Source organism: Pseudomonas sp. S1_E05 (assembly GCF_056337105.1).
Genome location: NZ_JBFRHM010000001.1, coordinates 4,220,344 through 5,136,424, shown reverse-complemented (window position 1 = coordinate 5,136,424; position 916,081 = coordinate 4,220,344). Strand labels below are relative to the sequence as shown.

The following is a 916,081-nucleotide window of genomic DNA, read 5'->3' as shown; positions in this document are numbered from 1 at the left end:
TGGGAGCGGGCTTGCCCGCGAATAGGCCCTCACAGGCACCAAACATGATCGTTCTGGCAGCGCACCAACCTTGATCCCTCCCCCTGGCAGGCCTACTCTAGCGCCACGCGACCGTTTCACCCTCCCCCCGCAACGCCGCTCCACCATCACTCCATCGCCAGGAGGTTCAGGCATGTTCGATTTCCACCCCCAGCTCAAGCAGCGCTTCGCTGCCTTGCGCACGGGCGCTGACTTCTTTTCATTGCGTTATGTACGCGAGTCCGGCCAGTACTTGTCGGTGCGCAAGAACGTCGCCGAACCGCCGAGCCTGCGGCGTGACGAAGGTGCGATGCTGACCGTGCGCGTGAACGGCGTCGAAGCCTACGCCGCCACCAACGACTTGTCGCAAACCGGCCTGCAGGCCGCACTGGAAAAAGCCGAACAGCAAGCGCGCCAGCTCAAGCCCCATGCCTTGCTCGACCTGCGCGAGCAGCGCGTGTCCAGTGACCGCGCCGATTACTTTTCGCCAAACCTCGACCAGCCCTTCCCTTCCTTGAGCGAATGCTACGAGTTGCTGAGCGCCGAATCCGCCGCAGTACCCAAGGACGAGCGACTGGTGAACTGGCAGGTGAGCATCGGCATCACCCACGTCGAGCAGATCTACTTGAGCAGCGCGGGCGCCGAACTGCGCCAGGCCCAACGTTTCGTCTACCCGGGCCTGGACGTCACCGCCTACGACGGCAATGACAGCCAGACCCGCAGCCTGGGGCGCGAGAACTTCGGTCAGCAGGGCGGCGCGGACGTGATCAACCGATGCGGCTTGATCGGTGCTGGCCCGAAAGTCGCCGACCAGGCGTTGCAATTGTTGTTGGCGCCAAACACTCCACAGGGCCCTCGGGACCTGTTGCTGATGCCCGATCAGATGATGCTGCAGATCCACGAGTCCATTGGCCACCCGCTCGAGCTGGACCGCATCCTCGGCGACGAGCGCAATTACGCCGGCACCAGCTTCGTCAAGGCGCAGGACTTCGGCCATCTGCAGTACGGCTCGAAGCTGCTCAACGTGACCTTCGACCCCGACATTCCCGAGCAATTGGCCAGCTACGGTCATGACGACGACGGCGTTGCTGCGACCAAGCAGTTTTTGATCAAGCAAGGATTGCTCCTGCGACCACTGGGCGGAGCGCTGTCGCAATTTCGCGCCGGCATGGACGGCGTCGCCAACAGCCGCGCATGCAGCTGGAACCGTCCGCCCATCGACCGCATGGCCAACCTCAACATCGAACCCGGCGATCAGCCGCTGGCGCAACTGATCGGCAACATCGAGCACGGCATCCTGATGTCCACCAATCGCTCGTGGTCAATTGACGATGCGCGCAACAAATTCCAGTTCGGCTGCGAGTGGGGTCAATTGATCGAGAATGGCGAACTCAAGGGTGTGGTGAAAAACCCGAATTACCGGGGCGTTTCCGCGCAGTTCTGGAAGAGCCTGAGCGCCGTCGGCGATGCAGACACCTTCCAGGTATTGGGCACCCCGAACTGCGGCAAGGGCGAGCCCAACCAGGTCATCCGCGTCGGCCACGCGTCGCCGGCCTGTGTGTTCAGCCATATTGATGTATTCGGGGGAGAAGCCTGATGCCGCTATCCAATCCAGCCAACAGTCAGGCCGAGTCGTTCAAGGCGCTGGTCAAAGGCCTGCGCGAAGCGATTCGCGAGCCTGAACAATTCACCCTCAGCTATGGTGCCGAATCGTCAGCCTTCGTGCGTTTCAACCATGGAAAAGTGCGCCAGGCCGGCCAGGTGCAACAGGCGAGCATCGGATTGAAGCTGATCAGCGAAGGCCGGCATGCCGACCTCGATATCACGCTGTCAGGTGAGGCGCAGGTGGATCAACAGCGCTTGGCCGAGGGCCTTCAACAACTGCGCGAGACCCTGCCGTTGCTACCGCAGGACCCTTATTTGCTGCTCAACCACAACAGCTGGCAAAGCAACAACGTGCAGGCGCATCCGCTACCGGACACCGAACACGTCGTTGGCCAGATGACCCGCGCCGCCGAAGGCCTGGACCTGGTGGGTTTCTATGCGGCAGGCCCGATCAGCCGGGGCTTCGCCAGTTCGGCGGGCGCGTTCGGCTGGCACCAGGCCAACAGCTTCAACTTCGACTTCAGCCTGTTCCATGAAAATGGCCAGGCAGTGAAAGCCAGCTATGCCGGGCACGAGTGGAGCGCTGACGGCTTCGCCCGACGTTTCTCCCAGGCGCGCCAGCAACTCGAACTGCTGGGTCGGCCCCTGCGCACCCTGGCACCCGGACAATACCGCGCCTACCTGGCGCCCGCCGCGCTGGAAGAAATCATGGGGCTGTTGAGCTGGGGTGGTTTCTCGGCGCAGTCGATCGCCAGCAAAAGCAGCCCGTTGCAGAAACTCTATGCCGGCGACCAGTCGTTCAGCCCGCTGGTGTCCATCGATGAGCAAGTCAGCGGTTCGTTGAGCCCGGCATTCTCTGGCGAAGGTTATCCGCGCAGCGATCTGAAACTGATCACCCAAGGTCGGGCCGACGCGCAACTGGTGAGTTCACGCAGCGCCGCCGAATACGGCCTGACAGCCAACGGTGCCAGCGGCTACGAAGCACCCAGTGCCTTGAACATGGCAGCCGGAACGCTGCCTGACGCAGACGTTCTCAAACAACTGGGCACGGGCCTGTACATCAGCAACCTGTGGTACCTCAACTATTCGGATCAACCGGGTGCCCGCATGACCGGCATGACCCGCTTTGCGACATTCTGGGTGGAGAATGGCAAGATCCAGGCGCCCGTGAGCACCATGCGTTTCGATGACAGCGCCTTCAGTTTGCTCGGTTCACAACTGGAAGCGCTGACCCAGGAGCGGGAACTACTGCTGTCAGCGAGCACCTATAGTCAGCGGGCAACGGATTCGGCGTTGTTGCCGGGGGCGTTGGTGAGCAAACTGACCTTGACCTTGTAAACACAGAAACTGTGGGAGCGGGCTTGCCCGCGATGAGGCCACCAACCTCAACACTGAAGTTGGCTGGTACACCGCCATCGCGGGCAAGCCCGCTCCCACAGGTTTCTGGTTACCCGACCATTCAAAAGAGGCCCCATGCCCAACCGCCCCGCTCTCGATGCTGTCACTGCCCGCTGGTTGCCGTGGGTGGTGGCGATTGCATTCTTCATGCAGTCCCTGGACGGGACCATTCTCAACACCGCCCTGCCGGCCATGGCCCGCGACCTGGCGGAAGACCCCTTGCGCATGCAGGGCGTGATCATCGCCTACATGCTCACGGTCGCCTTGCTGATCCCCGCTTCGGGCTGGATTGCCGACCGCTTTGGCACCAAGAAAATCTTCTTTGGCGCCATCCTGCTGTTCAGCATCGGCTCACTGCTCTGCGCCCTGTCGAGCAGTCTGAGCATGCTGATTGGCGCCCGGGTGATCCAGGGCCTGGGAGGCGCACTGATGCTGCCGGTTGGGCGGCTGGTGGTACTGCGCGCTTACCCGCGCTCGGAATTGGTGCGGATCATGGGCTTCATCACCATCCCGGGCCTGCTCGGTCCCTTGATCGGCCCGACCATGGGTGGCTGGATGGTCGAGTACTTGACCTGGCACTGGATCTTCCTCATCAACCTGCCGGTCGGCGCCATCGGCTGCTACGCCGTGTGGAAGTTCATCCCCGACCTGCGCGGCAGTGAACGTACCCGCTTCGACGGCCTCGGCTTTCTGCTGTTCGGTGCGGCGATGATTCTGATCACCATCGCCATGGAAGGTTTGGGCGAGCTGCACCTGCCGCACTTGCGAGTGATGTTGCTGCTGTTTGGCGGCATGGCGTGCCTGGCGGCTTACTGGCTGCGGGCCGGGCACATTGATAATCCTTTGTTCTCGCCGTCGCTGTTCAAGACCCGAACGTTCGCCGTCGGCATTCTCGGCAATCTGTTTGCCCGCCTGGGCAGCGGGGCCCTACCGTTCCTGGTGCCGTTGCTGCTGCAAGTGGCGCTCGGGTACTCGCCGTCCCAGGCCGGGATGAGCATGCTGCCGCTGGCTGCCGCAGCGATGGTCGCCAAGTCGATCGCACGGCCGATGATCGAGCGCCTGGGCTATCGCATCGTTCTGACCGGCAACACCCTGGCGCTGGGCCTGATGCTGGCGAGCATGGGCCTGGTCAGCGAGCAGACGCCCTACTGGCTGCTGCTGGGCATGCTTGCGGTGTTGGGGGCGATCAACTCGTTGCAGTTCACTGCAATGAACACCGTGACCCTGATCGACCTCGATGATGCCAGCGCCAGCAGCGGCAACAGCCTGCTGTCGGTGGTTGCGCAATTGTCCCTGAGCCTTGGCGTGGCCTGCGCGGGCGCATTGCTGGGCGGGTTTACCGCGCAAGTCGGCAATGACGGTGTGGACACGGTGCTGGGCGCCTTCCAACTGACATTCGTCACGGTTGGCATCATGGCAATGCTGGCGGCGACGATCTTTTCCCAGCTATCGCCCAACGACGGGCGCCGGGTGGTCAATCGCGAGCACGATATCGACCACTGAGCGAGCATGGCGGCCAAAGGCTATTCGTCCAGAATTTGCAGGTAGTGCGGGCGGGACTGGTACACTGCGCGACATTTTGTTTTGCAGGCCCGTCCCGTGACCACCATTGCCACCGAATTTAATACTCTGCCGCTGTCTGCCGCCATGCTGGCTAACCTCGAATCCCTCGGTTATGCCCAGATGACGCCGATCCAGGCGCAGAGCTTGCCGGTGATCCTCAAGGGGATGGACCTGATCGCCCAGGCCAAGACCGGCAGCGGCAAGACCGCTGCCTTCGGCATCGGCCTGCTCAACCCGATCAACCCACGCTACTTCGGTTGCCAGGCACTGATCCTGTGCCCGACCCGCGAGCTGGCCGACCAGGTCGCCAAGGAAATCCGTCGCCTGGCCCGCGCCGAAGACAACATCAAGGTCCTGACCCTGTGCGGCGGCGTGTCCCTGGGTCCGCAGATTGCCTCCCTGGAGCACGGCGCGCACATCATCGTGGGCACGCCGGGCCGCATCCAGCAGCACCTGCGCAAGGGTTCGCTGGTGCTGCATGGCCTGAACACGCTGATCCTCGACGAAGCCGATCGCATGCTCGACATGGGTTTCTACGACTCCATCGAAGAAATCATCATGCAAGCCCCGGAGCGTCGCCAGACCCTGTTGTTCTCCGCCACCTACCCGGTCGGCATCAAGCAACTGGCAGCGAAGTTCATGCGCAACCCGCAGCAGGTCAAGGCCGAGGCGTTCCATGACGACTCGCAGATCGAGCAGCGCTTCTACGAGATTTCTCCAGAAGAGCGCATGAGCGCGGTGACCAAGGTGCTTGGCCACTTCCGCCCGGCGTCCTGCGTAGCGTTCTGCTTCACCAAGCAGCAGGTACAGGAAACCGTCGACCACCTGACCGCCAAGGGCATCTCCGCGGTCGGCCTGCATGGCGACCTGGAACAACGTGACCGCGACCAGGTGCTGGCAATGTTCGCCAACCGAAGCACCTCGGTGCTGGTGGCCACTGACGTCGCTGCCCGCGGCCTGGACATCGATTCGTTGGACATGGTGATCAACGTCGAGCTGGCCCGCGATTCGGAAATCCACATCCACCGCGTGGGCCGTACCGGCCGTGCCGGTGAGAAGGGGCTGGCTATCAGTCTTGTGGCACCTGCCGAAGCACAGCGCGCGCAGGCCATCGAAGCGCTGCAGAAGTCGCCATTGACCTGGGACCAGGTGGACAACCTGACCGCCAAGGGCGGCGGCCCGTTGCTGCCGCAGATGAGCACCTTGTGCATCGCCGCCGGGCGCAAGGACAAGGTGCGTCCGGGCGACATCCTGGGTGCACTGACCGGTGACGCCGGCATTCCCGGCGCACAGGTCGGCAAAATCGCGATCTTCGATTTCCAGGCCTACGTCGCGGTGGAACGCGGCGTCGCCAAACAGGCCTTGCAGCGCCTGAATGACGGCAAGATCAAGGGCCGTTCGTTGCGGGTGCGGATCCTTTAAGACCTGACCGCATTCCCCTGTGGGAGTGGGCTTGCCCGCGATGACGGCCTGACAGACAACTACTTTGTTGGATGTGCCGACCTCATCGCGGGCAAGCCCGCTCCCACAGTTTGTTTTGTGTGTACGTGTTGTTTTGTGATGAATGAAGAGGACACCGTTTTGCGCTCTACCGAAGTCGTGATCATTGGCGCAGGCGCCGCAGGGTTGATGTGTGCACTGACCGCCGCCGGACGTGGGCGTCAGGTGCTGTTGCTCGACCATGCGAACAAGGCCGGCAAGAAAATCCTGATGTCGGGCGGTGGCCGCTGCAACTTCACCAACATGTACACCGAACCTGGCAATTTCCTCTCGCAGAACGCACATTTCTGCAAGTCCGCCCTGGCCCGCTATACCCAGTGGGACTTCATCGGGATGGTTGCCAAGCATGGCGTGCCCTACCACGAGAAAAAACTCGGGCAGTTGTTCTGCGATAACAAATCCAGCGACATCCTCGAAATGCTGCTCAGCGAGTGCGACCAGGCCGGCGTCAGCCTGCACCTGGATACTTCGATCCAGAGCATCGAAAAGCTGGAGCGCGGCTACCTGCTGGACACCACCCTCGGCCAGGTGACGTGCCAATCACTGGTGATCGCCACCGGCGGCCTGTCGATTCCGACCCTGGGCGCCACGGGTTTCGGTTATCAGGTGGCCAAACAATTCGGTCACGAATTGCTCCCCACCCGCGCCGGTCTGGTGCCGTTCACCATCACCGACCAGCTCAAGGCGTTGTGCAGCGAGCTGTCCGGGACCTCGGTGGATTGCCTGGTGAGCTGCAACGATCAGAGCTTTCGCGAAAACATACTGTTCACCCATCGCGGCCTCAGCGGTCCGGCGATTCTGCAGATTTCCTCGTTCTGGCAGCCAGGCGACACGGTTGAAATCAATCTGTTGCCTGACCACGACGTGCCGGGCTGGCTGCAACAACAGCAAGCCGAACGCCCGAACAGCGAGCTGAAGACCCTGCTCGGTGAGATTTTCACCAAGAAGATGGCCAATCTGCTGGCGGACAACTGGTTCGCATCCAAGCCGATGAAGCAGTACACCCACGCCGAAATGGCCGACATTGCGCAGAAACTGGCGAGCTGGAAAGTCGTGCCGGCGGGCACCGAAGGCTATCGCACGGCCGAGGTGACCCTGGGCGGCGTGAACACCAACGAGGTGTCGTCCAAGACCATGGAGTCGCTTAAAAGCCCAGGCCTGTATTTCATCGGCGAGGTCCTGGATGTCACCGGGCACCTGGGTGGCTTCAACTTCCAGTGGGCCTGGGCCTCGGGCTATGCGGCTGCGCAGTACGTCTGATTGAGCGCATCCCCCCTGTAGGAGCGAGCATGCTCGCGATGGAAAAAGAACACCGCTGGGCGTCAGACAGCCAGCGTTATCGTTGACGACCATCGCGACGGTTCGATGCCTCGACATGCTCGCTCCTACAGTGGGGGGGTGACGCGATGCAGGGATAAGGAACAGATTTTGCTGTCACATGTGATCGGCGCCATTGCGCCGACGTCATTAGTGGCTCAATTTAGCGGCATTGCCTCGGAAGGCCTTCGCACTTCATGTCATCGACCCCTCTTCGTCAGTCTCTGCGTCGTATCTGGGCGCTGGATAAATTCAGCTACAGCGTGCGGGTATTCATCGCCCTGACCGGCAGCATGGCGCTGTGCTGGTATCAGGATGAAATGGGCCTGCTGATTCCGTTGTTCCTCGGCATCATCGCCTGCGCCCTGGCCGAGACCGATGATAGCTGGCAAGGCCGCCTCAACTCGCTGGCGGTGACGCTGGTGTGTTTCACCATCGCCGCGCTGTCGGTCGAATTGCTGTTCCCCTACCCGATCATTTTTGTCGTTGCCCTGGCCCTCGCCGGTTTCGGCCTGACCATGCTGGGCGCGCTGGGCGAGCGTTACGGAGCGATCGCTTCCGGCACGTTGATTCTGTCGGTCTACACCATGATCGGCGTGGACCAGCGCGGTGGTGCGGTCACCGATTTCTGGCATGAACCGATGCTGCTGGTCGCGGGGGCGGCGTGGTATGGCCTGCTCTCGGTGTTGTGGCAGGCGCTGTTTTCCAACCAGCCCGTACAGCAAAGCCTGGCGCGTCTGTTCCGGGAGCTGGGCTTTTACCTCAAGCTCAAATCGTCGCTGCTCGAACCGGTCCGGGGGATGGACGTGGAAGCGCGCCGGCTGGAACTCGCCCAGCAAAATGGCCGGGTGGTCGCCGCGCTGAACGCCGCCAAGGAAATCATCCTGCACCGGGTCGGCAACGGCCGGCCAGGCTCGAAAGTCAGCCGTTACCTGAAACTCTATTTCCTCGCCCAGGACATTCACGAACGCGCCAGTTCCTCGCACTATCCGTATAACGCCCTGGCCGAAGCATTTTTCCACAGCGACGTGCTGTTCCGCTGCCAGCGCCTGCTGCGCCAGCAAGGCAAGGCCTGCCGCGCCTTGGCCGAGTCGATCCAGATGCGCCAGCCGTTCATCTACGACGCCAGTTTCGCCGAGGCCTTGGGCGACCTGCACGCTTCACTCGAACACCTGCGCATCCAGAGCAACCCGGCCTGGCGTGGATTGCTGCGATCCTTGCGCGCGCTGGCCGCCAACCTTGGCACCATGGATCGCCTGCTCAGCGACGCCAGCAACCCCGACGCCCTCGCCGACGCCAGCGACAGCAGCCTGCTCGACCGTTCGCCGCGTAACCTCAGGGACGTGTGGGTTCGCCTGCGCACGCAATTGACACCCACGTCGCTGCTGTTTCGCCACGCCCTGCGGTTGCCCCTGGCCTTGAGCATCGGCTACGGCATGGTGCACTTGATACACCCTTCCCAGGGTTACTGGATCATCCTCACCACCCTCTTCGTCTGCCAGCCGAACTACGGTGCCACGCGACGCAAGCTCGGGCAGCGGATCATCGGCACCGCCATCGGCCTGACCGTGGCCTGGGCGCTGTTCGACCTGTTCCCCAATCCGCTGGTGCAGTCGTGCATCGCCATCGTTGCCGGGGTGGTGTTCTTTATCAGCCGCACCACCCATTACACCCTCGCCACCGCCGCTATCACCCTGATGGTGCTGTTCTGCTTCAATCAGGTGGGCGACGGCTACGGACTTTTCCTGCCTCGCCTGTTCGATACCCTGCTGGGCAGCCTGATCGCCGGCCTCGCGGTGTTCCTGTTCCTGCCAGACTGGCAGGGCCGACGCCTGAACAAGGTGCTGGCCAACACGCTGACCTGCAACAGCATCTACCTGCGCCAGATCATGCAGCAATACGCCGCCGGCAAAAGCGATGACCTCGCCTATCGCCTGGCCCGACGCAACGCCCACAACGCCGATGCGGCGCTGTCGACGACGCTGGCCAACATGCTGATGGAGCCTGGGCATTTCCGTAAGGAGGCCGATATAGGATTCCGCTTTCTGGTGTTGTCGCACACCTTGCTCAGCTATCTCTCAGGGCTGGGCGCCCACCGGGAAACCCAATTGCCAGCGGAAGTGCGTGAGCACCTGATCGAAGGTGCAGGAGCGAAACTGGCGAGCAGCATCGATGAAATCGCACAAGGACTGACCAGCAAAATGCCCATCGCGATTCAGAGCGATGAAGAAGAAGCCATGGCCAACGAACTGGAACAGATGCCGGATGAAATCGACGAAGGCCAGCGGCTGGTACAAACCCAACTGGCGCTGATCTGCCGGCAACTGGGGCCGCTACGCACGTTGGCAGCACACCTGATCAAAGACACCAGCGAAACCCCATGACTTGAAGCTTGAAGCTCGAAACTTGAAACTTGAAACTTGAAACTTGAAACTTGAAACTTGAAGCTCGCAACTTGCAACTTGCAACTTGCAACTTGCAACTTGCAGCTTGCAGCTTGCAGCTAATGCCTACATCCCATGCTGCTTCAACAACCGCGCATAACTGCCATCAGCCTTCATCCCGGCAATTGCGCGATCGAACCCGGCAACAATCTGCTCATGCTGGGGGTTTTTCAGGCTGACCAGAATGTGCAGGCTGTTTTCGCTCAGGGGCTTGGGCAGGAATTCCACGGCGTTGCGCACCTTGGCTGATTCGCGAGCCAGGTAGTAACGCGCAACGTATTCGTCCTCCAGAGTCAGCTTGACCCGGTCGGCGGCGACCATGCGCACCGCCATGGCAAAGCTGTGCACAGGGACTTTTTGCAGCGACGGATCGTTCTCGAACGCCGGCGAATAGGCATAACCGCGCACCACGGCAATCGGGTACATGTGCAGTTGTTGAAGGTTATCGAATTCGATGGGGGCATCCTTGCGCTTCAGGAAGCGCACGCGATTGATCAGGTATTCGGCGGAGAACTGCCCCAGCTTGGTGCGTTCCTCGGCGTACCAGGCATTCACCAGCACGTCGTAGCGCCCCTCTCCAATCCCCATCAGCGCACGCGCCCAGGGCACCTGCTCAAACTCGCTGGCGAAGCCGGCGCGGGCCAGCGCGGTGGCGACTATATCGGTGGCCAGTCCGCCGTTGACCAGCGTAGCGTCGGTAAAGGGTGGCCAGGTGTCGGCGACCAGTCGCAGCTTCTCAGCGGCCGCGTTTTGGGTCAGCAACAACCAAGCCATCAAGGCCCACGCTCGATTCAATCGCGGCATGCTCGAAAATCCTTAGCGGGCAGGTTGCCCACGTGTTTTCAACCAAAACTCGACGGTCCCTTACCGGCACACCACGTACTAACCTTAGCTCATCGAAATCGCTGCACAGCTTCAATCCCAGATTACACAAAGAAGACAACTGCGCGCGAAATGAATGATGGCATTTTGGACTTTGTCACAGATTTCTCCGCCATACAGACATCCCTCTTCCAGACGCTTAGTATCGCAAGCACTGAGTGAAGGAAAACGCAAAGATGACAATCGATTGGGTCTGCAAACATCACAGCGATCTGGGCAAGGAGCAGCTGTACGCCATTTTGCAATTGCGCGCTGACGTGTTCGTGGTGGAACAGAAATGCCTGTATCAGGACATCGACGGCCAGGACCTGGAAGGGGACACCTTCCACCTGATGGCTTGGGACACAGATCGGCTGGCGGCCTACCTGCGCTTGCTCGACCCGCAACTACAGGGCGGCGATGTGGTCATCGGCCGGGTGATCACGGCGCCTGATTATCGCGGCCAGGGGCTGGGTCATGAGCTGATCGCCCAGGCCTTGAAACAGGCACAAAAGCACTGGTCGGATATGCCGATCTATCTGTCGGCCCAGGCGCATTTGCAGGGGTATTACGGGCGCTACGGGTTTGAGGTGGCGGGCGAGGAGTACCTGGAGGACGGGATTCCACACATAGGCATGCGGCGGTCCTGAGTAACATCTCGCGAGCAGGCTCGCTCCCACAAAGTACACGTCGCCCCTGTGGGAGCGGGCTTGCCCGCGATGGGGCCAGACCAGGCCCCACAACCATCACGGGTATTCCAACACCGCCTTGATCTGCCTCAGATTGCGCTCGATCCACCCCCGATCAATCGCCCCCCAATCGCGAATACGGTAGCGTCCGGCGTGGTTACGCGCGCCCTCTTCCTGCTCGAACTCGCACACAATGTCCAGGTCCGCCAACGCGGCGATGGTGTCCTGGGCCGTGCGCCGGGGCATGCCGGTCACGTCGGTCAGGGCCGGCACACTGCTGGCCAAACCGCTGTCGATCAGATACGCCACATACAGACGGCGATAGAAGCTGCTCTTGGTCTTGCTCACGTCCATCCCCACACCCCTTGGTTACTGCATTTCCCGCCACGTCAGGTACACCCGCAAGTCGAACTCGACCTGGTGGTACCCCGGCAACATGTGCTCGCACAACTTGTAGAACGCCTTGTTGTGATCCGACTCCTTGAAGTGCGCCAGCTCATGCACCACGATCATTTTGAGAAACTCGGCGGGCGCTTCCTTGAACAGTGAGGCGACGCGAATTTCCTTCTTGGCCTTGAGCTTGCCTCCCTGCACCCGGGAGATCGTGGTGTGCAGGCCCAACGCGCGGTGCGTCAGGTCCAGGCGATTGTCGAACAGCACCTTGTCGATGGCCGGGGCATTACGCAGGTGGGCCTGCTTCAGGTCCAGGGCATAGGTGTACAGCGCCTTGTCGCTCTGCACATCATGCTTTTGCGGGTAACGCCGGCTCAGGTAGTCGCCCAGGCGATCCTCCGTGATCAGCTGGCGCACCTGCTCCTGCAACGCAGCAGGATAGGCCTGTAGGTACTTCAAGGGAGTCATCGCAGCGCAGGGTATCAATTACGGACAGGCCGCCAGTGTAGCGAATTCAGTCCGTCAGCGCGCTCCAGTTAAAGGGTTGCGCAAAGCCTGCGGCGTCCTCGGCGACCATCGGATGTGCCACCAGGAAACCTTGCACGTACTCGCAGCCATTGGCGCGCAGCCACTCATACTGCTCGACGGTTTCCACGCCTTCGGCGATCACCAGAATCCCGTATTCCCTGCACAGGCCGATCACATTGTGTACCAGTGCCGCATCTCGAGGTGAGCCAGGCAAGCGGGCGATCACGTGGCGGTCGAGCTTGAGTGTGTCCAGTTCCAGATCGCGCAGATGCGACAGCGAGCAAGGCCCGGAACCGAAGTCATCCAAAGCCACGCGCACCCCCAGGTTTCGCAGCAACCGCAGCTGCTTGCGCGTTTCCTCCGGGTTTTGCATCAGCGCCTCTTCAGTGACCTCGACCTCCAGATGGCGCGCCTGCAAATCATGACGCTCCAACACCAGGCGCAGCTCGGTCACCAGATTCGGCATGCCGAACTGCGTGCTGCTCAAGCTGACCCCCAACACCAAATCCTCCCCGAACAGGGTTTCCCAGGCCTTACGTTGCCCGGCGCTACGCTCATAGATCCAGGTGCTCAGGCGGCTGATCAAACGTGCCTCCTCCAGCAAGGGCATGAACAGCCCCGGTGGTACGTCACCGACACTCGGGTGCTGCCAGCGCAGCAGCGCCTCGAAACCACGAATCCGTCCGCCAGCGATGGCCACCTGCGGCTGATACACCAGGTTGAAATCCCGGTTTTCGATGGCCGTGCGCACGCTTTCTTCGAGCATCAACCGTGAGCGCGCCCGGCCGTTCATGTCGTGGTCATAGAACCGATACTGTTGGCGACCTGCACGCTTGGCCTCGTACATGGCGATGTCGGCCGCTCGCAACAAACCATCGAGGTTGGACCCGCAGTCCGGGAACGTGGCGATGCCAATACTGGCGCCCAGTGCGATGTCCAGGCCGTCGATCTGCTGACAGACGGACACACGCTCGATGATTTTCTCGGCAATCTTTGCCGCTTGCTCGGGAAATTCCAGGTCCAGCAGCGCCGTGAATTCGTCACCGCCCATGCGCGCAAGAATGTCGACAGGCCGCAAGCAGGTCTTCAGTTGCTCGGAAACCCAGCGCAGCGCCCGGTCGCCGGCGTCATGACCGAGGCAATCGTTGACCCGCTTGAAGCCATCGAGATCCAGGTACAACAAAACCCACGCACGCTCGGAGCGCTCGCCGCGCACCAGCAGGTTTTCCACCGTCTGGTAGAAACCCCGGCGATTGAGCAGGCCAGTCAACGGGTCGGTGACGGCCTGGAATTCCAGTTGCTGGTGCAGATGGCGCACCACCGACATGTCCAGCACCGTTACCACCATCGCGCGCTGTTCGGCCGGTAGCGGCGCACAAGACAACGCCACGGGCACCTGTTGCCCAGCGGCGGTACGCAGAGAGGCATCATGCAGGCGGAAGGTTTCGCCACGCTTGTAACCGCAGAACAACTCGGAATCGGCCCAGACTGGAATGTGCGGTTTTTGCAGGTAATCAAGAAACTCCTTGCCTTGCAAATCCTGCTGCGTCGCATTGAGCAGCCGCGACATGGCCGGGTTGGCAAAGCGGATCATCCCATCCTCATCAACCACCACAATGCCCTCGGCCGCGTTGTCCAGCACCGATGCATTGAACGCCCGCGCCGCTTCCAGATCATGGCTCAGGCGTTGCAACGCCCGGCGATTGCGCTGGTGCTCCAGCAAGGCCTGCACCTTGGGTTTGAGTATCTGGGGGTCGAAGGGTTTGAACAGGTAATCCACCGCACCGCTGGCGTAGCCCTTGATCACCGCATCCTTGGATTGCTCGTTGGCAGTGAGGAAAATGATCGGCGTCAGACGGGTTCGCTGGCTGCCGCGCATCAGGCGGGCGACCTCGAAACCATCCATACCCGGCATCTGCACATCCAGCAGCACCAGGTCGATATCGTGTTCAAGTAACAGACTGAGGGCTTCAAAACCGGAGGCAGCCGTAATGACCTGCCAATCCTGACGCTGCAACAACGCACGCATACTGACCAGGTTTTCCGGGTAATCATCGACGATCAAAAGGGTTGAGCTGCCTTCAACTGGCGTAGTTTGCGCGCATTCCATGCTGCTTCTCTTGTAGGGACGTCAGGCCGGTTTCTCGTGAAAATCGGACAGTACAATGCGTTCACTCTAGACCGGGAACCGCGAAAGCAGAAGCTGTCAGTACGCCATCATTTACCCGCTGCATTCATTTACCGACTAACGGTAGCCTCTACAGCCCGCTAAATACGGGAAAGATGGCGTTTTAACAGGATTTTGACGCCATCCATTTGTCAGGCCAGCATTAACAAAAGAGTTCACTACTATTATAAAGGCCGCGCTCAAACGCCCGTGCTAGAGCTTCTGGCACGTGCGTACCGAAACCAGACACCGTGGAAGCTTCGCTATGATTGACCTTGCATCCTGGAATCTCAGTGTTCCTGTCGGCAGCCCGCCGTACACAGTTGAAACCCGAAAACTGGTGACAGGCTACAAGAATCAATACTTCCATTCCGACACGGGCACCCTCTTTTTCTGGTCGCCCGTCACGGGAACCCGGACGGAGAACGCCAAGTTCCCGCGCACCGAACTGCGCGAAACCTACAGCAACGGCACCCTGAAAAACTGGTACTACCCCGATGCCGACAACTCCCTGCGTGCCACGCTGGCGGTCAACCAGGTGCCCAGTTCGGGGAAGATCGTCATCGGCCAGATTCATGCTTATCAAAGCCAAAAACCCATGGTCAAAGTCGAGTACCAATACAAGGACGCCACCAAGGCCGGCAACATCGTCGCCAAGGTACGCATGCGCCCCGATGATAGTGAAGGCAGGGTGATCACCATCGCCACCGGGGTGAAACTGGATCAGGAGTTTTCCTACCTCATTCACCTGAGCCCCGGCGGCGCCCTCGGCATCAGCGCGGCGGGCTACCAGTGGGATACCAAAATCAGCGCGACCTGGCGGGTAAAACCGCTGTACTTCAAGGCAGGCGTCTATGTGCAGGACAACACCGGCTACACGAGCGAAGGTGGCAAGGTGACTTTCAGCAAGCTGGACATCGATCACGACAAGTAAATTTGAGGCATAAAAAACCCGCATTTCTGCGGGTTTTTCATGAGCAGTCGCTGAAGGCTTAGTTGACCTTGGCGTTCAACTCACCTTTCAGATAACGCTGGTACATCGCTTCCAGCGAGATCGGCTTGATCTTCGAGGCATTGCCGGCGGTGCCGAACGCTTCGTAACGTGCGATGCACACGTCGCGCATGGCGGTCACGGTCGCGCCGAAGAACTTACGCGGATCGAACTCGCTCGGGTTGGTGGCCATCAGGCGACGCATCGCACCGGTGGACGCCAGGCGCAGGTCGGTGTCGATGTTGACCTTGCGCACGCCGTACTTGATGCCTTCGACGATTTCTTCAACCGGCACGCCGTAGGTCTCCTTGATGTCGCCGCCGTACTGGTTGATGATCGCCAGCCACTCTTGCGGAACCGAAGACGAACCGTGCATCACCAGGTGAGTGTTCGGAATGCGCTTGTGGATTTCCTTGATGCGGTCGATCGCCAGCACGTCACCGGTAGGCGGCTTGGTGAACTTGTAGGCGCCGTGGCTGGTGCCGATGGCGATGGCCAGGGCATCGACCTGGGTGCGCTTGACGAAGTCGGCCGCTTCTTCCGGGTCGGTCAGCATCTGGCTGTGATCCAGAACACCTTCGGCACCGATGCCGTCTTCTTCACCGGCCATGCCGGTTTCCAGGGAACCCAGGCAACCCAGTTCGCCTTCTACCGAAACGCCGCAGGCATGGGCCATGGCAACGGTTTGCTGGGTAACACGTACGTTGTAGTCGTAATCGGTCGGGGTCTTGCCGTCTTCGCCCAGGGAACCGTCCATCATCACCGAGCTGAAGCCCAACTGAATGGAGCGCTGGCAGACGTCAGGGCTGGTGCCGTGGTCCTGGTGCATGCACACTGGGATGTGCGGGAATTCTTCGATTGCCGCCAGGATCAGGTGACGCAGAAACGGCGCACCGGCGTATTTGCGAGCACCGGCCGAAGCCTGGACGATCACCGGAGAGTCAGTCTTGTCAGCGGCTTCCATGATGGCGCGCATCTGCTCAAGGTTGTTGACGTTGAAGGCTGGAACGCCGTAGCCGAACTCGGCTGCGTGGTCCAGCATCTGGCGCATGCTGATAAGTGCCATTGTGTGTCTCTCTCCCGGTTTGGGTCGTTAATCGTGCCAGCCTGCCGGAGCGGCGGCGGCTATTCAAGTTTTTGCAGATCGGGGGTTGGCCGGTCTGGTGCAACGCAAATTCGTGAAACCCTGTAGGAGCGAGCATGCTCGCGATGGAAGACCTGTCACCGCGGGGTGTCAGGCAGCCAACGTTATCGTTGACGACCATCGCGAGCATGCTCGCTCCTACAGGTATGGCGCAGGGCCTTATTGCGCCTTGCAACCACGGCCGATCAAATCATTGGTGGCGACCCAGTAAACCAGGCCTTCCTCACCTTTCATGTGAAACGCCAGCATATCGTTGCTGTACAGCACACCCGAAGCACCCGGCTCTTCCTTAAGGCGATACACCTGATCGGCACCGCCGAGGCGCACATCGACGGCCTTGCGGCTGTCGTCAGTGAAACGCCAGAGCACCTGGGCCTGGCTGTCACAGGTCCAGGTGGTCCAGTTGCCCGCAGGTTCGGCGCTCTTGAACAGGTCAAAATTCGAGCAGCCCGCCAGCAGTGCCAGCGCCGTAATGGCGATAAAACCTTTCATCCGTGTTCCTCGACCAACGGCACACGCCGCCAGCCCCGAGTAAGGAGTCAGACCCGTCAAGGGCAACCACGTTCCTTGGCGGGGGTCTGAGTTTCGTATTTGTCCAGGCCATCAGGCCCGGAACGCTTGTTGAGCACCGGGTTGGTTTCCGCCTGCCAGTCAGCCTGGTAGCAGCCCTTGTCCACCGCTTGCGGTGCGGGTTCGGGCGCAGCCTTGGGGTTACTCCCGCACGCCGCCAGCGAACCTGCAACCATCAACAGCGCAAGCAACCTGACCATGTGAACACTCCCTTGCCTGGTCAACTCAATGACCTCAGGCCTTGGCACGGCTTTCCAGGACTTCGACCGCCGGCAGCACTTTGCCTTCGACGAACTCGAGGAACGCACCACCACCGGTGGAAATGTAGGAAATCTGCTGGGCAACGCCATACTTGTCGATGGCCGCCAGTGTGTCACCGCCACCCGCGATGGAGAATGCCGCGCTGTCCGCGATGGCCTGGGCCAGCACCTTGGTACCGTTGCCGAACTGGTCGAACTCGAACACGCCAACCGGACCGTTCCACAAAATGGTCCTGGACGATTTCAGCAGCTCAGCGAAATTTGCCGCCGTCTGCGGACCGATATCCAGGATCATGTCATCGGCCGCCACGTCGGCGATCAGCTTGACGGTGGCCGTAGCGCTTTCAGCGAATTCCTTGGCAACCACGACATCCACCGGCAACGGCACACTGACCTTGGCCGCGATGGCGCGGGCAGTGTCAAGCAGGTCCGGCTCGTACAGGGACTTGCCGACCGGGTGACCGGCAGCCGCCAGGAACGTGTTGGCGATGCCGCCACCGACGATCAACTGGTCGCAAATCTGGCTCAAGCTGTTGAGTACGTCGAGCTTGGTCGAGACCTTGGAGCCGGCAACGATCGCGGCCATTGGCTTGGCGGGAGCGCCCAGCGCCTTGCCCAGGGCATCCAGCTCAGCGGCCAGCAACGGACCTGCAGCGGCAACCTTGGCGAACTTGGCCACGCCGTGGGTCGAGCCCTCGGCACGGTGAGCGGTGCCGAACGCGTCCATCACAAAAACGTCGCACAGGGCAGCGTATTGCTGGGCAAGCTCGTCGGCGTTCTTTTTCTCGCCCTTGTTGAAGCGCACGTTTTCGAACAGCACGATGTCGCCGGCCTTGACGTCCACGCCGCCCAGGTAATCGGCCGCCAGCGGCACTTCACGACCCAGCGCGCGGCTCAGGTAGTCAGCGACAGGCTTGAGGCTGTTCTCGGCCGAGAACTCGCCTTCGGTCGGACGGCCAAGGTGCGAGCAGACCATCACCGCCGCGCCTTTTTCCAGGGCCAGCTTGATGGTCGGCAGCGAAGCCAGGATTCGCGCATCGCTGGTGACTACACCGTCCTTGACTGGGACGTTGAGGTCTTCGCGGATCAGTACGCGCTTACCTTGCAGATCGAGGTCGGTCATCTTCAACACGGTCATGGGTCGCATTTCCTACTGGTTTGCAGAGCAGTGTTTTGGAGCGCCGGCTGTCTGCAGATAATGCTCTGCAACATCCAGCATTCGGTTGGCAAAACCCCATTCGTTGTCGAACCAGGCCAGGATGTTCACCAGCCGTGGGCCGGAAACGCGGGTCTGACTGGCATCGACGATCGCCGAATGTGGGTCATGGTTAAAATCACAACTGGCGTGAGGCAACTCGGTGTAGGCCAGGAGGCCCTTGAGGGGGCCGCTGGTGGCGGCCTCGCGCAGTATCCGGTTGACCTCGTCGGCGTCGGTGTCGCTGACGGTCTGCATCGTGATATCCAGGCACGATACATTCACCGTCGGTACGCGTACGGCTTTGGCCTGGATTCGCCCGGCAAGTTCCGGCAGCAGACGCTCAATGCCTCGTGCCAGACCAGTGGACACCGGGATCACCGACTGGAACGCCGAACGGGTGCGACGCAGGTCTTCGTGGTGATAGGCGTCGATGACGGGTTGATCGTTCATCGCCGAGTGAATGGTGGTGATCGACACGTACTCCAGACCAATGGCCTGGTCCAGCAACCGCAACAGCGGCACGCCGCAATTGGTGGTGCAGGATGCGTTGGATACCAGCAGCTCTTGCCCGGTCAGGCAATCCTGGTTCACCCCATAGACGATGGTGGCGTCGACATCCGTCTCACTGGCCATCGGTTGGGAAAACAGCACACGAGGCGCGCCGGCGTCCAGGAAACGCTGGCCATCCTCGCGGGAGTTGTAAGCGCCGGAGCACTCCAGCACCAGATCGACGCCCAACGACGCCCAATCGATCCCTTCGGGGGTGGCACTGCGCAGGACCTTCACGCAGTCGCCATTGATATGCAGACAATCGCCATCGACCTTCACCTCGCCGGGAAAACGCCCGTGAGTGGAGTCGAAGCGTGTCAGGTATTCGATGCTGGCCATGTCGGCCAGATCGTTGATCGCGACAATCTCGAACCCAGCCTTCTCGCCTCGCTCGAACAACGCACGCAAGACGCAACGACCAATCCGGCCGTAGCCGTTGAGTGCAACTTTGTAGGGACGCGGTTGAGGCATGGGGTTCTCGATTACCGTGGTGAATCCGTCAGTATTGTGGTGCCTGACGGATCGCTATCGCGGGCAAGCCCGCTCCTACAGGGGATTAAACAGGACCTGTAGGAGCGGGCTTGCCCGCGACGGCGCCAGTTCAGGCACCACACTTTCTGGATCAGTCTTCCAGCAGCTCTTCAGCCTGACCCAGGATGTTGTCCAGGGTGAAACCGAACTCTTCGAACAACGCCGAAGCAGGAGCCGACTCGCCGTAGGTGGTCATGCCGATGACGCGACCTTCCAGGCCCACGTACTTGTACCAGAAGTCCGCGTGAGCAGCTTCGATGGCGATACGGGCACCCACCTGCAACGGCAGGACTGCTTGCTTGTAGCTGGCGTCCTGAGCATCGAACACGCTGGTGCAAGGCATGGAAACCACACGCACCTTGCGACCTTGCTCTGTCAGCTTGTCACAGGCCTGAACGGCCAGGCCGACTTCGGAACCGGTGGCGATCAGGATCAGCTCCGGCTCGCCGGCGCAGTCCTTGAGCACATAACCACCACGGGCGATATCGGCGATCTGGCCGGCATCACGGGGTTGGTGTTGCAGGTTCTGACGCGAGAAGATCAGCGCCGACGGGCCATCCTTGCGCTCCAGCGCAGACTTCCAGCTCACCGCCGATTCAACGGCGTCGGCTGGACGCCAGGTGTCCAGGTTAGGCGTGCTGCGCAGGCTGGTCAGTTGCTCGATCGGCTGGTGCGTCGGGCCGTCTTCGCCCAGGCCGATGGAGTCGTGGGTGTAGACGTGGATCACGCGTTGCTTCATCAGCGCCGACATGCGCACCGCGTTACGGGCGTATTCCATGAACATCAGGAAGGTCGCGCCGTAAGGCACCAGGCCACCGTGAAGGGCAACGCCGTTCATGATCGCGGTCATGCCGAACTCACGAACGCCGTAATACATGTAGTTGCCGCTCGCGTCTTCTGCGGTGACACCTTTGCAACCTTTCCACAGGGTCAGGTTGGAACCGGCCAGGTCGGCCGAGCCGCCCAGGAATTCAGGCAGCAGCGGGCCGAAGGCGTTCAGGGTGTTCTGGCTGGCCTTGCGGCTGGCGATGGTTTCGCCCTTGGCGGCCACTTCCGCGATGTAGGCATCGGCCTTGTCGCTGAAATCAGCCGGCAGCTCGCCGCTCAGGCGACGAATCAGCTCATTGGCTTCGGTCGGGAAAGCAGCGGAATAGGCAGCAAAACGCTGATCCCACTCGGCTTCGGCAGCGCGGCCGGCTTCCTTGGCGTCCCACTCGGCATAGATGTCGGCCGGGATTTCGAAAGGACCGTGATTCCACTTCAGCGCCGCACGGGTCAACGCGATTTCCGCGTCACCCAGCGGGGCGCCGTGGCAGTCTTCCTTGCCTTGCTTGTTCGGCGAACCGAAACCGATGGTGGTCTTGCAGCAGATCAGTGTTGGCTGCGCACTTTTACGCGCCGTCTCGATGGCAGTCTTGATCTCTTCAGGATCGTGACCGTCGACATTGCGGATCACCTGCCAGTTGTATGCTTCGAAACGCTTTGGCGTGTCGTCGGTGAACCAGCCTTCGACTTCGCCGTCGATGGAAATGCCGTTGTCATCATAGAAGGCAATCAGCTTGCCCAGGCCAAGAGTGCCGGCCAGCGAGCCAACTTCGTGGGAAATGCCTTCCATCATGCAGCCATCACCCAGGAACACGTAGGTATGGTGATCGACAATGTTATGGCCGGGACGGTTGAACTGCGCCGCCAGCACTTTTTCCGCCAGGGCAAAACCCACGGCGTTGGCCAGACCCTGACCCAGTGGACCGGTGGTGGTCTCGACGCCAGGGGTGTAGCCCAGCTCGGGGTGACCCGGGGTGCGGCTGTGCAATTGACGGAAGTTTTTCAGGTCTTCGATCGACAGGTCATAGCCAGTCAGGTGCAGCAGCGAGTAGATCAGCATCGAACCGTGACCGTTGGACAGCACGAAGCGGTCACGGTCGGCGAACGATGGATTGCTCGGGTTGTGCTTCAGGTAGTCACGCCACAGTATTTCGGCGATATCCGCCATACCCATCGGGGCACCGGGATGGCCGCTGTTGGCTTTTTGCACGGCATCCATGCTGAGGGCACGAATGGCGTTGGCACGCTCACGACGGCTGGGCATCGCTGATCTCCTAGGGTTTGAATAAAACGAAACGGAAAAAAGGCGAGCATTTTCCCTCACCGACCCGCTTGGGGCAATGACAGATAAGCATCCGGGCGTGTTTTTCCGCCGGATAAATTCTCATTCGCCTGGTGAAACCTTTCCGCTGACCATTTGTAGAGTGAGGGCCAGCCGGAGAAGTGCCATCTATCGAGCAATATCAAAACTTTTTGATATTGCTCTTGCGGCACTTACTTACCGTCACTAGACTGCTGGCCCTATGAACTTGCGCGTGCCTTCCATTCAACATGACGATTGCGACGAACTGGCCGCCCTGTGCAAGGCCGGCGGCGATCCGCTGCGTTTGAATGTACTGCGCGCGCTCGCCAACGATTCGTTTGGCGTACTGGAGTTGGCACAGATCTTCGGCATCGGCCAGTCGGGCATGAGCCATCACCTCAAGGTGTTGGCCCAGGCCGGTCTGGTGGCAACTCGCCGCGAGGGCAACGCGATCTTCTATCGCCGCGCCCTGCCGCATACCGAGCAATTGGGCGGCAAGCTGCACGCCGCGCTGCTCGACGAAGTGGATATCCTGACCCTGCCTGCCGACGTGCAGTCACGGATCGGTCAGGTCCATGGCCAGCGAGCAGCGGCCAGTCAGGATTTTTTCGCTCGGGTGGCGGAGAAGTTTCGCGCCCAGCAGGATTTGATTGCCGGCTTGCCACAGTACCGCGAAAGCGTTGTGGCCCTGCTCGACAAGCTGAGCTTCAACGAAGGCGCCACCGCCATCGAAGTCGGTCCCGGCGACGGCGCTTTCCTGCCGGAACTGGCGCGCCGCTTCAATCATGTGACGGCTTTGGACAACAGCCCGGCCATGCTCGAGCTGGCACGCCAGGTGTGTGAACGTGAAACGCTGGCTAACGTCAGCTTGCAACTGGCCGATGCACTGACAGGCGTCAGCCTGCAGGCCGATTGCGTGGTACTGAACATGGTGCTGCACCACTTTGCCGCACCGGCCGATGCGCTCAAGCACATGGCTGGCCTGCTGCAACCCGGTGGTAGCCTGCTCGTGACAGAGTTATGCAGCCACAATCAGAGTTGGGCCAGGGAGGCCTGCGGTGATCTTTGGTTGGGGTTTGAACAGGACGACTTGGCCCGTTGGGCCACCGCTGCGGGACTCGTTCCCGGGGAAAGCCTCTATGTAGGCTTACGTAATGGTTTCCAGATTCAGGTCCGCCATTTTCAGCGGCCAACTGGCGACACTCACCATCGGTAAATTCAGGAAAACATCGAGATGAGCGAATACTCCCTCTTCACCTCCGAGTCCGTGTCCGAAGGGCATCCGGATAAAATCGCCGACCAGATTTCCGATGCTGTGCTGGACGCCATCATTGCTGAAGACAAGTTCGCCCGCGTAGCGTGCGAGACGCTGGTAAAAACCGGCGTGGCGATCATCGCAGGCGAAGTCACCACCTCGGCCTGGGTCGACCTGGAACAGATCGTTCGCGATGTGATTTGCGATATCGGCTACACCAGCTCCGACGTCGGCTTCGACGGCGCCACTTGCGGCGTGATGAACATCATCGGCAAGCAGTCCCCAGACATCAACCAGGGTGTAGACCGCGCCAAGCCTGAAGATCAGGGCGCCGGCGACCAGGGTCTGATGTTCGGCTATGCCAGCAACGAAACCGACGTGCTGATGCCAGCACCGATCACCTTCTCGCACCAACTGGTGCAGCGTCAGGCCGAAGCCCGTAAATCCGGCCTGCTGCCTTGGCTGCGCCCGGACGCCAAGTCGCAAGTGACTTGCCGTTACGAAGGCGGCAAGGTTGTCGGTATCGACGCCGTGGTTCTGTCGACCCAGCACAACCCTGAAGTGTCGTACAAGGACCTGCGCGAAGGCGTGATGGAACTGATCGTCAAGCACGTGCTGCCTGCCGAACTGCTGACCAAGGACACCCAGTTCCACATCAACCCGACTGGCCAGTTCATCATCGGTGGCCCGGTGGGCGACTGCGGCCTGACCGGTCGCAAGATCATCGTCGACAGCTACGGCGGCATGGCCCGTCACGGCGGTGGCGCGTTCTCCGGCAAGGACCCATCGAAGGTTGACCGTTCGGCAGCCTACGCGGGTCGTTACGTGGCGAAAAACATCGTGGCGGCCGGCCTGGCCGAGCGTTGCGAGATCCAGGTTTCCTACGCGATCGGTGTGGCTCAGCCAACCTCGATCTCGCTGAACACCTTCGGCACCGGCAAAATCAGCGATGACAAAATCATCAAGCTGGTTCGTGAAGTGTTCGACCTGCGCCCTTACGCAATCACCACCATGCTCGACCTGCTGCACCCGATGTACCAGGACACCGCGGCATACGGCCACTTCGGCCGCACCCCGGCGACCAAGACCGTGGGCGAAGACACCTTCACCACCTTCACCTGGGAAAAAACCGACCGCGCCGACGACCTGCGTTCGGCTGCCGGCCTGTAAGACCTTCCCGGCGATACCAAAAGCCCCGCACGGTTCGCCGTGCGGGGCTTTTTCATTCCAAAACTGCAGGAGCGAGCAGTGCCGGCGAATGAAACACCAGGCAAAACACCCACCGTCCCCTGCCAAATTTCCTGACTAACCTTCAAGCATCCCCATCGAGCAAGGATGCTCAAGATGCTTCTACGACTGCTCTACGCCTTCATCCTGCCGCTGCTTTGCACAACGACCCACGCGACCGATTGCCCGGACTGGCCAATCGCTCGGGGCCTCAGCGAAATCACCGCCCTGCAAAAACAGATCGACACGTGGGACGCCAGCTACCACCGCGACGGTCATTCGATGGTGGCCGACGAACTCTACGATCAAGCCCGTTCGCGCCTGATCGAATGGCGTGAGTGTTTTGCCGCCGGCCCCGCGCCACCACCGTTACGCACCGCCGGCGGCAAGCTCGCCCACCCGATCGCCCATACCGGCCTGGAAAAACTCCACGATCCTCGAGAGGTCGAGGATTGGCTGCGCGACCGCAAGGACATCTGGATACAACCCAAGGTGGATGGAGTGGCCGTGACCCTGATCTACCGAAAAGGCGCACTGCATCAGGTGATCAGTCGTGGCGACGGCCAGAGCGGGCAGGACTGGACGCCTGCGGCACGAAAAATCCCCGCCATCCCCGGCCAACTGACACAGCCGCTGGACGTGCTGGTGCAAGGCGAGCTTTATTTACGCCTGACCAACCATGTACAAGCCAGTGCAGGCAGTCTCTTTGCCCGCAGTACCGTGGCGGGCCTGATGGCCCGCAAGACCCTCGCACCTGGACAGGCCGCCAATATCGGGCTTTTTGTCTGGGACTGGCCCAAAGGACCCGTCGACTTGCCCTCGCGCATCGACGCACTCGACCGACTGGGTTTCCCTGGCACGGCATCTTACAGCCAGCCCGTTCGGTCACTCGCCGACGCCGAGCACTGGCGCGATCACTGGTATCGCTCGCCTCTGCCCTTTGCCAGTGACGGTGTGGTTTTACGCCAGAGCCGACGCTCCTCGGCCGAGCGCTGGCAAGCGAAACCGCCTTACTGGTCCGTCGCGTGGAAGTACCCCTTCGCCCAGGCGCTGGCCAAAGTGCGGAAAGTCGAGTTCAAGATCGGCCGTACCGGGAAAATCACGCCGGTGCTGGTACTCAAACCGGTGATGCTCGATGACCGGCAGATCAAGCGGGTGAGCGTCAGTTCCCTGCGACGCTGGCAAGAACTGGATATCCGTCCCGGGGACCAGGTGTCCATCAGCCTGGCCGGGCTCACCATCCCAAGGCTGGACGGCGTGGTACTGCGTGCGGTCGAGCGCATGGCGTTGGACGTACCGCTGAGCGCCGATTTTCATCCGCTGAGTTGCTGGCAGCCGGCGCCAGGATGCGAGAGCCAGTTTCTCGCTCGACTGGCCTGGCTCAGTGGCAAGCAGGGACTGGACTTACCCCATGTCGGCCCTGGCACCTGGGAGAAACTTTTCGAAACGGGTCAACTCGACGGCCTGCTGGATTGGTTGACCCTCGACCCTCAGGAGCTTGCTACCATTGATGGCTTCGGCGAGCGCCAAACGGCTCGTCTTTTAAACAGCTTCAAGAGTGCCCGCCAGCGTCCTTTTTTGCGCTGGCTCAAAGCCCTGGGATTACCGCCGACCGGCCAGGCACGACTTGCTGACTCATGGCAGGCGTTGGCTCAACGAAACACCGCACAATGGCAGGCCGAGGCCGGTATAGGCCCGGGACGCGCGGCGCAGTTAAGCGCCTTTTTTCGCGACCCGCAGGTGCTGGCCTTGAGCGAGACATTACGCGCGGCAGGGATCGACGGTTTCCATTGACCGCGATAGCCCGCCCCACCGGGAACCCAAAGTTACCGGTGGGCTCAAAGGCCCATCGCCGCATCGACCGATTGCATATTGCACATGGAGCTTTCATGAAATTTCTTTCACCGCTCGCCTTGTTGACCCTTTGTGGCGTGATGGCGGCTCCACTGATGGCCGCCGAACAAGCACCGGACCTGACCGGTTGCGCCGCCAAGAAACAGAACATCGTCAACCAGCTCGAACTGGCGAAAAGCCAGGGCAATACCGATCAACAGGCGGGCCTCGAAAAAGCCCTGAGTGAAGTCACCACCCATTGCACCGATACCTCCCTGAAAAAAGAACGGGAGAACAAGGTGCTGGACGCACGGCACGAAGTCAGCAAGCGTCAGGCGGACCTCGAAAAAGCCATGAACAAGGGTGATCCCGAGAAGATCAACAAGCGCAAGGACAAGCTGGCAGAGTCCCGCAAGGAACTGCAGGACGCACTGGATGAACTGGACAAATGAAGATGGCGAGTGACGGCATTCGTCGCAGGCGTCACTCGCATCGCCCGTCAATGATCGCGGAATTCCTTATGGCACGCACTGCAGGCATCTTCGACTTTCTGCACCGCCGGGCCAAGATTACTGGCCTTGTAAGGCTGGACTTTACTGGCAATCACCAATTCACCGGTGGCCGCCTCAAGGGTGCGGGCCATTTCCTGGAAGCGTGCCTGCTTCTGCCAGACATCATCCTTGGCGCTGGTGTGATCTTCTTCACGCACCTGCGGGAAATGCTTCCACGGCTCGTGGGACAACGCATCGAGCTTCACGGCCCCTTCGGCGAATTTGTCACCATCGAACGCAATGCGCCCACGCAACATGCCGCCCAGGTCTTCACCGGTCTTGAGCATCTGTTTGAAGATCGCCTTACGCTGACCCAGCGGCGAATTCGGGTCGACGCCTCCGCACGCGGACAACGTCAGGCAGGCCAGCAATACAACGCAAATTTTTTTAAAAGTCATGGTGGCTTCAGGTCGCTGAAAACGGCGGCCAGTATCCTCGCGTCACCGTCAAACACCAATACCCCTATTAACAATAAGGGTTGCCTGAGCGTGCGAAGCGCCCGGGCAACTGCTTCAGGAATGATTTCATGAACAGCCGTTTCAAGGCATGGCGAGCCCACCTCGCGTGGACACTGCCGATGGTCGCCGTACTCGCGGGCTGCACCGGCGGGGATAACAAACAGCCGAAGACCCACGCCCTGGCCACATACGCCAGCGCCTCCTGGGAAGCCCTGCCCGTCGTCACCGATGACGATCTGATCGCGGGTTTCGGTTCATGGCGCAGCGCCTGCACCCGACTCAAGGCCGATGCGGTCTGGGGCTCGACCTGCGCCGCTGCCGCCAACGTGCCACAAACCGCCAACGATATTCGCGGCTTTCTCAAGCAACACCTCGACGTCTACGGCCTGCGCGCCGCCAATGACAATCCCAACGGCCTGATCACCGGCTACTACGAACCGGTCTACCCCGGCAGCCTGACCCAGACGGCGGTGGCGAACATCCCGGTGTACGGCGTGCCCGAGGACATGATCATCGTCGCGCTCGACAGCCTCTATCCGGAGCTCAAGGGCAAACGCCTGCGCGGCAGACTCGAAGGCCGCGTGCTCAAGCCATACGATGATGCGGCCACGATTGAAAGCAAAGGGGTCAAGGCGCCAGTGGTGGCGTGGCTGACCGACCCGATGAACCTGCAGTTCCTGCAAATCCAGGGTTCAGGCCGCGTCCAGCTTGACGACGGTCGCCAACTTCGAATTGCCTATGCCGATCAGAATGGCCATCCCTATCGACCGATTGGCCGCTGGCTGGTGGAACAGGGCGAACTGAAAAAAGAAGACGTGACCATGGGCGCGATCAGCGCCTGGGCCAAGGCCAATCCACAACGCATTCCCGAACTGCTCGGCAGCAACCCCAGCTACGTATTCTTCACTCGCAACCCGGACAGCAACGAGGGCCCTCGCGGCTCTCTGAACGTTCCGCTCACCGCAGGCTACAGCGCAGCCGTTGACCGCAAGGTGATTCCACTGGGTAGCCTGATGTGGTTATCCACCACCAAACCAGACGGCACCTCGCTGGTTCGTCCGGTGGCGGCACAGGACACCGGTGGTGCAATCACCGGCGAGGTCCGGGCAGACCTGTTCTGGGGCACCGGTGAGGCAGCCGGACAACTGGCGGGCGACATGAAACAACAAGGGCAGATCTGGATGCTTTGGCCCAAAGGCGCGGCATTGCCCCAAGTGCCGCAGGTGGCGGATGAGGTCAAGGCCAAGCCTTGAATCTTCGCGGGCTAGCCCCACACGGGTACTGGATCCACCGGCCCCGTGTGGGAGCGAGCCTGCTCGCGAGAGGTTGCGCGCAACAGCACAGATTCAGGCAGACACCACAAAGAAACTGACAACCAAACCCATACCCACAAACCAGACCAACGATCGCAGGATCGCCCAGTCCGCCAGGTAGCAAATGATGTAGAGCAAGCGACTGGTGATGAACAGAACCGACAAGACATTGAGCGTTACCAGTTCGGCGTTACCCACCAGGTGCGCAACGATCACAGCCGCCGCAAACGCCGGGGCGATCTCAAAACTGTTCAACTGCGCCGCATGCGCACGCCGGGCGAAACCCTCGAGCGATTCGAGAAAATCCCTGGGATCGTGATTGTCACTCAGCCGGTATCCCCCGCTGACCTTGGCCACCAGCGTGCACAGATACGGCAATAAAAAAGCAATCAAGACGCACCACAGCGCTACATTCATAAACGTCATCCCTTGTTGGCTTCCAGGTATGGAGGCAATAATTTGGCGGGTCAGAGTTTCATGACCATCATGCCGATCAACACCAGCCCACAGGCTAAGAGCCGCGGTCGACCGAAAGGTTCTTTCAGGTAGCGCATACCAAACAGCACCACCAGAATCACACTGATCTCGCGCAAGGCCGCAGCTTCGGCAATCGACCCCAACTGCATCGCCCACAGCACCAGAGCGTAGCTGAACAACACGCAAAACCCGACCGCCAGGCCCAATCGCCACTGTTCAAGCCAGAACAGCATGAAGGCCGGACGCTTGCGCACCAGTGCCAGTAATGGAAACGGCCAGGCGCTGAGCAGGTTGACCCAGACCAGGTAGTCCAGCGGGTGCGACCAGCGCCGCAAGGCCTGGCCATCGATAAAGGTGTAGCAGCCGATGCACAGGCCAATCAGCGCCACCACAGGCAACATCGACCATGGCAACCGCGCCCCGCCACCGCCCTGCCACAGCAGACAGAGCATGCCGAAGGGGATCAGCAGGATGCCGAAGATCTGCTGATGGGTCAGCACTTCCCCGGCGAAAATCAGCGTCAGTGCCAGCACCACCAAAGGCGACAGGCCGCGCATCAATGGATAGACCAGCCCCAGGTCGCCGACCCGATAGGCCTGGATGAGCAAATAGCGATAGAGCAATTCGAACGCCGCCGACGCCAGGATCCACGGCCAGATTTGCAGCGGCGGCAACGTCACGAAAGGCAGCATCAGCGCGACGAACAACAGCGCCACGCTGTCCATGCAGGCCACCACCAGCAACCGTTCAGCGCTGAACTTGATCAGCGTATTCCACGCCGCATGTAACAACGCCGCTACCAACACCAAAGCCGTTGCAAGCACGGCAGACTCCTTTTTGCTCGCCCCACCCCCTCCCTGCAGGAACAAGGAGACGGGAGAATTGATTCGCCATATTTCGGCAGCTGTTTATACTGCAAGCGACCACGCCGCACTCAGTTACGCACAGACCAATTCCAATAATTTCTGCCTCGGTCCGTTTTTCTCAAGATAACGGCCCCGGGCATGCGCTTGCCTGATCGTAGCGTCAAGATTATAGAAAAGAGACCTTGCGCATGCCCCTCGCCTTGCTTGCCCTCGCTGTCGCCGCGTTCGGCATCGGCACCACTGAGTTTGTCATCATGGGGCTGCTGCCCGATGTCGCCCGCGACCTCGCAGTCAGCATTCCCCACGCTGGACTGCTGATTACCGGCTACGCCCTGGGCGTGGTATTCGGTGCACCGATCCTCGCCGTCGGCACCGCCAACATGCCACGCAAGGCCACTTTGCTGGGTATGACACTGATGTTCATCCTCGGCAACATGCTCTGCGCACTGGCACCCAACTACGCCACACTGATGGCGGCTCGTGTGGTGACCGCGCTGTGCCATGGCGCATTTTTTGGCATTGGGTCGGTGGTAGCCGCCGGGCTGGTGGCACCGAACAAACGGGCCCAGGCCATCGCCATGATGTTCACCGGCCTGACCCTGGCCAACGTGCTCGGCGTGCCACTGGGCACCGCACTGGGACAATACGCCGGCTGGCGCTCGACGTTCTGGGCGGTGTCGGTGATCGGTGTGATTGCCGCCATTGCGCAATGGGCCTGGTTGCCGAAGCACATCACCATGGACAAGGCCAACCTGGCCAGCGAGTTCAAGGTGCTGGGCAAGGCCAACGTACTGCTCGCCCTGGGTATGAGCGTATTGGCCTCGACCAGCCTGTTCAGCGTGTTCACCTACATCGCGCCGATCCTGCAGGACATCACCGGCGTCAGCCCCCACGGGGTGACGATCATGTTGCTGTTGTTCGGCGTCGGCCTGACCGCCGGCAGCATGCTCGGTGGTCGCTTGGCCGACAGTCGCCTGTTGCCTTCGCTGGTGGGCATGGCCCTGGCGGTGGTATTGGTGCTGGCGGCTTTCACCCAGACCAGCCATTCGGTGATCCCGGCAGCGATCACCCTGGTGCTGTGGGGGATTTTTGCCTTCGCCCTGTGCCCGATCCTGCAACTGTTGATCATCGATCAGGCCCATGAGGCACCGAATCTCGGTTCAACCCTGAACCAGAGCGCCTTCAACCTCGGCAATGCGGCGGGCGCCTGGGTCGGAGGCCTGGTGGTTGCCAGCGGCGCCGACCTGGCTGACCTGCCCTGGACCGGCGCGCTGGTCAGCGGCCTCACGGTGCTGACTGCGTTGTATTTCATTTATCGACAACGTCGCACCGCAGCGGCGTTCGATGTCACCGGTTGAGCGAGCAAACCATCCGACAGCCAGTCAGAAACGCGCTGCTCAACTTCAAGGCAATCTGGACGCAAGCTGTATGACCTGTCCTCAGGCGTCTGCCTCTGCTTGCTAAACCACTGCTGAAAGGCCCAGGCCAGAGCCTTTCAGCACTTTTCCAGCGACGTCATGAACCGGCATGCGGGCATATGTAGCAACTCATTGCTCCATGCGCTCACCCCCTCTCAACTCGTCTAGAGTGCCGCCTCTACCAGCACACTCAACGGACGAGACACCATGCCCCGCCTCACCCTCTCCCCCGCCATTCCCCCAATTTCCTTGCCGCAAACACCGGTTCAGCGCTCATCGGCAGGCACCACGAACACTGACTGGAGTGACTTCATCAAGGGGGCGGCACACGTCGGTCAGGGCCGATCTGAAACCCTGGTGCACTCATTGACCGATCGCAACCTGTCGATTCGCCGTTTTGAAAACGGTGTGATCGAAATGGACCTCAAGCGTCCACCCATCGATCGCCTGGTGCTCAGCGGCGGCGGCGCCAAAGGCGTGGCATTCTCCGGAATGGTCAAGGCACTGGAGGAAAGCCAGACCATAGGCACCCTGCGCATCCTGTCGGGATCATCCGCCGGGGCAATTTCTGCGGCGTTTCTGGCCAGCGGCATGACTCACGCGGACTTCGACAAGATGTCGGACGAAACCAACCTCGTGTCACTGCTCGACAGTCAAAGCAAAGTACTGGGACCGATACAGCACGCCAGCTCTGCGGTTGGCCGAGGCATCGTGAAGATTCCAGGCAAGGTCGGCAGTATCGGGCGGCTGTTGTGCGACCTGATGCCCCGCCTGCAATCCAAGGCCTCGCCGCTGGAGGTTCTGATTCACGAAAAAATGGTCGAGTCGGTCCTGTCGCGTGCCAATCAGGCGCTCAACGACCGACAGCCACTTTCGCAGGCAAGTCGCACTTGCCTGGAGAACATGAAAACCAACGGCTACGTAACGTTTGGCGACCTGGCGACGCTGAGCAAGGACCTGCCCGAAATCAAGCAACTGCACATCACCGGGACCGCCATGTTCGACGGGCGTCCGCAAATGGTGGTATTCAACGCCAGCCTGACCCCAGACATGGACGTGGCTCGCGCAGCCCATATTTCAGGCTCGCTGCCGGTTGTCTTTGCCAAGCCCTCTGAGCAACAGTTGCCATTTCAGGTGGACGGAGAGCGCACATCGTTTCAGGACGGCGGCATCATGCTCAACACGCCGATCATGGACCTGTATGAACCACAATTCGCGATGAGTGCGATTCCCGAAAGTGAGCAGTTGATACTCAAGTTCCAGAGTGGGGGCGCCGGCAAGAAGAAAGATCGCGGCACACTGCTCTCGGCAGTCGCCGACAAATTTATCGGCGCGCCCTATTCAGCCCGGCACGCACACCAAACCGATGCCATCAAAGGGTTTGCCGGCAGTATCGTCAGCGTTCGACTGAAGACCGAACGGGGCAACTTCACGGGTACGTTGCAAGGCACCGTCAATTTCAACATGGCGACAGAGCTGAAAAATCATTTGCAGGAAGAACTGCACATCGATGTGCAACGGTACCTGGAGCGCCATGAGGACAGCGAAACCTACCGCTTCAGCTCCATAGGCGGAGCACTGCTGGCACTGGACGATTCGATGTTCGCAGCAGCCGCCGACGAACTGCTCGATGATCCGGAATCAGCGGCAGTCATCGAGTTCCGGCAGCATGCTCAACAGGCGCTGGAAAACTTGAAGCAAGCCCTGACCGATGCCACCGCCACAACGAAGGAGGGTTCCCTTGCACTCGACGCACCTACACGCGATGCCATGCACACACTGGATCAGCTCGGTGACGCCCCCGGGAAAATCGATTGGCTGGCCAGAAAGCTCAACCACGGCAATGATCCGGCGTATATGTTGCTGCTTCAAACCGTCAAACGCCTGGATGCCGGAGCAACCGGGCTGAAGTCGATGGTGTTGAGCGCGGCGATCAAGGAAATGGGCCTGCGCGATATCGTCACCAAAAGCGAGAACTTCATTCGCGAAGTGATCTACCCCTCGCTGTATCGACTCGACCAGCCGAATTCGAACGTCAAGCTCCTGAATGGGGCCATTGCCGATTTGCGTGAAGCCCAGGACAGCCATGGTTTTAATGCCGTGTTGCGCCGGATCGCCGATCAATATGTTTCGCGCACCTTCCCTTCCTCGTCGCTACCGTTCAACTCGACAACGGTCGATCAGGCTCGCGCGTGGCTGATTCCCGGGGTGTAACCGCCCCCCGAAAGCGTGTACCAACATCGACGCCTCGCTCCGGCTCATCACCGGTCGTCGTCCTCATCGACCGGAGCGCTCGCGACGCTCTGGTCTTTGGGCGTGCCGGACTCGCTGCGAATCTGCGCGTGACTGATCAACGCGAAGATGAAGCTGCCACCAATGATGTTCCCCGCCAGCGTGGGACCGGCGAACACCAGCCAGAAATCCTTCCAGGGCAGTTCTCCGGCAAACACCAGGTAAGAAACCTCCAGCGACCCGACCACGATGTGGGTGAAGTCGCCCAATGCCATGAAGTAAGTGATAAGCACGATGATCCAAACTTTCGCGCTTTCCATGGACGGGATCATCCAGACCATGGTTGCGATCATCCAGCCGGAAATGATGCCCTTGGAGAACATCTGGCTGGGATCGCCTTCCATGACCTTGCGCCCGATGTCGAGGAAGGCAATGTCGGTCTTGCTGTCAAAAATCGGCAATTCCAGCATCACATACGCCACCAGAAGGGTGCCGCATAGGTTACCTACCAACACCACCGACCACAGCCGCAGCAATCGGGCGAAGTTGCCAAGCGTGGGGTTGCTCATGATCGGCAGCACGGCAGTCAGGGTGTTTTCGGTGAACAGTTGCTGGCGGGCAAGGATCACCGCAAGAAATCCCGCGCAGTAACCGAAACTGGCGATCACCTTGAAGCCGTCGCCCTCCGGCAGACGTGAGTTCAGCAATCCCATGGCCATCAGCGACAGGCCCATGGTCAAGCCGGCGGCGAGAGCCGACCACCAGAGTGCAGCGATGCTGCGCTCCAGTTCCTGATCGCCTTGGGTGCGAATGATTTCATGCAGCACCGCTGCGCGCGGCGGCTGGTTTTTCTCGACCTCATGCTGTTCCTTGGGCGTGAGATCGGGGGTCGTGCCGTTTGTTGGCGTAGTCATGGCGCTAAACATCAGTGATGGATGATTTAGCTACGACCTTTTCCCCTGGCATTCCGTTCGGTGTGGGAGCGTCATTCGACGCTGGAGTCGTCCTTGAACTGATCCTTGACGTACTTGATCTCGGTCCGGCCATGGGGCGCGGGCAGGCCGTCTTCGCCGAGGTTGACGAAGACCATCTTCTCCACCGTCAGGATGCTTTTGCGGGTGATCTTGTTGCGCACTTCGCAGGTCAGGGTGATCGACGTGCGGCCGAATTCGGTGGCGGTGATGCCCAACTCGATGATGTCGCCCTGGCGTGAGGCGCTGACGAAGTTGATTTCGGAAATGTACTTGGTGACCACGCGCTGATTGCCCAGCTGGACGATCGCGTAGATCGCCGCTTCTTCATCGATCCAGCGCAACAGGCTGCCGCCGAACAGCGTGCCGTTGGGGTTGAGGTCTTCGGGTTTGACCCATTTGCGGGTGTGGAAATTCATGGAGGCTCCGGGCATGGGTTGTGTGGGCGATAGGGGTTTGGCCCCCAGCTTCAAGTTTTAAGCGGCAAGCTGCAAGCCACAAGTCAAAAGTCGATCCGCATTTACTTGCCGCTTGTAGCTTGTCGCTTGCCACCAGGCGGATAAAGAAAGCTATAATCACCGCCGATTTCAAAACGGCTCCTACCGTTTTCCCGCCACCTGTCCGAGGGGCGCTGCAGCAGGTTCGACCTGTCAGGCTCGGATGGGGCGTTGTCAGGCTTATGCCCGACGCCAAACGCACAACGGCGCCCATTCGCATACATTACGAATGGAGGCTCTCATGAGCGCTGTAATCACGCCCGCAGATTTTACCGACTACAAAGTCGCCGACATGTCCCTGGCCGCCTGGGGCCGCCGTGAAACCATCATCGCCGAGTCGGAAATGCCTGCCCTGATGGGTCTGCGCCGCAAGTACGCCGAAGAGCAACCGCTCAAAGGCGCTAAAATCCTCGGCTGCATCCACATGACCATTCAGACTGCCGTGCTGATCGAAACCCTGGTTGCCCTGGGTGCCGAAGTGCGCTGGTCGTCCTGCAACATTTTCTCGACCCAGGACCAGGCCGCTGCCTCCATCGCCGCAGCCGGCATCCCTGTTTTTGCCTGGAAAGGCGAAACCGAGCAAGAGTACGAGTGGTGCCTGGAGCAAACCATCCTCAAGGACGGCGCCCCTTGGGATGCCAACATGATCCTCGACGACGGCGGTGACCTGACCGAGCTGCTGCACAAAAAATACCCGCAGGTGCTGGATCGCGTTCACGGCGTGACCGAAGAAACCACCACCGGCGTACACCGTCTGCTGGACATGCTGGCCAAGGGCGAACTGAAGATCCCGGCCATCAACGTCAATGACTCGGTGACCAAGAGCAAGAACGACAACAAATACGGCTGCCGTCACAGCCTGAACGATGCCATCAAGCGCGGCACCGACCACCTGCTGTCCGGCAAGCAAGCGCTGGTTATCGGTTACGGTGACGTGGGCAAGGGCTCCGCTCAATCCCTGCGTCAGGAAGGCATGATCGTCAAGGTTTCCGAAGTTGACCCGATCTGCGCCATGCAAGCCTGCATGGACGGTTTTGAACTGGTCTCGCCTTTCATCGACGGTATCAACGATGGCACCGAAGCCAGCATCGACAAGGCCCTGCTGGGCAAGATCGACCTGATCGTGACCACCACCGGTAACGTCAATGTTTGCGACTCAAACATGCTCAAGGCCCTGAAGAAGCGCGCTGTTGTCTGCAACATCGGCCACTTCGACAACGAAATCGACACGGCTTTCATGCGCAAGAACTGGGCATGGGAAGAAGTGAAGCCACAGGTACACAAGATCCACCGTACCGGTGCTGGTGCATTCGACGCCCAGAACGACGACTACCTGATCCTGCTGGCCGAAGGCCGCCTGGTGAACCTGGGCAACGCCACCGGTCACCCAAGCCGCATCATGGACGGTTCGTTCGCCAACCAGGTACTGGCGCAGATTTTCCTGTTCGGTCAGAAGTACGCCGACCTGTCGCCAGCCCAGAAAGCCGAGCGCCTGACCGTTGAAGTACTGCCCAAGAAACTCGACGAAGAAGTGGCCCTGGAAATGGTCCGCGGTTTCGGCGGTGTCGTGACTCAACTGACCAAGACCCAGGCCGACTACATCGGCGTGGCCGTCGAAGGTCCGTTCAAGCCGCACGCGTACCGGTACTAAAAGCAGCTACGAGCTTTGAGCTTCAAGCGGCAAGCAAGGTCAAAAGCCGGCCTCGCTGCACGAAGTTCAGCGCTCTGCACCCATTTGCGAATACAGCCTCATGTTGCAAACCCCAGGCACGAGAGACGAGCGCACCTGCGCTTCCCTTACAGCTTGTGGCTTGCAGCTTGAAGCTGGAGGCCCCCTCCATGTCCCAAGACCGTCGCTACAGCTTCGAATTCTTCCCTACGAAGACCGACGCTGGGCATGAAAAGCTGATCGCCACTGCCCGTCAGTTGGCTACCTACAACCCCGATTTCTTCTCCTGCACCTATGGCGCTGGCGGCTCGACCCGTGATCGAACCCTCAACACCGTTTTGCAACTGGAAAGCGAAGTCAAAATCCCGGCCGCCCCGCACCTGTCGTGCGTCGGCGACAGCAAGGACGACCTGCGCGGCCTGCTGAACGAGTACAAGGCTGCCGGCATCAAGCGCATCGTCGCCCTGCGCGGTGACCTGCCGTCTGGCATGGGCATGACCAGCGGCGAGCTGCGTCACGCCAATGAGCTGGTTGAGTTCATCCGTGAAGAAACCGGCAATCATTTCCACATCGAAGTCGCCGCCTACCCGGAAATGCATCCGCAAGCGCGCAACTTCGAAGACGATCTCGCCAACTTCGTGCGCAAGGCCAAGGCCGGCGCCGACAGCGCGATCACCCAGTATTTCTTCAACGCCGACAGCTATTTCTATTTTGTCGACCGTTTGCAGGCGCTGGGCGTGGATATTCCAGTGGTACCGGGGATCATGCCGATCACCAACTACAGCAAGCTCGCGCGCTTCTCCGACGCCTGCGGTGCGGAAATCCCGCGCTGGATCCGCAAGCAGTTGGAAGCCTACGGCGATGACACCCAAAGCATTCAGCGCTTCGGCGAGCAAGTCGTCACCGAGATGTGCGAACGCCTGTTGCAGGGTGGCGCACCAGGGCTGCACTTCTATTCCATGAACCAGGCCGAACCTAGCCTGGCCATCTGGAATAACCTGAAGTTGCCGCGTTAAGCGACAAACCAGGCGTTGATCAAAAAATCGCCGTTTCTGACGGTTTCTGTGAGTGCCACACTCCCTAGCAGAGACTGCCGAAGACGGTGATTTTTTTGCTTTTCCCGCACATTTTTTGTGCAGCAATGCACGGAGCCAGAGCTTCTGGCGCGGGTTTCTGGCGATTTACGGTTTCTCGTCGTAATCTCAAGCCATGCCTTTGATCACCCAGCTTCTTTCCCTGCTCCTTTTCACTTGCCTGAGCTTTGCCGCCCGGGGCGAGAAATTGCGCATTGTCACTGAGCCCTGGGCACCTTACGTCTTTGAGGAAGATGGCAAAGCGCTGGGCCTGGATTACGAAACCACGGCCATTGTCTTCAAGCGATTGGGGATCGAAGTCGAGTGGCAATTCCTGCCGTGGAAGCGCTGCCTGTCCATGCTCGAAACCGGGCAGGCCGATGGCGCGCTGGATATTTTTCACAGCGAGGAGCGCGATGCCACCTTGCTCTACCCCAGCGAGCCGCTCTCGCAAGTCCAGTTCGTCATGTTCTACGCCAACGAGCGCCCTCACCCGTTTCGCACCCTGGAAGATCTCAAGGGCCTGACCATCGGCACCTCACCTGGCTACCTGTACAACCCGGAATTCCGGGAGTCGCTTCTGTTCATCCGAGAGCCGGCACCCACTCATGAGGCCAACTTCGGCAAGCTGCTGCGCGGGAGGATAGACCTGCTGATCACCGACCGCCGCGTGGGCCAGCATTTGCTCGACGAGTTGAACATCCGCGACAAGATCAGCGAAAACCCGACTGTGATCAGCCAGCAGAGCCAGTTCCTGGCGGTTCGGCGCAATGCCGGAATGGACCTGCTGGTCCAACGCTTTGGTGCCGAGCTCAAACGTTTCAAACGCGAGCCGGCCTACGCCGAGCTCAGTGCCCGTTACGGCGCAGCGCCCAAAGTCAGCGAGTCCACGGCTGTCCTGGATAAAACCGTTGAGCAGCAGGAAAGCAGCGCACAGTGATTGCTCTGTTATACTCCGGCGTTCCCGCCAGGCTCACGCCCGGACGCTCGAACCTGTTCAAGGCATCTCGACCCGCTACAGCGCAGCTTTTCAGCCCGCGCGAGTGCTCCAGATGTGCTTCCAGGGCTCAGCAGGACCGGACGGGATTGCGTTGCTCTTGAACGCCATTCGCGCCAGGCAAGACTCCCATTTGGGCCCAGCTCTAACTCACAACAGGATTACTCATGTCCTTTGCTTCCCTCGGTCTCTCCGAGGCTTTGGTCCGCGCTATCGAAGACGCGGGCTATACCGAGCCTACTCCGGTGCAACAGCGGGCCATTCCCGCCGTGTTGCAAGGTCGCGACCTGATGGTTGCGGCTCAGACAGGTACTGGTAAAACCGGCGGTTTCGCCCTTCCGATTCTGGAGCGGTTGTTCCCCAACGGTCACCCGGACAAATCCCAGCGTCACGGCCCACGCCAACCGCGTGTGCTGGTCCTGACCCCGACCCGCGAACTCGCCGCCCAGGTTCACGACAGCTTCAAGGTCTACGCCCGTGACCTGAAGTTCGTCAGCGCCTGCATCTTCGGCGGCGTCGGCATGAACCCACAGGTTCAGGCCATGGCTCGCGGTGTCGATGTCCTGGTAGCCTGTCCGGGCCGCCTGCTCGACCTCGCAGGTCAAGGCAGCGTCGATTTGTCCCACGTGGAAATCCTCGTGCTGGACGAAGCCGACCGCATGCTCGACATGGGCTTTGTTCATGACGTGAAGAAGGTCCTGGCCCGTCTGCCGGCCAAACGCCAGAACCTGCTGTTCTCGGCGACCTTCTCCAAGGACATCACCGACCTCGCCGGCAAGCTGCTTCACAATCCCGAACGCATCGAAGTGACGCCGCCGAACACCACGGTCGAGCGCATCGAGCAGCGCGTGTTCCGCCTGCCTGCCAACCACAAGCGCTCGTTGCTGGCTCACCTGATTACCGCAGGCGCCTGGGAACAGGTGCTGGTGTTCACCCGTACCAAGCACGGCGCCAACCGTCTGGCCGAGTACCTGGACAAGCACGGCCTGAGCGCTGTGGCAATCCACGGCAACAAGAGCCAGAACGCACGCACCAAGGCCCTGGCCGACTTCAAGGCCGGCAGCGTGCGCATCCTCGTCGCCACCGACATCGCCGCCCGTGGCCTGGACATCGACCAGTTGCCACACGTGGTCAACTTCGAGCTGCCTAACGTCGACGAAGATTACGTACACCGCATCGGCCGTACCGGTCGTGCCGGTCGCTCGGGCGAAGCGATCTCGCTGGTCGCTCCGGACGAAGAGAAGCTGCTCAAAAGCATCGAGCGCATGACCAAGCAGAAAATCGCCGATGGCGACTTGATGGGCTTCGATGCCAGCGCCGTGGAAGCCGAGAAGCCGGAAGTACGCGAACGTCCGGACGTGCGTAACCCGCGCAATGCCCGTGGCCCGCGTGGCGACGGTCCGAACGGCAGCGGCGGTGGCGGCGGTCGTAAAGACAAAGGCAAGGACAAGGGCGGTAAGGAAAAACCTGCCGCCAGCGGTCGTGGCGAGCGCCCGGCGCGTGAGCAGAAACCCCGCGAAGGCACAGCGCGCGAGCAGCAGCGCCCGGCGCCACGCGCGGCCGCTGATCGTGCCCCGGACGAGTTCCTCGATGACGACATCGATAACTTCGGTAACCGTGTCGACTACGTGCCCCAGGCCAAACCGGCCCAGGGTCGCGGTCGTCGCCCGGGTGCTCCGGCACAAGGCTCGGCTGGCGGTGCCGGCGCACCACGCAACGGTGCCAAGCCTCAAGGTCGTCAAGGCGGCCCACGTGGCGGCGATGCCAGCGGTTCCTCGACCGGCAAGCGCAGCGGCCCTCGCAATGGCGCACCACGTGACGGCCAGGCCCGTCGCGAAGAAGGTCGCAACCGTCGTCCGGCCCGTGACGATCAGCCGCGCTCGGAGCCGGCCGTGCAGAACACCCGCAGCCCGGCGCCAAAGATCATTCACAAGGAGTCCAAGGCTGATCGCTTCCCGACGCCTGAACAGCTTGATCAGTTGCCAGTATGCCCTCGCGGCGAAAAACCAGCGCTGCTGACCCGCAACCGCTGAGTTTTCATCGCAACAAAAAAATGCCCCGGCTCGCAAAAGCCGGGGCATTTTTTATGCTTCACCACAAACCCAAACAGGTGGGAGCACTGTGTGAGGGCGAAAATTACTTCGCTTTCACACCTTCAAACGATACGTACAACTCAACGGTATCGGACGCTGGGCCCAGGTCTTTCTGCTTGCCGAAGTCGGAACGCTTGATGGTGGTCGTGCCTTCGAAACCGGCACGGTAGCCGCCCCATGGATCCTTGCCTTCACCCAGGAAAGTGGCCTTGACCACGACTGGCTTGGTCACGCCCAGGATGGTCAGGTCGCCGGTCACGTCGGCAGTCTTCTCGCCGGTGGACTTGACGCTGGTGGAGACGAAGGTGGCCTTGGCGAACTTGCTGGCGTTCAGGAAGTCAGCGCTGGCGATGTGCTTGTCACGCTCGGCGTGGTTGGTGAACACGCTGGCGGTATTGACGTTGAACTCGATTTTGCTGGCTTCAGGCTTGGCAGCGTCGAAGCTGAACTTGCCGTCGATGTCCTTGAAAGTACCGGTGATGTAGCTGTAGCCCAGGTGGCTGATCTTGAAGTCAACGAAGGCGTGCTGGCCTTCCTTGTCAACAACGTAGTCAGCGGCCATTGCGTTGGCGGACAGTACGGCAGAACCGATTGCCAGAGCGGCCAGAGTCTTTTTCAACATGCTTTCTTTTCCTTTGAGTCGAGGTTGAACTTCAGGCTTTGCGACCGAGCATTCGCGTCAGGGTCGCATCACGATCGATAAAGTGGTGCTTCAATGCTGCCAACGCATGGAGACCGGAAAAAATTACCAGCGCCCAGGCCAGGTACAGATGAATCACCCCAGCGGTATCTGCCTGGTCCGGTAGTCCGGAGATCAATGCAGGCACTTCAAACAAGCCAAACACCGGGATACCGACACCGTCTGCGGTGGAAATCAGGTAACCGGCAATCATCACAGCGAACAGACCGAAATACAGAAACCCATGGCCGAACTTGGCGCCAATGCGGGTCATCCGGCTGTAGCTTTGCAGCGTCGGTGGCGGTGGACTGACAAAGCGCCACACCACCCGCAGCAGCATCACACCCAACAGCACCAGCCCAATGCTCTTGTGCAGGTCCGGCGCGTCTTTGCGCCAGGTGCTGTAGTAGTCCAGCCCCACCATCCACAGACCGAGTGCAAACAGCCCAAAGACCGCCAGCGCTACGCCCCAGTGCATGAAGATGCTGACCCAACCATAGCGTGAAGAAGAGTTACGTAGCTGCATTGCCCAAATCCTGTGAGAACTGCGAACCAAGACTATCGAGTTATCTATCGAATTAAAGCGGAAAATTTCGCTTTGAAATATCGAGAAATACGATCAAGAGTCTGAAATAGACGTGTTAAGGAAAGATTAAAGGCGAAAGTGTGACGGGGTGTTAGGGGGCAGGCTCAATATTTTGCTGCGCCTGTCAGGGCCTCATCGCGAGCAAGCCCGCTCCTACAGGGGTTCTCGCATCCGCACCGCCACCCTGTAGGAGCGAGCTTGCTCGCGATGGCTATCTCAGGAGCAATAAAAAAGCGCGACTCAAGAGCCGCGCTTTTTTGTTCAGCGCAAAGCCTTACTGCGCCTTGGCCTCAGTCGCCGCAGGCTTCTTGGCCGGCTCGGCTTTTTTGGCGGGCGCCTTGGCCGCAGGTTTTTTCGCTTCGGTCTTGGCCGCCGGTTTTTTCACCGGGGCTTTTGCCGGGGCTTTCTTGGCAGGCGTGGCTTTCACCGGTGCCGCAGGCTTGGCAGGCTCAACCGGAGCAGGCGCTGGAGTCGGCGCAGGTGCCGGGGCGGGTGCGACCGGTGCCGGAGCAGGCTCTGGCGCCTTGACCGGTTCCGGTTTTTTCTCGTCATCCGAGCCGCCGAACAGATTGCTGAAGAAATTGCCCTTCTTCGCCGCCACAGCGCCCGCTGCGGCAGCTGCGGCAGCTGCCGCTACAGGGGCCGCTTTCTGCGGTTCAAACGATTTGCCGGCCGCCAGGTCTTCAACCTGACTGGCGGCACGCTGGCCGGTACGCAAAGCGCCTTCCAGGGTACCGGGGTACAAGGCGTCAGTGTGCTCACCGGCGAACGCTACGCGCTGAATCGGACGCTCCCACAGGCGCCAGAACTTGCTGATCTGCCCCGGGCCGAACGCCAGGTAAGCGCCACCCATCGAAGGATCGACGCTGTAACGACGGATTTCATAACCCGTGAACGAACCCCGAGCCTGTGGATAAAACGCATGCAGACGGATCAGCACCTGGTCGGCCATCTGCTTGTCGCCGAATGCCTGCATCACCCGCGCATTATCACCGGACAGGTTGATCACCACATTGGCGCCACCCTTGAGGGCTGGCTCGACCCACAACATGCCAAGGCCGGTGTTGCTGTAGATCTCGCCGGACATGCGCGCCTTGCTCTCCCACACCGGCGTCTTGAACTTGAGCATGATCTGATCGCGCCAGCCGTAGTTGGTGCCCTTGATCGCGGCCACGTGCTGGGCGTCCAGCGCGGGGGTCATCTGGATCTTCGCCAGCGCACGCAACGGTACCGCCACGACGACGTAGTCCGCCTGATAACCGACGCTGCCGACCTTGACGGTCACGCTGTCCTTGTCCTGGGTAATGGCCGAGACCGGGGAATTGGTCTTGATGACTTTCAACTGCTTGACGAAGGCCTGGGCCAGCACCGGGCTGCCACCGACCAGACGCGAGGCGCGCAGGTCACGGTCAGAGACGCCTCGATAAACGCGGTTCTGCTGTGCGAAATACAGCAGCGACAGGCGCGACGGTTCGTCATATCGCGAACGAATCTGCTGGTTCACCAATTGACGCGCGGTGGCTGGCAGGTTCAGTCGATCCAGCCAGTTGGACACGTTGATCTGGTCCAGCGCATGCAGCGTGTTGTTGGCGGCCGGGTTGAGCGGGTCTTCGATGGAGCGCGCCAGGTCATCCAGGGTCTTCTCGTAGCGTTTGAGCGCTTCGGCGGTCGCCGGCTCCTTGGTGGCCAGGTCGGACGCGCTGTAATACACACCGTCGATCAAGTAACCCGGCGTGCGGACGAACTCGGGAGCTGGCGTGGTGCTCAGCTTGAAAGTCGAAACGTATTTGTTCAATACCGGCTGGGTCTTATCGTTGCCGATCCATTCGCTGGTGGCCATGCCGGAGCGACCGCCCATGCCTGGCTTGGCCTCCAGCAAGGTGACCTGCCAGCCCTTGGCCTGCAGTTCGTAGGCCGCCGTCAGGCCGGAAAGCCCGCCGCCAATCACGATTGCCGTTTTATCCTTGGCCAGCGCAGACACGCTGAACAGCCCCAACATCACTAGCGCACAGGCGCGCAGCCAACCAGCAGACATTCAGCGAACTCCGGAAATACACGTAGGAAAAGGCAGTTTTACGAGTCAGGCGACTCAGAGAGTCGCGAAGAATACGTCAGCCATCAGTAGGCCGCCAGCGACGTCTATCGCCCTCTACAAAGTAGCTCAATCGACACAATGGGTTGTTCCCGCGCGACGCATTGCATAGGCTTGCGCGATTGTACGTCCGCGCCTGCCACGGACCGCCTCGAGGAGACTGAACATGGGCCTGAACAATCAGTGGATGCAACGCGATCTTGCCGTGTTGTGGCACCCCTGTACCCAGATGAAAGACCACGAACAGCTGCCGCTGATCCCGATCAAGCGCGGCGAAGGCGTCTGGCTGGAGGACTTTGAAGGCAAACGCTACCTCGATGCCGTCAGCTCCTGGTGGGTCAATGTGTTCGGCCACGCCAACCCGCGCATCAATCAGCGCATCAAGGATCAGGTCGATCAACTGGAGCACGTCATCCTCGCCGGCTTCAGCCATCAGCCGGTGATCGAGCTGTCCGAGCGCCTGGTCAAGATGACGCCGGAGGGCCTGAATCGGGTGTTCTACGCCGATAACGGTTCGTCCTGCATCGAAGTGGCGCTGAAAATGAGCTTTCACTACTGGCTCAATCGCGGCCAGCCGAACAAGAAACGCTTCGTCACCCTGACCAACAGCTACCACGGCGAAACCATGGCGGCGATGTCGGTGGGCGACGTGCCGCTGTTCACTGAAACCTACAAAGCCCTGCTGATGGACACCCTCAAGGTGCCAAGCCCGGATTGCTACCTGCGTCCCGAGGGCATGAGCTGGGAAGAACACTCGCGCAACATGTTCGCCGCCATGGAGCAGACCCTGGCAGAGCACCACGCCAGCGTCGCAGCCGTGATTGTCGAGCCGTTGATCCAGGGTGCGGGCGGCATGCGCATGTATCACCCTGTGTACCTCAAGCTGCTGCGCGAAGCCTGTGACCGTTACGGTGTCCACCTGATCCATGACGAAATCGCCGTCGGCTTCGGCCGCACCGGCACGATGTTCGCCTGCGAGCAGGCCGGCATCCGCCCGGACTTCCTCTGCCTGTCCAAGGCCCTGACCGGCGGCTACCTGCCACTGGCGGCGTGCCTGACCACCGATGAAGTCTACAGCGCGTTCTACGACGATTACCCGACCCTGCGCGCCTTCCTCCACTCGCACAGTTACACCGGCAACCCGCTGGCCTGTGCGGCGGCATTGGCGACGCTGGATATCTTCGAGCAAGACAACGTCATCGAGAACAACAAGGCGCTGGCCGCGCGCATGGCGTCGTCCACCGCGCACCTGGCCGATCATGCCAACGTGTCCGAGATTCGCCAGACTGGCATGGTCCTGGCCATCGAGATGGTCAAGGACAAGGCGAGCCGCGAACCCTATCCGTGGCAGGAGCGCCGGGGCTTGAAGGTGTTCCAGCATGCTCTGGAGCGTGGCGCTTTGTTGCGGCCATTGGGCAGCGTGGTGTATTTCCTGCCGCCTTATGTGATTACCCCGGAGCAGATCGACTTCCTGGCTGAAGTGGCCAGCGAAGGGATCGACATCGCGACCCGCGACAGCGTCAGCGTGGCAGTGCCGAAAGATTTTCACCCGGGGTTCCGCGATCCGGGCTGACCGCACCACCGATCCACCTCTGATTCACACCTTTGCAGAGACAAGATATGAGACTGTCCCGCTTCTTTATCGACACCCCCATGAGCACCGGCGAGCACGAGTTGCCTGAAGCACAGGCTCACTACATCAGCCGTGTACTGCGCATGGCCGAGGGCGATGCGTTGCAGTTGTTCGATGGCTCGGGCCAGGAATTTCGCGCCACGCTGAGCGAAGTCGGCAAAAAACGCGTGGTCGTGCAGATCGATGAAGGCTTCGCCGGCCAGGTCGAATCGCCATTGCAGATCCATCTTGGCCAGGGTTTGTCCCGGGGTGAGCGGATGGACTGGGCGATTCAAAAAGCCACTGAACTGGGCGTGAACGAAATCACCCCGATCTTCAGCGAACGCTGCGAAGTGCGCCTCAAGGATGAGCGCGCCGACAAGCGCCTGCTGCATTGGCGGCAGGTGGCAATCAGCGCCTGCGAACAATGTGGCCGGTCACGGGTGCCAGTGATTCATCCGCCGGTGTTGCTGGCCGACTGGCTGAAGCAGACCGAGGCAGATTTGAAGCTGGTGCTGCATCCGGTGGCCGAGCCGTTGACCAGCCATACCAAACCGTCGAGCCTGGCATTTCTGATCGGGCCTGAGGGCGGGTTGTCGGATGCGGAGGTCGATCAGGCCAAGGGCGCTGGTTTTCATGCGGCGCGCCTGGGGCCGAGGGTGTTGCGCACTGAGACGGCGCCGGTGGTGGCTTTGTCGGTGGCCCAGCAGCTTTGGGGTGATTTCTAGGGCCCCATCGCGGGCAAGCCCGCACCTACAAAAACAACCCCCCTGTAGGAGCGGGCTTGCCCGCGATGGCCGCGCCGCGGTCTGCGGCGGTACCCAAAACTACTGCACCGGATCACTCACCGGCTTGGCAATGATCGCCTTCAGTTCACTGGTCATCGGAAACTCAAGGTTCAAACCCTTCGGCGGAATCGGCTGCTCGAACCAGCGCTGATAAATACCGTTGATCTCCCCCGAACTGTAGAGCTCGCCCAGCACACCGTTGACCAGCGCGAGGAACTGCGGATCGTCCTTGCGCACCATGCAGCTGTAGATCTCCCGCGATTGTTCCTGTCCGACCACCACCCACTTATGCGGGTCGTGGGCCTTGGCGCGTTCACCGTAGAGCAGCGCGTCGTCCATGTAGAACGCCGCAGCACGCCCCGATTGCAGCATCTGGAATGCTTCGCCGTGATCCTTGGCGCTGATGACGAACATGTCGATCTTGTGGTCGACGTTGTAGCTTTTCAGGAACCGCTCGTTGGTCGTGCCGGCGGTGGTCACCACGTTCTTGCCGCGCAGGTCGTCGAAGCCCTTGATGCCGCTGTCCCTGGCGGTCAGCAACTGCCCTTTGACGTAAATAAAGCCGTAGGAAAACGCCACTTGCTTCTGACGCTCGGCGGTGACGCCGGTGGAACCGCACTCCAGGTCAACGGTGCCGTTCTGCACCAGCGGGATGCGGGTCTGCGAAGTCACCAGGTTGTATTTTACTTTCAGATCCGGCAGCGCCAGCTGTTGCTGGATACGCTCGACGATCTTGTTCGCCAGGTCCACCGAGTAGCCCATGGGCTTGCCGGTGTGATCACCCACATACGAGAACGGCACCGACGCATCGCGATAGCCCAGGGTGATGCTTTGGCTGCTGGCGATCTTGCCCAGGGTGCCAGCCAAAGGCGCTTCGTTGGCCTGAACCTGGTTGGCGAGCAACAGCCCGAGGGTGCAGCCGAGCAACGTGATTTTTTGCATTGTTATTCTCCGTTGTGGGTGTGTTTTACGAGCGAGCGGCGATGACGGTTATTTCCACCAGTACCTGCGGCCGGGCCAGTTCGGCCTGCACGGTGGTGCGGGTGGGTGCCTGGCCCGGCGACAGCCAGTCTGACCACACCTCGTTCATCGCAGCAAAATCCTCGTCGATGTTTTTCAGGTAAATCGTCGCGCTGAGCAGATGATCCTTGTCACTGCCGGCTTCGGCCAGCAGCGCGTCAATTTTGGCCAGGACTTCGCGGGTCTGGCCGCCGGCATCCAGCGCCTCGCCCGGCACTTGGCCGGAGAGAAACACCAGGTCGCCGAAGGTCACGGCGCCGGACAGGCGCGGGTTGCTGTGCAGACGTTCGATGGTCATGAAGCAGTCCTCTTGTCAGATGGATATTTCAAGCCGCACGAGGCGTGAAACCGTGCAGGTCGATGGAGGGTTGGCGCTGGCCGATCAGCTCACTGAGCAAGCGCCCACTGCCACACGCCAGGGTGAAGCCCAGCGCGCCATGGCCAAGATTGAGCCAGAGGTTGCGATACGCCGTGGCGCCCAGCAACGGCACGCCACTGGGTGTGGCCGGGCGCATGCCAGCCCATTCCACGGCGCGGTCGTAGTCGCCGGCATCCGGGAAAGTGTCGCGGGACTGGCGCTTGATCAGTGCCAGGCGTTTGGGGTCTATGGACGGGTCGAAGCCGACGATGTCGACCATTGCCGCCACTCGCAATTGCGCGCCGATACGGGCGTAGACGATCTTGCGGTCATAGTCGGTGATGCTCACGTCCGGCGCCTGGTGGTTGGCGCCTATCGGTACGGTCAGGCTGTAGCCCTTGAGTGGGTACAGCGGGAATCGCAGGCCGGGCAGGTGCAGCAACGGGCTGCGGTGGCCCGCCGCGATCACCAGTTGATCCACCGGCAGCACCTGCTCACCCAACTCGATGGCGTTGACGCTCCCGTTGGCGTGGCGGATGCCGGTCACGGCCTGTCCCAATCGCCACTCGCAACGCCCGGAGGCGGTCAGCCGCTCGGCCAGCAACTGGCAAAACGCATGGCAATCGCCGACTTCTTCGTCCGGGGTGTAGATCGCCCCTACGAATGGGCCGTTCGCCAGCGCCGGTTCCAGCTGCGAGCACTCGCTGGCCGACAATACCTGCTGCTGTTGCGGATCGGCCAGGCCCTTGCGCGCGTGGTCGAAACTGCCCGAATTGCGGAACGTCACCAGTTTGCCGTTGCGCCGCCACTCGAAACCGGCCAGCCCGTCGTCCTCGCGCCAGTGCTTGAGGGTGCTTTGGCTCAACAGCGCCAGGCGCAACAGGTGCGCGGCGTTTTCCCGGTTGACCGAGCTGCGGCACGCCCCGAGGAACGAAGCCATCCAGCGCCACTGCGCCGCGTCGAACCGTGGGCGCAACTTCAGCGGGGAGTCACCGCGCAGCATCCATCCAATGGCCTGCAAAGGCACGCCAGCATCGGCCAGCGGCGCGACGTATCGGTACGAGAGCTGGCCGCCATTGGCGAAACTGGTCTGGCTGCCCAACGCATCCCGAGCCTCGACCACCGTCACGTCGTAGCCGTCGCGCACCAGCGCGTAGGCCGTTGCCAGGCCAATCACACCGCCGCCGATGATGCACACACGCTGAGCCATGTCTGTCCTTAAAACCGTTGTGAAGACCAGAGCGAGGTTAGAGCCAGGTGACAGACGATGAATAATGAATAAAGATGCCCATCCCATAAACAAAGGTTATGGACTCGCCATGCGCCTTCGTCACATCGAGATTTTCCAGGCCATCCGCCAGACCGGCTCGATCAGCGCCGCCGCACAATTGCTGCACGTCTCGCAACCGGCGGTGACCAAGGTCCTGCAACATGCCGAGCAGCAACTGGGCTTCCCGCTGTTCCTGCGGGTGCGCGGCAAGTTGCAGGTCACACCCGAGGCGCTGGAGCTGGAGCGCGAAGTCGACAAGGTCAGCGAAAGTCTGCAAGGCGTGCGGCGCCTGGCCCAGAGCCTGCGTCGCGAGCCCGGCCACAGCCTGCGGGTCGGCGCCACCCCGGCCCTGGCCCTTTCCTTGCTGCCGCCGGCCATCCACGAGTGGACCGGACGCTATCCGGACATCGCCTGCGAACTGTCCAGTGCCCATAGCCGGGAATTGGTGCAAAACCTGCTGATGCGCGAAGTGGATGTAGCGCTGACGTTGCAGCGCCCTGATCATCCGGGATTGAAGGCCGAAGCGCTGGCCAGCGGCGTTCTGGTCGCACTGGCGCCGAAAGGCCACTGGCCCGACGAAGAACTTGGCCAGCCGCTGCCGTTGATGGCGTTGGCGGGGGCACCGTTGATTGGCTTGTCCAGCGCCGACCCTTTGGCGGCGCGACTCGACAGTTACCTCGAAGCGGTCGAGCCACCACCTCGAGTGCGCGTCGCCGTGCAAACCTACTCATTGGCCCGGGCAATGGTGGAATCCGGTGCGGGGCTGGCGGTGATCGACCCGTTCACAGCCCTGGGTGCCTCTGCTCTCACGACAACCATCCGGCCGCTGGCCCCGCCGCTGCCCATCACCCTGTATGCCGTGACCCGCACGACGGAACCGTTGCCGCATACATTGAACGATTTGTTGCAGATCTTCGGTCGTCGAGCGCAGGAGCAGTTGGATCGGTTGGTTCCGGCACCGACTTGACAGCGCTCCCACAGATTTTGGGTTCACAACACATAGAACCAGATCGCCACGAAATGCAGCAAACTCCCGGCGATCACGAACAGATGCCAGATCCCGTGGGCATGCCGCATTCGATCACTGAGGGCAAAAAAGATAATGCCCACGGTGTACAGAACGCCTCCTGATGCCAGCCAGGCAAAGCCCGCCGTACCCAGGGCCGTGAGCAGCGGGTTGACCGCGATCAGCACAATCCAGCCCATCACCGCGTAGATCACGATCGACAGGATCCGCGCGTCCGAGCGTGGCTTGATTTCCTGCAGGATGCCTATCAGCGCCAGCCCCCAGACAATCCCAAACAGCGTCCACCCCCAAGCCCCCCGCAAGGTCACCAGACAGAACGGCGTGTAGCTGCCGGCAATCAGCAAATAGATCGAAAAGTGATCGACCTTCTGCATGATCGCTTTTTTGCGGCCGCGCACGCTGTGGTAAACGGTCGATGCGCTGTAGAGCGCAATCAGCGTGAACCCGTAAATCGCCACGCTGACGATCTTCCACGGACTGCCGTCCATCCCGGCAATCACCAGCAGCCATAAGGCGCCGACCGTCGCGGCCACCGCCCCAAGCAGATGCGTCCAGGCGTTAAATTTTTCCCCGTGGTACATGGGTGTCTCACCTCCAAAACCAAAAGCACTGCGCAAGGCTCAAGCCTTGAGCCTAAAAGCGCAATATTTCCAAACGACATCGACAGCAATAATTGGGCACAATCAGCGCACTACAAGAGAGTACGGCCCATGCTGATCGACGAAGAGTTGACCCTGAAAAAACTCGAGGTGTTCCTGGCCTTCATGCGCACCGGCAACCTGGCACGGGCCGCCGCCGAGTTGCAGACCAGCAACGTCAGCGTGCATCGCGCCATTCACTCCCTGGAAAACGCCCTGCGCTGCCCGTTGTTCAAGCATGAAGGCCGCAACCTGACGCCGCTGGAGAGCGCCTACGTGCTGGAAGAACGGGCGCAGAAGCTGATACAGGACGTCGTCGAAAGCGTGCGTCTGACCCGCGAGGCCGCCGGTTTCTCCGCCGAGCGTTTCAAACTGGGGTCGCTGTATTCGCTGACGGTAAAGACCGTGCCGCAATTGATCATGGGCCTGAAAATCCGCCGCAGCGAACTGAATATCGACCTGATCCTGGGCTCCAATTTCGACCTCTTATACAAGCTCAAGAACATGGAAGTCGATGCGATCCTGGTGTCGCTGGACGACAGCGTGAACGACCCGGATTGCGAGCACATTGCCCTGTTTTCCGATGATATCTACCTGGCAACGCCCGCCGATTCCAGGTTCGCCCAGCGCACCGAGGTCGACCTGGCCGAGGTGCGTGACGAAACCTTTATCACCCTGACCCAAGGCTTCGCCACGCACCAGGACGGCAATCGCGTGTTCAGCCAGGCCGGGTTCGAGCCGAAGGTGGCGATGCAGGTCAACGACATCTTCACCCTGCTGAGCATGGTCAGCTCGGGCGTGGGTTATGCCTTGCTGCCGGGGAGGATTGCGGCGGTGTACGAGAACCGGGTGAAGCTGATCCCGTTACAGGAAATGTACCGGTTGCAGCAGCACATTGGCGTGGTGTTTCTCAAGGCCAAGGAGCGCGATCCGAACTTGCTGGCGTTGCTGGCGGAATGTCGGATGTATGCCAATCGGCAAGGTTGAGACCGAGTCGCCTGCATCGCGGGCAAGCCCGCTCCTACACACAATGAGAACCTGTAGGAGCGGGCTTGCCCGCGATGGCGATCCAGGGTCCTAACCCACAATCCCCCGAACAATGAAGTACAACACCGAAGGCCCCATCAGGCAACCAAGCCCGGTGTGAAACGTCGCCGTCAGCGCGCCATAAGGCACCAGGCGTCGGTCGGTCGCCGCCAGCCCGGCGGTCACGCCGCTGACCGTCCCGGCCAGGCCGCCGAACACCATGGCCGAGCGCGGGTTATCAAGGCCCATCCAGCGCGCTGCCATCGGTGTGCCAACCATCACCAGGATCGCCTTGATCAATCCGGTCGCAATCGACAGCGCCATGACATCCGAGCTCGCACCAATGGCTGCGCCCGTCACCGGACCGACAATGTATGTCACCGCACCGGCGCCGATGGTGGTCATGCTCACCGCATCGCGGTAACCAAACGCCCAGGCCATGCAGGCGCCGACAATGAACGGCAGCACCGTGCCCAGCAGCAAGGCAATCACGCCAATCAGCCCGGCCTTTTTCGCTTCGGTCGCCTGCACCTCGAACGCCGTGGCGACGATGGCAAAGTCGCGCAGCATCGCGCCACCCATCAGGCCGATGCCGGAAAACAGCGTCAGGTCCGCGAGGCCTTTCTGCCCGCCGGTCATCGTGCCGCCGACCCAGGCCAGTACCAATCCGATGACGATGGCAATGGCCGAACCGTGAATACGTCCGAACGTCAGGCGCTTCGACAGGACGACCGACACCCACATGATCACGCCCACGAAGGCAAATGCCGTGATCAAACCATTGTGTTCCAGGCCTTTCTCGATGAGATCCCACATATCAGCGACCTCCTACCGGTGTGCCGACCGGAGAGACCTGCTCCGGTTCGTCGGGCAAGGGTTCACCCTTGTGGGTCCGGCTGATCAGGGCGATGGTGCAACCGCACAGCACCACTGAACCAATGGCCGCCAGCACCGCTACCGGGCCGCCGTGCAAGGCGGTCACCACGTTCTGTTGCGCTGCCATCGCGACAACCACGGGAATGTACATGGCACCCCAGAAGCCGACACCCATCTCGCATTCCTTGGTCATGCCTCCGCGCTTGTGCATCCATAACCGGGCGCAGATCAGCAGGATCATCGCGATGCCGACTCCACCCACGTTTGATTTCACACCCAGCAACACGCCAAGCATGTCGCCCATGATCACACCTGCCAGCGTACAGATCGCCAACAGCGCCACACCGTAAATAATCATTGTTGTTGTCCTCAAAGTGCATCGTCGAATGTTGTTTTTGTTGTTCGAAGGCCTGAGTCGGATGTCTAGTTCTGGCGGCTTCCTCCTCACGCATCAGCGCCTGCAAGGTATCGAGCCGTGCCCCGTCGAAGGCCATGACGGTGCCCTGCTCGAACACCCGGCGCGCCAGCCCGGTCAACACCGCACCGGGCGGCAGTTCGATCTGTAGTCGTACACCGCGCTCGTAGGCGCTTTGTACCGTACCGCGCCAATCCACCACACGGCACATGTTGAACGCCAGGTCGTCACGCAAGGCATCAGTGTTGACGACGGGCCTCGCGCGGCTTCCACTCAGGTAGCCCGAGGTCGGAATTTTCAATGGCACCCTGGCGAAGGCTTCGGCCAGGGCTTGCGCAGGTTCATCCAGCAATGGGTAGTGCGAAGGTACGCTGACTGCCAGGCGCTTGACCACGCAGGTGCAGGCACCCAGGCGTTCCTTGGCCAGCGCTGCCACGGCTCTCATGGCGGCGTCACTGCCGGCAATCACCATCTGGTTATCGGCGTTGATGTTGGCCAGGTAAACCGGTGAATCGGCGCTGTGAACCTGCGCCAGCAACACCTCCACCGTGGCCAGGTCGAGGCCGATGATCGCGGTCATGCCGTAGCCTTGCGGATAGGCCCGTTGCATCAGCTCACCGCGCAGGCTGACCAGGTGCAACGCATCGCTAAAATTCAAGGCGCCGGCCACCACCGCCGCCGGGTAAGCACCGATGGACAACCCGGCGACGTAGTCCGGCGCCATCGCCAACTGACGCGAAGCGGCCACCCCGGCGATCAACAGGCATAGCTGGACAGCCCGTGTTGATTTCAGCGCGTCGGCGGTGTCCAGTAACAAGACGTCTTCGCCCAATACGTCGTTTGCCTCGATGACCGTTTCCCTAGGCAAATGATGGAGCATGCCCGGCTGCTGCGCACCCTGGCCGGGGAACACCAGCAAGCTGCTCATGCGACGTGCTCCAGTGGCTGCCACGGATCAGCGACCAGGCAGGCTCCGCTGGCATTTTTCAGCAACACTCGGCGTTGCGAACCCGCCCATTCACGCAGGGCGACCGCACCGAAGGGGGTTTGCAGTTGCATATCGACCGGGCACATCGCCGAGTCCAGAATCTTCACCCAGGCTTGCGCCTGCCGACGATCCAGTGATTGCGGTGTGCGCATGATCAGGTCGAGATCGCTGCCCTCGTGCAAGGCCTGCACACCACAGGCCAACTCGAACCCGGCGCTACCGCTGACACCCCAGACCCAGCCGCAGTCATCGAGCAGCGGACGCAGGTGATCCAGAGCGCGCAAGGCCGGCAGATCACGGTCAACCGGGACCTGACACAGCGCCTCTGGCTTCACGCAGCGCTGGACCGCATCAACCGCCATGAACGTTGCGTACCGCTGTTCACGCAGACGACCGCGTACACCCACCGCAACCAGGCCCTGCCCACTCAGCGCGCGCCGCACCACCACCGGCTGACCGGCAGCGAGCGCGTCAAGCACCCAGTCCGGCGCGTTTGCGGGCAACCGCTCAGGAGGCATTCCCCAGAGCAGGTCGTGGGCCTCAAAGGTGTTCACCACTGCGCTCTCAGCAATTGGCGCACCTTGCTCGATGCCGCGCGATTGCTTGCACCCAAGCGACTGCTGAGGTCGCGGCCATTGGCGGCGACATCGCTGATCGCCTGAGCCAGGCACTCGGTCACCCGGGTCAGATCAGCGGCGCTCGGTTGCTCAATCTGTTCCACCGACAGGGTTTCCCACAGCAAGCCCAGGCCGGCATAGCTGTCGATGTCATAGGCCATCGGCGGTACGCTGGCGGCGAGCGCTTCGAGTTCTTCAACGCTGCGCAATGTCACCCGCGCTGCCGACGCCTTGCCCATGGCATGCACCATCACCCCCGGATCGCGCAGCGCGATCAGGCGATTGGCCTGGTAACCGTGGGCCAGAAACGCGCCGGACATGGCCTTGCCCACCAGCAGCCCGATTACCGCGTGGCCGGCTAATCGAGCACGGGCATAACTGTCCGCCGCACCGGCCAGGGCCTGGTGAATGCCGAGTGCTTCCTCGCGTCGGCCATAGGCCTGGCTGGGTACGTCGACGATGGCGACCAGGGCACGCTTGTGTGTTTTATCCGCATCGGCAGCAATGACGTCATCCACGGCCTTGGCCAGGCCCCAGCCTTCGAGCAGACCGACCTCGCCGCTGCGCGCCCGAACAAAACGGTTCTCCGGGTCCGCCACGACAGCGATGAACCGCACGGCTTGTTGGCCCAACACGCCATCGGCGGCTTTCAGCGACGCCGGCAAGCCATCGACCGCTTGCGCGCCGGCACTCAGGGCGTTGAACCAGTGCAGCCCTCTCAGGGAATACGAACTCATGAGCGTTCTCCTTGGTACAGCGCGCGAACCGTCGACGGCTCGATTTGCGGCTCGGCGTCCAGGCGGGCCAGCCGTTGCAGGAACAGTTCGGCCTGACGGCTGCGTTGTTGTTCAGGAAGTCCCTGTTGCAGCAGCTCACTGACTTGCTGCTGGATCTGTGCCACGTCGTCGGCGACAAAACGATCCACCAGTCCACTGGCAAACCGCTGCTCGCCGCCGGTGAGGCTCCAAATGAACGGACGGTCACGGGAGTCGTATTCCGCGAGCCCGGCTTCCTGCTCGATCACCTGCGGACCGTTGAGCCCCAGCCGCGCTTCCTGGGTCACCAGCAGATAGCTGCACAACCCGGCGGCAATCGACATGCCGCCAAAGCAGCCGACGCTACCGGCGACCACGCCAACCACCGGTTGGTACTGGCGCAGATCGACGATCGCTGCATGAATATCGGCAATCGCCGCCAGCCCGAGGTTGGCTTCCTGCAGGCGTACGCCGCCGGTTTCCAGCAGCAACACGGCGCGGGTCGGTAGGCCGTTGCGGTTGTCTTCGGCCGCCAGCTCCAGTGCGCCGGCAATCTTCGCCCCACCGACTTCACCGAGACTGCCGCCCTGGAACGCGCCCTCGATAGCCGCCAGCACCACCGGCAAGCCGCCGATGCTGCCCTTGGCAATCACCACGCCGTCATCGGCTTGTGGCACCACGCCCTGTCGCGACAGCCATGGCGACATGACGCGCTGGAACGGGTCGAGCAATTCGCGGAAGGTCCCGGCATCGAGCAAGGCTTTCGCCCGCTGCCGCGCACCCAATTCAACAAAACTGCGTTTTTGCAGGAGTGCGGCGTTATCAGTCATGGCCGATCTCCTCAAAGCCCTGCTCCAGCCGCAAGCGCACCACCCCCGGCGTGGCGCCGAAATCGTGGATGTCGATGCTCATGGCCGGTGGTGTCTGGCCGTCGAACATCCGGGCGAACAGATGCTGCCAGCGCTGCTCGCTGCCGTTGACCGACGTCTGCACGGTGATGCTCAGCTTGCCCGGTTGACCGGGTTCGATCAGCACTTCCAGGTCGCCCGAGCCGACACAGCCGACCAGGGTGCGTCCGCGTGGCGGTTGGCCGGCGGGAAATTCAAAGGATAAGGTTTCCATCAATACGCTCCCGGGTGAATGCCGTCAGTCGAACCGACGCGGTCGATGAGCAGGCAGGCCGCGAGCAGGTCCGCAGCACCGCCGGGCGAGGCATTCAAGGCGATCAGTTGTTCGTCCAGTTCATGTAATCGGCGGCGTCCGGCGAGGCTGGCGCTGCCGCCCGCCTCCAGCACCGCCTGGGCGCCCTGTTGCATGGTGTTCAGGCCCACTTCACCAGCCCGGTAAAGCACGCAGGTGTCGGCCAGCCCCGTCATGATCGCCAACAAGGCGTCGAGCCGAGCGTTCTGTTCGCCATGGCCGGCGGCGCGGCTGCGTTGCAGCTGCGGCAAGGCACGTTGCGTCACGGCGGGGAAAGCCAATTGGGCTTCTTCCCGGGCCCCGTGGGCACCGTAACGCTGGGCAACTTGCGCGCCGTGGCTGAAAGGGCGTGGCGCGTAGCGATCGTCGAGCAAGGCCAGGCGTGCGGCGCGCAACGTCAGTGAGCCGGCTGAACAGGCTTCAGGTTCCAGCGCTGCCGCCGTGACCAGCAAGCCCAAGGCCCAGATGGCGCCGCGATGGGTGTTCACCCCATCGGTGGTAGCGAGCATCGCTTGCTCGCCCTCCCGGCCAATCCGGCCGATGGCTTCGCGCAGCGGCAAACCCGTTTCGCCAAGCGCCAAGGCGGCTTCGGCCATCTCCTTGAACGTCGGCCACAGCGACAGCGCCGAAGCGTGCATGAGGCCCAGGTGCAAATCGGTGTGGGCGCCGTTGCCGCGACGGTCCACCAGCGCCGGTTTTGGCGACAGGTCGGCTTCGTCGATCAACGCGTCCACCGCCAGGTCCGCCAGCCGCTCGGCCAGGGACAGAGGTTTGGGTTGCAGATTGAAGGCGTGCATTTACCAGCTCCTGAATTTGGCGGGCGGGTTGTAGAGACCACCGGACCACTCGACCAGATCGGCCACGCTTTTTGCCGCCAGCAATTCGCGGGTGGCGTCAGTACGGCGAATGCCGAGGTCTTCGGGCAAGGCGATCAAGCCTTCACGGCGCATGCGTGCGGTGTCTTTCGGGTCGTGCCGCAAGCCGATGGTGGTCACCCCGGCGACGGCGGCGATCATGGCCTGACGCTCTTCAAGAGATCGTGCCTTGTACAGGTAGGCGATGCCTTCCTCGGTGAGCAGGTGGGTAACGTCGTCGCCGTAGATCATGATCGGTGCCAGCGGCATGCCGCTTTTCTTCGCCACTTCCACGGCATCAAGGGTTTCGACGAAGGTCGGTTTGCCACCCTCCTGGAAAGTCTCGACCATTTGCACCACGAGTTTTTTGCCGCGTTCGAGCATCGGCTGGTCGCTATCGCCATGACGCATGTCGAGCCAGGCCGACGTGCCGTGACGACGTCCGCGTGGGTCGTGGCCCATGTTCGGGGCGCCACCGAAACCGGCCAGGCGCCCCCGGGTCACAGTGGAGGAATGACCGTCGCCATCGACTTGCAGGGTGGCGCCGATGAACAAATCCACCGCGTATTGCCCGGCCAACTGGCTAAACATCCGGTTGGAACGCAGCGAGCCATCGCGCCCGGAGAAGAACACGTCGGGCCGTGCGGCGATGTACTGCTCCATGCCCAGTTCGGTGCCGAAGCAATGCACACTTTCGACCCAGCCACTTTCGATGGCAGGGATCAGGGTCGGGTGCGGGTTCAGCGTCCAGTTGCGGCAGATCTTGCCTTTCAGGCCCAAAGATTCGCCATAAGTAGGCAGGATCAATTCTATGGCGGCGGTGTTGAACCCGATGCCATGATTCAGCGACTGCACATTGTGTTTTTCGTAGATGCCACGGATCGCCATCATCGCCATCAACACGTGCACCGGCTTGATGTGCCGAGGGTCACGGGTGAACAACGGCTCGATGTAGAACGGCTTGTCTGCCACCACCACAAAATCGACCCAGGACGCCGGGATGTCGACCCGAGGCAGGTCGCTGACGTCGTCGACCAGTTGGTTGACCTGGACGATGACGATGCCATCGCTGAAGGCCGCCGGTTCGATCAGCGCCGGCGTGTCTTCGGTGCTGGGGCCGGTGTAGATGTTGCCGGCGCGGTCGGCCATGAAACCGGCCGAGAGCACAACGTTGGGAATCAGGTCGACCACCAGGCGGGCGTAGAGCTCGATGTAGGTGTGGATCGCGCCGACTTCCAACAGTCCGTCTTCCAGTAACTGGCTGATGCGCAGGCTCTGGGTGCCGGCGAAAGAAAAGTCGAGCTTGCGGGCGATGCCGCGTTCGAACAGGTCCAGGTGCTCGGCACGACCCACGCTGGGCATGATCATGTGAAGATCGTGAAGCTTGCCCGGATCGGCCTTGGCCAGGGAGCGCGAAAGAAAATCCGCCTGCTTTTGGTTGTTACCTTCCAGCACCACCCGGTCGCCCGGAAGAATCAGCGCCTCGAGCGCCGCGACGATGTTTTCGGTGGGCAGCACCACACCGTCAGCCAGTCCCTTGACCAACTCAAGACGCCGCTGCTTTTCACTGCGCCGCCGCGTCCATCGCGAGTCGGGGGATATTGTTGTTGTCATGACCACTCCACGGGTTCGCTGTCGTGGAGGTCACCTTAGGAGCGTTGGGTAGGGGGCATCAATCAAGCGCAGCGGCGGATCGTTACGGTCAGGGTAATGGTTGGCTGGGCTGACGCCATCGCGGGCAAGCCCGCTCCCACCGGTCTCGTGAACACCATAAACTTACTGTGGGGGCGAGCCTGCTCGCGATGGGTACTTCAAATGATCATGCATATCAGAGGCAAGTTAGCTGTGCCCGCACTTGCTTCGACAGCTGTTCGGCAATTTGCAGCAACTGCGCCAGTAACGGCTCGTCGTCATCCATGTACCCCTCATATTCCGCCAAATTGCGTCGTTCATGGCACAGTGCTAACAGCCGTACCTCGACCCTGTTCACATCGGCGGTATGCACCAGACACTGAAAAACCAGATAACGTTTATCGGACCGATATCCGCTCAGGCGCAATGCAGTCAATGCAATGGCATGAGCGGCGTTATAGGCCAGGTCGAAGCGACCGGCGAACGATAATGACGCCGTTTGTGCATCCTTGAGACGATCTGCTGCCGAGCGCATTAACCCTTCGCACTCCCTGCGATCTGGTGGTTCGGCTTTTAATCCACCACTACGTAACAGATTCTCCAGATTCTCGTTGCCGCCCATCCGTGGACTCCAACAGGCTCGCGCCCATCAAGTTGATTTTGTCCTGCTGCGCTACACGCACGACGAAGCTATTCTCGGCGGACAGTTTTGTCATCCAGTCGTCAGGGGTGTACAGCGTCGGGTTCAGGGGGCGGCCCAGCTGTTCTTCCAGAGGTAAAAGCCGCTCCATCACGTCACTGTAGTTCAGGCCCTGACCGATCAACATGAGATCAATGTCACTGGATGCGTTTGCCTCGTCCTTGGCAACGGACCCATAGATGAATGCCCAGATGAGCTGACTGGAGAACGGCTGCAGTGCATCACGAACAGGATCGGCAATGCCAAATGTCTTGCGGGTGATGCCCAGCAACTCGGCATAAATTGGACAGTCGGGATTGGCCTGATAGTGAATCTGATTACCCTGCCGGAACATGGTCAGCACACCCGCTCGCTGCAGTCTGTCCAGTTCTCGTACGAGGCTACCTTTTCCCATCTGTGCCCATCGAGCGATCTCATTGGTGTAGAAACTGCGCTCAGGTTTCCCGAATATCAGCCCCAGCACCTTTTGCTGGGTAGCCGTAAACAGAGCATTACTCAGGGAAAGCGTATTCACGGCAACCACCTATCGGTCCCAAAAAAGGAACGATAGGTCCCTTTTTGGGAATCTTCAAGACTCAGCCCAACCCCGCCGCCGCCAACATCTCTTCCACCCCCAACAAATCCGGCACCTTCGCCACCTGGTCAGCCACCTGCACCGCCGCTTTTTCCAACGGGCACAACGGCACATCGACATAGCTCAACTGGCTGTCGAGCTTGTAGGAGCGCGGGATGCCCTGGACCAGCATGGCGATGAATTTCAGTTCCGGGCGGCCGCCCAGGGCGTTGAGGACGACGATACGGGCGCGTTCGCCGATCACGATCTTGTTGCCACAGGCCGACTCGAAACTGATCAGCGGTATCTGCCGGTTACGCCAGGTGACACGACCCAGGTACCACGGTGGCGTGTCGAGATCGAACGCGCCGGCCTGGTAGTCGATCAACTCGGCGATCGCCACGTTCGGCAGGATCAGCGTGCGGTCGGCCAGGGGCAACAAAAGCCCGGTCAGGTTGCTGGTGCGGTGTTCAAGCATGGGTTTTGCTCCACAACGCGATGCTGTCGAGCAACACCGATTCCTGGTAGGGCTTGCCAAGGTAGTCGTTGACGCCAATCGCCATGGCGCGATCCCGGTGTTTCTGTCCGGTACGCGAAGTAATCATGATGATCGGCAGATGCCGCAACCGTTCGTCGGCGCGCACCTGGGTGGCGACTTCAAAACCGTCCATGCGCGGCATCTCGATATCCAGCAGCATCAGGTCGGGCATGTGATCTTCGAGCAACAGCATGGCATCGACACCGTCTTTGGCCGTCAGCACGCTCATGCCGTGTCGTTCGAGCAAGCGGCTGGTCACCTTGCGTACCGTGACCGAATCATCCACCACCAGCACCAGCAACGGCTTGTGCGCCTCGGCCTCGCTGACCTGTCCTGGCGCGCGTTGCGCCACCCGCGCCTGCATGGCGCGAATGGGGGCCAGCAGGTCGAGAATCAGCACCACCCGGCCGTCGCCAAGGATCGTCGCACCCGATAACCCCTGGACCGCCGCAAATTGGGGGCCAAGACTTTTCACCACGATTTCCCGGGTGCCGGCCATGGCGTCGACCTGCACGGCGACGTGACGTTCATTGCATTGCACCAGCAACACCGGCAACGGCTGGCTCTGGCCGAGCAGTTTCGGGCGAGAGCCGGTGTTCAGCAGTTCGCCCAGGTAGCACAACTCATAGCGCTGCCCGGCGTACTGGTAAGTCGGCGGATCGAGTCGGTAATGCTCTTCGAGCTCAACGGGCAGCACACGCACGATGCCGTCGATGGTGTTGAGCGGGATCGCATATTGATCCTCGCCACAGTGCACCATCAGCGCGCGGTTGACTGACACGGTGAACGGCAGGCGAATGCGAAAATGAACGCCCTGCCCCGGCACGGACTCGATGCTCATGTTGCCGCCCAGTTGCCGGACCTCTTCATGGACCACGTCCATGCCCACGCCACGCCCGGATATCTGGGTGATTTTCTCGGCAGTGGAAAACCCTGGCTGCAGGATGAATTGCAGCACGTCGCGATCGCTGAGGTCGCTGTCCGGGGACAGCAAGCCGCGCTTGATCGCCTTGCGCCGCACCGCGTCCAGCGGCACGCCGGCGCCGTCGTCGCGAATGTCGAAAATCATGTCGCCGCCTTCCCGGGACAGGTCAAGGGTAATCCGTCCCTGCGCCGGCTTGCCCGCTGCCACGCGCGCCTCGGCCGACTCAAGGCCATGATCGACGGCGTTGCGCAGCATGTGTTCCAGCGGCGCCGCCATGCGCTCCAGCATGTTGCGGTCCATCTCGCCCTCGGCATTGCCCACGACGAAGGCCACGTCCTTGCCCAACTCACTGGCGACCTGGCGGACGATGCGTTTCAGGCGTGGCAGCATGCGCTCGAAGGGCACCATGCGCGTGCGCATCAGGCCTTCCTGCAATTCGCTGTTGATGCGGCCCTGCTGTTGCAGCAGGTTCTGTGCATCCTGATTGCGCCGGTCGAGGGTTTCCTTGAGGTCGAGCAAATCCGAAGCGGACTCGAACAGCGCCCGCGACAGTTGCTGCAATTGCGAGTGACGATCCATTTCCAGGGGGTCGAATTCTTCGTAGCCCGAACGCTCGGCATCCACTTGCTGGCGGCTGAGAATCCGCCCCTGGGTTTCCGTGTCGAGCCGGCGCAGTTGATCGCGCATGCGCTCAATCGTGGTTTCCATCTCGTTGAGCGTCACGTGCGCATCATTGGCCTGCTGTTCGATGCGGCCATGGAAAATTGAGGTTTCCCCGGCGAGGTTGACCAGATCGTCGAGCAGTTCCGCCGAAACCTTGACCATGTCGGCGCCGGCATCGGCCGGTGGCACGGGCGTCTCGACCTTGGGAGCCACCGGTACAGTGGCCACCGCTTCCTGCGGATGACTGAAGTTGCGGATCGCATCGATCAACCGATCTGCCGGCGGCAGCGGTTGCCCGGCGCGGGTGGCGTCGAGCATTTGTGCCAACCGGTCATGGCTGCCCTGCAACAGGCCGAACAATGCGTCGGTGGGTTTCAACACGCCGGCCGACAAGCCTTCATAGAGGAATTCCAGCTCATGGGCCAGATCGCCGATGGGCGCGATTTCCACCATCCGCGCGCCACCCTTGAGCGTGTGCAGATCGCGCAGCAGGGTTTCCACTTCCTGGCGGTTCGAAGGTTCGGCCTGCCAGCGCACTAACGCTGCACCGGAATTCTCGATGATGTCGAAGCCTTCCTCGAGGAAGATTTCGAGCAATTCCGGATCATGTGCCGACGACTCCTCAACCCGTGTCGGCTCGGCGACTTCGGGCGCGCCGGCCTTGCCCTGGCGAAATTCGCGGATGGCTTCGATCAGCTCTGCCGGATCGCTCAACGGTTTTCGGGTCTGTAACTGCTCAAGCAGTTGCGCGAGCCGGTCATGGCTTTGTTGAAGCAGCAGCGCCAGTGCCTCGGCGTGGTTATAGCGACGATCTACCAGCCCTTCATAGAGGCTTTCCAATTCATGGGCGAGATCGCCAACCGGCTCGACCTCGGCCATCCGCGCACCGCCCTTGAGCGTGTGCAGATCGCGCTGCAATGAGAGCAGCGGTGCGGCGTTTTCCGGATCGTCCAGCCACCGCTGCAAGGCCTGGCCAGCGCTTTCAAGGATGTCCACCGCCTCTTCGAGAAAGATCGTGACGATCTCCTCGTCCACCCCGGCTGGCGGTTCGCTTTGCTCGAGTTGCGCCGTGGCATCACTCAACTCGCGGATGCTCAGACTTCGGCTGCCATCGCTGCGAATCAGGCCCATGGCGGAGGGGTCGAGGCCTTCGTCGAGCAATTCGCGCAAGGCCCGGATCCGTGCAGGCGCCGGGCTGACTTCCTGGCCAGCGGCCAGTTCGTCGAGCATGTTGATCAGCGCTTCATGGGCGCCTTGTGCCTCGTGGAAAAACCGTTCGCTGACGGCCAGACTGCTTTCTTCCACCGCGCCATACAGGTCGAGCAAGGCTTCGCAGAGTTCGTCCACCGGGTGCAGGTCGGCCAGGTGCGCACCTTCTCCAAGGGTGGTGAGTTCATCGAGCAACGCACTGAGTTCCTGGCGTTCGCCGGGATGCTGCTGCCAGCGCTGCAACAGGCTCTCGGCGTCCAGCAGGATATCCATGCCCTGGGCCAGAAAGTTGTTGATCAACTGCGGGTCGCGCCTGGTTCGCTGCGCCGCGCTAGGAGTGGTCAACGCGGTTTCCAGCCGCTCGGCCAATATTGCTCGGGCTCGCTGGACCAGTGAGGCGGCACCGGGAATCGGTGCCAGTGGATCGACCTTCAACTGCCGCAAGCCAACCCGGAACAGGCCCTCGGCCTCCAGCAGCAATTCGACCTCGTCCAGGTCCAGGGCGATCAGGTGCGCCTTGTACTCACGGGCCAACATGTCCAGTGGCACCGCCAGCTCGTAGATAGGCTGCACGCCAGCCATCGACGCGCTGCCCTTGAGCGTGTGCAACGCGCGTTGCAGCTCGTCACTGGCGGGCAACGGCACGTGCTCGGCGGCCTGGTCGAGGTAACGATCAAGGCTGGCCAGGTGGGTCTCGGCTTCCTTGCGGAAGATCTCCAGCAACAACGGGTCCAGCGCTGCAACGTCCTGAACGTCTTCATCGGCCTGCGGCTCGTCGCCTTTGGCGAGGGCGTGAGCGCGGGCGGCCAACTGGTCGACGTCGGCGCGCTGTCGCTGGGCATGAGCGGCGTACTCCTCGATCAGGCCCGGCAACAACTCCAACACATCCCCAAGCAGCTTTTGGACCTCCGGGCCGGGCTGAACGCTGTGCTCCAGCACACGGTTGAGCAGGTTTTCCACGGTCCAGGCCAGCTCTCCCAGCACCAGAGCGCGGACCATCCGTCCACTGCCCTTGAGGGTGTGAAAGGCCCTGCGCAATTCAACCAGGCTCGTGTCATCGGCAGGATCGGCCCGCCAACGCGGCAAATATTCACGCAGGATGTCGAGGACCTCGTCTGTTTCCTCAAGGAACACTTCACGCAATTCCTCGTCCACCGGCGCTTCGCCGGGGGGAGGTGGCAGGAGGCTGCCTGGGGAGCTGAGCGCTGGCGGGTTGACCGCCGTCGAAGGGCTGGTCAGTACATCGGCGAGGGTCTGGACGACGTCGGGATCGTCCAGCTCCTGCAAATCCTGCATGACCTGCGCTTCGCTGGGGCTCAGGACATCTTCGAGTACGGGCACATCGTTTTCGCGAGGGAAAAAGCCGAGCGACGCCAGGCTGGTTTCGGCGACGTCAAGCAACTGTTCGCTGGCCGCCTCGGGGTCGTCGCTCAGACGCTCCAGGTAATACTCGATGCTGGTGATGACGTCGGCCAGGCTGTCCAGTTCCTCCCAGTCAGGTTGCCCCGGCTCTACCAGCAAATGCTCGCGGATAAAGTGATTGGCGGTTTCGACCAGGCTCGCCGCCCTGCCCAGCGCGATCAAAGCCAGCGCGCCGCGCACCTGGGTGAGCAACGCAGGCAGCGGTTGCAGGGTCTGGCGATCCCAGTCTGCATCGATGTAGTCGACGATCATGTCCTTGGCCTGTTGCAGACAGATACGCGCTTCCTTGATCACGATCTGGTGGATCTGCGTCAGGTCGATAGTCGGCAGGGTGTCTTCCTGGCTTTGGGGCTCGACGGTGCCCACCATGCCCGCCAGGGTCGCCTCGACGTAGAGCAAGGCCCCGGCGACATCCATGAGAACCGCATCGTCGGGTTCGCGCTGGCCCTGGACCAGGCTCAGTACCATCGCCAGCTGATCGATAATGACCTTGCGTGGCTGGCCGAAACCGAGCACCGCCAGGGTGTCGGCGATCTGTCGTAACGGCGCGAGCAGGCTGTCGAGGTCAGCGGTGTGCTGGCGGTCGCTGCGCACGAACAGGTCGAGGCGTTCCTTGACCCGAACCAACTCTTCGCACAGCGCGGCCAGGACCGAACGCATCGCATCGCGGTCGGGACCGGCCAACCGCACGTGCTCTTCGTCGGCCATTGCGCTGCCTGGCAGCGCGTCGTCCAGTGCATAGCGATCTTTCATGGTCTGCATTTGCCCGGTAGGGTGTTCCGCCTTGGCGATGTAGAACAGCAGGCTCTTGAACAGCTCCTGCGGCGCCGGCTGGTTGATCGCGGACATGCCCTGTTCGAGCATGCGCTTGAGTTCCTTGTCGGCGTCCTTCAACAGGCTGCGCAAGGCCGGGCTGTTGGCAATCACACCGTCGCGCATGCCTTCGACCAGCGCTGACGCCACTTGCCACAACGGGCCAAGAGGCGCATCGCCGCACAGCCCTTCAAGACGGGAAAACACCTTGGCCAAGTAAGCCAGGTGCGTCTCGTCATCCTGTTCGCGCAGCAACCCGACCAGGGCCATTTGCATCATCTGACGCCATTTGCGCAACACATTCGGCAAGTCCGTCGGTTCCAGCAACGTCAGCGCCTCTTCATCGAGGGGCGGCAGGTCTTGCCATTGCGGAGCGAACAAGCTGGTTTCCGAAAGCAGGCTCTCGCCGCGCAGGCTGCGCAGATCGTTGATCAGTGGCAATACCGCCAACGGCAGGTCGCGACGGGCGCCCTGCACTCGGTCCAGGTAGACCGGTAATTGACCGAGGGCCTGCATCAGCAGATGGATCGCCTCGTCCCGATGGCTGACGCGTTTCTGCCGCACAGCGCTGGCCAACTGTTCCATTTCCTCGGCGAGCAGGGCCGCACCGTAGAACTCGACCATCTGCAGGCTGCCGTGAACCTGATGGATGCACGCCAGGCATTCATCCAGGGCGTGCGTCGCCTGTGGGTCATCGAGCAACGTTTCCATCGCCTGATGAGCCACTTTCAACGTTTCGGCAATCTCGCCCTTGACCCACTCGAGGGCCACATAGTCGTGCCGATCAGCCATAACGACTCCGATCACTGTCCATACAAGCGCGCGTCACACTTTATCCACAGTCTGCGCCTTGGCGGCCGGCAAGGTGAAACCCGACACCGAGCGGCGCAACTGGCTGGCCATTTTCGCCAGGTTGCCGATGCTGTCAGCCGTGGCGGTGGAACCGGACGAGGTCTGCGTAGTGATTTGCTGGATCACGTTCATCGTCAGGGAAATCTGGCCGGCCGACGAGGTCTGTTGCTGCGCGGCGTTGGAGATACTCTGGATCAGCGCCGCCAGGGTCTTGGAGACCCCTTCGATTTCTTCCAGTGCCACTCCGGCATCCTGCGCCAGGCGCGCGCCGCGTACCACCTCGGTGGTGGTCTGCTCCATGGAGATGACCGCTTCGTTGGTGTCGGTCTGGATCGCCCGCACCAGGGTTTCGATCTGCCGGGTCGCGGCGGATGAGCGCTCGGCCAGCCGCTGGACTTCATCGGCGACCACCGCAAAACCACGTCCGGCGTCGCCGGCCATCGACGCCTGGATAGCCGCGTTCAGGGCGAGGATGTTGGTCTGATCGGCAATGTCATCGATCAGGCTGACAATATCGCCGATTTCCTGTGACGACTCGCCCAGGCGCTTGATGCGCTTGGCGGTGTCCTGGATCTGCTCGCGAATGTTGTCCATGCCGTGGATGGTGTTGTGCACCACCTCGTTTCCCTTGTTGGCGATTTCCACCGAGCGCTCGGCCACCGCCGAGGATTCGGCAGCATTGGCCGACACCTGATCGATCGATTGCGCCATGTCGTTGATCGCGGTGGAGGCTTCGCTGATCTGCTGGGCCTGATGTTCCGAAGCCTGCGCCAGATGCATCGCGGTGGCCTGGGTTTCCTGCACCGCAGCCGCAACCTGGCCAGCGGTGAGGTTGATCGTGGCCACCAGATCGCGCAATTGGTCCACGGAATAGTTGATCGAGTCGGCGATGGTCCCGGTGAAGTCTTCGGTGACCGAGGCGGTCACGGTGAGGTCGCCGTCGGCCAGGTCTTCGATTTCGTCGAGCAGACGCATGATCGCGTTCTGGTTGCGTTCATTCTTCTCGGCGGTCTCGCGCAGCTGGCGATTGGTCTCACGCACCATCACCAGGCCGATGAGGATGATCGAGGCCAGGGCCAGCAAACCCAGCACGTAGCCGCCGATGGTGTCGGTGTCGCGCCCACCGGCCAGGTTCTCCAGGCGCACGGCCAATTGCGAGGCTTCGTCCAGCAGGGTTTGTGACAGGCTGAAAATATTGGTCGCCGACTCACGAACCTTGAACAGTTCCGGCGAGGTTTCGAGGATCTCATCCACCGACCCCGAGACGAACTCGAACAGCTCGGAAATCTCGAGCAACCGGGCGCGGGCATCGTGGTCCTCGACCTGGCTGATCTTCAGTGCCGGATTACCCTGCAACATGCCGGTGAGCACCTGGCCGAAACGGGTGGCATCGCGGCCAAACGCATCGGCAGCCTGTTGAGAATTCTCGTCGCCGGACAGCACGGTGTTCACCGCGCCGAGGATCCGCTCAGCCAGCAGCGACTGGCGCTGAGCCATCGCCACCTGTGCAGCCGGGGCGCCCCGCTGCAGGAGGATTTCGACAACCTTTTCGTACTCGATCTGCAACTGCGGAACGGTTTCGGCCAGGGTCGCGGCCACCTGATGCAGGGACAGCACGGTCTGTTCACTGGACAGGATCGCATCGGTGTTTTTCAGCAGGCGCTCCCAGTCCATCTGTACCGCGCGCATTTCCGGGCGCACGCTCGACGGCGCCGGCGGCAGGCCGGTGGCCGGGTCGCCTTTCTTCAGGTAGCCCCAGCGCTGGGCGAAATCGTTGCGCGCATCACTCAGCAATTTGAAGGCGGCCGCCTTGCCGGCGGCCGCCTCGGTCGCGTTCTTGGCGATGCGCTGGGACAGCACGCGCAGCTCGCCGGCGTGGCCGATGTACTGTTTGTCGTACGTGGCCTGCGTATTGAGGTAAGCGAAGTTGGCAAACAGCAGCATGATGAAGATGATCAGCGCGATGAACAGCACGATGATCTGCGATCGGCTGCGCGATCCTTCCGGCCTGCCTGGTTTTGCTTTTGTCATCGGTCCTCGCCCATTTGAACCTCGCCTTTTTGACCTAGCTCAAGACTCCGCTGTGGGAGCGGGCTTGCTCGCGAAAGCGGTGTGTCAGGCAACACAAGTTTCGACTGGCACACCGCTTTCGCGAGCAAGCCCGCTCCCACAATGGGTTCTCTGTTGCTGCAACTACACCGCTACATTCATGAAACTTGCAGACCGCGCCAGCGCAAACAGACTGAACACCCGCCAGTCATATTCACGCTTGAAATGCCCGCTGACGAACTCAGCCTTGGCGCCCTGTCGCTCCCCCACCGGCAGCGGCTCGAAACTGTCCTGCTCGAAGTGCTGCAAACCGCACACCTCATCGACCAACAACCCGGCAAATACGTCCGCATGCTCCACCACCAGCACCCGTCGCTGCTTGCGTACGGGTGAGAGTTCATGACCGAAGAATCCACACAGATCCATCATCGGCAGGAGGCGCCCACGCAGGTTGGCCACGCCCTTGACCCAGGGCTTGACCCCTGGCAGCGGGGTGAACCTTGGCTCGTGGAGTATTTCGCTGACTTCGCCCATCGGCGCGACGTACCAGTGCTCCCCCAAGCGAAAGCCGATGCCACTCCAGCCGTCCTGTCGAGTTGGTTGCGACGGCAGGTCCGCCGCCAGCAGGCGGCAGCGCTGGTCGATCTGCAACAACAGTTCGAAGGCGGTCAGCGACTCGGTCATGGCCGGACGATCAACCGGCCAGCACGTTGTTCAGCGTCTTGATCAGGGTGTCTTCATCGACCGGTTTGGTCAGGTAATCCCTGGCGCCCTGGCGCGTGCCCCAGACCTTGTCGGTTTCCTGGTCCTTGGTGGTGATGATGATCACCGGGATGTGCCCGGTTTCCGGGTCCTTGGTCAACTGGCGGGTTGCCTGGAAACCGTTCAGGCCAGGCATGACGATGTCCATCAGCACCGCGTCGGGCTTTTCCTGGCGGGCAAGCGCTACGCCGTCGGCGCCGTTCTCGGCTTTCAACACTTCGTGACCGTGTTTTTCCAGCATGCCGGTCAATTTGTACATTTCAGTCGGCGAATCATCGACGATCAGAATACGTGCCATGGTTTTCCCCATTTTTCTTGTCGACGCCGGGCCCGCTGGCCAAGCGTCACTGCATGTCCTGTTGCGGCAATACGGCGGCGAAGCCCGGAACATGGGCCTGGATCGCGCTCAGCAATTCGTCCTTGCTGAATGGCTTGGTCAAAAACTGATCAGAACCGACAATGCGCCCCTTGGCTTTGTCGAAAAGCCCGTCCTTGGAGGACAGCATGATCACAGGTGTGGACTTGAACGCGTGATTGTTCTTGATCAGGGCGCAGGTCTGATAGCCATCCAGACGCGGCATCATGATGTCCACAAAGATGATGCCTGGATGATTGTCGGCAATCTTGGCCAGGGCATCAAAACCGTCGATGGCCGTAATGACCTCACACCCCACGTTCTTGAGCAGCGTTTCGGCGGTGCGGCGAATCGTCTTCGAATCGTCGATCACCATGACCTTCAAGGCGCTGGAATGCTGATCCATAAATGCTCTACCGTCGCCTTTGCGAATCATTTTGTCCGTTTTCGGACCTTCGGTGGCTCGAAACCCTTGATAAGCAAGGGTCCGTACGACATGGCAGCCTTTTTAGCACAGTCTCCAAACGCAATCTATCGGCCAGCCTGCTCGATGGTTTTTCCTTGACCGGGGACACACTCGGCGCCAATCTGACGCCACTTTTTACGCCGATCTTCTGATCTTCTGTAGGAGCGAGCATGCTCGCGATGGTCGCCAACGATAACGCTGGCAGCCTGACACCCCGCGGTGTTTTCCAGTCCATCGCGAGCATGCTCGCTCCTACAGGTCATCAACAGCCCCCATTTTTTGAGGAATGACCCATGAGCGTTCGCGTCGGGATTGTCATGGACCCTATCGCCAGCATCTCCTATAAGAAGGATAGCTCGCTGGCCATGCTGTTGGCCGCGCAGAAACGCGGCTGGGAACTGTTCTATATGGAACAGCGCGACCTCTATCAGCTCGAGGGCCAGGCGCGGGCGCGCATGCGTCCACTGAAAGTGTTTGCCAACCCGGAAAAATGGTTCGAACTGGAGTCCGAGCAAGACGCCCTGCTCAGCGACCTCGACGTGATCCTGATGCGCAAGGATCCGCCGTTCGACATGGAATTCGTCTATTGCACCTACTTGCTGGAACAGGCCGAGAGCGCCGGCGTGCTGGTGGTCAACAAGCCGCAAAGCCTGCGTGACTGCAATGAAAAGCTGTTCGCCACGCTGTTCCCGCAGTGCACGCCGCCGACCGTGGTGAGCCGCCGCGCCGACGTATTGCGTGAATTCGCCGCCAAACATGGCGATGTGATTCTCAAGCCGCTGGACGGCATGGGTGGCACCTCGATCTTCCGTCACCGCGCAGGCGATCCGAACCTGTCGGTGATCCTGGAGACCCTGACCTCCCTGGGCAACCAGCAGATCATGGGCCAGGCGTACCTGCCGGCGATCAAGGACGGCGACAAACGCATCCTGATGATCGACGGCGAGCCTGTGGACTACTGCCTGGCGCGGATCCCGGCCGCTGGCGAAACCCGTGGGAACCTGGCGGCCGGTGGTCGTGGCGAAGCCCGTCCGCTCAGCGAGAAAGATCGCTGGATTGCCGCGCAAGTCGGCCCGACCCTGCGCGCCAAAGGTTTGCTGTTCGTGGGCCTGGACGTGATCGGCGAGCACCTGACCGAGATCAACGTCACCAGTCCGACCTGCATTCGTGAGATCGATAATGCCTTCGGCACCGACATCGGCGGCATGCTGATGGAGGCCATTGAGAAGAAGCTGCAAGCTGCAAGCTGCGAGCCGCAAGCGTAAAGAGCAGCGACAGCTTGTCGCTTGCACCTTGAAGCTTGCAGCTAAAAACCACCATTGCGTTATCATGCCCGCCCCATGAAAACGCTATGGTGGTTTTTTTTGCCATGACACTTCCGTCCGATCTCCCCGCTGAACTCGCCCATCGTGGCGTGCGCCCGGCCGATCGCCTCGGATTTACCCTGTTTCTGGCGGCGTTGATTCACCTGGCGTTGTTACTGGGCGTCGGCTTCACCATGGTCGAGCCCCAGCAGATCAGCAAGACCCTGGAAATCACCCTCGCCACCTTCAAGAGTGAAAAGAAGCCGCAAAAGGCCGATTTTCTCGCTCAGGAAAACCAGGAAGGCAGCGGCACCCTGGACAAAAAGGCGATCCCCAAGACCACCGAGGTCGCACCGTTCCAGGACAACAAGGTGCAGAAGGTCACCCCGCCGCCGGCAGCCAAGCCACAAGTCCAGGAAACTGCGCCCAAGGCCGCCGTCACCACCGTCGCGCCGAAGCCGAAAAAAGCAGCAGCCAAGACCGAAGAACCCAAACCCGTCACCAAGCCTGCAGTGGCCGCACCGACATTTGACAGTGAACAACTGTCCAGCGACATCGCCAGCCTGGAAGCGGAGCTGGCCCAGGAACAACAGCTCTACGCCAAGCGCCCGCGCATCCACCGCCTGAGCGCCGCCTCGACCATGCGCGACAAGGGCGCCTGGTACAAGGATGAATGGCGCAAGAAGGTCGAGCGTATCGGCAACCTCAATTATCCCGACGAAGCCCGGCGCAAACAGATCTACGGCAACCTGCGACTGATGGTCTCGATCAACCGCGACGGCTCGCTGTATGAAGTGCTGGTGCTCGAATCCTCCGGGCAACCGCTGCTGGACCAGGCCGCCCAGCGCATTGTCAGGCTGGCCGCACCGTTCGCACCGTTCACCGGCGACCTGTCGGACATCGACCGCCTGGAAATCATCCGCACCTGGAAATTCGCCCGTGGGGATCGCCTGTCCAGCAACTGATCGCTGCTCCCCTGCCTCCTACAGTTGAGGGTGAATTCGTTTTACGGTGCATCCCCAGCTTGTCAGTTCGCCCCCCGAACGCCACACTAGCGCTCATGAAAAATGTCAGCCCCAGCTACCTCAAGCATCACTTCCTGATCGCCATGCCACATATGGCCGACCCGAACTTTGCGCACACCTTGACCTATATCGTCGAGCACACGGCCAACGGTGCCATGGGGCTGGTGGTCAACCGCCCGCAAGAGCTGAACCTGGCCGACATTCTCGAACAACTTCGCCCAGACATCGAACCGCCGGCGCTGTGCCAGCATGTACCGATTTTCATCGGTGGCCCGGTGCAGACCGATCGCGGTTTTGTCCTGCACCCCTCGGGGCAGAAATACCAGGCGACCGTCGATCTGGAAGGCGAGCTCTCGCTGTCCACCTCCCAGGACGTGCTGTTTGCCATCGCTGACGGCGTCGGTCCCGCCAGGAGCCTGATCACCCTGGGCTACGCCGGCTGGGAAGCGGGGCAACTGGAATCGGAGCTTGCGCAAAACGCCTGGCTGACCTGCCCGTACGACGCAGACATCCTGTTCAACACCAGCAGCGAACTGCGCCTGGACGCCGCGGCCAAACATCTGGGCATCAACCTCAGCCTGCTCACCAGCCAGGCGGGGCACGCCTGATGGCTTTGCGCCTGATCCTGGGTTTCGACTACGGCACCAAACAGATCGGCGTGGCAGTCGGCCAGGTCGTGACCGGCCAAGCCCGCGAGCTGTGCACGTTGAAGGCACAAAATGGCATTCCCGACTGGAACCAGGTCGAAGCCCTCATCAAAGAGTGGAAGCCCGACGCCGTGGTGGTCGGCCTGCCGCTGAACATGGATGGCACGCCGAGCGACATGTGCGCCCGCGCAGAAAAATTCGCCCGGCGACTCAATGGCCGTTTCAACCTGCCCTTCTATACCCATGACGAACGCCTGACCACGTTCGAGGCCAAGGGCGAACGCCTGGCGCGTGGTGGGCAAAAAGGCAGTTACCGTGACAACCCCGTTGACGCCATTGCCGCCGCCCTGCTGTTGCAGGGTTGGCTCGACGAAAACGGCGAGCTGTTCGACACCTGATGCATTCAACCCGGAAGAGCCGCCTAGCGGCTCTTTTAGTGATAACCCGAACCCATCAAGCTTCAGCGGTCTCGGGCCCAAGAAGGAGCAACCATGAGCCTGCCAAATCCCGCCGAACTGATCAGCCAGATGGCGATCCGTCTCAAGGCACACCTGGAACACCGGGGCATCAGCGAACCGCGCTACATCGGTATCCGTACCGGCGGCGTGTGGGTGGCCCAGGCCCTGCTCAAAGAGCTGGGCAGTGAAGAACCGCTCGGCACGCTCGACGTTTCCTTCTACCGCGACGACTTCAGCCAGAACGGCCTGCACCCGCAAGTGCGTCCTTCGGCGCTGCCCTTCGAAATCGAAGGCCAGGACCTGGTGTTGGTCGACGATGTGCTGATGAGTGGCCGCACCATCCGCGCGGCGATGAACGAACTGTTCGACTACGGTCGCCCGGCCAGCGTGACACTGGTCTGCCTGCTGGACCTGGACGCTGGCGAGCTGCCTATCCGCCCGAACGTGCTCGGCGCCACCCTGACGCTTGCCGCCCATGAGAGGGTGAAACTGTCCGGGCCGGAACTTCAGCTCGAGCTGCAAGACCTCGCCCTTTAATCCGCCCTATTGAGAGTCCCCCTCGCGATGACGCCTCTAGACACCAAGCGCCCGCTGCAGCTCAATGATCAGGGCCAGCTGCGCCACTTCCTCTCGCTCGACGGCTTGCGCCGCGAGCTGCTGACGGAAATCCTCGACACTGCCGACTCGTTCCTCGAAGTCGGTGCCCGGGCGGTCAAGAAAGTCCCGCTGCTACGCGGCAAGACCGTGTGCAACGTGTTCTTCGAGAACTCCACCCGCACCCGCACCACCTTCGAACTGGCCGCCCAACGCCTCTCCGCCGACGTGATCACCCTGAACGTGTCCACTTCGTCGGCAAGCAAGGGCGAAACGCTGCTCGATACGCTGCGCAACCTTGAAGCCATGGCCGCCGACATGTTCGTCGTGCGCCACGGTGATTCCGGTGCCGCGCACTTCATCGCCGAGCATGTGTGCCCACAGGTGGCGATCATCAATGGCGGCGACGGCCGGCATGCGCACCCGACCCAGGGCATGCTCGACATGCTGACGATCCGCCGGCACAAGGGCAGTTTCGAAAACCTGTCGGTAGCCATCGTTGGCGACATCCTGCACTCGCGGGTGGCGCGCTCGAACATGCTGGCGCTCAAAACCCTCGGTTGCCCCGACATCCGCGTGATCGCACCGAAAACCCTGCTGCCGATCGGCATCGAACAGTACGGCGTGAAGGTCTATACCGACATGGCCGAAGGCCTCAAAGACGTCGATGTGGTCATCATGCTGCGCCTGCAACGCGAACGCATGGCCGGTGGCCTGCTGCCGAGCGAAGGCGAGTTCTACCGCCTGTTCGGCCTGACCACCGCACGCCTGGCCGGCGCCAAGCCGGACTGCATCGTGATGCATCCGGGCCCGATCAACCGCGGGGTGGAAATCGAGTCGGCGGTAGCCGATGGACCGCACTCGGTGATTCTCAACCAGGTGACCTACGGCATCGCCATTCGCATGGCAGTGCTGTCCATGGCCATGAGCGGGCAGACTGCGCAGCGCCAATTCGAACAGGAGAACGCCCAGTGAAGCTCAGCATTCTCGGCGCCCGCGTCATCGATCCAGCCAGCGGCCTGGATCAAGTTACCGATATCCATATCGAAGCCTGCAAGATCGTCGCCCTCGGCGCCGCACCCGCCGGTTTCGTGGCCGTCGAGTCCATCGATGCCAAGGGCCTGGTGGCCGCCCCTGGGCTGGTCGACCTGAACGTCGCCCTGCGTGAACCGGGCTACAGCCGCAAAGGCTCGATTGTCAGCGAAACGCGCGCAGCCGCTGCCGGCGGCGTGACCAGCCTGTGCTGCCCGCCGAAGACAAAACCGGTGCTGGACACCTCCGCCGTGGCCGAATTGATCCTCGACCGCGCCCGCGAGGCCGGCAACACCAAGGTCTTCCCGATTGGCGCCTTGAGCAAGGGCCTGGACGGCGAACAGCTCGCCGAGCTCGTGGCATTGCGCGATGCCGGTTGCGTGGCATTTGGCAACGGCCTGGAGAGTTTCCGCAATACCCGCACCCTGTGCCGGGCGCTGGAATACGCGGCGACTTTCGACCTGACCGTGATTTTCAACTCACAGGACCATGACCTGGCCGAAGGTGGTCTGGCCCATGAAGGTCCGACGGCCAGCTTCCTCGGCTTGCCGGGCATCCCGGAAACCGCCGAAACCGTCGCCCTGGCCCGCGACCTGCTGCTGGTCGAGCAAAGCGGCGTGCGCGCGCACTTCAGCCAACTGACCAGCGCCCGCGGTGTGGCCCTGATTGCCCAGGCCCAGGCCCGCGGCCTGCCGGTGACCGCCGATGTCGCCCTGTATCAGTTGATCCTGACCGACGAGGCTCTGATCGACTTCAGCAGCCTCTATCACGTCCAGCCGCCGCTGCGCACCCGCGCCGACCGCGACGGCCTGCGCGAGGCGGTGAAGTCGGGGGTGGTTTCGGCGATCTCCAGTCATCACCAACCCCACGAGCGCGACGCCAAACTCGCACCTTTCGGCGCGACCGAACCAGGCATCAGCAGCGTCGAACTGCTGCTGCCGCTGGCGATGACACTGGTGGACGATGGTCTGCTGGACCTGCCGACGCTGCTGGCGCGCCTGAGTGCCGGCCCTGCCGAAGCATTGCGCCTGCCGGCCGGCAAACTGACGGTGGGTGGCGCCGCCGACATCGTGCTATTCGACCCGACGGCTTCGACCGTGGCCGGTGAGCGCTGGTTGTCCAAGGGCGAGAACTGCCCGTTCATCGGACACAGCTTGCCGGGCGTGGTGCGTTACACCCTGGTGGATGGGCGGATCAGTCACCAAGCGTAATATACTGCATAGGGGGCACCAGATTGCCCCCTCATGCGGTAAACATCCACGAACATAACTCACTTCAAAGACACCAGGCACTTACCCTCCACCCGAATTGACGCGCGTTTAAATCAGATACGACACGCACATTCCTCGTCAGAAATTTCTGCCAAGCCTATAAGCTTTTATAAAGCTTTGCGTACGAAACATTCTGTAATCGCTCCTAGTTTGATACTCCCTTCCTCCTTATCCGATCCAACCTACAGAACTACAGGACTCTGTCAGCCTGTTTATCAATTAAAATTCAAAAAGCATGGAGAAACGTCAATGGAGGAAAATCGATGAACTGGACGTATCCATTAGTCACCTTCGCAACCGCTGCGGTCGCGATCGCCATGATAATAAAAAACCATGCAGACTCTACATATAACACTAGTCAAGACTCCGCCATCATTCCGATAGCCTCAGTATTTATTGTATTTTTCATACTCATCGGCACCCACTTCATCCAACGACTCTGTAATAAAAGCACTCTAACCTTGAAAACTGGAAAAACTTTTCAAATAGCCTTATTAACTTTCACCCCTGCAGCATCTTTCATCCTGACTGTTGTCAGCGCTATCTATTGGCTCACACCAAACCATATGGTCATTTCATTTTTTTACAGCTTGAATGCAATTTCTTTAATCGCCCACCAGATGGTTAATCTTAAAATCCGCCCACATTAATAACCCATATAATTTTGAAAGCGACATAGACATACCGGAAACATCGCCGAAACCCACAGTGCGTATCTTTTAAATCAGGAAATATACTGCCCCGCGAGCTGAACAATCTTTCACGCTTATCGGAATTAGCCTACAGAGATATTGGATCCGACAGTCAGTTACTCTTTTACTATCAATCAGGCCAAGAAACCCGATTGAGCTCTGCACCACAGGGCAAAGGAGTAACAATGAAATATGAGCTGACATTACCCCCAATCGACACCCGCGGTGAATTCGGTGGACTCACCCTGGATGAAAACTTCAAGTGGGAGAAACCCGCCACCGTGCAGTGGGATGATCCATCAACGGCCACGATCACCACTGACGGTTTCAGCTATTCGCTCCCGCTGGCCAAGGGTCCGGTCATTTCCTCCGGCGACATGGACAGGTTTCTGGTGTGGCTGGAAATGAAAAGCACCCTCGACGCTTTCAGTTATGAATTGAAACTGGCGAACAGGGCGATCAAGTACGGTGATGCCATCGGCGCCATACAGGAACTATGGGAAATCACGGAATGCGATGACTACCTGCTCAATAGTTGCCCGACCGTGACCCACGCCTATTTCAAACATAAGCTGGTCAACTTCAGCCTGGCCGATGCCTTCGCAGCGCAGAAATACATGAGCCCGGAGGAGGCCCTGGCGCAGGCTTCGGCAAGCGGTTACAGCACCCGCTACGAGAAAATCACCGGCGAACTCTCTGGGGGCACGTTCAGCCCGGTCAAGGCATTCGCTCATTACTTGTGGGGTAATGGCGAAAGCCTTAGCGTCAACATCAACAACATTGGCCTGAATCTCAAGGCTGTGGATATCCCGTCACTGACGGACGCCATCGCCAACAACGCTGAGGCTGGCAGCTACCGTTTTAGTGAACAAGCGTTCGTCTACGACACGTTCGACAGCAGTCGGGTAACCGGTACCTATCTGGGCAAAATCACCTTGAAAGCCGAAGGGAGTTTTATCCGTCATGCAGATGCCAGTTGGGAACTCACTGCGGTTGTGAGCGCCCTCCCGAAAAAATTCGATTCCATCGCCGGCAACAGGGCCCCTGTACTGGAGATCCTGACCACCGCTGGCAGAATGTTTGCCGGGCACACCTACGAAATTGAGATAACGGGTGAGCATCGCATCAGCCTGTACGGCGAGACCCCGGACTGACAACGTTGATCTGCCCCCCATCCGGCTGTTACAGGGTTTGGCGCCCTGTATCAGCAAGGGTTATTGGAAGGTGCCCCTATTCTGCGCATTGCGCACCGATACCTGATCATTCAGCGTCCAGAAGTCATACAGCACCCCCAGGAAGAACAATCCACCCGTTAGCAGATACAGCAAGCCGCTGATCCACTTCCCCTGGTACATCCGGTGCACGCCGAACACCCCGAGGAATGTCAGCAAAATCCACGCGACGTTGTATTCGATGGGCCCCGAGGTAAAACGCAGGTCCGCTTCACGATCCATGGCCGGGATCAGGAACACGTCGATCAGCCAGCCAATCCCAAGCAGTCCGAACGTGAAAAACCAGATCGTCCCGGTCACCGGCTTGCCGTAATAAAAGCGGTGCGCGCCGGTAAAACCGAAAATCCACAGCAGGTAGCCGACCACCTTGCTATGGGTGTCGTGATGCGAAACGGGCTGTTGATAGGTGTTCATGGATGACCTCAATTCACACGATAGATAAATATTCTTTAAATCTTTGTGACTTTTTTACGAGTCCCCGACGGATGGCAGGTGCAGACTTGGATGGCTTCAAACCCTTATTGCAGCGGACTTCTGTCGGACAATTGCGTCTTTTTGCCGCTCATTTGGTTCCCTTAGAACCTGGCGGAATCGACCAACGGCCTCGGGAAGCCAAAAAAAGCTGTTATAAAGTTTCGCGCTAATCCATACGAGCCTTGCCTAATGCGTCCATTTTTCAAGACATGGCTAACCATTTGCCTATTATTGCCACTGGCCGCCCACGCCACCAATCGTGAGCAACGTCTTCCGAACGTTAATGGTTACACCCCAAAATCCCATGCTTCTGCTCCCGCGAGCAAAAGCAAGAAATCGGTCAAAGCAGCTCCACAGCTCAGCAGCAAAAGCGGCCTGGTCCCACCGATGGGTACCAAGGAAAGCAGCAACGTGCTGAGCCGTGCCGTAAACGTCCTGGGTACGCCTTACCGTTGGGGCGGCAGCAGCCCAAGTAAAGGCTTCGATTGCAGCGGCCTGGTGAAATACGCATTCAACGATGCCACGTTCGACCTACCACGCACCTCGAACGCCATGGCCAGCGGTCATGGCGAGAAAGTCGATCGCAAGGACCTGAAACCGGGCGACCTGATTTTCTTCAACATCAAGAGCCGTCGAGTCAATCACGTTGCCATCTACCTGGGCAACGACCGCTTCATCCACGCACCGCGTCGTGGCAAGTCTGTGACCATCGATACGCTGAAGAAGCCGTATTGGGAGCAGCACTACGTTGTTGCCAAGCGGGTTCTGCCGAAAGAGAAGAGCGGCCTGCAGGTGGTTCAGAGGTGATTTGATGCATCGCCATCGCGAGCTGGCTCGCTCCCACAGAGGATTTGTGTCGATCACGATCCAGCGTGGGAGCGAGCCTGCTCGCGAGATGTACCTTGAAAGCCCCTCATTCCCTCAAAAATTATCCGGCGACCGCGCCTTCTCCCGCGCATGATCGCGAGTGATCAGGCCCTTGGTCACCAATTCCTTCAAGCACATATCCAGGGTCTGCATGCCCAGGCTCCCACCCGTCTGGATCGACGAATACATCTGCGCGACCTTGTCCTCGCGAATCAGATTACGGATCGCCGACGTGCCCAGCATGATTTCATGTGCCGCAATGCGCCCACCGCCGACTTTCTTGACCAGCGTTTGCGAGACGACCGCCAGCAGGGACTCTGACAGCATCGAGCGCACCATCGACTTCTCATCCCCCGGAAATACGTCCACCACCCGGTCAATGGTTTTTGCCGCCGACGTGGTGTGCAGGGTGCCGAACACCAGATGACCGGTTTCCGCCGCCGTCAGCGCCAGTCGAATGGTTTCCAGGTCACGCATCTCACCCACCAGGATCACGTCCGGGTCTTCCCGCAGCGCCGAGCGCAAGGCGGTGGCGAAACTGCGGGTATCACGGTGGACTTCGCGCTGATTGATCAGGCATTTGCGCGATTCGTGGACGAATTCGATCGGATCTTCGATGGTCAGGATGTGGTGATGTCGATTGTTGTTGAGATAATCGATCATCGCCGCCAAGGTCGTGGACTTGCCCGAACCGGTCGGCCCGGTCACCAGCACCAGGCCTCGGGGCGATTCGGTGATCCGGCGAAACACCTCGCCCATGCCCAGGTCGTCCATGCTCAGGACCTTTGACGGAATGGTTCGAAACACCGCCCCCGCCCCCCGGTTCTGATTGAATGCATTGACCCTGAAGCGCGCAACACCGGGCACGTCAAAGGAAAAGTCGGTTTCCAGGTGCTTCTCGAACTCCATGCGCTGGGTGTCATTCATGATGTCGTAGACCAGCGCCTGAACCTCCTTGTGATCCAGGGCCGGCAGGTTGATGCGCCGCACGTCGCCATCAACGCGAATCATCGGCGGCAGCCCGGCAGACAGGTGCAGGTCGGACGCGCCTTGTTTGGCGCTGAACGCCAGCAGCTCAGTGATATCCATAGCACTCCTCAATTCCAGTAGAATGCCGCCAACCTCAGACCGCTGGCGCCTCTTGAATGTCCACGATAGCAGACAACATTGCCCTGGTTAGTTCACGCATCCGGGCTGCCGCCCTCGCCGCCCACCGCGACGAGCACAGCGTGCAGCTGTTGGCAGTGAGCAAGACCAAGCCTGCATACGAGCTGCGTGAAGCGCACGCCGCAGGCCTGCGCGATTTTGGTGAGAACTACCTGCAGGAAGCCTTGAGCAAACAGCTCGAATTGGCCGACCTGCCCTTGATCTGGCACTTCATCGGCCCCATTCAGTCGAACAAGACTCGCGCTATTGCCGAACACTTCGCCTGGGTGCACTCCGTGGATCGTCTGAAAATTGCACAACGCCTGTCCGAGCAACGTCCGGCGGATCTGCCGCCCCTGAACATCTGTATCCAGGTCAATGTCAGCGGTGAAGCCAGCAAGTCCGGCTGCACCCCGGCCGACCTTCCCGCACTGGCCCAAGCCATCAGCGAACTGCCGCGCCTCAAGTTGCGCGGGTTGATGGCCATCCCCGAGCCGACGGAAGATCGCGCCGCCCAAGACGCCGCATTTGCTGCCGTGAAAAGCCTGCAAGACAGCCTTCAACTGCCACTCGACACCTTGTCCATGGGCATGAGCCATGACCTCGAGTCGGCCATCGCCCAAGGCGCCACCTGGGTCCGCATCGGTACGGCCCTGTTCGGCGCCCGCGACTATCCACACATGCAAGGCCAGCCCTGAACAATGGCTGACACCTCTTTTTATAAGGACCTGACATGAGCAAGACTCGCATTGCCTTCATCGGTGCCGGCAACATGGCGGCCAGCCTGATCGGCGGCCTGCGCGCCAAGGGTCTGGACGCCGCGCAGATCCGCGCCAGCGATCCAGGCGCTGAAACCCGCGCCAAAGTGAGCGCCGAACACGGCATTGAAACCTTCGCCGACAACGCAGAGGCCATTCAGGGCGCGGACGTGGTCGTGCTGGCCGTCAAGCCGCAAGCCATGAAAGCCGTGTGCGAAGCCCTTCGCCCAAGCCTTGCGCCGAACCAACTGGTGGTGTCCATCGCGGCCGGCATCACCTGCGCCAGCATGAACAATTGGCTGGGCGCACAGCCGATCGTGCGCTGCATGCCCAACACCCCGGCATTGTTGCGCCAGGGCGTGAGCGGCCTGTTCGCCACCCCCCAAGTCACCGGCGAGCAACGCCAGCAGGCGCAAGAGCTGCTGTCGGCCGTGGGCATCGCCCTGTGGCTGGATGAGGAGTTGCAACTCGACGCGGTCACCGCCGTTTCCGGCTCCGGTCCGGCGTATTTCTTCCTGCTGATCGAAGCAATGACCGCCGCCGGGGTGAAACTCGGCCTGCCTGCCGACATCGCCGCCCAACTGACCCTGCAAACCGCACTGGGTGCTGCGCACATGGCGGTGTCCAGTGATGTGGACGCTGCCGAATTGCGCCGCCGTGTAACATCGCCAGCCGGCACCACAGAAGCTGCAATCAAATCGTTCCAGGCGGGTGGCTTCGAAGCCCTGGTCGAAAAAGCATTGGGCGCAGCAAAGCACCGCTCGGCCGAGATGGCCGAACAACTGGGTCAATAAGGAGCCTGACATGATTGGATTGAACACCGCAGCGGTCTACGTGCTGCAAACCCTGGGCAGCCTGTACCTGCTGATCGTGCTGCTGCGTTTTGTGCTGCAACTGGTGCGCGCCAACTTCTACAACCCGCTGTGCCAGTTCGTCGTCAAGGCCACCCAGCCGCTGCTCAAACCACTGCGCCGGATCATTCCGAGCCTGTTTGGCCTGGACATGTCCTCGCTGGTGCTGGCGATCCTTGTGCAGATGGCACTGATGGCCCTGACCCTGCTGCTGACCTACGGCACCACCGGTAACCCGCTGCAATTGCTGATATGGTCGCTCATCGGCGTGACCGCGCTATTCCTGAAGATCTTCTTCTTTGCACTGATCATCAGCGTGATCCTGTCGTGGGTCGCCCCGGGTAGCCATAACCCTGGCGCCGAACTGGTCAACCAGATCTGCGAGCCGGCCCTGGCGCCATTTCGCCGCATCCTGCCAAGCATGGGCGGCCTGGACATCTCGCCGATCCTCGCCTTCATGGTGCTCAAGCTGATCGACATGCTGGTGATCAACAACCTGGCGGCCATGACCATGATGCCGGAGATTTTGCGTCTGTTGATCTGATGGATCGCTGATCGCCAGCAAGCTGGCTGCTACAGGGGAATGCATGCTTCCTGTAGGAGCCAGCTTGCTGGCGATGGGTGTATCAGACACCGCAGGCATTCAGGCATCCAGCGTTATCGTTGACGACCATCGCGACGGTTCGACGTTTCGACGTGCTCGCTCCTACAGGGGGCTACCCCTGGGTTTACCTTCGCTTGCCGCTAACCCCATCGGTCTTTAGACTTACGCCTCATTTAACCGAGAGCAGGGTCGATGCCAGCTGCCTTTCCCCCCGATTCTGTTGGTCTGGTGACGCCGCAAGTGGCGCACTTCAGCGAACCCCTGGCCCTGGCCTGTGGCCGTTCGCTGGCCGCCTATGACCTGATTTACGAGACCTACGGCACGCTGAACGCCACGGCGAGCAACGCCGTACTGATCTGTCACGCTCTGTCGGGCCATCATCACGCCGCCGGCTACCACAGCCCCGACGACCGCAAGCCTGGCTGGTGGGACAGTTGCATCGGCCCCGGCAAGCCAATCGACACTAACAAATTCTTCGTGGTCAGCCTGAACAACCTCGGCGGTTGCAACGGCTCCACGGGTCCGAGCAGCCTCAACCCGGAAACCGGCAAGCCATTCGGCGCCGACTTCCCGGTGCTGACCGTGGAAGACTGGGTGCACAGCCAGGCACGCCTGGCCGACTCGCTTGGCGTGGCGCAGTGGGCAGCCGTGATCGGCGGCAGCCTCGGCGGCATGCAGGCCTTGCAGTGGACCATCACCTACCCGGACCGCGTGCGACACTGCCTGGCCATCGCCTCGGCGCCCAAACTGTCGGCACAGAACATCGCGTTCAACGAAGTGGCACGTCAGGCGATCCTGACCGATCCCGAATTCCACGGCGGCTCGTTCCAGGAGGCCGGTGTGATCCCCAAGCGCGGCCTGATGCTGGCACGGATGGTCGGTCATATCACCTACCTGTCCGATGACTCCATGGGCGAAAAATTCGGCCGAGGCCTCAAGAGCGAAAAGCTCAACTACGACTTCCACAGCGTCGAGTTCCAGGTCGAAAGCTACTTGCGTTACCAGGGCGAGGAGTTCTCCGGACGTTTCGACGCCAACACTTACCTGTTGATGACCAAGGCGCTGGACTACTTCGACCCCGCCGCCAACTTCAACGATGACCTGGCGAAAACCTTCGCCAATGCCACCGCCAAATTCTGCGTGATGTCGTTCACCACCGACTGGCGCTTCTCCCCAGCCCGCTCGCGGGAACTGGTGGACGCGCTGATGGCGGCCAGGAAAGACGTCTGCTATCTCGAGATCGACGCTCCGCAAGGCCACGACGCCTTCCTGATTCCGATCCCGCGCTATTTACAGGCGTTCGGCAACTACATGAACCGTATTGCGTTGTGAGAAAGCCATGAGAGCTGATCTGGAAATCATCCAGGAATGGATCCCCGCCGGCAGCCGCGTGCTCGACCTGGGCTGCGGTGACGGCGAGCTGCTGACCTGGCTGCGCGACAACAAGCAAGTCACCGGCTACGGCCTGGAAAATGATCCGGACAACATCGCCGAGTGCGTGGCCAAGGGCATCAATGTCATTGAGCAGGACCTGGACAAGGGCCTGGGCAACTTCGCCAGTAACAGCTTCGACATCGTGGTCATGACCCAGGCGCTGCAGGCCGTGCACTACCCGGACAAGATCCTCGACGAAATGCTGAGGGTCGGTCGCCAGTGCATCATCACCTTCCCCAACTTCGGTCACTGGCGCTGCCGCTGGTACCTGGCGAGCAAGGGTCGGATGCCGGTCTCTGAATTCCTGCCGTACACCTGGTACAACACGCCAAACATCCACTTCTGCACCTTCGAAGACTTTGAGGCACTTTGCCGCGAACGTGAAGCGAAGGTCATTGATCGGCTTGCCGTGGATCAACAGCATCGCCATGGGTGGGCCAGTAAGCTATGGCCTAATCTATTAGGAGAAATCGGTATCTATCGTGTCAGCAGCCCAGGGCTTGCTGACCACAAGATCGCGGTCTGAACCGCGCCATTGCAAGGAGAATGGTCATGGGTCGTCTAGCGCTGTTTTTACTCACTGCCTGCCTGAGTGTCACGGCCATGGCCGCTGATGCGATCAAAAGCGATCGCCAGGAAACGTTCGGTGATGTGACGGTGCACTACAACACCTTCAATTCAACGTACCTGACGCCTGACATTGCCAAGTCGGCGGAGCTGATCCGCAGCAAGAACCAGGGCGTCATCAACGTTTCGGTGCTCAAGGACGGCAAGCCGCTGATGGCCAACGTCACCGGTACGGTCAAGGACTTGACCAGCCAGAGCGTGCCCCTGACCTTCAAGCAGATCACAGAGCAGGGCGCGATCTACTACATCGCACAGTATCCGGTGCCGCAGCAGGAAACCCGCACCTTCGAAATCAAGGTGCAGACCGGTGACAAGATCAACACCCTCAACTTCAACCAAGAGCTCTTCCCCGGCGAATGATCAATTTCACGCAACTCGTATTGGCCAGCCATAACGCCGGCAAACTCAAGGAACTGCAGGCCATGCTCGGTCAATCGGTGCAACTGCGCTCGATCGGCGAGTTCAGCAACATCGAGCCTGAAGAAACCGGCCTTTCGTTCGTCGAGAACGCCATTCTCAAGGCCCGCAATGCTGCGCGTATTTCCGGTTTGCCGGCGCTGGCAGACGATTCGGGGCTGGCGGTGGATTTCCTCGGCGGCGCGCCGGGCATTTACTCGGCCCGCTACGCCGATGGCAAGGGCGATGCGGCGAACAACGCCAAGCTGCTCGAAGCGCTCAAGGACGTGCCCGACGCCGAGCGCGGTGCGCAGTTCGTCTGCGTACTGGCGCTGGTGCGCCACGCCGATGATCCGCTGCCGATCCTCTGCGAAGGGCTGTGGCACGGCCGCATCCTGCACCAGGCCAGCGGCGAACACGGTTTTGGCTACGACCCGCTGTTCTGGGTGCCGGAGCGCGACTGCTCCAGTGCCGAGTTGAGCCCGGCCGACAAGAACCAGATCAGCCACCGCGCCCGTGCAATGGATCTGCTGCGCCAGCGTCTGGGCTTGAAATGACCCCTGAATCATCCGCGTTGCCGCTGATACACGGCGGCGGCGCAGCCTCTCTCCGGGCGCCCCTGCCGGTGCTGCCGCCGCTGGCGTTGTACATCCACATCCCGTGGTGCGTACGCAAATGCCCCTATTGCGACTTCAACTCCCACACCGCCAGCCCCGAGTTGCCGGAACAGGCGTATGTGGACGCATTGCTGGCCGATCTCGACCAGGACATGCATGCCGTGTACGGCCGTGAACTGAGCTCGATTTTCTTCGGTGGCGGCACGCCGAGCCTGTTCAGTGCCCAGGCGCTGGGTCGTCTGCTCAAAGGGGTCGAGCAGCGCATCCCCTTTGCCGCTGACATCGAAATCACCCTGGAAGCCAACCCAGGCACTTTTGAGCAGGACAAGTTCGTGGCTTACCGGGCACTGGGGATCAATCGCCTGTCGATCGGCATCCAGAGCTTCCAGCAGGAAAAGCTCAAGGCGCTGGGACGCATCCACAATGGCGACGAGGCCGTGCGTGCCGCCGGAATGGCCCGTCAGGCCGGGTTCGATAACTTCAACCTCGACCTGATGCACGGCCTGCCCGACCAATCCCTGGATGACGCCCTGGCCGACCTGCGCACCGCCATCGCCCTGAAGCCGACACATCTGTCCTGGTATCAGTTGACGCTGGAGCCCAACACAGTGTTCTGGAACCAGCCACCGACGCTGCCGGAAGACGACACCTTGTGGGATATTCAAGAGGCCGGGCAGGCGCTGCTGGCCGAGCATGGTTACGCGCAATACGAGGTTTCGGCCTACGCGCAGCCCGGCCGTGCGGCAAGGCATAACCTCAATTACTGGAGCTTTGGCGACTTCATCGGCATTGGCGCCGGTGCCCACGGCAAGCTCAGCCATCCGGACGGGCGCATCGTGCGCACCTGGAAAACGCGTCTGCCGAAGGATTACCTTAACCTGGCGAAAAACTTCAAGGCTGGCGAAAAGACGCTGACCGATGATGAAATGCCGTTCGAGTTCCTGATGAATGCCCTGCGGCTGACCGAGGGGGTCGAAGCGTGCCTTTACCCGGAGCGCACTGGTATGCCCCTGGACAGCCTGGCCGAAGCCCGCCGCGACGCCGAACAAAGCGGCCTGATGCAGGTCGAACCGTCACGTCTGGCGGCCACTGAACGCGGACAACTGTTTCTCAACGACTTGCTGCAGAATTTTCTGACCTAAGGAAACCGAATGGATCTGGTACTCGACCTGCTCGCCACCGTGTCTCGCTGGAGCCGCAGCAATCTCTCGGAAATCGCCTTGGCCCTGGTGGGCTGCCTGCTGGTGCTGTTCGGTGCGGATTTCAAAGGCTGGGTCGAGCAACGCCTGGGCAGCATCGCCGGCGCCTTGCGTGTCCCGCTGATGGCATTGCTGTGCATGATCGGCAGCGGCGCAGCACTGATCTACGCCACGCCATGGATCGTTCGCGGCCTGAGCCAGTTCAACAACTACAGCCTGGCGCCGGTGTTGTTGGTGGTGTTGGTGTTGATTGGCGTAGTGGCTGACCGCAAGTAATTTCTGCCCCAACCAGAAACAACTGTGGGAGCGGCGGTGCGACGATTCGACTTGCCCGCGATGAGGCCATAACATCCAACACCTTCGTTGACTGTTCGTACGCCATCGCGGGCAAGTCGAATCGTCGCACCGCCGCTCCCACAGTGTTATCGCGTGTGGCTTAAGACTGTTTTTCGAACTTCAAGTCCCAAACCCCATGCCCAAGCCGTTCGCCACGGCGTTCGAACTTGGTGATCGGGCGCTCTGCCGGGCGCGGCACGCACTTGCCATCTTCGGCCAGGTTGCGATAACCCGGTGCGACGTTCATCACTTCCAGCATGTACTCGGCATACGGCTCCCAGTCGGTGGCCATGTGCAGTACACCGCCAATCTTCAATTTGCTGCGCACGAGCTCAGCGAACGACGCCTGGACGATACGGCGCTTGTGGTGACGGCTCTTGTGCCACGGGTCCGGGAAAAACAGCATCAGGCGATCGAGGCTGTTGTCGGCCACGCAACGGTTGAGCACTTCGATTGCATCGCAATCGTAGACCCGCAGGTTGGTCAGGCCCTGGGTCAGCACGCCATTGAGCAACGCACCGACACCCGGACGGTGCACTTCCACACCAATGAAATCCTGTTCAGGCGCAGCGGCTGCCATTTCGAGCAGCGAGTGGCCCATGCCGAAACCGATTTCCAGCGAGCGCGGTGCCGAGCGACCGAAGACCTGGTCGTAGTCCACCGGCGAGTCGGCCAACGGCAGCACGAACAGCGGCGCGCCTTGCTCCAGGCCGCGTTGCTGGCCTTCGGTCATGCGCCCGGCGCGCATCACGAAGCTCTTGATGCGGCGGTGCTGGCGCTCGTCGCCTTCTTCCGTCTGGATTGGCGTTTCGTTTGATTCAGTCATCAATGGCTCTTACTTGATCAGACCATCCAGCGGCGAAGAAGCGCTGGCGTAGAGTTTTTTCGGCATGCGGCCCGCGAGATAGGCCAGGCGACCGGCAACAATGGCGTGCTTCATGGCTTCGGCCATCATGACCGGCTGTTGCGCGTTGGCAATGGCAGAGTTCATCAGCACGGCTTCGCAGCCCAGTTCCATGGCGATAGTGGCGTCGGAAGCGGTACCGACACCGGCGTCTACCAGCACCGGGATCTTGGCTTCTTCGAGGATGATCTGCAGGTTGTACGGGTTGCAGATCCCAAGGCCGGTGCCGATCAGCCCAGCCAGCGGCATGACGGCAATGCAGCCGATTTCGGCCAGTTGCCGTGCGATGATCGGGTCATCGCTGGTGTAGACCATCACGTCGAAGCCTTCCTTGACCAGCACTTCGGCGGCCTTGAGGGTTTCGATCACGTTGGGGAACAGGGTTTTCTGGTCAGCCAGCACTTCCAGCTTTACCAGGTTGTGGCCATCGAGCAGCTCACGGGCCAGTCGGCAGGTGCGCACAGCCTCAATGGCATCGTAGCAACCGGCGGTGTTCGGCAGGATGGTGTAGCGATCCGGCGGCAGGATATCCAGCAGGTTCGGTTCGCCCGGGTTCTGGCCGATGTTGGTCCTGCGCACGGCCACGGTGACGATCTCGGCACCCGAGGCCTCGATGGCCAGGCGGGTTTCTTCCATGTCACGGTATTTGCCGGTGCCGACCAGCAGACGCGACTGGTAAGTACGACCGGCCAGGACGAAAGGCTTGTCGGTGCGAACGATGCTCATGGGAAATCCTCTGTTGGGGTGAGGTTCTTGCACAATAATGCTATGGCCACCTGGGCCGGGCGACTAGCCGCCGCCGATGGCGTGCACCACTTCGACTGAATCACCGTCGTTGAGCGTGGTGTCCGCATGCTGGCTGCGCGGGACGATATCCAGATTGAGCTCGACCGCCACCCGACGTCCGGTCAGTTCCAGACGGGTCAGCAGGGCCGCAACGGTTTCACCGTCGGGCAGTTCAAGGGATTCGCCGTTCAACTGAATGCGCATGCCAAATGCCGCCATCATTTTTAGGGGCTGGCATTCTAGCCCGATCGTGACCTCAAGGTCAGCAATAAGCGTCAAGCGGTCAGCGGCAAACGCCAGGCGGCGAGGCCCAGGCACAGCCAGCCGATCAGGAAGGCCAGGCCGCCGAAGGGGGTGATGATGCCGAGTTTGCCGATGCCGATAGTGGTCAGCAGGTACAGACTGCCGGAAAACAGCAGGATGCCGACGGTGAACGAGATGCCCGCCCAGGCCACCAGCCGCCCCTGAATTTGCGTGGCTAGCAGTGCGACGCCGAACAGCGCCAGGGCATGCACCAGTTGATAGGTGACGCCGGTATGGAAGATCGCCAGATACTCGGGCGTCAGACGGCTTTTCAAGCCGTGGGCGGCGAACGCACCCAGGCCGACGCCGGTGAAACCGAAGAAAGCAGCCAGCATCAGAAAGCCACGCAGCATGAAGAACTCCAGTCAGACTCGATCAACAGGGTCTGTATAATGGCCCGCTCGACGGGTTCGGCCAAGCCATCTCTATGCTGCGGTTATTTTTACGACGATTCACGAAGGCGCTGCTCTGGTTCGCGGGTGGTAGCGTCGTGCTGGTCCTGATTTTTCGCGTGGTTCCACCACCGGGCACGGCCTTGATGGTGGAACGCAAGATCGAATCCTGGCTCGACGGCGAACCGATCGACCTGCAACGCACCTGGAAACCCTGGGACGAAATCTCCGACGACCTGAAAGTCGCAGTGATCGCTGGTGAAGATCAGAAATTCCCGGAGCACTGGGGATTCGACATCGGTGCGATCCGTGCCGCCCTGGCCCACAACGAGCTGGGCGGTTCGGTGCGCGGCGCCAGTACGCTGAGCCAGCAAGTGTCGAAGAACCTGTTCCTGTGGTCTGGCCGCAGCTGGCTGCGCAAGGGCCTGGAAGCCTGGTTCACCGGATTGATCGAATTGCTCTGGCCAAAGCAGCGGATTCTCGAGGTCTACCTCAACAGCGTGGAATGGGATGACGGCGTGTTTGGCGCCGAAGCGGCAGCCCGACATCACTTTGGCGTCAGCGCGAAGAACCTCAGTCGCCAGCAATCGAGCCTGCTGGCCGCCGTGCTGCCCAACCCACGCGTGTGGAGTGCAAGCCACCCAACCAACTACGTCGCCCGCCGTGCAGGCTGGATTCGTCAGCAGATGAGCCAGTTGGGGGGAGACAGCTATCTGGTGGGGCTCAATGATTCGCGTCGGGCACCCTGGTCCAAATAACGCCGTACCCCCCCCTTTAGGAGCGAGCTCGCTCCTAAAGGGGGGAAAAATGACACCTGAAACAAAAACGCCCCGATCAATGATCGGGGCGTTTTTTTATTGCCGGGGTGCAGGTTACGCAGCAATCGACAGTTTGAGCTTGTTCATCGCACTCTTTTCGAGCTGACGAATACGCTCGGCCGACACGTTGTACTTCTGCGCCAGATCGTGCAGCGTCGCTTTTTCTTCCGCCAGCCAGCGCTGGTAGAGAATGTCACGGCTACGGTCGTCCAGCACTTCCAGCGCTTCGTGCAGGTTGTGGTTGGAGTTGTCACTCCAATCAGCGTCTTCCAGTTGACGCGCCGGGTCGTACCGGTGGTCTTCCAGGTAGTTGGCCGGCGATTGGAAAGCACTGTCGTCGTCCGCCTCAGCGGCCGGGTCGAAGGCCATGTCCTGGCCGGTCAGGCGACTTTCCATCTCGCGCACTTCCCGCGGCTCTACGCCAAGGCTTTCCGCCACACGGTGGACTTCCTCGTTGTTCAGCCACGCCAGGCGTTTCTTCTGGCTGCGCAGGTTGAAGAACAGCTTGCGCTGGGCCTTGGTGGTCGCGACTTTCACGATGCGCCAGTTGCGCAGGATGAATTCGTGGATTTCCGCCTTGATCCAGTGCACGGCGAACGAAACCAGGCGCACACCCATTTCCGGGTTAAAGCGCTTCACGGCCTTCATCAGGCCGACGTTGCCTTCCTGAATCAGGTCTGCCTGAGCCAGGCCATAGCCGGAATAGCTGCGGGCGATATGTACGACAAAACGCAGGTGGGCGAGCACCATCTGCCGAGCCGCCCCCAGATCCTGCTCATAGTAGAGACTCTCGGCCAGTTCACGCTCCTGCTCTGGCGTCAGCAATGGGATGCTGTTGACAGTGTGCACATAGGCCTCCAGGTTCGCACCCGGGACCAGAGCATATGCAGGTTGCAAAGAATTGGTCATACGTCAAAACCTCCGACTTACAAACTCGTGCAGTTCAGCACTGCGAAAATTGACCGGAAACCGAAAGACAAGTTCCCAAAAACGCTGAAAGGTCAATACGAGCAAAATGATACTACTTAGGCGCAAGCTCCCTCAGGTGGCGTGCGACTGCAATCCATGCACCGATATACCCCAACAGCACCGCGCCAAGCAAGAGCGACAGACCGTCGGCAACCGGCACACCGGCCAGCGCAAAATCGCTGCCGTACAAACCCGCCAACCCGACCACCGCATCGTTCAGCCAGTCCAGGCCAAACGCCAATACGCCCCAGGAAAGTATCCCCGCACCGAAGCCATACAACGCGCCCATATAAAGAAAGGGCCTGCGCACATAACTGTCGGTGCCGCCGACGAGTTTAATCACTTCTATCTCGGTGCGGCGGTTTTCAATATGAAGACGAATGGTATTGCCTATCACCAAAAGTAATGCAGAAACCAGAAGCACGGTCAGACCGAAGACAAAACGGTCACCCAGCTTGAGGATCGCTGCCAGACGCTCGACCCAGACTAGATCAAGTTGCGCCTGTTGTACCTTGGGCAATTCGGAAAGTTGTTGTCGTAATGCTTCAAGCGCGGGCTTGTCCACCTCGTTCGGGGTCACCAGCACCACGCCGGGCAACGGGTTTTCCGGCAGCTCCTTCAAGGCATCGCCCAACCCGGACTGCTGCTGGAATTCTTCCAGTGCCTGATCGCGGCCAACGTACTCGGCATCAGCGACACCCGGCAGACGCTTGATCTGCTCGCGCAACGACTCGCCTTGTGCCGGACTGGCGTCGAGTTCCAGGTACAGGGAAATCTGCGCCGCACGCTGCCAGGAGCCGCCGAGACGCTCGACATTACTTAGCAAAAGTGACAGGCCCATGGGCAAGCTCAGGGCCACCGCCATCACCATGCAGGTGAAGAAACTGCCGATCGGCTGCTTGCCCAGACGGCGCAGGCTGTCCAGCAAGCTGGCGCGATGGCTTTCAATCCAGGCGGCGAACAGCGTGGCAAAATCCGGGCCGTCGTCATCGTCGCGTTTTTTCTTTTGCGGTTGCGGATCGGCGGCTTTTGGCGCCACGCGCTCGGAAACCTTGGGGCTACGTGTCGCGCTCATACGCCGGCCTCCCCGTCACCGATCAATCGACCGCGTTGCAGCGTCAACATGCGGTGGCGCATGCGGGCGATCAAAGCCAGGTCGTGGCTGGCGATCAGCACGCTGGTGCCCAGGCGATTGATGTCTTCGAACACACCCATGATTTCCGCCGCCAGACGCGGGTCGAGGTTACCGGTCGGTTCGTCCGCCAGCAGCAACGCCGGGCGGTGAACGATGGCGCGGGCAATGCCAACGCGTTGTTGCTGGCCGGTGGACAAGTCGCCGGGGTACAGATCGGCTTTATCCGACAGCGCCACGCGTTCCAGAGCCGAATCCACGCGCTTGGCGACTTCGACCTTGGAAAGCCCGAGAATCTGCAACGGCAGCGCAACGTTGTTGAACACGGTGCGATCGAACAACAGCTGGTGATTCTGGAACACCACACCAATCTGCCGACGCAAGAACGGAATCTGCGCGTTGCTAATGGTGCCGAGGTCCTGGCCCGCCAGCAGCAGCTTGCCACTGGTTGGGCGCTCCATTGCCAGCAGCAGGCGCAACAGCGTGCTTTTACCGGCGCCGGAATGGCCGGTCACAAACAGGAACTCGCCGCGACGGACCCGAAAGCTCAGTTCATGCAAGCCGACGTGACCGTTCGGGTAGCGCTTACCGACCTGTTCGAAACGAATCATGAACGCTCCCGCTCGGCAAACAGTGCCTGGACAAAGGGTTCTGCTTCAAAGGTGCGCAAGTCGTCGATGCCTTCACCGACGCCGATGTAGCGAATCGGCAAACCGAACTGCTTGGCCAGGGCGAAGATCACCCCGCCCTTGGCGGTGCCGTCCAGCTTGGTCAGCGCCAGGCCTGTCAGTTCGACGGTCTGATTGAATTGTTTCGCCTGGTTGATGGCGTTTTGGCCGGTCCCGGCGTCGAGCACCAGCAGCACTTCGTGCGGTGCGTCGGCATCAAGTTTGCCGATAACCCGACGAACCTTCTTCAGTTCTTCCATCAGGTTGTCTTTGGTGTGCAGGCGACCGGCGGTGTCGGCGATCAGCACATCGATGCCACGGGCCTTGGCGGCCTGGACGGCGTCAAAAATGACCGAAGCGGAGTCGGCCCCCGTATGCTGGGCGATTACCGGAATCTTGTTGCGCTCCCCCCAGACCTGCAACTGCTCGACGGCGGCGGCACGGAAGGTATCGCCGGCGGCGAGCATGACCTTCTTGCCTTCGAGCTGCAGTTTCTTCGCCAACTTGCCAATCGTGGTGGTCTTGCCAGCGCCGTTGACGCCCACCACCAAAATGACGAATGGCTTATTCTGCGAGGTGATCTTCAGTGGCTGCTCGACCGGCTTGAGCATGGCTGCCAGTTCGGCTTGCAGGGATTTGTAGAGTGCGTCGGCATCCGCCAGCTCCTTGCGCGCAACCTTTTGCGTCAGGTGCTGAATGATCACTGACGTGGCCTCGACGCCGACGTCGGCGGTCAGCAAGCGGGTCTCGATGTCGTCGAGCAACTCGTCATCGATGATCTTCTTGCCGAGAAACAGGCTGGCCATGCCTTCGCCGATGCTGGCGCTGGTCTTGGACAGGCCCTGCTTGAGGCGGGCGAAGAAGCCGGCCTTGATTTCTTCGCGCACAGGCTCAACGGCAGTCTCGACCGGCACCGCGGGCGCCGGCGTTGCAACATCAGGCGCGGGAACGGGCGCAGGTGCCACAGGTTCCGAAACAACAGGCGCCGCCGCGACCACCACGGGTGCCATTTCAATAGGCTCGGGTATGAACGGACTCGACGCCGGCGCCGGGATCGGCGGCGTCACGTGCGGCGCCAGGTCATCCTCGACCAGCGCGACCGGTTCTTCCGCCACGGGCAATGTCAGCCAAGGCTCATCGGCGGGCGTCAGCGGTTGTTCGGCAACGGTTTCAGGCTCGACGACCGGCTGCAGCACAGGTTCGGCATTCGCCAGCACGATCGGCGCAGGCTCTTGCGTGACCGGCTCAGGCGCTGGTTCAGGAAGTGGCTGTGACTGTTCGACGACGGTTTCCTGCGGCTTTTTGCGCAGCCATCCGAACAGGCTTTTCTTTTCACCAGCCGCGGCTGGGGCTTTCTTGTCGTCGTTGGAACCAAACATGGAGGACGGCTATCTCACGGTAGCGACGCGCCAAAGGGCGCCCCGGCAATTGAACATTCGATGCAGAACAGACTGCGATTGACCCAGCTTGTTCACGCGCAACATTTTGTCGAGGTGCAAAAAGCGCCTCAAACGTCGATTAATACGATGGACTGGAACGGCATCGTCGGCGAAAACGCAGAGTTTAGCTGACAAACTCACAGTTTCCGGCAAAAACCTAAACAACCTGCCGACCGATCAAAGGCCGGATAGGCGTGGCCGCCAGTAAAACGGATCAGTATCCTAGCACCCTCTCGCCCGCTGACGCTAAGAACAAGCGGGCAGCCCAACAGGTTTAAAAACGAATGAATGCTCTAGCCCGCCGCGCTGCAGGCCTGCTGCTCAGCACAGTTTGTCTGCCCTTTACAGCCCTTGCTGCCGACCCGCAACCGACCCATGAGTTCACCCTCGACAACGGCCTGAAAGTCGTCGTGCGCGAAGACCATCGCGCGCCGGTGGTGGTCTCGCAGGTCTGGTACAAAGTCGGTTCCAGCTACGAGACCCCGGGCCAGACCGGTTTGTCCCACGCTCTGGAACACATGATGTTCAAGGGCAGCGAGAAAGTCGGCCCGGGCGAGGCATCGCTGATCCTGCGCGATCTGGGTGCCGAAGAAAACGCCTTCACCAGCGACGACTTCACCGCCTATTACCAGGTCCTGGCCCGCGATCGCCTGGGCGTGGCCTTCGAACTGGAAGCCGACCGCATGGCGAGCCTGCGCTTGCCTGCCGACGAGTTCGCCCGCGAAATCGAAGTCATCAAGGAAGAGCGCCGTCTGCGCACCGATGACAAGCCGATGTCCAAGGCCTACGAGCGCTTCAAGGCCATGGCCTACCCGGCCACCGGTTACCACACGCCGACCATCGGCTGGATGGCTGACCTGGACCGCATGAAAGTGGAGGAACTGCGCCATTGGTATCAATCCTGGTACGTACCGAACAACGCCACGCTGGTCGTGGTCGGCGACGTCACCCCGGATGAAGTCAAAACCCTGGCCCAGCGTTACTTTGGCCCGATCGCCAGGCGTGACGTGCCACCCGCGAAAATCCCGCTGGAACTGGCCGAACCCGGCGAACGCCAGATCACCCTGCACGTACAGACGCAGTTGCCGAGCCTGATGCTGGGTTTCAACGTGCCGAGCATTGCCACCGCCGAAGACAAACGTTCGGTCAACGCCTTGCGACTGATCTCGGCCCTGCTGGACGGCGGCTACAGCGGACGCATCCCGACCCAACTGGAGCGCGGAGAAGAACTGGTGTCCGGCGGCTCGTCGAATTACGACGCCTACACCCGAGGCGACAGCCTGTTCACCCTGTCGGCAACGCCGAACACGCAGAAAAACAAAACCATCGCCCAGACCGACGCCGGTCTGTGGAAGCTGCTCGATCAGTTGAAAACCACCGCACCGTCCGCCGAAGAGCTTGAACGCGTGCGGGCGCAGGTCATCGCCGGCCTGGTCTACGAGCGCGACTCGATCACAAGCCAGGCCACGGCCATCGGCCAATTGGAAACCGTCGGCCTGTCGTGGAAATTGATGGACACCGAACTCGCCGACCTGGAAAGCGTTACCCCACAAGACATCCAGAACGCCGCCAAGCTGTATTTCACCCGCGAACGTCTCAGCGTCGCCCATGTCCTGCCTCTGGAGACGACTCATGAGTGAGCGTAAGAAATCACCCTTGTTGCTGGTTGCCTTGGTGGCCGTCGCGGCCATCGGCTGCGCAGCGTTTTACTTCACCCAAACCCGCGAGACTGTCGCCAGCGAGGCCCTCGACAACGCCAAGTCCAGCCAAAAGCTGCAGTCGCTAGCCGAACTCGACGGCAAGGCACCAAGCCGTCGCACCCTGAACGTGCAATCGTGGAACACCGCCGAAGGCACCAAGGTGCTGTTTGTCGAAGCCCGCGAACTGCCAATGTTCGACATGCGCCTGATCTTCGCCGCCGGCAGCAGCCAGGACGGCGACGCACCCGGCCTGGCGGTGCTGACCAACGCAATGCTCAACGAAGGCGTGGCGGGCAAGGATGTGAGCGCCATTGCCCAGGGCTTCGAAGGCCTGGGCGCAGACTTCAGCAACGGCGCGTTCAAAGACATGGCATTGGCTTCCCTGCGCAGCCTCAGCGCCCCGGACAAACGCGAACCGGCGCTGAAACTGTTCTGCGAAGTGGTCGGCCAGCCGACCTTCCCTGCCGATTCGTTCGCGCGCATCAAGAACCAGATGCTCGCCGGCTTTGAATATCAAAAGCAGAACCCCGGAAAACTGGCCAGCATCGAGTTGATGAAGCGACTGTACGGCGACCACCCTTACGCGCACAACAGCGATGGCACGGCGCAAACCGTGCCAGCCATTACCCTGGCGCAGTTGAAAGCGTTCCACCAAAAAGCCTACGCGGCCGGCAACGTGGTGATTGCGCTGGTGGGCGACCTGTCCCGTACCGAAGCCGAAGCCATCGCCGCCCAGGTATCCAGCTCGCTGCCAAAAGGTCCGGCGCTGGCGAAGTTGGCGGCCCCGGTCGAGCCCAAGGCCAGCAACGGCCACATCGAGTTTCCGTCCAAGCAAACCAACCTGATGCTCGCGCAGTTGGGCATCGACCGTGACGACCCGGATTACGCCGCCCTGTCCATGGGTAACCAGATCCTTGGCGGCGGTGGTTTCGGAACCCGACTGATGAGCGAAGTGCGCGAGAAGCGCGGCCTGACGTATGGCGTGTATTCGGGCTTCACCCCAATGCAGGCTCGCGGCCCGTTCATGATCAACCTGCAGACCCGCGCCGAGATGAGCGAAGGCACATTGAAGCTGGTGCAGGACGTGCTTGCCGACTACCTCAAGACCGGTCCGACCCAGAAGGAGCTCGACGACGCCAAGCGTGAACTGGCGGGCAGTTTCCCGCTGTCCACCGCCAGTAACGCCGATATTGTCGGCCAACTCGGCGCCATGGGCTTTTATAATCTGCCGCTCAGCTACCTGGAAGACTTCATGCAGCAGTCTCAGAGCCTGACGGTTGAGCAAGTCAAGACCGCACTGAACAAACACCTGAGCACGGATAAGATGGTCATCGTCACCGCTGGCCCGACCGTACCGCAAAAGCCGTTGCCGGCCCCTACTGACAAACCTGCCGAGCAACCGCTCGGGGTTCCGGAGCATTGATGGCTACCCGTCCCAAGAAACCTGCACAAAACGTGCACAACGGCGTGAATCAGTTGCGCATCATCGGCGGTGAATGGCGCAGCCGGAAGCTGAGCTTCCCCGATGCGCCGGGCCTGCGTCCCACTCCGGATCGGGTGCGTGAAACCCTGTTCAACTGGCTTGCGCCTTATGTGCCAGGTGCCAAGGTCCTTGACCCGTTCGCCGGCAGCGGCGCGCTGTTTCTCGAAGCCCTGTCCCGTGGCGCCGCCAGCGGGCAAGCGCTGGATGCCAGCCATGTCGCGGTGTCCAGCCTGAAAGAACACCTGGGTACGCTGCGCTGCACCAACGGCCAGGTTCAGACCGCTGATGCCTTGCGTTACCTGGAAACGCAGCCTGCAATGGCGTACGACCTGGTGTTCCTCGACCCGCCATTCAACCAGAACCTGTTGCCGGCCGTGTGCACCCTGCTGGAAGAGCGCCAATGGCTGGCGGCCGACGCCTGGATCTACACCGAAAGCGAAAGCGCACCCTCGACGCTGGGTTTGCCGGGCAACTGGCGCCTGCACCGAGAGCAAAAATCCGGGCGCGTATACTACTCGTTGTGGCAACGTATGGCAGAGACTGTCGGTTAGTCGACCGGCCTGAAAGGTGCGCGCAGGTTGCGCACCGCTGCATCGAGAACAATCGTGAACCCTGCGTCAGAACGTTTCGTCCCCGCCTTCGGCCTCGGCAATCCACACTTGCAGACCTTGTGGGGGCCGCTTTGGCGCAAAACCACCCACATTGAACGTGAACGCGAGCGCTTGTGGCTGGATGATGGCGACTTTCTCGACCTGGACTGGCACGGCCCTCATAACGCCGACACGCCACTGGTGCTGCTACTGCACGGACTGACGGGCTCCTCCCACTCGCCCTACGTGGCCGGCATGCAAAAGGCACTGGGTGACCAAGGCTGGGCCAGCGTTGCGCTGAACTGGCGGGGGTGCTCGGGCGAACCGAATTTGTTGCCGCGCAGTTACCATTCCGGCGCCAGCGAAGACCTGGCCGAAGCCATCCAGCACCTGCGGGCCAAGCGCCCACTGGCGCCTTTGTATGCTGTCGGTTATTCCCTGGGTGGCAATGTCCTGCTCAAACATCTCGGCGAGACCGGCAGCGACAGTGGCGTACTCGGCGCGGTGGCGGTGTCGGTGCCGTTCAGACTGGATCAGTGTGCCGACCGGATAGGCCAGGGGTTTTCCCGGGTCTATCAAGCGCACTTCTTGCGCGAGATGGTCGCCTACGTTAAAAACAAACAGCGGCAATTCCAGCATGACGGGCGCGAGGATGGCCTGGCGAAACTGGCGGCCCTGGGCTCACTCGAAAACATGCGCACCTTTTGGGATTTCGATGGCCGCATCACCGCGCCGTTGCACGGCTACACCGATGCCCAGGATTATTACCGTCGCGCCTCCAGTCGCTACTTCCTCGGCGAGATTCGCACGCCGACCCTGATCATCCAGGCCGCCGACGATCCGTTCGTCTTCCCCCACAGCCTGCCGCAGGCTGACGAACTGTCCGCCTGCACTCAATTCGAGCTGCAAGCCAAGGGCGGGCATGTCGGCTTCGTCGATGGCTCATTCCGCCAACCGGGTTATTACCTGGAGCGGCGTATCCCGCAGTGGCTGTCCGCTGTGGGCCCTGAGTAAGGCGATGGACAGCAGCGCAGAATCGATCCGCTTCTGGCAAACCGCGCCGCTGCCCGGGGTCGAGTTGCTGTCTGCGCGCTACATCGAGCATCGTTTCGCCCCGCATGTGCATGATGGATTCGTGATCGGCATGATCATGGCCGGCGCCCAGCGGTATCGATATCGCGGCGCCGAACACCTGGCCGGCAGTGGCACACTGGTCTTGATCAACCCGGATGAAGTCCACACCGGCCACAAGGGCACGGAAGACGGCTGGCTATACCGAGCGTTTTATCCCGACACCGGAAAAATTCTCTCGCTGTTGAGCGAGCTGGAGTTGCCGACTCACGCCTTGCCCGCGTTTGGCGCCACGCTGTATCGCGATCCGGATCTGGTCACAGGATTCTGCCAACTGCATCGCCTGCTGGAGAGCCCGACGACAGCCCTGCAACAGCAAACCGCATGGCGGGAACTGATGCTCTCGCTGCTGCAACGTCACGCCGCCGTGCCGGACGCTGGTAAACCCGGCAAGGAACACCGGGCCGTGACGCGGGCCAAGGAGCTGCTGCATGAGCGGTTGGCGGCGCCTCCGTCCTTGGAGGAGCTCGCGCAAGCGGTGAACCTGTCACCCTTCCACTTCGCCCGGGTGTTCCGCCACGCCACCGGCATCCCGCCGCACACCTGGCTGATGCAGCAGCGCATCGCCCGGGCGCGTATGTTGCAGGGCGGGTGCCTGCCGTTGGAAGTGGCCACGCAGCTGGGATTTGCCGACCAGAGCCATTTGAGCCGGCAGTTCAAGCAGGTTTATGGGGTGGGGCCTGGGGCGTACCGCAGGGCCCGGCAGTTGCCGGGATTCTGATCGCAAAGTTGACCACTGTAGGAGCGGGCTTGCCCGCGATTGCGGAGTGTCAAACAACCTATTGATTGACTGACACAACGCCATCGCGGGCAAGCCCGCTCCTACAGGGATCGGTGGCGGGCCTACTCGCCGGTCGCGATACCCCGCGCCGGATCATTGATCCACTCACTCCACGACCCGGCATACAGCGCACCCAATGGATATCCTGCCAGGCACAGGGCAAACAGGTTATGACACGCCGTCACGCCGGAGCCGCAATACGCCACCAGATCGGAAGGCGGGCGGTTGCCCAGTTTCGCCGCAAATCGCTGCTTGAGCTGATCGACCGGGAGGAAACGCCCGTCGCTGCCCAGGTTGTCGGTGAACGCCGCACATTGCGCGCCGGGAATGTGGCCGGCAATCGGGTCGATGGGTTCAACTTCACCCTTGAAGCGCGGCAAGGCGCGGGCATCGAGCAGAGTCATCTCAGGCTGCCCCAGGCGCTGCTGAAGCTGTTCGGCGTTGAGGAGCAGCGACTTGTCCGGCGTGCCGGCGAAGCTGCCGCGCTGGATATCCGGCGCGTCCAGGCTCAGTGGCAAGCCCGCCGCATGCCAGGCTTTGAGCCCGCCATCGAGAATGAACACGCCATCACGTTTGCCGAGCCAGACCAGCAACCACCAGGCCCGCGCCGCGAAAGCTCCCGGACCGTCGTCATAAAGCACCACTTCGCTGTCGGCATTGATGCCCCAGGCCTGTAGACGAGCGATCAACGCGTCAGGGTCCGGCAAGGGATGCCGGCCGGTCACGCCCTTGGTCACAGCCCCACTCAAGTCGCGCTCGAGGTCGGCAAAGCTCGCCCCGGCAATGTGCCCTTCGGCGTAGCTGCGCTGGCCGTAGTCCGGGTCTTCGAGGGCGAAACGACAGTCCAGGATCACCAGCCCCGGCTGCTCCTTCTTCAGGTCCAACGCTTGCGGGCTGATCAATTGCGCAATGGGCATAACGGGGCTCCAGTCAGGGTCGTTATCGAATCCTACCCCAGTTCCCTAACCCACTTCCTCCAGCGCCTGAGCGAGCGGTACATAAAACTCTTCAAACAGCGCATTGACCTCGGCCCGGGACTGATCCGTGACAAACCCCGCCTCCAGCACCAGCACCTGATAAACCCCGCGCTTGATGGCCTGCTCGCTCAAGTGATTGGAGTTTTCGCGCGTGGTGCACAGGAAACGTACCCATGAAGTGAGGATGATCCAGGCGTTGATGGTCAGGGATTCGATTTGCACCCGATCCATCTTCAGGATGCCAGCCTCCACGAAGCCTTTGTAGATCGCTGAACCCTGAATCACGCAGCGCTGGGAAAAGCGTCGGTAGCGCGCGGCCAACTCCGGATCGCTGTCGAGCAGGTGCTCAAGGTCACGATGCAAAAAGCGGTAGCGCCACATGGCCGCGAGCAATTCCTTGAGGTAGTAGCGCTTGTCCTCGACCGTGGCGGCGCGCCCCTGGGGCGGGCGTAGAAAACTGTCCACCAGGCTTTCGTACTCACTGAACAACACGGCAATGATCGCCTGCTTGTTGGGGAAGTGGTAGTACAGGTTGCCCGGGGAAATTTCCATATGGGCCGCAATGTGGTTGGTGCTGATGCTGCGCTCGCCCTGCTGGTTGAACAGCTCCAGGCTGTTCTGCACGATGCGCTCGCTGGTTTTTATTCGTGGGGCCATGACTTGAGCTTTAATCCAGAGTGCGTTGACGGGCATCTTACGACCTATCCGCGAGTGGATAAAACAGAGCCGTGTCGGGATGTGATTTGACTGAATAGAGTATAGACTCTAAAAATCTCCTCACCACACTAAAACAAGAGAGAACACCATGACGGCTGACATTGCCTACCTGCAAAACCTGCAGCAGCCTCTGGAAGAACTTCAAAACCTGTTCAACGCCCAGCGCGCTGCCTATGCGGCCAACCCGATGCCGCCCGCAGCGCAGCGCCAGCAATGGCTCAAAGCGCTGCGCGAACTGCTGAGCGCCGAGCGTCAAGCCCTGATCGAGGCGATCAGCCAGGACTTCAGCCACCGCAGCGCCGATGAGACCCTGCTCGCCGAACTGATGCCCAGCCTGCACGGCATTCACTACGCCAGCCGTCACCTCAACGGCTGGATGAAACCTTCGCGGCGCAAGGTCGGCGTGGCTTTCCAGCCTGCAGCGGCCAAGGTTGTTTACCAACCACTGGGCGTGGTCGGCGTGATTGTGCCGTGGAATTACCCGCTGTACCTGGCCATCGGACCTTTGGTCGGCGCACTGGCGGCGGGCAATCGCGTCATGCTCAAGCTTAGCGAGTCCACTCCCGCCACCGGCCTGCTGCTCAAGGAATTGCTGGGGCGGATCTTTCCCGAAGACCTGGTGGGCGTGGTGCTCGGTGAAGCCGATATTGGCGTGGCGTTCTCACGCCTGCGCTTCGACCACCTGCTGTTTACCGGCGCGACCAGCATCGGCAAGCATGTGATGCGCGCCGCCGCCGAGAACCTGACACCGGTCACCCTGGAGTTGGGCGGCAAGTCCCCCGCCATCGTTTCGCGAGACGTACCACTCAAAGACGCAGCCGAACGCATCGCCTTTGGCAAGACACTCAATGCCGGACAAACCTGTGTGGCCCCGGACTATGTGCTGGTGCCGGAAGACCGCGTTGGCGCCTTCGTCGAGGCCTATCGCCACGCCGTTCGCGGGTTTTATCCGACGCTGACGGACAACCCGGACTACACCGCCATTATCAACGACCGGCAACTGGCCCGGCTCAGCGGCTACATCGACGATGCCACCAGCAAAGGTGCGTTGCTGATTCCGATGTTCGATCAAGGGCAGGGTCGCCGCATGAATCACAGCCTGTTGCTCAACGTCAGCGACGACATGGTGGTGATGCAGGACGAGATCTTCGGCCCGTTGCTACCGATCGTCCCATACACCGATCTGGACGAAGCATTTGCCTACATCAACCAGCGGCCGCGCCCGCTGGCGCTGTACTACTTCGGCTACGACAAGCGCGAACAAAACCGCGTGCTGCATGAAACCCACTCCGGCGGCGTATGCCTGAACGACACGTTGCTGCACGTCGCCCAGGACGACATGCCATTCGGTGGCATCGGCGCCTCGGGCATGGGCCATTACCACGGCCACGAAGGCTTCCTGACGTTCAGCAAAGCCAAGGGCGTGCTGATCAAGCAGCGCTTCAATGCGGCGAAGCTGGTTTACCCGCCGTATGGCAAATCCATTCAGAAATTGATCCAGAAGCTGTTCATTCGCTAACGATCCGCTGCTCGGGTAATAACAACAATGAACCCAGGCCTGTCCGCAAACCCCGCGCTGTCACGGCGCGGACTGCTGCAATTGAGTCTCGGCGCGACGGCCTTCCTCGCCACAGCCGGGGTGGGCGCAAGCCTGAGTGGATGTTCGTCGGGTATCGCGGCCGACGGTTTTTCGGTGCTGCGCAGCGCCGACCTGCTGTTTTTGCGAGCGCTGGTGCCGGTGATGCTCGACGGCGCCGTGGTTGCCGAAAAAATGCCTAATGCCGTCGAAGGCACGCTCAAAACCCTGGATAACAGCCTCGATCACCTGTCGCCAGAAATGCTCAAGCTGACCCGGCAACTGTTCGATGTGCTGGCCATGGCGGTGACCCGCGGGCCATTGACCGGCATCTGGGGCAGTTGGGAAAACGCCAGCCGGGATGAGATGAGGCACTTCCTCGACCGCTGGGAACACAGCTCGCTGAGCCTGTTGCGCATGGGGCACAGCTCGTTGCAGCAGATGGTGCTGATGGCCTGGTATGGCCGGCGCGAATCCTGGGCGCATTGCGGGTATCCGGGGCCGCCGGTGGTCTGAAAGACCGAGTCGACCCCATCGCGGGCAAGCCCGCTCCCACAATGGCGCTGTGTTCACAAATCCTGTGGGAGCGGGCTTGCCCGCGATGAGGCCCTGATGAACACCACATCCCCTAACTATAAAAACAAGAGAACCCCCAAATGCCCGTACCCGACCCGTTCCGCGAAGGCATGGCCCGTGGCTGGAAAACTCGCAACGCCTCGCAACTCACCGAAGACCTGACGCTGGAAGCCGACGTGGCGATCATCGGCAGCGGCGCAGGAGGTGGCACCACGGCCGAGATTCTCAGCGCGGCCGGTTACAAGGTGTTGTTGATCGAAGAAGGCCCACTCAAGACCAGCAGCGACTTCAAACTGCTCGAAGATCAGGCCTACACCCAGCTCTATCAAGAAGGCATCGGCCGCATGAGCAAGGACGGCGCCATCACCATCCTGCAAGGCCGCGCCGTGGGTGGCTCCACCCTGATTAATTGGGCGTCGAGTTTCCGCACCCCGGACCCGACTCTCGAGCACTGGGCCCGCGAGCACAACGTCAAAGGCCACAGCCCGGTCGAGATGGCGCCGTGGTTCCAAGCCATGGAGCAACGCCTGGGCGTATCGCCGTGGCTGGTTCCGCCCAACGCCAACAACGACGTGATCCGCCAGGGTTGCGAGAGGCTCGGTTACGCTTGGCACGTCATCCCGCGCAACGTACGCGGCTGCTGGAACCTGGGTTATTGCGGCATGGGCTGCGCGGTCAACGCCAAGCAATCGATGCTGGTGACAACGATTCCGGCGACCCTGGAAAAAGGTGGCGAACTGCTCTATCTCGCTCGCGCCGAAAAACTGCAGATCAACGGCGAACAGGTCACGCGCCTGGAATGCGTGGCAATGGACGAGCGCTGTGTGGCCCCCACAGGCAAAATCATTACGGTCAGGGCACGGCATTACGTAATGGCGGGCGGCGGCATCAACAGCCCTGCGCTGTTGTTGCGATCGGGCGCGCCAGACCCACACAAACGCCTGGGCAAACGCACCTTTCTGCATCTGGTGAACATGTCCGCCGCGCTGTTTGATGAAGTGATCAACCCGTTTTACGGTGCCCCGCAGTCAATTTACTCCGACCATTTCCAGTGGCGGGACGGCACTGGCGGAAAAATGGGCTACAAACTCGAAGTACCGCCGTTGCACCCGGCGCTGGCAGCCACGCTGCTCGGTGGTTTTGGCCAGGACAATGCGCAACGCATGGCCCAGCTGCCCCACACGCACGCCATGCTGGCGCTGCTCAGGGACGGCTTTCATCCGGACAGCCCCGGCGGAAGTGTCGAATTGCGTGGCGACAACACGCCGGTGCTCGACTACCAGGTCTCGCCCTACGCCTGGGATGGCGTGCGTCGGGCCTTTCACAGCATGGCCGAGATCCAGTTCGCCGGCGGCGCCAAGGCCGTGATGCCGATGCATGCCGACGCTCGGTATGTGAAAACCCTCGCCGAAGCCCGCCACCTGATCGACAGCTTGAGCCTTGAGTTGTACCGCACTCGCCTGGGCAGCGCTCATGTGATGGGTGGTTGTGCCATGGGTGAAGAGCCAAAAAACGCCGTCACCGACAGCCTCGGCCGGCACCATCAGTTGCGCAACCTGTCGGTCCACGATGGTTCGCTGTTCCCCACCAGCATTGGCGCAAACCCGCAATTGTCGGTCTATGGACTGACCGCGCAACTGGCGACTTCCCTCGCCGAACGTTTAAAAACACCCTGAAAAGAGCGAATATTCCCATGGTCTATAGTGCTTTCTTACCGATCATGCGGCTTGGCCGACCGGGACGGCTGCGATACCATCCGACTCCCCAACGGACTCCCGCCAGGACGACGCGATGAACCGAGTGTTGTACCCAGGTACCTTCGACCCTATTACCAAGGGCCATGGCGATCTGGTCGAACGCGCCTCGCGCCTGTTCGATCATGTGATCATCGCCGTCGCCGCCAGCCCGAAGAAAAACCCGTTGTTTCCCCTGGAACAGCGTGTGGAGCTGGCCCGCGAGGTCACTAAACATCTGCCCAACGTTGAAGTCGTCGGGTTTTCGACGCTGCTGGCGCATTTCGCCAAGGAGAAGAACGCCAATGTGTTCCTCCGTGGCCTGCGAGCGGTGTCAGACTTTGAATACGAATTCCAACTGGCCAACATGAACCGTCAGCTGGCGCCGGATGTAGAGAGCCTGTTTCTCACCCCGTCCGAGCGTTATTCGTTCATTTCCTCGACCCTGGTCCGTGAAATTGCGGCCCTGGGCGGCGATATCACCAAGTTCGTCCACCCTGCCGTGGCGGATGCCCTGACCGAACGCTTCAAGAAGTAAGCCCGCACTTGCCGGAGTCAGGCTGGCTCCGGCAGCGCCAATGCGGCACAATTACGCCCATTGGTTTATAGCGCCGGGGTTGTCCGCCCCGGCTGGAGTTAGCATGTCCCTGATCATCACCGACGATTGCATCAACTGCGACGTCTGCGAACCCGAGTGCCCGAACGCCGCCATTTCACAAGGCGAAGAGATCTACGTGATCGACCCGAACCTGTGTACCCAGTGTGTCGGCCACTACGACGAACCCCAGTGCCAACAGGTGTGCCCGGTGGATTGCATTCCGCTGGACGAAGCACATCCGGAGACTGAAGAGCAGTTGATGGAGAAGTACCGCAAGATTACCGGGAAGGCTTAAGTACGCCATCGCGGGCAATCGAGCGTCGACCGGCTGCTCCTACAGGATCACCAATGCCCCCTGTAGGAGGATCCGGTCGACGCTCGATTGCTCGCGATAGGGCCATCAGCCCCACCAAAGATACTTGCGACTCACTCCCGCTGCTCAAACCCCTCCCCAATGCACCCCAGGCACCGCACGAACGCCGCCTTGCCTGGGTCGACCACCAGCGCCTGTCCCGCATCGCCGACGTTGCCGCCCAACGCAGTGAATGGCAACGACACCACGAACGCCCCCGCACCGATCACGGTAGCCGCAATCAGCAACGGCCGGGCAATCAGCAGGTCGCCAAGCATGGCGTACGCAGGGGGATTCTGGATGGTATAGCGCGGGTCGCCGCTGCCGGTGCTGGACGCCAACGCCGGAATACCGACGCTCAACATCACGACAACGGCAAGGGTTCGAAACAGGTTCATGGCACGGTCCTTCGACTTGGCAGTGAGAACACTGACTATAGACCGTAGGATTTATCAGCTCTGACAGCGCGGACAAAACACGCTGGCGCGCTGCCCGAGCTTGACGTCTCGCAGCTCTGTTCCACAGACCTTGCATGCCTCGCCACCACGGCCATAAACGAACAATTCCTGTTGGAAATACCCGGGCTGGCCATCGCCGCCAATGAAGTCGCGCAATGTGGTGCCGCCTCGTTCGATGGCCATGGCCAGGATACGTTTGATCTCGATGGCCAGCTTCAGGTAGCGCGCCCGGGAAATGCCCCCGGCCGCACGGCGCGGGTCGATACCGGCCGCAAACAACGCCTCGGTGGCGTAGATGTTGCCGACACCGACCACCACCGCGTTGTCCATGATGAACGGTTTGACAGCCATCGAGCGTCCACGGGACTGCTGGAACAGGCGCTCGCCGTCGAACAGATCGGTCAGCGGCTCCGGTCCCAGGCGAATCAGCAATTCGTGGTTGAGCGGATCGAGGCTCCAGAGCATCGCGCCAAAGCGGCGCGGGTCGGTGTAGCGCAGGGCCAGGCCTGACTCCAGCTCGATATCCACATGTTCATGTTTGGCGGCCGGCATGCCCACCTCCACCAGACGCAAGTTGCCCGACATGCCCAGGTGACTGATCAGCGTACCCACTTCGGCGTTGATCAACAGGTACTTGGCGCGCCGCTCGACCAGCACGATACGCTGGCCCGACAACCGTACATCGAGGTCTTCGGGGATGGGCCAGCGCAGGCGTCGGTCACGCACGATCACCCGGCTGACGCGTTGGCCTTCCAGGTGGGGCGCAATCCCGCGGCGAGTGGTTTCGACTTCCGGCAGTTCAGGCATGATGCTCTCGAATCAGGTGCGCTCGAATCACAAGCTCAAAGCACTCAATGGTGGGTGCCGAGATCGCGAATCGTTTGTTTGAGGGTTTCGAAGTCATAGTCCGAAAGCCCCACGTAATCGAGCACCAACGGCGCGATGCAGTTCCATTCATGGTCTTCGGCCTGGTTACCCAGCACCCGGTAGGACGCACAGATGTGCTCGGCCATCTTCAGGATCGCCAGCAGGTTTTTCAGCTGGCTGTTGCGCGCCGACTCGTCGCGAAAGATGGCCAGCGCATTGTGATGATTGGCGATGGCGGTGCTGACGTGCTCCGGCAGGCGCCAGGATTTCGCCGTGTAATAACCGACTACGGCATGGTTGGTATTGAATACCCGGTTCTCGGTATCCACCACCCGGCAATCAGCACTCGCGCTGGCGTAGGCGTCTTCCAGGACCGTCATGTAATTGGGGAAGCGCTGCAGCATCAGCGGTATGCCGCAGTCGTGAAACAGACCTAGCGCGTAGGCCTCATCACCCGCCTCGACGCCGATGCGCTTGGCCAGGGTCAGGCAAGTCATCGCCACATCCTGTGCGGTGTCCCAGAAACGGTTGAGGGTGACGATGGTGTCATCGTTCATTTCGCCCTTGATCGACTGCGCGTTGATCAGGTTGATGATCGAGCGGCTGCCCAGCAGATTCACCGCACGCTGGATCGAGGCGATCTTGTTGCTCAAGCCGTAATACGGCGAGTTGACTATTTTCAACAGGGAACCGGAGAGGCCCGGGTCCTGGGAAATCAGCTTGGCGATCACCTCGAGGTCCGGGTCGGGCATGTACTGCTCCATCTGCAGATCCACCATGATCTGCGGCTGGGCTGGCACGCTGATGCCTTGCAGGGACTGTTGGATCTGTTCGGAAGTCAGTTCTTGGGACATTAGTACACACTCTTGGAGAGACGCCGATTCTAGCTTCTAAATCCTGGATCCGACATATCAAATCTCAAGCCAACGGCTTCACCACATGTCCAGCGCCGAACCCGGCCGGGCCTCAACACGTTATACTCCCGCTCTTTTTCCGGAGCGACGACATGTCCCTGCCTAGCCTGCGCCTCAAAGCCAATGCCGACCGTCGCCTGCGAAACGGCCACCTGTGGGTCTACAGCAACGAAATCGATGTAGCCGCCACGCCGTTGCACGGCTTCAAGGCCGGTGACCAGGCGATTCTCGAAGCCGCCGGCGGCAAGCCGCTGGGCATCGTCGCCATGAGCCCGAACAACCTGATCTGCGCGCGCGTACTGTCCCGCGACATCAAGCTGCCGCTCGATAAATCGCTGCTGGTGCATCGCCTCAACGTGGCCCTGTCCTTGCGCGATCGCCTCTTCGACAAGCCGTTCTACCGCTTGGTCTACGGGGATTCCGACCTGCTGCCGGGCCTGGTGGTCGACCGTTTTGGCGACATCCTGGTGGTGCAGATCGCTTCGGCGACCATGGAAGCGCATAAAGATGACGTGATCGCCGCGCTCACCCAAGTGCTCAAGCCTAGTGGCATTCTGTTCAAGAATGACTCGGCAGCCCGCGACGCCGAAGGCCTGGAGCGTTACGTCGATACCGTGTTCGGCGTGGTGCCGGAGTGGGTCGCGCTGGAAGAGAACGGCGTGAAGTTCGAAGCGCCCGTGATCCAGGGTCAGAAAACCGGCTGGTTCTACGACCACCGCATGAACCGCGCACGCCTGGCGCCCTATGCCAAAGGCAAGCGCGTCCTGGACCTGTACAGCTACATCGGCGGCTGGGGCGTGCAAGCAGCGGCGTTCGGTGCCAGTGAAGTGTTTTGCGTCGACGCCTCCGCCTTCGCCCTCGATGGCGTCGAGCGCAACGCCGCGCTGAACGGCTTCGCTGACAAGATGACCTGCCTCGAAGGCGACGTCTTCGAAGCCCTCAAGGAACTCAAGGCCAGCGAAGAACGCTTCGACGTGATCGTCGCCGACCCACCGGCGTTCATCAAGCGCAAGAAAGACATGAAAAACGGCGAAGGCGCCTACCGTCGCCTGAACGAGCAAGCCATGCGCCTGCTGACCAAGGACGGCATCCTCGTCAGCGCCTCCTGCTCGATGCACCTGCCCGAAGACGACCTGCAAAACATCCTGCTCACCAGCGCCCGCCACCTGGACCGCAACATCCAGATGCTCGAACGCGGCGGCCAGGGCCCGGACCACCCGGTCCACCCGGCAATCGCCGAGACGCGCTACATCAAGAGCATTACTTGCCGGTTGCTGCCTAATAGCTGACACCCGCTAACCCCTGCCCCTGTAGGAGCGAGCATGCTCGCGATGGACGTCAACGATGACGCTGGCCACCTGACACCCCGCGGTGCCCGGTCCACCATCGCGAGCATGCTCGCTCCTACAGGGATGGCGGGGTTACACATCCTGATGTGCTTTTGTGCAATCGGTTCTGTTTGGGGCGGCTACCGTTTTCTCTTTCAATCATGGAAGAGGACAACGGAATGTCCAGTTCGCCACATGGGCAACGACTGCGTTATGGGCGGCATTCAGAACACGGCCGGATCTATCTGCTTACCGCTGTGACTCACGAACGAAGGCCATTCTTCGCGGATTGGCGTGTGGGTCGTCTGCTTGTGCGTGAGTTCAGAAGGGCTCAGGAAACCGGCAAAGCCACCTCCATCGCCTGGGTGGTGATGCCAGATCACTTTCATTGGCTGGTTGAGCTGCACAATGGGGATTTGCCGAAATTGGTCCAGGCCACCAAGGCCCGAAGCGCTCGGGCCATCAACCTCGATCGGGAAGGACCAACGCCCGTTTGGCAAAAAGGCTATTTTGACCGGGCCCTGCGCTGGGAGGAGGATCTGAAGGCTGCCGCTCGTTACGTGATCGCCAATCCATTACGTGCGGAGCTGGTCGATAAAATTGGCGACTACCCATTGTGGGATGCCATCTGGCTCTGATTTTAACTCTGTAGGAGCGAGCACGCTCGCGATGGTCTTCAACGATGACGCGGGGTGTCAGATGCCCAACGTTTTCGTTAACGTCCATCGCGACGGTTCGACGCCTCGACATGCTCGCTCCTACAGATACGAGGCACCTCCACACGTCTCGCCAACACGCCCACCCATTCCCTCCAGCCGCCAGCCGTGTAGAATCGCGAACATTCATCGCCATTCATCCCCCGGCGGGTTTATGAGCTCAAGCTGAAGCGCGCGGCGATCCCGCAAAGTTATCGGCAGCGTCCGGACACACGGCCATTTCCAGGTGTTCCAGGCGTCAACAGAGGCTCACTTCCCTTTTGATACCTGATTAGCCGCCCGGAGTGCTTCATGCCTGATTACCGCTCGAAAACATCCACCCATGGCCGCAACATGGCCGGCGCTCGTGCCTTGTGGCGCGCCACGGGGATGAAGGATGACGACTTCAAGAAGCCGATCATCGCCATTGCCAACTCGTTCACCCAGTTCGTACCGGGCCACGTCCACCTCAAGGACCTGGGCCAGCTGGTCGCCCGCGAGATCGAACGTGCCGGCGGTGTCGCCAAGGAATTCAACACCATCGCCGTGGATGATGGTATCGCCATGGGCCACGACGGCATGCTGTATTCGCTGCCGAGCCGCGAGATCATCGCCGACTCCGTGGAGTACATGGTCAACGCCCACTGCGCCGACGCCATCGTCTGCATCTCCAACTGCGACAAGATCACCCCCGGCATGCTGATGGCCGCCCTGCGCCTGAACATCCCGGTGATCTTCGTGTCCGGCGGCCCGATGGAAGCCGGCAAGACCAAACTGGCCAGCCATGGCCTGGACCTGGTCGACGCCATGGTCATCGCCGCCGACTCCAGCGCTTCTGACGAGAAGGTTGCCGAGTACGAGCGCAGCGCCTGCCCGACCTGCGGTTCGTGCTCCGGCATGTTCACCGCCAACTCGATGAACTGCCTGACCGAAGCCCTGGGCCTGGCCCTGCCGGGCAACGGTTCGACCCTGGCCACCCACAGCGACCGCGAGCAGCTGTTCCTGCAGGCAGGCCGCACCATCGTCGAGCTGTGCAAACGCTACTACGGCGAGAACGATGAGTCGGTGCTGCCGCGCAACATCGCCAACTTCAAGGCGTTCGAAAACGCCATGATGCTCGACATCGCCATGGGCGGTTCGACCAACACCATCCTGCACCTGCTGGCCGCGGCCCAGGAAGCCGAGATCGCCTTCGACCTGCGCGACATCGATCGCCTGTCGCGTGTGGTGCCGCAATTGTGCAAGGTCGCACCGAACATCCAGAAGTACCACATGGAAGACGTGCACCGTGCCGGCGGCATCTTCAGCATTCTGGGCTCCCTGGCCCGTGGCGGTCTGCTGCACACCGACCTGCCCACCGTGCACAGCCGCAGCATGGAAGAAGCCATCGCCAAGTGGGACATCACCCAGACCGATGACGAAGCTGTGCATCACTTCTTCAAGGCCGGCCCGGCAGGCATCCCGACACAGACCGCGTTCAGCCAGTCGACCCGTTGGGAAACCCTGGACGACGACCGTGAAAACGGCTGCATCCGCAGTTTCGAACACGCCTACTCGAAAGAAGGCGGCCTGGCCGTGCTCTACGGCAACATCGCCCTTGATGGCTGCGTGGTGAAAACCGCCGGTGTCGACGAATCGATCCACGTGTTCGAAGGCAACGCCAAGATCTTCGAAAGCCAGGACAGCGCCGTGCGCGGCATCCTCGCCGATGAAGTGAAGGAAGGCGACATCGTCATCATTCGCTACGAAGGTCCGAAAGGCGGCCCGGGCATGCAGGAAATGCTCTACCCGACCTCCTACCTGAAATCCAAGGGCCTGGGCAAAGCCTGCGCCCTGCTCACCGATGGCCGTTTCTCCGGCGGCACCTCGGGCCTGTCCATCGGTCACGCTTCGCCGGAAGCGGCTGCCGGCGGTGCGATTGGCCTGGTTCAGGACGGCGACAAGGTACTGATCGACATTCCAAACCGCTCGATCAACCTGTTGATCAGCGATGAAGAACTGGCCGCGCGCCGAGTCGAGCAGGACAAGAAAGGCTGGAAGCCAGTCGAAGTGCGTCCACGTAAAGTGACCACCGCGCTGAAGGCCTACGCCCTGTTGGCAACCAGCGCCGACAAGGGTGCTGTGCGTAACAAGGCGATGCTTGACGGGCTGTAGGCGCTGCGCAAGCTGCAAGCTGCAAGCTGCAAGCTGCAAGCTGCAAGCTGCAAGTTCGAGCTTGTAGCTTGTAGCTTGCAGCTTAAAACTTGCAACTGCTTCTCTTACTGAATCTCCTCAGGCTTGACGATCACCCAGTTCTTGTCCGCCGTCACCGGCAGTCCTTCCTTGGCCTGTGCCGCAGCGTGTTTGGCCATCATGCCGTTGAGCTGGGTCATGTATTTGTCCTTGCGGTTGATCCACAGGTGGATGCCGCCCTTGGCCACGTCGACATCGTGGAACAGCATGTAGCCATCGCTGGTTGGAGTGTCACCACCGACCAGAACCGGTTTTTTCCACTCGTCGATGTAGGTGAGGATCGCCGCGTGTTTACCGGCCATCCAGGTCGCCGGAGTCCAGAGGTACGGGGTCAGCTCCAGGCCGAGGTTGGCCTTTTCGTCATACTTGCCGGCGGTCACCTGTTTGCGCGCGGTGGTCAGCTCGCCGGTGTTGCGATCCTTGAGCAGCAGCGACACGCCGATCACGTTCTGTGGCTTGACGTTATAGCCGTACTTCGGATCGGAGGCGACCATGCGCACCAGCTCTTCGGAGGCGGCGGTCATCACATAGACCTCGATGCCGTTCTCCATCAGCTTGTTGTACAGCTCTTGCTGGCCGGTGAAGATTTTCGGCGGGTTGACGTCGAGTTTCTTGACCACGTCGCCTTCGTAATAAGTGGCCGGAACCGGTTTGCCGGACGCCATCAGCTCGTCGACATAGCCCTTGAGCTCCTGCAGCGTGAAGCCGGAAAACACTTGGGCGACCCAGGGGTAGCACACCATGTCGTCGAGTTCGCAGAGGCGATAGTAGTAGCTGAACAGGCTTTCCTTGTGGTCGGCCGTGTCCTTGAACGGGATCAGTTTCAGGGAGGGGTCGAGTTTTTCGCGGGTAATCAGGCCCTTGTTTTCCATGAAGGGCAGCAACGACTCTTCGAGGTCATACCGGTAGCTGGTGTTGTCCATGTCGAACACCGCGTAGTTACCCTTGTTGGCATTCGCCGCGATCATCGCGTCCAGTGCCTTGGCCTGATCGGCGGGCCAGTGTTTCAGATCCGTGGCGAGTGCCTGGCCGGCAAGGCCCAAACTCAGACTCAAGCCCAATGCGGCGAGAAATTTCGGTGCTAGCTTCATCGACATCGCTCCCTGTGTGGAAAACATCGACGCTAACAAATAAGTGTGACAGCCCTCGTCTGTCAGCGACCGTACGCGTCCCTTCCGCGTCAGCTGCATCACCGACAGCGACATCCGCTTATTCCAAAAACGACAGTGATCAGTCTTTTTCGGTATTAATTCATTGCAAATCAAGCTGTTAGGCTTTCCGGTTTGCGGCTGCCCGGAAGGCGGCTGGCACAAGTCACTTCGGAGTGCTTATGAATCTGCCGCTGATTCTCAATCTGTTGGTGTTCCTCGCCCTGCTCCTGGGCCTGGCGCAAACCCGTCACACGACATGGAGCCTGGCGAAAAAGGTCCTGCTCGCGCTGGCGCTCGGCGTGGCGTACGGCATCGCATTGCATACCGTTTATGGCGCCGGCAACCCGGTGCTGAAAGCCTCGATCGGTTGGTTCGACCTGGTGGGCAGCGGCTACGTGCAGTTGCTGCAAATGATCGTGATCCCGCTGGTGTTCGCTTCGATCCTCAGCGCGGTGGCCCGTCTGCACAACGCCTCGTCGCTGGGCAAGATCAGCTTCCTGACCATCGGCACCCTGCTGTTCACCACCGCCATCGCGGCGCTGATCGGCATCGGCCTGACCAACCTGTTCGGCCTCACCGCCGAAGGCCTGGTGGCCGGCACCCAGGAAATGGCTCGCCTGCAAACCATTCAAAACGACTACGCCGGCAAGGTCGCCGACCTGAATGTGCCGCAACTGCTGCTGTCGTTCATCCCGCAGAACCCGTTCGCAGACCTCGCTCGGGCCAAGCCGACGTCGATCATCAGCGTGGTGATCTTCGCCGCGTTCCTGGGTGTCGCCGCGCTGCAACTACTCAAGGATGACGCCGAAAAAGGTCAGAAAGTGATCAACGCCATCGACACCCTGCAAGCCTGGGTGATGCGCCTGGTGCGTCTGGTGATGAAGCTGACGCCTTACGGCGTGCTGGCGCTCATGACCAAAGTGGTGGCTGGCTCCAATCTGCAAGACATCATCAAGCTTGGCAGTTTTGTGGTGGTCTCCTACATCGGCCTGGGCCTGATGTTTGTGGTCCACGGCGTGCTGGTGTCAGCGGCGGGGATCAACCCGCTGCGTTTCTTCCGCAAGATCTGGCCGGTGCTGACGTTCGCGTTCACCAGCCGCTCCAGCGCGGCAACCATCCCGCTGAGCATCGAAGCGCAGACCAGCCGCCTGGGCATTCCGCAGTCGGTAGCCAGTTTCGCCGCCTCGTTCGGCGCGACCATCGGCCAGAACGGCTGTGCCGGCCTGTATCCGGCAATGCTTGCCGTCATGGTGGCGCCGACCGTGGGCATCAACCCGCTGGACCCATTGTGGATTGCCACGCTGGTGGCCATCGTCACCCTGAGTTCTGCCGGTGTGGCGGGCGTGGGTGGCGGCGCGACGTTCGCTGCATTGATCGTGTTGCCGGCGATGGGCTTGCCGGTGTCACTGGTAGCGCTGCTGATTTCAGTCGAGCCGCTGATCGATATGGGGCGTACGGCGCTGAACGTGAGTGGTTCGATCACGGCCGGTGCGATTACCAGCCAGATGATGCAGCAGACGGATAAGGCGCTGCTTGAGGCGGATGAACATTCGGCGTTGGCTCACGCCTGACACAAAAATCTTGCGAGCAGGCTCGCTCCCACAGGGTCCCGGTGGACTCATTGTGGGAGCGAGTTCTCAGGCCTTCTCCCAAACCTCGAAGTTGTAGGCCGGTTTGTCATCCACCGCCGGGTTTTCAACATTGGAAACCAGCTGCCACTCCTTCGCATCAAACTCCGGAAACCACGCATCCCCTTCCGGGCTCAGTGCCACTCGGGTCAGGTACAAACGATCCGCCTGAGCCAGGCCTTGCGCGTACAACTGCGCCCCGCCAATCAGCATCAGCTCATCGACGCCCTGCTCTTTCGCCCACGCTTCGGCGCGCACGACCGCGGCTTCCAGCGACGGGTAAACCTCGGCGCCTTCCAGCACCAGGCCCGCCTGGCGGCTGACCACGATGTTCAAGCGCCCCGGCAGCGGACGGCCGAGGGAATCCCAGGTCTTGCGGCCCATGATGATCGGCTTGCCCAGGGTGGTGGCCTTGAAATATTTGAAATCCCCCGGCAAGTGCCAGGGCATGCTGTTGTCGACGCCGATCACTCGGTTTTCACCGAGGGCTGCAATCAGGCTGAGGGGGAGTGATTTAGTCATGCCGGCGAGGATACCAGAGCCTCCCGTACCCCGATAAGCGCCACAGCGGTTATGCTCACAGCTCAATGGAGCGACGGGATGGCGCGTGACTGAACTGAACAACCTCTGGCTGACCGAAACCATCCGCCTGCGTGAAGAGCACGCCGGCCCCCTGGACGATGGGGAAGCCAACCGAGTCGCCCGCAGTGCCGGCGGCGACCTGCCGACGCGGATTGTCCGCCGCGCCCTGTGGCTGGCCGAGCGCGACGGTCTGGCGGATGCGCTGCGCCACTGGCTGCAAGGCGCGCGCCTGGCGGTGCTGGTACTTGCCGTACTCGCGGCGATCAGCGGCGCCGGACTGGCCTTTGCTGCGCTGGGCAACGGGCAAACACCGGTGAATGTGTTCTGGGCCCTGGGCAGCTTGCTGGGGCTCAACCTGATTCTGCTGCTGAGCTGGGCCCTGGGCCTGGTGTTCGCCGGCGAACACGGCGCCACGTTGGGGCGACTGTGGTTGTGGCTCAGCGAAAAACTCGCCCGCGACGCCAAGGCTGCGCAGCTGGCGCCCGCCCTGCTGTTGCTGCTGCAACGGCAGAAACTCAATCGCTGGGCGCTCGGTGTGCTGGTCAACGGTTTGTGGTGGCTGGCGATGCTCAGCGCCCTGGTCATTCTGCTGACGCTGATGGCGACCCGGCGCTACGGCTTCGTCTGGGAAACCACTCTGCTGGGCGCCGACACCTTCGTTGCCATGACCCAGGCGCTGGGCGCCCTGCCCGCGCTGATCGGCTTCAACGTGCCCACGGTGGAGATGATTCGCGCCAGTGGCGATGCCGCACTGAATATCGAAAGCGCCCGTCAGGCCTGGGCCACCTGGCTGGTGGGCGTGTTGGTGGTCTACGGCGTGCTGCCGCGCCTGCTGCTGGCACTGTTGTGCCTGTGGCGCTGGAAACGCGGGCGCGCCAGCCTGACGCTCGACCTGAACCTGCCGGGCTACGCGCAACTGCGCGAACGCCTCATGCCCACCAGCGAACGACTGGGCATCAACGACGCCGCCCCCGAGCAACTGCATCGCGTGGAGAGTACCGTCAGCGAACTGCAAAGCGATGGCGCACTGCTGGTCGCCATCGAGCTCGATGACCAGCGGCCCTGGCCGCCACTCCTGCCGAAAACCGTGAGTGACGCGGGCATCCTCGACAGTCGTGAATCGCGACACAAACTCCTGGAACAGCTCAGCCGCTTCCCGCCGGCGCGCCTGGCCATCGCCTGCGACCCGCGCCGCTCACCGGATCGCGGCAGCCTGGCGCTGATCGCCGAGCTGGCACGTAACGCCAGCGCCACGCGGGTCTGGTTGTTGCAAGCCCCGCCTGGTGAAGCACTGGATGCCGAGCGCCTGGGTGACTGGCATGTGGCACTGGCTCAGTTGGAGCTGCCGTACGCCGATTGTGCGCCGCTGAATTGGCTGGAGACTGGTCATGACTAACGCCTGGAAACCACCCTTGAAGCTTGCCGTGGTCGGCCACACCAATGTCGGTAAGACCTCGTTGCTGCGCACCCTCACCCGGGATGTCGGTTTTGGCGAAGTGTCCCATCGCCCCAGTACCACACGCCACGTGGAGGGCGCACGTCTGTCGGTGGACGGCGAGCCGTTGCTCGACCTGTTCGACACGCCCGGCCTGGAAGACGCCATCGCCCTGCTCGATTACCTCGAACGCCTGGAGCGACCGGGCGAACGCCTCGACGGCCCGGCACGCCTGGCGCGTTTTCTCGACGGCAGCGAAGCACGCCAGCGCTTTGAGCAGGAAGCCAAAGTGCTGCGCCAACTGCTCACTTGCGATGCCGGCCTTTATGTCATCGACGCCCGTGAACCGGTGTTGGCCAAATACCGCGACGAGCTGGAGGTGCTGGCCAGTTGCGGAAAACCGTTGCTGCCGGTGCTGAACTTCGTCAGTAGCGCCAACCACCGCGAACCGGATTGGCGCGAAGCGCTGGCGCGTCTGGGCCTGCATGCCCTGGTCCGGTTCGACAGCGTGGCACCGCCGGAAGATGGAGAACGGCGGCTTTATGAGAGTCTGGCGTTGCTGTTGGAAAACGCCCGTGAGCCACTGGAGCGCCTGATCGCCGATCAACAGGCCCAGCGTCTGGCTCGGCAGGAGAGTGCGGCGCGTTTGATCGCCGAATTGTTAATCGACTGCGCAGCCTGCCGACGCAGCGTGGCCAGCGATGCGCAGCAGGAACAGCAAGCGATCGGCGAACTGCGCAAGTCAGTGCGGCAACGGGAACAACGCTGCGTCGAAGCCCTTCTCCAGCTCTATGCGTTTCGTCCACAGGACGCTGCGGCCAGTGATCTGCCGCTGCTGGACGGTCGCTGGGGCGACGATCTGTTCAACCCCGAAACCCTCAAGCAACTCGGCGTGCGAGTCGGCGGTGGCATCGCCGCCGGCGCGGCGGCCGGGGCTGGCGTGGATCTGCTGGTGGGCGGCATTACCTTGGGCGCCGCCGCCCTGGCCGGCGCCATTGCCGGCGGAGCCCTGCAAACCGCGCGCAGTTATGGCAGCCGCTTGCTGGGCAAGATCAAGGGCCAACGTGAGCTGACTGTGGATGACAGTGTGCTGCGCCTGTTGGCCTTGCGCCAACGGCAGCTGCTGCAAGCGCTCAACGCCCGAGGGCATGCCGCGCTGGACAGCATTCAGGTGGCCACGCCGCAGGACAAGACCTGGCGCGAGGGCAAGTTGCCCGAGGCGCTGAACAAGGCGCGGGCACACCGGCAGTGGTCTTCCTTGAATCCGCAGGCGAGGTTGAGCCAGGCGGAGCGGCAGGAGGCGATTGAGGGGTTGGCTGGGCAGCTTTAGTTTTGCGGTGTGAGTGCCGGCCTCATCGCGAGCAAGCCCGCTCCCACACCCTGGACTGCACCCTAAAAGTTGGACACCAATCCTGATCTTTGGAGGTGTCCCCATGGGGAAGTTTTCGCTTCAGTTCAAATTAGAGGCCGTCGAGTCCTATATCAATGGCCATGATGGCTTGCGCAAGGTCGCTCACCGTTTCTCAATCGACTGCAGCCTGCTGCGGCGATGGGTCGCCACCTACCGGGCTCGGGGCCATGCAGGCTTTCAGTCCAATCGCCGTCATTACAGCGCCGAATTCAAGCGATCAGTCGTCCAATGCATGCGAAAGGAGCAACTTTCACTTAGAGAGGTCGCCGCCCGTTTTGGACTTGGCCAATCTTCGCAGGTGGGCATTTGGGAGCGTCAGTACTACAGTGGCAGTCTTCCTGCCCTGATTGCGCCCAAGAGAAAAAAGGCTGTCGCCATGCCCCCGAAAACGCCTGCCCCTGATCAATCCCAGTCCACGGACGACAATTCGAAAACTCGAGAGCAACTCCAAGCCGAACTCGAACACCTGCGCATGGAGAACGCCTACCTAAAAAAGCTCGAAGAGGTCAGGGAGGTTTCGAGCACGAGCCCTCAACGCGGGAAAAAACGCTCACCGTAATGGCCTTGAGGGCACGATTTCCTCTGGATAGCTTGCTCAAGCTGGCCAACCTGGCCCGCAGCACGTTCTATTACCAGGTCAGCGCTCTGCAGAAACCCGACAAACACGCATCGTTGATAGCGAGAATCCAAGGACTCTACGACGAACACGAAGGGCGGTTCGGCTATCGCCGCATCGCGATGGCGCTTCAAAAAAAAGAAGCAGTCAGCGAAAAACTGATTCAGCGCCTCATGGATCGCCTGGGTCTCAAGTCACTGGTACGCCCCAAAAAGTACCGTTCTTACAAAGGTCAGCGAGGGAAGATAGCGGAGAATTTGCTGGAGCGTAACTTCGTCGCGCAACGCCCAAACCAGAAGTGGGTAACTGATGTCACTGAATTCAAAGTTGACTCAAAAAAGCTCTACCTGTCGCCAGTAATGGATTTGTATAACGGTGAAATCATTGCCTACGAAACGTCCCTGCGCCCCTGTTTCGCGCTGGTGACAGGCATGCTGGATAAGGCTTTTGGGGGCTTAGGGGACTCAGCTCATCTGCTGCTTCACTCCGACCAGGGCTGGCAGTATCAACAACCTCGCTATCAGAACGCGCTGAAGAGTCGAGGCATAAAACAGAGCATGTCGCGCAAGGGTAACTGCCTCGACAATGCGGCGATGGAGAGCTTCTTCGGCACCCTTAAATCCGAGTTTTTTTACCTCAAGCATTTTGAAAGCTTGGAGGAGTTGAATTCGGGACTGGACGAGTACATCCGTTACTACAATCATGACCGGATTAAATCGAAGCTCGGAGGATTGAGCCCTGTGGAATACAGGACTCAGTCCGTGGGCATGTGGCAATAGACCGTCCAACATTTTGGGGTCAGTCCACCCCCCTGTAGGAGCGAGCTTGCTCGCGATGAAGGCGACTCGGTCTACGACCTGGCCAAAACCCTGGCCGCCATCCCCTTCAACACCCCTAGATCCATCACCGGCACCCATAGCTGCTTGGCCATCTCATCCCACTGACGCATGCGCAAACTCACCGCACAGAGCGGGTCCTGCTCGAAAGCGTCCGCTTCTTCAGCACTCATCACCCCACCCTGGTACTCCAGAGTTCGTCGGCTCGCTTCGCTCAGACGCTCGTAGTACCCAGGCTCTTTCAGTGTCAGATAACGCTTGGCCTGCACGTGGTACTCCACCAGCCGTGTCAGGCGCTCGCTGAAACCGGCACGCCGCAGATATTCAGCCCCCAGGCGTTCATGGCTGACGACGCCAAAACCGCCCATGTTTGGCGCACTCTCGGCGCAAATGTGGCCGATGTCATGAAAGAACGCCGCCAGCACCACTTCATCGTCGAAGCCTTCAGCGATGGCCAGTTCGGCGGCCTGGGACATGTGCTCGATCTGCGACACGGGCTCGCCGATGTAATCGTGGTCGCCGAAGCGCTCGTACAACCCGAACACCTCGGCGATAACTTGGGCTTGCCGGTCCATCAACACTCTCCCAACAAGGTTGCAACATTGCGTTCGGCCATCGCCGGCCCGACGCTCATGCCGACGCCGGTGTGCATCAGCGAAACGCTCAAACCCTCGGCCGGGCGCAAGAACGAGAACGGCCCCGGTCCGCGCGAACCGTAGACACCTTGCCAGCGCTCAACCACCTGCACCTTGCAGCGCAGCGTCTGCTCGGCCAATTCGATCATCCAGTCGTCCACCTGCTCGGCATTGAACGGCGAGGCGTCGCTGCCGTAGTGGTGGGAATCGCCGATGATCAGTTCGCCATAAGGTGTCGGGCTGATCAGCAAGTGAATGCCGTTTTCATGCAGATGCGGCTCGTCCCGCAGAATCTGCGCCTGTATCGCGCGAGCTTCTGGCAGATCGGCGAACGCACCGTAGTGCACGCAGCTCAAACCGGTGAGCACTGCGTGCTGCAGGTTGAGATTGGCCTGCGGGCAGGCGCGCAGCATTTGCAGGCGGCAGATCTGCGGCTCGAGTTGGGCGATCGGCTCGGCCAGCAGGGTCTGATAATCGTGACCGGAGCAGACGATGATCTGGCCCGCGCTAAAGCTGCCCGCGGTGCTGTGCAGGCGGCCCGGCTCGACATCGCGCACCAGGGTTGAGAAGTGAAATTCAACATTCAGTTCGCGACGCAGGTACTCGATCAACGCCGGCAGGGCTTCGCGCGAATACAGTTGCTGGTCATCCAGGCCGTGCAACGCGGCGCGATGATGGCTGAAATGCCCACCGTACAGATCGCGCAGGGCAGCGCCGCGCAGCAGCTCGACGCGGTAATCGTGTTCCAAGGCACGACCGGCGCAGAAGGCTTCAAGCAAGTGCTCTTCGGCTTCGGTGCGGGCGAACAGGTACGAGCCGTTGCGCTTGAGTTGCAGGCCGGCGAGCTGCGCCCACTGGCCCCAGATGTCGCGGCTGGCCTTGGCCAGTTCGAGCATCGTTCCCGGTGGCTGGCCCGTAACCAGCGCCTGGCCGAAGTTGCGCACCGAGGCGCCGAGCGGCGTGGCGCTGCGTTCGAAAACACGAACCTTGAGGCCACGCCGGGCGGCGGCGTAGGCGTGGGACAGGCCGAGGATGCCGGCGCCGACGATCAGCAGGTCGTTGTGGTGTGTCATTGGGTTTTTCTCTGAATTCAAGACCGCTATCGCTGGCAAGCCAGCTCCCACAGGGGGGCCAGTGAACACAAAATTTGTGAACACCACCGCCCCCTGTGGGAGCGGCGGTGCGACGACTCGACTTGCCCGCGATGAGGCCCTCTCAGCCGATGAAGATTTACTTGGCCGCCACTTTCTCGGACTTGCCGTCATAGCGCTTGCGCCACTCGGTCAGGATCTCGTCGCGGTTCTTCGAGGCCCAGGCAAAGTCGTTCTTGATCAGGCGCTGCTCGTAATCGGCCGGCAGTTCGGTTTGCGGCTTGGCGATGCCTGGCTGGGCGAGCACGGCGAAGTTCTCTTTATAGAGTTCCATCGCCTCAGGGCTGGCCGAGAAGTCTGCGAGCTTCTTCGCCGCCTCTTCATGTGGCGTGCCCTTGATCACCGCAGTCGCCTCGATCTCCCAGCCCAGGCCTTCCTTCGGCAGGATGATGTCCAGCGGCGCGCCCTGGCGCTTGAGTTGGACGGCCGGGTATTCAAAGGAAATGCCTATCGGGAATTCACCGGCCGCCGCCAGCTTGCACGGCTTGGAGCCGGAATGAACGTACTGGCCGATGTTCTGGTGCAGGTCGTCCATGTACTGCCAGCCCTGCTTCTCGCCGAAAGTCTGCAACCAGGCGCTGACGTCTAGGAAACCGGTGCCGGACGATGCCGGGTTCGGCATGACGATTTTGCCCTTGTACTCCGGCTTGGTCAGGTCTTGCCAGCTCACCGGTTTGGTCAGGCCCTGCTTCTCGGCTTCGACGGTGTTGAAGCAGATGGTCGCGGCCCAGACATCCATGCCGACCCAGGCCGGAGGGTTGGCGGCGTCGCGGTAGTTGCCGCCGATCTTGCCCAGATCCTTCGGCGCGTAGCTTTGCAGCATGCCCTGTTGGTCGAGGATCGCCAGGCTGGATGCGGCGAGGCCCCACACGGCATCCGCTTGCGGACGGGCTTTTTCGGCCAGCAGCTTGGCGGTGATGATGCCGGTGGAATCGCGTACCCACTTGATCTCCACGTCCGGGTTGGCCTTTTCGAAGGCTTGTTTGTAGGTCTTCAGTTGTTCGGCTTCGAGGGCGGTGTACACCGTCAACTCGGTGGTCGCAGCAAAGGCGTTCAGGCTGAAAGCGGTGAGGACAGCGGCGGCCAGGGCCATGGGCTTGAACATGATCTTTTCCTGTTTTTGAGTTGAGGACGGTTGGGGCGAGTCAATGACCGGGCGCGATCTGCCGCCAGGCCTGGGAGCGGCGCAGCAAGCCGCGCGAAGCACCGGCCAGCAGCAGCGACACGCTGGCCGAGGTGAACAGAATCAGGGTCGACATCGCCGCCGCGCCGCCGACGTTGCCGGCGTCATCCATGTTCAGCACTGCCACCCCCGCAAGGATGGTGTCGGGGCTGTAAAGGAAGATCGCCGCCGAAACGGTGGTCATGGCTGAGACGAACAGGTAGCGCACGATGTCCAGAATCGCCGGCAGACAGATCGGCACAGTGACCCGCAGGTAATGCCGGTACAGCGGCGCCTTGAGCGACAGCGCGGCGGCTTCGAACTCGGCGTCGAGCTGGCGTAGCGCGGTGGTCGCGGTCATTTGCGCGGTGGTCAAATAATGAGCAATGGTGCAGATCACCAGCAGGGCCATCGTTGCGTAGAGCACATGCAGCGGGTTGCCTGGTATGTTGAAAAAGAAAACATAACCCAGGCCCAGCACCAGCCCCGGCACCGCCATCGGCACGAAGCTGAGCAGGCGCAGGGCCAGGTTCAGGCCGCGTTGGCCTTTGGTTTTTTCCATCAGGTAAGCGCCAGTGAAGATCAGCACACTGCCGATCAATGCTGAATACAGGGCCATCTTCACGCTGTTGCCGTAGGCGAGCCAGCCTCCGCCCGCCGTGTCGTTGAACTGGTAATGGTTGAGCGACAGCGACAGGTTGTACGGCCAGAACTTCACCAGGGATGAGAACACCGCCATGCCGAACACCAGCAACAGCGCTGCGCAGATCAACACCACGATGGCCAGGTAACAACCATCCCGACCTTTCGAAGGCGCCGGTTTGAATACCTGCGCCCGACCGCTCATGGAATCGCCGTGACGGCGACGCAACCAGGCATCGACGCCAAAGCTGAACAGCGCCGGTAACAGCAGGACCATGCCGATCAACGCGCCCCGACCGAACTGCTGCTGCCCGACCACCGCCTTGTAGGCCTCCAGCGCCAGCACCTGATAGTCGCCACCGACCACCACGGGCACGCCGAAGTCGGTGATGGTCAGGGTGAACACCAGACAGAACGCGGCGAACACGGCCTGACGCGTGGCCGGCCAAGTGATGCTGCGAAACGCTTTGGCGGGGCTGGCGCCCATGCTCGAGGCGGCATCGAACAGACGCGCATCAGCCAGCGACAGCGCCGACAGCAAAATCATCAAGGCGTGTGGGAAGGTGTAGATGACCTCGCCCACCACGATGCCCCAGAAACCGTAGATGTTGTCCGAGAGCAAACCGCGCAGCATGCCCTGATTGCCGAACAGGTAGACCAGCGCGATACCCGGCAGCATCGAAGGCGCCATCAATGGCAGCAACGAGATGCCACGCCAAAGGCCTTTGCCGGGAATCATCGTGCGCTGCAGGGCGTAGGCAAAAAGATAGGCCAGCGGTACGACGATGGCCGCGACGCTGAGGGAGACCTTCAGGCTGTTGCCCAGCAGCCAGTGGAAATTGGCGCTGCCCAGCAACTCGCTGGCCGCCGCCAGGCCTCCGCCCTGCCCGGCCTGCGAGCTGAAACCGCGCCAGAAGATCGCCAGCAGCGGCATCAACACTGCCAGGGTCAGCAGCACCAGCAACAAGACCTTGCCACCGACGACAAACAGCCGGTCGCCGATCTCGGCACGGGAAGCTTGCCGAACCCGCTTGCGCGGCATCGGCAGCGCGACGTTGGCACTCATCAGGCAAACACCTGCAGACTGCGGGGTGGCAGCGCGACCATGATCTGCTGGGCACCCAGGCGCGGCATGGCTTCTGGTGCCAGTTCCGCCAGGAGCGCATGGCCGGGCAGTTGATCGAGCTCGAAGCTCATGCGGCATCGGTTGCCGAGAAAGGTGATCTCGCGAACCCGAGCGGGAAACAGGTTTTCTTCGTGCACCACCGGGTTGATGCTGATCGCTTCCGGACGGCAGAACAGTCGGCCGGAGGCGGTTTTCGCGCTGCCATCCTGCAAGCGCATGTTCAACCCGCCGACCCGGGCGTGGCTGTCGCTGCTGCGATGGAATGGCAGCCAATTGCCCTGGCCAACGAATTCCGCGACGAAGGGCGTGGCGGGGCGATCGTAGATTTCCTGGGGCGTGGCGTACTGCTCGACCTTGCCGTTGTTCATCACGGCGATGCGGTCGGCCATCAACATGGCCTCGTCCTGGTTGTGCGTGACCATCAGGGTGGTGATGCCGAGGCTGCGCTGCAATTGGCGCAGCTCGGTGCACAGGTGCTCACGAACCCGCGCATCGAGCGCCGACATCGGCTCATCCAGCAGCAACAATGAAGGTGACGGCGCCAGGGCGCGGGCCAGAGCCACCCGCTGCTGCTGGCCGCCAGACAACTGGCCGGGGTACTTTTTTTCACTGCCGATCAGGCCCACCAGCTCCAGCATCTGGCCGACACGCTGGCGCGTTTCCTCCCGGCTACTGCCGGCGAGCCCGTAGGCAATGTTCGCTTCCACGGTGAGATTGGGAAACAGCGCGTAGGACTGAAACAGAATGCCGTAGTCCCGGGCCTGGGGCGGCAGGTCCGAAACGTTGCGAGCACCGAGGAACAACTCACCGTCGTCCTGCTTCTCCAGACCGGCGATGCAGCGCAGCAAAGTGGTCTTGCCGCAACCCGACGGGCCCAGCAAACACACCAGCTCACCGGCTGCCACGTCCAGCGAGACGTTATCCAACGCGGTAAATGCGCCGAAGCGTTTCTGCACGCCCCGTACTTTCATCGGTGCGCCGGGAGTGGTCAGGGCAGTTGTGATCGAGTGGTTCATGGACAGGCCTCATCTGGCAGATGAGAACCATCCTAGAGTTGTAATGAGACCGTCATGTGGCAGTGAGGCAAAAACCGCTGATAGTGATATTCGCGGATTTGGGTTGACTGTTCTGGCCCCATCGCGGGCAAGCCCGCTCCCACAGGGGCCGTTCAAACACCACAAATCCAACGTGTGGGAGCGGGCTTACCCGCGATGGGGCCGGCACAGGCGCCGAAGATCTCAAACCGGCGCCATCTCCTGCGCCACCCCCAGAAAAGCCGCTGGCAACCGCGCGCCCTTGCGCTCCTTGAGGCAATACAGGTACTCGGGAATCTGCGGAGCATTTTCGAGCGTCAGCACCCGCAACTGCGGATCATGGGGCACTTCCTGGCGAGCAATGATGCTGATGCCGATATTGCGCAACACCGCCTCACGAATCGACTCGCGGCTGCCAATCTCCAGCAGCGGGCCGAAATCCACGCCGGCACCGGCCAGCAACTCTTCGGTCAGGCGACGGGTCGTCGAGCCCGCCTCGCGCATCAGCAACGTATGCCCGGCCAGCGCACTGAGCGGCACATGATCGTGCACCGCCAACGGGTGACTGCGATGCACCGCCAGCACCAGCGGATCGCTACCGAGCACCCGGCGAATCAGCCGCGCATCCTCGAGCAACTGGGAAGACGCGGCGACATCCACCCGGTACTCCTCAAGCGCTTCGAGCACCTGTTGGGAATTGCCGATTTCCACCGAGACCTCGACCTGGGGCAGGCGCTCGCGAAAGGTCTTCACCAGGTCGAGGATGTAATACGGCGCCGTCGCCGCAATGCGCAAGGTGCCCTGGACCTGGCCACTGTTGCGCAGGAAAAATTCGATGTCGGCTTCCTGCTGCAAAAGCACCTTGACCATCGGCAACAGCCGCGCGCCGTCATCGCTGACGCTGAGGCGGCGCCCGCCCCGGTAGAACAACTCCACCGAGTACTGGCTTTCCAGCTGACGAATCTGAGTCGTTACCGTGGGCTGGCTCAGCCCGAGTTTTTTCGCTGCCAGGGTGATGCTGCCCAGGCGGGCCACCATGTAAAACGCCTTCAGCTCGGCACTCAGCACAGCCGCCCCTCATCCATTACTTGCGCAACAGGCGCAAACCGTTGAACACCACCAGCAGGCTCACGCCCATGTCGGCGAACACCGCCATCCACATGGTGGCGAACCCGAAGAAGGTTACCGCAAGAAAGATCGCCTTGATCACCAGTGCAAGGGCAATGTTCTGTTTGAGGACGCTCGACGTGTTCCGCGAAAGACGGATGAACGCCGGGATCTTGCGTAAATCGTCGTCCATCAACGCGACATCGGCGGTTTCGATCGCGGTATCGGTGCCGGCGGCCGCCATCGCGAAACCGATCTGTGCACGCGCCAGCGCCGGGGCGTCGTTGATGCCGTCACCCACCATGCCGACCTGATGGCCCTTGGCGTACAGCGCCTCGATGGCTTGCAACTTGTCGGTCGGCAGCAGATCGCCCTTGGCCTCATCGATGCCCACCTGCGCGGCTATCGCCTGGGCAGTGTGGACGTTGTCGCCGGTCAGCATCAGGGTTTTGATGCCCAGCTCATGCAGTTGCTCGATCGCTTCGCGGCTCGAGTCCTTCACCGTATCGGCCACGGCAAACAGTGCCAGTGGGCCGGACGCGTCAAGCAACAGCACCACGGATTTGCCCTGTTTCTCCAGCGCGAACAGCTTTTCCTCCAGCGCGGGCGAGCACAGGTTCAACTCTTCCACGAGGCGATGGTTGCCCAAGTGGTAGACCTGACCATTGATTTCGCCGCGCACGCCACGCCCGGCCAGCGCTTCGAAGTTATCCACAACCTGGGGCGCCAGGCCTTTATCCACAGCCGCATTGGCGATCGCCAGCGATACCGGGTGGTCCGAGCGTCCGGCCAGCGCCGCCGCAATCGTCGGCGCCGAGGCTTCAGCCGTAGGGTCGAGTGCCAGGTAATCGGTCTGCACCGGTTTACCGTGGGTGAGGGTGCCGGTCTTGTCCAGCGCCAGGTAGTCGAGCTTGTGTCCGCCTTCCAGGTAGACGCCACCCTTGATGAGAATGCCTTTACGCGCCGCCGCCGCGAGGCCGCTGACGATGGTCACTGGCGTGGAAATCACCAGCGCACAAGGACAGGCAACCACCAGCAATACCAACGCCCGATAAATCCAGTCGAACCACGCCGCGCCCATGAACAGCGGCGGGATCACTGCCACAGCCAGCGCCAGGACAAACACCGCCGGGGTGTAGATCTTCGAGAACTGGTCGACGAAGCGCTGGGTGGGCGCGCGCGCGCCTTGTGCCTGCTCGACGGCGTGGATGATGCGCGCCAGGGTCGATTGGCTGGCCAAGGCGGTGACCGCATACTCCAGTGAACCGGCCTGATTGATGGTGCCGGCGAACACCTTGTCACCCACCGTCTTCTCCACCGGCAGGCTTTCGCCGGTGATCGGCGCCTGATCGATGGTCGAACTGCCGGACACCACCTCTCCGTCCAGGCCGATACGCTCGCCCGGCCGCACGCGCACCCGAGCGCCCAGTGCGAGGGTCTTGACGTCCTCCTCCAGCCAACTGCCGTCGGCCTGCAATACCGTCGCCCGGTCCGGAGCCATCTGCATCAAGCCGCTGATGGCATTGCGAGCCCGGTCCAGGGACCGGGCCTCGATCAACTCAGCGACGGTGAACAGGAACATCACCATGGCCGCTTCCGGCCATTGGCCGATCAGAATCGCGCCAGTCACCGCGATACTCATCAGCGCGTTGATGTTCAGGTTGAGGTTTTTCAGGGCGATCCAGCCCTTCTTGTAGGTGCCCAGGCCGCCACTGAAGATCGAGATCAGCGCAATGATCGCCACCACCCAATCCGGCGCCGCACTGGTGAAATGCACCACTTCGGCACCGAGCGCAGTCACGCCGGACAGTGCCAGCGGCCACCAGGGTTTTTTCTCAGCGCTTGGCGCCGGCGTTTCGACGCCCTGCTCCAACGGCTCGGCGTGCATGCCCAGGGACTTGATCGCCTCGACGATAGGCGCAGTGCCCGGCAGGTCGTGGGTCACGCCCAACACACGGTTGATCAGGTTGAAATCCAGTTGCTGCACGCCCGCCAGCTTGCCGAGTTTGTTTTGGATCAGCGTCTGCTCGGTCGGGCAGTCCATGGCCTCGATGCGAAAGCTGCTGAGCTTGGCGTTGGCACTGGGGGCTTCGGTCAGTTGCACTCGCGCCGGTGCTGCCGCCTTTGGCGAGCAGCAGGAGTCGCCAGGGCCACCATGGTTGTGTTTATGCACAGGCTGTAGCTTGTGACCGTGCCCATCGTCGTGGGTATGGGTGTGCCGGGAATCGCTCATTGTTCGCGTCCGTAAAAGTGCCTGTTGCCAAGTAAAGACCCTGTAGCCACTATAGGGTCAAGCACCTTTTTGGAGACACCGTCATGAAGATCGGCGAACTGGCAAAACTCACCGACTGCGCCGTGGAAACCATCCGCTACTACGAGCGCGAAAGCCTGCTGCCGGAGCCGGCCCGCAGCGACGGCAACTACCGCGTCTATACCCAGGCCCACGCCGAACGCCTGACCTTCATCCGCAACTGCCGCACCCTGGACATGACCCTTGAGGAAATCCGCGCCCTGCTGGCCTTTCGCGACAGCCCGCAGGATCAGTGTGAAAGCGTGAATGCGCTGGTGGACGAACACATTCATCACGTGAAGGCACGAATCGACGGCCTGCTGGCACTACAGGCACAACTCATCGACCTGCGCCGCCGTTGTGGCGAAGGGCCGGAGGTCGATCAATGCGGGATTTTGCAACGCCTGGAAGTCAGTGGCGGCGTGGTGGCGACGGAGGTGGAGCATTCACATGTAGGCCGTAGTCACGGCCATTGAGCTGAACACACCGTTACCCTGTACCTGTAGGAGCGAGCACGCTCGCGATGGTCGTCAACGATAACGCTGGCAGCCTGACACCCCACGGTGCCTGGTCCTCCATCGCGAGCATGCTCGCTCCTACAGGGGTTACGTCCGGTGTTACACCGCCATCGGCGCCGTCATCGGCGCGTGGTGCTGATAACCTTCGAGCGAGAAATCACTCGGCTCGACCTGTTCCAGCCACTCGGGCTGATAAACGCCCGTCTTGGCGAACTCCGGCACGCGGTCACTGATCACCAGTTTCGGCATCGGGAACGGCTCACGCTTGAGCTGTTCGTTGAGCATGTCCAGGTGGTTCTCATAGACGTGGGCGTCGCCGATGAAATACGTGAACCAGCGCGGCGTATAACCGGTGAGACGGCCGATCAGGCTCAGCAGCGCCGCCCCTTCGGTGAGGTTGAACGGCGTGCCCAGGCCCAGGTCGTTGGAACGAATGTAGAGCGTCAGGGAAATCTCCCTGGTCTCGACGTTCGGGTGGAACTGGTACAGCAGGTGGCACGGCGGCAGGGCCATTTCATCCAGTTGCGCGACGTTCCAGCCGTGGAACAGGATACGGCGGCTACCCGGGTCCTTGATGATGGTATCGACGCACTGGCGGACCTGATCAATGGCCTTGTACAGCACGACATAGGCCTGGCCGTCTTCTTCACCTTCGGCGATCTGGCGATAACCCTGGTTCAGCGTCTGCTCGATGGCGGCCGGGTTGTTCAAGGGGATCTGCTTGTACGCCGGCCATTTGCGCCATTGCACGCCGTAGATCTCGCCGAGGTCATCTTCACCTTGACGGAACGGGTTGGCCAGCCACTGGGCATTTTCGTTGGCGTTCTGGTCCCAGACCTTGCAACCCAGGTCGCGGAATTGCGCGGCGTTGTTCACGCCACGCAGGAAACCGCACATTTCGCCGATGGCGGATTTGAAAGCCATCTTGCGCGTGGTGATCGCCGGAAAACCTTCCTGCAGGTCATACCGCAGCATCGCGCCGGGGAAGCTGATGGTGTTCACGCCGGTGCGGTTGGCCTGCTTGGTGCCGTTCTTGATGACGTGGGCGACCAGTTCGAGATATTGCTTCATGAGTTACCTGTGTCCTTGAACCCGGGGCGCAAGCCCCGGGGTTCGAATTCAGGCGGCAGCCGCTGGCGGCGCCGGTGCGCGATTGTAGGCCAGCCAGATCAGGAAGAGGCCACCGACGATCATCGGCACACACAGCACCTGACCCATGGTCAGCCAGTTCCAGGCCAGATAGCCCAGTTGCGCATCCGGTACGCGGACGAATTCGACGATGAAACGGAAGATGCCATAGAACAGTGCGAACATCCCCGACACAGCCATGGTTGGCCGCGGTTTGCGCGAGAACAGCCACAGGATCAGGAACAGCGCGACGCCTTCCAGGGCGAATTGATAGAGCTGCGACGGATGACGCGGCAATTGAGCCGGATCGCTGAACGGCGGGAAGACCATGGCCCATGGCACGTCGGTCGCCTTGCCCCACAATTCAGCGTTGATGAAGTTACCGATACGCCCGGCACCCAGGCCGATCGGCACCATCGGCGCAACGAAGTCCATCAGTTGGAAGAACGACTTGTTGTTCTTCTTGCCGAACCACAACGCCGCCAGCATCACACCGATGAAACCACCGTGGAACGACATGCCGCCCTTCCACACCTCGAAGATCAGCATCGGGTTGGCCAGGTACGCGCTCAGGTCATAGAACAGCACGTAACCCAGTCGACCGCCGACAATGACGCCCATCGACATCCAGAACACCATGTCGGAAAGTTTTTCCTTGGTCCAGGTCGGGTCGAAGCGGTTGAGCCGGCGCGATGCCAGCAGCCACGCACCGCCGATGCCAATCAGGTACATCAACCCGTACCAGTGGATTTTCAGCGGACCGATGGCCAGGGCCACCGGGTCGATCTGCGGGTAAGGCAGCATTGCGACTCCTCATTAGCGTTAAAACTTTCAAAATTCCCGGCGGACGCTGTCATGCCAGGATTAAGCCAGGATTGTGCGGTGCGTCAGAGCAGGAAACTCAAACCGACGCAGAACAGCAAAGCGGCGAACAGCCTTTTTAGCAAGCGCGGCGACAGCTTGTGGGCCAACCTTGCACCCAATCGAGCAAAGATCATGCTGGTCAGGGCAATGCCCAGCAGCGCCGGCAGGTAAACAAAACCGAGACTATGGGCCGGCAACAACGGATCGTGCCACCCCAGAATCATGAAACTTAATGCACTTGCCAGAGCAATCGGCAAGCCGCAGGCAGATGAAGTGGCCACGGCCTGCTGCATCGGCACACTGCGCCAGGTCAGGAACGGTACGGTCAACGAACCACCGCCAATCCCGAATATCGCCGAGGCCCAGCCGATCACCGTACCGGCGAGGGTCAGACCGACTTTGCCGGGCACCGTTCGGCTGGCTTTGGGCTTGAAGTCCAACGCCAGTTGCATCGCGATCACCAGGGCGAACACGCCGATGATCTTTTGCAGGTTGGGACCGGAGATCGCCTCCGCAGTCAGCGCACCAAAACCGGCACCCAGCAGAATGCCAACGGTCATCCACGCAAAGATCGGCCAGCGCACGGCGCCCCGACGATGATGCTCGCGCACCGCGTTGACCGAGGTAAAAATGATCGTCGCCAGCGAGGTACCGACCGCCAGGTGCGTCAGGATGGAAGCATCGAAGCCCTGCAAGGTGAAACTGAACACCAGCACCGGCACGATGATGATCCCGCCACCCACGCCAAACAGACCGGCCAGCACACCTGCGCAGGCGCCAAGCGCCAGATAGAGCAGAAATTCCATGGGCGATCCCTGTACACCACTAAACCTGCGCGGCATGGTAACGGATGCATGGCACTCGGCTCCACTGTGCAAGCCGATGGAACGATGAGCGATGTCTGCGTAGAGTGGGCAAAAAACACACAAGGACCACCTTATGTGCCTGATTGTCTTTGCCTGGCGCCCGGGTCACGCCCAGCCGCTGATCGTTGCGGCCAACCGTGACGAATTCTACGCCCGGCCCAGCCTGCCGCTGGCGCAATGGGAAGAAAACCCACAGGTTTATGCCGGTCGCGATCTGGAGGCTGGCGGCACCTGGCTCGGTGTCGGCGCCAACAGACGTTTTGCAGCATTGACCAATATTCGTGACCCTCATCAACCTGCGGCACGCAAATCCCGTGGCGAGTTGGTGGCGCGCTTTCTCGCAGGCGATATGCCCATTGATGACTATCTGGACGACGTTGTCGGACGTTCGCTGGAATATGCCGGGTTCAACCTGCTGGTCGGCAATGCCAACGAACTGTGGCATTACCACGCCCGGGACGCTGAGGCGGTTTTATTGCCGCCGGGCGTCTACGGATTGTCCAATGCCGGGTTGGACACTCCTTGGCCCAAATTGCTCAAGGCGCGGGCGGGGCTGGAGACGTTGCTGGAAGATTCCCAACCCGAGAAGCTCCTGGCCTTGCTGAGCGACGCGCAGACTGCGCCGTTCGCCGAGTTGCCGGACACCGGGGTGGGGTTGGCGACGGAGTCGCTGCTGTCGAGTGTGTTCATTGCCAGCCAGAGCTATGGGACCCGGGCGAGTACGGCGTTGATCGTGCAGGCGGATGGGGCGCGGCATCTGGTTGAGCGCAGCTTTGGGCCGTATGGCGGGCATCTTGGGGAGGTTGAGGTCAGGATCTAGGCTTTGTGGTGTTTGGGCTGCCGCCTTCGCGGGCAAGCCCGCTCCCACAGGTTTTTTTGGTGTACACACAATTTGTGTTTCACACCGAACACTGTGGGAGCGGGCTTGCTCCGGGCGGCGTTCCGACGATGGGCGCACCGCCGACCTAGACCGCCTTCGCCGCCGCCGGATTGACCATCTTCGCCAATCCAAGGTTCTTCAGCGCCAGTTGCAACGAGCTGTGGATAACCTGCGGGTTGTCGATGGTCATCAGCTCTGCCAGCAGCTCCTTGGCCTTGTCCAGGTTGATCTGGCGCAGCATCCACTTCACCTTTGGCAGGTTGGTGGCGTTCATCGACAGGCTGTCAAAGCCCATCGCGGTCAACAGAACCGCTGCCGCCGGATCGCCGGCCATCTCGCCGCAAATACTCACCGGCTTGCCTTCGGCATGGGCATCGCGCACCACGGTTTGCAGGGCTTGCAAGACCGCCGGGTGCAGGTAGTCGTAGAGGTCGGCCACCCGCGGGTTGTTGCGGTCCACGGCGAGCAGGTACTGGGTCAGGTCGTTGGAGCCGACCGACAGGAAGTCCACCTGCCGCGCCAGCTCCCTGGTCTGATACACCGCTGCCGGAATCTCGATCATCACACCAATCGGCGGCATCGGCACATCGGTGCCTTCGTCGCGCACCTCGCCCCAGGCCCGGTGAATCAGGTGCAACGCTTCTTCGAGTTCGTGGATGCCCGAGATCATCGGCAGCAGGATGCGCAGGTTGTTCAGGCCTTCGCTGGCCTTGAGCATCGCCCGGGTCTGCACCAGGAAGATTTCCGGGTGGTCGAGGGTGACGCGGATGCCGCGCCAGCCCAGGAACGGGTTGTCTTCCTTGATCGGGAAGTACGACAGCGCCTTGTCGCCACCGATGTCCAGCGTACGCATGGTCACGGGTTGCGGGTGGAACGCGGCGAGCTGCTCGCGGTAGATTGCCAGTTGTTCCTTCTCGCTGGGGAAGCGCTGGTTGATCATGAACGGCACTTCGGTGCGGTACAGGCCCACTCCCTCGGCGCCACGCTTCTGCGCACGCGCCACGTCGGCCAGCAGGCCGGTGTTGACCCACAGCGGCATGCGGTGACCATCGACGGTCACACAAGGCAGGTCGCGCAGGGAATCAAGCCCCAGCGCCAGCTGTTTCTCTTCCTCCACCACTTCAGCGAACTGCTTGCGCAGTACATCGCTCGGGTTGGTAAAGACTTCACCGCGCACGCCATCGAGGATCATCTCGATGCCGTCGACCTTGGCATACGGCAAATCGACCAGGCCCATCACGGTCGGGATGCCCATGGCCCGGGCCAGGATCGCGACGTGAGAGTTGCCCGAACCGAGGACTGAGACCAGGCCAACCAGCGTGCCCTCCGGCACTTCCCCGAGCATGGCCGGGGTCAGTTCCTCGGCGACCAGAATGGTTTTTTCCGGATAGACCAGGTTCTGCTGACGCTCTTCCTGCAAATAGGCGAGCAGGCGGCGCCCCAGGTCCTTGACGTCCGAGGCCCGCTCACGCAGGTAGGCGTCGTCCATCAATTCGAAACGGTTGACGTGATCGGTAACCACCTGACGCAAAGCGCCCTGGGCCCACTGTCCGGTCTTTATTACGGTGGTGACTTCATTGCCCAGCGCCGCGTCGTCCAGCATCATCAGGTAGACGTCGAACAGGGCCCGCTCTTCGGGCCGCAACTGGGTGGCCAGCTTGGCGGACAACGCGCGCATGTCGGCGCGTACGCCCTCGATGGCGGTCTTGAACAGCTTGAGTTCCGCGTCGATGTCGACGATGGTTTTGTCTGGCACTACGTCAAGGTCGGCCGGTGGCAGCATGACCACCGCCGTACCGACCGCCGCGCCCGGTGAACCCGGCACACCGACGAACTTGGCTTCCTGAATGCCCTTGCCCTGACGGCCAAGGCCACGGATCGAGCCGGTGGCCTCGGCGTGGGCGATAACCCCGGCGAGCTGCGCGCTCATGGTCACCAGGAAGGCTTCTTCACCTTCATCGAACTGGCGACGTTCCTTTTGCTGGATGACCAGCACGCCGACGACGCGGCGGTGGTGAATGATCGGCGCCCCGAGGAATGAGGCGTAGCGCTCTTCACCGGTCTCGGCGAAGTAGCGGTAGCGCGGGTGATCCGCGGCGTTTTCGAGGTTCAGGGGTTCTTCACGCGTGCCGACCAGGCCGACCAGACCTTCGTTGGGTGCCATGCTGACCTTGCCGATCGAGCGCTTGTTCAAGCCCTCGGTCGCCATCAGCACAAAGCGGTTGGTCTCGGGATCAAGCAGGTAGACCGAGCAGACCTGGCTGCCCATGGCCTCTTTGACGCGCAACACAATAATCCCCAACGCCGCCTTGAGATCCTTGGCGGAGTTAACTTCCTGGACGATCTTGCGCAGCGTATTGAGCATGGCTCGGGGTCGAACTCCGTCGTCAGTCGCGCGCTAAAAGGCGCGGGGCAAGCTCTTTGAGAGCGCGTCGATACACCTCGCGCTTGAATGTCACCACCTGGCCCAACGGATACCAATAGCTGACCCAGCGCCAACCATCGAATTCCGGTTTACCGGTCAAATCCATCCGCACCCGCTGCTCGTTGGAGATCAGGCGCAGGAGAAACCATTTCTGTTTCTGGCCGATGCACAGCGGTTGGCTGTGGGTACGGACCAGGCGTTGCGGCAAACGATAGCGCAACCAGCCGCGGGTACAGGCAAGAATTTCAACGTCCTCGCGCTCCAGGCCCACTTCTTCGTTCAGCTCGCGGTACAAGGCGTCTTCCGGCGTCTCCTGAGGGTTGATTCCCCCTTGCGGAAACTGCCAGGCATCTTGATTGATACGGCGAGCCCATAGCACCTGTCCGGCATCATTCGTGAGAATGATCCCGACATTGGGGCGGAAACCATCGGGGTCGATCACGGCAACAACCTCGCAAACGCATGTCGCCGCATTGTTCCACAAAGGTCGTGAAGGCAGCAACGCGCCGACCGACCTTATGTGCACTCTGGTGAAAAGTCCGTATTCTGGGCGCCTTTCTACAGACTTTTCAGCGAGTAACCGCAATGCGCCTGGCTTTATTCGACTTGGACAACACCCTCCTGGGCGGCGACAGTGACCACGCCTGGGGCGATTACCTGTGTGAACGCGGCTTTCTCGACGCCGTGGCCTACAAGACCCGCAATGATGCGTTCTATCAGGATTATCTCGCCGGCCAGCTGGATAACGCCGCCTACCTGAATTTTTGCCTGGAAGTGCTCGGTCGCACCGAAATGGCCACGCTGGACGAATGGCACCTGGATTACATGCGCGACTGCATCGAGCCTATCGTGCTGCCCAAGGCCATGGCCCTTTTAGCCAAGCACCGTGAAGCGGGCGACAAGCTGGTGATCATCACCGCCACCAACCGTTTTGTCACCGGGCCGATTGCCGCACGACTGGGCGTCGAAACCCTGATCGCCACCGAGTGCGAAATGGTCGATGGCCGCTACACCGGGCGCAGCACCGACATCCCATGCTTTCGTGAAGGCAAAGTGACACGCCTGGCCCGCTGGCTGGAAGAAACCGGGCATTCGCTGGAAGACAGCTATTTCTATAGCGATTCGATGAATGACCTGCCGCTGCTGGAGCAGGTGACGAACCCGGTGGCAGTGGACCCGGACCCGAACTTGCGCGCCGAGGCCGAGAAACGAGGCTGGCCGGTCATCAGTCTGCGCGACTGATGACCGTCTTCTGTAGGAGCGAGCATGCTCGCGATGGTCGCCAACGATAAAGTTGGCAGCCTGACACCCCGCGGTGTCCGGTCCCCCATCGCGAGCAAGCTCGCTCCTACAGGGAAGGTGCACGCTTCAGACTGGTTTAGCCCCCATCAACCCCGCAATGGCGATAAAGCAGACAAAACTGAACAACGCCAGGGCGAAACTGAACCTGCCCACGCCACCCGGGGTCTTGCGCAGCTTGTTCAGGCGCACCAGCAACCAGAACCACGCCAGTGCCGCCACGGTGTAGAGCACGCTGGAGGCCAGAAGCCAGGTCTGGCCCAGTGGCCAGCCCACCCGGTGCACCATCGCCCACCCCGTGAAAGGCAAGCTCAACAGCGCCAGCCCCATCACCAGCCAGACAAACACCCGCGGCCGTTGCAACGTGCGGCTGGCCGCCGTGGTGTCCCCTTGGTGCCGCGTGCGCCAGACCCAAATCGCCAGGCCCAGCGCGCAGAGCAACAACAGCGCGGTGGCCACGACATGCGCCATCTTCAGGGCGGTTAATGTTTCCATGGTTCGATTTCCTTATGCCTTGCCCATCAGCGTAGCCGTTCAGCCAAGAAACAGCTGATAGGCCGGGTTGTCGCTCTCATCCCAGTACGGGTAGCCGATTTCCTCAAGCGCCGCCGGCACCAGATGACGCTCTTCGTGGGGCACTTGCAGGCCGGCGACCACACGGCCGTCCGCCGCGCCATGGTTTCGGTAATGGAACATCGAGATGTTCCAGCGCCCGCCAAGCTTGCTGAGGAAGTTGAACAACGCACCCGGTCGCTCGGGGAACTCAAAACGCAGCACCACTTCGTCCACAACCTGGGCCGCGCGACCACCGACCATGTGACGGATGTGCAGTTTGGCCAGTTCGTTGTCGGTCAGGTCCAGCACCGGGAACCCCTGTTCGGTCAAACTGGCGAGCAGCTTGCTGCGCGGATCGTTTTCCGGGTGCGTCTGTACGCCAACGAAAATGTGCGCTTCGCTGCCGGTGTTGTAGCGATAATTGAATTCGGTGATCTGGCGCTTGCCGATGGCTTCGCAGAATGCCTTGAAGCTGCCCGGTTTTTCCGGAATGGTTACGGCGATGATGGCTTCGCGGCCTTCACCCAGCTCGGCGCGCTCGGCGACGTGGCGAAGACGGTCGAAGTTGACGTTGGCGCCGGAATCGATGGCTACAAAAGTGTGCCCGGTGACACCGCGCTGCTCCACGTACTTCTTGATGCCGGCGACGCCCAGGGCGCCGGCAGGTTCGGTGATCGAGCGGGTATCGTCGTAGATATCCTTGATCGCCGCGCAAATTTCGTCGGTGCTGACGGTGATCACCTCATCGACGTAATCCTTGCAGATGTCGAAGGTGTGCTGGCCGATCTGGGCCACCGCCACGCCATCGGCAAAGATGCCCACGGCCGGCAGTACGACACGCTCACCCGCTGCCATGGCCGCTTGCAGACAGTTGGAGTCGTCGGGCTCGACGCCGATGATTTTGATCTCAGGACGAAGGTACTTGGCATACGCCGCAATGCCGGCGATCAGGCCACCACCGCCCACCGGCACGAAGATCGCATCCAGGCGACCCGGTTGCTGGCGCAAAATCTCCATCGCCACCGTGCCCTGCCCCGCGATGGTGTGAGGGTCATCGTAGGGGTGGATGTAGACGTAGCCTTTTTCATCGACCAGCTTCAGCGAGAAGGCCAGGGCTTCCGGGAACGAATCCCCGTGCAGCACCACTTTGCCGCCCCGCGAACGCACGCCCTCGACCTTGATTTCCGGAGTGGTCTTGGGCATGACGATGGTGGCTTTCACACCCAGTACTTTTGCCGCCAGGGCCAGGCCTTGTGCGTGGTTGCCCGCCGAAGCCGTCACCACGCCACGGGCGCGCTCTTCGTCGCTCAGTTGCGTGAGCTTGTTATAGGCCCCACGAATCTTGAACGAGAACACCGGCTGCAAGTCTTCACGCTTGAGCAAAATACTGTTGCCCAGCCGCTCGGAGAGCTGGCGGGCAGTCTGCAATGGGGTTTCTACGGCAACGTCATAAACGCGCGAGGTGAGGATCTTCTTGACGTACTGTTCGAGCATCGGAAAGCATCACTGGCGGGTTGGGCGGAACCGGGGAGTCTAACCCGCATTTCGGCCATGCGACCACACGAATGAAGAGGTTTTAGCCCATCATGGCGCTATAATGCCGGCCTTTCCGTCTACCCCTGCCCGCTTTCGGAGCCCGCATGACCCAGGATCAACTCAAACAGGCCGTGGCCCAGGCTGCCGTCGACTTCATCCTCCCGAAACTCGATGACAAGAGCGTCGTCGGGGTCGGCACCGGCTCCACCGCCAATTGCTTCATCGACGCCCTGGCCCAGCACAAGGGCGCCTTCGACGGCGCGGTCGCCAGCTCCGAAGCCACCGCTGCACGCCTCAAGGGCCACGGCATTCCAGTGTATGAACTGAATACCGTCAGCGACCTGGAGTTCTACGTCGACGGCGCCGACGAAAGCGACGAGCACCTGAACCTGATCAAGGGCGGCGGCGCGGCCCTGACGCGCGAGAAGATCGTCGCCGCCGTGGCCAAGACCTTCATCTGCATCGCCGACGCCAGCAAACTGGTGCCGGTGCTCGGCGAATTCCCGCTGCCGGTGGAAGTGATCCCGATGGCCCGCAGCCACGTGGCCCGTCAACTGGTCAAACTGGGCGGCGACCCGGTTTACCGTGAAGGCGTTGTGACCGACAACGGCAACATCATCCTCGACGTGTTCAACCTGCAGATCACCAATCCGGTGGAGCTGGAAGCGCAGATCAACGCGATTGTCGGCGTGGTCACCAACGGCTTGTTCGCGGCGCGACCGGCGGACCTGCTGTTGCTGGGCACGAGCGAAGGCGTGAAGACGCTGAAGGCGCAGTAACCTCCATCCCAATACCCTGTAGGAGCGAGCATGCTCGCGAAGAAATGCACAGGCAACGCTGGCAGCCTGACACCCCTCGGTGCCTGAGCCACCATCGCGAGCGTGCTCGCTCCTACAGGGGTTCTGTGTTCTTAGGGTTTTTTGAACACATAAAACAGGTTCGGCTCGCTCACCAGATACAGCGTACCGTCGTCATCCATGGCCATGCCTTCCGCTTGCGGCACCGTTTTCGTCAGTCCCTGGCGCCCCTTGCTCAGCGACATCGTGCTCAAAGGGCGACCGTCGACATCCAGTTCCAGAATCAGTCGCGACTCGTCGGACAGCGCTAGTAAATGGCCGCTGCGCTCGTCGTATTGCAGGCTGGAGAGGTCTCGAACGAACATTCCCGCATCCCGCTTGGGGTTGTTGACCACGTGGACGGCGTACGACTTTTCCGGGTTGTAATGAGGGAAACCCTGCACTTCGTAGATCAACATCGGGTCGCGCTCCTTGGCGACAAACAGACGCTTGCCGACCGAATCATAGGCCAGGCCTTCGAAACCCTTGTTACTGCTCATGTGCACGCCAAGCGTCATCTGTTCGGCGTCGGCAGCGTCGAGGAAGGTGGTGTCTTCGTCCAGATGAATCTTGATCAACCGCTGCTGGCGCTCGTCGGTAAGCACGTAGGTGTCGGCGCTGATGAACTCCACGGCTTCAGGATCACCGAAACCGATCAGCGCAATGCGCCGGATGATCTGGCCTTGCAGCGACAGTTCGATCAGCTCCGAGTTTTTGTTGGTGACGGTGAACAGGCTTTTGCGCACCGGATCGAAAGTCAGTGCCGACACATCGTCATCCAGGCCTTCGATGGTCCGGCCTTCGAGGGTGACAAGGTAGCGATCCAGCCCGATGGACTGCGCGCTTTCCGGCTGCCAAAGCGTGTACAGGTTGAACCAGGCGCGCTCGAACAGCCGCAGGTACTGGCCGATGGTGAGCAGGATGAGCAGCGCAATCGCCAGCAGGATCAGAATCAGGGGTTTGGGACGGGCAAATCGACGCATCGGGAAGGCTCGGATATCAGAACAGGTGGATGAAATACCACGGCAGTCTGAATTCAAGCTTAATGGCCATTAGCCCCAGCCTACAACTGAGCGTCGCGTTTCCTACAAAACGCGGATCAGTTCTGCTTCTCGAAACGATAGAACAAGTTGGGCTCGCTGACCATGTACAGCGTGCCTGCCTCGTCCATGGTCACGCCCTCGGCGCGCGGGATGGTCTTTTTCAGCCCGTTGAAACCGGCCAGCACGGTCATGAAACTCACTTGTTCGCCCTTCTCGTCGAGCTCCAGCAACAGATGAGAGTCAGCAGACAGCACCAGGGTATGCCGGGTTCGAGGATCAATGGCCAGGGCCGACAGGTTGCGGATGTCGAGTTCGTCACTGGCCAGCTTTTGTTTGTCGCCAGTCAGCGTCTGACCGTCGGCACTCTTCCAGGTAAACAGTGCTGCGGGACGTTCCTCACCCAGCAGCATCTGCTGGTTTTTTGCATCCCAGACGACCGCTTCGAAGGCTTTATTCTGGTCCGCAGAGGGGCCAAGGTCGTATTTTGCGAAGTTGGCCATGTTCAGCTCGCGGGTGTCGGCGTCCACCTTGACGATGACCAACAAATGCTGGCGTTCATCGACGATAGCCAACCGACCATTCCCCATGACCGTCACCCCTTCCGGATTGCTCCAGCCCACCAACGGCATCTTGCGCAACACCTCGCCCTGCAAGGTCAGCTCGACCAGGAACGGGTTCTTGCCCATGACCGCGAACAGGGTCTTGGTTTGCGGGTCGTAGGCAAGGTCCGATGCTTCGTCCTTTTCCATCCCCGGCAACGCCTTGGCATCGATCACCACCCGATAGTCCGGCAACCAGATGCTTTCCTGGCGCTCTGCCGTACTTTCAAAGCGCTCCATTACCCAGAGCAGACCACGGTCATCCCAATGCATCGCAAACGCCAGGCCGTACGCCGCGCCGGCAACCAACAAAAGCCAGGCATACCAGCGCATGAAGAAACGCGGGCGGCGGGCAGTCTTGAGCGAAGGCAGCGGTTGGGTGGCCATCGAGAGATGCGTTCCAGAAATTCAGGCTAGAGGTAATAGCACAGTTGGGCCCGGCTCAGACGCCGTTAATCCACGAATTATCCGGAGAGGATGTGAAAAAAATGGCAAATGGCGGGTTTGCCTTGTTATTCACCGCCCCTGTAGGAGCGAGCATGTCGAGGCGCTCGCTCCTACAGAAAGCAGATCAGCGTACGCTGCTGGTGAAGCGGCTGGCGCCTGGCAGTTCGAGGACGATTTCGTCACCCACATTCAGCGGGCCAACGCCCACTGGCGTGCCGGTGAGGATTACGTCGCCGGCTTGCAGCGAGAAGCAGGCCGCCATGTGCTGGATCATGGGCACGATCGGGTTGAGCATGACGCTGCTGTTGCCATCCTGACGCACTTCGCCGTTGATGGTCAGGCGGATGCCGATGTCGGTCAGGTCAGCGAACGTGCTGCCGACCACGAATGGAGCAATCACCGCAGCGCCGTCGAAGGACTTGGCGATTTCCCACGGCAACCCCTTGGATTTCAACTCCGCCTGCTTGTCGCGCAGGGTCAGGTCCAGGGCTGGCGCAAAACCGGAAATGGCGTCCAGCACTTCTTCGCGGCTAGGCTTGGTCGACAGCGGCTTGCCGATCAGCACGGCGATTTCCGCTTCGTAATGCACCGAGCCACGCTCGGTGGGAATGCTGAAACCACCTTCCAGTGGCACCACGCAACTGCCTGGCTTGATGAACAGCAGCGGCTCTGTAGGAACCGGGTTGTCCAGCTCCTTGGCGTGTTCGGCGTAGTTGCGCCCGATGCACACCACTTTTCCCAAAGGAAAGTGGATACGCGTACCGTCGACATACTGGTGCTGATAGCTCATTACCGACTCCTGGTTCATTGATTCAAACAGCGAATATCTTGCCCGGGTTCATGATGCCGTTCGGATCGAACACCGATTTGAGCGCCTTCATGTACTCGATCTCAACCGGTGAGCGGCTGTAGGTCAAGTAGTCGCGCTTGACCAGCCCCACGCCGTGCTCGGCGGAAATCGATCCGTTGTACTGCTCAACGGTTTCGAACACCCGCTTGTTGACCGTTGCGCACCGGGCGAAAAACTCGTCCTTGCCCAGGTCTTCCGGCTTGAGGATGTTCAGGTGCAGGTTGCCGTCACCGATGTGGCCGTACCAGACGACTTCAAAGTCCGGGTAGTCTTCAGCGACGATCTCATCAATTTCCTGCAGGAACGCAGTGACTTTGGACACTGTGACCGAAATATCGTTTTTGTAAGGCGTGCGGTGGGAGATCGTCTCGGAAATGTACTCGCGCAACTTCCACAGGTTCTGCAACTGGGTCTGGTTCTGACTCATCACGCCGTCCAGCACCCAGCCTTGCTCCACGCAGTGCTCAAAGATTTCCAGCGCCAGGTTGGCCACTTCCTCGGTGGTCGCCTCGAACTCCAGCAGCGCGTAGAACGGGCATTCGGTGTCGAACGGCGCCGGCACATCGCCACGCGCCATGACCTTGGCCAGGGCCTTGTCAGAGAAAAACTCGAAAGCAGTCAGGTCGAGCTTGCCGTGGAAGGCGTGCAACACCGGCATGATCGAGTCGAGATCGGCGGCGCCCAGCACCATGGCCGTGAGGTTTTTCGGTGCGCGGTCCAGGCGCATGGTCGCCTCGACCACAAACCCGAGGGTACCTTCTGCACCGATGAACAGCTGTCGCATGTCGTAGCCGGTGGCGTTCTTGATCAGGTCGTGGTTCAGCTCCAGCAGGTCGCCCTTGCCGGTCACCACTTTCATGCCCGCCACCCAGTTGCGGGTCATGCCATAGCGAATCACCTTGATTCCGCCGGCATTGGTGCCGATATTGCCGCCAATCTGACTGGAACCAGCGGAAGCGAAGTCCACCGGATAATACAGGCCCTTCTCTTCGGCGACATTTTGCAGATGCTCGGTCACCACCCCTGGTTGGCACACGGCGGTGCGGTCGGTCAGGTTCACGTCGAGTATCTGGTTCATGTAGTCGAAAGACACCACCACTTCGCCATTCGCCGCTACGGCAGCGGCGGACAAACCGGTGCGCCCGCCGGAGGGCACCAGCGCCACCTTATGCGCATTGGCCCAACGGACAATGGCCTGCACCTGCTCGATGGTCTTGGGAAAGACAATGGCCGTCGGGGCGGGCGCGAATTGCTTGGTCCAGTCCTTGCCATAGGTGTTCAGGGAATCGGCATCGGTCAGGACCTTGCCCGGCTCAACCAACGTCTTCAGTTCTTCAATCTGGGCAGGACTGGTCATCGACAGAACTCTCGAACAATTCATGGTCATCCTGAGAACGCTTCACGTCGCAGGAACGGGTGTTTAGCGGGGCTCGTATGCTAGCATAACGACCCCGCAGCATAGCGCCCAACGGCTAATCTGCGGAGACGGCTCTCCAGCCGTCCGGGTCAGCGTCTGTTGACCATTTCCTGCCATTTTTCTCCGGGATACAGGTTTACGCAGATGAGCAAGACTTCTCTCGATAAGAGCAAGATCAAGTTCCTTCTTCTCGAAGGCGTCCACCAATCGGCTGTCGACGTCCTCAAGTCGTCCGGCTACACCAGCATCGAGTACCTCACCGGTTCTCTGCCGGAAGCCCAACTGAAGGAAAAGATCGCCGATGCTCACTTCATCGGCATTCGCTCCCGCACCCAACTGACGGAAGAGGTCTTCGATCACGCGAAGAAGCTCGTCGCAGTCGGCTGTTTCTGCATCGGCACCAACCAGGTCGACCTGAACGCGGCCCGTGAGCGCGGCATTGCCGTGTTCAACGCACCGTACTCCAACACCCGCTCCGTCGCCGAGCTGGTACTGGCCGAAGCGATCCTGTTGCTGCGCGGCATCCCTGAGAAGAACGCCTCCTGCCACCGTGGCGGCTGGATCAAGAGCGCGGCCAATTCCTTCGAGATCCGTGGCAAGAAGCTGGGGATCGTTGGTTATGGCTCGATCGGTACGCAGCTGTCGGTCCTGGCCGAAGGCCTGGGCATGCAGGTGTACTTCTACGACACCGTGACCAAACTGCCTTTGGGTAATGCCACCCAGGTCGGCAACCTTCACGAACTGTTGGGCATGTCCGACATCGTCACCCTGCACGTACCGGAAACCGCTGCGACCCAGTGGATGATCGGCGAGAAGGAAATCCGTGCCATCAAGAAGGGCGGCATCCTGATCAACGCTGCTCGCGGCACCGTGGTCGAACTGGACCACCTGGCAGCGGCCATCAAGGACAAACACCTGATCGGCGCGGCCATCGACGTATTCCCGGTGGAGCCACGCTCCAACGACGAAGAGTTCGAAAGCCCGCTGCGCGGCCTGGACAACGTGATCCTGACCCCGCACATCGGCGGTTCCACCGCTGAAGCACAAGCCAACATCGGTCTGGAAGTGGCAGAAAAGCTGGTCAAGTACAGCGACAACGGTACCTCGGTATCGTCGGTGAACTTCCCGGAAGTGGCCCTGCCGGCTCACCCTGGCAAGCACCGCCTGCTGCACATCCACGAGAACATTCCGGGTGTGATGAGCGAGATCAACAAGGTGTTCGCCGAAAACGGCATCAACATCTCCGGTCAGTTCCTGCAGACCAACGAGAAAGTCGGCTACGTGGTCATCGACGTCGACGCCGAGTACTCGGACCTGGCGCAAGAGAAGCTGCAGCACATCAACGGCACCATTCGGTCCCGCGTGCTGTTCTGATCGCGATGCGAGCAACAAAAAAGGGAGCCTTCGGGCTCCCTTTTTCATGCCTGCGTCATTTGACGTTGACGGTGATCTTCGGCGAGACGATCGGTGGGTCGAACGGCATGTGACCGCTGTCTCCGAGCTCCAGTTGCAGCGTATGCTTGCCGGGCTCCAGCGTCACTTCAGCCTGGGTCTGCGCCTTGCCGAAATGCAGGTGGTTAGCATCGTTCGGGATCGGCTGGCCGGCAGCTGGCAGCTTGTCCACGTCGATCAGCAAGTGGTGGTGGCCGGTGTTCTTGGTCACATCACCGGCAGGCGCCAACGCGATGTTTTCGACCGCAAACTTGACGACGAAGGTCTTGGGAACCGTGGCGCCATCCGCAGGAGAGACGATGGACACTTCAGCACCCTTCGGCGCCGGCGTCGCCGCACTGGCCAGTACCGAAACACCCATCAACAGGCCAGCCAAAGCAGCACGTGACATAAAGGATTTCATTCTCTTCTCCAGTTTTTTCGTAAAATTCGCGTGGTCATGACAACTTCATGACCATTCGTTGTCGAAGGCACTCGACAACCATAGCAAAGCGAGCCTGAATCAAAGGGTCGCCATAAGAAATTCCAAGGAGTGACCATGCGCTTTCTGCCTGGCCTGATCTGCCTGCTACCCCTTCTGAGCCCTTTGGCCCATGCCGAACTGATCGACGACGTAAACGACCGTGGTGAATTGCGTATTGCTCTTGAGGCTAATACACCGCCCTTCAATTTCAAGAACGACGGCAACCTCTCGGGCTTTGAAGTCGAACTGGGCCAGTTGCTGGCCAACGAACTGGATGTACGGGCCGATTTTGTCGTCACCGATTCCAGCGATCTGTTGGCCGGCGTTGAAAGCGGCAAGTACGACATCGCGATCAACCACATAGCACTGACCCCGGAACTCAAGGATCGTTTCGACTTCAGCGAACCTTACGCTCGAGTGGATGGACAATTGCTTGCGCAAAAGGACGAGGAGCCGCGGTCGATACTGCTGGTGCAGTCGTTGGCGGAGGAGAAACCCAAGGCCGCTGCAGAGGTAAACCTGGCGATTCCATTCCAGAAGGGCAATCCGGCGTTCCATGTCAGCCTGGAAAACGCCCTGCAGCGGATCAAGGCCGATGGACGGCTGGAGGCGCTGGAGAAGAAGTGGCTGGCGGGGGATGGGGTCAAGCCCTGAGGCCTGGAGATCACACACCAACCGTGAGAGCGGGCTTGCTCGCGAAGGGGGGGTGTGGTGACCTTTAGTTAAGTGCAGCCAACGCCTGCGCCGCCTCAACCAATTCCAGCTCACTGAACACCCGCACCCCATGGCGCTTGAGCAACGCCGCCGTCACCCCCTCGCCGGTGACCTTCACCCGGTTGAACGTGCCGTCATAGGTCAGGCGGTTGCCGCAGGACGGACTGTTGGCCTTGAGCACGGCGATGCGGATGTCGTGGGCTTGCACCAAGGCCAGCGCCTGATGTGCCCCGGCCAGGAACTGCGCGCTGACGTCCTGGCCCTCGGTGGTGATGACCGATGCCTGCCCATCCAGCACTTGCGCCCCCTGCCCGCCCGGGATTTCCGCTGCTGCCCGTGGCGTCGGCAAGCCACCGGCCACTTCCGGGCACAGCGGCACGACACGGCCTTCATCGAGCCACTGCTGAAGCTGATCGAATGGCCCGCTGGCCCCGCCGTCGTAACGCACGCGGTGACCCAACAGGCAGCGGCTCACCAGAATCATGTGCATGATCAGAACGGCTCATTGCCACGGCGCCGGAACCAGCCGGTCAACGACAGGCGATCCCGGGTCGCGGGCAGCACTTCATGGGGCACCTCACCGGACAGGAACACTACCAGGCAGCCGCCGGTGGGCAGTACGTCGTATTCGCCACGGTCCTCGAGGTACATGCGCAATTGCCCGCCCTCGTTCGGCAGCCAGGCGTCATTGAGATACAGCACCGCCGACACCGCGCGCCGGTCATCGTCCCTGAAGCGATCAAGGTGCTTGAGGTAGAAAGCGCCGGGCGGGTACATCGCAAAATGGCACTCGAAATCTTCCAGGCCCAGGTACAGGCCGCGATTGATCGCTTCACGCAGGCTGTCCATGAGCGCCAGGTAGCGGTCGCACGCCTCGGCCTGTCCCGGTTCGATCCACTGGATCTGGTCGCCGCGAATCGCCTCGCGAATCTCCGAAGTGGGCCCGCGCCCGACGGCCGCAGGCGTCAGTTCACCCTCGACCGAACGTTTACGGCACTCAGCCGCCAGCGCTCGGGTCAGATCCAGAGGCAGGAAAATATTCTGCTGCGACCAGCCGTGTTCAGCCAGGTCGTCGACGATACGTAACAGCAGCGGGTGATCAGAGGATATTTGCATGGCGCGCATAGTATTCCTGTACCCGAAATTCCGACAGAGCCACAAGGCGGCTTGATACGAATTCTCGACAAGTCGGTATGCCGCACGGAGAATAGTCGGCTGCTGACAGGAGTCCCTATGCGTCGTTTGCTTTTCTCACTGCTGATGTTCTGCGCTTTGCCCGCCTGGGCAGACGGCCACGACCAGTTGTACAAAGTCGCCGGCTGGCCAGAACAACGCGCGCACTTCAACGATGCCCTGGCAGCCGCTCAGCAGCGTTACCAGAACAGCCTGCCGCCTGCAGTGTTTCAGGCCCTGGTGAATAACAGCAATCAACGTTTCGCAGCGCAAGCCGTCGACCAACGTGCCCAATCGCAACTGCGCAAGAATCTCGCCGATCCGAAACCGGCCCTGACCTTTTTCCAGTCGGCCCTGGGCAAGAAGATCGTTGCTGCCGAGTTGCTGGCCACCCGCCGTGATCAATTGGCGAAAAACGCCAAGGGCCTGCCAAAAATCCAAGCCAGCGACAGCCGCCTGTTGATTATCGGCCATCTGGCACAGGCCCTGCCCGCGCGCGAGGCCGGCGCGGAAGTGAGCCTGGCGATTGCTGGCGTCGCGGCCGATAGCCTTAGCGCGATGATCCCGGGCCTCTTGGGCGGGGGTCAGGCGCAAGGCCTGCTCAACGGTCAGCGCCAGCGATTGATGGACCAGATCGGCAGCGACCTGAACAACACGCTGTTGTATGTCTATCGCGACCTGTCGGATAACGAACTGGAAGAGTTCGCCACCTTCGCCGAGTCGGCTGAAGGCCAGGCTTACTACCAGGCGGCGCTGGCGGCGATTCGCGCGGGGTTGGCGGTGGGGCAGAGTTCTTCGAACCTCAGCCAGTGATCTTTGGCGCCAGTTAGATCGCTATCGCGGGCAAGCCCGCTCCCACAGGGTTTTTCAGTGAACACAGATATTGTGTACACCAAGAGCACCTGTGGGAGCGGGCTTGTCGAATCGTCGCACCGCCGCGATGGGGCCGGAACAATCGCTACACATTTCTGCCCTTCACCCGCCGACTCAAAAACCCGAAAAACTCCCTGCGCATCTCCAGCGACTCGTTCGCCAGATGGTGCCTTCCCTCAGGCAGCATCAACACCTGCGGCCGATTGAACTTGGCCTTCAACACGTCAAGGTTATGCGGCCAATCCACCGTCATGTCCTGCTGCCCCTGCACAATCAGCGGCTGCCGGGTGCTGGTCGGTGCCGCTTCGATCCGCTTGATCCAGCGTTTCAATGCGCCGACCCAGGCCGTCGGCAAACGGCGGGCCTGCAACGGGTCGGCTTGCAGGAACGTGAGGAACTGCGGGTCGTTGGAGTTTTCGCTGAAGCGTCGGGCGATCCCTTTCACGAAAGGCCTGAGCAGGTAATAACTGAATTTCGACCACGCCCATGAGCGCGGTCTCACCAGTGGCGCCAGCAGGATCACCTGGCCCTGGGCCGGGCTTGCGCTGCCGGCGTTGAGCACGTGATCGACCACAATGGCGCCGCCGGTGCTCTGCCCGCACAGGTGCCAGGGCTGCGGCAGATCCAGCGAGCAGGCCTCGGCGAACAAGCCTTGAAGGGTGTCCTGATACTCGGAAAAATCACCGATGCTCGCCCGCTCACCGCTGGACAGGCCGTGCCCTGGCAAATCGCAGGCGATCACTGCAAAACCCTGGTCCAGCGCCCAGGCGATGACATGCCGGTAGAGCCCGGTGTGATCATAAAACCCGTGGAACATGAACAACGTCGCCTTGGCCCCCTCCGGCCACCACACCTGGCTGACCAGCTCATAGCCGGCCACCTCGAAACGTCCAAGCCCCGTGCGCAACGGTCGCCCGGGATAGTCCAGGCCATAAAACCGCTGGTACGCCAATGCCTCTTCGGACAGCGGCTGCCACTCGGCCAAGGGCCGAAGGCTGGCGCGCAGATGATCAGGGTCGAAAGTGGCGGGCATGAGCGATTCCAAAACACGAAGCGGACTTTATAAGCCTGCGATATTCATCTGTCGCGACAAGCATGGCAAGCTGGGCGATCTCTGAGGAAACCCCGCCATGCGATCGTCCTTGCGCACCACTCTGCTTGCCAGCCTGCTCGCCCTTCTCTGTGCCGGTGTGCTGTGGGCGGCCTATGACTGGTTCCAGGGGCGCTATCTGCGTGCGTTCAGCTCCCACACGGCGCTGTTTTCAGGCGACCCGCTGCACCTGCCCGACAACCTGGCCGGCCCCGGCGCCATCCGCCTTGTGCACTTCTGGGACCCGGCCTGCCCGTGCAACGTCGGCAACCAGCAACACCTGAGCGAATTGATCGAGCATTACGAACCGCAAGGCGTCGAGTTCTACGCGGTACAAAAAGCCGGCAGCCATGGCCAGTTGCCCAGCAACCTGGGCGGCCTGAAATCCATCAGCGTCCTGCCAGGCTCAGAGCAGATCCCGGCCAGCCCCGCCGTGGCGATCTGGGATCGCAGCGGCAAGCTGGCGTATTTCGGCCCGTACAGCGAGGGCCTCACCTGCAATTCAAACAACAGCTTCATCGAGCCAATCCTGCAGGCGTTGAATGAAGGCCGCCCAGTGAGTGCCACGCACACACTGGCCGTGGGCTGTTACTGCCCATGGCCGGCCGATCAGGCGCAGTAAGCAAAACCAGGCGACAAGAATCCCTCCTACGGGTGATGGGCCGATTCAACGGGTCGTGTTAAACAGTGCAGCCAGGGAACTGCTGTCACTCATAACAAGAACAAGGAATCTGAATGAAACGTCTCCTGATTGCGCTCGTCGTGCTGATCGTTGTCCTCGCCGTGGGTGTCGGCGGCTACGTTTACAGCAAGCAACCGACGCGCCAGGGCATGGTTGAGCTGCAGCATCTGCAAGGCTCTGTCACCGTGCGTTACGACGAGCGCGGCATCCCGCACATTCGCGCCGACAACGAAACCGACCTGTACCGCGCGCTGGGTTACGTGCACGCCCAGGACCGGCTGTTCCAGATGGAAGTGCTGCGCCGCCTCGCCCGTGGCGAGCTGGCCGAAGTGCTGGGCCCCAAACTGCTCGACACCGACAAGCTGATGCGCAGCCTGCGCATCCGTGAAAGGGCCGAAACCTACCTGGCCAATCTCGATAAGCAATCGCCAGCCTTTCTCGCCATGCAAGCCTATCTGGACGGCATTAACCAGTACCAGGACAGCCATGCCAAGCCTGCGGAGTTCGACGCGCTGGGCATCGCCAAACGCCCTTTCACCGCCCAGGACACCATCAGCATCGCCGGTTACATGGCCTACAGCTTTGCCGCCGCGTTTCGTACCGAACCTTTGCTGACCTATGTCCGCGATCAACTGGGGGCTGATTATCTCAATGTGTTCGACCTCGACTGGCAGCCCAGTGGCGTGCTGGAGAAAAACACCGGCGCCGCCGTGCCGCCGCTTGCCGGTGGCGACTGGAAAGACCTCAACGCCCTCGCCCGCCTGAGCGAGCAAGCCCTGGCCGGTAACGGCTTGCCGCAATTCGAGGGGAGCAACGCCTGGGCGGTGGCCGGCAGTCGCACCAAAAGCGGCAAGCCACTACTGGCGGGTGACCCGCATATCCGTTTTTCCGCACCGTCCGTGTGGTATGAAGCCCATCTCACGGCTCCGGGGTTCGAGCTCTACGGTCACTACCAGGCCTTGATGCCGTTCGCTTCGCTGGGTATGAACCGCGACTTCGGCTGGAGCATCACCATGTTCCAGAATGACGACCTGGACCTGATTGCCGAGAAGGTCAATCCCGACAACCCCAATCAGGTCTGGTACCGCGGTCAGTGGGTGGATCTGGTCACCAGCGAGCAACAGATCGCGGTGAAGGGCCAGACGCCCGTCACGCTGGTACTGCGCCAGTCGCCCCACGGGCCGATCGTCAACGATGCACTGGGCAGCCACGCCGGCAAGACGCCAATCGCCATGTGGTGGGGCTTTCTTGAAACCCAGAACCCGATCCTCGAGGGTTTCTATCAGCTAAATCGCGCCGATACCCTGGTCAAGGCGCGCACGGCCGCAGCCAGGATCCATGCGCCGGGCCTGAACGTCGTCTGGGCCAATGCCAAGGGCGACATTGGCTGGTGGGCTGCGGCGCAATTGCCCAAGCGCCCGGCAGGGGTCAAGCCATGGTTCATTCTCGATGGCAGCAGTGCGCAAGCAGACAAGGAGGGTTTCTACCCGTTCACCGCCAACCCGCAGGAAGAAAACCCGGCACGGGGCTACATCGTCTCGGCCAACTACCAGCCGGTATCACCGACCGGCATGGAGATTCCCGGTTACTACAACCTCGCCGACCGCGGTCAGCAACTCAATCGGCAGCTCAGCGATAAAACCGTCAAATGGGACCTGGAGACCAGCCAGAAACTGCAACTGGGCACCACCACCGCCTATGGCCCCCGCCTGCTCGCCCCGCTGCTGCCGGTGCTGCGTGAAGTGGTCAGCGACCCGGCCGAGCTGAAGCTGGTGGAACAATTGGCACAATGGCAAGGCGACTACCCGCTGGACTCCACCAGCGCCACGTTGTTCAACCAGTTGCTGTTCAACCTGGCCGATGCGGCGATGCGTGATGAGCTGGGCAACGACTTCTTCGAAACGTTGCTCTCGACTCGCGTGATCGACGCCGCCCTGCCACGCCTGGCGGCGAATGCCGACTCGCCGTGGTGGGACAACCGCACGACGGCCGCCAGAGAAACCCGCGCCGACACGGTGAAGGTGGCGTGGCAAGCCAGCCTCGCTCACCTCAAGAGCGTGCTGGGTGCCGACTTCACCCAGTGGCAGTGGGGCAAGGCCCACACCCTGACTCACGGCCACCCGCTGGGACAGCAGAAGCCGCTGGACCGGATCTTCAACGTCGGCCCGTTCGCGGCGCCAGGCAGCCATGAAGTGCCGAATAACCTTTCGGCCAAAATCGGTCCGGCGCCCTGGCCCGTGACCTACGGGCCTTCGACCCGCCGCCTGATCGATTTCGCCGACCCCACCCACAGCCTGACCGTCAACCCGGTGGGCCAGAGTGGGGTGCCTTTCGATAGGCATTATGAGGACCAGGCGGAAGCGTATATCGAAGGGTTGTACTTCCAGGCGCATCTGAACGATGAAGAGGTGATGGCCAATACTCGGGGTACGTTGAAGCTGTTGCCGGCGCGGGTGGCCCCTTAGATTTTCATTGCCTGTACAGGCAATGAAAATCCAGGCTCAAACCGCCAGGCCAAAATTCAACCGAAACTGCTGCGGCGTCACCCCCAGCCGGCGGTTGAACACGTTGCGCATGTGCTGGGCATCACGAAAGCCGCACTCATAGGCCACGGTTTTCAACGGCGCCGCCGTACTCTCGAGCATCACCCGCGCCGCATCCACTCTTGCCCGCTCGACAAACTCCGCCGGGGTCACTTTCGCTTCCCTGGTAAACACCCGGGAGAAATTGCGCGCACTCATGTTGGCCGCGCTCGCCAGCTCGGCATTGGTCAGGTCGCCGGTCAGGTTGGCCAATACGTAGCGCTGAATCATCGCCACCGCAGACTCCGGCTCGGCATGGGGTGTGAGAAACGGGCTGAACTGCGACTGCCCGCCGGAGCGCTGGGTGAACACCACCAATCGTTTGGCCACACGCAAAGCAATTTCAGGCCCATGATCCCTGGCCAACAGATACAACGACAGGTCGATCCCGGCGGTAACACCGGCCGAGGTATAGAGCTCACCGTCCTGCACGTACAGGCGATCGGCGTCTACCCGCGCCTGGGGGCACAACGCGGCCAATGCCGCAGCATCTTCCCAGTGTGTGGTGACGGTGCGCCCTTGCAGCAAGCCGGCACGCGCCAGCATGAACGCACCGTTGCAGATCGAGCCAAACCGCTGCGCACGGGCGCAGGCTTCGCGCAGCCAGGCATCGAAGGCCTCGCCGAAATCCAGGCCCGGCAACTGTGGACCACCGGCCACCAGTAACAGGTCATAAGCCTGCACAGCCTCACTGAAGTGCCGATGGGCTTGCAACAACAAGCCGTTGGAGCACGACGTCACCCCACTCTCAACGCCGATCACGTCCAGCTGATAGTGATCCTGCGGCGCAAGGAACCGATTCGCCTCGGCAAACACGTCCATGGGCCCAGTGACATCCAGGGACTGCACGCCGGCGAATATCACGATGGCAACGGTTTTACTCATGATGGATTGCCCCCCATAGATGCCATCCCCCTCCCCCTGTAGGAGCGAGCATGCTCGCGATGGTCGTCAACGATTACTCTGGCAGCCTGACACTCCGCGGTGTCTTGTCTACCATCGCGAGCATGCTCGCTCCTACAGGGATGGATGAACAACATTCAATTGGCACGATTCGCAGGTTGATTGGCCAGGATCCTAGCCATGGCGCGATTGTCCGGTTGTGGGGCCGGGAACAGACTTGTTCCATCAGCGCCGCCCCGGCGCTCCCTGTGAGGACAACAGCATGAGCACAACCATCGCCGGCATCAAGATACCCGACAGCGCCCTGGCACGGGCCGCCACCGACTACATTCGCGACATCGAATCCGACCTGCTCTACCACCACTCGCGCCGGGTGTTTCTGTTCGGCGCATTGAGTGGTGAACGCAAAAAACTGGTTTATAACCCCGAGCTGTTGTACATCGGCGCGATGTTTCATGACCTGGGACTGATGGAGGGTTATCGCAGCGACAACGAGCGCTTTGAAGTCGATGGTGCCAACGCGGCGGCTGAGTTCCTCAAGCCTTACGGGCTGAGTGATGACGACATCGAGCAGGTGTGGCTGTCGATTGCGTTGCACACCACACCCGGTGTGCCGCAACACCTGCGCCCTACCGTGGCGCTGGTGACAGCGGGTGTCGAGATGGACGTGCTGGGCATGGACTACGCGGCGTTTTGCAGCGTGCAGCGCGAGGCGGTGGTGCATACGCATCCACGAGGTGAAGGATTCAAGGAATGCATCATCTGCGCCTTCGCCGACGGCCTGCGCCATCGCCCGCAAACCACCTTTGGCAATGTGAAGACCGATGTGCTGGTGGATCAGGAGCCGGGGTTCAAACCGATGAACTTCGTCGAGGTGATTCGCCGCTCGCCTTGGGTTTCCTGATCACCGAACCGGTCCTGCCGCTACAAAAACAACTGTAGGAGCGAGCTTGCTCGCGATGGAGTGTCAGTCGACATGGATGTCACTGACAGATCATCGCGAGCAGGCTCGCACAAGGGAAGGCCCCCGAAGGGATTCAAGCCGCTTCCGGCGCCTGCGCGCGGCGTACGTCCGGTTGCTTCCAGGAGTCGACAGCGCTCTCTTCGATCGCCAGCTGGATGGCACGCTTGCGCGCTTCTTCGGCACGGCGGCTGAAGAACCACACCAGGAAGGTCATCAGCGATACCGCCAACAGGATCAGGCTGGCCACGGCGTTGATCTCGGGCTTCACGCCCAGACGCACCGCCGAGAACACTTCCATCGGCAGGGTCGTGGAACCTGGGCCTGATACAAAGCTGGCCAGTACCAGGTCATCCAGCGACAGGGCGAACGACATCATGCCGCCGGCACCCAGCGATGGCGCGATCATCGGGATGGTGATCAGGAAGAACACCTTCCATGGCTTGGCACCGAGGTCCATGGCTGCTTCTTCGATGGACAGGTCCAGCTCGCGCAGACGCGCCGACACCACCACCGCCACATACGCCGCACAGAACGTGGTGTGGGCGATCCAGATGGTGACGATGCCGCGCTCCTGGGGCCAGCCGATCATCTGAGCCATGGCCACGAACAGCAGCAACAGCGACAGACCGGTGATCACTTCCGGCATCACCAGCGGCGCAGTGACCAGGCCACCGAACAGCGTGCGGCCTTTGAAACGCGTGATGCGGGTCAGGACGAACGCCGCCAGGGTGCCCAGTGCGACCGCCGCAACCGCGGTGTAGCAGGCGATCTCCAGCGAGCGCACCACTGAACCCATCAGTTGCGTGTTGTCCATCAGGCCGACGTACCACTTGATCGACCAACCACCCCAAACGGTCACCAGTTTGGAGGCGTTGAACGAGTAGATCACCAGGATCAGCATCGGCAGATAGATGAACACCAGACCCAGTACCAGCATCAGGCTGGAGAAACGGAAGCGCTTCATTCTTTACCCTCCATTTCCTTGGCCTGACTGCGGTTGAACAGGATGATCGGCACGATCAGGATCGCCAGCATCACCACCGCCAGGGCGGATGCCACCGGCCAGTCACGGTTGTTGAAGAACTCCTGCCACAGCACTTTACCGATCATCAGCGTTTCCGGTCCGCCCAGCAGCTCAGGAATCACGAACTCACCGACCACCGGGATGAACACCAGCATGCAACCGGCGATGATGCCGTTTTTGGACAGGGGGATGGTGATTTTCCAGAAGCTGTTGAAGGTACTCGAACCCAGGTCCGATGCAGCTTCCAGCAGGCTGTGATCGTGCTTAACCAGGTTGGCGTAGAGCGGCAGGATCATGAACGGCAGGTACGAATAAACAACGCCGATGTACACCGCCAGGTTGGTGTTGAGGATTTGCAGGGGTTCGTCGATAAAGCCCATGCTCATCAGGAAGCCGTTGAGCAGGCCGTTGTTGCTGAGGATGCCCATCCAGGCATAGACGCGGATCAGGATCGCGGTCCAGGTCGGCATCATGATCAGCAGCACCAGCACCGTCTGCAGCTCTTTACGGGCTGTGGCGATGGCGTACGCCATCGGGTAGCCAATCACCAGGCAGAGGATGGTGCTGATCAGCGCCATCTTCAACGACCCCAGGTACGCGGAGATATAGAGCTCGTCGCCGGCGAGCATGGCGTAGTTGCCGAGGTTGAGCAGCACTTGCAGCTTCTGCTCGGCGTAGGTGTAGATCTCGGTGTACGGCGGGATGGCGACATCGGCTTCAGCGAAACTGATCTTCAAGACGATGAAGAACGGCAACATGAAGAACAGAAACAGCCAGATGAAAGGCACCCCGATGACCAACTGGCGGCCACCGGGAATTATTCGATTGAGGCGGCGTTTGAATTTGCGCATGTTCATGAGCGCAATACCACGCCGCTGTCGTCTTCCCACCACACGTAGACCTGGTCACCCCAAGTCGGTCGTGCACCACGGCGTTCGGCGTTGGCGACGAAGGACTGGACAATCTTGCCGCTCGGCAATTCCACGTAGAACACCGAGTGTCCGCCCAGATAGGCGATGTCGTGCACCTTGCCGCTGGACCAGTTGTACTCGCAGGTCGGCATGGTCGGCGTGACCAGCAGTTTCTCCGGACGGATCGCGTAGGTCACCGATTTGTCCTGCACCGAGGTGCTGATGCCGTGGCCGACGTAGATCTGGCGGTCCAGGTCCTTGCAGGTGATGGTCGCGTGGCCTTCAGCGTCGTCGATCACTTCACCGTCGAAGATGTTGACGTTACCGATGAATTCGCAGACCAGGCGGCTGGTCGGGGTTTCATAGATGTCGATCGGGCTGCCGATCTGGGCGATCCAACCCAGATGCATGATCGCGATGCGCTCGGCCATGGTCATGGCCTCTTCCTGGTCGTGGGTCACCATGACGCAGGTCACGCCAACGCGCTCGATGATCTCCACCAACTCCAGTTGCATCTGCGAGCGCAGCTTCTTGTCCAGGGCCCCCATGGGCTCGTCGAGCAGCAACAACTTCGGGCGCTTGGCCAACGAACGCGCCAGGGCCACACGTTGACGCTGGCCACCGGACAACTGGTGCGGCTTGCGCTTGGCGTACTGGGTCATCTGCACCAGCTTGAGCATGTCCGCCACCCGGGCATCGACTTCCGCTGCAGGCAGTTTGTCCTGCTTGAGGCCGAAGGCGATGTTCTGCGCCACGGTCATGTGCGGGAACAGCGCGTAGGATTGGAACATCATGTTGATCGGCCGCTCGTAGGGCGGCATGTCTGTGATGTCCACACCATCGAGGAAGATTCGGCCCTCGGTCGGTCGTTCGAACCCCGCCAGCATGCGCAGCAGAGTGGATTTGCCCGATCCCGAACCGCCGAGCAGGGCGAAGATCTCGCCCTTCTTGATTTCCAGGGACACGTCGTCCACGGCAATCGTCTCGTCGAACTTCTTCGTGACCCGGTCGATTTTGACCAGCACCTGCTTGGGTGTCTGGTCGCCCTCGAGGGCTTTCTTATAGGCGCCGGAGGCAACAGCCATTTACGAAACTCCCAGAAAAAAAGAGTGCAGTTCGCTCAAGGTGAGCCAACCTGGATAGTTTGAGTCTTGAGCTCTACTTACCTGACTTGACCTTGGTCCAGCTACGGGTCATCAAACGTTGAATATTGGGTGGCAACTCAATCGACACATAGGTCTTGTCGAGTACTTCCTTGGGTGGATAAACCGATTCGTCGTTACGGATTTCCTGATCCATCAACTTGTCGGACGCCGGGTTGGGGTTGGCGTAACCGACATAGTCACTGACCTGCGCGATCACCTCAGGTTTCAGCAAATAGTTGATGAAGGCGTGGGCCTGCTTGACGTTGGCCGAGTCTTTTGGAATCGCCAGCATGTCGAACCACAGCGCGCCACCTTCCTTGGGAATCGAGTAGGCGATGTCCACACCCTTCTTCGCTTCGGCCGCGCGGTTCTTCGCCTGGAAGATGTCGCCGGAGAAACCGATGGCCACGCAGATATCGCCGTTGGCCAGGTCTGCGATGTATTTGGAGGAGTGGAAGTAAGTCACGTAAGGCCGCACCGCCAGCAACTTGGCTTCAGCCTTTTTGTAGTCTTCAGGGTTGGTGCTGTTGGCGTTCAGGCCCAGGTAGTTGAGGACCGTGGGCATCATTTCATCGGCGGAATCGAGGAAAGCCACACCACAGCTCTGCAGCTTCTTGATGTTTTCCGGCTCGAACACGGCTGCCCAGGAGTCGATCTTGTCGACACCCAACACCGCCTTGACCTTCTCGACGTTGTAACCGATGCCGTTGGTGCCCCACAGATAAGGCACGGCGTAGAGGTTGCCCGGGTCGTTCTGTTCCAGTCGCTTGAGCAGCACCGGGTCGAGATTGGAATAGTTGGACAATTGCGACTTGTCGAGCTTCTGGAAAGCGCCCGCCTTGATCTGCTTACCCAGGAAGTGGTTGGACGGCACGACCACGTCGTAGCCCGTACGCCCGGCCAGCAACTTGCCCTCCAGGGTTTCGTTGGAGTCGAACACGTCGTAGACCGGCTTGATCCCCGTCGCTTTCTGGAAGTCGGCCAGGGTGGTTTCCCCGATGTAATCCGACCAGTTATAAATATGCACGGTGCCCGCAGCCTGAGCACTGACAGCCATCGTCAGCCCGGTGCCGATCAGCAATGCATTGCGCAACAAAGAAAAAATAGGCAAGTGGAGGTCCTCTAAAATTAGTTGGGCCCAAGTTGCCCCGCGTTACATGACAGTCTTGGCTGCCCAGCAACAAAACCGGCGCGCAACTTACCCTCGAAAAACCGTTCCAGCAAACTTTATGAAAATCCCCTGTAGGAGCGAGCACGCTCGCGATGGTCGTCAACGATAACGCGGGATGCCTGACACCCCTTGGCGCTGCGACTTTCTTCGCGAGCATGCTCGCTCCTACAGTGGGTTACGGCCTACTTACCGGATTTGATCTTGGTCCAGCTGCGAGTCAGCAGACGCTGGGTCGCGGCCGGCAAGTCGGCAATCGCGTACAGTTTGGCCAACACGTCGGCTGGCGGGTAGACGCCTGGATCGCTGGTGATGTCTTTATCAACCAGCGCGGTCGCCGCCGCGTTACCGTTCGGGAAGCGTACGGCGTTGGTGATTTCAGCCATGACTTCCGGCTTCTGCAGGAAGGTCATGAACTTGTAGGCGCCTTCGACGTTTTCGGCATCTTTAGGGATGGCGACCATGTCGTAGAAACTGCCTGCACCTTCCTTGGGAATGTTGTAGCTGACTTTCACCTTGTCACCGGCTTCAGCCGCACGGGACTTCGCCTGGTAGATGTCACCCGAATAACCGATGGCTACGCAGATGTTGCCGTTGGCCAGGTCCGAAATGTACTTGGACGAGTGGAAGTAGGCGATCGAAGGACGCACTTTGAGGAACAGCGCTTCGGCTTCGGCCAGTTGCTTCTTGTCCTGGCTGTCGGTTGGATAGCCCAGGTAGTGCAGCGCCGCTGGAATCATCTCGGTCGGCGAATCGAGGAAACTGATGCCGCAGGATTTCAGCTTGGCAGCGTTCTCAGGCTTGAAGACCAGGTCCCAGGAGTTGGTCGGTGCATCGGCGCCCAGAGCGGCCTTGACCTTCTCGGCGTTGAAGCCGATACCGATCGAACCCCACATGTACGGGAAAGCGTGTTCGTTGCCCGGGTCGCTGACCGAGACCGCCTTGAGCAGGTCGGTGTTCAGGTTTTTCCAGTTAGGCAGCTTGGACTTGTCCAGCTTCTGGTAGACGCCGGCCTTGATCTGCTTGGCCAGGAAGTTGTTCGACGGTACGACGACGTCGTAGCCGGACTTGCCTGCCAGCAATTTGGCTTCCAGGGTTTCGTTGCTGTCGAAGACGTCGTAAACGACCTTGATGCCCGACTCGTCTTCAAATTTCTTGATGGTGTCCGGAGCGATGTAATCGGACCAGTTGTAGACGTGCAACACCTTGTCGTCCGCCTGCACCGCACCCGCCATAATGCCCATCAGGGACATGGCGAGGAGAGTCTTGCCAGCAAGCTTTTTTCCTAATGCCTTCATGCGTTAATGCTCCAAATTTTTCTTTTTTGAACCACTTTGTTCAGCGGCCGAACCCGGACAACTGGAACCGCGGCTAGTCTGGCAAGATCCGAGGCGGTCTTTCAAGGAAAGGCCGCCCTTTATGACACCCCGAGCGAAAGTTTCATGTCTTGCGCAGAGAGCCTAGCACTTAGCCCTGCAACGCACTCAGGGTCAGGTCCAGACACTTGCGTGCCTTCTCCACCAACTCATCGATTTCCGCCTTGCTGATCACCAGTGGTGGAGCAATGATCATGGTGTCGCCTACGGCGCGCATGATCAGGCCGTTGTCGAAGCAGAACTGGCGGCAGATCATGCCAACGCCCTTGCCTTCGTAGCGCTTGCGTGTGGCCTTGTCCTGCACCAGCTCGATGGCCCCCAGCAGACCGACACCACGCACTTCGCCCACCAACGGGTGATCGTTCAGTTCCCGCAGACGTTTCTGCAAATACGGTGCCGTTTCGGTGTGAACATGCTCGATAATTTTCTCTTCGCGCATGATGCGGATGTTTTCCAACGCCACCGCTGCCGCCACCGGGTGCCCGGAGTAGGTGAAGCCGTGGTTGAAATCGCCGCCTTCGTTGAGCACCGCCACGACCGAGTCGCGCACGATCAGGCCACCCATTGGGATGTAGCCGGAGGTCAGCCCCTTGGCGATGGTCATCATGTCGGGCTTGAGGCCGTAGAAATCGGTGCCGAACCACTCACCGGTACGGCCGAAGCCACAGATCACTTCGTCCGCCACGAACAGGATGTCGTACTTGGCGAGGATTTCCTTGATGCGCGGCCAGTAGGTTTCTGGCGGAATGATCACGCCACCGGCGCCCTGGATCGGCTCGGCGATGAAGGCACCGACGTTGTCCACGCCGACTTCCAGGATCTTCTCTTCCAACTGGTTGGCCGCCCACACACCAAACTCTTCAGGGGTCATGTCGCCGCCTTCGGCGAACCAGTACGGCTGCGCGATGTGGACGATACCCGGGATCGGCAGGTCGCCCTGTTCGTGCATGTAGGTCATGCCACCCAGGCTCGCGCCGGCCACGGTGGAACCGTGATAGCCGTTCTTGCGGCTGATGATGACTTTCTTGTTCGGCTGGCCCTTGATCGCCCAGTAGTGGCGGACCATGCGCAGCATGGTGTCGTTGCCTTCGGAGCCGGAACCGGTGAAGAACACGTGGTTCATGCCCTCGGGGGCGATATCGGCGATGGCCTTGGACAGCTCCAGTACCGGTGGGTGGGCGGTCTGGAAGAAGAGGTTGTAATACGGCAGTTCGCGCATTTGCTTGTTGGCCGCCTCGGCCAACTCATCACGACCGTAACCAATCGCTACACACCACAGGCCGGCCATGCCGTCGAGAATCTTGTTGCCTTCACTGTCCCACAGGTAGACACCCTTGGCGTTGGTGATGATCCGCGGCCCTTTTTCTTTCAGCTGCTTGAAGTCGCTGAACGGCGCCAGGTGGTGATCGTTGCTCAGGGTTTGCCATTCACGGGTTTGCGGGTTGTTGCTGGTCATACGAATCTCCTGAAGAATCCAGATGAAGGCGCTGTCCGACAACGACAGCGCCCGGCGTATCAGACGGCGAAGAGCAGGAATTCCCGCTCCCACGAACTGATCACGCGCTTGAAGTTTTCATGCTCGGCCCGCTTGACCGCGACGTAGCCAGTGATGAAATTTTTGCCCAGGTATTTCTCGATGGTCGCGCTGTTTTCCATGCGTTCCAGCGCGTCTTCGATGGTCAGTGGCAGGCGCAGGTTGCGGCGTTCATAGCCGCGCCCCACTACCGGCGCACTCGGGTTCATGCCTTCGACCATGCCGATGTAGCCACAGAGCAGGCTCGCGGCGATCGCCAGGTACGGGTTGGCGTCGGCACCCGGCAGACGGTTTTCCACCCGACGGTTTTGCGGTCCGGCATCCGGAACCCGCAGGCCCACGGTGCGGTTCTCTTCGCCCCACTCCACGTTCACCGGTGCCGAGGTATCCGGCAGGAAGCGGCGGAACGAGTTGACGTTCGGCGCGAACAGCGGCAGCAGCTCGGGAATCAGCTTCTGCAACCCACCGATGTGGTGCAGGAACAACTGGCTCATGGTCCCGTCTTCATTGGAGAAGATGTTCTTGCCGGTCTCCAGGTCGACGATGCTCTGGTGCAAGTGCATCGCGCTGCCCGGCTCACCGGTCATGGGCTTGGCCATGAAGGTAGCCGCCACGTCGTGCTTGAGCGCGGCTTCGCGCATCGTGCGCTTGAACACCAGGATCTGGTCGGCCAGTGACAGGGCATCGCCGTGACGGAAGTTGATTTCCATCTGCGCCGTGCCGTCCTCGTGGATCAATGTGTCGAGGTCCAGCTCCTGCAATTCGCACCAGTCGTAGACGTCTTCGAACAGCGGGTCGAACTCGTTCGCTGCTTCGATGGAGAACGACTGGCGACCGATTTCCGGGCGACCGGAGCGGCCGATTGGCGGCTGCAACGGGTAGTCCGGATCGTCGCTGCGCTTGGTCAGGTAAAACTCCATTTCCGGCGCCACGATCGGCTGCCAGCCCTTGTCGGCATAGAGTTTGAGGACTTTCTTGAGCACGTTGCGCGGCGACAGCTCGATCGGGTTGCCTTGCTTGTCGTAGGTGTCGTGGATCACCTGGGCGGTGGGCTCGATAGCCCAGGGCACCGGGTAGACCGCGTTCTGGTCGGGGCGGCAGATCATATCGATGTCGGCCGGGTCGAGCAGTTCGTAATAGATGTCGTCTTCGACATAGTCGCCGGTCACGGTCTGCAACAGCACGCTTTCGGGCAAGCGCATGCCTTTCTCGGCGATGAACTTGTTGGTCGGCGAAATCTTGCCCCGGGTGATCCCGGTCAAGTCGGAGATCATGCATTCGACTTCTGTGATCTTGTGGCTTTTCAGCCAATCGGTGAGCTGGTCGAGGTTGTTACTCATAAATGCCTCTAGGCTTTGAGTTTCCTGGCTATCGCAAGCCAGGCGATGTTGTGACGCATGGGTGTCGCGTTGAAATGTACGTCAGCGACAGGCTATCGTGTTTTCATGCAAGTGCACGGGGCGTGCCGGGCGTGCAGAATCACGAGCAGGAACTTGCCGCGTGATAGCCAGGCCGTCATTGTGAATCGGTTCTATATTGAAAGGAGTAACCGTAATGGGGGTGCTCCGGGGGCCGTCCAGAATATCGGACGCAAACACCGGCTTCATCTGGAACGCGCACAGGCCCGAAGCCAGCGGAGTCAAAGCGCCTGGATAAACATCGCGTCTAATGTGACAAGCATGCGGACCGTTGTGCATAGAGCACTTGGTGATGCCGATTGACGGCAGGCGAGACATGAAGCACCCCGGTATTATTGCTGTTATGGGTTTGATTCGAGCTTAGCCTTGTTCATTTTTTTACACAACACCCCCGTAAAAAATACAACACGGCCCGCTCAAGCCCGCAGTCGGCTAAGTGTCGGAAGGCATAAAAACGCCCCAAATAGCCACAAAAAAGCCCCGCGAGCGCTTTTTTAGGGCAAAAAAGGCCTTGCTTGACTTCGGCATGCCGTTCGGGTTGACTGGAATCTGAAGAGATCAATGATTGATATTTTTAACAACAAAGGTGTTGCATCATGTCGGTACCCCCGCGTGCCGTTCAGCTTAACGAAGCGAACGTGTTCCTTAAGGAACATCCTGAGGTTCTGTACGTTGACCTTCTGATTGCGGATATGAATGGTGTGGTGCGCGGCAAGCGCATCGAACGCACCAGTCTCCACAAGGTTTACGAGAAAGGCATCAACCTGCCGGCCTCACTATTTGCCCTGGATATCAACGGCTCGACGGTGGAAAGTACCGGTCTGGGCCTGGACATCGGTGATGCTGACCGAATCTGTTATCCAATCCCCGATACCCTGTGCAATGAACCCTGGCAAAAGCGCCCGACCGCGCAATTGCTGATGACCATGCACGAACTTGAAGGTGAACCTTTCTTCGCCGACCCGCGCGAAGTTTTGCGACAAGTTGTTACCAAGTTTGACGAGCTGGGCCTGACCATCTGCGCCGCCTTCGAACTGGAGTTCTACCTGATCGACCAGGAGAACGTGAACGGTCGCCCGCAACCTCCCCGCTCGCCGATCTCGGGCAAACGCCCGCACTCCACACAGGTCTACCTGATCGACGACCTCGACGAATACGTCGACTGCCTCCAGGACATCCTCGAAGGTGCGAAGGAACAAGGCATCCCGGCCGACGCCATCGTCAAGGAAAGTGCCCCGGCGCAATTCGAAGTGAACCTGCACCATGTGGCTGACCCGATCAAGGCCTGCGACTACGCGGTGCTCCTCAAGCGTCTGATCAAGAACATCGCCTACGACCATGAAATGGACACCACCTTCATGGCCAAGCCTTACCCGGGCCAGGCAGGTAACGGTTTGCACGTTCACATTTCGATTCTGGACCGAGACGGCAAAAACATTTTTGCCAGCGAGGATCCCGAGCAGAACGCCGCGCTGCGTCACGCGATCGGCGGTGTGCTCGAGACCCTGCCCGCGCAGATGGCTTTCCTCTGCCCGAACGTGAACTCGTACCGTCGTTTCGGCGCCCAATTCTATGTGCCGAACTCGCCATGCTGGGGTCTGGATAACCGTACCGTAGCGATCCGCGTACCTACGGGCTCTTCGGATGCTGTGCGCATCGAACACCGCGTCGCGGGCGCCGACGCCAACCCGTACCTGCTGATGGCCTCGGTTCTGGCGGGCGTGCACCACGGCTTGACCAACAAGATCGAGCCAAATGCCCCCGTCGAGGGCAACAGCTACGAGCAGAACGAGCAGAGCCTGCCGAACAACCTGCGTGATGCATTGCGTGAGCTGGACGACAGCGAAGTCATGGCCAAGTACATCGATCCGAAATACATCGATATCTTCGTGGCCTGCAAGGAAAGTGAGCTGGAGGAGTTCGAACACTCCATCTCCGACCTTGAGTACAACTGGTATCTGCATACCGTTTAAGCGGTTGCTGCAATGAAAGAACGCCGTTGGCTGAATCAGCCAACGGCGTTTTTTTATGGCCGCCTGCGGCGGATCGCGAGCAGGCTCGCGATGGCGCCCGGCAGACAACACAGAAGCCTGCTCGTACAATGCCCGCTGTCCCGCAGGAGAGCCCGATGACACGCGCAGCCACCCCCCGCAAACCCCGCGCAGCCAGCCAGGCGCGCATTGATTCGATTCTCGATGCCGCCCGCACGCTGCTGGCCACCGAGGGCGTGGCCAGCTTGTCGATCTACAGCGTTGCCGAGCGGGCCGAGATTCCACCCTCCTCGGTCTACCACTTCTTCGCCAGCGTGCCGGCCCTGCTCGAAGCGCTGACGGCCGACGTCCACGCCGCCTTCCGCGCCTGCCTGCAAGCCCCCATCGACCACGCGGCACTCAACGACTGGCGCGACCTGTCGCGGGTGGTGGAACAGCGGATGCTGGAGATCTACGACGCAGACGCCGCCGCCCGCCAGCTGATCCTCGCCCAGCACGGCTTGACCGAGGTCACCCAGGCCGACCGCCAGCACGACATCGAACTCGGCGACCTGATGCACAAGCTGTTCGACCGTCACTTCGAGTTGCCGAAGCTGCCGGGCGATGTCGATGTGTTCGCATTGGCCATGGAGCTGGGCGACCGCGTTTACGCCCGCTCAGTGCAGCAGCATGGGCAGATCACCGCGCGTATGGCGGAGGAAGGGATGCGGGTGTTCGATGCGTATCTGGGGCTTTATCTGCCGCCTTATCTGCCCAAGCGAGCTGCTTGGGGCTGAGGAATTTGTTGCCTGTGCGGGCCTCTTCGCGGGCAAGCCCGCTCCCACAGTAGACCGCGTAGATCCTGTGGGAGCGAGACCGGCTTGCCGGCGATGGGCGCACCGTCGAAACAATTGATGCAATCACAACTTCGCGATCGATACCTCGGTGGACTTCACGAACGCGATGACTTCGCTGCCCACCACCAGCTCCAACTCCTTCACCGAGCGGGTGGTGATCACAGAGGTCACGATGCCGGAAGCCGTCTGAACGTCGATTTCCGAGAGCACGTCGCCGAGAACGATTTCCTTGATGGTGCCTTTGAACTGGTTACGTACGTTGATGGCTTTGATAGTCATATTTATTTCTCCAGGAGTCGAAATGAGCTGCAAGTGCCAAGCTTCAAGCTGCAAGTAAAAGCAAAGTGCTCTTGCTTGCCGCTTGTGGCTGGAAGCTTGTAGCTGTCTTCATTGCGCCCAACGCAGTTGCGTAGGCAAGGGTGAAACGGGTTCCGGTTCCGGCGGTTCGCCGGGCAGTGACAGCACACGGTTGAGGACTTCGGTTTCCAGCGCCGCCAGCCGATGGGAGCCACGAACCCGAGGGCGCGGCAGTTCCACCTGCAGGTCAAGGCCGACTTCGCCTTCTTCGATCAGGATGACCCGATCGGCAATGGCCACCGCTTCGCTGACGTCATGGGTCACCAGCAACACGGTAAAGCCGTGCTGTTGCCAGAGCCGTTCGATCAGCTGCTGCATTTCAATTCGGGTCAGGGCATCCAGCGCGCCCAACGGCTCATCGAGCAGCAGCAGGCGCGGTTGGTGGATCAGCGCACGCGCCAGGGCCACCCGCTGCTTCTGGCCTCCGGACAGTGCCGCCGGCCATTCATTGGCACGATCGGCCAGGCCCACCGACTCCAGCGCTTGTAACGCCTGCGGCCGCCAATCGCCGCTGAGCCCGAGACCGACGTTATCGATGATCTTTTTCCATGGCAGCAGGCGCGCTTCCTGGAACATCAATCGCGTGTCTTCCCGCGCATCGCTCAGCGGCGCAGCACCGGCGAGCAATTGGCCGCCCGTGGGCTTGTCCAGACCGGCGAGCAAACGCAGCAAGGTACTTTTGCCGCAACCGCTACGCCCCACTACGGCAACGAACTGTCCGGCCGGAATGTGCAGGTCGATCTCGCGCAATACCTGCCGCGAGCCGAAGGTTTTTTGCAGTTTGCGCACCACCAGCGGAATCCCGCGCAGCAGGCGTGGAGGTTGTTGAGCCGTCATGCAGCACCTCCCTTGGCGACTTGATAGGCCGGATGCCAGCGCAGCCACACACGTTCAAGCCCACGGGCCGCGAGGTCGGCGAGTTTGCCGAGCACCGCGTACATCAGAATCGCCAGCACCACGACGTCGGTCTGCAGGAACTCCCGGGCATTCATCGCCAGGTAGCCGATGCCGGAGCTGGCCGAGATGGTTTCGGCAACGATCAGGGTCAACCACATGAAGCCCAGGGCAAAGCGCACACCGACCAGGATCGAAGGCAGCGCCCCCGGCAGGATCACCTGGCGAAACAGGCTGAAGCCGGACAGTCCGTAGCTGCGCGCCATTTCCACCAATGCCGGATCGACATTGCGGATACCGTGATAGGTGTTGAGGTAGATCGGGAACAGCGTGCCCAACGCCACCAGGAAAATCTTCGCCGACTCATCGATACCGAACCACAGGATGACCAAGGGAATCAGCGCCAGGTGCGGCACGTTGCGGATCATCTGCACCGAGCTGTCGAGCAGGCGCTCACCCCATTTCGACAGGCCTGTGATGAAGCCCAACGCCAGGCCGATACCGCCGCCGATAGAGAAGCCAAGGGCCGCGCGCCAGCCACTGATCGCCAGGTGCGTCCAGATTTCACCACTGCTCACCAAGCTCACACCGGCCTCGATCACCGCGATGGGCGCCGGCAGGATCCGCGTCGACAGCCAGCCCGCCGACACCGACAACTGCCACACCGCCACCAGCAAGACCGGCAACGCCCAGGGCGCCAGGTTGTGAATAATTTTCTTCATCGTCCGCCTCAGCTCGGCAGCGCAGCGCTGGGCAGATAACCGCAGTCAACGGCGCGAGCGCCAGCGGTGGTGCCAAGGTCATGGACGTTGCCGCGTGTTGCCAGGTACCAGAAAAAACTGAGGCTCATGGAGTGGTCTCCTTGGGGAATTCTAATTACTGCGCCTTGGCGACGGCGGCCGGTGGCGTCCAGATCACGTCCTTGATACTCAAGGGTTTGGGGATCAACTTGAGCTGGTAGAAGCTGTCGGCGATTTTCTGCTGGGCGGCGACCACTTCAGGGGTGAGGAACAGCGCACCGTAGCCCTGGCGCTTCACCGAAGTCAGGGTGATATCGGCGGGCAGGCCCAACAGTGGCGCAACCTGCTTGGTCACGTCCTCGGGATTGGCCTTGGACCATTCGCCCACGCCGCGCACTTCCTCCACGAGGGTCTTGATCACCTCAGGGTTTTTCTCGGCGTACGGTTTGGTGGCCAGGTAAAACTGGTGGTTGTCGACGATACCCTGGCCATCGCGCAGGGTGTGCGCTTGCAGTTGCTGTTCGGCCGCGGCCTGATACGGGTCCCAGATCACCCAGGCATCGACACTGCCACGCTCGAACGCGGCGCGGGCATTCTGCCGGCGGCAGGAACACGGTCTGGATATCGCTGTACTTGAGGCCGGCATCTTCCAGCGCGCGGACCAGAAGGTAGTGCACGTTGGAGCCTTTGTTGAGTGCGACTTTCTTGCCTTTGAGGTCCTTCACCGATTTGATCGTTGAGTCCTTGGGCACCAGGATCGCTTCGCTGTGGGGCGCCGGTGGCTCGTAGGCGACGTAGAGCAGATCGGCGCCGGCAGCCTGGGCAAACACGGGCGGCGTTTCGCCAGTGACGCCAAAGTCGATGGAGCCGACGTTCAGGCCCTCAAGCAGTTGCGGGCCGCCTGGAAACTCGGTCCATTGCACGTCCACGCCTTGAGCGGCAAGACGCTTTTCCAATGTGCCCTTGGCCTTGAGCAGCACCAGGGTGCCGTACTTCTGATAACCGATTCGAAGGGTCTCGGCCTGAGCTTGAGTAATGGCGCCGAAGGACACAGCCGCAACAAACAGAGCGACCAGACCACGACGCAAAATGACAGTGCGCATAGCGCTCTCCTTTTTGCAGTGAGGTTGTGGCTGCACCTGCTTGGCCGTTGACGGCTGAGTAAGGTGAGTACATCAAATTCAGGGTGTGGCTTAAATGCTCCAGCGAGCAGTCAGCAGACGATCACTCAACAGGCCCGGATCGAGCGGCTTGGGCCGTCTCGTCATAGCGCTTAAAAACAGTTCCAGCGACTCGTTCAATCGGTGTTCCAACTCAGGCGCCAGTTGCGCCGCGGCACTGCCTTCGCCATAGGCAATCTGGCTGTCGACAGCGAAAATCCCCTGGAGCAATTCATCGGCCTTCAATGCCGACAACACCGGTTTGAGGGCGTAATCCACCGCCAGCATGTGAGCGATGCTGCCGCCGGTGGCCATGGGCAACACCACCTTGTGCGCCAGTGCGCGCTCCGGCAGCAGGTCCAGCACGGTTTTCAACGCACCGGAGAACGATGCCTTGTACACCGGGGTGGCGATCAGCAGGCCTTCGGCGTTTTCGATCTGTTGCAACAGATCGATCACTTTCGGACTGTCGAACCGTGCATGCAGCAAGTCTTCGGCCGGGAAGTCCCGCACGCCGTAACTCACCACTTCCACACCCTGCTCTTGCAACCAGCGTTGGGAGCGCTCCAGCAACACCCCGGAACGAGAGCGTTGACTTGGGCTGCCACCGAGTGAGACGACCAGCATTCACATGATTCCTTGAACGGTGCAGGCGATTCGCAGTGTGCGATCTCGCTTCGATGGAGAGACCTTAACAGGTGATTCATATATCTATAAATCATATTTATTCATTTGGTTATTCCATAAGGCGATATACAAGAACATAAAAAAAGGCCGTCGAAACGGCCTGAAAATCCCCTGCGTTGTATTCAAGAACACACGACCCCTGTAGGAGCGAGCATGCTCGCGATGGTCGTTAACGATAACGCTGGCTGTCTGGAATCCCACGGCGCCTGACAGGCCATCGCGAGCATGCTCGCTCCTACAAGGACGGCGTGCGGCTCAGCGGTTCGGCTGCGGCGTGAGGCGCAGGTAGGGCTTCACGGCGCGATAACCTTTGGGGAAGCGCTGCTTGAGCTCTTCTTCATCCTTGAGCGATGGCACGATCACGACTTCGTCGCCGTCCTGCCAGTTGGCCGGGGTTGCCACCTTGTGATTATCGGTGAGTTGCAGCGAGTCGATCACTCGCAGGATTTCATTGAAGTTGCGACCCGTGCTCGCCGGGTAGGTGATGGTCAGCCGCACCTTCTTGTTCGGGTCGATCACGAACAGCGAACGCACGGTAGAGGGTATCGCTGGCGTTGGGGTGGATCAGGTCGTACAGGTCCGAGACCTTGCGGTCGGCGTCGGCCAGGATCGGGAAGTTGACGACGGTGTCCTGGGTTTCGTTGATATCACCGATCCACTTGTGGTGAGAGTCCACCGGGTCGACGGACAAGGCGATGGCCTTGACACCGCGCTTGGTGAACTCGTCCTTGAGCTTGGCGGTAAAGCCCAACTCAGTGGTGCACACCGGAGTGAAGTCCGCCGGATGGGAAAACAGCACGCCCCAACTGTCGCCCAGCCATTCATGGAAACGGATGGTTCCGGCACTGGAATCCTGCTCGAAATCGGGGGCGATGTCGCCGAGTCTGATGCTCATGGTGGGCTCCTGATGAGTGAGGTACAGAACTCAACTGTAGACCGTATTTGGGATCTAATAAAAAGAATAAATAAAGACATTATTAGATCATTAATGAATATTAAAGATCTGTTCACTGGACCTGCCCCGACATCACGACGACTATCGCGCTCGAGGTTCGAGAAGGCCTTGAGTTGCTGTAAGAGAGGGATTTCAGCGCGGGATTACGGGGGTGACTCCGCGCTGAAATGCAAAAGCCCCGCCCGGCGTGATGCCGGGCGGGGCTTTTTTTCAGCGGTTACGCGAGCGCTATTACAACAGCGGGATCGAGTAGCTGAGGATCAGGCGGTTTTCGTCCTGGTCGCGCTGGTTGGCGATGTCGGTGCGCCACGAGGCGTTTTTCCACATGAAGCCCAAGTTTTTCAGCGGGCCTTCAGGGATGACATACGCTACGGTCAAATCGCGTTCCCACTCGGAAGCGCCATTGGACGTCTGAACACGGCCAGCGTTGTAGGTATCAACGTTGTCGCCACGCAGGTAAACCATGCCAGCGGTCAGGCCAGGCACGCCAACCTTGGCGAAGTCATACGAGTAGCGTGCTTGCCAGGTGCGCTCGCCGGCACGGTTGAACTTCTGGATCTGCATGTCGGTGATGGTGTAGTTCGAAGAACCGTCACCCTGGTTCAGCCAAGGGAAGTCGCTGCTGCCGTTGCTGACCTGATAACCGCCGCCGAAGGTGTGGCCGGCAACGGAGTACAGGAACAGGCCGCTGTACAAGTTGTTGTCCACCTTACCTTTGCCGTTGGCCGCGTGGCTGTAGGCACCGGTGCTGAAGTACGCTGGGTCGTGACCGTTTGCGCCATCATCAGAGCTGTTGAAGTAGCGGAAGTCAGACTTCAGCACGCCTGGACCGATTGCCCAGTTGTGCACCAGACCCAGGAAGTGTTGCTTGTAGAAGTTTTCCAGATTGCCGTAGTAGTACTGGGCGGTCAGGTCCTTGGTGAGCTTGTAGTCACCACCGGCGTAGATGAACTTGTTGCTGTCACGGAAAGTCGTGCCACGGGTGTTGGCGCCCGAGATGCTCAGTTGTTCATTGTTGCTGGAGTTACGACCTTTGGCGTGTTCGATCTGGCCACCGACCAGAGTCAGGTCTTTGATGTCGCCGGAAGTGATCTGGCCACCCTGCCAGGTTTGTGGCAGCAGGCGACCGTCGTTGGTCACGATGACCGGGTTCTTCGGCTGCAGAGTACCCAGCTTCAGTTCGGTCTGGGAGATCTTGGCTTTGGCAGTCAGACCCAGGCTGGAGAAGTTATCAACTGCTTGGCCATTAGACTCGCTCGGGAACACGGTACCACCGTACGCGGCGCCAGGGCTGCCGTTAGCGGTAACGTTACCGTTGGTGCCACCGCCCGAATCCAGACGTACGCCCAGCAGGCCGATGGCGTCGATACCGAAGCCGACGGTGCCTTGGGTGTAACCGGAAGTGAAACGCAGATCGAAGCCTTGGCCCCATTCTTCGTTGCGGCTTGGTTCGGCAGTACCGTTACGGTTGTCGGTATTGATGTAGAAGTTACGCAGACCCAGAGTGGCCTTGCTGTCTTCGATGAAACCGGCGGCGCCTGCCTGCTGCGCCATAACCCCTACGGCCACGGCCAGGGCCAAGGTGGACTTGTTCATTGTTTCGCTCCTCTACGTTTCTAATTCTTGTGTTCCTGGTCCTGGGTCGTGTGCCCGGGATCCTAAGATGCGCGATTAGCGCCGGACCGTGACTTACAAGTCAATCGTAACCATGTGTGTCTACGACCAAGGTCTAATCGCCGTGATGTTTGTTCCTTTCAGGGTAATGATTTATTTATAAACCTAAAAAGAATTGTTTCATCAGTTTTCATGCCATTCAGGAATATGACTCTGTGCGCTTTGCCTGAACCGGACACAGCATATCGGCACCGGAGCTAATCTCTAAATAGTATTTATCTGTCTATTTTTAGATCGATTCGCTTTTGAACCACGCGGTTAACGTCAATTGGTATCAAAATAGCGACGCCTTCATGGCGAAGCGCGCATGATCCCTGCCAAATGTTACAGTTTGTGTATCGCTCGAAATAGATTTTCAATCCGAGCCAAACCCTTCTCCCGGTCGACTTTACGAGAGAAGCGTTGGCGAAAAATTGATCAGAGTCGCTTTTTTGCAGTTATCCCAAAGGAGTAGCTGGGAAGGTTCCCACCCGTGGCGTGGGAACCTGCCGATCAAAGCGCTTTTTCGAAGATCTTCGAGTTGCGCTGGTAGTTGTACAGCGACGCCCGCGCCGATGGCAGACGCTCGACGCTGCTGGGCGCAAAGCCACGTTCGCGAAACCAGTGTGCCGTGCGTGTGGTGAGGACGAACAGCGTTTTCAAGCCCTTTGCCCGGGCGCGGGTTTCGATGCGTTCGAGCAGTTCGTCGCCACGGCCACCGTGGCGGTACTCCGGGTTCACCGCCAGGCACGCCAGCTCCCCGGCATCGGAATCGGCAATCTGGTACAGCGCCGCACAAGCGATGATCATGCCTTCGCGCTCGACCACACTGAACTGCTCGATCTCGCGCTCCAGTACTTCGCGTGAGCGGCGTACCAGGATCCCCTGCTCTTCCAGCGGACTGATCAATTCCAACAAACCGCCGACGTCCTCGATCGCCGCCTCGCGCACGACTTCGAATTGCTCCTGCGCCACCAGCGTACCGCCACCGTCGCGGGTGAACAGCTCGGTCAACAGCGCGCCGTCTTCGGCGTAACTGACAATGTGGCTGCGGGCCACGCCGCCCCGGCAGGCTTCGGCCGCCGCATCCAGCAGCTCGGCCTGGTAGTTGCTGCCCAGGCGTTGCAAATGCGCCGGCACCTGCTGCGGACGCAGTTCGCGGACCAGGCGACCGTTCTCGTCAAGCAGGCCTTGTTCCTCGCCAAACAGCAGCAATTTGTCGGCGCCCAGGTCGATGGCCGCGCGCGTGGCGACGTCTTCGCAGGCGAGGTTGAAGGTTTCACCGGTGGGCGAATAACCCAGCGGCGACAGCAGCACGATGGAACGCTCGTCCAGCAGGCGATTGATGCCTTTGCGGTCGACCCGGCGCACTTCGCCGGTGTGGTGATAATCGACGCCTTCAAGGACGCCGATCGGCCGTGCCGTCACCAGGTTGCCGCTGGCCACGCGCAAGCGCGAACCCTGCATCGGCGACGATGCCATGTCCATCGACAGCCGTGCCTCGATGGCGATGCGCAGTTGGCCGACCGCATCCATCACACACTCAAGTGTCGCCGCATCCGTGATGCGCATGCCGTGGTGATAATGCGGAGTCAGGCCGCGTGCGGCCAGGCGCGCTTCGATCTGCGGACGGGAACCGTGAACCAGCACCAGACGCACGCCGAGGCTGTGCAGCAGCACCAGGTCGTGGACGATATTGCCGAAGTTGGGGTGTTCGACACCGTCGCCGGGCAGCATGACGACAAAGGTGCAGTCGCGGTGGGCATTGATATAAGGAGAAGCATGACGAAGCCAATTAACGTAGTCGGGCATGAACCTGGGGCCTGTAATAAAGAGCAGCCAAAAAAATGGGCGAAACACAAAACGCACAACGGGCTGATGGTTATCGTCGGAACAGGCTTGGCGACACGCGCGTTCTCCTCATGAATACGGGGTTTAACCTCATTAATTTAATTCGCCCCCCCTGTAGGAGCGAGCATGCTCGCGATGGAGGCTAACGATGACGCTGTCAGCCTGACACCCAGCGGTGCCTGACAGCCCATCGCGAGCTTGCTCGCTCCTACAGAGGTTGCGGTGTTCACCCGGCCGAAGCCGGCGTCAGGCAGTAATGCTCAATCAACTGACGTAATAGATGCACCGTAGGCTGCAAACGTGACATTTCGAGGTATTCCCCCGGCTGGTGCGCACAAGCGATATCGCCCGGGCCCAGTACCACGGTTTCACAGCCAAGACGCTGAAGATAAGGCGCTTCGGTGCCAAACGCTACCGCTTCGGCACTGTGACCGGTGAGCTTTTCGGCAATTCGCACCAGTTCGCCCTCTTCGGCCTGTTCAAACGAAGGCACTTCGGGGAACAGCGGCGCGTAATCGATCTTGACCTGATGCCGCTCGGCAACCGGCTTGAGTCGCTGCAAGATCTCGGCGCGCAGGGCTTTGGGGTCCATACCCGGAAGCGGTCGCAGGTCGAACTCAAGTGAACACTGGCCACAGATCCGATTGGGATTGTCGCCGCCATGAATGCAACCGAAATTCAGGGTCGGAGTCGGCACACCAAACTGCGGATTGCGAAACTCGCGCTGCCACAACAGGCGCAGCCCGCGCAGTTCGCCGATGGCATCGTGCATGGCTTCCAGGGCGCTGTGCCCCAGACGCGGGTCCGAGGAATGGCCGCTCTGCCCTAGGATATCGATGCGCTCCATCATGATGCCCTTGTGCATGCGGATCGGCTTGAGCCCGGTCGGCTCGCCAATAACCGCCGCACGTCCCAGCGGCCGCCCGGCTTCGGCCAAGGCACGCGCACCGGACATCGAGCTTTCTTCATCGCAGGTGGCCAGGATCAGCAACGGTTGCTTGAAAGGCTGATCGAGCAAGGGGATGACCGCTTCGATGATCAAGGCAAAAAAACCCTTCATGTCGCAGCTGCCCAGACCAATCCAGCGCCCGTCGACTTCTGTCAGTTTCAACGGATCGGTCTGCCATAACGCGCCGTCGAACGGCACCGTATCACTATGCCCGGCCAGCACCAGGCCGCCCGGGCCGGAGCCGAAACTGGCCAGCAGGTTGAACTTGCCTGGGCTGACCTGCTGGATATCGCAGGCAAAACCCAGGTCGCCGAGCCATGTCGCCAGCAGATCGATCACCGGGCGGTTGCTCTGATCGAGGCTCGCCTGGGTGCAACTGACCGATGGCGTGGCAATCAGCGCAGCGAACTGATCTTTCATGGATGGCAAAGGCATCGCTGACTCCAATTCGCGGATTGAGGTCCATCATAAAACCATCCGGCGACAGGAATAAACCGTCGGCCGGCGAAGCGGGGTCGAGTCCTGTACACTGCACGACCTTGGCAGCCACACATTCCCCCCGGCTGCGCTCCCGATCCTGGATTTTCCGGCCATGCAGAAAGAAACCGAAATCAAACTCCGCGTCAGCCGCGAAACCCTCGCTGCCCTGCGCGAGCACCCGCTGTTGAAAAAACGCAACAAAAATGGCTGGGAACGCCGCGAGCTGATGAACCAGTATCTCGACACACCAGAGCGCGACCTGGCCCACGCCAAGGTGGCCCTGCGCCTGCGTCGCGATGGTGACGAGATCATTCAGACTCTCAAGACACGCGGCCAGAGCATCGCCGGCTTGTCCGAGCGCAATGAATACAACTGGAACCTGCCCAAGGCCAAACTCGACGTCAAGAAACTCGACGGCGAATGCTGGCCAGAGCAACTGGCTGATCTGGACAAAAAAACCCTCAAGCCGATCTTCACCACCGATTTCGTGCGCGAACGTGCAGAAATTGCCTGGGGCCGTGGCAAGTCCAAAGTGGTCATCGAAGCCGCGCTGGACCTGGGTCACGTTGTGGTCGGCAAGCAGAAGGAAGAAATCTGCGAGCTGGAGCTTGAACTGCGTGAAGGCGAGCCAGCAGCCCTGCTGGAACTCGCCGTCGAACTGGCCGCCACCTTGCCGCTGATGCCTTGTGACATCAGCAAGGCCGAGCGCGGTTATCGCCTGTACGACGCCAACAGCTATTCGCTGAGCCTGCCGGCACCGCAACTGACCGCCGAAACGCCACTGGACGACGCCTTCGCCGCGCTGGCCTGGCACCTGCTCGGCAGCAGCCAGCGCCTGGCCGAACAGTATCGGTTCAATGGCCACTGGCGCCTGTTGCAGGACTGGGTCGACAACCTCGCCGAGATGCGTGCGCTGCTGAGCAGCCTGGGCCAGGCCGCACCGCGCCAGTCCACGCACGACCTGCGCGCGGCCCTGGATGCCTTGCTCGAAGACTGGCGCCCGCTGGTGCAAGTCGGCATCGAAGACGAAGACGTGCGCAAGGCCGCACCTGAGCAGTTCCTCGAAGAACTGGAAGACCCGCGCTGGGGTCAGTTCTCGCTGAACCTGTCGCGCTGGCTGCTGGCCCGCACCTGGACTGCGGACCGGAACGTGCGCGGCAACCGCCAGGGCGCGGCGCAACTGGCCAGCTGGCTGCCGCGCCTGTTGGCCGAAGAAGCCACTTCGTTGCAATTGCAGCGCTACCAGCAACAACCGGAAGACCTGGCCGAACAGCTGCCTCGCATCGAGCGCATCCAGGCCTGGCTGCATCATGCCCGCCACGTGCTGGACATCGCAGAAATGGATCGCCTGTACGGTGAACTCAAGCAGCTCGCTCAACTGGCGAGTGAGCCGACGATCACCGACGAACTGCTCGACGCGCGCAAGCAGCAGGCGATCGCGGTGTATCAGAACCGCGCCTGGCGAATCCTGCTGCGCGGCTGATCCGTCCCTGTAGGAGCGAGCATGCTCGCGATGGAAGATCAGGCACCTTGGGGTGTCAGGCAGACAGCGTCATCGTCAGCCTCCATCGCGAGCATGCTCGCTCCTACAGGGTAGCGGCGCGTTATCCCATCACCGGCAAGCTCGTCGTCGACTTGATCTCCGACAACGCCACAATCGAGTTCACCTCCTGGATCCCAGGCACAAGTGAAAGCTTCTCGAAGAAAAATCGCTCGTAGGCCTCGATGTCCGCGGCGACGATGCGCAGCATGAAATCCACCGAACCCATCAGCACATAACACTCCAGCACTTCGGGAAAACCGCGAATCGCCTCGGTGAATTCGGTGAAGTTCGAACGGCCGTGGGCGTTGAGTTTGATTTCCGCGAAGATCTGCGTGTTCAGCCCAATTTTCTTGCGGTCCAGCAAGGTCACCTGCCCGCGAATGATCCCCTCCTCCTTCATCCGCTGGATTCGCCGCCAGCACGGCGACTGCGACAGGCCCACCTGTTCGGCGATCTGTGCGCTGGAAAGGGAAGCGTCCTCTTGCAGCAACGCGAGAATCCTGCGGTCGTAGCCATCCAGTTCGCTTTGCATAAATAAACCCTAGATCGATACGTTGTTGAATAATCTAATTCGATAAGTCGCCTTTTGTACCCATCATAGATAAGAAATACCCGGCATCGAATGTAAAAATTTCTTCAGTGTTTTTGGAGAGCGATCATGCCACACCTCAAAGCCGTAACCTGCGCCCGCGCCGATAGCTGGAACGCCAGCAACACCCACTGCCGCGTGCGCTATCAATTGCTGGCAGAAGCCGAGCCAGACCTGCTGTGCCGGGTACTGAACCTGTTCGCCATGCAGTACCTGACCCCGCAACACGTCAACGTCCAGCGCATGGACGACCTGCTGTCGATCGACATCGTCATGGACGGATTGAGCTGGCACCGCGCCCAGGTGATTGGCGAAAAAATGCGCAACCTGATCAATGTCTGCTCGGTAGAACTGCACGCCGCTGATTCGGCGTGGCCTGAAGCCGTCGTGGCGACGGGCTGAAAAACTTCGATACGGGCTTCGTCGGGTAGTGGCCCAACGATCAGCGCGACGGCGACTATCCTTTGCGCACTGACGTCTTCGAGGAGCCCGCATGTCCGTTCAACTTGCCATTCAGGACCGCTGGCTGGATCTCAACGATTTGCTGCGCGAGCTGGTCGCCCAGGGATTCATCAGCCAGGACTCGGCCGAGCACGCGCTCAACGCACGCCGCCGTCAAGCCGCCAATGCCCAGATGCACCCGCTGGAATTCATCGCCAGCCAGCAACTGGACGATCTCAGCCGTGCGGGTAAACACCTTGATCTGGAAAGCCTGACCCTGTGGTTGTCGCAGCAGGCCGGCCAGCCGTACCTGCGCATCGATCCGCTGAAAATCAACGTTGCGGCCATTACGCCGTTGATGTCCTATGCCTTCGCCCAACGCCACAAGATCCTTGCGGTGGCGATTGATCGCGACTCGGTGACCGTGGCCAGCGCCCAACCTTATGTCAAAGGCTGGGAAGCCGACCTCACCCACGTGTTGAAGCTGCCAATCAAGCGGGTAGTGGCCAACCCGGTGGACATCCAGCGCTTCAGCGTGGAGTTTTTCCGCCTGGCCAAATCGGTCAGCGGCGCGACCCATGTCGATCAGCACGCCCAGGCCAGCAACCTGGGCAATTTCGAACAACTGCTCAACCTTGGCGCCAGCGACCAGGAGCCGGACGCCAACGATGCACACATCGTCAACATCGTTGACTGGCTGTTCCAGTACGCGTTCCAGCAACGCGCCAGCGATATTCACATCGAACCCCGACGCGAACAGGGCACGGTGCGTTTTCGCATCGATGGCGTGTTGCACAACGTCTATCAATTCCCGCCGCAGGTCACCATGGCAATCGTCAGCCGCCTCAAGAGCCTGGGGCGGATGAACGTCGCGGAAAAACGCAAACCCCAGGACGGCCGGGTGAAAACCAAGACCCCGGACGGCGGCGAGGTCGAGTTGCGGCTGTCGACACTGCCGACCGCGTTCGGCGAGAAGATGGTCATGCGGATCTTCGATCCGGAGGTGCTGCTCAAGGATTTCGATCAGTTGGGCTTTTCCGCCGACGACCTGCGCCGTTGGCAGGACATGACCCGGCAACCCAACGGCATCATCCTGGTCACCGGCCCTACGGGTTCAGGCAAGACCACTACGCTCTACACCACCCTGAAGAAGCTGGCGACCCCGGAGGTCAACCTTTGCACCATCGAAGACCCGATCGAAATGGTGGAGCCAGCGTTTAACCAGATGCAGGTGCAACACAACATCGACCTGACATTCGCCTCCGGGGTGCGTGCATTGATGCGGCAGGACCCGGACATCATCATGATCGGCGAGATCCGCGACCTGGAGACCGCAGAAATGGCGATCCAGGCGGCGCTCACCGGTCACCTGGTGCTCTCGACGCTGCACACCAACGATGCGCCCAGCGCCATCAGCCGCTTGCTGGAACTCGGGGTGCCACATTACCTGATCAAGGCCACGGTGCTCGGGGTCATGGCCCAGCGACTGGTGCGCACCCTGTGCCCGCATTGCAAGGCGCCGTTGACACTGGACGAAGACGACTGGCAGACCCTGACCAAACCCTGGCAGGCACCGCTGCCGGGCAACGCCCAGCGTGCCATCGGCTGCCTGGAGTGCCGCGATACGGGCTATCGCGGCCGCGCCGGGGTCTACGAGATCATGCAACTCACCGATGGCATCAAGGCACTGATCAATCCCGACACCGATCTGCTGTCCATACGACGCCAGGCATTCAAGGAAGGCATGCGCAGCTTGCGGTTGTCGGGCGCGCAAAAGGTTGCTGCGGGTCTGACGACCATTGAGGAAGTGTTGCGGGTAACACCGCAAAGCGAGCAGAAATAGATCTCTTATCGCCTGATTACGGGATAAAAACCGCCTGACGGTTCTTATCCCGTGGCGGCACCGTTACACTCCGGCCATCGCAACTTAAACAGGGAATCGTTATGCAGATCGGTAGCGTGCTTTTGCTTTTTGTCGGCCTCGTGGTCGCCATTCTGTTCATGGGCTTCAAGGTCGTGCCGCAGGGTTATCAATGGACGGTCGAACGTTTCGGCCGTTACACCAACACCCTCAAGCCTGGTCTGAACATCATCATTCCGGTCATGGACCGTATCGGTCGCAAGATCAACGTCATGGAGAGCGTGCTGGATATTCCACCGCAGGAAGTGATCACCGCCGACAACGCCACGGTGCAGATCGACGCCGTGTGCTTCTTCCAGGTAGTCAACACCGCCCAGGCGGCCTACGAGGTGAACAACCTCGAGCACGCCATCCGCAACCTGCTGCAAACCAACATTCGTACCGTGCTCGGCTCGATGGAACTGGATGCGATGCTCAGCCAGCGTGACGGCATCAACGAAAAATTGCTGCGCACCGTCGACGAAGCCACCGCACCGTGGGGCATCAAGATCACCCGGATCGAGATCAAGGACATCAGCCCGCCGGCGGACCTGATGGCAGCGATGTCGGGGCAGATGAAAGCCGAGCGGATCAAGCGTGCGCAAATCCTCGAAGCCGAGGGCCTGCGTGCCGCAGCGATCCTGACCGCCGAAGGCAAGAAACAGGCGCAGATCCTCGAGGCCGAAGGGGGTCGCCAGGCTGCGTTCCTCGAAGCCGAAGCGCGGGAACGCCAAGCCGAAGCGGAAGCCCAGGCGACCAAGGTGGTGTCCGAAGCCATCGCCGGCGGTAACGTGCAGGCCGTGAATTACTTCGTTGCACAGAAGTACATCGATGCGCTGGGCGGGCTCGCTTCGGCCAACAACAGCAAGGTCATCCTGATGCCACTGGAGGCCAGCTCGATGATTGGTGCGGTGGGCGGCATTGGCGAAATCGTCAAGGCCACCTTCGACAACAAGAAAGCCTGAGGCACGCCATGTGGGCATTCCTGCAAAATTTATCGTTCTGGGACTGGCTGGCGCTGGGCACCGTACTGCTGATTCTCGAGGTCTTCGGTGCGGGCGGGTATCTGTTGTGGATCGGCATGGCGGCGGCTGCCGTTGGCGTGTTGACGTTCGTACTGCCGCACCTGTCCTGGGAGCTGCAATTTCTGCTGTTCGGCCTGCTGTCGATCGCCACCGCCCTTTATTGGTGGCGACGCCAGCGCAGCGCGGTGCGCCAGAGTGACGAGCCGAACCTCAACCTGCGCGGACAGGAATTGATTGGCAAAACCTTCGTGGTGCATGAATCGATCATTGATGGGCGCGGCAAGATCAGGGTGGCCGACGGCGTATGGATGGCCCAGGGGCCTGACGCCGAAGCCGGCAGCCGCGTTCGGGTCGTTGCTCAGCAAGGCGTCGTCCTGCAGGTGGAAAAAGCCGACTGACCGTAATGGAACTCCACCGGGGCGTCCACGATCCAACAGCATGGATCTAACCCAGTGGAGTCACCCATCATGCGTTTCAAACTTGCTGTCGCTACCGTCGCCCTGTTGTCCCTGCCAGTCGGTTCGGCGATGGCCGACAGCTTTTGGCGTAACGTCATTTCGTCCGGCGCCACCACCGGCTCGACTTACCTGACGTTCAAGGATCACAAGCTGATCATTGCCGCGCAGGACGACGCCGGCAGTTTCGTCGCCAGCGAAGGCAGCATCCGCGGCCCGTACCTGGAAGCCGCCATGCAGAAAGTCCGTGCCGACAACCCAGGGTTACAGGCCACGGACATGGAACTGGCGAACGCGATCCTGGCGAAAAATGCCGTCGCGTCCGAGTAAGTTTCCCGCGAGACGAAAATGCCGCTCAAATTGAGCGGCATTTTTTTGCCTGCCTTTTCTTCTTCTCCCATCCCCTGTAGGAGCTGGCTTGCCAGCAATTGCGCAGAATCAGTCACCCTAGGTATCGACTGACCCGACCTCATCACTGGCAAGCCAGCTCCTACAGGGAGATGGGATCACCGGTAATCATCTACCGGCACACACGCACAGAACAGATTGCGGTCGCCGTAGACGTTGTCCACGCGATTCACCGCCGGCCAATACTTGTGGGCCTTGGTGTGGGCATCCGGCGTCACGGCCTGCTCGACACTGTAGGGGCGTTCCCATACCCCGGTGACATCGGCCAGGGTATGCGGCGCGCGTTTGAGCGGGTTGTCCTCGGCCGGCCAGTTGCCGTTCTGTACTTCGGTGATTTCTGCGCGAATACTCAGCATCGCCCCGATAAAACGGTCCAGTTCGGCTTTTGACTCACTCTCGGTCGGCTCGACCATCAAGGTGCCCGGAACCGGGAAGGACATGGTCGGGGCATGGAAGCCGTAATCCATCAGGCGTTTGGCCACGTCCTCCTCGCTGATGCCGGTCAACGCCTTGAGGGGCCGCAGGTCAAGAATGCATTCGTGGGCCACCCGTTCGTTGCGCCCGGTGTAGAGCACCGGGAATGCACCGGACAGGTGCCGCGCCAGATAATTCGCGGCAAGGATCGCCACCTCGCTGGCGTCCGCCACTTGCGGGCCCATCATGGCGATGTACATCCAGCTGATCGGCAGAATGCTCGCGCTGCCCCAGGGCGCCGCACTGACGGCGTCGTTCTGCGGCAAAGGGCCGTCAATGGCCACCACCGGGTGATTGGCCACGAACGGTGCCAGGTGCGCGCGCACACCAATCGGCCCCATGCCGGGCCCGCCACCCCCGTGAGGAATGCAAAAGGTCTTGTGCAGGTTCATGTGCGAAACATCGGCGCCGATGTCCGCGGGCCGCGCCAACCCGACCTGCGCGTTGAGGTTGGCGCCATCCATGTACACCTGGCCGCCATGCTGGTGAATCACTTCACAGATTTCGCGAATGCCTTCCTCGTAGACACCGTGGGTCGATGGATAGGTCGCCATCAGGCAGGCGAGTTTTTCGCCGGCCTCGGCCGCCTTGTCCTTCAGGTCCGGCAGGTCGACGTTACCCGCCTCGTCGCACTCGACGATCACCACGCGCATCCCGGCCATTTGCGCGGAGGCGGGGTTGGTGCCGTGGGCCGAGGATGGAATCAGGCAAATGTCTCGCGCGCCCTGGTGACGGCTCTCGTGGTATTTGCGAATTGCCAGCAAGCCGGCGTACTCACCCTGGGCGCCGGAGTTGGGTTGCATGCAGATCGCATCAAAACCGGTAATCGCGCAGAGCCAGCGCTCCAGCTCCTCGATCATCAACGTGTAGCCGAGCGCCTGTTCCCTGGGGACGAACGGATGCAGGTTGGCGAACTGTGGCCAGGTGATGGGGATCATCTCGCTGGTCGCATTGAGCTTCATGGTGCAGGAGCCCAACGGGATCATGGACTGATTGAGGGCCAGGTCCTTGTTCTCCAACTGTTTGAGGTAACGCAGCATCTCGGTTTCGCTGTGATGCGCGTTGAACACCGGGTGACGCAGGTACGGCGAGGCGCGCAGCAAACTATCCGGAATGCCCACCGGCAGTGCTTCAGCGTCCAGCGCTTGAACATCGAGCCCATGGTCGGCGCCGAGGAACACATCGAACAGCCTGGCTACCGTGCCTTCATCGCAGGCTTCGTCGAGGCTCAACCCCAGCTGCCCACGCCCAAGAATGCGCAGGTTGATTTGCGCGGCCTGGGCGCTTTCGATGATCGCGGTTTGCGTACCGCCCACCTCCAGCGTCAGCGTATCGAAAAAGTGCTGATTGAGGCGCTTGATGCCATTGCGCTCCAGGCCTGCGGCAAGAATGCAGGTGAGCCGGTGGACGCGCTGGGCGATGCGTTTAAGACCATGCGGGCCGTGATACACCGCATAAAAACTGGCGATGTTGGCCAGCAACACCTGGGCGGTGCAGATGTTCGAGTTGGCCTTCTCCCGCCGGATATGCTGCTCGCGGGTCTGCAATGCCATGCGCAATGCGGTGCCACCGCGGGCATCTTTAGAGACACCGATGATCCGGCCTGGAATCGCTCGCTTGTACTCGTCACGGCTGGCAAAAAAGGCCGCATGCGGGCCGCCGTAGCCCATGGGGACGCCAAAGCGCTGGGACGAACCGAACACCACGTCGGCGCCCAACTCACCCGGCGGCGTCAGCAACAGCAGGCTCAGCAGGTCGGTGGCGACGCAGGCCAGCGCTTGCTGGGCGTGCAGATGATCGATCAACGGTCGCAGATCGCGAATCTCGCCGTGGGTGTCGGGGTATTGCAGCAACGCACCGAATACCTGGTGCTGCTTCAGGTTTTCCACCGAGTCCACGATCAATTCCAAGCCAAAGCCTTCGGCACGGGTCCGTACCACGGAGATCGTCTGGGGGTGGCAGTCTTCATCAACGAAAAACAGATTGCTTCTGGACTTGGCAACGCGCTTGGCCAGGGCCATCGCCTCGGCTGCCGCCGTGGCCTCATCCAACAGGGAAGCATTGGCCAGCCCCAACCCGGTCAGGTCGATGATCATTTGCTGGAAATTGAGCAGCGCCTCGAGCCGGCCCTGGGCGATCTCGGGCTGATAAGGCGTGTAAGCGGTGTACCAACCGGGATTTTCCAATACATTGCGCAGGATGACCGCCGGGGTGATCGTGCCGTGATAGCCCATGCCGATCAGACTGGTCCATACCTGGTTCTGCTCGGCGTAACCGCGCAGCTTGGCTAATGCGGCTTCTTCGTCAAGGGCCGGCGGCAAGTCGAGCGCCCTGTTGAGGAGGATGCTCGGCGGCACAGTTTGTTGGATCAGCTCGACACGACTGCCCAGGCCAAGGCTGTCGAGCATCGCCTGCTGCTCGGCCGCGTCGGGGCCGAGGTGACGGCGCAGGAAAGCAATGGGATCGCGTAACTGGCTCAGGGACGGCAGCTGGGACATGACGGGCTCTCTCTTGACTGGCGCTCAGCGTCGATGCAACACGGTCAATCCAGCATAGCAGCCGATGTCGGAGGGCAACGATGACGCGGGGTTGCTGATGGCAATGAAAAAGCCCCGACAGGTCGGGGCTTTGGGATGAAGCGTCAGGCTTACTCGCCGATGGCGGCCTTATAGCCCGCTGCATCGAGCAGCTTGTCCAGATCGCCAGTGTTGCTTGGCTTGAGCTTGAAGATCCAGGCGCCGTACGGGTCGGAGTTGAGCAGTTCCGGGGCACCACCCAGTTCTTCGTTGATGGCGATCACTTCACCGGCAACCGGGGAGTAGATGTCCGAGGCAGCCTTGACCGACTCGACCACGCCTGATTGATCACCCGCAGCAAACACTTTACCCACTTCGGTCAGCTCGACGAACACCACATCGCCCAAGGCTTCCTGAGCGTGATCGCTGATGCCCACGGTGACGGTGCCATCGGCTTCCAGGCGGGCCCATTCGTGACTTTCGGCAAAACGCAGGTCGGCAGGGATATCGCTCATGTTCTATGTCCTCAAGGAAATTGTCAGCGGTCGTGCCCGCCGGAATAGGTTAGATCAAGGTTTTGCCATGGCGGACGAACGTCGGTTTGACCACCCGGACCGGGTACCATTTGCCACGGATTTCCACTTCCGCTCGATCGGCGGTGGCCATCGGTACGCGCGCCAGTGCGATCGACTTGCTAAGCGTAGGAGAGAAACTACCACTGGTGATCTCCCCTTCGCCAACATTGGCGATGCGAACCACCTGATGAGCGCGCAAAACGCCACGCTCCTCGAGCACCAACCCGACCAACTTATGCTGTACACCGGCCGCCTGTTCGGCTTCCAGGGCCGAGCGACCGATGAACTGGCGGCTGGTCGGTTCCCAGGCAATGCTCCAGGCCATGTTCGACGCCAGCGGCGAGACGTTCTGGTGGATGTCCTGGCCATAGAGGTTCATGCCGGCCTCCACCCGAAGGGTATCGCGCGCGCCCAGTCCAATTGGCGAGATGCCCGCTCCCACGAGGTCGTTGAAGAAGCCCGGGGCCTGATCGGCCGGCAGGATGATCTCCAGCCCATCTTCGCCGGTATAGCCGGTGCGTGCGATGAACCAGTCACCATCGGCCTGGCCTTCGAAGGGCTTGAGCAGTTGAATCAGGTGACTGCGGGACTGGGTGACCAGTTCGCTGATCTTGTGCCGGGCGTGAGGCCCCTGGATGGCCAGCATCGCCAGTTCCGGGCGCTCGTGCAGTTGCACGTCATAACCGTCGAGGTGGGCCTGCATCCACGCCAGGTCCTGATCACGGGTAGACGCGTTGACCACCAGCCGATAGCCGTCATCGAGGCGGTAGACGATCATGTCGTCGACGATGCCGCCGTGCTCGTTGAGCATGGTGCTGTACAAGGCGCGACCAGCGCTGTGCAGGCGTTCGACGTCGTTGGCCAGCAAATGCTGGAGCCAGGTCTTGGCCTGCGCGCCGCTGACATCGATCACGGTCATGTGGGAGACATCAAAAACCCCGCAATCGCGGCGCACCTGATGGTGTTCCTCGACTTGCGAGCCGTAATGCAAAGGCATGTCCCAACCGCCAAAATCGACCATCTTCGCGCCCAGCGCGAGGTGAAGGTCATACAGAGGCGTACGCTGTCCCATGGGTTTCTCCTTCCGGGCTTGGCGAGGGTACGGGCCGGCGCTGCACGGTATCAAGACCTTTGGATAAGGGCTTTGCGCCGCTTTCAGCAACCGGGTCTGTGAGACGGACCGCACCGAATGCCGCGCATTGTAGCCTCAAGGTGTAGGACTGGCACCTAGCTGTTTTGATGGGCCGAACGTCGGATCAATCCGATGACCGGCAACAGCCCGACCAAAACCAGCGTCAGCGCTGGCAGGGACGCTCTCGCCCATTCCCCTTCGCTGGTCATTTCAAAGATCCGCACCGCCAGCGTGTCCCAGCCAAACGGGCGCATCAGCAGGGTCGCGGGCATTTCCTTGAGCACATCGACAAACACCAGCAACGCCGCGCTCAAAGTGCCCGGCAGCAACAACGGCAGATACACTTTGAAAAACAGTCGCGGGCCGCTGACGCCGAGGCTACGGGCCGCTTCGGGCAAAGATGGCCGTATTCGCGCCAGACTGCTTTCCTAAGGGGCCGAATGCCACGGCGATGAAGCGCACCAGGTAAGCCAGCAACAGGGCGGCCAGACTGCCCAGCAGCAATGGCTTGCCTGCACCGCCCAGCCAACCCGAAACGGGAATCACCAGCTCGCGGTCCAGGTAACTGAACGCCAGCATGATCGACACCGCCAGCACTGAACCGGGCAACGCGTACCCCAGGTTGGCCAGGCTGATGCCTGAGCGGATTGCACGGGTTGGCGCCAGTCGACCGGCAAACGCCAGTATCAACGCGACACCGACAGTGATCAGCGCGGCCATTGCCCCAAGATACAGCGTGTGGACAATCAACCCGGTGTAGCGCTCGTCCAGATCGAAACGACCGCGCTGCCAGAACCACACCACCAGTTGCAGCATGGGAATGACGAAGGCGCAGGCGAATACCAGGCCGCACCAGCTCATCGCCGCCAGCGCCTTGAAACCTCGCAGGTGATACAACGCCTTGACCCGCGGTCGCTCGTTGCTCGCACGAATGGCCCCACGGGCACGCCGCTCACCGTAGAGCACCAGCATCACCACCAACAACAGCAGACTGGCCAGTTGCGCCGCCGAGGACAGGCTGAAAAATCCGTACCAGGTCTTGTAGATCGCAGTGGTGAACGTGTCGAAGTTGAACACCGACACCGCGCCGAAATCCGCCAGGGTTTCCATCAGCGCCAACGCGACTCCGGCGCCAATGGCCGGCCTGGCCATCGGGAGCGCGACACGCCAGAACGCCTGCCAGGGCGACTGGCCAAGCACCCGCGCGGCTTCCATCAGACCTTTGCCCTGCGCCAGGAACGCCGTGCGCGCCAGCAGGTAGACATACGGATAGAAAACCAGCACCAGCACAAGGACGACGCCGCCCGTGGAGCGCACGCGCGGCAGCCGCAACCCCGCGCCAAACCATTCGCGCATCAGTGTTTGCACCGGCCCGGCGAAATCCAGCAGGCCGACGAAAACGAAGGCCAGCACGTAGGCTGGAATCGCGAATGGCAGCATCAACGCCCAATCTAGCCATTTGCGGCCAGGGAATTCGCACAGGCTGGTGAGCCAGGCCAGGCTGACACCCAGCAGCGTCACGCCAATACCGACGCCCAGCACCAACGTCACCGTGTTGCCCAAGAGTCGCGGCATCTGGGTCTCCCAAAGGTGGGACCAGATCTGTTGATCGATGGTTTGCCAGGACAGCAGCAGAACGCTCAGGGGCAACAGGACCAGCGCAGCGATGGCGAAGACCAGGGGATACCAACGGCGTTGGGCGGGGTGGGCCAAGGAAAAAGCTCTCATTGAAAAATGAACGTGCCCACGACAGGCGTGGGCACGATCAGGGCGCGCAGTATAACGGTGGCGTCAGTTCCAGCCAGCCCGATCCATCATGCGGATGGCTTCAGCCTGGCGCTTGCCGGCGACTTCCACCGGCAGGGTGTCGGCGACGAACTTGCCCCACGCGGCCACTTCAGCGGACGGCTGCACGGCAGGGTTGGCCGGGAACTCCTGGTTCACGTCAGCAAAGATCTTTTGGGCTTCGGCGGTGGTCATCCACTCCACCAGTGCCTTCGCTGCCTCTGGATGCGGCGCGTGCTTGGTCAGGCCGATGCCCGACAGGTTGACGTGCACGCCGCGATCCGCCTGGTTTGGCCAGAACAGTTTCACTGGCAGATCAGGCTTCTGTTGGTGCAGACGGCCATAGTAGTAGGTGTTGACGATGCCGACATCGCACTGACCGGCGTTGATTGCTTCCAGCACCGCCACGTCGTCGGAGAACACGTCGGTGGAGAGGTTGTTGACCCAGCCCTTGAGGATCTTCTCGGTTTTCTCGGCACCGTGGGTTTCGATCATGGTCGCGGTCAGGGACTGGTTGTAGACCTTCTTGGCGGTACGCAGGCACAGGCGGCCTTCCCAGTTTTTGTCGGCCAGGGCTTCATAGGTGGTCAACTCGCCCGGTTTCACCCGCACGGTGGAGTAGGCGATTGTCCGGGCCCGCAGGCTCAGGCCGGTCCAGGCATGGCTGGAAGCGCGGTACTGCGGCGGGATGTTGGTGTCGATGGTTTTCGAGGTGAAAGGCTGCAGGATACCCATCTGCTCGGCCTGCCAGAGGTTGCCGGCATCGACGGTCAGCAGCAGGTCGGCGGTGGCATTTTCACCCTCGGCCTTGATGCGCTGCATCAACGGCGCTTCCTTGTCGGTGATGAATTTGACCGTCACCCCGGTTTTCGCGGTGTAGGCATCGAACACGGGCTTGATCAGCTCGTCGATACGTGAGGAGTAGACCACCACCTCGTCAGCAGCCTGGGCGGCGGTGCTGCCAATCAGGGTCAGGGCGAGTGCCGTCAATAGACGCTTCGATGCCAACATGGGAGCCAACTCTCGATCAGGAAAAGTGAGGCCAAATGATAAGGACTCACATTTACCATCTCAATCGAACAGTTGGCGGAGGCGTTACCAGATGTTGCACAGCCTGAAGTGTGTGGAGAATGTGCGACCTATCGCGGGCAAGCCCGCTCCCACAGGGGTATAGGTTCCACTGTAGGAGCGGGCTTGCCCGCGATAGGGCCGTCAGCCCCTGCAAAAATCTCAGGCCTTGGCCAACGCCGGCAAATCCCCGGTCAGTCCTAGCGCCTCGCGCACGAAGAGCGCCTTGGCCTCCGGCATCTGATCGACCATTTTCAGCCCGACATTACGCAGCCATCGCACCGGCAACGGATCGGCCTGGAATAAACGCTCGAAGCCCTCCATCGCCGCCATCAACGCCAGGTTGTGTGGCATGCGCCGACGTTCGAAGCGGCTCAACACTTTCACATCGGCCAGCCGCTCGCCACGCTCGGTCGCTTGCAGCAATACTTCGGCGAGTACCGCGGCATCAAGGAAGCCCAGGTTCACGCCCTGCCCGGCCAACGGGTGAATGGTGTGGGCCGCGTCGCCGATCAGCGCCAGGCCTTCAGCCACGTAGCGCTTGGCATGACGCTGACGCAGCGGCACACACAGGCGAGGATCGGCGCTGATGACCGAACCCAGGCGGCCTTCGAAGGCGCGCTCCAGTTCATGACAGAAGCTGTCGTCATCCAGTGCCATCAAGCGTTCGGCTTCGCCCGGCGTCGTCGACCAGACGATCGAGCACCAATCCTGCTGGCCATCGCGCTCCAGTGGCAGAAACGCCAATGGCCCGTTATCGGTAAAACGTTGCCAGGCCGTCATCTGGTGCGCATTGGAGCTGCGCACGCTGGTAACGATGGCGTGATGCAGATAATCCCACTCGCGTGTGGCCATGCCCGTCAGGCGCCGCACCGCCGAGTTGGCACCATCTGCGGCAATCACCAGCGGCGCGCGTAATTGGCGGCCGTCGGCCAGGGTCAGCAGCCAGTCATCGCCGGAGCGGCGCATCTGTTCCAGCCGCGCACCCGCCAACAGGCCCAGGTCGCTGTCGTGCAGGCAGTCGAGCAAGGCGTCCTGCACCACGCGATTCTCCACGATATGCCCCAACCCCTCGGCATGCACACTGGCGGCGCTGAAATGGATCTGCCCGGTGCCACTGCCATCCCACACATGCATGTCCGAATACGGGCTGCTGCGTCGTTTGGCGATGCCTTCCCAGGCGCCCAGCCGCTCGAGAATCCGCTGGCTGGCCGCCGACAGCGCGCTCACTCGCGGCTCGAATGGCGCCTGCGCGTCGAAGGGTTTGACCGTCATCGGGCTGCCGTCCAGCAGCAGGATGTTCAGCCCGCTGTCGCGTAACGCCAGCGCCAGGGCGCTGCCGACCATTCCGGCACCGACAATCAGCAGATCTGCGCGCATATCCATGCTTTAAGCCTGTCTCGTTTGCGGTTTGAGCCGCACGTAAAGGGTTTTGCGCACCCGCGCCACAAGGGTGCCGGCGCCGTCGTGAATATCGACCTGCAATTGCGGCAGGAATTTTTCGCCCGTCGCCGTGTGCCAGCGAATCTCGTCGAGCAGGGTCTCGTCGACCCTGAAACTGGCGAACACCGGGCCTTTACCCGGCGAGATGAAGTCGATGTCGGCCTCCTTGTCCCAGACAATGTAACGGCGGCCTAGATTTTCCATCAGCATCAGCATGTAGAACGGATCGACCATCGAATACAGGCTGCCGCCGAATTGCGTGCCGACGTAATTGCGGTTGTACCAGCCAAGCCCCATGGACACCTGGATGTCGCGGAAGTCGTCACTGATGTGCCGCACCCGAACCCCGGCGCCCAGGTACGGCGGATAAAACGTCATGGCCCAACGCAGCAATCGCGCCTTGCCGAACCTGTCGGTCAACGCCTTAAGCATCAGGCCGAGTACCCAGGCCCATGGCCTGACGGGCGAACCAGCGCTTGGCCGGCGGCAGCAGGTCGAGTCCGAGCAGTCCGATGTTGCGGCCCAGCGACACCAGCGGCAAGCTGCTGCCGAACAACCGCGTGACCTGATCGGAAAAACCCACCGTCAGGCTCTGGTCCAGGCGCTGACGTTCGCGGTAAGCCTGCAACGTCGCAAAGTCGCCCAGCGGTTTATCGCTGGCCAGCAACGTATCGGCCAACGCCTGGGCATCGCGCAGCGACAGGTTGAAACCCTGGCCGGCAATCGGGTGAAGACTGTGGGCGGCATTGCCCAGGACCACCAGATGGGGGCGCACCTGCTCCTCGGCTTCAACCAGGGTGAGCGGGTAGAGATGCCGCGCCCCCACCTGCTTCAAGGTGCCGAGGCGGTAGCCGAACACGTTCTGCAACTCGTGGAGAAAACTGCGCTCATCCAGCGCTGCCAGCCGTTGCGCGTCCATTCCCAATCGGGTCCAGACCAGCGCGCAGCGGTTGTCCGCCAGCGGCAGCAAAGCCATCGGGCCATCATCGGTGAAACGCTCGAAGGCCATTCCGTTGTGCGCTTCGCTCGGAGTGATGTTGGCGATCAGCGCGCTCTGGTTGTAAGGACGTTGGCGAACGCCAATCCCCAACTGCTCGCGCAGGCCGGAACGACCGCCATCGGCGAGTACCGCGAGGTCGCATTCCAGGGTGGTTTCATCGTTGAGGGTCAGGCGATAGCCGTCGGTCAGCGGCTCCAGGCGAGTCACTTCCGCCGGGCAGCGCCAGGTGACCACGTCCTTGTCCAGGCCTTGCCATAGGCATTGACCCAGCCAGGCATTTTCGACCACATACCCCAGCGCCGGTACACCCTCTTCCATCGCAGAGAGGCGCGCGGTGGAGAAGCGGCCACGGTCGGACACATGAATCTGCTTGATCGGCTCGGCGCGGCGGGAAATTTCCTGCCACAGGCCCAACCGTTGATAAATCTGCTTGGCTCCGTAAGACAGTGCCGAAGACCGCGCGTCGTAGCTCGGCTGGTAGCTGTCGCCCGGGGCAAATGGTTCGATCAGCACGATCTTCCAACCGCGGGCCTTGGCCCCGGCCTGCAACGCCAACGCCAGACTGGCGCCGACCAGACCGCCACCGATGATTGCCAGATTGACTCGACTCATGCCGCTTGTGTCCGTGCTTGGGCCATCAGCGCCTCGATTTCGGCGACCGTTTTCGGCACGCCATGGGTCAGGATTTCACAACCGGTCTTGGTCACCACCACGTCGTCCTCGATGCGCACGCCTATGCCGCGCCATTTCTTCGCCACGTTCGTGTTGTCCGGGGCAATGTAGATCCCCGGCTCCACGGTGAGCGCCATGCCGACCTCCAGCACGCGCCACTCGCCGCCGACCTTGTACTCGCCGACGTCATGGACATCCATGCCCAGCCAATGGCCGGCACGGTGCATGTAAAACGCCCGGTAGGCTTCGCTGGCGATCAATTCGTCAACGTCGCCCTGCAAGAGCCCGAGCTTCACCAGCCCGGCGGTTATCACCTGGACCGTCGCTTCGTGCGCCTGGTTCCAGTGTTTGTTCGGCGCGATCTCGGCGAAGGCGGCCTGTTGCGATGCCAGTACCAGCTCGTAGATGGCCTTCTGCTCGGCGGAAAACTTGCCGTTGACCGGCCAGGTTCGGGTGATGTCACTGGCGTAGCAATCGATTTCGCAACCGGCGTCGATCAGCACCAGGTCGCCATCCTTGAGCACGGCGTCATTCTGCTGGTAATGCAGGATGCAACTGTTGCGTCCGGATGCAACGATCGAACCGTACGCCGGCATCTTCGCTCCACCCTTGCGGAACTCGTAATCAAGCTCGGCTTCGAGACTGAACTCATGCAGCCCCGGCCGGCTGGCCTGCATCGCCCGGATATGCGCCTGGGCGGAAATCCGCGCAGCTTCGCGCATCACCTTCACTTCTGCCGCCGATTTATACAGGCGCATGTCGTGAAGCAGATGATCCAGCGCAACGAATTCGTTCGGCGGCTGCGCCCCCAGGTGCGCCTTGGAGCGGATCACATTGATCCAGTCCATCAGGTGCCGGTCGAACTCGGGGTTGCTGCCCATGGCTGAATACACCCGGTCGCGCCCTTCGATCAGGCCCGGCAGGATGTCGTCGATATCGGTAATGGGAAAGGCGTCGTCAGCGCCGAAGTCGCGGATCGCACCTTCCTGGCCGGCACGCAGGCCGTCCCAGAGCTCTCGCTCGGCGTTGCGCTCACGGCAGAACAACAGGTACTCGCCATGCTCGCGACCGGGCATCAGCACGATGACCGCCTGTGGTTCCCCAAAGCCGCTGAGGTACTGGAAATCGCTGTCCTGGCGGTAGACATGCTCGACGTCGCGGTTGCGGATGGCCACCGCGGCGGCGGGCAGTATGGCGATGCTGTTGGGTTCCATCTGCGCCATCAAGGCCTTGCGGCGACGGCTGTATTCCGATTTCGGGATATGAATCATGGGCAGATGGCTTTTCCTGGCTCGCGATTAATGCAACGACGGTTTGGCAGCAGCCGGGGTGTCCGACTTACGGGTTTCCGAGAACAGCAACAGCGGCGCGACGCGCAGGTATTCCATCACTTCCATGTAGTCGTTTTCGCCGTCGTCGGACTCTTCCAGCGCATCTTGCACCTGGGATACCGCGGACAGATCCTGCAACACTTCGGTGGCCTCGGTGCTCAGCATGCTACTGTCGCGGCAGTTGAGGCCGAAACCGCTGAGGAAGCCTTGGCACCATTGACCCAGTGCCGCAGCACGGTCAGCCAGCGGCGCATCATCGGTCGGCAGCAGCAGGACCACGGTCACGTCATCACCGGTGAGTTCGCCCTTGACCATTTCCTGAAGGCCTATCAAGGCGTTGCGAACGTTGTCCTGCGGCTCGCTCTCGAGCAACTCGGCGGCATCGATGAGCCAGCCTTCGGCATCAAAACCGGCACCGGCGCAACTGCGGCCCAGGAGCAGGCCATGCAGTTCGGCAGGCGAGACGGAGTGACCACTGGAGGACAGCAGGGTGGCGAAGGCTTGGTACGGGGAATTCTGAATAGGCATGGGCTGCTAGGCGCCAGACGGCGCAATGTCTAGAATGAAGGCCTTGTATCCTACATCGACTCCTCTGTAGGAGCGAGCTTGCTCGCGATGAACTCGAGATCGCTGCGGGGTGTCAGGGATCCAGCGGTATCGTTGACGACCATCGCGAGCAAGCTCGCTCCTACAGGGGCCGTCCCCCCATCAGACATTTTCAGTGGACACAATGGAAGACACCGACCTGCAAGCGCTGATGGCCAGACTCGAACTGCTGATTGATCGGGTCGAGCAACTTAAGAGTCAAAACGCACTCCTACTAGCTCAGGAAAAAACCTGGCGCGAGGAACGCGCTCACCTCATTGAAAAAAACGAAATCGCCCGGCGTAAGGTCGAATCGATGATTTCGCGCCTCAAGGCCCTGGAGCAAGACTCATGAGTTCAAGCAATAGCGTCACCGTGCAGATCCTCGACAAAGAGTATTCGATCATCTGCCCACAGGAAGAGCGCAGCAATCTGGTGAGTGCTGCCCGTTACCTGGATGGCAAGATGCGTGAAATCCGCAGCAGCGGCAAAGTCATTGGCGCTGACCGGATCGCCGTGATGGCCGCCCTGAACATCACCCACGAAATGCTGCACAAGACCGAACGAACAGACGTGCCGGTCAGCAGCGCAACCCGCGAGCAGGTTCGCGACCTGCTCGATCGCGTTGATCTGGTATTGGCCACCGATCCGGACGTCAGGGGCTGATTCGTCGGGCCGCTTGGGTTATACTCGCAACACTCCCTGGGGTGCTTGCCAGTTGACCACGTCCCTGAGCCGATTCGCACTACCCTGGAAGTTGCACGTTGGGCTGGTGTGCATGTCCGCTAGACGGAAAGCCTTAAAGCCTACTGCTTCTTCCACCTTGAACTTTCGGGTTCAAGGGCTAAGTCAGCAGCGGTTCATCCGGGGAGCCTGATTGCAGTCCGATGCCGGTTCAAACACCGGCATCGGCTTTTTTATGGGCGCTGCCCGCACTGCCGAAGCCTGAATCCATGACCGAACCTGCGCTGCTTCCCCGCCCGCAACTTCGACGCATGCTGCGCAAGGCGCGTCGCGCACTGACACCCAGCCAGCAGCGCCAGGCGGCTCGCGGGTTATACAAACAACTGGCACAACAGCCACTGTTTCGCCGCGCCAGGCACATCTCCCTTTATTTACCGACCGACGGTGAAATCGATCCGCGCGTGTTGCTGCGGGCCGCTCAACGTCGCGGCAAGGCGACGTATCTGCCCGTGCTCAGCGCATGGCCCCGAACCAAAATGGTCTTCCAGCGCATTCGCCCCGGCGAGAAGCTCAAGCCCAACCGTTTCCGCATCCTTGAGCCACGGGCAAATCTCGCTCGCCAGCGTAAGGTCTGGGCACTGGACCTGGTGTTGTTGCCGCTGGTGGGCTTTGACGATGTGGGCGGTCGCCTGGGCATGGGTGGTGGTTTCTACGACCGCAGCCTGGCGTATCTGTCGCGGCGCCAAAACTGGCGCAAGCCGACACTGCTGGGGCTGGCCCATGAATGCCAGAAGGTCGAGCGATTGGCGCAAGCGAGCTGGGATGTGCCGTTGCAGGGAACGGTCACGGACAAGGCCTGGTACTACGCAGGCTAGACGCCACTGGGATCAGCGGCGTCGAAAAAACAGGTCAGCGCTTGAAAGCTGTCGACTGTTGTTGCGCGATTTCAATCGGCGCGTCGGTCTTGCTGCTCCACAGACTTTGGGCATAGCCCGTGGTCACGACGCCAAGGCCAAACAAAATAACCAAAATCCATAGTAAATCCGGTTTGCGTTTCATCGACTGCCCCCCAAAGGCATATCAACACGATGACAGCAGCGGTTTCCGTTGTAGGTGTAGGCCGTGCAGCAGTGTCAAGCTAAGAAGGCCGGCATTTTGCGACAACGTGAACTGACACGCAAACGCTGGCGTCAACCGACCGTCGGTTTGTCATAAAATTGCCCGACAACTTGCCCACTCGACCCGCAAGGAGCAAAACCCATGGCCTACTGGCTGATGAAATCCGAGCCCGACGAACTGTCAATCAAGGGGCTTGAGCACCTTGGCAAAGCGCGCTGGGACGGTGTTCGCAACTATCAGGCGCGCAACTTCCTGCGGTCCATGGCGATTGGCGACGAGTTCTTCTTCTATCATTCCAGTTGCCCGGAACCCGGAATCGCCGGAATCGGTAAAATTGTCGAAGCGGCCTATCCCGACCCGACAGCCCTGAACCCCGAAAGTCCTTACCACGACCCGAAGGCCAGCGTAGAGAAAAACCCGTGGAGCGCCATTGACGTGGCGCATGTGCAGACGTTTTCCCGGGTGCTGAAGCTCGATTACCTCAAACAGCAGGCCGCGCTGGCAGAAATGCCCCTGGTGCAGAAAGGGTCACGGCTGTCGGTGATGCCGGTGACCGCCCAGCAGTGGGCCGCAGTCCTGGAGATGCGTTAACGGCAGGAGCAACGGTTCGACGCGCTCACCCTACAAGACAACGCAGTTGACTGGCATCAAAACGTCCACACGTTCGATCGACCAGACTAGGACTCAACAGCCGCAGGATGCCCACATGTCTACGCCCAGCCGTTCTTCGATTGTTTTCGCCAGCGCTTTAGGTGTTCTGCTGCTGGCAGCCGGTGGTTTCGGTTACTGGAAATCCATGCATGACCGTTTGCCCGATGGCCTGTATGTCGGCAATGGACGCCTGGAGGCTACCGAAGTGCAGATCGCCAGCAAAACGCCCGGACGACTGGCTGAGGTGCTGGTCGATGAAGGCGACAAGGTCAGCAAAGGGCAATTGCTCGCCCGCATGGATACCCGCACCCTCGAAGCCCAGCGTAACCAGGCTGAAGCTGAAGTATTGCGCGCCCGGGAAAACCTGGCGGCCGCGCAAGCCAATGTGCAATTGCGCCTGAGCGAGCAACTGCTGGCACAGCAGGAACTCAGTCGATCCCAGGCGCTGCTCAAGCATGGCTTTGTCAGCGCCCAGATCATCGATCAGCAACAGTCTCGAATTGGCACCGCCAACGCCGCTGTCACCGCCGCCCGCGCCCAGGTCTCAGCGGTGAGTGCGGCAATTGGCGCGGCCCAGGCGCAAGTCGCGCAGTTGACGAGCGAAATTGACGACAGCAGCTTGCGCGCGCCCATCGACGGCATCATCCAGTTGCGCATGGCCGAGCCCGGTGAAGTACTGGGTGCCGGGGGACGGGTGTTGCTGCTGATCGATCCAAGTGACCAATACATGAATCTTTACCTCCCCGCATCGGTGACCGGGCGCCTGGCGGTGGGTGATGAAGCACGGATCTTGCTCGATGCCCTGCCCGATCACCCGCTGCCGGCGAAAATCAGCTTCGTCGCCGCCAAGTCGCAATTCACGCCCAAGGAAGTCGAGACTCGCGACGAACGACAAAAACTGGTATTTCGTGTCAAATTGCGCCTGACCGACCCGAGCGCACCGCCCCAGGTCAAACCCGGCATGCCCGGCGCCGGGTACGTGCGCACTGCAAGCGTTGATTGGCCGGTCAATCTGCAATGAACGGCCTCGCGGTTCACGCGAACGCGGTCCACCATCGGTACGGCAAACAATCCGCACTGAGCGACATCGCATTCGAGCTGCCCGCTGGCACCCGCTGCGGGCTGATCGGCCCCGATGGGGCTGGCAAATCGAGCCTATTGGGGCTGATTGCCGGGGTGAAAAAGCTCCAGCAAGGCCAGTTACAGGTGCTGAACGGTCCGATCCAGGATCGTCGCCATCGCAACACCCTCTATGCGCGCATCGCTTTTATGCCTCAGGGCCTGGGCGGCAACCTTTATCCCGAGTTATCGATCCGCGAGAACATCCAGTTTTTCGCCACCCTGTTCGGCCTGTCGACAGCCGAATGCGACCAGCGCATGCACAACCTGCTGCTGGCCACCGACCTGCTTCGGTTCACCGACCGACCGGCCGGAAAACTGTCCGGTGGCATGAAGCAAAAGCTGGGGCTGTGTTGTGCATTGATCCATGAGCCGGATCTGCTGATCCTCGATGAGCCGACCACAGGTGTCGACCCGCTGTCGCGCCTGCATTTCTGGGAACTGGTGGATGACGTGCGACGCCAGCGCCCTCAATTGACGTTGCTGGTGGCGACCGCCTACATGGAGGAGGCCGAGCAGTTCGAGCACTGCCTGATGCTCGACAAAGGCAAGCTGATTGCTGCCGGCTTGAGCCGGGAACTGGCCGCGACCACCCCGAGCGGCAAACTCGATGAGGCCTTTACCCACTTCCAGGGTGACAGCCGTCACGACAATCAGCCGCTGGTGATCCCGCCCCTGAGCGGCAACGCCACCGACATCGCCATCGAGGCCCATGACCTGACGCTGCGCTTTGGCGACTTCACCGCCGTGAACAAGGTCAGCTTCGCCATTGGTCGTGGCGAAATTTTCGGCTTTCTTGGTTCCAACGGCTGCGGCAAGACCACCACCATGAAGGTCCTCACCGGCCTGATGCCCGCCTCGGAAGGCAGGGCCATGCTGCTGGGTAAGCCGGTGAACGCCAAGGACCTGGCCACGCGTAAGCGGGTCGGCTTCATGTCGCAGAACTTTTCGTTGTACGGCGAACTCAGCGTTCGACAGAACCTGGCATTGCACGCGCGGCTGTTCGACCTGCCAAAAGACCAGAGCTCACAACGCATCGACGAACTGATCCGACGCTTCAACCTGGACACCGTGGCCGACCAGCAGTCCGGCGCGCTACCCCTGGGCTTACGCCAGCGGTTATCTCTTGCCGTGGCAGTGCTTCATCGCCCGGAAGTGTTGATCCTCGACGAACCGACATCCGGTGTAGACCCCGCCGCCCGGAATGACTTTTGGCGATTGTTGATCGAACTGTCCCGTGAGCAGGGCGTAACCATTTTCCTCTCGACCCACTTCATGAACGAAGCGCAGCGTTGCGATCGCATTTCGTTGATGCACGCAGGCAAGGTATTGGCTTGCGACACACCTGCGGCATTGCAGCAGCAGTTCATGGGCGAAACCCTTGAAGCCGCGTTTGTGACCTGCCTGGAGCAAGCGCAAGGCAACCTCGACACACCGACGCCTGGCGAATCCTCGACGTCATCTGTCTTGCCCGCCATGCCAGCAAACGAGAGTCACTTCAGCCTCGGGCGTCTGATGGCGGTCGCCAGCCGGGAAGGCAAGGAACTGTTGCGTGACAAAGTACGCATGGCGTTTGCCCTGCTCGGCGCCATCTTCATGATGGTGATTTTCGGCTACGGCATCTCCCTGGACGTTGAAAAGCTGGCCTTCGCGGTCTACGACCAGGATCAGACGCCGCAAAGCCGGGCTTACCTGGAAGCTTATCGCGGCTCTCGTTATTTCGATGAGCAACCCCCTATCCGCAGCGCCAATGAGCTGCACCGCCGCCTTCAACGCTCGGAAATTAAACTGGCGCTGGAGATACCGGCAGGTTTTGGCAGGGACTTGTACGCGGGCCGTCAACCGGTCGTGGCGGCCTGGCTTGACGGGGGCATGCCGTTTCGCGCCGAGACCAGCCGCAATTACGTGGAGGCGGTGCATCAAGCCAACCTGGAGCAACTGGCCGAACAGAGCAGTCCTGCGCTGCGTCAACTCGCACCCGCCCGGCTGGAAACCCGCTTCCGTTACAACCAGGATGTGGTCAGCGTGAATGCCATAGGCCCCGGCGTCATGGCGTTGATCCTGGCATTTATCCCGGCAATGCTGACGGCGCTCGGCATTGTGCGCGAGAAAGAACTGGGCTCGATCACCAACTTCTATGCCACGCCCCTGACCCGCCTCGAATTCCTGCTGGGTAAACAGGCTCCCTACCTCATCATCAGCCTGGTCAACCTGGCGCTGCTGGTGGCCATGAATCGCTGGCTGTTCGGTGTACCGTTCAAGGGCAGCTTGCCGACCCTTGCCTTTGGCGGTCTGCTTTACGTGCTGGCGACGACCAGCATGGGCCTGTTGATCTCGGCATTCACCCGCACGCAGATCGCCGCCATCCTGGGCACCATGATCATCACCAGCCTGCCCACCATCCAGTTTTCCGGGCTGATTGTGCCACGCTCGTCCCTTGAGGGCGCGGCTTCGGTGATGGGTACGCTGTTCCCGGCCGGGCACTTCCTCGACATCGCTGTCGGCACATTCACCAAGGCCCTGGACCTGCGCCAGCTTTGGCCACAATGCCTGGCATTATTCGGGTTTTTCTTCGTGTTCACTGGGCTCAGCCTGGTGATGCTGAAAAAGCAGGAGGCCTGATGCACAAGCTCGCTCACATCCTGCGCCTGGGTTTCAAGGAACTCACCAGCCTGCGTCATGACAGCGTCCTGCTACTGTTCCTGTTCTACGCGTTCACCGTGGCGATCTACATGCCCGCGGCAGGCTCGGTGATCGGTGTGCACAACGCCAGCGTTGCCATGGTGGACGAAGACCACACCCCGTTGTCGCGGCAATTGGCACAAGCGCTTCGACCACCTGAATTTCAGCCGCCGGCGGCACTGCCCTATGGGCAACTGGACCAAATGATGGACGGCGGCCAGTACACGTTCGTCATCAATGTGCCTGCTAATTTTCAGGCCGACCTGCTCGCCGGTCGCCAGCCCGCCGTGCAAGTCAACGTCGATGCCACGGCAATGAGCCAGGCGTTCATGGGCGCCGGTTACATAGGGCGAATTTTCCAGCGGGAGTTGCTCGAATACGCCGGTCAGGGTAATGCAGCCAGCAAGGCCCCCGCACTGCTGACCACCCGTGCGCTCTTTAACACCAATCTGGAGGGTGGATGGTTCCTGGCAGTGATCCAGATCGTCAACAACATCACCATCCTCGCCATCGTCCTCACCGGCACCGCACTGCTGCGAGAGCGCGAGCACGGCACGCTCGACCATTTGCTGGTGCTGCCATTGACGGCCGTGGAAATCATGCTGGCGAAAATCTGGAGCAATATGCTGGTCGTGGTGCTGTGCACCTGGCTGTCGCTGGAAGTGATCGTAAAGGGCGCACTGGGCGTGCCACTGGCGGGCTCGCTGCCGCTGTTTTTGCTGGTGACAGCGTGCTACTTGTTCGCCAGCACCTCGCTGGGGATTTTCCTCGCCACCCTGGCACGCTCGACGCCGCAGTTCGGCTTGCTGGCAATCCCGGTCATCATCCCGATGTTACTGCTGTCCGGGGGTAGCACCCCGTTGGACAGCATGCCGCAGTGGCTGCAATGGGTGATGCAGGGCTCACCCTCGACCCACTTCGTCAGCCTGGGCGCCGCCATCCTGTTTCGCGACGCCAGCCTGAACGTAGTCTGGCCGGACCTGCTCGCGCTCACGACCATCGGAGTGCTGTTCTTCGCCATTGCGCTGATGCGCTTTCGCAAAAGCCTCGCGTCCTGAACCGAAGCCCTCAGCCGCAGGAGTAGCGGCTTACTGAATGATCAGGTTGTTGAACAACAGGTCCTCGACCACCGGCTTGCCGGTTTCGTCGTTCATGATCTGCTGGGTCAGCTTCAATGCTTCCTGACGCAGCTTTTCCTTGGCTTCAAGATTGTTCATGGTCTCGGTGGTCTGCTGCGCAAACAGCTGCACCAGCTGATTACGGATGAACGGCTCGTTGGCCTTGACCAGTTTGGTCGCTTCGTCACCCGTCACGCGCAACGCCACATCGGCCTTGTAGACCTTGAGCTTGGGCGTGCCATCCAGGCCATAGTTACCCACGAACGGCGGGCTCAAGGTGATGTAATTGACCTTCGGCGCCGCGCCTTCCTTGGCCTCTTCAGCCACGGCCGTCACAGGCAGGGACAGGGCCAGCAACAACATGATCCACGCTTTCACAATTCGCTCCTCAATCCGGTTTGCGGCCTAGCATAACGGCCCGCCGCGCAAGTACAAGCTTATGGCTGACTATCAGGGCCAGGCATGCTCGTTGACCCGTCGACACTCACACCTACACTTATCGGCCATCACAACAAAAGGAATAGCCCTGATGAAAGCCGTGCTGTGCAAAGCCTTCGGCCCTGCCGAATCGCTGGTGCTGGAAGACGTCGCCAGCCCTGTCGCCAAAAAGAACGAGATCCTGCTGGATGTACACGCCACCGCCGTCAATTTCCCGGACACGCTGATCATCGAGGGCAAGTACCAGTTCAAGCCGCCCTTCCCGTTTTCCCCCGGTGGTGAAGCCGCCGGCGTGGTCAGCGCGGTGGGCGAAAAGGTCAGCCACCTGAAAGTCGGCGACCGGGTCATGGCCCTCACAGGCTGGGGCAGTTTTGCCGAGCAGGTCGCGGTGCCCGGCTACAACGTGCTGCCCGTCCCGCCCGGCATGGACTTCAACACCGCTGCCGGCTTCAGCATGACCTACGGCACCTCGATGCACGCCCTCAAGCAACGGGCCAATCTGCAACCCGGTGAAACCCTGCTGGTACTCGGCGCTTCGGGCGGAGTGGGCCTTGCCGCCGTGGAAATCGGCAAAGCCATGGGCGCCCGTGTGATCGCCGCCGCCGGCAGCGCCGATAAACTGGCCATCGCCAAGGCAGCCGGCGCCGATGAGCTGATCAACTACAGCGAGGCCAGTCTCAAGGACGAAATCAAGCGCCTGACCGACGGGCAGGGCGCCGACGTGATCTACGACCCGGTTGGCGGCGACCTGTTCGACCAGGCCGTGCGCGCCATCGCCTGGAACGGCCGCCTGTTGGTAGTCGGCTTCGCCAGCGGGCGCATCCCCGAACTGCCGGTCAACCTCGCCCTGCTCAAGGGCGCAGCAGTGGTCGGCGTGTTCTGGGGCTCCTTCGCCCAACGCCAACCCCAGGACAACGCCGCCAACTTCCAGCAACTGTTCGGCTGGTACGCCGAAGGCAAGTTGAAACCGCTGGTGTCACAGGTCTACCCGCTGAGCAACGCGGCGCAAGCGATCAACGACCTTGGCCAGCGCAAGGCCGTCGGGAAAGTGGTGGTGCAGGTGCGTTGAGGTTCGGTTGAGGTAAAGAGACCAGGACAACCCGGGGTTGTCCTGGCCTCCAAGTTCGCGAAATTCCCCGCTGTTAAAGCAGTTCACGCACTTCTTTCGGGAAAAATCGCACGGCGCGGCTGGTTGGATGCGTATTGCACCGCCGAATGATGCTGGGCACTCCCCTGTTGAGTTTGGCGATCAACTCCAGGCGTTTATCTCTGGGCATCAGCCCGGACGCGATGGAATGAGCCAGGTAAATGCGCGCCCAAAAAAGAAGTTCATATCGACCCAGTCACTTTGCGCGTAGTTTTTTGCCTCACTACTGAGGTCGGAACAGAGCACTTTTTTCAATATTTCGTTCGCATCAAGCGGCACATCGCTGCTCAACCTGAAGAGCATTGGCGCAACGACATCGACACGCTCCGGACGCTCGTTGCTGATCTCCCAAGGCTTGAACTTCCATTGCCTGACCGCCGTTACGGAGGCCTCGACCAGCTCCGGGTGGGCACCTTCAGGCGCAGATACTTGGCTGACCGATCCATCGGCATGCACGATCATGCTGACCTTGACCTCCCCCTCGATGCCAGCCAGGTAAAGTGCCCTCGGGTACGTCGGCTTGGGATTATCCGCTGGTATCAAAAACACCTCCCCGGCAAGCACAACGCTGCACACACCCCACATAGCCGCCACCACAAACCACCGCATAACCACACTCCCTCGCGTCTCCACGCCAGATCTGGCGAGCACGAAAAGGTTAAGACGCGGTGAGTTTTTACATAACGTGACAGCTTCCTCTTCGATTGCAGGACGTTTCCCAAAGACCTGCCCTACGCCGGCCGCGAATGCGTCATCAATGATGGCGAAGTAAAAATTCCCACAGCGCCTCCCAGGTGCACCGAAGCGACATGTTCGTAAAGGAATGTGCGATGTCGAACATTTTCCGCTGTTTGGTCGTGCAAACAGGTGCTATTTTCGGTAATGAAACTGTAACATTCGCATCCGCAGTCAAAACAAAAAATCTGGAGCTTTGGAATGTTTGCTTTCTTTCGCCCTGCTTCGCATCAGGCTCCGTTGCCTGAAGAGAAAATAGACAGCACCTACCGACGCCTTCGCTGGCAGATCTTCGCCGGTATCTTCATCGGTTACGCGGGTTACTACCTGCTGCGCAAAAACTTCTCCCTGGCCATGCCCTATCTGATCGAAGAGGGTTACACCCGCGGTGAGCTGGGTGTGGCGTTGTCGGCGATCGCCATCGCCTATGGCTTGTCCAAGTTCCTGATGGGCATCGTCTCCGACCGCTCCAACCCGCGCTACTTCCTGCCATTCGGCCTGCTGGTTTCGGCTGCGGTGATGTTCATTTTCGGTTTCGCACACTGGGCCACGTCCAGCGTCACCATCATGTTCATCCTGCTGTTCATCAATGGTTGGGCCCAGGGCATGGGCTGGCCGCCGAGTGGCCGAACCATGGTTCACTGGTGGTCGCAAAAGGAGCGCGGTGGCGTGGTGTCGCTGTGGAACGTGGCGCATAACGTGGGCGGTGGCCTGATCGGCCCGCTGTTCCTGCTCGGCATGGGCTTGTTCAATGACTGGCACGCGGCGTTCTACGTGCCAGCGGCCGTGGCCCTGGCCGTGGCGGTGTTCGCCTTCGCCACCATGCGCGACACCCCGCAATCGGTTGGCCTGCCGCCGATCGAGAAGTATAAGAACGACTATCCGGAGGGCTACGACGCCAGCCACGAGAAAGAATTCAGCGCCAAGGAAATCTTCGTCAAGTACGTGCTGCGCAACAAGATGCTCTGGTACATCGCCTTGGCCAACGTCTTCGTCTACCTGCTGCGTTACGGTGTGCTGGACTGGGCACCGACCTACCTCAAGGAAGCGAAGGGCTTCACCGTGGACAAATCCTCGTGGGCGTATTTCTTCTACGAGTGGGCGGGTATTCCGGGCACGCTGTTGTGCGGCTGGATGTCCGACAAGATCTTCCGTGGCAACCGTGGCCTGACCGGCATGGTGTTCATGGCCCTGGTGACCGTGGCGACGCTGGTGTACTGGCTCAACCCAGCCGGCAACCCGACGGTAGACATGATCGCCCTGGTGTCGATTGGCTTCCTGATCTACGGCCCGGTGATGCTGATCGGCCTGCAGGCGCTGGAGCTGGCACCGAAGAAGGCGGCGGGTACGGCAGCAGGCTTTACCGGGCTGTTTGGTTATCTGGGCGGCTCAGTCGCGGCCAGTGCCGCCATGGGCTACACCGTGGACCACTTCGGTTGGGACGGCGGTTTTGTCCTGCTGATCGGCGCATGCCTGCTGGCCATGGCCTTCCTTGCACCGACCCTGTGGCACAAACAGGCTGCCAGTCAGACCCGCGAAGCCACCGCTTGATCCACTTTTGATTTGCAACGCTTGAGCCGCGCCTCCAGATTCCGGTCTGGCATGGCGTGGCTACGCAGGGCGCTGGCGGTCTGCTCGACATAATCGCGAGTTGTACCGTAGCGCCCGCAAGCGTTTTCGAACACATGGCTCAGTACATGATCCGGCAGGTTACCGGCATAGCTGGGCAAGTGCCGCTCCAGAACAAAACCCAACGCCTGAACCTGACTTCCGTCTTCGAGACGGCAGTTAAGCCAGTGTGGGCGATAGGAAGGAAATGGCATTTCACGCTGCCACAAGGCGTAGAGCGATGCTTCGAGCTGTTCTTCCGGCAGCCTGTAGGCAAAGCCGCTGCACGAACCACCGCGATCAAGCCCAAAGACCAGCCCCGGCACTTCAGGCGTGCCACGATGTTCGTGGGACCACAGGTACAAACCGCGATGGTAACCGTGCACTCGCCCACGAACCCGTTCAACCGCTGCGCATTCAGGACGCCAAATGAGCGAGCCATAGGCGAACAACCAGACCGGCCCGCCCTTGTGACGCGCCATGGTCGCCTGCATCGAGCTGAGCAATTGTTCGTGCGTATGCTGCGGCCCGAGGTCGAGCCGTGGAGGGTAAGGCAGATTCAGAAAAGCAGATTCGATAGCGCTCATGGCGAATAGCGTTCAGCTCCCCGCGGATAATGAATTACTAAATAGAACGCGCCGCTGTAACAATAAGGCACATAACTTTTAAGGCAATTTAAGTGCCATGGCATGGTTCTTAATTTGCTGTCTGGATATATATAACTTACAGCTATCTGCTAAATAGTATAAATATCGATCGGCTATATAGCGGGTTATATGCGCCTCCTGTAGGAGCGAGCTTGCTCGCGATGGAGGATCAGACACCCCGCGGTGCTCGGTCTACCATCGCGAGCAAGCTCGCTCCTACAGGTACGGGGGTCAGCCGCGTGGGGCGTACGCAAACACGTCCGCCCGCATCTGGTGGGCGTCCATCCCCGCCTCGACCAGTGCATCCAACGTGCCGTAGACCATGGCCGGCGAGCCACTGGCGTAGACGTGAAGGGCGTTCAGGTCGGGGAAGTCCTCGCACACCGCCTGATGCAGCATGCCGCAACGCCCCTGCCAGCCACATTGGTCGCTGACGACCTTGTGCAGGAACAGATTGGGCAATTTCTCCCACTCATCCCAGTGCTCGATTTCGTAGAATTCTTCGGGACGACGCACGCCCCAATACAGGTGCACCGGGTGCTTGAAACCCGTGGCCCGGCAGTGCTCGAGCAGGCTGTGAATCTGGCCCATGCCGGTCCCTGCGGCGATCAGCACCAGCGGGCCATCGGGCAATTCAGCCAGGTGCGTGTCGCCGAATGGCATTTCGATACGCGCCATCTTGTTGCGCTGAAGCTGTTCGATCAGGTCGCGTGCACTGCCTTCGCGCGCCAGCACATGAATTTGCAGGTCTCGCCCCGAATGGGGCGCCGAGGCCAGGGAGAAGGCGGACTTTTCGCCATCCTCTCGCTCGATCATCAGGTACTGCCCGGCGTGATAACGCGGCGGCTTGCCCGCCGGCGCTCGCATCGTCACGCGCCAGGTGTCGCCGCCGACGTTTTTGCACTCAGTGACCTGACACGACACGCTGCGCACCGGCAACTCTCCCAGCGCAAGCACGCCATCCCACAGCACGATGCAGTCTTCCAGCGGCTCTGCTATGCAAGTGTAGAACTCGCCATGGTCGCGCACTGCGCCGGCCTGTTCGACCCGTCCTTCCACCAGCAATGCGGCACACACGTGACAGTTGCCATTGCGGCAACTTTGCGGGCATTCATAGCCCAGACGGCGTGCGCCATCGAGAATCCGCTCGCCTGGCAGTATCTCAAGCACTGCTCCGGACGGCTGCAAGGTTACACGCATCAATCTATTCCTAACTGATTCCAGATGGCATCGATCCGTTGGGTCACGGCATCGTCCTTGACGATAACCCGGCCCCACTCGCGGGTGGTTTCCCCCGGCCACTTGTGCGTGGCGTCCAGGCCCATTTTCGAACCCAGGCCGGAGACCGGCGAGGCGAAGTCCAGGTAGTCGATCGGCGTGTTGTCGATCATCACCGTGTCGCGCTTGGGGTCCATGCGCGTGGTGATGGCCCAGATCACGTCGTTCCAGTCACGCGCATTGATATCGTCGTCGGTGACGATAACGAACTTGGTGTACATGAACTGTCGCAAAAACGACCAGACACCGAGCATTACCCGCTTGGCGTGGCCCGGGTAGGATTTCTTCATGGTCACGACGGCCATGCGGTACGAGCAGCCTTCGGGCGGCAGATAGAAGTCAGTGATCTCCGGAAACTGCTTTTGCAGGATCGGCACGAACACTTCGTTCAGTGCCACGCCAAGAATGGCGGGTTCATCCGGTGGACGGCCGGTGTAGGTGCTGTGGTAGATCGGCTTCACCCGGTGGGTGATGCGCTCGACGGTGAACACCGGAAAGCTGTCGACTTCGTTGTAATAGCCAGTGTGGTCGCCGTACGGGCCTTCGTCGGCCATTTCGCCCGGATGGATCACGCCCTCGAGGATGATCTCGGCGGTGGCCGGCACTTGCAGGTCATTGCCGCGGCATTTCACCAGCTCGGTGCGGTTGTCGCGCAGCAGCCCGGCGAAAGCGTATTCGGAGAGGCTGTCGGGCACAGGTGTGACGGCACCGAGGATGGTCGCCGGGTCAGCACCCAGTGCCACCGACACCGGGAACGGCTGGCCGGGGTGTTTCTCGCACCACTCGCGGTAATCCAGCGCACCGCCGCGATGGCTTAACCAGCGCATGATGACTTTATTGCGGCCGATCACTTGCTGGCGATAGATGCCGAGGTTCTGGCGATCCTTGTTCGGCCCCTTGGTGACGGTCAGGCCCCAGGTGATCAGAGGCGCAACATCGCCGGGCCAGCAGGTTTGCACCGGCAACATGGCGAGGTCGACGTCATCGCCTTCAATGACCACTTCCTGGCAGACCGCGTCCTTGACGACCTTGGGCGCCATGGAAATGATCTTGCGGAAGATCGGCAGCTTGGACCAGGCATCTTTGAGGCCTTTAGGCGGCTCGGGCTCTTTGAGGAACGCCAGCAGCTTGCCAATCTCGCGCAGCTCGCTGACCGACTCGGCGCCCATGCCCATGGCAACCCGCTCCGGGGTGCCAAACAGGTTGCCCAGCACCGGAATGTCGTAACCGGTGGGTTTTTCGAACAGCAACGCCGGGCCTTTGGCTCGCAACGTGCGGTCGCAGACTTCCGTCATCTCCAACACGGGAGAGATGGGAACCTGGATGCGTTTCAATTCTCCGCGCTGCTCGAGTTGCTGCACGAAATCCCGAAGATCCTTGAATTTCATTGAAGATGCCACCTCGAAAATAGGCGTACATCCTACCTGCTCTGACGACCGAACAGCAGCCTGTCAGCGCACTGTCGCCATCAATTGTGGGTGGTGCCCAGAAGAACCGGCGCAAAAAGCGGGCTCAAGCGCGCACTGCCAACGTCCGACAGGTGATCTTCGTCCCTGTACTGCGAGTGGCCATTGACTTCGATACTGCAGACCCCGTCGGCGCACATCATGGGCGTTGGGTCGATCACGTGCACGCCAGGATCGGCTGCACTCAGCGAATCGAACAGGCTGCCGAGAAAGTGCTGGCGCGCCAAGTGCTCTTCCAATGGACGCCCCAGCCCTTGGGTGGAGCGCCCAACCCGAGCAAGACTGGTCAGCCGGCTAACGGCCCCCTTGTGTTGCAAGGGCACTTCCTTGAACAACCAGACTTGCGCACCCGCCTCCCGGATCGCCGCCACCCGCGCTTTGATCGCCGCCGCCATGCGTGCCTCGGACTGGGCGGTATCATCATGCTCGTTGAGCAGGACCTTCTTGTCGCCGTCCTCGCGGCCGTAGACGTAAAGACTCCAGTTGGACGCGAGCACCACGTCCTTGATTCCCAGGCGACGCACCTGCTCCATGGTTTGCTCGTTAAAGTCCCTGCAACGCTGACGCGGATCATCGCTGAGAATCGGAGGACAGGCGCTCATGCTGTACAGCCACACCGGGCGCCCTTTCTGGTCAGCACCCGCCTTGATCGCAGGCAACAATGCCGCCGCGTGACTGTCGCCCCAAACCAACTGTGTCGCCGGCAGCTCCTGGTGTTCACCGAGCAAGCAGGCCTTGTCGAATTTTTTGTCTTTGGTCACCAGCATGCATTTCATCTGCCCGGCCCGCCACTCGCGCGCCTGGGCATACTCAAGTGCCTTGCCGGTAAGGCGCTGAGGGAAACCGTCCATCGAACGCACCACGGAGCCGGTCACCGCCAGCACGGCCATCGCCGTCAGGCCCGCCACGAGCACCGGCTTGCGTCCAGCCAGCAACTGCTTTTCACGAAACGGCAACTCCACGAAGCGCCAGCTCAACCAGGCCAGCGCCAATGCCAGCAACATCCAGCCGAGTGCTTCCCAAGGCTGAATACCGTCGACGGAAATGGCGTTGGCGTAGACATACACCGGCCAGTGCCACAAATACAGCGAGTAGGAAAGCAAACCGATCCAGACGAAAGCCCGAACACTCAACAGCCGTCCAACCCAGGTCGAACCTTGACCGCCCGACCAGATCAACGCTGTAGCCCCCAGCACCGGCAGCAGTGCCGCCCAACCTGGGAACACCGTTTCGCGGTCGAACGTGAACACTCCCACCAGGATTGCCGTCAACCCGGCGATGCCGACCGCCTGGTAGAGCCAGGGACGGACCGCATGCCTTCGAGCAGGCATGACGGCGAGCATCGCACCGCACAGCAACTCCCAGGCTCGGGTTGGCAACGAAAAGAAAGCGAAGTCGGGTTTGCGCTCAATGTAGGCGATGTTCAGCCCGAAGGAGATCAATAGCACCGCGAACAGCATCCAGCGCCAATGCCGGATATGGCGCATCAACAGCGCCATCAGCAGCGGGAAGAAGATGTAGTACTGTTCTTCAACGGCCAGCGACCAGGTGTGCAGCAACGGTTTCAGATCGGAAGCCGGCTGGAAGTAACCATCCTCGCGCATGAACAGGATGTTGGAAATGAACAGTGACTGGTAGCGCACCGTCCTGCCCAGCTCGGAAAAGTCCTTGGCCGTAAGCAGTAACCAGCCCAGGGCCAACGTGACGAGCATCACGACACTCAGGGCCGGGATGATGCGCCGTGCGCGCCGCGCCCAGAAGTCGACGAAGCTGAACCGCTGCGCGCCGATCTCGCGGAACAGGATGCTGGTGATCAGGAAGCCGGAAATGACAAAGAACACATCCACGCCGACGAAACCGCCACCGAATGTGCTGAAGCCGAAGTGAAAGAGTACAACCGGAATGACGGCCAGCGCCCTCAGACCGTCGATGTCACGGCGATTACCAAATGTGTGCATTAACGTCCCTTGCCCGATACAAACCCATCCGCAAGGGACACCGTGCGTCAGCGAAAGTTATCAAATCAGATACAAAAATAGCAGACGCGCAAAAAAAAGCGCCCCATGCGGGGCGCTCTTTGCTGAAGCCTGCTGCGTGTTACTTGCGTTTCATCGACAGGAAGAACTCGTCGTTGGTCTTGGTCGTTTTCAGCTTGTCGACCAGGAACTCGATCGCGGCGATCTCGTCCATCGGGTGCAGCAACTTGCGCAGGATCCACATGCGCTGCAGCTCGTCATCGGCGGTCAGCAACTCTTCGCGGCGGGTGCCGGAACGGTTGATGTTGATGGCCGGGAACACGCGTTTTTCAGCGATACGGCGGTCCAGTGGCAGCTCCATGTTGCCGGTGCCCTTGAACTCTTCGTAGATCACTTCGTCCATCTTCGAGCCGGTTTCAACCAGCGCGGTGGCGATGATGGTCAGCGAGCCGCCTTCTTCGATGTTCCGTGCCGCACCGAAGAAACGCTTCGGTTTCTCGAGGGCGTGGGCATCGACACCACCGGTGAGCACTTTGCCAGAGCTCGGGATCACGGTGTTGTAGGCACGAGCCAGACGGGTGATGGAGTCGAGCAGGATCACCACGTCCTTCTTGTGTTCGACCAGGCGCTTGGCCTTCTCGATCACCATCTCGGCAACCTGCACGTGGCGGGTTGGCGGCTCGTCGAACGTCGAGGCAACCACTTCGCCACGCACGGTGCGCTGCATTTCGGTCACTTCTTCCGGACGCTCGTCGATCAACAGCACGATCAGATGAACTTCAGGGTTGTTGCGTGCGATATTCGCGGCGATGTTCTGCAGCATGATCGTCTTGCCCGCTTTCGGCGGAGCAACGATCAGACCGCGCTGGCCTTTACCGATGGGTGCGCACAGGTCGATGACACGACCGGTGAGGTCTTCGGTGGAACCGTTACCGGCTTCCATCTTCATGCGCACGGTCGGGAACAGCGGGGTCAGGTTCTCGAAGAGAATCTTGTTTTTCGCGTTTTCCGGACGGTCGAAGTTGATGGTATCGACCTTGAGCAGCGCGAAATAGCGCTCGCCTTCCTTCGGAGGGCGGATCTTGCCAACGATGGTGTCACCGGTGCGCAAGTTGAAACGGCGGATCTGGCTTGGCGAGACGTAGATATCGTCCGGGCCGGCCAGGTAGGAAGCGTCTGCGGAGCGAAGGAAGCCGAAGCCGTCCTGGAGAATCTCCAGCACGCCATCACCGGAGATTTCCTCGCCGCTCTTCGCGTGCTTCTTGAGCAGGGAGAAAATCACGTCCTGCTTGCGCGAACGGGCCATATTTTCTATGCCCATCTGTTCGGCCAATTCGAGCAGTTCGGTAATCGGCTTTTGCTTGAGTTCAGTCAGATTCATATAGGAATGACGTAATCATTTATGGAGGGGGGAAATTAAGCTTTTGGCTTAATGAGGCCGCGCCGCGGAGAAGGCGACAGGATCGCGTACTTGTTCGAAAGGAGTGCGTCGGCGACGGCTAGCAGGGGGCAGTGGAGAAACCACTGCGGTGCCGAATGTACCACCTGAGTTTCAGAGCGTCTAGCCCTCTATAACGAAAAAGCCCCGCAATATGCGGGGCCATTTTTCGCGACTTTACGACGACACTCAGATGTTGGCGTCGAGGAAAGCAGCCAGTTGCGACTTCGACAGCGCACCGACCTTGGTCGCTTCAACGTTGCCGTTCTTGAACAGCATCAGGGTCGGGATACCACGCACGCCATGCTTGGCCGGGGTTTCCTGGTTTTCATCGATGTTCAATTTGGCAACGGTCAGCTTGCCTTTGTAAGTCTCGGCAATTTCGTCCAGAACGGGAGCGATCATTTTGCAAGGACCGCACCATTCAGCCCAGTAATCGACCAGTACAGCGCCTTCGGCCTTGAGTACGTCAGCTTCGAAGCTAGCGTCGCTAACGTGTTTGATCAGATCGCTGCTCATGGAATTCTCCAGGGTTGTAAGCAAAAAAACGTGGCCCATCATAGCCGCCCTTCCCTCGTTCAGGAAGCCGCAGATGATTGAGTCTCGCTATGGTGTTTCATGAGAGTGTGTATAGCTCAAGTCGCCTCCCTGTGGTCTTTTGGCCGATATTCGTGACCGCCCTCCCCGGATGAACGGTCGTTTCCGGACCTGGCCCCAAAGGCGCTCAGGATCCACGTCCGATGCGCCATGACGGTGCATATCGTCTACCGCTCAACGCATCAAACGCCCGGACCATCGGGTCTTCCGTCGTCCTCCCCACCTGGCATGACCCGTGCTCTGTTCAATCACAGAGATTCACCTGACTGGAGGACACGTCATGGCCAATCCGTCAGATTTCCTGTCCATGGCGGACAATACTCAACTGCTGCTTCGCGGGGCGCTGTTCACCCTGGAGCTGACCACCATTGGTGCGCTACTCGGGGTCGGCACCGGCGTGATCGGCGCCCTCATACGGGCGCGCAATATTCGCCCGCTAGCGGCGATGGTCGGTGTTTATGTCGAGCTGATCCGCAATACACCCTTTCTGATGCAGCTGTTGTGCATCTTTTATGGCCTGCCTGCCATCGGCGTATCGATCTCCCCATGGCAGGCCGCCGCACTGGCGATGGTGATCAACCTCGGGGCGCATTCCACGCACGTTATTGGTGACACCCTCCAGGTGATGCCTCGCTACGAGGCTTTGCGCCACGGCGGGTTGCGCCACGCCCTGAGCAACGCCTGGCCGGCCCTGACCCACCAGATTATCCTCGTCATGCTCAGTTCGTCGGTATGCTCCGTGATCGCCACTCAAGAGTTGAGCTTTGTCGCCAATGCCATTCAATCGCGCAATGTGCGAGCGTTCGAAACGTACGCCCTGACCGCGTTGATGTACCTGTGTATGGCATTGATGATCCGGCAGTTGCTGAGCTGGATCGCACAGCGGTTGTTCGCCGAAGAAGAAACGCTCCCCTACGGCAGCGAAACCATCGAGCCGCTGCACCGTCACGATTGACTGCGCAGGATCAAGGCTTTGAACACTGCGCGTTGGCGTTGGCGTTTGATCGTGGCACGATGTCGGGGTTATCGAACGAGACCCCCACACCATGCCGCAATCCCAAGCCAAGAACCTGTCCCTGATCGCCGCGATCGACCTGGGCTCCAACAGCTTCCACATGGTTGTGGCCAAGGCCCAGAACGGTGAAATCCGTATCCTCGAGCGCCTCGGGGAGAAGGTCCAACTGGCCGCCGGCATCGACGAAGAGCGACGCCTGAGCGAAGAATCCATACAGCGCGGGCTCGATTGCCTGAAGCGTTTCGCCCAACTGATCAACGGTATGCCCCTGGGCGCCGTAAGGATCGTCGGCACCAACGCCCTGCGCGAAGCGCGCAACCGCGCCGAGTTCATCCGCCGCGCCGAAGAAATCCTCGGTCACCCCGTCGAAGTCATCTCCGGTCGTGAAGAAGCGCGCCTGATCTACCTTGGCGTTTCCCATACCCTGGCCGATACCCCGGGCAAGCGCCTGGTGGCCGACATCGGGGGTGGCAGTACCGAATTCATCATTGGCCAGCGCTTCGAACCGCTGCTGCGTGAAAGCCTGCAGATGGGCTGCGTCAGCTTTACCCAGCGCTATTTCAAGGACGGCAAGGTCACTCCGGCCCGCTACGCCCAGGCCTACACGGCGGCGCGGTTGGAGATCATGAGCATCGAGCACGCCCTGCACCGCTTGACCTGGGATGAAGCCATCGGCTCCTCGGGCACCATCCGCGCCATTGGCCTGGCCTTGAAAGCTGGCGGTCACGGCACCGGCGAAGTCAACGCTGAGGGGCTGGCCTGGCTCAAGCGCAAGCTGTTCAAGTTGGGTGACGTCGAGAAGATCGACTTCGAAGGCATCAAGCCTGATCGCCGGGCCATTTTTCCGGCCGGCCTGGCCATCCTCGAAGCAATCTTCGATGCCCTCGAGTTGCAACGCATGGATCACTGTGAAGGCGCCCTGCGTGAAGGCGTGCTGTATGACCTGCTGGGCCGTCATCATCATGAAGACGTCCGTGAACGCACCCTCAGCTCGCTGATGGAACGCTACCACGTTGATCAGGAGCAGGCAGTGCGGGTTGAGCGCAAGGCGTTGCATGCCTTCGATCAGATCGCCAAGGACTGGGATCTGGAGGACGGCATCTGGCGCGAATTGCTCAGTTGGGCCGCCAAAGTGCATGAGGTGGGCCTGGACATCGCCCACTACCACTACCACAAGCATGGCGCCTACCTGATCGAACACTCGGACCTCGCCGGGTTCTCCCGCGAAGACCAGCAAATGCTCGCCCTGCTGGTGCGTGGCCACCGCCGCAACATTCCCAAGGACAAGTTCGCCGAATTCGGCGACGACGGCATCAAGCTGATTCGCCTTTGTGTGCTACTGCGCTTCGCGATCCTGTTCCACCACATCCGCGGTACGCAGCAGATGCCTCAGGTAGAGCTGAACGCCAACGGTGACAGCCTGGATGTGCAATTCCCGGATAAATGGCTGGAGGAAAACCAGTTGACCCAGGCCGACTTCGCGCTGGAGGCGGAATGGCTGACGCGGGTTAACGTCACGCTTAACGTGCGCTGATCCAAACATCTGCGAATGAGATCCCTGTGGGAGAGTTGGCGCAAACAAAAATGGCGATCCGCAGGGATCGCCATTTTTTATGCCGCAGTGAAGGTCAAGTCACCGTCAGGATCGGGCTGCCCAGCCGCTCGAGCAACGTGGCCTGCGCACTGCGCGGATTCTGGTTGCCGGTCGGCGTGTTGCGGATGTAGCGCCCGTCTGCTTGCAGGCTCCAACTGTGGGTGTTGTCGGTCAGGTACAACTCCAGCTCTTTCTTGACCCGCATGATCAGCTTCTTGCCTTCTACCGGGAAGCAGGTCTCGACACGCTTGTCGAGGTTGCGCTCCATCCAGTCGGCGCTGGACAGGAACATCTGCTCTTCACCGCCATTGAGGAAGTAGAAGACCCGGGTGTGCTCCAGGAAACGACCGATGATCGAGCGCACGTGGATGTTGTGCGATACACCGGCGATGCCTGGGCGCAGGCAGCACATGCCCCGCACCACCAGATCGATGCGCACACCGGACTGACTGGCCTTGTACAGCGCACGGATGATCTTTGGATCGGTCAGCGAGTTGAACTTGGCGATGATATGCGCCGGCTTGCCCTCGAGGGCGAACTGGGTTTCCCGGGCAATCATGTCGAGCATGCCCTTCTTGAGCGTGAACGGCGCGTGCAGCAGCTTCTTCATGCGCAGGGTCTTGCCCATGCCGATCAACTGGCTGAACAGTTTGCCGACGTCTTCACACAACGCGTCATCGGAGGTCAGCAGGCTGTAGTCGGTGTACAGGCGGGCGTTGCCGGCGTGGTAGTTACCTGTGCCCAAATGCGCGTAGCGCACGATCTCTCCGGCTTCGCGACGCAGGATCAGCATCATCTTGGCGTGGGTCTTGAAGCCAACCACGCCATAGATCACGACCGCACCCGCCGCTTGCAGGCGGCTGGCCAGTTGCAGGTTGGACTCTTCATCGAACCGCGCCCGCAGCTCGATCACTGCGGTGACTTCCTTGCCGTTACGCGCGGCGTCCACCAGCGCATCGACGATTTCCGAGTTGGCGCCGGAGCGGTACAGCGTCTGGCGCACCGCCAGCACATGGGGGTCTTTTGCGGCTTGGCGCAGCAGGTCGACCACGGGGGTAAACGACTCGAATGGGTGCAGCAGCAGGATGTCCTGCTTGCTGACCACGCTGAAGATGTTCTCGCTGTTCTGCAACAGTTTCGGGATCTGCGGCGTGAACGGCAGGTATTGCAGCTCGCGCTGGCTGTCCAGGCCGGTGATGCTGAACAGACGTGTCAGGTTCACCGGGCCGTTGACCTGGTACAGCTCGCTCTCGCTCAGGTTGAACTGCTTGAGCAAATAGTCGGACAGGTGTTTTGGGCAGGTATCGGCTACTTCCAGACGCACGGCATCGCCGTAGCGACGGGAGAACAACTCGCCACGCAGGGCCCGGGCCAGGTCTTCCACGTCTTCGGAGTCCAGCGCCAGGTCGGCGTTACGGGTCAGGCGGAACTGGTAGCAGCCCTTGACCTTCATGCCCTGGAACAGGTCATCGGCGTGCGCGTGGATCATCGACGACAGGAATACGTAGTTGTCGCCGGCACCGCCGACTTCTTCCGGCACCTTGATGATTCGCGGCAACAGGCGCGGCGCCGGGATGATCGCCAGGCCGGAATCGCGACCGAAGGCGTCGATCCCTTCCAGCTCGACGATGAAGTTCAGGCTCTTGTTCACCAGCAACGGGAACGGGTGCGTCGGGTCGAGACCGATCGGGGTGATGATCGGCGCGATCTCGTCGCGGAAGAAACGGCGGACCCAGGTTTTGATCTTGGTGGTCCAGTGACGACGACGGATGAAGCGGACCTGATGTTTTTCCAGCTCCGGCAACAGAATGTCGTTGAGGATCGCGTACTGGCGATCAACGTGACCGTGTACCAACTCGCTGATCCGGGCCAGCGCCTGATGCGGTTGCAGGCCATCGGCGCCGGCCTGTTCGCGGGCGAAGGTGATCTGCTTCTTGAGGCCCGCTACACGAATCTCGAAGAACTCGTCCAGGTTGCTGGAGAAAATCAGCAGGAACTTCAGCCGCTCCAGTAACGGATAGGACTCATCCAGCGCCTGCTCCAGCACGCGGATATTGAACTGCAGTTGCGAGAGTTCGCGGTGGATGTACAGACTGCTGTCATCCAGGCCGGGAACGGCAATCGCCGGCGCCGCAGGCTCGGGCGCCGCCGCAGGAGCAGGCTCCAGCTCCGGCGGGGTCTCGTCGAGTTTCTCCACCACGGGTAGAGCCTCGTTTACGGCAACTTCAGTGAGTCCTTCGGTATTCATGGAATGTTCCTGGGAGGGCTATGGTTGCTCTCGTAGCAATTGAGCGGCACGAACGGCAAAGTACGTCAGGATGCCATCAGCACCTGCACGTTTAAAAGCGGTCAGAGACTCAAGGATTACCCCTTCGCTCAACCAGCCATTCTGGATCGCCGCCATGTGCATGGCATATTCACCGCTGACCTGATAAACGAAGGTCGGCACTTTGAATTCTTCCTTGACCCGGTACAGGATGTCCAGGTACGGCATGCCTGGCTTGACCATGACCATGTCCGCACCTTCGGCCAGGTCCGCCGCCACTTCGTGCAGGGCTTCGTTGCCGTTGGCCGGGTCCATCTGATAGGAGGCCTTGTTGGCCTTGCCCAGGTTCAGCGCCGAACCCACCGCATCGCGGAACGGGCCGTAGTAGGCACTGGCGTACTTCGCCGAGTAGGCCATGATCCGTACATTGACGTGACCCGCCACTTCGAGGGCTTCGCGAATCGCCTGGATGCGCCCGTCCATCATGTCCGACGGTGCTACCACCTGTGCCCCGGCTTCGGCGTGGGACAAGGCCTGCTTGACCAGTGCGTCAACGGTGATGTCGTTCTGCACATAGCCTTCTTCGTCGAGGATGCCGTCCTGACCGTGGGTGGTGAACGGGTCCAGTGCCACGTCGGTGATCACGCCAAGTTCCGGGAACTGCGCTCGCAGGGCGCGGGTAGCGCGCTGGGCAATGCCTTCAGGGTTCCAGGCTTCGGCCGCGTCGAGGGACTTGAGTTCGGTCGGCGTGACCGGGAACAGTGCCACCGCAGGAATGCCAAGATCCACCCACTTGGCCGCTTCTTCGAGCAACAGGTCGATGGTCAGGCGTTCGACGCCCGGCATCGAGGCCACCGCTTCACGACGATTTTCGCCATCCAGCACAAACACCGGCAGGATCAGGTCATTGGTGGTCAGGACATTTTCACGGACCAGTCGACGCGAAAAGTCGTCACGACGGTTACGACGCAAACGGGTGGCTGGGAACAAGCGGTTGGCGGGGGTAAAGCTCACGGCAGACTCCTGAGCCCGCGCTGACGGGCGAGCGTGACAGTTATAAGCGGCCATTATGACCACCGTATGACAGTTATGTGCACCCCTGTGTCACGTAGTCGCATTCCATTGTCCTTGTAGGAATTGTTCACGTCGAGACACATTTGGACACTTTCATGAATGTGTCCGAAGGGGTAGGCTGCGCGTTCATTTCGCCAGCACCCAGACAATGCTCCAACAATTTCTGCATGACTTCGGCTACTTTGCCCTGTTTATCGGCACATTCTTCGAAGGCGAAACCATCCTGGTGCTCGCGGGCTTTCTCGCGTTCCGTGGATACATGGACATCAACCTGGTGGTGGTTGTGGCCTTCTGCGGCAGTTATGCCGGCGATCAGCTTTGGTATTTCATGGGTCGCAAGCACGGTCGCAAGCTGCTGGCGCGCAAGCCCCGCTGGCAGATGATGGGCGACCGGGCGCTGGAGCACATCCGCAAGCACCCGGACATCTGGGTGTTGAGCTTTCGTTTCGTCTACGGCTTGCGCACGGTCATGCCCGTGGCCATCGGCCTGTCCGGCTACCCGCCGGGCCGCTATCTGTTGCTGAACGGGATTGGCGCGGCGATCTGGGCAACGGCGTTGGCCGCAGCCGCCTACCACTTCGGCGCGGTGCTCGAAGGCATGCTGGGTAGCATCAAGAAATACGAATTGTGGGTGCTCGGCGCGCTGTTGGTGCTGGGCCTGGGCTTGTGGATGCGCCGACGCTTCAAGAATGCGCGCCTGGCCAAACAGGTCTACGCCGAAGAACAGGCCTTGAAAGCCGAGCAGGCCAAGGCCGAGGTCAAGACGCCAGGCGAATGAAGCGGTTTCTGCAGCAGTAGAGACCGATCACGCTGACCAGGCTGTAACTGAGCAGGCCGACCCAACCCAGCGCGCCCGCCGGCCACAGCCCCACCACCGGCGCCAGCCACATCAACGGCACGTTCGATGCCAGCCGCACCAGTTCCAGCTTCAACGCCCACGGGCGATTCTCCAGGGCCACGCCCAACGCGCACAACCCCAGCGCCACCGCTGCCCAGCCGAGCACCAATGCGGCGGTCGACAGCTGCGGCTCGAAATTCATCAGGTAACTGCCCAAGGCAATGTAGGCGCAGAACTGCAATAGGATGTAGACCTGCTGACGCCCATCCAGCGGCACCTCGAACTTGCGAAACTGGCTCAAGTCCGGCTTGTTCATCGGGTACTTCGCCGCCACGTCCGCCGGCCGCCATCCGGTGCGCATGAACCAGATGCGCAGCTTGTCCCACGTGTTTTGCGTCCGACGCGCATCCTCCCAGAGTTGCACGTAAAACTGCACATTCGCCCACAGCGGATTCCAGCTCGCAAGCGGCGTGGTCACGCCGAAAATCACCGGTTCGTTATCGTCTTCTTCCTGGAACGAGCCAAATAGCCGGTCCCAAATAATGAACACCCCGCCGTAGTTGCGATCCATGTAGAGAGCGTTCTGTGCATGGTGGGCCCGATGATTGGAAGGCGTGACGAAGAACCACTCGAACCAGCCGAGCTTGGGAATATGCCGCGTATGCACCCAGAACTGGTACAGCAGGTTCAGCGCCGCGACGCTGACGAACACCAGCAGCGGCACGCCCAGCACCGCCATGGGCAGATAGAAGATCCAGCTCAGCAAAAATCCGGTGCTGGTCTGGCGCAGCGCCGTGGAGAGGTTGTAGTCCTCGCTCTGGTGATGCACCGAGTGCGCTGCCCAGAGGATGTTGCGTTCATGACCACAGCGATGCAGCCAGTAGTAACAAAAATCGTAGAGCACGAAGGCAAACACCCAGACCCAGACGCTGTCTGCGGGCAGTTCGAACAAGCCCAGATGCTTGAGCGCGAACGCATAAGTCAAAAGCCCCACGCCCTTGGTCAGCAGGCCAGTGGTGGTGGACAGCACGCCGGTGCTGATGCTGTTGATCGCGTCCGCTACCCGGTAATTGCTGACGCCGCGCCAACGGTCGGCCAACAGTTCGAGGGCAATCAGCACGAAGAAGAACGGCACCGCATACAGAATGAAGTCCATGACGCGCCCTGATTGGAATTTTTAGGATAGATCCTAGGTGTAGCCGCGTATTAACCCTATGGCAACGAGTGACAAATTAGTGGACATTTAACGCCATGAATCAGGAGAAAAGCCCATGAGCAAAAAAGTTGCAGTGATCCTTTCCGGTTGTGGCGTGTACGACGGCGCCGAGATTCAAGAAAGCGTGATCACGTTGCTGCGCCTGGACCAGCGCGGTGCTCAAGTTCAGTGTTTCGCTCCCAACATCGCCCAATTGCACGTACTCAACCACCTGACGGGTGAAGAGATGCCCGAGTCGCGCAACGTACTGGTGGAATCGGCGCGGATTGCCCGGGGCAACGTCAAGGACCTGCGCGAAGCCGATGTAGAAGACTATGATGCGCTGATCGTGCCGGGCGGTTTTGGGGTGGCCAAGAACCTGTCTAACTTCGCCATCGAAGGCGCAGGGTGCACCGTTCAGCCCGAAGTCCTGGCCTTGGCCGAAGCCTTTGCCGAGGCGGGCAAGCCGGTGGGACTGATCTGCATCTCCCCGGCACTGGCGGCAAAAATCTATGGGCCAGGCGTCAACTGCACCATCGGCAACGACACCGAAACTGCAGCGACCATGAACAAAATGGGCGCGACGCATACCGACTGCGCGGTGACCGACATCATCGAAGACAAGGCGCGCAAACTGGTGACCACCCCGGCGTACATGCTGGCCCAGACCATCAGCGAGGCGGCATCGGGTATCAACAAGCTGGTTGACCGGGTGTTGGAGCTGACTCACGAGAATGATGTGTAATCCACCCTCACCACCGCTGAGCTGATCGTTCCCACGCGTGGGAACGATCAGGCTTTGCGGGCCAGCCGTGTGAGGATCCGGTCCAGCGCATTGGCGAACGCCTGCTTCTCGCGCTCGCCATAGGGCGCTGGCCCGCCGCCCACCTGTCCTTGCTCCCTCAGGTCGGTGAACAGGTTGCGCACCGCCAACCGGTCGCCCATGTTCTGCGCGTCGAACTCCTTGCCTCGTGGGTCCAGCGCCGACACGCCCTTCTTCACCAGCCGATCCGCCAAGGGCACATCACTGCAGATCACCAGTTCGCCGGGGACAGCGTGTTCCACCAGGTAATCGTCCGCCGCGTCCGGGCCACTCGGCACCACGATCAACTTGACCAGCGCCAATGCCGGCTTGGTCTGTGGCTGCCCTGCCACCATTACCACTTCCAACTGACGCTTGAGGGCGAACTTCACCACCAGATCCCGGGCCTGCCGTGGGCAGGCGTCGGCATCGATCCATACGCGCATTTCGTTTACCTCTTCGAAAAAATCGCGAGCATGCTCGCGATCATGAGCGCAGCGAATGCCGTTAAGACACCTGAACCCGCCGTTTCTCAACCAGCCAACTGCGCCCATACAGCAGAACAATCGCAATGATTGCCACCGCCTGAGCACTGAGCGAATAGGCATCGGCATGGATGCCCAACCAGTCGAATTCAAAGAACGGCACCGGTCGGGTGCCGAAGATCCCGGCCTCCTGCAACGCCTTGACGCCATGCCCGGCAAACACCACCGACAATGCGCACAACAGCGCAGCGTTGATGCTGAAGAACAACGCCAGAGGCAGGCGCGCCGAACCGCGCAGGATCACCCACGCCAGGCCCACCAGCAACACCAGCGCCGTTGCGCCACCGGCGAGCACCGCGTTGTGCCCGGCAGGCCCGGCCTGCAGCCACAGGGTCTCGTAGAACAGAATCACTTCGAACAGTTCGCGATACACGGAGAAGAACGCCAGTGTCGCAAAACCGAATCGTCCGCCGCCGCCCACCAGGCTGCTCTTGATGTAGTCCTGCCAGGCTGCCGCGTGGCGACGGTCGTGCATCCACACACCGAGCCAGAGCACCATGACTGCGGCAAACAACGCGGTGGCGCCTTCCAGCAGTTCACGTTGCGAGCCACTGACATCAATCACGTACGCCGCCAATGCCCAGGTCCCCAGACCCGCCAGCAATGCCAGGCCCCAACCCGCGTTGACGCTTCGTACCGCCGATTGCTGGCCGGTGTTGCGCAGGAACGCGAGGATCGCCGCCAGCACCAGGATCGCTTCAAGACCTTCACGCAGCAGAATCAACAAACCGGAGATGTAGCTCAGTGACCAGCTCAGGCCATCGCCACCGAGCAGGCCGGCGGATTCCTTCAACTTGGCCTTGGCGGCGTCCAGCCGTTGCTGAACCTCAGCCATCGGCAAACCGTCCTGCAACGACTGCCGGTACGCCATGAGGGATTTTTCGGTGTCCTTGCGCACGTTGGCGTCGACGTTATCCAGGGAGCTTTCGACCAGCTCGAAACCTTCCAGGTACGCGGCCACCGACAGGTCGTAGGCCTGATCGTGATCGCCGGTGCGATAGGCCGCGAGGCTCTTGTCGAGGGTAGTCGCGGTGTAGTCGAGCAGTTGCCCCGGCCCCCGCTTGACCTGCGACGGCTGTGCACGCTGGGTACGGAAGCTGGCCGCCGCTTGCGGCCCCTCGGCGGCCAGGACTTCAGCCGGGGTCTGACGAGCCAGTTCGGCGATGTCGTAGGTCTTTTCGCTGGCTGGCGCAGTCGGATCGGCACTGAAACCGGCGATGTAGGTCGCCAGATCCCAACGCTGACGGTCGTCCAGTTGATCAGCGAACGCTGGCATGTCGGTGCCTTCAACACCCATTCCCAAGGTGTTGTAGATCGCGTAGAGACTCAGGCGATCCAGTCGCTCGGCATCGCGCAGATTGGCCGGCGGTGGTGTCAGGCCAACACCCGCCGGACCATCGCCGGCTCCTGCATCACCGTGACAGACCGAACAATGCTGGGCATACAACGGTGCGCCTCGGGTCGGGTCCGGCGTAATGATCGGGGCCTGGCTGACCTCGTAGGCCACGGCCAGCTTCGCACCCAGCTGGCGCGACTGGCGGGCGACCTCCGCGCCGTCCTGACGGGCGGCAATCGCGCTCTGCAATGCGCTGACGTCCTGCTCAAGCCCGCCTTTCTCCGGCTTGTCCGGCATCGCCGCAACCAGGCCCTGCAACACCTTGGCAAATTCGAGTTGTTCGCGGTATTCGGATTCATTGATAACGTTGCCGGCCTCGACCGACTGCGGGTAATCGGCACCAATGTAGTCCAGCAGATGCAGCGCTTGCGGCGCGCCTTCCACAGTGTCGGCCAGCAGATTTGCACTGCACAAGGCAACCACGGGCAGCACCAGCCAAGCCAGGAAACGGGATGGGGCAATCATCAATGAATCTCAATTGGAAATACGAAGTAACACATTGTTCACGTCGAAAGACTTTCACTCAAGCTTTGTTATGAAACCGCCGGGTAGGGATTTCGACTTTCGTTTCGACGGATGATGGCACTTGTAAGAAAATAGAGATTAAAAAGCCACTAACAAGCCATCATCCCTGTTTATAATGCCGCGCCCAAAATTGTTGGACTGGGCATTCAAGCGCCTCGGATATCGGGGAATTGGCAGGACGCCAGTCTACGCCGATAGGTCTTAACAGCCAGACCGGCAAGCACGGCTGCCTAAATTCAGGGAAGATGTAACTATGGCCTCCCGCGCCTTGACCTTGATCGCGCTCAGCGCTGTCACCTTGCTTTCCGGCTGCTCGGTCTTTCGCAACTACGACTCCGAACTCGCACAAACCAACCAGCAACTGGCTTCCGGCAACGTCGATGCCGCACTGACCCTGCTGGAAAAGAACAACACCGGCGCAGACAAGGACCTGCTCTACTACTTCGAAAAAGGTGAGCTGCTGCGCGCCAAGGGCGACCTGTCCGGTAGCCAGAACGCCTGGGGCAGCGCCGACTCCGTGGTCGGCCAGTGGGAAGATATGGTCAAGCTCGACACAGGCAAGTACCTCGCCCAGTTCGGCAGTTTTCTGGTCAACGACAAGGTCCGCCGCTACGAAGGCTATGACTACGAAAAGGTCATGCTGACCACGCAAATGGCCCTGAACCTGCTGGCCGTCAACGACTTCGATGGCGCACGTACCGCGATCAAGCGAACCCACGAACGTGAAGCGGTCATCGCCGACCTGCGTGACAAGGAGTACCTCAAGAGCGAAGAGGAGGCCGAGAAGGAAGGCATCAAGACCGAATACAAGGACCTGCAGGGTTACCCGGTCGCCAGCCTCGATGCGCCGGAAGTGGTTGGCCTGAAAAACAGCTACCAGAGTGCGTTCAGCCACTACCTGGCCGGTTTCGTCTATGAAGCCCTGGGAGAAAAAGACCTGGCAGCGCCGGGTTATCGCAAGGCGGCCGAGCTGCACCCGAACACCCCACTGCTGGAACAGGCCCTCAAAGACCTCGACAAGAAAAGCGCCAAGGACGAAGACAGCGACATCCTGATCGTCGTGCAAAGCGGCCTGGCACCCGCCCGCGACTCGATTCGCGTGCCCCTGCCCCTGCCAATCAGCGGCAACGTGGTGATCACTCCGCTGTCGTTCCCGCTCATCAAGCCTGACACCTCCACCGCCCCGTTCACGCAAATCGGCGTCGACGGCAAACAATTGGACATGACCCTGCTCAACAGCACCACCGCCATGTCCCGCCGCGCGCTGCGTGACGACATGCCCGGCATCATCGTGCGCACGACCGTGCGCGCCGTGACCCGTGGCGTGGCGCAGAAGAAGATCAACGAAACCAACCCGCTCGCGGGCCTGGCGGTGGGCATCACTTCAGCCGTGCTCGAAGGTGCCGATACCCGTACGTGGCGCACCTTGCCGGACAACACCCAGGTCGTGCGCCTGCGCCTCAAGAAAGGCGAGCACCACGTCACGTTGCCCAGCGCCATCGGCGGTTCGGTGGTCAAGATCACCGTGGACCAGCGCTACCAAGTCATCAGCCTGCGAGCCGTTGGCAACCAGGTATTCGCCAGCGGCGTAGCCGCCCACGTCACCCCGAGTGCCAGCCCGACGGCCGTGGCCAGCCTCAAACAACCTTAAGAACGGAGTCTTTGCATGCGTTTGCAACTCATCGCTGTCGCCGCCCTGGCCTTGCTGGCCGGTTGCGCCACACCGCCACCACCGGAGCCTGGTAGCGCTGCCAGCAAGGTCGTGGCCATGGGCAAGCTGAAGAACATCGTGGTGGGCGCCATGCGCGTTGCCCGGGAAAACGGCTTCATGACGGTCAATGCCCAGCTGAGCAACACCAGCTACAACAACAAGACCTTCTACTACCGCTTTGCCTGGCTCGGCCCTGAAGGCTTCCCGATCGGCGAAGAAGAAACCTGGAAAAGCCAGCTGATGTACGGCGAGCAGACCAGCTTCATCCAGGCCATCGCGCCGACACCGAAAGCCGTGGATTTCCGACTGGAAATCAAAACGCCTTAACTCCTTATTCGTACAGTGACAGAGAGCATTCCCATGTTTGCACGCTTTTCCTTCATCGCCGTCATCGCCCTGCTCGCCAGCGGTTGCGCCAACACCTCGCCAACCCTGGGCAGCAAGAACATCAGCTACGGCGACACCAAGGCCGTGGAAACCGTGACCAACGAGTTCGGCTCCACCGACCTGCAGATGATCGCCGAATCCATGACCCGCTCCCTGGCCCAATCCGGGATTTTGCAGGGTCGCCCGGTGGTTCAGGTCTACGACGTGAAGAACAAGACCAGCGAGTACATCGATACCCGCGAAATCACCACCAGCATCAAGACCCAACTGATGAAGTCCGGTACCGCCCGCTTCGCCAGCGACAATACCCAGATGCAGAGCCAGGTCGACCAGTTGAAGCTGCAAAACCAGAGCGGTCTGTACAAGAAGAATACCGTCGCCAAGACCGGCAACATGATCGCTGCCAAATACCGTCTTGAAGGTTCGATCAGCTCGATCGTCAAGCGCAGCAGCGACTACAAGGACGTCTTCTACAAATTCAGCCTGCAATTGATCGACGTTGAAAGTGGCCTGGCTGAATGGATGGACGAAAAAGAGATCCGCAAAACCACGGAGCGTTAATCAATGCGCGCATGGATTGGCATGATGGCCCTGGCTTGCGCGTTCAGCGTGCAAGCGGCCCCGAAAGTCGCAGTGACGGACCTGGCTTACCAGGAGCGTGTGGAGCAATACATCCACATCGTTTCGGCCCAGAACAACTTCCAGGCCAACCGTTACAGCGCCAGTGGGGCCTCGAGTTATAACGAAATCGAGGCCACCAGCAGCTACATCGAACAGGGCGAGTTGCGTAAATTCACCGGCGACATCAAGGGCGAGATCCTGCGTTCCGGAATGTTCCAACTGGTGCAAGGCACGCCCTACACCGCCTCGTCCAAGGGCGATGTGTATGACGTGATCAAGCGGATCAAGGCCGGCAACTTCAAGGGCGCCGACTATGTCCTGTTTGGCACTGTGTCGGACATCGACTTCACCCGGGATGTCACCGAGCTTGCCAATACCGACAGCTACTCGGCAATCCTGGCGTTGACCCTGGTAGCTGATTTCAGCCTGATCAACACGCGCACCTTCGAAATCACCTCGGCCTTTACGGCGATGGGCGAAGGCCAGGACACCAAACTGGTGAACCATCGCGACGTGCGGGTCTCGCTGAACCGTCCACGGGTGGTGCGTGACGTGTCCAAGGCGCTGGGCGAAGACGTGGCCGCGCAGATGAGCGAACAACTCGGTGGTGGCGGTCATGTGCAACCGGGTAAACCCCAGTTGCGCAATAACCTGCCAGCCGATACAGCACCGACGATACTGCGCTAAATGTGCAAACGAAAAAGGCGACCCTGAGGTCGCCTTTTTTGTGCCCGGGCGGTTCACACCGCTGCTTTGCGTAGCGTCGCCATGAACGCAGCGGCGCCGATGAACAGGCCGGCGAAGGTGCGGTTCATGCGCTTTTGCTGCTTGGGCGTGCGCAACAGCCGCAGTACTTTTGACGCCAACCCGGTGTACCCCGCCATGACGACCAGGTCCACGCAGATCATGGTCACTCCGATGATCAGGTACTGAAGCAACAGCGGTGCGTGTGGGTCGATGAACTGCGGCAGTACCGCCAACATGAACACCAGGGCCTTGGGGTTGCTGATGTTCACCAGAAAGCCGCGAAACACCAGGGCCATCGGCTTGCCAATCTGGCGCACCGCAGCGTCATCACTCATGTCGCTGGGCAGCGCGCGCCATTGTTTGATCGCCAGGTAAACCAGATACGCCACACCGAACCATTTGATCGCGTAGAACGCCGTGGCCGATGCCGTCAAAATCGCGCCAACACCGGCGCCGACGATGGCGATCTGCACCGCAAGGCCCAGCTGCAGGCCCAGGGCGTTCCAGTAACCGCGCCAGAACCCGTATTGCAGACCGCTGGACATCGACGCAATGGCGCCAGCGCCGGGGGACAAGCTGATCACCCAGCAGGCGGCAAAAAACGCCAGCCATGTTTGTAGCTCCATCGCACACCTCGACTCAGACTCGTGACAGACGTCTAAGCTAATGCGGCTTTGGGCCCATGACTACCGATTTTTTGCAGAATGTGTCGCCTCCCCCCTGTAGGAGCGAGCATGCTCGCGATGGTCGCCAACGATGACGCTGGCGGCCTGACACCCAGCGGTGCCTGAGCCACCATCGCGAGTAAACTCGCGCCTACAGGTAGCAAATCAGGCAGTGGAAAGCCTATTTCTCAAACCCGGAAACAGGAAACACATCACTCCCGCGCCACCGCCGAACCGAACGCTGGAAGAACAGGCTATTGGGCACCTGCACCATGGCACTGCCCGTCCCCAACTCTTCAGCCTCGATCAACGTGGTGTACAGCAGGTTGATCGCCACGACCCGACCTTTGACGCCAGGCTTGTCGGTGGTGTCTACCAGTTCGACGATGTCACCGATGCGGAACGGCCCCACGGTGAAGATCAGGATCGCGCAGAGCAGGTTGGAGAGCACGCTCCACATGGCGAAAAACGCCACCGCCGCCACCGCGACAAACCCTGACAACGCGGTCCAGAGTACCGTGGCCGATACTCCCAGGCGCTCCAGCACGAAGATCAGCGCACTGCCCATGATCAGCCAGCGAAGACCACCGCGCAGCGGCATGAGCAGTTGTGGTGGAAGCGGATAACGCTCGCCCAGGCGAGTCAGGCATTTGGCGACGAAGCGCTGAGCGACGTAACCGGCCAACAGGATCAGCAGGATTTGCACGACCAACCAGATCGGCTCGATCCAGGTCGCCGGCAGTGGCAACTTGAACGCCTCCATCAGGACAGCGCCTCCAGCTCCGCCTGCATGCTTTCAAGCAGTTCCAGCGCTTGCATCCAGGCTTCTTCCAGCTCCGCTTCACGCACCTTCAGCTTGGCTTGATCCGCCAGCAGGTCACGCAGCTCGTTCTTGCGCGCCGGTTCGTAAATGTCACTGTCGCCAAGACTGGCATCGATCTTCGCCAGTTTCTCGTGGAGCTTGCCCAGCTCGGCTTCGAGCTTGTCAGCTTCGCGCTTGTGCGGGGCCAGTTGCTGACGCAATGCAGCAGCGGCCTGACGTTGGGCCTTCTTGTCAGTCTTGTCCGGGTTGGACGGTGTGTTGCTGACCGGCGCATTGCGTTGGCGGAAGTCGACCAGCCAGCGGGCGTAGTCTTCCAGGTCGCCGTCGAATTCCTCGACCTTGCCGTCCGCCACCAGATAGAAATTATCCGTGGTGCTCTTGAGCAGATGACGATCGTGGGAGACCACCAGTACCGCACCACTGAACTCCTGCAGGGCCATGGTCAGTGCCAGGCGCATCTCCAGGTCCAGGTGGTTGGTTGGTTCGTCGAGCAGCAACAGATTCGGCCGTTCCCAGGCGATCAACGCCAGGGCCAGGCGAGCCTTTTCACCGCCGGAGAAATTCAGCACCGGCTCGTCGATGCGCGCACCACGGAAATCGAAACCGCCGAGGAAGTCGCGCAGGGTCTGCTCGCGCTCGGTGGGTGCCAGACGCTGCAAGTGCAGCAATGGGCTGGCCTTGGAATCCAGGGAGTCGAGCTGATGCTGGGCGAAGTAGCCGACCACGGTGTTCTCGCCGCGGGTCAGTCGACCGGTCAACGGCGACAGCTCACCGGCAAGGTTTTTGATCAGGGTCGATTTACCGGCACCGTTGGGACCGAGCAAACCGATGCGCGCGCCGGGGGTCAGCTGCAGCTTGACCTTCTCCAGCACGGCTTTGTCGCCGTAGCCCAGACGGGCATCGGACAGGTCGATCAAGGGGCTGGAAATCTTCGTCGATTCACGGAACACGAAATCGAACGGCGAATCGACGTGGGCGGCGGACAACTCTTCCATCCGCTCCAGGGCCTTGATCCGGCTCTGCGCCTGGCGGGCCTTTGTGGCCTGGGCCTTGAACCGGGCGATATAGCTTTCCATGTGCGCACGCTGCGCCTGCTGCTTCTCGTAGGCTTGCTGCTGCTGAGCTAGGCGCTCGGCACGGGCACGCTCGAATGCGCTGTAGCCGCCGCGATAGAGGGTGATCTTGCGCTGGTCGACGTGAGCCACGTGGTCGACCACCGCGTCGAGAAAGTCCCGGTCGTGGGAAATCAGCAACAAGGTGCCGGGGTAGCTCTTGAGCCACTCTTCGAGCCAGATGATGGCGTCGAGATCCAGGTGGTTGGTCGGTTCGTCGAGCAACAACAGGTCCGAAGGGCACATCAGTGCTTGCGCCAGGTTCAGGCGCATCCGCCAGCCACCGGAGAAGTCGCCGACTTGACGGTCCATCTGCTCATTGGTGAACCCAAGCCCCGCCAACAACTTGCGGGCACGGGCATCGGCGGTATAGCCGTCGGCGCTGTCGAGTTCCGAGTGCAGGCGTGCCTGGGCGGCCCCATCGTGGGCCGCTTCGGCGGCCGCGAGGTCGCGTTGCACCTGGCGCAGGCGCAGATCGCCATCGAGCACGTAGTCGACCGCCAGGCGTTCGAGCGTGTCGACCTCCTGACGCATGTGGGCGATACGCCAGTCGGCCGGCAGGAAGCAGTCACCCGAGTCCGGATGCAGTTCGCCTCGAAGCAAGGCGAACAGGCTCGATTTGCCGGCGCCGTTGGCACCGATCAGGCCGGCTTTCTGGCCGGCGTGCAGGGTCAGCTCGGCGTCTTCTAGCAGACGTTGCGGGCCACGCTGTAAAGTCAGGTTCTGAAGTCGAATCATAATGGCGGCGGAGTCTACCAGCTTCGCTCGCAACTGGCGCGAGTAGCACTATGTCCTCTGACCTGTGGAGCTTTTCCCTTGGCACCTATGCCCGGCCCGGCGTAGAGACTGCATGCCTGACCTTGCAGTCGCACGGGGTCAATGTGTGCCTCCTGCTGTGCGGCTTGTGGCTGGGGCAACGTGGCGTCGCCTGTAGCGAACAACGACTGCAACAGCTTCGTGAGGTGGGCGAACCCTGGGATAGGGAGGTCGTCGAGCCGCTGCGCGCCTTGCGCACGCAATGGAAAGCCCTCGCCAGTGCAGACGCCGAGCTCAATGCGTTGCGCGAGCAGATCAAGGCGCTCGAGCTGGAAGCTGAACGGCAACTGTTGTTGCGACTGGAGCGATTGGCACAGGACTGGCCACAGGATCAGGCGACTGACGGGTCGGCCTGGCTTGCCGGTGTCGCGGCGAACGCCCAACACCTGGCCCACGACGCGCTGCATCAGCTACGCGTCGCGGCAACCGGCACTTAGGAAGCGCTGGTTGGGGTGGTGCTGGCGCTCGACGGGGCAACAGGTGTTGGCGTCGGGGTAGTGGTTGCGCTGGAAGCTACCGGTGCCGAGGCAACCGAAGCCGAAGGCGTCGTGGTTACTGGCTTGGCAGCAGGTGCCGGGGTCGGCTTGGCAGCGGCGGCCGGTTTTTTCACCGCAGGTTTTGCGGCTGGTTTGGCGGCAGCAGGCTTGGCGGCTGGTTTTGCAGCCGGTTTGGCAGCGGCTGGTTTCGCGGCTGGCTTGGCAGCCGGTTTGGCAGCGGCTGGTTTTGCTGCAGCGGCTGGCTTGGCAGCGGAGGCTGGTTTAGCGGTAGCTGGCTTGGCGGCGGTAGCCGGTTTAGCAGCAGCAGGCTTGGCAGCGGTAGCCGGTTTGGCAGCAGCAGGCTTGGCAGCGGTAGCCGGTTTAGCAGCAGCAGGCTTGGCAGCGGTAGCCGGTTTGGCAGCAGCAGGCTTGGCAGCGGCGGTGCGCGCAGCAGGTTTGGCGGCTGGCTTGGCAGCAGCGGTCTTCGCTACCGGTTTGGCAGCAGGTTTAGCGGCCGCTTTTACTGCTGGCTTGGCAGCGGGTTTAGCCGCGACAGGTTTGGCGGCAGCAGTTCTTGCGACTGGTTTTGCTGCTGGCTTGGCGGCCGGTTTGGCGGTGGCAGATTTAGCCACGGCAGGTTTGGCAGCAGCGGGTTTTGCAGCCGGTTTGGCGGCTGCGGTTTTGACAGCGGCTGTCTTGGCAGCAGGTTTGGCAGCAGCAGTTTTAGCCGCCGGTTTGGCCGCTGCTTTGGCTGCGCTGGCCGCTACGGTTTTTTTCGCCGCAGGCTTGGCGGCCGGCTTGGCCGGTGCTTTTACAGCTACAGGTTTTGCAGCGGCTTTCTTGGCGGGGGCAGCAGCAGGTTTGGCTGAGCGCAGCGACAACGCCTTGCTGACAGCCTCTTGTACGCGACCAATGCCCTGGGCCAGTTTCAGGCTTTCTTGAGCATCGCGCTTGAGTTGCAGAATGTAGCCGCGGGTATCCGACTGACGATCTTTCAAAGCGTCGAGCAAGTCCTCGAGTTCCTTGACCCCGTCCTTGGCTTTGGCTTGTGCCTTGGCTTTACCAGCCGCTGCAGCGTCCTGCAATTTAGTGCGGGATTTGTGCAGTTTTTCCTGCGCCTTGCCGCGCTGTTTTTCCAGTTTGGCGAGCAGTTTTTCCGCATCAGCCAAGGCTTCGGAACAAGCGGTTTCCAGATGCTCGAGCAGGCTGCCCGAGAGTTGTTGAAGTAAGTGCAACGGGGTATTTACGGACTTCTTGGTGGCCGACATGGTTTACCTCCTGGCTGACGTGGGTGCGGCTCATACTAGCCCTCTGCTGCTACCGCCGCTAGGGCATGTTGACAGTATCGAAAGCGTTGCGTTGCAACCGATCGAAAATCTTCTTCGCTTGAGTAAAACAAGTTCACTGTCGCGCGCACTCACACTGGCGTAATCTGCCGCATCTCAGGTCGGAGAGTGACGATGTCGCGCTACCTTTTTTTATCGCTGTGCGTGTTTTTTTCCGCGGCCCACGCCGCCGAAAAAACCAGTGAAACTCAAGCCCACGATCTCGCCTACAGCCTGGGCGCGAGCCTCGGTGAGCGGTTGCGCCTGGAGGCCCCCGAGCTGCAACTTCAGGCCTTGATCGAAGGCTTGCAGCAGGCCTATCAGGGCAAGCCCCTGGCGCTCAAGGACGACCAGATCGAACAGATCCTGACGGAGCACGAAGCGCAAATGGCGTTGCAGCAAAGCGCACCGCAGAGTGAAGCCGCCCTCGAAAAAGAAAAGAAATTTCTCGCCGCGGAAAAAGCCAAACCCGGTGTTCGTGAATTGGCCGACGGTGTCCTGCTCACGGAGCTGGTGCCAGGCGCCGGTGCGAAGGCAGGTCCGAACGGCAAGGTGCAGGTGTTGTATGTCGGCCGTCTTCCGGATGGCACCGTGTTCGATCAGAACAACCAGCCACAATGGTTCAGCCTCGACAGCGTGATCAGCGGTTGGCGTAGCGCCCTGCAAAAAATGCCGGTCGGTGCGAAGTGGCGGCTGGTGATTCCATCGGACCAGGCCTATGGGGCCGACGGCGCCGGCGACTTGATCGAGCCGTTCACACCACTGGTGTTCGAAGTCGAGTTACGCGGCGCCACCAGTTGAACGACAGAAATGAAAAACGGTGCGCAAGGCGCACCGTTTGTTTATATCGCAAGAGGGTTCAGGCCTGGACTGAATCTTCTTCCTTGTGAGCGGTGTGCAGGACTTCGATCAGGCAGTCTTCGAGCTCGAAGCGCTCGTGCAATAGACCGCCCAGTTCCTTGAACTTCTCTGCCACGCATTTACCTGCGTCACACAGATCGTTGAACCCGAGCAGTTTCTCGGTGATGACGTCGATGCGTGGGTAGATCGTCTCGGCCAGTTCGAGTCCACGGGTGTCGCCAAATGCCTTGGCTTCGCCCGTCAGTTGTTCATAGATCTCGAAGTGCCCGGCAGACACGTAATCGACCAGCACGCCGCAGAATTCCTGCAATGGTGTGCGGTTCTCCCCCAGAGCCTCTGGCTTGGCGCCGAGAGCATCATAGGCCCGAACCAGTTCGTGACGCTCCTGCAACCAGCGATCGATCAGCAGATGCACTCCACCCCAGCGTTCCTGAGCATTCTGACAACTTTCGAGCATGGTGATCTCTCTTCCCTTGTGGGTCATGCCACCCTTGGCCGTCTCGCTCTTGAAGGGCGGGATCGGTCAGGCAGCGCGCCATTCGAGCAACATGATTGCGATGACACGTGCGGGCCAGATTATGCCCGCACGCCAATGGCTTCAAGGTACGCAGGAGATAAAGTTCATACAAGTGTTTAATCGCCAGCCAGCACCGAGTGCGACGACTCGCCGCTGAGCGGTCGTTGGCAAGCAATGCGCAGCACGCGCAATAACTGGTAAACGGCCAGGGTGGACATGGCGACGAAGAACAGCAGGCTCCACTCAGGAACGCTCAAATCGAACAGCGTCCAGGAAATGTGCGAGCAATCCGCTGAACCGTTAAACATGAGCGGCATCACGTACATCCAGGGGGTGCTCGCCAGCAGATCCGTCAGGCTGGGAGAGCAGATCGCCAAAGCCTCTTGCGGGTCACCTTGCAACAACACCTGACGCCACGCCGTTGCCGTTCCCGCCAGGCTGCACAGCACGGCCAACAGCCAATAGACAAAAGAGCCCAATCGGCCCGGCCCATGCACCGACGCCAGTAGACAGCACCCTGTGAGCAGAGCCAGACACATCCGCTGCAACACACACATGGCGCAGGGCTGTAGGCCAACGACATATTCCAGGTAATAGGACACGCCCACGGCCAAGGCACCAGCGACGAAAACCATGAAAAACAAGGAGCGTGAGCAGGCCAGTGACATGGCGTTTCCGTACCAATAGAGACAAGTGGTTACGGTAGAGGAAAGCGTGGCAGCCTTTCAAGGCAGCGCAGCAGGGAGACTTCCTCCGCACCTGTAGGCATTTCCCGACAGAATCCAGAGGAAAGGATGTAGCGCTTCGTAGGATTCTTTCTCAGGCTGAAAAAGCCTGCCAAAAATGTACAGATTTGTCGGGTTTGGTTGGCATCATTCACACATTTAAAACCGCCGGCGCTATCGCCGACGATTTTAAATATTGAGCCATCAAGCGTGAGCGGAAACCGGCAGCGGTACCGCCAGCAAACGATCATCCAGAAGGCCAAGGCCTTCCTGGAACAGTTGATTGCTGCCCTCGGTGTCACCCAACTGTGCCAGCAACCGCGCCAGTTCCGCGCAGGCTTCCGGGTTGCGCTGCACGCGCAAACTGCTTTCCAGATAATCGCGCGCCTTGCCCCACAAGCTGTTTTGCAGGCACAAACGCCCCAAGGTCAACAACAGGCTCGGATCGGCGGGATGGTTTTTCAACCAGCCCTCGGCAGTCTGCAACTGGCGCGCCGGATCACTGCCGCGAACCAATCCGTAGAGGCGCGCCAGATGGCTGTCATAGCTGCGCTTGAGCGCCGTTCGCAGAACCTCCTCGGCTTCGACCTGAGCGCCCAGTTGCCGCAGCTGTTCGGCATACGCCACGATCAGTTGCGGTTCCTGGCGTTGCGCCGAGGTGAGTTGCTGCCAAGCGCGATTGAGGGACTGCAAGCCGACCGTGCCGTCCTCTCCACGCTGGGCGGCCAGGGAAAGGTTTTCCCCCCACGCCCGACGCTCCAGCTCAGCGAGCTCGGAGGCCGGCAACACCTTGTCCTTGCGAAGCTCCGGCAACAGGCGGATCACTTGCGACCATTCACCGCGCTGTTGATGCAAACGCTGCAATTGACGCAATACCTGAACGTTATGCGGGTGACGCTCATGCATCGCTTGCAGCGTTGCCAGGGCGCCTTCGGTGTCGCCGCGATCAGTCTGCAACTGAGCATGGTTCAAGGCGATGGCCAGTTCAGCCCGAGGCTGGCGCTCCAGTGCACGCTCCAGCAAGTTATCGCTTTGCTCGTAGAGACCTTGCTCGTTGGCCGCGCGTGCCGCGCCAAGGTAATAAAGCAACGGCTGGCGCTCGGCTTCGGCGGCGCGGTGCAAATGACGCTGCGCGCTGGCCCAGCGACCTTCGGCCAGGTCCAGTTGGCCATGCTCGATGGCAACCTGCACCCGGCGGCTGCGATTGCGCTGCGACCAGGGGTTGACCACACCGCCGGAGGTGAGCACCAATTCGACCAGGGTCTTGATCCCCCAGAACACCAGCCATAACACTGCGATCAGGGCCAGGGTCGCCCACAGGCTCGATTCGAAACGAAAGCTCTTGTAGGCGATCAGCACGTAGCCGGAATGCTCGGCGATCGCCAACCCCAGCGCAGCGGCTGCGGCGATCACCAGGAACACGATCACATAGAGGCGTTTCATGGCGTGGCCTCCTGCGCGGTGTTCGTGACCGGCTTGGCCAGGGGCTTGATCGAGTCTTCGGCGTTGACGTTGCGGCGTTCCAGGTAGGCTTGAACGGCGCTCAGGGTGCCGGTCAGGTCAGGGGTGGCCACCGTGACCGGCTCCTTGCTCAACTCGCTCACCTGCTCGAGCATCACTTTGCTCTGCGGATTATCCGGGTTGAAGTTGCCCTTGAGCACGTCTCGCGCCTCGGCCAGCGCCTGGGTATACACCGGCGCCTGACCGTTGAGCGCCGCCCATTGCGCCTGCTCCAGCGCCAGGCTCAAGGCCAGGCGCACCTGGCTCAGACTCTGGCCGGCCAACAACGGTCGGACATTCTTGTCGGCATTGAAATCGATGCGAATGTAACGGGAAATCTGATCCCACCATTGCGACCAGCGACTGGCGCCATCGCCATCGGCGGTCAGGCCCAGCAACGACTCACCCCGATCCTTGTACTCGGGCGCCAGCTCCGTGAGATTGATCACCTGGTCACGCAATGCACCCAGGCGCAGGAACAGGCCGGTACGATCAGGCTGTTCGGTACTGCGCAGGGCGACCAGGGTTTTCGCTACTTGTTCACGGGCGGCAAACGATCCCGGGTCGTTCTGTTCGCGAAGAATTTCGTCAGCGCCCTGCACCAGCGCCTGTGCGCTGCTGATGTCCTGCAACGCCGAAAGCCGCAAGCTGGCCAGGCGCAGCAAATGTTCGGCCTCGGCCAGGCGCCAGTCCTTGCGACTTGCACCCAGGACGGTTTCCAGACGTTGATTCAAACGCTGCTGATCGCCCTGCAACTGGACCACCAGACGACTGCGCGCATCCAGCTCTTCGGCGGCGGGCATTTGCTCGAGCCGTGCGCTGAGGCGCTGTTCGTTGAGCTTGAGGTTCTGCGCCTGATCGTTCAGCGCCTGCACCTGGCTCAACTGCTGTTGGGTACTGGCTTGCAGGTGACGGACCTGCCACACGCCCCAGCCGCCGACCGCCACACCCGCCGCGCCAAGCAGCAGCGCGACGATTGCCAGGCCATTGCCTCGACGCTGGGGTGCCGCCACAGGGGCGCTTTCAACCGGTGTTTCAACCGACGCATCGAGATCGTTCACTGGCCGGGAGTCTTCTTTAGGCAAGGCAGTTTCGTTCACGTATCCATCCTTTGCATTAGAGGACGGGTCCGGGGTGTTCCCGTAACGCCGCCAGCAAAGCCGCGGCACTGGCGCCGCGGCAATCCACAACTGTTTGGGCCCCGGCGGCACGTGCCAGCTGGGCAACCCTCGGGCTTGGTACAAACAATGGCAGCTGCGCTAATCGTGGCCAGGCAGCGCCGGCTAATTGGTACAGGAGCTCAAAACCCTGTCCACTGCTGACCACCAGCCCGTTCAAGCGTTCCGCGTTGATCCGCTCGGGCAAGGTTGACGGCGCATAGTGCGGCAGGCCACGACGGTACAGCTCCAGATAATCGACACTAGCACCAAGCTCGCGCATACGCTCGGCAAGCAGTTCGCGCCCGCCCTCCCCGCGCATGATCAGCACCCGCGAATCCGGCCGTGCAACAGCTTCGCGCAGCGCGGCCAGTTGCAGCAAGGCTTCGCTGTCATCACCCTCGGGGGGGAAACTGACATTCAAACCATGATGGTCGAGGATCTGCGCCGTTGCCGCGCCCACACTGAACCACTTCGAGCCTGCGGCTTGCTGCCCATATTGCTTGAGCAACTGCACCGCGATTCTGGCGGCAGGTTTACTGACCACGATGATCGCGCAGTAGCGCGCCAACGCCTCAATCACCTGGTGCATTGTGTCAGAAGCCGGAATCGGTTCGATCTCCAAAAGCGGCAGACTGCTGCTGAAAATCCCCGTTTTCGCCAGCTCCTGGCTCAGCGCTGCCGACTCATCCGCAGGACGTGTCAGCAGCAGGCGCCAGCCGTTCACTCGTGACCAGCCTCGCCATAGACCGCTTTGAGAATGTCATTGGCGCCCTGGCTCAGCAGGTCTTCGGCCACTTGGACACCCAGCGCCTGGGCATCGCCACGCGGCGCCCGGGCCTGGGCACTGAGCAACAGACCGCCGTTCGGATCGCCCACCAGGCCGCGCAACCAGACCTGCTCGCCTTCGAGCACGGCGTAGCACGCGATAGGCACCTGGCAGCCGCCATTCAGATGTTTATTCAGGGCTCGCTCGGCCGTCACGCGGGTGGCGGTGTCCTGGTGGTGCAACGGCGCAAGCAGGTCGTGGATTTCGCTGTCGGCGGTGCGACATTCAATACCTACAGCCCCCTGACCACCGGCCGGCAGGCTGTCATCGACGCTGATGGTCGAAGTGATGCGATCTTCGAAGCCCAGGCGGATCAGGCCGGCGGCGGCCAGGATGATGGCGTCGTACTCACCGGCATCCAGCTTGGCCAGGCGCGTGTTGACGTTGCCACGCAGGAAACGGATCTCCAGGTCAGGGCGGCGGGTCAGCAACTGGGCCTGACGACGCAGGCTGGAGGTGCCGACGATGCTGCCCTGAGGCAACGCGTCGAGGCTGGCGTAGGTGTTGGAGACGAACGCATCACGCGGGTCTTCACGCTCGCAGATGCAGAACAGGCCCAGGCCTTGGGGGAAATCCATCGGCACGTCTTTCATGGAGTGCACGGCGATATCGGCTTCGTTTTCCAGCAGCGCGGTTTCCAGCTCCTTGACGAACAGGCCCTTGCCGCCGATTTTCGATAATGGAGAGTCCAGCAGCTTGTCGCCGCGACTGACCATGGGGACCAGCGTCACGAGCAGACCCGGATGGGCCTTCTCCAGACACGCTTTGACGTATTCGGCCTGCCACAGGGCGAGGGCGCTTTTGCGGGTGGCGATGCGGATTTCGCGAGAGGACATGGATCAATCAATCCGTACTGGAAGAGATACGGCGGATAATAACAGCTCAGCCAAATCCACTTTGACTTGTATCAGGTAATACTCGGCCTCCCTGGCCCTGAATGCCCGGTACTCAATGGATAAATTCGCCTGCGCAGGGCGGATTACAGCTGTTGCATCATTTTGCGCACGCCGGCCACATGGCGGCGGCTGACGATCAGGGCATCGCCATTGAGGCCCTTGAGAAACAGTTGGAAATGCCCCAGCGGCGTACGCTGCAAGCGTTCGATGCGGTCGCGAGCGACGAGTGCGTTGCGGTGGATACGCACGAACCGGTCACCGAATTCATCCTCAAGCGCCTTGAGCGGCTCATCGAGCAGCACTTCACCGCTTTCATGGCGCAAGGTCACGTATTTATGGTCGGCAATGAAGTAAACCACCTGCCCCAGCGGGATCAGTTCAATACCCTTGCGGGTACGCGCGCTGATGTGGCTGCGCGGGCCGCTGCCGGACTCGGCGGCAGGACGGGTCAGGGCGGCGAGCTGGACACGATTTGGACGCTCGGCTTTTTTCAACGCATCATGCAATTGTTCTGTACGCACCGGTTTCACCAGATAGCCTACGGCGCTGGCCTGCAAGGCTTCCACGGCAAATTCATCGGACCCTGTGCAAAACACCACGGCTGGCGGGGTTTCGCGTTCGCACAATCGGGCAGCCACCTGCAGGCCATCGAGGCCCGGCATGCCGATATCAAGCAATACGATATCCGGCTTGTGGCTGTCGATCAGTGCCAACGCTTCTTCGCCATTCGTGGCGCTGGGCTCCAGGACACTGTATCCCTCGAGTTCGCCAACCATTCGGCTCAGGCGCTCGCGGGCAAGGGGGTCGTCGTCAACGATCAGGACATTCATATTGCGCTGGATTCCTGCGTGAGTCTCGCAAAAGGATAGCGTAGACAGGTGAAGTGACGTCCGTCACCGCGATCCACGCTAAGACTAGCGCGAGGGCCAAAAAGTGCCGCCGGGCGGACGGCTAAATTTTCATCTGCCGGGTAATTGGCGGCCCAGGCCCGCATTGGCGAGGCATCGCCACAGGGTTTGCTGATACGCAATATGAACACCCCCTCTTCTTATGTAGTCAGCAGGCGCACCCAGAAGTGCATTGTTCCTACTGTCCAACTGTAGACGGTTGCAGGCACGTTATTGCTCAATTGAAAAATATCGTTGCGCATTTCCTGTCGCGGGGAGTCGCCTGCGGCGCGACACGGCAAAAACCTGTCGACCAGCGTCAACGACAGGATTGGCAACCCTGTTATTATTCGCGACAGTTTTAACGCCATCTTTATTCCAGCCGATACGAGCGAATTCATGAGCACTGACAAGACCAATCAGTCCTGGGGCGGCCGCTTCAGTGAACCCGTCGACGCCTTCGTCGCCCGCTTCACCGCCTCCGTCACCTTCGACCAGCGCCTGTATCGCCACGACATCATGGGCTCGATCGCCCACGCCACCATGTTGGCCAAGGTCGGCGTGCTGACCGATGCCGAGCGCGACAGCATCATCGACGGCCTGAAAACCATTCAGAGCGAAATCGAGGCCGGCCAGTTCGACTGGCGCATCGACCTCGAAGACGTGCACATGAACATCGAGGCGCGCCTGACCGACCGCATCGGCGTCACGGGCAAAAAACTGCACACTGGCCGCAGCCGCAATGACCAGGTCGCCACCGACATCCGCCTGTGGCTGCGCGACGAAATCGACCTGATCCTGGGCGAGATCACGCGCCTGCAAAAAGGTTTGCTGGAGCAGGCCGAGCGCGAAGCCGACAGCATCATGCCAGGCTTCACCCACCTGCAAACCGCACAGCCGGTGACCTTCGGGCACCACATGCTGGCCTGGTTCGAAATGCTCAGCCGCGACTACGAGCGCCTGGTGGACTGCCGCAAGCGCGCCAACCGCATGCCCCTGGGCAGCGCCGCGCTGGCCGGCACCACCTACCCGATCGACCGCGAATACACCGCGCAGCTGCTGGGTTTCGAAGCCGTGGGCGGCAACTCGCTGGACAACGTGTCGGATCGTGACTTCGCCATCGAGTTCTGCTCGGCGGCAAGCATCGCGATGATGCACCTGTCGCGCTTCTCCGAAGAGCTGGTGCTGTGGACCAGCGCGCAATTCCAGTTCATCGACCTGCCGGACCGCTTCTGCACCGGCAGCTCGATCATGCCGCAAAAGAAAAACCCGGACGTGCCGGAGCTGGTACGCGGCAAGACCGGCCGCGTGTTTGGCGCACTGATGGGCCTGCTGACCCTGATGAAAGGCCAGCCGCTGGCCTACAACAAGGACAACCAGGAAGACAAGGAACCGCTATTCGACGCCGCCGACACCCTGCGCGATTCGCTCCGTGCCTTCGCCGACATGATTCCGGCGATCAAGCCCAAGCACGCCATCATGCGCGAAGCGGCCCTGCGCGGGTTCTCCACCGCCACCGACCTCGCCGACTACCTGGTGCGCCGTGGCCTGCCGTTCCGTGATTGCCACGAAATTGTCGGCCATGCCGTGAAGTACGGCGTAGACACCGGCAAGGATCTGGCAGAAATGAGCTTGGAAGAACTGCGCAAGTTCAGCGACCAGATTGATCAGGACGTTTTCGCCGTCCTGACCCTGGAAGGTTCGGTCAACGCCCGTAATCACATCGGCGGTACCGCGCCGGCGCAGGTGAAGGCTGCCGTGGTACGCGGCCAGGCGTTGCTCGCTGGCCGGTAAAAGCCCAAAAGCCAAAAGCATCGCGGGCACGCCTGCTCCCACAGGGATCTCATGAACACTGGGGATCAATTGTGGGAGCGGGCTTGCCCGCGATGACAGCCTCGAATTCGCTACAAATCTACTTCTTGCTCGCCACCATCGCCATGAACGCCGGCATAGCCGCCTCCCGATCCGCCGCCACCCGCTGAACATTCGGGTTCTGCTCCAGACGCTCAAGCAGCGCCTTGGCCGCTGGCAATTGCGCCAGCAGATCCATGTCGAACAGCTTTTTCGCCACCCCACAGGCCAGCGGCACGCTGTACAGGAAGTACAGATCCGCCACGCTCAAGCTCTCGCCCACAACATAGGGGCTGAATTTGCCATGACGTCCCAGTGAGGCGATCCCCAGCAGCAACTCGGCCTTGGCCTTTTCCTTGATCGCCTCCGGCAGACTCATGCCAAAGAATGCCTCGGCGTAACAGGCACGCGCGGGCAGTTCGATGTACAGCTCGATTTCCCTGGCCAGCGCCAGTACCTGGGCCCGCTCAAAAGGTTCGACAGGCAGCAATGGCTTGCCCTTTTGGGTTTGCTCGATGTATTCGAGGATGACCGACGTCTCGTTGATGAACCCCTGCTCCACACGCAACACCGGCACCTTGCCGCGTGGGCTGATGGCCAACGCTTCACGCTCCTGACCGCCATAGAATGGCACTTCCTTGAAAGGCAGGTCTTTTTCCAGCAGCGCCAGCTTCACCATGTTGTAGTAGTTACTGACGGAAAATCCATAAAGCTCGAGCATCACAAAGCCTCCAGGCCGTGCGGGGTGGGCAGTGCTTGTTTATAGAACGCTCGAGGCGTTCTCGCCAGCAGCATCACCGCACTGAATACAGGTAAACTGCCCGCCTGAACTTGAGGAGCCTGCCATGAGCGAGCCAACAGATATCGACACCGACGAAGAAGAATTCACCGAGAACACCCTGATCGAAGCGATCGAGAACCAGATCGAAAGCGACAACCCGCCCGCCGCCAAGGCCACCTTCAACAAATTGACCCTGGTGGGCTACGAGCGCGAAGAAATCCTCAACCTTATGGCCCACGTCCTGGCGGTAGAAATCGACGCGATCCTCGAAGAAGACCGCGCATTCAACACCCAATGGTACGAAGCTGCACTGCGCGCCTTGCCCGAATTGCCCCCGGAAAAACAGTGATTTCACAGTCCCTGTAGGAGCAGCCGGTCGACGCTCGATTGCTCGCGAGGCGGTAGGTCAGCCGACATCACCTCAAGCTGACACACCGCCTCGCGAGCAAGCTCGCTCCTACAGTGAGAAAGACATGGATTTGCACTGGACATGCCGCACAAGCAGGTTCACCTTAGGGACGCTGTCGTCCAATTCCTAGAAAGTCTGGAGTCCCTATGTCGCTTACGCCTGAATTGGTTGCCGAACTGGAAATCCTTGCCCTCTTCAACCTGGACAGTTCCCAGGAAGGTTTGAAAATTCATCAAACCGCTGCCCCAAAAGCTATCGCTGCCGCTCAACGCCTGTATGAGAAAGAACTGATCGACCAGCCCGACGGCGGTTACCTGACCAGTCTTGGCCGCGACGCCGCACAAAGCGTGCAAACGGTGCTGACTATTCTGAAAACGTCGGAAACGGCCTGATCACCAGCGTATAGCCCACGGAAAACCCATCCCCGGGATTTCCGCGGGCACACTCCATTGCTTGCCGCGCAACAGAAATCTGACGTCAAAAACAAAATCCACTTAAACGTCCCGCCGCTGGAAGGCTAAACTGCGCTTCATCCCGAGACATGATGTCCGAGTCCCTGCGAGCCGGTTTGAGCTGACATGACCCGCACCCATGAAATCCGCCCCGATCTGGACGAAGGCATCGACCGCAAGGTGCTCAGCCAGCTGCGTGCGCGCTTTTTAAAGCTAAATGAAGGTCGCATGGCCCGCGCCATGGAGGGTCTGTCCACCCGCCAGCAGAGCGTTCTGACCCTGTTGCCGCTGTTTTTCCACGTTAATCATCCCCTGCTGCCGGGTTACGTCTCGGGCAGTACCCCCGCCGGGCTGTCCAATTTTGAGCCCGATGCCGACGTGCTGGCCGAAGCCCAGCGCCTGACCCGCTCGTTTTCCTACAAGCCACGCCACGGCAGCAATCCACCCCGTCCGATCCATGGCCTGTTCCTGATGGGCAGTCTCGGCACCCTCGCCCAGGCCGATCAGAGCGACATGGACTTCTGGGTCTGCCACGCGCCAGACCTGACGGAGCAAGCGCTCGCCGAACTGCGCAAAAAGTGCCAGCTGCTGGAAATATGGGCCGCGAGCCAGGGCGCCGAGGCGCATTTCTTTTTGATCGAACCGGCCCGATTCGTGCTCGGCGAGCGCGATACGCAGTTGAGTTCGGAAGACTGCGGCACCACCCAGCACTATCTGCTGCTGGACGAGTTCTACCGCACCGCCATTTGGCTGGCCGGGCGTACACCCATCTGGTGGCTGGTACCGGTTTACGAAGAGGCCAGCTACGACCGCTATACCCATACGTTGCTATCCAAACGTTTTATCCGCGCCGACGAATCCCTTGATCTGGGGCATCTGGCCTACATCCCGCCGGGCGAATTCATCGGCGCCGGGCTCTGGCAGCTGTTCAAGGGCATCGAGTCGCCCTACAAGTCAGTGCTCAAACTGCTGCTGACCGAGGTCTACGCCAGCGAGCATCCGAGGGTTCAGTGCCTGAGCCTGCGTTACAAGCAGGCGGTGTTCGCCAATCGCCTGGATCTCGACGAGCTGGACCCCTACATGATGGTCTACCGGCGCATCGAGGAATACCTCATCGGCCGCGGCGAAACCGAGCGTCTCGAACTGGTTCGGCGAGCGCTGTACCTGAAGGTCAACCGTAAACTCACCGGCAGCAGCCGCAGCCAAAGCTGGCAGCGTTCGCTACTGGAACGCCTGGCCCACGAATGGCATTGGGATCATCGCCAACTCGTGCTGCTCGACAGCCGCAGCCAGTGGAAAGTCCGCCAGGTGAGCGCCGAACGCCGCGCGCTGGTTAACGAACTCAATTACAGCTATCGCTTCCTGACCGACTTTGCTCGCAGCGAACAAACCGTGAGCTTGATCAACAAGCGCGACCTCAACGTGCTGGGGCGACGTCTGTACGCGGCGTTCGAGCGGAAGGCGGACAAAGTCGAATTCATCAACCCAGGCATTGCTCCCGACCTGGCCGAAGACACCCTGACGCTGGTGCACTCGCCTAACAAGGCCGAATCGGTGCAAACCTACTGGGGCCTCTACAACGGCAGCCTGACCGCGCTCGAATGGGAGCATTTCGCGCCGATCAAACGCAGCCGTCATCTGCTTGAGTTATTGAGTTGGTGCCACCGCAACGGCGTGATCGACAGCAGCACGCGCCTGGCCCTGCATCCTGGCGAGAGCGACCTGAGTGAGTTCGAACTGTTCAACCTGCTCGGCAGCTTGCAGCAGAGCATCGCGCTGCCCTTGACCACGGTTGCCGAGGAACCGCTGCTGCGTGCCAGTGTGCCGAGCGAGGTGCTGATCCTGGTGAACGTCGGCGTTGACCCGCTCAAGCACCATCGCGACCTGAACATCCTGATGACCACGGAGCGCACTGACTCCCTGAGTTATGCCGGAGTCCGTGAGAACCTGGTGCTGACCCTGGATCAGGTCACGCTCAACAGTTGGAACGAAGTACTGGTCAGCCGATTTGACGGGGCTCACGCCTTGCTCGACTGCCTGCGGGACTACCTGAACAATCTGCCGGACGGCCCGCATCAGCCCAGATTACGCGTGCGATGCTTCTGTCATAACCGCGCGCAGTTCATCGCCCGCCGAGTCGAAGAGGTATTCGACACCGCGCAGACCCTGCTGCTGAGCAAACTCAATCATCGCTACCTGATTCAGGTGCAGCAGCATTATCACGTGCTGGAACTGTTGCCCGGCCAGGTCACTCACGTGGCCCATGCCACGCTGCCGGCGCTGTTCGACTACCTGGGTGAAGGACTCGCGAGCTACAGCCCGCTGCACCTGGACCCGATGGCCCTGGAAGATCACGACCTGGCACTGGTCCTGCCCATGGGCCAACCTGCGTGCATTCAGGTTTTTTTCCGCATTCAGGACAATCAGGCCGATTTGTACGTGCTGGATGAATTCAACGCCTTGTGGCAGCAGCGCCTGCCCTACCACGACGAACAAAGCCTGCTGGTGCCGCTGCAACGCTTCCTGCAATCGATCCAGTACCGTCGCGATACCTTGCTGCCAATGGATGCAGACCAGCCGGGCCTCGACATACTGTATTACCAACTGTTGCCTTCCGGCCCCGGACGCGCCCGGCGGGTCGAAGTACGACCAGCGCCGCAAACCCCGGCGGCCAAGCCGTTCTACGACGTGCAGGCCATTGTCGGCAAAGCCGCGCCCGGTGAGGTGCAGGTTACGTTGTACTGCAATCAGCGGGAGTTTTCGGAGCTGGAACATGGCGAACAGCTGTTCAGCGTAGTCGCGCGACAGATTGTCGAGCAGCGTCGCGAAACCGAGCGTTACCGCTGCTACATCACCGACCTGGACCTGTCGGGCCTGATCGGGGATGACCAGAGTTCAAGCAATTTGTATCTGCGCTACAAGGCCGACCTGGAGCGCGCCTTGAACGACGCACTTGAATTGCTTTGAAACATTATTCCGGGAAGGCGCCGCCATTGGCAGGCTGAAATTCGACTTCCAGCAGGGTCAGCTTCAGGGTTTTGCCACCCGGAGCCGGCCAATCGATGTGCTGCCCGACCTTCAGCCCAAGCAACGCGCTGCCCACGGGCGCCAGAATCGAAATCCGGCCTTCGTCGGCATTGGCATCCTTGGGGTAGACAAGGGTCAGGTGATAATCCTTGCCACTGCCTTCTTCACGGCAATGCACGCGGGAATTCATGGTCACGACATCGGCAGGCACTTCATCGTGGCCGACCAGGGTCTCGGCGCGATCCAGTTCGGTTTGCAACGCAATAACGCCCGGAAGGTTCTCGTCCAGGCTTTCGATCAGGCGCTCCAAACGTTGAACGTCCAGTCGGGTAAGGGTGATGGAAGGTGCGGTCATGATCAGGGCAGACTCCTTTCTTCTGCACGAAAAAAGCAAAACCCCGCCAGAAACAGGCGGGGTTTTCACAAGCCTCGATGAGTTGAGGCGTATCCGGACACTATCACAGCTCAAAAAATATACAAGCCAGGGGCGTTTGCCTCTGTAGGAGCGAGCATGCTCGCGATGGTCGTGAACGATAACGCTGGCATTCAGACATCCCGCGTCATCGTTGACCACCATCGCGAGCGTGCTCGCTCCTACAGAGGCGGGGTTTGCTTGCGCTGGTCAGCCTGCTCGCAAATGACCCGACGGCGGGCATCATCGGCCGAGCGCCATTCGCGAATGTCTTCGACATGGCGAAAACAGCCGAGGCAGACTTTGTGTTCGTCCAGCCGGCACACGCCACTGCACGGCGAAGGCACTGCGGGACTGACGTTGCTGTAGAGCGGCTTGGGCGGACGAACAGGTGCCGGCTGGGTCACGAACTCACAGACCTTCGAAGTCGAATTCGGCACCGGCTTGCTGCTGGACGATGCGTTCCAGCATCTCGCCCAACTGCTCTTCGCTCTTGTCGCACATCCAGCGCTCGCTTTCTTCGTCGTAGTCGAAGTGGAAACCACCCGACACAGCGGCCAGCCACAGCTGGCGCAGGGGTTCCTGGCGGCTGAAGATCAACTGGCTGCCGTTTTCGAACTTGACGGTCAGCACACCGGCCGAGCTCTCCAGGTCGATATCCATATCGCTGTCGTCAAAGATGTCTTCCAGGGTTTGCTGGGTGGCATCGACCAGATCGTGGAAACGCGCTTCGGACAAACTCATTACGGCAACCTCAAAAAGTATCTGATCAGACTCAAGCGCCGCAAGATACGACCGAGCCCCGCCGAATGCAAACCTGTGGCAATGGGTATAGACCAACCCCCGCCGGACGGGAGCCCCGCCGCATAGGCAATCTGCCGGGTGGCCGGTATACTCCGGCGCAATTAATGCATTTTCAAGGATTTCGCCATGAAGCGCCTGATCTCTTCCTTTGCTGCGCTCACCTCGATCGTCGCTTTTGCTTGCCTTGTGTCGGCCTGCGGTCAAAAAGGCCCGCTGTACCTGCCAGACGAGAACCAGGACCCTGCCGAACAGGCGCAGTCCTCGCAGAAGCAGCCATCCAAAGCACACAAGCACGACGTCTACCAATAAGGGAACGCCATGGACGCTTTTAACTACCGTGGCGGCGAGCTGTTCGCGGAAGGGGTTGCCCTGTCCGCCATCGCCGAACGCTTTGGCACGCCGACTTACGTCTACTCCCGCGCCCACATCGAGGCGCAATACCTGGCCTATGCCGATGCGCTGGAAGGCGTGCCGCACCTGGTCTGCTTCGCGGTCAAGGCTAACTCCAACCTGGGCGTGCTGAATGTCCTGGCCCGATTGGGTGCCGGTTTCGACATCGTTTCCCGTGGTGAGCTGGAACGGGTACTGGCCGCTGGTGGCAGCGCTGACAAGATCGTGTTCTCCGGCGTCGGCAAGACCCGTGACGACATGCGTCGCGCCCTGGAAGTAGGCGTTCATTGCTTTAACGTCGAATCCACCGATGAGTTGGAACGCCTGCAAGTGGTTGCCGCCGAGCTGGGCGTTCGCGCGCCAATTTCACTGCGCGTGAACCCGGACGTCGACGCCGGCACCCACCCGTACATTTCCACGGGTCTCAAGGAAAACAAGTTCGGCATCGCCATCGCCGACGCCGAAGACGTGTACGTCCGTGCCGCGCAGTTGCCCAACCTGGAAGTGGTCGGTGTCGACTGCCACATCGGTTCGCAACTGACCAGCCTGCCACCGTTCCTTGACGCCCTCGACCGCCTGCTGGGCCTGGTTGATCGCCTGAGCGACTGCGGCATCTACTTGCGCCACATCGACCTCGGTGGCGGCGTCGGCGTGCGGTATCGCGATGAAGAGCCGCCACAGGTGGCTGACTACATCAAGGCCGTGCGCGAACGCCTCGACGGTCGCGACCTGGCGCTGGTTTTCGAACCGGGCCGCTTTATCGTCGCCAACGCCGGCGTGCTGCTGACCCAGGTCGAATACCTCAAGCACACCGAGCACAAGGATTTCGCCATCGTCGATGCGGCCATGAACGACTTGATCCGTCCGGCGCTGTACCAGGCCTGGATGAACGTCACCGCTGTGCGCCCACGCGATACTTCGGCGCGCACCTACGACATCGTCGGGCCGATCTGCGAGACCGGCGACTTCCTGGCCAAGGAGCGTGAGCTGGCCCTGGAAGAAGGTGATCTGCTGGCCGTTCATTCGGCCGGTGCCTACGGGTTTGTCATGAGTTCCAACTACAACACGCGCGGCCGTACCGCCGAAGTGTTGGTGGACGGTGATCAGGCGTTCGAAGTGCGTCGCCGTGAAACGGTAGCCGAGTTGTTCGCTGGCGAAAGCCTGCTGCCGGAGTAAAACCATGCTGCTGCGTTTTACCAAGATGCACGGCCTGGGCAATGACTTCATGGTTCTCGACCTGGTCAGCCAGCACGCCCACATCCAGCCCAAACACGCCAAGCAATGGGGTGATCGGCACACCGGCATCGGTTTCGACCAGTTGCTGATCGTCGAAGCACCGAGCAATCCGGACGTGGACTTCCGTTATCGGATTTTCAACTCCGACGGCTCCGAGGTGGAACAGTGCGGCAACGGTGCGCGCTGTTTCGCCCGTTTTGTGCTCGACAAGCGCCTGACCGCCAAACGGCAGATTCGCGTCGAGACCAAAAGCGGCATCATCGAGCTGGATGTGCGCAACGACGGTCAGATCAGCGTCGACATGGGTGCGCCGCGCCTGGTGCCGGCTGATATCCCGTTTGTCGCCGACCACGAGGCATCCAGCTACTCGCTCGACGTCGACGGCCAGACAGTCGACCTTGCAGCCGTGTCGATGGGCAATCCCCACGCCGTGCTGCGAGTCACCGACATCAACGCTGCACCGGTGCATGAGCTGGGGCCGAAAATTGAACATCACCCGCGCTTCCCGGCGCGGGTCAATGTCGGTTTCCTCCAGGTCATCGACCGCAACCGCGCGCAACTGCGCGTCTGGGAACGCGGCGCTGGGGAAACCCAGGCCTGCGGCACCGGCGCTTGCGCGGCAGCGGTAGCCGCCATCAGTCAGGGGTGGATGGATTCGCCGCTATTGATCGACCTGCCCGGCGGGCGTCTGTCCATTGAATGGGCAGGCCCGGGCCAACCAGTCCTGATGACCGGCCCGGCAGTGCGAGTCTACGAAGGACAAGTGCGTCTTTGAGCGAGCTAAAACCATGACCGACAAGCCTCAGGTTCCCGCCCGTCAGCCCGACGAATCCCCCTCTGAAAGCCTTGAGGCGGCGGCGATTGCCGCGTACCTCGAGGCGCACCCGGACTTCTTCGTCGAGCACGAAGAACTGCTCGCGTCCCTGCGCATTCCGCATCGGCGTGGCGACACCATTTCGCTGGTCGAGCGGCAGATGACCATCCTGCGCGACCGCAATATCGAGCTGCGTCATCGTCTCTCGCACTTGATGGATGTGGCGCGGGACAACGACCGGCTGTTCGACAAGACCCGCCGCCTGATCCTCGCGCTGATGGATGCCGCCAGCCTGGAAGATGTGGTGATGTGTGTCGAGGACAGCCTGCGCCAGGACTTTCAGGTGCCGTTTGTAAGCCTCATCCTCTTGGGCGACAACCCCATGCCGGTTGGCCGCTGGGTCACCCACGCCGACGCACAGACAGCCATTGGCGGCCTGTTGACGGAGGACAAGAGCGTCAGCGGCACCCTGCGCGAGCATGAGCTGGACTTCCTGTTCGGTGAAGAGCAGCGCAAGCAGATCGGCTCCACCGCCGTTGTCGCCATCAGCCACCAGGGCATCCACGGAATCCTGGCCATCGCCAGCCGTGATCCGCAGCATTACAAAAGCTCGGTGGGCACCCTGTTCCTCAGTTACATCGCCGAAGTCATGGGCCGCGTGCTGCCACGGGTCAACAACCCCCTGCGCTCGGTACGCTGATCGTGGAACGACAACTGGACGCTTACTGCGAACACCTGCGCAGTGAGCGGCAGGTGTCGCCACACACCTTGTCGGCCTATCGTCGTGACCTCGACAAAGTGCTGGGTTGGTGCCTCAAGCAGAACATCGGCAGTTGGGCCACGCTGGACATCCAGCGCCTGCGCAGCCTGATCGCCCGCCTGCACGCCCAAGGCCAATCATCACGCAGCCTGGCGCGCCTGCTGTCGGCGGTACGCGGGCTTTACCACTACCTGAACCGCGAAGGTCTGTGCGATCACGACCCGGCCAATGGCCTGGCCCCGCCCAAGGGCGAGCGTCGGTTGCCCAAAACCCTGGACACCGACCGCGCGCTGCAATTGCTGGAAGGCGCAGTGGAGGATGATTTCCTCGCGCGCCGTGACCAGGCAATCCTGGAGCTGTTTTACTCCTCGGGTTTGCGCCTGTCGGAGCTGACCGGGCTCAACCTCGACCAACTGGACCTGGCGGACGGCATGGTCCAGGTGCTGGGCAAAGGCAGCAAGACTCGCCTGTTGCCCGTCGGCCAGAAGGCTCGCGAGGCGCTGGAATTGTGGCTACCCCTGCGTGCCATGGCCAATCCGGCGGACGATGCGGTGTTCATCAGCCAGCAAGGCCGTCGCCTGGGACCACGCGCGGTACAGGTACGCATCAAGGCAGCGGGCGAGCGCGAGCTTGGGCAAAACCTGCATCCGCACATGCTGCGCCACTCCTTCGCCAGTCACTTGCTGGAGTCCTCGCAAGACCTGCGCGCCGTGCAGGAACTGCTCGGCCACTCGGACATCAAGACCACCCAGATCTACACCCACCTGGACTTCCAGCACCTGGCGACGGTCTATGACAGTGCCCATCCAAGGGCCAAACGCATTAAGGGCGATGATTCATGACGATCCAGTTGATCACCTTCGACCTCGACGACACACTGTGGGACACCGCCCCGGTAATCGTCACTGCCGAAGCCGTGCTGCGCGAATGGCTGGCCGAACATGCGCCGGACCTGGGCGCGTTGCCGGTCGAGCATCTGTGGGAGATCCGCGAGCGCGTGCTGACCTCTGAGCCTGGACTCAAGCATCGCATCAGCGCGTTGCGTCGTCGCGTGCTGTTCCATGCCCTGCAAGAGGCCGGTTACGCACACGGCGAGGCATCGGACCTCGCCGATCAGAGCTTTGAAGTGTTCCTGCACGCGCGCCATCAGCTGGACATCTTCCCGGACGTGCAGCCGACCCTGGAGATCCTCGCCAATCACTACGCCCTGGGTGTGGTCACCAATGGCAACGCCGATGTGCGTCGGCTGGGACTGGCGGACTACTTCAAGTTCGCCCTGTGCGCCGAAGACATCGGCATCGCCAAGCCGGATGCGCGACTGTTTCATGAAGCCTTGCAGCGTGGTGGAGCCACCGCCGAAACGGCGGTGCACATCGGCGATCATCCTGGTGATGACATTGCCGGGGCGCAACAGGCCGGTTTGCGGGCCATCTGGTTCAACCCGGCGGGCAAGACCTGGGAAGCAGAGCACCTGCCGGATGCCGAGATTCGCAGCCTGACCGAGTTGCCGGCGCTGTTGGCGGGTTGGAACAGCACTTCAGCCTGACACTTATCCCACAGGTATCTCCTACACAATGAGTTTTCTGTTCGCCCATGAAAAAGCCCGCAGCGACGGCGGGCTTTTTCAGCAAGCAAGGGGAGCGGCTCAGATAGGCCGGCTGCCGTACTTGTTGTCAGGCTTCTTGGGCGGATCGGCGACCACATTGGCCTCCACTTCCTGCACCCTGCCACCCCTGGCAAGGAACTCTTCCATGGCCTTGGCCAAGGCATCGCGCTCCTTGTTCTTGGCTTCCACGCTCGGCAGTTCATCGACCGACACCGCAGCCTTGGCTTTGCCTTTGGCGGTCGGAGCCGGCACGTCACCGCCGTCGTCTTCAGCGACGTCTTCGGCCGCTGCTTCCAAACCTTCTTCGGTTTCGTCGTCGTCGCCTACTTCGAGGTCGTCGTTTTCCAGATCATCGTCGCTCATGTTCTACCTCATGACTTGCGAAAAGCAGGTTAGTTATAGTCCAGCTTAGCCGTCTGTCGATGGCTGCCAGAAAAATTCAGTAACCGCTGGTGACCAGCGGTTTATGCCCCTTCACCGTACAAGGTGGCGAGGACTTTACGAGCACCGCCATGATCACGGTGCTCGCCCAGATAAACGCCTTGCCATGTCCCCAGCGCCAACCGGCCTGCCGAAATCGGCAAACTGAGCTGACAGCCAAGTACGCTGGCCTTGAAGTGCGCCGGGAGGTCGTCCAGGCCTTCGTCGTTATGCTCATAGCCGTCTGTGCCTTGTGGGATCAGACGATTGAAAAATCGTTCGAAGTCGCGACGTACCGCCGGATCGGCGTTCTCGTTGATGGTCAACGACGCCGAGGTATGCTGCAGCCACAAGTGCAACAGACCGACCCGGCATGCCTTGAGTTCAGGCAGGCCAGCGAGTAACTCGTCCGTTACCAGATGAAAGCCCCGGGGCCTGGCCCGCAGGGTAATCAGAGTCTGTTGCCACATACAGTTCTCCGCACGTTCGGGGCGCATTCTAGCGCGCTCTGTGAAAAAACAAAGGCCCCAATATTCCTTCAATTACGTAAGTGATCGGCTTGCAAAAAACGCTTGGCGCAAACGCCATCAAACATGTACGAAAAAACCTTTCAGCTGCCCCCTTACTGACAAATACCGGGCAAAAAAATGCCCGGCAAGCCGGGCAGTTTTTTTGTGGCGCGCGTCTTACAGGTTGTAGCCGCGCTCGTTGTGAAGGGCCAGGTCGATGCCCACGGCCTCTTCTTCTTCGGTGACACGCAAGCCCATGACAGCGTCCAGCACCTTGAGGATGATGTAGGTGACGATCGCTGTGTAGATAACGGTGAAGCCCACGCCTTTGCACTGGATCCAGACTTGTGCGGCGATGTCGGTCACGGTGCCGAAGCCACCCAGGGACGGGGCTGCGAACACACCGGTCAGGATGGCGCCGAGGATACCGCCGATACCGTGCACGCCGAAGGCGTCCAGGGAGTCGTCATAACCGAGTTTGCGTTTCAGGGTGGTGGCGCAGAAGAAGCACACCACGCCAGCGGCCAGGCCGATCACCAGGGCGCCCATTGGGCCGACTGTGCCCGCCGCCGGGGTAATGGCGACCAGGCCGGCAACCACACCCGACGCGATACCCAGTGCACTTGGTTTACCGTGGGTAATCCACTCGGCAAACATCCAACCCAGTGCAGCAGCAGCGGTAGCGATCTGGGTAACCAGCATCGCCATGCCCGCAGTGCCGTTGGCAGCAGCGGCGGAACCGGCGTTGAAACCAAACCAGCCAACCCACAGCATCGCAGCGCCCGTCAGGGTGTAACCCAGGTTGTGCGGAGCCATCGGGGTGGTCGGGAAGCCTTTACGCTTGCCGAGCACGATGCACGCCACCAGACCTGCGATACCGGCGTTGATGTGCACCACGGTGCCGCCAGCGAAGTCGAGTACGCCCCAGTCCCACATCAGGCCGCCGTTGCCGGACCAGACCATGTGCGCAATCGGTGCATAGACCAGGGTGAACCAGATGCCCATGAACACCAGCATCGCGGAGAACTTCATGCGCTCGGCGAAGGCACCGACGATCAGCGCCGGGGTGATAATGGCGAAGGTCATCTGGAAGGTGATGAACACGGCTTCCGGGAACAGCGCCGCCGGGCCGGTCAGGCTGGCTGGCGTGACACCGGCGAGGAAAGCCTTGCCCATGCCGCCGAAGAAGGAGTTGAAGTTGACGACGCCCTGCTCCATGCCGGTGGTGTCGAACGCGATGCTGTAGCCATAAATGACCCACAGGATGCTGATCAGGCCGGTAATGGCAAAGCACTGCATCAATACGGAAAGAATGTTTTTCGACCGAACCATGCCGCCGTAGAACAGCGCGAGGCCGGGGATGGTCATGAACAGCACGAGGGCTGTGGAGGTCAGCATCCAGGCGGTGTCGCCGGAATTGAGGACAGGGGCTGCCACTTCGTCTGCCGCCATGGCCAGGCTTGGCATTACGATGGACAACAGGGCTCCTAGCCCTGCGAATTTACGCAGAGTCATATTGTTTTCTCCTGGGGCGTTGGGGTTTGGGGCGGCTTAGATTGCGTCGGTATCGGTTTCGCCGGTACGGATGCGAATCGCCTGTTCCAGATTCACCACGAAGATCTTGCCGTCACCGATCTTGCCGGTGTTGGCGGCCTTGGTTATCGCCTCGATAACCCGGTCGAGATCCTTGTCGTCAATGGCGACATCGATCTTCACCTTTGGCAGGAAATCGACCACGTACTCCGCGCCGCGATACAGCTCGGTGTGACCCTTCTGCCGACCGAAGCCTTTGACTTCAGTGACGGTAATGCCCTGCACGCCGATTTCGGACAACGACTCGCGCACGTCGTCCAACTTGAACGGCTTGATGATGGCAGTGACTAGCTTCATGAAAACTCTCTCCCGAATTGGTGGACTTGCCCCAGGAAAACAAACCCGTCTCAAGTCTAAGCGCAGTGCCTGGCTTTGTAACGCATCGTCGGCCTTTAACCTGCCCGCCCGACGCCAGCTAACCACTCCGCGCGAAACACTTCCCCCGTTCCGCTTGGCGCACTGCATTCGTCACAGCGACTGCATCAGTGCATGGGTTACTACCGACTAAGCAGAAAGCTTGCCATCTCGGCAAAAATCCCAAAATTCAATTGCTTGCCCCTGCCAGAGGGCGATTGCGCACAAATAGCCCGGCGCATACGCACAATAACGGTGCGACGCGGCCCGCCCGGATGCGCGAAAAACGTGCAGGTCCCGTGGTCTAAATGAGCGCAACGCACTGCGTGATACACTGCCGGCCTCGATTACAGGACATCCACCATGCTCGCGCCCAAAGACTTCCTCGACGCCCTGACCGGCACCGCCTCTCGTCTCTTCAGCGGTGACACCCCGCTGCCCAAAAGCGAAATCGAAAGTCAGTTCAAGATGTTGCTGCAAAGCGCCTTCAGCAAACTGGACCTGGTGAGCCGCGAAGAATTCGACAGCCAGATGGTCGTCCTCGCCCGCACCCGCGCGCGCCTGGAAAGCCTGGAAGCCAAAGTCGCGGAAATGGAAGCAAAGCTGAACCCGCCCACCGAATAACCTTCTGTAGGAGCGGGCTTGCCCGCGATGAAGGTCAAAACGACCTTCATCTCCTCTGTAGGACTTGCCGCAGTCACGCTCCTCGCCCGCAAAGATCCCGGCAACGTCCTACGCAAATCTTATCCCCCGTCTGATTGCCCCCACACACCCCGATTTATAAGCTCCCCCAATGCTGAATGTTTCAGCACCGGGTTTGGCGACCTGGAAGCTCAAGGCGTACGACGATCGTCCGAAGGCGGGTTTCTTCCCGAATGTTCGAATCATGGCGGTTGTGCGTGGGGGACCCTCGGGTCTGCCGGATTCCTTTTGCTCCGGTTCGCCAGCCTGCGTACAACTGCCACCCAATCAATGTTGTACTCTGCGCGAATGACGCTGCCTCACGCGCTCAGAAGACAAAAAAGCCCCACGTTTTCGCGTGAGGCTCATTCAAATCCGGGCAATGATCAGGCGCAGTAGGCTAACCGCGCAACCTGATCCCGAATCGCGGCACCCCGCTCGATTTCGGCTTTACGCAAATCGAAGGTCGATTGCAGGTTCAGCCAGAACTCGGGGGTCGTATCCAGACAGATCGAAAGCCTGATAGCCATGTCAGCACTGACGCCTCGGCGCTGGAGCACAATATCGTTCACCGTGGGTGTCGAAACGCCCAACGCCCTGGCCAGTGCTGCTGCCGTGAGGCTCAGAGGCTCCAGGTATTCCTCCTTGAGGATCTCACCAGGGTGAACCGGGCGCATACCATTCTTAGTCATGACTCACCTCAGTGATAATCGACGATTTCTACATGCTCTGGCCCGTTGGGACCCCAGACAAAGCAGATTCGCCATTGAGCATTGACGCGGATGCTGTGCTGACCCTTGCGACCTCCTTCCAATGCCTCCAGGCGATTCCCCGGCGGGGATCGAAGGTCCTTCAGCACAGCAGCAGCCTCAAGCATCGCCAGCTTTCGTTCCACGACACTCAAAATGGCAGGCCATGTCCGGGTCTTGCCATTGCGAAACAGGTACTCGGTCTCAGAACATCTAAAGCTAACGATCATAGTTTAAAGCTTAACGTTATGCATTAATCTCGAGTGTATTCTTCGTCTGCACTCGCGCAAGGGGGTCGCCGCGTCTTTCCGGTATTTTAAGAAAAGGACTACCCGGCACAATTGAAACGAGCCACATAGCAACTCGGATTCAAATCGTCGAACCGCAACATCCTGCGAACATTCGTCCTCACCGCCACCCTGGAAAACCCCCACCCCACGTCTACCCTTGAAAACAACCGCAGGAAGCGGCCCTTCGTTTAGCCCAAGGAACGACCATGTCTCTCTCCATCGTCCACAGCCGCGCCCAAATCGGCGTGGATGCGCCTGCCGTCACCGTCGAAGTTCACCTGGCCAACGGTTTGCCGTCGCTGACCATGGTCGGCCTGCCGGAAGCCGCGGTGAAAGAGAGCAAGGATCGGGTGCGCAGCGCGATCATCAATTCGGGGCTGCAGTTTCCGGCGCGGCGGATCACCTTGAATCTGGCGCCCGCAGATTTGCCCAAGGATGGCGGGCGCTTCGACCTGGCGATCGCCCTGGGGATTCTGTCGGCAAGTGTGCAGGTGCCCACTCTCACACTGGATGACGTGGAGTGCCTGGGTGAGCTGGCGTTGTCCGGTGAGGTGCGGCCGGTACGCGGGGTGTTGCCGGCGGCGCTGGCGGCGCGAAAAGCGGGCCGGATGCTGGTGGTGCCTCGGGCGAATGCCGAAGAGGCATGCCTGGCGTCGGGGTTGCAGGTCATTGCGGTGGATCATCTGCTGCAAGCGGTGGCGCATTTCAACGGGCATTCGCCGGTCGATCCCTATGTTTCGGACGGTTTGATTCACGCCGCCAAACCCTATCCCGACCTCAACGAAGTGCAGGGCCAGGTGGCGGCCAAGCGTGCGCTGCTGATCGCTGCCGCCGGGGCGCATAACCTGTTGTTCAGCGGGCCACCCGGCACCGGCAAGACCCTGCTGGCCAGCCGCCTGCCGGGGTTGCTCCCGCCGCTCGCCGAGCATGAAGCCCTGGAAGTGGCAGCCATTCAGTCGGTGGCCAGCGGCGCACCGCTGACCCATTGGCCGCAGCGTCCATTCCGTCAGCCACACCACTCGGCATCCGGGCCGGCGCTGGTTGGGGGCAGCTCAAAACCGCAGCCGGGGGAAATCACCCTCGCCCACCACGGCGTGTTGTTTCTCGATGAATTGCCGGAGTTCGATCGCAAGGTATTGGAGGTTTTACGCGAGCCATTGGAATCCGGGCACATCGTGATATCCCGGGCGCGGGAGCGGGTGCGCTTTCCGGCGCGTTTCCAGTTGGTGGCGGCGATGAACCCTTGCCCTTGTGGGTATCTGGGCGAACCAAGCGGCAAATGCAGTTGTACACCGGACATGGTGCAGCGCTATCGCAACAAGTTGTCGGGGCCGCTGCTGGATCGTATTGATCTGCACCTGACCGTCGCCCGCGAGGCGACCGCGTTGAGCCCTGCTGTAAGAGCGGGCGATGACAGCAGCAGAGCCTCTGCCCTGGTTGCGGAGGCGCGGGGGCGGCAACTGAAACGCCAGGGGTGTGCGAATGCCTTTCTTGATTTGCCGGGGCTGCGGCGGCATTGCGGGTTATCCACAGCCGACGAGCACTGGCTGGAAACGGCTTGCGAACGACTGACCCTGTCGCTGCGCTCAGCGCATCGGCTGCTCAAGGTGGCGCGCACATTGGCCGACCTTGAGCAGGTTGAGGAGATCACGCGGGAACATCTGGCCGAGGCGTTGCAGTATCGGCCGGCGACTCAATAGGGCTTGGGTTGAGTTGCCCCCAATTGCGAGCAGGCTCGCTCCCCCAGTAGATCTACATACTTCGGACCCTGTGGGAGCGGGCTTGCTCGCGATAGCTATTTCAGCCGTACCTCAACGAAACCGGTCAACCTCCGAGCGCAGATCCGCCGCCAGTTTCTCCAGCTCCTTCGCCGTGACAGCCAGGTTCGCCACCACTTCGCGTTGTTCGCTGTTGGCCAGCGCAATGCTTTGCAGGTTGCTGCTGAGCAACGTCGCTGTGCTGCTCTGTTCCTGGGTCGCGGTGGTAATTGCGGCGAACTGTTGCCCGGCCGAGCGGCTTTGCTCGTCAATCCGCGCCAGTGCCGAGGCGACGTTGGCGTTGCGTGAAAGACCTTCCTGCATCAGCACGTTGCCCTGCTCCATGGTGCTGATGGCGTTGCCCGTTTCCTGCTGGATGCTCTGGATCATGCCGGAAATCTCGTCGGTTGCCTGACGAGTGCGGGACGCCAGGTTGCGCACCTCATCCGCCACCACGGCAAAACCGCGTCCTTGCTCGCCGGCACGGGCTGCTTCGATGGCTGCGTTGAGCGCCAGAAGGTTGGTTTGCTCGGCAATGGAGGTAATGGTGCCGACGATGCCGCCGATTTCCTGCGAGCGCTGCCCCAAGGTATTGATCACCGACGCCGTGCTGTTCAACGCACCGGCAATCTGCTCCAGCGAAGAAGACGCTTCGTCCATGGACGTGCGACCGATCTGGGTTTGCTGGGCGTTCTCCTGGGCCAGTCGTTGGGTATTGCCCATGTTGTCGGCAATGTTCAGCGAGGTGGCACTGAACTCCTCTACGGCACCGGCCATGCTGGTGATCTCGCCCGACTGCTGCTCCATCCCTTCATAAGCACCGCCGGACAGGCCGGACAACGCCTGGGCACGGCTGTTGACCTCTTGCGAGGACTTGCGAATGTGGTCGACCATGGTCGACAGCGCCTGGCTCATCTGGTTGAACGCACGGGCCAGTTGACCTATTTCGTCATTGCTCGACACATTCAGACGCACGCTCAGGTCACCGGCACCCAGGGCTTCAGCCTGACGTACCAGATCGCCCAGTGGCGCAAGTTTGCTGCGCAGCAGCCAGACTGCCGAACCCACGGCAATCAGCATCGCCAGCAAACTACCAATAGCCAGCTGAATACCGACGCTCCAGGTCACCGCGCTGATTTCCTCCTGCGGCATGCTGGCGACAACCGACCATGGACCGTCCTCGAAAGGCACCGCGACGCTGTAGAAGTCTTCCGAAGTGTCACTCCAGAAACCGCCATCGCTTGGCGTCTTCGCCAGATTGACGATGGCCGGGGCGGCTTTGTCCAGGGCTTGCACGCCGGCAATCGGCACCAGCCAATTGTTTTTCTCGTCGAGAAGCGCCAGCGATCCGGTCTGGCCAATACGGAAGCGCTTGAGGTTGGCAAACTGGGCGTTCTGCGCGTCGGTGTAGTCAAAACCCACGTACAGCACGGCGATCACCTTCCCGGCGCTGTCGCGCACCGGCGTGTATTGCGACATGTAGTAACGCTCAAACAACAGGGAGCGGCCAACAAAGCTCTGCCCCGACATCAAGCGAGCGTAAGCCGGGTTGGCATGATCGAGGATGGTGCCGATGGCACGGGTACCGTCCTGCTTCGTGACGTTGGTGCTGACGCGAATGAAATCCTCACCGTTGCGCACGAAGACCGTGGCCACGCCGGCGGTCATCTGCTTGAACTCGTCCACTTCCTTGAAGTTGTTGTTGAGCACTTCGTTACCCAGGTGCAGGCCAGGCGTCTGAGTGCCTGCCACGTTGAACTGTTCATCCGGGTGGACGCTCAGGCCGCCCGCGAAGCGCTTCTCGAACAGACCCGCCAGGCGCTGGGTGCTTTCACGCAACGTGCTGTGGAAAGTAGTCAACTGATCGGCCAGCAAACGGGCTTCGCTGGCCAGGTGTTCCTCGCGTGTGGCGAGGTTGGCAGTGTCCAGCGAACGCAGGGCGAACAAGGTACTACCGGTGATAACGATTGCCAGGATCACAGCTAGCGCAAGGCCAAGCTGTGAGGCAATTCGAGCACGAGGTTGAGACATGACTGCTCCTGGCCGGGCGCCCTCCTCCTTGATTGGCTGCCCAGCAATTTTTCTAATAATGGGAATTGCGTGAAACCTGCACGAGGGTTCCACAATGATACTTTCGGCCTAAAAACCTAATACTTGAGTGGTTATCTCGGATACCGCGCAAGGCCGTGGTAGAGCAGGCTCTAACGATTCAGCGCAAGCGCTCTACGGCGGGCATTTTCATGGCTCGGACCTCGTTTTGCAGAAAATCGCCGAGCCTGCGCAAACGTTCACCTCCCGGCCGGGTTTTCGGCCAAACGAGGTAATAATTCTCACCACTGGCGACGGCAGTGGGCCACGGCAAACTCAGTCGCCCCTGCGCCACATCCTCAGCCACCATCAGCAGGTCGCCCATCGACACGCCGTAACCCCGGGCAGCGGCAATCATGCCCAGCTCCAGCGTATCGAATACCTGGCCGCCCTTGAGCGACACCTGATCGGACAGCCCCATACGGTCCAGCCAACTGCGCCAGTCACGCCGGTCCGGCGTCGGGTGCAGCAGTTCAGCCTGAGCCAGGCGCTCGACATCCCACGGCTGGTCGTTGAGAAGATTCGGCGCGCTCACGGGGATCAGTTCTTCGGCAAACAACAGCCTGGCTTCCCAATCGGGTGGAAATTGCCCGTTACCCAGTATCACCGCGCAGTCGAAGGGCTCATGGTTGAAGTCCACCGAATCGATGTCCATCCACGCGCTGGTCAGTTGCACCTCATTGCCCGGTTGCAGGTGGCGGAAGCGGCTGAGCCGCGCCAGCAACCAGCGCATGGTCAGGGTGGAAGGGGCTTTCATGCGCAGGATGTCATCTTCGGCCTGCAAGGTCTGACAGGCCCGCTCCAGCGCGGTAAAACCTTCGCGGATACCCGGCAGGATCAACCGCGCCGACTCGGTCAGTTGCAGGTGGCGACCGCTACGATGAAACAACCGGCAGGCAAAATGCTCTTCCAGAGTACGAATGTGTCGGCTGACCGCACTTTGCGTGATCGACAGTTCTTCAGCAGCGCGGGTAAACGAACTGTGACGCGCCGCCGCTTCGAATGCACGAAGGGCATACAACGGGGGAAGGCGACGAGACATGCGTAAAGCTCCTACAACGTAATCCCATAAACTTATCAGAAAGATCCCAAGATGAGTTTAAGTCATGCTACTCATCCTATTTATCCCTTTGTGCAAACCTCGCAAAGCGCCGAAAATCGACCCTTTCCTCTACTACCTGACTGTCGGGCGTGATAACAATGAAACATCCAGTGCGTTCAGAACTCTGGGCCATCCTGCGGCTGGCGGGGCCGTTGATTGCCTCGCAGCTGGCGCACATGCTGATGGTGCTCACCGACACCCTGATGATGGCGCGTATCAGTCCCGAGGCGTTGGCGGGTGGCGGACTCGGTGCGGCCACCTATTCATTTGTTTCGATTTTTTGCATCGGCGTGATTGCAGCGGTGGGCACACTGGTGTCGATCCGTCACGGCGCTGGCGATATCGTCGGCGCGGCGCGGCTGACCCAGGCCGGTTTGTGGCTGGCCTGGCTGATGGCGCTGGTGGCTGGGTTACTGCTATGGAACCTCAAACCCGTTCTGATCCTGTTCGGCCAGACCGAGACCAACGTGCAACTGGCCGGGCAGTTTCTGTTGATCCTGCCTTTCGCCCTGCCCGGCTACCTCAGCTTCATGGCCCTTCGCGGCTTCACCAGCGCCATTGGCCGCGCGACGCCGGTGATGGTCATCAGCCTTGCCGGCACCGTTGCCAACTTCGTGCTCAACTACGCGTTGATCACAGGAATGTTTGGTCTGCCGAAAATGGGCCTGGTGGGTATTGGCCTGGTCACGGCGATTGTTGCCAACCTGATGGCTTTGGCATTGGCGTGGCATATCCGGCGGCACCCCGCCTACGACGCCTATCCATTGCGCCAGGGACTGTCGCGACCCAACCGTCAGTACCTCAAAGAGATGTGGCGCCTGGGTCTGCCGATTGGCGGCACTTACGCGGTGGAGGTCGGGCTGTTTGCGTTCGCGGCGTTGTGCATGGGAACCATGGGCAGCACGCAACTGGCTGCGCACCAGATTGCGTTGCAGATCGTTTCGGTAGCATTCATGGTCCCGGCGGGTATGTCCTATGCCATCACCATGCGCATCGGCCAGCACTACGGGGCCGGGCAATTGCAGCATGCCCGGATGTCCGGACGGGTCGGCATCGCTTTCGGAGCGGTGGCAATGCTGTGCTTTGCCATGGTGTTCTGGCTGTTGCCCAACCCGTTGATCGGTCTGTTCCTGGACCACAACGACCCGGCCTTCCGCCCGGTCATCGAACTGGCCGTCAGTCTGCTGGCTGTGGCGGCCTGGTTCGAGCTGTTCGACGGCACGCAAACCATCGCGATGGGCTGCATTCGCGGGCTTAAAGACGCCAAAACCACCTTCCTGGTCGGGCTCGGTTGCTACTGGCTGATCGGCGCGCCTGCCGCGTGGTGGATGGCGTTCCATCTGAACTGGGGCCCGACGGGCGTCTGGTGGGGCTTGGCACTGGGCCTGGCCTGTGCGGCAGTGACGTTGACGCTGGCGTTCGAGTGGAAGATGGAGCGGATGATTCGACGGGAGTCGGCGTCCACAGACGGCTTTGCGAACGCTCAGACTGAGTGAGATCTACTGTTGGATAAATCCCCTGTGGGAGCGAGCAAGCCCGCTCCCACATTCGGTCAGTGTTTAACCCACAATCTCCAACGCTGGCTGCTGACTGCTGCCAAAGCTCAGATAATCCACCAACTCAGCCAACGGGAGCGGCTTGCTGATCAGATATCCCTGCACCTGATCGCAACCAAAGCCACGCAACAACTCCAGTTGCTCCGGCGTTTCCACCCCTTCGGCGACGACTTCCAGATTGAGGTTGTGCGCCAGGTTGATCATCGCGTGGACCAGCTTGCGGTTTTCCTCGCGCTCCTCCATGCCGCCGACAAAGCTCTTGTCGACCTTGAGCAGCGCAATTGGCAGGCTGTTGAGGTGCACGAAGGACGAGAATCCGGTCCCGAAATCGTCGAGCGAAAAACGCACGCCCAGGCGACCCAGGGCATCCATGGTCTGTTGAACAAGGTCGCTGCGACGCATGACCGCTGTTTCAGTCAACTCGAACTCCAGCCACTGCGCTTCGACGCCACGCTCGGCAATCAACCGGCTCAGGGTCGACAGCAACTGACTGTCCTGGAACTGTCGGAACGACAGGTTGATGGCCATGTGCAGGGCTGGCAAGCCACGCTCGCGCAGCACCTGCATGTCACGCAAGGCACGGGAAATCACCCAGTAACCCAGCGGCACGATCAAGCCGCTTTGCTCGGCCAGCGGCACGAACTCACTCGGTGGAAGCAAGCCGCGCTCGGCGTGACGCCAGCGCACGAGGGCTTCGAGGCCGACGATCTGGCCGTCCTCAAGGTTCATGCGTGGCTGGTAATGCAGCTCCAGCTCATCGCGACGCAAGGCCCGGCGCAGCTCGCTTTCAAGGTCGGCCATGCTGCGGGCATTGCGATTGATGCGTTCGTTGAAGATGTGAAAGGTGCAGCCCTGGGTGCTTTTGGCCTGCTGCATGGCGATGTGCGCGTGCCACATCAGCGGGTCCGCGCCGGCCTGGGCGCGGGCGTGGGCAATGCCCAGGCTGGAGCCGATCAACAGGCTTTCGCCGTCGACCCAGTAAGGTTCAGCCAAGGCTTCGGTGATGCGCTCGGCCATCCACTCGGCACGCTGGGGTGCACGGCGGGTGTCGATCAGCAAGGCGAACTCGTCACTGCCCAGGCGTGCCAGTTGATCGCCGGCTTCGAGCTGGCTTTTCAGGCGCGCGACCACTTGCAGGATCAGCCGGTCGCCGGCCTGATGACCCAGCGCGTCGTTGGCATGACGGAAGTTGTCGAGGTCGAGATGCCCCAAGGCCACGCCGCGGCCTTCGTTTTCCGCCAGTCGCGCGGCCAGCAGGGTCTGGAAGCCCTGGCGGTTGGCGATGCCGGTCAAAGGGTCCTGTTCGGCCAGGCGTTGCAGGGTGTTTTCCAGCAAGCCGCGCTCGCGCACATGCCGCAGGCAGCGGCGCAGCATGCCCGAGTCAAGATGGTCGCGCACCAACCAGTCGCTCACGCCATCGGGCGGCAGTTGCGGCTCCTGTTCGAGCAGCAACACCGTCGGCAAATTGCACCGCCCCGGCGCCGGTTGAAGGGCCGGGACCGTCAACAACACCGCACTGCGGTTGTCATCGAACAGCGTGCTGACCGATTCCCAGCTCGGAGCGCTGATGAGCACGGCCGAGCTCCCCATCGGAGCCAGGCACTCGCGCAACAACGCTGCCCACGCTGGCTCTTCGGCCAGTAGCAGCAAACGCAAGGGTTCGACAGGCGTAGACAAGCTTGCTCCCTAGACTCTGCAATGATGTAGGCGGCTGGCATTATGCCGTGCTGACAACCAATGACCAAACGACATCAGTTATCAAACGAGCGCCTTGTATCCGGAATTACGTACATTAGACGCAAATTCTTCGCGCATCCTGCGTGAAAGTATCAAAACCGGCAAATATGAATCGCGTGTTACGTCACAAGTCGGACAGAGCAGCACAATTCTGTGAGCCTGTTAAAATGCCGGCCCATTTTCTGACTGACCCCTGACAGACCTATGTCCCGACTCAATCCCCGGCAGCAAGAAGCCGTGAACTACGTCGGCGGCCCTCTTTTGGTGCTCGCCGGTGCAGGCTCCGGCAAGACCAGTGTAATCACGCGCAAGATCGCCCACCTGATCCAGAACTGCGGCATTCGCGCGCAGTACATCGTCGCCATGACGTTCACCAACAAGGCCGCGCGCGAGATGAAGGAGCGGGTCGGCACCCTGCTACGTGCGGGTGAGGGCCGGGGCCTGACGGTGTGCACGTTCCACAACCTGGGCCTGAACATCATTCGCAAGGAACACGTGCGACTGGGCTACAAGCCCGGGTTTTCGATCTTTGACGAGACTGACGTCAAGGCTCTGATGACCGACATCATGCAGAAGGAATACTCGGGCGACGACGGCGTGGACGAGATCAAGAATATGATCGGCGCCTGGAAAAACGACCTGATCCTGCCGGCCGTGGCCCTGGAAAACGCGCGCAACCCCAAGGAGCAGACCGCTGCGATCGTCTACACCCACTATCAACGCACGCTCAAGGCGTTCAACGCGGTGGACTTCGACGACCTGATCCTGCTGCCGGTGAAGCTGTTCGAAGAGCACGCCGACATTCTGGAAAAGTGGCAGAACAAGGTGCGCTACTTGCTGGTGGACGAATACCAGGACACTAACGCCAGCCAATACCTGCTGGTGAAAATGCTGATTGGCAAGCGCAACCAGTTCACCGTGGTAGGCGACGACGACCAGTCGATCTATGCCTGGCGCGGCGCACGCCCGGAAAACCTGATGTTGCTCAAGGAAGACTACCCGTCCTTGAAAGTGGTGATGCTGGAGCAGAACTACCGCTCCACCAGCCGCATTTTGCGCTGCGCCAACGTGCTGATTTCGAACAACCCGCACGAATTCGAAAAGCAGTTGTGGAGTGAGATGGGCCACGGCGACGAAATCCGCGTGATCCGGTGCCGCAACGAAGACGCCGAAGCCGAGCGCGTGGCCATGGAAATCCTCAGCCTGCACTTGCGCACCGACCGGCCATACAGCGATTTCGCCATTCTGTATCGCGGTAACTATCAGGCCAAGCTGATCGAGTTGAAGTTGCAACATCACCAGGTGCCCTACCGTCTCTCGGGTGGCAACAGCTTTTTCGGCCGTCAGGAAGTCAAAGATCTGATGGCCTATTTCCGCCTGATCGTGAACCCGGACGACGACAACGCCTTCCTGCGGGTCATCAACGTCCCGCGCCGGGAAATCGGTTCGACCACCCTGGAAAAACTCGGCAACTACGCCACCGAACGCAAGATTTCGATGTACGCCGCCACCGATGAAATCGGCCTGGGCGAGCATCTGGACAGCCGCTTCACTGATCGCCTGTCGCGCTTCAAGCGCTTCATGGACAAAGTCCGCGAGCAATGCGCGGGCGAAGACCCTATTTCTGCGCTGCGCAGCATGGTCATGGACATCGACTACGAGAACTGGCTGCGCACCAACAGTTCCAGTGACAAGGCGGCGGACTACCGGATGAGCAACGTCTGGTTTCTGATCGAGGCCTTGAAGAACACCCTGGAAAAAGACGAAGACGGCGAAATGACCGTCGAAGACGCCATCGGCAAGCTCGTCCTGCGTGACATGCTGGAACGCCAGCAGGAAGAGGAAGACGGCGCCGAAGGCGTGCAGATGATGACCTTGCATGCGTCCAAGGGCCTGGAATTCCCTTACGTGTTCATCATGGGCATGGAAGAGGAAATCCTCCCGCACCGCTCCAGCATCGAAGCCGACACCATCGAAGAAGAACGGCGCCTGGCTTACGTGGGGATTACCCGCGCTCGCCAGACACTGGCGTTCACCTTCGCCGCCAAGCGCAAGCAATACGGCGAGATCATCGATTGCGCACCGAGTCGCTTCCTCGATGAGCTGCCGCCGGACGACCTGGCTTGGGAAGGCAACGACGACACCCCGACCGAAGTCAAAGCCGTTCGGGGCAATTCCGCATTGGCAGATATACGCGCGATGTTAAAGCGCTAGAATTGACCATTTTCACTAGACCTTCGGCGCCAATGGCGTCAAATGAGGACAGCTTCATGGAAGCCCTGCACAAGAAAATCCGCGAAGAAGGCATCGTGCTTTCCGACCAGGTCCTGAAAGTCGATGCCTTTCTGAACCACCAGATCGACCCGGCCCTGATGAAGCTGATCGGTGACGAATTCGCCGCATTGTTCAAGGACTCGGGCATCACCAAAATCGTCACCATCGAAGCCTCGGGCATTGCCCCCGCGATCATGACCGGCCTGAACCTTGGCGTTCCGGTGATTTTTGCACGCAAGCACCAGTCCCTGACCCTGACTGAAAACCTGCTGTCGGCGACCGTGTACTCGTTCACCAAGCAGGTCGAGAGCACCGTGGCCATCTCCCCACGCCACCTGACCAGCAGCGACCGCGTGCTGATCATCGACGACTTCCTGGCCAACGGTAAGGCGTCCCAGGCGCTGATCTCGATCATCAAGCAGGCCGGCGCCACCGTGGCAGGCCTGGGGATCGTGATCGAGAAGTCGTTCCAGGGTGGCCGTGCCGAGCTGGATGCCCAGGGTTATCGCGTTGAGTCGCTGGCGCGGGTGAAGTCGCTGGCGGATGGGGTTGTGACCTTCATCGAGTGATGACGGAACCTGTGGGAGCGGGCTTGCTCGCTCCCACAGTTGTTTTGTATTGACCGTTACTGCGCGGTGGCCTTGAGGCCCGTGAGCAACAGCCGCTGAAACAGTTCCTCCTTCAACCCCTCCGGCTGCGTCAGCCCCATGCGCTCCAGATGCTCTGGAAAAGCCCCGGCCTCAGGTGCATCCAGCGCCGCCTTGCCCAACTCCAGAATTTCGGTGAGCTTGAACTTGCTCTTCAGCCAGTTCAGCGCCCGCAGCAGATCGCGCTCCTGCGCAGTGAAATCACAGCCCAGCGGATACTCCGGAAACAGCTGCGGATGCCGCGCAGCAATGGCCTGCAAGCGCTCGGGAGTGTTGTCGGCAAAGCGAGGATCGATGCGGAAAGACTTTGGCAACTTGCCGGCTTTCTGAGCCTGCTCGATAAGCCCGGGCTGGAAGCGGGAATCGCTGATGTTCAGCAAGGCCTCAATCACCGCTGAATCGGTCTGGCCGCGCAGATCGGCGATGCCGTACTCGGTGACCACGATGTCCCGCAAGTGCCTTGGGATGGTGCAATGCCCGTACTCCCAGACGATGTTGGAACTGACGTCACCGCCCGCCTCGCGCCAGCTGCGCAACAGCAGGATCGAGCGCGCGCCTTCCAATGCGTGGCCCTGGGCAACGAAGTTGTATTGCCCGCCCACGCCGCTGAGCACCCGACCGTCCTCGAGCTGATCGGCCACTCCGGCGCCGAGCAGGGTCATGGTGAATACCGTATTGATAAAGCGCGCATCGAGGCGCTGTAAACGCTTGAGTTCTTCCTGACCATAGAGCTCGTTGATGTAGCTGATGCGGGTCATGTTGAATTCGCGACGCTTGCTCTGGGGTAACTCACGCAAACGCTCGTAGAAACTGCGCGGGCCGAGGAAGAAACCGCCATGCACCGAGATCCCATCGGGTTGCGCCGCTTCATCGAGGGTGCCGGCATTCGCCCGGAGCTGGGTCGGCACATCAGGATAGACCTTGCGCCGCACGATACCGGCCTCGGCCAGCACCAGCAGGCCGTTGACGAACATTTCGCTGCAGCCGTAGAGGCCCTTGGCGAAGGGCTCGAGCCCGCCTTCTCGTTTGATCAACTGCGCCCACTGGCTGAGGTTCACATCGTCCAGTAACGCCTTGTAACCCTGGTTATCCGCCTGCCGCGCCAGCAATGCGGCCGTCAACGCGTCACCCATGGCGCCGATGCCTATCTGCAACGTCCCGCCGTCACGCACCAGCGTACTGGCGTGCAGGCCAATCAAATGATCCTGGAAACCCACCGGCATGTTGGGCGTAGAGAACAGTGTGGTGTTGTCCTTCTCGTCGATCAGCAGGTCAAATGCATCGATGCCGACTTCCGCGTCACCGGGCATGTAGGGCAAGTCGCCATGCACCTGGCCCACCAGCAGAACGGTCTCCCCGGACGCCCGGCGCTTGTCGATCATCGGCATCAGGTCGAGGGTGATGTCCGGGTTGCAGCTCAGGCTCAGGCGATCCGGGTGGTCAGCATCACTGGCGACCATTTGCGCCACCAGGTTCAAACCGGCGGCATTGATGTCCCGCGCGGCATGGCTGTAGTTGCTGCTGACGTAATCCTGCTGCGCAGTGACGCTGTGCAACAGGCTGCCAGGCTGCATGAAGAATTGCTGGATGTGGATGTTGGACGGCAAATCGTCCTTGCGCAGGCCCACCAGGAAATCCAGCTCCGGGTAGTCACCAAACACACGCTCGATAAAGGGCTCAAGAAAGCGCTTCTGCAACCCATCGCCCAACGCCGGCCGGCCCAGGCAAAGCGCGGTATAGATCGTCAGCCGCCGCTCGGGCAACTGCGCTATCCGCTGGTACAGCGCGTTGACGAATGGATTGGGCTTGCCCAGCCCCAGCGGCAGGCCCATGTGGATATGCGCCGGCAACCGGGCCAACACCTCATCAACCGCTTGCTCGATAGAACACAGCTGCACCATCTGATCCTCCCTTGGCATTTGGGTTGGACCGAGATTGACGGGTCTTTGCTGCATTGAACAGTGTTGAATGGGCAATCACATACCATGGACGACGCCGCCCCTGTGGGAGCGGGCCTGCCCGCGAACGCGGTGTGCCAGATATGTTGTTGCCGGATGTGCCGACGTCTTCGCGGGCAAGCCCGCTCCCACAGGAACATGCAGGCGGATGGTGAAATTTCGGGCCCAAAAAAGCCGCTCGAAAGCGGCTTTTTGTGCAAGAGACGGGCGTATTACAGGCCGGACATCTCTTTGATTGCGCCCTTGAGCTCATCGTCGGAGCAGTCGGCGCAGGTGCCTTTAGGCGGCATGGCGTTGATGCCAGTGATGGCCTTTGCCAGGATGCCGTCGAGGCCGCCCTGGTGGTCGGCGCGCTCTTTCCAGGCAGCCTTGTCGCCGATTTTCGGCGCGCCCAGCAGGCCGGTACCGTGGCAAGCGTTGCAGTGTTTGGCAATGACGTCTTTGGGTGCCTTGGCACCACCACCGCCAGTCGCCGCAGCGACTTCCATGCCCTTGCATTCCTGACCGGTCACGCAGACCTTGCCGACAGGCTCGATGCGTTTGGCGATTTCGTCGTTGGTCGCAGCTTGAGCGCTGGCAGCCCATAGGGCCAATACGGTTGCTGGTACAGCCAGCATTTTCATAATTAGGTTCACGCGTTCACCCTCATGGTGGCTAGTCACGCCTACGGCCACGGTTCGCAGGCGGGCGCAAGTATAACGGTTAGCCCGTCGCACTGAAACAACCCCAAAGTCGAAGGGGTCTTGTTGCACCACGGAAAAACCCTTCGGGTGCCGCTGCCATGCTGGCAGGACGCCTCTTCTGTTAGAAATTCGCCGGTGTAGCTGCGCTGATTAGTCGCGCCGGCGCGTCGAACGGATTGCGGAAACGATGCGGCTTGGTACTCTCAAAGTAGTAGCTATCGCCGGCCTCAAGCACAAAAGTTTCCAGCCCGACCACCAGCTCCAGCCGCCCTTCCACCAGAATTCCGGTTTCCTCGCCCTCATGGGTGAGCATTTCTTCGCCAGTATCAGCGCCCGGTGGGTACACCTCGGTAAGGAATGCGATGGCCCGGCTCGGATGAGCGCGGCCGACCAGTTTCATGGTCACGGCGCCATCGGAGATGTCGATCAGCTCGTTGGCTTTGTAGACGATCTGGGTCGGGACTTCCTGCAGGATCTCTTCGGAAAAGAACTCGACCATGGACATGGGTATCCCGCCCAGGACCTTGCGCAGCGAACTGATCGAGGGGCTCACGCTGTTTTTCTCGATCATCGAAATGGTGCTATTGGTGACGCCCGCGCGTTTGGCGAGTTCACGCTGCGAAAGGCCTTTGAGCTTACGGATGGATTGCAGTCGTTCACCGACGTCCAAGGCAGGAGCCTCCAGGAATCATGTTGTTGGAATATTGAGCGTCATCATGGCGACAGCGTTCAGTATTTACAACACTTGGGGGCCGATCCCGCCCTGGCGGATCGAGAGACGATGTTTCAATCCCCGGAATAGAGCACTGGCACCCGGCGCAGGTTGCAGAAGATCTGGTAGGGAATCGTCTCGGCCGCGGCAGCAACGTCGCTGGCCAGGATGTTCTTGCCCCACAACTCTACGGTCGATCCCAGGCCCGCCTGCGCAACATCGGTCAAGTCGATGCACAGCATGTCCATCGACACCCGGCCAATCAACCGGCTGCGCTGCCCCGCCACCAAAACCGGCGTGCCCGTTGGTGCCTGGCGCGGATAACCATCGGCGTAGCCCATGGCAACTACGCCAACGCGCATTGGCTTGTCGGTGATGAATCGGGCGCCGTAACCGATCGGCTCGCCGGCCGGCAGTTCACGCACGCAGATCACTTTCGATTCCAGGGTCATCACCGGCTGCAGGCGCGATGCCACGGCGTTGGACTCCTCGAACGGCGTGGTGCCGTAGAGCATGATCCCCGGACGGACCCAATCGCTGGGGATCTGCGGCCAACCGAGCACCGCCGGTGAGTTGCGCAGGCTGATTTCGGCTGACAAGCCCTGCCGCGCCGCTTCGAACACCGCCACTTGCTCAATGCTGGCCTGGCTGTGGAGTTCATCGGCGCGAGCGAAATGGCTCATCAATACGATCTTTGCCACCTTGCCGCTGGCCAGCAAACGCTGGTATCCGGCCTGATAGTCCCTGGGATGCAGGCCAACCCGGTGCATACCCGAATCGAGCTTGAGCCAGACAGTGATTGGCTTGCTCAGGGTAGCTTTTTCAATGGCTTCGAGCTGCCACAGCGAATGCACCACACACCAGAAATCGTGCTCGACGATCAACGGCAGTTCGTCGGCTTCGAAAAAACCTTCCAGCAACAACACCGGCGCCCGGATGCCCGCGGCTCGAAGCTCCAGCGCTTCTTCGATGCACGCCACGGCAAAACCGTCCGCTTCGGCTTCCAGCGCCTGGGCGCAGCGCACCGCACCATGGCCGTAGGCGTCGGCCTTGATCACCGCGAGCGCGCGGGCGCCAGTGGTTTCACGGGCAATGCGGTAGTTGTGACGCAGGGCTTGGAGGTCGATCAGGGCACGGGCTGGGCGCATGGCGGCAGGCTTCTGGGCGGTCGTGGAAATAAAAACCGGCGCTGGCTGATGGCGTTAGACCACCAACAGCACCGGGAGAGGGATCGTTGTATTGGCGCGAACGTTTACGGCAGCGCGGCGACCACCGACAGTTCCACCAGGATATGCGGCTCACACAGTTTCGCTTCAACGGTGGCACGGGCCGGGGCTACGCCTTTTGGCAGCCAGGTGTCCCACACCGAGTTCATGCCGGCGAAGTACGCGTCGATGTCCTTCAGGTAAATCGTTACCGACAGCAAACGGCTTTTGTCGGTCCCTGCCAGATCCAGCATGCGCTCGATGTTGGCCAGGGTCTCCCGGGTTTGCTGCTCAATCCCGGCGTTCATGTCGTCGCCTACTTGCCCCGCCAGGTAAACGGTGCCCCCATGGACAACGATCTGGCTCATGCGCTCATTGGTGAGCTGGCGCTGGATTGACATGCTTTGCGGTCTCCTGAATTTTGCTGCCATAACGGGAAATATCGAGGCCTTCGGCACTTATCTGCGGAGTTTTCTTCGCCATCAGATCGGCCAGCAAGCGACCGGAACCGCAAGCCATGGTCCAGCCAAGCGTACCGTGTCCGGTGTTCAGGAACAGGTTACCAAACGGGGTCGCACCCACGATTGGCGTGCCATCCGGCGTGGTCGGACGCAGGCCGGTCCAGAAACTGGCCTCGGCCAGATTGCCGCCCTGAGGATAAAGGTCGTTGACGATCATCTCCAGGGTTTCGCGTCGACGCGGGTTCAGCGACAGGTCAAAACCGGCGATTTCCGCCATGCCGCCCACGCGGATGCGGTTGTCGAAGCGGGTGATCGCGACCTTGTAGGTCTCGTCCAGGATGGTCGAAGTCGGGGCCATCGCCGGGTTGGTGATTGGCACGGTCAACGAGTAACCCTTGAGCGGGTACACCGGCGCGCGGATGCCCAATGGCTTGAGCAGTTGCGGCGAGTAGCTGCCGAGCGCCAACACGTAACGATCGGCAGTTTCCAGCTTGCCGTCGATCCAGACGCCGTTGATGCGATCACCGGCGTAATCGAGACGCTGGATGTCCTGGTCGAAACGGAATTCCACGCCGAGTTTCACGGCCATTTCGGCGAGGCGCGTGGTGAACATCTGGCAGTCGCCGGTCTGGTCGTTCGGCAGGCGCAAGGCACCGGCGAGGATATCCGTGACGTTGGCCAGGGCCGGTTCTACACGGGCAATGCCTTCACGGTCGAGCAATTCGAATGGCACACCCGACTCTTTCAAAACGGCGATGTCTTTTGCGGCGCCATCGAGTTGGGCCTGGGTACGGAACAGTTGGGTAGTCCCCAGGCTGCGGCCTTCGTAGGCAATACCGGTTTCCGCCCGCAATTCGTCCAGGCAGTCGCGGCTGTACTCGGACAGACGGACCATGCGCTCCTTGTTCACCGCATAACGGCTGGCGGTGCAGTTACGCAGCATCTGCGCCATCCACAGGTACTGGTCGATGTCGGCGGTAGCCTTGATGGCCAGCGGGGCGTGGCGCTGCAACAGCCACTTGATGGCCTTGAGCGGCACGCCTGGGGCGGCCCACGGTGAGGCATAACCCGGCGATACCTGGCCGGCGTTGGCAAAACTGGTCTCCATGGCGGCAGCCGGCTGACGATCCACCACCACCACTTCAAACCCGGCACGCGCCAGATAATAAGCACTGGTGGTACCGATGACGCCGCTACCCAAGACCATAACGCGCATGTTGTATCCCTCATCGCGGCACGCCGCTGACGTTTGTTGTTCAGACCGTAGATGTGGGCAGTGTAAAAAAGTTTAGCCAGTGCATTTCACTATATAAGCGCCTATATTTGGCGACAATTCTCGGCAAAAACGCTTTTCACGGAGGCGCATCCCCTATGCGTACCAACACACAGACAAAACGTGAGCTGGACAAGATCGACCGCAACATCCTGCGGATCCTGCAAGCGGACGGACGTATTTCCTTCACTGAGCTTGGGGAAAAGGTCGGGCTGTCCACCACGCCCTGTACCGAGCGGGTTCGGCGCCTGGAGCGCGAAGGAATCATCATGGGCTACAACGCCCGGCTCAACCCGCAGCACCTCAAGGGGAGTCTGCTGGTGTTCGTTGAGATCAGTCTCGACTACAAGTCTGGCGATACTTTCGAAGAATTCCGGCGCGCCGTGCTGAAACTACCTCACGTGCTGGAATGCCATCTGGTGTCAGGGGACTTCGACTACCTGGTGAAGGCGCGGATTTCCGAGATGGCCTCGTACCGCAAATTGCTGGGCGACATCCTGCTCAAGCTGCCGCATGTACGCGAGTCCAAGAGCTATATCGTGATGGAAGAGGTGAAGGAGAGCTTGAGCTTGCCGATTCCGGATTGAGTTTTTGCGAGGCCTGTCAGGACCTCATCGCGGCGGTTCGACGCCTCGACAAGCCCGCTCCCACAGGGTTTTGCTGTGAACACAGATCCTGTGACCGACGCAAAATACTGTGGGAGCGGACTTGCTCCGGGAGGCGTTCCGACGATGCAGGCGACTCGGTCCAAAGGCTAGACCAACACCTGCCGATTCCCCGCCATGTACTCGAACACCTGCTTCTCCACCCGAGGATGGATCAACTCCGCCGGCCGCCGCCCATTCGGGCATGGCAGCGTATTGGTCGTGCCGAACAACCGACAGATCAGCGGGCGCTCCTCATACACCGTGCAGCCATTTGGCCCCAGGTGCACACAGTTGAGCTCTTCCATGGCCGCGTCCTGCTCGGCGCGGGTCTTGCGCGGCAGGCGGGACATTTCTTCGGGCGAAGTCGTCACCGGTCCGCAACAGTCATGGCAGCCGGGTACGCACTCGAACGAGGGGATCTGCTGACGCAGCTCGCGGATTTTCTGACTGTTGCAACTCATCCAGGTCCAGACCCAAAAACGCTATAGAACCAGGATTTTGCCGCAAACACCCCTATCCCGTCTGCCTTGGCCGACCAATGTTGCCCGTATCGGAAGGCGCGGCTTATGCTCCGTCAAATTTATCAGGACCTGAATCAGGATGAAGCCCATGAACGCCGGCGCCCAGCACGCTGCCTCCTATTACGCCGCCAGCAGCGTGTATCAGCCCGACTATCCAGCGCTGACGGGTGAGGTGGTAGCGGATGTGTGCGTGGTCGGTGGTGGGTTTTCCGGGCTGAACACCGCGCTGGAACTGGCCGAGCGCGGCCTCGATGTGGTGCTGCTCGAGGCCCGCAAAGTGGGCTGGGGCGCCAGCGGGCGCAATGGCGGGCAATTGATCCGCGGCGTCGGCCATGGCCTCGATCAGTTCGCCAACGTGATCGGCTCGGAGGGCGTGCGTGAGATGAAACTCATGGGCCTGGAGGCAGTGGAAATCGTGAGGCAGCGCGTCGAGCGATTTCGGATCCCTTGCGACCTGACCTGGGGCTACTGCGACCTCGCCAACAAACCCCGCGACCTGGAAGGCTTTGCCGAAGACGCCGAAGAACTGCGCAGCCTGGGTTATCGCTATGAAACCCGACTGCTGCAAGCGAGTGAAATACACACGGTGGTGGGTTCAGATCGTTATGTTGGCGGCCTCATCGACATGGGGTCGGGGCATTTGCATCCGTTGAACCTGGCGCTGGGTGAAGCGGCCGTCGCACAGCAACTGGGGGTGAGGCTGTTCGAGCAGTCAGCCGTGACCGGCATCGATTACGGCCCCGAAGTCAAAGTGCGCACCGCCCAGGGCTCGGTACGCGCCAAAACCCTGGTGCTGGGGTGCAACGCCTACCTCAACCAGCTCAACCCTCAACTGAGCGGCAAAGTGCTGCCCGCCGGCAGTTACATCATCGCCACCGAACCCTTGAGCGAGGAGCAGGCTCACGCGCTGCTGCCGCAGAACATGGCAGTCTGTGACCAACGGGTGGCACTGGATTACTACCGGCTCTCGGCGGATCGGCGCTTGCTGTTCGGCGGCGCCTGCCATTACTCAGGGCGAGATCCGAAGGATATCGCGGCGTACATGCGGCCAAAGATGCTTGAGGTATTCCCGCAACTGGATGGGGTGAGGATCGACTTTCAGTGGGGCGGGATGATTGGCATTGGCGCCAATCGCCTGCCGCAGATCGGCCGGCTCAAGGATCAACCCAATGTCTATTACGCCCAGGCGTATTCCGGCCATGGGGTGAACGCCACACACCTGGCGGGCAAGTTGCTGGCCGAGGCCATCAGCGGCCACCACAGTGGAGGGTTCGATCTGTTTGCCAAGGTGCCCCACATGACCTTTCCGGGCGGCAAGCATTTGCGTTCGCCGTTGCTGGCGCTGGGGATGTTGTGGCATCGGCTAAAGGAGTTGGTCTGACAGATTTTTGGTGACTGTATCGGCCCCATCGCGGGCAAGCCCGCTCCCACAATGGTCCGGTGTATACAGATCCACTGTGGGAGCGGGCTTGCCCGCGATGGGGCCGATACAAACTACATCAAAATCAGATCCTCCAGAAAGGCTTCAACCCCTCCTCCACCGCCTGTTCCCGGGTCAAGCCAATGTCCTTGAGCTGCGCCGGCGTCAGGTCGAGCAGCGCCTTGCGCGTGTGCAGACGTTGCCGGAACAGGGCCCAGCGGCTGAGGCCAGACGCGGCGTTGCGCATGGGCGCCTCGCGCGCATCGTTTTTCTGCCCTGCCTCCAGTTCCTGACTGCGTAACGTCAGCCGCACATCGCTCAAGCCGTTCATGTTGATTGCTCCTGTTTACTTGGGTAGCCAGAGGTTTCATGATGCGTGGGTGAGCAAAAGCATTACAGATCCAATACACAGGTATTAATTCCATACAGACTTGCCGATTCCGCCACTGAATCAGCATTTTTGGCTCGATCTGTACTGGTCAGCCTAATCACCCATCTTGAGACTGCGCCATGACCCTTTACGTAAACCTCGCCGAGTTGCTCGGCACGCGTATCGAACAAGGCTTCTATCGCCCCGGTGACCGGCTGCCCTCGGTGCGGGCCTTGAGCGTGGAGCACGGGGTCAGCCTGAGCACGGTGCAACAGGCCTATCGGGTACTGGAAGACAGCGGGCTGGCGATGCCCAAACCCAAGTCAGGTTATTTCGTGCCGGTTGGCCGTGAGCTGCCGGAATTGCCGGCGATTGGCCGCCCGGCGCAACGCCCGGTGGACATTTCGCAGTGGGATCAAGTGCTGGAACTGATTCGCGCCGTACCGCGCAAGGACGTGGTGCAACTGGGTCGCGGCATGCCGGACATCACCACGCCCACCATGAAGCCGCTGCTGCGCAACCTCGCGCGCATCAGTCGCCGACAGGACATGCCGGGGCTGTATTACGACAACATCCACGGCTCCCTGGAGCTGCGCGAACAGATCGCCCGTTTGATGCTCGATTCAGGCTGCCAGTTGACCGCCAACGATCTGGTGGTCACCACCGGTTGCCACGAAGCGCTGTCCACCAGCATCCGCGCGATCTGCGAGCCGGGCGACATCGTTGCCGTCGACTCGCCGAGCTTTCATGGCGCCATGCAGACACTCAAGGGCTTGAACATGAAAGCCCTGGAAATCCCCACCGACCCACTCACCGGGATCAGCCTCGATGCCCTGGAACTGGCCCTGGAGCAATGGCCGATCAGGGCCATACAGTTGACCCCCAACTGCAATAACCCGCTGGGCTACATCATGCCGGAGTCGCGCAAACGTGCCCTGCTGACCCTGGCACAGCGCTTCGACGTGGCGATTATCGAAGATGATGTGTATGGCGAATTGGCTTACAACTACCCGCGACCGCGCACCATTAAATCCTTCGACGAAGATGGCCGCGTCCTACTTTGCAGTTCATTTTCCAAGACCCTGGCCCCCGGCCTGCGCATTGGCTGGGTTGCACCGGGCCGCTATCTTGAGCGGGTACTGCACATGAAGTACATCAGCACGGGTTCCACCGCGCCGCAACCGCAGATCGCCATTGCCGAATTTCTCAAGGCCGGTCACTTTGAACCGCATTTAAGGCGGATGCGCACGCAATACCAGCGCAATCGCGACATGATGATTGATTGGGTCAGCCGCTATTTCCCCGCCGGCACTCGGGCAAGCCGTCCCCAGGGCAGCTTCATGCTGTGGGTGGAGCTACCCGATGGCTTCGACACCTTGAAACTCAATCGCGCGCTGCACGACGAAGGCGTACAGATTGCCGTGGGCAGCATCTTTTCCGCCTCGGGCAAGTATCGCAATTGCCTGCGGATGAACTACGCTGCCAAGCCAACACCGCAGATCGAAGAAGCGGTGCGCAAGGTGGGCGCAGCAGCCATCAAACTGCTCGCGGAAAATGACAGCTTCACTGACTGACTTTTTCGCTTTAATCAGCGTCCATATGCCGACACCCGCCGCCATTCGGAAAGATCCTACGTGAGAGTCAGACAGCCCCTGCTTGGTCTTTTGCTGCTCGCTTCACTCTTGGGCGGCTGCGCCGGCCTGGATGTGCAACGTCACCCGAGTCAGGCGCTGCCGGCCAGTGATTCGGCGTTTGGCCGCTCGATCCAGGCCCAGGCCGAGCCCCATGAAGGCAAATCCGGCTTTCGCCTGCTGTCCAACAGCAGCGAGGCCTTCATGGCCCGGGCCGAGCTGATCCGCAACGCCCAAAGCAGCATCGATTTGCAGTACTACATCGTCCACGACGGCATCAGCACGCGCATGCTGGTGGAGGAACTGCTCAAGGCAGCCGACCGTGGCGTACGAGTCCGGATTCTGCTCGACGACACCACCAGCGATGGCCTGGACTGGATCATCGCCACGCTGGCCGCACACCCGCAGATCCAGATCCGTCTGTTCAATCCACTGCACCTGGGTCGTTCCACTGGTGTGACGCGGGCCATGGGTCGACTGTTCAACCTGTCGCTGCAACACCGGCGCATGCACAACAAGTTGTGGCTGGCCGACAACAGCGCGGCCATCGTCGGCGGGCGCAACCTGGGCGATGAATATTTCGATGCCGAACCCAATTTCAATTTCACCGACATCGACTTGTTGAGCGTCGGCCCGGTCGCCGAGCAGCTTGGCCACAGTTTCGACCAGTACTGGAACAGCGCGCTGAGCAAGCCGATCGACGAATTCCTGTCGAGCAAGCCTACGCAAAAGGACCTGCAAAACACCCGCACGCGCCTGGAAGAATCATTGGAGGAGACGCGCAAACAGAATCACGCGCTGTATCAACAACTGATGACTTACACCACACAGCCGCGCCTGGATATCTGGCGCCGAGAGCTGATCTGGGCCTGGAACCAGGCGTTGTGGGACGCGCCGAGCAAAGTCCTGGCAGACGGCGAGCCCGACCCGCTCCTGCTGCTGACCACGCAGTTGGCGCCTGAGCTCAACAGGGTCAGCAAAGAGCTGATCATGATCTCGGCCTACTTCGTCCCAGGACAGCCAGGGCTGGTTTACCTCACGGGCCGCGCAGACGCCGGCGTCTCGGTCAGCCTGTTGACCAATTCGCTGGAGGCTACCGACGTGCCGGCGGTGCATGGCGGTTATGCGCCCTACCGCCGGGCGCTGCTGGAACATGGGGTGAAATTGTACGAATTGCGTCGCCAGCCCGGCGAAGGCGGCGGCAGCGGGCCGCACATCTTCTACAGCAAGTCGTTTCGCGGTTCCGATTCCAGCCTGCACAGCAAGGCGATGATCTTCGACCAGCAGAAATCTTTCATCGGCTCATTCAATTTCGATCCGCGCTCCGTGCTGTGGAACACTGAGGTCGGCGTGCTGGTCGACAGCCCCGAGCTGGCGACCCATGTGCGTAAGGCAGCGCTGGAGGGTATGGCACCGCCGCTAAGCTATGAAGTGAAACTGGAAAATGACCGGATTGTCTGGGTCACCGAGGACGATGGCCAGATGCACACACTGACCCGTGAGCCCGGCAGCTACTGGCGCCGGTTCAATGCGTGGATCAGCAAGGCGGTAGGGTTGGAGAAGATGCTCTAACTCAAACTTTCCCTCCCCCTGTAGGAGCGAGCATGCTCGCTCCTACAGGAGACAGAAGGAAGCAGAAGGGACCAGGCCAGGCTCAGGCCGGTTCGGCCACCGTGCCAAACGCCCCCTGTCGGGTCAGCAGAATCACCAGGCCCAAGGCCCCTGCGGCCATGAACAACGGCAAGGCGTGCCCACTGATCCACTGACTGCCCGCACCAGCCACCAGCGGCCCCACCAGGCATCCCACGCCCCACAGCTGCGCAATGTGCGCATTGGCTCGCACCAGCGCATCGTCGCGATATCGCTCGCCGATCAGGATCAGCGACAACGTGAACAAGCCACCGGCACTGGCGCCGAACAGCACCCACAGCGGCCAGATCAACAACGTATTGAGCAGCAACGGGATGGCGAGGCTCGAAAGCAGCAGCACCACCGCGCAACCGCCAAACAGGGTGCGACGCGACAGACGATCCGCCAACGCACCGATCGGCAGTTGCAGCAAGGCATCTCCCAACACGACGGTGCTGACCATTGCCAGGGCGATGTCCGTGGTAAAGCCCTGTTGCAGGCAGTAGACCGGCAGCAAAGTCAGGATCATTGCTTCGAACGCGGCGAACAATGCCACGCCCCAGGCGATCGCCGGCAACCCCCGGCAAAACACCCACAAGTCGCCAAACGTCACGCTGCACGCTTCGCTGCTGGGCGCGCCGCTGCGACCCAGCAACAGGAACGGTGCGGCCGTGAGCAAGCCGACGCCAACCCAGAATCCGTAATCGTGCTCGGTGCCCAATACGCCCAGTAACACCGGGCCGGCCAACTGGCTCAACGCATAGCTGCTGCCATACAGCGCCACCAGCCGACCGCGCCATTGCTCGACGACCAACTGGTTGATCCAGCTCTCGCCAAGGATGAACACCAAGGTCAGGATGACGCCGATCATCAGGCGCAGCACCAGCCACACCGGGTAACTGGGCAACAGGGCCAACAGACCGATCGATACCGCCCCGGCCCACAGGCACAGGCGCATCAGATTGGCGGTGCCGAGGCGCGCCGCCAGGTGGCTGGAGATTTTCGCACCCAGCAACACGCCAATCGCCGGCATTGCCGCCATCACACCAATGGCAAACGAGCCGTAGCCCCAGCCTTCCAGGCGAAACGACACCAGCGGCATGCTCACACCCAGGGCCAGGCCAACGCTCAAGACAGCGGCCAACACGGCGAAATAAGTCGCCCAACGCATGTTCCACGCTCCTGTGGATAACTATTCTCTGCAGGCATCACAAAGCAAATGTGGGAGCGGGCTTGCTCGCGAATGCGGCGGGTCAGTCAACATCATTGCTGAATGACACACCGAATTCGCGAGCAAGCCCGCTCCCACAAGGGATCTGTGGAGTTCAGAGGCCCCCTGAGGGCCTCGTCACCGGCTTACAACTTGATCCAGGTCGCCTTCAGTTCGGTGTATTTGTCGAATGCGTGCAGCGACTTGTCGCGGCCGTTACCAGACTGCTTGAAGCCACCGAACGGGGCGGTCATGTCGCCACCATCGTATTGGTTCACCCACACGCTACCGGCACGTAAGGCCCGGGCAGTCAGGTGCGCCTTGGAGATGTCCTGGGTCCACACGGCAGCAGCCAGGCCATACGGCGTGTCGTTGGCAATCGCGATGGCTTCCTCGGCGGTATCGAAGGCGATGACCGACAGCACCGGGCCGAAAATTTCTTCCTGGGCGATTTTCATCGCATTACTCACGCCGTCGAAAATCGTCGGCTCAACGTAGGTGCCACCGGTTTCCTGCAGCGTACGCTTGCCGCCAGCGACCAATTTGGCGCCATCGCTGTGGCCAGACTCGATGTACGACAGCACGGTATTCATCTGCTGGGTATCGACCAGCGCGCCAACGTTGGTCGCCGGATCCAGCGGGTTGCCCGGCTTCCAGGTTTTCAACGCTTCGATCACCAGAGGCAGGAATTTATCCTTGATCGAACGCTCGACCAGCAGGCGCGATCCGGCGGTGCAGACTTCGCCCTGGTTGAAGGCGATAGCACCCGCGGCAGCCTCAGCGGCGGCTTGCAAGTCCGGGGCATCGGCGAACACGATGTTTGGGCTCTTGCCTCCGGCTTCGAGCCAGACACGCTTCATGTTCGACTCGCCGGAGTAGACCAGCAGTTGCTTGGCGATCTTGGTCGAACCGGTAAACACCAGGGTGTCGACGTCATTGTGCAGACCCAGGGCCTTGCCGACCGTATGACCGTAACCCGGCAGCACGTTCAGCACGCCTTTCGGAATGCCGGCTTCGACAGCCAGCGCCGCGATGCGGATGGCGGTCAGCGGTGATTTTTCCGACGGCTTGAGCACCACCGAGTTACCGGTGGACAGCGCCGGCCCCAGTTTCCAGCAAGCCATCATCAGCGGAAAGTTCCATGGCACGATGGCGCCAACCACGCCCACGGGCTCACGGGTGACCAGGCCCAATTGGTCGTGCGGGGTCGCGGCGACTTCGTCGTAGATCTTGTCGATGGCCTCCCCGCTCCAGCTCAGGGCCTGCGCCGCGCCGGGAACGTCGATGTACAGGGAGTCGCTGATCGGCTTGCCCATGTCCAGGGTTTCGAGCAAGGCCAGCTCTTCGGCGTGCTGCTTGAGCAGGCCGGCGAAGCGAATCATCGTGGCTTTACGCTTGGTCGGCGCCAGGCGCGACCAGACGCCGGAATTGAATGTGGCACGGGCATTTTCCACCGCACGCTGGGCATCGGCAGCGTCACAGCTGGCGATCTTACCCAGCAGACGGCCATCGACCGGGCTGATGCAGTCAAAAGTCTCGCCGGAGACAGCATCGGTGTATTCGCCATTGATGTACGCGCGGCCTTCGATTTTCAGATCGCGAGCACGTTGCTCCCAATCGGCACGAGTCAGGGTGGTCATTCGAGTGTCCTCCTCTTATTGAATACGAGCGCCGCGCGTTTTTCGCGGGCGTCCCCGGCAATCTGCCCGGCCAGCCTGTTAATCGGCGCAGAGCAACCGCCACCCTAAACCAGTGAGCGGGGTTGTTTCAATATATTTGACATAAGGTCGGCAAACGGCCTTGCGGTGTTCAATTTAATAAACATAGACTTTGGACATTCCAGCCACTCGCGCCGCAATCACGGGGGATTACAACAATGAGCATCCAGAACATCGTCGACTTCAGCCAGGCCACCACCGAGGCAGAACGCTACCGGCCAGACCCGGCGAAAATCCTCAAGGGCGATCCTGAACAGGTGGTGTTCAACCACTACAACAGCCCGTGCGGCCAGTTGAACGCCGGTGTCTGGGAAGGTGCGGTGGGCCAGTGGCACGTGAACTTCACCGAGCACGAGTATTGCGAAATCATCCAGGGCGTTTCGGTGCTGCGCGACAACGACGGCAACAGCAAGACCGTGCGCGCCGGAGATCGCTTCGTCATCCCGGCCGGGTTCCGGGGCACCTGGGAAGTGCTTGAGCCGTGCCGCAAGATTTATGTGGCGTTTGAGCAGAAGGCCTGAGGACAGGGCTGAACCGGATCTCTGTAATGACCAGAACAGACAATACAAATCCATCAGGCACAAAAAAGGCCCGTATCTCGCGATACGGGCCTTTTTCACAAGAGGGGAAAATCAATTACTTGATTTTGCCTTCTTTGTAGATCACGTGCTTGCGAACAACCGGATCAAATTTCTTGATCTCGATTTTGTCCGGAGTAGTGCGCTTGTTCTTGTCGGTAGTGTAGAAGTGACCAGTACCGGCGCTCGAAATCAAACGAATCAATTCACGCATGATTATCTCCCTTAGATCTTGCCAGCTTTGCGGATGTCGGCCAGAACGGCAGTGATGCCGCGCTTGTCGATGATACGCATGCCTTTGGCAGATACGCGCAGACGCACGAAACGTTTCTCTTCTTCAACCCAGAAGCGGTGATGCTGCAGGTTAGGCAGGAAACGACGACGGGTTTTGTTGTTTGCGTGGGAAATGTTATTCCCAGTCACCGGACCCTTACCGGTAACTTGACATACTCTAGACATGCCTCAGCCCTCTAAAACCACATGCCCAACCCGGCATGGGTTGGCCGCTTAATCTCTAGTCATTGTGGCGCCAGGCGCCGCGATTCTTTAGAGGTCTTACCGGCTACACCTACAGTGAAGGAACCGGGCCCCTAGAAAAGAGCGCTGCTTTATACCAGAAAGACTGGGGTGCAACAACATTCGGTGTGCGCTGAATCAACAAAAACCCCAATTTTCCGGCTTCAGGCGCCTTGAACAAAGGCTGCCGACGCTGGCGACCGCTCGTCGCAGAAAACCGCCTTACAGACGAGCCCGACGATTTTCCCGGTCGACGCCTGCAAAAACAAGGGCACCTCGTCCCCTAAAAATGAAAAAGGGGATAGTCATTTGCAAAGGAGCCCACTAGGGTAAGCCTTTTCCAGACTGCACTTGCAGATGGGCCTTCGATCTGTAAAGGAATCCGACCATGCGCCTTGCTGCCCTACCGCTGTTGCTTGCCCCGCTTCTGTTGAGCCCATTGGCCCAGGCCGCCGCCCTGAGCGTGTGCACCGAGGCCAGCCCTGAAGGGTTCGATGTGGTGCAATACAACTCGCTGACCACCACCAATGCCTCGGCCGACGTGCTGATGAACCGCCTGGTGGACTTCGACACTGCCAGCGGCAAAGTGGTCGCCGGGCTGGCCGAGAGCTGGGAAGTCACGCCCGACGGATTGACCTACGTGTTCAAGCTGCGCCCGCAGGTGAAGTTCCACCGCACCGAGTATTTCAGTCCGAACCGCGACCTCACGGCCGAAGACGTGAAGTTCAGCTTCGATCGCATGCTCGACCCGGCGAATCCCTGGCATAAAGTCGCCCAGAGCGGTTTCCCGCACGCGCAATCGATGCAACTGCCAACGCTGATCAAGAAAATCGACGCGCTGGACCCGCTGACCGTGCGCTTCACGCTGGATCACGCCGACTCGACTTTCCTCGCCACCCTGAGCATGGGTTTCGCCTCGATCTACTCGGCCGAGTACGCCGACAAACTGATGAAGGCTGGCACGCCCGAGAAACTCAACAGTCAGCCGATTGGCACCGGGCCGTTCGTGTTCACACGCTTCCAGAAAGACGCCTCGGTTCGTTACAAGGCCAACCCGGACTACTTTGGCGGCAAACCTTCAGTGGACCCCCTGATTTTCGCCATCACGCCGGACGCCAACGTCCGCTTGCAGAAACTGCGGCGTAACGAATGCCAGATCGCCCTGTCGCCTAAACCTCTGGACGTGCAAGCAGCGCTGAAAGAGCCGACCTTGAAAGTCGAAAAGACCGACGCCTTCATGACGGCGTTCGTCGGCATCAACAGCCAGCACCCGCCGCTGGACAAACCTGAGGTGCGGCAGGCGATCAACCTGGCGTTCGACAAGACCAGCTACCTCAAAGCCGTGTTCGAAGACACCGCCGAAGCGGCCAACGGTCCGTACCCGCCAAACACCTGGAGCTACGCGAAGAACCTGCCGGGTTACGCGCACGATGTCGAGAAAGCCAAGGCACTGATGGCCAAGGCCGGGCTCAAGGAAGGCTTCCAGACCACCATCTGGACGCGCCCGTCGGGCAGCTTGCTCAACCCCAACCCGAGCCTCGGCGCGCAGATGCTGCAATCGGACCTGGCGGAAATCGGCATCCAGGCCGAGATTCGGGTGATCGAATGGGGCGAACTGATCCGCCGGGCCAAGGCCGGCGAACACGACCTGCTTTTCATGGGCTGGGCGGGCGACAACGGCGACCCGGACAACTTCCTCACGCCGCAGTTTTCCTGCGCTGCGGTCAAGTCCGGCACCAACTTCGCCCGCTACTGCAACCAGGACCTGGACCGGCTGATCAGTGCCGGCAAGACCACGGGCGAACAAGGCGTACGAACCAAGTTGTATGAACAGGCACAAGCGCAGATCCAGCAACAGGCACTCTGGCTGCCACTGGCCCACCCGACGGCCTTCGCCCTGACACGCAAGGACGTCACCGGTTATACGGTGAGCCCGTTTGGGCGGCAGGATTATTCTAAAATCAGCTTCAAGCCATAAGCTTCGAGCTCCAAGTTAAAGCAGTCCTCGCACCGCTTTAGCTTGGAGCTTGAAGCTTGAAGCTTGAAGCTTGAAGCTGCTCCCCTACATCCACCCATACTCTGCCATCGACAACGGATCCCCATCGCCGATGATGAAGTGATCCAATACGCGCACGTCGATCAGGCTCAGCGCCTCTTGCAGGCGCCTGGTTAATTTTCGATCAGCTTCACTGGGGTCCGAATTGCCCGATGGGTGGTTGTGACACAGAATCAACGCCGCAGCGTTGTGGGCCAGGGCACGCTTGACCACCTGGCGCGGATAAACACTGGTGGTATCGATGGAGCCGCGAAACAGCGACTCGAACGCCAGCACTCGGTGCTTGGAATCAAGGAACAGGCAGCCGAAGACCTCATGGGGCTCATGGCGCAGCATCGACTTGAGGTACTCACGCACCACCACGGGATTCTCCAGTACGGAATCATGCCGAAGCCGCTCCGCCAGATGTCGCCGAGCCATCTCCAACACCGCCTGCAACTGCACGAACTTGGCCGGCCCGAGACCGAGCTGGCCGCTGAAGGTGCGCAAATCTGCCTCCATCAACCGGCGCAGACTGCCAAATTGGCTTAATAGATGGCGCGCCAGATCCACGGCGCTTTTACCGGACACCCCGGTACGGAGGAAGATCGCCAGCAGCTCGGCGTCCGAGAGACTCGTCGAGCCCTGCTCCAACAGTTTCTCCCGCGGCCGCTCCGCCGCCGGCCAATTGCGAATACTCATAACACCTCCCTGGTCTGTGGGCGCCGCTGCTCCATAGCGGTCGCTGTGATATCTTAGCCCATCTTTTTTGTGGGCGATTTCACTCCTGGGGAGGGGGTATCGCCACACAGTCATCAACGAAATGAAAGGCAGACCTATGCAGCGGCTGTATCGGAAACGCATCGTTCTGGGCGTCGGCGGCGGCATTGCAGCCTACAAGAGCGCCGACCTGGTTCGCCGCCTGATCGACCAGGGCGCCGAGGTGCGCGTGGTCATGACCCGTGGTGGCAGCGAGTTCATCACCCCACTGACCATGCAAGCGTTGTCCGGCCATCCGGTCCACCTGGACCTGCTGGACCCTGCGGCCGAAGCCGCCATGGGCCACATCGAGCTGGCCAAATGGGCCGACATGGTGCTGATCGCCCCGGCCACCGCCGACCTGATCGCCCGTCTGGCCCAAGGCATCGCCGATGACCTGTTGACCACGCTGGTGCTGGCCACCGATGCCGTGGTCGCCATTGCCCCGGCAATGAACCAGGCCATGTGGCGCGATCCGGCGACCCAGGCCAACCTGCAGGTCCTCGAAAGCCGCGACATCAAGGCCTTTGGTCCTGCCTCCGGGAGCCAGGCCTGCGGCGACGTCGGCCTGGGCCGCATGCTCGAAGCCGTCGATCTCGCCCAATGCGCCGCTGACTGCTTCAAACGCCAGGCGCTGACGGGCAAACACGTACTGATCACCGCTGGCCCGACCCAGGAAAACATTGACCCGGTGCGCTACATCACCAACCACAGCTCCGGGAAAATGGGCTTTGCCCTGGCCGAAGCCGCAGTGGAAGCCGGCGCCCGCGTCACCCTGATCACCGGCCCGGTGCATCTGCCGACCCCGGATCGCGTCACGCGAATCGACGTAGTCAGCGCCCGCGACATGCTGGCCGCCTGCGAAGCCGCGATCCCTTGCGACCTGTTCATCGCCTCGGCAGCAGTCGCGGATTACCGCCCGGAAGTGGTCGCCCCACAAAAACTCAAGAAAGACCCTACGAGCGGCGACGGCCTGTTGCTACAGATGGTGCGCAACCCGGACATCCTGGCCACCATTGCCACGCGCCCCGACCGTCCGTTCAGTGTCGGTTTCGCCGCCGAGACCGAACACCTGCTCGACTACGCTGCACGCAAGTTGAAAGACAAGAACCTCGATCTGATCGTCGCCAACGACGTCGCCAACCCGAGCATTGGCTTCAACAGTGAAGAAAACGCCTGCAGCGTGATCGACCGAGAGCTGCACGCCACGCTTTTCGCCCAGACCAGCAAGGGCAAAATCGCTCGCCAACTGATCACTTTTATCGCCGAACGTCTGAACCAGGTTTAATTCAATGCACGCTTTGCAAGCCAAAATCCTCGACCCACGCATCGGCAGCGAATTCCCGCTGCCCCAGTACGCCACGCCAGGCTCCGCCGGCCTCGACCTGCGCGCGATGCTGGACAAGGACACCATCATCCGGCCTGGTGAAACCCTGCTGATCCCGACCGGCCTGTCCGTCTACATCGGTGATCCGGGCCTGGCCGCGCTGATTCTGCCGCGCTCCGGCATGGGGCATAAGCACGGTATCGTGCTGGGTAACCTGGTCGGCCTGATCGACTCCGATTACCAGGGCCCACTGATGGTGTCGTGCTGGAACCGTGGCCAAAACGACTTCAACATCGTGGTTGGCGAGCGCCTGGCCCAGCTGGTGCTGGTTCCCGTCGTACAGGCCCACTTCGAAATGGTCGAAGAGTTCGTAGAAACCGAGCGTGGCACGGGTGGTTTCGGGCATTCCGGCCGCCATTGATCCAAGTTCAGGCTGGGCGCCCTGCCCGGCCTGATCCGTTTTCGGCATTTTCAGGATGAAAATTGCACCGAGGTGATCTGCAGGGTTTAGCGCTGAAATCAAGGCATTGGTGGCTCGGATGCGAGCCCGCTTGGGTGGCATGGCCTTTTCGCACCACGAACTCTCTGCGCAAAACGCCGTCATACCCTTCAGTTTGAGCCAGCCGGCGAGCTTTTTCCGCGCACAGGTCCAGTCATTTTCGAGATGGAGCATCCCTACAGATGAACACCCCAGCCACCGTCGTACCCAAGTTCCCAGACAGCATTTTCCGCGCCTATGACATTCGTGGCACCGTTCCGGAGTTCCTCAATGCCGAGACCGCCTACTGGCTGGGCCGCGCCATTGGCGCACAGAGCCTGGCCCAAGGTGAACCGAACGTTTGCGTAGGCCGTGATGGCCGCCTGTCGGGCCCGGAACTGGTGGCTCAACTGATCAAGGGCCTGGCCGAAGCGGGCTGCCACGTCAGCGACGTCGGCCTGGTGCCGACGCCTGCCCTGTACTTCGCCGCCAATGTACTGGCGGGCAAGTCCGGTGTGATGCTCACCGGCAGCCACAACCCGTCGAACTACAACGGCTTCAAGATCGTCATCGCCGGCGACACGCTCGCCAACGAGCAGATCCAGGCCCTGCATGACCGCCTCAAGACCAACAACTTGACCCGCGGCAACGGCAGCGTCACTCAAGTCGAAATTCTCGATCGCTACAACACGCAAATCGTCCAGGACATCAAACTGGCGCGCCGCCTGAAAGTCGTGGTCGATTGCGGTAACGGCGCCGCCGGCGTAATCGCCCCGCAACTGATCGAAGCACTCAACTGCGAAGTCATCCCGCTGTTCTGTGAAGTCGACGGCAACTTCCCCAATCACCATCCGGATCCGGGCAAACCCGAGAATCTCGAAGACCTGATCGCCAAGGTCAAGGAAACCAACGCCGACATCGGCCTGGCCTTCGACGGCGACGGCGATCGTGTCGGCGTGGTGACCAACACCGGCAGCATCGTCTACCCGGACCGCCTGCTGATGCTGTTCGCCCGCGACGTGGTGGCGCGCAACCCGGACGCGGAAATCATTTTCGACGTCAAATGCACCCGTCGACTGACGCCGCTGATCAAGGAATACGGTGGCCGGCCGCTAATGTGGAAGACCGGTCACTCGTTGATCAAAAAGAAAATGAAACAATCCGGCGCCCTGTTGGCCGGCGAAATGAGCGGGCACATCTTCTTCAAGGAGCGCTGGTTCGGTTTCGACGACGGCATTTACAGCGCCGCCCGGCTGCTGGAGATCCTGAGCAAGGAAAAATCCAACGCGGAGGAGCTGTTCGCGACCTTCCCGAACGATATTTCTACGCCGGAAATCAATATCCATGTGACCGAAGAGAGCAAATTCAGCATCATTGATGCATTGCACGACGCGCAGTGGGGCGAAGGCGCCGACCTGACCACCATTGACGGCGTGCGAGTCGACTATGCCAAAGGCTGGGGCCTGGTTCGCGCCTCCAACACCACACCGGTGCTGGTGCTGCGCTTCGAGGCCGATGACGAGGCAGAACTTTCGCGCATCCAGGACGTTTTCCGCGTCCAGTTGAAGCGTGTTGCACCTGATCTCCAACTACCGTTCTGATTCACCCGGAGCCCTGAATGACCCTCGAACGCGAAGCCGCTGCCAACACCGCCAAGGTCCTGTCCGAAGCGCTGCCTTACATCCGCCGCTATGTCGGCAAGACGCTGGTGATCAAGTACGGCGGCAACGCGATGGAAAGCGAGGAGCTGAAAACCGGCTTCGCCCGCGACATCGTGCTGATGAAGGCCGTGGGCATCAACCCGGTGGTGGTTCACGGCGGCGGCCCGCAAATCGGTGACCTGCTCAAGCGCCTGTCGATCGAAAGCCACTTTGTCGATGGCATGCGCGTCACCGACGCTGCCACCATGGACGTGGTGGAAATGGTCCTCGGCGGCCAGGTGAACAAGGACATCGTCAACCTGATCAACCGTCACGGCGGCAGCGCCATCGGCCTGACCGGTAAAGACGCCGAGCTGATTCGCGCGAAGAAGCTCACCGTGACCCGCCAAACCCCGGAGATGACCCAGCCGGAAATCATCGACATCGGCCATGTAGGCGAAGTGGTCGGCATCAACACCGACCTGCTGAACTTGCTGGTCAAGGGCGACTTCATTCCGGTAATCGCGCCGATCGGTGTGGGTGCCAACGGCGAGTCGTACAACATCAACGCGGACCTGGTGGCCGGTAAAGTTGCGGAGGCACTGAAAGCCGAAAAGCTGATGCTGCTGACCAACATCGCCGGCCTGATGGACAAGGAAGGCAAAGTACTGACCGGCCTGAGCACCCAGCAGGTCGACGCGCTGATCGCCGACGGCACCATCTACGGCGGCATGCTGCCCAAGATCCGTTGCGCGCTGGAAGCGGTCCAGGGCGGCGTAGGCAGCTCGCTGATCATCGACGGTCGCGTACCGAACGCGATCCTGCTGGAGATCTTCACCGATACCGGCGTGGGCACCCTGATCAGCAATCGCAAGCGTCCGTAAGGGCTGACAGATACAAAAAGACCCCACCCGGCCTGGCCGGGTGGGGTCTTTTTTTGCCTTCCATCTCACACATTACCTGTAGGAGCGAGCTTGCTCCGGGCGGCGTTCCGACGATTGCGGTGTGTCAGCCACTATTTAAGTACCTGACTCACCGCCATCGCGAGCAAGCTCGCTCCTACAGGGGATCGGGGATCAGACGCCAAACTGCGCGCGATACGCCTCGACGGCTGGCAGGTGCTGCTTGAGCTGCGGATCGTCCGCCAAAAATTCCAGCACCTGGTTCAGCGAAACGATGCTGATCACCGGGATGCCGAAGTCACGCTCGACTTCCTGAATGGCCGACAACTCACCGTTGCCGCGCTCCTGACGGTTCAGGGCAATCAGCACGCCCTTGGCCTTGGCGCCGTCCTGGGAGGCGATGATCTGCATCACTTCACGGATGGCGGTGCCGGCGGTGATCACGTCGTCGATGATCAGCACATCACCGGTCAACGGCGCGCCGACCAGGCTGCCGCCTTCACCGTGGGCCTTGGCTTCCTTGCGGTTGAAGCACCACGGCAGATCACGATCATGGTGTTCAGCCAGGGCCACTGCGGTAGCGGCTGCCAATGGAATGCCTTTGTACGCCGGGCCAAACAGAACGTCGAACGAAACACCGCTTTCCACGATGGCCGCTGCGTAGAAACGACCCAGTTGAGCCAGGGCGGAACCCGAGTTGAACAGGCCGGCATTGAAGAAATACGGACTGGTGCGCCCGGACTTCAGGGTGAACTCACCGAAGCGCAAAACGCCGCGATCGATGGCAAAACGAATGAAATCGCGCTGATACGCCTGCATGAAAAAAACCCCAAATACCACGGATTTAGCTAAATAGGTTGACGCCGTGTATCATACACGCACGCGATTTTTGGGGCCATTTATGCGGATCATCAGTGTGAACGTCAATGGTATTCAGGCTGCAGTCGAGCGAGGTTTGCTCAGTTGGCTGCAAGCACAGAATGCCGACGTCATCTGCCTGCAGGACACCCGCGCCTCCGCCTTTGAACTGGACGATCCAGCCTTCCAACTGGATGGCTACTTCCTTTATGCCTGCGAAGCTGAAGTTCCTGCCCAAGGTGGCGTGGCTTTGTATTCGCGGTTGCAACCGAAGGCAGTCATCAGCGGTCTCGGCTTCGAGACAGCCGACCGCTACGGGCGCTACCTGCAAGCCGATTTCGACAAGGTCAGCATCGCGACCTTGCTGCTTCCTTCGGGGCAGAACGGCGATGAAGACTTGAACCAGAAGTTCAAGCTAATGGACGACTTCGGCCGTTATCTGGATAAACAGCGGCGCAAACGTCGCGAGTACATATATTGTGGCTCGCTCTACGTGGCGCAACAGAAGCTGGATATCAAGAACTGGCGTGACAGCCAGCAATCTCCGGGCTTCCTGGCACCTGAACGTGCCTGGATGGACGAGATTGTCGGCAACATGGGCTATGTCGATGCCCTGCGTGAAGTCAGCCGTGAAGGCGACCAGTACAGCTGGTGGCCGGACAACGAACAGGCCGAGATGCTCAATCTCGGCTGGCGTTTCGATTACCAGATCCTGACGCCGGGCCTGCGCCGCTTCGTACGAAGCGCACGCTTGCCTCGTCAGCCACGGTTCTCGCAGCACGCGCCGCTGATCGTTGACTACGACTGGACGCTGACCATTTAAGCGTTTGCAGCACGCAAAAAAGCCGACATGACTGTCGGCTTTTTTGTGTGCACTTTTTGCCTTCCTGTAGGAGCGAGCATGCTCGCGATGGACGCCAGAACACCGCGGGGTGCCTGAATCCCCGCGTTATCGTTACAGACCATCGCGAGCATGCTCGCTCCTACAGATGATCAGGTGAATCAGCCGATCATTATTTGACCAAGCGCCAGGTAAACGGATACCGGTAAGGCAAGCCCTCATTGGCCTTCACCCCGGCGATGATCGTCAGCACCAGCGCACCAATGGCGATCAAGCCAAACAGGAAGAAGCCGATGATCACCACCATCAGCAGGAAGCAGATGGCGGACGCGATGGCGACGGTGATCTGGAAGTTCAGCGCTTCCTTGCCCTGCGCATCGACGAAAGGATCCATCTCGCGCTTCATCTGCCACAGGATCAATGGGCCAATCAGCGTGCCGAATGGAATCCAGATGCCCAGCAAGGCGGACAGGTGACAGAACATTGCCCACTGCCGGGCCTCTTTGCTGGGGGTCGGTAGCAGCTCTTGTTCGTCATTCATGATGTCCTCCTTGTCTGGAGCGGCTTGATCAGTCGGCCAGTGCGGCCTTTTGCAGTTCGAAAATCTCGGTCATGCCTTTTTTCGCCAGATCAAGCATCGCGTTCAGGTCTTCAGGCTGGAACGGCGCACCTTCAGCAGTGCCCTGAACTTCGATGAAACCGCCCGTGCTGGTCATCACCACGTTGAGGTCGGTCTCGGCGGCCGAATCTTCAAGATAGTCCAGGTCGAGTACGGCTTCACCCTGATACATGCCGACCGAAACGGCACCGATCATTTGCTTGAGCGGGTCGCCGCCTTTCAGGCCGCCGCGTTTCTTGATCACTTTCAGCGCATCGACCAGTGCAACCATGGCGCCGGTGATGGACGCGGTACGGGTGCCGCCATCGGCCTGGATCACATCGCAGTCGACGTACAGGGTGACATCGCCCAGCTTGGACATGTCCAGGGACGCGCGCAGCGAGCGGCCGATCAGACGCTGGATCTCGAGGGTACGTCCACCCTGCTTGCCGCGGCTGGCTTCACGCTGGTTACGCTCGCCGGTGGCGCGCGGCAGCATGCCGTATTCGGCGGTCAACCAGCCCTGGCCCTGGCCCTTGAGGAACCGTGGCACGCCGTTTTCGACGCTGACGGTGCAGATGACCTTGGTATCACCGAACTCGACCAGTACAGAACCCTCGGCGTGTTTGGTGTAGTTGCGGGTGATGCGGATCGAGCGGAGCTGATCGGCGGCGCGACCACTTGGACGTTTCATAGGGAATACCTGTACGGGGGACGGAAAACTGCGGGCATTATAGAGCCGTGCACCGAGCCTGGGCACTTCTAAAACACCCGCCCGACGATTGAAGGCCCGTGCTTGAGCCTGGAACAGCGCTTAACCGACGGCGTGCAGCCGTTTGTCGCGCCCTGCGTTTGGGCGCATTCGCCCCACTGCGCTACAATCCTGCGCCTTTGCTGCCTGTCGGCTTTAATTCACAGATATCGGATTGCGCGAAACCTCTGGTAACGCAAAGCCCAATTGCGAGGTACCCCCATGGTACACAGCATGACCGCCTTCGCCCGCGTCGAAAAAGCCGGCGCCCAAGGCACCCTGAGCTGGGAACTGCGCTCGGTCAACAGCCGCTACCTGGAACCGCACCTGCGCCTGCCCGAGACCTTCCGCGACCTCGAAGGCGCGGCCCGCGAAGCGTTGCGCCAGGCTATCTCGCGGGGCAAGCTCGAATGCACCCTGCGCTTTACCGAAGAAAACACCGGCAAGGCCCTGCAAGTGGATCGCGAGCGCGCCGCGCAACTGGTGGCGGCGGCCGAAACCATTGCCAGCCTGATCAAGAACCCGGCAGCCCTGAACCCCCTGGAAGTGCTGGCGTGGCCAGGCGTGCTGGTCGGCGATGCAACCGACCCGCAAGCACTGAACGCCGAGGCATTGGCGCTGTTCAATGAAGGCCTGAAGGAACTCAAGGCTGGTCGCGAGCGCGAAGGCGCGGAGCTGGCGCGGCTGATCAACGAACGCCTGAGCGCCATCGAACAAGACGTGGTGACCCTGCGCGAGCTGGTCCCGCAGATGCTCGCCACCCAGCGACAGAAAGTCCTCGACCGCTTTGCCGATATGAAAGCCGAGATGGACCCACAGCGCCTGGAACAGGAAATGGTCATGCTCGCTCAGAAGAGCGACGTCGCCGAAGAACTGGATCGCCTGAGCACCCACATCATCGAAGTTCGCCGGGTGCTCAAGTCCGGCGGCGCGGCCGGGCGACGCCTGGACTTCCTGATGCAGGAACTAAACCGCGAAGCCAACACATTGGGCTCCAAAGCCTTCGACCCGCGCAGCACCCAGGCGGCGGTCAACCTCAAGGTGTTGATCGAGCAGATGCGCGAACAAGTGCAGAATATTGAGTAAGGCAACCCCGACATGACCCACAGCACCGGCACCCTGTACATCATTTCCGCCCCTTCGGGCGCAGGCAAGAGCAGCCTGGTCAAGGCCCTGACCGACGCCGACCAGGAGATCCGCGTCTCGGTTTCGCACACCACCCGCGCCATGCGCCCCGGTGAAGTGAATGGCGTGAACTACCACTTCGTCGAGCGCAGCGACTTCGTGAAGATGATCGAGCACGGCGATTTCCTTGAGCGCGCCGAAGTGTTCGGCAATCTCTACGGCACTTCGCAAAGCCACCTGCAGCAGACCCTGGACGAAGGCCACGACCTGATCCTGGAAATCGACTGGCAGGGCGCGGAACAAGTGCGCAAGTTGATGCCCCAGGCCCGTTCGATCTTCATCCTGCCGCCGTCGTTGCAGGCCTTGCATCAGCGCCTGACCAATCGCGGCCAGGACAGCGACGAGATCATCGATGGCCGCATGCGCGAAGCCGTCAGCGAAATGAGTCATTACGTCGACTACGACTACCTGATCATCAACGATGATTTCGCCCACGCGCTGCGCGATTTGCAGGCGATTTTCCGCGCCAACCAGCTCAACCAGAAGCGCCAACAGCAGCGACACGGCAAACTTTTGGCCCAATTGCTCGACTAAAGACCTCTTCCCAAAACCGCTGCAAGCGCTTTACATTGGCACTTGCAGCGCGTCGAAGGGCCTGGTCAAAAAAACAGCGCTTCCCTAATCGCTGGTGATTTTTTAAACTGTTGAGTCCGCTCGCCCAACCGGGCAGCGCGCATCTTGCATTCGCTCCGAGGAATACCATGGCCCGCGTAACCGTTGAAGACTGCCTAGAACACGTGGATAACCGCTTTGAGCTGGTCATGCTCTCTACCAAGCGTGCCCGTCAACTGGCCACCGGCGGCAAAGAGCCGAAGGTAGCATGGGAAAACGACAAGCCTACCGTTGTCGCCCTGCGTGAAATCGCTGAAGGCCTGATCGACTACGCCGCTATCGCCGAAGCCGAAATCGTTGAAGATGAACCGCTTTTCGCTGCGTTCGAGGACGAGTCCAACGAGGTCGTCTAAGCCTATGCCTGGTCGACGTAGCACGGCGCGGGATCACAGCCTGTGGCAGGAGTCATCATGCCGAGCATAGACGCCCTCGCCGATCGCTTATCGACCTACCTCGGCACGGACCAGGTCAACCTGGTCCGCCGAGCGTACTTCTACGCCGAACAAGCCCACGACGGCCAACGCCGCCGCAGTGGCGAGGCGTACGTCACGCATCCTCTTGCCGTGGCCAATATTCTTGCCGACATGCACATGGACCATCAGAGCCTGATGGCTGCGATGCTGCATGACGTGATCGAAGACACCGGTATTGCCAAGGAAGCGCTGCAGGCGCAGTTCGGCGAAACCGTGGCCGAACTGGTCGACGGGGTCAGCAAACTGACCCAGATGAACTTCGAGACCAAGGCCGAAGCGCAAGCCGAAAACTTCCAGAAAATGGCCATGGCCATGGCCCGCGACATTCGCGTGATCCTGGTCAAGCTGGCCGACCGCCTGCACAACATGCGCACGCTGGAAGTGCTGTCCGGCGAAAAACGCCGGCGCATCGCCAAGGAGACCCTGGAAATCTATGCTCCCATCGCCAACCGGCTGGGGATGCACGCCATCCGCATAGAATTCGAAGACCTCGGTTTCAAGGCCATGCACCCGATGCGTTCCGCGCGGATCAACCAGGCGGTCAAACGCGCCCGGGGCAACCGCAAGGAAATCGTCAACAAGATCGAAGAATCCCTCAGCCACTGCCTGGCCATCGACGGCATCCAGGGCGAGGTCAGCGGTCGCCAGAAACACCTCTACGGCATCTACAAGAAAATGCGCGGCAAACGTCGGGCCTTCAACGAAATCATGGACGTCTACGCGTTCCGGATCATCGTCGACAAGGTCGATACCTGTTACCGCGTGCTGGGTGCTGTGCATAATTTGTACAAACCGTTGCCGGGTCGCTTCAAGGACTACATCGCCATCCCCAAGGCCAACGGCTACCAATCGCTGCACACCACGCTGTTCGGCATGCACGGTGTGCCGATCGAGATCCAGATCCGCACCCGCGAAATGGAAGAGATGGCCAACAACGGCATCGCTGCCCACTGGCTCTACAAGTCCAGCGGCGACGAACAGCCAAAAGGCACTCACGCCCGCGCCCGCCAGTGGGTCAAGGGTGTGCTGGAAATGCAGCAACGTGCCGGCAACTCGCTGGAATTCATCGAGAGCGTGAAGATCGACCTGTTTCCGGACGAGGTCTATGTGTTCACGCCCAAGGGCCGGATCATGGAGCTGCCCAAAGGCTCCACGGCGGTCGACTTCGCCTATGCGGTGCACACCGACGTGGGCAACAGTTGCATCGCCTGTCGGATCAATCGTCGCCTCGCACCGCTGTCCGAACCGCTGCAAAGCGGCTCCACGGTCGAGATCGTCAGTGCTCCGGGGGCCCGGCCAAATCCGGCCTGGCTCAACTTCGTGGTCACCGGCAAGGCGCGCACACACATCCGTCACGCCCTGAAACTGCAACGTCGCTCCGAATCCATTGCCCTCGGCGAACGCCTGCTGAACAAGGTTCTCAACGGTTTCGACAGCGCGCTGGACCAGATTTCGGCCGAGCGCATCAAGGCGATGCTCACCGAATATCGCCTGGAACTGATCGAAGACCTGCTCGAAGACATCGGCCTGGGCAATCGCATGGCCTACGTGGTGGCGCGCCGCCTGCTCGGCGAAGGCGAGCAATTGCCAAGCCCCGAAGGCCCGCTGGCGATTCGCGGCACCGAGGGCCTGGTGCTCAGCTACGCCAAGTGCTGTACGCCGATTCCGGGCGACCCGATTGTTGGACACCTGTCGGCGGGCAAAGGCATGGTCGTGCACCTGGACAACTGCCGCAACATCAGCGAAATCCGCCACAACCCGGAAAAATGCATCCAGCTCTCGTGGGCCAAGGATGTCACCGGCGAATTCAATGTCGAACTGCGCGTCGAGCTCGAACACCAGCGCGGCCTGATCGCACTGCTGGCCAGCAGCGTCAACGCGGCCGACGGCAACATCGAAAAAATCAGCATGGACGAACGTGATGGTCGCATCAGCGTGGTCCAACTGGTGGTCAGCGTGCACGACCGCGTGCACCTGGCTCGCGTGATCAAGAAACTGCGTGCGTTGACCGGTGTGATCCGCATCACCCGGATGCGTGCCTGACCCACTTATTACAAGGAGTCATTCATGACCAAGACCGTAATCACCAGCGACAAGGCCCCGGCCGCCATCGGTACTTACTCCCAGGCAATCAAGGCGGGCAACACCGTCTACATGTCGGGCCAGATTCCACTGGACCCAAAAACCATGGAACTGGTCGAAGGCTTCGAAGCCCAGACCGTCCAGGTGTTCGAAAACCTGAAGGCCGTGGCTGAAGCGGCTGGCGGTTCGTTCAAGGACATCGTCAAGCTGAACATCTTCCTCACTGACCTGAGCAACTTCGCCAAGGTCAACGAGATCATGGGCAAGTACTTCGACCAGCCTTACCCCGCCCGCGCCGCCATCGGCGTAGCCGCCCTGCCGAAGGGTTCGCAGGTTGAAATGGATGCCATCCTGGTCATCGAGTAATGCCTGTGGCGCAGCCTTCGCGGGCTGCGCCGCTACCCTCCGTATCAAAGCGTTTTGAAAGGATTCCACCATGCGCAAAGCGCTAGCCCTCCCGCTGCTCGCCCTGATTCTGGGCGGTTGTGCCAGCAACCCTGCCGACCGTGACATCAGCGGCACCTGGATCAACCAGGTGGCGATCGATGCGGCCGCCAAAGGCGTTCCCCTGAGAGAAGCACTCCAGGCCAATGGTCCGAACCTAGAGTGGGACGTCAACACGAAGGCCGGTCAGGCACGTTACACCAACGGTTTTGAGAACGTCGACGGCACGCTGTCGGTCGAAGAGTCCGGCGCCTGGAAGGTCGACTTTTATGGCAGCTCCGGCAGTCAATTGAAACGCGACGGCAAGCAATTAAGCCAGGCAGGTTTCGATAACGAGCCAGCCCAAGTCTTCGATCGCGCGGTGATCACAGTACCCGAGGGCGCCCCGATGGGCGCAAGCTTCGAACGCGCGCTGTACTCCGCCTACATGGGCGGCGACTGGAAGATCGTCAGCGGCCCAGGCGAAGGCAACTCCGTCCAATTCCTGGCTGACGGCCAGGTGACTGGCCTGCCGAGCACCGATCGCTATGCGTTGTGCCTGGCTGGCGACTGCGCGTCGATGAGCGGCGGCAACGACAACATGTGGCTGCAACTGAACGGCCAGGGCAACACCTGGATCTTCAACCGCAACGGCAAGGAACTGGAGATCTTCCAGGCGGTGAACACCGCCCAGGCGGACGAAATGCCGCAGTTCATGCCAGGGAACCGCAAGTGGCTGCTGGAAAAGCAGTAAGCGGAATTTGAAGCAACTCAACCCTGTGGGAGCGGGCTTGCTCCCACATTTGGTCTGCGGTGCTTCTAGCGACTCAGCACTGCCCTTCCAGAATCGCCGCATACCCCTCGCGGAAACTCGGGTACTTCGGCGTCCAGCCCAAGGCCTTCGCCCGCGCATTGCTGCAACGCTTGCTGCCGGTGCGACGCACGCTGGCATCGTCGGCCCACTCGGTGACGCCCAGATACTCGCGCAGCCAGCCGACGACGTCCGCCAGGGGTGCAGGTGCGTCGTCCACGCCGATGTAGACGTCATCCAGCGCCACGCCGCGGTGATCCGCTTCCAGCAGAAAGGCAATCAATCCGGCCGCGTCATCCACGTGAATCCGATTGCCGTACAACGGCGGCTCAGTCACCACGCGATAACCGCGACGCACCTGGGTCAGCAACCATTCGCGGCCCGGGCCATAGATGCCGGTCAGGCGCACGATACTGGCCGGGAATCCGCTGGACAGGGCCACTTGCTCGGCTTCGAGCATGACCTGCCCGGAATAACCGGTCGCCACCGCAGGCGACGTTTCGTCGACCCATTCGCCATTCTGCTGCCCGAACACGCTGCTGCTGGAAACGAACACCAGGCGCTTGGGCGCCTGCCCGTAGTCGTTCAACCACTCCAGCACATGCTGCAAACCCTGAATGTAGGCGGCGCGATAGCCCGCTTCGTCGTGATCGGTGGCGGCCGCGCAGTACACCAGGTAATCGACGGCGCCGATTGGCCAGGTTGCCGGGCATTCCTTGTTGAACAGGTCGCCGGCGACGCCAATCACACCTTCCGGCAGCCGTGCGACGTTACGCCGCAAGCCGTGGACTTCCCAGCCAAACTTCAGTAACCGGGAAGCCAGACGACTGCCGACATCACCGCAACCGGCAATCAATACAGAGGGCGCGGACATTAAAAAACTCCTATTTCAAAGGCACAGACTATCGCCGGCAATGGACGAGCGGCTAGCGCTGAAGGAAAAAAAGATACTCTATTACTTTTGTTAACAAGAATTACTTGCAATAATGCCCACCACTTTTGTTCTCGGCCTTCGAGGCCTGGAAGAACATTTACCGTCTTTTTCCCTTAGGTCCGGCCAGCATGACACGCAATCAATTCTTCGCCTCGCCAACCAAACGACCTCGCGCCTGGAGCGCAGTGGCCGCCCTGTTGCTAAGCCTGATGCTGGCGCCTGTCGCCGCATTCGCTGACGCCCAGGCACCTGCCTCCCCAGCCGCCTCCGCGGCACCGGCGCCAGCCGATCACGCTGCGCAACATGGCACCGATCAAGCGGCACCAGCGGCCACCGATCCAGCCGTCGCCGCAGACGCTCCCACCGAAGACCTGCCCGAAGTCCTCGAAGCCGACAACACCTTGGGCATGGCCCATGACCTGTCGCCGTGGGGCATGTACCAGAACGCTGACATCATCGTGAAAATCGTGATGATCGGCCTGGCTATTGCCTCGATCATCACCTGGACCATCTGGATCGCCAAGGGCTTCGAGCTGTTGGGCGCCAAACGCCGTCTGCGCGCTGAAATCGTCCAGCTGAAAAAGGCGACCACCCTTAAAGATGCCAGCGCCACCGCGACCAAGCCGGGGACCCTCGCCAATCTGCTGGTGCACGATGCGTTGGAAGAAATGCACCTGTCGACCAACACCCGTGAAAAAGAAGGCATCAAGGAACGTGTTGCCTTCCGACTGGAACGTCTGGTTGCAGCCGCTGGCCGCAACATGAGCAGCGGTACAGGCGTGCTCGCCACCATCGGTTCGACCGCGCCGTTTGTCGGCCTGTTCGGTACCGTGTGGGGCATCATGAACAGCTTCATCGGCATCGCCAAAACCCAGACCACCAACCTGGCCGTGGTAGCTCCCGGTATCGCCGAGGCGTTGCTGGCCACCGCACTGGGTCTGGTTGCCGCGATCCCTGCCGTTGTGATCTACAACGTCTTCGCCCGCTCCATCGCCGGTTACAAGGCGCAAGTGTCCGACGCATCGGCAGAAGTCCTGTTGCTGGTCAGCCGCGACCTCGACCACCAGCCTGAGCGCAGCTCGCAACCGCACATGGTGAAAGTGGGGTAATCGGCCATGGGCCTGCATTTGAAAGAAGGCGCAGACGACGATCTGGCCGAGAACCACGAAATCAACGTCACCCCGTTCATCGACGTGATGCTGGTGCTGTTGATCATCTTTATGGTGGCCGCTCCGTTGGCCACCGTGGACATCAAGGTTGACCTGCCGGCCTCGACCGCCAAACCGGCGCCGCGGCCAGAGAAACCGGTGTTCCTCAGCGTCAAGGCTGACCAACGCCTGTTCCTGGGCGAAGACGAAGTGAAACCCGAAACACTGGGTGCCACACTCGACGCCAGGACACACGGCAAGAAAGACACGACGATCTTCTTCCAGGCCGATAAGGGCGTGGATTACGGTGACCTCATGAGCGTGATGGACAACCTGCGCTCGGCCGGTTACCTGAAGGTCGGACTGGTCGGTCTCGAGACGGCAGTGAAAAAATGATCACGACGCGCCAAAAGCTGACGCGTTACAGCGGTAGCCTGGCGGTGGTGCTCGGTGTCCATGCGCTGGCCATTGCGCTCGCGCTGAACTGGACCACGCGCCCACCTATCGAGCTGCCGCCGCAGGCGATGATGGTCGAGTTGGCGCCGGTTCCGGCCCCGCCACCACCGGCACCGCCAAAGGTGATAACGCCACCACAACCACCGGCACCGGTGGAAGAGCTGCCGATTCCGAAGCTGGCTGAAGCGCCGAAGGCCGAGATTGCCGTGCCAAAACCGGCCAAGCCAAAGCCCAAGCCACAGCCGCCCAAGCCCGTTGAGAAAAAGCCGGAACCGCCGAAGGAAAAACCTTCGGAGGAAAAACCGGCCGACACGCAACCGACTCAGGCACCGACGGAGAAATCCGCGCAACCGGCACCCGGCCCTTCCCCTGCCCAGATGGCAGCCAAGGCAAGCTGGCAGGGCACCCTGCTCGCTCACCTGGCCAAGTACAAAAAGTACCCGGCCAGTGCTCAGGCACGGGGCAAGGAAGGCCTGAACCGCCTGCGTTTTGTGGTGGATGCCGAAGGCAACGTGTTGTCGTTCGAGCTGGTGGGCCGCTCCGGCAACGCCGATCTGGACCGGGCTACCCTGGAAATGATCCGCCGCGCACAACCGCTGCCCAAGCCTCCGGCCGGCATGCTGACCAACGGCTCGATTGAAATCGTTGCACCGTTTGTTTACTCGCTGGAACGCCGGCGCTAAACACGCAGCTGTAGTGTAGGAGCGAGCTTGCTCGCGATGGTCTTCAACGCTGACGCTGGGTCCCTGACACCCCGCAGCGTTCTCAAGTCCATCGCGAGCAGGCTCGCTCCTACAGGGTTGGGTTCGACGGAACACGCCAAAGGCACCGCAAACACGCATTACAAGGTGTCACTCGACACCCGCACTCTGATAACGTGCGTCTATCGATTGCAGTCGGTATGCTTGGCTCGCAACTTCATGGACGCTCGCTATGACTCTCACAGAATTACGCTACATCGTTACCCTCGCCCAAGAGCAGCACTTCGGCCATGCGGCCGAGCGTTGCCACGTCAGCCAACCGACCCTGTCGGTGGGCGTGAAGAAGCTTGAAGACGAACTCGGTGTGCTGATTTTCGAGCGCAGCAAGAGCGCCGTGCGCCTGACGCCCGTTGGCGAAGGCATCGTGGCCCAGGCGCAGAAAGTCCTGGAGCAGGCACAAGGCATCCGCGAACTGGCCCAGGCCGGCAAGAACCAGCTGACCGCCCCGCTGAAAGTCGGCGCGATCTACACCGTCGGCCCGTACCTGTTCCCCCACCTGATTCCACAACTGCACCGGGTTGCCCCGCAGATGCCGTTGTACATCGAAGAGAACTTCACCCACGTGTTGCGCGACAAACTGCGCAATGGCGAACTCGACGCGATCATCATCGCCCTGCCGTTCGCCGAAGCCGACGTGCTGACCCTGCAACTCTACGATGAGCCGTTCTATGTCCTGATGCCGGCCCAGCACCCGTGGACGCAGAAAGAAACCATCGACGCCGGCCTGCTCAACGACAAGAGCCTGCTGTTGCTTGGCGAAGGCCATTGCTTCCGCGACCAGGTGCTCGAAGCCTGCCCGACCCTGACCAAGGGCGGTGACGGCGCCAAGCACACCACGGTGGAATCCAGCTCGCTGGAAACCATCCGCCACATGGTCGCCTCGGGGCTGGGCATCTCGGTCCTGCCGTTGTCGGCCGTGGACAGCCACCATTACGCCCCTGGGGTGATCGAAGTGCGCCCGCTGACGCCACCTGTTCCTTTCCGCACCGTGGCCATCGCCTGGCGCGCCAGCTTCCCACGGCCCAAAGCGATTGAAATCCTCGCTGACTCCATTCGCCTGTGCTCGGTGGCCAAGCCATCAGCGCCGGTGGTTGCAGCTTAAGTCGCACGCATGACTGAGTTGTCGCAGGTATCGGTGACGGCACTCAAGGGTGTTGGCGAGGCCATGGCCGAGAAACTGGCCAAGGTCGGCCTGGAGAATCTACAGGACGTGCTGTTTCACCTGCCGCTGCGTTATCAGGACCGCACGCGCGTGGTCCCGATTGGCCACTTGCGACCCGGGCAGGACGCCGTGGTCGAAGGCACCGTCAGCGGTGCCGACGTGGTCATGGGGCGTCGTCGCAGCCTGGTGGTGCGCATGCAAGACGGCACCGGCGGGCTCAGCCTGCGCTTCTACCATTTCAGCAACGCGCAAAAAGAAAGCCTCAAGCGTGGCACGCGGATTCGCTGCTACGGCGAAGTGCGGCCCGGCGCGTCGGGGCTGGAAATCTACCACCCGGAATACCGCGCCATCACCGGTGACGAACCCCCGCCCGTGGATGAAACCCTGACGCCGGTCTATCCGTTGACCGAAGGCCTCACGCAACAGCGCCTGCGCCAGTTGTGCATGCAAACGCTGACGATGCTTGGCCCGACCAGCCTGCCCGACTGGCTGCCGACCGAACTCGCCCGGGACTACCAACTGGCGCCGCTGGCGGATGCAATCCGCTACCTGCACAACCCGCCCGCCGATGCCGATGTGGATGAACTCGCCCTGGGACATCACTGGGCGCAGCACCGTCTGGCCTTTGAAGAACTGTTGACTCACCAGTTGTCCCAGCAGCGATTGCGCGAAAGCATGCGCTCGCTGCGTGCGCCAGCGATGCCCAAAGCCACCCGGTTACCGGTGAAGTACCTGGCCAACCTCGGCTTCAGCCCAACCGGCGCGCAACAGCGGGTGGGCAACGAGATCGCCTACGACCTCAGCCAGCATGAACCGATGCTGCGCCTGATCCAGGGTGACGTGGGCGCCGGCAAAACCGTGGTGGCGGCCCTCGCCGCACTGCAGGCGCTGGAGGCCGGTTATCAGGTCGCACTGATGGCGCCCACCGAGATCCTTGCCGAACAGCATTTCATCACGTTCAAACGCTGGCTCGAACCCCTGGGCATTGAAGTGGCGTGGCTGGCTGGCAAGCTCAAGGGCAAGAACCGAACCGCCGCGCTGGAACAGATTGCCAGCGGCGCACCGATGGTGGTCGGCACCCATGCGCTGTTCCAGGATGAAGTCCAGTTCAAGAACCTGGCGCTGGTCATCATCGACGAGCAACACCGCTTCGGCGTGCAGCAACGCCTGGCGCTGCGCCAGAAAGGCGTGGGCGGCCGCATGTGCCCACACCAATTGATCATGACCGCCACACCGATCCCGCGCACGCTGGCCATGAGCGCCTACGCCGACCTCGACACCTCGATCCTCGACGAACTGCCGCCCGGCCGGACTCCGGTGAACACCGTACTGGTCACCGACACACGCCGCGTCGAAGTCATCGAACGGGTGCGCAGCGCCTGCGCTGAGGGGCGGCAAGCGTACTGGGTGTGCACGCTGATCGAAGAGTCCGAAGAGCTGACCTGCCAGGCCGCTGAAACCACTTTTGAGGACCTCACCGCCGCGCTGGGCGAGCTGAAAGTCGGGTTGATCCACGGCCGCATGAAGCCGGTTGAAAAGGCTGCGGTCATGGCCGAGTTCAAGGCCGGTCACCTGCAACTGCTGGTGGCCACCACCGTGATCGAAGTGGGTGTGGACGTGCCGAACGCGAGCCTGATGATCATTGAAAACCCCGAACGCCTGGGCCTGGCGCAACTGCACCAGCTGCGCGGTCGCGTGGGTCGCGGCAGCGCCGCCAGCCATTGCGTGCTGCTCTACCATCCGCCGCTGTCGCAGATCGGTCGGCAGCGCCTGGGTATCATGCGTGAAACCAATGACGGGTTTGTCATCGCCGAAAAGGACCTCGAACTGCGTGGTCCCGGCGAAATGCTCGGCACGCGGCAGACCGGTCTGCTTCAATTCAAGGTCGCGGACCTGATGCGTGATGCCGACTTGCTGCCGGCGGTGCGCGATGCCGCGCAAGCCCTGCTGGAACGCTGGCCCAACCACGTCAGCCCGCTGCTCGACCGCTGGTTGCGCCACGGGCAGCAATACGGCCAAGTGTGAGCACCGTCGCAGTTTGTGGACGATGCTTTTAACCAAGCTGGTTATACTCCTGCCACTGTTTGAATACGGATACACACCATGACTGAAGCTGCCCTCGTCCCAGAAACCCCGCACGCTCCGTCTGTGATTCGGCTGCTGCTCAACAAATTGGGCATCGCGTACGAAGAAGTTCTCGACCATCACGGCTTGAACGCCTCGCGCAAAGTGCAGGCCGTGCTGCTCGACGACGCGGTGGGCGCTCTCATGGTGCTGTTCCCACAGAGCCAACTGCTCGACCTCAATCGCCTCGCCGAACTGACCGGCCGCCGCCTCACCGCCGTGTCCACCGAACGCCTGGAAAAAATGCTCGGCAAGCACAGCCTGAGCTTGTTGCCCGGCCTGCCGGCGCTGACCAGCTCGCCGTGCCTGTACGAAGAAAGCCTGCTGCGTGAACCCAAGTTGCTGATCAACTCGGGCGAGCCCGGCCTGCTGCTGGAAATCACCAGCGAAGCGTTCAAGTCGATGCTCACCAAGGCCAGCGCCGCCAACTTCGGTGAAAACGTCAGCAGCATCCGCCCCAACCTTGACCGCCCCGACGACGATCGGGAGGAAATCACCCAGGCCGTTCAGGCGTTCACGGCGCGACGCATCCAGCAACGGCTGGAAGCGACCATTGAAATTCCGCCGCTGGCCGAGACGGCGCAAAAGATCATCAAGCTACGCGTTGACCCCAACGCCACCATCGACGACATCACCGGCGTGGTGGAAACCGACCCGGCCCTGGCCGCGCAAGTGGTGAGCTGGGCCGCGTCGCCGTACTACGCTTCGCCGGGCAAGATTCGTTCAGTGGAAGATGCGATCGTGCGGGTGCTGGGTTTCGACCTGGTGATCAACCTCGCGCTGGGCCTGGCCCTGGGCAAAACCCTGAGCCTGCCCAAGGACCATCCGCAACACACCACGCCGTACTGGCAGCAGTCGATCTACACCGCCGCCGTCATCGAAGGCCTGACCCGCGCCATGCCGCGCGCCCAGCGCCCGGAATCCGGCCTGACCTACCTCGCCGGCCTGCTGCACAACTTTGGCTACCTGCTGCTGGCCCACGTGTTCCCGCCGCACTTCTCGCTGATCTGCCGCCACCTGGAGGTCAACCCGCACCTGTGCCACAGCTACATCGAGCAACACCTGCTGGGCATCAGCCGCGAACAGATCGGCGGCTGGCTGATGCGCTACTGGGACATGCCCGACGAACTCTCCACCGCCCTGCGCTTCCAGCACGACCCCCACTACGACGGCGCCTACGCCGAGTACCCGAACCTGGTTTGCCTGTCGGTGCGCCTGCTGCGCGCCCGCGGCATCGGCTCCGGCCCGGACGAAGACATCCCCGACGCCCTGCTGGAACGCGTCGGCCTGACCCGCGACAAAGCCAACGACGTGGTCAGCAAGGTGCTTGAAGCCGAAGTGCTGCTGCGCGAACTGGCTTCGCAGTTCTCACAGGCCTGAAACCACTCCGCAGCAAGCTCGCTCCTACAGTTGACCTCATTCTCCCTGTGGGAGCGGGCTTGAACTGGCCTAATGATTTTGGACACTTCAATCGGGCGCTATGATAGCGCCCAAATCTGAGGTGTTTGGATATGCGTAAATCCTATTCGAGTGAGTTCAAGCTCAAGGCTGCCAGCATGGTGTTGGATGAAGGTCAGCCGGTTACCGAAGTCTGTGCCAGCCTGGATATCGGCCCCACAGCCCTGCGCCGTTGGGTTGATCAAGTGCAAAAAGAGCGCTTGGGCTCGACTCCGGTGGGGGCCAAGGCGATTACCGCTGATCAACGAGAAATCCAGAGACTCAAAGCTCTACTCAGAGAGAAAGACCTGGATATCGAAATCCTAAAAAAGGCCAGTGCTCTCCTGCTTTTGGACGCCAAAGATCATTCACACTGATCGATGAGCTGGACGAGCAGTACGGCGTTAAAAAAGTGTTGCCGGGCGTTTGGGGTCAACCGCAGTAGCTTTTACGCCTGGCGCAAGCGCCAAGGCAGAGCAAATCCTGAACGGGACAAGCTCAAAGCCGCGCTGGTCAGGCACCACAAGGCGTCCAGAGAGTCGGCCGGCGCACGTACTTTGTCCAAGGAGCTACAAGCCAAAGGGCATCGTATCGGGCGTTATATGGCTCGCAGTTTGATGCGCGAAGCTGGCATCGCTAGTCGTCAGCGCCGGCGCCATAAGTACAAGTCGCCGGGTGTGGAGGCCTTGGTGGCGCCGCACGTGCTCAAGCGAAAATTTGATGTGACGGCGGTTAATCAGGTGTGGTGTGGCGACGTGACATACATCAAGGTCGGCAAGCGGTGGATGTACTTCGCCGCCGTTTTGGATCTGTACGCTCGCAGGATCGTAGGGTGGTCGTTCTCGATGATTTCTGATGCCAACCTGACCTGCGAAGCGCTACGCATGGCGGTTGAGCTGCGCGGCCATCCCCAGGATGTGTTGTTTCATTCTGATCAAGGTTGCCAGTACACCAGCCATAAATTCCGAAATGCGCTTGTGAAACATCGGTTTAGGCAAAGTATGAGCCGTAAAGGCGAGTGCTGGGACAATGCCCCGATGGAGCGTTTCTTTGGTAGTTTGAAGTCCGAGTGGGTGCCTGAAACGGGCTACAAACTGGAGCATGAGGCCCGGGCAGATGTGCAGCGCTATGTCTCGCGCTACAACATCAGTAGGCCTCACAGCTATAACGACTACAGGTCGCCGGTCGTGAAGGAAAGGTTGGCGGCGTGAACCGTAATCAGTGTCCAAGATTACTTGACCAGTTCAGCTTGCCCGCGATGGTCGTCAACGATGACGAGGGCCGTCTGGCACCCAGCGGTGTCTGGGCCACCATCGCGAGCAAGCTCGCTCCTACAGTTGATCCCTTGAAATGCTCACCCCGACCTCAAACCTTGGGCACCGCCTTGGCTTTTCTCGGCTTCAAATACTTGGTCAACCCCTGGAACCAGATCACCAGCGCCGGGTTGCCCTTGATCTGGATCGACTTGTCCTGAATCCCCGTCATGAACGCCAGTTGCTTGTTCTTGGCTTGCATCGTGTCGAATCCATAAGCGGCGTCCTTGAACGCAATGGCAAACGCAGGCTCGGGGTAGACGCCCGAATGGCTGGTGATGCGCTGATCCTTGACGCGGAAATGCCGCGAGACCTTGCCGTCCAACGTCTGTAGTTGAAACACCAAGTCCTTGTCACCCAACTGCTGCTGAAACGCAGGATTGGTCCTACTGGCCTTGCCCATCAGCAAACCCAGCATCCACAAAAGAAAACGAAATTTCATGCACACGGCCTCAGAGGGGAAATGAACGGCTGGCGCAGTTTAGCGATTTGGTGAAATAACACCACTATCTGAATACGTTAGAAGACGATGGCTGTGTTTTTGGCGCCAATGACTGCCAAGTCACCTACTAAACATCTTTGTTTAAGCGCTACCAAGATTTAGTCTTCAGACGCTCGACGCTCGGTGATTTTTCCTTCAATACGTGGCGCCCTGCGTGAACTAGGCAGGCTGAACATCCCCCTATAGCCTGTTCTCGTCGCCGCAAAAAACGGTGACACGGACGTGCAAGTCCGTCCCCAGGAGCACATTTGTTTATGGCTATTCGGCGAGCGTTTTCCTATGCTCGCGAATCGTTATGGCGGCTGTGCGTCGGAGACCCTCGGGTCTGCCGATTCCTGGATCGGTCTTGCACACCAGCGCACAGCTGCCACCTCTTTCGAAGCGCAAGCGAAACGGTGTCAGTCCCTTCATTCCAGGAGCTACACCATGATCAAACCCACTCCAAACCCACCAGACGACCTCACAACTTCCCCGTACGAATCACCCGGTTCGAAGAAGCTTCACGACGCCGTTCAGCGCGCCCTTGATCATCACTTTCCCCCCTGCGAACCAGAGTCGCCAAACGACAAGGAATCGCTGTTCAGCGTGAGCCCCGGCGTCCACACCGAAACCCTGCTCGCCAATGCTTCCGAGGACTTGCTCGCCATTAGCGCAATCGCCGTGGACCTCGCCGATACCGTGGACGGTTCGCGCCGTTCCGTAGCCTTGGCAATCAGCCGGATCGCAGACGGCGTTCACTTGTTGGTGGAGCGTGCATTGGATCATTTGGATGACCCCGACATGGCGGCCATTGTCGCAAAGCAAGAAAGGAGAGCGGCTGACGTTTAGGTGAGCGCCACAAAAAATGGGCACTCAACCCTCGGTTGGCGTGCCCATTTTTTATCCCACTGACCCGTCAGGCGGGTAGTCGGTACGTGTTACGGATTGACGCTGTCTTTCAGCGATTTGCCTGGCTTGAACGCGACAGTATTGCTGGCCTTGATTTTGACGGGCTCACCGGTTTGCGGGTTTTTGCCGGTGCGGGCGCCGCGGTGGCGTTGCAGGAAGGTCCCGAAGCCGACCAGCGTTACGCTGTCCTTGCGGTGCAGGGCGCCGGTGATTTCTTCGAGAACGGCGTTAAGAACGCGGCTGGCCTGTTCTTTAGTGAGATCTGCTTTCTCCGCGATGGCTGCGGCGAGTTCTGGTTTACGCATAAGTGAAGCCCCTTTGACGGTTTTTTGTTGTTATGTCCGTGCTGCTCTCGTTGGAACAGCGCCCAAAGCGCCGCAGGTGCTCTACTCTGCGGCAGACCGGAGTGAGAATGGCACGCGCCGAGTGGCGGCGCCAGCCTGCGCACGACGTTTGTAACAACAAAAGAGGGGTTATTGCGACAGAACGCCCGCCATTTACGCCAGCAATGGTGGAAGTTCTTTGTTCAGCGCCAGTTTGTCCATCACCGCCGCACCGGTCAGGGCGTAACCCAGCAGCTTGCCACCTGCGTCGCGGCACAGCACCTTGATGTCAGCGCCCTGCCCTTCGACCGTCCAAACACCTTCCGTCCCCCGTGGCGGCGGGGACACCACCAACGGGCAGACCGGCGTTTTGACGGTGATCGGCATCGCGCCGTAGCTCACGGCCGTGGGATTGCCGGCCAGGGTTTGGGCCAGCGCTCTCGCACAGCTCATGAGGGGCATGACGTACAGCAGATTCAGCCCGTCGACCTCGGCGCAGTCGCCCAGGGCGTAGATGTTGGCGTGGGAAGTCTTGAGGTGGCGGTCGACGACCACGCCGCGATTGACCTGCACGCCGGCAGCCGCCGCCAGATCAATGCGCGGACGCAGGCCGATGGCCGAGACCACCACGTCGCAGGCAATCACCTGACCGTCCGACAGGTGCGCTTCAAGGCCATCCGCCACGCGCTGCAAGCGGTTCAGCACCGGCCCCAGGTGGAAGCGCGCGCCGAGGCTTTCCAGCCCGGCCTGCACTGCCGCAGCGGCCGCTGGGTGCAGCAGCATCGGCATGACTTGCTCGCACGGTGCCACCAGTTGCACCTCGAAACCGCCGAGGATCAGGTCGTTGGCGAATTCACAGCCAATCAGGCCCACGCCCAGCATCAACACCCGGCGCTTGCCGGCGGCGAAAGCGCGAAAGCGTGCGTAATCTTCCAGGTCGTTGATCGGGAACACCGCGTCGCCGGCATCGCCTTCGATGGGCACACGCACGGTCTCGGCACCCCACGCCAGGATCAGGTCGCGGTAGATGACCGCCTCTTCACCGATCCACAGGCGCTTGTGGCCAGGGTCGATGCCGCTGATGCGGGTGTGGGTGCGTATTTCGGCCTTCAACTGTTCGGCCATGGCGCCGGGTTCGGCCATGCTCAGGCCGTCGGCGTCCTTGTTCTTGCCAAAACCGGTGGACAGCATCGGCTTGGAGTAAGAGCGCCCGTCATCGGCCGTGATCAGCAGCAGCGGGGTTTCGCCATCGAGTTTGCGAAACTCGCGGGCCAGGTTGTAGCCCGCCAGGCCAGTGCCTACGATTACGACCGGTGCGCTCATGCCTTACTCCTTGATAGTCTCAGTTGATTTCGATCATTTCGAAATCCATCTTGCCCACGCCACAATCCGGGCACAGCCAGTCTTCCGGTACGTCTTGCCACAGGGTACCCGGCGCAATGCCGTCATCCGGCCAACCGTCGGCTTCGTTGTAGATCAGGCCACAGACCACACATTGCCACTTTTTCATTGCGCTACTTCCTCAGGTTCAGGCTCATTGCCGGCGCGGACGGTCGATGGTTACAGCGTTGCCGTCCGGCTCAGGGCGTTTTTGTACTGGGGGTGCCCGGCAGATGCAAGCCTGTTCGATGCACCGGCCCGCCTCATCACTCAATATGATGGGCTGACATGGTAAGCTCGCCGCCTCATTTGCTGCCAATAACGACTCACTGTGCCGCACTCTACTTCCCTCCGCACGGCCCCGCTCTGGCTCGCTCGCAGCCAGCTCGCTCCTCTCCCCGACGCCGCGACCCTGGACTGGCTCTTCGACGAAGGTTCGCTGACCCGTCGGCTGACGCGCCTGTCGAACGACGGTTTCAGCGTGACGCCGTTGTTCGAAGGCTGGCAGACGCTGCGCGCCGATGAGTGCGCGGCGCTGGACCTGGCCGAAGGCAGCGACGGCTGGGTGCGCGAGGTGTACCTGCGCGGTCACGGTCAAGCCTGGGTGTTCGCTCGCAGTGTGGCGGCGCGCAGCGCGCTGCAGGGCGACGGGCTGCATATGGATGAGTTGGGCAGCCGTTCGCTGGGCGAGTTGCTGTTTTCCGACAAGGCGTTTACCCGGCGCGCCATCGAGGTTTGCCATTATCCTCAGCAATGGCTGCCACCTGAGTCCAGCGCGCCTGAATTGTGGGGCCGGCGCTCGCGTTTCGACCGTGGCGCCTTGAGCGTGCTGGTGGCCGAAATTTTCCTGCCGACCTTGTGGCTCGCCACCCGCGCCCACCCGGAGAACTGCTGATGTACCAGAGCCTGCTCAAGTCCCTGAATCGTTTGAACCCCCGGGCCTGGGATTTCATTCAGCTGACGCGCATGGACAAGCCCATCGGCATTTACCTGCTGCTGTGGCCAACGCTGTGGGCGCTGTGGATTGCTGGCAAGGGCAGCCCGTCGCTGGCCAACATCGTGATTTTCGTGCTCGGTGTGGTGCTGACCCGCGCTGGCGGTTGCGTGATCAACGACTGGGCGGATCGCAAGGTCGACGGCCATGTGAAGCGCACCGAGCAACGGCCACTGGTCAGCGGCAAGATCAGCTCGCGCGAAGCCCTGGTGTTCTTTGCGCTGTTGATGGGCGTGAGTTTCCTGCTGGTGTTGTGCACCAACGCGACCACGGTGTGGTTATCGTTCGGCGGCCTGGCGCTGGCGTTCAGTTACCCGTTCATGAAGCGCTACACCTATTACCCGCAAGTGGTGCTGGGCGCGGCGTTTTCCTGGGGCATGCCGATGGCGTTCACCGCCGAGACCGGTGAACTACCGGCAGCGGCGTGGTTGCTGTGGATTGCCAACCTGCTGTGGACGGTGGGCTACGACACCTATTACGCCATGACCGACCGCGATGACGATTTGAAGATCGGGGTCAAATCCACGGCGATTCTGTTTGGCGAGGCGGACCGGGTGATCATCGTGAGCCTGCAAGCGTTGGCGTTGGGTTGCCTGTTGCTGGCGGGGTCGAAATTTGAGCTGGGTGTGTGGTTCCACCTGGGGTTGCTGGTGGCGGCGGGCTGTTTTGCCTGGGAGTTCTGGTACACCCGTGGCAAGGACCGGATGCGTTGCTTCAAGGCGTTCTTGCACAACCACTGGGCGGGGCTGGCGATTTTTGTCGGGATCGTGCTGGATTACGCGTTGCGTTGAGGGCCCCTGTAGGAGCGAGCTTGCTCGCGATGGTCGAAAGGACGCCGCGGGGTGTCAGGTTTCCAGCGTAATCGTTGGCGACCATCGCGAGCAAGCTCGCTCCTACAGGTACAGGGGATTGCTTATTTGTGCTCGTGCAGCACGTGCCACACGTCTTTCATGCCGTCACCTTTCATTTCGCCCGGTTTTTCATCCTTGACGAAGGTGTACAACGGTTTGCCGTCGTAGGCGTACTGCATCATGCCGTCATCGCGCTTTATGACCGACCATTTACCTTCAGCCTTGGCTCCCGCCGGCGCCATCATCGGTGGCCAGTTCTTGGCGCAATCGGCGTTGCACATCGACTTGCCGCCGGCGTCCTTGTCGAACGTGTAAAGCGTCATCCCTTTGTGATCGACCATCATCCCGTCCTTCATCATCGCAGGCTCGGCCGCGAAGGCCATAGCGGGCACGCAAAGGGCGGCTGCCAGCATCAGGGCTTTAAGGGATTGCGAGTAGTGAGTCATGGAAACCTTCTCTTGTGGTTGTCAGGATTCGGACTTAGAGAATAGTTCAGGATCGCTCCAATCGCCGGCCAGCTAAAATGTTGTCACACGACTGCAATAATTCCGTTATCTAATGCGGCGCAAGACAGTTAAATGACAAGAGGATTAATGGCATGGTTGGCAGGAGCATTCTGATCGTCGACGACGAAGCGCCCATCCGCGAGATGATCGCCGTTGCGCTGGAAATGGCCGGCTATGACTGCCTCGAGGCCGAGAACTCGCAGCAGGCGCACGCGGTCATCGTCGACCGCAAGCCGGACCTTATCCTGCTCGACTGGATGCTGCCCGGCACGTCCGGCATCGAGTTGGCCCGCCGCCTCAAGCGTGATGAACTGACCGGGGACATCCCGATCATCATGCTCACTGCCAAGGGCGAAGAGGACAACAAGATCCAGGGCCTGGAAGTCGGCGCCGACGATTACATCACCAAACCCTTCTCCCCCCGCGAGCTGGTGGCCCGCCTCAAGGCCGTGCTGCGCCGTGCCGGACCGACCGATGGCGAGGCCCCCATCGAAGTGGGCGGCCTGCTGCTGGACCCGATCAGCCACCGCGTAACCATCGACGGCAAACCGGCCGAGATGGGCCCGACGGAATACCGCTTGCTGCAATTTTTCATGACCCACCAGGAACGCGCCTACACCCGTGGCCAGTTGCTGGATCAGGTCTGGGGCGGCAATGTCTACGTCGAGGAGCGCACCGTCGACGTGCATATTCGTCGGCTGCGCAAAGCCCTCGGCGATGCCTACGAAAATCTGGTACAAACCGTGCGCGGCACAGGTTATCGGTTCTCGACCAAAGCCTGATCCGGACCGCCCGACAAGCTGACAAGGACGCGCGTTAACGTGAACCAAAACTGGCATGGCATCCTCATTCGCCACATGCTGCTACTGGTCACCGCCTGCCTGGTGATTGGCTTGATTACCGGCTATTACGGCTGGAGCCTTGCCGCAGGCCTGGGCCTTTACCTGGCCTGGACCCTCAAGCAATTGCTGCGTCTGCACGAGTGGCTGCGCTTGCACAAACCCGATGAAGCACCGCCCGATGGCTACGGCCTGTGGGGTGAGGTGTTCGACAGTATTTATCACCTGCAACGGCGCGACCAACGGGTACGCGGACGCCTGCAAGCGGTGATCGATCGTGTCCAGGAGTCCACCGCCGCGCTCAAGGACGCGGTGATCATGCTCGACACCGACGGCAACCTGGAATGGTGGAACCGCGCCGCCGAAACCCTGCTGGGCCTCAAGACGCCGCAGGACAGCGGACAGCCAGTGACCAATCTGGTGCGTCATCCGCGTTTCAAGGAATATTTCGAGCAGGACAACTACGCCGAACCGCTGGAAATCCCTTCACCGACCAACGACCGCGTTCGTATTCAGCTTTACATCACCCGCTACGGCAATAACGAACACCTGATGCTGGTGCGCGACGTGACGCGCATCCATCAGCTGGAGCAGATGCGCAAGGACTTCATCGCCAACGTCTCCCACGAACTGCGCACACCATTGACGGTGATCTGCGGCTACCTGGAAACGCTGCTCGACAACGTCGAGGAAGTGAACCCGCGCTGGAGCCGCGCCCTGCAGCAAATGCAGCAGCAAGGTGGGCGCATGCAGACGCTGCTCAACGATTTGTTGTTGTTGGCCAAGCTGGAAGCCACCGATTACCCGTCCGACAACCACCCGGTGGCCATCGACGGCTTGCTGCAATCGATCAAGAGCGATGCGCAGCAATTGTCCGGGCAGAAGAACCAGCGCATTACCCTGGAAGTGGACCCGACGATCCATCTCAAGGGCAGCGAAGCCGAACTGCGCAGCGCATTTTCCAACCTGGTATTCAACGCAGTGAAATACACCCCGGCCGAAGGCAACATCCGCATTCGCTGGTGGGGCGATGAGCAAGGGGCACACTTGAGCGTGCAGGACTCGGGCATCGGCATCGACAGCAAGCACCTGCCGCGCCTGACCGAACGCTTCTATCGGGTGGATTCCAGCCGCAACTCCAACACCGGTGGCACCGGGCTCGGGCTGGCCATCGTCAAGCATGTGCTGCTGCGCCATCGCGCGCGCATGGAAATCAGCAGCGTGCCGGGCCACGGCAGTACGTTTACCTGCCATTTCGCTCCGGCCCAGGTCAGCCAAACACGGGCAATCAGCACCGCCGACTGATACCGGCCAGCACGCGCCACTAGGCAATCGTCCGGTCAGCCGCTACATTGGCTGACTTGTGCCTGCCTTTCAGGCGCTGCATTTTTCCCCTTTTCGAATACACGGAAACCGCAAAACTCCATCATGGACCCTTCCCCTGGCTTGACCCTCGCGACACTTTTCGCCGATTTCGGCATGATTCTTTTTGCTCTGATCCTGGTCCTGCTCAACGGTTTTTTCGTTGCTGCGGAATTTGCCATGGTCAAGCTGCGCTCGACCCGAGTCGAGGCCATCGCCGATAAAAACGGCTGGCGCGGGCACATCCTGCGTACCGTTCACAGTCAGCTCGATGCCTACCTGTCGGCGTGCCAGTTGGGTATCACCCTCGCCTCCCTGGGCCTGGGCTGGGTCGGTGAACCGGCCTTCGCGCACATCCTCGAACCGTTGCTGGAAACCGTTGGTGTGCAGTCGCCCGAAGTGATCAAGGGCGTGTCGTTCTTCGCCGCGTTCTTCGTGATTTCGTACCTGCACATCGTGGTGGGCGAGCTGGCGCCAAAATCCTGGGCCATCCGCAAACCCGAACTGCTGTCGCTGTGGACCGCCGTGCCGCTGTACCTGTTCTACTGGCTGATGTACCCGGCGATCTACCTGCTCAACGCCAGCGCCAACACCATTCTGCGTATCGCTGGCCAAGGTGAGCCCGGCCCGCATCACGAACACCATTACAGCCGGGAAGAACTCAAGCTGATCCTGCACTCCAGCCGTGGTCAGGACCCCAGCGACCAGGGCATGCGCGTGCTGGCCTCGGCCGTGGAAATGGGCGAGCTGGAAGTGGTCGACTGGGCCAACTCCCGTGAAGACCTGGTGACGCTTGAGTTCAACGCGCCGCTCAAGGAAATCCTGGCGATGTTCCGTCGACACAAGTTCAGCCGCTACCCGGTGTACGACAGCGAGCGTCAGGAGTTCGTCGGCCTGCTGCACATCAAGGACCTGCTGCTGGAACTGGCAGCCCTGGATCACATTCCCGAGTCGTTCAACCTGGCTGAGCTGACCCGCCCGCTGGAGCGCGTGTCGCGGCACATGCCGCTGTCGCAACTGCTGGAGCAGTTCCGCAAGGGCGGTTCACACTTTGCCCTGGTCGAGGAGGCCGACGGCAACGTCATCGGTTACCTGACCATGGAAGACGTGCTGGAAGTGCTGGTGGGCGATATCCAGGACGAACACCGCAAGGCGGAACGCGGCATCCTGGCCTACCAGCCGGGCAAGCTGTTGGTGCGCGGTGACACGCCGCTGTTCAAGGTCGAGCGCCTGCTGGGCATCGATCTGGACCACGTCGAGGCCGAAACCCTGGCCGGGTTGGTCTACGAATCGCTCAAGCGGGTGCCGGAAGAGGAAGAAGTGCTGGAAGTAGAAGGCCTGCGGATCATCATCAAGAAGATGAAGGGGCCGAAGATCATTTTGGCCAAGGTGTTGATGATTGATTGAGGGCGCCTGGGTTTAAGACCGAGGCGCGGCCATCGCGGGCAAGCCCGCTCCTACAGGATGAGGCCGAACCAGCCAACCCCCTACTGTTTGCCCAACGCAAAGTTGGGCAACACCCCCATCGGCTGCTTGAACTGGTACGGAATCGAGACCAGGCCCAACCCGGTATTGCGCTGCACCACAAAATGCAGGTGTGGCCCACTGCTGTTGCCGGTGTTGCCCGACAGCGCCAACGCAGTGCCCACTGACACCCGCTGCCCTTCGCGAACGATCACCGAGCCTTGCTTGAGGTGCAGGTACACGCCCATCGTCCCGTCATCGTGCAGCACCCGCACAAAATTACCGGCGGGGTCGTTGCCGCGCCCGGTCTGCGCATTCTCGGTTTTCACCACCACCCCGCCACGCGCCGCAATGATCGGAGTGCCTTCGGGCATGGCGATGTCCATGGCGTATCGGTTCTTGGGGCCGAAGTGGCTGTACTGGCCATTATTGCCCTGGCTCAGCCGAAACGGACCACCCCGCCAGGGATACGGGTATTGATAGGCCATGGCAGCCCCTGAGGGGTCGCCCAGGGAATATTCGAACTTGGGGACGTAGGCCAGCGGCTTCTGGGCATCCATCGCCGTGAGCAGCGCCAGGCGAATGCTGCTGCGCGCAGGCATGACCCGGCGAATCGGCCGGCTCGGTGCACCATTGACGTTCTGCAGCCCGGCAAAGCTCAACTCGATCTCGACCGGCGCGTACAAGTCATTGCGCACATAGACGCTGTCTGCGCCCTTCTTCTTGGTGATGATCAGGTACACCTGCCGCTCGAGGTGCTCGACCATGCGATCGCGGAAGGTGAACACCTGCGCACCTTTGGACGGGCGGTCGCTGTAAGACACCACGCCATTGGCGTCGGTGGACTTGTAGATCGTCATGGCCGACGCCTGGGCGCCGGCCAACAACAGACCGCAGAAAAACATCGAGCGCATGAACATGGGCAGGATTCTGTCGAGTGATACCTGGGAGTGAGCCTAGCAGCTGCAATGGACCCGGGTAGTCGGCAGAGGTTTCAAAGCGGTGTCGCCTTCATCGCGGGCAAGCCCGCTCCCACAGGGGAACGCATTCCACTGCAGGAGCGAGCTTGCTCGCGATGAGGCCAGCTCAGGCGACGCGGCTATCAGGCACCCGGCACAAAATGCTTCTGCGCCGTACCCCGAGCAATCAGGCGCGACAGGTAGTCGAGCTTTTGCGCGTCCTTGTCGACAAAGCGGAAGGTCAGTTGCAGCCATTCGCTGTCGGGTTTCTGTTCATGGGCGACGATGGCGTGCAGGTAGCCGTTCAAGCGCGCTGTTTCCGCGCTTTCGCCCTGTTCCAGGTCGAGCACGGCGCTGTCGAGTACTTGTGGCAGGGCATCGACGCGCTTGACCACCAACAGCGCTTCCTTGAGGCTCAAGGCCTTGATCACACAGGGCTGCACGCCGTTGGGCAGGCGCAATTGGCCCTGGCCACGGCCACCGGTGGCAGCGGAGGCCGCTGGCGCTGGCGCTTTCACCGGCGGGCTGTTGAGCAGACCACGGGACGGCGCAGCGGCGGGTGCCGGGGCGGCAGCCGGCGTCGATGCAACGGCGGCAACGGCCGGTTTGCCGCCCGTCAGCGCGCTCAGGGAATCGTTGCCGAAGGCCGAATTCATCTTGGTCGGTGCACTGTTCATCAAGGTATCGAGTTTGCCGACCTTGTTCAGCGCCTGCTTGACCTTGGTCAGCAGTTGTTCGTTGGTGAAGGGTTTGCTGACGTAACCGGAAACACCGGCCTGGATGGCCTGGACGACGTTTTCCTTGTCGCCACGGCTGGTCACCATCACGAAGGGCATGGTCTTGAGGTTGTCCTGTTCACGACACCAGGTCAGCAGCTCCAGGCCAGACATTTCCGGCATTTCCCAGTCGCACAGGACCAGGTCGAACGCTTCGCGCGCCAGGATGGCCTGGGCCTTTTTACCGTTAATGGCGTCTTCGATGCGAATGCCCGGGAAGTAATTACGCAGGCACTTCTTCACCAGGTCACGAATGAACGACGCATCGTCCACGACCAATACACTGACCTTACTCATCCATCACCCCTTTAAAAAATCCTGGCAAGCATACCGCTTTACTGATGGCACTTCGCCATAAACCTCAGTCACGCCGGGACTTTTCGTTCGCGGGTGCTGCTGTGCAATTCTGGCCCGTAAACAAAAACGCCCGGCCAAAAGACCGGGCGCTTTACTAGGGCAATCTTATTTATCGTCAGCTTCGCCCGGAACATTAGCGGTTTCACCACTTGTGCCTTCAACTTCTTCCTTCATGCGCTTGAGGCCCATGTGGCGCACGTCGGTGCCGCGCACCAGGTAAATCACCAATTCGGAGATGTTGCGCGCGTGGTCGCCGATGCGCTCCAGCGAACGCAGCACCCAGATGATGCTCAACACCCGCGAGATAGAGCGTGGGTCTTCCATCATGTAGGTGGCCAGTTCACGCAACGCCGTCTTGTACTCGCGGTCGATGATCTTGTCGTACTGCGCCACCGACAACGCCAGGTCCGCGTCGAACCGGGCGAAAGCGTCCAGCGCGTCACGCACCATGTTACGCACCTGGTCGCCAATGTGGCGCACTTCGACGTAACCACGCGGCGCTTCGCCTTCCTCGCACAACTGGATGGCGCGGCGGGCGATCTTGGTCGACTCGTCGCCGATACGCTCTAGATCAATCACCGACTTGGAAATGCTGATGATCAACCGCAGGTCGGACGCCGCCGGCTGACGACGGGCCAGAATGCGCAGGCATTCTTCGTCGATGTTGCGCTCCATCTGGTTGATCTGTTCATCGATCTCGCGCACTTGCTGGGCCAGGCCGGAGTCCGCCTCGATCAATGCAGTGACCGCGTCGTTGACCTGCTTTTCCACCAGCCCGCCCATGGCCAGGAGGTGGCTGCGCACTTCCTCGAGCTCGGCGTTGAATTGCGCGGAAATGTGATGGGTAAGGCCTTCCTTCGAAATCATGGGTTTGCTCCGCAAAAGCTGTAAGCCGCAAGCTACGAGCTGCAAGCTGTTTAATGTCGTACCCGAACTGCTCTTACTTGCCGCTTGAAGCTTGCGGCTTGTAACTGCCTCAACTAGCCATATCGACCGGTAATGTAGTCTTCGGTCTGCTTCTTCGCCGGATTGGTGAACAGGGTATCGGTGTCGCCGAATTCCACCAGTTTGCCCATGTACATGAACGCCGTGTAGTCGGAGACCCGGGCGGCCTGTTGCATGTTATGGGTGACGATGACGATGGTGAACTTCGATTTCAGCTCATAAATCAGCTCTTCGACCTTGAGCGTGGAAATCGGGTCGAGTGCCGAGCACGGTTCGTCCAGCAGCAGCACTTCGGGCTCCACGGCGATGGTGCGGGCAATCACCAGACGCTGTTGCTGGCCACCGGACAGGCCCAGTGCCGAATCGTGCAGGCGGTCTTTGACCTCGTCCCACAACGCCGCGCCTTTCAGTGCCCACTCGACGGCTTCGTCGAGCACGCGTTTTTTGTTGATGCCCTGGATGCGCAGGCCGTACACCACGTTTTCGTAGATCGTTTTCGGAAACGGGTTGGGCTTCTGGAACACCATGCCCACGCGGCGACGCAGCTCGGCCACGTCTTCGCCCTTGCGGTAGATGTTGTTGCCGTAGAGGTTGATTTCACCTTCCACGCGGCAGCCGTCGACCAGGTCGTTCATGCGGTTGAAGGTGCGCAGCAGCGTGGACTTGCCGCAGCCGGACGGGCCGATGAAGGCGGTCACGCGCTGTTTCGGGATGTTCATGCTGACGTCGAACAGCGCTTGTTTATCGCCGTAGAACAGGCTCAGGCCTGGCACTTCGATGGCCACGGTTTCCTGCGCCAGGTTCAGGCTTTGCTTGTCGCGACCCAGGGCGGACATGTTGATGCCGTGGGAATGGGTTTCGTGCTGCATGATCTCACTCCGTTCGTAGCTGCAAGCTTCTAGCTGCAAGCTGCAAGTTTGAGCAAAAGCGGCTTGTAGCTTGCCGCTTGTGGCTAATGGCTTTAGCTATCCAACGCTTTGTATTTTTCGCGCAGGTGGTTACGGATCCACACCGCCGACAGGTTCAACGTCGCGATCACCAGCACCAGCAACAGCGCCGTGGCGTAGACCAGCGGCCGCGCCGCTTCGACGTTCGGGCTCTGGAAGCCGACGTCATAAATATGGAAGCCCAGGTGCATGATTTTCTGGTCCAGGTGCAGGTACGGGTAGTTACCGTCCAGCGGCAGCGACGGCGCCAGTTTCACCACGCCCACCAGCATCAGCGGTGCCACTTCGCCAGCGGCGCGAGCGACAGCGAGGATCATGCCGGTCATCATTGCCGGGCTGGCCATGGGCAGTACGATCTTCCACAGGGTTTCCGCCTTGGTTGCGCCGAGGGCCAGCGAGCCTTCGCGCACCGTACGCGGAATCCGTGCCAGCCCTTCTTCGGTGGCCACGATCACCACCGGCACCGCCAGCAGCGCCAGGGTCAGGGACGCCCAGAGCAGGCCTGGCGTACCGAACGTCGGTGCCGGCAGCGCTTCGGGGAAGAACAGGCGGTCGACCGAGCCGCCCAGCACATAGACGAAGAAGCCGAGGCCGAACACGCCGTAGACAATCGCCGGGACGCCCGCCAGGTTGTTCACCGCAATGCGGATCACCCGGGTCAGTGCGTTCTGCTTGGCGTATTCACGCAGGTACACCGCCGCCAGTACGCCGAACGGGGTCACGATCATCGCCATGATCAGGGTCATCATTACGGTACCGAAGATCGCCGGGAAGATCCCGCCTTCGGTATTGGCCTCACGCGGGTCGTCGCTGAGGAATTCCCAGACCTTGCTGAAGTAGAAACCGATTTTGGTGAAGGTGCCCATGGCGTTCGGCTGGTAGGCGTGAACCACTTTGCCCAGGCCGATTTCGACTTCCTTGCCGTTGGCATCGCGGGCCGTCAACGCATCGCGGTTGAACTGGGTATGCAGGTCAGTCAGACGCGCTTCGATTTCCTGGTAACGGGCATTGAGTTCGGCGCGCTCGGATTCCATGTCCGCTTGCGCAGCCGGGCTGAGTTTGCCTTCCAGTTCCAGTTTGCGGCCATGCAGACGGATGCGTTCAAGACCTGAGTTGATGGCGCCAATGTCAGTCTTCTCAATGGTCTTGAGCTGGCCCGCAAGCTTGTTCACCCGGTCGATCCGCGCTTGCAGTTCAGGCCACGCCGCTTCGCCTTCCTCGACGACTTTGCCATCTTGCTTGACGTTGACCAGATAGCCGTAGAAGTTGCCCCACTCGCGACGCTCAATGGCCATCAGCTCCACGGGCGTCGTTTGGTTGGTCAGCCACTCACCGACGACCCATGTGAAGTCGTTGCCGTTCAGGTCACGGTTGCCGACCTTGATCAGCTCACGGGTCATGAATTCCGGGCCTTGGTCCGGCACCGGCAGGCCGGCACTTTTCAGGCGTGCGCGGGGCACTTCTTCTTTCTGTACCACTTCGCCGATGACCAGGTGATTACCCTGCCCCGGTACGTCGTAGCTGGCGTGAATCAAGTCCGCCGGCCAGAAGTGACCCAGGCCGCGCACGGCAATCACCGCCAGCAGGCCGATGGTCATGATGACTGCGATGGACACCGCGCCACCACTGATCCAGACACCCGGGGCGCCGCTCTTGAACCATCCTTTCAGGGAGTTCTGTTTCACAGACTTCTACCTTTCTTAAAGCGACGAGTATTTCTTGCGCAGACGCTGACGAATCAGTTCCGCGAGGGTGTTCATGACGAAGGTGAACAACAGCAGCACCAGCGCCGAGAGGAAGAGCACGCGGTAGTGGCTGCCGCCGACTTCCGACTCGGGCATTTCCACCGCGACGTTGGCGGCCAGGGTGCGCAGGCCTTCGAACAGGTTCATCTCCATGACCGGGGTATTACCGGTGGCCATCAGCACGATCATGGTTTCACCCACCGCACGCCCCATACCGATCATCAGCGCCGAGAAAATACCCGGACTGGCGGTGAGGATCACTACGCGGGTCATGGTTTGCCACGGTGTGGCACCCAGGGCCAGGGAACCCAGGGTCAGGCCACGGGGCACGCTGAACACGGCGTCTTCGGCGATGGAGTAGATGTTGGGGATCACCGCAAAACCCATGGCCAAACCGACGACCAGGGCGTTGCGTTGGTCGTAGGTGATGCCCAGGTCGTGGGAAATCCACATGCGCATGTCACCGCCGAAAAACCAGTTTTCCATGAACGGGCTCATGTACAGCGAGAGCCAGCCCACGAACAGGATTACCGGAATCAGCAGTGCACTTTCCCAGCCGTCCGGCACTTTCAGACGGATCGATTCAGGCAGACGACTGAACACGAAGCCTGTGACCAGGATGCCAATCGGCAGCAGCATCAACAGGCTGAAGATGCCCGGCAGATGACCTTCCACATACGGCGCCAGGAACAGCCCGGCGAAGAATCCGAGGATCACCGTCGGCATCGCTTCCATCAGCTCGATCACCGGCTTGACCTTGCGGCGCATGCCGGGCGCCATGAAGTACGCGGTGTAGATCGCTGCGGCAACGGCCAGCGGTGCGGCCAGCAGCATGGCGTAGAACGCCGCTTTGAGGGTACCGAAGGTCAGCGGTGACAGGCTCAGCTTGGGCTCGAAGTCGGTGTTGGCGGCGGTCGATTGCCAGACGTACTTAGGTTCGTCGTAGTTTTCGTACCAGACCTTGCTCCACAGCGCGCTCCAGGAAACCTCGGGATGCGGGTTGTCGAGCAGCAGCGGCTTGATCTGGCCGCCCGCTTCAACGATCACGCGGTTGGCCCGTGGCGACAGGCCGAACAGGCCCTGGCCGTCCACCACCTGATCGACCAGCAAGGTGCGGTGCGCAGTACTGTGGAAAACACCCAACTGGCCAGCGGCGTCCAGGGCGATGAAACCTTTGCGACGTTCTTCAGCGGTGATTTCCACGATCGGCGTACTGCCCATCTGGAAGGTGCGAATTTGCTTCAAGCGTTGTTCGCCATCCGGATCGCGAGCCATGAACCACTGCGCCAGACCGCCCTTGGAGTCGCCGATGATCAGCGAGATGCCACCCACCAGTTGGGTGGCAGCGGTGACTTGTGCCTCGCCGTCCTCCAACAGTTTGTAGCGTCCGTTGAGGCTTTTGTCGCGCAGGCTGAACACGTCGGCCTGGGCACGACCATTGATCACGTACAGCCACTGCTGACGCGGGTCGACGAAGATATTCTTCACCGGCTCGGTCATCTGCGGCAGCTCGATACGATTCTGCTCGTTGGTGACTTCGCCGGTCATCATGTTCTCTTCGCTGGTCAGCGACAGGACATTGAGTTGCGAACCGGTGGACCCCACCAGCACCAGCGTTGAGTCAGTGGCGTTGAGGCTGACATGCTCCAGCGCACCGCCCGCTTCGTTCAGTGCAACGGGTGCTTCACCGTACGGGTACTCGATCGCCGGGGTAATGGTTTTCTTGCCGTCCGGGTAGCTGACCTTATAAGTGTGGCGAAACACCAGCGCCTGGCCATTGGACAGGCCCACGGCCACCAGCGGATGACCTGGCTGATCTTCGCCGATGGAGGTGACGCTGGCGCCAGCCGGGACCGGCAGGTCGATGCGCTTGAGCTCGGCGCTGCTGTCGATGTCGAAAAACAGCGCCTGGCCCTTGTCGGAAACGCGCATGGCCACCTGGTTCTGTTCTTCCAGGGAAATCATCAGCGGCTTGCCGGCGTCCTGCATCCAGGCCGGGGTAATGGCATCCTTGGCCGTCAAGCTGGCCCCCTGGAACAGAGGCGCGACGACGTAGGCAAGAAAGAAGAAGATCAGGGTGATCGCGCCCAGCACGGCCAAGCCGCCAACGAGTACATACCAGCGGGTCAGGCGATCCTTGAGCGCGCGAATGCGGCGCTTTCGTTGCAACTCAGGCGTATTGAAATCAATTCGCTTGGGGGGATTTGTAGTCATGTTGGAATTGGCCAGATCATTCATTCGCACACCCTAGCGATCCTGTATGACAGAAAGATGACAGCATGGTGACGCAACAAATCCGCCGCAGGCAGTGACCCGCAGAGGATTGGGAATTTGAAATGAATGGGGGCGGTTTTGGCCGCCCCCATCTTGAGCCTTCGGGGTTCACCCTACGCTCAGTTTGTTACTTCTTTGCGACAGTGCCGCCTTCTTGCAGACCCAGGTCAGCCAGTGCTTTGGCAGCAACCTTGGCTGGCAGTGGGATGTAGCCGTCTTTAACAACCACTTCCTGACCCTGTTTGGACAGAACCAGCTTCACGAACTCGGCTTCCAGCGGGGCCAGAGGCTTGTTCGGGGCCTTGTTGACGTAAACGTAGAGGAAACGCGACAGCGGGTATTTGCCGTTCAGGGCGTTTTCTTCGGTGTCTTCGATGAACTCGGTGCCGCCTTTCTTGGCCAGGGCAACGGTTTTCACGCTGGCGGTCTTGTAGCCGATCCCCGAATAACCGATGCCGTTCAGCGAGGAGCTGATCGACTGCACGACCGAAGCCGAACCAGGTTGTTCGTTGACGTTAGCCTTGTAGTCGCCTTTGCACAGGGCTTCTTCCTTGAAGTAGCCGTAGGTGCCGGATACCGAGTTACGACCGAACAGTTGCACCGGCTTGTTGGCCAGGTCGCCAGTCACGCCCAGGTCGCCCCAGGTTTTCACATCGGCTTTGGCGCCGCACAGGCGGGTGGACGAGAAGATCGCGTCAACCTGTTCCATGGTCAGGTGCTGAATCGGATTGTCCTTGTGTACGAATACAGCCAGGGCGTCGACGGCAACCGGGATGGCGGTAGGCTTGTAGCCGTACTTCTGCTCGAAGGCTGCCAGTTCGGTGTCCTTCATCTTGCGGCTCATAGGGCCCAGGTTGGAGGTCCCTTCAGTCAGCGCAGGCGGCGCGGTGGCGGAGCCAGCAGCCTGAATCTGGATGTTGACGTTCGGGTATTCCTTTTTGTAGTTCTCGGCCCACAGGGTCATGAGGTTGGCCAGGGTATCGGAGCCGACGCTGGACAGGTTGCCCGACACACCGGTGGTCTTGGTGTAGCTCGGGATAGCAGGGTCAACAGCGGCAACTGCGTTGGCAGTCGCAACGCCAGCAGCGACAAAAGTCATTGCCGCCATCAAACGCTTCAGTTTCATGCCTTACTCCTAGCAGATAGGTGTTTTAAGTCGGGGCCAAGTATCAGCAGGCCATGTGAACACTCTATGGCTGAAATATGACAATTGGATGAAAGGCCATCATTGACCAGGGAATCGTATCAAGCCTTGCCACCAAGGTTGACAAAACATATGAAAAATATAATTTGTCAACCAAGAGAGGATCACATGATCAATGACCGAATTCGTCGCGCCCGCCTTCTGCGGGGTATGTCACTGGAGGCCTTGGCCCTCCAACTGGGCGACATCACCAAGCAGGCGTTGAGTAAATATGAAAAAGGGCTGAGCACCCCCGATTCGACTCGCCTGTTGAAAATGGCAAAGGTTCTGCAGGTCAACCCTGAGTACTTTTTCCGTGCGGAGGCCGTTCCTCTTGCGCCACTGGAGTTTCGCAAGCTGGCGAAAATGCCCAAATATCGCCAGGTTCAAGTCGAAGAGCAGATCAGGGAACACCTGGAACGGTACATCGCTCTGGAAGACTGCTTCGACCCGGCAGACATTCGAACTCCAGAAACCCCATCGCAAATGTTCCCGGTTTCATCTCTCGACGAAGCTGAGCACGCCGCCGAATTGCTCCGCAATTACTGGGGGATAGGCAGCGACCCTATTTCCAACCTGACCGAACAGTTGGAGGAGCACAGTATCAAGGTCGCGATGCTGACGGGGCCGGAGGATTTCGATGGGGCATGTGCCGCTACCGGCGACGGCCAACACGTATTGATCGCGCTGAATGCTGAGCGTCCAGGTGAACGCATACGCTTTACTGCCGCGCATGAACTCGGTCACTGGGTGATGCAATTATCTGACGACATGCCGGAGCGAGAAAAAGAGAACTGCTGCCATCGGTTCGCCGGAGCCTTGCTCTATCCCGCTAAAGGAGTCACTGGTGACTTCGGCACTCACCCTCGCTCTCGCGTACATCCTCGTGAGCTGTTGATCGCCAAACGCCAATATGGAATTTCCATGCGGGCAGCCCTGCGTCGCCTGAAAGACCTGAACCTTCTCAGCGACAGTGGGTACAAATCCCTCACCATCCAATTCGGTGCAAATGGATGGCGCAAGGCTGAACCTGAACCATTGCCCTGCAAACCACCACAACGGTTTGAATCGTTGGTGTTCTGGGGACTTGCGGAAGGGCTGATTACCAAGTCTCGCGCAGCCGAATTTCTACGCAAACCAGTGAGTGCCCTTGACCCCAATTTCCTGGGCTCACTGGAGAGTGCATGAGCCTGATCTACATCAGCGATACCAATATCTGGATTGATTTCAGGAATGCGGGATTGTTGGATCAAATGTTCAGCCTGCCATTCACTCTTTGCTGTACAGACTTCGTACTGCAGGAACTCGACGACTTTTCCACTGAGGAATTGGTCGATCGCGGACTGTTGGTGGAGTCTTTCGACGGGGCTGGCGTCTTGAGGTTGTTTGATCTAAAGATTGAGCACAACAACAGCTCATTGGCCGACGTCTCCTGCTACCTGCTCGCAAAGCAAACAGGTCGACCACTGTTGACCGGTGACGGAAAACTCCGGCGTCAGGCTCAGCGCGACGGGTTGAAAGTGCATGGCGCTCTTTGGTTGCTGGACTTGATGATTGAGCATCAGGCCATAAGCCCAACAGAGGCCGCCGACGCGCTCATCGATATGCTTGAGCGCGGGGCACGTTTGCCTTCTGGCGAATGCGATACAAGGCTTTCACATTGGCGAAAGCCTTGAAGTGGCTGCTGTTATCGCCCCTTCTTCCAGAGATAAACCCCCAACACAATCCCCATCCCGCACAGCACAGCCACGTAGTACGCCGGCCCCATGGCGCTTTCCTTGAGCAGCAGGCTAACGACCATCGGAGTCAGGCCGCCGAATATGGCGTAGGCGACGTTGTAGGAAAAAGACAGGCCGCTGAAACGCACTACCGGCGGAAACGCCTTGACCATCACGTACGGCACCGCACCGATGGTCCCGACCAGCAGGCCGGTCAGGGCGTACAACGGAAACAGCCAGTCCGGATGCTCGGCCAGGCTGTGATAGAAGGTCCACGAACTGGCCAGCAAGGCAGTGCAGCCGAACACGAATACACGGCCGGCGCCAAAACGGTCAGCCAGCGCACCGGAAATGATGCAGCCGAAGCTCAGCATCACGATGGCCACGCTATTGGACTGCAGGGCCGTGGTCGGTGAGAAGTGGTAGACGGTCTGCAGCACGGTCGGCGTCATCAGGATCAGCACCACGATGCCTGCCGACAGCAGCCAGGTCAGCAACATGGAAATGACAATCGCCCCACGATGGTCACGCAGCACCGCGCGCAGCGGCACTTCCTCGGCCAGGGCCTTGCGCTGTTGCAGCTCGGCGAACACCGGGGTCTCGTGCAGCCAGCGGCGCAGATACACCGAGAAGAGGCCAAACACACCGCCGAGCAGGAACGGGATCCGCCAGGCGTAATCGGACACTTCCACCGGGGTGTAGAGGCTGTTGATCGCGGTGGCGACCAGCGAGCCCAGCAGAATGCCCGCGGTCAGGCCGCTCGTCAGCGTACCGCAGGCATAACCGATATGCCGCTGCGGCACGTGTTCGGAAACGAAGACCCAGGCGCCCGGCACTTCACCCCCAATCGCCGCGCCCTGGATCACTCGCATCAACAGCAGCAGGATCGGCGCCCACAGGCCGATTTGTGCGTAAGTCGGCAGCAGGCCCATGATCAGGGTCGGCACCGCCATCATGAAAATACTCAGGGTGAACATCTTCTTGCGCCCCAGCAGGTCGCCGAAGTGCGCCATCACGATGCCGCCCAACGGCCGGGCCAGGTAACCCGCCGCGAAAATGCCGAAGGTCTGCATCAGCCGCAGCCACTCAGGCATGTCGGCCGGGAAGAACAGCTTGCCCACGACGGTTGCAAAGAAAACGAAAATGATGAAGTCGTAGAACTCCAGCGCGCCCCCCAGGGCAGACAGCGACAGCGTCTTGTAATCATTACGGGTCAACGGTCGTGCGGGTTGGGTCGGCTGCGCGATGCTCGAAGGCGCTGTGGTCATGGCAAGGCTTCTCTTTATAGGCGGTTCTGCCACCCCGACAACGCTGGCCAGGGCTTGGGCAGGTCCGGCACGATAGCAAATTGTTCGAAAAAGCACATAGAGGCGCGTGTTTGACGGTCAAAATGAGAACCGGACGGTCGTCTCGGAGTCTATCGACCGATATACTCGGGGTCTTGCAACGGTTTTGAAGGGTTGCTGTGCGAAAACGCCTGTCGGGATTCAGGCGGTTTCGCAGAGTTTCCCTTTAGGCGCCTTACGAAAAACGTGACGAACAGGGTATGTTCGGGGCTGAATCGTTTTTCTTTAGACGGCTATTCACCTTGCAACACTTATGAAGAGTCACGGGTCAGAGGCACCCCCGGCATGATAGAGCTCGAACAAGAAGATCCGATCCCCCAGGGCGACCTGGCCTTGCAAATCACCGCGCTCCCACGTGAAACCAACGGTTTCGGCGATATTTTCGGCGGCTGGCTGGTCGCGCAGATGGACCTGGCCGGCACCGCTATGGCCAGCAAGGTTGCCGGCGGTCGAGTAGCCACCGTTGCGATCGATCGCATGGCGTTCCTGGTACCCGTCGCCGTGGGCGCGCAGTTGTCGTTTTATACCCAGGCGCTGGAAATTGGCCGCAGCTCCATCCAGATGATGGTCGAGGTCTGGAGCGACGACCCGCTGTCCAGCGAGTGGCGTAAAGTGACGGAAGCGGTGTTCGTGTTCGTTGCCATCGACGGCAGTGGCCGCACCCGTTCGGTTCCGCCACGGGCGCGTTAAACGCAGCCACTGTTTTGCGGTCCATTGCAGTCCTGTTCCCGATAGAGAGTGGTTCCATGAACACGCCCAACGTTGAAGCCGTGAAGCTCAATGAACTGAACTGCTGGCGTATTCGTCACGGTCAGGCCGAATTGCTGGTGGCCCAGCAAGGCGCGCACATCCTCAGTTATCAGTTGGCCGGCCAGCCGCCGCTGATCTGGCTGAACGATGAAGCGGTGTTCAAGACCGGCACCAACATCCGTGCTGGCGTGCCGGTGTGCTGGCCGTGGTTCGGTAATTTGGCGCGCAACCCGCAGAGCGTCCAGGCCATGCGCACCAGCAGCGAGCCGGCCACTGCCCACGGTTTTGTGCGGGCAACGGATTGGGAGCTGGCGGGTATCGAGACCGAAGGCGAAAGTCTGAAGGTGGAATTCGTCCTGCCCTACCCCGAAGGTGGCTTCGCCGAGTGGCCCCATCAGGTGGGCCTGACGCTGAGCATACGCCTGGACGAGCAACTGCACATCAGCCTGACCAGCCACAACCAGGGGACCGACACGGTGACCCTCAGCCAGGCGCTGCACACTTATTTCGCGGTCAGCGATGTGCGCAACGTGCACGTCGAAGGGCTTGATGGCTTGAGCTACATCGAAACGCTGGAAGACTGGAAAACCAAACCCCAGACCGGCGACCTGCATTTTGCCGGCGAGACCGACCGGATCTATCTCGATACCCCGCCGAAGCTGAGCATTGTCGACCCCACCTGGGAGCGGCGCATCGAGCTGACCAGCAGCGGGTCGCGCTCAGCGGTGATCTGGAACCCATGGGTCGCTCGCGCCGCGGCATTCAGCGACATGGCTGACGATGGCTGGCAGCGCATGCTGTGCATCGAGACGGCGAACGTGATGGATGACGTGGTGACGCTCAAGCCGGGGGCCATGCATACGCTGGGTGTGAGTATCGGTAGCAAGCCCCTCTGACACCGCATCGCGAGCAGGCTCGCTCCCACAATGATTTGAAGTGAGTCCTGCTGTCGCGCTTACAAATCCGACTCTTTCACCACCCGCACCTTCGCCGCATCCAGTGCGTAGGCCGCGTCGGCCAGGTCATTGTTGACCTTCTCGATCTTCAAGGTCCCCGTCACCCATAACGGGGTGTAGATGTCGTTAAGCTTCAAGCCCTGTGGATAACGCACCAGCACCAACTGGTTGGGCGGCGGTGGCGGCACGTGAATGCAGGCGCCCGGATACGGCACAAGGAAGAACAGTGTACTGCGGCCCTTGGCATCGGACTCCAGCGGCACCGGGTAACCGCCGATGCGAATGTGCTTGTCGTTCATCGACGGCACCGTCTTGGTCGAGTACATCACCGCCGCCAACCCCTTGGCCTGTTTCATGCCACCTTTCTGGTCAAAGGTGCCATTGGCTTCGGGGGAGTTGTGATCGATTTCGGGCATGGCCTCGAGGGCTTTCTGGTCGGACTTGGGCATCAGATCCAGCCAGTCGGTTTCCGGCAGTTCGCCGGCGTGGGCAAAGCCCGAGCCCAGTAAAACAAGAGTCAACAAAAGACGGCGCATGAAGGTGCTCGGCAAGGGGGACGATACGACGCCGAGCATTCTAGCCCTCTCCGCGCATTTGTCAGAGAGGGCTTTGTCGCTTGAATCAGTTCTTTTTGATCAGACCGTAGATCACCAGTAAAACGATGGCGCCAATCAGCGCGCCAATGAAACCGGCACCTTGGCCTGCCTGGTAGATGCCCAGGGCCTGGCCGCCGTAGGTGGCTGCCAACGAACCGCCAATACCGAGCAGGATGGTCATGATCCAGCCCATGCTGTCATCGCCCGGTTTCAGGAACCGGGCCAGCAGGCCGACGATCAAGCCGATAAAGATGGTTCCGATAATTCCCATGGCACTTCCCTCTGGTTTGGTAGATAGAAGCCTAGTCAGACTTTGGCATCCTGCCATGAGAGAACGGCGGGCCCGCAATGGTTCCGCCGTTGCCACGTGAAACTGGATTTACTCGGCGATCAGCGCTTCAACCTTGAGGATCTGCGCGGCCAGCGTCTCGCGATCGGCACACCGCAGGTTGGCGTGGCCGACTTTGCGCCCGGCCTTGAAGGCCTTGCCGTAGTGATGCAGATGGCAATCGGCGATGGCCAGGACCTTGTCCGCCTCAGGTACTTTGCCGATGAAATTGAGCATTGCGCTCTCGCCCACCTTGGCCGTCGAACCCAACGGCAGGCCGGCGACGGCCCGCAGATGGTTTTCGAACTGGCTGCATTGCGCGCCTTCGGTGGTCCAGTGCCCGGAATTGTGTACACGCGGCGCGATTTCGTTGGCTTTCAAGCCGCCGTCGACTTCAAAGAATTCGAAGGCCATTACGCCGACGTAATCCAGTTGCTTGAGCACGCGGCTGGAATAATCTTCTGCCAGGGCCTGCAACGGGTGATCGGTGCTGGCGACCGACAGCTTGAGGATGCCGCTGTCGTGAGTGTTGTGCACCAGTGGGTAGAACCTGGTCTCACCATCGCGAGCCCGCACGGCAATCAGCGACACTTCGCCGGTGAACGGCACGAAGCCTTCCAGCAGGCAGGCGACGCTGCCCAGTTCAGCAAAGGTACCGACCACGTCTTCAGGTGTGCGCAAGACTTTCTGACCCTTGCCGTCGTAACCCAGGGTGCGCGTTTTGAGCACGGCCGGTAGGCCGATGGTCGCCACGGCGGCGTCCAGGTCGGCTTGCGACTGGATGTCGGCGAACGCCGGGGTGGGGATCCCCAGGTCCTTGAACATGCTCTTCTCGAACCAGCGATCACGAGCAATGCGCAAGGCTTCGGCGCTCGGATAGACCGGGACGAATTGCGAGAGGAACGCCACGGTTTCAGCCGGTACGCTCTCGAATTCGAACGTCACCAGATCGACTTCATCGGCGAGCTGGCGCAGGTGGTCCTGATCGCCGTAATCGGCCCGCAGGTGTTCACCCAACGCGGCTGCACAAGCATCCGGCGCGGGGTCCAGGAAAGCGAAGTTCATGCCCAGCGGAGTGCCCGCCAGCGCCAACATGCGACCCAACTGGCCGCCACCGATTACACCGATCTTCATCGTCAACAACCTCAGGCGATACGTGGGTCTGGATTTTCCAGCACGCTGTCTGTCTGTTCGGCACGGAAGGTTTTCAAAACCTTGTGGAACTGCGGGTGCTTGGCGCCCAGGATACTTGCCGACAGCAGCGCGGCGTTGATCGCACCTGCCTTGCCGATGGCCAGGGTCGCCACTGGGATGCCCGCCGGCATTTGTACGATGGACAGCAGCGAGTCGACGCCCGAGAGCATGGCGGACTGCACCGGCACACCCAGCACCGGCAGGTGAGTCTTGGCCGCACACATGCCTGGCAGGTGCGCTGCGCCACCGGCACCGGCGATGATCACCTCGATGCCACGCGCCTCAGCCTCTTCGGCGTACTGGAACAGCAGGTCCGGGGTGCGGTGAGCAGAAACCACTTTCACCTCGTAGGGAATGCCGAGCTTTTCCAGCATATCGGCGGTGTGGCTAAGGGTGGACCAATCGGACTTGGAGCCCATGATCACGCCAACCAATGCACTCATCGTCGTGCCTCTTCTCTCTGGGCGCCCGCAGGCGCGTCAAAAACAACAAGCCACGCAAAATGCGTGGCTTGAATTGTACGAAAAATAGCCGAACGAGCCGGCCAAAGGCCGCGCAGTATACCGCAATACCGAAGATAAACAGCCCCTGTTTCGACCATCTGTCATCTGCCATGAAAGGGCCGATTATTGACTCGAAAGTCAGCGACCTGACTCTCAAGAAACACACAAGCGCTCGCTGATCAACTTCTGAAAAGTATCAACTAAGCAAAATGATGCGTGCCAGATCGGCAATAGTGAGAAATATACAACTTCTCGCTATATGCTTGCGTGAAGTTTAACTTAACCACCACAACAACAACCCCCCTCAACAACTGAACTAGACATAAATAAAAACATGACTAACAAAAACCCTATCGATATATTCGTCGTCATCCATGAGGATATAAACCCATCGACAAAACAACAGATGGCAGCGAGTTACTTTAGCCATCTACAGAAAGAGCTAGAAAGTTTCACCGATCGGAAGGTCAACATTTTCTATGGCACAGGCTCTCCCCACAACAAGTTTGACTACAAGGGAAGCAATGAAACGGAAATATTGCAACGCTGGGAAAAACTGGGTCTCCAGTGGCTGGAGTTTCGCAGCAAAGAAGGCTTCATAATCACTCAAACAAGCCTGGTGCTATTGTTCACCGCACACCCTATCAATGAAAACGTCTCAGGCGCCGCTTTGGTGGATTTGCGCAAAAATGGCGGTCGGTTTGCGATTGCATCGGCTGGCAGCAATTTGTATCCCGCTCATGAGATAGGTCATTTACTGGGCGCAAAACATGATGACTATGAAGTCAACTATGATGGCTGGTGGTGTGAAACTTACATGACTCCAAACCCCCATCTCTTACGGAGCAATTGTTACAAATACAGCCCGGCTAATCGAAACACCATTAAACACTACCTGGCGTCCATGGATTAAGGATTAAGCGGCAATATCCGCGTAACCTGATGCTGAACCTGAAGCACGACTAACTGGGGGTCGCCGCCCCTTCAAGTTTGCGCCACAACAAGCGCACATTGGCCTTGCGCACCAACGCGCAGCGGTACAGACGAATCTCCAGGGGCACATGCCATTGCGGGCCGCCGCAGATCACCAGTTCGCCGCGTGCCAATTCCGCTCGCACACTCAACTGCGGCACCCAGGCGATGCCCAGGCCTTCGAGCGCCATGCTTTTGAGGCTGTCGGCCATGGCAGTTTCGTAGACGGTCGTGAACCGCAAGGCGCGCTGGCGCAACAGCAGGTTCACCGAGCGCCCGAGAAACGCACCGGCGCTATAAGCCAGCAGCGGCACGCTGCCCTCGCCTTCCAGGTCGAACAGTGGCTTGCCGTCTGCATCCGCCGCGCAAACCGGCAGCATCTCGGTCTGGCCCAAGTGCAGCGAAGGGAAGATTTCCGGGTCCATTTGCATCGCCGCATCCGGGTCATAGAACGCCAGCATCAGGTCGCAACCCCCTTCTCGCAACGCATGCACCGCGTCGCCGACGTTGGTGGCGACCAGTCGCGTCGCGATGTTCAGACCTTCGTTACGCAGTTGCGCGATCCAGCGCGGGAAGAATCCCAGCGCCAGCGAGTGTGCGGCGGCGACTTGCATCACTTCGCCCTGCCCGCCTTCAAGGTGATGTAGATGGCGCAGCACTTCGCCGAGTTGCTCGACCACCGTTCGCGCAGTCACCAGAAACAATTGACCCGCCGCCGTCAGCTCGATGGGGGTGCGCGAACGGTTGACCAGTTGCAACCCCAGCGCCGCCTCAAGGCTGCGAATACGCCGGCTGAACGCCGGTTGCGTCACGAAGCGGCGCTCAGCCGCCTGGGAGAAGCTACGGGTAGCGGCCAGGGCACTGAAGTCTTCCAGCCATTTACTTTCCAGGTTCATTACGTCCTCCCGGACACGCACCAAATTGGGTCGCACGCTCGCCGCAAACACGGCGTCACACCAGCATTATGCCGAATATGCATAGGCCAGTGTTTAACAGCATTGGCCCTAAATTATCCACAAGCCTAGCATTTGCAGTGTTCCGGCACAGACCGGGTCCATATCGAGATGATTTCCGTCATGTCCTCCGCTGCATCATTCCGCACAGAAAAAGACCTGCTTGGCGTACTCGAAGTACCGGCTCAAGCGTATTACGGCATCCAGACCCTGCGAGCGGTGAATAACTTCCGTCTCTCCGGCGTTCCGATTTCGCATTACCCCAAGCTGGTGGTCGGCCTGGCCATGGTCAAGCAGGCTGCTGCTGACGCCAACCGCGAGCTGGGTCACCTGAGCGAAGCCAAGCACGCCGCCATCAGCGAAGCTTGTGCACGATTGATCCGCGGCGATTTCCACGAAGAGTTCGTGGTGGACATGATTCAAGGCGGCGCTGGCACTTCGACCAACATGAATGCCAACGAAGTCATCGCCAACATCGCGCTGGAGGCCATGGGTCACCAGAAAGGCGAATACCAATACCTGCACCCCAACAATGACGTGAACATGGCGCAGTCGACCAACGACGCCTACCCGACCGCGATCCGCCTGGGTCTGCTGCTGGGTCACGACACCCTGTTGGCCAGCCTCGACAGCCTGATCCAGTCGTTCGCCGCCAAGGGTCAAGAGTTCAGCCACGTCCTGAAGATGGGCCGTACCCAACTGCAAGACGCCGTGCCGATGACCCTCGGCCAGGAATTCCGTGCCTTCGCCACCACCCTGAGTGAAGACCTGGCACGCCTGAAGACGCTGGCGCCAGAACTGCTGACCGAAGTGAACCTGGGCGGCACCGCCATCGGCACCGGCATCAATGCCGACCCGCGTTACCAGGCCCTGGCCGTTCAGCGCCTGGCCACCATCAGCGGTCACCCGCTGGTACCGGCAGCCGACCTGATCGAAGCCACCTCTGACATGGGCGCCTTCGTGCTGTTCTCCGGCATGCTCAAGCGCACCGCAGTCAAGCTGTCGAAGATCTGCAACGACCTGCGCCTGCTCTCCAGCGGCCCGCGCACCGGCATCAACGAGATCAACCTGCCAGCGCGTCAACCTGGCAGCTCGATCATGCCCGGCAAGGTCAACCCGGTGATTCCGGAAGCCGTGAACCAGGTGGCCTTCCAGGTCATCGGTAACGACCTGGCCCTGACCATGGCAGCCGAAGGTGGTCAACTGCAACTGAACGTGATGGAGCCGCTGATCGCCTTCAAGATCCTCGACTCGATCCGCCTGCTGCAACGCGCCATGGACATGCTGCGCGAGCACTGCATCACCGGCATCACCGCCAACGAAGCGCGTTGCCGCGAGCTGGTCGAACACTCGATCGGCCTGGTCACCGCACTGAACCCGTACATCGGCTACGAAAACGCCACGCGCATCGCTCGCATCGCACTTGAAAGCGGCCGCGGCGTGTTGGAACTGGTGCGCGAGGAAGGCTTGCTCGACGACGCCATGCTCGACGACATCCTGCGTCCGGAAAACATGATTGCTCCGCGTCTGGTGCCTTTGAAGGCATGAGCCGACGCGTACTTGTAGCACCGCTCACCAGGTTGAGGGACTAGACACCTCTCACCTTTTGAGGGCCTGGAGGTCGCTCTCCAGGCCCTTTTTTTATCCGCTGCAAATGCACCACCAGTGGGAGCGGGCTCGCTCGCGAAGGCGGTGTGTCAGTGACACATGTATGAGCTGACACACCGCTTTCGCGAGCAAGCCCGCTCCCACCCAAAGCAAAACCGTGCAGACGGACACAACTGCGACCGGTATAGTGCCGCCCCTCTTCGCGGGGGCGGTCGTCGGTAGCGAGATCACAACCCAAGCGATACCCCTTACTTACAACAAACCCGCGAATTGGAACCGGAACGAAACCTTCGCACCACCAGCTCTGCCGCAAAAAAGCCGGTGTAACACGATGTTTCCACCCGACCAGCATTTGCTCACATAAAAACAGCGAGGAATAATCCATGCTCGAAGTCATCAACGACTTCCTCTCAGGGAAAGTACTGATCGTGCTCATTGTCGGGCTCGGTAGCTACTTCACGATCCGCTCGCGTTTCGTTCAACTGCGTCATTTCTTCCACATGTTCGCGGTGTTCCGCGACAGCCTCAAAAGCAGCGCTGGCCAGCTCAGCTCGTTCCAGGCCCTGATGCTCAGCCTCGCCGGCCGAGTGGGTGCGGGCAACATTGCCGGCGTTGGCATTGCCGTGACCCTGGGTGGCCCGGGTGCCGTGTTCTGGATGTGGGTGACCGCTCTGGTCGGCATGTCCAGCAGCTTCTTCGAATGCTCCCTCGGCCAGCTGTACAAACGCTGCGACTCCGAAGGCCAGTTCCGTGGCGGTCCGTCCTACTACATTGAGCACGGCCTGAAAAAGCGCTGGCTGGGCGCGATCATGGCGTTCCTGTTGCTGGTGACCTTCGGGTTTGCCTTCAACGGCCTGCAATCCCACGCCGTGACCCACTCGCTGAACAATGCGTTCGGTTTCGACACCACCTGGACCGGCCTGGCGCTGGCGGTGTTGCTGGGCCTGGTGTTCATCGGCGGGATCAAGCGTATCGCCAAAGTCGCTGACCTGCTGGTGCCGGTGAAAACCCTGGTGTACATCGGCGTGACCATCTACGTGATCGTGTTGCAATTCGACCACGTGCCGGCCATGCTGATGACCATCGTCAAGAGCGCATTCGGTCTGGACCAGGCCTTCGGCGGCCTGGTCGGCAGTGCGATCGTCATGGGCGTGAAGCGCGGCGTGTTCGCCAACGAAGCCGGCCTTGGCAGTGCGCCAAACGTGGCGGCCGTGGCCTCGGTTGAGCATCCGGTGGCACAAGGCGTGGTACAGGCGTTCAGCGTGTTCCTCGACACCTTCGTGATCTGCACCTGCACCGCGTTGCTGATCCTGCTCTCGGGCTTTTACACCCCGGGCTTCGAAGGCGACGGCATTGCCCTGACCCAGAACTCGCTGGCGGCTGTCGTCGGCGATTGGGGTCGGATGTTCATCTCGGTGGCACTGGCGCTGTTCGTGTTCACGTCGATTCTCTACAACTACTACCTGGGCGAGAACAATCTGCGCTTCTTGATTGGTGAAAACCGCAAGGCGTTGATCGGATACCGCGTCATGGTGTTGGCCCTGATCTTCTGGGGCGCCATCGAAAACCTCGGCACGGTGTTCGCATTCGCCGACATCACCATGACGCTGTTGGCGTTCGTGAACCTGATCGCGCTGTTCCTGCTGTTCAAGGTCGGCATGCGCATCCTGCGTGACTACGACGACCAGCGTGCAGCCGGGATCAAGACGCCGGTGTTCGATTCGAGCAAGTTCCCGGACCTGGACCTGGATCTGAACGCCTGGCCAGCCAACCCGCCAGCGGCCGGCAAGGCCGAAGCCGAGGCGCAAGGCGTACCCGCAGCGCAACGCTGATCGGTTAAAGTTCGAAACACCTGTAGGAGCGAGCTTGCTCGCTCCTACAAAGGACGTCATTGTTCTCGGAGCCGCTTCATGAATTCCTCGACCTACCCCGCCGCTCAGCACGTCATGGTGCTTTACACGGGTGGCACCATCGGCATGCAGGCCAGCGCCAACGGCCTGGCCCCGGCATCCGGTTTCGAAGCGCGGATGCGCGAGTATCTGCACAGCCAGCCTGAGCGGGTCGTACCGCAGTGGCGCTTTCGCGAGATGTCTCCGCTGATCGACAGCGCCAACATGTCCCCGACGTACTGGCAGCAACTGCGTGAGGCGGTGGTCGACGCAGTGGACGTGCAAGGTTGTGACAGCGTGCTGATCCTGCACGGCACCGACACCCTGGCCTACAGCGCGGCAGCCATGAGTTTTCAACTGCTGGGCATCAAGGCTCGCGTGTGCTTTACCGGTTCGATGCTGCCTGCCGGCGTGACCGACAGCGATGCCTGGGAAAACCTTGGCGGCGCGCTGGTTGCCCTAGGTCAAGGACTGGCGCCGGGCGTGCACCTGTACTTCCACGGCGAACTGCTGGACCCGACCCGATGCGCCAAGGTGCGCAGTTTTGGCCGGCATCCGTTCAAACGCCTGGACCGTCAGGGTGGCGGTGTGAAAGCCTCGACGCTGCCGGTCGCGCTGAATTACAACCAACCCAAACAACTGGCGAACGTTGCGGTGTTGCCGCTGTTTCCGGGCATTGGCGCCGAGCAACTGGACGGCGTGCTGCAAAGCGGCATCCAGGGCCTGGTGCTGGAGTGCTACGGCAGCGGCACGGGCCCCAGCGACAACCCGCAGTTTCTCGCCGCGCTGTCGCGGGCGCGCGACAACGATGTGGTCGTCGTTGCCGTAACGCAGTGCCATGAAGGGGGTGTGGAGCTGGATGTGTACGAAGCCGGCAGCCGCTTGCGCGGTGTGGGTGTGTTGTCGGGTGGTGGCATGACCCGCGAAGCGGCGTTCGGCAAGTTGCATGGTTTGCTGGGGACCGGGCTCGATGTGGCCGAAGTACGTCGGCTCATGGAACTCGACCTGTGCGGCGAGCTGAGCTGAGCTCCACCCCTTTGTAGGAGCGAGCATGCTCGCGATGGACGTTAACGATGACGCGGGATATCAGATATCCCGCGGTGCCCTTGCGTCCATCGCGAGCGTGCTCGCTCCTACAGGGGACCGCGTACGGCATATTCCTTGCTGTAATCCAGCCACACCCCAGGCTGGAAGCTCCCATGCTCCACTCCCACCTCACCACGCTCAACGCTGTTTCCCTGGTGCTCAACGCCTTCAAGGCCGACGGTTTGTCCAGCGAGGCGCTGTTGGCCGGCAGTGGTATCAGCACCGCAGACCTGAGTCGGGCGGACACGCGCATCACCACCAACCAGGAAATGCAGGTGTGTGCCAACGCGGTGGCGCTCAAACGCGACATCGGCCTGGAGCTGGGTCGGCGCATGCATGTTTCGTCCTACGGCATGCTCGGCTATGCGCTCCTCACCAGTGCCACCTTCGGTGACGCTTTACGTCTGGCGATGCGTTATCCGGCGCTGTTGGGAACACTTTTTGAACTGGGCCTGGAAGAAGATGGCGAACGCATCTGGTTCGTCGCCGGCGATTACCGCGAAAGCCCGGCCATGGCAGTGTTCAACGCGGAGTTTTGCATGGTGTCGTTGAAAGTCATCTGCGACGACCTGCTTGGGCATTCGCTGCCGCTGCTGGCGGCACGCTTCGAACACCCTGGGCCCGACTATCGGGCAACCTATGCCGAACACTTCGATTGCCCACTGAGTTTCGACGCCCCGAACAACGCTTTCGCCTTTGATAAGCGCTGGCTCGATCAACCCTTGCCGTTGGCCGATGTCATCACCCACCAGGCCATGGCCGAACGCTGCCGCAAACAGAACACCGAATTCACCGGGCGCCAGGCCTGGCTGGGGCGAATTCGCCAACTGCTCAGCGCTCAACTCAATGCGGCACCGGGCCTGGACGGTCTGGCCGGGCAGATGAAATGCTCCACGCGAACCCTGCGCAGGCATCTCAAGGACATGGGCTGCAGTTATCAGGAGTTGCTCGACGAGCTGCGTTTCGAACAGGCCAAGCAGATGCTGTGCGAGGACCAGATGCCGATCTACCGGATTGCCGAGGCGCTGGGTTTCAGCGAGACGGCGAGTTTTCGGCATGCGTTCGTGCGCTGGAGCGGTGTAGCACCGAGTCAGTTCAGACCCTGAATACTCACTGCCGCGCCAATAAGGGGCGAATTCCGGTCATAGGTTTTGGCCATATCAATCCCCTTTTGGCCTTTCCTGCCGTTCTCCAAAATCGCGGGTGCCGCAAGACTGTGAGCAACCGAATCAGCTTGCGGAGAACAACAAATGCTGACGATCTACTCCGATGATCACCACCTGCACCACGGCCGTTGCGAATTGATCGACGGGCAACTCAAGCCCTGTTTCGAAATGCCTTCGCGCGCCGACCATGTCCTGCAACGGGTGAACAACCAGAATTTGGGGCCGGTCGAAGCGCCCAAGGATTTCGGCCTCGACCCGATCGCCCGCGTCCACACTCGCGACTACCTCGACTTCTTCAAGGGTGCCTGGGCACGCTGGACCGAATTCAATACCGACGGCGACTTGCTGCCCTACACCTGGCCAGCGCGCACCCTGCGCGCGATCAAGCCGAAAAGCCTGCACGGCGAACTCGGGTATTACAGCTTCGACGGTGGCGCCCCGATCACCGCCGGGACTTGGCAAGCGGCCTATAGCGCCGCGCAAGTGGCATTGACCGCCCAGGCGGAGATCCAGCGCGGCGCCCGCAGCGCCTTCGCCCTGTGCCGCCCGCCGGGACATCACGCCGCCAGCGATGTCATGGGTGGCTATTGCTACCTCAACAACGCTGCCATTGCCGCCCAGGCCTTCCTCGATCAGGGCCACAAGAAAGTCGCGATCCTCGACGTCGACTATCACCACGGCAATGGCACCCAGTCGATTTTCTACGAGCGCAGTGACGTCCTGTTCACCTCGATCCACGGCCACCCGGAAGCCGAGTTTCCGTTTTTCCTTGGTTTTGACGATGAGTTGGGCGAAGGCGCGGGCGAAGGTTTCAACTTCAACTACCCACTGCCCGCCGGCAGCGGTTGGGACACCTGGAGCGCTGCGCTGGAACAGGCCTGCAAAGAGATCGAAAACTACGGCGCCGACATCATCGTCGTTTCACTGGGCGTCGATACGTTCAAGGACGATCCGATCTCGCAATTCAAGCTCGACAGCCCGGATTACCTGGCGATGGGCAAGCGAATCGCCGGTCTCGGCAAGCCCACGCTGTTCGTGATGGAAGGCGGTTATGCGGTCGAGGAAATCGGCATCAACGCCGTGAACGTACTCGAAGGTTTTGAAAGTTTCTAATCAGTCACCCGCCCCAAAGACCCGCACACTGCGGGTCTTTTTTTGCCCACGATATTTATCTACCGCCAGCCGGCGGCGTCCGCCCGATAACGTCTTCGACCCCAAAGCTGTGTCATCTGCAGCGGTCATCAGGAGACAACCATGTCCGAAACCACCTTCCAGAAAGAACTGGATTTACTGACCGAACTGATCACGGGACCCTTGATCACTGAAGTCGCCGCCAATGTGCTGCGGCCAGCGCTTGCCGCGTTGTACCCGCACTTGGAAATCAATCCGGCGCTCGCCACGGTCGTGAGTCCGACCTGGGTGATCACCACCGGACACGTGATCCCCGGAAAAAACACCTACGAATCCCTGACCAATGTGCTGATACGCCTGGGGTACACGCGGGGGTACGTGAATTACATCGACGGCGAACACTTTCTGACACTGCATCCGGGTGTCGAACCGATGGTTCAACTGGCCGTGAAGATCGATGCCATCGGCGGCCTGCTCAATTCGCTCGCACCGCTGTTGTTCAATGCATTTCAGCAACAACAGCTCGATTACTGGAACACGCTGATCCGCCCCTCAACGCCGCGATGGCATCAACTCTCGCTGTCGCTGCAAGGCATCTGGAACCGCGACCCGACCCTGGATTGGAACGAAGACGAAAAAGCCATGGCGCGTGCGGTGTTCAGCCAGCCGGATCGGGCAATACGACGGATGACCGACAAGTACCTGACCAAGGCGTGCCTGATCGACATTGACGTGGTGGCAGAACCAGGCACAACGGATAAGCACTCGTGGATTCTCGATGCGGCCGTTCTCGTTGGCACACTCGGCGGGCGGACGTACGTGATCACGCACTCGATCATCGAGGGATTCAAACGTTACGACTCTTTGGACGCATTGGGTAAAAGGCTGCCCACCCAGCAGAACATCCAGTGGCGACTGTATGAGCCCGACGGCCATTTTTTCATCATCAGGCCTGCGCACTCATTGCCCTGGAAGTCGACGCCATTGGCGACCTTAACCGCCCTGACAAGTCCTCGCCTGTGAACCCGTCATCGCCCTCGAATCCTCATCCCAGGAATTTCACGAGCGGCGACCAACCACCGTCCTCCTACTTCAGCAAAGTCGAAGCCTTGACGCCCAACTGGCTGAAACGTGCTTCACCGGCAGACCTCACCCGCTACAGCCGGCACTTGATGGACATTGCCAACTTGCGAGAAAAGGATGCGGGCAAGACCTTTCTTGACGACATTCCGGCATTGCGCGAATTCACCCTGCAACGGCTGCGCGAGCGGATCATCAAGGATCACCCCGATGCCTCGACGCTCAAGCTTGAGGACGTCGAATTCAGTATCACCAGCGTGGTGGTGATCGGGACCTTTGTCGTACCGACGAAGACCCAGACCCTGCGGCTCTCGCTGGTGGACCTGGCACTGCAAAATCTGGTCGGCCTACCGCTGGGGAACAAGGCTGTGCAGTACAAAAACCGCAACCCGACGCCAGGCTGGATGACCGCCGAGTATCTGGAGCAACTGGTCACTCAGGTGGACATTGGCCAGACCTATCCCGCCCTGATCAAGCGCAAGCTGCTCACCGACACGCAGGACACATCACGCAGGCAAGGCTTGTACAGTCGGCACCTGCGCATCCAGCTGCCGCTGCAAGCGCTGCAACGCAAGATCCGCGGCGAGGAAGGTCTCGACGAGCGCGGTTATCAATACCTGCTGGCGGTCATGCAGGAGGACCCCGCTCTGCGCTATGTCGACGGGCTGGAAATCATCATTCGGCCGTTGGCGTTCGTCACTGGCGACGATGCCGAGAGCTCGGCGGATACGGTCGCGAACATGTTTGTCATCGGGCCACGCTTGGCGACCAAGGGTCCGTGCCTGCTCTACCGACCGCTGCTTGAGCATCCGCTGTTGCAATATCCAGGCGAGGCGAACCTGCTGTATGCGATCAGACACAGCACAATACTGCGGCAATCCATCCTGGCCTGGCTGCCGGACGGCGTGCGTTTCAACTACTCGCAATACGTCTTTCCCGGCGAGCTGCCGGCGGTCTGGACCATTGGCCAATTGCTGGTGGAGCCCAACTCGTTACTCGGCAAGATGGCCAATGTGAGGTTCAGCACCACGGCAGTGGAGGGTGAACCGGTCGCCGCGTTATTCAAAGCCAACGCCGACGCGATCGTCACACTGGCGGATCGCCAATCGGTGTCCAACGCCGAGGCCCGCTGGACCACACTCAAGCACGGTGCGTGGATGATGTTCAGCATGGCGCTGCCGTTCCTCGGTCGCACAGTGAGTACGGCGGCGTGGATCTGGCAAATCATGGACGACTTGCAACAAGCCAACGACGCCTGGACGAACGACGACCACGAGGGGAGCTGGTCGGCCATGACGGATTTGCTACTGACCCTCGGCATGGTGCTCGCCCATCAGGCCGCCGCCCGGCAGAGATCCTCTGCAAAAGTGCTGGAGAAAACCATCGTGGAGCGTCCCGCCTCGCCCGCATTGCCTGCACCCAAGGCGAGCGTGATTCGCCTGCCGGATTGGCAAGCCAGCCTACCCCCCGCCGCCCACGAATCCTCGTTGCACGCGCTCGGCGCGCTGACCTCCAAGGGCCTGGGTGAAGTCCTCGATGGCCTGAGCATTGCCGAACCAGCCGACCTCAAGCCACCGGCGCTCGACCCCGGTGCCTACCAGTATCTGAGGGGGCTCAACCATCAGTGGTACGCCAAAGTCGGTCAGCGTTGGTTCGAAGTCGCGCTCAACGACAACGAAGACGTGCAGATCATCGACTCGCGCAAGACACCGGCGGCCAAAGGTCCGTTATTGATTCATTCAGCCAAGGGGGAGTGGTTTGTCGACATGCGTCTTCGGTTGCGTGGCGGTGGTCGTCGCCAGATGCTCATGCGCCAGAACGAGCAGCGCAAGACAGACTTGAGGCAGAAACTGGAAGCGTTCGACATTCGAAAACGTGAGCTGGAAGTGCAACTGCAAAAAGCTGAAAAAGCCTTCTCCAAATCCAGTCGCCAGGCGCTGGGCGAAACGCTGGATGCGCAGGTGGTGGAGTACGGCGCCTACATCCAACAGGTCAAGGACTTCAACGCACTTGAGCCACTGCAGAACTACCGACCGGTGCTGGTCAGTTGTCTGGATCAGCAATTATCGCTGACGCAAAAATGGTTCGCCCTGCAACACAACAGCTTCAGGGAAGCCATGCGCCAGTCCCTTGCACTGCTCGACCACGAAACATTCGAAAGCGATCGGACGCCTCGCCAGATCCATCAACTCACCAGTGACATGACGCAGGGCTTTATCGACAGAATCGAGTTCGCCCAGGCCCGAATTGATGAAATGACTCGACTGGGCAAGGACGCCAGCGAAATCGCCCGTGATTACTCAATGCACATGCCAGGGTTCAAAATGCAGGATCTGAAAATGTTCCAGATCAGCATTGCTCAAGAGCTGTGCCTCAACGATGCCGCACCGGGTGACTCGGCGTCGGCGCGACAAGCCATGGAGAGAGTTGTCGAAGACGTCTGCCTGACAATCCAGTCGTCCCTGGACCTCACCGCTGAAGGCGAGACTCTGCCATTGCTGGAGCGAATCGACGGTTTCAATGACCTGGTGGAGCAATTTTCCAACCTCGATCAGCGCATTGCCGATCTGGGACCCGAGTTTCCCGATGAACTCCTGGACGCTCCCCTTGACCTCATGCGCGAACGGGTCAAGGCCTTCAACGAACCCACCACGCAGCAATTGGCCCACCTGCTGATTGAACGCAGGCTACTCGAACCGACACCTGGACCGTCCCGGCCCGCACCACCGCATAGCCGCATCATCAAGACGCGCTTCAAGGGTACGGTGGTCGGCACCCCACGCCAGCGAGTGGCGGGCGAGGAAGCTGATCTGTTTGACGTGAAATCACCCCTGACCGGCCAGGTGATCGCGACCTTTCACGAGAAAACCCCGGGCAACTGGCTTGAGCATGTGCCTGCGCAAACGCCGTCGACGGCACGCCCCAACCTCGACCCCAGTATTCAGAAGGGTCAGATGCTGTTCGACCAGATGGCGTCCTTCAGCCGTCGAACCGAATCGCACGCCAACCAGGCAGGGCGCATTCCGGTGGAAATCGAGGACATGTTCAGTCAACAGGCCCGCCGAATGACAGAAGCGGCCGACGCCATCGAAAACGCCCTGACCGACCTGAACGCCACGGACGGCGGCCAGGTGTCAGCCGTCAACCTGGTCAAGCAGCTCAATGACGGCGCCGCCAGCCTGTACGAAAAGGGGCGTCAGTGCCGAATCAATATGATCAAAAAACAACCACCCACCGCCGCCCGGGTTCAATGGCTGCAGGATCAGGGCCTGGTGGACATTGTTCGGATTCCTGGGCGAACCCGGCTAAAGGGGCAACGAAAGGATTTTCTCGAGGAGTACGAAATCCGCGAGCGCGTAGCAGGCGACAGCAAGGGGGTGCTCTGGTATGCGCACTTTCATTACCCCAAGCCAGACACGCCGATTGATGGCTACACAGCAGCCCATCTGAAAACCGTTTCTCAACGCAAATTGGGCAGTGGGTTCGAAATGAAAACCGCACCGTCCAACAACGAACTGATCGAAATCTATCGCAGCGAAATCAGTCCGCAATTGGCCAAGGCGCTGTTCCTGCCCTCAAAAAACTGACCCATCCCCTGTAGCAGCGAGCATGCTCGCTCCTGCAGGGTTGGGAATGGGGTCAGCGCCAGGCTTTTTTCAACCGCGTCAGCGCCGCCCGGATATCCGCCTCCGGCACCGCTGCAAAGCCAAGCACCAGCCCGGCACGCAGGTCCAGCGGCGTTTGTGAGTCGGGCAGCCAGTAGCTGCTCAGCGGGTTGATCTCGACATCGACACGTGCGGCCTTCTCGACCAGTTCCTGCTCTCGGGCCTTTGAGTCCACTGCCACCGTCAAGTGAAGCCCGGCCGCTACACTCGGCAGCTGGCCGACACCTGAAATGCCCTGGGGCCAATCCGCCATGAGTGTGTTGCGCCGGCTCAAGGCTGCGCGGCGCATCCGGCGGATGTGGCGCTGAAAGTGCCCGGCCGCCATGAATTCAGCCATGACCGCCTGGGTGCTCACTTCGGAGTGCCGGACATCCACCGCACGCCGCCGCGAAAACGCGTCCACCAGCCCCGAAGGTAAAACCAGGTAGCCCAGGCGCAAGGCCGGAAAGGCGACTTTGCCGAAGGTGCCGACATACAGCACCCGCCCCTGCCGATCGAGGGCGGCCAGCGGCGCCAATGGCGCGCCGGTGTAACGGTACTCGCCGTCGTAGTCGTCTTCGACGATCCAACCCTGATTCCGCTCGGCCCAGGCCAGCAATTCAAGACGCCGTGCCAGGCTCATGACGACACCGCTCGGGTACTGGTGCGAAGGGGTGACATACGCCAGCCGGCAATTGCTGTAGGTCGCCAACTCATTGCAGTCGATACCCTCGCTGTCCACCGCCACACCTTGCAGGCGCGCTCCGGCCACGGCGAAGGCATGACCCGCTGCGCGATACCCCGGATTTTCGATAGCCACCCCATCGCCCGACTCCACCAGCAGCTGTGCACAAAGGCTAATCCCTTGCTGCGCCCCACTGGTGATCACAATTTGCTCAGCCGTGCACTGCATACCTCGGGAACTGCGCAGGTACGCGGCAATGAGCCCTCGCAAGCGCTCATCACCTGCCGGGTCGCCATAACACAACTGGTGCAAATCCGGTTTGCGCCAGAAAGCCGCGTTCAGCTTGGCCCACACCTCGAAAGGGAACAGATCGAATGCCGGAACACCCACCCGAAATGCTCGGGGAGGACCGCTCGGCGGCAAGGCCAAATGGTTATTTTCGACCCTCTCCATCGCGCCACTGTGGATAACTTTACTGGATGGAACCACAGGTAAATCCAGCAAATTTGTGGATAACCCTGTGGGTAAGCCTGTTGAAAAGCCTGTGGATACTTTTGTGGATAGTTTTTTTGTCTGCGGCAGTTGAGCCACGTACGTGCCGTCGCCCACTCGCCCTTCAATGAAGCCCTCGGCGTAGAGCTGATCGTAGGCCCTGACCACGCTGTTGCGCGAAATCGCCAACGCGCCAGCCAGATCCCGACTGGCTGGCAACCGGGTGCCGCTGACCAATCGCCCGTCGAGCACCCGTGCGCGCAACGCTTGATAGAGCTGACGACTCAGCCCCTGGCGTCGATCGAGTTCTATGCCCGCCGGGTTGAATGAAAGCGAAAGCGGCACGTCCGTCATGGTAATGGACCTATTAAATGGGTCTTAAATGGCTCTTACAACAGACCAATAGCCTGCCTAGGATGCAAGCAATCGCCAAGGAAAATATCCATGTACACGCCACGTAGTTTTGCCATCGACGATTTGCAGCAGATACAGCAGCAAATGCGGGATACCCGCTTGGCCGTGCTCGTGACCCACGGTGCGCAGGGCTTGCAGGCCAGTCACTTGCCACTGTTGCTGCGTCCGGACGAGGGCGCCAACGGCACTCTCTACGGTCACTTTGCCCGCGCCAATCCACAGTGGAAGGACCTGCAGGACGGCGCCGAGGCGCTGGTGATCTTCGCTGGTCCCGACGCCTACGTGAGCCCCGGGTTCTATCCGAGCAAGGCCGAACACGGAAAGGCTGTACCGACCTGGAACTACATCGCGGTGCACGCCTATGGCACTGCCGACGTATTCACCGACACCGGACGCCTGCATGACCTGGTCAGTGCATTGACCGATCGCCACGAAACCGGCCGCCCACAGCCGTGGAAGGTCACCGATGCCCCCGCCGACTACATCGACGGCATGCTCAAGGCCATCGTCGGTTTTGCCTTGCCGATCCAACGCCTGGAGGGCAAACGCAAGCTCGGCCAGAACCGCAGCAGCGCAGACATTGCCGGCGTGCGCGAAGGGCTTGCCGCCAGCCCGGATGCCCAGGACCGCGCCCTCGCCCACTTGATGACATAAGGAACACCCATGAGCCAGATAGAAATCCGTCAGGTCAGCGCTGACGATCACGCCGCGTGGCTGCCGTTGTGGCAGGCCTACCTGCGCTTTTACAAAACCGAGTTACCGGAGGCGGTCAGCCAGAGCACCTGGCAGCGCATCCTCGACCCGAGCGAACCGACCCACGCCGCGCTGGCCTGGGCGGATGGCAAAGCGGTGGGCATGGTGCATTTCATCTACCATCGCTCCAACTGGGCCATCGAAAACTCCTGCTATCTGCAAGACTTGCTGGTGGTGCCTGAAACCCGTGGCACCGGTGTCGGCCGCCAGTTGATCGAATTCGTCTATGCCACGGCCAAGGCCGATGGTTGCAGCAAAGTCCACTGGCTGACCCACGAAACCAATGCCACCGCGATCCAGCTCTACGAGCGTATCGCCGAACGCCCGGGTTTCATCCAGTTTCGCAAAGCCATTTAAGGTTCAAGGAGAACACGATGTCGACTTCACTCGCCGATTGGAAAGGCGCCCCGGCCCCCACCGTGCAAACCCTCGAAGGGCGCTTCATTCGCCTGGAAAGACTCGACCCGGCGCGACACGGCGACGAGCTGTTCAACGCTTTGCAAGGTCCCGGCGCCGACCCGAAACTGTGGGACTACCTGCCTTACGGCCCGTTCCCGGAGCGCAGCGTCTTCAATGACTGGCTGAACAACCACGCCGCCAGCAGCGACCCGTATTTCTTCAGCGTGGTCGACCGCGCCAGCGGTGAAGTGCAAGGCATCCTCAGCCTGATGTCGATCGTACCGTCCCAGGGCCGTATCGAAATTGGACACGTGACCTTCGGCGCGCCGATGCAGCGCTCGCCGAAAAGCACCGAAGCAGTTTACCTGTTGGCCAAGCAATCATTCGCCTTGGGCTACCGTCGCCTGGAGTGGAAATGCAACAACGGCAATGCCCGCTCCAAATACGCGGCAGAACGCCTGGGCTTCAGTTTTGAAGGCGTGTTCCGCCAGCACATGGTAGTCAAGGGACAGAACCGCGATACAGCGTGGTACTCGATCATCGACTCGGAGTGGCCGGCAGTCGCAGCGGGTTTCGAGCGCTGGTTGAGTGATGAGAATCAGTTGGGGGCCGGGCAAGTGAAGACGTTGGCGGAGTGCCGGGGATAAGTCACCGACATCTGCACAGAGGCCTCCGAGCCCAAGTATGCGAAGGCGCTCTCGGTTCAATCCCTGCGGATGCGCACCACCCCCATCTTCATGCCAAAGGGACGGAACACGGCATTCAGCGATTTGAGTGTCTGGTTCCCTTCCCCATGCTCAATGTGTACCAGTGTGCGCACCGATATCCTGCACATTTTCGCGAACTGAACCTGGTGCATGCCTGTGACCTCGACCCGCAATCGCCGGACGGCTTCGCCGATTTCAAGCGTGCCCTGATTCAACGCTTCCTGAATGCTGTCCAAGAGCACTGCACGTTCAGCGACGGTCATGCTCATTTCAGATGCCACTCTTTCAAACGTTGCTCCAGGTTTTTCAGGGCTACACACGCAACATAATGCATATGCATTGACGTAACAGTCGTAATAAACGCAATAAAATGCAGATTTTCAACACTTTTACCCCGCAAATCTGCAAAACAATGCACACACACCTCAGTCGAAGAATCCTCTGTAGGCTTAAACCAGCAATGAGTACAGCGTCTACAGTGCGCATGTGGATCGGGACACGTTGATGGTCGATGCCGGCCTGGACCTGAACCTCTCGGCACACAATACGCTGGGCGTGGGTTTGAACGGAGAAAGGGGCAGCGACAGTCGCGGCCATGGCCTGATGGGGCCGTGGCGCATAAGCTTTTGAGCGGCGACGAAATTCGGGCAAAAAAAAGGGGAGCACCCGCTCCCCCGAGGATTAAAACGTTGTGACCGAGGCTGTTAGATCAGCCTTCGATCTCGATCAGGATTTCGCCCGGGTTTACCCGGTCGCCCTTGGCCACGTGAATGGCGGTGACCTTGCCTGCAATGGCTGCCTGGACTTCGGTTTCCATTTTCATGGCTTCGGTGATCAGTACGGCCTGGCCAGCCTTGACGGTGTCGCCTTCCTTGACCAGTACGTCGACGATGTTGCCTGGCATGGTGGTGCTGACATGGCCCGGTGCAGTCGCTTGCTTGCGCTTGCTGCTGCCACCGCCGACGAATTCGTTCAGCGGCTCGAACACCACTTCCTCCGGCATGCCGTCGATGGACAGATAGAAGTGACGCTTGCCTTCGGCCTTCACGCCGACACCGGTGATGTCGACACGGTAGGTTTCGCCGTGGACGTCGATGACGAACTCGGTCGGTACGCCTTCACCACCGGCGGAAGCGACCTTGCCGGCTTCCGGAATCGGCAACAGCACTTCCGGAGTCAGGGTGCCGGCAGCGCGTTCCTCGAGGAACTTGCGGCCAATGTCCGGGAACATGGCGAAGGTCAGCACGTCTTCTTCGGACTTGGCCAACGCACCGATCTCTTCACGCAGCTTGGCCATTTCCGGCTTGAGCAGGTCGGCTGGACGCACGTCGATGACGTCTTCGCTGCCAATGGCCTGGCGACGCAGTTGCTCGTTCACGGTGCCCGGTGCCTTGCCGTAGCCACCTTGCAGGTACAGCTTCACTTCGTTGGTGATGGTCTTGTAGCGCTCGCCGGCCAGCACGTTGAAGAACGCCTGGGTACCCACGATCTGCGAAGTCGGAGTCACCAGCGGCGGGAAGCCGAGGTCTTCGCGCACCCGCGGGATTTCTGCCAACACTTCGCCCATCCGGTTCAGGGCGCCCTGTTCCTTGAGCTGGTTGGCCAGGTTGGAAATCATCCCGCCTGGAACCTGGTTGACCTGCACGCGGGTATCGACTGCGGTGAATTCACTTTCGAACTGGTGGTACTTCTTGCGCACGGCGTAGAAGTACAAACCAATCTCTTGCAGCAGTTCCAGGTTCAAGCCGGTGTCGAACTCGCTGCCCTTGAGGGCAGCGACCATCGACTCGGTGCCCGGGTGGCTGGTACCCCAGGCGAAGCTGGAGATGGCGGTGTCAATGTGGTCGGCACCGTTTTCGATTGCCTTGAGCTGGCACATCGCGGCGAGGCCGGCGGTGTCGTGGGAGTGGATGAACACCGGCAACGACTGCTCGGCCTTCAATGCCTTGACCAGTTCGCCCGTGGCGTACGGGGTCAGCAGGCCGGCCATGTCCTTGATCGCCACCGAGTCGCAACCCATGGCTTCCATTTGTTTGGCTTGTGCCACGAACGCCTCGATGGTGTGCACTGGGCTCGTGGTGTAGGCGATGGTGCCCTGGGCATGTTTGCCGGAGGCTTTCACGGCTTCGATGGCCACGCGCAGGTTACGCACATCGTTCATGGCATCGAAGATGCGGAACACATCGATGCCGTTGACCGCGGCCTTGGCGACGAAGGCCTTGACCACGTCATCGCTGTAGTGGCGGTAGCCCAGCAGGTTCTGGCCGCGCAGCAGCATTTGCAGGCGGGTGTTGGGCAGCGCGGCGCGCAGTTGGCGCAGGCGCTCCCACGGATCTTCCTTGAGGAAGCGTACGCAGGCGTCAAACGTGGCGCCGCCCCAGCACTCCAGCGACCAGTAGCCGACTTTGTCGAGCTTGTCGCAGATCGGCAGCATGTCTTCGGTGCGCATGCGGGTCGCGAGCAGCGATTGGTGGGCGTCGCGCAGGATGGTGTCAGTAACGAAGATCTTCTTAGTCATTGGTATCTCCTCATAGCGGCAAGCTTCGAGCTACAAGCGTCAAGCAAAAGCAGATCGGCTTTTACTTGCAGCTTGCAGCTCGGCGCTTACAGCTGTTTCATTCATAGGCCTGCGTGGGCGGCGATGGCGGCGGCGATGGCCAGGGCCAACTCTTCGGGTTTGCGCTTGATCGAGTAGTTGGTCAGTTCAGGGTGGCTTTCAACGAAGCTGGTGTTGAACTGGCCGCTACGAAATTCCGGGTTGCGCAGGATTTCCTGGTAGTACGCGGCGGTGGTCTTGACCCCTTGCAGACGCATGTCGTCGAGGGCGCGCAAGCCACGGTCCATCGCTTCTTCCCAAGTCAGCGCCCACACCACCAGTTTCAGGCACATGGAGTCGTAGAATGGCGGAATGGTGTAGCCGGTGTAGATCGCCGTGTCGGTGCGCACGCCGGGACCGCCGGGCGCGTAGTAACGGGTGATCTTGCCGAAGCTGGGCAGGAAGTTGTTTTTCGGGTCTTCGGCATTGATCCGGAACTGCAGCGCGAAGCCACGGTGCTGGATGTCTTCCTGTTTTACCGAGAGCGGCAAGCCGGAAGCGATTCGGATCTGCTCACGGACGATGTCGATGCCCGTGATTTCTTCGGTGATGGTGTGTTCCACCTGCACCCGGGTGTTCATCTCCATGAAGTACACCTCGCCCTCGGCGAGCAGGAACTCCACGGTGCCGGCATTCTCGTAGCCCACGGCCTTGGCGGCGCGCACCGACAGGTCACCAATGTAGGCGCGCTGTTCGGGGGTCAGTTGCGGGCTCGGGGCGATCTCGATGAGCTTCTGGTTGCGGCGCTGGATCGAACAGTCACGCTCGAACAGATGCACCACATTGCCAAAGCTGTCGCCGAGGATCTGCGCTTCGATGTGCTTGGGGTTTACGATGCATTTTTCCAGGAACACTTCCGCCGAACCGAACGCCTTGGTGGCCTCGGAAATCACTCGAGGGAAAGCCTGTTCAAGTTCCTCGCGGCTGTTGCAGCGACGGATACCACGGCCGCCACCACCGGAGGTCGCCTTGAGCATCACCGGATAACCGATGCGGTCGCCTTCGGTGAGGGCTTCTTCGATGCCGGATACGTTGCCTTCGGTGCCCGGAGTCACCGGTACGCCGGCCTTGATCATGCTGCGACGAGCTTCGGTCTTGTCACCCATGCGGCGGATGACTTCAGCCGAGGGGCCGATGAATTTGATGCCGCGTTCGGCGCAAATCTCTGCCAGCTCGGCGTTTTCCGACAGGAAACCATAGCCGGGATGCAAGGCATCGCAGCCAGTTTCCACCGCCAGGTTCACCAGCTTGCGCGGGTTCAGGTACCCGGCCAGTGGCTCGGCGCCAATGCTGTGAGCCTCGTCTGCACGCTTCACGTGCAGCGCATGGCGGTCGGCATCAGAGAAAATCGCCACCGAGCGGATGCCCATCTCGGCGCAGGCTCGCACGATGCGGACGGCAATCTCACCACGGTTGGCGATCAGGATCTTTGTTATCACTTGGAGTTTCCCTTGAGCCGCTGGTACCCACGACCTGCTAGACCAGGTCGACGCGTGACCAAATGTTTCAATTTAGTCGCAGCCCCACACTAGCCCGCACAAGGGATTAACAAAAATGATTAATTATTGGGTCATGCATAAGTAAAGACTTATAGTTGAACCATCAGCCTGCGGCAGGAGTGATCGGATAATGCGTAAGTCATTGATGCGTATGACATTGCGTCAATTGCAGATTTTCAACGAGGTCTGCGACCTGCGCTCATACAGCCGCGCCGCCGACGAAATGTCACTCACTCAACCCGCCGTGAGCCTGCAGATTCGTCAGCTCGAAGAGCTGATTGGCCAGCCTCTGTTCGATTACGTCGGCAAAAAGCTCTACATGACCGAAGCCGCTGAAGCGCTTCAGCGAGCCAGTCGGGACATCTTCGGTCGCCTGGAAAATCTCGACATGCAGCTGTCGGACATGCAGGGTTCGTTGCAGGGCCAACTGAAACTGGCCATCGAATCCAGCGCGAAATATTTCGTGCCGCACTTGTTTGCCGCGTTCAAGCGCCAGCATCCGGAGGTCAACCTGCAACTGACGGTGGTCAACCGTGGGCAGGTGATCCGCCGCCTCTCGGACAACCGTGATGACTTGGTGATCATGTCCATGGTTCCGCAGGACATGGGGCTGGAATTCCTGCCTTTCCTCAACAATCCGATCGTCGCGGTGGCACCGCCCGATCATCCGCTGTGTCACATGGGCCCGCTGCGCTTGCAGGATCTGGAACCCTATACCCTGCTGCTGCGCGAGCCCGGCTCCGGTACGCGCATGGCCTGCGAGGAGTATTTCAAGGAGAAGCGCGTGCACTTCAACCAGACTCAGGAGGTCTCGTCGGCCGAAGCTCAAAGGGAATGCGTGTTGGCGGGTCTGGGCGTCGCGCTGATGACGCGCCACGCCCTGAACCTGGAATTGGCGACCGGTGGTTTGATTGAGTTACCGGTCGAGGAGCTGCCGCTGTTTCGCAGTTGGTGCCTGGTCCAGGCCAAGGCCAAGCGGCTGTCGCCGGTGGCCCACGCATTCCTTGCGTTCATCCGCAGCGAACGGGTGCAGATCAGCGCCCTGGTTGAGCGTTTCGACGGGAAGTTGCGGGAGTTGCCTGCCAGTAGTTGAGTTCCAGCTCTGGAAAATCACCGATCTCGGCCATTAACTGGCGGCGCTCGCAGCGATCTTCGATGGCGCGGCGAAACTCCATGCGGCGCTGGTCTTCCTGTTGACGACGGGTTCTGACAGCGCTGTTGCGTTCTTCGTAGGGCTGGGCCATTTCGAGTCTCCCAAGGCGAGTACGGGAGTTACAGGATGGGCGCGGGGGATGACCGTTTGGCGGCGGGGGCGTGACAGACTCGTGAAAGTTGTCGATCTGGAGGGAATTATCGCGAGCAGGCTCGCTCCCACAATGGAGCGGTGTTCACAAAACCGTTGTAGGAGCGAGCTTGCTCGCGATCAGGGTCGGCACGACCCTGCGACGACGCCAGTCATCAATCATCCAGCGCTTTCACCGCCTTTGGCGACAAGCGCAAGCTGCGCAGACTGCGCTTGACGCTCTTGAGGTGGTTGACCAGGCTCGGCCCGCGCGCCATGGCCACGCCCATCGCCAGCACGTCGATCACCACCAGGTGAGCGATGCGCGAAGTCAGCGGCGTATAAATTTCGGTGTCTTCGTGCACGTCGATGGCCAGATTGACCGTCGACAACTCGGCAAGCGGCGTCTGGCTCGGGCACAGGGTAATCAACGAGGCGCCGCTTTCGCGCACCAGGTTGGCCGTAATCAGCAAGTCCTTGGAGCGCCCCGACTGGGAAATGCAGATCGCCACGTCGCTTGGCTTGAGCGTCACCGCCGACATCGCCTGCATGTGCGGGTCGGAATACGCCGCCGCCGTCAGCAGCAGGCGAAAGAACTTGTGCTGCGCATCCGCCGCCACCGCGCCGGATGCACCGAAGCCATAAAATTCGACACGCTGCGCCTGGGACATGAGCGACACGGCCCGTTGCAACTCCACCGGATCGAGCTTCTCGCGAACCTCCATCAGGGTGTGCAGCGTGGTATCGAAAATCTTCAGGCTGTAGTCGGCGACGGAGTCATCTTCATGGATGGCGAACTGGCCAAAACTCGCCCCCGCCGCCAGGCTCTGCGCCAGCTTGAGTTTCAGATCCTGAAACCCGGAGCAACCGATGGCACGACAGAAGCGCACGATGGTCGGCTCGCTGATACCCACGCTGTGGGCCAGATCGGCCATGGAACTGTGCATCACCGCCGCAGGGTCAAGCAGCACGTGGTCGGCGACCTTGAGCTCCGACTTGCGTAACAGGTGACGTGACTGGGCAATGTGTTGCAGCAGATTCAAGGGCCTGGACTCTTTGTTATGGGCAGGTGCCGGAGATGTAGCACGCTTGTAGTTATACTACATGAATCGGCTTTTTGCCTGCTCAAATGAGTAACTGAATGGCTGGAGGCCGCTTTGTTTTGGCAAGGAATGCGAGATGTAGCGCTAGTGGCAGGATTATCCGCGTTGAGCCCGTAGCAGCGACGCCAGCCCATCCGCTTCAATCGGCCGACTGATCAGGTAACCCTGCACCTCATCGCAGCGCTCACCTTGCAGAAACTCCAACTGCTCCTGCTTCTCGACCCCCTCGGCCACCACCTTCAACGACAACCCATGCGCCATCGCAATAATCGCTCGGGTAATCGCCGCGTCCACCGTGCCCTCCCCCAGGCCGCGAATGAACGATTGATCGATCTTCACGTAGTCCACCGGAATCCGCTTGAGGTAACTCAGGGACGAGTAGCCGGTGCCGAAGTCGTCGATCGCCAGCTTCACGCCCAGGTCCCGCAGTTGCTGGAAGGTCGCGATGATGTGTTCGACGCTGTCCAGCAAGTGGCTTTCGGTCAGTTCCAGTTCCAGGTAGTGCGGCGCCAGGCCAGTTTCTTCCAGCACCTGACGCACCAGGCTTACCAGTTTGCCCTGGCGCAGTTGATGCACCGACAGGTTCACCGACACCCGGATAGGCTCCAGGCCCTGGCGCTGCCACTCGCAGGCCTGCCAGCACGCCTGTCGTAACACAAACTCACCGATCGGGCCGATCAACCCGGTTTCCTCGGCCAGGCCGATGAAGTCTCCCGGCGGGACGTTGCCTAATAGAGGGTGATCCCAACGCACCAGCGCCTCGGCAGCATTCAGCCGGCCGGTGGCGAGGCACAGTTTGGGTTGATAGAAGACGTTCAGCTGCTTTTCTTCAATGGCTTTGCGCAGCCGGTTTTCCAGTTGCAGGCGCTCAAGGGTGCTGGCTTGAAGGCTGTCGGTGTAGAACTGGAAATTGTTGCCGCCCAGGTGCTTGGCGTGTTGCATGGCCATGTTCGACTGGCTCACCAGGGCGGAGATTTCCCGCGCATTGTCCGGCAGCATGCTGATGCCCATGGAGGCGCTGACCACCAGTTCATGCCCGTCGACCGTCACCGGCACGCGCAGCTTGGTCGACAGTCGCGTCGCCACCCGCGCCAGGCTCGAGAGTGTGCCGTAGGCGTCGAACAGCACGGCGAATTCATCGCCGGACAGCCGTGCGATGGTGTCCGCCTCCGGCAGCGCGTTGACCAGACGCCGGGACATTTTCTGCAACAGCTGGTCGGCGATTTCATGGCCCAGACTGTCGTTGAGCAATTTGAAGCGGTCGAGGTTAATGTGCAGCAACGCCAGGCTACGACCGCCCTGGCGAACGCGCTGATGGGCCTCTCTCAGGCGTTCGTGGAACAGCGAGCGGTTGGCCAGGCCAGTCAGTTCGTCGTAGTGAGTCAAATAGCGCATGCGCTCTTCAGATTCACGTCGCGCTGAGAGATCGGCGAAGAAGCCCACGATATGGCTGATATTTCCTCGGTTATCGCGCACAACGTTCAATTGCAGCCACTGCGGATACAGCTCGCCATTCTTGCGCGTTTCCACCAGCTCGCCTTGCCAACTGCCATGCTGCTCCAGTGCCTGATGGATCGCCCCGTAGTGCCGGCGGGCATCGCGACTGCATGGCAGCTCGACAACGTTGCACCCGATCATGTCTTCCAGGTCATAACCGCTTAAACGGCTGAACGCCTGGTTGACCGCAATGAGGGCGTAGTTCGGGTCGAAAATCATGATGCCTTCACTGGCCGCCTCGAACACCGTCGCCGCCAGTTGCTGCTGCGCCTCGAGGTTTTTACTGGCAGTGATGTCGCGGCGGGTGCCGACCATGCGGATCACCCGGCCATTTTCGGTACGCTCGACCGCGCGCCCCCGGTCCTCGATCCAGACCCAATGACCCGCCCCATGGCGCACCCGGTACTCAATCTGATAATCCTCGCTGCGGCCCTTCAAGTGCTCGACCAGTGCCCGCTTGAGTCCTGGCACGTCCTCCGGGTGCAAACGCGGCGTGAGATGACCAAGCATCGCCGTAATGAACTCCGGATCGAGGCCAAACAGCTCCTGCAGATGCGTGTGGTGAACCTCGTCGGTCTGCAGATTCCAGTCCCACAACCCCAATTCGCTGGCTTTCAACGCCAGCGCCAGCCGTGCCTCACTTTTTCCCAGAGCATGGTTGGCGGCGTCCAGCTCGAGGCCGCGCTCGTCGACGCGGGTTTGCAGCCCGGTCTGGATTTCACGTAACTCATCTTCAGCACGGCGACGCTGCTCGATTTCCCTGGCCAATTCCTGGTTCAGTTGATCGCTTTGGTTTTGCGCGGCCTGCAAGTGTTCAATCAGCGCCTGGTTCTGGAAACGACGCAGCAAGCCGCCATCGATCAACCGGTTGACCTGCCAGGCCACGACACTCAATGCGCCCAGCAGGATCAGTCCGAACCAGCCCCAACCCTGCCCTTGTGAGTCACCGCCCCAGAAAAGGTAAGCGATGGCAGGCAAGAGGCATGGCAAGGTGAACGAAAGGAACGCAGGAAGGCTGACTGCGTAGGCCACACTGGCCGAAAGCGCCGCCGCGCCGATGAGGCCAAACACCCAGGCCTGCTGGATGAAATCGTCGGCGGGGACCAGGGCGATGCCGGCGCCGGCCAGCGTCAGCCCGGTCATGGCCGAGCCCAGCAGGAACATGCGACGCCAGACGGGATGAGCCTGGCGGTGAGGTATCGCCGAATCGAAGGCCGCCACCTGGATGACGCGCAACGCCACCAGCGAGAGCAACCACACCAGCCAGACGGTGACCACGAAATAGCGCTGTGGACTCCACAGCAGGCCTGCACAGACCAGTCCATTGATCAGCATGAACAGTGTCGGCAACAGCGAGCCTTGATAAAGCAGGCGCGTACGCTCGACCGCCATTTCCATGGCGTACTGTTTGCGAATAACCCGGGGCTCCACAACAGGGCCCGACAGGTCGGAGCTGAGGGTCATAGACAATATTCTTGTTCTTATAAGGATGAGCTGAGTCCGAACGTGGACGGAGCATACACAAGCCAATGACCTTACCAAACTGCTGCAGATCATAAATTCGACAAAAGTACTTGGCCCTCCGGCCCCCCGCAAACCCTGCGAGCGAGGCCCGTCAGCACCTGCAGCGGATGACCGACCGGTCGTCCCGGCCGCATCTTTCATCGGCTAAAGCAAAGCGGGGTTTGCCCGGTGTGGCGCGGCCCCCTAGAATGCCCCGATGCGCGATGATCTCTCCCTTTTGCTGAACTCCCTCAACGATGCCCAACGTCAGGCCGTAGCGGCCCCCGTGGGTCGTCAGTTGGTCCTGGCCGGTGCTGGCTCCGGTAAAACCCGAGTGCTGGTGCACCGTATCGCCTGGTTGATCCAGGTCGAAAACGCCTCGCCCCACTCAATCCTGTCGGTGACTTTCACCAACAAGGCCGCTGCCGAGATGCGCCATCGCATCGAGCAACTGATGGGCATCAACCCGGCCGGCATGTGGGTTGGCACCTTCCACGGCCTGGCGCACCGACTGCTGCGGGCGCACTGGCAGGAAGCCGGCCTGAGCCAGACCTTTCAGATTCTCGACAGCGACGACCAGCAGCGACTGGTCAAGCGCGTGATCCGCGACCTGGGCCTGGACGAGCAGCGCTGGCCGGCCCGTCAGGCCCAGTGGTTCATCAACGGGCAGAAAGACGAAGGCCTGCGTCCGCAACACATTCAAGCCAGTGGCGACCTGTTCCTGGCGACCATGCGCAGCATTTATGAAGCCTATGAGGCCGCGTGCCTGCGCGCCGGTGTCATCGACTTCTCCGAACTGCTGCTGCGCGCACTGGACCTGTGGCGCGATCATCCAGGCCTGCTGGCGCATTACCAGAAACGCTTCCGTCACATCCTTGTGGACGAGTTCCAGGACACCAACGCCGTCCAGTACGCCTGGCTGCGGCTGCTGGCCAAGGGCGGCGACAGCCTGATGGTGGTCGGCGACGACGATCAGTCGATCTATGGCTGGCGTGGCGCAAAAATCGAGAACATCTATCAGTACTCCGATGATTTTCCGGATGCCGAGATCATCCGCCTGGAGCAGAACTACCGCTCCACCGCCGGCATTCTGAAAGCTGCCAATGCCCTGATCGCCAACAACACCGGGCGCATGGGCAAGGAGCTATGGACGGACGGCGGCGATGGCGAAGCGATCAACCTGTACGCCGCGTTCAACGAACACGACGAAGCACGCTATGTGGTGGAAACCATTGAAAGCGCGCTGAAAACCGGCCTGGCCCGCAGCGATATCGCGATTTTGTACCGCTCCAACGCCCAATCGCGCGTTTTGGAAGAAGCCCTGCTACGCGAGCGCATTCCGTATCGAATTTATGGCGGCCAGCGCTTCTTCGAGCGGGCGGAAATCAAGAATGCCATGGCTTACCTGCGCTTGCTGGAAGGCCGTGGCAACGATGCGGCGCTGGAACGGGTAATCAATGTTCCGACCCGTGGCATCGGCGAAAAAACCGTTGAAGCGATTCGCGAACATGCGCGCCACAGCGACGTATCGATGTGGGAAGCCATGCGCCAGTTGATCGCCAACAAAGGCGTGACTGGCCGTGCAGCCGGCGCACTGGGCGCGTTCATGGAGTTGATCGAGAACCTCGCCGCCAAGTGCATCGAGATGCCGCTGCACCTGATGACCCAAACCGTCATCGAGCAGTCCGGGCTGATCGCCTACCACGAGGCGGAAAAAGGCGAGAAAGGCCAGGCCCGGGTCGAAAACCTTGAGGAACTGGTCAGCGCCGCGCGCAACTTCGAAAACACCGAAGAGGACGAAGACCTGACGCCATTGGCGGCGTTCCTCGGCCACGCATCGCTGGAGGCCGGCGATACCCAGGCGGACGAGCACGAAGACAGCATTCAGTTGATGACCTTGCACAGCGCCAAGGGCCTGGAGTTTCCCTACGTGTTCCTGGTGGGCATGGAAGAAGGCCTGTTCCCGCACAAGATGAGCCTGGAAGAACCCGGCCGTCTCGAGGAGGAACGGCGTCTGGCATATGTGGGCATTACCCGCGCCATGCAGAATCTGGTCATGACCTACGCGGAAACCCGACGGCTGTACGGGAGTGAGACCTACAACAAGGTTTCGCGATTCGTACGTGAGGTGCCTAAAGGTCTGGTTCAGGAAGTACGGCTGTCCAATAGCGTGAGCCGGCCGTTCGGTGGCGGTCAGCAACAAAGTACATCCAGCCTGTTCAGCGGTAGCGAGATCCCGCAAACCGGTTTCACCCTTGGCCAGGCCGTACGCCACTCGGTGTTTGGCGAAGGCGTGATCCTCAACTTCGAGGGCGCGGGAGCCCAGGCGCGGGTACAGGTGAACTTCAGCGAAGGCAGCAAGTGGCTGATGCTGGGGTATGCGAAGCTGGAAGCGATCTAGGGCTTTCTGTAGGAGCGAGCTTGCTCGCGATAGCGGTGTATCAGCCACATCAGTATTGACTGACCCACCGCCATCGCGAGCAAGCTCGCTCCTACAGGGACTGTCACCACAAGGAGCAACCATGGGCTCGGGTTTCTTTTCTTCCTGGACGTTCTGGGCGCTGTTGTCCGCTGCTTTCGCGGCGTTGACCGCCATTTTCGCGAAAATCGGCGTGGAAAACGTCAACTCGGACTTCGCCACGCTGCTGCGCACCGTGGTGGTCCTGGTCAGCCTGGCCTTGATTTTGTACGCCACGGGCCAATATCAATCCCTGGGATCAATCTCGCCAAAGAGTTACCTGTTCCTGCTGCTGTCGGGTCTTGCGACCGGAGCATCGTGGATTTGCTACTTCCGTGCGCTGAAAGTCGGCCCAGCGTCGTTGGTGGCACCCGTGGACAAGCTCAGCGTGGTGTTGGTAGCCGTGCTTGGCGTCTTGCTGCTGGGCGAGAAACTCGACCTGCGCCAATGGGGTGGAATCGGTCTGATCACTGCGGGTGTGGTGATGCTGGCGTTACGACGCTGAGACACCTTCCTACAGAACTTTTCCACCAATCCTACTGACCAAAATGAACAAGCCTGATTGCGCTGACTGAAGCTGAACCCGACCTGTCAGGCAAAAGCCCGAAACAATCTGTCGCTAGCCAGTCACCCTTCACCTGTGCAACATGGCGACGCGTGCCATCCACAAATGGGAATTCCCTTTATGAAACGTTTTCTTAGCATCGCCATGGCGTTGTGCATCGGCCTGACGATGAGCCTCGACGCCAACGCCAAGCGCTTTGGTGGCGGCAAGAGCTCCGGCGCCGCGCCGACTCACCAGACCAGCCAAATGGCCCCTTCTTCTGCTGCAGGCGGCGCTGCTGCCACTGCGGGCGCGGCCGGTGCCGCTGGCGCTGCCGCCAAAGCCGGCGGTGCCTCTCGCTGGCTCGGCCCCCTGGCCGGCATCGCCGCCGGTGGCCTGCTGGCCTCCATGTTCATGGGCGGCGGCTTCCAGGGCATGCAGATCTTCGACATCCTGATCATGGCAGTCATTGCCTTCCTGGTCTTCCGCTTCATCGCCGCTCGCCGCCGCAAGCAACAGGAGCACCTCGCTCCAGCCGGCGCTCCAATGCAGCGTGAAGTGTTCGAGCAAAAGCCATCCATGGGCTCGATCTTCGGTGGTTCCGCGGCTCCGGCTGCCGCCCGTCCGGTGATCAATGCCCCGGCCTGGTTCAATGAGCACAACTTCATTGAAGCCGCACGCAGTCACTTCCAGTCCCTGCAGCAACATTGGGACGCCAACGAAATGGACAAGATTGCCGAGTTCGTGACCCCGCAACTGCTTGAGTTCCTCAAGCGCGAGCGTGCCGATCTGGGCGACGGTTTCCAGTCGACCTACATTGACAACCTCAACGTGCAACTCGATGGCGTCGATGATCGTGCCGACAAGACCATCGCCACCCTGACCTTCAGCGGCGTGTCGAAGACCTCTCGCTTCGACCAGGGCGAAGTCTTCAGCGAAAGCTGGAACATGGAACGTGCTCAGGGTGAGAACCAGCCTTGGCTGGTGGCCGGTATCCGCCAGAACGGCTGATCTGCCCTGCGTTCGATGTGACTCAACGCTGTCTAATGAAAAACCCGGCCTCGGCCGGGTTTTTCTATTTCGCGGTTGCATCCATAGCAAGCTACTGTATAAACCGCCCCATACAAACCGCGCCACACAAGCTAGAGGATCCCGGACGTGGAAGAAATCATCGAACAACTGCGTGAAGCCAACGAACCGGTTCCGGTGCCCCTGGAGTTACCCGACGAGGACCTGTTGGTCGAAATCGAAGAACAGCTGTTCATCGACATTCCCTTTGTCTTCCGGGAGTTTTTGCTGACCGTCAGCGACGTGGTCTATGGCAGCCTGGAGCCGGTGACCGTCACCGACCCGCAATCCCACACCTACCTGCCCGATGTGGCTGCCAACGCCTGGGACGCTGGCGTCGATCGCAGCATGATCCCGATCTGCCAGGACGGTGACGATTATTATCTGGTCGAAGAAGACGGCACCGTGGTGCTGTGGCAAGCCGAAGAAGAGCTGATTGCCGAAGAAACCTGGGAGTCGGTGTGGCACTGGGCACGGGACGTCTGGCTGGAAAGCTGAGACGCCCGCACCCCGTATGCTCAATGCCCGGCTGAATCCTTGTGGTTATCCAGAGTGTCGAGCAAGGCCACCTGCATCCGCGTGTGCACGCGGATGAACCAGCGCCAGAGCAACGCCGCCACGCCGGCCGCAACCACGGCGACCAGCACCAGCAGTTTGTTGGTGGGCAGGATACTGGCCGACAAGGCCGACAACAGCAGGAATATCACCAGCAGCGAGAGGATCGGGATCACTTCGGAGATTACCCGACGCACTCGCTGCGTGTGGCGGCCTGCCATCTCCGGCTTCACCCCCATCTCCGCGAGCAGCATCGACAGTGCCTTTAGCTTGCGATAGGCGGCGATCAGGAACGGCAGCGACAATAGCAACGCGCCTCCCCAGATCAATGCTTTCTGCCAACTTGGATCGCTGATCCAGTCTTGCAGATAGGTGGAGATGCGTGCGGCGAAGTACGCACCCGTGAAGAAGATCGCAATCACCAGTGCCAGGTTGACCCCTACCTGCAACAGAATCCGCCGGATCATCGAGGCCAGCAGCGCGCCCTCGCCCTGGGGCTGGATGTTGCGCAGCCATTCGCCATACATCCCCAACACTCGACTCATGCGTTGCGGCATCACTGCCGCCAGCTTGATCGACAGTGGATCGGCCGCGCGTATCAGGTAAGGCGTGAGCAGCGTGGTGATCACCGACACCGCGACCGCCACCGGGTAAAGGAAGTTGCTGGTGACCTGCAGGGTCATGCCCAGCGCCGCGATGATGAAGGAAAACTCGCCAATCTGCGAAAGCCCCATCCCCACGCGCAGTGAGGTTCGTCCGTCATTGCCGGCAATAAAGGAACCCAGCCCGCAGGAAAGCATTTTGCCAAGCACCACAGCGACGGTGATGACTGCAATCGGCCACGCGTATTGCAACAGAATCATCGGATCGAGCATCAAGCCGATCGCCACGAAGAAGATTGCGCTGAACAGGTCGCGAACCGGTTCGACCAGGCGCTCGATCTTCAGCAGTTGCCGCGATTCAGCCATGATCGCGCCAATCAGGAACGCCCCCAAAACCATGCTGTACTCAAGCTTCACGACCAGCAGGCAGAAGCCGAAACACAGGCCGAGCACGGTAATCAGCAGCATCTCGTTGCTTTCGAACCTGGCTACATAGGCCAGCAGTCGCGGCACCAACAGAATGCCGATCACGAGGGCGACAATCATGAACAGCGACAGCTTGCCGACGGTGGAAAACACCTCACCGGAACTGACCGTGCCGCTGACGGCGATGCTCGACAACAGGGCGATAATGCCGATGCCGAGAATGTCCTCCACGATCAGCACGCCAAAGATCAACTGCGCAAAGCGCTCGTTTTTCATCTTCAGGTCGTTAAGCGCCTTGACGATGATAGTGGTCGAGGAAATCGCCAGGATCGCACCGAGGAACAGCGAGTCCATGGTGTTCCATTCGAACCAGCTACCGATTTCGTAGCCGATCCAGATCATCAGCACAATTTCCAGGAACGCCGCGATAAAGGCCGTGGCGCCTACCTTGAACAGCTTGCGCAGGCTGAATTCCAGGCCCAGGCAGAACATCAGGAAAATGACCCCGAGTTCGGCGAGCGTCTTGATGGTTTCTTCGTCGTGGATCAAACCGAACGGTGGCGTATGCGGGCCGATGATGAAGCCGGCGACAATGTAGCCCAGCACGACCGGCTGTTTGAGACGATGAAACAATACGGTCACCACACCCGCGACCAACATGATCACTGCCAGATCCTGGATAAAGCTGATGGCATGCATGGTGTGAGGCTCCTTGGTGACGTTGCTCAATTAACAGACGCGCGAAAGGTCTGACCGAGCAGGAAAAAATCCGCATTTTGCGTAGGAATCGCCCTTGGACCGGGCTTTTGCAGGGTAACACCGCGACTTCCGGCAAAAAGGCGGTGCAATATATGGAAACAGATAGATTTGGCGTGACGGCGATCACCCGCCCGGCGTCCCGATAACTGTGGTTTGAAAAACCGCTCAGGCACCCGTAGAGGTGCACCCTTCCGAAACCAGCCTTGACCCGTGAGAACGCTATGGAACCCGGAAACGCCCAGTTGTCGATGACGGTACTGATGACCCCTGACATGGCCAACTTCTCTGGCAATGTTCACGGTGGCACCTTGCTCAAGTACCTCGATGAAGTGGCCTATGCCTGTGCCAGCCGCTATGCCGGCCGTTACGTGGTGACGCTGTCAGTGGATCAGGTGATTTTCCGCGAGCCGGTGCACGTCGGCGAACTGGTGACGTTCCTGGCCTCGGTTAACTACACCGGCAACACGTCGATGGAAGTGGGCATCAAGGTGGTGACCGAGAACATTCGCGAGCGCTCGGTGCGCCACACCAACAGTTGCTTCTTCACCATGGTGGCGGTGGACGACAACCGCAAACCGGCGCCTGTGCCACCGCTGCAACCAAAAGACAGCGAAGAAAAGCGCCGCTTCATCCAGGCCCAGCAGCGGCGGCAGATTCGCCAGGAGCTCGAGAAGCGTTATCAGGAAATCAAGGGTGATGCCTGAGGGTTGTAGGTTGAGCTTTAGATAGCTATCGCGGGCAAGCCCGCTCCCACAGGGTTTAGTGAACACCACAAATTCTGTAGGAGCGGGCTTGCCCGCGATGGGGTCCCCCCAACTCAGAGGCTGATTGCCGTAGCCTCGAACCGCACCCGCGGATGCGCAATACGATCCTGGGCGCGTACCAGCTCCAACTCATAGCTGGCGCACGCCTGGGTCTCCAGCAACACCTCATGCACCGCCGAAGCCGCGAACTCGAACGCTGCCACCAGGCTGTCACCCAACAACACTCGCGCCAGAAACAGCCCGGAGGTCAGGTCGCCGACGCCCACCGGCTGACGCGGGAACGCCAGCAGCGGACGGCGCAAATGCCAGCTCGCGTCCGCCGTCACCAATAACATTTCGAACACGTCCGCCGGTTTGCCGGGGTATGCCAAGTGCTTGACCAGCACGGCCCTCGGGCCTCGCGCCAGCAACGCACGCGCCATCGCCAGGCAATCGAACAGCGACTGTGGCTTGCGGCCGGAGAAGCTGTCCAGCTCCAGTTGGTTCGGACACATGAAGTCCGCCATGGCAGCCGCCTCTTCCAGCAGGAAGTCGCTGACTTCGGCCGGCACGCTGCAGCCCTTCTCCGGATGGCCCATCACCGGGTCGCACAAGTACAGCGCCTTGGGGTTCATCGCCTTGATCTGCTCGACACCCTTGAGGATCGCCCGCCCTTGCGCCGCACTGCCCAGATAGCCGGACAATACCGCGTCGCAATTGCCCAACTCGCCAATGGCTGCAATGCCTTGCACCAAGTCGGGGATCTGCTGCGGTGCCAACACTTCACCGGCCCATTGGCCATATTGGGTGTGGTTGGAGAACTGTACGGTGTTAAGCGGCCAGACATTCACCCCGACCCGCTGCATCGGGAAAACCGCGGCACTGTTGCCTGCGTGGCCAAATACCACGTGGGACTGAATGGCGAGCAGATGGGGCGTACGTTTCATGCCGAGAGTTCCGTCAAACGATTGAAATTCGAGCCGCGCAGTATGCGACTAAACGCAGCCTGTACGACAGGCCGGCGACGCAGTTAAGCTGACATCAATTTGTTGGAGCACCCGTTGATGCTGACCCTTGGAAATATATTCGTGCTGATGCTGCTCGCTACCGCAGGCGCGTGGCTGTGGCACAACCATGGCTTGCGCGAGCGCGCGCTGGAGCGGGTCAAGCAGCATTGCACCAAGCTCGGGATCGAGTTGTTGGACGGCAACGTCGCGCTGAAGAAGATCGCGTTCATCAAGGATGCCAACAGTAAGCGGCGTCTGGCACGTGTGTATAACTTCGAGTTCACGGTGACCGGCGAAACACGCCACAACGGCACCATCACTCAGTTCGGCCCCCACAGTGCCCAAATCGAGCTGGCACCCTATCCAATGCCGTTCGACGACACCCCGCCGGTGGCCGACGTGGTCAAGCCCCGTGCTGAAGTGATTGAGCTTAGTCAGTGGCGGCAAGAACACACGAAATGGCGTCCTTAATCGGAGCGACAGGCACCCAGTGCCCTCTGCAATGAATCCACCGGCTGCGGCTCACTGAAGATAAGCTCCAGGCGCGAATCCTGGCGCCATTCGCTGGGCTGCCATTTCAGAGGTGCGTTATCCAGCGCATTGGCCGAAACCCACCCCCCAGAGCTGTGGATAACCAGCTTGGCCCGCCGCCAGGCAAGGCTTGCAAGCCAACCGTCGATGCGCGCCGAATCAAACGTCTGACTCGGGTGCCAGCGCCAACCGATACTCCAAACATCGCCCTGCTGTTGGTGCAGGCAGATGGGTCGCGCCGGATCGGTCCAGACCGCCGGCATTTGCCCCAGTCCCTTGGGCGCGACGAAGTTATCCACACCCGCCACCGCCGCAGCATCCAGTCCGGGCAATTCACTCAACGGCAACGCTCCCTGCTGGGTCCAGTACAAACGCCGATTCGCAAGCTGGGAAATGATTCGCTGCCGCTCATCGTCATCGAGAAGCTCGGACTTGTTCAGCAGCAACAACCCGGCATGGTTCAACGCCTCCTGCTGCGCCCCCGGCAACGGTTTACCCGCTGCAAGCGCCTGGGCATCCAGTACCAGCACGCTGGGCTGAACAGCCAGCACACCGCGCCATGGCGCCTCACCCAACTGCATGAGCAACTGCACGGGATGACCGAGCCCGGAAGGTTCGATAAACAGCCGGTCCGGCCGCGCCTTGCGCAACAATCGCCCGAGCCCGACCTGGAACGGCGCACCGTTGACGCAACACAAACAGCCTCCGGCCACCTCACCCAGTGCGATACCATCGGCGTCACGGGTCAGCAGCGCGGCATCGATGCCGATCTGCCCGAACTCGTTGATCAGCACCGCCCAGCGCTCGTTTTCCGGGCGCTGCGTCAGCAGGTGCCTGATCAGGCTGGTCTTGCCGGCGCCCAATGGGCCGGCGATCACGTGCGTAGGAATGTTCTGCAACATGGTCGAGGATGTCTGAGGAGGTCGAGGATGCGGTTGATTGGCTGGACGTTGCTGCTCACGTTCGTTTCTGGCGAGGCGCTGGCCCAGGCCTGTGTGGTCCATAGCACGGCTGAGCGACTCGACGTGAAAGTCTGCCAGGAGAACCGCAACATCCCGGAAAAACTATTCGCCGACGGGTTCTGTCAACCGAACCTGGCCGGGCAGAAGGTCGAGGTGCAATACGTTGACCACTGCCCCAGCGGCGCATTTGGCGTGTGCAGCAATGCGCAAGTCGCCAATATGCCTTACCGGCAGGATATTCACTATTACGGCGTGGCCAAAGACGCGGCGTATCTGAAGCCGTATTGCGAGGGCCAGAGCCAGGGAAACTGGCTCAAGCCTTGAACATCACGCCGCCACTTCTTCATACCAGGGGCCGAACGGGTCCGGTAGCAACTGCCAGCGTTCGCTCCCAAGGGCCATTTCCTCATCGGTCAGCAGGCAATCGTCCAGCTGGGCCGTGAGTTGTGCAAAGTCGATGTTCTGGCCGATGAACACCAGCTCCTGTCGGCAGTCGCCCACGGCAGCAGTCCAGTTGGCCATGATCGCAGCGGTGCTCTCCTCGTCCTGTGGCCATTGGTCCTTCGGCACTGAACGCCACCAGCGCCCGGCATAACCGTAGCGCATCAAACCGCCGGCCTGGGACCAACTGCCGGCATCCATGGGCTTGCTGGCCAGCCAGAAGAAGCCTTTGGAGCGCAGTAGCTTGCCGTTGGTCCATTCGCCGTCGATGAAGCTGAAGAAGCGCTCGGGATGGAACGGCCTGCGGGCCCGGTAAGCCGTGGAAGCGATGCCGTACTCCTCGGTCTCCGGTACATGTTCGCCGCGCATCTCTCGCAACCAGCCTGGGGCCTGTGCGGCTTTTTCGAAGTCGAAACGACCGGTATTGAGGATCTTCACCAAAGGGATTTCGCCCATGACCATCGGCAGGATCTCGGCATGCGGGTTCAATCTTTCGAGGATCGCCATCAGTTCCTGCCGCTCGCCGCTGCCGATCAGGTCGATCTTGCTGATCAGGATCACATCGGCGAATTCGACCTGCTCGATCAGCAACTCGGTGATCAGCCGCTCATCTTCCTCGCCCAGGGTTTGGCCACGGGACGCGAGGCTTTCGGCAGCCTGGTAATCGAGCAGGAAGTTGACGCCGTCGACCACGGTCACCAGCGTGTCGAGCCGTGCGATATCGGACAGGCTGCGCCCTTCTTCGTCGCGGAAGGTGAAGGTTTCCGCTACCGGCAGTGGCTCGGCGATACCGGTGGATTCGATCAGCAGGTAATCGAAGCGACCGTCCCGGGCGAGTTGGCTGACCTCTTCGAGCAAATCTTCGCGCAGGGTGCAGCAGATGCATCCGTTGCTCATTTCCACCAGTTTTTCTTCGGCGCGGTTCAGGGTGACATCACGCTGGACTTCGCTGCCGTCGATGTTGATTTCACTCATGTCATTGACGATCACCGCCACCCGCAGGTCTTCGCGGTTACGCAGGACGTAGTTGAGCAGCGTGCTTTTACCGGCGCCGAGAAAGCCCGACAGGACGGTGACAGGGAGACGATTGGGCATCAGGGAATCCTCACAGGAATGCCCGGTCGCAATGTCGGGCTTATTTTTAAGTTACAGTATAACAATGCAATCTATCCACCCCCTCTTGTCGCCACGGGGAAAAGGCACAATGCTCCAGGCGGTCCTAACGGTGAGAAATCCCATGCGTAATGCCCTGAAAATCACGCTGACGTGTATTTCGCTGCTGGCTGCAGTGAATGCAGGGGCGAAAGTGCCGAACCTTGCCCACTGCACTCGAAGCGCAAATCTGCTGGCCTGTGTGGATGCAGATGGCAACGCCTACAGCGTCAATACCGTCGGCAGCACAATCTATTTGCGCGGCTTCGAACGTGAGGGGAATCGCTATTGGGCGCAGACCAACAGCCGCTACGGGCAACTGACCTTCTTCACCGGCATCGCCTCCGATGGCGAAGCCTGGGTCGGCTACAACCGTCGAGTGGGCTGGACCACCCTCAACCGTTTTTCCAGCTCCGGCGGCAGCAGCGGCAAATTCACCTGCAGCCGAATCACCGGTTGTTAGGTTTGGACTTTCCTGCGCCTGCTCAACAGGTTCTTGAGGCACGTGATCGAAAGGGCACATAAAAAGAAATAGCTGAACTTCATGTAATAACATAACATCGTCTCTCGACTACCACGATGGATCTGACGATGAACGCGTTGACCCTGCCGGATATCGCCGCGCAGCCCTCACGCCAAAACCTACCCCTTGAATGGGTGGGCATGTGCGGCATTGCGCTACCAATCCTTCTCGACGGCCAACGCCTCAGTGCGAAAATCGACGCGGGTGTCAGTCTCGACGATGGCGAGGCACGCGGCATTCACATGTCACGGCTCTACCTCGCGCTGGAGTTTCTGGAGCGCGAGAATCTGACAGCGCAATCTATTCGACGCGTTCTGCAACAATTCCTCGACTCCCATGAAGGACTTTCGGACAGTGCCTTCCTGAAGATTGAGGCTGATTTACTGCTAAAGAGATCGGCGCTCATCAGCGCGCTGTCTGGTTGGAAGTCATACCCCGTGAGCGTTGAAGCACGCCTGAAAAACGAGATGTTCCACGTGGAACTCAAAATCAATGTGCCTTATTCCTCAACGTGCCCTTGCTCAGCAGCGCTGGCCCGTCAGCTGATCCAACAACAATTCGTCGATGATTTCGCAACACGGCCTTTGCAGCATGCAGACATTTTGGCGTGGTTAGGTTCAACCAAAGGAATCGTCGCGACGCCTCACAGCCAACGCAGCCATGCGCAATTGAGCCTGCTCCTGGATGAGGTCGTGGACGAACTGCCACTGATTTCGCTGATCAATGACGCCGAAGCAGCCCTCGGCACCGCTTTGCAAACCGCCGTCAAACGCGCCGATGAGCAAGCCTTCGCCTTGGCCAACGGGCAGAACCTGATGTTTTGCGAGGACGCCGCACGAAGCCTGAATTTGGCCCTTAAGCGCTCTCCAGGTATCAAAGCGTTGCGGATTCGCGTGGTGCATGCGGAAAGTCTCCATGCCCATGACGCCGTCGCCGAAAGCCGATGGAATTGGGAAGCAGCATGATTCGCCGCGACGCGTTACGCTGGGACGCACCCAGGCCGGTGCCTTCTGGCCTACCATGGGTACAGAACGTCTTCCCCCGCTTTGCTGAAATGAGCGGCACACCATTGCTCTCGATCACGACGGTCGTGACCAAGACCGGTCACAGTGTCGGCACGACGCGGGTGCTTGGAAAAATCACCTGGCGCGACAAATGTCTTAATGACAACGACCAGGTTTTACCTCTAGGGTTTACGCGCTAGCACTCACGAGCATCGACATGATCCACATCACGCTGAGCGATGGTTCATTGCTTGAATACGACCAGCCGTTGTCGGTGTATGAGCTTGCGGCCAGCATCAATGCCGGCTTGGCCAAGGCGGCAGTCGCGGGTCGCGTCAACGGGGTGCTGGTGGATTGTGAGTTCCTGCTCACATCCGATTCACGGGTCAGCATCATCACGCCTCGAGAGCCTGATGGCCTGGAAATACTGCGGCGATCCTGCGCGCTGATGCTCGCCATCGCCGTGAAACAGATTTACCCCAAGGTGCATTTGCACGTCGGATCGGCGCTCGGAGATGGCTTTTACCATGAGTTTGAATTTGAACGTCCTTTGAACCTGGTCGATTTGGCGGGTATCGAAGCGCGCATGAAAATCCTGGCGGCCACCAATCACTCGATTCGCCGTCGCCCCCCGCCATCGCCATCGCCATCGCCAACGGAGGATGAACTGACGCCCTACCTGTTCGGTGACTTCGAATGCCATTCGAAGGGCCCGCATGTCCCTGCGACAAGGGTCTTGCAAGCCTTTGCTCTGGATCACATCAGCGCCACGACCCCACAGCGTATTTACGGCAGTTGCTGGTCTTCTCAGGAAGAACTCGAAAACTGGCGGGCACCGCCACACGTGATGATTGTCAGCATCGACGATCGCCAGGCTGATTACGCTCAGTCGGTGACCGAAGCCTTGCGCCGGAGTGGCGTGCGAGCGCGCGCGGACTTGCGTAATGAAAAGGTACACCACAAGATTCGAGAGCACAGCCAACAAGTGCCATACCTGGTGGTGATCGGGGAAAGAGAAAAAGAAGGTGGGTTTGTCAGTTTGCGCAGCCAGACCGGGGAAGACTTCGGCACGATGGCGATTGATGCGGTGTGTGCGTGGTTGCGCGCAGTCGACCCTGCCCTGGTTTGAAAGTCGGGTCCCGAGCAGCCTCGCCCACAATGAAATGCCTTTTTTAACTGCGGGAATGAGGCTGCTCGCGATGGGGTTTAGGCTCGGGGCTTCACCGTCCCGCAATCCTGCCCCAACCATACCGCACGCGTATCCAGGCTACCCTTCTGCTGGATGCCGGTAGCGTTGAATGTGCCATTAACCTTGGTGGTGAATTCCCGATCGCTCAAGAACGTCGCCACTCCAGCGCCCTGGGCTTTCGGGCAGCTGAAACGGAATTTCCACTGGTTGCCGTTGCGCTCGGTGATTTCTTGCCGGCAGCCCGACTGAGGGTCCGTCAGGGGAATGTTGTCGTTTTTCACTTGCTCGGGTGTCAGGCAGGCACGAATGCCTTTACCGCCCATGGTAATGCCTTGCTTTTCAAGCTGCGCCCGTTGCTGCGGCGTCATCTGGCTCTGAATTTGCCCGAGCAGCAATTGCAGATCCGGCAGATTCTGGTCATCCACTTTCATGTTGCTGGACGTCAACTCCCACAAGCCCGGCTGCAACATCTGCGCCTGAGCGACTACGGGAAGCGCCACACCAAAAGCCACGGCCAAACCCAGCAGACGAACGTTCATCGAGTAACTCCTGATCAGTAGTGGCCGTTAGACGCCGGCCACAGGCTTCGGTTCATGGGCGAATTAATTAGCGACATTCTGCACGGAACATGGTCTGTTAAGCATTGAATCTTCAGGAGCTAGGCTGTCCCATGGACTATTTCGGACCGCATGTATTCGGTTATCTGATCGCGCTGTTGCATTCCCTGGGGCTCATCGCCGCCTTGCATGCCGTATTGACCGTCCGGACCGCCCAAGGCTCGATCGCCTGGGCGTTGTCGTTGTTGTTCATGCCATACCTTACGTTGATTCCCTACCTGGTCTTTGGCCGCAGCACCTTCGATGGTTACATCAAGGCACGCAGACAGGCCAACGAAGAAATGCGCAAGGCGATCTCCGAATTGAACTGGCGGCCCTGGGTAGAAGAAGCACTGGCAGCCAGAGCCTCCAACGCCTACGCCTCATTGCGAGCAATGCCCAAGCTGGGACGCATGCCCTGCCTGGCCAACAACGAAGTGCAACTGTTGATCAACGGCACAGCTTCTTTCGAAGCGATATTCGAGGCGATCAGCCAGGCCAGAGAAGCAGTGTTGATCCAGTTTTTTATCATCCATGACGATCGCCTCGGGCAACGCCTGCAGTCGTTGCTGCTAAAGAAAGCTGCCGAGGGCGTGGCGGTCTATCTGCTCTATGACCGCATTGGCAGTCACTCCCTGCCCCATAGTTACGTCCAGCCCCTGCGCGATGCCGGTGTAGAGGTCAAAGCGTTTGCGACACGCAGCGGCTGGCTCAATCGCTTCCAGGTCAACTTCCGTAACCATCGCAAGGTCGTGGTGGTCGACGGTGTGCTCGGTTTCGTTGGCGGGCACAACGTCGGCGACGAATACATGGGTGAGAAACCACCCCTGGCTCCATGGCGCGATACCCATGTCAAGGTGCGCGGGCCCGTGGTGGCCTGCATGCAGGAGTCCTTCGCCGAAGACTGGTTCTGGGCCGCGCGCTCATTGCCGCCGTTGATACTGCCAGAGGTGTATCCGGAGGACGGAGTGCTCTGCCAATTACTCGCCACGGGGCCGGCCGATCCCTACGAAACCTGTTCGCTGTTCTTTGTCGAAGCCATCCACGCCGCAAAGGAACGCGTGTGGATCACCAGCCCCTATTTCATTCCCGACGAAGCCGTGTTCGCGGCTTTGCGCCTCGCCGTGTTGCGCGGTGTCGATGTGCGAATCCTGCTGCCGTCACGGCCCGACCACCGAATCGTCTACGCCGCCTCGAGCCTCTATGCCTTCGAAGCCGTCCGCGCGGGGGTGCGGGTATTCCGTTATGAGCCGGGCTTTCTGCATCAGAAGGTCGTGTTGATCGACAACGAAATCAGCGCCATCGGCAGTGCCAATATGGACAATCGATCATTCCGGTTGAATTTCGAAGTGATGCTGCTGACGGTCGACAGTACTTTCGCCAACGAGGTACAACAGATGCTCAACGATGACTTCGCCCAGGCCCACGAAGTGGCCAAGGAAGAAAGCCGGGAGACCCACCGCCTCCAACAGGTCGGCATGCGGATCGCCCGGCTTATTTCACCGATACTTTAAGGCGTGTAGATGTCGTCACGGGTCCAAGGCAGTTCATGGCTGCCATCGCCATGAGCCTTCACGGCGAGAATCTGATGCAGGTTGATCCAGCCCCTGGCAAAGGCGTAAGCGCATCCCGCCAGATACAGCCGCCAGATGCGCAGCGCCTGTTCGGGCACCATCTTGCCGGCTGTTTCCAGATTGTCTTCCAATCGCTCGCTCCAATGATCAAGCGTGCGCGCGTAATGCAGACGCAGACTTTCGACATCGACGATCTCTAGACCCGCCTCGCTGATCTCGGCAGAAATCATCGACAGGTGCGGCAGCTCGCCATTGGGAAAGACGTACTTCTCGATGAACTCACCAGCCCCGCGTCCTACTGGGCGACCATCTGTGTGTTTGGCGGTGATGCCGTGGTTCATCACAAGACCGCCCTCCTTCACGGCGCCAAACAAGGTCTTGCAGTACTCGGCCAAGTTTGCGTGGCCGACGTGTTCGAACATGCCAACGCTGACCACTTTGTCGAAACGACCGTCTTGAGGCAGGTCGCGATAGTCCAGCAACTGCAGCTCGACCTGATCATCCAGACCTTCGGCGGTGACCCGTTGCTGGGCCAGCACCAGTTGCTCCTTGCTGAGAGTGATGCCGAAGACCTTCGCGCCAAATTCTCGCGCCGCATAACGCGCCAATCCACCCCAACCGCACCCGACGTCCAGCAGATAGTCCCCCGGTTGCAGGCGAAGCTTGCGACACAAGTGGCGGAACTTGGCTTGCTGGGCCTGCTCCAGGGTTTCGCTTCCGGTTTCAAAATAAGCACAGGAGTACGCCATGTCACTGTCGAGCCAGAGCTGATAGAACTCATTGGAGAGGTCGTAGTGATAGGAAATTGCCTTGGCATCGGCTTCCTTGTCGTGGGCTGTGCGCACGGGATTACTATCGTCATCCTCGCCCAACAACGCCTGACTCAAGTCGTCGCAGACGCGGATCACGTCGCTCATGGAGCCTTCAAGCTCGAGCTTGCCTTCCACGAATGCCGCGCCGAGAGCATCCAGGCTGGGGTGGACAAACTGGCTGACCATTTGCGGATCCTTGACCACAATCGTGACACTGGGCGTCGGCCCCAAGTTGAACTCGTGGCCGTCCCAGAGCCTCAGGCGTAACGGTAGCTGCAGATTCTGTAAGGCCGGTGGAAGTTGCGCGAGCATGGAATATCCCCCTGGTTCAGACGTCTGAAGTGAGGTTAGACCATCCCTGAAAAATAGCAGGCTATCGATTAGATAGCCCTTTTCTATGGCCGTTAGCGCTTCAGCCCGATGTCTTCGAAGAAAACGTGAGTTCTCTTTTCAGAGGACTACAAATACTTCGCGCAGTTCGGAAATATCAATCGTCCTCACGTTTCATCCTTCAGCTTGAGCAACGGTTCTCTGAACCGCAGCAGGCGCCCGGCGTTGCCCAGTACCAGCAAAGTGCTCAGGTTATGCAGCAGCGCAGCGATCATTGCGCCTGCCGCGCCCAGCCAGCCGAACGCCGCGAACGCGACAATCGCCAGCGTCCAGCCCAGACCGATGATCACATTGACCTGAAGCGTGTTCCGGCACTGGCGACTCAGACGTACACAGGTGCCGAGGCGTCGCAAATCACTTCCGATCAGCACGATGTCCGCCGACGCCAAGGCGATGTCCGCCCCGCCCGGCCCCATGGCGACCCCGACTACACCGGCCTTGAGGGCCAACGAATCGTTGATGCCATCTCCAACCACCATCGGTCGAAAACCGCTGTCGATTTCCTTGAGCACCCAATTGAGTTTGTCTTCGGGTAACGCCTGTGCATGGACGTCGTGCAATCCGACGTCTCGGGCCAGGGTCTGCGCCACACTGTGGCGATCTCCGGTGAGCAACAACTGACGGCCCAACCCAAGCTCACGCAATTCACCCAAGGCAAACCTTGCCTCGGGTTTGAGGCTATCGGACAACAACAGCCACGCGAGAAACTCCCCAGCCAGGGCGAGCCCGGCAATCGGCCCATCGTGTTCGGGCACGGCTCTTGTCGCAATGCCCAACTGGGTGAACAACTCGGGCCGACCCAGTGCGGCTTCGCCGTGCTCGGTCATTGCCACAACACCCAGGCCCTGACGCTCGTGAATGTCCGAAAGCAACAGGCACTGTTCCTGGCTGACCAAGCCAGTGAGCGCACGGCTGACCGGGTGGCTGCTGGCGGAACCGAGGCTGGCCGCGAGCCTGAGCACCTGGCTGTGATCCTCCAGCGGGCTGTCGATTGATTGCAGGCGCAGCGTGCCAAAGGTCAGTGTCCCGGTCTTGTCGACCACCAGCGACGTGAGGTCGGCCAGCTCTTCGAGAAAAGCCGAGCTGCGAATGAGGATCCCGTGACGCGCCGCCACCGCGACGCCGGCAATGGCCGTAGCCGGGGCTGACAACACCAGCGCACACGGGCATGCCGCCACCAACACCGCGAGCATCGCCTGGGCATCGTTTGTGACGAACCAGGTCACGGCTGCCAGCAGCAACACCAGCACCATGTAGCTGCCCGCGTAGCGTTCAAGCAGCCGGGTGATCGGCGGCTTGGAGCGCTCGGCACTCTGCATCAGCGCGATGACCTTGCCCAGGGTCGACTCGCTGCCCGTGCGCGTCACTTCAATGCGCAGCAGACCATCGAGGTTAATCGTCCCACCAAACACCGACGAGCCGACACCCGCCTCCACTGGCACCGACTCACCGGTGATCGATGCCGTATCGAGGCTGGCCTGTCCGGATAGCACTCGGCCATCGGCGGGCACTCGATCACCTGCACGAACTTCCACCCAATCCCCGGCCTTGAGCGTGCCGTTGTCCACCTCCAGGATCGAGCCATCAGTCTGCACTTTGCGCGCCTGGCTACGGGTGAGTTTGCCCAAGGCATGGATGGCTTCCTGCGACCCGATCACGCTGCGTTCTTCCAGGACGTGGCCGAAGATCATGATGATGGGCAACAACGCCGCAGTCAGGAGGTCACCGGTTGCCCAAGCGCCGAGCATGGCCAAGGCGATCAACTGATCGGTGATGCCATGCAGACTTGGGTAGCGCAGGCTGTACCATGCCGAACGCATCACGGGCACGGCCACAAGAATCGAAGCGACGCCCAGCAGCAATTGACTGACGCCGATCTGCTGCGGCGAGGCCCAGCGCCAGATCAACCCGAGCGTCAGCAACCCCAGGGCGAGCATGGCGAGCGTGAGTTGGCGGGCGGCGCTGCGTTGCTCGGCTGAAGACAGCAGGATGGGTGCGGCGGTGGTAGAAGCAGTCATTTTGCAGCTCCCTGAAGGATCAGGCGGGAATCGTCCCTCGGATCGACCGTGGTTACTGAACCGGCCTGACCGAGGATTTTCGGCATTCGTTCCCGGTAAATACGCAGCAACATCTGTGGGTCTGTGCCTTGCTGCTGCGCCTTGGCCAGGCCCAGCACCATGGCCGTGTCGGCGGACGCTTTGGCCCGCCGCTCACTCGCCTGGGCATGGGCGACCTGCAAGGTGCGGTCGGCTTGTTCGTTGGCAGTTTGGTTAAGTTTCTCCGCTTCGGTGCGTGCGTTGGCGACCGCCTTATCGGCCTGCTGGCTGGCAGTCAGGACGGCATTGAACGCATTAACCGCCGGGTCCGGCAGGCTCGATTGCACATCGACGCGCGAGATCTCGATGCCCAGGCCCTGCCCTGTCGCGGCCAGTTCCAGCAAGCGTTGATTGATACCTTTCACCAAATCGCCGCGCAGACGCTCACGACGTTCAGCGGCCTGACTGTCGGCACCGATAAGCTCAGGCCTCGCCACCAGGATGGTGTCCAAGTCCCGAGCGGCACTCAGGGCGACCGCGCTGCGGGTCACCAGTCGATCCAGCGCCGGCAGTACATGCTCACCTTGACGCACGAAGTCGAAAGGGTCGGTGACCTTGTAAAACACTCGCACATCCAGCTGCACGACGCCGGCGTCACCGGTGAGTAAATAACCTGACCCAGCTAACGCATCACTGATCGGCGAGGCAAAGGTCGCGGACCGGTCAGCCTGTAATGCAGCGTCGCTGCGCAACAGGTTGGTGACCCGTCGCTCAATTACTCGATCCGCCGCCGGCAGCAGAATCACTTGCTCGAAAGGTCGAGGCCACGCAAGCAACAATCCAGCATTCTGAGTGCGATCCAGAGCACCGAAGTGCAGCACCACCGCACGATCCTGCGGATCGATTTGCCGCACATTCGAAAATGCCCACACCAAGGCCGCCAGCACTGTTACCCCATACAACGCAATAAACGCCAAGCGCCCGGCCTGAATCCAAGGGCTGCTCAACGCATGTGTTCCACGTGGAACCCTACTCATGGCTGAAACCCGGACTTATTATCGAACGTCGTTGGGCCATCCACCAGCACCCGGAATGGCGCAGCATCGGTGCGCAACACCAGCTTGGTTTCCGGGCCAACGATAGTGCCCAAGGTGTCGAGTGATCGCAGCAAGTTGTACAACTGCGGAGAGTCGGCGTAAGCGCGCCCGTAAATCTGCGCAGCTTCGATACGCGACTGCGCCTCGATTTCGGCAGCTTTCACAGTGGCATCTGCCTGGACGATCCGCGCATCCCGTTCGGCAGTGGAGCGGATTTGCGCGGCCTCGCGCCTGCCGATGGCCGTGCGCTCGGTGGCGATTGTTTCACGCTCGGCGCGCATGCGATCGACCGTGGCGGCCAGTGTCACCGAAGGGAGGGTTAACCGCTCGATGCCTACTTGCAGCACGCGCACCCCATAAGTGGCCAATAGTTGCTGATCGATTTGCTGGCGCAGTTGCGCTTCAAAATCAGCGATGTGCACCTGACTGGCATCAGTGTTCACGAGGTTGGCCAGATCGAAACTGCTTGCGGTGGTTTCCAGCGCGGAACCGACAAAGGTGCGAATCTGGCGCGCCGCTTCGTCTGGCTGGTTTTGCACCGCGCGCATGAAGCGCTGCACATTGTCCGGATCCCCTTGAACCTGCCACGCCACGTAAGCCTGAACAATAATGCGCAGGCCATCGCGGGTGCCCACGTCCTGCAAGCCGCTGGAGGTTGTGCGCAAACGCAGATCGACGGGGATCGCGGCCTCGAACGGTGCCGGCCAACGCCAGCTCAGGCCGGGGGCCAACAGCACCCGGGACGGATTGCCAAAGCGGGTGATCACCGTGGCCTCGCCGGCACGGACCTGCACCAGGCTCGCCGCTGCGATGGCAAAGGCCACCAGCAGCACCGCCCAGCTCATGCGTCGCCAGGGAAAGGGGCCGGCCTCTTGAGAGTCGCCATGATGATGGTGGTGCCCGTGGTGGTGCCCGCCATGGCCGTGATCATGATCGTGAGTGTGTGACTGGCTCAATGGGCAGCTCCTGGTTGAGCGGTTTTACGCGAGGGGGTGGGATCGCCTGGCGAGGTGAACGTGCGTAGGTCGATGGTCGGCGCGTTGCCGCTGCCGCCCAGGCGATGGTCGATGACCAGAAGCTTGGCGCCGGCCAGGGCTCGGGAAAGCTGACTCAGATATTGCTCTTGCACGAATGCTTGGCCAGCGCTGGCATAGGCTTTTTGCTCGGCGGAGAACTTGAGGTTCGTCGCCTGCGCCGCTGCGTAGGTTTCCCGTGCGCTCGCGCTCGCCTGGTCGTAGGCGACGCTGGCCTGCAACTGCGCTTGGTTGGTCGTTTCGGCCGCGGCACCACGCTCGCGTGATATCAATGCCTGAGCGGCGATCTGCGCTGCCTGCACACCGTGATAGGCATTGGCCGCGCCCGCCGGTGGGTGAATGGCCTCCACCACCGTGGCGAGAATTTCCACGCCGCTGTCGAGCGATGTCAGGTCGGCTTGCACGGCGCGGCCAATGTCTTCAGCGAGCCCTACCCTGTCCTCTCCCAGCAACCCGTCGAGCGTGCGCGAGGAAAAATCGTGAACCAGGATCCGACTCGCAGTGCTGCGGATGAGTGTCGGCACATCGGCGCTGTTGTACGTCGCGGCCAATGCTGCTTGATCGGTCAAACCGACGCGGTAGACGAACCGCACATCCATGTTAACGATCTGAAAGCTCTGTTTGTCTGCACGACTGCTGGCGATGACTTGGGATTTGTCATTGGCGTGGCTGGCATCCCACAAGCGATTGGCCACGTCCGGTGCCGGGCCTTCCGCCGGCTGCACAGCAACAGGCGTCGCCACTTCTCCGACATTTGCGGCCAACTCATGAACCACGCCATTCTCGACACTCAGCACGCGGCCAAACGGCCAGGGCAGACCGGCATGCAGCCCCGGGCCGAACACCGCCACCGGCTTGCCGAAACGTTCGTAGATGCCCCGCTCCTGCAAGGCGATTTCATGAACACCGGTGAGCGCCCACCCGACCACGACTACCACTGCCAACACCGGTATCAAGGCGCGGCGCATGTAACTGAACGCCCAAATTTGCCGCAGGTCGATGCCGAAGCGGTTGTGCAATTCGTGCTGCAACGCCAGCAAGGGTTGTGGCGGCCAGCGCAGCAGATCAGCAACGAAGCTTCTGGCCAGCAGCGGCGGCTCCAGCTGTTCGGGGCGCGGGGTGAACAAGGACAGCAAGGCGCGCAGTAGCAGTTCGGCGGCGACCAGCCCCGGCAGCAGGCCGATCAACACCGCCAGCCGTGCTGGCCACACCGCTTCGCTGCTGGCGAACAACAGGCACAACGCGCTCAGCACCAGGCTGACGATGGCCACGCGCGCCAATTGAGCCAATGCACCGGCCTCAGGCCACAGGGCAACCGATTGCTGGGCCAATTGACGCTCCAGCACCAGCAAGCCGAACGCCAGCAACAGCGACGCCGCTGCGCCGACATTCGCTGAAAAACCCAACGCCGCAGCGGGCAGGGACAGGTTCCAGACCTGGTCGATACCCAGCAGTGCCAACAAGGCCCAGCCAGCGAGCCACAACGTCGGCGTGCCAATGTTGCTCAATAGTTGTTTGCTGCGTTGGCTGATGCGCTCCAGCAGTCGTTCATACCAACCCACTGCGGGCTCAACGACCTCGGCGGCCGCCACGGTCTCCGAAGGGTTCATCGCCCTGGCGCGCCACTTCGCCACCGACCCCGCCGATTGCATGCCCGCCATCACCACCAGCAAGCTGGCGCACTGATTGACCAGCAGCGCCGGCCATAGCGACTGCGGCGCAAACAGCGCGACGAAAAAAGCCAGCACCAACCCCACACCAGCGAGCGCGCCAAGGCCGATCACCCACCAGCTTAGACGCCGACTCTGGAAGGCCGCTTGCTGGAAGCGTGGCAACCCGGCGATCGCGGCGCCGTCACTCTCAAGATCGACTTGCATAACACCCCGGCATCTTTGCCCGAATCACATTTCGTTACGATATAACGAATGGCGTGAATATTTCGTATGGAACCTACTATCTAAAAGCGCGGAAGCTGTCGCGTTGCTGAAGCCTTGACCGAATGCCTTCGAAGCGCACATATTACGGTCATAATTTTTCTCCAGTTTACGTTGAGCAATTCCTTAACTCATCCAGGAGTACAGCCATGAGCAACTATGACGTCGTGATTCTGGGCGGCGGCCCCGGTGGTTATAACGCAGCGATCCGCGCCGGCCAGTTGGGCCTCAAGGCCGCCTGCGTCGAAGGGCGCGCCACCCTCGGCGGCACCTGCCTGAACGTCGGTTGCATGCCCTCCAAGGCACTGCTGCACGCGTCCGAGCTGTACGAGGCGGCCATGGGTGCGGAATTTGCCCAGTTGGGCATCGAGGTCAAACCCACGCTCAACCTTGCGCAAATGATGAAACAGAAGGATGAAAGCGTTACAGGCCTGACCAAGGGCATCGAGTTTCTCTTCCGTAAAAACAAGGTCGACTGGATCAAAGGCTGGGGCCATATCGACGGCCCGGGCAATGTCACGGTAACGGACAGCGCCGGCCGCAAAACCGAGTTGAGCGCCAAGGACATTATTATCGCCACCGGTTCCGAACCCACTCCCCTGCCCGGGGTCGACATCGACAATCAACGCATCCTCGATTCCACCGGCGCGCTGTCACTCGCCGAGGTACCCCGGCACCTGGTGGTGATCGGTGCCGGGGTCATCGGTCTTGAGCTGGGTTCGGTGTGGCGGCGCCTGGGCGCCAAAGTCACCGTCGTCGAGTATCTCGACCGGATCTGCCCCGGTGCGGACGCAGAAGCAGGCAAGGCTTTGCAACGCTCGTTGAGCAAACAAGGCATCAGCTTCAAGTTGGGTTCAAAAGTCACTCGTGCCACGTCTTCGGCAGACGGCGTCCAGCTCAGCATCGAGCCAGCCGCCGGCGGCGAGGCCGAGGCACTGGAAGCCGACTACGTGCTGGTCGCCATCGGACGCAGGCCTTATACCCAAGGTCTGGGTCTGGAGAACGTTGGCCTCGCCACGGACAAACGCGGCATGCTCGCCAACAAGGGCCATCGCACCGAAGCCCCTGGCGTGTGGGTCATTGGCGACGTGACGTCCGGGCCGATGCTTGCGCACAAGGCTGAAGATGAAGCCATGGCCTGCGTCGAACAGATCGTCGGCAAAGCTGGCGAAGTCAATTACGACCTGATCCCCAATGTCATCTACACCCGCCCGGAGCTGGCCAGCGTCGGCAAGACCGAGGAGCAACTGAAGGCGGAAGGTCGTGCCTACAAGGTTGGAAAATTCCCGTTCACCGCCAACAGCCGGGCGAAAATCAACCACGAGACCGAGGGCTTCGCCAAAGTGCTCGCCGATGAGCGTACAGATGAAGTGCTGGGGGTGCATCTGGTCGGTCCAAGCGTCAGCGAGATGATTGGCGAATACTGCGTGGCGATGGAGTTCAGCGCCTCAGCCGAAGACATTGCACTGACCTGTCATCCACACCCGACCCGCTCCGAGGCGCTGCGTCAGGCGGCGATGGATGTGGAGGGGATGGCAACGCAGATGTAGGGCTTGGAATTGAGTTACCCCCATCGCGGGCAAGCCCGCTCCTACGGGACTTGTGTACACCCGGGCTTGCCCGCGACGGGGTGCAACTTGGTTCAAAGCGGCAAATGTTCCAAAGGTAAAGCCCCGGGGCTTTCACCGTATGAATGGCAAAATTACTGCGGATGTCGCTCACGCCTGGCAATTTCAGCAAGCGCCCGGTGAGAAACCGGTCGTAGGCGCGCAGGTCCGGCACCACTACTTGCAGCAGGAAATCCGATTCTCCCGAGACCAGAAAGGCCGAAATCACCTCCGGCAATGCCGTCACCGCCGAGCGGAAGGCCTCGGCTTGCTCATCGTTATGGCGCTCGACCTTAACCCCGACAAACACTGTCAACCCCAGACCGATCTCGTCACGATCGAGATTGGCCTGATAGCCGCGAATCACTCCGGCCTCTTCGAGCATCCGCACCCGCCGAAGACAAGGCGATGCCGAAAGGCCAATCTCGTCAGCCAATTGCACGTTACTCAAGCGACCGTCCCGTTGCAGAGCCGCCAGAATTTTTCGGTCGTAGGCATCCAGTTTCATTATTGATAGATCTTGATGGTCAAACGAATATGTGTAGCAGATTATGCCAATCCATGACGCTGTAGAAGCAAACTACGCAAGCACCTGCCCCGCCCTTCAGCTCTAGACTGGCTTCAACAAATCGAACGCATTGGGGTGCAACATGGCGGGACTATGGCTTTTTTTCATGGCGTTGGCGGTCGTCTACCTGTTGCCGGGGCCTGACATGATCCTGCTGTTGCAGACGGGCGCACGTCAGGGCAAAGGCTTGGCACTGGCCACCGCAGTGGGATTGGCGATCGCTCGAGGCTGTCACGTGGCCTTGGCAGCGCTGGGTCTGGCGGCGTTGTTCAAGGCAGCGCCCTGGACCTTCGATGCAGTGCGCCTGGCCGGGGCAGCGTACTTGCTGTGGATTGGCATCCAATGCCTGCGCTCCACGATGCTGCCCGACTTGAGCGGCAATCGTACAGGCCACGCAAAACCCCACTGGCGCCAGGCGATTCAACGTGGATTGCTGACCAACCTGCTCAACCCCAAGGCCTTGCTGTTTTGCTCGGTGCTATTGCCCCAGTTCATCGACCCGCGCGCGGGATCGGTGCTGACGCAGTTTGCGACATTGGGTGTTGTGCTCGTCAGCGTGGGGCTGCTCTTCGACAGCGCCTACGCCTTGGCTGGCGCGGCACTGGGTCGTTGGCTGCAACGCAGTCCTTCGGCCCAGCGCCTCCAGCAATGGTTGTTTGGCAGTCTGCTGATTGGCTTCGCAGTGCGCCTGACTTTCGTTCAGCAGGTCTGACTACTGACGAGCCCTGCGCTTGCGACGATTGATCAACACCAGTGCAACCGCTGTAAACGCCACGACCCCCGCTGCCTCCAACCACTTTTTATAAGGCCGCAGGGTCGCCCGCAACGGGCTCAACGCCTGAGTAACGTAACGCTTGTCGGCGTCCTGGAAGTTTGGATAAGGGCAGCGTTCACCGAAGAAGACTGCCCAATCCACATAGGGACCTTCCTTGACGTAACGCTGATAGAACGCCGTTTTCTCTGCCTGGCCAGGATTCCAGCCCGTCGCCGCACACAGCACCGCCGCGAAGGCCTGGCTGGTATGGGGTAAATGATCGGCAGCCTGGCTGGCCAAGGCGTTGGCGACATAACGGTAGTGATAACGCTGATCAGGTTGCGCCGTGCTGACCTGCTGACGTTTGACCTCTTCTTCCGCCACCAGCGGGCCGACCTTGAGCTCGGTGCTTTCCAGACTGTAGTTGCCGCCGAAAGTGGCGTAATCCGGTGACATCTCGTAACCGAGTAACTCCATGCCGTCGAATCGGGCCAGCGTCGCGGCATTGAAGTAAGCGAAGGCACGCTTGCTTGGCCACCATTTCGATTCAGCGTCCTGGCGCAATTGCCCATACCACCTGGCTTTTTTCTGGAGCGTATCGCTGTCGAAATACATCACCGCTTCGTCGTAACGCTCCTCACGCAGCAAGCGGCGCCCGAGCAGATTGCGCAACTTCGCAGCCACCGATAACGGCACGTAGTTATCGCGATCCTCCTGGGTCAGCGCGGGGGGCGCAGGTACCTGTGCATCGACGTACTGCTTGAGCTCATCGACGGTCAACACGCGCTCGGCTACGGTCGCGGCGTCGAACCAGTAAATGTCCTTGCTGCGATAAAGCTGATCGAACGCCTGCAGGTAATCACCACGTTGCAACGCCAGGATCGCGCTCTCACCTTCGACCCGACACTTGGGCTGCAACGTTTCGAAGGCCCAGTCCGGAGTACGCCGCTCGCCCCAGGACTCGTTTTGCGGAAATGCCTGGGCCGCTTTGGCATAGGCTGCGGCGGCAGCGACCTTGTCACCGTCGCGCATCGCCAGCTTGGCGCGCAACCACCAAGCCAAACCACCGTCGCCGGCGTGCTCGAGGAAGGTCCTGGCGCTGGCGTAGTCGCCCTGTTGATAATTCATTGCTGCCAGCCGATCAGCGTTCTCCAGGCTGCCGCGCGTGCTGGCCTGGAGTAATTTGATCATTTTTTGCTCAGCAGGTGGTTGATCACCAAATGACCAGTTCAATCGGCTGATCAAGGAAGCCGTGATCAGTTGCTGCACCGGTTTGCCTTCAAGCAACGCGTTGAGCTGTGCCTCGGGCATCGCCACCAGATCAGCCACCAGCAACTTCAGCGAGGTGTACCCGACCCCGGAACCGTGACGATTTTGTGCGGCGTAGAGTTCGATGGCACTGTTCCAGTCGCCGGCCGTGCGCGCTACGCGAGCTTCTTCGCCAAGGCTGGCAACCCCCAGTTCCAACGGGTCACTGAACCCGTCGATACTCAGTTGCCGAGCCTGCTCGAAGGCCTGACGTGCCTGCGCCAGCAGGTCAGCGGCTGCGTCAGCGTCGGCACTCATGGCGAACAGTGCCCGGCCCAGCGAATAAGCGGCCCAGGTGCTGCGCAATCCGCGTTGATCGGCGGGCAACGCCAACACGTTGCGGAAGTAATCGACGGCCAATCCATGATCGCCCGTGTTGAACGCCACGGCGCCTGCCGTATAGAGCACCAGTTCCCTTGGCAGGCTCGCCCCTTGGGTTTCAACCTGACGGGCATCGGTCAAACCGCGCAGGCGTTTAACCAGTTCCTGCTGTTGCGCCGTTAAACCGTCCTGTTCGGCGTATTCACGCTGCTCGCTGTATTCGGCCGGGTCGCCGCTGTGCAGGGTATCGTTGACCACTTTCAGGCCCGCAATCGCCTGGCCCAGGCGGCTGACCTCGAAACGGAAATTACCTTCGGGCAACTCCGCCAGCGACTGGCCACGGTTGTCGAGCAAGCGCATGGGGAAGTCCGGCCCGCAGGCCAACGCCGACCCCAGTGGCAAACTCAGGCTCAGGCAGAGCACATGACGGGGCCAGTTACGGGTGAACATTCGAACCTCCTTGATCAATATGGGTGCAGCGCGCCCAACCGATTGCACGCTGCCCGCCGGCTGGCAATCGTCCGTCGCGCAGGCGGGTGAAGGTAAGCACATCCGGGGTTTGTTGCAACGCGTAACCGGCCAGGGCGTCGGCAGCCTCACAACCCTGCACCGCCAGAGTCAGCCGCTCGGGCCAGGCGCTGTCGAGGTTGCCTTCGTTGCTGACACTGACGTCATAAAGGCCATCCTGGTTCGCGAGTTTCAACATCACGCGGCTGTCGAGGGGATCGCCACGCGCTACAGCGCCCAGCGTGGCGAGGCTCCACGCTCGGCGGTCGCTGGCCAATGGCAGGCGGAACCAGATCAAGCCCGCCAGATGGGCCGGCGGGTCGTTGCGAAGCTTCAGGGCAAGCGTGCGCAGTTGTTGAGGATCGGCGAGCAATTCACGACGCTCGCCGCTGCTTTCGACCGGTACTTCGCTTTCCACCACGGGCGCACTGCTCACACCGGGCAACAGCGCCACACCGTAAGCCGGCAATGCCAGGTAAAAATCCCGCGGGGTGATGCGACTCCAGGCTTTGGCCCACTTTTTGCGCCTGGCCCGGGTCGAACAGGCCCCGGCGTGGATCGCTCACCGCGTGCACCTGCAACACGCTGCTATCGACTGTGGATAACAAGGCCGGCAGTTCAGGACTGTCGAGCCACGCGGGCAAGGCAGTGATGCTCAACTTCAGAGAAATGGGCAGGGACGCGCGCAGGTCGGTGAGAAACTTGCGATACGCCGCAAGCCGGGCAATCCCGGCGTCGTGATCGATCTCCACTCCGGCGAGCACCAGGCCCTGGCCTTGCCAATCGCTGAGCATCTGCTGAATCCGTGCAGTGATTTCTTTCTGATCCAGCGACGCAAGCTGGTCATCCAGACGAACCACCGCAATCAACGGTCGGCCATCTCGCTTGAGCAGCGCCGCATCAATGCGCGCCCGACTCCATCCGGCACGGGGAAAAGCCTGCAAGGCGAGAATCCTGAGCGTCGAGAAGTCCGCGCGGCTGTCATCGAGCGCAGCTTCGTGGGACGGCGTCCATTGCCGCTGCCAGACATAAACTTGCTGATCGAGCGGCGCACTGTCCTGCCGCTCGCAACCATTGAGCAGCACCAGCGCTGTCAGCAGGACCGTCAGTCGAGCAATGAAAAACATGAAACATCCTTTGGAACGGCTCAAGCCAGCGTCCAACAGATGCTACAGGGCAAACACCAAAGGCCGCGAGCCCCTGTTCGAAGCTCGCAGCCTTTCCAACCTTGCCGCTATCAGGCGGTTTTTTGCAAACCTGCGACGGTGCGCGGCATGCCGACAAAACCCGGCAAGGCCTCAACCCGCGCCAGCCAGGCACGCACGTTGGCATAGTCATCAAGCGAGACATTGCCTTCCGGTGCATGGGCGATATAGCTGTAGGCGGCAACGTCGGCGATGGTTGGCTCGTCAACCACCAGATAAGCCGATTGCTCCAGCGCCTCGTCGATCAGCTTGAGCCAGACGTGGGCAAAGGCGATGGTTTCTTCGGCGTTATAAGGAGCACCAAATACGGTGATCAAGCGTGCCCGACCCGGGCCAAAAGCAATCGGCCCAGCCGCCACGGATAACCAACGCTGCACCTTCGCCGCGCCGACCGGATCGGTGGGCAGCCAGCGGCCATTACCGTATTTTTGCGCCAGATAAACCAGGATTGCGTTGGAATCGGCGAGCACCACGCCCTCGTCATCAATGGCAGGTACTTGTCCGAACGGGTTAACCGCCAGGAAGTCCGGCTGCTTGTGGGCACCCTTGGCCAGGTCGACAAAGATCAGCTCGGTCGGCAACTGCAACAGGGACAACATCAGTTCCACGCGATGGGCATGGCCGGAACGAGGGAAGTTGTAGAGTTTGATCGCTTGCATGGTCGACTCCGCTATCGAGTGGCGCCGTTCAGGAGTGATCAGCACCGATGGACGCTATCTTCCACCCCCAGCCAAAACAACAGAATAACCAGCAAACGCAATCAATTATTTCATCCGTCGCAATAAACCCTCAGCGTTTCAACGCCGGGTGTTCGCGCAACGTTTTAACGGTGAAGTCCACAAAGCTGCGGATCCGCGCTGGTGCATTACGTCCGCCCTGATACACGACATGGATCGGCAAGGGCGGCAGTTCGAACTCGGCGAGAACAATCTCAAGCTCTCCCGAGGCAACCTGGTTGGCTATCTGGTACGACAATACGCGGGTGAAGCCCAAACCAAGGCTGGCGGCGCGAATGGCGGCCTGATTCGAGGTCACGACCAAGCGAGGCTCAGTCCGGACGCTGAGCGATTCCCCAGCCTCATGAAATGGCCAGCTCCGCTGCTGGCCGATGGAGGATGTGCCAATCACCGGCGCACGCATCAGGTCCTGGGGATGTTGAGGTCGGCCGTTGGCCTGTAAAAATGACGGCGACGCGCAAACAACGCGACGCACTTCACCCACACGGATCGCGTGCTGGTTGCTGTCGGGCAACTCACCGATACGCACGGCCACGTCCACGCCCTCCTCAACCATGCTCACGACACGATCGACGATCAGACCATTGATGATCACCTCGGGAAACTGGGCCAGATAAGCCACCATCACCGGGGTGACGAACAGCTCGCCAAACAGCACTGGAGCGGTGATCGTCAGTTGCCCACGGGGTTCTGCGTGGCTGCCCGCCGCCGAATCCTCAGCTTCCTGCACCTCGGCGAGGATTCGCCGGCAATCGTCGAGATACCGCTGGCCGGCTTCGCTCAGATGTACGCTGCGGGTCGTGCGCGTCAACAGCGAGGTACCGATGCGTTTTTCCAGCGCGGCCACCGCGCGAGTCACGCTGGCTGCCGACATCCCAAGGCGACGCGCCGCCGCCGAGAACCCCTGTTCTTGGGCGACCACCGAAAAGACCTGCATTTCCTGAAATCGGTCCACTGGGTATTCCTTGATCAATAAAACGACGGTGGCGCGTGGCACCAGATGGAAAACAGACCCTAAGCGATTATTTCTTCCGGCGTCGAGCTTGCGCGGTAGGGGAATCAGTTGCAGGCCATGGTCTGTTACTTGCGCATCTGAATGCTGGAGCCGGAAAAAACAAACCCCCGCGATTGCGGGGGTCTGCGTCGGACCTGTGGATAACTTATTCCACCGTCACCGACTTCGCCAAATTGCGCGGCTGATCGACGTCAGTGCCCTTGAGCACGGCGACGTAGTACGACAGCAACTGCAACGGGATGGTGTAGAGGATCGGCGAGAGGATGTCGTGGATGTGCGGCATGTGCACAACATGGGTGCCTTCGCCGTTGGTCATGCCGGCCTTCTCGTCGGCGAACACGATCAACTGGCCGCCACGGGCACGGACTTCCTGCAGATTGGACTTCAGCTTCTCCAGCAGCTCGTTGTTCGGCGCAACGGTGACCACCGGCATGTCGTTATCCACAAGCGCCAGCGGGCCGTGCTTCAGTTCGCCGGCCGGGTAGGCTTCAGCGTGGATGTAGGAGATTTCCTTGAGCTTGAGCGCCCCTTCCATGGCCACTGGGAACTGCGCGCCGCGGCCCAGGAACAATGTGTGGTTCTTCTCGGCGAACAGTTCGGCGATTTTCTCGACGGTGCTGTCCATGGCCAGTGCTTCGCCCAGACGGGTTGGCAGACGACGCAGCTCTTCGACCAGGGTGGCTTCAACGCCCTGTGCCAACGTACCGCGCACCTGGCCCAGGGACAGGGTCAGCAGCAGCAAGCCAACCAATTGGGTGGTGAATGCCTTAGTCGAGGCGACGCCGATTTCACGACCGGCCTGGGTCAGCAGGGTCAGGTCGGATTCACGCACCAGCGAGCTGATGCCGACGTTGCAGATGGCCAGGCTGGCGAGGAAGCCCAATTCCTTGGCGTTGCGTAGCGCGGCCAGGGTGTCGGCGGTTTCGCCGGACTGGGAGATGGTCACGAAAAGCGTATCGGGTTGCACCACCACCTTGCGGTAGCGGAATTCGCTGGCCACTTCGACCTGGCACGGAATACCGGCCAGTTCTTCCAACCAGTAACGGGCAACCATGCCGGCATGGTAGCTGGTGCCGCAAGCGACGATCTGTACGTTGCGCACTTTGGCGAACAGCTCGGCGGCCTGTGGACCGAACGCCTGGACGAGCACACCAGTCGGGCTGAGTCGGCCTTCGAGGGTGCGCTGCACAACGGCCGGTTGCTCGTGAATTTCCTTGAGCATGAAGTGGCGGAATTCACCCTTGTCCGCCGCTTCGGCACCGTCGCGGTACTGCACGGTTTCGCGCTCGACGGCTTGGCCGTTGATGTCCCAGATCTGCACGCTGTCGCGGCGGATTTCGGCGATATCGCCCTCTTCCAGGTACATGAAACGGTCGGTGACCTGACGCAGGGCTAACTGGTCGGAGGCGAGGAAATTCTCGCCCAGGCCCAGACCGATCACCAATGGGCTGCCACTGCGGGCGGCAACCAGTCGATCCGGTTGCGCAGCGCTGATGACGGACAGGCCATAGGCACCGTGCAGTTCTTTGACGGTGGCCTTCAGCGCCACAGTGAGGTCGCCCAGATCCTTGAGTTTGTGGTTGAGCAGGTGGGCGATGACCTCGGTGTCAGTGTCCGAAGTGAAGACGTAGCCCAGGGCCTTGAGTTGTTCACGCAGGGCTTCATGGTTCTCGATGATGCCGTTGTGCACCACTGCCAGATCGCCGGAGAAATGCGGGTGAGCGTTACGTTCGCACGGCGCGCCGTGGGTCGCCCAGCGGGTGTGGGCAATACCGAGACGGCCGATCAGCGGCTCGGCGTCCAGCGCTGCCTCCAGCTCGCTGACCTTGCCCGGACGACGCATGCGCTCGAGCTTGCCGTCGTTGGTCAGCACCGCTACACCGGCGCTGTCATAGCCACGGTATTCAAGGCGTTTGAGGCCTTCGAGCAGGATGGCTGTGATATTACGTTCTGCGACTGCGCCGACAATTCCACACATGCTATTTCTCCTGACTGACAGCCGCGCAAATCAAATTGATGCCGCGGGCCTGAATCTGATCGCGTGCTTCATTTGGAAGGCGATCATCGGTAATTAGGGTATGGACACTGCTCCAGGGCAGTTCCAGGTTGGGGATCTTGCGCCCGATCTTGTCGGCCTCGACCATCACGATCACTTCGCGAGCGACCTCTGCCATGACACGGCTAAGTCCCAGCAATTCATTGAACGTGGTAGTGCCACGGACCAGATCGATGCCGTCGGCACCGATGAACAACTGGTCGAAATCGTAGGAGCGTAGTACCTGCTCGGCAACCTGCCCCTGGAACGATTCGGAATGTGGGTCCCAGGTGCCACCGGTCATCAACAGCACCGGCTCATGTTCGAGTTCACTCAGGGCGTTGGCGACGTGCAGGGAATTGGTCATCACAACCAGGCCGGGTTGCTGGCCGAGTTCGGGAATCATCGCAGCCGTGGTGCTGCCGCTGTCGATGATGATCCTCGCGTGTTCGCGGATCCGCGTGACCGCCGCGCGGGCAATAGCCTGTTTATAAGCGGAGACAGATTGGCTGATATCGGCCACCAGCTCTTGAGGCATGGTGATCGCCCCACCGTAACGGCGTAGCAGCAGACCATTGCTTTCGAGTGCAGCGAGATCCTTACGGATCGTAACTTCCGAGGTTTCGAAACGTTTTGCCAACTCGTCCACGCTGACTTCACCCTGCTCATTGAGCAAAGCAAGAATGTTATGGCGGCGCTGAGGCGTGTTGCGTTTCGACATGACTAGGTAAGTTTCGATTCGAAAGATAACGGAAGCAATCAAAACCTATTGGCGAAACTTCGTCAAGCGGGGACGATAAAAAAGGTCTGTGGATAAAAGAAGAAATCTGTAGGAGCGAGCTTGCTCGCGATAGCGGTGTGTCAGTCACATTGATATCAACTGTTACACCGCAATCGCGAGCAAGCTCGCTCCTACAGATCACATTTGCCCTGAATTGTGGATAACTCAGCCTTTCTTGACCTTCTCCGGCCGCTTCCAGCCGTCGATGTTCTTCTGACGAGCACGACCGACCGCCAACTGGGCTTTATCCACATTCTGAGTGATGGTCGAGCCCGCCGCAGTGGTCGCACCACTGGAGATATCCACAGGCGCCACCAGCGAGTTGTTGGAGCCGATGAACACGTCCTCGCCCAGCACGGTTTTCCACTTGTTCACGCCGTCATAGTTGCAGGTGATGGTGCCCGCGCCGATGTTGGTGCGCGCACCGATCTCGGCGTCACCGAGGTAAGACAGGTGACCGGCTTTTGCGCCTTCGCCCAGATGGGCATTCTTCAGCTCGACAAAGTTACCCACATGGGCGCGAGCCTCCAGAACGGAGCCTGGACGCAGGCGGGCGAATGGCCCGGCATCGCTGCCTTCGCCGAGCACCGCTCCTTCGATGTGGCTGTTGGCCTTGATTACCACGCCCTTGCGCAGGGTGCTGTCCTTGATCACGCAATTGGGCCCGATGACCACGTCGTCTTCGATGACCACCTTGCCTTCGAGGATGACGTTGATGTCGATCAGCACATCGCGCCCGACGGTGACCTCACCGCGCACATCGAAACGAGCCGGATCACGCAGCGTCACGCCCTGCGCCATCAGACGGCGACCGGCACGCAGCTGGTAATGGCGCTCCAGTTCGGAAAGCTGCTTGCGATCGTTGGCGCCCTGCACTTCCATGGCGTCGTGCGGTTGTTCGGTGGCGACCACCAGGCCATCGTTGACGGCCATGGCAATCACGTCGGTCAGGTAGTACTCGCCCTGGGCGTTGTTATTGGAGAGTCGGCTCATCCAGCCGCTCATCTGCGCGAACGGCAGCGCGAGAATGCCGGTGTTGCCTTCGGTGATCGCCCGCTGCGCTTCGTTGGCATCTTTTTGCTCAACGATGGCGGTAACCTTGCCGTCGGCATCACGCACGATACGGCCGTAACCGGTCGGGTCGTCGAGTTCGACAGTCAGCAGACCCAACTGCTGTGGAGCGACTTGCTTGAGCAGGCGCTGCAGGGTATCCACTTCGATCAACGGCACATCGCCGTAGAGAATCAGTACGGTGTCGGACTCGATGTACGGCACGGCTTGAGCAACCGCGTGACCGGTACCCAGTTGTTTGTCCTGCAGTACGAAATTCAGGTCATCCGCCGCCAGACGCTCACGCACGGCATCCGCACCGTGGCCAATGACCACGTGAATGCGCTGTGGATCAAGTTGCCTTGCGCTGTGGATAACATGGCCAAGCATCGAATTGCCGGCAATCGGGTGCAGGACCTTGGGCAGCGCCGAGCGCATGCGAGTGCCCTGGCCAGCGGCGAGGATTACGATTTCAAGTGACATGACTGGCTACCAATCCTGGGTGGTCAGCGGCTGCGACCAAGTGATGAACATCGGAAAAGAAAAAAGGGTAGCCGAGGCTACCCTTTTTAATCAATCGCGCAACAAGAAGACCTGTTAGTGGCCGAACTTCTTGCGGATCTGCTGGACGGTGCGCAGCTGAGCTGCAGCCTCGGCCAGACGTGCGGAAGCAGAACCGTAATCGAATTCCGCGCCCCGCTCATGCAGGGCTTTCTCGGCAGCCTTGACGGCTTCCTGAGCGGAGGCTTCGTCCAGGTCGGCAGCACGTTGCACGGTGTCGGCAAGAACCTTGACCATGTTCGGCTGAACCTCGAGGAAACCACCGGAGATGTAATACACCTCCTCTTCCCCGCCCTGCTTGACCAGTCGGATCGGACCTGGCTTCAGATTAGTGATCAGCGGCGCGTGCCCCAGGGCGATACCAAGATCACCCAGTGCACCGTGCGCAATCACCATCTCGACCAGACCGGAAAAGATTTCTCCTTCCGCGCTGACGATATCGCAATGGACTGTCATAGCCATCTGATTGCCTCAACCTAAATTAGCGCCCGTTGCCGGGCGCCGGGATTACAGTTTCTTGGCTTTCTCGATCGCTTCTTCGATGCCGCCAACCATGTAGAACGCTTGTTCTGGCAGGTGGTCGTAGTCACCGTTGAGGATGCCTTTGAAGCCAGCAATGGTGTCTTTCAGGGAAACGTATTTACCCGAGGCACCGGTGAAGACTTCAGCCACGAAGAACGGCTGCGACAAGAAACGCTGGATCTTACGAGCACGGTTTACCAACTGCTTGTCGGCTTCCGACAGCTCGTCCATACCCAGGATCGCAATGATGTCCTTCAGTTCCTTGTAACGCTGCAGCACGTACTGAACACCACGAGCAGTTTCGTAGTGGTCGTTGCCGATCACGTTCGGGTCCAGTTGACGCGAAGTCGAGTCCAGTGGATCTACCGCTGGGTAGATACCCAGGGAAGCGATGTCACGGGACAGTACGACGGTGGCGTCCAAGTGGGCGAAGGTGGTCGCTGGCGACGGGTCAGTCAAGTCGTCCGCTGGTACGTATACGGCCTGGATCGAAGTAATCGAACCTTGCTTGGTCGAAGTGATGCGCTCTTGCAGCACGCCCATCTCTTCAGCCAGGGTCGGCTGGTAACCTACTGCCGAAGGCATACGGCCCAGCAGTGCGGATACTTCAGTACCGGCCAGGGTGTAACGGTAGATGTTGTCGACGAACAGCAGAACGTCGTTACCTTCGTCACGGAACTTCTCGGCCATGGTCAGGCCGGTCAGTGCTACGCGCAGACGGTTTCCCGGCGGCTCGTTCATTTGACCGTAGACCAGTGCCACTTTGTCCAGAACGTTGGAATCCTTCATCTCGTGGTAGAAGTCGTTACCCTCACGAGTACGCTCCCCCACACCGGCGAACACAGAATAACCGCTGTGCTCGATGGCGATGTTACGGATCAGTTCCATCATGTTTACGGTTTTGCCTACACCGGCACCACCGAACAGACCAACCTTACCACCCTTGGCGAACGGGCAAACCAGGTCGATAACCTTGATACCGGTTTCCAGCAGGTCGTTGCCGCCTGCCTGCTCTGCGAACGACGGCGCAGCGCGGTGGATACCCCAACGCTCTTCGGTGTCGATCGGGCCAGCTTCGTCGATCGGGTTGCCCAGTACGTCCATGATCCGGCCCAGGGTCGCTTTACCGACCGGTACGGAGATGGCTGCGCCAGTGTTGTTGACGTCCAGACCGCGCTTCAAGCCTTCGGTGGAGCCCATCGCAATGGTACGAACCACGCCGTCGCCCAGCTGCTGCTGAACTTCCAGAGTGGTTTCGGCGCCTTGAACTTTCAAGGCGTCGTAGATGCTCGGTACGCTGTCGCGTGGGAATTCCACGTCGATAACGGCGCCGATGATTTGAACGATACGTCCGCTACTCATAGCTGGATCCTCTGAATATTTGAACCGTTAAACCGCGGCAGCGCCGCCGACGATTTCCGAGATCTCTTGGGTGATCGCAGCCTGACGCGCCTTGTTGTAGACCAGCTGCAATTCGCTGATCAAATCACCGGCGTTGTCGGTAGCGTTCTTCATCGCGATCATCCGCGCAGCTTGTTCAGCCGCGTTGTTCTCGACCACCGCCTGGTAGACCTGCGACTCCACGTAGCGGACCATCAAGCCGTCAAGCAGCTCTTTGGCGTCCGGTTCGTACAGATAATCCCAGTGGTGCTTGAGTTCCTGATCCGGGGTTGCCACCAGTGGAATCAATTGCTCCACGGTAGGCGTTTGCGTCATGGTGTTGACGAACTTGTTGGACACCACGGACAGGCGATCGATACGGCCATCCAGATAAGCATCCAGCATCACCTTGACGCTGCCGATCAGGTCATTGATCGACGGCTCTTCACCCAGGTGGCTGATAGCTGCAACGACGTTACCGCCGAAGTTGCGGAAGAAAGCCGCACCCTTGCTACCAACGACACACAGGTCGATCTCGACGCCGTTTTCGCGGTTTACCGCCATGTCCTTGACCAGAGCCTTGAACAGGTTGGTGTTCAAGCCACCACACAGACCACGGTCACTGCTCACCACGACATAACCGGCGCGCTTTACTTCGCGGTCGATCATGAACGGGTGGCGATATTCCGGGTTGGCGTTGGCCAAATGACCAATAACCTGGCGGATACGCTCCGCATAAGGACGGCTAGCAGCCATGCGCATTTGTGCCTTGCGCATTTTGCTGACCGCCACTTTTTCCATGGCGCTGGTAATTTTTTGCGTGCTTTTGATGCTCGCAATCTTACTGCGAATCTCTTTTGCGCCTGCCATGTAACACCTATCAGGTTAGCAAGCGGGAGCCTTGCGGCTCCCGCTGCGGCTTACCAGGTTTGGGTGGCCTTGAACTTCTCGATACCGGCTTTGAGGCCAGCGTCGATTTCGTCATTGAAGTCACCTTTCACGTTGATCTTCGCCATCAAATCGGCGTGATCGCGGTTGAAGAAAGCGATCAGCGCTTGTTCAAAGCTGCCGACCTTGGTGATTTCGACGTCAGTCAGGTACCCGCGCTCAGCGGCATACAGCGACAGCGACATGTCGGCGATCGACATTGGCGCGTATTGCTTCTGCTTCATCAGCTCGGTAACGCGCTGACCATGCTCAAGTTGCTTACGGGTCGCTTCGTCCAGGTCAGAAGCGAACTGGGCGAATGCCGCCAGTTCACGGTACTGAGCCAGAGCGGTACGGATACCACCGGACAGCTTCTTGATGATCTTGGTCTGAGCGGCACCACCCACACGGGATACCGAAACACCGGCGTTCACTGCAGGGCGGATGCCCGAGTTGAACATGGCCGATTCCAGGAAGATCTGACCGTCGGTGATGGAAATCACGTTGGTCGGAACGAACGCGGAAACGTCGCCAGCCTGGGTTTCGATGATCGGCAGTGCGGTCAGGGAACCGGTTTTGCCGGTCACTGCGCCATTGGTGAACTTCTCAACGTACTCTTCCGAAACGCGGGATGCGCGCTCCAGCAGACGGGAGTGGAGATAGAACACGTCGCCTGGGTAAGCTTCACGGCCTGGTGGACGGCGCAGCAGCAGGGAAATCTGGCGGTAAGCCACTGCTTGCTTGGACAGATCGTCATAAACGATCAGCGCGTCTTCACCGCGGTCGCGGAAGTATTCGCCCATGGTGCAACCGGCGTACGGAGCCAGGAATTGCAGCGCAGGAGATTCCGAAGCACTGGCAGCCACGATGATCGTGTTGGCCAGGGCGCCGTTTTCTTCCAGCTTGCGAACAACGTTGGCGATGGTCGATTGCTTCTGACCGATCGCGACGTAGACGCAGAAAATGCCGCTGTCTTTCTGGTTGATGATCGCGTCGATCGCCAGAGCGGTTTTACCGATCTGACGGTCACCGATGATCAGCTCACGCTGGCCACGGCCGACAGGGATCATGGCATCGACAGCCTTGTAGCCAGTCTGTACAGGCTGGTCTACCGATTTACGCCAGATCACGCCTGGAGCAACTTTCTCGACCGCGTCGGTCTCGGTGTTGTTCAGCGGACCTTTGCCGTCAACTGGGTTACCCAGTGCGTCGACTACGCGACCCAGCAGTTCCTTACCCACCGGAACTTGCAGGATGCGGCCAGTGCACTTGGCGCTCATGCCTTCGGCAAGAGACTGGTAAGCACCCAAAACAACGGCGCCTACGGAGTCTTGCTCCAGGTTGAGGGCCATACCGTAGACGCCGCCCGGAAACTCGATCATCTCGCCGTACATGACGTCGGCCAGACCGTGAATCCGCACGATGCCGTCAGATACGCTGACGACAGTGCCTTCGTTACGGGCTTGGGAGGTCACATCGAGCTTGTCGATGCGGCCCTTGATAATTTCACTTATTTCGGAAGGATTGAGTTGCTGCATTGCTCTGCTGCCCCTTCAAACTCAAGATTTCAATGCTTCGGCAAGTTTCGCGATTTTGCCGCGAATCGAGCCATCGATAACCAGGTCGCCGGCGCGGATGACAACACCCCCAATAAGGGAGCTGTCTTCCTCGACTTGCAGGCGCACTTCCCGGTTGAGTCGTGCACTGAGAACCTTGGCGAGTTTGTCTTGCTGTTCTTGGTTCAATGCAAAAGCACTGGTCACTTCAACGTCTACCGACTTCTCTTGTTCGGCCTTGTACAGGTCAAACAGAGCGGCGATCTCCGGCAACAGCGGGAGACGGTCGTTTTCGGCAACGACGTGAATGAAATTCTGTGCCTTGACATCAAACTTGTCGCCACACACGTCAATAAACGTGGCGGCCTTTTCTGCGCTCGTCAGTCGCGGGGCCTTGAGCACGCGCAGCATGGTGTCGTCTTGCGACACCGCTGCTGCCAGGCCGAGCATGGCTGACCAATTGGCCAGTTGCTGGTGGGCCTGAGCGTGCTCGAAGGCCGCCTTAGCGTAAGGTCGGGCCAACGTGGTCAGTTCTGCCATGATCGCCCTCGCTTAGATTTCAGCAGCCAGTTGGTTAACCAGCTCTGCGTGCGCGTTTTGATCGATTGTGGCACCCAGAATCTTCGCAGCACCACCAACGGCCAGGCTACCCACTTGGGCACGCAGCGCGTCTTTGACACTGTTCAGTTCCTGTTCGATCTCGGCCTGAGCCTGAGCCTTCACACGGTCAGCTTCGACGCGAGCCTGTTCACGGGCTTCGTCGACAATCTGGGTACCGCGTTTCTTGGCTTGCTCGATGATTTCAGCTGCCTGAGCTTTCGCTTCGCGCAGTTGCTGACCCGCTTTCTCTTGGGCCAACTCCAGGTCGCGAGCTGCTCGGCTGGCAGCGTCCAGACCATCAGCGATCTTCTTTTGACGTTCGTGCAGAGCCGCGATGACCGGAGGCCATACGAACTTCATGCAGAACAGTACAAAAATCAGGAACGCAACGGACTGGCCAATCAGGGTCGCATTAATGTTCACGCCAACACCTCGCAGTTACGTTGTCCATCTCACCAAATTACCCGGAAGATCCGAGTAATTAGCCAGCGATCTGACCAACGAACGGGTTCGCAAAGGTGAAGAACAGAGCGATACCAACACCGATCATGGTTACGGCGTCGAGCAGACCGGCAACGATGAACATTTTAACTTGCAGCATTGGAACCATTTCTGGTTGACGCGCAGCGCCTTCCAGGAATTTGCCGCCCAGCAGGCCGAAACCAATTGCGGTACCCAGTGCGCCCAGGCCGATCAACAGTGCAACAGCGATAGCGGTTAGACCAACTACAGTTTCCATCTTTCCTCCCGACTTTTACGTCGTATGGTTTAGGTTTTTTTAATTTAAAGCGGTAAAACAAATCGTTTCAGTGGCCCGGTAAGGACCCCCTCCCGTTTGACCGGGAGGGACATCAGACTAGTCGAAACTGGCCTTAATGGTTTTCTTCGTGCGCCATCGACAGGTAGACGATGGTCAGCATCATGAAGATGAACGCCTGCAGGGTGATGATCAGGATGTGGAACACCGCCCACGCCCACTGCAGGACAACGCCCAGGCCACTGAGCCAGAGCAGGCCGCTGCCGAACATCACAGCGATCAGAATGAACACCAGCTCGCCGGCATACATGTTGCCGAACAGACGCAGGGCCAGAGAGATCGGCTTGGCAATCAGAGTCACGAATTCCAGCAGGAAGTTCACCGGGATCAACAGCGCCTGAACGAGAATGTTCTTGCTGCCGAACGGGTGCAGGGTCAGTTCGCCGATGAAGCCGCCGATGCCCTTGACCTTGATGCTGTAGAAAATGATCAGTGCGAAAACCGAGAACGCCATGCCCAGGGTCGCGTTCGGGTCGGTGGTCGACACGGCACGGAATGGGATGTGTGCATCACCGGAGATCAGGATGGCCAACTGAGGAATCCAGTCGACCGGTACCAGGTCGACGGCGTTCATCAGGAACACCCAGACGAAGATGGTCAGTGCCAGCGGTGCAATCACCGGGCTACGGCCATGGAAGCTGTCTTTCACGCTGCCATCGACGAATTCGACCAATACTTCAACGAAGTTCTGTAGAGCACCAGGTTGACCGGAAGTCGCTTTCTTCGCCGCCATGCGGAAAAGGAGAACGAAGATCAGACCCAAAGCGACCGACCAGCCGAGTGTATCGACGTGGAAAGCCCAGAAGCCCATTTCCTTGGCTTCTGCTGCGGTGTGAGCAAAGCCCCAGCCGCCGGTAGGATGCTGACCGAAAGTCAGGTTCTGCAAGTGGTGCTGGATATAGCCCGAAGCGGTTGTTTCTGCCATGGTTGCCTCAAACGCCCTAAGGTCTCGAAAGTCTTGTTCTCATCAGCAGGGGAGCGAACCAGCTGACCGACTGGGTCAGCACGAAGGCACCGAATACTGCAATCGGCGCCAATGGCTTCACACCTGCAAACACCAGTGCAAACAGCACTGCCGTCAAAATCAGTTTGCCTGCCTCGCCGGCATAAAAAGACCGGACGATGGACTGGGCTGCTCGGGCACCGGAAAACCGAAATGCCTTGTGAGCGAAATACACATTGGGCAGCAAGGCTATCAGGCCTCCGCAAAGTCCCGAATATCCGGCAACGACTCCGCGCCATTGCCAAAGCGCCAGAGCAGCGATCAGCAGGACGACAAACTGAGCCATCAACACCGGAAAAACTGCCAGTCGATGGAACGGCAAGCGGTTTGGCGTGCGGCTTTCCATCACTATTGCTCTCCAATGGTCGGCTGCCAGAAATCAATAACTTGGCATAATTTGTGCCGACAAAATGCGCGCAGAGTATAGGGGCGGTTCAGCCCCTATTCAACTATCAGGTAGTGATTTCCGACTGCGCGCTACATGAGGAAATGTTTCAGCGAATGTGTGCGAGCACACCCTGAAGTTCATCGAGGGAGTTGTACCCGATCACCAGCTGTCCCTTTCCCTTTTTACCGTGGCGAATCTGCACCGCAGAGCCTAGGCGCTCGGCCAGGCGCTGCTCGAGTCGGGCAATATCGGGATCCTGTTTTGCAGGTTCCGCAGGCTCCTGTTTGCCGTTGAGCCACTGGCGTACCAGTGCCTCAGTCTGGCGCACGGTCAGCCCTCGTGCGACAACATGTCGCGCCCCTTCAACCTGTTGATTTTCCGGCAATCCCAGCAAAGCACGCGCATGACCCATTTCCAGGTCGCCGTGTGACAGCATGGTTTTGATGACTTCCGGCAACGCGATCAAGCGTAGCAGATTCGCAACGGTGACCCGGGACTTGCCCACGGCTTCGGCAACCTGCTGCTGAGTCAGCTGGAATTCCTGCTGCAAACGCTGCAGGGCAACTGCTTCCTCGATCGGATTGAGGTCTTCGCGCTGGATGTTCTCGATCAGCGCCATGGCGATCGCGGTTTCATCCGGCACATCGCGCACCATGGCCGGGATGGTTTCCTGACCCGCCTGCTGGCTTGCGCGCCAGCGGCGTTCGCCGGCGATGATCTCGAAGCGTCCGCTGCCGATAGGACGCACCACGATCGGCTGCATCACACCCTGGCTCTTGATCGACTGTGCCAGTTCTTCCAGCGCTTGCGGGTCCATGTCCCGGCGCGGCTGGTATTTGCCACGCTGGATCAGGTCCAGGGGCAGATGTTGCAATTCACGCGCATCGGCCTGTACCGCTTGTTCTTCCAGCGAACTGACAGTCGGACCGCTGAGCAGTGCATCCAGTCCTCGTCCGAGACCTCGTTTCTTGACGGCCATGGGGATTCCTTAAATTGCCTGGGCAGCGGCGGTGCGTGGATTTTTGCGTTGACGGCGAACCATCTCGCCCGCCAGCGCCAGGTAGGCAATCGCGCCACGTGATGTCTTGTCGTACGCCAGCGCAGGCATGCCGTAACTGGGCGCCTCGGCCAGACGGATGTTGCGCGGGATGACCGTGTCGTACAGCTGCTCGCCGAAGTGCTCCTTGAGCTGAGCGGAAACATCGTTCATCAGGCTCAGTCGCGGGTCATACATCGTACGCAGCAAGCCTTCGACCTTCAGGTCAGGGTTAAGCAGTTCGGCGATGCGCTTGATGTTATCCACAAGGTCGCTCAAGCCTTCCAGCGCGAAATACTCGCACTGCATGGGGATAATCACCCCGTCAGCGGCAACCAGTGCATTCAACGTCAGCATCGACAGCGACGGCGGGCAGTCGATGAGAATGTAGTCGTAGTTATCACGAATGGGCGCCAGCGCGCTTCGCAGGCGACTTTCCTTCATCTGCATTTCCAGCAGAACCACTTCAGCGGCAGTCAGGTCGCGGTTGGCCGGCAGGAGCTGATAACCACCATGCTCGGAGAAGTGGATGGCCTGCGCCAGATCGCATTCACCGATCAGCAGGTCATAGACCGAGTTTTCCAGGCCGTGTTTATCCACACCGCTACCCATGGTGGCGTTGCCCTGTGGATCGAGATCGATCAACAGCACCCTGCGCTTGGTAGCGACCAGGGAAGCTGCGAGGTTGATGCAGGTGGTGGTTTTACCCACACCACCTTTCTGGTTCGCAATCGCGAATACCTTAGCCATTCTTGCTTGTGTTCCCAATCATGCCGTGCGGCGCAGTATCAGCAGATGGCGTTGGCCTTGGCAACCGGGTACGGCCAGGGCGTGTTCGCTATCGAGGTGGAAGTCTGCCGGCAATGCTACCAGCTCATCAGCAGGATGAACGCCCTTCATTGCCAGCCAGCGTGTGTCGGCATCGCCCAGGTGTCGGGTCCAGTCGGTGAAGTTTTCCATGCTGCTGAATGCCCGGGAAATAATCCCGTTGAATGGCTGGGCAGGCTCGAAAGCTTCGACGCGGCTGTGGATAACTTGCAGGTTGTCGAGCTTGAGCTCGAGTTTGACCTGCGTGAGGAAGCGGGTTTTCTTGCCGTTGCTGTCCAGACAAGTGACTTGCGCCTGCGGAAACAGGATGGCCAACGGTATACCCGGCATGCCGCCGCCACTGCCCACGTCGAGCCAGCGCCCGTTTTCGATGAATGACATCACGCTCAAGCTATCGAGCAGATGACGCGACACCATCTCGTCCGGATCGCGTACCGCAGTCAGGTTGTAGGCCTTGTTCCATTTGATCAACAGGGCCAGATAGCCCAGCAGCTGCGCGTGCTGGGTTTCTGTCAAGGCAACACCGAGCTGGCGAGCGCCTGTGGATAACTCTTCGGCGTTTTTCGAGGTGACCAACGAACTCAAGCGCTTTGCTCCAACTGACGGCCAGCGCCGCGTTTTTTCAAATGAATCATCAACAGCGAAATCGCAGCCGGGGTAACGCCGGGGATACGTGATGCCTGGCCGAGCGTTTCAGGGCGGGTAGCGCCCAACTTGCTCTGGATTTCCTTGGACAGCCCGGAAATGCTCGTGTAATCGATATCCACAGGCAGTTTCGTGTCTTCACTGGCGCGCAAACGGGCAATTTCATCCTGTTGACGGTCAATGTAACCGGCGTACTTGGTCTTGATTTCGACCTGTTCGGCAACCTGTGGATCTTCTGCGCCCCCGCCGGTCACTGCGACCAGCCCAGCGTAGTCGATTTCCGGACGACTCAAGAGGTTGAGCAGGTTGTATTCGTGGGTCAGCGGGGTGCCGAACTTTTCGGCAATCGCATCGCCTTGTTCAGTGTTTGGCCGGACCCAGGTGCTTTTCAGACGCTGCTCTTCTCGCTCGATGCCTTCACGTTTTTCGCAGAAAGCCGTCCAGCGGGCGTCATCGATCAGACCCAGTTCACGACCTTTTTCAGTCAGGCGCAGGTCCGCGTTGTCTTCCCGCAGGATGAGGCGGTATTCGGCGCGGGAAGTGAACATGCGGTACGGCTCTTGGGTGCCGAGGGTAATCAGGTCGTCAACAAGTACGCCGATGTAGGCTTCATCGCGGCGAGGGCACCAGGCTTCTTTGCCCTGTGCGCGCAGCGCAGCGTTGGTTCCGGCCAGCAGCCCCTGGGCGCCGGCTTCTTCGTAACCAGTGGTGCCGTTGATCTGCCCGGCAAAGAACAGGCCGCCGATGACTTTGGTTTCGAGGCTGTATTTCAAATCCCGTGGATCGAAGTAGTCGTATTCAATCGCATAGCCCGGACGCACGATGTGCGCGTTTTCCATGCCGCGGATCGACTGGACAATCTGCAATTGCACGTCGAATGGCAGCGATGTGGATATCCCGTTCGGGTACAGCTCATTGGTGGTCAAGCCTTCCGGCTCGATGAAGACCTGATGGCTTTCCTTGTCGGCAAATCGATGGATCTTGTCTTCAATCGACGGGCAATAACGCGGGCCAATCCCTTCGATCACCCCGGAATACATCGGCGAGCGATCAAGGTTGGCCGCGATGATTTCGTGAGTCCGGGCATTGGTGTGGGTAATCCAGCAACTGATCTGCTGTGGATGCAGTTCCTTGGAACCCATGAACGACATGACCGGAATCGGCGTGTCGCCAGCCTGCTCGGTCATGACCGAGAAATCCACAGACCGCGCGTCAATGCGCGGGGGCGTACCGGTTTTGAGGCGACCAACTCGCAGGGGCAGTTCGCGTAAGCGGTGTGCCAGGGCAATCGACGGCGGATCGCCGGCGCGGCCGCCGGAAAAATTCTGCATCCCGATGTGGATAAGTCCGCCCAGAAAGGTGCCAGTGGTCAACACCACCGAGTCCGCGAGGAAACGCAGGCCCATTTGGGTCACGACACCGCGCACCTGATCCTGTTCCACGATCAGATCGTCGGCAGCCTGTTGAAATATCCACAGGTTGGGCTGGTTTTCCAGGATCTCGCGAATGGCCGCCTTGTAGAGAACGCGATCGGCTTGGGCGCGGGTTCGCACGCACTGCAGGACCTTTGCGGCTGTTCAATACACGGAACTGGATACCGCCTTTGTCGGTAGCCAGAGCCATCGCGCCGCCGAGGGCATCGATTTCCTTGACCAGATGGCTTTTGCCAATCCCTCCGATGGCGGGGTTGCAGCTCATGGCACCGAGGGTTTCCACGTTATGCGTCAGCAACAGGGTTTTCACACCCATGCGTGCTGAGGCCAGTGCTGCCTCGGTACCGGCATGACCGCCGCCGATGACGATCACTTCAAAACGGGAAGGGAAATCCACCACGCACCTCGTGCCTGCTTAAGTAGGTAATTCAGGAAAATTGGGACAGGTTTCTGAACCTGGTCGACAAGTATAGGGACTTCGCCTTCTCTAAAGAACCCTTTGCACAAAATTTAACCAGCTGTGGAGAAGTCGGAGTTATAGAAATTAAAAAGAGAGAAATTTATTAAATCTTTGTTTTTATGTTTATTCTTAGTGACCATCAAATCTGTGGATAGATTTATGCAGGCCTTATATAACATGGTGTACAGAGATTTATAACCCTGTGTCCATGTGCGAAGGAGGGCCTTGGGTAACCGGTTTAAGCCTGTGGATTAAAGTGGTGTTTATCCACAGAGGGGTTTATGTTCAGCTTTCGAGGCCTGTTATCAACCGCCCTCAGGCGCGGTTATTCACAGGGCTTAATCCACAGAAATCGCTCAGAGGTGGCCACATTCAGATGGCAGTCATGCCCTCACTGCCAAAGGCACGTGTACTTCTGGGGATCGAGGAGCACGAGGTTGATGCAGGGTATTGTGAGGACGTGTAACAAAAGCTAATAATAGCTATTATCATTAAGCCACCCTCCTCTTGCCTTTATGCCCATGCCACCCCACACCGCAGCAATCGAGCGCATCTATGTGCAGCACCATTCGTGGCTGTATGGATGGTTGAAGGGGAAACTGCATGACGCCTGCGATGCAGCCGACGTGGCGCACGATACGTTCGTGCGCCTACTTGGCTCACGAGACGCCAGCCAGATTCTTGAGCCCAGGGATTACCTGGCAACCGTGGCACGCGGGCTGGTGATTGACCGCTATCGCCGGCGCGCAATCGAGGTGGCTTATCTGCAAACCCTGGCAGAACGACCGGAAGCGACAGCCATCAGCGAGGAAGACAAGGCGCTGATTATTGAAACCCTGGTCGCTGTGGATAAAGCCCTCGCTAACCTGGGGGCCCGGGCACAGCGAATCTTCATGCTGTCGCAGATCGAGGGGCTGACTTATCAACAGATCGCCAATCAGCTGAAGGTGTCCCTGACCACCGTGAAAAAACACATGGTCCGCGCACTGACCGAATGCTCGATGATCATGGCGGCACGCTGATGATCCCCGACCGCAAAGTCTTCGAAGCTGCCGCCACCTGGTACGTGCAATTTCAATCCGAACCGCCCACGGCGGCCCAGCGTCAGGCATGGCAACACTGGGTCGACAGCAGCCCGGCGCATCTGGCTGCCTGGAACCACATGGAACAGGTTCAACGTCATCTCGGCAGCCTGCCCCGGGACCTGTCCCGGCGGGCATTGTCCTCGACGCAACAACGTCGCCAGGTGCTCAAACTGCTGTTGATCCTCGCCGGCACCGGTTACCTGGGCTGGAACGTCCAGCAACACACCCCTGTGGGCAACATCTGGGCGGACTACCGGACCAAGGTCGGACAGCGGCGCAAGATCGAGCTGGCCGACGGCAGTCAGATTCACCTCAATACCGGCACCGCCATTGATGTGCTGTTCGACGGAGAGCAGCGCCTGATCCGTTTGCGCGAAGGGGAAATCCTGGTCCGCACCGGCAAGCAGGGCGACCAGCGACCGTTTTTTGTCGACACCCGCGAAGGTCGTATCAGGGCCCTGGGCACCCGTTTTTCAGTGCGCCAGTTATCCGGCTCCTCGCGGATCGGGGTGCTTGAAGACCGGGTCAGCATCCAGCCATACGACCAGCCCAAGCATTCCCAAGTGTTGGTGGCCGGTGAAGGTGTGGACTTCGACAGCCATCGCATCGGTGCGATTCATCTCTATCGCTCCACCGATGCCGCCTGGATCAACGGTCAATTGATCGTCCTCGATGCACCGCTGGGGGATGTGATCGCAGAACTGGGTCGTTACCGCTCAGGGGTCTTGCACTGCGATGAGCGTGCGGCACGCCTGCGGGTCTCCGGGACATTCCGCCTGGACTCGACCGAAGCGGTGCTGGCCAACCTGAAAGCATCATTACCGGTCAGCGTCAGTTATTTCACGCGGTACTGGGTATCGATCAAGCAGGTCGGTTAAGCGGTTTGCGCTATGCACGAAAATTTGTTCACTACAGGGTTATCTTTTTTTCCCTGTAACGGCCCTACAGGTAATCGCGGTTCAACGCGGCATTTGCCACCTTCAGGGCTTTGACTACCCATGCGACTTCCTCACTTGCGTAAGCGTTTCACTCCCCATTGCATTGCCTACAGTTTGCTGATGAGCAGCGCCGCCACGAGCGCGCTGTTCGTCCCCCCTATCATGGCCGCCGATGCCACCCAGCGTTACGCCATCGGGGCTGGCCCGCTGGATAAAGCCCTGAGCGAGTTCGCTTCCGTGGCCAACTTGATTCTCTCGTTTTCCCCACAGCAGACTGCCAACTTGCGTACGCAGGGCCTGTCCGGCAGTTATCCGGTGGAACAGGGCTTCTCCGTTCTTTTGCAAGGTTCCGGATTGCAGGCCGTGCCCCAGGCGCCGGGCAGCTACATCCTGCAAACGGTCCCCGACAGCGGTCCCTTGGTACTCGGCACCACCAACATCAATGGCCAGCAGCCGAACGAGATGAACCTCGATTACGCCGCAGACACAGGGTACAAGGCCAACAACAGTCGGGTGGGAAGCAAAACAAGCACGCCGCTATCGCAAACCCCGCGCTCGATCTCGGTCGTCACCGCCCAGCGCATGAAAGATCAAAAGTCCCAGACCCTGACCGAGGTCCTGGGTTACGTGCCCGGTATTTTCGCGCCGCCGTTCGCGGCCGGTGACAGCCTGGCTGGGGATCTGTTCTTCATTCGGGGTTTCAACGCTACAGACTACGGCTACGGCCTGCTGCGCGATGGCCTGCGCGTGCAAGGCAACCGTTATGACACCACCACCGAACCCTATGGCCTTGAACGCGTCGAGGTCTTCCGCGGCCCTTCGTCATTGCTTTATGGCGAAAACGCGCCGGGCGGCCTGGTCAACCTGGTGAGCAAGCGCCCGACTTCCGCTCCGCAAGGTGAAGTGCAACTCGGTTACGGTTCCAACAACCGGCGGCAATTGGGCATCGATGTTTCCGGTCCACTGGCCGAAAACGACAATGTGCTGGGCCGGTTGGTGATGCTTGGACGCGATTCGGATACCCAGACCAAGCACGTGCCGGACGACCGGATCTACATCGCACCATCCCTGACCCTGAATTTCGATGACTACAACACGCTGACACTGCTGGCCAATTACCAGAAGGATCACACCAACATGGAGCTGGGCCTGCCCGCTGCCGGTACTCTGTTGAAGAACCCCAACGGCAAACTGGACAAGGACACGATGCTGGGGGATCCGGACTGGAACACCTTCGAAAGGGAAACCTGGAGCGTCGGCTACGAGTTCAGCCATAGCTTTAACGATGACTGGCAGTTCCGGCAGAACTCGCGCTACATGCAATCGCGCATCAACCGTCATGAAACCTGGCCGGGCAACCTGAACAACGCCGGGTTTGGCACGCGCGTGAACATGACCGCCTACGATCGCTTCAACAAGTCGATGGTTTACTCGCTGGATAACCAGCTCGAAGGCAAGTTCCAGGTGGGTGGCCTGGAAAACACCGTGCTGTTTGGCGGCAGCTTTGACCGCACCTCGTTCAACCAGGACTGGAATGCAGGGCTGGTCGGCCCGATCGATGTCTACAACCCGGTTTACCTGCGTGATCCGACAACACCAATTGCCGTGCAGAACACTTTGCTTGAACAGCAGATGAAAGGTGTTTATGCACAGATCCAGAGCAAATATGACCACTGGCTGTTCTTGCTGGGCGGTCGGCAGGACTGGGTCGACAGTGATTTCCGTGACAAGGTCGCCCGCGGCGCAAACATCAGCTCTGTGGATAAGAAGTTCACCTACCAGGGCGGCGTGATGTACCAGTTCGACAATGGCCTTACGCCCTACGTCAGTTATTCCACAGCCTTTGTCCCGGTACAGCAGATTTCCAACTCCGGCCAGCCACTGGACCCGATCACCAGCAGCCAGTATGAAGTCGGTCTCAAATACGAGCCGGCGGGTTGGGATACAGCGTTCACCGCTTCGGTGTACGACCTGCGCAAGAAGGATGACACCTATCTGGACGCCACCACCTCGACCTATCGCCAGGTGGGCGAAAGTCGGTCCAAGGGCGTGGAGCTGGAACTCAACAGCAACCTGACCCCTAATCTGAACGTCACGGCCGCCTACACGTACACAGATGCACGGATTACCAAAGATGCCGCTGCCTCGTTGGTCGAAGGTCACCAAATGACGGGCGTGCCGCGCAATCAAGCCTCGGCCTGGGCGAAATACCGTTTCCTGGAGGGTGGCCTGAAAGGGTTCTACGTTGGGGGCGGCGTACGCTACTTTGACAGCGCGTTCGCCTACACGGCACCGACCTTGTATGGAAAGCTCGATGCCGGCGACGTTACCCTGGTGGACGCGGCGGTCGGTTATCAGATCGACAGCCACTGGAGCGTCGACCTGAACGCGAAAAACCTGTTCGACAAGGAATACGTATCAGGCTGTAACGATGCCGGCCGCTGCTACTGGGGTGAGGATCGCACCTTGCTGGGTACGGTGTCCTATAACTGGTAACGTTGAAGGGCTGTGGATAAGTTTTCCACAGCGCTCCACAGTTATTTCCCTATGCAGAAACTCGAAAAAATCCTGCCCAACAAATCATCGGAGCTGAATGCGCCGGTGATTTCGCCCAATGATTGCTGAGCCTGGCGTAAATCCTCGGCCAGCAACTCCCTGCTCCCGCCAAGGTCAGTTGTGAACGCCCGTGTTCCAGGGAGTCGCTGGCATGGCGCAGAGCCTCGAGGTGCCGCCGACGAGCGCTGAAGCTGCTTTCGGATGTCTGTTCATAACCCATGCAGGCCTTCAGGTGGTCGCGTAACAATTCCAGTCCCGATCCCGCCGATTTGGCACTGAGGCTGATGGTGACATGGCCATCATCGCTGACATCCAGGGCGATCGCCTCACCCGTCAGGTCGGCCTTGTTACGGATCAGCGTGACTTTTGAAGGATCAGGCCGGGTTTCGAGGAATTCCGGCCACAGGGCAAAAGGATCGAGCGCTTCGGGGGCGGTGGCATCAACGACTAACAGCACGCGGTCGGCTTCGCCGATAGCCTTGAGCGCCCGCTCGACGCCGATCTTTTCCACATGATCATCGGTGTCACGCAGACCGGCGGTATCCACGACGTGCAGAGGCATGCCATCGATGTGGATATGTTCACGCAAAACATCACGCGTTGTACCGGCAATCTCGGTGACAATCGCTGCTTCGCGGCCAGCCAGGGCATTGAGCAGGCTTGATTTGCCAGCGTTTGGCCGACCGGCGATCACTACGGTCATGCCGTCGCGCAGCAAGGCGCCCTGCCCGGCCTCACGCATCACTGTGGATAACTCTTCACGAACCTTGTCGAGCATGCTCAGCACGTGGCCATCGGCGAGAAAGTCGATTTCCTCCTCCGGAAAGTCGATCGCTGCCTCGACATAGATGCGCAGCCCGATCAGTTGCTCAGTCAAGTTATGCACACGCGCGGAGAAAGCGCCCTGCAACGAACGCAATGCATTGCGCGCTGCCTGTGCAGAACTGGCTTCGATCAAGTCAGCGATGGCTTCGGCCTGTGCCAGGTCGAGCTTGTCATTGAGGAAGGCGCGTTCGCTGAATTCACCCGGCCGCGCCAGACGGCAACCCAGTTCCAGGCAACGCTGCAACAGCATATCCAGGACGATCGGCCCACCGTGCCCTTGCAACTCCAGCACGTCTTCGCCGGTGAACGAGTTCGGCCCGGGGAAATACAGCGCGATGCCCTGATCCAGAACCTCGTCGTCTGCACCGAGGAACGGTCCGTAGTGAGCGAAGCGGGCTTTGAGTTCGCGGCCGCTGAAAGCCTTGGCTGCAACACTGGCCAACGGCCCGGAAATACGCACGATGCCGACACCGCCACGACCTTGAGCCGTAGCGACGGCAGCGATGGTTTCACGGGGAGCGCTCATAAACCGGTATCCAGAGACAAAAGTGACAGATAGCAAAACGCCCCACTAGGGGGCGTCTTGAGTGGTTATCCACAGTGTAAATCAGGCAGCCGCTTTGGTAGCCGCTTCGATTTTACGTGTGATGTACCACTGTTGGGCGATCGACAGGCAGTTGTTCACTACCCAGTACAGCACCAGACCGGCCGGGAACCACAGGAAGAAGAAGGTGAAGATGATTGGCATCATTTTCATCACCTTGGCCTGCATCGGATCCGGAGGTGTCGGGTTCAACTGCTGCTGGATGAACATGGTTGCACCCATGATGATCGGCAGAATGAAGAACGGATCCTTGATCGACAGGTCAGTAATCCACAGCATGAACGGCGCCTGGCGCATTTCCACGCTTTCCAGCAGAACCCAGTACAGGGAGAGGAAAACCGGCATCTGCACGAGGATTGGCAAGCAACCACCCAGCGGATTGATTTTCTCCTTCTTGTACAGCTCCATCATGGCTTGCGACATTTTCTGCCGGTCGTCGCCATGTTGCTCTTTCAGCGCAGCCAGTTTTGGTGCGACTGCACGCATGCGGGCCATGGATTTGTAGCTGGCAGCCGACAGCGGGAAGAAGATCCCTTTGATCAGCATGGTCAGGAAGATGATCGACCAGCCCCAGTTACCCACAATCGCGTGGATGTGTTGCAGCAACCAGAAGATCGGCTGGGCGATGAACCACAGAATGCCGTAGTCGACGGTCAGTTCCAGGCCTGGGGACAACTCTTTCAGCACCGCCTGGCTTTTCGGGCCGGCGTACAGAATGGCGCTGGTTTCAGCCTTGGCACCCGGAGCAACGGTCAGCGAAGGACCGGTGTAGCCGATGATGTAGTTGCCTTTGCTGTCTTTACGGGTCTGGACGACGTTGTTTTCGCCCTTCGCCGGAATCCAGGCAGTCACGAAGTAGTGTTGCAACCAGGCAACCCAACCACCGTTGACGGTTTCTTTGAGCTGAGCCTTGTCCATGTCCTTCATCGACACTTTCTTGTACGGCTCGGAACTTGTCCACAGGGCGGCGCCCAGGTAAGTCGCGGTGCCGGTGGCAGTGCTGGAAGAAGGATCGGAGCTGGCATCACGCTTGAGTTGCGCGAACATCGCACCCGACCAAGGTTGGGCGCTTTCGTTATCGATCAGGTAGCTGACGGTTACGTCATACAGGCCACGTTTCAGCGTGAAACGCTTGATGTAGTTGACGCCGTCTTTGCTGAACTTCAGGTCCACGACCAATTGGTCCTGACCATCTGCCAGCTGATAAACCTTCTTCTCCGAGGAGTACACCGGACGACCAGCAGGATTTGCATCCGGACCGTTGGCACCGATCAGGCCGCTTTGAGCCAGATAAGTACGCTCGTTGCCGTTATCGAACAACTGGAACGGGATGTCCGGATGGTCCTGGCGACGCGGATACAGTGGCAGCGTCAACTGGGCAACATCGCCACCCTGTGGGTCGATTGCCAGGTTGAGCACATCCGTTTTGATCTGGATGAGATCCTTGCTGACAGCCACTGGCGTTTCAGCAGGAGCACTGGTCTCGTTTGCGGCGCGGGGGATGTCGTCACTGACGGAAGCATTATTGCCAGTTGGCGTATCCGGTAGACCCGGTGTGGTCGTACTGGCTGCAACATTCTGAGTCGGCAGGGCAGCCTGGCCATAGTCCTGGTTCCATTTGAGAACCAAAACGTAGGACACGATTGCCAGGGCGACGATCAGGATCGTGCGTTTGATATCCATGATTACTCGGCCATCGAAGAAGAACGGGAGGTAGGGATAGGTGGAACCGGGTCATAACCACCGGGATTCCACGGATGACAGCGACCTAAACGACGAAAGGTCAGCCAGCCACCGCGTAGAAGGCCATGATTTTCGATGGCTTCCAACGCGTAGCAGGAACAACTGGGGTAGAAACGACAGTGGCTGGCCATCATTGGACTGATGGCATAGCGATAAAACTGGATCGGAACGAGCGCCAGTTTACGCATCTGGACTGTCTACCCCTACAGTTTCGGTTTTGACTGCTGGTACTGGCTTGCTGCGCGCCAGACGCTTCCAGAGTTTGCCGAAATGCTGAATCAATTCGGGGTTTTCTACGTCGCCCAAACCTTTGCGCGCGACGATAACGATGTCCCAACCGACCAGGGAATCCTGATTCAGGCGGAACGACTCGCGCATTAGACGTTTGAGGCGATTGCGCTCAACGGAGAGCTTTACGCTCTTTTTCCCGATAACCAGCCCGAGACGGGGGTGATCAAGATCGTTGTTGCGCGCAAGGAGCAGGAGATTTTTCCCCGGAACCTTGCCGGTAGGGGAGTCAAAGACTGCCTTGAAATGCCGGGGTGTAAGCAGACGCTTTTCCCGACTGAAGTCCTGACTCACCTGCAGTGCCGGATTATCAAACTGCCAGACGCGCACGACCTTTGGCGCGACGACGCGACAGGACGGCACGACCGTTCTTGGTAGCCATGCGGGCACGGAAACCGTGGGTGCGAGCGCGTTTGATAGTGCTTGGTTGGAAAGTACGTTTCATGTCGTGTTACCTGGTTCGTCCACAACGGGCCGGAATGGCCCCCGTTTTAAGAGACCGGGGATTCTAGAGAAAGCAAGTCCTCAGGTCAATTTCCAACCAGCGTTTCCTCATAAATAGATGCGTCAGCCTCTGGATCCTGTTCAACCTTGATCAAACATAAAAATAAAGAAGGAAAGTATTTAAAGCTTTTCTGTAAAGCTTATAGAAGCTAAGGCGCCAATCATCTGTGGATAACTGCCTTTGGAGCTTCTATTACGTGATGTACAGAGAATGACAACTACAGTGGGAAACCGTGTTCAGCCTGTGTTGCAGGGGCGGATAAGCTGTGTGCGAAAGACAGTGTTATCCACAGGCGGGTTATCCACTGACTTATCCGTCGAGTTGTGCAACGATCTCAAGGGCGGTTATCCACAGAGCTTATTCACTGACCACTGGTCGCCTTTTTTGCTCATAAAGCGTTGATTCTTCTTGGTCAGTGCACAACCTTCGTGTGGATAAGTCGGCGTCTGGTCGTTACAATGGCCGCTTGTTTTTGCCTCACCGGCTTTCTACTTAGGGGATATCCGTGTCAGTGGAACTTTGGCAGCAGTGCGTGGAGCTTCTGCGCGATGAGCTGCCTGCCCAACAATTCAACACTTGGATCCGTCCACTACAGGTCGAAGCCGAAGGCGACGAGTTGCGTGTCTATGCACCCAACCGTTTTGTCCTCGACTGGGTCAATGAAAAGTATCTGGGTCGCGTCCTTGAGCTGCTCGATGAGCATGGCAATGGGATGGCGCCGGCGCTTTCCTTATTAATAGGCAGCAAACGCAGCTCGGCACCGCGTGCCGCGCCGAATGCGCCGCTGGCTGCTGCTGCTTCACAGGCACAGGCGGCTCAGCCACAGGTCAGTGCGCCAGCCTCGGCCCCGGCAGCCGCTTTGAGGGCGGCTGCCAAAAATGTCGCGCATGTCGACGAAGAGCCTTCCCGCGACAGTTTCGACCCGATGGCAGGGGCCAGCTCGCAACAGGCGCCGGTGCGTTCCGAACAGCGCACCGTCCAGGTCGAGGGTGCGCTCAAGCACACCAGTTACCTGAACCGCACGTTCACCTTTGAAAATTTCGTTGAGGGTAAGTCCAACCAACTGGCCCGGGCTGCGGCCTGGCAGGTGGCGGATAACCCCAAGCACGGTTACAACCCGCTCTTCCTTTATGGTGGCGTAGGTTTGGGTAAAACCCACTTGATGCATGCTGTGGGTAACCACCTGTTAAAGAAAAACCCGAATGCCAAGGTCGTCTACCTGCATTCGGAGCGATTCGTGGCCGACATGGTCAAGGCTCTGCAACTGAACGCCATCAACGAGTTCAAGCGTTTTTACCGTTCGGTGGATGCACTGCTCATCGATGACATTCAATTCTTTGCGCGCAAGGAACGCTCCCAGGAAGAATTTTTCCATACCTTCAACGCTCTGCTCGAAGGTGGCCAGCAGGTCATTCTCACCAGTGACCGCTACCCGAAAGAAATCGAAGGGCTTGAAGAGCGTCTAAAATCGCGCTTTGGCTGGGGTTTGACGGTCGCCGTCGAGCCGCCGGAACTTGAAACCCGGGTTGCGATCCTGATGAAGAAGGCCGACCAGGCCAAAGTCGATCTGCCTCACGACGCCGCGTTCTTCATCGCCCAGCGCATTCGCTCCAACGTCCGTGAGCTCGAGGGCGCGCTCAAGCGTGTCATCGCTCACTCGCACTTCATGGGCCGCGACATCACCATCGAGCTGATCCGCGAATCCCTGAAAGACCTGTTGGCGCTGCAAGACAAATTGGTCTCTGTGGATAACATTCAGCGTACGGTCGCCGAGTACTACAAGATCAAGATTTCCGACTTGCTGTCCAAACGCCGTTCGCGTTCGGTGGCACGTCCGCGACAGGTTGCCATGGCGTTGTCCAAGGAGTTGACTAACCACAGCCTGCCGGAAATCGGCGATGTGTTTGGTGGCCGTGACCACACCACGGTTTTGCACGCCTGCCGCAAGATCAACGAGCTTAAGGAATCCGACGCGGACATCCGCGAGGACTACAAGAACCTGCTGCGTACATTGACCACTTGATGAATTCCAGCGCAGCTAATTAAGGCAAGGGACTAGACCATGCATTTCACCATTCAACGCGAAGCCCTGTTGAAACCCCTGCAACTGGTCGCAGGCGTCGTCGAGCGCCGCCAGACCTTGCCGGTGCTCTCTAACGTGCTGCTGGTTGTCGAAGGCCAGCAGCTCTCGCTGACCGGTACTGACCTGGAAGTCGAGCTGGTCGGTCGTGTCGAGCTCGAAGAGCCGGCCGACCCGGGTTCCATCACGGTCCCTGCGCGCAAGCTGATGGACATCTGCAAGAGTTTGCCGAACGATGCCCTGATCGACATCAAGGTCGATGAGCAGAAGCTCGTGGTCAAGGCTGGCCGTAGTCGTTTTACGCTGTCGACGCTCCCGGCCAACGACTTCCCGACGGTGGAAGAAGGCCCAGGCTCACTGACCTGCAGCCTGGAGCAAAGCAAGCTGCGTCGCCTGATCGAACGCACCAGCTTCGCCATGGCCCAGCAGGACGTGCGTTACTACCTTAATGGCATGCTGCTGGAGGTCTCCGCGGGGATCATCCGCGCAGTGGCCACCGACGGTCACCGTCTGGCCATGTGCTCGATGCAGGCCGACATCGGTCAGCCGGATCGCCATCAGGTCATCGTACCGCGCAAAGGCATCCTCGAACTCGCTCGTCTGCTGACCGAGCCTGAAGGCAACGTCAGTATCGTCCTGGGTCAACACCACATCCGCGCTACCACCGGTGAGTTCACCTTCACCTCGAAACTGGTGGATGGCAAGTTCCCTGATTACGAGCGCGTCCTGCCTAAGGGCGGCGACAAACTGGTGCTGGGTGATCGCCAATCGCTGCGTGAGGCCTTCAGCCGTACCGCGATTCTGTCCAACGAGAAGTACCGTGGCATTCGCCTGCAGCTGGCCAGCGGTCAGTTGAAAATCCAGGCCAACAACCCGGAACAGGAAGAGGCAGAAGAGGAAGTCGGCGTTGAGTACAACGGCGGTAACCTGGAGATTGGTTTCAACGTGAGCTACCTGCTCGACGTGCTGGGCGTAATGACTACCGAACAGGTTCGCCTGATCCTGTCCGACTCCAACAGCAGTGCGCTGGTGCAAGAGTCCGACAACGATGATTCGGCCTACGTCGTCATGCCGATGCGCCTGTAATCAGCACAACGAGATGTCCTTAAGTCGCGTCTCGGTCACCGCGGTGCGCAATTTGCACCCGGTGACCTTCTCCCCCTCCCCCGAATCAACATTCTTTACGGCGCTAACGGCAGCGGTAAAACCAGTGTTCTGGAAGCCATTCACCTGCTGGGGCTCGCCCGTTCGTTTCGCAGTACCCGTTTGTTGCCCGTCATTCAATATGAACAGTTGGCGTGCACCGTGTTTGGCCAAGTCGAATTGGCTGAAGGCGGACAGAGTGCTCTTGGCATATCCCGGGACCGACAGGGCGAGTTCCAGATTCGCATTGACGGCCAAAACGCCCGTAGCGCTGCGCAGCTAGCTGAGATCCTGCCTTTACAGCTGATCAACCCTGACAGCTTTCGCCTGCTGGAGGGGGCACCGAAGATTCGCCGCCAGTTTCTCGATTGGGGTGTGTTCCACGTGGAACCGCGATTCATGTCGACCTGGCAGCGCTTGCAGAAGGCTCTGCGCCAGAGAAACTCTTGGCTGCGGCATGGTACACTTGACGCCGTTTCGCAGGCGGTTTGGGACAGGGAACTGTGCCAGGCCAGCGCTGAAATTGATGAATACCGCCGCGCCTATATCAAAGCCTTGAAACCAGTCTTTGAACAGACCTTGAGCGAGCTGGTTGAGCTTGAGGGTTTGACGCTCAGCTATTACCGAGGCTGGGACAAAGACCGCGAACTGAGTGCAGTGCTTGCCGGATCCCTGCAACGGGATCAGCAAATGGGTCATACCCAGGCCGGTCCGCAGCGAGCAGATTTGCGCCTTAGATTGGGGGCAAACAATGCTGCGGATATTTTGTCCCGCGGTCAGCAGAAGCTGGTGGTCTGTGCATTGCGAATTGCCCAAGGGCATTTGGTGAGTCAGGCTCGGCGTGGTCAGTGTATTTATCTGGTGGATGACTTGCCGTCCGAATTGGACGAGCAGCACCGTCGCGCGCTTTGCCGCTTGTTGGAAGACTTACGCTGCCAGGTGTTCATAACCTGTGTAGATCATGAATTATTGAGGGAAGGCTGGCAGACGGAAACGCCAGTCGCTCTGTTCCACGTGGAACAGGGCCGTATCACCCAGACCCACGACCATCGGGAGTGAAGGCATTGAGCGAAGAAAATACGTACGACTCATCGAGCATTAAGGTGCTGAAAGGCCTGGATGCCGTGCGCAAACGTCCCGGTATGTACATTGGTGATACTGACGATGGCAGCGGTCTGCACCACATGGTGTTCGAGGTGGTGGACAACTCGATCGACGAAGCTTTGGCCGGTCACTGCGACGACATCAGCATCATCATCCACCCGGATGAATCCATCACCGTTCGTGACAACGGTCGAGGCATTCCGGTAGATGTGCACAAAGAAGAAGGCGTCTCGGCAGCCGAGGTCATCATGACCGTACTGCACGCCGGCGGTAAGTTCGACGATAACTCCTACAAGGTATCCGGCGGTTTGCACGGCGTGGGTGTGTCGGTAGTGAACGCCCTCTCCGAAGAACTGGTACTGACCGTTCGTCGCAGTGGCAAGATCTGGGAACAGACCTACGTGCACGGCGTGCCGCAGGCGCCCATGGCCATCGTTGGCGACAGCGACACCACCGGCACCCAGATCCACTTCAAGGCTTCCAGCGAAACCTTCAAGAACATTCACTTCAGCTGGGACATCCTGGCCAAGCGTATCCGTGAACTGTCCTTCCTCAACTCCGGTGTCGGCATCGTCCTCAAGGATGAGCGCAGCGGCAAAGAGGAGCTGTTCAAGTACGAAGGTGGCTTGCGTGCGTTCGTTGAATACCTGAACACCAACAAGACGGCGGTCAACCAGGTGTTCCACTTCAACATCCAGCGTGAAGACGGCATCGGCGTGGAAATCGCCCTGCAGTGGAACGACAGCTTCAACGAGAACCTGTTGTGCTTCACCAACAACATTCCGCAACGTGACGGCGGTACTCACTTGGTGGGTTTCCGTTCCGCACTGACGCGTAACCTGAACACCTACATCGAGCAGGAAGGCCTGGCCAAGAAGCACAAGGTCGCCACCACGGGTGATGACGCTCGGGAAGGCCTGACGGCGATTATCTCGGTGAAGGTGCCGGATCCGAAGTTCAGCTCCCAAACCAAGGACAAGCTGGTGTCTTCCGAAGTGAAGACCGCTGTCGAACAGGAAATGGGTAAGTACTTCTCCGACTTCCTGTTGGAAAACCCGAACGAAGCCAAACTGGTCGTCGGCAAGATGATCGACGCGGCGCGTGCCCGTGAAGCGGCGCGCAAGGCTCGCGAGATGACTCGCCGTAAAGGCGCGTTGGACATTGCTGGCCTGCCGGGCAAACTGGCTGACTGTCAGGAAAAAGACCCTGCCCTCTCCGAACTGTACCTCGTGGAAGGTGACTCTGCTGGCGGTTCCGCGAAGCAGGGTCGTAACCGCCGGACGCAGGCGATCCTTCCACTGAAGGGCAAGATCCTCAACGTCGAGAAAGCACGTTTCGACAAGATGATCTCTTCTCAGGAAGTGGGCACCTTGATCACCGCGCTGGGCTGCGGCATCGGCCGCGAAGAGTACAACATCGACAAGCTGCGTTATCACAACATCATCATCATGACCGATGCTGACGTCGACGGTTCGCACATCCGTACCCTGCTGCTGACCTTCTTCTTCCGTCAGTTGCCAGAGCTGATCGAGCGTGGCTACATCTACATCGCCCAGCCGCCGCTTTACAAGGTCAAGAAAGGCAAGCAAGAGCAATACATCAAAGACGACGACGCCATGGAAGAGTACATGACGCAGTCGGCCCTGGAAGATGCGAGCCTGCACCTCAACGAAGACGCTCCAGGCATCTCCGGTGAAGCGCTGGAACGTCTGGTGAATGACTTCCGCATGGTGATGAAGACCCTCAAGCGTCTGTCGCGCCTGTACCCGCAGGAGCTGACCGAGCACTTCATCTACCTGCCGGCCGTGAGCCTGGAAAAACTCGGCGATCACGCCGCCATGCAGGAATGGCTGACCCAGTACGAAACCCGCCTGCGCACTGTCGAGAAGTCTGGCCTGGTCTACAAAGCCAGCCTGCGTGAAGATCGTGAGCGTGGCGTGTGGCTGCCGGAAGTCGAGCTGACCTCCCACGGCTTGTCGAGCTACGTCACCTTCAACCGCGACTTCTTTGGCAGCAACGACTACAAAACTGTCGTTTCGCTGGGAGCACAGTTGAGCACTCTGTTGGATGAGGGCGCATACATCCAACGCGGCGAGCGTAAGAAAGCCGTCACCGAGTTCAAGGAAGCATTGGAGTGGCTGATGGCCGAAAGCACCAAGCGCCACACTATCCAGCGATACAAAGGTCTGGGCGAAATGAACCCGGATCAGCTGTGGGAAACCACCATGGACCCAAGCGTTCGCCGGATGCTGAAAGTGACCATCGAAGACGCCATTGGCGCTGACCAGATCTTCAACACCCTGATGGGTGATGCGGTCGAACCTCGCCGTGACTTCATCGAAAGCAACGCCTTGGCGGTATCCAACCTGGACTTCTGATCCAGCGGATTCGCCAAACTAAAAAACCAGCGCATTGCGCTGGTTTTTTTTGGTTTTTTTCCTGGATCGAAACGCGATCTCCGCTGAAAAAAACGTGGTGTTGTGTTGGATATTAATGTTATATGTATAACATAAATGCAGTTAATGACACCGCAATAACAATTTTTCAAACGGTGGTGCTGAGATGTCGACCGAAAAGAACAGCTTCCTTCAGTTGCTTGAGCAAGAGTTCTCGAATCTGACGCCTACGGGCAAACGCATCGCCAGCTACCTGTTGGGCAATCCGGACCAGCTCCCTTTCGAGTCAGCCGACAGCATCGCGCAGCAGGCTTCCACCACCGGCATTTCCGTGGGTCGTTTCTTTCGTTCACTGGGTTACCAGAATATTGATGAGGTCAAACAGAGCCTGCGCGGCGATGCGCCAGCCTCCTGGTTGATTACCGACCGCATCGGCGCCTTCCGCACTGAAAGCGAGCGCGAAGATGCACTCGACCGTTCCCTGAGTCGCGAGATCGAAGCCATCCGCCACGTCTACGCGCTGGCGCGCACGGGGGTGTTTGCCGACATCGTGCAGCGCATCCATGAAGCTGACGCGGTGTTCATCCTGGGCATCCAGTCGACCCGCGGGATTCTGACCGCATTTCACAGTCACCTGGAGTACATCCGGCCGAAGGTTTACTACGTCGATGGTCTGTCGGGCATCTACGCCGAGACCCTCAATTCTGGCTTTGAAAACCCCTACGCGATCATTTCGGATTTCCGTGCCTACTCAAGCGTGACTCGCACGTTCTGCGACGCGGCAATCGATAACAACCTGCCCATGGCACTGATCACCGACCTGCAATGCCCCTGGGCCCGTGACTATCAGTTGGACCTGTTGCAGCTTAAAACCGATGTCGGGCAGTTCTGGGACTCCCCTGCTCCGCTGGCCAGTCTGTTGAACCTGATGGTGTCGGCCGTTGCGGAAAAATACGGCGACCGCCTGGATGAGCGCCTGACAAAAAATCGCCAATTGCAAAAAGCCTTTGGTCAGTTCGAAGGTTAGATCCATCCCAACCCCAATGGAGTTTTTGCGTGAACAGCAGCCCCCTTGTAGAGATTGATCCCGAGCGTTATCAGGTACAAATCGACCTGATCTACGCCAGCGCCGACAATCTGGCTGGAAAGGTGATCTACCCCAGCGCCCGTTGCCTGCTGCATCGCCAGGCGGCCGACTGCCTGGCCAAGGCCAGTGAGCTGGCGCGGCTGGCGGGCTACACGCTGCGTATCTACGACGCCTACCGTCCGCCCTTCGCCCAATTTCTGCTGTGGGAAGCATTGCCGGACGGTAATTACGTGCGCGATCCACATTTGGGTTCTCACCATAGCCGTGGCGTAGCCGTGGACCTGACGCTGATTGATAGCGATGGGCAGCCGCTGGACATGGGCACCGGCTTCGATGTCATGGAAGAGAAGTCCCACCCGTTCTACCCCGACCTGCCCGTCCAGGTGCAGCGCAATCGTCTGCTCCTGCTGGGGATCATGCTGGCATCCGGATTTCGTGCGATTGACACCGAGTGGTGGCATTACGAACTCCCGGATGCCGACAACTACCCGCTGCTGGAAGACAACCAGACCTCTTTTTCAAGCAACGCAATCACCTGAAAAACGAAACCGCAGAGTTTCGCCAGCACTACCAAAACAACAAATGAGCTTTACCCGCTTCACCTGCAACTGCCCGGTTATAGCTTTTATAAAAAACCTGACGTACTTCCATACATCGAATGATCAAGGAAACCGGCATGACCCCAATGAACACCGTGAGCAGCAAAACCTTCCCACGCAGCAAATTGCTGCTTGGCCTCTTATGCAGCGCGTTGAGCCTGGGCGCTTGGCAGGCCGCCACTGCGGCGACAGCCCCAGACACCCTGGTGATCGGCAAGCCCGCCGACCCACAGACGCTGGACCCTGCGGTCACCTTCGACAACAACGACTGGACCATCACTTACCCGTCCTACCAGCGACTGGTGACCTACAAGACCGATGGAGACAAGAGCAGCACCGAAGTGACCGGCGATCTGGCAGAAAGCTGGACCGTGTCGCCAGACAACCTGGTTTGGGAGTTCAAGATCAAGCCTGGCAACAAGTTCGATGACGGCACGGCCGTGGATGCCAATGCCGTGAAGTTTTCCTTTGATCGTCTGATGACCCTCAAGCAGGGGCCGTCCGGTGCATTCCCGGAGGACATGGTGGTGGCGGTGATCGACCCGCAAACCATCCGATTTACCCTGAAAACGCCATTCGCCCCGTTCCTGTTCACCCTGGCTCACAACGGCGCCTCGATCGTGAACCCGCTGGTAGCCGACAAGGGCGCCGAAGCCAATGCGTGGCTGTCCAGCCATACCGCAGGTTCCGGCCCGTTCCGTCTGAGCAGTTGGCAAAAGGGCCAGTCCGTGACGCTGGAGCCGAACCCGCACTATGCCGGCGCCAAGCCTGCGTTCAAGACGGTGATCCTCAAGACCATCGCCGAGCCGTCAGTGCGCCGCCTGCAACTGGAACGCGGTGACCTGGACATCATTGAAGACATGCCCGAGGACCAACTGGGCGCGCTCGCCACCAAGCCGGGTGTGGCTGTGCGCGAATATCCGTCGCTGCGCGTGACCTACCTGTACTTGAACAACAAGAAGGGTCCGCTGGTCGACGTCAACGCTCGCCGGGCCATCACCGAAGCGGTGGATTACAACGGTATCGTCAAAGGCATTCTCAAGGACAAGGCCAAGCTGCTGAACGGGCCGATCCCGGATGGCATGTGGGCCTACGACAGTTCGCTGCCTGTCATGAAGCAGGATATGGCGGCCGCCAAGAACAGCCTGGCCAAGGCGCCGCAGAAGATTACCACGCTGAACTATATGTACTCCGACAAGGACGCCAACTGGGAACCGATCGGCCTGACCTTGCAGGCGGCACTCGCACCGCTGGGCATCAACCTCAAGCTGGAAAAGACCGCCAACGCTACCCTGCGTGAACGTGTTGGCCAGGGCGATTACGACATTGCCGCCGGTAGCTGGAGCCCGGATTTCGCTGACCCCTACATGTTCATGAACTTCTGGTTCGACTCCAAGATGCAGGGTTTGCAAGGTAACCGTTCGTTCTACAGCAACCCGGAAGTCGACAAGCTGATCCGTGAAGCGGCCGCTGTCAGCGACACGGCCAAGCGAGTCGAGCTGTATCAGACCGCGCAAAAGAAAGTGCTCGACGACAGTGTCTATGTGTACCTCTATCAGAAGAGCTACACCCTGCCGATGCGTGATTCAGTCAAGGGCTACGTGTTCAACCCCATGCTCGAACAAGTGTTCAACCTGGGCAGCATGAGCAAGTAACCCTGCTCCATCGCGCCAGCCAAAAGGGCTGGCGCGGCTTCTGATTTCATTGCTCGTGTGACTGAGGTGCCAGATGGCCTTCCTGACGTTGTTGCGCAAGCGCCTGTTCGGCCTGATTTTGGTCGTGTTCGGTGTTTCGCTGATTACCTTCTCGATTTCCCACTTGATTCCGGGCGACCCGGCTCGCCTGATCGCCGGCGACCGCGCCAGCGACGCCCTGGTGGCCGGCATTCGTCATCAATTGGGATTGGATCTGCCGCTGTATCAACAATACGGCCGCTACCTGATGGACCTTCTGCACGGTGATCTGGGGACATCGATCCGTACCAACCGTCCCGTGCTGGACGACCTTCAGGCCTTTTTCCCGGCAACGCTGGAATTGGCGCTGGTGGCACTCGCACTGGCGATTCTGGTCGGGGTGCCACTGGGCGTGTTATCCGCGGTTTACCACAACCGGCTGATCGACCAGATCGCGCGGACCCTGGCGGTCACGGGTATTTCCACGCCGGCCTTCTGGCTCGGCCTGGGTGCCATCGTCCTTTTCTACGGCCATCTGGGCTGGCTGCCAGGTGGCGGCCGGTTGTCCGAAGGGGTTATGCCTCCGGCGACCATCACTGGTTTTTACCTGATTGACTCGCTGTTAGCCGCAGATATCGGGCTGTTTCTCGATGCCGCCGAGCACCTGATTCTTCCTGCCGCGACCTTGGGTTTCGTGACCCTGGGCGTGGTTGCCCGGCAGATCCGCTCTGCCATGCTCGATCAACTGGGTGAAGATTACATCCGCACCGCTCGCGCTTATGGTCTGTCCCGCTGGACTGTGATTTTGCGTCACGCGCTGCCCAATGCCCTCATCCCTTCGGTGACGGTCCTCGGGCTGACCCTCGGTGACCTGCTATACGGTGCGGTGCTTACCGAAACCGTGTTTGCCTGGCCCGGCATGGGGGCATATGTGGTCAAGTCGATCCAGTCACTGGATTTCCCGGCAGTAATGGGCTTCGCCATTCTGGTGTCGTTCATCTATGTCCTGTTGAACATGGCCATCGACCTTTTGTATCGCGTCATCGACCCACGCATCGGCGAGGTGAATTGAAATGTCCGTAAATCTGACGGCAGCGCCCCGTGCGCGCTGGGCGGAAAAACTCGCCTACCTGGGCTACCAGATCCGCCGCAGCCCGCTGACCATGGCGGGGCTGTTCATCACCACGATCGTATTGTTGTGCATGATTTTCGCGCCATGGCTGGCCAGTCATGACCCGAACACCTTGAACCTCGGCGAACGCCTGGCGCCGCCATCTGCCGAGCACTGGTTCGGCACCGACGAAGTGGGCCGCGACCTGTTCAGCCGGGTGCTGTTCGGCAGCCAACAGTCGGTGGGGGTTGGCCTGTTCGTGGCTTTTGCCTCCTGCTTCATTGGCGGGTTGCTCGGCTGTTTTTCCGGGGTGATCGGCGGGCGTTTTGACGCGCTCGTCATGCGTCTGATGGACATCATGCTCTCGGTGCCATCCCTGGTGCTGATCATGGCATTGGCCGCCGCGCTGGGGGCGAGTCTGTTCAACGCCATGCTGGCGATTACCCTGGTACGGATCCCGTCCTACGTACGCCTGGCCCGTGGTCAAGCCCTGAGCATTCGGCAGATGGGTTACGTCAAGGCCGCCCACACCTTTGGCGCCGGGCGCTGGCATGTCGTGCATTGGCACGTGGCGCGCAACGCGATGCCGCCGTTGCTGGTGCAACTCAGCCTGGACATCGGCAGCGCGATCCTCATGGCGTCTGCCCTGGGTTTCATCGGTCTTGGCGCGCAGCAACCTACCGCCGAGTGGGGCGCAATGGTCGCCACGGGGCGTAACTACATCCTGGATAACTGGTGGTACTCGACGTTCCCAGGCCTGGCGATCCTGATCACCGCCACCGGCTTCAACCTGCTGGGCGATGGCGTTCGCGATCTGCTCGACCCACGGCAACAGGGGAAATGACGATGAACACTTCAAGCCCTGTGCTGGCCATCGATAACTTGAGCCTGGAATTCCCGGCTTACAAAAACAATGTGAAGGCGCTTAATGGCGTGAGTTTGCACGTCAATCCCGGCGAAATTGTCGGTGTGGTGGGTGAGTCCGGTTCGGGCAAGTCGGTCACGGCGATGCTCAGCATGCGTCTTCTCCCCGAGCGCAGCTATCGCATTACCGCAGGCAGCCTCAACATGCTGGGCCGCGACATGCTGGCGACACCTGAAAAGGAACTGCTGAAGATTCGCGGACGTGATGCGGCGATGATCTTTCAGGAGCCAATGACCGCCCTGAACCCGACCCGGCGCATCGGTCGTCAGATGCTCGATGTGATCATGCATCACCAACAAATCAGCGCGGCCCAGGCCCGGCTCAAGGCGATTGCCCTGTTGCGCGACATGCACATCGCCAGCCCAGAGCATGTACTGGAAAGTTACCCTTTCGAATTATCCGGCGGCATGCGCCAACGGGTGATGATCGCGCTGGCGTTCTCCTGTGAACCGCAACTGTTGATCGCCGACGAGCCGACCACCGCCCTGGATGTGACGGTGCAACGCCAGGTGTTATTGCTGCTGCGAGAAAAGGCCCGGCAACGGGGCACCGCGATTCTGCTGATCACCCACGACATGGCGCTGGTGTCCCAGTTCTGTGACCGGGTGTACGTGATGTACACCGGCGCAGTGGTCGAGGAAGGGCGCACGGTCGATGTCATGCACTCGCCCCAACATCCCTATACCCGCGGGCTGCTCAGTGGCCTTCCGGAAATGGTCGAGCCCGGCCAGCCATTGCTGACCATCCCCGGGCAAGTGCCCAACCTGGCGTCGCTAACTGAGGGCTGCACGTTTCAGGAGCGTTGCGCCTACGCCATGTCCACGTGTGCCAAACGCCCGCCCTTGATTGCCATCAACGAGGACCGCAAGAGCGCTTGCTGGTTGCCCGTCCAGGAGCTTTCATCATGAACAGTGCCGTTCAAGAGGGTGCAACCCAAATGGTCCCTTCGATCCTTGAGCTCAATGATGTACGCGTGCGGTTCCCGGTCAGCAACGATTGGCTGGGTCGGCCGCGCGGTTATGCCCATGCCCTCAATGGCATTGACCTTCAGGTTCGCGCGGGCGAAACCCTGGGCATCGTCGGTGAGTCGGGCTGCGGCAAGAGCACGCTGGCACAGCTTTTAATGGGCTTGATACCGCCCAGCAGTGGCGATCTGAACTGGGCAGGCCATGGCGCAAGTGAAAGCAGCAACGTGCAGATTGTGTTCCAGGACCCGCAGTCTTCACTGGACCCGCGCCTGCCGATCTGGCGAATCATCACCGAACCCTTATATGCCCGGGGGAAGGTCAATCAGGCTCACATGCGCGAAGTCGCTGCCAGGGTCGCAGCCCAGGTTGGCATCAGGCCGGAATACCTGGACCGCTTCCCCCACCAGTTTTCCGGTGGTCAGCGTCAGAGGATCGCCATTGCTCGTGCCCTGTCCTCCGATCCGGACATCATCGTCCTCGACGAGCCGACCTCGGCGCTGGACATCTCGGTTCAGGCGCAGATCCTCAACCTGCTCGCAGAGCTTCAACGCGCGCGCAACCTGACCTATATCCTCATTTCTCACAACGTGTCCGTGGTTCGTCATATGGCAGATCGAGTGGCGGTGATGTACCTGGGGCAAATCGTCGAACTGGGCAACGCCGCTCAGGTACTCGATCAGCCACGCCACCCCTACACCCGCCTGTTGCTCGACGCCGTGCCGCGACTGGGGGTTGCCATGCATGGGGAGCAGGTTGCGGCGCCGACCGAGCTGCCAGGCAACCGTCAGCTGCCGACGGGCTGCTTCTTTCGTGAACGTTGCAGCCTGAGCACTGCGGGTTGTGAGAAACCCCAGGTGTTGCGGGGTAGCGAGCAGCAGCGGGCGCGGTGTCATTTACAGAGCTGACTCCACCCATAAAAATATGGATTTCTACGCACAAAAAAACCGGCTCCATGAGCCGGTTTTTTATACCCCAAGAAACCTATGCACATTTTTCCAAGTTTTATGAGCTTAAGAAATATGCATATAAATCAATTAATTAGGTCGTTATATCGTCAAGCGCCAGCAAAACGGCGCACAGGTTATCCACAGATTTCACGCCGGCAGTTGATTGCCTTCCTGCGGGGCATGCGCCGTAGGCGGAAGCGAGCCCATTTCCCTCTGCATCTGTTCGTTCCAGGCCTGCACCCGGTCGTTGAGGTCGGCAATGGCGCGAGGCCCGCTGCCTTCGGCGTACATTGGCTCGCCGATGATCACGGTGATCACGCCCTGCTTCTTCGCCCAACCGGTTTTTGGCCAGAACTTGCCTGCGTTGTGTGCAATTGGCAGCACGGGGAGCGATGCATTGACAGCCAGTGCCGTGCCGCCACGGGAGAACTTGCCGATGCTGCCGTAGGGAACCCGGGTGCCCTCGGGGAATATCAACACCCAGACACCATCCTTCAACAGTTCGTCGCCCTTCTTCGCCACGTGCTTGAGTGCTGCCTTGGGGTTGTCGCGATCGATGGCGATCGGTCGCAGCATGGCCATGGCCCAACCGAAGAACGGCACATACAGCAGGGAGCGCTTGAGCACCTGGCTCAACGGCTCGAAATAGGCCGAGAGGAAGAACGTTTCCCAGGTGCTCTGGTGGTTCGATTGGATCACGCAGGGTTGGTCGGGCACGTTCTCGGCGCCTTTCACTTCATAGCTGATACCCAGGAACACCTTGCTCAGCCACAGGGCGCATCGGCACCAGTAGACGTTGATGAAACGATAGCGCGCCTTGAATGGCAAAAACGGCGCGATAAAAAAGCTCAGGCTGCACCAGAGCAAGGAGCTGGTGCCCAGCAGCAGGTAAAAGAGGAAAGTTCTGATGGCCTGCAGTATCGACATGGTGACGTTTACCGTGCGGGCTTTGCCCGTCTATATAAAGCGCACTCCCGAACAATCCCTGGTCAGGAATTCGAAAGCGCTCTAATTGTGGATAAGTTCTGCGGCAATCGCCGCAAGATCGTCAAAAATCAGGGTGCCCACTGGCAGGGTCTTGCCTAGCGTTTTTTCGCCTTTCCCGGTCTTCACCAGAACAGGTTGAGAATCGACGGCTTTGGCAGCTTCCAGGTCACCGAGACTGTCGCCGACGAACCAGAGATTCGTCAGCGGCACGTCGTAATGTGTGGCGATGGTTTTCAACATCCCCGGTTTCGGCTTGCGGCAATCGCAGCCTTCGTCCGGCCCATGTGGGCAATAGACAATCAGCCCGACTTCACCGCCCTGCTCCGCCACCAGCGTGCGCAAGCGCTCGTGCATGGCATCCAGGGTGGCGAGATCGTAATAGCCGCGAGCGATGCCCGACTGGTTGGTAGCAACCGCTACCGTCCAGCCGGCCTTGCTCAACTGCGCGATGGCTTCGATCGAACCGGGGAGTGGTATCCACTCCGCCACCGATTTGATGTAAGCGTCGGAGTCGTAGTTGATCACCCCGTCCCGATCGAGAATCAGCAGTTTCAAACAGGCTTACCCCAGCAACGAAATGTCGGCAACGCCGAGGAACAGCCCACGCAGGCGAGACAGCAACGCATAGCGGTTGGCGCGCACATTGGCGTCATCGGCGTTGACCATCACGGCTTCGAAGAACGCATCCACCGGTTCGCGCAACGCCGCGAGGCGTGCCAACGATTCGCTGTACTGACGGGCCGCCGCCATTGGCTGCACAGCCTGGTCAGCTTGCTGGATCGCCGAGTACAGGGAGAACTCGTTGGCGTTGTCGAAATACTTGGCCTCAACCACAGTCGGCACGGAGCCTTCCACTTTGCTCAGCAGGTTCGACACACGCTTGTTCACGGCTGCCAACGCTGCCGCTTCCGGCAATTTGCGGAAGGCCTGTACTGCTTGCACACGCTGGTCGAAGTCAAGGGCCGAGCCCGGCTTCAGGGCGCGAACCGACAGGTAGGTGGCCACGTCGACGCCTTCGTCTTCGTAACGTGCACGCAGACGGTCGAAGATGAACTCCAGCACCGCCTCGTTCAGGCCGGCCGCCTTGACCTTGGCACCGAACGCATTCACGGCGAACGCCACGGCGTCGTTCAGGTCCAGGTCCAGTTGTTTTTCGATCAGGATGCGCAACACGCCCAGTGCGGCACGGCGCAGTGCGTACGGGTCCTTGCTGCCGGTTGGCAACATGCCAATGCCGAAGATACCCACCAGGGTGTCCAATTTGTCGGCGATGGCCACGGCCGCACCGGTCAAGGTGCTCGGTAGCTCCGCGCCGGCACCGCGCGGCATGTACTGCTCATTCAGTGCCAGGGCGACCTCTTGCGGCTCGCCATCGTTGACGGCGTAGTAGTAGCCGGCAACACCCTGCATTTCGGGGAACTCACCGACCATTTCGGTCGCCAGGTCGCACTTGGACAACAGGCCTGCACGCGCAGCCCAGGAGGCGTTGCCACCAATGCGCGCGGCAATGTAGGCGGCGAGTTTGGAAACGCGCTCGGCCTTGTCGTAAACGCTCCCGAGTTTCTCCTGGAACACCACGTTCTGCAGGCGCTGGTTGAAAACCTCGAGTTTTTGCTTCTTGTCCTGCTTGAAGAAGAACTCGGCGTCGGTCAGGCGTGGGCGGACCACTTTCTCGTTACCGGCAATGATCTGCTGCGGGTCCTTGCTTTCGATGTTGGCCACGGTGATGAAACGCGGCAGCAACTTACCGTCGGCATCCAGCAGGCAGAAGTACTTCTGGTTGTCCTGCATGGTGGTGATGAGGGCTTCCTGCGGCACGTCGAGGAAACGTTCCTCGAACGAGCACACCAGCGGCACTGGCCACTCGACCAATGCGGTCACTTCGTCGAGCAGCGCCGGGGGCACGATCGCGGTGCCTTCCTGGCGAGTCGCCAGCTCTTCGGTGCGCTTGCTGATGATCTCGCGACGCTCGTTGGCATCGGCCAGCACGTAGGCGGCGCGCAGGTCGGCCAGGTAGCTGGACGGCGAACTGATGCGCACGCTTTGCGGGTGATGGAAGCGGTGACCACGGGATTCGCGACCGGCCTTCTGGGCGAGGATGGTGCAGTCGATGACCTGGTCACCCAGCAACATCACCAGCCATTGGGTTGGGCGAACGAATTCTTCCTTGCGGGCGCCCCAGCGCATGCGCTTCGGGATCGGCAGGTCGTTCAGCGAGTCTTCGACGATGGTCGGCAGCAGGCTGGCGGTCGGCTTGCCGGCGATGCTCTGGCTGTAGCGCAGTTTCGGACCGCTCTGGTCGATTTCGCTCAGCTCGACGCCGCACTTCTTGGCAAAGCCGAGGGCGGCCTGGGTCGGGTTGCCCTCGGCATCGAACGCCGCCTGGCGTGGCGGACCGTCGAGGTTGATGCTGCGATCGGGCTGCTGCGTGGCCAGCGAGGTGATCAGCACCGCCAGGCGACGCGGCGCCGCATAGACGGTTTTGGTCTCATAGTTCAGGCCGGCGGCTTGCAGGCCCTTGTCGATTCCGGCCAGGAATGCATCGGCCAGGGTATTAAGGGCTTTGGGTGGCAGTTCTTCGGTGCCCAGTTCTACCAGGAAATCTTGAGCACTCATTGTGCAGCCTCCAGCTTGGCCAGTACTTCGTCACGCAGGTCCGGGGTCGCCATCGGGAAGCCCAGCTTGGCGCGGGCCAGCAGGTAGGCTTGTGCAACGGAACGCGCCAGGGTGCGTACACGCAGGATGTATTGCTGACGCGCGGTCACCGAGATTGCACGGCGCGCATCCAGCAGGTTGAAGGTATGGGAAGCCTTCAGCACCATTTCGTAGCTCGGCAACGGCAGCGGCACTTCGAGTTCGATCAGGCGCTTGGCTTCGCTTTCATAGAAGTCGAACAGTTCGAACAGTTTGTCGACGTTGGCGTGTTCGAAGTTGTAGGTCGACTGTTCCACTTCGTTCTGATGGAACACATCGCCGTAGGTCACCTTGCCGAACGGACCGTCAGCCCAGACCAGGTCGTAGACCGAGTCCACGCCTTGCAGGTACATGGCCAGGCGCTCAAGGCCATAGGTGATTTCGCCGGTCACTGGGTAGCACTCGATGCCGCCCGCTTGCTGGAAGTAAGTGAACTGCGTCACTTCCATGCCGTTGAGCCAGACTTCCCAGCCCAGGCCCCAGGCACCGAGGGTCGGCGATTCCCAGTTGTCTTCGACGAAGCGGATGTCGTGGACCAACGGGTCCAGGCCGACGTGCTTGAGCGAGCCCAGGTACAGTTCCTGGAAGTTGTCCGGATTGGGCTTCAGGACCACTTGGAACTGATAGTAGTGCTGCAGGCGGTTCGGGTTTTCGCCGTAGCGGCCGTCAGTCGGGCGACGACTGGGCTGCACATAAGCGGCGTTCCAGGTTTCGGGGCCGATGGCACGCAGAAACGTGGCGGTGTGGAAAGTCCCGGCGCCTACTTCCATATCGTAGGGCTGAAGTACCACGCAACCTTGCTCGGCCCAGTATTGCTGGAGGGCGAGGATCAAGTCTTGGAAGGTACGCACGGCTGGCGTAGGCTGGCTCACGAAATTCACCTGTTTCTTGGGCTGCGATTTAAAGAGCGGGAGTATACCCGATTCATGGCTGCGCACGCCCCCTGGAGCCTTATGCCACGCTGCTTTTGGTGTACCGAAGATCCGCTGTACATGGCTTATCACGATCAGGAGTGGGGCACGCCGTTACGGGACGCGCAGGGTTTGTTCGAGTTGCTTTTGCTCGAAGGGTTCCAGGCTGGCCTGTCCTGGATCACCGTGTTGCGCAAACGCGAGCATTACCGACAGGTGCTGTTCGGCTTCGATGTGCAGCGCGTGGCGCAGATGAGCGACGCCGAAATCGAGCAATTGATGCTCGACCCCGGAATCATCCGTAATCGCCTGAAGCTAAACGCCGCCCGGCGCAACGCCCAAGCCTGGCTGGCGCTGGAAGACCCGGTGGGGTTTCTCTGGTCCTTCGTCGACAACGTGCCCAAAATCAATCATTTCAAGGATCGCAGCGAAGTACCGGCGATCACACCCGAGGCTCAAGCGATGAGCAAAGGCCTGAAGAAAGCCGGCTTCACCTTCGTCGGCCCGACCATCTGTTATGCCTTGATGCAGGCCTCGGGAATGGTCATGGACCACACTCGCGATTGCGATCGCTACGCGAGTGTGGTCAACGGCGGTTAGAATGACCGCCTCGCGCACAGCACAAGATCAGGAGTGACCTGTGGATAAGTTTAAAGGCGCCTTGCTGGTAGGCGCTCTGCGGCTGTTTGCCCTGCTTCCGTGGCGGGCCGTACAGGCCGTGGGCTCAGCCATTGGCTGGGTGATGTGGAAAACCCCGAACCGTTCCCGCGACGTGGTGCGGATCAACCTGGCCAAGTGCTTCCCCGAAATGGACCCCGCCGAGCGCGAGCGTCTGGTCGGCCAGAGCCTGAAGGACATCGGCAAGTCCCTGACCGAAAGCGCCTGTGCGTGGATTTGGCCGGCACAGCGTTCCATCGACCTGGTGCGCGAAGTCGAAGGGCTCGACGTTTTGAAAGACGCCCTCGCTTCCGGCAAGGGTGTTGTGGGTATCACCAGCCACCTGGGTAACTGGGAAGTGCTGAACCACTTCTATTGCAGCCAGTGCAAGCCGATCATTTTCTATCGGCCGCCCAAGTTGAAGGCGGTGGATGAATTGCTGCAGAAACAGCGGGTGCAGTTGGGCAACAAGGTCGCCGCCTCCACCAAGGAAGGGATCCTCAGTGTCATCAAGGAAGTGCGCAAAGGTGGTGCAGTAGGCATTCCCGCCGACCCGGAACCGGCCGAATCCGCCGGGATCTTCGTGCCGTTCTTCGCGACCCAGGCACTGACCAGCAAGTTTGTCCCGAACATGCTGGCCGGCGGCAAGGCGGTCGGTGTGTTCCTGCATGCGCTGCGCCTGCCGGACGGTTCGGGCTACAAGGTGATTCTGGAAGCTGCGCCGGAGGCCATGTACAGCACCGATACCGAAACTTCCTGCGCAGCCATGAGCCAGGTGGTCGAACGCTACGTGCGGGCGTATCCAAGCCAGTACATGTGGAGCATGAAGCGTTTCAAGAAGCGTCCGCCTGGAGAGGCGCGCTGGTATTGAACCTATTGGCATGATCTGTGGATAAATCCGCGAAGGGATTTATCCACAGCTGTTGAGGAAAGGGCGCAATAGATGTCCGAACACAAGTCGTTTCGCATCAAGATCAGTCATGAGAGCTTCGGCGAATGCCTTGGCCAGACCCGCAACCTTTCCACCACGGGGGTGTACGTCAAGCATCCGGCCTTGGCCGCTTTGTCCAAGGGGGCAGTGGTTTACGGGCAGGTACAGGATTTACCCACAGGCGCCCCGAGGGTCAAGATGGAAGTGGTGCAAGTGGACGCCGAGGGTATTGGCCTGCGTTACCTCTGATCAGCGCGCCTGACGTTCCAGCTTTTTCAGGAACACGGTCATTTCCTTTTCTGCCTGCTTGTCGCCATGGGTGCGGGCGGCCTCCAGACCTTGTTCCCAGGCCTGACGCGCGCCGGCAAAGTCCTCTTGCCCCAGACGGGCCTTGCCCAACAGCTTCCACGCCGCCGAGTACTTGGGGTCCAGCTCCACGCAGCGCGCGAAGTGCTCGACTGCCTTCGCGTTTTCCCCGAGATCCAGATAACCCTTGCCCAGGCCGAAGCGCAGCAGGGCGTTATCCACACCCTTGGCGAGCATTTTTTCCAGTGATACGATCATGTTGAGTTTCCTTATAACCTGTAGGAGCGAGCATGCTCGCGATGGTCTTCAACGATGACGCTGGTTGTCTGATACCCAGTGGCGCTCCTGACTCCATCGCGAGCATGCTCGCTCCTACAGGGAGGCCAGTGTTGTCCTTCCAAACCTTGGGATCAGAAGAAGCTCAACCCCACATGGAACAGCTTCTCCACATCGCGGATGTGCTTTTTATCCACAAGGAAGAGGATCACATGGTCCCCGGCGGCGATCACGGTATCGTCGTGGGCAATGATCACTTCTTCATCACGAATGATCGCGCCAATCGTCGTGCCCGGTGGCAGGCCAATGTTCTCGATGGCCTTGCCAATCACCTTGCTCGACTTGGAATCGCCATGGGCAATCGCCTCGATCGCCTCCGCCGCACCACGACGCAATGAGTGCACGCTGACGATATCGCCGCGCCGCACGTGGGCGAGCAAGGTGCCGATGGTCGCCAATTGAGGGCTGATGGCGATGTCGATGTCGCCACCCTGAATCAGGTCGACGTAGGCCGGGTTATTGATGATGGTCATCACCTTCTTGGCGCCCAGCCGCTTGGCCAACAGCGAGGACATGATGTTGGCTTCGTCGTCGTTGGTCAGGGCGAGGAACAGGTCGGCGTCGGCGATGTTCTCTTCCAGCAGCAAATCGCGGTCCGACGCACTGCCCTGCAACACCACGGTGCTGTCGAGGGTGTCGGAGAGATGGCGGCAGCGGCCTGGGCTCATCTCGATGATCTTCACCTGATAGCGGCTCTCGATGGCTTCGGCCAAGCGTTCGCCAATCTGTCCGCCACCGGCGATGACGATGCGTTTGTAGCTCTCGTCGAGACGACGCATTTCGCTCATGACCGCGCGAATATTGCCCTTGGCGGCGATGAAAAAGACCTCGTCATCGGCTTCGATCACCGTGTCGCCCTGCGGCAGAATCGGTCGGTCGCGACGGAAAATGGCGGCGACGCGGGTTTCGACGTTCGGCATGTGTTCGCGCAACTGGCGCAGTTGCTGGCCCACCAGCGGTCCACCGTAGTACGCCTTCACCGCGACCAGCTGCGCCTTGCCTTCCGCGAAGTCGATCACCTGCAATGCGCCCGGATACTGGATCAGGCGCTTGATGTAGTTGGTGACGACCTGTTCCGGGCTGATCAGCACGTCCACCGGAATGGCTTCGTTATCGAACAGTTCGGGGCGCGTCAGGTAGGACGCTTCGCGCACACGGGCGATTTTGGTCGGGGTGTGGAACAGGGTGTGGGCGACCTGGCAGGCGACCATGTTGGTCTCGTCACTGTTGGTGACCGCCACCAACATGTCGGCGTCGTCCGCACCGGCCTGGCGCAGGACCGTCGGCAGTGAGCCGCGGCCCTGGATGGTGCGGATGTCCAGTCGGTCGCCGAGGTCGCGCAGGCGCTCGCCGTCGGTGTCGACCACGGTGATGTCGTTGGCTTCACTGGCCAGGTGTTCTGCCAGCGAACCGCCCACCTGCCCTGCGCCGAGGATGATGATTTTCATCCAGTCACTCCCTTAAACCGGTTAACCGCGCGCGGCGGCGATCTTGATCAGCTTGGCGTAGTAGAACCCGTCGTGACCCCCTTCCTGGGCCAGCAACTGGCGACCATGAGGCTGCTTCAGGCCGGCTGCCGTAGCAAGGTCCAGCTCGCGGGCGCCCGTCGTGCGGGCGAGGAAGGCTTCGATCACTTCGGTGTTCTCGGTCGGCAGCGTGGAGCAGGTCGCGTACAGCAGGATGCCGCCGACTTCGAGTGTCTTCCACATGGCGTCGAGCAATTCGCCTTGAAGCTGTGCCAGGGCAATGATGTCCTCCGGCTGGCGGGTCAGCTTGATGTCCGGGTGCCGCCGGATCACGCCAGTCGCCGAGCAGGGAGCGTCGAGGAGGATGCGCTGGAAGGGTTTGCCATCCCACCAAGTGGCGGTGTCGCGGCCATCGGCGGCGATCAGTTCGGCATTCAGACGCAGGCGTTCGAGGTTTTCCCGCACCCTCACCAAACGCTTGGCTTCAAGGTCCACCGCAACCACACCGGCCAGTGCCGGTTCGGCTTCGAGGATGTGGCAGGTCTTGCCCCCCGGGGCGCAGCAGGCATCGAGCACCCGCTGTCCGGGGGCGAGGTCGAGCAGGTCGGCGGCCAGTTGCGCCGCTTCGTCCTGCACGCTGATCCAGCCTTCGGCGAAACCCGGCAGGCTGCGCACATCGGTGGCCGCTTCGAGAATGATGCCGTCGCGGCTGTAGACGCAGGCTGCGGCGGCGATGCTGGCGTCGGCGAGCAAGCCCAGGTAGGCATCACGGCTGTGATGGCGGCGGTTGACCCGCAGGATCATCGGCGGGTGCGCATTGTTCGCCGCGCAAATGGCTTCCCACTGCTCTGGCCAGAACGCTTTCAGGGACTTTTGCAGCCAGCGCGGGTGGGCGGTGCGCACCACCGGGTCGTGTTCCAGCTCGGCCAGTAACGCTTCGCTTTCACGCTGGGCGCGGCGCAATACCGCGTTGAGCAGCGCCTTGGCCCAGGGTTTTTTCAGTTTGTCGGCACAACCGACGGTTTCGCCGATGGCCGCGTGGGCTGGGACGCGGCTGTAGATCAGTTGGTAGAGACCGACCAGCAGCAACGCCTCGACATCGGCATCGGCAGCCTTGAACGGTTTCTGCAACAACTTGGCTGCCAGCGCCGAGAGGCGCGGCTGCCAGCGGGCGGTTCCGAACGCCAGGTCCTGGGTAAAACCGCGGTCACGGTCCTCGACCTTGTCCAGTTGCGTGGGCAGCGAACTGTTGAGCGAGGCTTTCCCGCTCAGGACGGCAGCCAGAGCCTTGGCGGCAGCCAGACGGGGATTCATTGAGCCTCCGCCGTTTGGCCGAGCACGGTGCCGATGGCAAATTTCTCACGTCGGCTGTTGAAGAGGTCGCTGAAATTCAGCGCCTTGCCGCCGGGTAATTGCAGACGTGTCAGACACAGCGCCTGCTCACCGCAAGCGACGATCAGACCATCCTTGCTGGCGCCGAGGATTTCTCCTGGCGCGCCTTTGCCTTGCGCGAGGCTGGCAGCCAACACCTTCAATGCTTCGCCGTTCAGCGTACTGTGGGTGATCGGCCATGGGTTGAAGGCGCGAACCAGACGTTCCAGCTCAACCGCCGGGCGGTTCCAATCGATGCGTGCTTCGTCCTTGTTCAATTTGTGCGCGTAGGTGGCGAGGTTGTCATCCTGCACTTCACCTTCCAGCGTTCCCGCCGCAAGACCGGCGATGGCCTGGATGACTGCCGCGGGGCCGATTTGCGCCAGGCGGTCGTGGAGGGTGCCGCCGGTGTCGTCGTCGCTGATTGGCGTAGTGACCTTGAGCAGCATCGGCCCGGTGTCGAGGCCCAGCTCCATGCGCATCACGGTCACGCCGCTCTCGCTGTCGCCGGCTTCGACGGCCCGCTGGATAGGCGCAGCCCCACGCCAGCGTGGCAGCAACGAGGCATGGCTGTTGATGCAACCCAGGCGCGGGATATCCAGCACCGCTTGCGGCAGGATCAGGCCGTAGGCCACCACCACCAGCAAGTCCGGCTTGAGCGCCGCCAGTTCGGCCTGCGCCGCTTCATTGCGCAAGGTGGGTGGTTGCAGCACCGGGATGTCGTGTTCCTGAGCCAACTGCTTGACCGGACTGGGCATCAGCTTTTGCCCGCGACCCGCCGGGCGGTCCGGCTGGGTGTAGACGGCGACGATCTCGTAAGGGCTGTCGAGCAGCGCCTTGAGATGTTCGGCGGCGAATTCCGGGGTGCCGGCAAAGACGATGCGCAGTGGCTCAGTCATGGGGAACTCTCATTAAAGCAATTGCAAAGAAAAGGCTTGCCGCAGCAAGCCTTTGAAGGGAGGGCATCAAGCGTTCTGGCGATGGATCTTTTCCAGTTTCTTCTTGATCCGGTCGCGTTTGAGGCTGGACAGGTAGTCGACGAACAATTTGCCATTGAGGTGGTCGCATTCATGCTGGATGCACACGGCGAGCAGACCTTCGGCGATCAGTTCGTAAGGTTGGCCGTCGCGGTCCAGGGCCTTGATCTTGACCTTTTGCGGGCGATCGACGTTTTCGTAGAAGCCCGGCACCGAGAGGCAGCCTTCCTGATATTGCTCCATCTCCTCGGTCAGCGGTTCGAACTCGGGGTTGATGAACACCCGTGGTTCGCTGCGGTCTTCGGAGAGGTCCATGACGACGATACGTTTGTGCACGTTGACCTGGGTCGCGGCAAGGCCGATGCCTGGCGCTTCATACATTGTTTCAAACATGTCGTCGACCAACTGACGCACTTCGTCGTCCACTACGGCCACTGGTTTGGCAATAGTGCGCAGGCGCGAGTCGGGGAATTCGAGGATGTCTAAAATGGCCATAAGATCAACTGATGCACGTGTGAGGTAAAGTCGGGTCGATGGCCTGGCGGGTCTGAAGATGCCGGCTACCGTTGTAAAACGTAGCTCCTTTTTCTCAATTGAGCAGGGAGCGGGCCACGAAGGCTCTGGCGTTTCACGCGAACGCACATGATAAAGGGATTCACCGCATGAGGAAATCACTACTCGCCCTGCTGCTCCTGGCTTCGGCCGGTTTTGCGCACGGGCAAGTGCAGCTCAGGGAAGGTTTTCCACAGCAATACACCGTCGTAGCAGGAGACACACTCTGGGACATCGCCGGCAAATTCCTGCGCGAGCCCTGGAAATGGCCTGAGCTCTGGCAGGTCAATCCGCAGATCCAGAATCCCAACCTGATCTACCCAGGCGACTTGCTATCGCTGGTCTACGTCGATGGCCAGCCGCGCCTGACCCTCAATCGTGGCGCATCCCGGGGCACCATCAAGCTGTCGCCACGGGTGCGCAGTTCACCGGTGGCCGACGCGATCCCGAGCATCCCGCTACAAGCGATCAACAGTTTCCTGCTGAGCAATCGCATCGTCGACAAGGCCGAGGATTTCGACAAGGCGCCCTACATCGTCGCCGGTGATGCCGAAAGGGTGCTCAGTGGCACCGGTGACCGCATCTTCGCCCGTGGCCACTTCGATCAGCAGCACCCGGTCTATGGCATTTTCCGCCAGGGCAAGGTCTATACCGACCCCGAGAGCAAGGAGTTTCTGGGGATCAACGCCGACGACATTGGCGGCGGTGAGGTGGTCGCCACTGAAGGTGATGTCGCCACCCTCGCCCTGCAACGCACAACCCAGGAAGTGCGTCTTGGCGATCGGCTGTTCAGTAGCGAAGAACGGTCGATCAACTCGACGTTCATGCCCAGTGCGCCAGCCAGTGAGATCAATGGCCTGATCATCGATGTGCCGCGCGGAGTCACGCAGATTGGCGCGCTGGACGTAGTGACGCTGAACAAGGGGCAACGTGACGGCCTGGCCGAAGGCAATGTACTGGTGGTGATGAAAACAGGTGAAACCGTGCGCGATCGGATCACCGGCCAGCCGTTGAAGATTCCCGATGAGCGTGCCGGTTTGCTGATGGTATTCCGCACCTACGACAAGCTCAGTTATGGCCTGGTGCTCAACGCTTCGCGGTCCCTGGCGGTGATGGACAAGGTGCGTAATCCTTAGCCTGCTTCACAACTTACCAACAGAGTTATCCACAGCTTGTTCCTGCTGGAAAGGAACTCATAAACGATCAAGGATGATCCATGACCGTGTCTGCCATAACACCGGTTTCCCCTGCGGAACTGGAAGCTCGACTACGTCTGCATCGTTTGCCGGCGCTCGGCCCGGTGCGATTCAAAAAACTGCTTGAAGCCTTCGGCTCTGCTTCCAAAGCCATCGGTGCACCGGCCAGCGCCTGGCGTTCGCTGGGCCTGCCGATGGCCTGTGCCGAGGCGCGGCGCAGCACTGAGGTGCGCGATGGTGCCAGCCATGCATTGGCCTGGCTAGAGCGTTCGGGCCAGCATTTGTTGATGTGGGACCAGCCCGACTATCCGGCGCTGCTGGCAGAAATCAGCGCTGCACCGCCGCTGCTGTTTGTTGCTGGCAACCCGGGCATTCTGGAAAAGCCGCAGTTGGCGATGGTCGGTAGCCGTCGCGCTTCGCGACCAGGCATGGACACTGCGGCGGCGTTTTCCAGAAGCCTGGCCGGGGCAGGTTTTGTCATCACCAGTGGCTTGGCGCTGGGCATCGATGCCGCCGCGCATCAAGCTGCGCTGAATGTCGGCGGGCAAACGGTCGGCGTCCTCGGGACCGGCATCGAAAATTTTTATCCACAGCGCAACCGCAGGCTGGCTGACGACATGATCGCGTCGGGCAGCGCGGTGGTTTCCGAGTTCCCGTTGGATGCCGGCCCCACCGCGAGCAACTTTCCGAGGCGCAACCGCATCATCAGCGGGCTGTCACTCGGCGTGCTGGTGGTGGAGGCCAGCGTGGCCAGCGGTTCGTTGATCACGGCGAGGTTGGCAGCGGAGCAGGGTCGGGAGGTGTATGCGATTCCGGGATCGATTCATCATCCCGGTGCCAGAGGTTGTCATCAGTTGATCCGCGACGGTGCGACGCTGGTAGAGACCATCGAACATATCCTCGAGGCCCTGCGCGGCTGGCAGCAGTTACCCTTATCCACAGAGACGCCGACGACAAATCACCCGCTGCTGGCCCTTTTGCATGCGGCGCCTCACACCAGCGAAGCGCTGGCTGAAAGCAGCGGTTGGGCATTGCCCAAAGTGCTGGCGGCGTTGACCGAACTGGAAATGGATGGCCGTGCGAGCTGCGAAAGCGGGCGGTGGTTTGCACGGGTGAGCTAGGTTTTACAAGGAAGATCGGTAAACTGCGCAGAGCCTAATTCCGGAGAGTTTTTCATGGTCAACAGTTGGCGTGTGCAACAAGCCGCGCAAGCCGTTCGCGCAGGAGCGGTGATTGCCTATCCAACCGAGGCGGTCTGGGGTCTGGGTTGCGACCCGTGGGACGAAGAGGCGGTGGAGCGTCTGCTGCTGATCAAGGGGCGCGCAGTCGACAAGGGGCTGATCCTGGTGGCCGACAACATTCGGCAGTTCGATTTTCTCTTCGAAGATTTCCCCGAGCTGTGGATGGACCGCATGGCCAGCACCTGGCCGGGGCCGAACACTTGGCTGGTGCCCCATCAGAACCTGTTACCCGAGTGGATCACCGGGGTGCACGACACGGTGGCGCTGCGAGTCAGCGATCACCCGCTGGTGAGAGACTTGTGTGCGCTGGTCGGACCGCTGGTGTCGACATCGGCCAACCCCCAAGGAAAACCTGCGGCGCGTACGCGGTTGCGGGTGGAGCAGTATTTCCGTGGGGAGGTTGATTTCGTGTTGGGCGGCAACCTGGGCGGGCGCAAGAACCCGAGCCTGATTCGTGATCTGGCGACGGGGAATGTGATTCGTCCGGCTTGAGACCGTGGTGCCTTCATCGCGAGCAAGCCCGTTCCTACGGGTTTGTGAACGGCGTAGCCCCCTGTAGAAGCGAGCTTGCTTGCGATGGGGACCTCAAGGCAACAGGATGGTCGAACCGGTCGTACGCCGCGCCGACAACTCGGTCTGCGCCTTCGCCGCTTCAGCCAGCGGATAGCGCTGGCTGATATCGACCTTCAGCTTGCCGCTGATGATCATCTCGAACACTTCATCTGCCATGCGCTGCAGGTTTTCGGCGTTGTTGGCGTAGGTCGCCAGGGTTGGCCGGGTGACGTACAGCGAGCCTTTCGCCGAAAGAATGCCCAGGTTCACCCCATCCACGGCACCGGAAGCATTGCCGAAACTCACCACCAGGCCGCGAGGTGCGGTGCTGTCCAGCGAGGTCAGCCAAGTGTCCTTGCCGACGCCGTCGTACACCACCGGCACCTTCTTGCCGTCAGTCAACTCCAGCACCCGTTGTGCGACGTTTTCCACGCTGTAATCGATGGTCGCCCATGCACCGTTGGCTTTCGCCAGCGCGGCTTTTTCCGGCGAACTGACCGTGCCGATCAGCTTCACGCCGAGAGCCTTGGCCCATTGGCAGGCCAGGGAACCGACACCGCCGGCCGCCGCGTGGAACAGGATGGTTTCGCCACCCTTGAGCTCATAGGTCTGGCGCAACAGGTATTGCACCGTCAGGCCCTTGAGCATGACGCCGGCGGCCTGTTCGAAGCTGATTGCATCCGGCAGATGAACCAGATTGGCTTCCGGCAGTACGTGCACGTCGCTGTAGGCACCCAGTGGGCCACTGCCGTAGGCCACGCGGTCACCGACCTTGAAGCGAGTCACCGCGCTGCCTACGGCCTCGACCACGCCCGCGCCTTCGGAGCCCACGCCAGACGGCAAGGACGGCGGCGCGTAAAGGCCGCTGCGGTAGTAGGTATCGATGAAATTCAGGCCGATGGCCTTGTTCGTCACGCGCACTTGCTGCGGGCCGGGCTCGGCCGGTTGGTAATCCACATACTCAAGTACTTCGGGCCCGCCATGGGTGCGGAACTGGACACGCTTTGCCATCAGAACTCTCCTTGGGTCTTGGTACCAGGGCTGTAACGCCAAGCCCTCTATCGGACTCCTAAGCTTGATCTTCGTCAACAGCGACGCGGGCGCCTGCGATGTTATGCTACGCGCCCATTTGCGCCGGACCCCGCTCCGCTGGGGCGCCGCGTAGTTTTGCCCTGATCCAAGGTGATGACATGACGACCCGCACCGAGGCCGTAAAAGCCTATCTGCTCGACCTGCAAGACCGCATTTGTGCTGCCCTGGAAGCCGAAGACGGCGCCACGCAGTTCGTCGAAGACGCCTGGACCCGTGCGGCAGGCGGCGGCGGTCGCACCCGGGTGATCGAGAATGGCGCGGTCATCGAAAAGGGCGGCGTGAACTTTTCCCACGTTTTTGGCAGCGGTCTCCCACCGTCCGCCAGCGCCCATCGGCCGGAATTGGCCGGGCGTGGCTTCGAAGCCCTGGGCGTGTCGCTGGTGATTCACCCGCACAACCCGCAGGTGCCAACTTCCCACGCCAACGTGCGTTTTTTCATCGCGGAAAAAGAAGGTGAAGAACCGGTCTGGTGGTTTGGCGGCGGCTTTGACCTCACCCCCTACTACGGCAATGTCGAAGACTGTGTGCATTGGCACCGTGTTGCCGAGCAGGCCTGCGCGCCGTTCGGTCCAGACGTCTACTCACGCTACAAGGCCTGGTGCGACAGCTATTTCCATATCAAGCATCGCCACGAGCCACGCGGTATTGGCGGCCTGTTTTTCGATGACTTGAACGAGTGGGACTTCGACACCTGCTTCGCCTTCATCCGTGCCATCGGTGATGCCTACATCGACGCCTACCTGCCAATCGTGCAGCGCCGCAAGAACGATACGTTCACCGCCCAACAGCGCGAGTTCCAGGAATTTCGTCGCGGCCGTTACGTCGAGTTCAACCTGGTGTATGACCGAGGCACGCTGTTCGGCCTGCAGTCGGGTGGGCGCACCGAGTCGATCCTGATGTCGCTGCCACCCCAGGTTCGCTGGGGCTATGACTGGAAAGCCGAGCCGGGCACCGAAGAAGCCCGTCTGACCGAGTATTTCCTGCAAGATCGCGATTGGTTGGCCGAGGCCTGAACGAGGAAACCTGATGGACCGTTACGTCGTATTCGGCAACCCGATTGGCCACAGCAAGTCGCCGATGATTCACCGGTTGTTTGCCGAGCAGACCGCTCAGCAACTGGATTACAGCACTTCACTGGCGCCGCTCGAGGATTTTTCGGTCTTCGCCCGGGGATTTTTCCTCGAAGGGCGCGGGGCGAATGTGACGGTGCCGTTCAAGGAAGAAGCGTTTCGCCTGGCAGACAGCCTGACGGCGCGTGCCCAACGGGCTGGCGCGGTGAACACCCTGAGCAAACTCGCCGACGGCACCCTGCTGGGCGACAACACCGATGGTGCCGGACTGGTGCGGGACCTGACGGTCAATGCCGGGTTCAGCCTCAAGGGCAAACGCATCCTGCTGCTCGGCGCCGGTGGTGCGGTGCGTGGAGCGCTGGAACCACTTTTGGCCGAGCAGCCGGCTTCGGTGATCATCGCCAACCGCACGGTGGAAAAGGCCGAGCTGCTGGCCGAGCTGTTTGCGGACCTGGGGCCGGTGTCGGCCAGTGGTTTCGATTGGCTGCACGAGTCGGTGGACCTGATCATCAACGCGACGTCGGCGAGCCTGTCCGGTGATGTCCCGCCGATTGCCGGCAGCCTGGTCGAGCCCGGCAAGACCGTCTGCTACGACATGATGTACGGCAAGGAACCGACTGCGTTCTGCCGCTGGGCAACGCAGCAGGGCGCAGCGGTGTCGATGGATGGCCTGGGCATGCTCGCGGAGCAGGCGGCGGAAGCCTTCTTCCTGTGGCGTGGCGTGCGCCCGGACACGGCGCCGGTGCTGGCGGAGTTGCGTCGGCAGTTGGCTGCATAAACCGGACGCTCCTACAGGGTGGTGTTTCAATCCTCGAACCGTATCGGGCACTTCTGCGCCCCCTCAAGCTTCCTCAGCTCCTCCACCACCGGCGGCCGAGCCCCACGCAGCGTCAGGCTGCGATCCTGACGCAACAGCCGTCGTGCCTCCTGATGCAGCATTTCCACCCCTGAATAGTCGATGAAGTTGATCTGCTGCGCTTCGATCACCACGCGCGCGGCGTTCATCCGTTGCAGGCGCACTTGCAGGTAATGGCTGGCGCCGAAGAAGATCGAGCCGCCGACCCGCAGAATGTCCTCGTCGCCGTCACGCCAGTGCTGGACCCGTGGTTGCGAGGTGCGTTTAAGGTAGAAGAACAGCGACGCGAGCACGCCGGCGTAGATCGCGGTTTGCAATTGCAGCAGCAGCGTGGCGACGCAGGTCAGTGCCATCACCGCGAATTCCGCGCGGCTGACCCGCAGCAAGGCACGGATGCCGCGATGGTCCACCAGCCCCCAAGCGATCAACAGAATGCTGCCTGCCATGGCCGGGATCGGAATGTGCGCAATCAGGTTGGCGCCGAAGATGGCAAACAGCGCCACCCAGACGGCGGAAAAAATCCCTGCCAGCGGTGAGCAGGCGCCGGCTTCGAAGCTCAACCCAGAGCGTGTGAAGGAGCCGGCCGACAGGGACCCGGAAAAAAACGCCCCGACAATGTTCGACAAGCCCTGTGCACGTACCTCCTGGTTCGCATCGAGCAATTGCTGTGAACGCGCCGACAGGGAGCGGGCAATCGACAGGCTGGTGACCAGCCCGAGCATTCCCACTGCGACGGCGCTGGGCAACAGTCGAAGGACCACATCCAGGTCCAGCGGCAACGGGCTGAACGGCGGCAACCGGCCGACAAAGGTACTGACCAGGCCGACATGGCCGAACATCGAGGGCCACCACCACACCACCAGCCCGCTCAGTACCAACGTGATTAACAAGGTTGGCCAGCGCGGCAACAGCATTTTCAGGATCACGCCCACCACCACGGTCGATACGCCGAGCACCAGTGAGGGGCGATCAACTTCGCCCAAGTGGTGAAACAGTGTCATGAAACTGTCCAGCGCCGTCGCCTGGTTGGGTACATCCAGCCCTAGCAGGTTGGGCATCTGGCCAATGGCGATGACCACCGCTGCGCCCAGGGTGAACCCCAGCACCACCGAGTGTGAAACGAAATTGACCAAAGCGCCGAACCGCAGCAGCCCCAACAACCACTGGAAAACCCCGGCCAGGAACGTCAGCAGCAGGATCAGCGTGATGTAGTCCTTGGAAGCCGGCACCGCCAGCGGACTGACACTGGCATACAACACAATCGAAATGGCCGCCGTAGGGCCGCAGATCAGATGCCAGGATGAACCCCACAGACAGGCGATCAGCACCGGGATGATGGCGGCGTACAGGCCGTACTCCGGTGGGAGGCCCGCGATCAGGGCGTAGGCAATGGACTGCGGTAACGCAAGAATGGCGCCGCTCAAGCCAACGATCAGGTCACGCCCGACGCTGGCGCGGGTTTGCCGGGGCAACCAACTGAGGAAGGGAAAGAGCGAATGGCGGCTTGGAAGGGCCATGGGTCCTCTCGGTCAGGGTTTTGCGAAAGAGTAACAGCAGATGACATTGTGGGAGCGGCGGTGCGCAGCTCCCACAGGGGGAGAACGTTAAAGCTTGGCCTTGACCACCGGCAACGCCTCCTTGCCATCCAGGGTCTTCACGCCGTCCAGCCACTTGTCCAGCACAGCCGGGTTGGCCTTGATCCACGCCTTGGCCGCATCGGCGTTGCTCAGCTTCTTGTTCACCACCTCAGCCATGATGCTGTTTTCCATGTCCTGGGTGAAACTCAGGTTGGTCAGCAACTTGCCAACATTCGGGCAGGCCTGGGCATAGCCCTTGCGCGTCAGGGTGTGCACGGTGCCGGTGTCACCGAAGTACTTCTCGCCACCCTTGAGGTAATGCATTTTCAACTGCACGTTCATCGGGTGAGGCGTCCAGCCGAGGAAGGTCACGAATTTCTGCTTCTTCACGGCCCGCGACACTTCAGCCAGCATGGCCTGTTCGCTGGATTCCACGAGCTTCCACTGCCCCATGTCAAAGTCGTTTTTCTTGATCATGTCCTGCAGCGAAATGTTGGCCGGCGCGCCGGAGCCGATGCCATAGATTTTCTTGTCGAACTTGTCGGCGTATTTGTTCAGGTCGGCAAAGTTATGCACACCCGCGTCCCAGACATAGTCCGGCACGGCGAGGGTGAATTCGGTGCCGTCGAGGTTTTTCGCCAGTTGCGTCACGTCACCGGTAGCCACGAATTTGTCGTAGAAACCTTGTTGCGCTGGCATCCAGTTACCCAGGAACACGTCGACCTGGCCGTCCTTCAAACCCCCGAAGGTGATGGGCACCGCGAGGGTGTCGACCTTGGCCTTGTAGCCCATGCCGTCCAGCAGAAACCCGGTGATGGCGTTGGTCGCGGCAATGTCACTCCAGCCGGGATCGGCCATCTTCACCGTCTCGCAGCTCTTGTCGTCGGCAAATGCCGAGGCACTGCCCAGAGCCAACAGACCGATTGTCAGTGCTGTGGATAACTTTTGCATGGACTTCCCCTTAACATTATTGGTTTTGGCAGGGTTGTGGATAACGTGCTTTGCGCTCCAGGTCGTCGAGGTCGATGTGGTTGCGCATGTACTGCTGACTGGCGTCCACCAGTGGCTGGTGATCCCAGCTCTTCAGCTTGCCGATGGTCAGCGCATCGGCAACGAAACGCCGACGACGTTGACTGGCGAGCACCTGCTGGTGAATCGCCGGGATATCCCATTTGGCCCGTGCTTCGGCGAGAAATTCATCGAACAGCCCACGATGTTGCGCAGACTGGCTGAGTTCTTCCTGCTCGCAGGGGTCATTGTTTATGTCGAAGAGCAGGCAAGGGTCTTGCTCGCTGTAGATGAATTTGTAGGCGCCGCGGCGAATCATCATCAACGGGCTGGTGGTGCCTTCGGCCATGTACTCACCAAACACTTCGTCATGACCGCCCTGCCCTTGCAGGTGCGGCACCAGGGAGCGACCATCCAGTGGCAACCCCGGCTCCAGTGAGCCGCCAGCCAGTTCGACGAAGGTGGGCAACAGGTCGGCGGTCGACACGGCGGCGCTGACCCGTCCTGCACCGAACTGCCCGGGCGCGGTGATCAACATCGGTACGCGGGCTGACATTTCGAACCAGTGCATTTTGTACCAGAGCCCGCGTTCGCCGAGCATGTCGCCATGGTCGCCGGAAAAGACGATGATGGTGTCGTCGATCAACCCGGTTTCTTCGAGCGTTTGCAGGAGTTTGCCGACGTTGCTGTCGATATAGCTGCACGCACCGAAGTAGGCGCGTCGCGCGTCGCGGATCTTATCCACAGGCAACGGCTTGTCCCATAAGTCGTAAACCTTGAGCAAACGTTGGGAGTGAGGGTCGAGCTCGCTCTGCGCCGGCGTTTCCGGCAACGGGATCTCACTGTCTTCGTACAGATTCCAGAACGCCTTGGGAATCGTGTACGGGTCGTGCGGGTGAGTCATCGACACGGTCAGGCAAAACGGCTGGTCGCCCTCTTCGCGCACGTGATCGAACAGATACTGCTGGGCCTTGAATACCACCTCTTCATCGAAATCCAGCTGGTTGGTACGCACGCACGGCCCGGCTTGCAGCACCGAAGACATGTTGTGATACCAGGTGGGACGCACATCCGGCTCGTCCCAGTTTACCGCCCAGCCGTAGTCGGCTGGGTAGATGTCGCTGGTCAGGCGTTCTTCATAGCCGTGCAGTTGGTCCGGACCGCAAAAGTGCATCTTGCCCGACAGCGCCGTCCGGTAGCCCAGGCGACGCAGATAGTGGGCGTACGTCGGCACGTCGGCGGGGAAATCGGCAGCGTTGTCATAGGCGCCGATCTTGCTCGGCAACTGACCGCTGACCAGGGTAAAACGCGACGGCGCGCACAGGGGGCTATTGCAGTAGGCGGCATCGAACACCACGCCTTGGGCGGCGAGGCGGCTGAGATTCGGGAGTTTGATAGGCGAAGGGCCGTAGAACGGCAACATTGGCGCGGCCATTTGATCGGCCATGATGAAAAGAATGTTCTTGCGCTTCATGTGATCGCGGCATTCCATAGTGAATATTTATGCGAAAGTGCTGCAATCGAGGATGGATTCCATGCTCTTTGTGGTAAAGCCCATGCAAGACAATGACTAGGATAAGCACAGCTTATGTATGACGCCTTGGGTGATTTGTCCCTGGATCTGCTTCGGGCTTTCGAGGCGGCTGCGCGCCAACGCAGTTTCACCGCTGCGGCTGTGGAGCTGGGCACGACGCAGCCGGCGATCAGTCAGCAGATCAAGCGTCTGGAAGATCAACTCGCCACGCGTTTGTTCGACCGCATTTATCGCGGCATAGAAATGACCGAGGCTGGGGCGATCCTATTTGAGCAAGTTCAGCTCGGTTTGCTGAATATCGATGCAGGATTGAGCGCAATCAGCACTCAGAATCAACACGAAGTGTTACAGGTTGCCACCGATTTCGCCTTCGCCGCCTATTGGTTGATGCCGCGTCTGCACCGTTTCCATGCGGCCAACCCGCAGGTGGATGTCAGCCTGGTCACCAGCGAGCGGAGCCTCAACATGCTGCGCACGGATATCGATGTGGCCGTGTTGTTCGGTGATGGCCGATTCAAGCAGGGCGAAAGTCATTGGCTGTTCAGTGAAGAGGTCTTTCCGGTATGCAGCCCACTGCTGGTGGCGGACCGACCCCTGCCCTTGCCCGCTCAAGCGTTGCTGGAGTTACCTCTGTTGCATTTACGCGGCGAGAACAGCAGCAAATGGTTCGATTGGAGTGGCGTGTTTCGTGGACTCGGCCTTAGCTCGGCGCCTGCGCCTGGCCAGTTGCGCTTTGACAATTACACGCTGCTGATCCAGGCCGCGATTGGTGGCCAGGGTGTGGCAATCGGTTGGCGGCACCTTGTGGATAACTTGCTGGAGCAGGGGTTGTTGTGTCGTCCGATTGCCGACACGGTCATTTCCCGTCAGGGTTACTACGTGGTGCTGCCGCCCCGCAAACGACGCGGGGCGCTGATCCAGCAGTTCGTCGACTGGTTGATGGCCGAACAGGCCAGCAGCGCGCAATCGCTCAGCGGCCTGACATTGCCGTCTATTGCGGTGTAGTACCCACGAAGCTGATGTGCTCACCCACGTGCAGGTTCAAGTGCATTTCATCGGCGATACCTGTCGCGACGCGACTGAGACGTTCGAGCGGTTCGGCCAAGCCGGGTTCCAGACTGCTGCTGACCTGGCTGAAATGCTCGATGGTCAGCCCCGCCACGCCTCGCGGTGCGTCGATCAGCGTCCAGTGCAGCGAGCTGCTTTGCAGGGCCTCGCGGATTTCTTCTGCGGCGTGGCGCTGCAGTTGGTCCTCAATCTCCGGGTCATCCAGCAGTTCGAAATCACCCACCAGAAACAATCGCGAAATGCCCGCCGCCTGCAGGCCATCGACTAATGCATCAACCGCCAGCACTTGCTCCACAGGCCCCGGCACAATGCTTCTTTCCACGTGCTCGCTGTTGAATGGCAGCCCTGGTGCATCCAGCAGGCAGATCACTGCCGAGCAGCCCGCCACGCTCTGCTTGACCCGCTCGGCATCGAACAGGTCACCGGTCTTGGTGCGCAAACCGGGGCGCGGGGCCAAGGCCGTCAGTTCATCGAGTATCGCGATGACTTCATGCTGACGGCGCAGCATTTCAGCCATCAGCGCACTGCCCAGGCTACTCATGGCACCATACAGCACCACTTTGATGACTGGGGTTTCTGCATTTTTCATGGCTGATCTCCACACTTTCATACGTATATGGCGTGTGACCTGCGGTAATCGGTGAGGGTTCGAATGGGTTTGGAGGGATTGCCATGCAGCAGATCAAGGGCTATCACGCCCATGTGTATTTCGACGTGAACAGCATCGATCAAGCGCGGGGGTTCTGGATGGGCGCGATCCGGCCATTGGACCTGTCTATTTTTTGATCACAGGGTTTCTTCGGCTTCACCCGGCAGGTGTTCGTCCAGGTGCAACCACGGCAGGCGGCTGTCGGTCCAGATGTGGCGCTCGGCCGGCGCCTGGTCCGGGTGATCGAGGGTGGCGATGGTCAGGTCGATGCTTTCCGGGCTCAGCCGGGTCACCAAGGCGAGCTGCGCCCCACATTTCGGACAGAAGTAGCGTACGCAACTGGCTGAAGAGTCGTACTGCGCCGGCGTGCCTGCAAGCCATTCGAAGGCTGCGGCCGGCACGGTGATCCAGGTGGTGACGATGCCGCCGCTGACCCGTCGGCAAATCGAGCAGTGGCAATGGGCGATGTCACGCAGCGGTCCGCTGAACTGGTAGCGCAGCTGGCCGCAGTGGCAGCCGCCGGCGTGGGTGTCGGTCATGTCTGTTGCTCCTGCGGTGTCTTTGATTATGCCTTCGCGAGCAAGCCCGCTCCCACAGGGTCCGCGCCGTCCTGTAGGAGCGAGCTTGCTCGCGATGGCTTCACCTCGGTATCACGCCCCGACGACCGGTCACGCATCCGGTCACCACTTTCACAGGCGAAAGCTGGCTGAAAGCTTCCCCGATTAGGATCGCCCCACTACCGGCAACAGACCGGTCGGCCAATGCCAGCGTTTACCGCTCGCACAGCCCATTAAACAACAACAATGGTGACCCTGATGTCCTTTACTACCCGCCGCTTCGCCATCACTCCGCCCGTACGCCTCGCGCTTCCCGTTCTGCGCTGACCCCTCCGGTTCGCCCAATCCCTAGCCGCGCTACGCCTGGAGTATTCCCATGCTGACTTTCCTTGGCTTCGCCATGGTCATCACGTTCATGTTCCTGATCATGACCAAGCGCCTGTCTGCGCTGATCGCCCTGATCATCATCCCGATCCTCTTCGCCCTGTTCGGTGGTTTCGCCCCGAAAATCGGCCCGATGATGCTCGAAGGCATCACCAAGCTTGCGCCAACTGGCGTGATGCTGATGTTCGCCATTCTGTACTTCGCCCTGATGATCGACTCCGGCCTATTCGACCCGGCCGTGCGCAAGATCCTCAAGATGGTCAAGGGCGATCCCCTGAAAGTTTCGGTCGGCACCGCCGTTCTGGCGCTCGTTGTCTCCCTCGACGGTGACGGCGCGACCACTTACATGATCTGCGTGGCCGCGATGCTGCCGCTGTACAGCCGTATTGGCATGAGCCCGCGCATCATGGCCGGTCTGATCATCCTCGCCGGTGGCGTGATGAACATGACCCCATGGGGTGGTCCGACCGCCCGTGCCGCCAGTGCGCTGCATGTCGACCCGTCGGCGATCTTTGTCCCGATGATCCCGGCGATGGCCGCTGGTGTGGTGGCGATCCTGGCCATCGCTTACTTCTACGGCAAGCGTGAGCGTGCGCGCCTGGGTGAGCTGCACCTGGTGGGTGATGAAATCGACCACAGCGAAATCAGCGTTTCGCAGTTCCCGGATGCCCGTCGTCCGAAGCTGATCTGGTTCAACGGCGCATTGACCCTGGCGCTGATGTGCACCCTGATCGCCGGTCTGTTGCCGCTGCCAGTGCTGTTCATGGTGGCGTTCAGTATTGCGATGATCGTCAACTACCCTTGCCTGCAACAGCAGAAGGATCGCGTCGCAGCGCATGCTGGTAGTGTGCTGGCGGTAGTCGGCCTGATCTTCGCGGCGGGCATTTTCACCGGTATCCTCACCGGCACCGGCATGGTCGACGCGATGTCCAAGAGCTTGCTCGCGGTTATCCCGGATTTCCTTGGGCCGTACCTGGCCGTGATCACCGCGCTGGTGAGCATGCCGTTCACGTTCTTCATGTCGAACGACGCGTTTTATTACGGCGTGCTGCCCGTGCTGGCCGAAGCCGCCAGCCATTACGGTATAACCGCAGTGGAAATGGCACGTGCCTCGATCGTCGGTCAGCCCGTCCACTTGCTGAGCCCGCTGGTACCATCCACCTATCTGTTGGTGGCGCTGGCCGGTATCGACTTCGGTGACCACCAACGCTTTACCCTGAAATGGGCAGTGCTGGTGTGCATGTGCATACTGGTTGCTGCATTGCTGATGGGGATTTTTCCGCTGTTCAGCACTCTATAAGCCCAAGACTCACCATAAAGAGTCCAGGCTTCGTTGATTGAAGCCCGGACTTTTTTGGTTTAACACTCGCTCAAAGGAATACACATGGAATGGCTGACCAACCCTGAGATCTGGGTTGCCTTCTTTACCCTGACTGCCCTGGAAATCGTCCTGGGTATCGATAACATCATCATGATTTCGATCCTGGTCAGCCGCATGCCCAAGCACATGCAGGCGCGTACCCGTATCTTCGGCCTGGCGCTGGCCATGGTCACGCGCATCCTGTTGCTGCTGTCCATCACCTGGGTCATGCGCCTCACGGCCGATCTGTTCGAAGTGTTCGGCCAGGGCATTTCCGGGCGAGACCTGATTCTGTTCTTCGGTGGCCTGTTCCTGTTGTGGAAAAGCTCGCAAGAGATGTACCACGCACTGGAAGGCGAAGACGAAACCAACGACGAGCCAAGCGGCAAGGGCGGCAATTTCCTCTACACCATCATCCAGATCGCGATCATCGACATCGTGTTCTCGCTGGACTCGGTCATCACCGCCGTCGGCATGGTTTCCCATGTGCCGGTCATGGTCGCGGCGATCATCGTGGCCGTCCTGGTGATGATGTTGGCCGCCGGCACCATCAGCGATTTCATCGACAAGCACCCGTCGCTGAAAATGCTGGCGCTGTCGTTCCTGCTGGTGGTGGGTACCGTGCTGATTGCCGAAGCCTTCGACGTTCACGTGCCTAAAGGTTACGTCTACTTCGCGATGGGCTTCTCGCTCGCGGTAGAGGCCATCAACATCAAGATGCGCACCGCCATCGCCAGGAAGAAAAAGCAGCAGGACCCGGTGAAACTGCGCAAGGACATTCCGGGACAGTAACCCGAAACGCCGGACTTCTGTAGGAGCGAGCATGCTCGCGATGGACTCGAAAACGCCACGGGGTGCCAGGTACCCAGCGTTATCATTGACGACCATCGCGAGCATGCTCGCTCCTACAGGGGTAATGCGCTTCACATGACGGTTTTGTTTCAAACCTTTCTTTGGCTGTGCGATGCTGGCGCGCAGACCGTTAGCCAACTACAGCTTAAGTACAAGACGTAGAAATTCGCGCGGTACCGTCAACTTGCTCCATTGGGGCGCTATCACCACAGGGGGCCTGTATGCTCACCCTGCTCAATCTGCTTTCCGCCGTGGCCCTGCTGATTTGGGGCACGCACATCGTCCGAACCGGCATCCTGCGGGTCTACGGTTCCAATCTTCGCCATGTAATCGGCCAGAACATGTCCAGGCGTTGGCTGGCATTTCTGTCGGGCATTGCCGTCACGGCCATGGTCCAGAGCAGCAACGCCACGGCGATGCTCGTGACGTCCTTCGTCGGCCAGGGATTGATGGCGCTGACCCCTGCCCTGGTGACCATGCTAGGGGCCGATGTCGGTACGGCGCTGATGGCGCGGGTGTTGACCTTCGACCTGTCCTGGCTGTCGCCGCTGCTGATCTTTCTGGGGGTCATTTTCTTCCTGTCGCGCAAGCAGACCCGTCTCGGCCAGATGGGCCGCGTGGCCATCGGCCTGGGGCTGATCATCCTGGCGCTGCAACTGATCGTCGAAGCAGCCGACCCGATTACCCACGCCAAAGGCGTCAAGGTGATTTTCGCTTCGCTGACCGGCGACATCCTGCTCGATGCCCTGATGGGGGCGCTGTTCGCCATGATTTCCTACTCCAGCCTGGCAGCGGTGTTGCTGACCGCGACCCTGGCCGGTGCCAAAGTGATCAGCCTGCCGGTAGCCTTGGGCCTGGTCATTGGCGCCAACATCGGCAGCGGTGTCCTGGCCTTCCTCAGCACCAGCATGCAAAACGCCGCCGGGCGTCAGGTGGCCCTGGGCAGCCTGTTGTACAAATTGATCGGGCTGCTGCTGATCATCCCGGTGCTCGATCCGTTGGTGCACTGGATCGACAGCCTGGATTTCAGCCCGCAGGAAATGGTTATCGGCTTTCACCTGCTCTATAACTCCGCGCGCTGCCTGATTTTGCTGCCCACCGTCGGGCCGATGGCCAGGTTCTGTGCCTGGGTGCTGCCGGAGCAACCCCAAGCCAACGGCATGGCCAAACCCCGGCACCTCGATCCGACGGCGCTGGTCACGCCCAGTCTGGCGCTGGCTAATGCGTCTCGGGAAACCCTGCGCATGGGCGATCTGATCGACCACATGCTTGAGGCCATGCTGGATGTGCTGCAGGGCAAGCAAACCGCCGTCACCCAGGAAATACGCCGTCTGACCGATGATGTCGAAGCGCTGTACAGCGCGATCAAACTCTATCTGGCGCAGATGCCCCGCGAAGACCTCAGTGACCAGGACAGCCGCCGCTGGGCGGAAATCATCGAGCTGGCGATCAACCTCAAGCTGGCCAGCGACCTGATCGAGCGCATGCTGCGCAAAGTCCAGCAACAGAAAACCTCACAGCGCCGCTCGTTTTCGGAGGTTGGCCTGGAAGAGTTGGCGGGGCTGCAAAGCCAGTTGATCTCGACATTGCGCCTGGGCCTGTCGGTGTTTCTCAGTGCCGACAAGGAAAGCGCCCGTCAGCTGCTGCGCGAGAAACGTCGCTTCCGCGCACAGGAACGCCGCCTGGCCCACGCCCATGTCAGCCGCTTGCAACGTAAAATTGTGCAAAGTCTGGAGACCAGTTCGCTGCACCTGGAGCTGATCGCCGATATGAAGCGTCTGAGCTCTCTGTTCTGCAGCAGTGCCTATGTGGTGCTGGAAAACGCCGACACCGGGGCACTGATGGTCGACGATTTGGCTGACATCACACATTCGCCTTGAACGTCTGGCACAGTGATCAGTCAGTAACTTGGGTTCAGCCTTAAGGCCAATCGCGGGCAAGCCCGCTCCCACAGGGTGTTGTGAGCACCACAGAACTCATGTGGGAGCGGGCTTGCCCGCGATGAGGCCCTGACTGACGAAACGGATCCCTGACTGACTGCCCGGAAGCTTCTTATGCGTTGCCTGTTGTTCGCCTGCCTGCTGCTGTGCTCCCTCCCTTCGTTCGCCCTGGATCGCTTCCAGGTTGAGGGCTATACGCTGCGCAACGGCCTGCAACTGCTGCTCAAACCGGGCAGCGAGCGCGGGCATGTGGCGATTCGGCTGGTGGTAGGTGTCGGCATCGATGATTTCAGCTGCGCCGACAAAGAGCTGCCGCACCTGCTCGAACACTTGCTGTTCAGCGGTATCGACGCCACCGGTGAAGGTGGCCTGGAAGAGCGCATGCAGGCACTCGGTGGTGAGTGGAACGCCTTCACCAGCAACGCCGACACCACATTCGTCATCGAAGCCCCGGCGAAGAACCAGCGCAAGGTGCTCGACCTGCTCCTGGCGTTGCTCACGCAGACCCGCATCGATGACCACGCGATCAACGCCGCCAAGCAGGTGGTCGAGCGAGAGGACGGCGGTCACTACACCCATCTGCAACGCTGGCTGGATCGTCAGGACCTCGGTCATACCGCGAGCAATCAACTGGCGGTGGAACTGGGCCTCAGATGCCAGGAGCGGCCCGAAGTCGATCACCTGACCCGCGAACAACTGGAGTCGGTGCGCAAGGCCTGGTACGCGCCGAACAACATGACTCTGATCGTCGTCGGCGACCTTGAGCGTCTGCTGCCGGCTTATCTGGAGCGGGCCTGGGGTGCGCTCAAGGCGGTAGACCCGAGCGAGCATCCGCCCTTGCCGGTGATCCTGGCCAGCGCCGCCCATGAGCGTACCTTGAGCCGCGGCCTCGTGGGCGACACGGCCAAACTGCACTGGCTAGTGCCGGAACCGGTGCTGGACGATGTCAATGACGCCACCTTCGACTTGCTCAAGGACTACCTGGACTGGGCGCTGTATCGCCAGTTGCGCCTGGCGCACAGCCTGTCCTACGGTCCCTCGGCCGAGCGCGAGGTATTTGGCGGGGTGGGCTTCATGAGCCTCAATGCCGATCTTGAGCGAGGCGATGTATCAAAGGCTGCGCGGGCGCTGGACGAATTGAAGGCCGGCCTGCTCAAGAACGGCCTCGACGCCGACACCTTCAATCGCCTCAAGCAGGCCGCCATGGCCCGCCAGGCCTGGGCCGTGCAAGGCAACAGCGCATTGGCGGATTACTACTGGAGTGCGCTGGGCGATTACGAGGACGGTCGATTCTCTGACCCGGCCCGGGAGTTGCGCAGCGTGACCCTGGCGCAAGCGAACAAGGCCATGCGTGAATTGCTGATCCAGCCGGGTTACCTGCGGGTGGAGAAGCCGCTGCTGGGTGATGATCAGTTGATCGTGGCGATCGCCGCCGTCCTGGGTCTTCTCGTATTGGTGCTGCTGGGTTGGTGCTGGCGCGCGCGGAAAACGGTGCAGGATCGGCTCGCCACAACGACCCGCGGGCGGTAACCTGTCGAGGATTTTTCCCACGACTACTGCGAATCGCCGAATGCCGACCCTGACCTTGTACGTACAGCGCCTTCTCGAATTGATGAAGCGCTACCCAGGCGTCATTGCGCTCGGCGGTTTCATCTCCGGGGTCGCCAGTTTCATGCTGGTGGACCGCCAACAGGGCCTGGCGACCTGGATCACCGTGATCATGGTCCTCAGCTGGGTCTGGCTGATGCTGGAAAACAGCCTGACGCAGCTATTTACACGCATCTTCAAGCGAGAAATCCCACAACCTTTGCTGCGTTACGCGACGCAGATGATCCACCAGGAAAGCCTGTTCTTCGTCCTGCCCTTCTTTTTCATCACCACCACCTGGAATAGCGGCCAATTGTTTTTCACCGGGCTGTTGGGCATTGCCGCGCTGATTTCCATTATCGACCCGCTCTACTACAAATGGCTGGCCCCGCGGCGCTGGGCGTTCCTGGCGCTGCACACGCTGACGCTGTTCGCCGCGCTGCTGACCGCCCTGCCCGTCATCCTGCACCTGACCACCTCCCAGAGCTTCAAGCTGGCGCTGGGCACGGCGGTGGTCCTGTCGTTCCCGAGCCTGGCGTCGATCTTCCCGATCCGTACCGTGCGCAATGCCGTGGCGATCCTGTGCATCACCGTCGGCATTGGCGCTGTGGGCTGGGTCCTGCGGTCGTGGGTGCCGCCGGCCACGCTGTGGATGACCGACGTCGCGATCAGCACGCAGATGCAGGACCGCACGCCGGGCGACAGCCTCCATGAAGTGAGCGCCGAGCAGATTCGTGGCGGCGGGCTCTATGCCTACACGGCGATCAACGCGCCACGTGGTCTGGATGAGCGGATTTATCACGTCTGGCAGTTCAATGGAAAAGAGGTCGACCGCATTGCTCTGGACATCCATGGTGGTCGCAAGGAAGGCTACCGCGCCTGGACCCATAAACAGAATTTCCCCGGCAACCCGGCGGGTGACTGGCAGGTTCGCGTGTTGACCGAGGACGGTCAGTTGATCGGTGTGTTGCGATTCAAGATCACAGACAGCACACCGACCAAAGAAAAGTAACGGGGTTCGTGCTATTACGTAGCTCTGCGTAATAGCCGAACAAGCACGGAGCTTATGACCAGCAGCACAACGCCCGGCAGTGCCCTGATGGACACATCACTCTCCCCCGCGCAATTGCGGGTCGTGGGTGACTGGACGCTCGCCCACTACGCCGCCCTCAAGGATCTGTGCGAAAAGCTGCGCGGCCAATACGACAACAACACCCACATCGACCTCAACGGCCTCGGCGCGCTCGACACCGCAGGTGCATCGCTGCTGGCGGAGTTGCTGGGCTCGGAACGTCTTGGACGATCCGCCGAACACCCTGATTGCACCTTGCCCACTGCGGATCGGGCGTTGTTGCAGACGGTGTATCGCTCGATGACCGATTTCTGCGTACCGATCAAGGAGCCGGAGATCAGCGTCGGCATCCAATTGTTGACGCGCATCGGCCGTGCGGTGGATGCCGTCTGGCAGGACACCCTGCAACTGCTGGGTTTCGTCGGGCTGATCCTGGAAACCCTCGCCCGCGGATTGTTTCGCCCCTGGCGTTGGCGGATCACGCCGATGGTTGCGCACATCGAGCAGACCGGCCTCGACGCCGCGCCCATCGTCGCCCTGCTCACGTTCCTGGTGGGCGCCGTGGTGGCGTTCCTCGGGGCGACGGTACTGGCCAACTTCGGCGCGACGGTGTTTACGGTCGACCTGGTGGCCTTTTCCTTCCTGCGCGAGTTTGCCGTACTGCTGACAGCGATCCTGATGGCCGGCCGCACGGCCAGCTCGTTCACCGCGCAGATTGGCTCGATGAAGGCCAACGAAGAAATCGACGCCATTCGCACCATCGGCCTCGACCCCATGGAGCTGCTGGTGGTGCCACGGGTGCTGGCATTATTGGTGTCGCTGCCGATGCTGACGTTCCTGGCGATGATCTCCGGAATCGTCGGCGGCGGTGTGGTCTGTGCCCTGTCGCTGGATATTTCCCCGGCGATGTTCCTGTCCTTGCTGCATTCGGACATCGGCGTTCAGCATTTTCTGGTGGGGATCGTCAAAGCGCCGATCTTCGCGTTTCTCATTGCCGCGATTGGCTGCCTGGAAGGTTTCAAGGTCAGCGGCAGTGCCGAATCGGTCGGCGCCCATACGACATCGAGCGTTGTGCAGTCGATCTTCGTGGTGATCGTGCTTGATGCCGTGGCCGCCCTGTTTTTCATGGAGATGGGATGGTGAGTCGTCCACTGCGTGCGCCCTCCGAGGCGGTGATCGAGGTACGTGGCCTGTGCAATCGCTTTGGCAGCCAAAGCGTGCACGAAAACCTCGACCTGGATTTGAACAAGGGCGAAATCCTTGCCGTGGTCGGCGGATCCGGCAGCGGCAAGTCGGTGCTGCTGCGCAGCATTGTCGGCTTGCGCCAGCCCAGCGAAGGCATGGTGAAGGTGTTCGGCAAGAACCTGCCGACCCTGTCTGAACATGAGCGCTCGCTGGTCGAGCGGCGGTTTGGCGTCTTGTTCCAGAAAGGCGCCCTGTTTTCTTCGCTGACGGTGACCGAAAACGTCGCCCTGCCCCTGATCGAACACGCAGGTCTGAGCCGTGAGGATGCCGAGCACCTGGCAGCAGTGAAACTGGCGCTGGCCGGCCTGCCGCTTTCCGCCGCCGACAAATACCCTGCCTCGCTGTCCGGCGGGATGATCAAGCGCGCTGCGCTGGCCCGGGCGTTGGCGCTGGACCCGGACATCCTCTTTCTCGACGAACCAACCGCCGGCCTTGACCCGATTGGGGCGGCCGCCTTTGACCAGTTGATCCTGACATTGCGCGATGCGCTGGGCTTCAGTGTGTTCCTGATCACTCACGACCTCGATACCCTTTACACCATCACTGACCGCGTAGCCGTGCTGGCGCAGAAAAAAGTGCTGGTGGCAGGCCCCATCGATGTCGTCGCCGAAACCGATGATGCGTGGATTCACGAATATTTCCACGGCCCTCGCGGCCGCGCGGCGTTGACCGCCGCCCAACAGTTGAAAGAGGTCTGACATGGAAACCCGAGCCCATCATGTATTGATCGGCCTGTTCACGGTGATCGTCGTCGCAGGCGCCCTGCTCTTCGGCTTGTGGTTGGCCAAGTCCAGCGTCGACACCGAGTTCAAGGACTATGAAGTGGTCTTCAACGAGGCCGTCAGCGGCTTGTCCAAAGGCAGTTCGGTGCAGTACAGCGGGATCAAGGTCGGCGACGTGGTGACCTTGCGTCTGGACCCGAACGACCCGCGCCGGGTGCTGGCGCGCATTCGCCTGGGCGGTGACACGCCAATCAAGGAAGACACCCAGGCCAAACTGGCACTGACCGGGGTGACCGGAACGTCCATCATCCAGCTCAGTGGCGGTACCCCGCAGAGCCCGGCCCTCAAGGGCAAGGACGGTGAGTTGCCGACCATCGTCGCCTCGCCCTCGCCCATCGCGCGCCTGCTCAATGACAGCAACGACCTGATGTCCGGCGTGAACATGCTGATGCACAACGCCAACCTCCTGTTCTCCAGCGAAAACGTCGAACGCATCGGCAAGACCCTGGAACACCTGGAACAAACCACCGGCACCATCGCCGAACAACGTGGCGATATCCGCCTGGCGATGCAGCAATTGGCGTCGGTCGGCAAGCAGGCCAGTGGCATGCTGGAGCAGACGTCGACCCTGATGCGCAACGCCAATGGCTTGCTCAATGATCAGGGCAAGCAGGCGTTCGGCAGCGCGGAGCAAGCCATGAAGTCGCTGGAACAGAGCAGCGCCACCCTCAATAAGCTGCTCAGCAGCAACCAGGATTCGCTCAACAACGGTATGCAGGGACTCAATGGCCTGGCACCGGCGGTGCGAGAACTGCGTGAGACGCTGACGTCGTTGCGGGCCATTTCACAGCGCCTGGAAGCCAATCCCAGCGGCTACCTGCTGGGCACTGACAAGAACAAGGAATTCACGCCATGAAGCTGTGTCACATTGCTCTCCTTGGCGCCTTCGCGGTGACCAGCGCCTGCTCGATCCTGCCCAAGGCCGAGCCCTCCGATGTGTATCGTTTGCCTTCGTCCCAGAGTGGCGCAGCCAGCAGCCATGGCACCGCGCAAAGCTGGTCGCTGCGCCTGGTCAAGCCGCAGGCCAGCGAGGCGTTGAACAGTCGCAACATCGCGGTGATCCCCCAAGGGGATCTGATCAGCAGCTACAAGGCTTCACGTTGGAGCGACCCTGCGCCGGAACTGCTGCGCAATCGTCTGCTCGATGGCTTCCAGCATGATGGCCGGGTGTCGTTGTTGAGCACCGACGACAGCAATTTCCAGGCAGACCTGGAACTGGGCGGAACCCTCCAGGCCTTCCAGACCGAGTACCAGGGCAAGGCCGTCAGCGTCGTGGTGCGCCTGGATGCCTTACTGGTGCGTGGTTTTGACCAGCGCATCCTCGCCAGCCGCCGCTTCGAAGTGCGTCAGCCGCTGGGCGACGTCGCCGTCCCATCGGCGGTGAGCGGGTTTGGTCGGGCCAGTGATCAACTGACGGCGCAGGTGGTCAACTGGGCGGTGGAACAAGGCCAGAAGGTGGCGCCAGCGCGCCCGTGAGGCCAATGATCCCCCTGTAGGAGCGAGCTTGCTCGCGATGCGGTGTGCCATGGAACATCTAGGGTGGCTGATACTCCGCGATCGCGAGCAAGCTCGCTCCTACAAGGGAATTTGGGTTAACCGAAGAACCAATAACAAACCCCAATTGCCCCCAGCACCCCAGCCAACTCCGCCAGCAACGCACAGCCCACCGCATGCCGGGCGCGCTGGATGCCCACCGCGCCGAAGTACACTGCCAGCACATAGAAGGTCGTCTCGGTGCTGCCCTGAATCGTCGCCGCCACCAGCGCCGGGAAACTGTCCACGCCGGAGGTTTTCATGGTTTCGATGAGCATTGCCCGGGCAGCGCTGCCGGAAAACGGCTTGACCATCGCCGTCGGGAGCGCATCGACGAAGCGGGTGTCCCAGCCGGCCCATTCCACCAGGTGACGAATGCCATCGAGGCCGAAATCCAGCGCCCCGGAAGCACGCAGCACCCCAATCGCACAAAGCATCGCCACCAGATACGGCAGCAGGTTCTTCGCCACATCGAAGCCTTCTTTCGCTCCTTCGACAAAGGCCTCGTAGACCTTCACCTTGCGCAGCGCGCCGATGATCAAAAACAGCATGATCAGGCCGAACAGCGTGAGGTTGCCCAGGATCGATGACAGGCCGGCCAATGCAGTGGCCGACATCGTGGCCAACAGCGCCATGAAGCCGCCAAGCAAGAGAACGCCGGGAATCAGGTAGGCCAGCACCACCGGGTCCCAGACCCGCAGGCGCTGCATGAACGCGACGGCGAGGAAACCCACGATGGTGGAGCAACTGGTGGCCAGCAGGATGGGCAGGAACACCAGCGTCGGGTCAGGCGCGCCTTGCTGGGCGCGGTACATGAAGATCGTCACCGGCAGCAGGGTCAGCGAGGAGGCGTTGAGCACCAGGAACAGGATCTGCGCGTTGCTGGCAATGGTGTCGCTGGGGTTGAGTTCCTGCAATGCCTTCATGGCCTTGAGGCCGATGGGGGTGGCGGCATTGTCCAGGCCCAGGCCATTGGCGGCGAAGTTCAGGGTGATCAGGCCGATGGCGGGGTGGCCGGGCGGCACTTCGGGCATCAGGCGCAGGAACAGGGGCCCCAGCGCCTTTGCCAGCCATTCGACGATCCCGGCTTTCTCGGCGATCCGCAGGAAGCCCAGCCAGAGGGTGAGGGTGCCGAACAACAGCACCATGACTTCGACCGACAACTTGGCCATGGCGAAAATACTCTCCACCATCGCCGCAAAGATTCCGGCGTTGCCGCCGATCAGCCACTGCGCCAGCGCCGACACGGCGGCCACGATGAAGAAGCCAAGCCACAGGCCATTTAGCATCAGTCAAATCCCCCAAAAGATGCGCGAATGATAGCGGGGCGGCCAGAAACGACAAACCCCGGATTGTTCCGGGGTTTGTTTGGGTGCTGGGAGTTAACCCTGTGGGAGCGGGCTTGCCCGCGATGGCTTTATGTCAGCCAACAAATAGGTTGAAGCTGCCGACCTCATCGCGGGCGAGCCCGCTCCCACAGGTAAGACTTAACTGTGAGATGACTCAGCGACCGGCATTTTTTCCTTGCTGCGCCAGTGCGGCAGGGAGTTCCAGTAGCGCTGGCCCTTGGCATCGTCGTACATGCCTTCCCAGCGTGAGATGACCAGTACAGCCAGTGCATTGCCGATCACGTTCAGGGCGGTCCGCGCCATGTCCATGATGCGGTCGACACCGGCGATGAACGCCAGGCCTTCCAGTGGGATACCGACGCTGCCCAAGGTGGCCAGCAGCACGACGAAGGATACGCCTGGAACGCCGGCGATGCCTTTGGAAGTAACCATGAGGGTCAGCACCAGCAGCAGTTGCTGGCTGATCGACAAGTCGATGCCGTAGAGCTGGGCAATGAAAATCGCCGCGATGCTCTGGTACAGGGTCGAACCGTCGAGGTTGAACGAGTAGCCGGTCGGCACCACGAAGCTGCAGATGGCTTTCGGCGCACCGTAGGCTTCCATTTTCTCGATGACACGCGGCAGCACGGTTTCCGAAGATGCGGTGGAGTAGGCCAGGACCAGCTCATCCTTGAAGATGCGCATCAGCTTGATCACCGAGAAGCCGAACAGGCGAGCGATCAGGCCCAGTACCACGAAGGCGAAGAAGGCGATGGCGACGTAAACCAGTATCACCAGTTTCGCCAGCGGCAGCAGCGAAGCGAAGCCAAAATTGGCGACAGTTACCGCGATCAGGGCGAAAACGCCGATCGGGGCGTAGTTCATGATCATGTGAGTGACCTTGAACATGCTTTCCGATACGCCCTGGAACATCGTGACCAGCGGATCGCGCAGTTCCGGCTTGAGGCTCGACAGACCGAGACCGAACAGTACCGAGAAGAAGATGATTGGCAGCATTTCGCCGCGGGCCATGGCCGCGAAGATGTTGGACGGGATCAGGTTGAGGATTGTCTCGATGAACGCATGTTCATGCTGAACTTCGGCGGCGGTCGCCTGATACTTGGAAATATCCACCGTACCCAGCGTACTCATATCGATGCCGGCGCCCGGATGGAATACGTTGGCGAGCAGCAGACCGACCACGATGGCGATGGTGGTAACAATCTCGAAATAGATGATGGTCTTGAGGCCGATGCTGCCGAGTTTCTTCGCATCGCCCACGCCGGCGATACCGACGACCAGCGAGGAAATGACGATCGGGATCACGATCATCTTGATCAAACGGATAAAGATATCGCCCGCCGGTTGCAGGACGTTGCTGATCCACCAGGCCTTCTCCGCACTGAAGTGGTTGAGCAGCGCACCGATTGCAATCCCCAACACCAGACCGATGAGGATCTGCCAGGCGAGGCTGAGCTTTGCCTTCTTCATATCTTTACCCTTACTTCAGTTTGACTCGGACTGGATGCGCAAACTGGACCGCTCATGGCGAAAAAGTCGTGTGCATCCGCCCCCGTATAAGGTGCCCGGAGCGTTTTTATGGCTCTCTGGCAGCTGAAAAAAGGCGCAACTATTCCGATGCGGGGAACCGGCGTCTAATGCCGTAAACGACTACCCTATGCCGAATCGGCATGAGGTTTATGAGTCAAAAGCGACGTCGCAAATGGTTCGAATGTGACATTTCGGCGCTTCAAGTGCCGTGAACCGGTCATCTCCGAGGTGAATGATTGATTTACGGTCAGTTATCCAAGCGGTGGTTTTCAGAAAAATCCGACACTGCCTCGCGACAAAACGCCGCAAAATAGATCGAGTTTTTCTCGATGTACGGTCATGAAAATATCAACGCCTGGAAATCACGAGGGGTGGAAGCGGGGAAGGGCGATACCGAATGGATCGTCCATAAATATCTAAGCGTTGAGCAAGCTCTCCGCAAGTCCGTCGAACCAATATTGGACGGCGAACTTGCGTCGCAGCTTTTACCTGACCCGGCCCTTGCGCAGGCACTCCATGTACCCGTAGGTCACTCCGCCCCTGTAACAGGCAGAACGTCCCGACCCCTTGGTCATGCGCCTACCTTCCTCGGGCGGCGCATCAGAGAGAAGCAATGTTGCTTCTTTCATGTGACAGATTCAGTACCAGTTTGGATCTTTCTTTAGCTGTTCCATCAACATCGTCTGCATGCCCTGGTCGGGTTTGCCGAGGAAGCGATAGTCGGCATGCCGCGTTGGCGACTTGTCGGTCGGCAAGCCTGCCGGCACCTGCACCAACATCGCATACGCGTCCTTCCTGTCGAGGCTGACGGCAACGATCAGTCTGTTATTGCGGCAGGTGTCCGGAGTTTCGCAAAGCGGGCCCACCAGATAATCGTCGCCATCTACCTGTACGGCATTCATTTGCTCAGCATTACCCGAGAGATTCATCACCCATTCCGGCAGGCGTTCTTCCTTCTTTACCACACCTTGCCAGGTGTCCCGGAACTGCGGGTCGCTGCTTAGCAGTTCGTTGACCCGCGTCTGGCCATCATTGGCCGCCATCGCTATGGCACTGCCGCCCAGAAGCAGGGCGGCTGCCAGCGTCTTGAATGGAACGTTCATCCTCAGCCCCGACCACGACGGCCAAAGAAGAACGAAGCAATGAACATCACCAGGAACACGACAAAGAGGATCTTGGCGATACCCGTGGCGGTGCCCGCGATACCACCGAAGCCCAGTACGGCGGCGATGATGGCAATGATCAGGAAAGTGATTGCCCAGCTCAACATGGTGATTCTCCTTACTTCTATTTAGAGGTCTTGCTCATGCCCGACGCGCTGCCCGCGTCAAGTTCGTATCTTCAAAATACCCAGCGCTCCTGGCGTGGCATCTCATCCAGGGGCTGAGCCTGGTCGACGTCCATCATGCGCAATGGCTGGTTTTCGGCGGCCGAACTGCGTGCGGCGCTGAAGTGAGTTTGAGTGGGATACTGAAACGATACCCGCGGCGCTTCCGGCTGCTGGCTCAGCTCCCAACGCAGCAGCTGTTGACCGCCAATCAGGGTGATCAACAGTGCCAGGACCGCGAACAGACCCTGCTGGATATGCAGTGGCGAGATACGCATTTGGGCGGCACGTTGGCGATTCATCCTGAAATTCCTCCCACACTGTGGTGTTTTGGTTGAGCGAGTGTTTTCGCTCGGGCTGAAAACACTATTGCAGTGTGCGTGCCAGCTTTTTCATCACAAAAAATCTAATAAAAACAATGATTTAGGAAACACAAAAAATCAATGTCGGACGCATCCTGCACGATGCCCTATTGGTTGTCGTGCGAAATGCACGATAAATTCGTGGGAGCTTTCAGAATTTTTTGAATTGCGTGAGACGCGCTGGTGTCTGATGGGGAGCAGCTTCAGCCTCGAATGGCAGAACCGATAAAAAAAGTGATATCAGGTGATTAAAAATAGGGTGAGTAGATTTCTCCCCCGACGTAGCCGGAATCGACCAGAATCAACCATGCAACTTGCCCGATTTTTCCGGGACTAACAAAGATCATTCATTTAGGAGCGTAGGAAAAATGGAATCTGCCACCGAGCATCAGGGCCGCATTCTGCTGGTGGATGACGAATCCGCCATCCTGCGAACGTTCCGGTATTGCCTCGAAGACGAAGGCTATAGTGTCGCCACGGCCAACAGCGCGGCACAGGCCGATGTGCTGTTGCAACGTCAGGTGTTCGACCTGTGTTTCCTTGATTTGCGCCTCGGTGAAGACAACGGTCTCGACGTGCTGGCGCAAATGCGTATCCAGGCGCCATGGATGCGTGTGGTGATCGTCACCGCACACTCGGCCGTGGACACCGCCGTGGATGCAATCCAGGCAGGCGCAGCCGATTATCTGGTTAAACCCTGCAGCCCTGATCAACTGCGCCTGGCGACCGCCAAACAACTGGAAGTGCGACAACTGTCGGCGCGCCTGGAGGCATTGGAAGGGGAGATCCGCAAACCCAAGGACGGCCTGGACTCTCATAGCCCGGCCATGAAGGTGGTCCTCGAAACGGCCCGCCAGGTAGCGACCACTGACGCCAACATCCTGATTCTTGGCGAGTCCGGCACCGGTAAGGGCGAACTGTCCCAGGCCATTCACGGCTGGAGTAAACGCGCGAAGAAATCTTGCGTCACCATCAACTGCCCATCGCTGACCGCCGAATTGATGGAAAGTGAGCTCTTCGGTCACAGCCGGGGCGCTTTTACCGGCGCCAGCGAAAGCACCCTCGGACGCGTCAATCAGGCGGATGGCGGGACGCTGTTTCTCGACGAAATCGGCGATTTTCCCTTGACGTTGCAACCCAAGTTGTTGCGTTTCATCCAGGACAAGGAATATGAGCGTGTCGGTGATCCGGTCACGCGTCGTGCTGATGTGCGCATTCTTGCCGCCACCAACCTCAACCTCGAGGACATGGTGCGCGAGGGGCGTTTCCGTGAAGACTTGCTGTATCGCCTGAACGTCATCACCCTGCATTTGCCACCGCTGCGTGAGCGCCGTGAAGACATCCTCAACCTGGCTGATCGCTTCCTGGCGCGCTTCGTCAAGGAGTACGCGCGACCGGCACGTGGTTTTAGCGAAGAAGCCCGTGAGGCTTTGTTGAGCTACCGATGGCCGGGGAACATCCGCGAACTGCGTAACGTCGTGGAACGCGCCAGCATCATCTGTCCGCAGGAACGTGTCGAGCTCAGCCATCTGGGCATGGCCGAGACACCGGCCAACAACGCGCCGCGCATTGGCGCGGCATTAAGCCTGGACGAACTGGAGAAAGCCCACATCGGCGCCGTGTTGGCCACCGCTGGCACCCTCGATCAGGCCGCCAAGACGCTGGGCATCGACGCGTCGACGCTGTATCGCAAACGCAAGCAATACAACCTGTGAGTTGCGCGTGATGAAACTGGCGATGAAGTTGCGTACTCGGCTTTTCCTGAGTATCTCCGCACTGATCACCGTCGCGTTGCTGGGGCTGTTGCTCGGGCTGGTCAGCGTGATGCAGATGGCGGGAACCCAGGAAGTATTGGTACGCAACAGCTTCGTCACCCTGGACCTTGGGCTGAAGCTGCGCCAGACCCTGGGCGACCAGTTGATTCTAATGCTGGGCAACAAGCCCGAGTCGCCGGAGTTCCAAGCGTCAAAACAGCACTATTTCGAATTGCTGGAGCAAGGCATCGCACATGATCTGGGCGAAGATCGGCGTTACGGATTCGCTCAAGCCAAGGCTGACTATCTGGATTTCCTTCAGGCTTTGGATCAGTCGAGCGATCCATCCCACATATTGAGTGGCAACGAAGAGCTGACCAGAAAATTCAATGTGGTGCGCAACGGGCTGATTACCGAGCACAAGAATGCGTTGGACGATATCAGCGACATGCAGCGCCAGGGGCGGGACCGGGCGCTACTGATTGCGGGGTTGTTGGGGTTGGTTGGCCTGGCGGTGCTGATCATCGGTTTCGTCACCGCACAGGCGATTGCCCGACGTTTCGGTGCACCCATCGAAGCGTTGGCCAAAGCTGCCGACAATATCGGCCAAGGCAACTTCGAGGTGACGCTGCCGGTGTCCTCTGCGGCAGAAATCAATCAACTGACCAAGCGTTTCGGCCTCATGGCTGAGGCGTTGCGTGAGCATCAGGCGACCAATGTCGACGAATTGCTCGCCGGTCAACAGCGCTTGCAGGGTGTGCTCGACAGCATCGATGATGGGCTGCTGATGATTGACCGCGAGGGTCGTCTGGAACACCTCAATCCGGTGGCGCAACGCCAGTTGGGCTGGGACACCGATTTCCTCGGGAAAGGACTGGGCTCGGCACTCGACAGGCCCGAACTGGATCAGCAACTGCGAATGGTGCTGCGCGGCGGCACGCTGGAGCGGGTGCCCGAAGACTTGAGTGTCGAGGTCGATGGCGAGTCGCGGTTGCTGACCTACAGTCTGACGCCGGTCAGTCATACCCAGGGCCATATCCTGGGTGCGGTGATGGTGCTGCATGATGTCACCGAGCAGCGCGCCTTCGAGCGAGTGCGCAGCGAGTTTGTCCTGCGCGCATCCCATGAGCTGCGCACACCGGTAACCGGAATGCACATGGCTTTCGGTCTGTTCCGCGAGCGTGCCCATTTCCCCGAGGACTCCCGTGAAGCGGATCTCCTGGACACCGTTAACGAAGAAATGCAGCGCTTGATGCAACTGATCAATGACTTGTTGAATTTCTCCCGCTATCAGAACGGATTGCAGAAACTCACACTGGCGCCCTGTTCCATCGAAGACTTGCTTGAGCAGGCCCGTTTGCGATTCGCCGAGGCAGCGCAGGCGAAGGGCATCGACTTGTTGGTGGAAGTCCAGGAGCCATTGCCGAGGTTGCAAGCCGATCAGCCACAGTTGGACCGGGTGCTGGATAACCTGATCGACAACGCATTGCGTCACACCGGCACGGGTGGCCAGATCCGCTTGCAGGGCCGACGTCATGGCGAGCGAGTGATTATCAGCGTCGAGGATAATGGTGAAGGCATTGCCTATGGCCAGCAGGGCCGGATCTTCGAACCCTTCGTGCAGGTTGGACGCAAGAAAGGTGGCGCTGGGCTGGGCTTGGCGCTATGCAAGGAAATCGTGCAGTTGCACGGCGGGCGGATGGGCGTTTATTCGCGGCCGGGGCAGGGCACGCAGTTCTATATGGCGCTGGCGGTCTGATTGGTGTCAGGCCTCGTCATCCAGGCGTCGTGCGGCGATACGCCGGCCACGGGTAATCAGCTCGATGAACTGCACGGCGCTCAATGCATGGGCGAACAGCCAGCCCTGGCCGAACTTCACCCCTTCACTGCTCAGGAACGCTGCCTGGGCTTCATGCTCGATACCTTCGGCAATCACCTTGAGTTGCAGCGCCTGGGCCATATGAATGATGTGTGGCGCAACGCCACTGCTGGCTGCGTCATGCCCCAGCGCATCAATAAACGCCTTGTCGATTTTCAGGCAATCCACCGGCAGGGTTTGCAGGTAGGCGAGGCTGCAATAGCCGGTGCCAAAGTCATCGATCAACACCTGGTGCCCGACATCACGCAGAGCCTGGAGGTTTTCCCGGGCCACCTCGACATCGATCAGCCCACGCTCGGTGACTTCAAAAGCAATCTGTCGGGCTGCCACGCGGTGCAGGGTCAACAGGCGCGCCATCACCTGGCCGATTCGCGGCACCATCACGTCGCAGGCTGCCAGATTGACCGAGATATAGAGCTGCGGATTGGCACGCAGTAAATGCCCCAACTGCTCCAGCAGGCGTTGCAGGACGAAATCGGTCATCTGGCGGATCTGCCCGGTGTTCTCCGCCATGGGAATGAACAGGTCGGGGCTGGTCAGGGTGCCGTCGGGTCGACGCCAGCGCAGCAGGGCTTCAGCTCCGACGCAATGGCGGTTGTCGAGGTTGAAGATTGGCTGATACAACACCTGCAGCTCCCCGCGTCGTATCGCGCCCGCCAGCTCCGCGTCCAGCGACTGGCGCTGGCGCACCAGCAGGAACACCATGAAGCCCACCAATAGTCCTGCTATCAGGCTGGCCGGGCCCAACCACCACCATGCGGTAGGCACATGCCTGCCGGTGCGCGGCGAGATCAGCACCCATTGGTACTCGGGATTGTCGGTGGGCATGCGATAGATCAAGCGAGTCTGGGTCACTTGCAGGGCGTCGCGTTTGTCCGCTGGCCAGGCTTCGTCGGGGGGCCAGGCCTGCGCCGTACCCAGCACCGGGATGGCTCGTTTGCCGTGGTCGAGCACGACCAGAAGACTGCTGCCCGGCGACAGGTCGACCATATCGGTCAAATGCCCGCGAGAGGTCGCGACGCGAAAGTTGCCACGTCCCAGCATTAGCGCGGCGCGGTTTTCGTCGGGCTCGGTGGAGGTGTTCAGCCAATAGCTGTAGCCCGGATCCTTGATGTCCGGGGGCCGTATCATCGACAGGCCTTCCTGGCGGGGACGGTTGGAGCAGATCCGCGAACCGTCCATGAATGCGGCTTCGTACACGAAGCGATAATTGAACGTGACCTGTTGCAGCGTGGCGACCATTTCGTCGTTGCAGGTGCGCAATGGCTGGGCTTCCAGATCATCGAGACTTTCGCGCAATTGTCCGAACAGTTGCTCGAGACGCGCCAGGAAACGCTCACCTTGCGCATTCATCTCAAGGCTTTCGTTCTGCTGGATCTGGTTCAAGGCCACGAACATGCTGCCGGCCAGTAGCATTACAGTGCTCAGCACAGCAGCCAGTATCGCCAGAAACCAGGGGCGATAAAACCAGCTACGGAGTGTCTCTCGAGCAGCAGTCATATTGGATATCCGAAGGATTACCAATGAGTTATAGCTGCTGATTTGGAAAGCGCGCTGACCGTCGGGCGGGCGTCATTATTTTGTCTGATTCAACACCAACAGAAGTGCGGCAGTTTGCGCGTCGGGCAGGCCGTCGAAGCGCGAAGGACGGAAATGCATCTGGAACGCCGCGAGCACATGACGCGTCGCGACGTCCAGCTCACCGGTTTGCGGCGTGGCATATCCAAGTCGGGCCAACTGCCCCTGGAACCAGCTGATGCTCGGCAACTGGGTGTCGAATTGCGCCTGTTGCCGGGCCACTGCCTGTTCGTTCGGCCAGATACCAAGGCCTTCATCCGCCAGGCGTTTCCAGGGGAACAGCGGCCCAGGGTCGAGTTTGCGCAGTGGGGCGATATCACTGTGGCCGATGATGCTGCGAGGGTTGATAGCGTAACGTTTGCTTATGTCCTTTAGCAGGGCGATCAGCGACTGGATCTGTGCTTCGCTGTAGGGATACCAGAGGCGCTTGCCGTCCGCCGTTTCCTTGAAGCCGGGATTGACGATCTCGATGCCGATGGAGCTGGAGTTCAGCCAGGTTCGGCCTTGCCATTCGCTCTCACCGGCATGCCAGGCTCGAAGGCTTTCATCCATCAATTTGTAGATGGTGGCGTCTTTATCGTCGCCGATCAGGTAATGGCTGCTGACTTCGCCGTGGGTCAGCAGTTGCAACGAGCGTTGCAGGGACGCGGAAGTGTAATGCACCACTACAAACTGGATGCGGCTGTCGTGATTGGCCGAAGGATGGCTGGTGTCGTACCGGGGCCCGCTGGCACAACCGGCCAACAGGATCAGCGAAAGGATGAGGGCAAGATATTTCATGGCAGAAGACAGCACGCGAAGGACAGTAATGCAACAGTGTAACGTACTGCCTCGCGCCGTGACGGCTGACCGGGCCCATTTCAACAAAATGGGACAAATTGCCCGTCAGCCGAGTTCGATCCGGTTGCGGCCGGCGTGCTTGGCCCGGTAGAGCGCCTGGTCGGCCCGCTTGAGCACCAGATCGCTGTGTTCGCCGGGCCTGAAGGCGGTCACTCCCATCGAAACGGTAATGGTCACTGGCTCTCCCTTGAAGTGAAACGGGCAGGCTTCGATTGCCGCACGCAATTTCTCCAGCAGTTTTGCTCCCACGGCGGGAACGGTGCCAGGCATCAGCAGGACGAACTCTTCACCGCCGAACCGGGCGATGAAGTCGGTGCCGCGCAGGCGTTTACGCAACACGCTGGCGATGATTTTCAGCACCTTGTCCCCAGCCAGGTGGCCATAGTTGTCGTTGATGCGTTTGAAATGATCGAGGTCGAGCATGGCCAGCAACAGGGTATTGCCATGTTGCTGCCATTGGCCGATCTCGTAATCCAGTCGTTCGCTCCATGCCGCGCGGTTGGGCAGGGTGGTCAGCGGGTCGATCAAGGCCTTCTGGCGCTGTTCTTCCAAGTGCTCGCGGTAGCCCAGCGCTTCCTGCTCCATATGCGCCACGCGTTCGGCCAGACCTTTAAGGCGGGCCGCGACCTCCTGCTCGCGCTCGTCGCGCTGCTTCTGGTGCTGATCCATGGTTCCAAGCAGACCTTCCAGGTGGTTCTCCAGCACGAGCTTGAGATCGTCGAGGTCGGCTGCCTCCTGCACGCTGCTCTGCAAGCCGTCGACTTGTTCGCGGATCTGCGTGTCCATCTCGCGCGCCGCCGATAGGTTGTCGGCGTGGCCATCGCTGGCCGCTTGCAGGTTGCTCTGGAAAGACTCCAGGCGCTCATTGAGCTGTTGCAAATAGACTTCGAACTCATGCTGGCCGCTGTCGTTGATGGCCAGCATCAAGGTCGCCAGATCGTCGAGAATCGGCAGCAATTCGTACCAATTCAAGCCATTTTGCAGCCGGTCACGCATGGCTTCGGCTTGTGGGCGATGGCGCTCGGGCAACGACAAGTCGTCCAGCAGGCCCAGCAGGGTGTCTTCGATATGCTTGGCCACAGAACTGTAGGACGGCTCCGGCGAATCCGGCAGCGCGTAGAGAATGTCTTGCTCGGGTTGCTCCGGATCGATGGCGGCCAATGCCTGGGCCATGACCGGGGGCAGGGGCAGGCGGTCGAGGAAGACCTCCGGCGTCAGTTCGTCCGGATTGCCTTGCGGCGGTGCCGAAGCGACCGGCGTGGCGTCCGGCGGCTCATGTTGTTCGGCCTGCGGCGGCTCGGGCGTTTGTGCCTGCGGTGCGGGTAGAACTTCAAGAATGGGGGGAACAAACGCCACGACTTGCGCCGGTGGTGGTGCGGAGGGGGCCGCTTCGGTTGCCTGCGCCTCGTCCTCGACAGCTTGTTCGATTGACGGCGTTACGGGTGGCGCCTGGACCACTTGGGGCGCTTCGACCTCCACCTTTGACGGTGTGGGGGGCGCTGCGGCAACTTCTTGTTGAGCTTCTACGTCAGCCGGTTGCGCTGGCGACTGCACTGATGTCTCGAGCGCCACTGCCTGCTGCGGTGCTTCTTCGTTTTCACGCTGGCCAAACAAGCGCTGCAGCAAACCTGGCCGGCCAGGTTCCGCTGGGTGCTCCAGTTGACTCAGGGCCTTGCCTTGCAGCCCGCTCAGTTCGCTGAGCAGTAGCGGCATTTCACGAGCCTGGCCGACACGAGCGTCCAGTTGTTTGGCGAAGTTCTTCAGGGGGCGGCTGACTTCGCGCGGCAATGGCAAAGTTTGCAACTGAGTGACCAGTGCAGTCAGCGCGGCGCTGGTCTGGTTGACCCGGGTTTCGCGGCGTTGCTCGGAGTCAAGCACGGCTTTTTCCAAGCGAGGCAACAACGCCGCCAGGCCCGCATCCATTTCATCGGTGCGGATGACGTCGCGCATCTCCTTCATGCACTGGTCGACGGCGCGGTCAGTGCCTTCCGCCGCCAGGGTGCTGCGTACCAGCCCGCGCCGCAGCAGGTCGAGCCGGGCGTCCCAGCGACGCTCGAGCTTTTCCTGTTGTTCGACGCTCTTGAGGTATTTTTCTTTCCAGCGCTGTGTTTCGTCGCTCATTCAACGGTTCCGCGAAGGGCAGGACTCAACGCGGGCAATGCATCGGCCGTGAGCGAACCTGGCAGACGAATCTCTACCGCGACCGGCAGGTGATCAGAAATGGGTTGAGCCAGCACTTCGACTTTTTCGAGCGTCAGGGTCGGGCTCAGCAGAATATGGTCCAGGCAGCGCTGAGGGCGCCAGCTGGGAAACGTCGCTTCCACTTGCGGAGCCAGCAGGCCAAGGTCGCGCAACGGGGAGTTTTGGAGCAAGTCGCTGGCGTGGGTGTTCATGTCCCCCATCAGCACCTGATGCTTGTAGTCGCCGATCAACTCGCGAATGTACGCCAGTTGCAGGCTGCGGGTGCGGGCCCCGAGTGCAAGGTGCATCATCACCACCACCATGGCTTCGGGACCTTCGCCGAACCGCACCAGGATCGCACCGCGCCCCTTGGGGCCCGGCAACGGGTGATCTTCGATGGCCCACGGGCGCAGGCGACTCAGCACGCCGTTGCTGTGCTGTCCCAGGCGCCCGAGGTTGCGATTGAGTTGTTGATACCAGTAGGGAAAGGCGCCCAGTTGGGCCAGGTGTTCCACCTGATTGATGTAGCCGGACCTGAGGCTGCCGCCGTCCGCTTCCTGCAGGGCGACAAGATCGAAGTCGCCCAGCAAATTGCCGATTTTCTGCAGGTTATCGGCCCGCCCGGGGTGGGGCAGTACGTGCTGCCAGCCACGGGTCAGGTAGTGCCGATACCGCTCGGTACTGATGCCGACCTGGATATTGAAGCTGAGCAAACGCAGACGGCTGTCCGTGGGCAGACCCGTCGATTCCAGGTGATGATCGTTGACCCGCGGATCATGCAGGCCAACGACACGTTCAGTTCCCCAGCGGCGCATGGCGGTCGCAGCGCTTAGTTGGCCGCAGCCTTGTGGGTCGCTCGCTCTTTGTCGACCAGTTGGTCGGCGAGTTTCAAGGCCTCTTCCGCGCCACCGGCAGAGCCGATGTCAAAGCGGTACTTGCCGTTGACGACCATGGTTGGAACGCCGGTGATCTGATACTTCTTGGCCAGTTCACGGGCCTGGACGATCTTGCCCTTGATGGCGAAGGAGTCGAAGGTCGCCAGGAACTTGTCCTTGTCTACGCCCTGGGTGGCAAGGAAGTCAGCCATTTCGTTCTTGTCAACGAGCTTCTTGTGTTCCTTCTGAATGGCATTGAAGACGGCGGCGTGAACCGAGTGCTCGACGCCCATGGCTTCCAGGGTCAGGAACATCTGGCCGTGGGCATCCCACGGGCCGCCGAACATGGCAGGGATGCGTACGAAGTTGACGTCCGAAGGCAGCTTCTCGACCCAAGGGTTGATCACGGGTTCAAAGGCGTAGCAATGCGGGCAGCCGTACCAGAACAGCTCCACCACTTCGATTTTGCCAGGCACTGCGACCGGGACCGGATTGGCCAATTCAACATACGAGTCGGGGTGTGTTTCGGCGGCTTGGGCAGTCACGCCGAACAGGCTGGCAGCGACGAATGCGGCGCTGATGATCAGATTACGCATGCTTTACTCCTGGAGAATTTGAGTCGCCTCGCGCGACCTGTTATCAGACGGGTCTGTGCGGGCTCGAGTTCTGTAGTGTAACGGCAGCGGCCACAAAAAAGGGCGGCCGGAGCCACCCTTTTTATACTTGTTGCGACAGATTAATGGAGCGTTAACGTAGCGGCAGATGTAAGCCCGCACGCCGCCCGATTAGCCGCGCTTAGTGCAGGCCCTGAATGTAGCTGGACACTGCGGCAATGTCTTCGTCGCTCATGCGCTTGGCGATGCTCTGCATTGGCTTGGCGTCGCCGTCGTTGGTACGGCCGCCTTCTTCCTTGCGGAAATCGGTCAGTTGTTTGCCAACGTATTGAGCGTGTTGGCCACCCAGGTGCGGGAAGCCGGCGGCCGCGTTGCCTGCGCCATTCGGAGAGTGGCAGCCGGTGCAGGCTGGCAGGCCCTTGGCCAGGTCGCCACCACGGAACAGTGCTTCACCACGAGCCACGAGTTTAGGATCGGCGGCGCCAACGCTGCCTTTCTGGCTGGCGAAGTAGGCGGAGATATCAGCCAGGTCCTGATCGCTCAGGTTGGTCAGCAGGCCAGTCATTTCCAGTACCGTGCGCTTGCCGGACTTGATGTCGTGCAGCTGCTTGTTCAGATAACGTTCGCCCTGACCTGCCAGTTTCGGAAAGTTAGGCGCCATGCTGTTGCCATCCGGGCCATGACAGGCGCCACAGACTGCGGCTTTCGCCTGGCCAGCTGTTGCGTCACCTGCAGCATGGGCTACGCCGGAGATCCCCACGGTCAACAGCAGACTCACGATCAATTTGTTCATCAGCTAATCCAACTACGGCTAAGGGTTAAAGAGTTATGGACCGGGATCACTCGCTCATCCACTGGATGATGGTTCGGTAATCCTCGGCACTGCAGTCCATGCACAAACCACGCGGCGGCATCGCCTTGAAACCCTGGGTCACGTGTTGCACCAGCGTCTCCATACCTTTCGCCAACCTCGGCGTCCAAGCTTCCTGATCGCCCTTTCGGGGCGCCATGGGGAGTTGGCCGGAATGACAGGCACCACAAACACGGTTGTACACAGCTTCCGGATCCTGTGTAGCCTGAGCGCTGTAAAGCGGTATCAGGACTCCGGCAGCCAGCAGCCATTTCGTCATAAAACGACCTTTTCAGGGTTGAGAGCGTTCTGCGTTCTAATGCGCAATCAAGGTCATTCGCTCTCGTGAACTTCATCCTACGCTGGGACAAAGCGCACACAAAATCTGCGGCATTATATACTGGCGCTACTGAAACGGAAACGACACCGCTTGCCGCGTCCATTCCCGGCGCCGCCCACATCGGAAATCCCATGCAACTCAAGAACCCCATCCTCGGCCTGTGCCAACAGTCCACCTTCATGCTCAGCGCTGCCAAAGTCGATCAATGCCCCGATGACGAAGGCTTTGAAGTCGCCTTTGCAGGGCGCTCGAACGCTGGTAAATCCAGCGCATTGAACACCCTGACCCATGCCAGCCTGGCGCGAACCTCGAAGACCCCGGGGCGCACGCAACTGCTTAATTTCTTCAAGCTAGACGATGATCGCCGTCTGGTCGACCTGCCGGGCTACGGTTACGCGAAAGTACCTATCCCGTTGAAGCAACACTGGCAGCGACACCTGGAAGCCTATCTGGGCGGGCGCGAGAGTTTGAAAGGCCTGATCCTGATGATGGACATCCGTCATCCAATGACCGACTTCGACCTGCTGATGCTCGATTGGGCCGTAGCGAGCGGCATGCCGATGCACATCCTGCTGACCAAGGCGGACAAGCTCACCTACGGTGCGGCGAAAAATACGCTGCTCAAGGTTCAGTCCGAGATCCGCAAAGGCTGGGGCAGCACGATCACCATCCAGCTGTTCTCGGCGCCCAAGCGCATGGGGCTGGAAGAGGCCTACACTGTATTGGCGGGTTGGATGGAATTGGCTGACAAGGGCGCGGAGCCTGCCGCGGAGTAAATCGCAGGCAAAAAAAACCCCGGACTTCAATGGGGAGGGGGAAGTTCCGGGGTTCAAGTTCCGGACCGCTAGGGCGGGGTCCGAATATCTGCCAACACTTAACACAACATAGGAGCAATGAACGGCTTCACCAGCCATTCAGTTACTCTGAGTCGCAGTTCACGTATTTAGTTCCGAACGCTCAAAAACCATTTGAAATAAGCCGCTTCGTTTTCTGAAATAAGCGCTCTTTGAGCCGGCCGCGACACTATGCCGCGGCCGTTCCTGGCAAAAAATACCGGTCAGTGGGCCTCGTCCCAGTTATTCCCCACCCCGACCTCCACCAGAAGCGGTACATCCAGCTTCGCGGCTTCGCTCATGTGCTGGCGAATGTCGTCACGAACCTGATCGACCAGGTCCTCGCGCACCTCCAGCACCAATTCATCGTGCACCTGCAGGATGACTTTGGCATCCAGGCCCGAGGTCATCAGCCAGTTATCTACAGCCACCATGGCTTTCTTGATGATGTCCGCAGCGGTGCCTTGCATCGGCGCGTTGATCGCCGTGCGTTCAGCGCCCTTGCGCAGGGCCGGGTTCTTGGCGTTGATTTCCGGCAGGTACAGGCGCCGGCCAAAGATGGTTTCGACGAAACCCTGTTCTGCGGCCTGGGCGCGGGTGCGCTCCATGTATTCGAGCACGCCTGGGTAACGGGTGAAATAACGGTCGATGTACGCCTGGGACTGTTTGCGGTCCACGCCGATCTGCTTGGCCAGGCCAAAAGCGCTCATGCCGTAGATCAAGCCGAAGTTGATCGCCTTGGCACTGCGCCGCTGATCGGTGGTGACGTTTTCCAGCTCGACGCCGAACACCTCGGCGGCGGTGGCCTTGTGCACGTCCAGGTCATTGCGGAAGGCGTGCAGCAGACCTTCGTCCTTGGCCAGGTGCGCCATGATCCGCAATTCGATCTGCGAGTAGTCCGCCGCCAGCAGCTTGTAGCCTTTGGGTGCAACGAACGCTTGGCGAATCCGACGGCCCTCAGCTGTGCGGATTGGAATGTTCTGCAGGTTCGGGTCGCTGGAGGACAAGCGACCGGTTGCTGCGACCGCCTGATGATAAGAGGTGTGGATCCGCCCGGTGCGCGGGTTGATCTGCTCGGGCAGGCGATCGGTATAAGTGCTTTTCAGTTTGCTCATCGAGCGGTACTGCATCAGCACCTTGGGCAGCGGGTAGTCCTGTTCGGCCAGCTCTGCCAGCACCGCTTCGGCCGTTGATGCCTGGCCCTTGGCGGTTTTGCTGAGGATCGGCATGCCGAGTTTTTCGTACAGGATGACGCCCAATTGTTTTGGAGAGCCGAGGTTGAATTCCTCACCAGCAATGGCGAATGCCTCACGCTCCAGTGCGACCATTTTGTCGCCCAGCTCGACGCTCTGGATGCCCAGCAGGTTGGCATCGACGAGCGCACCCTGACGCTCGATTCGGGCCAGGACGGGCACCAGCGGCATTTCGATTTCGTTCAATACCTTGCTCAGGCTTGGAATTGCGTTGAGCTTTTCCTGCAAGGTCTGATGCAGGCGCAACGTTACGTCGGCGTCTTCGGCGGCATAAGGCCCGGCCAGTTCCAGGGCAATCTGGTCAAATGTCAGCTGTTTGGCACCCTTGCCGGCGATGTCCTGGAAACCAATAGTGGTGTGGTTCAGATACTTCAGCGCCAGGCTGTCCATGTCGTGGCGAGTCGCGGTGGAATCCAGCACGTAGGATTCGAGCATGGTATCGAAGGCGATGCCTTGCACGTTGATGCCGCAGCTCTGGTCGCCACCGATGGCGCAGTTGGCCAGGATGTTCATGTCGTACTTGGCGTGCTGGCCGACCTTGAGTTTGTTCGGGTCTTCCAGGATCGGCTTGAGTGCACGCAGCACGGTGTCGCGATCCAGTTGGTCGGGCACGCCCATGTAGGAGTGGGTCAACGGGATGTAGGCCGCTTCATCAGCCTGGACCGCGAACGACAAGCCGACCAGTTGTGCTTGCTGCGCATCCAGACCGGTGGTTTCGGTGTCGAAGGCAAACAGGCTGGCGTCGTTGAGCTTCTTCAGCCATAGGTCAAAATCGGCCTGGGTGAGGATCGTGGTGTATTTGCGCTCAGTCTCGCCAGCGGCGTCTTCGACCACAGGCGCGGTCACTTCCTGGCCGGAACGCTTGGCATCGCGCTGATTCTCATCAAACCAGCTCTTGAATTCCAGCAGGGTGTAGAGCTCGGCGAGGGCATCGTGATCCGGCCGGCCCATCTGCAAATCGTCGAGACCGATGTCCAGCGGGACGTCGATCTTGATTGTCGCGAGCGCATAGGAGAGGAAAGCCATCTCCTTGTGCTCTTCGAGCTTGGCCGGGAGGGTTTTCGCACCACGGATCGGCAGGGTTGGGACGATGTCGAGCTTCGCATACAGCTCGGTCAGGCCACCATTCACGCCTACCAGCAAGCCAGAAGCCGTCTTGGGACCAATGCCCGGAACGCCTGGGATGTTGTCGGAAGAGTCGCCCATCAGCGCCAGGTAATCGATGATCTGCTCGGGAGCGACGCCGAATTTCTCCTTCACGCCTTCTACATCCAGCGCGCTACCGGTCATGGTGTTGACCAAGGTAATGTGGCCATCAACCAGCTGCGCCATGTCCTTGTCGCCGGTGGAGATGACCACCGGGCGGTCGGCTGCTGCACTGCTGCGGGCCAGTGTGCCGATTACATCGTCGGCCTCCACGCCATCGACGCACAGCAGTGGAAAACCCAAGGCCTTGACGCTGTCGTGCAGCGGCTGGATCTGTACGCGCATGTCGTCTGGCATGCTCGGGCGGTTGGCCTTGTATTCGGCGTACATTTCGTCGCGAAAGGTCCCACCTTTGGCGTCGAATACTACGGCAAACGGGCTGTCCGGGTACTGCTTGCGCAGACTCTTGAGCATGTTCAGCACGCCTTTGACCGCTCCGGTCGGCATGCCTTTGGAGGTGGTCAGTGGCGGCAGGGCATGGAAGGCCCGGTACAAGTATGAAGAACCGTCCACCAGGACGAGGGGGGCTTGGCTCATGAGCAGGATCAACCTTTTCGGCGGGTCCGGCGCTAGAATAGCGGGACCGTTGACGACAAAGGGACAAGGTTATCATGCGTACACTAAATCGCCTGTTGCTGGCTGGCTTGTTTGCAATTACACCTTTGGCCGTGATGGCCGCAGATGATGCGCCATCGCCTGAACCGGATGTCACCATCCGAACCGAAGGCGACAATACGATCAAGGAATTCCGCCAGAATGGTTTTCTGTACGCCATCCAGGTCACGCCGAAGGGCGGAAAACCCTATTTTCTGGTGCGCGCCGATGGATCGGACGGTAACTTCATCCGCTCGGATCAGCCCGATATGCTGATTCCGTCGTGGAAGATTTTCGAATGGAAATAGTTTCCTGGAAGTAGATTCTTAATTTCACTTGGCGCCGGCCCCTGGCGGCGCCCGTACTGGCAGTTAAAACATGTCTGTGTTCACCCCGCTGGCTCGGCCCGAGCTGGAAACCTTTCTCGCCCCTTACGGGCTCGGCCGCCTGCTTGATTTCCAGGGAATCGCCGCTGGCAGCGAAAACACCAATTTCTTTATCAGCCTGGAAAAGGGCGAGTTCGTCCTGACCCTGGTCGAGCGCGGCCCAGTGCAGGAAATGCCGTTCTTCATCGAGTTGCTGGATGTCCTGCACGAGGCCGACCTGCCGGTGCCATACGCCTTGCGCACGACCGACGGCGTTGCCCTGCGCGAGCTGGCCGGAAAGCCTGCGCTGCTGCAACCGCGCCTGGCGGGCAAGCACATCAAGCAAGCCAATGCCCAGCATTGTGCCCAGGTCGGTGAGTTGCTCGCCCATCTGCACCTGGCAACCCAGGCCAAGATGATCAAGCGCAAGACCGATCGCGGTCTGGACTGGATGCTGGAAGAGGGCCACCAACTGCTCTCGCACCTCAATGCCGAGCAAAGCGACCTGCTGCAGCGGGCGCTGGACGAGATCACACTTCAAAAAGAGAAAATTCTGGCGCTGCCACGGGCGAATATCCACGCCGACCTGTTCCGCGACAACGCGATGTTCGAAGGCACGCACCTGACCGGGTTGATCGACTTCTACAACGCCTGCTCCGGGCCGATGCTCTACGACGTGGCGATCGCGTTGAACGACTGGTGTTCGGACGATAACGGCTTACTGGACGGCCCGCGAGCGCGGGCATTGCTTGGCGCCTACGCGGCGCTGCGGCCATTCACCGCTGCCGAGGCCGAGCTGTGGCCGACCCTGTTGCGAGTGGCGTGCGTGCGGTTCTGGCTGTCCCGGTTGATCGCCGCGGAATCGTTCGCCGGCCAGGACGTGTTGATTCACGACCCGATGGAGTTTCAGCTGCGCCTGGCGCAGCGGCAGAAGGTCAGTACGCCTTTGCCTTTTGCCCTCTAAAAATATCGCGAGCAGGCTCGCTCCCATTCACCTGTAGGAGCGGGCTTGCCCGCGATAGGGGTCACCTCAATCCTGATCACAGCGACTCCAGGCACCCCGCCAAGTCATTGCCCAGTTTCTCAAGTATCTGCTCATACCCTTGGGCAGTCGCCGGCGTGTACCCCCCCAACGCATCCAGCTCCGCCAGTTTCACCGGCAGGCCCGCGACCAGGGTCTCGGCCAGGCGTGGGCGCAGTGGTGGTTCGCTGAACACGCAGGTCTTGCCCACTTCCTGCAAGCGAGTGCGCATCGCCGCGACGTGCTGAGCGCCTGGCTGCACCTCGGCGGCGACGCTGAACACGCCAGTGTGCTTGAGGCCGTAGGCGTCTTCGAAATAGTCGAATGCCTCATGAAAAACGAAATACGGTTTGCCGGCGATACCCGCCAGGCGCGCTTTCAGGCGCAGATCCAGGGCATCCAGGCGTTCCTCGAACCCCTTGAGATTGCTTTGATAGCGAGGGGCGTTGGCCGGATCGGCTGCGGCCAGGTCCGCTGCCATTTTGGCGGCAATCACTCGGGCATTCGCTGGCGATAGCCACAGATGCGCATCCAGGCTGCCAGGGCGGTGATCGTGATCATGATCGTCCGCCTCCTCGGCGTGAGACTGGCTGTCCTCGGCAAAGTGGCGCAGCTTCAAACCGGGCAGGTCCTGTATGGCGATGCTCGGCAGCGTACGACCTTTCATCACACGAGGCAGGAAACCTTCCATATCCGGTCCAATCCAGTAAACCAGATCTACCGATTGCACCTTCCGTACGTCGGATGGGCGCAGTGCGTAATTATGCGGGGAGGCCCCGGGTGGCAGCAGCACTTCGGGAATTGCCACGCCGTCCTGCACCGCAGCGGCTATCAGCTGCAGAGGCTTGATGCTGGTAAGTACCTTGACTTCGGCCTGGGCTGCACCGATGAACAGAAAACTTGCGACGAAAGCGACAAAGATGGAAAAAAGTCGGGACACGATGACCACTCAAGGAGGTAAGAACGGGTAACATAATAACGTCTCTAACAAAACTCGTCGCCGCTCATGCCTATTACACCGATTGCCAGCCGTCCCCACGACCACTCCCATTGCGTTCACAGCGCCCTGTCTGAGGCCGATGCCCTGTGCGCGCGCCAAGGTCTGCGCCTGACCGCACTGCGCCGGCGGGTGCTGGAGCTGGTGTGGCAAAGTCACAAGCCGCTGGGCGCCTACGACATTCTGGCGGTGCTCAGCGAACAGGACGGCCGTCGGGCGGCGCCGCCTACGGTTTACCGCGCGCTGGATTTCCTGCTGGAAAACGGGCTGGTGCACCGCATCGCCTCGCTCAATGCCTTTGTTGGCTGTAATCACCCGGAGCATGCGCATCAGGGGCAATTCCTGATCTGCCGCGAATGCCATGCCGCCATCGAACTTGAACAGAAATCCATCAGCGACGCGATTGTCGGCAGCGCCAGGGATGTAGGGTTCGTGGTCGAAGGCCAGACCGTTGAAGTGGTCGGCCTGTGCTCGGGCTGCCAGGGGGCTTGATGAGCAATGCGTTGATCCGCCTCGAGCAGGTTGCCGTCACCTTTGCCGGGCAAATCGTGCTGGATAATATCGAGCTGAGCGTCGAGCCGGGGCAGATTGTCACCCTGATCGGGCCTAACGGCGCCGGCAAGACCACCCTGGTGCGGGCGGTGCTCGGTCTGTTGAAACCGGACAGCGGCAGCGTCTGGCGCAAACCGAAGCTGCGGGTGGGTTATATGCCGCAAAAGCTGCATGTCGATCCGACGTTGCCGCTGTCGGTGCTGCGATTCCTGCGCCTGGTGCCGGGAGTGGACCGCGCTCGCGCGTTGGCGGCGCTCAAGGAGGTCGGCGCCGAACACGTCATCGACAGCCCGGTGCAAAGCGTCTCTGGGGGCGAAATGCAGCGCGTGTTGCTGGCCCGGGCGCTGTTGCGCGAACCCGAGTTGCTGGTGCTCGACGAGCCGGTGCAAGGCGTCGATGTAGCGGGGCAGGCGGAGTTGTACAGCCTGATTACCCGTCTGCGCGATCGTCACGGTTGCGGTGTGCTGATGGTGTCCCACGATCTGCATCTGGTCATGAGCACCACCGACCAGGTGGTGTGCCTCAATCGCCATGTCTGCTGCTCTGGCCATCCTGAGCACGTCAGCGGTGACCCCGCGTTCGTCGAGTTGTTTGGCAAGAACGCCGCGAGCCTGGCGATTTATCACCACCACCACGATCACGCCCACGACCTGCATGGCTCGGTGGTCAAACCCCACGTTCACGGAGATCACTGCAAGCATGGCTGATTTTCTGCTCTATGCCCTGCTCGCAGGTTTGGCCCTGGCGCTGGTGGCGGGGCCTCTGGGATCGTTCGTCGTGTGGCGGCGCATGGCTTATTTTGGCGACACCTTGTCCCACGCGGCATTGCTCGGCGTGGCATTGGGCTTTTTGCTGGATGTCAGCCCGACGGTCGCGGTCACTGTCGGCTGCCTGCTGTTAGCGGTGTTACTGGTAACGTTGCAACAGCGCCAGCCACTGGCTTCTGACACGCTGTTGGGAATTCTCGCACCGAGCACACTCTCTCTCGGTTTGGTCGTACTAAGCTTCATGCACGAAGTGCGGATCGACCTGATGGCTTATCTGTTCGGCGATCTTCTGGCGATCAGTCCCACCGATCTGGCCTGGATTCTTGGCGGCAGCGCGGCGGTGCTGGTGTTGCTGGTGACGATGTGGCGGCCATTGTTGGCGATCACGGTGCACGAAGAACTGGCGCGAGTGGAAGGATTGCCGGTGCCGGCGCTGCGCATGACCCTGATGCTGCTGATCGCCGTGGTGATCGCAGTGGCGATGAAAATCGTCGGTGTGTTGCTGATTACGTCATTGCTGATCATCCCCGCAGCTGCGGCACAACGTCACGCCCGCTCGCCCGAGCAGATGGCGTTGGGCGCAAGCCTGCTGGGCATGCTCGCGGTGTGTGGCGGGTTGGCGTTGTCCTGGTTCAAGGACACCCCGGCGGGCCCTTCCATCGTGGTGACGGCCGCCGCCCTGTTTCTGCTGAGTTTTGTCCTGCCCCGTCGAGGGGTGTAGACTTGCTCATTTTTTGCGCAAATAGAGAGTCGCAGGAATGAAGCCGTTCGCCTCCCGTTATCTGCTCCTTGTCGCGTTTTCGCTGCTACTGGGCGCATGCCAAAGCACCCCGCCGGCGGCCACCCAGGCCATTGATGCGCGGGCTACGGCCATCGCACAGCTTGAGCAAAGCCTTGCCAGCAGCGAACTAGCGACCGCCGAAGGCCAACTGGCGGCCTTGCAGGCCGAGACGCCCAATGATCAATCCCTGGAACAGTACCAGCGGCAGTTGGCTGAAGCCTACCTGCGTCGCAGTCAGATCGTGCTGCAAAAAGGTGACGTGAACGCCGCCGCTACGGCACTCAGCCGGGCTCGGGCGCTGATGCCCAAGGCGCCAGCGCTGACCGGTGGGGTCAACAATGCCATCGTCAATGCGCGCAAGGCTGAGTTGGATAAAGCAGAAGCGGCGCTCAGGGCTGCTGAAGCCAAGCCCGCCGCCAAGGTGATCGATCCAACGGCAGAGAGCACGACCGTGGCGCTGAACCTCAGCGATATGGGCAAGCTTCGTCGCCAACTGGACGCGATCGCCGCTGATGTGGTGAATTATGACTGCGATGTGAGCATTCAGGCGCCCCGCACCGATGACTACCCGTGGCTGGCCACCTTGCTGACCAAGCGGGTGAAGAAGCTTGACGCGGATTTTGACCTGAACCTGCAAAAGCAAATTTTACGCAGCGTACCGGCGCAGGTGGTCCTGAGTCCGCGTAAACCCTGACAGCATCGCGAGCAAGCTCGCTCCTACAGGGTTTGTGATCAACCTGTAGGAGCGGGCTCGCCCGCGATCGCATCAGCCCGGTTGATACAAATCCTAAGCCGGAACCCCCTTGGCCTTCGGCTCCCGCTCCCAGACCCGGTGCTGCCCAATCGCCGCAATGAACGCTTTGGCCAGCGTGGCATCCGTCCCTACGATCAACCCAACATCCGCCTCCAGCTTCAACACATCCAGCAACTGCTTCGCCTCGCCGTGCAGGGCAATCGCTTTCAAGTGTTTGTAAGCCTCAAGTACGTAATGCAATGCCACCCCATCCCCACTCAACGCCTTGATCGATGCCGCGCCTCCAGGCACAAAGACGGCGTCGAAGGCAATGGACGGCATCCCTTCCATGGAAGCATCCACCGGCAACGTTGTGCCATCGGCGGCCTTCACGGGAGCGGAGGTCGGCCCAAGCAGTTTGGCGTGTGCACCTTCGGCTTTCAGTGCTGCCTTCATCGCATCGATTGCAGCCCCATCTACACCATTGGCCGCCAGGATCGCGACTTTGCGGCTTTTGATATTCTCGGGCAGCAAATTCGCCTGGCTGAGTGCTGGCGAGCGCTCCAGGGATGATTTCGGCACGTCGACGGTCCCGGCGGTGGGCGCTGGTAAACCGAGGTTCTGCGCAACCCGTTTAGCCAGTTCCAGGTCGATGTTGGCCAGAATCTCATTAACCTCCCGAGCCCGGATGAACTCACGCTCCACTTTGCCCAGCTCGAAGCTGCTACGCGGCAATGATGTGTTCTTGCTCGTGCTTGCTCATGCTGTGGAAGAACAGGCGCGCCTGGGAGAAGTGGTCGCCAAACGACTCGCTGCGTTGACGGATCTTGTTGGCATCGATGCGCTCCGGATAGGACTCGAATCCACCGTCCTGTGCGGCTGGAGGCGTTTCTTTTGGCCAGCCGCCATCAATGGAGTTCGGTTCGTATGCCGCACGTCCCTTGTCTATGGTGCTGCGGTGCTGGGCATCGCGCTGGCCGTTATGGACGGGCGCTACCGGGCGGTTGATCGGGATCTCGTGAAAGTTCGGCCCGCCGAGGCGGCTGATCTGCGTGTCGGTGTAGGAAAACAACCGGCCTTGCAGCAGGGGGTCGTTGGAAAAGTCGATGCCCGGAACGATATGCCCTGGGCAGAACGCCACCTGCTCGACTTCAGCGAAAAAATTGTCCGGGTTACGGTTGAGCACCATCTTGCCCAACGGTGTGATCGGGACCACTTCCTCGGGAATGATCTTGGTCGGGTCGAGAATGTCGAACTCGAAAGCGTGTTCGTTTTCTTCTTCGACCACTTGGACACCCAATTCCCACTCGGGATAGTCGCCCATCTCGATGGCTTCCCAAAGATCGCGACGATGGTAGTCAGTGTCCTTGCCGGCGAGCTTCTGCGCCTCATCCCACACCAGCGAACAGGTGCCAGCCGTTGGACGCCAGTGGAACTTGACGAAACGTGACTTGCCCTCGGCGTTGATCAGGCGAAAGGTGTGTACACCGAAGCCCTGCATGCTGCGCAGGCTTTTGGGAATGGCCCGGTCGGACATGGCCCAGATCACCATGTGGGCCGACTCGGGCACCAGCGAAACGAAATCCCAGAAAGTGTCGTGTGCTGAGCCGCCAGTCGGTATCTCGTTGTGGGGTTCGGGTTTTACCGCGTGCACGAAGTCGGGAAACTTGATCGCATCCTGAATGAAAAACACCGGCATGTTGTTGCCCACCAGGTCGAAGTTGCCCTCGTCGGTGAAGAACTTTACGGCGAAACCGCGCACGTCGCGCACGGTGTCGCCCGACCCGCGAGGACCTTGTACCGTGGAAAAACGCACGAATACCGGAGTTTTTTTGCCCGGGTCCTGCAGAAATCCGGCTTTGGTCAGCGCCGCATGGTTTTCGTAGGTCTGGAAGTAGCCGTGGGCGCCGGTGCCTCGGGCATGGACGATACGCTCCGGGATGCGTTCATGGTCAAAGTGCGTGATTTTCTCACGCATGATGAAGTCTTCCAGCAATGACGGTCCGCGAGCGCCTGCCTTCAAGGTGTTTTGGTTGTCCGAGATCTTCACGCCCTGGTTGGTTCGCAGCGCCTGATCGGTGGCATCGCTGCGGAAGGTTTCCAGGCTGTCGAGCTTGGCATTGGTATTACTGCGGTCCGGGGTGTCGGTCCCGGCCATCGCGCTATTCGGGGCGGCAGGCTTCTTGGTACTCATCAGTCGAAACTCCTCGTCGAACGTGGAAATATCCCTTCCAGGCACGGCACCTGGTGGTTGTCGAGTTGCTTTAAACAGTGACTGATGAAGGTTTGAGGCGTTCCTTTTATATGACTCTCGGTGGTGTTATTGCCAAATCAAAGGTTGCATGCGCAATAAATGCTAATAACCTCTATACGGACAGGCTAAAATGCGCGCCCGGCTAACCGCTGACCCTATTCCAACGCGCCCCACAAGGTTCGCTACGTGATCGAGTTTCAAAACGTCCATAAAACCTACCGCGTCGCCGGTAAGGATATCCCCGCCCTGCACCCGACCAATCTGACGATTGAGAACGGTCAGGTATTCGGCTTGATCGGTCATTCCGGAGCGGGAAAAAGTACCCTGCTGCGTCTGATCAATCGCCTGGAGAATTCCTCTGGCGGCAAGATCATCGTCGACGGCGAAGAAATCACCGCGCTTGATGCCAATGGCTTGCGCCGTTTCCGCCAGCAGGTCGGCATGATTTTCCAGCACTTCAACCTGCTGGCCTCCAAGACTGTTGCCGATAACGTCGCGCTGCCGCTGACCCTGGCCGGTGAGCTGTCGCGTGGCGAGATCGACCAGCGTGTCGCCGAGCTACTGGCGCGGGTGGGGTTGTCCGACCATGCTAAAAAGTACCCGGCGCAGTTGTCCGGTGGCCAGAAGCAGCGCGTTGGCATCGCGCGCGCCTTGGCGACCAAACCGAAAATCCTCCTGTGCGATGAAGCCACCAGCGCCCTGGACCCGCAGACCACGGCCTCGGTCCTGCAGTTGCTGGCCGAAATCAACCGTGAGCTGAAACTGACCATCGTGTTGATCACCCACGAGATGGATGTGATCCGTCGCGTTTGCGATCAGGTGGGGGTAATGGATGACGGCGTCATCGTCGAACAGGGTTCGGTGGCAGACGTGTTCCTGCACCCCAAGCACCCGACCACCCGGCGCTTCGTGCAGGAAGACGAGCAGGTCGACGAAGGCGAGCAGCGCGACGACTTCGCCCATGTGCCGGGCCGTATCGTGCGTCTGACCTTCCAGGGCGAAGCAACCTACGCGCCATTGCTGGGCACCGTCGCTCGCGAAACTGGCGTGGACTACAGCATCCTGGCCGGTCGTATCGACCGCATCAAGGACATTCCCTACGGGCAACTCACCCTGGCCGTCACCGGCGGCGACATGGAGGCGGCGTTTGCCCGCTTCACCGCGGCTGACGTTCACATGGAGGTGCTGCGCTAATGGAAGCCCTGACAAATTTCTTCGCCAATATCGACTGGTTCGAAATCTGGCTGGCCACCGGCGACACCCTGCTGATGCTCGGCGGTTCGCTGCTGTTTACCGTGTTGCTGGGGTTGCCGTTGGGCGTTCTGCTGTTCCTGTGCAGCCCGCGCCAGTTGCTCGAGGCCAAAGGCGTTTACGCGATGTTGTCGCTGGTGGTGAACATCCTGCGTTCGTTGCCCTTCATCATCCTGTTGATCGTGATGATTCCGTTCACGGTGTTGATCACCGGCACGTCGCTGGGTGTCGCCGGTGCTATTCCGCCACTGGTGGTGGGCGCCACGCCGTTCTTCGCGCGTTTGGTAGAAACCGCCCTGCGTGAAGTGGATCGCGGCATCATCGAGGCAACCCAGTCCATGGGCGCGACGACACGCCAGATCATCACCAATGCCCTGCTGCCCGAAGCTCGACCTGGCATCTTCGCGGCAATTACGGTGACAGCGATTACACTGGTTTCCTACACCGCGATGGCGGGTGTGGTGGGCGCTGGCGGCCTTGGCGACCTGGCGATCCGTTTCGGTTACCAGCGCTTCCAGACCGACGTGATGGTGGTCACCGTGGTGTTGCTGTTGGTTCTGGTTCAAGTGTTGCAAACGGTTGGCGATAAGTTGGTTGTGCATTTTTCCCGCAAGTAAGCGGGTCTCAAGGAGTTAGCTGAATGAAAAATCTACTCGTCGCGTTCGCTGCCGTTGCAGCCTTTTCCGCTCACGCGGACACCCTGACGGTGGCGGCCACTCCGGTTCCGCACGCGGAAATCCTCGAGTTCGTGAAGCCAGCCCTGGCCAAGGAAGGCGTGGACCTGAAGGTCAAGGTCTTCACCGATTACATCCAGCCGAACGTGCAGGTCGCGGAGAAGCGCCTGGACGCCAACTTCTTCCAACACCAGCCGTACCTCGATGAGTTCAACAAGGCCAAGGGCACTCACCTGGTGTCCGTGGCGGGCGTGCACCTGGAGCCGTTGGGCGCGTACTCCAGCAAATACAAAAAACTCGATGAGCTGCCAAGCACCGCCACCGTGGTCATTCCCAACGACGCCACCAACGGTGGCCGCGCATTGCTGCTGCTGGCCAAGGCAGGCGTGATCACCTTGAAGGACTCGAACAACATCCTGTCGACCGTCAAGGACATCACTGCCAACCCGAAGAACCTCAAGTTCCGTGAGCTGGAAGCCGCGACGATCCCACGCGTGTTGACCCAAGTTGACCTGGCGCTGATCAACACCAACTACGCGCTGGAAGCCAAACTCGACCCATCCAAGGATGCGCTGTTCATCGAAGGCAGCGACTCGCCGTACGTGAATATCCTGGTCGCCCGCCCGGACGACAAGGACAGCGAAGACATGAAGAAGCTGGTCGCCGCGCTGCACAGCCCGGAAGTGAAAGCCTTCATTCTCGAGAAGTACAAGGGCGCCGTGGTGCCTGCGTTCTGATTCGCGAGTCATGACAAAAAAGGGGCGCATTGAATGCGCCCCTTTTTTGTGCCTGCAATTTCGCCCCCTGTAGGAGCGAGCATGCTCGCGATGGAGGACCAGACAACGCGGGGCGTCAGGCCGTCAGCGTTATCGTTGAAGCCCATCGCGAGCAAGTTCGCTCCTACAGGTAGAGATGTTGACTATTTACGTTGAAGCATCACCGGCAACTGCGCCACCAGCTTCTGGTTGTTCAACGGTGCGCGGATGAAGCCGCGTTGCTTGCCGTCCGGGCCGATCACCGCGAGGTTGCCGCTGTGGTCCACGGTGTAGTTGGGCTTGCTGGTGTCGGCCGGGATGAACGGGATGCTCACGGCATTGGCCAGCTTCTGGATGTCGTCCACCGAGGCGGGCGTCAGGCCCTGGAATTGCGGGTCGAAGTAGCCCAGGTACTGCTTGAGCTGCTTGGGCGTGTCGCGGTTCGGGTCGACGCTCACCAGGATAATCTGCAGGTTATTCACGGCCTCTGGGGGCAGCTCGCTCTTGATCTGACGCAGTTGGGCGAGAGTGGTTGGGCAGATGTCCGGGCAGAAGGTGTAGCCCAGAAACAGCAGTGACCACTTGCCTTGCAGTTGATTGACCGCGACCGGTTTACCGTCCTGGTCTGTCATTGTCACGTCCGGCAGCGTGCGGCTTTGGGGCAACAGGATGATCCCGGCGTCGATCAACGCGGTGGGGTCACCCTGGCCTTTGCCGGACAGCACTTTGTTGATGGTCAGTCCCAGGACCAGCGCGATCAGGGCGACAAGGATAAAGACGGTTTTCTGAGTTCGAGTCATAGGTTCAACAATAGGTAGTGGTCTACGAGCAGCGCGATAAACAGCAGGAATAAGTAGTAGATAGAATACTTGAACGTGTTGATCGCCGCGTGTGGTCGAGTGCCACGGTACAACACCACGGCCCATTGCAGGAACCTCGCGCCCAGGCCCAGCGCGCAAATCAGGTACAGCGTGCCGCTCATGTGGATCACATAGGGCAACAGGCTGACGGCCAGCAGCGCGAAGGTGTAGAGAAGGATGTGGACCTTGGTGTAGTGCTCGCCGTGGGTGACCGGCAGCATCGGGATGTCGGCCTTGGCGTATTCCTCCTTGCGGTGAATGGCCAGGGCCCAGAAGTGCGGCGGGGTCCAGGCGAAGATGATCAGCACCAGCAACAAGGGTTCAGCGCTGACGTGACCGGTGGCAGCGGTCCACCCCAGCAGCGGTGGGGCGGCACCTGCCAGGCCACCGATGACGATGTTCTGCGGCGTCGCGCGTTTGAGGAAACCGGTGTAGACCACGGCGTACCCCAGCAAGGACGCAAGGGTCAGCCAAGCGGTCAGCGGGTTGGTGAAGGCCAGCAGCAGCGCCTGGCCCAGCAAAGCCAGAATCAGGGCGAAGGTCAGCGCCGCCGTGGGGGAGACGCGGCCTTCGGCCAATGGTCGCTTGTGGGTGCGGGCCATTACCGCATCTATCCGCCGATCCACCACGTGGTTGACCGCCGCCGCCCCGCCGGCACACAAGGCGATGCCTAGGTTGCCAAATACCAGCACGGTCCATGGCACCCCGGCACGGGTCGCGAGAAACATGCCGACCAGCGAGGTGATAAGCATCAGCACCACCACCTTGGGCTTGGTCAGTTCCAGATAGTCACGCCAGATCGCCTGGCCGTGACGCGCGCTGGTCAGAGTCGCCATGGCATCTCTCCTTTTATTGTGATGGGCCTGGCCGAGGGCTTGCGGGGGCTGAACCGCCAACGTCCCAGGGAGGGTTGCCGGACGCGAACCAGGCTGGTTCGTGCGTGGTAATTAACCAGCACCAGAGTCAACAGCAACGCGGCACCTCCGGCGTTATGGGCGACGGCCACCGGCAGCGGCAGGTGAAATAGCACGTTGCTGATGCCGAGGGTGATTTGCGTGGCGAGCGCGATCAGGACCAGACCGGCCAGGCGCGTCATGCCGACGACTTTCAACTGCCACGCCAGCCCCAGCAGCACCAGCGTGACCAACAATGCACCGATTCGGTGAGTCAGGTGAATGGCGGTACGGGCGTCGCTGTCCAGTTGCCCGCCAAGATAATTCGGGCCGATGTGCTGGGTCAGGTGAAAGCCGTTGGCGAAGTCCGCAGGTGGCAACCATTGCCCGTGGCAGGTCGGGAAATCGATACAGGCCACGGCGGCGTAGTTGGAGCTGACCCAGCCACCCAGGGCAATTTGCAGGATCACCAGCAGCAACCCGGCGGTCGCCCAATATTGCAGACGCCGGGGCACCGTTAATGCCGGCAGCACGCCGGACAATCGCAGGGTCAGCAGGAACAGCAGGCTCAATGTCGCGAAACCGCCGAGCAAGTGCCCGGTGACCACTTGCGGCCACAACTTGAGCGTCACCGTCCACATGCCGAACGCGGCCTGCGCAAGCACCACGGCCAACAGAAACAACGGCAGCTTCACCGGCTGCCCCGGATGACGCCGATGTACCCAGGCTCGACCGGCCAGCACCGAAATCAACAGCCCCAATGTGCCAGCGAAATAGCGGTGGACCATTTCATTCCAGCCCTTGTGGGCTTCGACAGGTGAGTCAGGAAAATGCAGCTCCGCATGGGCCAGTTGGGCTTCGCTTTTGGGCACGCTGATAAAGCCATAGCAGCCAGGCCAGTCCGGGCAGCCGAGGCCGGCGTGGGTCAGGCGGGTGTAGGCGCCGAGCAGCACCACGATCAACGCCAGCAGGGTGGCAAACAGCGCGAGGCGAAATCCAGGTTTGGCCATGACGATGCCCTTATCCGATGTTCGACAGTTTCAGCAGATGCCGCAGGTCATTGAGCAGGTCCTTGCCCTTCACCGTCGGGTCGTAGCGCAGCACCAGGTTGCCATGCGGGTCGATGATCCACAGCTGGGGCATGGTCTGCTCGTGGGTGGATTTGCTGAATGTGGTCAGGTCCATGGGGTAGCGTTGAAGTTGCGGGTATTCGCGGGTCAGCTTGGCGTCGTAATCGCTGTTCAACGGTTGCGCAACCGCCAGTGCGTGGCTGGCACGCGAGGCATCGCGGCCAAGGCCGATCTGGATCTGCCGCGCCAGATACACCAGTTGCTGGCAATCCACGGAGCAATCCTTGGGCGCCGTTACCAGCAACTGCCAACGCTCGTCCTGCACCTGCACCCCAAGGTCGGCGCGTGTCTGGCCGTTTCCGATCAATTCGCCGTGATAGCTGCGGCCCTCGGGCACCCAGAACTGTAATTTGTACATGCCGGTGGCGAGGATCATCGGACCGATCACCCCCAACAGGATCAGCAACAACTGCAAGCGACCCTTGCGCCGGTTAACCGGTCTTTTTGCCTCAGACATGCTGGGTGGATTCATGGCCGCTCCCATGGTGTTTCTCCTTTGCGTTGTGCCAGCCGAGGTAAATGAACAGGCCGAGCAGGGCGATCGCCATGGCAAACCACTGCACGGCGTAGGCGATATGTTTTTCCGGGCCAAGAGCGACCACCGGCCAATCGACCCGGTAGGCCGCTGGGCCGCCTTCTTCGCGTAGTTCGTAGGCAAAGCCTTCACGATCCAGGGCAGTCCAGAGTTTGGCGGGATCGACAACGGTTACCAGCTCTGGCCAGGTGGTGCTGGTCGGATCGGCGTGTAACTGAAACGTCGCGCCGGGCGGAACATAGACCCAGGCATCAAGCGTCAGCGACTGGGTCGGCGTGGTGAATTGCGGCGGCGTGCGCCGGTCCGGCCAGGGTAACCAGCCACGATTGACCAGCAGCCACAATCCGGTGGCCTGGTCCCGGAACGGTTGCAGCAATTCCACGCCAACCTTGCCATCGCGTTGGCGGTTATCCAGCAGCAGGCTATGGGCGGCATCGAATTGGCCTTGCAGGCGCACGCGACGAAAGGCCGGGTCTTGCGTATGTTGCAGCTCAGTGCTGGCCATGGGCTGCGCGGCACGACGCTCGGCATAGGTGCTCAGCAGCGCGGTTTTTTCCGCGCCACGGCCCAATTGCCAGAAGCCGAGCGACACCAGTAGCGGCAGCAGCAATGCAACCACCAGTGTCGGTACGACGCCTGGCCGGAAGCGCTTCATGGCGTCGCCAGAAAGTAGCTGGTCACGAAAGCTATACTCAAATGCATCGCCTTCCCCGGAGTTTCCCCATGCTCAAGGCAGCTATCGTCCTGATGCTGATTGCCACGGTTGTCAGCCTGTTCAGCGGCCTGTTTTTTCTGGTCAAGGACGACAGCAGCTCAAACCGCCTCGTCATTGCCTTGAGTGTTCGTGTGGCCCTGGCCGCCATCACCGTCGGCTTGATCGCCTGGGGCTTTTTCAGCGGCCAGTTGGTGTCCCACGTTTCGTGGTAGTTACGATCTGCAAGCTGCAAGCGCTTCAACCTTGAGGCTTGCAGCTCGAAGCTTGCAGCTGCTGTCAGAGCACATAAACGAAAACGAACAGACCGATCCACACCACGTCCACAAAGTGCCAATACCAGCTCGCCGCCTCGAAGCCGAACTGATGTTCGTTATCGAAGTGCCCGCGCAGGATGCGCATCAGCATCACGAACAGGATGATGGTGCCAATGGTCACGTGGGCGCCGTGGAAACCGGTGAGCATGAAAAAGGTCGCGCCGTAGATGCCCGAACCCAGGGTCAGGCCCAGCTCGTTGTAAGCGTGCATGTATTCTTCAGCCTGGAAACCGAGGAACGCGCAGCCCAGTAGCACGGTGATCGCCAGCCAAAGTTTCAGCGCGCCGCGATGGCCCTTTTTCAAGGCATGGTGGGCGATGGTCACGGTGACGCTGGAGCTGACCAGAAGCACGGTATTGAGCAGCGGCAGGCCCCAGGGGCTGATGACTTCCTTGGGCGGTGGAAAAAGTTTGGAGTCCGGGTTGTTCAGCAGTGGCCAGGTGAACTCGAAGCCTGGCCACAGCATATGGGCGAGGCCTTTGGTGCCTTCGCCGCCCAGGGCTGGGCCAGACACGTGGCGCACGTAGAAAAGCGCGCCAAAGAAGGCGATGAAGAACATGACCTCGGAGAATATGAACCAACTCATGCCCCAGCGAAACGAACGGTCCATCTGCGCGCTGTACAAGCCCGCGCGACCTTCCTTGATCACCGCTCCGAACCAGCCGAACAACATGTAGGCCAGCAGCAGGCCGCCGACGAAAAAGATCAGCGGACCGTGGGATTCCGGACGCGCAGCCTTCAGGTCGTTGAACCAGGTCGCCAGGCCGAACACGGTGACGAACATGCCCACCGTGGCAATGATCGGCCATTTGCTCTGGGCCGGTACGTAATAGTGCTCATGAGTTGCCATTTATTGTTCTCCTTATCGGGCACGCTCAACCGCCAGTATTTACGGCAACCGGTGGATGTCGGGCGGTGATATCGAACAGCGTGTAGGACAGCGTCAGGTGCTTCACATCCTTGGGCATGTCACGGTCAACGATGAAACGTACCGGCATCTCGATCCGTTGACCGGGCTGCAGCACTTGCTGGGTAAAGCAGAAACATTCGGTCTTGTGGAAATACGCTGCCGCCGCGCTGGGCGCAATGCTCGGCACGGCCTGGGCGCTCATCGGGCGGTCGGTCGGGTTGTGCGCGATGAAGATCATTTCGTTCACCGCGCCCGGGTTGGTCGTCAACTCATCCTGTTTGGGGTAGAAATCCCAGGACATGTCGGCGGAATTGGTCGACAGGAACTGCACGCGCACCTGCCGCGAGGCGTCGACTATCTGCTCACCCTCGTACTGCCCCGCAGTTTTGCCGTTGATGCCGAACACTTTGCACATCACGTCGTAGATCGGCACCAGGGCAAACCCGAAGACGAACATCGCCACCACCACCAACAACAGGCGGGTGACCAGTTTTTTCATCGAAATCGAGTCAGCCATGGTCAGAAATCCCTGTAGGAGCGGGCTTGCCCGCGATGGCGGCGTATCTGGCACACCGCGTCAGCTTCATCGCAGGCAAGCCAGCTCCCACAGAGGTTAGTGTCAGGCAGTCAATGTTCATTTCACTTCCGGCGGCGTGGTGAAGGTGTGATACGGCGCCGGTGACGGAATGTTCCACTCCAGCCCCTCGGCGCCATCCCACGGTTTGGCCGGTGCTGGCGGGCCGCCGCGAATGGTCTTGATCACGATGAAGAGGAAGAACAGTTGTGTGGTGCCGAACATGAACGCGCCGATCGACGACACCATGTTGAAGTCGGCGAACTGCAGGTTGTAGTCCGGAATCCGTCGCGGCATGCCGGCGAGCCCGACGAAGTGCATCGGGAAGAACGCCATGTTCATGCCGATGAACGATAGCCAGAAATGCAGCTTGCCGAGGGTTTCGTCGTACATGTGGCCGGTCCACTTCGGCATCCAGTAATAGGCGGAGGCGAAGATCCCGAAGATCGCACCCGGCACCAGCACATAGTGGAAGTGCGCAACCACGAAGTAGGTGTCCTGGTACTGGAAGTCCGCCGGTGCGATGGCCAGCATCAACCCGGAGAAGCCTCCGATGGAGAACAGGATCACGAACGCCACCGCGAACAGCATCGGCGTCTCGAACGTTAGCGAGCCTTGCCACATGGTGCTGGCCCAGTTGAACACCTTCACCCCGGTCGGCACTGCAATCAGCAGCGTGGCGTACATGAAGAACAATTCGCCCACCAACGGGATGCCGACCACGAACATGTGGTGCGCCCAAACGATGAAGGACAGGAAGGCGATGCTCGCCGTTGCGTAGACCATCGAGGTGTAGCCAAACAGCGGTTTGCGCGAGAAGGTCGGGATGATCGAGCTGACGGCGCCGAACGCCGGCAGGATCATGATGTACACCTCGGGGTGACCGAAGAACCAGAACACATGCTGGAACAACACCGGGTCACCGCCACCGGCGGCACTGAAGAAGCTGGTGCCGAAGTGGATGTCCATCAGCATCATGGTCACGCACCCGGCCAGCACCGGCATCACGGCGATCAGCAGGAACGCGGTGATCAGCCAGGTCCAGACGAACAGCGGCATTTTCATCAGCGTCATGCCGGGGGCGCGCAGGTTGAGGATGGTGGCGATCACGTTGATCGCGCCCATGATCGAACTGATCCCCATCAAGTGGATGGCGAAGATGAAGAAGGTCACGCTTTGCGGCGCATAGGTCGTCGACAGCGGAGCGTAGAACGTCCAGCCAAAGTTCGGTCCGCCGCCAGGCATGAACAATGTCGACACCAGCAGCAGGAACGCCGCAGGCAACAGCCAGAAGCTGAAGTTGTTCATCCGTGGCAGGGCCATGTCCGGAGCGCCGATCATCAGCGGCACCATCCAGTTGGCGAGGCCGACGAAGGCCGGCATCACCGCACCGAAGACCATCACCAGGCCGTGCATGGTCGTCATCTGGTTGAAGAACTCCGGCTGGACGATTTGTAACCCTGGCTGGAACAGCTCGGCGCGAATCACCATCGCGAACGAGCCGCCCAGCAGGAACATGGAAAACGCGAACCACAGGTACAAGGTGCCAATGTCTTTGTGGTTGGTGGTCAGAACCCAGCGCATCAGGCCTTTGGCGGGGCCGTGGGCGTGGTCGGCATGACCATGGTCATCGATGACGGCGCTCATGGTTTGGCTCCTGCAAACAGTTGGGCTGGGCAGGTCGGGGCGCGTTGCCCCGACCGGTTGCTTACATGCGCAATGGACCGTGTCATTTGCTTTCCGCCTGTTTCAGCTCCAGCACTTCTTTAGGAGTGACCATGTCGCCCTTGTTGTTACCCCAGGCGTTACGTTCATAGGTCACGACCGCCGCGATATCGACTTCCGAGAGCTGCTTGCCAAACGCCGCCATCGCGGTGCCAGGCTTGCCGTGGTAGACGATGCTCAGGTGGGCGTCTTTCGGTCCGGTGGCGATTTTCGACCCCTTGAGTGGCGGGAACATCGGCGGCAGGCCCTGGCCCTCGGCCTGGTGACAGGCCACGCAAGTGGTGTGATAGACCTTGTCACCACGCTCCTTGAGCTCTTCGAGGGTCCATTCCTTGGAGGTTAGCTCTTTGAGTTGCGCCGCCTCTGCCTTGCGCTCGCCCAGCCATTTCTCGTAATCGGCCTTTTCCTTGACCTCCACCACGATTGGCATGAAACCGTGGTCCTTGCCGCACAGCTCGGCGCACTGCCCGCGATAGATGCCGGGCTTATCGATGCGGGTCCAGGCCTCGTTGACGAAACCGGGAATGGCATCGCGCTTGACCGCGAATGCCGGCACCCACCACGAATGGATGACGTCGGCAGAGGTCACCAGGAAGCGCACCTTGGCACCGATCGGCAGCACCAGCGGCTTGTCGACCTCCAGCAGGTAGTGTTCGCCCTTGGCTTCCTTGTTGTGGATCTGGTCGGCGGGCGTGGCCAGATTGCTGAAGAACTCGACATCCTGGCCCAGGTATTTGTAGTGCCACTTCCACTGATAGCCGGTGACCTGGATATCGATATCCGGCTCACTGGCGTCGTACATCTTGATCAGGGTGGCCGTCGCGGGGATCGCCATCGCCACCAGGATCAGGAACGGCACGATGGTCCAGAGAATTTCGACGGTGGTGCTTTCATGAAATTTTGCGGCCACCTGCCCGGTCGAGCGGCGGTGGAGGATCATCGACCAGAACATGGCGCCGAAGACGATGATGCCGATCACTACACAGATCCAGAAAATGGTCATGTGCAGGTCAAACACAGCGTGACTGATTTCAGTCGCTCCAGGCGCCATATTCACAGTCCATGCGGCGTGTGCCGGACTGAAAATCGACCACAACAGGAGGCCCATCCAGACTTGTGGATGTCGCATCATTGCGGGTTCCCCTTATCGTTCTTGTTATCCCGCCGGCTTTCACCTGCGGCAAGGGAGCGGCTGCATCAGACTACGAACTTGAATCGCCGGGCCTTGCTGCGTGGGCAGTCGGGCGTCATCAGCTAACTCCATTCAAACCCGAGTATAGACAGCGAGTGGGACCTCGCAATGTCAGGGCGTAAATCATCTGAAACAGCTGGGACTTGCGTTGAAGGTCCCGAATGGAGAAGGATGCAGACGAGTGGTGGCAAATGGTTATAACTTTGCTGTCTCAACGATGAAACAATTATGACAAATGCGTCTTAAGCGTTTCGGTCACCCAGCTAAGTTATGTCTTCCCTATTTCATTGCCTTCGTTTCCTGGAGTATTCATGAACACCGCCGCATTGCGCGAGCAGATCCAAAAAGCCCAACAACACGAAGCCGATACCGGTCTGCTGATGCGTCAGCTGGAAAGCAAACTGCCTCAACTGCATCCTTCGATCCAATTGCCGGAAGCGGATGCCCACGGCGTGCTGACGCGTTTTGTCGCTGCCTACATCGATGAAGTGCCGGATCTGTTGGATGCAGCCAATGAAGTCGCCAGGGAAGCCGGTATCGAGTCACAGATCAAACCGGTACTGAAAATTGCCGAGCAGTACTTCCTCCAACCTCCCAATATCATGGCGGGGCATGTCGGGCTGGACAGTCTGCTGGATGAAGCCTATCTGGCGCATCGGTTCGTCGAAGAGGTCAACGACCTGTACATCAAGCATTTTGGCCAGCCATTGATCCCCTTGGACATGACGGTTGCCAATCTCATTGCCCACCAATTGATCGGTGAGGCCTTTGCCAACCAGTTGGACGAAGTGGTGCACCACGCGGTCGTGAGCATGCTCGACGACGAGAGCTTCGCGCTGGAGTCGGTAGAGGTCTACCGGGAAAAACTCAGCAGCCCGGACACCGGCGCTGCCTGGAAGCGCTGGCCGTGCATGTCGCGCCGACTGGGTGTGGGGCTTGAGTTGGAGGCGTGAGCCTTTACCCTAACCCCTGTAGGAGCGAGCATGCTCGCTCCTACAGGTTATTTATACGGCCGAACCTATTCCGGTATTCGTCCGCACACGCCCTTCCAGCCTGCGCTTCAACCCCCGCGACTCAATCACCAACTTCGAACCCTTGGCCGCATTGGCCCGTCCCCATTCTTCCAGCAGTTCCAGGCACGAGTGATCGATGTAGCTCAGGTTGTTGAGCGGAACATGCACTCTCGAGCCATCGGGGATGGTCCCTAGCACCTGCGTGAGGGCCGGTACCTTGAGAAAGGTCGCGGCGCCGACCAGGCGCAATTCCATCTCTCCATCCCTGGGCAGGTCGATCAGGCTAATCTTCAACCGCGAAGCCTTCAGCGCCAGCTTCACCAGGGTCAGGCCAAAACCGATCAGCACGCCGGTCAACAAATCAGTAAAGATGATCGCCAAGGCAGTGGCCGCGTAAGTGAACATCGGCATCCGGCCATAGCGTCCCAAACCCTTGAAGACCTTCAAGTCCACCAACTTGAAGCCAGTGTAGACCAGCACACCTGCCAGGCTCGCCACCGGAATGCTCTGCAGCACGCTGGACAACAGCAACACGAACGCGAGCAACCAAAGGCCATGGAAGATCGTTGAAAAACGGGTTGAGGCGCCTGCCTGGACGTTGGCCGAACTGCGCACGATTACACCCGTCATCGGTAATGCGCCCAACAGGCCGCAGAGCATATTGCCGACGCCCTGGGCACTGAGTTCGCGGTCGAAGTCCGAGCGCTGGCCGCTGTGCATGCGGTCCACCGCCGCGGCGGACAGCAGGGTCTCGGCGCTGGCGATGAACGCGACGGCAAGGGCTGCGATCAGCAGCGTCGGGTCCGCAAGGTTGAGCAAGTCCGCCGGTTTCAGCCAGTCGATGGCCTCTGCCAGATTGGCTGGGACCTCCACCCGTTTGACCTGCAACGCCAGCAGCAGGCTGGCGCCCGTGGCCAAGCCGACGCCGAGCAAGGCGCCGGGAATGAACCGCAGGGAATGCGGACGGAATTTTTCCCACAACCACATCACGGCAATGGTCGAAAGACCCAGCAATCCCGCTTGCCAGCCAACCGACGGCAACGCTTGAATCAGCGCTGCTGGAAAAGCTGCCAGGTTATCCAGCCCAGAGGCTTTGGGCGCTGCGTCGAGCATCACGTGCACCTGTGACAACACGATCAGCACGCCAATCCCGGCGAGCATGCCGTACACCACCGCTGGGGCCGTGACTCGAAACCAGCACCCCAGCTTCAGTCGGCCGGCCACCAGTTGCAGCAAACCGGCCAGCAACAGAATGGGTCCGAGCATGGCGATGCCATGCTGGCGCACCAACTCAAACACCAGCACGGCCAAACCTGCGGCCGGCCCACTGACTTGCAACGGCGAGCCTGCGAGCCAGCCCACGACCAGTCCGCCGATGATGCCAGTGATAAGGCCTTTGGCCGGCGGTAATCCCGAGGCGATGGCGATGCCCATGCACAAGGGCAGGGCGACCAGAAACACAACCACCGAAGCCAATAGCTCCCGTGGCAGAACAGCTTTGAGTTGCGCTGCACGCATAGTGATTCTCCCGAAGTTTTCTTCAGGCATGGCGAGGCCGGACCGCTGAAACAGCGGCCGGCATCAAACCACACAGATTTTTAGGAGGATTTAGAAGCGCGCTTTGGGCGTCGCCACCGGAATCGGTCGGCTGCCGTCGAGCGGCAGGAAGTCGCCCTGGTCCGCATCGTAGGCTTTGATCTTGCTGGTTTCGATGTCGTAGACCCAGCCATGAATGAACAGCTGACCGTTCGCCATGCGCGAGGCTACCGAGGGGTGGGTACGCAAGTGCTGCAGTTGGGCGATGACGTTTTCCTCGGTGAGGACATGCATCGTCTCGTTTTCATCGGCGCAGTTACAGTTGTCGTGCACCATGGTTTTCGCCACTTCGGCATGTTGCAGCCAGGCTTTTACCGTGGGCATCTTTTCCAGGCTGGCGGGGTTTAGTACTGCACGCATGGCGCCGCAATCGGAGTGGCCGCAGATGATGATGTGCTGCACACCCAGCGCCAATACCGCGTATTCGATGGCGGTGGAAACGCCGCCATTCATCTGGCCGTAAGGCGGGACGACGTTACCGACGTTGCGGGTGACGAACAGATCGCCCGGCGAACTGTGGGTGATCAGTTCGGGCACGATGCGCGAGTCGGCGCAGGTAATGAACATCGCCCGGGGTTTTTGCGCCGTGGCGAGTTTCTTGAACAGTTCTTCCTGCTGCGGAAAAACCTCGTGATGAAAATGCAAAAAACCGTCAACGATGTGTTGCAGCGCTGCATCGGCGCTTTCTGCCTCGGGTGAGGCCGAAACCGACGCAGCCAACGGCTGTTTATCCTTGTCACTCATGAAGTCTTCCTCATTGGCGGAGTCAGGGGAATTTTCCCGTTTTGTCCGGCGTGAAGCCAGTGGCTGTTTAAAAAACGTCCAGGTGAGAGATCTCGACCCGTCAGTCACTCGATGAACAAGGTAGTCGTTGAAACTTAACTCAAACTGAATCAAAGGCTCTGGGACGTGTGTTCCAGATCATGTCAAGCGTGACCGGACTGAATCTTTCATACATTCCCACTCATGAACCATAGGCCTATTGTCCTTAAATCAGCGACATCTGGCGACCCGGCGGACAAAAGGCATCGCAGTCCAGATTGAAACCATCACGATGGTTGAGCCCCAGGCGTTTGATCGTCTTGGCAAAACGTTGCGCCAGCAGGTCGGCAAACGGGCCCTCCCCCCGCATCCGACTGCCAAATCGACTGTCGTAGAGCTCTCCGCCCCGGCTCTGGCGGATTAGACTCAACACATGGGCAGCCCGCTGGGGGTAATGGGCCGCCAGCCACTCCTCGAACAATGGCGCCACTTCCAGAGGCAGGCGCAACATCATGTACGCCGCACTTTGCGCTCCCGCCGCGTCTGCCTCGGTCAGCAGGTTTTCAAGCTCGCTGTCGTTGATCATCGGAATCATCGGCGAGCACAGTACGCCCACTGGAATCCCGGCCTCGCGCATCACGCGAATAGCCCGAAGGCGGGCCTTGGGAGCGGCGGCACGGGGTTCGAGGATGCGTTTGAGCTCATCGTCCAGGGTCGTGAGGCTGATCATCACCGCCACCAATCGCTGCTCGGCGAGTTCAGCCAACAAATCGAGGTCGCGCAGGATCAACGAGCCCTTGGTGATGATGGTCACCGGGTGCCTGTACCGCAGCAGTACCTCCAGGGTTTTGCGGGTGATCTTGTGCTCGCGTTCGATCGGCTGATAAGGATCGGTGTTGGAGCCCAGGTTAATCGGAGCGCACTGGTAGCCGCGCTTGCTCAACTGTTCTTCGAGCACCTCGGCCGCGTTGGTCTTGGCAATCAACCGGGTTTCGAAATCCAGCCCGGGCGACATATCCCAATAGGCATGACTGGGCCGCGCATAGCAGTAAATGCATCCGTGCTCGCAGCCACGGTAGGGATTGATGGAGCGGTCGAAGGGCAGGTCAGGCGAGTTGTTACGGGTGATGATGGTTTTCGCTTTCTCGATTTGCACCTCGGTGCCCTGAGTGACCGGTGCTTCTTGAAACCAGCCGTCGTCGTGCGTCACCGAGCGGTTCGGGGCGAATCGGTTGTGCGGGTTGGTGGCGGTGCCGCGACCGCGGGGTGGTAAAGGCGTGTTCATCGGGCAGCACTCAAAAACTGTATGCATATACAGTATAGAAGGTCGTGCAAATCGGCCAGTGCCGTTTGGCACTTCACATTGCCGATGTGTGTTGTCCTCTTGGTTATAGAGAGATCGTTGCAACTCTGGGAAACATAAAGCGAATAGCTCGAAAGTTACCTTGATAAGTAATATCCAACTCGCACGAGGTGTCGTGTATTCACTTATTAAATGGAACTTAAAGTATGTCGTTTTTTAATCAACGCGGTATCTTTTTACAACTATTGGCCCCCAGTGCGACCAATCCTCGGGAAGCACAAGTCTCTATGCAACTTGCTCGCAAGGAGTCGATTTGGAATCCAGAAATAGAGCAGGTGAAGGAGACCCTTGAGGATAACGTCTACGTGACGGCGGTCTCCGACGACGGCGGCCGCTCCTTCGATATCAAGAATTTGAAGAGCGATATCGACGGTGACGGCGATATCGATAATGACGACAGGGAAAAATTGTTGGCCCTGGCCGCTGCTTATTCGGCAATCGTCAACCCTTGATAGTTTTATCGAACGAGCCTGCATGAAATTCATGTAGGCTCGTTTTTGAAGTAAGCACGCCAACGTTTTGCTGTTCACAATCTTTTGACAGGACGCTCACGGTCCTTTGACCGTTTACGGCTCAACATCGGCGCCATCATCCTTTCATGGTCGTCAAGTATGTCTTCACGTTCAATTTGCGCGATGTGCCTGTCGCTGGTTGCCTTGTTCAACCTGACGTTCGCGGTCGCTGACGACTCGGTCGTGTCCCACCCCTCGGATTGGGCCCAACCGGTCGAGGCCCGGTACAACCTTTTCCAGATGTCCCCGACTCTTTATCGCAGCGCGCTACCCGACAGTACTGCGGTGCCGCTATTGGAAAAGCTCGGCATTGCGACTGTGATCAACTTCCTGCCGGAGTCCGATTCCAGTTGGCTGGCCAAGCCCGGTATCGAACGTGTTCAGTTGCCTTATCGTACCAATCATGTGGACGATGCCGATGTCATCAAGGCTCTGCGCACGATCCAGACGGCCGAAGCCAAAGGGCCAGTGCTGATGCACTGCAAACATGGTTCCGATCGCACTGGCCTGATGGCCGCCATGTATCGGGTGGTCGTGCAAGGTTGGAGCAAGGAAGATGCCCTGAGCGAAATGACCGAGGGCGGCTTTGGTGACAACAAGCACTTCAAGGACAGTATCCGTTACATGATGCAGGCCGACGTGGAAAAACTGCGCACGGCGCTGGCCAACGGGGATTGCAGCACCAGTCCGTTTGCCGCGTGCTCCATGAAAAACTGGTTCAAGTCAGCCCACGTCGAATGAGTGGCGCCCGCCACCGCAATGCGCGGTGGCGGCGATGCCGGGCATCAGTGCTGCTCGTCAGGCTTTTTCTTCAGTTTCGGGTTCGGGAAAAACTGCACCGCCTGAACCTTGGCGTCTGGCACCTTCAGCGCTGAAACGTTGACCCGCGTCCCTAACTCCTTCGGCACCGACAGCCCTTGTTCATTTAGGGTATCGGTATAACCGCAGGCCACACACTCGCGATGCGGGACGCTGTCCTCGCTCCACATCATGAGCTTATCCGGCTCGCTGCACGCCGGGCAGACCGCCCCGGCGATGAAGCGTTTTTTTGTCTTCACAGGCACCTCACTCATGCTGCTGCTTCCTCACTGAGGCCGCTGTGGCGCAACAGTGCGTCAATCGAAGGGGCGCGGCCACGGAAGTCGACGAACAGCACCATCGGCTCCTGGGAACCACCGCGTGCCAGGATCGCCTCACGGAACGCGCGACCGGTTTCGGCGTTGAGTACGCCGTCTTCTTCAAATTTGGAGAAGGCGTCGGCTGACAGCACCTCAGCCCATTTGTAGCTGTAGTAGCCGGCTGCGTAACCGCCGGCGAAAATGTGCGCGAAGCTGTTGGGGAAGCGGTTGTACGCGGGTGGGCGCATGACCGACACCTCGTCTCGCACGCCTTCGAGCACCTGCAATACACCGCGGCCATCGCCGTGGGTCGCGTGCAGTTCGAAGTCGAACAACGAGAATTCCAGCTGGCGCACCATCATCAGACCGGATTGGAAATTCTTCGCGGCGAGCATCTTGCCCAGCAGGTCTTGCGGCAGGGGCTCGCCGGTTTCGAAGTGACCGGAAATCAGCGCCAGGCCTTCCGGCTCCCAGCACCAGTTTTCCATGAACTGACTCGGCAGTTCGACCGCATCCCACGCCACGCCATTGATGCCGGACACACCCGCGTGTTCTACGCGGGTCAGCAGGTGGTGGAGGCCGTGACCGAACTCGTGGAACAGGGTGGTGACTTCATCATGGGTCAATAGCGCTGGCTTGCCGCTGTCGGCCGGGGTGAAGTTGCACACCAGGTTGGCTACCGGGCTTTGCAGTGCACCCCCTGCCGTGCGGCGACGGTCGCGGGCGCCGTCCATCCAGGCACCCCCACGCTTGTTGGCGCGCGCATAGAGATCAAAGAAGAAGCGACCGACATGCTGGCCGTTTTCCTTGATTTCAAACAGGCGCACATCCGGGTGCCAGGTGTCGAATCCTTTTTGCTCCGTGATCTCGATGCCGTACAGGCGCTGGACGATGGCAAACAGGCCGCTCAGCACTTTGTCGATCGGGAAGTAGGCGCGCAGAGCTTCCTGGGCCACGCTGTAGCGCTGTTCGCGCAGTTTTTCACCGTAGAATCCACTGTCCCAGCTTTGCAGGTCCGGGCAACCCTGCTCGGCGGCGTAGGCCTTGAGCTGTTGCAGGTCCTGTACGGCAAAGGGTTTGCTGCGCTTGGCCAGGTCGCGCAGGAAACTCAGCACGTGATCGCTGGACTCGGCCATTTTGGTGGCCAGGCTCAACTCGGAGAAGCTGGCGAACCCGAGCAGTTTGGCCAGCTCCTGCCGCAGATCGAGGATCTCTTCCATGACAGGGCCGTTGTCGTTCTGGCCGGCATTCGGGCCTTGGTCCGACGCGCGGGTGCAGTACGCCGCGTAGACTTCTTCACGCAGGGCACGGTCTTGGGCGTACGTCATCACGGCGTAGTAGCTGGGGAATTCCAGGGTGATCAGGAAACCTTCCAGTCCTTTAGCCTGGGCGGCTGCGGCCATCTGTGCCTTGGCCGAATCGGTCAGGCCCGCGAGGGCGGCTTCGTCGATCACGTGTTTGGTCCAGGCTTGCGTGGCGTCGAGCAACTGGTTGGAGAAGCGGCTGCCCAGTTCCGAGAGCTTGCTCTGCACTTCGGCATAACGTTTCTGCTCGGCTTCCGGCAGGTCGATACCCGACAGGCGGAAGTCACGCAGGGAATGTTCCAGGATAGTTTTTTGCGCCACGTCGAAACCGGCGGCTTCGGGACTGTTGGCCAGGGCCTGGAAGGCTTCGAACAATTCGCGGTTCTGGCCCAGCTCAGTGGAGTAGGCACTCAGGGCCGGCAGGCACGATTCATACGCTTCACGCAGTTCGGCGCTGTTACACACGGCATTGAGGTGGCTGACCGGGCTCCACGCTGCGCCCAGGCGATCGTTGAGTTCATCCATCGCCAGTACCAGGCCGGCCCAGGTCGGTTGTTTGCCCTGGGTCTTGAGGATCTCGATAATAGCGGCGCGGTTGTCAGCCAGGATCTGTTCAATGGCCGGTTGCACGTGTTCGGCACGGATCGCGGAAAACGGCGGCAGGTCGTAGGACTGCAAAAGAGGGTTGTTCACGCTCACGGTTGACACCTTGGCTGGAAGAAACATGCAGCCATCTTAATTACAATCGACGCTCACCGCAGCTATCAGCGACAGAGAGAAACACTATCGTGAACCTTCGCAAGTACCAGAACCACACGCCGTTGCTCGGCAAGGGCGCTTTTGTCGACCGTTCAGCGGTGGTGATCGGCGACGTCGAAATCGGCGATGACAGCTCGGTTTGGCCGCTCACGGTGATTCGTGGCGACATGCACCGCATCCGCATCGGTGCGCGCACCAGCGTGCAGGACGGCTGTGTGCTGCACATCACCCACGCAGGGCCTTTCAACCCGGAGGGTTTCCCGTGCCTGATCGGCGATGACGTGACCATCGCCCACAAGGTCATGCTGCATGGCTGCACCGTCGGCAGTCGCGTGTTGATCGGCATGGGCAGTATTGTCATGGACGGTGCGGTGGTCGCCGATGATGTGATCATCGGCGCCGGCAGCCTGGTGCCGCCGGGCAAGCGCCTGGAAAGTGGTTTCCTCTATGTTGGCAGCCCGGTGAAGCAGGTACGGCCGTTGACGGACAGGGAGCGGGCCTTTTTCACCTACAGCGCGGCGAACTACGTGAAACTCAAGGACCTGCATCTGGCCGAAGGCTACGACCAGGCCTGACCCCCGAAGCTCCAATTCAGGATTCGAAATGCATTACCAAACCGTTTTGTTCGACCTCGATGGCACCCTGACCGATCCGCGTGAGGGGATCACCCGGTCGATCCAGTTCGCCTTGGGCAAACTGGGGATCGACGAGCCCGACCTGAGCAAGCTCGAGCACTTCATCGGTCCGCCTTTGTTGCAGGCGTTCATGCAGTTCTATGACTTCGACGAAGCCAAGGCCTGGGAGGCGGTGAATTTTTATCGCGAGCGTTTCAAGGTTACCGGACTTTACGAGAATCGCGTCTTCGAGGGCGTCACACCGTTGCTGGAAACCCTGAGCGGGCAAGGGCGGCAGTTGTACATCGCCACGTCCAAGCCGTGGATCTTTGCTCGGGAAATTGCCCGTCATTTCGATTTTGCCCGGCACTTCAAGGTGATCTACGGCAGCGAACTGGACGGCACCCGCACCAATAAAGTCGAGCTCATCGCCCACCTGATGGCGGAAGAAGACCTGGACCCGGCCAATACCCTGATGATTGGCGACCGCAAGCACGACCTGATGGGTGCGCATAGCAACGGCCTGGATGCGGCAGCGGTGGGGTATGGGTTTGGCAGTCGCGAAGAGCTGAGCGCCGAGGCGCCGGCTTATCATTTCCAAACGCTGGTCGAGATGCACCAGGCGTTTTTGCGGCGTTAGCAAGAAAGCTATCGCGGGCAAGCCCGCTCCCACAATGTATTTTGTAAACAATGCAAATCCCTGTGGGAGCGCGCTTGCCCGGGATAGGGCCCTACAAGCCGCCAGATTTGTCTGCCTCCGCCAAAGCCCTCAATGCCGCCTTCCGCTCCTCGATCGGCAACACCGCCAACTTCTCCACCGCGGCATAGAAAGCCACCCAATTGCCATTTTGTTGCCTGAACAACTCCGCAAACGCCGGCACCCACTGGTCATACAAACCAAACGGCAATAAACGTGCGTTGTTCATCGGCGCGTTTATCCACGCGTCATAACGTTTATCCCCGGCCCACTGACTATCCCGCAACGTACGGTACTCGCTGCGCAGCCGTTCGAATTCCGCGGCCTTGCGCTTGCGCATCTCCCCGGCGGCCAACGGCTGCGCGTACAACCGTTCAAGCCTTGAGCGCGTCTGCAGGACCAGTTCGATGAATTGATCCCGTTGCTGCCCCTGATGCCCCTTGTCCGGCGGCAAACCGCGATAGGCGCGCCACTGCCGCGTGCCTTGCTGTTCCACAAATGTGGCGAAGGACTCGTTGAACTCCGTGTCGTCCTTCACATAAACACGCTGGTGCGCCAGCTCATGGAAGATCAGCGTCGCCAGCCGCTCGTCACCCCAACCCGTCATCGAGCTGACGATCGGATCGTTGAACCAACCGAGCGTCGAATAAGCCTCGACGCCGCCGATCGACACGTCCATACCTTGCTCTCGCAGCAAAGCCGCCTGGCCTCGGGCCGCACTCTGGGTGTAGTAACCGCGGTAGGCGACGCAGCCGGCGATGGGGAAACAATGGTTTTGCGGCGACAGAGAAAACTCCGCCGTGGCGAACACGTTCCAGACGACGAACGGTCGACCAATATCGGCGTACAGGCGGTAGCTCTGGTTATCCGGCAGATGCAGTTGCTGGCTGGCGAATGTTCGTGCCCTCTGCGACTCGGCCAGTCGCGCGCGCAAAATCGGGTCGCGGGACGGGTCGGCAATGACCTGCGAAACCGGCTCCCGGGCGCGCAGCAATTGCAGCTGACCATTGGCCAGTTGGCCGTAGTAACTGACGCTGGTGCAGCCATTGATTAATAAAAGCAGCGTACCTGGAAACAAAACGCGCAAAACGCGATCAAGTAACCCAAGGCTTGGAAGCGGCCTGATCAAAATAAAATCATCCCTGGAAAGTCTGCCCGCAAGACTATCCCGCCTGACTGGAGCTCCGCTATGCGCAAGATGATGCTGACGGGAAGCCTGTTGATGCTGACAGGTTGTGCAGGTTTCGGTTTACCCCACCATGACCCCTCGCAAGCGTGGATCGATCTTGATTCGCCACAGCAAGACACCGCGCTCCAGGCGCTGGAGGTCGATGCCAAGGCTTCCACGGACAAACGCTATTTCGAGGTTCAGCCTGGCAGCCATGAGCTGACGGTGCGTTATCAGTTTGCGGTGGAGCCGAGCAACATTGGGCCGGGCGCCGAAACACTTTGGCGCGATTGCCAGATGAACGTGAAATTCAACGGCTTCAATGCCGGTGAGAAATATCAGCTGCAAGCCGGCAATATCGGCTTCCGGCCGTGGGCCAAACTCTATGATCAACAGCGAAACGTGATTGGCCAGGGCACACCGGCAGGCTGCCAGCGGACCTGATCGGCGCTATGCTGAATGTCTAATCCTCGGGACATTCATCATGCGCAGGTTGTTGCTATTGCTCGTGGCTGGCGCCATCGCTGGCTGCCAGAGCCCTTTACCGGCGGTCAATCCACAGATGGCCTGGGTGGATTTTGCGACGCCCACTCCCGGTGGCAAGCTGATGATGGCTGAACGCCTGGATCACCAGCGCTTGCGCGACGGGCGTTTTTTCCAGGTCACCCCCGGCAGCCATGAACTGCGTGTGCGCTTCGATTTTGAGGTCTTTGGCGGTGGTGGCAGCCTGATGACCGGCCCCGTGGAGCGGTTGTGCTACCTGACCATCCGCTACGACCATTTCGAAGCGGGCCAACGCTACGTGTTGGAAGGCCGCTCCCTGGCGTTCACGCCCAGCGCCCGGCTGTACAACGCCAAGCGTGAGATCGTGGCCGAAGACCGGGAAGTCAACTGCATCATCTAAGTGAATCAGCGGTCGTTCTTCTGGTAGATGATGGCTTTGGTGCCGTTATCGCAAGTGCCGACGACCATGGCGACGTCATGCTTTTCGGCTTCTTCCTTCGACACGATTTCCAGCGTGTAGGAGGGCACGGCATTCGCCTGGATTTTCACCTCGATTTCGTTCTTCAATTCTTCGCAGTCCTTGGGCGCGGCCAATGCCGAAGTTGCCAGCGCAGTGCAAATAACCGCCAGGGCAAAACGTTTCATCGATGAAGCTCCTTTAAGGCAGCACGCAGAGGTTTGCGTTTTCGTTGCTGTCATTTATTCGACCACAAACGCGCCGTTCGGGTTTTGTTTCTGCGTAAAAAAATCGCAGCCGGGGCAGGCTGCGATTCGTCTGTCGCGGCGAGGTGAAATCAGCTGACCAGTGTGGCCTCCAGCGTGATCTTTGCATTCAGCACTTTGGACACTGGGCAACCTTCCTTGGCTTTATTGCTTAGCTCTTCGAATTGCGCCTGGGTGGCACCGGGGATTTTGGCTTTCATGATCAACTTCACGGCGGTGATCGCAAAGCCACCCTCCACCTGGTCAAGCACCACTTCGGCGTTGGTGTCGATGCTGTCGGCCTTGAGGCCGGCGTCGCCGAGAATCATTGAAAAAGCCATGGAGAAGCAGCCTGCGTGGGCCGCGCCAATCAGTTCTTCCGGGTTAGTGCCCTTGCCGCCCTCAAAACGCGCCTTGAAGCCGTATGGCGCTTCTCTCAAAACGCCGGTTTCCGTGGAAATGGAGCCGATGCCGGTTTTCAGATCACCTTCCCAATGCGCCGATGCCTTCTTGGTAATAGCCATGTCTGCCTCCTCAGAATCCGGCGCGAAGTGCCGCGCCTTGGTGGTTTTACTTGCCAAGGTTCTGAGGATAGACGGTGATGCAAAGTTCACCCTATCTGTTAAATCCGACTAAATTCGTAGGAAATTTCCACGCGCCTCTTGAAACTCGGGTATATGCCCTCATTGCATGAAGCACGCTATGCATTCGGCAGGTTTTCGTTCGTCATAAAAAACCTGCGCCAATTGGAGAAGCAGGATTATGAAACGACTGTCCGATATCAAGTTTTCGACCCTGGATCTGGTGCCTGTGCGCGAGAACGGCAGCGCGGCTCAATCGCTGCGCAATTCCCTGGACTTGGCGCAGCATGTCGAGAAATTTGGCTACACCCGGTTCTGGGTCGCCGAACACCACAACATGGACGGGATCGCCAGTTCAGCGACCTCGGTGTTGCTCGGTTACCTGGCCGGTGGTACTTCAACGATTCGGGTGGGCTCGGGTGGGGTGATGTTACCCAACCATGCGCCGCTGGTGATTGCGGAGCAGTTCGGCACCCTCGAAAGCCTGTATCCAGGTCGCATTGACCTGGGCCTGGGCCGTGCCCCCGGTTCCGATCAGATGACCGCCCGCGCTCTGCGCCGTGAACGTTCCGGCAGCGCTGACGATTTTCCGGAAGATGTCGCAGAACTGATGCGCTACCTCGGTCCGCGTACACCGGATCAACGTGTCATCGCGATGCCGGGCACCGGCACTCAGGTGCCGATCTGGTTGTTGGGTTCCAGCTTGTTCAGCGCCCAGTTGGCGGGGGAGCGCGGTTTGCCCTATGCATTTGCTTCCCATTTTGCTCCGCGCTTCATGCACGAAGCGATTCGTGTCTACCGCAATCACTTCAAACCATCAGCCGTCCTGGAAAAGCCCTACGTGATGTTGGGTGTTCCGTTGGTGGCGGCTGACACCGATGAACAAGCCGATTACCTGGCGACCTCTGTCTACCAGCGTATTCTCGCGTTGATGCGTGGGCAGAGTCTGGTGCAGCGCCCACCGGTGAAAACCATGGACGGCTTGTGGTTGCCCCATGAGAAAGAAGCGGTCGGTGATTTCCTTGGTCTGGCAATGGTCGGCAGCCCGCAGAAGATTCGCGCCAAACTGGAGGTGCTGGTTGAGCAAACCCAGGCCGATGAGTTGATCTTCACTTGTGACCTGTATGAGCACGCCGACCGCGTGCATTCCTATGAGCTGCTGGCGCAGTTGATGAAGGGCTAAGCCACTCCTACAGGGGTAAGCAGAAAAAAACCGACGCCAATGGCGTCGGTTTTTTTGAGCGCACTCAACCGCGCTTGTAGACAATTTCCTTGGTGCCTTTTTCACAGGTGCCGACCACTTTTCCGTCAGCCGCAGTGCCTTTATCGACAATCTCCAGCGAATAGTTCGACGCACCCTTGGCGTCGATCTTGGCCGCAATTTCGGCCTTCAACTCTTCGCATGGTTTGCCATCAGCCAGCGCTGTACCTGCGAGACTCAACAATCCTACCGCCAACATAAACTTCTTCATCGGTCGCACTCCCTGGTCGGATCAAAGGGAGCATCCAGCCATGTGCCGGATGCACACATATAGCGCTTTGCCATTCCCTATGGCACTCGGCCAGCGCGCAAGTTCAGAAGACTCGCTCAAACTCAGCTGCTGGCAATCTTGAATCCTACTTTGAGTGTCACCTGGAAGTGAGCGGCCTTGCCGTCCCGGATGTGCCCGCGAGTTTCGGTCACTTCAAACCATTCCAGATGCTTGATGCTCTTGTTGGCTTCGGCCAGCGCGTTGTTGATGGCGTCTTCGATGCTGCTGGTAGATGAGCCGACAAGCTCGATTTTCTTGTAGGTGTGATGGTCAGTCATGGGCGTTCTCCTTGGGTGTGAATACAGCCTAGCAGTGATTTTCGTATTACTTCTGGCGGCCAATCCCACGCAGAAGTTCAGATTTACTGCACTTTCTCGAACCCCTGAAGTCCCAATCAACACACGCCACTCATCACCAACGCAGGAGAGCCACCATGGCCAACACCTCTTTACGTAAAGCCTCATTGCAAAGCATGGAAGCCGAGATCGAGAGTCTGCTGAAGTCTTTGGAAAGTCTGAAGGATGACGCCTCGGACGAGTCGCGTAAAACGCTCAAGGCGCTGAAAACCAATGCCGAGAGCGCGCTGAAACATTCGCGTCACCTGCTCAGCGATGCGTATGAGGAAGTCAAAGTCAAAACCCGCGAAACCGGGATCGCCACCCGAGACTATGCACAGGAACACCCTTGGACGACTGCCGGTGTGGCGGTGGGCGCCTTGGGTCTGTTGGCCGCTTATTTGCTGTGCAAACGCGACTGATCTGTCTGGCGCAGCTCGGCTTTCAGCCACTGCGCCAATTGCCGGGCGCGCCCGTCAGCGGCGCGCTTGGGTAGCCACAACGCCAGTTGCGCCGGGGTTTCACTGAAACCCCATGGCGCAATGAGGCGACCGGCCCTCAAGTCCTCGGCCACCAAAGGTTGCGGGGCAATCGCCACGCCCAGCCCGGCTACGGCGGCCTCCAGCAAATAATACAAATGCTCGAAACCCTGCCCGTACTTCAACGCTTTAGCGTCGAGGCCATTTTGCTGTGCCCAGCTTGGCCAGGCTTGCGGTCGTGAGGTGGTGTGCAGCAAAGGTTCGTTCAACAAGGCACTGGCCGGCGCAGTTTCGAGGCGTTGGTAGCCAGTGAAGCGAGGGCTCATCACCGGACCGATGCGTTCGCTGATCAGCTCATGGACCTGCATGTCCGCGGGCCATGGCGGTTCGGCAAACAGCAGCAAGGCATCCAGTCCGGGGCGGCGGGGGTCGAGGTCGCCTTCACCGGCTGAAAGATGCAGGCGCAGATCCGGGAGATCGGCATTCAACCGGCCCAGGCGCGGAATGAACCAGCGCGCCAGCAGGCTCCCCGAGCACCCGAGCACGAAGGGGGCGTCGGCGGTGCTCTGGGTCAGATCGGCGCAGACGGTGCGCAAACGTTCGAAGGCTTCGCCACTGGCATCGCGCAGCCGCACGCCGGCATCTGTGAGTTTAAGGCCGCGACCATCCTTGACGAACAGGCTCACGCCCAAGTGTTCTTCCAGGACTTTCAATTGCCGGCTCACCGCGCCGTGGGTCACGTGCAACTGCTCGGCAGCCTGACTGACACTGTTCAAGCGGGCAGTGGCTTCGAAGGCGCGCAGGGCGTTGAGCGGGGGAAGGTCGTGGCTCATGAGATCTGTGAGTTTTCCTGACAGGTTGCGGCGATCTTATCGGTTTTCAGGCCGGGGCGTCAGGGGTAGAGTTAAGCCCACTTGCTGTTCACCAGCCTCCCACGCATTCAAACGGAGCGACCCATGACCCAGACTAATCTGCGCAACGGCCCCGACACCAACGGCCTGTTTGGCACGTTCGGTGGCCGCTACGTTGCCGAAACCCTGATGCCGTTGATCCTCGACCTGGCCCGTGAATACGAAGCAGCCAAGGAAGATCCGGCGTTCAAGGAAGAACTCGCCTACTTCCAGCGTGACTACGTCGGTCGTCCAAGTCCGCTGTATTTCGCAGAGCGCCTGACCGAGGCCTGTGGCGGCGCGAAGATTTACCTTAAGCGCGAAGAGCTGAATCACACCGGCGCGCACAAGATCAACAACTGCATCGGCCAGATCCTGCTGGCACGTCGCATGGGCAAAAAACGCATCATCGCCGAGACCGGCGCCGGCATGCACGGCGTGGCAACCGCCACCGTGGCCGCACGGTTCGGTCTGGAGTGCGTGATCTACATGGGCACCACCGACATTGAACGCCAGCAGGCCAACGTGTTCCGTATGAAGCTGCTGGGCGCCACGGTGATTCCGGTAGTGGCCGGCACCGGCACCTTGAAGGATGCAATGAACGAAGCCCTGCGTGACTGGGTGACCAACGTCGACAGCACCTTCTACCTGATCGGCACAGTCGCGGGCCCGCATCCTTATCCGGCGATGGTTCGCGACTTCCAGGCGGTCATCGGCAAGGAAACCCGCGACCAATTGCAAGCCCAGGAAGGTCGACTGCCTGACAGTCTGGTGGCTTGCATCGGGGGTGGCTCCAACGCCATGGGCCTGTTCCATCCATTCCTCGATGACACGGGTGTCCAGATCATCGGTGTTGAAGCGGCCGGCTACGGTATTGAAACCGGCAAGCACGCGGCCAGCCTCAATGGCGGTGTTCCGGGTGTGTTGCACGGCAACCGCACCTTCCTGCTACAGGACGACGACGGCCAGATCATCGATGCCCACTCGATTTCCGCCGGCCTCGATTATCCGGGTATCGGTCCGGAACACGCCTGGTTGCATGACATCGGTCGTGTCCAGTACACCTCGGTGACTGACGACGAAGCCCTCGATGCTTTCCACAAATGCTGCCGCCTGGAAGGGATTATTCCAGCACTGGAAAGTGCCCATGCCCTGGCTGAAGTGTTCAAACGCGCGCCCACCCTGCCCAAGGACCACTTGATGGTGGTGAACCTGTCCGGTCGTGGCGACAAAGACATGCAGACCGTGATGCACCACATGGAAAACTCTCAAGCCAAGCAGGAGAAACACTGATGAGCCGCCTGCAAACGCGTTTTGCCGAACTCAAGCAACAGAATCGTGCCGCGCTGGTGACTTTCGTCACCGCTGGCGACCCGAGCTATGACACCTCCCTGGCGATCCTCAAGGGTTTGCCTGCCGCCGGCGCGGATGTGATCGAGCTGGGCATGCCGTTCACCGATCCAATGGCCGACGGTCCGGCGATCCAATTGGCGAATATCCGCGCCCTGGGTGCCAAGCAGAACCTCAAGAAAACCTTGCAGATGGTTCGCGAGTTCCGCCAGGACAACAGCGAAACGCCGCTGGTGCTGATGGGCTATTTCAACCCGATTCACATGTACGGCGTGCCGCGTTTCATTGCCGATGCCAAGGAGGCGGGTGTCGATGGCCTGATCGTGGTCGACATGCCGCCCGAGCACAATGGCGAGCTGTGCGATCCGGCCCAGGCGGCCGGCATCGATTTCATCCGCCTTACCACGCCAACAACGGATGATGCGCGCCTGCCCACCGTGTTGAACGGCAGCTCCGGCTTCGTCTACTACGTATCGGTTGCCGGTGTGACCGGTGCGGGCGCGGCCACACTGGAACACGTTGAGGAGGCCGTAGCACGCCTGCGTCGCCACACCGATTTGCCGATCAGCATCGGTTTCGGCATCCGGACGCCGGAGCAGGCGGCGTCCATCGCGCGTCTGGCTGATGGCGTGGTCGTGGGGTCGGCACTGATCGATCACATCGCCAACGCATCGACGCCCGATCAAGCAGTCGATGGCGTATTGAGCCTGTGCGCGGCGTTGGCCGATGGCGTGCGAAAGGCCCGCATCGATTAAGGCGAGCTACAGTATTTCGTGACACCGGCTCATCGAGGGTCCCAGAACACTGTTCTGGGACCCTTTTTTCATGGCAGTTCCAATCCACCGGCCGCTTTGTGCAACTTGCGCAAATGTTCGCCCACCTGTTTCAGGTTGGCTTCGTTGGCGGCCATCTCGGCGGCACGGCTCGGATCCAGGAGGGCCCGAACTTCTTTGTCGAGATCACCGGTCAGCAGTTGAAGCTGTTTCTGGCGCAGGCTGCTTTCCGATTCCAGGCGCTGCCATTCGTTGGGTTGCGGCAAGCCATAACCGCCGGCGGCCAGCAATTCAGCCGGACGACTGAGGAAGCCGCTGTTGGCGAGGATCTCCTGCAAGGTCGCGTTGGCCTTTTCCATGCCGCCGTTCTTCAGCTCCCGGGCACCGAGGTAGCGTTGCTTCACTTCGTCCTGGGCCAGTACCAACTGCTGGCGGAATGCGGCCTGTTCCAGCAGCAGCAACGCCGCGCTGGTGCGCAAGTCAGCCTGCTCGATCCATGGGCGACGCTCTTCAGCCTTCAGGGACAGCCAGTCCTCAACCTTTTCCTGCTTGATCGGCAGGTGTTTTTTCAGCACGTCGAACATGGCTTGATAGCGATCGCGGAACGAGTCGAAGCGATAGCCCAGGCGCAACGCTTCGCGGGGATCGTCCAGCACGCTGGTGTCTGCCAGCCCTCGGCCCTTGAGCACTTCGAGCAAGCCGTTGGGCATGATGTTGTCGAGTCCGACCAGTTTGGCGTTATTGCTGCCACTGCGCAGCAGTTTCAAGCCTTCCACCGCGCAGTTGTTGGACAGGAAGAAGTAATTGCCGTCGTAGCTCCAGTGCATTTCAGCGGCGTGTTCCACCACGCCCTCGATCTCGTCGCGGGACAGGTTCAGTGGCACCGAGGCGAGGCTGCGCAGTTCGGTTTTGGTGTATTCGTCGATCACCTGGGCCAGGGGCAGGACGAACAGGCGCGACGGATACTTGCCGACCAGCCCGTCCCAGCTCGAGAGTTGCACGTCGCCGACAAAGGCGCGGTAAGACAATACCAGGTGCTGATCCAGATCGAGCCGGCAATCCGGGCCACGGGGGCGCCCCGGTGCACAAATCACCAGGCGCAGCATGCTGTGCCCCCACCGGCTGACCCAGTTCTGGTTGGCCTCGGCCAGCAGATAGTCAACGGCGTACACCCGCTCGGGGTCGACCTGCCCCAGAGGCTGCTTGGCAAAGTCGTTGCCGGCATTGAGGAACGCGAAGGAGCGACTGCAGGTGTCCTTGGCGGCGGGTGCCCAGCCGAAGTGGTCCTTGTAATAGCGATAGAGCGAAGGGCGGCGACAGGCGTAGCTCGGATCGAGCAGGAAATACTCCATGTTGACCGCGACGAATTCCTTGGGGCTGCTCGTTTCGTAGATGTCCGGACTGCGGGCGACCTGGCGGTTGTGTTGTTCACGCTCGCCGCGACGGCCGACGTATTGCGGCCACCCCGCGAGGTCGAGCAGGCGCGGGTCGTCGCTGAGGGTAAAGCGTCGGGCGGATTGGCCCCGGCATTCATCGGGGATGCCGATCAGCCCGGCGCTGTTGCTGCGTCGGGTGCAGCGCTGGATCAGCGTACGCTCCGTGGCCGGCCATAGACGCGAGCGATCATAAATGTGGGTGAGTTCGTGCAGCACCGTCGCCAGCATCTCGCGGCGCACCGTGCCGTGGGGACGATAGGTTTTTTTGCTGGCTGCGCTGCCGTCGGTGAGACTGGCGAGCAGATTGCGATTGAGATCGAGCTCGGACACCAGCGACGCCTGGCCGTAGGCATTGCTTGGCATATCGTCGGTCCAGCCGACGTCGATGCGCCGGTCAAGTTGCTCGATGAAACGCGGCGGTAACGCCTGCATCGCTTCATCCAGCAGTGCCTGGCTGGCCTGTTGTTGAGCAGGGCTCAGGCCATCGGTCTTGAGCCGCAGTTGAAGGTCGGCATGGGCCGTATTGCTCAGCAACAATACGGCCCCGGCCAGTAGCCAGGCATTCAATCGCCTCACAATGCGAGGATGGCTTCGGCGAGTGCGTGATCGCTGGCGTCCCGGGCTTCAGGCACACGGGCGCGCAATACATTGATGGCGGCTTCCAGGTTCGCGCCGCGAATGTCACCGTCGGTGGCGACGAAACTCGCTGCATCGTCATGGGCTTCGCGAACGATTTTCGAGTCACGTATGGACGTGGTCGTGTCGGAGGTGAAGTCCAGGGAGCGCCGGGTGGCGTTGAGGAGCATGTTACTGGTGCCAACCAGGGTGTGCGCCTGGGTGACGTCGGCCAGCAACAACAGGCCGAGGGTGGCAATAATCAGCGGGCTACGCATGGAACGACTCCGGAGGAACAAGATTAACTATTGGACGAGAATCGCCTGCGCCAGTTCAAGGTCGCTTGCATGAAGTTTCGGCTGGGTCCGATGCAGATAATTCAGGGCGGACTCCAGTTGTGCTCCGCGCAATTGGCCGTCACTGGCAATGAATGACGCAGCGTCATCCCGGGCGGCCAGCAGCTTACGATCGAAAGGCGCGGAGGTCACCATACTTGTGGCGTAGCCCGAGGCGACGACACCTTGGGTGGTCAGGTCAAAGGCCTGAGCCGAGCCTGCCCAACAGGCGAAAAGAAACGGTGTGATCAGTAGGTGTTTAGGAAAGATCATGGGACTCGACTGTCGAAAGTGAGTCCCAAGGCTAGCGTAACGCCCGGTCTAGAGCCAGTGCTGAGGTGTGGGGACACCGCATCAGTGTCCCGGAGCGGGTGACGCTCAGATCGTCAGGATGGCTTGGGCCAGCTGTGCATCTGTCGCGTCCAGGCCTGGTGCCTGATGGCGGATGTGGTCCAGTGCGCTTTCCAGCTTCACGCCACGGATGGCGCCTTCGCTGGCGACAAAGCTGGCGGCGTCGTCACGTGCGGCGCGCACGATCTTGTCATCGCGGAACGACGAGGTGACGTCCGAAGTGGCATCGGACGTAGCCTTGAGCGCGCCGACGACAGCATCGGTGGTCACAATGAAGCTGGTGGCATGGGCATTGGCAGCCATGGCAAGCAGGGCGGCAGCACTAAGCAGGCGTAGACGGGGCATGGGGATGACTCCTTTGATTGAGCGGATGGAGAGGTGGCGCAGTATCTGGTGAGTCAGACGCCTGTCACACACTCATCGCCACGTTCTGGCTTGATATTAGGCCTGCCTGCGTCGATTCGCACAGCCCTTGTGTTAAACGCCATCATGGATTGCCAGTGCCGCACGTCAATACGAGTGAAGGCGATGGCCGTTGTCAGACGCGGCAAGCTGCAATTGTACTGGTTCAGTAGATGATCTTAACAAACTGTACCTGTTTCGTGCGTATCCGCTATTTTGGGTTTTCACAGCACCCGAAACGACAAAACCCGTCGTGGTTTCCCACGACGGGTTTTGCTTGTTCAATTCGGGGGCTGGCGGGTGACCCTTGGGTCAGAGCCAGCGACGCTAAATTAGCGCCAGAACGGCTTGGCCAGTTCTTCGTAGCGTTGTGCTTCGCTAATCCCGGCATCGGCCAGCAGACGCGAATCCAAACGAGCCAGTTGATGGCGGCTGGCGATACGACGCTGCCACAACATCAGGTTGGCGATAACACGAAGAGGCAGGGAAGCCTGGGTCTTTGCAGCAGTATCTTCGAAGAACAGCTCGGAACTGAGTGTACGTTCCATGATTGACATCCTTCCGCTTGTGGCGGGATTAGGTAGTGGTTTAACTGATGCCAATGATCCTCTTGTTTGGCCAGTCTCTCTAGATACAGTTCACCTGTAATGTGAGAGACCAGTTAACTGTTTAAAGGTGGTGTACTGGTCCAATTTGAGGCAACTGTACCTGTCTGCACTTATTTAGTGCGTTTTTGCGCTTTTAGGCAAGCATGGTAGGAAAATAGGGTAGGAAATCGCCGGTACAGTAGTACAGTTTTAAGCAGATTGGTGCCGTGCAATAGACAGCTGACGAAACTGTGTTTGCGTCAGCTGCTATCTGTACACGTTACTGGGCGAGCATCTTCCCGGTTTCTTCCAGGTTGATGTGCCAGCTCAGGGCATCGCGCAGGATGTGCGGGGTGTGGCCCCCGAGTGCGCAAGCCGCGGTGAAGTAGTCGTTCAAGGCGGGGCGGTAGTCCGGGTGCACGCAATTATCAATGATCACCCGCGCCCGCTCCCGCGGCGCCAGGCCACGCAAGTCAGCCAGGCCGATTTCGGTGACGAGGATGTCGACATCGTGTTCTGTATGGTCGACGTGGCTGACCATCGGCACCACGCTGGAAATGGCGCCGCCCTTGGCAATCGATTTGGTCACGAAGATCGCGAGGTGAGCGTTACGGGCGAAGTCACCTGAACCGCCAATGCCGTTCATCATCCGCGTACCACACACGTGGGTGGAGTTGACGTTGCCGTAAATATCGAACTCCAGCGCCGTGTTGATGCCGATGATGCCGAGACGGCGCACCACTTCCGGGTGGTTGGAGATTTCCTGCGGGCGCAGGACCAGTTTGTCCTTGTAACGCTCGAGGTTACCGAACACGTCACTGTTGCGACGGCTGGACAAGGTGATCGAGCTGCCCGAGGCAAAACTCAGCTTCCCGGCGTCGATTAGGTCGAAGGTCGAGTCCTGCAGTACTTCGGAGTACATGGTCAGGTCTTCGAACGGCGAGTCGATCAGGCCGCACATCACCGCGTTGGCAATGTTACCAATGCCGGCCTGCAACGGGCCGAGCTTGTTGCTCATGCGGCCGGCCGCCACTTCCTGTTTGAGGAAGCCGATCAGGTGGTCGGCAATGGATTGAGTGTCGGCGTCGGGGGGCGTTACGGTCGAAGGCGAATCCGCCTGGTCGGTGATGACGATGGCGACGATTTTTTCCGGCGGGATTGGAATGGCGGTGCTGCCAATGCGATCGTCGACCTTGGTCAGCGGAATCGGCGTGCGCGTCGGGCGGTAGGTCGGGATGTAGATATCGTGCAAACCTTCCAGATTCGGGTTGTGCGCGAGGTTGATCTCGACGATCACCTGTTTGGCGAAAATCGCGAAGCTAGCCGAGTTACCCACGGAGGTGGTCGGCACGATGTGGCCTTGCTCGGTAATCGCTACGGCCTCAATCACGGCGATATCTGGCAGTTTGAGCTGCTGGTTGCGCAGTTGCTCGACGGTTTCCGACAGGTGCTGGTCGATGAACATGACTTGACCAGCGTTGATTGCCTTGCGCAGTGTGCTGTCGACTTGAAACGGCATGCGTCGCGAAAGGACGCCGGCTTCGGTGAGCTGCTTGTCGAGGTCGTTGCCCAAGCTCGCGCCGGTCATCAGCGTGATCTTGAGGGGTGAGACTTTGGCGCGCTCGGCCAATGCATGGGGCACGGCCTTGGCTTCGCCGGCTCGAGTGAAGCCACTCATGCCGACGGTCATGCCGTCCTCAATCAGAGCAGCAGCGTTTTCTGCGCTCATTACCTTTTCCAACAACGAAGGCAAGCGAATACGTTCACGGTACATGGATTGTTATCTCGGGCAACGAAAGCAAGGTGTGCAGTCTAGTGATTTGGAAAAAAATCCTCGCGCGACCATGGTCGAATGCAGACGTGCGATTTAGAGCCTTTGGTCGGTTTTTGACGGCTAATAAAAAACCCCAGCCTACTAAAGGCTGAGGTTTTTGGTATTGCGCTGGAACAAGTTTTAGTCCACGGCTTTGACCATGTCCTCGATGACTTTCTTGGCGTCGCCAAACACCATCATGGTCTTGTCGAGGTAGAACAGTTCGTTGTCCAGGCCGGCGTAACCGCTGGCCATCGAACGCTTGTTGACGATGACGGTCTTGGCCTTGAACGCTTCGAGGATCGGCATGCCGGCAATCGGCGATTTTGGATCGTTCTTGGCCGCCGGGTTGACCACGTCGTTGGCCCCCAGCACCAGCACCACGTCGGCCTGACCGAACTCGGAGTTGATGTCTTCCATCTCGAACACCTGGTCGTAAGGCACTTCAGCCTCAGCCAGCAGCACGTTCATGTGGCCGGGCATCCGACCGGCGACCGGGTGGATCGCGTACTTCACGGTCACGCCGTGGTGGGTCAGCTTCTCGGTCAGTTCCTTCAATGCGTGCTGGGCACGTGCTACCGCCAGGCCGTAGCCAGGGACGATGATGACGGTGTCGGCGTTGGTCAGCAGGAAGGTTGCATCGTCTGCCGAGCCAGATTTCACCGGCCGTTCTTCCTTGGCGCCGGCAGGACCTGCGTCGGCGGTATTGCCGAAACCACCCAGCAACACATTGAAGAAGGAGCGGTTCATTGCCTTACACATGATGTACGAAAGAATCGCACCGCTGGAGCCTACCAGCGAGCCGGCGATGATCAGCATCGAGTTGTTCAGCGAGAAACCGATCCCCGCCGCTGCCCAGCCCGAGTAGCTGTTGAGCATCGACACCACCACTGGCATGTCGGCGCCGCCAATCGGGATGATGATCAACACGCCCATCACGAAGGCCAGGACAAGCATCAGGGCGAAGGCACCGAGGTTGCCAGTCAACATGAAGGTGATGCCCAGGGCCAGCGTTGCAAGACCCAGCAGCAGGTTCAGCTTGTGCTGGCCGCCGAACTGTACCGGTGCGCCCTGAAACAGGCGGAACTTGTACTTGCCCGACAACTTGCCGAAGGCGATCACGGAGCCCGAGAAGGTGATTGCACCGATCGCCGCGCCCAGGAACAGCTCCAGACGGTTACCGGCCGGAATCGAGTCGCCCAGTTGCTTGACGATGCCCAGCGATTGCGGCTCGACGACGGCGGCAATGGCGATGAACACCGCTGCCAGGCCAATCATGCTGTGCATGAACGCCACCAGCTCCGGCATCTTGGTCATTTCAACGCGCTTGGCCATGATCGAGCCGGCAGTGCCGCCGATCAGCAGGCCGACGATGACGTAGCCGATGCCGGCCGTAGCCAGCTCTGCGCCCAGCTTGTAGATGAGGCCGACCGTGGTCAGGATGGCCAGCGCCATGCCGAGCATGCCGAACAGGTTGCCGCGCCGCGACGTGGTCGGATGCGACAGGCCTTTGAGGGCCTGGATGAAGCAGATCGACGCGATCAAGTAGAGCGTCGTTACGAGGTTCATGCTCATTACTTCGGCGCCTCTTCTTTCGGGGCTTTCGGGGCTTTTTCTTGAACATCTCAAGCATTCTGCGGGTGACCAGAAAGCCACCAAACACGTTCACTGCTGCCAGGGCCACCGCCAGGGTGCCCATGGTCTTGCCCAATGGCGTAACGGTCAGTGCTGCGGCGAGCATGGCGCCGACGATCACAATCGCCGAGATTGCGTTGGTGACAGCCATCAGCGGCGTGTGCAGCGCAGGCGTAACGTTCCAGACCACGTGATAACCGACATAAATCGCCAGCACGAAGATGATCAGGTTGTAGATACCGGGGGAGATAAGCTCTTCCATCGTCTGAATCCCTGCTTAGGCGTTTTTGCGGATGACTTGGCCGTCGCGGCACATCAGGCACGCGGCGACGATGTCGTCTTCGAGGTTGATCTCGAACTGGCCTTCCTTGGTGAAGACCAGCTTGAGGAAGTCCAGCAGGTTGCGGGCATACAGGGCCGAAGCGTCTGCCGCGACTTCACCGGCGAGGTTGGTCGGACCGCAAATGGTCACGCCATGCGCCACTACGACCTGGTCGGCCACGGTCAGCGGACAGTTACCACCCTGGGCGGCCGCGAGGTCGATGACGACCGACCCCGGTTTCATCTGCGCCACGGTGTCCGCGCTGAGCAGCGTCGGCGCCTTACGGCCCGGGATCAACGCGGTGGTAATGACAATGTCGGCCTGCTTGGCGCGCTCGTGCACGGCTTGGGCCTGGCGCTGCATCCAGCTCGCCGGCATCGGGCGTGCGTAACCACCGACACCCACGGCGCACTCACGCTCTTCATCGGTTTCGTAAGGCACGTCGACGAACTTGGCGCCGAGGGATTCGATCTGTTCCTTGACCGCCGGGCGTACGTCGGATGCTTCGATCACCGCACCCAGGCGTTTCGCCGTCGCGATGGCCTGCAGGCCTGCCACGCCGGCGCCGAGAATCAGCACACGCGCCGCTTTCACGGTACCCGCGGCTGTCATCAGCATTGGCATGAAGCGTGGGTAATAGTGAGCCGCCAGCAATACAGCTTTATAGCCGGCAATGTTGGCTTGGGAGGACAGCACATCCAGGCTCTGGGCGCGGGAGGTGCGCGGAGCGGCTTCGAGTGCGAAGGCGGTAATGCCGCACCCAGCCAGTTTGGCGATGGTTTCATTGCTGAACGGGTTGAGCATGCCCACCACGACTGAGCCGCTCTTGATAAGGGCGAGTTCGCTATCGCTGGGGGCGACGACCTTGAGAATCAGCTCGGCACCGAAAGCATCGTTGGCATCGCCGATGGTTGCGCCTGCGGCTTCATAAGCACTGTCGACAACGCTGGCGTTCACGCCGGCGCCGCTTTGAACCGTGACCTTGTGGCCCTGGCTGATCAGCTTCTTGATGGTTTCCGGGGTTGCAGCAACCCGTGTTTCACCCGTCTGGGTTTCGAGAGGAACACCAATGTGCACGTCAAATCTCCTGCGTGATCTTATTGAGTAAACCCAGGCACTTCGGATGGTGCGGCTGGGGCGGCCGATCAGCACGATCCCGCCAAATCAGGACGGGGCGCGGCATTTTGCAGGCGAACTATGTGCCCTTCAAGGGATTATGACGCGTGACGGAAAATTAACTACAAGTCACCCTGTGACCGAATGTCGCAACACGCCGGCTCTATCCCTTACAGGCCATGCCTTTTAAGGATTCTGGCCATAATGAGAAATTTACTCATTGGCTAGGTGAATGAGCCGACATTGACTGGTGATAGAGGCTCAAGGCCACGTTTTATGGCGCTTGTGGGACGTTTGTACTGATTGCGATACAGTCTGCGCATATGCGACAAATACTTATATCTGTAGGGCTTTTAGATTTCTGACTACGAAGTCAATTGCGTGTGAGGCCCTTTATCCTTCTAGGTTGTAGCTTTGTGCCTGGTGTACCAGCCAGTCGCGAAATGCCCTCAATGACGCAGATTCGACTTTTCGATCAGGAATCATCAAGTAATACGCCTTGATGCTGGGCAGCGACTGTCCATTGGCAATCACCAACCGTTTCTCCGCCAGCTCGCGCTGAATCAGGAACGGCGGGATCAAGGCTATTCCCATGTCATGCATGGCGGCCTGGGCCAGCATGGAGAATAGCTCGTAGCGTGGCCCTGTCATGTCGCGCGGGACATTGACGTTCTGCGAGTTGAACCATTGGCGCCAGGCGTATGGTCGAGTGGTCTGTTGCAGCAGGGGCAGCTCGGCTATTTCAGCGACAGTCAGGCCAGCTCTGTTTCCCAGCAGGCGGGGGCTGCAGACCGGCATCGGGTTTTCACCCATCAGTCTGTGGGATTCGGTACCCGACCAGTCGGCATCGCCAAAGTAGATCGCTGCATCGAACTCGGTGTCGGCAAACAGGAACGGGCGGGTGCGGTTAGTGAGATTGACCGTTACCTCCGGATGCTTTTGCTGGAAGTCCTTGAGCCTTGGCAGCAACCATTGGGTGCCGAAGGTTGGCACGACGGCCAGCTCAATCACATTGGTGCCTTGCTGCCCCATCACGGACAAAGTGTCGCGCTCGACGGCATCCAATTGGGTTGCGACCCTGCGGCTGTAGGAAAGACCGGCCTCCGTCAGTTTGACTCCGCGCCGGGAGCGTCGGAACAGTTCCACGCCAAGGAAGTCTTCCAGACTGGCGACCTGTCGGCAAATTGCTCCCTGAGTGAGTGAAAGCTCCTGTGCCGCTTTGGTAAAGCTCTCATGGCGTGCCGCTGCTTCGAAGCTTATCAGCGCTGCGGTGCTGGGGATTTTTCTGCGCATGTACGTCTATCTCACTAATACGTCTCATAAAGGCGGTTATACGATATTTCGGAGTGAGAAATTAGCACAACAGTATGCAAAATCCTCGTTTGCGAACGGGCTGAACCGCGCCTAGGATCAGTCCACGTTATTTGACCTGATTCGAGAGGACACACTCATGGGCAGTAAAGTCAGCTTCAACTGGATCGATCCGCTGCTGCTGGATCAACAGCTCACTGAAGAAGAGCGCATGATTCGCGACACCGCTGAGCAGTTCGCGCAGCAGAAGCTCGCGCCGCGTGTTCTCGAGGCTTTCCGTCATGAGAAGACTGACCCGGCGATTTTTCTCGAGATGGGCGAGGTGGGTCTCCTGGGAGCAACCATCCCCGAGCAGTACGGCGGCAGTGGCCTGAACTATGTCAGCTACGGACTGATTGCCCGTGAAGTCGAACGCGTTGATTCGGGTTACCGCTCGATGATGAGTGTGCAGTCGTCGCTGGTAATGGTGCCGATCAATGAGTTTGGCACTGAAGCGCAAAAGCAGAAGTACCTGCCGAAACTGGCGTCGGGTGAATGGATCGGTTGCTTTGGTCTTACCGAGCCCAACTACGGTTCCGACCCGGGTGCGATGATTACCCGTGCACGCAAAGTGGACGGCGGCTACAGCCTGACCGGCAGCAAGATGTGGATCACCAACAGCCCGATCGCCGATGTGTTTGTGGTCTGGGCCAAGGACGATGCAGGTGATATCCGTGGTTTTGTCCTGGAAAAGGGCTGGAAAGGCCTGAGTGCTCCGGCAATTCACGGCAAGGTTGGCCTGCGCGCGTCCATCACCGGCGAGATCGTCATGGACAACGTATTCGTCCCTGAAGAGAACATCTTCCCTGACGTCCGCGGCTTGAAGGGGCCTTTTACCTGCCTCAACTCCGCACGCTACGGTATTTCCTGGGGCGCACTGGGGGCTGCCGAGTTCTGCTGGCACACCGCTCGCCAATACACATTGGACCGTCAGCAGTTCGGTCGCCCATTGGCCGCTACTCAGCTGATTCAGAAGAAGCTGGCTGACATGCAGACCGAAATCACCATGGCGCTGCAGGGTTGCCTGCGTTTGGGGCGTATGAAGGATGAAGGTACGGCCGCGGTCGAAATCACTTCGATGATGAAGCGCAACTCCTGCGGCAAGTCCCTGGACATCGCCCGGATGGCGCGTGACATGCTGGGTGGCAACGGTATCTCGGATGAGTTCGGCGTGGCCCGTCACCTGGTGAACCTGGAGGTGGTGAACACTTATGAAGGTACGCATGACGTCCACGCGCTGATCCTCGGTCGTGCGCAAACCGGCCTTCAAGCGTTCTATTAATAGGAGAAGGCCATGGGCGCGCTTTCGCATCTGCGGGTACTGGATTTATCGCGAGTGCTGGCCGGGCCTTGGTCTGGTCAGATATTGGCGGACCTTGGCGCCGAGGTGATCAAGGTCGAGCGCCCTGGCAGTGGTGACGATACGCGTGCCTGGGGGCCCCCTTTCCTCAAGGATGCCTACGGCGAGAACACCAGCGAGGCGGCCTATTACCTGTCGGCCAATCGCAACAAGCAGTCGGTGACCATCGACTTCACCCGTCCTGAAGGGCAGAAGCTGGTGCGCGAGCTGGCGGCCAAGTCGGACATTTTGATTGAGAATTTCAAGGTCGGTGGTTTGGCGGCTTATGGGCTCGATTATGAAGCGCTCAAGGGGCTCAATCCGAACCTGATCTATTGCTCGATCACCGGGTTTGGTCAGACGGGTCCTTACGCAAAGCGCGCCGGTTATGACTTCATGATCCAGGGGCTGGGCGGTTTGATGAGCCTGACGGGGCTGCCCGAGGGGGCGGACGGGGCTGGGCCCGTGAAGGTGGGCGTGGCGCTCACCGACATCCTGACGGGACTCTATTCGAGCGTCGCGATTCTGGCCGCCCTTGCGCATCGCGATCAGGGGGGCGGCGGCCAGCATATCGACATGGCATTGCTGGATGTTCAGGTGGCGTGCCTGGCCAACCAGGCAATGAACTATCTGGCGACAGGTAACGCGCCCAAGCGCTTGGGGAATGCGCATCCAAACATCGTGCCTTATCAGGATTTTCCTACGGCGGATGGTGATTTCATCCTGACGGTGGGTAACGATGGGCAGTTCCGCAAATTTGCTGAGGTCGCCGGTCAGCCGCAATGGGCGGATGACTCGCGTTTTGCCAGCAACAAGCAACGGGTGGCCAATCGGGCGGTGCTGATTCCGTTGATTCGCCAGGCTACGGTCTTCAAAACCACCGCTGAATGGGTGGCACAGTTGGAGCAGGCGGGTGTGCCTTGTGGTCCGATCAATGATCTGGCTCAGGTGTTTGCCGACCCCCAGGTGAAGTCGCGTGGGTTGGCGATCGAGCTGCCTCATGCGTTGGCTGGGAAAGTGCCACAGGTGGCGAGCCCGATCCGCTTGTCCGAGACCCCGGTGGAGTATCGTCGTGCGCCTCCGCTGCTGGGGGAGCACACCCTTGAAGTGCTGCAGCGAGTGTTGGGATTGGACGCTGATGCGGTCGCGTCCTTTAAGGAGGCCGGGGTGCTTTGAGTTGTTCTTCTATATAGAGGAACAGGTGGTTTTCCGGCTTTGTGCAAGTTATTGATAGAAATGTAAAAAAAGGTGTTGACGGCAGATTTCAGAAGTCTATAATTCGCCCCGCTTCCGGCGCAGTCGAAACGGAAAACTCCTTGGTAAACAACGAGTTACGCGGTTTTCGGCAGTGTTCAGCTTCAGATCATCGAAGCCTGGAAGGAGTCGGTCAGGCAGGGAGTTGTCGCTTGATAGGCGGTTCGATCTTCTCGGTCGAAAGCGGTGAAAAAGAGGTGTTGACAGCAGCGTGTAACGCTGTAGAATTCGCCTCCCGCTGACGAGAGATCGGAAGCGCAAGTGGTTGAAGTTGCAGAGGAAACTTTGAAAACTTCTTAAGATAACCGCTTGACAGATACACCAGGCGCTGTAAAATGCGCGCCTCGGTTGAGACGAAAGCTCTTAACCAACCGCTCTTTAACAACTGAATCAAGCAATTCGTGTGGGTGCTTGTGGAGTCAGACTGCTAGTCAACAGATTATCAGCATCACAAGTTACTCCGCGAGAAATCAAAGATGTAACCAACGATTGCTGAGCCAAGTTTAGGGTTTTCTCAAAACCCAAAGATGTTTGAACTGAAGAGTTTGATCATGGCTCAGATTGAACGCTGGCGGCAGGCCTAACACATGCAAGTCGAGCGGTAGAGAGAAGCTTGCTTCTCTTGAGAGCGGCGGACGGGTGAGTAATGCCTAGGAATCTGCCTGGTAGTGGGGGATAACGTCCGGAAACGGACGCTAATACCGCATACGTCCTACGGGAGAAAGCAGGGGACCTTCGGGCCTTGCGCTATCAGATGAGCCTAGGTCGGATTAGCTAGTTGGTGAGGTAATGGCTCACCAAGGCGACGATCCGTAACTGGTCTGAGAGGATGATCAGTCACACTGGAACTGAGACACGGTCCAGACTCCTACGGGAGGCAGCAGTGGGGAATATTGGACAATGGGCGAAAGCCTGATCCAGCCATGCCGCGTGTGTGAAGAAGGTCTTCGGATTGTAAAGCACTTTAAGTTGGGAGGAAGGGTTGTAGATTAATACTCTGCAATTTTGACGTTACCGACAGAATAAGCACCGGCTAACTCTGTGCCAGCAGCCGCGGTAATACAGAGGGTGCAAGCGTTAATCGGAATTACTGGGCGTAAAGCGCGCGTAGGTGGTTTGTTAAGTTGGATGTGAAAGCCCCGGGCTCAACCTGGGAACTGCATTCAAAACTGACAAGCTAGAGTATGGTAGAGGGTGGTGGAATTTCCTGTGTAGCGGTGAAATGCGTAGATATAGGAAGGAACACCAGTGGCGAAGGCGACCACCTGGACTGATACTGACACTGAGGTGCGAAAGCGTGGGGAGCAAACAGGATTAGATACCCTGGTAGTCCACGCCGTAAACGATGTCAACTAGCCGTTGGGGACCTTGAGTCTTTAGTGGCGCAGCTAACGCATTAAGTTGACCGCCTGGGGAGTACGGCCGCAAGGTTAAAACTCAAATGAATTGACGGGGGCCCGCACAAGCGGTGGAGCATGTGGTTTAATTCGAAGCAACGCGAAGAACCTTACCAGGCCTTGACATCCAATGAACTTTCCAGAGATGGATTGGTGCCTTCGGGAGCATTGAGACAGGTGCTGCATGGCTGTCGTCAGCTCGTGTCGTGAGATGTTGGGTTAAGTCCCGTAACGAGCGCAACCCTTGTCCTTAGTTACCAGCACGTTATGGTGGGCACTCTAAGGAGACTGCCGGTGACAAACCGGAGGAAGGTGGGGATGACGTCAAGTCATCATGGCCCTTACGGCCTGGGCTACACACGTGCTACAATGGTCGGTACAGAGGGTTGCCAAGCCGCGAGGTGGAGCTAATCCCACAAAACCGATCGTAGTCCGGATCGCAGTCTGCAACTCGACTGCGTGAAGTCGGAATCGCTAGTAATCGCGAATCAGAATGTCGCGGTGAATACGTTCCCGGGCCTTGTACACACCGCCCGTCACACCATGGGAGTGGGTTGCACCAGAAGTAGCTAGTCTAACCTTCGGGAGGACGGTTACCACGGTGTGATTCATGACTGGGGTGAAGTCGTAACAAGGTAGCCGTAGGGGAACCTGCGGCTGGATCACCTCCTTAATCGACGACTCAGCTGCTCCATGAGCTCCCACACGAATTGCTTGATTCATTGAAGAAGACGATTAGAAGCAGCTCCAAGCTTAAAGCTGCAAGCTTCAAGTTTGATTGCGCTAAGCATCAAAATTGGGTCTGTAGCTCAGTTGGTTAGAGCGCACCCCTGATAAGGGTGAGGTCGGCAGTTCGAATCTGCCCAGACCCACCAATTTTGTTATGGGGCCATAGCTCAGCTGGGAGAGCGCCTGCCTTGCACGCAGGAGGTCAGCGGTTCGATCCCGCTTGGCTCCACCATTAACTGCTTCTACTTGTTAGAGTTTAGAAATGAATATTCCGTTGTGAATATTGATTTCTAGTCTTTGATTAGATCGTTCTTTAAAAATTTGGGTATGTGATAGAAAGATAGACTGAACGTTACTTTCACTGGTAACGGATCAGGCTAAGGTAAAATTTGTGAGTGACTCTTAAGAGTTTTGCGAATTTTCGGCGAATGTCGTCTTCACAGTATAACCAGATTGCTTGGGGTTATATGGTCAAGTGAAGAAGCGCATACGGTGGATGCCTTGGCAGTCAGAGGCGATGAAAGACGTGGTAGCCTGCGAAAAGCTTCGGGGAGTCGGCAAACAGACTTTGATCCGGAGATGTCTGAATGGGGGAACCCAGCCATCATAAGATGGTTATCTTAAGCTGAATACATAGGCTTAAGAGGCGAACCAGGGGAACTGAAACATCTAAGTACCCTGAGGAAAAGAAATCAACCGAGATTCCCTTAGTAGTGGCGAGCGAACGGGGACTAGCCCTTAAGTGGCTTTGAGATTAGCGGAACGCTCTGGAAAGTGCGGCCATAGTGGGTGATAGCCCTGTACGCGAAAGTCTCTTAGTCATGAAATCGAGTAGGACGGAGCACGAGAAACTTTGTCTGAATATGGGGGGACCATCCTCCAAGGCTAAATACTACTGACTGACCGATAGTGAACTAGTACCGTGAGGGAAAGGCGAAAAGAACCCCGGAGAGGGGAGTGAAATAGATCCTGAAACCGTATGCGTACAAGCAGTGGGAGCAGACTTTGTTCTGTGACTGCGTACCTTTTGTATAATGGGTCAGCGACTTATATTCAGTGGCGAGCTTAACCGAATAGGGGAGGCGTAGCGAAAGCGAGTCTTAATAGGGCGTTTAGTCGCTGGGTATAGACCCGAAACCGGGCGATCTATCCATGGGCAGGTTGAAGGTTAGGTAACACTGACTGGAGGACCGAACCGACTACCGTTGAAAAGTTAGCGGATGACCTGTGGATCGGAGTGAAAGGCTAATCAAGCTCGGAGATAGCTGGTTCTCCTCGAAAGCTATTTAGGTAGCGCCTCATGTATCACTGTAGGGGGTAGAGCACTGTTTCGGCTAGGGGGTCATCCCGACTTACCAAACCGATGCAAACTCCGAATACCTACAAGTGCCGAGCATGGGAGACACACGGCGGGTGCTAACGTCCGTCGTGAAAAGGGAAACAACCCAGACCGTCAGCTAAGGTCCCAAAGTTATGGTTAAGTGGGAAACGATGTGGGAAGGCTTAGACAGCTAGGAGGTTGGCTTAGAAGCAGCCACCCTTTAAAGAAAGCGTAATAGCTCACTAGTCGAGTCGGCCTGCGCGGAAGATGTAACGGGGCTCAAACCATACACCGAAGCTACGGGTATCATCTTCGGATGATGCGGTAGAGGAGCGTTCTGTAAGCCTGTGAAGGTGAGTTGAGAAGCTTGCTGGAGGTATCAGAAGTGCGAATGCTGACATGAGTAACGACAATGGGTGTGAAAAACACCCACGCCGAAAGACCAAGGTTTCCTGCGCAACGTTAATCGACGCAGGGTTAGTCGGTCCCTAAGGCGAGGCTGAAAAGCGTAGTCGATGGAAAACAGGTTAATATTCCTGTACTTCTGGTTATTGCGATGGAGGGACGGAGAAGGCTAGGCCAGCTTGGCGTTGGTTGTCCAAGTTTAAGGTGGTAGGCTGGAATCTTAGGTAAATCCGGGATTCTAAGGCCGAGAGCTGATGACGAGTGTTCTTTTAGAACACGAAGTGGTTGATGCCATGCTTCCAAGAAAAGCTTCTAAGCTTCAGGTAACCAGGAACCGTACCCCAAACCGACACAGGTGGTTGGGTAGAGAATACCAAGGCGCTTGAGAGAACTCGGGTGAAGGAACTAGGCAAAATGGCACCGTAACTTCGGGAGAAGGTGCGCCGGTGAGGGTGAAGGACTTGCTCCGTAAGCCCATGCCGGTCGAAGATACCAGGCCGCTGCGACTGTTTATTAAAAACACAGCACTCTGCAAACACGAAAGTGGACGTATAGGGTGTGACGCCTGCCCGGTGCCGGAAGGTTAATTGATGGGGTTAGCTAACGCGAAGCTCTTGATCGAAGCCCCGGTAAACGGCGGCCGTAACTATAACGGTCCTAAGGTAGCGAAATTCCTTGTCGGGTAAGTTCCGACCTGCACGAATGGCGTAACGATGGCGGCGCTGTCTCCACCCGAGACTCAGTGAAATTGAAATCGCTGTGAAGATGCAGTGTATCCGCGGCTAGACGGAAAGACCCCGTGAACCTTTACTATAGCTTTGCACTGGACTTTGAATTTGCTTGTGTAGGATAGGTGGGAGGCTTTGAAGCGTGGACGCCAGTTCGCGTGGAGCCATCCTTGAAATACCACCCTGGCAACTTTGAGGTTCTAACTCAGGTCCGTTATCCGGATCGAGGACAGTGTATGGTGGGTAGTTTGACTGGGGCGGTCTCCTCCTAAAGAGTAACGGAGGAGTACGAAGGTGCGCTCAGACCGGTCGGAAATCGGTCGTAGAGTATAAAGGCAAAAGCGCGCTTGACTGCGAGACAGACACGTCGAGCAGGTACGAAAGTAGGTCTTAGTGATCCGGTGGTTCTGTATGGAAGGGCCATCGCTCAACGGATAAAAGGTACTCCGGGGATAACAGGCTGATACCGCCCAAGAGTTCATATCGACGGCGGTGTTTGGCACCTCGATGTCGGCTCATCACATCCTGGGGCTGAAGCCGGTCCCAAGGGTATGGCTGTTCGCCATTTAAAGTGGTACGCGAGCTGGGTTTAGAACGTCGTGAGACAGTTCGGTCCCTATCTGCCGTGGACGTTTGAGATTTGAGAGGGGCTGCTCCTAGTACGAGAGGACCGGAGTGGACGAACCTCTGGTGTTCCGGTTGTCACGCCAGTGGCATTGCCGGGTAGCTATGTTCGGGAAAGATAACCGCTGAAAGCATCTAAGCGGGAAACTTGCCTCAAGATGAGATCTCACTGGAACCTTGAGTTCCCTGAAGGGCCGTCGAAGACTACGACGTTGATAGGTTGGGTGTGTAAGCGCTGTGAGGCGTTGAGCTAACCAATACTAATTGCCCGTGAGGCTTGACCATATAACACCCAAGCAATTTGAGTCGAAAGGCCAGATTGCGGTGTTGTGAAGACGAAACGAACCGAAAGTTTGCGACTCACAAAGCACCGAAAGTCATCACATACCCGATTCGCTGGAATGTCGAAAGACACGTCAGCTCAAGAATTTCTTGACGACCATAGAGCATTGGAACCACCTGATCCCATCCCGAACTCAGTAGTGAAACGATGCATCGCCGATGGTAGTGTGGGGTTTCCCCATGTGAGAGTAGGTCATCGTCAAGATTAAATTCCGAAACCCCAATTGCGAAAGCAGTTGGGGTTTTGTTTTAGTAGAAGTCACCCATTTTACTGGCACGCTACATTCGTAACGGACCGGTCACAGAATTTCTTGACGACCATAGAGCATTGGAACCACCTGATCCCATCCCGAACTCAGTAGTGAAACGATGCATCGCCGATGGTAGTGTGGGGTTTCCCCATGTGAGAGTAGGTCATCGTCAAGATTAAATTCCCAAACCCCTGTTTGCTAACGCAAACAGGGGTTTTGTTTTTTCGGGGTCTGTAAACAGCGAAGGAAGCAGTAGTGCTGAAGCAGTGCCCTACACGAACCGCTTCAACACATTGCCCATCGCGTCATCGGCAAATCCCTGCACGAAATCCTTGAACCCAGGTAAAGCCTCCGCACCACCTTGTGCAGGCTCGGCCATGATGGTCCACGTGGCTCGGCACTGGTTTTCATCGAGCATCTCAACTGCCATTGCAGCCCATAACTTGCCCACGCCCAGCGTGTTGTAGATCGTGGTCCAGGTCATGTACCGCTCCTGGTCATTGCGCGAGTTGAGTTGTTCGACCACCAGGTTGCCATCCTTGAAGAACTTCTTGCGCAGGGAAGAGACACCTTCTCCGGTCATTTCGATGTGGGACAGCGCCGGGATGAATCGGTCGAAGCCGGCAAAGTCGCCGACCAGCGCCCAGACAGATTCGGCCTGCGCCGGGACGTCCACAGACGACACAACGTGGCAGCCTTGAGGGTTTTGGATCAGGGTATCGGGTTGCAGGGTTTTCATGGTTTCGCTCCGTTTGGATGAATCAGATGAAATTGATTTCCTTGAGGTAGTCACAGCCTCGACGCAGCAGCGCCGGAGACTTTTCCGGGTAGTGAGTGCCCATCAGCCGTACGCCGTTCTGAGCGTTGTCATGGCTGATCATGGAGATGTCGCCAATGTCTTCTTCGAAGCCGTTGAGGTAGAAACCCAAGACGCCAAACAACGCGTTGTCGCTGTCGACCCGACCCAACTGCTGCTGCCAGTCGGGGATGCTGACCATGGAGAACTTCTGGCCGGCTTCACGAAAGGACGCGACGTAATCGTCCCAGCTCAGCGGTTCCGGGTTATGGAGGTTGAATACGGCTTTGTCCGCGCAATAGCGGGTGGCATGGAAGGCAATGAACCCGGCGAGAAAATCCACGGGCATCAGGTCGAAGTTCAGCGCTAGGTCCGGCACCTTGCCGAGCTGTATCGAGCCCTTGAGCATCAACATCAAACGATTCTTATGCGGTTGGCATACACCGGTGAGGCTGTTGAAGCTGATGTTGCCGGGCCGATACACATTCACCTGGACCCCACGCTCCCGCGCGCGCTCAAGAATGCGCTCGCCGACCCATTTCGACAGGTTGTAACCGTTCTTGATGTAGATCGGCGGCGTGCGCGCGGCAGGCAGTTCCAACACCCGGCCATCGTCAGTCATGGTGCTGGACGCCGAAAGGGTCGAGACAAAATTGAAGATCTTTTTACTGCGGCCCTCGCACAAGCGCAGACACTCGAAGATCGGTTCGACGTTGTCCCGCGCCAGAGAGCTGTAATCCAGTACGTGATTGACGTTGGCGGCGTTGTGGACCAGCACGCCGAACTCGCGGTCCAGGCGCTCGTAATCCTGCGGTGTCAGCCCCAGCGAGGGCTGCGTGATGTCTGCGGGGTACACCCGTACTCGGCTCACGTCCAGATGCGTCAGACGGTTTTCCCGCAACGACTGAATGAAGCGCTCCTGGGCAGATTGACCGTTGCCCTCGCGCACCAGACAAGCCACCTCGATGACGCCACAGGCCAGCAATGCCTCGACGATGTGCGCGCCTACAAAACTGTTGGCACCCGTTACGATCACCTTGCGCACATCGCCCATGCGGCTGGCAGGTAGGGGCTGAACTTGAAGTGGGCGAAAGGCATCGTCAAGCGCCTGTTCGCTCAGCACCTCTTCCGTGCCGGCACCGCGGACCAATGTCGCCAGTTTTGCGATAGTCGGCAGCTCGATGAACCGGTTGATCGAAATACTGCGTCCGAACGTCTCCCGCAGTCGCAGGAGCATGCGCGACAGCAGGATCGAGTGCCCCCCCAGATTGAAAAAGCTTTCATCGGTGCCGATGTCGCTGGCAGGCAACTGCAGCAACTCGGCCCAGATATCGAGCAGCACCGCTTCATCCGAGTTGGCCGGCAACCGCCGTGAGATGTTATCGCTCAGGCTGACAGGCACTTGCAGAAGTGCCTTGCGATCCACCTTTCCATTGCTCGCAAACGGCATGCTGGGCAATTCGGTCCAGGCACAAGGTTGCATGTAATCCGGCAATAACTGGCAAGCGTGGGCCATCAATGCTGTGCGGGCGATTCCGGGTAGCGTCTCCCGAGGTTGCGCGAGGAACGCGAGAATGCGCCGCTGGCTGTCGATCACCACTGCAACTTGGCGATACAGCTGACTGTCGCGCAGACAGCGTTCGATTTCTTCCGGTTCGACCCGAAAGCCGCGGATCTTCACCTGGTTGTCCAGGCGCCCGCACAGCTCGATGCCGGCTTCGGTCCACTTCGCCATGTCGCCCGTGCGGTAGGCGCGCAGGGTCTGCCCGTCTGGCAGGTTGAGGTTCAAATATCGTTCGGCGGTCTGCTTTGGATTGTTGAGGTAGCCGAGGCAAACGCCGGGTCCGACGATGTACAGTTCGCCAACGGTGTGTTCGGCCACCGGTTGCAAATCTTCATCGAGAATCAGTACCTGGCTGTTGGCGATCGGCGCGCCAAGGGTGCGATTGCTGTCGCCGCTGCGTAATTGCCGTGCGGTGATCAAGACCGTCGCTTCAGTCGGGCCATAGAGGTTATAGAGGCTGCCCTGACGCGTGAGCTGTTCGATGACACAGGGTTCGCACACGTCGCCCCCGGTCATCACGTGTTCGAGGCCCAAAAGTTGCTCCAGTGGCAGAATGCTCAGCAGCGCCGGAGGCAAAAAGGCATGGCTCAGTCGCTCGCGACGGATCAGCTCCACCAGTTGCAAAGGGTCGCGGCGTTGGTCATCCCCGGGGACTACCAGTCGGGCACCTTGCAGCAGGGTCGGGAAAATATCGATCAGCGAGGAGTCGAACCCCAACGATGAGAATTGCAGCACATGACAGTCTTCGGTCAGGTGCACATAGTCGGCGTACCACGCCGTGAAGTGCGCCAGGTTAGCCTGGCTGAGCGATACACCCTTGGGGTGACCGGTAGTGCCCGAAGTGTAGAGCGCCATGCAGGGTGCTTCGAGCGAGGGACGCCTGCCCATCAGCGGCTGATGGAGGACCACGTCGTCGAAGTCGATCGCACAGATGTCCATACTGGACATCTCATCGGCGAGTGGGTGATTGCCGTCATGCAACAGCAACACAGCACCGGCGTTTTCCAGGATGTATTGCTGACGTTGCAGCGGATGGCTCGGCTCCAACGGCAGATACACCGCACCGCTGCCCAGGATCGCCAGAATGCCCGCATACAGCGCGCTGCATTTCGGCAGGCAGATACCGACGACCCATGGCCCCTCATGCGCTGCGAGCAACGGCTCCAATTTCTGAGCGATGGCCCGGCTGTAAGCATGCAACTGACCATAAGTGAGCGTGGCGCCGGCGATGCACAGCGCCGGCCGGTGGGCTGACTCGATAAAACGCTGCTCCAGGCGTTCGATCATTGGGACTTGGGCGAGTTGCTGCAACCGCTTATCCGCAGTGGCATTGAGCCGATGGACGAAGGCGAGGCGCTCAAGAAACAGCAGGCCTTCCACTTGCTTGAACGGCGAGAGAGGAGCGGGTTCGGCATTGAGAAAAGAGTCCGCGTCTCGTGAGAAACGGCTGACCAACACTGCGACGTGTTCGACGATATTTGCCATGGCTCGCAGACGTAGCGCCTGGCCGTTGCCAGAAGGCTCTTCGGCTAACGGCATTCGTGTGAGCAGCGTCGACCCCAGCGTGCACAGCAGGTCCAGCGGTGGCAGCCCTGATGCACCCGCAGCGCCGACCCCCAGGCTCAGTGTCAACCGCAGTGCATCCACGGGGTGCGTGAATGTCAGGCTGGCATCATCGATGACCAGATCGACCGAGACCGGTGTTGGCTGATTCAGATCTTCAAGATGCGTCAGTGAATGGCCGTGTTGTTCAAGCTCCAGCGTCAGCTCGGTCAAGGCCGGACTGCGGCCAACAAGCAAAATATCGAGACGTCTCATGATGTGCTCCTCGTTAAGCCAGGTATTCGCTCAAGGCGGTCTGAACGCACGGTGAGTCGAGCAGCGAACTGCTTTGGAAAAACCGCACGATGTTGGCGACCAGCGGGTGATGGCGGTTGACCGGGTAGGCCAGTCCGCCGACTTCACTCTGGAGGGCATGGCGTGTGGCATCGCTGATCTGCAAGGCATCGATCAGGCGCAAGTCGAAGGATTTCTGGATGTCGTTGGTCAGGTAATGGCTGATGAACACCGGCAGGATTCGCGCGATGCATTGGCGGTCAGCTTCACTCGCCGTGTGCCAGTAGATACGCACCAATTGTGCCCAGAAGCCGGAATGGCGACCCTCGTCCAGCAAGTGATCGGCCATCAGTCCCTTGATCGACTGCTTGACGCTGTCGTCCCTGGCGAATGCCGCGACATCGCCGGTGACGGTGTTCTCGGCTATGGCCACACAGATCAACTCCACGGCTGCGCGCAGAGGCTCGGGTGCCAGTGCGATCGCTGCTGGAATCGCCCGGCTCAGCTCGATTTCATCCGGCAACTCGATGGGAGCGATTCCCGTGAGTGCAATGGTCTGCTGCATGAAGTCCATCGCCACCAATGCGTGATAATCCTCATCAATCACCACGCTCATGGCGTCGTAACGACAGGCAAACGGGAAGGGCACGGAGAAGCGATTCTTGGCGATGCTGCGTGCGGTTTTATCGACGATCTCGGTTTCGAAAATCACCACATCGTTGATGAACTTATAGAGCGTCTGTACGAGTGCGAAATCCCGTTGTTCCGGGCATTCGCTCCCGAAGGTCTCGCTCAGCACCAGCGGCTGGCGGCTGAGCGGGTAGATCAGCCTGTCGTCGTTCTCCAGCATGCGGCGCGGGCGGGTGCGAATGGTCGCGCGGCTTTCCCAGGTGTCGGCAAAGGATTGGTAGTCGGCGGCGTTCATGCGTTCACCTGCGCCAGGGGTTCGTTCATGCTTTGGCGCAGCCCGTCCCATAACGCTATGCGGCTTTCCACGGCGGCCAGGCCGCTGGCATACACGTCTTCTTCGCGTTGTGGGTCGCCATCGACCAGCCGAGCCAACAATTGTTGCGCAGCGGGGCCGTGATCTTCGGAATCGACATCGATATGCCGTTGCAGGTAGTAACGGAAGGTCGGCGCCTGATCCATGCCGATGTCCCAATCATCGAGAATGCGCTGGAACATCTGCGGGATCACGCTTTCGCGTCCATGCAGAAAAGCGGCCGCCACGCTGTGGGCGGGCGCGTGCAGGGCAGTGTGCAAGGTTTGGCGCACGAACTGCGCGACAGCCGGGTCGACCTCTACGCTGCGCAACGCCACGTCATAACTCACGCCTTGCCGTTGCAGCGCCACGAAACGTTCTACGGTAAAAGTGCTGGCACCGACTTCGCGCATGGCATCGAGGTACAACTCGAAATGGCTGCAGTGGCCCTGGATGGGACGATCGTCGGATTCTTCACCAAGCACGATTTCATTGATCAATCGCGCGGCACGGGGATCCGATGGCGGCAGCCATGGCAACTGGACGCACGTCAGTTCCTGTTGCATGCGTTTGGTCAGCGACATGAAATCCCAGACTGCAAACACATGGGATTCCATGAAACGTTGAAGTACCGAAAGGGAATGTATTTCAGAAAATATGGGGTGCGAACTTAATTCTGCCTTTTTCTGATCAAGACGATCTTTAGTCGATTTCATGACGAGCCTATAGGTCGATAATTTGAAAGAGGTGTGCTGGGGTTACAATTTAAATGAAGTTTCCTTTTGGCGAGCGAGTGCTGCTGGCGTTGAGCGGTCAGTGATGTACACGACACGGTGTTAGCGCCTTCGAGCCATGATTCAGGGTGGCGCATAAAAAATTAATACACGAACAAAGTGTTGGGCAAGTTATTTTTATACTATTTTAAAGTTCAACTTTTTAATGCGCGACAGGCCCCAATAAAACTTTTTTATCAGGTTTTATTGGGGCGAAGTTGCTCCTTCCGACTTATATAAGTAGAAATGGAAATAAAGAGTGAATGCCTCACTCGAGCAACTTTCTAAGAGGGATCATTAGTGTGATTTGAGGAGTGGAAGATGGCCGAATGCCAATCCTTCCTTTTCCCGTGGCAAGACTCCTTCCGTAGGTTCTTGATGGGGTGGCGGCGCCGATCACACAGCGCTTCGCCGATTTGTTATTGGTTGGCAATCCAAGAGTGAGCGTAAATCAAGGCAGCCGCTATCACCGGCGTGTCCTGTCGTCAGAGAAGGGATGGAACCCGCGGGAGGAAGGGGCGTACGCGCTCGCGGCAGACACCTCGAGCAGGAACGCCTGCTCGATCAGGGCTGACACAACGCTTCGTATCTAGGCTTTTCTGTTTTTGGCTTCGGGGCTTTCGAGGTAACGGGTGATGGCCTCTACGCCTCGATTGAGGTGGTTTTCCAGCAACTGCACGGTGTGCTCGATGTTGCGCGCTTGTGCCGATTGCAGCAACGCGCGGTGATCATCCTGGGACAGCTTGCCCAGGCCCATGGCTTCCAGGTTGAAGCGCAGGAAACGTTCTTCTTCGTTCAGACCCTCTTCGATCAGCTTCAACAAACGCTGGTTAGGGGCCCGGCTATAGAGTGCCATGTGAAACAAGCGGTTGAGCCGGCCGATTTCGGCGTAGTCGTGCTCGGTTTCCAGCTCGTCGATACAGCGGGCCGCCAGTTCGAGATCCTCGGGTGTGAGCAACGGGATTGAAAGCCGCAGCGCCTCACACTCCAGCAGTATGCGCAGCGCATAGGTTTCGGCGGCATCACCCTGGACCAGGGGCGCCACGACCGCGCCTTTATGGGCGATGACATTGAGCAACGCCTGGGCTTCGAGCTGGCGCAGTGCTTCGCGCACGGGCATGCGGCTGACCCCGAACAGGTCGGCCAGATCCTGCTGACGAAGAGCGGCGCCGCACGGGATTCGACCGTCGAGAATGGCGGCGCGCAAGGTTTGCTCAATGACGGAACGGGCCTCGTGGGCGGGAATCGGGCCGTTGACCTTGATACTGCCCAAAGGGTTCGGTTTTTGTGTCACTACAACGCACCCTGAATGCTGAAAAATTGGATCCAAATTGACACTAGTGACTGCCTCAAAGGTTGTCAAACCCGCTATTCAAACATCTTGTACACGCAAGCTTAGCGCGGCTGCGCGATCTCACCGTGCCATTGCTGCTGTAAACGGCTAACCTTCACCACCAACCGACTCCACCTGCCTACATGGATGCCTCGCATTGGCGGTACGTTTCGCGATCCCTCGGACTGTGCGCTGGCTATGCGGCGCGTTGTTGCTGGCCGGCATCTTGCCGTTTGGCCTGCATGCCGATTGGGATTTTTCCCTGATCAGCCGTCGGGCGCAGGCATTGTACGGACCTTTGGGCGAAGGTCAGCAACGAATCGATGCCTGGCAGAATCTGCTGGCTACGCAAAAGCAGGTCAGCGAGCTGGAGAAGCTCAAGGTGGTCAACCAGTTCTTCAATCGGCAAATGCGCTATCAGGAAGACATCGACCTCTGGCACACGGTCGATTACTGGGAGACGCCGATCGAAGCTTTGTGGAAGGGCGCCGGAGATTGCGAAGACTATGCGATCGCCAAATATTTCAGTCTGCGCCATCTCGGCGTTCCCAGCGACAAACTGCGCATCACTTACGTCAAGGCGCTGAGCTTGAATCGCGCGCACATGGTGCTGACGTACTACGCCAGCCCCGATGCGGTGCCACTGGTGCTCGACAGCCTGATCGACGCGATCAAACCCGCCAGCCAACGAACCGACCTGCTGCCTGTCTACGCTTTTAATGCCGAGGGCGTGTGGCTGCCGGGTGCCAAGGGCAATAAACGAGTCAGCGATACCAAACGCCTGTCCCGCTGGCAGGACGTTCTGAAAAAAATGCAGGCCGAAGGATTTCCGGTCGAGTCGACTAACTAGGAGCACGCTCTCAGATGTCTTTGTTCAAACAGCTGTTGATCGCAATCTGTCTGTTCCTCGTGGTCGCCTTCACCGGCAGCTTCATGGTCAGCCTTGAAAGCTCGCGTACCCAGTACGTCAACCAGCTGCGCTCACATGCGCAGGACGCCGCGACAGCGCTGGCGCTGTCGTTGACGCCGAACATCGATGACCCGGCGATGGTCGAGCTGCTGGTCAGTTCGATTTTCGACAGCGGGTATTACGCCAGCATCCGCGTGGTTGATCTGTCGAACGACAAGACGCTGGTCGAACGCAACGGCATTCCTTCGGTGAACAACGTGCCGGACTGGTTCGTCAAGCTGATCGGCCTGGAACCGGCCGGTGGGGATGCGATTGTCAGTCGTGGCTGGGAGCAGGCGGCGCGGGTCGAGGTGGTCAGCCACCCTATGTTCGCTATCGCCAAGTTGTGGCAGAGCGCGCTCGGCAGCCTCGGCTGGCTGCTGCTCTGCGGCGCGGTCAGTGCGGCACTGGGTGCGTTGCTGCTGCGCCGGCAATTGAAGCCGCTGGACTACATGGTTCAGCAATCCCATGCCATCGCCCGCCGGGAATTCCTCAGCCTGCCCGATCTGCCGCGCACCCCGGAATTGCGTCGGGTGGTCCAGGCCATGAACCAGATGGTCGAAAAGCTCAAGGCGTTGTTTCAGGAGCAGGCCGAACGCAGTGAAAAACTGCGCGACGAGTCTTATCAGGATTCGTTGACCGGGTTGGCAAACCGACGCTATTTCGAGATGCAGCTGAATGCAGCGGTGAGCAATCCCGAATCGGCCAGTTCGGGTTACCTGATGCTTTTACGGGTCAAGGATCTTGCCGGGTTGAATCAGCGCCTCGGGGGCCAGCATACCGATGAGCTGCTCAAGGCGGTCGGCCTGCAGCTATCCCGTGAGTGTGCCAGGTATCCCGAAACGTTGAACCTGGTGACGCGGGTTCGCGGTGGCGAATTTGCCGTGCTGGCGCCGGGGCTGATGCATGCCGAAGCGCTGCAACTGGCGCAACACCTGGACCTGGCCCTGACCAGCTTGCATGCGACGGGCGCCACCGATGTGGCAGCGGTGGCCTACATTGGCTTGGCGCCGTTCAAATTTGGCGATGCACCTCAGGCGGTGCTCGGCCGTGCCGACCAGGCCCTGGCCCAGGCAGAAGGCCAGGGTGATTCGAGATGGGTGTGCCTGGATCACAGCGCACCTTCTACCCTCGCCGACGATCATCACAGCTGGCACCGTTTGCTCGATCAGGCGCTGAACCAGCGTCGGTTCGAGTTGTATTTCCAACCCGTGGTGGCCAGCCAGGACACGACGTTGGTGCTGCATTACAAAGTGCTGTCGCGGCTGATCGACGATCAGGGCGAGGCGATTCCCGCTGGTCGGTTCTTGCCGTGGCTCGAGCGTTTCGGCTGGGCCGCGCGGCTGGATCGCCTGATGTTGGAACAGGTGCTTGAGCACATGCCAGGCCATCAGGCGTCACTGGCGCTGAACCTGTCGTCGGCGACGCTGACCCATCCGCAGGCGCTGGGGAAAGTCTTCGACATCCTGCGCGCCCATTCCAACCTCGGCCCAAGGCTGATCCTGGAAATCGGCGAAGAACAATTGCCAGAACAGGCCAAGCTGGAAGACCTGATGCGACGCCTGCGCGAGATTGGTTTCTCACTGGGCCTGCAACACTTCGGCGGGCGCTTCAGCATGATCGGCAACCTGGCCCGCCTGGGGCTGGCGTATCTGAAAATCGATGGCGTGTACATCCGCGCCATCGATCACGAGAGTGACAAGCGCTTGTTTATCGAGGCGATCCAGCGCGCGGCACACAGCATCGACCTGCCGTTGATTGCCGAGCGGGTTGAGACCGAAGGGGAGCTGGCGGTGATTCGCGAGATGGATATTTTTGGTGTGCAGGGGCAGTTGGTTGGGGAGCCAAAGCCCTGGGAGTGATTCCGCAAAGGCTTTGCCCTCCTCAAGGACAAAAATCCGAAGCTAGATCAGCCCCAGATCATCCTCATCCACAAGATGAGCCAAACCGCCCAGCGCTTCCCGCGCCTGGTAGCGATCTGACAGCTTGGTTTGCGCGGCGGCTGGAAGGTCGGTGACGCGGATGACGCCCTTCTCGATCAGCACCTGGATCAGGTCGTCGATGACCCGGATCATGTCCAGGTCGCTCTGTTTCAATTGCTTGAGCTGTTTGATCTGCTGCGATTGTTTCTGGCTGTTGGCCATCAACTTGCTGGCAAACCATTCCTGCAGGTCGGGGTGATCGGCCGGCAGGGTTTCGGTGGATTCGGCGTACGCTTGGGCTTCGACGCGCATCAATTGGCCGGCTGTGTCGCGTTGCACGTAGAACATTGAGCATCCCTCACACGTTGAGCAGCGTCATCCTGTCAGCAGCATAGGCGAAATAAGCCATATGGTTATTCGCTAACGGTATTTAAATTAAGCTTCTTATATCTATAAAGTCATCCCCCTGCGTACCTGCCGACCAATCGGCGCGCCGCACGACACGAACCAACACGGGACCTCCGTGAGTTTCTGATCGACGTGCGCGCCTTTGAGCGTGCCGTGCGTGGGAGTAATTTTATGTCCGCCGTTTGCGAAACACGCAATATCGCACCGCAAGCCTTCGAGATCCGCCCGTTCAACGGCGTCGTGGGTGCCGAAATTGTCGGCCTCGACCTGTCCCTCCCGGTCAACGACCAGGACTTTGCTCGCATCCATCGCGCACACCTGGAACATCATGTCGTGGTCTTCCGCGACCAGCGCATTACCCCAGAACAACAGATCGCCTTCAGCCGCCGTTTCGGCGTGTTGCAGATCCACGTACTCAAACAATTCCTGCTGACCGGGCACCCGGAAATCCTCATCGTTTCCAACATCATCGAAAACGGCCAGTCCATCGGCCTGGGTGACGCCGGCAAATTCTGGCACTCGGATCTTTCCTACAAGGAACTGCCCAGCCTGGGTTCGATGCTGCATGCTCAGGAGTTGCCCTCCGAAGGCGGCGACACCCTGTTCGCCGACATGCATAAAGCCTGGGACAACCTGCCCGACGCGTTGCGCAAGGCCGTCGAAGGACGCTCGGCGGCGCATTCCTACACGGCACGCTACAGCGAGACCAAGTTCGAGGGCAATTGGCGCCCGACCCTGACGCCGGAGCAACTGGCCCAGGTCGCCGAAGTCGTTCATCCGATCGTGCGTACGCACCCGGAAAACGGGCGTAAGGCGTTGTTCGTCAGCGAGGGTTTCACCACCCGTATCGTCGGTTTGCCTGAGGACGAGAGCAAGCACCTGCTTGAGGAGCTTTATGCCCACAGCGTGTTACCGCACAACATCTACCGCCACCAATGGCAGCCCCACGACCTGGTGTTCTGGGACAACCGCTCATTGATCCATCTCGCCACAGGTTGCCCAAGCCATCTGCGCCGCAAGCTGTATCGCACCACCATCCAGGGCACCAAGCCGTTTTAAGGGAGCTGATTGACATGAACGCCCCATTGCCAGGCCACACGGTCAGCAACCCGAACGCCACAGCCCAGGCGCTGTTGTCGGTCGATAACGTCAGCCTCGAGTACCGCACGCCCCAACGGGTGGTTCGAGCGACCCATCAAGTCAGTTTCGAGATCGATCCGGCGGACCGTTTTGTCCTGCTGGGGCCATCCGGATGCGGTAAATCGACCTTGCTCAAGGCTGCAGCCGGATTCATCCAGCCGGTCGAGGGTGAAATCCGTCTGCAAGGCCAGCGCGTCGATGCGCCGGGGCCGGACCGGATCGTCGTATTTCAGGAATTCGATCAGCTGCCGCCCTGGAAAACCGTCAAACAGAACGTGATGTTCCCGTTGCTGGCGTCAAAAACCCTCAAGCGCAAGGAAGCCGAAGCCCGAGCGCTGCATTATCTGGAGAAGGTCGGGTTGGCGGCATTCGCCGATGCCTATCCGCACACCCTCTCGGGCGGCATGAAAGCGCGCGTGGCCATTGCCCGGGCCTTGGCCATGCAGCCAAAAATCCTGCTGATGGACGAACCCTTCGCCGCGCTCGATGCGCTGACTCGGCGCAAGATGCAGGAAGAGTTGCTGCTGCTCTGGGAAGAGGTGCGGTTCACGTTGCTGTTCGTCACGCACTCCATCGAAGAAGCGTTGGTGGTGGGCAATCGCATCCTGTTGCTGTCACCGCATCCGGGGCGCGTGCGGGCGGAAGTCCACAGCCATCAATACGATCTGCACAGCCTGGGTGGCGCGGGGTTTCAGGAATCGGCGCGGCGCATTCATCGGCTGTTGTTCGATGAAGGCCCGTCAGAGCAAACCGAACGCGAACTGGATTTCACCGATATCCGCATCGCTTATTGAGCCAGTTGAGAGGAGGGCCCGATGAGCCATTTATCATCCCCGCGTGAAGAATTCGAAAATGTTCTGCCGCCACTTGCCAACGTGCCGCTGGAGCGTGAGCTGCCGCTGGGCCAGCGCCTGTGGCAACAGGGCTGGATTCGCAAAGGCCTGATCCTGATTCTGTTGGCGGTGCTGTGGGAAGCCATCGCCCGTTACCAGAACAACGACCTGCTGCTGCCCAGCTTCGTGCAGACCGCCCAGGCGCTGTATGGCGGGCTGGCCAGTGGCGAATTGCTCGGTAAGGTGTGGATTTCCCTGGTGGTGTTGGTCAAGGGCTACCTGATCGGCATCGTTCTGGCGTTTGCCCTGACCACCCTGGCGGTGTCGACCCAGTTGGGCCGTGACCTGCTGAGCACGCTGACCTCGATGTTCAACCCGTTGCCGGCCATTGCCTTGTTGCCGCTGGCGCTGTTGTGGTTCGGGCTGGGTCAGAACAGCTTGATATTCGTGCTGGTGCATTCGGTGTTGTGGGCTCTGGCGTTGAACACCTACGCCGGCTTCCTCGGTGTTTCGGAAACCCTGCGCATGGCGGGCCGCAACTATGGCCTCAAGGGCATGCGTTTTGTGTTGTTCATTCTGATCCCGGCCGCGCTGCCATCGATCCTCGCCGGGTTGAAAATCGGTTGGGCGTTCGCCTGGCGCACCTTGATTGCGGCGGAACTGGTGTTTGGCGCCACCAGTGGCAAAGGTGGACTGGGCTGGTACATCTTCCAGAATCGCAATGAGTTATACACCGACAAGGTGTTCGCCGGGTTGGCGGTGGTGATCCTGATTGGGTTGCTGGTTGAAAATCTGGTGTTCGATTCGCTGGAGCGGGTGACGGTGAAGCGGTGGGGGATGCAGCGGTAGGTGTTGCCTGCTCGCGATGGGCCGGTGCAATCACCACCCGTTTTGCTAGCATTGCGCTCAAATCAATCCCCATTGCCAATGAGTGCTCAGCATGCAACTCCCGGACATCAACCTTTTGGTCGCCCTCGACGCCCTGCTCGACGAGGGTAGCGTGGTGGGCGCGGCGCGGCGGATGAACCTCAGCCCGGCCGCCATGAGTCGCACGTTGACGCGCATTCGCGAGGCGATTGGCGATCCGATTCTGGTGCGCGCCGGTCGTGGCCTGGTGCCGACACCCAAGGCGCTGGAGTTGCGTGAACAGGTGCGCGATGTGGTGGAGCAGGCGGCCAGGCTGTTTCACTCGGCGCGAGTGGTGGACCTGGGCAGCTTGCGCCGGCGCTTCAGCATCCGTGCGAACGACTTTTTTGTCGGGGTTTACGGCGGCAAGCTGTCCGACACCCTTGAGCGTCAGGCGCCGCATTGCGAGCTGCGTTTCGTCCCGGAAGGTGACGGGGATGATGAGGCGTTACGCGAAGGGCGTATCGACCTGAACGTCAGCAACAACCGTCCGCTGATGCCGGAAGTGAAGGTGCAAAATCTGTTTTCCACACAGTTTGTCGGCCTGGTGCGCGAGGATCACCCGCTGCTGGACGAGGAGATCACGCCCGAGCGTTTTGCCACCTTTTCCCACATCAGCGTGTCCCGGCGCGGCATCGCTCGCGGACCCATCGATACGGCGTTGAATGCCCTTGGCCTGGATCGCCGGGTCGCGGTGATCGCCCCGAGTTTCCATGCGGCGATGTTCGCATTGCCCGATTCCGACCTCATTCTGCCAGTGCCCCGCGAAACGTTGCTGAGCGTGCGCCGTCTGGGCTTGAAATTGCGTTCGTTCACCCTCCCGGTCCCGCTGCCAACCCTCATGCTGACGCAAGCCTGGCACCCGCGATTCGACAATGACCCGGCACACCGCTGGCTACGCGAAACGGTAAAAGCCTGCTGCGAGGAAACGTGGTTGGCCGCCCAAGGTTGATGACTGCAATGGTCGTTAACACCTATGGATGGTGTTGCGTCTGACACTGAGGTGTCAGGCTGTGCGCCTCGGAGTGCGACACAACATCGTTGTGTCTGGTGCACTTATACATTGCCGATAAGTCAGTTTTCGTCAGTGGTTGGCGTCCGTAGACTGCCAACCTATTCATTTTGGAGTCTTGAACCGATGACCTCCCTGACGGCCTCGGCGCCGTTGGCCGCGCCCGCACAATTGGGCCTGCGGACCATTATTGGCCTGGTGGGCGTGTTGCTTGCCGTGCTGGTGTCGGGCCTCAACGAGATGGTCACCAAGGTCGCCCTCGCCGACATTCGCGGGGCCCTGGCCATCGGCTACGACGAAGGCACCTGGCTGGTCGCCAGTTACACCGCTACCTCGGTGGCCGCAATGGCCTTCGCGCCGTGGTGTGCCGTAACGTTCTCGCTGCGACGCTTCACCCTCTGCGCCATCGGCCTTTTCACCTTGCTGGGCGTGCTGTCGCCGTTTGCCCCGAATTACGAAAGCCTGCTGCTGATGCGCACCTTGCAAGGCCTGGCGGGCGGTGCATTGCCGCCCATGCTGATGACGGTGGCCCTGCGTTTTCTGCCGGCCAACGTAAAGCTATATGGCCTGGCCGGTTATGCATTGACCGCCACGTTCGGCCCTGGACTGGGCACGCCGTTGGCGGGTTTGTGGACCGAGCATGTCGGATGGCAATGGACGTTCTGGCAAATCATCGCACCGTGCCTCATTGCCATGGCGGCGGTGGCCTATGGCATCCCCCAGGACCCGGTGCGTCTGGAGCGTTTCAAGCAATTTAACTGGCGCGGCGTGGTACTGGGTTTTCCAGCGATCTGCATGTTGGTCATCGGCATTTTGCAGGGCAATCGGCTGGACTGGTTCGAGTCGAGCCTGATCTGCGGCTTGCTGGGCGGCGGGCTGGTTTTGCTGGTGCTTTTCCTTATCAACGAATGGTCACAACCGATTCCGTTCTTCAATCTGCAGATGCTGGGCATCCGCAACCTCTCGTTCGCCTTGCTGACGCTGGCCGGCGTATTGGTGATCCTGCAGGCGGTGATCATCCTGCCTTCCAGTTACCTGGCGCAGGTTCAAGGATATCGCCCCGTGCAGACGGCACCGATCATGTTGCTGGCGGCCTTGCCGCAGTTGATCGCACTGCCGTTGGTAGCGGCACTGTGCAACCTCCGTTGGGTGGATTGCCGCTGGGTGTTGGGGGCCGGCCTGAGCATGCTGGCGCTGTCCTGCATCGGCGGCTCGCAACTGACGTCGGTGTGGATTCGCGACGACTTCTACGCGCTGCAACTGCTGCAGATTTTCGGCCAGCCGATGGCGGTGCTGCCGTTGTTGATGCTCTCCACCGGCAGCATCACGCCAATGCAGGGGCCGTTCGCCTCTTCGTGGTTCAACACCGTAAAAGGCCTGGCAGCGGTGATCGCCACAGGCGTGATCGAGACGCTGACCACTTCGCGGCTGCACTTTCATTCGACCATGTTGGTGGACCGCCTCGGTCATTCGCCGATGGTCGATGGCGATAGCGCGGGCTTGGCCCATCGGCTGCACGAGCAAGCCGTGGTGCTGACCGCTTCGGACCTTTATCTGTGCATGACCGGTATCGCCGGCGTGCTGATGCTGTTGATTTTCTGGCTGCCGACCCGGATTTTTCCGCCGCGCGCGCCGACGTGAATGCTCCACTGGAACTGAAGGTTTTTATGATGACTCAATCAAAGAAAAAAGTGGCTGTAGCCATCGCCGCCGTGGTGGCGGTGGGCGTGCTGGTCTATGTCCTGGCGCCGGGACTGTTCGGCAAACGCACCCAACAGAACACCAATGATGCCTTTGTTTCCGCTGACTTCACCCTGGTGGTGCCGCGTGTCGCCGGGTTCATCAAAGAGGTGTACGTGGAGGACAACCAGCAGGTCAAGGCCGGGCAATTGTTGGCGTTGATCGATGATCGGGACCTGCGCGCCGCCGCCCAGGCGGCCGACGCCGAAACACTGGTCGCGCGGGCGCAACTGCAAAACGCGAGGGCGACGCTGGAGCGCCAGGTGTCGGTGATTGCCCAGGCGCAAGCTTCGGTCGTGTCGGCCAAGGCGGAACTGGCTTTTGCCGAACATGAATTGAAACGCTACAACCACCTGGCCGGCGTTGGCGCGGGCACGGTGCAGAATGCCCAGCAAGCCAGCTCGCGGATCGAACAGGCCACGGCCAGGCTGGCGAATGCCACGGCGGTGCTGGCAGCCGAACGTAAACAAGTCGAGATCCTTACGGCGCAGCGTGATGCGGCCGACGGGGGCTTGAAACGCGCACAGGCGGCGCTGGAAATCGCCAGCTTCGAGCTGTCCTACACTCGCATCGTCGCCCCGCAGGACGGCATGGTCGGCGAGCGCGCAGTGCGCGTTGGTGCGTATGTCACGCCCGGGAGCAAGTTGCTCGCGGTAGTGCCGCTGACCCAGGCCTATGTGGTCGCCAACTTTCAGGAAACCCAACTGACCGACGTGCAACCAGGGCAGGACGTGCAGGTGCGCGTCGACAGCCTGGGCGGTGCAGCGCTGTCCGGTCGCGTCGAGAGCATCGCACCGGCCACCGGGGTGACCTTTGCCTCGATCAAACCGGACAACGCCACCGGGAACTTCACCAAGGTGGTGCAGCGCATTCCAGTGAAAATCGTGCTGGAGCCGGGGCAGCCGTTGGCCGATCGGTTGCGGGTGGGGATGTCGGTGGAGGCGATTATTGATACCTCTGGAGGCGGCAAGCGTGAGGTTGTGCAGCGATGAAGATTATTGCTGGCCGCTCTGGCTTCATCGCGGGCAAGCCCGCTCCCACACGAGCACCGCTGTACCTGTTGGAGCAGGCTTGTCCAATCGTCGCACCGTCGCGATGGCGCCATCAGCCCCCGCTCATCGTCGGCGCCTTGCTGGCCATCAGCTTGTCAGCCTGTACCCTTGGGCCTGACTTTCGCAAACCCGAATCCCAGCCCATCAGCCAATGGTCAAAACCTGAGCAGCCGGCCCCCAGCCAAGCCGTTGCCGAGACCATGAACGAGCGCTGGTGGGAGGTGTTCCAGGACGCCAAACTGTCGGCCCTGACCCAGCGTGCACTCAACCGCAACCTGGACCTCAAGCTTGCCAGCAGCCGCTTGCAGCAGAGCCGTGCCGTGCGCCAGGTGATCACCGCCGACCGTTACCCGAACACGGCGGCCACGGCCAGCTACGGACGCAAGCGCAACAGCAGCGAAGGCTTGAGCGACCCATCGGGGCACCAGGGGAAATCGGCTTTCAACTTGTGGGACGCGGGCTTTTCCGCCTCCTGGGAGCTGGATTTCTGGGGTCGGGTGCGCCGTGAAACCGAAGCGGTGGATGCGACCCTCGAAGTCGCCGAAAACGACCAGCGCGGTGTACTGTTGTCGGTGCAAGCCGAAACCGCTCAGGATTACATTCAACTGCGCGGCGTGCAAAACACCCGGGCGGTCACCGAGCAGAACCTGGAGGTCGCGAGGCACAGCCTGAAGCTGTCGCGGCTGCGTTTGGCTGACGGTGTGGCCACGGACCTGGACGTTGCAGAGGCTGCCGCGCAGGTGGCTGCCATCGAATCGCGCCTGCCGGCATTGGAGCAACGCCAGTCGCAATTGATCAACGCGCTGAGCTTGTTGATGGGCGAACCGCCGCAAGCGCTGCAAGCCGAATTGTCCGCTGACGGCCCCGTTCCACAGACCCCCCGCCAGGTAGCGATCGGCCTGCCCTCGCAATTGGCCGAGCGCCGGCCGGACATTCGCCAGGCCGAAGCGCGCCTGCATGCCGCCACAGCGAACATTGGCGTGGCCAAGGGTGACTTCTATCCGCGCATTACGTTGTCCGGCAACTTCGGTTCCCAGGCAATGCAATTGAGCGATTTTGGCTCCTGGAGCTCGCGCTCGTTCGGCATCGGCCCGCAGATTAGCCTCCCGCTGTTTGACGGTGGTCGCCTTCGCGGCGTGCTGGAACTGCGTGAAGCCCAACAACAGGAGGCCGCGATTGCCTATCAGCAAACCGTACTGCGCGCCTGGCATGAAATCGACGATCAACTGACGGCCTACAACGCCACTCAACTGCGCCGCGACAGCCTCGCCGAAGCGGTGCGGCAGAACCAGATCGCCCTGAGCACTGCCAAGCAGCAGTACGTGGAAGGCGTGGTGGATTTCGTCAACGTCCTCACCGTGCAAGCCGAGTTGCTGGCGACGCAGCAGCAATGGGTCGAGAGTTCGACCGGCGTGTCGCTGGCGATGGTCGGGTTGTACAAGGCGTTGGGTGGCGGGTGGGAGTCCGTGTATCCATTGGCGGCGCAACGCTAATCGTTTTGCCAAGTGGCTGCGTTAAGTGTAATGATAATTGCTATCAATCACGCGCATAGAACCACACCATGGACGCAGTCACTGGCGGCAACGATTCTCTTCATCGTCTTTACCGCGAGAACCATGGCTGGCTGCAAGGCTGGTTGCGCAAACGCCTGGGCGACCGGGAGCACGCGGCGGACGTGGCGCAGGATACCTTCCTGCGCCTGCTGGTGTCGGGTCGCATGCCCGGCCCGCAGGAAAGCCGCAGTTACCTGACGCAAATTGCCCGCAATCTAGTGATCGATCAGTGGCGCCGCCTGCGGATCGAGCGCGCCTATCTGGAAAGCATCGCGCATCTGCCGGAGCCGGAATCGCCTTCGCTGGAAACCCGAGCCCTGATCCTTGAAACCCTGATGCAGATCGACGCGATGCTCGATCGCATGCCGGATAACGTGCGCCAGGCTTTCCTGCTCTCGCAATTCGAAGGGATGAGCTACGCGCAAATCGGCGAGCGGCTCGGGGTCACGGTCAGTTCGGTGCAGAAGTACATGACCCGGGCGATTCTCGCCTGTTATCAGTTGGTCTACGAATCATGAGTCGCGCCCACGACGCGCCCATTGATCCGGTCATTGTCGAGCAGGCGAGTGAATGGCTCATGCTGCATTGGGGCGATGATCTGAATGCCGAGAAGCGCCAGGCCTTCGTGCTGTGGCAACAGGCTCATCCAGAGCACCAGCGTGCCTGGCAGCGCTTGCAGCAACTCCAACAAACCTTCGGCTCGGTGCCGGCGCAATGTGCACGGGCTGTCTTGCGCGACAGCCCTGATCCGCAGCGCCGCGCTGCGCTGAAGATGCTCGGTGTGCTGCTGGTCGCGGGTGGGAGCGGATACCTGCTGCAAAATCAGGTGGCCTGGCGCGCTACCTTCGCCGAGCACCGCACCGCCACAGGCGAGATTCGCCACATGACCCTGGGCGATGGCACCCGGCTGGACCTCAACAGCGACAGTGCAGTTGATCTGCGTTTTACCGCGCAGGAGCGTCGGATCAAATTGATCAAGGGCGAAGTGCTGCTCACCAGTGGACACGACCCGATCCGGCCGCTGATCGTGGAAACCGCCGGCGGCGATGTCCAGGCGTTGGGCACGCGGTTTTCCGTACGTGAAATGGATGACGGCGCGCTCGTTGAACTGTACGAAGGACAGTTGCGCATCAGCCCCAGACGAGGCACGCCAGTGCTCATGGATGCCGGCCATAGGCTGTGGTTCAACGCTGGCGGAACCGGTTCGATGCATCCGGCAAGCGTCACTGCCAGCAGTTGGAGCCAGGGCCGCCTGGTGGCCGAACGGCAGCCGCTCGGGCTGTTCCTGGCGGAGCTGGCGCGTTATCGGCCGGGTTGGATTCGCTGCGATGAGTCGGTCTCGCCGTTGCTGCTGACCGGCGTATTTCCACTCGATAACACCGACGCGGTCCTCGCCGCGCTCGAACGTACCTTGCCGGTGCAAGTGCGGTCCGTGACCCGTTACTGGGTGACGGTGAAACGCCGCACCTGAAGTCGCAAAAAAATTCTCACAAGCGCTTGTCGGTTTTCTTGCCCCGTTCGGGATACCTCTTGAAAGCAAATCAAGAAGCATTCTCATACGGAGTTCCAGAATGCCAACACAGAAGACTTTTGCGCTTGATGGCGTCTTGCGCCGCAGTGTATTCGCTACCTTGCTGGCCACCACGCCACTGGTGCCAAACCTGGCCTGGGCCGAAGACGCCGCCGTCAGTCAGGCACGCCAGTACACCATTGCCGCCGGCAACCTCGATCAGGTTCTGAATCGTTTTGCCAGTGAGGCGGGCATTCTGCTGTCGGTGGATGCGCAGCTCACCGAGGGCAAGCGCAGTGCCGGTCTTCAGGGGCGTTTCGATGTGAGCCAGGGCCTTGAACGGTTGCTGGCGGGCAGTGGCTTGCAGGCCGTTTTTGCCCAGGGTGGCTGGTCCTTGCAGCCGATCTCGCAAGATGGCCCTCTGCAGTTGGGTGCTACCCGTGTCAGCGCGCCCGAGGCGCGGGAAAATGCCTGGGGCCCGGTCGCGGGCATCGTCGCCAAGCGTAGCGCCACCGGCACCAAGACCGATGCCGCGCTGGTGGAAATTCCGCAAACGATCAATGTCGTCACCGCCGCCGAAATCAGCTCACGCAACGCGCAAAGCGTGACCGAAGCCCTGCGCTACACGCCGGGGATTACCGGCGGTGGCTTCTCCGACCGGGTGAAGATTTTCGATGAGCCAACCTCGCGCGGCTTCTCGCCGACGCCGCTGTACCTCGATGGCCTGCACCTGCCGTATGGCGGTGGCAGTACCGGTGGTGCATTGCAGATCGAGCCCTACTCGCTGGAACGCATTGAAGTGCTCAAAGGCCCGGCGTCAGTGTTGTACGGACAGAATCAGCCGGGCGGCATCGTCAATCTGGTCAGCAAGCGCCCGACCGCAGAGGCGCTGCACCAGATCAAGTTCGAAGCTGGCAGTTACGATCACAAGAGCGCCGCCATCGACCTCGGTGGGCCGCTGGACGACGAAGGCAAGTATCTTTATCGCCTGACGGCCCTGGCCAATGACAGCCAGGATGAAATCGATTACGTCAAAGACAAGCGTCAGTTCATCGCCCCGAGCTTCACCTGGCGCCCCACTGACGACACCAGCCTGACCCTGTTCGCCCAGTACCAGAAAGACGAAGGTGTTCCCGAGGCGCAGGGGCTTCCGGCCGTGGGTACGTTGTTCGATAACCCCAATGGCAAGATCGACCGTGACCTGTTCCTCGGCGAGCCTGGCGTCAATGACTATCACCGCGAGCAGTACGCCTTCGGCTACGAGTTTTCCCATCGCCTGAACGACGTCTGGACCCTCAAGCAAAACGCACGATATGCGCGGGTCAACGACCACTACACAGCGCCCCTGCATGGTTACCGCTTCGTCGCCAACCCGATCACAGGGCAGAACGATCAGCGCTACCAGACCCGTTACGGCGTGAACTGGCAACAGGACAACAAGGTATTCGGTGTGGATAACATCGCTCAGGCCGAGTTCGACACTGGGCCTCTCAGCCATACGGCAATCGTCGGTGTCGACTACTACCACTTCAACTCGAAGTTCGACGGTCTTTATGACTACAACCCGCCGATCATTGACCTGTTCACGCCGGTCTATGGTCAGTCGCTGAATTTCAGCAACAACAATCGCTGGGACAACACCATCACCCAGACCGGTTTGTACGCGCAGGACCAAATCAAACTCGACCAGTGGGTCTTCGTACTCGGTGGTCGCTACGATTGGGCCGAAACCGATAACAAACAGCCGCTGACAGGTGTGCACAGCAACAACAAGGACGAGAAGTTCACCGGGCGTGGTGGCATCGTCTACCTGTTCGATAACGGCATTGCACCTTTTGTCAGCTATTCGGAGTCGTTCCTGCCAATGACGGGCACCGACGTACGGGGCAGCGCCTTCGACCCGTCCACTGGCAAGCAGTACGAGGCGGGTGTGAAGTACCAGCCGCCGGGCCAGAACAGCTTTGTGCAGATATCCGCCTACGAGTTGGAACAGGAAAACATCCTGACCACGGACCTCGCCAATCCCGGCTTCAGTGGCCAGACCGGCGCCATTCGCTCCAAGGGGATCGAGTTCGAAGCCAAGGCCGAGGTCACCGAATCCCTGAGTGTGATCGCCTCGGCATCGCGTAACGATATCAAGTACACCAAGGACAACGACGGTCGAGAGGGTCGCCACCCGGCGAGCAGTCCGCCGCTGACGGCGGCAATGTGGATCAACTACACGGTGCTGGGCGACACACCGTTGGCCGGAGTCGGCGCCGGGGTCGGCGCGCGGTATGCCCGCAGCAACTATGGCGATGATTACGAGGGCTCCTTTCAGATTCCTTCCTACACCGTGTACGACGCGAGCCTGACGTACGACTTGGGCATGTCTGCCTTTCGTCTCAAGGGGGTGAAACTGGCGTTAAACGTGAAAAACCTTACGGACAAGGAATACGTCGCCAGTTGCAGAAGTGAGTGGGATTGCTACTACGGAGAGGGTCGGACGGTGGTGTCGAGCGTGTCTTACGATTGGTAACCCGGGCTGTGCTAGCCGGCATCCAGGCGCGATGCCGGCATCCGGCCTAGACTTTTGGGTCATGAGCGAAGTGGTCGTCGCCGCACACACCGCTATCGCGAGCATGCTCGCGATTGATCGCAAAGCGGTCGCTCAACTTTTCCCCAGGAGCCCACTATGCAATCCCCAACCCACAGCCTGCCCTCGCTCTTCAAGCAATTGGGCCTGCCCAATGATCCGGTCAGCATTGACCAATTCATCACGTCCCATTCCCCGCTCAAACCCGACCTGCACCTGGCCGACGCTTTTTTCTGGAGCCAGAGCCAGGCGGCGTTTCTGCGCGATGAAATACTGGATGACGCCGATTGGGCGGAGGTTGTGGACCAGTTGAACGTGCTGCTGAGGAAGGGGCGGGTACAGGGTTGCTGATCGGATAATTGTTTCAAAACTTGACCGGATTTCCCGGTGGATGTCATATTGATAGTTAGCAAACTAACAGTGTGTCCTTTATCCCGTGCCCAAAAACCTCGACGCTCTCCAGATGAACATCAGCAGTGCCATGGTGGTGGCCGCCCGGCATTGGCGGAAAATCTGCCAGACCACACTGGTCAACTACGGCATCTCCGAAGCCTGCGCCGTCCCTTTGTTGATGATCGGGCGATTGGGCGAGGGCGTGCGTCAGGTGACGGTGGCACAGGCTGCCGGGATGGAGAGCCCGTCGTTGGTGCGCCTGCTCGATCAGTTGTGTCACGCCAACTATGTGCGGCGCACCGCCGATGCCCAGGACCGTCGCGCCAAATGCCTGAGCCTAACGGACACCGGCCGCGAGCTGGTGCAGGCGGTGGAGGTCGAGCTGGTACGCTTGCGTCACGAAACGCTCGCCGGTATTCCCACCAGTGATTTGGAAGCCGCATTGCGAGTATTAAAAGCCTTTGAGGCGGCCAATGCCCCAGCCGTGGTGACACCTTGAGCGGATTTTTCGCCGGCGTTCCCCCGGCCCGCGACTGGTTTTACGGCGTGCGAACCTTCGCGGCCTCGATGATCGCGTTGTACATCGCCCTGCTCATGCAAATGCCGCGTCCGTACTGGGCGATGGCCACCGTCTACATCGTCTCCAGCCCCTTCGTCGGCCCGACCAGTTCCAAGGCGCTGTACCGCGCGATCGGGACATTCATGGGCGCGGCAGCAGCGGTGCTGTTCGTGCCGATGTTCGTGCAAAGTCCCTATGTGCTGGTACTCGTCATTGCCCTGTGGACCGGGATCCTGCTGTTCCTGTCCATGCACCTGCGCACGGCCAATAACTATGCGCTGATGCTGGCCGGCTACACACTGCCGCTGATTGCGCTGCCGGTCGTGGATAACCCGCTTTCCGTATGGGACGTGGCAGAGGCACGCACGGAAGAAATTTTTCTCGGCATCGCTGTTGCGGCGGTCGTCGGCGCGATGTTCTGGCCACGCAGGCTGGCGCCAGTGTTCAGCGACTCGGTGAGCAAATGGTTTGCCGATGCCTCGACGTACAGCCTGCGCTTCCTCAGTCGTAACGTGCAGCCCGAAGAAATCAGCGCGTTGCGCTCATCAATGGTCGCCACATTCAACACCCTGGAATTGATGATCGGCCAGTTGCCCCACGAAGGTGCCCGCCCTCAGACCGTGCGCAATACCAAGGAGCTGCGCGGGCGAATGATCCACCTGCTGCCGCTGATCGACGACCTGGATGACGCGCTTTACGCCCTTGAGCGGCGCACGCCAGAGCTGGTAGACCGGTTCGCGCCGTTGCTCGCCGCCACCCGGCAATGGCTCGAGTACAAGGACGCGGACATCGGGCGCTGGCAAGCATTGAAGGATCAACTCGAAGCGCTGCAACCGTCTGCCCGGGCGCTGGATGATCGCAAGCAACTGCTGTTTTCCAACGCCCTGTATCGACTCGGCGAGTGGATCGATCTGTGGCAGGACTGTCGCAGCCTGCAATACGCCATCCAGTGCGAAAGCCAGGACAGCTGGCATGCGGTCTATCGGCATTGGCGACTGGGGCGGTTGTCGCCGTTCCTGGACCGTGGGCTGATGCTGTATTCGGCGGCGTCCACGGTCACCGCGATCATCGTCGCCTCGGTGCTGTGGATTCTGCTCGGCTGGACCGACGGTGGCGCTGCAGTGATTCTCGCAGCGGTGGCGTGCAGTTTCTTCGCGTCGATGGATGACCCGGCTCCGCAGATCTACCGGTTCTTTTTCTGGACCGCGATGTCAGTGGTATTCGCCAGCCTTTACCTGTTCCTGGTACTGCCCAACCTGCACGATTTCCCGATGCTGGTACTGGCGTTTGCGGTGCCGTTCATTTGCATCGGCACGCTGACGGTCAAGCCGCAGTTCTACCTGGGCATGCTGCTGACGCTGGTCAACACCTCGTCCTTCATCAGTATCCAGGGCGCCTACGACGCGGACTTCCTCAGCTTCGTCAACTCCAACCTGGCAGGTCCCGTGGGTTTGCTCTTCGCCTTTGTCTGGACGTTGATCGCCCGGCCCTTTGGTGCGGAGCTGGCGGCCAAGCGCCTGACCCGTTTCAGCTGGCGCGACATCGTCAGCCTGACCAAGCCGGCGACCCTGGCCGAACACCGGCAGTTGGGGGTGCAGGTGCTTGATCGGATGATGCAGCACTTGCCGCGCCTGGCCATCACCGGCCAGGACACCGGCATCGCGCTGCGCGAAGTGCGTGTTGCGTTGAACCTGCTCGACCTGCTGGCCTACACCCCGCGCGTGCTGGGTGTTCCACAGGTGCTGCTGCATCAAGTGGTGAACGAGGTCGGCGAGTATTTCAAGGCTTGCCTCAAGGCCGATGAGCGCCTGCCTGCCCCGAGCGCGTTGTTGATGTTGATGGACCGTACGCGCCGCGCCCTCGATCGCGAATGTGATGACGGTGCGCGCCTGCACCTGCTGCACGCCCTGAGTGGCCTGCGCCTGGCCTTGCTGCCCGGCGTCGAATTTGTCGGCAGCGCAGAACCCGAAGAACCGCTTCCCCATGGCATCGATGGAGCGCCTTTATGATCGGTGATCTGGATATCAGTGGGGTGTTCCTGCCCACGCTGCTGGTGCTGATGGGCATTACCTACCTGATTTACCTGCTGGTGCACGGCCTGCTGACGCGCCTGCATTTTTACCGCCTGGTCTGGCACCGGGCATTGTTCAACGTGGCTCTGTACGCCTTGCTGCTGGGCGCTGTGGATTCACTCAGCCGATACCTGATGACATGAAAAAACCTTTTTTGACCCTCGGCCGTGTGGTCCTGACGCTGTTGATCGTGAGCTTCGCGGTCGTCGTGGTCTGGCGCATGGTCATGTATTACATGTTCGCCCCCTGGACCCGTGACGGGCACATCCGTGCCGACATCGTGCAGATCGCGCCGGATGTGTCCGGGCTGATCCAGCAAGTGGAAGTGCACGACAACCAACCGGTCCAGCGTGGCCAGGTGCTGTTCAGCATCGACCAGGACCGCTTCAAGCTGGCTTTGCGCCAGGCTAAGGCCTCGGTCGCCGATCGCCAGGAAACCCTGGCCCAGGCACAGCGCGAAGCCAAGCGGAACAAGGGGCTTGGCAACCTTGTACCGGGCGAGCAACTGGAAGAAAGCCAGTCGCGGGTGGCCCGTGCCGAAGTGGCGTTGATGGAAGCGCAGGTGGCGGTGGACAGCGCCCAGCTCAACCTCGACCGCTCGACCATTCGCAGCCCGGTGGACGGCTACGTCAACGACCGGGCCCCGCGTCCCCAGGAGTTTGTGACCGCCGGGCGTCCGGTGTTGTCGGTGGTGGACAGCAATTCATTCCACATCGACGGGTATTTTGAAGAAACCAAACTGGACGGCATTCACGTTGGCCAGAGCGTCGACATCCGTGTAATCGGCGACAACGCTCGCCTGCGTGGCCATGTTCAGAGCATTGTCGCCGGCATCGAAGACCGTGACCGCACCAGCGGCAGCAACCTGCTGCCCAACGTCAACCCGGCATTCAGCTGGGTGCGCCTGGCGCAACGGATTCCGGTGCGGATCGCCTTCGACGATGTGCCACCGGACTTCCGCATGATTGCCGGGCGCACTGCCACCGTGTCGATCATTGACGACAAGGAGTCGGCAAAATGAGCAAGGCCTCGTGTTTGGCGATCGCCGGATTAGGCTTGCTGTTGTCGGCGTGTCAGACGGTTGGGCCGGATTATCACGTACCGCCGGAGGCGGCCGTCCAGCGTGCAGATTTGCAGGGTGAACTGGCGGTCAATGGTAAACCGGTTGTCTCAGCCCCGGTGCCGGCCGATTGGTGGCGCTTGTATCAGGATCCGCGACTCAATCAATTGGTCCAGCAGGCGCTGGCGTCCAACACTGATTTACGTGTGGCCGCTGCGAGCCTGCTGCGGGCACGCGCCCAAGTCGATCAGGCCGAGGCCGCCGGTGGCTGGAGCGGTGGTATCAAAATGGGTGCCCAGCGCTTGCAGGAATCGGGCGAAGCGTTCCTGTTGCCGGAAAAAGTGCCGGTGGCCAACATCGGTGATATCGGCATCAGCGCCTCCTATCAGTTCGACCTGTTTGGCACGCTCAAGCGCGGCATCGAAGCCGCCAAGGCCAATGCCGATGCAACCCAGGCGGCCGCCGATACCGCACGCATCACCCTGGTGGCCGATGTGGTGCGGGCCTACACCCAGGTGTGTGCGGCCAACGAGGAACATGAGATTGCCCAGCATTCCCTTGATCTGCAGTCGCAAAGCACCACGTTGATCCAGCGGCTGCGCGATGCCGGTCGGGGTGACGAAACCCAGGTCACCCGTTCGCAAACCCAATTCAAATCCCTGCGCGCCGAGATGCCGCGCTACGAGGCGGCGCGCCAGGCAGGGCTGTACCGTCTCTCGATGTTGCTGGCCACGCCGGTCGATCAGTTGCCGGCCGGCACCGCGACGTGTGCAGAGCTGCCGAAGATCGCCCAGTTGATACCGGTGGGCGATGGCGCTTCGCTGCTCAAGCGTCGTCCCGATATTCGCCAGGCTGAACGCCGATTGGCCGCCGCGACTGCCGGGATCGGTGTGGCCACCGGCGAGCTGTACCCGGACATCCGTATCGGCGCGACGATCGGCACTGTCGGTCTTCTGGAAAACCTCGGTGAGCCTTCCGCCAATCGTTGGGGATTCGGACCTTCGCTGACCTGGAACGTGCCGACCAACGGCGCCAGGGCGCGTATCCGTGAAGCCGAAGCCGTGACCCAGGCGACCCTGGCCCACTTCGATGGGGTGGTGCTCAATGCCATCCGTGAAACCCAGACCAGCCTGGCGCAGTACTCGGCATTGTTACAGCGCCGCGAGGCCCTGGCGGATGCCGAGCAATCGGCGAAGCTGGCCGCCGACCAGACGCACCGCTTCTTCCAGGCGGGCCGCGAATCGTTTCTCGCCGACCTGCAGGCGACCCGCACCTACACCGATGTCACCGCGCAACTGGCCGCCGCCAATACCCAGGTCGCGCTGAGCCAGATCGATTTGTTCCTGGCGCTGGGTGGTGGCTGGGAAAGCGGACGAACGCAAGGTTCGAACGCCAGCAAACCCTGAGGCCGTTGCTATGCTTTGACTTGATGAGGTCGCGCGACGAACTCATCAATCAAGGCTAGCGTTGGTCATGGGGACTCTAATAATGAAAAACCCTTATGCTCCCGGCTTTTGGTGCGCCATTGCGGCATTGGTCTTGCTGTCGGCCACCTATTTCTACGGCGTCATGCTGGCGCATCAGCTCGATCAGGCGATGGTGTTTCTCGACAGCGCAGCCGCGCTGATCGCGGTGATGGCCATCGTGGTCGTGGCCTGGGCTTCGCTTCAGGGCCAGCGCATCAAAAAAAGACAACTCGAGCAAGGCAAGACACTGGTGCTGATCTGGGACACCAAAGTTGCGTTGCGCCGGGTAGAAACCGTATTCGATCGCTATTTCTGGGGCAGCTACTGGCAACCGGGGCGCACGTTCCAGGAAGTCATGGGCGAGCTGACCGGCACGCCGCTGGAAAAAAGCCTCGAAACCCTGAAAAAGCAGTGCCAGGCGCTCGACAAGCAGATAGCCGAGGAGGGCTGGCATTGGCTGAACAATGCCCGTGAGCTCTCGGATGTCGCTTCGGCCATGGCTCGCGAACGTTATCAACTGGACTTCTGTGACCCGCGCGCGGATGTGACGGGTGGGGCGGTGATCAATCGCGACTTTGAAGTGCTGGTGTACACGTGGACGGCGCGGCTCAAGAGCTTTGATCATCAGCTTGATGAGATGGAAGTGCAGTATTCCTGAGTGCTGTGGTGCCTGAGCGGGCCTCATCGCGGGCAAGCCCGCTCCCACAGGGATCGTGTGAACACCACCTTCCACTGTGGGAGCGGGCTTGCCCGCGAAAGCGATATTGGTATCACCGCAAATTCCAGGCGATAGCCAAGCCGAAATGACATTCTTTCACCTTTAATCATTGGGCCACCCCCCGCGCCTGATGCTAACCTGCATGCCACTTTCGTCGGAGTCGAGCCATTAACCCGCCAAGGGTTCAGGGAAGACGACCACACCTCAAACAACGGACATTGACTGGGTCATTCATGAATAAATCAGCAGGCGTACTTCTTGGAATTGTTGTAGCGATTGGCGTCATCAGTGCCGGCGGTGCCTGGTACACCGGCACCCGAATCGAAGGGGTGTTGAACAGCTCGATCGCCGACGCCAACAAGGAGCTGCAAGCCGCGCTGGTCGGCACCAAGGGCACCGCTTCGCTTGAACTGGTGTCGCTGGAACGCCACCTGTTCAGCAGCACCGCGCACTACCGCCTCAAGGGTGAGGGGGACGCGTTCGGCGAAACCCCGGTCGAATTGCTCTTCGTGGACAACATTGAACACGGCCCACTGCCATTCTCGCGACTGGTGTCGCTCAAATGGCTGCCCGTCATGGCCACCAGTCACTACGCACTGGAAAAGACCCCCGTCACCGAGAAGTGGTTCGCCGCCGCCAAGGACAAGTCGCCGCTCACCGGCGTGGTCAACATTGGCTACGACAATTCCACCAACGGCAATTTTGAATTGCTGCCGTTGGACGTGGCGCTGGACGACAAGTCCCACCTGAAATTCTCCGGCCTGAACCTCGAAGTCTCGGCCAGCGCCCAGGCGCAGAAAGTCAAAGCCAACGGTTACATGGACAACTTCACGTTGACCACCGTCGACGAGAGCCAATCGCCTGTCAAAGTCGAGTTGAAAGGTCTGACCCTGGCCAGCAACCTGATCAAGAGCACTTATGGCTACTACACCGGTGAGAACACGGTCGAGCTGACGGACAGCAAAACCACATTCGGTCCACAGCAATTGGTCTTGGGCCTCAACAAATTTGAAATGAAAAGCCTCACCGAAGAGTCGGGCACCAATGCTTCCGGGCGCGCTGACTACAAGATCGGCGAAGTGTCGCTTAACGATAAAAAAGTGGGCTCCGCGCAGTTGGCCATGAGCCTGAAGAACCTCGACATTCCAGCGACGATGTCGTTGATGCAGGTATATCAGACCAAACTGCAACCCTATGAAGAGGCCGCCGCCAAGGCGGCTGCTGCCGGTGAACCGGCCCCCGAGCTGGTGCTCACCCCGGCTGAAGAGACTCAGGTCAAAGCCGATCTGGAAAAACTGTTGGCTGCCGGCCCTCAAGTGGCGCTGGAGAAACTTGCCTTCACCACCGCCAACGGCGAAAGCCACGCCAATCTGGTGTTGGACCTGACCAAGCCGAAATCCATGGACCTGCCGCCTGACCAGTTGATCAAGCAAGTGGTTGCCCTGCTGGACGTCAACATCCAGGTGTCCAAGCCGATGCTGGTTGATGTGTTAAGCGTCCAGGGGCAGCTCGATGGCCAGACCGACGCCAAGACCATTGTCGATCAGGCCAAGGCCACCGCTGATATGTTTGGCGCCATGGCCGTCGGTACACAGTTCGCGACGGTGGACGGCACAAACGTCATCAGCAAATTGCACTACGCCAACAATGAAGTGGAGTTCAATGGCCAGAAGATGACTGTCGAACAGTTTATCGGCTTCGTGATGAGCAAACTCGGCGGCGTCGAAGTCGCCGAGTAATCCCTAGATGTCGCGGATCAGCCGCCACGCTTCGTCAATCGGCAGCGGCTGTTTCATCCGTTCGGCGAGCATCGCCATTGCCCGCTCTTCATCGCAGGCGATGGCGGCCGTCACCACCCCGTTCTTGCCGAACAGGCCAATGAACGGTGGGTGATAAGGGTCGCCCTTGAACTCGACCTCGTCCCAGTCCTGGGCATGACCGAGATAGTCGTAGTTCTTGCCAAAGTGCCAGGTCCAGAAGTACGGCACATCCAGATAGTGCTCATCGCCACCCAACATGTTGGCCGCCGCAATCCGTGCGTGTTGTTGCGCCAGGCGCCAGTGTTCGATCCTTTGTGGCTGGCCGTTGAACGGGAAGCTCGCAATATCGCCTACCGCCCACAGTCCTTCACTGACACGCATGCCGCCGTCGACTTGCAGTGACAGGTCTTTTTCCATGGGCAACCCGGCAAACGGGTCGGTGGCTGGGCTGATGCCGATACCCACCAGCACCAGATCCGCCGGCAGGCGCTGGCCGTCCTTGAGCTTCACCGCCTCGACCTTGTTGTTGCCCACAATCTCCGAGGCTTCGCTGCCGGTATGGAACACCACGCCGTGGGCCACGTGGCGAGCCAGAATCGCCTTGCCGACGGTGTCACCGAACTGCTTGGCAAAGGGCACGGCGTGACGGGCCAGCACCGTGACATCCAGGCCGTGTTCGCGCAGGGCGGCGGCGGACTCCATGGCAATGAAACTGTCGCCGATGACCACCGCCCGCTGACCGGGTTGCGCGGCGTTCAGAATGGCTTGTGCCTGGTCCTTGGCGCGCAGCAGGAAGACCTGCGGCAGGTCCGCACCCGGCAGCTCGAGCGGTTTGGGGGCCCCACCCGTGGCGAGCAACGCGGCGTGGTAGTTCACGGTCTGGCCGTTGGTCAGGCGTACGCTTCGGCTTTTGGCATCCAGGCTTGCCACTTCGGCTAGCAGGCGCTCGATGCGTTGCTCGCGATAAAAGTCATCGTCTCGCAACGCCGGGATTTCATCCGGTGGCATTTCACCGGCGATGACAAATTTGCTCAGCACCGTGCGGTCATAACCGGCATCGGCTTCGCGGTCGATTAGCAACACGCGGCCGCCAAAACCTTTTCCCTTAGTGCGGCTGCCGCTGCCGTGCCTGCGGCCCCCGCACCGATAATCACAAAGGTGCGATCATCATCGGCTGGCGGGGTGTGGGAATCGGGCAGCGGTTGCTCATCCACCCAGATTTCATCGCCACGGGTTTCCAAGGGATAGCGCCTGAGGCTGTCCAGTGACGGCGGCTCGCACAGGGCGCCATCGTCGATCCGATAAGCCGCTTTATGCCAAGGACAAATCAGCCGCCCATTGCACAGCGCACCCTCGGCCAGCGGCGCGCCGGCATGGGGGCATTCGCCTTGATAAGCGCGCAGTTGATCACCTGCGCGCAACAACACGATTTTGCGCTCGCCAACACGCACTTCCAGGCCTCGGTTTTCGGGGATATCGGCTAAACGGGCAACGCGGTGCAGTGCCATGATCGCTCTCCAGGAAGGCGTTTCACTTAAGAGTTTGGCCAATATTGCGAGGTTCAGCCAAATCCCGCTGCCACGGCACGAACGGTCCGCTATAGTTTGCACGCCGACCACGGCCCCACCCGCACAAGGTGCTCCGGAATGACTCGATTGACCTCTCTGAACCCTTGGCTGGCGGCCATTGCCGTCGCCCTTTGCGTGCAGATTCCCGCACAGGCCCAGGAACGCTTCACCGTCAGCATGCCTGGCGTGTCGGACAACCGTCTTTTCACGTCGGTGGCGGCCAGCGACGCCAGCGGCTGCGGCGGCAAGAACCAGTCGCCGGCGCTGAGTTGGAACGCCGGCCCTTCAGGTACCCAGAGCTACGCCATCGTGATGCACGATCCGGACGGCCAGAAAGGCCTGGGTGTCGATCACTGGATTCACTACGGCATCAAGGCCGGCACCCGACAGATCCCGTTCGGCGCTGGTACCAAGACGTCCTTTGAAGGCGCGGCGGGCACCAACAGCAAAGGCACCACCGGTTACATCGGGCCATGCCCGCCGGTGGGCGACAGCTCCCATCACTACATCATCCAGCTCTACGCCTTGGACCTCGCCCCGGACGCCTTGCCGGCGGGCCTCACCCGTGCGCAACTGATGGAAAAAATCAAAGGCCATGTGCTCAAGAACAGCAGCGTGGTGCGGCGTTATCACCGCTGAAGATTTTTCTGCGGGTTTAAGCCACTATCTATTTCAGTCGCCGATGCGTTGGAGGATGCCGTGGCCAAGAAAATCGATCGCATCGCCCAAATGCTCAACTGCCCGGAAAAGGGCGAAGAACTGCGGCGAGCGATTACCGAGAGTCGTAAGGAGTTTCTTCTGGCCAAGCAGGCTGAAGAGCCGGAGGAGGAAGACAACCTCGATGAGGACGACTTCGACGATGATTACGACGAGTTCGATTGGACCACCCCGTAGGAGCGAGCACGCTCGCGATGGGGGCCAACGATAACGTGGGAAATCTGCAGGCCCGCGGTGTCTGGCCCGCCATCGCGAGCATGCTCGCTCCTACAGAAAATCAATGCCGGCCCAGTGTTTGGTCGGCTGTTTAACAGGCCTCTGTTTTACTTCCTGCAAGCTACAAATTCTTGCGCCGTTGCCTACCGCCACGCCAGAATCCGCCGGCTTGTGCGCTTTGGGACCGCTCGGTAATTTGATTCCTGTCACTGATTGTCAGTGATCGGGTTTAGTCGCCCGCTGGTAATTGAAGCTGCATGAGCATCCGTCAGACAGGTCTCAGTCACCTGCTTTTGATGGTGGTTGTGCGCAGGGCACCTTCGGGTGCGCCGGCTTCTTCAATTCCCCGGTCCGACTAACCTGCGTACAGCCGCCACCCCTCGTTTAGTCGCGCAAGGGTGAGGGCATCACAAGGAATTGAAGATCATGTCGAAAGCCATTCCCGACCCACCGAAAACCGAACCAGAGCAACCCGCACGCGAAGGCTCGCTCTTTACCGTCAATCCCCACATCCACACCGAAGCCCTGCTCTCCAACGCCTCCGAAGACCTGCTGGCGATCAGTGCCTTGGCCGCTGACCTCGCCGACGAAATCAACGGCTCCCGCCGCTCCATCGCCCTGGCGATCAACCGCATGGCCAATGGCGTCCACCTGCTGGTGGAACGAGCGCTGGATCATCTGGACGACCCGGAAATGGCTGCCATCTTCGCCAAACAACAAAACCGTTCCCTCGACGCTTCAACATAGCCCGTGCACACAACCTGTAGGGAGGCTGCCGAACTTCGTGAAGCTATCGCTGCCAGCTGTCGGCGGATATCGATCATCTGTTGCTGCGTCAGGTGGCGGGTCACCTGGACAGCCAGCGTGTGGTACTGGCCCCGGGCAGCGCGGCGCTTTGAGGCGCGCATCGTCCATGACGAAGCCTTTTTGCAGGTAGTCGCCCAGCGTTCGGGTGGCCCATTGGCGAAATTGCGAGCCGCGGGTTGAGCGAACGCGGTAGCCCCTTCTTCCGTCGGCCGCTGCGACGGCCACGTTATCGCACGTTGATCGGCATATTGAACGCATTGCCGAAAGGGCGGAACAAGGAAGGTGTTTCAGCTATCGACAGCGGCGCAATTGCGCCCACAAAAAAGCCCCAGACCCTACGGCCTGAGGCTTTCTCGTTTTCAAATATGGTGCACCAGGCGGGATTCGAACCCACGACCCCTGCCTTCGGAGGGCAGTACTCTATCCAGCTGAGCTACTGGTGCAATGCGGGCGCATGATACTCATATGCTTGGCGGGCGTCCATGCTGCTGAATCGACAGCGCTTTTTCAAAGCGTAACCCACGTTTGCTACGCTGATCTGAAAAATGGGGTTAAGGCGGCGTTTTCGTTCTTTTTTTCGAACAGGCTATTGTCCTTTACCCCCTTTGATCCTAGGATTCGTTTGAGATTTCAAACGCTCTTGTCTGGGTGCTGAACCGCACGAATCCATTGCGTGCGCTATTTATGTGCTTCAGCCCGGTGAATGATTTCCCTGACGGCAGCCTTCAAGGCGCCTTTGTACAATCATAATCCGCTCCGCGCGTGCGCGGTGCTGTTCAAGGAAAGCCGACATGCAGCTTAAAGACACCCAGTTGTTCCGCCAGCAAGCCTTCATTGATGGCGCTTGGGTCGATGCGGACAATGGTCAGACGATCAAGGTCAACAACCCGGCAACGGGTGAAATCCTGGGCACCGTGCCGAAGATGGGCGCTGCCGAAACCCGCCGCGCCATCGAAGCGGCCGACAAGGCGCTGCCGGCCTGGCGTGCACTGACCGCCAAGGACCGCGCCAACAAGCTGCGTCGCTGGTTCGAGTTGATCATCGAGAACCAGGACGACCTGGCGCGCCTCATGACCCTCGAGCAAGGCAAGCCATTGGCCGAAGCCAAGGGCGAAATCGTTTATGCCGCTTCCTTCATCGAGTGGTTCGCCGAAGAGTCCAAGCGCATCTACGGTGACGTGATCCCGGGCCACCAGCCAGACAAGCGCCTGATCGTGATCAAGCAGCCAATCGGCGTGACCGCCGCGATTACCCCGTGGAACTTCCCGGCCGCCATGATCACCCGTAAAGCCGGCCCGGCCCTGGCCGCCGGTTGCACCATGGTGCTCAAGCCTGCTTCGCAAACCCCGTTCTCGGCTTTCGCCCTGGCCGAACTGGCCCAGCGTGCCGGTATTCCGGCCGGCGTGTTCAGTGTGGTGACCGGCAGCGCCGGCGACATCGGCAGCGAGCTGACCGGTAACCCGATCGTGCGCAAATTGTCCTTCACCGGTTCGACCGAAATCGGTCGTCAACTGATGTCCGAATGCGCCAAGGACATCAAGAAAGTGTCCCTGGAACTGGGCGGCAACGCGCCGTTCATCGTGTTCGACGACGCGGACCTGGATAAGGCCGTCGAAGGCGCGATCATTTCCAAGTACCGCAACAATGGCCAGACCTGCGTCTGCGCCAACCGGCTGTACATTCAGGATTCGGTCTATGATGCGTTCGCCGAGAAGCTGAAAGCGGCTGTGGCCAAGCTGAAGATCGGCAACGGTCTGGAAGAAGGCACCACCACTGGTCCGCTGATCGACGAAAAAGCCGTGGCCAAGGTTCAGGAGCACATCGCTGACGCGGTTTCCAAAGGCGCCACCGTGCTGTCCGGCGGCAAGTCCATCGAAGGCAACTTCTTCGAGCCGACCATCCTGACCAACGTGCCGAAGAACGCGGCCGTGGCCAAGGAAGAAACCTTCGGTCCATTGGCACCGCTGTTCCGCTTCAAAGATGAAGCCGAAGTGATTGCGATGTCCAACGACACTGAATTCGGTCTGGCTTCTTACTTCTATGCCCGTGATCTGGGTCGTGTGTTCCGTGTCGCCGAAGCCCTGGAATACGGCATGGTGGGCGTCAACACCGGCCTGATCTCCAACGAAGTTGCGCCTTTCGGCGGCATCAAGGCCTCGGGCCTGGGCCGTGAAGGCTCCAAGTACGGCATCGAAGATTACCTGGAAATCAAATACCTCTGCCTGGGCATCTAAGGCGTCCCGGCAAGGCATTGCTTCAAGCGCAAAGGGCACGAGAGCGCTGTCCTTTGCGCCGCTTCAAATGGCAAATTTCTTTGCGGCCGGGAACGCCGTGGCAGTCGATCATCGCATGCTGCCGCCGTTGACTCCCCGCCGCTTCATCCTTGAACCACGCCGCCCGATGAGCGGTGAATGAGGACTGTAATGAGCAAGACTAACGCTGATTTGATGGCCCGCCGTGTCGCCGCTGTACCTCGCGGTGTTGGCCAGATTCACCCGATCTTCGCCGAGTCCGCGAAGAACGCCACCGTGACGGACGTTGAAGGTCGCGAGTTCATCGACTTCGCCGGCGGCATTGCCGTGCTGAACACTGGCCACGTGCACCCGAAAATCATTGCCGCTGTGACCGAGCAGTTGAACAAGCTGACCCACACCTGCTTCCAGGTACTGGCCTATGAGCCATACGTGGAACTGTGCGAAAAAATCAACGCCAAGGTGCCGGGTGATTTCGCCAAGAAAACCCTGCTGGTCACCACCGGTTCCGAAGCGGTCGAGAACGCCGTGAAAATCGCCCGTGCCGCGACTGGCCGTGCCGGCGTGATCGCGTTCACTGGCGCTTACCACGGTCGCACCATGATGACCCTGGGCCTGACCGGTAAAGTCGTACCTTACTCGGCTGGCATGGGCCTGATGCCAGGTGGCATCTTCCGCGCGCTGTACCCGAACGAGCTGCACGGTGTGAGCATCGACGACTCGATCGCCAGCATCGAACGCATCTTCAAGAACGACGCAGAGCCAAAAGACATCGCCGCGATCATCATCGAGCCTGTTCAGGGTGAAGGTGGTTTCTACGTAGCACCCAAAGAATTCATGAAGCGCCTGCGTGCCCTGTGCGACCAGCACGGCATCCTGCTGATCGCTGACGAAGTGCAAACCGGCGCTGGTCGTACCGGCACCTTCTTCGCCATGGAGCAGATGGGCGTTGCCGCCGACCTGACCACCTTCGCCAAGTCCATCGCGGGCGGCTTCCCGCTGGCCGGTGTGTGCGGCAAGGCCGACTACATGGACGCCATCGCTCCAGGCGGCCTGGGCGGCACCTACGCCGGTAGCCCGATCGCTTGCGCTGCGGCGCTGGCCGTAATGGAAGTGTTTGAAGAAGAGCACCTGCTGGACCGCTGCAAGGCCGTCGGCGAGCGTCTGGTGACTGGCCTCAAGGCTATCCAGGCCAAGTACCCGGTGATCGGCGAAGTGCGTGCCCTGGGCGCGATGATCGCCGTCGAGCTGTTCGAAAACGGCGACAGCCACAAGCCAAACGCCGCCGCTGTAGCCTCGGTCGTGGCCAAGGCGCGCGACAAGGGCCTGATCCTGCTGTCCTGCGGCACCTATGGCAACGTTCTGCGCGTACTGGTGCCGCTGACTTCGCCGGATGAGCAACTGGACAAAGGCCTGGCAATCATCGAAGAGTGCTTCTCGGAGCTGTGATGACAGCCTCGATGATTGTGTGACCTGATCGACAAAAAACCCGCTCCGGCGGGTTTTTTGTTGCCTGCGAAACACCCTGGCCTGTTTCGAATCGCGCACATTGTCTAAGGTGCATGTATTGAGAGGGAGCTTTGTGCATGACTGCTGTTGATTTGCCTGCCGTACCCCGAGTGCTGATTGCTGAGGCGGACCCCTGGTCGCGCGATCTGCTCAAGGAAGTCCTGCTGAAAGTGCGTTGCGATGCGCGCCTGGACCTGTGTGCCGATGGCAAGGACGCGCTGACGCGTCTGGCAGAAAACGCTTACGACCTGGTCATCGCCGACTGGGAGTTGCCGGGCGTGGATGGCCTCAACGTCCTGCGTGGCATTCGTCAGCGCAAACGTCAGCCACCGCTGCCATTCATCCTGATGAGCAGCCGCAGCGACAGCGCCAGCGTGCGCGAGGCATTGCCCCTGGCGCCCACCGCCTACCTGACCAAGCCGTTGAACATGGACAGCCTGACCCGGCGCCTGCAGGGTTTGCTGCTTGACGCCGGTGAAGAAGTGTTCTGTGAGATTCCGGCGCTGGCGCCAGGCATGACACTGTCGGTGTTTCTCGAGCGTCGCCGCGACCTGACCGAGGGCGCGCCGCTAATGACCGATGTGCAATTGGCGGTCAAACGCAGCCTCAACCCCAATGGCCTGGACCTCACGCGACTGGAAGATGAAGTACGTAACGATCCACAAATTACTGCGGTGCTGATCGCCGCTGCCAACAGTGCGGCCCAGCATCATGGTGCGGGCGTGCAAACCCTGTCCCAGGCGCTGCAACGCCTGGGCACCGGTCAGAGCATGAACCTGATTCTCGGTCTGGCGTTGAAGCGCAGCGCGCAGCTCAGTGATCCTCTTCTTGCCGATTACGCCGAGCGTTTTTGGGACCTCTCGCTGCACACCGCCGAATACGCCCGCACGCTGGCGCGCTTGCTGGATCTGGATCAGGAGCGCTGTTACTGCGCGGGCATGTTGCATCGCTTGGGCGACCTGGCGTTGCTGCGCTGCTTGCAGGAGTGGCGGCAGGCCGGCGGTGAGCTGGATGAATGGGAAGAAGTCGGCGAGGCGCTGGCCGAATTTGGCGCGGCCTACGGTTCGGCGCTGCGCACCCGCTGGCGGCTGCCCCTGGAGCTGCGTGAGCTGATTGCGGCGGTGTATCAGCTCGGTGGCGGGGTTTATTCCCGCGAGGCGCTGGTGATGAACATGGCGGCGCAGTTGGCGCGGCTGAACGAGCATGAGGGGCTGGAAGAACTGGCCAAAAGCCGGACGGCGCGGTTGCTCAAGATCGGTTTGCCGGAACTGGTGCGGATGCGCAAGAAATAAGACTGCCGCTCCCACAGTTGTTATGTGTACAGGCCATCACCCCGAAATAATCCGGTTCTTGCCCTGACGTTTGGCTTCGTACATCGCCGCGTCTGCCCGGGCAAACAGGCTTTCGATGCTTGCATCCTCGGCCTTCAGGTTGGTCAGGCCCTGGCTGACGGTGATACCGAACGTCCTCTGCTCATGGTTGAAACTCAACCGCTGAATCTCCCGTTGCAAACGTTCGGCCACTTGCAGGGCCATGTCGGGGGCACACCCTGGGAACACCGCCGCAAACTCCTCGCCACCAATGCGCCCGAACACATCGCCCCGTCGCAAGGCGCCGCGCCCGGTCTCGGCGATCTGCTGCAACACCTTGTCGCCCTCGGGATGGCCGTAGGTGTCGTTGATCTGCTTGAAGTCATCGATGTCCAGCAACAGGAACGCCAGGGGGCCGCCTTGCTGGCGAGCCAGCTCGAATTCGCGGTGGGCACAGTCGAAGAAGTGCCGACGGTTACTGCTCTGGGTCAGCACATCGGTGGTCGCGAGGCGATGCAGCTCGCTTTCCATGTTTTTCTTGTCGGTGATGTCTTCGGCAAAGCCGACAATGATTACCGGCTGGCCCGGCTCCACCCGGCGTTTGAGGAAGCACTTGTCACTCAGCCAGCGCACCTGGCCATCGGCGGCGATGATGCGGTACTCACGGTCTTCGACCGCGCCCTTGACCAGTACTTCGGCGAGGCTGCGCTCGGCGTATTCCAGATCGTCCGGGTAAATGCTGTCGCGCCACTGGTTGTAGTCGCTCAGTAGCAGACCCGCGGAACGACCAAATATCCGTTCATAGGCAGGGCTGACATAAAGCACCTGGCGAGTTTCCCAGTTGAACGCCCACAGCACGGCGTTGACGCTGACCAGCAGAGCGCTGAACAACTGTTCGCGTTCACTCAGGCGGGCGACCTCTCCCTGGGCATGCATCAAGGCCATCAGGGTTTGCGCGGCCTCGGGCCACGGGGGGACGGATGAGTCTTGCAGGTTCTTGTTGAGCATCGACACAAATCTCAAAGGGCGTGCTGCGTATTCGACAGCGGCGACAGCCAGGCCCGCCGTAGTGGCGAAGTGTTTTTGAGATATGAGATTTGGAGCGAAGTTCCGAAGGGTGCGCCCCTGAACAGGGCGCACCGATCAACGGTGTCAGGCGACAGTGGCGGGGCGTAGGGAGTAAGTCTTCAACTGGTCGGCGAAATCGCGCAGCGACTGAATCCCGCTGGCTTCGGCTTCGTGGACCCAGTCCTTGATCGCCGCCAGCATGTCGTGACCATTTGCACTGGTCTTGACCCAGATCTGCTGCAAGGCCAGTCGTTTCTCGTAAATTACCTTCAGCGCCTGACTGTGCTCGAGCATGGTCTGGATGCGAACGTGGTGTTTGTCATCGAGCAGGCTGGTCTCGCGCGAGAGCAGGCGCTTGGCCCGGTGGAACTGGTGACGGACCGAGTGATCGACCTTTTCCAGCTCCTGTTTGACCAGCGGCGCGATGACCAATTTGCGGTACTGGGCCATGATCTGGAAGCGGTTGTTAAGGATGGCGATGGCGGTGTCCATGTCCAGGATGCCCTTGCCTTCGACCCTATGGGCGATTGGCGCCACCCGTTGCACCTTGGCCAGGCGCAAGAAGCTGAAGACCTGGATCCAGGCCCAACCCAGGTCGAATTCCCACTTTTTCACCGACAGTTTGGCCGAGTTAGGGTAGGTGTGATGATTGTTATGCAGTTCTTCGCCGCCAATCAGGATGCCCCACGGCACCAGGTTGGTCGCGGCATCGCGGCATTCGAAGTTGCGGTAACCCACGGCATGCCCAAGGCCGTTGACCACGCCGGCCGCCCAGATCGGGATCCACATCATCTGGATGGCCCAGATGGTGATGCCGATGGTGCCGAACAGCAGCAGGTCGATGACCGCCATGATCATCACGCCCAGCTTGGGGTAGCGGCTGTAAAGGTTGCGCTCGATCCAGTCCTCGGGGCAGTTCTTGCCGTAGATGCGCAGGGTTTCGGGATTTTCGGCCTCGGCGCGGTACAGCTCGGCGCCTTTGCGCAGCACCGTGGACAAACCTTTGATGACCGGGCTGTGCGGATCATCGACCGTTTCGCACTTGGCGTGATGCTTGCGGTGAATGGCGGTCCACTCGCGGGTGTTCTGGGCCGTGGTCAGCCACAGCCAGAAGCGGAAGAAATGTTTCAGGCCGGCATTGAGCTCAAGGGAGCGATGGGCTGAATAACGATGCAGATAGACCGTGACGCCGATGATCGTGACGTGGGTCATCAGCAGGGTGACTGCCACCAGAGACCAGGGCGACAAGCCGAGAAAACCTTGGTACCACATAGACAATTGGGCCCTCGAATAAAGAAAAAACAGCCGTTGCATTATCACTGAGCACACAGATAAAACCAGTCGCTCTTTCAGATAAGAGTCTCTGGATGTTACTTAACTTATAATTCGAAACCTTTTTCAGGGACAGGGACAGCACGAAATGTCTGCCACCTATCGCGTCGCATTGCGTGCGGCACTGTTCTACCTGCTGCTGTCAGTCGTATGGCTGCAGGTGAGTGGTTATTTATTGAACAGTTTCTTCGATGGCTCCGACGAGCAGATGCGCTGGCAACTGATCAACGGCTATTTCTGGGTCCTGTTCAGCGCCGGGCTGATCTTCGTTGCCCGTACACGATTGCTGCGATGCCTGGGCTTCGGCGCCACATTGCGCGAACATCATGAGGATCGCGAGCGTCTGCGTCAGGCTGCGGCCGTGTTCGATTGCACCCGTGAGGGCGTGCTGGTCACCAACGGCGAGGGGGTGATCGTCCATGTAAACCGCGCTTTCATGCAAATCACCGGTTATCAGCAAGAAGAAGTCCTGGGTCAGGAGCCCAGGATGTTCAAGTCCGGCCACCATCCGGCATCGTTCTACCAGACCATGTTCAACACGCTGCAGCGCGGCGGCGAATGGAGCGGTGAAATCTGGAACCGTCGTAAAAGTGGTGAAATTTACCCGCAATGGCAGACGATCCGCCTGATTCGCGATGATCACGGCGAGCCCAGTCACTACGTCGCGGTATTTTCCGACATCAGCAAGATCAAGGACTCGGAGCACGAGCTCAAGTACCTCGCGCACCACGACCCGCTGACCGACCTGCCCAATCGGCTGCTGTTCACCGACCGCGCCCAGCAGGCCCTGGCGTCGGCACAGATCAACAAGCGCGGCTGTGCGCTGCTGCTGATCGATCTGGATCACTTCAAAATGATCAACGACAGCCTGGGCCACACCGTCGGCGACAAACTGCTCAAGGCGGTGGCCAAACGCCTGAAAGCGATGTTCGGCCCGGGCATTACCCTGGCCCGGCTCGGCGGTGACGAGTTCGCGGTGCTGGCGGAGAACTGCCCGCAACTGGTGCAGGCGGCGGCGCTGGCCCAACGAATCCTTGATGGTCTGCGCGAGCAGTTCCCGATCGATGACCACCAGTTGTTCATCAACGCGAGTATTGGCATCAGCCTGTTTCCTGGCGATGCCCTGAGCGCCGAACAGCTGTTGCGCAATGCTGACTCGGCCTTGTTCAAGACCAAAAGCGCGGGGCGCGATGGCTACGCGCTGTACACCGAAGAACTGACCGCCCATGCACAGCAGCGGGTCGAAACCACGTTTGAGCTGCGCCGGGCGTTGGAGCAGCAGGAACTGCGCGTGCACTATCAGCCTGTGCATGACCTCAAGTCCGGCCGCCTGGTGGGCGTCGAGGCGCTGGTACGTTGGGAGCATCCGCAAAGGGGACTGGTATCGCCCGCCGAGTTCATTCCAATTGCCGAACGTACCGGCCTGATTGCCGAGATAGACGCCTGGGTCATGCGTCAGGCCTGCCAGCAGATGTGCCAGTGGCAACAGGCGGGCGTCGTGTTGTCGTTTGTCGCGGTGAATGTTTCATCACGCCTGTTCGCCCGTCACGAGTTGTATCAGCAAGTGGCGCAGGCCCTGCACGACACCGGGCTGGATCCGGCGTACCTGGAACTGGAAGTCACCGAAAGCGCAGTCATGGACGACCCGGAAGTGGCACTGGAGCAGATGTACCGCCTGCGCGAGCTGGGTGTGCGGTTGGCCATCGATGATTTCGGCACGGGTTATTCATCGTTGCTGCGCCTCAAGCGCTTGCCGGTGCAGAAGCTCAAGATCGACCAGGGTTTTGTCGCTGGCTTGCCTTGGGACGAAGACGATGGCGCCATCGTGCGGGTGATCATCGCCTTGGCACAAAGCATGGGCATGCAAGTGCATGCCGAAGGCATCGAACAGGTCGAGCAGGCCGCGTTCATCCTCGAGCAGGGCGGCGATCTCGGCCAGGGCTACTGGTTCGGCCGCCCCATGCCGGCCGAACAACTCGACTGGACCCGAGCCCCGTTAATCCCCATCGTCACCTCCTGACAGCTTGCAGCTTGTAGCTTGAAGCTGCTTTTTAGTTCTATAAACATTCTTAAATAGTCTTTTTAAGAATATCTGCATCTCTCTACTATTGGTCTCACGCCGTAAGCAGTCCCGAAAGCTGCCAGGCAACCTCTCAGTCGAAGGAGCAGCACCATGAGCGCATCCCTGCGTAGCGTTGACGGTCAAGACGAAGCCACCATTTTGCGTGAGATCCAGAGCGCCCTGCGCGACCTGCGTTTCGGCGCCGTGGAAATCACGGTGCACAACGCCCAGGTGGTGCAGATCGAGCGCAAGGAAAAATTCCGCTTGCAGAACCCGAGCAACAAGCCGAGCTGAACCGCCGGCAAGCCGCTTCCCGCCCCCTATAAAAAAAGCCAACACACTTAGAATTCCAGGAGCTTTCACCATGTCGTCGATTCGTCATTTCGCTTTGGCCGCCCTGGCCAGTGCCCTTTTCGCGGGTTCCGCGGTTGCCAAGGACTATGAGCTGCTCAACGTGTCGTACGATCCGACCCGTGAGCTGTATCAGGACTACAACGCCGAATTCGTCAATTTCTGGAAGAAAAGCAATCCAGGCGACAACGTGAAAATCCAGCAGTCCCATGGCGGTTCGGGCAAGCAGGGCCGCGCCGTCATCGACGGGCTGCGCGCCGACGTGGTGACCCTGGCCCTGGCCGGCGACATCGACGAAATCGCTAAACTGGGCAAGACCCTGCCGGCTGATTGGCAGAAACGCCTGCCGGACGCGAGTACGCCTTACACGTCGACCATCGTGTTCCTGGTGCGCAAGGGCAACCCAAAAGGCATCAAGGACTGGGGCGATCTGGTCAAGAATGACGTGTCGGTCATTACGCCCAACCCGAAAACCTCCGGCGGCGCACGCTGGAACTTCCTGGCGGCCTGGGCCTATGGCCTCAAAGCCAACGGCGGTGACGAGGCCAAGGCCAAGCAATATGTAGAGACCTTGTTCAAGCACGTGCCTGTGCTGGACACGGGCGCTCGTGGTTCGACCATCACCTTCGTCAACAATGGTCAGGGCGACGTACTGCTCGCCTGGGAAAACGAAGCTTTCCTGGCCCTGAAAGAAGATGGCGGCGCCGATAAGTTCGAGATCGTCGTGCCTTCGCTGTCGATCCTTGCCGAGCCGCCCGTTGCAGTGGTCGATAAAAACGCCGAGAAGAAGGGCAACGAGCAAATCGCCGAAGCCTACCTCAAACACCTGTACAGCCCGGCCGGCCAGGAAATCGCCGCGAAGAACTTCTACCGTCCACGGGACAAGGACGTGGCCGCCAAGTACACCCAACAGTTCCCGAAACTGGAACTGGTGACCATCGACAAGGACTTTGGCGGCTGGAAAACCGCACAGCCGAAGTTCTTCAATGACGGTGGCGTGTTCGACCAGATCTATCAGGCGCAGTAATCTACCCAATACGAGCCTGGATGCTCAGGCATACAAACCTGTAGGAGCGAGCTTGCTCGCGATAGCGGAGTGTCAGTCAACGTATGTATCAACTGACCCACCGCCATCGCGAGCAAGCTCGCTCCTCCAGGATTGCGTTTATTGACCAAGGACTTTTATGTCGCGTCGTATCTCCCCCGTCATACCCGGCTTCGGGCTGACGCTGGGCTACACCTTGGTGTACCTCAGTCTGATTGTGCTTATTCCGCTGGCAGCGATGTTTGTCCATGCGGCCCAACTCACCTGGGATCAGTTCTGGGCCATTGTCTCGGCGCCCCGCGTGCTGGCCGCATTGAAGCTGAGCTTTGGCACCGCGCTGTACGCTGCAATCATCAACGGCATCATTGGTACGTTGCTGGCCTGGGTGCTGGTGCGCTATACCTTCCCGGGTCGCAAGATCATCGATGCGATGATCGACCTGCCGTTCGCCCTGCCCACCGCCGTGGCGGGTATCGCGTTGACCGCGTTGTACGCGCCGGCAGGCCTGGTCGGGCAATTCGCTACTGACCTGGGTTTCAAAATCGCTTATTCCCCTCTCGGCATCACCCTGGCACTGACCTTTGTCACGCTGCCGTTCGTGGTCCGCACCGTGCAGCCGGTGTTGGCTGATATTCCTCGTGAGGTTGAGGAGGCGGCCGCTTGCCTGGGTGCAAAACCGCTTCAGGTGTTCCGTCATATCCTTGTGCCCGCGCTGCTGCCCGCTTGGCTGACCGGTTTCGCCCTGGCCTTCGCTCGTGGGGTCGGCGAGTACGGCTCGGTGATTTTCATCGCCGGCAACATGCCAATGAAAACCGAGATCCTGCCGCTGCTGATCATGGTCAAGCTCGACCAGTACGATTACACCGGCGCGACGGCCATTGGCGTGCTGATGCTGGTGGTTTCCTTCGTCCTGTTGCTGCTGATCAACCTGCTGCAACGCCGCATCGAAACCCCATAAGGAGGCGCGAACCATGTCCCAATCGTCTATTGCGGCCGCCTCTTCGGCCAATGCTGCCCGCCGTGGCAGTGCCACTTCCCGACGCGTCCTGATCGGCCTCGGCTGGTTGGTGTTTGCGCTGTTCCTGTTGTTGCCTCTGTTGATCGTTGTGTCTCAGGGCCTGAAGAATGGCCTGGGGTCTTTTTTTACCGCGATCCTTGAACCGGACGCCCTGTCGGCGCTGAAACTCACGGTGATCGCCGTATTGATTTCGGTGCCGCTGAACCTGGTGTTCGGCGTCAGCGCCGCGTGGTGCGTGAGCAAGTACTCGTTCCGTGGCAAGAGCATTCTGGTGACGTTGATCGACCTGCCATTCTCGGTGTCGCCGGTCATCGCGGGTCTGGTGTATGTGTTGATGTTCGGTGCTCAGGGCCTGTTCGGGCCGTGGCTGCAGGATCACGACATCCAGATCGTCTTCGCCTTGCCGGGCATCGTGCTGGCGACGATTTTCGTCACCGTGCCGTTCGTGGCGCGCGAGCTGATCCCGTTGATGCAGGAACAAGGCACTCAGGAAGAGGAAGCCGCACGCCTGCTGGGCGCCAATGGCTGGCAGATGTTCTGGCACGTCACCGTTCCCAACATCAAATGGGGACTGATCTACGGCGTGGTGCTGTGTACCGCCCGTGCGATGGGTGAGTTCGGGGCGGTGTCGGTGGTTTCCGGGCACATTCGCGGGGTGACCAACACCTTGCCGCTGCACGTCGAGATCCTCTACAACGAATACAACCACGTGGCTGCGTTCGCGGTTGCGAGCCTGTTGCTGATCATGGCGCTCTTCATTTTGCTGCTCAAGCAGTGGAGCGAAAACCGTATTAACCGCCTGCGCGCCAGCGCCGCGGAGGAATAATTCATGTCGATCGAAGTGCGTAACGTCAGCAAGAATTTCAACGCGTTCAAGGCCCTGGACCACATCAGCCTGGATATTCAGAGCGGCGAACTCGTGGCGCTGCTGGGCCCGTCGGGTTGCGGCAAGACCACGCTGCTACGGATCATCGCCGGCCTGGAAACGCCGGATCAGGGCAACATCGTGTTCCATGGCGAGGACGTTTCCGGCCACGACGTGCGTGATCGCAACGTCGGCTTCGTGTTCCAGCACTACGCCCTGTTCCGCCACATGACGGTGTTCGACAACGTCGCGTTCGGCCTGCGCATGAAACCGAAAAACCAGCGTCCGAGCGAAAGCCAGATTGCCACCAAGGTTCACGAGCTGTTGAACATGGTGCAACTGGACTGGCTGTCGGATCGCTACCCGGAGCAACTGTCGGGGGGACAACGCCAGCGTATCGCCCTGGCTCGTGCCCTGGCGGTGGAGCCCAAGGTGCTGCTGCTGGACGAACCGTTCGGCGCCCTCGATGCCAAGGTTCGCAAGGAGCTACGGCGCTGGCTGGCGCGGTTGCACGAAGACATCAACCTGACGTCGGTATTCGTAACCCATGACCAGGAAGAAGCGATGGAAGTCGCCGACCGTATCGTGGTGATGAACAAGGGCGTGATCGAGCAGATCGGCTCACCGGGTGATGTCTACGAAAACCCGGCCAGTGATTTCGTCTACCACTTCCTCGGCGACTCGAACCGCCTGCACTTGGGCGAGGACAACCATGTGCTGTTCCGTCCGCACGAAGTGTCGCTGTCACGGCATGAACTGGATGATCACCACGCCGCCGAAGTGCGCGATATTCGTCCGCTGGGCGCGACGACCCGAGTGACGTTGAAGGTTGAAGGGCAGAGCGATCTGATCGAGGCCGAAGTGGTAAAGGACCACGACAGCCTGATTGGCTTGGCGAAGGGGGAGACACTGTTCTTCAAACCGAAGGTCTGGCAGAAAGTCGCCAATCTCTAAAAGCGAAAAGCATCGCGGGCAAGCCCGCTCCTACAGTGGGCCGGTGTGAACACAAAATCTGTGATCAACCGGTAACCCTGTGGGAGCGGGCTTGCCCGCGATAGCGATCTAAGCCGCTGCGCGATTCGGATTGACTCGCACCCCACCCACCCGCGCCTCGATCTGCTCTTTGAGGCCGTGCCGCATCCCCAGCAGGAACGCCAGTTCCACCACCACGAACAACGGCCCGACGATCAATCCGGTCAGGTCATCGACAAACGCCGGTTTGCGCCCTTCGTAATAGTGGCCGATAAACTGGATGGCCCAGCCCACCACGAACAGCCCGAGGCCGCTGGCCAGCCAGACCAGGGTGCTTTGCTGCGCCACGGCGTGGCCCGCCCAAACGGCCAGCCCCATCAAGGCGCTCATCAGGACGCCCAGGCGCAGTTCCAGGCGCAGGTAGAACCAGGCCGATGCCAGGGCCACCAGCACCGCCGGGGAAAGCCAGCCACCGGCCCATTGCGGACGGGCCAGCAACACGGCCACCGCCACGACAATCAGGGGAATGCCAACAAAGTGGCTGGCGATATTGCGCGGGTCACGGTGATAGGCGGCGTATTGGCTGAGTTGATCAACGAGGGTTTTTTTCATTGTTATTCCTCCTGTAGGGTGATCGATCATGCCCCAGGTTTCGGCGTTCGCTCTGTCAGCCAGGCGACAATCTCCAGGAGTTTCGATGGACACGCAGGTTTGGCGCTCGCGCCTGATGACGGGCCAGTGGTTCAGCCATCTTCCTTCGCCCTTACAGAATAGTCTGCTGTCGACCGCCAGGGTGCGACGCCTGGCGGCCGGACAGCGTCTGTTCAAACGCGGTGATCCACCCTGCGGGTTGTACGCGGTGCTGGACGGCGCGATACGCATCGGCACGGTGAGTGAACAGGGCAAGGAAGCGTTGCTGAGCCTGGTGGAACCGCCGCACTGGTTCGGTGAAATCTGCCTGTTCGACGGCCAACCGCGCACCCACGATGCGTTTGCCATGGGAGAATGCGCGCTGCTGCACATTCCGCAGTTGGCGCTGCTGGCCTTGCTCGACGAGCAGCCTGCCTACTGGCGACAACTGGCTCTGCTGATGAGCCAGAAACTGCGGCTGACCTTCATCAACCTCGAGCAGCTAAGCCTGATGCCGGCCCCGGCCCGTCTGGCTCATCGCCTGTTGCTGATCGCCGAGGGCTATGGCGAACTCGACCCACCACGGCGAGTCCTGCACCTGCCACAGGAGCAATTGGCGTCGATGCTGTCGCTGTCACGCCAAACGACCAATCAAATTCTCAAGGACTTGCAGGGGCAAGGGATTCTGAATTTGAAGTATGGCGAGATTGTGATTCTGGATGTGGAGCGGTTGCGGGTGTTGGCGTCGATTTGAAAGCCGCTCCCACAGGGGCAGAGCTACAACCTCACCGCAACCCATCCCGAAACTGCCCCGGTGTCATCCCGGTCCAGCGCTTGAACGCACGACTGAAACTGCTGGTGTCGGCAAACCCCAGCAGGTAGCTGATCTCATTCAACGAACATTGCGGGTCTCGCAGGTGCAGCAGGGCGAGGTTCTCGCGGCTTTCGTTGAGCAGTGTGTCGAATCGGCAACCTTCGTCCGCCAAGTGCCGTTGCAGGCTGCGCAGGCTCAGGTGCAGGGCTTGGGCGATGTGCTCTGCGCTGGGTTCACCCTCGGGCAGTTGCTCTTCGATGGCGTCGCGCACCTTGCGCTCCCAGGTCAGCGGTTTGAGCTGCGCCAGGGTGCGCTTGAGCACAGCTTCATTGTGCTCGGCCAGTTCCGGGTTGGCATCGTCCAGGTGGCTGTCGAAATCCGCCAGGGAAAACTCCAGCCGGTCCTCGGCAGCCGAAAAATGGACCGGGGCGCGAAACACCTTGTGCCATTGATGCGGGTCTGCCGGTTCGGGGCGGCGCAGGTACACCGCCAGTGGCGCGTAATCCCGACCGAGACGGTTGCGACAAGTGCGCACGTAGATTGCCATGAAGGCGTCGATGGCTTCGAAGGCCGGCGATGGATTGCCGGGCGGGATGTGCAAGCGAAAGTGATAGCGGTCTTCGGCACGGCTCAATTCAAGCACCAGGGCATCGCTGACCACCGGGTGATAGCGCACGAAGCGCTCGAACACCTCGCGCAAGCTGCCGCTCGCCACCAAGGCATAACCGAGGGCATGGAATGTGGTCGGGCTGACGAATCGAGACACGCGCAACCCAATCGCCGGGTCGCCGCTGGCCTGCACGGCGATTTCCCACAAGCGTGTGGTGCCGGACAACGGGTAACGTGCGTTCGGGTCGTCCATCCATTGCGGGTCGAGCCCCGCCTGCCTGCACAGGTCGGTGCTGTCCAGGCCCAGCGCATCGAGTTGCTTGCGCAGGGCACGGGTCCAGCTGGCGAGGGTGGTCGGTTCACTCATGCTGATTGGCGCTTCCGGTCAACAGGTTGGCGTCTACGGCTACCACGTGTCGAGACTTCACAGGGCAGGATGCGAACATCAATAACCAGAGGATGGAAGCATGGAAGGTACTTCTGCAAGTCCCCAGCGACACAATGCAGCCCAGCGTTCGGCGCACATTCGCGAAGTGGTGTTGGCCAAGGGGGTCGAGCTGCGCAGGCGTTTTCCGATTCTCAACCATCAGGATGCCTTGGGCGCGGCCATCCTGGCCTTCGCGCTGGCGGGGATGATCGGCTCGGCAGCGCTCTATCTCGGTGGCTACATGGCAGGGTGGGTGTGCCTGCTGCTCAACGCATTCTTCGCTTCGCTGACCCATGAACTGGAACACGACCTGATCCATAGCATGTACTTTCGCAAGCAGCGCGTGCCGCACAACCTGATGATGGGCCTGGTGTGGCTGGCGCGGCCAAGCACGATCAACCCGTGGATTCGCCGGCAGTTGCATCTCAACCACCACAAGCTTTCCGGCACCGAAGCCGACATGGAAGAGCGGGCGATCACCAATGGCGAACCCTGGGGCATCGCCCGGTTGCTGATGGTCGGCGACAACATGATGTCGGCCTTTATCCGCCTGCTGCGGGCCGGGACCTGGGCGCACAGATTCAGCATCTTCAAGCGCGTGCTCAAGGTCTACGCGCCGCTGGCGTTGCTGCATTGGGGAGCGTGGTACGTGTTCCTGGGCTTCCATGCCGCCAATGGCGTCGCCGCCGTGTTGGGCACGAGTGTCGAGTGGTCGGCGACCACGCTGGCGGTGATGCAGGTGATCGACATCGCGGTGGTGGTGATCATCGGGCCGAACGTATTGCGCACTTTTTGCCTGCATTTCATCAGTTCGAACATGCACTACTTCGGCGATGTGGAACCGGGCAACGTGATTCAACAGACCCAAGTGCTCAACCCCTGGTGGCTGTGGCCGATGCAGGCGTTCTGCTTCAACTTCGGCAGCAGCCACGGCATTCACCATTTTGTGGTGAAGGAGCCGTTCTACATCCGCCAGATGACCGTGCCGGTGGCGCACAAGGTCATGCGTGAGATGGGCGTTCGGTTCAATGATTACGGCACTTTTGCGCGGGCCAACCGCTTTGCACGCAAGGAGGACACGGCGATGGAGGAGGTGCGCACGGCCCAGGCCTGATCAATGACCCCGGAAACTCAACGAAGCACTCGTCATCAATCTGACCCAAACGGGCGTTAGGTTTGGACGTTATCGGATGGTTCAGGGCGATATGCGTAATTGGCCTAAGCAGGTAATTAAATATTCCTTTATCGGATATCCGTTTCAGCCAATCATCACCTCATCAGATTTGAGTTTTCCGGGGCCGTCTCCTTGGCAGGGTGCGGTCCCTTTTTTATTCCTTGGATAACCCCCGCAAACCCTACCCCTGTAGGAGCGAGCTTGCTCGCGATGGCGCTGGGTCAGCTAGCATCATCGAGGATTGATACACCGCTATCGCGAGCAAGCTCGCTCCTACAGGGGGTTTCTTATATTCGATAGGTCTTAATAAATAGCTTCTTATTCCTTAACGAATATAACTCTCCTCCCTATACTCGGTCAGCAACAGACACGCAGCAGGAGAGTTCCCCATGCGCAACGAATCCATCCGTTACCTGATTGTGCCGGGCTGGCAAGGATCGCCAGAAGATCATTGGCAGTCCCATTGGCAAAACAGCTTGCCGAACAGCGCGCGGGTGGAACAGGCCGACTGGCTGACGCCGCGTCGTGAAGACTGGGTGGCGGCGCTCGCCGAGGCGATTGCTGCCGACAGTACGCCGGTGATCCTGATCGCCCATAGCCTGGGGTGCATCACGGTCGCGCATTGGGCGGCCACTGCGCCGCTGAATTTCTTGCGTCAGGTACGCGGGGCCTTGCTGGTTGCACCGGCCGATGTCGAGCGTCCAGCGTGTGCGCCAGCGCTGCGCAACTTTGCGCCGATTCCGACCGATCTCTTGCCGTTCCCCAGCCAGGTCGTCAGCTCCGACAACGACAGCGCCGTCAGTGCGCCGCGGGCCTTGGAGCTGGCGCGCAACTGGGGTGCCGAGGCGGGAATCCTCTCAGGTGCCGGGCACATCAACGTGAAGTCCGGTCATCAGCGTTGGGAGCAGGGGTTTGCCTATCTGTACCGCCTGCAGAACCGCATGGAACATCACGCGCTGCGTCGCGCTTGAGCCCTTTATATTTTTAAAACGCCCCCCCGTCTCCCGGCGGTTTGGGGCGGGAGTCTGCCATGAGTCTTGAAATCTTCGGCCAGCCGCTGCTGACCTTCCCCGACGCCGAAAAAAGCCCCCTGAGCATCCGCGCCAAGGCGCTGGTGTTCGTCGATCCGCGCTCACGCCAGCTACGCGAAGAACTGGAGCAACTGGCACCGCGCGAGGTCTCGGTACTGATCCGTGGCGAAACCGGTAGCGGCAAGGAATTGCTAGCCCGGCATATCCATCGTGCCAGCGATCGTGGCGGGTTGTTCGTGTCGGTCAATTGCGGAGCGATCAGCCCGACCTACGCGGATGCCGAATTGTTCGGTTATGCGGCGGGCAGTCATAACGGCTCGGCGAGCAGTCGTGCCGGGTGGTTCGGGTCGGCCAATGGCGGCACGCTTTACCTGGACGAGATCGGCGACTTGCCGCTGCCGATTCAGATCAAGCTGCTCGCGGCGCTGGAAAACCACGAAGTCACCCGCGTCGGCGCCACCCACCCCAGCCCGGTGGACGTGCGCCTGGTGGCGGCGACCAGCATCGATCTGGCTCAGGCAGTGGCGGCCGGAAAATTCCACGAGCGGCTTTACCACTACCTCAGCGAAGGCCAGCTCGAATTGCCGGCGTTGCGTGAGCGGGTTGGCGACATCCTGTCGCTGTCCGAGTACTTCCTGGGCATCTACAGCCAGCGTCTGGACCTGCCCGTGCCGCTGATCAGCGAGGCCGCGCAGCGGGTCCTGGAGCGCCACAACTGGCCCGGCAATACTCGCGAGTTGGAGAACGTGATCCACTTTGCGCTGTTGGTCAGTAGCGGCGACGAAATCCTCCCGGAGCATCTGAATCTGCCCACGACGTCGCCGTCTGTGCCCGTTATCCAGAACTTGATCACCCAAGTCCTGAAAATGGGAGACGCCTGCGATCGTGAGGCGTTAATTCAATACCTTCGTAGTTTGAATATTTAACGCGCCGATCGTTCGTCATCTATTCCATTGTTGTGTTTGGAAAATGTTGTAATGCGGGCGTAACAATTTTTCCTGCGTGATCTGTGGTGGCCCTGTCGTATTCTTTTTCCTTGTGGATATTTGATATCCAAGACGACTAAATTGTTTAAGGAAAAAGATTGTAATGGACTTCATTAATAATGACGCGGCGACCATTCCGGATATTGACGACGTTCGAAGTTCCGGTCATGCCCTGGAGTCATATGCACTTGCCGATGCGGGGATGGCACCGAACTGGATAGAGCTAAAACACTTTGGCGTATTTTCCGCCTGGGGAGGGAACCGTCTCTACGCCAATGGCCGTCAGCAATTGAAACTTATCGTTGTCGTACAGGCTGTCGGTTCAGATTACAAAGTCGTCAAGCTTTCCCGGGAGGAGGTTGAGAGCATCCACTTAGTGGATGCTTACACGAACACGGCACTGCCGATCGATACCATCCACGATGGTGAGCGCGCTTCCTGGAAATGCTCGCTGGCGCGCAATGAAAGATTCCAACCCTTTCCTTACTCTGGCGATCTGCAGGGCCCCGATACGCGTGGTAAGGACACGGTGCTGAAGGAGTTCTTTGTCAGCAGCAACAGTTTGGAGCCTATCAAGCTGGTGGCCGCCATTACGCGTTCGGATGGCAAAGTGTTTTATTCGCAAGACACTGCAGAATACGGCCATATCAGTCTTAATACGGTTCCACCTGCAACTTATCGCAAAGAACAATACAGATTGAGTCGTTCATCGGTTTACCTGCCAGCGACGCAGAATGTCGCCAAAGTAGACCGTTATGTACTGGACCTGATACTCGAGCAACGTCATTTGAAGTTTGTCGAGTGCAACATGCCCTTCAAATTGCAAGCCCGCAGCAACCATCATGACTACCTTGGGTATTATGTTGTTCCCTATTTCAATGGCGGCAAGGCCGACAGCGATCTTTGGGCCACCTGGGAAACTGCAGATCACGTTGCGGCGAGTGATGACGAGTCTGGGAGAATGGTTTTCCTGTTGCACTTTGCAAAAAAAGGCGGACGCGGTCAGATTCGGTCCGATTCATTTCAGGCCAAGGCTTATCTTCGGGATATGTTCGGCAATCAGCATGTACTCAACATCACGTTGAATATGGCCGATCCGTCGATCATCGAGATCAATTAATCACCCATCAAAAGGACAGGATGATGAGTTCAGCAGGGCAGCAATTAGAATCGAGTGCTTTCAATTTCTCTGAATATATCCAGTCCGGTGTCGATGTACGCACCGGGTCTTACAGTACCCGTCTGAAACTGGCGGGCTGGACCGCGAATGAGGGTAATGGCCCGCACCTCCCCTTGCAGGTGTCGTTCGACAGTTTCCGTGCGACGGACCTGGGGTGGGGGCGCGGCTGGTCGCTGAGCCTGAGCTCCTTTGATCAGAAGACCCATCGGCTCACCCTGGCCAGTGGCGTTTCCTATCGCCTTTTCATCGAGAACGGCCAGGTGATCGTCAAGGACAAGAAGCTGGAAAATACCCGGGTCACCCTTGATGGCGACAAGCTGGTGGTCAGCCATCTGGACGGGACCATCGAGGTGCTCTCGCGCCCGGACGACACCTATGACGAGTGGCTACCCGAGCATGTCTACTCCAATGAAGGTCGCTCGATCAGCCTCGGCTACGGGCTGGTACGGGGGCGCCGGCTGTTGAAAGAGATTCGTGATCAGCAGCACCGCGCGGTGCTGCTCGATTATGAAAGCGAAGATCAATCAGCCAGCATCATCCTTTGGCCGGACATTGCGCAAAGACGCCTCGGTTTCAGTTTCCGGGTGCGCGATGGATGGCTCCGGCAGATAGACCTGGATGACGGCTCCGACACGGAGATGAGCTGGTCGTTCGACTACCAATTGCTCAACGGCCTACTGGTCATGACCGATGTCAGATCCCCCGGCGGGAGCTTCGAAAGGATCGAATACGAGCCGCAGGGTCATCGCTTGCCCTTGGACGCGCCGGTCAAATCGATCCCGGCCGTCAGGCGCCGAGTGCTGGCTCCAGGCGCGGGGCGTCCACCCATCACCCACGCCTACGAGTACTCGGCCGCCAACTTCCTGGGCTTTCAGTCCGGCCTGCGCTGGACGCAAGACGGCGATGTTCTGGCGAGTCACGGCGGACCCTACACCTACACCTGTACCGAGCGACTGATGAACACGCAGGGAAGTGAAGGGGTCGAGGAAAGCCGTACGCAAAGAACCTACAACCGCTTTCACCTGATGATCGAGGAAAAGCACATCGCAGGCCGGAAAGCACAGCAAACGAACGTGACTTATCACGACGTCGATGGCCTGGCTTTCGCTGATCAGCCGGCGAATTTCCAGATGCAAAAAACCTCGGCCGTCACGTACTCCGACTCCGCGGCCAACACCCCACCCAGAACCGAAACCACCCACACGAGCTACGACGTATTCGGCAATCTGCTGGTCAAGATCAACCCCAGCGGTGCGCGTGAGGATTACCTTTATTATCCGGCCGAGGGCGCCCAGGGCTGCCCCGCCAACGCGCTGGGATTCATCTCGGCGCTCAAGGAACGCGCGGTAACGCCATCGCCGGACTTTGCCCCGGCGCAGACCGTTCGCGTGCGTTTTACCTACATTGATCTACCGTCTTTGCGCAGGGGTGGCCATCGCTTCCTCCTGCCTCAAAGCGAAAAGCTGTTCGAAGGTGATCAGACCCAGGCGCGTCTGGACACGCGTTTCGAATATCACGATGACACGGGCCATGAATTTTTCGCACGCGTCAAACAGCGCTCGCTGGTCGGACAGTCCGAGGCTCGTGCGCTGGAGTCGGCGTATTCAATCGAAGGGGACTACGTAAAGACCCTCGAAACGTTGGTGGTGTCAGGCAGCCGTCACGTGCGTGAAGTCTGGCACGACCGGCTCACCGGGCTCGAATGCAGGGCTCGGGATGCAGGCGGGAATGAACTCATCCGGCAATACGACCGCATAAGCCGTGTGATTCGGCAGACGGTGGCCTCCAATCAATCTTCGCAAGGTTCGCGGACCACGGCTTACCACGCGGATGGCGAACAGGGCCTGCGCATCGATGTCACCAGCGTCAGGGGCGTATCGAGCAAAACCTGGGTGGATGGGTTGGGGCGCACCCTCAAGGTCGAGCTTCAGGATGTCGACGTCCCAAGCCAGCCGATGCGCCGGGTCCATGAGGCCGAATACGATCATGCAGGCCGGCTGACAAGCGAAGTCAGTTACGATTGGTCGGGTGAACAGTCGACTCCTTCAGCCACTAGCTATCACTACGATGGATGGGGGCGTGTCTGCAAAACCGTAGCGCCCGAGGGGGTCATTACCCACGATGTGTTCGACCCGGTGTCGATGACGCGTACTCGCTGGATCGATGGCGCCGGCAAGACCCGCACGACCATGAACGTGTTCGGCAAGCCTGATCGGGAGGAGCGTCTTCAGACCCAGGGATCCGACGAGGTCAGCCGCGTAGTCGCAACCTTTTCCTACGACGGTTTGGGACGATGCGTGCGGCAAACCAACGAAGCAGGGGCCGAGACGCGATTCAGGTATGACGTGTTCGGTCGCGTGATCGAAACGGTGCTGGCCGATGGCACCTCGATCAAAAAGAAATACAGCCCCTTGAGTACTGGCGAGCATCCGATCGAGATCAAGGCCAACGACTATCTGCTGGGCACGCGCACGTATGACGGTCTGTTTCGTGTCACCCAGGAAACCGTCGGCGGCAGAAGCCAAACCAAGCGCTACGAAGGGGGATATTTGCAAGCCTGTGAACAGGTGACGGCAGCCGGCGACCGTTTCACCTTTACCCTCGATCCCCTGCTCAATGGAGCCGTCACCGCGCGCGAAGGTGCGCATGCGCAGTCTGCGAGGTTCCGCTTTGATCCCTTGACCGCGCAGATCGTCGAAGCCACCAGTCCGGTCATTCAGCGACGGGTTGAATACGCGCCTTCCGGTCAGATGAAATCCGAAACCTGGCGTTCAAGCGACAGCCGTTTCAGCAACGTCACCGACCGTTCGTTGAAGGGCCTGCCGACCCGATTTACGGATGTCAACAATGTGACCACGACTTACACCTATGATGCCGCAGCGCGACCTGTGCTCATTCAGCAGGGCTCGGTAGTGGCGAAGTACACCTATGACCCGCAAGGGCAGGTTCTGACACTGGCGCTCGAGGATACCGCTTCGCAACGCTCCGTGAAGACGACGCTGACCCACGACCCGTTTGGGCGCGAGATCAGGCGTATCTCTGAGTTCGGGTCCGGCGCCCGGCTGGAAATCCTCCAGACGTTTGGTGCCGACGATAAGCTGCAACAGCGCTCGCTGACCTGTGGTGCAGCCACTCGCAGCGAAACCTTCGCCTACGACCTGCGCGGACGATTGAGGCGTTATGACTGCCAAGGTACGAATGCCCCGACCGACGCCTGGGGCAAGCGCATCGTGTTTCAAGTCTTCACCTATGACTACCTGGATAACCTGTCGACGGTGCAGACCGGTTTTGAAGGGGGGAAAACCTGTGCACGTTTTCCTACGATCGCCCTGACAAAACCCAGATGAGCGCGTTGACCCACAGCCATCCGGACTATCAACCTCGGAACGTGACATTTGAATACGACACCAATGGCAATTTGCTCAATGATGATCAAGGACGCACATTTAAATATGACGCCTTGAGTCGGCTCGAGTATGTGATGGGCCTCGGCGACGGCTCGCACTATCAGTTCGATGCCGAAGATCAGTTACATGCGGTGGCCTCCGACGCTGGCTCGTTGCTCAGGTTCTTCTACAACGAGCGGGCATTGTGCAGCGAAGTCGAGGGCGGGCAGCGGCGCAGTCTGCTGGAAAATGGCGGGATGGTATTGGCCGAGCGACAAGGTGACGAGGTCGTCTTGTTCATGACGGACGGGCAGGGCACATCACTCGGGCGCGTGGGATCTGCGGACGAGCCCTTTTTGTCCCACACCCCCTTCGGTGATCGTCCTGCCTCGAGCGGGCTGGGCAGTCTGCCAGGATTCCAGGGTGAGCGGCTGGACCCATCCACCGGCTGTTATCTGCTCGGAAGGGGCTACCGGCCCTACAACCCGCGCCTGATGCGATTTTGCAGCCCTGACAGCTGGAGTCCCTTCGAGGGCGGCGGCATCAATGCTTATGCCTATTGCCTGGGCGACCCTGTCAATCTCAAGGATCCGACCGGGCATATCTCGGCGTGGGGATGGGTGAAAATCGGTGTCACGGCGGCGCTGACGGTAGCCTCGGTTGCATTGACGATCGTCACCCTGGGCGGCGCGGCGCCGCTGGTGCCGATTTCCGCGAGCTCCTTTGCGTGGCTGGCGATCGAAGCGGTCAGCGGCGCGATTTCGATTTCCTCCAGCATTGTCGACGAGTTGGCACCGGACACCCTCGGCGCCGAGATTCTCACCTACTCCTCGTTGGCGTTTGGGTTGTTTGCCTTGAACGCCTCCGTGGTTGCAAAGTTTAGCAACAAGGGCATTGGCTATGCGGTGAAGAAAAGCGTCGAGTCCCTGGAAAGCGTGGCGATGGCGCAACGCGGCGCTGCACGGGTCGCGGTGGGCCGACGGCAGTATGGCGCGCTTTCCAGGGCCAACGCGGCGCTGAGAAACACGACGAAACTGCAGCGTCGCCTCGATCACCTGCTGACGGCTAAACCCATCACCAGCGCGGTGAGCGTCATTTCAAAGAGCGCGTTCGTCGTTGCCTATTCTGAGAAATACGCCGCCAAAGCCGACCAGTTTCTTGAGGACAATATCCCCTCGCTGTCGCAAGAGTTCAGCCTTCAGGATCTTCGGCAAGATGTCATTGACGGCCTCGAAGGTTTCGCCCAGGAGATTGGCGATCGTATTTCCAGTCTGCGCGCAGAGTAAGCGCTCACAAATTTGCACGTGAGCAAAATGGAATATAAGAGTGAATAAAAGTTATTGTTCGGGAATATAAAATCCCGGTATTGTCCGCTCCACGCCAGCGATAGCACATCACTGGCACACGTACTAAAGCCGTCGTCGATGACGACCGTGATTTTCGATAAGGACACTGCATGAAAAAGGTTCTGTTGTTCACCGCATTGGCGGCTGCCCTGACCACGGGCCTGGCCCAGGCTGGCGAGAAACTGGTGGTGGCGGCCACCCCGATCCCGCACGCCGAGATTCTCGAGTTGATCAAGCCAACCCTCGCCAAAGAAGGCGTGGACCTGGAAATCAAAGTGTTCACCGACTACGTTCAGCCCAACGTACAGGTTGATCAGAAGCGCCTGGACGCCAACTACTTCCAGACTCTGCCATACCTCAAGAGCTTCAACGAAGGTAAAGGCACACACCTGGAAACCGTGATCGGCGTTCACGTTGAACCGTTCGGTGGTTACTCGAAGAAAGTCAAAACCCTGGCTGAACTCAAAGACGGCGCGACCATTGCGATCCCGAATGAAGGCAGCAACAGCGGCCGTGCCCTGATCCTGCTGCAGAAGGCTGGCCTGATCGAGTTGAAAGACCCGAAAAACGCCCTGGCCACTCCGAAAGACATCGCCAAGAACCCGCACAACTTCAAGTTCAAGGAACTGGAATCGGCCATGCTGCCACGTGTTCTGGACCAGGTTGACCTGGACATGATCAACACCAACTACGCACTGGAAGCTGGTTTGAACCCGGCAAAAGACGCGCTGGTGATCGAGGGTGCCGATTCGCCTTACGTGAACTTCCTGGTGGCCCGTCCGGACAACAAGGACAGCGTCGCCATCCAGAAACTGGCCAAGGCATTGACCAGCCCGGAAGTGAAAGCGTTCATCGAGAAGAAGTACAGCGGCGCAGTACTGCCGGCGTTCTGATTCAACGCAACATCGAACCCCTTCAGGGTTTAAAACGCCGACGGCTTGCACAGCGTCGGCGTGCTCGTTCCCGCCTCAGGCCACCCCGGCCTTCAATGCCCTGCGCAACGCCACCAGCAGTTTCAGAATGTCCTGCGGGTCCAGGCGTTTCGGTGTTCTTACGTCAGCCATATTGTTCTTCCTTGTGATGTGAGGCCAGGGGCTGGCCAACGCTGTGCGTCCTTGGAGGGCCGAAGTGAACAATCCCTCCCGCAGCGCTTGGAAAAGTAGTCGTGATCCGGCATTCCAGCAAATTCGCAGGATAGGTTTTTGCGTGATATCGATATGCTTTAACGGTATTTAAAAATAAGTTCTTATATCTATAAAGTCGGTGCTTGCCGGGCAGTCATCCACTGCCCATGGACTGCACCACCGTCGCTTACCGAGCGGCGTCCAGGATGTTTCATGAACTTCGATTACGCCTTCATCCTCAGCACCCTGCCGGCGTTTCTCACCGCCGTGGGCGTGACCTTGCAGGTCGGCTTTATCGCCATCGGCACATCGTTGCTGGTGGCCGTGCTCAACGCAACGATCCTGGTGTTCCGCACGCCTTACCTGCGGCGCCTGGTGGGGATATACGTGGAGCTGGCGCGCAACACACCTTTGTTGATCCAGCTTTTTTTCGTGTACTTCGCGCTGCCGGCGATGGGAATCAAGGTCTCTGGTTTTACCGCCGCGATCATCACCATGACATTCCTGGGCGGTGCCTACCTCACCGAAGTGCTGCGTGCCGGGGTGGAAGCGGTGCCAGCGGCGCAATTGGAATCCGGACGTTCGATTGGGTTGTCCCACGGCCAGTTGCTGCGCTACGTGATCCTGCCGCAAGCCGGCATCCTCAGCCTGCCATCGTTGTTCGCCAATTTCATTTTCCTGCTCAAGGAAACCACCGTGGTCTCGGCGGTGGCGGTGCCGGAGATTCTCTACACCACCAAAAGCTACATCGCGCTCTACTACAAAACCTACGAAATGCTCGCCGTGCTGACGCTGATTTGCGTGCTGTTGTTTTTGCCGCTGTCGCTGTTGCTCAGCCGTCTCGAAAGGAGGCTCCAGCATGGCCAGTTCGGGTCTTGAGTTGTTGTGGGTATCGTTGCCGCAACTGGGCAAGGGCGCTGCGCAAACCCTGTCGATCTCCTTCCTGAGCATTGCAATCAGCACCGTGGGCGGCATTTTCTACGGTGTCCTGCGCACGCTCAACTCGAGATGGCTGAATGTAATTTTGCGGGTGTACCTGGAGCTGTTCCGAGCGATTCCGGTGCTGGTCTGGTTGTACCTGCTGTTCTTTGGCCTGCCGATTTTCTTCGGCCTGAGCATTGCGAGTTTTTGGTGTGCGGTGCTGGTCCTGTCGTTGTGGGGCGCCAGCGAGGTCGGCGAGGTGGTGCGCGGTGCTTTGCAGTCGTTGCCGCGCGGGCAGCGTGAAGCGGGGTTGTCGATCGGCCTGGATGGCGCGCAGCTCTACGGCTACGTGTTGTTGCCCCAGGCGCTGAAACGCATGACGCCGCCGACCATCAACGTCTATACGCGGATCATCAAGACCAGTTCGCTGGCGGTATTGATCGGTGTGGTGGACGTGATCAAGGTCGGCCAGCAGATCATCGAGCGCACCTACGAATCGGTGCTGATCTACGGCGCGCTGTTCCTGTTTTTCTTTTTCATCTGCTACCCGCTGTCAGCCGCCTCGCGTGTGCTGGAGCGACGCTGGACGCAAGCATGAGCGCACTGATCGAGTTCAAAGGCTTCAACAAGTTTTTCGGCGAGCAACAGGTGCTCGATGGCATCGATCTGCAGGTCAAACCTGGCGAAGTGATCGTCATACTCGGCCCCAGCGGTTGCGGCAAAAGCACGTTGTTGCGTTGCCTCAACGGCCTGGAGACCGCCCACGGCGGCAGCCTCACGTTTGCCGGTCGCGAGCTGCTGGCCCCACGCACCGATTGGCGCCAAGTGCGGCAGCAGATCGGCATGGTGTTCCAGAGTTATCACCTGTTCCCGCACATGAGCGTACTCGACAACCTTCTGCTCGGTCCGGTCAAGGTGCAAAAACGCGAGCGCCGTGAGGCGCGGTCTCAAGCCGAGGCCTTGTTGGCCCGCGTCGGTTTGCTGGACAAGCGCGACGTCTTTCCCCGTCAGCTCTCCGGCGGCCAGCAGCAACGAATTGCCATTGTCCGCTCGCTGTGCATGAACCCCAAGGTCATGTTGTTCGATGAAGTCACCGCCGCGCTCGACCCGGAAATGGTCAAGGAAGTGCTGGAAGTCATCCAGGGCCTGGCCCGAGAAGGTATGACGCTGCTGATCGTCACCCACGAAATGGCCTTCGCCCGCGCCGTGGCCGACCGAATCGTGTTCATGGATGCCGGGCGAGTCCTTGAACAGAACCCCCCGAGATTTTCTTTACGAACCCGCAAACCGCACGAGCGCAGCAGTTCCTGGAGAAGTTCTCCTACGTCGCCGCCCTACCGAAAACGACTCAAACAAAGGAACTGCCATGAAAACTGCCAAGTCTTCACTGTTGTTACTCCCGCTGCTCGGCCTTGCGTTGTTGGCCGGCTGCAACAAGACCGAAGAACCCGCCAAGCCGAAAGTGGCCAGCGAAAGCGCCGCACCGGCCGGTTACCTGAACAAGATCAAGGCGCGGGACAAGCTGATCGTCGGCGTCTTCACTGACAAGCCGCCGTTTGGATTCGTCAACGAGTCGGGGCGTTATGTGGGTTTCGATACCGACATTGGCCGCCAATTCGCCAAGGATTTGCTGGGCGATGAAAACAAGGTCGAGTTCGTTGCGGTCGAGCCGGCTAGCCGCATTCCATTCCTGCAGAGTGACAAGGTCGATTTGATCCTGGCCAACATGACCGTGACCCCGGAGCGCAAGGAAGCGGTGGACTTCACCAACCCGAACCTGAAAGTCGCGGTCCAGGCGCTGGTGCCACAAGCCAGCGAAGTGAAAACCCTGGATGACTTGGCGAGCCGCACCACCATCGTCACCACCGGCACCACAGCGGACATCTGGCTGACCAAGAACCACCCGGACTGGAAACTGCTCAAGTTCGAGAAAAATTCCGAGTCCCTCCAAGCCTTGGCCAATGGTCGTGGAGACGCCTATGCCCAGGACAATCTGGTGCTGTTCAGTTGGGCCAAGCAGAACCCGGGCTACCGCGTGCTGCCGCAGACCCTGGGCGCCGAAGCGCCAATCGCCCCGGCGGTGAAGAAGGGCAACATAGAACTGCGCGACTGGGTCAACGCCGAATTGGCCAAGCTGGGTGAAGAGAAGTACCTGCTCAAGCTCTACGACCAGTACGTGCGCAAGGAGCTGAGCGATGACACCAAGCCTGAGAGCGTGATTGTCGAAGGCGGCAAGTGGCAGGGGTGATCAGTTTTCATTGATCGCCCCCGTCCCCTGTAGGAGCGAGCATGCTCGCGATGGAGGCACAGACACCGCGGGATATCAGGCAACCCGCGTTATCGTTGACGTCCATCGCGAGCAAGCTCGCTCCTACAGGGGAACGGCAGCGCAATATGTTTAACCAGCCAGGCACCTTTTGAACCCTGTTCTAAGCTCAGAGTCGTAACGCCATTGGCACGTTTGTCCAAGGCAAAAGGAGTCTGCATGGCTGGTCCGGGTTGGAAGTGTGTGGCGGGGCTTGGCCTGCTGGTCCTGTTGAGCGCCTGCGGTGAAAAACCCCAGGTCGAGAAGGACCGCCCGCGGGTATTCGTACAAGTGGTCAAACCGGCCGAATACGCCGCGACTGTGACCCTCACCGGTGATGTGCAGGCACGGGTCCAGACTGACCTGTCGTTCCGGGTCGGCGGCAAGATCATCCAGCGCTCGGTGGATGTCGGTGACCGGATTTCGGCCAAGCAGGTGCTGGCCAGACTCGACCCGAAAGACCTCCAGAACAACGTCGATTCCGCCCAGGCCCAGGTGGTCGCCGAACAGGCGCGGGTGACCCAGTCCGCCGCCGCCTTCGTTCGTCAACAAAAATTGCTGCCCAAGGGCTATACCAGCCAGAGCGAGTATGACTCGGCGCAGGCCGCGTTGCGCAGCAGCCAAAGTGCGCTGAGCGCCGCCCAGGCGCAACTGGCCAATGCCCGTGACCAACTCAGTTACACAGCGCTGATTGCTGATGCGCCGGGGATCATCACTGCGCGCCAGGCCGAGGTCGGCCAGGTGGTGCAGGCAACGGTGCCGATTTTCAGCCTGGCGCGTGATGGTGGCCGCGATGCCGTGTTCAATATCTACGAATCGCTGCTGGCGCAAGAGCCGGACGACAAAACCATCGTGGTCAGCCTGCTCGACAACCCGGCGATCAAGACCACCGGCACGGTGCGTGAAATCACCCCCGCGGTCTCTGCGCAGACCGGGACGGTCCAGGTCAAGGTTACCCTCGACAGTCTGCCGGATGGCATGCAGCTCGGCTCGGTGGTCAGTGCGACCGCCAGGATTCCTGGCAAGTCCTCGGTCGAGCTGCCGTGGTCGGCACTCACCAAGAATCTCAGCGAGCCGGCCGTGTGGCGAGTGGACGAGCAGGGCGCTGCGCAATTGCAAACAGTCACCGTCGGTCGTTACCTGACGGGCAAAGTCATCATCAGTGACGGCCTCAAAGAAGGCGAAAAGGTCATCATCGCTGGCGGCCAACTGTTGCACCCGGGCGTCAAGGTCGAGATCGCCGAGAACACCTACAAGGACCTGGCCGAAGGAGCCCAGCCATGACGCGGATGTTACTGGTTGCCGTTGCGCTGATGCTGGCAGCCTGCTCGGACAAGGAGCCGCCGCCCGAGCCGGTACGCCCGGTGTTGTCGGTTGAGGTGCAGGCCCTGGACGAGCAAACCCTCGGGCGCTTTGCGGGCAACATCCAGGCCCGCTTCGAGACCAATGTCGGCTTTCGTATAGCTGGGCGCATTGCCAGTCGCAACGTCGACGTCGGCACGGAAGTGGAGAAGGGCACCTTGCTCGCCACGCTCGATCCCTCCGATCAGCAAAACCAGTTGCGCGCCGCGCAGGGTGATCTGGCGCAGGTCCAGGCGCAATTGATCAACGCCCAGGCCGATGCTCGACGCCAGCAGGAGTTGTTCGATCGCGGCGTTGGTGCCCAGGCCCAGCTGGACGAGGCGCAAACCAATCTTAAGACCACCCAGGCCGCTCATGACCAGGCGAAGTCAGCGGTCGATCAGGCCAAGGATGCGCTGGGTTATGTCGAACTGCGCACCGATCACAAGGCGGTCGTCACCGCGTGGAATGCCGAAGCCGGGCAAGTGGTGACAGCCGGCCAGCAAGTGGTGACCCTGGCGCAACCGGACATCAAGGAGGCGGTGATCGACCTGCCGGATACGCTGGTCGAGCAGTTGCCGGCTGATGTGGTGTTCAAGGTGGCAGTAGAGCTCGACCCGAGTATCAGCACCACCGCCACTGTGCGTGAAATCGAACCCCAGGCCGAGAGCGCCACCCGTACCCGTCGCGCACGCCTCACCCTCGCTGAGACACCGCCCGCTTTTCGCCTGGGCACCGCCATCAGCGTCACCCTCAGCTCGGCGATCGCGCCGCGCATTGAGCTGCCCCTGACGGCCTTGCAGGAAGTCGACGGCAAAACCCGGATCTGGGTCATCGATCAGCAGAACGCGACGGTTTCGCCTCGTGATGTGAACGTGGTCAGTCGTACCGATTCAACGATGGTCCTTGCCAGCGGTGTGAAGTCCGGCGATCGGGTGGTGAGTGCCGGTGTGAACAGCCTGAAGCCTGGGCAAAAAGTGAAACTCGATGAGGACAGCCCACGATGAAAGGGAGTTTCAACTTATCCGAATGGGCGCTCAAACATCAGTCGTTCATCTGGTACCTGATGCTGGTTGCGCTGCTCATGGGGGTGTTCTCCTACATGAACCTGGGGCGCGAAGAAGACCCTTCTTTCACCATCAAGACTATGGTCATCCAGAGCCGCTGGCCGGGGGCGACGCAGGAAGAAACCCTCAAGCAGGTCACTGACCGCATCGAGAAAAAACTCGAGGAACTGGACTCCCTCGACTATGTGAAAAGCTACACCCGACCCGGTGAGTCGACAGTGTTCGTGTTCCTGCGTGACACCACCAGCGCCAAGGACATCCCGGAAATCTGGTACCAGGTGCGCAAGAAGATCAACGACATCCGTGGCCAGTTCCCCCAGGGCTTGCAAGGTCCTGCATTCAACGACGAGTTCGGTGATGTATTCGGTTCGGTGTATGCCTTTACCGCCGACGGTCTGTCCCTGCGCCAACTACGAGATTACGTCGAGCAGGTACGTGCCGAGATCCGTGACGTGCCGGGGTTGGGCAAGATCGAGATGATCGGTGAGCAGGATGAGGTGCTGTACCTCAACTTCTCCACGCGCAAACTGGCGGCGCTGGGCATTGATGAGCGGCAGGTGGTGTCCAGCCTGCAATCGCAAAACGCCGTGACCCCGGCAGGGGTGATCGAAGCCGGGCCGGAGCGGATCTCGGTGCGCACCACCGGGCAGTTCGCCTCGGAAAAAGACCTGGCCAACGTCAACCTGCGGCTCAATGATCGCTTCTATCGCCTGGCGGACATTGCCGACATCAGCCGTGGTTACGTTGACCCGGCGAACCCGGAGTTTCGCTACGACGGTCATCAGGCCATCGGCCTGGCCATCGCCATGAAGAAGGGCGGCAACATCCAGGAATTCGGCAAGGCGCTGCACCAGCGCATGACCGAGCTGACCGCCGACCTGCCGGTGGGCGTCGGCGTGCACAACGTCTCCGACCAGGCGGCGGTGGTGGAGAAGGCGGTCGGCGGTTTCACCAGCGCGTTGTTCGAAGCGGTGGTGATCGTGATGCTGGTCAGCTTCGTCAGCCTCGGCGTGCGCGCCGGCCTGGTGGTGGCTTGCTCGATTCCGCTGGTGCTGGCCATGGTCTTTGTGTTCATGGAATACAGCGGCATCACCATGCAGCGGATTTCCCTCGGCGCGTTGATCATCGCCCTGGGCCTTCTGGTGGACGACGCGATGATCACGGTGGAGATGATGGTCACGCGCCTGGAGATGGGTGAGACCAAGGAGCAGGCCGCCACGTTCGCCTACACCTCTACAGCTTTCCCGATGCTCACCGGTACGCTGGTGACGGTCGCCGGTTTTGTGCCCATCGGGCTCAACGCCAGTTCGGCGGGCGAGTACACCTTCACGCTGTTCGCGGTCATCGCTGTGGCGATGCTGGTGTCGTGGATCGTTGCCGTATTGTTCGCGCCGGTGATCGGCGTGCACATCCTCAGCGCCAAGGTCAAACCGCACAATGCCGAGCCCGGCCGCGTGGGTCGGGCTTTCAATTACGGCATGCTCTGGTCGATGCGCAATCGCTGGTGGGCGATCGGGATCACCCTCGCCCTGTTCCTGGCATCGGTCTATTGCATGAAGTTCGTGCAGAACCAGTTTTTCCCGTCCTCGGACCGCCCGGAAATTCTTGTCGACCTGAACCTGCCACAAAACGCTTCGATTGCCGAAACCCGCAAGGCGGTGGACAAACTCGAGGCGACGTTCAAGGACGACCCGGACATCGAGCGCTGGAGCACCTACATCGGCGAAGGGGCGATTCGTTTCTACCTGCCGCTGGACCAGCAATTGCAAAACCCGTATTACGCGCAACTGGTCATCGTCAGCAAGGGCCTGGAATCGCGTGAGGCCCTGAGCCAGCGTTTGCGTGAGCGCTTGCGCAAGGATTTTGTGGGTATCGGCAGTTATGTCCAGGCTTTGGAAATGGGCCCGCCGGTCGGTCGGCCGATTCAATACCGGGTCAGTGGCAAGGACATCGACCAGGTGCGCAAACACGCCATCGCCCTGGCCACGGAGTTGGACAAAAACTCCCACATCGGCGAGATCATTTATGACTGGAACGAGCCGGGCAAAGTCCTGCGCATCGACATCGCCCAGGACAAGGTGCGGCAGTTGGGGTTGTCCTCGGAGCAGGTGGCCAACCTGATGAACAGCATTGTCGCCGGGGCGCAGGTGACGCAGGTCGATGACGACATCTACCTGATCAATGTCGTGGGCCGTGCGGTTGACGAAGAGCGTGGCACACCGGAGACCTTGCAGAACCTGCAGATCGTCACGCCCAGCGGCACTTCGATTCCGTTGCTGGCCTTTGCCACCCTGCGCTATGAACTGGAGCAGCCGCTGGTCTGGCGACGCGACCGCAAGCCGACGATCACCATCAAGGCGGCGGTGCGCGACGAGATTCAACCGACCGATCTGGTGACACAACTGAAACCGACCATCGACCAGTTCGCAGCATCGCTGCCGGTGGGATACAAGGTCGCCACCGGCGGTACGGTGGAGGAGAGCGCCAAGGCCCAGGGCCCGATTGCCAAGGTCGTGCCGCTGATGCTGTTCCTGATGGCCACATTCCTGATGATCCAGTTGCACAGCGGACAGAAAGTGTTCCTGGTCGCCAGCGTCGCGCCGCTCGGGCTGATTGGCGTGGTGCTGGCGCTCATTCCCACTGGCACGCCGATGGGCTTCGTGGCGATTCTCGGGATCCTGGCGCTGATCGGCATCATCATCCGCAACTCGGTGATTCTGGTGACGCAGATCGATGCCTACGAAAAGGCTGGCTCCACGCCCTGGGATGCGGTGGTGCAAGCCACGGAGCACCGGCGCCGACCGATCTTGTTGACGGCGGCAGCGGCGAGTTTGGGGATGATCCCGATTGCCCGGGAAGTGTTCTGGGGCCCGATGGCTTACGCGATGATTGGCGGGATCATCATTGCGACGTTGCTGACACTACTGTTTTTGCCAGCGCTTTATGTGGCTTGGTACAAAATTCGAGAGCCAAAGTAGAGAAGCAGAGCGCTTCGCGCTCTATCGCGAGCAAGCCCGCTCCCACAGTGGACCGAGTTGTTCAGTAGAACTCGCTCTCCTGTGGGAGCGGGCTTGCTCGCGAAGGCGTCAGTTCTCAGACTGCAGAATCAAAGCCCTACACCTTGCGCCAGACACTCGCCAACCAAGGCTGCTGCTCGCGCGGCAACCCCGTTGGCCGGTAGTAATGCTCCAACTCCACAAACCCCGCCTCGGTGAGCAACCCCTGCCACGCCGCCAGATCGTGATAGGCCCCATACCGCGAGCCGTTCCAGCCTTCCTGATTCTCGCCACGCGGATTGGAGCTGAACAACACTCCGCCCGGCTTCAAGGTGCCGTGCAATTGCTTCAAAACGCGAGGCAACTCCTGACGGGGAATGTGAAACAGCACCGCATTGGCAAAAATCCCGTCGAAGCGTTCGGCTGGCAGGTCGAGCTTGAGGAAGTCCTGCTGCCACACCTCGCAACCACTGTCCTCGCGCGCCATCTGCGCAAACTTGTCCGAACCATCCAGGCCTACGGCCCGGTGCCCCAAGCGAGTGAAGGCTTGCAGGTCCCGCCCCGGGCCGCAGCCAAAATCCAGAATGTCGAACGGCGCCGCGCCCTGGACATGGCGCAACAGTGCGTCGATGTTCTGGCTCACATCATGATCGCGTGTCCCCTCACGAAAGCCTTCGGCCACTGAGTTGTAATGACCTAGCGTGGTGGCGGTGATTTGTTCGAGGTCGGTAGGAGACTGTTTCATGATCGGCTGCGTTGGCAATGTAGGTCTGACCAATATACGCGGTATCACATCCCCCTGTAGGAGCGAGCTTGCTCGCGATGGTCGTCAACGATATCGCGGGATGCCTGACACTCCGAGGTGTCCGGGAGTCCATCGCGAGCAAGCTCGCTCCTACAGGTTCACTCACCGTTTGTTCAACCCCCGTGCCAACCGATCCCCACCCAACTGAATCACCGCCACCAACGCCACCAGCAACACGATCACCGTCAGCATGATCTGGCTATCAAAGCGCTGATACCCATACCGATACGCAATGTCCCCCAACCCTCCGGCCCCGATTGCTCCGGCCATGGCCGAGGAGTTGATCATGGTCACCAGGGTGATGGTGAAGCCGCCGACGATGCCGGGGAGCGCTTCGGGCAGGAGCACATGCCAGACGATGTGCCAGCGACGGCAGCCCATGGCCTGTGCCGCTTCGATCAAACCGTGATCGACTTCGCGCAGGCTGACTTCGGCGATCCGCGCGAAGAACGGCGTAGCAGCGATGGTCAGCGGCACCACGGCGGCCCACACGCCGTAGGTGGTGCCGACGATCAGGCGGGTGAACGGAATCAGCGCGACCATCAGGATCAGGAACGGAATGGAGCGGAACAGATTCACGAATGCGCCCAGTGCACGGTTCAACGCTGGGGCCTGGTAGATGCCTCCCTGGCCGCTGGTGACCAGGATTACCGCCAAGGGAATACCCGCCAGCAGCGCGATCAATGAGGACACACCGACCATCAGGAAGGTGTCGATGAAACCTTGTAGCAAGCGATCAAACCACATAGCCCAGCACCTCGACCTGTTGTGCCCAGTTTTGCGCACGCTGGCGCAACGATTCCGCCCCGAGCGTTGACCCAGACACCGCCAGCACCAATTGCCCCAGTGCATGCCCTTGAATGTGTTCGACACCGCCCTGGAGCAAGCGCACCCGTCCGCCGAGGGCGGCGAACAGGGTGGCGAGGTCCGGTTCATCGGTGGCGCTACCCGTGAGCTGCAGACGCAGGACCACCGCAGCTTCAGAAGAGGGCGGTTGCACGTGCAGGCGGCTTTGCAACTCGGCCGGCAAGCCATGCTGCAACGGGGCGAGCAAGGTCTTGCTGACCTCGTGCTGCGGGTTGCCGAAGACTTCCCACACAGGCCCTTGCTCGACAATGCGGCCGTGCTCCAGCACCACAACGCGGTCGCAGATGTCGCGGATCACGGCCATCTCATGGGTGATCAGCACAATGGTCAGGCCCAGGCGCCGGTTGATCTCGCGCAACAGGCCGAGGATCGACTGCGTGGTCTCCGGGTCCAGTGCCGAAGTGGCTTCATCGCACAGCAGAATATCGGGGTCGTGCACCAGGGCGCGGGCGATGCCGACGCGCTGTTTCTGTCCGCCGGAGAGCTGCGCCGGGTAAGCCTTGTGCTTGGCTTGCAGGCCCACCAGCTCCAGCAATTCACGGACTTTCTGCTCGCGCTTTTCTTTCGGCACGCCGGCGACCTTCAACGGCAGCTCGACGTTCTGCCACACGGTCTTGGCTGACATCAGGTTGAAGTGCTGGAAAATCATGCCGATGCGTCGGCGCAGCGTCACAAGGCGGTCTTCATCGAACTCGCCGATGTCGACCTGATCGATCAGGACGCGGCCGCTGCTCGGTTGTTCCAGTCGATTGATGGTTCGGATCAGCGATGATTTGCCGGCGCCGCTGCGGCCGATGATGCCGAACACTTCACCACGCTGAATCGCCAGGTCGATGCCGTGCAACGCGGCCACTGGACCTTGCTGGCCGTTGTAGGTCTTGCCCAGGCCGATGAAGCGTACGTGCGCGTGATTGAGCTGCGGATGCAGGACTGTCTGTTCAACTTTATGGGGCGCTGGAGTTTCCAGTCGCAGTGGCGTCGCGGCACTCATTCTCAGCTTTCCCAACCGGCTTGATAGAGTTTGCCGTGAGCCTTGTCCAGCGCGGCGCGAACGGCAGGCGAGTGTTGGTAGATGTCGACGAACTTGATCAGCCGAGGATCGGTTTTGCTCTTCGGCTGAATGACGAACTGAATCACGTATTCCTTGTGGTCCAGGCCGTCGAACAGCAGTGCGGAACCGGCATCGAACGTCTTCGCCAGGCGGATGTAGGCCGGGTAACCCTGCACCAGGTCGGCGTCGTCGTAGGCGCGCACCAGTTGCACGGCTTCGACCTGCAGGATCTTGATCTTCTTCGGGTTGGCGATGATGTCTTCTTCGGTGGCCTTGTAGCCCACACCTGGCTTGAGTGTGATCAGCCCCGCCTTGGCCAGCAGTTGCAAGCCGCGACCGCTGTTGATGGGGTCGTTGGCGATGGCCACGCTGGCGCCTTCTGGCAGTTCGTCGAAGCTTTTGTATTTCTTCGAGTAGAGGCCGACGTTGTTGATGATCCCTGGCGCGAACGGCACCAGGTCGAAACCGGCAGCGGCCTTGGCGTTTTCCAGGAACGGGATGTGCTGGAAGTAGTTCACGTCGATGTCACCGGCCGCGAGGCTGACGTTGGGGGCGATCCAGTCAGTGAACTCCACCAGTTCGACTTTCAGGCCTTGTTTGCTGGCTTCATCGACGGCGGCCTCCAGCGGAATGGCGAAGGCGGCGGTGGTACCGATTTTCAACGGCGCGTCAGCGGCGAAGGTGATGGAGCTGAAAAGGCCGAGGGCCAGGGCCAGTGCTTTGACTGGGTGGGAGAGGGTGTGTTTGGTCATGGTGGTTTTCCAGTCAGTATTTGAAATGTGTGCTGTTTGGTCTGGCCTCATCGCGGGCACGGCCGCTCCTTGTAGGAGCGGGCTTGCCCGCGATGCTTTTAACGCCGGTAAGCCGACCCGGTATGTTGCCCAGGCAAATGATCCCCTTCGCGAAACAGCTTCTGCCGCAAGCTGCCCTGGTCATACGCGGTCTTGTACGACCCGCGCCGCTGCAGCTCGGGGATCACCAGATCAATGAAATCGACATAACTTTCCGGCGTGACAATGCGCGTCAGGTTGAACCCGTCCAGGCCGGTTTCGGCGATCCACGATTCCAGCTCATCGGCCACTTGCTCGGGCGAGCCGACCACGGTGATGTAACGACCGCCGAGGGCGTGTTGTTCAAGCAGTTTGCGGCGGGTCCAGTCGTTGTTTTTCAGGTGCTGGGTGGCCGACTGGATCGCGTTGCTCTTCACGTACTGGATCGGCTCGTCGATGGCGTACTCGGAAAAATCGATCCCGGTGGACGCCGAGAAATGCGCCACGCCGGCCTCGGCACTGGCGTAGCTCAGGTACTCGGCATGCTTGGCCCAGGCCTGTTCCTGGGTGGCCCCGACAATCACGTTCAGGCCCATGAACACTTTGATGTCTTGCGGGTTACGTCCGGCCTCGACAGCGCTGGCGCGTACCTTGTCCACTTGGACACGGGTCGATGGTTTGTCCCGACCGCTGATGAATACGCACTCGGCATGCTGGCCGGCGAAGCGCAGCCCACGGTCCGAACTGCCAGCCTGGAACAGTACCGGGGTGCGCTGCGGCGAAGGTTCGCAGAGGTGATAACCCTCGACCTGATAGAACTCGCCCCTGTGCTCGACCTTGTGTACTTTTTCCGGTTGCGCGTAGATGCGCTGGCTCGGGTCGTTGAGCACTGCGTCGTTTTCCCAGCTGCCTTCCCACAGCTTGTAGAGCACCTGCAAGTATTCGTCGGCCTGGTCGTAACGCCGGTCATGTTCCACCTGCTCCTCAATCCCATGGCCTTGGCCGCGCTGTCCAGGTAGCCGGTGACAATGTTCCAGCCCACCCGGCCGCTGCTCAGGTGATCGAGCGTCGACATGCGTCGGGCGAACAGGTACGGCGGCTCGTAGGTCAGGTTGGCGGTCAGCCCGAACCCGAGGTTGTTCGTCACGGCCGCCATGGCCGATACCAGCAGTAGCGGGTCGTTGACCGGCAACTGGATCGACTCCTTGAGAGGCACGTCTACCGAGTGCTGGTAGACGTCATACACGCCGACGATGTCGGCGATGAACAGCCCGTCGAACAGGCCACGCTCCAGCAATTGCGCCAGCTCGGTCCAGTAGTCGAGGGTCTTGTACTGGGTAGAGGTATCCCGTGGGTGCGTCCACAAACCATGGTTGATGTGCCCGATGCAGTTCATGTTGAACGCGTTGAGCAGGATCTTCTTTTTCGCCCCGGCCATCAGATCGTCCCCCGCAGTGGAGGATTCTCGTCGTTGAGGTAGTAGTTGCCCACGGCGTGATACTTCCAGCGCACCGGGTCGTGCAGCGTGTGGACCCGCGCGTTGCGCCAGTGGCGATCGTAACCGTGTTCGATCAGGGTGGCCTGGCTGCCGGCGAGTTCGAACAGCGTGCTACCAGCCGCGAGGGAGATTTCGGTACTGATGGCGCGGGCTTCGGCGACCGCAATCGATGCCGCCGCGACCGTATCGGCGCGGGTGTCGGCCTGCGCCTTGTCGAGGAATTCGCCTGCGCGCTCCAACAAGGCCTCGGCGGCATGCAAACGAACGCTCAGGTGGCCGAAGCTCTTGAGGGTCAGCGGGTCTTCGCTGGCTTTTTCATGGGTGGCGTCGATCCACGGGCGCGTCTTTGTCCGCACGAAATGCAGCGCGTCTTCAAAGGCTGCGCGAGCGATGCCGGTGTCGATGGCGGCGTGAAGAATTTGCGCCAGGGGGCCGACCGTGGTCGGGGTCTCGAACGCGCTTTGAAAAGGGATCACATCCTCGGTCGCAACAAATACGTCTTCGAACACCACTGAACCGCTGCCAGTGGTGCGTTGGCCGAATCCGCTCCAGTCGTCGATCACCGTTAGACCTTTGCTGTCATGGGGTACGAACGCAAGTTGCTGTACGCCGTTTTCGTCCACCACCGAAGTCGGGATGCGCTGCGCGTAGAGGGCGCCGGTGGCGTAGAACTTGCGCCCGTTGATGCGGTAGCCATCACCGTCGCGGCTCAAGCGCGTGGTGCGGTCGTGGGCGGTTTTGGTGCCAAGCTCGGCCAGCGCATTTCCGAAGCGTTGACCGGCGAGTACTTCGGCATAAAGACGCTTTTTCTGCTCGACGCTGCCGGTTACGCGCAGCACTTCGAGGGCGTAAAAATGGTTTTGCGGGATCTGTCCCAGGGAACCATCGGCCTGGGCGATCAGGGCGATCACCTTGGCCAGTGTGACATTGGAAACACCGGCGCCGCCGTATTCCCTGGGCACGCTGATGCCCCACAGGCCAGAGCGGGAAAATACTTCCAGCTCCGGGTGCGGCAGACGGCGCTCGCGATCACGCAGTGCGCTGTCGCGTTTGAAATCTTCGGCCAGGTCAGTGGCGACGATCAGGGCTTGCTCATCGCTGGTGATGACCGCGACGGGACGAGAAAGAGGCATGTGTTTTCTCCAGGTGTCTGGTCGTTAAATCCAGGAATGACGAGCCGGCAATGTGCCGTTCAGTCGGTAGGCGCCGACGGCGTGGTATTTCCAGCGCACGGGGTCATGCAGGGTGTGCACCCGGGCGTTTCGCCAGTGGCGGTCGAGGTTGAACTCGGCCAGGGTGGCGCGGCTGCCGGCCAGCTCGAACAGTTTCTCGCTGGCCTGCAGCGAGATCTCGGTGGTCAGTACCTTGGCCTCTGCCACGGCAATTGAGGCGCGTGCGGCAGACTCGGCAGTGAGCGGCGCGGCATGCACCTGATCCAGTACTTGAGCGGCCTTGCGCAGCAGCGCCTCGGCGGCGTGCAGTTCGATCTTCAGTTTGCCGATGTCGGCGATCACATACAGGTCATCGCTGGCGCGTTCGACCTTGGCATCGATCCAGGGACGGGCGCGGGTTTTCACGAATTCGATGGCATCGTCGATGGCGCCACGGGCGATGCCTGCGTCGATGGCCGCTTGAATCAACTGCGACACCGCACCCTGGGTGTTGGGTTTTTCGTTGATCTTCCAGTTGTCTACCACCAGCTCGGCGTCGACCCGCACGTTATTGAGCAGGATGGTGCCGCTGGCGGTCGTCCGCTGACCGAACCCGGACCAATCGTCGACGATACGCAGGCCTGGTGTGCCGCGACGAACGAAGGCCAGCACCTGCTTGCCCTCATCGTTCAGTGCCTTGACGGCGACCCAGTGCGCGAACAGGGCGCCGGTGGAGTAGAACTTCTGCCCGTTGATGACATATCCGTCGCCATCAGCGGTGATCCGCGCCTTGAGTTCCAGAGTGTGTTTGGTCCCGCGTTCAGGTCCTGCGTTACCGATGCGCCAGCCCTCGAGTACGCTTTTGAACAGCTGCTTTTTCTGCGCTTCGGTGGCGCTGCCGAGTACCAGATTGAGAATGCCGAACTGGTTCTGCGGGATCTGGCCCAACGCCGGATCGGCAGCGGAAATGATCGCGAACACCTCAGCCAGGGTGACGAAAGAAACCTGCGGCCCCCCGTATTCGCGCGGTATGCCAATGCTGCCCAGGCCGCTGCGGGTGAACTGTTCAATTTCTGACCAGGGCAACTTGCGCTGACGATCGCGTCTGGCCGCCTGCAAGCGGGCGACCTGGGCCAACTCGTGGGCTGCCTCGATGGCTTGGGCGTCGTTGCGCAGGACTTGGGCGGGTAACAACAACGGGGCGATGTCCACATCGCTCTGGACGATTGCGTCTGCAAGACTGGACATCAGTGCCGCTCCTTGGCTGCATGCAATGCCCTGGCGATCTGCACTGGGGTGATTGTGTTCCGGACCATACCTACCTCACATCTCATGAACCGCCGCGGGGGCGGCGAAGTAAAAACAAGAAGGTCCGGTGGTCCGGTTCATATACCCTAAATGCGTATAAAAATTTAATAAACTAGATTTTTGGAATATGGATAGAAGTGTGTCTCTACCCACTGTGTGCCCGGCAACACTTGCTGTTGCAGCAACAGTGAAAAGGCGCACTTCGTTCAGTAACAAGGTGCGAGGTTCAGGATGTTTCCTTCGTCCGGACCATCAGGCACGGGTTGCTGCAGCCGATTTTCAAGGTGCGTGCCGGCGCCCAGCGCGAGTTGTTACCGACCCGGTCAAGGATGCAATAGGTCACTTCGAGTCGCAGATCTTCGCCGGCTTCAAGAATGATCGACGGCGGTACCCAGACATGAATCGGCTGGCCGACTTCGCTGGCCTTGAGCCGTGGCAGGTCCATGCGCGCGTCACCCCAGCGCAGGGTGATTGCGTCATCGACGGCCATGTTCAGGTACGGCTCGATGGTCAGGGGAACGCCGCGCTTGATCTGGTTCGGGTTAACCCCCTGGCGCCGGATAGTTTCCGGGATGCTCACGGGTGCCAGGCTCTGGTTTTCGTCACCACACAAGGGGCATGGTCGGCCACCCGGGCAGTCGAGCTTTACCTGGATGCGCGTCATGGCGGACAGCGCAGGCCCCTGACCTACCTGCATGAGGCGGTAATGAATACGTGAGGAGCCATTGGCAACAAAGCTTTCGGGCACTCGAAGGTTCACTGCTTTGCCGACGTCCTGGCGGGTCAGCACCTTGGAGGCCACGTAGCAGTCGTCCCAGAACAATTCGATCAGATCCCCCTCGTCCATGCCGGGGTAGGGCGCCACTTCGATCAACAGGTGAGACGCCGACGTCATGTTGATGCCGCTTTTGTGGGATTGCGCCACCCTCGGTGGCGCGAGTTCGGATTTGTTCGTGGGGTTTTTCATTGGGTTCTCCTTGAGGCGAAGCAGCGAAGTCCGTTTCTGAAATAACTGAATGAACGAGTAACAAACGACTCATTACTTTGCATGACAATAAAAAGTATTTGGCTTGACCGGGCGCTAGATAAAAGTGCGCAGGAATAAGTGTCAATAGAGTGAGGGGATGAAGTATCGCATCGGTAGTTATTCAGAAAGCTCCTACGCGTGCGGGTTAATAGGCAGCGCCGCATTGGCGAAGATGGCCACAGAATCCGCCGCTTTTCGCAGCTTTTTACTTCAGTCCTTTACGAAGGCTGGTTTGAATGTCAGTGAATGGTAGGCGACAGGAATTTGTAGCAGGACATAAATATGTACCGCACCAGAAATCGGCGGAGGGCAGAAATTATGAGGGTGCTTACGCAGGGTGTAATGGTCGATTTAACAACTTCCATCCATGGAAGTTTATATGTGCGTGCTGGGTTTAGTTGTGGGTGTTGTTCAGGAATTTGCTAAGAAACTGTTGGGTCCGTACTTCTTTTGGATTGGCAAACAGCGCCTTGGCTTCGCCTTGTTCAACGATCACGCCCTTGTCAAAAAACACCACGCGATTGGCTACGTCACGGGCAAAAGCCATTTCGTGGGTGACGATCACCATGGTGCGTTTTTCTTCGGCCAGGCTGCGAATGGTCGACAACACTTCACCCACCAGTTCCGGGTCGAGCGCCGAAGTCGGCTCGTCGAACAGGATCACTTCCGGCTCCATCGCCAGCGCGCGGGCGATGGCCACGCGTTGTTGCTGACCACCGGAGAGGCGTCGCGGGTAAGCGTCTTCCTTGCCCGCCAGCCCGACCCGGGCCAACAACTTCTTGCCCAGGGCAATGGCTTCGGCAGGCGGCGTCTTCTTCACCACGATCGGTCCTTCGACGACGTTTTCCAGGGCCGTGCGATGGGGGAACAGGTTGAAGTTCTGGAACACGAAGCCAACATGCTGGCGCAAGCGTCGCACCAGGCTCTGCTGCTGGTTCAACGGGCGGTTGCCATCGATCTCGATGTCACCGACCTTGATCCGGCCGCTGCTGGGTTCTTCAAGAAAGTTCAGGCAACGCAGGAACGTGGTTTTGCCCGAGCCGCTCGGCCCGATGATCGCCACGACCTCGCCTTCCTTCACCTCGAGATCGATGCCGTTGAGCACAACGTGACCCTTGAACTGCTTTGTCAGTTTTTCCACGACAATCATGGGGTCAGGACTCCTGGTCGTGCCGATTGACCCGCGCTTCCAACTGGTTCTGCAGGTGCGAAAGCACCGTCGCCAGAACCCAGTAGATCAGCGCGGCGGCCAGATACATGGTGAAAATCTCGAAAGTTCGGGCGGTGATCAACTGCGCCTGGCGGAACAGTTCCGGCACCTGGATGGTGGCGGCCAGTGCCGTGTCCTTGACCAGCGAGATAAAACTGTTGCCCAGCGGCGGCAGGGCCGTGCGCATGGCCTGCGGCAGGATGGCCCGGCGCAGGGTCTGCGCGCGGGTCATGCCGATGCTGGCGGCGGCTTCCCACTGGCCGCGCTCGATGGAGCTGATGGCGGCACGCAGGATTTCGCAGGCATAGGCCGCCATGTTCAGCGAGAAGCCGATCAGGGCAGCCGGCAGCGGATCAAGTTCGACACCCAATTGCGGCAAGCCGTAATAGATCACGAACAGCTGCACCAGCAACGGCGTGCCGCGAAAGAACGACACGTAGATGCGGGCAATCCAGCTCACCAGTTTGAAGCGCGACAGACGCATCAAGGCCAGGCCGAAGCCCATCAGCAGCCCGAAGAACATGCCGCCCAGGCTGAGGATCACTGTGTAGTACGCGCCCTTGAGCAGAAAGGGCGCGGAATCCAGTGCGAGTTGGAAAGCTTCTTCCATTATTTAGTGACGTCAGCGTTGAAGTATTTCTCGGAGAGTTTGGCCAGGGTGCCGTCGGCACGCAGTTTGTCGATGGCCTTGTTCACAGCGGCCAGCAGCTCTGGTTCACCTTTGCGCAGGGCGATACCGGCCTCCTGACGGGAGAACGCTTCACCGGCGGCGGTGGTGTCCTTGGCTTTCTTGGCGTATTCCAGCGCGGCCAGACGGTCGATCAGGATGGCGTCGATGCGGCCAACACGCAGGTCCTGGAACTTGGTCGGGTCGTCTTCATAGGTGCGCACGTCTGCGCCAGGCACATTGGCTTTGACCCACTGTTCGTAGTTGGTGCCCAGGCCCACGCCGACTTTCTTGCCGGACAGGTCTTGTGCAGTCTTGATGGTGTCCTTGTTCTTGGTCAGAACCAGTGCCTGAATACCGGAAACGGTGTACGGCTCGGAGAAGTCATACTTCTTCTTGCGCTCTTCGGAGATGGTCACCTGGTTGATCACTGCGTCCAGGCGCTTGGATTCCAGGGCTGCGAGGATGCCGTCCCATTTGGTCGGTTGCAGTTTGACCTTCACGCCCAGCTCTTTGGCCAGAGCTTCGGAGAACTCCACTTCGAACCCGGCCAGTTTGCCGTCGGCGTCGACGAAACTGAACGGTGGGTAGGTGCCTTCCAGACCGACGTTGATCACGCCCGCGTCCTTGATTTTTTGCAGCTGCTCACCGGCAACCGCTTGCCCCAGCAGACCGGCGCTCAGCGCCAGGCCCAGCGAACCAACCAGCAGATTTCGACGTAGTGCGGAAAAATTCATGACAAGCCCCTGTGTTTTCTTATGAAGACGCTTCGAGTGTTGGCGTAATCGGGATTTGAACGACTGCAATATCCTGCCTTAAAGCAGCTTATGCGTCTCTCGGCAATTTGCCTGCTGTATGACTATATGATGGCTTTTTTAGATTGGAAAATAATGAATGTTATTTTTAATATTCCATTCAGGAATAAATGCTATTCCTGTAGGAGCGAGCATGCTCGCGATGGTCGCCAACGATGACGCGGGCTGTCTGAACGCCCGCGGTGTCTGGACCTCCATCGCGAGCATGCTCGCTCCTACAGGTTCCGCGTGATCGTGGCGGGCGATCCGCCGTTACAGAAAATCCTTATAGGCAAACAACGCTGGTGCGCCACCGGTGTGCAGGAAAATGATAGGCCCCTCGTCGAAACGCTGGCGACCAATGCCGTCGAGCAACCCGGCCATGGCCTTGCCGGTGTAGACCGGGTCCAGCAGCAGGCCTTCCTGGCTCGCCAGCAGCTTCACCGCCGCCAGGGTTCCGGCATTGGGTTCGCCGTAGCGCGGCGCGAAATATTCGTCCCACAACTGGACTTTGAAAGCGGCGGGTACGTTCACTTCCAGCAGCGCTGCGGTGCGCTCTGCCAGGCCCTGGACCTTGGGTCGTTGGTCCTCGTCGCTACGCGACACTGTCACGCCAATTACCGGCAGATCCGGCAGGGCTTCGCTCAACGCCAATGCCAGGCCGCTGTGGGTACCGGCGCTGCCCGAGGCCAACACCACCGCGGCGAAATCCAGACCGGTGTCCTTGATCTGCTCGGCCAGCTCCAGGCCAGCTCGAACGTAACCCAGGGCTCCCAAGGCATTGGAACCTCCAATGGGCACCAGATAAGGTTTTTTGCCAGTGGTGCGCAAGCGCACCGCCAGTGCCTGGAGTTGCTCATCGGCGTTGTCGAGATTCTCGACCAGCTCTACCTTCGCATCGAACAGATCCAGCAGCAGCCGATTGCCATTGCCGACGAAGTTGGCATCGTCAGAACCCAGGGGGTTTTCCAACAGCGCGACGCAGCCCAGTCCGAGCCGGGCGGCAAGGGCGGCGGTCTGGCGCACGTGGTTGGATTGCAGCGCGCCGGCGGTGATCAGCGTGTCCGCACCCTGCGCCAGGGCATCGGCCCCCAGGTATTCGAGTTTGCGCAGTTTGTTGCCACCCATCGCCAGCGGCGTCAAATCGTCGCGTTTGACATAAATGTCGCGCCCCAGCCAGGTCGAAAGGCGCCCGAGTTTTTCCAGAGGGGTCGGGTGGCTGAGCAAGTCGAGGCGGTCGAAACGAGCGAGCTGTTGTTTGATCATGGGTCCGTACTGGGGATGGGCAAGTCAGGACTATAAGCACGGCTATAGAAGGGGGCAACCGCCAATCGTTTATAGCCAAAAGTGCTTAGTACAGCACAATCGGTTCTTAATTCGGCCTCCAACGCTTGCCGTAAAGTAATCGCCGTCAGCGCGGTCAGACAGTCCGGCCGCCCGTGTGGAGTTTTTACCGTGAGTGAGCGTTCCAGCCATTGGCAATTGCAAACCATCGTCAGCCAACTGCGTAGCGCGCGCGATCAGTGGCGTACGCAAAACGGCCGAGCCAGTGGCGAGCAGGGCGGCCGAGAACTGCCGTCGCGTGCGGCCATGGCAGACATTCTGGAAGCGTTGTGTGGCGCGTTGTTTCCCATGCGCCTGGGGCCGGTGGACTTGCGCGAAGAAAGCGAAGACTTCTACGTCGGTCACACCCTCGACGTTGCGTTGAATGCGCTGCTCGGCCAGGCACGCCTCGAACTGCGTTACGTCGCTCGTCACAACGCCGAGGCCGATACCGAGGTCGAGGCGAAAACCATCGCCATCATTCAAGAGTTCGCCTTGGCCCTGCCGGGCTTGCGCAGCCTTCTGGATACCGACGTGCTGGCGGCCTATCACGGCGATCCGGCGGCGCGCAGCGTCGATGAAGTGTTGCTGTGCTATCCGGGCATCCTGGCGGTGATTCACCATCGCCTGGCCCACCATCTCTACCGGGCCGGGCTGCCCTTGCTGGCGCGGATCAGTTCGGAAATCGCCCACTCGGCGACGGGCATCGACATTCACCCCGGCGCGCAGATCGGCCGCAGTTTCTTCATCGACCATGGGACCGGCGTGGTGATTGGCGAGACGGCAATCATCGGCGAGCGCGTGCGCATTTATCAGGCCGTGACCCTGGGGGCCAAGCGTTTCCCGGCGGATGAAGACGGCCAGTTGCAGAAGGGTCATCCACGGCACCCGATCGTCGAAGATGATGTGGTGATCTATGCCGGCGCGACCATCCTCGGGCGGATCACCATCGGCAAAGGCTCGACCATCGGCGGTAACGTTTGGCTGACCCGCAGCGTGCCGGCGGGGTCGAACCTCACGCAGGCCAATCTGCAGCATGATGACGGGACGCAGAAGTAGGGTGTTGCTCTGGCCATTGAACGCTGTAGGAGCGGGCTTGCCCGCGAAAGCGGTGGGTCGGTCAATGGATAAAGGACACTGACACGCAGCCATCGCGGGCAAGCCCGCTCCCACAATATTGAGAGTGAAGTGCTACACAAACACGACCGCCCAGCCTTGCGATTAGTCCTTAGCAGCCTATCCATGTTTAAATTGAACGATCATTCAAGTTAAACCGGTGGTTCGCCGCCCGCTCACAACAGGAGGCCTGCCTTTGCTGAGTCCGAATTTCACAGCCACGTTTTACTGCTTGGAGGTGCACCGTTAATGAGTGCATCGTCCCTTCCCGCCACCGAACAGGTGCGCATGAACCCGCCGGTTTTTTACTTCGCGGCGACCTTCATCCTGCTGTTCGGTGTCGTTGTCATCTGTATGCCGGAACAGGCCGGTGCCTGGCTTCTTGAGGCGCAAAACTGGGCCGCCAATACGGTCGGCTGGTACTACTTGCTGGCGATGACGCTGTATCTGGTCTTCGTGGTGGTCACCGCCTTGTCCGGCTACGGCAAGATCAAGCTCGGTGCCGACCACGACGAGCCCGAATTCAGTTACCTGTCCTGGGCCGGCATGCTGTTCGCCGCCGGCATCAGCATCACGCTGTTCTTCTTTTGCGTATCCGAGCCGCTGACCCACCTGGCGCAACCGCCGCAAGGGGAGGCCGGGACGGCGGACGCGGCGCGCCAGGCGATGCAGATTCTTTTTCTGCACTGGGGCCTGCATGGCTGGGGCGTGTTTGCCTTCGTCGGCATGGCGCTGGCCTACTTCGCCTACCGTCACAACCTGCCGCTGGCCCTGCGCTCGGCGCTGTATCCGCTGATTGGCAAACGCATCAACGGTCCGATCGGTTACGCGGTGGACGGCTTTGGCATCATCGCCACGGTATTTGGTCTCGGCGCCGATATGGGTTTTGGCGTGTTGCACCTCAACTCGGGTCTGGACTACCTGTTCGGCATCGCTCACACCCAATGGGTACAGGTGGGGCTGATTACCCTGATGATGGGCGCGGCGATCATCGTTGCCGTCTCGGGAGTCGACAAAGGCGTGCGGGTGATGTCCGACATCAACATGCTGCTGGCCTGCGCGTTGCTGCTGTTCGTGTTGTTTGCCGGACCCACGCAACATCTGCTCAATACCCTGGTGCAGAATATCGGCGACTACCTCGGTGCGCTGCCGATGAAAAGTTTCGATCTCTATGCCTACGACAAACCCAGCGACTGGCTCGGCGGCTGGACAGTGTTCTACTGGGCCTGGTGGATTGCCTGGTCGCCATTCGTGGGGCTGTTCATTGCGCGGATCTCCCGTGGCCGGACCATTCGCGAATTCGTCTTCGGCGTGTTGTTGATTCCACTGGGGTTCACCCTGGCGTGGATGTCGATCTTCGGCAATAGCGCCATCGACCAAGTGCTCAATCATGGCATGTCAGCGCTGGGCCTGTCGGCCGTCGAGAACCCGTCGATGACCTTGTACCTGCTGCTGGAAACCTACCCGTGGAGCAAAACCGTGATCGCGGTGACGGTTTTCATCAGCTTCGTGTTCTTCGTCACTTCGGCCGACTCCGGCACCGTGGTGTTGTCGACGTTGTCTGCCAAGGGCGGGAACCCGGACGAAGACGGGCCGAAATGGCTGCGGGTGTTTTGGGGCGCGATGACCGCGCTGGTGACCAGCGCGCTGTTGTTCTCCGGCAGCATCGATGCGTTGAAGTCGGCGGTGGTGCTGACCTCGTTACCGTTTTCGATGATCCTGCTGATGATGATGTGGGGGCTGCACAAGGCGTTCTTCCTGGAATCGCAGAAGCAGATCGCACAGTTGCATTCGCTGGCGCCAGTGTCCGGGGCGCGACGGGGCGGCTGGCGTCAACGCTTGAGCCAGGCGGTGCATTTCCCGTCGCGCGATGAGGTTTACCGCTTCATGGAAAGCACGGTGCGGCCGGCCATCGAAGAGGTGACGGCGGTGTTCGTTGAGAAGGGGTTGAACGTGGTCACCGTACCGGACCCTGCCCATGACAGCGTCAGCCTGGAAATCGGTCACGGCGATCAGCATCCGTTCATCTATCAGGTGCAGATGCGTGGCTACTTCACGCCGTCGTTCGCACGGGGTGGCATGGGCTCCAAGCAGCTCAACAACCGGCGTTACTACCGCGCCGAGGTGCATCTGAGTGAAGGCAGCCAGGACTACGACCTGGTGGGCTACACCAAGGAGCAGGTGATCAACGACATCCTCGATCAGTACGAGCGGCACATGCAGTTTTTGCACCTGGTACGTTGATCAGGTTTGCTCGGTTAAGGCCATGAACAACACCAGCGCAGCCACCGGCACGCCGAACACGATGCTGCCCACCACCATCTCGGTGGTCACTGGCTGGCCCGCCGTGACCACCCCTATGGCGCCGTTGATCATTGTCAGGGCCAGCCACAGGACGATGAAGCTGTAGGTCAGCGTCTGGCGACCGAAGCCGATCTTCTCGCCGATGAACAGCATCAGCGCCAAGAGGATCAGGCCGAAGGTGATGATGATGGTGGTGTGCATGGGCTGCCTGTTGGATGGGGGGCCTTCATCGCGGTTGTGGATTGAGCATAGTCACACCAGCCCCCCATTGGCGCGCAAAATCTGTCCGTTGACCCAAGCCGAATCCGGCCCGACCAGAAACGACACCACCCGCGCGATATCCTCCGGCTGACCCAGCCGTTCCAGCGGCGCCATCTTCGCGAAATTCTGGATCTGCTCCTCACTCTTGCCGTGCAAGAACAGGTCGGTCGCCACGGGGCCAGGCGCAACCGCGTTCACCGTGATCTGACGACCGCGCATTTCCTTGGCGAACACCTGGGTCAGGGATTCCACCGCCGCCTTGCTGGCGATGTACACCGCGTAACCTGGCAGGTTCATGCCGACGGTACTGCTGGAGAAATTGACGATGCGCCCGCCGTCATTCATCCGCGTGGCCGCTTCACGCAGAGTATTGAAAGTGCCACGCGCGTGAATGTTGAAGGTTTGCTCAAATAACTCGTCGCTGTGCTGTGCCAGCGGCATGACCTTGAGAGTGCCGGCGTTGTTGATCAGCACATCGACCTTGCCCAGTTGTGTTTCGGTTTCCTCGAACATCCGCCGCACGTCATCGGCGTTGGCTACGTCAGCCCTGATCGCTATGGCTCGATGACCCGCCTGGCGCAATTCCACCACCAGTTTCGAAGCTTCAGTGGCGCTGCTGGCGTAGTTGATCGCCACGGCGAAACCTTCGCTGGCCAGTTGTTTGGCAATCACTGCGCCGATACCGCGGGAGGCGCCGGTGACAATGGCAACTTTCGATTGTTGAGCAGTCATGGTGCGGGTTCCTGTCGATGAAGAGTGAAGCCAATCTCACATGTTTACTCAACCTGATAAATGCACGAGAGTTGCCTTGACTGTTCAATAATCGCCAACAATCAGCGCTCAGGAGTTCGAGGTGGATCAAGTCAAGGCAATGAAGGTCTTTGTGCGGATCTACGAGCGCAGCAGCTTCACCCTGGCGGCCCAGGACCTGAACCTGCCGCGCGCCACGCTGACCCACACCCTGAATCAGTTCGAAGCCTGGCTCGGCACGCGTTTACTTGAGCGCAGTACGCGTAAGGTCCGTCCCACGCTGGATGGTGAAGCGTATTACCAGCGTTGCGTGCAGTTGCTGGCGGAGCTGGAAGATGCCGAACTGGCGTTTCGCGGCGTGGCGCCCAAAGGGCTGCTACGGGTGGATTTGCATGGCACCCTGGCCAGGAGCTTCGTCATTCCAGCGCTGCCGCAATTCATGGCGCGTTATCCCGAGATCGAGTTGTCGATCAGCGAGGCCGACCGTCTGGTGGACCTGATCAGTGAAGGCGTCGATTGCGTGCTGCGCGCCGGCACGCTGACCGACTCCACCCTGATCGGCAAACGCGTGGCCAATCTGCGCCAGATCACCTGCGCCAGCCCGTCCTACCTGCGCAAATACGGCGAACCGAAAAACCTCGACGACCTCAGGCACCATCGTGCGGTGAACTACGTCTCGCGCAGCAACGCCAAGCTGTTTCCATTCGAATTCCTGGTTGATGGCCAACTGCACGAAGTGCCAATCCCAAGCGCGATTTCGGTGTTCGGCGCCGAAATATACGCCGCCTCGGCCATCGCCGGCCTGGGCCTGATCCAGTGCCCGCAATACCGCATGCACACCCAGATCGCCCAGGGTCTGATCCAGGAAGTCCTGCCCGACACCCCGCCACCACCGATGCCAGTGTCGGTGCTGTACCCGCACAACCGCCACATGTCGCCCCGTGTGCGGGTGTTTGTGGACTGGTTGGGGGAGGTGTTTGCGGGGGCGCGGTAGCCATTGGTCTGGATGCAAGGTCGTTCCTGAGCTGACGGGCTAGTATTTTTCAAAGTGTGTATGGTGTGTATATTTGTTCAGCCTGTTCGCCTAGATTGCTCGAAGATTGCTGTCGAATAAGGCGAAGGAAATGCGGAGTCGGGAAATGATCAGGATGATCGAGGACGATGGTTGGTATCTGGTTGCCGTCAGAGGCAGCCATCATCAGTACAAACATCTCTGCAAGGCAGGGAGGGTGACGATCAAGCACCCTGATTCCGATCTTCCAAAAGGAACGATCAACAGCATATTGAAACAGGCGGGTCTGAAATGATGCCCGTGATCGAATTTGAAGGTCCCGATGGGGACACTTCTCAGGAAGGATTCATCGACATGAAATTTCCAGTCGTTCTGCATAAGGATGCCGATTCGGAATACGGAGTGATCGTCCCGGATGTGCCGGGTTGTTTCTCCGCGGGCAGCACAGTGGCGCAGGCCCTTGATAGCGTGCATGAGGCTTTGTCCCTGCATTACGAAGGGCTGGTGGCCGATGGTGACCCCTTGCCGCAAGTGCAGGAAATCGATGTGCACATCGCCAACCCCGATTACGCCGGAGGCGTTTGGGCGGTGGTGGAGTTCGATATCACGCCTTATTTCGGCAAGGCGGTGCGCTTCAATGCAACGCTGCCAGAGCAACTGCTTGAGCGAATCGACCAGACGGTAAGGCGCGACCAGCGTTACCGCTCAAGATCAGGTTTTCTGGCGGCAGCAGCGCTGCGTGAGCTGTCGACGTAGGAATCTGGCGAACGTTTTGTGAAACGTTTCAGCTAATAATCGAGTCAGAGGGTTTTTGGCGTTTGTCTGGGCGTATGCTGGGCGACTTGCGAAGCAGTCGATACCAACTTCAAGACAAACAAGAGAGGACTCGATGACTTACACCGCAGCCGAAAACCGCTATGAATCCATCCCTTATCGCCGCGTCGGTCGCAGCGGTCTGGTGTTGCCGGCCCTGTCCCTGGGCCTGTGGCACAATTTCGGCGACAGCACACCGATCGACACCCAGCGTGCCTTACTGCGTATGGCGTTCGACCTGGGCATCAACCACTTCGACCTGGCCAACAACTACGGCCCGCCGTATGGCAGTGCCGAGATCAATTTCGGGCGTTTGTTGCGTGAAGACTTCAAGCCCTACCGCGACGAGTTGATCATCTCCAGCAAGGCCGGTTGGGACATGTGGCCGGGCCCATACGGGCAGGGCGGCGGGTCGCGCAAATACGTGCTGGCCAGCCTCGACCAGAGCCTGCAACGGCTGGGCCTGGACTATGTCGACATTTTCTACTCGCATCGTTTCGACCCGGACACGCCGCTGGAGGAAACGGCCAGCGCATTGGCCACGGCGGTGCAGCAGGGCAAGGCGTTGTACATCGGCATCTCGTCTTACTCCGGGGTGAAAACCCGCGAGATGGCCGCGTTGTTGAAAGAGTGGAAAGTGCCGCTGTTGATTCACCACCCGGCGTATAACCTGCTCAATCGTTGGGTGGAAAAGGACCTGCTGGACGTCACCGATGAACTCGGCGCCGGTGTGATTGCTTTCACCCCGCTTGCCCAGGGGCTGCTGACGGACAAGTACCTCAACGGCGTGCCGGCCGATGCCCGTGTCAATCGTCCGGGAGGTGGTTCGTTACAGGCCTCGCACTTGTCCGAAGCCAACATCGCTCACGTGCGGGCGTTAAACGAGATCGCCCGGCGTCGTGGGCAAAGCCTGGCGCAACTGGCCTTGGCCTGGACCCTGCGCGATCCGCGGGTGACCTCGGCGCTGATCGGGGCGAGCCGGCCAGAGCAGATCGTCGAGAACGTGGGGGCGCTGAAGAGTTTGAGCTTCAGTGCCGAGGAACTGGCAGAGATTGACCGTTTTGCCCAGGAAGGCGGGATCAATCTTTGGGAGAAGCCTTCGATGGCGCAGTGAGTGTTTGGCGCTGGATTCTCTGGCGCCTTTTCCTGACTCATCGCGAGCAGGCTCGCTCCCACAGGACGAGCGCGGTCTACTGTAGGAGCGGGCTTGCCCGCGATGGGGCAGGGTCAGGCACTAAAGAAATCAGCTATTCAGCGAAAAAACGGCACATCCCCCAACACCGTCGCCCGCTGCATCACCCGCCGCGCCGGGCGGTAATCGTCCACCGCGTAATGCTGGGTCACTCGGTTGTCCCAGAACGCGACATCGTCCTGCTGCCAGCGCCAGCGAATGGTGAATTCCGGACGGGTGGCGTGGGCGAACAGGAATCTTAAAATCGTCTCGCTCTCGGTGTCCGACAGTTCGTTGATGCACGAGGTGAAGCCTTCGCTGACAAACAGCGAACGACGCCCGCTCACCGGATGGGTGCGAATGACCGGGTGCGACAGCGGCGGGTTCTTGCGCCGGGTTTCTTCCCATTGCGCCAGTGCCTCGGGAGTATTGCCGTAGCGCTCCAGCGGAAACGAGCGGGTGAAATCGTGAGTGGCGGTCAGCCCTTCGAGCAGACTTTTCATCGGCGCCGACAGCGCTTCATAGGCGGCAATGCCACTGGCCCACAACGTGTCGCCGCCATACTCCGGGAGCAGTTTTGCGCTCAACACCGCCCCCATCGCAGGCGTCGCAAGGAACGTGACGTCGGTGTGCCAGATGGCGTTGTCGCGGACGTCGGTGACGGCGGTGTCGAGGATCAGTACCTCGGGTTGTTCCGGCACGTTCGGGTAGATCGGGTGAATGTGCAGGTCGCCAAAGTTGGCGGCAAAACGTGCCTGCTGTTGCGGGGTGATTGGCTGGTTGCGGAAGAACAGGACCTGGTGTTCGAGCAGTGCTTGTTCGACGGCATTGCGCTGTTCCACGGATAACGGCTGGCTGATGTCGATGCCGCTGATTTGTGCGCCAAGGGCGGAGCTCAAGGGGGTGATGTTCAGGCTGCTCATGGTAGTTCTCGTCGAATTCGGGGTGTGCCACTTTTCTGTAGGAGCGAGCTTGCTCGCGATGGCGGTGAATCAGGCACAGTTGTGCGGCTGACACTCCGCTATCGCGAGCAAGCTCGCTCCAACATGGGGAGTTCGTTGTTCAGTGTTCAATGCGCCTGGCCATGCCATGGCACCAACTTGCGTTGCAGTGCACGCAGGCCCATTTCGAGGGCGAAGGCGATCAGCGCGATCACCAGAATTCCCAGCACCACCACATCGGTGACCAGGAACTGCGCAGCCGACTGCACCATGAAGCCCAGGCCGCTGGTAGCGGCGATCAGTTCGGCGGCGACCAGCGTCGACCAGCCGACGCCCAGGCCGATGCGCACGCCGGTCAGGATGTCTGGCAGGGCGCTCGGCAAAATCACATGCCGAATCAGTTGCACGCGGGTTGCGCCCAGGGACTGCGCGGCGCGCAATTTCGCCGGGTCGACGGTGCGCACGCCGGTGGCGGTGGCGATGGCAATCGGCGCGAAAATCGCGAGGTAGATCAGCAGGACTTTCGACAGCTCGCCGATGCCGCACCAGATCACAATCAGCGGCAAATAGGCCAGCGGCGGAATCGGGCGATAGAACTCGATCAAAGGGTCGAGGATGCCGCGTGCAATGCGATTGGCCCCAATCGCGATACCGACGGGCACGGCGGTCAACACCGCGAAGCCCAGGCCCAGGCCAATCCGACCGAGGCTCGCGCCCAAGTGTTGCCACAACGTGGAATCCATGTAGCCGGAGGTTGCCAATAGCCAGCCTTTTTGCAAAACGGCGGCCGGTGGCGGCAGGAACAAAGGTTCGATCAGCCCCGTAGCAGTGACAGCCCACCACAGGACAAGCAATGCAATCAGGGTCAGGACACTGATCCAGCGTGTGCTCAGACTGCGCCGAAGTGCAATGACGGTTGCGTCGGGTTTGACCGCGCTGGCTGGAATCTCATAGCTGCTCATGCGCGCTCCTGCAGCAAAACCGCGCTGCGTTGCGAGAACACTTTGCCCAGAACGTGCTCGCGGGTTTCGATGAAGCGTGGGTCGGACTTGATCGAGCGCGCCGACTCACCGGCTGCGTAGCGCAGGCCGAAGTCCAGGTGCAGGCGCTCGACGATTTGCCCGGGGTTGGGCGCCAACAGAATCAGGTCCGTGGCAAGGAACACCGCTTCTTCGATGTCATGGGTAATCAGGAACACCGGTTTGGCGGCGCGTTGCCACACCTGCAACAGCAGCTCCTGCATTTGTTCGCGGGTGAAGGCATCAAGGGCGCCGAAGGGTTCATCCATCAGCAAGACACGTGGGTCTGCGGCCAGGGCGCGCGCCAGGCCGACGCGCTGCTTCTGTCCGCCGGAAAGCTGCCAGATGCGCCGGTGTTCGAAACCGGACAGGTCAACCAGCGTCAGCATTTCCCGGGCGCGCGCTTCGCGTTGCTCCCGGGGTACGCCGGCCAGTTCCAGGCCGAAACCGACATTGGTCAGCACGTCCTGCCACGGCAGCAAGGCATCGTCCTGAAACACCACACCTCGCTCGGCGCTCGGGCCTTTGACCGGCACACCATCGAGGGTGATGCGCCCGGCGCTGGGCTCGACGAACCCGGCAATCAGGTTCAACAGCGAAGTCTTGCCACTGCCGGACGGCCCGAGGGCCACCAGCAACTGCCGGGGCCCCAGGCTCAGGGAAATATCCGCCAGCACCGGCTCCGGGCTGCCGGGGTACTGTGCGCTGATGCGCTCCAGTTGTAGCAAGGCCATCGCGATGTACTCCCGATCAGTTGGTGATGAACTTGGCGCTGACGAAGGGCGCGTAGTCCGGCAGCACGGCCTCGACCTTGCCTTGCTCCTTGAGGAACACAGCGGTGTCGGTGATGGCTTTGGTGGTCGGTGCGCCCAGGCTGCTCACCTGATCAGCCGCCAGCGGGTAGACGTTGCCTTGCAGCAGCAGAGGGATGTCGCTGGCCTTGGCGCCGGACAGCTTCACCAGCTTGTCGACGTTGCTCTGGTTGGCGAGCCAGGCTTGCGGGTCCTTGCGGTATTCGGCGTAGGCGTCCAGGGTGACTTTGGCGAACGCGGTGACAATCTCCGGGTGCTTCTCGGCGAAGTCCTTGCGCACGATCCAGGCGTCGAAGGTCGGTGCGCCGAACTTGGCCAACTCACCCGAGGTGATCAGCACCTTGCCGTTTTCCTTGGCTACGCCGAGCGCCGGGTCCCAAACATAGGTGGCGTCGATGTCACCGCGTTTCCAGGCGGCGACGATGGCTGGCGGCGCAAGGTTGAGCACGGTGACTTTCGACGGGTCGATGTTCCAGTGCTTCAAAGCGGCCAGCAGGCTGTAGTGTCCAGTGGATACGAATGGCACGGCGATTTTCTTGCCGACCAGATCCTGAGGCGTCTTGATCCCGGAACCGTCACGCGCGACCAGGGCTTCGGCGGCGCCGATCTGGGTGGCGATGAGGAAGGTTTGCACCGGGACCTTGCGGGTGATGGCGGCGGTCAGGGGGCTGGAGCCGAGGTAGCCGATCTGCACGTCACCCGAGGCAATGGCGGCGATGATGTCGGCACCGTTATCGAATTTTCGCCAGTTGATGTCGGCTTTGGTGGCCTTTTCGTAAGCACCATCGGCCTGAGCGACTTTGGCCGGGTCGACGGTGGTCTGGTAGGCGACGGTGAGGTCGGCCGCCTGAGCAAACAAGCTCGCAGCGGCCAGCGAGGCGGCCGCCAGGAGGCGAAGGGGGAAGTGCAGTTTCATGGGAAAGCTCCTTGTCAGGCGACCGAGGATCGGCGTGAGAAGGAGACTAAATGATCTAAGAATTCTAAAATAAATAACTTTTTAGAATTAGCTTAGCGTTGGTGGATTTTAGGCGTGGCTGCGCGGCGTTGCCATCGCGAGCAAGCTGCTCCTACAGAAAATCTGTGGACGCCACAAATCCCCTGTAGGAGCGACGGTGCGACGATTCGACGTGCTCGCGATGAGGTCCGCAGGACCTCTCGGGATCTAATTGCTGATCGCCAGAATGCTCGCCTGGTACGCCCCGACGAACACATCGAAATCGCCGACTTCGTGCTGTTCCAGCTCCACCTGCTCGGCCAGCGACGCCCGCGCGCGTTCTTCGAATGCTGTCTGGTCTTCGAGGCTCAGCGGCTCGCTGCGGAAATACTCAGCGTGAGCCTGGCTCTGGCGCAGGGAGAACTGGGCGAAACTCTCCTTGTGCTCTGCCATGGCGGCCAACACCTGGGCCGAAGGGGTCAAGGACGAATCCTTGACCTTGGCCAGTTGCGCATCCAGCGCCTTGCTGTGGGCGTCGCCGCCGTGGCTCTGATCCAGCAATGCCGCCAGTGGCGCAATCTTCTCCAGCAACTCACCCGCCCATTCCTTGAGCGCGACCGGTTGACCGTCACGCTGCAGTTGCAGGCCTGGGCGGCGACCTTCCTTGACCACGCTGAGGAAGTTCGACGTCGCATTGCCGCACGAATAGTTGGTCAGCAGTGGGCTGTCATTGAGCGCGCAGTACAGCAGGAACGCGTCAATGAAGCGTGATTCGGTGAGGTCGATACCCATCGGCAGGAACGGGTTGATGTCCAGGCAACGCACTTCGACGTACTGGATGCCACGGGCCATCAGCGCCTGGATCGGCCGCTCGCCGGTGTAGGTCACGCGTTTCGGGCGGATGTTGGAGTAGTACTCGTTTTCGATCTGCAAGATGTTGGTGTTGAGTTGAACCCACTCACCGTCCTGATGAGTTCCGATCTCTACATACGGCGCATACGGCGTGGCTACTGCCTGGCGCAGGCTGTCGGTGTAGCTCGCCAGATCGTTGTAGCACGGCGTCAGGCCGGCCTGGGCGTTGCTCTGGTAACCCAGGTCACTCATGCGCAGGCTGGTGGCATACGGCAGGTAGAGCGTGTCCGGGTCCAGTTGTTCCAACTGGTGCGAACGACCGCGCAGAAAACCGGCATCGAGCGCTGGCGAAGCACCGAACAGGTACATCAGCAGCCAACTGTAGCGACGAAAGTTGCGGATGAGGGCGATGTAAGCCGACGACTGATAGTCGCGATCGGTGCCGACAAAACCTTCGGTTTCCTTGAGCAGCGGCCAGAGCTTTTCCGGCAGGGAAAAGTTGTAGTGAATCCCGGCGATGCACTGCATGGTCTTGCCGTACCGCAGGGCCAAGCCCTTACGGTAGACATATTTGAGCTGGCCGATGTTGGAGGTGCCGTAATAGGCGATCGGGATATCTTCCTCGGCCGGCAGCGGGCACGGCATCGACGGACTCCACAGGTACTCGTTGCCGAGCTTGCTGTAGGCAAAACGATGAATCTTGTCCAGGCTCGCCAGGGTGTCCGCCGGGTCGGGCAGGGCCGGAGTAATGAACTCCAGCAGCGACTCGGAGTAGTCGGTGGTGATCTGTTCGTTGGTCAGCGCGGAACCCAATTCTTCGGGGTGCGGCGTTTGCGCCAAGCGTCCTTCGCTGGTCACGCGCAGGCATTCACGTTCGATGCCGTGAAGGCACTGTTCGAGCAGAGAGAGGTTAGCGCGCTCGCCAAGCAGGGCCAGGCGGCGGTTGAGAAGTTCGCTCAAGTTGGATTCCTTCACGCGTCAGTCGCCCCAATATGGGGGTGGGCAGGACGGTCTACAAGGGTGAAGTTAAAACTGGCGTTTTCGCCTGGTTTTTGTCGCTGTTTGATCAAAATCTGCGCATCCTCTCTACTGTAGGAGCGAGCATGCTCGCGATGGAGGTCAACGATAACGTTGGCTGCCTGACACCCAGCGGTGTCCGGCCTACCATCGCGAGCATGCTCGCTCCTACAAATATGGGGAAAGGCGTTACAGCGAAATTAACTCAAATTGATGGCGACTAGCTACAGCACAGCGAACGTGCCTTGTGCTTTTGCGACCAGTTTGTCGCCCTGCATCACCTCGGCCTCGACCACCAACGTGCGGCGGCCCGGGTGAATCACCCGCGCCGTGCACATCACTTCACCGTCGCTAACCGCGCGAATGTAGTTGATCTTGCATTCGATGGTGGCGCTCTGCTGGTCAAAACCGTGGGTACTGGAGCACGCCAACCCCATGGCAATGTCCACCAGACTGAACAACGCCCCGCCATGCAGCTTGCCGCCGCGATTACGCAGCGGCGGCTCAAGTGCCAGGGCGACTTGCGCTACCCCGGCTTCCAGGCTGTGCAAACGACAGCCCAGCAACTTGAAAAACGCGCTTTCGGTCAGCCCGGCCGGGATGTCCATCAACGCTTTTTCAACTGCTTGGCGTTGGCGAACAACGAAGCCATGGCGTTGTTGGCCGGGGCCGCCGCCGTGGTTTCCTTGCGCGGTGCGTTGTTCGACGACTGACGCGGCGCCGAACCCGGACGCGAGCCACGGGCACCGTCGACTTTTTCGCCAGGTGTGTCGCCCATGCGCATCGACAGGCCTACGCGTTTGCGCGGGATGTCGACTTCCATGACCTTCACTTTCACCACATCGCCGGCTTTCACCGCCTCGCGCGGATCCTTGATGAACTTCTCCGAAAGTGCAGAGATGTGTACCAAACCGTCCTGATGCACACCGATGTCGACGAATGCGCCGAAGGCGGTCACGTTGGTGACTACGCCTTCGAGAATCATTCCAGGCTGCAGGTCCTTGAGGTCTTCGACGCCTTCCTGAAACTCCGCAGTCTTGAACTCCGGACGTGGGTCGCGGCCTGGCTTCTCCAATTCTTGCAGGATGTCGGTGACCGTCGGCAGACCGAAGGTTTCATCGGTGTACTTCTTCGGGTCGAGGCGCTTGAGGAAACCGGCGTCACCGATCAGGGAGCGGATATCGCGGTCGGTTTCAGCCGCTATGCGTTGTACCAGTGGATAGGCTTCCGGGTGAACCGCCGACGAATCCAGCGGATTATCGCCGTTCATCACGCGCAGGAAACCGGCTGCCTGTTCGAAGGTTTTCTCGCCCAGGCGAGCGACTTTCTTCAGCGCTGCACGGGTTTTGAACGCGCCGTGCTCGTCTCGGTGGCTGACGATGTTCTGCGCCAACGTCGCGTTGAGCCCGGAGATGCGTGCCAGCAATGCGACGGAAGCGGTGTTTACGTCCACACCCACGGCGTTTACGCAGTCTTCGACCACGGCGTCCAGGCCGCGCGCCAGTTTCAGCTGCGATACGTCGTGCTGGTACTGGCCGACACCGATGGATTTCGGATCGATTTTCACCAACTCCGCCAGTGGGTCCTGCAAACGACGTGCAATCGACACCGCGCCACGGATCGACACGTCGAGGTCCGGGAATTCCTTGGCCGCCAGTTCCGATGCCGAGTACACGGATGCGCCGGCCTCGGAAACCATGACCTTGGTCATTTTCATGGCTGGGTATTTTTTGATCAGCTCGATCGCCAGCTTGTCGGTCTCACGGCTGGCGGTGCCGTTGCCGATGGCGATCAGGTCCACCGAATGCTTGGCGCACAGGGCAGCCAGGATTGCGATGGTTTGGTCCCACTTGTTGTGCGGCACGTGCGGGTAGACGGTCGCGTGATCCAGCAGCTTGCCGGTGGCATCGACCACGGCAACCTTGCAGCCGGTGCGCAGGCCCGGGTCCAGGCCCAGGGTCGCGCGTGGGCCGGCCGGGGCCGACAGCAGCAAGTCGTGCAGGTTGTGGGCGAACACGTTGATCGCTTCGGTTTCCGCGCCGTCACGCAGCTCGCCGAGCAGGTCGGTTTCCAGATGGGTGTAGAGCTTGACCTTCCAGGTCCAGCGCACCACTTCGCCCAGCCATTTGTCGGCCGCACGGTTCTGGTTCTGGATGCCGACGTGCTGGCCGATCATGCCTTCGCACGGGTGCATCGTGCCTGGCAATTCATCACCCACTTTCAGCGCGGAGCTGAGGATGCCTTCGTTGCGGCCACGGAAAATCGCCAGGGCGCGGTGCGACGGCATGCTCTTGAGCGGTTCGTCGTGTTCGAAGTAGTCGCGGAACTTGGCGCCTTCCTCTTCCTTGCCGGCAATCACGCGGGCACTGAGGATGGCTTCCTGCTTCAGGTAGTTGCGCAGCTTGTCGAGCAGGCCGGCGTCTTCGGCGAAGCGCTCCATGAGGATGTACTTGGCACCTTCGAGGGCGGCCTTCACATCGGCCACGCCTTTTTCAGCGTCGATGAAGCGGGCGGCTTCGGTGTCCGGGGTCAAGGTCGGGTCGTTGAAGAGGCTGTCCGCCAGCTCGCCGAGGCCAGCTTCCAGGGCGATTTGGCCCTTGGTGCGGCGCTTCTGCTTGTACGGCAGATACAAGTCTTCGAGACGGGTCTTGGTGTCGGCGAGCTTGATGTCGCGCTCCAGTTGCGGGGTCAGTTTGCCCTGTTCCTGGATGCTGGCGAGGATGCTGATACGCCGTTCGTCGAGTTCTCGCAGGTAACGCAGGCGCTCTTCCAGGTGACGCAGCTGGGTGTCATCGAGACTGCCGGTCACTTCTTTCCGGTAACGGGCGATGAAGGGAACGGTTGAACCTTCATCGAGTAGCGCGACGGCCGCTTCGACCTGTTGTGGGCGTACGCCGAGTTCCTCGGCGATGCGGCTGTTGATGCTGTCCATAAAACCACCTGACAAATTGTGAAAGCAGGCTCGCTGGCACGTAAACAGGGCTCGGCGAGTCTGGTTGAGCGGCCTGGCGAGCACCGCTGCCTGGATCAACAGGCATCCCGTTGACCCGTGAAATCGAACAATTACTGCGGCGGCCAGAAAGATAAACGAGAGCCGCGGCAACAGGAATCAGGCATTGCCTGACACAAATGGCCGCGCATTATAACCAGCGTTCTGTCATTCGGGTGCATCACGGGGTGTAGGCACAATGCCCGTATTTCTGGCGGTGAAGGAAAAATCTGCTAACAATGCACACGGTGCGTATAACGGCAGCTACGCCATAATGCGCGCCGAGATCAAAGGAGCATCCAATGAGCAGCACTGCAAACATTGCTGAAGGCGAAAAAATTCTAATCGTTGACGACGACCCGGGGCTCAGCAGCCTGCTGGAGCGTTTTTTCGTCAGCAAGGGCTACCGCGCACGCGCTGTCCCGAACACCGAACAAATGGACCGCCTGCTGGCGCGTGAAGTGTTCAACCTGGTTGTCCTCGACCTGATGCTGCCCGGTGAAGACGGTCTGACCGCCTGCCGCCGTCTGCGCAGCGCGAACAATCAGATTCCAATCATCATGCTCACCGCCAAGGGCGACGAGCTGAGCCGTATCAAGGGCCTGGAATTGGGCGCCGACGATTACCTGGCCAAGCCGTTCAACCCGGACGAGCTGATGGCCCGGGTCAAGGCGGTTCTGCGTCGGCAGTCGGCCCCTGTGCCAGGCGCGCCCGGCAGCGAAGAGGAAAGTGTGACCTTCGGTGACTATGAATTGTCCCTGGCCACCCGTGAACTCAAGCGCGGTGCGGAAGTGCATATGCTGACTACCGGCGAGTTCGCGGTACTCAAGGCATTGGTGATGAACGCGCGTCAGCCACTGACCCGTGACAAGCTGATGAACCTGGCCCGTGGCCGTGAGTGGGATGCGCTGGAGCGCTCCATCGACGTGCAGATCTCTCGTCTGCGTCGGATGATCGAACCTGATCCATCCAAGCCGCGTTATATCCAGACCGTCTGGGGTGTTGGCTACGTGTTCGTTCCGGATGGCGCCGCCACCAAGTGATTGGCGATTTGTAGGAGCGGGTCATGCGGATGCAGTTGTCCGCAGACTCGCAATCCGCAATGTGCGAGCATCGCTCGCTCCTGCAAGTGTGTAGCGGTTATCCATGAAAACCCCCGTGTGGTTCCCCCAGAGTTTCTTCTCCCGCACCCTGTGGCTGGTGCTGATCGTCGTCCTGTTCTCCAAAGCATTGACCCTGGTTTATCTGCTGATGAACGAAGACGTGCTGGTGGACCGCCAATACAGCCACGGCGTTGCCCTGACGCTGCGTGCCTATTGGGCTGCCGATGAAAACAACCGTGACAAGATCGCCGAGGCCGCGACCCTGATCCGCGTGGTCGGTGCCGGTGTGCCGGAAGGCGAGCAGCACTGGCCTTACAGCGAGATCTATCAGCGCCAGATGCAGGCGGAACTGGGCGCCGACACCGAGGTACGATTGCGCATGCACTCGCCGCCAGCGTTGTGGGTTCGGGCCCCGAGCCTGGGCGATGGTTGGTTGAAAGTGCCGCTATACCCGCATCCGCTGCGCGGCCAAAAAATCTGGAACGTGCTCGGTTGGTTCCTCGCCATCGGTTTGCTGTCCACTGCGTCGGCGTGGATCTTCGTCAGTCAGCTCAACCAACCGCTCAAGCGTCTGGTATACGCCGCCCGGCAACTTGGCCAGGGCCGCAGTGTGCGCCTGCCGATCAGCGATACGCCCAGCGAGATGACCGAGGTGTATCGCGCCTTCAACCAGATGGCCGAAGACGTCGAACAGGCTGGCCGCGAACGTGAGCTGATGCTGGCGGGGGTCTCCCACGATTTACGCACACCGCTGACCCGGTTGCGCCTGTCGCTGGAGTTGATGGGTGACCGCACCGACTTGACGGACGACATGGTCCGCGACATCGAGGACATGGACGCGATTCTCGATCAGTTCCTGGCGTTTATCCGCGACGGCCGCGACGAGTCGGTGGAAGAGGTCGACTTGACCGACCTGGTGCGTGAAGTCGCCGCGCCGTACAACCAGAACGAAGAGAAAGTCAGGCTTCGTCTGGAGCCGATACAGCCATTTCCATTGCGCCGGGTGTCGATGAAGCGCCTGCTCAACAACCTGATCGGCAATGCCCTGCATCACGCGGGCAATGGCGTGGAAGTGGCGGCGCATGTGTCCGGCGATGTGAATGCACCATACGTGGTACTGAGCGTGATGGACCGTGGCGCCGGGATCGACCCGGCGGAGCTGGAAGCGATCTTCAATCCGTTTACACGGGGTGATCGTGCCCGGGGTGGCAAGGGCACCGGCTTGGGCCTGGCAATCGTCAAACGCATCGCTTCGATGCATGGCGGCAACGTCGAGCTGCGCAACCGCGCCGGCGGCGGGCTGGAAGCGCGGGTGCGGTTGCCGTTGGGGTTGATGTTGCCCAGGGATGCGGTATAGGAGCAGCTTCGAGCTGCAAGCTACAAGCGGCAAGAAAAAGCCGAGCATCTCGCCGCTTCATCTTGCAGCTCGAAGCTGCTCCTCAACCCTTTCCTTTGGTCCGTGTCATGTTCGGCCCACCATTCTTCTCCAAATGCTCGATGATGATGCCCGCCACATTCTTCCCGGTGGTGGTCTCGATCCCTTCGAGGCCCGGCGACGAGTTCACCTCCATCACCAACGGGCCGTGATTGGAACGAAGGATATCCACCCCCGCCACCGTCAGCCCCATCACCTTGGCGGCGCGCAACGCGGTCATGCGTTCTTCCGGCGTGATCTTGATCAGGCTGGCGCTGCCACCGCGGTGCAGGTTGGAGCGGAATTCCCCTGGCTTGGCCTGGCGCTTCATGGCGGCGATCACCTTGTCGCCGACCACGAAGCAACGGATGTCCGCGCCGCCGGCCTCCTTGATGTACTCCTGAACCATGATGTTCTGCTTGAGGCCCATGAACGCCTCGATCACCGACTCCGCCGCCGTCGCGGTTTCACACAGCACGACACCGATGCCCTGGGTGCCTTCCAGCACTTTGATCACCAGCGGCGCGCCGTTGACCATGTCGATCAGGTCGGGAATGTCATCCGGGGAGTGGGCAAATCCTGTCACCGGCAAGCCGATGCCCCGGCGTGACAACAACTGCAACGAACGCAGCTTGTCCCGGGAGCGGGCGATGGCGACGGATTCGTTGAGGGGGAACACTCCCATCATTTCGAACTGACGCAACACGGCGCAGCCGTAAAACGTCACCGACGCGCCGATCCGCGGGATCACTGCGTCGAAACCTTCCAGCGGCTTGCCGCGGTAGTGGATCTGCGGCTTGTGGCTGGCGATGTTCATATAGGCGCGCAGGGTGTCGATCACCACCATTTCATGTCCACGTTCAGTACCGGCTTCGACCAGACGACGAGTGGAATACAGACGCGGGTTCCGCGACAGCACAGCGATCTTCATGCAACACCTGTGGAGGAGGTAGATACCGGGAACACCGGCTTGTCTTGTACATATTTGACGCCCGGGCTGACTACCAACTGGCCGTCGATCAGGGCTTTGGAGCCAAGCAGCAGGCGATAACGCATGGATTTGCGGCAGGCGAGAGTGAACTCCACCCGCCATACCCGATCACCGAGGGCCAGGGTGGTGCTGACCACGTAACGCTTTTGCGCATGGCCGTTGGAGCTTTTGATGGTTTTCATCGTCACCAGGGGCGCCTCGCAACGCCTGTGACGCAATTGCACCACCGTGCCAAGGTGTGCGGTGAAACGCACCCAGCTTTCGCCATCGCGCTCGAACGGCTCGATATCGGTGGCATGCAGGCTCGAGGTGCTGGCGCCAGTGTCGATTTTGGCGCGCAGGCCCGCCACTCCCAGATCCGGGAGCGCCACCCACTCGCGCAGACCGACAACGGTCAAATGGTCAAATGTCTTCAATAGGGAAAAACCGACGGTTAACGCTTCCAGGCGTCAGGCGATACCTGAGCCATCGCTTTGAATGCGGGCCTGGCGAACCAGTAGCCCTGCATCAGATAAATTCCACAATCCGCCAGGAAGTCGCGCTCCCCAGCGCTTTCGATGCCTTCGGCAACGACTGTAACGTCCAACTCCGCACAGATTGTGACAATCCCCCGAACGATCACCTGTCGAACGCGATCGCGGTCCACATCGCGGATCAAGGCCATGTCGAGCTTGATCAGGTCCGGCTGGAAGTCAGCCAACAAGTTGAGCCCGGAATGACCCGCGCCGAAATCGTCGATGGCAGTCTTGAAGCCGAATTCGCGGTATTCACGCAGAATATTAGTCAAATGGCGATAGTTATCTACGTGCTCGTTTTCCAGGGTTTCGAAAATCAGCCGATCAAGCGGAAAATTGTGTTTTCTCGCCGCTTCCAGGGTGCTGCGAATGCACAGTTCAGGACGGTACACGGCATTTGGCATGAAGTTGATCGACAAGTGTGTCTGCATGTTGATACCGGCCGCACCTTCGATGGCGCGCGTCCGGCAGAGCTGATCGAAGCGGTAGCGATTGGCGTCTGTGACCTGTTCGAGTACGGTCAGCGCACCTTCTCCGGCAACGCCGCGCACCAGGGCTTCATGGGCAAAGATCGACTGATCCCTGAGGTCGACGATCGGTTGGTAGGCAAAGGCGAAGTCGAAATCCAGGGGCTCGCTTTGCTGGCAGCCCCGGCAACCGCCCTGTGGCGATGTCAATGAAGATGGAAATTGGGTCACTCGATCACTCCATGCCGTGGTCCGGCTTAGTCGACAGTCTATCTGGAGAGCCGAGTTCTTGCGCCCGACAGAAACGGTAGTACAGTTCTGACTATTGGCGGAGAGAGGAATTCAAGTGGCACAAAAAAGCGAAGAGGACGACAAGGTTCGTCTCGATAAATGGTTGTGGGCGGCGCGTTTCTATAAAACTCGTGCACTGGCCAAGGCCGCGATCGAAAGCGGCAAGGTGCATTGGCGAGGCGAGCGCTGCAAGCCGGGCAAGGAGCCGCGGGTGGGTGATGAGTTCGAAATTCGTACCGGTTTCGATGAACGCACGGTTGTGGTTCAGGCGCTGTCGATCGTGCGCCGTGGTGCGCCCGAAGCGCAGGCGCTGTACGCCGAAACCGAGGCGAGTATCGCCAAGCGCGAAGCCGCCGCGGCGATGCGCAAGGCAGGAGCGCTGGGTGTCAGTACCGATGGCAAGCCGAGCAAGAAGCAGCGGCGCGATTTGTTCAAGTTTCGCGGGAGTAGCAACGAAGAGTAGGCCTGTTGTTCTGTGGTGTTCGGGCCGCCGCTTTCGCGAGCAAGCCCGCTCCCACAAGAGCGAGGCACGCTTGTATGTGGGAGCGAGCTTGCTCGCGATCGAGTGCGCAGCACTCGCTCAAATCAACCGCTACGCACCACACTCATGCGCGACACCAGCGGCAGCTTCTCCAACAGCCCAAACAGCGGCGCGGTCACCTTCAGCAAAAACGTCGATACGTGATAGGCAAACGGGGTGTAATACCCCCAGCCCAACGCCCACACTGCCATCAACACGCCACCGATGTAATCGTCCTGGCCCCAATGCGCACCGGCTACCAGCCGCGGCATCATGAACAGCACCGCAAGGGCCCAGATCACCACGGTCTGCCAGGCCGTGCGGCTGAAAACGGTCATGAACAGTGCCCAGATCAGCAGCACCGAAGCGTGATCGCCCGGGAAGCTCTGGGTCGAGCGGTCCTTCAACTCCCAGCGGGCTTCAAGCCCCGGGAAGTAGTTGCTCATGCGGACGGCGCTGTCGATCATCATCGACGGGCTGCTGTGCTGCCAGCCCATGTAGCCGGTCAGCTTGGAGAACAGCATGCGGATGAACAACAGCAACAGCAGAATGCCGAAGAAACCGAAAAACGCCTGACGCACGTCGCCCGTCTTGAACACCCAATCGCCCTTGATCAGCAAGGTCAACAGAATCACCCCGACCACAGCGTCGAAAGGTCGCAGACTTGCAATTGCCCAAACGTGGAGCCATATCGGGTTAGTGGCCAGTGGAGAATTGAGCAGGTGATACAGCCACTCGTCGAAAAGCACACACAACATCTGGCCCGTAGGCCATAACCAGAAGGCCAGCAGTGCCACTGGCACGAGATTGCAGAGCGCCAACCGGCGCAAGTTCCACCTTGCTTGGAACAAACCCGGATTGTTCATAAAATGCCTCCCTTGGCGAAACACCGCGCACCGACAGGGTGCTACGGGGGGCGCAATCTTCATGCTTTGTCATCATTTTGTCATTACTTTAGATACCCAGACCTATGACCGATTTACCGGATACCGATTACACCCAACGCTTCATCTTCGATGACAGCGACACCCGTGGCGAACTGGTTTCGTTGGAGCTCAGCTACGCCGAAGTCCTCGCCAAGCACGCCTATCCGGAACCGGTCGCGCAACTGCTCGGTGAGTTGATGGCCGCGGCGTCGTTGCTGGTCGGTGCCATGAAGTTCGATGGCTTGTTGATTCTCCAGGCCCGCTCGGAAGGCCCGATTCCCCTGCTGATGATCGAATGCTCCAGCGAACGGGAAATCCGTGGTCTGGCCCGTTACGAGGCGGACCGGATCGCCCCGGACGCGACCCTGGCCGACTTGATGCCCGACGGCGTACTGGCGCTGACTATCGACCCTCGCCAGGGCCAGCGCTATCAGGGCATTGTCGACCTGGATGGCAAAACCTTGTCCGAGTGCTTCACCAACTACTTCGTCATGTCGCAACAGGTCGGTACGCGTTTCTGGCTTTACGCCGATGGCCGTCGCGCCCGTGGCCTGCTGCTGCAGCAATTGCCCGCCGACCGCCTGAAAGACGAAGAAGACCGCGCGGCCAGTTGGCAGCACCTCACGGCCTTGGCCACTACCCTGACCGCCGATGAACTACTGAGCCTGGACAACGAAACCGTCCTCCACCGGTTGTATCACGAAGAACAGGTTCGCCTGTTCGATGCGCAGCGTTTGCGCTTCCGTTGCAGCTGCTCGCGCGAACGTTCTGCCAATGCGCTGGTCAGTTTGGGTCTTGAAGATGCGCAGGATCTGGTCGTCGAACACGGTGGCAACATCGAGGTCGATTGCCAATTCTGCAACCAGCGTTACCTGTTCGATGCCGCCGACGTTGCTCAATTATTCGTCGGCGCGGGTGTTGAGACGCCGTCAGATACCCGTCACTAAAACGGTTCAGCGCAGGTAAATTCACTGGTTTGTGCCGGAATAACGCCGTTACGACGGGAGGGCCCTACTTTTTTTGGGCGTTTCTGGCATAATCCGGCCCACTTTTTTCGCGGTAGTAGTGCACGACTTTCTACTACAACACGTTTGGAGCACTCGGCCACTGGCCGACGGGGAACCTCATGACGCAAGCCAATAACGCCGTGTACACCGATCTGAGTGTCGATGAACTCGTTAAAGAAGCCCTGAACCGCGGTGAAGGCGAGCTTGCCGACACAGGCGCGCTGGTGGTTCGTACCGGTCACCGTACCGGCCGTTCGCCAGTTGATCGTTTCATTGTTGAAGAGCCGTCCACTCAGGACGCTATCGCCTGGGGCCCGATCAACCGCAAGTTCCCCGCCGACAAGTTCGATGCCCTGTGGGCTCGCGTCGAGGCGTTCAACAATGCGCAAGAGCACTTCGTTTCCCACGTTCATGTAGGCGCGGCGGCCGACCACTACCTGCCCGTGAAGATGACTACCCAGACTGCCTGGCAGAACCTGTTCGGTCGTTGCCTGTTCATCAACCCCGAGCAGTTCAACCCGGCGGGTCGTGATGAGTGGCAAATCCTCAACGTGGCCAACTTCGAGTGCGTGCCTGAGCGTGATGGCACCAACTCCGATGGTTGCGTGATCCTCAATTTCGCCCAGAAGAAAGTGCTGATTGCTGGCATGCGTTACGCCGGTGAAATGAAAAAAGCCATGTTCTCCGTGCAGAACTTCCTGCTGCCCGCTGCCGACGTGCTGCCTATGCACTGCGCGGCCAACATCGGCGAAGAGGGCGACGTGACCCTGTTCTTCGGTCTGTCCGGCACCGGCAAGACCACCCTCTCGGCCGATGAAAGCCGTTACCTGATCGGTGACGACGAACACGGTTGGGGTGAAGGCGTTGTCTTCAACATGGAAGGCGGCTGCTACGCCAAGTGCATCGACCTGTCCGAGAAGAACGAGCCCGTCATCTGGAAAGCCATCAAGCATGGCGCGGTACTGGAAAACGTCGTGATCGACGATGCCAAGCACGCCGACTACGCCGATGTCAGCCTGACCCAGAACAGCCGCGCGGCTTACCCGCTGGAGCACGTTGCCAAGCGTTCCGAAGCGAACCTGGGCGGCGAGCCGAACGCAGTGATCTTCCTGACCTGCGACCTGACTGGCGTGCTGCCTCCGGTATCCATCCTGAACAACGAGCAGGCGGCCTACCACTTCCTTTCCGGTTATACCGCGCTGGTCGGTTCGACCGAAATGGGTTCGGGCGGCGGCATCAAGTCGACCTTCTCCACCTGCTTCGGCGCACCGTTCTTCCCGCGTCCGGCTGGTGAATACGCTGAGCTGCTGATCAAGCGCATCAACGGTTTCGGCTCCAAGGTCTACCTGGTCAACACCGGCTGGACTGGTGGTGGCTACGGCGTCGGCAAACGCTTCAACATTCCGACCACTCGCGGCGTGATCGCAGCGATCCAGAGCGGCGCGTTGATCGGTGCCGAGACCGAGCACCTGGACACCATCAACCTCGACGTGCCAAAAGCCGTACCGGGTGTTGAGACTAACTTGCTGAACCCGCGTAACACTTGGGCCGACAAGGCTGCCTACGACGAAGCCGCCAAGGCATTGGCCGGCCTGTTCATCGAGAACTTCAAGAAGTTCGACGTGAGCGACGCCATCAAGGCTGCAGGTCCGAAGTTGTAAGATCGACATGCTGCACTGAAAAGCCGCCCTCAGGGGCGGCTTTTTTGTGCGCGATCCCTCCTGAAGGCCTGTGGCTCAAGTCTTCAGGTGCAAAACGAACGCCCCGATCAACACCAGCACCACACCCAACACCTGGACTTTGCCCAGTCGCTCCTTGAAGAAGACATACCCCAGAATCGCCGCGATGCCTCCGGACAGTGTACTGATCACGGTCACCACCGAAACCGAGCCTGCCACCGTACCCCAGGCGAACGACGAGAACCCACCCAGGTTCATCAGGCTGGCGCCGGTCAGGGTCAGGCAGTTTCTCAGGGCTGGAATTTTCAGCCCGTCTTTTAGCCTCAGCACGATAACCACCAGCACGATCAAGCCGATCAGGTACGCCAGCCACAGCATCATCACCGGCCCCAAAGCCGGGAGCACGAAATGGCCCTGCAGCCAGAAACTGGTGCCGTAAAAAAACGCCGCCAATAGCGCATAAGCAATCGAGCGGCTGGCCTGGGTGCTGTGCGGGATCTTCGAGTCGTCATGGATGCTCGACAGCACCACCCCGGTCACGCAGAGGGCAATGCACAGCAGTTGCAACAAGCTGATCTGTTCGCCGCCGGCCCAGGACAACAATGTGGTCACCACACCATAAGACGTCACCAGTGGCGCAACAATGGACGCCTTGCCCAGGGCGAACGCTTTGGACAAGGCCAGCGCCCCGGACACCGTCAGCACAGCGGCGACCACGCCGAACAGCCAGACCTCCACGGATGCTGACATCGACTTGAGAATGAGCATGGGACATGCAATCAGCAGCACGCTCATGATGCTGAAGCCCAATGCCTGGCCAAAAAACACCGCACGCTTGACCCCCACCGCACGGGCATTCATACCCACCAGAAAATCCGTACCGCCCCAGAGCACGGCGGCCAACAACCCCATCAGTACGTCCAAACCAAGTCCTTATCGTTGTGCGTCGGCGCGTTGCAAGCCTTCAAGCGCTTCGGTGTCCCAGCGTTGGGCCTTGATCGCCCGATAGAGCATGTCGAGGGCGACTTTACGCTACAGACATCATTTCCGTGCGTTTAACTGCTGGCGGGCGACATCCAGCAGCTCACTCCCATCCTGGGTCAACAGGTACAACGCGCTGACAATGTTAGGTATGTCACTGGCGTCAGCCTGTTTGAAACATAGGCAATACAGGGTTTCGAGCAGGTCGCTGGCGGCGCGGATACGTTGGCGGGCGGCATCGAGAATTTCGTGGGGGTCGGCATCGCTATCGATGACCAGCACCGGAGTGTCGCTGTAGCTGGATTTGAGGGGGCGATAGCGGGGAGTGCGTGCATCAGGCATGTTCATCGAAGCATTCCTTTGGAGAGTCTGGCAGTCTCGCCGGTGGGCCGATTCACTGTCGGCCGCAGGAAAACTATGAAGCGCCAGGCACCCAGCAGCAAGACGGTCGCAATCGACAGCGCTCGTAGGGGGTTTTACTGGTTTTTACGGAATGGCCCTACATAGGCTGATGGTTTTCCACAGTTAAACCCCTATAGGTGAAATCTCCCTCGGGTTTGTCAGGCGGATAGCCGAAAACCCCTGTATGGTGCGCGCCAAATGATGTGGGACATTTCGCTAATGTCCGCTCGCACTTAAAGGGAATCAAGGATGAAGTGGCTAAGAATGGCCTCGGTTTTGTTGTTGTGGGCAGGTGTTTGGCGTGGGGCGGGTGGGGCTGATTCGGCGACCTCGATGGTGCTCGCGAACATGGAGCGTGCGTCGTGGCCGGACGCGCTCGCCACTCAGGCACAAAGGGACACCGCAACCCGAGCCGAGGTGCTGGTGTTCGGCAAGGCACTGATGGCCAGTGAGGCACTGGACGAACAAGGATTGAAGCAGCGTCTGGGTGTCCAGACGCTGAGGCTCAAGTCCGTGCGGCAGGTGCGCGACGGGCTGTGGGACCGGTTACTGACGACCTACCGCCACGCCAGCCAGAACTGTGACGGCGAATCGTTTTGTCCACGTGCGCGAAGCATCGCGGATTTGCGTCAGTTGGCAGCTGCGTTCACCGGCAACATCAGCCAGGCCCACTCTGCCTGGGCGAGCAAGAGTCAGGCGCTCCACGAACAGTCGCTGAATGAGCAATTGCGGGTGGCGGTGTTAGTGCCCTAGCGCTCCTGCCACCCGTCTTTCGCCTTTCAATTGACCACGGGTTGCGGATCCTGGCGCGAGGCCGCCTCAAGATCCATCAACCCACGACCGTAGGCCTCGCTGTTGGCGTAGATGCCCGTTCGATTTGCCGTGGCCAGCAGACGTTCGCGTACCTGCTGCGCGGTCATTTGCGGATAGCGGCTGTGCAAGGCTGCCAGCGCGCCGCTGACCATCGCGGTCGCCGGTGAGGTGCCGGCGGTGCGTACGTATTTGCCATCTTTGCTGGTGGTCAACAGCCCCTGTTCACCCGCATCTCCCCCGGGAACCGCGATGCACCAGGCCGCTGCCACGCCGCAATAGTTGGATTTCGCGCTGATGGCCGTGCCGTCGGCTTTCAGCGCGACGACCGCGATCCAGCCTTTCTCCAGCTCGGGAAGCGCGAGCGGCAAGCCAGGTTCGGCCAATGGTTCTCGCTTGAGCTCGTTACCGGTCGGGAACACGAACACCGCGCCATCCTCGACCATGTCCCTGGCGACCTTCAATGACTCTGGCATGACCTGGTTGTAGCGCGCTTCATTGATCTCTGTCGCCGGTATGGCATTGGCCCACGAGTTGTTGATGATGAACGCGCCATGATTGAATCCGTATCGCCAGGATTTGGCGATCTCGCTGTCGAAGAAAAACGGCTCGTTGTTGTCGCCGAAGCGATAAGGGATCAGTTGGGCATTGAAGGCCACGCCATGCATGCCCTGGTCATCCTTGTTGGCGGCGAGAATACCGGCCATCTGGGTGCCGTGACCGACCCGGTCGGTGGTGCCAGGGCGGTCCTCGACGAAGTCATGACCGGGGTTGGCGACTCGGCCCTCGAATTCCGTCAACGTCTGGTTCAGGCCCGAGTCGACCAGCGCGACGATCTTGCCCTGCCCGGTCCCCCCTCGCGCATACAGGCTTGAAGCCTTGACCACCGCCAGGCCTTGCTGGCCCCTGTATTCGATGGTTTCGAAAGGGGTCGTATCGAGGGATGGCTTTGCGGGGTTTGTCAGGCACCCGCTCAATAAAAGAGGCAGTGCAAGTGCAGGGATGAATGGCAACAAGGGGTGGCGAGGCATGATCGTTCCTTCAAGAAGTATCCGCAGACATCAGGTTGTTCACGGCGCGGTGCGCGCTGAGTTTTTTGGAAGCTGAACCTTAACGGCGGAAGGGGTAGGCACGTCATGGAGGCCAAGTGCCCCGTGTGTTTCAACCTGTGGCCGAGGCGTGGTCTGGCGGACGCGGTATCATCCCGTATCGTTTTCAACCCTGACCTTTGCTCGACCCCGGCTAGGCTTTGGGCATCGCAGCGGTCAAAGGAGTGGCAGCTCATGCGCAACACCCTGGAACAGGTTTTCGGTTATCCACAGTTTCGGCCTGGCCAGGAGGCAGCGGTGAGCGCGGTGCTCGCCGGGCGCTCGGCAGCAGCGATTTTTCCCACCGGTTCAGGCAAGTCACTGTGTTACCAACTGCCGGCCGTGTTGCTGCCGCATCTCACGTTGGTCGTCTCGCCACTGTTGGCGTTGATGCAGGACCAGTTGGCGTTTCTGCAGCGTCACGGCATCGCGGCCGGCAGCATCGATTCCGCCCAGAGCCGCGAGGATGCGAGTTCAGTGATGGCCCGCGCCAAATCCGGCGAATTGAAGATCCTGATGATTTCCGTGGAGCGGCTGAAGAACGAGCGCTTCCGGCATTTTCTGCAACAGGTGCCGCTCTCGCTACTGGTGGTGGACGAGGCTCACTGTATCTCGGAGTGGGGCCACAACTTCCGCCCCGATTACCTCAAGCTTCCCGACTATCAACGTCAGTTCAAGATCCCTCAAGTGCTGCTGCTCACTGCCACCGCAACGCCCAAGGTCATTGCGGACATGCAGGCCAGGTTCGCCATTGCCCCCGCAGACGTGGTGACCACCGGTTTCTACCGCCCCAACCTCAATCTGCTGGTGGAGCCGGTACGCGGTCAGGACAAGCGCCGACGCCTGGTCGAGTGGATGCAACCACGCACCGGTCAGCCGAGCATTGTCTACGTCACCCAGCAGAAAACCGCCGAGCAGGTTGCAGAGCACCTGGAGCGCAACGGCATTCAAGCCCAGGCGTATCACGCCGGCTTGCCGCACGAACAGCGCGAAGCGATTCAAAAGCGCTTCATGGCTGGGCAATCCAATTGCATCGTCGCAACCATTGCCTTTGGCATGGGTATCGATAAGAGCGATATCCGCAACGTCGTGCATTTCGATCTGCCGAAGTCCATCGAAAACTACAGCCAGGAAATCGGCCGTGCAGGGCGCGACGGGCTGCCGTCGGACTGCCTCGTCCTGGCTAATCGTGACAGCCTCAATGTGCTGGAAAACTTCGTCTACGGCGATACGCCGGAACTGAGCGGCATTCGTTGCGTGCTGGACGAATTGCAGGCCGCCGCGCCTTCAGGGCAGTGGGAGTTTCTGCTGGGTCCACTGGCCGACCAGAGCAACATTCGACAGTTGCCGCTCAAAACCCTGCTGGTGCAGTTGGAGTTGCGTGGAATCATCGCACCGCGTTATGCCTATTACGCTGAGTACCGTTTCAAGTATTTGCTTGAGCCGCAAGATCTGCTGGCCCGTTTCGAGGGTGAGCGCAGGGACTTCGTGGCGGCGATCATCCAGACCTCACCCCGCGCTCGAACCTGGGCCACAGTGAATTTTGACGCACTCTACGAGCAGTTTTCCGCCGAGCGCGGTCGGGTGGTCAAGGCGCTGGATTACTTCCAGGAGAAGGGATGGGTCGAGCTTGAAAGCAAGCAGATGACGGAGGTCTACAGCCTGTTGCAAACCGACTTCGACAGTCAGGCCCTGAGTGCTGAGCTGCACGCCGGGTTCACTCGGCACGAGCGCACCGAAATCTCACGCATCCACGCCATGCTGGCGTTATTCGCCACTGATCGCTGCCTGGGTTATCGCCTGGCCGAGTACTTTGGCGATGAAAACGCACCGCGGCGATGTGGACATTGTTCAGTGTGTCATGGGCAAGTGGCGCGATTGCCGGAGCCTGCGGAGCTACCCGCGCTTGTGGAAAAGAGTTTCGAGGCGTTGTGTGGTGATTTCATCCGCAGGCACCAGCAGCATTCGGGTGGCGTACCTTCTGCCGAACGAATGACGCGGTTCTTGTGCGGGATCAGCGTGCCACTGTTCACCAAACTCAAGGCGCGGTCGATTGTGGGGTTCGCGGCACTGGAGGCGTATCCCTATGGCGAAGTGCGGGAGTGGGTTGAGGGGCATCCATTCGCTGAATACCTGACATCACACGCATAAATCCCGCAAACGTTTAAGGTGGTGCCTGTTACGCCGTCCTGTCTTCACACGAGAGAACAACAAAAAATGAGCCAGACGCCATACAACATTCAGCGCGCCGCCGTCATCGGTGCAGGCACCATGGGCCGTGGCATTGTCATGTGCCTGATCAACGCCGGGGTACCGGTGCAGTGGGTTGATAACAACCCGCAGATGCTCGAGCAGGCACTGGCCGCCGTGGCTGATACCTTGGCGCACAACGTTCGGCAGGGCCGGATCGACCAGGTCGAAGCGGATGCGCGTATTGCCCGTATCGAGACGGCGGTCGATTACATCGCGATTCGCAACGTCGACCTGGTGATCGAAGCGGTTTACGAAAACCTTGAACTCAAACAAAAAATCTTCCGTGAGCTCGATGGCCTGCTCAAGCCCGAAGCCATCCTGGCGAGCAATACCTCGGCGTTGGACATCGATGCGATTGCCGCCGCTACACGCCGCCCGCAACAGGTGTTGGGCCTGCATTTCTTCAGCCCGGCACACATCATGAAACTGCTGGAAATCGTACGCGGCGCCCAAACCGCGCCAGCAGTGCTGGAAGCCGCGCTGGCGCTGGGCAAGCGCATGGGCAAGGTCAGTGTGGTGGCGGGTAACTGCGATGGGTTCATTGGCAACCGCATGCTCAATACCTACGTGCTGGAGACCCGCAAGATGTTGCTCGAGGGCGCTTTACCCTACCAGGTCGACGCCGCATTGCAGGGCTTCGGATTCGCCATGGGGCCGTTTCGCATGTTCGATGTGGTCGGTATCGATTTGCAATGGCGCGCGCGGGAATTGGCGGGTGTCGGACAGGATGCGCCGCAGGTGCAGGTGGATAACCGCCTGTGTGAAATGGGACGTTTTGGCCAGAAAAGCGGCAATGGCTACTACCACTACGAAGCGGGCAGTCGTCAGGCCGAGCACGATGTTGTGGTGGATGCGCTGGTGCTGGAAGTCAGCGAAAGCCTGGGCTATCAACGGCGTGAGATTGCGCCTGAGGAGATTCTCGAGCGTTGCCTGCTGGCGCTGGTGAACGAAGGGGCAAAGATCCTCCAGGAAGGCGTCGCGGCGTCTGCCCATGACATCGACCTGGTGTATCTCAATGGCTACGGCTTCCCGGCGGACAAGGGTGGGCCGATGGCCTGGGCAGATCGGCAGGGCCTGGCGGACATCCATGCGCGCCTGCTGGCGTTGGAAACCCGGCAGGGCGATCACTGGCAGCCTGCGCGATTGATTGGTGAATTGGCGGCGCAGGGCAAGGGGTTTGCTGAGCAATGATTGGCATGGCGCCTGTGAGGGCGCTATCGCGGGCAAGCCCGCTCCCACAGGAGGGTGTAGCGCATCCATTGGGGGAGGGCTTGCTCCGGGCTGCGTTCCGACGATGAACGATAACGCCTATTTCGTCTTAGACTAGCGAACTCACTCAGGAACCCACATTGATGCCGCTACGCACTGAATACCCCCACCTCCAACCCATCACCACCCGTTGGCACGACAACGATGCCTACGGTCACGTCAACAACGTGACTTACTACAGCTTTTTCGACACTGCGGTGAACACCTACCTGATCGAAGTCGGTGGCCTGGACATTCACGACGGTGAAGTCGTCGGTTTCGTGGTAAGTTCGGCCTGCGATTACTTTGCTTCCATCGCGTTCCCCGACCGGATAGAGATCGGTCTGCGCGTGGCCAAGCTGGGCAACAGTTCGGTGCAATACGAGCTGGCGGTGTTCAAGGCGGGGGAAGACGAAGCCTGCGCGGCCGGGCGCTTCGTGCATGTATTTGTGGATCGGGCGTCGAATCAGCCCGTGGCCATTCCTGCCGGGTTGCGCGGGGCCCTCGAGCGCTTGGTCGTTTAAACCGGGCAAAAAAAATCGCAGCCCTGAGGCTGCGATTTTTGACCTGAAACACAACCGGTCTCAATCACGGTGACGGTAGTACTTCTTGTGCTTGCGATGGCCATAGTGGTGCCCGCGATCATGGTGGCCGTCACGGTAGTAGCGACCACCACGACGATCGTCATCGTCGTCATCGCTTTTGTTGCCCATATAGTTACCCAACGCGCCACCGGCGCCACCGCCTGCGGCAGAGCCGATCAGGCTGCCGGTGCTGCCACCCAGGCTGCGACCGACCACGTTACCGCCTGCCGCGCCCAGCGCACCGCCAATGGCTGCTTCGCCACGGCTGCGTTTGTCTGCGCCGACGGCGCTACCACCCGCGCCACCCAGGGCCGCGCCGATGGTTGAACCTGTGTTGCCGCCTAACGATTGACCGACGACCGAGCCTAGAACCCCGCCCAATGCGCCGCCCACACCTGCTTCGGTGGTGCCACCGGCAGAGGCGATGCCACTAACCAGGCCAAGGGACAACAAGAGAATCGAGGAGAACTTCATGGAGGAACCTCAAGGGGATGACGACGCGATCCTGACGCTGTGTCTGGGGTGTGACAATCGAAATCCGACGAGTAACACGACTTCAGCACATTTCTATAAGTTACTGTTTTCTATGCGGAACTTAATGCTTTTTCGTCGGTCTTTAGCTACTTCGGAAGGGCCGTTTTTGTGAGAAAACGGCCTTTTTTGTGGGCGTTTGGAAAGTGATCGTTCAGGGATTGATGTTGTTCATTCTGACGCCATCGCGGGCAAGCCCGCTCCTACAGCGATGGGGCCAGTACAGCCGCTACATCAAGCCGACCTGGCCATGATCAACCCATTATCACTCGCCGCTTCCAGGCGAATCGCCACGAACTTCGACGTCGGCGTATGGCTGCCATCGCCAATGCTTTCCAGTGGCACCAGGGGGTTCACTTCCGGATAGTACGCGGCCGCTTGCCCTGCGGGGATGTCGAACGCCAGCAAGGTAAACCCTTTGACCCGACGTTCGCGGCCATCATCCCAGAGCGAGACGATGTCGGCTTTCTGTCCAGGTTTGAAGCCCAGTCGAATGATGTCTGCCTCGTTGACGAACAGCACATCACGCTGACCTTTTACCCCGCGATAACGGTCGTTGAGACCGTAGATCGTAGTGTTGTACTGATCGTGGGAGCGCATCGATTGCATGATCAGGTCTGGCATCACACCCGTAGCGCGGGTGCGTTCGTGTACCAGATCCTGTGGCAGCACATTGGCGCGGAAGTTGGCCCGACCCGAGGCGGTGGCCCACTTGCGCGCACCGGCTGTGTTGCCCAGATAGAAACCGCCCTTGTTCTTGATCTTCTCGTTGAAGCCCTTGAAGTTCGGGAGAATATCCGCGATCAGGTCGCGAATACGGCTGTAGTCGGCCACCAGCCAGTTCCAGTCCACCGGGTGGTTGCCCAGGGTAGCGGCGGCGATACCGGCCAGGATTGCCGGTTCCGAGCGCATCTGGTTCGACAGCGGCTGCAACTGGCCGTTGGAAGCGTGCACCATGCTGAAGGAGTCTTCCACGGTGACCGCTTGTGGGCCTTCGGACTGGATATCGATGTCGGTGCGACCCAGGCACGGCAGGATCAGCGCGTCTTTGCCGTGAGCCAAATGGCTGCGATTGAGCTTGGTGCTGATCTGCACGGTCAGGTCGCAATTGCTCAGGGCCTTGAACGTGCGGGGGCTGTCCGGGGTGGCCTGGGCGAAGTTACCCCCCAGACCGATGAAGACCTTGGCCCGGCCTTCAGCCATGGCATGAATCGCCTCGACCACGTTGTGGCCGTTTTCGCGCGGGACCTTGAACTGGAAGCGACGTTCCAGGGCATCAAGGAACGCCACCGGAGGTCGCTCGTTGATGCCCATCGTGCGGTCACCCTGCACGTTGCTGTGGCCACGCACCGGGCACAGGCCGGCGCCCGGCCTGCCGATGTTGCCGCGCAACAGCATCAGGTTGGCGATTTCCTGGATGGTGGCCACCGAGTGACGATGCTGCGTGATGCCCATGGCCCAGCACATGATGACGTTCTTGCCCTTGGCGTACATGCGCGCCGCTTGTTCGATCTCGACCAAGGTCAGGCCGGACTGCTCGACAATCTGGTCCCACGAGGTGTCATCGATGACTGCCAGGTAATCCAGCACGTTGACGCTGTGCTCGTTGAGAAAGTCGTGATCGAACACGGCCGGTGCGCCAGCCTTCTGCGCATCGCGTTCCCATTGAAGGAGGAACTTGGCCATGCCGCGCATCAACGCCATGTCGCCGCCCAGTGCTGGACGGAAGTAGGCGGTGTTGGTCGGCTTGTCACCGTTGGTGAGCATTTCGATCGGCTTTTGCGGGTTCTGGAAGCGTTCCAGGCCGCGCTCCTTCAGTGGATTGACGCACACCACCTGGGCGCCGCGTTTCACCGCTTCACGCAGTGGTTCAAGCATCCGCGGGTGGTTGGTGCCGGGGTTCTGGCCCCAGACGAAAATGGCGTCGGCGTGCTCGAAGTCATCATAGGTCACGGTGCCTTTGCCGACGCCGACGCTCTGTGACAGCGCGACACCGCTGGCTTCGTGGCACATGTTCGAGCAGTCGGGGAAGTTGTTGGTGCCATAAGCTCGGACGAACAACTGGTAGAGGAACGCCGCTTCGTTGCTGGCCCGGCCTGAGGTGTAAAACTCGGCCTGATCGGGGCTGGACAGGCCGCGCAGGTGCTTGGCGATCAGCGCGAAGGCATCGTCCCAGCTGATCGGCTGATAGCGGTCGGTTTCGGCGTTGTAGCTCATGGGCTCGGTGATTCGCCCCTGGTACTCAAGCCAGTAGTCACTTTGCTCCAACAGAGCTGTAACGCTGTGTTTGGCGAAGAACTTACTGTCCACGCGTCGCTTGGTTGCTTCCCAGTTCACCGCCTTGGCGCCGTTCTCGCAGAACATCACCATGCCGCCTTCCAACGAATCGCCCCAGGCGCAACCCGGGCAGTCGAAACCGCCGTTCTTGTTGGTCTTGAGCATCATGCGCAGGTTCTTCAGCGCGTTGTCGCTGGTCAGCCAGGCCTGGGTCACGCTGATCAGCGCGCCCCAGCCACCGGCCGGGCCTTTGTAGGGTTTGTAGCGAGGGACGGGGGTCTGATCGGCTTGACGGTGTTGACTCACGCTTGGCTCTCCAACGCCGGGCTGTAGACCCGTGGGGCGTTCTTCTGTGGCAAATGGATAAGATTGAGGTTATGGCGACGGGCCCATTGCACGGCCAGGCCCGTGGGCGATGACAGGCTGACCAGGGTCTGAATGCCTGCGCGCAAAACTTTCTGGATCAATTCGAGGCTGCAACGACTGGTGACAATGGCCACGCCGCCTGCCGTTGGGATTTTCTGGCGGATCAGTCCGCCAATCAGCTTGTCGAGGGCGTTGTGCCGGCCGATGTCCTCACGTCCCAGGCGCAATTCGCCGGTGGCGTCCATGAACACGGCTGCATGCACCGCGCCGCTGTACTGGCCCAAGGGCTGAAAGGCACCGATGCGCTGGCGCAGGCCCTCGAGCCATTCGACCGGGGGCAACGGCGCGCCCGGCATGACCTTGAGGTCGGGCAGCGCCTGCTCTACTGCTTCCACGCCACACAACCCGCAACCGCTGGTGCCGGCCAGTTGTCGACGCTGTTGCTTGAGGTTCCAGAAGGCGCGGTTGGCGATGGTCACTTGCGCATACTGCGCCGACCCCGAGCCACTGAGTTGCAGGTCGTAGATGTCCGAGGGGTCTTCGATGATGCCGCTGCCAATGCTGAAGCCCACGATGAAATCTTCAAGATCGGTCGGGGTTACCAGCATGACCGCCTGATTGATGCCGTTGTAGGCGATCGACAGCGCGACTTCTTCCGCCAATGCAGTACTGGCGTTTTCAGTGTATTGAAGGTCGCTGTAGGTGTACGTCTGGCTGGCGGCGGGCGCGGGCGTTTCGAGGGCTGGCGCCGCGCAGGTTGGGCGCTTGGCGTTCATGGGGCATCACCAACGGTTTGGTCAGTGTTAAGCCTAAGCGCGACAATGTGTCGCGTCTAATTGCTATTACTGATCTGCCGATAGATGACATCGATCAAGAGTCGGTCGGTGATTTCTGATACAGCGCGAAACAGGCTTCCGCCAGCGCCGAGCGCGGTGCGCTGCGGCGCATGATCAGCCCCAGCCGGCTGAGGGTTTGCGCGTTTTCAATCGGCTGCAGGCGCAAGTGGTCGGTCAGGTTTTCCAGGCCGCCTTCCAGCGGCATCACCGCGCAGCACAAGCCACCGTGAACAGCCTGCAGCAACTGATGCACCGCATCGGTCTGCAACAGCGGCTGGGGGCTGAGGCCGCGACTGTGGAAGTTGTGATCGATGGACTGGCGAAAATGCATGCCGCTGGTGAGCATGCCCAGCGGCAGTTCGATCAGCGACTCCCAGCTTAGCGGCGCTTCGCCGAAGCTGAAGAAGCGTTGATCGTAGAGCAGCCCCATCCGGGTTTCGCTGAAGGCCAGTGAATCGAAACGCTCGGCGTCCAGGCGCTCCAGATAGGACACGCCGAGGTCCAGGCGATTGTTCGCCAGTTGTTCGAGGATCTGCTCGGAACTCAATGACGACAGTTCGAAGCGCAGGTTCGGGTGCTGGGTGTGCAGGCGTTGCATCAGCGGCAGCGGATCGAAACTCGACAACGGCACCACGCCGAGGCGCAACGTACCCACCAGGTTGCCACGACAGGCTGCGGCCTCGGCTTGCAAGCCATCGCACGCCGCCAGTACGGTGCGCGCCCAGGCCAGCACCCGTTCGCCCGGCGCGGTGAATCCTTCAAAGCGCTGACCACGCTTGACCAGCGGCAGATCCAGCTCTTCCTCAAGGCTGCGCAGGCGCATGGACAGGGTCGGCTGGGTGATGTGGCAACGCGCGGCGGCCTGGCCGAAGTGCCGGGTTTCGTCGAGGGCGATGAGGAATTTCAGCTGCTTGATGTCCATCTTCGTTCCAGGGCGCGGGTAGACCCGGATTCTAGCGCCTGGGGACAAGTGGCGTCATTGGTCGGTTTGGATCCTTCTTTGGCAAAGCTGGACTAGGCTTTTACGTCTGGACACATACATTCCAAGGAGAGCACACAATGAGTCTGTTCAGTTTTCTGAAAGAAGCCGGTGATAAAATCCTTGAAGCGCTGACACCGGACAAGGCCGAAGCCAACAGTGAGGCACTGACCAAACATGTGAGGGATGCACTGACGGGGATCGACACGTCGAAAATTCAGGTGAAGGTCGAAGGCGAGAAGGTCATCGCCACGGGCGAGGCGAGCAGTCAGGAAGAGAAGGAAAAAATTCTCCTGGCGCTGGGCAACGTGGCAGGTATCAGTGGTGTTGAAGACCAGATCACGGTAACCGGGCCGGTCGTCGTTGCCTCGAAGTTCGTGGTGGTACAGAGGGGCGATACCCTGAGCGCTATTTCGTTGCGGGTGTATGGCGATGCCAACAAGTATCAGAAGATTTTCGAGGCCAACAAGCCGATGCTCAAGGATGTGAACAAGATTTATCCGGGGCAGTCGTTGCGGATTCCTGATTAGTCCCTAAGATCGCCATCGCGGGCAAGCCCGCTCCTACAGGGGCACCGCCGTACCTGTAGGAGCGGGCTTGCCCGCGATGGGTTCACCTCGGTCTCAAAGCCCGGCAATCAACTCCCGATAATCCCCCACCGCCGCAAACTCGGCCGTGTCCTTGGGGCCCTTGCGGCTGTCCGGCTCCCGTACCGCGAGCAGATGCGCCACCCCATAATCCCGGGCGCTGCGCAGGATCGGCAAGGTGTCGTCGATAAACAGGCTGCGCGCAGGGTCGAACCCGATGTCGGCCTGCAAGGCATCCCAGAACTGCCGGTTTTCCTTGGGGAAACCATAGTCGTGGGAGCTGATCAGGCGTTCGAAGTACGGTGCCAGTTCCACTCTTTCCAGCTTCAATGACAGCGAGTCGCGGTGCGCATTGGTGATCAACACCACACGCTTGCCGGCGTGCTTGACGGCGGCCAGGAATGTGTCAGCGTCCTGGCGCAGGGCGATCAGGTGTGCGGTTTCCAGTTTCAGTTCGCGCACCGGCAATTTCAGCTCGGCGCTCCAGAAGTCCAGGCAATACCACTGCAACTGCCCGGCATTGCGCTCGAACAGCGGTTGTAACTCCATTTCGGCCATGGCCCGACTCACGCCGTGCAAGTCGGCGTAACGCTGGGGCAGGTGTTCGAGCCAGAAGTGGTTGTCGAAGTGCAGGTCCAACAGCGTGCCGTCCATGTCCAGCAGAACGGTGTCGATGTCGCGCCACGGCAGCAGTGACATAAAAAACTTCTCCAACGGTAAAAAAGATATCCGGGATCAACAATCAGGATAGGCCGGGTATAGTAACCCGTTCACGCCAAGGAGCTTTTCATGCGCCAGAAACCCACTGTCCTCGCCCGCGAGATTGTCGCCACCAGCCGCCTGTTCTGCGTTGAAGAGCTCAAGCTGCGCTTTTCCAATGGTGCGGAGCGTACTTATGAGCGGTTGGTGGGCAAGGGCGCTGGATATGGGGCAGTGATGATCGTGGCGATGCTCGATGCAGAGCACGCCGTGCTGGTCGAAGAGTATTGCGGTGGTACCGATGCGTACGAGCTGTCGTTGCCCAAGGGTTTGATCGAGCCGGGCGAAGACGTGTTGGCGGCGGCGGAGCGCGAGCTCAAGGAAGAGGCTGGCTATGGCGCGCGTCAATTGGTGCACCTGACCGAGTTATCGCTGTCCCCCGGTTACATGAGTCAGAAGATCCAGGTGGTGTTGGCCACGGATCTGTATGAAGAACGGCTGGAAGGTGACGAGCCTGAGCCGATGGGGGTGGAGACGATCAATCTTCGCGAGCTGTCTGCGCTGGCGCAGAACCCGAAATTCACCGAGGGTCGCGCCCTGGCGGCGTTGTACCTGGCCCGTGACCTGCTGACTCAGCGCGGAGTGTTCCTGCCATGACGTTCCCGCATCCATTGATGGCACCCGTGGTGGAACTCGCGTTGCAGGCCGGAGAGTCGATCCTGCCGTTTTGGCGCACCGGTACGGCGGTGACCGCCAAAGCCGATGATTCACCGGTCACGGCGGCCGACCTCGCCGCCCATCACCTGATCCTGGCCGGGCTGACGGCGCTCGACCCGAGCATCCCGGTGCTTTCCGAAGAGGACGCCAACATCTCCCAAAGCGTGCGCGCCGGCTGGCAGCGCTGGTGGTTGGTCGATCCATTGGATGGCACCAAGGAATTCATTGCCGGCAGCGAAGAGTTCACCGTCAACATCGCCTTGATCGAGCAGGGCCGGGTGGTGTTTGGGGTGGTGTCGATGCCGACCAATGGACGCTTTTATGCCGGCGGTGCGGGGCTCGGGGCCTGGCGCGGCGATCGAGGTGCCGAGCCGCGAACGATTCAGGTCCGTAATGCGCCGGCCCCCGGGCAGCCATTCACCGTGGTCGCCAGCCGTCGGCACTCGAGCCCGGAGCAGGAACGGTTGCTGGCGGGATTGAGCGCCAGCCTGGGTGATCTCGAATTGGCCAGCATTGGCAGCTCGTTGAAATTCTGCCTGCTGGCCGAAGGCGCGGCGGATTGTTACCCGCGCCTGGCGCCGACGTCCCAGTGGGATACGGCGGCAGCCCAGGGTGTTCTCGAAGGTGCCGGTGGTGAAGTGCTGGATTTGAATGGCGCGACCTTCAGCTATCCGGCGCGTGAGTCACTGCTCAATGAATTCTTCCTGGCGCTGCCGGCGCAGGCGGCCTGGCGTGAAACGTTGCTGGCGCTGGCGCGTAGCTAAGGCCCTGTAGGAGCGAGCTTGCTCGCGATGGCGGACTGTCAGCCGACACATGTGCAAGCTGACACACCGCCATCGCGAGCAAGCTCGCTCCTACAGGTGATGAATCACGATCAGCGGTGTAGGACGTACTGCCCGCTGAACGTCACGGCATCGTCATCGCTGTTCACGTTGACGACCCGCGAATGCAACGTCAGCCGCGCCCGTCCATAACGCTGGTACATCGCCAGGAATTTCTTCCACACCGCCGCACTCGGCGCCTGGCAGATTGCCGTGGCGTCACCGGTTACCGGCAGCGGATAGTTGATCTGTCCTTCGTGGATCACGATGTGCCCGTCTTCGATTCCTTCTTCGCGCAAGCGCAAATGCAGCCAGCCCCAACCGGCCAGTACCGCACCGCAATACAGGCTGCCGCCGAACATCGTGCTCTTGTGATTGACGTTGGCCTCCAGCGGCAAGTGCAGGCGCAGTTGCTGGTCGTGCCAGTCAAGCACCTTGATGCCCATGGCTTGCGTCAGGGGAATGTCGTGATGCAGGACCGATTCCAGGTCGTGACTGTCGCGGTTCATGCGGGGCCTCTTGTTGGGCGTGAGCGGTTCAATCGTGTTCGTCGGTGGAATGTTGCGGGCTACTGTCGGCGAAGTTCAGACCGTGTTTGCGCAGTTTGTCGTGCAGGGTCTTGCGCGGAATGCCCAGGGCTTCCGCCAGGCTGCGTACCGAGCTGTGGGAACGGGCCAGTTCGGCGGCAATCAATGATTTCTCGAAGTTCTCCACCTGCTCGCTCAGGCCGCCACTGACCATCTCTACAGGGGTGCCAGGCGCACCATCTGCCGGTTGGTTATCCAGCGCCAATTCCAGGCCCAGGGCAAAACGCTCGGCGGCGTTCTGCAGTTCCCGCACGTTGCCAGGCCACGTGTGGCGCAGCAACAGCGCCCGTTGCCCCGGTTGCAATTCATGGGGCGGCAAGCCATGGCGGGCGCTGGCTTCGTCGGCGAAGTGCTGGAACAGTACGAGTGCATCTTCACCGCGCTCGCGCAGCGGCGGGATTCGCAGCGGCGCGACGTTGAGGCGGTAGTACAAGTCGGCCCGGAAGCGGCCCTGATCGGCGGACTGGCGCAAGTCTTCCTTGGTCGCGGCGATGATGCGGATGTCCAACGGGATCAACTGATTGCCACCGAGGCGCTCCACCACTCGCTCTTGCAGCAAACGCAGCAGTTTCACCTGTACGTCCAGGCTCATGCTTTCGATTTCATCGAGGAACAACGTCCCGCCGTTGGCGAATTCGAACTTGCCGATGCGGCGTTTCTGCGCGCCGGTGAAAGCACCTGGTTCGTGACCGAACAGCTCGCTTTCCACCACAGACTCCGCCAGGGCACCGGCATTGATCGCCACGAACGGACCGTTACGCCGGCCCGATAGATCGTGCAGCGCCCGGGCCACGACTTCTTTGCCGGCACCGGTTTCGCCGAGGATCAGTACGTCGGCCTTGGTCGCCGCCAGTGCGCCGATTTGTTCACGCAAGCGCAGCATGGACGCCGATTGCCCGACCAGACGGGCACTGAGCTCATGACGATCACTCAGGGCCAGGCGCAGGCTGCGGTTGTCCAGCACCAGGCGGCGCAAGGCCAGTGCGCGGCGCACGCTGTCGAGCAAGGCGTCGCTGGCAAAGGGTTTTTCCAGAAAATCGTAGGCTCCGGCTCGCATCGCTTGCACCGCCAGCGGTACGTCGCCGTGGCCGGTAATCAACAGCACTGGCAACTCCGGGTCGAGTGCATGCAGTTCACTGAGTAACTCCAGGCCGTCCATGCCCGGCATGCGGATGTCGCTGACCACCACTCCCGGCCAGTCGCGCTCCAGTTGTCCGGCCAGGCCCTTGGCTTCGCCCAGCGACAGGATTTTCAGGCCGGCCAGGTCCAGGGTCTGGCTCAGGGCCTGGCGCAGATGCGGATCATCGTCGATCAACACGACCTGCAGTTGGTTGTCGATGGTCATGCACTTCGGTCCTCGGACGGTTGCAGGCTCACGCCCGGTGCGCCTGCGCGCAGTTTCAGGGTAATCAGTGCGCCGCCTTCCTTGTGGTTGGAGAACAACAGTTCCCCACCGAAGGCGAGCATCAGCGTTTCACAGATCGCCAGCCCCAGGCCCAACCCTTGCGTACGCGTCTTGGTGGTGTAGAAGGGCTCGCTGGCGCGGCCCAGGGCCTCCATGCAGAAACCCGGACCGTTGTCGCGAATGGTCAGGGTGACGCCCTCCGCCGTGGATTGGGCACTCAGCCAGAGTTTACGCGGCGGCCCCTTTTCCGTCAGCGCGTCGAGGGCGTTGGCCAGCAGGTTACCGAGCACCTGACGCAAACGGGTTTCCCCGGCCTCGACCCAGAGGGTGGCTGCCGGCAGGTCACGAATCAGCTCGACCTCCATGCTGCGTCGGCGCTTGGCCAGCAGCGCCAGCGCATCATCCAGCGCCGGTTGCAACGCCACGCTTTCCGGCGCGTGACGGTCACGGCGGGCAAAGGCGCGCAAATGGGCGATGATCGAAGCCATGCGCTCGGTCAGTTCGCTGATCAGCTTCAGATTGCCACGCGCATCCTCGGTACGCTGATGATCGAGTAGCACCTCGGCATTTTCCGCGTAGCTGCGAATGGCCGCCAACGGTTGATTGAGCTCGTGGCTGATGCTCGCCGACATGGTGCCCAGTGCCGACAGCTTACCCGCCTGGACCAGGTCATCCTGGGCGCGCACCAGCTCCTGTTGCGCCTGCTCGCGCTCCAGCACTTCCTGTTTCAGGCGGCGGTTGAGGCCTTCGAGGTCGCTGGTGCGCTCGGCGACACGGCCTTCCAGTTCGCGCCGGGCCTTGGCCTCGAACGCGATCCGGTCCAGATAATGCCGGCGGCGTTGCATCATCAGTCCCAGCAGCAGCATCAACACCAGTAACGTGGCGCCGCCGATGGCGACCACCGTGCGTACCGGGCGATCGATCAGCGTGCGAGGTGCAAGGATACTGACGCTCCAGCCGGTTTCATCAATTTGCTGGGTCTGGGTCAACCAGGCCTCTGGGCTTAGACTCAACGGCTTGGGTTCGCGGGTCGGGTAGGGTTGAATCGCAGTGATTGCAGCACGCTCGGCATCAGTCAATGGCCGGGTCGCGCGAAAGCGCCACTCCGAACGCGAGGTCAGGATGACCACGCCGTTATGGTCGGTTACCAGCAGTTGCTCGGGCGTTTTGCCCCATAGGCTTTCCGTGTGGTCCAGGTCGACCTTGGTCACCAGCACGCCAATGACTTTTTCACCATCACGTACGGCGGCGGCGAAGAAGTACCCGCGCTTGGCGGACGTGGTACCCAAGCCGAAAAATCGCCCCAGACGCCCGGCCATGGCCTCGCTGAAATACGGTCGGAACGCGAAATTTCGCCCGACAAAACTGTCATGTTTGTCCCAGTTGGACGCGGCGATCGTATTACCCTGGGTGTCCATCAGGTACATGACTTCGGCACCGGTCTGCAGGGCGATGTTTTTCAACAGCCGGTTGGCATTGCCTTGAACGACACCGTCATTCGGTGCCATCAGGTCCGCGCGAAGGGCGGGCAGGTCACCGAGGATCTGCGGCAGCACTTCATAACGGTGCAGGGTGCCCAACAGGTTGGCGACGTACAGGTCGAGGGTCTGGCGGTTCTGCCCGGCCAATTCGCTGCGGTAGTAGCGCTCGGCCAGATGTTCCAGCGGCCACAGCAAGGGCGCCAGGCACAGCGCAAGCAGGGCCAGGCTACGCCAGCGGGGTCTGCGGGGAACGGTGGGAGTCATGAGCATCAAGCGCCTGTGGGTACAGGCGCATTATGCCTAGGCTTGTGCGGCAAGACACTCGCGCAGCGCGGTTTGCCAGTCGGGTTGGCTGACGCCCCACTCGCGTTGCAGGCGCTGGCCGTCCAGGCGCGAGTTCAGCGGTCGGGTGGCCGGGGTCGGATAGTCGCTGGACGGAATCGGCAGCAGGTTGGCGCAGGCCTTGCCCTGCGCGCGCAAAGCGTCGCCAATGGCCTGGGCAAAACCGAACCAGGACGTTTCGCCCTGCGCGGTCAGGTGATAGGTGCCCCAGGCGCCGGATTGTCCCGCCTGCCAGCGTTCGATCAGGGCGCGGGTGCTTTGGGCGATGGTGCCGGCCCAGGTCGGCGCGCCGATCTGATCGGCGACCACGCGCAGCTCCGGTTTTTCCTGTAGCAGGCGCTGCATGGTCAGCAGGAAGTTACGGCCATGGTTGGAGTACACCCAACTGGTGCGCAAGATCAGGTGCTGGCCTTGCACCGCCGTGATGGCCTGTTCGCCAGCCAGTTTACTTTGGCCATAGACGCCCAGCGGGTTCGGCGCGTCGTCTTCGTTGTAAGGCGTGCTTTTGGTGCCGTCGAACACGTAATCGGTGGAGTAGTGAATCAGTGCAATGCCCAGCTGCGCCGCTTCTTCGGCCAGAATGCCGGGTGCCGTCGCGTTGATGGCGAACGCTACCTGCGACTCGTTTTCAGCTTGATCGACCGCAGTGTAAGCCGCGGCGTTGATGATCAGGTCGGGACGAACCCGGCGTACCTGCTGACGCAATTGCTGTGGATCGGTTAGATCGAACTCGGCGCGCCCCGGTACTACCAATTCGCCAAGTGTCTTCAAGTGATGTTGCAGCTCGGTTGAAACCTGTCCATGTTGACCGCTGATAAGAATTCTCATGGAAACAGGTCGACCTCCTGCAAGGTTTTGCCGAGCTGGTCTTTGGCTGACAATTGCGGCGCTTCGGTCAACTGCCAATCGATGGCGAGTGTCGGGTCGTCCCAGCGGATGCAACGCTCGGCCGACGGGTTGTAATAGTCCGTGGTTTTGTAAAGGAACTCGGCGACATCACTCAGCACCACGAACCCATGGGCAAAACCTTCCGGTACCCACAGCTGGCGGGCGTTTTGCGCAGATAGACGCACCGCCTCCCACCTGCCGAAGTTCGGTGAGCTGCGACGTACGTCCACCGCGACGTCGAGCACTTCACCGACCGTTACCCGAACCAGCTTGCCCTGGGTGTTTTCCAGTTGGTAGTGCAGGCCACGCAGCACGCCTTTGAGCGACCGTGAATGGTTGTCCTGAACGAACTGGCGCTTGAGCCCGGTCGCTTCCTCGAATGCCTTGGCGTTGAAACTCTCGTAAAAAAAACCGCGCTCATCACCGAAAACCTTAGGCTCCATGATCAACACGCCGGGCAGGGCGGTTTCAATCACATTCATTTGCTCGCCTCTGCCAGTTTGAAGAGGTACTGACCGTATCCGGTCTTGCCGAAATAGCTGGCGCGCGCCAGCAGGCAATCGCGGCTGATCCAGCCATTTTCGTAGGCGATTTCTTCAAGACAGGCGACTTTCAGCCCTTGACGGTGCTCGATGGTCTGCACGTATTGCGAGGCATCGAGCAGGCTGTCATGGGTGCCCGTATCCAGCCAGGCGAAGCCGCGGCCGAAGCGCTCGACCTGCAGGTCGCCGCGTTGCAAGTACGCATTGTTGACGTCGGTGATTTCCAGTTCACCACGAGGAGAGGGCTTCACGGCCTTGGCGATCTCGATCACATCGTTGTCGTAGAAATAGAGGCCGGTCACCGCATAGCTGGACTTCGGCGCCTTGGGTTTTTCCTCGATCGAGAGAGCACGACCCTCGTCGTCGAAATCGATCACACCGAAACGCTCGGGATCCTTGACCCAATAGCCGAAGACTGTGGCACCGGACTCACGCTTCACGGCTTGTTTCAATTGGTCGCCGAAGTGCTGGCCATGGAAAATGTTATCGCCGAGGATCAGGCACACCGGATCGTCGCCAATGAACTCTTCACCGATCAGGAAGGCTTGGGCCAGGCCATCCGGCGAGGGCTGCTCGGCGTAGCTGAAATGCACGCCGAACTGGCTGCCGTCACCCAGCAGGTTGCGGTATTGCGGCAGATCCTGGGGGGTGGAAATCAGCAGTATTTCCTTGATGCCGGCCAGCATCAGCACCGAGATCGGGTAGTAGATCATCGGCTTGTCGTAGATCGGCAGCAGTTGTTTTGACACGCCCAGCGTGATCGGGTGCAAACGCGTGCCCGAACCACCGGCCAACACAATTCCCTTCATCATGCGATCAACTCCTTGGTATTGATGGCGCCCAGTCGTTCGCCCTGGTAGCTGCCGTCCTGAACGCGGCGGCACCACTCGAGGTTTTCCAGGTACCACTGGACGGTTTTGCGCAGGCCGGTCTCGAACGTTTCTTCGGGCACCCAGCCGAGTTCGCGTTCAATCTTGCCGGCATCGATGGCGTAGCGCACGTCATGGCCAGGGCGATCCTGGACGAACGTGATCAGATCGGCGAAGTTCGCCACGCCTTCGGGTTTATGGGGCGCCAGCTCCTCAAGCAAGGCACAGATGCCGCGCACCACGTCTATGTTCTTCTGCTCGTTGTGGCCGCCGATGTTGTAGGTCTCGCCGACCATGCCTTCGGTTACCACCTTGAACAGGGCTCGGGCGTGGTCTTCGACAAACAGCCAGTCGCGAATCTGCAGGCCGTTGCCATAGACAGGCAGTGGCTTGCCCGCCAGGGCGTTGAGAATCACCAGCGGGATCAGCTTTTCGGGGAAGTGGAACGGCCCGTAGTTGTTCGAGCAGTTGGTCAGCAAAACCGGCAGGCCATAGGTGCGCTGCCAGGCGCGGACCAGATGGTCGGACGCTGCCTTGCTGGCGGAATACGGCGAGCTGGGTGCGTAAGGCGTGGTTTCGGTGAACAGGTCATCGACGCCGTGCAGGTCTCCGTACACTTCATCGGTGGAAATATGGTGGAAGCGGAAGGCGCTTTTTTCAGGCTCGGCCAGGGCGTTCCAGTAAGCGCGAGTGGCCTCCAGCAGGCTATAGGTGCCGACGATGTTGGTCTGGATGAAATCCGACGGACCGTCGATGGAGCGGTCGACGTGGGATTCGGCCGCCAGGTGCATGATCGCATGCGGCTGGAAGCGTGCCAGCACCGCGCTCACGGTCGGCTGATCGCAGATGTCGGCCTGGACGAATTCGTAGCGGGTGTCGGTGGCAATGCTGGTGAGCGATTCCAGGTTGCCGGCGTAAGTCAATTTGTCGAGATTGAGCACTTCGTGCTCGGTGTTACGAATGAGGTGTCGAACCAGGGCAGAGCCAATGAAACCGGCACCGCCGGTGATGAGAATACGCATGTAGGCCAGCCTTTATCTGTAAGAGCGTTGAAGCACATGAGCATAGCTTGTCGGCAGCAGGCCAGAGGTGCAATAGCGTTGTGAAAGCTATTTGAGTTTTGGTCCTGCTATGGGGGTTGATTATCGGCCGGCGCAGTGGCGATATAAGCGCCTAATAACATTTCAGGGGTCGTTCCATGCCGCTCGCCACGTTGATTCATCGCGCCAGTTTGCCCAGCCCGCAGGTGTCTGCGGCGCAAGCGCTAGAGCTGCTCGAGGGGCATTACGGGCTGAGCGGTCGCTTGCAGTCTCTTGGCAGCCAGCAGGACCTTAACTTTCGCGTCGACAGCGCCGAAGGGCGTTTTGTCCTGAAAATTTGCCGGGGCGACTATTCGTCGCTTGAACTGCAAGCCCAGCACGCCGGGCTCAAGCATCTGGCTGAGCACTCACAGCTGCAGGTGCCGCGGGTGATGGCGTCGCGGACCGGCGCCGATCTGCTCTCGCTTGAGATCGCAGGGCAAGCGGTGCATGTGCGTTTGCTCGAGTACATCGAGGGGCAGCCGCTCACGGCGCTGGACCATTTGCCGAAGTCAGTGGTGGCCGGCTTCGGTCGGCTCTGCGGTGAAATGGATCTGGCACTGGCCAATTTCAGTCATGCCGGCCTGGAGCGCACCCTGCAATGGGACGCCCGCCACGCCAATGCGTTGATCGCGCACTTGCTGCCGGTGATCAAGGACGATGGGCAACGCGCCTTGATCGCGCAAGCTGCCGGGCAGGCAGATCAGGCCTTGCGGCCACTGGTCGACGAGTTGCCGGTACAGGCCATCCACATGGACATCACCGATGACAATGTGGTCTGGCAGCGTGATGCGCAACGCCAGTGGCAATTGCAGGGCGTGATCGACTTCGGCGACCTGATCCGCACCTGGCGCATCACCGACTTGTCGGTAACCTGCGCGGCGCTGCTGCACCACGCCAATGGCGACCCTTTCTACATCCTGCCGGCGATCCAGGCCTATCACGCGGTCAATCCGCTGCAACAGGAAGAATTGCTGGCCCTGTGGCCGTTAATCGTTGCGCGGTCTGCCGTGCTGGTGCTCAGCGGTGAACAGCAGGTCAGTATTGATCCCGGCAATCAATACAGTCGTGACAACCTGACCCACGAATGGGAAATTTTCCGTGTCGCCACCTCGCTGCCCATGGCGTTGATGGAAGCCGCCATCCTCACGTCCGTGGGGCTGCGCCTGCCGGAGATCGGCAGCGAAAATTTTGCGCCGTTGCTGCCCAGCCTGGTCGGGCGTGAATTTGCCTTGATCGACCTGGGTGTCCTGAGCCCGCATTTCGAGGCCGGCAATTGGGAGCAGGACGGTATCGATCAGCGCCTGCTGGACGAAGCGGCCGCCGCTCACGGTCTGGCGGCCAGCCACTACGGGCAGTATCGGTTGTCCCGCACGCGACCGGACAGCGCCAACGAGCCGGATACTTACCCGTTGCATGTCGAGTTGCGTGTGCCCCACGGCACCGCCGTTGAATCGCCTTTTGCCGGGATGGTTCACCAACCAGCGTCCGGTGTGCTGCAGCTCGATGGTCCTCAACTGAGCGTGCGCCTGTGGGGCGTGACACCGTCGCTCCACAGTGGAGCGGCGCTGGTCAAAGGCCAGGTATTGGGCACCGTCAGCGGGCCATTGCGGGTGCAGTTGTGCCGAGGTACTTCACTCGATGCGCCGTTGTTTTGTACGCCGACCCGAGCGCCAGCCTGGCAGGCGTTGTGCCCATCTCCGGCCGCGCTGTTGGGACTGGCCTGCGATGCCCCGGCAGAACTCGATGCGCAAACCCTGCTGGCGCGCCGCGATGCCAGCTTCGCTCGCACGCAAAAGCACTATTATGTCGATCCGCCACGCATCGAGCGCGGTTGGCGCAATCACCTCATCGACATGCAGGGCCGCTCTTACCTCGACATGCTCAACAACGTTGCGGTGCTCGGTCATGGCCATCCACGCATGGCCGCGGTGGCGGCCCGCCAGTGGTCGCTGCTCAACACCAACTCGCGTTTCAACTATGCGGCGGTGGCGGAGTTTTCCGAACGTCTGTTGAAGCTGTCGCCGGACTCCATGGACCGGGTGTTCCTGGTCAACAGCGGCAGTGAGGCCAATGACCTGGCAATCCGTCTGGCGTGGGCCTACAGCGGGGGGCGCGACATCATCAGCGTGCTCGAGGCCTACCACGGCTGGACGGTGGGCGCGGATGCGGTCTCGACCTCGATCGCCGACAACCCCAAGGCCCTGAGCAGCCGTCCCGACTGGGTGCATCCGGTGCCAGCGCCGAACACCTATCGCGGTGAATTCCGCGGCCCCGACAGCGCCCCCGATTATGTGCGCAGCGTCGAACACAACCTGGCGAAAATCGCCGCGCAAGGCCGCCCTCTGGCCGGTTTCATTTGCGAACCGGTGTATGGCAATGCCGGCGGCATTTCGCTGCCGAAGGATTACCTCAAACAAGTCTACAGCCTGGTCCGCGCCCAGGGCGGTGTGTGCATCGCCGATGAAGTGCAGGTCGGTTACGGGCGCATGGGCCATTTCTTCTGGGGCTTTGAAGAACAGGGCGTGGTGCCGGACATCATCACCATGGCCAAGGGCATGGGCAACGGTCAGCCGCTGGGTGCGGTGATCACCCGCCGGGAAATCGCCGAAGCGCTGGAGGCCGAGGGCTACTTCTTCTCGTCGGCTGGCGGCAGTCCGGTGAGCTGCCAAGTCGGTATGGCCGTGCTGGATGTCATGGAAGAAGAAAGGCTCTGGGAAAACGCGCAGGTTGTCGGTGGCTACTTCAAGGAGCGACTTGAAGCACTGATCGATATCCATCCGTTGGTGGGCGCGGTGCATGGTTCCGGTTTTTACCTGGGCGTGGAGTTGATCCGCAACCGCGAGACCCTGGAGCCGGCCACCGAAGAAACCACGGCGTTGTGCGACCGCCTGCGCGAACTGGGAATCTTCATGCAGCCGACCGGGGATTACCTGAACGTGCTCAAGATCAAGCCACCGATGGTGACTTCGCGTCGGAGTGTGGATTTCTTCGTGGACATGCTTTCGAAGGTATTAGGGGAGGGGCTGTAACCAATTTTTCTGGATTCGCACAGACCCTGTGGGAGCGGGCAAGCCCGCTCCTACAGGGGATGTGATTATTCAGATATTTATCGGTTTTATATCGGGTTGTTTTCGGTGTGACGTTGAATTCCGCTTCTAATGCCGATATTTATCGGCTATAAAGTCGCACATACCGAGGCGTGGATGAACCATGCCCAATCGTCGCGCACTTGCCCGGAGATGATCCATGAGCCGTATCGTTACCGTCGCCGCCACCCAGATGGCCTGTTCCTGGGATTTGGAAGCCAACCTGGAAACCGCCGAAAGACTGGTGCGCGAGGCTGCGGCCAAGGGCGCGCAGATCATCCTGATCCAGGAACTGTTCGAGGCACCGTACTTCTGCCAGAAGCCCAACCCGGATTACCTGCAACTGGCCACGACCGTTGAAGACAACGTCGCCATCAAGCATTTCCAGAAGGTCGCCAAAGAGCTGCAAGTGGTGCTGCCGATCAGTTTTTATGAGCTGGCGGGCCGCGCGCGTTTCAACAGCATCGCGATCATCGACGCCGACGGCACTAACCTCGGGATTTATCGGAAAAGCCATATCCCGGACGGCCCTGGCTATCACGAGAAGTACTACTTCAACCCGGGCGATACCGGTTTCAAGGTGTGGAACACCCGTTACGCGAAAATCGGCGTGGGCATCTGCTGGGACCAGTGGTTCCCGGAATGCGCGCGCAGCATGGCGTTGCAGGGCGCGGAGATTCTGTTCTACCCGACGGCCATCGGCAGTGAGCCGCACGACAAGACCATTTCGTCCCGTGATCATTGGCAGCGCGTACAACAGGGCCATGCCGGCGCCAACCTGATACCGCTGATCGCCAGCAACCGCATCGGCAACGAAGAACAGGACGGTTACGACATTACCTTCTACGGTTCGTCGTTCATCGCCAACCAGTTCGGTGAGAAAGTCCAGGAACTCGACACAACCGAGGAAGGCGTGCTGGTCCACCGTTTCGACCTCGATGAGCTCGAGCACATCCGCAGCGCCTGGGGTTCCTTCCGCGACCGCCGTCCGAACCTGTATGGTGCTATCAAAACCCTCGACGGTTCTCTGGAGTCCTGATCGTCATGACCACACTAAACAGCACCCCCCGCGCCGACGGTTTCTACATGCCGGCCGAATGGGCCCCACAAACCCAGACCTGGATGATCTGGCCCGAGCGTCCGGACAACTGGCGCCTGGGTGGCAAGCCGGCGCAAGCCGCTCACGTCGCGGTGGCCAAGGCCATTGCCCGGTTCGAACCGGTGACCGTCGCCGTATCCGCCGGCCAGTACGAAAATGCCCGTGCGCGCCTGGACCTGCCGAATATTCGCGTCGTGGAAATGTCCAGCGACGATGCCTGGGTGCGCGACACCGGTCCGACGTTCGTCATCAACAACAGTGGCGAAGTTCGTGGCGTGAACTGGGACTTCAATGCCTGGGGTGGTTTTGACGGTGGCCTGTATTCGCCGTGGAACCGCGACTCGCAGGTCGGCGGCAAGATCCTCGAAATCGAGCGCAGCCCGCGTTACCGCACCGAAGGCTTCGTGCTGGAGGGGGGCTCGATTCACGTAGACGGCGAGGGCACCCTGATCACGACTGAAGAATGCCTGCTCAACCGCAATCGCAACCCTCACCTGGGCCGTGAAGAGATCGAAGCGGTGCTCAGCGCGCAACTGTCCGTGGACAAAATCATCTGGCTGCCGGACGGTTTGTTCAACGACGAAACCGACGGCCATGTGGATAACTTTTGTTGCTATGTGCGTCCGGGCGAAGTCTTGCTGGCCTGGACCGACGACCCGCAGGATCCGAACTACCCTCGCTGCCAGGCCGCGATGAAAGTGCTGCAAGGCAGCACCGACGCACAGGGGCGCCCGTTTACGGTGCACAAGATGCCGATTCCGGGGCCGCTGTACGCCACCGAAGAGGAATGTGCCGGTGTCGATCCGGTGGACGGCACTCAGGAACGCAATCCGTCGGTTCGCCTGGCCGGTTCCTACGTGAATTTCCTGATCGTCAACGGCGGCATCATCGCGCCGAGCTTCGATGACCCGCTGGATGGCCCGGCCAAGGAGATTCTGCAAAGCCTGTTCCCGCAGCACGAAGTGGTCATGGTCCCGGGTCGTGAACTGTTACTGGGGGGCGGAAATATCCATTGCCTTACTCAACAACAACCCGCGCCGCACAAAGAGTGAGTGCAGGCGTAACAGCCTGAGATCCTTACAAAATCGGTCGGATAAAGGTTTATCCCTGACCTTCGGCCAGAAGCCCGCAGCCCGCAAGGACTGCGGGCTTTTTTGTATCCGTCTGCTGACCGTCGCGACACTTTGGCACAGCTCTTGTATCTGTCATGAAGTGAAACGGGGAGGGGGAGAGCTTCGATGTTCTGTCATAAACCTTGGATAAGTTAGCCGCTCACGAACCGGGAGAGAGCGCGGACATGAACGCTGAAGTGAACTTGATGAGCAAGCGGGCACCGCATCCCCTGGCAGTAAACAGCGAATCGCTCCAGGTCCTGGCGCACTGGTTGAAGTCCAATGGAACGCGTCAGATCAGGGAACCTGATCCGCGCCGGACAATGATCGAGCGTTACCCTGCTGGTTTGTTCAGCGAGGCGGAACTGGATGCGTTGTGGGATGTGATAGAAGGATAAGAAGAATAAACAACGGATTGATCAAGACGCTGCCAGGATGGTGGCGTTTTTTATGTCTGAGCCTGTGAGCCCTTCATTTCAACGGCGCTTATAGCTTTTGCGCCTATCTTCAGACGATTCATGAAATTGACACAGACTTCCGGGCCCGACTAGGATGCCCTCCAACGCCTGTGGCCAACCGCCATGACTCAAAATAATAAAAAGGCCCGCCGCGATGTTTCGTGGGCGGGCCTTTTTGTTTCGAGGTGAAAAAAGAGTGCATCAGCGCCGTTTCAGCCGTTCGACACAGCGCGTATCCACCCGTAAACAGGAAAAAAACAAAATGTTAAATAAGCGAATCAGTCTGATCGCTCTGGGGATGTTGAGCGCTACTTCGGCTATGGCCAACGACCAAGCCGAGTCCAAGGGTTTTGTTGAAGACAGCAGCCTTAAAGTGCTGCTGCGCAATGCCTACATCAATCGTGACTACAAAGATGGTCGCCCGGATAAAGCCGAGTGGGGTCAAGGTGCAATCGGTACATTCTCCTCCGGTTTCACCCAAGGCACCGTAGGTGTGGGTGTGGACGCGTTCGGTTTGTACGCGCTGCGTCTGGATGGCGGCAAGGGCCGCACTGGCGCACAAGGCATCGACTTCTTCAAGAAGGGCGACAGCGGCAACGCGGCTGATGACCTGTCCAAGGGCGGCGCCGCGGTCAAGTTCCGTCTTTCCAGCACCGTGTTGACCTACGGCGACCAAATGCCGGCACTGCCCGTGTTGAGCTACGACAACGTGCGTCTGCTGCCAGAAAGCTACACCGGTACTTTGATCACCTCGAAAGAGATCAAGGGCCTGGAGCTGAACGCCGGTCGCTTCACTGCTGAATCGCGCAAAAGTGCCGAAGGTCGCGACAGCGGTGGCCTGAAGTCGATCAACGTATTGGGCGGTAGCTACCAGTTCACCGAACAGTTCAAGGCTGCGCTGTATGCGTCCGACGTTGAAGACGTGCTGAAGAAGCAATACGTCAACGCCAACTACGTGTTCCCGATCGACAAGGATCAGTCCCTGACCCTGGACTTCAACGGCTACCGGACCAAGCTGGACAATTCCTACGTCCGCGAAAACGGCGTAACCGGCGACGACAACAAAATCTGGAGCCTGGCGGCTACCTTCGCTACCGGCCCGCACTCGTTCACCATCGCGCACCAGCGCAGCACCGGTGACAGCAACCTGGGCTACGCCTACGGCGGCTACCAGAAGGATCAAGGTCGTGTGGGCGATGGCGGCAACACCATCTACCTGGCTAACTCCTACTGGTCCGACTTCAACGCCGAAGACGAACGCAGCTGGCAACTGGGCTACGGCCTGGACTTCAGTGCATTCGGCATTCCCGGCCTGAGCTACAACGTGGCCTACGTACGCGGTGACAACATCACCACGTCCACCAGCGAAGGCGGCACCGAGCGCGAGATCTTCAACCAGTTCAAGTACGTCGTACAAAGCGGCCCGGCCAAAGACCTGAGCGTGAAACTGCGTAGCTCGGTTCTGCGTGTGTCGCAGAAATCCAGCGAATACAACGTCAGCGGTAACGAACTGCGTGTGTTCGTGGACTACCCGATCAACATCTTCTGATGATTGCTCGGTGATAGAAGAAAGCCCCGACTGGTTCGGGGCTTTTTTCGTCTCGGGAGGGGCACATTTCGCGAAAAAATTGGTTGAGCACCCTACTTACCGAGTCTGCCACAGCACCTGTGGGAGCGGGCTTGCCCGCGATGGAGGTCAACGGTGACGCGGGTGGTCTGAATGCCTGCGTTGTATGGACGTTTTTTCGCGAGCAGGCCCGCGCCCACAGAGATATCCGCGCTTTAGTCGCTTCGGTTATGCATCGGCGCCTCCAGCACCTTCACCACATCATCAATGATCGCCTTACTCATATCCTGCAAAAAATGCGACGCCCAGGCATGGCGGTCGCTGTCGCGCACCATGGCGGCATCGGCTGCGAGCAGCTTGGAAATGTGCAGCAAATCCGAGGCGTGGGAGAGCGCGCTGATGATGGGAACATCCCGACAGACGCGGAACAGCGGTTCGTTGTTGTGGTAGCAGAAGGGGGTGTAACCGATGGTTTTCAGATCGCTGGGGCAGGTCATTGGGCACCTCCGGTTTTTGAGCCGAGGGTGATAGCGACCGCTACAGTCGAGGTACAAATTTTGGACGGAGTGATAGTGGGCATGCGAAAACTCCTGAATCAAAGTTTGAGCTGCCTATTCGTTATCAGGCGAATGGGTGGCAGCTATGCGCAGGCTGATAAACCGGAGATACAGGAATCCGGCAGACCCGAAGGTCTCCCACGCACAGCCGCCATAACACGGAAATGCTGGCACTAAAAAGCGCCGACAATCGTGATTGGAGGCGCTTGTGCGCCCGTATCTTACTCGGGTTATCAGACCCGGTCGCTGATTTGGCAGCGACGGTTTGAAAGTATCGGGAGATGGAGCGATGCACAATCGTGGCAAATGGTGTTTAAAGTAAAAATACATTACACCAAGTAACTAATGATGTTCCCGCCCCCACCTTTATCCCCATCCCCCACACGCCTACATTTAGCTCCAACACCTACCCATCATCCCGATGAGCAGGTCACTGGAGATCTTCCTCATGCCATTTGTAAGCGTACGCATTACCCGCGACGGCGTTACCTCTGAGCAGAAAGCTCAGGTGATCGCCGAAATCACAGAGACGTTGCAACGCGTGCTCAAGAAGGACCCGCACCTGACCCACATCGTGATCGAAGAAGTCGACACCGATAACTGGGGCTACGCCGGGATTACCACCACTGAGTATCGAAAACAGCTGGCGGAAGAGGGGGGCAAGTCGTGACGGCGCAGGTTTCCATCGACTTCATCTCCGACGTGGTGTGCCCATGGTGCGCATTGGGCGCGACGGCACTGGAGCAAGCGATTGCCAATGTGGCCGGTGAGATTTCGGTTGAGCTGACCTACAAGCCATTCGAGCTGAACCCGAACATGCCCGCCGAAGGCGAAAAAGCCGTCGAGCACTTGATGCGTAAATACGGACGCACCGCGCAAGACGTGGCAGCTGGCAAGGCCATGCAGATCGCTCGCGGTGAAGCCCTCGGCTTCAAGTTCGATCTGGAGAAACGCAGCCATTTCTACAACACCTTCGATGCCCATCGTTTGTTGTTCTGGGCATTGCAGGAGGGGCGGCAGGTGGCACTGAAGAAGATTCTTCTGCGCGCCTACTTCACCGACGGCCAGAACCCGAGTGACCGCCAGACCCTGGTTAGCCTGGCTGCCGAAGCCGGTCTGGATGCAGCCGCGGCGCAAGAAGTGTTGGCCAGCGGGGCGTATGCCCAGGAAGTGCGTGAACTGGAAGGGTTTTACCAGCAGCGCGGCATCAACTCGGTCCCGGCCATGGTCCTCAACGGTCGTCACCTGGTGTCGGGTTCGCAATCGGTCGAGTACTACGAACAGATGTTGAGACAAATGGCCGAGGCCCCCGCCGAAGCCTGATTACTTTCTAAATCATTTATTTGCAGAGGTTCATCATGAGCAATTCGAAAAAAGTCATCGTTATCACTGGCGCCTCCCAAGGTCTGGGCGCAGGCATGGTCAAGGCATTCCGTGACCTGGACTACAAAGTCGTCGCCACCTCGCGTTCGATCAAACCGTCCACCGACCCGGACATCCTCACCGTGGCCGGCGACATCGGTAACCCGGAAGTCGCGCAAAAAGTCATCCGCGAAGCCATCGAACGTTTCGGTCGCGTCGACACCCTGATCAACAACGCCGGCATCTTCGTCGCCAAACCGTTCACCCAGTACACCGCCGAAGACTACGCCAACGTGCTGTCGGTAAACCTGAACGGCTTCTTCTACATCACTCAACTCGCCATCGCCGAAATGGAAAAACACGGCAGCGGCCACGTGGTGAACATCACCACCAGCCTGGTCGACCACGCCATCGACGGCGTGCCATCGGTGTTGGCTTCGCTGACCAAAGGCGGCCTGAACGCCGCGACCAAATCCCTGGCGATCGAATACGCCAAGCGCGGCATCCGGGTAAACGCGGTCAGCCCAGGCATCATCAAGACGCCGATGCACGGCGAAGAAACCCACGCGGCACTGGGCGCCCTGCATCCGGTTGGGCACATGGGCGAAATCAGCGACATTGCGCAGGCGGTGGTGTACCTGGACTCGGCCAACTTCGTGACGGGTGAAATCCTGCACGTGGATGGTGGGCAGAGCGCCGGGCACTGATTGTTCCACGCCTGGAAATGACAAAGCCCTCGTAGTGATACGGGGGCTTTGTTCGGGCTGTATTTAAGCCATATCTGGTTTCACAAGCGCTCCAGCAACCAGAGGCTTCTCGCGACGACCTGTTTATTCAAGCGAGCGCCAGCCGGTGTAAGATGCCCGATAAATGCTCATCATCGAGGCTGTCATGACCGGGATTTCCCTGAATCTGCCGGAAGACCTTTCGAACTCTCTCGCGGATCTGGCCAAGACGAATGGCCAAACCGTGAGCGACCTCGCGGTGGATGTTCTTCGCGATTACATCGAGCATGAGAGAACGCTGGCTGCGCAAATTGAGTTGGCGGTGGAAGAAGCCGACCAAGGTCAATTCGCCTCAGACGATCAGGTTGCAGCGATGCGGGCCCGGCGCTGGAGTAGGCATGCGGGTTGAGTGGCTTGAAAGAGCGCTCAAAAACCTGGAAGACGAAGCAAATTAAATTTCGCTCGAAAATCCCGAGGCTGCAGACGCTTTCTCGGATGCAATTTTCGCGAGTGTAGACACGCTTGCAAGATTCCCGCCCTAGGCCGCGATGGTCGCGTCAAGCACACGCGAGAGTGGGTAGTGCCCAATTGGTCTTATCTTATCCCCTATCGTGTCCGCGGTGATCGCCTTCAAATCCTTGGTGTGTTTCATACGCAGCGTCCTCGCACCAAGTGGTAGGTAAGTAGGCACTTTTTGCGTGGGCGAGGCGCTTCAAGATTAGCCTGCTGGAGCTGGCTAATCATGATCATTTTCGCGGGTCTAAAACTTTACTCGTCTGATTCACTGATTGGTGTGAACTGAGCCAGGAAAGCCTTTGATCGCGGGCAATTCGCGGGTAAAAACTGCCAGCAAGATCGATATACCTGAATACTGGTGACCTGTTTGGGGGCAGGCCGGGAGAAAATGACCATGAGCGCGGGGCATCAAAGCATGCTGCCCATGAAATTATCCCGTTTTATTCATCAGCCATAATTATTGTCAGCTCATAATTCAGCATAAAATTGGGACGTGATTCTTTGTGACGCGAGTGATGAATTCGAGATGTTGTCAAGGGGGTGACAGGCTTTTCGAAATAGGGAAAGGAAGGAGAGAACGAGGTGTAAAAAACACCCGGTTTCAGAAACAACAAAGCCCTCGTATTTCTACGAGGGCTTCGTTTTGTATGGTGCGGCACCAGGAGTCGAAAAATCGGACTTTTTTAATTCAATACAATGAGATAACAGCTATGGTTAATCTGCTATACCCCTAAAGCTACCCTAAGATTTTGCAGTTTTTTCGCTAGGGATTATTCCCATAGCAGGTGCAACGATGTGGTTAATAAATTTCAGAGTCTGCTTTTAGACTTTTGGCCTGCTGAGAGCCATCTTTAAAATCAGGCCGAAGTCGTAAATTTCTTTGATTTAGGCTGCTAAAGCTGCATTTGAGTTATACAAAATTCTCTAAAAATTCCGCGAGAGCATCTCCTTGGGAGTCTACCTGAGAGGAAAGCATGTTAATTCCCCATTGGTTAAGAATGGCTTCTTGGACGGGGTTTGGTCTAGGTGAAAATATGTATGACCGAGGCTGTGCCTCACTATTGCAGTTGGCCTTCCAGATTTTGGATAACTTGTAGAATAGGAACCTTAAATTTATATCGGCAAGTCGGTAACCAATGAATAGTACTGATTTGCCAAGCACGTCCGATCGCAATTTAATATCTAGAGGTGTTTCGAATTCTAATCTTTCAAAATAACTAGTTTCATCAAGTACTATCGAGGTGTCATCATCGAAGTCTCCGTGAAACTTAATTATTTGAGTGCTTCCAGGTCTTATTTTAGTTACGTCAGATACTGATGCTATTTTGGTGTATGGCTTTTGGAAGTGATCGAATGTGTTTTCGAGCCATCGATCATAGTTTGTAGTATAAATTATTGGAAAGTTGGCTTTTGCAATCAGTTCATGAATTTTCGACGATTCGATATTGATAGTCGGAGCATGCCAGCTTCGGTCCATCCAGCTTCGGAGGGGACCGATACTACCTTTTTTGATCCTATAATATTCGGCAAGGGCGTAATGATCGCCAAATGTCTTATAAATCTCAGGGTCATACCCTAGTTCTTGAGCGATTTTGTCGATCAGTTCGCCCCAAGATGGAAGCCCCAGATTGGTGGATACTCCAGCACCAACGAAAAGTATAACGTTGCCTTGCTTAAAAGATGATAGTAACTGTTCCATCAAGTATTTCCATCTTTAAGAAACTGTTTAAATTTATCGAATGCAATACGCCTCATCGATATGTCATTTTTTCTATCCCCCATTTCCGCGAAAGTTTCAGTAAAGCCTTCTGGAATAAAAACACAATCCCACTGAAAGTCTCTGTTTCCTCGGGGTTCAGCAGATATGGTGCCTTTTATTGCACCTTCAAAAAGATGGATTTTCATAGAGTCGCAATATCCAATTATCGTTTTTGCGACCAAGTTAGTATTTTCCCCGGATCCAAACAGGGTCGAAAATTTGTCAGCTTGAAGCTTGTCCCAAAAAATCTGTGTTAATCCACCTGGGAAGCCATTGAGGCTGTCAATATAGAGACCAGTATGCTCGACGAAAACAGGACGTCCTATTATATTGAAAGCCTTCAGTAATTTATCTCTGACCAAACTATCAACATTCTCAGTTTGGATTTCATCAATTGAGTATCGGGCAGCAACGACCTCTACTCCAGTATCCTGAAGTATTTGTTGGACTTCTTGGACTTTGAAGTTGTTTTTTGAAACAAATCTAATTTTCATTTTGATCTTCCATGAAGCTATATTTTCTTTGTAAGGTCAGCATGTTCTCGAGGATGGCACTATTTTCTGTTTCTTTATAGAACTCATTATAGTCATCGCTAATGCTCGCACCGTGAATTGCCGGATTGTCCGAGCAAATAACGAATGGTACACCGAATTTTATGAACTCGCATACAGGGTGGGACTCGCTTGATTTTACAGCACCTGTTAGGCGGTTGCTAATAGGGCATACCTCTACACATATATCGCGCTTGTGCATCAATTCCATGATTTTAGTTGATTTGAATGCGGCTGTACCGTGTCCAATCCTGTCAGCATCAAACTCGGTGATAGCTTCTATAATATTTTGGGGGTTGCCTGTTTCCCCTGCGTGTATAGTGACTTTTAATCCTAAATCAGATTTTGCTTTCCGATATAACTGAGGGAGCTCTGTTGGAGATACGGTATCTTCGTTGCCAGCTAAATCTAGTCCTACTATTATTCCGGGCTTACCAATAGATGCATAAGCGGCTAAGAGGGTACGTAGATGTTCCGCAGCGTAATCCCCGCGTGAAACCGTTAATATCAGCCCGCCCCTAATACCGTATTTTAATGAGGCGCTGTAAATCTCTTCGGTCAACCACAAGAGCGCCTCGGGTACTGTGACGTTATTAAGGAGTGCAAGATAAATTACGCTACTCCGTAACTCGACAAACTTTACATTCTGAGCTGCTAGGTTTTCGAATGCACTAAAAACCATTAAATTGAGAGCTGTGCGACCTTGAGGAATAAGCCTTAAAACTTGCCAAGGCTTTAGATATGTCTGAAGGTCAGGGGAAGGTGTAAACCTGGTGAGGTCTCTTTCTAAATTAAAATTATCAGGAATTTCTGCTCCCTGCTGCTGGAGTAAATCAATAACTAGGCGAGTACTGACGAGGCCATTTAAGTGTACGTGTAGCTCACCCTTTTCCATGCTTTTAAAATCGTGTTCCATCAGAGAGGTCTTCATCAATAAAAAGTTGATCTAGAGGCTAAATTGCGCTGGTAATATGAAGGGTGCGAAATAGGCAGTAAAGATCTCTAGGCTTATAATTGGTAACAAGGCTTTAGACGCAGTTACAAGCTGAAAATCCTTGGGTGACGATTTTATTAGATCCGGACTCATCGAGTCCGGACGTACTGCTGGGGGGCATCCCATACCCCCTTTTGATATATTGGTCCAGAAGCTAATTATCTTGGAAATTACTTCAAGAGCTCAATTCGCTTTCTTCTAAACTTGAACCAATAACGGATAGCTCAAAGTTGTTAACTTCGGCCATCACATAGGCCAGATGGTGGCTAGTGTCATTGGTAATCCATTGTGGGTGACCCCCCATACACTCTTTCTTGCTGCATTCTAAAATACGGTTATCACCCCAGCTAAAGGTTTCCCCCATATAGTATCTAGACTCAACAACAGTTTTGGCGAGCCCCCACATTTGTTGACCTTTTCCAGGAAGCTTCATGGAGTGACCGCGAACTATGAAAAAGTGCTTATCGATCGTATATCTGATTTTTCCATTAGCGTGAGGGTTTCGAATGCCTTCGTTACTCGACGGACCTCGTACACCATAGTCACTATAGATGATCCGCAATTTCGGATTGCTTTGACGGATCGCTTGCCATACCAACATTTCTTTGCGTGGAATGATATCTGATGTATCGGGTTTCTTTACAGCTAGATCAATTGATTTAGGCAGTGAGCATCCTGATACAGCAATGTAGCTGAATGCGTATTTTTCAAGGATAGAAAGAATTGAATCTACCTTATCCAGCATGTCTACAACGGACCAACCGGTCACGTCGCCAAAATCAATTAGGCAAGAGCAGTTGCTTGGTTCAAGTGACAAACCGTCTAAGATAGACTCAATGTTCTCTTCGAAAAACTCTGGCTCTTCGGTGTCCTCTAAGGCTTGAAGATCAAGGCGTATACAGGATTGATGTAAAAGTTCTGGATCTAAGTTTTGTAGTGCCAATCGATAAGCTTGGTTTTCCCAGCGGTCATATCCGATTATTGGACGGATATTAACTCCGAGCGCAGTGAGTCTGCCATAAATATATTGGACGATATGCTCTCCAGACTCTACAGTCGCGTCTGGTTGCCAATGGAAGGCATCGACCATCGATGTTCTGCCTTTCCATACAGCGGCAATCCTATCAGTCACTTCGTTTAGGTACGCTGTGGTCAGATGAGCGCATCCTTCAAAACGCTTTGCTTCAGTAATGTTCTTGCCGATACGTGGGATTTCAAACAAAGGGCAAGTTCGGTCGGCAGTTATCTTGCTCATTTGAGCAACTGCTTTGAATTCGCTATCCATTGCTTTGAGAACAGGTATGTATCGAGGGGTCATTTGAAAACCTCGTAATCAGCTGTGGATAAAAACAACGATTTTACTTGGTGCTGCCCTGTCAAATCTGGAAAGCTACTATAATTTCCAGATTCTTTCCTCAATCTACCGGCAATTATAGCTGGATGGATTCTAAGCTCTCTTGCTAATGCCTCTATGTTTTCTCTATTTGGGGAGATAAAGGCATCACTTCTTCTCCAGATTCCTCTAGGAATAAATGCCTCTCGCGCCAATCGATTGGCTTCCGCCTCACGCCGATCCTCCGACTCTGTATTAAGATCGTCTAAAAAGGCATCTTCATTCCCTACATGCTTCCAAATATGGGCGACCTCATGAAGCAGCGTGAACCAGAAGTTGTCTAGCCTATCGTATCTCAGTGTTAACGCGACAATTGGAGTGCCATCATTATCTTTCAGAGCTGCACCGTCCAATTGAGTGCCTTTAAGGTGAGGCTCAATTACTACTGCTATTCCTTGCCTTTCCAAATACTCTACAGCAAGTAGCGGGCCGCGTTCCGACCAGCTAAGTTGTGCGAGCTCTCTTAAAAAATTGCTGGAAATATTTTCACTGTTGAACGGGCCAAGTTTTGGTTTTCTTATACGTGCGGATTGTATTACTCTAGCTAGCCAAGCATAAAGGGAGTATTGGGTTGTTGGAGATTTTGCTTCTCCCGAAAGCGTTCTTCGAAATGCTGCGGCTCCGAACTGTAATCCTGCGTCTGAGATGAAATGTTTAACAATATCTTCAACCGAAGTTTTTGCTTGAAATGAAAAGTTTTGCAGCCATCCCCTACGTGTCATTTCTTTAATTGGAAATTTCGACCAATCTATATCTTGTTTTGTTTGCTCGTTATCAGGGCTTGATAAACCTATAAGAGTTTCTGCAGATATGCCCAGTCCAAGTGATAACGCTCGAATCATTTGAACGGTTAAAGGTCTTTTTCTATTTAAAACTTCTGAAACCCGACTGCTGGTACCGAAGTAGGGAACGAGGTCTGCCTGCTTCAATCCCTTTTCTTGCATGCGAAAGAGAATTGCATCAATTGGATCTGGCGGCTCAACTGGGTACTTACTATTTTCGTAGGCTTCAAGTAGGACAGTGAGTACTTCAAGTCTGTCACTATCAGTAGTGTAAAGGGATGGATTTTTGGCCATCAGTACCTGAACTTCTTCAAGGTATGCTCGGTACTGTTCGTCTGTCCGGATAACCTTAGTGTCCATGGGTGTCTTCGCTAACTTTTAGATCTGTAATAAGGGCTACACCCTGCGGGAAGACGATTAACAGTTGTATCGTTAAGCCGCCATTACATACAGGGAATAAAAACGTACCATTGCCAGTGTTTTTGGCATTTGGGAATTGGCTGCTCACTTCAGTGGGATGCTTCCAGTGAGCGCTCATGACCTCAGACGCCCAGGTTCGCACCCACTTCTCAATTTCGCTGCCGATGCCTTTCAAGCTGGCTAGCTTTTCACGTCCGATGAGTCGCATATTTTTTCTTCCCGATTTGGGAGGATAATGCTCGGATTAGATAAGGCTGTCAATATCCCAATTTGGGAAAACTATCTATGCGTAAGCGTCAGTGCTTTTCCCACGAAGGCTTTCGCGTGATGGTTGGCTCTCTTGGGGTGGGGCGGAAATCCACAAGGTCGTTTCTCCTTGTTTTGACTGACTATCATTCCCACAAGCTATGGGTCTAGAGCAGACAATTTGATGGTACGTAACGTCCAGGTCTTTCCGGCCCTTTTGCAAACCAAATGCGCGGTAACCAGATAGTAGGCCCGTGTGTAGGGGGAGTGCTGGGCTAGATGAATGTCGAAAAACCAGACGAGATGCTTTCGTTGCCAGGTCCAAGGATTGTCTCGTTGCCAGCGATCAGAGATCGCCGCTTGAATGATCTTTGCCTGGCGTATATGACGCTCGCGTGTGGCATGCGATCCGGTCAGGACGGCAGCCAGGAAAAGCTCGATGTCGAATGGCTTACTCACGTCCTACCGCCGATATAAGCTGACACAATGTCGACCCTGCCGTGGCCCAGTTCATAGCTGATTTTGGTTCTGGTTTCCTGATCGAGACGCGGGTCGAGCTGGTAGCATCTGCCTCCGTTGATCGGCGCTTGATGGTGGGAGAGCTGCTCATAGCGTTCGCACGCATAGGCCGCCCGCAATTCGTGAAACCCTTTAAGGTTGTGCGTATGGAGGATGTCCCGGGCAGGCCGAACGACGCACTGCCTGAAGTCGCGAAAGCTTTCGTGCGGAGCTAACAGGTTGCGGCTACCGTCGGGCGAGACTTGTTCGGCAAACCTCAGCGCGTCACGAATATGATCATCTACCGTAATCCATCGATGTGCCGACGCACCCGAGCGCCCACCTTTGGTGCCATCCTGGATGTTGATCCTGCCGAATTGGTTTGCCTCACGTTTTAGGCGTACAAGGTCGGCCAAGATAGCCTCTCGCAAGCGCATTCCGGTGGCTCTTGCCAACTGTGTAATAGCGGCGGCACGGGGATGCTGTTCGCGAAGCGCGTCGATAATGCGTATCACCTGTTCACGATCCTGACCTTGCGGTATCGCTGAGCGGACCGTGGTGCGCTGCATTCCCAGCTCTTTGCTCGGACTCGGTACTTTTACATACTGATCACCGCGAAGCGCGGCCATGGTCCGATTCACACTAGACAGTCGGTTTTGTGCAGTGGCGATGGCCAGCTCGCCTTGTTCAACTTGATTTCGGAGGTGCCCGGCGTAGTCCTGCAAGGTCTGCCGATCAATTTGCCGCGCATCGTTGAACCCCGGTCCATCTTTTGATCGACACCATCGTACAAATGCTTGCCACCGATCACTGTGTGCTTTGACGGTCCCGTAATGCCCGTCGCCAAACAGATCTCGTAGCGCTTGCGGCCCGGCATAGCTCAGTTGCCGACCATAGCCAAAATTGCGCCCGTCACGTTTACCTACCAGTGCCATGATCGAACTCCTCTCGAAGCCAAAACTTTTAAAACCTTCCCCACGTCATCCCGCCAAGGATGTTGAGTGTTATCAGGGATCAAGGCCCCTGCGACCTGTGAGGTTTGTCCACTAACGCGGGACTGACGGCTCTTTACGACCGGGAGCTTGGGCATCTCATGATCTGGCCTCCTGAACACCTCCGAAGAGGTGGGCGGGTGGAGGCTGCACTGGCTTACGAGACCAGCGCCGCGAGATCCTGAGTCGGGTGAAGGCAGTGATGCGATGACCGGGGCATGCCTGACTGTCAGTCAGGTGCAGTCCATTCCGTCGGCTGCGGCACCATCATCTGCATCGCTGTTGCTAGTGACTTCGGTGTTTGTCACGCCGATTGTCACGAGGGGGAATGCCGCAAAGCCCTGTACGAGTTGGGCTGCAGCAGTGGTAGGAGCGCCCGTCTCTTTCCGGAAGAAAGAGACGGGCGCAGGTTGGCGCAAGGAAATGGCCAAGCGGATAGGTTGCTGCAGGGCAGCTATGAAAGGGAATGAGTTGCCGCAGTGGGCACACTGATAAAAGTAGGCATCCATCACATCGCTGTGACCGTGCGAGCCGCCGGACGCTAATCGCACTTTGGGAGAACCACCACGGTGTGGCGTAGCCTTAAAGGTTCTGGCTACCTGGGTTGCTGTCAACGACAGCGCTTTGCCAGATCTTTTCTACGCCTGTGGATAATTCGGGTCAAGACTCGAATTTTCGGGAGTTCTGCGGCTGTGGATGAAATTATCCACCGGTGGAAATCAGTGGTTTTCCACAGACAGTTGCGCGGGCTTTAGATTTTTTAAGTGAGGTCCATCCAAGCAGGGCGGCTTTGCAGCCCTGCTTGGATGGACCCGCGTGAACAAGCGGATCACTCAAATATGAAGACCGAGTGCTTACTCAGTTGCGCCACGTTTTGCTTTTAAGCGAGTGACGTTCGCTCCGGTCTGGTTCGCGAATTCGTGTGGAGTGACATGCTCCTGCCGGTTGGCCTCCAGGTACCGGCTCCACCAGTTCATGATCAGCCTGCGCTCCTCGATGAACTCGGCCTTGTGGATGTAAGCGGCGCGGACGTTGTTGCGCTCCTTGTGGCTCATTTGCCTTTCAATGGCGGTCTCGGACCACAGCCCTGACTCGATCAGTGCGCTGCAGGCCATCGAACGAAACCCATGTCCGCAGATATCGGTTTTGGTGTCGTATCCCATCGTCCGAAGCGCGTTGTTCACGGTATTTTCGGACATGGGCTTCCAGGGTTTGGCATCCCCTGCGAAGACCAATGCGAATTTGCCTGTGAGTGCATGGATTTTTTCGAGTAGCGCCACTGCTTGCGGCGATAAGGGTACTAAATGGATATCCCCTGCCATCTTCGTACCCCTTGTGGAAAAGGGTACTCCCTCCAGCGCGGGTCGAGTGTCCGGTATCTCCCAGGTGCCGCGCTTGAGGTCGAACTCGCTCCAGCGGGCGAAACGCAGCTCGCTGGATCGTACAAACACATGCAGCGACAGCATCACCGTCAGACGGGTAAGTGCCCGGCCTTTATAGGTGTCGATCCGCTCCTGCAGTTCCGGCAGTCGCGATAAGGGTAGAGCGGGGCGATGTACCACCCGCGGGGCTTTGATCAAGCCTTCGAGGTCGTAGGCAGGGTTTGCGGTTATAAGTCGGAGGCGTTTTGCCTCGCGCATGATGCTCTGCAGGTAGTTTTGTACCCTTAAAGCAACGTCTATCGTTCCGCGCTTCTTGATTGCTTCCAGGGGCTGCATGAGGTCATGGGTGTCGAGGTCGACAATGGCGCGGGCGCCGATCAGCGGGAACACGTGGGTTTTGAGGCGGCTCATCACAGTCTTGGAGTGGCCTGGTGCCCACTTGGCCGACATTTCCGTATGCCAGTCGAGCGCAACGCTTTCAAAGGTTCTGCCTTTGATTACGGCTTCCGCCTTGGCTTGGTGCTTGGTCTCTATGGGATCAATGCCGTCCGCCAGCATTCGCTTGATTTCCAAGCGCTTGCGGCGTGCATCGGCGAGGCCAATGACGGGGTAGTTGCCGAACGAGGTCAGTCCTTCGCGTCCGTCAGGTTTGACGTAACGGAGCCGCCAGCCTTTGCGGCCATTGGGTTGGACTAGGAGGTAGAGGCCATCGCCGTCGAAAAGCTTGTAGGCGTGGTCTGTAGGTTTTGCCAAGCGGCAAGCTGCGTCGGAGAGCGGAGCTGTGGTGCGCGACATAAGGGTACTCCCTTTTATCGAAGTGACCTGTATCCCAAACTCTACCCTTAAAACGGTTGGAATCCACCAGTTTCTGACGGAAACCGATGGAACGCTAAAACGAAAAAACCCGCCAGAAGGCGGGTTTTTCGGGGGTTCCAGAGATTTTGAAAGCTTTCTATGGAACCTTGTATGGTGCCGGCACCAGGAGTCGAACCCGGGACCTACTGATTACAAGTCAGTTGCTCTACCAACTGAGCTATACCGGCGTGTTAGGGCGACGATTATAGCGATTGGGCGGCTTCTGTAAACCCCTGAATTCAGACTATTTTTACGTGGGTGTCGGGCCGGCCTCGCGGATGCTTGCGCGGGGCCGGCCGGGGGGTGGATTACACGCCGTTTTTGACCGCGTTGATCAAGTCCTGGCTCAGTACCTGGGCGGGGGCAACTTGCACGCTTTGCGTGTAGAACGGCGGCAGGTTCTGGGCCAGTGTCGATAACGTTTGTGCCGTGGTGTTGCCGGGTAGCAGCACGTATTGCAGGTTCGACGGATAGCTCTGGGGCACCGGGCCTTCCATGGTGGATCCGTAGGCGCCGAAGGTCATGACGGCTTGCGGGGTTGTCGGGTCGGGGGCGTAGAGGAAAACAAAGGTGCCGTACTTGGGATGGGTTAGGTATTCGCCTGCTTCAGCGCGCACAGCCGGGTCGGGGTCGTTCATCAGGGTCCAGCGCATGACTGCGTAGTTGCGGGTGGTTTCCATGAAGGCTGTGCGAATCGGCGACTGGTACTCCGCTCCGCCCTGGCACACCAGAAGGTTGCCGAATGGATCAATCAATGCCACCGAGTTGAATACCTTGCTCTGTTGCGCGGTTTTCAGCAGTGGCGGGGCGAGTTCGGCGCCGGGATCGCGGGGGTTGGCCGATTGAACGGTCAGCGCGAACGGGCTGAGGGCCGTGAGTGCCTGGCGGACTTTGCTATTGGCGGGCAAGGTGGCGGGGTTTTTCAGCTGATCGGGTGGCAGGCCGCTGTTGTTGCTGGCGTCGCGCACGGTGTTGACGCTTGCAGAGAAGATGGAGCTGCAGAGGAAGTACGCCGCCGAATCGATGCTCTGGCCACCGAACACCGGGCTGGTCGAACCCTGATACGCCCGGCTGACCGGCGCTGCAATGGCGTAGTAGGCCCAAGTGCTCTGCGCTTGCTGGCGGATTTTCGGGGCAAGCGTCGGAAAGTTGAACTGGCTGTTGTAGTTGATGCCGGCGTAGTCATCGATCGCACTGACGGCGACGTTGAATCCTGCTGTCAGCAGTGAACCGGCGCACATGGCGCAGGGGTCCAGCGTGGTGACGATGGTTAACTGATTGGGCGGTGGCAGGCTCAGCCGCGCCGCATTCTGGTAATACCAGTCCACCAGCTGCCGCTCGCCGTGGGCGGTGGGGTCGTGGGGCAGGAAGAAAGTCGTGGTGTTACCGGGAAACGGCATCAGCACGTTGTTGTGCATCACGGCGATCAGTTCGCCCGTGGCGTTGTTGATGATGGCGCCGCCCACGGCGAAGGTCTGTTGCAACGCGGCGTAGATGGCTTGGTTGGCGACGGTGTCGACGGCTTCCTGCGCACTGTTCAATGTGCTCATTTTTTCTCGCTCCTTGCTGTCCTTGAGCGTCAGTGAGTTCTGACGTTTGGCAACAATAGTCGAGGATTTCCAGGCGGTTTATGTTCTTTTGGCTTAATGCTTATGCACAACGGAATGTCTATTGCACTTGACGCCACGCGAAAATGTGGATCTGTTCTCATTTGACCGCAAATAACTGTTTTTGCGGTTTTTTCTACCCATGTACGAAAATTGAACAGATGGGTTTCAGCAGTGAAACAGGCGAATAGATTGGATCCATGATTTTTAGTCAACAGAGTTATCCACAGGCTGCGTAGGATTAATCGCGTTCGGCGAGCAGCAAGAAATTACGTGGCGTGAGCGGCGTTTCGCAGAAGGTTCCGAGGCGAACGGTGTAACCCTGCTGTCTGAGGAAAAGTGCTCGATCCAGCACCAGCCAAAGCTCCAGTGGGCGTCGGAAAAGTCCGCGCACGAGCTCCACGTTGCGCACTTCAGCCAATCGCCGCCAGCCAGCGGCTTCAACGGCCGGCCAATCCTGGGTTCCGATTGTGGATAACTCCTTGAGTGCGGCCAGATGATGGCAGTATTCGGGGAAGGGTTTATCCAGCCAGGCACTGGGCAGCGACGGTGTGGGCAAGTATTCATCCACCCCGCGCAGTTGCCGCTGCAGCAGGTCGAATGCCAGGCGGCGGGCCATGGAGGTGTCGCGCTGACGGCGGACGCGGGCGCCGGCGGTGACGGTTTCACTCATCGGCAGTGAGAGATCGTCGAGATTGAGCTGTAGCTCGGAGTGAGCCGCCACCGAGGACATCGCCTGATAGTGCGTCAGACGGATTCGGTTATAGCAGCACGGCGCGACGGCCAACTGTTTGCAGCCTGCGGCGCTGGCGAGCTGGAGCAGTCGCACGTGCAAATCGCCACAAGCGTGCAGCGCCACTGGCGTATGGCCTGCGCTCAATAACGAGGCTGCCTCGGGTGCGAGCACGTTTTGCTCGACATGCCGTGCAATCAAATGATGACGCTGGCTGAGGGCCTGACCACTGACCAACAGGGCCGGATCATATTCAACGCACGTGAGCGCCTGACCGGTCTGCAGCAACCGTCGCCCCAGGTGGCCCTTGCCGGAGCACCAATCCAGCCAATGTGTTGCAGGCCTGGTGAACGACAACCGACTGGCGAACGCCTCGATTTGCTGCCATTTGCGCCCCGGAACATCGACATTCAATCGATGCACGGCCGCTTCGAGGGCCTGCCCTGGCAATTGCCCCACTGCGCTGAGTTCAATGGACCGCGCCGCCAGCGAAGCAAACGGCTCAGGTGCTTGTTCCAGAAACGCGGGTTGGTTATGCGCGCTTTCCGCCGCTTCCAATGACCTGGCACGCAGCCATGCGGCCATCGCGGGGTAGGACGCTTCCCAAGGAAGTTGCAGATGAGTGAACGGCCTGGGTTTCCACAGCGCCTGATGCTCGAGCAGAAAAGCATCCAGCGCCATGAATCGGGCGAGCAGGGCCTCGCCCGTCAGTACATCGCCATCAACGACCCTGGCAGGCATCGACGCGCAACCAGCGCTCCAGCTGCTTGAAGCCGTGCACCAGGACAAAGGTCATCAACAGGTAGAACATGCCGGCGGCAAAGAAGATCTCCACCGGCAAGTAGGTCCTGGCAATGATGGTGCGCGCCATGCCGGTCAGTTCCAGCAACGTCACGGTGCTGGCCAGGGCACTGGCCTTGAGCATCAGGATCACTTCGTTGCTGTAGGCCGGCAAGCCGATACGCGCTGCGCGAGGCAGGATGATGTAGAACAACGCCTTGCTGCGGGACATGCCCAGCGCGCGTGCCGCTTCGATCTCGCCCGGTGGAATGGCCTGGATTGCACCGCGCAGGATTTCTGCAATGTAGGCGGCGGTGTGCAACGTCATGGTTGCCGTGGCACACCAGAATGGATCGCGCAGGTAGGGCCACAACGAACTGTTACGTACGGCGTCGAACTGCGCCAGGCCGTAGTAGACCAGGAACAGTTGAACCAGCAGCGGCGTACCACGGAAAAAGAAGATGTAGCCGTAGGGAAAAGCCCGCACCCACCACAGGCGCGACGAGCGTGCGATGCCCAGCGGGATGGCCAGCAGCAGGCCGGCGATGACCGCGATGGCCACCAGTTCCAGGGTCAGTGTCGCGCCCTGAGCCAGTCTCGGCAGCCACTTGATGATGACTTCCCAGTTCATTGGGTGCTCCTCGCGAAGCCGCGAGCGGCGCGTTTTTCCATGAAGTGCATGCCGGCCATGGCAAGTACGGTGAGACCCAGGTACATGAACGCGGCCACCATGTAGAAGGTGAATGGCTGCTTGGACACGGTCACGCCGATCTGCGCGTGGCGCATGATTTCTTCCAGGCCGATGACCGACACCAATGCGGTGTCCTTCATCAGGATCATGAACAGGTTGCCCAGCCCGGGCAGGGCGATGCGCCACATCTGCGGCATGATCAACTTGGTGAAGATTCGCCACTTCGACAGGCCCAGGGCCACGCCGGCCTCACGATGACCTTTGGGGATGGCGAGAATTGCGCCGCGAAACACTTCAGTGGCATAGGCACCGAAGCACAGCCCCAGCGCAATCACGCCGGCAGCGAAGGCATTGAGTTCAAGGTCGGGATTGCCGAAGAACTCACCCAGGGCACGCATCAGGTTGACTGTGCCGAAGTAGATCAGCAGCACCCAGAGCAATTCCGGGATGCCGCGAACCAATGTCGAATAAGTGCCGCCAAGCCATTGCAGGGGCTTGTACGGGGAAGTCTTGGCCAGGGCGCCGAGCAAACCCAGCACCAGCCCCAGGCATAGGGCCGAGAGTGCCAGTTTTACCGTCATCAGCGCGCCAGCGGCAAGCGCCGGGCCGAATCCGTAGAGGTCGATAATCATGTATTTCTTTTCAAATCGCGGCAGGCAAGGCCGGGGACCGGCGCCGCTTCAAGCGACGCCGCTCCGGCAGGTCAGTATCAGTAGATGCTGAACGGGAAGTACTTGTCGTTGATTTTCTTGTAGGTGCCATCAGCGACGATTTCTTTCAGCGCAGCGTTCAGCTTCTCGCGCAGCGGGTCGCCTTTACGCACGGCGATACCGATCTTGTCGCTTTCTTCCACCGGGTCGCCCTTGAATTCGTAGGACTTGCCGGCGTCGCTTTTCAGCCACTCGTAGTTGACGTACTTGTCGGCGAGGATGCCGTCCAGGCGGCCGGAGGTCAGGTCGAGGTAGGCGTTTTCCTGGGTGTCGTAGAGCTTCAGTTCAACGCCAGGCATGTGGTCTTCCATCCAGGTGCCGGCGAGGGTCGCACGTTGTGCGCCGATCACTTTGCCTTTCAGGGAAGCTTCATCGATCTTGAAGTCGACGTCTTTCTTGGCAATGAACTGCAGTTTGTTCGAGTAGTACGGGTCGGTGAAGTCCACCGCTTGCTTGCGCTCGTCGGTGATCGACATCGAGGAAATCAGGAAGTCGAACTTCTTGGCGTTCAGGGCCGGGATGATGCCGTCCCAGTCGGAGGTGACCACGGTGCAGTCGACTTTCATCTTGGCGCACAGGGCGTCGCCGATTTCCTTGTCGAAGCCGACGACGTTGCCGCTGGCATCCTTGTTGTTGAACGGCGGGTAGGCCGCTTCGATGCCCATCTTCAAGGTTTCGGCCATGGCGCCGGCGCTGAACGCCAGGGTGACGGCGGCGGCCAGGAAGACCTTTTTATAGTTCTGCATGTGGGTAGCTCCGTTAGCGGTTGCTGGACATGAATTGTTTGCAGCGCGCCGAAAGCGGGTTTTCGAACACCTGCTGTGGCGATCCTTGCTCTTCTACCAGGCCCTGGTGGAGGAACACCACTTCGCTGGACACCTGACGAGCAAAGCTCATTTCGTGGGTGACCAGCAACATGGTGCGGCCTTCTTCGGCCAGTGCGCGGATGACATTAAGTACTTCCTGGACCATTTCCGGGTCAAGGGCGGAGGTGGGCTCGTCGAACAGGATCACCTTGGGTTGCATCGCCAGCGTGCGGGCGATGGCGGCGCGTTGTTGCTGGCCACCTGAAAGTTGCGCCGGGTAGGCGTGGCGCTTGTCGGCGATGCCGACCTTGGCCAGCAGGGCTTCGGCGACCTCGATGGCCTCGGCCTTGCTTTGGCCGAGCACACGGCGCGGTGCTTCGATGATGTTGTCGAGCACGCTCATGTGCGGCCACAGATTAAAGTTTTGAAACACAAAACCAATCTCGCTGCGCAGGCGATTGATCTGTTTATTGTCGGCGGCGTGCAACTCGCCGTTTTTGGCGGCTTTGAGCTTGAGCTCCTCACCGGCGACCAGAATCTGCCCCTGATGCGGGTTTTCCAGCAGGTTGATGCAGCGCAGGAAGGTGGACTTGCCGGAGCCGGAGGAGCCCAGGATCGAGATCACATCGCCGTCACGGGCGGTCAGCGATATGCCTTTGAGCACCTCAAGCTGTCCGTAGCGTTTGTGCAAGTCGCGGATTTCAAGCGCGGGCGTGGCCTCAGCCATGTGCGTTCCTCATAGTGTGATGCGCTCCTGCTGTTGGCGGGCCTTCCTGACGAGGCGGCCAACCTAGCATAGCGTCTGAATGCCAGCCAACAGCGCTGCGGGCCCTAAACGCGCGGTGTGCGACAGGTTGTCGCATCGGCGCAGCAGACTGTCGCCCTGCTATCAACCGAACAGCCGTTTGAACCCTTCTCGCCCATGAAAAGCGCGACGGCATTCGCAAAAGGGGCGCGATGTTGCCAGCTTTGTCGGGGTGTTGGAAGCGCTAACGGGCCAAACGTTAGCGTTGCGCACTTTAATTGTGCGTCTGGCGATTTTTTAGTGTGTTTCTGGTGCGCTGATTCGTTACGAAAGTGAGTCGCAGGGTAACGTTCTGGCAAATTGCCATTAATCTCAATGGGTTGCGATGACTGTCCGGTCGCGCTACAGGCCCCGAAGTTGAAGACTTTGAAACATTTTGGCGCAATATTTGCGTGCAGAATCCGGAACGCCCTGTTGGTTTCTTTTTACGAGAAGGAATGCCAGACCGGGCAGAAGCACATCGCTTTCCTTTACAAAGGTAGTTTCAATGAGCAGTACCCCAAGCTCCAATGGCCTCGAACAGGGGCTCAAACCGCGTCATGTGACCATGCTGTCGATCGCCGGGGTTATCGGTGCCGGCCTGTTCGTCGGCTCCGGCCACGCCATTGCCGCCGCCGGCCCTGCCGTACTCCTGGCTTATGCCGCCGCCGGTATGCTGGTTGTTCTGGTCATGCGTATGCTCGGTGAAATGGCGGTCGCCTCGCCGGACACGGGCTCCTTCTCGACTTACGCTGATCGCGCGATCGGTCATTGGGCCGGATTCACCATCGGCTGGCTCTACTGGTGGTTCTGGGTGCTGGTCATCCCGCTGGAGGCCAACGCCGCCGCGACCATCCTGCACGCGTGGTTCCCGGGTGTGGACATCTGGGCCTTCGCCCTGGTCATCACCATGTTGCTGACCGTCACCAACCTGTTCAGCGTGAAGAACTACGGTGAGTTCGAATTCTGGTTCGCCCTGCTTAAAGTGGTAGCGATCATCGGTTTCATCATCCTCGGTTTGGCGGCGATCTTCGGTTTCCTGCCGGGCAGCCAGGTCAGCGGTGTGTCGCACCTGTTCGATACCCAGGGTTTCCTGCCTAACGGCATGGGCGCGGTGCTGGGTGCGATCCTGACCACCATGTTCTCCTTCATGGGCACCGAGATCGTGACCATTGCGGCCGCGGAATCGAAGAACCCTGGCAAGCAGATCTCCAAGGCCACCAACTCGGTGATCTGGCGGATCGGTTTGTTCTACCTTGTGTCGATCTTCATCGTCGTGGCCCTGGTGCCATGGAACGACCCGGTCCTGGCCAGCGTTGGTTCCTATCAGACCGTGCTTGAGCGCATGGGCATCCCGAACGCCAAGATGATCGTCGACATCGTCGTATTGGTCGCTGTGACCAGTTGCCTGAACTCGGCGCTGTACACCTCGTCGCGCATGTTGTTCTCCCTGGGCAAGCGCGGTGACGCGCCGGCCGTCGCCACTCGCACCAACAAGAGCGGCACGCCTTACTGGGCGGTGATGTTGTCCACTGGCGCGGCCTTCCTGGCCACGTTCGCCAACTACGTGGCCCCGGCCGCCGTGTTCGAATTCCTGTTGGCCAGCTCCGGCGCCATTGCACTGCTGGTGTACCTGGTAATCGCGATTTCGCAACTGCGCATGCGCAAGCAGCGTGTGGCGCGTGGCGAGAAAATCGTCTTCAGCATGTGGCTGTTCCCAGGCCTGACCTACGCGGTAATCGTTTTCATCGTCGCGGCCCTGACCATCATGGGCTTCCAGGACGCCCACCGCGTGGAAATTCTCGCGACCGGCCTGCTCAGCGTACTGGTGGTGGCAACCGGCTTGCTGGTGGCGCGCCGTCGTCGCAGTGAGCGTTTGAGTGCTGCTGTGGCGCGCTGAGGCCCTGGCCTGAGCTGTTGAAACGGAAAAAGGCCGCCTGTCAGTGATGACAAGGCGGCCTTTTTGTTTGCGGCGATAATTTTGATTTAGTGGTCGGTGACCCAGTCTTCAATGCGCAACCCGGACACTCGCTCAAACTCTCTCAAGTTGTTTGTCACGACGATGAGGCCGCGAGAGCGTGCGTGGCCCGCGATCATTGAATCGTAGGGGCCGATGGGTGTTCCATTTTTGGCCAGCTCCGATTGAATCATTCCGGTGTGTGCCGCAGCCTCATTGTCGAAAGACAAAACGTCAAGGCGTGCTGAAAACCCCTCCACAATGGCCAGGTTTTTTTCTGGTGCTGCGGATTTTTCCGCACCGTAGATTAACTCCATCAGGGTTACGGTACTGATGCAGAGCTGCCCTTGATGTCGGTTAAACGCGTCACGTACTGCCTGTGGTTTATTCTTGATGGTAAAGATGCAGATGTTGGTATCCAGCATGTACTTGAGCATCAGAACGCCTCACGCTTCTGCTCTGCCGGTTGCTCTCGTTCGATCATGAAGTCTGGACTGACATTGTCACCGTCGAACCAGCTGTCCCACGTTTCGTCTGCGGGGGTGATGATGCGCGCGCGTCCTACGGCAACCACGTTGACACGTTTCACATCGCTGGGCATTGCAACAGCCTTGGGAAGGCGAACGGCTTGGCTTCGGTTGCTCATGAATAGAGTGGTTTGTTCCATGGGGCCTCCTGTGCTTTTCGCGACGCTATGTGTCGAAAGGATAGCGGCTTGGCTGGATATGTCAATGGGATATACGTTGTCCGTCGACGAAGTGTGGTACTCCATAGAGGAAACAAAAAGGCCGCCTGTCAGCGATGACAGGCGGCCTTTTTTGTTTGGAGCGCGCCGCTTACTCGGCTTTATCTTCCGATGCTTCCAGCGACTGGCGATAGGCATCCAGCGCTTCGCCAAAATCGCTGATGAACTGCGGCTCGCTCAAGGCAGCCTGGGCGGCTTCGCGGTCCATGCCATCGGCCCACATGTGGTAGTCGATCAGCATGTCGGCGGCCAGGTGGGTGGCGGCCATGGCTTCGTTTTCGGCGTTTTCCAGATCCAGCAGTTCCGGGTGATCGTTGATGATCCCGGAAAGGTCGTTCAGCAGAACCGAGAGCATTTCGCTGCGGTCGATGGCTTGCGCATCGCGCATCTTGCTGAACATCGCCAAGGTGTATTCCGGGATCGGTTCGGCCAGGTGACCAAGTTCATCGTCCAGGGCGGCAGGTTTACGGCCGACCATGCGGATTTGCTTGGCTTTGGCTTTGGCGCGCTTGGCGCGTTTCTGTTGCTTGTTCGGGGAGGCCATGGGAGCTCAGTTCGATTTCTGTTGGGTTTGCGCGGCGATCGCGTCGGACGCGGCCACGTAGTCAGCCTGGAACGCCGGGGATTCGATCCACGCCAGGGCGCCAGCTTCGTCGGTTTCAGTGGACCACTGGCGGTACTCGATCAGCGCCGCGAGGATGAAGTCCATCGCGCCTTCTTCGCCTTCCTGCTCGTACACCAGTGCCAGCAACGGATCTTCGAGGAACGCGCCGCACATGGCCTGCTGACTGATTTTCTCGGCGTCGATCATTTTCTTGAACAGTTCGGTGAGATCCACCGATTCAAAATCGATGCGGTCGTCGTTCGGGTCCAGCTCTACCGGCGCGGCAGCCCGCTGGGTGCGGTTCTGCTTGGCCTTGGTTTTGGCGCGGGAGGCGCGTTTTTGCTGCTTGTTGGCGGAAGCCATGGTGTTGATCCGTATGCGTTATGAGGACTGTCTGCGCGGCACCAGCCGCCCGGGAGTGTCGGGTGCCAGTTCGCCGCTTCGCAGCCAGGACAATGCGATGGGCCATAGTGTGGCTTGGTATGCGCTGCGAAAAAAGGCGAAATGTCCGACTTGTTGCTCGGCGATGTCTTCTGGAGCGATGCGCAAATGGGTATTGGTACCGCCCGTGAAATAGCCGAGCAGGCGTTCGATGGCCGGGATTGTACCGTAGGGATCGTCTGTAACGCTGATTGCCAGGGTTTTCGCGGCCATTGTCGCGAAGGGCAGGGCACCGAGTCGGTCGATGAGCGCGCGACCGCTTGGGCGCGTTTCATAGCGGCGGGTGGGCGTACTCCAGTCACGGACGACCCCAGCCGGGGTGTCTTCGAGCCAGCCAAGACGTTTACCGGGGAAAAAACCGCAGAACATTGTGATCAGCGGCATCATCACATGCCATTTACCGAACATCCGCCAGCGATGAGCCGGCGCATAGTCGCGCCAGTAAGCGAATTGCGCGCCGACGGTCACCAGGCGCCGGATGACATGCCCGGACGCCCCCAGGCCCGCCGCACAGCCGCCGAAGCTGTGGCCGACAACGTCAATGGGCTGGCCGGGGAATTCGCGCTGGGCGCGCTGGAGCATCGCCTCGAAATCCAGCGCACCCCAGTCGGACCATGACGCCTTCAAGCCTTTCAGCGACTCGGGCCGCGATTCGCCGATGCCGCGGTAGTCGTAGGTGATGACATCGAAGCCATTGGCAAACAGGTAATCGGCGAAGCGCGAATAGTGCCGGCAGCGCACCGAGGTGGCGGCGTTGATGATCACCACCGGGCGTATCGCGTCGGGACTTGCGTGTCGCCAGGTAAAGCCGCCGAGGATGAAGCCGTCTGCGGCGGGTTCCTTGAACGGAGCGGGGGAGGCGCAGGTTGGCAGCGGCGAGGCAATTTGCGTGGGCGCCAGTGAAATGTCCTGCGAGTTCATCAGATGCAGACCTCTACGGGGAGTTGCCAACGATAGCCCTGGAGCGGTGGTTGAACAATCCATCCGGTTTCGCAGGATCGCTGCGACAGGTTCAACCTGTAGTCCAATTCGCAGTGACCCCAAGTACTAATCAATCTAAAACTTGGGCGCGCCGCAGCCAATCCAAAGAAGGTAACGGTTGGGCTCCATGGAGCCCGGGATTCGTCCCATGAAACGTTCCCTTGCAGTCATTCTTCCCCTCGCTGCCGTTGGCCTGATGATGTTCTCGGTTGCGCTAGACGCCGCGAGCTCTGAGCCTTTCGACAATGCCGGTGTGCAGATCCAGCGGCAGGAGCAAAACGGAGTGGCTTATCTGTCCGGCGGTATCGGCGAGGACGAGGCGAAGGCCATCCAGCACGCGACGGGCTATAACCTGCACATGACCTTTTCCATCGGGCCTGAGGGCAAGTATGTGCCTGACGTCGATGTGGTGGTGCAGAAGGCACAAGGGCCGACAGTGTTGACGCTGAGCCAGGCCGGCCCCTTGGTCTATGTGCAATTGCCACCCGGCAAATACATGGTGGTTGCAACCCGTGGGGGGGAGGCACGGCACAGCGCGGCGGAAGTCACCAACGGCGTGGCACGCAATCTTGTTTTTCACTGGAGTGGTGACGAGTGAAGCAAGTGCTATAGCGAAAGTCAGGGCGCGCCCACCACCTGCATTAATGCGACGCGCAATGGATTGGTTTCCACGCTCAGGAGCTTGATGGCCAAGGCGCAACACACCACGATCAACATGGGCTTGATCAATTTCGGGCCCACCCGTACAGCGGCGCGGGCACCCAATTGTGCACCTACGCAGGCGGCTGCAGCCATCGCGATTGCTATCGGCCAGACGATCACGCCTTTGGTGATGAATACCGCCAGTGATCCTAGGTTGCAGGAGGCGTTGGCGAGTTTGGTAAAGCTCATGGCTCGCATCATTCCCAATCCACAAAGCAATACAAAACCGACGATGAAGAACGAGCCTACGCCGGGGCCGAATATGCCGTCATAGAATCCCAGGATGGGTGCCACCGTGAACGAAAACAGCAGAACGCCGATTCTTTTGCGCCGATCTTCGTTGGCCAGCTTCGGAGTGAGTGCGAAATAAACGGCGACTAGGATCAGCATGATCGGTACGGTGATCTCCAGGTATCGTTTATCCACTGAGCTGACGAGCAATGCGCCACTGGCCCCGCCGATAAATCCGCAGAGAATCAGAAAGCGACCATTGCGCCATTCGATCATCCCCTTGCGGGCAAAGGCGGCCGTTGCCGATAGCGTCGCCGAAGCGGCCTGAAATTTATTCGTCGCGATTGCGCTGATGGGATCAACGCCGGCCAGAAACAAGGCAGGTAGAGTGATCAACCCTCCACCTCCCGCAATTGCATCAAAAAATCCGGCGCAGAATGCGACGAGCGCCAACAGGCCAATTACATCCCAAGACATTCCATTTCCTCTTTCGCAGCACTTGATCGCATGATTGGTTTGTTCACACCCTGCGGACTCAACCTTGCAGCAGCAATTGGTCTTCTGAAATAACGATCGGGGATGAGAACTTGGAAAGCCCGAAAATTCGAACTAGAACCCGACTATTGTTTTTGATCACATCGCGGCAGTGCAGGGCGCGAGTGTTGTTGATGATCATGGCTGACTCCTGGTTGAGCATGTATTCGGTCGGAGCCGCCTCGGTATGCGGGCCAAGGGCCAGACCGGAATGGGAGCTGATTTCTTTGTGATCTGGCTCGTCGGGGATTCTGGTCAGCCCGCCGCCCTTGAAGTTAGCGACCAACCGAATCATCTTCCCTTCGTTATCCATGTCATAGGCGAAGGCTTTATGGTCGACCAACTCGAGCAGAATCTGATTCCTGGCTGCCAGCCATAGAACGTCGTGTCGGTTCTCCAGCGATCTCAGGTTCGGTAGTTCGTGGGGAGGAGGGGAATCAGTGATCGTTCGCAGTCCCTCAAAGACCAACACGCAAACATGGCCTTCGGAATAGGCTCGCAGCAGTTCGCTTTGTTGCTTCGAGCACGAGAGCTTTAAGGCAGTGGCTGCCAGAGCGGCTTTGGACCTCGCTCCCGACGTCTGTGGCCCCCCGATGCCGGCGAGCTCCTCGGCAAAATGGTGAATCAGCGTTGACTGCCGAGCATCAAAACGCAAAGTCCAGATGTCTGGCTGCGTTGAAGACTCAGTGGTTTTTGCGCCAGCTATCATCGCGTCGGTCATTGTCTACGTCCCAGTAGTGCAATCTGCTCCAGGTGATACGGCAGATCCTTGCTGATTCTGCTCAAGCCGAGAACGAGCGTATGTCGTCCATTTCCGTGAATGCACACGGAGCGCTCCGAAAGTCGCGAGAGATTGTTGGGAGGGGAAACCCCGAAGGCAACGAATAGCCCGGCAAAGCGTCTTCTGGTTTAGGGGGGAGCGTGATAGACGCTGCGTCAAAGGCTGTGCAGGAGGCTGGAGCGGTGACTTATCAAATCCCAGGCATAAAAAAACCCTGAATCTTGCAATTCAGGGTTTTCGGTATTTGGTGCCCAGAGACGGAATCGAACCGCCGACACGGGGATTTTCAATCCCCTGCTCTACCGACTGAGCTATCTGGGCAACGGGGCGCATTAAACGGGTTTTTCAGGGGGTCGTCAAGCAAGTTTTCAAAAAAATTTAATTATTACCGTCGCTTACGTTCCGACCCCGATGCAATGGGGTTATTCAGCTGGCGGCACGTAGCCTTCGGCCTTGGCGTAATCTTCGCCCGAGAAGTACTTGTCCATTTCGCCCTGCAGGTATTTGCGATCCTCGGCGTTCATCATGTTCAGGCGCTTTTCGTTGATCAGCAGGGTCTGGTGTTTCTGCCAGTCGGCCCAGGCCTTGGCCGAGACGTGGTCGAAAATATCCTGGCCCTTGGCGCCCGGGAATGGAGCGCGCTCCAGGGCGGGCAATTCTTCTTTGTACTTGCGGCACATGATGGTGCGGGTCATGAGGACTCTCCTGCGTTCAATACGGCGGCCGCGCGTTCGAGCAAGGTTTTGACCGGGGCGGCAAGGCCCAGGCGCGGCGGGGTGGCGAGGTTATACCAGAGCCAGTCGGCCTCGGCCACGTGATGGCCGGCTTCCTGGACCTGGACCAGCCAGGGTTCGATGGACAACTGAAAGTGGCTGAAGGTGTGCACCAGGCTGGGCAGCGCCTGTTGCGCACCCAGTTCCAGCGAATGCTGCGAAGCCAGGTGCGGCAGGTCGTCGAGGTCATCGAGTTCCGGCAGGCTCCAGAGCCCGCCCCACAAGCCCGTGGAAGGGCGACGATAAAGCAGGATCGCGCCTTCTTCGTTGGCGAGCATCGGCATCAACGTGCGCTTCTGTGGCACGGCTTTGCGCGGCTTGGGGATGGGGTAACGGGTTTCGAGGCCGAGCATATGCGCTTCGCAGCCCTTTTCCAGCGGGCACAGCAGGCAGCTGGGCTTGCTGCGGGTGCAGAGCGCGGCGCCCAGGTCCATCATCGCCTGGGTATAGGCATTGACCCGATCCTGCGGCGTGAAGCGCTCGGCGGCGGCCCACAGTTGTTTCGCGACCTTCGGCTCGCCAGGGTAGCCTTCCTGGGCGGTAAAGCGCGCCAGCACTCGCTTGACGTTTCCGTCGAGGATCGGCGCACGCAGTCCCATGCTGATGCTGGCAATGGCGCCGGCGGTCGACAGGCCAATCCCCGGCAGCTCGACCAGTTTTTCCACATCACGCGGAAATTCGCCGCCGTACTCGGTAACGACGATCTTCGCGGTCTTCTGCAAGTTGCGCGCGCGGGTGTAGTAACCCAGGCCGGTCCACAGGTGCAGCACTTCGTCTTCCGGCGCGGCGGCCAGGGCTTCGACGGTCGGCAAGGACGCCATGAACCGGTCGAAGTAATTCAGTACCGTGCTGACCTGGGTTTGCTGCAGCATGATTTCCGAGACCCACACCCGATACGGTGTGATGCCCTGTTGCCAGGGCAGGTCATGGCGACCGTGGCGGTCGAACCAGTCCAGCACCGCCGTTGAAAACTGCTCGGCTCTCATCGCTTGAACAGCCCCTTCAGTGCGTTTTTCAGTTCAGGACTGACTTTGTCGCCAAGTTTCTCGTCGATTTTTTCGCTGATCTTGTCGCCAGCCAGTTTGCTCGCAACCTGTCCCATGCGTTCGTTATCAAGACGGCAGGCCTTGGCCCCCAGCTCCAGCGGGCCACGGCAACGCAGCGGCCACTCGATGCCGACAAACTTGTCGCCGACCTGGCAGGCGGGATCCGGCATGGCACTGGTGTCGCCCTCGACGATGATGCCGACCCGGTAATCCATGCCCAGGACGCGCAGGTCAATGTCACCGTCGCCGTTAACCGTCATGCCCGGGATGCGCACCTTCAGGTCCGGGTTGCTGGCCACGCCATTACGGAAGGTCAGGTTGCCCTTGAGTTCCTGGAAGGGGGTGTCCTTGCCGCGTGGTTCGCCGCTGAGGGACTTGCGGTTGAGGGTGGCGATGCCTTTGCACAGTTGCTGCTCCAGGTTGGCATTGAGCAGCACACCGTTGTTGATGACGAAACTGGCGTTGCCGTTGAGGGTGTCGATCAGGGCTTTCTGGCTGTTACCGGTGCCGGTCACATTGCTGTTGAGCGTGACCAGGCCCTTGACTGGCGGGTTCTTGTCCTGGCTTTCGAGGATTTTTTCCGCTGGTACTTTGCTGATGTTGGTCTGCAGGTTCAGGGTCGGCACGTCAGGGCGCACATCGAGGATGCCCTTGGCCTCAAAGTTGCCGTCGTACAGGTCACCGCGCAGGTTTTGCAGGGTCAAAAGTCCTTCTTTGCCATTGGCCTTGAGCACGGCGTTCTGGATTGGCAGCTTTTCCAGGGTGAGTTGGCCAAACGTCAGGTCGGCGTCAACGTCGAGTTTGCGCAGGCGCTCAACCGGTAGCAGTCGATCCGTGCTCCAGGCTTGCTTGGTGGGTTTGTCCGGCAGCGGTGTGCTGCCGCTGCCGGCGAGGGCATCGGCTTCGGTGCTGGCCACTTCTGCCTGGCGCACTTGCTTGGCGCTGTTGGCTTCGGCGGATTTTGGCGGCAGATAGCGGTCGACGTTGAACGTGTCGGCCTTGAGCACTGCGCGCAGCGATTGCTTGGCGAAATCCTCGACGGCAATGCGCCCGCTGAAGGTGCTGTCGTCGATTTTCAGGTTGATGTTGTCCAGCGACAGGCTGGTCGGCGTGGCGGCGACTCGGCTTACCAGTTCGACTTTGCTCAGGCTGCCCTCGGCCATGGCCGGCAGTTGCTGGCCAATGCTGTCGACGAACTTCGCCAGGTCCAGTTGCGCAATCGAAATGCCGCCATTGATTTGCGGGGTCTTGTCGAGGTCATTGACCTTCAGCTCCCCCAGGGCGCGCAGCTGATTGGCGGAAATCTTGATGCCTGTCCATTCGGCGACGTTCGCTGCTTTATCCAGCAGCAATTGCCCTTGGGCGGCGAAGGTCACGGTCTTGCCCTGTAGCGGGTCGCCAGCGACTTCGCCGGACAGCTTCATGTCTTCGAATTTGTAGCGTTGCAGCGCGCGTTCAAAGCGCAGCTCGCCATTGAGTTCTGTGCGCACCCGCAGAACGGGTTGATTGCTGCCGAGGAAGGCGGTGAGCTTGACCGGAATATTGGTGGAGTCGTGAACGGGGCCGGTGCTCAGCTGGATGCTTTCGGCGCTGAACTGCTTGCCGGTCTGTTCGTCGCTGTATTCGACGCGGGCGTTGTTGACGGTCAGGCTGTCGATGTCCAGGCGAATCGGCTGCGCCGGTTTTTCCGCTTGGGCCGTGGTCGGTTGCGCGGGTGGAGTTTCGCCCGCAGGTGCGGCAGGCGTGGTCGTACTGGCGATTGCCGGTACCTTGCCGATGTCTTCCCAGTTGCCGTGGCCGTCCTTGTCGCGGTTCAGGCGCAGGTTCAGGCCTTCGACCCGCACGTCACTCATCTGCACTTCACGACGCAGCAACGGCAAGACGCGCACCGACAGGCCGAGCATCTGCAGGTCGGCGAAAGGCTCGGTGGGTTTGGCCAGGGTTGCGACGCTGGCATCGTGCAATTCCAGGCCAAGCCAAGGGAACAGACTCCAGCCAATGTCGCCATTGAGCGTCAGCTCGATGTGGGCCTTGTTGCGGGCAATCTGGCGAATTTCGTCTTTATAGTCGTTGGGATCGAAGAGGTGGGTCAGGGCAAAGCCCAGCGCCACAATGATCAGCAACAGCCCGAGAAGTACCAGACCCAGGATTTTGCCGAACGCTTTCATGGGCGAGTCCTTGTTTTAGTCGAATTCGAATTTAGCCGGGGAGTATAGCGCTCCAAAGTGGACGACCGGTCATCGATCAATCCGGCGACACATCCAGCGGCACTTTCAGTTTGGCAGCCAGCGCCTGGGCTTCAAGGTGCCCGGCGGGTGCCAGCAGGCGTAATGCCGCACCCGATTGCGACGCCATTTTCTGCGCTTCGTTCACCAGTCGTTCGGCCACTCCGCGGCGGCGGGTCACTTTTCGCACGCAAAGTTGTGAGAGCTTCCAGACCTCCCCATGTCTCTGCAGGCGTGCCGCGCCCAACAGTCTGTCGTTGAAACGACCGCCGATCAGCGAGCCGTCCTTGAGGCAGCTTTCGATGAGTTGCACATCATCGGCAAACGGGGCGAACAGCCACTCTGGCGCGTCGCGATAGATCTTCTGCAGATCCTGCTGATCCTGGGCGGTGGCCTGTTTCAGCGACTCGATGATGATCGGCATGACGGTTCCTTGAGAGGTACGAAAACAGATGACTTTGCAAAAGTGATATCAGATTGCTTTTTCTGTCACGCGCAAATGTTACCCTCTGCGGGTTCGTCCGTCCTTCTGCGACCCCATGTCGCACCAAAATGGAGCTTCACCCCGCAAAATAACAGTCATGCGTGCGCATAAAGGCTGGGGGTGAGGAGTGGCTGGCGAACCATTCTAATAATTGGGGGATACCTAATGAGCACTAGCACCACGGCGGACGGCTATAGCGCCGACAAGCCCTCGTTCCTGTCCAAGGAACGCATTATCGCCAAGCCCGGTTTCAACCGTTGGCTGGTACCACCGGCCGCTCTGGCCATCCACCTTTGCATCGGCATGGCCTATGGTTTCTCGGTGTTTTGGCTGCCGCTGTCCAAAGCACTGGGCGTCACCAAGGCTGTAGCCTGCGAACCTGACATGAGCTTCATCGCGCAGGTTTTCTCTTCGCAATGCGACTGGCCGATCTCGATGCTCGGCTGGATCTACACCCTGTTCTTCATCTTCCTGGGCTGCTCTGCAGCGATCTGGGGTGGCTGGCTGGAGCACGCCGGTCCACGCAAGGCGGGCGTTGTTTCCGCACTGTGCTGGTGCGGCGGCCTGCTGATTTCGGCGCTGGGCGTATACACGCACCAGATCTGGCTGATGTGGATCGGTTCCGGGGTCATTGGTGGTATCGGTCTGGGCCTGGGCTACATCTCGCCGGTGTCGACCCTGATCAAGTGGTTCCCGGACAAACGAGGCATGGCGACCGGTATGGCCATCATGGGCTTCGGTGGTGGTGCGATGGTCGGTGCGCCACTGGCTGCCGCCCTGATGGGCCACTTCGCTTCGCCAACCAGCGTGGGCGTGTGGCAGAGCTTTTTGGTGATGGCTGCGATCTACTTCGTGTTCATGATCGGTGGCGCGCTGTCCTATCGTGTTCCGCCAACCGGCTGGAAGCCTGAGGGCTGGACCGCGCCGGCAAAAAAGCCTCGAACGCGATGATCACCCATCGTCACGTGCACGTGAATGTGGCGTGGAAAACCCCGCAATTCCGTCTGGTCTGGCTGGTGCTGTGCCTGAACGTTTCGGCGGGTATCGGCATCCTGGGCATGGCGTCGCCACTGTTGCAGGAAGTGTTCGGCGGCAAGCTGCTAGGCAATGACCTGCCGTTCGGCCAGCTGGACGCGGGTCAACTGGCCTCGATCGCGGCCATCGCTGCCGGTTTCACGGGTCTGCTGAGCCTGTTCAACATCGGCGGCCGGTTCTTCTGGGCATCGTTCTCGGACTACCTGGGTCGCAAAAACACCTACTTCGTGTTCTTCGCATTGGGTTTTGCCCTGTACGCGCTGATTCCGAACCTGGGTCACCTGGGCAACGTCGCGCTGTTCGTGGCGGCGTTCTGCATCATCCTGTCGATGTACGGCGGTGGTTTCGCTACCGTTCCAGCCTATCTGGCGGACCTGTTCGGTACGCAAATGGTTGGCGCAATCCATGGTCGACTGCTGACTGCCTGGGCGGCGGCGGGCGTACTGGGTCCGGTGCTGGTGAACTACCTGCGTGAGTATCAGTTGAGCATCGGCGTTGAACGCGCCGCCGCCTATGACATCACCTTGTACATCCTCGCCGGCCTGCTGGTGCTGGGCTTCATCTGCAACATGCTGGTGCGTCCGGTGGCCGACAAGTACTTCATGACCGACGCTGAACTGGCGGCCGAACAGGCGCTGGGGCACGACAAGGGTGCTGACGCCAGCACCGTGCTGGAGTGGAAAGCAGCGCCTGGCACCAAGCCGTTGGCGATCGCTGCCTGGCTGGTGGTGGGCATTCCGTTGGCATGGGGCATCTGGGTGACGCTGCAGAAAACGGCGGTGCTGTTCCACTAAGCGATTTGGCCCGGGCCTTATGGGGTTCGGGCCAGTCCTGTGAACCAAAACCTGTAGGAGCGGGCTTGCCCGCGATAGCGGTCTGACAGTCAAAGAAGAGTTGACTGAAACACCGCTATCGCGGGCAAGCCCGCTCCTACAGTGGTTTTCACATCCCCGGTTCGCAGCTTGTACGCACATGTACATCCCCGACCGACGGGATTTCTATCCGTCAGCGATATCACCTCCCGTGTATCTGTTTGCCGCCCGCGCGCCTATAATGGTGCCTTTTTCGCCCAATGATTTTGCGGAGCTGGTGATGGCCGAACGTAAGGCGTCTGTCGAGCGCGACACTCTGGAAACCCAGATCAAAGCCTCGATCAACCTGGATGGCACCGGTAAGGCCCGGTTTGACATCGGTGTTCCTTTTCTTGAGCACATGCTCGACCAGATCGCTCGTCACGGGCTGATCGACCTGGATATCGTCAGCAAGGGCGACCTGCATATCGACGACCACCACACCGTGGAAGACGTCGGTATCACCCTGGGTCAGGCGTTCACACAGGCTATCGGTGACAAGAAAGGCATTCGTCGCTACGGCCACGCCTACGTGCCGCTCGATGAAGCGCTGTCGCGCGTGGTCATCGACTTCTCTGGCCGTCCGGGCCTGCAGATGCATGTTCCGTATACCCGTGCCACCGTCGGCGGTTTCGACGTTGACCTGTTCCAGGAATTCTTCCAGGGCTTCGTCAACCACGCCAACGTCACGCTGCACATCGACAACCTGCGTGGCCACAACACCCACCACCAGATCGAAACCGTGTTCAAGGCCTTCGGCCGCGCCCTGCGCATGGCCGTCGAGCTCGATGACCGCATGGCCGGTCAGATGCCATCGACCAAGGGCGTCCTGTAATGCAGACGGTTGCGGTAATCGATTACGGCATGGGTAACCTGCACTCGGTGGCCAAGGCCCTCGAGCACGTGGGTGCCGGCAAGGTGCTGATCACCAGCGATGCCAACGTCATTCGCGAAGCCGACCGGGTAGTGTTCCCAGGTGTTGGCGCCATTCGCGATTGCATGGCGGAGATTCGTCGCCTGGGCTTCGATACGCTGGTGCGTGAAGTCAGCCAGGACCGCCCGTTCCTCGGTATCTGCGTGGGCATGCAAGCCTTGCTCGACAGCAGCGAAGAAAACGGCGGCGTCGACTGCATCGGTCTGTTTCCCGGTGAAGTGAAGTTCTTCGGCAAGGACCTGCACGAAGACGGCGAACACCTCAAAGTGCCACACATGGGCTGGAACCAGGTCAAGCAGGCGGTCAATCACCCGCTGTGGCATGACATTCCAGACATGGCGCGGTTCTACTTCGTGCACAGCTATTACATCGCCGCCGCCAACGCGCGTCAGGTGGTGGGCAGCGGTCACTACGGTGTCGATTTCGCCGCCGCGCTGGCCGATGGCTCGCGTTTCGCGGTGCAGTTCCATCCCGAGAAAAGCCATACCCATGGCCTGCAATTGCTGCAGAACTTCGCGGCGTGGGACGGGCGCTGGTAAATGGCCGTCAAGAAGAAGCCGCCGATCCTGACCCTCACGCCCGAACAGGAGCGTGAGGCCAATCAAAAGATCCAGCGCTTCATGGAGGATCGCTTCGAACTGGACCTGGGTTCGTTCGAAGCGGCCGAAATCCTTGAGCTGTTTACCCGTGAAATTGCTCCGCATTATTACAACAGGGCGATTTTCGATGTGCAGGCGCACCTCAAGGAGAGGTTCGAAAGCATCGAAAGCGACTTGTGGGCGCTTGAAAAGAATTAGCAGCTGCAAGCCGCAAGCTTCAAGCTGCAAGAACTTGTGTGCCGCTCGCTTGCAGCTTATGGCTTGCAGCTAGCAGCTCTTTTGACGAAGGAAAAAGCATGCTCATTATTCCCGCTATCGATCTTAAAGACGGTGCCTGTGTTCGTCTGCGCCAGGGCCGCATGGAAGATTCCACGGTGTTCTCCGATGACCCGGTGAGCATGGCTGCCAAGTGGGTGGAGGGCGGTTGCCGCCGTCTGCATCTGGTCGACCTGAACGGCGCCTTCGAAGGTCAGCCGGTCAACGGTGAGGTGGTCACGGCCATCGCCAAGCGCTACCCGAATCTGCCGATCCAGATTGGTGGGGGCATCCGTTCCCTGGAAACCATCGAGCACTACGTCAAGGCAGGCGTGAGCTACGTGATCATCGGCACCAAGGCCGTGAAAGACCCGGCCTTCGTTACCGAAGCCTGCCGTGCGTTCCCGGGCAAGGTGATCGTCGGCCTCGACGCCAAGGACGGTTTCGTCGCCACCGACGGCTGGGCTGAAATCAGCACCGTTCAGGTGATCGACCTGGCCAAGCAGTTCGAAGCCGATGGCGTGTCCGCCATTGTTTACACCGACATTGCCAAAGACGGCATGATGCAGGGCTGCAACGTACCGTTCACCGCCGCGCTGGCCGCTGCCACGAAGATCCCGGTGATTGCGTCCGGTGGCATCCACAACCTGGGTGACATCAAGTCGCTGCTCGACGCCCGCGCACCCGGCATCATCGGCGCGATTACAGGCCGCGCGATTTACGAGGGCACTCTGGATGTCGCTGAGGCTCAAGCGTTCTGTGATGGCTACGCGGCCAGCTCCAAGCTGTAAGCTCCAAGCTGCAAGTTGGAAGCGCGACGCGATCCGCTTCTACTTGCAGCTTGTAGCTTGAAGCTTGCAACTCTTAATCGGAGATTAAGCCTATGGCTTTAGCCAAGCGCATCATCCCCTGCCTGGACGTAGACAACGGCCGGGTCGTCAAAGGTGTGAAGTTCGAGAACATCCGCGACGCCGGCGACCCGGTGGAAATCGCCCGTCGTTATGACGAGCAGGGTGCCGACGAGATTACCTTTCTCGACATCACTGCCAGCGTCGATGGCCGGGACACCACGCTGCACACTGTCGAGCGCATGGCCAGCCAGGTGTTCATCCCGCTGACCGTCGGCGGTGGTGTGCGCACCGTGCAGGACATCCGTAATTTGCTCAATGCGGGCGCGGACAAGGTCTCGATCAACACCGCCGCAGTATTCAACCCGGAGTTCGTCGGCGAAGCGGCGCAGCATTTTGGTTCGCAGTGCATCGTCGTGGCCATCGACGCAAAAAAGGTATCCGGGCCAGGCGAAACGCCGCGCTGGGAGATCTTCACCCACGGCGGCCGCAAGCCGACCGGTCTCGACGCCGTCGAATGGGCGAAAAAGATGGAAGGCCTGGGAGCCGGTGAAATCCTCCTGACCAGCATGGACCAGGACGGCATGAAAAACGGTTTCGACTTGGGCGTAACCCGTGCGATCAGCGATGCGCTGGGTATTCCGGTGATCGCTTCCGGTGGCGTCGGCAACCTGCAACACCTGGCCGACGGTATTCTCGAAGGCCATGCCAGTGCGGTATTGGCGGCCAGCATTTTCCACTTCGGTGAATACACCGTGCAGGAAGCCAAGGCCTATATGGCCCATCGCGGTATCGTCATGCGCTGACTGCCAAAGCCTCGGAACACGATGTTCCGAGGCTTTGCTGTGCAATGAGATCAAAAGGCCAGTAGACAGCGCCACACGCTCAGGGCACTCTTGGGTACGCCATGGATTTCGGTAGCCTGACATGATCAAACGCCTGCTTCTTGCTCTCGCCAGCGTTTCCCTCCTGTTCGTCAATGGAGCTCACTCGGCAGCGAATCCCGATGCCGATCTGGTGTTGCTCACGGAAAACTTCCCGCCCTACAACATGGCCAAAAACGGCAAGAACTTTGCCCAGGACGAGAACATCAACGGCATCGCCGTCGACATCGTTCGCGAGATCTTCAAGCGAGCCGAAATTTCCTACAGTCTGACGCTGCGATTCCCTTGGGAGCGCATCTACAAGCTTGCCCTCGAGAAGCCGGGTTATGGCGTGTTCGTGATGGCGCGGCTGCCCGACCGCGAGAAGCTGTTCAAGTGGGTCGGCCCGATTGGTCCGGACGACTGGATCATGCTGGCCAAGGCAGACAGCAAGATCACCCTGGAAACCCTGGACGATGCGCGCAAGTACAAGATCGGTGCGTACAAAGGTGATGCGATCGCCGAGACCCTGGCCAAGCAGGGACTGAAACCGATTGTCGTACTGCGCGATCAGGACAACGCGAAAAAACTCACCAGCGGCCAGATCGATCTGTGGGCGACCGGTGACCCGGCGGGGCGCTACCTGGCGCGCCAGGACGGCGTGACGGGGCTCAAGACGATATTGCGCTTCAACAGTGCCGAGTTGTACCTGGCGCTTAACAAGGACGTGCCGGACGAAACCGTCGCCAAGCTACAGGCTGCGCTGGATCAGTTGCGCAAGGATGGCGGCGTCGACGAGATCATGGCGCGGTATCTCTGATTAACTCTGTTCCCTGTGGGAGCGGCGGAGCGACGACTCGACTTGCCCGCTCCCACCTGAAAACAGTATCAAGTAGTCAGCGATAAACCCCATCCTTCCCATGCCCCGCCATCGCCTTGTTGCTGCGCACGCTGATCATCAACTTGATGTCGATCCAGTCAATGCCCTGCGCCTTGAGCTTGGGCAGCTCACGCTCCAGCACCGCCAGCGTCTGTGGGTAAGGGTGGCCGATCATCACCGCCGAACCCTGCTTGTGCGCCAGGCTTATCGCAGTCTGTAGCTGGGTGAAAATCGCCGCCTCGGTGCGTTCATCGTCCAGGAACACATCCCGTGAAACGCTCGCCAGGCCAATCTTCTGCGCCTGGGCCGCCGCCACCGTTTGAGCACTGGTACGGCTGTCGACGAAGAACTTGTGCCGTTGCTGCAAATCCGCCATCAACCAGGCCATGGCCGCAGGTTGTGCAGTCATGCGGCTGCCCATGTGGTTATTGATGCCTGCGGTATAGGGCACCCTCTTGAACGCCGCGTTCAGGCGTTTTTCCAGTTCTTCGATAGGTAACTCGGGATGCCACGCGAACGGGCCGGTAGCTGGGTCCATGGGCATGTGCAGGATGACGGTTTTGCCGGCGCGATGGGCTTCGCGGGCGAATTCGGTGGCATGGGGCGTGTCGGGCATGATCGCCGCCGTCACTGGGCCGGGCAGGGCCAGCACACGGCGATCCCGGGGCAGGCTCTGCCCCAGGTCATCGATGATCAGGCTCAGGTAGGCCTTTTGCGGGGTTGAGGTGGCGGGCGTTGCATGGGCAACACCCGCCAGGCAGGTCAACAGGCCGAGGAGCAACTGCAGGCGCATCTCAGCGGCCGGAAGTGATGCTCAGACCTTTGAGCAGGCTCAAGGCCTGTGCCAGCTGGTAATCATCATCCTGCGGCATGGCCTTGGCTTTGCTGTTCGAACCACTTGGCTTGTCCGCGCCGCCGTTGCCATTGCCCAGGTGACCTTGCAGGTCGGCTTCCTTGAAGTACTCGCTGTCCTGCTCGCTGGTGATCTTGGCCTTGCGCACTTCGATGTCCGGCACGATGCCCTGGGCCTGGATCGAGCGACCATTTGGCGTGTAGTACAGTGCCGTGGTGATCTTCAAGGCGCGGTCGTTGTTGAGTGGCAACACGGTTTGAACCGAGCCCTTGCCGAAGCTGTTGGTGCCCATGACCACCGCGCGTTTCTGGTCCTGCAGGGCGCCGGCGACGATTTCCGACGCCGAGGCGCTGCCGCCGTTGATCAGTACCACCATCGGCACTGCTTCGCTTTCGTCCTTGCCGGTGGCGGAGAAGCGCAGTTCGGAGTTGGCGATACGGCCCTTGGTGTAGACGATCAGGCCCTTGGTGATGAAGTGGTCGACGACTTCCACCGCCGCCTGCAGCACGCCGCCCGGGTTGTTGCGCAGGTCCAGGATGATGCCATTGAGCTTCTTGCCGTTGTCCTTGCGCAGCTTGGCCAGGGCCTTGGAGACTTCCTCGCCGGTCTTGACCTGGAACTGGGTGATGCGGATGTAGCCGTAGCCGGACTCCAGCAACTGCGCCTTCACGCTTTTCACCTGGATAATGGCGCGGGTCAGGGTCACGTCGAACGGGGTGCCGCCATCGCGGACCAGGGTCAGGGTGATCTTCTGGCCGATCTTGCCGCGCATCTTGTCCACGGCTTCGGTCATGCTCTGGCCGCGAGTAGGCTGGCCGTTGATCTTGACGATGAAGTCGCCAGCCTGGATGCCCGCTTTCGAGGCCGGGGTGTCATCGATCGGCGAGACCACCTTGATAAAGCCGTCTTCGGCGCCGACTTCGATGCCCAGGCCTCCGAATTCGCCGCTGGTGCTTTCCTGCAATTCAGCGAAGTCTTCCGGGCCCAGGTAGGCGGAGTGTGGGTCGAGATTGCTGAGCATGCCCTTGATGGCGTTTTCCAGCAGTGTCTTGTCGTCCACCGGTTCGACATAGGCCGCCTTGATCCGGTCCATGACCTCGGCAAAGGTGCGCAACTCATCCAGCGGCAATGGCGCTTTGGTGGTTGCAGCAGTGCCTGCAGGCGCGACCGCCGCAGCCGGTTGAGCAGCGAACGCCAGGGGCGCGCCGATCACCAGGGCGATCGTCAGGGCCAGCGAGGTAAGGCGAGACAAATGCAGCATGTCGAACAAACTCCTGAATTAGGCGGCACGCTTATCCTTGCGTGCGGCACCATTGGGCCGGATCACTGGGGTGACCCTGCTGACGAATTGCGAAATACAGCGCTGGTGTGTCCTGCCCGCCACTGTTGCCGACAGTGGAGATGGACTCACCGGCTTTTACCACGTCACCCGCAGACTTGAGCAGCGTCTGGTTGTGACCGTAAAGACTCAAAAAACCATTGCCATGATCCAGGATCACCAGCAGGCCGGCGCCGCGCAACCAGTCGGCGAACACCACCCGCCCGCCGTGTACGGCGTGCACCTGGCTGCCGGCGGAGGCGCTGATCATCACACCATCCCACTTGGTGCGCGAGTCGTCGCCACGGGTTTCACCAAAACGTGCCAGCAATCGACCATCAACTGGCCATGGAAGTTTGCCGCGAGTTGACGCAAAGGGGCCGCCGAAGGTTTCACCTGAACTGGAAACCAGCGCGCCGGGTGTCGATTTGGTTGTTTTCCGTGGGGCGTCGCTGGCATCTGCGTCAGCCTGAGCCTCACGTAAACGCTTTTTTTCGGCTTCCTGCTGGGCGATCAGCGCTTTTTGTCGCGCTTCTTCTGCCTCACGAGCCTGGCGAGCCAGGGTTTCCTCGATGGTTTTAAGGACTTTAGACAGGTCTGCCTGATCCTGCTCGCGGGCGGCGAGTTTCTGGTCTCGCGCCTTTACATCGTCGTTGAGCTTGGCCAGGACTTGCTGGCGCTCCTTGCGGACTTTCTCGAGTTCATCGCGCTGGGTGTCGAGGCTGCTCTTCTGCACCAGCAATTGCGCCTGTTGCAGGCCGATGTCTTTTTCGACATTGGCCAGTTGGCGCAGGGTTTCGTTGAAGTTCTTCAACTGCTCCAGGCGGGCCTGGCTCAGGTAATCGTAATAGGTGAGGGTGCGGGCGAATTTTTCCGGATTTTGCTGGTTGAGCAGCAGTTTCAGGTACTCCTGACGGCCATTCTGGTAGGCCGCGCGGGCCTGGATGGCGATCAGTCGTTGCTGTTCAGTGCGCGCGCTCTGGAGTTTTTTCTCCGCATCGAGTCGTTGCAACTCGGTTTCGCTTTTTTTCAGCTCTTTCTGCAAGGTTTCGACCTGCTTCTCGAGCTTGCCCATCTCGGTTTCGGTGCCCTTGAGGTCCTTCTGGACGCCGGACTTTTCTTCCTGCAGCTTGCCCAGCAGTTTTTTCAGCTCGGCAATGTCCTGACGCGTGGCGTCCAACTGTTGTTGGGTTTGCGCGCGCTCGTCGGCGAAAGCCGGTTGGAGCAGGCAAGTCAGAGCAAGGGCTATCAGGACGCGAAGCATAGAGACAGGCGGCACCAGGGTTAGGGACGGCCTAGTATGCCCGCCATACGCTGCAAAAAAAACGCCCAAATGGGGCTGTGTGATAACTGGCCCGAAAAACCCTGTAAACAATTGTGGGAGCGAGCCTGCTCGCGATGACTTCTGCACATTCAACATTGAAGTTGACTGTCAGATAGCTATCGCGAGCAGGCTCGCTCACAGGCTTATTTCCCCAGAACAATCAGAGGATCAGACGAGGATCGAAGTCCCGGTCATTTCCGCCGGTTTTTCCAGGCCCAGCAGTTTGAGCATGGTGGGCGCCACGTCCGCCAGCACGCCACCTTCGCGGACCTTGAGGTCACGCTTGCCGACATAGATGAACGGCACCGGCTCGGTGGTGTGGGCGGTGTGGGCCTGACCAGTGGATTCGTCGGCCATTTGCTCGACGTTACCGTGGTCGGCAGTGATCAACGCTTCGCCGCCGACTTTCTCCAGGGCATCGACGATGCGACCGACGCATTGATCCAGGCACTCGACGGCTTTGACGGCCGCTTCGAACACGCCGCTGTGGCCGACCATGTCACCGTTGGCGTAGTTGACCACGATCACGTCATAACGCTGGTTTTCAATGGCGTCGACGATGCGGTCGGTGACTTCCGGTGCGCTCATTTCAGGCTGCAGGTCGTAGGTGGCGACTTTTGGCGACGGGATCAGGATGCGTTCCTCACCCGGGAACGGTTCTTCGCGCCCGCCGGAGAAGAAGAAGGTGACGTGCGCATACTTCTCGGTTTCGGCAATGCGCAGCTGGGTCTTGCCATTTTTTGCCAGGTAGTCGCCCAGCACGTTATCCAGACTGCCGGCGGCGAAGGCCGATGGCGCGGGAATGCTGGCGGCGTATTGGGTCAGCATGACGAAACCGGCCAGTTTCGGCTGGCGGCTGCGCTCGAATTCCTTGAAATCGTCCTCGACGAACACGCGGGTCAGTTCACGGGCACGGTCGGCGCGGAAGTTCATGAACACCACGGCGTCGCCGTCTTCGACCTTCACCGGTTCTCCGATGGAGGTGGCTTTGACGAATTCGTCGCTCTCGCCTCGTTCGTAGGCCGCCTTCAGGCCGTCCTGGGCGGTGGCAGCGTGGTATTCGCCTTTACCGTCGACAATCAGGTTGTAGGCCTGGGCCACGCGATCCCAACGGTTGTCACGGTCCATGGCGAAGTAACGACCGATGATGCTGGCGATGCGGCCCTTGCCGAGGGCCTGGAACGTCGCGTCGAGCAGTTCGATGGACGACTCGGCGCTTTTAGGCGGAGTGTCGCGACCATCGAGGAAGGCGTGCAGATAGATTTTCTCGGCGCCACGCTTGAACGCCAGTTCGGCCATGGCCACCAGGTGATCCTGATGGCTGTGCACACCGCCGTCGGACAGCAGGCCCATGAAGTGCACAGCCTTGCCGGCAGCTACGGCCTTGTCCACGGCGGCGCAGATGGTCGGGTTCTCGAAGAACTCGCCGTCGCGGATCGATTTGGTCACGCGAGTGAAGTCCTGGTACACCACGCGGCCAGCGCCGAGGTTCATGTGGCCGACTTCGGAGTTGCCCATCTGGCCGTCCGGCAGGCCGACATCCATGCCGCTGCCCGAGATCAGGCCGTTCGGTACCGTGGCCCACAGGCGGTCCAGTACAGGTTTCTTCGCCGCCAACACGGCGTTGGACTCTGGGCTGTCGCTGTGACCGAAGCCGTCGAGAATGATCAGGACCAAAGGTTTAGGCGTGGTAGTCATGGATTCGACTCGTGGCTGAATAAAAGAGGGCGATGCAAAGGAGTCGCAGTTTAAATCGAAGTTCCGGCCGCGTCACCGCCGGACGGGGTTTGGCCCACCATAGTGGCTGTGTATACTGGCCGACATTTTAACGCCCTGGAACCTCCTTCGATGGTTGCTCACCTGATTGAATTTGCCACTAACCACTTCCTGCTCGTCGGTCTTTTCGTCATCCTGCTGGCAGCGCTGATCGCTTATCAGATGCAAGGCGGCGGCCGCAGCCTGAGCACCGCTGAATTGACCGGCCTGGTCAACAAGGACGCCGGCGTCGTCATCGACATCCGTGCCGCCAAGGACTACGCCGCCGGTCACATCGTTGGCGCGCTGAACATTCCCCACGACAAGCTGACCGCACGCATTGGCGAACTGGAAAAGCACAAGGCCAAGACCATCATCCTGGTCGACGCCATGGGCCAGACCGCAGGCACCCATGCCCGCGAGTTGATGAAGTCCGGTTTCACCGCCGCCAAGCTGTCCGGCGGCATCTCCAGCTGGAAAGGCGACAACCTGCCGCTGGTGAAGTGACATGAGCAACGTCGTCGTCTACTCCAGCGATTACTGCCCTTACTGCTCGCGAGCCAAGTACCTGCTCGAGAATAAAGGCGTGGCCTTCGAAGAGATCAAGGTCGATGGCAAGCCACAGGTGCGCGCCGCCATGGCCCAGAAGGCCGGACGTACTTCCGTGCCGCAAATCTGGATAGGCGAGCGACACGTGGGTGGCTGCGATGATTTGTTTGCTCTTGAGCGCGCCGGCAAGCTCGACGCGCTGCTCAAGGCCTGAGTGTTTCCCCTACTAGACCCCGAGATCAGAAAGGATCTGAGATGACTGACCAACAGAACACTGCAGCTGCCGAAGACGATAGCGCACCGCAATTCTCCCTGCAGCGCATCTACGTACGCGACTTGTCCTTCGAAGCCCCGAAAAGCCCGGCGATCTTCCGCCAGCAATGGGAGCCGAGCGTCGGTCTGGATCTGAACACCCGTCAAAAGGCACTGGAAGCCGACTTCCACGAAGTCGTGCTGACCCTGTCCGTGACCGTGAAAAACGGTGACGAAGTGGCGTTCATCGCTGAAGTACAACAGGCCGGGATCTTCCTGATCAAGAACCTGGACGACGCTTCGATGAGCCACACCCTGGGCGCGTTCTGCCCGAACATCCTGTTCCCGTACGCGCGCGAAACCCTGGACAGCCTGGTGACCCGCGGTTCGTTCCCGGCGCTGATGCTGGCCCCGGTGAACTTCGACGCGCTGTATGCCCAGGAACTGCAACGCATGCAGGCGGCTGGCGAGACTCCGACCGTTCAGTAAGCGGCGCTGCTAAAAATCGCGGGCAAGCCCGCTCCCACAGGGATTTTTGGTGTTCACTCAATTTGTGACTCACTTTGTCCACTGTGGGAGCGGGCTTGCCCGCGATTGTTTCTATCAGGCAAGAGTGATTCTGGGCTTACTTGAAGTTGTTCTGCCGCCAGGCTTCATAAACCGCTACGGCCACCGTGTTCGACAGGTTCAGGCTACGGCAGCCCTCGCGCATCGGCAGGCGCAGGCGTTGTTCGCCCGGCAGGGCGTCGAGCACCTCAGCTGGCAAGCCACGGCTCTCCGGACCGAACAGGAATGCGTCGCCCGCAGCGAAGCTGGCGTCGTGAAACGGTCGCGAACCCTTGGTGGTGAAGGCGAACAAGCGCGGATGCCCCAGGCTTTCCAGGCAACTGGCCAGGTCAGCATGGCGTTGCAGAGTGGCATACTCGTGGTAGTCGAGACCGGCCCTGCGCAGGCGCTTATCATCCATCTCGAAGCCCAGCGGTTCGATCAAATGCAGGTGGCAGCCACTGTTGGCGCACAGCCTGATAACGTTGCCGGTATTCGGCGGAATTTCTGGTTGGAAAAGGATGACGTGAAACATGCACGGCTCCGCAAATAAAGATGACGGGCATTCTACGCCGCAAGCAGACCAGCGTTCGAAACTATTCCCGCGGGTGATGGGCTCGCTGGCGATTTTCGGGTTGATGGTGGGCTTGATGATCGGTCGCCTGACCACGCCCGAACCCAGCGAACTGCAAACGGTCGAGCTGACGAGCGACGGGCTGGTGGTGTGGTTCAACAACGAGCCCAAGACCCATGGCGAGTTCGTGGACGGCAGCCTGGCGTTGTTGTTCGATGCGCAGGGGCGGACGCAAAAAGGCCAGCTCAAGCTCAATGAAAAGAGTGTGAACTGGCGACTGATGTTGAGTAAGGAAGGCTTGTTGCTATCGGTGGTGGCGGCCCGACCGTTACAGGGCGAATGGTCCGGTAGCGAGGTCGATGACCGCTGGCGAGTGGAGATCCATCTCCGTGAGCAATAAAAGAGGGAATCCCCGGCCTGCCTGTACCAAGGTCCCCAAAACGGCAGGGCTCGCGCTTTGCATCGTGAGCCCGGTGTAAAGAAGGAACCCCTGACCTGCCTGTATCAAGGGCCCCAAAAGGGTTGGGCTCGTCGCGATGGCGGTGTGAGCCCGATGTAAAGAGGGGAATCCCCGGCCTGCCTGTACCAAGGTCCCCGAAACCGGGTAGTGAATCTAATCACTGAATGGACTATTGCAGGGGACGTGCCAGTTTTTAACGGGCTGAAATACAAAGTCTGTCTGAAGCGCTGAAAGCCCCGTAATTCGGGGCTTTCACGTTTTTGTGCGGTGGGAATTTCTTTGTTTGATCGCGGGCTTTGCTTCAGGGAGGCATGCTCGATTGCAGGTCAGGATGCTTTGCGGTGGTGCATGCGGCCCCCAAAAGCATCGCGGGCAAGCCCGCTCCTACAGGGCTAGCGGTGAACCTGTAGGAGCGGGCTTGCCCGCGATTGGATCTAATTGACAATAAAGAGCTTGGGGCTATTTAGCCCTCATCCCCCTCATCATCATCCCCACCATCGACCTTCATCCCCAACTCCTTGATCTTGCGCGTCAGGGTGTTGCGTCCCCAGCCCAGCAACACCGCCGCATCACGACGACGCCCAGCGGTGTGCTTGAGTGCGGTCTCGATCATGATTCGCTCGAAGGCCGGTACGGCGCTGTCGAGCAGGCTCGATTGACCGCGAGCCAGGGCCTGATCGGCCCACTGGCGCAGCGCCTGCTCCCAATTGGTCACTGGCGCTGAATCCTGCGGCAAGCTCAACAGTTCTGGCGGCAGGTCGCTGATGTGTACCTCGCGACCGGAAGCCATGACCGTGATCCAGCGGCAGGTGTTCTCCAGTTGACGAACGTTGCCGCCCCACGGCAGGTTTTTAAGGTATTCCTCGGTTTCGCTTTTCAGCAGCTTCGGCTCGACGGCCAGCTCCTGTGCGGCGCGGCTGAGGAAATGCTTGGCGAGGGTTGGAATGTCTTCGCGACGGTCCGACAGCCGTGGGATATGGATGCGGATGACGTTGAGACGGTGGAACAAGTCTTCGCGGAATTTCCCGGCGTGTACCAGGGTCTCCAGATTCTGGTGGGTGGCGGCAATGATGCGCACATCCACTTTCACCGGCACATGACCACCGACGCGGTAGAACTCGCCGTCCGCCAGTACCCGCAGCAAACGGGTCTGGGTGTCGGCTGGCATGTCACCGATTTCGTCGAGGAACAGCGTGCCGCCGTCAGCTTGTTCAAAGCGACCGCGACGCAGGTTGGCCGCGCCGGTGAACGCGCCCTTTTCATGGCCGAACAGCTCGGACTCCATCAAGTCCTTCGGGATGGCGGCCATGTTCAACGCGATGAACGGGGATGCCGCGCGCGGGCTGTGTCGGTGCAGGGCGTGGGCCACCAGCTCTTTACCGGTACCGGATTCGCCATTGATCAGCACCGTGATGTTGGAGTGGCTCAAGCGCCCGATGGCGCGAAACACTTCCTGCATGGCCGGCGCTTCACCGATGATTTCCGGGGTGCGGGTCAGGGTTGGAACCACTTCCAGGCCTTGCTGCTCTTGGGCGTGTTGGTTCGCGCGCTTGACCAACGACACGGCTTCGTCGACGTCGAACGGCTTGGGCAGGTACTCGAAGGCGCCGCCCTGATAGGAAGCGACAGCGCTGTCCAGGTCGGAGTGCGCGGTCATGATGATCACCGGCAGCCGCGGGTGTTGTTCGCGAATTCGCGCCAACAGGTCCAGGCCACTGGCGCCGGGCATGCGGATGTCGGAAATGATCACGTCCGGCTGCTGGCGCGCCAGGCGGCTCATTACGCCATCGGCGCTGTCGAAGCTTTGCGTGTTCATGCCTTCCTGTTGCAGGGCTTTTTCCAGGACCCAGCGGATAGAACGGTCGTCATCGACGATCCACACGGTTTCACTACGGCTCATGTCGATGTGGCTCCTTGTTCCAGTGGCAGAAAGATCGAGAACGTGGTGTGGCCTGGATGGCTGTCACATTCGATCAGTCCCTGGTGCTGGCTGATGATGTTCTGGGTAATGGCCAGGCCGAGTCCGGTACCGTCCGGACGACCGCTGACCATGGGAAAGAAAATGGTTTCCTGGAGTTCCGCAGGAATGCCCGGTCCGTTGTCGGTGATCTCGATCTTGGTCACCAGGCGATGGCGCACATGGCCAATGGTGAACTGGCGCATGGCGCGAGTGCGCAGGGTAATGCGGCCCAGGCGCAGCTCGTTCTGGCCGCTGATGGCCTGCATGGCATTGCGCACGATGTTCAATACGGCCTGGATCATCTGTTCGCGGTCGATCAAGACGTCCGGAATACTTGGATCGTAGTCGCGCACCAGCGTGATGCAGCCTTGGCTTTCTGCCTCGACCAGTTGGCTGACGCGCTCCAGCACTTCGTGAATGTTGCACATGGCCAGCGACGGCAGCTTGTTGGAACCGAGCATGCGGTCGACCAGGTTGCGCAGGCGGTCGGCTTCTTCAATGATGACGTTGGTGTAGTCGCGCAGGCTTTCTTCCGGGAGCTCCCGGGCCAGCAGTTGCGCGGCGCCACGAATACCGCCCAGGGGATTCTTGATTTCATGGGCAAGGCCGCGCACCAGCATCTTGCTGGTTTCCTGCTTGGACAGTTGCGCTTCTTCCTTGGTGATCCGCAACAAGCGGTCGCGGGGATGAACTTCCAGCAGCAACAGGGTGGCGCCGTTGGCCAGGATGGGCGTCACCGCGTAGTCGACGGTCAGGGTCTGGCCAGTGAGGGCGGTGAGCATCGCTTCGCGCTTGGTAAACGGGTGGGCTTGTTCGACTGCCTGGCGCAGGGAGTTCAGCGCTTCGGCGGATTCGGTGAACAGTTCGCTGATGAACTGTCCATGGCTCCGCTGGCCGCTGATCGCCAGCAGCATCTCCGCCGCAGGGTTCATGTACTCGAGGCGTAATTGGTCGTCGAGCAGAATGGTTGCCGTGGTCAAGTTGTCGAGTAGCAATCGATGCAGTGCGTCGCTAATGGTCATCAGGACCTCTTTTGGAGCAGGGCGCGCGCGTGAATAAGCGCTGATTACCGAGAAAATGCAAAAACCAAACCAAGGCTCCGAAAAGAAGCGTTAAAGGCCTGAAACGTGCGTTTGACGCTCAATGTTGTGGCGTTATGCCAGCTTTAGCGGGTATTTTCGAACCAAAATGGGCTGACATCCGGGCACCGTGCATGCATTTGCACCATTGTAGTGCGCGAACCTGAACGGCGTCAGAAGAAGCGAAGGAAGGGATTTTTTTCCTGTTCCGGTTTGTCCTTCAGGGGGCATTCCGGTCGCTGGCCGTAGTCGGTGAGCGTGCAGGGCTGGACTTTGCGTTTCTGCGCAAGGGAGATGCGCTGCATGTGAAAGGGTTGATTGGGGGTTCGCTCCACCGTGCGACCCTGCGCATCGAGGATCTCGATGGACAGTTGATGGCTGCCGCGGTCGATGTTGTTCAGGGCGAACACCGGACTTTGGCCGGGTTCGGCGGTGGGTTGTCCATCGAGGAACAAGCGGTAGCGGTGACCCGGTTGCAGGCCGGGTTCATGGGTGATGCTGACGATCAGCTCACCGGTACTGCTGCGAATCGTGGCATCGGGCTCCGGCACCAGTACCCTTAGCATGTCATAGCGCAATGGTGGCTTTGCGGCGGCTTTTGCACTGGGCTTCACCGGCGCCGCGCCGGTCGGATTGGCGGACATGCGGTTGCTCGTTGCCAGAGGCACACGCTTGGCGTTTCCAGCACCGGGTTGATCGGTGAAGACTCGATTGCCCTGGGCATCGATGTAAGTGAACACCTCGGCTGATGCCGGCAGCGCGATCAAGCAGGCTATCAGTAGCCACGCATTCACGACGTGTGCACCCGCTGCAGGGTGAAGGTCACGCTGGGGCTCTGCTGGATGACTTTCTCGCCGTCGATCACCTGAACGGCCAGGCTGTGGGTGCCGCGATCGATGTTGACCAGTTGCAGGATCGGCACGTTACTCGGTTGGCCATAGGGCTGATCGTCCAGCAACAGCCTGAATAAGTGTGCGCCTTGCAGCTTGGGCTTGATCAGCACATTGACGGTGAAGGTGCCATTGTTGGCGCGCAGGGCTTCGGTGGTCGGCAGATGGGTCAGCTCCAGCACCTCGTACGTACTGAGCGGTCGTTCGCTGCTCGACGCCTCGGCTGATGGCGCGACTGGCGCCTGGCGCTCGACGCGATTGAGGGGCGGCAGTTCGACCGGCTGTACCTTCACGCCATCGGGCGGTTGATTGCTGTAGGCGGTGTTGCCGGCAGCATCGGTGTACTTGTAGATCTGCGCTGCGGCGGGCAGGGCGATCAACAGCAGGATGCAAAAGAAACCACGACCCATGAGCTCGACCAGAAATGAAAGCATTGGGTTGCAGCATAGGTCAGGGTGGGTGGTTATCTCAAACCGTTAACACTGTGAAGTGATTTCCCGAATCACACGCAGATAAAAACTGTGGGAGCGGGCTTGCCCGCGATGGCGTCGGAAAATCCAGCGTCTTCTGTGTCAGGCAGGTCGCAATCGCGGGCAAGCCCGCTCCCACAGGGTTCTCCATGTGCCATTGAATAGCGGGCAAAAAAAAGGCCTCCCGAAGGAGGCCTCTCTTTTTTCGTCACGCCGCTTGCGCAGGCGCTACCGGATCAGCAGCTGTAGTACAGCTCGTATTCCAGTGGGTGTACGAAGGTGCGAACCTTGATTTCTTCTTCGCTTTTCAGGGCGATGTAGGCGTCGATGAAGTCGTCGGAGAACACGCCGCCTTTGGTCAGGAACGCGCGACCTTTATCCAGCTCTTCAAGGGCTTCTTTCAGGCTGCCGCAAACTTGTGGGATCTCTTTGGCCTCTTCAGGCGGCAGGTCGTACAGGTTTTTGTCAGCTGCGTCGCCAGGGTGGATCTTGTTCTGGATGCCGTCCAGGCCAGCCATCAGCAGTGCAGCGAACGCCAGGTACGGGTTGGCTGCCGGATCCGGGAAGCGTGCTTCGATACGGCGGGCTTTCGGGCTCGACACGTAAGGAATACGGATCGAAGCGGAACGGTTGCGAGCCGAGTAGGCCAGCATGACCGGAGCTTCGAAACCTGGAACCAGACGCTTGTAGGAGTTGGTAGCCGGGTTGGTGAAGCCGTTCAGGGCCTTACCGTGCTTGATGATACCGCCGATGAAGTACAGGGCGGTGTCGGACAGACCGGCATAACCTTCACCTGCGAAGGTGTTCTTGCCTTCTTTCCAGATGGACATGTGTACGTGCATGCCCGAACCGTTGTCGCCGTACAGAGGCTTCGGCATGAAGGTGGCGGTGCGACCGTAAGCGTCGGCAACGTTGTGCACGACATACTTCAGGGTCTGGGTTTCGTCGGCTTTCTTCACCAGGGTGTTGAACTTGACGCCGATTTCGTTCTGGCCGGCAGTCGCCACTTCGTGGTGGTGAACTTCGACGGTCAGGCCCATTTCTTCCAGCGCGTTGCACATGGAAGTACGGATTTCGTGGTCGTGGTCGAACGGTGGAACCGGGAAGTAGCCGCCTTTGATGCCAGGACGGTGACCCTTGTTGCCGCCTTCGATGTCCTGGTCGGACATCCACGAACCTTGCTCGGAGTAGATCTTGAACATCGAGCCGGAGATGTCGGACTTGAACTTCACCTGGTCGAAGATGAAGAACTCTGGCTCCGGACCTGCGAACGCGGTGTCACCGATACCGGTAGACTTCAGGTACTCTTCGGCGCGCTTGGCGATCGCACGTGGGTCGCGGTCGTAGCCTTGCATGCTCGAAGGTTCGATGATGTCGCAGACCAGGATCAGGGTCGGCTCTTCGGTGAACGGGTCCAGGACGGCGGTTTCATCATCCGGCATCAGGATCATGTCGGAAGCTTCGATGCCTTTCCAGCCGGAGATGGAGGAGCCGTCGAACATCTTGCCGACTTCGAAGAAGTCTTCATCCAGCGCATCGCGTGCTGGCATGGTCACGTGGTGCTGGGTGCCTTTGGTGTCCGTGAAGCGCAGATCAATCCACTTGACGTCATGATCTTTAATGAGTTGAACCGACTTCGACATACTGTCCTCCGGGGTGGCTTAGGGCGGGTAGTGGATGCCCATAATGTTTGTGATGCCGGCGCGAATACTCTGCCAAGGCAACCTGCCTCACAAGGGAGCAAATTGCATGCCAGTGCCCCAGCATGGGTTTTTTGCCCCAAATTCACGCTTATAAAGGCTTCAAGCCGCCAAGCCGGGAAAATATCGCCCTACAATGTGGCGCTTTCAATCGAAAACGACCTGTTTTGGTGCGCGCAAAACCTTCTGCACATTAACTGGTTAAACCTTGAGCAATTTCCGCTATAATCCGCGCCCCCCTTTTTCGGCTGGCCCTGCGCGCGCTGTTTTCATGAAACTAATCGTAAAAGTCTTTCCCGAGATCACCATCAAGAGCCGACCTGTCCGGACGCGTTTCATCCGTCAGTTGGCCAAAAACATCCGTGCCGTGCTCCGTGACCTGGACCCGGCTGTGGTGGTGAACGGCGTGTGGGACAACCTCGAGCTGGACACCCGCGTAGAAGACCCAAAGGCCCTGAAAGAGATGGGCGAGCGCCTGAGCTGCATGCCGGGCATCGCGCACTTCCTGCAGATTGACGAATATCCACTGGGCGATTTCGACGACATCGTCGAAAAGTGCAAGCAGCACTACGGTGATGCACTGGCCGGGAAAATCTTCTCGGTGCGCTGCAAGCGCGCCGGCAAGCACCCGTTCAGCTCGATCGATATCGAAAAATATGTCGGCAGCCAGTTGCGCCGTCAGTGCGGTGCCGCCGGCATCGACCTGAAAAAGCCGGAAATCGAAGTCCGTATCGAAGTTCGCGACCAACGGTTGTTTGTCATCCACAGCCAGCACACTGGCATCGGTGGTTATCCGCTGGGTGCGCTGGAGCAGACGTTGGTGCTGATGTCCGGCGGTTTCGACTCCACGGTTGCGGCCTACCAGATCATGCGTCGTGGGCTGATGGCCCACTTCTGCTTCTTTAACCTGGGCGGTCGTGCCCACGAATTGGGCGTCATGGAAGTCGCGCATTTCATCTGGAAGAAGTACGGCAGCTCGCAACGCGTGTTATTTGTCAGTGTGCCGTTCGAGGAAGTGTTGGGCGAAATTCTCGGCAAAGTCGATAACAGTCATATGGGCGTAGTATTGAAGCGTATGATGTTGCGCGCTTCCTCGCAGATTGCTGATCGACTGCATATCGACGCCCTGGTCACCGGCGAGGCGATCTCCCAGGTGTCGAGCCAGACGTTGCCGAACCTGTCCGTGATCGACTGTGTCACCGAAAAGCTGGTGCTGCGCCCGCTGATCGCCAGCCACAAGCAGGACATCATCGATACCGCCAACGAAATCGGCACCGCTGATTTCGCCAAGCACATGCCGGAGTACTGCGGGGTCATTTCGGTCAATCCGAAGACGGCTGCCAAGCGCCACCGCGTAGAGCACGAAGAGAAAGAGTTCGACATGGCCGTGCTTGAGCGCGCCCTTGAGAACGCCAAGCTGGTCCCGATCGATCGTGTGATCGATGAACTGGGCCAGGACGTACAAATTGAAGAAGTCAGCGACGCGCTGGCCGGTCAGATCGTGATCGACATCCGCCATCCGGATGCCGCCGAGGATGACCCGCTGCAACTGGCTGGCATCGAGGTACAAACGATGCCGTTTTATGCTCTGAACGCTCGTTTCAAGGAACTGGACCCTACTCGCCAGTACCTGTTGTATTGCGACAAAGGCGTGATGAGTCGCCTGCATGCCCACCATTTGCTCAGTGAGGGGCATGCCAATGTGCGCGTTTATCGACCGAGCTAAGTGCCCGGGGCTGTTTGCCTGTGGCTTGCGTCACCGGCCCCCCGACGCCACCGTAAAGCTGTAAAGGCTTTCACGGACGCTACTGTTAATCGCTGCCAAGACTTGTCAGCACACCGAATCCTCTGATCGAGATACACAAGTGATCGAAAATCTACGCAACATCGCCATCATTGCCCACGTTGACCATGGTAAAACCACCCTGGTAGACAAACTCCTGCGTCAATCCGGCACCCTGGAGCGCAACGAGCTCAACGACGAGCGCGTGATGGACTCCAACGACCAGGAAAAAGAGCGCGGTATTACCATTCTGGCGAAAAACACCGCCATCAACTGGAACGGCTACCACATCAACATCGTGGACACCCCGGGCCACGCCGACTTCGGCGGCGAAGTAGAGCGCGTAATGTCGATGGTCGACTCCGTTCTGCTGCTGGTTGACGCTCAAGACGGCCCTATGCCGCAAACCCGTTTCGTCACCAAGAAAGCGTTCGAAGCTGGCCTCAAGCCAATCGTCGTGATCAACAAGGTTGACCGTCCGGGCGCGCGTCCTGACTGGGTTCTGGACCAGATCTTCGACCTGTTCGACAACCTGGGTGCTACCGACGAACAACTGGACTTCCAGGTTGTTTACGCCTCGGCCCTGAACGGCATCGCCGGTCTGGATCACACCGCCATGGCCGAAGACATGACCCCGCTGTACCAAGCGGTCGTCGACCACGTTCCTGCGCCGAAAGTTGACCGTGACGGTCCTTTCCAGATGCAAATCTCGGCACTGGACTACAACAGCTTCCTGGGTGTTATCGGTGTTGGCCGTATCGCTCGTGGTCGCGTCAAGCCGAACACTCCGGTTGTCGCTATCGACGCCGACGGCAAGCGCCGCAACGGTCGTATCCTGAAGCTGATGGGTCACCACGGTCTGCACCGCATCGACGTTGAAGAAGCTGCGGCCGGCGACATCGTCTGCATCAGCGGTTTCGACGAGCTGTTCATCTCCGACACCCTGTGCCACCCGGACACCGTCGAGGCGATGAAGCCTCTGACCGTCGACGAGCCAACCGTTTCCATGACCTTCCAGGTAAACGACTCGCCTTTCTGCGGTAAAGAAGGCAAGTTCGTGACCTCCCGTAACATCAAGGATCGTCTGGACAAAGAGCTGCTGTACAACGTTGCACTGCGCGTTGAAGAAGGCGACTCGGCTGACAAGTTCAAGGTTTCCGGCCGTGGTGAGCTGCACCTCTCGGTACTGATCGAAACCATGCGTCGCGAAGGCTTCGAACTGGCCCTGGGCCGTCCGGAAGTGATCATTCGTGAAGTTGACGGCGTCAAGCAGGAACCGTTCGAAAACGTCACCATCGACATCCCTGAAGAATCCCAGGGCAAGGTGATGGAAGAGATGGGTCTGCGTAAAGGCGACCTGAGCAACATGGTGCCGGATGGCAAAGGCCGTGTGCGTCTGGAATACAACATCCCTGCTCGTGGTCTGATCGGTTTCCGTAACCAGTTCCTGACCCTGACCAACGGTGCTGGCATCCTGACCTCGATCTTCGATCGTTACGCTCCAGTGAAGTCCGGCCACATGTCCGGTCGTCAGAACGGCGTACTGGTTTCGGTTGAAACCGGCAAGGCACTGACCTACTCCCTGGAAACCCTGCAGGCTCGTGGCAAGCTGTTCGTAGAACACGGCCAGGAGATCTACAACGGTCAAATCGTTGGTCAGAACAGCCGTGACAACGACCTGGGCGTCAACCCTACCAAGGGCAAGAAGCTCGACAACATGCGTGCTTCGGGTAAAGACGAAACCATCGCTCTGGTACCACCTGTTCGCTTCACCCTGGAACAGGCTCTGGAATACATCCAGGAAGACGAGCTGTGTGAAGTCACTCCTAAGTCCATCCGTCTTCGCAAGAAGATCCTGGACGAAAGCGAGCGTACCCGCGCTGCCAAGAAAGCCAAGGCTAACTAAGCCCGGCTGAATAAAAACGCCCCCGGTCGAAAGGCCGGGGGCGTTTTTGTTTGTCTGGGGTTTGTATTGTCTGTGCCGGCCCATCGCGAGCGGGCTCGCACACCTCTCAGCGGTGTACACAAAACCTGTGGGAGCGGGCTTGCTCGCGATGGGTTGGGGCAGACGCCGCAAAAAGTCAGCAGTCAGGCATCAAACCACCGAAACGCCAAATAGGCCTCTGCTATCTGGCGCAACAAAACCTTGTCCGCCTTGGTGGCAATCCCATCGCCATCCACATCGCCATTGGTAAAGGAGTCCAGCTCGCCGTCATTGTCTTCGTCGTACGCCGCAGCAGGCCGGATGCGAATGGCAGTGTCGGGCGTACCGTCGTCTTCGCTGAATTGAAGCCTGACAACATCGGGAGAGCCGTCCTGGTGGTCAGTGGCAGCGATCTTCAGATACCGCTCCCAGTTGTCACCCTCGTTGAACCAGTTGAGCCTCAGGAAGACCTCGGCAAACCGAGTCAGCAGCAATTGATCCTGAAAATCCTGCTTGCCGTCGCCGTCGATGTCACCGGCGAAGCCGAACTCGATCAGGCCGTCGGCGGACATGTCCAGAGCGAAGGCTTCGTGAACCTGATTGGCCGGGCCGTTGTGAAAGTGCAGGAGCACGGCATCAGCCTTGCCATTGCCGCTACGATCCTGGGCGGTTGCCTTTAAATAACGCATGAGCATCTTCTCAAGAGAAATGATGCTCCACACTAATGATTGCGCGGGGGTTTGTTCTGTCGGGCGGGAGTTTGCGGCGTATAGGAAATGGCGACGCGGACCCATGGCCAAGTTACCCTGGCCATGTCGGAGCAATCGGCAGATCAGAACCGCTCGATGCTGCGCGAACCCCGCTCACGCTCCACTTCCTTGGGCTTGTACGCGCAATACCCCGGCCGCGGGCCGATTTTGGGGTGGTTGCGGCAGGTGTCCGGGCGCTTGTCATAAATGGTGCACAGGCGGCTCTTACGATCCAGGTAGTAGCAATCGTTGTTGCTCATGCGTTGCAGCGTGAAGATGCCCGATTTCTGATTGAAGCGCTCCACCAGCCCTTCCTTTTGCAGGCGCTTGGCGATGTTCTTCGGTGGGTCGCCCAACTCGAATTCGTCGACGATGCCAATGCGGATCAGGTCCTTGATCTTGACCTCCACCGGTAAAGTGCAGCAGCTGGACATGCACGAGCCGCACATCGGGGCGGTGTACTTGGCCCAGGTATCGAGGCGATCGATCTCGGCGGCGGCGATCAGGTTGGGCTTCATCATCGGTTGTTACCAGGCATGTGCATCAGGGCGCGCGATCATACCGGGACTGGTGGATTTTTGAACAACCTTTCGCCAGATTTTTCTGTGCTGCCCCATCAACGGTGTTATCCGGCACGGCCCCTGCATTCATTCAGGTACATGACAAAGTAATGCCGAGCTATCTCACGCTTCCTGGAAAAAACTGCCGAACCAGAGCCTCTGCCGTCTGTCAGACCGTCTAGGCTCAACAATTCCCGCTCGCTCGAGGTCCTATCGATGACTCAAGAACCACTTGTTCGCGAAGCAGAGGTGGCCGCATTTCGCGACGCCGTCTTGACCAAGCTCACTTATGCGGTGGGCAAAGACCCGGATCACGCCTTCGACCACGACTGGTTCGAAGCCATTGCGCTGGCGGCGCGCGATCACATGGTCGAGCACTGGATGGACCACACCCGGCAGATCTACCGCAAAGGTCAGAAGCGGGTTTACTACCTCTCCCTGGAATTTCTCATCGGCCGGCTGCTCTACGACAGCCTGAGCAATCTCGGCCTGCTGGATGTCGCCCGCGAGGCCCTGACCGAACTGGGTGTCGACCTGGAGCGTATCCGCCTGCTGGAGCCCGACGCCGCATTGGGCAACGGCGGCCTTGGTCGCCTGGCGGCGTGCTTCATGGAAAGCATGTCGAGCCTGGGCATTGCCGGCCACGGCTACGGCATTCGTTACGAGCACGGTTTGTTCCGCCAGGCGATCGTCGATGGCTGGCAGCAGGAGCAGACCGAGCACTGGCTGGATTTCGGCAACCCCTGGGAGTTCGAGCGTCCAGAGGTGGTGTACCCGATTGGTTTCGGCGGCAGCGTCGAAACCGTCACTGATGAAACAGGCAAGTCCAAGCAAGTCTGGTCGCCGGGCGAGACTGTGCGCGCCATTGCCTACGACACCCCGGTGGTCGGCTGGCGTGGGGCGAGCGTTAACACCCTGCGCTTGTGGCGGGCCCGGGCCGTCGAAGACCTGCATCTGGAGCGCTTCAATGCTGGCGACCATCTGGGTGCGGTCGCTGAAGTAGCGCGTGCGGAAAGCATTTCCCGTGTGCTCTACCCGGCGGACAGCACTGAAGCTGGCCAGGAGCTGCGCCTGCGCCAGGAGTATTTCTTCGTTGCCGCTTCCCTGCAGGATCTGCTGCGGCGTCATCGCAACATGCACACCTCGGTGCTGACCCTGGGCGATCATGCGTCGATCCAGCTCAACGACACGCACCCCTCGATTGCCGTGGCCGAGCTGATGCGTCAGTTGGTGGATGTCTATGATGTCGCCTGGGATGCTGCATGGCAGGTGACCGTCGACACGCTTTCCTACACCAACCACACACTTCTTCCGGAAGCACTGGAAACCTGGCCGGTCGGCCTGATGGAGCGCATGCTGCCACGGCACATGCAGATCATTTACCTGATCAACGCCCAGCACATCGACTCGCTGCGTGCCAAGGGCATCCATGATTTCGACGTGTTGCGCGCGGTGTCGCTGATCGAGGAAGACAACGGTCGGCGCGTTCGCATGGGCAACCTTGCGTTTCTCGGCTCCCACAGCGTCAACGGGGTGTCCGGTCTGCACACGCAGTTGATGCGCAAAACCGTGTTTTCCGAGCTGCATAAACTCTATCCGACGCGGATCAACAACAAGACCAACGGCATCACCTTCCGCCGCTGGCTCTATCAGGCCAACTCGGAACTGACGTCGATGCTGGTCGATGCGCTTGGCGCGGACCTGCTCGATCACCCGGAAGAACGCTTGCAGGACCTGGAGCCGTTCGCCGAGAAGTCGGCATTTCGCAAGGCTTTCGCCGAACAGCGCCTGCACAGCAAAAAAGCCCTGGCGTACCTTATTCACGAGCGGTTAGGGGTAGCAATCAATCCGGCGGCGATGTTCGACGTGCAGGTCAAACGCATTCACGAATACAAACGTCAGTTGCTCAATCTGTTGCACACCGTCGCGCTGTATCAGGCCATTCGCGCCGAGCCGGAAGTCGACTGGGTGCCCCGAGTGAAGATCTTTGCTGGCAAGGCAGCGGCCAGTTATCACCAGGCCAAACTGATTATCAAACTGACCAACGACATCGCCCGGGTGGTCAACAACGACCCAACCGTGCGCGGCTTGCTCAAGGTGGTATTCCTGCCCAACTACAACGTCAGCCTGGCAGAAAGCATCATTCCGGCGGCGGATTTGTCGGAGCAGATTTCCACCGCCGGTTTCGAAGCGTCCGGGACCAGCAACATGAAATTTGGCCTCAACGGCGCGCTGACCATCGGCACGCTGGACGGTGCCAACGTGGAGATGTGCGAGCGCATCGGTGCCGAGCATATGTTCATCTTCGGCCTCAGCGCGCAGCAAGTGGAGGCGCGCAAGCAGAATCACGAGTTCAACGCCACGCCGGATATTGCCGCGTCCCATCGCTTGGGTGATGTGCTGCAAGCGATTCGCGGCGGTGTGTTCTCGCCGGATGATCCGTCGCGTTATACCGGGTTGATTGATTCGTTGATTGAGCATGACCGCTTCCTGGTCTGCGCGGACTTCGATGCCTACTGGGATGCGCAAATGCGTGTTGAAGCCCATTGGCATGACACCAATGCCTGGTGGCGTTCGGCAGTGTTGAACACCGCGCGGATGGGCTGGTTCTCTTCCGATCGGACCATTCGCGAGTACGCCACGGACATTTGGAAAGCCCTGGAGTAACTTTGAGCAATAATTGCGAGGCAGGCCCGGTGGTCAACGGGCCTGATCGATATACTAGGCAGCGGTTAAACCGGGCGGCAGGCTAGACTCTGGCCAATGCCACTTCGCCCGGATTCGCCCCACATCGGGGCTGCTTAGGGATATCGACCATGCAATGGATGTTCATGTTGATTGGGCTTGTGCTGGGCTGGATGCTCGACGAGTCGTTCAGTGACGCGCTATTGGGCGCGCTGTTCGGGTTGGGAATTGGCCAGGCCATTCGTATCGCCCGTCTGGGCTCGCAAGCCGCTGAACAGCGCGTGCTGTTGGAGCAGGCGCAGGCAGCGTTGAATGCGGTTCAACAACGTCTGGCGGTGCTGGAAACCACGGGTGTCGAAGTGCCGCAGCCAGCGGTTGATCAACCCTTGGCCAGGGAGTCGAATTTTTCCCTTGAGCTCTCGCTTGAAGAAGCATCCGTCGCGACACCTGAATTGGTGTGGGAGCTTCCGCCTGAGCCTGAGCCTGAGCCCCTATCACAACCTCGTCAGCCACTGTCCGACGATGCCTGGACAGCCGAGCCACCCGTGCGCGAGCCTGTCGCTGACCGTGGTCCGAACGTCATCGAGCGTGCCCTTGCCGGTGCGCGTAATTGGTTGCTGGGCGGTAATACAGTGCTGCGCGTTGGCGTGGTTCTGTTGTTTTTCGGCCTGGCGTTTCTGTTGCGTTACGCCACTGAAGGCATGGTGGTGCCGCTTGAGCTGCGTTACGCCGGGGTAGCGGCCGCCGCATTGGCCTTGCTCGGGCTGGGTTGGTGGCTGCGCCAACGCAATCGCAACTATGCGTTGATGCTGCAAGGCACCGGGATTGGCGTGTTGTACCTGACGGTGTTTGCCGCGATGCGCCTGCACCCGTTGCTGGACCCCACCGCAGCGCTCGGCCTGCTGGTGGCGGTGACGGTGTTCTCGGCTATTTTGGCCATCACCCAGGATTCCCTGGCGCTGGCCTGCGCCGCTGCACTGGGCGGTTTCGCCGCGCCGATCCTCACGTCCACCGGCGCTGGCAGCCATGTCGCGCTGTTCAGTTATTTCGCCCTGCTCAACGCCGGCATCCTTGGCATTGCCTGGTTCAAGGCGTGGCGCCCCCTCAACGTGATCGGCTTTGTCGGCACCTTTGGCATCGGCTTCACCTGGGGCCTGCGGTCCTATACACCGGAACTGTTGTGGAGCACCGAACCGTTCCTGATCCTGTTTTTCCTCATGTACCTGGCCATCGGCCTGTTGTTCGCGCGGCGCAAGTTACGGGAAATGGGCGACGCACCGGAAGACGATAACCGCGAGGCGCTGCTGCATTGGTCGGCGCGCAGAGGCGACTATGTCGACGGCACGCTGCTGTTTGGTCCACCGCTGGTGGGCTTCGGCTTACAGTTCGCATTGGTGCAGCATCTGCCTTTCGCCGCCGCATTCAGCGCTTTGGCGCTCGGCGTTGTGTACATGGCGTTGACGCGGGCGTTGTTCAGCGGGCGCACGATGCTGTTGGGGGAAACCTGCCTCGCGCTGGGCGTGATTTTCACCAGCCTGGCGATTCCGCTGGGGCTCGATGCGCGCTGGACGACCGCCGCCTGGGCCGTTGAAGGTGCGGGTATCTTCTGGCTCGGCCTGCGGCAGAAACGGTCATTGGCCCGCGCCTTCGCGTTGCTGCTGCAAGTGGGCCCGGCGCTGGCGTTCGTCGGCGAACTACGGGCCGGCGACTTCAGCCTGGTTTCAGGTGCACCGCTGGGCGCGTTGCTGCTCGGCGTGGCCTTGTTGTTCAGCTTCTACCAGTTGCGCAAGGCCCCGCCAGATGTTGCCTCGTCCTGGGAGCGTCGGGCACTGCCGGTGTTGGCATGTCTGGGGCTGGCCTTTCTCTATCTGCTGGCGCCTTTGTTCTTTCTCGTATACGGCACCGCGATCGCCTGGGCGCTGGCCGGTACGGCGACGATATTTATGGGGCTGCATCTGCAATCTCGCACCTTCGCGCTCAGCGGGTTTGCCGTGCAGTTGCTGGGTGGTGGGTTGTTCCTGGTGGCTGGCTCGGACTTTCTCGCATCGCTGTCCAGCGAAGGCGTGCGGCCGTTGACGCATTACCGATTCTGGACGCCTTTGGTGTTGGGTCTGGCAGGTTTACTCGGGGCCTGGCGCTTGCAGCAAGACCGTCCGGTTGCGCTCTTGAACCAGCGTCTGTCCGATGGGCTGCTGGTCTGGGGCGCGACTTGGTGGGCGCTGGCATGGGGCAGCGAAGTACTCCGGTTCGCCTCATTCGAGGCCCAAACCGTCTTGTTGCTGACGGTGGCGGCGTTGAGCGCAGCCCTGTGGACGGTGTTGGCGGTGCGCCTGAAATGGCCGGCGCTGGGTTTGCTCTGCACGGCGCTGATACCGACGGCAGGATGGGTGTTGCTCGCCGCGTGGCACTCGCGTTATCACCCGGCAGCCAACTTCGGCTGGCTGGCCTGGGCGGCGGTGTTCGTCGTGCACTTGATCTCGTTGCGCCGATTGGCGCCGATGCTCTCGGTGCGGGTCTTGAGCGTTGCCCACGTGCTCGGTTGCTGGTTGTTGATCGGCGTGCTGGCGCTGGAATTGCGTTTCGGTCTGTTGCTGCTTTCCGAGCAGTACAACGCCTGGCGCTGGCTGGGTTGGGCGATTCTGCCGAGCCTGTACCTGGTGTTGATGGCCAGTCCCCGCAACTGGCCTTGGCCGGTGGCTGCATATCCGCGTGAGTACAGGCTTTATGCGGCGGCGCCGCTGGCATTGCTGATGCTCGGTTGGTTCTGGCTGGCGAACTGCTTCAGCAGCGGCGCTGCCGATCCGTTGCCCTACGTGCCGTTGCTCAATCCTCTGGAGTTGGGTCTGCTGTTTTCGTTGTTCGGCATTTATGTGTGGGCCCGCAGTGCGGCGACGCAATGTGCTCTGAACAAGGACGTTATTGATCGCGCCACGCAACTGACCGTTGGCATCTTGCTGTTCGCGTTTTTCACCGCACTGGTGAACCGCACCGCGCACCATTGGGGTGGCGTCCCGTTCGAGCTGGATTCGCTGCTTGCGTCGATGCAGGTACAGGCTGGCCTGTCGATCATCTGGACCCTGATGGCCCTGAGCCTGATGATCGGCGGCCACCTGCGCCGACGTCGCGAGGTCTGGTTGATTGGTGCGGCGTTGATCGGCGTGGTGGTCGCGAAACTTTTCTTTGTCGAATTGAGCAACCGTGGCGGGCTTGCCCGGATCGTCTCGTTCATCGGCGTCGGTGTATTGCTGTTGGTCGTGGGCTATTTCGCCCCGTTGCCGCCCAAACGTGCCGAGGCTGCGCCGGACCCTGAAAAACCTGCCCCGCAAACCGAAGGAGTGTCGTCTTGAGTCAGAAGTTGAACCGGGTCTGGTCAGGCGCTTTTGCCATGGGGCTCGCTTTTTCGGTCAACGCGCTGGAACAGCCGTCGGACTTTGCCACGCAGTTACCCTTGACGCTGAGCGGCGAGGGCCCGTGGTATCGCCTCGAATTGCCTCTGGCCGTGCAACTGAGCGCGCGGCAGACCGACCTGAGCGACGTGCGGGTGTTCAACGCGAACGGCGAGCCACAGGCCTATGCGCTGGCGCGGGAAAACGCCCAGGCAGGGGAAACCCGTCTCTTGACCGACGTGAAGTGGTTTCCGTTGTACAACGATGCGGACGACAACGAGCGCGCGCCGAGTGTGCGGGTGCAATCGAATGCCAATGGCGCGTTGGTCGAGGTGCAGCCATCGAGTCAGTTGGAAGCCGGTGAAGAAGTGCTGCGCGGCTGGCTGCTCGATGCCAGTGCGATCAAGGCGCCGTTGCAGCAGTTGATCCTTGACTGGACCAGCGAGCGCGACGGTTTCCAGCGTTTCAGCATTGAAGCCAGCGACGACCTGCAGCATTGGCAGTCCTGGGGTGAGGGGCAGGTGGCGCGGCTGACGTTTGCTGACGAGCGGGTCGAGCAGCATGAAGTGGGTTTGCCGGGTCAATCGGCGCGTTACCTGCGCCTGTTGTGGAGCACGCCGAGTTCGGCACCCACGCTGACCTCGGCGCAATTGCAAAGCGCAACCTCGCGCAGCCTGTCGTTGCCGTTGATGTGGTCGCAGTCCTTGGCGGGCACCCGCGAGAAGGCCGGCGAATACACTTGGCAATTGCCGGTGGGCGTGAATGTCGAACGCTTGCAGGTCGAGCTGGACCAGCCGAACAGCTTGGCGCCGGCGACCCTGGCCGGACGGCTGGACAGTCGGCGGCCATGGCAGCCGCTTGGCGGTGGCTTGCTCTATCGCCTGACGCAGAACGGCCAGGAGGTGGTGCAGAACGAATTGCAGTTGCCGGGGCGAACCGTACAGCAGTTGAAATTGACGGTGGACGAGCGGGGCGGTGGCCTCGGTGAACAGGCGCCGAACGTGAAATTTGCCGTACGCGCCACGCAACTGGTGTTCCTCGCCCGTGGTGCCGGGCCTTATACCCTGGCGGTGGGTCACGCGACGGCGAAGACGGCGAACCTGCCGTTGACCACGCTGATTCCCGATTACAGTGCGGCGAAGTGGGCAGCGCTGGGGCGGGCGACGGTGGATGCCGAGGTGGTGAGCACACCCGCCTCAACGGCTGTGGGCGCGGCGACCTCGGACACCGATTGGAAGAAATTCGGTTTGTGGGCGGTGTTGCTGCTCAGCGTGTTGTTCCTCGGGGCGATGGCGTTCAGTTTGTTGCGCAAGCCTCCGGCCAGTTCTTAAAGTCGGTGCTGCGCACCGATCGCGGGCAAGCCCGCTCCTACAGCGATGAGGGCATATCGGCCAGTGAAAATGCCGGATTCGAACTACGCTAAACCCCGCGCATGAACTCTATTGGGCGTATCACGTCTGATAGGAGGAAATGCGCCTCGACTCGCGCTAAACTGCGCGGGTTTTTAGCCCCCCCATTCTCCGGAGCCGTCCATGTCCCGCGTTACCCTGAGTCGCTATTTGATTGAGCAGACCCGCAGCAACAACACTCCTGCCGATCTGCGCTTCCTGATCGAAGTGGTGGCGCGTGCCTGCAAGGAGATCAGCCACGCCGTGTCCAAAGGCGCCCTGGGTGGTGTTCTAGGTAGCATGGGCACTGAAAACGTCCAAGGCGAAGTGCAGAAAAAACTCGATGTGATCTCCAACGAGATCCTGCTCGAAGCCAACGAATGGGGCGGTCACCTGGCCGGCATGGCGTCCGAAGAAATGGACAATGCCTACCAGATCCCTGGCAAATACCCGAAAGGCGCCTACCTGCTGGTGTTCGACCCGCTGGACGGTTCGTCGAACATCGACATCAACGCTCCGGTCGGCACCATCTTCTCGGTTTTGCGTTGCCCGAGCGAATACCTGAGCCAAAACGAAGCCTTGAATGAAAAGGCCTTCTTGCAGCCAGGCACCCAGCAGGTCGCTGCCGGCTACGCAATCTATGGTCCGCAGACCATGCTGGTGCTGACCCTGGGCGATGGCGTGAAGGGCTTCACCCTGGACCGTGAAATGGGCAGCTTCGTCCTGACCCACGAAAACATCACCATTCCTGAGTCCACCCAGGAATTTGCCATCAACATGTCCAACCAGCGTCACTGGGAAGCCCCCGTGCAACGCTACGTCGACGAGTTGCTGGCGGGCGAAGAAGGTCCTTTGAAGAAAAACTACAACATGCGCTGGGTGGCCGCGATGGTGGCGGACGTGCACCGCATCCTGACCCGTGGTGGCCTGTTCATGTACCCACGTGACAGCCGTGAGCCATCCAAACCCGGCAAACTGCGCCTGATGTACGAAGCCAACCCGATGTCTTTCCTGGTCGAGCAGGCCGGTGGTGCATCCACCAACGGCCACCAGCGCATCCTCGACATCCAGCCGGAAGGCCTGCACCAGCGTTGCGCGGTGTTCCTGGGCTCGAAAGAAGAAGTGGCCCGCGCCACGGCCTACCACAAGGAATAACCCATGACCGCGCCCTGGCAGCCCTTGCTCGAATGGTGGTTCGGGACATCCGAATCAGCAAAGGAAGTGGCGGCGCAGAAGGGCGGGTTGTGGTTCGGCAAGCGCGACAGCCAGGACCTCGAGGCGCGTGAGCGTTTCGGGGAACGGGTGGAGCAGGCACTGGCCGGCGGATTGACTGAATGGGCGCAACGCCCTGAAGGTTGGCTGGCCCTGGTGCTGTTGCTCGATCAATTGCCGCGCATGCTGTTTCGCGAGACCCCCAAAGCCTTTTCCGGTGACAGCAGAGCCCAGGCTCTGGTGGCGCAAGGTATCGCTGCGGATTTAGACCGGCAATTGCTGCCGATCCAGCGGGTGTTCATCTACCTGGTATTGGAACACTGCGAACACCTGGCGGTGCAGAACGAGTGCATTTCGCGTTACATCGACCTGATGGAGCAACAGCCGGAAAGTGATCGAGCGTTGTTTGCCGACTACCTGGGCTATGCCGAGAAGCATCAGAAGGTGATCGCGCAGTTTGGGCGGTTTCCTCATCGCAATGAGGTGCTGGGACGCGAATCTACGGCTGAGGAGTTGCTGTTTTTAAATAAGCCAGGTTCGCGCTTTTAAGGTTCTTCAGCTTCACGCATTCCCTTGAACAAGCCGTTTCAGCAACAATGCAAGCAGGCTTTTTCGGGTATCGACAATGATGTGAACGAAGACTGTCTGTCCGCGAACCTCATAAATCACTCGATTCATTCCAACAAGAATTTGTCGGTACTGACTGAGATTGAGCTTGTCGATTTCTTCGGGGGTCGACCCTGCATAGGGTTGTTCTCCCAGGTTGCGAATAGCGGTCTTCAGGTTGGCAAAAGTGTTCTGCCAAGTCTGATTCGAGAACTGTCGGGTGAGGTAGGTACGAAGCTCTTTGAGGTCTGTTTCGGCTGACTGAAGAATGACGACCTTTAAACTCATTGATTGTCAGCCCTGTCGAGGTCAGTGAAGACATCCTCGGCATCACGGAAGTTGCCTTGCTCTATCTCCCGATTACCCATCGCCAGGAGTTTGAGCAGTGCCATCGTTTCTTCTTGCTCCTCAAAGCTTTTTACATCCATGACCACCAGTTTCGCTTCACCGTTTTGGGTGATTACCATAGGCTCGCGGCTCTCCGTGATTGTTTTGACTATCTCGGCAGCATGGCTTTTAAGGTAGCTGATCGGCTTGATTTGGGATGAGAGTTTCATGAAATGAAGTGCTCGGAGGAATAGATAGGACTGAGTTTAGTCCTAATTCAGTCCTGCGTCAGGCTGAGCTGATCAATGAGCGTCTGAATTACTTGATGTCGCCGATAGCGCAATCGCGAGCAAGTCATATTGTCTCACCGCCACTCCCACAGGGATCACATCGAACCTGTGGGAGCCTGCTCGCGATTGCGTCGGTGGTCGCGCCCTAGATCCGGAAGCTACCCACCAGATGCTTCAACCGCGCCGCCTGCTGCTCGAGGTCGGAGCACGCACGCAGTGTCGCCTGCAGGTTCTCGACACCTTCCTGGTTCAGCGTGTTGATCTCGTTGATGTCGACGTTGATCGACTCCACAACGGCGGTCTGTTCTTCGGTCGCGGTGGCGACTGACTGGTTCATTCCATCGATTTCACCGATGCGCTGGGTCACGCTGCCCAGGCGCTCGCCGGCCTGGTTGGCAATGCCGACGCTGCTCTCGCTCTGACGCTGGCTGTCGGTCATCGTGCTGACCGCTTCGCGGGCGCCGATTTGCAGTTCTTCGATCATCTTCTGCACTTGCTGCGCCGAATCCTGAGTGCGGTGCGCCAGGTTGCGCACTTCGTCGGCGACCACGGCAAAGCCACGACCCGCTTCACCGGCACGGGCGGCTTCGATGGCCGCGTTCAGCGCCAGCAGGTTGGTCTGCTGGGAGATGCTGGTGATCACTTCCAGAATCTGTCCGATGTTCACGGTGTTGCTGTTGAGCGTCTCGATGTTGCCGCAGGAATCACTGATCTTCGCCGACAGCTGATGCATGGCGCTGATGGTTTTTTCCACGGTTTGCTGGCCGTCTTCTGCCAGCGCGCGGGCATCGCTGGAGTGCTGCGAGGCGAGGGCGGCGTTTTGGGCGATTTCCTGTGCGGCAGCGCCGAGCTGGTTGATCGCCGCCGCGACGCTGTTGGTGCGCGAGGCCTGCTGGTCGGAGTTGAACATCGACGAGTTGGAGGCCGCCACGACCCGCAACGCCACTTCGTTGACCTGGCCGGTGGCCGATGACACTTCGCGGATCGAGGTGTGGATGCGCTCGACGAAGCGGTTGAACGACAACCCCAGCGCGCCGAACTCGTCATGGCCGTGAATGGTCAGGCGTTTGGTCAGGTCGCCTTCGCCTTCGGCGATGTCATGCATGGCGCGGCCCATGGTCAGCAGCGGTTGCATCAGAAAGCTGATCAGTATGCCCAGCAAGGTGATGATGATCACCACGGCGATCACCATGGCGATGAACGCCGAGGTGCGGAACTCGCTGAGCATTGCGAACGCTGTGTCCTGGTCGAGTACCAAGGCTACGTACCAGTCAGCCGAGGGTACGCCGTTGACGTGGGTGAAGGAGATGAACTGGCGCTTGCCGTCGATCTCGACTTCTTTCATGCCTGGGCTGACCTTTGGCGTGTCGTTGGGATAGGCCTCGGCCAGGCTCTTGAGCACCAGCTTGCTGTCCGGGTGAATGAGAATCTTGCCGTCGGCGCCGACGATGAACGCGTGGCCATGGCCGCCGAAGTTCAGCGAGTTGATGATCGCGCTGACGCTGGACAGGTCGATGTCGGCGCCAGCGACGCCGATCATCTGGCCTTGGCGCTGCACCGGAGTGGCGACGGTAATCACAAGCTTGCCGGAGGAAGCGGCAATGTAGGGTTCGGTCACGATGGTCTGTTGTGCGGTGTTGGCCGCCTTGTACCAACCACGGGCGCGGGGGTCGTAATCTGCCGCACGGTTACCCGCCGGGACCGAGAACATCACGCCATCGGTGCCGCCGAAGTAACTGAGTTGAAAGTTGCCAGTGTAGGCGGGCAGGTCGATCACGCGCTTCAGGCTGCTCAATGCGCTGCCGTCGGCGGAAACCTGCTGCGACATCGATTGCAGCAACTGGATGCGGCTTTCCAGCCAGGTCTGGATGTTACTGGTGGTCAGGCTGCCGAGTTCCTGCATCGATGTTTCAGTGCTGCTGCGCAGGGTCTGGCGCTGTCGGTAGTCGTTGAACAGGATGAAACAGGCAAATGCGACGGCCACCACGAGGGCAGCAGCCAACAGAATTTTGTGGCTGAACTTGATGTTTCTGGTCATTAAATGAACTACCGCAGAAGGGCTGGTCAACGAGGGCGCCAATGTGCCACAAAATGGTGCGTGGCGTTGGTCATTATGTCGACTCAAAGGCGCCAAAGATTAGGCGCATTTGGCCAAAGCCGACGAAATGCACAACGGCGCCGCAAAGTGGCTGATTTTTCGGATAAAGGCAGACGAGCGGCCCGATAAATAGACGGGGGATGAGGGAACCAGATAACGATTTTCACTTCTAAGCTTCTGCTTGGCAATCTGCCATTCCCCTACGCTCCAGGAGTTTCACCATGTCGTTGCGCTCCGTCGCCCTGCTTTCGTTCTGCGTGTTGTTGGTCGCGTGCGGCAAGGTCAATCAGGAAAACTACTCCAAATTGTCGACAGGCATGCCCAAGGCTGAGGTAGAAACCTTGCTGGGCAAGCCTACCGACTGTTCAGGCGCATTTGGTCTGTCCAGTTGCACCTGGGGCGACAAGAACAGCTTTATCAGCGTGCAGTACGCCGGTGACAAAGTGATGATGTTTTCCGGCCAAGGCCTGAAGTAATCCGGGGCGCTGTGCCCGCGGGAGAAAAACAATGAAGCAGTTTTTGATCCTCCTTTTTGCCAGCCTGGTATTGGCTGGCTGCGCGACCTCTGGTGAAGATCCGCTGGCGCCGAAAACCGTCAATAGCGTCAATCTGAAGAAGTACCAGGGGACCTGGTACGAGTTGGCGCGTCTGCCGATGTACTTCCAGCGCAACTGCGCACAATCGGAAGCGCATTACACCCTCAAGCCCGACGGCAATATCCTGGTGCTCAATCGTTGCCTGACCGCAGACTGGCAATGGGAAGAAGCCAAGGGTACGGCTTATCCACAGGTGCCCGGCAAGACCGACAAGCTGTGGGTCGAGTTCGATAACTGGTTTTCTCGGCTGATCCCGGGTGTGGCGAAGGGCGAATATTGGGTGTTGTTCGTCAGCGATGACTACAAGACGGCCATCGTCGGCGATCCGAACCGGCGTTACCTGTGGTTGCTGTCGCGGACCCCGACGGTCAATGGGGTGGTCCGTGAGGAATTGCTCAGCAAGGCACGCCAACAGGGTTACGACACTACGCGGCTGATCTGGCGGGCAACGGATACGCAGATGGCGAAGACGTCGAACTAACTGTAATTGCCCTGTAGGAGCGAGCATGATCGCTCCTACAGGCGTAGTTTTTTTGTCAGCCGAGTAGTTCACGCAAAACTTGGGCAAACGCCCGACTACTTTCCTCTTCCCCCGCATGCCGCCCATCGCGCACGACCCACTGGCCATTGACCAGCACATCGCGTACCTGTCGGTCGCTGCCGGCGAATAGCCAGCGATTGAGAATCCCGTCGCCGCTTGCTGTCGCCAGGTACGGATCGTTGCCGTCCAGCACCAGCCAATCCGCGCGTTTACCGACTTCCAAGGCGCCAATCGGTTGCCCCAACGCCTGGGCGCCGCCTTCCAACGCCGCGTCGTAGAGCGTGCGACCGACCATTGGCTGATCCGCGCCATACAAGCGGTTACGCCGCTGATCGCGCAGGCGTTGGCCGTATTCCAGCCAGCGGAGTTCTTCCACCACGCTCAACGATACGTGGCTGTCGGAACCAATGCCCATGCGCCCGCCTTGAGCGAGGAAATCCACCGCAGGGAAAATCCCGTCTCCGAGGTTGGCTTCGGTGGTCAGGCACAGGCCGGCGATGGCGCGACTGCGGGCCATCAACGAGACCTCTTCCGGGTTGGCGTGGGTGGCGTGAACCAGGCACCAGCGCTGATCGACCTCGACGTTCTCATACAGCCATTGCAGGGGGCGACGGCCGCTCCAGTTCAGGCAGTCATCGACTTCCTTCTGCTGCTCGGCGATGTGAATGTGCACCGGGCATCGCTGGTCGCTGGCGGCCAGCACTTCGCTGATTTGCTGTGGGGTCACGGCGCGCAGCGAGTGGAAGCACAGGCCCACCGACTGGGCCTTCTGCTGGGCCAGAAGAGGTTGCAGGCGCGATTGCAGGTTCAGGTAGTTTTCGGTGCTGTTGATAAATCGTCGTTGGCCATCGTTGGGCGCCTGGCCACCGAAACCTGAATGGCTGTAGAGCACCGGCAGCAGGGTCAGACCGATGCCCGCGGCGCTGGCGGCCTGGCTGATGCGCAGCGCCAGTTCGGCCGGGTCCGCATAGGGATGGCCATCGATGTCATGGTGCACGTAATGAAATTCGGCGACCGAGGTGTAGCCGGCCTTTAGCATTTCGATGTACAGCTGACGGGCAATCACGCCAAGTTGTTCGGGGCTGATTTTTCCGACGAGGCGATACATCAGGTCGCGCCAGGTCCAGAAGCTGTCATTCGGATTACCCGCCACTTCCGCCAGCCCGGCCATCGCCCGCTGAAAGGCGTGGGAATGCAGGTTGGGCATGCCCGGTAACAGCGGGCCGCTCAGCCTTTCGGCGCCATCTGCATTGGAATCGGCCTGGATTTGGGTCAGCACGCCGTCGGCGCTGACCTCAAGACGTACATTGTTGGCCCATCCACTAGGCAGCAGCGCGCGTTCGGCAAAGAAGGCGGACATGGTTCATCACCCCATCGTGTGTTATTTGTATATACATATACAGACGTTTGCCTGCCCGGTAAACTCCGGCAAGCTAGCAACCTATATCAAATGAACAGGGATCAACCGTGCCGACTCCGCCTCCAGTCTCTCCGTTGGCCGCGAACATGGGCGACAGTCCGGCGCCTTTGTACGCTCGCGTTAAACAGATGATTACCCAGCAAATCGACAGCGGTGCCTGGCCGCCTCACTATCGCGTTCCGTCGGAAAGTGAGCTGGTCAGCCAACTTGGCTTCAGCCGCATGACCATCAACCGGGCATTGCGCGAGATGACCGCCGACGGCCTGCTGGTGCGCATGCAAGGCGTCGGCACGTTCGTCGCCGAACCGAAAAGCCAGTCCGCCTTGTTTGAAGTGCACAACATCGCTGACGAAATCGCCTCCCGTGGCCATCGCCACACTTGCACGGTCATCACCCTGGAAGAAGAGGCGGCCGGGTCCGAGCGCGCCGTGGCCCTGGATATGCGCGAGGGACAAAAGGTCTTTCATTCGCTGATCGTGCATTTCGAAAATGATATTCCGGTACAAATCGAAGACCGTTTCGTCAACGCGCTGGTGGCCCCGGAATACCTCAAGCAGGATTTCACCTTGCAAACGCCTTACGCCTACCTCAGCCAGGTTGCGCCGCTGACCGAAGGCGAGCACGTGGTCGAAGCGATCCTGGCCGAGGCATCGGAGTGCAAGTTGTTGCAGATCGAAAAGGGCGAGCCGTGCCTGTTGATTCGTCGTCGCACCTGGTCCGGTCGTCAGCCCGTGACCGCTGCGCGTTTGATCCACCCCGGTTCCCGTCATCGTCTCGAAGGTCGGTTTCACAAATGAATCAGCTCAAGGTTCTACGCGCCACGGATTACCCGCGCATGCCGTGGAAAAACGGCGGTGGCAGCACTGAAGAAATTACCCGCGACGCCGGCACTGGGCTGGATGGTTTCGGCTGGCGCCTGTCCATAGCCGACATTAGCGAGTCGGGTGGGTTCTCCATGTTTGCCGGTTACGAGCGAATCATCACCGTGTTGCAGGGCGACGGTATGGTCTTGTCGGTGGATGGCCAGGACACACGGTCACTGTTACCGATCGATCCGTTCGCCTTCAGTGGTGAGAGCCATGTTTCCTGCACCTTGCTGGGTGGAGCGATCCGCGATTTCAACCTGATCTATGCACCAAAGCGTTACCGTGCGCGGTTGCAGTGGCTGGACGGGGAGCAGCGGTTTTTCAGCGAAGCCGGCACCGTGCTGGTGTTCAGTGTCAGCGAAGCGCTCGAGGTGAAGGTCGGTAACACGGTTTCGCAACTGGCGCGACATGATTGCCTGCAACTGGACGGTAACAGCGATTTGCTGGAAATCTCGAGCCAGGGTGCCTGCTGCGTTATCGAACTGACCGCACGCTAAAACCACATCCCCCCTGTAGGAGCGAGCATGCTCGCGATGGAGTCGCAGGCACCGCGGGGTCTCAGGTAGCCAGCGTCATCGTTGACGACCATCGCGAGCATGCTCGCTCCTACAGTGAAGCAAGACCGTTTCCTGTTGCGCACCACTTTGTTACCGAACGCCCCATCACAGCGCAAAACCCCGCTCCCGTAACAAACCCCACCTCCTGCAAAAATTCCCCCGGAAAATTTCATCTACGCCAGACCCCTTGATCCAGGCGCTCTCCAGCTGTTTCCGAATTTTTCTCGAATGCCCATTCAACAAGTTGGCCGCTTGATTGCATATGCTTGTATGTACAAGTAAAGACGTATGCGTATGAGTCCAATGAGACTCCTCGCAACGTCCACCTGATTCGCCTGTGGCGCAACGATGCGCACAGGCTGGCTTACCCACTGCCAGGGTTGGTTTGGATTGATCGCTGAGGAGTCTTTTTCGTGACTGACAACAAAACTACCACCGCCTCTTCTACTAAGCGCCGTGACGTTGAAATCCGTGCCCCGCGCGGCAACAAGCTGACCGCCAAGAGCTGGCTGACCGAAGCGCCGCTGCGCATGCTGATGAACAACCTCGACCCGCAAGTGGCCGAGAACCCTAAAGAATTGGTGGTGTACGGTGGTATTGGCCGGGCAGCACGTAACTGGGAATGCTACGACAAGATCGTCGAGAGCCTGACCAACCTGAATGACGACGAGACCCTGCTGGTGCAATCCGGCAAGCCGGTCGGCGTGTTCAAGACCCACAGCAACGCCCCGCGCGTATTGATCGCCAACTCCAACCTGGTGCCCCACTGGGCGACTTGGGAGCACTTCAACGAACTCGACGCCAAAGGCCTGGCCATGTACGGCCAGATGACCGCCGGGAGCTGGATCTACATTGGCAGCCAGGGCATCGTTCAGGGCACCTACGAAACCTTCGTCGAAGCCGGTCGCCAGCACTACAACGACGACCTGACCGGCAAGTGGGTCCTGACCGCTGGCCTGGGCGGCATGGGCGGCGCCCAGCCGCTGGCCGCAACCTTGGCCGGTGCCTGCTCGCTGAACATCGAATGCCAGCAGATCAGCATCGATTTCCGCCTGAAAACCCGCTACGTCGACGAGCAAGCCAAAGACCTCGACGACGCCCTGGCGCGCATTGCCAAGTACACCGCCGAAGGCAAGGCGATCTCTATCGCCCTGTGCGGGAACGCCGCTGAAATCCTTCCGGAGCTGGTACGTCGGGGCGTGCGTCCTGACATGGTCACCGACCAGACCAGCGCCCACGACCCGCTCAACGGCTACCTGCCGGCCGGCTGGACCTGGGACGAATACCGCGCTCGCGCCAAGACCGAGCCAGCTGCCGTGGTCAAGGCCGCCAAGCAATCGATGGCCGTACACGTCAAGGCGATGCTGGACTTCCAGAAAATGGGCGTACCGACTTTCGACTACGGCAACAACATCCGTCAGATGGCCCAGGAAGAAGGCGTGGAAAACGCTTTCGACTTCCCAGGTTTCGTCCCTGCTTACATCCGTCCGCTGTTCTGCCGCGGTATCGGTCCGTTCCGTTGGGCTGCTCTGTCGGGCGACCCACAGGACATCTACAAAACCGACGCCAAGGTCAAGGAACTGATCCCGGACGACGCCCACCTGCACAACTGGCTGGACATGGCGCGTGAGCGCATCAGCTTCCAGGGTCTGCCGGCGCGTATCTGCTGGGTTGGCCTGGGCCTGCGCGCCAAGCTCGGCCTGGCATTCAACGAAATGGTACGCAGCGGCGAGCTGTCGGCGCCTATCGTCATCGGTCGTGACCATCTGGACTCCGGTTCGGTGGCGAGCCCGAACCGCGAAACCGAGTCGATGCAGGACGGTTCCGATGCCGTGTCCGACTGGCCACTGCTCAACGCCCTGCTCAACACCGCGAGCGGCGCGACCTGGGTTTCCCTGCACCACGGCGGCGGCGTCGGCATGGGCTTCTCCCAGCACTCGGGCATGGTGATTGTCTGCGACGGGACTGACGAAGCGGCCGAGCGTATCGCTCGCGTCCTGCACAACGACCCAGCGACCGGCGTCATGCGTCATGCCGATGCCGGTTACCAGATCGCCATCGACTGCGCCAAGGAACAAGGGCTGAACCTGCCGATGATTACCGGCAAGTAAACGCAACACCGCTTCCCTGTAGGAGCGAGCTTGCTCGCGTTAGCGTCGGCACATCCAGCATGAATGTGACTGATCTACCGTCATCGCGAGCAAGCTCGCTCCTACAGGGGGGCGAAAGCCAACTCCCATAACAATCCACAGAGGTTGAATCATGGCTGTCAAAGACGCACGTGCAGGCAACAAACCGTTGATCGAGAAACGCTCGATTGACTACATCCCGGAAGCGGAAAGACACGGTCGTCTCTTCAGCCAGTTCACCTTGTGGATGGGGGCCAATCTGCAGATCACCGCGATTGTCACCGGGGCCCTGGCCGTGGTGCTGGGCGGTGATGTGTTCTGGTCGTTGATCGGCTTGTTTATCGGTCAGTTGCTCGGCGGCGGGGTGATGGCGTTGCACGCGGCTCAAGGGCCCAAGTTGGGCTTGCCGCAGATGATCTCCAGCCGGGTGCAGTTCGGTGTTTATGGCGCGGCTATCCCGATTGTCCTGGTTTGCCTGATGTACCTGGGCTTCACCGCGACGGGCACAGTGCTGTCCGGCCAGGCGCTGGGTCAGTTGTTCGGGGTCAGCGACACCCTTGGTATTCTCATCTTCGCCAGTGTCATCGTGCTGGTGACGGTGCTTGGCTATCGGGTGATCCATTTTATTGGCCGTGTCGCCAGCATCATTGGCGTGATTGCCTTTGTTTACCTGTTCAGCCGCCTGATGACCCAGACGGATGTGGGCGCGCTGTTGCAGATTCGCCATTTCAGCTGGAGCAGTTTCCTGCTGGCGGTGTCGCTCGCGGCCTCCTGGCAGATCGCCTTTGGTCCCTATGTGGCTGACTACTCGCGATACCTGCCGAGCAATACGTCTTCGGTGAAAACCTTCTTCGCTGCCGGCGCAGGTTCGGTGATCGGCGCACAAGTGGCGATGATTCTCGGTGTGTTTGCCGCCGCCTCCGCCAATGGCCAATACGCCGGGCATGAAGTGGCCTACATCGTGGGTTTCGCCGGCAGTGGTGCGACCGCTGCGCTGCTGTACTTCAGCATTGCGTTCGGCAAGGTCACCATTTCCACGCTTAACTCGTACGGCAGCTTCATGTGCATTGCGACCATCATCAGCGGCTTCCGCGGCCGCCTGGAAGTGACCCGCTTGCAGCGTTTGGTTTTTGTCCTGGTAATTGTCGGTGCGGCAACCCTGATCGCATTGCTCGGTCAGCACTCGTTCCTGGGGGCGTTCAAGTCCTTCATCCTGTTCCTGCTGGCGTTCTTCACGCCATGGAGCGCAATCAACCTGGTGGACTACTACTGCATCACCCGCGAGCGCTATGACGTACCGGCGCTGGCTGATCCCAATGGTCGTTACGGCCGCTGGAACATGCTGGGCATCAGCATCTACGTGTTCGGCGTACTGGTGCAGTTACCGTTCATCTCCACCAAGTTCTACACCGGTCCGCTGGTAGCGGCGCTGGGTGACGTGGATATTTCCTGGATTATCGGCCTGGTGCTGCCTGCTGCGCTTTACTACGTATGCGCAAAAAAATGGCACGGATCGGTACCTGACCAGCTGATTCTGCCGGTCGAGCAGGACAGCGTCGAACAACCAAAAACAAGTGGGAATGGTCGCGCTGCGGCGCAGGCCTGATTGGACGTGGACAGGGCTGGATGCCTCTTGACTGCCGTAAGCCAATTCATGATTAGGAGCGTCACAACAATGAAATCGAACAAGACCCTGCTGACCACATTGCTTTCCATGGGCCTGTTGGCCAGTGCAGGCGCCACCCAGGCAGCCGGTTGGTGCGAGTCAGGCAAGCCTGTGAAATTCGCAGGACTGAACTGGGAAAGCGGCATGCTGCTGACCGACGTCCTGCAAGTGGTGCTGGAAAAAGGCTACGGCTGCAAGACTGACAGCCTGCCGGGCAACTCCATCACCATGGAAAACGCTCTGAGCAGCAACGACATCCAAGTGTTTGCCGAAGAATGGGTCGGTCGCAGCGAGGTCTGGAACAAGGCCGAAAAGGCCGGCAAGGTGGTGGGTGTCGGCGGCCCGATCCTGGGAGCGGTCGAGGGTTGGTACGTGCCTCGCTATGTGATCGAAGGTGATGCCAAACGCAAACTGGAACCCAAGGCACCAGACCTGAAAAACATCGCTGACCTGTCCAAGTACTCGGCTGTGTTCAAAGATGCCGAAGAGCCGACCAAGGGGCGTTTTTACAACTGTCCGGCCGGTTGGACCTGCGAGCTGGACAACAGCGAAATGCTGAAAAGCTACGGCCTGGAAAGCACCTACACCAACTTCCGCCCTGGCACCGGCCCGGCGCTGGATGCAGCCGTACTGTCGAGCTACAAGCGTGGCGAGCCGATCCTGTTCTACTACTGGTCGCCGACTCCGCTCATGGGCCAGGTCGACGTAGTCAAACTCGAAGAGAAACCAGGCGTAGACAAGACCGTGACCATCAAGGTCGGCCTATCCAAGACCTTCCACGACGAGGCGCCGGAGCTGGTGGCCGTGCTGGAAAAGGTCAACCTGCCGATCGACCTGCTGAACCAGAACCTGGGCCGCATGGCGAAGGAACGTATCGAGTCGCCAAAACTGGCGAAAATCTTCCTCAAGGAACATCCTGAAGTCTGGCATCAGTGGGTCAGCGAAGACGCTGCCAAGAAAATCGACGCGGCTTTGTAGGTCGAGCTTCTCCGGCTGCTGGCAACGGCAGCCGGACGCTTGATCGCAACCCCTTGATTGAGAGTCTCTTATGTTTCCCGAAAGCTTTACCTTTTCCATCGCCGACTGGGTCAACGGTTGGGTCGATTCGCTGGTCACCAACTATGGCGACGTGTTCCGGCACATCTCCGACACGCTGTTGTGGGCCATCGTCAATCTTGAAGGGCTGCTGCGTGCGGCGCCCTGGTGGCTGATGTTGGCCATCGTCGCGGGTGTGGCCTGGCATGCGACCCGTAAAGTGGTGACCACTGCGGTCATCGTCGGCCTGTTGTTCCTGGTGGGCGCGGTCGGGCTCTGGGACAAGCTGATGCAAACCCTGGCGCTGATGCTGGTGGCGACGATCATTTCGGTGCTGATCGGCGTGCCCCTGGGGATTCTATCGGCGCGCAGCAATCGCCTGCGTTCAGTGCTGATGCCGCTGCTGGACATCATGCAGACCATGCCAAGCTTCGTGTACCTGATCCCGGTATTGATGCTGTTCGGCCTGGGCAAGGTGCCGGCGATTTTCGCCACGGTGATCTATGCCGCTCCACCGTTGATCCGACTGACTGATCTGGGTATCCGCCAGGTCGACGGAGAAGTGATGGAGGCGATCAACGCCTTCGGTGCCAACCGCTGGCAACAACTGTTCGGCGTGCAACTGCCGCTGGCCCTGCCGAGCATCATGGCCGGGATCAACCAGACGACCATGATGGCGCTGTCGATGGTCGTGATCGCCTCGATGATCGGTGCACGTGGTTTGGGTGAAGACGTGCTGGTGGGCATCCAGACCCTCAACGTCGGCCGTGGCCTGGAAGCGGGTCTGGCGATCGTGATTCTGGCCGTGGTGATCGACCGCATTACGCAGGCGTATGGTCGTGCGCGGCATGAGGTGAGCAAATGAACAATGCAAGCGTAAGCAAGATCGAAGTCAAAAACGTCTTCAAGATTTTCGGCAACCGCGCCAAGGACGCGCTGGGCCTTATCGGCCAAGGCAAGACCAAGGACCAGGTGCTAGCCGAAACCGGTTGTGTGGTCGGCGTGAATGACCTGTCGCTGAGCATCGGCAGCGGCGAGATCTTCGTGATCATGGGCCTGTCGGGTTCCGGAAAGTCGACACTCGTGCGCCATTTCAATCGTCTGATCGACCCTACCAGTGGCGCGATTCTGGTGGATGGCGAAGACATCCTGCAGTACGACATGGAAGCCCTGCGCGAATTTCGCCGGCGCAAGATCAGCATGGTGTTCCAGAGCTTCGGCCTGCTGCCGCACAAGACCGTGATGGAGAACGTCGCCTACGGCCTGAAAGTGCGTGGCGAGAGCAAGCAGATGTGCTCGGAGCGTGCGCTGCACTGGATCAACACCGTGGGCCTCAAAGGCTACGAAAACAAATTTCCGCACCAGCTCTCTGGCGGCATGCGTCAACGTGTTGGCCTGGCCCGTGCCCTGGCGGCCGACACTGACATCATCCTGATGGACGAAGCCTTCAGCGCCCTCGACCCACTGATCCGCGCCGAGATGCAGGACCAATTGCTGGAGCTGCAAAAGACCCTGCACAAGACCATCGTTTTCATCACTCACGACCTTGATGAGGCTGTGCGCATCGGCAACCGCATCGCGATCCTCAAGGACGGACGCCTGATCCAGGTCGGTACGCCGCGCGAGATTCTGCATTCGCCAGCGGATGAGTATGTCGACCGGTTCGTGCAGCGGCGGGCGGCGGTGGTTTGAGAAACTTGCGGTGCTTGTGCCGGCCCTATCGCGGGCAAGCCCGCTCCCACAGGGGTTGTGTGAACACCGATAAACCTGTGGGAGCGGGCTTGCCCGCGATGAGGCCGGTAAAGCTGCATCAATATTGGCTAGAGGTAAAAGATGTCCCAGGCTGAAAAAATCGTAATCGCCGATGCCCCGTTGCGTTGGCAGGATGTGGTCGCGGTCGCCCGCCACGGCGCGCAGCTTGAGCTGTCACCGCAGGCCTGGGCACGCATCGAAAACGCCCAGGCTATCGTCCAGCGCATCGTCGCCAGCGGCGAGCGTGCCTATGGCGTCAACACCGGCCTGGGCGCGTTGTGCAACGTGTCGCTTGAAGACGAGCAACTCAGCCAGTTGTCGCGCAACACCTTGCTCAGTCACGCCTGTGGCGTCGGTGCGCCGCTGGCCGACGAGCAGACCCGCGCGATCCTGTGCGCCGCCATCCGCAATTACAGCCAGGGCAAGTCCGGCATCCATCGCCGCGTGGTCGAGGCTCTGCTGGCGTTGCTCAATCGCGGCATCACTCCACAAGTGCCGTCCCAAGGCTCGGTGGGTTACCTGACCCACATGGCGCACATTGGCATCGCGTTGCTGGGCGTTGGCAATGTCAGCTACCGGGGGCGAGTCGTCTCTGCACAGCAGGCGCTGGCCGAAGAGGGCTTGCAGCCGGTGCAACTGGGCGCCAAGGATGGATTGTGCCTGGTCAACGGCACGCCGTGCATGACCGGTCTCAGTTGCCTGGCGCTTGCCGATGCCACGCGTTTGTTGCAATGGGCCGATGTCATCAGCGCCATGAGCTTTGAAGCCCAGCGCGGACAGATCGCTGCGTTCGATGCCGAGATCATCGCGCTCAAGCCACATCCAGGCATGCAACAGGTCGGCACGAACCTGCGCGGGCTGCTCGAAGGCAGTGAAGTGATCGCGTCGAGCAAAGGCATCCGCACCCAGGATGCGTTGAGCATTCGCTCCATCCCTCAGGTTCACGGCGCTGCCCGGGATCAACTGGCCCACGCCGTTGCCCAGATCGAAACCGAACTCAACGGCTGCACCGACAACCCTTTGCTGCTGGGGACGCCGGATAATTTCCGCATCATGTCCCAGGCCAATCCGCACGGTCAGTCAGTGGCCATGGCCGCGGATTTGCTGGCCATCGCCCTGGCAGAAATCGGCTCCATCGCCGAGCGTCGACTCGACCGCCTGATCAACCCGCACGTCAGCGGACTGCCAGCGTTCCTGGTGGCGAATCCGGGGGTGAACTCCGGGATGATGATCGTGCAATACGTCGCCGCATCCCTGTGTGCAGAAAACCGTCAACTGGCGCAACCGGCGGTACTCGACAACTACGTCACCTCGGGCCTGCAGGAAGATCACCTGAGCATGGGCACCAACGCTGCGCTGAAGCTGCATCGGACGCTGGAAAACTGCACGCAGATTCTTGCCATCGAGTACCTGCTGGCGGCCCAGGCCTTCGAGTTCCTCAAAGAACAACGCTTCGGCGCTGGCACCGACGCTGCCTGGCATCTGCTGCGTGAACGGGTCCCAGCCTATGACCAGGATCGCTGGCTGGCGCCAGATATCGCGGCGGCAGCCGAGGTACTGAAAGACCCGGCATTGCTGCGCAACACGTTACCGAATTTGCACTGATTTCCCGACACCAGCGTGCCAAGGCGCGGCTCCCCAAAAGGCGAGACGCGACGGACAACGGACATCTCCGGAGCGTCTGGTGAGTTAATAAAAAACTCTCAAAAGGAGCATGAAATGACTGCGCTCAACCTGATTCCCGGCCAACTGAGCCTGGCCCAACTGCGTGATGTCTATCAACAACCGGTCCAACTGACCCTCGACAGCAGTGCCTCGGCCCAGATCGAAGCCAGCGTTGCCTGCGTGGAACAGATCCTCGCCGAGAACCGTACCGCCTACGGCATCAATACCGGTTTCGGCCTGCTGGCTTCGACTCGCATCGCGAGCGAAGACCTGGAAAACCTACAACGCTCGCTGGTGTTGTCCCACGCAGCCGGCGTCGGCGAGCCCATCAGCGACGCGCTGGTGCGTCTGATCATGGTGTTGAAGGTCAATAGCCTGAGCCGTGGTTTCTCCGGGATTCGCCGTGTGGTCATCGACGCGCTCATCGCCCTGGTCAACGCCGAAGTCTACCCGCACATTCCGTTGAAGGGCTCGGTAGGGGCTTCCGGCGACCTGGCACCCTTGGCGCACATGTCGCTGGTGCTGTTGGGCGAAGGCAAGGCGCGCTACAAGGGCGAATGGATGGAAGCCACCGAGGCGCTGAAAATCGCTGGCCTGACCCCGCTGACCCTGGCAGCGAAAGAAGGCCTGGCTTTGCTCAACGGTACGCAGGTTTCCACCGCGTTTGCCCTGCGCGGCTTGTTCGAAGGTGAAGACCTGTTCGCCGGCGCCTTGTCCCTGGGCGCGCTGACCGTTGAAGCGGTACTGGGTTCGCGCTCGCCATTCGACGCACGCATCCACGCCGCCCGTGGCCAGAAAGGCCAGATCGACGCCGCTGCCGCCTACCGCGATTTACTGGGCGATCGCAGCGAAGTCTCCGATTCCCACGAGAACTGCGAGAAGGTGCAAGACCCGTATTCCCTGCGCTGCCAGCCACAGGTCATGGGCGCCTGCCTGACTCAGTTCCGTCAGGCCGCCGAAGTGCTGGCCGTCGAAGCCAACGCAGTCTCCGATAACCCGTTGGTGTTTGCCGCTGAAGGCGACGTCATTTCCGGTGGTAACTTCCACGCCGAACCCGTCGCCATGGCTGCCGACAACATGGCCCTGGCCATCGCTGAAATCGGTTCGCTGAGTGAGCGCCGTATCTCGCTGATGATGGACAAGCACATGTCTCAACTGCCGCCGTTCCTGGTGGCCAATGGCGGCGTGAACTCCGGCTTCATGATCGCCCAGGTGACGGCGGCCGCGCTGGCCAGTGAAAACAAGGCACTGTCCCATCCGCATTCAGTGGACAGCCTGCCGACCTCGGCCAACCAGGAAGATCACGTGTCCATGGCCCCAGCGGCAGGCAAGCGTTTGTGGGAAATGGCTGAAAACACCCGTGGCATTCTCGCTGTTGAATGGCTGGCGGCGGCTCAGGGCCTGGACCTGCGCAACGGTCTGAAGACTTCCCCGAAACTGGAGAAAGCCCGCGCCATCCTGCGCAACGAAGTGCCGTTCTACGAGAAGGACCGCTTCTTCGCGCCGGACATCAATGCAGCGACCGAACTGCTGGCTTCGCGGTGCCTGACCGAGCTGGCGCCGGGCAAGTTGTTGCCGAGCCTCTGAGGGCCCCATCGCGGGCAAGCCCGCTCCTACAAGGCATAGCGCAACACCTGTAGGAGCTGGCTTGCCAGCGATTCGATTTTGAATACTCTGGAGATTAGAGATGAAAACGCTCTGGCAACACTGCCACGTCGCAACCATGGCGCAGGGCGTCTACTCGATCATCGAGGACGCGGCCATCGTGACGTCCGGTGCGCTTATTGAGTGGATCGGCCCACGCGCCGAACTGCCGTCCGGCGAGTACCCGGCGGTCAACGATTTGAACGGGGCCTGGGTTACTCCGGGCCTGATCGACTGCCACACCCACACGGTGTTCGGCGGTAACCGCAGCGGTGAGTTCGAGCAGCGTCTGCAAGGCGTCAGCTATGCGGAAATCGCCGCCGCCGGTGGCGGCATCGCCAGCACCGTGCGCGCCACGCGTGCGGCCAGTGAAGATGAGCTGTTCGCCAGCGCCGCCAAAAGGCTGAACAGCCTGATACGCGACGGCGTCACCAGCATCGAGATCAAGTCCGGCTACGGTCTGGACCTGGCCAGCGAACGCAAGATGCTGCGAGTTGCCCGTCGCCTGGGTGAAAAACTGCCGATCAGCGTGCGCAGTACCTGTCTGGCGGCGCACGCCTTGCCGCCGGAGTACAAGGATCGCGCCGACGATTACATCGAGCACATCTGCACCGAGATGCTTCCGGCCCTGGCGGCTGAAGGACTGGTGGATGCGGTGGATGCCTTTTGCGAATACCTGGCGTTTTCCCCGGCGCAAGTCGAGCGGGTATTTATCACGGCGCAGCAACTGGGCCTGCCAGTGAAATTGCATGCCGAGCAATTGTCATCGCTGCACGGTTCGACGCTCGCGGCGCGTTACCACGCTCTGTCCGCCGACCACCTGGAATTCATGACCGAAGACGATGCCATCGCCATGGCGACCTCCGGCACCGTCGCCGTGTTGCTGCCCGGCGCGTTCTACTTCCTGCGTGAAACCCAATTGCCACCGATGGATGCGCTTCGTAAACACGGAGTGAAAATCGCCATCGCCAGCGATCTTAACCCCGGCACGTCGCCGGCGCTGTCGCTGCGCCTGATGCTGAACATGGCCTGCACCTGTTTTCGCATGACTCCGGAAGAGGCCCTGGCCGGTGCGACCATTCACGCGGCCACCGCGTTGGGCATGGCCCGGACCCATGGCTCGCTGGAAGTGGGCAAGGTGGCAGATTTCGTCGCCTGGCAAATCGATCGTCCCGCCGACCTGTCGTACTGGTTGGGCGGTGAGCTGGGAAAACGCGTCGTGCGTCACGGCGTTGAAACACACTTCCAGGAGAGCATTCGTGGATAAAGTTCTGAACTTCAAACAAGGCAGCGTGCCGTTGCTGATCAGCATGCCTCACGCCGGCGTGCGCCTGACCCCGGCAGTGGAGGCCGGGCTGATCGCGGACGCGAGAAGCCTGCCGGACACCGACTGGCATATCCCGACGCTGTATGACTTTGCTCACGAGCTGGGTGCCAGCACCCTGGCCGCAGAATATTCTCGGTTTGTCATCGACCTGAACCGCCCATCGGACGACAAACCGTTGTATGCCGGCGCAACGACTGGGCTGTATCCCTCGACCCTGTTCGATGGCATTCCATTGTTCCTGGAGGGCAAGGAGCCAACGGCGGCCGAGCGATCGACCTACCTGGAACAGGTGTGGACGCCGTATCACACGACTTTGCAGAACGAACTGGCACGACTCAAGGCCGAATTCGGTTATGCATTGTTGTTCGATGCGCACTCGATCCGCACGATCATCCCGCACCTGTTCGACGGCAAGCTGCCGGACTTCAACCTCGGCACCTTCAACGGCGCCAGTTGCGATCCGCAGTTGGCCACGCAACTGGAAGGCATCTGCGCACGGCACAGCGACTACACCCATGTGCTCAATGGTCGGTTCAAGGGTGGCCACATCACCCGGCATTACGGTAACCCGGCGGACAACATCCACGCGGTGCAACTGGAACTGGGGCAGAGCACCTACATGGAAGAGTTCGAACCGTTCCGCTACCGTCCGGACCTGGCGGCGCCGACCCAGGTGGTGCTCAAGGAGTTGTTGCAAGGGTTGCTGGCCTGGGGGCAAGCACACTACAAGGCCTGACACCTTTGGGTGAAAGTGACGGCCCCATCGCAGGCAAGCCAGCTCCTACAGTGATTTACGGTGTTTACACAATTTGTGTTTCAACACCGGTCCACCCTGTAGGAGCGGGCTTGCCCGCGATGGCGGTGTGTCAGGTCGCCTCAAACAGTCGCCACCGTGCAAATCTCGGTCGTCACAGGTCGCTTTTACCTTTCGTCTGCTGCGTAATGTTCTGCGCACGGTGCACAAAGACACCGAGCCCATAACAATCCGCTGCCGCACGAGAACGCCCTTATGACAAGCATCAAAGCTCTGTTTACCCGCTGTTTCTCCATCCTTTGCGGGACCGCTCTTCTGAGTACCAGTGCGCTGGCCAGTGATGACGCCTCGTGCAAGACGGTGCGCATGGGCGTGGTCAACTGGACCGACGTGATTGCCACCAGCGGCATGGCCGATGTGCTGCTCAACGGCCTGGGTTACGAAAGCAAACAGACCAGCGCCGTCCAGCAGATCATCTTCGCCGGCATCCGTGACAAGCGCCTCGACATATTCCTCGGTTACTGGAAACCGGCGATGGACAAGAATATTGCTCCCTTCCTTGAGGCCAAGCAGGTCCGGGTCTTGGCCAAGCCGAGCCTGGCCGATGCCCAGGCGACGCTCGCAGTGCCCGACTATGTCGCCGAGGCCGGGTTGAAAACCTTCGCCGACATTGCCAACTTCAAAGACAAGCTCGGCGGCAAAATCTACGGGATCGAGCCGGGCAGTGGCGCCAACACCACGATCAAAACCATGATCGAGACCAATCATTTCGGCCTCAAGGACTTCAAACTGATCGAGTCTGGTGAGGCGGGCATGCTGGCGGCCGTTCAGCGGGCGGTGAATCGTAAGGAGTTCGTGGTATTCGTTGGCTGGACGCCGCATCCGATGAACATCAACATGAACATCACTTACCTGACCGGCAGCGAAGACGTATACGGGCCCAACGAAGGCGCGGCGACCGTATCCACCGTGACGTCGCCGGACTATGCCGAGCGCTGCCCGAACGTGAACCGCCTGCTGGAAAACCTGACCTTCACCGCTGCTCAGGAAAGCCAGTTGATGGTGCCTATCATGGAGCGCCAGACCCCGCAGGATGTGGCCAGGAAATGGCTGCGAGATCATCCGGAGGATCTTCAGCGCTGGTTGGCCGGGGTCAGCAGTTTCGATGGCAAGGATGGCGTCGCCACCGTACAGGCCAGTTTGAAAAACTGACAGCAACAGGGCTCCGGACGAATGGCTAACTACCCGCTTTCCGAACAGATGATGGCGTTCGTCGACAAAACCATCGGCTTCAACAGCGCCGACAGCAGCCTCGCGGGCATGCGCCGGGCCTACAGCGAGATGTGCCGGGCGTTTACCCCGGCGCGACCTGGCGGCTTGTATGTGGTCGACTTCGAACTCGCCGGGGTGCGGGTGCGGGCGTATCAACCGCCATTGGCATCATCGCCCGCCGGTGATCCGTGCGTGGTGTACCTGCATGGCGGCGGTTGGGTAGTGGGGGATCTGGATTCCCATGATTTCATCTGCGCCGAGTGGGCGGCGACGCTCGGCGCGTTGGTCATCGCGGTCGATTATCGACTGGCGCCGGAGCATCCATTCCCCGCCGGGTTACACGACTGCCTGGGTGTCTGGCGTGCGCTGAGAACCGGCCCCTTTCGCCTCGACCCCCAGCGTTCACTGGTGGCCGGCGACAGCGCAGGCGGCAATCTCGCCGCCGCGTTGTGCCTGGCCTTGCGCGATGCGGGTGAACCCCTGCCGGCGGCTCAAGTACTGATCTATCCAGGCCTGGGGGGTGATCACCGGCTGCCCTCGCGTCGCGAGTGCAGCGACGCACCCTTGCTCAGCAGCCGAGACGTCGAGGACTACCACGCCATGTACCTGGGAGCTCGGCCACCATGCGCCCATGCAATGCCGTTGCTGGCCGACAGTTTCAGCGGGTTGCCACCGGCATTGATCGCCGTGGCGCAATTCGATCCGCTGCGAGATGACGGCGTGCGCTACGCCGAACAACTCACGGCTGCAGGCGTTGCCACCACGTTGTACTACGGCGAAGGACTGGTTCACGGCAGTTTGCGTGGGCGCGGCCAGGTGCCCGAGGTCGACGCGCTGCATGAAACACTGGTCGGTTATCTGGCTAAAAAACTGACGACAGAACTCTGACTCAGCAAGGGCATGCTCATTGACGTAATTCGGGTTTATGATGCCGGACGGCAGAATGATAGAAGTCCCCCCAGGGATGACCTCGACCCCTTACGGAGCGCGCAATGCAGACTTTGTACCCGCAGATCAAACCCTACGCCCGGCACGATCTGGCTGTCGATGAAACCCACACCCTGTACGTCGATGAAAGCGGTTCACCGGAAGGTTTGCCGGTGGTGTTTCTCCATGGCGGCCCAGGTTCGGGGTGTGATGCACAGAGTCGCTGCTTCTTTGATCCCAACCTGTACCGCATTGTCACCTTCGACCAGCGCGGTTGCGGTCGCTCCACCCCGCACGCCAGCCTGGAAAACAATACCACCTGGGATCTGGTTGCAGACCTGGAGCGGATTCGCCTGCACCTGGGCATCGACAAGTGGGTAGTGTTCGGCGGTTCCTGGGGTTCGACCCTGGCGCTGGCTTATGCGCAAACCCATCCCGAGCGCGTCCACGGCCTGATACTGCGTGGGATTTTCCTGTCCCGCGCGCAGGACATTCACTGGATGTACCAGGAGGGCGCCAGTCGCCTGTTCCCCGATTACTGGCAGGACTACATCGCACCGATTCCGCCAGAGGAGCGGGGCGACCTGCTCAACGCCTTCCACAAGCGCCTGACCGGTAACGACCAGATCGCCCAGATGCACACGGCCAAGGCCTGGTCCACCTGGGAAGGGCGGATTGCGACGTTGCGTCCGAACCCGGTGGTGGTCGAGCGATTCACCGAACCGCAGCGTGCGCTGTCGATCGCCCGCATCGAATGCCACTACTTCGTTAATCACTCGTTCCTCGAAGAAAACCAGTTGATCCGCGACATGGACAAGATCGCCCATTTGCCCGGCGTGATCATTCACGGTCGCTATGACGCGATCTGTCCGATCGATAACGCCTGGACCTTGCATCAGAACTGGCCCAACAGCGAACTGCAGATCATCCGCGAGGCTGGCCACGTGGCGTCCGAGCCGGGCATCACCGATGCGCTGGTGCGCGCCGCCGACCAGATGGCTCGACGCCTGCTCGATCTGGCACCCGAAGAAGCATGAAGGGTCTGTTGCAGCGCGTGCGTAGCGCACGCGTCGAGGTCGCGGCAGAGGTGGTGGGCTCGGTGGGCCAGGGGTTGCTCGTGCTGGTCGCTGTAGAACCAGAGGACACTCGCGCCAGCGCCGACAAACTTCTGCATAAGCTGCTTAACTATCGGGTGTTCAGCGATGCCGAGGGCAAGATGAATCTGTCGCTGGCGGATGTCGGCGGTGGGTTGCTGCTGGTTTCACAATTTACCCTGGCGGCCGATACCAAGAGCGGGTTGCGACCGAGCTTTTCCACTGCTGCCCCTCCAGCGCTGGGTGAAGAGCTTTTTGATTATTTGCTGGAGAAAGCGAAACAGGTGCATGGCACTGTGGCATCAGGTAGATTCGGCGCCGATATGCAGGTGCATCTGGTCAATGATGGCCCGGTAACCTTCCTGTTACAGACTTGAAAGTGCTTGAAACAACTTTTTAAGGGCTTTTCGGCTGAAAACGGGGCGTTTTCGCGATAAATACTTTGTTGCACCTGATGCGTTGTAACGCGGCCTACTAGATAATCGCGCGCTACGCGGATCGGCGTTCGTTGGTCCATTTTGACTTAGGTAGAGACTTGTCCAGGACCTGTTGGGGAATCATTTAGCCCCATAGGAGTCGGAACAATGCTCGCCAACCTGGCGTATAGATAGCTAGCCGTTGGTTTATTGATCTGTTTTCGGCGAGGGTTGCTCGTGATTGTTAGTCCGTGTATTGCACCAAAATTGTCTGCCAAACGGTTGCGTAGCGCTCTGGTAGCGGGCTCGGCCCTGCTTTGCCTGCTCAGCGCTGGCCAGCTTTGGGCATTCAGTCTGGATGATGTGTCGGCCAAGGCAAAAGAGCTGGCCGGACAGAAATACGAAGCCCCGCGCAGTAACCTGCCGACCGAATTCCGCGAAATGAAATTCGCGGATTATCAAAAAATTCGCTTCCGCACGGAAAAAGCCGAATGGGCCGATCAGAAGAACCCGTTCAAATTGTCGTTCTACCACCAGGGTATGCATTTCGATACACCGGTGAAAATCAACGAAATCACGGCTAACACCGTCCAAGAGATCAAATACGACCCAAGTCGATTCGATTTCGGCGATCTGCAATTCGATCCAAAAGCTACCGAAAAACTCGGCTACGCCGGCTTTCGTGTGCTGTATCCGGTCAACAAGGCCGACAAGCAAGACGAAATCATGACCATGCTCGGCGCGAGTTACTTCCGCGTTGTCGGCAAAGGCCACGTTTATGGCTTGTCCGCGCGCGGCATGGCAATCGATACCGCGTTGCCGTCCGGTGAGGAGTTTCCGCGTTTCCGTGAGTTCTGGGTTCAACAGCCCAAGCCGGGCGACAAGCACCTGGTGATTTTCGCCCTGCTGGATTCCCCGCGCGCAACCGGTGCTTACCGCCTGACCCTGCGTCCTGGCAGCGACACCATTGTCGACGTCAAGGCACAGATGTTCCTGCGCGACCGCGTCGGCAAACTGGGCATCGCGCCGCTGACCAGCATGTTCCTGTTCGGCGCCAACCAGCCGTCCAAGGTCCTGAACTACCGCCGCGAGCTGCACGATTCCAGCGGCCTGGCCATCCATGCCGGCAACGGCGAGTGGATCTGGCGTCCCCTGAACAACCCGAAACATCTGGCCGTAAGCAACTTCTCGGTCGAGAACCCACGTGGTTTCGGCTTGCTGCAGCGTGGCCGCGACTTCAGCCACTACGAAGACCTCGACGACCGCTACGACAAGCGTCCAAGCGCCTGGATCGAGCCTAAGGGCGACTGGGGCAAGGGCACCGTCGATCTGGTCGAGATTCCGACCGCGGACGAAACCAACGACAATATCGTGGCGTTCTGGAGCCCGGAAACCCTGCCCGATCCTGGCAAACCGCTGGAATTCGGCTATCGCATGCACTGGACCATGGACGAGGCAGCCTTGCACTCGCCGGACAGCGCCTGGGTCAGCCAGACCCTGAAGTCTACCGGCGACGTCAAGCAGTCCAACCTGATCCGCCAACCGGACGGCAGCGTGGCTTACCTGGTCGATTTCGAAGGTCCATCGCTGGCGGCCCTGCCACCTGACGCGGACGTGCGCAGCCAGGTCAGCGTCGGTGACAACGCCGAGCTGGTCGAGAACAGCGTGCGCTACAACCCGGAAACCAAGGGCTGGCGCCTCACCCTGCGCCTGAAGATCAAGGATCCGGGCAAGTCCACCGAGATGCGCGCTGCCCTGGTGCAGAGCATCGTCACGCCTGACCTGGCCAAAACGTCGCTTCCGGCGTCCAACTCCTCGGTGGCCAAGGCTGACAAGGTCGCTGCCAAGCAAGCGGAGAAAGTCGAGAAAGCCGAGAAAGATGCGAAGGCTGCCGAAGCCAAACCGGCCGACGCCAAGCCAGCCACCGATGCCAAGGACAAGGCCAACAACCATGACGCCCAGCAGCCTGCTGCCGACGCGGCCCCAGCCACACCGGAATCGGCCCCGACTGAAGAAGTCCTGACCGAGACCTGGAGCTACCAGTTGCCTGCCGATGAGTAATCCCCAAGTCCAGCCAGAATCGCTCTCGGAGTATCTGGCTCATTTACCGATGACCGACCAGCAGCGCGCGGAACTCGCGGGCTGCCAGTCCTTCAGTGAACTGCATCAGCGTTTGTCGTCGTCGACGTTCGACGCGCCTGCCGACGCCGCCCAGGCGTCCGTCGGCAAGCGTTTGATCCTGAGCAGCGCCGAAGAGTTACGCGAAGCCGAAATGCTGGTGCTCGACGCCAGTGGTCGGGTGTGCCTGAAGGCGACTCCGCCGATCCGTCGGACCAAAGTCGTGCCAGAGCCTTGGCGCACCAACATCCTGGTGCGCGGCTGGCGTCGTATCACCGGTCGTACCAACCCGCCGAAGCCGCCCAAGGACGAAAACGTCCTGCCGGCTGCACGCTGGCGCACGGTCGGTTCGATCCGTCGCTACATCCTGCTGCTGTTGATGCTCGGCCAGACCATCGTCGCCGGCTGGTACATGAAAGGCATCATGCCGTACCAGGGTTGGTCGTTCGTCGACCTCAACGAGGTCCTGCATCAACCGTTTTTGCAAACGGCCACCCAGGTACTGCCGTATGCGCTGCAAACCAGCATCCTGATCATGTTCGGGATTCTGTTCTGCTGGGTATCGGCCGGCTTCTGGACCGCGTTGATGGGGTTTTTGGAACTGCTGACCGGGCACGATAAATATCGGATCTCCGGTAAAAGTGCCGGCAACGAGCCGATTCCAAAAGACGCACGCACCGCTCTGGTCATGCCGATCTGCAACGAAGACGTGCCACGGGTATTCGCCGGTTTGCGCGCAACGTTCGAGTCGGTGGCCGCTACGGGCGACCTGGATCGCTTCGACTTCTTCGTGCTCAGCGACAGTAACGATGCCGACATCTGCGTTGCCGAGCAGCAGGCCTGGCTGGACGTCTGCCGTGAAGCCAAGGGTTTCGGCAAGATTTTCTATCGCCGCCGTCGCCGTCGCGTGAAACGCAAGAGCGGTAACCTCGACGACTTTTGCCGTCGTTGGGGTGGTGACTACAAGTACATGGTCGTGCTCGACGCGGACTCGGTGATGAGCGGCGAATGCCTGACCAGCCTGGTACGCCTGATGGAAGCCACGCCAGACGCGGGGATCATCCAGACCGCGCCGCGTGCTTCGGGCATGGACACGCTGTATGCGCGCATGCAGCAGTTCGCTACCCGCGTCTATGGCCCGCTGTTCACCGCCGGCCTGCACTTCTGGCAGTTGGGCGAATCGCACTATTGGGGCCACAACGCGATCATCCGCATGAAGCCGTTCATCGAGCACTGCGCCCTGGCGCCGTTGCCGGGTAAAGGCGCGTTCGCGGGTGCGATCCTGTCCCACGACTTCGTCGAAGCCGCGCTGATGCGTCGTGCCGGCTGGGGGGTGTGGATTGCCTACGACTTGCCGGGCAGCTACGAAGAGTTGCCGCCGAACCTGCTGGATGAACTCAAGCGTGACCGTCGCTGGTGCCACGGCAACCTGATGAACTTCCGCCTGTTCCTGGTCAAGGGCATGCACCCGGTGCACCGTGCGGTGTTCCTGACCGGCGTGATGTCCTACCTGTCGGCGCCTTTGTGGTTCTTCTTCCTGGTGCTGTCGACTGCGCTGCTGGCGGTCAACACACTGATGGAGCCGCAATACTTCCTGGAGCCGCGTCAGTTGTATCCGCTGTGGCCTCAATGGCACCCGGACAAGGCGATTGCGCTGTTCTCGACCACGGTGGTGCTGCTGTTCCTGCCGAAGCTGTTGAGTGTCATCCTGATCTGGGCCAAGGGCGCGAAAGAGTTCGGCGGCAAGTTCAAGGTGACGATGTCGATGCTTTTGGAGATGCTGTTCTCCATGCTGTTGGCGCCGGTGCGAATGATCTTCCATACCCGTTTCGTTCTCGCCGCGTTCCTTGGCTGGGCCGCGACCTGGAACTCGCCAAAGCGTGACGACGACTCCACTCCCTGGAGCGAAGCGGTCAAGCGCCACGGTCCGCAAACCTTGCTGGGTTTCCTGTGGGCGTTGTTGGTGATCTGGCTGAACCCGAGCTTCCTCTGGTGGCTGGTGCCAATCGTCGGTTCGCTGATGTTGTCGATCCCGGTGTCGGTGATTTCCAGCCGTGTTGGCCTGGGCCTCAAGTCCCGTGACGAAAGCCTGTTCCTGATCCCTGAGGAATACAATCCGCCACAGGCGCTGCTGGCCACTGACCAGTACACCCATGAAAACCGTTACCACGCGCTCAAGGACGGTTTTGTTCGTGCGGTGGTCGATCCTCAGCAGAACGCCTTGGCGTGCTCGCTGGCGACTTCGCGTCACCGCGAGGCCGAGCCGATCGAGTATCTGCGCACCGAACGGGTTCGCCATGCGTTGAAGGTGGGCCCGGAGGGCCTGACCAATGACGAGCGTGTGCAACTGCTCAGCGACCCGGTTGCCCTGGCGCGATTGCACGAGCAGGTCTGGAGCGAAGCTCACCCGGCGTGGCTGGAAGCCTGGCGCAAATCGGTGAAGGCCGATCCCCATGCGCCGCTGCTGCCGCTCAAGCCGTTGAGCGTCGAGCCGCAGCTGGCCTGATGAAGAAAACCCGCGAAAGCGGGTTTTTTTGCTTCGCCGATGACCGTTGCGCTGATATCCGCCAACAAATCCTGCCTAAGCCCTTGTGCAAACGAGCGAGTGCGTTAGCATCCGTCCCCGAATTGGTGCGCCCGGGCAATTTTTGTCCGTATCGACGGCTTTTCCCGCTGGGAACCGGCGATTGCGTGCCTCATAACGCAATGGTTTTGGGGACATGATGATGAAGAAGTATCTCTCGATGCTGCTGGTCGGCGTCACGGCATTGGTTGCAGTCAGCGCAGCGCAGGCCGGCGCCATCGACGACGCGGTCAAGCGCGGCACGCTGAAAGTCGGTATGGACCCGACCTACATGCCGTTCGAAATGACCAACAAGCGCGGCGAGATCATCGGTTTCGAAGTCGACATCCTCAAGGCCATGACCAAGGCCATGGGCGTCAAGCTGGAGCTGGTGTCCACGGGTTACGACGGTATCATCCCGGCACTGCTCACCGACAAGTTCGACATGATCGGCAGCGGCATGACCCTGACCCAGGAACGCAACCTGCGCCTGAACTTCAGCGAACCCTTCATCGTGGTTGGCCAGACCCTGCTGATCCGCAAGGAACTGGAAGGCACCATCAAGTCCTACAAAGACCTGAACACGGCTGACTACCGCATCACCTCCAAGCTCGGCACAACCGGCGAGATGGTGGCCAAGAAGCTGATCTCCAAAGCCAAGTACCACGGCTACGACAACGAACAGGAAGCCGTGCTCGACGTGGTCAACGGCAAGGCCGATGCGTTTATCTACGACGCGCCGTACAACGTCGTGGCGCTGACCAAGGTTGGCAACGGCAAACTGGTATTCCTCGACAAGCCGTTTACCTATGAACCGCTCGCGTTTGGCCTGAAGAAGGGTGACTACGACAGCATCAACTTCATCAACAACTTCCTGCACCAGATCCACGAAGACGGCACCTACGATCGTATCCATGACAAGTGGTTCAAGAGCACTGAGTGGCTCAAGGACATGGAATAAGGCTCAGGTCGTCTAGACCGAGTCGCCTGCATCGCGAGCAATCGAGCGTCGAGCGGCTGCTCCTACAGTAGACCGCGTTCCCCTGTAGGAGCGGGCTTGCCCGCGATGACGGCCTGACAGGCAACACAATTTCCGGAACTGCAATGAAACATAAAAAAGCCCAATGGCCCTGGCACGCACTCACCGTGCTGGTGCTGATCGGCCTGGCCGGCGGCCTGTACTACGCCACCTCGCTGATGTCCTACGAGTGGCGTTGGAACCGCGTGCCGCAGTACTTCGCCTACCATGCCGAAGAGTCCCAGCGTGCCGCCGACATCTCCACCGTCAGCGATCTTGTGCGTAACGGCGGCAAGGCCGAAGTGACCCTGCGCAACGACGCCGGTGACGAGCAGCGCGTGATCGTCGACGAAAACAGCCTGCAAGTCGCCCAGGGCGATGATGTGGCGGAAGGCGATGTGATCGGCGTGACCCGTCATTGGGCGGCCGGGCCGCTCTTGTGGGGGCTCTGGACCACGTTGTGGCTGTCGGTGGTGTCGGGCGTGCTGGGGCTGTTGATCGGGCTCGCAACAGGCTTGTGCCGCCTGTCGAGCAACCCGACCCTGCGTGACCTGTCGACCATTTACGTCGAACTGGTGCGCGGCACGCCATTGCTGGTGCAGATTTTCATTTTCTACTTCTTCATCGGCACAGTGATGAACCTGTCCCGGGAGTTTGCCGGGGTCGCCGCGCTGTCGCTGTTCACCGGGGCCTATGTCGCCGAGATCATTCGTTCTGGCGTGCAGTCGATCGCCCGTGGCCAGAATGAGGCCGCGCGCTCCCTCGGCTTGAGCTCGGGCCAGTCGATGCGCCATGTCGTGTTGCCGCAAGCGTTAAAACGCGTGTTGCCTCCGCTGGCCGGGCAATTCATCAGTCTGGTCAAGGACACCTCTCTGGTGTCGGTGATCGCCATCACCGAGCTGCTCAAGAGCGGCCGCGAAGTCATCACCACTTCGTTTTCGCCGTTTGAGATCCTGTTCTGTGTGGCTGGCCTGTATTTGTTGATCAACCTGCCGCTGTCGAAAATCGCCGGTCGGCTTGAGCGGAGGCTCGCGCAAAGTGATTGAAGTTCGCGATCTGGTAAAAGTCTTCGACACTCGGGGGCAGGTGGTGCGAGCGGTCGACCATGTGTCGACCCACGTGGCCAAGGGCGAAGTGCTCGTTGTCATCGGCCCGTCAGGCTCTGGCAAGTCGACCTTCCTGCGCTGCCTCAATGGTCTGGAAGAATTCGACGCAGGCTCGGTGAGCATTGACGGCCTGCAACTGGCCGATCCGAAAACCGACATCAATGCCTACCGCCGCGAAGTCGGCATGGTGTTCCAGCACTTCAACCTCTTCCCGCACATGACCGTCCTGGAAAACCTGTGCCTGGCGCAAAAAGTCGTGCGCAAGCGCGGCAAGAAGGAGCGCGAGGCCAAGGCCCTGGCGTTGCTGGAAAAGGTAGGGATCGCGCAGAAAGCTCACGAGTTTCCCTCGCGCCTGTCTGGCGGCCAGCAGCAGCGCGTAGCGATTGCGCGGGCGCTGGCGATGGAGCCCAAGGTCATGCTGTTCGACGAGCCGACCTCAGCCCTCGATCCGGAAATGGTCGGCGAGGTACTCGATGTCATGAAAAACCTGGCTCAGGAAGGCATGACCATGGTCTGCGTGACCCATGAGATGGGGTTTGCGCGGGAAGTGGCCGACCGTGTGCTGTTCTTCGATCACGGCAAGTTACTGGAAGATGCCTCGCCGGCAGAGTTCTTCGATGCGCCGAAGGATCCGCGGGCCCAGGCCTTCCTGCGCCAGGTCCTTTAGGCCCTATCGCGGGCAAGTCGAATCGTCGCACCGCCGCTCCCACAGTGTTTTGCGGTGAACACTGTGGGAGCGAGCCTGCTCGCGATTGACTCACCTCGGTCTCAAGCGAACCGAGGCAAGACAGTCACCTCAAACCTTGAACCTGCCCACCAGCATCTGCAAATGCGTCCCTAACCGCGCCAGCTCAACGCTGGACGCCGCCGTCTCTTCACTCGCCGCCGAGGTCTGTTCGGACACATCACGCACGTTCAACACGCTGCGGTTGATCTCTTCGGCCACTGCGCTCTGCTGTTCGGCCGCTGCGGCGATCTGCTGGTTCATCGACTGGATCGCCGACACGGTGCGAGTGATGCTTGCCAGTGATCCACCCGCACGACGGGTCAGTTCGACGCTGCTGTCGGTCAGGGTGCGGCTGTTGTCCATGATGGTCGCCACTTGCTGGGTGCCGTTTTGCAGACCGACGATCAGCTCTTCGATTTCTTCGGTGGACTTTTGCGTGCGTTGGGCGAGGCTGCGGACCTCGTCGGCCACCACCGCAAAGCCACGCCCGGCTTCACCGGCACGGGCTGCCTCGATGGCGGCGTTGAGCGCCAGCAGGTTGGTTTGTTGTGCCACGGATTTGATCACGTCAAGGACGCTGCCGATTTTGTCGCTTTCGCGCTTGAGGTCCCCCATGGCTTCGGTGGAATTGCCGACTTCCTGGGCCAGGCGTTCGATCTGGGCGATGGCTTCACCCACCACCTTGTCGCCTTCGCGAGCCTGCTGATCGGCAGCCACTGCCGCTTCGGACGCTTCCTCGGCGTTGCGCGCGACTTCCTGCACGGTGGCAGTCATCTCGTTCATGGCCGTCGCTACCTGATCGGTCTCGACTTTCTGGCTGTTGACCCCGGCGCTGGTTTGCTCCGTCACGGCGGACAATTCTTCGGCGGCGCTGGCGATTTGCGTGACGCCATCACTGATGCCGCCGATCAGCTCGCGCAGGCCGACAGTCATGCTCTGCATGGCGCGCTGCAGCTGGCCGAGTTCGTCCTGGCGCGAGGACTCAAGGTTCTGGCTCAGGTCGCCGGCGGCGACGCGCTCAGCCACTTTCAGGGTCTGGCTCAGTGGGATGACGATCTGCCGGGTGATCGCCCAGGCGGCAAACAGGCCGAAGACGAGTGCCAGGGCGGTGGCCAACAGCAACAGGTTCCTAGCGTGCGCCGCATCGGTGTCGCGCACGATAGTCTGCGACGCGGTGAGCTTCTGGCTGACGTCGACCAGGATTTCGCCTTGTGCTTTCATGCGTACCAGGGCAGCGGCGGTCGCCACCTGGGAATCACGAAATTGAGTGACGGCGGCCCGGTAGGTTTTGAACGATTCGCTGGCCTGTTGCAGGCCGGCGGTGTACTGGGGCGGCAATTTCGAGGGCAGGGTATCGAGGTAGTTCAAGGCGTTGGCAATGGCGTCCAGCGCCGGTTGCTCGGCGTCGGCCTTGCCACTGTAGGTGTAGCCGCGCACTTGATAGCGCGACTGCTGCAACAGTTTGCCGGCCTCGACCACACTGTTGAAATCCGCGACGTTGTCGCCTTGCAGCAGGGCTTTTTCGATTTCCGCCACCCGGGCCACGGCATTGTCGGCGGAGGCACCGAGCTTGCTGCGCGCGTCTTCACGGTTGGCACCCGCCTGGGCCATGGCGGCAAAAGCTTGCTTGTATTCGCTGACGGCCGCCAGTTGCTGGTCGACCATGGCTGCGTCGGCAGGTTGTTCGATCATTGCGCGGGCGGTTTTCAAGCCGGTATCGAGTTGGCCGAGCAGGTCGTTGACCGTGCCCGTGCCTTGTTCACCACGGCGCATTTCGTAGTCCAGGCGGGCTACGCGCAGGTCTTTGGTCAAGTCGTTGAGGCTGGCAATGTACCCGAGCTTGTCGCCTCGGTTTATCACCTCACCCAGGCCGGTCCAGCCGGTAAAGGTGATCAGCAACGTCAATAACAGCACCAAGCCGAAGCCGACACTCAGTTTGCGATTGACGCTAACGTTTCCCAGCTTTTCGGCCATCCATCGGTACATGCTGCAACTCTCCGGACCAAACATTGGTTTTATGGGAGTTGTATCGGCAGGTGAAATGGATTCTGTAGGGGCGTGCGAGCCCTAGAACAGCCGGGAAAGCAGCGCTGTGACGGCGGTTTCGACCCGCAGAATGCGCTCGCCAAGCTGCACCGGTTGCAAGCCGGATTTGGCCAGCAGGTCGATTTCGTAGGGGATCCAGCCACCTTCCGGTCCGATAGCCAACGTCACCGGCTCGTCGAGGCCGCGAGGGCAGGGCGGGTAATCGCCGGGGTGGCCGACCAGGCCGAGGGTGCCTTCGCTGATCGCCGGCAGTCGGTCTTCGACGAACGGCTTGAAGCGCTTCTCGATCACCACCTCGGGCAGGACAGTGTCCCGGGCTTGTTCAAGGCCGAGGATCAGCTGCTCGCGAATCGCCTCCGGCTCCAGGAACGGTGTCTGCCAGAAGCTCTTCTCGACGCGGTAGCTGTTCACCAGCACGACACGCGGCACACCCATGGCAGCAAGGGTCTGAAACACCCTGCGCAGCATCTTGGGGCGTGGCAGGGCCAATACCAGGGTCATGGGCAGCTTGGCTGGCGGTGGCTGGTCGAGGGTGACTTGCAATTCGGTTTCGTTGGTGTCCAGGCGCATCACCTGCGCGGACCCCATCAGCCCGCCGATACGCCCGACACGCAACCTGTCCCCCACTTCACAGCGGTGGACTTCCTGCATGTGCGTCAACCGGCGATCTCGCAGGATCACCCGGTCGTGCGCAATGAAGTCGGCCTCTTCGAGGAGCAGCAGGTTCACGCCTGGGTCGCTGGCGGCTGGTCGTTGTGGTCGTCGACCGGCTGATCGTCAGGGTGATCGCCCCGTTTGCTGATCAGGCCGCCGAACAGGACGCCGATTTCAAACAGCAACCACATTGGCACGGCCAGTAACGTCTGCGAGAAGATGTCCGGCGGTGTCAGGATCATGCCAACCACGAAGCAGCCGATGATCACGTAGGGGCGGATTTTCTTCAGGTATTTGACGTCGACCACGCCGATCCACACCAGCAATACCACGGCCACCGGGATTTCGAAGGCTACGCCGAAGGCGAAGAACAGGGTCATGACGAAGTCGAGGTAGCTGGTGATGTCGGTCATCATCTCCACGCCGGCCGGGGTCGCGGCGGCGAAAAACTTGAAGATCAGCGGGAACACCAGGAAATAGGCGAAGGCCATGCCTGCATAGAACAGCAGGATGCTCGACACCAGCAGGGGCACTGCGATGCGCTTCTCATGCTTGTACAGGCCCGGCGCGATGAAGCCCCAGATCTGGTGCAGGATCACCGGGATCGCCAGGAACAGCGAGACCATCATGGTCAACTTCAATGGCGTCAGGAACGGCGACGACACATCGGTGGCGATCATCGTCGCGCCTGTCGGCAGGTACTGGCGCAACGGCGTGGAGACGAAGGTGTAGATCTGCTGGGTGAAGGCGAACAACCCGGCAAAGATGATGAAGATCGCCGCTACGCAGCGCAGCAGGCGGGTACGCAGCTCGGTGAGGTGCGAAACCAGCGGCATGTGCTGGTCATTTTCAGGAAGATCGCTCATGAGACTCGCGGCGGCTGTGTAGGGTCTTGAGGGGCCGGCGCCGAAGGCGCAGCCGCGGGTGCTACAGGTTCGACGGGGGCGGTGACCACTGCGGGCGCCGGTTCGACAGGCACTGTTTCAGCGACGGACGTGGCGGCGGTTGGCGTGGCCTCGGGCGGAACCGGTGTCGGCTCCTGCTGGGTCGGCGTGAAAATCTTCCGAGCCTCCTGCTCCAGCGACAGAATGTGCTCGTTGTGCAGTTGCCGACGAATCTCGTCGGCACCGATTTCACGTTCAACTTCCTGTTTGATCGCATTGAAGCTGCGCTTCAGGCGCCCGACCCACAGTCCGGCGGTGCGCGCAGCACCCGGCAGGCGCTCGGGACCCAGCACCAGCAGGGCAACGAGGCCGACGAGCAGCAGTTCAGAGAAGCTGATACCAAACATTAGTCAATGCTCACACGTCTTTGCGGATCGGCTCTTCGACTTTTTGCGCCTGCACGTCGATGGTGTGCGGCTGGTTCACAGCCTGGGTGGTCTGTGGCTGAACAGGTGGCACCGGTTGCGCAGGTGTAGCGGCGGGGTCAGCCGGCTTCTCGTCGTCGTTCATGGCCTTGCGAAAGCCCTTGATCGACTCGCCGACATCAGTGCCGAGGTTTTTCAGTTTTTTGGTGCCGAACACCAAAACCACAACAACGAGGATAACGATCCAGTGTTTCCAGTCAAAAATGCCCATGTTGCTGCTCCTCTCAAAAGGTTGTTCAGGCGGACGGGCGCGAGGCTTTCTCAGCGTGTCCGGACAGACCGAAGCGACGGTCCAGTTCATCGAGTACAGCCTGTGGATGCTGCCCCAGTTGGGCGAGCATGACGAGGCTGTGGAACCATAGGTCGGCGGTCTCGTAGATCACATCGCTGCAGTCGCCGCTGACGGCGGCATCCTTGGCGGCAATGATGGTCTCGACGGACTCTTCGCCGACTTTCTCCAGAATCTTGTTCAAACCCTTGTGGTACAGGCTGGCGACATACGAACTGTCGGCAGCGGCACCTTTGCGCTCTTCCAGCACCTGCGCGAGGCGGGTCAGGGTGTCACTCATGTTTGTGTCCTGCGCTATAGATGGCGTGCGGGTCTTTCAGGACCGGGTCGACGGTTTTCCAGTCGCCGTTCTCGAAAACACGGTAAAAGCAGCTCTGGCGGCCGGTATGGCAGGCGATATCGCCGATCTGCTCGACCATCAGGATGATCACGTCGGCGTCGCAGTCCAGGCGCATCTCGTGCAGGGTCTGCACATGGCCGGACTCTTCGCCCTTGCGCCACAGCTTGCCACGGGAACGCGACCAATAGATGGCGCGGTTCTCGGCGGCGGTCAGTTCCAGCGCTTCACGGTTCATCCAGGCCATCATCAGGACGCGCCCGGTCTTGTGATCCTGGGCAATGGCCGGTACCAGGCCATCGGCATCCCACTTGATCTCGTCCAGCCAGTTGGTCATCTTCAGTTCCTGAAGCAGCTGCAAGCTATAAGCTTCAAGCTGCAAGTAAAAGCAAATCCGCTTTGGTCTTGCGTGATTCTAACGTTGCATACGTGCAGGCATAAACCCAAAGTGGGAACTCACTATGCCACTTGAAGCTTGAAGCTTGAAGCTTGAAGCTTGAAGCTTGAAGCTTGAAGCTTACGCTCATCTTCGCACGATGAGATACAAGCCGACCGCCATCATGATACCGGCCGGCCAGTAAGCCAGTTCGTTCAGCGGCCCGCCCGCAGCGAGGATAGCCCCGCCTGCCAGATGAGCCGTGCCGAGCAGGCGCAGGAACCAGTCGTCGCGTCGGCGATGCCAGGGTGGTGGCGGGTCGTAGGCGTGGGGCTGGGACATGCGTTCGAGCAGGTCACGCGCCATGTTGGCCAGGTGCGGCAACTGTTCGAATTGGCTTTGCACGTTGCCGAGCAGGGCCTTGGGGCTGACGCGCTCACGCATCCAGCGCTCGAGGAACGGCTGCGCGGTGTTCCACAGGTCCAGGTCCGGGTACAACTGACGGCCCAGGCCTTCGATGTTCAATAGGGTTTTCTGCAACAGGACAAGCTGCGGTTGCACTTCCATATTGAAACGCCGGGCGGTTTGGAACAGGCGCATCAGCACCTGGCCGAAGGAAATATCTTTTAACGGTTTTTCGAAGATCGGCTCGCACACAGTGCGAATTGCCGCTTCGAATTCGTTGAGTTTGGTCTCGGCTGGCACCCATCCCGAATCGATGTGCAACTGCGCCACGCGCCGATAATCGCGCTTGAAAAAAGCGAACAGGTTGCGTGCCAGGTAGTCCTGGTCTTCCGGGGTCAGGCTGCCGACGATCCCGCAGTCAATGGCAATATACTGCGGGCTCCACGGGTTGACGGTGCTGACGAAGATGTTGCCGGGGTGCATGTCGGCGTGAAAGAAGCTGTCGCGGAAAACCTGCGTGAAGAAAATTTCCACGCCGCGCTCGGCGAGCATTTTCATGTCGGTGCGCTGGTCGGCAAGGGTCGCCAGATCCGTGACCTGAATTCCGTAGATGCGCTCCATCACCAGCACTTTTGGCCGGCACCAGTCCCAATAGACCTGCGGTACGTAGAGCATCGGCGAGCCTTCGAAGTTGCGCTTCAACTGGCTGGCGTTGGCCGCCTCGCGCAACAGGTCGAGTTCGTCATAGATGGTTTTTTCGTAGTCGCTGACCACGTCCACCGGGTGCAGCAGGCGCGCATCGGCCGAGAGTTTCTCCGCAGCTCGGGCGAGGATGAACAGCCACGCCAGGTCTTGGGCAATCACCGGCTTGAGGCCGGGGCGGATCACCTTGACCACCACTTCTTCGCCGGTTTTCAGTTGCGCGGCGTGCACCTGCGCTACCGACGCCGAGGCCAGTGGTTCGACGTCGAAGCGGCTGAACACTTCACTGATCTTCTTGCCCAGCTGTTCTTCGATCAGCTTGACCGACACCTGGGAATCGAACGGTGGCACGCGGTCCTGAAGCAGCATCAACTCGTCGGCGATGTCTTCCGGCAGCAGATCGCGACGGGTGGAGAGGATCTGCCCGAACTTGATGAAGATCGGTCCCAGGTCCTGCAGCGCCAGACGCAGACGTGCACCTCGGCTCAGGTCCGTTTTCTTGCGCGGGAACCAGCGCCACGGCAGGGCATAGCGCAGCGCCAGCAGGAACCACGGCAGCGGCAGGTCGAACAGCAGGTCATCGAGGCGATAACGAATCACAACGCGCTGGATGCGCAACAAACGGCGGACGGCAAGCAGCTTCATGCGTTATCGCTTGGGTCTAGGGATCGGGAAAGGCGCTCGACACGCGCCTCGAGACGTTCCAGATCGAGCTTGATCCGGTCCAGTTCACTGAAACGGGCTTCGGCTTCGCGCTGACCGACGAGGGTACGCGATTCTTCGGCCAGGTATTCGCCCAGGTTCTGGCCCAGGCTGGAAAATCCTTGCTGATACCAGCGAGCGCGACTGCGCAGGTGACCGCCCACCAGTTGCGTAGCGACCGGGCCCAGCCAGCGCGAGAGCTCGTACTCCCAGTCCAGCTCCAGGTCCTGGAGGATGGCGGCCAGCTCCAGCAGCACACTGCTGTCGCCGTCGAGTTCGACTTCAGGACCGTGCAGGACCGCAGTTTTGTCCTTGCTCAGCGCCAGCTTTATCAGGCTGGCAGCGGGGGCGCGCAAGGTGCAATCAGCGCCGCTTTCCCATTGAGAGGCGAGCATCAAGCCTTCGTCGCTGGGCAGGATGTGTAAATGCAGCGCCGGGCTGCGGCACTCGACGGCGATCACTTTGCCGCTCAAATGCGCCAGCCGCGGCAGCGCCGTGCTGTCGAGGCGCAACACCCGGTTCAGGCCGAGTTCAACGCTGGCGAGCAGTCCGGCGAGCAGCATCAGGGCTTGATGCCACGGTGCAGGGCGACGATGCCTGCGGTCATGTTGTGGTAAGTCACGCGGTCGAAACCGGCCTCGACCATCATCGACTTCAGGGTTTCCTGATTCGGGTGCATGCGGATCGATTCGGCCAGATAGCGATAGCTTTCCGAGTCGTTGGTCACCAGCTTGCCCACCAGCGGCATGAAGGCGAACGAGTAGGCGTCGTAGGCCTTGGACATGAGTGCGTTGGTCGGCTTGGAGAACTCCAGCACCAGCAGACGGCCGCCAGGCTTGAGCACGCGCAGCATGGAACGCAGGGCGTCTTCCTTGTGCGTCACGTTGCGCAGGCCGAAGGCGATGGTCACGCAATCGAAATGATTGTCAGGGAACGGCAGTTTTTCCGCGTCGGCCTGAACGAATTCGACATTGCCGGCCACACCCAGGTCCAGCAGGCGGTCACGACCGACCTTGAGCATGGACTCGTTGATGTCGGCCAATACCACGTGGCCAGTCGGGCCAACCAGGTGCGAGAATTTCTTGGTCAGGTCGCCGGTGCCGCCAGCGATATCGAGCACACGGTTGCCGCTGCGCACGCCCGACAGTTCAATTGCAAAACGCTTCCACAGACGGTGCATGCCGCCCGACAAGAGGTCATTCATCAAGTCGTACTTGGCCGCTACCGAGTGGAACACCTCGGCGACTTTTTCCGCTTTTTGGCTTTCCGGAACGTTTTTGAAGCCGAAGTGAGTGGTGGGTTCGGCATCGCTGCCTTTGCGCTGATCAGTCATATCGCTGTCACCAGAAGAGAATGCGGGCATTCTAATCCCGGTGGCCGGCTTTGTCTTGGCAAGGCTGCAGGTAAGATAGGCAATCACTGGGACGTTTTGCCGCATCGGCGGTCAATATGCCCAAGTAGCGTACCCATAAACAGGAGTCATTTGATGGCCCGTATTACTGTTGAACGTGCCCACGACCTGGGCAAGGAAGCGGCCCGCGAGAAGGCTGACAAGCTGGCGCAGAAGCTGTCCGATCAGTATGGCCTGGAGCCGCAATGGTCCGGTGACACCCTGAATCTCAAGCGTTCGGGGGTTAAAGGTGCGGTGCATGTGGCGGATGATTCGATCCGCGTCGAAGTGGAGCTGGGCCTGATGATGTCGGCCATGAGCGGCATGATCAAAGCGGAAATCGAGAAGGCGCTGGATAAGGCGTTGGTGTAACCGACTCGTGAGTTGAATACTTTCCCTGTGGGAGCGAGCAAGTCGAATCGTCGCACCGCCGCTCCCACAGGATCACCATCATCTCCTACATCCCCGTCCATTGTTTTGTGTCAGTTGTTAGGGTGCCCTTTCTAATTATTCTCCTTACGTTGTGCATGAGCCCGACTCTTTCCCGGGCAGTTCCTCAAACCTTCTGCGCGTGAGGTGCACCATGGCCAAAGTAATTTTGAAGAAAAAAATCGACGCTTCGACGACGGCTCTGAGCGACGTAAAATCCTATGCCCGCAAGATCTGGCTGGCAGGCCTGGGCGCCTACACCAAGGTCGGTCAGGAGGGCAGCGAGTACTTCCAGGAGTTGATCAAGGAAGGTCAACTTGTTGAAAAGAAAGGCAAAAAATTAGTTGCCGAAAAACTTGTAGCGGCTAATACCGAGATCGATGAAGCCAAGAGTGAAGTGAGCACTTTCAAAGGCAAGGTCGAAGTTCAACTCGATAAAGTAGAGAAGGCTTTTGACTCGCGTGTCGCAAGTGCCTTGAATCGTATCGGCATTCCGTCTAAACATGACGTTGAGGCACTCTCTGTCAAGCTCGATGAGCTGACGGCATTGCTCGAACGCGTCGCGCGTAAATCTTAAGGAGAACGGGATGGCTGGTAAAAAGAACACCGATAAAGAAGGCAGCTCGTGGATTGGGAAAGTCGAAGACTACTCCCGCAAGATCTGGCTGGCTGGCTTAGGCGTGTACTCGAAGATCGACACTGACGGCAGCAAACTCTTCGATGCATTGGTCAAAGACGGCGAGAAAGCCGAGAAGCTCACCAAGAGCGCTGTCGGCAAAGGTGTCGATGCCGCCAAGGATTCCGCGTCCTCGGCTAAATCTCGCATCTCCGGTGTGAAAGACCGTGCACTGGGCAAGTGGGACGAACTGGAAGGTGCTTTCGACAAGCGCCTCAACAGCGCGATTTCGCGCCTGGGCGTACCGAGCCGTAATGAAGTCAAGGCGCTGCACAGCAAGGTCGATACCCTGACCAAGCAAATCGAAAAACTCACCGGTGCCAAGGTTGCACCTGTAGCGGCCAAAACCGCTGCTGCCAAACCTGCTACCAAGACGGCTGCCAAGCCTCTGGTAAAAGCGGCGGCCAAACCGGCTGCCAAGCCTGCCGCAAAAGCAGCCGCCAAGCCGGCGGCGAAAACCGCAGCGGCCAAACCTGCAGCTACCAAGGCAGCGGCCAAACCCGTTGCCGCGAAAGCGGCAGCAAAACCTGTGACCAAGGCAGCCGCCAAGCCTGCTGCCAAACCGGCAGCCGCAGCGGCTAAACCGGCTGCGAAGCCAGCCGCGAAACCTGCAGCAAAACCCGCTGCCAAGACTGCGGCTGCCAAGCCGGCCGCCAAGCCTGCGGCAAAACCTGCCGCTGCGAAAAAACCTGCCGCTGCGAAAAAACCTGCAGTGAAAAAACCGGCGGCGCCGAAAGCCGCTGCCGCAAAACCAGCAGTGGCTGCCGCCAAACCGGCAACCCCGGCGACTGCGGCCAGCACCACCAACTCCGCTGCCGCTCCAACGCCTGCTGTCACCCCGACTGCCGCGCCAGCTTCTTCGACGCCAACCAGTCAGTCCTGATTCCAGGGCTCGAGAAAACGCCCGGCCTGCGAAGGTCGGGCGTTTTTGTTTATGCGTGAGTCACTGCTTTTTACCTGTAGGAGCGAGCATGCTCGCTTCTACAGGGGATCTTCGAGATATTGCAGCGCCATCTGCTCGGTTGCGGCCTTGATCGGCGGCAGCAGGTGCGGGGCCACCAGCATCATGATCTGGTAGACCACCAGCCTGACCTCGCCCACGCGATCGATGATGCGCTGATAGTCCAGCGAGAACAGCAGCGTCAGGGTGATCTGCTCCACCAACTGCCCCAATGCCTGTGTGTCGCTGACCAGTTGCCCTTGCGCCTTCAGCCTTGCCAGCAAGGACGCCAGCGTGCGTTTGAGTGCGTTGAGCAGGTTGCGTATGCCTTTGGCCAGTTTCGGCAGGCGCCCGGCCAGGTTTGACAGGTCCTGGAACAGAAACCGGTAATGCGCCAGGCGCTCGACGATCAGGTGCAGGAACAGCCAGTAATCTTCCGGTGCCAGTTCCACATCGCCAGGTGGGTCGAGCAGTGGCGAGAGCTCGGCCTGGAAGCGCTCGAACAGTCCGAGGATCAGCGGTTCCTTGCCGTGGAAGTGGTAATAGAGGTTGCCCGGGCTGATGCCCATCTCGTTGGCAACTTCCATGGTGGAGACGTTCGGTTCGCCCTTCTGGTTGAACAATTGCAGGGCACATTCGAGGATCCGGTCGCGGGTTTTCATCCAGTCTTCTTAATGTCAGGTCATGCCACGGCCAGTCTTGGCCGTGGTGCGTTGGCCGTCAGCGCACTCGCACGTAAGTGCCGGGTGCCGCTTCCATCGGTGGATAATTCTGGTTGCCCAGAGCCATGTGGGTGTCCTTTTGTGCGCCCGAGCGTTCCTGAATCCAGGCCAGCCATTGCGTCCACCAACTGCCTTCGACTTGCTTGGCATCGTAGTACCACGCACGCGGGTCGCTGCTCAGTTTGGTGCTTTCGATGAAATTGGCTTTCGGGTTGGAAGGTGGGTTGAGGATGCTTTGCACATGGCCACTGTTGGCCAGCACAAAGCGTCGCTCGCCACCCAGCAGCAGCGTCGAGCGATACACCGCATCCCACGGCGTGATGTGGTCGTTGATGCCGGCGACGCTGAAACTGTCGACGGTGACTTTCTGCAGATTGATGGGAGTGCCGCATACTTCGAGGCCGCCCGGGTGGCCCAGCGGGTTGTGTTTGAAGAAGTCCAACAAGTCGCCGTGAAGCGCTGCCGGCAGGCGCGTGGTGTCGTTGTTCCAGTAAAGGATGTCGAACGCCGGCGGCTCCTTGCCCAGCAGGTAGTTGTTGACGAAGTAGCTCCAGATCAAGTCGTTTGGGCGCATCCAGGCGAACACCCTGGCCATGTCGCGACCGTCCAGCACGCCTTTTTGATAGGAGCGCCGCTTGGAGGCTTCCAGCGTCTGTTCGTCGGCAAACAGGGTGGCAGGGCTGTCCATCTGGCTGTCGAGCAGGCTCACCAGATAGGTTGCGCTGCTCACTCGGCGAATCTGCCGCTTGGCTTGCAGGTGACCTTGCAGTGCGGCGATGGTCAGTCCGCCGGCGCACGCGCCCATCAGGTTGACCTCACGGGCGCCGGTGATCGCCCGGCACACGTTCATCGCCTCTTCCGCTGCCTCCACATAGCTCGACAGGCCCCATTCGCGATGACGAACATCCGGGTTGCGCCAACTGATCATGAAGGTCTGCAGGCCGTTTTTCAGGGCAAACTGGACGAAACTGTTGCTCGGGCTCAGGTCGAAAATGTAGTACTTGTTGATCTGCGGCGGCACCACCAGAAGCGGTGTGGAGTATTGCTTCTCGCTCATCGGCTTGTACTGGATCAGCTCCAGCAGCTCGTTGCGAAACACCACCGAACCATGGGTGGTCGCCACGGTTTTACCGACCTCGAAGGCCTGCTTGGTCACTTGTCTGGGCAGGCCGTCGTTGTGCAGGAAGTCATCGACCAGATGACTGATGCCGCGAACCAGGCTGTTGCCACCCGAGTTGAAGATTTCCTTGACCGCCAGTGGATTGAGTAGGGTGTTAGACGGCGACACGGCATCGCTGAGCAGGGAAAATACAAAGTGGGCGCGGAGGCGATCGTCCGGGGGCATGTCGCTTTCGTCGATCCAGCTACTGACCTGTTTCTGCCAGCTCAGGTAGGCCTGCAGGCTGCGGCGATAGAACGGATTGAGGCTCCAGGCCGGGTCGCTGAAACGACTGTCACGAGGGTTGGTTGGGTGCAGGGTTTCGCCCAGCAATACGCGCCCCAGTTGTCCGCCCAGTTTCAAGGCATGCCTGGCGCTGTGCATTGGATTGCGCAATCCGTGTGCAGCCACGCTGCGCAAGGTCGAAACCAGATCCCGACCACGCAAACCGGTGATGGCGCTCTGTGCGTTGATGAACGCGGCGGGAGTGGGCGAAAACTCCCTTGCTGGCTTGTCGCGCATGACTCAACACTCCTTCGTCTTCAGGCCAAAACAAACACCGAACCAGAACACCATAGACGCTGTTACGGGTTGTTGCGCGGCGTGGCCTCCTGCCCGCCGATAGGCAACGGGCTAACCGCCCAGTGGTGCTGGATGGGGATGCATCACGGCGCGTTGCCGTTCCTCCTCGAGGAACTTCATGATGATCGGCGCCACGGCTTCGGCGCGGGTGATCAGGAACAGATGCCCGTCGTCGATGATGTGCAACTGAGCATTGGGAATGCGCCAAGCCAGCATGCGCATGTTGATCAGCGGGATGAGCGGATCATCGTCGCCGGCCAGCACCAGGGTCGGCTGGTGGATCTTGTGCAGCCAGTGGATGCTGGTCCAGCCGAGGCCGGCGAACAGCTGCCAGTAATAACCGAGCTTGCCAGCCGAACGCACTTTGGCGGCGTGACTGGCAGCCAGGGTCGGGTCGCGACGGAACGACCCGCCGTAGATCATCGGAGCGATGCGGATCACGTGCGACGGCTGGATATAGCGTCGTGGGCTGGCCATCATCCACAGCACTTTCGGTTTGCCCGGCACCATCACTGCACCCGCCGCCGTGGCGGCCAGCACCAGTTTTTTGCAGCGTTCCGGGTAGTCGTGGGCGAACTGCTGAGCGAGGGCGCCGCCCCAGGAGACGCCAATCACGTTGACTTGCCCGTAGTCGAGATAGTCGAGCATGCGCGCCGTAAGCTTGGCGAGGCCAGGAAATCGGTACGGTCGGCTGGGCGTTGATGAGCCGCCGACGCCGGGGACGTCGAACGCGATGACTTCGAGGTCAGGGTCCAGCGCGGCGACGAACGGAAACACCAGCTCCAGGTTGGCGCCGATGCCATTGAAAATCAGCAAGGGCGTCATGTGAGATTTGCCGGGGCGCACCGCCGTCCGGAGGGTCTGGCCATCCAGGTCTACGGTACGAAAAATGTACGGTTGCGGCATGGTCAGGCCTTTTGGGGCAGTGAAGAGCAGCCACAAGCTGCAAGCCGCAAGCAGGTCATGCTCAGCTTGCGGCTTGTAGCTTGCGGCTCGCCACTATCTTTCATGTACGTAAGTCCCCGGCGCGGCCTCGCCCGCCGGATACGCCTTGTTGCCCAGTTTTACCGGGGCCTTCTTCATTTCGCCCGAGCGGGCGGCCTGCCAGGCCTGCCAGTGCAGCCACCAGGAGTCGGTATGCTTGGTAGAGTTTTCCTGCCACTCTTCGGCCGACGTCGAGGTCTCGGTGTTGGTCATATAACGTGATTTCGGGTTGCCCGGCGGGTTCAGGATGCTCTGGATGTGCCCGCTGCTGGACAGCACGAACTCGACGTTGCCGCCGAACAGTTGCGCCGACTTGTAGCAGCACTTCCACGGTGTGATGTGATCGGTGGTGCCCGCCAGGGAAAAGATGTCGGCCTTGACCTGCTTGAGGTCGATCGGCGTGCCGCACACTTCCAGTGCGTTGGGGCGAATCAACGGGTTGCTCTTGAACATTTCGATCAGGTCGCCGTGAAATGCGGCGGGCAGACGCGTGGTGTCATTGTTCCAGAACAGGATGTCGAACACCGGCGGCTCGTTGCCCAGCAGGTAATTGTTGACCCAGTAGTTCCAGATCAGGTCGTTGGGGCGCATCCAGGCGAAGACTTTCGCCATGTCTTTTCCTTCCAGCACGCCGGCCTGGTAGGAGTGGCGCTTGGCCGCTTCCAGGGTCTGTTCGTTGACGAACAGGGCCACATCGGTGTCCAGAGTGGTGTCCAGCACGCTGACCAGCAGGGTCAGGGCGTTGACCTTGTTCTCGCCGATTGCGGCGTAGTGGCCCAGCAACGCGGTGCACGTGATGCCGCCGGAGCAGGCACCGAGCATGTTCACGTCTTTACTGCCGGTGATCGCGGTGACCACGTCAACCGCTTCCTTGAGCGCCTCTATGTAGGTCGACAGGCCCCACTCACGCTGTTCCTTGGTCGGATTGCGCCAGCTGACGATGAAGGTCTGCACGTTACTGCGCAGGCAGAAGCGTGCCAGGCTTTTTTCGGGGCTGAGGTCGAATACATAAAATTTGTTGATTTGCGGCGGCACCACCAGCAGCGGGCGTTCATGTACCTGCTCAGTGATGGGCTTGTACTGGATCAGCTCCAGTACGTCGTTGCGGAATACCACCGCGCCCTCGGTCACGCCCAGGCTCTTGCCGACCTCGAAGGCGCCCATGTTGACCTGGCTGGGCATGCCGTTGTTGTGCACCAGATCCTTGGCCAGGTGCGACAAGCCATCAAGCAGGCTCTTGCCACCGGTTTCAAAGAAGCGTTTTACAGCCGCCGGGTTGGCTGCGCTGTTGGTCGGGGCCATGGCCTCGGTCATGAGGTTGATTACAAAGTGCCCACGGCTGACATCGTTGGGCGACAGGCTGCTGTCGTCGATCCAGTCGTGAAGCTCCTTGCGCCACGCCAGATAGGTTTGCAGATAACGTTTGTAGAGCGGATTCTGGCTCCAGGCAGGGTCGGCGAAGCGACGGTCATCGCCTGCCGGTTGCAGCTCAGACTTGCCGAGCAGGACATTCTTGAGCTCCAGGCCGAAATGCGCGACGTGCTTGGCGCTGTGAATCGGTTGCTTGATCGCTTGCCTGAGTACCATTCGAGCAGAGGCCAGTAGATCCTTTCCACGCAGCCCAACGACAGGATTCAACCCCAGGGTGTTTTCCGAGGCCTGAAACTTCAAGTCATCGTTATTCTGTTTACTCATCTACGACGCTCCATTGTCCTGAGACGAGTACCCGGTCCTGCTGTGTAGTCACACAGCGAATGCCTGGTACTACTGCTCGGGTGACCGTTGATTCTGCGATTGCACATCAAGGCGCACTGCAGGGAACTTGCCAGCTCCATTGGTTACCCGAGTTTAATTTTTTTCGCAAGCAGGCCAATGAGTGGCCTCGCGGCCAAACATTCAAACAAATGAAATTAGAAAATGCCCTCTAATGAGCAAGAGGCACAGGCTAGAGCATCAGCTTGACGACCGACTCGCTGGGGTCGCGGCTCTTGCCGGCGCTTTTCAGTTCGGCGAGATAATCGTTCCACAGATCCTCCTGACGAACGCCCAACTGGTACAGGTAGTCCCAGGTGAACAGGCCGCTGTCGTGGCCGTCGTCGAAGGTCAATTTCAGTGCGTACTGGCCGGCCGGCTCGACCTTGGTCAGTCCTACGCCGATCTTGCCAAATTGCAGGATAGGTTTGCCGTGGCCCTGGACCTCGGCGGAGGGGGAGTGCACACGCAAGAATTCGGCGGGCAGGTGATGCTCCTCGCCAGATGCGTATTTCAGCGACAGGGTTTTCGAGGCTTTGTGTAGTTTGATGTCGGTGGGGAGTTGGGTCATGGCCAAAATTCCGCAGGGAATGGAACCCTGTAGGAGCGAGCATGCTCGCGATGGTCGTCAACGATTACGCTGGCTGTCTGACTGCCCGTGTTGTCTGGACATCCATCGCGAGCATGCTCGCTCCTACAGGTCTGGCTTACAGGATATAACGGGACAGGTCTTCGTTCTGCGCCAATTCGCCCAGATGGCTGTTGACGTACTCTGCGTCGATCTCGATGACCTTGTCGTCATGGGCGCTGGCCAGGTCGCCAGCGCTGAACGAGACCTCTTCGAGCAGGCGTTCGAGCAGCGTGTGCAGGCGACGCGCACCGATGTTCTCGGTTTTCTCGTTGACCTGCCAGGCGATCTCGGCGATGCGCTTGATGCCGTCCGGCTTGAACTCGATGCCCAGGCCTTCGGTTTTCAAAAGCGCGCAATACTGCTCGGTGAGCGACGCATGCGGTTCACTGAGGATGCGCTCGAAGTCTTGCGGCGACAGCGCCTTGAGCTCGACACGAATGGGCAGACGACCCTGCAGCTCGGGCACCAGGTCGCTCGGTTTGCTCAGGTGGAACGCGCCAGAGGCAATGAACAGGATGTGGTCGGTCTTGACCATGCCCAGCTTGGTATTCACGGTGCAGCCTTCGATCAGTGGCAGCAAATCGCGCTGTACACCTTCACGGGAGACATCGACACCGCCGGCATTGCCGCGCTTGGCGACCTTGTCGATCTCGTCGATGAACACGATGCCGTGTTGCTCGACTGCTTCCAGTGCCTTGGCTTTCAGCTCTTCATCGTTGACCAGGCGGCTCGCTTCTTCATCGCGAACCAGTTTCAGCGCTTCCTTGACCTTGAGCTTGCGGCTCTTGCGCTTGCCCTTGCCCATATTGGCGAACAGGCTCTGCAACTGATTGGTCATCTCCTCCATGCCCGGTGGCGCGGAGATATCGACGCCTGCCACTTCGGCGACTTCGATTTCGATCTCCTTGTCATCCAACTGGCCTTCGCGCAGGCGCTTGCGAAACAGTTGGCGGGTATTGGAATCGGTCGACGGCGCGGCTTCTTCATTGAAACTGCGAGCCGGTGGCAGCAGCGCGTCGAGAATGCGCTCTTCGGCGGCGTCTTCGGCGCGGTGGCGAACCTTGGTCATTTCCTGTTCGCGAAACAGCTTGATCGCGGCGTCGGCGAGGTCACGGATGATCGATTCGACATCGCGGCCGACATAGCCGACTTCGGTGAATTTGGTCGCTTCGACCTTGATGAACGGCGCATTGGCCAATTTGGCCAGGCGACGGGCGATCTCGGTTTTGCCGACACCGGTCGGGCCGATCATCAGGATGTTCTTGGGCGTTACTTCAACGCGCAGCTCTTCAGGCAGCTGCATCCGACGCCAGCGGTTGCGCAGGGCAATGGCGACGGCGCGCTTGGCATCGTCCTGGCCGATGATATGGCGGTTGAGTTCGTGGACGATTTCGCGGGGAGTCATGGACATAGTAATTGACGGTCCTCAAGCAGAAACAAGCCGTGGCACAGGGGCCGCGTCAGGCTTATTCAGCGAGATCCTGCTCCTCAATGGTCTGGGTGTGGTTGGTGAATACACAAATGTCGCCGGCGATGCCAAGGGCGGTCTCGACGATTTCACGGGCCGACAAATCGGTTTTCTTCAGCAGGGCGCTGGCCGCAGCCTGTGCATAGGCGCCCCCGGAACCCATGGCAATCAGGCCATCTTCGGGTTCGACCACATCGCCGTTGCCGGTGATGATCAAGGAGGCGTCCTTGTTGGCGACGGCAAGCATGGCTTCGAGGCGGCTGAGGGAGCGATCGGTACGCCATTCCTTGGCCAGTTCGACGGCGGCGCGAACCAGGTGGCCCTGATGCTTCTCGAGCTGGCCTTCGAAGCGTTCGAAGAGGGTAAAGGCGTCAGCGGTGGCGCCGGCAAAACCGGCAATGACCTGACCGTGGTACAGGCGGCGAACTTTCTTCGCATTGCCTTTCATCACGGTATTGCCAAGGGAAACCTGGCCGTCGCCGCCCATGACGACTTTGCCGTGGCGGCGAACTGAAACGATGGTGGTCAAGGGAGAGTCTCCACGCAGCGGGGCGAAAATGCCTTCTGCAAACTCATATGGGGGTGGTGCGGGGGATTTCAACTGCGGGGTGGGGGAGGGGACGAGTGGTGGTCGAGGGAGGGGGCGTTGTGTGGGCGGGCGCCATGGCGGGCAAGCCCGCTCCTACAGTGGATAGTGTGAATCCACAATACCCTGTGGGAGCGGGCCTGCTTGCGATGAACGATAACGCGGTACAGCTGGAAGAATCAGCGGTTCTGGCGTTGTTGTAACAACAGGTTGCTAAATCCGGCCCCAGCCAATTGTTTCTGCGCTGTGGTCAGTTGTTCACGATTGCTGAACGGCCCGACCAGCACCCGATACCAGGTCTCGTCTTTAACCGTGCCAGATTCCACCGCGACCGCCTGCCCCAACAGAATGATCTGCGCCCGCACCTTATCCGCATCGGCTTCCTTGCGGAATGAACCCGCTTGCAGGAAATATTTGGTCACCGGTGCTGCCTTGGCCACCGGTGGGGCTGGCGGCGGCGTGATGCCGGCCAGCGCAGCCTGGGCGCGTGCGGTATCGATTTTCGCCGCTTCCGCTGGCGTCACCGGCGTAGTCGGCACGGCTGGCGTCGGCGGGGTTTTCTCAGGTACGGCATCCGGCGGCACAATGACTTCCGACTCCGGCAGCAGGGTGTAGAAGTCGTACTTGGGTTTTACCGGCTGCGTTGGGCTCGGCGGCGTCTTGTTGGCTTCGGCGATCCTGGTCGCTTTCTGCTGTTCGATTTTCTCGCGCTTGACGCTGTCGCTGCCCTTGCCCGGCTCCAGTTTCATGAGGAACACGATGAATGCGCCGACCGTCAGGCCGATGGCCATCCACAACCAACCCGGGATCGGTTTTTTCGCTGGAGCTTGGTAACGGCTGGCGCCACGCTTGGGTGCAGGTTTTTTCTTGGCAGCCAACTTACATACGCTCCAGAGTTTCCAGACCCAAGAGTTCCAGGCCTTGCTTGAGGGTGCGACCCGTCAGCGCAGCGAGGCGCAGGCGGCTCTGCATCTGAGCTGGGGTATCGGCGCTGAGAATCGGGCAGTTCTCGTAGAAGCTGGAGAACAGGCCGGCGACATCGTACAGGTAGGCGCATAGGGTATGCGGCGTGCCCTTCTCGGCGACGTTGTTGAGCACTTCGCTGAATTGCGCCAGTTTTGCGGCCAATTCCAGTTCCTGGGCGGCTTCGAGGACGATGTGGCCGTCGACTTCGCTGAACGTCTTGCCGAGCTTGCGGAACACGCCAGCCACGCGGGTGTAGGCGTACAGCAGGTACGGCGCGGTGTTGCCTTCGAAGTTGAGCATCAGGTCGAAGTTGAAGCTGTAATCGCTGGTGCGGTGTTTCGACAGGTCGGCGTATTTCACCGCGTCGATGCCCACCACCTTGGCGATGTTGCGCAGCTCGGTTTCGGCCAGCTCCGGATTCTTGTCCTTGACCAGCGTGTAGGCGCGTTCCTGGGCTTCGGTCAGCAGGTCGATCAGCTTCACGGTGCCGCCGTCACGGGTCTTGAACGGGCGGCCGTCGGAACCGTTCATGGTGCCGAAGCCCATGTGTTCCATGTCCATCGGGTGCGTGACGAAACCGGCCTTGCGTGCCACGGCGAACACTTGCTGGAAGTGGAGGGCCTGGCGCTGGTCGACGAAATACAGCGCACGATCGGCCTTGAGCTTGCCGCTGCGATAGCGCACGGCTGCCAGGTCGGTGGTGGCGTAGAGGTAGCCGCCGTCAGCCTTGACGATGATCACGGGCAGCGGATCGCCGTCGGCATTCTTGAACTCGTCGAGGAACACGCACTGCGCGCCGTTGCTCTCGACCAGCATGCCGGCGGCCTTCAGGTCGTTGACCACGTTGATCAGGTCGTCGTTGTAGGCGCTTTCGCCCATCACGTCGGCCATGGTCAGTTTGACGTTCAGCAGCTCGTAGATTTTCTGGCAGTGGGACAGCGAGATGTCCTTGAACTTGGTCCACAGCGCCAGGCATTCGGCATCGCCGGCCTGCAGCTTGACCACCAGGCCACGGGCGCGGTCGGCGAATTCTTCGGACTCGTCGAAGCGCTTCTTGGCGGCGCGATAAAAGTTCTCCAGGTCCGACAGCTCTTCGCTGGTGATCGGGTTTTCCTGCAGGTAGGCCATCAGCATGCCGAACTGGGTGCCCCAGTCGCCTACGTGGTTCTGGCGAATCACCTCGTCGCCGAGGAATTCCAGCACGCGAGCCACGCCGTCGCCGATGATGGTCGAGCGCAAGTGGCCGACGTGCATTTCCTTGGCCAGGTTGGGGGCCGACAGGTCGACTACGGTGCGCTGGGCCGGGCCGGCCTTGCGTACGCCGAGGTGTTCGTCGGCGAGGGCGGCGTCCAGGCGTGCAGCCAGGGCCTGGGTGTTCTGGAAGAAATTCAGGAAGCCAGGACCGGCGATTTCGACCTTGGATACGTTTTCGTCGGCGGGCAACGCGGCGATGATTTTCTCGGCCAGGTCACGGGGCTTCATGCCGGCCGGCTTGGCCAGCATCATGGCGATATTGCTGGCGAAATCGCCGTTTTTCTTGTCGCGCGAGTTTTCCACCTGGATCGCCGGCGACAGGCCTTCAGGCAACACACCTTCGTTGACGAGTTGGGTGATGGCTTGTTGGATCAGCTGGCGGATGGTGTCTTTCATGGTCTTCTCTTTCGACCGCAGGCGCGGCGGCGCATCATGCGCTGGTGGAAAAACTGGGCATTATCCGTTGCCGAGGCGGGCTTGCCAACCTTAGCAGGTGGGTTGGGGATGTGTGGTGACTATTCGTCCCAAATCGCGGGCAAGCCCGCTCCTACAGGGGGACGCGTTCTCCCGTAGGAGCGGGCTTGCTCGCGATTGCCATCTTCAGGTCAATACAAATCTACAGGGTCAACATCCAAAGACCACCGCACCGCCCGCCCACTCGGCATCTGTTCCAGCACCAGCAACCAGCTGGCCAGCAGCCGATGCAGCGGAGCTCGTGCCGTGGCCTGCAACAGCAACTGCGCGCGGAAGCGCCCGGCGCGGCGCTCCATGGGCGCCGGCACCGGCCCCAACAGTTCAATGCCGCCCAGATTCTGTTCGGCGAGCAAGCGCTCGGCCTCGCTGCAGGCTTCATCCAGGAAGCCTTCGGCCTGACCCGGTTTGTGCGCCTCGGCGCGCAGTAAAGCCAGGTGCGCGAACGGCGGCAGGCCGGCGGCGCGGCGCTCGCTCAGCGCCTGTTCGGCAAAGGCGAAATAACCCTGCTCGGTCAATTGCACCAGCAGGGGATGGTCAGCGAGGTGGGTCTGGATGATTACCCGGCCCGGTTCCTCGGCCCGTCCGGCACGGCCAGCGACCTGCACGATCAACTGCGCCATGCGTTCGCTGGCGCGGAAGTCGCCGGAAAACAGCCCGCCATCGGCATCGAGAATCGACACCAGGGTCACCCGCGGGAAATGGTGCCCCTTGGCTAGCATCTGCGTGCCCACCAAAATACAGGGCTGGCCTTTTTGAATGGTCGCGAACAGTTGGTTCATCGCGTCCTTGCGCGACGTACTGTCGCGGTCGACGCGCAGCACCGGGTAATCGGGAAACAGAATGGCCAGCCGCTCTTCGGCGCGTTCGGTGCCGGCACCCACCGGGCGCAAATCGACCTTGTCGCATTTCGGGCACTGTCGTGGCGTGCGTTCGACATAACCGCAATGGTGGCAGCGCAGTTCACCGTAACGCTGGTGCACGGTCATGCGCGCATCGCAGCGCTGGCATTCGGACATCCAACCGCAGTCGTGACACAGCAGGGTGGGAGCGAATCCTCGGCGGTTGAGGAATACCAGTACTTGTTGCCCGGCGGCCAGGGTCTGGCCGATGGCCTGCTGCATCGGCCCGGAGATGCCGCTGTCCAGTGGTCGGCTTTTGACATCCAGGCGCAGGAATCGTGGCTGCTTGGCGCCACCGGCGCGCTCGTTGAGGCGCAGCAGGCCATAACGGCCGGTGTAGGCGTTGTGCAGGCTTTCCAGGGACGGTGTGGCGGACCCGAGCACAATCGGGATGTTTTCCTGCCGCGCGCGGACCAGCGCCAGGTCCCGGGCGTGATAACGCAGGCCTTCCTGCTGCTTATAAGAGCCGTCGTGCTCTTCGTCGATGATGATCAGGCCGGGATTTTTCATCGGTGTGAACAGCGCTGAACGGGTGCCAATGATGATGTCGGCCTCCCCGTCCCGGGCGGCGAGCCAGGCGTCCAGCCGCTCGCGATCATTGACGGCCGAGTGGAGCAGGGCGATCCGGGCATTGAAGCGCTGTTCGAAGCGCGCCAGGGTTTGCGGGCCGAGGTTGATCTCCGGGATCAACACCAGGGCCTGCTTGCCGGACTCCAGGGTTTCACGAATGAGCTGCAAATAGACTTCGGTCTTGCCGCTGCCGGTGACGCCGGCCAGCAGGAACGCGTGATAGCTGTCGAAACCGGCGCGGATGGCCTCGTAGGCCGCGCGTTGTTCGGTGTTGAGCGGCAGTTCCGGTTGGGCGAGCCAATGTTCGTGGCGCACGCCGGGCGCGTGCCGACGGATTTCGACCTGGACAAGTTCCTTCGCCAGCAGCAGATCAAGGCTGTCCTTGCTCAGCATCAACTTGCTCAGCAGTGCGTGAGCAACGCCGTGGGGGTGCTGGGCCAGGGTCGCCAGCGCCTCACGCTGACGGGGTGCCCGGGCAATGCGCGGGTCATCCAGGCGGGCGCCGGGGGCGGCGGACCAGAACCGCTCCTGGCGTGCTTCGGCCAGCTCGCCCTGACGCAACAACACCGGCAGCGCCCAACTCAGGGTATCGCCCAGGCTGTGCTGATAATACTGGGAGGTCCACAGGCAAAGCTTGAATAGAGCGGGTGGCAGGGGCGGCGTCGCATCGAGCAGGGCCAGCGCCGGCTTGAGCTTTTCTGCCGGGACTTCACTGGTATCGGCGACTTCCACCAGAATCCCGATCATCTCCCGCCGACCGAACGGCACCCGCAGGCGCATGCCCGGCTGCAATTGGGCGCGCGGGACCCCGGCCGGGGCGCGGTAGTCGAACAGGCGGCGCAGCGGCGAAGGGAGGGCGAGGCGCAAAATGGCGTCGGGCACGCGGGATCTCGATAAACAGGTGAAATTGGGCGCGACCTGATTCTGTAGGAGCGAGCTTGCTCGCGATGGCGTCGGGTCAATCAACCGGATGTTGAATGTTCCGGCCTCTTCGCGGGCAAGCCCGCTCCTACAGGAGTCTGGGGTGCTTTGGGCCGGGAGCCTAGCAGACGGTCGGTAGAAGGGACAGCTTGCGCGAATGACATTGTCTGGTAGAATCCGCGGCCTAATTACGTGCGGTATTCAACAATAGTGTTGGGTGGCGGCACGCTAGCCTGAGGAAAACACCATGAAAGCTGATATCCATCCAGAATACCCAGCAATTGCTGTTACCTGCAGTTGCGGCAACAAGTTCGAAACTCGTTCGACCTTCGGCAAAGCCCTGGCGATCGACGTTTGCAACGAATGCCACCCGTTCTACACCGGTAAGCAAAAGACTCTGGACACTGGCGGCCGCGTACAGCGCTTCGCCGACCGTTTCGGTGCTTTCGGCGCGAAAAAGGCCTAAGGCCTGTCAACTTGGGAAGCCGTTACGGTTTTTCCATGCTGATGAAAAAGGCGTCCCTTGTGGGCGCCTTTTTTGTGTCCGCGATTTGGCTCTCCGCTGCCCAGGCCTTCTGCCCGGCACCGAGTGGCCTGGCTTCGGTCGTGGTTCAGCGGGTAGTGGATGGCGACACCCTGCGGCTCGAGGATGGCCGCAGCGTACGCATGATTGGCTTGAATACCCCGGAGCTGGGCAAGAAAGGCCGCTCCGACGAACCCTTCGCCCTGGCCGCGCGCAAACGGCTCGAAGCATTGGTGGCCGCCAGCGACGGGCGGGTCGGATTATTACCCGGTAAAGAAAGCAAGGACCGTTACGGCCGGACCCTGGCCCATGTCTTCGGTGCCGACGGCGCCAATCTTGAAGCAAAAATGCTCGCCGAAGGCCTGGGATTTCTGGTGGCGGTTGCCCCAAATGTTGATTTTGTCGACTGCCAGCAAGCGGCGGAACGCAGTGCGCGCAAGGCTGGGCTCGGCTTATGGCGACAGTCGCCTGTGCTGAAAGCGGATCAGATCAGCGCGTCTGGTTTTGCGGTGCTCAGAGGGCGTGTGAGCAAGGTTCAACGCAATCGTGGCGGAATCTGGATCGAATTACAGGATTCGATTGTGTTGCGTGTTGCACCCAATCTTCTGGATCGCTTCGATGCGGCCTCGCTGGAAAGCCTGAAAGGCAAGCAAATCGAGGCGCGCGGCTGGGTACTGGACCGCTCGCGCCGCGGTGGGCTCAAACAAGGTCAGGCACGCTGGATGTTGCCACTGACTGATCCGGCGATGATCGAAGCGGTCCCTGGCTAAAAAATTGTAGACATTTTTAAAGACGATTGTGAACAGTGCGCCCCTTGTGTTCCGTGGCTCTTGGTCCAAAGTCGTAGAGCAGGGCGCTTGACAGGGGTGACCGGTCAGTCTTGTGGGGACTTTGCGAGGCGCGTATCCTCGCTGACCAGTCTGTCCAACAGTAAAAGCGGAATGCCCACATGTCTGATCTGAAAACTGCCGCTCTCGAGTATCACGCCAATCCTCGTCCAGGAAAGCTGAGCGTCGAACTCACCAAGCCCACCGCTACCGCCCGCGACCTGTCGCTGGCCTACAGCCCCGGCGTAGCCGAACCAGTGCGCGAAATTGGTCGCGACCCTGAGCTGGCCTACAAATACACCGGTAAAGGCAACCTGGTTGCAGTCATTTCCGATGGCACCGCTATTCTCGGCCTGGGTAACCTCGGCCCATTGGCTTCCAAGCCGGTCATGGAAGGTAAAGGCGTGCTGTTCAAGCGCTTCGCCGGCATCGACGTGTTTGACATCGAAGTCGATTCCGAAAGCCCGCAGGCCTTCATCGACACCGTCAAGCGCATCTCCATCACCTTCGGTGGCATCAACCTTGAAGACATCAAGGCACCTGAGTGCTTTGAGATCGAGCGCGCCCTGATCGAGCAGTGCGACATCCCGGTATTCCACGATGACCAGCACGGCACCGCTATCGTCACCGCAGCCGGCATGATCAACGCCCTGGAAATCGCTGGCAAAACCCTGCCGGACGCCAAAATCGTCTGCCTGGGCGCCGGTGCGGCCGCCATCTCCTGCATGAAATTGCTGGTGAGCATGGGTGCCAACATCGAAAACATCTTCATGGTTGACCGTACCGGCGTGATCCACTCCGGCCGTGACGACCTGAACCAGTACAAGGCTGTCTTCGCCCACGCGACCGACAAGCGCACCCTGGCTGATGCCCTGCAAGGCGCAGACGTGTTCGTTGGCCTGTCCGGTCCGAACCTGCTGAGCGCTGAAGGCCTGAAGTCCATGGCGGCCAACCCGATCGTGTTCGCGTGCTCGAACCCTGATCCGGAAATCTCCCCTGAGCTGGCCCACGCCACTCGCAACGACGTGATCATGGCCACCGGCCGTTCGGACTACCCGAACCAGGTCAACAACGTGCTGGGCTTCCCATTCATCTTCCGTGGTGCCCTGGACGTTCGCGCCAAGCGCATCAACGAAGAAATGAAAGTCGCCGCGGCCAACGCTCTGCGCGAACTGGCCAAGCTGCCAGTGCCTCAGGAAGTGTGCGACGCCTACGGCGGCATCAAACTGGAATTCGGTCGTGAGTACATCATCCCGAAACCAATGGACGCCCGTCTGATCACCCTGATCTCCGACGCCGTGGCCAAGGCCGCGATCGAGACCGGTGTGGCGACCCTGCCGTATCCGAAGAACTACCCGCTGAAAAGCGTGGATGACGTGTTCAACGGTTAAGAGCAGCCGCCCATAAAAAAACCCAGCCAAGTGCTGGGTTTTTTTATGGGCTCAAGCTTCAAGCTGCAAGTTGAAGCATTCTGCCTTCACTTGCAGCTTGCAGCTTGCAGCTTGCAGCTTGCAGCTTGCAGCTCAAAGCCTACCGCTGCCCCTCTAGAACAAATCGATCGGCGCCGCCTCGTCCGCCGGCAGCGGGCTGCCAGGGGCTGTGCCGTTACCCAGCTCGTTGACCGACGGTGGTGTGTCTTCGGCCTTGAACAGCTCGAAATACGCCCCTGGCGTGCTTGGCGTGGCCGCACGGCCGCTGATCGGGTCGACTCGCAGGCTGAGGATGCCTTCAGGCTCTGGTTGTGTGTGCGGCGGCTTGTCCTTGAGTGCGGCGGACATGTAGTTCATCCAGATCGGCAGGGCGACGGTGCCGCCGAATTCACGCTTGCCAAGGCTTTCCGGCTGGTCGAAACCGGTCCACACCGTCGTCACGTAGTCCGCGTTGTAGCCCGAGAACCAGGCGTCCTTGGATTCGTTGGTGGTCCCTGTCTTGCCCGCGATATCGGAGCGACCCATGGCCAGCGCGCGGCGGCCGGTGCCCAGCTTGATCACGTCCTGAAGCATGCTGTTGAGGATGTAGGTGGTTCGGCCATCGACGATGCGCTCGGCCACGGCTGGTACCTGCGGGGCGGGTTGACCTTCGGCTTCGCCGGGCGTGGCGTTGACCGTGAAGGCCTGCGTGGCCGGTGCTGCAATGCCATCCGAGGCGGCTTCGCCTTTGGGGACGCTCGGCGGATTGGCAACGAACAGGACGTCGCCATTGCGGCTTTCGATCTTGTCGATAATGAACGGCGTGATCTTGTAGCCGCCGTTGGCAAAGGTGCTCCAGCCGGTGGCGATTTCCATTGGGGTCAGCGTCGCCGTGCCCAGCGCCAGGGACAGATTGCGTGGCAGGTCCTGCTTGTTGAAGCCGAACTTGCTGATGTAGTCGATGGTGCGATCAACACCCAGCGCCTGCAGCAGGCGGATCGACACCAGGTTGCGCGACTTGTACAGCGCTTCACGCAGGCGGATCGGGCCGAGGAAGGTGTTGGTGTCGTTCTTGGGGCGCCAGACTTTGTCCAGGTATTCGTCGACGAACACGATGGGCGCATCGTTCACGAGACTGGCGGCGGTGTAGCCGTTATCCAGTGCCGCGCTGTAAACGAATGGTTTGAAGCTCGAGCCCGGCTGGCGCTTGGCCTGCATGGCGCGGTTGTAGTTGCTCTGTTCGAAGGCGAAGCCGCCGACCAGCGAACGAATCGCGCCGTTCTGCGGGTCGAGGGACACCAGTGCGCCCTGCGCCTGCGGGATTTGGCTGAACTTGAGCGAGTTGTCCGCCTGGCGCTGCACGCGAATCAAATCGCCGACCTGGGCCACGTCCGCTGGCTGCTTGGGGTTGGCGCCCATGCTATTGGTGTTGAGGAATGGCCGCGCCCACTTCATGGTGTCCCAGCCCACGTGCTCGCTGCCGCTACGGGTCAACACTTGCAGGCCGGTCTTGTCGACCTGGGTCACGATGGCCGGTTCGAGGCTGCTGATCGTGCGCTGCTTGGTCAATTCGGTGGCCCACGCTTCGCGGGTCTTGCCCGGCAGGCGCGATTCAGGGCCGCGATAACCGTGACGTTGGTCATAGGTCATCAAGCCTTCGTGCAGCGCGTTGTTGGCCATTTCCTGCAAGTTGCTGGGCACGGTGGTGGTGACGCGGAAACCTTCGGTATAGGCGTCGCTGCCGTAGCGACCGACCATTTCGGCGCGGGCCATTTCAGCGATGTAAGGGGCGTTCACTTCCGGCGTCGGCACGTGATAACTGGCGTTCAAAGGCTCGTTGATCGCGGCGGTGTAGTCGCTCTCGCTGATTTTCCCGAGCTTGTACATGCGCCCCAGGATCCAGTCACGACGCTCCTTGCTGCGCGCCGGATTGGCGAGCGGGTTGAATCGTGATGGGGCCTTTGGCAGGCCGGCAATCATCGCCATCTGTGCCAGGCTGATGTCGCGAATCGACTTGCCGTAATACACCTGCGCCGCCGCCTCGATGCCGTAGGCACGGTTACCCAGGTAGATTTTGTTGACGTACAGCTCGAGGATTTCGTCCTTGGTCAGCTGACGTTCGATTTGCAGGGCGAGCAGGATTTCCGTGGTTTTTCGCGAAAAGCTGCGCTCGCTGGTCAGGAAGAAGTTCTTCGCCACCTGCATGGTGATGGTGCTGCCGCCGGATTGAATGTGACCGCTTTTGACCAATTGGGTCGCGGCGCGCATCAGGCTGCTTGGGTCGACACCATAGTGGTTGGCAAAATTGTCATCTTCGGCGCTCAACAGCGCATTAATGAAATTGGGCGGAATGTCGGCGAAACGGATCGGCGTGCGGCGCATTTCGCCAAATTCTGCGATCAACTTGTTATCGCTGCTGTAGACCCGAAGAGGAATCTGCAACTGAATGCTTCTCAAAGCCTCCACAGACGGCAATCCGGGGCTAAGGTAAAGAAATGCGCCACTCAGACCCAGAAGCAGTCCGCAGAAAACGGCGACGATGGACCAACCGATAAATTTCAGCAGACGAATCAAGGCTTTGAGATATCCAGGGCAAAAAATGATTGAGGCATCAGGGTTCAGATAACGAGGAGAACGACCCGCGCTTAACGAAAAAAGCGGAGAAAAACGTTGGGCATTATAAGCATTTTTCCATCGGGGGCGTCATTCGCACTGCGGGCGAGACGGATGGATGGAACGCAATGGACATTACAGAGTCCGTAACTCACGGAAAGTCATAGGGAATTGGTAGTGCCAGGACTCTTCAATAAAAAAGCCAATCTGCTGCTGGGGATCGACATCAGTTCCACGTCGGTGAAACTTCTGGAGTTAAGCCGCCAGGGCGAGCGCTACCGCGTCGAGGCCTATGCGGTCGAGCCGTTGCCCGCCAGTGCGGTGGTCGAGAAGAATATCGCCGAGCTCGAGGGCGTGGGCCAGGCACTGACGCGCGTGTTGCTCAAGGCCAGAACCGGACTGAAGAGCGTGGCGGTGGCGGTGGCCGGGTCGGCGGTGATCACCAAGACCATCGAGATGGATGCCGGTCTTTCCGACGACGAGATGGAAAACCAGCTCAAGATCGAGGCCGACCAGTACATTCCTTATCCGCTGGACGAAGTCGCCATCGATTTCGAAGTCCAGGGCGCATCGGCGCGTAACCCCGAACGGGTTAATGTGCTGCTGGCAGCCTGTCGCAAGGAAAACGTCGAAGTCCGCGAGGCTGCCCTTGCACTGGCGGGGCTGACTGCCCGTGTGGTCGATGTCGAGGCGTATGCACTGGAGCGTTCATTCGGTTTGATGGCCAACCAATTGGCCGCCTCCCAGGCGCAACTGACGGTCGCCGTGGTCGACATCGGCGCCACCATGACCACCCTCAGCGTGCTGCACAACGGCCGCATCATCTATACCCGCGAGCAATTATTCGGCGGGCGCCAATTGACGGAAGAAATCCAGCGCCGTTACGGCCTGACGTTCGAACAGGCGGGGCTGGCCAAGAAACAGGGCGGCTTGCCCGACGATTACGTGAGTGAAGTCCTGCAGCCATTCCGCGATGCGCTGGTGCAGCAGGTATCGCGTTCGTTGCAGTTTTTCTTCGCCTCTGGCCAGTACAACGCAGTGGACTACATCCTTCTGGCCGGCGGCACCGCTTCAGTCCCCGGGCTGGATCGCCTGATCGAGCAGCGACTGGGCACGTCAACTCAGGTAGCCAACCCTTTCTCGGACATGGCCCTGAGCAGCAAGGTCAATGCCGGAGCCCTGGCCAGCGATGCGCCGGCGTTGATGATCGCCTGCGGTCTGGCCCTCAGGAGTTTCGACTGATGGCGCGGATCAACCTTTTACCCTGGCGCGAAGAGCTGCGCGAGCACCGCCGCAAGCGTTTCCTGCTGGCATTGGCCGGTGTACTGGTGGGGTCGATCGGTGCGGTGTTGATTGCCGGGCAGGCAATCAGTGGCGCCATTGACCGCCAGGTCACGAGGAACAACTACATCAGCGAGCAAATTGTCGCAGTCGATGAGCGGATCAAGCAGATCAGCGACCTCAAGGCCCGGCGTCAGCAACTGGTCGAACGGATGCGCATCATCCAGGACCTGCAGGGCAATCGTTCCATCAGCGGGCGTATTTTTGACCAGTTGGCGCGAACCCTGCCGGACGGGGTGTATTTCACCGAGGTGAAGATGGAGGACAAGACCCTCTCCATTGTCGGCGCGGCTGAATCGAACAATCGCGTGTCTGACCTGATGCGTAACCTGGATGCATCGGACTGGTTCGACGCGCCCACGCTGACGGAGGTCAAGGCAGCCACTGCTGGCCAACCGGACCAGGCCAACGTCTTCCAGTTGACCGTTCGCCAGACCCGGCCAGCTGCCGAGGAGGCCGTTCAATGAGGCCGGCTGAATGGCTTGAGGGATTGCGCAAGATTGACATCAATGACCTGGATACCAGCAACATTGGGTCCTGGCCCCCCGCCATCAAGGCGGTGGTCGGAATCCTGCTGGCGCTCATGGTGCTCGCCTTGGGCTACAACTTTTCCGTGAGCGACCTTGAAAACCAGCTCCAGCTCAAGCGTCAGGAGGAGACGACGCTAAGGGAACAATTCGCCAACAAAGTGCACATGTCGGCGAACCTGGAGTTGTATATCCAGCAGATGAAGGAAATGGAAAATTCCTTCGGCGTGCTGTTGCGTCAATTGCCCAGCGACACCGAAGTACCGGGCCTGCTGGAGGACATCACCCGGACCGGTCTGGGCAGTGGCCTGGAGTTCGAGGAAATCAAGCTGCTGCCCGAGGTCACCCAACAGTTCTATATCGAGTTGCCGATCCAGATCACCGTCACGGGTGCCTATCACGACCTTGCCACCTTCGTCAGCGGCGTCGCCGGATTGCCACGAATCGTCACCCTGCACGACTTCGACATCGCTCCGGTCAACCCCGAGGGCGGTCCGAAACTGCGCATGAGCATTCTGGCCAAGACCTACCGCTACAACGACAAGGGGCCGCAAAAATGAGCCCGATTCGTACAGGGGTAGTGATCGCAGCGATGGCTGTCCTGGCCGGGTGTGGCAACGGCAATGACTTCCACGACCTGGACGCCTACATGAATGAAATGCGTCTGCGTGCGCCGGGCAAGATTGAACCAACCCCGACGTTTCGGTCATATCCCACGTTCACCTATGACGCGGCGAACCTGCGCAGCCCGTTTTCCCGACAGGTCAAAGTCGATCCAGCGGGCCAGAAGCTCGGCTCGCGCAACGTCAAACCTGACCCCAATCGGGTGAAGCAGTACCTCGAAGGCTTCAACATCGAGCAGTTTGAAATGGTCGGCACAATCTCCAATGCCGCGGGCTCATTCGCGCTTTTGCGTGGAGCGGGTGGTGTGCATCGGTTGAAAGTCGGCGATTACCTGGGGCGCAACGACGGGCGGATTGTCGCCATCAGCGCCTCCCAAGTCGATGTGGTCGAAATCGTTCCCGATGGCCAGGGCACCTGGCTGGAGCGGCCGCGGACCATCCCTTTGAAAGAGCACTCATAGTGGAACTCGGATAATGAACAGGATTTTCGCAACCTTCGGAATTTCGCTATGGATAGCGTTGATGTCACCGATGGTACTGGCGGCCAACCTCAAGGCGCTGGATGTCGCGGCGTTGCCCGGTGACCGCATCGAGTTGAAATTGTCGTTCGATGGCACCCCTCCTCAGCCCCAGGGTTACACGACCGAACAACCGGCCCGGATTGCACTGGACCTGCCCGGCGTGGCCAATCAGTTGGCGAGAAAAACCCACGACCTGGGCGGTGGCAATGCCCGCAGCGCCACGGTGGTGGAGGCCAAGGGGCGTACGCGGCTGATCATCAATCTCACGCAGTTGACCCCGTACACCGCGAGGGTCGAAGGCAATCAGGTGTTTGTGGTGGTCGGCCGTGGTCCCAGTGCCCAGGCGTCCTCTCCCGCCGCCAAGCCCTCGCGTGCGGCCACGGCCTCGGCGGCGCCCGCCAAAAGCTATGCGCCAGTGAGCAAGGCTATTCGCGGCGTGGATTTCCAGCGCGGCACCCAGGGCGAGGGCAACGTGGTCATCGACTTGTCCGACCCGTCCATTGCCCCGGACATTCAGGAGCGCGATGGAAAGGTCGTCCTGGGGTTCGCCAGGACCCAACTGCCGGAACCGTTGCGGGTGCGCCTGGACGTCAAGGATTTCGCCACGCCCGTGCAATTCGTCAGCGCCAGCGCCACCGGTGATCGGGCCACCATCGTCATCGAGCCCAGCGGCGCTTTCGACTATTCCACCTATCAGACCGATAACAAGCTGACCGTCAGCATTCGCCCGATGACGGTCGACGACCTCCAAAAACGCAACGCCGAGCGATTTGCCTATACCGGCGAAAAACTCTCGCTGAACTTCCAGGACATCGACGTGCGCTCGGTGCTGCAACTGATTGCCGACTTCACCAACCTGAACCTGGTCGCCAGCGACACGGTGCAGGGAGGCATTACCCTGCGCCTGCAGAATGTGCCGTGGGACCAGGCGCTGGACCTGGTGCTCAAGACCAAGGGCCTGGACAAGCGCAAGATCGGTAACGTGTTGCTGGTGGCGCCAGCCGATGAGATTGCCGCCCGCGAACGCCAGGAACTGGAGTCGCAAAAGCAAATCGCCGAGCTGGCACCGCTACGTCGGGAGCTGCTGCAGGTCAATTACGCCAAGGCGGCCGATATCGCCAAATTGTTCCAATCGGTGACCAGTGCCGAGGCGAAAGTCGACGAGCGCGGGTCGATCACTGTCGATGAGCGGACCAACAACATCATTGCCTATCAAACCCAGGATCGCCTCGACGAGCTGCGCCGAATCGTGGCGCAACTGGATATTCCGGTGCGCCAGGTGATGATCGAGGCGCGGATTGTCGAAGCCAACGTCGACTACGACAAGAGCCTGGGTGTGCGCTGGGGTGGTTCAGTCCAGAACAAGGGCAACTGGAACACGTCCGGCGTCAGCAACGGTGCCAATGGATCGACGACCATCGGTACGCCGGGCAGCACCGGAACCAACACACCGTTCGTCGACATGGGCACCACGGCCAATACCTCGGGGATCGGCATCGCGTTCATCACCGACAATGTGTTGCTGGATCTCGAACTGACGGCCATGGAGAAAACCGGTAACGGTGAAATCGTCTCGCAGCCCAAGGTGGTCACGTCCGACAAGGAGACGGCGAAAATCCTCAAGGGTACCGAGATCCCCTACCAGGAAGCCGCCTCCAGCGGCGCGACTTCGGTCTCGTTCAAAGAGGCCTCGCTGTCGCTGGAAGTGACACCGCAGATTACGCCGGACAATCGCATCATCATGGAGGTCAAGGTCACCAAGGACGAACCGGACTACCTCAACAAAGTGCAGGATGTACCGCCCATCAAGAAAAACGAGGTCAACGCCAAGGTTCTGGTCAACGACGGCGAGACCATCGTGATCGGTGGCGTTTTCTCAAATACTCAGAGCAAGGTTGTAGATAAGGTGCCATTTCTTGGCGATGTGCCGTATCTTGGCCGCCTTTTCCGGCGTGATGTGGTTTCGGAGAAAAAATCCGAGCTGCTGGTGTTTCTCACTCCGCGTATCATGAACAATCAGGCGATTGCTGTGAGTCATTGATTCTGTGCGAAATTTGATTCTTGTTGGACCGATGGGCGCTGGAAAAAGCACCATCGGCCGGTTGCTGGCCAAAGAGCTGCGCCTGCCGTTCAAAGATTCCGATAAGGAAATTGAATTGCGCACGGGCGCGAATATCCCATGGATTTTCGATAAGGAAGGCGAACCAGGTTTCCGTGATCGCGAGCAGGCGATGATTGCCGAGCTGTGTGATTGCGATGGCGTGGTGCTGGCCACCGGGGGCGGCGCGGTCATGCGCGAAGCCAATCGTCGGGCATTGCACGCCGGTGGTCGGGTGGTTTATCTGCATGCCTCGGTCGAACAACAGGTCGGTCGTACTGCACGCGATCGCAATCGTCCTCTGTTGCGTACTGCCGACCCGGCCAAGACCCTGCGTGACCTGCTAGAGTTGCGCGACCCGCTGTACCGGGAAATCGCCGACCTGGTGGTGGAAACCGACGAGCGACCGCCGCGGATGGTGGTGCTCGACATTCTCGAGCGCCTGAACCAGCTGCCTCCCCGTTAAAGCACGGCGCGAAATGCGCTATCCTCGGCGTCCTGCCATAACTGCCAAGTTGTGGCGGATGGCTACTGAACGGCGTCACACCAGCAGATGCCGTGGATATTCGTTTAATAACTTAGGCAGGACGCCTGATTCCATCTTCACTGTGGGGACACATGCAGACACTCAAGGTCGATCTAGGCGAGCGCAGCTACCCGATTCATATTGGCGAAGGTTTGTTGGATCAACCCGAGCTGCTGGCCCCGCATATTCGCGGTCGGCAGGTGGCGATCATCTCCAACGAAACCGTTGCGCCGCTCTATCTCGAACGTCTGACCCGCAGCCTTGCCCAGTTCTCTGTCGTTTCCATAGTGTTGCCCGACGGCGAAGCCTTCAAGAACTGGGAAACCCTGCAACTGATTTTCGATGGTCTGTTGACCGCGCGGCATGATCGGCGCACCACGGTTGTCGCCTTGGGCGGCGGTGTGATCGGTGACATGGCCGGCTTTGCGGCTGCCTGTTACCAACGCGGTGTCGATTTCATCCAGATCCCGACCACGCTGCTGTCGCAAGTCGACTCTTCGGTAGGGGGCAAGACCGGCATCAATCATCCGTTGGGCAAGAACATGGTCGGCGCCTTCTATCAGCCGAACGTGGTGCTGATCGATACCACTACGCTCAATACCTTGCCGGTCCGCGAGTTGTCTGCGGGCCTGGCGGAAGTCATCAAGTATGGGCTGATCTGTGATGAGCCGTTTTTGACCTGGCTTGAAGAAAACGTCGATCGCCTGCGTGCCCTCGATCAGGTCGCCCTGACGTATGCGATCGAACGTTCCTGCGCGGCCAAGGCGGCGGTGGTTGGTGCCGACGAAAAGGAAAACGGCGTTCGTGCCACCCTCAATCTCGGCCACACGTTTGGCCATGCCATCGAAACCCATATGGGCTATGGTGTGTGGCTACACGGTGAGGCCGTGGCTGCTGGCACCGTGATGGCCCTTGAAATGTCTGCACGCCTGGGCTGGATCACCGAACAGGAGCGCGATCGCGGCATTCGTCTGTTCCAGCGCGCTGGCTTGCCAGTCATTCCGCCCGAGGAGATGACTGAAGCCGATTTTCTCGAACACATGGCAGTTGACAAGAAAGTGATCGACGGTCGTTTACGCCTGGTGCTGCTGCGCCACATGGGCGAAGCGGTAGTGACCGACGATTATCCGAAAGAGGTTCTACAGGCCACGCTGGGAGCGGACTACCGCGCCCTGGCTCAGCTTAAAGGTTAATGAGATCCCGATGACCAGTTTGCATGCCGACGAGGCTTTCCTCGGCCATTACCAGTTAAGTCACGACCCTTTCGCACCACGGGTACCGGGCTTCAAATTCTTCCCGGCCCAGCGCAAGCCGGTACTGGGACAGTTACACCATCTGGCCCGTTACAGCCAGTTGCTGCTGGTGGTCACCGGGCCACAAGGTAGTGGCAAGACCCTGTTGCGACAGGCGCTGGTAGCCAGTACCAATAAACAATCGGTCCAGAGCGTGGTGGTTTCCGCTCGTGGCGCAGGTGATGCGGCCGGCGTACTGCGACAAGTGGCGCAGGCGCTGAATGTCGAGCAGGCGGAGATCGGGCCGATCCTGGCCCAGGTCGTGCAGCTCGCTTTGACCGGGCAGGAAGTCTACTTGCTGGTCGATGACGCCGAGCAGCTCGACGAGTCTGCGCTGGAAGCCCTGATGGAGCTGGCCGCCGGAGCGCCCGAGGGGCGACCGCACGTGTTCCTGTTCGGCGAATCCTCGCTGATTGCACAGCTGGAAGCGTTGACCCTTGAGGAAGAGCGCTTTCACGTCATCGAGCTGCAGCCTTACACCGAAGAAGAGACCCGCGAGTATCTGGACCAACGGCTCGAAGGAGCGGGGCGCGGTATCGAACTTTTCACCGCCGACCAGATCTCTGATATTCACGAAAGCTCCGACGGTTGGCCTGGCAACATCAATCAGGTCGCCCGCGATGCAATGATCGAAGCCATGATCGCCAGCCGCTCAGCGGTCAAACGTCCAAGTATGGGGTTCAACATGCCGAAGAAACACGTATTGGCGATTTCCGCCGTCGTCGTGGTCGCGGTGGCTGCCGCCTGGTTGATGCCAGGTCGCAGCAAGGCACCGACCACTGGCGCGCCCGCCAACGAACAGGCGCAGTTGCCGCTGGGTCAGGGCACGCCGCAACCTAACGGCGGTGGCGCGCCAGCCGTGGAGTTCGCCGGTAACTCGCAACCGATGCCATTGCCGCTGGTCGGCAATTCGCAGCCGGTCATGCGCGGCCCGCTTGCTGAAACAGCCGGTGGTATCACCGAAGGCGACGATGGCGTGCCTGTCGAAGGTTCCAGCAATACGCCGCCCACCGTAACCACCACTGCGCCACCTGAAGGCGTCCCTGCTGGCCCGGCCCCGACGCCTACCGCCAAACCGCTTCCTGCACCAACTCAGGTCGCTACGGCCAAGCCAGTTCCGACTGCGCCAGCGGTTAAACCGGCTCCAGCACCTGCCAAGCCAGCCGCCGTGGCGACCGCCAAACCGGCCGAGAAACCGGCAGCCGCGGCCAAGTCTGCGGGTGGCACTTGGTATGCTGGCCAGCCGACGAGCAACTACGTGGTGCAGATCCTCGGCACCAGTTCCGAAGCAACCGCGCAAAACTTCGTCAAGGAGCAGGGCGGCGAGTATCGTTATTTCAAGAAGGTGCTCAACGGTAAACCGCTTTACGTGATCACCTACGGTAACTTCGCCAACCGCGATGCAGCCGTATCTGCCATCAAGGCCTTGCCAGCGAAGGTTCAGGCTGGTAAACCTTGGCCTCGCACTGTCGCCAGCGTCCAACAGGAACTGGCAGCAACTCGCTGAAGATTCGGCGGCCTTACCCAGGCCGCCTCTCCCGGCACCTCAAAATTTCTGCAGCGCATGCGGCTTCCGGGCCGCGTGCGTTGTGGTGTCTGCGTCACAGTAGTCTTTGAGTCGTGCGGTCAAAATTAAAAAAAGTTTTGACTAGCACAGCAGATCGCTTTAAACCTTTCACAAATGCGACATGGATTTGCGACATTTCGTCGTCAAATTTGTGGGGCTTCGTGTCGGTGTGTACAATGACCTCCCTTTTGCCCCTGCAAAGCTGGCGTACGTTCGGCGCGGGCGGTAAGTGGTTGAATTGAAAAGAAATTTGCTTCGATAAGAAGCAGCCTGGTGAGAAAGTGTCTATGAAAGCAGGTCTGTACCAACCAGATGAATTCAAGGATAACTGCGGTTTCGGCCTGATAGCCCATATGCAGGGCGAGCCCAGTCATACCCTTTTGCAAACGGCCATTGAGGCCCTGACCTGCATGACCCACCGCGGTGGGATCAACGCCGACGGCAAGACCGGTGACGGTTGCGGTCTGCTCATTCAGAAGCCGGATGTGTTCCTGCGTGCGATCGCCCAGGAAACCTTCGGCGTCGAACTGCCCAAGCAATATGCGGTGGGCATGGTCTTCTTCAACCAGGATCCGGCAAAAGCCGAAGCCGCTCGCGAGAACATGAACCGCGAGATCCTGGCCGAAGGCCTGACGCTGGTCGGCTGGCGTAAAGTGCCGATCGACACCCGCGTACTCGGCCGTCTGGCCCTCGAACGCCTGCCGCAAATCGAACAGGTGTACATCGGTGGCGAAGGCCTGAGCGACCAGGACATGGCGGTCAAGCTGTTCAGCGCCCGTCGTCGTTCGTCCGTGGCCAACGCCGCCGACGTCGATCACTACATCTGCAGCTTTTCCCACAAGACCATCATTTACAAAGGCCTGATGATGCCGGCGGACCTGTCCGCCTTCTATCCAGACCTGGGTGATGAGCGCCTGCAAACCTCGATTTGCGTGTTCCACCAGCGCTTTTCCACCAACACCCTGCCGAAATGGCCGCTGGCCCAGCCATTCCGCTTCCTCGCCCACAACGGCGAGATCAACACCATCACCGGTAACCGCAACTGGGCCCAGGCCCGTCGCACCAAGTTCACCAACGACCTGATGGATCTGGAAGAGCTCGGCCCGCTGGTCAACCGTGTGGGCTCCGACTCCTCGAGCATGGACAACATGCTCGAGCTGATGGTCACCGGTGGCATCGACCTGTTCCGTGGCGTGCGGATGATCATTCCGCCGGCGTGGCAGAACGTCGAGACCATGGACCCGGACCTGCGCGCATTCTACGAATACAACTCGATGCACATGGAACCGTGGGACGGTCCGGCTGGCGTGGTCATGACCGACGGTCGCTACGCGGTGTGCCTGCTCGACCGTAACGGTCTGCGCCCGGCGCGTTGGGTCACCACCAAGAACGGCTTCATCACCCTGGCGTCCGAAATCGGCGTCTGGAACTACCAGCCTGAAGACGTGATCGCCAAAGGTCGCGTTGGACCGGGCCAGATCTTCGCCGTGGACACCGAAACCGGGCAGATCCTGGACACCGATGCGATCGACAACCGCCTGAAGTCCCGTCATCCATACAAGCAATGGCTGCGCAAGAACGCCCTGCGCATCCAGGCGACCATGGAAGACAACGATCACGGTTCGGCTTTCTATGATGTCGACCAGCTCAAGCAGTACATGAAGATGTACCAGGTCACGTTCGAAGAACGCGACCAAGTGCTGCGCCCCCTGGGCGAACAAGGCTACGAAGCCGTGGGCTCGATGGGCGACGATACGCCGATGGCCGTGCTGTCCCAGCGCGTGCGCACGCCGTACGACTATTTCCGCCAGCAGTTCGCGCAGGTCACCAACCCGCCGATCGACCCGCTGCGTGAAGCCATCGTCATGTCGCTGGAGATCTGCCTCGGTGCCGAGCGCAACATCTTCCAGGAGTCGCCGGAGCATGCCTCGCGCGTGATCCTCAGCTCGCCGGTCATTTCCCCGGCCAAATGGCGCTCGCTGATGAACCTCGATCGTCCTGGCTTTGAGCGCCAGATCATCGACCTCAACTACGACGAGAGCGTCGGTCTTGAAGCGGCCGTGCGCAATGTGGCCGATCAGGCTGAAGAAGCCGTTCGTGCCGGTCGCACCCAGATCGTGCTGAGCGACCGTCACATTGCCCCGGGCAAGTTGCCGATCCACGCGTCCCTGGCGACCGGTGCGGTGCATCACCGCCTGACCGAAAAAGGCCTGCGTTGCGATTCCAACATCCTGGTGGAAACCGCGACCGCTCGCGACCCGCACCACTTTGCCGTGCTGATCGGTTTCGGCGCCTCGGCGGTCTACCCGTTCCTGGCTTACGAAGTGCTCGGCGACCTGATCCGTACCGGTGAAGTGCTGGGCGACCTCTATGAGGTGTTCAAGAACTACCGCAAGGGCATCACCAAGGGCCTGCTCAAGATCCTGTCGAAGATGGGTATCTCCACCATCGCCTCGTACCGCGGCGCGCAACTGTTCGAAGCCATCGGCCTGTCCGAGGAAGTGTGCGACCTGAGCTTCCGTGGCGTGCCGAGCCGCATCAAGGGCGCGCGTTTCGTCGATATCGAAGCCGAACAGAAAGCCCTGGCTGTCGAAGCCTGGAGCCCGCGCAAGCCGATCCAGCAAGGTGGCCTGTTGAAGTTCGTCCACGGTGGCGAGTACCACGCGTACAACCCGGACGTGGTCAACACCCTGCAAGCCGCCGTGCAGCAAGGCGACTACAGCAAGTTCAAGGAATACACGGCGCTGGTGGACAACCGTCCGGTGTCGATGATTCGCGACCTGTTCCAGGTCAAGACCCTGGATACGCCGCTGGACATCAGCGAGATCGAGCCGCTGGAATCGGTGCTCAAGCGCTTCGACTCTGCGGGCATCTCCCTGGGCGCCCTGTCGCCGGAAGCCCACGAAGCCCTGGCCGAAGCCATGAACCGCCTCGGTGCGCGTTCCAACTCCGGCGAAGGTGGTGAAGATCCGTCGCGCTACGGCACCATCAAAAGTTCGAAAATCAAGCAGGTCGCCACCGGCCGTTTTGGTGTGACTCCGGAATACCTGGTCAACGCCGAAGTGCTGCAGATCAAGGTGGCCCAGGGCGCCAAGCCCGGCGAAGGTGGTCAGTTGCCCGGCGGCAAGGTCAATGGTTTGATCGCCAAGCTGCGTTATGCGGTCCCGGGCGTGACCCTGATTTCGCCTCCACCGCACCACGATATCTATTCCATCGAAGACTTGTCGCAGCTGATTTTCGACTTGAAACAAGTCAACCCGAAGGCGCTGGTCTCCGTGAAGCTGGTGGCAGAAGCGGGCGTTGGCACCATCGCCGCCGGTGTGGCCAAGGCCTACGCGGACTTGATCACCATCTCCGGCTACGACGGAGGCACCGGTGCTTCGCCGCTGACCTCGATCAAATACGCGGGCGCGCCGTGGGAAATCGGTCTGGCCGAAACCCACCAGACCCTGCGCGGCAATGATCTGCGCGGCAAGGTCCGTGTGCAGACCGACGGCGGCCTGAAGACCGGTCTCGACGTGATCAAGGCAGCCATTCTCGGGGCGGAAAGCTTCGGATTCGGCACTGCGCCAATGATTGCGCTGGGCTGCAAATACCTGCGTATTTGCCACCTGAACAACTGCGCCACCGGCGTTGCGACCCAGAACGAGAAGCTGCGCAAGGATCACTACATCGGCACCGTCGACATGGTGGTGAATTTCTTCACCTACGTCGCCGAAGAAACCCGTGAGTGGCTGGCCAAGCTGGGCGTGCGTTCGCTCGAAGAGTTGATCGGCCGTACCGATCTGCTGGAAGTCCTCGAGGGTCAGACCGCCAAACAGCATCACCTGGACCTGACCCCGCTGCTGGGCAGCGACCATGTCCCTGCGGACAAGCCGCAATTCTGCGGTGTGGATCGCAACCCGCCATTCGACAAGGGCCTTTTGGCCGAGAAGATGGTCGAGATGGCCATGTCTGCCATCAACGACAAGAGCGGCGGCGAGTTCACCCTGGACATCTGCAACTGCGACCGTTCGATCGGTGCGCGGATTTCCGGGGAAATCGCACGCCAATACGGCAACCAGGGCATGGCAGGCGCGCCGATCACCTTCCGCTTCAAGGGGACGGCCGGCCAGAGCTTTGGCGTGTGGAACGCCGGTGGCTTGAACATGTACCTGGAAGGCGATGCCAACGACTACGTCGGCAAGGGCATGACCGGCGGCAAGCTGGTCATCGTTCCGCCAAAAGGCAGCGCCTACAAGACCCAGGACAGTGCCATCGTCGGCAACACCTGCCTGTACGGCGCCACTGGCGGCAAGCTGTTCGCCGCCGGTACTGCGGGCGAGCGTTTCGCCGTGCGCAACTCCGGTGCCCACACCGTGGTGGAAGGCACCGGCGATCACTGCTGCGAATACATGACCGGTGGTTTCGTCTGCGTCCTGGGCAAGACCGGTTACAACTTTGGTTCTGGCATGACCGGTGGTTTCGCCTACGTGCTTGACCAGGACAACACCTTCGTTGACCGGGTCAACCACGAACTGGTGGAAATCCAGCGGATCAGCGGTGAAGCGATGGAAGCCTATCGCAGCCACCTGCAACGTGTGCTGAACGAGTACGTCGAGGAGACCGACAGCGAGTGGGGTCGTGAACTCGCCGAGAACCTCGATGATTACTTGCGTCGTTTCTGGCTGGTCAAACCGAAGGCAGCGAACTTGAAATCTCTGCTCACCAGTACTCGTGCGAGTCCGCAATGACGACGCAGCTGCAAGCGGCAAGCTTTTAGCCGCAAGTTAACGGCAGTGCGCGATATGCCTGCACACGTGATTGTCTTGCAGCTTGAAGCTTGTAGCTTCGAGCTGCTGTAAAGAGGTTTTGAAGATGGCCGAACGTCTCAGCAACGACTTCCAATTCATCGACGTCGGGCGCAAAGATCCGAAGAAGAAACTGTTGCGTCAACGCAAGAAAGAGTTCGTGGAGATCTACGAACCCTTCAAACCCCAGCAGTCGGCCGACCAGGCCCACCGCTGCCTGGGTTGTGGCAACCCGTATTGCGAATGGAAGTGCCCGGTGCACAACTTCATTCCCAACTGGCTGAAGCTGGTGGCCGAGGGCAACATCCTCCAGGCCGCCGAGCTGTCGCACCAGACCAACACCCTGCCAGAGGTCTGCGGCCGGGTGTGCCCTCAGGATCGTCTGTGTGAAGGTGCTTGCACCCTCAACGACGGGTTTGGCGCGGTAACCATCGGCTCGGTCGAGAAGTACATCACCGACACCGCGTTCGCCATGGGCTGGCGCCCGGACATGTCCAAGGTCAAGCCGACCGGCAAGCGTGTGGCGATCATTGGTGCGGGACCTGCGGGCCTGGGCTGTGCCGACGTGCTGGTGCGTGGTGGCGTGACCCCGGTGGTGTTCGACAAGAACCCGGAAATCGGCGGCCTGCTGACTTTCGGCATCCCTGAGTTCAAGCTGGAAAAGACCGTACTGAGCAATCGTCGCGAAGTATTCAGCGGCATGGGCATCGAATTCCGCCTCAACACCGAGGTGGGCAAGGACGTGACCATGGAGCAACTGCTCGCCGAATACGATGCCGTGTTCATGGGCATGGGCACCTACACCTACATGAAAGGTGGGTTTGCCGGTGAGGACCTCCCGGGCGTGTACGACGCGCTGGATTTCCTGATCGCCAACGTCAACCGCAACCTGGGCTTTGAAAAGTCGCCGGAAGATTTCGTCGACATGAAAGGCAAGAAGGTCGTGGTGCTCGGTGGCGGCGACACGGCGATGGACTGCAACCGTACCTCGATCCGCCAGGGCGCCAAGTCGGTGACCTGTGCCTATCGTCGTGACGAAGCGAACATGCCTGGCTCGCGTAAAGAGGTTAAGAACGCCAAGGAAGAAGGCGTGAAGTTCCTCTACAACCGCCAGCCAATCGCCATCGTCGGCGAAGACAAGGTGGAAGGTGTGAAGGTGGTCGAGACCCGTCTCGGCGAGCCGGATGCACGCGGCCGTCGTAGCCCGGAGCCGATCCCGGGCTCCGAAGAGATCATCCCGGCCGACGCCGTGGTCATCGCCTTCGGCTTCCGCCCAAGCCCGGCGCCGTGGTTCGAACAGTTCGAAATCCAGACCGACAGCCAGGGCCGCGTGGTGGCCCCGGAACAAGGCCAGTACAAGCACCAGACCAGCAACCCGAAGATCTTCGCCGGTGGCGACATGGTGCGCGGTTCCGACCTGGTAGTGACAGCGATCTTCGAAGGCCGAAATGCGGCTGAGGGGATTCTGGATTATCTGGGCGTCTAATGACGCCAGCTTCAAGCTGCAAGTTTCGAGCTGCAAGCCACGGCGCTTGCGGCTTGCAGCTTGCAGCTCGTTGCTGCTCCCCTGCGACCAATTGCCCCTATAGACAAAAGGCTCCGCTCTTGCCGTGCCTTTTGCCTCGCGCTCTGAGAAAATGCCCCCACTTTTTTTCCGGATGCCGACATGACTGCCCTGAAGAACGACCGTTTCCTTCGCGCCCTGCTCAAGCAACCTGTAGACGTCACGCCCGTGTGGATGATGCGTCAGGCCGGTCGCTACCTGCCTGAATACCGCGCCAGCCGTGCCAAGGCCGGCGACTTCATGAGCCTGTGCATGAACCCGGCGTTCGCTTGCGAAGTCACCCTGCAACCGCTCGACCGCTACCCGCAACTGGACGCGGCGATCCTGTTCTCCGACATCCTGACGATCCCGGATGCCATGGGCCAGGGCCTGTATTTTGAAACCGGCGAAGGCCCGCGCTTCAAGAAAGTCATCAGCACGATGGCCGACATCGAGGCCTTGCCAATCCCGGACCCGCACAAAGACCTCGGTTACGTCATGGACGCGGTCAGCACCATCCGCCGTGAACTGAACGGCCGTGTGCCGCTGATCGGCTTTTCCGGTAGCCCATGGACCCTCGCTACCTACATGGTCGAAGGTGGTTCGTCGAAAGACTTCCGCAAGACCAAGGCCATGCTCTACGACAATCCGCAAGCCATGCACCTGCTGCTGGACAAGCTCGCGCAGTCGGTCATCAGCTACCTCAACGGCCAGATCAAGGCCGGTGCGCAAGCGGTGCAGATTTTCGACACCTGGGGCGGCAACCTGTCGGCGGCGGCCTACCAGGAATTTTCCCTGGCCTACATGAAAAAAATCGTCTGCGGCCTGATCCGCGAGCACGAAGGTCGCAAGGTGCCGGTCATCCTGTTCACCAAGAACGGCGGTCTGTGGCTGGAAAGCATCGCCGATGCGGGTGCCGACGCGCTGGGCCTGGATTGGACCTGTGACATCGGCAACGCCCGCGCTCGCGTCGGTGACAAAGTCGCGCTGCAAGGCAACATGGACCCGACCGTGCTCTACGCCAAGCCGGAAGCGATTCGCGCCGAAGTCGGGCGCATTCTCGCCAGCTATGGCAAAGGCAGCGGCCACGTGTTCAACCTCGGCCACGGCATCACCCCGGAAGTCGATCCGGAGCACGCCGGCGCGTTCCTGCGCGCGGTCCATGACTTGTCGGCGCAGTATCACGAGTAAGTTTTGCTCGTGACACAAAGGCCTGTCCTGGCTCACGCCGGACAGGCTTTTTTGCATCTGTTAAACAGGCGGAGTGTGTTGAATTTGCGTTTGTAAGATTGTTCTGTGGCGCTATTCAGGCAAGTGAATCAGGCAGATTAATCCCCTTGAAAGCAGAGACTTCTCCTACATAGAAGTTGCTTGCATCTCGGTAAGGTTCCAGACCTTCGTTCGGTCCTCCATCGAACGAAACCGCGAGTAGCCGCGCCGTCAGGCGCGCTGATTATCGATAAGCAGTCTGGAATCCAATGATGAAAAAAATGATCTTCAGGGGTGGTGCATTTACGGCATGCACTTCCTCGATGCTCCTGTTATCGGCAATGCTGGCGTCCCAAGGCGCATACGCCCATGGCTATCTCGAAGCACCGCCTTCGCGGGCGGCGCTGTGCCAAAAAGGCTTGAACACCCATTGTGGTGGCGCGCAATACGAACCTCAAAGCGTGGGCGAAACGTTCAAGGGTTTTCCGGCCGGGGTTGGTGGTGCACCCAATCAGGGACCCGTCGACGGCAAGATCCCGAGCGGTGGTCACGCGCTGTTCTCCGCGCTGGATGCCCAGTCTGCTACCCGCTGGCATCTGAATGAAATCAAGAACCGCAACATTGACTTCCAGTGGCGCTACACCGCTTCTCACCCGGCCACCAAGCATGAATATTTCATCACCCGTAACGGCTGGAATCCGAACGAATCGCTCAAGCGTGCGACCTTCGAGAGCACCCCGTTTTGCACCGTCGATGGCGGGCATCAGTTGCCGGTGTCGGGTGCCAAGCACAACTGTAATATCCCGGCGGACAAGTCCGGCCCCCATGTGATCCTGGCGATCTGGACTGTCGGCGATACCGACGCGGCGTTCTACAACGCCACTGATGTGAACATCATCGCCGAGCCTGAATTGCCGGGCGGCTGGTCGTCGGTAGGCGGCATTGCTGCGTCCAATCATCTGCTGGTGGGCGACAAGGTCAAGGTCCGCGCCTTCTCCGCCAATGGCGAAAGCCAGGATTACAGCGTGGAGATCGCCATCGACACTGCCGAGGAAGGTGCGCCAGCCAACTGGTCATTCAAACTCGCAGAGAAGATCAACAGCACCCACAAACTGATCCGCGCAGGTATTCGCGACGAAAGCGGCAATATCGAACCGGTGCGTGGCAACAACACCCTGTACGCGCAAAAAGACAGCGGTGTAACCCGCTACGAAGTTCAGCTGGACATGAAGGACGACGCGTCGGCGCGCATGTCGGTCGCTTCCCAGCGCCCGGAATATGTGCTGGACAAAGGCTTGGCCAAGGTCGATTTCGGCATGATCGCCAACCGCCAGATGAACGTTGAAGCCACCTTGTTCGACGAGAACAACAAGCCGGTCGGGACGGTCTCGGCGCAAGTGCAAAGCGGTGCGACCAGCCTCGTCATGGACGTTCGCAGTAACCCGGGCAAACACACCCTGACACTGGTCGGCACGACGCTTGATGGCCGTACCACCCGCCAGGACACGCAGACCACCCTCATGACCGGTGAAGGCGCGGGCGTGGAACATGACTTCGTGTTCCCCGAAGGCCTTGGCGAGTACACCGCCGGCACCAAGGTGTTGCAACCCAAGACCAATGAGGTCTTCGAGTGCAAGCCATTCCCCGAGTCCGGTTACTGCAAGCAGTTCAGCCCGACCGCCAACGGCTTTGAGCCGGGCGTCGGCGCGCACTGGCACATGGCCTGGAACAAACTTTAAGGCCGTTGGGTAACGCCTGCGGCGGTCTGTGCCTGGACCGCCGCACGCTTGAGTTTGACCGCCACACGCAGCAACTCGTGCTGCTCTCGTACTCGCAGGGCTTTTTCAATGATTAGGCGATTTTTCACCTTCTGCCTGGTGATGATCTGCGTCGTTTACGCAGGGTTTCTGGTGTGGCAGGAGCAGGACTTTCGCAAAAGCCAGGCTACGCCGTCCCAGGGTGCTGCACCGCTGCAGACACCTTCGCCCCAAGCATCCCTGGACGCCACTGCCATCGCCTCGGTATTCGGGTTGAGGCCTGAAGCCTCATTGCAACCCAGTGCCGAGCCACTGACCCTGCTGGCCAGTTTTGTCGCCATCAGCGGACTGTCCAAGGCATTGCTGGCCGATGCGCAGGGCGCACGCATTTACCAGGTCGGCGACCGGTTGCCCGGCGGCAGCATCCTGCGTCGGGTCGAGACCGATAAAGCGGTGTTATGGAACAAGGGGCGCGAAGAGGTCTTGATGCTGCAAACGTCGACCGTGCGTTTTCTCAACCGGCTGGATCACCCAAGCGCAGCACCAGCTCCCGCCACACCTACGCGTTATCTACGCCCGTATACCGAGTGATGTCTGCGATGAACAGTTACAACGGCGCGCAGGTGTTGCGTGCCCTGGTTTTCCTCGTTGCCTTGGCGACCACGCTTTTTCACGGCGACTTGCAAGCCGAGGAAGAAAAATGGCAACTGGCGATGAACAACGCCGAGCTGCGGGACATTGTGGAAGAAATGTCCGCAATTCTTCGAACGACGGTGGTGCTTGATCCCCGTGTCTCGGGACGTATTACGGTCATGTCTCGTCAGGCGCTTGATCGTGAAGGCGTTCGTCGTCTGTTTTACTCGGTACTCGATGCCCACAACTTCACCGTGATCGACGAGGGCGACCGAATTCTCATTACACCGGTGACCGAAGCGAAAACCCGCGCCAGTCAAGGCACGGCAAAAACCGCTACGGCGTCGCAGTTTGTCACCCAGGTCATCACGCTCGACACCAGCAACGCTGCCGACCTGGCCGGGCTGGTACGACCGCTGGTTTCGGCCAACGGTTATGTGGGGCCATCGGTGTCGGCCAATGCCCTGGTGGTCACCGATACCTCAGCCAACGTGCAGCGAATCGCCAAGGTCGTACGTCAACTGGACGCGGGGAAGAACAACCTGCATTCGGTGATGCAGTTGAAGTATGCCCAAGCGGCTGATGTGCTCACCATCATTGAATCGTCACTGGGCAAGCGCAATGCCGACACGGCGATCCAGGCACTGGCCGACCACCGCACCAACCGCCTGATTTTCATCGGCCCGCCCGCAGTGCGCCAGCGTCTGCTCGACCTGGCACGGGGCCTGGACACGCCGGCTACAGCCTCGGTGGACAATGCGCGGGTCATTCGTTTGCGCCATAGCGATGCCAAGCAACTGGCCGAAATTCTGGAAGTGATGGGGCAGGGCCGCAAGCAGGCCTCGACCCTGGGCAGTGTGAAGGACAGCGCTTCCAGTGCGGCCTTCATGATCAAGGCGGACGAAAGTCAGAACGCGCTGGTGGTGATTGCCGAGCCGGCGCAAGTCCGGACGCTGGAAAACATCGTGCGCCAACTGGACCAGCCTCGTGCGCAAGTGCTTATCCATGCCGCCATCGTCGAGATTTCCGGCGACATCGCAGAAACCGTTGGCGTGCAATGGGGCTTGAGCACCGGTGACATCAAAGGCTTCATCAACTTCCCTGGCACCGATGTGCCGATCGTGGGCGGGCTGACCTTCGACGGCAAAAGAGTCGCGCCCGAAGGCGCGATCCTGAAACTGGGCACCGACCGTTTTGGCGCGTTGATTTCGGCGCTGGCCAGCAGTACCCACAGCAATCTGCTTTCCACGCCAAGCCTGCTGACCCTGGACAATCAACAGGCGGAAATCATCGTTGGGCAAAACGTGCCATTCAAGACCGGTTCCTACGCCACCAGCAGCAGCGGTGCGGACAATCCCTTTACCACAGTCGAGCGCAAGGACGTTGGTATTAGCCTGAAGATCAAACCGTACATCAACGAAGGGTCGACCCTGCGCCTGGAAGTGGAGCAAGAGGTGTCGGATATCGCGCCTTCGGTCTCGGGCATCGATTCTTCCGACCTGATCACCAACAAGCGAGCGCTCAAAAGCACCATCCTCGCCGATGATGGAGAGATCATCGTGATCGGCGGCCTGATCCGCGACAGCGTGCGCACCCAGCGCAGCGGCATCCCACTGCTGCGTGACATTCCCTATTTGGGGGCATTGTTTCGCTGGAGCCGCGACACGCAAACCAAAAGCAATCTGATGGTGTTCCTGCGTCCGACCATCGTACGCAGCAAGGAAGACCTGGCCGATGTGAGCCAGCAGCGCTACAACGCCCTGCGCAAATTGAGCCAGCCGGCCGCGCACGAAAACAACTCGTTGCTGCTGCCCGCCGAAGCCCGGCAGTTGTTCGACCAGCCCGTTGAGCCGCCGGTGTTCGATTTACGCAAGTCGGCGTCGGGGACACCATGAGCGAAGAAAACGCTGCGCTGTCGTTCGGTTTCGCCCGGCGCTTTGGTGTCTTGCTGACGCATGAGGAAACCGGGCCTTGTCTGATGCTGCGGGCCGATACGCCGCTAACGGCGCTGTCTGAGGCCCGGCGCCGGTGCGCTCGGGATCTGTCGATCCGGGTGCTCGATGCCGATCAGTTCGCTGCGCGCCTGGGCACCGCGTTCCGTGACGGCCAGAGCGCGGCGCAGCAGGTTGCGCAGGGGCTGGATGACGAACTGGATTTGCTCAGTCTGGTCGATCAAGTTCCGCAAACGGCTGACTTGCTGGAGCAGCAGGGCGATGCACCGATTATCCGCCTGGTCAACGCGTTGCTCAGCGAAGCCGTGCGTGAACACGCTTCGGACGTGCACCTGGAAACGTTCGAGCATTCAGTGGCCGTGCGCATGCGCATCGACGGGCAATTGCGCGAGATGCTCCGGCCGAGGCGTGAGTTGGCGACCCTGCTGGTGTCGCGGGTCAAGGTCATGGCGCGCCTGGACATCGCCGAAAAACGCATTCCCCAGGATGGTCGGATAGCCCTGCGCCTGGCGGGGCATAAAGTCGATGTGCGGGTCTCCACGTTACCGTCGGCCCATGGTGAAAGGGTGGTATTGCGCCTGCTGGATAAACAGGCTGGACGCCTGGATTTGCAGCGTTTGGGAATGCCCGCGGACACTCTGGCAACCCTGCGTCAGTTACTCGCCAGGCCCCATGGCATCCTGCTGGTGACCGGCCCCACCGGCTCCGGCAAAACCACCAGCCTTTACGCTGCGCTGAGCAGCCTGAACGACCAGACGCGCAACATTCTCACGGTCGAGGACCCCATCGAATATCACCTGCCGGGGGTGGGGCAGATGCCGGTCAATCCGAAAGTGGACATGACGTTCGCTCGTGGGTTGCGCGCCATTTTGCGCCAGGACCCGGACGTGGTGATGGTCGGCGAAATCCGTGATCGCGAGACGGCTCAAATCGCCGTTCAAGCCTCGCTCACCGGGCATCTGGTGCTGTCGACGCTGCACACCAACAGTGCGGTCGGCGCGGTGACACGGCTGGTGGACATGGGCGTGGACGCCTACCTGCTGGCGTCGTCGCTGGTCGGCATTGTGGCTCAGCGTCTGCTGCGCACGTTGTGCCCGCATTGCAAGGCGTCGTACCGCGCCGACGCGGTCACGTGTGAACGTCTCGGGATCAGCGAGACGCCCCCCACAACGTTGTTTCGGGCCGTGGGTTGTGAACGGTGCCAGCACGGTTATCGCGGGCGCATCGGTATCTACGAATTGCTCAGTGTCACGCCGGCGGTGGCGGCACTGATTCATCAGGGCGCCGGTGAGCGGGCATTGCTTGGAGAGACACGCCGGGCGTCTCGCAGCCTGTTCCAGGACGGCCGACAACGGGTGCTCGATGGCGTGACCAGCCTCGACGAGTTGTTGCGCGTGACCCGGGAGGACTAGCCAGTGCCGACCTTCGACTACCGGGCCGACGATGCCCAGGGCAAGCGCTGCAAGGGGCGGTTGGAGGCGGACGGCCCACGACATGCCCGTGAACTGTTGCGCGAGCGAGGCCTGTGGCCGCGTGAATTGAAAGAAGTGCACGTGGGCACCGCCATCGGTTTGCAACCGCGCGGTGGACGTTTGAGCGCCGCGCAACTGGCGTTGTTGACGTTGCAGTTGTCCACCCTGGTTCAAGCCGGTCTGCCTCTGGAAGAAGCGTTGCAAGCCGTGGCCCGCCAGAGTTCGAGGCGCAAAGTTGCGGGTCTGTTGTCGGCGGTGCGCAGCCGGGTCATGGAAGGGCATGCACTCTCCACCGCATTGTCGCTGTTTCCCAGGGCGTTCCCGGATCTCTATCGCGCCACCGTCGCTGCGGGAGAGCGTTCCGGCCATTTGGGTCAGGTGCTGGAGCAATTGGCCGCGTACACCCAGGCGCGTCAGGCCTCGCGGCAGAAGATTCAGATGGCGCTGGTGTACCCGTTGATACTCATGCTGGCCAGCGTGGCGATCGTCGGTTTTCTGCTGGGTTTCGTGGTGCCGGATGTGGTGAAAATCTTCATCGACAGCGGTCAGCCGCTGCCTTGGTTGACGCAAGCGCTGATCGGCTTGAGTGGCGGTTTGCGCCAGCATTTCCTGACGTTGATCGCTGGTCTGGCGCTGCTGGTCGGCCTCTACCGCTGGAGTTTGCGCGAGCCTGCGTGGCGGCTGCGCTGGCATCGCCTGGCGCTGCAACTACCGGTTGTGGGGCAGGTGTTGCGGGCGATGGAAGCGGCACGCTTTGCCAGCACCCTGGCGATCCTGAGCAAGAGCGCCGTGCCGTTGGTGGATGCGCTGGAAATCGCTGCGGCGGTTATCGGCAACCTGACCCTACGCGCGCGCATGGTCGATGTCGCCCGCTCTGTGCGTGAAGGCGGGACGTTGACCCGCGGCCTGGAACTCAGCGGCGACATCCCGCCGATGATGCTGCACATGATCGCCAGCGGCGAACGCGCTGGCGAACTCGATCACATGCTGGTGCGGGCGGCGGAGCAACAGGAGAGCAGCCTGGCCGCGCGCATCGCGCTGGTCGTGAGTCTTTTCGAACCCGCCATGCTGGTGCTGATGGGCGGCGTTGTGCTGCTGATCGTGCTGGCCATCCTGCTTCCTATCCTGAGCCTCAACCAACTGGTGAATTGACCCATGCAACCTCTACCTGACAATTTGTCCCGCCGGCAGGCGGGTTTCACCCTGATCGAAATCATGGTGGTGGTCGTGATCATCGGTGTGCTGGGGGCCATTGTGGTTCCACAGTTCATGAGCCGTCCCGATCAGGCCAAAGTCACCGCAGCGAAAATCGATATCCAGGCGATTTCCACTGCCCTGGAGATGTATCGCCTCGACAATTTCCACTACCCCTCGACGCAGCAGGGGCTGGAAGCCTTGAGCAAACACCCGTCGGGCCTGCCGGCGGCGAGAAACTGGAACCCCCAGGGCTACCTGAAAAGCTTGCCGGTCGACCCGTGGGGCACGCCCTACCAATATCTCAATCCCGGCGCGCAATCGCTCGATGGAAGCTTTGACCTGTATTCCCTGGGGGCTGATGGCGTGGTCGGCGGTGACGGGCACGCAGCCGACATCGGCAATTGGGGCGGCTGATTCATGCGCCAGTGTTGTCAGGGCTTCACCTTGCTCGAGTTGATGATCGTGATCGTGGTCATCGGCATGCTGCTGGGCATGGTGAGCCTGGTGGTTGCGCCCAACCCATTGCGTGAAGCACGCTACGAAGCGGGCGAAGTCGCCGGCATGATCCAGCGGCTGCGTGAGCGCGCCGTGCTCAATGGCGAGCAATACGGTATTCGTCTCAGTGAGTCTGGTTATCGCGTCATGCAGCTCCAGGACCGTGAGTGGCGGCCAATGGATGCATTCCATCAGTGGCCCGCCCACCTGCGTTTGCACCTGGAGCAGGACGGGCAGGCCCTGACGCTCAGCGGCGATCAAGGGTTGCCGCAACTGTTGATGCTCAGCAGCGATGAAAACACGGCCTTCATCCTGACGTTTTCGATGGGCGACCGCACGCTCCTCAGCCTGTCGAGCGACGGCCTGGGTGAGGCAGTGATCGATGGTTAAGGGCGTGTCGCAGCAAGGCGGGTTCACCTTGCTGGAGATCATGGTGGCCCTGGCGGTTTTCTCCACGTTGGCGGCCGCCGTGCTCTCGGCAAGCCAGTACGTGGCGAAGCAGACCACGGTGGTCGAGGCGCGACTGTTCGCCGTCTGGTTGGCCGATAACCAGCTCAATGAACTGCGCCTGCAATCGTCGTTAGCCCCGGGGCAGGAGCAACGTACGGTGCACATGGATCGCCGCGACTGGCGGCTTCGCCAGCAGGTCAGCGCATCGCCGGACTCGCGACTGTTGAAGATCGATATCGAGGTCAGCGCTGTCGGTGGCGACTCAGTCCTGCACCGCAGCCGTGGCTGGATACCTGTGCGCGATGAATAGGCAAACCGGCTTTACCTTGCTGGAGCTGGTGATCGCCCTCGCGATCTTCGCCGTGCTCGGCCTGGCCAGTTGGGGATTGTTCGACGGTGTCGTGCGCGTGCAGCAGGGCACAACGGCCCACGAGCGGGAGTTCAGGCGCCTGCAACGGGCGGTGGCGGTGATTGAGCGTGACTTGATGCAGGTCACCGAGCAGCCGGTGGTGCTCGAGCAACGCCAGTTGCAGTTGCAACGCAGCCATTGGCGCAACCCTCTGGACCAACCGCGCAGCGAGCGCCAGACGCTGACCTACCGGCTTGAAGACGACGTGCTGTGGCGTGAAAGCCTGGGTGAGGGCACGCCGGCCCCGCAGCGGCAGAAACTGCTCGGTGAAGTTCGGCAGTTGAGCTGGCGCTTGTTTGATCGTCAAAGCGGCTGGCGAGATGATTGGCCGGCCTCGGACGATGCAAGTGTACCGCTGGCCGTGGAACTGCAAGTGTCGGTGGGACGCTTCGATTCGATCCGCCGGGTGCTGCTGTTGCCTGGGGCATTGCCTTGAACGGACGACAGCGGGGGATCGCCCTGATCAGCGTGTTGCTGGTCATGAGTCTGGCGTTGCTGATCACCGGCGGCTTGCTGCGCAGCCATCGCCTTTCGTTGCAAAGCAGTGGCCAGGCTGTGCAACACGTGCAATTGCGTCAGTGGGCGATGGCCGGGGAAACGTGGGCGCTGTTGCAACTGCAGGAGGCGGCCAGTGCTTCGCGGACAACCGTCGATCTGACCCAGGCATGGGCGCGGATGTCGCCCGATTTCGACATCGAAGGTGCGCAGTTGCACGTCGGTATTGAGGACCTGGCCGGTCGTTTCAATCTCAATGCCTTGTTACGCCAGGGCCGGATCGACCAGGTGACGCTCAATCGTTGGGGACGCTTGCTTGAGCGGCTCGAACTGGCGCCACTGTCGCTGAGTCAGGTCGGCGTCTTGAATGAGCTCAGCCAATTGCGTCTGCTGCCGGGCGTGGATGGGCAGCACCTGCGTCGATTGGAACCCTGGGTCGCGTTATTGCCCACCGACGCTGCGCTGAATATCAACACCGCCCCGGCGCTTCTTTTGAGAACGCTGGATGACCTCGAGCCAGCCACGGTCGACGCCCTGATCCGCCAGCGCTCGATGGCGGCGTGGCCCAGCGTCCAGGCCTTTACCGAGGAACCGCTGCTGCGGGGTACCGACCTGAGCCGTCATGGCCTGGGCGTCACCAGTCGCTGGTTTCGAGTCACCGTGCAGATCACCCAGGGGCAGAGCCGACTGCGACTGGCCACGGATGTCGAGCAGGATCCCGACACTCGGCAATTCAAAGTCCTGCAGCGACGCCTACTTCCTTCAAGTGCCAATGAGATGCCCCAATGAACACCTGGCTTTACCTGACCGCCGAGGGTCTGAACACGGCTTCTACCGACTGGCCAAGCTGCCTGTGGTCATCCGCCGGACAACGGCGGTTGATGACATTGGATCAGGCCGCGCGCGAGCTTGGCGGGCAAACGGTGGATCTGCTGTTGCCCATGGAATTGTGCAGTTGGGTGCGCACCGATCCGTGGCCGAACAAACGCCACCCCGGGGGGCAGGCCATTGCTTTTGCCGTGGAAAACCAACTGAGCGACCCCCTCGATCATCTCCATTTAGGGTTTGGCTCCCGCGACAAGGAGGGGTGTTATCCGGTGATGGTGGTGGAACGAGCACGCTTTGCCGCAGTGCTCGCGTTGCTCAAGGAAACGGGCATTGCTGTGCGTTCGGTGTACGTAGACGCCGATATCATGCCCGGGACCGGACCGTTGGCGGTGCGCTGGTTCGGTCGATGGCTGGTGGGCGCAGGCGCTCCAGCCCGCCTGGCGATGGACGATGAGGGATTGGCGCTGCTGCGACCGCTGCTGCCACTGGATACCCGATGGATCGACGAGCGCCACGATGCGGTCGACATCGATCCGTACCTGACACTCAGTCACCCGCGGGCCATCAACCTGCTGCAAGGACTTTTCGCCCCACGTCGCCGGCATCTGTCGTGGCGGCCTGGTGGCCTGGCGCTGCTCGCTCTCCTACTGTTGAGCTGGCTGGCCAGCGCCGCGCGAATCGATTTTCTCGAGCGCGAAACCCGTCGGATCTCCAGCCAGAATGAACAACGGTTCACCACGCTCTATCCAGACCAGACCCGCATCGTCGATCTGGCGACACAGCTCAAGGTACTGCAAAACCAGGCAACAGAGCCGCAGAAGTCCCATATCGCCGGCCTGCTCGGTTTGGTTGAGCAAGTCGTTGGCGCCAGCCCGGTTGAAGTACGGCGTATCGAGTATCGGGCGGGTGATGGCTGGAGAGTCCAATTGACTGCCAACAGCTTTGCCGAGCTTGAGCAGTTACGCGAACGCGGTCGCCAGCAAGGCATGCCGGTCCGGCTCGACAGTGCGAACAAGGAACTTGACCGCGTGCAAGCGACGCTCACCATGGAGGACGCTCGATGAAGGCTGCCTGGCGTCGCCTGGCCATTCGTGAGCAACGCCTGTTGATGCTGATGGGCGCCTTCGTGCTGATGGTTGCCGCATTCAGCCTGATCTGGCAACCCACCCGCGAGCGCTTGGACGCCGCCGAGCGCCAGCACCAACGGCAACGGATACTGGCGTCGCAGTTGCAACGCGCGCAGCCGCGCAGTGAAGTGAACGCCCTCGTCCCTGATCAGCCCCTTTCACTGCGCATCAGCGAAAGCGCCACGGCGGCCGGGCTGGAGCTGCACCAGATGGATGCCGACAACGACCTGTTGCGCCTGACTGTCAGCGGGGACGGGAAAACGCTGCTGCAATGGCTGGATCGCGCGGAGCGCGAGGGCGCAGCCTTGCAATCGCTGACACTGGAAAAACGCGACACACTTTTGCAGGCGCGGGTGGTGCTCAAATAGAAAGTCCCACCTCCTGAATGACCCTCACCGCCCTTTGTAGGAGCGAGCTTGCTCGCGATGGTGCCTGAGTGGCTGCGGTGTCTGGACGTTAATCGCGAGGATTCGACGCCTCGACATGCTCGCTCCTACAGGGTGGGCCTGCTTCAAATTGGGGTTCCTGGCAGAGGCGGCAGCTTCGCCAGCTTCAAAGCCACCAACAGCGCCACCACCAGCAGGGCACCGATGAACAGGCCGATGCCATTCCAGCCACCCAGGTGCCAGAACATGCCGCCGGCGGTCCCTGCGATGCTCGAGCCGGCGTAGTAGCTGAACAGGTACAGCGAGGACGCCTGGCCTTTGGCCTTGGTGGCGCGGCGGCCGATCCAGCTGCTGGCTACCGAGTGCGCGCCGAAAAAGCCGAAGGTGAAGATCAGCATGCCGATGATGACAACCGGCAGCGGCGTGACCAGGGTCAGGGCGAGGCCGACGAACATCAGCGCAATGGTGGCCCAGAGCACCTGGCGCCGGCCCAGCTTGTCCGCCAGCGCACCTATTTTCGCCGAGCTGTAGATGCCCGACAGGTACACCACCGAGAGCAGGCCGACGAAAGCCTGGTCCATGTGGTACGGCTCGGCGAGCAGGCGATAACCGATGTAGTTGAACAGGGTGACGAATGCACCCATCAACACAAAGGCCTCAAGAAACAGCAGGGGCAGGCCGGCATCTCGAAAGTGCATGGTGAAGCCATCCAGCAGGCTGCGCGGGTGCAGCGAGCGCGCGCGGAAATTGCGCGATTCGGGGAGGATTTTCCAGAACACCACCGCCGCGATCAGTGCCATCGCGCCGACCACCAGCATCGCGGTGTGCCAGCTGACGAAGTCGATCAATACGCCTGTGATCAAACGCCCGCTCATCCCGCCGATGGCATTGCCGCCGATGTAGAGGCCCATTGCCAGGCCGATGTGCTTGGGGTGGATTTCTTCGCTCAGGTACGTCATTGCAACGGCCGCCAGGCCGCTCAACGACAGGCCGATCAGTGCACGCATCAGCAGCACGCCGTGCCAGCTCGGCATCATCGCACTGGCGATGGTGCACAACGCGGCGGCTGCCAGTGCCGTGACCATCACCGGCTTGCGCCCGATGCGGTCCGAGATCGGACCGGTGATCAGCAGGCCGATGGCGAGCATGCCCGTGGCCACTGAAAGGATCAGGCTGCTTTGCGCCGCATTGATGGCGTACTCGTGGGACAGCAAAGGCATCATCGGTTGCACGCAATACAACAACGCGAAGGTGGCGAACCCGCCGCAGAACAACGCCAGCACCGTGCGCATGAACATCGGGGTGCCTTTCTCGATGTAAATCTCCTTGAGCTCGGCGGCGGTATCGCCAGCGGTGGCGGGAGGCACTTCATGGGCGAGTGGGGCGACAGCAGTTTTCACTTCAGACCTCGGGACGGGCAGCGGTCAGGCAATGGAAAAAGCATATAGCTGGCTAATGATTCAATCCAATATATTATTCGACCTGTTTAAGATGTTTTACGACCTGTTGGAGGGATCATGGAATTGCGACACCTGCGCTACTTCATTGCCGTGGCTGAAGAACTGCATTTTGGCCGTGCTGCCCAGATGCTCGGCATCTCGCAGCCGCCGTTGAGCCAGCAGATCCAGGCGCTGGAGCAAGACGTGGGGGCGCGTCTGTTCGAGCGCACCAATCGTCGGGTCGAACTGAGTGAGGCGGGGCGATTGTTTCTGGAGGAAGCCCGGCTGGTGTTGGCACAGGTCGACAAGGCCGCCGATGTGGCGCGTCGAGCGCAGCGAGGTGAGCTGGGCGAGCTGAAGATCGGGTTCACTTCGTCCGCGCCGTTCAACTCGACGATTCCCCAGGCGATTTTTGCTTTTCGCCAGCAATTCCCGGCCGTGCATTTGACCCTGCGGGAAATGAGCAGCACTCAGGTGGCCGACGCGCTGGTGGATGAGTCGATCGAAATCGGCATCATGCGGCCATTGGCTTTGCCCGAGTCGCTGAGCGTGGTGGAGTTGACGCGCGAGCCTCTGGTGGCGGTGCTCAGTTCCAAGGATCCACTGGCCCTCGGCAGCGAAGAAGGTTTGTTCCTTTCAGCCCTGGCTCACGAACCCTTTGTGTTTTTCCCTCGCAGCTACGGCAGCGGGTTGTACGCGCAATTGTTGAGTCTGGCGCGGGAGGCGGGTTTCAGTCCGAATTTTGCGCAAGAGGCTGGCGAGGCAATGACCATCATCGGCCTGGTGGCGGCGGGGCTTGGGGTGTCGGTGTTACCGGCGTCTTTCCAGCGGATGCGCATCGACGGCGTGGTCTATCGCTCCTTGCTCGACCCCGGGGCGATGTCGGCGGTGTGGCTCGCCCAGCGCAAGGGGCAGGTTTCGCCGATGGCGAAGGCATTTGTCGAGTTGCTGACGGAGGTCGAACCGCTCAAGGCTTGAGGAGTATCCCTGTAGGAGCGAGCATGCTCGCGATGGTCGTAGATGATGACGCTGGCTGTCTGAATGCCCGCGGTGCCTGATCCTCCATCGCGAGCAAGCTCGCTCCTACAGGGGCAACGGACTCAGGACCAGCGCCGGAAAATCAGCGACGTGTTGACCCCACCAAAGGCGAAGTTGTTGTTCATCACGTACTGGTTGCGCATTTTCCGGAATTCGCCGCGCAGGTAGTCGAGCTTGCCGCAGTGCGGGTCCACCTGGTCGAGATTGAGGGTGTGGACGTACAAGTCGCGGTTCATCATTTCGATGCTGAACCAGGACTCCAGCGCACCGCATGCGCCGAGGGTATGGCCAAGAAAGCTCTTCTGCGAACTGATCGGCATGTGCTCACCGAACAGGGTGCTGGTTGCCAGTGTCTCGGCGATATCGCCCTGTTCAGTAGCGGTGCCATGGCCGTTGACGTAGCCGATGTCCGATGGCTGCAAGCCGGCGTCTTCAAGCGCCAGCTCCATGGCCCGGCGCATGGTCACCTGTTCCGGACGCGTGGTGTGCTGGCCGTCCGCGTTGCTGCCGAAGCCAACGAGTTCGGCATGGATATGTGCGCCGCGCGCCAGGGCGTGTTCCAGCTCTTCCAACACCAGCATGCCGCCGCCTTCGCCGATCACCAGGCCGTCGCGACCGCTGTCATAAGGGCGCGGTGAGGTCTGCGGAGCGTCGTTTTTCAGGCTGGTGGCGTAGAGCGCATCGAAGACCATGGCTTCGGTGGGGCACAGTTCCTCGGCGCCACCGGCGAGCATCAGGGGCAGGCGTCCGAACTTGATCGCTTCATAGGCGTAGCCGATACCCTGGCTGCCGCTGGTGCAGGCGCTGGAGGTGGGAATCAGGCGGCCGGTGAGGCCAAAGAAAATGCTGATGTTCGCCGCCGTCGTGTGGGGCATCATCCGCACATAAGAGTTGGCGTTCAGGCCTTCGGCGACGGAATTGAGCAGCATGTTGCCAAACGCCTTGATCTCGTCGGTACTGCCCGTTGATGAACCGCAGGCGACGCCCATGCGCCCGTCCTTGATCGACGCGTCACCCAGCAAGCCCGCGTCGGCCAGCGCCTGCTCTGCGGCGCCGACCGCCAGGCGCGAGACCCGGCCCATGCTGCGCAGTTGTTTGCGGGTCCAGTGGCTTGGCACCTTGAAATCATCGATTGGCCCGGCCAGGCGCGTGTTCAGTTCGGTGAAGCGATCCCACTCGTCCATCCGCCGGATACCGCTGCGATTGGCGCGGAAGTTGGCGGCGATGGTGTCCCAGTCGCAGCCCAGCGAGGTGATGCCGGCCATGCCGGTAACGACAACACGTTTCATCAGCACAGGCCTCCGTTGACGGCCAGCACTTGACGGGTGATGTACGACGCTTCAGCCGACATCAGGAAGTTCACCGCGCCGGCCACCTCGTCAGGGGTGCCCATGCGTTGTGCAGGAATCATTTTCATCAGTTCTTCCACCGGCACGTTCTCGTCGAGCATGGCTGTGTCGATCAGGCCGGGCGCGACACAGTTGACGGTGATCTTGCGCTTGCCCAGTTCGATGGCCAGAGCCTTGGCGGCACCGATCAGACCGGCCTTGGAGGCGCTGTAATTGACCTGTCCGCGATTGCCGATCAAGCCGGACACCGAGGTGATGCATACAATGCGTCCGGCGGCGCGACGACGAATCATCGGCATCATCACCGGGTGCAGCACATTGTAGAAACCGTCGAGGTTGGTACGCATCACCACATCCCAATCATCCTCGCTCAGCGCTGGAAATGCACCGTCACGTGTCAGGCCGGCATTGAGCACGACGCCGTAATAGGCGCCGTGGGTCTCCACGTCAGCTTCGAGGATGGCCTTGCAGCCGGCGCGATCGGACACGTCGAATTGCAGGATGCGGGCGCGGCGACCGAGGGCCTCAATGTCCGCCTTCACCGCCTCGGCTTCTGTCAGGCCGCTGCGGCAGTGCAGCACGATGTCATGGCCGGCACGAGCCAGGCGCAAGGCGATGGCGCGGCCGATACCACGGCTGGAACCGGTGACCAGTACCGAGTCAGTCATGCCAGGGTTCCTTGTGCAGAGCTGTGTGGAGTTTCATGCAGGTATTGAGCGGCCTGGGGCGGACGGAACACATTCAGACGAGCGGTGGCGTGAATGCCGGGGGCGTTGATGTGGCATTCAAACACGCCCATGCCGTTGTCGTCCTCCAGCGAGCGAATGCCGTGGATACGCAGTTCGGTGCCGACAGGGAAATGATCGACGTTGCATTCGAATTTGCGCGAGCCCAACAGGAAGCCCAGTGCCACTTCGTCGCCGCGCTGACGTGCATGGCAACCGGCATAGGCAGCGACACTCTGCGCCATCAACTCGACACCCACCCACGCCGGCAGTCCGCCGTCTGGACGACTGAACAGGCCATCGGGCCTGACGGTGAGGCGGGTGTGGATCTGTTCGTCGTCGAACGCCAGGACCTGATCAATGAGAATCATGTCGCCGGCGTGCGGCAGCAGCTGCGCGAGCGGCCAGTCAATCATGGGGCATCTCCGATAATCAGGCTGACGTTATTGCCACCGAAGGCAAAGGAATTGCTCATCAGGAAGCGAGGTGCAATGGACGCCAGATGATCGGTCGCGGTCACCCATTTCAAAGTCGGCAGGGCGGGGTCTTGCTGTCCGTCCCACACATGCGGCGGCAGCGCCTGTTGGTGGTTGTCCGCGCACAGGCTCAGCCAGCAGAACGCCGCCTCCAGCGCACCGGCCGCGCCGAGGGTATGACCGGTCATGGGTTTGGTCGATGAGCACGGCACGCCGTGGGGGAACAAGGTCGCCACCGCCAGGCTTTCCATGGCGTCGTTGTGTTGGGTGGCCGTGCCGTGCAGGTTCAGGTAGCTGATTTGCTCCGGTTGCAGCCGCGCCCGGCTCAGGGCCTTGCGCATCGCTTGCAAGGCGCCGCGCCCGGTGGGCTCCGGTGCGGAAATGTGGTGGGCATCGGAGCTGGCGCCACTGCCCAGAAGGGCGATCGACGGGGTGGCGTTCGCCTGGCGGGTCATCAGGAACAGCGCTGCGGCTTCGCCGATGTTGATCCCGTCGCGGTTCATCGAGAAGGGGTTGCAGCGTTGTTCCGAGACGGCTTCCAGCGCCGAGAAACCGTTGAGTGTCAGCTTGCACAGGGTGTCGACGCCACCACACAACACTGCGTCGCACATGCCCAGGTCCAGCAGGCGTTGCGCGCTCATCAACGCCCGGGCGCTGGAGGTGCAGGCCGTGGAAATCACGTAAGCCGGGCCGCTCAATTGCAGCCAGTCGGCGAGGAAGGTGGCCGGCGCGCCGAGTTCCTGTTGCTGGTAGTCGTACTCGGCGGGGAATTGCTGTTCGCGAACGTAATGCGCCAGCCCGCGACTGGCCTCGTCGATTCCCGATGTACTGGTGCCCAGGACCACGCCAATACGCTCGCGACCGTAGGAGTGGATCGCTCGGTCAATGTCGTCGCGGATCTGCAATGCCGCTTCCAGCAGCAGTTGATTGTTGCGGCTGCCTTGATGTGCCAGTTCAGGCGGGATGGGCGCCAGTTCGCCGCGCACGGCGGCCACCGGTATTGAACGTTCCGGCACCCAGCCGGCCTCGCTGCGCACGCCGGCGCAATCACCGGCGAACAGATTGCTTGCAACCTGTTGTTTGTCGCGACCCAGGGCGCAGATGACCCCGAGGGCGTTGAGGTACGCGGTCATGGCGTTTCACCGGTCAGGGGGGTGACAAGATACGTCGGACCCTCTGACAGCTTCAGTTCAAAATTCAGTGGTTGTGCGTAGCGCACATCCCAATGTTCGGGCAAGGCACGTTGCACGCCATGTTGCCAGGCGCTCGGGTAGTTATCCGAAAGTTCATCCCTGGGTGTCAGTGCGAACAACAGCGCCGCGAACAACGTCCGCGCTTCGGGGTTGGGCGGTAACAAGCCATCAGCCTGCCATTGACCATCGATCAGTTTCTGGCGTGCCTGGGGAATGCCCAGCAGGTCCATCATCGACCAGCGAATGCCCGGGCCTTCGCGGGCGATCACCAGGACCCAGTCCTGACGCAGGCCGTCCTCCAGGCGCTGAATGTGCAGTTGCTGGGGCAACGGCAGGTTGGGGGCCTGTTCAGGCAGCGGCGCGCGGCTGGCGCAGGCGCTGAGCATCAACAGCGCGAAAACCACCCCTGTAGGAGCGAGCTTGCTCGCGATGGCGATCGCCCATCCGAAAAATTCGCTGACTGACACACCCCTATCGTCGGAACGCCGCCCGGAGACAAGCTCGCTCCTACAGGTTGGGTGTTTCATACGGCTTGAGGTGAACATCAGGCAACCCCTTCCAGAGGCTTGCGCGCCACCACATTGACCAGGGTTTCTTCCCGTTGGCCGAAGGGTTTCGGCTGGCGCAGGCCGAAGCGTTCAAGGAGGCCGAAATCCCTGGACCGACTCCACCACAAGTACGGATAAGACACGTTGTGCGGTGAAAATTCAAAACCCTGACTGCGGATCATCTCGAGATACTGGGCGGCACTCTTTTGCACGTGCATGGGGTGGCGAAATAACCAGCGGATGACCCAGGTATCAATGTAAGCCTCGGTGGATTCTGCGAACAGCAGATATCCGCCGGGCTTGAGCACGCGATGGAACTCGGCCAGGGCCTTTTCTTGCTCCACCAGGTGATGGAAGGTCTGGTGACAGAACAGCAGGTCTACGCTGGCATCCGCTACGGGCAGGGTCGCGCAATCGCTGCCGATCAGTTCCACGTCCATGGCCTGACGGGCGGCTTCCGCGCTGCTGAGTTCAAGGCTGTGCGGGTCGGCATCGATACCGATCAGGCGCCGTGGCGCGAATGTCTGACGCAGGTGCTGGAACGACTTGCCCTGGCCACAACCGGCATCGAGCAGTACGGGATGCTCTGGCAATGCTTCGCTGAACAGGCTGCGCAGGTCATTGATCGCGACGCGCAGCACATGATGCTGCCAGGTATGGCTGCGCAGGAACCAGAGACCGAAGCGAGTCTCTTCAACGTAGTTGTCGCTCAGGTAATTCATGTTGCATCCCTAGCACAGAGTTCCGACAGCATTCGCAATCGGCGTTTGGGTTCAGCGACAAACGGGTTGCGCTCGTCCCAGGCGTAACCGGCGAGGATCGAGCTGATCATGCGGCGGATATCGGGTGAGCTGTCCGGATGATAAATCACATCCTGGAATGTGCCGGCGTACCAGCCTTCGACATAGCAGCGGAAGGTATCGACGCCACGCTTGAGCGGCTCGGCGAATTCGCGCTGCCAATCGACGGTTTCCCCCAGCAGCTGTCGGTGCAGCACGGCGGCGGCCATGCTTGCCGAACGCATGGCGATGGTCACGCCGGAAGAGAACACCGGGTCGAGAAACTCGGCGGCGTTACCCAGCAGCGCGAAACCGGGGCCGTGCAAGGTCTTGACGTTGGCCGAATACCCGCCGATGGCGCGTGCCGGAGTATCCCACACGGCGTTGCCCAGCACACCCGCCAGGCTGGGTGTTTCGGCAATGAACTGGCGCAGGCAGTCGTCCAGGTTTTGCGCGCGAGCATCGAAATGCCCGGCTGCCGCGACCACGCCCAGTGAGCAGCGGCCATTGCTGAACGGGATGGTCCAGAACCAGATGTCACGCTGGGTCGGGTGGGTGGTGATCAGGATTTTCGTGCGGTCGAAACCTGGGTGATCGATGTGGTCTTCGATGTGGGTGAAAACCGCCTGGCGAACCGGAAAATTCGAAGGCGCTTCAAGGTCCAGCAAGCGCGGCAGGACGCGGCCGTAGCCGCTGGCATCGAGCAGGAAGTCCGCTTCGACGCCGTATTCGCTGCCGTCCTCGCGTTGCACGCCCAACTGCGGTTTTGCCCGAGCGATATCGACACTGACGATGGTGTGTCCGTAGCGGATTTCCACGCCTTGCAGCGCCGCCTGATCGGCCAGCAGTTTGTCGAAATCCGCCCGCTGGACCTGGAAGGTCGTCGGTTTTCCCTGGCTGAAGGTGTCGCTGAAATCGAACGCGCTGCGTTGCTCGCCCCAGGCGAACGCCGCCCCGGTTTTGAGCTGGAAACCCGCGGCGTTCACGGCGTCGAGCATCCCGGCTTCCTCGACGAAATCCAGGCAATGGGACAACAGGCTTTCGCCGATGGAAAAACGCGGGAAGTGCTGGCGTTCGATCACCAGCACGTCATGCCCCTTGCGCTTGAGCAATGCGCCGGCGATGGCACCCGAAGGCCCGGCCCCTATGATGACGACCTGACGACGTTCCATTTCAGTGGTTGGCATGGGAATTCCTTTGCGAGGTGGCAGCGTTCACGGGCATTCGATGCAGGCCGACCAGTGCCGGCAGCAACGTCGCGATCAGGCCCATCAGCATCAGTGCGAAGTACAGCGGCGGGCTGATGAGGTGTTGTTGCAGCAGCAGGTTGAGAAAAACGATCTCGCTCAAGCCGCGAATGTTGAGCAGCACACTTTCACGCCAGCGGCTGGCGCCTGGGAAGGAAGCGCCGGCCCAACCCAGCCCCAGCCAGTTACCGACCATTTTGCTGATGATCGGCAGCAGCAACAGCGCTGCCAGTTGCAGCCAGCCGAGGCTGTTCAGGGCGCTATGGACGTTGATCTGCACGATGCCGAACGTGAGGATCAGCGGGATTGCGACCCAGGTCTGCATGCCAGTGATCCAGCTCGTCGGCAGCGGCAGCACCAGTGGCACCTTCAGTGCGGCCATGCACAGCAGGTAGCCGATGCCGACCAGCAATGCGTTGAGTTTGTAGTGTTCGGCGACCATCAGCAGCGCGAAGAAACAGGCGCTGTACAGTCTTGGCTGGCGCAAACCCAGGAGCCGCAGCAGCAAAGGCAGGGACGCACAGGCCAGGGGTAATAGCAGGCTGCTCAAGTGCAAGCTGCCTTGGGCGATGGCGAACAGCGTCCAGCAGGTGAGGTCGATCAGGATCGCAGTCTGCACCAGTCGACGCGTTGCGGTGTTCGGGTAGCCGATATGCCGCAAGTACAGATACAGCACCGGGATCGCGGTAATGGCGAACAGCAGGCCCACTGCCAGCGAACTGATCCATGGTTGCGGCGGCAGCAGCCAGACGGCTGTAGCGAGCCCGCAGGCAAACGGCACGCAGAAACTCGGCAGGGCGACTTTCAGGCTCTGGCGGTCGAGTTGCAGATCGATCACGTCACTGAGAATGAAACCCAGCAGCAGGGCAAAACTCAGGCTGTAGAGGGTTTTCAGCCACAGTGGCGCGACCAACTCGACACCGCTCAATTGCCAATGTGGCTCGACCCAGAAATACATCAACAACGGCAGGCCGGCGGTGGCCAGCAATAACTGACTGACAATCGGAATCAGGCCGAAGTGCCGCCCCACGCGGGTAGCCACGGCAAACAGCGCCAGGGCCATCGCCCAGAACAGCACGATCATCATGCTGCAGGCTCCGCGACCGTCGCCGCATGTGCCTGTCGTCCGGCCCAGGGTGCGAGCAAAAAGCTGAACGCCAGGCCCAGGCTCACCGACAGTCCAAAGTTGCTCACTGCCGGGGTGCTGGACACCGCCAGCAAGCCGAAGGACAGCCAGGTGGTCAGCGCTGCCAGCAGGGTGCCCAGCAGGCTGACGGCCGCTCCGCCGACCTGTTCGCGCATGAGAATGGCGTAGTCGACGCTGATCGCTGTTACGAGCAGCAGGCCGAACAGGCTGAACAAGGTCAGCGGCTGACCCAGCCAGCCGAGGCTCGCGAGGCTGCACAATGCGGCCAGCAGCGGCAGGGCGACGATGCGCATCGCGCCACCCAGGCCGAACGGCAGCATCAACACCAGCACGATCAACACGCATGAAGCGAGTTTCAGCTCCGCAGCGCTGATCTGCGTCTGGGCAAAGACCCTGTTCAAGTCGCCGAGTCGATCCACCAACTCCACACCCGGCAAATCCATCACCTGAACCCGCAACAATGCAGCGTCGTTCAAGCCTTGCAGGCTGACCATGGCGGCGACGCCGTCATCGGTCGAACCCAGCCACAACGTACGATAGGGTTCGGCCAATGGGCCGGTCAGTGCGCTGTCGATATCCTCGGTGGGCAATGTCTGCAACTTCGCCAGCTCGCTTTTCAGAGCGTCCAGCGGTACACCGACGGCGAGCAGCGGCTGCCAGAACTGAGGCAACTTGTTTAGCGCTTCGCGCACCCGCTGCTGTTCACTGGGTGGGCTGACCAGTTGATTGAGCGCCAGGTATCCATTGAGTTTGTCCAGATTGATCAACTGCTCCAGCCGCTCGCCCAAAGCGCTCTGGCGCTCCAGCAACTGCTGCTGATTGGCCGCGCGCACCAGGAAAAACTGACTGGTGGGCTGATAACCGGTGATGCGCGCGATGGCCTGGGCTTCGTCAGTCAGTTGCTGCGGCGCGCCAATCCACTGGCGGATATCGTTTTTGCTCTCGAGTTGCAGCAGGCCACCGACACAGAAGGCAATCAATAGCGCCAGCAACACGGGGGTACGCGCGACCTTCAGCAGGGCTTCGCGTCGATCGAGCAGATAGTCGGACACCCGCAGTGGCCAGTCCGCCGGGCGCAGCTCCACGTTCTTGAGCAGCGCGGGTAGCAGGCACACTGCTGACAGGTAGGCACCCAGCAGGCCGGCGGCGGAGAACACGGCAATCTGGGTCAGCGCCGGGAATGGCGTCCAGGCCAGCGCGAGGTAGCCAATGCAACTGGTGATCAGGCTCAGCGTCAATCCGGGCAGGGTCAGGCGCAAGGCTGGCCAACTGCGCCAGGGTTTCAGGCTCCAGCTTTTGGAGAGGTAATGCAGCGGGTAATCGACTGCGACGCCGATCAGGCTTGAACCGAGCACCAACGTCATCACATGCATGCGCCCGAACAGCGCCACGCAGGCCACCGCACCGAACAGCATCCCAACCAGCACCGGGACGAAGGCCAGCAGTACTCGCCAGCGGCGGAAGGCCAGCAGCAACAGCAGAAGAATGCCGAGCGTGGCGCCGCCGCCGACCCAGGTCATCTCGCGAGTGGCTTGTTGCTGGCCGTTGGCGGCGTAGAGCAGGCCGCTGGCGGCGAGCAGTTGCACGTCGGAGCGGGCCGCCTGTTCGCGGCTGAGCTTGAGCAGGTCGGCCACTTGCAGTGGCAGGTTCATGTCGAAGGCGTTGCCGGTGGTACGCGCTCGCAGCAGCACCCAGCTCTTGCCGTCAGCATCAGCCACCAGCGCGCCGCTGCCGATGTCCAGTTGCACCGAACCCTGTTGCGGCTGGCTGTTCTGGATACGTCCGGTCAAACCCAGCCAGTCATCCTGGCTGGGCACCAGGCTGAACCCGGTAAAGGGGTCGAACAACGCCTGCACCCGTTGCTGGATGAACGCGTCGGGGTGTTCGATCAGTTGCTGGCGATCCTTTGCCGACAGCATCGCCAGTCGGCCTTGCAGCAGTTGCGCGCGCAGGGCTGGCAAGTCTGCCTGCAGGGTCCACTGGACCTTTTCGAACAGACCGCTGGCCTGCCATTGCTCACCCAGTTGCTGCGCCGTGGAGAGGGCTTGCTGGCGATCCGGGTGACCCACCAGCACCAGCATTTCGCGGTTCAGCGGTTCCTGCATGCGCTGTTCGGCACGCAATTCAAGGGCGTCCGGCGCGGTGCCAGGCACCAGTTCCATCAGGTTGGCCGACAGCGGGGCTCCATCACGCCATTGCCAGCCGGCGAGCGCGAGCACTGCCAGCAGCAGGAGCACAAACAGACGTGGCAGCGTGCGTTCACTCGGCAAAGTCTTGTTGCTCCGTTTCGCTTAACGGGGAGGTGCTCGTGCTGTCCTGCATGCGCATCAATGTGCGGTCGCCCTGGGTTTCCAGCAGTTCGATGCTGTGCACCAGCTCGCCGCCTGTGATGTTGATCTGATTGAACACCTGCTTGAGCAGCACGGACCGCGGGATCAAGGTCAGGGTCCAGTTCTGCGCATCGCCCCCCAGGGACAGTTCGAAATCCCGCTTCAGTCCGCTGCTGTCGCCCTGCAATACGGCCAGGAACAAGCGGTTCTGCTCGGTACCGGCACTTTTGCCCGGCAGCAGTTGCCAGCCGCTGGCATCACGCCGGGCGATGCCTTTGGCGGTGATGCGGTAATCCTGTTGTAACGGTGTTTTTAACAGCCACAGCAAACCGTGGTTTTTCGCCAGGACGAAGCTGCCTTTGCTCGTCAGGGGTTGGGGCAGGGCGCGCAAGTGTTTTTCCTGGGTGAACTGGCCGTGGATGACATCGGGTTTGGCCAGTTGATCGCTGAGCTGTTGCAGATCGAACGCATGGGCGATCGATGACAGGCACAGCAGTGTCAGCGCGCCCATGCATTTCAGGAGTGGGTTCATGCCAGTACCCTTTCGACAGCATCGGTAAAAACCCTGGGTGAGGCCAGTTGCATCTCCCGGCTGCGCATCTCGACCGCCACCTGCACCGAGCTGGCGCGGGTCAGGCGTTCACCGGTCTGCACGTCGCTGATGAGGTAATTGATCTTCAATCGATTTTCCCACTCCACCAGGTTGGCCCGTACATTGAGCGTCTGGCCGAAGACGGCGGCGCGCACGTAGCGCAGTTGCAGGTCAATGACCGGCCAGGCGTAGCCCGACTCGACCATGGCCGCGTAGTTGTGGCCGATCCTGTCCAGCAACGCGCAGCGCGCCACTTCCAGGTATTTGATGTAGTGGCCGTGCCAGACGACGTTCATGCTGTCGACGTCGAAGAACGGCACGAGGATCTGCGTATCGATGTGAAGAACGCCCTTGCTACGCATGCAACCTCCAGTGTTGTTCGGCAATCCGTTGCAGGCACAGGCGTAATTCGCTTTCCAGCGCACGGTCCTCGATGACCGGTGAAAAATCCCTGGCCAGTGCCTCGTGCATGGCGGCGAGGGCCGGAGGCAGGGGACGCGCCTCCTCGGCCTTGCTGCGCAGCCACACGCCTTGGTTGGCCGCCAGCAACGTGGCGGCGGCGACCTGTTCGGTCAGCTCCAGCACACGGATCGCATCACGGGCGGCGATGGTGCCCATGCTCACCTTGTCCTGGTTGTGGCATTCAGTGGAGCGTGAGAACACGCTGGCCGGCATGGTGTTTTTCAAGGCTTCGGCGGTCCAGGCGCTGGCACCGATCTGTACAGCCTTGAAGCCATGATTGAGCATGGCGCGATCTGCCGTAGCACCAGACAGGTTGCTCGGCAAGCCATGGTTGTAACGCTCGTCCACCAGCAGCGCGAGTTGACGGTCGAGCAGGTCGGCGACGTTGGCCACCAGGTTTTTCAAGCTGTCCATGGCGAACGCGATATGGCCGCCATAGAAATGGCCCCCGTGCAGTACACGTTCGGCTTCGGCGTCGATGATCGGGTTGTCGTTGGCGCTGTTGAGTTCGGTCTCGATGAACGAGCGCAGCCAGTTCAGGCTGTCGGCCAACACGCCGAGCACGTGGGGTGCGCAGCGCAGGGAATAGCGGTCTTGCAGGCGATGCAGTGGCGCGGTGGGCGCGTCGATGGCCAGGTCCTCGCGCAACCACTTGGCGACCTGCATCTGTCCCGGATGAGGTTTGGTTGCGAACAGGCGCTCGTCGAAATGCTCCGGATTGCCTTGCAACGCCAGAACGTTCAGCGCAGTGATGCGCGTGGCCAGTTGCAGCAGGTAGTCGGCGCGGGCATAGGCCAGGCAGGCCAGGCCGGTCATCACGGCAGTGCCGTTCATTAATGCCAGGGCTTCCTTGGGGCGCAACACCAGCGGTTGCCAGCCCAGTTCACGATGCACATCGCCAGCCTGTCGGCGTTCACCGCGATAGATCACTTCGCGCTCGCCGGACAGGGTGGCGGCCACGTACGACAGCGGCGTCAGGTCACCACTTGCGCCCACCGAGCCCTCTTCGGGAATCAGCGGCAGGATGTCGTGTTCGAGGAACGCCTGGAGGCGCTCCAGCAATTCCACGCGCACGCCGGAAACGCCATGGCACAGCGACTGCAAGCGCGCCGCCAGCACGGCGCGGGTGGCCTGTGCGTCGAGCAGCTTGCCCAGGCCGCAGCCGTGGAACGTGAACAGGTGCTGCGGCAGCGCCTCGACGTGATGCAAGGGCACCGCCACCACGCACGAATCGCCGTAACCGGTGGTGACGCCGTAGATCACGCCTTCCTTGTCCAGCAGCGAATCGAGGAAACGTGCGCCCTTGGCGATGCGCTCGCGGTAGGCGGGGTCGTCCTGCAATCGTGTCGGCACTTGGCGGTTGGCCAGGGCTCGCACGTCTTCGATGCGCAAAGGGAGTTCGCCGAAGGTTACCGGCTCAAGCGTTGGCGTCGTCATCGGTCTTCCAGAAAGGATAAAAGTTGAACCATTGTTGGGGCGCTTCAAGGCAATAGTGGCCCAGGCGTTCGGCGTAGCGGTTCGCCCACTGATGAATGACCTGTTCGCGGTCGTTGCGCTTCCAGATGATGGTGTCGGCGAACGGTTCGAGGGTCAGGCGATAATCACCATCGGGCTTCTTCAGGCACAGCAACAGATTGACCGGGCACTTCAACAGTCCGGCCAGCAGCCATGGTCCTTGTGGGAATCGAGCCGGATAACCGAGGAAATCCACGGTCACGCTGCGCCCGCCGTGCAATGGCACACGATCACCAGCAATCGCCAGCCACTCGCCGCGCTCCAGGCGCTCGTGCAGTTGCAGCATGATGACCGGGTCGAGTTCGCTGACCTGGATCAGCCGCAGGTTGGTCGCGCCGGCCTCACCCAGCAGGCGGTTGAATTGTTCGGCATGCTTGGTGTGCACCAGCACATTCATCGTGACCTTTTCGCCGATCTCTGCCAGCGCACGACACACTTCGAGGTTGCCCAGGTGGGCGCCCACCAACAGTTGGCCACGGCTGCCGCGCAACTGGTTGCGCAGCAGCGCGGGGTCGATGATTTCGATCTGCTCGATGCTGAGTTTGCCGTTCCACACGTCGAGTTTGTCGAGCATTGAGTCGGCGAAGGCCATGAACTGACCAAACACCCGCCAGTGACTGGGACGCAGACTGTCACGGCCACTCCAGTCGGCCAGGCGTTGCTGGTATTGCCAGGCACTGTGACGGGCAGTGCGACCAAACAGGAAAAAGTACAGGACGATGCCGTACAGCACCGGGCTGAGCAGCCTGCGGCCGAGCACCTTTGCGCCAAACGCAGTGAGCTTCATCAGCCAGAAGCTGCCCCGCTCCTTGCGGTCCGCCCAATGTTGCTTGTCGACCCCGTCGCTCATGCTCGCCACCGTCGCCAGAGGATCACCGGAGCGCGCAGCAACATGCCAAAAAAAGCCTGGTGTGCATGCTCGAAATCAGCACATTGTCGTGGAGCATGCGAAAGTGCGAGACACCGTCCAGCGGGTAATGCACCTTGGTGGGCAACCACTGCATCGGCTGATTGCGCCAGGCCAGGCGCACCAGGATGTCCGAGTCGAAGTCCATGCGCTTGCCGATACGGGCCGACTCGATGACCGCCAGCACGGGCGACAGCGGGTAGACGCGAAAACCGCACATCGAATCGCGGATCTGCAAGGACAGCGTGTTGATCCATACCATCACGTGCGTCAGGTAGCGCGCGTACAGGCGACCTTTCGGCACACTGGCGTCATATTGCGGATAACCGCAGATCAGTGCGTGGGGATGGGCGCGCGATTGTGCGATGAATACCGATACGTCCTGCAGATCATGCTGGCCATCGGCATCCACCTGCAAAGCGTGGCTGAAGCCAAGGCGCGAAGCTTCGCGCAGGCCGGTCATGACCGCGCCGCCTTTGCCCTGGTTGGCGGCGAGGCGGATCAGGTAGACCATTTCGCGCTGCGCCAGTCGATCCAGCACCGCCGCACAGGGCTTATCGCTGGCGTCGTCCACCAGGATGCACGGCAAGCCACAGGCGATCAGCGCATCGACCACCGTGGTGATGGCGGTTTCGTGGTTGTAGACGGGGATGACGGCGCAGGGGCTATGCATCGCCGGCCTCCAGCAAAATCCGCCCACTCGAGCAGGTGGCCGTCTCGTTGCGATAGGCGAAATACACCTTGCCGCGAACCGGGTCGAAGCGCAGGTGCAACTGGATTTCATCGCCCGGGCGCACCAGTTGCTGGAACTTCAACACTTCCATGCCGGCGAATTTCTCCGGCAGGTTCATCAACTGTTGGCCCAGTTGCAACGCCCACTCCACCTGCACCACGCCGGGCAGTACCGGAGCCTGGGGGAAGTGACCGCTGAAATAGGCCAGGTCTGGCGGCACTGCCAGTTGCAGGCTCCACTCACCATCGGTTTCGATTTGCTCGAGGATTTCTGGCGACTTCGGGCGTGGAGCCATCAGCAAGGCGTCCACGTCCGCCTGAGGCAATTTGCCTTGGGTGTTCAGCGGCAGTTGTCGCAGCAGGCGCCAGCGCCGAGGCAGGGCGATGGCTTCGCAATGCTGGCTGAGGTGCTGGCGCAGTGTTTGCGTCAGTGTGCGTCGACCGTGATTGCGCAAGGCATGCAAACCTGACTCACTCAGGACCAGCAGCGCACCCAGCGAGGCACGATTTTCCTGGACGACCCCCAGGCGCGCTTCGGCCACCCACTCATGGTCAGTCAGTGCCCGTTCCAGCATGGGCAGCGAAATGCGTTTTTCTTCGAGCTTGACGATCCGGTCCAGTCGGCCCAACAGTTCGAAACGGCCGTCGGCGGCGATTCGTACTGCATCCGCGGTGTGCTCGACATGATCCTGCGGCAGGTAGGGCGACGCAATCAGCAACGCGCCATCACTGTCCTGGCTTAATTGGACGCCGGCAAAGGCTTGCCACAGCGCATCGCCCTGGCGCCAGGCAATGCCACCGGTTTCAGAGCTGCCGAGGATTTCCGTTGGCCATTGCTGCAGGCGTTGATACAGGCCGTGTGCTGCCTCCACCGGCAAGGCGCCGCCCGATGAAAATACCCGGCGCACTGCGCTCAAGGCTGGCCAGTCGAGGTTGTCACCCATGCGTTTGAGCAACGCAGGGCTGGCGACCCAGGCAAACGACGGATATTCACGGCTGGCGCGCTGCAGGTCTTCGGGGAAAGGCAGTTGCCTGCGCACGAATGGTCGCCCGGCGCACAGCGGCCACAACACGCGAAACAGCAGACCGTAAATGTGTTGAGTGGCAACGCTGCCAATCACGCAGGCGTCGGCCAGATCGGCTCCCCACAATTGCTCCAGCGCCTGGACCTCGTTGACGAGCTGGCGAAGGGATTTATCGATTCGCTTGGGTTCGCCGCTGGAACCGGACGTGCACAGGCTCAGCGTGCAACGATCCAGGTTGAGAGCGGCAGGGATTGCGGGCGTCTGGCGATAGTCGTCCAGGTGCCCATCATCGGCCTGGTCCGTCAGCCACAGATCGACCTCATGCGACAAGCGCTGACGGGTCTGTGGTTGCAGGTCCGCCGGTAACAACACGCTGACCCCGGCACGCCAAGCACCGAGCAGCGCGATCGCAAGGTCGGCCGCGTCTTCGAGGTGCACGGCGATGCGTTGCACGCCCTGGCGCTGAAGGCCAGCCGCAAGGCTCAGGGCCTGTTCGCACAGCTGTGCATGATTCAACGCCGGCCCGGCCGTCACGGTGCGTTCCGGCTGCGGCTTGAGCAACAGTTGCTCAAGGTTTATCCAATTCATGGTCGGCCTCGTACCCGTTGTCGTATGAGCCATTCAATGGCAAACATCAGGCCGATCAACCCGTAGGAGATCAGGCCCGTGTACAACATCCACCAACTCAGCGGCGCCCAGAGCGTCAGCGCCGCCGCACAAAATCCGTTGCACAGGAAAAACACGCACCAGGCGATCGTGACCTTGCGCGTGTAGCGAATGGCCCTGGCGGGCAGATGGGGTTCACGCAACCTGGCCAGGCGCTCGATCATCGGCGGACCATATTTCAGACTCAGCCCGAACAGCACCAGCATGAATCCGCTGATCAGCACCGGGTACCAGCGCAGCAGGGCGGGGCTGTCGAACAAGGCCAGCAGCAGGCAGAACACGATGGCGACGGTGGCCATCCACAGGCTGCCAGGCTTGCGCGCGCCGGTCAGTGCCCGCGCCAGCCACAGGCTTCCCAGCAGCAGGCCGAACTGCCACGGCGCGAAATGCTCCATGCCGAAATACACCGCGAAGGGGTACAGCACGCCCGCCAGCAGCAGGCCAAGGCCGATCAGTCGCCTCATGCAGCCGGTTGGACCAGTCGATAGACCGCCTCGACCACATCGTTGACTGTGCGCACCGATTTGAACTCTTCGGCGGCGATTTTCTTGCCGGTCTGACGCTTGATGTGATCGATCAGGTCAACCGCATCGATGCTGTCGATTTCCAGATCCTGATAGAGGTTGGAGTCGAGGCTTACACGCTCGCGGTCCAGTTCGAAGAGTTCGACCAAGGCATCGCGCAGGGTGTTGAAAATGTCTTCACGAGTTTGCATGGTCCGGTCTCAAGCTGCCTGTTTTGCAGTGACGAACGCCGCAAGGCTCGCCACGTTGCTGAAGTGGTTACGGGTGTCCTTGGCGTCGGCGTCGATTTTGATGCCGTACTTTTTCTGAATGGCCAGACCCAACTCCAGGGCGTCGACGGAGTCCAGACCCAGGCCTTCGCCAAACAGCGTCTGGTCGTCGCCAATATCCTGGACACTGATGTCTTCGAGGCCCAGGGCGTCGATGATCAGTTCTTTGATTTCACGGTGTAGATCGCTCATCTTCGGCGAGCTCCTGGATAAAGTAGTGATGCAGGTAATCGTTGAGCTTGCGAGAGGCCTGTGGCGCAGGGCCCTGTGCGGCGAAGGCCTGTGGATCTATATCGGCCCCCACTCGGAAACTGAAGTGCACGCGTCGTTTCGGAATTCGGTACCAGGGGTCTGCCTTGGTCAGGGTGGTCGGGTTGACCTTGATGACCACCGGGGTGAGAATTTTCGCACCGCGCAAGGCGATTGCAGCGGCACCCCGATGAAAGGCGGGCGCTTGCCCAGGTTGGGTACGGGTGCCTTCGGGGAAGATAATCAGGGTCTGGCCGCTTTTCAGCGCATCGGCTGCCGCGTCGAGCATACCCATGCTGCCATCATTGCTGATGTATTCGGTACGCCGCAGCGGGCCACGGGTGAAGGGGTTTTCCCATAGGCTGCTTTTGACCACGCAGTTGGCATGGCGCACCAGGCCGATCAGGAACACCACGTCGATCAGCGACGGATGATTGGCGATGATCATCTGGCCGGGGCGACCGAGCTTTTGCGCACCCTGAATGTCGTAGGTCAGCACCCCGCTGCGAGCCATGATCCGCACGAACAGCCAGAAGCAGCGACTGACGGTCCGTCGCGCGCGCAATCTGTGGATCTCGACGCTACCGGGCAGGCAGCTCAATATCGGGAAAATCACCAGGCGCAGGCACAGGCCGGCCAACCCGAAAAGGGCAAAGCTTGCCGCCGTCGCCAGCCAACGCCAGTAATAAGCGTCGCGATTTTTCTCGGTCACAGGTTGCGTTGCCAGGTCCATACACGATTTTTCCAGGCATGTTGGCAGGTGGTGTGCTGGCCGAGCAGGGTATGCAACAGATTCAGGGCGTGCGGCCAGTGGGGTTTGGACAACGCATCCGGGATGCTGTTCAGGGACAACTGCCAGTCGTTACCGGGCGTCAACAACAAACCGACCGCGTAGGGAAAGGGTACATCGTCGATCCAGTCCGAATACGCTTGGGGTGGCTGCTCTTCGGTGATCACCAGCAGCACTGCGGGCGCCCCTTCGGCCAACAATGCCGCAGCCTCGAGCATGCCATGTTCCAGGCCGTCGCCAGCCGCCGCCAGGGCTGTCATCTCGCTGGTTTCACCGCGCATGATCGACCAAAGGCCGATGACTGCGTTATGGACCGAGAGGCTGAACTGGGTCGGTGACAGGGGTTGTTCAGCGGCCAGGTCGCTGAGAATCTCGAAGGTGCGCGGGGTTTCGCCATGCCGGGAAATAAAGACCAACGGTAGATCGTGCCGACCATCGGCCAGCGGCCAACCCACGCTGAACGCCATTCGCGCCAGGCGACTGAGTCGGCGTCGCTGCATGGCCGGCAGAAACGAAACGTCGGGAGCGGCGTCGCTGCTGTGCGGCACGATCGGTTGCCGGCTCCAGGCTAGCCAGTCTTGCGCGCTTTCGAGCCCGGGAGCCCAGGCGCGCCATTGGGCAATGTTGAAGTTGATCACTGGCGTACATCCCGCCCCTGCGGGCTTTCTTGACACGGCGAGTCGAAAAAAACAGCGGTTCACCTGACGTGACGCTGAGCGCCGAGTGGCGCGCATTATCCCGGTGCGGCGGGTACGTAGCAAATGCTGGTTACATTTTGCTCAACGCAGATTACTGCCTGGCGAGTGGACGGCTGTCGTTGGGTGATTATCCACGCCTGGTCGCTCCTTTCTGTCGGCTGCCAGAAGGATTCTCGGGCGAGATTTCGGTTTTTACGGTGAGGGGTTTGTACCTCTCGATGTAGTCCATTGGCCGGGGAGGTAGCAAAGCGGCTCTGAGGCCTACTACACTCGATCAATCTTTAGATACACGGAGGTTTGACATGCGGCGCGTGGTATTCAATCAGAAAGGCGGCGTGGGCAAGTCCAGCATCGCCTGCAACCTGGCCGCAGTCAGCGCCAGCGAGGGTTATCGCACCCTGCTGGTGGACCTGGATGCCCAGGCCAATTCGACCCAATACCTCACTGGGTTGACCGGTGAAGACATTCCCATGGGGATCGCCGACTTTTTCAAGCAGACACTGTCCTCCGGCCCGTTCTCGAAGAAGAACCGTGTCGATATCTATGAAACCCCGTTTGAGAACCTCCACGTCATCACCGCCACCGCCGAGCTCGCCGACTTGCAGCCCAAGCTCGAGGCCAAGCACAAGATCAACAAGCTGCGCAAACTGCTCGAGGATCTGGATGACGAGTACGACCGGATTTACCTGGATACCCCGCCGGCGCTGAATTTCTACGCAGTTTCGGCGTTGATTGCCGCCGATCGAGTTCTGATCCCGTTCGATTGCGATAGTTTTTCCCGGCAGGCACTGTATGGCCTGCTGTCGGAAATCGAGGAATTGAGAGAGGATCACAACGACGGGCTGGAAGTTGAAGGCATCGTCGTCAACCAGTTCCAGGCCCGCGCCAGTCTGCCTCAGCAAATGCTCGATGAGTTGATCGCTGAAGGTTTGCCGGTACTGCCGGTCTACCTGGGGTCGTCGGTGCGCATGCGCGAATCGCACCAGGCCAGCACGCCGCTGATCCACCTCGACCCGCGACACAAGCTGACCCAGCAATTCGTCGAGCTGCATTCCCTGCTCGAAAACGCCTGATCCCCTGGACCTTTAGGGCGAGCTTGTCGAACCGTCGCGATGGTAGACCAGACAACGCTGGGCGCCAGATTGCCCGCGTTATCGCTATGGTCCATCGCGGACAAGTCCGCTCCTACAGGGAACTACGCAACCAACTCATCAACTGCGGCAACGGCAACGCCCCGCTCTGACGCGCCACCTCCCGGCCATTCCTGAACAGGATCAGGCTCGGAATCGACCGAATCCCCAACTGCGCAGACAACTGCGGGTTCGCCTCACTGTCCAGCTTGGCCAGCCTGCACTTGCCTGCCAACTGCCCGGCGGCCTGCTCAAACACCGGCGCAAACGACTTGCATGGCCCGCACCAATCCGCCCACACATCCACCAAGAGCGGCAGATCGCCCTTGATCTGGCTGGCGTAGTCACCTTGCTTCAATTCAAAAGGTTTGCTCAGCAGCACCTCAGCCTTGCAGCGTCCGCATTTGGGCTGATCACCCAGGCGCTCGGCAGGGATGCGGTTGAGGCCGTTGCAGTGGGGGGCAGGGGATGAGAAGTGGGTCGGTCATGATCGGGCTCTTGGCTGTGGGCGGGGCATGCCGGTTATCTGGAGTCCGGGAGGCGTTTTATCAAGTGTTGGGTGAGCTGCGCGAGGAGGTGAGTGTCGCAAATGCTCACATTTTCGCGCCGGCATATTTCTGCGCAATGGCTAGGCTGGAATCAACTTCGACGTCTTTCACTTCCAGAGGCTTTCGCTTTGTCTTCAATTGCGTGCTACTTTTGTTGCACTCATCGAGAAATCGATGCCCTGCATTTGTCGGATAGGAGTTATCCCGTGTCCGTGACATCCAAAATTCGCCGCCAGGGAGGCGCAGCAGTAATCACGCTTGCGCCGACCTTGCTCAAGCTCCTGCACCTTGAGGTGGGAGCACAACTGGAGCTGAATGTGGTCGATGGAGAATTGATTGCCCGCCCTGTGAAATCCGAGCCTCAAAAGCGATATAGCCTCGCGCAGTTGCTGGAGGGCGCCGAAGAAATGGCTGAGCTGAACGCACAAACGGCCTCTGCTCGCGAGGGCGATCCAATAGGCCGGGAGCTTGGCTGATGGTGCGTCGGCGTGCCCCGCAGCGGGGCGATGTTTACTGGATTGATCCCAACCCGGTCGCGGGTCGGGAGATGATGAACCGGCACCGTTTTGTGGTGATAACCCCCAGGGAAATTAATGCGCTGGGTGTCAGCATGACAGTGCCAGTCACCAGCGGCGGCGGTTTCAGCCGGAACGTAGGGCTGGCTGTCAGTGTATCCGGGCACGAAACGAACGGCGTTGCGGTATGTAATCAGGTCCGCAGCTTTGACATCGAACAACGTGTACTTGATGGCTCGGCCAAGTTCATCGAGCGACTCGATGACGTCACGATGGCCGACATCGTCGCTCGAGTCGTCAGTGCCATCGATCCTCTGGACTGACCACCTCACGACGAACAACTGATCTCCAGATGCTTGCCCCACTCCGGCGGTCGCTGGGCGTAGCTTTCCATCCCCGGCTGTTCCTCGAACGGTTTACTCAGTACCTCATGCAGCCTGCGCACCTCTGAATAGTCGCCTTTCTCTGCGGCGTCGATGGCGTTCTGCGCCAGATAGTTGCGCAGGATGTAGAGCGGGTTGACTGCGTGCATGCGTTGGCGGCGTTGGGTCTGGTCCGGTTCTCCTTCGCGGCGGGTGCGGTCGATGTAGCGCTGCCCCCAGGCGTCGAAACCCTTGATGTCGACGAAGTCATCGCGCAAGCGTGCAACCGCCTGCTCCGGGGCTTCTTCGCCCAGGCGGCGGAAAAACAGCGTGTAGTCGACGCCGCTGTTCTGCATCAGTTGCAGCAGGTGTTCCAGCAGTTGCTGGTCGCCTTCTTCGCCAGTGGTCAAGCCCAGGCGACGACGCATCAGGTCCAGGTAATGGGCTTGGTACAACGGCAGGTACAGACCCAGGGTTTCACGCAGCGCCTCGACGCTGATGAACGGCGTCAGGGCCTGAGCCAGGGCGCTGAGGTTCCACTGACCGATCGGCACCTGGTTGCTGAACGAGTAGCGGCCCTGGTCGTCGGAGTGGTTGCAGATGAAATTGGCGTCGAAATCGTCGAGGAAAGCAAACGGGCCGAAGTCGAAGGTGATGCCCAGGATCGACATGTTATCGGTGTTCATCACGCCGTGGCAGAAGCCGTATGCCTGCCACTTGGCGATCAGTTCGGCATTGCGCTCGACGATTTCACGGAACATCGCCAGATAGGGTTCCGGCTGTTCAAGGCATTGCGGGAAATGCATCGCCAGTACGTGCTGGCCCAGCTCCTTCTGCTGCTCTGGACGTTTGGTGTAGTAGAAATACTCGAAGTGGCCAAAGCGCACGTGGCTGGGCGCCAGGCGCAACACCATGGCCGCGCGTTCCTGCCGCTCACGCCACACGGGCGTGTCTGAACCGATCACACACAGCGCCCGCGTCGTGGGAATGTTCAGCGCGTTCAGCGCTTCGGAGGCGAGAAATTCACGGATCGAAGAACGCAACACGGCGCGTCCGTCGCCCATGCGCGAAAATGGCGTCTGGCCCGCGCCCTTGAGGTGCAAATCCCAATGTTCGCCGGCTTCGTTGTACACCTCACCCAGCAACAGGCCCCGCCCGTCGCCCAACTGCGGGTTGTAGGAGCCGAACTGATGACCGGAATAAACCATTGCCCTCGGCACCGCGTCGGCCCACAGCTTGTGGCCGCTGAACAGCTCGGCGAACTCCGCCGTTTCGGCCACCGCCGGGTCAAGGTCGAGCAGCGCCATGGCGGCGGAGCTTGCGACCACCAGCCGTGGATTGTCGATGGGTTCGGGTAGCACGTGGGCGGAAAAGGTATCGCCCAGGCGGTCGAAGCGGTTATCGAAGGTCAGTTCGTCTAGGGCTTTCACCGGCCATCTCCAGCAGAATGTCCGAGCATTCTGCTAGGGATAGGGCGGTTAGTCGAGCTTGGCGGGCGGCGGCTCTTGCAGGGGCTTGCCCTCAGCCAGCGGCACGATGGTCTTCGTTTCCGGCTCGATAGGCACCATCTTGTATTCCTGACCGTGCAGGTTCTTGAGGTAAACCTCCATTTGCCGGAAAGAAATATTGATGTGCTGTTTCTTGAACTCACGGTTGATGAAGCGGTTGACTTCATCGAGCACCGGGTTGCGGTCGCCGAGGTCACGCACGTGCATGCGCAGCTCATGGTCAAGGGTGCTTTCACCAAAATTGAGGAAGTACACGTGCGGCTCCGGTTCCTTGAGCACCCGTGGGTTCTCCCGGGCGGCCTTGAGCAGCAGTTCTTTGACCAGGTCCAGGTCCGAGCCGTAGTCGACGCCGAGTTTGAGCGTGACCCGGGTGATGGTGTCAGTCAGCGACCAGTTGATCAGTTGCCCGGTGATGAAGGTTTTGTTCGGGACGATGATGTCCTTGCGGTCGAAGTCGGTGATGGTCGTGGCGCGGATGCGGATCTTGCTCACCGTGCCCGAGAGGTTGCCGATGGTGATGGTGTCACCAATGCGCACCGGGCGTTCGAAGAGGATCATGATGCCGGAAATGAAGTTGGCGAAAATCTCCTGCATGCCGAAACCGAGGCCTACCGATAGCGCGGCCACCAACCATTGCAGCTTGTCCCAGCTCACGCCGAGGGTCGACAGGGTCGTGACGAAACCGACGCCGGCAATCACGTAGGAAAGTAGCGTAGTGGTGGCGTAGGCACTGCCTTGGGCCAAGTCCAGTTTCGACAGCACGAACACTTCCAGCAGACCCGGCAAGTTGCGCGCCAGGGCGAAGGTGATACCGATGATGATCAGTGCGCCCAGCATGTCGCCGATGCTGATCGGCACCATGCTCATATTGGCCCCGGTGCCGCTGGTGTATTCGTAGAGGGTGACGTTGTCCAGGTACGAGAACACCGAGATCAGGTCGGACCAGACCCAGTACAGCGCCGCGATGAAGCCGCCGAGCAGGGCCAGGCGAATCAGGCGCAGGGACTGTTCGTTGACCTTCTCGATGTCCAGGGTCGGCTCTTCGATCACCGCTTCGCCATCACCGGCTTCCTTGGCGGCCTGGCGTTTGGCCAGGGCGCGCTGATAAGCCAGGCGCCTGGCCGCGACGCTGAGTCCGCGTACGAACGTGGCTTCAATCACCAGCCAGAACATCAGCAGGTACAAGGTATTGATCAAGCGGTCGCTGAGTTTCAGTGCGGTGTAGTAGTAACCAAAGCACACGGCCACGAATAACGCGATGGGCAGGGCAGTGAACATCACTCCCACGGCCTTGCGGAACAGCGAGGCATTCTTGTGGGTCGGGCTGCTGATCAGCAGGCGGCTGAGCAATAGCGCCATCAGCGCGTAGCAGGTCAGCACCACCGGCATGCCCAACACGTCGTCGGCCAGCGCCGCCGGTTGCAGTTCGGCGACCGCCACCACCGCTACCAGGGCCATGACCACCAGCCCGAGTCGGCGGACCCAGGCCTGGAGGAACTCGACCTGGGGTTTTTCCCAGCGGAAGTGCAGTTCGGCTACGCCACCCGGCGCGAGGATTCGGTAAGCGGTGTAGAACACCAGCCAGGCCATCGCCATTTGCAGCAGCGCCGCGCCCATGTTGGCGTTCTGTCCGCGGGCGTCGATCTGCAACGCCAGCCCGCACAGGGCAAGACCCAGTGCAACCGGCAACGCCAGCAGAATGTTGATGAGGATCGCCTGTGGCGTGTGCAACTGGCTGTCACGCTTGAAGTGGCCGATGTCCTGGTGGACCTTGTTCAGACGGGCATAGAGGCTTTTGCGGCGCCATAGCAGTGCGCCGATCAGCAGCACCAGCGGCAGGAACAGCAGCGGTCGCTGCGTCAGGCCATCGCTCAATTCGCTGAAGCTCGAAGCCAGCGGCAGGGTCGCGATCTGGCGTTGCAGGCGTTCCGGCACGCCGCGCATCCATTCCAGGTCCAACGGCTTGTTGCTCGGAATCCAGAACATCTGCTCGTCGAGCGTCGCACGCAGGCTTTGCGCGGTGCTCAGCAGTTGCTTCTGGTTGAGCTGCAACGTGATGGATTCGTTGAGCACTGCGCTGAGTTCGCGGTTCAGACGCTCCAACAGGTCGGCCCGGGTGGTGGCCAATTCCAGCAGGCTTTTACGCAGCTGCGGGGTGACCTGCTCAGGCGGCTGGGTCGACAGCAGATTGTCGACGTAAGTCGCCGGATTGCTGAGCAACTCGCGCTGTTGGCTCACCTCGAACTGGTACAGGCGGATGTCGGCGATCTGGTCGGCAAGATCACGATCAACCTTGAGGCGCGGCAGGCCCTGTTTTTGTTTGTAGAGGATCTTGGACAGCAGCAGGCTGCCCTTGAGCACGTTGATTTGCTCGTCCAATGCCGAGTCACTTTGGGTCACATTGTCCAGTTGCTGCTTGGTTTGCAGGTTCTGTTGCGTGACGACGTTCAAGCGGTCGGTGCTTTTGAGCAGGTAGTCAGACAGCTTCAGGTTGGCTGCGCTTTCACTTGCCAGCAAGGCACTGCCGCCGGATTTCTGCGCTTCGATGGACTGCTGCGTCACGGTCTCCTGGGATTGGGCCAGGCGCTTTTGGTTGATCAGGTTTTGCAGTTCCTGGATTTCCCGGTCCAGGCGGTCGGACTTTTCCGTCAGCAGGTCGTGCTGGCTGTTACCCAGGTCCTGCAACTGGCTGTTGCCGGCCAGTTCCTGGCGACGCAGCGGGATCAGTGCATTCAGTGCTGCCAGCTCGGCATTGAGCAGGTCGCGTTGCTCGGCGCTCAACGTCTTGCCGGCATCTTTGCCGGCCTTGAGGATATTGTTGATCTGCTGGATGCGCGTCTGGCTGCTGGAGATTTCCGCCTGGGCGCGCTCGGGACGGGTCTGCGCCGTGATGACCAGGCTATTGGCATCCGCCAAGGCCTTTTGCATGTCGCTTTGCTGGGTCGAGCGCTCGGTCAGCAATTGTTCCAGTTGCGGGATGGACTCCTTGGCGTAGCGCTGTGCCACCGGCGGCATGCTGGTGCCCTTGAGTCGGGTCAGCTCGCGCTGGTTCTCGATGGTCTGTTTGGGCGCGGTAGCCAATTGCTGCTTGATATCGGCCAGCTTTTGCTCGTAGTCACGCTGGTTGCCGAGCTGGGTCAGGGTGTTTTGCAGAACGCTCTGCAAGGCTTTCTGATCGGCTTCGGGCAGTTTGCGATCGGCGATCTTGTCCAGGCTGGCCTGTACGGTTTCGCGGGACGGCGGTTCGGCTGCTTGCAGAGAGCCGACAGAAAGGCTCAGGCCCAGCAGGGCCATGATGAAAAAGGTGCGCAGGGTCGACATAGATTTTGATCGGAAACAAAAGGCGAAGTGTGGAGTTTAGAGGAAGAGCCCGGGGCCCGGGCGACTTCCTTCGGGGAATCTGACGCCCACTTTGCCGATCTTGTTCCCGTCCATGACCGCGACGGTCCACAGGGTATTGTTCCAGTCCACCTGGTCGCCGACTACTGGCGCACCGCCCACTTTCTGCGCAATGAACCGACCCAGGGACATGTCCGGATCGATGCCTTCGACCTTCAACCCGTAGAGGGCAGCAACCGCGGCCAGTTGGGCGTCTCCTTCGAGTACGAAGTCGCCGAAGAAACGCAAATCCAGCCCCCGTTGCGGCGCCTGGCTGAACAGTTTTCCCAGGGCCGGCAGGTTGTGTTCATGACCGATTACACACAGCAAATCGTCGACTTCGAGCACCGTACTACCCGACGGATGGAGCAATTGTTGGCCGCGAAACAGCGCTGCGATCCTGGTGCCCTCGGGCATTTTCAACTCGCGCAGCGGCGAGCCTATGCACCACTTCTCGGCACCGAGGCGATAAACGAACAGCTCCCACTCGCTGGTGACGTGAACTTCCAAAGCGGCGCGAGAGATCGGCGCCGGCTCCGGGGGAACGGTCACCTTCAACAGTTTGGCCACCCACGGCAGGCTGGTGCCTTGCACCAGCAGCGAGACCAGCACGATGAAAAATGCGAGGTTGAAGTAGAGCTGGGCATTGGGCAGCCCGGCCATCAGCGGGAACACCGCCAGAATGATCGGCACCGCCCCACGCAGGCCCACCCAGGAAATAAAGGCTTTCTCGCGGCCATGGAATGCCTTGAACGGCAGCAGGCCAACGACCACCGACAGCGGACGTGCTACCAGGATCATCCACAGCGCCAGGCCGAGCGCGGGGATGGCGATGGGCAGCAAGTCGTGTGGCGTCACCAGCAGGCCCAGCACCAGGAACATGCCAATTTGTGCCAGCCATGCCATGCCATCGAGCATGTGGAGTATGCCGTGGCGGCTGCGTACCGGACGGTTGCCGATCACCAGACCGCACAGATAAACCGCAAGGAAGCCGCTGCCGTGCAGGGCGTTGGTCAGGGCGAACACCACCAGGCCGCCGGCAATCACCAGGATCGGGTAGAGGCCGGTGGCGAGGTTGATGCGGTTGACCAGTTGCAACATCAACCAGCCACCGCCCAGTCCGATCACTCCGCCGATGCCGAACTCTCGCACCAGGTGCAGCAGCAAGTCCCAGTGCAGCCCCGTCTGACCGCTCGCCAGCATGTCGATCAGGGTGACGGTGAGGAACACCGCCATGGGGTCGTTGCTGCCGGATTCGATCTCCAGGCTGGCGGTCACCCGTTCATTGAGTCCCTTGCCGCCCAGCAGCGAGAACACCGCCGCGGCGTCAGTGGAGCCGACAATGGCGCCGATCAGCAGGCCCTGGATCATATTCAGGTCGAACAGCCAGGCTGCGACCATGCCGGTCAAACCGGTGGTAATCAGTACCCCGACGGTGGCCAGCGACAGCGCCGGCCACAATGCCACACGGAAGCTTGAGACCCGGGTGCGCAAGCCGCCGTCGAGCAGGATGACCGCCAGTGCGAGGTTGCCGACCAGATAGGCCGTCGGGTAGTTGTCGAAAATGATCCCGCCGCCGTCGACACCGGCGGTCATGCCCACGGCCAGGATAATCACCAGGATCGGGATGCCCAGACGTGAGGAAAGTGAGCTCACCAGAATGCTTGCACCTACCAGCAACGCGCCGATCAAGAACAGGCTGTTGATGGTTGTCGCATTCAAGGGCAATACTCCGGAAGCTGAAAAAAGGCGGGCACAAACTGACCATGCAGTCTGCGTGCCATCGATTCTAACCTGTTGAAATGTGATGCTGTCAAACAGGTTTGGGCGCCGATCGTTCCGATGCGCCGTATCCGGATCGTTCCCACGCTGCGTTCAATGATCGTTCCCACGCTCGGGGTGGGAACGATCATCGGCGAGAGGTCAGAGCCTGAAACGCCCCACCATCGTGTTCAGATCCACTGCCAGGCGCGACAGCTCGTTGCTGGCCGCACTGGTCTGGTTGGCGCCGGTGGCCGATTGCACCGACAGGTCACGAATGTTCACCAGGTTACGATCCACTTCGCGGGCCACCTGGGCCTGCTCTTCGGCGGCGCTGGCGATGACCAGGTTGCGCTCGTTGATTTCGGCGACGGCGCTGTTGATGGTGTCCAGGGACAGGCCGGCGCCCCGAGCGATGTTCAGGGTCGACTCAGCACGTTCGGTGCTGTTGCGCATCGAATCCACGGCCTGTTCCGTACCGTTCTGAATGCTGCCAATCATGCGCTCGATTTCGCTGGTCGACTGCTGGGTGCGGTGGGCGAGCGCTCGAACTTCATCGGCCACCACCGCAAAACCGCGACCCGCTTCACCGGCGCGAGCCGCTTCGATGGCAGCGTTCAGGGCCAGCAGGTTCGTCTGATCAGCCAGGCCACGGATCACATCCAGGACCTTGCCGATGTCGCGCGATTCATTGGCCAGCTCGCCGATCAAGGTGGCGGTGCTCTGCACGTCGGTGCTCATGCGTTCGATGGCGCTTACGGTTTCCTGAACCAGGTCACGGCCGTCACCTGCGGAGGTGGTGGCGTTCTTCGACGCCTCGGAGGTGCTCACCGCGTTGCGTGCCACTTCTTCCACGGCGCTGGTCATCTCGTTGACGGCCGTGGCGGCCTGTTCGATCTCGTTGTTCTGCTGGGTCAGACCACGGGCGCTTTCGTCGGTGACGCTGTTGAGCTCTTCGGCGGCCGATGCCAACTGCGTGGCCGAACCGGAGATACGTTGCAGGGTGTCGCGCAGCTTGTCCTGCATCTTGGCCATGGCGGCCAGCAGTCGACCGGCTTCGTCCTGGCCATCAACGGTGATCGGGCGCGTCAGGTTGCCCTCGGCGATGGCTTCGGCGGCGCCCAGGGCATTGGCGATTGGTCGGGTGATGCTGTTGGTCAGCAGCCAGGCAAACAGGAACGTCAGAACGGTGGCGATAACCAGCAGGACAACCACCAGATTGAACGCGCTGTCGTACTGATCGGCGGCTTGCTGGTCGGTGTCGAGGGTTTGCCGGGTGTTGATCTCCAGAAGTTTGGCCAGCACCGCGTTGATCGCCTCGGAGTTGCTCAGCAGATCGGTGTTGAGCAGGTTGCGCAGATCATCCACCTGATTGCTGCGCGACAGTGTTTTCATCCGGTCTTCGATCTGGCGATATTGCCCCAGCAGCTGTACGTATTGATCGTAGGCGGCACGTTCCTGCGGGCTGGCGATCAGTTTTTCGTAGATGCCCTGGGCGGTGCGGATCTGCTGGTTGCGCATGTCCAGCAGGTCCATGGTCTTTTGCTGTACGTCCGCCTCGCGATTGACCAGCAGACGGTAGGACAGGACGCGCAGGCGCAGGGTCAATTGGGTGAATTCATCGAGAGCCTTGATGCTTGGCACACTGTTACTGGCGATGTCCTCGGCTGCACCGCGAATCTTGCTCATCTGATTCAATGCAAACACGCCCAGGATCATCATCAGCGCGCCAATCAGGGCGAAACTCACAAGCGCACGCGGGGCGATATTCATATTACGAAGGGACATGGTGGGTACCGAATTAAACGCGCCTGTGCGGCGCTGAAACTGACGTATGCGTGACTTATCGGTCATACGACTAAAGTCTTGAGGGGGGCTTCGGATCAGTCGCCAATCCGATGCGGCGACGAAGTGCAGGAACCAGATCCGCCAATCACAGTCTCTAGGGTTCGCCGAGGAGCGTTACCGACCAGGAAAATCAAGGGCTTGCGTCCTTGTACCCCTGGCATCGCCGGTAACTTTTCTTTATCGTACGCGCCCTTTGAAAAAGCCTGGAAAATCAAAATGTTGGAAGCATCCCTCAGCCAATTGGAACAACTGGTCAGTGACCTCGTGCAACAGAATCAGAGCCTCTTGGGCACCAATCAGGCCCTGAGTGCGGAACTGGCCGGGCTCAAGGATGAAAATGAAAGCCTGCAACTGAGCCTGATGGAACAGGAAGAGAAGCACGGCGCGACCGCTGCCCGTATTCAGGCGCTGGTTGATCGCGTCAATGCCGGCCCGGTCAGCGCATGAGTATCGGCGCCGCAGGGGTAAAGGTCGTCTCGATTCTGGGAGAGGACTATTCGATCAAGGCACCGGCCGGGGAAGAGCAAACCCTGCTGGACGCCGCCGTCATGTTGAAGGCTGCCCTGGCCGAGACCAAAAGGAAGTACCCGACGCTGATCGGCGATCGCCTGCTGGTGCTGGCCGCGATGAACCTGTGTTCCCGGCAGATCGAAATGCAGAAGCAACACAAGCTGGAACTCGACCGTTATCAAGAGCAAGTCAGCGCCACGGTTGAAGTGATCACCAAGACGATCAATCAGGCCTGATAGGTCTTGAGCACAACCAAAGAATAGATTGTCGATTGTCCTGTATACAATCGGCACGGCTGTTGCAGTGTTTCAGCCTCTTATTCTTTGGGGGTGTTTCATGCAGTTCTGGCGACGCAGTATTCAATGGCAGTTGATCTTGAGCATGGGCACCGCCCTGCTGCTCAGCATCCTGATCGTAGTTGGCATTTATACCCTCGTGGTCAACCGTCTTGCCCAGCGTTATCTGGTCGAACAGGCGCTGCCGTCGAGCATCGAGGCCATGCGCAACGACATCGAGCGCATCCTCGTGCAGCCCCTCACCGCCGCCAAGGACATCGCCAGCAACAGCATGGTCCGCGAGTGGCTTGCCAATGGCGAAGATGCCAGTAAAACGCCGGCGTTCGTAGACTATCTGGAAGGCATCCGCGCCGAACACAAGGCGTTTACCGCGCTGATTATCGGCGCCGCGACCAACCACTACTTCACCGAAAAAGGCCTGGATCGCTCCCTGAGCCGAGCCAACGCCAAGGACGCCTGGTTCTACTCCTTCCTCGACAGCAATCAGCCGCGCACCCTCAATATCGACAATGACACCGCCACCGGAGAATTGGCGCTGTTTATCGACCTCAAGGTCGAACAAGCGGGCAAGGTGGTGGGTGTCGCCGGCCTCGGGCTGAGCATGAAAGAGCTGTCCGAGTTGATTCACGACTTCAACTTCGGGGCGCGCGGCCGGGTCTATCTCGTGCGTTCCGACGGTCTGATCCAGGTCCATCCCGAGGGGCAGTTCAGCGGCAGGCGCACGCTTGCCGAGCAGATCGGCGCGTCCGCAGCCCAAGCGATCATCGGTCAAAAAACCGCCGCAAGCAGCAGCTTCAGTCGTGAGGGCGAAGACTATCTGGCGCTAAGCCTGCCCTTGCGTGATCTCGACTGGACGCTCGTGGCCGAAGTGCCACAGTCGCAGATTTACGCAGAAGCTCGCCGCGCCCTGTGGATAAGTAGCGGCATCGGCCTGGCGGTAGCCCTGGTGAGCTTGCTGCTGGTGGTCTTGCTGGCCCGCGGGTTGGTGCGACCGATTCGGCAGGTAACAGAAGCACTGGTGGCCATCGGTAGCGGTGGTGGAGATTTGACTCACCGGTTAGATTCCACTCGCGCTGATGAACTTGGCGACCTTGCGCGTGGTTTCAACCGCTTCCTGGACAGTCAGCGCACCCTGATCGGTGAAGTACTGGCCACCAGTGAACGCTTGCGTACAGCCGTGGGGCAGGTGGCGCGAGTGGTGGACAACACGGCTGAACGCTCTGGTCGGCAACAGGAAATGACCGACATGGTCGCCACCGCCGTCCATGAGATGGGTTTGACCGTGCAGGACATCGCACAGAACGCCGGCAATGCGGCGCTCGCGTCACAGTCGGCCCGTGACGAAGCGTTGCTGGCGCGGGAAGTGGTTGGCGGGTCGATCCGCCACATCGAAAGCATGTCTGATGAAATCGGCGTGGCCGCCGGTGCGGTCGGGGAGCTGGCGCATCAGGTGGCGTCGATCGATCAGGTGCTGGCGGTGATTCGCGGGATTTCCGAGCAGACCAACCTGTTGGCGCTCAACGCCGCCATCGAAGCCGCGCGGGCGGGGGACATGGGGCGTGGTTTCGCGGTGGTGGCCGATGAAGTGCGGACCCTGGCCCGACGTACACAGGCGTCCACCGACGAGATTCAGCAGATGATCGCCAGCCTCAAGCAGGGGGCGGAAAATGCGGTGTCGTCGATGCACAGCGGACAAGCGGCGACGGGAACCGGTGTCGAGTCGAGCCAGCGCACGGGTGCATCCTTGACCGCTATCACCGGGCAGGTCGAACGCATCAGCGACATGAACCACCAGGTGGCGACCGCGACGGAAGAGCAGTCGGCGGTGACCGAAGAGATCAACCGCAACGTGCAGGGGATTTCCGATCTGGCGCGGGCGACGGCGGGAGAGGTGAGGGCATGTCGGGAGGATTGCCAGACGTTGCAGCGCTTGGCCGATGACCTGGCGCGGCAGATGGGTGGGTTCAAGTTGGGGTGATGGGATGTTTTCACTGGCGCCTTCGCGAGCAAGCCCGCTCCCACTGGTGGCTAGGGTGTTCACACCATTTGTGTTCCACCCCAAACCCTGTGGGAGCGGGCTTGCTCGCGATTGGCCGCGCTACAACAAACCGATCAGAACCACTCATCCTGCATGTTCAGGCACACATCATCCCGAGCTTCAAGAATTGCCAGTTCATGATGGCAACCCGGTACTTCCCAGGTCAGGAAATACCGGGCCGCCTGCAGCTTGCCTTTATAGAAGCCTGCATCCGCCGCATTGCCTTTGGCCAAGCCTTCCTCCGCACGAATGGCCTGCTCCAGCCAGCGCCAGCCAATGACGGTGTGTCCGAACACTTTCAGGTACAGTACCGAGTTCGCCAGGCTGCTGTTGACCTTGCCTTGGGCGAGGTCTGTCAGCAGGCCGATGGTCACGCTCTGCAAGCGAGCAACCAGCTTCTCCAGCGGCTCACGCAAGGGCGTCAGTGAGTCGAACCCCTGCGCCCGCTCGGCCGTCTCGGCGATCAGACGAATCAGTTGCTTGAGCCCCGCGCCGCCATTCTGTGCCAGTTTGCGTCCGAGCAAGTCCAGCGACTGAATGCCATGGGTGCCTTCATGGATCGGGTTCAGGCGGTTGTCGCGGTAATACTGTTCCACCGGGTACTCTCGGGTGTAGCCATGCCCGCCGAGAATCTGGATCGCCAGTTCGTTGGCCTTCAGGCAGAACTCCGACGGCCAGGATTTGACGATCGGTGTCAGCAGATCCAGCAGCTCGTGGGCCTGCTTGCGCTCGGCTTCGGTTTCAAGCGTGGTGGTGTCATCGAACAGTCGCGCCGCGTACAGCCCGAGGTCGAACGAACCTTCGACGTAGGCTTTTTGCGTGAGCAGCATGCGCTTGACGTCGGCGTGCTGGATAATTGCCACAGGTTTGGTGGTCGGATCCTTGCTGTCCGGCACCCGGCCTTGTGGGCGCTCGCGGGCGTATTCCAGCGAGTGCAGGTAGCCGGCGTAACCGAGCATCACCGCGCCCATGCCAACACCGATCCGTGCCTCGTTCATCATCTGGAACATGTAGCTCAAACCCTGATGCGGCTGGCCCACCAGATAGCCAACACAGTCGTCGTTATCGCCGAAGTTCAGCGCCGTGGACGTGGTGCCGCGCCAGCCCATCTTGTGAAACAGCCCTGCCAGCAGCACATCATTGCGAGGCCCCAGGCTGCCGTCATCGTTGACCAGAAACTTGGGCACGATGAACAGCGAAATTCCCTTCACTCCGGCGGGTGCATCCGGCAGCTTTGCCAGCACCATGTGCACGATGTTTTCCGACAGCGGGTGATCACCGCCGGAGATGAAAATCTTGTTGCCCTTGAGTCGATAGGTGCCGTCGGATGCAGGCTCGGCGCGAGTACGAATGTCCGATAGCGAGGAGCCGGCATGTGGTTCAGTCAGCGCCATGGTGCCGAAAAAACGGCCCTCGATCATCGGTTGCAGGAAACGCCGCTTTTGATCGTCGGTGCCGAAACTTTCTATCAGGTTGGCCGCGCCCATTGTCAGGAACGGGTACGACGTCGATGCCGCGTTGGCTGACTGGAAATGGGCAAAACAGGCTTGGGACAGCAATGTAGGAAGCTGCATGCCCCCGGCGTCGAAACTGCGCGCGGCGTTGAGGAAACCGGCCTCGAGGAACGCATCCACGGCAGGTTTCACCTCGGGGATCAGAATCGCCCGACCGTCTTCGTAGTGCGGCTCGTTCTCGTCGTTCTTGCGGTTATGCGGGGCGAAAAATTTCTCGGCGATGCTGCGAGCGGTGCCAAGGGCGGCATCGAAGGTTTCGCGATTGTGCTCGGCGAAACGCTCACGCTGGGTCAGGCCCTCGGCATCGAGGACTTCATACAGCTCGAAAGCCAGATTGCGGGAACTGAGCAACGTCTCGGACATGGCGGCCTACCTGTTTTTGGAATGGGCCGAGTCTAAGTTGGGGAATGCAGGAGGGATAGGATGATTGATGGGGATGATAAAGCAGTACAAGCTGCGAGCTGCGAGCTGCGAGCTACAAGCCACAAGTAAAAGCACTCGCAATTGCTTTTACTTGCAGCTCGTAGCTTGAAGCTCGTGGCTTGGGTAGCTGCCCTCAGCCGATGGTCATCAGGCTGGCATTACCACCCGCCGCTGCCGTGTTGACGCTCAATGCCCGCTCGATCACCAGGCGCTCCAGCGCGATGTTGGACTCACCCTGGGACAGGCCCTGCACACCAACGATGGCGCCGGCACGCTTGGCCACCTGCTGGCACACCGCACGAAGTTGGTCGGAATGACCGTGATGCAAGACCGCATCGAACACCACTTCGTCCCTGTTCCAGTCAGCCACCGGTTTGATGCGCGCCTGAATGTCCTTCGGCAGGCGTGCGAACAGTGCCTTGCTCACCTCGGTTTCCGGCCATACCGCCGAGCCGCCTACCGCCAGCACCGCTGCCAGTTGGGTCAACAGGTCGCCTTCGATGTCCGCCAGGCACAGCACGTGCTCGCGCGGCAGGATCGCATAGCTGTTGCGCTCGCCGGTCGGGCCGGCCAGGACGCGGGTGATGCCGCTTTGCGATTGGCCGGCGAACTGCGTGCACAGGGCGTTCAGGTCTGCGAGTTTATTGCTGTCAGCCCAGACTTTGAGGGCGGTCAGCGGTTGGCTCATGGCATCACGCAGGCGAACATCCGGTGCTGTGATGGCATCACCGCGAGCGAAGGATTGTTCGATAGCGTCCGCAGGACGGGTCGACAGCAGGCGGTACAGGTACAGCGGGCCACCGGCTTTCGGACCGGTGCCCGACAGGCCTTCACCGCCGAACGGCTGTACACCGACCACAGCACCGACGATGTTGCGGTTGACGTAGACGTTACCGGCATTGACGTTATCGATCACCTTGGCGATGGTCTCGTCGATGCGGGTGTGCACGCCCAGGGTCAGGCCGTAGCCGGAGGCGTTGATCTGGCCGATCAACTGGTCGATGTCCTTGCGCTTGTAGCGAACCACGTGCAGCACAGGGCCGAAGATTTCCCGTTGCAGTTCGTCAAAGCTTTCCAGTTCGATCAGGGTCGGCATCACGAAGGTGCCGCGCTTGACCTCCTCGGCATCGGCGATAGCGACCTGGTACACGCTGCGGCCTTTGTCGCGCATGGCCTGGATGTGCTTCTCGATACCTGCCTTGGCTTCGGCATCGATCACTGGCCCGATGTCCACGGACAGGCGCTCTGGGTTGCCAAGGCGGCTTTCGGCCATCGCGCCCTTGAGCATTTCGATGACGCGGTCGGCGGAATCTTCCTGCAAGCACAGCACGCGCAGTGCCGAGCAACGCTGGCCGGCGCTGTCGAAGGCCGACGATACAACGTCAATCACCACTTGCTCGGTCAGCGCCGAGGAGTCGACGATCATGGCGTTCTGGCCGCCGGTTTCGGCGATCAACGGGATCGGACGGCCCTGGTTGTCCAGGCGACCGGCAATGTTGCGTTGCAGCAGGCGCGCCACTTCGGTGGAGCCCGTGAACATCACGCCTTTGACGCGATCATCGCCGACCAGGCCGGCACCTACCGTTTCGCCACGTCCCGGCAGCAGTTGCAGTACGCCTTGCGGAATGCCGGCTTCGAGCAGCAGGCGCACGGCTTGCGCGGCGACCAGTGGAGTTTGTTCCGCAGGCTTGGCCAGAACCGGGTTACCGGCGGCGAGGGCTGCGGCAACCTGGCCGCTGAAAATCGCCAGCGGGAAATTCCACGGGCTGATACAGACCACCGGGCCCAGTGGGCGGTGGGCGTCGTTGCTGAAATCGTTGCGTGCCTGGACCGCGTAGTAACGCAGGAAGTCCACGGCTTCACGCACTTCGGCAATGGCGTTGGCGAAAGTCTTCCCCGCTTCACGGGCCAACAGACCCATCAACGGCTGGATTTCGGCTTCCATCAGGTCGGCGGCGCGCTCCAGGATGGCGGCACGTTCGGCGGGCGGGGTGGCCTGCCAGATCGGGGCGGCGTTCAGGGCACACTGAATGGCGTTGTCGACATCTTCGACCGTCGCTTCCTGCACGTGGCCGACCACGTCACGCAAATCGGACGGGTTGAGTACGGGCGCCGGGGTTTCGGTGCTGGAGGCGCAACCGAGCATGGGTGCGGCTTTCCAGTTGTTGTGTGCGGTGGCCAGCAGCGCGCAGGACAACGACGCCAGACGGTGTTCGTTGGCCATGTCGATGCCGCTGGAGTTGGCGCGCTCGGGGCCGTACAGGTCGCGCGGCAATGGAATGCGCGGGTGCGGCAGGCCAAAACCGCCTTCGGTAGTGGCCATCTTCTCGATGCTGGCGACCGGATCGGCCACCAGTTCCTGGATCGAGATCGACTGGTCGGCAATGCGATTGACGAACGATGTGTTCGCGCCGTTTTCCAGCAGGCGACGTACCAGGTAGGCCAGCAGCGTTTCGTGGGTGCCAACCGGAGCGTACACGCGGCACGGACGGTTCAGCTTGCCCTCGGAAACCTTGCCTACAACTTGTTCGTAAAGCGGTTCACCCATGCCGTGCAGGCACTGGAACTCGTATTGGCCCGGGTAATAATTCTGACCGGCGATGTGATAAATGGCCGACAGGGTGTGGGCGTTGTGCGTGGCGAACTGCGGGTAAATGACTTCCGGCACCGACAACAGTTTGCGCGCGCAAGCGATGTAGGACACGTCGGTGTACACCTTACGGGTGTAGACCGGATAGCCTTCCAGGCCTTCGACCTGGGCGCGCTTGATTTCGCTGTCCCAGTACGCGCCTTTTACCAGGCGGATCATCAGGCGATGACGGCTGCGGCGAGCCAGGTCGATCACGTAGTCGATCACGTACGGGCAACGCTTCTGATAAGCCTGGATCACGAATCCGATGCCGTTCCAGCCGGTCAGTTGCGGCTCGAAGCACAGGCGCTCCAGCAGATCCAGCGACAGCTCAAGGCGATCGGCTTCTTCGGCGTCGATGTTCAGGCCAATGTCATATTGCTTGGCCAGCAGGGTAAGCGACAGCAGGCGTGGGTACAGCTCGTCCATCACGCGCTCATATTGCGCACGGCTGTAACGCGGGTGCAGGGCGGACAGTTTGATGGAAATGCCCGGGCCTTCATAAATCCCACGACCGTGTGAAGCCTTGCCGATCGAGTGAATGGCTTGTTCGTACGAGGCCAGGTATTTCTGTGCGTCGTGCTCGGTGAGCGCGGCTTCACCCAGCATGTCGTAGGAGTAGCGGAAGCCCTTGGATTCGAACTTGCTCGCGTTGGCCAAGGCTTCGGCGATGGTTTCGCCAGTAACGAATTGCTCACCCATCAGGCGCATGGCCATGTCGACGCCCTTGCGGATCATCGGCTCGCCACTTTTGCCGATGATGCGGCTCAGGGACGAAGTCAGGCCGGCTTCATTATGAGTAGACACCAGCTTGCCGGTCAGCAGCAGGCCCCAAGTGGCGGCGTTGACGAACAGCGACGGACTGTTGCCCAGGTGTGGCTGCCAATTGCCAGTGCTGATCTTGTCGCGGATCAGGGCGTCACGGGTGCCTTTGTCCGGGATGCGAAGCAGCGCTTCCGCCAGGCACATCAGGGCCACGCCTTCCTGCGAAGACAGGGAAAATTCCTGCAGCAGGCCCTGCACGATCCCGGCACGGCCGCCGGCACTTTTCTGGTTGCGCAACTTTTCGGCAATCGAAGCCGCCAGCTTGTTGGTGGCGTCGGCCATCGGTGCGGGCAGGCGAGCCTGTTCGATCAGCATCGGCACCACTTCCGGCTCAGGGCGGCGGTAAGCGGCGGTGATCGAAGCGCGCAGGACCGATTGCGGCAAGATGCTTTCGGCGAATTCGAGGAAGCACTGGTGAGCGTGGTCGACGTGCAGCTCGCCTGCATCATCACTCGCAGCGGCGCTCAAGCCGTTGAGCTCAGTCAGGGTTGCACCACCCTCGAGTTTTTCCAGGTAATTGAAAATTGCCTGCTTGATCAGCCAGTGGGGCGTGCGATCAATCGAGGTTGCGGCGGCCTTCAGGCGCTCGCGGGTCGGGTCGTCAAGCTTGACGCCAAGGGTGGTGGTAGCCATGTTTTTATCCTCATGTTTGCCACGACTGCGTGGCATCAGCTGGCCGCAAGATTAGCCGTGCTCTGGATGAGGTGCAACCGGGTGCAACCCTTTTTTTGCAGGAATAATGCGCAACTCGTCAGGAAAATAATTCTGGAACGAAAGTCCCGCTTCTGCTTGGTGCTTTTGCTTATAGCAAGCACATTTTACTGACCCATTACGGAGCAAAAGCGCTTTTTTTTCTGAGGAATCCGACTAGGTGCAACTAATTCTCGAGAAATGGGTTGCACCTTATTTGCAATGTTGCATAGCATCTGCGCCCCAAGGTGCAACCGATCAAAAGTTGGCTGCACCGGCTGATGGCTTTCCTGGGGAAACATCAGTCATAAATGCGCGGCCTCCCGAAGCGTCTGTCAAACATCATCGTTTACAGGCGGTTCAACTTGCCGCTGCTACATAAAAACAAAGCCAGGGCGTCACTTAATGAGCAATCCAACCCTGATCACGTTCGTGATCTACATCGCAGCAATGGTGCTGATCGGCTTCATGGCCTATCGCTCCACCAACAACCTTTCCGATTACATCCTGGGCGGTCGCAGCCTGGGCAGCGTTGTCACCGCGTTGTCCGCCGGTGCTTCCGACATGAGCGGCTGGTTGCTGATGGGCCTGCCGGGCGCCATCTACATGTCCGGCCTTTCGGAAAGCTGGATCGCCATCGGCCTGATCGTCGGTGCCTACCTGAACTGGCTGTTCGTCGCCGGCCGTCTGCGTGTGCAGACCGAGCACAATGGCGATGCGCTAACCCTGCCGGACTACTTCTCCAGCCGTTTTGAAGACAAAAGCGGCCTGCTGCGGATCATTTCCGCGATCGTGATCCTAGTGTTCTTCACCATCTACTGCGCCTCCGGCATCGTGGCCGGTGCCCGCCTGTTCGAAAGCACTTTCGGCATGTCCTACGAGACCGCGCTGTGGGCCGGTGCTGCGGCAACGATTGCCTACACCTTCGTAGGCGGTTTCCTGGCAGTGAGCTGGACCGACACCGTACAAGCCACGCTGATGATCTTCGCCCTGTTGCTGACGCCGATCATCGTGCTGCTGGCCACTGGCGGCGTCGACACCACGTTCCTGGCCATCGAAGCGCAGAACCCAAGCAACTTCGACATGCTGCGCAACACCACCTTCATCGGCATTATCTCGCTGATGGGTTGGGGCCTGGGTTACTTTGGTCAGCCGCACATTCTTGCGCGTTTCATGGCGGCGGACTCGGTCAAGTCGATCGCCAATGCCCGTCGCATCTCCATGACCTGGATGATCCTGTGCCTGGGTGGCACCGTAGCGGTAGGCTTCTTCGGTATCGCCTACTTCTCCGCGAACCCTGACGTGGCCGGTCCCGTGACCGAGAACCATGAACGTGTGTTCATCGAGCTGGCAAAAATCCTCTTCAATCCATGGATTGCCGGTGTGCTGCTGTCCGCCATCCTGGCTGCCGTGATGAGCACCCTGAGCTGCCAATTGCTGGTGTGCTCGAGTGCCCTGACCGAAGACTTCTACAAGACTTTCCTGCGTAAGTCGGCTTCCCAGCTGGAGCTGGTGTGGGTCGGTCGTGCCATGGTGCTGCTGGTGGCACTGGTCGCCATTGCGCTGGCCGCCAACCCGGAAAACCGCGTGCTGGGCCTGGTCAGCTACGCCTGGGCGGGTTTTGGTGCCGCATTCGGTCCGGTGGTTCTGATCTCCGTGATCTGGAAAAACATGACCCGCAATGGTGCACTGGCTGGCATCCTGGTGGGTGCGATCACCGTGATCGTGTGGAAACACTTCGAACTGCTGGGTCTGTACGAAATCATCCCTGGTTTCATCTTCGCCAGCCTGGCGATCTACATCGTCAGCAAAATGGGCGCGCCGACTCAAGGCATGCAACAGCGTTTTGCTGCGGCCGAGGCCGATTACCGCCTGAACAAGTGATCGTGACGAGCTGATGCTCTGACCTTTCGCTAAAACGGCCCGCTTCCTTCTGGAGGCGGGCCGTTTTTTTTGCGTAGGGTCAACAATGCTCGGGTTGCCCACTCGGCTGCGAAGTCCTGACGTTCACCTTCGTACAAGGTAAACTTGCGGGCCTTCGCAGGAGCAATCATGAATTATCGTCACGCCTTCCATGCCGGCAATCACGCCGATGTGTTCAAACACCTGACCTTGACCCGCCTCATCGCCTTGATGTCGCGCAAGGAGCAGCCATTCGCCTATCTGGATACGCACGCCGGTATTGGTCTGTATGACCTTCAGGGCGATCAGGCGAACCGTACCGGCGAGTACCTGGAAGGCATCGCGCGACTGTGGGATCAGCCAGACCTGCCGGCGGCGACCGCCGATTACATGAAGGTGCTGCACGACATGAACCCGGATGGCCAGCTGCGCTATTACCCGGGTTCACCGGAGCTGGCGCGACGCCTGACGCGAGCGCAGGACCGGGTGATGCTCAACGAGAAGCATCCCGAAGATGGCGTGCTGCTCAAGGACAACATGGCTGGCGACCGTCGAGTGAAAGTGCACCTGGGCGAGGGCTGGCACGTGGCCCGCGCGATGTTGCCGGTGCAGGAAAAGCGCGCGGTGATGTTGATCGATCCACCGTTTGAACAGCTCGATGAAATGCAGCGCTGTGCGGCTTCGTTGAAAGAGGCGGTTGGCCGGATGCGCCAGACAGTGGCGGCGATCTGGTACCCGGTGAAGGACCAGCGCATGTTGCGTCGTTTCTACCAGGACCTGGCCGGGACGGGCGCACCCAAGTTGCTGCGCGTGGAGTTGCTGGTGCATCCGCTGGAAACACCCAACAGCCTGAACGGTTCCGGGCTGGCGATTGCCAACCCACCCTGGGGGCTGGAAGAGGAGCTGCGCGAGCTGCTGCCGTGGCTGTCCGAGAAACTGGGGCAGACCCAGGGCGGCTGGAAGATGGACTGGTTGATTGCCGAGTAACCGCTGCGAGCTTCAAGCTGCAAGCTTCAAGTAAGAACGGGTCGGCGTAACGCCCGCTTGAAGCTTGCAGCTTGCAGCTGCTTCAAATCGGGCAGGTCACGCCTGTACCGCCAATCCCGCAGTAACCTTCAGGGTTCTTGGCCAGGTACTGCTGGTGATAGGCCTCGGCGAAGAACACCGTCGGTGCCTGGTCGATTTCGGTGGTGATCGTGCCTTGGCCCGCCTTCGATAGTTCCTCCTGGAACACCGCTTTGCTGCGTTCGGCGGCGGCGAGTTGTTCCGGGGTGGTGGCGTAGATCACCGAGCGGTACTGGGTGCCGATGTCGTTGCCCTGGCGCATGCCCTGGGTCGGGTTGTGCAGTTCCCAGAACATCTTCAGCAGCTCGTCGTAGCTGACTTTCTGCGGCTCGTAGACCACCAGTACGACTTCGCTGTGACCGGTCAGGCCCGAGCACACTTCCTCGTAGGTGGGGTTCGGCGTGAAGCCACCCGCGTAACCCACGACCGTGCTGACCACACCTTCGCGCTGCCAGAACCGGCGTTCCGCGCCCCAGAAGCAACCCAGGCCAAAAATGGCAAATTCCACGTCATCGAAGAACGGACCCAGCAGCGGCGTGCCTTTAACGAAATGGTTTTCCGGCAAGGTCATCGGGGTTTCGCGGCCAGGCAGAGCTTGTTCTTTAGTCGGTAGCACGTTTTTGTTCACCAGAATTTCCGAGCGCAAGACCATCATCAGTCCCCTCAGTCAGGTTGAAATGTAAGGAATCAGACCGCCAGTGTGCCCGAGAGTCGCGTCGCTGTCAGGCGATTGGGCCACGCGGATAGCGTTTGAGCTTGTCGATCAGCTCGGCGCCCGGAATCGGTCGGTCGAACAGGTAGCCCTGGCCAACGTCACAACGGTGACGGCGCAGGAACGTCAGTTGCTCGGCTGTTTCGATGCCTTCGGCCACGACCTTGAGTTTAAGGTTGTGGGCCATGGCAATCACCGCGGAGGTGATTTCCATGTCGTCCTGGTTGTCCGGGATTTCGTGAATGAAGCTTCGATCGATCTTGATGATGTCGATGGGGAATTTTTTCAGGTAACTGAGCGAGGAGTATCCGGTGCCGAAGTCATCCATGGCCAGGGTCAGCCCCAGGCGCTTGAGCTGGTCGAGCTGCAAGTGGGTGTCTTCGGTGGCTTCCAGCAGCAGGCCTTCGGTCAGTTCCAGCTCCAGCAGGCATGCCGGCAGCGCTTCTTCCTTGAGGATGTTGGCGATCGAGGACACCAGGTCCGGGTCGGAGAACTGCTTGGGTGACAGGTTGATCGCCACCTGCAGATTGCCCAGGCCGGCAGCGGTCAACTCTTTGCTCATGCGGCAGGCCTGGCGGGCGATCCACTTCCCGATCGGGATAATCAGGCCCGTTTCTTCGGCGACGCTGATGAACTGGTCCGGACGGATCATGCCTTTTTCCGGATGGTTCCAGCGCAGCAGCGCTTCCATGCCCAGCAGCCGACCGCTGCGCAGGCACAGCTTGGGCTGGTAGAACACATCCAGCTCGTTCTGGGTCAGGGCGCGCCGCAGGTTGTTCTCGACGAACAGTTTGTAGCTGGCCTCGGCATTCAACGCTTCGGTGAATACCTGCACCTGATGTTTGCCGTTGGCCTTGGCCTTGTGAAGCGCGAGGCCGGCGTTACGCATCAGGGTCTGTGGGTCACGTCCGTGCAGCGGTGCGCAGGCCAGGCCGACGGAGCCGGTGACGCTGATCAATTGGTTGTCGACGAACATGGGTTTGTCGAGCGTCGCCAACAGTTGATTGGCAACCTGCTGGCCCGATGTGAGGTCGGTGTTGTCCAGCAGTACGGCGAATTCGTTACTGGCGAAACGCGCCAGACTGCCGCCCGGCGACAGGCTGTTGCGCAGGCGACGGGCCAGGCTGATCAGCAGCTTGTCACCCGTCTGGTGGCCCAGGCTGTCATTGATTCGCTTGAAGTTGTCGATGTCCACCAGCAGCAGGCTGATCGGGGTATCGCTGTCTCGGGCGAAGCGTTCATCGAGGTTTCGGATGAAGGCCGGCCGATTGCCCAGGTTGGTCAGGTTGTCGGTGTAGGCCAGGCGTTCGATGCGCTGCTGGGCGAGCTTGGTCTGGGTGATGTCTTCGTAGATGCCGATGTAATGCGTCAGTTCGCGGTTGTCGCCGTACACCTTGGAGATCGACAACTGGCCCCAGTAGGGTTCGAGGTTTTTCCGGCGACTTTTGAATTCACCCTGCCAGCTGTTGCTCTTGGCCAGTGAAGACGGCGCATCGAACAACAGTTCACTGAGGTTTTCCAGGGCCGGCAGCTCCGACAGCCGCTGGCCGTGGACTTCTTCGGTGCTGTACTGGGTGATGGCGGTGAAGCTGGGGTTGACGTACTCCACCACGCCATCGCAGTTGACCAGCAGAAAGGCGTTGGCACTCTGTTCGACCGCGCGCTGGAACAAGTGCAGTGCGCTGGTGGCGGTGCGCCGATTGTGGTTGTTGATCACTTGGGCGAACTGATCAGCCAGTTCGCCGGCAAACGCAATCTCGTCGGACTGCCAGTCGCGGGTTTCACCTGATTGCTCCAGGCAGAGCACGCCGACCACCTGGCCGTCGATGCGGATGCTGGCGTCGAGCATCGCGTTGACGTTACGAGCGCGCAGGGCCTCGGCCATTTCCCGGGTGCGTGGGTCGCGGATGGCGTTATGCGCATCGATCGCCCGGCTGCCGTGCAGCGCATCCATGTAATCGGGGAAGCCACTGATGTCGATGGCGTCAGGCAACTCATAAGTCTGGGTGCAGCGGTGATACGCCGAAATCGGTACCAGCAGCGAGCCTTCCAGGTTCCACAGGCTGGCGCAATCGATCTGGTAAATGTCACAGGCGCTGCGGGTGATCAGCTCGGCCGCTTCTTGCACGGAGTTGCCAGTGCTATAGCGCTGGCGCGTCAGCAGCAGGATCAGGTCTTGCTGGGCGCGTACCCGGTCCAGATGCAGGAGTTGTTCCTGCTGGGCGCGTTGATTGAGTTCCAGGGCGATTTGCAGCCGGGTGTTGCGGGTTTCGAGATCCAGTGCCGGCAGCAGTGGTTCACCTTCGAAAACGCCGTCGACCACCATCAGGTAGCCACGCAGCAAATGTCTGTTGTGTTGTTTGTAGGCTTCGCCCAGCTCCAGCAGGCTCAGGGTGCCCGCAGCGGTGTGCAGGGTGTACCGGACCAGGTAGTGGGCGTTACTGGTCAGTTGCTGCTGGATGGTGTCATGCAGATGATAGCGTGCTTCGGGCTCCATCAAGCTGGCGTAGGGCGAGCCGACGAGCGCGCACAGCTCCACCGCCGGGAGGCCGAACTGTCGCTCGCAATTGGGATCGAGAAACAACAGGGCCCAGCTCGGTTCGTTCAGCCGTTCGAAACGCAGCATGCCGAGGCGCGAAGGCACCGGCAGTTGCGTCACTACCTCGGCCACCATACGGCTGGCGGCATCGGGTTGGCTTTTCATGGAAGGAACTCGCTTCGATTGTGCTGAACGCGCCGGGCTCTCGCCCTCTTTACTGTTGCCTGCAGCAAGGTTGCATCATTGCGACACCGACTGACAAGAGACATGAAGGCCAAGTGCTATAAGAATATGTCGGCAGGCAGGAAGAATTCTTCAGTTCGTGGCGAAAACTGCCGGATTCAGCCCCTGCGAGGTTAACGCAACCTGATTTTCAGCGTTTGCAGAGGCCCGCCACACCGGTTGTGATAAGTCACCTGAAGGTGCCGGGACTCCACCCGCAGATGGGCAAAGTTGTCCTGGCTGATCACTGGGCTGGTCAGTTGATGCCGGTACTCGCCTGCGTCTGTCCTGGCCAGCGGTTCGTCGAATACGAAGGTACAAGTTCGGGCATAGGGCAACAGCATGCTGTTGCACAGCGGTGAGGAGACGATGGTGTGCACTTCGAAGTCCGGGTCTTCGCTGTGGGTCAGCCGGTTGGTCAGGGAGCCGTGGACATCGCCGCAAACGAAGAAGACATTTTTGATCCGGTGTGTACGAATCGTTTCCAGCAATCGTAATCGTTGCTCCGGAAAGGCTTGCCAGGCATCCGTGGCGAACCGTCTGCGGTCGGGGTACAACACCACGCTGGTGACCACGAACTTGACGCGTGCCGGGCTGTGAACCAGCCAGGTGCACAAGGCCTGCTCCTGCTCTTCGTCGAGAATGCGCCGATTGTCGGCGGACAGATTGCGCCGTGTGCGGCTATCGGTGACAAACCATTCGATATCACCATGGGTAAACTGGTACCAGTAGCGGCTGAGGTGACGATTGATTGTCCCATCGTCGTGCAGCTCATGGGCGGGGCTGTGGCTGGCCTGGTACAGCTCGTACGCGGCGATGGCATTGTCGTATAAATGATCGTCGCCCCGGTTTTTGTTGGCCGGCCAGTTGTCCTCGATTTCGTGGTCGTCGAGGATCATGTACGTCGGGATACCGGACATCAGTCTCGCTATGTGCGGTTGCGAAAAGGCCGTGCGGTACTTTTTCAGGATTTCCCCGTAATCGCGGTCAGGCGCAATGAGGTTCAAGTCGTCGATGTAGACCTGGTCGCCGGTCATTACCATCGCGTTGATCGGCGCCGCGCGATGCTGCGCCAAGTGGTTGATCGAGGCAAAGATGCGATCGCCCAGATGTGGCAGCGAAGCCAGTCCAGCGGTCATGCGCAGGTATCGACACGAGCCGACGATGTATCCCCTCGGCGCCGTCGCGCTGTCTGACGGCGTGCTGAAACGATAGATGTCCCCAGGCCATTGCAGCGCCAGCTCCTGGATCGACTCCACGGTATGCAGAGGGCTCATCGGGCTGAACCAGCCCGCCTGGTACTCGTATTCGGTATCGGCGGCGAGCTGGTTCAGGGCAATGACCTCGCACATGTCGCGTTGCTCTGTCAGTTGGCTGAAAACCCCGCGGGACCAATGAGTCTCGCCCCTGCGTCGATAGCGTAGGCCGGCGAATACGAGGGCTCCTTTTTGCGATTTGCCCCGTAGGAATATTCGGGTGTGAGACGACGTAGTGTGTCCAATGATCGGGCCGACGGTAGGTTTGTGCAGATAGGAATTCATTCGACGCAGTACTCGTTGAGCCAAAGGTTTGTTGGCCCAGCCTAGAGATTGCCTCGCAAAAAAAATCGGGGTGAAGTGGACGGAGGGTGTGGGATTTGTAAGTCCGATCTGTCGGACAAGGGAAGAGGGCATCTGCCAATAAAATCAGGGCAAAAAAAGCCCCGCCAAATTGACGGGGTTGAGGTACGAGCGTGGCGCTCGAAAAGCAGCGACGCGACAGGCCCTCCGGTGAAGGAGGGCCGGCCGGTGTTACAGCAGGATAGTGCGGATGTCCGCCAGCAGGTCGCTGAGGCGCTTGGTGAAGCGAGCCGCAGCGGCGCCGTTGATCACGCGGTGATCGTAGGACAGCGATAGCGGCAGCATCAGCTTCGGCTGGAAGGCCTTATCGTCCCAGACTGGCTGGATGGTGGCCTTGGAAACACCAAGGATCGCCACTTCCGGCGCGTTGACGATCGGCGTGAAGCCGGTGCCGCCAATGTGGCCGAGGCTGGAAATGGTGAAGCAGGCGCCTTGCATGTCGTCAGCGGTGAGCTTCTTGTCGCGAGCCTTGGCGGCCAGCGCAGCGGCTTCGGCTGCCAGTTGCAGCAGGCTTTTCTGGTCGACGTTCTTGATGACCGGTACCAGCAGGCCTTCAGGGGTGTCGACGGCGAAGCCGATGTTCACGTACTTCTTGCGGATCACAGCCTTGCCGCTTGGAGCCAGCGAACTGTTGAAGTCCGGCAATTCCTTGAGCAGGTGCGCGCAGGACTTGAGCAGCAGTGGCAGGATGGTCAGCTTGACGCCAGCCTTCTCGGCAACCGCTTTCTGTGCGACGCGGAAGGCTTCCAGCTCGGTGATATCAGCCGAATCGAACTGAGTCACGTGCGGGATGTTCAGCCAGCTGCGATGCAGGCTCGACGCGCCGATCTGCATCAGGCGGGTCATCGGCACTTCTTCGGTTTCGCCGAAGCGGCTGAAGTCCACGGCCGGAATCGGCGGAATGCCCGCACCACCGGTAGCGCCGGCAGCAGCAGCCGGTGCTTCCTTGGCCTTTTGCATCATCGTCTTGACGTAAGCCTGCACGTCTTCCTTGAGGATGCGACCGTGCGGGCCGCTGGCGCCAACAGCGCTCAGCTCTACACCGAACTCGCGAGCCAGTTGACGCACGGCTGGGCCGGCGTGAACCTTGGCGCCCGGCTTCGCTGGAGCGGCGGCCGGTGCGGCAGCCGCAGGAGCGGAGGCAGCAGGCGCAGCAGCGGCAGGTGCAGGCGCGCTCGGAGCCGCAGCGGCCGGAGCCTGTGCAGCCGCAGGCGCGGCGCCTTTGACCTTGAGCTTGAGGATCAGGTCGCCGGTGCCGACTTCGTCATCGAGCTTGACCGAAACGCTTTCCACCACGCCAGCGGCAGGCGATGGAATTTCCATGCTGGCCTTGTCGGATTCCAGGGTGATCAGCGATTGGTCAGCTTCGACGCTGTCGCCGGCCTTGACCAGCACTTCGATGATCTTGGCCTTGCCCGCCGAACCGATGTCCGGAACGTGAATATCCTGGACGCTGTCTCCAGCGGGTGCGGCTGGTGCCGCAGCAGCAGCAGGGGCTGGCGCAGCAGCGGCCGGAGCAGCCGCCTGGGTTGGCGCGGCAGCCGGCGCCGCAGCACCCGCCACTTCCAGATCCAGAATCAGGTCGCCAGTGCCAACTTCGTCGTTGAGCTTGACGCTGATGGCCTTGATCACGCCAGCGGCAGGCGATGGGATTTCCATGCTGGCCTTGTCGGATTCCAGGGTGATCAGCGACTGGTCAGCTTCGACGGTGTCGCCCACCTTGACCTGGATTTCAATGATCTGAGCCTTGCCCGCCGAACCGATGTCCGGCACGTGCACTTGCTGAACCGAAGCGGCAGCCGGGGCAGCAACTGGCGCGGCAGCAGGGGCAGGGGCGGCAGCAGGCGCTGCTTTTTCCGCAGGAGCAGCGGCAGGCGCAGGGGCCGCAGCAGCGGCACCTTCGACTTCCAGCTCAAGCAGTTCGTCGCCTTCTTTCAGGCGATCGCCCAGCTTCACTTTCAGGCTCTTGACGATACCGGCCTTCGGCGCAGGCACTTCCATGCTCGCCTTGTCCGATTCCAGTGTCAGGATGCTCTGGTCGGCTTCGATACGGTCGCCGACTTTCACAAACAGTTCAATTACTTCACCTTCACCGCTGCCGATGTCAGGTACGCGAATGAGTTCGCTCACGGAATCTCTCCTCAGCAGTCCAGTGGGTTGCGTTTTTCCGGGTCGATCCCGAACTTGGCGATGGCTTCAGACACCACCTTGGGTTCGATATCGCCACGGTCAGCCAGTGCTTCAAGGGCTGCCAACACCACGAAATGACGGTCGACTTCGAAGAAATGACGCAGTTTCTTGCGGCTGTCGCTGCGGCCGAAACCGTCGGTGCCCAGGACTTTGAATTCCTTGGATGGTACCCACTGACGGATCTGCTCGGCGAACAGTTTCATGTAGTCGGTCGAAGCGATGACCGGGCCTTTACGGCCAGTCAGGCACTCTTCAACGTAGCTGCGCTTAGGCTTCTGGCCCGGGTGCAGGCGGTTGGTGCGCTCGACGGCCAGGCCATCACGACGCAGTTCGTTGAAGCTGGTGACGCTCCACACGTCGGCACCGACGTTGAATTCTTCACGCAGGATCTTCGCCGCTTCGCGGACTTCACGCAGGATGGTGCCGGAGCCCATCAGCTGGACGTGATGCGCCGCGTCGCGAGTGTCTTCCTCGAGCAGGTACATGCCTTTCTTGATGCCTTCCTCGGCACCGGCCGGCATGGCGGGCTGCTGGTAGGACTCGTTCATCACGGTGATGTAGTAGAAGACGTCCTGTTGCTCTTCGGTCATCTTCTTCATGCCGTCCTGGATGATCACCGCCAGCTCGTAGCCGTAGGTTGGATCGTAGGTGCGGCAGTTCGGGATGGTGGCAGCCAGCAGGTGGCTATGACCGTCTTCGTGCTGCAGGCCTTCACCGTTGAGGGTGGTACGGCCGGCGGTGCCGCCGATCAGGAAGCCACGGGTGCGGCTGTCGCCAGCGGCCCAGGCTAGGTCGCCGATACGCTGGAAGCCGAACATCGAGTAGAAGATGTAGAACGGCAGCATTGGCTGGTTGTGGCTGGAGTACGAAGTACCGGCCGCGATGAAGGAGCTCATGGCGCCCGCTTCGTTGATGCCTTCTTCGAGGATCTGGCCCTTCTTGTCTTCCTTGTAGAACATCACCTGGTCTTTATCGACTGGCTCGTAGAGCTGGCCGACGGACGAGTAGATGCCCAACTGACGGAACATGCCTTCCATACCAAAGGTACGGGCTTCGTCCGGGATGATCGGGACGATGCGCGGGCCGATTTCCTTGTCCTTGACCAGTTGCGCGAGGATGCGCACGAAGGCCATGGTGGTGGAAATTTCACGGTCGCCCGAGCCGTCGAGGATGGCCTTGAGGGTGTCGAGCGATGGGGTCGGCACGCTGAAGCTCTGCGCACGACGCTGTGGCACGAAACCGCCCAATGCCGCGCGGCGCTCGCTCAGATAGCGGGCTTCGGCGCTGTTCGGCTCCGGCTTGAAGAACGGCAGGTTTTCCAGCTCTTCGTCCTTGACCGGAATGTCGAAGCGGTCGCGGAACAACTTCAGGCTGTCGACGTCGACCTTCTTGGTGTTGTGCGCGGTGTTTTTCGCTTCGCCGGCACCGGTGCCATAACCCTTGATGGTCTTGGCCAGGATGACGGTAGGCTGGTCCTTGTGGTTGACCGCCTGGTGGTACGCGGCATAGACCTTGTACGGGTCGTGACCGCCACGGTTGAGTTTCCAGATCTCGTCGTCGGACAGATCTGCAACCATCGCCTTGAGTTCTGGCGAGTTGAAGAAGTGCTCACGCACGAACGCGCCGTCCTTGGCTTTGTAGTTCTGGTATTCGCCGTCGATGACTTCGTCCATGCGGCGTTGCAGGATGCCGTCGACGTCCTTGGCCAGCAGTGGGTCCCAGAAACGGCCCCAGATGACTTTGGACACGTTCCACTGAGCACCACGGAACACGCCTTCGAGTTCCTGGATGATTTTGCCGTTACCGCGAACCGGGCCGTCGAGGCGCTGCAGGTTGCAGTTGATGACGAAGATCAGGTTGTCGAGTTTCTCGCGGCCAGCCAGCGAGATTGCGCCCAGGGATTCCGGCTCGTCGCACTCGCCATCGCCCAGGAAACACCAGACTTTCTGCTTGCCTTCGGGAATGAAACCACGGGCTTCCAGGTACTTCATGAAGCGCGCCTGGTAGATCGCCTGGATCGGGCCCAGACCCATGGATACGGTTGGGAACTGCCAGAAATCAGGCATCAGCCAAGGGTGTGGGTAGGACGACAGGCCCTGACCGTCCACTTCCTGACGGAAGTTGTTCATCTGCTCTTCGCTGATGCGGCCTTCCATGAATGCACGGGCGTAAACGCCTGGCGAGGTGTGCCCCTGGAAGTAGATCAGGTCGCCGCCGTGCTCGTCGGTCGGGGCCTGGAAGAAATAGTTGAAACCGATGTCGTACAGGGTGGCGCTGGAGGCGAAGCTGGAGATGTGACCGCCCAGGTCAGAATCCTTCAGGTTCGTGCGCATCACCATGGCCATCGCGTTCCAGCGTACCAGCGAGCGAATGCGGCGTTCCATGAACAGGTCGCCAGGCATGCGTGCTTCGTGGGTGACGGGAATGGTGTTGCGGTATGGTGTGGTGATGGCGTAAGGCAATTGCGAACCGCTGCGGGTTGCGAGTTCGCCCATACGGGTCATCAGATAGTGAGCACGGTCTTCGCCTTCTTTGTCGAGAACCGATTCCAGGGCGTCCAGCCATTCCTGGGTTTCGACGGGATCGAGGTCTTGCATGGCTTGCTCCAGGGCGGAAAGGCTACCAGAATCGGTTGCCTGAGTGAGCGACTGGCCTTGTGGGCAGACGTTATGAATTCTTGGATTGCCGAGAGGTAGGTTCCGGCGGCGTGTAGTTTTACTACAAATCATCGGGCATTTCAGCTATCCGAATGTATATACGAGTAGTAAAACTACAGGTGAGCGGCTTGTGGCCTCCAGCTGCGTTGTGAGAATAATCGTTAAGGTTGGTCTTTTGCCAACCAAAAAAGGTAAAAGCTTGATGCTGACTGCCAAAAATGAAGAATTTTCAGCTATTTCTAACCTTTGTTCGACAGTCGATCAGGTAGTGCGAACTGAAAAATCACTACAAGCAGCCCTCCACACGCCGATCAAGGATAGACCATGAGCCTGCCTGCGCTTGCCGAACTTCCTGGCATTCTCCTGCCGTTGGTCACCCGTGCCGAGCAGTCGTTCCGTGAGGCTGTGCTGACCCTTGAGGATGACCGCGGGTTCTCGGGGTGGACTCCAGAGCGCTGGGCGCAATGGGCCCGCGTCAGCGCCGCCAGCGATTTCGTCATTGAACAAAGTGTTCGTGACCCTTTGATGTTGCTGACCCTGGTGCAGTCCGGGGAACTGGATCGTGCCTTTGCCCCCGGCGAGTTGTGCGCGCAGATTGCGGCAGCGGTGAACGAGGCACAGACCGAGGACGAACTTGGTCGCGCCTTGCGTCGCCAGCGTGCCCGCCACCAGGTGCGCATCATCTGGCGCGACCTGACCCGCCAGGCCGACCTGGTCCAGACCTGCCGCGACCTCTCGGACATGGCCGATGCCAGCATCGACCAGGCCTATCAGTGGTTGTACAAACGTCATTGCGAGCAGTTCGGCGTGCCTACCGGCAGGCGCAGCGGCGAGCCGCAGCAGATGGTGATTCTTGGCATGGGCAAACTCGGCGCGGTCGAATTGAACCTGTCCTCGGACATCGACCTGATCTTTGCCTACCCGGAAGGCGGCGAAACCGTCGGGGTGAAGCGCTCGCTGGATAATCAGGAGTTCTTCATCCGTCTGGGGCAGCGCCTGATCAAGGCGCTGGACCCGATGACCGTCGACGGTTTTGTATTCCGTGTCGACATGCGCCTGCGACCTTACGGTTCGTCGGGCGCGCTGGTGCTCAGCTTCAATGCGCTGGAGCAGTATTACCAGGATCAGGGGCGGGATTGGGAACGCTACGCAATGATCAAGTCGCGCGTGGTGGCGGGTGATCAGGCAGCCGGTGCGCAGTTGCAGGAAATGCTGCGTCCGTTCGTTTACCGGCGTTATCTGGATTTCTCCGCCATCGAAGCGCTGCGTACCATGAAGCAGCTGATTCAGCAGGAAGTGCGGCGCAAGGGCATGGCCGACAACATCAAACTCGGCTCTGGCGGCATTCGCGAAGTGGAATTCATCGCCCAGGCGTTTCAATTGATCCATGGCGGTCGCGACCTGAGCCTGCAACAACGTCCTCTATTAAAGGTGCTTAGCACGCTCGAAGGCCAGGGTTACCTGCCGCCAGCGGTGGTCAACGAGCTGCGCGAAGGTTACGAGTTCCTGCGTTACACCGAGCACGCAATCCAGGCGATTGCCGATCGCCAGACCCAGATGCTGCCAGACACCGCCCAGGATCAGGCGCGCATTGCATTTATGTTGGGTTTCGATGGCTGGGACACCTTTCATCAACAATTAATGTACTGGCGCGGTCGTGTGGCCTGGCACTTCGGCCAGGTGATCGCGGACCCCGACGAAGAAGCCGGCGCCGAAAGCGAAGTGGTGGTCGGTGGCGAGTGGCTGCCGCTGTGGGAGGACGTCCAGGACGAAGAAGCGGCCTGCCGTCAGCTGGAAGACGGCGGTTTCACCGATGCCGGCAAAGCCCTGAAAGCCCTGGCCGGACTGCGCAGCAGCCCGCAATTGCGGGCGATGCAGCGTTTGGGGCGTGAGCGCCTCGATGCCTTCATCCCGCGATTGCTGGCCCAGGCGGTCGAGCATAGCAATCCTGACCTGGTGCTTGAGCGTGTGCTGCCGTTGGTGGAGGCCGTGGCTCGGCGTTCAGCGTATCTGGTGCTGTTGACCGAAAACCCCGGCGCGTTGAGGCGTTTGCTGACCTTGTGCGCCGCGAGCCCGTGGATTGCCGAGCAGATCACTCGTTTTCCGCTGCTGCTCGACGAATTGCTCAACGAAGGCCGCTTGTTCAAGCCACCCTTGGCTCCAGAGTTGGCAGCGGAGTTGCGCGAGCGCCTGACACGCATTCCCGAGGACGACCTGGAGCAACAAATGGAGGCTCTGCGCCATTTCAAACTGGCGCACCGCTTGCGTGTCGCGGCGTCTGAAATCGCCGGGCATCTGCCGTTGATGAAAGTCAGCGATTACCTGACCTGGCTGGCCGAGGCCATTCTCGAGCAGGTGCTGGCACTGGCCTGGCGCCAGACAGTGGCCAAATATGGCACACCGTTGCGCAACGACGGGACGTTGTGCGATCCGGGCTTCATTATTGTTGGTTACGGGAAAGTCGGCGGCCTGGAATTGGGGCATGGGTCCGACCTCGACCTGGTGTTTATCCATGACGGCGACCCGCAGGCGGAAACCGACGGCCCCAAATCCATCGACGGTGCGCAATTCTTTACCCGGCTGGGGCAACGGATCATTCACTTGCTCACGGCCCAGACCAACTCCGGTCAGTTGTATGAAGTGGACATGCGCCTGCGGCCCTCCGGGGCATCGGGGCTACTCGTAAGTTCGCTGGGGGCCTTTGCCCGGTATCAGGAAAACGAAGCTTGGACCTGGGAACACCAGGCTCTGGTGCGAGCGCGGGTGCTGGTGGGCAGTCCGGATGTGGGTCAGGCGTTCGAGCAGGTTCGTGCGACTATTTTGGGTAAATCCCGGGACCTGGCGACCTTGCGCCAGGAGGTCAGCGATATGCGTGCCAAGATGCGTGACAACCTTGGCAGCAAGAGCACCGGGGCCGGCACCGCGGCGAATGCCTTCGAGGCCACGGCACCGTTCGATCTCAAGCAGGACGCCGGAGGTATCGTCGATATTGAATTTATGGTGCAATACGCCGCCTTGGCGTGGTCTGAAACACACCCGCCGTTGCTGCGCTGGACGGACAACATCCGCATTCTGGAAGAGCTGGAACACGAAGGGCTGATGCCTGCCGAAGACGCCAGCCTTCTGCGCGAGGTCTATAAGGCCTACCGTTCCGCCGCGCATCGGCAGGCCTTGCAGAAGGACCCGGGAGTGATACCCGGTGACCAGTTCGTGGACGAACGGCGACAGGTGATGAGGATCTGGCGTGAAATGGGGCTAACCTGAAGGGCTTGCCCAGGCCACTGTAGGCGCGAGCTTGTCGAGGCGTCGAACCGTCGCGATGGCGCCAGCAGGTTCAACCCATGCGTTGACTGAGACACCGCCATCGCGACGGTTCGACGCCTCGACAAGCTCGCTCCTACAGTTGCCACACCGTGTTTTGGAGAATTCTCGAGGCGGGGAGGCGTATGCCTCCCCGGTTCGTTTTTGGAAGCCACATGAAAATTCTGATCGTTGGGCCCAGTTGGGTCGGTGACATGGTGATGGCGCAGACACTGTTTCAGTGCCTCAAGCAGCGTCACCCGCAATGCGAGATCGATGTCCTGGCGCCCGAGTGGAGCCGGCCGATTCTCGAACGCATGCCCGAAGTTCGCCAGGCCTTGAGCTTTCCGCTCGGCCACGGCGCGTTGGAGTTGGCGACCCGTCGGCGCATCGGTAAATCCCTGGCCGGCCAGTACGACCAGGCGATCCTGTTGCCCAACTCACTGAAATCGGCGCTGGTGCCGTTTTTTGCCGGTATTCCCAAACGCACCGGTTGGCGTGGCGAGTTCCGCTATGGCCTGCTCAACGACGTGCGCACGCTGGACAAAGAGCGTTATCCGCTAATGATCGAGCGCTTCATGGCCCTGGCTTACGAGCCCGGTCTTGAACTGCCCAAGCCCTACCCGCGCCCGACCCTGCAGATCGACCCGGTGAGCCGTGAAGCGGCGCTGGCCAAATTCGGCCTGGCCCTCGATCGCCCGGTGCTCGCGCTGTGCCCAGGCGCCGAGTTTGGTGAGTCCAAGCGTTGGCCATCCGAGCATTATGCGAAGGTCGCCGAGGCAAAAATTCGCGAAGGCTGGCAAGTCTGGTTGTTCGGCTCGAAAAACGATCATGCGGTCGGCGAAGACATCCGCGCCCGGTTGATTCCCGGCCTGCGTGAAGAGTCCGTGAATCTGAGCGGCGGTACATCCCTGGCCGAGGCCATCGACCTGCTGTCCTGCGCCGACTCCGTGGTGTCCAACGACTCTGGACTGATGCACGTCGCGGCAGCCCTGAATCGTCCTTTGGTGGCGGTCTATGGTTCGACATCGCCGGGCTTTACCCCGCCGTTGGCCGAGCACGTGGAGATCGTGCGCCTGGGCATCGAATGCAGCCCGTGCTTTGATCGCACGTGCCGATTCGGTCATTACAACTGCCTGCGCCAATTGATGCCGCAGGCGGTGAGCGAAGCCTTGCAGCGGTTGCAGGGCACTGCGGTCGAGGTCCACTAGTTTGCGGGTTCTGCTGATCAAGACTTCTTCGCTGGGCGACGTGATTCACGCGTTGCCGGCACTGACCGACGCAGCCCGGGCCATTCCCGGCATTACGTTCGACTGGGTGGTGGAAGAAGGTTTCGCCGAGATCCCGACCTGGCACCCTGCCGTGGGCAAGGTCATTCCCGTGGCCATTCGCCGCTGGCGCAAGAATCTCTGGCAAACCATCAAGAGTGGCGAGTGGAAACGCTTCAAGCAAAGCGTTCGCGCCACCCGATACGACCTGGTCATTGATGCGCAGGGCCTCCTCAAGAGTGCGTTGCTGACTCGCTATATCAAGGCGCCGGTGGCGGGACTGGATAAAAACTCGGCGCGTGAACCGATGGCTGCGCGATTCTATGATCGACGCCTGGCGGTTGCCCGCGGTCAGCACGCGGTGGAGCGCGTGCGTCAATTGTTCGCCATCGCGCTGGGTTACGACCTGCCCAAGGGGCTGGGCGATTACGGCCTGAACGTCGAACGGCTGGTGGAGTTACCGCGCAAGAACCCGTACGTGCTGTTCCTGCATGGCACGACCTGGGATACCAAGCACTGGCCCGAAGCCTACTGGCGCGAGCTCGCCGAGCGGGTTGGTTACCTGGGTGTCGGCGTCAAGCTGGCGTGGGGCAACCCGGCGGAAAAGGCGCGTGCAGAGCGCATCGCCAAGGACATGCGCCACGTCGAAGTGCTGCCCAGACTGAATCTGGCGGGCGTCGGCAAGGTCCTGGCGGGTGCGCAAGCCTGCGTGGCGGTGGACACCGGCCTGGGCCACCTTGCCGCAGCGCTCGACGTGCCGACGCTGTCGCTGTTCGGTCCGACCAATCCGGGTCTGACCGGCGCCTATGGCAAGGCACAGATTCACATCGCCAGCGATTTCCCCTGTGCGCCGTGCCTGCAAAAAAAATGCACCTACCAACCGACGGCCGAAGATGCCCGTCGGTTTGACCTCAAGCGCGAGTGGCCGTTGTGCTTCACGCGTCTGAATCCCGAGCGTGTCGCGACCCGACTGAGCACGTTGCTACTGGCTGAGGAGCTGCGCTGATGCAATTGGCATTCGTCCTGTACAAGTATTTCCCCTTCGGCGGCTTGCAGCGTGACTTCATGCGCATTGCCCTGGAATGCCAGCAACGTGGCAACCAGATTCGCGTCTACACGCTGATTTGGGAAGGCGATATACCCCCGGGTTTTGAAGTGCTGGTGGCGCCGGTGAAGGCGTTCTTCAATCACCGGCGCAATGAAAAACTCAGTGAGTGGATGGCGGCCGACCTGGCCAAGCGCCCGGTGGATCGCCTGATTGGCTTCAACAAGATGCCCGGCCTGGACGTCTATTATGCCGCCGATGGCTGTTTCGAGGACAAGGCGCAGAACCTGCGCAACTCGCTCTACCGACGCTGGGGCCGCTACCGGCACTTCGCCGAATACGAGCGCGCCGTGTTCGCCAAGGATGCCAAGACCGAAGTGCTGATGATTTCCGAGGTCCAGCAGCCGCTGTTCATCAAGCACTACGACACACCGCTGGAGCGCTTTCATCTGCTGCCACCGGGCATTTCCCAGGACCGTCGCGCGCCGCCGAACGCCGCCGAAATCCGCGCCGATTTTCGCCGCGAATTCAGCCTGAAGGACGACGATCTGCTGATGGTGCAGATCGGCTCCGGGTTCAAGACCAAGGGCGTGGACCGCAGCCTCAAGGCGCTGGCCGCGTTGCCCGCTGATCTGAAGAAACGTACCCGGTTGTTTGTAATTGGCCAGGATGACCCCAAATTGTTCCAGATGCAGAGTGCCACGCTGGGGCTTGGCGATAACGTGACATTCCTCAAGGGGCGCAGTGATATCCCGCGTTTCCTGCTCGGCGCTGACCTGTTGATCCATCCGGCTTACAACGAAAACACCGGGACCGTCCTGCTCGAGGCACTGGTTGCCGGTTTGCCGGTGCTGGTCAGTGCGGTCTGCGGTTACGCCCATTACATTGCCGAGGCCGATGCCGGCCTTGTACTGGATGAGCCTTTCGATCAGGGGCAACTGACGCAGTATCTGACCCGGATGTTGAGCGACGCACCTGCACGGGCGGCCTGGTGCCGCAATGGTCTGGCCTTCGCGCAGACGGCCGACCTCTACAGCATGCCGCAGCACGCGGCCGATGTGATTCTGGCGGAGCACGCTTAATGAAGTTGATGCTGGCTGAACCGTTCAAAAGCCTTTGGGCCGGACGCGATCCATTCGCCGAAGTCGAAGGGCTTCAGGGCGAGGTGTACCGTGAGCTGGAAGCGCGGCGCACATTGCGCACCGAAGTGGACGGCAACGGGTTTTTCGTAAAGATTCACCGCGGCATTGGTTGGGGCGAGATTTTCAAGAATTTGCTGACCGCCAAGCTGCCGGTGCTCGGTGCCGGCCAGGAGTGGCGGGCCATTCAGCGCCTTCAGGAAGTTGGGGTGCCGACCATGACGGCTGTCGCCTACGGCGAGAAGGGCAGCAATCCCGCCGACCAGCATTCGTTCATTGTCACCGAGGAACTGGCGCCGACCATCAGTCTTGAGGACTTCAGCATCGACTGGGTCAAGCAGCCGCCAGAGCCAAGGCTCAAGCGCGCACTGATTGCCGAGGTCGCTCGTATGACCGGCATGATGCACCGCGCCGGGGTCAATCACCGCGATTGCTACATCTGCCACTTCCTGCTGCACACCGACAAACCGGTTACGCCTGAGGATTTCAAACTCTCTGTCATCGATTTGCACCGCGCCCAGACCCGCCCGGTAATTACCCAACGCTGGCGCAACAAGGATCTGGCGGCGTTGTATTTCTCGGCCCTGGACATCGGGCTGACCCGGCGTGACAAATTGCGGTTCCTCAAAGGCTATTTCCAGCAGCCACTGCGCCAGATTCTGGCTGAAGAAGCCGCATTGCTTTCCTGGCTCGACGGCAAGGCCAACAAACTCTACGAGCGCAAGCAACGATACGGGGATGCACTCTGATGTCGGGCTGGAAACTCGATCCTGCCTACAGCGATCTGGCCGAGGACTTCGGCACCCTCGAGGCGGTTTTCGCCCTCAAGGGGGAGCAGTTGACCCGCGACCCGTTGTCCGAAGTCGTCCGGGTCCAGCGCAATGGCATCAACTATTACGTCAAGCGCTACGTAGGCGCTGGCAAGGGCTTGCGTCGTTACCTCGGCAAGCCGCGGGTGAAGATGGAGTGGCAGAACCTCAAGCGTTTTGCGAAGTGGGGCATCCCAACGGCTGAAGTGGTTGCCTGGGGGCTTGAGCGGCGTGGTGCGGCCTATGATCGCGGGGCGATGATCACCTTGGAGCTGCCGCATACCGAAGACCTCAATGCCTTGGCCGAGCGCAACGATCCTAAACTGAAGGATCGCGCCTGGGTCGACCATATCAGTCGGCAATTGGCGGCCTACACCCGGACCATGCACGACAACCGCTTCACTCATAACGATCTCAAGTGGCGCAATCTGTTGGTCGATGATCAGGGGCAACTGTTTCTGATCGACTGCCCCAATGGTGATTTCTGGCGTGGTTTCTGGCTCAAATACCGGATTTCCAAGGACCTGGCGTGTCTCGACAAGGTGGCCAAGTACCATCTCTCGGCGACCCAGCGCCTGCGTTTTTACTTGCAATATCGTCAGCGTGCGCGGCTTAACGCGGCCGATAAAAAACGCATCCGGCATGTGGTGAGATTTTTTGAGGGACGCGAATGACTGATTTCCTGGCCGATGAAGACCGTGCGTTGCTGGAACGCCATGGGCTCGGCACCTTCGAAGCACTGTGGGCCAAGCAACTGGAAGCCGTGGATGAACCCAATACCGTGCGCGGTGGCTGGAGCAGTGTGTTCAGGCTGGATCTTGAAGGGCATGGTTTTTACCTCAAGCGCCAAAGCAACTATCAGATGCACACCCTGCATGCGCCTTTTGGCGAACCGAGTTTTGCCCGGGAATTTCGCAATATCAGCCGCTATGAAAAGCTCGGTATCCCGGCACTGAAGGCGGCGTTCTTCGGTGAGCGCAAGGTGGATGGCGATGTCCGAGCGGTACTGCTGACCCGTGCGCTGGATGGCTGGGATGACCTGGACTCACTGTTGCAGCGCTGGCAGGACCTGAGCCCGGCGCAGCACTCGGCCATCCTCAAGGCCTGCGGGCAGCTTGCCCGGCGATTGCACGGCGCACGTCAGGTGCATGGCTGCTTCTATCCCAAGCACATATTCCTCCAGGCCACGGGCGATGGTTACAGCGCTCAATTGATCGACCTGGAGAAAACCCGTCCATTGCTGTTCGGCCATCGCGACCGGGTCAAGGACCTGGAGCCGTTGACCCGCCGGGCTCGGGAATGGAGCGAGGCGCACTTGCGCGAGTTGTTGGCGGCCTACCTGGACCAGCCGCAGGACAGCTCGCTGATCGACAGTTGGTTGTCGCGCCTGACCGCGCGGCGCAGTTACAAGAGGGCGGGCTGATGCGCTTGTCGCAACTCCGAACGGCCGGTCGCCAACCGACGCTGCCGCTGAGTATTTCCCTGGCGGACGCGGCTGGCCAAGCCGATTTGCAATTGTTGAGCCTGTTGCGGGTACTGCCCGGGCAGCGATACGTCGGCGCCGGGATCTGGCGTGGCCGCCCGGTGTTGGCCAAATTGCTGGTCGGCAGCAAGGCGGCCCGGCATTTTCAGCGCGAGCGCGACGGCGTGCAGTTGCTGGCGGCTCAAGGGCTGGCCACGCCGCAATTGTTGGTCGATGGCCTGAAAGAGGGCGAGGGCGGCTGGCTGCTGTTCGATTTCCTCGAAGGCGCCGACAGCCTGGGCGACGCCTGGAAAGCGGTCGAGCACCTGACGCCACTGGCGGATCAGCAGACCGCCGTGCTGGCTGAGGCACTGGGTGCTATCGGGCAGATGCACCGCAAGGGGTTGTGGCAGGAAGACCTGCACCTGGACAACCTTCTGCGCCAGGGTGGACGGTTGTATCTGATCGATGGCGCCGGCATTCGCAGTGAAAGCCCTGGCCAGCCGTTGTCGCGGCAAAAGGTCCTGGAAAACCTCGGCGTATTTTTCGCGCAACTGCCCAAGTCGCTGGAGCCGTTCACTGAAGAGCTGCTGGTGTACTACCTCCTGAGCAATGGCGAACATGCGTTGCTGATGGAAGCCTTGCAGAAGCAGATCGACAAGGTGCGTAGCTGGCGTCTCAGGGACTTCCTGATCAAGGTTGGGCGTGAGTGCACCTTGTTCAGCGTGCAACGTGGGGCATTCGGCTTGCGGGCGATTCGCCGCGAAGAGGAAGCGGCCATGCTGCCGGTACTCGAGCAGGCTGATGCGCTGCTCGATCAGGGCCATCTGTACAAGACCGGCGGCGCGGCGAGTGTGGGAAAAGTCGAGACGGACGGCCGGACGCTGGTCATCAAACGGTACAACATCAAGGGTTTTGCCCACTGGCTCAAGCGCTTCTGGCGGCCTAGTCGCGCGTGGCATTCCTGGCGCGAAGGCAATCGACTGGCGTTCCTGGGGATCGCCACGCCAAAACCCCTGGCAGTCCTGGAAAAGCGCTTCTTCTGGTTGCGCAGTCGGGCTTACCTGGTGACCGAGCACCTGCCGGGGCCGGACATCATCGAGCGATTTGCGCCTTACGTCGAGAATGGCGAAGCGCCCGAAGCCGAACTGGCGGCGTTGGATCACCTGTTCGCCGAACTGATTCGCGAGCGGATCAGCCACGGTGATTTCAAGGGGCACAACCTGTTCTGGCAGCAGGATCGCTGGGCACTGATCGATCTCGATGCCATGTGTCAGCATACTTCGCGCAGCAGCTTTGCCCCCGCCTATGCGCGGGATCGGGCGCGGTTCATGCGTAACTGGCCTGAGCAGAGTGCGTTGTATCAGGTCATTGATCAGCGGCTGCCCAGGGACATCCCCAGCGCCAGCTGAAAACGCCAGGGCGAGCCTGCTCGCGTTGGCTGCCTTCCGGGCTGTGAAGCTCGGAAGGCAGGTTGATGTGAACTCTCCTACAGGCGCCGTCGCCCTTCATGAACTGGGCGTCCCATGGTCACGATGCTAGCTTGCCGGATGTTCTCGGAGGGCAAGATTTGACTATCAAAATGGCTATCACGCTTGGCGTCTGCTCGCTGGTGCTGTCGGGCTGCGGGACCGCACTTACGGTTATGCAACATGAGGAGGATGCAGCGCGTGGCCTGAGGAGGCACAAGACCTACTGCCCGTCGATCCCGCGCATCTATAGCGGGCTGTCCTATGATTTCTGTGTCTTGAATGCGCCGCCAGAACCCGGCGGCTATCTCGCCTCGTTTGTGCTGCTGGATCTTGCGCTGTCCGGAGTAGGTGACACGGTCGTTCTGCCCTACACCATTTATCGGCAGGTGATCGATGGCAACATCGGCATCTACTGGCGAACCACACCCCGATGACGGGCCTCTGTATACCACTGACAACCCGGTGGGTCATTCCTGCCATCTTTTACGCTATAATCCCGCCCTTTAGCTGTCTCTCGCCCCTTGCGAGGGCACATCCATTTTGAGGCGCGTTGCGCCTGCATGCAGACTTAAGAGGCTAGACCCCTGTGGCATTGACGATTCTTGGCCTGTCCGGCGCCCTTAGCCATGATCCTTCCGCAGCCTTGTACATCGACGGCAAGCTGGTCGCGGCAGCTGAGGAAGAGCGCTTCGTACGCGATAAACATGCAAAGAACCGCATGCCCTACGAGTCGGCGAAATTCTGCCTTGAACAGGCCGGTATCAAGCCCTCCGACGTTGACGTGGTGGCAATCCCGTTCGCCCCGATCAGCCTGTTCGGCAAAGCTCGCTGGCACTACGCCAAGCGTTACTGGTATGCACCGGATCGTGCACTCGATGCGATCCTGATGGGCAACCGTCGCTATAAACGCTATCGCAACAAGATCGTCTGGTGCCTCGAGCAACTGGGTTTCGATCCGAAGAAAATCAAGATCGAGCCGGTTGAACATCACCTCGCTCACGCCTCCAGTGCTTACCACTGCTCCGGCTTCAAGGAGAAAACCGCGATCCTGGGGATCGACGGCAAGGGCGAGTACGCCACGACCTTCTTCGGATACGGCGAAAACGGCAAGATCCACAAGATCAAGGAATTCTTCGATCCGGACTCCCTCGGCGGTCTGTACGGCGCGATCACCGAGTTCCTCGGTTTTGAAATGCTCGACGGCGAATTCAAGGTCATGGGCATGGCGCCGTACGGCGATGCCAGCAAATACGATTTCTCGCGCCTGGCCTCCTTCGAAAACGGCGAGTTGGTGATCAACACCGACTACGCCAACGTCATCGGCCTGCGTCGCTATAAAGAGAAGGGCAAGGGGTTCTACTTCTCGCCGAAATTGATCGAGTGGCTGGGTCCCAAGCGCGAAGGCGACATCGCCGACGAGCCTTACATCCACTACGCTGCGAGCATGCAGGCACTGTTCGAAAAACTCGCGCTGCAGATGATCGATCACTACCTGGGCGACGTGCTCAAGGAAACCGGCAAGCTGGCCTTCGCCGGTGGCTGTGCGTTGAACGTCAAGCTGAACCAGAAAATCATTGCTCGCCCTGACGTCAAGGAACTGTTCGTCCAGCCAGCGTCCGGCGATGCCGGCACCGCGGTCGGCGCGGCCGCCTACGTGTCGCACGCCCGTGGCGTGCCGGTCGAGAAGATGGAGCACGTCTACCTCGGCCCGTCGTACAGCAATGAAGACGTGATTGCCGCGTGCGCCCGTCATGCCGACAAGCCGAAATGGCGCAAGCTCGACAACATGCCTGCGCAGATTGCCAAGATCATGGTAGACGGCAACCCCGTGGCCTGGTTCCAGGGTCGCATGGAGTTCGGTCCGCGCGCGTTGGGCGGACGTTCCATCATCGGTTGCCCGAGCGTGGCGGGTGTGGCTGACCGTATCAACCACCAGATCAAGTTCCGCGAGCGCTGGAGGCCTTTCTGCCCGTCGATGCTCGACACCGTTGCCCCGCAGATGATCAAGGTCGATCACCCGGCGCCGTTCATGACCTTCACCTTCGAAGTGGTTGAAGAGTGGAAAACCCGAGTGCCGGAAGTCGTTCACGAAGACGGCACTTCCCGCGCCCAGGTGCTCAAGCGCGAGTACAACCCGCGCTACTACGACATGATGAAGGCGCTGGAAGACCTGACCGGCAACGGCGTGTCGCTGAACACCTCGCTCAACCGCCGTGGTGAGCCCATGATCTGCTCGCCGACGGATGCCCTGAACATGTTCTTCGGTTCCGACCTACAGTATCTGATCATGGAGGACATTCTCGTGGTCAAAGAGGGTGCGGACGCCTATGACACGCTCGGCTGAACGCCATGTGCTGCAGTTCTGCCACGGCTATGACGGTCCGTTCCTGGACTGCGCCCGGCAGTATGCCAGCCTGTTCGCGGGGACCGGTTATCGAGTCACCACGGTGTTTCTCACCGGGGTGGCCGATGCACAAGTCGCCGCGAGCTGCGCGTCGGACGAAGTGTTATTCATGGAGTACAGCTCCAGGGCCATTCGTGGCCTGAAGCTGGGCGCCATCGGCGATCTGCGCAAGATCGCCGCTTCGCGCAACTTCAGTTTCTGCATCGCACACCGATTCAAGCCGATCTACATTGCCCTGCTGGGCACGTCGTTGCCAGTCATTGGCGTTCATCACGCGTTTGATGACTATCAGCGCCCTGGCCGTCGCTTCTTCGCGAATTTCTTCCGCAAACGCCTGAGCCTGCTCGGGGTCTCCGATGCCGTACGCGACGACATCCGTCGTTGCCTGCCGAAATGGCCGGCGGCACGGATCCAGACGCTCTACAACCGCATCAACGTACAGGATCTCCAGGGCGATCACGTCTCCGTCCGTGAGGCTCGGGAAGCCCTCGGTCTGTCGATGGATGCGTGGATTATCGGCAACGTGGGGCGACTGCATCCGGACAAGGATCAGACCACCCTGCTGCACGGTTTTGCGGCGGCACTGCCCGGATTACCGGCCAACAGTCAGTTGGTGATTCTGGGGATCGGGCGACTGGAGCAGGAGCTCAAGGCCATGGCCCGTGAGCTGGGGATCGGTGATCGTGTGCTGTTCCTTGGCCAGGTGCCCGAAGCCCGGCGTTTTTTCCGGGCCTTCGATGTGTTTGCCCTGACCTCCGATCACGAACCGTTTGGCATGGTGTTGCTCGAAGCCATGGCGGCAGGCCTGCCGTTGCTGGCCACCGCTTGCGGCGGCGCCAGGGAGGTGGTCGAAGGCGTCGGCATTCTGTTCCCGTTGGGTGATACCGAACGTCTGGCCCAGGGGCTGCAACACCTGGCTGCGATGGATGACCAGCAGCGGCGCCAGTGCGCCGAACTGATGCTGGAGCGCCTGCGAGAGCGATTCTCCGACCGCGCGGTGCGAGATGCATTCTGGCATCTGCCCAATGTTACGGAACTGGCGGCGAGGGGTTGATGCTCAACCGATTTCAAGGATGGCGCGAGCGTGGTTGGTCGGTGGTCGATGCCCCGACCTACGAGCAGGCCTGGCAACGATACGGCGGCAGTGTTGCGACCCACCCCCTGGTGGTCGAGCGTCTGGCCGGGTTGGCCAACATCCCCGTACGTTATCTGGCGTGGGCGCCAAACGGCGATGTGCAGGCGGCCATCGCCACTTGGGGCCGCGATCTTGCCCTGTCCAAAGACGTGCTCAAGCGTAACGGCAAGAAAGGGCTGTTCGACCTCGGCAATGCCGAAATCATCCTGCCTGCTGCCGTTGATAGCCAGGCACCACTGCGCCATCGCGCCCGTTATCTGTCTGCGCTGAATGAAGGTCGCTTCAGCGGTATCAAGCTGCAGGCCGAACAGTTGGCCATGGCGCGCACGCCTGAAGAACTGTCCAAGAAGTTTCGCTACAACCAGCGGCGCGAGTTGCGTTTGCTGGAGGAGGCGGGTGGTGTGGTGCGTCCGGTCAGCGAGTTTTCCAGCGCCGAGCTGGCTGCCATCTACTGTGATCTGTTCCTGCGCCGCTGGGGATTTCCGGCGACTGGCGCTGAGCGCATGGCCGAGGTGGTCGAGTTATTGCGTGAGCTGCTGATCGGCTCGGTGATTTTCCTCAACGATGCACCCATTGCCATTCAATTGGTGTATCGCGTTGAAGCGCCGCAATGGATCAGTGTCGAGTACATCAACGGCGGCGTCGACCCGCAGACCCGTGAGTTCAGCCCCGGTAGCGTCTTGAGCTTCCTCAATACCCAGAGTGCCTGGGAGCACGCTCGGGCGCTGGACAAGCCCCTGCGCTTTTCCTTTGGTCGTGCGGACCGTGAATACAAGGACCGCTGGTGTAACCCTGTGCCGGTCTTTACCGTATGAGTGCGCCCATGAGTCGCAAACAACAACTGCTCAAGCGTCACCGGCGCAACAAACGCATCGGCCTGCTGATTGCCCTGGTGCTGCTGATTGCAATCGGTGTGCTGGTGGCCTGGTGGCTACCGCTGGTGCTGGCGATAGTGGGCTGGATCGCTCACGAGGCCTGGTTTGCCGACCATCTGTTCTACTCGCCCAAGGACGATTACGCCTACAGCTTCCCGCCTTACACGCCGCAACCCAGGGTTCACCTGGACGGTGAGCGTCTGCGCCTGGATGACGGGGTCATACTGGTCGATGACGCGACCCTGATCCTGGCAGTGCAAATCAAAAGCAGCTGGCTGGGGCGCTTTTTCGACCCGGCCGTGGAGTTGTCCGGTGGCGATCACGCCGATTGGCAGACGTTCGAGCGGGGTGCGAATGGGCTGCGCTACCTCAACCTGAGTGGTCAGGCGCAGGTGCTGTCCCGGGGTGACCTGCGCCTGCGCGGGCGCTTTTGCCGGGTGTCTGGCGAGCCGGTGCTCTGGGCCTTCGAACAACCGGACTACCGTCGTCACCGGGTGATGGTCATCGCCCCTCATGCCGATGATGCCGAACTGGCGGCTTATGGTTTGTACAGCCAGGCCGACGAAGCCTGGATCGTAACCCTGACCGCCGGGGAAATCGAAGCACAACATTATCAACAGATGGGCCTGGATCCGGTTGAAGCCGCGCGTCTCAAGGGACGATTGCGCGCCTGGGACAGCATCGCCGTGCCGCGCTGGGCGGGTGTACCCCAGGAACATTGCGTACAGCTGGGCTATTTCTGCCTGCAACTGGCGGCCATGCGAGATGCCCCGTCGCAGCCGATGGGGTCGCGCGAAGCACAGATGCACGACACCCGGTTGTTCCGTCAGTTGAACCCCTTCGCTCTGCCGGGCGATGCCGATGGCGCACCGACCTGGAACAATCTCGTGGCCGACCTGCGCGAGTTGCTGTTGCGGGCACGGCCGGAAGTGATCGTGCTGCCACACCCGACACTCGATCCGCACCCTGATCACATTTGTGCACAGCAGGCGGTGCTCGAGGCCCTGCACGGCCTGCAATGGCAGCCGACGACATTGCTCGGTTATGCCAACCACCTGCACGACAATGACCGTTGGCCCATGGGAGATACCGGTCACGGCATCGCATTGCCGCCGGTGTTCGATTCGGCGATCGTGATGCAGCCTTATTGCCTGCCAGTGCCCGTGCCACTTCAGCGTGATAAAGCCATGGCGCTGGCAATGATGCACGACCTGCAGCCGCGCATGCCGTTCAAGCGCCGCCTGAGGCGGTTGATACAGCGGTTACTGGCCAGTAGAGTGCCGCCCACCTATGGAGAGAATGAGTTCTTTCGCAAGGCGGTCCGGCGCCACGAGCTGCTCTGGCTTCTGAAGCATGGCGAGCCATCCAGGCCCCAGAATTGAACTACAACCCTGCCTGTAAAAGGCAGTGTTCCCAGTATTTACAGTGAGTTTTCCGTGATCAATCTATGCCCGCGTATTTTGTTCCTGATGCCCTATTTCGGGCGCTGGCCTTTCTGGATGCCGTTTTTCCTGGAGAGCTGCCGACGCAATCCTGATATCGACTGGCTGTTCTTCAGTGACTGCGGGGTTCCTGACAACCTGCCGCCCAACGTCACCATCGAGTGCATGACATTCAGCGATTACTGCGGCCTGGTGTCCCAGCGCCTGGAAATCGATTTTGCACCGACCCAGGCCTACAAGTTGTGTGACATCCGCCCGGCGTTTGGGCTGATCCATGCCGATCGCCTGGAAGGTTATGATTTCTGGGCTTTTGGCGATATCGATCTGGTGTACGGCGATCTGCGCAGTTACTTCACGGCGGATCGGCTCGCTTCCTATGACCTGTATTCGACTCACGAGCGGCGAGTGGCGGGGCATCTGTGCCTGATCCGAAATACCGAGCGAAAACGTCAGTTGTTCAGGCAGATCGAGGACTGGCAGGCGCGATTTACTGACCAGAAGCACCACGCCCTGGACGAAGGTGCTTTCAGCCGGATTTTCCTCTGGCGCAAGAATTTCCCGGAACCCTTGTTCAAGTTGGTGGGCAAGTTCAACCCGTGGCGCCGCCGCAGCGAGTTCACCGAGGCTTTCAGTACGCCGGGCGGTTGCATCAAGTGGCACGACGGGACGGAAAACTTCCCGCATCGGTGGTTCTGGCGTAACGGCACGTTGACCAACGATCGCGATGGCGAGCGTCAGTTTCCGTACTTCCATTTCGTCTGCTGGAAGCGCAACGAATGGCCGCAGTTACCAGAACCGGATCCGGCAGAGATCAAGCGCCTGGCCGCCGAACCTGCCTGGATAATCGACGAAACCGGCTTTCACCGGGGCGCGTTATGAGTCAACGGTTGAAAGTGCTGCAGTTGCAGCCTGACTACAACGTCAAAGCCCATGATTTCGCCGACCTGGCCGAACAGATCGTCAAGGCTTTGCCGGGCGATCGCTATGAAGTGACCGCGGCCTTCCTGCGGGGCAAGCCTGGACCGGGTGAGGCGGTGAGTCGTGCTGCACGCTCGGTGTATTTCGAGTTTTCCGACAAGTCGCTCAAGGGCATGCGTATACGTGCCATGTGGCGGCTGTACCAGTTTTGCCGCAAAGAAAAATTCGATGTGGTGATCTGCAACCGTTTCAAGCCGGTGAACATGATGCTGGCGCTCAACCGCTGGCTGAAGGTGCCGCTGTGCATCGGTATCTCCCACGGTTTTGGCGAGTACGACCGGTTTTACCGGCGTCGCCAGACCCAGCGCCTGATCGATCATCACTGGCGTTTCGTCGGAGTGTCGCCGGCAGTCAAGCAGTACCTGCTGGACTGCGACTGCGGTTTCACTGACCAGAACACCTGGGCCATTACCAATGCGATCGACATCGACCAGGCTGAAGGTTTGCAGCACAGCCGCGAGCGTGCCCGGGAAATGCTCGGCATCGATCCTTCGGTACGCTTGATCGGTGCGCTGGGTCGGCTGGTGCCGGTCAAAGGGCACACCTACCTTTTACAAGCGTTCGCGGCACTCAAGGACAAATACCCCGACACCCAGCTGGCGATCATTGGCGCAGGTCGCGAAGAGTCTCGCCTGGCGGCCGAGATCGAGCGTCTGGGGCTGACCGGACGTGCGCATTTGCTGGGTTTCAAGGAAAACGCCCTGCAGTACGTTCGCGCCTTCGATATCTGGACAATGCCCTCGCTGGCCGAAGGGCTCGGGCTGGCGCTGCTCGAAGGCATGAGCGGGCACCTTCCGGTCATCGCCTCGAACGTGCCCGCGATGCTGCCCCTGATCCAGGGGGCGGGCGGTCTGGCAATCACCCCCAAAGATGTGCCGAGCCTGGTCGCAGCACTGGATAGCTATCTCGCATTGTCAGATGACGATCTCAGGGCCAAAGGTGAGCAGGCCTATCGCTATCTTCAGGAGCAACACGATATCGAGGTGTTCCGCCAGGAATACCTGAATCTGATCGACACTGGCTTGAGCCAGGCCCGCAAGGAGCAGTCATGAGCGACGCACAACCCATCGTCACGGTCATCATCGCGTCGTATAACCACGGACGTTACATCGAGGACAGCATTCTCAGTGTGCTGAATCAGACCTATCCCAATATCGAGCTGCTGGTGGTCGATGATGGCTCCAGTGATGACAGCGTCGAGCGGATCAACGCCTTGCAGGCGCTACACGGTTTCGATTTCCGTGTGCAACAGAATCAGGGGCTGACCAATACCCTTAACGGCGCCATTGCGCGGGCAAAGGGTAGTCTGATCGTGCCCTTCGGTTCCGATGACATCATGTTGCCCGAGCGCATCGCCATCCAGGTGGCGCATATGGACGGCAAACCGGAGGTCGGCATTTGCGCCGGGAATATCGAGCTGATGGACGCTGAAGGGGTCGCGTACCCGGAATCACGTCAGCGCCGCGATGTGCCGTTTCGTCGTCTGGACTTCGATGACATGTTCCTCGAACGCAAGCCTTATCCGCCGGCGCCGACCCTCATGATCCGTCGCGAGGCCCTGGAGAAAGTCGGTGGCTTCGATCCGACGATTCGCCTGGAGGATTTGCTGATCGAACTGAAAGTGACCCATGCCGGGTATTTTATCGATGGTTTGAACGTGCTGATGGCGCGCTATCGCAAGCACGCCACCAACTCCTACAAGAACCACCGCTTCATGATCGACAATATCCTGCGCACCTACGCCCTGTTCAGCGATCATCCGAAGTACGAGTTCGTGCGTTACCGTTTCCTGAGTTCGATGTTCCTGAAAACGGCCAATCGCGACCGCACGCTGGCGCGCGAATTGCTGGCGCAGATTCCGTTCAGGGCGTGGAACAAGAAGACCTGGCGCGGGCTGGGGCGCTTGTACTTTTCACCGCTTGAGAAGGATTAAGCCCGCACCGGCAGGTGCGAGCCTTCATCCTGCGGCTGTCTCATCGGGCGGATGAGGCAGTCGCAAGCACCTGTTTATGCAGGGTGTCCACCGCCGACGGCGAGGCTGTCACGGCATACCCTTGCAGCAGCGCCTGCAAATGCTCTTCGAACAGCCAGCGTCGATCGACGGTGTAGCGCTGCATATGGCGCAGGTTGCGCTGGCGCAGCGACAGGCTCAGTGATGACGGGAAGATGCGCAGGTCGGCGACGTCGATCAGGCCGAATTCTCCATCCTCCAGAACCAGCACGTTACCCAGGTGCAGTGAGCGGAAGTACACCCCTTGCTCGTGGAGTTGCGCCATGAACTTGCCAAAGCGCTCCACCAGCGCCTGACGCACTTCCGGTGCTGTGATTCCTTGGAGTACCTGGCGCAGGGTGTGACCCGGCAGGGGCGTGTAATGCACGGCACTGCTGCCATCCTCCAGGCGATAAAGCTCCAGAATCCGTGGCGTCGGGAAACCCATGTTGCGCAGCCGCTCGCTGTTGACAGCAAAGCGTTCGGAATAGGCATTGAAGCTGCCCGAGGTGTACCAGCGACGCGGCCGGAACAACTTCAGGAAACTGCCATCGACAAGGCGCAGCACTTTTGGTCCCAAGCCATCTTCTTCGATAATCCGGGCGTCGGCGCTCATCGCTTCCAGGGCTGGCTGGGTCAGGCGCTTCACGGACATCGTCAGCAAGCGACCGGCACGCTGGTTGATGCTCAAGGCGGCAATCAGTGCCAAGGGTATCCATAGCAGAAACCAATGCTCCTTGGGTCGGGAAAGAATTCCGCCGCCTTCGGTGAGGCCGCCGCCGATACCGAACACCAACCAGGTCGACGCGATGATGAGCAGTGGTTGCAAGCGTTGGCGCCAACTGCTCAGCAATGCCCAGGCTTGAATGAACAACCAGGGGATGAGTCCGATGATACCGACGTAGTACAGCACGCCGAGGGCGAAGTTGTGCGGCTCTGCCAGCGTATATCCCACGCCGACATCGACATCCAGGCTGGCATCGTAGCCATGGCCAAGCCATGGCCGTTCGGCGATTTTGTGCAGGACGAACTGCCAGATTTCGAAACGGTAGGAATTGCCTCGATCAAGGATCATGCTCGAGAAAAGCACCAGCACTGCCGCACCGCCGACACCCATGAGACCCAGCAGCAGGAGTGAGCGACGGTTCCAGCAGATGAAGCTCAGCCACAATGCCGCCAGCGTCAGGCCGACCAGTGGAGTGCGCGAGCCGGTCGCAATGACCGCCGCGAACATGACTGCCATGGCGGGGATACTCAGCCAAAGTATCTGTGGGCGTTTACACGTCATGCTCAAGCTGAGCCAGTAGGCGCAGAAGAAGGCGAACAGGTGCGAGCTCAACAGCGGGTTATCGAACGCACCTCCGCCAATCATGCGCAAACCCGGTGCGTAAATCCCGACAAACACGTAGAGGTAGCAGATTGTCGCGATCAGCCCGACGATCGCGGCACTGAACAGCAGCGGTTGGATGACTTCGCTGCGATGGCGAATCAACAGGTAGCAGCCTGCAAACAACATCAGCAAATGCAGGGGCGGCTTGAGTTTGCCGGAGAACCCGTCATCGCCAGGGCTCCAGGCAAGGCTGATCAACGCCCAGGCGGCAAACAGCAACACCGCGATAAAGATCGGATCGCGCAGCAGTTCCCTGAGCTCGCGCGGACGCATGCACAACGCAATCAATGTCGGGATGCTGAACAACCCGTAGTAGAGCTTGTGAAGCAGGCTGCGATCCGGCAAGAAAAACATCGAGCACAAAAGCAGAAAATAGCCCGCAGGAAGAATCCAGAGGCAGATGAAGTCGAAGACTCGATTGGGGGTACTGCTCAAACCACTGAGTTGCATGTTGGAAAATTCAATCCTGAAGTTGATCGGCCAATCCGATGGTGGCCTTATGATACTGTTTGCGTCGTCTAACAATAACAGCCTTTATGCGATTGCCAGAATCCTGAGGAAGCTGTGCTAAAGTCAGCGTCCTTTTTATCGACATTCGCGTGATATGACCGACTCCAGTCTCTCCGCAAGCCCTTCGAGCTTGAAAATCTATTTCCGCCTGCTGGGTTACGTCCGGCCCTACATCAGCCTGTTCCTGATCAGCATCGTCGGTTTTCTGATTTTCGCCTCGACGCAGCCAATGCTCGGGTACATCCTCAAGTATTTCGTCGATGGCCTGTCCAATCCCGAGGCGGTGCTGTTTCCCAGCGTGCCTTACCTGCGCGACCTTCAACTGCTGCAAGCCGTGCCGTTGCTGATCATCCTGATCGCCGCCTGGCAGGGGTTGGGATCTTATCTGGGCAACTACTTCCTGGCCAAGGTTTCGCTTGGGTTGGTGCACGACCTGCGTGTGCAGTTGTTCAATAACCTGTTGGTGCTGCCGAACCGATATTTCGACAAGCATAACTCGGGTCACCTGATTTCCCGCATCACCTTTAACGTAACAATGGTTACAGGGGCGGCAACAGATGCGATCAAGGTCGTAATCCGTGAGGGTATGACGGTTATCTTCCTGTTTGCCTCGTTGCTGTACATGAACTGGAAGTTGACCCTGGTGATGGTCGCGATCCTGCCACTGATTGCGTTCATGGTGGGCAACGCGAGCAAGAAATTCCGCAAGCAGAGCAAGAAGATCCAGGCCGCCATGGGCGATGTCACGCACGTGGCGTCGGAAACCATCCAGGGTTATCGCGTCGTGCGCAGTTTCGGCGGGGAAGTCTACGAAGAGAAACGCTTCCTCAATGCGAGCCAGGGCAATACCGACAAGCAACTGCGCATGACCCGCACGGGCGCCATTTATACGCCGCTGCTGCAGTTGGTGATTTATAGCGCGATGGCGGTGCTGATGTTCCTGGTCCTGTACCTGCGGGGCGATGCTTCCGCCGGTGACATGGTGGCCTATATCACCCTGGCCGGCCTGCTACCCAAACCGATCCGCCAGTTGTCGGAAGTCAGTTCGACCATTCAGAAAGGCGTCGCCGGTGCCGAAAGTATCTTCGAGCAACTGGACGTTGAACCGGAAATCGATACCGGGACCATTGAACGTGATGCCGTTACCGGTCGTCTGGATGTTCGTCATCTGAGCTTCACGTACCCGGGCACCGAGCGCCAGGTACTCGACGACATCAGTTTTTCCGTCGAGCCAGGGCAAATGGTCGCGCTGGTGGGGCGCTCGGGCAGTGGCAAGTCGACCCTGGCCAACCTGATCCCGCGCTTCTATCACCATGACAAGGGCGAGATACTGATCGATGGTGTCGAGGTCGAGCAGTACAAGTTGCTCAACCTGCGCAGACACATTGCCCAGGTGACCCAGCATGTCACCCTGTTCAGCGACACGGTGGCCAACAATATCGCCTATGGCGATCTGGCTGGCGCCCCCCGTGAAGACATCGAAAAGGCTGCGAAAGATGCCTATGCCATGGACTTCATCGCACAATTGCCCCAAGGCCTGGACACCCAGGTCGGTGAGAACGGCGTATTGCTGTCTGGCGGCCAGCGCCAGCGTCTGGCGATCGCCCGGGCATTGCTGAAGAATGCACCGCTGCTGATTCTCGACGAGGCCACTTCGGCCCTGGACACCGAATCGGAGCGACACATCCAGGCTGCTCTGGATCAGGTCATGAAGGGACGAACGACGCTGGTTATCGCTCACCGTTTGTCGACTATCGAGAAAGCCGATCTGATCCTGGTCATGGACCAGGGGCAGATCGTCGAGCGGGGTACGCACACCGAGCTGCTGGCTCAGAATGGTTACTACGCCCGCTTGAATGCCATGGGGCTCGATGCCCCGGTAGAAAACATCGCGTGAGCCTTGCGCGGTCAATCATGTAGGTCAGTGACCACAAAGATCGCAGCCTGGGGTCATCAACCCTGAACAGGCTGCGATCTTTCATTTTTGCTCCTCGGAGGCGTGCCATGCGCCGGCCCCGCACCAACCCTGTGCTAATATCCCGCCCTTGTTCATTTTGTATGTGGAATGCTCCATGAAGTTGTCCATGCCGCGATTCGATCTAGCCCCAGTATTGGTGGTCGGCGATGTCATGCTCGACCGCTACTGGCATGGCGGGACCTCACGGATCTCCCCTGAGGCACCGGTTCCGGTGGTCAAGGTCGAGCAAATCGAGGATCGCCCGGGCGGCGCTGCGAACGTTGCCTTGAACATTGCCGCGCTGGGCGCACCCGCCTCGCTGGTCGGTGTGACTGGCGACGACGAAGCCGCCGACAGCCTGGCCAATAGCCTCAAGGGTGCTGGCGTGCGAGCGATGTTCCAGCGTATTGCGCATCAGCCGACCATTGTCAAACTGCGGGTCATGAGCCGTCACCAGCAATTGCTGCGCATCGACTTCGAAGAACCGTTCGCGACCGACGCCCTGGCGCTGGGCGACCAGGTCGGCGAATTGCTGGAAGGCATCAAAGTGCTGGTGCTGTCCGACTACGGCAAAGGCGCGCTTAAAAATCACCAGGTGCTCATCCAGGCCGCTCGTGCCCGTGGCATCCCGGTGCTGGCCGACCCGAAGGGCAAGGATTTCTCGATCTACCGTGGCGCCAGCCTGATTACCCCCAACCTCAGCGAATTCGAAGCGATCGTCGGCCGTTGCGTCGATGAGCACGACTTGGTGAATAAAGGCGCTCAGTTGATGCATGACCTCGAGCTGGGTGCTCTGCTCGTGACCCGGGGCGAACATGGCATGACCCTGTTGCGCCCGGATCATCCGGCGCTGCACCTGCCGGCGCGCGCGCGGGAAGTGTTCGACGTGACAGGTGCCGGCGATACGGTGATCTCCACTTTGGCGGCGGCGATTGCGGCCGGTGAAGAACTGCCCCACGCGGTGGCGTTGGCCAACCTGGCGGCAGGCATCGTCGTCGGCAAGCTCGGTACGGCGGCCATCAGTGCTCCGGAACTGCGTCGGGCCATTCAGCGTGAGGAAGGTTCCGAGCGCGGTGTGCTCGGCCTCGAGCAACTGCGACTGGCGGTTGACGACGCTCGCGCTCACAAGGAGAAGATCGTCTTTACCAACGGTTGCTTCGATATCCTGCATGCGGGGCACGTGACCTACCTTGAGCAGGCACGGGCACAGGGTGATCGCCTGATCGTTGCCGTAAACGACGATGCGTCGGTCAGTCGCCTGAAAGGTCCGGGGCGGCCGATCAATAGCGTCGACCGGCGCATGGCGGTGCTGGCGGGGCTCGGTGCGGTAGACTGGGTGATCAGCTTTTCTGAGGGTACTCCGGAAAATCTGCTGCGCGAGGTCAAGCCGGACGTGCTGGTCAAGGGCGGCGATTACGGCATCGACCAGGTGGTCGGCGCGGACATCGTGACGGCCTATGGGGGAGCGGTAAAGGTACTGGGGTTGGTGGAAAACAGCTCGACAACGGCGATTGTCGAGAAGATCCGCAGCCGTTGAACAAGATTAAAAGTTCCCGTTCCTGTCTGAGCATGAGCGGGTTTAATTGTGGGGGCTGACCGCACCGATGAAGTCCGCGGGGAATGTCTCAATGCTTTTGCTTGCTTTTTTTCAGTGGTAAAAGATTGATGAAAGTCATGCTTCTGGTGATGGACGAGCAGCGCGTCATTCTGGATCGCCTGTATGAAATCGTGCAGCAGAACTGCGACGAGTGCGTGATCTATCGCCTGAGCAAAAAACAGCAAATGAACCTGGGGCCGTTTCTCGCGTCTGTCAATTATCAGACGTTTGACCGGGTTGTCATCTTCTCCAGGGTCAAGCGCCTGGTCCCACAACTCAGGGTGTTGAAGTGCATTCCCGGCCTGATATTTCTTGAGCACGATGCTTATCAGAACTACATGCCCGAGAGTAAATATCAAAGGGTTTACTCGCGCCTGTACAGCCGTCTGCCCAGTTCGCGTGCGCTGGTGTCCGGCGCGGTAGTGGCGCGTCGGATGCAGTCGGAGAATATTGATGCCGTGTTCGTTTCAAAGGGATATGACGAACAGATGTTGCATAACACGGGAAGTGTGCGGGATATCCCCGCTGGCTTCCTGGGTAGCCTGAAAAGTACCGAGTATTCCCAGCGCAAGGCACTGCTTGAAGTACTCGCCCGGCGCACCGGCATGTTGGTGACCCGCACCAAGTCGGGTGCTGAATACCTGGAAATGCTCAATCGCATCAGGATCTTTGTGAGTGCCGACATCGGCATGAACGAATTCATGATCAAGAACTTCGAAGCGATGGCTTGCGGGTGTGTTCTGCTGGCATGGAGTCAGGGCGAAGAAGACCAATTGCTCGGCTTTGAGGATATGCACAACACGGTGTTCTACCGCTCCGAAGAGGAAGCGGTGGAAAAACTCAGGTTGCTGCAAAGTGACCCGGAACTGACAGCGCGGATTGCCAGTAACGGACAGGCATTTGCCGAAAGCCGGTATTCCTTCGCTCGGGTGGGCCGTACGCTCGCGACCGAAATCCAGCGTGAAATGCGCCCTTGGCAGCCTCCGTCGGCATTCACGCGTTTGTGGGTCAAGGTGCGTTACGGTATGCAGGTCCCGCTGCAGTGATGGCCGACAGCCAACCACCACACGATGAGCACATGGCGCTGGATGCTCTGCCCGGTGGGCACCAGTCCATTCCCGATGGGTTGCCTCAGGCGCTCCAGGAGTGTCTGCGCAAAGCGGCTCGGGTGGTGCTAGTGGCCAACAATCCCGCCATCAGCCCGGACGATTTCCAGGCATTGGACATCGGCTCTGACGATGTCGTCGTCAGCTTCAACAAATGTGTCCTGGCGACGCTGCTTACGCCACGCAGCGTCAATCTGTTCGTACACGGGTTCAACGCACCGGACGCCTATTTTTTCGGCCTTCCTTATGGGCCCGGGGTGCAACGAATCCTGGATCACCCTGATGCGCGTTGTTTCACCCTGCTGGTCGGGTGCACAGGGCAAATGTGCCCACTGCCTGGGGTGGCGCTTTTCTGGGAACGGATTCCGTTGCCGGCGCTGTGGAACTACCCCGTCGATCGTCCGGACGGCAAGCGTTACGTCGGACCGACCACTGGCTTCAATGTGTTGGTATTGCTGGATTGGTTGCGCGCCCAGGCGGGTTACGACTTTCAACTCGTGACTCTGGGCTTTTCCAATGAGGCGGGCAAACGTTGGGGCGGGCATGCCTGGGATTATGAGCGTGACTGGTTGCAGCGGTCGGGTGTGACGGCGATACCGCTGCGGCCTCGCCGGTGGTGGCGGAAACTGTTCGGTCGAAGGTGACTGCGGGACGGTTGTCTGCCGGGCAACAAGATCAAATTTAAAGGGGTGCTGTCGAGTGTTGAATATTGCAGTGGCTTTTTTTGGTATCCCTAGAAATTCGCAGGTCTGCTTTCCTTCCATTCAAGAAAACGTCCTTTCGCGGCTGCCTTCGAATAGCAATGTGAAGTGTTTTTACCATCTGTATGAAATCAACGAAGTGCAGAACTCGCGCTCGGGCGAACAGGGAGAGTTGAAGGCCGACAACTACGAGCCCTTCAAGTCCATGACCGGACAACTGACTTCAACCGATGGCGTGCTTGAGCGCTGGGATTTCGAAAAAGTGAAAGCGCTGGGCGATACCTGGGCGGATGATTATGCCTCGCTTCGCAACCTGATCTTCCAGCTCAATTCGCTGCACACGGTCACGACGATGATGGAGTCCTTCAAACCGGATTTCGTGGTCTTCGTGAGACCGGATATCTGCTTTCACACCGCACTGCCCACGTATGTGTTCAAGCGTGAGCAAGCCCGGCGGCTCAATTGCTACATTCCGGACTGGCAATGGTGGGGCGGGGTCAATGATCGTTTTGCCATATGTGGGCGTGACACTTACGCCGCTTACGGCAAAAGGATCGAGAAAATTTTTGAGTTCACTCAGGTGACGGGCAGGAAACTGCACTCCGAGCGCCTGCTCAAGTTCGCTTTGCAGCAGGCCGGGGCCAGGATTTGCACCCTGGACACCCAAGCCTCGCGGGTGCGTATCACCGGAGCATTTGCCGAAGAGTCGTTCTCGCCCAAGCGCGGCATGGGCAAGCGCGAGAATCGCTACTTTCATTTCTTTGCGCGACTGCGCACCTGGATGGACAAGCGGCGCAGCTGATCCGGTCCGGGGTGTGGGTGTTTACTTGCGCAGACCTGCGCGCATCAGACGAACCAGCCCCAGGGCCTTGACGCTCAGCTTCTTCAAGCCCTGTCGGGGTGCCTTCGGTATTTGCAGTCCCTGTTGAACCACCCATTCTTTCCAGCGAATCCGCTCTTCGCTCACGGTCCAGCCTTGCTGGATGGCAAAGCTTTCGGCGAGGTACAGGCCGCGAGTGCTGGCGGGTATGAGCTTGTCGCGCTTGAGCGTGTACAGCTCGGCCAGCGGCCGGCCATCCTTGAGGGGCATCAGGTACAGGTCCGGACGTTTGCGATCCAGGCGTGCCACCAATTGGTCGCCTTCGAGCCGCTCGTCGACATGAAACAGGCTCAGGGACTTGGCCTCACGGGGCACTTCCAGGCGCAGGTCATAGATCAACTGCAGCGAGGCGGTCGGCAGATGCACATAGGCCTGTGGCCGCTCGATCAGTGGCAGGTTGGCGCAACGCACAGGTCGCGCCGCTCCGGATAGTGGCGTCAGGCGAAAAGGCAGTGCCTCGCGGTAGTGCAATGCAGACGAGTAGGGCGCTGGTAGCCAGGTGTCATTGAATCGTCCACCGAGCCAACCTTCCGGGGTTTCCAGCAGGCATTCCTCGGCAATCTCCTGGATAGCGGTGTGCAGCGGCAGGTTCAGTTCGTGGGCGGGGACGTAACCGGAAATCAGCTTGAGGACCACATCCCCGCGGTCCTGCCGCCGCTGGCGCACCAGCACCCAGTAATCACGATTCTGCCAATGCAGAGTCAGTCGCACCGAGACCCCGAGGTTGGCCAGTTCCAGGGCGAACCGCTCGTTGTCGGCCACCGTCACCGGGCGGCGCCGATGCAGGGTCTGGGAAAAATTGAGCGGCATGCCGACGCTCTGGTAACTCAAGCCTTCGGGGGACGCTTGCACGAACAGCGGCAGGGTCTTGAAGTTGCTCGGGTTCTTTCTTATGAGCGTACGCGGCATGTCGGCTCCTGCTTAAGGCCGCGAGGCGGCATCAGTTTTTGCCCAGAACCTGGGCAACGGTCGCGACGTTGTGGGCGAGGTGCAACGGGTTGATGGTCCCGACAATAGCACTGGCTACACCCGGATGTGCAAACAGCAACTCGAAACTGGCGCGCACCGGGTCCACGCCCGGGCTCAAGCAGACGTGTCCGCTGGCGAGGGCTTTTTTGACCAGGATGGCTTTGCCGTGAGCAGCAGCATAGTCAATGACCGCTTTCTCGTGCTGCTCGTTCAAATTGTAGGTGACCATTGCACAATCACCTTGCTCCAGTGCCTTCAAACCGCCGTCGACAGTTTTGCCGGAAAAACCAAAACCGCGAATCTTGCCTTCGGCCTTGAGCGTGGCAAGGGTGGCATAGACCTCGCTGTCGTTGAGAATTGCCAGATCGTTGCCGTCGGAGTGCACCAGCACCAAGTCGATGAAATCCGTTTCCAGACGTTGCAGGCTGCGCTCCACCGAGAGCCGGGTATGTGCCGCGCTGAAATCGTGACGTGACTGACCGTCGGCGAACTCCTCGCCGACCTTGCTGACGATGACCCAGTCCTGACGCTGGCCCCGCAACAGAGGGCCGAGACGCTCTTCGCTGTGGCCGTAGGCCGGCGCCGTGTCGATCAGGTTGATACCCAGGTCACGCGTCAGCTTGAGCAGCCGGCGTGCGTCCTCATCGTCGGGAATCTGGAAGCCATTGGGGTATTTCACGCCCTGGTCACGGCCCAGTTTGACCGTGCCCAGGCCCAATGGTGAAACCAGCAGGCCGGTGCTGCCCAAGGGGCGATGCAGGCTGTGCAGTGTGGGTACGCTCATGGCAGCAATTGCTCCCAGGCCGGGACGCCCATCGGCGGTTTCGGCAGTTCTGGCAATGGCCCCGGGTGGCCTGGCTGGATGCCGTCACGTTGCAGGGCGCTGATGACGCGGTCGGCGAAGTCCGGCGCCAGCGCCAGTTTGGTCGGCCAGCCCACCAGCAGCCGGCCTTCTTCTGCGAGGAACGCGTTGTCCGGGCGGGTCAGCCCCGATTGCAACGGCTCGGCACGATCCACCCGCAGGGTCGCCCATTGCACCGTGCTCAGGTCGATCCAGGGCAGCAACTGCGCGAGCTCTTTCTGCGCGGTCGCGATCTGCTCCGTCGGCTCGCGGGCGACGCCCTCGGCTTCGGCGATGTCACCGCCCATGTACCAGACCCATTGGCCATCGGCGGCCGGGTGGGTGGTGACGGTGATGCGGGGCTTGGTGCCGCCGCCCAGGCAGTGGGCGTACAGCGGTTTCAGGCCCGGGCCCTTGGCGATGATCATGTGCAGAGGTCGGCGCTGCATGGCCGGCTGGCTCAGGCCCAGGCTCTGGAGCAATGCTGCCGTGCCCGCACCGGCACTGAGGACGATGCGCTGGGCGCGGACCTCGCGCCCGTCGACCTTCAGGCCGACCAGTTCGCCGTCCGCGAGTAGCGGTTCGATATGCTGGCCGGCGAGCAGGCCGTCGCCGGCGAGGTCGGCCAGGCGCCGGACCAGGCTGGGTACGTCGACCACCAGTTCGGCCAGGCGATAGACCTTGCCCTTGAAACGCTTGTCCTGCAGGGCCGGTGGCAGTTGCTCACCCTTGACCTGATCGACACGGCCACGCACGGCTTTGCTGGCGAAGAAACTGGTGAGGTTGCCGGCGAGGGTGCCCGGCGACCAGAGGTAGTGCGCTTCGGACAACAGGCGCACGCCGGACAGGTCCAGCTCGCCTTCACCGGCCAGCGCTTCGCGCCAGCGGCGCGGCATGTCGGCGATGGCTTCCGAGGCGCCGGTCAGCGCACCGTGAAGCGCGTACTTGGCTCCGCCGTGGATGATCCCCTGGGATTTGACACTCTGCCCGCCGCCGAGACTGGCGCTTTCCACGAGTACGGTCGAGAACCCCTGGCGGCGCAGACGTGCATTCAGCCAGAGGCCGGCGACACCAGCGCCGACAATCAGAACGTCGGTGGAAATAACGGATGGCATGCAGCGACCTCAGGGTTTTCCAGGAAGCTGCAAGTTTCAAGCTTCAAGCTTCAAGCTGCAAGCAAGAGGCGCAGATATCCCTCATGTAGCTTGCCGCTTGAAGCTCGTGGATGGGCTAATGGCCGGCTGTTTTTGAGAACAACTGGATCACCACCACGCCCAGCACGATCAGCGCCATGCCCAGCATGGCCGGCACGTCCAGTTTCTGTCCGTAGATGAACAGCGCCGCGACGCTGACCATCACGATGCCCATGCCCGCCCACACGGCGTACGCCACCCCTACCGGCACGGTGCGCACCACCAGGGTCAACATCCAGAAAGCGATGGCGTAACCGGTGATGACCAGAATCAGGGGTAGCGGGGTACTGAAGCCCTTGACGGCTTTCATCGAAACCGTGGCGATCACTTCAGCGCAGATGGCGATAGCCAGATAGTAGTAAGCGGTCATGGGCGGACTCCTT

General features: G+C 60.2%; 819 protein-coding genes, 5 tRNA genes, 4 rRNA genes, 1 other RNA gene, 28 pseudogenes and 1 riboswitch. Of the genes and pseudogenes, 414 read left to right on the top strand and 443 right to left on the bottom strand.

Annotation, left to right across the window (positions count from 1 at the left end):
- Positions 1-172: 172 nt before the first annotated feature.
- From AB4N33_RS23700 to yccS, 6 genes are all read left to right on the top strand, one after another.
- A complete protein-coding gene (locus AB4N33_RS23700) occupies positions 173-1,615 on the top strand; it encodes a TldD/PmbA family protein (protein WP_476458364.1) in 1,443 nt (480 codons plus the stop codon).
- Positions 1,615-2,961 carry a TldD/PmbA family protein gene (locus AB4N33_RS23695; RefSeq protein ID WP_476458363.1) on the top strand — a complete coding sequence of 449 codons (1,347 nt, stop codon included), beginning with the start codon at positions 1,615-1,617 and terminating at the stop codon, positions 2,959-2,961. Before AB4N33_RS23700 ends, AB4N33_RS23695 begins: the two co-directional genes overlap by 1 nt.
- Positions 2,962-3,096: 135 nt before the next feature.
- Positions 3,097-4,524, top strand: coding sequence for a multidrug transporter subunit MdtD (gene mdtD, locus AB4N33_RS23690; protein ID WP_476458362.1), 1,428 nt, complete (start codon positions 3,097-3,099; stop codon positions 4,522-4,524).
- Between the two features lie 144 nt (positions 4,525-4,668).
- Positions 4,669-6,006, top strand: a complete 1,338-nt coding sequence (gene dbpA, locus AB4N33_RS23685; protein WP_476458843.1) for an ATP-dependent RNA helicase DbpA — start codon at positions 4,669-4,671, stop codon at positions 6,004-6,006.
- 159 nt (positions 6,007-6,165) lie between these two features.
- Positions 6,166-7,344, top strand: coding sequence for a BaiN/RdsA family NAD(P)/FAD-dependent oxidoreductase (locus tag AB4N33_RS23680; RefSeq protein ID WP_460120147.1), 1,179 nt, complete (start codon positions 6,166-6,168; stop codon positions 7,342-7,344).
- Between the two features lie 254 nt (positions 7,345-7,598).
- Positions 7,599-9,785 carry a YccS family putative transporter gene (gene yccS, locus AB4N33_RS23675; protein WP_476458361.1) on the top strand — a complete coding sequence of 729 codons (2,187 nt, stop codon included), beginning with the start codon at positions 7,599-7,601 and terminating at the stop codon, positions 9,783-9,785.
- A gap of 126 nt (positions 9,786-9,911) precedes the next feature.
- Here the strand turns inward: yccS and AB4N33_RS23670 are convergent, their stop codons facing one another.
- Positions 9,912-10,649, bottom strand: a complete 738-nt coding sequence (locus tag AB4N33_RS23670) for a substrate-binding periplasmic protein (RefSeq protein ID WP_460120143.1) — start codon at positions 10,647-10,649, stop codon at positions 9,912-9,914.
- Between the two features lie 254 nt (positions 10,650-10,903).
- On the opposite strand from AB4N33_RS23670, the gene AB4N33_RS23665 reads away from it, so the two are divergent.
- Positions 10,904-11,356 carry a GNAT family N-acetyltransferase gene (locus AB4N33_RS23665; RefSeq protein WP_476458360.1) on the top strand — a complete coding sequence of 151 codons (453 nt, stop codon included), beginning with the start codon at positions 10,904-10,906 and terminating at the stop codon, positions 11,354-11,356.
- Between the two features lie 96 nt (positions 11,357-11,452).
- Here AB4N33_RS23665 and AB4N33_RS23660 read toward each other — a convergent pair whose 3' ends face one another.
- From AB4N33_RS23660 to AB4N33_RS23650, 3 genes are read right to left on the bottom strand one after another with little or no spacing between them, the layout of a single operon-like run.
- A complete protein-coding gene (locus AB4N33_RS23660; protein ID WP_427581334.1) occupies positions 11,453-11,749 on the bottom strand; it encodes a winged helix-turn-helix domain-containing protein in 297 nt (98 codons plus the stop codon).
- 15 nt (positions 11,750-11,764) lie between these two features.
- Entirely contained in the window at positions 11,765-12,256 is a 492-nt protein-coding gene (locus AB4N33_RS23655; RefSeq protein ID WP_460120139.1) for a M48 metallopeptidase family protein, read from the bottom strand.
- A gap of 46 nt (positions 12,257-12,302) precedes the next feature.
- A complete protein-coding gene (locus tag AB4N33_RS23650; RefSeq protein WP_476458359.1) occupies positions 12,303-14,426 on the bottom strand; it encodes a putative bifunctional diguanylate cyclase/phosphodiesterase in 2,124 nt (707 codons plus the stop codon).
- 322 nt (positions 14,427-14,748) lie between these two features.
- Here AB4N33_RS23650 and AB4N33_RS23645 point away from each other — a divergent pair, with 322 nt between their 5' ends.
- Positions 14,749-15,417 carry a polysaccharide lyase family 7 protein gene (locus tag AB4N33_RS23645; protein WP_460120135.1) on the top strand — a complete coding sequence of 223 codons (669 nt, stop codon included), beginning with the start codon at positions 14,749-14,751 and terminating at the stop codon, positions 15,415-15,417.
- A 58-nt stretch (positions 15,418-15,475) separates the two neighbouring features.
- Here AB4N33_RS23645 and fba read toward each other — a convergent pair whose 3' ends face one another.
- The 6 genes from fba to tkt all read right to left on the bottom strand — a co-directional run bounded on the left by fba (position 15,476) and on the right by tkt (position 21,815).
- Positions 15,476-16,540, bottom strand: coding sequence for a class II fructose-bisphosphate aldolase (gene fba, locus AB4N33_RS23640; RefSeq protein WP_007913760.1), 1,065 nt, complete (start codon positions 16,538-16,540; stop codon positions 15,476-15,478).
- 237 nt (positions 16,541-16,777) lie between these two features.
- Complete coding sequence (locus AB4N33_RS23635) at positions 16,778-17,110, bottom strand: MliC family protein (RefSeq protein WP_460120134.1); 333 nt, start codon at positions 17,108-17,110, stop codon at positions 16,778-16,780.
- Positions 17,111-17,166: 56 nt separating this feature from the next.
- Positions 17,167-17,388: a hypothetical protein gene (locus AB4N33_RS23630; RefSeq protein ID WP_460120132.1), complete on the bottom strand. Its 222-nt coding sequence runs from the start codon at positions 17,386-17,388 to the stop codon at positions 17,167-17,169.
- Between the two features lie 34 nt (positions 17,389-17,422).
- A complete protein-coding gene (locus tag AB4N33_RS23625; protein ID WP_476458358.1) occupies positions 17,423-18,586 on the bottom strand; it encodes a phosphoglycerate kinase in 1,164 nt (387 codons plus the stop codon).
- Between the two features lie 12 nt (positions 18,587-18,598).
- The gene (gene epd / locus AB4N33_RS23620) at positions 18,599-19,666 is read right to left on the bottom strand and encodes an erythrose-4-phosphate dehydrogenase (RefSeq protein ID WP_460120128.1); all 1,068 of its coding nucleotides are present in this window, start codon (positions 19,664-19,666) and stop codon (positions 18,599-18,601) included.
- A gap of 151 nt (positions 19,667-19,817) precedes the next feature.
- A complete protein-coding gene (gene tkt, locus AB4N33_RS23615; RefSeq protein WP_476458357.1) occupies positions 19,818-21,815 on the bottom strand; it encodes a transketolase in 1,998 nt (665 codons plus the stop codon).
- A 259-nt stretch (positions 21,816-22,074) separates the two neighbouring features.
- On the opposite strand from tkt, the gene AB4N33_RS23610 reads away from it, so the two are divergent.
- From AB4N33_RS23610 to AB4N33_RS23595, 4 genes are all read left to right on the top strand, one after another.
- Positions 22,075-23,070 carry an ArsR/SmtB family transcription factor gene (locus tag AB4N33_RS23610; RefSeq protein WP_460120125.1) on the top strand — a complete coding sequence of 332 codons (996 nt, stop codon included), beginning with the start codon at positions 22,075-22,077 and terminating at the stop codon, positions 23,068-23,070.
- 18 nt (positions 23,071-23,088) lie between these two features.
- Positions 23,089-24,279, top strand: coding sequence for a methionine adenosyltransferase (metK, locus tag AB4N33_RS23605; RefSeq protein ID WP_460120123.1), 1,191 nt, complete (start codon positions 23,089-23,091; stop codon positions 24,277-24,279).
- A gap of 174 nt (positions 24,280-24,453) precedes the next feature.
- Positions 24,454-26,130, top strand: coding sequence for an NAD-dependent DNA ligase LigB (gene ligB, locus AB4N33_RS23600; RefSeq protein WP_476458356.1), 1,677 nt, complete (start codon positions 24,454-24,456; stop codon positions 26,128-26,130).
- A 95-nt stretch (positions 26,131-26,225) separates the two neighbouring features.
- Positions 26,226-26,621, top strand: coding sequence for a DUF1090 domain-containing protein (locus AB4N33_RS23595; protein ID WP_476458355.1), 396 nt, complete (start codon positions 26,226-26,228; stop codon positions 26,619-26,621).
- Between the two features lie 47 nt (positions 26,622-26,668).
- Here the strand turns inward: AB4N33_RS23595 and AB4N33_RS23590 are convergent, their stop codons facing one another.
- A complete protein-coding gene (locus AB4N33_RS23590; protein ID WP_476458354.1) occupies positions 26,669-27,118 on the bottom strand; it encodes a c-type cytochrome in 450 nt (149 codons plus the stop codon).
- A gap of 128 nt (positions 27,119-27,246) precedes the next feature.
- Between AB4N33_RS23590 and mltA the strand changes: the two genes are divergently transcribed.
- Entirely contained in the window at positions 27,247-28,431 is a 1,185-nt protein-coding gene (mltA, locus tag AB4N33_RS23585) for a murein transglycosylase A (RefSeq protein WP_476458353.1), read from the top strand.
- Positions 28,432-28,524: 93 nt separating this feature from the next.
- Here mltA and AB4N33_RS23580 read toward each other — a convergent pair whose 3' ends face one another.
- Both AB4N33_RS23580 and AB4N33_RS23575 read right to left on the bottom strand, forming a co-directional pair.
- Positions 28,525-28,908 (bottom strand): MAPEG family protein, encoded by a 384-nt coding sequence (locus tag AB4N33_RS23580; protein ID WP_476458352.1) that lies wholly within the window; start codon positions 28,906-28,908, stop codon positions 28,525-28,527.
- Positions 28,909-28,958: 50 nt separating this feature from the next.
- Entirely contained in the window at positions 28,959-29,792 is an 834-nt protein-coding gene (locus AB4N33_RS23575; RefSeq protein WP_476458351.1) for an EamA family transporter, read from the bottom strand.
- 230 nt (positions 29,793-30,022) lie between these two features.
- On the opposite strand from AB4N33_RS23575, the gene AB4N33_RS23570 reads away from it, so the two are divergent.
- Together AB4N33_RS23570 and AB4N33_RS23565 are read left to right on the top strand one after the other, a co-directional pair.
- Positions 30,023-31,192, top strand: a complete 1,170-nt coding sequence (locus AB4N33_RS23570) for an MFS transporter (RefSeq protein ID WP_476458350.1) — start codon at positions 30,023-30,025, stop codon at positions 31,190-31,192.
- 267 nt (positions 31,193-31,459) lie between these two features.
- Complete coding sequence (locus AB4N33_RS23565; protein ID WP_476458349.1) at positions 31,460-33,466, top strand: patatin-like phospholipase family protein; 2,007 nt, start codon at positions 31,460-31,462, stop codon at positions 33,464-33,466.
- Positions 33,467-33,513: 47 nt separating this feature from the next.
- Here AB4N33_RS23565 and AB4N33_RS23560 read toward each other — a convergent pair whose 3' ends face one another.
- Positions 33,514-34,398 carry a formate/nitrite transporter family protein gene (locus AB4N33_RS23560; protein ID WP_460120105.1) on the bottom strand — a complete coding sequence of 295 codons (885 nt, stop codon included), beginning with the start codon at positions 34,396-34,398 and terminating at the stop codon, positions 33,514-33,516.
- Between the two features lie 71 nt (positions 34,399-34,469).
- The gene (locus AB4N33_RS23555; protein WP_476458348.1) at positions 34,470-34,874 is read right to left on the bottom strand and encodes an acyl-CoA thioesterase; all 405 of its coding nucleotides are present in this window, start codon (positions 34,872-34,874) and stop codon (positions 34,470-34,472) included.
- Positions 34,875-35,072: 198 nt separating this feature from the next.
- A riboswitch (S-adenosyl-L-homocysteine riboswitch) is annotated at positions 35,073-35,171 on the top strand.
- 22 nt (positions 35,172-35,193) lie between these two features.
- Here AB4N33_RS23555 and ahcY point away from each other — a divergent pair.
- The 4 genes from ahcY to AB4N33_RS23535 all read left to right on the top strand — a co-directional run bounded on the left by ahcY (position 35,194) and on the right by AB4N33_RS23535 (position 40,724).
- Entirely contained in the window at positions 35,194-36,603 is a 1,410-nt protein-coding gene (ahcY, locus tag AB4N33_RS23550) for an adenosylhomocysteinase (protein WP_476458347.1), read from the top strand.
- 188 nt (positions 36,604-36,791) lie between these two features.
- A complete protein-coding gene (gene metF / locus AB4N33_RS23545; protein ID WP_460120102.1) occupies positions 36,792-37,637 on the top strand; it encodes a methylenetetrahydrofolate reductase [NAD(P)H] in 846 nt (281 codons plus the stop codon).
- Between the two features lie 193 nt (positions 37,638-37,830).
- The gene (locus AB4N33_RS23540; RefSeq protein ID WP_476458346.1) at positions 37,831-38,634 is read left to right on the top strand and encodes a substrate-binding periplasmic protein; all 804 of its coding nucleotides are present in this window, start codon (positions 37,831-37,833) and stop codon (positions 38,632-38,634) included.
- 224 nt (positions 38,635-38,858) lie between these two features.
- Entirely contained in the window at positions 38,859-40,724 is a 1,866-nt protein-coding gene (locus tag AB4N33_RS23535; RefSeq protein WP_476458345.1) for a DEAD/DEAH box helicase, read from the top strand.
- A 103-nt stretch (positions 40,725-40,827) separates the two neighbouring features.
- Here AB4N33_RS23535 and AB4N33_RS23530 read toward each other — a convergent pair whose 3' ends face one another.
- The 3 genes from AB4N33_RS23530 to AB4N33_RS23520 form a co-directional block, all read right to left on the bottom strand.
- Positions 40,828-41,406, bottom strand: coding sequence for a YceI family protein (locus tag AB4N33_RS23530; RefSeq protein WP_476458344.1), 579 nt, complete (start codon positions 41,404-41,406; stop codon positions 40,828-40,830).
- 31 nt (positions 41,407-41,437) lie between these two features.
- Positions 41,438-41,989: a cytochrome b gene (locus tag AB4N33_RS23525; protein ID WP_476458343.1), complete on the bottom strand. Its 552-nt coding sequence runs from the start codon at positions 41,987-41,989 to the stop codon at positions 41,438-41,440.
- A 334-nt stretch (positions 41,990-42,323) separates the two neighbouring features.
- Positions 42,324-44,084 carry a flavin monoamine oxidase family protein gene (locus tag AB4N33_RS23520; RefSeq protein WP_476458342.1) on the bottom strand — a complete coding sequence of 587 codons (1,761 nt, stop codon included), beginning with the start codon at positions 44,082-44,084 and terminating at the stop codon, positions 42,324-42,326.
- Positions 44,085-44,307: 223 nt separating this feature from the next.
- Here AB4N33_RS23520 and AB4N33_RS23515 point away from each other — a divergent pair, with 223 nt between their 5' ends.
- Complete coding sequence (locus AB4N33_RS23515; RefSeq protein ID WP_460120092.1) at positions 44,308-45,714, top strand: adenosylmethionine--8-amino-7-oxononanoate transaminase; 1,407 nt, start codon at positions 44,308-44,310, stop codon at positions 45,712-45,714.
- A gap of 47 nt (positions 45,715-45,761) precedes the next feature.
- Positions 45,762-46,481: a 16S rRNA (uracil(1498)-N(3))-methyltransferase gene (locus AB4N33_RS23510; RefSeq protein ID WP_460120091.1), complete on the top strand. Its 720-nt coding sequence runs from the start codon at positions 45,762-45,764 to the stop codon at positions 46,479-46,481.
- A gap of 99 nt (positions 46,482-46,580) precedes the next feature.
- Here AB4N33_RS23510 and AB4N33_RS23505 read toward each other — a convergent pair whose 3' ends face one another.
- Genes AB4N33_RS23505 through AB4N33_RS23495 form a run of 3 tightly spaced genes read right to left on the bottom strand, consistent with a single transcriptional unit; the run spans position 46,581 to position 49,129 of the window.
- Positions 46,581-47,483 carry a transporter substrate-binding domain-containing protein gene (locus tag AB4N33_RS23505; protein WP_460120089.1) on the bottom strand — a complete coding sequence of 301 codons (903 nt, stop codon included), beginning with the start codon at positions 47,481-47,483 and terminating at the stop codon, positions 46,581-46,583.
- Between the two features lie 25 nt (positions 47,484-47,508).
- On the bottom strand, positions 47,509-47,859 hold the full coding sequence (locus AB4N33_RS23500; RefSeq protein WP_460120088.1) for a RidA family protein: 351 nt from the start codon (positions 47,857-47,859) through the stop codon (positions 47,509-47,511).
- A gap of 28 nt (positions 47,860-47,887) precedes the next feature.
- A complete protein-coding gene (locus AB4N33_RS23495) occupies positions 47,888-49,129 on the bottom strand; it encodes a D-amino acid dehydrogenase (protein ID WP_460120086.1) in 1,242 nt (413 codons plus the stop codon).
- Between the two features lie 109 nt (positions 49,130-49,238).
- On the opposite strand from AB4N33_RS23495, the gene AB4N33_RS23490 reads away from it, so the two are divergent.
- Positions 49,239-50,156, top strand: a complete 918-nt coding sequence (locus tag AB4N33_RS23490) for a LysR family transcriptional regulator (RefSeq protein ID WP_460120084.1) — start codon at positions 49,239-49,241, stop codon at positions 50,154-50,156.
- A gap of 23 nt (positions 50,157-50,179) precedes the next feature.
- On the opposite strand, the gene trhA is transcribed toward AB4N33_RS23490, so the two are convergent.
- Positions 50,180-50,797 carry a PAQR family membrane homeostasis protein TrhA gene (trhA, locus tag AB4N33_RS23485; RefSeq protein WP_460120082.1) on the bottom strand — a complete coding sequence of 206 codons (618 nt, stop codon included), beginning with the start codon at positions 50,795-50,797 and terminating at the stop codon, positions 50,180-50,182.
- 129 nt (positions 50,798-50,926) lie between these two features.
- Between trhA and AB4N33_RS23480 the strand changes: the two genes are divergently transcribed.
- Positions 50,927-51,841 carry a LysR family transcriptional regulator gene (locus AB4N33_RS23480; RefSeq protein WP_476458341.1) on the top strand — a complete coding sequence of 305 codons (915 nt, stop codon included), beginning with the start codon at positions 50,927-50,929 and terminating at the stop codon, positions 51,839-51,841.
- Between the two features lie 90 nt (positions 51,842-51,931).
- Here AB4N33_RS23480 and madM read toward each other — a convergent pair whose 3' ends face one another.
- The 17 genes and pseudogenes from madM to pilG form a co-directional block, all read right to left on the bottom strand.
- The gene (madM, locus tag AB4N33_RS23475; RefSeq protein WP_460120078.1) at positions 51,932-52,696 is read right to left on the bottom strand and encodes a malonate transporter subunit MadM; all 765 of its coding nucleotides are present in this window, start codon (positions 52,694-52,696) and stop codon (positions 51,932-51,934) included.
- A gap of 1 nt (position 52,697) precedes the next feature.
- Positions 52,698-53,114 carry a malonate transporter subunit MadL gene (gene madL / locus AB4N33_RS23470; RefSeq protein ID WP_460120076.1) on the bottom strand — a complete coding sequence of 139 codons (417 nt, stop codon included), beginning with the start codon at positions 53,112-53,114 and terminating at the stop codon, positions 52,698-52,700.
- Positions 53,115-53,196: 82 nt separating this feature from the next.
- Positions 53,197-54,099, bottom strand: a pseudogene (gene mdcH / locus AB4N33_RS23465) (malonate decarboxylase subunit epsilon); the annotation flags it as partial.
- Positions 54,096-54,716, bottom strand: coding sequence for a malonate decarboxylase holo-ACP synthase (locus AB4N33_RS23460; RefSeq protein WP_460120072.1), 621 nt, complete (start codon positions 54,714-54,716; stop codon positions 54,096-54,098). The gene AB4N33_RS23460 and the pseudogene mdcH, both read right to left, overlap by 4 nt.
- The gene (gene mdcE, locus AB4N33_RS23455; protein ID WP_460120071.1) at positions 54,710-55,513 is read right to left on the bottom strand and encodes a biotin-independent malonate decarboxylase subunit gamma; all 804 of its coding nucleotides are present in this window, start codon (positions 55,511-55,513) and stop codon (positions 54,710-54,712) included. Before mdcE ends, AB4N33_RS23460 begins: the two co-directional genes overlap by 7 nt.
- Complete coding sequence (locus AB4N33_RS23450; protein ID WP_460120069.1) at positions 55,510-56,361, bottom strand: biotin-independent malonate decarboxylase subunit beta; 852 nt, start codon at positions 56,359-56,361, stop codon at positions 55,510-55,512. Before AB4N33_RS23450 ends, mdcE begins: the two co-directional genes overlap by 4 nt.
- Positions 56,354-56,653, bottom strand: a complete 300-nt coding sequence (locus AB4N33_RS23445; RefSeq protein ID WP_460120068.1) for a malonate decarboxylase subunit delta — start codon at positions 56,651-56,653, stop codon at positions 56,354-56,356. Before AB4N33_RS23445 ends, AB4N33_RS23450 begins: the two co-directional genes overlap by 8 nt.
- Positions 56,653-57,528 carry a triphosphoribosyl-dephospho-CoA synthase gene (locus AB4N33_RS23440; RefSeq protein WP_476458340.1) on the bottom strand — a complete coding sequence of 292 codons (876 nt, stop codon included), beginning with the start codon at positions 57,526-57,528 and terminating at the stop codon, positions 56,653-56,655. The genes AB4N33_RS23445 and AB4N33_RS23440 overlap by 1 nt, the downstream gene beginning before the upstream one ends.
- Complete coding sequence (mdcA, locus tag AB4N33_RS23435; protein ID WP_476458339.1) at positions 57,529-59,199, bottom strand: malonate decarboxylase subunit alpha; 1,671 nt, start codon at positions 59,197-59,199, stop codon at positions 57,529-57,531. It lies immediately after the preceding gene.
- 214 nt (positions 59,200-59,413) lie between these two features.
- Complete coding sequence (locus tag AB4N33_RS23430) at positions 59,414-59,839, bottom strand: hypothetical protein (protein WP_460120062.1); 426 nt, start codon at positions 59,837-59,839, stop codon at positions 59,414-59,416.
- Complete coding sequence (locus AB4N33_RS23425) at positions 59,802-60,431, bottom strand: transcriptional regulator (protein ID WP_460120060.1); 630 nt, start codon at positions 60,429-60,431, stop codon at positions 59,802-59,804. The genes AB4N33_RS23430 and AB4N33_RS23425 overlap by 38 nt, the downstream gene beginning before the upstream one ends.
- Positions 60,432-60,492: 61 nt before the next feature.
- On the bottom strand, positions 60,493-60,948 hold the full coding sequence (locus AB4N33_RS23420) for a chemotaxis protein CheW (protein ID WP_460120058.1): 456 nt from the start codon (positions 60,946-60,948) through the stop codon (positions 60,493-60,495).
- Positions 60,941-66,832: an Hpt domain-containing protein gene (locus AB4N33_RS23415; protein WP_476458338.1), complete on the bottom strand. Its 5,892-nt coding sequence runs from the start codon at positions 66,830-66,832 to the stop codon at positions 60,941-60,943. Before AB4N33_RS23415 ends, AB4N33_RS23420 begins: the two co-directional genes overlap by 8 nt.
- A gap of 33 nt (positions 66,833-66,865) precedes the next feature.
- Positions 66,866-68,923, bottom strand: coding sequence for a methyl-accepting chemotaxis protein (locus AB4N33_RS23410; protein ID WP_460120056.1), 2,058 nt, complete (start codon positions 68,921-68,923; stop codon positions 66,866-66,868).
- Positions 68,924-69,085: 162 nt separating this feature from the next.
- Positions 69,086-69,625, bottom strand: a complete 540-nt coding sequence (locus tag AB4N33_RS23405; protein WP_460120054.1) for a chemotaxis protein CheW — start codon at positions 69,623-69,625, stop codon at positions 69,086-69,088.
- A 10-nt stretch (positions 69,626-69,635) separates the two neighbouring features.
- On the bottom strand, positions 69,636-70,001 hold the full coding sequence (pilH, locus tag AB4N33_RS23400) for a twitching motility response regulator PilH (RefSeq protein ID WP_007987790.1): 366 nt from the start codon (positions 69,999-70,001) through the stop codon (positions 69,636-69,638).
- 46 nt (positions 70,002-70,047) lie between these two features.
- Positions 70,048-70,464 carry a twitching motility response regulator PilG gene (gene pilG, locus AB4N33_RS23395; protein ID WP_460120052.1) on the bottom strand — a complete coding sequence of 139 codons (417 nt, stop codon included), beginning with the start codon at positions 70,462-70,464 and terminating at the stop codon, positions 70,048-70,050.
- A 353-nt stretch (positions 70,465-70,817) separates the two neighbouring features.
- On the opposite strand from pilG, the gene gshB reads away from it, so the two are divergent.
- The 9 genes from gshB to AB4N33_RS23350 all read left to right on the top strand — a co-directional run bounded on the left by gshB (position 70,818) and on the right by AB4N33_RS23350 (position 78,701).
- Complete coding sequence (gshB, locus tag AB4N33_RS23390) at positions 70,818-71,789, top strand: glutathione synthase (RefSeq protein ID WP_460120050.1); 972 nt, start codon at positions 70,818-70,820, stop codon at positions 71,787-71,789.
- Between the two features lie 104 nt (positions 71,790-71,893).
- Positions 71,894-72,793, top strand: coding sequence for an energy transducer TonB (locus AB4N33_RS23385; RefSeq protein WP_460120048.1), 900 nt, complete (start codon positions 71,894-71,896; stop codon positions 72,791-72,793).
- A 95-nt stretch (positions 72,794-72,888) separates the two neighbouring features.
- Positions 72,889-73,461, top strand: coding sequence for a YqgE/AlgH family protein (locus tag AB4N33_RS23380; RefSeq protein WP_460120046.1), 573 nt, complete (start codon positions 72,889-72,891; stop codon positions 73,459-73,461).
- Positions 73,461-73,898, top strand: coding sequence for a Holliday junction resolvase RuvX (gene ruvX / locus AB4N33_RS23375; protein WP_371050549.1), 438 nt, complete (start codon positions 73,461-73,463; stop codon positions 73,896-73,898). Before AB4N33_RS23380 ends, ruvX begins: the two co-directional genes overlap by 1 nt.
- A gap of 93 nt (positions 73,899-73,991) precedes the next feature.
- Positions 73,992-74,495, top strand: a complete 504-nt coding sequence (pyrR, locus tag AB4N33_RS23370) for a bifunctional pyr operon transcriptional regulator/uracil phosphoribosyltransferase PyrR (protein ID WP_476458337.1) — start codon at positions 73,992-73,994, stop codon at positions 74,493-74,495.
- A gap of 27 nt (positions 74,496-74,522) precedes the next feature.
- A complete protein-coding gene (locus tag AB4N33_RS23365) occupies positions 74,523-75,527 on the top strand; it encodes an aspartate carbamoyltransferase catalytic subunit (RefSeq protein WP_460120042.1) in 1,005 nt (334 codons plus the stop codon).
- Entirely contained in the window at positions 75,524-76,795 is a 1,272-nt protein-coding gene (locus AB4N33_RS23360; protein WP_460120040.1) for a dihydroorotase, read from the top strand. Before AB4N33_RS23365 ends, AB4N33_RS23360 begins: the two co-directional genes overlap by 4 nt.
- A gap of 323 nt (positions 76,796-77,118) precedes the next feature.
- Positions 77,119-77,505: a hypothetical protein gene (locus tag AB4N33_RS23355; protein ID WP_476458336.1), complete on the top strand. Its 387-nt coding sequence runs from the start codon at positions 77,119-77,121 to the stop codon at positions 77,503-77,505.
- A 227-nt stretch (positions 77,506-77,732) separates the two neighbouring features.
- Complete coding sequence (locus AB4N33_RS23350) at positions 77,733-78,701, top strand: lipid II-degrading bacteriocin (RefSeq protein WP_476458335.1); 969 nt, start codon at positions 77,733-77,735, stop codon at positions 78,699-78,701.
- Positions 78,702-78,761: 60 nt separating this feature from the next.
- Here the strand turns inward: AB4N33_RS23350 and AB4N33_RS23345 are convergent, their stop codons facing one another.
- Complete coding sequence (locus AB4N33_RS23345) at positions 78,762-79,193, bottom strand: NINE protein (protein ID WP_476458334.1); 432 nt, start codon at positions 79,191-79,193, stop codon at positions 78,762-78,764.
- A 249-nt stretch (positions 79,194-79,442) separates the two neighbouring features.
- On the opposite strand from AB4N33_RS23345, the gene AB4N33_RS23340 reads away from it, so the two are divergent.
- Positions 79,443-80,060, top strand: coding sequence for a C40 family peptidase (locus tag AB4N33_RS23340; RefSeq protein WP_460120032.1), 618 nt, complete (start codon positions 79,443-79,445; stop codon positions 80,058-80,060).
- 114 nt (positions 80,061-80,174) lie between these two features.
- Here AB4N33_RS23340 and AB4N33_RS23335 read toward each other — a convergent pair whose 3' ends face one another.
- Complete coding sequence (locus AB4N33_RS23335) at positions 80,175-81,209, bottom strand: type IV pilus twitching motility protein PilT (RefSeq protein ID WP_460120030.1); 1,035 nt, start codon at positions 81,207-81,209, stop codon at positions 80,175-80,177.
- A gap of 56 nt (positions 81,210-81,265) precedes the next feature.
- On the opposite strand from AB4N33_RS23335, the gene AB4N33_RS23330 reads away from it, so the two are divergent.
- The 9 genes from AB4N33_RS23330 (at position 81,266) to AB4N33_RS23290 (ending at position 88,028) form a co-directional block, all read left to right on the top strand.
- On the top strand, positions 81,266-81,964 hold the full coding sequence (locus AB4N33_RS23330; RefSeq protein WP_476458333.1) for a YggS family pyridoxal phosphate-dependent enzyme: 699 nt from the start codon (positions 81,266-81,268) through the stop codon (positions 81,962-81,964).
- Positions 81,965-81,999: 35 nt separating this feature from the next.
- Complete coding sequence (gene proC / locus AB4N33_RS23325; protein WP_476458332.1) at positions 82,000-82,818, top strand: pyrroline-5-carboxylate reductase; 819 nt, start codon at positions 82,000-82,002, stop codon at positions 82,816-82,818.
- 10 nt (positions 82,819-82,828) lie between these two features.
- Positions 82,829-83,419 (top strand): YggT family protein, encoded by a 591-nt coding sequence (locus AB4N33_RS23320; protein ID WP_460120024.1) that lies wholly within the window; start codon positions 82,829-82,831, stop codon positions 83,417-83,419.
- 252 nt (positions 83,420-83,671) lie between these two features.
- Complete coding sequence (metX, locus tag AB4N33_RS23315) at positions 83,672-84,811, top strand: homoserine O-succinyltransferase MetX (RefSeq protein WP_460120022.1); 1,140 nt, start codon at positions 83,672-83,674, stop codon at positions 84,809-84,811.
- A gap of 7 nt (positions 84,812-84,818) precedes the next feature.
- Positions 84,819-85,439 carry a methionine biosynthesis protein MetW gene (gene metW, locus AB4N33_RS23310; protein ID WP_460120021.1) on the top strand — a complete coding sequence of 207 codons (621 nt, stop codon included), beginning with the start codon at positions 84,819-84,821 and terminating at the stop codon, positions 85,437-85,439.
- Positions 85,440-85,465: 26 nt separating this feature from the next.
- Positions 85,466-85,900, top strand: coding sequence for a DUF4426 domain-containing protein (locus AB4N33_RS23305; RefSeq protein WP_460120019.1), 435 nt, complete (start codon positions 85,466-85,468; stop codon positions 85,898-85,900).
- Positions 85,897-86,493: an RdgB/HAM1 family non-canonical purine NTP pyrophosphatase gene (gene rdgB / locus AB4N33_RS23300; RefSeq protein WP_460140736.1), complete on the top strand. Its 597-nt coding sequence runs from the start codon at positions 85,897-85,899 to the stop codon at positions 86,491-86,493. Before AB4N33_RS23305 ends, rdgB begins: the two co-directional genes overlap by 4 nt.
- Positions 86,490-87,695, top strand: coding sequence for a radical SAM family heme chaperone HemW (hemW, locus tag AB4N33_RS23295; protein WP_460120015.1), 1,206 nt, complete (start codon positions 86,490-86,492; stop codon positions 87,693-87,695). Before rdgB ends, hemW begins: the two co-directional genes overlap by 4 nt.
- A gap of 9 nt (positions 87,696-87,704) precedes the next feature.
- Complete coding sequence (locus AB4N33_RS23290) at positions 87,705-88,028, top strand: DUF3392 domain-containing protein (RefSeq protein WP_460140734.1); 324 nt, start codon at positions 87,705-87,707, stop codon at positions 88,026-88,028.
- A 160-nt stretch (positions 88,029-88,188) separates the two neighbouring features.
- On the opposite strand, the gene trmB is transcribed toward AB4N33_RS23290, so the two are convergent.
- From trmB to AB4N33_RS23270, 4 genes are all read right to left on the bottom strand, one after another.
- A complete protein-coding gene (trmB, locus tag AB4N33_RS23285) occupies positions 88,189-88,914 on the bottom strand; it encodes a tRNA (guanosine(46)-N7)-methyltransferase TrmB (protein ID WP_476458331.1) in 726 nt (241 codons plus the stop codon).
- Positions 88,915-88,923: 9 nt separating this feature from the next.
- On the bottom strand, positions 88,924-89,718 hold the full coding sequence (locus AB4N33_RS23280; RefSeq protein ID WP_476458330.1) for a thiazole synthase: 795 nt from the start codon (positions 89,716-89,718) through the stop codon (positions 88,924-88,926).
- A 63-nt stretch (positions 89,719-89,781) separates the two neighbouring features.
- The gene (gene thiS / locus AB4N33_RS23275; protein WP_008026157.1) at positions 89,782-89,982 is read right to left on the bottom strand and encodes a sulfur carrier protein ThiS; all 201 of its coding nucleotides are present in this window, start codon (positions 89,980-89,982) and stop codon (positions 89,782-89,784) included.
- Positions 89,983-90,053: 71 nt separating this feature from the next.
- Positions 90,054-90,434, bottom strand: coding sequence for a DUF423 domain-containing protein (locus AB4N33_RS23270; RefSeq protein WP_460120007.1), 381 nt, complete (start codon positions 90,432-90,434; stop codon positions 90,054-90,056).
- A 74-nt stretch (positions 90,435-90,508) separates the two neighbouring features.
- Here AB4N33_RS23270 and mtgA point away from each other — a divergent pair, with 74 nt between their 5' ends.
- Entirely contained in the window at positions 90,509-91,231 is a 723-nt protein-coding gene (gene mtgA / locus AB4N33_RS23265; RefSeq protein ID WP_460120005.1) for a monofunctional biosynthetic peptidoglycan transglycosylase, read from the top strand.
- Between the two features lie 114 nt (positions 91,232-91,345).
- Here mtgA and rpoH read toward each other — a convergent pair whose 3' ends face one another.
- The 4 genes from rpoH to ftsY all read right to left on the bottom strand — a co-directional run bounded on the left by rpoH (position 91,346) and on the right by ftsY (position 95,439).
- Positions 91,346-92,200 (bottom strand): RNA polymerase sigma factor RpoH, encoded by an 855-nt coding sequence (rpoH, locus tag AB4N33_RS23260; protein ID WP_368555870.1) that lies wholly within the window; start codon positions 92,198-92,200, stop codon positions 91,346-91,348.
- A 112-nt stretch (positions 92,201-92,312) separates the two neighbouring features.
- Positions 92,313-93,335: a permease-like cell division protein FtsX gene (gene ftsX / locus AB4N33_RS23255; protein WP_460120003.1), complete on the bottom strand. Its 1,023-nt coding sequence runs from the start codon at positions 93,333-93,335 to the stop codon at positions 92,313-92,315.
- On the bottom strand, positions 93,332-94,003 hold the full coding sequence (gene ftsE, locus AB4N33_RS23250; protein WP_460120001.1) for a cell division ATP-binding protein FtsE: 672 nt from the start codon (positions 94,001-94,003) through the stop codon (positions 93,332-93,334). Before ftsE ends, ftsX begins: the two co-directional genes overlap by 4 nt.
- Entirely contained in the window at positions 94,000-95,439 is a 1,440-nt protein-coding gene (gene ftsY / locus AB4N33_RS23245) for a signal recognition particle-docking protein FtsY (RefSeq protein ID WP_476458329.1), read from the bottom strand. The genes ftsE and ftsY overlap by 4 nt, the downstream gene beginning before the upstream one ends.
- Positions 95,440-95,783: 344 nt before the next feature.
- Here ftsY and AB4N33_RS23240 point away from each other — a divergent pair, with 344 nt between their 5' ends.
- From AB4N33_RS23240 to AB4N33_RS23220, 5 genes are read left to right on the top strand one after another with little or no spacing between them, the layout of a single operon-like run.
- Positions 95,784-97,139 carry a M16 family metallopeptidase gene (locus tag AB4N33_RS23240; RefSeq protein ID WP_476458328.1) on the top strand — a complete coding sequence of 452 codons (1,356 nt, stop codon included), beginning with the start codon at positions 95,784-95,786 and terminating at the stop codon, positions 97,137-97,139.
- On the top strand, positions 97,132-98,622 hold the full coding sequence (locus AB4N33_RS23235) for a M16 family metallopeptidase (protein WP_476458327.1): 1,491 nt from the start codon (positions 97,132-97,134) through the stop codon (positions 98,620-98,622). The genes AB4N33_RS23240 and AB4N33_RS23235 overlap by 8 nt, the downstream gene beginning before the upstream one ends.
- On the top strand, positions 98,622-99,233 hold the full coding sequence (rsmD, locus tag AB4N33_RS23230; RefSeq protein ID WP_476458326.1) for a 16S rRNA (guanine(966)-N(2))-methyltransferase RsmD: 612 nt from the start codon (positions 98,622-98,624) through the stop codon (positions 99,231-99,233). The genes AB4N33_RS23235 and rsmD overlap by 1 nt, the downstream gene beginning before the upstream one ends.
- A 54-nt stretch (positions 99,234-99,287) precedes the next feature.
- A complete protein-coding gene (locus tag AB4N33_RS23225) occupies positions 99,288-100,286 on the top strand; it encodes a hydrolase (RefSeq protein WP_476458325.1) in 999 nt (332 codons plus the stop codon).
- 4 nt (positions 100,287-100,290) lie between these two features.
- On the top strand, positions 100,291-101,124 hold the full coding sequence (locus tag AB4N33_RS23220; RefSeq protein WP_476458324.1) for an AraC family transcriptional regulator: 834 nt from the start codon (positions 100,291-100,293) through the stop codon (positions 101,122-101,124).
- A gap of 122 nt (positions 101,125-101,246) precedes the next feature.
- On the opposite strand, the gene AB4N33_RS23215 is transcribed toward AB4N33_RS23220, so the two are convergent.
- Together AB4N33_RS23215 and AB4N33_RS23210 are read right to left on the bottom strand one after the other, a co-directional pair.
- On the bottom strand, positions 101,247-102,101 hold the full coding sequence (locus AB4N33_RS23215; protein WP_476458323.1) for a sulfurtransferase: 855 nt from the start codon (positions 102,099-102,101) through the stop codon (positions 101,247-101,249).
- 45 nt (positions 102,102-102,146) lie between these two features.
- Positions 102,147-102,818 (bottom strand): TetR/AcrR family transcriptional regulator, encoded by a 672-nt coding sequence (locus AB4N33_RS23210; RefSeq protein ID WP_460119986.1) that lies wholly within the window; start codon positions 102,816-102,818, stop codon positions 102,147-102,149.
- Between the two features lie 148 nt (positions 102,819-102,966).
- Between AB4N33_RS23210 and AB4N33_RS23205 the strand changes: the two genes are divergently transcribed.
- The 5 genes from AB4N33_RS23205 (at position 102,967) to AB4N33_RS23185 (ending at position 107,656) form a co-directional block, all read left to right on the top strand.
- Positions 102,967-104,397: a coniferyl aldehyde dehydrogenase gene (locus AB4N33_RS23205; RefSeq protein ID WP_460140728.1), complete on the top strand. Its 1,431-nt coding sequence runs from the start codon at positions 102,967-102,969 to the stop codon at positions 104,395-104,397.
- A 27-nt stretch (positions 104,398-104,424) separates the two neighbouring features.
- The gene (locus AB4N33_RS23200; protein ID WP_476458322.1) at positions 104,425-104,970 is read left to right on the top strand and encodes a twin-arginine translocation pathway signal protein; all 546 of its coding nucleotides are present in this window, start codon (positions 104,425-104,427) and stop codon (positions 104,968-104,970) included.
- 140 nt (positions 104,971-105,110) lie between these two features.
- Positions 105,111-106,706, top strand: a complete 1,596-nt coding sequence (locus tag AB4N33_RS23195; RefSeq protein WP_476458321.1) for a GMC family oxidoreductase — start codon at positions 105,111-105,113, stop codon at positions 106,704-106,706.
- 115 nt (positions 106,707-106,821) lie between these two features.
- Complete coding sequence (coaD, locus tag AB4N33_RS23190; RefSeq protein ID WP_045059801.1) at positions 106,822-107,301, top strand: pantetheine-phosphate adenylyltransferase; 480 nt, start codon at positions 106,822-106,824, stop codon at positions 107,299-107,301.
- A 103-nt stretch (positions 107,302-107,404) separates the two neighbouring features.
- Positions 107,405-107,656: a YfhL family 4Fe-4S dicluster ferredoxin gene (locus AB4N33_RS23185; protein WP_003195146.1), complete on the top strand. Its 252-nt coding sequence runs from the start codon at positions 107,405-107,407 to the stop codon at positions 107,654-107,656.
- A 131-nt stretch (positions 107,657-107,787) separates the two neighbouring features.
- Here the strand turns inward: AB4N33_RS23185 and AB4N33_RS23180 are convergent, their stop codons facing one another.
- The 3 genes from AB4N33_RS23180 to AB4N33_RS23170 are packed head-to-tail and all read right to left on the bottom strand — an operon-like array spanning position 107,788 to position 109,838.
- Positions 107,788-108,111: a multidrug transporter gene (locus AB4N33_RS23180; RefSeq protein WP_460140725.1), complete on the bottom strand. Its 324-nt coding sequence runs from the start codon at positions 108,109-108,111 to the stop codon at positions 107,788-107,790.
- A gap of 54 nt (positions 108,112-108,165) precedes the next feature.
- Positions 108,166-108,978: a bifunctional DNA-formamidopyrimidine glycosylase/DNA-(apurinic or apyrimidinic site) lyase gene (gene mutM, locus AB4N33_RS23175; protein WP_460119975.1), complete on the bottom strand. Its 813-nt coding sequence runs from the start codon at positions 108,976-108,978 to the stop codon at positions 108,166-108,168.
- Positions 108,979-109,022: 44 nt separating this feature from the next.
- Positions 109,023-109,838: an HDOD domain-containing protein gene (locus tag AB4N33_RS23170; protein WP_476458842.1), complete on the bottom strand. Its 816-nt coding sequence runs from the start codon at positions 109,836-109,838 to the stop codon at positions 109,023-109,025.
- 206 nt (positions 109,839-110,044) lie between these two features.
- Here AB4N33_RS23170 and AB4N33_RS23165 point away from each other — a divergent pair, with 206 nt between their 5' ends.
- The 3 genes from AB4N33_RS23165 to ilvD all read left to right on the top strand — a co-directional run bounded on the left by AB4N33_RS23165 (position 110,045) and on the right by ilvD (position 114,129).
- On the top strand, positions 110,045-111,241 hold the full coding sequence (locus AB4N33_RS23165; RefSeq protein WP_460119974.1) for a class I SAM-dependent rRNA methyltransferase: 1,197 nt from the start codon (positions 110,045-110,047) through the stop codon (positions 111,239-111,241).
- A 218-nt stretch (positions 111,242-111,459) separates the two neighbouring features.
- Entirely contained in the window at positions 111,460-111,918 is a 459-nt protein-coding gene (locus AB4N33_RS23160; RefSeq protein ID WP_460140724.1) for an REP-associated tyrosine transposase, read from the top strand.
- Between the two features lie 369 nt (positions 111,919-112,287).
- Positions 112,288-114,129, top strand: a complete 1,842-nt coding sequence (gene ilvD / locus AB4N33_RS23155; RefSeq protein ID WP_460119970.1) for a dihydroxy-acid dehydratase — start codon at positions 112,288-112,290, stop codon at positions 114,127-114,129.
- A gap of 104 nt (positions 114,130-114,233) precedes the next feature.
- On the opposite strand, the gene AB4N33_RS23150 is transcribed toward ilvD, so the two are convergent.
- Positions 114,234-115,298: an HAD family hydrolase gene (locus tag AB4N33_RS23150; protein WP_476458320.1), complete on the bottom strand. Its 1,065-nt coding sequence runs from the start codon at positions 115,296-115,298 to the stop codon at positions 114,234-114,236.
- Between the two features lie 239 nt (positions 115,299-115,537).
- On the opposite strand from AB4N33_RS23150, the gene AB4N33_RS23145 reads away from it, so the two are divergent.
- Positions 115,538-116,929, top strand: coding sequence for an L-cystine transporter (locus AB4N33_RS23145; protein WP_476458319.1), 1,392 nt, complete (start codon positions 115,538-115,540; stop codon positions 116,927-116,929).
- Positions 116,930-116,995: 66 nt separating this feature from the next.
- On the opposite strand, the gene AB4N33_RS23140 is transcribed toward AB4N33_RS23145, so the two are convergent.
- A complete protein-coding gene (locus tag AB4N33_RS23140) occupies positions 116,996-117,508 on the bottom strand; it encodes a dihydrofolate reductase (RefSeq protein ID WP_476458318.1) in 513 nt (170 codons plus the stop codon).
- A gap of 85 nt (positions 117,509-117,593) precedes the next feature.
- On the opposite strand from AB4N33_RS23140, the gene AB4N33_RS23135 reads away from it, so the two are divergent.
- The 3 genes from AB4N33_RS23135 (at position 117,594) to AB4N33_RS23125 (ending at position 121,809) form a co-directional block, all read left to right on the top strand.
- On the top strand, positions 117,594-118,964 hold the full coding sequence (locus tag AB4N33_RS23135; protein WP_476458317.1) for a DUF2868 domain-containing protein: 1,371 nt from the start codon (positions 117,594-117,596) through the stop codon (positions 118,962-118,964).
- Entirely contained in the window at positions 118,957-120,333 is a 1,377-nt protein-coding gene (locus AB4N33_RS23130; RefSeq protein ID WP_476458316.1) for a GTPase/DUF3482 domain-containing protein, read from the top strand. The genes AB4N33_RS23135 and AB4N33_RS23130 overlap by 8 nt, the downstream gene beginning before the upstream one ends.
- A gap of 103 nt (positions 120,334-120,436) precedes the next feature.
- A protein-coding gene (locus AB4N33_RS23125) for an IS3 family transposase (RefSeq protein ID WP_476458315.1) occupies positions 120,437-121,809 on the top strand; the annotation gives its coding sequence in 2 pieces (ribosomal slippage) (positions 120,437-120,910 and positions 120,913-121,809; 1,371 coding nt in all).
- Between the two features lie 71 nt (positions 121,810-121,880).
- Here the strand turns inward: AB4N33_RS23125 and AB4N33_RS23120 are convergent.
- The 7 genes from AB4N33_RS23120 to AB4N33_RS23090 all read right to left on the bottom strand — a co-directional run bounded on the left by AB4N33_RS23120 (position 121,881) and on the right by AB4N33_RS23090 (position 130,956).
- A complete protein-coding gene (locus tag AB4N33_RS23120; protein ID WP_460140717.1) occupies positions 121,881-122,441 on the bottom strand; it encodes a phosphonate degradation HD-domain oxygenase in 561 nt (186 codons plus the stop codon).
- A complete protein-coding gene (locus AB4N33_RS23115) occupies positions 122,441-123,574 on the bottom strand; it encodes a TIGR03364 family FAD-dependent oxidoreductase (RefSeq protein ID WP_476458314.1) in 1,134 nt (377 codons plus the stop codon). The genes AB4N33_RS23120 and AB4N33_RS23115 overlap by 1 nt, the downstream gene beginning before the upstream one ends.
- Before the next feature lie 157 nt (positions 123,575-123,731).
- Positions 123,732-124,757 (bottom strand): putative 2-aminoethylphosphonate ABC transporter substrate-binding protein, encoded by a 1,026-nt coding sequence (locus tag AB4N33_RS23110; RefSeq protein ID WP_460140715.1) that lies wholly within the window; start codon positions 124,755-124,757, stop codon positions 123,732-123,734.
- A 40-nt stretch (positions 124,758-124,797) separates the two neighbouring features.
- Positions 124,798-126,522: a putative 2-aminoethylphosphonate ABC transporter permease subunit gene (locus AB4N33_RS23105; RefSeq protein ID WP_476458313.1), complete on the bottom strand. Its 1,725-nt coding sequence runs from the start codon at positions 126,520-126,522 to the stop codon at positions 124,798-124,800.
- Entirely contained in the window at positions 126,522-127,598 is a 1,077-nt protein-coding gene (locus AB4N33_RS23100) for a putative 2-aminoethylphosphonate ABC transporter ATP-binding protein (protein WP_476458312.1), read from the bottom strand. The genes AB4N33_RS23105 and AB4N33_RS23100 overlap by 1 nt, the downstream gene beginning before the upstream one ends.
- A gap of 222 nt (positions 127,599-127,820) precedes the next feature.
- A complete protein-coding gene (locus AB4N33_RS23095) occupies positions 127,821-128,684 on the bottom strand; it encodes a LysR family transcriptional regulator (RefSeq protein ID WP_460140712.1) in 864 nt (287 codons plus the stop codon).
- Positions 128,685-128,700: 16 nt separating this feature from the next.
- A complete protein-coding gene (locus tag AB4N33_RS23090) occupies positions 128,701-130,956 on the bottom strand; it encodes a heavy metal translocating P-type ATPase (protein WP_476458311.1) in 2,256 nt (751 codons plus the stop codon).
- Between the two features lie 83 nt (positions 130,957-131,039).
- On the opposite strand from AB4N33_RS23090, the gene cadR reads away from it, so the two are divergent.
- Positions 131,040-131,489: a Cd(II)/Pb(II)-responsive transcriptional regulator gene (gene cadR, locus AB4N33_RS23085; protein WP_460119945.1), complete on the top strand. Its 450-nt coding sequence runs from the start codon at positions 131,040-131,042 to the stop codon at positions 131,487-131,489.
- 141 nt (positions 131,490-131,630) lie between these two features.
- On the opposite strand, the gene AB4N33_RS23080 is transcribed toward cadR, so the two are convergent.
- The 3 genes from AB4N33_RS23080 to AB4N33_RS23070 all read right to left on the bottom strand — a co-directional run bounded on the left by AB4N33_RS23080 (position 131,631) and on the right by AB4N33_RS23070 (position 134,329).
- Positions 131,631-132,602 (bottom strand): thymidylate synthase, encoded by a 972-nt coding sequence (locus AB4N33_RS23080; RefSeq protein ID WP_476458310.1) that lies wholly within the window; start codon positions 132,600-132,602, stop codon positions 131,631-131,633.
- A 48-nt stretch (positions 132,603-132,650) separates the two neighbouring features.
- The gene (gene lgt / locus AB4N33_RS23075) at positions 132,651-133,463 is read right to left on the bottom strand and encodes a prolipoprotein diacylglyceryl transferase (RefSeq protein ID WP_460119942.1); all 813 of its coding nucleotides are present in this window, start codon (positions 133,461-133,463) and stop codon (positions 132,651-132,653) included.
- Between the two features lie 83 nt (positions 133,464-133,546).
- The gene (locus AB4N33_RS23070; protein WP_476458309.1) at positions 133,547-134,329 is read right to left on the bottom strand and encodes a sulfite exporter TauE/SafE family protein; all 783 of its coding nucleotides are present in this window, start codon (positions 134,327-134,329) and stop codon (positions 133,547-133,549) included.
- Between the two features lie 133 nt (positions 134,330-134,462).
- On the opposite strand from AB4N33_RS23070, the gene AB4N33_RS23065 reads away from it, so the two are divergent.
- The gene (locus AB4N33_RS23065) at positions 134,463-135,209 is read left to right on the top strand and encodes an NRDE family protein (protein WP_476458308.1); all 747 of its coding nucleotides are present in this window, start codon (positions 134,463-134,465) and stop codon (positions 135,207-135,209) included.
- 145 nt (positions 135,210-135,354) lie between these two features.
- Here AB4N33_RS23065 and ptsP read toward each other — a convergent pair whose 3' ends face one another.
- Together ptsP and AB4N33_RS23055 are read right to left on the bottom strand one after the other, a co-directional pair.
- Positions 135,355-137,634, bottom strand: a complete 2,280-nt coding sequence (gene ptsP / locus AB4N33_RS23060) for a phosphoenolpyruvate--protein phosphotransferase (protein ID WP_460119936.1) — start codon at positions 137,632-137,634, stop codon at positions 135,355-135,357.
- 22 nt (positions 137,635-137,656) lie between these two features.
- Positions 137,657-138,136, bottom strand: a complete 480-nt coding sequence (locus AB4N33_RS23055; protein WP_007897732.1) for an RNA pyrophosphohydrolase — start codon at positions 138,134-138,136, stop codon at positions 137,657-137,659.
- 143 nt (positions 138,137-138,279) lie between these two features.
- Between AB4N33_RS23055 and AB4N33_RS23050 the strand changes: the two genes are divergently transcribed.
- Complete coding sequence (locus AB4N33_RS23050) at positions 138,280-138,936, top strand: histidinol-phosphatase (RefSeq protein ID WP_476458307.1); 657 nt, start codon at positions 138,280-138,282, stop codon at positions 138,934-138,936.
- A 126-nt stretch (positions 138,937-139,062) separates the two neighbouring features.
- Here the strand turns inward: AB4N33_RS23050 and AB4N33_RS23045 are convergent, their stop codons facing one another.
- Positions 139,063-139,488, bottom strand: a complete 426-nt coding sequence (locus AB4N33_RS23045) for a DUF2269 family protein (RefSeq protein WP_460119932.1) — start codon at positions 139,486-139,488, stop codon at positions 139,063-139,065.
- A 39-nt stretch (positions 139,489-139,527) separates the two neighbouring features.
- Positions 139,528-141,042 carry a threonine ammonia-lyase, biosynthetic gene (ilvA, locus tag AB4N33_RS23040; RefSeq protein ID WP_460119930.1) on the bottom strand — a complete coding sequence of 505 codons (1,515 nt, stop codon included), beginning with the start codon at positions 141,040-141,042 and terminating at the stop codon, positions 139,528-139,530.
- A gap of 146 nt (positions 141,043-141,188) precedes the next feature.
- On the opposite strand from ilvA, the gene rpiA reads away from it, so the two are divergent.
- Positions 141,189-141,863, top strand: coding sequence for a ribose-5-phosphate isomerase RpiA (gene rpiA, locus AB4N33_RS23035; RefSeq protein WP_460140708.1), 675 nt, complete (start codon positions 141,189-141,191; stop codon positions 141,861-141,863).
- Between the two features lie 131 nt (positions 141,864-141,994).
- Here rpiA and AB4N33_RS23030 read toward each other — a convergent pair whose 3' ends face one another.
- The 4 genes from AB4N33_RS23030 to AB4N33_RS23015 all read right to left on the bottom strand — a co-directional run bounded on the left by AB4N33_RS23030 (position 141,995) and on the right by AB4N33_RS23015 (position 146,216).
- A complete protein-coding gene (locus tag AB4N33_RS23030; protein WP_476458306.1) occupies positions 141,995-142,903 on the bottom strand; it encodes an SdiA-regulated domain-containing protein in 909 nt (302 codons plus the stop codon).
- 116 nt (positions 142,904-143,019) lie between these two features.
- Complete coding sequence (locus AB4N33_RS23025; protein ID WP_476458305.1) at positions 143,020-143,949, bottom strand: SdiA-regulated domain-containing protein; 930 nt, start codon at positions 143,947-143,949, stop codon at positions 143,020-143,022.
- 184 nt (positions 143,950-144,133) lie between these two features.
- Positions 144,134-144,799: a fumarylacetoacetate hydrolase family protein gene (locus AB4N33_RS23020; protein WP_476458304.1), complete on the bottom strand. Its 666-nt coding sequence runs from the start codon at positions 144,797-144,799 to the stop codon at positions 144,134-144,136.
- Between the two features lie 22 nt (positions 144,800-144,821).
- A complete protein-coding gene (locus AB4N33_RS23015; protein WP_460119921.1) occupies positions 144,822-146,216 on the bottom strand; it encodes an FAD-binding oxidoreductase in 1,395 nt (464 codons plus the stop codon).
- A 204-nt stretch (positions 146,217-146,420) separates the two neighbouring features.
- Here AB4N33_RS23015 and serA point away from each other — a divergent pair, with 204 nt between their 5' ends.
- Positions 146,421-147,650, top strand: a complete 1,230-nt coding sequence (serA, locus tag AB4N33_RS23010) for a phosphoglycerate dehydrogenase (protein WP_460119919.1) — start codon at positions 146,421-146,423, stop codon at positions 147,648-147,650.
- A gap of 55 nt (positions 147,651-147,705) precedes the next feature.
- Here the strand turns inward: serA and AB4N33_RS23005 are convergent, their stop codons facing one another.
- Positions 147,706-148,131, bottom strand: coding sequence for a DUF4399 domain-containing protein (locus AB4N33_RS23005; protein ID WP_460119917.1), 426 nt, complete (start codon positions 148,129-148,131; stop codon positions 147,706-147,708).
- A gap of 135 nt (positions 148,132-148,266) precedes the next feature.
- Between AB4N33_RS23005 and AB4N33_RS23000 the strand changes: the two genes are divergently transcribed.
- Positions 148,267-148,845 carry a transporter substrate-binding domain-containing protein gene (locus AB4N33_RS23000; RefSeq protein WP_460119915.1) on the top strand — a complete coding sequence of 193 codons (579 nt, stop codon included), beginning with the start codon at positions 148,267-148,269 and terminating at the stop codon, positions 148,843-148,845.
- A gap of 64 nt (positions 148,846-148,909) precedes the next feature.
- Here AB4N33_RS23000 and AB4N33_RS22995 read toward each other — a convergent pair whose 3' ends face one another.
- Complete coding sequence (locus tag AB4N33_RS22995; RefSeq protein ID WP_476458303.1) at positions 148,910-149,395, bottom strand: 2-thiouracil desulfurase family protein; 486 nt, start codon at positions 149,393-149,395, stop codon at positions 148,910-148,912.
- Between the two features lie 2 nt (positions 149,396-149,397).
- On the bottom strand, positions 149,398-150,030 hold the full coding sequence (locus AB4N33_RS22990) for a 2OG-Fe(II) oxygenase (protein WP_460119911.1): 633 nt from the start codon (positions 150,028-150,030) through the stop codon (positions 149,398-149,400).
- A gap of 108 nt (positions 150,031-150,138) precedes the next feature.
- Here AB4N33_RS22990 and AB4N33_RS22985 point away from each other — a divergent pair, with 108 nt between their 5' ends.
- Positions 150,139-150,891 carry a hypothetical protein gene (locus tag AB4N33_RS22985; protein WP_460119909.1) on the top strand — a complete coding sequence of 251 codons (753 nt, stop codon included), beginning with the start codon at positions 150,139-150,141 and terminating at the stop codon, positions 150,889-150,891.
- Positions 150,892-151,036: 145 nt separating this feature from the next.
- On the opposite strand, the gene bipL is transcribed toward AB4N33_RS22985, so the two are convergent.
- The gene (gene bipL / locus AB4N33_RS22980) at positions 151,037-151,984 is read right to left on the bottom strand and encodes a phospholipase BipL (RefSeq protein ID WP_476458302.1); all 948 of its coding nucleotides are present in this window, start codon (positions 151,982-151,984) and stop codon (positions 151,037-151,039) included.
- Between the two features lie 97 nt (positions 151,985-152,081).
- Between bipL and AB4N33_RS22975 the strand changes: the two genes are divergently transcribed.
- Positions 152,082-152,663: a DUF6436 domain-containing protein gene (locus AB4N33_RS22975; RefSeq protein ID WP_460119905.1), complete on the top strand. Its 582-nt coding sequence runs from the start codon at positions 152,082-152,084 to the stop codon at positions 152,661-152,663.
- A gap of 113 nt (positions 152,664-152,776) precedes the next feature.
- Entirely contained in the window at positions 152,777-155,188 is a 2,412-nt protein-coding gene (locus AB4N33_RS22970; protein WP_476458301.1) for a penicillin acylase family protein, read from the top strand.
- Between the two features lie 36 nt (positions 155,189-155,224).
- Here AB4N33_RS22970 and AB4N33_RS22965 read toward each other — a convergent pair whose 3' ends face one another.
- Positions 155,225-156,190: a GlxA family transcriptional regulator gene (locus tag AB4N33_RS22965; protein ID WP_476458300.1), complete on the bottom strand. Its 966-nt coding sequence runs from the start codon at positions 156,188-156,190 to the stop codon at positions 155,225-155,227.
- Positions 156,191-156,470: 280 nt separating this feature from the next.
- Between AB4N33_RS22965 and AB4N33_RS22960 the strand changes: the two genes are divergently transcribed.
- The gene (locus tag AB4N33_RS22960; protein WP_476458299.1) at positions 156,471-157,112 is read left to right on the top strand and encodes an HD domain-containing protein; all 642 of its coding nucleotides are present in this window, start codon (positions 156,471-156,473) and stop codon (positions 157,110-157,112) included.
- Between the two features lie 133 nt (positions 157,113-157,245).
- On the opposite strand, the gene AB4N33_RS22955 is transcribed toward AB4N33_RS22960, so the two are convergent.
- From AB4N33_RS22955 to AB4N33_RS22925, 7 genes are all read right to left on the bottom strand, one after another.
- Positions 157,246-158,136, bottom strand: a complete 891-nt coding sequence (locus AB4N33_RS22955; protein ID WP_476458298.1) for an ABC transporter permease subunit — start codon at positions 158,134-158,136, stop codon at positions 157,246-157,248.
- Positions 158,133-159,053, bottom strand: a complete 921-nt coding sequence (locus AB4N33_RS22950) for an ABC transporter permease subunit (RefSeq protein ID WP_460119895.1) — start codon at positions 159,051-159,053, stop codon at positions 158,133-158,135. The genes AB4N33_RS22955 and AB4N33_RS22950 overlap by 4 nt, the downstream gene beginning before the upstream one ends.
- On the bottom strand, positions 159,050-160,192 hold the full coding sequence (locus tag AB4N33_RS22945) for an ABC transporter ATP-binding protein (RefSeq protein WP_460119893.1): 1,143 nt from the start codon (positions 160,190-160,192) through the stop codon (positions 159,050-159,052). The genes AB4N33_RS22950 and AB4N33_RS22945 overlap by 4 nt, the downstream gene beginning before the upstream one ends.
- Before the next feature lie 73 nt (positions 160,193-160,265).
- A complete protein-coding gene (locus AB4N33_RS22940; RefSeq protein WP_476458297.1) occupies positions 160,266-161,363 on the bottom strand; it encodes a polyamine ABC transporter substrate-binding protein in 1,098 nt (365 codons plus the stop codon).
- 242 nt (positions 161,364-161,605) lie between these two features.
- Complete coding sequence (locus AB4N33_RS22935; protein ID WP_460119889.1) at positions 161,606-162,718, bottom strand: polyamine ABC transporter substrate-binding protein; 1,113 nt, start codon at positions 162,716-162,718, stop codon at positions 161,606-161,608.
- Between the two features lie 169 nt (positions 162,719-162,887).
- A complete protein-coding gene (locus tag AB4N33_RS22930) occupies positions 162,888-164,252 on the bottom strand; it encodes an aspartate aminotransferase family protein (protein WP_460119887.1) in 1,365 nt (454 codons plus the stop codon).
- Between the two features lie 59 nt (positions 164,253-164,311).
- Entirely contained in the window at positions 164,312-165,670 is a 1,359-nt protein-coding gene (locus tag AB4N33_RS22925) for a glutamine synthetase family protein (RefSeq protein WP_460119886.1), read from the bottom strand.
- 674 nt (positions 165,671-166,344) lie between these two features.
- Here AB4N33_RS22925 and AB4N33_RS22920 point away from each other — a divergent pair.
- Positions 166,345-167,721: a glutamine synthetase family protein gene (locus AB4N33_RS22920; protein WP_460119884.1), complete on the top strand. Its 1,377-nt coding sequence runs from the start codon at positions 166,345-166,347 to the stop codon at positions 167,719-167,721.
- Between the two features lie 155 nt (positions 167,722-167,876).
- Positions 167,877-168,515 carry a TetR/AcrR family transcriptional regulator gene (locus tag AB4N33_RS22915; protein WP_476458296.1) on the top strand — a complete coding sequence of 213 codons (639 nt, stop codon included), beginning with the start codon at positions 167,877-167,879 and terminating at the stop codon, positions 168,513-168,515.
- Positions 168,516-168,638: 123 nt separating this feature from the next.
- On the opposite strand, the gene AB4N33_RS22910 is transcribed toward AB4N33_RS22915, so the two are convergent.
- From AB4N33_RS22910 to argE, 10 genes and pseudogenes are all read right to left on the bottom strand, one after another.
- Positions 168,639-168,854 (bottom strand): TOBE domain-containing protein, encoded by a 216-nt coding sequence (locus tag AB4N33_RS22910; protein WP_205890466.1) that lies wholly within the window; start codon positions 168,852-168,854, stop codon positions 168,639-168,641.
- Between the two features lie 108 nt (positions 168,855-168,962).
- Complete coding sequence (gene ssuB, locus AB4N33_RS22905; RefSeq protein ID WP_460119880.1) at positions 168,963-169,769, bottom strand: aliphatic sulfonates ABC transporter ATP-binding protein; 807 nt, start codon at positions 169,767-169,769, stop codon at positions 168,963-168,965.
- The gene (gene ssuC, locus AB4N33_RS22900; protein WP_476458295.1) at positions 169,766-170,548 is read right to left on the bottom strand and encodes an aliphatic sulfonate ABC transporter permease SsuC; all 783 of its coding nucleotides are present in this window, start codon (positions 170,546-170,548) and stop codon (positions 169,766-169,768) included. Before ssuC ends, ssuB begins: the two co-directional genes overlap by 4 nt.
- 20 nt (positions 170,549-170,568) lie before the next feature.
- Positions 170,569-170,676, bottom strand: a pseudogene (locus tag AB4N33_RS22895) (hypothetical protein); the annotation flags it as partial.
- A gap of 26 nt (positions 170,677-170,702) precedes the next feature.
- Positions 170,703-171,669 (bottom strand): annotated as a pseudogene (locus AB4N33_RS22890) (sulfonate ABC transporter substrate-binding protein).
- Positions 171,670-171,759: 90 nt separating this feature from the next.
- Positions 171,760-172,353 carry an NADPH-dependent FMN reductase gene (gene ssuE / locus AB4N33_RS22885; RefSeq protein ID WP_476458294.1) on the bottom strand — a complete coding sequence of 198 codons (594 nt, stop codon included), beginning with the start codon at positions 172,351-172,353 and terminating at the stop codon, positions 171,760-171,762.
- 315 nt (positions 172,354-172,668) lie between these two features.
- A pseudogene (locus AB4N33_RS22880) lies at positions 172,669-173,308 on the bottom strand (peroxiredoxin).
- A gap of 291 nt (positions 173,309-173,599) precedes the next feature.
- Entirely contained in the window at positions 173,600-174,964 is a 1,365-nt protein-coding gene (locus AB4N33_RS22875) for an OprD family porin (protein WP_476458293.1), read from the bottom strand.
- Positions 174,965-175,534: 570 nt separating this feature from the next.
- Complete coding sequence (gene argA / locus AB4N33_RS22870; RefSeq protein WP_460119868.1) at positions 175,535-176,833, bottom strand: amino-acid N-acetyltransferase; 1,299 nt, start codon at positions 176,831-176,833, stop codon at positions 175,535-175,537.
- A gap of 265 nt (positions 176,834-177,098) precedes the next feature.
- Positions 177,099-178,256, bottom strand: coding sequence for an acetylornithine deacetylase (gene argE, locus AB4N33_RS22865; RefSeq protein WP_476458292.1), 1,158 nt, complete (start codon positions 178,254-178,256; stop codon positions 177,099-177,101).
- 157 nt (positions 178,257-178,413) lie between these two features.
- Here argE and AB4N33_RS22860 point away from each other — a divergent pair, with 157 nt between their 5' ends.
- Positions 178,414-179,784: a CYTH domain-containing protein gene (locus AB4N33_RS22860; protein ID WP_476458291.1), complete on the top strand. Its 1,371-nt coding sequence runs from the start codon at positions 178,414-178,416 to the stop codon at positions 179,782-179,784.
- A 121-nt stretch (positions 179,785-179,905) separates the two neighbouring features.
- Here the strand turns inward: AB4N33_RS22860 and AB4N33_RS22855 are convergent, their stop codons facing one another.
- Entirely contained in the window at positions 179,906-180,376 is a 471-nt protein-coding gene (locus AB4N33_RS22855) for an Lrp/AsnC family transcriptional regulator (protein ID WP_460119863.1), read from the bottom strand.
- Between the two features lie 126 nt (positions 180,377-180,502).
- Between AB4N33_RS22855 and AB4N33_RS22850 the strand changes: the two genes are divergently transcribed.
- The 5 genes from AB4N33_RS22850 (at position 180,503) to AB4N33_RS22830 (ending at position 184,584) form a co-directional block, all read left to right on the top strand.
- Complete coding sequence (locus AB4N33_RS22850) at positions 180,503-180,835, top strand: hypothetical protein (RefSeq protein WP_476458290.1); 333 nt, start codon at positions 180,503-180,505, stop codon at positions 180,833-180,835.
- A 91-nt stretch (positions 180,836-180,926) separates the two neighbouring features.
- Positions 180,927-182,717 carry a type IV pilus assembly ATPase TfpB gene (gene tfpB, locus AB4N33_RS22845; protein WP_460140694.1) on the top strand — a complete coding sequence of 597 codons (1,791 nt, stop codon included), beginning with the start codon at positions 180,927-180,929 and terminating at the stop codon, positions 182,715-182,717.
- Between the two features lie 101 nt (positions 182,718-182,818).
- Positions 182,819-183,739: an SPFH domain-containing protein gene (locus tag AB4N33_RS22840; RefSeq protein ID WP_460119857.1), complete on the top strand. Its 921-nt coding sequence runs from the start codon at positions 182,819-182,821 to the stop codon at positions 183,737-183,739.
- 8 nt (positions 183,740-183,747) lie between these two features.
- Positions 183,748-184,197, top strand: a complete 450-nt coding sequence (locus AB4N33_RS22835) for an NfeD family protein (RefSeq protein WP_460119855.1) — start codon at positions 183,748-183,750, stop codon at positions 184,195-184,197.
- A 69-nt stretch (positions 184,198-184,266) separates the two neighbouring features.
- Positions 184,267-184,584 carry a DUF2388 domain-containing protein gene (locus tag AB4N33_RS22830; RefSeq protein ID WP_368555969.1) on the top strand — a complete coding sequence of 106 codons (318 nt, stop codon included), beginning with the start codon at positions 184,267-184,269 and terminating at the stop codon, positions 184,582-184,584.
- Positions 184,585-184,760: 176 nt separating this feature from the next.
- Here AB4N33_RS22830 and gcvP read toward each other — a convergent pair whose 3' ends face one another.
- From gcvP to AB4N33_RS22780, 10 genes and pseudogenes are all read right to left on the bottom strand, one after another.
- A complete protein-coding gene (gene gcvP, locus AB4N33_RS22825) occupies positions 184,761-187,634 on the bottom strand; it encodes an aminomethyl-transferring glycine dehydrogenase (protein ID WP_476458289.1) in 2,874 nt (957 codons plus the stop codon).
- 149 nt (positions 187,635-187,783) lie between these two features.
- A complete protein-coding gene (gcvH, locus tag AB4N33_RS22820) occupies positions 187,784-188,167 on the bottom strand; it encodes a glycine cleavage system protein GcvH (RefSeq protein WP_460119851.1) in 384 nt (127 codons plus the stop codon).
- A gap of 49 nt (positions 188,168-188,216) precedes the next feature.
- Complete coding sequence (gene gcvT / locus AB4N33_RS22815; protein ID WP_460119849.1) at positions 188,217-189,299, bottom strand: glycine cleavage system aminomethyltransferase GcvT; 1,083 nt, start codon at positions 189,297-189,299, stop codon at positions 188,217-188,219.
- A 155-nt stretch (positions 189,300-189,454) separates the two neighbouring features.
- A pseudogene (locus AB4N33_RS22810) lies at positions 189,455-191,072 on the bottom strand (ABC transporter permease).
- A 78-nt stretch (positions 191,073-191,150) separates the two neighbouring features.
- Positions 191,151-192,155, bottom strand: a complete 1,005-nt coding sequence (locus AB4N33_RS22805; protein ID WP_460119845.1) for an extracellular solute-binding protein — start codon at positions 192,153-192,155, stop codon at positions 191,151-191,153.
- Positions 192,156-192,374: 219 nt separating this feature from the next.
- Positions 192,375-193,592, bottom strand: a complete 1,218-nt coding sequence (locus AB4N33_RS22800) for a 2-octaprenyl-3-methyl-6-methoxy-1,4-benzoquinol hydroxylase (protein WP_460142181.1) — start codon at positions 193,590-193,592, stop codon at positions 192,375-192,377.
- A 9-nt stretch (positions 193,593-193,601) separates the two neighbouring features.
- Entirely contained in the window at positions 193,602-194,087 is a 486-nt protein-coding gene (locus tag AB4N33_RS22795) for a DUF4442 domain-containing protein (protein ID WP_476458288.1), read from the bottom strand.
- Positions 194,080-195,267, bottom strand: a complete 1,188-nt coding sequence (gene ubiH / locus AB4N33_RS22790; protein WP_476458287.1) for a 2-octaprenyl-6-methoxyphenyl hydroxylase — start codon at positions 195,265-195,267, stop codon at positions 194,080-194,082. The genes AB4N33_RS22795 and ubiH overlap by 8 nt, the downstream gene beginning before the upstream one ends.
- Positions 195,264-196,598 carry a Xaa-Pro aminopeptidase gene (pepP, locus tag AB4N33_RS22785; RefSeq protein WP_460119839.1) on the bottom strand — a complete coding sequence of 445 codons (1,335 nt, stop codon included), beginning with the start codon at positions 196,596-196,598 and terminating at the stop codon, positions 195,264-195,266. Before pepP ends, ubiH begins: the two co-directional genes overlap by 4 nt.
- Before the next feature lie 27 nt (positions 196,599-196,625).
- Complete coding sequence (locus tag AB4N33_RS22780; RefSeq protein WP_460140688.1) at positions 196,626-197,186, bottom strand: YecA/YgfB family protein; 561 nt, start codon at positions 197,184-197,186, stop codon at positions 196,626-196,628.
- 202 nt (positions 197,187-197,388) lie between these two features.
- On the opposite strand from AB4N33_RS22780, the gene AB4N33_RS22775 reads away from it, so the two are divergent.
- From AB4N33_RS22775 to AB4N33_RS22760, 4 genes are all read left to right on the top strand, one after another.
- Complete coding sequence (locus tag AB4N33_RS22775) at positions 197,389-197,598, top strand: TIGR02449 family protein (RefSeq protein ID WP_044466189.1); 210 nt, start codon at positions 197,389-197,391, stop codon at positions 197,596-197,598.
- On the top strand, positions 197,595-197,909 hold the full coding sequence (locus AB4N33_RS22770) for a cell division protein ZapA (RefSeq protein WP_460140687.1): 315 nt from the start codon (positions 197,595-197,597) through the stop codon (positions 197,907-197,909). Before AB4N33_RS22775 ends, AB4N33_RS22770 begins: the two co-directional genes overlap by 4 nt.
- A gap of 30 nt (positions 197,910-197,939) precedes the next feature.
- Positions 197,940-198,118, top strand: a non-coding RNA gene (gene ssrS / locus AB4N33_RS22765) — 6S RNA.
- Positions 198,119-198,196: 78 nt separating this feature from the next.
- Complete coding sequence (locus AB4N33_RS22760; protein WP_460119833.1) at positions 198,197-198,802, top strand: 5-formyltetrahydrofolate cyclo-ligase; 606 nt, start codon at positions 198,197-198,199, stop codon at positions 198,800-198,802.
- Positions 198,803-198,836: 34 nt separating this feature from the next.
- On the opposite strand, the gene AB4N33_RS22755 is transcribed toward AB4N33_RS22760, so the two are convergent.
- Positions 198,837-198,986, bottom strand: a complete 150-nt coding sequence (locus AB4N33_RS22755) for a hypothetical protein (RefSeq protein ID WP_460119831.1) — start codon at positions 198,984-198,986, stop codon at positions 198,837-198,839.
- Positions 198,987-199,187: 201 nt separating this feature from the next.
- On the opposite strand from AB4N33_RS22755, the gene AB4N33_RS22750 reads away from it, so the two are divergent.
- The 4 genes from AB4N33_RS22750 to AB4N33_RS22735 all read left to right on the top strand — a co-directional run bounded on the left by AB4N33_RS22750 (position 199,188) and on the right by AB4N33_RS22735 (position 204,556).
- Positions 199,188-199,637 (top strand): EVE domain-containing protein, encoded by a 450-nt coding sequence (locus AB4N33_RS22750; RefSeq protein ID WP_460140685.1) that lies wholly within the window; start codon positions 199,188-199,190, stop codon positions 199,635-199,637.
- Between the two features lie 115 nt (positions 199,638-199,752).
- Positions 199,753-200,718, top strand: coding sequence for an HlyD family secretion protein (locus tag AB4N33_RS22745; RefSeq protein ID WP_460119827.1), 966 nt, complete (start codon positions 199,753-199,755; stop codon positions 200,716-200,718).
- Positions 200,715-203,438, top strand: coding sequence for a ribosome-associated ATPase/putative transporter RbbA (gene rbbA / locus AB4N33_RS22740; protein WP_476458286.1), 2,724 nt, complete (start codon positions 200,715-200,717; stop codon positions 203,436-203,438). Before AB4N33_RS22745 ends, rbbA begins: the two co-directional genes overlap by 4 nt.
- Positions 203,438-204,556 (top strand): ABC transporter permease, encoded by a 1,119-nt coding sequence (locus tag AB4N33_RS22735; protein WP_476458285.1) that lies wholly within the window; start codon positions 203,438-203,440, stop codon positions 204,554-204,556. Before rbbA ends, AB4N33_RS22735 begins: the two co-directional genes overlap by 1 nt.
- A 30-nt stretch (positions 204,557-204,586) precedes the next feature.
- Here the strand turns inward: AB4N33_RS22735 and AB4N33_RS22730 are convergent, their stop codons facing one another.
- Positions 204,587-204,994: a flagellar basal body-associated protein FliL gene (locus tag AB4N33_RS22730; protein ID WP_460119821.1), complete on the bottom strand. Its 408-nt coding sequence runs from the start codon at positions 204,992-204,994 to the stop codon at positions 204,587-204,589.
- Between the two features lie 151 nt (positions 204,995-205,145).
- Here AB4N33_RS22730 and AB4N33_RS22725 point away from each other — a divergent pair, with 151 nt between their 5' ends.
- Entirely contained in the window at positions 205,146-206,123 is a 978-nt protein-coding gene (locus AB4N33_RS22725; protein ID WP_476458284.1) for an NADPH:quinone oxidoreductase family protein, read from the top strand.
- 207 nt (positions 206,124-206,330) lie between these two features.
- On the opposite strand, the gene AB4N33_RS22720 is transcribed toward AB4N33_RS22725, so the two are convergent.
- On the bottom strand, positions 206,331-206,810 hold the full coding sequence (locus AB4N33_RS22720) for an energy transducer TonB (RefSeq protein ID WP_476458283.1): 480 nt from the start codon (positions 206,808-206,810) through the stop codon (positions 206,331-206,333).
- A gap of 327 nt (positions 206,811-207,137) precedes the next feature.
- Here AB4N33_RS22720 and glpT point away from each other — a divergent pair, with 327 nt between their 5' ends.
- Positions 207,138-208,487, top strand: a complete 1,350-nt coding sequence (glpT, locus tag AB4N33_RS22715; protein WP_460119815.1) for a glycerol-3-phosphate transporter — start codon at positions 207,138-207,140, stop codon at positions 208,485-208,487.
- Here glpT and AB4N33_RS22710 read toward each other — a convergent pair.
- The 6 genes from AB4N33_RS22710 to trxA all read right to left on the bottom strand — a co-directional run bounded on the left by AB4N33_RS22710 (position 208,463) and on the right by trxA (position 215,868).
- Positions 208,463-209,131, bottom strand: a complete 669-nt coding sequence (locus AB4N33_RS22710; RefSeq protein ID WP_460119813.1) for a gamma-glutamylcyclotransferase — start codon at positions 209,129-209,131, stop codon at positions 208,463-208,465. The two genes, glpT and AB4N33_RS22710, sit on opposite strands and share 25 nt — an antisense overlap.
- A 291-nt stretch (positions 209,132-209,422) precedes the next feature.
- A complete protein-coding gene (locus tag AB4N33_RS22705; protein WP_460119811.1) occupies positions 209,423-210,391 on the bottom strand; it encodes a CDP-6-deoxy-delta-3,4-glucoseen reductase in 969 nt (322 codons plus the stop codon).
- Positions 210,391-211,857 (bottom strand): 4-hydroxy-3-polyprenylbenzoate decarboxylase, encoded by a 1,467-nt coding sequence (ubiD, locus tag AB4N33_RS22700; protein ID WP_460119809.1) that lies wholly within the window; start codon positions 211,855-211,857, stop codon positions 210,391-210,393. Before ubiD ends, AB4N33_RS22705 begins: the two co-directional genes overlap by 1 nt.
- An 80-nt stretch (positions 211,858-211,937) precedes the next feature.
- On the bottom strand, positions 211,938-213,893 hold the full coding sequence (locus AB4N33_RS22695; RefSeq protein ID WP_476458282.1) for an acyltransferase family protein: 1,956 nt from the start codon (positions 213,891-213,893) through the stop codon (positions 211,938-211,940).
- Between the two features lie 139 nt (positions 213,894-214,032).
- Positions 214,033-215,292 (bottom strand): transcription termination factor Rho, encoded by a 1,260-nt coding sequence (gene rho, locus AB4N33_RS22690; protein WP_057712815.1) that lies wholly within the window; start codon positions 215,290-215,292, stop codon positions 214,033-214,035.
- Between the two features lie 246 nt (positions 215,293-215,538).
- Positions 215,539-215,868, bottom strand: a complete 330-nt coding sequence (gene trxA / locus AB4N33_RS22685) for a thioredoxin TrxA (RefSeq protein ID WP_003206727.1) — start codon at positions 215,866-215,868, stop codon at positions 215,539-215,541.
- A 358-nt stretch (positions 215,869-216,226) separates the two neighbouring features.
- Here trxA and AB4N33_RS22680 point away from each other — a divergent pair, with 358 nt between their 5' ends.
- The gene (locus AB4N33_RS22680) at positions 216,227-216,901 is read left to right on the top strand and encodes an amino acid ABC transporter permease (protein ID WP_476458281.1); all 675 of its coding nucleotides are present in this window, start codon (positions 216,227-216,229) and stop codon (positions 216,899-216,901) included.
- A gap of 91 nt (positions 216,902-216,992) precedes the next feature.
- Positions 216,993-218,495, top strand: a complete 1,503-nt coding sequence (gene ppx, locus AB4N33_RS22675) for an exopolyphosphatase (RefSeq protein WP_476458280.1) — start codon at positions 216,993-216,995, stop codon at positions 218,493-218,495.
- A gap of 94 nt (positions 218,496-218,589) precedes the next feature.
- Here the strand turns inward: ppx and ppk1 are convergent, their stop codons facing one another.
- Together ppk1 and hemB are read right to left on the bottom strand one after the other, a co-directional pair.
- On the bottom strand, positions 218,590-220,803 hold the full coding sequence (gene ppk1 / locus AB4N33_RS22670) for a polyphosphate kinase 1 (RefSeq protein WP_476458279.1): 2,214 nt from the start codon (positions 220,801-220,803) through the stop codon (positions 218,590-218,592).
- A gap of 18 nt (positions 220,804-220,821) precedes the next feature.
- Positions 220,822-221,835: a porphobilinogen synthase gene (gene hemB / locus AB4N33_RS22665; RefSeq protein WP_460119799.1), complete on the bottom strand. Its 1,014-nt coding sequence runs from the start codon at positions 221,833-221,835 to the stop codon at positions 220,822-220,824.
- A 208-nt stretch (positions 221,836-222,043) separates the two neighbouring features.
- Here hemB and AB4N33_RS22660 point away from each other — a divergent pair, with 208 nt between their 5' ends.
- Complete coding sequence (locus AB4N33_RS22660; protein WP_460119797.1) at positions 222,044-222,673, top strand: DedA family protein; 630 nt, start codon at positions 222,044-222,046, stop codon at positions 222,671-222,673.
- Here the strand turns inward: AB4N33_RS22660 and AB4N33_RS22655 are convergent.
- Complete coding sequence (locus AB4N33_RS22655; protein WP_476458278.1) at positions 222,654-223,889, bottom strand: sterol desaturase family protein; 1,236 nt, start codon at positions 223,887-223,889, stop codon at positions 222,654-222,656. The two genes, AB4N33_RS22660 and AB4N33_RS22655, sit on opposite strands and share 20 nt — an antisense overlap.
- Before the next feature lie 115 nt (positions 223,890-224,004).
- Here AB4N33_RS22655 and elbB point away from each other — a divergent pair, with 115 nt between their 5' ends.
- Positions 224,005-224,673, top strand: coding sequence for an isoprenoid biosynthesis glyoxalase ElbB (gene elbB / locus AB4N33_RS22650; RefSeq protein ID WP_476458277.1), 669 nt, complete (start codon positions 224,005-224,007; stop codon positions 224,671-224,673).
- A gap of 47 nt (positions 224,674-224,720) precedes the next feature.
- On the opposite strand, the gene AB4N33_RS22645 is transcribed toward elbB, so the two are convergent.
- On the bottom strand, positions 224,721-225,176 hold the full coding sequence (locus AB4N33_RS22645; RefSeq protein ID WP_476458276.1) for a YaiI/YqxD family protein: 456 nt from the start codon (positions 225,174-225,176) through the stop codon (positions 224,721-224,723).
- 61 nt (positions 225,177-225,237) lie between these two features.
- On the bottom strand, positions 225,238-227,136 hold the full coding sequence (locus AB4N33_RS22640) for an FTR1 family protein (protein WP_476458275.1): 1,899 nt from the start codon (positions 227,134-227,136) through the stop codon (positions 225,238-225,240).
- A gap of 313 nt (positions 227,137-227,449) precedes the next feature.
- Between AB4N33_RS22640 and AB4N33_RS22635 the strand changes: the two genes are divergently transcribed.
- From AB4N33_RS22635 to AB4N33_RS22620, 4 genes are read left to right on the top strand one after another with little or no spacing between them, the layout of a single operon-like run.
- Positions 227,450-228,847 (top strand): COG3014 family protein, encoded by a 1,398-nt coding sequence (locus AB4N33_RS22635; protein ID WP_476458274.1) that lies wholly within the window; start codon positions 227,450-227,452, stop codon positions 228,845-228,847.
- A gap of 15 nt (positions 228,848-228,862) precedes the next feature.
- The gene (locus tag AB4N33_RS22630; RefSeq protein WP_460119786.1) at positions 228,863-229,234 is read left to right on the top strand and encodes a YcfL family putative periplasmic lipoprotein; all 372 of its coding nucleotides are present in this window, start codon (positions 228,863-228,865) and stop codon (positions 229,232-229,234) included.
- A gap of 33 nt (positions 229,235-229,267) precedes the next feature.
- Entirely contained in the window at positions 229,268-229,855 is a 588-nt protein-coding gene (gene lpoB / locus AB4N33_RS22625; RefSeq protein WP_368556016.1) for a penicillin-binding protein activator LpoB, read from the top strand.
- 3 nt (positions 229,856-229,858) lie between these two features.
- On the top strand, positions 229,859-230,602 hold the full coding sequence (locus tag AB4N33_RS22620; RefSeq protein ID WP_460140677.1) for a penicillin-binding protein activator LpoB: 744 nt from the start codon (positions 229,859-229,861) through the stop codon (positions 230,600-230,602).
- 53 nt (positions 230,603-230,655) lie between these two features.
- On the opposite strand, the gene rhtB is transcribed toward AB4N33_RS22620, so the two are convergent.
- From rhtB to AB4N33_RS22605, 3 genes are all read right to left on the bottom strand, one after another.
- The gene (rhtB, locus tag AB4N33_RS22615) at positions 230,656-231,288 is read right to left on the bottom strand and encodes a homoserine/homoserine lactone efflux protein (protein WP_460119782.1); all 633 of its coding nucleotides are present in this window, start codon (positions 231,286-231,288) and stop codon (positions 230,656-230,658) included.
- Positions 231,289-231,508: 220 nt separating this feature from the next.
- Entirely contained in the window at positions 231,509-232,090 is a 582-nt protein-coding gene (locus AB4N33_RS22610) for a mechanosensitive ion channel domain-containing protein (RefSeq protein WP_460119780.1), read from the bottom strand.
- Entirely contained in the window at positions 232,090-234,000 is a 1,911-nt protein-coding gene (locus AB4N33_RS22605; RefSeq protein ID WP_460119778.1) for an ATP-binding cassette domain-containing protein, read from the bottom strand. The genes AB4N33_RS22610 and AB4N33_RS22605 overlap by 1 nt, the downstream gene beginning before the upstream one ends.
- 50 nt (positions 234,001-234,050) lie before the next feature.
- Between AB4N33_RS22605 and AB4N33_RS22600 the strand changes: the two genes are divergently transcribed.
- A complete protein-coding gene (locus AB4N33_RS22600) occupies positions 234,051-234,515 on the top strand; it encodes a TIGR02444 family protein (protein ID WP_476458273.1) in 465 nt (154 codons plus the stop codon).
- A 347-nt stretch (positions 234,516-234,862) separates the two neighbouring features.
- On the opposite strand, the pseudogene AB4N33_RS22595 reads toward AB4N33_RS22600, so the two are convergent.
- A pseudogene (locus AB4N33_RS22595) lies at positions 234,863-235,822 on the bottom strand (AlgP family protein); the annotation flags it as partial.
- Between the two features lie 192 nt (positions 235,823-236,014).
- Between AB4N33_RS22595 and AB4N33_RS22590 the strand changes: the two are divergent.
- Complete coding sequence (locus tag AB4N33_RS22590) at positions 236,015-236,680, top strand: FKBP-type peptidyl-prolyl cis-trans isomerase (protein ID WP_476458272.1); 666 nt, start codon at positions 236,015-236,017, stop codon at positions 236,678-236,680.
- 58 nt (positions 236,681-236,738) lie between these two features.
- Here the strand turns inward: AB4N33_RS22590 and rsd are convergent, their stop codons facing one another.
- The 8 genes and pseudogenes from rsd to AB4N33_RS22550 form a co-directional block, all read right to left on the bottom strand.
- A complete protein-coding gene (rsd, locus tag AB4N33_RS22585) occupies positions 236,739-237,197 on the bottom strand; it encodes a sigma D regulator (protein WP_460119770.1) in 459 nt (152 codons plus the stop codon).
- Between the two features lie 176 nt (positions 237,198-237,373).
- On the bottom strand, positions 237,374-237,925 hold the full coding sequence (locus AB4N33_RS22580) for a disulfide bond formation protein B (RefSeq protein WP_476458271.1): 552 nt from the start codon (positions 237,923-237,925) through the stop codon (positions 237,374-237,376).
- Positions 237,926-238,186: 261 nt separating this feature from the next.
- Positions 238,187-239,425: a heme biosynthesis HemY N-terminal domain-containing protein gene (locus AB4N33_RS22575; RefSeq protein ID WP_476458270.1), complete on the bottom strand. Its 1,239-nt coding sequence runs from the start codon at positions 239,423-239,425 to the stop codon at positions 238,187-238,189.
- The gene (locus AB4N33_RS22570; RefSeq protein WP_460119766.1) at positions 239,422-240,582 is read right to left on the bottom strand and encodes a uroporphyrinogen-III C-methyltransferase; all 1,161 of its coding nucleotides are present in this window, start codon (positions 240,580-240,582) and stop codon (positions 239,422-239,424) included. Before AB4N33_RS22570 ends, AB4N33_RS22575 begins: the two co-directional genes overlap by 4 nt.
- 16 nt (positions 240,583-240,598) lie before the next feature.
- Positions 240,599-241,366: a uroporphyrinogen-III synthase gene (locus AB4N33_RS22565; protein ID WP_476458269.1), complete on the bottom strand. Its 768-nt coding sequence runs from the start codon at positions 241,364-241,366 to the stop codon at positions 240,599-240,601.
- Positions 241,363-242,304: a hydroxymethylbilane synthase gene (hemC, locus tag AB4N33_RS22560; RefSeq protein ID WP_460119762.1), complete on the bottom strand. Its 942-nt coding sequence runs from the start codon at positions 242,302-242,304 to the stop codon at positions 241,363-241,365. The genes AB4N33_RS22565 and hemC overlap by 4 nt, the downstream gene beginning before the upstream one ends.
- A gap of 143 nt (positions 242,305-242,447) precedes the next feature.
- A complete protein-coding gene (locus AB4N33_RS22555) occupies positions 242,448-243,194 on the bottom strand; it encodes a LytR/AlgR family response regulator transcription factor (RefSeq protein WP_460119760.1) in 747 nt (248 codons plus the stop codon).
- A pseudogene (locus AB4N33_RS22550) lies at positions 243,191-243,310 on the bottom strand (sensor histidine kinase); the annotation flags it as partial. The gene AB4N33_RS22555 and the pseudogene AB4N33_RS22550, both read right to left, overlap by 4 nt.
- A 340-nt stretch (positions 243,311-243,650) precedes the next feature.
- Between AB4N33_RS22550 and argH the strand changes: the two are divergent.
- Entirely contained in the window at positions 243,651-245,045 is a 1,395-nt protein-coding gene (argH, locus tag AB4N33_RS22545) for an argininosuccinate lyase (protein ID WP_460119758.1), read from the top strand.
- A 118-nt stretch (positions 245,046-245,163) separates the two neighbouring features.
- On the opposite strand, the gene AB4N33_RS22540 is transcribed toward argH, so the two are convergent.
- Entirely contained in the window at positions 245,164-245,823 is a 660-nt protein-coding gene (locus tag AB4N33_RS22540; RefSeq protein WP_460119756.1) for a glutathione S-transferase family protein, read from the bottom strand.
- Between the two features lie 124 nt (positions 245,824-245,947).
- Between AB4N33_RS22540 and AB4N33_RS22535 the strand changes: the two genes are divergently transcribed.
- The 3 genes from AB4N33_RS22535 (at position 245,948) to AB4N33_RS22525 (ending at position 249,711) form a co-directional block, all read left to right on the top strand.
- The gene (locus AB4N33_RS22535) at positions 245,948-246,232 is read left to right on the top strand and encodes a hypothetical protein (RefSeq protein WP_460119754.1); all 285 of its coding nucleotides are present in this window, start codon (positions 245,948-245,950) and stop codon (positions 246,230-246,232) included.
- Between the two features lie 206 nt (positions 246,233-246,438).
- Positions 246,439-246,684, top strand: a complete 246-nt coding sequence (locus AB4N33_RS22530) for a TIGR02647 family protein (protein ID WP_460119752.1) — start codon at positions 246,439-246,441, stop codon at positions 246,682-246,684.
- Positions 246,685-246,870: 186 nt separating this feature from the next.
- A complete protein-coding gene (locus AB4N33_RS22525) occupies positions 246,871-249,711 on the top strand; it encodes a class I adenylate cyclase (RefSeq protein WP_476458268.1) in 2,841 nt (946 codons plus the stop codon).
- Positions 249,712-249,715: 4 nt separating this feature from the next.
- On the opposite strand, the gene rnk is transcribed toward AB4N33_RS22525, so the two are convergent.
- The 3 genes from rnk to cyaY all read right to left on the bottom strand — a co-directional run bounded on the left by rnk (position 249,716) and on the right by cyaY (position 250,927).
- Positions 249,716-250,126: a nucleoside diphosphate kinase regulator gene (gene rnk, locus AB4N33_RS22520; RefSeq protein WP_460119748.1), complete on the bottom strand. Its 411-nt coding sequence runs from the start codon at positions 250,124-250,126 to the stop codon at positions 249,716-249,718.
- Positions 250,127-250,365: 239 nt separating this feature from the next.
- Positions 250,366-250,590 carry a DUF1289 domain-containing protein gene (locus AB4N33_RS22515; RefSeq protein ID WP_460140671.1) on the bottom strand — a complete coding sequence of 75 codons (225 nt, stop codon included), beginning with the start codon at positions 250,588-250,590 and terminating at the stop codon, positions 250,366-250,368.
- Between the two features lie 4 nt (positions 250,591-250,594).
- Positions 250,595-250,927: an iron donor protein CyaY gene (gene cyaY / locus AB4N33_RS22510; RefSeq protein WP_460119744.1), complete on the bottom strand. Its 333-nt coding sequence runs from the start codon at positions 250,925-250,927 to the stop codon at positions 250,595-250,597.
- A gap of 186 nt (positions 250,928-251,113) precedes the next feature.
- On the opposite strand from cyaY, the gene lptM reads away from it, so the two are divergent.
- From lptM to AB4N33_RS22480, 6 genes are read left to right on the top strand one after another with little or no spacing between them, the layout of a single operon-like run.
- Complete coding sequence (gene lptM / locus AB4N33_RS22505) at positions 251,114-251,296, top strand: LPS translocon maturation chaperone LptM (RefSeq protein ID WP_368556046.1); 183 nt, start codon at positions 251,114-251,116, stop codon at positions 251,294-251,296.
- Between the two features lie 9 nt (positions 251,297-251,305).
- The gene (gene lysA, locus AB4N33_RS22500; RefSeq protein ID WP_460119742.1) at positions 251,306-252,553 is read left to right on the top strand and encodes a diaminopimelate decarboxylase; all 1,248 of its coding nucleotides are present in this window, start codon (positions 251,306-251,308) and stop codon (positions 252,551-252,553) included.
- Between the two features lie 4 nt (positions 252,554-252,557).
- Complete coding sequence (gene dapF, locus AB4N33_RS22495) at positions 252,558-253,388, top strand: diaminopimelate epimerase (protein ID WP_476458267.1); 831 nt, start codon at positions 252,558-252,560, stop codon at positions 253,386-253,388.
- Positions 253,389-253,401: 13 nt separating this feature from the next.
- On the top strand, positions 253,402-254,127 hold the full coding sequence (locus tag AB4N33_RS22490; protein ID WP_460119738.1) for a DUF484 family protein: 726 nt from the start codon (positions 253,402-253,404) through the stop codon (positions 254,125-254,127).
- A gap of 2 nt (positions 254,128-254,129) precedes the next feature.
- Entirely contained in the window at positions 254,130-255,029 is a 900-nt protein-coding gene (gene xerC, locus AB4N33_RS22485) for a tyrosine recombinase XerC (RefSeq protein ID WP_476458266.1), read from the top strand.
- A complete protein-coding gene (locus tag AB4N33_RS22480) occupies positions 255,026-255,733 on the top strand; it encodes an HAD family hydrolase (protein ID WP_460119734.1) in 708 nt (235 codons plus the stop codon). The genes xerC and AB4N33_RS22480 overlap by 4 nt, the downstream gene beginning before the upstream one ends.
- A gap of 99 nt (positions 255,734-255,832) precedes the next feature.
- Here the strand turns inward: AB4N33_RS22480 and sutA are convergent, their stop codons facing one another.
- The 4 genes from sutA to glnK form a co-directional block, all read right to left on the bottom strand.
- Positions 255,833-256,156 (bottom strand): transcriptional regulator SutA, encoded by a 324-nt coding sequence (gene sutA, locus AB4N33_RS22475; RefSeq protein ID WP_460119732.1) that lies wholly within the window; start codon positions 256,154-256,156, stop codon positions 255,833-255,835.
- Between the two features lie 101 nt (positions 256,157-256,257).
- Complete coding sequence (locus tag AB4N33_RS22470) at positions 256,258-256,683, bottom strand: secondary thiamine-phosphate synthase enzyme YjbQ (RefSeq protein WP_428273959.1); 426 nt, start codon at positions 256,681-256,683, stop codon at positions 256,258-256,260.
- A gap of 216 nt (positions 256,684-256,899) precedes the next feature.
- Positions 256,900-258,237: an ammonium transporter gene (locus AB4N33_RS22465; RefSeq protein ID WP_460119730.1), complete on the bottom strand. Its 1,338-nt coding sequence runs from the start codon at positions 258,235-258,237 to the stop codon at positions 256,900-256,902.
- A gap of 36 nt (positions 258,238-258,273) precedes the next feature.
- On the bottom strand, positions 258,274-258,612 hold the full coding sequence (gene glnK, locus AB4N33_RS22460; RefSeq protein WP_002555808.1) for a P-II family nitrogen regulator: 339 nt from the start codon (positions 258,610-258,612) through the stop codon (positions 258,274-258,276).
- A 420-nt stretch (positions 258,613-259,032) separates the two neighbouring features.
- On the opposite strand from glnK, the gene AB4N33_RS22455 reads away from it, so the two are divergent.
- The gene (locus AB4N33_RS22455) at positions 259,033-259,293 is read left to right on the top strand and encodes an accessory factor UbiK family protein (RefSeq protein ID WP_460119728.1); all 261 of its coding nucleotides are present in this window, start codon (positions 259,033-259,035) and stop codon (positions 259,291-259,293) included.
- Positions 259,294-259,736: 443 nt separating this feature from the next.
- Here AB4N33_RS22455 and AB4N33_RS22450 read toward each other — a convergent pair whose 3' ends face one another.
- Both AB4N33_RS22450 and AB4N33_RS22445 read right to left on the bottom strand, forming a co-directional pair.
- Positions 259,737-260,042, bottom strand: coding sequence for a HigA family addiction module antitoxin (locus AB4N33_RS22450; protein ID WP_460140669.1), 306 nt, complete (start codon positions 260,040-260,042; stop codon positions 259,737-259,739).
- An 8-nt stretch (positions 260,043-260,050) separates the two neighbouring features.
- Positions 260,051-260,329 carry a type II toxin-antitoxin system RelE/ParE family toxin gene (locus AB4N33_RS22445; protein WP_460140668.1) on the bottom strand — a complete coding sequence of 93 codons (279 nt, stop codon included), beginning with the start codon at positions 260,327-260,329 and terminating at the stop codon, positions 260,051-260,053.
- A 266-nt stretch (positions 260,330-260,595) separates the two neighbouring features.
- Between AB4N33_RS22445 and AB4N33_RS22440 the strand changes: the two genes are divergently transcribed.
- Positions 260,596-262,089, top strand: coding sequence for a YifB family Mg chelatase-like AAA ATPase (locus AB4N33_RS22440; RefSeq protein ID WP_476458265.1), 1,494 nt, complete (start codon positions 260,596-260,598; stop codon positions 262,087-262,089).
- A 111-nt stretch (positions 262,090-262,200) separates the two neighbouring features.
- Here AB4N33_RS22440 and AB4N33_RS22435 read toward each other — a convergent pair whose 3' ends face one another.
- Together AB4N33_RS22435 and AB4N33_RS22430 are read right to left on the bottom strand one after the other, a co-directional pair.
- Entirely contained in the window at positions 262,201-264,177 is a 1,977-nt protein-coding gene (locus AB4N33_RS22435; protein ID WP_476458264.1) for a methyl-accepting chemotaxis protein, read from the bottom strand.
- 178 nt (positions 264,178-264,355) lie between these two features.
- Positions 264,356-265,276, bottom strand: coding sequence for a LysR substrate-binding domain-containing protein (locus AB4N33_RS22430; RefSeq protein ID WP_476458263.1), 921 nt, complete (start codon positions 265,274-265,276; stop codon positions 264,356-264,358).
- Positions 265,277-265,434: 158 nt separating this feature from the next.
- Here AB4N33_RS22430 and AB4N33_RS22425 point away from each other — a divergent pair, with 158 nt between their 5' ends.
- Positions 265,435-266,832 (top strand): NorM family multidrug efflux MATE transporter, encoded by a 1,398-nt coding sequence (locus AB4N33_RS22425; RefSeq protein WP_460119721.1) that lies wholly within the window; start codon positions 265,435-265,437, stop codon positions 266,830-266,832.
- Positions 266,833-266,895: 63 nt separating this feature from the next.
- On the opposite strand, the gene AB4N33_RS22420 is transcribed toward AB4N33_RS22425, so the two are convergent.
- Complete coding sequence (locus AB4N33_RS22420) at positions 266,896-268,569, bottom strand: putative bifunctional diguanylate cyclase/phosphodiesterase (RefSeq protein WP_460119719.1); 1,674 nt, start codon at positions 268,567-268,569, stop codon at positions 266,896-266,898.
- A 264-nt stretch (positions 268,570-268,833) separates the two neighbouring features.
- On the opposite strand from AB4N33_RS22420, the gene rep reads away from it, so the two are divergent.
- Positions 268,834-270,843, top strand: a complete 2,010-nt coding sequence (gene rep / locus AB4N33_RS22415) for a DNA helicase Rep (protein ID WP_460140665.1) — start codon at positions 268,834-268,836, stop codon at positions 270,841-270,843.
- A 56-nt stretch (positions 270,844-270,899) separates the two neighbouring features.
- Positions 270,900-271,472, top strand: a complete 573-nt coding sequence (locus tag AB4N33_RS22410; RefSeq protein WP_460119715.1) for a xanthine phosphoribosyltransferase — start codon at positions 270,900-270,902, stop codon at positions 271,470-271,472.
- A 56-nt stretch (positions 271,473-271,528) separates the two neighbouring features.
- Here the strand turns inward: AB4N33_RS22410 and AB4N33_RS22405 are convergent, their stop codons facing one another.
- The 6 genes from AB4N33_RS22405 to dadA form a co-directional block, all read right to left on the bottom strand.
- Complete coding sequence (locus AB4N33_RS22405; RefSeq protein ID WP_460119713.1) at positions 271,529-273,451, bottom strand: acetyl-CoA hydrolase/transferase C-terminal domain-containing protein; 1,923 nt, start codon at positions 273,449-273,451, stop codon at positions 271,529-271,531.
- Between the two features lie 269 nt (positions 273,452-273,720).
- Positions 273,721-274,131, bottom strand: a complete 411-nt coding sequence (locus tag AB4N33_RS22400; protein WP_460126868.1) for a c-type cytochrome — start codon at positions 274,129-274,131, stop codon at positions 273,721-273,723.
- Between the two features lie 181 nt (positions 274,132-274,312).
- Entirely contained in the window at positions 274,313-274,861 is a 549-nt protein-coding gene (locus AB4N33_RS22395; RefSeq protein ID WP_460119711.1) for a cupin domain-containing protein, read from the bottom strand.
- Positions 274,862-274,977: 116 nt separating this feature from the next.
- The gene (alr, locus tag AB4N33_RS22390; RefSeq protein ID WP_476458262.1) at positions 274,978-276,051 is read right to left on the bottom strand and encodes an alanine racemase; all 1,074 of its coding nucleotides are present in this window, start codon (positions 276,049-276,051) and stop codon (positions 274,978-274,980) included.
- A 104-nt stretch (positions 276,052-276,155) separates the two neighbouring features.
- The gene (locus tag AB4N33_RS22385) at positions 276,156-276,509 is read right to left on the bottom strand and encodes a RidA family protein (RefSeq protein WP_476458261.1); all 354 of its coding nucleotides are present in this window, start codon (positions 276,507-276,509) and stop codon (positions 276,156-276,158) included.
- The gene (gene dadA / locus AB4N33_RS22380; protein WP_460119705.1) at positions 276,481-277,785 is read right to left on the bottom strand and encodes a D-amino acid dehydrogenase; all 1,305 of its coding nucleotides are present in this window, start codon (positions 277,783-277,785) and stop codon (positions 276,481-276,483) included. Before dadA ends, AB4N33_RS22385 begins: the two co-directional genes overlap by 29 nt.
- Before the next feature lie 155 nt (positions 277,786-277,940).
- Here dadA and AB4N33_RS22375 point away from each other — a divergent pair, with 155 nt between their 5' ends.
- Entirely contained in the window at positions 277,941-278,429 is a 489-nt protein-coding gene (locus AB4N33_RS22375) for an Lrp/AsnC ligand binding domain-containing protein (RefSeq protein ID WP_003177284.1), read from the top strand.
- Between the two features lie 167 nt (positions 278,430-278,596).
- Here the strand turns inward: AB4N33_RS22375 and AB4N33_RS22370 are convergent, their stop codons facing one another.
- Positions 278,597-278,950, bottom strand: coding sequence for a YkgJ family cysteine cluster protein (locus tag AB4N33_RS22370; protein WP_460119703.1), 354 nt, complete (start codon positions 278,948-278,950; stop codon positions 278,597-278,599).
- 148 nt (positions 278,951-279,098) lie between these two features.
- Between AB4N33_RS22370 and AB4N33_RS22365 the strand changes: the two genes are divergently transcribed.
- Complete coding sequence (locus AB4N33_RS22365) at positions 279,099-280,391, top strand: NAD(P)/FAD-dependent oxidoreductase (RefSeq protein ID WP_476458260.1); 1,293 nt, start codon at positions 279,099-279,101, stop codon at positions 280,389-280,391.
- A 124-nt stretch (positions 280,392-280,515) separates the two neighbouring features.
- Here AB4N33_RS22365 and AB4N33_RS22360 read toward each other — a convergent pair whose 3' ends face one another.
- Complete coding sequence (locus AB4N33_RS22360; protein ID WP_460119699.1) at positions 280,516-280,761, bottom strand: DUF1127 domain-containing protein; 246 nt, start codon at positions 280,759-280,761, stop codon at positions 280,516-280,518.
- 179 nt (positions 280,762-280,940) lie between these two features.
- Between AB4N33_RS22360 and AB4N33_RS22355 the strand changes: the two genes are divergently transcribed.
- The gene (locus AB4N33_RS22355; protein WP_460119697.1) at positions 280,941-282,374 is read left to right on the top strand and encodes an aminotransferase-like domain-containing protein; all 1,434 of its coding nucleotides are present in this window, start codon (positions 280,941-280,943) and stop codon (positions 282,372-282,374) included.
- A 60-nt stretch (positions 282,375-282,434) separates the two neighbouring features.
- Positions 282,435-284,003: a phospholipase D family protein gene (locus tag AB4N33_RS22350; protein WP_476458259.1), complete on the top strand. Its 1,569-nt coding sequence runs from the start codon at positions 282,435-282,437 to the stop codon at positions 284,001-284,003.
- Positions 284,004-284,085: 82 nt separating this feature from the next.
- On the opposite strand, the gene AB4N33_RS22345 is transcribed toward AB4N33_RS22350, so the two are convergent.
- Both AB4N33_RS22345 and AB4N33_RS22340 read right to left on the bottom strand, forming a co-directional pair.
- Positions 284,086-285,231, bottom strand: coding sequence for an MFS transporter (locus tag AB4N33_RS22345; protein ID WP_476458258.1), 1,146 nt, complete (start codon positions 285,229-285,231; stop codon positions 284,086-284,088).
- A gap of 185 nt (positions 285,232-285,416) precedes the next feature.
- The gene (locus tag AB4N33_RS22340) at positions 285,417-286,910 is read right to left on the bottom strand and encodes an aldehyde dehydrogenase (RefSeq protein WP_460119692.1); all 1,494 of its coding nucleotides are present in this window, start codon (positions 286,908-286,910) and stop codon (positions 285,417-285,419) included.
- A gap of 236 nt (positions 286,911-287,146) precedes the next feature.
- Between AB4N33_RS22340 and AB4N33_RS22335 the strand changes: the two genes are divergently transcribed.
- The gene (locus AB4N33_RS22335; protein WP_476458257.1) at positions 287,147-287,509 is read left to right on the top strand and encodes a cupin domain-containing protein; all 363 of its coding nucleotides are present in this window, start codon (positions 287,147-287,149) and stop codon (positions 287,507-287,509) included.
- A 115-nt stretch (positions 287,510-287,624) separates the two neighbouring features.
- On the opposite strand, the gene rpmG is transcribed toward AB4N33_RS22335, so the two are convergent.
- Together rpmG and rpmB are read right to left on the bottom strand one after the other, a co-directional pair.
- Positions 287,625-287,780, bottom strand: coding sequence for a 50S ribosomal protein L33 (rpmG, locus tag AB4N33_RS22330; RefSeq protein ID WP_007894709.1), 156 nt, complete (start codon positions 287,778-287,780; stop codon positions 287,625-287,627).
- Positions 287,781-287,791: 11 nt separating this feature from the next.
- Complete coding sequence (gene rpmB / locus AB4N33_RS22325) at positions 287,792-288,025, bottom strand: 50S ribosomal protein L28 (RefSeq protein WP_077044789.1); 234 nt, start codon at positions 288,023-288,025, stop codon at positions 287,792-287,794.
- Positions 288,026-288,470: 445 nt separating this feature from the next.
- Here rpmB and AB4N33_RS22320 point away from each other — a divergent pair, with 445 nt between their 5' ends.
- On the top strand, positions 288,471-290,060 hold the full coding sequence (locus tag AB4N33_RS22320; protein WP_460119686.1) for an ABC transporter substrate-binding protein: 1,590 nt from the start codon (positions 288,471-288,473) through the stop codon (positions 290,058-290,060).
- A gap of 84 nt (positions 290,061-290,144) precedes the next feature.
- On the opposite strand, the gene radC is transcribed toward AB4N33_RS22320, so the two are convergent.
- Positions 290,145-290,819 carry a RadC family protein gene (gene radC / locus AB4N33_RS22315; protein WP_460119684.1) on the bottom strand — a complete coding sequence of 225 codons (675 nt, stop codon included), beginning with the start codon at positions 290,817-290,819 and terminating at the stop codon, positions 290,145-290,147.
- Positions 290,820-290,955: 136 nt separating this feature from the next.
- Here radC and coaBC point away from each other — a divergent pair, with 136 nt between their 5' ends.
- The 4 genes and pseudogenes from coaBC (at position 290,956) to argB (ending at position 295,205) form a co-directional block, all read left to right on the top strand.
- Positions 290,956-292,164: a bifunctional phosphopantothenoylcysteine decarboxylase/phosphopantothenate--cysteine ligase CoaBC gene (gene coaBC, locus AB4N33_RS22310; protein WP_460126866.1), complete on the top strand. Its 1,209-nt coding sequence runs from the start codon at positions 290,956-290,958 to the stop codon at positions 292,162-292,164.
- Between the two features lie 4 nt (positions 292,165-292,168).
- Positions 292,169-292,624: a dUTP diphosphatase gene (gene dut / locus AB4N33_RS22305; protein WP_460119682.1), complete on the top strand. Its 456-nt coding sequence runs from the start codon at positions 292,169-292,171 to the stop codon at positions 292,622-292,624.
- Between the two features lie 284 nt (positions 292,625-292,908).
- A pseudogene (locus AB4N33_RS22300) lies at positions 292,909-294,282 on the top strand (phosphomannomutase/phosphoglucomutase); the annotation flags it as partial.
- Between the two features lie 17 nt (positions 294,283-294,299).
- The gene (argB, locus tag AB4N33_RS22295) at positions 294,300-295,205 is read left to right on the top strand and encodes an acetylglutamate kinase (RefSeq protein ID WP_192307119.1); all 906 of its coding nucleotides are present in this window, start codon (positions 294,300-294,302) and stop codon (positions 295,203-295,205) included.
- A gap of 192 nt (positions 295,206-295,397) precedes the next feature.
- Here argB and pyrE read toward each other — a convergent pair whose 3' ends face one another.
- Positions 295,398-296,042, bottom strand: a complete 645-nt coding sequence (gene pyrE / locus AB4N33_RS22290; protein ID WP_460119680.1) for an orotate phosphoribosyltransferase — start codon at positions 296,040-296,042, stop codon at positions 295,398-295,400.
- Positions 296,043-296,124: 82 nt separating this feature from the next.
- On the opposite strand from pyrE, the gene AB4N33_RS22285 reads away from it, so the two are divergent.
- A complete protein-coding gene (locus AB4N33_RS22285) occupies positions 296,125-296,904 on the top strand; it encodes an exodeoxyribonuclease III (protein ID WP_192307121.1) in 780 nt (259 codons plus the stop codon).
- Between the two features lie 190 nt (positions 296,905-297,094).
- Here the strand turns inward: AB4N33_RS22285 and AB4N33_RS22280 are convergent, their stop codons facing one another.
- Entirely contained in the window at positions 297,095-297,463 is a 369-nt protein-coding gene (locus AB4N33_RS22280) for a DUF4870 domain-containing protein (RefSeq protein WP_460119678.1), read from the bottom strand.
- 28 nt (positions 297,464-297,491) lie between these two features.
- Entirely contained in the window at positions 297,492-298,214 is a 723-nt protein-coding gene (rph, locus tag AB4N33_RS22275) for a ribonuclease PH (RefSeq protein WP_460140658.1), read from the bottom strand.
- A 279-nt stretch (positions 298,215-298,493) separates the two neighbouring features.
- Between rph and AB4N33_RS22270 the strand changes: the two genes are divergently transcribed.
- The 6 genes from AB4N33_RS22270 to AB4N33_RS22245 all read left to right on the top strand — a co-directional run bounded on the left by AB4N33_RS22270 (position 298,494) and on the right by AB4N33_RS22245 (position 303,800).
- Positions 298,494-299,357, top strand: coding sequence for a YicC/YloC family endoribonuclease (locus tag AB4N33_RS22270; protein WP_460119675.1), 864 nt, complete (start codon positions 298,494-298,496; stop codon positions 299,355-299,357).
- Between the two features lie 12 nt (positions 299,358-299,369).
- A complete protein-coding gene (gene gmk, locus AB4N33_RS22265) occupies positions 299,370-299,990 on the top strand; it encodes a guanylate kinase (protein ID WP_460119673.1) in 621 nt (206 codons plus the stop codon).
- 167 nt (positions 299,991-300,157) lie between these two features.
- Positions 300,158-300,421 (top strand): DNA-directed RNA polymerase subunit omega, encoded by a 264-nt coding sequence (gene rpoZ, locus AB4N33_RS22260; protein ID WP_460140657.1) that lies wholly within the window; start codon positions 300,158-300,160, stop codon positions 300,419-300,421.
- 57 nt (positions 300,422-300,478) lie between these two features.
- Positions 300,479-302,584 (top strand): bifunctional GTP diphosphokinase/guanosine-3',5'-bis pyrophosphate 3'-pyrophosphohydrolase, encoded by a 2,106-nt coding sequence (gene spoT / locus AB4N33_RS22255; protein WP_460140656.1) that lies wholly within the window; start codon positions 300,479-300,481, stop codon positions 302,582-302,584.
- A gap of 24 nt (positions 302,585-302,608) precedes the next feature.
- Positions 302,609-302,989 carry a RidA family protein gene (locus tag AB4N33_RS22250; protein WP_476458256.1) on the top strand — a complete coding sequence of 127 codons (381 nt, stop codon included), beginning with the start codon at positions 302,609-302,611 and terminating at the stop codon, positions 302,987-302,989.
- 70 nt (positions 302,990-303,059) lie between these two features.
- Positions 303,060-303,800 (top strand): hypothetical protein, encoded by a 741-nt coding sequence (locus tag AB4N33_RS22245; RefSeq protein ID WP_460140655.1) that lies wholly within the window; start codon positions 303,060-303,062, stop codon positions 303,798-303,800.
- A gap of 73 nt (positions 303,801-303,873) precedes the next feature.
- Here the strand turns inward: AB4N33_RS22245 and AB4N33_RS22240 are convergent, their stop codons facing one another.
- On the bottom strand, positions 303,874-304,731 hold the full coding sequence (locus AB4N33_RS22240) for an SDR family oxidoreductase (protein WP_460140654.1): 858 nt from the start codon (positions 304,729-304,731) through the stop codon (positions 303,874-303,876).
- A 188-nt stretch (positions 304,732-304,919) separates the two neighbouring features.
- Here AB4N33_RS22240 and exbB point away from each other — a divergent pair, with 188 nt between their 5' ends.
- The 7 genes and pseudogenes from exbB to AB4N33_RS22205 all read left to right on the top strand — a co-directional run bounded on the left by exbB (position 304,920) and on the right by AB4N33_RS22205 (position 313,090).
- A complete protein-coding gene (exbB, locus tag AB4N33_RS22235; protein WP_460140653.1) occupies positions 304,920-305,900 on the top strand; it encodes a tonB-system energizer ExbB in 981 nt (326 codons plus the stop codon).
- Positions 305,901-305,906: 6 nt separating this feature from the next.
- A complete protein-coding gene (gene exbD, locus AB4N33_RS22230) occupies positions 305,907-306,335 on the top strand; it encodes a TonB system transport protein ExbD (RefSeq protein WP_460119666.1) in 429 nt (142 codons plus the stop codon).
- Complete coding sequence (locus tag AB4N33_RS22225; protein WP_460140652.1) at positions 306,332-307,078, top strand: energy transducer TonB family protein; 747 nt, start codon at positions 306,332-306,334, stop codon at positions 307,076-307,078. Before exbD ends, AB4N33_RS22225 begins: the two co-directional genes overlap by 4 nt.
- A gap of 250 nt (positions 307,079-307,328) precedes the next feature.
- The gene (locus tag AB4N33_RS22220; protein ID WP_460119662.1) at positions 307,329-308,258 is read left to right on the top strand and encodes a hydrogen peroxide-inducible genes activator; all 930 of its coding nucleotides are present in this window, start codon (positions 307,329-307,331) and stop codon (positions 308,256-308,258) included.
- Between the two features lie 9 nt (positions 308,259-308,267).
- The gene (recG, locus tag AB4N33_RS22215) at positions 308,268-310,343 is read left to right on the top strand and encodes an ATP-dependent DNA helicase RecG (protein ID WP_460119661.1); all 2,076 of its coding nucleotides are present in this window, start codon (positions 308,268-308,270) and stop codon (positions 310,341-310,343) included.
- 78 nt (positions 310,344-310,421) lie between these two features.
- Positions 310,422-311,822 (top strand): aminoacyl-tRNA deacylase and HDOD domain-containing protein, encoded by a 1,401-nt coding sequence (locus tag AB4N33_RS22210; protein ID WP_460119659.1) that lies wholly within the window; start codon positions 310,422-310,424, stop codon positions 311,820-311,822.
- A 131-nt stretch (positions 311,823-311,953) separates the two neighbouring features.
- A pseudogene (locus tag AB4N33_RS22205) lies at positions 311,954-313,090 on the top strand (IS3 family transposase).
- Between the two features lie 154 nt (positions 313,091-313,244).
- Here the strand turns inward: AB4N33_RS22205 and AB4N33_RS22200 are convergent.
- On the bottom strand, positions 313,245-313,634 hold the full coding sequence (locus tag AB4N33_RS22200) for a helicase (RefSeq protein WP_476458255.1): 390 nt from the start codon (positions 313,632-313,634) through the stop codon (positions 313,245-313,247).
- 486 nt (positions 313,635-314,120) lie between these two features.
- Here AB4N33_RS22200 and AB4N33_RS22195 point away from each other — a divergent pair, with 486 nt between their 5' ends.
- Entirely contained in the window at positions 314,121-314,522 is a 402-nt protein-coding gene (locus AB4N33_RS22195) for a DUF6124 family protein (protein ID WP_476458254.1), read from the top strand.
- Between the two features lie 89 nt (positions 314,523-314,611).
- Here the strand turns inward: AB4N33_RS22195 and AB4N33_RS22190 are convergent, their stop codons facing one another.
- From AB4N33_RS22190 to AB4N33_RS22180, 3 genes are all read right to left on the bottom strand, one after another.
- Positions 314,612-314,887 (bottom strand): HU family DNA-binding protein, encoded by a 276-nt coding sequence (locus tag AB4N33_RS22190; RefSeq protein ID WP_040071769.1) that lies wholly within the window; start codon positions 314,885-314,887, stop codon positions 314,612-314,614.
- 192 nt (positions 314,888-315,079) lie between these two features.
- On the bottom strand, positions 315,080-316,228 hold the full coding sequence (locus AB4N33_RS22185; RefSeq protein ID WP_476458253.1) for an NAD(P)/FAD-dependent oxidoreductase: 1,149 nt from the start codon (positions 316,226-316,228) through the stop codon (positions 315,080-315,082).
- Positions 316,229-316,247: 19 nt separating this feature from the next.
- Positions 316,248-316,415 (bottom strand): rubredoxin, encoded by a 168-nt coding sequence (locus tag AB4N33_RS22180; RefSeq protein ID WP_007954349.1) that lies wholly within the window; start codon positions 316,413-316,415, stop codon positions 316,248-316,250.
- A gap of 201 nt (positions 316,416-316,616) precedes the next feature.
- Between AB4N33_RS22180 and AB4N33_RS22175 the strand changes: the two genes are divergently transcribed.
- Positions 316,617-317,180, top strand: coding sequence for a chorismate--pyruvate lyase family protein (locus tag AB4N33_RS22175; RefSeq protein WP_460119648.1), 564 nt, complete (start codon positions 316,617-316,619; stop codon positions 317,178-317,180).
- The gene (gene ubiA / locus AB4N33_RS22170; protein ID WP_460119646.1) at positions 317,180-318,070 is read left to right on the top strand and encodes a 4-hydroxybenzoate octaprenyltransferase; all 891 of its coding nucleotides are present in this window, start codon (positions 317,180-317,182) and stop codon (positions 318,068-318,070) included. Before AB4N33_RS22175 ends, ubiA begins: the two co-directional genes overlap by 1 nt.
- A 122-nt stretch (positions 318,071-318,192) precedes the next feature.
- On the opposite strand, the gene AB4N33_RS22165 is transcribed toward ubiA, so the two are convergent.
- Positions 318,193-318,576 (bottom strand): COG4315 family predicted lipoprotein, encoded by a 384-nt coding sequence (locus AB4N33_RS22165; RefSeq protein ID WP_460140647.1) that lies wholly within the window; start codon positions 318,574-318,576, stop codon positions 318,193-318,195.
- Positions 318,577-318,728: 152 nt separating this feature from the next.
- Between AB4N33_RS22165 and phoB the strand changes: the two genes are divergently transcribed.
- The 3 genes from phoB to AB4N33_RS22150 all read left to right on the top strand — a co-directional run bounded on the left by phoB (position 318,729) and on the right by AB4N33_RS22150 (position 322,244).
- The gene (phoB, locus tag AB4N33_RS22160) at positions 318,729-319,418 is read left to right on the top strand and encodes a phosphate regulon transcriptional regulator PhoB (RefSeq protein ID WP_460119642.1); all 690 of its coding nucleotides are present in this window, start codon (positions 318,729-318,731) and stop codon (positions 319,416-319,418) included.
- Positions 319,419-319,493: 75 nt separating this feature from the next.
- Positions 319,494-320,780 carry a phosphate regulon sensor histidine kinase PhoR gene (phoR, locus tag AB4N33_RS22155; protein ID WP_460126864.1) on the top strand — a complete coding sequence of 429 codons (1,287 nt, stop codon included), beginning with the start codon at positions 319,494-319,496 and terminating at the stop codon, positions 320,778-320,780.
- A gap of 123 nt (positions 320,781-320,903) precedes the next feature.
- Complete coding sequence (locus AB4N33_RS22150) at positions 320,904-322,244, top strand: hemolysin family protein (protein ID WP_460119640.1); 1,341 nt, start codon at positions 320,904-320,906, stop codon at positions 322,242-322,244.
- An 80-nt stretch (positions 322,245-322,324) separates the two neighbouring features.
- Here the strand turns inward: AB4N33_RS22150 and AB4N33_RS22145 are convergent, their stop codons facing one another.
- The 7 genes from AB4N33_RS22145 to AB4N33_RS22115 all read right to left on the bottom strand — a co-directional run bounded on the left by AB4N33_RS22145 (position 322,325) and on the right by AB4N33_RS22115 (position 331,430).
- Positions 322,325-323,221 (bottom strand): peptidoglycan DD-metalloendopeptidase family protein, encoded by an 897-nt coding sequence (locus AB4N33_RS22145; protein WP_460119638.1) that lies wholly within the window; start codon positions 323,219-323,221, stop codon positions 322,325-322,327.
- Positions 323,222-323,403: 182 nt separating this feature from the next.
- The gene (locus tag AB4N33_RS22140) at positions 323,404-324,333 is read right to left on the bottom strand and encodes a response regulator (protein WP_460140646.1); all 930 of its coding nucleotides are present in this window, start codon (positions 324,331-324,333) and stop codon (positions 323,404-323,406) included.
- A gap of 165 nt (positions 324,334-324,498) precedes the next feature.
- Entirely contained in the window at positions 324,499-325,260 is a 762-nt protein-coding gene (gene phoU, locus AB4N33_RS22135) for a phosphate signaling complex protein PhoU (RefSeq protein ID WP_371049745.1), read from the bottom strand.
- A gap of 113 nt (positions 325,261-325,373) precedes the next feature.
- Positions 325,374-326,207 carry a phosphate ABC transporter ATP-binding protein PstB gene (gene pstB / locus AB4N33_RS22130; RefSeq protein ID WP_460119634.1) on the bottom strand — a complete coding sequence of 278 codons (834 nt, stop codon included), beginning with the start codon at positions 326,205-326,207 and terminating at the stop codon, positions 325,374-325,376.
- A gap of 92 nt (positions 326,208-326,299) precedes the next feature.
- Positions 326,300-327,970 carry a phosphate ABC transporter permease PstA gene (pstA, locus tag AB4N33_RS22125; protein WP_476458252.1) on the bottom strand — a complete coding sequence of 557 codons (1,671 nt, stop codon included), beginning with the start codon at positions 327,968-327,970 and terminating at the stop codon, positions 326,300-326,302.
- Between the two features lie 15 nt (positions 327,971-327,985).
- On the bottom strand, positions 327,986-330,268 hold the full coding sequence (locus tag AB4N33_RS22120; protein ID WP_476458251.1) for an ABC transporter permease subunit: 2,283 nt from the start codon (positions 330,266-330,268) through the stop codon (positions 327,986-327,988).
- Between the two features lie 163 nt (positions 330,269-330,431).
- On the bottom strand, positions 330,432-331,430 hold the full coding sequence (locus tag AB4N33_RS22115) for a phosphate ABC transporter substrate-binding protein PstS family protein (protein WP_460119630.1): 999 nt from the start codon (positions 331,428-331,430) through the stop codon (positions 330,432-330,434).
- Positions 331,431-331,616: 186 nt separating this feature from the next.
- Between AB4N33_RS22115 and AB4N33_RS22110 the strand changes: the two genes are divergently transcribed.
- Entirely contained in the window at positions 331,617-332,675 is a 1,059-nt protein-coding gene (locus AB4N33_RS22110) for a helix-turn-helix domain-containing protein (protein WP_476458250.1), read from the top strand.
- Positions 332,672-333,163 (top strand): PIN domain-containing protein, encoded by a 492-nt coding sequence (locus AB4N33_RS22105; RefSeq protein WP_476458249.1) that lies wholly within the window; start codon positions 332,672-332,674, stop codon positions 333,161-333,163. Before AB4N33_RS22110 ends, AB4N33_RS22105 begins: the two co-directional genes overlap by 4 nt.
- Positions 333,164-333,174: 11 nt before the next feature.
- On the opposite strand, the gene AB4N33_RS22100 is transcribed toward AB4N33_RS22105, so the two are convergent.
- Positions 333,175-334,473, bottom strand: coding sequence for an MFS transporter (locus tag AB4N33_RS22100; protein WP_460140643.1), 1,299 nt, complete (start codon positions 334,471-334,473; stop codon positions 333,175-333,177).
- 363 nt (positions 334,474-334,836) lie between these two features.
- Between AB4N33_RS22100 and AB4N33_RS22095 the strand changes: the two genes are divergently transcribed.
- Complete coding sequence (locus AB4N33_RS22095) at positions 334,837-335,241, top strand: acyl-CoA thioesterase (RefSeq protein ID WP_007896491.1); 405 nt, start codon at positions 334,837-334,839, stop codon at positions 335,239-335,241.
- Between the two features lie 56 nt (positions 335,242-335,297).
- Positions 335,298-336,197: a D-hexose-6-phosphate mutarotase gene (locus AB4N33_RS22090; RefSeq protein ID WP_476458248.1), complete on the top strand. Its 900-nt coding sequence runs from the start codon at positions 335,298-335,300 to the stop codon at positions 336,195-336,197.
- A gap of 59 nt (positions 336,198-336,256) precedes the next feature.
- Here the strand turns inward: AB4N33_RS22090 and AB4N33_RS22085 are convergent, their stop codons facing one another.
- The 4 genes from AB4N33_RS22085 to purE all read right to left on the bottom strand — a co-directional run bounded on the left by AB4N33_RS22085 (position 336,257) and on the right by purE (position 338,818).
- The gene (locus tag AB4N33_RS22085) at positions 336,257-336,793 is read right to left on the bottom strand and encodes a DUF3299 domain-containing protein (RefSeq protein ID WP_476458247.1); all 537 of its coding nucleotides are present in this window, start codon (positions 336,791-336,793) and stop codon (positions 336,257-336,259) included.
- Between the two features lie 85 nt (positions 336,794-336,878).
- Complete coding sequence (locus AB4N33_RS22080; RefSeq protein WP_368556199.1) at positions 336,879-337,124, bottom strand: GlsB/YeaQ/YmgE family stress response membrane protein; 246 nt, start codon at positions 337,122-337,124, stop codon at positions 336,879-336,881.
- Positions 337,125-337,232: 108 nt separating this feature from the next.
- Positions 337,233-338,315, bottom strand: coding sequence for a 5-(carboxyamino)imidazole ribonucleotide synthase (locus AB4N33_RS22075; protein WP_460119618.1), 1,083 nt, complete (start codon positions 338,313-338,315; stop codon positions 337,233-337,235).
- Positions 338,316-338,326: 11 nt separating this feature from the next.
- A complete protein-coding gene (purE, locus tag AB4N33_RS22070) occupies positions 338,327-338,818 on the bottom strand; it encodes a 5-(carboxyamino)imidazole ribonucleotide mutase (RefSeq protein WP_095194600.1) in 492 nt (163 codons plus the stop codon).
- A gap of 394 nt (positions 338,819-339,212) precedes the next feature.
- Between purE and AB4N33_RS22065 the strand changes: the two genes are divergently transcribed.
- Positions 339,213-339,791 carry a hypothetical protein gene (locus tag AB4N33_RS22065; protein ID WP_476458246.1) on the top strand — a complete coding sequence of 193 codons (579 nt, stop codon included), beginning with the start codon at positions 339,213-339,215 and terminating at the stop codon, positions 339,789-339,791.
- A 49-nt stretch (positions 339,792-339,840) separates the two neighbouring features.
- On the opposite strand, the gene AB4N33_RS22060 is transcribed toward AB4N33_RS22065, so the two are convergent.
- Positions 339,841-340,746 (bottom strand): LysR substrate-binding domain-containing protein, encoded by a 906-nt coding sequence (locus AB4N33_RS22060; RefSeq protein WP_460140640.1) that lies wholly within the window; start codon positions 340,744-340,746, stop codon positions 339,841-339,843.
- A gap of 180 nt (positions 340,747-340,926) precedes the next feature.
- On the opposite strand from AB4N33_RS22060, the gene aspA reads away from it, so the two are divergent.
- The 7 genes from aspA to AB4N33_RS22025 all read left to right on the top strand — a co-directional run bounded on the left by aspA (position 340,927) and on the right by AB4N33_RS22025 (position 352,350).
- Complete coding sequence (gene aspA / locus AB4N33_RS22055; RefSeq protein WP_460119614.1) at positions 340,927-342,351, top strand: aspartate ammonia-lyase; 1,425 nt, start codon at positions 340,927-340,929, stop codon at positions 342,349-342,351.
- Between the two features lie 443 nt (positions 342,352-342,794).
- Positions 342,795-344,243 (top strand): alanine/glycine:cation symporter family protein, encoded by a 1,449-nt coding sequence (locus AB4N33_RS22050; protein WP_460119612.1) that lies wholly within the window; start codon positions 342,795-342,797, stop codon positions 344,241-344,243.
- 78 nt (positions 344,244-344,321) lie between these two features.
- Complete coding sequence (locus AB4N33_RS22045; protein ID WP_460119610.1) at positions 344,322-345,326, top strand: asparaginase; 1,005 nt, start codon at positions 344,322-344,324, stop codon at positions 345,324-345,326.
- A 173-nt stretch (positions 345,327-345,499) separates the two neighbouring features.
- The gene (locus AB4N33_RS22040) at positions 345,500-346,492 is read left to right on the top strand and encodes an AraC family transcriptional regulator (protein ID WP_460119608.1); all 993 of its coding nucleotides are present in this window, start codon (positions 345,500-345,502) and stop codon (positions 346,490-346,492) included.
- A 144-nt stretch (positions 346,493-346,636) separates the two neighbouring features.
- On the top strand, positions 346,637-347,665 hold the full coding sequence (locus AB4N33_RS22035; protein WP_460119606.1) for a histone deacetylase family protein: 1,029 nt from the start codon (positions 346,637-346,639) through the stop codon (positions 347,663-347,665).
- A gap of 141 nt (positions 347,666-347,806) precedes the next feature.
- Positions 347,807-348,706: a hypothetical protein gene (locus tag AB4N33_RS22030; RefSeq protein ID WP_476458245.1), complete on the top strand. Its 900-nt coding sequence runs from the start codon at positions 347,807-347,809 to the stop codon at positions 348,704-348,706.
- 86 nt (positions 348,707-348,792) lie between these two features.
- Complete coding sequence (locus AB4N33_RS22025; RefSeq protein WP_476458244.1) at positions 348,793-352,350, top strand: dermonecrotic toxin domain-containing protein; 3,558 nt, start codon at positions 348,793-348,795, stop codon at positions 352,348-352,350.
- Between the two features lie 52 nt (positions 352,351-352,402).
- Here AB4N33_RS22025 and pdxR read toward each other — a convergent pair whose 3' ends face one another.
- The gene (pdxR, locus tag AB4N33_RS22020) at positions 352,403-353,938 is read right to left on the bottom strand and encodes a MocR-like pyridoxine biosynthesis transcription factor PdxR (protein WP_476458243.1); all 1,536 of its coding nucleotides are present in this window, start codon (positions 353,936-353,938) and stop codon (positions 352,403-352,405) included.
- A 90-nt stretch (positions 353,939-354,028) separates the two neighbouring features.
- Here pdxR and AB4N33_RS22015 point away from each other — a divergent pair, with 90 nt between their 5' ends.
- Genes AB4N33_RS22015 through AB4N33_RS22005 form a run of 3 tightly spaced genes read left to right on the top strand, consistent with a single transcriptional unit; the run spans position 354,029 to position 355,797 of the window.
- Positions 354,029-354,652 (top strand): FMN-binding negative transcriptional regulator, encoded by a 624-nt coding sequence (locus tag AB4N33_RS22015; RefSeq protein ID WP_476458242.1) that lies wholly within the window; start codon positions 354,029-354,031, stop codon positions 354,650-354,652.
- 9 nt (positions 354,653-354,661) lie between these two features.
- Positions 354,662-355,108 (top strand): GNAT family N-acetyltransferase, encoded by a 447-nt coding sequence (locus tag AB4N33_RS22010; RefSeq protein WP_460119599.1) that lies wholly within the window; start codon positions 354,662-354,664, stop codon positions 355,106-355,108.
- 17 nt (positions 355,109-355,125) lie between these two features.
- Positions 355,126-355,797 (top strand): GNAT family N-acetyltransferase, encoded by a 672-nt coding sequence (locus AB4N33_RS22005; protein ID WP_476458241.1) that lies wholly within the window; start codon positions 355,126-355,128, stop codon positions 355,795-355,797.
- A 56-nt stretch (positions 355,798-355,853) separates the two neighbouring features.
- Here the strand turns inward: AB4N33_RS22005 and AB4N33_RS22000 are convergent, their stop codons facing one another.
- From AB4N33_RS22000 to AB4N33_RS21990, 3 genes are all read right to left on the bottom strand, one after another.
- Positions 355,854-356,126, bottom strand: coding sequence for a transcriptional regulator (locus tag AB4N33_RS22000; protein ID WP_460119596.1), 273 nt, complete (start codon positions 356,124-356,126; stop codon positions 355,854-355,856).
- Positions 356,127-356,566: 440 nt separating this feature from the next.
- The gene (oadA, locus tag AB4N33_RS21995; protein WP_460119594.1) at positions 356,567-358,375 is read right to left on the bottom strand and encodes a sodium-extruding oxaloacetate decarboxylase subunit alpha; all 1,809 of its coding nucleotides are present in this window, start codon (positions 358,373-358,375) and stop codon (positions 356,567-356,569) included.
- Between the two features lie 101 nt (positions 358,376-358,476).
- A complete protein-coding gene (locus AB4N33_RS21990) occupies positions 358,477-359,892 on the bottom strand; it encodes an acetyl-CoA carboxylase biotin carboxylase subunit (RefSeq protein WP_460119592.1) in 1,416 nt (471 codons plus the stop codon).
- Between the two features lie 190 nt (positions 359,893-360,082).
- On the opposite strand from AB4N33_RS21990, the gene AB4N33_RS21985 reads away from it, so the two are divergent.
- The gene (locus AB4N33_RS21985) at positions 360,083-361,045 is read left to right on the top strand and encodes a LysR family transcriptional regulator (protein ID WP_476458240.1); all 963 of its coding nucleotides are present in this window, start codon (positions 360,083-360,085) and stop codon (positions 361,043-361,045) included.
- Here AB4N33_RS21985 and AB4N33_RS21980 read toward each other — a convergent pair.
- The 3 genes from AB4N33_RS21980 to AB4N33_RS21970 all read right to left on the bottom strand — a co-directional run bounded on the left by AB4N33_RS21980 (position 360,987) and on the right by AB4N33_RS21970 (position 365,298).
- On the bottom strand, positions 360,987-361,196 hold the full coding sequence (locus AB4N33_RS21980; RefSeq protein ID WP_460119588.1) for a PA3496 family putative envelope integrity protein: 210 nt from the start codon (positions 361,194-361,196) through the stop codon (positions 360,987-360,989). The genes AB4N33_RS21985 and AB4N33_RS21980 overlap by 59 nt on opposite strands.
- Before the next feature lie 214 nt (positions 361,197-361,410).
- The gene (hexR, locus tag AB4N33_RS21975) at positions 361,411-362,277 is read right to left on the bottom strand and encodes a transcriptional regulator HexR (RefSeq protein WP_192307191.1); all 867 of its coding nucleotides are present in this window, start codon (positions 362,275-362,277) and stop codon (positions 361,411-361,413) included.
- Between the two features lie 156 nt (positions 362,278-362,433).
- Positions 362,434-365,298 (bottom strand): EAL domain-containing protein, encoded by a 2,865-nt coding sequence (locus tag AB4N33_RS21970; RefSeq protein WP_476458239.1) that lies wholly within the window; start codon positions 365,296-365,298, stop codon positions 362,434-362,436.
- Between the two features lie 256 nt (positions 365,299-365,554).
- Here AB4N33_RS21970 and uvrD point away from each other — a divergent pair, with 256 nt between their 5' ends.
- The 4 genes from uvrD to AB4N33_RS21950 all read left to right on the top strand — a co-directional run bounded on the left by uvrD (position 365,555) and on the right by AB4N33_RS21950 (position 369,905).
- Positions 365,555-367,738 carry a DNA helicase II gene (gene uvrD, locus AB4N33_RS21965; RefSeq protein WP_476458238.1) on the top strand — a complete coding sequence of 728 codons (2,184 nt, stop codon included), beginning with the start codon at positions 365,555-365,557 and terminating at the stop codon, positions 367,736-367,738.
- Positions 367,739-367,859: 121 nt separating this feature from the next.
- On the top strand, positions 367,860-368,300 hold the full coding sequence (locus AB4N33_RS21960; protein WP_460119580.1) for an EamA family transporter: 441 nt from the start codon (positions 367,860-367,862) through the stop codon (positions 368,298-368,300).
- A 180-nt stretch (positions 368,301-368,480) separates the two neighbouring features.
- Positions 368,481-369,350 (top strand): Tim44 domain-containing protein, encoded by an 870-nt coding sequence (locus AB4N33_RS21955; RefSeq protein ID WP_460119578.1) that lies wholly within the window; start codon positions 368,481-368,483, stop codon positions 369,348-369,350.
- A gap of 147 nt (positions 369,351-369,497) precedes the next feature.
- Entirely contained in the window at positions 369,498-369,905 is a 408-nt protein-coding gene (locus tag AB4N33_RS21950) for an SMI1/KNR4 family protein (protein ID WP_077430996.1), read from the top strand.
- Between the two features lie 20 nt (positions 369,906-369,925).
- Here AB4N33_RS21950 and AB4N33_RS21945 read toward each other — a convergent pair whose 3' ends face one another.
- A complete protein-coding gene (locus AB4N33_RS21945; protein WP_460119576.1) occupies positions 369,926-371,689 on the bottom strand; it encodes a cation:proton antiporter in 1,764 nt (587 codons plus the stop codon).
- Between the two features lie 281 nt (positions 371,690-371,970).
- Between AB4N33_RS21945 and AB4N33_RS21940 the strand changes: the two genes are divergently transcribed.
- The gene (locus AB4N33_RS21940) at positions 371,971-372,453 is read left to right on the top strand and encodes an acyl-CoA thioesterase (protein ID WP_460119574.1); all 483 of its coding nucleotides are present in this window, start codon (positions 371,971-371,973) and stop codon (positions 372,451-372,453) included.
- A gap of 113 nt (positions 372,454-372,566) precedes the next feature.
- Here AB4N33_RS21940 and pdxY read toward each other — a convergent pair whose 3' ends face one another.
- Positions 372,567-373,439 (bottom strand): pyridoxal kinase PdxY, encoded by an 873-nt coding sequence (gene pdxY / locus AB4N33_RS21935; protein ID WP_460119572.1) that lies wholly within the window; start codon positions 373,437-373,439, stop codon positions 372,567-372,569.
- A gap of 117 nt (positions 373,440-373,556) precedes the next feature.
- Here pdxY and AB4N33_RS21930 point away from each other — a divergent pair, with 117 nt between their 5' ends.
- Positions 373,557-373,970 carry a DUF3301 domain-containing protein gene (locus AB4N33_RS21930; protein WP_460126861.1) on the top strand — a complete coding sequence of 138 codons (414 nt, stop codon included), beginning with the start codon at positions 373,557-373,559 and terminating at the stop codon, positions 373,968-373,970.
- Here the strand turns inward: AB4N33_RS21930 and AB4N33_RS21925 are convergent.
- Entirely contained in the window at positions 373,967-374,932 is a 966-nt protein-coding gene (locus AB4N33_RS21925; protein WP_476458237.1) for a CobW family GTP-binding protein, read from the bottom strand. The two genes, AB4N33_RS21930 and AB4N33_RS21925, sit on opposite strands and share 4 nt — an antisense overlap.
- Before the next feature lie 27 nt (positions 374,933-374,959).
- On the opposite strand from AB4N33_RS21925, the gene AB4N33_RS21920 reads away from it, so the two are divergent.
- Positions 374,960-375,316, top strand: a complete 357-nt coding sequence (locus AB4N33_RS21920) for an NADH:ubiquinone oxidoreductase (protein WP_460119568.1) — start codon at positions 374,960-374,962, stop codon at positions 375,314-375,316.
- A gap of 3 nt (positions 375,317-375,319) precedes the next feature.
- On the opposite strand, the gene zigA is transcribed toward AB4N33_RS21920, so the two are convergent.
- Entirely contained in the window at positions 375,320-376,528 is a 1,209-nt protein-coding gene (gene zigA / locus AB4N33_RS21915; RefSeq protein WP_476458236.1) for a zinc metallochaperone GTPase ZigA, read from the bottom strand.
- A 142-nt stretch (positions 376,529-376,670) separates the two neighbouring features.
- Here zigA and AB4N33_RS21910 point away from each other — a divergent pair, with 142 nt between their 5' ends.
- The 4 genes from AB4N33_RS21910 to AB4N33_RS21895 all read left to right on the top strand — a co-directional run bounded on the left by AB4N33_RS21910 (position 376,671) and on the right by AB4N33_RS21895 (position 379,241).
- Positions 376,671-377,048: a glutamine synthetase gene (locus tag AB4N33_RS21910; RefSeq protein WP_476458235.1), complete on the top strand. Its 378-nt coding sequence runs from the start codon at positions 376,671-376,673 to the stop codon at positions 377,046-377,048.
- Between the two features lie 128 nt (positions 377,049-377,176).
- Positions 377,177-378,073 (top strand): GTP cyclohydrolase FolE2, encoded by an 897-nt coding sequence (gene folE2 / locus AB4N33_RS21905; protein WP_476458234.1) that lies wholly within the window; start codon positions 377,177-377,179, stop codon positions 378,071-378,073.
- Positions 378,070-378,312: a hypothetical protein gene (locus AB4N33_RS21900; RefSeq protein ID WP_460140627.1), complete on the top strand. Its 243-nt coding sequence runs from the start codon at positions 378,070-378,072 to the stop codon at positions 378,310-378,312. Before folE2 ends, AB4N33_RS21900 begins: the two co-directional genes overlap by 4 nt.
- A 17-nt stretch (positions 378,313-378,329) precedes the next feature.
- Entirely contained in the window at positions 378,330-379,241 is a 912-nt protein-coding gene (locus AB4N33_RS21895; RefSeq protein ID WP_476458233.1) for a His/Gly/Thr/Pro-type tRNA ligase C-terminal domain-containing protein, read from the top strand.
- A 77-nt stretch (positions 379,242-379,318) separates the two neighbouring features.
- Here the strand turns inward: AB4N33_RS21895 and AB4N33_RS21890 are convergent, their stop codons facing one another.
- Positions 379,319-379,840 (bottom strand): DUF3617 domain-containing protein, encoded by a 522-nt coding sequence (locus AB4N33_RS21890; protein ID WP_460119558.1) that lies wholly within the window; start codon positions 379,838-379,840, stop codon positions 379,319-379,321.
- A 131-nt stretch (positions 379,841-379,971) separates the two neighbouring features.
- On the opposite strand from AB4N33_RS21890, the gene cls reads away from it, so the two are divergent.
- A complete protein-coding gene (gene cls / locus AB4N33_RS21885; protein ID WP_476458232.1) occupies positions 379,972-381,411 on the top strand; it encodes a cardiolipin synthase in 1,440 nt (479 codons plus the stop codon).
- On the opposite strand, the gene cfaB is transcribed toward cls, so the two are convergent.
- From cfaB to hflK (AB4N33_RS21860), 5 genes are all read right to left on the bottom strand, one after another.
- The gene (cfaB, locus tag AB4N33_RS21880; RefSeq protein WP_476458231.1) at positions 381,408-382,595 is read right to left on the bottom strand and encodes a C17 cyclopropane fatty acid synthase CfaB; all 1,188 of its coding nucleotides are present in this window, start codon (positions 382,593-382,595) and stop codon (positions 381,408-381,410) included. The two genes, cls and cfaB, sit on opposite strands and share 4 nt — an antisense overlap.
- A gap of 185 nt (positions 382,596-382,780) precedes the next feature.
- On the bottom strand, positions 382,781-384,691 hold the full coding sequence (locus AB4N33_RS21875) for a cation-translocating P-type ATPase (RefSeq protein ID WP_476458230.1): 1,911 nt from the start codon (positions 384,689-384,691) through the stop codon (positions 382,781-382,783).
- On the bottom strand, positions 384,688-385,746 hold the full coding sequence (hflK, locus tag AB4N33_RS21870; RefSeq protein WP_476458229.1) for a protease modulator HflK: 1,059 nt from the start codon (positions 385,744-385,746) through the stop codon (positions 384,688-384,690). Before hflK (AB4N33_RS21870) ends, AB4N33_RS21875 begins: the two co-directional genes overlap by 4 nt.
- A complete protein-coding gene (gene hflC, locus AB4N33_RS21865) occupies positions 385,743-386,762 on the bottom strand; it encodes a protease modulator HflC (protein ID WP_476458228.1) in 1,020 nt (339 codons plus the stop codon). The genes hflK (AB4N33_RS21870) and hflC overlap by 4 nt, the downstream gene beginning before the upstream one ends.
- Positions 386,759-388,717 (bottom strand): protease modulator HflK, encoded by a 1,959-nt coding sequence (gene hflK / locus AB4N33_RS21860; protein WP_476458227.1) that lies wholly within the window; start codon positions 388,715-388,717, stop codon positions 386,759-386,761. The genes hflC and hflK (AB4N33_RS21860) overlap by 4 nt, the downstream gene beginning before the upstream one ends.
- Positions 388,718-388,923: 206 nt before the next feature.
- Here hflK (AB4N33_RS21860) and lpdA point away from each other — a divergent pair, with 206 nt between their 5' ends.
- Positions 388,924-390,324, top strand: coding sequence for a dihydrolipoyl dehydrogenase (gene lpdA / locus AB4N33_RS21855; RefSeq protein WP_476458226.1), 1,401 nt, complete (start codon positions 388,924-388,926; stop codon positions 390,322-390,324).
- 92 nt (positions 390,325-390,416) lie between these two features.
- On the opposite strand, the pseudogene AB4N33_RS21850 reads toward lpdA, so the two are convergent.
- Positions 390,417-390,889, bottom strand: a pseudogene (locus AB4N33_RS21850) (Lrp/AsnC family transcriptional regulator).
- A gap of 142 nt (positions 390,890-391,031) precedes the next feature.
- On the opposite strand from AB4N33_RS21850, the gene AB4N33_RS21845 reads away from it, so the two are divergent.
- A complete protein-coding gene (locus tag AB4N33_RS21845; RefSeq protein WP_476458225.1) occupies positions 391,032-391,661 on the top strand; it encodes a LysE family translocator in 630 nt (209 codons plus the stop codon).
- On the opposite strand, the gene AB4N33_RS21840 is transcribed toward AB4N33_RS21845, so the two are convergent.
- From AB4N33_RS21840 to mnmG, 20 genes and pseudogenes are all read right to left on the bottom strand, one after another.
- Complete coding sequence (locus AB4N33_RS21840; RefSeq protein ID WP_476458224.1) at positions 391,662-393,782, bottom strand: hypothetical protein; 2,121 nt, start codon at positions 393,780-393,782, stop codon at positions 391,662-391,664.
- Positions 393,769-394,966: pseudogene (locus AB4N33_RS21835) on the bottom strand (DUF3142 domain-containing protein). Before AB4N33_RS21835 ends, AB4N33_RS21840 begins: the two are co-directional and overlap by 14 nt.
- Positions 394,967-395,076: 110 nt before the next feature.
- Entirely contained in the window at positions 395,077-395,703 is a 627-nt protein-coding gene (locus AB4N33_RS21830) for a glutathione S-transferase family protein (protein WP_476458223.1), read from the bottom strand.
- Positions 395,704-395,833: 130 nt separating this feature from the next.
- Positions 395,834-396,736, bottom strand: coding sequence for a LysR family transcriptional regulator (locus tag AB4N33_RS21825; RefSeq protein WP_460119533.1), 903 nt, complete (start codon positions 396,734-396,736; stop codon positions 395,834-395,836).
- Positions 396,737-396,941: 205 nt separating this feature from the next.
- On the bottom strand, positions 396,942-398,774 hold the full coding sequence (gene glmS / locus AB4N33_RS21820) for a glutamine--fructose-6-phosphate transaminase (isomerizing) (protein WP_460119531.1): 1,833 nt from the start codon (positions 398,772-398,774) through the stop codon (positions 396,942-396,944).
- A gap of 1 nt (position 398,775) precedes the next feature.
- Complete coding sequence (locus tag AB4N33_RS21815) at positions 398,776-399,552, bottom strand: DeoR/GlpR family DNA-binding transcription regulator (RefSeq protein WP_460140613.1); 777 nt, start codon at positions 399,550-399,552, stop codon at positions 398,776-398,778.
- Positions 399,553-399,777: 225 nt separating this feature from the next.
- Positions 399,778-401,145 carry a bifunctional UDP-N-acetylglucosamine diphosphorylase/glucosamine-1-phosphate N-acetyltransferase GlmU gene (gene glmU, locus AB4N33_RS21810; RefSeq protein ID WP_460119527.1) on the bottom strand — a complete coding sequence of 456 codons (1,368 nt, stop codon included), beginning with the start codon at positions 401,143-401,145 and terminating at the stop codon, positions 399,778-399,780.
- A gap of 114 nt (positions 401,146-401,259) precedes the next feature.
- Complete coding sequence (locus tag AB4N33_RS21805) at positions 401,260-401,685, bottom strand: F0F1 ATP synthase subunit epsilon (protein WP_075946957.1); 426 nt, start codon at positions 401,683-401,685, stop codon at positions 401,260-401,262.
- A gap of 45 nt (positions 401,686-401,730) precedes the next feature.
- Positions 401,731-403,107: a F0F1 ATP synthase subunit beta gene (gene atpD, locus AB4N33_RS21800; RefSeq protein ID WP_217829080.1), complete on the bottom strand. Its 1,377-nt coding sequence runs from the start codon at positions 403,105-403,107 to the stop codon at positions 401,731-401,733.
- Positions 403,108-403,134: 27 nt separating this feature from the next.
- Positions 403,135-403,995, bottom strand: a complete 861-nt coding sequence (atpG, locus tag AB4N33_RS21795) for a F0F1 ATP synthase subunit gamma (RefSeq protein ID WP_460140612.1) — start codon at positions 403,993-403,995, stop codon at positions 403,135-403,137.
- 50 nt (positions 403,996-404,045) lie between these two features.
- A complete protein-coding gene (gene atpA / locus AB4N33_RS21790) occupies positions 404,046-405,590 on the bottom strand; it encodes a F0F1 ATP synthase subunit alpha (protein ID WP_460119524.1) in 1,545 nt (514 codons plus the stop codon).
- Positions 405,591-405,611: 21 nt separating this feature from the next.
- Positions 405,612-406,148 carry a F0F1 ATP synthase subunit delta gene (locus AB4N33_RS21785; RefSeq protein WP_460140611.1) on the bottom strand — a complete coding sequence of 179 codons (537 nt, stop codon included), beginning with the start codon at positions 406,146-406,148 and terminating at the stop codon, positions 405,612-405,614.
- 12 nt (positions 406,149-406,160) lie between these two features.
- The gene (locus tag AB4N33_RS21780; protein WP_056854267.1) at positions 406,161-406,631 is read right to left on the bottom strand and encodes a F0F1 ATP synthase subunit B; all 471 of its coding nucleotides are present in this window, start codon (positions 406,629-406,631) and stop codon (positions 406,161-406,163) included.
- A gap of 58 nt (positions 406,632-406,689) precedes the next feature.
- A complete protein-coding gene (gene atpE, locus AB4N33_RS21775; RefSeq protein WP_003097235.1) occupies positions 406,690-406,947 on the bottom strand; it encodes a F0F1 ATP synthase subunit C in 258 nt (85 codons plus the stop codon).
- Between the two features lie 133 nt (positions 406,948-407,080).
- Positions 407,081-407,950, bottom strand: a complete 870-nt coding sequence (gene atpB / locus AB4N33_RS21770; protein ID WP_460119520.1) for a F0F1 ATP synthase subunit A — start codon at positions 407,948-407,950, stop codon at positions 407,081-407,083.
- 16 nt (positions 407,951-407,966) lie between these two features.
- Positions 407,967-408,374 (bottom strand): F0F1 ATP synthase subunit I, encoded by a 408-nt coding sequence (locus tag AB4N33_RS21765; RefSeq protein WP_460119518.1) that lies wholly within the window; start codon positions 408,372-408,374, stop codon positions 407,967-407,969.
- A 148-nt stretch (positions 408,375-408,522) separates the two neighbouring features.
- Positions 408,523-409,395 carry a ParB/RepB/Spo0J family partition protein gene (locus tag AB4N33_RS21760; RefSeq protein WP_460119517.1) on the bottom strand — a complete coding sequence of 291 codons (873 nt, stop codon included), beginning with the start codon at positions 409,393-409,395 and terminating at the stop codon, positions 408,523-408,525.
- A 9-nt stretch (positions 409,396-409,404) separates the two neighbouring features.
- Positions 409,405-410,202 (bottom strand): ParA family protein, encoded by a 798-nt coding sequence (locus tag AB4N33_RS21755; protein WP_460119515.1) that lies wholly within the window; start codon positions 410,200-410,202, stop codon positions 409,405-409,407.
- 18 nt (positions 410,203-410,220) lie between these two features.
- Positions 410,221-410,865: a 16S rRNA (guanine(527)-N(7))-methyltransferase RsmG gene (gene rsmG, locus AB4N33_RS21750; protein WP_476458222.1), complete on the bottom strand. Its 645-nt coding sequence runs from the start codon at positions 410,863-410,865 to the stop codon at positions 410,221-410,223.
- Positions 410,862-412,755: pseudogene (gene mnmG, locus AB4N33_RS21745) on the bottom strand (tRNA uridine-5-carboxymethylaminomethyl(34) synthesis enzyme MnmG). The gene rsmG and the pseudogene mnmG overlap by 4 nt, the downstream one beginning before the upstream one ends.
- 578 nt (positions 412,756-413,333) lie before the next feature.
- On the opposite strand from mnmG, the gene AB4N33_RS21740 reads away from it, so the two are divergent.
- From AB4N33_RS21740 to AB4N33_RS21730, 3 genes are all read left to right on the top strand, one after another.
- Positions 413,334-413,840: a sigma-70 family RNA polymerase sigma factor gene (locus AB4N33_RS21740; protein WP_476458221.1), complete on the top strand. Its 507-nt coding sequence runs from the start codon at positions 413,334-413,336 to the stop codon at positions 413,838-413,840.
- A complete protein-coding gene (locus AB4N33_RS21735; RefSeq protein WP_476458220.1) occupies positions 413,813-414,781 on the top strand; it encodes a FecR domain-containing protein in 969 nt (322 codons plus the stop codon). Before AB4N33_RS21740 ends, AB4N33_RS21735 begins: the two co-directional genes overlap by 28 nt.
- Before the next feature lie 120 nt (positions 414,782-414,901).
- Entirely contained in the window at positions 414,902-417,337 is a 2,436-nt protein-coding gene (locus AB4N33_RS21730; protein WP_476458219.1) for a TonB-dependent siderophore receptor, read from the top strand.
- Between the two features lie 41 nt (positions 417,338-417,378).
- On the opposite strand, the pseudogene mnmE reads toward AB4N33_RS21730, so the two are convergent.
- The 5 genes and pseudogenes from mnmE to rpmH form a co-directional block, all read right to left on the bottom strand.
- Positions 417,379-418,748: pseudogene (gene mnmE, locus AB4N33_RS21725) on the bottom strand (tRNA uridine-5-carboxymethylaminomethyl(34) synthesis GTPase MnmE).
- 81 nt (positions 418,749-418,829) lie between these two features.
- Entirely contained in the window at positions 418,830-420,509 is a 1,680-nt protein-coding gene (yidC, locus tag AB4N33_RS21720; RefSeq protein ID WP_460119502.1) for a membrane protein insertase YidC, read from the bottom strand.
- Positions 420,510-420,511: 2 nt separating this feature from the next.
- Positions 420,512-420,757 (bottom strand): membrane protein insertion efficiency factor YidD, encoded by a 246-nt coding sequence (yidD, locus tag AB4N33_RS21715; protein WP_150733942.1) that lies wholly within the window; start codon positions 420,755-420,757, stop codon positions 420,512-420,514.
- Positions 420,750-421,151 (bottom strand): ribonuclease P protein component, encoded by a 402-nt coding sequence (gene rnpA, locus AB4N33_RS21710; RefSeq protein ID WP_010465490.1) that lies wholly within the window; start codon positions 421,149-421,151, stop codon positions 420,750-420,752. The genes yidD and rnpA overlap by 8 nt, the downstream gene beginning before the upstream one ends.
- A gap of 16 nt (positions 421,152-421,167) precedes the next feature.
- Positions 421,168-421,302 carry a 50S ribosomal protein L34 gene (rpmH, locus tag AB4N33_RS21705; protein WP_003213577.1) on the bottom strand — a complete coding sequence of 45 codons (135 nt, stop codon included), beginning with the start codon at positions 421,300-421,302 and terminating at the stop codon, positions 421,168-421,170.
- A 565-nt stretch (positions 421,303-421,867) separates the two neighbouring features.
- Here rpmH and dnaA point away from each other — a divergent pair.
- The 11 genes and pseudogenes from dnaA (at position 421,868) to AB4N33_RS21650 (ending at position 435,353) form a co-directional block, all read left to right on the top strand.
- A complete protein-coding gene (dnaA, locus tag AB4N33_RS21700; RefSeq protein ID WP_460119500.1) occupies positions 421,868-423,385 on the top strand; it encodes a chromosomal replication initiator protein DnaA in 1,518 nt (505 codons plus the stop codon).
- A 39-nt stretch (positions 423,386-423,424) separates the two neighbouring features.
- A complete protein-coding gene (dnaN, locus tag AB4N33_RS21695; RefSeq protein WP_476458218.1) occupies positions 423,425-424,528 on the top strand; it encodes a DNA polymerase III subunit beta in 1,104 nt (367 codons plus the stop codon).
- A gap of 13 nt (positions 424,529-424,541) precedes the next feature.
- A pseudogene (gene recF, locus AB4N33_RS21690) lies at positions 424,542-425,644 on the top strand (DNA replication/repair protein RecF).
- A 5-nt stretch (positions 425,645-425,649) separates the two neighbouring features.
- Positions 425,650-428,067 (top strand): DNA topoisomerase (ATP-hydrolyzing) subunit B, encoded by a 2,418-nt coding sequence (gene gyrB / locus AB4N33_RS21685; RefSeq protein ID WP_460119494.1) that lies wholly within the window; start codon positions 425,650-425,652, stop codon positions 428,065-428,067.
- A 184-nt stretch (positions 428,068-428,251) separates the two neighbouring features.
- Entirely contained in the window at positions 428,252-429,112 is an 861-nt protein-coding gene (locus tag AB4N33_RS21680; protein ID WP_460119443.1) for a MurR/RpiR family transcriptional regulator, read from the top strand.
- A 29-nt stretch (positions 429,113-429,141) separates the two neighbouring features.
- The gene (gene ddpX, locus AB4N33_RS21675; protein ID WP_460119441.1) at positions 429,142-429,711 is read left to right on the top strand and encodes a D-alanyl-D-alanine dipeptidase; all 570 of its coding nucleotides are present in this window, start codon (positions 429,142-429,144) and stop codon (positions 429,709-429,711) included.
- A gap of 137 nt (positions 429,712-429,848) precedes the next feature.
- Positions 429,849-431,426 (top strand): ABC transporter substrate-binding protein, encoded by a 1,578-nt coding sequence (locus AB4N33_RS21670; protein WP_460119439.1) that lies wholly within the window; start codon positions 429,849-429,851, stop codon positions 431,424-431,426.
- Between the two features lie 73 nt (positions 431,427-431,499).
- Positions 431,500-432,516 (top strand): ABC transporter permease, encoded by a 1,017-nt coding sequence (locus AB4N33_RS21665; RefSeq protein WP_460119437.1) that lies wholly within the window; start codon positions 431,500-431,502, stop codon positions 432,514-432,516.
- 1 nt (position 432,517) lies between these two features.
- The gene (gene ddpC, locus AB4N33_RS21660; RefSeq protein WP_476458217.1) at positions 432,518-433,399 is read left to right on the top strand and encodes a D,D-dipeptide ABC transporter permease; all 882 of its coding nucleotides are present in this window, start codon (positions 432,518-432,520) and stop codon (positions 433,397-433,399) included.
- 2 nt (positions 433,400-433,401) lie between these two features.
- Positions 433,402-434,388 (top strand): ABC transporter ATP-binding protein, encoded by a 987-nt coding sequence (locus AB4N33_RS21655; RefSeq protein WP_476458216.1) that lies wholly within the window; start codon positions 433,402-433,404, stop codon positions 434,386-434,388.
- Positions 434,385-435,353: an ABC transporter ATP-binding protein gene (locus AB4N33_RS21650; RefSeq protein ID WP_460140601.1), complete on the top strand. Its 969-nt coding sequence runs from the start codon at positions 434,385-434,387 to the stop codon at positions 435,351-435,353. The genes AB4N33_RS21655 and AB4N33_RS21650 overlap by 4 nt, the downstream gene beginning before the upstream one ends.
- Before the next feature lie 189 nt (positions 435,354-435,542).
- Here the strand turns inward: AB4N33_RS21650 and AB4N33_RS21645 are convergent, their stop codons facing one another.
- From AB4N33_RS21645 to glyQ, 4 genes are all read right to left on the bottom strand, one after another.
- Entirely contained in the window at positions 435,543-436,322 is a 780-nt protein-coding gene (locus tag AB4N33_RS21645; protein ID WP_460140600.1) for a lysophospholipid acyltransferase family protein, read from the bottom strand.
- A gap of 81 nt (positions 436,323-436,403) precedes the next feature.
- Positions 436,404-436,937 (bottom strand): D-glycero-beta-D-manno-heptose 1,7-bisphosphate 7-phosphatase, encoded by a 534-nt coding sequence (gene gmhB / locus AB4N33_RS21640; RefSeq protein WP_460119427.1) that lies wholly within the window; start codon positions 436,935-436,937, stop codon positions 436,404-436,406.
- 6 nt (positions 436,938-436,943) lie between these two features.
- Positions 436,944-438,998: a glycine--tRNA ligase subunit beta gene (gene glyS / locus AB4N33_RS21635; RefSeq protein ID WP_476458215.1), complete on the bottom strand. Its 2,055-nt coding sequence runs from the start codon at positions 438,996-438,998 to the stop codon at positions 436,944-436,946.
- Complete coding sequence (gene glyQ, locus AB4N33_RS21630; protein ID WP_460119423.1) at positions 438,995-439,948, bottom strand: glycine--tRNA ligase subunit alpha; 954 nt, start codon at positions 439,946-439,948, stop codon at positions 438,995-438,997. The genes glyS and glyQ overlap by 4 nt, the downstream gene beginning before the upstream one ends.
- Before the next feature lie 81 nt (positions 439,949-440,029).
- On the opposite strand from glyQ, the gene AB4N33_RS21625 reads away from it, so the two are divergent.
- From AB4N33_RS21625 to AB4N33_RS21615, 3 genes are all read left to right on the top strand, one after another.
- A complete protein-coding gene (locus AB4N33_RS21625; protein ID WP_476458214.1) occupies positions 440,030-440,587 on the top strand; it encodes a DNA-3-methyladenine glycosylase I in 558 nt (185 codons plus the stop codon).
- A 40-nt stretch (positions 440,588-440,627) separates the two neighbouring features.
- Positions 440,628-441,515, top strand: coding sequence for a lysophospholipid acyltransferase (locus AB4N33_RS21620; RefSeq protein WP_460119419.1), 888 nt, complete (start codon positions 440,628-440,630; stop codon positions 441,513-441,515).
- 72 nt (positions 441,516-441,587) lie between these two features.
- Positions 441,588-441,824, top strand: coding sequence for a PilZ domain-containing protein (locus tag AB4N33_RS21615; RefSeq protein ID WP_460119418.1), 237 nt, complete (start codon positions 441,588-441,590; stop codon positions 441,822-441,824).
- On the opposite strand, the gene AB4N33_RS21610 is transcribed toward AB4N33_RS21615, so the two are convergent.
- From AB4N33_RS21610 to def, 5 genes are all read right to left on the bottom strand, one after another.
- On the bottom strand, positions 441,825-442,139 hold the full coding sequence (locus tag AB4N33_RS21610) for a tetratricopeptide repeat protein (protein WP_476458213.1): 315 nt from the start codon (positions 442,137-442,139) through the stop codon (positions 441,825-441,827). It abuts the gene before it with no gap.
- 152 nt (positions 442,140-442,291) lie between these two features.
- Entirely contained in the window at positions 442,292-443,665 is a 1,374-nt protein-coding gene (gene trkA, locus AB4N33_RS21605; protein WP_460119414.1) for a Trk system potassium transporter TrkA, read from the bottom strand.
- Positions 443,666-443,686: 21 nt separating this feature from the next.
- Positions 443,687-444,997 (bottom strand): 16S rRNA (cytosine(967)-C(5))-methyltransferase RsmB, encoded by a 1,311-nt coding sequence (gene rsmB, locus AB4N33_RS21600; RefSeq protein ID WP_476458212.1) that lies wholly within the window; start codon positions 444,995-444,997, stop codon positions 443,687-443,689.
- The gene (gene fmt, locus AB4N33_RS21595; RefSeq protein WP_476458211.1) at positions 444,994-445,953 is read right to left on the bottom strand and encodes a methionyl-tRNA formyltransferase; all 960 of its coding nucleotides are present in this window, start codon (positions 445,951-445,953) and stop codon (positions 444,994-444,996) included. Before fmt ends, rsmB begins: the two co-directional genes overlap by 4 nt.
- Before the next feature lie 66 nt (positions 445,954-446,019).
- Positions 446,020-446,526 (bottom strand): peptide deformylase, encoded by a 507-nt coding sequence (def, locus tag AB4N33_RS21590; RefSeq protein WP_460119409.1) that lies wholly within the window; start codon positions 446,524-446,526, stop codon positions 446,020-446,022.
- Between the two features lie 167 nt (positions 446,527-446,693).
- Here def and AB4N33_RS21585 point away from each other — a divergent pair, with 167 nt between their 5' ends.
- The 3 genes from AB4N33_RS21585 to tsaC all read left to right on the top strand — a co-directional run bounded on the left by AB4N33_RS21585 (position 446,694) and on the right by tsaC (position 449,512).
- Positions 446,694-447,719, top strand: coding sequence for a LysM peptidoglycan-binding domain-containing protein (locus AB4N33_RS21585; protein ID WP_460119407.1), 1,026 nt, complete (start codon positions 446,694-446,696; stop codon positions 447,717-447,719).
- 80 nt (positions 447,720-447,799) lie between these two features.
- Positions 447,800-448,900, top strand: coding sequence for a DNA-processing protein DprA (gene dprA, locus AB4N33_RS21580; RefSeq protein WP_460119405.1), 1,101 nt, complete (start codon positions 447,800-447,802; stop codon positions 448,898-448,900).
- A gap of 54 nt (positions 448,901-448,954) precedes the next feature.
- Complete coding sequence (gene tsaC / locus AB4N33_RS21575; RefSeq protein WP_460119403.1) at positions 448,955-449,512, top strand: L-threonylcarbamoyladenylate synthase type 1 TsaC; 558 nt, start codon at positions 448,955-448,957, stop codon at positions 449,510-449,512.
- A gap of 93 nt (positions 449,513-449,605) precedes the next feature.
- Here the strand turns inward: tsaC and AB4N33_RS21570 are convergent, their stop codons facing one another.
- Entirely contained in the window at positions 449,606-450,583 is a 978-nt protein-coding gene (locus tag AB4N33_RS21570) for an NADPH:quinone reductase (protein ID WP_460140594.1), read from the bottom strand.
- 179 nt (positions 450,584-450,762) lie between these two features.
- Between AB4N33_RS21570 and hemF the strand changes: the two genes are divergently transcribed.
- Together hemF and aroE are read left to right on the top strand one after the other, a co-directional pair.
- On the top strand, positions 450,763-451,677 hold the full coding sequence (gene hemF, locus AB4N33_RS21565; RefSeq protein WP_476458210.1) for an oxygen-dependent coproporphyrinogen oxidase: 915 nt from the start codon (positions 450,763-450,765) through the stop codon (positions 451,675-451,677).
- A 13-nt stretch (positions 451,678-451,690) separates the two neighbouring features.
- A complete protein-coding gene (aroE, locus tag AB4N33_RS21560; RefSeq protein WP_476458209.1) occupies positions 451,691-452,512 on the top strand; it encodes a shikimate dehydrogenase in 822 nt (273 codons plus the stop codon).
- Between the two features lie 26 nt (positions 452,513-452,538).
- On the opposite strand, the gene AB4N33_RS21555 is transcribed toward aroE, so the two are convergent.
- The 3 genes from AB4N33_RS21555 to betC all read right to left on the bottom strand — a co-directional run bounded on the left by AB4N33_RS21555 (position 452,539) and on the right by betC (position 456,649).
- Positions 452,539-454,107, bottom strand: a complete 1,569-nt coding sequence (locus AB4N33_RS21555; protein ID WP_476458208.1) for a SulP family inorganic anion transporter — start codon at positions 454,105-454,107, stop codon at positions 452,539-452,541.
- Positions 454,108-454,194: 87 nt separating this feature from the next.
- Entirely contained in the window at positions 454,195-455,118 is a 924-nt protein-coding gene (choX, locus tag AB4N33_RS21550; RefSeq protein ID WP_460119395.1) for a choline ABC transporter substrate-binding protein, read from the bottom strand.
- Between the two features lie 16 nt (positions 455,119-455,134).
- Complete coding sequence (betC, locus tag AB4N33_RS21545; RefSeq protein ID WP_476458207.1) at positions 455,135-456,649, bottom strand: choline-sulfatase; 1,515 nt, start codon at positions 456,647-456,649, stop codon at positions 455,135-455,137.
- 114 nt (positions 456,650-456,763) lie between these two features.
- On the opposite strand from betC, the gene AB4N33_RS21540 reads away from it, so the two are divergent.
- The gene (locus AB4N33_RS21540; RefSeq protein ID WP_476458206.1) at positions 456,764-457,714 is read left to right on the top strand and encodes a choline sulfate utilization transcriptional regulator; all 951 of its coding nucleotides are present in this window, start codon (positions 456,764-456,766) and stop codon (positions 457,712-457,714) included.
- Here AB4N33_RS21540 and AB4N33_RS21535 read toward each other — a convergent pair.
- Positions 457,701-458,366 carry an NAD(P)-dependent oxidoreductase gene (locus AB4N33_RS21535; RefSeq protein ID WP_476458205.1) on the bottom strand — a complete coding sequence of 222 codons (666 nt, stop codon included), beginning with the start codon at positions 458,364-458,366 and terminating at the stop codon, positions 457,701-457,703. The two genes, AB4N33_RS21540 and AB4N33_RS21535, sit on opposite strands and share 14 nt — an antisense overlap.
- A gap of 197 nt (positions 458,367-458,563) precedes the next feature.
- On the bottom strand, positions 458,564-458,965 hold the full coding sequence (locus AB4N33_RS21530; RefSeq protein WP_476458204.1) for a GFA family protein: 402 nt from the start codon (positions 458,963-458,965) through the stop codon (positions 458,564-458,566).
- A 394-nt stretch (positions 458,966-459,359) separates the two neighbouring features.
- Between AB4N33_RS21530 and AB4N33_RS21525 the strand changes: the two genes are divergently transcribed.
- The 9 genes from AB4N33_RS21525 to AB4N33_RS21485 all read left to right on the top strand — a co-directional run bounded on the left by AB4N33_RS21525 (position 459,360) and on the right by AB4N33_RS21485 (position 469,681).
- The gene (locus AB4N33_RS21525; RefSeq protein WP_460119385.1) at positions 459,360-460,667 is read left to right on the top strand and encodes a CitMHS family transporter; all 1,308 of its coding nucleotides are present in this window, start codon (positions 459,360-459,362) and stop codon (positions 460,665-460,667) included.
- An 84-nt stretch (positions 460,668-460,751) separates the two neighbouring features.
- The gene (locus AB4N33_RS21520; protein ID WP_460119383.1) at positions 460,752-461,519 is read left to right on the top strand and encodes a TerC family protein; all 768 of its coding nucleotides are present in this window, start codon (positions 460,752-460,754) and stop codon (positions 461,517-461,519) included.
- A gap of 281 nt (positions 461,520-461,800) precedes the next feature.
- On the top strand, positions 461,801-463,459 hold the full coding sequence (locus tag AB4N33_RS21515; RefSeq protein WP_460119381.1) for a Na/Pi cotransporter family protein: 1,659 nt from the start codon (positions 461,801-461,803) through the stop codon (positions 463,457-463,459).
- A 174-nt stretch (positions 463,460-463,633) separates the two neighbouring features.
- A complete protein-coding gene (locus tag AB4N33_RS21510) occupies positions 463,634-465,049 on the top strand; it encodes a M16 family metallopeptidase (RefSeq protein ID WP_476458203.1) in 1,416 nt (471 codons plus the stop codon).
- 40 nt (positions 465,050-465,089) lie between these two features.
- The gene (locus AB4N33_RS21505; protein WP_460119377.1) at positions 465,090-466,118 is read left to right on the top strand and encodes a DUF5924 family protein; all 1,029 of its coding nucleotides are present in this window, start codon (positions 465,090-465,092) and stop codon (positions 466,116-466,118) included.
- A 54-nt stretch (positions 466,119-466,172) separates the two neighbouring features.
- Entirely contained in the window at positions 466,173-467,321 is a 1,149-nt protein-coding gene (locus AB4N33_RS21500; protein ID WP_460119375.1) for an ABC transporter permease, read from the top strand.
- Complete coding sequence (locus AB4N33_RS21495; RefSeq protein ID WP_460119373.1) at positions 467,315-468,121, top strand: ABC transporter ATP-binding protein; 807 nt, start codon at positions 467,315-467,317, stop codon at positions 468,119-468,121. Before AB4N33_RS21500 ends, AB4N33_RS21495 begins: the two co-directional genes overlap by 7 nt.
- Before the next feature lies 1 nt (position 468,122).
- On the top strand, positions 468,123-469,061 hold the full coding sequence (locus tag AB4N33_RS21490) for an MlaD family protein (RefSeq protein ID WP_460119371.1): 939 nt from the start codon (positions 468,123-468,125) through the stop codon (positions 469,059-469,061).
- Positions 469,058-469,681: an ABC-type transport auxiliary lipoprotein family protein gene (locus AB4N33_RS21485; RefSeq protein WP_460119369.1), complete on the top strand. Its 624-nt coding sequence runs from the start codon at positions 469,058-469,060 to the stop codon at positions 469,679-469,681. The genes AB4N33_RS21490 and AB4N33_RS21485 overlap by 4 nt, the downstream gene beginning before the upstream one ends.
- 116 nt (positions 469,682-469,797) lie before the next feature.
- Here AB4N33_RS21485 and AB4N33_RS21480 read toward each other — a convergent pair whose 3' ends face one another.
- The 5 genes from AB4N33_RS21480 to AB4N33_RS21460 all read right to left on the bottom strand — a co-directional run bounded on the left by AB4N33_RS21480 (position 469,798) and on the right by AB4N33_RS21460 (position 474,246).
- Positions 469,798-471,027 carry a nucleoside recognition domain-containing protein gene (locus AB4N33_RS21480; protein ID WP_460119367.1) on the bottom strand — a complete coding sequence of 410 codons (1,230 nt, stop codon included), beginning with the start codon at positions 471,025-471,027 and terminating at the stop codon, positions 469,798-469,800.
- A 198-nt stretch (positions 471,028-471,225) separates the two neighbouring features.
- On the bottom strand, positions 471,226-472,557 hold the full coding sequence (gene gltP, locus AB4N33_RS21475) for a glutamate/aspartate:proton symporter GltP (protein ID WP_460119365.1): 1,332 nt from the start codon (positions 472,555-472,557) through the stop codon (positions 471,226-471,228).
- A gap of 698 nt (positions 472,558-473,255) precedes the next feature.
- Entirely contained in the window at positions 473,256-473,720 is a 465-nt protein-coding gene (locus tag AB4N33_RS21470; RefSeq protein WP_476458202.1) for an inhibitor of vertebrate lysozyme family protein, read from the bottom strand.
- Positions 473,721-473,722: 2 nt separating this feature from the next.
- Complete coding sequence (locus AB4N33_RS21465; protein WP_003177151.1) at positions 473,723-473,887, bottom strand: DUF1328 domain-containing protein; 165 nt, start codon at positions 473,885-473,887, stop codon at positions 473,723-473,725.
- A 71-nt stretch (positions 473,888-473,958) separates the two neighbouring features.
- Positions 473,959-474,246 carry a hypothetical protein gene (locus AB4N33_RS21460; RefSeq protein WP_460119361.1) on the bottom strand — a complete coding sequence of 96 codons (288 nt, stop codon included), beginning with the start codon at positions 474,244-474,246 and terminating at the stop codon, positions 473,959-473,961.
- Between the two features lie 428 nt (positions 474,247-474,674).
- Here AB4N33_RS21460 and algB point away from each other — a divergent pair, with 428 nt between their 5' ends.
- Both algB and AB4N33_RS21450 read left to right on the top strand, forming a co-directional pair.
- On the top strand, positions 474,675-476,021 hold the full coding sequence (gene algB, locus AB4N33_RS21455) for a sigma-54-dependent response regulator transcription factor AlgB (protein WP_460119360.1): 1,347 nt from the start codon (positions 474,675-474,677) through the stop codon (positions 476,019-476,021).
- A 10-nt stretch (positions 476,022-476,031) separates the two neighbouring features.
- Positions 476,032-477,819: a KinB sensor domain-containing domain gene (locus AB4N33_RS21450; RefSeq protein WP_476458201.1), complete on the top strand. Its 1,788-nt coding sequence runs from the start codon at positions 476,032-476,034 to the stop codon at positions 477,817-477,819.
- A 6-nt stretch (positions 477,820-477,825) separates the two neighbouring features.
- Here the strand turns inward: AB4N33_RS21450 and AB4N33_RS21445 are convergent, their stop codons facing one another.
- The 7 genes from AB4N33_RS21445 to AB4N33_RS21415 all read right to left on the bottom strand — a co-directional run bounded on the left by AB4N33_RS21445 (position 477,826) and on the right by AB4N33_RS21415 (position 485,157).
- The gene (locus tag AB4N33_RS21445) at positions 477,826-479,439 is read right to left on the bottom strand and encodes an EAL domain-containing protein (protein ID WP_460119356.1); all 1,614 of its coding nucleotides are present in this window, start codon (positions 479,437-479,439) and stop codon (positions 477,826-477,828) included.
- 75 nt (positions 479,440-479,514) lie between these two features.
- Complete coding sequence (locus tag AB4N33_RS21440) at positions 479,515-480,297, bottom strand: N-acetylmuramoyl-L-alanine amidase (protein ID WP_460119354.1); 783 nt, start codon at positions 480,295-480,297, stop codon at positions 479,515-479,517.
- Between the two features lie 105 nt (positions 480,298-480,402).
- Positions 480,403-482,478 carry a GGDEF domain-containing protein gene (locus AB4N33_RS21435; protein WP_460119352.1) on the bottom strand — a complete coding sequence of 692 codons (2,076 nt, stop codon included), beginning with the start codon at positions 482,476-482,478 and terminating at the stop codon, positions 480,403-480,405.
- Positions 482,475-483,353 (bottom strand): endonuclease/exonuclease/phosphatase family protein, encoded by an 879-nt coding sequence (locus AB4N33_RS21430; protein ID WP_460119350.1) that lies wholly within the window; start codon positions 483,351-483,353, stop codon positions 482,475-482,477. Before AB4N33_RS21430 ends, AB4N33_RS21435 begins: the two co-directional genes overlap by 4 nt.
- A gap of 14 nt (positions 483,354-483,367) precedes the next feature.
- Positions 483,368-484,009, bottom strand: a complete 642-nt coding sequence (locus AB4N33_RS21425; protein WP_460119348.1) for a thiol:disulfide interchange protein DsbA/DsbL — start codon at positions 484,007-484,009, stop codon at positions 483,368-483,370.
- 199 nt (positions 484,010-484,208) lie between these two features.
- Positions 484,209-484,820 (bottom strand): c-type cytochrome, encoded by a 612-nt coding sequence (locus AB4N33_RS21420; protein ID WP_460119346.1) that lies wholly within the window; start codon positions 484,818-484,820, stop codon positions 484,209-484,211.
- Positions 484,821-484,866: 46 nt separating this feature from the next.
- Positions 484,867-485,157 (bottom strand): c-type cytochrome, encoded by a 291-nt coding sequence (locus tag AB4N33_RS21415; protein WP_460119345.1) that lies wholly within the window; start codon positions 485,155-485,157, stop codon positions 484,867-484,869.
- Positions 485,158-485,348: 191 nt separating this feature from the next.
- Between AB4N33_RS21415 and yihA the strand changes: the two genes are divergently transcribed.
- Positions 485,349-485,993 (top strand): ribosome biogenesis GTP-binding protein YihA/YsxC, encoded by a 645-nt coding sequence (yihA, locus tag AB4N33_RS21410; protein ID WP_460119343.1) that lies wholly within the window; start codon positions 485,349-485,351, stop codon positions 485,991-485,993.
- Positions 485,994-486,274: 281 nt separating this feature from the next.
- Here the strand turns inward: yihA and polA are convergent, their stop codons facing one another.
- Positions 486,275-489,046: a DNA polymerase I gene (polA, locus tag AB4N33_RS21405; protein WP_460119341.1), complete on the bottom strand. Its 2,772-nt coding sequence runs from the start codon at positions 489,044-489,046 to the stop codon at positions 486,275-486,277.
- Positions 489,047-489,120: 74 nt separating this feature from the next.
- On the opposite strand from polA, the gene AB4N33_RS21400 reads away from it, so the two are divergent.
- Both AB4N33_RS21400 and AB4N33_RS21395 read left to right on the top strand, forming a co-directional pair.
- Positions 489,121-489,411 carry a DUF2782 domain-containing protein gene (locus tag AB4N33_RS21400; RefSeq protein WP_460119339.1) on the top strand — a complete coding sequence of 97 codons (291 nt, stop codon included), beginning with the start codon at positions 489,121-489,123 and terminating at the stop codon, positions 489,409-489,411.
- Between the two features lie 70 nt (positions 489,412-489,481).
- Positions 489,482-490,432, top strand: a complete 951-nt coding sequence (locus AB4N33_RS21395) for a homoserine kinase (protein WP_460119337.1) — start codon at positions 489,482-489,484, stop codon at positions 490,430-490,432.
- A 76-nt stretch (positions 490,433-490,508) separates the two neighbouring features.
- Here the strand turns inward: AB4N33_RS21395 and AB4N33_RS21390 are convergent, their stop codons facing one another.
- Positions 490,509-491,429, bottom strand: coding sequence for a zinc ABC transporter substrate-binding protein (locus AB4N33_RS21390; RefSeq protein WP_476458200.1), 921 nt, complete (start codon positions 491,427-491,429; stop codon positions 490,509-490,511).
- Between the two features lie 66 nt (positions 491,430-491,495).
- On the opposite strand from AB4N33_RS21390, the gene zur reads away from it, so the two are divergent.
- The 4 genes from zur to AB4N33_RS21370 are packed head-to-tail and all read left to right on the top strand — an operon-like array spanning position 491,496 to position 494,280.
- The gene (zur, locus tag AB4N33_RS21385) at positions 491,496-491,978 is read left to right on the top strand and encodes a zinc uptake transcriptional repressor Zur (RefSeq protein ID WP_460119332.1); all 483 of its coding nucleotides are present in this window, start codon (positions 491,496-491,498) and stop codon (positions 491,976-491,978) included.
- Complete coding sequence (gene znuC, locus AB4N33_RS21380) at positions 491,978-492,745, top strand: zinc ABC transporter ATP-binding protein ZnuC (protein WP_460119329.1); 768 nt, start codon at positions 491,978-491,980, stop codon at positions 492,743-492,745. The genes zur and znuC overlap by 1 nt, the downstream gene beginning before the upstream one ends.
- Positions 492,738-493,526, top strand: coding sequence for a zinc ABC transporter permease subunit ZnuB (znuB, locus tag AB4N33_RS21375; protein ID WP_476458199.1), 789 nt, complete (start codon positions 492,738-492,740; stop codon positions 493,524-493,526). Before znuC ends, znuB begins: the two co-directional genes overlap by 8 nt.
- Before the next feature lie 37 nt (positions 493,527-493,563).
- The gene (locus AB4N33_RS21370; RefSeq protein WP_476458198.1) at positions 493,564-494,280 is read left to right on the top strand and encodes a PA5502 family lipoprotein; all 717 of its coding nucleotides are present in this window, start codon (positions 493,564-493,566) and stop codon (positions 494,278-494,280) included.
- Positions 494,281-494,373: 93 nt separating this feature from the next.
- Here AB4N33_RS21370 and katE read toward each other — a convergent pair.
- Positions 494,374-496,513: pseudogene (gene katE, locus AB4N33_RS21365) on the bottom strand (catalase HPII).
- A 246-nt stretch (positions 496,514-496,759) separates the two neighbouring features.
- On the opposite strand from katE, the gene AB4N33_RS21360 reads away from it, so the two are divergent.
- The 3 genes from AB4N33_RS21360 to AB4N33_RS21350 are packed head-to-tail and all read left to right on the top strand — an operon-like array spanning position 496,760 to position 499,235.
- The gene (locus tag AB4N33_RS21360; protein WP_460119319.1) at positions 496,760-497,767 is read left to right on the top strand and encodes a methionine ABC transporter ATP-binding protein; all 1,008 of its coding nucleotides are present in this window, start codon (positions 496,760-496,762) and stop codon (positions 497,765-497,767) included.
- On the top strand, positions 497,767-498,441 hold the full coding sequence (locus AB4N33_RS21355) for a methionine ABC transporter permease (protein ID WP_460119317.1): 675 nt from the start codon (positions 497,767-497,769) through the stop codon (positions 498,439-498,441). Before AB4N33_RS21360 ends, AB4N33_RS21355 begins: the two co-directional genes overlap by 1 nt.
- A gap of 23 nt (positions 498,442-498,464) precedes the next feature.
- Positions 498,465-499,235: a MetQ/NlpA family ABC transporter substrate-binding protein gene (locus AB4N33_RS21350; protein ID WP_460119315.1), complete on the top strand. Its 771-nt coding sequence runs from the start codon at positions 498,465-498,467 to the stop codon at positions 499,233-499,235.
- A gap of 182 nt (positions 499,236-499,417) precedes the next feature.
- On the opposite strand, the gene AB4N33_RS21345 is transcribed toward AB4N33_RS21350, so the two are convergent.
- From AB4N33_RS21345 to AB4N33_RS21325, 5 genes are read right to left on the bottom strand one after another with little or no spacing between them, the layout of a single operon-like run.
- Positions 499,418-500,053 (bottom strand): SCO family protein, encoded by a 636-nt coding sequence (locus AB4N33_RS21345; protein WP_460119313.1) that lies wholly within the window; start codon positions 500,051-500,053, stop codon positions 499,418-499,420.
- Complete coding sequence (gene cyoE / locus AB4N33_RS21340; protein WP_460119311.1) at positions 500,050-500,949, bottom strand: heme o synthase; 900 nt, start codon at positions 500,947-500,949, stop codon at positions 500,050-500,052. The genes AB4N33_RS21345 and cyoE overlap by 4 nt, the downstream gene beginning before the upstream one ends.
- Positions 500,937-502,016, bottom strand: coding sequence for a COX15/CtaA family protein (locus AB4N33_RS21335; RefSeq protein WP_460140583.1), 1,080 nt, complete (start codon positions 502,014-502,016; stop codon positions 500,937-500,939). The genes cyoE and AB4N33_RS21335 overlap by 13 nt, the downstream gene beginning before the upstream one ends.
- A 10-nt stretch (positions 502,017-502,026) precedes the next feature.
- The gene (locus AB4N33_RS21330) at positions 502,027-502,620 is read right to left on the bottom strand and encodes a hypothetical protein (protein WP_460119307.1); all 594 of its coding nucleotides are present in this window, start codon (positions 502,618-502,620) and stop codon (positions 502,027-502,029) included.
- Positions 502,586-503,326 (bottom strand): SURF1 family protein, encoded by a 741-nt coding sequence (locus tag AB4N33_RS21325; RefSeq protein ID WP_460140582.1) that lies wholly within the window; start codon positions 503,324-503,326, stop codon positions 502,586-502,588. The genes AB4N33_RS21330 and AB4N33_RS21325 overlap by 35 nt, the downstream gene beginning before the upstream one ends.
- A gap of 68 nt (positions 503,327-503,394) precedes the next feature.
- Here AB4N33_RS21325 and AB4N33_RS21320 point away from each other — a divergent pair, with 68 nt between their 5' ends.
- Positions 503,395-503,598: a twin transmembrane helix small protein gene (locus AB4N33_RS21320; RefSeq protein ID WP_150765453.1), complete on the top strand. Its 204-nt coding sequence runs from the start codon at positions 503,395-503,397 to the stop codon at positions 503,596-503,598.
- 64 nt (positions 503,599-503,662) lie between these two features.
- On the opposite strand, the gene AB4N33_RS21315 is transcribed toward AB4N33_RS21320, so the two are convergent.
- The 4 genes from AB4N33_RS21315 to coxB all read right to left on the bottom strand — a co-directional run bounded on the left by AB4N33_RS21315 (position 503,663) and on the right by coxB (position 508,041).
- Positions 503,663-504,550, bottom strand: coding sequence for a cytochrome c oxidase subunit 3 (locus tag AB4N33_RS21315; protein WP_460119303.1), 888 nt, complete (start codon positions 504,548-504,550; stop codon positions 503,663-503,665).
- A 25-nt stretch (positions 504,551-504,575) separates the two neighbouring features.
- Positions 504,576-505,127: a cytochrome c oxidase assembly protein gene (locus tag AB4N33_RS21310; protein WP_476458197.1), complete on the bottom strand. Its 552-nt coding sequence runs from the start codon at positions 505,125-505,127 to the stop codon at positions 504,576-504,578.
- A gap of 117 nt (positions 505,128-505,244) precedes the next feature.
- The gene (gene ctaD / locus AB4N33_RS21305; RefSeq protein ID WP_460119299.1) at positions 505,245-506,831 is read right to left on the bottom strand and encodes a cytochrome c oxidase subunit I; all 1,587 of its coding nucleotides are present in this window, start codon (positions 506,829-506,831) and stop codon (positions 505,245-505,247) included.
- A gap of 82 nt (positions 506,832-506,913) precedes the next feature.
- Positions 506,914-508,041 (bottom strand): cytochrome c oxidase subunit II, encoded by a 1,128-nt coding sequence (coxB, locus tag AB4N33_RS21300; RefSeq protein ID WP_476458196.1) that lies wholly within the window; start codon positions 508,039-508,041, stop codon positions 506,914-506,916.
- Between the two features lie 371 nt (positions 508,042-508,412).
- On the opposite strand from coxB, the gene AB4N33_RS21295 reads away from it, so the two are divergent.
- Positions 508,413-509,054, top strand: a complete 642-nt coding sequence (locus tag AB4N33_RS21295; RefSeq protein WP_460119295.1) for a hypothetical protein — start codon at positions 508,413-508,415, stop codon at positions 509,052-509,054.
- A gap of 51 nt (positions 509,055-509,105) precedes the next feature.
- Here the strand turns inward: AB4N33_RS21295 and AB4N33_RS21290 are convergent, their stop codons facing one another.
- The 3 genes from AB4N33_RS21290 to AB4N33_RS21280 form a co-directional block, all read right to left on the bottom strand.
- Positions 509,106-510,632, bottom strand: coding sequence for a SulP family inorganic anion transporter (locus tag AB4N33_RS21290; protein ID WP_476458195.1), 1,527 nt, complete (start codon positions 510,630-510,632; stop codon positions 509,106-509,108).
- A gap of 90 nt (positions 510,633-510,722) precedes the next feature.
- Entirely contained in the window at positions 510,723-511,454 is a 732-nt protein-coding gene (locus AB4N33_RS21285) for a carbonic anhydrase (RefSeq protein WP_460119292.1), read from the bottom strand.
- 244 nt (positions 511,455-511,698) lie between these two features.
- Entirely contained in the window at positions 511,699-512,757 is a 1,059-nt protein-coding gene (locus AB4N33_RS21280) for a PA0069 family radical SAM protein (protein ID WP_476458194.1), read from the bottom strand.
- A 224-nt stretch (positions 512,758-512,981) separates the two neighbouring features.
- On the opposite strand from AB4N33_RS21280, the gene AB4N33_RS21275 reads away from it, so the two are divergent.
- Together AB4N33_RS21275 and AB4N33_RS21270 are read left to right on the top strand one after the other, a co-directional pair.
- Positions 512,982-513,287 carry a hypothetical protein gene (locus AB4N33_RS21275; protein WP_476458193.1) on the top strand — a complete coding sequence of 102 codons (306 nt, stop codon included), beginning with the start codon at positions 512,982-512,984 and terminating at the stop codon, positions 513,285-513,287.
- A 159-nt stretch (positions 513,288-513,446) separates the two neighbouring features.
- Positions 513,447-514,088: a dual specificity protein phosphatase family protein gene (locus AB4N33_RS21270; protein WP_460119286.1), complete on the top strand. Its 642-nt coding sequence runs from the start codon at positions 513,447-513,449 to the stop codon at positions 514,086-514,088.
- 44 nt (positions 514,089-514,132) lie between these two features.
- Here AB4N33_RS21270 and AB4N33_RS21265 read toward each other — a convergent pair whose 3' ends face one another.
- A complete protein-coding gene (locus AB4N33_RS21265; RefSeq protein WP_460119284.1) occupies positions 514,133-514,420 on the bottom strand; it encodes a YheV family putative zinc ribbon protein in 288 nt (95 codons plus the stop codon).
- A complete protein-coding gene (gene prlC, locus AB4N33_RS21260) occupies positions 514,417-516,495 on the bottom strand; it encodes an oligopeptidase A (protein WP_476458192.1) in 2,079 nt (692 codons plus the stop codon). Before prlC ends, AB4N33_RS21265 begins: the two co-directional genes overlap by 4 nt.
- A gap of 62 nt (positions 516,496-516,557) precedes the next feature.
- Between prlC and AB4N33_RS21255 the strand changes: the two genes are divergently transcribed.
- Both AB4N33_RS21255 and AB4N33_RS21250 read left to right on the top strand, forming a co-directional pair.
- A complete protein-coding gene (locus AB4N33_RS21255) occupies positions 516,558-517,103 on the top strand; it encodes a gamma carbonic anhydrase family protein (protein WP_460119280.1) in 546 nt (181 codons plus the stop codon).
- A 28-nt stretch (positions 517,104-517,131) separates the two neighbouring features.
- Positions 517,132-517,782 carry an HAD family hydrolase gene (locus AB4N33_RS21250; RefSeq protein WP_460119278.1) on the top strand — a complete coding sequence of 217 codons (651 nt, stop codon included), beginning with the start codon at positions 517,132-517,134 and terminating at the stop codon, positions 517,780-517,782.
- Positions 517,783-517,873: 91 nt separating this feature from the next.
- Here AB4N33_RS21250 and AB4N33_RS21245 read toward each other — a convergent pair whose 3' ends face one another.
- Positions 517,874-518,968, bottom strand: coding sequence for an aminopeptidase (locus tag AB4N33_RS21245; protein WP_460119276.1), 1,095 nt, complete (start codon positions 518,966-518,968; stop codon positions 517,874-517,876).
- A 60-nt stretch (positions 518,969-519,028) separates the two neighbouring features.
- On the opposite strand from AB4N33_RS21245, the gene AB4N33_RS21240 reads away from it, so the two are divergent.
- On the top strand, positions 519,029-519,451 hold the full coding sequence (locus tag AB4N33_RS21240) for a PA0061/PA0062 family lipoprotein (protein WP_460119274.1): 423 nt from the start codon (positions 519,029-519,031) through the stop codon (positions 519,449-519,451).
- A gap of 40 nt (positions 519,452-519,491) precedes the next feature.
- Positions 519,492-519,911 carry a PA0061/PA0062 family lipoprotein gene (locus AB4N33_RS21235; RefSeq protein WP_460119272.1) on the top strand — a complete coding sequence of 140 codons (420 nt, stop codon included), beginning with the start codon at positions 519,492-519,494 and terminating at the stop codon, positions 519,909-519,911.
- 5 nt (positions 519,912-519,916) lie between these two features.
- Here the strand turns inward: AB4N33_RS21235 and AB4N33_RS21230 are convergent, their stop codons facing one another.
- Together AB4N33_RS21230 and AB4N33_RS21225 are read right to left on the bottom strand one after the other, a co-directional pair.
- Positions 519,917-520,156, bottom strand: a complete 240-nt coding sequence (locus tag AB4N33_RS21230; protein WP_460119270.1) for a DUF1161 domain-containing protein — start codon at positions 520,154-520,156, stop codon at positions 519,917-519,919.
- Between the two features lie 149 nt (positions 520,157-520,305).
- Complete coding sequence (locus tag AB4N33_RS21225; protein WP_460119268.1) at positions 520,306-520,737, bottom strand: OsmC family protein; 432 nt, start codon at positions 520,735-520,737, stop codon at positions 520,306-520,308.
- A gap of 238 nt (positions 520,738-520,975) precedes the next feature.
- Between AB4N33_RS21225 and AB4N33_RS21220 the strand changes: the two genes are divergently transcribed.
- Positions 520,976-521,977 carry an LLM class flavin-dependent oxidoreductase gene (locus tag AB4N33_RS21220; protein ID WP_460119266.1) on the top strand — a complete coding sequence of 334 codons (1,002 nt, stop codon included), beginning with the start codon at positions 520,976-520,978 and terminating at the stop codon, positions 521,975-521,977.
- A 64-nt stretch (positions 521,978-522,041) separates the two neighbouring features.
- Here the strand turns inward: AB4N33_RS21220 and AB4N33_RS21215 are convergent, their stop codons facing one another.
- Complete coding sequence (locus tag AB4N33_RS21215) at positions 522,042-522,266, bottom strand: DUF1161 domain-containing protein (RefSeq protein WP_460119264.1); 225 nt, start codon at positions 522,264-522,266, stop codon at positions 522,042-522,044.
- Positions 522,267-522,388: 122 nt separating this feature from the next.
- The gene (locus tag AB4N33_RS21210; protein ID WP_460119262.1) at positions 522,389-522,604 is read right to left on the bottom strand and encodes a dodecin; all 216 of its coding nucleotides are present in this window, start codon (positions 522,602-522,604) and stop codon (positions 522,389-522,391) included.
- Positions 522,605-522,759: 155 nt separating this feature from the next.
- Here AB4N33_RS21210 and AB4N33_RS21205 point away from each other — a divergent pair, with 155 nt between their 5' ends.
- Entirely contained in the window at positions 522,760-523,083 is a 324-nt protein-coding gene (locus AB4N33_RS21205; RefSeq protein ID WP_460119260.1) for an ElaB/YgaM/YqjD family protein, read from the top strand.
- Here the strand turns inward: AB4N33_RS21205 and AB4N33_RS21200 are convergent.
- Positions 523,059-523,973: a LysR family transcriptional regulator gene (locus AB4N33_RS21200; protein WP_476458191.1), complete on the bottom strand. Its 915-nt coding sequence runs from the start codon at positions 523,971-523,973 to the stop codon at positions 523,059-523,061. The two genes, AB4N33_RS21205 and AB4N33_RS21200, sit on opposite strands and share 25 nt — an antisense overlap.
- Before the next feature lie 123 nt (positions 523,974-524,096).
- Here AB4N33_RS21200 and trpB point away from each other — a divergent pair, with 123 nt between their 5' ends.
- Together trpB and trpA are read left to right on the top strand one after the other, a co-directional pair.
- The gene (trpB, locus tag AB4N33_RS21195) at positions 524,097-525,323 is read left to right on the top strand and encodes a tryptophan synthase subunit beta (protein WP_460119256.1); all 1,227 of its coding nucleotides are present in this window, start codon (positions 524,097-524,099) and stop codon (positions 525,321-525,323) included.
- On the top strand, positions 525,323-526,135 hold the full coding sequence (gene trpA / locus AB4N33_RS21190; RefSeq protein WP_460119254.1) for a tryptophan synthase subunit alpha: 813 nt from the start codon (positions 525,323-525,325) through the stop codon (positions 526,133-526,135). The genes trpB and trpA overlap by 1 nt, the downstream gene beginning before the upstream one ends.
- A 68-nt stretch (positions 526,136-526,203) precedes the next feature.
- On the opposite strand, the gene AB4N33_RS21185 is transcribed toward trpA, so the two are convergent.
- The 10 genes and pseudogenes from AB4N33_RS21185 to AB4N33_RS21140 form a co-directional block, all read right to left on the bottom strand.
- The gene (locus AB4N33_RS21185; protein WP_476458190.1) at positions 526,204-528,165 is read right to left on the bottom strand and encodes a DUF7844 domain-containing protein; all 1,962 of its coding nucleotides are present in this window, start codon (positions 528,163-528,165) and stop codon (positions 526,204-526,206) included.
- Positions 528,162-528,482 (bottom strand): DUF2388 domain-containing protein, encoded by a 321-nt coding sequence (locus AB4N33_RS21180; protein ID WP_460119250.1) that lies wholly within the window; start codon positions 528,480-528,482, stop codon positions 528,162-528,164. Before AB4N33_RS21180 ends, AB4N33_RS21185 begins: the two co-directional genes overlap by 4 nt.
- A gap of 27 nt (positions 528,483-528,509) precedes the next feature.
- Positions 528,510-528,812: a DUF2388 domain-containing protein gene (locus AB4N33_RS21175; RefSeq protein ID WP_460140568.1), complete on the bottom strand. Its 303-nt coding sequence runs from the start codon at positions 528,810-528,812 to the stop codon at positions 528,510-528,512.
- A 105-nt stretch (positions 528,813-528,917) separates the two neighbouring features.
- Entirely contained in the window at positions 528,918-529,235 is a 318-nt protein-coding gene (locus AB4N33_RS21170) for a DUF2388 domain-containing protein (protein WP_460119246.1), read from the bottom strand.
- A 389-nt stretch (positions 529,236-529,624) separates the two neighbouring features.
- On the bottom strand, positions 529,625-529,840 hold the full coding sequence (locus tag AB4N33_RS21165; protein ID WP_368556419.1) for a DUF1127 domain-containing protein: 216 nt from the start codon (positions 529,838-529,840) through the stop codon (positions 529,625-529,627).
- 319 nt (positions 529,841-530,159) lie between these two features.
- A complete protein-coding gene (locus AB4N33_RS21160; RefSeq protein WP_460140567.1) occupies positions 530,160-531,653 on the bottom strand; it encodes an acetyl-CoA hydrolase/transferase family protein in 1,494 nt (497 codons plus the stop codon).
- Positions 531,654-531,833: 180 nt separating this feature from the next.
- Complete coding sequence (locus AB4N33_RS21155; protein ID WP_460119244.1) at positions 531,834-533,267, bottom strand: NAD(P)(+) transhydrogenase (Re/Si-specific) subunit beta; 1,434 nt, start codon at positions 533,265-533,267, stop codon at positions 531,834-531,836.
- 25 nt (positions 533,268-533,292) lie between these two features.
- A pseudogene (locus tag AB4N33_RS21150) lies at positions 533,293-533,589 on the bottom strand (NAD(P) transhydrogenase subunit alpha part 2); the annotation flags it as partial.
- 15 nt (positions 533,590-533,604) lie between these two features.
- Positions 533,605-534,726: a Re/Si-specific NAD(P)(+) transhydrogenase subunit alpha gene (locus AB4N33_RS21145; RefSeq protein ID WP_460119240.1), complete on the bottom strand. Its 1,122-nt coding sequence runs from the start codon at positions 534,724-534,726 to the stop codon at positions 533,605-533,607.
- 432 nt (positions 534,727-535,158) lie between these two features.
- Positions 535,159-536,058 carry a LysR family transcriptional regulator gene (locus tag AB4N33_RS21140; protein ID WP_476458189.1) on the bottom strand — a complete coding sequence of 300 codons (900 nt, stop codon included), beginning with the start codon at positions 536,056-536,058 and terminating at the stop codon, positions 535,159-535,161.
- Between the two features lie 157 nt (positions 536,059-536,215).
- Here AB4N33_RS21140 and AB4N33_RS21135 point away from each other — a divergent pair, with 157 nt between their 5' ends.
- From AB4N33_RS21135 to rrf (AB4N33_RS21100), 8 genes are all read left to right on the top strand, one after another.
- Entirely contained in the window at positions 536,216-537,397 is a 1,182-nt protein-coding gene (locus AB4N33_RS21135; RefSeq protein ID WP_476458188.1) for an acyl-CoA dehydrogenase, read from the top strand.
- Between the two features lie 12 nt (positions 537,398-537,409).
- Complete coding sequence (locus AB4N33_RS21130; protein ID WP_460119234.1) at positions 537,410-538,630, top strand: CaiB/BaiF CoA transferase family protein; 1,221 nt, start codon at positions 537,410-537,412, stop codon at positions 538,628-538,630.
- Positions 538,631-539,241: 611 nt separating this feature from the next.
- Positions 539,242-540,778 (top strand): 16S ribosomal RNA (locus AB4N33_RS21125).
- A gap of 125 nt (positions 540,779-540,903) precedes the next feature.
- Positions 540,904-540,980: transfer RNA gene (locus AB4N33_RS21120), tRNA-Ile, on the top strand.
- Positions 540,981-540,990: 10 nt separating this feature from the next.
- Positions 540,991-541,066 (top strand) — tRNA-Ala (locus AB4N33_RS21115).
- Between the two features lie 237 nt (positions 541,067-541,303).
- Positions 541,304-544,197 (top strand): 23S ribosomal RNA (locus AB4N33_RS21110).
- A gap of 146 nt (positions 544,198-544,343) precedes the next feature.
- Positions 544,344-544,459, top strand: a 5S ribosomal RNA gene (gene rrf / locus AB4N33_RS21105).
- Between the two features lie 105 nt (positions 544,460-544,564).
- Positions 544,565-544,680 (top strand): 5S ribosomal RNA (rrf, locus tag AB4N33_RS21100).
- Together the 16S, 23S and 5S rRNA genes with 2 tRNA genes alongside form the textbook arrangement of a ribosomal RNA operon.
- Before the next feature lie 96 nt (positions 544,681-544,776).
- On the opposite strand, the gene AB4N33_RS21095 is transcribed toward rrf (AB4N33_RS21100), so the two are convergent.
- The 5 genes from AB4N33_RS21095 to AB4N33_RS21075 form a co-directional block, all read right to left on the bottom strand.
- A complete protein-coding gene (locus AB4N33_RS21095) occupies positions 544,777-545,244 on the bottom strand; it encodes an SRPBCC family protein (protein ID WP_460140564.1) in 468 nt (155 codons plus the stop codon).
- A gap of 22 nt (positions 545,245-545,266) precedes the next feature.
- Positions 545,267-548,683, bottom strand: coding sequence for an amino acid adenylation domain-containing protein (locus AB4N33_RS21090; protein WP_476458187.1), 3,417 nt, complete (start codon positions 548,681-548,683; stop codon positions 545,267-545,269).
- 13 nt (positions 548,684-548,696) lie between these two features.
- Positions 548,697-549,626: a diiron oxygenase gene (locus AB4N33_RS21085; protein ID WP_476458186.1), complete on the bottom strand. Its 930-nt coding sequence runs from the start codon at positions 549,624-549,626 to the stop codon at positions 548,697-548,699.
- Positions 549,623-550,399 (bottom strand): DUF3050 domain-containing protein, encoded by a 777-nt coding sequence (locus tag AB4N33_RS21080; protein ID WP_476458185.1) that lies wholly within the window; start codon positions 550,397-550,399, stop codon positions 549,623-549,625. The genes AB4N33_RS21085 and AB4N33_RS21080 overlap by 4 nt, the downstream gene beginning before the upstream one ends.
- Positions 550,400-551,045: 646 nt before the next feature.
- Positions 551,046-551,750 carry a GntR family transcriptional regulator gene (locus tag AB4N33_RS21075; protein ID WP_460119225.1) on the bottom strand — a complete coding sequence of 235 codons (705 nt, stop codon included), beginning with the start codon at positions 551,748-551,750 and terminating at the stop codon, positions 551,046-551,048.
- A 196-nt stretch (positions 551,751-551,946) separates the two neighbouring features.
- On the opposite strand from AB4N33_RS21075, the gene lapG reads away from it, so the two are divergent.
- Positions 551,947-552,639, top strand: coding sequence for a cysteine protease LapG (gene lapG / locus AB4N33_RS21070; RefSeq protein ID WP_476458184.1), 693 nt, complete (start codon positions 551,947-551,949; stop codon positions 552,637-552,639).
- A 14-nt stretch (positions 552,640-552,653) separates the two neighbouring features.
- On the top strand, positions 552,654-554,600 hold the full coding sequence (gene lapD, locus AB4N33_RS21065; protein ID WP_476458183.1) for a cyclic di-GMP receptor LapD: 1,947 nt from the start codon (positions 552,654-552,656) through the stop codon (positions 554,598-554,600).
- Positions 554,601-554,642: 42 nt separating this feature from the next.
- Here lapD and AB4N33_RS21060 read toward each other — a convergent pair whose 3' ends face one another.
- Positions 554,643-555,008, bottom strand: coding sequence for a tryptophan synthase subunit beta (locus AB4N33_RS21060; RefSeq protein ID WP_476458182.1), 366 nt, complete (start codon positions 555,006-555,008; stop codon positions 554,643-554,645).
- 231 nt (positions 555,009-555,239) lie between these two features.
- Between AB4N33_RS21060 and AB4N33_RS21055 the strand changes: the two genes are divergently transcribed.
- The 18 genes from AB4N33_RS21055 to AB4N33_RS20970 all read left to right on the top strand — a co-directional run bounded on the left by AB4N33_RS21055 (position 555,240) and on the right by AB4N33_RS20970 (position 575,396).
- A complete protein-coding gene (locus AB4N33_RS21055; RefSeq protein WP_476458181.1) occupies positions 555,240-556,127 on the top strand; it encodes a TauD/TfdA dioxygenase family protein in 888 nt (295 codons plus the stop codon).
- Positions 556,128-556,141: 14 nt separating this feature from the next.
- Positions 556,142-557,002, top strand: a complete 861-nt coding sequence (locus AB4N33_RS21050) for an ABC transporter ATP-binding protein (protein ID WP_460119216.1) — start codon at positions 556,142-556,144, stop codon at positions 557,000-557,002.
- A 21-nt stretch (positions 557,003-557,023) separates the two neighbouring features.
- Positions 557,024-557,890, top strand: coding sequence for an ABC transporter permease (locus AB4N33_RS21045; protein WP_460119214.1), 867 nt, complete (start codon positions 557,024-557,026; stop codon positions 557,888-557,890).
- A 91-nt stretch (positions 557,891-557,981) separates the two neighbouring features.
- Positions 557,982-558,899 (top strand): LysR family transcriptional regulator, encoded by a 918-nt coding sequence (locus tag AB4N33_RS21040; protein WP_460119212.1) that lies wholly within the window; start codon positions 557,982-557,984, stop codon positions 558,897-558,899.
- Positions 558,900-559,085: 186 nt separating this feature from the next.
- Positions 559,086-560,600 (top strand): MFS transporter, encoded by a 1,515-nt coding sequence (locus tag AB4N33_RS21035; protein WP_460119211.1) that lies wholly within the window; start codon positions 559,086-559,088, stop codon positions 560,598-560,600.
- A 26-nt stretch (positions 560,601-560,626) separates the two neighbouring features.
- Complete coding sequence (locus AB4N33_RS21030; RefSeq protein WP_476458180.1) at positions 560,627-561,691, top strand: HlyD family secretion protein; 1,065 nt, start codon at positions 560,627-560,629, stop codon at positions 561,689-561,691.
- On the top strand, positions 561,688-563,244 hold the full coding sequence (locus AB4N33_RS21025; RefSeq protein WP_476458179.1) for an efflux transporter outer membrane subunit: 1,557 nt from the start codon (positions 561,688-561,690) through the stop codon (positions 563,242-563,244). Before AB4N33_RS21030 ends, AB4N33_RS21025 begins: the two co-directional genes overlap by 4 nt.
- A 68-nt stretch (positions 563,245-563,312) precedes the next feature.
- Positions 563,313-563,822, top strand: coding sequence for a sigma-70 family RNA polymerase sigma factor (locus AB4N33_RS21020; protein WP_476458178.1), 510 nt, complete (start codon positions 563,313-563,315; stop codon positions 563,820-563,822).
- Positions 563,819-564,775 (top strand): FecR domain-containing protein, encoded by a 957-nt coding sequence (locus AB4N33_RS21015; protein ID WP_460140558.1) that lies wholly within the window; start codon positions 563,819-563,821, stop codon positions 564,773-564,775. Before AB4N33_RS21020 ends, AB4N33_RS21015 begins: the two co-directional genes overlap by 4 nt.
- Positions 564,776-564,875: 100 nt before the next feature.
- Complete coding sequence (locus AB4N33_RS21010; RefSeq protein ID WP_460119201.1) at positions 564,876-567,332, top strand: TonB-dependent siderophore receptor; 2,457 nt, start codon at positions 564,876-564,878, stop codon at positions 567,330-567,332.
- Positions 567,333-567,488: 156 nt separating this feature from the next.
- On the top strand, positions 567,489-567,740 hold the full coding sequence (locus AB4N33_RS21005) for a DUF2789 domain-containing protein (RefSeq protein ID WP_460119199.1): 252 nt from the start codon (positions 567,489-567,491) through the stop codon (positions 567,738-567,740).
- Positions 567,741-567,852: 112 nt separating this feature from the next.
- Positions 567,853-568,281 (top strand): MarR family winged helix-turn-helix transcriptional regulator, encoded by a 429-nt coding sequence (locus tag AB4N33_RS21000; protein ID WP_476458177.1) that lies wholly within the window; start codon positions 567,853-567,855, stop codon positions 568,279-568,281.
- Positions 568,278-570,350, top strand: coding sequence for an FUSC family protein (locus AB4N33_RS20995; protein WP_460140555.1), 2,073 nt, complete (start codon positions 568,278-568,280; stop codon positions 570,348-570,350). Before AB4N33_RS21000 ends, AB4N33_RS20995 begins: the two co-directional genes overlap by 4 nt.
- Positions 570,347-570,556 carry a DUF1656 domain-containing protein gene (locus AB4N33_RS20990; RefSeq protein WP_392893187.1) on the top strand — a complete coding sequence of 70 codons (210 nt, stop codon included), beginning with the start codon at positions 570,347-570,349 and terminating at the stop codon, positions 570,554-570,556. Before AB4N33_RS20995 ends, AB4N33_RS20990 begins: the two co-directional genes overlap by 4 nt.
- Positions 570,553-571,434, top strand: coding sequence for an efflux RND transporter periplasmic adaptor subunit (locus AB4N33_RS20985; RefSeq protein ID WP_476458176.1), 882 nt, complete (start codon positions 570,553-570,555; stop codon positions 571,432-571,434). Before AB4N33_RS20990 ends, AB4N33_RS20985 begins: the two co-directional genes overlap by 4 nt.
- On the top strand, positions 571,431-572,879 hold the full coding sequence (locus tag AB4N33_RS20980) for an efflux transporter outer membrane subunit (RefSeq protein ID WP_476458175.1): 1,449 nt from the start codon (positions 571,431-571,433) through the stop codon (positions 572,877-572,879). The genes AB4N33_RS20985 and AB4N33_RS20980 overlap by 4 nt, the downstream gene beginning before the upstream one ends.
- An 82-nt stretch (positions 572,880-572,961) precedes the next feature.
- Positions 572,962-573,597, top strand: coding sequence for an NADH:ubiquinone oxidoreductase subunit N (locus AB4N33_RS20975; protein ID WP_460119189.1), 636 nt, complete (start codon positions 572,962-572,964; stop codon positions 573,595-573,597).
- Between the two features lie 293 nt (positions 573,598-573,890).
- On the top strand, positions 573,891-575,396 hold the full coding sequence (locus AB4N33_RS20970) for a YdgA family protein (RefSeq protein ID WP_476458174.1): 1,506 nt from the start codon (positions 573,891-573,893) through the stop codon (positions 575,394-575,396).
- A gap of 3 nt (positions 575,397-575,399) precedes the next feature.
- Here the strand turns inward: AB4N33_RS20970 and AB4N33_RS20965 are convergent.
- Positions 575,400-576,925, bottom strand: a pseudogene (locus tag AB4N33_RS20965) (FAD-dependent oxidoreductase).
- A gap of 138 nt (positions 576,926-577,063) precedes the next feature.
- Between AB4N33_RS20965 and AB4N33_RS20960 the strand changes: the two are divergent.
- From AB4N33_RS20960 to AB4N33_RS20950, 3 genes are all read left to right on the top strand, one after another.
- Positions 577,064-577,624, top strand: a complete 561-nt coding sequence (locus tag AB4N33_RS20960; RefSeq protein ID WP_476458173.1) for a YbhB/YbcL family Raf kinase inhibitor-like protein — start codon at positions 577,064-577,066, stop codon at positions 577,622-577,624.
- A gap of 30 nt (positions 577,625-577,654) precedes the next feature.
- Complete coding sequence (locus tag AB4N33_RS20955; protein ID WP_460126857.1) at positions 577,655-577,879, top strand: hypothetical protein; 225 nt, start codon at positions 577,655-577,657, stop codon at positions 577,877-577,879.
- 465 nt (positions 577,880-578,344) lie between these two features.
- Complete coding sequence (locus tag AB4N33_RS20950) at positions 578,345-578,665, top strand: DUF6124 family protein (RefSeq protein WP_460119181.1); 321 nt, start codon at positions 578,345-578,347, stop codon at positions 578,663-578,665.
- A gap of 195 nt (positions 578,666-578,860) precedes the next feature.
- Here the strand turns inward: AB4N33_RS20950 and AB4N33_RS20945 are convergent.
- Together AB4N33_RS20945 and AB4N33_RS20940 are read right to left on the bottom strand one after the other, a co-directional pair.
- Positions 578,861-578,983, bottom strand: a pseudogene (locus AB4N33_RS20945) (hypothetical protein); the annotation flags it as partial.
- Between the two features lie 108 nt (positions 578,984-579,091).
- A tRNA-Arg gene (locus AB4N33_RS20940) sits at positions 579,092-579,168 on the bottom strand.
- A 348-nt stretch (positions 579,169-579,516) separates the two neighbouring features.
- On the opposite strand from AB4N33_RS20940, the gene gabD reads away from it, so the two are divergent.
- The 3 genes from gabD (at position 579,517) to AB4N33_RS20925 (ending at position 583,778) form a co-directional block, all read left to right on the top strand.
- Positions 579,517-580,959, top strand: a complete 1,443-nt coding sequence (gabD, locus tag AB4N33_RS20935) for an NADP-dependent succinate-semialdehyde dehydrogenase (protein WP_460119179.1) — start codon at positions 579,517-579,519, stop codon at positions 580,957-580,959.
- Positions 580,960-581,148: 189 nt separating this feature from the next.
- Complete coding sequence (gene gabT, locus AB4N33_RS20930) at positions 581,149-582,426, top strand: 4-aminobutyrate--2-oxoglutarate transaminase (RefSeq protein WP_460119177.1); 1,278 nt, start codon at positions 581,149-581,151, stop codon at positions 582,424-582,426.
- A gap of 137 nt (positions 582,427-582,563) precedes the next feature.
- Positions 582,564-583,778 (top strand): HDOD domain-containing protein, encoded by a 1,215-nt coding sequence (locus AB4N33_RS20925; protein ID WP_460140550.1) that lies wholly within the window; start codon positions 582,564-582,566, stop codon positions 583,776-583,778.
- Between the two features lie 36 nt (positions 583,779-583,814).
- Here the strand turns inward: AB4N33_RS20925 and AB4N33_RS20920 are convergent, their stop codons facing one another.
- Together AB4N33_RS20920 and desA are read right to left on the bottom strand one after the other, a co-directional pair.
- Positions 583,815-584,804 carry a GGDEF domain-containing protein gene (locus AB4N33_RS20920; RefSeq protein ID WP_460140549.1) on the bottom strand — a complete coding sequence of 330 codons (990 nt, stop codon included), beginning with the start codon at positions 584,802-584,804 and terminating at the stop codon, positions 583,815-583,817.
- Positions 584,805-584,948: 144 nt separating this feature from the next.
- Positions 584,949-586,136 (bottom strand): delta-9 fatty acid desaturase DesA, encoded by a 1,188-nt coding sequence (gene desA / locus AB4N33_RS20915; RefSeq protein WP_460142176.1) that lies wholly within the window; start codon positions 586,134-586,136, stop codon positions 584,949-584,951.
- 148 nt (positions 586,137-586,284) lie between these two features.
- On the opposite strand from desA, the gene dibA reads away from it, so the two are divergent.
- The 6 genes from dibA to AB4N33_RS20885 all read left to right on the top strand — a co-directional run bounded on the left by dibA (position 586,285) and on the right by AB4N33_RS20885 (position 592,491).
- Positions 586,285-588,216, top strand: coding sequence for a phosphodiesterase DibA (gene dibA / locus AB4N33_RS20910; protein WP_476458172.1), 1,932 nt, complete (start codon positions 586,285-586,287; stop codon positions 588,214-588,216).
- A 153-nt stretch (positions 588,217-588,369) separates the two neighbouring features.
- A complete protein-coding gene (gene oscA, locus AB4N33_RS20905) occupies positions 588,370-588,552 on the top strand; it encodes a sulfur starvation response protein OscA (protein WP_007945260.1) in 183 nt (60 codons plus the stop codon).
- Positions 588,553-588,622: 70 nt separating this feature from the next.
- On the top strand, positions 588,623-589,636 hold the full coding sequence (locus AB4N33_RS20900; protein ID WP_460119169.1) for a sulfate ABC transporter substrate-binding protein: 1,014 nt from the start codon (positions 588,623-588,625) through the stop codon (positions 589,634-589,636).
- A 157-nt stretch (positions 589,637-589,793) separates the two neighbouring features.
- Positions 589,794-590,612, top strand: coding sequence for a sulfate ABC transporter permease subunit CysT (cysT, locus tag AB4N33_RS20895; protein ID WP_460119167.1), 819 nt, complete (start codon positions 589,794-589,796; stop codon positions 590,610-590,612).
- A 13-nt stretch (positions 590,613-590,625) separates the two neighbouring features.
- Positions 590,626-591,498, top strand: a complete 873-nt coding sequence (gene cysW, locus AB4N33_RS20890) for a sulfate ABC transporter permease subunit CysW (protein ID WP_460119165.1) — start codon at positions 590,626-590,628, stop codon at positions 591,496-591,498.
- Positions 591,499-591,501: 3 nt separating this feature from the next.
- Positions 591,502-592,491, top strand: coding sequence for a sulfate/molybdate ABC transporter ATP-binding protein (locus AB4N33_RS20885; protein WP_460119163.1), 990 nt, complete (start codon positions 591,502-591,504; stop codon positions 592,489-592,491).
- A 108-nt stretch (positions 592,492-592,599) separates the two neighbouring features.
- On the opposite strand, the gene AB4N33_RS20880 is transcribed toward AB4N33_RS20885, so the two are convergent.
- Positions 592,600-593,121, bottom strand: coding sequence for an Mpo1 family 2-hydroxy fatty acid dioxygenase (locus AB4N33_RS20880; protein WP_476458171.1), 522 nt, complete (start codon positions 593,119-593,121; stop codon positions 592,600-592,602).
- An 85-nt stretch (positions 593,122-593,206) separates the two neighbouring features.
- Between AB4N33_RS20880 and AB4N33_RS20875 the strand changes: the two genes are divergently transcribed.
- The gene (locus tag AB4N33_RS20875; protein WP_476458170.1) at positions 593,207-593,893 is read left to right on the top strand and encodes a Crp/Fnr family transcriptional regulator; all 687 of its coding nucleotides are present in this window, start codon (positions 593,207-593,209) and stop codon (positions 593,891-593,893) included.
- 31 nt (positions 593,894-593,924) lie between these two features.
- Here AB4N33_RS20875 and AB4N33_RS20870 read toward each other — a convergent pair whose 3' ends face one another.
- The gene (locus AB4N33_RS20870; protein ID WP_476458169.1) at positions 593,925-594,929 is read right to left on the bottom strand and encodes an AraC family transcriptional regulator; all 1,005 of its coding nucleotides are present in this window, start codon (positions 594,927-594,929) and stop codon (positions 593,925-593,927) included.
- Positions 594,930-595,029: 100 nt separating this feature from the next.
- On the opposite strand from AB4N33_RS20870, the gene AB4N33_RS20865 reads away from it, so the two are divergent.
- The 14 genes and pseudogenes from AB4N33_RS20865 to AB4N33_RS20800 all read left to right on the top strand — a co-directional run bounded on the left by AB4N33_RS20865 (position 595,030) and on the right by AB4N33_RS20800 (position 613,828).
- Positions 595,030-596,103 carry a fatty acid desaturase gene (locus AB4N33_RS20865; protein WP_476458168.1) on the top strand — a complete coding sequence of 358 codons (1,074 nt, stop codon included), beginning with the start codon at positions 595,030-595,032 and terminating at the stop codon, positions 596,101-596,103.
- 449 nt (positions 596,104-596,552) lie between these two features.
- Positions 596,553-597,134 carry an alpha/beta hydrolase gene (locus AB4N33_RS20860; RefSeq protein ID WP_414883324.1) on the top strand — a complete coding sequence of 194 codons (582 nt, stop codon included), beginning with the start codon at positions 596,553-596,555 and terminating at the stop codon, positions 597,132-597,134.
- Positions 597,135-597,193: 59 nt separating this feature from the next.
- Positions 597,194-598,120 carry a sigma 54-interacting transcriptional regulator gene (locus AB4N33_RS20855; protein WP_476458167.1) on the top strand — a complete coding sequence of 309 codons (927 nt, stop codon included), beginning with the start codon at positions 597,194-597,196 and terminating at the stop codon, positions 598,118-598,120.
- A gap of 163 nt (positions 598,121-598,283) precedes the next feature.
- A complete protein-coding gene (locus AB4N33_RS20850; RefSeq protein ID WP_460140544.1) occupies positions 598,284-599,300 on the top strand; it encodes a hypothetical protein in 1,017 nt (338 codons plus the stop codon).
- Between the two features lie 23 nt (positions 599,301-599,323).
- Positions 599,324-602,707, top strand: coding sequence for an RHS repeat domain-containing protein (locus AB4N33_RS20845; RefSeq protein ID WP_476458166.1), 3,384 nt, complete (start codon positions 599,324-599,326; stop codon positions 602,705-602,707).
- Positions 602,704-604,032 carry an RHS repeat-associated core domain-containing protein gene (locus AB4N33_RS20840; protein WP_476458165.1) on the top strand — a complete coding sequence of 443 codons (1,329 nt, stop codon included), beginning with the start codon at positions 602,704-602,706 and terminating at the stop codon, positions 604,030-604,032. Before AB4N33_RS20845 ends, AB4N33_RS20840 begins: the two co-directional genes overlap by 4 nt.
- 170 nt (positions 604,033-604,202) lie before the next feature.
- Entirely contained in the window at positions 604,203-604,985 is a 783-nt protein-coding gene (locus AB4N33_RS20835; protein ID WP_095192416.1) for a MetQ/NlpA family ABC transporter substrate-binding protein, read from the top strand.
- A 444-nt stretch (positions 604,986-605,429) separates the two neighbouring features.
- Entirely contained in the window at positions 605,430-606,095 is a 666-nt protein-coding gene (locus tag AB4N33_RS20830) for an amino acid ABC transporter permease (RefSeq protein WP_476458164.1), read from the top strand.
- Positions 606,076-606,735, top strand: a complete 660-nt coding sequence (locus AB4N33_RS20825) for an amino acid ABC transporter permease (protein WP_476458163.1) — start codon at positions 606,076-606,078, stop codon at positions 606,733-606,735. The genes AB4N33_RS20830 and AB4N33_RS20825 overlap by 20 nt, the downstream gene beginning before the upstream one ends.
- Positions 606,732-607,507, top strand: a pseudogene (locus tag AB4N33_RS20820) (amino acid ABC transporter ATP-binding protein). The gene AB4N33_RS20825 and the pseudogene AB4N33_RS20820 overlap by 4 nt, the downstream one beginning before the upstream one ends.
- A complete protein-coding gene (locus AB4N33_RS20815; protein ID WP_476458162.1) occupies positions 607,504-608,385 on the top strand; it encodes a transporter substrate-binding domain-containing protein in 882 nt (293 codons plus the stop codon). Before AB4N33_RS20820 ends, AB4N33_RS20815 begins: the two are co-directional and overlap by 4 nt.
- Positions 608,386-608,622: 237 nt before the next feature.
- Positions 608,623-609,726 (top strand): efflux RND transporter periplasmic adaptor subunit, encoded by a 1,104-nt coding sequence (locus AB4N33_RS20810; protein ID WP_476458161.1) that lies wholly within the window; start codon positions 608,623-608,625, stop codon positions 609,724-609,726.
- Positions 609,723-610,790, top strand: a complete 1,068-nt coding sequence (locus tag AB4N33_RS20805) for an efflux RND transporter periplasmic adaptor subunit (RefSeq protein WP_460119136.1) — start codon at positions 609,723-609,725, stop codon at positions 610,788-610,790. The genes AB4N33_RS20810 and AB4N33_RS20805 overlap by 4 nt, the downstream gene beginning before the upstream one ends.
- A complete protein-coding gene (locus tag AB4N33_RS20800; RefSeq protein WP_460140542.1) occupies positions 610,787-613,828 on the top strand; it encodes an efflux RND transporter permease subunit in 3,042 nt (1,013 codons plus the stop codon). The genes AB4N33_RS20805 and AB4N33_RS20800 overlap by 4 nt, the downstream gene beginning before the upstream one ends.
- A gap of 136 nt (positions 613,829-613,964) precedes the next feature.
- Here the strand turns inward: AB4N33_RS20800 and AB4N33_RS20795 are convergent, their stop codons facing one another.
- The 12 genes and pseudogenes from AB4N33_RS20795 to AB4N33_RS20740 form a co-directional block, all read right to left on the bottom strand.
- Positions 613,965-614,591 carry a class I SAM-dependent methyltransferase gene (locus AB4N33_RS20795; RefSeq protein ID WP_460140541.1) on the bottom strand — a complete coding sequence of 209 codons (627 nt, stop codon included), beginning with the start codon at positions 614,589-614,591 and terminating at the stop codon, positions 613,965-613,967.
- Positions 614,592-614,753: 162 nt separating this feature from the next.
- A complete protein-coding gene (locus tag AB4N33_RS20790) occupies positions 614,754-615,398 on the bottom strand; it encodes a methionine ABC transporter permease (RefSeq protein WP_460140539.1) in 645 nt (214 codons plus the stop codon).
- Entirely contained in the window at positions 615,388-616,509 is a 1,122-nt protein-coding gene (locus AB4N33_RS20785) for a methionine ABC transporter ATP-binding protein (RefSeq protein ID WP_476458160.1), read from the bottom strand. Before AB4N33_RS20785 ends, AB4N33_RS20790 begins: the two co-directional genes overlap by 11 nt.
- A 2-nt stretch (positions 616,510-616,511) precedes the next feature.
- Entirely contained in the window at positions 616,512-617,321 is an 810-nt protein-coding gene (locus AB4N33_RS20780; RefSeq protein ID WP_460140537.1) for a MetQ/NlpA family ABC transporter substrate-binding protein, read from the bottom strand.
- Between the two features lie 98 nt (positions 617,322-617,419).
- Positions 617,420-618,777 (bottom strand): annotated as a pseudogene (locus AB4N33_RS20775) (LLM class flavin-dependent oxidoreductase).
- A complete protein-coding gene (locus AB4N33_RS20770) occupies positions 618,777-619,970 on the bottom strand; it encodes an SfnB family sulfur acquisition oxidoreductase (RefSeq protein WP_476458159.1) in 1,194 nt (397 codons plus the stop codon). The pseudogene AB4N33_RS20775 and the gene AB4N33_RS20770 overlap by 1 nt, the downstream one beginning before the upstream one ends.
- 24 nt (positions 619,971-619,994) lie before the next feature.
- Positions 619,995-621,236, bottom strand: coding sequence for an SfnB family sulfur acquisition oxidoreductase (locus AB4N33_RS20765; RefSeq protein WP_476458158.1), 1,242 nt, complete (start codon positions 621,234-621,236; stop codon positions 619,995-619,997).
- A 286-nt stretch (positions 621,237-621,522) separates the two neighbouring features.
- Positions 621,523-622,263 (bottom strand): hypothetical protein, encoded by a 741-nt coding sequence (locus AB4N33_RS20760; protein ID WP_460140533.1) that lies wholly within the window; start codon positions 622,261-622,263, stop codon positions 621,523-621,525.
- A gap of 454 nt (positions 622,264-622,717) precedes the next feature.
- Complete coding sequence (gene tcyN, locus AB4N33_RS20755) at positions 622,718-623,473, bottom strand: L-cystine ABC transporter ATP-binding protein TcyN (protein WP_460119116.1); 756 nt, start codon at positions 623,471-623,473, stop codon at positions 622,718-622,720.
- A 4-nt stretch (positions 623,474-623,477) separates the two neighbouring features.
- On the bottom strand, positions 623,478-624,143 hold the full coding sequence (tcyL, locus tag AB4N33_RS20750; RefSeq protein WP_192307450.1) for a cystine ABC transporter permease: 666 nt from the start codon (positions 624,141-624,143) through the stop codon (positions 623,478-623,480).
- Positions 624,143-624,937 (bottom strand): cystine ABC transporter substrate-binding protein, encoded by a 795-nt coding sequence (gene tcyJ / locus AB4N33_RS20745; protein WP_460119114.1) that lies wholly within the window; start codon positions 624,935-624,937, stop codon positions 624,143-624,145. The genes tcyL and tcyJ overlap by 1 nt, the downstream gene beginning before the upstream one ends.
- Positions 624,938-625,267: 330 nt before the next feature.
- On the bottom strand, positions 625,268-626,260 hold the full coding sequence (locus AB4N33_RS20740; RefSeq protein ID WP_476458157.1) for a D-cysteine desulfhydrase: 993 nt from the start codon (positions 626,258-626,260) through the stop codon (positions 625,268-625,270).
- A 189-nt stretch (positions 626,261-626,449) separates the two neighbouring features.
- On the opposite strand from AB4N33_RS20740, the gene epsC reads away from it, so the two are divergent.
- Positions 626,450-627,376, top strand: a complete 927-nt coding sequence (gene epsC / locus AB4N33_RS20735; protein ID WP_460119110.1) for a serine O-acetyltransferase EpsC — start codon at positions 626,450-626,452, stop codon at positions 627,374-627,376.
- Positions 627,377-627,682: 306 nt separating this feature from the next.
- Positions 627,683-629,677 (top strand): choline transporter BetT, encoded by a 1,995-nt coding sequence (gene betT / locus AB4N33_RS20730; RefSeq protein WP_476458156.1) that lies wholly within the window; start codon positions 627,683-627,685, stop codon positions 629,675-629,677.
- Here the strand turns inward: betT and AB4N33_RS20725 are convergent, their stop codons facing one another.
- A complete protein-coding gene (locus AB4N33_RS20725) occupies positions 629,678-629,938 on the bottom strand; it encodes a hypothetical protein (RefSeq protein WP_460140530.1) in 261 nt (86 codons plus the stop codon).
- Between the two features lie 51 nt (positions 629,939-629,989).
- Positions 629,990-630,730 (bottom strand): SDR family oxidoreductase, encoded by a 741-nt coding sequence (locus AB4N33_RS20720; RefSeq protein ID WP_476458155.1) that lies wholly within the window; start codon positions 630,728-630,730, stop codon positions 629,990-629,992.
- A gap of 121 nt (positions 630,731-630,851) precedes the next feature.
- On the opposite strand from AB4N33_RS20720, the gene AB4N33_RS20715 reads away from it, so the two are divergent.
- From AB4N33_RS20715 to mgrA, 4 genes are all read left to right on the top strand, one after another.
- The gene (locus AB4N33_RS20715; RefSeq protein ID WP_460119102.1) at positions 630,852-631,742 is read left to right on the top strand and encodes a LysR family transcriptional regulator; all 891 of its coding nucleotides are present in this window, start codon (positions 630,852-630,854) and stop codon (positions 631,740-631,742) included.
- A 130-nt stretch (positions 631,743-631,872) separates the two neighbouring features.
- Positions 631,873-632,055, top strand: coding sequence for a type II toxin-antitoxin system HicA family toxin (locus AB4N33_RS20710; RefSeq protein WP_460119100.1), 183 nt, complete (start codon positions 631,873-631,875; stop codon positions 632,053-632,055).
- Between the two features lie 59 nt (positions 632,056-632,114).
- Positions 632,115-632,516 carry a type II toxin-antitoxin system HicB family antitoxin gene (locus AB4N33_RS20705; protein ID WP_476458154.1) on the top strand — a complete coding sequence of 134 codons (402 nt, stop codon included), beginning with the start codon at positions 632,115-632,117 and terminating at the stop codon, positions 632,514-632,516.
- Between the two features lie 133 nt (positions 632,517-632,649).
- Positions 632,650-633,687, top strand: coding sequence for an L-glyceraldehyde 3-phosphate reductase (mgrA, locus tag AB4N33_RS20700; RefSeq protein ID WP_476458153.1), 1,038 nt, complete (start codon positions 632,650-632,652; stop codon positions 633,685-633,687).
- A gap of 137 nt (positions 633,688-633,824) precedes the next feature.
- Here the strand turns inward: mgrA and tauD are convergent, their stop codons facing one another.
- The 7 genes from tauD to AB4N33_RS20665 form a co-directional block, all read right to left on the bottom strand.
- Complete coding sequence (gene tauD / locus AB4N33_RS20695) at positions 633,825-634,667, bottom strand: taurine dioxygenase (protein ID WP_476458152.1); 843 nt, start codon at positions 634,665-634,667, stop codon at positions 633,825-633,827.
- A 146-nt stretch (positions 634,668-634,813) separates the two neighbouring features.
- Positions 634,814-635,647: a taurine ABC transporter permease TauC gene (gene tauC, locus AB4N33_RS20690; protein WP_476458151.1), complete on the bottom strand. Its 834-nt coding sequence runs from the start codon at positions 635,645-635,647 to the stop codon at positions 634,814-634,816.
- On the bottom strand, positions 635,644-636,438 hold the full coding sequence (gene tauB / locus AB4N33_RS20685) for a taurine ABC transporter ATP-binding subunit (RefSeq protein ID WP_476458150.1): 795 nt from the start codon (positions 636,436-636,438) through the stop codon (positions 635,644-635,646). Before tauB ends, tauC begins: the two co-directional genes overlap by 4 nt.
- A gap of 16 nt (positions 636,439-636,454) precedes the next feature.
- Entirely contained in the window at positions 636,455-637,432 is a 978-nt protein-coding gene (gene tauA, locus AB4N33_RS20680) for a taurine ABC transporter substrate-binding protein (protein WP_460140526.1), read from the bottom strand.
- 246 nt (positions 637,433-637,678) lie between these two features.
- Positions 637,679-639,262, bottom strand: a complete 1,584-nt coding sequence (gene gshA, locus AB4N33_RS20675) for a glutamate--cysteine ligase (protein WP_476458149.1) — start codon at positions 639,260-639,262, stop codon at positions 637,679-637,681.
- Between the two features lie 281 nt (positions 639,263-639,543).
- The gene (locus AB4N33_RS20670) at positions 639,544-639,927 is read right to left on the bottom strand and encodes a PaaI family thioesterase (RefSeq protein WP_460119086.1); all 384 of its coding nucleotides are present in this window, start codon (positions 639,925-639,927) and stop codon (positions 639,544-639,546) included.
- Positions 639,927-642,251: a Tex family protein gene (locus tag AB4N33_RS20665; protein WP_460119084.1), complete on the bottom strand. Its 2,325-nt coding sequence runs from the start codon at positions 642,249-642,251 to the stop codon at positions 639,927-639,929. The genes AB4N33_RS20670 and AB4N33_RS20665 overlap by 1 nt, the downstream gene beginning before the upstream one ends.
- 359 nt (positions 642,252-642,610) lie before the next feature.
- Here AB4N33_RS20665 and ompR point away from each other — a divergent pair, with 359 nt between their 5' ends.
- Positions 642,611-643,351, top strand: coding sequence for an osmolarity response regulator transcription factor OmpR (ompR, locus tag AB4N33_RS20660; protein WP_192307465.1), 741 nt, complete (start codon positions 642,611-642,613; stop codon positions 643,349-643,351).
- A gap of 103 nt (positions 643,352-643,454) precedes the next feature.
- On the top strand, positions 643,455-644,768 hold the full coding sequence (locus tag AB4N33_RS20655) for an ATP-binding protein (RefSeq protein WP_460119081.1): 1,314 nt from the start codon (positions 643,455-643,457) through the stop codon (positions 644,766-644,768).
- 82 nt (positions 644,769-644,850) lie between these two features.
- Here AB4N33_RS20655 and rimK read toward each other — a convergent pair whose 3' ends face one another.
- Genes rimK through rimA form a run of 3 tightly spaced genes read right to left on the bottom strand, consistent with a single transcriptional unit; the run spans position 644,851 to position 647,029 of the window.
- Positions 644,851-645,756, bottom strand: coding sequence for a 30S ribosomal protein S6--L-glutamate ligase (gene rimK, locus AB4N33_RS20650; protein WP_065257794.1), 906 nt, complete (start codon positions 645,754-645,756; stop codon positions 644,851-644,853).
- Positions 645,753-646,232, bottom strand: a complete 480-nt coding sequence (gene rimB, locus AB4N33_RS20645) for a retropepsin-like aspartic endopeptidase RimB (RefSeq protein ID WP_460119079.1) — start codon at positions 646,230-646,232, stop codon at positions 645,753-645,755. The genes rimK and rimB overlap by 4 nt, the downstream gene beginning before the upstream one ends.
- 17 nt (positions 646,233-646,249) lie before the next feature.
- On the bottom strand, positions 646,250-647,029 hold the full coding sequence (gene rimA, locus AB4N33_RS20640) for a S6 modification regulatory phosphodiesterase RimA (protein WP_460119077.1): 780 nt from the start codon (positions 647,027-647,029) through the stop codon (positions 646,250-646,252).
- A gap of 115 nt (positions 647,030-647,144) precedes the next feature.
- Between rimA and AB4N33_RS20635 the strand changes: the two genes are divergently transcribed.
- The gene (locus AB4N33_RS20635; RefSeq protein ID WP_460119075.1) at positions 647,145-647,552 is read left to right on the top strand and encodes an RNA-binding S4 domain-containing protein; all 408 of its coding nucleotides are present in this window, start codon (positions 647,145-647,147) and stop codon (positions 647,550-647,552) included.
- 122 nt (positions 647,553-647,674) lie between these two features.
- On the opposite strand, the gene AB4N33_RS20630 is transcribed toward AB4N33_RS20635, so the two are convergent.
- Positions 647,675-648,475 carry a phosphatase PAP2 family protein gene (locus tag AB4N33_RS20630; RefSeq protein WP_476458148.1) on the bottom strand — a complete coding sequence of 267 codons (801 nt, stop codon included), beginning with the start codon at positions 648,473-648,475 and terminating at the stop codon, positions 647,675-647,677.
- 104 nt (positions 648,476-648,579) lie between these two features.
- Here AB4N33_RS20630 and hslO point away from each other — a divergent pair, with 104 nt between their 5' ends.
- The gene (gene hslO / locus AB4N33_RS20625; protein WP_460119072.1) at positions 648,580-649,482 is read left to right on the top strand and encodes an Hsp33 family molecular chaperone HslO; all 903 of its coding nucleotides are present in this window, start codon (positions 648,580-648,582) and stop codon (positions 649,480-649,482) included.
- Positions 649,483-649,661: 179 nt separating this feature from the next.
- Positions 649,662-651,203 (top strand): phosphoenolpyruvate carboxykinase, encoded by a 1,542-nt coding sequence (locus tag AB4N33_RS20620; protein ID WP_476458147.1) that lies wholly within the window; start codon positions 649,662-649,664, stop codon positions 651,201-651,203.
- A gap of 75 nt (positions 651,204-651,278) precedes the next feature.
- On the opposite strand, the gene AB4N33_RS20615 is transcribed toward AB4N33_RS20620, so the two are convergent.
- On the bottom strand, positions 651,279-652,133 hold the full coding sequence (locus AB4N33_RS20615; RefSeq protein ID WP_476458841.1) for an EamA family transporter: 855 nt from the start codon (positions 652,131-652,133) through the stop codon (positions 651,279-651,281).
- Positions 652,134-652,262: 129 nt separating this feature from the next.
- The gene (locus tag AB4N33_RS20610; protein WP_476458146.1) at positions 652,263-652,550 is read right to left on the bottom strand and encodes a hypothetical protein; all 288 of its coding nucleotides are present in this window, start codon (positions 652,548-652,550) and stop codon (positions 652,263-652,265) included.
- Between the two features lie 303 nt (positions 652,551-652,853).
- Here AB4N33_RS20610 and AB4N33_RS20605 point away from each other — a divergent pair, with 303 nt between their 5' ends.
- Positions 652,854-653,357, top strand: coding sequence for a polysaccharide deacetylase (locus tag AB4N33_RS20605; protein WP_476458145.1), 504 nt, complete (start codon positions 652,854-652,856; stop codon positions 653,355-653,357).
- 26 nt (positions 653,358-653,383) lie between these two features.
- Here the strand turns inward: AB4N33_RS20605 and AB4N33_RS20600 are convergent, their stop codons facing one another.
- Positions 653,384-654,445, bottom strand: a complete 1,062-nt coding sequence (locus tag AB4N33_RS20600) for a S8 family peptidase (protein ID WP_476458144.1) — start codon at positions 654,443-654,445, stop codon at positions 653,384-653,386.
- Between the two features lie 252 nt (positions 654,446-654,697).
- On the opposite strand from AB4N33_RS20600, the gene AB4N33_RS20595 reads away from it, so the two are divergent.
- The 3 genes from AB4N33_RS20595 to AB4N33_RS20585 all read left to right on the top strand — a co-directional run bounded on the left by AB4N33_RS20595 (position 654,698) and on the right by AB4N33_RS20585 (position 658,527).
- Positions 654,698-656,653: a RecQ family ATP-dependent DNA helicase gene (locus tag AB4N33_RS20595; protein ID WP_476458143.1), complete on the top strand. Its 1,956-nt coding sequence runs from the start codon at positions 654,698-654,700 to the stop codon at positions 656,651-656,653.
- Between the two features lie 66 nt (positions 656,654-656,719).
- A complete protein-coding gene (locus tag AB4N33_RS20590) occupies positions 656,720-657,946 on the top strand; it encodes a 3-hydroxyacyl-CoA dehydrogenase (RefSeq protein ID WP_476458142.1) in 1,227 nt (408 codons plus the stop codon).
- A 161-nt stretch (positions 657,947-658,107) separates the two neighbouring features.
- On the top strand, positions 658,108-658,527 hold the full coding sequence (locus tag AB4N33_RS20585; RefSeq protein WP_371051203.1) for an acyl-CoA thioesterase: 420 nt from the start codon (positions 658,108-658,110) through the stop codon (positions 658,525-658,527).
- A 60-nt stretch (positions 658,528-658,587) separates the two neighbouring features.
- Here the strand turns inward: AB4N33_RS20585 and AB4N33_RS20580 are convergent, their stop codons facing one another.
- The 4 genes from AB4N33_RS20580 to AB4N33_RS20565 form a co-directional block, all read right to left on the bottom strand.
- A complete protein-coding gene (locus AB4N33_RS20580; RefSeq protein WP_460119057.1) occupies positions 658,588-659,061 on the bottom strand; it encodes a glycine zipper domain-containing protein in 474 nt (157 codons plus the stop codon).
- A gap of 291 nt (positions 659,062-659,352) precedes the next feature.
- Positions 659,353-661,701 carry an FdhF/YdeP family oxidoreductase gene (locus AB4N33_RS20575; protein ID WP_476458141.1) on the bottom strand — a complete coding sequence of 783 codons (2,349 nt, stop codon included), beginning with the start codon at positions 661,699-661,701 and terminating at the stop codon, positions 659,353-659,355.
- Complete coding sequence (fdhD, locus tag AB4N33_RS20570; RefSeq protein ID WP_476458140.1) at positions 661,698-662,537, bottom strand: formate dehydrogenase accessory sulfurtransferase FdhD; 840 nt, start codon at positions 662,535-662,537, stop codon at positions 661,698-661,700. The genes AB4N33_RS20575 and fdhD overlap by 4 nt, the downstream gene beginning before the upstream one ends.
- A gap of 94 nt (positions 662,538-662,631) precedes the next feature.
- Positions 662,632-663,519 (bottom strand): LysR family transcriptional regulator, encoded by an 888-nt coding sequence (locus AB4N33_RS20565; protein WP_460119052.1) that lies wholly within the window; start codon positions 663,517-663,519, stop codon positions 662,632-662,634.
- Between the two features lie 137 nt (positions 663,520-663,656).
- On the opposite strand from AB4N33_RS20565, the gene lysM reads away from it, so the two are divergent.
- Positions 663,657-664,106 carry a peptidoglycan-binding protein LysM gene (gene lysM / locus AB4N33_RS20560; RefSeq protein WP_476458139.1) on the top strand — a complete coding sequence of 150 codons (450 nt, stop codon included), beginning with the start codon at positions 663,657-663,659 and terminating at the stop codon, positions 664,104-664,106.
- A 93-nt stretch (positions 664,107-664,199) separates the two neighbouring features.
- Here the strand turns inward: lysM and yrfG are convergent, their stop codons facing one another.
- Positions 664,200-664,862, bottom strand: a complete 663-nt coding sequence (gene yrfG, locus AB4N33_RS20555) for a GMP/IMP nucleotidase (RefSeq protein ID WP_460119049.1) — start codon at positions 664,860-664,862, stop codon at positions 664,200-664,202.
- Positions 664,863-664,952: 90 nt separating this feature from the next.
- Between yrfG and nudE the strand changes: the two genes are divergently transcribed.
- Entirely contained in the window at positions 664,953-665,519 is a 567-nt protein-coding gene (gene nudE / locus AB4N33_RS20550; RefSeq protein WP_460119048.1) for an ADP compounds hydrolase NudE, read from the top strand.
- Complete coding sequence (gene cysQ / locus AB4N33_RS20545; RefSeq protein WP_476458138.1) at positions 665,516-666,343, top strand: 3'(2'),5'-bisphosphate nucleotidase CysQ; 828 nt, start codon at positions 665,516-665,518, stop codon at positions 666,341-666,343. The genes nudE and cysQ overlap by 4 nt, the downstream gene beginning before the upstream one ends.
- A gap of 110 nt (positions 666,344-666,453) precedes the next feature.
- Here cysQ and AB4N33_RS20540 read toward each other — a convergent pair whose 3' ends face one another.
- Genes AB4N33_RS20540 through rfbB form a run of 7 tightly spaced genes read right to left on the bottom strand, consistent with a single transcriptional unit; the run spans position 666,454 to position 673,536 of the window.
- Complete coding sequence (locus tag AB4N33_RS20540) at positions 666,454-666,909, bottom strand: YiiD C-terminal domain-containing protein (protein WP_476458137.1); 456 nt, start codon at positions 666,907-666,909, stop codon at positions 666,454-666,456.
- 28 nt (positions 666,910-666,937) lie between these two features.
- Positions 666,938-668,332, bottom strand: coding sequence for a sigma-54-dependent transcriptional regulator (locus AB4N33_RS20535; protein ID WP_476458136.1), 1,395 nt, complete (start codon positions 668,330-668,332; stop codon positions 666,938-666,940).
- The gene (locus AB4N33_RS20530; RefSeq protein ID WP_476458135.1) at positions 668,329-670,137 is read right to left on the bottom strand and encodes a sensor histidine kinase; all 1,809 of its coding nucleotides are present in this window, start codon (positions 670,135-670,137) and stop codon (positions 668,329-668,331) included. The genes AB4N33_RS20535 and AB4N33_RS20530 overlap by 4 nt, the downstream gene beginning before the upstream one ends.
- Positions 670,138-670,173: 36 nt before the next feature.
- On the bottom strand, positions 670,174-671,043 hold the full coding sequence (gene rfbD / locus AB4N33_RS20525) for a dTDP-4-dehydrorhamnose reductase (protein WP_476458134.1): 870 nt from the start codon (positions 671,041-671,043) through the stop codon (positions 670,174-670,176).
- Complete coding sequence (gene rfbC, locus AB4N33_RS20520; protein ID WP_476458133.1) at positions 671,040-671,585, bottom strand: dTDP-4-dehydrorhamnose 3,5-epimerase; 546 nt, start codon at positions 671,583-671,585, stop codon at positions 671,040-671,042. Before rfbC ends, rfbD begins: the two co-directional genes overlap by 4 nt.
- Positions 671,582-672,457: a glucose-1-phosphate thymidylyltransferase RfbA gene (rfbA, locus tag AB4N33_RS20515; RefSeq protein ID WP_460140507.1), complete on the bottom strand. Its 876-nt coding sequence runs from the start codon at positions 672,455-672,457 to the stop codon at positions 671,582-671,584. Before rfbA ends, rfbC begins: the two co-directional genes overlap by 4 nt.
- On the bottom strand, positions 672,454-673,536 hold the full coding sequence (gene rfbB / locus AB4N33_RS20510; protein ID WP_476458132.1) for a dTDP-glucose 4,6-dehydratase: 1,083 nt from the start codon (positions 673,534-673,536) through the stop codon (positions 672,454-672,456). Before rfbB ends, rfbA begins: the two co-directional genes overlap by 4 nt.
- A 176-nt stretch (positions 673,537-673,712) precedes the next feature.
- Between rfbB and AB4N33_RS20505 the strand changes: the two genes are divergently transcribed.
- From AB4N33_RS20505 to AB4N33_RS20485, 5 genes are all read left to right on the top strand, one after another.
- Positions 673,713-676,625, top strand: coding sequence for an aminotransferase (locus AB4N33_RS20505; RefSeq protein ID WP_476458131.1), 2,913 nt, complete (start codon positions 673,713-673,715; stop codon positions 676,623-676,625).
- A 217-nt stretch (positions 676,626-676,842) separates the two neighbouring features.
- A complete protein-coding gene (aguB, locus tag AB4N33_RS20500) occupies positions 676,843-677,721 on the top strand; it encodes an N-carbamoylputrescine amidase (RefSeq protein ID WP_476458130.1) in 879 nt (292 codons plus the stop codon).
- Positions 677,722-677,726: 5 nt separating this feature from the next.
- The gene (gene aguA / locus AB4N33_RS20495) at positions 677,727-678,833 is read left to right on the top strand and encodes an agmatine deiminase (protein ID WP_476458129.1); all 1,107 of its coding nucleotides are present in this window, start codon (positions 677,727-677,729) and stop codon (positions 678,831-678,833) included.
- Between the two features lie 245 nt (positions 678,834-679,078).
- Positions 679,079-679,291: a hypothetical protein gene (locus tag AB4N33_RS20490; RefSeq protein ID WP_476458128.1), complete on the top strand. Its 213-nt coding sequence runs from the start codon at positions 679,079-679,081 to the stop codon at positions 679,289-679,291.
- A gap of 322 nt (positions 679,292-679,613) precedes the next feature.
- The gene (locus tag AB4N33_RS20485; RefSeq protein ID WP_460140502.1) at positions 679,614-680,900 is read left to right on the top strand and encodes an OprD family porin; all 1,287 of its coding nucleotides are present in this window, start codon (positions 679,614-679,616) and stop codon (positions 680,898-680,900) included.
- Between the two features lie 233 nt (positions 680,901-681,133).
- On the opposite strand, the gene AB4N33_RS20480 is transcribed toward AB4N33_RS20485, so the two are convergent.
- Positions 681,134-681,415 carry a DUF3077 domain-containing protein gene (locus tag AB4N33_RS20480; RefSeq protein ID WP_476458127.1) on the bottom strand — a complete coding sequence of 94 codons (282 nt, stop codon included), beginning with the start codon at positions 681,413-681,415 and terminating at the stop codon, positions 681,134-681,136.
- A gap of 508 nt (positions 681,416-681,923) precedes the next feature.
- Here AB4N33_RS20480 and AB4N33_RS20475 point away from each other — a divergent pair.
- The 5 genes and pseudogenes from AB4N33_RS20475 to AB4N33_RS20455 all read left to right on the top strand — a co-directional run bounded on the left by AB4N33_RS20475 (position 681,924) and on the right by AB4N33_RS20455 (position 684,241).
- Positions 681,924-682,145: a tautomerase family protein gene (locus AB4N33_RS20475; RefSeq protein WP_476458126.1), complete on the top strand. Its 222-nt coding sequence runs from the start codon at positions 681,924-681,926 to the stop codon at positions 682,143-682,145.
- A complete protein-coding gene (locus tag AB4N33_RS20470; RefSeq protein ID WP_460140499.1) occupies positions 682,142-682,798 on the top strand; it encodes a DsbA family oxidoreductase in 657 nt (218 codons plus the stop codon). The genes AB4N33_RS20475 and AB4N33_RS20470 overlap by 4 nt, the downstream gene beginning before the upstream one ends.
- Positions 682,799-682,833: 35 nt before the next feature.
- The gene (locus AB4N33_RS20465) at positions 682,834-683,544 is read left to right on the top strand and encodes an SDR family NAD(P)-dependent oxidoreductase (protein WP_476458125.1); all 711 of its coding nucleotides are present in this window, start codon (positions 682,834-682,836) and stop codon (positions 683,542-683,544) included.
- A gap of 184 nt (positions 683,545-683,728) precedes the next feature.
- The gene (locus tag AB4N33_RS20460) at positions 683,729-683,971 is read left to right on the top strand and encodes a CopG family ribbon-helix-helix protein (protein ID WP_476458840.1); all 243 of its coding nucleotides are present in this window, start codon (positions 683,729-683,731) and stop codon (positions 683,969-683,971) included.
- A gap of 46 nt (positions 683,972-684,017) precedes the next feature.
- Positions 684,018-684,241, top strand: a pseudogene (locus AB4N33_RS20455) (type II toxin-antitoxin system RelE/ParE family toxin).
- A 747-nt stretch (positions 684,242-684,988) separates the two neighbouring features.
- Here AB4N33_RS20455 and AB4N33_RS20450 read toward each other — a convergent pair.
- The 15 genes from AB4N33_RS20450 to AB4N33_RS20380 all read right to left on the bottom strand — a co-directional run bounded on the left by AB4N33_RS20450 (position 684,989) and on the right by AB4N33_RS20380 (position 700,004).
- A complete protein-coding gene (locus AB4N33_RS20450; RefSeq protein ID WP_112196099.1) occupies positions 684,989-685,777 on the bottom strand; it encodes an SIR2 family NAD-dependent protein deacylase in 789 nt (262 codons plus the stop codon).
- Positions 685,777-686,331, bottom strand: coding sequence for a non-canonical purine NTP pyrophosphatase (locus tag AB4N33_RS20445; protein WP_112196100.1), 555 nt, complete (start codon positions 686,329-686,331; stop codon positions 685,777-685,779). Before AB4N33_RS20445 ends, AB4N33_RS20450 begins: the two co-directional genes overlap by 1 nt.
- Positions 686,321-687,304: an adenosine deaminase family protein gene (locus tag AB4N33_RS20440; RefSeq protein ID WP_112196978.1), complete on the bottom strand. Its 984-nt coding sequence runs from the start codon at positions 687,302-687,304 to the stop codon at positions 686,321-686,323. Before AB4N33_RS20440 ends, AB4N33_RS20445 begins: the two co-directional genes overlap by 11 nt.
- 253 nt (positions 687,305-687,557) lie before the next feature.
- Entirely contained in the window at positions 687,558-688,700 is a 1,143-nt protein-coding gene (locus tag AB4N33_RS20435; RefSeq protein ID WP_112196101.1) for a beta family protein, read from the bottom strand.
- Positions 688,697-689,917, bottom strand: a complete 1,221-nt coding sequence (locus tag AB4N33_RS20430) for an ImmA/IrrE family metallo-endopeptidase (RefSeq protein WP_112196102.1) — start codon at positions 689,915-689,917, stop codon at positions 688,697-688,699. The genes AB4N33_RS20435 and AB4N33_RS20430 overlap by 4 nt, the downstream gene beginning before the upstream one ends.
- On the bottom strand, positions 689,907-690,185 hold the full coding sequence (locus tag AB4N33_RS20425; protein WP_058418254.1) for a type II toxin-antitoxin system HigB family toxin: 279 nt from the start codon (positions 690,183-690,185) through the stop codon (positions 689,907-689,909). Before AB4N33_RS20425 ends, AB4N33_RS20430 begins: the two co-directional genes overlap by 11 nt.
- Before the next feature lie 493 nt (positions 690,186-690,678).
- The gene (locus tag AB4N33_RS20420) at positions 690,679-691,656 is read right to left on the bottom strand and encodes an integrase domain-containing protein (RefSeq protein WP_476458124.1); all 978 of its coding nucleotides are present in this window, start codon (positions 691,654-691,656) and stop codon (positions 690,679-690,681) included.
- Between the two features lie 911 nt (positions 691,657-692,567).
- Positions 692,568-693,890 carry a tyrosine-type recombinase/integrase gene (locus tag AB4N33_RS20415; RefSeq protein WP_476458123.1) on the bottom strand — a complete coding sequence of 441 codons (1,323 nt, stop codon included), beginning with the start codon at positions 693,888-693,890 and terminating at the stop codon, positions 692,568-692,570.
- 172 nt (positions 693,891-694,062) lie between these two features.
- Positions 694,063-694,138, bottom strand: a tRNA-Thr gene (locus AB4N33_RS20410).
- 120 nt (positions 694,139-694,258) lie between these two features.
- Entirely contained in the window at positions 694,259-695,500 is a 1,242-nt protein-coding gene (locus tag AB4N33_RS20405) for a nucleoside deaminase (protein WP_476458122.1), read from the bottom strand.
- A 298-nt stretch (positions 695,501-695,798) separates the two neighbouring features.
- Positions 695,799-697,031 carry a methyltransferase gene (locus tag AB4N33_RS20400; protein ID WP_476458121.1) on the bottom strand — a complete coding sequence of 411 codons (1,233 nt, stop codon included), beginning with the start codon at positions 697,029-697,031 and terminating at the stop codon, positions 695,799-695,801.
- Complete coding sequence (locus AB4N33_RS20395; RefSeq protein ID WP_476458120.1) at positions 697,012-697,701, bottom strand: ABC transporter permease; 690 nt, start codon at positions 697,699-697,701, stop codon at positions 697,012-697,014. Before AB4N33_RS20395 ends, AB4N33_RS20400 begins: the two co-directional genes overlap by 20 nt.
- Positions 697,698-698,393 (bottom strand): ABC transporter permease, encoded by a 696-nt coding sequence (locus AB4N33_RS20390; RefSeq protein WP_476458119.1) that lies wholly within the window; start codon positions 698,391-698,393, stop codon positions 697,698-697,700. The genes AB4N33_RS20395 and AB4N33_RS20390 overlap by 4 nt, the downstream gene beginning before the upstream one ends.
- 77 nt (positions 698,394-698,470) lie before the next feature.
- Entirely contained in the window at positions 698,471-699,217 is a 747-nt protein-coding gene (locus AB4N33_RS20385) for an ABC transporter substrate-binding protein (RefSeq protein ID WP_476458118.1), read from the bottom strand.
- Positions 699,218-699,230: 13 nt separating this feature from the next.
- A complete protein-coding gene (locus tag AB4N33_RS20380) occupies positions 699,231-700,004 on the bottom strand; it encodes an ABC transporter ATP-binding protein (RefSeq protein WP_460118979.1) in 774 nt (257 codons plus the stop codon).
- Positions 700,005-700,569: 565 nt separating this feature from the next.
- Here AB4N33_RS20380 and gabP point away from each other — a divergent pair.
- On the top strand, positions 700,570-701,961 hold the full coding sequence (gene gabP / locus AB4N33_RS20375) for a GABA permease (protein ID WP_460118977.1): 1,392 nt from the start codon (positions 700,570-700,572) through the stop codon (positions 701,959-701,961).
- Positions 701,962-702,047: 86 nt separating this feature from the next.
- On the opposite strand, the gene vapC is transcribed toward gabP, so the two are convergent.
- The 5 genes from vapC to AB4N33_RS20350 form a co-directional block, all read right to left on the bottom strand.
- The gene (gene vapC, locus AB4N33_RS20370; protein ID WP_476458117.1) at positions 702,048-702,455 is read right to left on the bottom strand and encodes a type II toxin-antitoxin system tRNA(fMet)-specific endonuclease VapC; all 408 of its coding nucleotides are present in this window, start codon (positions 702,453-702,455) and stop codon (positions 702,048-702,050) included.
- Positions 702,455-702,685 (bottom strand): type II toxin-antitoxin system VapB family antitoxin, encoded by a 231-nt coding sequence (vapB, locus tag AB4N33_RS20365; protein WP_476458116.1) that lies wholly within the window; start codon positions 702,683-702,685, stop codon positions 702,455-702,457. The genes vapC and vapB overlap by 1 nt, the downstream gene beginning before the upstream one ends.
- A gap of 169 nt (positions 702,686-702,854) precedes the next feature.
- Complete coding sequence (locus tag AB4N33_RS20360; protein ID WP_476458115.1) at positions 702,855-703,307, bottom strand: hypothetical protein; 453 nt, start codon at positions 703,305-703,307, stop codon at positions 702,855-702,857.
- Between the two features lie 6 nt (positions 703,308-703,313).
- Entirely contained in the window at positions 703,314-703,730 is a 417-nt protein-coding gene (locus tag AB4N33_RS20355) for a hypothetical protein (RefSeq protein ID WP_460118967.1), read from the bottom strand.
- An 18-nt stretch (positions 703,731-703,748) separates the two neighbouring features.
- Entirely contained in the window at positions 703,749-704,729 is a 981-nt protein-coding gene (locus AB4N33_RS20350) for an alpha/beta hydrolase family protein (protein ID WP_476458114.1), read from the bottom strand.
- A gap of 208 nt (positions 704,730-704,937) precedes the next feature.
- Here AB4N33_RS20350 and AB4N33_RS20345 point away from each other — a divergent pair, with 208 nt between their 5' ends.
- Positions 704,938-705,387, top strand: coding sequence for a carboxypeptidase regulatory-like domain-containing protein (locus AB4N33_RS20345; protein ID WP_476458113.1), 450 nt, complete (start codon positions 704,938-704,940; stop codon positions 705,385-705,387).
- Positions 705,388-705,407: 20 nt separating this feature from the next.
- Here the strand turns inward: AB4N33_RS20345 and AB4N33_RS20340 are convergent, their stop codons facing one another.
- The 7 genes from AB4N33_RS20340 to panM all read right to left on the bottom strand — a co-directional run bounded on the left by AB4N33_RS20340 (position 705,408) and on the right by panM (position 711,505).
- Positions 705,408-706,199 (bottom strand): TSUP family transporter, encoded by a 792-nt coding sequence (locus AB4N33_RS20340; protein ID WP_460140483.1) that lies wholly within the window; start codon positions 706,197-706,199, stop codon positions 705,408-705,410.
- A gap of 58 nt (positions 706,200-706,257) precedes the next feature.
- Complete coding sequence (locus AB4N33_RS20335; protein ID WP_476458112.1) at positions 706,258-706,977, bottom strand: hypothetical protein; 720 nt, start codon at positions 706,975-706,977, stop codon at positions 706,258-706,260.
- Positions 706,978-707,282: 305 nt separating this feature from the next.
- Positions 707,283-707,358: transfer RNA gene (locus AB4N33_RS20330), tRNA-Phe, on the bottom strand.
- A 101-nt stretch (positions 707,359-707,459) separates the two neighbouring features.
- Entirely contained in the window at positions 707,460-707,732 is a 273-nt protein-coding gene (locus AB4N33_RS20325) for an oxidative damage protection protein (protein WP_003220737.1), read from the bottom strand.
- Positions 707,729-708,796, bottom strand: coding sequence for an A/G-specific adenine glycosylase (mutY, locus tag AB4N33_RS20320; RefSeq protein ID WP_476458111.1), 1,068 nt, complete (start codon positions 708,794-708,796; stop codon positions 707,729-707,731). Before mutY ends, AB4N33_RS20325 begins: the two co-directional genes overlap by 4 nt.
- Positions 708,793-711,024, bottom strand: coding sequence for an AsmA family protein (locus tag AB4N33_RS20315; RefSeq protein WP_476458110.1), 2,232 nt, complete (start codon positions 711,022-711,024; stop codon positions 708,793-708,795). Before AB4N33_RS20315 ends, mutY begins: the two co-directional genes overlap by 4 nt.
- A gap of 76 nt (positions 711,025-711,100) precedes the next feature.
- A complete protein-coding gene (panM, locus tag AB4N33_RS20310) occupies positions 711,101-711,505 on the bottom strand; it encodes an aspartate 1-decarboxylase autocleavage activator PanM (RefSeq protein WP_460118952.1) in 405 nt (134 codons plus the stop codon).
- 225 nt (positions 711,506-711,730) lie between these two features.
- On the opposite strand from panM, the pseudogene AB4N33_RS20305 reads away from it, so the two are divergent.
- From AB4N33_RS20305 to AB4N33_RS20275, 7 genes and pseudogenes are all read left to right on the top strand, one after another.
- Positions 711,731-713,394 (top strand): annotated as a pseudogene (locus AB4N33_RS20305) (OFA family MFS transporter).
- A 298-nt stretch (positions 713,395-713,692) separates the two neighbouring features.
- Positions 713,693-714,286, top strand: a complete 594-nt coding sequence (gene hisB, locus AB4N33_RS20300) for an imidazoleglycerol-phosphate dehydratase HisB (protein ID WP_024778052.1) — start codon at positions 713,693-713,695, stop codon at positions 714,284-714,286.
- Entirely contained in the window at positions 714,286-714,924 is a 639-nt protein-coding gene (gene hisH / locus AB4N33_RS20295; RefSeq protein WP_460118948.1) for an imidazole glycerol phosphate synthase subunit HisH, read from the top strand. Before hisB ends, hisH begins: the two co-directional genes overlap by 1 nt.
- Entirely contained in the window at positions 714,925-715,182 is a 258-nt protein-coding gene (locus AB4N33_RS20290; protein WP_460118946.1) for a DUF2164 domain-containing protein, read from the top strand.
- Between the two features lie 98 nt (positions 715,183-715,280).
- Entirely contained in the window at positions 715,281-716,030 is a 750-nt protein-coding gene (gene hisA, locus AB4N33_RS20285; protein ID WP_460118945.1) for a 1-(5-phosphoribosyl)-5-[(5-phosphoribosylamino)methylideneamino]imidazole-4-carboxamide isomerase, read from the top strand.
- A gap of 92 nt (positions 716,031-716,122) precedes the next feature.
- Positions 716,123-716,893, top strand: coding sequence for an imidazole glycerol phosphate synthase subunit HisF (gene hisF / locus AB4N33_RS20280; RefSeq protein ID WP_007897430.1), 771 nt, complete (start codon positions 716,123-716,125; stop codon positions 716,891-716,893).
- A 121-nt stretch (positions 716,894-717,014) separates the two neighbouring features.
- Positions 717,015-717,770: a substrate-binding periplasmic protein gene (locus AB4N33_RS20275; RefSeq protein ID WP_476458109.1), complete on the top strand. Its 756-nt coding sequence runs from the start codon at positions 717,015-717,017 to the stop codon at positions 717,768-717,770.
- Positions 717,771-717,846: 76 nt separating this feature from the next.
- Here the strand turns inward: AB4N33_RS20275 and AB4N33_RS20270 are convergent, their stop codons facing one another.
- The 4 genes from AB4N33_RS20270 to gpmI all read right to left on the bottom strand — a co-directional run bounded on the left by AB4N33_RS20270 (position 717,847) and on the right by gpmI (position 723,023).
- Positions 717,847-718,623 (bottom strand): divergent polysaccharide deacetylase family protein, encoded by a 777-nt coding sequence (locus tag AB4N33_RS20270; protein ID WP_476458108.1) that lies wholly within the window; start codon positions 718,621-718,623, stop codon positions 717,847-717,849.
- A 1-nt stretch (position 718,624) separates the two neighbouring features.
- A complete protein-coding gene (locus tag AB4N33_RS20265) occupies positions 718,625-719,944 on the bottom strand; it encodes a S41 family peptidase (RefSeq protein ID WP_476458107.1) in 1,320 nt (439 codons plus the stop codon).
- A gap of 31 nt (positions 719,945-719,975) precedes the next feature.
- Complete coding sequence (locus tag AB4N33_RS20260; RefSeq protein WP_476458106.1) at positions 719,976-721,265, bottom strand: murein hydrolase activator EnvC family protein; 1,290 nt, start codon at positions 721,263-721,265, stop codon at positions 719,976-719,978.
- A 228-nt stretch (positions 721,266-721,493) separates the two neighbouring features.
- On the bottom strand, positions 721,494-723,023 hold the full coding sequence (gene gpmI, locus AB4N33_RS20255) for a 2,3-bisphosphoglycerate-independent phosphoglycerate mutase (RefSeq protein ID WP_476458105.1): 1,530 nt from the start codon (positions 723,021-723,023) through the stop codon (positions 721,494-721,496).
- Positions 723,024-723,173: 150 nt separating this feature from the next.
- On the opposite strand from gpmI, the gene AB4N33_RS20250 reads away from it, so the two are divergent.
- The 3 genes from AB4N33_RS20250 to secB are packed head-to-tail and all read left to right on the top strand — an operon-like array spanning position 723,174 to position 724,370.
- Positions 723,174-723,587 (top strand): rhodanese-like domain-containing protein, encoded by a 414-nt coding sequence (locus AB4N33_RS20250; RefSeq protein ID WP_460118936.1) that lies wholly within the window; start codon positions 723,174-723,176, stop codon positions 723,585-723,587.
- Position 723,588: 1 nt separating this feature from the next.
- Positions 723,589-723,843 carry a glutaredoxin 3 gene (gene grxC / locus AB4N33_RS20245; protein ID WP_192307535.1) on the top strand — a complete coding sequence of 85 codons (255 nt, stop codon included), beginning with the start codon at positions 723,589-723,591 and terminating at the stop codon, positions 723,841-723,843.
- Positions 723,844-723,884: 41 nt separating this feature from the next.
- Positions 723,885-724,370, top strand: a complete 486-nt coding sequence (gene secB, locus AB4N33_RS20240; RefSeq protein ID WP_460118934.1) for a protein-export chaperone SecB — start codon at positions 723,885-723,887, stop codon at positions 724,368-724,370.
- A 136-nt stretch (positions 724,371-724,506) separates the two neighbouring features.
- On the opposite strand, the gene trmL is transcribed toward secB, so the two are convergent.
- Entirely contained in the window at positions 724,507-724,962 is a 456-nt protein-coding gene (gene trmL / locus AB4N33_RS20235; protein WP_476458104.1) for a tRNA (uridine(34)/cytosine(34)/5-carboxymethylaminomethyluridine(34)-2'-O)-methyltransferase TrmL, read from the bottom strand.
- Here trmL and AB4N33_RS20230 point away from each other — a divergent pair.
- On the top strand, positions 724,961-725,401 hold the full coding sequence (locus AB4N33_RS20230) for a hypothetical protein (RefSeq protein ID WP_476458103.1): 441 nt from the start codon (positions 724,961-724,963) through the stop codon (positions 725,399-725,401). The genes trmL and AB4N33_RS20230 overlap by 2 nt on opposite strands.
- 523 nt (positions 725,402-725,924) lie before the next feature.
- Here the strand turns inward: AB4N33_RS20230 and ntrC are convergent.
- The 5 genes from ntrC to glnA all read right to left on the bottom strand — a co-directional run bounded on the left by ntrC (position 725,925) and on the right by glnA (position 731,503).
- The gene (gene ntrC / locus AB4N33_RS20225; protein WP_460118927.1) at positions 725,925-727,361 is read right to left on the bottom strand and encodes a nitrogen regulation protein NR(I); all 1,437 of its coding nucleotides are present in this window, start codon (positions 727,359-727,361) and stop codon (positions 725,925-725,927) included.
- Positions 727,358-728,443, bottom strand: a complete 1,086-nt coding sequence (gene glnL, locus AB4N33_RS20220; protein ID WP_460118926.1) for a nitrogen regulation protein NR(II) — start codon at positions 728,441-728,443, stop codon at positions 727,358-727,360. The genes ntrC and glnL overlap by 4 nt, the downstream gene beginning before the upstream one ends.
- 230 nt (positions 728,444-728,673) lie before the next feature.
- The gene (locus AB4N33_RS20215) at positions 728,674-729,294 is read right to left on the bottom strand and encodes a DUF4124 domain-containing protein (protein WP_476458102.1); all 621 of its coding nucleotides are present in this window, start codon (positions 729,292-729,294) and stop codon (positions 728,674-728,676) included.
- Complete coding sequence (locus AB4N33_RS20210; protein WP_476458101.1) at positions 729,291-729,800, bottom strand: DUF4124 domain-containing protein; 510 nt, start codon at positions 729,798-729,800, stop codon at positions 729,291-729,293. The genes AB4N33_RS20215 and AB4N33_RS20210 overlap by 4 nt, the downstream gene beginning before the upstream one ends.
- A gap of 296 nt (positions 729,801-730,096) precedes the next feature.
- Entirely contained in the window at positions 730,097-731,503 is a 1,407-nt protein-coding gene (glnA, locus tag AB4N33_RS20205; RefSeq protein ID WP_460118922.1) for a type I glutamate--ammonia ligase, read from the bottom strand.
- Positions 731,504-731,831: 328 nt separating this feature from the next.
- Here glnA and thiI point away from each other — a divergent pair, with 328 nt between their 5' ends.
- Complete coding sequence (gene thiI / locus AB4N33_RS20200; RefSeq protein WP_460140469.1) at positions 731,832-733,286, top strand: tRNA uracil 4-sulfurtransferase ThiI; 1,455 nt, start codon at positions 731,832-731,834, stop codon at positions 733,284-733,286.
- A 139-nt stretch (positions 733,287-733,425) separates the two neighbouring features.
- Positions 733,426-735,249, top strand: coding sequence for a translational GTPase TypA (typA, locus tag AB4N33_RS20195; protein ID WP_460140468.1), 1,824 nt, complete (start codon positions 733,426-733,428; stop codon positions 735,247-735,249).
- A 182-nt stretch (positions 735,250-735,431) separates the two neighbouring features.
- Here typA and AB4N33_RS20190 read toward each other — a convergent pair whose 3' ends face one another.
- The gene (locus AB4N33_RS20190; RefSeq protein ID WP_476458100.1) at positions 735,432-736,061 is read right to left on the bottom strand and encodes a hypothetical protein; all 630 of its coding nucleotides are present in this window, start codon (positions 736,059-736,061) and stop codon (positions 735,432-735,434) included.
- A gap of 38 nt (positions 736,062-736,099) precedes the next feature.
- Positions 736,100-736,537 (bottom strand): YkgJ family cysteine cluster protein, encoded by a 438-nt coding sequence (locus tag AB4N33_RS20185; RefSeq protein WP_460118914.1) that lies wholly within the window; start codon positions 736,535-736,537, stop codon positions 736,100-736,102.
- 255 nt (positions 736,538-736,792) lie between these two features.
- Here AB4N33_RS20185 and AB4N33_RS20180 point away from each other — a divergent pair, with 255 nt between their 5' ends.
- From AB4N33_RS20180 to AB4N33_RS20160, 5 genes are all read left to right on the top strand, one after another.
- Complete coding sequence (locus AB4N33_RS20180; protein WP_460140466.1) at positions 736,793-739,243, top strand: glycogen/starch/alpha-glucan phosphorylase; 2,451 nt, start codon at positions 736,793-736,795, stop codon at positions 739,241-739,243.
- 149 nt (positions 739,244-739,392) lie between these two features.
- Positions 739,393-742,608: a DUF2339 domain-containing protein gene (locus AB4N33_RS20175; protein ID WP_476458099.1), complete on the top strand. Its 3,216-nt coding sequence runs from the start codon at positions 739,393-739,395 to the stop codon at positions 742,606-742,608.
- The gene (locus AB4N33_RS20170) at positions 742,605-743,978 is read left to right on the top strand and encodes a DUF3999 domain-containing protein (RefSeq protein ID WP_476458098.1); all 1,374 of its coding nucleotides are present in this window, start codon (positions 742,605-742,607) and stop codon (positions 743,976-743,978) included. The genes AB4N33_RS20175 and AB4N33_RS20170 overlap by 4 nt, the downstream gene beginning before the upstream one ends.
- 201 nt (positions 743,979-744,179) lie before the next feature.
- On the top strand, positions 744,180-745,190 hold the full coding sequence (locus AB4N33_RS20165) for a class 1 fructose-bisphosphatase (protein ID WP_460118909.1): 1,011 nt from the start codon (positions 744,180-744,182) through the stop codon (positions 745,188-745,190).
- 3 nt (positions 745,191-745,193) lie between these two features.
- Complete coding sequence (locus AB4N33_RS20160) at positions 745,194-745,796, top strand: DUF924 family protein (protein WP_460118907.1); 603 nt, start codon at positions 745,194-745,196, stop codon at positions 745,794-745,796.
- A gap of 12 nt (positions 745,797-745,808) precedes the next feature.
- Here AB4N33_RS20160 and AB4N33_RS20155 read toward each other — a convergent pair whose 3' ends face one another.
- From AB4N33_RS20155 to AB4N33_RS20140, 4 genes and pseudogenes are all read right to left on the bottom strand, one after another.
- Complete coding sequence (locus AB4N33_RS20155; protein ID WP_460118905.1) at positions 745,809-746,141, bottom strand: type II toxin-antitoxin system RelE/ParE family toxin; 333 nt, start codon at positions 746,139-746,141, stop codon at positions 745,809-745,811.
- A complete protein-coding gene (locus tag AB4N33_RS20150) occupies positions 746,138-746,410 on the bottom strand; it encodes a type II toxin-antitoxin system Phd/YefM family antitoxin (RefSeq protein WP_460118903.1) in 273 nt (90 codons plus the stop codon). Before AB4N33_RS20150 ends, AB4N33_RS20155 begins: the two co-directional genes overlap by 4 nt.
- A gap of 205 nt (positions 746,411-746,615) precedes the next feature.
- A complete protein-coding gene (locus tag AB4N33_RS20145; RefSeq protein ID WP_460126851.1) occupies positions 746,616-747,380 on the bottom strand; it encodes a methyl-accepting chemotaxis protein in 765 nt (254 codons plus the stop codon).
- Between the two features lie 93 nt (positions 747,381-747,473).
- Positions 747,474-748,508 (bottom strand): annotated as a pseudogene (locus AB4N33_RS20140) (HAMP domain-containing protein); the annotation flags it as partial.
- A gap of 281 nt (positions 748,509-748,789) precedes the next feature.
- On the opposite strand from AB4N33_RS20140, the gene AB4N33_RS20135 reads away from it, so the two are divergent.
- Together AB4N33_RS20135 and AB4N33_RS20130 are read left to right on the top strand one after the other, a co-directional pair.
- On the top strand, positions 748,790-749,044 hold the full coding sequence (locus tag AB4N33_RS20135) for a hypothetical protein (RefSeq protein ID WP_460118901.1): 255 nt from the start codon (positions 748,790-748,792) through the stop codon (positions 749,042-749,044).
- 31 nt (positions 749,045-749,075) lie between these two features.
- Complete coding sequence (locus AB4N33_RS20130; protein ID WP_476458097.1) at positions 749,076-749,645, top strand: lipocalin family protein; 570 nt, start codon at positions 749,076-749,078, stop codon at positions 749,643-749,645.
- 55 nt (positions 749,646-749,700) lie between these two features.
- Here AB4N33_RS20130 and AB4N33_RS20125 read toward each other — a convergent pair whose 3' ends face one another.
- Positions 749,701-751,065 (bottom strand): formimidoylglutamate deiminase, encoded by a 1,365-nt coding sequence (locus tag AB4N33_RS20125; RefSeq protein ID WP_476458096.1) that lies wholly within the window; start codon positions 751,063-751,065, stop codon positions 749,701-749,703.
- Between the two features lie 146 nt (positions 751,066-751,211).
- Between AB4N33_RS20125 and hutC the strand changes: the two genes are divergently transcribed.
- The 20 genes from hutC to AB4N33_RS20025 all read left to right on the top strand — a co-directional run bounded on the left by hutC (position 751,212) and on the right by AB4N33_RS20025 (position 775,701).
- The gene (hutC, locus tag AB4N33_RS20120) at positions 751,212-751,922 is read left to right on the top strand and encodes a histidine utilization repressor (RefSeq protein WP_460126849.1); all 711 of its coding nucleotides are present in this window, start codon (positions 751,212-751,214) and stop codon (positions 751,920-751,922) included.
- Positions 751,919-752,488 carry a HutD/Ves family protein gene (locus AB4N33_RS20115; protein WP_476458095.1) on the top strand — a complete coding sequence of 190 codons (570 nt, stop codon included), beginning with the start codon at positions 751,919-751,921 and terminating at the stop codon, positions 752,486-752,488. The genes hutC and AB4N33_RS20115 overlap by 4 nt, the downstream gene beginning before the upstream one ends.
- 473 nt (positions 752,489-752,961) lie before the next feature.
- A complete protein-coding gene (gene hutU / locus AB4N33_RS20110; RefSeq protein WP_460118894.1) occupies positions 752,962-754,659 on the top strand; it encodes a urocanate hydratase in 1,698 nt (565 codons plus the stop codon).
- 151 nt (positions 754,660-754,810) lie between these two features.
- Complete coding sequence (locus AB4N33_RS20105; RefSeq protein WP_476458094.1) at positions 754,811-756,283, top strand: purine-cytosine permease family protein; 1,473 nt, start codon at positions 754,811-754,813, stop codon at positions 756,281-756,283.
- A 69-nt stretch (positions 756,284-756,352) separates the two neighbouring features.
- Positions 756,353-757,321: an ABC transporter substrate-binding protein gene (locus AB4N33_RS20100; RefSeq protein WP_460140458.1), complete on the top strand. Its 969-nt coding sequence runs from the start codon at positions 756,353-756,355 to the stop codon at positions 757,319-757,321.
- Positions 757,322-757,391: 70 nt separating this feature from the next.
- On the top strand, positions 757,392-758,243 hold the full coding sequence (locus tag AB4N33_RS20095; RefSeq protein WP_368556598.1) for an ABC transporter permease: 852 nt from the start codon (positions 757,392-757,394) through the stop codon (positions 758,241-758,243).
- Entirely contained in the window at positions 758,240-759,070 is an 831-nt protein-coding gene (locus tag AB4N33_RS20090; RefSeq protein ID WP_460118887.1) for a quaternary amine ABC transporter ATP-binding protein, read from the top strand. Before AB4N33_RS20095 ends, AB4N33_RS20090 begins: the two co-directional genes overlap by 4 nt.
- Before the next feature lie 141 nt (positions 759,071-759,211).
- Positions 759,212-760,735 (top strand): histidine ammonia-lyase, encoded by a 1,524-nt coding sequence (gene hutH, locus AB4N33_RS20085; protein WP_460118885.1) that lies wholly within the window; start codon positions 759,212-759,214, stop codon positions 760,733-760,735.
- 114 nt (positions 760,736-760,849) lie between these two features.
- Positions 760,850-762,382 (top strand): histidine ammonia-lyase, encoded by a 1,533-nt coding sequence (hutH, locus tag AB4N33_RS20080; RefSeq protein WP_460118883.1) that lies wholly within the window; start codon positions 760,850-760,852, stop codon positions 762,380-762,382.
- A 100-nt stretch (positions 762,383-762,482) separates the two neighbouring features.
- On the top strand, positions 762,483-763,706 hold the full coding sequence (hutI, locus tag AB4N33_RS20075; RefSeq protein WP_476458093.1) for an imidazolonepropionase: 1,224 nt from the start codon (positions 762,483-762,485) through the stop codon (positions 763,704-763,706).
- Positions 763,699-764,502 carry an N-formylglutamate deformylase gene (gene hutG, locus AB4N33_RS20070; protein WP_460118879.1) on the top strand — a complete coding sequence of 268 codons (804 nt, stop codon included), beginning with the start codon at positions 763,699-763,701 and terminating at the stop codon, positions 764,500-764,502. The genes hutI and hutG overlap by 8 nt, the downstream gene beginning before the upstream one ends.
- A 282-nt stretch (positions 764,503-764,784) precedes the next feature.
- A complete protein-coding gene (locus AB4N33_RS20065) occupies positions 764,785-765,732 on the top strand; it encodes a choline ABC transporter substrate-binding protein (RefSeq protein WP_460142172.1) in 948 nt (315 codons plus the stop codon).
- Between the two features lie 21 nt (positions 765,733-765,753).
- On the top strand, positions 765,754-766,680 hold the full coding sequence (locus AB4N33_RS20060) for an alpha/beta hydrolase (protein WP_476458092.1): 927 nt from the start codon (positions 765,754-765,756) through the stop codon (positions 766,678-766,680).
- Positions 766,681-766,784: 104 nt separating this feature from the next.
- Positions 766,785-767,756, top strand: a complete 972-nt coding sequence (gene pip, locus AB4N33_RS20055; protein ID WP_476458091.1) for a prolyl aminopeptidase — start codon at positions 766,785-766,787, stop codon at positions 767,754-767,756.
- Positions 767,753-768,190: a D-aminoacyl-tRNA deacylase gene (gene dtd / locus AB4N33_RS20050; protein WP_460140454.1), complete on the top strand. Its 438-nt coding sequence runs from the start codon at positions 767,753-767,755 to the stop codon at positions 768,188-768,190. The genes pip and dtd overlap by 4 nt, the downstream gene beginning before the upstream one ends.
- A 276-nt stretch (positions 768,191-768,466) precedes the next feature.
- On the top strand, positions 768,467-770,290 hold the full coding sequence (locus AB4N33_RS20045; RefSeq protein ID WP_460118871.1) for a glucan biosynthesis protein G: 1,824 nt from the start codon (positions 768,467-768,469) through the stop codon (positions 770,288-770,290).
- A complete protein-coding gene (gene mdoH / locus AB4N33_RS20040; protein WP_476458090.1) occupies positions 770,283-772,853 on the top strand; it encodes a glucans biosynthesis glucosyltransferase MdoH in 2,571 nt (856 codons plus the stop codon). The genes AB4N33_RS20045 and mdoH overlap by 8 nt, the downstream gene beginning before the upstream one ends.
- A 220-nt stretch (positions 772,854-773,073) precedes the next feature.
- Entirely contained in the window at positions 773,074-773,871 is a 798-nt protein-coding gene (locus AB4N33_RS20035) for a transporter substrate-binding domain-containing protein (RefSeq protein ID WP_460118869.1), read from the top strand.
- A 143-nt stretch (positions 773,872-774,014) separates the two neighbouring features.
- Positions 774,015-774,974, top strand: a complete 960-nt coding sequence (locus AB4N33_RS20030; RefSeq protein ID WP_476458089.1) for an amino acid ABC transporter permease — start codon at positions 774,015-774,017, stop codon at positions 774,972-774,974.
- Positions 774,967-775,701 (top strand): amino acid ABC transporter ATP-binding protein, encoded by a 735-nt coding sequence (locus tag AB4N33_RS20025; protein WP_460118865.1) that lies wholly within the window; start codon positions 774,967-774,969, stop codon positions 775,699-775,701. The genes AB4N33_RS20030 and AB4N33_RS20025 overlap by 8 nt, the downstream gene beginning before the upstream one ends.
- A 129-nt stretch (positions 775,702-775,830) precedes the next feature.
- Here the strand turns inward: AB4N33_RS20025 and AB4N33_RS20020 are convergent, their stop codons facing one another.
- The 11 genes and pseudogenes from AB4N33_RS20020 to ubiE form a co-directional block, all read right to left on the bottom strand.
- Entirely contained in the window at positions 775,831-776,544 is a 714-nt protein-coding gene (locus tag AB4N33_RS20020) for a methyl-accepting chemotaxis protein (protein ID WP_476458839.1), read from the bottom strand.
- Positions 776,545-776,688: 144 nt separating this feature from the next.
- A pseudogene (locus AB4N33_RS20015) lies at positions 776,689-777,735 on the bottom strand (methyl-accepting chemotaxis protein); the annotation flags it as partial.
- Positions 777,736-777,828: 93 nt separating this feature from the next.
- Positions 777,829-778,536, bottom strand: coding sequence for a 16S rRNA (uracil(1498)-N(3))-methyltransferase (locus AB4N33_RS20010; RefSeq protein WP_460118863.1), 708 nt, complete (start codon positions 778,534-778,536; stop codon positions 777,829-777,831).
- A complete protein-coding gene (gene tatC / locus AB4N33_RS20005; RefSeq protein WP_460118861.1) occupies positions 778,533-779,327 on the bottom strand; it encodes a twin-arginine translocase subunit TatC in 795 nt (264 codons plus the stop codon). The genes AB4N33_RS20010 and tatC overlap by 4 nt, the downstream gene beginning before the upstream one ends.
- On the bottom strand, positions 779,324-779,752 hold the full coding sequence (tatB, locus tag AB4N33_RS20000; RefSeq protein WP_460140451.1) for a Sec-independent protein translocase protein TatB: 429 nt from the start codon (positions 779,750-779,752) through the stop codon (positions 779,324-779,326). Before tatB ends, tatC begins: the two co-directional genes overlap by 4 nt.
- Positions 779,753-779,762: 10 nt before the next feature.
- A complete protein-coding gene (locus tag AB4N33_RS19995) occupies positions 779,763-780,041 on the bottom strand; it encodes a twin-arginine translocase TatA/TatE family subunit (protein WP_460118857.1) in 279 nt (92 codons plus the stop codon).
- Between the two features lie 25 nt (positions 780,042-780,066).
- Positions 780,067-780,399 (bottom strand): phosphoribosyl-ATP diphosphatase, encoded by a 333-nt coding sequence (locus AB4N33_RS19990; RefSeq protein WP_460118855.1) that lies wholly within the window; start codon positions 780,397-780,399, stop codon positions 780,067-780,069.
- Positions 780,392-780,793 (bottom strand): phosphoribosyl-AMP cyclohydrolase, encoded by a 402-nt coding sequence (gene hisI / locus AB4N33_RS19985; protein ID WP_175375321.1) that lies wholly within the window; start codon positions 780,791-780,793, stop codon positions 780,392-780,394. The genes AB4N33_RS19990 and hisI overlap by 8 nt, the downstream gene beginning before the upstream one ends.
- A 186-nt stretch (positions 780,794-780,979) precedes the next feature.
- On the bottom strand, positions 780,980-782,584 hold the full coding sequence (gene ubiB / locus AB4N33_RS19980; RefSeq protein WP_460140450.1) for a ubiquinone biosynthesis regulatory protein kinase UbiB: 1,605 nt from the start codon (positions 782,582-782,584) through the stop codon (positions 780,980-780,982).
- Positions 782,581-783,204 carry a ubiquinone biosynthesis accessory factor UbiJ gene (locus AB4N33_RS19975; protein WP_460118850.1) on the bottom strand — a complete coding sequence of 208 codons (624 nt, stop codon included), beginning with the start codon at positions 783,202-783,204 and terminating at the stop codon, positions 782,581-782,583. Before AB4N33_RS19975 ends, ubiB begins: the two co-directional genes overlap by 4 nt.
- Positions 783,204-783,974, bottom strand: a complete 771-nt coding sequence (ubiE, locus tag AB4N33_RS19970; RefSeq protein ID WP_460118848.1) for a bifunctional demethylmenaquinone methyltransferase/2-methoxy-6-polyprenyl-1,4-benzoquinol methylase UbiE — start codon at positions 783,972-783,974, stop codon at positions 783,204-783,206. Before ubiE ends, AB4N33_RS19975 begins: the two co-directional genes overlap by 1 nt.
- Positions 783,975-784,127: 153 nt before the next feature.
- Between ubiE and AB4N33_RS19965 the strand changes: the two genes are divergently transcribed.
- The 3 genes from AB4N33_RS19965 to AB4N33_RS19955 all read left to right on the top strand — a co-directional run bounded on the left by AB4N33_RS19965 (position 784,128) and on the right by AB4N33_RS19955 (position 786,019).
- On the top strand, positions 784,128-784,403 hold the full coding sequence (locus tag AB4N33_RS19965) for a polyhydroxyalkanoic acid system family protein (RefSeq protein WP_460118846.1): 276 nt from the start codon (positions 784,128-784,130) through the stop codon (positions 784,401-784,403).
- 211 nt (positions 784,404-784,614) lie between these two features.
- Positions 784,615-785,037: a phasin family protein gene (locus AB4N33_RS19960; RefSeq protein ID WP_460118845.1), complete on the top strand. Its 423-nt coding sequence runs from the start codon at positions 784,615-784,617 to the stop codon at positions 785,035-785,037.
- A 10-nt stretch (positions 785,038-785,047) separates the two neighbouring features.
- Positions 785,048-786,019, top strand: a complete 972-nt coding sequence (locus AB4N33_RS19955; RefSeq protein WP_476458088.1) for a phasin family protein — start codon at positions 785,048-785,050, stop codon at positions 786,017-786,019.
- Between the two features lie 98 nt (positions 786,020-786,117).
- Here the strand turns inward: AB4N33_RS19955 and AB4N33_RS19950 are convergent, their stop codons facing one another.
- The 10 genes from AB4N33_RS19950 to AB4N33_RS19905 all read right to left on the bottom strand — a co-directional run bounded on the left by AB4N33_RS19950 (position 786,118) and on the right by AB4N33_RS19905 (position 799,005).
- On the bottom strand, positions 786,118-786,738 hold the full coding sequence (locus tag AB4N33_RS19950) for a TetR/AcrR family transcriptional regulator (protein WP_460118841.1): 621 nt from the start codon (positions 786,736-786,738) through the stop codon (positions 786,118-786,120).
- Between the two features lie 58 nt (positions 786,739-786,796).
- Entirely contained in the window at positions 786,797-788,479 is a 1,683-nt protein-coding gene (phaC, locus tag AB4N33_RS19945; protein ID WP_476458087.1) for a class II poly(R)-hydroxyalkanoic acid synthase, read from the bottom strand.
- 111 nt (positions 788,480-788,590) lie between these two features.
- Positions 788,591-789,445 carry a poly(3-hydroxyalkanoate) depolymerase gene (phaZ, locus tag AB4N33_RS19940; protein ID WP_460118838.1) on the bottom strand — a complete coding sequence of 285 codons (855 nt, stop codon included), beginning with the start codon at positions 789,443-789,445 and terminating at the stop codon, positions 788,591-788,593.
- Positions 789,446-789,538: 93 nt separating this feature from the next.
- On the bottom strand, positions 789,539-791,218 hold the full coding sequence (phaC, locus tag AB4N33_RS19935; RefSeq protein WP_460118836.1) for a class II poly(R)-hydroxyalkanoic acid synthase: 1,680 nt from the start codon (positions 791,216-791,218) through the stop codon (positions 789,539-789,541).
- A 250-nt stretch (positions 791,219-791,468) separates the two neighbouring features.
- Positions 791,469-791,846, bottom strand: a complete 378-nt coding sequence (locus AB4N33_RS19930) for a gamma-butyrobetaine hydroxylase family protein (protein WP_460118834.1) — start codon at positions 791,844-791,846, stop codon at positions 791,469-791,471.
- A gap of 136 nt (positions 791,847-791,982) precedes the next feature.
- Positions 791,983-793,317, bottom strand: coding sequence for an ATP-dependent protease ATPase subunit HslU (hslU, locus tag AB4N33_RS19925; RefSeq protein WP_460118832.1), 1,335 nt, complete (start codon positions 793,315-793,317; stop codon positions 791,983-791,985).
- A gap of 55 nt (positions 793,318-793,372) precedes the next feature.
- The gene (gene hslV / locus AB4N33_RS19920) at positions 793,373-793,903 is read right to left on the bottom strand and encodes an ATP-dependent protease subunit HslV (protein ID WP_003186641.1); all 531 of its coding nucleotides are present in this window, start codon (positions 793,901-793,903) and stop codon (positions 793,373-793,375) included.
- Between the two features lie 236 nt (positions 793,904-794,139).
- Complete coding sequence (locus tag AB4N33_RS19915) at positions 794,140-794,838, bottom strand: SPOR domain-containing protein (RefSeq protein WP_460118830.1); 699 nt, start codon at positions 794,836-794,838, stop codon at positions 794,140-794,142.
- Between the two features lies 1 nt (position 794,839).
- The gene (gene argS, locus AB4N33_RS19910) at positions 794,840-796,576 is read right to left on the bottom strand and encodes an arginine--tRNA ligase (RefSeq protein ID WP_476458086.1); all 1,737 of its coding nucleotides are present in this window, start codon (positions 796,574-796,576) and stop codon (positions 794,840-794,842) included.
- Positions 796,577-796,785: 209 nt separating this feature from the next.
- On the bottom strand, positions 796,786-799,005 hold the full coding sequence (locus tag AB4N33_RS19905; RefSeq protein ID WP_460140446.1) for a primosomal protein N': 2,220 nt from the start codon (positions 799,003-799,005) through the stop codon (positions 796,786-796,788).
- A 286-nt stretch (positions 799,006-799,291) separates the two neighbouring features.
- Between AB4N33_RS19905 and rpmE the strand changes: the two genes are divergently transcribed.
- From rpmE to AB4N33_RS19890, 3 genes are all read left to right on the top strand, one after another.
- Positions 799,292-799,510 carry a 50S ribosomal protein L31 gene (rpmE, locus tag AB4N33_RS19900; RefSeq protein ID WP_008025207.1) on the top strand — a complete coding sequence of 73 codons (219 nt, stop codon included), beginning with the start codon at positions 799,292-799,294 and terminating at the stop codon, positions 799,508-799,510.
- Between the two features lie 35 nt (positions 799,511-799,545).
- The gene (locus AB4N33_RS19895; protein WP_460118824.1) at positions 799,546-800,337 is read left to right on the top strand and encodes a thermonuclease family protein; all 792 of its coding nucleotides are present in this window, start codon (positions 799,546-799,548) and stop codon (positions 800,335-800,337) included.
- 179 nt (positions 800,338-800,516) lie between these two features.
- Complete coding sequence (locus tag AB4N33_RS19890) at positions 800,517-801,785, top strand: malic enzyme-like NAD(P)-binding protein (protein WP_460118822.1); 1,269 nt, start codon at positions 800,517-800,519, stop codon at positions 801,783-801,785.
- Between the two features lie 153 nt (positions 801,786-801,938).
- Here the strand turns inward: AB4N33_RS19890 and AB4N33_RS19885 are convergent, their stop codons facing one another.
- Positions 801,939-804,377: a penicillin-binding protein 1A gene (locus AB4N33_RS19885; RefSeq protein WP_460118818.1), complete on the bottom strand. Its 2,439-nt coding sequence runs from the start codon at positions 804,375-804,377 to the stop codon at positions 801,939-801,941.
- 216 nt (positions 804,378-804,593) lie between these two features.
- On the opposite strand from AB4N33_RS19885, the gene AB4N33_RS19880 reads away from it, so the two are divergent.
- The 23 genes from AB4N33_RS19880 (at position 804,594) to gspM (ending at position 831,636) form a co-directional block, all read left to right on the top strand.
- Positions 804,594-805,658, top strand: a complete 1,065-nt coding sequence (locus tag AB4N33_RS19880; protein ID WP_476458085.1) for a pilus assembly protein PilM — start codon at positions 804,594-804,596, stop codon at positions 805,656-805,658.
- A complete protein-coding gene (locus tag AB4N33_RS19875) occupies positions 805,658-806,224 on the top strand; it encodes a PilN domain-containing protein (RefSeq protein ID WP_460118814.1) in 567 nt (188 codons plus the stop codon). The genes AB4N33_RS19880 and AB4N33_RS19875 overlap by 1 nt, the downstream gene beginning before the upstream one ends.
- Complete coding sequence (pilO, locus tag AB4N33_RS19870; RefSeq protein ID WP_476458084.1) at positions 806,221-806,844, top strand: type 4a pilus biogenesis protein PilO; 624 nt, start codon at positions 806,221-806,223, stop codon at positions 806,842-806,844. Before AB4N33_RS19875 ends, pilO begins: the two co-directional genes overlap by 4 nt.
- Positions 806,841-807,368, top strand: a complete 528-nt coding sequence (locus AB4N33_RS19865) for a pilus assembly protein PilP (protein ID WP_460118810.1) — start codon at positions 806,841-806,843, stop codon at positions 807,366-807,368. The genes pilO and AB4N33_RS19865 overlap by 4 nt, the downstream gene beginning before the upstream one ends.
- A gap of 13 nt (positions 807,369-807,381) precedes the next feature.
- Positions 807,382-809,469, top strand: a complete 2,088-nt coding sequence (locus tag AB4N33_RS19860; RefSeq protein ID WP_476458083.1) for a type IV pilus secretin PilQ — start codon at positions 807,382-807,384, stop codon at positions 809,467-809,469.
- 4 nt (positions 809,470-809,473) lie between these two features.
- Positions 809,474-809,992, top strand: coding sequence for a shikimate kinase AroK (gene aroK, locus AB4N33_RS19855; RefSeq protein WP_460118807.1), 519 nt, complete (start codon positions 809,474-809,476; stop codon positions 809,990-809,992).
- 152 nt (positions 809,993-810,144) lie between these two features.
- On the top strand, positions 810,145-811,245 hold the full coding sequence (aroB, locus tag AB4N33_RS19850) for a 3-dehydroquinate synthase (protein ID WP_460118805.1): 1,101 nt from the start codon (positions 810,145-810,147) through the stop codon (positions 811,243-811,245).
- Between the two features lie 10 nt (positions 811,246-811,255).
- The gene (locus AB4N33_RS19845; RefSeq protein ID WP_476458082.1) at positions 811,256-812,851 is read left to right on the top strand and encodes an AAA family ATPase; all 1,596 of its coding nucleotides are present in this window, start codon (positions 811,256-811,258) and stop codon (positions 812,849-812,851) included.
- Between the two features lie 347 nt (positions 812,852-813,198).
- Complete coding sequence (gene gltB / locus AB4N33_RS19840) at positions 813,199-817,644, top strand: glutamate synthase large subunit (RefSeq protein ID WP_476458081.1); 4,446 nt, start codon at positions 813,199-813,201, stop codon at positions 817,642-817,644.
- A 124-nt stretch (positions 817,645-817,768) separates the two neighbouring features.
- Positions 817,769-819,187 carry an FAD-dependent oxidoreductase gene (locus tag AB4N33_RS19835; RefSeq protein ID WP_460140443.1) on the top strand — a complete coding sequence of 473 codons (1,419 nt, stop codon included), beginning with the start codon at positions 817,769-817,771 and terminating at the stop codon, positions 819,185-819,187.
- A gap of 180 nt (positions 819,188-819,367) precedes the next feature.
- The gene (gene hemE, locus AB4N33_RS19830; RefSeq protein WP_476458080.1) at positions 819,368-820,435 is read left to right on the top strand and encodes a uroporphyrinogen decarboxylase; all 1,068 of its coding nucleotides are present in this window, start codon (positions 819,368-819,370) and stop codon (positions 820,433-820,435) included.
- Positions 820,436-820,725: 290 nt separating this feature from the next.
- On the top strand, positions 820,726-822,192 hold the full coding sequence (gbpA, locus tag AB4N33_RS19825) for an N-acetylglucosamine-binding protein GbpA (protein WP_476458079.1): 1,467 nt from the start codon (positions 820,726-820,728) through the stop codon (positions 822,190-822,192).
- Positions 822,193-822,300: 108 nt separating this feature from the next.
- On the top strand, positions 822,301-822,801 hold the full coding sequence (locus AB4N33_RS19820) for a type II secretion system protein N (protein WP_476458078.1): 501 nt from the start codon (positions 822,301-822,303) through the stop codon (positions 822,799-822,801).
- A gap of 8 nt (positions 822,802-822,809) precedes the next feature.
- Positions 822,810-824,738, top strand: coding sequence for a type II secretion system secretin GspD (gene gspD, locus AB4N33_RS19815; protein WP_476458077.1), 1,929 nt, complete (start codon positions 822,810-822,812; stop codon positions 824,736-824,738).
- The gene (gspE, locus tag AB4N33_RS19810; protein ID WP_476458076.1) at positions 824,735-826,207 is read left to right on the top strand and encodes a type II secretion system ATPase GspE; all 1,473 of its coding nucleotides are present in this window, start codon (positions 824,735-824,737) and stop codon (positions 826,205-826,207) included. Before gspD ends, gspE begins: the two co-directional genes overlap by 4 nt.
- 3 nt (positions 826,208-826,210) lie before the next feature.
- Positions 826,211-827,419 carry a type II secretion system inner membrane protein GspF gene (gene gspF, locus AB4N33_RS19805; protein ID WP_476458075.1) on the top strand — a complete coding sequence of 403 codons (1,209 nt, stop codon included), beginning with the start codon at positions 826,211-826,213 and terminating at the stop codon, positions 827,417-827,419.
- Between the two features lie 3 nt (positions 827,420-827,422).
- Entirely contained in the window at positions 827,423-827,878 is a 456-nt protein-coding gene (gene gspG, locus AB4N33_RS19800; protein ID WP_460118787.1) for a type II secretion system major pseudopilin GspG, read from the top strand.
- Between the two features lie 3 nt (positions 827,879-827,881).
- Positions 827,882-828,349: a type II secretion system minor pseudopilin GspH gene (gene gspH, locus AB4N33_RS19795; protein ID WP_476458074.1), complete on the top strand. Its 468-nt coding sequence runs from the start codon at positions 827,882-827,884 to the stop codon at positions 828,347-828,349.
- Positions 828,342-828,719 (top strand): type II secretion system minor pseudopilin GspI, encoded by a 378-nt coding sequence (gspI, locus tag AB4N33_RS19790; RefSeq protein WP_476458073.1) that lies wholly within the window; start codon positions 828,342-828,344, stop codon positions 828,717-828,719. The genes gspH and gspI overlap by 8 nt, the downstream gene beginning before the upstream one ends.
- Positions 828,712-829,254: a type II secretion system protein GspJ gene (locus tag AB4N33_RS19785; RefSeq protein WP_476458072.1), complete on the top strand. Its 543-nt coding sequence runs from the start codon at positions 828,712-828,714 to the stop codon at positions 829,252-829,254. Before gspI ends, AB4N33_RS19785 begins: the two co-directional genes overlap by 8 nt.
- Positions 829,251-830,102, top strand: a complete 852-nt coding sequence (locus tag AB4N33_RS19780) for a type II secretion system protein GspK (RefSeq protein ID WP_476458071.1) — start codon at positions 829,251-829,253, stop codon at positions 830,100-830,102. The genes AB4N33_RS19785 and AB4N33_RS19780 overlap by 4 nt, the downstream gene beginning before the upstream one ends.
- A complete protein-coding gene (gene gspL, locus AB4N33_RS19775) occupies positions 830,099-831,205 on the top strand; it encodes a type II secretion system protein GspL (RefSeq protein ID WP_476458070.1) in 1,107 nt (368 codons plus the stop codon). Before AB4N33_RS19780 ends, gspL begins: the two co-directional genes overlap by 4 nt.
- Positions 831,202-831,636: a type II secretion system protein GspM gene (gene gspM, locus AB4N33_RS19770; RefSeq protein WP_476458069.1), complete on the top strand. Its 435-nt coding sequence runs from the start codon at positions 831,202-831,204 to the stop codon at positions 831,634-831,636. The genes gspL and gspM overlap by 4 nt, the downstream gene beginning before the upstream one ends.
- 143 nt (positions 831,637-831,779) lie before the next feature.
- Here gspM and AB4N33_RS19765 read toward each other — a convergent pair whose 3' ends face one another.
- On the bottom strand, positions 831,780-833,054 hold the full coding sequence (locus tag AB4N33_RS19765) for an MFS transporter (RefSeq protein ID WP_460118773.1): 1,275 nt from the start codon (positions 833,052-833,054) through the stop codon (positions 831,780-831,782).
- A 117-nt stretch (positions 833,055-833,171) separates the two neighbouring features.
- Between AB4N33_RS19765 and AB4N33_RS19760 the strand changes: the two genes are divergently transcribed.
- Positions 833,172-834,071, top strand: coding sequence for a LysR family transcriptional regulator (locus AB4N33_RS19760; protein ID WP_460118771.1), 900 nt, complete (start codon positions 833,172-833,174; stop codon positions 834,069-834,071).
- Positions 834,072-834,193: 122 nt separating this feature from the next.
- Here AB4N33_RS19760 and AB4N33_RS19755 read toward each other — a convergent pair whose 3' ends face one another.
- The 20 genes and pseudogenes from AB4N33_RS19755 to AB4N33_RS19660 form a co-directional block, all read right to left on the bottom strand.
- The gene (locus tag AB4N33_RS19755; RefSeq protein ID WP_460118769.1) at positions 834,194-835,420 is read right to left on the bottom strand and encodes a beta-ketoacyl-ACP synthase; all 1,227 of its coding nucleotides are present in this window, start codon (positions 835,418-835,420) and stop codon (positions 834,194-834,196) included.
- Positions 835,420-836,148 (bottom strand): 3-oxoacyl-ACP reductase FabG, encoded by a 729-nt coding sequence (gene fabG, locus AB4N33_RS19750; protein ID WP_460118767.1) that lies wholly within the window; start codon positions 836,146-836,148, stop codon positions 835,420-835,422. Before fabG ends, AB4N33_RS19755 begins: the two co-directional genes overlap by 1 nt.
- Positions 836,145-836,621 (bottom strand): hotdog family protein, encoded by a 477-nt coding sequence (locus tag AB4N33_RS19745; RefSeq protein WP_460118765.1) that lies wholly within the window; start codon positions 836,619-836,621, stop codon positions 836,145-836,147. Before AB4N33_RS19745 ends, fabG begins: the two co-directional genes overlap by 4 nt.
- A complete protein-coding gene (locus tag AB4N33_RS19740; RefSeq protein ID WP_460140434.1) occupies positions 836,618-837,814 on the bottom strand; it encodes a beta-ketoacyl-[acyl-carrier-protein] synthase family protein in 1,197 nt (398 codons plus the stop codon). The genes AB4N33_RS19745 and AB4N33_RS19740 overlap by 4 nt, the downstream gene beginning before the upstream one ends.
- A complete protein-coding gene (locus AB4N33_RS19735; protein ID WP_460126844.1) occupies positions 837,811-838,401 on the bottom strand; it encodes a hypothetical protein in 591 nt (196 codons plus the stop codon). The genes AB4N33_RS19740 and AB4N33_RS19735 overlap by 4 nt, the downstream gene beginning before the upstream one ends.
- A gap of 17 nt (positions 838,402-838,418) precedes the next feature.
- A complete protein-coding gene (locus tag AB4N33_RS19730; RefSeq protein ID WP_476458068.1) occupies positions 838,419-839,144 on the bottom strand; it encodes a class I SAM-dependent methyltransferase in 726 nt (241 codons plus the stop codon).
- Complete coding sequence (locus AB4N33_RS19725) at positions 839,141-840,388, bottom strand: NAD(P)/FAD-dependent oxidoreductase (protein WP_476458067.1); 1,248 nt, start codon at positions 840,386-840,388, stop codon at positions 839,141-839,143. Before AB4N33_RS19725 ends, AB4N33_RS19730 begins: the two co-directional genes overlap by 4 nt.
- The gene (locus AB4N33_RS19720; protein WP_476458066.1) at positions 840,375-841,535 is read right to left on the bottom strand and encodes a cation:proton antiporter; all 1,161 of its coding nucleotides are present in this window, start codon (positions 841,533-841,535) and stop codon (positions 840,375-840,377) included. The genes AB4N33_RS19725 and AB4N33_RS19720 overlap by 14 nt, the downstream gene beginning before the upstream one ends.
- Complete coding sequence (locus tag AB4N33_RS19715; protein WP_476458065.1) at positions 841,532-843,865, bottom strand: MMPL family transporter; 2,334 nt, start codon at positions 843,863-843,865, stop codon at positions 841,532-841,534. The genes AB4N33_RS19720 and AB4N33_RS19715 overlap by 4 nt, the downstream gene beginning before the upstream one ends.
- On the bottom strand, positions 843,855-844,457 hold the full coding sequence (locus AB4N33_RS19710) for an outer membrane lipoprotein carrier protein LolA (RefSeq protein ID WP_460140430.1): 603 nt from the start codon (positions 844,455-844,457) through the stop codon (positions 843,855-843,857). The genes AB4N33_RS19715 and AB4N33_RS19710 overlap by 11 nt, the downstream gene beginning before the upstream one ends.
- Positions 844,454-844,879 (bottom strand): acyl-CoA thioesterase, encoded by a 426-nt coding sequence (locus AB4N33_RS19705; protein ID WP_460118751.1) that lies wholly within the window; start codon positions 844,877-844,879, stop codon positions 844,454-844,456. The genes AB4N33_RS19710 and AB4N33_RS19705 overlap by 4 nt, the downstream gene beginning before the upstream one ends.
- Positions 844,872-846,416, bottom strand: coding sequence for an HAL/PAL/TAL family ammonia-lyase (locus tag AB4N33_RS19700; RefSeq protein ID WP_476458064.1), 1,545 nt, complete (start codon positions 846,414-846,416; stop codon positions 844,872-844,874). Before AB4N33_RS19700 ends, AB4N33_RS19705 begins: the two co-directional genes overlap by 8 nt.
- A complete protein-coding gene (locus AB4N33_RS19695) occupies positions 846,397-847,344 on the bottom strand; it encodes an LpxL/LpxP family acyltransferase (protein WP_476458063.1) in 948 nt (315 codons plus the stop codon). Before AB4N33_RS19695 ends, AB4N33_RS19700 begins: the two co-directional genes overlap by 20 nt.
- A pseudogene (locus tag AB4N33_RS19690) lies at positions 847,341-848,074 on the bottom strand (glycosyltransferase family 2 protein). The gene AB4N33_RS19695 and the pseudogene AB4N33_RS19690 overlap by 4 nt, the downstream one beginning before the upstream one ends.
- Positions 848,067-849,746: an ApeI family dehydratase gene (locus AB4N33_RS19685; RefSeq protein WP_476458062.1), complete on the bottom strand. Its 1,680-nt coding sequence runs from the start codon at positions 849,744-849,746 to the stop codon at positions 848,067-848,069. Before AB4N33_RS19685 ends, AB4N33_RS19690 begins: the two are co-directional and overlap by 8 nt.
- Complete coding sequence (locus AB4N33_RS19680; protein ID WP_460118745.1) at positions 849,743-850,288, bottom strand: COG4648 family protein; 546 nt, start codon at positions 850,286-850,288, stop codon at positions 849,743-849,745. Before AB4N33_RS19680 ends, AB4N33_RS19685 begins: the two co-directional genes overlap by 4 nt.
- Positions 850,285-850,539 carry an acyl carrier protein gene (locus AB4N33_RS19675; protein WP_368556674.1) on the bottom strand — a complete coding sequence of 85 codons (255 nt, stop codon included), beginning with the start codon at positions 850,537-850,539 and terminating at the stop codon, positions 850,285-850,287. Before AB4N33_RS19675 ends, AB4N33_RS19680 begins: the two co-directional genes overlap by 4 nt.
- Before the next feature lie 9 nt (positions 850,540-850,548).
- Positions 850,549-850,809 (bottom strand): phosphopantetheine-binding protein, encoded by a 261-nt coding sequence (locus AB4N33_RS19670; RefSeq protein ID WP_192307628.1) that lies wholly within the window; start codon positions 850,807-850,809, stop codon positions 850,549-850,551.
- The gene (locus AB4N33_RS19665; RefSeq protein WP_476458061.1) at positions 850,790-851,599 is read right to left on the bottom strand and encodes a lysophospholipid acyltransferase family protein; all 810 of its coding nucleotides are present in this window, start codon (positions 851,597-851,599) and stop codon (positions 850,790-850,792) included. Before AB4N33_RS19665 ends, AB4N33_RS19670 begins: the two co-directional genes overlap by 20 nt.
- Positions 851,575-852,294 (bottom strand): beta-ketoacyl synthase chain length factor, encoded by a 720-nt coding sequence (locus AB4N33_RS19660; RefSeq protein ID WP_476458060.1) that lies wholly within the window; start codon positions 852,292-852,294, stop codon positions 851,575-851,577. Before AB4N33_RS19660 ends, AB4N33_RS19665 begins: the two co-directional genes overlap by 25 nt.
- A 362-nt stretch (positions 852,295-852,656) precedes the next feature.
- Between AB4N33_RS19660 and AB4N33_RS19655 the strand changes: the two genes are divergently transcribed.
- Positions 852,657-853,427 carry a ParA family protein gene (locus AB4N33_RS19655; protein ID WP_460140426.1) on the top strand — a complete coding sequence of 257 codons (771 nt, stop codon included), beginning with the start codon at positions 852,657-852,659 and terminating at the stop codon, positions 853,425-853,427.
- 112 nt (positions 853,428-853,539) lie between these two features.
- Here the strand turns inward: AB4N33_RS19655 and trxC are convergent.
- A pseudogene (gene trxC, locus AB4N33_RS19650) lies at positions 853,540-853,972 on the bottom strand (thioredoxin TrxC).
- A gap of 101 nt (positions 853,973-854,073) precedes the next feature.
- Between trxC and mazE the strand changes: the two are divergent.
- The gene (mazE, locus tag AB4N33_RS19645) at positions 854,074-854,508 is read left to right on the top strand and encodes a type II toxin-antitoxin system antitoxin MazE (RefSeq protein WP_460126842.1); all 435 of its coding nucleotides are present in this window, start codon (positions 854,074-854,076) and stop codon (positions 854,506-854,508) included.
- A complete protein-coding gene (mazF, locus tag AB4N33_RS19640; protein WP_460118734.1) occupies positions 854,508-854,870 on the top strand; it encodes a type II toxin-antitoxin system toxin MazF in 363 nt (120 codons plus the stop codon). The genes mazE and mazF overlap by 1 nt, the downstream gene beginning before the upstream one ends.
- A gap of 5 nt (positions 854,871-854,875) precedes the next feature.
- On the opposite strand, the gene selO is transcribed toward mazF, so the two are convergent.
- From selO to AB4N33_RS19615, 5 genes and pseudogenes are all read right to left on the bottom strand, one after another.
- The gene (gene selO, locus AB4N33_RS19635; protein ID WP_476458059.1) at positions 854,876-856,339 is read right to left on the bottom strand and encodes a protein adenylyltransferase SelO; all 1,464 of its coding nucleotides are present in this window, start codon (positions 856,337-856,339) and stop codon (positions 854,876-854,878) included.
- 48 nt (positions 856,340-856,387) lie between these two features.
- A complete protein-coding gene (mscK, locus tag AB4N33_RS19630) occupies positions 856,388-859,738 on the bottom strand; it encodes a mechanosensitive channel MscK (RefSeq protein ID WP_476458058.1) in 3,351 nt (1,116 codons plus the stop codon).
- A gap of 36 nt (positions 859,739-859,774) precedes the next feature.
- The gene (locus AB4N33_RS19625) at positions 859,775-861,517 is read right to left on the bottom strand and encodes a potassium/proton antiporter (RefSeq protein WP_460118728.1); all 1,743 of its coding nucleotides are present in this window, start codon (positions 861,515-861,517) and stop codon (positions 859,775-859,777) included.
- Positions 861,518-861,718: 201 nt separating this feature from the next.
- Positions 861,719-862,582: a methyl-accepting chemotaxis protein gene (locus tag AB4N33_RS19620; protein WP_460126841.1), complete on the bottom strand. Its 864-nt coding sequence runs from the start codon at positions 862,580-862,582 to the stop codon at positions 861,719-861,721.
- Positions 862,574-863,329 (bottom strand): annotated as a pseudogene (locus tag AB4N33_RS19615) (MCP four helix bundle domain-containing protein); the annotation flags it as partial. The gene AB4N33_RS19620 and the pseudogene AB4N33_RS19615, both read right to left, overlap by 9 nt.
- A gap of 291 nt (positions 863,330-863,620) precedes the next feature.
- On the opposite strand from AB4N33_RS19615, the gene AB4N33_RS19610 reads away from it, so the two are divergent.
- From AB4N33_RS19610 to AB4N33_RS19595, 4 genes and pseudogenes are all read left to right on the top strand, one after another.
- A complete protein-coding gene (locus AB4N33_RS19610; protein WP_460118727.1) occupies positions 863,621-863,851 on the top strand; it encodes a hypothetical protein in 231 nt (76 codons plus the stop codon).
- The gene (locus AB4N33_RS19605; protein ID WP_460118725.1) at positions 863,848-864,150 is read left to right on the top strand and encodes a cell division protein ZapA; all 303 of its coding nucleotides are present in this window, start codon (positions 863,848-863,850) and stop codon (positions 864,148-864,150) included. Before AB4N33_RS19610 ends, AB4N33_RS19605 begins: the two co-directional genes overlap by 4 nt.
- Positions 864,151-864,250: 100 nt before the next feature.
- A pseudogene (locus AB4N33_RS19600) lies at positions 864,251-865,321 on the top strand (HAMP domain-containing protein); the annotation flags it as partial.
- A 126-nt stretch (positions 865,322-865,447) separates the two neighbouring features.
- On the top strand, positions 865,448-866,188 hold the full coding sequence (locus AB4N33_RS19595) for a methyl-accepting chemotaxis protein (RefSeq protein WP_476458838.1): 741 nt from the start codon (positions 865,448-865,450) through the stop codon (positions 866,186-866,188).
- 134 nt (positions 866,189-866,322) lie between these two features.
- Here the strand turns inward: AB4N33_RS19595 and AB4N33_RS19590 are convergent, their stop codons facing one another.
- Positions 866,323-868,125: an acyl-CoA dehydrogenase gene (locus AB4N33_RS19590; RefSeq protein WP_476458057.1), complete on the bottom strand. Its 1,803-nt coding sequence runs from the start codon at positions 868,123-868,125 to the stop codon at positions 866,323-866,325.
- A 193-nt stretch (positions 868,126-868,318) separates the two neighbouring features.
- Complete coding sequence (putA, locus tag AB4N33_RS19585; RefSeq protein WP_476458056.1) at positions 868,319-872,272, bottom strand: trifunctional transcriptional regulator/proline dehydrogenase/L-glutamate gamma-semialdehyde dehydrogenase; 3,954 nt, start codon at positions 872,270-872,272, stop codon at positions 868,319-868,321.
- Between the two features lie 462 nt (positions 872,273-872,734).
- On the opposite strand from putA, the gene putP reads away from it, so the two are divergent.
- Both putP and AB4N33_RS19575 read left to right on the top strand, forming a co-directional pair.
- A complete protein-coding gene (gene putP, locus AB4N33_RS19580) occupies positions 872,735-874,213 on the top strand; it encodes a sodium/proline symporter PutP (protein WP_460118719.1) in 1,479 nt (492 codons plus the stop codon).
- A 168-nt stretch (positions 874,214-874,381) separates the two neighbouring features.
- Positions 874,382-875,218: a 23S rRNA (adenine(2030)-N(6))-methyltransferase RlmJ gene (locus AB4N33_RS19575; protein ID WP_460118717.1), complete on the top strand. Its 837-nt coding sequence runs from the start codon at positions 874,382-874,384 to the stop codon at positions 875,216-875,218.
- A gap of 82 nt (positions 875,219-875,300) precedes the next feature.
- Here the strand turns inward: AB4N33_RS19575 and msrA are convergent, their stop codons facing one another.
- The 5 genes from msrA to aceE all read right to left on the bottom strand — a co-directional run bounded on the left by msrA (position 875,301) and on the right by aceE (position 885,175).
- Entirely contained in the window at positions 875,301-875,948 is a 648-nt protein-coding gene (msrA, locus tag AB4N33_RS19570; protein ID WP_460126837.1) for a peptide-methionine (S)-S-oxide reductase MsrA, read from the bottom strand.
- Between the two features lie 70 nt (positions 875,949-876,018).
- Positions 876,019-878,712, bottom strand: coding sequence for a sensor domain-containing phosphodiesterase (locus AB4N33_RS19565; RefSeq protein WP_460118715.1), 2,694 nt, complete (start codon positions 878,710-878,712; stop codon positions 876,019-876,021).
- 191 nt (positions 878,713-878,903) lie between these two features.
- Positions 878,904-880,298, bottom strand: a complete 1,395-nt coding sequence (locus tag AB4N33_RS19560) for an alkaline phosphatase D family protein (protein ID WP_476458837.1) — start codon at positions 880,296-880,298, stop codon at positions 878,904-878,906.
- Positions 880,299-880,559: 261 nt separating this feature from the next.
- Positions 880,560-882,518 (bottom strand): dihydrolipoyllysine-residue acetyltransferase, encoded by a 1,959-nt coding sequence (gene aceF / locus AB4N33_RS19555; protein ID WP_476458055.1) that lies wholly within the window; start codon positions 882,516-882,518, stop codon positions 880,560-880,562.
- An 11-nt stretch (positions 882,519-882,529) separates the two neighbouring features.
- Complete coding sequence (gene aceE, locus AB4N33_RS19550; protein WP_476458054.1) at positions 882,530-885,175, bottom strand: pyruvate dehydrogenase (acetyl-transferring), homodimeric type; 2,646 nt, start codon at positions 885,173-885,175, stop codon at positions 882,530-882,532.
- Positions 885,176-885,559: 384 nt separating this feature from the next.
- Between aceE and glnE the strand changes: the two genes are divergently transcribed.
- The 16 genes from glnE to AB4N33_RS19470 all read left to right on the top strand — a co-directional run bounded on the left by glnE (position 885,560) and on the right by AB4N33_RS19470 (position 904,497).
- Positions 885,560-888,499: a bifunctional [glutamate--ammonia ligase]-adenylyl-L-tyrosine phosphorylase/[glutamate--ammonia-ligase] adenylyltransferase gene (glnE, locus tag AB4N33_RS19545; protein ID WP_476458053.1), complete on the top strand. Its 2,940-nt coding sequence runs from the start codon at positions 885,560-885,562 to the stop codon at positions 888,497-888,499.
- 212 nt (positions 888,500-888,711) lie between these two features.
- Positions 888,712-889,746: a lipopolysaccharide heptosyltransferase II gene (gene waaF / locus AB4N33_RS19540; RefSeq protein WP_476458052.1), complete on the top strand. Its 1,035-nt coding sequence runs from the start codon at positions 888,712-888,714 to the stop codon at positions 889,744-889,746.
- Position 889,747: 1 nt separating this feature from the next.
- The gene (waaC, locus tag AB4N33_RS19535; RefSeq protein ID WP_460140419.1) at positions 889,748-890,809 is read left to right on the top strand and encodes a lipopolysaccharide heptosyltransferase I; all 1,062 of its coding nucleotides are present in this window, start codon (positions 889,748-889,750) and stop codon (positions 890,807-890,809) included.
- Positions 890,809-891,930, top strand: a complete 1,122-nt coding sequence (locus AB4N33_RS19530) for a glycosyltransferase family 4 protein (RefSeq protein ID WP_476458051.1) — start codon at positions 890,809-890,811, stop codon at positions 891,928-891,930. Before waaC ends, AB4N33_RS19530 begins: the two co-directional genes overlap by 1 nt.
- A complete protein-coding gene (gene rfaP / locus AB4N33_RS19525) occupies positions 891,930-892,736 on the top strand; it encodes a lipopolysaccharide core heptose(I) kinase RfaP (protein WP_476458050.1) in 807 nt (268 codons plus the stop codon). The genes AB4N33_RS19530 and rfaP overlap by 1 nt, the downstream gene beginning before the upstream one ends.
- Positions 892,736-893,470: a lipopolysaccharide kinase InaA family protein gene (locus AB4N33_RS19520; RefSeq protein WP_460118700.1), complete on the top strand. Its 735-nt coding sequence runs from the start codon at positions 892,736-892,738 to the stop codon at positions 893,468-893,470. Before rfaP ends, AB4N33_RS19520 begins: the two co-directional genes overlap by 1 nt.
- Entirely contained in the window at positions 893,467-894,219 is a 753-nt protein-coding gene (locus tag AB4N33_RS19515; protein ID WP_476458049.1) for a lipopolysaccharide kinase InaA family protein, read from the top strand. The genes AB4N33_RS19520 and AB4N33_RS19515 overlap by 4 nt, the downstream gene beginning before the upstream one ends.
- Positions 894,219-895,670, top strand: coding sequence for a lipopolysaccharide kinase InaA family protein (locus AB4N33_RS19510; protein WP_476458048.1), 1,452 nt, complete (start codon positions 894,219-894,221; stop codon positions 895,668-895,670). The genes AB4N33_RS19515 and AB4N33_RS19510 overlap by 1 nt, the downstream gene beginning before the upstream one ends.
- Positions 895,671-895,828: 158 nt before the next feature.
- The gene (locus tag AB4N33_RS19505; protein ID WP_476458047.1) at positions 895,829-896,164 is read left to right on the top strand and encodes a YceK/YidQ family lipoprotein; all 336 of its coding nucleotides are present in this window, start codon (positions 895,829-895,831) and stop codon (positions 896,162-896,164) included.
- Positions 896,165-896,316: 152 nt separating this feature from the next.
- Complete coding sequence (locus AB4N33_RS19500; protein ID WP_476458046.1) at positions 896,317-898,074, top strand: carbamoyltransferase family protein; 1,758 nt, start codon at positions 896,317-896,319, stop codon at positions 898,072-898,074.
- Positions 898,058-899,188: a glycosyltransferase gene (locus AB4N33_RS19495; protein WP_476458045.1), complete on the top strand. Its 1,131-nt coding sequence runs from the start codon at positions 898,058-898,060 to the stop codon at positions 899,186-899,188. Before AB4N33_RS19500 ends, AB4N33_RS19495 begins: the two co-directional genes overlap by 17 nt.
- Positions 899,188-900,084 (top strand): antimicrobial resistance protein Mig-14, encoded by an 897-nt coding sequence (locus AB4N33_RS19490; protein WP_460118688.1) that lies wholly within the window; start codon positions 899,188-899,190, stop codon positions 900,082-900,084. The genes AB4N33_RS19495 and AB4N33_RS19490 overlap by 1 nt, the downstream gene beginning before the upstream one ends.
- A gap of 8 nt (positions 900,085-900,092) precedes the next feature.
- Positions 900,093-901,526 (top strand): PIG-L deacetylase family protein, encoded by a 1,434-nt coding sequence (locus tag AB4N33_RS19485; RefSeq protein WP_476458044.1) that lies wholly within the window; start codon positions 900,093-900,095, stop codon positions 901,524-901,526.
- Between the two features lie 54 nt (positions 901,527-901,580).
- A complete protein-coding gene (locus AB4N33_RS19480) occupies positions 901,581-902,465 on the top strand; it encodes a DUF6625 family protein (protein ID WP_476458043.1) in 885 nt (294 codons plus the stop codon).
- Positions 902,462-903,616 carry a glycosyltransferase family 4 protein gene (locus tag AB4N33_RS19475; RefSeq protein WP_476458042.1) on the top strand — a complete coding sequence of 385 codons (1,155 nt, stop codon included), beginning with the start codon at positions 902,462-902,464 and terminating at the stop codon, positions 903,614-903,616. Before AB4N33_RS19480 ends, AB4N33_RS19475 begins: the two co-directional genes overlap by 4 nt.
- Positions 903,613-904,497 (top strand): glycosyltransferase, encoded by an 885-nt coding sequence (locus AB4N33_RS19470; RefSeq protein WP_476458041.1) that lies wholly within the window; start codon positions 903,613-903,615, stop codon positions 904,495-904,497. Before AB4N33_RS19475 ends, AB4N33_RS19470 begins: the two co-directional genes overlap by 4 nt.
- A gap of 40 nt (positions 904,498-904,537) precedes the next feature.
- Here AB4N33_RS19470 and AB4N33_RS19465 read toward each other — a convergent pair whose 3' ends face one another.
- Positions 904,538-906,394 (bottom strand): O-antigen ligase family protein, encoded by a 1,857-nt coding sequence (locus AB4N33_RS19465; RefSeq protein WP_476458040.1) that lies wholly within the window; start codon positions 906,392-906,394, stop codon positions 904,538-904,540.
- 154 nt (positions 906,395-906,548) lie between these two features.
- Between AB4N33_RS19465 and msbA the strand changes: the two genes are divergently transcribed.
- The 5 genes from msbA (at position 906,549) to AB4N33_RS19440 (ending at position 912,617) form a co-directional block, all read left to right on the top strand.
- Entirely contained in the window at positions 906,549-908,351 is a 1,803-nt protein-coding gene (msbA, locus tag AB4N33_RS19460; protein ID WP_460118676.1) for a lipid A export permease/ATP-binding protein MsbA, read from the top strand.
- Between the two features lie 175 nt (positions 908,352-908,526).
- Positions 908,527-909,948 (top strand): bifunctional D-glycero-beta-D-manno-heptose-7-phosphate kinase/D-glycero-beta-D-manno-heptose 1-phosphate adenylyltransferase HldE, encoded by a 1,422-nt coding sequence (gene hldE / locus AB4N33_RS19455; RefSeq protein WP_460118674.1) that lies wholly within the window; start codon positions 908,527-908,529, stop codon positions 909,946-909,948.
- A gap of 128 nt (positions 909,949-910,076) precedes the next feature.
- Positions 910,077-911,054, top strand: coding sequence for a glycosyltransferase (locus AB4N33_RS19450; protein ID WP_460118672.1), 978 nt, complete (start codon positions 910,077-910,079; stop codon positions 911,052-911,054).
- Positions 911,054-911,758 (top strand): hypothetical protein, encoded by a 705-nt coding sequence (locus AB4N33_RS19445; protein WP_476458039.1) that lies wholly within the window; start codon positions 911,054-911,056, stop codon positions 911,756-911,758. The genes AB4N33_RS19450 and AB4N33_RS19445 overlap by 1 nt, the downstream gene beginning before the upstream one ends.
- A gap of 55 nt (positions 911,759-911,813) precedes the next feature.
- Positions 911,814-912,617, top strand: coding sequence for a hypothetical protein (locus AB4N33_RS19440; RefSeq protein ID WP_460140405.1), 804 nt, complete (start codon positions 911,814-911,816; stop codon positions 912,615-912,617).
- Between the two features lie 21 nt (positions 912,618-912,638).
- On the opposite strand, the gene AB4N33_RS19435 is transcribed toward AB4N33_RS19440, so the two are convergent.
- The 4 genes from AB4N33_RS19435 to AB4N33_RS19420 all read right to left on the bottom strand — a co-directional run bounded on the left by AB4N33_RS19435 (position 912,639) and on the right by AB4N33_RS19420 (position 916,068).
- Positions 912,639-913,604: a metal ABC transporter ATPase gene (locus AB4N33_RS19435; protein ID WP_460140404.1), complete on the bottom strand. Its 966-nt coding sequence runs from the start codon at positions 913,602-913,604 to the stop codon at positions 912,639-912,641.
- Between the two features lie 31 nt (positions 913,605-913,635).
- Positions 913,636-914,448, bottom strand: a complete 813-nt coding sequence (locus AB4N33_RS19430) for an aldo/keto reductase (RefSeq protein ID WP_476458038.1) — start codon at positions 914,446-914,448, stop codon at positions 913,636-913,638.
- Entirely contained in the window at positions 914,445-915,620 is a 1,176-nt protein-coding gene (locus AB4N33_RS19425) for an NAD(P)/FAD-dependent oxidoreductase (protein ID WP_476458037.1), read from the bottom strand. Before AB4N33_RS19425 ends, AB4N33_RS19430 begins: the two co-directional genes overlap by 4 nt.
- Before the next feature lie 115 nt (positions 915,621-915,735).
- Entirely contained in the window at positions 915,736-916,068 is a 333-nt protein-coding gene (locus tag AB4N33_RS19420) for a DMT family transporter (protein ID WP_460118660.1), read from the bottom strand.
- Positions 916,069-916,081: the final 13 nt, after the last annotated feature.

What these genes read in the sequence shown, in the direction of transcription:
- AB4N33_RS21740 (WP_476458221.1), top strand. Translation starts at nt 413,334, where the DNA reads ATGCCCATGCCACCCCACACCGCAGCAATCGAGCGCATCTATGTGCAG.
- znuB (WP_476458199.1), top strand. Translation starts at nt 492,738, where the DNA reads ATGGCTGATTTTCTGCTCTATGCCCTGCTCGCAGGTTTGGCCCTGGCG.
- AB4N33_RS22770 (WP_460140687.1), top strand. Translation starts at nt 197,595, where the DNA reads ATGAGTTCAAGCAATAGCGTCACCGTGCAGATCCTCGACAAAGAGTAT.
- rsmD (WP_476458326.1), top strand. Translation starts at nt 98,622, where the DNA reads ATGGCTACCCGTCCCAAGAAACCTGCACAAAACGTGCACAACGGCGTG.
- AB4N33_RS22605 (WP_460119778.1), bottom strand. Translation starts at nt 234,000, where the DNA reads ATGATTCGACTTCAGAACCTGACTTTACAGCGTGGCCCGCAACGTCTG.
- AB4N33_RS21285 (WP_460119292.1), bottom strand. Translation starts at nt 511,454, where the DNA reads ATGAGTGACAAGGATAAACAGCCGTTGGCTGCGTCGGTTTCGGCCTCA.
- AB4N33_RS20850 (WP_460140544.1), top strand. Translation starts at nt 598,284, where the DNA reads ATGGACTTCATTAATAATGACGCGGCGACCATTCCGGATATTGACGAC.
- AB4N33_RS22225 (WP_460140652.1), top strand. Translation starts at nt 306,332, where the DNA reads ATGATCACGACGCGCCAAAAGCTGACGCGTTACAGCGGTAGCCTGGCG.
- AB4N33_RS21045 (WP_460119214.1), top strand. Translation starts at nt 557,024, where the DNA reads ATGAGCCATTTATCATCCCCGCGTGAAGAATTCGAAAATGTTCTGCCG.
- phaZ (WP_460118838.1), bottom strand. Translation starts at nt 789,445, where the DNA reads ATGCCGCAACCGTACATTTTTCGTACCGTAGACCTGGATGGCCAGACC.
- mgrA (WP_476458153.1), top strand. Translation starts at nt 632,650, where the DNA reads ATGACTTACACCGCAGCCGAAAACCGCTATGAATCCATCCCTTATCGC.
- AB4N33_RS21585 (WP_460119407.1), top strand. Translation starts at nt 446,694, where the DNA reads ATGAGGAAATCACTACTCGCCCTGCTGCTCCTGGCTTCGGCCGGTTTT.
- rph (WP_460140658.1), bottom strand. Translation starts at nt 298,214, where the DNA reads ATGAAACGTCCAAGTGGTCGCGCCGCCGATCAGCTCCGCTCGATCCGC.
- AB4N33_RS21240 (WP_460119274.1), top strand. Translation starts at nt 519,029, where the DNA reads ATGCGCAAGATGATGCTGACGGGAAGCCTGTTGATGCTGACAGGTTGT.
- AB4N33_RS22085 (WP_476458247.1), bottom strand. Translation starts at nt 336,793, where the DNA reads ATGCGCCGTCTTTTGTTGACTCTTGTTTTACTGGGCTCGGGCTTTGCC.
- hisF (WP_007897430.1), top strand. Translation starts at nt 716,123, where the DNA reads ATGGCTTTAGCCAAGCGCATCATCCCCTGCCTGGACGTAGACAACGGC.
- AB4N33_RS21930 (WP_460126861.1), top strand. Translation starts at nt 373,557, where the DNA reads ATGCTGACCCTTGGAAATATATTCGTGCTGATGCTGCTCGCTACCGCA.
- argS (WP_476458086.1), bottom strand. Translation starts at nt 796,576, where the DNA reads ATGAAAGACACCATCCGCCAGCTGATCCAACAAGCCATCACCCAACTC.
- AB4N33_RS22360 (WP_460119699.1), bottom strand. Translation starts at nt 280,761, where the DNA reads ATGAACGGCTTGAGCGATGTGCGGCTGACGTTACGCAGTCAGGAACTG.
- AB4N33_RS20260 (WP_476458106.1), bottom strand. Translation starts at nt 721,265, where the DNA reads ATGCTTCGCGTCCTGATAGCCCTTGCTCTGACTTGCCTGCTCCAACCG.
- AB4N33_RS21295 (WP_460119295.1), top strand. Translation starts at nt 508,413, where the DNA reads ATGAACACCGCCGCATTGCGCGAGCAGATCCAAAAAGCCCAACAACAC.
- AB4N33_RS21020 (WP_476458178.1), top strand. Translation starts at nt 563,313, where the DNA reads ATGGACGCAGTCACTGGCGGCAACGATTCTCTTCATCGTCTTTACCGC.
- AB4N33_RS23100 (WP_476458312.1), bottom strand. Translation starts at nt 127,598, where the DNA reads ATGAACCACTCGATCACAACTGCCCTGACCACTCCCGGCGCACCGATG.
- gbpA (WP_476458079.1), top strand. Translation starts at nt 820,726, where the DNA reads ATGAAAAAAATGATCTTCAGGGGTGGTGCATTTACGGCATGCACTTCC.
- gcvH (WP_460119851.1), bottom strand. Translation starts at nt 188,167, where the DNA reads ATGAGCGATATCCCTGCCGACCTGCGTTTTGCCGAAAGTCACGAATGG.
- AB4N33_RS22280 (WP_460119678.1), bottom strand. Translation starts at nt 297,463, where the DNA reads ATGAATGACGAACAAGAGCTGCTACCGACCCCCAGCAAAGAGGCCCGG.
- AB4N33_RS20325 (WP_003220737.1), bottom strand. Translation starts at nt 707,732, where the DNA reads ATGACCCGCACCATCATGTGCCGCAAGTACAAAGAAGAATTGCCCGCC.
- AB4N33_RS20760 (WP_460140533.1), bottom strand. Translation starts at nt 622,263, where the DNA reads ATGAAAAACCCCACGAACAAATCCGAACTCGCGCCACCGAGGGTGGCG.
- AB4N33_RS21290 (WP_476458195.1), bottom strand. Translation starts at nt 510,632, where the DNA reads ATGCGTGCAGCGCAACTCAAAGCTGTTCTGCCACGGGAGCTATTGGCT.
- AB4N33_RS20990 (WP_392893187.1), top strand. Translation starts at nt 570,347, where the DNA reads ATGATCGGTGATCTGGATATCAGTGGGGTGTTCCTGCCCACGCTGCTG.
- cyoE (WP_460119311.1), bottom strand. Translation starts at nt 500,949, where the DNA reads ATGGCGACTCTGACCAGCGCGCGTCACGGCCAGGCGATCTGGCGTGAC.
- gspD (WP_476458077.1), top strand. Translation starts at nt 822,810, where the DNA reads ATGAACAGTTACAACGGCGCGCAGGTGTTGCGTGCCCTGGTTTTCCTC.
- AB4N33_RS21425 (WP_460119348.1), bottom strand. Translation starts at nt 484,009, where the DNA reads ATGCGTAATCTGATCATCAGCGCCGCATTCGTCGCTGCCAGCCTGTTC.
- AB4N33_RS23450 (WP_460120069.1), bottom strand. Translation starts at nt 56,361, where the DNA reads ATGACTGATAACGCCGCACTCCTGCAAAAACGCAGTTTTGTTGAATTG.
- msrA (WP_460126837.1), bottom strand. Translation starts at nt 875,948, where the DNA reads ATGGTCTTGCGCTCGGAAATTCTGGTGAACAAAAACGTGCTACCGACT.
- AB4N33_RS20845 (WP_476458166.1), top strand. Translation starts at nt 599,324, where the DNA reads ATGAGTTCAGCAGGGCAGCAATTAGAATCGAGTGCTTTCAATTTCTCT.
- recG (WP_460119661.1), top strand. Translation starts at nt 308,268, where the DNA reads ATGACTGAGTTGTCGCAGGTATCGGTGACGGCACTCAAGGGTGTTGGC.
- AB4N33_RS19835 (WP_460140443.1), top strand. Translation starts at nt 817,769, where the DNA reads ATGGCCGAACGTCTCAGCAACGACTTCCAATTCATCGACGTCGGGCGC.
- rpiA (WP_460140708.1), top strand. Translation starts at nt 141,189, where the DNA reads ATGACCCAGGATCAACTCAAACAGGCCGTGGCCCAGGCTGCCGTCGAC.
- atpB (WP_460119520.1), bottom strand. Translation starts at nt 407,950, where the DNA reads ATGGCAGAAACAACCGCTTCGGGCTATATCCAGCACCACTTGCAGAAC.
- AB4N33_RS23110 (WP_460140715.1), bottom strand. Translation starts at nt 124,757, where the DNA reads ATGTTCAAGCCCATGGCCCTGGCCGCCGCTGTCCTCACCGCTTTCAGC.
- ftsX (WP_460120003.1), bottom strand. Translation starts at nt 93,335, where the DNA reads ATGAGCGCGACACGTAGCCCCAAGGTTTCCGAGCGCGTGGCGCCAAAA.
- AB4N33_RS22830 (WP_368555969.1), top strand. Translation starts at nt 184,267, where the DNA reads ATGCGTTTCAAACTTGCTGTCGCTACCGTCGCCCTGTTGTCCCTGCCA.
- AB4N33_RS20810 (WP_476458161.1), top strand. Translation starts at nt 608,623, where the DNA reads ATGGCTGGTCCGGGTTGGAAGTGTGTGGCGGGGCTTGGCCTGCTGGTC.
- AB4N33_RS22190 (WP_040071769.1), bottom strand. Translation starts at nt 314,887, where the DNA reads ATGCGTAAACCAGAACTCGCCGCAGCCATCGCGGAGAAAGCAGATCTC.
- AB4N33_RS21480 (WP_460119367.1), bottom strand. Translation starts at nt 471,027, where the DNA reads ATGCTAAATGGCCTGTGGCTTGGCTTCTTCATCGTGGCCGCCGTGTCG.
- AB4N33_RS19515 (WP_476458049.1), top strand. Translation starts at nt 893,467, where the DNA reads ATGACTGATTTCCTGGCCGATGAAGACCGTGCGTTGCTGGAACGCCAT.
- AB4N33_RS20795 (WP_460140541.1), bottom strand. Translation starts at nt 614,591, where the DNA reads ATGAAACAGTCTCCTACCGACCTCGAACAAATCACCGCCACCACGCTA.
- AB4N33_RS19665 (WP_476458061.1), bottom strand. Translation starts at nt 851,599, where the DNA reads ATGGACCTGGCAACGCAACCTGTGACCGAGAAAAATCGCGACGCTTAT.
- AB4N33_RS21760 (WP_460119517.1), bottom strand. Translation starts at nt 409,395, where the DNA reads ATGGCCGTCAAGAAACGAGGTCTCGGACGAGGACTGGATGCACTGCTC.
- ubiE (WP_460118848.1), bottom strand. Translation starts at nt 783,974, where the DNA reads ATGACTGATCAGCGCAAAGGCAGCGATGCCGAACCCACCACTCACTTC.
- AB4N33_RS21970 (WP_476458239.1), bottom strand. Translation starts at nt 365,298, where the DNA reads ATGACCCTCAGCTCCGACCTGTCGGGCCCTGTTGTGGAGCCCCGGGTT.
- AB4N33_RS22285 (WP_192307121.1), top strand. Translation starts at nt 296,125, where the DNA reads ATGCGGATCATCAGTGTGAACGTCAATGGTATTCAGGCTGCAGTCGAG.
- AB4N33_RS21845 (WP_476458225.1), top strand. Translation starts at nt 391,032, where the DNA reads ATGGCGGGACTATGGCTTTTTTTCATGGCGTTGGCGGTCGTCTACCTG.
- gcvT (WP_460119849.1), bottom strand. Translation starts at nt 189,299, where the DNA reads ATGGGACAGCGTACGCCTCTGTATGACCTTCACCTCGCGCTGGGCGCG.
- AB4N33_RS20655 (WP_460119081.1), top strand. Translation starts at nt 643,455, where the DNA reads ATGAAAACCCCCGTGTGGTTCCCCCAGAGTTTCTTCTCCCGCACCCTG.
- ubiH (WP_476458287.1), bottom strand. Translation starts at nt 195,267, where the DNA reads ATGAGTCGAGTCAATCTGGCAATCATCGGTGGCGGTCTGGTCGGCGCC.
- AB4N33_RS23045 (WP_460119932.1), bottom strand. Translation starts at nt 139,488, where the DNA reads ATGGAAACATTAACCGCCCTGAAGATGGCGCATGTCGTGGCCACCGCG.
- AB4N33_RS21435 (WP_460119352.1), bottom strand. Translation starts at nt 482,478, where the DNA reads ATGAGCGACGAAACACAGCGCTGGAAAGAAAAATACCTCAAGAGCGTC.
- AB4N33_RS21320 (WP_150765453.1), top strand. Translation starts at nt 503,395, where the DNA reads ATGCTCAAGGCAGCTATCGTCCTGATGCTGATTGCCACGGTTGTCAGC.
- glnA (WP_460118922.1), bottom strand. Translation starts at nt 731,503, where the DNA reads ATGTCGAAGTCGGTTCAACTCATTAAAGATCATGACGTCAAGTGGATT.
- glyS (WP_476458215.1), bottom strand. Translation starts at nt 438,998, where the DNA reads ATGAGTGCTCAAGATTTCCTGGTAGAACTGGGCACCGAAGAACTGCCA.
- mdtD (WP_476458362.1), top strand. Translation starts at nt 3,097, where the DNA reads ATGCCCAACCGCCCCGCTCTCGATGCTGTCACTGCCCGCTGGTTGCCG.
- AB4N33_RS20610 (WP_476458146.1), bottom strand. Translation starts at nt 652,550, where the DNA reads ATGAACATGCCTGATGCACGCACTCCCCGCTATCGCCCCCTCAAATCC.
- AB4N33_RS22165 (WP_460140647.1), bottom strand. Translation starts at nt 318,576, where the DNA reads ATGACTCACTACTCGCAATCCCTTAAAGCCCTGATGCTGGCAGCCGCC.
- AB4N33_RS20960 (WP_476458173.1), top strand. Translation starts at nt 577,064, where the DNA reads ATGACTCGATTGACCTCTCTGAACCCTTGGCTGGCGGCCATTGCCGTC.
- lgt (WP_460119942.1), bottom strand. Translation starts at nt 133,463, where the DNA reads ATGCTGCCTTACCCGCAGATCGACCCGGTGGCCCTGGCCATCGGTCCG.
- folE2 (WP_476458234.1), top strand. Translation starts at nt 377,177, where the DNA reads ATGAACGCGTTGACCCTGCCGGATATCGCCGCGCAGCCCTCACGCCAA.
- atpG (WP_460140612.1), bottom strand. Translation starts at nt 403,995, where the DNA reads ATGGCAGGCGCAAAAGAGATTCGCAGTAAGATTGCGAGCATCAAAAGC.
- AB4N33_RS22760 (WP_460119833.1), top strand. Translation starts at nt 198,197, where the DNA reads ATGACCGAACCTGCGCTGCTTCCCCGCCCGCAACTTCGACGCATGCTG.
- uvrD (WP_476458238.1), top strand. Translation starts at nt 365,555, where the DNA reads ATGCGCGATGATCTCTCCCTTTTGCTGAACTCCCTCAACGATGCCCAA.
- tcyJ (WP_460119114.1), bottom strand. Translation starts at nt 624,937, where the DNA reads ATGAATTTTTCCGCACTACGTCGAAATCTGCTGGTTGGTTCGCTGGGC.
- AB4N33_RS21785 (WP_460140611.1), bottom strand. Translation starts at nt 406,148, where the DNA reads ATGGCAGAACTGACCACGTTGGCCCGACCTTACGCTAAGGCGGCCTTC.
- AB4N33_RS23105 (WP_476458313.1), bottom strand. Translation starts at nt 126,522, where the DNA reads ATGAGTGCCAACGTCGCGCTGCCGATGCCGCGCAAGCGGGTTCGGCAA.
- AB4N33_RS21235 (WP_460119272.1), top strand. Translation starts at nt 519,492, where the DNA reads ATGCGCAGGTTGTTGCTATTGCTCGTGGCTGGCGCCATCGCTGGCTGC.
- AB4N33_RS23195 (WP_476458321.1), top strand. Translation starts at nt 105,111, where the DNA reads ATGCCCGTACCCGACCCGTTCCGCGAAGGCATGGCCCGTGGCTGGAAA.
- AB4N33_RS22440 (WP_476458265.1), top strand. Translation starts at nt 260,596, where the DNA reads ATGTCTCTCTCCATCGTCCACAGCCGCGCCCAAATCGGCGTGGATGCG.
- rsmB (WP_476458212.1), bottom strand. Translation starts at nt 444,997, where the DNA reads ATGAATCCCCGTCTGGCTGCCGCCAAGGCTCTGGCTGCCGTCCTGAGC.
- AB4N33_RS22200 (WP_476458255.1), bottom strand. Translation starts at nt 313,634, where the DNA reads ATGAAATTTCGTTTTCTTTTGTGGATGCTGGGTTTGCTGATGGGCAAG.
- coaD (WP_045059801.1), top strand. Translation starts at nt 106,822, where the DNA reads ATGAACCGAGTGTTGTACCCAGGTACCTTCGACCCTATTACCAAGGGC.
- hemF (WP_476458210.1), top strand. Translation starts at nt 450,763, where the DNA reads ATGACGACCCGCACCGAGGCCGTAAAAGCCTATCTGCTCGACCTGCAA.
- AB4N33_RS22110 (WP_476458250.1), top strand. Translation starts at nt 331,617, where the DNA reads ATGATCAATGACCGAATTCGTCGCGCCCGCCTTCTGCGGGGTATGTCA.
- AB4N33_RS23165 (WP_460119974.1), top strand. Translation starts at nt 110,045, where the DNA reads ATGTCCCTGCCTAGCCTGCGCCTCAAAGCCAATGCCGACCGTCGCCTG.
- AB4N33_RS23510 (WP_460120091.1), top strand. Translation starts at nt 45,762, where the DNA reads ATGAGACTGTCCCGCTTCTTTATCGACACCCCCATGAGCACCGGCGAG.
- AB4N33_RS19820 (WP_476458078.1), top strand. Translation starts at nt 822,301, where the DNA reads ATGATTAGGCGATTTTTCACCTTCTGCCTGGTGATGATCTGCGTCGTT.
- alr (WP_476458262.1), bottom strand. Translation starts at nt 276,051, where the DNA reads ATGCGCCCAGCCCGTGCCCTGATCGACCTCCAAGCCCTGCGTCACAAC.
- AB4N33_RS20395 (WP_476458120.1), bottom strand. Translation starts at nt 697,701, where the DNA reads ATGAACTGGGAAGTCATCATCAAGTGGCTGCCGAGACTGGCTCAGGGC.
- gspG (WP_460118787.1), top strand. Translation starts at nt 827,423, where the DNA reads ATGCAACCTCTACCTGACAATTTGTCCCGCCGGCAGGCGGGTTTCACC.
- AB4N33_RS21350 (WP_460119315.1), top strand. Translation starts at nt 498,465, where the DNA reads ATGAAAAATCTACTCGTCGCGTTCGCTGCCGTTGCAGCCTTTTCCGCT.
- AB4N33_RS20335 (WP_476458112.1), bottom strand. Translation starts at nt 706,977, where the DNA reads ATGACCGACGCGATGATAGCTGGCGCAAAAACCACTGAGTCTTCAACG.
- AB4N33_RS20485 (WP_460140502.1), top strand. Translation starts at nt 679,614, where the DNA reads ATGTTAAATAAGCGAATCAGTCTGATCGCTCTGGGGATGTTGAGCGCT.
- dprA (WP_460119405.1), top strand. Translation starts at nt 447,800, where the DNA reads ATGACCGTGTCTGCCATAACACCGGTTTCCCCTGCGGAACTGGAAGCT.
- AB4N33_RS21210 (WP_460119262.1), bottom strand. Translation starts at nt 522,604, where the DNA reads ATGACTGACCATCACACCTACAAGAAAATCGAGCTTGTCGGCTCATCT.
- aguB (WP_476458130.1), top strand. Translation starts at nt 676,843, where the DNA reads ATGAGCCGTATCGTTACCGTCGCCGCCACCCAGATGGCCTGTTCCTGG.
- AB4N33_RS21395 (WP_460119337.1), top strand. Translation starts at nt 489,482, where the DNA reads ATGTCTGTGTTCACCCCGCTGGCTCGGCCCGAGCTGGAAACCTTTCTC.
- AB4N33_RS20615 (WP_476458841.1), bottom strand. Translation starts at nt 652,133, where the DNA reads ATGGGGTTGTTGGCCGCCGTGCTCTGGGGCGGTACGGATTTTCTGGTG.
- AB4N33_RS23025 (WP_476458305.1), bottom strand. Translation starts at nt 143,949, where the DNA reads ATGGCCACCCAACCGCTGCCTTCGCTCAAGACTGCCCGCCGCCCGCGT.
- AB4N33_RS22655 (WP_476458278.1), bottom strand. Translation starts at nt 223,889, where the DNA reads ATGGACTTCATTCTGTATGCGGTGCCGTTCTTCTTCGTGCTGATTGCC.
- AB4N33_RS21535 (WP_476458205.1), bottom strand. Translation starts at nt 458,366, where the DNA reads ATGAAAAATGCAGAAACCCCAGTCATCAAAGTGGTGCTGTATGGTGCC.
- gabD (WP_460119179.1), top strand. Translation starts at nt 579,517, where the DNA reads ATGCAGCTTAAAGACACCCAGTTGTTCCGCCAGCAAGCCTTCATTGAT.
- AB4N33_RS21910 (WP_476458235.1), top strand. Translation starts at nt 376,671, where the DNA reads ATGCGTAATGCCCTGAAAATCACGCTGACGTGTATTTCGCTGCTGGCT.
- AB4N33_RS22120 (WP_476458251.1), bottom strand. Translation starts at nt 330,268, where the DNA reads ATGAATGATCTGGCCAATTCCAACATGACTACAAATCCCCCCAAGCGA.
- ubiD (WP_460119809.1), bottom strand. Translation starts at nt 211,857, where the DNA reads ATGAAATTCAAGGATCTTCGGGATTTCGTGCAGCAACTCGAGCAGCGC.
- AB4N33_RS22780 (WP_460140688.1), bottom strand. Translation starts at nt 197,186, where the DNA reads ATGCCTATTCAGAATTCCCCGTACCAAGCCTTCGCCACCCTGCTGTCC.
- AB4N33_RS19470 (WP_476458041.1), top strand. Translation starts at nt 903,613, where the DNA reads ATGAGCGACGCACAACCCATCGTCACGGTCATCATCGCGTCGTATAAC.
- putA (WP_476458056.1), bottom strand. Translation starts at nt 872,272, where the DNA reads ATGGCTACCACCACCCTTGGCGTCAAGCTTGACGACCCGACCCGCGAG.
- AB4N33_RS19890 (WP_460118822.1), top strand. Translation starts at nt 800,517, where the DNA reads ATGTCTGATCTGAAAACTGCCGCTCTCGAGTATCACGCCAATCCTCGT.
- AB4N33_RS22910 (WP_205890466.1), bottom strand. Translation starts at nt 168,854, where the DNA reads ATGACTATCAAAGCCATCAACGTACGTAACCAGTTCAAAGGCACCATC.
- AB4N33_RS19860 (WP_476458083.1), top strand. Translation starts at nt 807,382, where the DNA reads ATGAACAGGATTTTCGCAACCTTCGGAATTTCGCTATGGATAGCGTTG.
- AB4N33_RS20440 (WP_112196978.1), bottom strand. Translation starts at nt 687,304, where the DNA reads ATGGAACACGATTTTAAAAGCATGGAAAAGGGTGAGCTACACGTACAC.
- AB4N33_RS20530 (WP_476458135.1), bottom strand. Translation starts at nt 670,137, where the DNA reads ATGACTCCCACCGTTCCCCGCAGACCCCGCTGGCGTAGCCTGGCCCTG.
- AB4N33_RS22435 (WP_476458264.1), bottom strand. Translation starts at nt 264,177, where the DNA reads ATGTCTCAACCTCGTGCTCGAATTGCCTCACAGCTTGGCCTTGCGCTA.
- AB4N33_RS23020 (WP_476458304.1), bottom strand. Translation starts at nt 144,799, where the DNA reads ATGAGCTATCAGCACCAGTATGTCGACGGTACGCGTATCCACTTTCCT.
- AB4N33_RS23570 (WP_476458350.1), top strand. Translation starts at nt 30,023, where the DNA reads ATGCCCCTCGCCTTGCTTGCCCTCGCTGTCGCCGCGTTCGGCATCGGC.
- AB4N33_RS22720 (WP_476458283.1), bottom strand. Translation starts at nt 206,810, where the DNA reads ATGCGGTGGTTTGTGGTGGCGGCTATGTGGGGTGTGTGCAGCGTTGTG.
- AB4N33_RS22915 (WP_476458296.1), top strand. Translation starts at nt 167,877, where the DNA reads ATGACACGCGCAGCCACCCCCCGCAAACCCCGCGCAGCCAGCCAGGCG.
- rpmG (WP_007894709.1), bottom strand. Translation starts at nt 287,780, where the DNA reads ATGCGTGAATTGATTCGTTTGATTTCGAGCGCCGGTACTGGTCACTTC.
- AB4N33_RS21655 (WP_476458216.1), top strand. Translation starts at nt 433,402, where the DNA reads ATGAACACTTCAAGCCCTGTGCTGGCCATCGATAACTTGAGCCTGGAA.
- serA (WP_460119919.1), top strand. Translation starts at nt 146,421, where the DNA reads ATGAGCAAGACTTCTCTCGATAAGAGCAAGATCAAGTTCCTTCTTCTC.
- ssuC (WP_476458295.1), bottom strand. Translation starts at nt 170,548, where the DNA reads ATGAAGAAAATTATTCACAACCTGGCGCCCTGGGCGTTGCCGGTCTTG.
- AB4N33_RS22455 (WP_460119728.1), top strand. Translation starts at nt 259,033, where the DNA reads ATGCTCGCGCCCAAAGACTTCCTCGACGCCCTGACCGGCACCGCCTCT.
- dnaN (WP_476458218.1), top strand. Translation starts at nt 423,425, where the DNA reads ATGCATTTCACCATTCAACGCGAAGCCCTGTTGAAACCCCTGCAACTG.
- AB4N33_RS22245 (WP_460140655.1), top strand. Translation starts at nt 303,060, where the DNA reads ATGCGCAAAGCGCTAGCCCTCCCGCTGCTCGCCCTGATTCTGGGCGGT.
- AB4N33_RS22100 (WP_460140643.1), bottom strand. Translation starts at nt 334,473, where the DNA reads ATGACCACAGCGCCTTCGAGCATCGCGCAGCCGACCCAACCCGCACGA.
- mdcE (WP_460120071.1), bottom strand. Translation starts at nt 55,513, where the DNA reads ATGAGTTCGTATTCCCTGAGAGGGCTGCACTGGTTCAACGCCCTGAGT.
- AB4N33_RS21525 (WP_460119385.1), top strand. Translation starts at nt 459,360, where the DNA reads ATGCTGACTTTCCTTGGCTTCGCCATGGTCATCACGTTCATGTTCCTG.
- AB4N33_RS19745 (WP_460118765.1), bottom strand. Translation starts at nt 836,621, where the DNA reads ATGATTGACTGGCCGCTCGCGCAGCTGCTGCCGCACGCCGGCGACATG.
- AB4N33_RS20415 (WP_476458123.1), bottom strand. Translation starts at nt 693,890, where the DNA reads ATGTCGCGCACCACAGCTCCGCTCTCCGACGCAGCTTGCCGCTTGGCA.
- gspM (WP_476458069.1), top strand. Translation starts at nt 831,202, where the DNA reads ATGAAGGCTGCCTGGCGTCGCCTGGCCATTCGTGAGCAACGCCTGTTG.
- atpE (WP_003097235.1), bottom strand. Translation starts at nt 406,947, where the DNA reads ATGGAAACTGTAGTTGGTCTAACCGCTATCGCTGTTGCACTGTTGATC.
- AB4N33_RS23430 (WP_460120062.1), bottom strand. Translation starts at nt 59,839, where the DNA reads ATGGGCGGCAACGAGAATCTGGAGAATCTGTTACGTAGTGGTGGATTA.
- aceE (WP_476458054.1), bottom strand. Translation starts at nt 885,175, where the DNA reads ATGCAAGACCTCGATCCCGTCGAAACCCAGGAATGGCTGGACGCCCTG.
- AB4N33_RS21925 (WP_476458237.1), bottom strand. Translation starts at nt 374,932, where the DNA reads ATGTTGCAGAACATTCCTACGCACGTGATCGCCGGCCCATTGGGCGCC.
- AB4N33_RS19965 (WP_460118846.1), top strand. Translation starts at nt 784,128, where the DNA reads ATGGCCCGTATTACTGTTGAACGTGCCCACGACCTGGGCAAGGAAGCG.
- AB4N33_RS20490 (WP_476458128.1), top strand. Translation starts at nt 679,079, where the DNA reads ATGAACGCTGAAGTGAACTTGATGAGCAAGCGGGCACCGCATCCCCTG.
- AB4N33_RS23670 (WP_460120143.1), bottom strand. Translation starts at nt 10,649, where the DNA reads ATGCCGCGATTGAATCGAGCGTGGGCCTTGATGGCTTGGTTGTTGCTG.
- bipL (WP_476458302.1), bottom strand. Translation starts at nt 151,984, where the DNA reads ATGCCCGCCACTTTCGACCCTGATCATCTGCGCGCCAGCCTTCGGCCC.
- pstB (WP_460119634.1), bottom strand. Translation starts at nt 326,207, where the DNA reads ATGCAGCACGAAACCCATTCCCACGGCATCAACATGTCCGCCCTGGGT.
- AB4N33_RS21875 (WP_476458230.1), bottom strand. Translation starts at nt 384,691, where the DNA reads ATGACTGCTTCTACCACCGCCGCACCCATCCTGCTGTCTTCAGCCGAG.
- AB4N33_RS19565 (WP_460118715.1), bottom strand. Translation starts at nt 878,712, where the DNA reads ATGAAAAGCCAACCCGATGCCGCCAGCCGTATGGTGGCCGAGGTAGTG.
- prlC (WP_476458192.1), bottom strand. Translation starts at nt 516,495, where the DNA reads ATGTTTCTTCCAGCCAAGGTGTCAACCGTGAGCGTGAACAACCCTCTT.
- tfpB (WP_460140694.1), top strand. Translation starts at nt 180,927, where the DNA reads ATGTCCGTTCAACTTGCCATTCAGGACCGCTGGCTGGATCTCAACGAT.
- tcyL (WP_192307450.1), bottom strand. Translation starts at nt 624,143, where the DNA reads ATGGAAGAAGCTTTCCAACTCGCACTGGATTCCGCGCCCTTTCTGCTC.
- AB4N33_RS20180 (WP_460140466.1), top strand. Translation starts at nt 736,793, where the DNA reads ATGACTCAAGAACCACTTGTTCGCGAAGCAGAGGTGGCCGCATTTCGC.
- AB4N33_RS21230 (WP_460119270.1), bottom strand. Translation starts at nt 520,156, where the DNA reads ATGAAACGTTTTGCCCTGGCGGTTATTTGCACTGCGCTGGCAACTTCG.
- rpmE (WP_008025207.1), top strand. Translation starts at nt 799,292, where the DNA reads ATGAAAGCTGATATCCATCCAGAATACCCAGCAATTGCTGTTACCTGC.
- AB4N33_RS21040 (WP_460119212.1), top strand. Translation starts at nt 557,982, where the DNA reads ATGCAACTCCCGGACATCAACCTTTTGGTCGCCCTCGACGCCCTGCTC.
- phoB (WP_460119642.1), top strand. Translation starts at nt 318,729, where the DNA reads ATGGTTGGCAGGAGCATTCTGATCGTCGACGACGAAGCGCCCATCCGC.
- AB4N33_RS20840 (WP_476458165.1), top strand. Translation starts at nt 602,704, where the DNA reads ATGAGCGCGTTGACCCACAGCCATCCGGACTATCAACCTCGGAACGTG.
- betC (WP_476458207.1), bottom strand. Translation starts at nt 456,649, where the DNA reads ATGAAGCGCAAGAACATTCTTTTCATCATGGCCGATCAAATGGCCGCG.
- AB4N33_RS20790 (WP_460140539.1), bottom strand. Translation starts at nt 615,398, where the DNA reads ATGTGGTTTGATCGCTTGCTACAAGGTTTCATCGACACCTTCCTGATG.
- AB4N33_RS19620 (WP_460126841.1), bottom strand. Translation starts at nt 862,582, where the DNA reads ATGCAGGACAAGCTGCGCGACACCCTGCAACGTATCTCCGGTTCGGCC.
- AB4N33_RS19720 (WP_476458066.1), bottom strand. Translation starts at nt 841,535, where the DNA reads ATGATGATCGTGCTGTTCTGGGCGATGGCCCTGGCGCTGTTTGCCGTG.
- ligB (WP_476458356.1), top strand. Translation starts at nt 24,454, where the DNA reads ATGCTTCTACGACTGCTCTACGCCTTCATCCTGCCGCTGCTTTGCACA.
- hutH (WP_460118883.1), top strand. Translation starts at nt 760,850, where the DNA reads ATGACTGCGCTCAACCTGATTCCCGGCCAACTGAGCCTGGCCCAACTG.
- AB4N33_RS23520 (WP_476458342.1), bottom strand. Translation starts at nt 44,084, where the DNA reads ATGTCTGCTGGTTGGCTGCGCGCCTGTGCGCTAGTGATGTTGGGGCTG.
- AB4N33_RS20405 (WP_476458122.1), bottom strand. Translation starts at nt 695,500, where the DNA reads ATGAGCACATTGAACAGTGCGCAGGAAGCCGTCGACACCGTCGCCAAC.
- AB4N33_RS20535 (WP_476458136.1), bottom strand. Translation starts at nt 668,332, where the DNA reads ATGACCATCGACAACCAACTGCAGGTCGTGTTGATCGACGATGATCCG.
- ptsP (WP_460119936.1), bottom strand. Translation starts at nt 137,634, where the DNA reads ATGCTCAATACGCTGCGCAAGATCGTCCAGGAAGTTAACTCCGCCAAG.
- AB4N33_RS20095 (WP_368556598.1), top strand. Translation starts at nt 757,392, where the DNA reads ATGTTTCCCGAAAGCTTTACCTTTTCCATCGCCGACTGGGTCAACGGT.
- AB4N33_RS20835 (WP_095192416.1), top strand. Translation starts at nt 604,203, where the DNA reads ATGAAAAAGGTTCTGTTGTTCACCGCATTGGCGGCTGCCCTGACCACG.
- AB4N33_RS21460 (WP_460119361.1), bottom strand. Translation starts at nt 474,246, where the DNA reads ATGAATCGCCAACGTGCCGCCCAAATGCGTATCTCGCCACTGCATATC.
- AB4N33_RS23340 (WP_460120032.1), top strand. Translation starts at nt 79,443, where the DNA reads ATGCGTCCATTTTTCAAGACATGGCTAACCATTTGCCTATTATTGCCA.
- AB4N33_RS21645 (WP_460140600.1), bottom strand. Translation starts at nt 436,322, where the DNA reads ATGTCGATACTGCAGGCCATCAGAACTTTCCTCTTTTACCTGCTGCTG.
- ftsE (WP_460120001.1), bottom strand. Translation starts at nt 94,003, where the DNA reads ATGATTCGTTTCGAACAGGTCGGTAAGCGCTACCCGAACGGTCACGTC.
- mltA (WP_476458353.1), top strand. Translation starts at nt 27,247, where the DNA reads ATGAACAGCCGTTTCAAGGCATGGCGAGCCCACCTCGCGTGGACACTG.
- AB4N33_RS23610 (WP_460120125.1), top strand. Translation starts at nt 22,075, where the DNA reads ATGAACTTGCGCGTGCCTTCCATTCAACATGACGATTGCGACGAACTG.
- AB4N33_RS19465 (WP_476458040.1), bottom strand. Translation starts at nt 906,394, where the DNA reads ATGCAACTCAGTGGTTTGAGCAGTACCCCCAATCGAGTCTTCGACTTC.
- AB4N33_RS23145 (WP_476458319.1), top strand. Translation starts at nt 115,538, where the DNA reads ATGAATCTGCCGCTGATTCTCAATCTGTTGGTGTTCCTCGCCCTGCTC.
- AB4N33_RS21490 (WP_460119371.1), top strand. Translation starts at nt 468,123, where the DNA reads ATGGAAACCCGAGCCCATCATGTATTGATCGGCCTGTTCACGGTGATC.
- gmk (WP_460119673.1), top strand. Translation starts at nt 299,370, where the DNA reads ATGACCCACAGCACCGGCACCCTGTACATCATTTCCGCCCCTTCGGGC.
- AB4N33_RS23405 (WP_460120054.1), bottom strand. Translation starts at nt 69,625, where the DNA reads ATGACCGAGTCGCTGACCGCCTTCGAACTGTTGTTGCAGATCGACCAG.
- AB4N33_RS22430 (WP_476458263.1), bottom strand. Translation starts at nt 265,276, where the DNA reads ATGTCTCGTCGCCTTCCCCCGTTGTATGCCCTTCGTGCATTCGAAGCG.
- tcyN (WP_460119116.1), bottom strand. Translation starts at nt 623,473, where the DNA reads ATGATTGTCGTGGAAAAACTGACAAAGCAGTTCAAGGGTCACGTTGTG.
- AB4N33_RS19595 (WP_476458838.1), top strand. Translation starts at nt 865,448, where the DNA reads ATGACCGACATGGTCGCCACCGCCGTCCATGAGATGGGTTTGACCGTG.
- AB4N33_RS20505 (WP_476458131.1), top strand. Translation starts at nt 673,713, where the DNA reads ATGCCGCTCGCCACGTTGATTCATCGCGCCAGTTTGCCCAGCCCGCAG.
- AB4N33_RS20785 (WP_476458160.1), bottom strand. Translation starts at nt 616,509, where the DNA reads ATGAGTGCCGCGACGCCACTGCGACTGGAAACTCCAGCGCCCCATAAA.
- glmS (WP_460119531.1), bottom strand. Translation starts at nt 398,774, where the DNA reads ATGTGTGGAATTGTCGGCGCAGTCGCAGAACGTAATATCACAGCCATC.
- AB4N33_RS22195 (WP_476458254.1), top strand. Translation starts at nt 314,121, where the DNA reads ATGATCAAACCCACTCCAAACCCACCAGACGACCTCACAACTTCCCCG.
- AB4N33_RS20430 (WP_112196102.1), bottom strand. Translation starts at nt 689,917, where the DNA reads ATGGACACTAAGGTTATCCGGACAGACGAACAGTACCGAGCATACCTT.
- AB4N33_RS19435 (WP_460140404.1), bottom strand. Translation starts at nt 913,604, where the DNA reads ATGCCGCGTACGCTCATAAGAAAGAACCCGAGCAACTTCAAGACCCTG.
- AB4N33_RS22620 (WP_460140677.1), top strand. Translation starts at nt 229,859, where the DNA reads ATGCGCGCATGGATTGGCATGATGGCCCTGGCTTGCGCGTTCAGCGTG.
- mazF (WP_460118734.1), top strand. Translation starts at nt 854,508, where the DNA reads ATGGTGCGTCGGCGTGCCCCGCAGCGGGGCGATGTTTACTGGATTGAT.
- AB4N33_RS21430 (WP_460119350.1), bottom strand. Translation starts at nt 483,353, where the DNA reads ATGCGCCGCTGGGGAACTGAACGTGTCGTTGGCCTGCATGATCCGCGG.
- ctaD (WP_460119299.1), bottom strand. Translation starts at nt 506,831, where the DNA reads ATGAGCGCCGTCATCGATGACCATGGTCATGCCGACCACGCCCACGGC.
- AB4N33_RS21555 (WP_476458208.1), bottom strand. Translation starts at nt 454,107, where the DNA reads ATGGCCCTTCCAAGCCGCCATTCGCTCTTTCCCTTCCTCAGTTGGTTG.
- AB4N33_RS21465 (WP_003177151.1), bottom strand. Translation starts at nt 473,887, where the DNA reads ATGTTGAGCTGGGCAATCACTTTCCTGATCATTGCCATCATCGCCGCC.
- AB4N33_RS23560 (WP_460120105.1), bottom strand. Translation starts at nt 34,398, where the DNA reads ATGACTACGCCAACAAACGGCACGACCCCCGATCTCACGCCCAAGGAA.
- AB4N33_RS21140 (WP_476458189.1), bottom strand. Translation starts at nt 536,058, where the DNA reads ATGCGCAGAAAAATCCCCAGCACCGCAGCGCTGATAAGCTTCGAAGCA.
- AB4N33_RS21415 (WP_460119345.1), bottom strand. Translation starts at nt 485,157, where the DNA reads ATGACGAAATGGCTGCTGGCTGCCGGAGTCCTGATACCGCTTTACAGC.
- AB4N33_RS21530 (WP_476458204.1), bottom strand. Translation starts at nt 458,965, where the DNA reads ATGACCGACACCCACGCCGGCGGCTGCCACTGCGGCCAGCTGCGCTAC.
- AB4N33_RS20450 (WP_112196099.1), bottom strand. Translation starts at nt 685,777, where the DNA reads ATGGAACAGTTACTATCATCTTTTAAGCAAGGCAACGTTATACTTTTC.
- rfbB (WP_476458132.1), bottom strand. Translation starts at nt 673,536, where the DNA reads ATGCGTATTCTCATCACCGGCGGTGCCGGTTTCATTGGCTCTGCCCTG.
- AB4N33_RS22340 (WP_460119692.1), bottom strand. Translation starts at nt 286,910, where the DNA reads ATGACCACCCTGACTCGTGCCGATTGGGAGCAACGTGCTCGCGATCTG.
- ilvD (WP_460119970.1), top strand. Translation starts at nt 112,288, where the DNA reads ATGCCTGATTACCGCTCGAAAACATCCACCCATGGCCGCAACATGGCC.
- ruvX (WP_371050549.1), top strand. Translation starts at nt 73,461, where the DNA reads ATGGCTTTGCGCCTGATCCTGGGTTTCGACTACGGCACCAAACAGATC.
- metW (WP_460120021.1), top strand. Translation starts at nt 84,819, where the DNA reads ATGAGAGCTGATCTGGAAATCATCCAGGAATGGATCCCCGCCGGCAGC.
- AB4N33_RS23130 (WP_476458316.1), top strand. Translation starts at nt 118,957, where the DNA reads ATGACTAACGCCTGGAAACCACCCTTGAAGCTTGCCGTGGTCGGCCAC.
- AB4N33_RS22250 (WP_476458256.1), top strand. Translation starts at nt 302,609, where the DNA reads ATGACCAAGACCGTAATCACCAGCGACAAGGCCCCGGCCGCCATCGGT.
- AB4N33_RS21895 (WP_476458233.1), top strand. Translation starts at nt 378,330, where the DNA reads ATGATCCACATCACGCTGAGCGATGGTTCATTGCTTGAATACGACCAG.
- AB4N33_RS21960 (WP_460119580.1), top strand. Translation starts at nt 367,860, where the DNA reads ATGGGCTCGGGTTTCTTTTCTTCCTGGACGTTCTGGGCGCTGTTGTCC.
- AB4N33_RS22000 (WP_460119596.1), bottom strand. Translation starts at nt 356,126, where the DNA reads ATGAGCATGACCGTCGCTGAACGTGCAGTGCTCTTGGACAGCATTCAG.
- znuC (WP_460119329.1), top strand. Translation starts at nt 491,978, where the DNA reads ATGAGCAATGCGTTGATCCGCCTCGAGCAGGTTGCCGTCACCTTTGCC.
- AB4N33_RS20630 (WP_476458148.1), bottom strand. Translation starts at nt 648,475, where the DNA reads ATGAACAATCCGGGTTTGTTCCAAGCAAGGTGGAACTTGCGCCGGTTG.
- AB4N33_RS22995 (WP_476458303.1), bottom strand. Translation starts at nt 149,395, where the DNA reads ATGCACATGATTCTGGTGAGCCGCTGCCTGTTGGGTCACCGCGTGCGT.
- AB4N33_RS23150 (WP_476458320.1), bottom strand. Translation starts at nt 115,298, where the DNA reads ATGAAGCTAGCACCGAAATTTCTCGCCGCATTGGGCTTGAGTCTGAGT.
- fabG (WP_460118767.1), bottom strand. Translation starts at nt 836,148, where the DNA reads ATGACTGACTCGGTACTGGTCACCGGTTCCAGCCGTGGTATCGGCCGC.
- AB4N33_RS21570 (WP_460140594.1), bottom strand. Translation starts at nt 450,583, where the DNA reads ATGGCAAAGCGTGTCCAGTTCCGCACCCATGGCGGGCCCGAAGTACTT.
- AB4N33_RS19990 (WP_460118855.1), bottom strand. Translation starts at nt 780,399, where the DNA reads ATGAGTGACACCCTGACCCGCCTCGCGCAGGTGCTGGAAGAGCGCAAA.
- secB (WP_460118934.1), top strand. Translation starts at nt 723,885, where the DNA reads ATGACTGACCAACAGAACACTGCAGCTGCCGAAGACGATAGCGCACCG.
- AB4N33_RS20125 (WP_476458096.1), bottom strand. Translation starts at nt 751,065, where the DNA reads ATGTCCGCCTTCTTTGCCGAACGCGCGCTGCTGCCTAGTGGATGGGCC.
- AB4N33_RS22635 (WP_476458274.1), top strand. Translation starts at nt 227,450, where the DNA reads ATGGCCTCCCGCGCCTTGACCTTGATCGCGCTCAGCGCTGTCACCTTG.
- AB4N33_RS23480 (WP_476458341.1), top strand. Translation starts at nt 50,927, where the DNA reads ATGCTGATCGACGAAGAGTTGACCCTGAAAAAACTCGAGGTGTTCCTG.
- AB4N33_RS22490 (WP_460119738.1), top strand. Translation starts at nt 253,402, where the DNA reads ATGACCGACAAGCCTCAGGTTCCCGCCCGTCAGCCCGACGAATCCCCC.
- AB4N33_RS21515 (WP_460119381.1), top strand. Translation starts at nt 461,801, where the DNA reads ATGCTCACCCTGCTCAATCTGCTTTCCGCCGTGGCCCTGCTGATTTGG.
- AB4N33_RS21625 (WP_476458214.1), top strand. Translation starts at nt 440,030, where the DNA reads ATGCCACGCTGCTTTTGGTGTACCGAAGATCCGCTGTACATGGCTTAT.
- AB4N33_RS22755 (WP_460119831.1), bottom strand. Translation starts at nt 198,986, where the DNA reads ATGAAACGCAAACCGGATTTACTATGGATTTTGGTTATTTTGTTTGGC.
- AB4N33_RS23185 (WP_003195146.1), top strand. Translation starts at nt 107,405, where the DNA reads ATGTCCCTGATCATCACCGACGATTGCATCAACTGCGACGTCTGCGAA.
- AB4N33_RS23335 (WP_460120030.1), bottom strand. Translation starts at nt 81,209, where the DNA reads ATGGATATCACTGAGCTGCTGGCGTTCAGCGCCAAACAAGGCGCGTCC.
- AB4N33_RS20130 (WP_476458097.1), top strand. Translation starts at nt 749,076, where the DNA reads ATGAAGCAGTTTTTGATCCTCCTTTTTGCCAGCCTGGTATTGGCTGGC.
- AB4N33_RS23635 (WP_460120134.1), bottom strand. Translation starts at nt 17,110, where the DNA reads ATGAAAGGTTTTATCGCCATTACGGCGCTGGCACTGCTGGCGGGCTGC.
- AB4N33_RS22005 (WP_476458241.1), top strand. Translation starts at nt 355,126, where the DNA reads ATGTCGACTTCACTCGCCGATTGGAAAGGCGCCCCGGCCCCCACCGTG.
- yrfG (WP_460119049.1), bottom strand. Translation starts at nt 664,862, where the DNA reads ATGTCACTGCTGCCGTGGCGCGACATCGACACCGTTCTGCTGGACATG.
- AB4N33_RS20880 (WP_476458171.1), bottom strand. Translation starts at nt 593,121, where the DNA reads ATGAAAAAAACCCTCGTTGATCAACTCAGCCAATACGCCGCCTATCAC.
- AB4N33_RS21510 (WP_476458203.1), top strand. Translation starts at nt 463,634, where the DNA reads ATGCGTTGCCTGTTGTTCGCCTGCCTGCTGCTGTGCTCCCTCCCTTCG.
- AB4N33_RS22385 (WP_476458261.1), bottom strand. Translation starts at nt 276,509, where the DNA reads ATGTCAATCCAGCGCCAGCTCACCAATGAGCGCATGAGCCAGATCGTT.
- AB4N33_RS21650 (WP_460140601.1), top strand. Translation starts at nt 434,385, where the DNA reads ATGAACAGTGCCGTTCAAGAGGGTGCAACCCAAATGGTCCCTTCGATC.
- AB4N33_RS20390 (WP_476458119.1), bottom strand. Translation starts at nt 698,393, where the DNA reads ATGATTATCGACCTCTACGGATTCGGCCCGGCGCTTGCCGCTGGCGCG.
- madL (WP_460120076.1), bottom strand. Translation starts at nt 53,114, where the DNA reads ATGATTATTTACGGTGTGGCGCTGTTGGCGATCTGTACGCTGGCAGGT.
- def (WP_460119409.1), bottom strand. Translation starts at nt 446,526, where the DNA reads ATGGCCATTTTAGACATCCTCGAATTCCCCGACTCGCGCCTGCGCACT.
- AB4N33_RS19705 (WP_460118751.1), bottom strand. Translation starts at nt 844,879, where the DNA reads ATGCGTAGCAAGGGCGTTCTTCACATCGATACGCAGATCCTCGTGCCG.
- AB4N33_RS22065 (WP_476458246.1), top strand. Translation starts at nt 339,213, where the DNA reads ATGACTAACAAAAACCCTATCGATATATTCGTCGTCATCCATGAGGAT.
- AB4N33_RS21920 (WP_460119568.1), top strand. Translation starts at nt 374,960, where the DNA reads ATGCGGTTGATTGGCTGGACGTTGCTGCTCACGTTCGTTTCTGGCGAG.
- AB4N33_RS20105 (WP_476458094.1), top strand. Translation starts at nt 754,811, where the DNA reads ATGGCTGTCAAAGACGCACGTGCAGGCAACAAACCGTTGATCGAGAAA.
- AB4N33_RS23365 (WP_460120042.1), top strand. Translation starts at nt 74,523, where the DNA reads ATGACGCCTCTAGACACCAAGCGCCCGCTGCAGCTCAATGATCAGGGC.
- AB4N33_RS23515 (WP_460120092.1), top strand. Translation starts at nt 44,308, where the DNA reads ATGGGCCTGAACAATCAGTGGATGCAACGCGATCTTGCCGTGTTGTGG.
- gshB (WP_460120050.1), top strand. Translation starts at nt 70,818, where the DNA reads ATGAGCGTTCGCGTCGGGATTGTCATGGACCCTATCGCCAGCATCTCC.
- AB4N33_RS20020 (WP_476458839.1), bottom strand. Translation starts at nt 776,544, where the DNA reads ATGAACGAGATGACTGCCACCGTGCAGGAAGTCGCGCGCAACGCCGAG.
- tatB (WP_460140451.1), bottom strand. Translation starts at nt 779,752, where the DNA reads ATGTTTGGTATCAGCTTCTCTGAACTGCTGCTCGTCGGCCTCGTTGCC.
- sutA (WP_460119732.1), bottom strand. Translation starts at nt 256,156, where the DNA reads ATGAGCGACGATGATCTGGAAAACGACGACCTCGAAGTAGGCGACGAC.
- AB4N33_RS21170 (WP_460119246.1), bottom strand. Translation starts at nt 529,235, where the DNA reads ATGCCCCGTCTACGCCTGCTTAGTGCTGCCGCCCTGCTTGCCATGGCT.
- AB4N33_RS23385 (WP_460120048.1), top strand. Translation starts at nt 71,894, where the DNA reads ATGACACTTCCGTCCGATCTCCCCGCTGAACTCGCCCATCGTGGCGTG.
- AB4N33_RS22030 (WP_476458245.1), top strand. Translation starts at nt 347,807, where the DNA reads ATGTCCGAAACCACCTTCCAGAAAGAACTGGATTTACTGACCGAACTG.
- cfaB (WP_476458231.1), bottom strand. Translation starts at nt 382,595, where the DNA reads ATGCTCGCGCAACTTCCACCGGCCTTACAGAATCTGCAGCTACCGTTA.
- AB4N33_RS20925 (WP_460140550.1), top strand. Translation starts at nt 582,564, where the DNA reads ATGACTGCTGTTGATTTGCCTGCCGTACCCCGAGTGCTGATTGCTGAG.
- AB4N33_RS21095 (WP_460140564.1), bottom strand. Translation starts at nt 545,244, where the DNA reads ATGAAAACCCTGCAACCCGATACCCTGATCCAAAACCCTCAAGGCTGC.
- AB4N33_RS22400 (WP_460126868.1), bottom strand. Translation starts at nt 274,131, where the DNA reads ATGAAAATGCTGGCTGTACCAGCAACCGTATTGGCCCTATGGGCTGCC.
- glnE (WP_476458053.1), top strand. Translation starts at nt 885,560, where the DNA reads ATGAGCCTGCCTGCGCTTGCCGAACTTCCTGGCATTCTCCTGCCGTTG.
- AB4N33_RS20800 (WP_460140542.1), top strand. Translation starts at nt 610,787, where the DNA reads ATGAAAGGGAGTTTCAACTTATCCGAATGGGCGCTCAAACATCAGTCG.
- AB4N33_RS21175 (WP_460140568.1), bottom strand. Translation starts at nt 528,812, where the DNA reads ATGATCTTTCCTAAACACCTACTGATCACACCGTTTCTTTTCGCCTGT.
- lpdA (WP_476458226.1), top strand. Translation starts at nt 388,924, where the DNA reads ATGAGCAACTATGACGTCGTGATTCTGGGCGGCGGCCCCGGTGGTTAT.
- AB4N33_RS20595 (WP_476458143.1), top strand. Translation starts at nt 654,698, where the DNA reads ATGCGCAACACCCTGGAACAGGTTTTCGGTTATCCACAGTTTCGGCCT.
- AB4N33_RS21445 (WP_460119356.1), bottom strand. Translation starts at nt 479,439, where the DNA reads ATGACTGCTGCTCGAGAGACACTCCGTAGCTGGTTTTATCGCCCCTGG.
- AB4N33_RS23625 (WP_476458358.1), bottom strand. Translation starts at nt 18,586, where the DNA reads ATGACCGTGTTGAAGATGACCGACCTCGATCTGCAAGGTAAGCGCGTA.
- AB4N33_RS20445 (WP_112196100.1), bottom strand. Translation starts at nt 686,331, where the DNA reads ATGAAAATTAGATTTGTTTCAAAAAACAACTTCAAAGTCCAAGAAGTC.
- pepP (WP_460119839.1), bottom strand. Translation starts at nt 196,598, where the DNA reads ATGATTCATATCCCGAAATCGGAATACAGCCGTCGCCGCAAGGCCTTG.
- hslU (WP_460118832.1), bottom strand. Translation starts at nt 793,317, where the DNA reads ATGTCCATGACTCCCCGCGAAATCGTCCACGAACTCAACCGCCATATC.
- AB4N33_RS19735 (WP_460126844.1), bottom strand. Translation starts at nt 838,401, where the DNA reads ATGAAACACCCAACCTGTAGGAGCGAGCTTGTCTCCGGGCGGCGTTCC.
- AB4N33_RS22045 (WP_460119610.1), top strand. Translation starts at nt 344,322, where the DNA reads ATGAATTCCTCGACCTACCCCGCCGCTCAGCACGTCATGGTGCTTTAC.
- rfbD (WP_476458134.1), bottom strand. Translation starts at nt 671,043, where the DNA reads ATGAGAATTCTTATCAGCGGTCAACATGGACAGGTTTCAACCGAGCTG.
- AB4N33_RS19670 (WP_192307628.1), bottom strand. Translation starts at nt 850,809, where the DNA reads ATGAGCGATCTACACCGTGAAATCAAAGAACTGATCATCGACGCCCTG.
- AB4N33_RS22640 (WP_476458275.1), bottom strand. Translation starts at nt 227,136, where the DNA reads ATGATTGCCCCATCCCGTTTCCTGGCTTGGCTGGTGCTGCCCGTGGTT.
- AB4N33_RS19955 (WP_476458088.1), top strand. Translation starts at nt 785,048, where the DNA reads ATGGCTGGTAAAAAGAACACCGATAAAGAAGGCAGCTCGTGGATTGGG.
- tauC (WP_476458151.1), bottom strand. Translation starts at nt 635,647, where the DNA reads ATGAGCAGCTATGAGATTCCAGCCAGCGCGGTCAAACCCGACGCAACC.
- AB4N33_RS22445 (WP_460140668.1), bottom strand. Translation starts at nt 260,329, where the DNA reads ATGATCGTTAGCTTTAGATGTTCTGAGACCGAGTACCTGTTTCGCAAT.
- AB4N33_RS20985 (WP_476458176.1), top strand. Translation starts at nt 570,553, where the DNA reads ATGAAAAAACCTTTTTTGACCCTCGGCCGTGTGGTCCTGACGCTGTTG.
- AB4N33_RS22745 (WP_460119827.1), top strand. Translation starts at nt 199,753, where the DNA reads ATGTCTACGCCCAGCCGTTCTTCGATTGTTTTCGCCAGCGCTTTAGGT.
- AB4N33_RS22800 (WP_460142181.1), bottom strand. Translation starts at nt 193,592, where the DNA reads ATGCGCGCAGATCTGCTGATTGTCGGTGCCGGAATGGTCGGCAGCGCC.
- AB4N33_RS19520 (WP_460118700.1), top strand. Translation starts at nt 892,736, where the DNA reads ATGTCGGGCTGGAAACTCGATCCTGCCTACAGCGATCTGGCCGAGGAC.
- AB4N33_RS23330 (WP_476458333.1), top strand. Translation starts at nt 81,266, where the DNA reads ATGTCCACGATAGCAGACAACATTGCCCTGGTTAGTTCACGCATCCGG.
- ahcY (WP_476458347.1), top strand. Translation starts at nt 35,194, where the DNA reads ATGAGCGCTGTAATCACGCCCGCAGATTTTACCGACTACAAAGTCGCC.
- trmB (WP_476458331.1), bottom strand. Translation starts at nt 88,914, where the DNA reads ATGACTGAATCAAACGAAACGCCAATCCAGACGGAAGAAGGCGACGAG.
- AB4N33_RS20275 (WP_476458109.1), top strand. Translation starts at nt 717,015, where the DNA reads ATGATCAAACGCCTGCTTCTTGCTCTCGCCAGCGTTTCCCTCCTGTTC.
- ssuB (WP_460119880.1), bottom strand. Translation starts at nt 169,769, where the DNA reads ATGACGGCTCAACAACCTCCACGCCTGCTGCGCGGGATTCCGCTGGTG.
- algB (WP_460119360.1), top strand. Translation starts at nt 474,675, where the DNA reads ATGGAATCTGCCACCGAGCATCAGGGCCGCATTCTGCTGGTGGATGAC.
- AB4N33_RS21900 (WP_460140627.1), top strand. Translation starts at nt 378,070, where the DNA reads ATGATTCGCCGCGACGCGTTACGCTGGGACGCACCCAGGCCGGTGCCT.
- thiS (WP_008026157.1), bottom strand. Translation starts at nt 89,982, where the DNA reads ATGCGCATTCAGTTGAACGGCGAATCCCTTGAACTGCCCGACGGTGAA.
- AB4N33_RS23005 (WP_460119917.1), bottom strand. Translation starts at nt 148,131, where the DNA reads ATGAAATCCTTTATGTCACGTGCTGCTTTGGCTGGCCTGTTGATGGGT.
- AB4N33_RS21450 (WP_476458201.1), top strand. Translation starts at nt 476,032, where the DNA reads ATGAAACTGGCGATGAAGTTGCGTACTCGGCTTTTCCTGAGTATCTCC.
- AB4N33_RS22945 (WP_460119893.1), bottom strand. Translation starts at nt 160,192, where the DNA reads ATGGCTGTTGCCTCCGGCGCCTATAAGAAAGCCCTCGAGGGCGACCAG.
- AB4N33_RS23115 (WP_476458314.1), bottom strand. Translation starts at nt 123,574, where the DNA reads ATGACACACCACAACGACCTGCTGATCGTCGGCGCCGGCATCCTCGGC.
- AB4N33_RS22010 (WP_460119599.1), top strand. Translation starts at nt 354,662, where the DNA reads ATGAGCCAGATAGAAATCCGTCAGGTCAGCGCTGACGATCACGCCGCG.
- AB4N33_RS23540 (WP_476458346.1), top strand. Translation starts at nt 37,831, where the DNA reads ATGCCTTTGATCACCCAGCTTCTTTCCCTGCTCCTTTTCACTTGCCTG.
- AB4N33_RS22040 (WP_460119608.1), top strand. Translation starts at nt 345,500, where the DNA reads ATGCTCCACTCCCACCTCACCACGCTCAACGCTGTTTCCCTGGTGCTC.
- hemC (WP_460119762.1), bottom strand. Translation starts at nt 242,304, where the DNA reads ATGTCCTCTCGCGAAATCCGCATCGCCACCCGCAAAAGCGCCCTCGCC.
- AB4N33_RS22410 (WP_460119715.1), top strand. Translation starts at nt 270,900, where the DNA reads ATGGAAGCCCTGCACAAGAAAATCCGCGAAGAAGGCATCGTGCTTTCC.
- AB4N33_RS22060 (WP_460140640.1), bottom strand. Translation starts at nt 340,746, where the DNA reads ATGAACCTGGAAAGTAAATGGCTGGAAGACTTCAGTGCCCTGGCCGCT.
- metK (WP_460120123.1), top strand. Translation starts at nt 23,089, where the DNA reads ATGAGCGAATACTCCCTCTTCACCTCCGAGTCCGTGTCCGAAGGGCAT.
- AB4N33_RS19420 (WP_460118660.1), bottom strand. Translation starts at nt 916,068, where the DNA reads ATGACCGCTTACTACTATCTGGCTATCGCCATCTGCGCTGAAGTGATC.
- cyaY (WP_460119744.1), bottom strand. Translation starts at nt 250,927, where the DNA reads ATGAGTTTGTCCGAAGCGCGTTTCCACGATCTGGTCGATGCCACCCAG.
- ddpC (WP_476458217.1), top strand. Translation starts at nt 432,518, where the DNA reads ATGTCCGTAAATCTGACGGCAGCGCCCCGTGCGCGCTGGGCGGAAAAA.
- AB4N33_RS22795 (WP_476458288.1), bottom strand. Translation starts at nt 194,087, where the DNA reads ATGCTTAAGGCGTTGACCGACAGGTTCGGCAAGGCGCGATTGCTGCGT.
- tkt (WP_476458357.1), bottom strand. Translation starts at nt 21,815, where the DNA reads ATGCCCAGCCGTCGTGAGCGTGCCAACGCCATTCGTGCCCTCAGCATG.
- AB4N33_RS21985 (WP_476458240.1), top strand. Translation starts at nt 360,083, where the DNA reads ATGCGTAAGTCATTGATGCGTATGACATTGCGTCAATTGCAGATTTTC.
- AB4N33_RS21680 (WP_460119443.1), top strand. Translation starts at nt 428,252, where the DNA reads ATGTCGACCGAAAAGAACAGCTTCCTTCAGTTGCTTGAGCAAGAGTTC.
- AB4N33_RS20585 (WP_371051203.1), top strand. Translation starts at nt 658,108, where the DNA reads ATGCCGCTACGCACTGAATACCCCCACCTCCAACCCATCACCACCCGT.
- mutM (WP_460119975.1), bottom strand. Translation starts at nt 108,978, where the DNA reads ATGCCTGAACTGCCGGAAGTCGAAACCACTCGCCGCGGGATTGCGCCC.
- AB4N33_RS22725 (WP_476458284.1), top strand. Translation starts at nt 205,146, where the DNA reads ATGAAAGCCGTGCTGTGCAAAGCCTTCGGCCCTGCCGAATCGCTGGTG.
- argE (WP_476458292.1), bottom strand. Translation starts at nt 178,256, where the DNA reads ATGCCTTTGCCATCCATGAAAGATCAGTTCGCTGCGCTGATTGCCACG.
- tatC (WP_460118861.1), bottom strand. Translation starts at nt 779,327, where the DNA reads ATGAGCGATCTTCCTGAAAATGACCAGCACATGCCGCTGGTTTCGCAC.
- AB4N33_RS23305 (WP_460120019.1), top strand. Translation starts at nt 85,466, where the DNA reads ATGGGTCGTCTAGCGCTGTTTTTACTCACTGCCTGCCTGAGTGTCACG.
- vapC (WP_476458117.1), bottom strand. Translation starts at nt 702,455, where the DNA reads ATGCTCAAGTACATGCTGGATACCAACATCTGCATCTTTACCATCAAG.
- AB4N33_RS21315 (WP_460119303.1), bottom strand. Translation starts at nt 504,550, where the DNA reads ATGGCAACTCATGAGCACTATTACGTACCGGCCCAGAGCAAATGGCCG.
- AB4N33_RS19695 (WP_476458063.1), bottom strand. Translation starts at nt 847,344, where the DNA reads ATGAGCGACGGGGTCGACAAGCAACATTGGGCGGACCGCAAGGAGCGG.
- AB4N33_RS21765 (WP_460119518.1), bottom strand. Translation starts at nt 408,374, where the DNA reads ATGGAAAGCCGCACGCCAAACCGCTTGCCGTTCCATCGACTGGCAGTT.
- atpD (WP_217829080.1), bottom strand. Translation starts at nt 403,107, where the DNA reads ATGAGTAGCGGACGTATCGTTCAAATCATCGGCGCCGTTATCGACGTG.
- AB4N33_RS21080 (WP_476458185.1), bottom strand. Translation starts at nt 550,399, where the DNA reads ATGAAATCGACTAAAGATCGTCTTGATCAGAAAAAGGCAGAATTAAGT.
- AB4N33_RS22220 (WP_460119662.1), top strand. Translation starts at nt 307,329, where the DNA reads ATGACTCTCACAGAATTACGCTACATCGTTACCCTCGCCCAAGAGCAG.
- argB (WP_192307119.1), top strand. Translation starts at nt 294,300, where the DNA reads ATGACCCTCGAACGCGAAGCCGCTGCCAACACCGCCAAGGTCCTGTCC.
- pip (WP_476458091.1), top strand. Translation starts at nt 766,785, where the DNA reads ATGCAGACTTTGTACCCGCAGATCAAACCCTACGCCCGGCACGATCTG.
- AB4N33_RS20805 (WP_460119136.1), top strand. Translation starts at nt 609,723, where the DNA reads ATGACGCGGATGTTACTGGTTGCCGTTGCGCTGATGCTGGCAGCCTGC.
- rimK (WP_065257794.1), bottom strand. Translation starts at nt 645,756, where the DNA reads ATGAAGATCGCTGTGCTGTCGCGGAACCCGCGTCTGTATTCCACTCGT.
- AB4N33_RS21520 (WP_460119383.1), top strand. Translation starts at nt 460,752, where the DNA reads ATGGAATGGCTGACCAACCCTGAGATCTGGGTTGCCTTCTTTACCCTG.
- AB4N33_RS20740 (WP_476458157.1), bottom strand. Translation starts at nt 626,260, where the DNA reads ATGATCAAACAACAGCTCGCTCGTTTCGACCGCCTCGACTTGCTCAGC.
- AB4N33_RS20970 (WP_476458174.1), top strand. Translation starts at nt 573,891, where the DNA reads ATGAATAAATCAGCAGGCGTACTTCTTGGAATTGTTGTAGCGATTGGC.
- AB4N33_RS21370 (WP_476458198.1), top strand. Translation starts at nt 493,564, where the DNA reads ATGAAGCCGTTCGCCTCCCGTTATCTGCTCCTTGTCGCGTTTTCGCTG.
- AB4N33_RS21500 (WP_460119375.1), top strand. Translation starts at nt 466,173, where the DNA reads ATGACCAGCAGCACAACGCCCGGCAGTGCCCTGATGGACACATCACTC.
- AB4N33_RS22710 (WP_460119813.1), bottom strand. Translation starts at nt 209,131, where the DNA reads ATGAGCGCTATCGAATCTGCTTTTCTGAATCTGCCTTACCCTCCACGG.
- AB4N33_RS20475 (WP_476458126.1), top strand. Translation starts at nt 681,924, where the DNA reads ATGCCATTTGTAAGCGTACGCATTACCCGCGACGGCGTTACCTCTGAG.
- AB4N33_RS22335 (WP_476458257.1), top strand. Translation starts at nt 287,147, where the DNA reads ATGAGCATCCAGAACATCGTCGACTTCAGCCAGGCCACCACCGAGGCA.
- mazE (WP_460126842.1), top strand. Translation starts at nt 854,074, where the DNA reads ATGCTCACATTTTCGCGCCGGCATATTTCTGCGCAATGGCTAGGCTGG.
- AB4N33_RS22185 (WP_476458253.1), bottom strand. Translation starts at nt 316,228, where the DNA reads ATGAGCGCACCGGTCGTAATCGTAGGCACTGGCCTGGCGGGCTACAAC.
- AB4N33_RS23525 (WP_476458343.1), bottom strand. Translation starts at nt 41,989, where the DNA reads ATGCAGCTACGTAACTCTTCTTCACGCTATGGTTGGGTCAGCATCTTC.
- AB4N33_RS21220 (WP_460119266.1), top strand. Translation starts at nt 520,976, where the DNA reads ATGAAACGACTGTCCGATATCAAGTTTTCGACCCTGGATCTGGTGCCT.
- AB4N33_RS20035 (WP_460118869.1), top strand. Translation starts at nt 773,074, where the DNA reads ATGAAGAAGTATCTCTCGATGCTGCTGGTCGGCGTCACGGCATTGGTT.
- AB4N33_RS22695 (WP_476458282.1), bottom strand. Translation starts at nt 213,893, where the DNA reads ATGCACACATTTGGTAATCGCCGTGACATCGACGGTCTGAGGGCGCTG.
- ubiB (WP_460140450.1), bottom strand. Translation starts at nt 782,584, where the DNA reads ATGAAGCTGCTTGCCGTCCGCCGTTTGTTGCGCATCCAGCGCGTTGTG.
- AB4N33_RS21955 (WP_460119578.1), top strand. Translation starts at nt 368,481, where the DNA reads ATGAAACGTTTTCTTAGCATCGCCATGGCGTTGTGCATCGGCCTGACG.
- ftsY (WP_476458329.1), bottom strand. Translation starts at nt 95,439, where the DNA reads ATGTTTGGTTCCAACGACGACAAGAAAGCCCCAGCCGCGGCTGGTGAA.
- AB4N33_RS22050 (WP_460119612.1), top strand. Translation starts at nt 342,795, where the DNA reads ATGCTCGAAGTCATCAACGACTTCCTCTCAGGGAAAGTACTGATCGTG.
- pdxY (WP_460119572.1), bottom strand. Translation starts at nt 373,439, where the DNA reads ATGAAACGTACGCCCCATCTGCTCGCCATTCAGTCCCACGTGGTATTT.
- yccS (WP_476458361.1), top strand. Translation starts at nt 7,599, where the DNA reads ATGTCATCGACCCCTCTTCGTCAGTCTCTGCGTCGTATCTGGGCGCTG.
- tauA (WP_460140526.1), bottom strand. Translation starts at nt 637,432, where the DNA reads ATGAAACTGCACTTCCCCCTTCGCCTCCTGGCGGCCGCCTCGCTGGCC.
- argA (WP_460119868.1), bottom strand. Translation starts at nt 176,833, where the DNA reads ATGCCCGACTACGTTAATTGGCTTCGTCATGCTTCTCCTTATATCAAT.
- AB4N33_RS19740 (WP_460140434.1), bottom strand. Translation starts at nt 837,814, where the DNA reads ATGACCGCGTACCTCAACGCCCTCGGGGTCATCTGCGCCCTGGGTCGC.
- AB4N33_RS20780 (WP_460140537.1), bottom strand. Translation starts at nt 617,321, where the DNA reads ATGACCAAACACACCCTCTCCCACCCAGTCAAAGCACTGGCCCTGGCC.
- phaC (WP_476458087.1), bottom strand. Translation starts at nt 788,479, where the DNA reads ATGCGCGACAAGCCAGCAAGGGAGTTTTCGCCCACTCCCGCCGCGTTC.
- dtd (WP_460140454.1), top strand. Translation starts at nt 767,753, where the DNA reads ATGAAGGGTCTGTTGCAGCGCGTGCGTAGCGCACGCGTCGAGGTCGCG.
- AB4N33_RS21615 (WP_460119418.1), top strand. Translation starts at nt 441,588, where the DNA reads ATGTCCGAACACAAGTCGTTTCGCATCAAGATCAGTCATGAGAGCTTC.
- AB4N33_RS22975 (WP_460119905.1), top strand. Translation starts at nt 152,082, where the DNA reads ATGCGATCGTCCTTGCGCACCACTCTGCTTGCCAGCCTGCTCGCCCTT.
- AB4N33_RS21485 (WP_460119369.1), top strand. Translation starts at nt 469,058, where the DNA reads ATGAAGCTGTGTCACATTGCTCTCCTTGGCGCCTTCGCGGTGACCAGC.
- yihA (WP_460119343.1), top strand. Translation starts at nt 485,349, where the DNA reads ATGCAACTCAAGAACCCCATCCTCGGCCTGTGCCAACAGTCCACCTTC.
- ntrC (WP_460118927.1), bottom strand. Translation starts at nt 727,361, where the DNA reads ATGAGCCGTAGTGAAACCGTGTGGATCGTCGATGACGACCGTTCTATC.
- glpT (WP_460119815.1), top strand. Translation starts at nt 207,138, where the DNA reads ATGTTTGCTTTCTTTCGCCCTGCTTCGCATCAGGCTCCGTTGCCTGAA.
- phoR (WP_460126864.1), top strand. Translation starts at nt 319,494, where the DNA reads ATGCTGCTACTGGTCACCGCCTGCCTGGTGATTGGCTTGATTACCGGC.
- AB4N33_RS22480 (WP_460119734.1), top strand. Translation starts at nt 255,026, where the DNA reads ATGACGATCCAGTTGATCACCTTCGACCTCGACGACACACTGTGGGAC.
- AB4N33_RS23410 (WP_460120056.1), bottom strand. Translation starts at nt 68,923, where the DNA reads ATGACAAAAGCAAAACCAGGCAGGCCGGAAGGATCGCGCAGCCGATCG.
- AB4N33_RS20920 (WP_460140549.1), bottom strand. Translation starts at nt 584,804, where the DNA reads ATGCTCAACAAGAACCTGCAAGACTCATCCGTCCCCCCGTGGCCCGAG.
- ssuE (WP_476458294.1), bottom strand. Translation starts at nt 172,353, where the DNA reads ATGCTGGTCGTCTCACTCGGTGGCAGCCCAAGTCAACGCTCTCGTTCC.
- AB4N33_RS19530 (WP_476458051.1), top strand. Translation starts at nt 890,809, where the DNA reads ATGCAATTGGCATTCGTCCTGTACAAGTATTTCCCCTTCGGCGGCTTG.
- tauD (WP_476458152.1), bottom strand. Translation starts at nt 634,667, where the DNA reads ATGAGCAGCCTGAACATCACCCCCTTGAGCTCCGCCCTTGGCGCACAA.
- AB4N33_RS20855 (WP_476458167.1), top strand. Translation starts at nt 597,194, where the DNA reads ATGAGTCTTGAAATCTTCGGCCAGCCGCTGCTGACCTTCCCCGACGCC.
- AB4N33_RS21325 (WP_460140582.1), bottom strand. Translation starts at nt 503,326, where the DNA reads ATGAAGCGCTTCCGGCCAGGCGTCGTACCGACACTGGTGGTTGCATTG.
- hldE (WP_460118674.1), top strand. Translation starts at nt 908,527, where the DNA reads ATGAAGTTGTCCATGCCGCGATTCGATCTAGCCCCAGTATTGGTGGTC.
- AB4N33_RS21130 (WP_460119234.1), top strand. Translation starts at nt 537,410, where the DNA reads ATGGGCGCGCTTTCGCATCTGCGGGTACTGGATTTATCGCGAGTGCTG.
- AB4N33_RS19490 (WP_460118688.1), top strand. Translation starts at nt 899,188, where the DNA reads ATGCTCAACCGATTTCAAGGATGGCGCGAGCGTGGTTGGTCGGTGGTC.
- AB4N33_RS21225 (WP_460119268.1), bottom strand. Translation starts at nt 520,737, where the DNA reads ATGGCTATTACCAAGAAGGCATCGGCGCATTGGGAAGGTGATCTGAAA.
- AB4N33_RS22035 (WP_460119606.1), top strand. Translation starts at nt 346,637, where the DNA reads ATGCTGACGATCTACTCCGATGATCACCACCTGCACCACGGCCGTTGC.
- AB4N33_RS22405 (WP_460119713.1), bottom strand. Translation starts at nt 273,451, where the DNA reads ATGGTGCAGCTGTGTTCTATCGAGCAAGCGGTTGATGAGGTGTTGGCC.
- AB4N33_RS23210 (WP_460119986.1), bottom strand. Translation starts at nt 102,818, where the DNA reads ATGGCCCCACGAATAAAAACCAGCGAGCGCATCGTGCAGAACAGCCTG.
- AB4N33_RS22955 (WP_476458298.1), bottom strand. Translation starts at nt 158,136, where the DNA reads ATGAAGCGCTTCCGTTTCTCCAGCCTGATGCTGGTACTGGGTCTGGTG.
- AB4N33_RS20725 (WP_460140530.1), bottom strand. Translation starts at nt 629,938, where the DNA reads ATGCACACCACCATCATCATCACCTTCGGCCTGATCCTCTTGGCGCTG.
- AB4N33_RS21135 (WP_476458188.1), top strand. Translation starts at nt 536,216, where the DNA reads ATGGGCAGTAAAGTCAGCTTCAACTGGATCGATCCGCTGCTGCTGGAT.
- pilH (WP_007987790.1), bottom strand. Translation starts at nt 70,001, where the DNA reads ATGGCACGTATTCTGATCGTCGATGATTCGCCGACTGAAATGTACAAA.
- AB4N33_RS22630 (WP_460119786.1), top strand. Translation starts at nt 228,863, where the DNA reads ATGCGTTTGCAACTCATCGCTGTCGCCGCCCTGGCCTTGCTGGCCGGT.
- waaF (WP_476458052.1), top strand. Translation starts at nt 888,712, where the DNA reads ATGAAAATTCTGATCGTTGGGCCCAGTTGGGTCGGTGACATGGTGATG.
- AB4N33_RS23695 (WP_476458363.1), top strand. Translation starts at nt 1,615, where the DNA reads ATGCCGCTATCCAATCCAGCCAACAGTCAGGCCGAGTCGTTCAAGGCG.
- gabP (WP_460118977.1), top strand. Translation starts at nt 700,570, where the DNA reads ATGAGCAGTACCCCAAGCTCCAATGGCCTCGAACAGGGGCTCAAACCG.
- AB4N33_RS19590 (WP_476458057.1), bottom strand. Translation starts at nt 868,125, where the DNA reads ATGTCCGAGACGTTGCTCAGTTCCCGCAATCTGGCTTTCGAGCTGTAT.
- AB4N33_RS22590 (WP_476458272.1), top strand. Translation starts at nt 236,015, where the DNA reads ATGTCGCGCTACCTTTTTTTATCGCTGTGCGTGTTTTTTTCCGCGGCC.
- AB4N33_RS20950 (WP_460119181.1), top strand. Translation starts at nt 578,345, where the DNA reads ATGTCGAAAGCCATTCCCGACCCACCGAAAACCGAACCAGAGCAACCC.
- dadA (WP_460119705.1), bottom strand. Translation starts at nt 277,785, where the DNA reads ATGCGCGTTATGGTCTTGGGTAGCGGCGTCATCGGTACCACCAGTGCT.
- AB4N33_RS21735 (WP_476458220.1), top strand. Translation starts at nt 413,813, where the DNA reads ATGCTCGATGATCATGGCGGCACGCTGATGATCCCCGACCGCAAAGTC.
- AB4N33_RS22240 (WP_460140654.1), bottom strand. Translation starts at nt 304,731, where the DNA reads ATGTCCGCGCCCTCTGTATTGATTGCCGGTTGCGGTGATGTCGGCAGT.
- gpmI (WP_476458105.1), bottom strand. Translation starts at nt 723,023, where the DNA reads ATGACTACCACGCCTAAACCTTTGGTCCTGATCATTCTCGACGGCTTC.
- zigA (WP_476458236.1), bottom strand. Translation starts at nt 376,528, where the DNA reads ATGCCCAATCGTCTCCCTGTCACCGTCCTGTCGGGCTTTCTCGGCGCC.
- AB4N33_RS19865 (WP_460118810.1), top strand. Translation starts at nt 806,841, where the DNA reads ATGAGCCCGATTCGTACAGGGGTAGTGATCGCAGCGATGGCTGTCCTG.
- ilvA (WP_460119930.1), bottom strand. Translation starts at nt 141,042, where the DNA reads ATGCTCGAACAGTACGTCAAGAAGATCCTCACCTCGCGCGTTTATGAC.
- AB4N33_RS22210 (WP_460119659.1), top strand. Translation starts at nt 310,422, where the DNA reads ATGACTGAAGCTGCCCTCGTCCCAGAAACCCCGCACGCTCCGTCTGTG.
- AB4N33_RS23320 (WP_460120024.1), top strand. Translation starts at nt 82,829, where the DNA reads ATGATTGGATTGAACACCGCAGCGGTCTACGTGCTGCAAACCCTGGGC.
- AB4N33_RS23090 (WP_476458311.1), bottom strand. Translation starts at nt 130,956, where the DNA reads ATGAGCGATTCCCGGCACACCCATACCCACGACGATGGGCACGGTCAC.
- AB4N33_RS19995 (WP_460118857.1), bottom strand. Translation starts at nt 780,041, where the DNA reads ATGGGCATTTTTGACTGGAAACACTGGATCGTTATCCTCGTTGTTGTG.
- AB4N33_RS20165 (WP_460118909.1), top strand. Translation starts at nt 744,180, where the DNA reads ATGTCCCGCGTTACCCTGAGTCGCTATTTGATTGAGCAGACCCGCAGC.
- AB4N33_RS21400 (WP_460119339.1), top strand. Translation starts at nt 489,121, where the DNA reads ATGCGTACACTAAATCGCCTGTTGCTGGCTGGCTTGTTTGCAATTACA.
- AB4N33_RS20860 (WP_414883324.1), top strand. Translation starts at nt 596,553, where the DNA reads ATGCGCAACGAATCCATCCGTTACCTGATTGTGCCGGGCTGGCAAGGA.
- mdoH (WP_476458090.1), top strand. Translation starts at nt 770,283, where the DNA reads ATGAGTAATCCCCAAGTCCAGCCAGAATCGCTCTCGGAGTATCTGGCT.
- mdcA (WP_476458339.1), bottom strand. Translation starts at nt 59,199, where the DNA reads ATGACAACAACAATATCCCCCGACTCGCGATGGACGCGGCGGCGCAGT.
- lapD (WP_476458183.1), top strand. Translation starts at nt 552,654, where the DNA reads ATGTCTTTGTTCAAACAGCTGTTGATCGCAATCTGTCTGTTCCTCGTG.
- AB4N33_RS20315 (WP_476458110.1), bottom strand. Translation starts at nt 711,024, where the DNA reads ATGAAAGCGTTCGGCAAAATCCTGGGTCTGGTACTTCTCGGGCTGTTG.
- AB4N33_RS23345 (WP_476458334.1), bottom strand. Translation starts at nt 79,193, where the DNA reads ATGAACACCTATCAACAGCCCGTTTCGCATCACGACACCCATAGCAAG.
- AB4N33_RS21355 (WP_460119317.1), top strand. Translation starts at nt 497,767, where the DNA reads ATGGAAGCCCTGACAAATTTCTTCGCCAATATCGACTGGTTCGAAATC.
- AB4N33_RS21085 (WP_476458186.1), bottom strand. Translation starts at nt 549,626, where the DNA reads ATGAACGCCGCCGACTACCAATCCTTTGCCGACACCTGGGAAAGCCGC.
- AB4N33_RS21505 (WP_460119377.1), top strand. Translation starts at nt 465,090, where the DNA reads ATGCCGACCCTGACCTTGTACGTACAGCGCCTTCTCGAATTGATGAAG.
- AB4N33_RS20980 (WP_476458175.1), top strand. Translation starts at nt 571,431, where the DNA reads ATGAGCAAGGCCTCGTGTTTGGCGATCGCCGGATTAGGCTTGCTGTTG.
- AB4N33_RS19710 (WP_460140430.1), bottom strand. Translation starts at nt 844,457, where the DNA reads ATGAACCCACTCCTGAAATGCATGGGCGCGCTGACACTGCTGTGCCTG.
- AB4N33_RS21060 (WP_476458182.1), bottom strand. Translation starts at nt 555,008, where the DNA reads ATGTTCTACGTGCAACGCGACACAGCCGGCCAATTGATGCGCGTCGAA.
- cysT (WP_460119167.1), top strand. Translation starts at nt 589,794, where the DNA reads ATGTCGCGTCGTATCTCCCCCGTCATACCCGGCTTCGGGCTGACGCTG.
- vapB (WP_476458116.1), bottom strand. Translation starts at nt 702,685, where the DNA reads ATGGAACAAACCACTCTATTCATGAGCAACCGAAGCCAAGCCGTTCGC.
- proC (WP_476458332.1), top strand. Translation starts at nt 82,000, where the DNA reads ATGAGCAAGACTCGCATTGCCTTCATCGGTGCCGGCAACATGGCGGCC.
- AB4N33_RS23350 (WP_476458335.1), top strand. Translation starts at nt 77,733, where the DNA reads ATGAAATATGAGCTGACATTACCCCCAATCGACACCCGCGGTGAATTC.
- AB4N33_RS23235 (WP_476458327.1), top strand. Translation starts at nt 97,132, where the DNA reads ATGAGTGAGCGTAAGAAATCACCCTTGTTGCTGGTTGCCTTGGTGGCC.
- trxA (WP_003206727.1), bottom strand. Translation starts at nt 215,868, where the DNA reads ATGAGCAGCGATCTGATCAAACACGTTAGCGACGCTAGCTTCGAAGCT.
- AB4N33_RS20590 (WP_476458142.1), top strand. Translation starts at nt 656,720, where the DNA reads ATGAGCCAGACGCCATACAACATTCAGCGCGCCGCCGTCATCGGTGCA.
- AB4N33_RS22840 (WP_460119857.1), top strand. Translation starts at nt 182,819, where the DNA reads ATGCAGATCGGTAGCGTGCTTTTGCTTTTTGTCGGCCTCGTGGTCGCC.
- AB4N33_RS21540 (WP_476458206.1), top strand. Translation starts at nt 456,764, where the DNA reads ATGTATGACGCCTTGGGTGATTTGTCCCTGGATCTGCTTCGGGCTTTC.
- rfaP (WP_476458050.1), top strand. Translation starts at nt 891,930, where the DNA reads ATGAAGTTGATGCTGGCTGAACCGTTCAAAAGCCTTTGGGCCGGACGC.
- AB4N33_RS20155 (WP_460118905.1), bottom strand. Translation starts at nt 746,141, where the DNA reads ATGAGTTTAAAGGTCGTCATTCTTCAGTCAGCCGAAACAGACCTCAAA.
- AB4N33_RS20115 (WP_476458095.1), top strand. Translation starts at nt 751,919, where the DNA reads ATGAATCAGCTCAAGGTTCTACGCGCCACGGATTACCCGCGCATGCCG.
- AB4N33_RS21730 (WP_476458219.1), top strand. Translation starts at nt 414,902, where the DNA reads ATGCGACTTCCTCACTTGCGTAAGCGTTTCACTCCCCATTGCATTGCC.
- ppx (WP_476458280.1), top strand. Translation starts at nt 216,993, where the DNA reads ATGCCGCAATCCCAAGCCAAGAACCTGTCCCTGATCGCCGCGATCGAC.
- AB4N33_RS20385 (WP_476458118.1), bottom strand. Translation starts at nt 699,217, where the DNA reads ATGCAGAACTATAAAAAGGTCTTCCTGGCCGCCGCCGTCACCCTGGCG.
- AB4N33_RS23445 (WP_460120068.1), bottom strand. Translation starts at nt 56,653, where the DNA reads ATGGAAACCTTATCCTTTGAATTTCCCGCCGGCCAACCGCCACGCGGA.
- AB4N33_RS20565 (WP_460119052.1), bottom strand. Translation starts at nt 663,519, where the DNA reads ATGGACATCAAGCAGCTGAAATTCCTCATCGCCCTCGACGAAACCCGG.
- AB4N33_RS19875 (WP_460118814.1), top strand. Translation starts at nt 805,658, where the DNA reads ATGGCGCGGATCAACCTTTTACCCTGGCGCGAAGAGCTGCGCGAGCAC.
- AB4N33_RS23065 (WP_476458308.1), top strand. Translation starts at nt 134,463, where the DNA reads ATGTGCCTGATTGTCTTTGCCTGGCGCCCGGGTCACGCCCAGCCGCTG.
- AB4N33_RS23535 (WP_476458345.1), top strand. Translation starts at nt 38,859, where the DNA reads ATGTCCTTTGCTTCCCTCGGTCTCTCCGAGGCTTTGGTCCGCGCTATC.
- polA (WP_460119341.1), bottom strand. Translation starts at nt 489,046, where the DNA reads ATGAGCCAAGCCCCCCTCGTCCTGGTGGACGGTTCTTCATACTTGTAC.
- betT (WP_476458156.1), top strand. Translation starts at nt 627,683, where the DNA reads ATGAGTGCATCGTCCCTTCCCGCCACCGAACAGGTGCGCATGAACCCG.
- AB4N33_RS19930 (WP_460118834.1), bottom strand. Translation starts at nt 791,846, where the DNA reads ATGACCCAACTCCCCACCGACATCAAACTACACAAAGCCTCGAAAACC.
- AB4N33_RS22535 (WP_460119754.1), top strand. Translation starts at nt 245,948, where the DNA reads ATGAGCGAGCCAACAGATATCGACACCGACGAAGAAGAATTCACCGAG.
- AB4N33_RS21055 (WP_476458181.1), top strand. Translation starts at nt 555,240, where the DNA reads ATGTCCGCCGTTTGCGAAACACGCAATATCGCACCGCAAGCCTTCGAG.
- exbB (WP_460140653.1), top strand. Translation starts at nt 304,920, where the DNA reads ATGACACGCAATCAATTCTTCGCCTCGCCAACCAAACGACCTCGCGCC.
- AB4N33_RS22150 (WP_460119640.1), top strand. Translation starts at nt 320,904, where the DNA reads ATGGACCCTTCCCCTGGCTTGACCCTCGCGACACTTTTCGCCGATTTC.
- AB4N33_RS20435 (WP_112196101.1), bottom strand. Translation starts at nt 688,700, where the DNA reads ATGACCCCTCGATACATACCTGTTCTCAAAGCAATGGATAGCGAATTC.
- rfbA (WP_460140507.1), bottom strand. Translation starts at nt 672,457, where the DNA reads ATGATGAAGGGAATTGTGTTGGCCGGTGGTTCGGGCACGCGTTTGCAC.
- hisH (WP_460118948.1), top strand. Translation starts at nt 714,286, where the DNA reads ATGCAGACGGTTGCGGTAATCGATTACGGCATGGGTAACCTGCACTCG.
- oscA (WP_007945260.1), top strand. Translation starts at nt 588,370, where the DNA reads ATGAGCGCATCCCTGCGTAGCGTTGACGGTCAAGACGAAGCCACCATT.
- rpmB (WP_077044789.1), bottom strand. Translation starts at nt 288,025, where the DNA reads ATGTCTAGAGTATGTCAAGTTACCGGTAAGGGTCCGGTGACTGGGAAT.
- AB4N33_RS20665 (WP_460119084.1), bottom strand. Translation starts at nt 642,251, where the DNA reads ATGGACAGCATCAACAGCCGCATCGCCGAGGAACTCGGCGTACGCCCA.
- AB4N33_RS22960 (WP_476458299.1), top strand. Translation starts at nt 156,471, where the DNA reads ATGAGCACAACCATCGCCGGCATCAAGATACCCGACAGCGCCCTGGCA.
- AB4N33_RS20815 (WP_476458162.1), top strand. Translation starts at nt 607,504, where the DNA reads ATGAAAACTGCCAAGTCTTCACTGTTGTTACTCCCGCTGCTCGGCCTT.
- radC (WP_460119684.1), bottom strand. Translation starts at nt 290,819, where the DNA reads ATGAGTATTCGCAATTGGCCGGCGGCGGAGCGGCCGCGGGAGAAACTG.
- AB4N33_RS21830 (WP_476458223.1), bottom strand. Translation starts at nt 395,703, where the DNA reads ATGCAAGCGATCAAACTCTACAACTTCCCTCGTTCCGGCCATGCCCAT.
- AB4N33_RS20670 (WP_460119086.1), bottom strand. Translation starts at nt 639,927, where the DNA reads ATGGACATCCCGGCCGGGCTGACCGAAAGCGCGTTTTTCAAGTTGCTG.
- AB4N33_RS23555 (WP_476458348.1), bottom strand. Translation starts at nt 34,874, where the DNA reads ATGAATTTCCACACCCGCAAATGGGTCAAACCCGAAGACCTCAACCCC.
- AB4N33_RS19605 (WP_460118725.1), top strand. Translation starts at nt 863,848, where the DNA reads ATGAGTATCGGCGCCGCAGGGGTAAAGGTCGTCTCGATTCTGGGAGAG.
- coaBC (WP_460126866.1), top strand. Translation starts at nt 290,956, where the DNA reads ATGCAGCGGCTGTATCGGAAACGCATCGTTCTGGGCGTCGGCGGCGGC.
- AB4N33_RS20870 (WP_476458169.1), bottom strand. Translation starts at nt 594,929, where the DNA reads ATGAGTGAACCGACCACCCTCGCCAGCTGGACCCGTGCCCTGCGCAAG.
- rep (WP_460140665.1), top strand. Translation starts at nt 268,834, where the DNA reads ATGTCCCGACTCAATCCCCGGCAGCAAGAAGCCGTGAACTACGTCGGC.
- gspI (WP_476458073.1), top strand. Translation starts at nt 828,342, where the DNA reads ATGGTTAAGGGCGTGTCGCAGCAAGGCGGGTTCACCTTGCTGGAGATC.
- AB4N33_RS19680 (WP_460118745.1), bottom strand. Translation starts at nt 850,288, where the DNA reads ATGAGGCGACTGATCGGCCTTGGCCTGCTGCTGGCGGGCGTGCTGTAC.
- AB4N33_RS20185 (WP_460118914.1), bottom strand. Translation starts at nt 736,537, where the DNA reads ATGATGAAGCCCAACCTGATCGCCGCCGCCGAGATCGATCGCCTCGAT.
- gabT (WP_460119177.1), top strand. Translation starts at nt 581,149, where the DNA reads ATGAGCAAGACTAACGCTGATTTGATGGCCCGCCGTGTCGCCGCTGTA.
- exbD (WP_460119666.1), top strand. Translation starts at nt 305,907, where the DNA reads ATGGGCCTGCATTTGAAAGAAGGCGCAGACGACGATCTGGCCGAGAAC.
- AB4N33_RS22365 (WP_476458260.1), top strand. Translation starts at nt 279,099, where the DNA reads ATGAACGCCGGCGCCCAGCACGCTGCCTCCTATTACGCCGCCAGCAGC.
- AB4N33_RS21015 (WP_460140558.1), top strand. Translation starts at nt 563,819, where the DNA reads ATGAGTCGCGCCCACGACGCGCCCATTGATCCGGTCATTGTCGAGCAG.
- AB4N33_RS23380 (WP_460120046.1), top strand. Translation starts at nt 72,889, where the DNA reads ATGAAAAATGTCAGCCCCAGCTACCTCAAGCATCACTTCCTGATCGCC.
- AB4N33_RS21280 (WP_476458194.1), bottom strand. Translation starts at nt 512,757, where the DNA reads ATGAACACGCCTTTACCACCCCGCGGTCGCGGCACCGCCACCAACCCG.
- trmL (WP_476458104.1), bottom strand. Translation starts at nt 724,962, where the DNA reads ATGTTTCACGTCATCCTTTTCCAACCAGAAATTCCGCCGAATACCGGC.
- metX (WP_460120022.1), top strand. Translation starts at nt 83,672, where the DNA reads ATGCCAGCTGCCTTTCCCCCCGATTCTGTTGGTCTGGTGACGCCGCAA.
- AB4N33_RS23630 (WP_460120132.1), bottom strand. Translation starts at nt 17,388, where the DNA reads ATGGTCAGGTTGCTTGCGCTGTTGATGGTTGCAGGTTCGCTGGCGGCG.
- AB4N33_RS23530 (WP_476458344.1), bottom strand. Translation starts at nt 41,406, where the DNA reads ATGTTGAAAAAGACTCTGGCCGCTCTGGCAATCGGTTCTGCCGTACTG.
- rpoZ (WP_460140657.1), top strand. Translation starts at nt 300,158, where the DNA reads ATGGCCCGCGTAACCGTTGAAGACTGCCTAGAACACGTGGATAACCGC.
- AB4N33_RS22580 (WP_476458271.1), bottom strand. Translation starts at nt 237,925, where the DNA reads ATGTCACTGGCCTGCTCACGCTCCTTGTTTTTCATGGTTTTCGTCGCT.
- AB4N33_RS22140 (WP_460140646.1), bottom strand. Translation starts at nt 324,333, where the DNA reads ATGAGTAAGGTCAGTGTATTGGTCGTGGACGATGCGTCGTTCATTCGT.
- AB4N33_RS20540 (WP_476458137.1), bottom strand. Translation starts at nt 666,909, where the DNA reads ATGAACCGCGACAGTCACGACCTGGAATCGGTCCTGCATCACGACATT.
- AB4N33_RS22835 (WP_460119855.1), top strand. Translation starts at nt 183,748, where the DNA reads ATGTGGGCATTCCTGCAAAATTTATCGTTCTGGGACTGGCTGGCGCTG.
- AB4N33_RS20270 (WP_476458108.1), bottom strand. Translation starts at nt 718,623, where the DNA reads ATGCGCCTGCAGTTGCTCCTCGGCCTGTTGACCTGCCTGGCGGGTGTT.
- AB4N33_RS21165 (WP_368556419.1), bottom strand. Translation starts at nt 529,840, where the DNA reads ATGGAACGTACACTCAGTTCCGAGCTGTTCTTCGAAGATACTGCTGCA.
- mtgA (WP_460120005.1), top strand. Translation starts at nt 90,509, where the DNA reads ATGCTGCGGTTATTTTTACGACGATTCACGAAGGCGCTGCTCTGGTTC.
- AB4N33_RS22465 (WP_460119730.1), bottom strand. Translation starts at nt 258,237, where the DNA reads ATGACTCTGCGTAAATTCGCAGGGCTAGGAGCCCTGTTGTCCATCGTA.
- hisA (WP_460118945.1), top strand. Translation starts at nt 715,281, where the DNA reads ATGCTCATTATTCCCGCTATCGATCTTAAAGACGGTGCCTGTGTTCGT.
- AB4N33_RS22015 (WP_476458242.1), top strand. Translation starts at nt 354,029, where the DNA reads ATGTACACGCCACGTAGTTTTGCCATCGACGATTTGCAGCAGATACAG.
- AB4N33_RS20465 (WP_476458125.1), top strand. Translation starts at nt 682,834, where the DNA reads ATGAGCAATTCGAAAAAAGTCATCGTTATCACTGGCGCCTCCCAAGGT.
- ompR (WP_192307465.1), top strand. Translation starts at nt 642,611, where the DNA reads ATGAGCAGCACTGCAAACATTGCTGAAGGCGAAAAAATTCTAATCGTT.
- AB4N33_RS22080 (WP_368556199.1), bottom strand. Translation starts at nt 337,124, where the DNA reads ATGGGAATTATCGGAACCATCTTTATCGGCTTGATCGTCGGCCTGCTG.
- msbA (WP_460118676.1), top strand. Translation starts at nt 906,549, where the DNA reads ATGACCGACTCCAGTCTCTCCGCAAGCCCTTCGAGCTTGAAAATCTAT.
- AB4N33_RS22355 (WP_460119697.1), top strand. Translation starts at nt 280,941, where the DNA reads ATGACCCTTTACGTAAACCTCGCCGAGTTGCTCGGCACGCGTATCGAA.
- AB4N33_RS21610 (WP_476458213.1), bottom strand. Translation starts at nt 442,139, where the DNA reads ATGATCGTATCACTGGAAAAAATGCTCGCCAAGGGTGTGGATAACGCC.
- AB4N33_RS20265 (WP_476458107.1), bottom strand. Translation starts at nt 719,944, where the DNA reads ATGCTGCATTTGTCTCGCCTTACCTCGCTGGCCCTGACGATCGCCCTG.
- AB4N33_RS21495 (WP_460119373.1), top strand. Translation starts at nt 467,315, where the DNA reads ATGGTGAGTCGTCCACTGCGTGCGCCCTCCGAGGCGGTGATCGAGGTA.
- pyrE (WP_460119680.1), bottom strand. Translation starts at nt 296,042, where the DNA reads ATGCAGGCGTATCAGCGCGATTTCATTCGTTTTGCCATCGATCGCGGC.
- AB4N33_RS19485 (WP_476458044.1), top strand. Translation starts at nt 900,093, where the DNA reads ATGAGTCGCAAACAACAACTGCTCAAGCGTCACCGGCGCAACAAACGC.
- AB4N33_RS19785 (WP_476458072.1), top strand. Translation starts at nt 828,712, where the DNA reads ATGAATAGGCAAACCGGCTTTACCTTGCTGGAGCTGGTGATCGCCCTC.
- AB4N33_RS22950 (WP_460119895.1), bottom strand. Translation starts at nt 159,053, where the DNA reads ATGAACATGCGCAAATTCAAACGCCGCCTCAATCGAATAATTCCCGGT.
- lysA (WP_460119742.1), top strand. Translation starts at nt 251,306, where the DNA reads ATGGACGCTTTTAACTACCGTGGCGGCGAGCTGTTCGCGGAAGGGGTT.
- hemW (WP_460120015.1), top strand. Translation starts at nt 86,490, where the DNA reads ATGACCCCTGAATCATCCGCGTTGCCGCTGATACACGGCGGCGGCGCA.
- AB4N33_RS23070 (WP_476458309.1), bottom strand. Translation starts at nt 134,329, where the DNA reads ATGGAATTTCTGCTCTATCTGGCGCTTGGCGCCTGCGCAGGTGTGCTG.
- cadR (WP_460119945.1), top strand. Translation starts at nt 131,040, where the DNA reads ATGAAGATCGGCGAACTGGCAAAACTCACCGACTGCGCCGTGGAAACC.
- hutI (WP_476458093.1), top strand. Translation starts at nt 762,483, where the DNA reads ATGAAAACGCTCTGGCAACACTGCCACGTCGCAACCATGGCGCAGGGC.
- AB4N33_RS23700 (WP_476458364.1), top strand. Translation starts at nt 173, where the DNA reads ATGTTCGATTTCCACCCCCAGCTCAAGCAGCGCTTCGCTGCCTTGCGC.
- AB4N33_RS20770 (WP_476458159.1), bottom strand. Translation starts at nt 619,970, where the DNA reads ATGCCTCTTTCTCGTCCCGTCGCGGTCATCACCAGCGATGAGCAAGCC.
- AB4N33_RS20875 (WP_476458170.1), top strand. Translation starts at nt 593,207, where the DNA reads ATGGACACGCAGGTTTGGCGCTCGCGCCTGATGACGGGCCAGTGGTTC.
- dibA (WP_476458172.1), top strand. Translation starts at nt 586,285, where the DNA reads ATGTCTGCCACCTATCGCGTCGCATTGCGTGCGGCACTGTTCTACCTG.
- gltP (WP_460119365.1), bottom strand. Translation starts at nt 472,557, where the DNA reads ATGAAGAAGGCAAAGCTCAGCCTCGCCTGGCAGATCCTCATCGGTCTG.
- AB4N33_RS23505 (WP_460120089.1), bottom strand. Translation starts at nt 47,483, where the DNA reads ATGCAAAAAATCACGTTGCTCGGCTGCACCCTCGGGCTGTTGCTCGCC.
- AB4N33_RS19495 (WP_476458045.1), top strand. Translation starts at nt 898,058, where the DNA reads ATGACACGCTCGGCTGAACGCCATGTGCTGCAGTTCTGCCACGGCTAT.
- tauB (WP_476458150.1), bottom strand. Translation starts at nt 636,438, where the DNA reads ATGGCCTTGCTACAACTGGAGCGCATCAGCGCACAGTACCCCGGCAGC.
- AB4N33_RS20250 (WP_460118936.1), top strand. Translation starts at nt 723,174, where the DNA reads ATGGTTGCTCACCTGATTGAATTTGCCACTAACCACTTCCTGCTCGTC.
- AB4N33_RS21940 (WP_460119574.1), top strand. Translation starts at nt 371,971, where the DNA reads ATGGAACCCGGAAACGCCCAGTTGTCGATGACGGTACTGATGACCCCT.
- AB4N33_RS20830 (WP_476458164.1), top strand. Translation starts at nt 605,430, where the DNA reads ATGAACTTCGATTACGCCTTCATCCTCAGCACCCTGCCGGCGTTTCTC.
- AB4N33_RS22855 (WP_460119863.1), bottom strand. Translation starts at nt 180,376, where the DNA reads ATGCAAAGCGAACTGGATGGCTACGACCGCAGGATTCTCGCGTTGCTG.
- AB4N33_RS20350 (WP_476458114.1), bottom strand. Translation starts at nt 704,729, where the DNA reads ATGAACTCGCAGGACATTTCACTGGCGCCCACGCAAATTGCCTCGCCG.
- AB4N33_RS21180 (WP_460119250.1), bottom strand. Translation starts at nt 528,482, where the DNA reads ATGCGTAGCCCGCTGATTATTGCCACCCTCGGCCTGTTGTTGCTGGCC.
- AB4N33_RS23200 (WP_476458322.1), top strand. Translation starts at nt 104,425, where the DNA reads ATGAACCCAGGCCTGTCCGCAAACCCCGCGCTGTCACGGCGCGGACTG.
- AB4N33_RS20135 (WP_460118901.1), top strand. Translation starts at nt 748,790, where the DNA reads ATGTCGTTGCGCTCCGTCGCCCTGCTTTCGTTCTGCGTGTTGTTGGTC.
- AB4N33_RS23660 (WP_427581334.1), bottom strand. Translation starts at nt 11,749, where the DNA reads ATGGACGTGAGCAAGACCAAGAGCAGCTTCTATCGCCGTCTGTATGTG.
- madM (WP_460120078.1), bottom strand. Translation starts at nt 52,696, where the DNA reads ATGTGGGATCTCATCGAGAAAGGCCTGGAACACAATGGTTTGATCACG.
- AB4N33_RS20210 (WP_476458101.1), bottom strand. Translation starts at nt 729,800, where the DNA reads ATGGGTCGTGGTTTCTTTTGCATCCTGCTGTTGATCGCCCTGCCCGCC.
- oadA (WP_460119594.1), bottom strand. Translation starts at nt 358,375, where the DNA reads ATGACTAAGAAGATCTTCGTTACTGACACCATCCTGCGCGACGCCCAC.
- trkA (WP_460119414.1), bottom strand. Translation starts at nt 443,665, where the DNA reads ATGAAAATCATCATCCTCGGCGCAGGGCAGGTGGGCGGTTCGCTGGCA.
- trpB (WP_460119256.1), top strand. Translation starts at nt 524,097, where the DNA reads ATGACCCAGACTAATCTGCGCAACGGCCCCGACACCAACGGCCTGTTT.
- mutY (WP_476458111.1), bottom strand. Translation starts at nt 708,796, where the DNA reads ATGAGAGCCGAGCAGTTTTCAACGGCGGTGCTGGACTGGTTCGACCGC.
- nudE (WP_460119048.1), top strand. Translation starts at nt 664,953, where the DNA reads ATGCGCCAGAAACCCACTGTCCTCGCCCGCGAGATTGTCGCCACCAGC.
- AB4N33_RS22990 (WP_460119911.1), bottom strand. Translation starts at nt 150,030, where the DNA reads ATGCGCGCCATGCAAATATCCTCTGATCACCCGCTGCTGTTACGTATC.
- AB4N33_RS21265 (WP_460119284.1), bottom strand. Translation starts at nt 514,420, where the DNA reads ATGAGTGAGGTGCCTGTGAAGACAAAAAAACGCTTCATCGCCGGGGCG.
- AB4N33_RS22470 (WP_428273959.1), bottom strand. Translation starts at nt 256,683, where the DNA reads ATGTGGCAACAGACTCTGATTACCCTGCGGGCCAGGCCCCGGGGCTTT.
- AB4N33_RS21670 (WP_460119439.1), top strand. Translation starts at nt 429,849, where the DNA reads ATGACCCCAATGAACACCGTGAGCAGCAAAACCTTCCCACGCAGCAAA.
- AB4N33_RS19960 (WP_460118845.1), top strand. Translation starts at nt 784,615, where the DNA reads ATGGCCAAAGTAATTTTGAAGAAAAAAATCGACGCTTCGACGACGGCT.
- glmU (WP_460119527.1), bottom strand. Translation starts at nt 401,145, where the DNA reads ATGTCACTTGAAATCGTAATCCTCGCCGCTGGCCAGGGCACTCGCATG.
- AB4N33_RS22180 (WP_007954349.1), bottom strand. Translation starts at nt 316,415, where the DNA reads ATGAAAAAGTGGCAATGTGTGGTCTGTGGCCTGATCTACAACGAAGCC.
- glnK (WP_002555808.1), bottom strand. Translation starts at nt 258,612, where the DNA reads ATGAAGCTAGTCACTGCCATCATCAAGCCGTTCAAGTTGGACGACGTG.
- AB4N33_RS21000 (WP_476458177.1), top strand. Translation starts at nt 567,853, where the DNA reads ATGAACATCAGCAGTGCCATGGTGGTGGCCGCCCGGCATTGGCGGAAA.
- AB4N33_RS22375 (WP_003177284.1), top strand. Translation starts at nt 277,941, where the DNA reads ATGCGTACCAACACACAGACAAAACGTGAGCTGGACAAGATCGACCGC.
- AB4N33_RS21805 (WP_075946957.1), bottom strand. Translation starts at nt 401,685, where the DNA reads ATGGCTATGACAGTCCATTGCGATATCGTCAGCGCGGAAGGAGAAATC.
- AB4N33_RS22145 (WP_460119638.1), bottom strand. Translation starts at nt 323,221, where the DNA reads ATGTTCATGCGCTCGATGTTTTTCTGCGGTCTGTTGTTGGCCGGCGCC.
- AB4N33_RS20060 (WP_476458092.1), top strand. Translation starts at nt 765,754, where the DNA reads ATGGCTAACTACCCGCTTTCCGAACAGATGATGGCGTTCGTCGACAAA.
- rbbA (WP_476458286.1), top strand. Translation starts at nt 200,715, where the DNA reads ATGAACGGCCTCGCGGTTCACGCGAACGCGGTCCACCATCGGTACGGC.
- AB4N33_RS22600 (WP_476458273.1), top strand. Translation starts at nt 234,051, where the DNA reads ATGTCCTCTGACCTGTGGAGCTTTTCCCTTGGCACCTATGCCCGGCCC.
- AB4N33_RS19760 (WP_460118771.1), top strand. Translation starts at nt 833,172, where the DNA reads ATGGAATTGCGACACCTGCGCTACTTCATTGCCGTGGCTGAAGAACTG.
- AB4N33_RS20100 (WP_460140458.1), top strand. Translation starts at nt 756,353, where the DNA reads ATGAAATCGAACAAGACCCTGCTGACCACATTGCTTTCCATGGGCCTG.
- AB4N33_RS23000 (WP_460119915.1), top strand. Translation starts at nt 148,267, where the DNA reads ATGCGCTTTCTGCCTGGCCTGATCTGCCTGCTACCCCTTCTGAGCCCT.
- AB4N33_RS21890 (WP_460119558.1), bottom strand. Translation starts at nt 379,840, where the DNA reads ATGAACGTTCGTCTGCTGGGTTTGGCCGTGGCTTTTGGTGTGGCGCTT.
- AB4N33_RS23440 (WP_476458340.1), bottom strand. Translation starts at nt 57,528, where the DNA reads ATGCACGCCTTCAATCTGCAACCCAAACCTCTGTCCCTGGCCGAGCGG.
- hisI (WP_175375321.1), bottom strand. Translation starts at nt 780,793, where the DNA reads ATGACCAACTGGCTGGACGAGATCAAGTGGGATGCCGATGGCCTGGTA.
- fmt (WP_476458211.1), bottom strand. Translation starts at nt 445,953, where the DNA reads ATGACTGAGCCACTGCGCATCGTCTTTGCCGGCACCCCGGAATTCGCC.
- AB4N33_RS19450 (WP_460118672.1), top strand. Translation starts at nt 910,077, where the DNA reads ATGAAAGTCATGCTTCTGGTGATGGACGAGCAGCGCGTCATTCTGGAT.
- AB4N33_RS22930 (WP_460119887.1), bottom strand. Translation starts at nt 164,252, where the DNA reads ATGACCAGCAACAACCCGCAAACCCGTGAATGGCAAACCCTGAGCAAC.
- AB4N33_RS20480 (WP_476458127.1), bottom strand. Translation starts at nt 681,415, where the DNA reads ATGACCTGCCCCAGCGATCTGAAAACCATCGGTTACACCCCCTTCTGC.
- AB4N33_RS22705 (WP_460119811.1), bottom strand. Translation starts at nt 210,391, where the DNA reads ATGCGTGTAACCTTGCAGCCGTCCGGAGCAGTGCTTGAGATACTGCCA.
- AB4N33_RS23580 (WP_476458352.1), bottom strand. Translation starts at nt 28,908, where the DNA reads ATGAATGTAGCGCTGTGGTGCGTCTTGATTGCTTTTTTATTGCCGTAT.
- AB4N33_RS21250 (WP_460119278.1), top strand. Translation starts at nt 517,132, where the DNA reads ATGCATTACCAAACCGTTTTGTTCGACCTCGATGGCACCCTGACCGAT.
- AB4N33_RS21200 (WP_476458191.1), bottom strand. Translation starts at nt 523,973, where the DNA reads ATGAGCCACGACCTTCCCCCGCTCAACGCCCTGCGCGCCTTCGAAGCC.
- AB4N33_RS22105 (WP_476458249.1), top strand. Translation starts at nt 332,672, where the DNA reads ATGAGCCTGATCTACATCAGCGATACCAATATCTGGATTGATTTCAGG.
- AB4N33_RS23030 (WP_476458306.1), bottom strand. Translation starts at nt 142,903, where the DNA reads ATGCGTCGATTTGCCCGTCCCAAACCCCTGATTCTGATCCTGCTGGCG.
- ppk1 (WP_476458279.1), bottom strand. Translation starts at nt 220,803, where the DNA reads ATGAATACCGAAGGACTCACTGAAGTTGCCGTAAACGAGGCTCTACCC.
- lpoB (WP_368556016.1), top strand. Translation starts at nt 229,268, where the DNA reads ATGTTTGCACGCTTTTCCTTCATCGCCGTCATCGCCCTGCTCGCCAGC.
- desA (WP_460142176.1), bottom strand. Translation starts at nt 586,136, where the DNA reads ATGTGGTACCAAGGTTTTCTCGGCTTGTCGCCCTGGTCTCTGGTGGCA.
- hflK (WP_476458227.1), bottom strand. Translation starts at nt 388,717, where the DNA reads ATGCAAGTCGATCTTGAGAGTGACGGCGCCGCGATCGCCGGGTTGCCA.
- AB4N33_RS19755 (WP_460118769.1), bottom strand. Translation starts at nt 835,420, where the DNA reads ATGAAACGTGTTGTCGTTACCGGCATGGCCGGCATCACCTCGCTGGGC.
- AB4N33_RS21050 (WP_460119216.1), top strand. Translation starts at nt 556,142, where the DNA reads ATGAACGCCCCATTGCCAGGCCACACGGTCAGCAACCCGAACGCCACA.
- AB4N33_RS23280 (WP_476458330.1), bottom strand. Translation starts at nt 89,718, where the DNA reads ATGAGCATCGTTCGCACCGACAAGCCTTTCGTCCTGGCCGGTCGTACT.
- ubiA (WP_460119646.1), top strand. Translation starts at nt 317,180, where the DNA reads ATGTACCAGAGCCTGCTCAAGTCCCTGAATCGTTTGAACCCCCGGGCC.
- AB4N33_RS23500 (WP_460120088.1), bottom strand. Translation starts at nt 47,859, where the DNA reads ATGACCATCGAACGTCTGCACAGCAACCCGCGCCTGTCCGGCGCCGTG.
- trhA (WP_460120082.1), bottom strand. Translation starts at nt 50,797, where the DNA reads ATGTACCACGGGGAAAAATTTAACGCCTGGACGCATCTGCTTGGGGCG.
- AB4N33_RS21160 (WP_460140567.1), bottom strand. Translation starts at nt 531,653, where the DNA reads ATGTACCGTGAACGTATTCGCTTGCCTTCGTTGTTGGAAAAGGTAATG.
- AB4N33_RS21030 (WP_476458180.1), top strand. Translation starts at nt 560,627, where the DNA reads ATGATGACTCAATCAAAGAAAAAAGTGGCTGTAGCCATCGCCGCCGTG.
- AB4N33_RS23655 (WP_460120139.1), bottom strand. Translation starts at nt 12,256, where the DNA reads ATGACTCCCTTGAAGTACCTACAGGCCTATCCTGCTGCGTTGCAGGAG.
- yidC (WP_460119502.1), bottom strand. Translation starts at nt 420,509, where the DNA reads ATGGATATCAAACGCACGATCCTGATCGTCGCCCTGGCAATCGTGTCC.
- AB4N33_RS20825 (WP_476458163.1), top strand. Translation starts at nt 606,076, where the DNA reads ATGGCCAGTTCGGGTCTTGAGTTGTTGTGGGTATCGTTGCCGCAACTG.
- phoU (WP_371049745.1), bottom strand. Translation starts at nt 325,260, where the DNA reads ATGATTTCGAAGGAAGGCCTTACCCATCACATTTCCGCGCAATTCAAC.
- trpA (WP_460119254.1), top strand. Translation starts at nt 525,323, where the DNA reads ATGAGCCGCCTGCAAACGCGTTTTGCCGAACTCAAGCAACAGAATCGT.
- AB4N33_RS22805 (WP_460119845.1), bottom strand. Translation starts at nt 192,155, where the DNA reads ATGTTGGCATCGAAGCGTCTATTGACGGCACTCGCCCTGACCCTGATT.
- AB4N33_RS19685 (WP_476458062.1), bottom strand. Translation starts at nt 849,746, where the DNA reads ATGAATTGGATAAACCTTGAGCAACTGTTGCTCAAGCCGCAGCCGGAA.
- aroB (WP_460118805.1), top strand. Translation starts at nt 810,145, where the DNA reads ATGCAGACACTCAAGGTCGATCTAGGCGAGCGCAGCTACCCGATTCAT.
- AB4N33_RS23650 (WP_476458359.1), bottom strand. Translation starts at nt 14,426, where the DNA reads ATGGAATGCGCGCAAACTACGCCAGTTGAAGGCAGCTCAACCCTTTTG.
- AB4N33_RS21440 (WP_460119354.1), bottom strand. Translation starts at nt 480,297, where the DNA reads ATGAAATATCTTGCCCTCATCCTTTCGCTGATCCTGTTGGCCGGTTGT.
- AB4N33_RS22735 (WP_476458285.1), top strand. Translation starts at nt 203,438, where the DNA reads ATGCACAAGCTCGCTCACATCCTGCGCCTGGGTTTCAAGGAACTCACC.
- AB4N33_RS20765 (WP_476458158.1), bottom strand. Translation starts at nt 621,236, where the DNA reads ATGTCCAGTCTTGCAGACGCAATCGTCCAGAGCGATGTGGACATCGCC.
- AB4N33_RS23120 (WP_460140717.1), bottom strand. Translation starts at nt 122,441, where the DNA reads ATGGACCGGCAAGCCCAAGTTATCGCCGAGGTGTTCGGGTTGTACGAG.
- AB4N33_RS22610 (WP_460119780.1), bottom strand. Translation starts at nt 232,090, where the DNA reads ATGGAGGCGTTCAAGTTGCCACTGCCGGCGACCTGGATCGAGCCGATC.
- fdhD (WP_476458140.1), bottom strand. Translation starts at nt 662,537, where the DNA reads ATGAACGCCAAGCGCCCAACCTGCGCGGCGCCAGCCCTCGAAACGCCC.
- AB4N33_RS21090 (WP_476458187.1), bottom strand. Translation starts at nt 548,683, where the DNA reads ATGAGACGTCTCGATATTTTGCTTGTTGGCCGCAGTCCGGCCTTGACC.
- lysM (WP_476458139.1), top strand. Translation starts at nt 663,657, where the DNA reads ATGAGTCTGTTCAGTTTTCTGAAAGAAGCCGGTGATAAAATCCTTGAA.
- AB4N33_RS23140 (WP_476458318.1), bottom strand. Translation starts at nt 117,508, where the DNA reads ATGACTAAATCACTCCCCCTCAGCCTGATTGCAGCCCTCGGTGAAAAC.
- AB4N33_RS22425 (WP_460119721.1), top strand. Translation starts at nt 265,435, where the DNA reads ATGAAACATCCAGTGCGTTCAGAACTCTGGGCCATCCTGCGGCTGGCG.
- AB4N33_RS19610 (WP_460118727.1), top strand. Translation starts at nt 863,621, where the DNA reads ATGTTGGAAGCATCCCTCAGCCAATTGGAACAACTGGTCAGTGACCTC.
- dut (WP_460119682.1), top strand. Translation starts at nt 292,169, where the DNA reads ATGCACGCTTTGCAAGCCAAAATCCTCGACCCACGCATCGGCAGCGAA.
- AB4N33_RS19475 (WP_476458042.1), top strand. Translation starts at nt 902,462, where the DNA reads ATGAGTCAACGGTTGAAAGTGCTGCAGTTGCAGCCTGACTACAACGTC.
- AB4N33_RS21815 (WP_460140613.1), bottom strand. Translation starts at nt 399,552, where the DNA reads ATGTCGAAACGCAACACGCCTCAGCGCCGCCATAACATTCTTGCTTTG.
- AB4N33_RS21470 (WP_476458202.1), bottom strand. Translation starts at nt 473,720, where the DNA reads ATGAACGTTCCATTCAAGACGCTGGCAGCCGCCCTGCTTCTGGGCGGC.
- AB4N33_RS21275 (WP_476458193.1), top strand. Translation starts at nt 512,982, where the DNA reads ATGTCGTTTTTTAATCAACGCGGTATCTTTTTACAACTATTGGCCCCC.
- AB4N33_RS22530 (WP_460119752.1), top strand. Translation starts at nt 246,439, where the DNA reads ATGTCGCTTACGCCTGAATTGGTTGCCGAACTGGAAATCCTTGCCCTC.
- AB4N33_RS19725 (WP_476458067.1), bottom strand. Translation starts at nt 840,388, where the DNA reads ATGCCAACCACTGAAATGGAACGTCGTCAGGTCGTCATCATAGGGGCC.
- AB4N33_RS23270 (WP_460120007.1), bottom strand. Translation starts at nt 90,434, where the DNA reads ATGCTGCGTGGCTTTCTGATGCTGGCTGCTTTCTTCGGTTTCACCGGC.
- gspH (WP_476458074.1), top strand. Translation starts at nt 827,882, where the DNA reads ATGCGCCAGTGTTGTCAGGGCTTCACCTTGCTCGAGTTGATGATCGTG.
- AB4N33_RS20030 (WP_476458089.1), top strand. Translation starts at nt 774,015, where the DNA reads ATGAAACATAAAAAAGCCCAATGGCCCTGGCACGCACTCACCGTGCTG.
- AB4N33_RS22095 (WP_007896491.1), top strand. Translation starts at nt 334,837, where the DNA reads ATGATAGAGCTCGAACAAGAAGATCCGATCCCCCAGGGCGACCTGGCC.
- AB4N33_RS21310 (WP_476458197.1), bottom strand. Translation starts at nt 505,127, where the DNA reads ATGGCTGACTCGATTTCGATGAAAAAACTGGTCACCCGCCTGTTGTTG.
- aguA (WP_476458129.1), top strand. Translation starts at nt 677,727, where the DNA reads ATGACCACACTAAACAGCACCCCCCGCGCCGACGGTTTCTACATGCCG.
- AB4N33_RS22115 (WP_460119630.1), bottom strand. Translation starts at nt 331,430, where the DNA reads ATGAAACTGAAGCGTTTGATGGCGGCAATGACTTTTGTCGCTGCTGGC.
- AB4N33_RS20865 (WP_476458168.1), top strand. Translation starts at nt 595,030, where the DNA reads ATGGAAGGTACTTCTGCAAGTCCCCAGCGACACAATGCAGCCCAGCGT.
- AB4N33_RS19655 (WP_460140426.1), top strand. Translation starts at nt 852,657, where the DNA reads ATGCGGCGCGTGGTATTCAATCAGAAAGGCGGCGTGGGCAAGTCCAGC.
- AB4N33_RS20600 (WP_476458144.1), bottom strand. Translation starts at nt 654,445, where the DNA reads ATGCCTCGCCACCCCTTGTTGCCATTCATCCCTGCACTTGCACTGCCT.
- pilG (WP_460120052.1), bottom strand. Translation starts at nt 70,464, where the DNA reads ATGGATCAGCATTCCAGCGCCTTGAAGGTCATGGTGATCGACGATTCG.
- AB4N33_RS23015 (WP_460119921.1), bottom strand. Translation starts at nt 146,216, where the DNA reads ATGACCAGTCCTGCCCAGATTGAAGAACTGAAGACGTTGGTTGAGCCG.
- AB4N33_RS19575 (WP_460118717.1), top strand. Translation starts at nt 874,382, where the DNA reads ATGAATTATCGTCACGCCTTCCATGCCGGCAATCACGCCGATGTGTTC.
- AB4N33_RS20160 (WP_460118907.1), top strand. Translation starts at nt 745,194, where the DNA reads ATGACCGCGCCCTGGCAGCCCTTGCTCGAATGGTGGTTCGGGACATCC.
- AB4N33_RS23590 (WP_476458354.1), bottom strand. Translation starts at nt 27,118, where the DNA reads ATGACTTTTAAAAAAATTTGCGTTGTATTGCTGGCCTGCCTGACGTTG.
- rhtB (WP_460119782.1), bottom strand. Translation starts at nt 231,288, where the DNA reads ATGGAGCTACAAACATGGCTGGCGTTTTTTGCCGCCTGCTGGGTGATC.
- AB4N33_RS22525 (WP_476458268.1), top strand. Translation starts at nt 246,871, where the DNA reads ATGACCCGCACCCATGAAATCCGCCCCGATCTGGACGAAGGCATCGAC.
- gltB (WP_476458081.1), top strand. Translation starts at nt 813,199, where the DNA reads ATGAAAGCAGGTCTGTACCAACCAGATGAATTCAAGGATAACTGCGGT.
- AB4N33_RS20900 (WP_460119169.1), top strand. Translation starts at nt 588,623, where the DNA reads ATGTCGTCGATTCGTCATTTCGCTTTGGCCGCCCTGGCCAGTGCCCTT.
- AB4N33_RS21025 (WP_476458179.1), top strand. Translation starts at nt 561,688, where the DNA reads ATGAAGATTATTGCTGGCCGCTCTGGCTTCATCGCGGGCAAGCCCGCT.
- AB4N33_RS19700 (WP_476458064.1), bottom strand. Translation starts at nt 846,416, where the DNA reads ATGACGACGCCAACGCTTGAGCCGGTAACCTTCGGCGAACTCCCTTTG.
- AB4N33_RS20345 (WP_476458113.1), top strand. Translation starts at nt 704,938, where the DNA reads ATGAAACGTTCCCTTGCAGTCATTCTTCCCCTCGCTGCCGTTGGCCTG.
- glnL (WP_460118926.1), bottom strand. Translation starts at nt 728,443, where the DNA reads ATGACCATTAGCGACGCACTGCATCGATTGCTACTCGACAACTTGACC.
- AB4N33_RS20605 (WP_476458145.1), top strand. Translation starts at nt 652,854, where the DNA reads ATGAAGTGGCTAAGAATGGCCTCGGTTTTGTTGTTGTGGGCAGGTGTT.
- argH (WP_460119758.1), top strand. Translation starts at nt 243,651, where the DNA reads ATGAGCACTGACAAGACCAATCAGTCCTGGGGCGGCCGCTTCAGTGAA.
- coxB (WP_476458196.1), bottom strand. Translation starts at nt 508,041, where the DNA reads ATGATGCGACATCCACAAGTCTGGATGGGCCTCCTGTTGTGGTCGATT.
- panM (WP_460118952.1), bottom strand. Translation starts at nt 711,505, where the DNA reads ATGCCGATCATCATCGAGTCGCTGAAACAGGCCACCGCCCAGGATCAG.
- AB4N33_RS20090 (WP_460118887.1), top strand. Translation starts at nt 758,240, where the DNA reads ATGAACAATGCAAGCGTAAGCAAGATCGAAGTCAAAAACGTCTTCAAG.
- AB4N33_RS21330 (WP_460119307.1), bottom strand. Translation starts at nt 502,620, where the DNA reads ATGGGAGCGGCCATGAATCCACCCAGCATGTCTGAGGCAAAAAGACCG.
- AB4N33_RS22920 (WP_460119884.1), top strand. Translation starts at nt 166,345, where the DNA reads ATGTCGGTACCCCCGCGTGCCGTTCAGCTTAACGAAGCGAACGTGTTC.
- AB4N33_RS21345 (WP_460119313.1), bottom strand. Translation starts at nt 500,053, where the DNA reads ATGACTCGAACTCAGAAAACCGTCTTTATCCTTGTCGCCCTGATCGCG.
- dbpA (WP_476458843.1), top strand. Translation starts at nt 4,669, where the DNA reads ATGCTGGCTAACCTCGAATCCCTCGGTTATGCCCAGATGACGCCGATC.
- AB4N33_RS23420 (WP_460120058.1), bottom strand. Translation starts at nt 60,948, where the DNA reads ATGCTTGAACACCGCACCAGCAACCTGACCGGGCTTTTGTTGCCCCTG.
- AB4N33_RS19430 (WP_476458038.1), bottom strand. Translation starts at nt 914,448, where the DNA reads ATGAGCGTACCCACACTGCACAGCCTGCATCGCCCCTTGGGCAGCACC.
- AB4N33_RS20190 (WP_476458100.1), bottom strand. Translation starts at nt 736,061, where the DNA reads ATGGGTCCGCGTCGCCATTTCCTATACGCCGCAAACTCCCGCCCGACA.
- AB4N33_RS21665 (WP_460119437.1), top strand. Translation starts at nt 431,500, where the DNA reads ATGGCCTTCCTGACGTTGTTGCGCAAGCGCCTGTTCGGCCTGATTTTG.
- AB4N33_RS20425 (WP_058418254.1), bottom strand. Translation starts at nt 690,185, where the DNA reads ATGCGACTCATCGGACGTGAAAAGCTAGCCAGCTTGAAAGGCATCGGC.
- putP (WP_460118719.1), top strand. Translation starts at nt 872,735, where the DNA reads ATGAGCAATCCAACCCTGATCACGTTCGTGATCTACATCGCAGCAATG.
- AB4N33_RS21980 (WP_460119588.1), bottom strand. Translation starts at nt 361,196, where the DNA reads ATGGCCCAGCCCTACGAAGAACGCAACAGCGCTGTCAGAACCCGTCGT.
- cysQ (WP_476458138.1), top strand. Translation starts at nt 665,516, where the DNA reads ATGACGTTCCCGCATCCATTGATGGCACCCGTGGTGGAACTCGCGTTG.
- AB4N33_RS21005 (WP_460119199.1), top strand. Translation starts at nt 567,489, where the DNA reads ATGCAATCCCCAACCCACAGCCTGCCCTCGCTCTTCAAGCAATTGGGC.
- rdgB (WP_460140736.1), top strand. Translation starts at nt 85,897, where the DNA reads ATGATCAATTTCACGCAACTCGTATTGGCCAGCCATAACGCCGGCAAA.
- AB4N33_RS23080 (WP_476458310.1), bottom strand. Translation starts at nt 132,602, where the DNA reads ATGAAGCAATATCTCGAACTGGTCGCCCACGTCATCAAGAACGGCACC.
- AB4N33_RS22270 (WP_460119675.1), top strand. Translation starts at nt 298,494, where the DNA reads ATGGTACACAGCATGACCGCCTTCGCCCGCGTCGAAAAAGCCGGCGCC.
- AB4N33_RS19950 (WP_460118841.1), bottom strand. Translation starts at nt 786,738, where the DNA reads ATGAAAACCCGCGACCGGATCCTCGAATGTGCCCTGCAATTGTTCAAC.
- AB4N33_RS22320 (WP_460119686.1), top strand. Translation starts at nt 288,471, where the DNA reads ATGCGCCTTGCTGCCCTACCGCTGTTGCTTGCCCCGCTTCTGTTGAGC.
- AB4N33_RS22985 (WP_460119909.1), top strand. Translation starts at nt 150,139, where the DNA reads ATGCGTCGTTTGCTTTTCTCACTGCTGATGTTCTGCGCTTTGCCCGCC.
- AB4N33_RS21270 (WP_460119286.1), top strand. Translation starts at nt 513,447, where the DNA reads ATGTCTTCACGTTCAATTTGCGCGATGTGCCTGTCGCTGGTTGCCTTG.
- AB4N33_RS23290 (WP_460140734.1), top strand. Translation starts at nt 87,705, where the DNA reads ATGGATCTGGTACTCGACCTGCTCGCCACCGTGTCTCGCTGGAGCCGC.
- AB4N33_RS23595 (WP_476458355.1), top strand. Translation starts at nt 26,226, where the DNA reads ATGAAATTTCTTTCACCGCTCGCCTTGTTGACCCTTTGTGGCGTGATG.
- AB4N33_RS20230 (WP_476458103.1), top strand. Translation starts at nt 724,961, where the DNA reads ATGCACGGCTCCGCAAATAAAGATGACGGGCATTCTACGCCGCAAGCA.
- AB4N33_RS23050 (WP_476458307.1), top strand. Translation starts at nt 138,280, where the DNA reads ATGCGCCTGGCTTTATTCGACTTGGACAACACCCTCCTGGGCGGCGAC.
- AB4N33_RS20145 (WP_460126851.1), bottom strand. Translation starts at nt 747,380, where the DNA reads ATGTTCAACTCCGACCAGCAGGCCTCGCGCACCAACAGCGTCGCGGCG.
- AB4N33_RS22965 (WP_476458300.1), bottom strand. Translation starts at nt 156,190, where the DNA reads ATGAGTAAAACCGTTGCCATCGTGATATTCGCCGGCGTGCAGTCCCTG.
- AB4N33_RS22680 (WP_476458281.1), top strand. Translation starts at nt 216,227, where the DNA reads ATGGCCAATCCGTCAGATTTCCTGTCCATGGCGGACAATACTCAACTG.
- choX (WP_460119395.1), bottom strand. Translation starts at nt 455,118, where the DNA reads ATGCAAAAGTTATCCACAGCACTGACAATCGGTCTGTTGGCTCTGGGC.
- AB4N33_RS21205 (WP_460119260.1), top strand. Translation starts at nt 522,760, where the DNA reads ATGGCCAACACCTCTTTACGTAAAGCCTCATTGCAAAGCATGGAAGCC.
- AB4N33_RS23565 (WP_476458349.1), top strand. Translation starts at nt 31,460, where the DNA reads ATGCCCCGCCTCACCCTCTCCCCCGCCATTCCCCCAATTTCCTTGCCG.
- AB4N33_RS22345 (WP_476458258.1), bottom strand. Translation starts at nt 285,231, where the DNA reads ATGCGTTGGGCGACTTATTTCGCCGTGTTGGCCGCTGTCTTGAGCGTT.
- AB4N33_RS21420 (WP_460119346.1), bottom strand. Translation starts at nt 484,820, where the DNA reads ATGAACAAATTGATCGTGAGTCTGCTGTTGACCGTGGGGATCTCCGGC.
- elbB (WP_476458277.1), top strand. Translation starts at nt 224,005, where the DNA reads ATGAGCAAAAAAGTTGCAGTGATCCTTTCCGGTTGTGGCGTGTACGAC.
- hutH (WP_460118885.1), top strand. Translation starts at nt 759,212, where the DNA reads ATGTCCCAGGCTGAAAAAATCGTAATCGCCGATGCCCCGTTGCGTTGG.
- AB4N33_RS22850 (WP_476458290.1), top strand. Translation starts at nt 180,503, where the DNA reads ATGCCACACCTCAAAGCCGTAACCTGCGCCCGCGCCGATAGCTGGAAC.
- aspA (WP_460119614.1), top strand. Translation starts at nt 340,927, where the DNA reads ATGTCCTCCGCTGCATCATTCCGCACAGAAAAAGACCTGCTTGGCGTA.
- AB4N33_RS19895 (WP_460118824.1), top strand. Translation starts at nt 799,546, where the DNA reads ATGCTGATGAAAAAGGCGTCCCTTGTGGGCGCCTTTTTTGTGTCCGCG.
- AB4N33_RS20380 (WP_460118979.1), bottom strand. Translation starts at nt 700,004, where the DNA reads ATGGCTGAGGCCACGCCCGCGCTTGAAATCCGCGACTTGCACAAACGC.
- AB4N33_RS21755 (WP_460119515.1), bottom strand. Translation starts at nt 410,202, where the DNA reads ATGGCTAAGGTATTCGCGATTGCGAACCAGAAAGGTGGTGTGGGTAAA.
- gcvP (WP_476458289.1), bottom strand. Translation starts at nt 187,634, where the DNA reads ATGTCCCAGCTGCCGTCCCTGAGCCAGTTACGCGATCCCATTGCTTTC.
- AB4N33_RS19730 (WP_476458068.1), bottom strand. Translation starts at nt 839,144, where the DNA reads ATGAATTACCTGAGCGACAACTACGTTGAAGAGACTCGCTTCGGTCTC.
- AB4N33_RS21335 (WP_460140583.1), bottom strand. Translation starts at nt 502,016, where the DNA reads ATGGCCAAACCTGGATTTCGCCTCGCGCTGTTTGCCACCCTGCTGGCG.
- AB4N33_RS19975 (WP_460118850.1), bottom strand. Translation starts at nt 783,204, where the DNA reads ATGCTGCTCGCCGGACTGCTCGCCAGCGTTGAACTCGGCCTGAACCGG.
- epd (WP_460120128.1), bottom strand. Translation starts at nt 19,666, where the DNA reads ATGCCTCAACCGCGTCCCTACAAAGTTGCACTCAACGGCTACGGCCGG.
- lptM (WP_368556046.1), top strand. Translation starts at nt 251,114, where the DNA reads ATGAAGCGCCTGATCTCTTCCTTTGCTGCGCTCACCTCGATCGTCGCT.
- AB4N33_RS20340 (WP_460140483.1), bottom strand. Translation starts at nt 706,199, where the DNA reads ATGTCTTGGGATGTAATTGGCCTGTTGGCGCTCGTCGCATTCTGCGCC.
- AB4N33_RS21155 (WP_460119244.1), bottom strand. Translation starts at nt 533,267, where the DNA reads ATGAGCATGAACCTCGTAACGACGCTCTACTTGATCGCGTCGATCTGC.
- purE (WP_095194600.1), bottom strand. Translation starts at nt 338,818, where the DNA reads ATGAGTGCATTGGTTGGCGTGATCATGGGCTCCAAGTCCGATTGGTCC.
- rfbC (WP_476458133.1), bottom strand. Translation starts at nt 671,585, where the DNA reads ATGAATGTGATTGAAACCGCCCTGCCCGGCGTGTTGATCATGGAGCCT.
- rpmH (WP_003213577.1), bottom strand. Translation starts at nt 421,302, where the DNA reads ATGAAACGTACTTTCCAACCAAGCACTATCAAACGCGCTCGCACCCAC.
- AB4N33_RS21840 (WP_476458224.1), bottom strand. Translation starts at nt 393,782, where the DNA reads ATGTTCACCCGTAACTGGCCCCGTCATGTGCTCTGCCTGAGCCTGAGT.
- AB4N33_RS20175 (WP_476458099.1), top strand. Translation starts at nt 739,393, where the DNA reads ATGCAATGGATGTTCATGTTGATTGGGCTTGTGCTGGGCTGGATGCTC.
- pdxR (WP_476458243.1), bottom strand. Translation starts at nt 353,938, where the DNA reads ATGACGGACGTGCCGCTTTCGCTTTCATTCAACCCGGCGGGCATAGAA.
- AB4N33_RS22775 (WP_044466189.1), top strand. Translation starts at nt 197,389, where the DNA reads ATGGAAGACACCGACCTGCAAGCGCTGATGGCCAGACTCGAACTGCTG.
- AB4N33_RS23220 (WP_476458324.1), top strand. Translation starts at nt 100,291, where the DNA reads ATGGACAGCAGCGCAGAATCGATCCGCTTCTGGCAAACCGCGCCGCTG.
- AB4N33_RS22575 (WP_476458270.1), bottom strand. Translation starts at nt 239,425, where the DNA reads ATGAAACGCCTCTATGTGATCGTGTTCCTGGTGATCGCCGCAGCCGCT.
- AB4N33_RS19445 (WP_476458039.1), top strand. Translation starts at nt 911,054, where the DNA reads ATGGCCGACAGCCAACCACCACACGATGAGCACATGGCGCTGGATGCT.
- AB4N33_RS23355 (WP_476458336.1), top strand. Translation starts at nt 77,119, where the DNA reads ATGAACTGGACGTATCCATTAGTCACCTTCGCAACCGCTGCGGTCGCG.
- atpA (WP_460119524.1), bottom strand. Translation starts at nt 405,590, where the DNA reads ATGCAGCAACTCAATCCTTCCGAAATAAGTGAAATTATCAAGGGCCGC.
- AB4N33_RS23240 (WP_476458328.1), top strand. Translation starts at nt 95,784, where the DNA reads ATGAATGCTCTAGCCCGCCGCGCTGCAGGCCTGCTGCTCAGCACAGTT.
- AB4N33_RS23665 (WP_476458360.1), top strand. Translation starts at nt 10,904, where the DNA reads ATGACAATCGATTGGGTCTGCAAACATCACAGCGATCTGGGCAAGGAG.
- rnk (WP_460119748.1), bottom strand. Translation starts at nt 250,126, where the DNA reads ATGACCGCACCTTCCATCACCCTTACCCGACTGGACGTTCAACGTTTG.
- AB4N33_RS19675 (WP_368556674.1), bottom strand. Translation starts at nt 850,539, where the DNA reads ATGCAAACTCGTGAAGACATTTTCAACACCCTGCGCGATGCCTTGGTC.
- AB4N33_RS22860 (WP_476458291.1), top strand. Translation starts at nt 178,414, where the DNA reads ATGCAGAAAGAAACCGAAATCAAACTCCGCGTCAGCCGCGAAACCCTC.
- hemE (WP_476458080.1), top strand. Translation starts at nt 819,368, where the DNA reads ATGACTGCCCTGAAGAACGACCGTTTCCTTCGCGCCCTGCTCAAGCAA.
- AB4N33_RS20360 (WP_476458115.1), bottom strand. Translation starts at nt 703,307, where the DNA reads ATGGCCTCCCCGAACAAGCAACAGAAACGCGCCAAGCGCGCCAAAGCC.
- AB4N33_RS20705 (WP_476458154.1), top strand. Translation starts at nt 632,115, where the DNA reads ATGAAATTTCCAGTCGTTCTGCATAAGGATGCCGATTCGGAATACGGA.
- AB4N33_RS20885 (WP_460119163.1), top strand. Translation starts at nt 591,502, where the DNA reads ATGTCGATCGAAGTGCGTAACGTCAGCAAGAATTTCAACGCGTTCAAG.
- mscK (WP_476458058.1), bottom strand. Translation starts at nt 859,738, where the DNA reads ATGTCGACCCTGCGCACCTTTTTCATCATGGCCCTGCTGGGCCTGAGC.
- phaC (WP_460118836.1), bottom strand. Translation starts at nt 791,218, where the DNA reads ATGAGTAAACAGAATAACGATGACTTGAAGTTTCAGGCCTCGGAAAAC.
- AB4N33_RS23180 (WP_460140725.1), bottom strand. Translation starts at nt 108,111, where the DNA reads ATGAACCTGTTTCGAACCCTTGCCGTTGTCGTGATGTTGAGCGTCGGT.
- rho (WP_057712815.1), bottom strand. Translation starts at nt 215,292, where the DNA reads ATGAATCTGACTGAACTCAAGCAAAAGCCGATTACCGAACTGCTCGAA.
- pyrR (WP_476458337.1), top strand. Translation starts at nt 73,992, where the DNA reads ATGAGCCTGCCAAATCCCGCCGAACTGATCAGCCAGATGGCGATCCGT.
- AB4N33_RS20290 (WP_460118946.1), top strand. Translation starts at nt 714,925, where the DNA reads ATGGCCGTCAAGAAGAAGCCGCCGATCCTGACCCTCACGCCCGAACAG.
- hutC (WP_460126849.1), top strand. Translation starts at nt 751,212, where the DNA reads ATGGGCGACAGTCCGGCGCCTTTGTACGCTCGCGTTAAACAGATGATT.
- AB4N33_RS22540 (WP_460119756.1), bottom strand. Translation starts at nt 245,823, where the DNA reads ATGCTCGAGCTTTATGGATTTTCCGTCAGTAACTACTACAACATGGTG.
- AB4N33_RS22750 (WP_460140685.1), top strand. Translation starts at nt 199,188, where the DNA reads ATGGCCTACTGGCTGATGAAATCCGAGCCCGACGAACTGTCAATCAAG.
- thiI (WP_460140469.1), top strand. Translation starts at nt 731,832, where the DNA reads ATGAAACTAATCGTAAAAGTCTTTCCCGAGATCACCATCAAGAGCCGA.
- gspE (WP_476458076.1), top strand. Translation starts at nt 824,735, where the DNA reads ATGAGCGAAGAAAACGCTGCGCTGTCGTTCGGTTTCGCCCGGCGCTTT.
- AB4N33_RS20580 (WP_460119057.1), bottom strand. Translation starts at nt 659,061, where the DNA reads ATGAAGTTCTCCTCGATTCTCTTGTTGTCCCTTGGCCTGGTTAGTGGC.
- AB4N33_RS22660 (WP_460119797.1), top strand. Translation starts at nt 222,044, where the DNA reads ATGCTCCAACAATTTCTGCATGACTTCGGCTACTTTGCCCTGTTTATC.
- AB4N33_RS23490 (WP_460120084.1), top strand. Translation starts at nt 49,239, where the DNA reads ATGCGCCTTCGTCACATCGAGATTTTCCAGGCCATCCGCCAGACCGGC.
- rpoH (WP_368555870.1), bottom strand. Translation starts at nt 92,200, where the DNA reads ATGACCAATTCTTTGCAACCTGCATATGCTCTGGTCCCGGGTGCGAAC.
- AB4N33_RS20720 (WP_476458155.1), bottom strand. Translation starts at nt 630,730, where the DNA reads ATGACTGCTCAACAATCGAAAGTTGCCATTGTCACCGGCGCCTCCCGC.
- aroE (WP_476458209.1), top strand. Translation starts at nt 451,691, where the DNA reads ATGGACCGTTACGTCGTATTCGGCAACCCGATTGGCCACAGCAAGTCG.
- AB4N33_RS22935 (WP_460119889.1), bottom strand. Translation starts at nt 162,718, where the DNA reads ATGAAGGCATTAGGAAAAAAGCTTGCTGGCAAGACTCTCCTCGCCATG.
- cls (WP_476458232.1), top strand. Translation starts at nt 379,972, where the DNA reads ATGGACTATTTCGGACCGCATGTATTCGGTTATCTGATCGCGCTGTTG.
- AB4N33_RS20420 (WP_476458124.1), bottom strand. Translation starts at nt 691,656, where the DNA reads ATGGCACTGGTAGGTAAACGTGACGGGCGCAATTTTGGCTATGGTCGG.
- AB4N33_RS22875 (WP_476458293.1), bottom strand. Translation starts at nt 174,964, where the DNA reads ATGAACAAGTCCACCTTGGCCCTGGCCGTGGCCGTAGGGGTTATGGCG.
- spoT (WP_460140656.1), top strand. Translation starts at nt 300,479, where the DNA reads ATGCCGAGCATAGACGCCCTCGCCGATCGCTTATCGACCTACCTCGGC.
- AB4N33_RS19845 (WP_476458082.1), top strand. Translation starts at nt 811,256, where the DNA reads ATGACCAGTTTGCATGCCGACGAGGCTTTCCTCGGCCATTACCAGTTA.
- gspL (WP_476458070.1), top strand. Translation starts at nt 830,099, where the DNA reads ATGAACACCTGGCTTTACCTGACCGCCGAGGGTCTGAACACGGCTTCT.
- dapF (WP_476458267.1), top strand. Translation starts at nt 252,558, where the DNA reads ATGCTGCTGCGTTTTACCAAGATGCACGGCCTGGGCAATGACTTCATG.
- fba (WP_007913760.1), bottom strand. Translation starts at nt 16,540, where the DNA reads ATGGCACTTATCAGCATGCGCCAGATGCTGGACCACGCAGCCGAGTTC.
- rsd (WP_460119770.1), bottom strand. Translation starts at nt 237,197, where the DNA reads ATGCTCGAAAGTTGTCAGAATGCTCAGGAACGCTGGGGTGGAGTGCAT.
- AB4N33_RS20460 (WP_476458840.1), top strand. Translation starts at nt 683,729, where the DNA reads ATGACCGGGATTTCCCTGAATCTGCCGGAAGACCTTTCGAACTCTCTC.
- AB4N33_RS22075 (WP_460119618.1), bottom strand. Translation starts at nt 338,315, where the DNA reads ATGAAGATCGGTGTAATCGGTGGCGGCCAGTTGGGTCGCATGTTGGCG.
- AB4N33_RS21215 (WP_460119264.1), bottom strand. Translation starts at nt 522,266, where the DNA reads ATGAAGAAGTTTATGTTGGCGGTAGGATTGTTGAGTCTCGCAGGTACA.
- AB4N33_RS23645 (WP_460120135.1), top strand. Translation starts at nt 14,749, where the DNA reads ATGATTGACCTTGCATCCTGGAATCTCAGTGTTCCTGTCGGCAGCCCG.
- AB4N33_RS23415 (WP_476458338.1), bottom strand. Translation starts at nt 66,832, where the DNA reads ATGGCTGATCGGCACGACTATGTGGCCCTCGAGTGGGTCAAGGGCGAG.
- AB4N33_RS22090 (WP_476458248.1), top strand. Translation starts at nt 335,298, where the DNA reads ATGAACACGCCCAACGTTGAAGCCGTGAAGCTCAATGAACTGAACTGC.
- AB4N33_RS20150 (WP_460118903.1), bottom strand. Translation starts at nt 746,410, where the DNA reads ATGAAACTCTCATCCCAAATCAAGCCGATCAGCTACCTTAAAAGCCAT.
- AB4N33_RS23160 (WP_460140724.1), top strand. Translation starts at nt 111,460, where the DNA reads ATGTCCAGTTCGCCACATGGGCAACGACTGCGTTATGGGCGGCATTCA.
- AB4N33_RS23495 (WP_460120086.1), bottom strand. Translation starts at nt 49,129, where the DNA reads ATGGCTCAGCGTGTGTGCATCATCGGCGGCGGTGTGATTGGCCTGGCA.
- tsaC (WP_460119403.1), top strand. Translation starts at nt 448,955, where the DNA reads ATGGTCAACAGTTGGCGTGTGCAACAAGCCGCGCAAGCCGTTCGCGCA.
- AB4N33_RS21035 (WP_460119211.1), top strand. Translation starts at nt 559,086, where the DNA reads ATGACCTCCCTGACGGCCTCGGCGCCGTTGGCCGCGCCCGCACAATTG.
- pilO (WP_476458084.1), top strand. Translation starts at nt 806,221, where the DNA reads ATGAGGCCGGCTGAATGGCTTGAGGGATTGCGCAAGATTGACATCAAT.
- AB4N33_RS19425 (WP_476458037.1), bottom strand. Translation starts at nt 915,620, where the DNA reads ATGCCATCCGTTATTTCCACCGACGTTCTGATTGTCGGCGCTGGTGTC.
- hslO (WP_460119072.1), top strand. Translation starts at nt 648,580, where the DNA reads ATGACCGATTTACCGGATACCGATTACACCCAACGCTTCATCTTCGAT.
- AB4N33_RS23205 (WP_460140728.1), top strand. Translation starts at nt 102,967, where the DNA reads ATGACGGCTGACATTGCCTACCTGCAAAACCTGCAGCAGCCTCTGGAA.
- AB4N33_RS22925 (WP_460119886.1), bottom strand. Translation starts at nt 165,670, where the DNA reads ATGAGTAACAACCTCGACCAGCTCACCGATTGGCTGAAAAGCCACAAG.
- AB4N33_RS22970 (WP_476458301.1), top strand. Translation starts at nt 152,777, where the DNA reads ATGAAACGTCTCCTGATTGCGCTCGTCGTGCTGATCGTTGTCCTCGCC.
- yidD (WP_150733942.1), bottom strand. Translation starts at nt 420,757, where the DNA reads ATGCGTAAACTGGCGCTCGTTCCGATCCAGTTTTATCGCTATGCCATC.
- AB4N33_RS20975 (WP_460119189.1), top strand. Translation starts at nt 572,962, where the DNA reads ATGAAAAACCCTTATGCTCCCGGCTTTTGGTGCGCCATTGCGGCATTG.
- AB4N33_RS21010 (WP_460119201.1), top strand. Translation starts at nt 564,876, where the DNA reads ATGCCAACACAGAAGACTTTTGCGCTTGATGGCGTCTTGCGCCGCAGT.
- AB4N33_RS20400 (WP_476458121.1), bottom strand. Translation starts at nt 697,031, where the DNA reads ATGCCTGCCAGGGTCGTTGATGGCGATGTACTGACGGGCGAGGCCCTG.
- hisB (WP_024778052.1), top strand. Translation starts at nt 713,693, where the DNA reads ATGGCCGAACGTAAGGCGTCTGTCGAGCGCGACACTCTGGAAACCCAG.
- AB4N33_RS23215 (WP_476458323.1), bottom strand. Translation starts at nt 102,101, where the DNA reads ATGCCCATTGCGCAATTGATCAGCCCGCAAGCGTTGGACCTGAAGAAG.
- cysW (WP_460119165.1), top strand. Translation starts at nt 590,626, where the DNA reads ATGTCCCAATCGTCTATTGCGGCCGCCTCTTCGGCCAATGCTGCCCGC.
- AB4N33_RS19510 (WP_476458048.1), top strand. Translation starts at nt 894,219, where the DNA reads ATGCGCTTGTCGCAACTCCGAACGGCCGGTCGCCAACCGACGCTGCCG.
- grxC (WP_192307535.1), top strand. Translation starts at nt 723,589, where the DNA reads ATGAGCAACGTCGTCGTCTACTCCAGCGATTACTGCCCTTACTGCTCG.
- AB4N33_RS20710 (WP_460119100.1), top strand. Translation starts at nt 631,873, where the DNA reads ATGCGGAGTCGGGAAATGATCAGGATGATCGAGGACGATGGTTGGTAT.
- AB4N33_RS22370 (WP_460119703.1), bottom strand. Translation starts at nt 278,950, where the DNA reads ATGAGTTGCAACAGTCAGAAAATCCGCGAGCTGCGTCAGCAGATCCCC.
- metF (WP_460120102.1), top strand. Translation starts at nt 36,792, where the DNA reads ATGTCCCAAGACCGTCGCTACAGCTTCGAATTCTTCCCTACGAAGACC.
- AB4N33_RS21945 (WP_460119576.1), bottom strand. Translation starts at nt 371,689, where the DNA reads ATGCATGCCATCAGCTTTATCCAGGATCTGGCAGTGATCATGTTGGTC.
- AB4N33_RS22450 (WP_460140669.1), bottom strand. Translation starts at nt 260,042, where the DNA reads ATGACTAAGAATGGTATGCGCCCGGTTCACCCTGGTGAGATCCTCAAG.
- AB4N33_RS20620 (WP_476458147.1), top strand. Translation starts at nt 649,662, where the DNA reads ATGACGCAAGCCAATAACGCCGTGTACACCGATCTGAGTGTCGATGAA.
- AB4N33_RS22555 (WP_460119760.1), bottom strand. Translation starts at nt 243,194, where the DNA reads ATGAATGTCCTGATCGTTGACGACGACCCCCTTGCCCGCGAGCGCCTG.
- zur (WP_460119332.1), top strand. Translation starts at nt 491,496, where the DNA reads ATGCCTATTACACCGATTGCCAGCCGTCCCCACGACCACTCCCATTGC.
- AB4N33_RS22645 (WP_476458276.1), bottom strand. Translation starts at nt 225,176, where the DNA reads ATGCGCGTATGGATCGATGCCGACGCCTGCCCACGGCAGGCCCGGGAT.
- hflK (WP_476458229.1), bottom strand. Translation starts at nt 385,746, where the DNA reads ATGAGTAGGGTTCCACGTGGAACACATGCGTTGAGCAGCCCTTGGATT.
- AB4N33_RS20355 (WP_460118967.1), bottom strand. Translation starts at nt 703,730, where the DNA reads ATGGCTTCCGCCAACAAGCAGCAAAAACGCGCCTCCCGCGCCAAAACC.